The 865534-nt window shown below is 70.9% G+C and carries 871 protein-coding genes, 10 tRNA genes, 3 rRNA genes, 1 other RNA gene, 171 pseudogenes and 1 other annotated feature (2 of these 1057 running past the window's edge); of the genes and pseudogenes, 574 read left to right on the top strand and 482 right to left on the bottom strand.

From position 1 onward, the window contains the following. From ACQ86J_RS06815 to ACQ86J_RS06805, 3 genes and pseudogenes are all read left to right on the top strand, one after another. Positions 1 to 496, top strand: a pseudogene (locus ACQ86J_RS06815) (sulfite oxidase-like oxidoreductase); it begins 193 nt to the left of the window's first position. Beyond that, positions 489 to 1103 (top strand): redoxin domain-containing protein, encoded by a 615-nt coding sequence (locus ACQ86J_RS06810; protein ID WP_431270528.1) that lies wholly within the window; start codon positions 489 to 491, stop codon positions 1101 to 1103. The pseudogene ACQ86J_RS06815 and the gene ACQ86J_RS06810 overlap by 8 nt, the downstream one beginning before the upstream one ends. Positions 1104 to 1196: 93 nt before the next feature. Further along, entirely contained in the window at positions 1197 to 1853 is a 657-nt protein-coding gene (locus tag ACQ86J_RS06805) for a TSUP family transporter (RefSeq protein WP_431270527.1), read from the top strand. Between the two features lie 134 nt (positions 1854 to 1987). Here ACQ86J_RS06805 and ACQ86J_RS06800 read toward each other — a convergent pair whose 3' ends face one another. Continuing rightward, on the bottom strand, positions 1988 to 2215 hold the full coding sequence (locus ACQ86J_RS06800) for a hypothetical protein (protein WP_431270526.1): 228 nt from the start codon (positions 2213 to 2215) through the stop codon (positions 1988 to 1990). A 714-nt stretch (positions 2216 to 2929) separates the two neighbouring features. Between ACQ86J_RS06800 and ACQ86J_RS06795 the strand changes: the two genes are divergently transcribed. After that, a complete protein-coding gene (locus ACQ86J_RS06795; RefSeq protein ID WP_431270525.1) occupies positions 2930 to 3535 on the top strand; it encodes a substrate-binding domain-containing protein in 606 nt (201 codons plus the stop codon). A 1-nt stretch (position 3536) separates the two neighbouring features. Here ACQ86J_RS06795 and ACQ86J_RS06790 read toward each other — a convergent pair whose 3' ends face one another. From ACQ86J_RS06790 to ACQ86J_RS06775, 4 genes are read right to left on the bottom strand one after another with little or no spacing between them, the layout of a single operon-like run. Next, positions 3537 to 4031, bottom strand: coding sequence for a LysE family translocator (locus ACQ86J_RS06790; protein ID WP_431270524.1), 495 nt, complete (start codon positions 4029 to 4031; stop codon positions 3537 to 3539). Beyond that, the gene (locus ACQ86J_RS06785) at positions 4004 to 4138 is read right to left on the bottom strand and encodes a hypothetical protein (RefSeq protein ID WP_431270523.1); all 135 of its coding nucleotides are present in this window, start codon (positions 4136 to 4138) and stop codon (positions 4004 to 4006) included. Before ACQ86J_RS06785 ends, ACQ86J_RS06790 begins: the two co-directional genes overlap by 28 nt. A 20-nt stretch (positions 4139 to 4158) precedes the next feature. Then, the gene (locus ACQ86J_RS06780; RefSeq protein ID WP_431270522.1) at positions 4159 to 4323 is read right to left on the bottom strand and encodes a hypothetical protein; all 165 of its coding nucleotides are present in this window, start codon (positions 4321 to 4323) and stop codon (positions 4159 to 4161) included. Beyond that, a complete protein-coding gene (locus tag ACQ86J_RS06775; RefSeq protein WP_431270521.1) occupies positions 4278 to 5231 on the bottom strand; it encodes a branched-chain amino acid aminotransferase in 954 nt (317 codons plus the stop codon). Before ACQ86J_RS06775 ends, ACQ86J_RS06780 begins: the two co-directional genes overlap by 46 nt. 293 nt (positions 5232 to 5524) lie before the next feature. Between ACQ86J_RS06775 and ACQ86J_RS06770 the strand changes: the two genes are divergently transcribed. The 5 genes from ACQ86J_RS06770 (at position 5525) to ACQ86J_RS06750 (ending at position 8332) form a co-directional block, all read left to right on the top strand. Next, the gene (locus tag ACQ86J_RS06770) at positions 5525 to 6097 is read left to right on the top strand and encodes a MarR family winged helix-turn-helix transcriptional regulator (RefSeq protein ID WP_431270520.1); all 573 of its coding nucleotides are present in this window, start codon (positions 5525 to 5527) and stop codon (positions 6095 to 6097) included. A 127-nt stretch (positions 6098 to 6224) separates the two neighbouring features. Further along, positions 6225 to 6938: a response regulator gene (locus tag ACQ86J_RS06765; RefSeq protein ID WP_431270519.1), complete on the top strand. Its 714-nt coding sequence runs from the start codon at positions 6225 to 6227 to the stop codon at positions 6936 to 6938. Positions 6939 to 7002: 64 nt separating this feature from the next. Continuing rightward, complete coding sequence (locus ACQ86J_RS06760; RefSeq protein WP_431270518.1) at positions 7003 to 7899, top strand: histidine kinase dimerization/phospho-acceptor domain-containing protein; 897 nt, start codon at positions 7003 to 7005, stop codon at positions 7897 to 7899. 8 nt (positions 7900 to 7907) lie between these two features. Beyond that, on the top strand, positions 7908 to 8135 hold the full coding sequence (locus ACQ86J_RS06755) for a hypothetical protein (protein ID WP_431270517.1): 228 nt from the start codon (positions 7908 to 7910) through the stop codon (positions 8133 to 8135). Then, positions 8132 to 8332, top strand: coding sequence for an ATP-binding protein (locus ACQ86J_RS06750; RefSeq protein WP_431270516.1), 201 nt, complete (start codon positions 8132 to 8134; stop codon positions 8330 to 8332). The genes ACQ86J_RS06755 and ACQ86J_RS06750 overlap by 4 nt, the downstream gene beginning before the upstream one ends. A 38-nt stretch (positions 8333 to 8370) precedes the next feature. On the opposite strand, the pseudogene ACQ86J_RS06745 reads toward ACQ86J_RS06750, so the two are convergent. Next, positions 8371 to 8982, bottom strand: a pseudogene (locus tag ACQ86J_RS06745) (NYN domain-containing protein). Positions 8983 to 9023: 41 nt separating this feature from the next. Between ACQ86J_RS06745 and folK the strand changes: the two are divergent. The 5 genes and pseudogenes from folK (at position 9024) to ACQ86J_RS06720 (ending at position 13643) form a co-directional block, all read left to right on the top strand. Beyond that, positions 9024 to 9572, top strand: coding sequence for a 2-amino-4-hydroxy-6-hydroxymethyldihydropteridine diphosphokinase (gene folK, locus ACQ86J_RS06740; RefSeq protein WP_431270515.1), 549 nt, complete (start codon positions 9024 to 9026; stop codon positions 9570 to 9572). Between the two features lie 185 nt (positions 9573 to 9757). Beyond that, positions 9758 to 10156, top strand: coding sequence for a DNA-directed RNA polymerase subunit omega (rpoZ, locus tag ACQ86J_RS06735; RefSeq protein WP_431272321.1), 399 nt, complete (start codon positions 9758 to 9760; stop codon positions 10154 to 10156). A 115-nt stretch (positions 10157 to 10271) separates the two neighbouring features. Further along, positions 10272 to 12461: pseudogene (locus tag ACQ86J_RS06730) on the top strand (RelA/SpoT family protein). Further along, positions 12458 to 12867, top strand: a pseudogene (gene acpS, locus ACQ86J_RS06725) (holo-ACP synthase). The pseudogenes ACQ86J_RS06730 and acpS overlap by 4 nt, the downstream one beginning before the upstream one ends. Before the next feature lie 35 nt (positions 12868 to 12902). Then, the gene (locus ACQ86J_RS06720) at positions 12903 to 13643 is read left to right on the top strand and encodes an SDR family oxidoreductase (RefSeq protein ID WP_431270514.1); all 741 of its coding nucleotides are present in this window, start codon (positions 12903 to 12905) and stop codon (positions 13641 to 13643) included. Positions 13644 to 13700: 57 nt separating this feature from the next. Here ACQ86J_RS06720 and ACQ86J_RS06715 read toward each other — a convergent pair whose 3' ends face one another. Together ACQ86J_RS06715 and ACQ86J_RS06710 are read right to left on the bottom strand one after the other, a co-directional pair. Further along, positions 13701 to 14405, bottom strand: coding sequence for a DsbA family oxidoreductase (locus tag ACQ86J_RS06715; RefSeq protein WP_431270513.1), 705 nt, complete (start codon positions 14403 to 14405; stop codon positions 13701 to 13703). Between the two features lie 56 nt (positions 14406 to 14461). Beyond that, the gene (locus ACQ86J_RS06710) at positions 14462 to 15148 is read right to left on the bottom strand and encodes a glutathione S-transferase family protein (RefSeq protein ID WP_431270512.1); all 687 of its coding nucleotides are present in this window, start codon (positions 15146 to 15148) and stop codon (positions 14462 to 14464) included. Between the two features lie 175 nt (positions 15149 to 15323). Between ACQ86J_RS06710 and pobA the strand changes: the two genes are divergently transcribed. Continuing rightward, a complete protein-coding gene (pobA, locus tag ACQ86J_RS06705; RefSeq protein ID WP_431270511.1) occupies positions 15324 to 16505 on the top strand; it encodes a 4-hydroxybenzoate 3-monooxygenase in 1182 nt (393 codons plus the stop codon). 46 nt (positions 16506 to 16551) lie between these two features. Then, positions 16552 to 18921 carry an alpha/beta hydrolase domain-containing protein gene (locus ACQ86J_RS06700; RefSeq protein ID WP_431270510.1) on the top strand — a complete coding sequence of 790 codons (2370 nt, stop codon included), beginning with the start codon at positions 16552 to 16554 and terminating at the stop codon, positions 18919 to 18921. A 250-nt stretch (positions 18922 to 19171) separates the two neighbouring features. Here the strand turns inward: ACQ86J_RS06700 and ACQ86J_RS06695 are convergent, their stop codons facing one another. Next, entirely contained in the window at positions 19172 to 19537 is a 366-nt protein-coding gene (locus ACQ86J_RS06695; RefSeq protein ID WP_431270509.1) for a Gfo/Idh/MocA family oxidoreductase, read from the bottom strand. Positions 19538 to 19640: 103 nt separating this feature from the next. Between ACQ86J_RS06695 and ACQ86J_RS06690 the strand changes: the two genes are divergently transcribed. Continuing rightward, positions 19641 to 20435: an enoyl-CoA hydratase/isomerase family protein gene (locus ACQ86J_RS06690; RefSeq protein ID WP_431270508.1), complete on the top strand. Its 795-nt coding sequence runs from the start codon at positions 19641 to 19643 to the stop codon at positions 20433 to 20435. Positions 20436 to 20507: 72 nt separating this feature from the next. On the opposite strand, the gene ACQ86J_RS06685 is transcribed toward ACQ86J_RS06690, so the two are convergent. Next, positions 20508 to 20810 carry an alkylphosphonate utilization protein gene (locus tag ACQ86J_RS06685; protein ID WP_431270507.1) on the bottom strand — a complete coding sequence of 101 codons (303 nt, stop codon included), beginning with the start codon at positions 20808 to 20810 and terminating at the stop codon, positions 20508 to 20510. 124 nt (positions 20811 to 20934) lie between these two features. Between ACQ86J_RS06685 and ACQ86J_RS06680 the strand changes: the two genes are divergently transcribed. Both ACQ86J_RS06680 and ACQ86J_RS06675 read left to right on the top strand, forming a co-directional pair. Beyond that, positions 20935 to 21852 carry a Bug family tripartite tricarboxylate transporter substrate binding protein gene (locus ACQ86J_RS06680; RefSeq protein ID WP_431270506.1) on the top strand — a complete coding sequence of 306 codons (918 nt, stop codon included), beginning with the start codon at positions 20935 to 20937 and terminating at the stop codon, positions 21850 to 21852. A gap of 56 nt (positions 21853 to 21908) precedes the next feature. Further along, positions 21909 to 22925, top strand: coding sequence for a hypothetical protein (locus ACQ86J_RS06675; RefSeq protein ID WP_431270505.1), 1017 nt, complete (start codon positions 21909 to 21911; stop codon positions 22923 to 22925). Between the two features lie 106 nt (positions 22926 to 23031). Here the strand turns inward: ACQ86J_RS06675 and ACQ86J_RS06670 are convergent, their stop codons facing one another. The 7 genes from ACQ86J_RS06670 to ACQ86J_RS06640 form a co-directional block, all read right to left on the bottom strand. Continuing rightward, complete coding sequence (locus ACQ86J_RS06670) at positions 23032 to 24027, bottom strand: Bug family tripartite tricarboxylate transporter substrate binding protein (RefSeq protein ID WP_431270504.1); 996 nt, start codon at positions 24025 to 24027, stop codon at positions 23032 to 23034. Positions 24028 to 24032: 5 nt separating this feature from the next. Continuing rightward, positions 24033 to 24725, bottom strand: coding sequence for a cyclase family protein (locus tag ACQ86J_RS06665; protein WP_431270503.1), 693 nt, complete (start codon positions 24723 to 24725; stop codon positions 24033 to 24035). A gap of 16 nt (positions 24726 to 24741) precedes the next feature. Then, the gene (locus ACQ86J_RS06660; RefSeq protein WP_431270502.1) at positions 24742 to 25710 is read right to left on the bottom strand and encodes a Bug family tripartite tricarboxylate transporter substrate binding protein; all 969 of its coding nucleotides are present in this window, start codon (positions 25708 to 25710) and stop codon (positions 24742 to 24744) included. 48 nt (positions 25711 to 25758) lie between these two features. After that, on the bottom strand, positions 25759 to 25935 hold the full coding sequence (locus ACQ86J_RS06655; protein WP_431272320.1) for a SnoaL-like domain-containing protein: 177 nt from the start codon (positions 25933 to 25935) through the stop codon (positions 25759 to 25761). A gap of 245 nt (positions 25936 to 26180) precedes the next feature. Further along, positions 26181 to 27686, bottom strand: a complete 1506-nt coding sequence (locus ACQ86J_RS06650; RefSeq protein ID WP_431270501.1) for an amidohydrolase family protein — start codon at positions 27684 to 27686, stop codon at positions 26181 to 26183. A 47-nt stretch (positions 27687 to 27733) separates the two neighbouring features. After that, positions 27734 to 28516: a M10 family metallopeptidase C-terminal domain-containing protein gene (locus ACQ86J_RS06645; protein WP_431270500.1), complete on the bottom strand. Its 783-nt coding sequence runs from the start codon at positions 28514 to 28516 to the stop codon at positions 27734 to 27736. Between the two features lie 98 nt (positions 28517 to 28614). Next, entirely contained in the window at positions 28615 to 29334 is a 720-nt protein-coding gene (locus ACQ86J_RS06640; protein WP_431270499.1) for a DUF1028 domain-containing protein, read from the bottom strand. A 216-nt stretch (positions 29335 to 29550) separates the two neighbouring features. Between ACQ86J_RS06640 and yghU the strand changes: the two genes are divergently transcribed. After that, positions 29551 to 30327: a glutathione-dependent disulfide-bond oxidoreductase gene (gene yghU / locus ACQ86J_RS06635; protein WP_431270498.1), complete on the top strand. Its 777-nt coding sequence runs from the start codon at positions 29551 to 29553 to the stop codon at positions 30325 to 30327. A 351-nt stretch (positions 30328 to 30678) separates the two neighbouring features. Next, positions 30679 to 32454: an SLC13 family permease gene (locus ACQ86J_RS06630; RefSeq protein ID WP_431270497.1), complete on the top strand. Its 1776-nt coding sequence runs from the start codon at positions 30679 to 30681 to the stop codon at positions 32452 to 32454. On the opposite strand, the gene ACQ86J_RS06625 is transcribed toward ACQ86J_RS06630, so the two are convergent. The 12 genes and pseudogenes from ACQ86J_RS06625 to ACQ86J_RS06570 form a co-directional block, all read right to left on the bottom strand. Next, positions 32455 to 32790, bottom strand: coding sequence for a TRCF domain-containing protein (locus ACQ86J_RS06625; protein WP_431270496.1), 336 nt, complete (start codon positions 32788 to 32790; stop codon positions 32455 to 32457). A 9-nt stretch (positions 32791 to 32799) separates the two neighbouring features. Further along, the gene (locus ACQ86J_RS06620) at positions 32800 to 35328 is read right to left on the bottom strand and encodes a DEAD/DEAH box helicase (RefSeq protein WP_431270495.1); all 2529 of its coding nucleotides are present in this window, start codon (positions 35326 to 35328) and stop codon (positions 32800 to 32802) included. 911 nt (positions 35329 to 36239) lie between these two features. Further along, positions 36240 to 36494 carry an efflux RND transporter permease subunit gene (locus ACQ86J_RS06615; RefSeq protein WP_431270494.1) on the bottom strand — a complete coding sequence of 85 codons (255 nt, stop codon included), beginning with the start codon at positions 36492 to 36494 and terminating at the stop codon, positions 36240 to 36242. Further along, a complete protein-coding gene (locus ACQ86J_RS06610; RefSeq protein WP_431272319.1) occupies positions 36458 to 36868 on the bottom strand; it encodes an efflux RND transporter permease subunit in 411 nt (136 codons plus the stop codon). The genes ACQ86J_RS06615 and ACQ86J_RS06610 overlap by 37 nt, the downstream gene beginning before the upstream one ends. Beyond that, entirely contained in the window at positions 36828 to 37559 is a 732-nt protein-coding gene (locus tag ACQ86J_RS06605) for an efflux RND transporter permease subunit (RefSeq protein WP_431270493.1), read from the bottom strand. The genes ACQ86J_RS06610 and ACQ86J_RS06605 overlap by 41 nt, the downstream gene beginning before the upstream one ends. An 81-nt stretch (positions 37560 to 37640) precedes the next feature. After that, positions 37641 to 39348 (bottom strand): annotated as a pseudogene (locus ACQ86J_RS06600) (efflux RND transporter permease subunit); the annotation flags it as partial. Between the two features lie 56 nt (positions 39349 to 39404). Continuing rightward, positions 39405 to 40088: an efflux RND transporter periplasmic adaptor subunit gene (locus ACQ86J_RS06595; protein ID WP_431270492.1), complete on the bottom strand. Its 684-nt coding sequence runs from the start codon at positions 40086 to 40088 to the stop codon at positions 39405 to 39407. Between the two features lie 40 nt (positions 40089 to 40128). Then, a pseudogene (locus tag ACQ86J_RS06590) lies at positions 40129 to 40503 on the bottom strand (efflux RND transporter periplasmic adaptor subunit); the annotation flags it as partial. A gap of 363 nt (positions 40504 to 40866) precedes the next feature. Then, positions 40867 to 41340: pseudogene (locus ACQ86J_RS06585) on the bottom strand (LLM class flavin-dependent oxidoreductase); the annotation flags it as partial. Next, positions 41333 to 41802, bottom strand: a pseudogene (locus tag ACQ86J_RS06580) (TIGR03557 family F420-dependent LLM class oxidoreductase). The pseudogenes ACQ86J_RS06585 and ACQ86J_RS06580, both read right to left, overlap by 8 nt. Positions 41803 to 41896: 94 nt before the next feature. Beyond that, positions 41897 to 42358, bottom strand: a complete 462-nt coding sequence (locus tag ACQ86J_RS06575; protein ID WP_431270491.1) for a nitroreductase family deazaflavin-dependent oxidoreductase — start codon at positions 42356 to 42358, stop codon at positions 41897 to 41899. 92 nt (positions 42359 to 42450) lie between these two features. Beyond that, positions 42451 to 43488, bottom strand: a complete 1038-nt coding sequence (locus tag ACQ86J_RS06570; RefSeq protein ID WP_431270490.1) for a LysR family transcriptional regulator — start codon at positions 43486 to 43488, stop codon at positions 42451 to 42453. A 133-nt stretch (positions 43489 to 43621) separates the two neighbouring features. Here ACQ86J_RS06570 and ACQ86J_RS06565 point away from each other — a divergent pair, with 133 nt between their 5' ends. The 10 genes and pseudogenes from ACQ86J_RS06565 to ACQ86J_RS06520 all read left to right on the top strand — a co-directional run bounded on the left by ACQ86J_RS06565 (position 43622) and on the right by ACQ86J_RS06520 (position 49699). Next, positions 43622 to 44419, top strand: coding sequence for an HpcH/HpaI aldolase/citrate lyase family protein (locus ACQ86J_RS06565; protein WP_431270489.1), 798 nt, complete (start codon positions 43622 to 43624; stop codon positions 44417 to 44419). A gap of 19 nt (positions 44420 to 44438) precedes the next feature. After that, a pseudogene (locus ACQ86J_RS06560) lies at positions 44439 to 45017 on the top strand (CaiB/BaiF CoA transferase family protein); the annotation flags it as partial. Between the two features lie 31 nt (positions 45018 to 45048). Next, complete coding sequence (locus ACQ86J_RS06555) at positions 45049 to 45642, top strand: CoA transferase (RefSeq protein ID WP_431270488.1); 594 nt, start codon at positions 45049 to 45051, stop codon at positions 45640 to 45642. Positions 45643 to 45663: 21 nt separating this feature from the next. Further along, positions 45664 to 46395: an NtaA/DmoA family FMN-dependent monooxygenase gene (locus tag ACQ86J_RS06550; protein ID WP_431270487.1), complete on the top strand. Its 732-nt coding sequence runs from the start codon at positions 45664 to 45666 to the stop codon at positions 46393 to 46395. Positions 46396 to 46400: 5 nt separating this feature from the next. Continuing rightward, the gene (locus ACQ86J_RS06545) at positions 46401 to 47027 is read left to right on the top strand and encodes an LLM class flavin-dependent oxidoreductase (RefSeq protein WP_431270486.1); all 627 of its coding nucleotides are present in this window, start codon (positions 46401 to 46403) and stop codon (positions 47025 to 47027) included. Then, on the top strand, positions 47027 to 47293 hold the full coding sequence (locus ACQ86J_RS06540; RefSeq protein WP_431270485.1) for a Bug family tripartite tricarboxylate transporter substrate binding protein: 267 nt from the start codon (positions 47027 to 47029) through the stop codon (positions 47291 to 47293). Before ACQ86J_RS06545 ends, ACQ86J_RS06540 begins: the two co-directional genes overlap by 1 nt. A gap of 31 nt (positions 47294 to 47324) precedes the next feature. Next, positions 47325 to 47918 carry a Bug family tripartite tricarboxylate transporter substrate binding protein gene (locus ACQ86J_RS06535; protein ID WP_431270484.1) on the top strand — a complete coding sequence of 198 codons (594 nt, stop codon included), beginning with the start codon at positions 47325 to 47327 and terminating at the stop codon, positions 47916 to 47918. A gap of 91 nt (positions 47919 to 48009) precedes the next feature. Further along, entirely contained in the window at positions 48010 to 48840 is an 831-nt protein-coding gene (locus tag ACQ86J_RS06530; protein WP_431270483.1) for an acyclic terpene utilization AtuA family protein, read from the top strand. Continuing rightward, positions 48822 to 49379, top strand: coding sequence for a hypothetical protein (locus ACQ86J_RS06525; RefSeq protein ID WP_431270482.1), 558 nt, complete (start codon positions 48822 to 48824; stop codon positions 49377 to 49379). The genes ACQ86J_RS06530 and ACQ86J_RS06525 overlap by 19 nt, the downstream gene beginning before the upstream one ends. Next, positions 49379 to 49699, top strand: coding sequence for a DUF4387 domain-containing protein (locus ACQ86J_RS06520; protein WP_431270481.1), 321 nt, complete (start codon positions 49379 to 49381; stop codon positions 49697 to 49699). The genes ACQ86J_RS06525 and ACQ86J_RS06520 overlap by 1 nt, the downstream gene beginning before the upstream one ends. On the opposite strand, the gene ACQ86J_RS06515 is transcribed toward ACQ86J_RS06520, so the two are convergent. The 3 genes and pseudogenes from ACQ86J_RS06515 to ACQ86J_RS06505 form a co-directional block, all read right to left on the bottom strand. Further along, positions 49686 to 50489: a glucose 1-dehydrogenase gene (locus ACQ86J_RS06515; RefSeq protein ID WP_431270480.1), complete on the bottom strand. Its 804-nt coding sequence runs from the start codon at positions 50487 to 50489 to the stop codon at positions 49686 to 49688. The two genes, ACQ86J_RS06520 and ACQ86J_RS06515, sit on opposite strands and share 14 nt — an antisense overlap. Beyond that, positions 50486 to 51133, bottom strand: a complete 648-nt coding sequence (locus ACQ86J_RS06510; protein WP_431270479.1) for a CinA family protein — start codon at positions 51131 to 51133, stop codon at positions 50486 to 50488. Before ACQ86J_RS06510 ends, ACQ86J_RS06515 begins: the two co-directional genes overlap by 4 nt. Then, positions 51111 to 51821: pseudogene (locus tag ACQ86J_RS06505) on the bottom strand (competence/damage-inducible protein A); the annotation flags it as partial. The gene ACQ86J_RS06510 and the pseudogene ACQ86J_RS06505, both read right to left, overlap by 23 nt. 144 nt (positions 51822 to 51965) lie before the next feature. Here ACQ86J_RS06505 and ACQ86J_RS06500 point away from each other — a divergent pair. The 4 genes from ACQ86J_RS06500 to ACQ86J_RS06485 are packed head-to-tail and all read left to right on the top strand — an operon-like array spanning position 51966 to position 54466. Further along, positions 51966 to 52727, top strand: a complete 762-nt coding sequence (locus ACQ86J_RS06500) for a class II aldolase/adducin family protein (protein WP_431270478.1) — start codon at positions 51966 to 51968, stop codon at positions 52725 to 52727. Positions 52728 to 52737: 10 nt separating this feature from the next. Continuing rightward, entirely contained in the window at positions 52738 to 53535 is a 798-nt protein-coding gene (locus ACQ86J_RS06495) for an enoyl-CoA hydratase/isomerase family protein (protein WP_431270477.1), read from the top strand. Positions 53536 to 53552: 17 nt separating this feature from the next. Further along, complete coding sequence (locus tag ACQ86J_RS06490; RefSeq protein ID WP_431270476.1) at positions 53553 to 54275, top strand: SMP-30/gluconolactonase/LRE family protein; 723 nt, start codon at positions 53553 to 53555, stop codon at positions 54273 to 54275. Continuing rightward, complete coding sequence (locus tag ACQ86J_RS06485; RefSeq protein ID WP_431272318.1) at positions 54230 to 54466, top strand: SMP-30/gluconolactonase/LRE family protein; 237 nt, start codon at positions 54230 to 54232, stop codon at positions 54464 to 54466. Before ACQ86J_RS06490 ends, ACQ86J_RS06485 begins: the two co-directional genes overlap by 46 nt. Positions 54467 to 54469: 3 nt before the next feature. Here the strand turns inward: ACQ86J_RS06485 and ACQ86J_RS06480 are convergent, their stop codons facing one another. Together ACQ86J_RS06480 and ACQ86J_RS06475 are read right to left on the bottom strand one after the other, a co-directional pair. Continuing rightward, a complete protein-coding gene (locus ACQ86J_RS06480) occupies positions 54470 to 54628 on the bottom strand; it encodes a hypothetical protein (protein ID WP_431272806.1) in 159 nt (52 codons plus the stop codon). A gap of 155 nt (positions 54629 to 54783) precedes the next feature. Continuing rightward, positions 54784 to 55290: pseudogene (locus ACQ86J_RS06475) on the bottom strand (LLM class F420-dependent oxidoreductase); the annotation flags it as partial. Between the two features lie 216 nt (positions 55291 to 55506). Between ACQ86J_RS06475 and ACQ86J_RS06470 the strand changes: the two are divergent. The 11 genes and pseudogenes from ACQ86J_RS06470 to ACQ86J_RS06420 all read left to right on the top strand — a co-directional run bounded on the left by ACQ86J_RS06470 (position 55507) and on the right by ACQ86J_RS06420 (position 63575). Continuing rightward, entirely contained in the window at positions 55507 to 56493 is a 987-nt protein-coding gene (locus tag ACQ86J_RS06470) for an ABC transporter ATP-binding protein (protein WP_431270475.1), read from the top strand. Then, entirely contained in the window at positions 56486 to 57016 is a 531-nt protein-coding gene (locus ACQ86J_RS06465) for an FAD-dependent oxidoreductase (RefSeq protein WP_431270474.1), read from the top strand. The genes ACQ86J_RS06470 and ACQ86J_RS06465 overlap by 8 nt, the downstream gene beginning before the upstream one ends. Continuing rightward, positions 56898 to 57629, top strand: a complete 732-nt coding sequence (locus tag ACQ86J_RS06460) for an NAD(P)/FAD-dependent oxidoreductase (protein WP_431272317.1) — start codon at positions 56898 to 56900, stop codon at positions 57627 to 57629. Before ACQ86J_RS06465 ends, ACQ86J_RS06460 begins: the two co-directional genes overlap by 119 nt. A 17-nt stretch (positions 57630 to 57646) precedes the next feature. Continuing rightward, positions 57647 to 58231 (top strand): ABC transporter substrate-binding protein, encoded by a 585-nt coding sequence (locus ACQ86J_RS06455; protein WP_431270473.1) that lies wholly within the window; start codon positions 57647 to 57649, stop codon positions 58229 to 58231. Continuing rightward, entirely contained in the window at positions 58141 to 59019 is an 879-nt protein-coding gene (locus ACQ86J_RS06450) for an ABC transporter substrate-binding protein (RefSeq protein ID WP_431272316.1), read from the top strand. Before ACQ86J_RS06455 ends, ACQ86J_RS06450 begins: the two co-directional genes overlap by 91 nt. 29 nt (positions 59020 to 59048) lie before the next feature. Beyond that, positions 59049 to 59186: a hypothetical protein gene (locus ACQ86J_RS06445; RefSeq protein WP_431270472.1), complete on the top strand. Its 138-nt coding sequence runs from the start codon at positions 59049 to 59051 to the stop codon at positions 59184 to 59186. Continuing rightward, positions 59187 to 60124, top strand: a pseudogene (locus tag ACQ86J_RS06440) (ABC transporter permease). It abuts the gene before it with no gap. Then, on the top strand, positions 60121 to 60942 hold the full coding sequence (locus ACQ86J_RS06435; RefSeq protein ID WP_431270471.1) for an ABC transporter permease: 822 nt from the start codon (positions 60121 to 60123) through the stop codon (positions 60940 to 60942). Before ACQ86J_RS06440 ends, ACQ86J_RS06435 begins: the two are co-directional and overlap by 4 nt. After that, positions 60935 to 61924 carry an ABC transporter ATP-binding protein gene (locus ACQ86J_RS06430; RefSeq protein WP_431270470.1) on the top strand — a complete coding sequence of 330 codons (990 nt, stop codon included), beginning with the start codon at positions 60935 to 60937 and terminating at the stop codon, positions 61922 to 61924. Before ACQ86J_RS06435 ends, ACQ86J_RS06430 begins: the two co-directional genes overlap by 8 nt. Next, positions 61921 to 62208: a (2Fe-2S)-binding protein gene (locus ACQ86J_RS06425; RefSeq protein WP_431270469.1), complete on the top strand. Its 288-nt coding sequence runs from the start codon at positions 61921 to 61923 to the stop codon at positions 62206 to 62208. Before ACQ86J_RS06430 ends, ACQ86J_RS06425 begins: the two co-directional genes overlap by 4 nt. Further along, positions 62205 to 63575: an FAD-dependent oxidoreductase gene (locus ACQ86J_RS06420; RefSeq protein ID WP_431270468.1), complete on the top strand. Its 1371-nt coding sequence runs from the start codon at positions 62205 to 62207 to the stop codon at positions 63573 to 63575. Before ACQ86J_RS06425 ends, ACQ86J_RS06420 begins: the two co-directional genes overlap by 4 nt. 16 nt (positions 63576 to 63591) lie before the next feature. Here the strand turns inward: ACQ86J_RS06420 and ACQ86J_RS06415 are convergent, their stop codons facing one another. The 6 genes and pseudogenes from ACQ86J_RS06415 to ACQ86J_RS06390 form a co-directional block, all read right to left on the bottom strand. Further along, complete coding sequence (locus ACQ86J_RS06415) at positions 63592 to 64443, bottom strand: ABC transporter permease (protein ID WP_431270467.1); 852 nt, start codon at positions 64441 to 64443, stop codon at positions 63592 to 63594. Beyond that, on the bottom strand, positions 64443 to 65489 hold the full coding sequence (locus tag ACQ86J_RS06410) for an ABC transporter substrate-binding protein (protein ID WP_431270466.1): 1047 nt from the start codon (positions 65487 to 65489) through the stop codon (positions 64443 to 64445). Before ACQ86J_RS06410 ends, ACQ86J_RS06415 begins: the two co-directional genes overlap by 1 nt. Positions 65490 to 65505: 16 nt before the next feature. Then, a complete protein-coding gene (locus ACQ86J_RS06405) occupies positions 65506 to 66561 on the bottom strand; it encodes an ABC transporter ATP-binding protein (protein ID WP_431270465.1) in 1056 nt (351 codons plus the stop codon). 3 nt (positions 66562 to 66564) lie between these two features. Further along, on the bottom strand, positions 66565 to 67527 hold the full coding sequence (locus ACQ86J_RS06400; protein WP_431270464.1) for an ABC transporter permease subunit: 963 nt from the start codon (positions 67525 to 67527) through the stop codon (positions 66565 to 66567). 154 nt (positions 67528 to 67681) lie between these two features. Further along, a pseudogene (locus ACQ86J_RS06395) lies at positions 67682 to 68437 on the bottom strand (metal-dependent hydrolase family protein); the annotation flags it as partial. Positions 68438 to 68682: 245 nt separating this feature from the next. Further along, complete coding sequence (locus ACQ86J_RS06390; RefSeq protein WP_431272315.1) at positions 68683 to 69252, bottom strand: sulfurtransferase; 570 nt, start codon at positions 69250 to 69252, stop codon at positions 68683 to 68685. Positions 69253 to 69674: 422 nt separating this feature from the next. Here ACQ86J_RS06390 and ACQ86J_RS06385 point away from each other — a divergent pair, with 422 nt between their 5' ends. Both ACQ86J_RS06385 and ACQ86J_RS06380 read left to right on the top strand, forming a co-directional pair. Then, on the top strand, positions 69675 to 70427 hold the full coding sequence (locus tag ACQ86J_RS06385; RefSeq protein ID WP_431270463.1) for an SDR family NAD(P)-dependent oxidoreductase: 753 nt from the start codon (positions 69675 to 69677) through the stop codon (positions 70425 to 70427). Between the two features lie 10 nt (positions 70428 to 70437). Then, a complete protein-coding gene (locus tag ACQ86J_RS06380) occupies positions 70438 to 72060 on the top strand; it encodes a GMC family oxidoreductase (RefSeq protein ID WP_431270462.1) in 1623 nt (540 codons plus the stop codon). Here ACQ86J_RS06380 and ACQ86J_RS06375 read toward each other — a convergent pair. Further along, the gene (locus ACQ86J_RS06375; RefSeq protein ID WP_431270461.1) at positions 72057 to 72722 is read right to left on the bottom strand and encodes a glutathione S-transferase family protein; all 666 of its coding nucleotides are present in this window, start codon (positions 72720 to 72722) and stop codon (positions 72057 to 72059) included. The two genes, ACQ86J_RS06380 and ACQ86J_RS06375, sit on opposite strands and share 4 nt — an antisense overlap. A gap of 58 nt (positions 72723 to 72780) precedes the next feature. Beyond that, positions 72781 to 73785 (bottom strand): TauD/TfdA dioxygenase family protein, encoded by a 1005-nt coding sequence (locus tag ACQ86J_RS06370; RefSeq protein ID WP_431270460.1) that lies wholly within the window; start codon positions 73783 to 73785, stop codon positions 72781 to 72783. A 130-nt stretch (positions 73786 to 73915) separates the two neighbouring features. Between ACQ86J_RS06370 and ACQ86J_RS06365 the strand changes: the two genes are divergently transcribed. The 6 genes from ACQ86J_RS06365 to ACQ86J_RS06340 are packed head-to-tail and all read left to right on the top strand — an operon-like array spanning position 73916 to position 79389. Continuing rightward, positions 73916 to 75445 carry an ABC transporter substrate-binding protein gene (locus ACQ86J_RS06365; RefSeq protein ID WP_431270459.1) on the top strand — a complete coding sequence of 510 codons (1530 nt, stop codon included), beginning with the start codon at positions 73916 to 73918 and terminating at the stop codon, positions 75443 to 75445. After that, positions 75402 to 75527: a hypothetical protein gene (locus ACQ86J_RS06360; protein ID WP_431270458.1), complete on the top strand. Its 126-nt coding sequence runs from the start codon at positions 75402 to 75404 to the stop codon at positions 75525 to 75527. Before ACQ86J_RS06365 ends, ACQ86J_RS06360 begins: the two co-directional genes overlap by 44 nt. A gap of 7 nt (positions 75528 to 75534) precedes the next feature. Beyond that, positions 75535 to 76542, top strand: coding sequence for an ABC transporter permease (locus ACQ86J_RS06355; RefSeq protein WP_431270457.1), 1008 nt, complete (start codon positions 75535 to 75537; stop codon positions 76540 to 76542). Next, positions 76539 to 77405, top strand: a complete 867-nt coding sequence (locus ACQ86J_RS06350) for an ABC transporter permease (RefSeq protein ID WP_431270456.1) — start codon at positions 76539 to 76541, stop codon at positions 77403 to 77405. The genes ACQ86J_RS06355 and ACQ86J_RS06350 overlap by 4 nt, the downstream gene beginning before the upstream one ends. Beyond that, positions 77402 to 78364, top strand: coding sequence for an ABC transporter ATP-binding protein (locus ACQ86J_RS06345; protein ID WP_431270455.1), 963 nt, complete (start codon positions 77402 to 77404; stop codon positions 78362 to 78364). Before ACQ86J_RS06350 ends, ACQ86J_RS06345 begins: the two co-directional genes overlap by 4 nt. Continuing rightward, positions 78361 to 79389, top strand: coding sequence for an oligopeptide/dipeptide ABC transporter ATP-binding protein (locus ACQ86J_RS06340; protein ID WP_431270454.1), 1029 nt, complete (start codon positions 78361 to 78363; stop codon positions 79387 to 79389). The genes ACQ86J_RS06345 and ACQ86J_RS06340 overlap by 4 nt, the downstream gene beginning before the upstream one ends. On the opposite strand, the gene ACQ86J_RS06335 is transcribed toward ACQ86J_RS06340, so the two are convergent. The 4 genes from ACQ86J_RS06335 to ACQ86J_RS06320 form a co-directional block, all read right to left on the bottom strand. Beyond that, complete coding sequence (locus ACQ86J_RS06335; protein WP_431270453.1) at positions 79386 to 80543, bottom strand: OB-fold domain-containing protein; 1158 nt, start codon at positions 80541 to 80543, stop codon at positions 79386 to 79388. The two genes, ACQ86J_RS06340 and ACQ86J_RS06335, sit on opposite strands and share 4 nt — an antisense overlap. Beyond that, the gene (locus ACQ86J_RS06330) at positions 80500 to 81003 is read right to left on the bottom strand and encodes a hypothetical protein (protein ID WP_431270452.1); all 504 of its coding nucleotides are present in this window, start codon (positions 81001 to 81003) and stop codon (positions 80500 to 80502) included. Before ACQ86J_RS06330 ends, ACQ86J_RS06335 begins: the two co-directional genes overlap by 44 nt. Before the next feature lie 22 nt (positions 81004 to 81025). Beyond that, a complete protein-coding gene (locus ACQ86J_RS06325) occupies positions 81026 to 82156 on the bottom strand; it encodes an alpha/beta hydrolase (protein ID WP_431270451.1) in 1131 nt (376 codons plus the stop codon). A 96-nt stretch (positions 82157 to 82252) separates the two neighbouring features. Beyond that, a complete protein-coding gene (locus tag ACQ86J_RS06320; RefSeq protein WP_431270450.1) occupies positions 82253 to 83005 on the bottom strand; it encodes an SDR family NAD(P)-dependent oxidoreductase in 753 nt (250 codons plus the stop codon). A 116-nt stretch (positions 83006 to 83121) separates the two neighbouring features. Here ACQ86J_RS06320 and ACQ86J_RS06315 point away from each other — a divergent pair, with 116 nt between their 5' ends. Then, positions 83122 to 84171 (top strand): LLM class F420-dependent oxidoreductase, encoded by a 1050-nt coding sequence (locus tag ACQ86J_RS06315; protein WP_431270449.1) that lies wholly within the window; start codon positions 83122 to 83124, stop codon positions 84169 to 84171. Here ACQ86J_RS06315 and ACQ86J_RS06310 read toward each other — a convergent pair. The 8 genes and pseudogenes from ACQ86J_RS06310 to ACQ86J_RS06275 all read right to left on the bottom strand — a co-directional run bounded on the left by ACQ86J_RS06310 (position 84168) and on the right by ACQ86J_RS06275 (position 90986). Beyond that, positions 84168 to 85220, bottom strand: coding sequence for an LLM class flavin-dependent oxidoreductase (locus tag ACQ86J_RS06310; RefSeq protein ID WP_431270448.1), 1053 nt, complete (start codon positions 85218 to 85220; stop codon positions 84168 to 84170). The genes ACQ86J_RS06315 and ACQ86J_RS06310 overlap by 4 nt on opposite strands. 274 nt (positions 85221 to 85494) lie before the next feature. Further along, on the bottom strand, positions 85495 to 86055 hold the full coding sequence (locus ACQ86J_RS06305; RefSeq protein WP_431270447.1) for a TIGR03619 family F420-dependent LLM class oxidoreductase: 561 nt from the start codon (positions 86053 to 86055) through the stop codon (positions 85495 to 85497). A gap of 30 nt (positions 86056 to 86085) precedes the next feature. Beyond that, complete coding sequence (locus tag ACQ86J_RS06300) at positions 86086 to 87342, bottom strand: MFS transporter (RefSeq protein ID WP_431270446.1); 1257 nt, start codon at positions 87340 to 87342, stop codon at positions 86086 to 86088. Between the two features lie 23 nt (positions 87343 to 87365). Beyond that, positions 87366 to 88152: pseudogene (locus ACQ86J_RS06295) on the bottom strand (NAD kinase). A 43-nt stretch (positions 88153 to 88195) separates the two neighbouring features. Further along, positions 88196 to 89040, bottom strand: a pseudogene (locus tag ACQ86J_RS06290) (carbon-nitrogen hydrolase family protein). A 69-nt stretch (positions 89041 to 89109) separates the two neighbouring features. Then, positions 89110 to 89514 (bottom strand): hypothetical protein, encoded by a 405-nt coding sequence (locus ACQ86J_RS06285; protein ID WP_431270445.1) that lies wholly within the window; start codon positions 89512 to 89514, stop codon positions 89110 to 89112. 40 nt (positions 89515 to 89554) lie between these two features. Next, positions 89555 to 90549, bottom strand: a pseudogene (gene moaA / locus ACQ86J_RS06280) (GTP 3',8-cyclase MoaA). Continuing rightward, the gene (locus ACQ86J_RS06275; RefSeq protein WP_431270444.1) at positions 90546 to 90986 is read right to left on the bottom strand and encodes a DUF3553 domain-containing protein; all 441 of its coding nucleotides are present in this window, start codon (positions 90984 to 90986) and stop codon (positions 90546 to 90548) included. The pseudogene moaA and the gene ACQ86J_RS06275 overlap by 4 nt, the downstream one beginning before the upstream one ends. On the opposite strand from ACQ86J_RS06275, the gene ACQ86J_RS06270 reads away from it, so the two are divergent. The 7 genes from ACQ86J_RS06270 to ACQ86J_RS06240 all read left to right on the top strand — a co-directional run bounded on the left by ACQ86J_RS06270 (position 90924) and on the right by ACQ86J_RS06240 (position 97053). Then, entirely contained in the window at positions 90924 to 91310 is a 387-nt protein-coding gene (locus tag ACQ86J_RS06270) for a hypothetical protein (protein WP_431272805.1), read from the top strand. The genes ACQ86J_RS06275 and ACQ86J_RS06270 overlap by 63 nt on opposite strands. Beyond that, positions 91307 to 91549 carry a hypothetical protein gene (locus ACQ86J_RS06265; RefSeq protein ID WP_431270443.1) on the top strand — a complete coding sequence of 81 codons (243 nt, stop codon included), beginning with the start codon at positions 91307 to 91309 and terminating at the stop codon, positions 91547 to 91549. Before ACQ86J_RS06270 ends, ACQ86J_RS06265 begins: the two co-directional genes overlap by 4 nt. 95 nt (positions 91550 to 91644) lie before the next feature. After that, entirely contained in the window at positions 91645 to 94221 is a 2577-nt protein-coding gene (locus ACQ86J_RS06260) for a chemotaxis protein CheW (RefSeq protein WP_431270442.1), read from the top strand. Positions 94222 to 94239: 18 nt separating this feature from the next. Further along, positions 94240 to 94740: a chemotaxis protein CheW gene (locus tag ACQ86J_RS06255; protein ID WP_431270441.1), complete on the top strand. Its 501-nt coding sequence runs from the start codon at positions 94240 to 94242 to the stop codon at positions 94738 to 94740. Next, positions 94737 to 95138, top strand: coding sequence for a response regulator (locus ACQ86J_RS06250; RefSeq protein ID WP_431270440.1), 402 nt, complete (start codon positions 94737 to 94739; stop codon positions 95136 to 95138). Before ACQ86J_RS06255 ends, ACQ86J_RS06250 begins: the two co-directional genes overlap by 4 nt. Then, positions 95135 to 96229, top strand: a complete 1095-nt coding sequence (gene cheB / locus ACQ86J_RS06245) for a chemotaxis-specific protein-glutamate methyltransferase CheB (RefSeq protein ID WP_431270439.1) — start codon at positions 95135 to 95137, stop codon at positions 96227 to 96229. The genes ACQ86J_RS06250 and cheB overlap by 4 nt, the downstream gene beginning before the upstream one ends. Continuing rightward, positions 96226 to 97053 carry a CheR family methyltransferase gene (locus ACQ86J_RS06240; RefSeq protein ID WP_431270438.1) on the top strand — a complete coding sequence of 276 codons (828 nt, stop codon included), beginning with the start codon at positions 96226 to 96228 and terminating at the stop codon, positions 97051 to 97053. The genes cheB and ACQ86J_RS06240 overlap by 4 nt, the downstream gene beginning before the upstream one ends. Positions 97054 to 97108: 55 nt before the next feature. Here the strand turns inward: ACQ86J_RS06240 and ctrA are convergent, their stop codons facing one another. Continuing rightward, a complete protein-coding gene (ctrA, locus tag ACQ86J_RS06235; RefSeq protein WP_431270437.1) occupies positions 97109 to 97834 on the bottom strand; it encodes a response regulator transcription factor CtrA in 726 nt (241 codons plus the stop codon). Between the two features lie 113 nt (positions 97835 to 97947). Here ctrA and ACQ86J_RS06230 point away from each other — a divergent pair. Continuing rightward, positions 97948 to 99320: pseudogene (locus tag ACQ86J_RS06230) on the top strand (FliI/YscN family ATPase). 134 nt (positions 99321 to 99454) lie between these two features. Then, a complete protein-coding gene (locus tag ACQ86J_RS06225; protein ID WP_431270436.1) occupies positions 99455 to 99709 on the top strand; it encodes a hypothetical protein in 255 nt (84 codons plus the stop codon). A 92-nt stretch (positions 99710 to 99801) separates the two neighbouring features. On the opposite strand, the gene ACQ86J_RS06220 is transcribed toward ACQ86J_RS06225, so the two are convergent. The 4 genes and pseudogenes from ACQ86J_RS06220 to phhA all read right to left on the bottom strand — a co-directional run bounded on the left by ACQ86J_RS06220 (position 99802) and on the right by phhA (position 101751). Beyond that, entirely contained in the window at positions 99802 to 100044 is a 243-nt protein-coding gene (locus tag ACQ86J_RS06220) for a hypothetical protein (protein WP_431272804.1), read from the bottom strand. Between the two features lie 78 nt (positions 100045 to 100122). Then, positions 100123 to 100347, bottom strand: a pseudogene (locus ACQ86J_RS06215) (hypothetical protein); the annotation flags it as partial. A 158-nt stretch (positions 100348 to 100505) separates the two neighbouring features. Continuing rightward, a pseudogene (locus tag ACQ86J_RS06210) lies at positions 100506 to 100847 on the bottom strand (4-hydroxyphenylpyruvate dioxygenase); the annotation flags it as partial. Positions 100848 to 100914: 67 nt separating this feature from the next. Beyond that, the gene (gene phhA / locus ACQ86J_RS06205; protein ID WP_431270435.1) at positions 100915 to 101751 is read right to left on the bottom strand and encodes a phenylalanine 4-monooxygenase; all 837 of its coding nucleotides are present in this window, start codon (positions 101749 to 101751) and stop codon (positions 100915 to 100917) included. Positions 101752 to 101864: 113 nt separating this feature from the next. On the opposite strand from phhA, the gene ACQ86J_RS06200 reads away from it, so the two are divergent. Next, entirely contained in the window at positions 101865 to 102338 is a 474-nt protein-coding gene (locus ACQ86J_RS06200) for an Lrp/AsnC family transcriptional regulator (RefSeq protein WP_431270434.1), read from the top strand. Here the strand turns inward: ACQ86J_RS06200 and ACQ86J_RS06195 are convergent, their stop codons facing one another. The 5 genes from ACQ86J_RS06195 to ACQ86J_RS06175 all read right to left on the bottom strand — a co-directional run bounded on the left by ACQ86J_RS06195 (position 102339) and on the right by ACQ86J_RS06175 (position 108596). Continuing rightward, entirely contained in the window at positions 102339 to 103190 is an 852-nt protein-coding gene (locus tag ACQ86J_RS06195) for a hypothetical protein (RefSeq protein ID WP_431270433.1), read from the bottom strand. A gap of 620 nt (positions 103191 to 103810) precedes the next feature. Further along, a complete protein-coding gene (locus ACQ86J_RS06190) occupies positions 103811 to 104704 on the bottom strand; it encodes a DUF6384 family protein (protein WP_431270432.1) in 894 nt (297 codons plus the stop codon). Positions 104705 to 104813: 109 nt separating this feature from the next. Next, positions 104814 to 106010: a hypothetical protein gene (locus ACQ86J_RS06185; protein WP_431270431.1), complete on the bottom strand. Its 1197-nt coding sequence runs from the start codon at positions 106008 to 106010 to the stop codon at positions 104814 to 104816. A gap of 109 nt (positions 106011 to 106119) precedes the next feature. Beyond that, positions 106120 to 107364: a flavin-dependent oxidoreductase gene (locus ACQ86J_RS06180; RefSeq protein WP_431270430.1), complete on the bottom strand. Its 1245-nt coding sequence runs from the start codon at positions 107362 to 107364 to the stop codon at positions 106120 to 106122. A gap of 23 nt (positions 107365 to 107387) precedes the next feature. Further along, complete coding sequence (locus ACQ86J_RS06175) at positions 107388 to 108596, bottom strand: serine hydrolase domain-containing protein (RefSeq protein ID WP_431272314.1); 1209 nt, start codon at positions 108594 to 108596, stop codon at positions 107388 to 107390. Between ACQ86J_RS06175 and ACQ86J_RS06170 the strand changes: the two genes are divergently transcribed. The 6 genes and pseudogenes from ACQ86J_RS06170 to ACQ86J_RS06145 all read left to right on the top strand — a co-directional run bounded on the left by ACQ86J_RS06170 (position 108595) and on the right by ACQ86J_RS06145 (position 113111). After that, entirely contained in the window at positions 108595 to 110190 is a 1596-nt protein-coding gene (locus tag ACQ86J_RS06170; protein WP_431270429.1) for an alkaline phosphatase D family protein, read from the top strand. The genes ACQ86J_RS06175 and ACQ86J_RS06170 overlap by 2 nt on opposite strands. A 41-nt stretch (positions 110191 to 110231) precedes the next feature. Then, a pseudogene (locus ACQ86J_RS06165) lies at positions 110232 to 110858 on the top strand (NAD(P)-binding domain-containing protein); the annotation flags it as partial. A gap of 28 nt (positions 110859 to 110886) precedes the next feature. Beyond that, the gene (locus tag ACQ86J_RS06160) at positions 110887 to 111111 is read left to right on the top strand and encodes an NAD-binding protein (protein WP_431270428.1); all 225 of its coding nucleotides are present in this window, start codon (positions 110887 to 110889) and stop codon (positions 111109 to 111111) included. A gap of 255 nt (positions 111112 to 111366) precedes the next feature. After that, the gene (locus ACQ86J_RS06155) at positions 111367 to 112215 is read left to right on the top strand and encodes a PAS domain-containing protein (RefSeq protein ID WP_431270427.1); all 849 of its coding nucleotides are present in this window, start codon (positions 111367 to 111369) and stop codon (positions 112213 to 112215) included. Continuing rightward, the gene (locus ACQ86J_RS06150; protein ID WP_431270426.1) at positions 112145 to 112660 is read left to right on the top strand and encodes a PAS domain-containing protein; all 516 of its coding nucleotides are present in this window, start codon (positions 112145 to 112147) and stop codon (positions 112658 to 112660) included. Before ACQ86J_RS06155 ends, ACQ86J_RS06150 begins: the two co-directional genes overlap by 71 nt. Continuing rightward, entirely contained in the window at positions 112548 to 113111 is a 564-nt protein-coding gene (locus ACQ86J_RS06145) for a sensor histidine kinase (protein ID WP_431272313.1), read from the top strand. Before ACQ86J_RS06150 ends, ACQ86J_RS06145 begins: the two co-directional genes overlap by 113 nt. Before the next feature lie 99 nt (positions 113112 to 113210). Here ACQ86J_RS06145 and ACQ86J_RS06140 read toward each other — a convergent pair whose 3' ends face one another. From ACQ86J_RS06140 to ACQ86J_RS06095, 10 genes are all read right to left on the bottom strand, one after another. Further along, positions 113211 to 114155 (bottom strand): ketopantoate reductase family protein, encoded by a 945-nt coding sequence (locus tag ACQ86J_RS06140; protein WP_431270425.1) that lies wholly within the window; start codon positions 114153 to 114155, stop codon positions 113211 to 113213. Between the two features lie 33 nt (positions 114156 to 114188). Next, entirely contained in the window at positions 114189 to 115088 is a 900-nt protein-coding gene (locus tag ACQ86J_RS06135) for a lipid A biosynthesis lauroyl acyltransferase (RefSeq protein WP_431270424.1), read from the bottom strand. Between the two features lie 2 nt (positions 115089 to 115090). Beyond that, the gene (locus ACQ86J_RS06130) at positions 115091 to 116113 is read right to left on the bottom strand and encodes a zinc-binding dehydrogenase (RefSeq protein WP_431270423.1); all 1023 of its coding nucleotides are present in this window, start codon (positions 116111 to 116113) and stop codon (positions 115091 to 115093) included. Further along, positions 116110 to 117384, bottom strand: a complete 1275-nt coding sequence (locus ACQ86J_RS06125) for a beta-ketoacyl-ACP synthase (RefSeq protein WP_431270422.1) — start codon at positions 117382 to 117384, stop codon at positions 116110 to 116112. Before ACQ86J_RS06125 ends, ACQ86J_RS06130 begins: the two co-directional genes overlap by 4 nt. Then, positions 117381 to 118394, bottom strand: coding sequence for a beta-ketoacyl-ACP synthase (locus tag ACQ86J_RS06120; protein ID WP_431270421.1), 1014 nt, complete (start codon positions 118392 to 118394; stop codon positions 117381 to 117383). Before ACQ86J_RS06120 ends, ACQ86J_RS06125 begins: the two co-directional genes overlap by 4 nt. Next, positions 118342 to 118524, bottom strand: a complete 183-nt coding sequence (locus tag ACQ86J_RS06115; RefSeq protein ID WP_431270420.1) for a hypothetical protein — start codon at positions 118522 to 118524, stop codon at positions 118342 to 118344. The genes ACQ86J_RS06120 and ACQ86J_RS06115 overlap by 53 nt, the downstream gene beginning before the upstream one ends. Beyond that, on the bottom strand, positions 118521 to 118982 hold the full coding sequence (locus ACQ86J_RS06110; protein WP_431270419.1) for a 3-hydroxyacyl-ACP dehydratase FabZ family protein: 462 nt from the start codon (positions 118980 to 118982) through the stop codon (positions 118521 to 118523). Before ACQ86J_RS06110 ends, ACQ86J_RS06115 begins: the two co-directional genes overlap by 4 nt. 10 nt (positions 118983 to 118992) lie before the next feature. After that, complete coding sequence (locus tag ACQ86J_RS06105; RefSeq protein WP_431270418.1) at positions 118993 to 119280, bottom strand: acyl carrier protein; 288 nt, start codon at positions 119278 to 119280, stop codon at positions 118993 to 118995. A 113-nt stretch (positions 119281 to 119393) separates the two neighbouring features. Then, a tRNA-Leu gene (locus tag ACQ86J_RS06100) sits at positions 119394 to 119480 on the bottom strand. A 62-nt stretch (positions 119481 to 119542) separates the two neighbouring features. Continuing rightward, positions 119543 to 119893, bottom strand: coding sequence for a cupin domain-containing protein (locus ACQ86J_RS06095; RefSeq protein ID WP_431270417.1), 351 nt, complete (start codon positions 119891 to 119893; stop codon positions 119543 to 119545). 168 nt (positions 119894 to 120061) lie between these two features. On the opposite strand from ACQ86J_RS06095, the gene ACQ86J_RS06090 reads away from it, so the two are divergent. The 3 genes from ACQ86J_RS06090 (at position 120062) to ACQ86J_RS06080 (ending at position 122475) form a co-directional block, all read left to right on the top strand. Next, positions 120062 to 120289, top strand: a complete 228-nt coding sequence (locus ACQ86J_RS06090; protein WP_431270416.1) for a hypothetical protein — start codon at positions 120062 to 120064, stop codon at positions 120287 to 120289. Between the two features lie 66 nt (positions 120290 to 120355). Then, positions 120356 to 121132 (top strand): trehalose-phosphatase, encoded by a 777-nt coding sequence (otsB, locus tag ACQ86J_RS06085; RefSeq protein ID WP_431270415.1) that lies wholly within the window; start codon positions 120356 to 120358, stop codon positions 121130 to 121132. Further along, positions 121129 to 122475: an alpha,alpha-trehalose-phosphate synthase (UDP-forming) gene (locus tag ACQ86J_RS06080; protein ID WP_431270414.1), complete on the top strand. Its 1347-nt coding sequence runs from the start codon at positions 121129 to 121131 to the stop codon at positions 122473 to 122475. The genes otsB and ACQ86J_RS06080 overlap by 4 nt, the downstream gene beginning before the upstream one ends. Before the next feature lie 48 nt (positions 122476 to 122523). On the opposite strand, the gene ACQ86J_RS06075 is transcribed toward ACQ86J_RS06080, so the two are convergent. The 7 genes from ACQ86J_RS06075 to ACQ86J_RS06045 all read right to left on the bottom strand — a co-directional run bounded on the left by ACQ86J_RS06075 (position 122524) and on the right by ACQ86J_RS06045 (position 127558). Beyond that, positions 122524 to 124266, bottom strand: a complete 1743-nt coding sequence (locus ACQ86J_RS06075; RefSeq protein WP_431270413.1) for an ATP-binding protein — start codon at positions 124264 to 124266, stop codon at positions 122524 to 122526. 14 nt (positions 124267 to 124280) lie between these two features. Further along, the gene (locus tag ACQ86J_RS06070; protein WP_431270412.1) at positions 124281 to 124481 is read right to left on the bottom strand and encodes a hypothetical protein; all 201 of its coding nucleotides are present in this window, start codon (positions 124479 to 124481) and stop codon (positions 124281 to 124283) included. Continuing rightward, positions 124426 to 125163 carry an ATPase domain-containing protein gene (locus ACQ86J_RS06065; protein ID WP_431270411.1) on the bottom strand — a complete coding sequence of 246 codons (738 nt, stop codon included), beginning with the start codon at positions 125161 to 125163 and terminating at the stop codon, positions 124426 to 124428. Before ACQ86J_RS06065 ends, ACQ86J_RS06070 begins: the two co-directional genes overlap by 56 nt. Further along, entirely contained in the window at positions 125154 to 125528 is a 375-nt protein-coding gene (locus ACQ86J_RS06060) for an ATPase domain-containing protein (protein ID WP_431272312.1), read from the bottom strand. The genes ACQ86J_RS06065 and ACQ86J_RS06060 overlap by 10 nt, the downstream gene beginning before the upstream one ends. Continuing rightward, positions 125416 to 125790, bottom strand: a complete 375-nt coding sequence (locus ACQ86J_RS06055; protein ID WP_431270410.1) for an ATPase domain-containing protein — start codon at positions 125788 to 125790, stop codon at positions 125416 to 125418. Before ACQ86J_RS06055 ends, ACQ86J_RS06060 begins: the two co-directional genes overlap by 113 nt. 507 nt (positions 125791 to 126297) lie before the next feature. After that, positions 126298 to 126930: a glutathione S-transferase family protein gene (locus ACQ86J_RS06050; protein WP_431270409.1), complete on the bottom strand. Its 633-nt coding sequence runs from the start codon at positions 126928 to 126930 to the stop codon at positions 126298 to 126300. Position 126931: 1 nt separating this feature from the next. Continuing rightward, the gene (locus ACQ86J_RS06045) at positions 126932 to 127558 is read right to left on the bottom strand and encodes a glutathione S-transferase family protein (RefSeq protein ID WP_431270408.1); all 627 of its coding nucleotides are present in this window, start codon (positions 127556 to 127558) and stop codon (positions 126932 to 126934) included. A gap of 101 nt (positions 127559 to 127659) precedes the next feature. Between ACQ86J_RS06045 and ACQ86J_RS06040 the strand changes: the two genes are divergently transcribed. From ACQ86J_RS06040 to ACQ86J_RS06020, 5 genes are read left to right on the top strand one after another with little or no spacing between them, the layout of a single operon-like run. Next, positions 127660 to 128136: a disulfide bond formation protein B gene (locus ACQ86J_RS06040; RefSeq protein ID WP_431270407.1), complete on the top strand. Its 477-nt coding sequence runs from the start codon at positions 127660 to 127662 to the stop codon at positions 128134 to 128136. Next, a complete protein-coding gene (locus tag ACQ86J_RS06035; RefSeq protein WP_431270406.1) occupies positions 128133 to 128687 on the top strand; it encodes a demethoxyubiquinone hydroxylase family protein in 555 nt (184 codons plus the stop codon). Before ACQ86J_RS06040 ends, ACQ86J_RS06035 begins: the two co-directional genes overlap by 4 nt. Then, entirely contained in the window at positions 128687 to 129154 is a 468-nt protein-coding gene (locus tag ACQ86J_RS06030) for a YybH family protein (protein ID WP_431270405.1), read from the top strand. Before ACQ86J_RS06035 ends, ACQ86J_RS06030 begins: the two co-directional genes overlap by 1 nt. Positions 129155 to 129209: 55 nt before the next feature. Next, positions 129210 to 129824: an alpha/beta hydrolase gene (locus tag ACQ86J_RS06025; protein ID WP_431270404.1), complete on the top strand. Its 615-nt coding sequence runs from the start codon at positions 129210 to 129212 to the stop codon at positions 129822 to 129824. Next, positions 129731 to 130174 carry an alpha/beta hydrolase fold domain-containing protein gene (locus tag ACQ86J_RS06020; RefSeq protein WP_431270403.1) on the top strand — a complete coding sequence of 148 codons (444 nt, stop codon included), beginning with the start codon at positions 129731 to 129733 and terminating at the stop codon, positions 130172 to 130174. Before ACQ86J_RS06025 ends, ACQ86J_RS06020 begins: the two co-directional genes overlap by 94 nt. A 21-nt stretch (positions 130175 to 130195) precedes the next feature. Here ACQ86J_RS06020 and ACQ86J_RS06015 read toward each other — a convergent pair whose 3' ends face one another. Then, positions 130196 to 130771, bottom strand: a complete 576-nt coding sequence (locus tag ACQ86J_RS06015) for an HNH endonuclease (RefSeq protein WP_431270402.1) — start codon at positions 130769 to 130771, stop codon at positions 130196 to 130198. A 161-nt stretch (positions 130772 to 130932) separates the two neighbouring features. Continuing rightward, positions 130933 to 131586, bottom strand: a complete 654-nt coding sequence (locus ACQ86J_RS06010; protein WP_431270401.1) for an alpha/beta hydrolase — start codon at positions 131584 to 131586, stop codon at positions 130933 to 130935. A 58-nt stretch (positions 131587 to 131644) separates the two neighbouring features. On the opposite strand from ACQ86J_RS06010, the gene gluQRS reads away from it, so the two are divergent. Beyond that, the gene (gene gluQRS, locus ACQ86J_RS06005) at positions 131645 to 132541 is read left to right on the top strand and encodes a tRNA glutamyl-Q(34) synthetase GluQRS (RefSeq protein WP_431270400.1); all 897 of its coding nucleotides are present in this window, start codon (positions 131645 to 131647) and stop codon (positions 132539 to 132541) included. Positions 132542 to 132590: 49 nt separating this feature from the next. Here gluQRS and ACQ86J_RS06000 read toward each other — a convergent pair whose 3' ends face one another. The 7 genes and pseudogenes from ACQ86J_RS06000 to ACQ86J_RS05970 form a co-directional block, all read right to left on the bottom strand. Continuing rightward, the gene (locus ACQ86J_RS06000) at positions 132591 to 133748 is read right to left on the bottom strand and encodes a PQQ-dependent sugar dehydrogenase (protein WP_431272311.1); all 1158 of its coding nucleotides are present in this window, start codon (positions 133746 to 133748) and stop codon (positions 132591 to 132593) included. After that, a complete protein-coding gene (locus tag ACQ86J_RS05995) occupies positions 133742 to 133876 on the bottom strand; it encodes a hypothetical protein (RefSeq protein WP_431270399.1) in 135 nt (44 codons plus the stop codon). Before ACQ86J_RS05995 ends, ACQ86J_RS06000 begins: the two co-directional genes overlap by 7 nt. Then, positions 133873 to 134298: a DUF2231 domain-containing protein gene (locus ACQ86J_RS05990; protein ID WP_431270398.1), complete on the bottom strand. Its 426-nt coding sequence runs from the start codon at positions 134296 to 134298 to the stop codon at positions 133873 to 133875. Before ACQ86J_RS05990 ends, ACQ86J_RS05995 begins: the two co-directional genes overlap by 4 nt. A gap of 154 nt (positions 134299 to 134452) precedes the next feature. After that, positions 134453 to 135190 (bottom strand): 4-phosphopantoate--beta-alanine ligase, encoded by a 738-nt coding sequence (locus ACQ86J_RS05985; RefSeq protein ID WP_431270397.1) that lies wholly within the window; start codon positions 135188 to 135190, stop codon positions 134453 to 134455. After that, positions 135144 to 135278, bottom strand: a pseudogene (locus ACQ86J_RS05980) (pantoate--beta-alanine ligase); the annotation flags it as partial. The pseudogene ACQ86J_RS05980 and the gene ACQ86J_RS05985, both read right to left, overlap by 47 nt. Positions 135279 to 135325: 47 nt before the next feature. After that, positions 135326 to 135586, bottom strand: a complete 261-nt coding sequence (locus ACQ86J_RS05975; RefSeq protein WP_431270396.1) for an alpha/beta fold hydrolase — start codon at positions 135584 to 135586, stop codon at positions 135326 to 135328. A 40-nt stretch (positions 135587 to 135626) separates the two neighbouring features. Beyond that, a pseudogene (locus tag ACQ86J_RS05970) lies at positions 135627 to 136055 on the bottom strand (alpha/beta fold hydrolase); the annotation flags it as partial. A 311-nt stretch (positions 136056 to 136366) separates the two neighbouring features. On the opposite strand from ACQ86J_RS05970, the pseudogene ACQ86J_RS05965 reads away from it, so the two are divergent. From ACQ86J_RS05965 to ACQ86J_RS05935, 7 genes and pseudogenes are all read left to right on the top strand, one after another. Further along, positions 136367 to 136534, top strand: a pseudogene (locus ACQ86J_RS05965) (RlmI/RlmK family 23S rRNA methyltransferase); the annotation flags it as partial. Then, positions 136531 to 137349, top strand: a pseudogene (locus ACQ86J_RS05960) (class I SAM-dependent methyltransferase); the annotation flags it as partial. The pseudogenes ACQ86J_RS05965 and ACQ86J_RS05960, both read left to right, overlap by 4 nt. A 78-nt stretch (positions 137350 to 137427) precedes the next feature. Beyond that, a complete protein-coding gene (locus ACQ86J_RS05955) occupies positions 137428 to 137562 on the top strand; it encodes a hypothetical protein (RefSeq protein ID WP_431272803.1) in 135 nt (44 codons plus the stop codon). After that, positions 137559 to 137948, top strand: coding sequence for a DUF3293 domain-containing protein (locus ACQ86J_RS05950; protein ID WP_431270395.1), 390 nt, complete (start codon positions 137559 to 137561; stop codon positions 137946 to 137948). The genes ACQ86J_RS05955 and ACQ86J_RS05950 overlap by 4 nt, the downstream gene beginning before the upstream one ends. A 32-nt stretch (positions 137949 to 137980) precedes the next feature. Next, complete coding sequence (locus ACQ86J_RS05945) at positions 137981 to 139069, top strand: mandelate racemase/muconate lactonizing enzyme family protein (protein ID WP_431270394.1); 1089 nt, start codon at positions 137981 to 137983, stop codon at positions 139067 to 139069. A 32-nt stretch (positions 139070 to 139101) separates the two neighbouring features. Further along, positions 139102 to 140556 carry an amidase gene (locus ACQ86J_RS05940; RefSeq protein WP_431270393.1) on the top strand — a complete coding sequence of 485 codons (1455 nt, stop codon included), beginning with the start codon at positions 139102 to 139104 and terminating at the stop codon, positions 140554 to 140556. Between the two features lie 68 nt (positions 140557 to 140624). Then, on the top strand, positions 140625 to 140864 hold the full coding sequence (locus ACQ86J_RS05935; RefSeq protein ID WP_431270392.1) for a DUF2188 domain-containing protein: 240 nt from the start codon (positions 140625 to 140627) through the stop codon (positions 140862 to 140864). A gap of 13 nt (positions 140865 to 140877) precedes the next feature. Here ACQ86J_RS05935 and moaB read toward each other — a convergent pair. Beyond that, positions 140878 to 141416 (bottom strand): annotated as a pseudogene (gene moaB, locus ACQ86J_RS05930) (molybdenum cofactor biosynthesis protein B). Between the two features lie 131 nt (positions 141417 to 141547). Here moaB and ACQ86J_RS05925 point away from each other — a divergent pair. After that, positions 141548 to 142147, top strand: a complete 600-nt coding sequence (locus ACQ86J_RS05925; protein WP_431270391.1) for a hypothetical protein — start codon at positions 141548 to 141550, stop codon at positions 142145 to 142147. Positions 142148 to 142162: 15 nt separating this feature from the next. Here ACQ86J_RS05925 and ACQ86J_RS05920 read toward each other — a convergent pair whose 3' ends face one another. The 4 genes from ACQ86J_RS05920 to ACQ86J_RS05905 all read right to left on the bottom strand — a co-directional run bounded on the left by ACQ86J_RS05920 (position 142163) and on the right by ACQ86J_RS05905 (position 144971). After that, positions 142163 to 142486, bottom strand: a complete 324-nt coding sequence (locus ACQ86J_RS05920) for a hypothetical protein (RefSeq protein WP_431272310.1) — start codon at positions 142484 to 142486, stop codon at positions 142163 to 142165. After that, entirely contained in the window at positions 142444 to 143865 is a 1422-nt protein-coding gene (locus ACQ86J_RS05915) for a transglycosylase SLT domain-containing protein (protein ID WP_431270390.1), read from the bottom strand. The genes ACQ86J_RS05920 and ACQ86J_RS05915 overlap by 43 nt, the downstream gene beginning before the upstream one ends. Positions 143866 to 144129: 264 nt before the next feature. Next, positions 144130 to 144345, bottom strand: coding sequence for a uracil-DNA glycosylase family protein (locus ACQ86J_RS05910; RefSeq protein ID WP_431270389.1), 216 nt, complete (start codon positions 144343 to 144345; stop codon positions 144130 to 144132). Next, the gene (locus tag ACQ86J_RS05905) at positions 144261 to 144971 is read right to left on the bottom strand and encodes a uracil-DNA glycosylase (protein ID WP_431270388.1); all 711 of its coding nucleotides are present in this window, start codon (positions 144969 to 144971) and stop codon (positions 144261 to 144263) included. Before ACQ86J_RS05905 ends, ACQ86J_RS05910 begins: the two co-directional genes overlap by 85 nt. Before the next feature lie 105 nt (positions 144972 to 145076). Here ACQ86J_RS05905 and ACQ86J_RS05900 point away from each other — a divergent pair. The 4 genes and pseudogenes from ACQ86J_RS05900 to ACQ86J_RS05885 all read left to right on the top strand — a co-directional run bounded on the left by ACQ86J_RS05900 (position 145077) and on the right by ACQ86J_RS05885 (position 150094). Then, positions 145077 to 146754, top strand: a pseudogene (locus ACQ86J_RS05900) (4Fe-4S dicluster domain-containing protein). 289 nt (positions 146755 to 147043) lie between these two features. Then, entirely contained in the window at positions 147044 to 148351 is a 1308-nt protein-coding gene (locus ACQ86J_RS05895; protein WP_431270387.1) for a hypothetical protein, read from the top strand. A gap of 32 nt (positions 148352 to 148383) precedes the next feature. Then, positions 148384 to 148896 (top strand): hypothetical protein, encoded by a 513-nt coding sequence (locus ACQ86J_RS05890; protein WP_431270386.1) that lies wholly within the window; start codon positions 148384 to 148386, stop codon positions 148894 to 148896. Beyond that, positions 148790 to 150094, top strand: coding sequence for a calcium-binding protein (locus ACQ86J_RS05885; protein ID WP_431272309.1), 1305 nt, complete (start codon positions 148790 to 148792; stop codon positions 150092 to 150094). Before ACQ86J_RS05890 ends, ACQ86J_RS05885 begins: the two co-directional genes overlap by 107 nt. Before the next feature lie 66 nt (positions 150095 to 150160). Here ACQ86J_RS05885 and ACQ86J_RS05880 read toward each other — a convergent pair whose 3' ends face one another. Continuing rightward, entirely contained in the window at positions 150161 to 151132 is a 972-nt protein-coding gene (locus ACQ86J_RS05880) for a Bug family tripartite tricarboxylate transporter substrate binding protein (RefSeq protein WP_431270385.1), read from the bottom strand. 128 nt (positions 151133 to 151260) lie between these two features. Between ACQ86J_RS05880 and ACQ86J_RS05875 the strand changes: the two genes are divergently transcribed. From ACQ86J_RS05875 to ACQ86J_RS05850, 6 genes and pseudogenes are all read left to right on the top strand, one after another. Further along, positions 151261 to 151542: a cupin domain-containing protein gene (locus tag ACQ86J_RS05875; protein ID WP_431270384.1), complete on the top strand. Its 282-nt coding sequence runs from the start codon at positions 151261 to 151263 to the stop codon at positions 151540 to 151542. 2 nt (positions 151543 to 151544) lie between these two features. Beyond that, positions 151545 to 152276, top strand: a complete 732-nt coding sequence (locus tag ACQ86J_RS05870; RefSeq protein ID WP_431270383.1) for a class II aldolase/adducin family protein — start codon at positions 151545 to 151547, stop codon at positions 152274 to 152276. 279 nt (positions 152277 to 152555) lie between these two features. Beyond that, complete coding sequence (locus tag ACQ86J_RS05865) at positions 152556 to 153098, top strand: hypothetical protein (RefSeq protein WP_431270382.1); 543 nt, start codon at positions 152556 to 152558, stop codon at positions 153096 to 153098. Continuing rightward, on the top strand, positions 152992 to 153639 hold the full coding sequence (locus ACQ86J_RS05860) for a tetratricopeptide repeat protein (protein ID WP_431270381.1): 648 nt from the start codon (positions 152992 to 152994) through the stop codon (positions 153637 to 153639). The genes ACQ86J_RS05865 and ACQ86J_RS05860 overlap by 107 nt, the downstream gene beginning before the upstream one ends. A gap of 378 nt (positions 153640 to 154017) precedes the next feature. Next, positions 154018 to 154923, top strand: a pseudogene (locus ACQ86J_RS05855) (4-(cytidine 5'-diphospho)-2-C-methyl-D-erythritol kinase). Further along, positions 154903 to 154976: transfer RNA gene (locus tag ACQ86J_RS05850), tRNA-OTHER, on the top strand. The pseudogene ACQ86J_RS05855 and the gene ACQ86J_RS05850 overlap by 21 nt, the downstream one beginning before the upstream one ends. Positions 154977 to 155075: 99 nt before the next feature. Here the strand turns inward: ACQ86J_RS05850 and ACQ86J_RS05845 are convergent. Next, positions 155076 to 155297, bottom strand: a complete 222-nt coding sequence (locus ACQ86J_RS05845; protein WP_431270380.1) for a hypothetical protein — start codon at positions 155295 to 155297, stop codon at positions 155076 to 155078. Between the two features lie 1141 nt (positions 155298 to 156438). Between ACQ86J_RS05845 and ACQ86J_RS05840 the strand changes: the two are divergent. The 3 genes and pseudogenes from ACQ86J_RS05840 to ACQ86J_RS05830 all read left to right on the top strand — a co-directional run. Continuing rightward, positions 156439 to 156849 (top strand): annotated as a pseudogene (locus ACQ86J_RS05840) (hypothetical protein); the annotation flags it as partial. 94 nt (positions 156850 to 156943) lie between these two features. Then, positions 156944 to 157279: a hypothetical protein gene (locus ACQ86J_RS05835; protein WP_431272802.1), complete on the top strand. Its 336-nt coding sequence runs from the start codon at positions 156944 to 156946 to the stop codon at positions 157277 to 157279. A 68-nt stretch (positions 157280 to 157347) separates the two neighbouring features. Beyond that, positions 157348 to 157659 (top strand): putative quinol monooxygenase, encoded by a 312-nt coding sequence (locus tag ACQ86J_RS05830; protein WP_431272308.1) that lies wholly within the window; start codon positions 157348 to 157350, stop codon positions 157657 to 157659. A 137-nt stretch (positions 157660 to 157796) separates the two neighbouring features. Here the strand turns inward: ACQ86J_RS05830 and ACQ86J_RS05825 are convergent, their stop codons facing one another. The 3 genes and pseudogenes from ACQ86J_RS05825 to ACQ86J_RS05815 form a co-directional block, all read right to left on the bottom strand. Next, entirely contained in the window at positions 157797 to 157919 is a 123-nt protein-coding gene (locus tag ACQ86J_RS05825) for a hypothetical protein (protein WP_431272801.1), read from the bottom strand. Positions 157920 to 157937: 18 nt separating this feature from the next. Then, positions 157938 to 158141 (bottom strand): annotated as a pseudogene (locus tag ACQ86J_RS05820) (alpha/beta hydrolase fold domain-containing protein); the annotation flags it as partial. 98 nt (positions 158142 to 158239) lie between these two features. Next, positions 158240 to 158695 (bottom strand): annotated as a pseudogene (locus tag ACQ86J_RS05815) (alpha/beta hydrolase fold domain-containing protein); the annotation flags it as partial. A gap of 109 nt (positions 158696 to 158804) precedes the next feature. Here ACQ86J_RS05815 and ACQ86J_RS05810 point away from each other — a divergent pair. Together ACQ86J_RS05810 and ACQ86J_RS05805 are read left to right on the top strand one after the other, a co-directional pair. Beyond that, complete coding sequence (locus tag ACQ86J_RS05810; protein ID WP_431270379.1) at positions 158805 to 159782, top strand: GMC family oxidoreductase; 978 nt, start codon at positions 158805 to 158807, stop codon at positions 159780 to 159782. Positions 159783 to 159820: 38 nt separating this feature from the next. Then, the gene (locus ACQ86J_RS05805) at positions 159821 to 160369 is read left to right on the top strand and encodes a GMC oxidoreductase (RefSeq protein ID WP_431270378.1); all 549 of its coding nucleotides are present in this window, start codon (positions 159821 to 159823) and stop codon (positions 160367 to 160369) included. Here ACQ86J_RS05805 and ACQ86J_RS05800 read toward each other — a convergent pair. The 16 genes from ACQ86J_RS05800 to ACQ86J_RS05725 all read right to left on the bottom strand — a co-directional run bounded on the left by ACQ86J_RS05800 (position 160359) and on the right by ACQ86J_RS05725 (position 173965). Continuing rightward, entirely contained in the window at positions 160359 to 161321 is a 963-nt protein-coding gene (locus ACQ86J_RS05800) for a sodium:calcium antiporter (protein WP_431270377.1), read from the bottom strand. The genes ACQ86J_RS05805 and ACQ86J_RS05800 overlap by 11 nt on opposite strands. Next, complete coding sequence (locus tag ACQ86J_RS05795; protein ID WP_431270376.1) at positions 161318 to 162718, bottom strand: hypothetical protein; 1401 nt, start codon at positions 162716 to 162718, stop codon at positions 161318 to 161320. The genes ACQ86J_RS05800 and ACQ86J_RS05795 overlap by 4 nt, the downstream gene beginning before the upstream one ends. Before the next feature lie 62 nt (positions 162719 to 162780). After that, positions 162781 to 163632 (bottom strand): class I SAM-dependent methyltransferase, encoded by an 852-nt coding sequence (locus ACQ86J_RS05790; RefSeq protein WP_431270375.1) that lies wholly within the window; start codon positions 163630 to 163632, stop codon positions 162781 to 162783. Beyond that, on the bottom strand, positions 163629 to 164750 hold the full coding sequence (locus tag ACQ86J_RS05785; RefSeq protein WP_431270374.1) for a phosphopentomutase: 1122 nt from the start codon (positions 164748 to 164750) through the stop codon (positions 163629 to 163631). The genes ACQ86J_RS05790 and ACQ86J_RS05785 overlap by 4 nt, the downstream gene beginning before the upstream one ends. Beyond that, the gene (locus tag ACQ86J_RS05780) at positions 164735 to 165676 is read right to left on the bottom strand and encodes a GNAT family N-acetyltransferase (protein ID WP_431270373.1); all 942 of its coding nucleotides are present in this window, start codon (positions 165674 to 165676) and stop codon (positions 164735 to 164737) included. The genes ACQ86J_RS05785 and ACQ86J_RS05780 overlap by 16 nt, the downstream gene beginning before the upstream one ends. Further along, entirely contained in the window at positions 165637 to 166815 is a 1179-nt protein-coding gene (locus ACQ86J_RS05775) for a glycosyltransferase (protein WP_431270372.1), read from the bottom strand. Before ACQ86J_RS05775 ends, ACQ86J_RS05780 begins: the two co-directional genes overlap by 40 nt. Next, entirely contained in the window at positions 166806 to 167591 is a 786-nt protein-coding gene (locus ACQ86J_RS05770; protein WP_431270371.1) for a PIG-L deacetylase family protein, read from the bottom strand. Before ACQ86J_RS05770 ends, ACQ86J_RS05775 begins: the two co-directional genes overlap by 10 nt. Continuing rightward, entirely contained in the window at positions 167578 to 168384 is an 807-nt protein-coding gene (locus ACQ86J_RS05765) for a nucleotidyltransferase family protein (protein ID WP_431270370.1), read from the bottom strand. The genes ACQ86J_RS05770 and ACQ86J_RS05765 overlap by 14 nt, the downstream gene beginning before the upstream one ends. A gap of 2 nt (positions 168385 to 168386) precedes the next feature. Continuing rightward, positions 168387 to 168755, bottom strand: a complete 369-nt coding sequence (locus tag ACQ86J_RS05760) for a glycosyltransferase family protein (protein WP_431270369.1) — start codon at positions 168753 to 168755, stop codon at positions 168387 to 168389. Next, the gene (locus tag ACQ86J_RS05755; protein WP_431270368.1) at positions 168704 to 169471 is read right to left on the bottom strand and encodes a hypothetical protein; all 768 of its coding nucleotides are present in this window, start codon (positions 169469 to 169471) and stop codon (positions 168704 to 168706) included. The genes ACQ86J_RS05760 and ACQ86J_RS05755 overlap by 52 nt, the downstream gene beginning before the upstream one ends. Next, on the bottom strand, positions 169471 to 170598 hold the full coding sequence (locus tag ACQ86J_RS05750) for a DNA topoisomerase IB (RefSeq protein ID WP_431270367.1): 1128 nt from the start codon (positions 170596 to 170598) through the stop codon (positions 169471 to 169473). The genes ACQ86J_RS05755 and ACQ86J_RS05750 overlap by 1 nt, the downstream gene beginning before the upstream one ends. Positions 170599 to 170630: 32 nt before the next feature. After that, positions 170631 to 171545 (bottom strand): beta-xylosidase, encoded by a 915-nt coding sequence (locus ACQ86J_RS05745; RefSeq protein ID WP_431270366.1) that lies wholly within the window; start codon positions 171543 to 171545, stop codon positions 170631 to 170633. Continuing rightward, entirely contained in the window at positions 171542 to 172084 is a 543-nt protein-coding gene (locus ACQ86J_RS05740; protein WP_431270365.1) for a methyltransferase domain-containing protein, read from the bottom strand. The genes ACQ86J_RS05745 and ACQ86J_RS05740 overlap by 4 nt, the downstream gene beginning before the upstream one ends. After that, on the bottom strand, positions 172081 to 172305 hold the full coding sequence (locus ACQ86J_RS05735) for a hypothetical protein (protein ID WP_431270364.1): 225 nt from the start codon (positions 172303 to 172305) through the stop codon (positions 172081 to 172083). Before ACQ86J_RS05735 ends, ACQ86J_RS05740 begins: the two co-directional genes overlap by 4 nt. Continuing rightward, the gene (locus ACQ86J_RS05730) at positions 172302 to 172832 is read right to left on the bottom strand and encodes a histidine phosphatase family protein (RefSeq protein ID WP_431270363.1); all 531 of its coding nucleotides are present in this window, start codon (positions 172830 to 172832) and stop codon (positions 172302 to 172304) included. The genes ACQ86J_RS05735 and ACQ86J_RS05730 overlap by 4 nt, the downstream gene beginning before the upstream one ends. Further along, positions 172730 to 173965, bottom strand: coding sequence for an inositol-3-phosphate synthase (locus ACQ86J_RS05725; RefSeq protein ID WP_431270362.1), 1236 nt, complete (start codon positions 173963 to 173965; stop codon positions 172730 to 172732). Before ACQ86J_RS05725 ends, ACQ86J_RS05730 begins: the two co-directional genes overlap by 103 nt. A 314-nt stretch (positions 173966 to 174279) precedes the next feature. On the opposite strand from ACQ86J_RS05725, the gene ACQ86J_RS05720 reads away from it, so the two are divergent. From ACQ86J_RS05720 to ACQ86J_RS05680, 9 genes and pseudogenes are all read left to right on the top strand, one after another. Further along, positions 174280 to 175395 (top strand): NAD-dependent epimerase/dehydratase family protein, encoded by a 1116-nt coding sequence (locus tag ACQ86J_RS05720; protein WP_431270361.1) that lies wholly within the window; start codon positions 174280 to 174282, stop codon positions 175393 to 175395. Then, positions 175392 to 176480 carry an SDR family NAD(P)-dependent oxidoreductase gene (locus ACQ86J_RS05715; protein ID WP_431270360.1) on the top strand — a complete coding sequence of 363 codons (1089 nt, stop codon included), beginning with the start codon at positions 175392 to 175394 and terminating at the stop codon, positions 176478 to 176480. Before ACQ86J_RS05720 ends, ACQ86J_RS05715 begins: the two co-directional genes overlap by 4 nt. A 676-nt stretch (positions 176481 to 177156) precedes the next feature. After that, positions 177157 to 177663 carry a hypothetical protein gene (locus tag ACQ86J_RS05710; RefSeq protein ID WP_431270359.1) on the top strand — a complete coding sequence of 169 codons (507 nt, stop codon included), beginning with the start codon at positions 177157 to 177159 and terminating at the stop codon, positions 177661 to 177663. Then, a pseudogene (locus ACQ86J_RS05705) lies at positions 177660 to 178148 on the top strand (glycosyltransferase family 4 protein); the annotation flags it as partial. The gene ACQ86J_RS05710 and the pseudogene ACQ86J_RS05705, both read left to right, overlap by 4 nt. Before the next feature lie 55 nt (positions 178149 to 178203). Continuing rightward, positions 178204 to 178740 carry a glycosyltransferase gene (locus ACQ86J_RS05700; RefSeq protein WP_431270358.1) on the top strand — a complete coding sequence of 179 codons (537 nt, stop codon included), beginning with the start codon at positions 178204 to 178206 and terminating at the stop codon, positions 178738 to 178740. Between the two features lie 28 nt (positions 178741 to 178768). Next, positions 178769 to 179224 (top strand): annotated as a pseudogene (locus ACQ86J_RS05695) (glycosyltransferase); the annotation flags it as partial. A 206-nt stretch (positions 179225 to 179430) separates the two neighbouring features. Next, positions 179431 to 180345: a glycosyltransferase family protein gene (locus ACQ86J_RS05690; RefSeq protein WP_431270357.1), complete on the top strand. Its 915-nt coding sequence runs from the start codon at positions 179431 to 179433 to the stop codon at positions 180343 to 180345. Then, positions 180329 to 180964, top strand: a complete 636-nt coding sequence (locus ACQ86J_RS05685; protein ID WP_431270356.1) for a CgeB family protein — start codon at positions 180329 to 180331, stop codon at positions 180962 to 180964. Before ACQ86J_RS05690 ends, ACQ86J_RS05685 begins: the two co-directional genes overlap by 17 nt. A 522-nt stretch (positions 180965 to 181486) precedes the next feature. Beyond that, positions 181487 to 182077 (top strand): annotated as a pseudogene (locus ACQ86J_RS05680) (glycosyltransferase family protein). A 271-nt stretch (positions 182078 to 182348) separates the two neighbouring features. Here ACQ86J_RS05680 and ACQ86J_RS05675 read toward each other — a convergent pair. Together ACQ86J_RS05675 and ACQ86J_RS05670 are read right to left on the bottom strand one after the other, a co-directional pair. After that, the gene (locus ACQ86J_RS05675) at positions 182349 to 184460 is read right to left on the bottom strand and encodes a glycoside hydrolase family 15 protein (protein WP_431270355.1); all 2112 of its coding nucleotides are present in this window, start codon (positions 184458 to 184460) and stop codon (positions 182349 to 182351) included. 1 nt (position 184461) lies between these two features. Then, complete coding sequence (locus ACQ86J_RS05670; RefSeq protein WP_431270354.1) at positions 184462 to 185505, bottom strand: glucose 1-dehydrogenase; 1044 nt, start codon at positions 185503 to 185505, stop codon at positions 184462 to 184464. Between the two features lie 279 nt (positions 185506 to 185784). On the opposite strand from ACQ86J_RS05670, the pseudogene ACQ86J_RS05665 reads away from it, so the two are divergent. After that, positions 185785 to 186027: pseudogene (locus ACQ86J_RS05665) on the top strand (hypothetical protein); the annotation flags it as partial. Between the two features lie 278 nt (positions 186028 to 186305). On the opposite strand, the pseudogene ACQ86J_RS05660 reads toward ACQ86J_RS05665, so the two are convergent. Next, positions 186306 to 187309 (bottom strand): annotated as a pseudogene (locus ACQ86J_RS05660) (AI-2E family transporter). 431 nt (positions 187310 to 187740) lie between these two features. Here ACQ86J_RS05660 and ACQ86J_RS05655 point away from each other — a divergent pair. Continuing rightward, a pseudogene (locus ACQ86J_RS05655) lies at positions 187741 to 188004 on the top strand (HU family DNA-binding protein); the annotation flags it as partial. 122 nt (positions 188005 to 188126) lie between these two features. Here the strand turns inward: ACQ86J_RS05655 and ACQ86J_RS05650 are convergent. Continuing rightward, on the bottom strand, positions 188127 to 188348 hold the full coding sequence (locus ACQ86J_RS05650) for a nuclear transport factor 2 family protein (RefSeq protein ID WP_431272307.1): 222 nt from the start codon (positions 188346 to 188348) through the stop codon (positions 188127 to 188129). Beyond that, complete coding sequence (locus ACQ86J_RS05645) at positions 188269 to 188574, bottom strand: hypothetical protein (protein ID WP_431270353.1); 306 nt, start codon at positions 188572 to 188574, stop codon at positions 188269 to 188271. The genes ACQ86J_RS05650 and ACQ86J_RS05645 overlap by 80 nt, the downstream gene beginning before the upstream one ends. On the opposite strand from ACQ86J_RS05645, the gene ACQ86J_RS05640 reads away from it, so the two are divergent. From ACQ86J_RS05640 to glpK, 12 genes and pseudogenes are all read left to right on the top strand, one after another. After that, complete coding sequence (locus tag ACQ86J_RS05640) at positions 188573 to 189409, top strand: DeoR/GlpR family DNA-binding transcription regulator (RefSeq protein ID WP_431270352.1); 837 nt, start codon at positions 188573 to 188575, stop codon at positions 189407 to 189409. The two genes, ACQ86J_RS05645 and ACQ86J_RS05640, sit on opposite strands and share 2 nt — an antisense overlap. A 208-nt stretch (positions 189410 to 189617) precedes the next feature. Beyond that, positions 189618 to 191149: pseudogene (glpD, locus tag ACQ86J_RS05635) on the top strand (glycerol-3-phosphate dehydrogenase). Beyond that, positions 191146 to 192222, top strand: a complete 1077-nt coding sequence (locus tag ACQ86J_RS05630) for an ABC transporter ATP-binding protein (RefSeq protein ID WP_431270351.1) — start codon at positions 191146 to 191148, stop codon at positions 192220 to 192222. Before glpD ends, ACQ86J_RS05630 begins: the two are co-directional and overlap by 4 nt. After that, a complete protein-coding gene (locus tag ACQ86J_RS05625; RefSeq protein WP_431270350.1) occupies positions 192222 to 193106 on the top strand; it encodes an ABC transporter ATP-binding protein in 885 nt (294 codons plus the stop codon). The genes ACQ86J_RS05630 and ACQ86J_RS05625 overlap by 1 nt, the downstream gene beginning before the upstream one ends. A 38-nt stretch (positions 193107 to 193144) precedes the next feature. Next, the gene (locus ACQ86J_RS05620; protein WP_431270349.1) at positions 193145 to 193279 is read left to right on the top strand and encodes a hypothetical protein; all 135 of its coding nucleotides are present in this window, start codon (positions 193145 to 193147) and stop codon (positions 193277 to 193279) included. 2 nt (positions 193280 to 193281) lie between these two features. Further along, the gene (locus tag ACQ86J_RS05615; protein WP_431270348.1) at positions 193282 to 194169 is read left to right on the top strand and encodes a carbohydrate ABC transporter permease; all 888 of its coding nucleotides are present in this window, start codon (positions 193282 to 193284) and stop codon (positions 194167 to 194169) included. Then, positions 194166 to 194837 (top strand): carbohydrate ABC transporter permease, encoded by a 672-nt coding sequence (locus ACQ86J_RS05610; RefSeq protein ID WP_431270347.1) that lies wholly within the window; start codon positions 194166 to 194168, stop codon positions 194835 to 194837. The genes ACQ86J_RS05615 and ACQ86J_RS05610 overlap by 4 nt, the downstream gene beginning before the upstream one ends. Next, entirely contained in the window at positions 194822 to 195034 is a 213-nt protein-coding gene (locus ACQ86J_RS05605; protein WP_431270346.1) for a hypothetical protein, read from the top strand. The genes ACQ86J_RS05610 and ACQ86J_RS05605 overlap by 16 nt, the downstream gene beginning before the upstream one ends. Before the next feature lie 5 nt (positions 195035 to 195039). Beyond that, positions 195040 to 195288 carry a DUF2160 domain-containing protein gene (locus ACQ86J_RS05600; protein WP_431270345.1) on the top strand — a complete coding sequence of 83 codons (249 nt, stop codon included), beginning with the start codon at positions 195040 to 195042 and terminating at the stop codon, positions 195286 to 195288. 77 nt (positions 195289 to 195365) lie between these two features. After that, positions 195366 to 196811 carry an ABC transporter substrate-binding protein gene (locus ACQ86J_RS05595; RefSeq protein ID WP_431270344.1) on the top strand — a complete coding sequence of 482 codons (1446 nt, stop codon included), beginning with the start codon at positions 195366 to 195368 and terminating at the stop codon, positions 196809 to 196811. 87 nt (positions 196812 to 196898) lie between these two features. Next, positions 196899 to 197141 (top strand): hypothetical protein, encoded by a 243-nt coding sequence (locus ACQ86J_RS05590; RefSeq protein ID WP_431270343.1) that lies wholly within the window; start codon positions 196899 to 196901, stop codon positions 197139 to 197141. 51 nt (positions 197142 to 197192) lie between these two features. Next, positions 197193 to 198686: pseudogene (gene glpK, locus ACQ86J_RS05585) on the top strand (glycerol kinase GlpK). A 57-nt stretch (positions 198687 to 198743) separates the two neighbouring features. Here glpK and ACQ86J_RS05580 read toward each other — a convergent pair. Continuing rightward, on the bottom strand, positions 198744 to 199955 hold the full coding sequence (locus tag ACQ86J_RS05580; RefSeq protein ID WP_431270342.1) for an NADP-dependent isocitrate dehydrogenase: 1212 nt from the start codon (positions 199953 to 199955) through the stop codon (positions 198744 to 198746). A gap of 194 nt (positions 199956 to 200149) precedes the next feature. On the opposite strand from ACQ86J_RS05580, the gene ACQ86J_RS05575 reads away from it, so the two are divergent. Genes ACQ86J_RS05575 through ACQ86J_RS05565 form a run of 3 tightly spaced genes read left to right on the top strand, consistent with a single transcriptional unit; the run spans position 200150 to position 201110 of the window. Further along, positions 200150 to 200344: a hypothetical protein gene (locus ACQ86J_RS05575; RefSeq protein WP_431270341.1), complete on the top strand. Its 195-nt coding sequence runs from the start codon at positions 200150 to 200152 to the stop codon at positions 200342 to 200344. Further along, positions 200329 to 200787: a hypothetical protein gene (locus ACQ86J_RS05570; RefSeq protein ID WP_431270340.1), complete on the top strand. Its 459-nt coding sequence runs from the start codon at positions 200329 to 200331 to the stop codon at positions 200785 to 200787. The genes ACQ86J_RS05575 and ACQ86J_RS05570 overlap by 16 nt, the downstream gene beginning before the upstream one ends. Further along, the gene (locus tag ACQ86J_RS05565; RefSeq protein WP_431270339.1) at positions 200778 to 201110 is read left to right on the top strand and encodes an Hpt domain-containing protein; all 333 of its coding nucleotides are present in this window, start codon (positions 200778 to 200780) and stop codon (positions 201108 to 201110) included. The genes ACQ86J_RS05570 and ACQ86J_RS05565 overlap by 10 nt, the downstream gene beginning before the upstream one ends. A 55-nt stretch (positions 201111 to 201165) precedes the next feature. On the opposite strand, the gene ACQ86J_RS05560 is transcribed toward ACQ86J_RS05565, so the two are convergent. After that, positions 201166 to 201966 carry a substrate-binding periplasmic protein gene (locus ACQ86J_RS05560; RefSeq protein WP_431270338.1) on the bottom strand — a complete coding sequence of 267 codons (801 nt, stop codon included), beginning with the start codon at positions 201964 to 201966 and terminating at the stop codon, positions 201166 to 201168. Positions 201967 to 202086: 120 nt separating this feature from the next. Between ACQ86J_RS05560 and ACQ86J_RS05555 the strand changes: the two genes are divergently transcribed. Then, positions 202087 to 203538 carry a histidine kinase dimerization/phospho-acceptor domain-containing protein gene (locus tag ACQ86J_RS05555; protein WP_431270337.1) on the top strand — a complete coding sequence of 484 codons (1452 nt, stop codon included), beginning with the start codon at positions 202087 to 202089 and terminating at the stop codon, positions 203536 to 203538. Next, the gene (locus tag ACQ86J_RS05550; protein ID WP_431272306.1) at positions 203481 to 204605 is read left to right on the top strand and encodes a response regulator; all 1125 of its coding nucleotides are present in this window, start codon (positions 203481 to 203483) and stop codon (positions 204603 to 204605) included. Before ACQ86J_RS05555 ends, ACQ86J_RS05550 begins: the two co-directional genes overlap by 58 nt. Before the next feature lie 32 nt (positions 204606 to 204637). Here the strand turns inward: ACQ86J_RS05550 and ACQ86J_RS05545 are convergent, their stop codons facing one another. After that, complete coding sequence (locus tag ACQ86J_RS05545; RefSeq protein ID WP_431270336.1) at positions 204638 to 205669, bottom strand: aspartate-semialdehyde dehydrogenase; 1032 nt, start codon at positions 205667 to 205669, stop codon at positions 204638 to 204640. Between the two features lie 170 nt (positions 205670 to 205839). Between ACQ86J_RS05545 and pqqA the strand changes: the two genes are divergently transcribed. From pqqA to ACQ86J_RS05510, 7 genes and pseudogenes are all read left to right on the top strand, one after another. Then, positions 205840 to 205932, top strand: a complete 93-nt coding sequence (pqqA, locus tag ACQ86J_RS05540) for a pyrroloquinoline quinone precursor peptide PqqA (protein WP_431270335.1) — start codon at positions 205840 to 205842, stop codon at positions 205930 to 205932. A 218-nt stretch (positions 205933 to 206150) separates the two neighbouring features. Beyond that, on the top strand, positions 206151 to 206564 hold the full coding sequence (locus tag ACQ86J_RS05535; RefSeq protein WP_431270334.1) for a hypothetical protein: 414 nt from the start codon (positions 206151 to 206153) through the stop codon (positions 206562 to 206564). 64 nt (positions 206565 to 206628) lie between these two features. Next, positions 206629 to 207012 carry a hypothetical protein gene (locus ACQ86J_RS05530; RefSeq protein WP_431270333.1) on the top strand — a complete coding sequence of 128 codons (384 nt, stop codon included), beginning with the start codon at positions 206629 to 206631 and terminating at the stop codon, positions 207010 to 207012. Positions 207013 to 207330: 318 nt separating this feature from the next. Beyond that, positions 207331 to 208297, top strand: a pseudogene (gene pqqB, locus ACQ86J_RS05525) (pyrroloquinoline quinone biosynthesis protein PqqB). Continuing rightward, a pseudogene (gene pqqC, locus ACQ86J_RS05520) lies at positions 208294 to 209028 on the top strand (pyrroloquinoline-quinone synthase PqqC). Before pqqB ends, pqqC begins: the two co-directional pseudogenes overlap by 4 nt. A gap of 91 nt (positions 209029 to 209119) precedes the next feature. Further along, complete coding sequence (gene pqqE, locus ACQ86J_RS05515; protein ID WP_431270332.1) at positions 209120 to 210403, top strand: pyrroloquinoline quinone biosynthesis protein PqqE; 1284 nt, start codon at positions 209120 to 209122, stop codon at positions 210401 to 210403. A gap of 55 nt (positions 210404 to 210458) precedes the next feature. Beyond that, positions 210459 to 210725 (top strand): hypothetical protein, encoded by a 267-nt coding sequence (locus tag ACQ86J_RS05510; RefSeq protein ID WP_431270331.1) that lies wholly within the window; start codon positions 210459 to 210461, stop codon positions 210723 to 210725. A gap of 4 nt (positions 210726 to 210729) precedes the next feature. Here the strand turns inward: ACQ86J_RS05510 and ACQ86J_RS05505 are convergent, their stop codons facing one another. Next, positions 210730 to 211095, bottom strand: coding sequence for a hypothetical protein (locus ACQ86J_RS05505; RefSeq protein WP_431270330.1), 366 nt, complete (start codon positions 211093 to 211095; stop codon positions 210730 to 210732). A gap of 102 nt (positions 211096 to 211197) precedes the next feature. On the opposite strand from ACQ86J_RS05505, the gene ACQ86J_RS05500 reads away from it, so the two are divergent. Together ACQ86J_RS05500 and ACQ86J_RS05495 are read left to right on the top strand one after the other, a co-directional pair. Beyond that, positions 211198 to 211977, top strand: a complete 780-nt coding sequence (locus ACQ86J_RS05500) for an enoyl-CoA hydratase (protein ID WP_431270329.1) — start codon at positions 211198 to 211200, stop codon at positions 211975 to 211977. Between the two features lie 527 nt (positions 211978 to 212504). Beyond that, positions 212505 to 214628 (top strand): alginate O-acetyltransferase AlgX-related protein, encoded by a 2124-nt coding sequence (locus ACQ86J_RS05495; RefSeq protein WP_431270328.1) that lies wholly within the window; start codon positions 212505 to 212507, stop codon positions 214626 to 214628. Positions 214629 to 214979: 351 nt separating this feature from the next. Here ACQ86J_RS05495 and ACQ86J_RS05490 read toward each other — a convergent pair whose 3' ends face one another. From ACQ86J_RS05490 to ACQ86J_RS05455, 8 genes and pseudogenes are all read right to left on the bottom strand, one after another. Further along, on the bottom strand, positions 214980 to 215711 hold the full coding sequence (locus ACQ86J_RS05490; protein ID WP_431270327.1) for an acyltransferase family protein: 732 nt from the start codon (positions 215709 to 215711) through the stop codon (positions 214980 to 214982). Beyond that, the gene (locus tag ACQ86J_RS05485; RefSeq protein ID WP_431270326.1) at positions 215648 to 216094 is read right to left on the bottom strand and encodes a hypothetical protein; all 447 of its coding nucleotides are present in this window, start codon (positions 216092 to 216094) and stop codon (positions 215648 to 215650) included. Before ACQ86J_RS05485 ends, ACQ86J_RS05490 begins: the two co-directional genes overlap by 64 nt. 122 nt (positions 216095 to 216216) lie before the next feature. Beyond that, positions 216217 to 216963 (bottom strand): GDSL-type esterase/lipase family protein, encoded by a 747-nt coding sequence (locus ACQ86J_RS05480; RefSeq protein WP_431270325.1) that lies wholly within the window; start codon positions 216961 to 216963, stop codon positions 216217 to 216219. Then, on the bottom strand, positions 216957 to 217907 hold the full coding sequence (locus tag ACQ86J_RS05475) for a cellulose synthase subunit BcsC-related outer membrane protein (protein ID WP_431272305.1): 951 nt from the start codon (positions 217905 to 217907) through the stop codon (positions 216957 to 216959). Before ACQ86J_RS05475 ends, ACQ86J_RS05480 begins: the two co-directional genes overlap by 7 nt. Then, positions 217793 to 219505 carry a tetratricopeptide repeat protein gene (locus ACQ86J_RS05470; RefSeq protein ID WP_431270324.1) on the bottom strand — a complete coding sequence of 571 codons (1713 nt, stop codon included), beginning with the start codon at positions 219503 to 219505 and terminating at the stop codon, positions 217793 to 217795. Before ACQ86J_RS05470 ends, ACQ86J_RS05475 begins: the two co-directional genes overlap by 115 nt. Positions 219506 to 219852: 347 nt before the next feature. After that, positions 219853 to 219978 (bottom strand): annotated as a pseudogene (locus ACQ86J_RS05465) (hypothetical protein); the annotation flags it as partial. A gap of 839 nt (positions 219979 to 220817) precedes the next feature. Then, complete coding sequence (locus ACQ86J_RS05460) at positions 220818 to 221927, bottom strand: alginate O-acetyltransferase AlgX-related protein (protein WP_431270323.1); 1110 nt, start codon at positions 221925 to 221927, stop codon at positions 220818 to 220820. Continuing rightward, positions 221924 to 222343 (bottom strand): alginate O-acetyltransferase AlgX-related protein, encoded by a 420-nt coding sequence (locus tag ACQ86J_RS05455; protein WP_431270322.1) that lies wholly within the window; start codon positions 222341 to 222343, stop codon positions 221924 to 221926. The genes ACQ86J_RS05460 and ACQ86J_RS05455 overlap by 4 nt, the downstream gene beginning before the upstream one ends. Before the next feature lie 347 nt (positions 222344 to 222690). Here ACQ86J_RS05455 and ACQ86J_RS05450 point away from each other — a divergent pair. Further along, positions 222691 to 223050, top strand: a pseudogene (locus ACQ86J_RS05450) (nucleoside 2-deoxyribosyltransferase); the annotation flags it as partial. A 76-nt stretch (positions 223051 to 223126) separates the two neighbouring features. After that, a complete protein-coding gene (locus ACQ86J_RS05445) occupies positions 223127 to 223282 on the top strand; it encodes a hypothetical protein (protein WP_431270321.1) in 156 nt (51 codons plus the stop codon). Here ACQ86J_RS05445 and phoB read toward each other — a convergent pair. The 7 genes from phoB to ACQ86J_RS05410 all read right to left on the bottom strand — a co-directional run bounded on the left by phoB (position 223255) and on the right by ACQ86J_RS05410 (position 229519). Then, a complete protein-coding gene (gene phoB, locus ACQ86J_RS05440) occupies positions 223255 to 223971 on the bottom strand; it encodes a phosphate regulon transcriptional regulator PhoB (RefSeq protein WP_431270320.1) in 717 nt (238 codons plus the stop codon). The two genes, ACQ86J_RS05445 and phoB, sit on opposite strands and share 28 nt — an antisense overlap. A gap of 16 nt (positions 223972 to 223987) precedes the next feature. Continuing rightward, positions 223988 to 224707 (bottom strand): phosphate signaling complex protein PhoU, encoded by a 720-nt coding sequence (phoU, locus tag ACQ86J_RS05435; protein WP_431270319.1) that lies wholly within the window; start codon positions 224705 to 224707, stop codon positions 223988 to 223990. 11 nt (positions 224708 to 224718) lie between these two features. Then, positions 224719 to 225504 (bottom strand): phosphate ABC transporter ATP-binding protein PstB, encoded by a 786-nt coding sequence (pstB, locus tag ACQ86J_RS05430; protein WP_431272304.1) that lies wholly within the window; start codon positions 225502 to 225504, stop codon positions 224719 to 224721. 93 nt (positions 225505 to 225597) lie between these two features. Then, entirely contained in the window at positions 225598 to 226485 is an 888-nt protein-coding gene (pstA, locus tag ACQ86J_RS05425) for a phosphate ABC transporter permease PstA (RefSeq protein ID WP_431270318.1), read from the bottom strand. Positions 226486 to 226489: 4 nt separating this feature from the next. After that, positions 226490 to 227458, bottom strand: a complete 969-nt coding sequence (gene pstC, locus ACQ86J_RS05420) for a phosphate ABC transporter permease subunit PstC (RefSeq protein ID WP_431270317.1) — start codon at positions 227456 to 227458, stop codon at positions 226490 to 226492. 67 nt (positions 227459 to 227525) lie between these two features. Beyond that, the gene (pstS, locus tag ACQ86J_RS05415) at positions 227526 to 228575 is read right to left on the bottom strand and encodes a phosphate ABC transporter substrate-binding protein PstS (protein WP_431270316.1); all 1050 of its coding nucleotides are present in this window, start codon (positions 228573 to 228575) and stop codon (positions 227526 to 227528) included. A gap of 146 nt (positions 228576 to 228721) precedes the next feature. Next, complete coding sequence (locus ACQ86J_RS05410) at positions 228722 to 229519, bottom strand: enoyl-CoA hydratase-related protein (protein WP_431270315.1); 798 nt, start codon at positions 229517 to 229519, stop codon at positions 228722 to 228724. Between the two features lie 100 nt (positions 229520 to 229619). Here ACQ86J_RS05410 and ACQ86J_RS05405 point away from each other — a divergent pair, with 100 nt between their 5' ends. The 6 genes and pseudogenes from ACQ86J_RS05405 (at position 229620) to ACQ86J_RS05380 (ending at position 234736) form a co-directional block, all read left to right on the top strand. Beyond that, positions 229620 to 231320: a gamma-glutamyltransferase family protein gene (locus ACQ86J_RS05405; RefSeq protein ID WP_431270314.1), complete on the top strand. Its 1701-nt coding sequence runs from the start codon at positions 229620 to 229622 to the stop codon at positions 231318 to 231320. 88 nt (positions 231321 to 231408) lie between these two features. Continuing rightward, positions 231409 to 232593 (top strand): ABC transporter substrate-binding protein, encoded by a 1185-nt coding sequence (locus ACQ86J_RS05400; RefSeq protein WP_431270313.1) that lies wholly within the window; start codon positions 231409 to 231411, stop codon positions 232591 to 232593. Beyond that, positions 232590 to 233198 carry a hypothetical protein gene (locus ACQ86J_RS05395; protein ID WP_431270312.1) on the top strand — a complete coding sequence of 203 codons (609 nt, stop codon included), beginning with the start codon at positions 232590 to 232592 and terminating at the stop codon, positions 233196 to 233198. Before ACQ86J_RS05400 ends, ACQ86J_RS05395 begins: the two co-directional genes overlap by 4 nt. After that, on the top strand, positions 233125 to 233877 hold the full coding sequence (locus ACQ86J_RS05390; RefSeq protein ID WP_431270311.1) for a hypothetical protein: 753 nt from the start codon (positions 233125 to 233127) through the stop codon (positions 233875 to 233877). Before ACQ86J_RS05395 ends, ACQ86J_RS05390 begins: the two co-directional genes overlap by 74 nt. A gap of 144 nt (positions 233878 to 234021) precedes the next feature. Beyond that, positions 234022 to 234162: pseudogene (locus tag ACQ86J_RS05385) on the top strand (hypothetical protein); the annotation flags it as partial. A 316-nt stretch (positions 234163 to 234478) separates the two neighbouring features. Continuing rightward, the gene (locus ACQ86J_RS05380) at positions 234479 to 234736 is read left to right on the top strand and encodes a sensor histidine kinase (protein WP_431270310.1); all 258 of its coding nucleotides are present in this window, start codon (positions 234479 to 234481) and stop codon (positions 234734 to 234736) included. A 6-nt stretch (positions 234737 to 234742) separates the two neighbouring features. On the opposite strand, the pseudogene ACQ86J_RS05375 reads toward ACQ86J_RS05380, so the two are convergent. Next, a pseudogene (locus ACQ86J_RS05375) lies at positions 234743 to 235401 on the bottom strand (DUF924 family protein). A gap of 183 nt (positions 235402 to 235584) precedes the next feature. On the opposite strand from ACQ86J_RS05375, the gene ACQ86J_RS05370 reads away from it, so the two are divergent. The 4 genes and pseudogenes from ACQ86J_RS05370 to ACQ86J_RS05355 all read left to right on the top strand — a co-directional run bounded on the left by ACQ86J_RS05370 (position 235585) and on the right by ACQ86J_RS05355 (position 238385). Next, a complete protein-coding gene (locus ACQ86J_RS05370; protein WP_431270309.1) occupies positions 235585 to 236886 on the top strand; it encodes an N-acyl-D-amino-acid deacylase family protein in 1302 nt (433 codons plus the stop codon). Beyond that, positions 236826 to 237326 (top strand): amidohydrolase family protein, encoded by a 501-nt coding sequence (locus ACQ86J_RS05365; RefSeq protein ID WP_431270308.1) that lies wholly within the window; start codon positions 236826 to 236828, stop codon positions 237324 to 237326. Before ACQ86J_RS05370 ends, ACQ86J_RS05365 begins: the two co-directional genes overlap by 61 nt. A 98-nt stretch (positions 237327 to 237424) precedes the next feature. Further along, positions 237425 to 237754, top strand: a pseudogene (locus ACQ86J_RS05360) (tripartite tricarboxylate transporter substrate-binding protein); the annotation flags it as partial. 58 nt (positions 237755 to 237812) lie between these two features. Beyond that, positions 237813 to 238385, top strand: coding sequence for a tripartite tricarboxylate transporter substrate-binding protein (locus tag ACQ86J_RS05355; protein WP_431272303.1), 573 nt, complete (start codon positions 237813 to 237815; stop codon positions 238383 to 238385). A gap of 8 nt (positions 238386 to 238393) precedes the next feature. On the opposite strand, the gene ACQ86J_RS05350 is transcribed toward ACQ86J_RS05355, so the two are convergent. The 5 genes and pseudogenes from ACQ86J_RS05350 to ACQ86J_RS05330 all read right to left on the bottom strand — a co-directional run bounded on the left by ACQ86J_RS05350 (position 238394) and on the right by ACQ86J_RS05330 (position 243430). Continuing rightward, positions 238394 to 239233, bottom strand: coding sequence for an SDR family NAD(P)-dependent oxidoreductase (locus ACQ86J_RS05350; RefSeq protein ID WP_431270307.1), 840 nt, complete (start codon positions 239231 to 239233; stop codon positions 238394 to 238396). A gap of 201 nt (positions 239234 to 239434) precedes the next feature. Then, positions 239435 to 239579, bottom strand: a pseudogene (locus ACQ86J_RS05345) (YbdD/YjiX family protein). Positions 239580 to 239629: 50 nt separating this feature from the next. Continuing rightward, a pseudogene (locus ACQ86J_RS05340) lies at positions 239630 to 241691 on the bottom strand (carbon starvation CstA family protein). 60 nt (positions 241692 to 241751) lie between these two features. After that, positions 241752 to 242324 (bottom strand): NAD-dependent epimerase/dehydratase family protein, encoded by a 573-nt coding sequence (locus ACQ86J_RS05335; RefSeq protein WP_431270306.1) that lies wholly within the window; start codon positions 242322 to 242324, stop codon positions 241752 to 241754. Continuing rightward, positions 242321 to 243430, bottom strand: a complete 1110-nt coding sequence (locus ACQ86J_RS05330; protein WP_431270305.1) for an alpha/beta fold hydrolase — start codon at positions 243428 to 243430, stop codon at positions 242321 to 242323. The genes ACQ86J_RS05335 and ACQ86J_RS05330 overlap by 4 nt, the downstream gene beginning before the upstream one ends. Before the next feature lie 113 nt (positions 243431 to 243543). Between ACQ86J_RS05330 and ACQ86J_RS05325 the strand changes: the two genes are divergently transcribed. Beyond that, positions 243544 to 244230: a DUF1194 domain-containing protein gene (locus ACQ86J_RS05325; RefSeq protein ID WP_431270304.1), complete on the top strand. Its 687-nt coding sequence runs from the start codon at positions 243544 to 243546 to the stop codon at positions 244228 to 244230. Between the two features lie 35 nt (positions 244231 to 244265). On the opposite strand, the gene ACQ86J_RS05320 is transcribed toward ACQ86J_RS05325, so the two are convergent. Further along, positions 244266 to 244886 carry an HAD hydrolase-like protein gene (locus ACQ86J_RS05320; protein ID WP_431272302.1) on the bottom strand — a complete coding sequence of 207 codons (621 nt, stop codon included), beginning with the start codon at positions 244884 to 244886 and terminating at the stop codon, positions 244266 to 244268. A 539-nt stretch (positions 244887 to 245425) separates the two neighbouring features. On the opposite strand from ACQ86J_RS05320, the gene ACQ86J_RS05315 reads away from it, so the two are divergent. From ACQ86J_RS05315 to ACQ86J_RS05305, 3 genes and pseudogenes are all read left to right on the top strand, one after another. Continuing rightward, positions 245426 to 246613, top strand: coding sequence for an ATP phosphoribosyltransferase regulatory subunit (locus ACQ86J_RS05315; RefSeq protein ID WP_431270303.1), 1188 nt, complete (start codon positions 245426 to 245428; stop codon positions 246611 to 246613). 18 nt (positions 246614 to 246631) lie between these two features. After that, positions 246632 to 247922: pseudogene (locus ACQ86J_RS05310) on the top strand (adenylosuccinate synthase). Positions 247923 to 247933: 11 nt separating this feature from the next. Beyond that, positions 247934 to 248230, top strand: a complete 297-nt coding sequence (locus ACQ86J_RS05305; protein WP_431270302.1) for a hypothetical protein — start codon at positions 247934 to 247936, stop codon at positions 248228 to 248230. Here ACQ86J_RS05305 and ACQ86J_RS05300 read toward each other — a convergent pair. Further along, entirely contained in the window at positions 248184 to 249308 is a 1125-nt protein-coding gene (locus tag ACQ86J_RS05300) for a hypothetical protein (protein WP_431270301.1), read from the bottom strand. The genes ACQ86J_RS05305 and ACQ86J_RS05300 overlap by 47 nt on opposite strands. A 197-nt stretch (positions 249309 to 249505) precedes the next feature. Here ACQ86J_RS05300 and ACQ86J_RS05295 point away from each other — a divergent pair, with 197 nt between their 5' ends. From ACQ86J_RS05295 to ACQ86J_RS05285, 3 genes are all read left to right on the top strand, one after another. Next, a complete protein-coding gene (locus tag ACQ86J_RS05295) occupies positions 249506 to 249700 on the top strand; it encodes a hypothetical protein (protein WP_431270300.1) in 195 nt (64 codons plus the stop codon). Between the two features lie 131 nt (positions 249701 to 249831). Further along, positions 249832 to 250050 carry a fasciclin domain-containing protein gene (locus tag ACQ86J_RS05290; protein ID WP_431270299.1) on the top strand — a complete coding sequence of 73 codons (219 nt, stop codon included), beginning with the start codon at positions 249832 to 249834 and terminating at the stop codon, positions 250048 to 250050. A gap of 214 nt (positions 250051 to 250264) precedes the next feature. Further along, positions 250265 to 250513 carry a DoxX family protein gene (locus ACQ86J_RS05285; protein WP_431270298.1) on the top strand — a complete coding sequence of 83 codons (249 nt, stop codon included), beginning with the start codon at positions 250265 to 250267 and terminating at the stop codon, positions 250511 to 250513. Positions 250514 to 250623: 110 nt separating this feature from the next. On the opposite strand, the gene ACQ86J_RS05280 is transcribed toward ACQ86J_RS05285, so the two are convergent. The 9 genes and pseudogenes from ACQ86J_RS05280 to ACQ86J_RS05240 all read right to left on the bottom strand — a co-directional run bounded on the left by ACQ86J_RS05280 (position 250624) and on the right by ACQ86J_RS05240 (position 260282). Continuing rightward, positions 250624 to 252237 carry a peptide chain release factor 3 gene (locus ACQ86J_RS05280; protein WP_431270297.1) on the bottom strand — a complete coding sequence of 538 codons (1614 nt, stop codon included), beginning with the start codon at positions 252235 to 252237 and terminating at the stop codon, positions 250624 to 250626. A gap of 73 nt (positions 252238 to 252310) precedes the next feature. Further along, positions 252311 to 252798: pseudogene (locus ACQ86J_RS05275) on the bottom strand (VOC family protein). A gap of 235 nt (positions 252799 to 253033) precedes the next feature. Next, complete coding sequence (locus ACQ86J_RS05270; RefSeq protein WP_431270296.1) at positions 253034 to 253285, bottom strand: glutathione S-transferase C-terminal domain-containing protein; 252 nt, start codon at positions 253283 to 253285, stop codon at positions 253034 to 253036. Between the two features lie 184 nt (positions 253286 to 253469). After that, positions 253470 to 253631 (bottom strand): annotated as a pseudogene (locus ACQ86J_RS05265) (glutathione S-transferase N-terminal domain-containing protein); the annotation flags it as partial. Between the two features lie 64 nt (positions 253632 to 253695). Continuing rightward, on the bottom strand, positions 253696 to 255483 hold the full coding sequence (locus ACQ86J_RS05260; RefSeq protein ID WP_431270295.1) for an ATP-binding cassette domain-containing protein: 1788 nt from the start codon (positions 255481 to 255483) through the stop codon (positions 253696 to 253698). A 22-nt stretch (positions 255484 to 255505) separates the two neighbouring features. After that, on the bottom strand, positions 255506 to 255994 hold the full coding sequence (locus ACQ86J_RS05255; protein ID WP_431270294.1) for an ABC transporter permease: 489 nt from the start codon (positions 255992 to 255994) through the stop codon (positions 255506 to 255508). 278 nt (positions 255995 to 256272) lie between these two features. After that, positions 256273 to 258012, bottom strand: a complete 1740-nt coding sequence (locus tag ACQ86J_RS05250; RefSeq protein ID WP_431270293.1) for a ChbG/HpnK family deacetylase — start codon at positions 258010 to 258012, stop codon at positions 256273 to 256275. A gap of 129 nt (positions 258013 to 258141) precedes the next feature. Then, positions 258142 to 259023 carry an RNA polymerase sigma factor RpoH gene (gene rpoH, locus ACQ86J_RS05245; RefSeq protein WP_431270292.1) on the bottom strand — a complete coding sequence of 294 codons (882 nt, stop codon included), beginning with the start codon at positions 259021 to 259023 and terminating at the stop codon, positions 258142 to 258144. 233 nt (positions 259024 to 259256) lie between these two features. Further along, a complete protein-coding gene (locus ACQ86J_RS05240; RefSeq protein WP_431270291.1) occupies positions 259257 to 260282 on the bottom strand; it encodes an RluA family pseudouridine synthase in 1026 nt (341 codons plus the stop codon). Here ACQ86J_RS05240 and ACQ86J_RS05235 point away from each other — a divergent pair. The 3 genes from ACQ86J_RS05235 (at position 260251) to ACQ86J_RS05225 (ending at position 260823) form a co-directional block, all read left to right on the top strand. Next, positions 260251 to 260526: a DUF6476 family protein gene (locus tag ACQ86J_RS05235; protein WP_431270290.1), complete on the top strand. Its 276-nt coding sequence runs from the start codon at positions 260251 to 260253 to the stop codon at positions 260524 to 260526. The two genes, ACQ86J_RS05240 and ACQ86J_RS05235, sit on opposite strands and share 32 nt — an antisense overlap. Continuing rightward, positions 260526 to 260705, top strand: a complete 180-nt coding sequence (locus ACQ86J_RS05230) for a DUF2256 domain-containing protein (RefSeq protein WP_431270289.1) — start codon at positions 260526 to 260528, stop codon at positions 260703 to 260705. Before ACQ86J_RS05235 ends, ACQ86J_RS05230 begins: the two co-directional genes overlap by 1 nt. Before the next feature lie 42 nt (positions 260706 to 260747). Next, a tRNA-Glu gene (locus ACQ86J_RS05225) sits at positions 260748 to 260823 on the top strand. Positions 260824 to 261277: 454 nt separating this feature from the next. Here ACQ86J_RS05225 and ACQ86J_RS05220 read toward each other — a convergent pair. From ACQ86J_RS05220 to ACQ86J_RS05210, 3 genes are all read right to left on the bottom strand, one after another. Then, the gene (locus ACQ86J_RS05220; RefSeq protein ID WP_431270288.1) at positions 261278 to 261442 is read right to left on the bottom strand and encodes a hypothetical protein; all 165 of its coding nucleotides are present in this window, start codon (positions 261440 to 261442) and stop codon (positions 261278 to 261280) included. 87 nt (positions 261443 to 261529) lie between these two features. Next, on the bottom strand, positions 261530 to 261733 hold the full coding sequence (locus tag ACQ86J_RS05215; RefSeq protein ID WP_431270287.1) for a hypothetical protein: 204 nt from the start codon (positions 261731 to 261733) through the stop codon (positions 261530 to 261532). 48 nt (positions 261734 to 261781) lie between these two features. Continuing rightward, complete coding sequence (locus ACQ86J_RS05210; RefSeq protein WP_431270286.1) at positions 261782 to 262255, bottom strand: hypothetical protein; 474 nt, start codon at positions 262253 to 262255, stop codon at positions 261782 to 261784. 163 nt (positions 262256 to 262418) lie between these two features. Here ACQ86J_RS05210 and ACQ86J_RS05205 point away from each other — a divergent pair, with 163 nt between their 5' ends. The 13 genes and pseudogenes from ACQ86J_RS05205 to ACQ86J_RS05145 all read left to right on the top strand — a co-directional run bounded on the left by ACQ86J_RS05205 (position 262419) and on the right by ACQ86J_RS05145 (position 269826). Further along, a complete protein-coding gene (locus tag ACQ86J_RS05205) occupies positions 262419 to 263090 on the top strand; it encodes a DEAD/DEAH box helicase family protein (protein WP_431270285.1) in 672 nt (223 codons plus the stop codon). A gap of 94 nt (positions 263091 to 263184) precedes the next feature. Continuing rightward, the gene (locus ACQ86J_RS05200) at positions 263185 to 263490 is read left to right on the top strand and encodes a hypothetical protein (RefSeq protein ID WP_431270284.1); all 306 of its coding nucleotides are present in this window, start codon (positions 263185 to 263187) and stop codon (positions 263488 to 263490) included. Continuing rightward, entirely contained in the window at positions 263487 to 264383 is an 897-nt protein-coding gene (locus ACQ86J_RS05195; protein ID WP_431270283.1) for a type I restriction-modification enzyme R subunit C-terminal domain-containing protein, read from the top strand. The genes ACQ86J_RS05200 and ACQ86J_RS05195 overlap by 4 nt, the downstream gene beginning before the upstream one ends. Positions 264384 to 264492: 109 nt before the next feature. Continuing rightward, entirely contained in the window at positions 264493 to 264729 is a 237-nt protein-coding gene (locus ACQ86J_RS05190) for a hypothetical protein (RefSeq protein WP_431270282.1), read from the top strand. Further along, positions 264719 to 265084, top strand: coding sequence for a hypothetical protein (locus ACQ86J_RS05185; RefSeq protein WP_431270281.1), 366 nt, complete (start codon positions 264719 to 264721; stop codon positions 265082 to 265084). The genes ACQ86J_RS05190 and ACQ86J_RS05185 overlap by 11 nt, the downstream gene beginning before the upstream one ends. Continuing rightward, positions 265081 to 265542 carry a type I restriction-modification system subunit M N-terminal domain-containing protein gene (locus ACQ86J_RS05180; RefSeq protein WP_431270280.1) on the top strand — a complete coding sequence of 154 codons (462 nt, stop codon included), beginning with the start codon at positions 265081 to 265083 and terminating at the stop codon, positions 265540 to 265542. Before ACQ86J_RS05185 ends, ACQ86J_RS05180 begins: the two co-directional genes overlap by 4 nt. Beyond that, positions 265425 to 265802, top strand: a pseudogene (locus ACQ86J_RS05175) (HsdM family class I SAM-dependent methyltransferase); the annotation flags it as partial. The gene ACQ86J_RS05180 and the pseudogene ACQ86J_RS05175, both read left to right, overlap by 118 nt. Before the next feature lie 91 nt (positions 265803 to 265893). Further along, positions 265894 to 266541, top strand: a complete 648-nt coding sequence (locus ACQ86J_RS05170; protein ID WP_431270279.1) for an HsdM family class I SAM-dependent methyltransferase — start codon at positions 265894 to 265896, stop codon at positions 266539 to 266541. Further along, a complete protein-coding gene (locus ACQ86J_RS05165; RefSeq protein ID WP_431272800.1) occupies positions 266538 to 267314 on the top strand; it encodes a restriction endonuclease subunit S in 777 nt (258 codons plus the stop codon). Before ACQ86J_RS05170 ends, ACQ86J_RS05165 begins: the two co-directional genes overlap by 4 nt. A gap of 30 nt (positions 267315 to 267344) precedes the next feature. Continuing rightward, a complete protein-coding gene (locus ACQ86J_RS05160) occupies positions 267345 to 267725 on the top strand; it encodes a hypothetical protein (RefSeq protein WP_431270278.1) in 381 nt (126 codons plus the stop codon). A 503-nt stretch (positions 267726 to 268228) separates the two neighbouring features. Beyond that, entirely contained in the window at positions 268229 to 268603 is a 375-nt protein-coding gene (locus tag ACQ86J_RS05155; protein ID WP_431270277.1) for a hypothetical protein, read from the top strand. Continuing rightward, a complete protein-coding gene (locus ACQ86J_RS05150; RefSeq protein WP_431270276.1) occupies positions 268600 to 268932 on the top strand; it encodes a hypothetical protein in 333 nt (110 codons plus the stop codon). Before ACQ86J_RS05155 ends, ACQ86J_RS05150 begins: the two co-directional genes overlap by 4 nt. A gap of 693 nt (positions 268933 to 269625) precedes the next feature. Beyond that, the gene (locus ACQ86J_RS05145; RefSeq protein WP_431270275.1) at positions 269626 to 269826 is read left to right on the top strand and encodes a hypothetical protein; all 201 of its coding nucleotides are present in this window, start codon (positions 269626 to 269628) and stop codon (positions 269824 to 269826) included. A 124-nt stretch (positions 269827 to 269950) separates the two neighbouring features. Here the strand turns inward: ACQ86J_RS05145 and ACQ86J_RS05140 are convergent, their stop codons facing one another. After that, entirely contained in the window at positions 269951 to 270991 is a 1041-nt protein-coding gene (locus tag ACQ86J_RS05140; protein ID WP_431270274.1) for a hypothetical protein, read from the bottom strand. 130 nt (positions 270992 to 271121) lie between these two features. Between ACQ86J_RS05140 and ACQ86J_RS05135 the strand changes: the two genes are divergently transcribed. Continuing rightward, positions 271122 to 272350, top strand: a protein-coding gene (locus ACQ86J_RS05135; RefSeq protein WP_431270273.1) for an IS3 family transposase whose coding sequence is annotated in 2 segments (ribosomal slippage) — positions 271122 to 271413 and positions 271413 to 272350 — 1230 coding nt in all. Because the reading frame shifts where the segments join, the coding sequence is not laid out codon by codon here. After that, positions 271406 to 271522, top strand: a sequence feature (AL1L pseudoknot). It overlaps the preceding gene by 117 nt. Here ACQ86J_RS05135 and ACQ86J_RS05130 read toward each other — a convergent pair. The 9 genes from ACQ86J_RS05130 to ACQ86J_RS05090 all read right to left on the bottom strand — a co-directional run bounded on the left by ACQ86J_RS05130 (position 272314) and on the right by ACQ86J_RS05090 (position 282640). Next, on the bottom strand, positions 272314 to 273237 hold the full coding sequence (locus ACQ86J_RS05130) for a hypothetical protein (RefSeq protein WP_431270272.1): 924 nt from the start codon (positions 273235 to 273237) through the stop codon (positions 272314 to 272316). The genes ACQ86J_RS05135 and ACQ86J_RS05130 overlap by 37 nt on opposite strands. Next, on the bottom strand, positions 273237 to 274232 hold the full coding sequence (locus ACQ86J_RS05125) for a hypothetical protein (protein WP_431270271.1): 996 nt from the start codon (positions 274230 to 274232) through the stop codon (positions 273237 to 273239). Before ACQ86J_RS05125 ends, ACQ86J_RS05130 begins: the two co-directional genes overlap by 1 nt. Positions 274233 to 274359: 127 nt before the next feature. Continuing rightward, on the bottom strand, positions 274360 to 274719 hold the full coding sequence (locus ACQ86J_RS05120) for a helix-turn-helix domain-containing protein (RefSeq protein WP_431270270.1): 360 nt from the start codon (positions 274717 to 274719) through the stop codon (positions 274360 to 274362). 1116 nt (positions 274720 to 275835) lie between these two features. Continuing rightward, complete coding sequence (locus tag ACQ86J_RS05115; protein ID WP_431272301.1) at positions 275836 to 275973, bottom strand: hypothetical protein; 138 nt, start codon at positions 275971 to 275973, stop codon at positions 275836 to 275838. Positions 275974 to 276016: 43 nt separating this feature from the next. Continuing rightward, positions 276017 to 277900, bottom strand: coding sequence for a TRAP transporter large permease subunit (locus ACQ86J_RS05110; protein WP_431270269.1), 1884 nt, complete (start codon positions 277898 to 277900; stop codon positions 276017 to 276019). A gap of 253 nt (positions 277901 to 278153) precedes the next feature. Further along, the gene (locus ACQ86J_RS05105; protein ID WP_431270268.1) at positions 278154 to 279167 is read right to left on the bottom strand and encodes a TRAP transporter substrate-binding protein; all 1014 of its coding nucleotides are present in this window, start codon (positions 279165 to 279167) and stop codon (positions 278154 to 278156) included. A 29-nt stretch (positions 279168 to 279196) separates the two neighbouring features. Then, complete coding sequence (locus ACQ86J_RS05100; RefSeq protein ID WP_431270267.1) at positions 279197 to 279976, bottom strand: SDR family NAD(P)-dependent oxidoreductase; 780 nt, start codon at positions 279974 to 279976, stop codon at positions 279197 to 279199. 37 nt (positions 279977 to 280013) lie between these two features. Next, positions 280014 to 281384, bottom strand: a complete 1371-nt coding sequence (locus ACQ86J_RS05095) for a four-carbon acid sugar kinase family protein (protein ID WP_431270266.1) — start codon at positions 281382 to 281384, stop codon at positions 280014 to 280016. Continuing rightward, positions 281381 to 282640, bottom strand: coding sequence for a ribulose-bisphosphate carboxylase large subunit family protein (locus ACQ86J_RS05090; protein WP_431270265.1), 1260 nt, complete (start codon positions 282638 to 282640; stop codon positions 281381 to 281383). Before ACQ86J_RS05090 ends, ACQ86J_RS05095 begins: the two co-directional genes overlap by 4 nt. A 514-nt stretch (positions 282641 to 283154) precedes the next feature. On the opposite strand from ACQ86J_RS05090, the gene ACQ86J_RS05085 reads away from it, so the two are divergent. Continuing rightward, positions 283155 to 283994 carry a LysR family transcriptional regulator gene (locus ACQ86J_RS05085; RefSeq protein WP_431270264.1) on the top strand — a complete coding sequence of 280 codons (840 nt, stop codon included), beginning with the start codon at positions 283155 to 283157 and terminating at the stop codon, positions 283992 to 283994. A 643-nt stretch (positions 283995 to 284637) separates the two neighbouring features. Then, entirely contained in the window at positions 284638 to 285228 is a 591-nt protein-coding gene (locus tag ACQ86J_RS05080) for a recombinase family protein (protein WP_431270263.1), read from the top strand. Between the two features lie 281 nt (positions 285229 to 285509). On the opposite strand, the gene ACQ86J_RS05075 is transcribed toward ACQ86J_RS05080, so the two are convergent. Genes ACQ86J_RS05075 through ACQ86J_RS05060 form a run of 4 tightly spaced genes read right to left on the bottom strand, consistent with a single transcriptional unit; the run spans position 285510 to position 288866 of the window. Then, positions 285510 to 286208: a response regulator gene (locus tag ACQ86J_RS05075; RefSeq protein ID WP_431270262.1), complete on the bottom strand. Its 699-nt coding sequence runs from the start codon at positions 286206 to 286208 to the stop codon at positions 285510 to 285512. After that, positions 286205 to 287629: a sensor histidine kinase gene (locus tag ACQ86J_RS05070; protein WP_431270261.1), complete on the bottom strand. Its 1425-nt coding sequence runs from the start codon at positions 287627 to 287629 to the stop codon at positions 286205 to 286207. The genes ACQ86J_RS05075 and ACQ86J_RS05070 overlap by 4 nt, the downstream gene beginning before the upstream one ends. Further along, the gene (locus tag ACQ86J_RS05065) at positions 287605 to 288441 is read right to left on the bottom strand and encodes a hypothetical protein (protein ID WP_431270260.1); all 837 of its coding nucleotides are present in this window, start codon (positions 288439 to 288441) and stop codon (positions 287605 to 287607) included. Before ACQ86J_RS05065 ends, ACQ86J_RS05070 begins: the two co-directional genes overlap by 25 nt. Next, positions 288438 to 288866 carry a hypothetical protein gene (locus tag ACQ86J_RS05060; RefSeq protein WP_431270259.1) on the bottom strand — a complete coding sequence of 143 codons (429 nt, stop codon included), beginning with the start codon at positions 288864 to 288866 and terminating at the stop codon, positions 288438 to 288440. Before ACQ86J_RS05060 ends, ACQ86J_RS05065 begins: the two co-directional genes overlap by 4 nt. A gap of 217 nt (positions 288867 to 289083) precedes the next feature. On the opposite strand from ACQ86J_RS05060, the gene kdpF reads away from it, so the two are divergent. From kdpF to kdpC, 5 genes and pseudogenes are all read left to right on the top strand, one after another. Continuing rightward, positions 289084 to 289179 carry a K(+)-transporting ATPase subunit F gene (gene kdpF / locus ACQ86J_RS05055; RefSeq protein ID WP_431270258.1) on the top strand — a complete coding sequence of 32 codons (96 nt, stop codon included), beginning with the start codon at positions 289084 to 289086 and terminating at the stop codon, positions 289177 to 289179. A gap of 4 nt (positions 289180 to 289183) precedes the next feature. Next, positions 289184 to 290881 (top strand): potassium-transporting ATPase subunit KdpA, encoded by a 1698-nt coding sequence (kdpA, locus tag ACQ86J_RS05050; protein WP_431270257.1) that lies wholly within the window; start codon positions 289184 to 289186, stop codon positions 290879 to 290881. Positions 290882 to 290891: 10 nt separating this feature from the next. Next, positions 290892 to 291641, top strand: a pseudogene (locus ACQ86J_RS05045) (potassium-transporting ATPase subunit B); the annotation flags it as partial. Between the two features lie 118 nt (positions 291642 to 291759). Then, entirely contained in the window at positions 291760 to 292962 is a 1203-nt protein-coding gene (kdpB, locus tag ACQ86J_RS05040; protein ID WP_431270256.1) for a potassium-transporting ATPase subunit KdpB, read from the top strand. 2 nt (positions 292963 to 292964) lie between these two features. Beyond that, a complete protein-coding gene (gene kdpC / locus ACQ86J_RS05035; protein WP_431272300.1) occupies positions 292965 to 293519 on the top strand; it encodes a potassium-transporting ATPase subunit KdpC in 555 nt (184 codons plus the stop codon). Between the two features lie 64 nt (positions 293520 to 293583). Here kdpC and ACQ86J_RS05030 read toward each other — a convergent pair whose 3' ends face one another. The 9 genes and pseudogenes from ACQ86J_RS05030 to ACQ86J_RS04990 form a co-directional block, all read right to left on the bottom strand. Then, positions 293584 to 294237, bottom strand: a complete 654-nt coding sequence (locus ACQ86J_RS05030) for a hypothetical protein (protein ID WP_431270255.1) — start codon at positions 294235 to 294237, stop codon at positions 293584 to 293586. 1228 nt (positions 294238 to 295465) lie between these two features. After that, positions 295466 to 295666, bottom strand: coding sequence for a YgaP family membrane protein (locus tag ACQ86J_RS05025; RefSeq protein ID WP_431270254.1), 201 nt, complete (start codon positions 295664 to 295666; stop codon positions 295466 to 295468). 295 nt (positions 295667 to 295961) lie between these two features. Further along, complete coding sequence (locus ACQ86J_RS05020; protein WP_431270253.1) at positions 295962 to 296417, bottom strand: DUF6691 family protein; 456 nt, start codon at positions 296415 to 296417, stop codon at positions 295962 to 295964. A gap of 4 nt (positions 296418 to 296421) precedes the next feature. Beyond that, positions 296422 to 296805, bottom strand: coding sequence for a YeeE/YedE family protein (locus tag ACQ86J_RS05015; RefSeq protein ID WP_431270252.1), 384 nt, complete (start codon positions 296803 to 296805; stop codon positions 296422 to 296424). Between the two features lie 57 nt (positions 296806 to 296862). Next, on the bottom strand, positions 296863 to 298536 hold the full coding sequence (locus ACQ86J_RS05010) for a TIGR01244 family sulfur transferase (RefSeq protein WP_431272299.1): 1674 nt from the start codon (positions 298534 to 298536) through the stop codon (positions 296863 to 296865). Between the two features lie 23 nt (positions 298537 to 298559). Next, positions 298560 to 299453 (bottom strand): MBL fold metallo-hydrolase, encoded by an 894-nt coding sequence (locus ACQ86J_RS05005; protein WP_431270251.1) that lies wholly within the window; start codon positions 299451 to 299453, stop codon positions 298560 to 298562. 30 nt (positions 299454 to 299483) lie between these two features. Further along, positions 299484 to 300209 (bottom strand): sulfite exporter TauE/SafE family protein, encoded by a 726-nt coding sequence (locus ACQ86J_RS05000; RefSeq protein WP_431270250.1) that lies wholly within the window; start codon positions 300207 to 300209, stop codon positions 299484 to 299486. Positions 300210 to 300504: 295 nt separating this feature from the next. Continuing rightward, positions 300505 to 300636 (bottom strand): annotated as a pseudogene (locus ACQ86J_RS04995) (ArsR family transcriptional regulator); the annotation flags it as partial. 106 nt (positions 300637 to 300742) lie between these two features. Then, positions 300743 to 301420, bottom strand: a pseudogene (locus ACQ86J_RS04990) (peroxiredoxin); the annotation flags it as partial. A 283-nt stretch (positions 301421 to 301703) separates the two neighbouring features. Here ACQ86J_RS04990 and ACQ86J_RS04985 point away from each other — a divergent pair. The 8 genes and pseudogenes from ACQ86J_RS04985 to ACQ86J_RS04950 all read left to right on the top strand — a co-directional run. Next, positions 301704 to 302201, top strand: coding sequence for a LysR substrate-binding domain-containing protein (locus ACQ86J_RS04985; RefSeq protein ID WP_431270249.1), 498 nt, complete (start codon positions 301704 to 301706; stop codon positions 302199 to 302201). A gap of 31 nt (positions 302202 to 302232) precedes the next feature. Beyond that, entirely contained in the window at positions 302233 to 302376 is a 144-nt protein-coding gene (locus ACQ86J_RS04980; protein WP_431270248.1) for a hypothetical protein, read from the top strand. 183 nt (positions 302377 to 302559) lie between these two features. Further along, a complete protein-coding gene (locus tag ACQ86J_RS04975) occupies positions 302560 to 303372 on the top strand; it encodes a flavin-containing monooxygenase (protein WP_431270247.1) in 813 nt (270 codons plus the stop codon). Between the two features lie 264 nt (positions 303373 to 303636). After that, positions 303637 to 304209: a hypothetical protein gene (locus tag ACQ86J_RS04970; protein WP_431270246.1), complete on the top strand. Its 573-nt coding sequence runs from the start codon at positions 303637 to 303639 to the stop codon at positions 304207 to 304209. Positions 304210 to 304326: 117 nt separating this feature from the next. Further along, the gene (locus ACQ86J_RS04965) at positions 304327 to 305538 is read left to right on the top strand and encodes an ABC transporter substrate-binding protein (RefSeq protein ID WP_431270245.1); all 1212 of its coding nucleotides are present in this window, start codon (positions 304327 to 304329) and stop codon (positions 305536 to 305538) included. 114 nt (positions 305539 to 305652) lie between these two features. Further along, positions 305653 to 306771: an HlyD family secretion protein gene (locus tag ACQ86J_RS04960; RefSeq protein WP_431270244.1), complete on the top strand. Its 1119-nt coding sequence runs from the start codon at positions 305653 to 305655 to the stop codon at positions 306769 to 306771. Beyond that, the gene (locus ACQ86J_RS04955) at positions 306771 to 308354 is read left to right on the top strand and encodes a DHA2 family efflux MFS transporter permease subunit (RefSeq protein WP_431270243.1); all 1584 of its coding nucleotides are present in this window, start codon (positions 306771 to 306773) and stop codon (positions 308352 to 308354) included. Before ACQ86J_RS04960 ends, ACQ86J_RS04955 begins: the two co-directional genes overlap by 1 nt. Positions 308355 to 308522: 168 nt before the next feature. Continuing rightward, positions 308523 to 309713: pseudogene (locus ACQ86J_RS04950) on the top strand (efflux transporter outer membrane subunit); the annotation flags it as partial. A 283-nt stretch (positions 309714 to 309996) separates the two neighbouring features. Here ACQ86J_RS04950 and ACQ86J_RS04945 read toward each other — a convergent pair. From ACQ86J_RS04945 to ACQ86J_RS04935, 3 genes are read right to left on the bottom strand one after another with little or no spacing between them, the layout of a single operon-like run. After that, positions 309997 to 311892, bottom strand: a complete 1896-nt coding sequence (locus tag ACQ86J_RS04945; RefSeq protein WP_431270242.1) for a potassium transporter Kup — start codon at positions 311890 to 311892, stop codon at positions 309997 to 309999. Between the two features lie 51 nt (positions 311893 to 311943). Next, the gene (locus tag ACQ86J_RS04940) at positions 311944 to 312876 is read right to left on the bottom strand and encodes a DOPA 4,5-dioxygenase family protein (RefSeq protein ID WP_431270241.1); all 933 of its coding nucleotides are present in this window, start codon (positions 312874 to 312876) and stop codon (positions 311944 to 311946) included. Continuing rightward, the gene (locus ACQ86J_RS04935) at positions 312821 to 313453 is read right to left on the bottom strand and encodes an aminotransferase class V-fold PLP-dependent enzyme (protein ID WP_431270240.1); all 633 of its coding nucleotides are present in this window, start codon (positions 313451 to 313453) and stop codon (positions 312821 to 312823) included. Before ACQ86J_RS04935 ends, ACQ86J_RS04940 begins: the two co-directional genes overlap by 56 nt. Between ACQ86J_RS04935 and ACQ86J_RS04930 the strand changes: the two genes are divergently transcribed. The 6 genes and pseudogenes from ACQ86J_RS04930 (at position 313452) to ACQ86J_RS04905 (ending at position 318935) form a co-directional block, all read left to right on the top strand. After that, positions 313452 to 313952: a YqaA family protein gene (locus tag ACQ86J_RS04930; RefSeq protein ID WP_431270239.1), complete on the top strand. Its 501-nt coding sequence runs from the start codon at positions 313452 to 313454 to the stop codon at positions 313950 to 313952. The genes ACQ86J_RS04935 and ACQ86J_RS04930 overlap by 2 nt on opposite strands. A gap of 58 nt (positions 313953 to 314010) precedes the next feature. Then, the gene (locus tag ACQ86J_RS04925; RefSeq protein WP_431270238.1) at positions 314011 to 314313 is read left to right on the top strand and encodes an NAD(P)-binding protein; all 303 of its coding nucleotides are present in this window, start codon (positions 314011 to 314013) and stop codon (positions 314311 to 314313) included. After that, on the top strand, positions 314267 to 315781 hold the full coding sequence (crtI, locus tag ACQ86J_RS04920) for a phytoene desaturase family protein (RefSeq protein WP_431270237.1): 1515 nt from the start codon (positions 314267 to 314269) through the stop codon (positions 315779 to 315781). Before ACQ86J_RS04925 ends, crtI begins: the two co-directional genes overlap by 47 nt. 707 nt (positions 315782 to 316488) lie before the next feature. After that, positions 316489 to 317798: pseudogene (locus tag ACQ86J_RS04915) on the top strand (cytochrome P450). Beyond that, positions 317795 to 318793 carry an ATP-grasp domain-containing protein gene (locus ACQ86J_RS04910; protein ID WP_431270236.1) on the top strand — a complete coding sequence of 333 codons (999 nt, stop codon included), beginning with the start codon at positions 317795 to 317797 and terminating at the stop codon, positions 318791 to 318793. The pseudogene ACQ86J_RS04915 and the gene ACQ86J_RS04910 overlap by 4 nt, the downstream one beginning before the upstream one ends. A 19-nt stretch (positions 318794 to 318812) precedes the next feature. Then, on the top strand, positions 318813 to 318935 hold the full coding sequence (locus ACQ86J_RS04905; protein ID WP_431270235.1) for a hypothetical protein: 123 nt from the start codon (positions 318813 to 318815) through the stop codon (positions 318933 to 318935). Here ACQ86J_RS04905 and ACQ86J_RS04900 read toward each other — a convergent pair. The 4 genes and pseudogenes from ACQ86J_RS04900 to ACQ86J_RS04885 form a co-directional block, all read right to left on the bottom strand. Continuing rightward, a complete protein-coding gene (locus tag ACQ86J_RS04900) occupies positions 318932 to 319678 on the bottom strand; it encodes a carotenoid 1,2-hydratase (RefSeq protein WP_431272298.1) in 747 nt (248 codons plus the stop codon). The two genes, ACQ86J_RS04905 and ACQ86J_RS04900, sit on opposite strands and share 4 nt — an antisense overlap. After that, the gene (locus tag ACQ86J_RS04895; protein WP_431270234.1) at positions 319675 to 319803 is read right to left on the bottom strand and encodes a hypothetical protein; all 129 of its coding nucleotides are present in this window, start codon (positions 319801 to 319803) and stop codon (positions 319675 to 319677) included. The genes ACQ86J_RS04900 and ACQ86J_RS04895 overlap by 4 nt, the downstream gene beginning before the upstream one ends. Before the next feature lie 75 nt (positions 319804 to 319878). Then, the gene (locus ACQ86J_RS04890; protein WP_431270233.1) at positions 319879 to 320961 is read right to left on the bottom strand and encodes a phytoene desaturase family protein; all 1083 of its coding nucleotides are present in this window, start codon (positions 320959 to 320961) and stop codon (positions 319879 to 319881) included. Between the two features lie 280 nt (positions 320962 to 321241). After that, positions 321242 to 321364 (bottom strand): annotated as a pseudogene (locus ACQ86J_RS04885) (FAD-dependent oxidoreductase); the annotation flags it as partial. Positions 321365 to 321611: 247 nt separating this feature from the next. Between ACQ86J_RS04885 and aqpZ the strand changes: the two are divergent. Then, positions 321612 to 322397, top strand: coding sequence for an aquaporin Z (gene aqpZ / locus ACQ86J_RS04880; protein ID WP_431270232.1), 786 nt, complete (start codon positions 321612 to 321614; stop codon positions 322395 to 322397). Between the two features lie 29 nt (positions 322398 to 322426). Here aqpZ and ACQ86J_RS04875 read toward each other — a convergent pair whose 3' ends face one another. After that, entirely contained in the window at positions 322427 to 322771 is a 345-nt protein-coding gene (locus ACQ86J_RS04875) for a hypothetical protein (protein ID WP_431270231.1), read from the bottom strand. 138 nt (positions 322772 to 322909) lie between these two features. Here ACQ86J_RS04875 and ACQ86J_RS04870 point away from each other — a divergent pair, with 138 nt between their 5' ends. After that, on the top strand, positions 322910 to 323890 hold the full coding sequence (locus ACQ86J_RS04870) for a Bug family tripartite tricarboxylate transporter substrate binding protein (protein ID WP_431270230.1): 981 nt from the start codon (positions 322910 to 322912) through the stop codon (positions 323888 to 323890). Positions 323891 to 324035: 145 nt separating this feature from the next. Here the strand turns inward: ACQ86J_RS04870 and ACQ86J_RS04865 are convergent, their stop codons facing one another. From ACQ86J_RS04865 to ACQ86J_RS04800, 14 genes and pseudogenes are all read right to left on the bottom strand, one after another. Then, on the bottom strand, positions 324036 to 324728 hold the full coding sequence (locus ACQ86J_RS04865; protein ID WP_431270229.1) for an LLM class flavin-dependent oxidoreductase: 693 nt from the start codon (positions 324726 to 324728) through the stop codon (positions 324036 to 324038). A 185-nt stretch (positions 324729 to 324913) separates the two neighbouring features. Continuing rightward, positions 324914 to 325327 (bottom strand): annotated as a pseudogene (locus ACQ86J_RS04860) (LLM class flavin-dependent oxidoreductase); the annotation flags it as partial. Positions 325328 to 325453: 126 nt separating this feature from the next. Next, the gene (locus ACQ86J_RS04855; RefSeq protein ID WP_431272297.1) at positions 325454 to 326059 is read right to left on the bottom strand and encodes a glutathione S-transferase; all 606 of its coding nucleotides are present in this window, start codon (positions 326057 to 326059) and stop codon (positions 325454 to 325456) included. A gap of 7 nt (positions 326060 to 326066) precedes the next feature. Beyond that, positions 326067 to 326303, bottom strand: coding sequence for an NAD(P)-dependent oxidoreductase (locus tag ACQ86J_RS04850; protein ID WP_431272296.1), 237 nt, complete (start codon positions 326301 to 326303; stop codon positions 326067 to 326069). 182 nt (positions 326304 to 326485) lie between these two features. Further along, positions 326486 to 326707, bottom strand: a pseudogene (locus ACQ86J_RS04845) (NAD(P)-dependent oxidoreductase); the annotation flags it as partial. After that, complete coding sequence (locus ACQ86J_RS04840; protein WP_431270228.1) at positions 326673 to 327035, bottom strand: hypothetical protein; 363 nt, start codon at positions 327033 to 327035, stop codon at positions 326673 to 326675. The gene ACQ86J_RS04840 and the pseudogene ACQ86J_RS04845, both read right to left, overlap by 35 nt. A 66-nt stretch (positions 327036 to 327101) precedes the next feature. Then, a complete protein-coding gene (locus ACQ86J_RS04835) occupies positions 327102 to 327449 on the bottom strand; it encodes a hypothetical protein (RefSeq protein ID WP_431270227.1) in 348 nt (115 codons plus the stop codon). Continuing rightward, positions 327364 to 328197: an ABC transporter ATP-binding protein gene (locus tag ACQ86J_RS04830; protein ID WP_431270226.1), complete on the bottom strand. Its 834-nt coding sequence runs from the start codon at positions 328195 to 328197 to the stop codon at positions 327364 to 327366. The genes ACQ86J_RS04835 and ACQ86J_RS04830 overlap by 86 nt, the downstream gene beginning before the upstream one ends. Continuing rightward, a complete protein-coding gene (locus ACQ86J_RS04825) occupies positions 328190 to 328567 on the bottom strand; it encodes a hypothetical protein (RefSeq protein WP_431270225.1) in 378 nt (125 codons plus the stop codon). The genes ACQ86J_RS04830 and ACQ86J_RS04825 overlap by 8 nt, the downstream gene beginning before the upstream one ends. Then, a complete protein-coding gene (locus tag ACQ86J_RS04820; RefSeq protein WP_431272295.1) occupies positions 328507 to 328947 on the bottom strand; it encodes an ATP-binding cassette domain-containing protein in 441 nt (146 codons plus the stop codon). The genes ACQ86J_RS04825 and ACQ86J_RS04820 overlap by 61 nt, the downstream gene beginning before the upstream one ends. Beyond that, positions 328944 to 329921: a branched-chain amino acid ABC transporter permease gene (locus ACQ86J_RS04815; protein ID WP_431270224.1), complete on the bottom strand. Its 978-nt coding sequence runs from the start codon at positions 329919 to 329921 to the stop codon at positions 328944 to 328946. Before ACQ86J_RS04815 ends, ACQ86J_RS04820 begins: the two co-directional genes overlap by 4 nt. A gap of 154 nt (positions 329922 to 330075) precedes the next feature. Further along, a pseudogene (locus ACQ86J_RS04810) lies at positions 330076 to 330345 on the bottom strand (ABC transporter permease subunit); the annotation flags it as partial. 139 nt (positions 330346 to 330484) lie between these two features. Beyond that, positions 330485 to 330751: pseudogene (locus ACQ86J_RS04805) on the bottom strand (ABC transporter permease subunit); the annotation flags it as partial. 111 nt (positions 330752 to 330862) lie between these two features. Next, positions 330863 to 332125, bottom strand: a complete 1263-nt coding sequence (locus ACQ86J_RS04800; RefSeq protein ID WP_431270223.1) for an ABC transporter substrate-binding protein — start codon at positions 332123 to 332125, stop codon at positions 330863 to 330865. A gap of 239 nt (positions 332126 to 332364) precedes the next feature. On the opposite strand from ACQ86J_RS04800, the gene pdxY reads away from it, so the two are divergent. From pdxY to ACQ86J_RS04785, 3 genes and pseudogenes are all read left to right on the top strand, one after another. Beyond that, a complete protein-coding gene (pdxY, locus tag ACQ86J_RS04795; protein WP_431270222.1) occupies positions 332365 to 333213 on the top strand; it encodes a pyridoxal kinase PdxY in 849 nt (282 codons plus the stop codon). 724 nt (positions 333214 to 333937) lie between these two features. Next, positions 333938 to 334291: pseudogene (locus tag ACQ86J_RS04790) on the top strand (transporter substrate-binding domain-containing protein); the annotation flags it as partial. Between the two features lie 157 nt (positions 334292 to 334448). Further along, positions 334449 to 335252, top strand: coding sequence for a hypothetical protein (locus ACQ86J_RS04785; protein WP_431272799.1), 804 nt, complete (start codon positions 334449 to 334451; stop codon positions 335250 to 335252). Positions 335253 to 335286: 34 nt separating this feature from the next. On the opposite strand, the gene ACQ86J_RS04780 is transcribed toward ACQ86J_RS04785, so the two are convergent. After that, on the bottom strand, positions 335287 to 336225 hold the full coding sequence (locus tag ACQ86J_RS04780) for an AEC family transporter (RefSeq protein ID WP_431270221.1): 939 nt from the start codon (positions 336223 to 336225) through the stop codon (positions 335287 to 335289). A 90-nt stretch (positions 336226 to 336315) separates the two neighbouring features. Here ACQ86J_RS04780 and ACQ86J_RS04775 point away from each other — a divergent pair. The 7 genes and pseudogenes from ACQ86J_RS04775 to ACQ86J_RS04745 all read left to right on the top strand — a co-directional run bounded on the left by ACQ86J_RS04775 (position 336316) and on the right by ACQ86J_RS04745 (position 341519). Continuing rightward, positions 336316 to 337382, top strand: a pseudogene (locus tag ACQ86J_RS04775) (LLM class flavin-dependent oxidoreductase). Between the two features lie 255 nt (positions 337383 to 337637). Next, on the top strand, positions 337638 to 338204 hold the full coding sequence (locus ACQ86J_RS04770; protein ID WP_431270220.1) for a hypothetical protein: 567 nt from the start codon (positions 337638 to 337640) through the stop codon (positions 338202 to 338204). After that, positions 338189 to 338503, top strand: a complete 315-nt coding sequence (locus ACQ86J_RS04765) for a TAXI family TRAP transporter solute-binding subunit (RefSeq protein WP_431270219.1) — start codon at positions 338189 to 338191, stop codon at positions 338501 to 338503. Before ACQ86J_RS04770 ends, ACQ86J_RS04765 begins: the two co-directional genes overlap by 16 nt. A gap of 77 nt (positions 338504 to 338580) precedes the next feature. After that, positions 338581 to 339318: pseudogene (locus ACQ86J_RS04760) on the top strand (TRAP transporter large permease subunit); the annotation flags it as partial. A gap of 79 nt (positions 339319 to 339397) precedes the next feature. After that, positions 339398 to 339586: pseudogene (locus ACQ86J_RS04755) on the top strand (TRAP transporter large permease subunit); the annotation flags it as partial. Between the two features lie 106 nt (positions 339587 to 339692). Next, positions 339693 to 340484, top strand: coding sequence for a TRAP transporter large permease subunit (locus ACQ86J_RS04750; RefSeq protein ID WP_431270218.1), 792 nt, complete (start codon positions 339693 to 339695; stop codon positions 340482 to 340484). A gap of 6 nt (positions 340485 to 340490) precedes the next feature. Then, the gene (locus ACQ86J_RS04745) at positions 340491 to 341519 is read left to right on the top strand and encodes an amino acid ABC transporter substrate-binding protein (RefSeq protein ID WP_431270217.1); all 1029 of its coding nucleotides are present in this window, start codon (positions 340491 to 340493) and stop codon (positions 341517 to 341519) included. Positions 341520 to 341660: 141 nt separating this feature from the next. On the opposite strand, the pseudogene ACQ86J_RS04740 reads toward ACQ86J_RS04745, so the two are convergent. Next, a pseudogene (locus ACQ86J_RS04740) lies at positions 341661 to 342439 on the bottom strand (SDR family NAD(P)-dependent oxidoreductase). 97 nt (positions 342440 to 342536) lie between these two features. Between ACQ86J_RS04740 and ACQ86J_RS04735 the strand changes: the two are divergent. Beyond that, positions 342537 to 342758: a hypothetical protein gene (locus tag ACQ86J_RS04735; RefSeq protein WP_431270216.1), complete on the top strand. Its 222-nt coding sequence runs from the start codon at positions 342537 to 342539 to the stop codon at positions 342756 to 342758. On the opposite strand, the gene ACQ86J_RS04730 is transcribed toward ACQ86J_RS04735, so the two are convergent. Next, entirely contained in the window at positions 342759 to 343691 is a 933-nt protein-coding gene (locus tag ACQ86J_RS04730) for a lysine-2,3-aminomutase-like protein (protein ID WP_431272294.1), read from the bottom strand. A 161-nt stretch (positions 343692 to 343852) separates the two neighbouring features. Between ACQ86J_RS04730 and epmA the strand changes: the two are divergent. Beyond that, positions 343853 to 344907 (top strand): annotated as a pseudogene (gene epmA / locus ACQ86J_RS04725) (EF-P lysine aminoacylase EpmA). Positions 344908 to 345007: 100 nt separating this feature from the next. Here the strand turns inward: epmA and ACQ86J_RS04720 are convergent. The 9 genes and pseudogenes from ACQ86J_RS04720 to ACQ86J_RS04680 form a co-directional block, all read right to left on the bottom strand. Continuing rightward, positions 345008 to 345457 carry a DUF2171 domain-containing protein gene (locus ACQ86J_RS04720; RefSeq protein WP_431270215.1) on the bottom strand — a complete coding sequence of 150 codons (450 nt, stop codon included), beginning with the start codon at positions 345455 to 345457 and terminating at the stop codon, positions 345008 to 345010. A 49-nt stretch (positions 345458 to 345506) separates the two neighbouring features. Further along, positions 345507 to 346133 (bottom strand): FkbM family methyltransferase, encoded by a 627-nt coding sequence (locus tag ACQ86J_RS04715; protein ID WP_431272293.1) that lies wholly within the window; start codon positions 346131 to 346133, stop codon positions 345507 to 345509. Beyond that, positions 346046 to 347200, bottom strand: coding sequence for a PhzF family phenazine biosynthesis protein (locus ACQ86J_RS04710; protein ID WP_431270214.1), 1155 nt, complete (start codon positions 347198 to 347200; stop codon positions 346046 to 346048). Before ACQ86J_RS04710 ends, ACQ86J_RS04715 begins: the two co-directional genes overlap by 88 nt. Next, positions 347190 to 347851: pseudogene (gene thiE / locus ACQ86J_RS04705) on the bottom strand (thiamine phosphate synthase). The gene ACQ86J_RS04710 and the pseudogene thiE overlap by 11 nt, the downstream one beginning before the upstream one ends. Positions 347852 to 347920: 69 nt before the next feature. Next, positions 347921 to 348142, bottom strand: a complete 222-nt coding sequence (locus tag ACQ86J_RS04700) for a hypothetical protein (protein ID WP_431270213.1) — start codon at positions 348140 to 348142, stop codon at positions 347921 to 347923. Between the two features lie 5 nt (positions 348143 to 348147). Next, positions 348148 to 348789 (bottom strand): ADP-ribosylglycohydrolase family protein, encoded by a 642-nt coding sequence (locus tag ACQ86J_RS04695; protein ID WP_431270212.1) that lies wholly within the window; start codon positions 348787 to 348789, stop codon positions 348148 to 348150. A gap of 262 nt (positions 348790 to 349051) precedes the next feature. Beyond that, positions 349052 to 349408, bottom strand: a complete 357-nt coding sequence (locus ACQ86J_RS04690) for a DUF4345 domain-containing protein (protein ID WP_431270211.1) — start codon at positions 349406 to 349408, stop codon at positions 349052 to 349054. Positions 349409 to 349509: 101 nt separating this feature from the next. Next, a complete protein-coding gene (locus ACQ86J_RS04685; protein WP_431270210.1) occupies positions 349510 to 350433 on the bottom strand; it encodes a class I fructose-bisphosphate aldolase in 924 nt (307 codons plus the stop codon). Positions 350434 to 350496: 63 nt separating this feature from the next. After that, positions 350497 to 350982 carry a hypothetical protein gene (locus tag ACQ86J_RS04680; protein ID WP_431270209.1) on the bottom strand — a complete coding sequence of 162 codons (486 nt, stop codon included), beginning with the start codon at positions 350980 to 350982 and terminating at the stop codon, positions 350497 to 350499. Positions 350983 to 351331: 349 nt separating this feature from the next. Here ACQ86J_RS04680 and ACQ86J_RS04675 point away from each other — a divergent pair, with 349 nt between their 5' ends. The 7 genes and pseudogenes from ACQ86J_RS04675 to ACQ86J_RS04645 all read left to right on the top strand — a co-directional run bounded on the left by ACQ86J_RS04675 (position 351332) and on the right by ACQ86J_RS04645 (position 356201). Then, a complete protein-coding gene (locus ACQ86J_RS04675) occupies positions 351332 to 351667 on the top strand; it encodes a cell division protein ZapA (RefSeq protein WP_431270208.1) in 336 nt (111 codons plus the stop codon). A 60-nt stretch (positions 351668 to 351727) separates the two neighbouring features. Further along, a non-coding RNA gene (gene ssrS, locus ACQ86J_RS04670) (6S RNA) lies at positions 351728 to 351882 on the top strand. A gap of 118 nt (positions 351883 to 352000) precedes the next feature. Next, positions 352001 to 352480: a 5-formyltetrahydrofolate cyclo-ligase gene (locus ACQ86J_RS04665; protein WP_431270207.1), complete on the top strand. Its 480-nt coding sequence runs from the start codon at positions 352001 to 352003 to the stop codon at positions 352478 to 352480. Between the two features lie 137 nt (positions 352481 to 352617). Beyond that, complete coding sequence (locus ACQ86J_RS04660; RefSeq protein WP_431270206.1) at positions 352618 to 353907, top strand: hypothetical protein; 1290 nt, start codon at positions 352618 to 352620, stop codon at positions 353905 to 353907. A 454-nt stretch (positions 353908 to 354361) separates the two neighbouring features. Next, positions 354362 to 355000 (top strand): hypothetical protein, encoded by a 639-nt coding sequence (locus ACQ86J_RS04655; RefSeq protein ID WP_431270205.1) that lies wholly within the window; start codon positions 354362 to 354364, stop codon positions 354998 to 355000. Positions 355001 to 355045: 45 nt separating this feature from the next. After that, a pseudogene (locus ACQ86J_RS04650) lies at positions 355046 to 355865 on the top strand (TIGR00282 family metallophosphoesterase). Between the two features lie 120 nt (positions 355866 to 355985). Next, positions 355986 to 356201, top strand: coding sequence for a hypothetical protein (locus ACQ86J_RS04645; protein WP_431270204.1), 216 nt, complete (start codon positions 355986 to 355988; stop codon positions 356199 to 356201). A 207-nt stretch (positions 356202 to 356408) separates the two neighbouring features. Here ACQ86J_RS04645 and ACQ86J_RS04640 read toward each other — a convergent pair whose 3' ends face one another. Together ACQ86J_RS04640 and ACQ86J_RS04635 are read right to left on the bottom strand one after the other, a co-directional pair. Then, positions 356409 to 356930 (bottom strand): Cache 3/Cache 2 fusion domain-containing protein, encoded by a 522-nt coding sequence (locus ACQ86J_RS04640; RefSeq protein ID WP_431270203.1) that lies wholly within the window; start codon positions 356928 to 356930, stop codon positions 356409 to 356411. A 393-nt stretch (positions 356931 to 357323) separates the two neighbouring features. Further along, positions 357324 to 357953, bottom strand: coding sequence for a pyridoxamine 5'-phosphate oxidase family protein (locus tag ACQ86J_RS04635; protein WP_431270202.1), 630 nt, complete (start codon positions 357951 to 357953; stop codon positions 357324 to 357326). Between the two features lie 115 nt (positions 357954 to 358068). Here ACQ86J_RS04635 and ACQ86J_RS04630 point away from each other — a divergent pair, with 115 nt between their 5' ends. The 18 genes and pseudogenes from ACQ86J_RS04630 (at position 358069) to ACQ86J_RS04545 (ending at position 375986) form a co-directional block, all read left to right on the top strand. Continuing rightward, positions 358069 to 358818, top strand: a complete 750-nt coding sequence (locus tag ACQ86J_RS04630) for a YebC/PmpR family DNA-binding transcriptional regulator (protein ID WP_431270201.1) — start codon at positions 358069 to 358071, stop codon at positions 358816 to 358818. A 55-nt stretch (positions 358819 to 358873) separates the two neighbouring features. Continuing rightward, positions 358874 to 359389: a crossover junction endodeoxyribonuclease RuvC gene (gene ruvC / locus ACQ86J_RS04625; protein ID WP_431270200.1), complete on the top strand. Its 516-nt coding sequence runs from the start codon at positions 358874 to 358876 to the stop codon at positions 359387 to 359389. Between the two features lie 58 nt (positions 359390 to 359447). Next, complete coding sequence (gene ruvA / locus ACQ86J_RS04620; protein WP_431270199.1) at positions 359448 to 360071, top strand: Holliday junction branch migration protein RuvA; 624 nt, start codon at positions 359448 to 359450, stop codon at positions 360069 to 360071. Between the two features lie 50 nt (positions 360072 to 360121). Next, a pseudogene (gene ruvB / locus ACQ86J_RS04615) lies at positions 360122 to 361142 on the top strand (Holliday junction branch migration DNA helicase RuvB). A 187-nt stretch (positions 361143 to 361329) separates the two neighbouring features. Continuing rightward, a complete protein-coding gene (locus tag ACQ86J_RS04610) occupies positions 361330 to 361608 on the top strand; it encodes an acyl-CoA thioesterase (protein ID WP_431270198.1) in 279 nt (92 codons plus the stop codon). Between the two features lie 48 nt (positions 361609 to 361656). Then, complete coding sequence (gene tolQ, locus ACQ86J_RS04605; RefSeq protein WP_431270197.1) at positions 361657 to 362412, top strand: protein TolQ; 756 nt, start codon at positions 361657 to 361659, stop codon at positions 362410 to 362412. 4 nt (positions 362413 to 362416) lie between these two features. Beyond that, positions 362417 to 362956, top strand: a complete 540-nt coding sequence (gene tolR, locus ACQ86J_RS04600) for a protein TolR (RefSeq protein ID WP_431270196.1) — start codon at positions 362417 to 362419, stop codon at positions 362954 to 362956. A 79-nt stretch (positions 362957 to 363035) separates the two neighbouring features. Beyond that, complete coding sequence (locus tag ACQ86J_RS04595) at positions 363036 to 364136, top strand: hypothetical protein (protein WP_431270195.1); 1101 nt, start codon at positions 363036 to 363038, stop codon at positions 364134 to 364136. A gap of 71 nt (positions 364137 to 364207) precedes the next feature. After that, a complete protein-coding gene (gene tolB / locus ACQ86J_RS04590; RefSeq protein ID WP_431270194.1) occupies positions 364208 to 365566 on the top strand; it encodes a Tol-Pal system beta propeller repeat protein TolB in 1359 nt (452 codons plus the stop codon). Positions 365567 to 365737: 171 nt separating this feature from the next. Then, positions 365738 to 366214 (top strand): peptidoglycan-associated lipoprotein Pal, encoded by a 477-nt coding sequence (gene pal, locus ACQ86J_RS04585; protein ID WP_431272292.1) that lies wholly within the window; start codon positions 365738 to 365740, stop codon positions 366212 to 366214. A 190-nt stretch (positions 366215 to 366404) separates the two neighbouring features. Next, positions 366405 to 367277, top strand: a complete 873-nt coding sequence (locus ACQ86J_RS04580; RefSeq protein ID WP_431270193.1) for a tetratricopeptide repeat protein — start codon at positions 366405 to 366407, stop codon at positions 367275 to 367277. An 11-nt stretch (positions 367278 to 367288) separates the two neighbouring features. Continuing rightward, positions 367289 to 368475 (top strand): annotated as a pseudogene (tilS, locus tag ACQ86J_RS04575) (tRNA lysidine(34) synthetase TilS). Positions 368476 to 368673: 198 nt separating this feature from the next. After that, positions 368674 to 370598, top strand: a pseudogene (gene ftsH / locus ACQ86J_RS04570) (ATP-dependent zinc metalloprotease FtsH). Between the two features lie 63 nt (positions 370599 to 370661). Next, on the top strand, positions 370662 to 371708 hold the full coding sequence (gene folP, locus ACQ86J_RS04565) for a dihydropteroate synthase (protein WP_431270192.1): 1047 nt from the start codon (positions 370662 to 370664) through the stop codon (positions 371706 to 371708). A gap of 61 nt (positions 371709 to 371769) precedes the next feature. Further along, positions 371770 to 373135, top strand: a pseudogene (gene glmM, locus ACQ86J_RS04560) (phosphoglucosamine mutase). Positions 373136 to 373194: 59 nt separating this feature from the next. After that, complete coding sequence (gene thiD, locus ACQ86J_RS04555) at positions 373195 to 374004, top strand: bifunctional hydroxymethylpyrimidine kinase/phosphomethylpyrimidine kinase (protein WP_431272291.1); 810 nt, start codon at positions 373195 to 373197, stop codon at positions 374002 to 374004. Further along, positions 374004 to 374888, top strand: coding sequence for a PhzF family phenazine biosynthesis protein (locus tag ACQ86J_RS04550; RefSeq protein WP_431270191.1), 885 nt, complete (start codon positions 374004 to 374006; stop codon positions 374886 to 374888). The genes thiD and ACQ86J_RS04550 overlap by 1 nt, the downstream gene beginning before the upstream one ends. Before the next feature lie 144 nt (positions 374889 to 375032). Continuing rightward, positions 375033 to 375986, top strand: a complete 954-nt coding sequence (locus ACQ86J_RS04545) for a calcium-binding protein (protein WP_431270190.1) — start codon at positions 375033 to 375035, stop codon at positions 375984 to 375986. On the opposite strand, the gene ACQ86J_RS04540 is transcribed toward ACQ86J_RS04545, so the two are convergent. The 5 genes from ACQ86J_RS04540 to ACQ86J_RS04520 all read right to left on the bottom strand — a co-directional run bounded on the left by ACQ86J_RS04540 (position 375979) and on the right by ACQ86J_RS04520 (position 380063). Then, positions 375979 to 376842, bottom strand: a complete 864-nt coding sequence (locus tag ACQ86J_RS04540; protein WP_431270189.1) for an AI-2E family transporter — start codon at positions 376840 to 376842, stop codon at positions 375979 to 375981. The two genes, ACQ86J_RS04545 and ACQ86J_RS04540, sit on opposite strands and share 8 nt — an antisense overlap. Further along, entirely contained in the window at positions 376836 to 376991 is a 156-nt protein-coding gene (locus tag ACQ86J_RS04535; protein ID WP_431270188.1) for a hypothetical protein, read from the bottom strand. The genes ACQ86J_RS04540 and ACQ86J_RS04535 overlap by 7 nt, the downstream gene beginning before the upstream one ends. Positions 376992 to 377080: 89 nt before the next feature. Further along, positions 377081 to 378040, bottom strand: a complete 960-nt coding sequence (locus ACQ86J_RS04530) for a Bug family tripartite tricarboxylate transporter substrate binding protein (protein WP_431270187.1) — start codon at positions 378038 to 378040, stop codon at positions 377081 to 377083. 45 nt (positions 378041 to 378085) lie between these two features. Further along, positions 378086 to 378916: an MBL fold metallo-hydrolase gene (locus ACQ86J_RS04525; protein ID WP_431270186.1), complete on the bottom strand. Its 831-nt coding sequence runs from the start codon at positions 378914 to 378916 to the stop codon at positions 378086 to 378088. Between the two features lie 40 nt (positions 378917 to 378956). Continuing rightward, on the bottom strand, positions 378957 to 380063 hold the full coding sequence (locus ACQ86J_RS04520; protein ID WP_431270185.1) for a ring-opening amidohydrolase: 1107 nt from the start codon (positions 380061 to 380063) through the stop codon (positions 378957 to 378959). A gap of 259 nt (positions 380064 to 380322) precedes the next feature. On the opposite strand from ACQ86J_RS04520, the gene cnbZ reads away from it, so the two are divergent. Next, positions 380323 to 380877: a 2-amino-5-chloromuconate deaminase CnbZ gene (cnbZ, locus tag ACQ86J_RS04515; RefSeq protein ID WP_431270184.1), complete on the top strand. Its 555-nt coding sequence runs from the start codon at positions 380323 to 380325 to the stop codon at positions 380875 to 380877. Positions 380878 to 381295: 418 nt separating this feature from the next. Here the strand turns inward: cnbZ and ACQ86J_RS04510 are convergent, their stop codons facing one another. The 10 genes and pseudogenes from ACQ86J_RS04510 to ACQ86J_RS04465 all read right to left on the bottom strand — a co-directional run bounded on the left by ACQ86J_RS04510 (position 381296) and on the right by ACQ86J_RS04465 (position 389760). Next, positions 381296 to 381847, bottom strand: a complete 552-nt coding sequence (locus ACQ86J_RS04510) for a LemA family protein (protein ID WP_431270183.1) — start codon at positions 381845 to 381847, stop codon at positions 381296 to 381298. Positions 381848 to 381858: 11 nt separating this feature from the next. Further along, positions 381859 to 383250, bottom strand: a complete 1392-nt coding sequence (locus ACQ86J_RS04505) for a M48 family metalloprotease (RefSeq protein WP_431270182.1) — start codon at positions 383248 to 383250, stop codon at positions 381859 to 381861. After that, a complete protein-coding gene (cysG, locus tag ACQ86J_RS04500) occupies positions 383196 to 384773 on the bottom strand; it encodes a siroheme synthase CysG (RefSeq protein ID WP_431270181.1) in 1578 nt (525 codons plus the stop codon). The genes ACQ86J_RS04505 and cysG overlap by 55 nt, the downstream gene beginning before the upstream one ends. Positions 384774 to 384906: 133 nt before the next feature. Continuing rightward, positions 384907 to 385647 carry an ABC transporter ATP-binding protein gene (locus tag ACQ86J_RS04495; protein ID WP_431270180.1) on the bottom strand — a complete coding sequence of 247 codons (741 nt, stop codon included), beginning with the start codon at positions 385645 to 385647 and terminating at the stop codon, positions 384907 to 384909. A 67-nt stretch (positions 385648 to 385714) separates the two neighbouring features. Next, positions 385715 to 386206: a nitrate ABC transporter permease gene (ntrB, locus tag ACQ86J_RS04490; RefSeq protein WP_431270179.1), complete on the bottom strand. Its 492-nt coding sequence runs from the start codon at positions 386204 to 386206 to the stop codon at positions 385715 to 385717. Then, positions 386095 to 386577 carry an ABC transporter permease gene (locus tag ACQ86J_RS04485; protein WP_431270178.1) on the bottom strand — a complete coding sequence of 161 codons (483 nt, stop codon included), beginning with the start codon at positions 386575 to 386577 and terminating at the stop codon, positions 386095 to 386097. The genes ntrB and ACQ86J_RS04485 overlap by 112 nt, the downstream gene beginning before the upstream one ends. A gap of 1 nt (position 386578) precedes the next feature. Continuing rightward, on the bottom strand, positions 386579 to 387844 hold the full coding sequence (locus ACQ86J_RS04480; RefSeq protein WP_431270177.1) for a CmpA/NrtA family ABC transporter substrate-binding protein: 1266 nt from the start codon (positions 387842 to 387844) through the stop codon (positions 386579 to 386581). Positions 387845 to 388096: 252 nt separating this feature from the next. Then, the gene (locus tag ACQ86J_RS04475) at positions 388097 to 388579 is read right to left on the bottom strand and encodes an ABC transporter substrate-binding protein (RefSeq protein WP_431272290.1); all 483 of its coding nucleotides are present in this window, start codon (positions 388577 to 388579) and stop codon (positions 388097 to 388099) included. A gap of 104 nt (positions 388580 to 388683) precedes the next feature. Further along, positions 388684 to 388866 (bottom strand): annotated as a pseudogene (locus ACQ86J_RS04470) (ABC transporter substrate-binding protein); the annotation flags it as partial. Positions 388867 to 389208: 342 nt separating this feature from the next. Then, positions 389209 to 389760 carry an ANTAR domain-containing response regulator gene (locus ACQ86J_RS04465; protein ID WP_431272289.1) on the bottom strand — a complete coding sequence of 184 codons (552 nt, stop codon included), beginning with the start codon at positions 389758 to 389760 and terminating at the stop codon, positions 389209 to 389211. 138 nt (positions 389761 to 389898) lie between these two features. Here ACQ86J_RS04465 and ACQ86J_RS04460 point away from each other — a divergent pair, with 138 nt between their 5' ends. From ACQ86J_RS04460 to ACQ86J_RS04445, 4 genes are all read left to right on the top strand, one after another. Further along, complete coding sequence (locus tag ACQ86J_RS04460) at positions 389899 to 390966, top strand: Bug family tripartite tricarboxylate transporter substrate binding protein (protein ID WP_431270176.1); 1068 nt, start codon at positions 389899 to 389901, stop codon at positions 390964 to 390966. 52 nt (positions 390967 to 391018) lie between these two features. Further along, a complete protein-coding gene (locus ACQ86J_RS04455; protein ID WP_431272288.1) occupies positions 391019 to 391627 on the top strand; it encodes an FAD-dependent monooxygenase in 609 nt (202 codons plus the stop codon). Beyond that, entirely contained in the window at positions 391510 to 392271 is a 762-nt protein-coding gene (locus ACQ86J_RS04450; RefSeq protein WP_431272287.1) for an FAD-dependent monooxygenase, read from the top strand. Before ACQ86J_RS04455 ends, ACQ86J_RS04450 begins: the two co-directional genes overlap by 118 nt. 220 nt (positions 392272 to 392491) lie before the next feature. After that, a complete protein-coding gene (locus ACQ86J_RS04445; RefSeq protein WP_431272286.1) occupies positions 392492 to 393919 on the top strand; it encodes a M20 family metallopeptidase in 1428 nt (475 codons plus the stop codon). A 52-nt stretch (positions 393920 to 393971) separates the two neighbouring features. Here ACQ86J_RS04445 and ACQ86J_RS04440 read toward each other — a convergent pair whose 3' ends face one another. Genes ACQ86J_RS04440 through ACQ86J_RS04430 form a run of 3 tightly spaced genes read right to left on the bottom strand, consistent with a single transcriptional unit; the run spans position 393972 to position 396293 of the window. Continuing rightward, positions 393972 to 394697 (bottom strand): SOS response-associated peptidase, encoded by a 726-nt coding sequence (locus ACQ86J_RS04440; protein WP_431270175.1) that lies wholly within the window; start codon positions 394695 to 394697, stop codon positions 393972 to 393974. Positions 394698 to 394714: 17 nt separating this feature from the next. After that, the gene (locus ACQ86J_RS04435) at positions 394715 to 394852 is read right to left on the bottom strand and encodes a hypothetical protein (protein ID WP_431270174.1); all 138 of its coding nucleotides are present in this window, start codon (positions 394850 to 394852) and stop codon (positions 394715 to 394717) included. After that, positions 394806 to 396293: a Bug family tripartite tricarboxylate transporter substrate binding protein gene (locus tag ACQ86J_RS04430; RefSeq protein WP_431270173.1), complete on the bottom strand. Its 1488-nt coding sequence runs from the start codon at positions 396291 to 396293 to the stop codon at positions 394806 to 394808. Before ACQ86J_RS04430 ends, ACQ86J_RS04435 begins: the two co-directional genes overlap by 47 nt. 395 nt (positions 396294 to 396688) lie before the next feature. Between ACQ86J_RS04430 and ACQ86J_RS04425 the strand changes: the two genes are divergently transcribed. After that, a complete protein-coding gene (locus tag ACQ86J_RS04425; RefSeq protein ID WP_431270172.1) occupies positions 396689 to 397582 on the top strand; it encodes a hypothetical protein in 894 nt (297 codons plus the stop codon). Beyond that, entirely contained in the window at positions 397500 to 398270 is a 771-nt protein-coding gene (locus ACQ86J_RS04420) for a hypothetical protein (protein WP_431270171.1), read from the top strand. The genes ACQ86J_RS04425 and ACQ86J_RS04420 overlap by 83 nt, the downstream gene beginning before the upstream one ends. Here ACQ86J_RS04420 and flgH read toward each other — a convergent pair. The 4 genes and pseudogenes from flgH to flgF form a co-directional block, all read right to left on the bottom strand. Then, positions 398267 to 398992, bottom strand: coding sequence for a flagellar basal body L-ring protein FlgH (flgH, locus tag ACQ86J_RS04415; protein WP_431270170.1), 726 nt, complete (start codon positions 398990 to 398992; stop codon positions 398267 to 398269). The two genes, ACQ86J_RS04420 and flgH, sit on opposite strands and share 4 nt — an antisense overlap. Before the next feature lie 94 nt (positions 398993 to 399086). Continuing rightward, positions 399087 to 399443: pseudogene (gene flgA, locus ACQ86J_RS04410) on the bottom strand (flagellar basal body P-ring formation chaperone FlgA); the annotation flags it as partial. 495 nt (positions 399444 to 399938) lie between these two features. After that, positions 399939 to 400724: a flagellar basal-body rod protein FlgG gene (flgG, locus tag ACQ86J_RS04405; RefSeq protein WP_431270169.1), complete on the bottom strand. Its 786-nt coding sequence runs from the start codon at positions 400722 to 400724 to the stop codon at positions 399939 to 399941. A 17-nt stretch (positions 400725 to 400741) separates the two neighbouring features. Next, positions 400742 to 401476 carry a flagellar basal-body rod protein FlgF gene (gene flgF / locus ACQ86J_RS04400; RefSeq protein ID WP_431270168.1) on the bottom strand — a complete coding sequence of 245 codons (735 nt, stop codon included), beginning with the start codon at positions 401474 to 401476 and terminating at the stop codon, positions 400742 to 400744. A gap of 207 nt (positions 401477 to 401683) precedes the next feature. Between flgF and ACQ86J_RS04395 the strand changes: the two genes are divergently transcribed. The 9 genes and pseudogenes from ACQ86J_RS04395 (at position 401684) to ACQ86J_RS04355 (ending at position 405318) form a co-directional block, all read left to right on the top strand. After that, positions 401684 to 401917: a hypothetical protein gene (locus ACQ86J_RS04395; RefSeq protein ID WP_431270167.1), complete on the top strand. Its 234-nt coding sequence runs from the start codon at positions 401684 to 401686 to the stop codon at positions 401915 to 401917. Then, on the top strand, positions 401893 to 402180 hold the full coding sequence (locus ACQ86J_RS04390; protein ID WP_431270166.1) for a flagellar basal body-associated FliL family protein: 288 nt from the start codon (positions 401893 to 401895) through the stop codon (positions 402178 to 402180). Before ACQ86J_RS04395 ends, ACQ86J_RS04390 begins: the two co-directional genes overlap by 25 nt. Then, positions 402177 to 402539: pseudogene (locus ACQ86J_RS04385) on the top strand (flagellar motor switch protein FliM); the annotation flags it as partial. The gene ACQ86J_RS04390 and the pseudogene ACQ86J_RS04385, both read left to right, overlap by 4 nt. Positions 402540 to 402660: 121 nt before the next feature. Continuing rightward, a pseudogene (locus tag ACQ86J_RS04380) lies at positions 402661 to 402876 on the top strand (flagellar motor switch protein FliM); the annotation flags it as partial. Between the two features lie 37 nt (positions 402877 to 402913). Beyond that, positions 402914 to 403237, top strand: coding sequence for a FliM/FliN family flagellar motor switch protein (locus ACQ86J_RS04375; protein WP_431270165.1), 324 nt, complete (start codon positions 402914 to 402916; stop codon positions 403235 to 403237). 170 nt (positions 403238 to 403407) lie between these two features. Next, positions 403408 to 403665, top strand: a complete 258-nt coding sequence (locus tag ACQ86J_RS04370; protein ID WP_431272285.1) for a DUF6468 domain-containing protein — start codon at positions 403408 to 403410, stop codon at positions 403663 to 403665. A gap of 35 nt (positions 403666 to 403700) precedes the next feature. Next, positions 403701 to 404297: a MotE family protein gene (locus ACQ86J_RS04365; RefSeq protein WP_431270164.1), complete on the top strand. Its 597-nt coding sequence runs from the start codon at positions 403701 to 403703 to the stop codon at positions 404295 to 404297. Positions 404298 to 404333: 36 nt separating this feature from the next. After that, positions 404334 to 404714, top strand: coding sequence for a chemotaxis response regulator CheY (locus ACQ86J_RS04360; RefSeq protein WP_431270163.1), 381 nt, complete (start codon positions 404334 to 404336; stop codon positions 404712 to 404714). Further along, entirely contained in the window at positions 404707 to 405318 is a 612-nt protein-coding gene (locus ACQ86J_RS04355) for a protein phosphatase CheZ (RefSeq protein WP_431270162.1), read from the top strand. Before ACQ86J_RS04360 ends, ACQ86J_RS04355 begins: the two co-directional genes overlap by 8 nt. Positions 405319 to 405598: 280 nt before the next feature. Here the strand turns inward: ACQ86J_RS04355 and ACQ86J_RS04350 are convergent, their stop codons facing one another. Next, complete coding sequence (locus ACQ86J_RS04350; RefSeq protein ID WP_431270161.1) at positions 405599 to 405871, bottom strand: hypothetical protein; 273 nt, start codon at positions 405869 to 405871, stop codon at positions 405599 to 405601. A 1073-nt stretch (positions 405872 to 406944) separates the two neighbouring features. Between ACQ86J_RS04350 and ACQ86J_RS04345 the strand changes: the two genes are divergently transcribed. The 3 genes and pseudogenes from ACQ86J_RS04345 (at position 406945) to speE (ending at position 409696) form a co-directional block, all read left to right on the top strand. After that, the gene (locus tag ACQ86J_RS04345) at positions 406945 to 408147 is read left to right on the top strand and encodes a hypothetical protein (protein ID WP_431270160.1); all 1203 of its coding nucleotides are present in this window, start codon (positions 406945 to 406947) and stop codon (positions 408145 to 408147) included. Between the two features lie 153 nt (positions 408148 to 408300). Next, positions 408301 to 408756 (top strand): adenosylmethionine decarboxylase, encoded by a 456-nt coding sequence (speD, locus tag ACQ86J_RS04340; protein WP_431270159.1) that lies wholly within the window; start codon positions 408301 to 408303, stop codon positions 408754 to 408756. Between the two features lie 75 nt (positions 408757 to 408831). After that, positions 408832 to 409696: pseudogene (gene speE, locus ACQ86J_RS04335) on the top strand (polyamine aminopropyltransferase). Between the two features lie 219 nt (positions 409697 to 409915). Here speE and ACQ86J_RS04330 read toward each other — a convergent pair. The 3 genes and pseudogenes from ACQ86J_RS04330 to ACQ86J_RS04320 form a co-directional block, all read right to left on the bottom strand. Beyond that, a pseudogene (locus ACQ86J_RS04330) lies at positions 409916 to 410830 on the bottom strand (multidrug effflux MFS transporter); the annotation flags it as partial. Positions 410831 to 410946: 116 nt separating this feature from the next. Further along, positions 410947 to 412521 (bottom strand): acyl-CoA synthetase, encoded by a 1575-nt coding sequence (locus tag ACQ86J_RS04325; RefSeq protein WP_431270158.1) that lies wholly within the window; start codon positions 412519 to 412521, stop codon positions 410947 to 410949. A gap of 248 nt (positions 412522 to 412769) precedes the next feature. Next, positions 412770 to 413009 carry a GNAT family N-acetyltransferase gene (locus ACQ86J_RS04320; RefSeq protein ID WP_431272284.1) on the bottom strand — a complete coding sequence of 80 codons (240 nt, stop codon included), beginning with the start codon at positions 413007 to 413009 and terminating at the stop codon, positions 412770 to 412772. Between the two features lie 214 nt (positions 413010 to 413223). On the opposite strand from ACQ86J_RS04320, the gene ACQ86J_RS04315 reads away from it, so the two are divergent. The 4 genes and pseudogenes from ACQ86J_RS04315 (at position 413224) to ACQ86J_RS04300 (ending at position 416886) form a co-directional block, all read left to right on the top strand. Further along, positions 413224 to 413844, top strand: coding sequence for a hypothetical protein (locus tag ACQ86J_RS04315; RefSeq protein WP_431270157.1), 621 nt, complete (start codon positions 413224 to 413226; stop codon positions 413842 to 413844). After that, positions 413820 to 414788 (top strand): hypothetical protein, encoded by a 969-nt coding sequence (locus ACQ86J_RS04310; protein WP_431270156.1) that lies wholly within the window; start codon positions 413820 to 413822, stop codon positions 414786 to 414788. Before ACQ86J_RS04315 ends, ACQ86J_RS04310 begins: the two co-directional genes overlap by 25 nt. Positions 414789 to 414942: 154 nt before the next feature. After that, positions 414943 to 415524 (top strand): malonic semialdehyde reductase, encoded by a 582-nt coding sequence (locus ACQ86J_RS04305; protein WP_431270155.1) that lies wholly within the window; start codon positions 414943 to 414945, stop codon positions 415522 to 415524. Positions 415525 to 415949: 425 nt separating this feature from the next. Beyond that, positions 415950 to 416886: pseudogene (locus tag ACQ86J_RS04300) on the top strand (alpha/beta fold hydrolase). Positions 416887 to 416932: 46 nt separating this feature from the next. On the opposite strand, the gene ACQ86J_RS04295 reads toward ACQ86J_RS04300, so the two are convergent. Genes ACQ86J_RS04295 through ACQ86J_RS04285 form a run of 3 tightly spaced genes read right to left on the bottom strand, consistent with a single transcriptional unit; the run spans position 416933 to position 418393 of the window. Beyond that, entirely contained in the window at positions 416933 to 417439 is a 507-nt protein-coding gene (locus ACQ86J_RS04295; protein ID WP_431270154.1) for a PDZ domain-containing protein, read from the bottom strand. A gap of 54 nt (positions 417440 to 417493) precedes the next feature. After that, positions 417494 to 418171, bottom strand: a complete 678-nt coding sequence (locus tag ACQ86J_RS04290; RefSeq protein WP_431270153.1) for a S1C family serine protease — start codon at positions 418169 to 418171, stop codon at positions 417494 to 417496. Positions 418172 to 418183: 12 nt separating this feature from the next. Next, positions 418184 to 418393, bottom strand: a complete 210-nt coding sequence (locus ACQ86J_RS04285) for a hypothetical protein (RefSeq protein WP_431270152.1) — start codon at positions 418391 to 418393, stop codon at positions 418184 to 418186. Positions 418394 to 418564: 171 nt separating this feature from the next. Here ACQ86J_RS04285 and ACQ86J_RS04280 point away from each other — a divergent pair. The 5 genes and pseudogenes from ACQ86J_RS04280 (at position 418565) to ACQ86J_RS04260 (ending at position 421081) form a co-directional block, all read left to right on the top strand. Then, positions 418565 to 419240 (top strand): annotated as a pseudogene (locus tag ACQ86J_RS04280) (winged helix-turn-helix domain-containing protein). Between the two features lie 192 nt (positions 419241 to 419432). Then, positions 419433 to 419768 carry a hypothetical protein gene (locus tag ACQ86J_RS04275; RefSeq protein WP_431270151.1) on the top strand — a complete coding sequence of 112 codons (336 nt, stop codon included), beginning with the start codon at positions 419433 to 419435 and terminating at the stop codon, positions 419766 to 419768. After that, entirely contained in the window at positions 419681 to 420406 is a 726-nt protein-coding gene (locus ACQ86J_RS04270) for a HAMP domain-containing protein (protein WP_431270150.1), read from the top strand. Before ACQ86J_RS04275 ends, ACQ86J_RS04270 begins: the two co-directional genes overlap by 88 nt. After that, entirely contained in the window at positions 420294 to 420638 is a 345-nt protein-coding gene (locus ACQ86J_RS04265; RefSeq protein ID WP_431270149.1) for a sensor histidine kinase, read from the top strand. The genes ACQ86J_RS04270 and ACQ86J_RS04265 overlap by 113 nt, the downstream gene beginning before the upstream one ends. Beyond that, positions 420635 to 421081, top strand: coding sequence for a hypothetical protein (locus ACQ86J_RS04260; protein ID WP_431270148.1), 447 nt, complete (start codon positions 420635 to 420637; stop codon positions 421079 to 421081). The genes ACQ86J_RS04265 and ACQ86J_RS04260 overlap by 4 nt, the downstream gene beginning before the upstream one ends. Before the next feature lie 1226 nt (positions 421082 to 422307). Here ACQ86J_RS04260 and ACQ86J_RS04255 read toward each other — a convergent pair. The 11 genes from ACQ86J_RS04255 to ACQ86J_RS04205 form a co-directional block, all read right to left on the bottom strand. Beyond that, positions 422308 to 422386: transfer RNA gene (locus ACQ86J_RS04255), tRNA-Pro, on the bottom strand. Positions 422387 to 422455: 69 nt separating this feature from the next. Then, positions 422456 to 424090: an acyl-CoA synthetase gene (locus tag ACQ86J_RS04250; protein WP_431270147.1), complete on the bottom strand. Its 1635-nt coding sequence runs from the start codon at positions 424088 to 424090 to the stop codon at positions 422456 to 422458. Between the two features lie 10 nt (positions 424091 to 424100). After that, positions 424101 to 424922, bottom strand: a complete 822-nt coding sequence (locus tag ACQ86J_RS04245; protein ID WP_431270146.1) for an enoyl-CoA hydratase — start codon at positions 424920 to 424922, stop codon at positions 424101 to 424103. Between the two features lie 137 nt (positions 424923 to 425059). Then, positions 425060 to 426178: a serine hydrolase domain-containing protein gene (locus ACQ86J_RS04240; protein ID WP_431270145.1), complete on the bottom strand. Its 1119-nt coding sequence runs from the start codon at positions 426176 to 426178 to the stop codon at positions 425060 to 425062. Positions 426179 to 426287: 109 nt separating this feature from the next. Next, complete coding sequence (locus tag ACQ86J_RS04235) at positions 426288 to 426686, bottom strand: Zn-ribbon domain-containing OB-fold protein (RefSeq protein ID WP_431270144.1); 399 nt, start codon at positions 426684 to 426686, stop codon at positions 426288 to 426290. 5 nt (positions 426687 to 426691) lie between these two features. Next, on the bottom strand, positions 426692 to 427864 hold the full coding sequence (locus tag ACQ86J_RS04230) for a thiolase domain-containing protein (protein ID WP_431270143.1): 1173 nt from the start codon (positions 427862 to 427864) through the stop codon (positions 426692 to 426694). A gap of 91 nt (positions 427865 to 427955) precedes the next feature. Continuing rightward, a complete protein-coding gene (locus ACQ86J_RS04225; protein ID WP_431270142.1) occupies positions 427956 to 428687 on the bottom strand; it encodes an amino acid ABC transporter ATP-binding protein in 732 nt (243 codons plus the stop codon). Continuing rightward, entirely contained in the window at positions 428668 to 429324 is a 657-nt protein-coding gene (locus ACQ86J_RS04220) for an amino acid ABC transporter permease (RefSeq protein WP_431270141.1), read from the bottom strand. The genes ACQ86J_RS04225 and ACQ86J_RS04220 overlap by 20 nt, the downstream gene beginning before the upstream one ends. Next, a complete protein-coding gene (locus tag ACQ86J_RS04215; RefSeq protein ID WP_431270140.1) occupies positions 429321 to 430019 on the bottom strand; it encodes an amino acid ABC transporter permease in 699 nt (232 codons plus the stop codon). Before ACQ86J_RS04215 ends, ACQ86J_RS04220 begins: the two co-directional genes overlap by 4 nt. After that, entirely contained in the window at positions 430020 to 430829 is an 810-nt protein-coding gene (locus ACQ86J_RS04210) for a transporter substrate-binding domain-containing protein (RefSeq protein WP_431270139.1), read from the bottom strand. A 29-nt stretch (positions 430830 to 430858) separates the two neighbouring features. After that, entirely contained in the window at positions 430859 to 431629 is a 771-nt protein-coding gene (locus ACQ86J_RS04205) for an SDR family oxidoreductase (protein WP_431270138.1), read from the bottom strand. A 69-nt stretch (positions 431630 to 431698) separates the two neighbouring features. Here ACQ86J_RS04205 and ACQ86J_RS04200 point away from each other — a divergent pair. From ACQ86J_RS04200 to ACQ86J_RS04190, 3 pseudogenes are all read left to right on the top strand, one after another. Continuing rightward, positions 431699 to 432618 (top strand): annotated as a pseudogene (locus tag ACQ86J_RS04200) (2-hydroxyacid dehydrogenase). Further along, positions 432618 to 432839: pseudogene (locus ACQ86J_RS04195) on the top strand (hypothetical protein); the annotation flags it as partial. The pseudogenes ACQ86J_RS04200 and ACQ86J_RS04195, both read left to right, overlap by 1 nt. Further along, a pseudogene (locus ACQ86J_RS04190) lies at positions 432772 to 433032 on the top strand (alcohol dehydrogenase catalytic domain-containing protein); the annotation flags it as partial. The pseudogenes ACQ86J_RS04195 and ACQ86J_RS04190, both read left to right, overlap by 68 nt. On the opposite strand, the gene ACQ86J_RS04185 reads toward ACQ86J_RS04190, so the two are convergent. Further along, complete coding sequence (locus ACQ86J_RS04185) at positions 433005 to 433217, bottom strand: hypothetical protein (RefSeq protein ID WP_431272798.1); 213 nt, start codon at positions 433215 to 433217, stop codon at positions 433005 to 433007. The pseudogene ACQ86J_RS04190 and the gene ACQ86J_RS04185 overlap by 28 nt on opposite strands. Positions 433218 to 433261: 44 nt before the next feature. Here ACQ86J_RS04185 and ACQ86J_RS04180 point away from each other — a divergent pair, with 44 nt between their 5' ends. After that, the gene (locus ACQ86J_RS04180; RefSeq protein ID WP_431270137.1) at positions 433262 to 433705 is read left to right on the top strand and encodes a zinc-binding dehydrogenase; all 444 of its coding nucleotides are present in this window, start codon (positions 433262 to 433264) and stop codon (positions 433703 to 433705) included. Between the two features lie 214 nt (positions 433706 to 433919). On the opposite strand, the gene ACQ86J_RS04175 is transcribed toward ACQ86J_RS04180, so the two are convergent. From ACQ86J_RS04175 to ACQ86J_RS04155, 5 genes and pseudogenes are all read right to left on the bottom strand, one after another. Then, the gene (locus tag ACQ86J_RS04175) at positions 433920 to 434639 is read right to left on the bottom strand and encodes a Bug family tripartite tricarboxylate transporter substrate binding protein (protein WP_431270136.1); all 720 of its coding nucleotides are present in this window, start codon (positions 434637 to 434639) and stop codon (positions 433920 to 433922) included. Beyond that, entirely contained in the window at positions 434632 to 434904 is a 273-nt protein-coding gene (locus ACQ86J_RS04170; protein ID WP_431270135.1) for a Bug family tripartite tricarboxylate transporter substrate binding protein, read from the bottom strand. The genes ACQ86J_RS04175 and ACQ86J_RS04170 overlap by 8 nt, the downstream gene beginning before the upstream one ends. 13 nt (positions 434905 to 434917) lie before the next feature. Then, positions 434918 to 435439, bottom strand: a complete 522-nt coding sequence (locus tag ACQ86J_RS04165; protein WP_431270134.1) for a thiamine pyrophosphate-dependent enzyme — start codon at positions 435437 to 435439, stop codon at positions 434918 to 434920. Positions 435440 to 435623: 184 nt separating this feature from the next. Then, positions 435624 to 435956: pseudogene (locus ACQ86J_RS04160) on the bottom strand (benzoylformate decarboxylase); the annotation flags it as partial. Further along, a complete protein-coding gene (locus tag ACQ86J_RS04155) occupies positions 435916 to 436518 on the bottom strand; it encodes a thiamine pyrophosphate-binding protein (protein ID WP_431270133.1) in 603 nt (200 codons plus the stop codon). The gene ACQ86J_RS04155 and the pseudogene ACQ86J_RS04160, both read right to left, overlap by 41 nt. 118 nt (positions 436519 to 436636) lie before the next feature. Here ACQ86J_RS04155 and ACQ86J_RS04150 point away from each other — a divergent pair, with 118 nt between their 5' ends. Next, entirely contained in the window at positions 436637 to 437281 is a 645-nt protein-coding gene (locus tag ACQ86J_RS04150; RefSeq protein WP_431270132.1) for a TetR/AcrR family transcriptional regulator, read from the top strand. 422 nt (positions 437282 to 437703) lie between these two features. On the opposite strand, the gene ACQ86J_RS04145 is transcribed toward ACQ86J_RS04150, so the two are convergent. Beyond that, positions 437704 to 438150 carry a hypothetical protein gene (locus ACQ86J_RS04145; RefSeq protein WP_431270131.1) on the bottom strand — a complete coding sequence of 149 codons (447 nt, stop codon included), beginning with the start codon at positions 438148 to 438150 and terminating at the stop codon, positions 437704 to 437706. A 113-nt stretch (positions 438151 to 438263) separates the two neighbouring features. On the opposite strand from ACQ86J_RS04145, the gene ACQ86J_RS04140 reads away from it, so the two are divergent. The 5 genes from ACQ86J_RS04140 (at position 438264) to ACQ86J_RS04120 (ending at position 443810) form a co-directional block, all read left to right on the top strand. Then, the gene (locus ACQ86J_RS04140; protein WP_431270130.1) at positions 438264 to 439244 is read left to right on the top strand and encodes a Bug family tripartite tricarboxylate transporter substrate binding protein; all 981 of its coding nucleotides are present in this window, start codon (positions 438264 to 438266) and stop codon (positions 439242 to 439244) included. A gap of 83 nt (positions 439245 to 439327) precedes the next feature. Continuing rightward, positions 439328 to 440131 (top strand): protocatechuate 3,4-dioxygenase subunit beta, encoded by an 804-nt coding sequence (gene pcaH / locus ACQ86J_RS04135; RefSeq protein WP_431270129.1) that lies wholly within the window; start codon positions 439328 to 439330, stop codon positions 440129 to 440131. Continuing rightward, positions 440034 to 440555 carry a protocatechuate 3,4-dioxygenase subunit alpha gene (gene pcaG / locus ACQ86J_RS04130; RefSeq protein WP_431270128.1) on the top strand — a complete coding sequence of 174 codons (522 nt, stop codon included), beginning with the start codon at positions 440034 to 440036 and terminating at the stop codon, positions 440553 to 440555. Before pcaH ends, pcaG begins: the two co-directional genes overlap by 98 nt. 31 nt (positions 440556 to 440586) lie before the next feature. Continuing rightward, positions 440587 to 442446, top strand: coding sequence for a bifunctional sugar phosphate isomerase/epimerase/4-hydroxyphenylpyruvate dioxygenase family protein (locus ACQ86J_RS04125; protein ID WP_431270127.1), 1860 nt, complete (start codon positions 440587 to 440589; stop codon positions 442444 to 442446). Between the two features lie 86 nt (positions 442447 to 442532). After that, a complete protein-coding gene (locus ACQ86J_RS04120; protein ID WP_431270126.1) occupies positions 442533 to 443810 on the top strand; it encodes an MmgE/PrpD family protein in 1278 nt (425 codons plus the stop codon). A 67-nt stretch (positions 443811 to 443877) separates the two neighbouring features. Here the strand turns inward: ACQ86J_RS04120 and ACQ86J_RS04115 are convergent, their stop codons facing one another. Continuing rightward, complete coding sequence (locus ACQ86J_RS04115; RefSeq protein ID WP_431270125.1) at positions 443878 to 445194, bottom strand: NAD(P)H-dependent oxidoreductase; 1317 nt, start codon at positions 445192 to 445194, stop codon at positions 443878 to 443880. A gap of 231 nt (positions 445195 to 445425) precedes the next feature. On the opposite strand from ACQ86J_RS04115, the gene ACQ86J_RS04110 reads away from it, so the two are divergent. The 27 genes and pseudogenes from ACQ86J_RS04110 (at position 445426) to ACQ86J_RS03980 (ending at position 463794) form a co-directional block, all read left to right on the top strand. Next, positions 445426 to 445653 (top strand): hypothetical protein, encoded by a 228-nt coding sequence (locus tag ACQ86J_RS04110; RefSeq protein WP_431270124.1) that lies wholly within the window; start codon positions 445426 to 445428, stop codon positions 445651 to 445653. Between the two features lie 150 nt (positions 445654 to 445803). Then, the gene (locus ACQ86J_RS04105) at positions 445804 to 447195 is read left to right on the top strand and encodes a hypothetical protein (RefSeq protein WP_431270123.1); all 1392 of its coding nucleotides are present in this window, start codon (positions 445804 to 445806) and stop codon (positions 447193 to 447195) included. A gap of 113 nt (positions 447196 to 447308) precedes the next feature. Beyond that, positions 447309 to 448283: a flagellin gene (locus tag ACQ86J_RS04100; protein WP_431270122.1), complete on the top strand. Its 975-nt coding sequence runs from the start codon at positions 447309 to 447311 to the stop codon at positions 448281 to 448283. Positions 448284 to 448375: 92 nt separating this feature from the next. Continuing rightward, complete coding sequence (locus ACQ86J_RS04095) at positions 448376 to 448744, top strand: flagellar biosynthesis regulator FlaF (protein ID WP_431270121.1); 369 nt, start codon at positions 448376 to 448378, stop codon at positions 448742 to 448744. Next, positions 448741 to 450153, top strand: a complete 1413-nt coding sequence (locus ACQ86J_RS04090; protein WP_431270120.1) for a tetratricopeptide repeat protein — start codon at positions 448741 to 448743, stop codon at positions 450151 to 450153. Before ACQ86J_RS04095 ends, ACQ86J_RS04090 begins: the two co-directional genes overlap by 4 nt. A gap of 159 nt (positions 450154 to 450312) precedes the next feature. Beyond that, entirely contained in the window at positions 450313 to 450870 is a 558-nt protein-coding gene (locus tag ACQ86J_RS04085; RefSeq protein ID WP_431272283.1) for a tetratricopeptide repeat protein, read from the top strand. Next, positions 450848 to 451702, top strand: a pseudogene (locus ACQ86J_RS04080) (tetratricopeptide repeat protein); the annotation flags it as partial. The gene ACQ86J_RS04085 and the pseudogene ACQ86J_RS04080, both read left to right, overlap by 23 nt. Positions 451703 to 451983: 281 nt before the next feature. Further along, positions 451984 to 452418 carry a hypothetical protein gene (locus ACQ86J_RS04075; protein WP_431270119.1) on the top strand — a complete coding sequence of 145 codons (435 nt, stop codon included), beginning with the start codon at positions 451984 to 451986 and terminating at the stop codon, positions 452416 to 452418. After that, positions 452391 to 452609: pseudogene (locus tag ACQ86J_RS04070) on the top strand (hypothetical protein); the annotation flags it as partial. The gene ACQ86J_RS04075 and the pseudogene ACQ86J_RS04070, both read left to right, overlap by 28 nt. 51 nt (positions 452610 to 452660) lie before the next feature. Next, positions 452661 to 453698 (top strand): hypothetical protein, encoded by a 1038-nt coding sequence (locus ACQ86J_RS04065; protein WP_431272282.1) that lies wholly within the window; start codon positions 452661 to 452663, stop codon positions 453696 to 453698. Positions 453699 to 453807: 109 nt separating this feature from the next. After that, a complete protein-coding gene (locus ACQ86J_RS04060; RefSeq protein ID WP_431270118.1) occupies positions 453808 to 454419 on the top strand; it encodes a DinB family protein in 612 nt (203 codons plus the stop codon). Next, a pseudogene (locus ACQ86J_RS04055) lies at positions 454349 to 454696 on the top strand (SUMF1/EgtB/PvdO family nonheme iron enzyme); the annotation flags it as partial. The gene ACQ86J_RS04060 and the pseudogene ACQ86J_RS04055, both read left to right, overlap by 71 nt. Positions 454697 to 454928: 232 nt before the next feature. Continuing rightward, positions 454929 to 455231: pseudogene (locus tag ACQ86J_RS04050) on the top strand (L-histidine N(alpha)-methyltransferase); the annotation flags it as partial. A gap of 43 nt (positions 455232 to 455274) precedes the next feature. Further along, on the top strand, positions 455275 to 455628 hold the full coding sequence (locus tag ACQ86J_RS04045; protein WP_431272281.1) for an L-histidine N(alpha)-methyltransferase: 354 nt from the start codon (positions 455275 to 455277) through the stop codon (positions 455626 to 455628). Beyond that, positions 455573 to 455968 carry an L-histidine N(alpha)-methyltransferase gene (locus ACQ86J_RS04040; protein WP_431272280.1) on the top strand — a complete coding sequence of 132 codons (396 nt, stop codon included), beginning with the start codon at positions 455573 to 455575 and terminating at the stop codon, positions 455966 to 455968. Before ACQ86J_RS04045 ends, ACQ86J_RS04040 begins: the two co-directional genes overlap by 56 nt. A 40-nt stretch (positions 455969 to 456008) precedes the next feature. After that, positions 456009 to 456659, top strand: coding sequence for a glycerophosphodiester phosphodiesterase family protein (locus ACQ86J_RS04035; protein ID WP_431270117.1), 651 nt, complete (start codon positions 456009 to 456011; stop codon positions 456657 to 456659). Positions 456660 to 456987: 328 nt separating this feature from the next. After that, on the top strand, positions 456988 to 458904 hold the full coding sequence (locus ACQ86J_RS04030; RefSeq protein ID WP_431270116.1) for a tetratricopeptide repeat protein: 1917 nt from the start codon (positions 456988 to 456990) through the stop codon (positions 458902 to 458904). A gap of 146 nt (positions 458905 to 459050) precedes the next feature. Continuing rightward, a complete protein-coding gene (locus tag ACQ86J_RS04025) occupies positions 459051 to 459353 on the top strand; it encodes a hypothetical protein (protein ID WP_431270115.1) in 303 nt (100 codons plus the stop codon). Continuing rightward, positions 459350 to 459622: an NTP transferase domain-containing protein gene (locus ACQ86J_RS04020; RefSeq protein WP_431270114.1), complete on the top strand. Its 273-nt coding sequence runs from the start codon at positions 459350 to 459352 to the stop codon at positions 459620 to 459622. Before ACQ86J_RS04025 ends, ACQ86J_RS04020 begins: the two co-directional genes overlap by 4 nt. A 40-nt stretch (positions 459623 to 459662) precedes the next feature. Continuing rightward, positions 459663 to 459893 (top strand): hypothetical protein, encoded by a 231-nt coding sequence (locus ACQ86J_RS04015; protein WP_431270113.1) that lies wholly within the window; start codon positions 459663 to 459665, stop codon positions 459891 to 459893. After that, positions 459853 to 460122: a hypothetical protein gene (locus ACQ86J_RS04010; RefSeq protein ID WP_431270112.1), complete on the top strand. Its 270-nt coding sequence runs from the start codon at positions 459853 to 459855 to the stop codon at positions 460120 to 460122. The genes ACQ86J_RS04015 and ACQ86J_RS04010 overlap by 41 nt, the downstream gene beginning before the upstream one ends. Continuing rightward, entirely contained in the window at positions 460119 to 461156 is a 1038-nt protein-coding gene (rfbG, locus tag ACQ86J_RS04005; protein ID WP_431270111.1) for a CDP-glucose 4,6-dehydratase, read from the top strand. Before ACQ86J_RS04010 ends, rfbG begins: the two co-directional genes overlap by 4 nt. Before the next feature lie 87 nt (positions 461157 to 461243). Then, a pseudogene (locus ACQ86J_RS04000) lies at positions 461244 to 461300 on the top strand (hypothetical protein); the annotation flags it as partial. A gap of 13 nt (positions 461301 to 461313) precedes the next feature. Further along, positions 461314 to 462405 (top strand): class I SAM-dependent methyltransferase, encoded by a 1092-nt coding sequence (locus tag ACQ86J_RS03995; protein ID WP_431270110.1) that lies wholly within the window; start codon positions 461314 to 461316, stop codon positions 462403 to 462405. A gap of 176 nt (positions 462406 to 462581) precedes the next feature. Beyond that, positions 462582 to 462932: a dTDP-4-dehydrorhamnose 3,5-epimerase family protein gene (locus ACQ86J_RS03990; RefSeq protein ID WP_431270109.1), complete on the top strand. Its 351-nt coding sequence runs from the start codon at positions 462582 to 462584 to the stop codon at positions 462930 to 462932. Further along, positions 462925 to 463574: pseudogene (locus tag ACQ86J_RS03985) on the top strand (NAD-dependent epimerase/dehydratase family protein); the annotation flags it as partial. The gene ACQ86J_RS03990 and the pseudogene ACQ86J_RS03985, both read left to right, overlap by 8 nt. Positions 463575 to 463665: 91 nt before the next feature. After that, positions 463666 to 463794: a hypothetical protein gene (locus ACQ86J_RS03980; protein WP_431270108.1), complete on the top strand. Its 129-nt coding sequence runs from the start codon at positions 463666 to 463668 to the stop codon at positions 463792 to 463794. Here ACQ86J_RS03980 and ACQ86J_RS03975 read toward each other — a convergent pair. Beyond that, the gene (locus tag ACQ86J_RS03975; RefSeq protein WP_431270107.1) at positions 463791 to 464387 is read right to left on the bottom strand and encodes a TetR/AcrR family transcriptional regulator; all 597 of its coding nucleotides are present in this window, start codon (positions 464385 to 464387) and stop codon (positions 463791 to 463793) included. The genes ACQ86J_RS03980 and ACQ86J_RS03975 overlap by 4 nt on opposite strands. Before the next feature lie 288 nt (positions 464388 to 464675). Here ACQ86J_RS03975 and ACQ86J_RS03970 point away from each other — a divergent pair, with 288 nt between their 5' ends. The 3 genes from ACQ86J_RS03970 to ACQ86J_RS03960 are packed head-to-tail and all read left to right on the top strand — an operon-like array spanning position 464676 to position 468219. Next, positions 464676 to 465425, top strand: coding sequence for an ABC transporter ATP-binding protein (locus ACQ86J_RS03970; RefSeq protein WP_431270106.1), 750 nt, complete (start codon positions 464676 to 464678; stop codon positions 465423 to 465425). Then, positions 465422 to 467320 carry an AMP-binding protein gene (locus ACQ86J_RS03965; RefSeq protein WP_431270105.1) on the top strand — a complete coding sequence of 633 codons (1899 nt, stop codon included), beginning with the start codon at positions 465422 to 465424 and terminating at the stop codon, positions 467318 to 467320. Before ACQ86J_RS03970 ends, ACQ86J_RS03965 begins: the two co-directional genes overlap by 4 nt. 5 nt (positions 467321 to 467325) lie before the next feature. Next, entirely contained in the window at positions 467326 to 468219 is an 894-nt protein-coding gene (locus tag ACQ86J_RS03960; protein WP_431270104.1) for a branched-chain amino acid ABC transporter permease, read from the top strand. Here the strand turns inward: ACQ86J_RS03960 and ACQ86J_RS03955 are convergent. Then, positions 468180 to 468455 carry a hypothetical protein gene (locus ACQ86J_RS03955; RefSeq protein WP_431272797.1) on the bottom strand — a complete coding sequence of 92 codons (276 nt, stop codon included), beginning with the start codon at positions 468453 to 468455 and terminating at the stop codon, positions 468180 to 468182. The two genes, ACQ86J_RS03960 and ACQ86J_RS03955, sit on opposite strands and share 40 nt — an antisense overlap. Between ACQ86J_RS03955 and ACQ86J_RS03950 the strand changes: the two genes are divergently transcribed. The 17 genes and pseudogenes from ACQ86J_RS03950 to ACQ86J_RS03870 all read left to right on the top strand — a co-directional run bounded on the left by ACQ86J_RS03950 (position 468369) and on the right by ACQ86J_RS03870 (position 479045). Further along, positions 468369 to 470462 (top strand): ABC transporter substrate-binding protein, encoded by a 2094-nt coding sequence (locus tag ACQ86J_RS03950; RefSeq protein ID WP_431272279.1) that lies wholly within the window; start codon positions 468369 to 468371, stop codon positions 470460 to 470462. The two genes, ACQ86J_RS03955 and ACQ86J_RS03950, sit on opposite strands and share 87 nt — an antisense overlap. Positions 470463 to 470464: 2 nt before the next feature. Continuing rightward, positions 470465 to 470602, top strand: a complete 138-nt coding sequence (locus tag ACQ86J_RS03945; protein ID WP_431270103.1) for a hypothetical protein — start codon at positions 470465 to 470467, stop codon at positions 470600 to 470602. 4 nt (positions 470603 to 470606) lie between these two features. Beyond that, positions 470607 to 470801 (top strand): hypothetical protein, encoded by a 195-nt coding sequence (locus ACQ86J_RS03940; protein ID WP_431270102.1) that lies wholly within the window; start codon positions 470607 to 470609, stop codon positions 470799 to 470801. 74 nt (positions 470802 to 470875) lie between these two features. Then, positions 470876 to 471334 (top strand): ABC transporter ATP-binding protein, encoded by a 459-nt coding sequence (locus tag ACQ86J_RS03935; protein ID WP_431270101.1) that lies wholly within the window; start codon positions 470876 to 470878, stop codon positions 471332 to 471334. Then, a complete protein-coding gene (locus ACQ86J_RS03930; RefSeq protein WP_431270100.1) occupies positions 471297 to 472124 on the top strand; it encodes a phenylacetate--CoA ligase family protein in 828 nt (275 codons plus the stop codon). Before ACQ86J_RS03935 ends, ACQ86J_RS03930 begins: the two co-directional genes overlap by 38 nt. A 105-nt stretch (positions 472125 to 472229) precedes the next feature. Next, positions 472230 to 472646: a phenylacetate--CoA ligase family protein gene (locus ACQ86J_RS03925; RefSeq protein WP_431270099.1), complete on the top strand. Its 417-nt coding sequence runs from the start codon at positions 472230 to 472232 to the stop codon at positions 472644 to 472646. Further along, positions 472646 to 473035 carry an AMP-binding protein gene (locus ACQ86J_RS03920; RefSeq protein WP_431270098.1) on the top strand — a complete coding sequence of 130 codons (390 nt, stop codon included), beginning with the start codon at positions 472646 to 472648 and terminating at the stop codon, positions 473033 to 473035. The genes ACQ86J_RS03925 and ACQ86J_RS03920 overlap by 1 nt, the downstream gene beginning before the upstream one ends. A gap of 145 nt (positions 473036 to 473180) precedes the next feature. Next, positions 473181 to 473480, top strand: coding sequence for an AMP-binding protein (locus ACQ86J_RS03915; RefSeq protein ID WP_431270097.1), 300 nt, complete (start codon positions 473181 to 473183; stop codon positions 473478 to 473480). Positions 473481 to 473843: 363 nt separating this feature from the next. After that, the gene (locus ACQ86J_RS03910) at positions 473844 to 474278 is read left to right on the top strand and encodes an AMP-binding enzyme (RefSeq protein WP_431270096.1); all 435 of its coding nucleotides are present in this window, start codon (positions 473844 to 473846) and stop codon (positions 474276 to 474278) included. A 16-nt stretch (positions 474279 to 474294) separates the two neighbouring features. Beyond that, complete coding sequence (locus ACQ86J_RS03905; RefSeq protein ID WP_431270095.1) at positions 474295 to 474417, top strand: hypothetical protein; 123 nt, start codon at positions 474295 to 474297, stop codon at positions 474415 to 474417. A gap of 93 nt (positions 474418 to 474510) precedes the next feature. Beyond that, positions 474511 to 475146, top strand: a pseudogene (locus ACQ86J_RS03900) (acyl-CoA dehydrogenase family protein); the annotation flags it as partial. Between the two features lies 1 nt (position 475147). After that, positions 475148 to 475471, top strand: a complete 324-nt coding sequence (locus ACQ86J_RS03895) for an acyl-CoA dehydrogenase family protein (RefSeq protein ID WP_431270094.1) — start codon at positions 475148 to 475150, stop codon at positions 475469 to 475471. Beyond that, positions 475468 to 477080 (top strand): annotated as a pseudogene (locus tag ACQ86J_RS03890) (carboxyl transferase domain-containing protein). The gene ACQ86J_RS03895 and the pseudogene ACQ86J_RS03890 overlap by 4 nt, the downstream one beginning before the upstream one ends. A gap of 5 nt (positions 477081 to 477085) precedes the next feature. After that, a complete protein-coding gene (locus tag ACQ86J_RS03885; protein WP_431270093.1) occupies positions 477086 to 477451 on the top strand; it encodes a biotin carboxylase N-terminal domain-containing protein in 366 nt (121 codons plus the stop codon). After that, positions 477421 to 477990, top strand: a pseudogene (locus tag ACQ86J_RS03880) (3-methylcrotonyl-CoA carboxylase); the annotation flags it as partial. The gene ACQ86J_RS03885 and the pseudogene ACQ86J_RS03880, both read left to right, overlap by 31 nt. After that, positions 477985 to 478875 carry a hypothetical protein gene (locus ACQ86J_RS03875; RefSeq protein WP_431272278.1) on the top strand — a complete coding sequence of 297 codons (891 nt, stop codon included), beginning with the start codon at positions 477985 to 477987 and terminating at the stop codon, positions 478873 to 478875. The pseudogene ACQ86J_RS03880 and the gene ACQ86J_RS03875, both read left to right, overlap by 6 nt. Then, complete coding sequence (locus ACQ86J_RS03870; protein ID WP_431272277.1) at positions 478860 to 479045, top strand: acetyl-CoA carboxylase biotin carboxyl carrier protein subunit; 186 nt, start codon at positions 478860 to 478862, stop codon at positions 479043 to 479045. The genes ACQ86J_RS03875 and ACQ86J_RS03870 overlap by 16 nt, the downstream gene beginning before the upstream one ends. 87 nt (positions 479046 to 479132) lie before the next feature. Here the strand turns inward: ACQ86J_RS03870 and ACQ86J_RS03865 are convergent, their stop codons facing one another. The 10 genes and pseudogenes from ACQ86J_RS03865 to ACQ86J_RS03820 all read right to left on the bottom strand — a co-directional run bounded on the left by ACQ86J_RS03865 (position 479133) and on the right by ACQ86J_RS03820 (position 486238). After that, positions 479133 to 479567 (bottom strand): DUF2585 family protein, encoded by a 435-nt coding sequence (locus ACQ86J_RS03865; protein ID WP_431270092.1) that lies wholly within the window; start codon positions 479565 to 479567, stop codon positions 479133 to 479135. Then, complete coding sequence (locus tag ACQ86J_RS03860; RefSeq protein WP_431270091.1) at positions 479564 to 480121, bottom strand: hypothetical protein; 558 nt, start codon at positions 480119 to 480121, stop codon at positions 479564 to 479566. Before ACQ86J_RS03860 ends, ACQ86J_RS03865 begins: the two co-directional genes overlap by 4 nt. 110 nt (positions 480122 to 480231) lie before the next feature. Next, complete coding sequence (locus ACQ86J_RS03855) at positions 480232 to 480387, bottom strand: DUF805 domain-containing protein (RefSeq protein WP_431270090.1); 156 nt, start codon at positions 480385 to 480387, stop codon at positions 480232 to 480234. A gap of 115 nt (positions 480388 to 480502) precedes the next feature. Beyond that, positions 480503 to 480577: pseudogene (locus ACQ86J_RS03850) on the bottom strand (hypothetical protein); the annotation flags it as partial. A gap of 73 nt (positions 480578 to 480650) precedes the next feature. Then, the gene (locus ACQ86J_RS03845; RefSeq protein WP_431270089.1) at positions 480651 to 481010 is read right to left on the bottom strand and encodes a hypothetical protein; all 360 of its coding nucleotides are present in this window, start codon (positions 481008 to 481010) and stop codon (positions 480651 to 480653) included. Next, a complete protein-coding gene (locus ACQ86J_RS03840) occupies positions 480955 to 481677 on the bottom strand; it encodes a hypothetical protein (protein ID WP_431270088.1) in 723 nt (240 codons plus the stop codon). The genes ACQ86J_RS03845 and ACQ86J_RS03840 overlap by 56 nt, the downstream gene beginning before the upstream one ends. 133 nt (positions 481678 to 481810) lie before the next feature. Then, positions 481811 to 482455: pseudogene (locus ACQ86J_RS03835) on the bottom strand (error-prone DNA polymerase); the annotation flags it as partial. After that, positions 482440 to 483758, bottom strand: a pseudogene (locus ACQ86J_RS03830) (hypothetical protein). The pseudogenes ACQ86J_RS03830 and ACQ86J_RS03835, both read right to left, overlap by 16 nt. 168 nt (positions 483759 to 483926) lie before the next feature. Beyond that, the gene (locus tag ACQ86J_RS03825) at positions 483927 to 485669 is read right to left on the bottom strand and encodes a hypothetical protein (protein ID WP_431270087.1); all 1743 of its coding nucleotides are present in this window, start codon (positions 485667 to 485669) and stop codon (positions 483927 to 483929) included. A 2-nt stretch (positions 485670 to 485671) separates the two neighbouring features. Beyond that, positions 485672 to 486238: a hypothetical protein gene (locus ACQ86J_RS03820; protein ID WP_431270086.1), complete on the bottom strand. Its 567-nt coding sequence runs from the start codon at positions 486236 to 486238 to the stop codon at positions 485672 to 485674. Positions 486239 to 486490: 252 nt separating this feature from the next. On the opposite strand from ACQ86J_RS03820, the pseudogene ACQ86J_RS03815 reads away from it, so the two are divergent. From ACQ86J_RS03815 to ACQ86J_RS03800, 4 genes and pseudogenes are all read left to right on the top strand, one after another. Next, a pseudogene (locus tag ACQ86J_RS03815) lies at positions 486491 to 487502 on the top strand (cysteine synthase A). 80 nt (positions 487503 to 487582) lie between these two features. Continuing rightward, on the top strand, positions 487583 to 488683 hold the full coding sequence (gene epsC, locus ACQ86J_RS03810) for a serine O-acetyltransferase EpsC (protein ID WP_431272276.1): 1101 nt from the start codon (positions 487583 to 487585) through the stop codon (positions 488681 to 488683). After that, positions 488658 to 488936 (top strand): hypothetical protein, encoded by a 279-nt coding sequence (locus ACQ86J_RS03805; RefSeq protein ID WP_431270085.1) that lies wholly within the window; start codon positions 488658 to 488660, stop codon positions 488934 to 488936. The genes epsC and ACQ86J_RS03805 overlap by 26 nt, the downstream gene beginning before the upstream one ends. Before the next feature lie 86 nt (positions 488937 to 489022). Then, complete coding sequence (locus ACQ86J_RS03800) at positions 489023 to 489454, top strand: OsmC family protein (protein ID WP_193560459.1); 432 nt, start codon at positions 489023 to 489025, stop codon at positions 489452 to 489454. A 59-nt stretch (positions 489455 to 489513) separates the two neighbouring features. Here the strand turns inward: ACQ86J_RS03800 and ACQ86J_RS03795 are convergent, their stop codons facing one another. Further along, positions 489514 to 489732 (bottom strand): DUF1127 domain-containing protein, encoded by a 219-nt coding sequence (locus tag ACQ86J_RS03795; protein WP_431270084.1) that lies wholly within the window; start codon positions 489730 to 489732, stop codon positions 489514 to 489516. Between the two features lie 122 nt (positions 489733 to 489854). Between ACQ86J_RS03795 and ACQ86J_RS03790 the strand changes: the two genes are divergently transcribed. The 7 genes from ACQ86J_RS03790 (at position 489855) to ACQ86J_RS03760 (ending at position 497889) form a co-directional block, all read left to right on the top strand. After that, positions 489855 to 491801 carry a tripartite tricarboxylate transporter substrate-binding protein gene (locus ACQ86J_RS03790; protein WP_431270083.1) on the top strand — a complete coding sequence of 649 codons (1947 nt, stop codon included), beginning with the start codon at positions 489855 to 489857 and terminating at the stop codon, positions 491799 to 491801. A gap of 595 nt (positions 491802 to 492396) precedes the next feature. Then, positions 492397 to 493882, top strand: a 16S ribosomal RNA gene (locus ACQ86J_RS03785). A gap of 298 nt (positions 493883 to 494180) precedes the next feature. Next, positions 494181 to 494254: transfer RNA gene (locus ACQ86J_RS03780), tRNA-Ile, on the top strand. A gap of 159 nt (positions 494255 to 494413) precedes the next feature. Then, positions 494414 to 494485 (top strand) — tRNA-Ala (locus tag ACQ86J_RS03775). A 329-nt stretch (positions 494486 to 494814) separates the two neighbouring features. After that, a 23S ribosomal RNA gene (locus ACQ86J_RS03770) occupies positions 494815 to 497548 on the top strand. A gap of 104 nt (positions 497549 to 497652) precedes the next feature. Beyond that, a 5S ribosomal RNA gene (gene rrf, locus ACQ86J_RS03765) occupies positions 497653 to 497767 on the top strand. Together the 16S, 23S and 5S rRNA genes with 3 tRNA genes alongside form the textbook arrangement of a ribosomal RNA operon. A 45-nt stretch (positions 497768 to 497812) precedes the next feature. Then, positions 497813 to 497889 (top strand) — tRNA-Met (locus ACQ86J_RS03760). A gap of 23 nt (positions 497890 to 497912) precedes the next feature. Here the strand turns inward: ACQ86J_RS03760 and ACQ86J_RS03755 are convergent. Next, positions 497913 to 498138, bottom strand: a pseudogene (locus ACQ86J_RS03755) (transposase); the annotation flags it as partial. A gap of 977 nt (positions 498139 to 499115) precedes the next feature. On the opposite strand from ACQ86J_RS03755, the gene ACQ86J_RS03750 reads away from it, so the two are divergent. Then, entirely contained in the window at positions 499116 to 499292 is a 177-nt protein-coding gene (locus ACQ86J_RS03750) for a transposase domain-containing protein (RefSeq protein WP_431270082.1), read from the top strand. A 42-nt stretch (positions 499293 to 499334) separates the two neighbouring features. On the opposite strand, the gene ACQ86J_RS03745 is transcribed toward ACQ86J_RS03750, so the two are convergent. After that, positions 499335 to 500240: a LysR substrate-binding domain-containing protein gene (locus ACQ86J_RS03745; RefSeq protein WP_431270081.1), complete on the bottom strand. Its 906-nt coding sequence runs from the start codon at positions 500238 to 500240 to the stop codon at positions 499335 to 499337. A 304-nt stretch (positions 500241 to 500544) separates the two neighbouring features. Here ACQ86J_RS03745 and katG point away from each other — a divergent pair. The 5 genes and pseudogenes from katG (at position 500545) to ACQ86J_RS03720 (ending at position 506202) form a co-directional block, all read left to right on the top strand. Then, positions 500545 to 502754, top strand: a pseudogene (gene katG, locus ACQ86J_RS03740) (catalase/peroxidase HPI). A 92-nt stretch (positions 502755 to 502846) separates the two neighbouring features. Beyond that, entirely contained in the window at positions 502847 to 503326 is a 480-nt protein-coding gene (locus tag ACQ86J_RS03735) for a transcriptional repressor (RefSeq protein WP_431270080.1), read from the top strand. Positions 503327 to 503591: 265 nt separating this feature from the next. Beyond that, positions 503592 to 504473, top strand: coding sequence for a tripartite tricarboxylate transporter substrate binding protein (locus ACQ86J_RS03730; RefSeq protein ID WP_431270079.1), 882 nt, complete (start codon positions 503592 to 503594; stop codon positions 504471 to 504473). A gap of 65 nt (positions 504474 to 504538) precedes the next feature. Beyond that, positions 504539 to 505294, top strand: a complete 756-nt coding sequence (locus ACQ86J_RS03725; RefSeq protein ID WP_431270078.1) for an SDR family NAD(P)-dependent oxidoreductase — start codon at positions 504539 to 504541, stop codon at positions 505292 to 505294. After that, a complete protein-coding gene (locus ACQ86J_RS03720; protein ID WP_431270077.1) occupies positions 505294 to 506202 on the top strand; it encodes an NAD(P)-dependent oxidoreductase in 909 nt (302 codons plus the stop codon). The genes ACQ86J_RS03725 and ACQ86J_RS03720 overlap by 1 nt, the downstream gene beginning before the upstream one ends. A gap of 39 nt (positions 506203 to 506241) precedes the next feature. On the opposite strand, the gene ACQ86J_RS03715 is transcribed toward ACQ86J_RS03720, so the two are convergent. Together ACQ86J_RS03715 and ACQ86J_RS03710 are read right to left on the bottom strand one after the other, a co-directional pair. After that, complete coding sequence (locus tag ACQ86J_RS03715) at positions 506242 to 508311, bottom strand: molybdopterin cofactor-binding domain-containing protein (RefSeq protein WP_431270076.1); 2070 nt, start codon at positions 508309 to 508311, stop codon at positions 506242 to 506244. A 244-nt stretch (positions 508312 to 508555) separates the two neighbouring features. Beyond that, positions 508556 to 508997: pseudogene (locus tag ACQ86J_RS03710) on the bottom strand ((2Fe-2S)-binding protein); the annotation flags it as partial. A gap of 167 nt (positions 508998 to 509164) precedes the next feature. Here ACQ86J_RS03710 and ACQ86J_RS03705 point away from each other — a divergent pair. The 6 genes and pseudogenes from ACQ86J_RS03705 to ACQ86J_RS03680 form a co-directional block, all read left to right on the top strand. Next, positions 509165 to 509542: pseudogene (locus tag ACQ86J_RS03705) on the top strand (YbaK/EbsC family protein); the annotation flags it as partial. Positions 509543 to 509672: 130 nt separating this feature from the next. Beyond that, positions 509673 to 510662: pseudogene (locus ACQ86J_RS03700) on the top strand (MDR family oxidoreductase). Beyond that, a complete protein-coding gene (locus ACQ86J_RS03695) occupies positions 510662 to 510925 on the top strand; it encodes a hypothetical protein (RefSeq protein WP_431270075.1) in 264 nt (87 codons plus the stop codon). Before ACQ86J_RS03700 ends, ACQ86J_RS03695 begins: the two are co-directional and overlap by 1 nt. 5 nt (positions 510926 to 510930) lie before the next feature. Further along, entirely contained in the window at positions 510931 to 511197 is a 267-nt protein-coding gene (locus tag ACQ86J_RS03690) for a hypothetical protein (protein ID WP_431270074.1), read from the top strand. Continuing rightward, a complete protein-coding gene (locus ACQ86J_RS03685; protein ID WP_431270073.1) occupies positions 511128 to 511631 on the top strand; it encodes a tripartite tricarboxylate transporter substrate-binding protein in 504 nt (167 codons plus the stop codon). The genes ACQ86J_RS03690 and ACQ86J_RS03685 overlap by 70 nt, the downstream gene beginning before the upstream one ends. A gap of 297 nt (positions 511632 to 511928) precedes the next feature. After that, positions 511929 to 512141 (top strand): hypothetical protein, encoded by a 213-nt coding sequence (locus ACQ86J_RS03680; RefSeq protein ID WP_431270072.1) that lies wholly within the window; start codon positions 511929 to 511931, stop codon positions 512139 to 512141. Between the two features lie 612 nt (positions 512142 to 512753). On the opposite strand, the gene ACQ86J_RS03675 is transcribed toward ACQ86J_RS03680, so the two are convergent. The 5 genes and pseudogenes from ACQ86J_RS03675 to ACQ86J_RS03655 form a co-directional block, all read right to left on the bottom strand. Beyond that, positions 512754 to 513188, bottom strand: coding sequence for a DNA/RNA helicase domain-containing protein (locus ACQ86J_RS03675; RefSeq protein WP_431270071.1), 435 nt, complete (start codon positions 513186 to 513188; stop codon positions 512754 to 512756). After that, complete coding sequence (locus tag ACQ86J_RS03670) at positions 513077 to 514771, bottom strand: DNA/RNA helicase domain-containing protein (RefSeq protein ID WP_431270070.1); 1695 nt, start codon at positions 514769 to 514771, stop codon at positions 513077 to 513079. The genes ACQ86J_RS03675 and ACQ86J_RS03670 overlap by 112 nt, the downstream gene beginning before the upstream one ends. A 94-nt stretch (positions 514772 to 514865) precedes the next feature. Continuing rightward, a pseudogene (locus tag ACQ86J_RS03665) lies at positions 514866 to 515219 on the bottom strand (EamA family transporter); the annotation flags it as partial. A gap of 76 nt (positions 515220 to 515295) precedes the next feature. Continuing rightward, positions 515296 to 515610 (bottom strand): annotated as a pseudogene (locus ACQ86J_RS03660) (EamA family transporter); the annotation flags it as partial. 270 nt (positions 515611 to 515880) lie between these two features. Continuing rightward, the gene (locus ACQ86J_RS03655) at positions 515881 to 517047 is read right to left on the bottom strand and encodes a GNAT family N-acetyltransferase (protein WP_431270069.1); all 1167 of its coding nucleotides are present in this window, start codon (positions 517045 to 517047) and stop codon (positions 515881 to 515883) included. Between the two features lie 17 nt (positions 517048 to 517064). Here ACQ86J_RS03655 and ACQ86J_RS03650 point away from each other — a divergent pair, with 17 nt between their 5' ends. Beyond that, a complete protein-coding gene (locus ACQ86J_RS03650) occupies positions 517065 to 518177 on the top strand; it encodes a dienelactone hydrolase family protein (RefSeq protein ID WP_431270068.1) in 1113 nt (370 codons plus the stop codon). Here the strand turns inward: ACQ86J_RS03650 and ACQ86J_RS03645 are convergent. From ACQ86J_RS03645 to ACQ86J_RS03620, 6 genes are read right to left on the bottom strand one after another with little or no spacing between them, the layout of a single operon-like run. Continuing rightward, a complete protein-coding gene (locus ACQ86J_RS03645) occupies positions 518067 to 519143 on the bottom strand; it encodes an MBL fold metallo-hydrolase (RefSeq protein ID WP_431270067.1) in 1077 nt (358 codons plus the stop codon). The genes ACQ86J_RS03650 and ACQ86J_RS03645 overlap by 111 nt on opposite strands. Then, complete coding sequence (locus ACQ86J_RS03640) at positions 519140 to 519247, bottom strand: DUF2155 domain-containing protein (protein ID WP_431270066.1); 108 nt, start codon at positions 519245 to 519247, stop codon at positions 519140 to 519142. Before ACQ86J_RS03640 ends, ACQ86J_RS03645 begins: the two co-directional genes overlap by 4 nt. Further along, positions 519244 to 519501, bottom strand: a complete 258-nt coding sequence (locus ACQ86J_RS03635; RefSeq protein ID WP_431270065.1) for a DUF2155 domain-containing protein — start codon at positions 519499 to 519501, stop codon at positions 519244 to 519246. Before ACQ86J_RS03635 ends, ACQ86J_RS03640 begins: the two co-directional genes overlap by 4 nt. Continuing rightward, entirely contained in the window at positions 519498 to 519716 is a 219-nt protein-coding gene (locus tag ACQ86J_RS03630; protein WP_431270064.1) for a hypothetical protein, read from the bottom strand. The genes ACQ86J_RS03635 and ACQ86J_RS03630 overlap by 4 nt, the downstream gene beginning before the upstream one ends. Next, a complete protein-coding gene (gene mlaD / locus ACQ86J_RS03625) occupies positions 519713 to 520219 on the bottom strand; it encodes an outer membrane lipid asymmetry maintenance protein MlaD (protein ID WP_431270063.1) in 507 nt (168 codons plus the stop codon). Before mlaD ends, ACQ86J_RS03630 begins: the two co-directional genes overlap by 4 nt. Positions 520220 to 520244: 25 nt before the next feature. Continuing rightward, complete coding sequence (locus ACQ86J_RS03620; RefSeq protein ID WP_431270062.1) at positions 520245 to 520604, bottom strand: NADH-ubiquinone oxidoreductase subunit NDUFA12 family protein; 360 nt, start codon at positions 520602 to 520604, stop codon at positions 520245 to 520247. 732 nt (positions 520605 to 521336) lie between these two features. Between ACQ86J_RS03620 and ACQ86J_RS03615 the strand changes: the two genes are divergently transcribed. Further along, on the top strand, positions 521337 to 522335 hold the full coding sequence (locus tag ACQ86J_RS03615; RefSeq protein ID WP_431270061.1) for a hypothetical protein: 999 nt from the start codon (positions 521337 to 521339) through the stop codon (positions 522333 to 522335). Between the two features lie 98 nt (positions 522336 to 522433). On the opposite strand, the gene ACQ86J_RS03610 is transcribed toward ACQ86J_RS03615, so the two are convergent. Then, positions 522434 to 523237 (bottom strand): hypothetical protein, encoded by an 804-nt coding sequence (locus ACQ86J_RS03610; RefSeq protein ID WP_431270060.1) that lies wholly within the window; start codon positions 523235 to 523237, stop codon positions 522434 to 522436. Between the two features lie 226 nt (positions 523238 to 523463). Here ACQ86J_RS03610 and ACQ86J_RS03605 point away from each other — a divergent pair. The 4 genes and pseudogenes from ACQ86J_RS03605 to ACQ86J_RS03590 all read left to right on the top strand — a co-directional run. Then, positions 523464 to 524000, top strand: a pseudogene (locus ACQ86J_RS03605) (2-hydroxychromene-2-carboxylate isomerase); the annotation flags it as partial. A 76-nt stretch (positions 524001 to 524076) separates the two neighbouring features. After that, positions 524077 to 525405 (top strand): NAD(P)/FAD-dependent oxidoreductase, encoded by a 1329-nt coding sequence (locus tag ACQ86J_RS03600; RefSeq protein ID WP_431270059.1) that lies wholly within the window; start codon positions 524077 to 524079, stop codon positions 525403 to 525405. A gap of 98 nt (positions 525406 to 525503) precedes the next feature. After that, entirely contained in the window at positions 525504 to 526076 is a 573-nt protein-coding gene (locus ACQ86J_RS03595) for a cold shock domain-containing protein (RefSeq protein ID WP_431270058.1), read from the top strand. Next, positions 526073 to 526258, top strand: coding sequence for a cold-shock protein (locus tag ACQ86J_RS03590; RefSeq protein ID WP_431270057.1), 186 nt, complete (start codon positions 526073 to 526075; stop codon positions 526256 to 526258). Before ACQ86J_RS03595 ends, ACQ86J_RS03590 begins: the two co-directional genes overlap by 4 nt. Before the next feature lie 73 nt (positions 526259 to 526331). Here ACQ86J_RS03590 and ACQ86J_RS03585 read toward each other — a convergent pair whose 3' ends face one another. Further along, a complete protein-coding gene (locus ACQ86J_RS03585; protein WP_431270056.1) occupies positions 526332 to 526787 on the bottom strand; it encodes a CHAP domain-containing protein in 456 nt (151 codons plus the stop codon). Positions 526788 to 527146: 359 nt separating this feature from the next. Between ACQ86J_RS03585 and ACQ86J_RS03580 the strand changes: the two genes are divergently transcribed. Together ACQ86J_RS03580 and ACQ86J_RS03575 are read left to right on the top strand one after the other, a co-directional pair. After that, the gene (locus ACQ86J_RS03580; RefSeq protein WP_431270055.1) at positions 527147 to 527719 is read left to right on the top strand and encodes a hypothetical protein; all 573 of its coding nucleotides are present in this window, start codon (positions 527147 to 527149) and stop codon (positions 527717 to 527719) included. Next, positions 527719 to 528222: a hypothetical protein gene (locus tag ACQ86J_RS03575; protein WP_431270054.1), complete on the top strand. Its 504-nt coding sequence runs from the start codon at positions 527719 to 527721 to the stop codon at positions 528220 to 528222. The genes ACQ86J_RS03580 and ACQ86J_RS03575 overlap by 1 nt, the downstream gene beginning before the upstream one ends. A 48-nt stretch (positions 528223 to 528270) precedes the next feature. On the opposite strand, the gene dctP is transcribed toward ACQ86J_RS03575, so the two are convergent. The 6 genes from dctP to ACQ86J_RS03545 all read right to left on the bottom strand — a co-directional run bounded on the left by dctP (position 528271) and on the right by ACQ86J_RS03545 (position 532135). Continuing rightward, complete coding sequence (gene dctP, locus ACQ86J_RS03570) at positions 528271 to 528852, bottom strand: TRAP transporter substrate-binding protein DctP (RefSeq protein WP_431272724.1); 582 nt, start codon at positions 528850 to 528852, stop codon at positions 528271 to 528273. Further along, positions 528779 to 529024, bottom strand: coding sequence for a hypothetical protein (locus tag ACQ86J_RS03565; RefSeq protein WP_431272796.1), 246 nt, complete (start codon positions 529022 to 529024; stop codon positions 528779 to 528781). Before ACQ86J_RS03565 ends, dctP begins: the two co-directional genes overlap by 74 nt. A gap of 329 nt (positions 529025 to 529353) precedes the next feature. After that, the gene (locus ACQ86J_RS03560; RefSeq protein ID WP_431270053.1) at positions 529354 to 530664 is read right to left on the bottom strand and encodes a hypothetical protein; all 1311 of its coding nucleotides are present in this window, start codon (positions 530662 to 530664) and stop codon (positions 529354 to 529356) included. A gap of 10 nt (positions 530665 to 530674) precedes the next feature. Further along, positions 530675 to 531049, bottom strand: a complete 375-nt coding sequence (locus ACQ86J_RS03555; RefSeq protein WP_431270052.1) for a hypothetical protein — start codon at positions 531047 to 531049, stop codon at positions 530675 to 530677. Further along, positions 531007 to 531528 (bottom strand): hypothetical protein, encoded by a 522-nt coding sequence (locus ACQ86J_RS03550; protein WP_431270051.1) that lies wholly within the window; start codon positions 531526 to 531528, stop codon positions 531007 to 531009. The genes ACQ86J_RS03555 and ACQ86J_RS03550 overlap by 43 nt, the downstream gene beginning before the upstream one ends. After that, positions 531431 to 532135 (bottom strand): hypothetical protein, encoded by a 705-nt coding sequence (locus tag ACQ86J_RS03545; protein WP_431270050.1) that lies wholly within the window; start codon positions 532133 to 532135, stop codon positions 531431 to 531433. Before ACQ86J_RS03545 ends, ACQ86J_RS03550 begins: the two co-directional genes overlap by 98 nt. Positions 532136 to 532347: 212 nt before the next feature. Here ACQ86J_RS03545 and ACQ86J_RS03540 point away from each other — a divergent pair. Both ACQ86J_RS03540 and ACQ86J_RS03535 read left to right on the top strand, forming a co-directional pair. Further along, positions 532348 to 533188 (top strand): IS5 family transposase gene (locus ACQ86J_RS03540; RefSeq protein ID WP_431270049.1). Its coding sequence is split into 2 segments (ribosomal slippage): positions 532348 to 532718 and positions 532717 to 533188, totalling 843 coding nucleotides; the frame shifts between segments, so codons are not numbered across the junction. A gap of 80 nt (positions 533189 to 533268) precedes the next feature. After that, positions 533269 to 533772 carry a hypothetical protein gene (locus ACQ86J_RS03535; RefSeq protein WP_431270048.1) on the top strand — a complete coding sequence of 168 codons (504 nt, stop codon included), beginning with the start codon at positions 533269 to 533271 and terminating at the stop codon, positions 533770 to 533772. 109 nt (positions 533773 to 533881) lie between these two features. Here ACQ86J_RS03535 and hutF read toward each other — a convergent pair whose 3' ends face one another. Next, positions 533882 to 535993: a formimidoylglutamate deiminase gene (gene hutF / locus ACQ86J_RS03530; RefSeq protein WP_431270047.1), complete on the bottom strand. Its 2112-nt coding sequence runs from the start codon at positions 535991 to 535993 to the stop codon at positions 533882 to 533884. A gap of 46 nt (positions 535994 to 536039) precedes the next feature. On the opposite strand from hutF, the gene ACQ86J_RS03525 reads away from it, so the two are divergent. Then, the gene (locus ACQ86J_RS03525) at positions 536040 to 536534 is read left to right on the top strand and encodes an MOSC domain-containing protein (RefSeq protein ID WP_431270046.1); all 495 of its coding nucleotides are present in this window, start codon (positions 536040 to 536042) and stop codon (positions 536532 to 536534) included. Here ACQ86J_RS03525 and ACQ86J_RS03520 read toward each other — a convergent pair. After that, positions 536521 to 537489, bottom strand: a complete 969-nt coding sequence (locus ACQ86J_RS03520) for a lipid kinase (protein WP_431270045.1) — start codon at positions 537487 to 537489, stop codon at positions 536521 to 536523. The two genes, ACQ86J_RS03525 and ACQ86J_RS03520, sit on opposite strands and share 14 nt — an antisense overlap. A 4-nt stretch (positions 537490 to 537493) precedes the next feature. Here ACQ86J_RS03520 and ACQ86J_RS03515 point away from each other — a divergent pair, with 4 nt between their 5' ends. The 5 genes and pseudogenes from ACQ86J_RS03515 to ACQ86J_RS03495 all read left to right on the top strand — a co-directional run bounded on the left by ACQ86J_RS03515 (position 537494) and on the right by ACQ86J_RS03495 (position 543011). Beyond that, positions 537494 to 538201 (top strand): phosphatase PAP2 family protein, encoded by a 708-nt coding sequence (locus ACQ86J_RS03515; protein ID WP_431270044.1) that lies wholly within the window; start codon positions 537494 to 537496, stop codon positions 538199 to 538201. Between the two features lie 36 nt (positions 538202 to 538237). After that, positions 538238 to 539909 (top strand): annotated as a pseudogene (hutU, locus tag ACQ86J_RS03510) (urocanate hydratase). Between the two features lie 41 nt (positions 539910 to 539950). Beyond that, positions 539951 to 541402, top strand: a complete 1452-nt coding sequence (gene hutH, locus ACQ86J_RS03505) for a histidine ammonia-lyase (protein ID WP_431272723.1) — start codon at positions 539951 to 539953, stop codon at positions 541400 to 541402. Positions 541403 to 541690: 288 nt separating this feature from the next. Further along, positions 541691 to 542437: pseudogene (locus ACQ86J_RS03500) on the top strand (imidazolonepropionase); the annotation flags it as partial. 151 nt (positions 542438 to 542588) lie between these two features. Next, entirely contained in the window at positions 542589 to 543011 is a 423-nt protein-coding gene (locus ACQ86J_RS03495; protein WP_431270043.1) for a PaaI family thioesterase, read from the top strand. On the opposite strand, the gene ACQ86J_RS03490 is transcribed toward ACQ86J_RS03495, so the two are convergent. Beyond that, on the bottom strand, positions 542974 to 543387 hold the full coding sequence (locus ACQ86J_RS03490; RefSeq protein ID WP_431270042.1) for a hypothetical protein: 414 nt from the start codon (positions 543385 to 543387) through the stop codon (positions 542974 to 542976). The genes ACQ86J_RS03495 and ACQ86J_RS03490 overlap by 38 nt on opposite strands. A gap of 718 nt (positions 543388 to 544105) precedes the next feature. On the opposite strand from ACQ86J_RS03490, the gene ACQ86J_RS03485 reads away from it, so the two are divergent. After that, positions 544106 to 544735, top strand: coding sequence for a TetR/AcrR family transcriptional regulator (locus ACQ86J_RS03485; RefSeq protein ID WP_431270041.1), 630 nt, complete (start codon positions 544106 to 544108; stop codon positions 544733 to 544735). Positions 544736 to 545023: 288 nt separating this feature from the next. Continuing rightward, positions 545024 to 545122 (top strand): annotated as a pseudogene (locus ACQ86J_RS03480) (hypothetical protein); the annotation flags it as partial. A gap of 149 nt (positions 545123 to 545271) precedes the next feature. On the opposite strand, the pseudogene ACQ86J_RS03475 reads toward ACQ86J_RS03480, so the two are convergent. Next, positions 545272 to 546132 (bottom strand): annotated as a pseudogene (locus ACQ86J_RS03475) (Bug family tripartite tricarboxylate transporter substrate binding protein); the annotation flags it as partial. Between the two features lie 199 nt (positions 546133 to 546331). Here ACQ86J_RS03475 and ACQ86J_RS03470 point away from each other — a divergent pair. Then, positions 546332 to 547078, top strand: a complete 747-nt coding sequence (locus ACQ86J_RS03470; RefSeq protein WP_431270040.1) for an aspartate/glutamate racemase family protein — start codon at positions 546332 to 546334, stop codon at positions 547076 to 547078. Here ACQ86J_RS03470 and ACQ86J_RS03465 read toward each other — a convergent pair. Then, positions 547042 to 547983, bottom strand: a complete 942-nt coding sequence (locus ACQ86J_RS03465; protein WP_431270039.1) for an OmpA family protein — start codon at positions 547981 to 547983, stop codon at positions 547042 to 547044. The genes ACQ86J_RS03470 and ACQ86J_RS03465 overlap by 37 nt on opposite strands. Positions 547984 to 548136: 153 nt before the next feature. Here ACQ86J_RS03465 and ACQ86J_RS03460 point away from each other — a divergent pair, with 153 nt between their 5' ends. After that, entirely contained in the window at positions 548137 to 549621 is a 1485-nt protein-coding gene (locus ACQ86J_RS03460; protein ID WP_431270038.1) for an isocitrate/isopropylmalate family dehydrogenase, read from the top strand. Between the two features lie 337 nt (positions 549622 to 549958). Here the strand turns inward: ACQ86J_RS03460 and ACQ86J_RS03455 are convergent. Together ACQ86J_RS03455 and ACQ86J_RS03450 are read right to left on the bottom strand one after the other, a co-directional pair. Then, positions 549959 to 550177 (bottom strand): annotated as a pseudogene (locus ACQ86J_RS03455) (ABC transporter substrate-binding protein); the annotation flags it as partial. Between the two features lie 482 nt (positions 550178 to 550659). Continuing rightward, positions 550660 to 551007: pseudogene (locus tag ACQ86J_RS03450) on the bottom strand (ABC transporter substrate-binding protein); the annotation flags it as partial. A 176-nt stretch (positions 551008 to 551183) separates the two neighbouring features. On the opposite strand from ACQ86J_RS03450, the gene ACQ86J_RS03445 reads away from it, so the two are divergent. Next, on the top strand, positions 551184 to 552056 hold the full coding sequence (locus ACQ86J_RS03445) for an ABC transporter substrate-binding protein (protein ID WP_431270037.1): 873 nt from the start codon (positions 551184 to 551186) through the stop codon (positions 552054 to 552056). Beyond that, positions 552034 to 552639 (top strand): ABC transporter substrate-binding protein, encoded by a 606-nt coding sequence (locus ACQ86J_RS03440; RefSeq protein WP_431270036.1) that lies wholly within the window; start codon positions 552034 to 552036, stop codon positions 552637 to 552639. The genes ACQ86J_RS03445 and ACQ86J_RS03440 overlap by 23 nt, the downstream gene beginning before the upstream one ends. A 186-nt stretch (positions 552640 to 552825) precedes the next feature. Here ACQ86J_RS03440 and ACQ86J_RS03435 read toward each other — a convergent pair whose 3' ends face one another. From ACQ86J_RS03435 to ACQ86J_RS03425, 3 genes are all read right to left on the bottom strand, one after another. Continuing rightward, the gene (locus ACQ86J_RS03435) at positions 552826 to 552948 is read right to left on the bottom strand and encodes a hypothetical protein (RefSeq protein ID WP_431270035.1); all 123 of its coding nucleotides are present in this window, start codon (positions 552946 to 552948) and stop codon (positions 552826 to 552828) included. 747 nt (positions 552949 to 553695) lie between these two features. Beyond that, the gene (locus tag ACQ86J_RS03430; protein ID WP_431272795.1) at positions 553696 to 553983 is read right to left on the bottom strand and encodes a hypothetical protein; all 288 of its coding nucleotides are present in this window, start codon (positions 553981 to 553983) and stop codon (positions 553696 to 553698) included. A 367-nt stretch (positions 553984 to 554350) separates the two neighbouring features. Beyond that, the gene (locus ACQ86J_RS03425; protein ID WP_431272722.1) at positions 554351 to 554749 is read right to left on the bottom strand and encodes a polyhydroxyalkanoate synthesis repressor PhaR; all 399 of its coding nucleotides are present in this window, start codon (positions 554747 to 554749) and stop codon (positions 554351 to 554353) included. 672 nt (positions 554750 to 555421) lie between these two features. Between ACQ86J_RS03425 and ACQ86J_RS03420 the strand changes: the two genes are divergently transcribed. The 8 genes and pseudogenes from ACQ86J_RS03420 to ACQ86J_RS03385 all read left to right on the top strand — a co-directional run bounded on the left by ACQ86J_RS03420 (position 555422) and on the right by ACQ86J_RS03385 (position 560167). Further along, the gene (locus ACQ86J_RS03420) at positions 555422 to 556036 is read left to right on the top strand and encodes a hypothetical protein (RefSeq protein ID WP_431270034.1); all 615 of its coding nucleotides are present in this window, start codon (positions 555422 to 555424) and stop codon (positions 556034 to 556036) included. Beyond that, entirely contained in the window at positions 555951 to 556568 is a 618-nt protein-coding gene (locus tag ACQ86J_RS03415) for a hypothetical protein (RefSeq protein WP_431270033.1), read from the top strand. The genes ACQ86J_RS03420 and ACQ86J_RS03415 overlap by 86 nt, the downstream gene beginning before the upstream one ends. Before the next feature lie 72 nt (positions 556569 to 556640). Then, positions 556641 to 557812: pseudogene (locus ACQ86J_RS03410) on the top strand (acetyl-CoA C-acetyltransferase); the annotation flags it as partial. Positions 557813 to 558035: 223 nt separating this feature from the next. After that, the gene (locus ACQ86J_RS03405; protein ID WP_431270032.1) at positions 558036 to 558317 is read left to right on the top strand and encodes a hypothetical protein; all 282 of its coding nucleotides are present in this window, start codon (positions 558036 to 558038) and stop codon (positions 558315 to 558317) included. Beyond that, complete coding sequence (locus ACQ86J_RS03400; protein ID WP_431270031.1) at positions 558314 to 558766, top strand: hypothetical protein; 453 nt, start codon at positions 558314 to 558316, stop codon at positions 558764 to 558766. Before ACQ86J_RS03405 ends, ACQ86J_RS03400 begins: the two co-directional genes overlap by 4 nt. 29 nt (positions 558767 to 558795) lie before the next feature. Then, positions 558796 to 559176, top strand: a complete 381-nt coding sequence (locus ACQ86J_RS03395; protein WP_431270030.1) for a double zinc ribbon domain-containing protein — start codon at positions 558796 to 558798, stop codon at positions 559174 to 559176. After that, complete coding sequence (locus ACQ86J_RS03390) at positions 559128 to 559373, top strand: hypothetical protein (RefSeq protein WP_431272794.1); 246 nt, start codon at positions 559128 to 559130, stop codon at positions 559371 to 559373. Before ACQ86J_RS03395 ends, ACQ86J_RS03390 begins: the two co-directional genes overlap by 49 nt. Before the next feature lie 20 nt (positions 559374 to 559393). Then, positions 559394 to 560167 carry an ATP-binding protein gene (locus tag ACQ86J_RS03385; protein ID WP_431270029.1) on the top strand — a complete coding sequence of 258 codons (774 nt, stop codon included), beginning with the start codon at positions 559394 to 559396 and terminating at the stop codon, positions 560165 to 560167. Between the two features lie 482 nt (positions 560168 to 560649). Here ACQ86J_RS03385 and ACQ86J_RS03380 read toward each other — a convergent pair whose 3' ends face one another. After that, positions 560650 to 561681, bottom strand: coding sequence for a hypothetical protein (locus tag ACQ86J_RS03380; RefSeq protein ID WP_431270028.1), 1032 nt, complete (start codon positions 561679 to 561681; stop codon positions 560650 to 560652). On the opposite strand from ACQ86J_RS03380, the gene ACQ86J_RS03375 reads away from it, so the two are divergent. Then, positions 561635 to 562117 (top strand): hypothetical protein, encoded by a 483-nt coding sequence (locus ACQ86J_RS03375; RefSeq protein WP_431270027.1) that lies wholly within the window; start codon positions 561635 to 561637, stop codon positions 562115 to 562117. The genes ACQ86J_RS03380 and ACQ86J_RS03375 overlap by 47 nt on opposite strands. On the opposite strand, the gene ACQ86J_RS03370 is transcribed toward ACQ86J_RS03375, so the two are convergent. Then, a complete protein-coding gene (locus ACQ86J_RS03370) occupies positions 562013 to 563146 on the bottom strand; it encodes an SMP-30/gluconolactonase/LRE family protein (RefSeq protein ID WP_431270026.1) in 1134 nt (377 codons plus the stop codon). The genes ACQ86J_RS03375 and ACQ86J_RS03370 overlap by 105 nt on opposite strands. A 246-nt stretch (positions 563147 to 563392) precedes the next feature. Between ACQ86J_RS03370 and ACQ86J_RS03365 the strand changes: the two genes are divergently transcribed. After that, positions 563393 to 563704 (top strand): EthD family reductase, encoded by a 312-nt coding sequence (locus tag ACQ86J_RS03365; protein WP_431270025.1) that lies wholly within the window; start codon positions 563393 to 563395, stop codon positions 563702 to 563704. A gap of 27 nt (positions 563705 to 563731) precedes the next feature. On the opposite strand, the gene ACQ86J_RS03360 is transcribed toward ACQ86J_RS03365, so the two are convergent. The 5 genes and pseudogenes from ACQ86J_RS03360 to ACQ86J_RS03340 all read right to left on the bottom strand — a co-directional run bounded on the left by ACQ86J_RS03360 (position 563732) and on the right by ACQ86J_RS03340 (position 567949). Then, the gene (locus ACQ86J_RS03360; protein ID WP_431270024.1) at positions 563732 to 564709 is read right to left on the bottom strand and encodes an ABC transporter substrate-binding protein; all 978 of its coding nucleotides are present in this window, start codon (positions 564707 to 564709) and stop codon (positions 563732 to 563734) included. 252 nt (positions 564710 to 564961) lie between these two features. Beyond that, positions 564962 to 565360, bottom strand: coding sequence for an ABC transporter substrate-binding protein (locus tag ACQ86J_RS03355; RefSeq protein WP_431270023.1), 399 nt, complete (start codon positions 565358 to 565360; stop codon positions 564962 to 564964). Between the two features lie 568 nt (positions 565361 to 565928). Beyond that, positions 565929 to 566639, bottom strand: a complete 711-nt coding sequence (locus ACQ86J_RS03350) for an acyltransferase family protein (protein WP_431270022.1) — start codon at positions 566637 to 566639, stop codon at positions 565929 to 565931. A 148-nt stretch (positions 566640 to 566787) separates the two neighbouring features. Then, positions 566788 to 566991 (bottom strand): annotated as a pseudogene (locus tag ACQ86J_RS03345) (acyltransferase family protein); the annotation flags it as partial. A 76-nt stretch (positions 566992 to 567067) separates the two neighbouring features. After that, positions 567068 to 567949 carry a class I SAM-dependent methyltransferase gene (locus tag ACQ86J_RS03340; RefSeq protein ID WP_431270021.1) on the bottom strand — a complete coding sequence of 294 codons (882 nt, stop codon included), beginning with the start codon at positions 567947 to 567949 and terminating at the stop codon, positions 567068 to 567070. A 58-nt stretch (positions 567950 to 568007) separates the two neighbouring features. Here ACQ86J_RS03340 and ACQ86J_RS03335 point away from each other — a divergent pair. The 3 genes and pseudogenes from ACQ86J_RS03335 to ACQ86J_RS03325 all read left to right on the top strand — a co-directional run bounded on the left by ACQ86J_RS03335 (position 568008) and on the right by ACQ86J_RS03325 (position 569187). After that, positions 568008 to 568554 (top strand): annotated as a pseudogene (locus tag ACQ86J_RS03335) (hydroxyacylglutathione hydrolase family protein). Between the two features lie 4 nt (positions 568555 to 568558). Then, the gene (locus ACQ86J_RS03330) at positions 568559 to 568738 is read left to right on the top strand and encodes a hydroxyacylglutathione hydrolase C-terminal domain-containing protein (protein ID WP_431270020.1); all 180 of its coding nucleotides are present in this window, start codon (positions 568559 to 568561) and stop codon (positions 568736 to 568738) included. Further along, positions 568738 to 569187, top strand: a complete 450-nt coding sequence (locus tag ACQ86J_RS03325) for a cupin domain-containing protein (protein ID WP_431272721.1) — start codon at positions 568738 to 568740, stop codon at positions 569185 to 569187. Before ACQ86J_RS03330 ends, ACQ86J_RS03325 begins: the two co-directional genes overlap by 1 nt. A 10-nt stretch (positions 569188 to 569197) precedes the next feature. On the opposite strand, the gene ACQ86J_RS03320 is transcribed toward ACQ86J_RS03325, so the two are convergent. From ACQ86J_RS03320 to ACQ86J_RS03310, 3 genes are all read right to left on the bottom strand, one after another. Next, entirely contained in the window at positions 569198 to 569467 is a 270-nt protein-coding gene (locus ACQ86J_RS03320) for a hypothetical protein (RefSeq protein ID WP_431270019.1), read from the bottom strand. Between the two features lie 280 nt (positions 569468 to 569747). Then, entirely contained in the window at positions 569748 to 570074 is a 327-nt protein-coding gene (locus ACQ86J_RS03315) for an EamA family transporter (RefSeq protein WP_431270018.1), read from the bottom strand. 299 nt (positions 570075 to 570373) lie between these two features. Further along, positions 570374 to 570622: a hypothetical protein gene (locus ACQ86J_RS03310; protein ID WP_431270017.1), complete on the bottom strand. Its 249-nt coding sequence runs from the start codon at positions 570620 to 570622 to the stop codon at positions 570374 to 570376. A 69-nt stretch (positions 570623 to 570691) separates the two neighbouring features. Here ACQ86J_RS03310 and ACQ86J_RS03305 point away from each other — a divergent pair, with 69 nt between their 5' ends. Then, entirely contained in the window at positions 570692 to 571057 is a 366-nt protein-coding gene (locus ACQ86J_RS03305) for a phage holin family protein (RefSeq protein WP_431270016.1), read from the top strand. 659 nt (positions 571058 to 571716) lie between these two features. Then, entirely contained in the window at positions 571717 to 572025 is a 309-nt protein-coding gene (locus ACQ86J_RS03300) for a hypothetical protein (RefSeq protein ID WP_431270015.1), read from the top strand. A gap of 246 nt (positions 572026 to 572271) precedes the next feature. On the opposite strand, the gene ACQ86J_RS03295 is transcribed toward ACQ86J_RS03300, so the two are convergent. The 4 genes from ACQ86J_RS03295 to ACQ86J_RS03280 all read right to left on the bottom strand — a co-directional run bounded on the left by ACQ86J_RS03295 (position 572272) and on the right by ACQ86J_RS03280 (position 575142). After that, entirely contained in the window at positions 572272 to 572880 is a 609-nt protein-coding gene (locus tag ACQ86J_RS03295; RefSeq protein WP_431270014.1) for a GDSL-type esterase/lipase family protein, read from the bottom strand. Next, positions 572877 to 573920, bottom strand: a complete 1044-nt coding sequence (locus tag ACQ86J_RS03290) for a carboxymuconolactone decarboxylase family protein (RefSeq protein ID WP_431270013.1) — start codon at positions 573918 to 573920, stop codon at positions 572877 to 572879. Before ACQ86J_RS03290 ends, ACQ86J_RS03295 begins: the two co-directional genes overlap by 4 nt. A gap of 59 nt (positions 573921 to 573979) precedes the next feature. Then, complete coding sequence (gene phbB / locus ACQ86J_RS03285) at positions 573980 to 574702, bottom strand: acetoacetyl-CoA reductase (RefSeq protein ID WP_431270012.1); 723 nt, start codon at positions 574700 to 574702, stop codon at positions 573980 to 573982. A 242-nt stretch (positions 574703 to 574944) separates the two neighbouring features. Next, positions 574945 to 575142 (bottom strand): hypothetical protein, encoded by a 198-nt coding sequence (locus ACQ86J_RS03280; RefSeq protein WP_431270011.1) that lies wholly within the window; start codon positions 575140 to 575142, stop codon positions 574945 to 574947. 204 nt (positions 575143 to 575346) lie between these two features. On the opposite strand from ACQ86J_RS03280, the gene ACQ86J_RS03275 reads away from it, so the two are divergent. From ACQ86J_RS03275 to ACQ86J_RS03265, 3 genes are all read left to right on the top strand, one after another. Further along, a complete protein-coding gene (locus ACQ86J_RS03275) occupies positions 575347 to 575490 on the top strand; it encodes a hypothetical protein (protein ID WP_431270010.1) in 144 nt (47 codons plus the stop codon). A 37-nt stretch (positions 575491 to 575527) separates the two neighbouring features. Then, the gene (locus tag ACQ86J_RS03270; RefSeq protein ID WP_431270009.1) at positions 575528 to 576079 is read left to right on the top strand and encodes an SDR family NAD(P)-dependent oxidoreductase; all 552 of its coding nucleotides are present in this window, start codon (positions 575528 to 575530) and stop codon (positions 576077 to 576079) included. A 330-nt stretch (positions 576080 to 576409) separates the two neighbouring features. Next, entirely contained in the window at positions 576410 to 577186 is a 777-nt protein-coding gene (locus ACQ86J_RS03265; protein ID WP_431270008.1) for a Bug family tripartite tricarboxylate transporter substrate binding protein, read from the top strand. 25 nt (positions 577187 to 577211) lie between these two features. On the opposite strand, the gene ACQ86J_RS03260 is transcribed toward ACQ86J_RS03265, so the two are convergent. From ACQ86J_RS03260 to ACQ86J_RS03250, 3 genes and pseudogenes are all read right to left on the bottom strand, one after another. Beyond that, the gene (locus ACQ86J_RS03260) at positions 577212 to 577430 is read right to left on the bottom strand and encodes a hypothetical protein (RefSeq protein ID WP_431270007.1); all 219 of its coding nucleotides are present in this window, start codon (positions 577428 to 577430) and stop codon (positions 577212 to 577214) included. Between the two features lie 473 nt (positions 577431 to 577903). Then, positions 577904 to 578239 carry a M20/M25/M40 family metallo-hydrolase gene (locus ACQ86J_RS03255; protein ID WP_431272720.1) on the bottom strand — a complete coding sequence of 112 codons (336 nt, stop codon included), beginning with the start codon at positions 578237 to 578239 and terminating at the stop codon, positions 577904 to 577906. Between the two features lie 31 nt (positions 578240 to 578270). Next, positions 578271 to 578825 (bottom strand): annotated as a pseudogene (locus ACQ86J_RS03250) (M20/M25/M40 family metallo-hydrolase); the annotation flags it as partial. Between the two features lie 253 nt (positions 578826 to 579078). Here ACQ86J_RS03250 and ACQ86J_RS03245 point away from each other — a divergent pair. The 10 genes and pseudogenes from ACQ86J_RS03245 (at position 579079) to ACQ86J_RS03200 (ending at position 585945) form a co-directional block, all read left to right on the top strand. Beyond that, complete coding sequence (locus ACQ86J_RS03245; protein WP_431270006.1) at positions 579079 to 579285, top strand: hypothetical protein; 207 nt, start codon at positions 579079 to 579081, stop codon at positions 579283 to 579285. Then, positions 579278 to 579991 (top strand): pyridoxal-phosphate dependent enzyme, encoded by a 714-nt coding sequence (locus ACQ86J_RS03240; RefSeq protein WP_431270005.1) that lies wholly within the window; start codon positions 579278 to 579280, stop codon positions 579989 to 579991. Before ACQ86J_RS03245 ends, ACQ86J_RS03240 begins: the two co-directional genes overlap by 8 nt. Further along, complete coding sequence (locus ACQ86J_RS03235) at positions 579991 to 580203, top strand: hypothetical protein (RefSeq protein ID WP_431270004.1); 213 nt, start codon at positions 579991 to 579993, stop codon at positions 580201 to 580203. Before ACQ86J_RS03240 ends, ACQ86J_RS03235 begins: the two co-directional genes overlap by 1 nt. Next, positions 580200 to 581726 (top strand): M81 family metallopeptidase, encoded by a 1527-nt coding sequence (locus ACQ86J_RS03230; protein ID WP_431270003.1) that lies wholly within the window; start codon positions 580200 to 580202, stop codon positions 581724 to 581726. Before ACQ86J_RS03235 ends, ACQ86J_RS03230 begins: the two co-directional genes overlap by 4 nt. Further along, on the top strand, positions 581723 to 582829 hold the full coding sequence (locus tag ACQ86J_RS03225) for an alanine racemase (protein WP_431270002.1): 1107 nt from the start codon (positions 581723 to 581725) through the stop codon (positions 582827 to 582829). Before ACQ86J_RS03230 ends, ACQ86J_RS03225 begins: the two co-directional genes overlap by 4 nt. Before the next feature lie 83 nt (positions 582830 to 582912). Then, positions 582913 to 583068 (top strand): annotated as a pseudogene (locus tag ACQ86J_RS03220) (cation:dicarboxylate symporter family transporter); the annotation flags it as partial. 40 nt (positions 583069 to 583108) lie between these two features. Beyond that, positions 583109 to 584221, top strand: a complete 1113-nt coding sequence (locus tag ACQ86J_RS03215) for a cation:dicarboxylate symporter family transporter (protein WP_431270001.1) — start codon at positions 583109 to 583111, stop codon at positions 584219 to 584221. 67 nt (positions 584222 to 584288) lie between these two features. After that, a complete protein-coding gene (locus ACQ86J_RS03210; RefSeq protein ID WP_431270000.1) occupies positions 584289 to 584711 on the top strand; it encodes a RidA family protein in 423 nt (140 codons plus the stop codon). Beyond that, on the top strand, positions 584708 to 585115 hold the full coding sequence (locus ACQ86J_RS03205; protein ID WP_431269999.1) for a hypothetical protein: 408 nt from the start codon (positions 584708 to 584710) through the stop codon (positions 585113 to 585115). The genes ACQ86J_RS03210 and ACQ86J_RS03205 overlap by 4 nt, the downstream gene beginning before the upstream one ends. After that, the gene (locus ACQ86J_RS03200) at positions 585106 to 585945 is read left to right on the top strand and encodes a heterodisulfide reductase-related iron-sulfur binding cluster (protein ID WP_431269998.1); all 840 of its coding nucleotides are present in this window, start codon (positions 585106 to 585108) and stop codon (positions 585943 to 585945) included. The genes ACQ86J_RS03205 and ACQ86J_RS03200 overlap by 10 nt, the downstream gene beginning before the upstream one ends. Here ACQ86J_RS03200 and ACQ86J_RS03195 read toward each other — a convergent pair whose 3' ends face one another. From ACQ86J_RS03195 to ACQ86J_RS03175, 5 genes and pseudogenes are all read right to left on the bottom strand, one after another. Then, the gene (locus tag ACQ86J_RS03195; protein WP_431269997.1) at positions 585946 to 586914 is read right to left on the bottom strand and encodes a Bug family tripartite tricarboxylate transporter substrate binding protein; all 969 of its coding nucleotides are present in this window, start codon (positions 586912 to 586914) and stop codon (positions 585946 to 585948) included. It abuts the gene before it with no gap. Positions 586915 to 586990: 76 nt separating this feature from the next. After that, positions 586991 to 587404: a tripartite tricarboxylate transporter substrate-binding protein gene (locus tag ACQ86J_RS03190; RefSeq protein ID WP_431269996.1), complete on the bottom strand. Its 414-nt coding sequence runs from the start codon at positions 587402 to 587404 to the stop codon at positions 586991 to 586993. 28 nt (positions 587405 to 587432) lie between these two features. Then, positions 587433 to 587825: a Bug family tripartite tricarboxylate transporter substrate binding protein gene (locus ACQ86J_RS03185; RefSeq protein WP_431272719.1), complete on the bottom strand. Its 393-nt coding sequence runs from the start codon at positions 587823 to 587825 to the stop codon at positions 587433 to 587435. Between the two features lie 266 nt (positions 587826 to 588091). Next, positions 588092 to 588535: a Bug family tripartite tricarboxylate transporter substrate binding protein gene (locus ACQ86J_RS03180; RefSeq protein ID WP_431272718.1), complete on the bottom strand. Its 444-nt coding sequence runs from the start codon at positions 588533 to 588535 to the stop codon at positions 588092 to 588094. A 76-nt stretch (positions 588536 to 588611) separates the two neighbouring features. Further along, a pseudogene (locus tag ACQ86J_RS03175) lies at positions 588612 to 588899 on the bottom strand (tripartite tricarboxylate transporter substrate-binding protein); the annotation flags it as partial. A 611-nt stretch (positions 588900 to 589510) separates the two neighbouring features. Between ACQ86J_RS03175 and ACQ86J_RS03170 the strand changes: the two are divergent. Next, a pseudogene (locus tag ACQ86J_RS03170) lies at positions 589511 to 590575 on the top strand (sugar transferase); the annotation flags it as partial. Positions 590576 to 590710: 135 nt separating this feature from the next. On the opposite strand, the gene ACQ86J_RS03165 reads toward ACQ86J_RS03170, so the two are convergent. From ACQ86J_RS03165 to ACQ86J_RS03135, 7 genes and pseudogenes are all read right to left on the bottom strand, one after another. Then, positions 590711 to 591037: a trimeric intracellular cation channel family protein gene (locus tag ACQ86J_RS03165; RefSeq protein ID WP_431272717.1), complete on the bottom strand. Its 327-nt coding sequence runs from the start codon at positions 591035 to 591037 to the stop codon at positions 590711 to 590713. A gap of 191 nt (positions 591038 to 591228) precedes the next feature. Further along, positions 591229 to 591354, bottom strand: a pseudogene (locus tag ACQ86J_RS03160) (TRIC cation channel family protein); the annotation flags it as partial. Positions 591355 to 591356: 2 nt separating this feature from the next. Beyond that, complete coding sequence (locus ACQ86J_RS03155; protein ID WP_431269995.1) at positions 591357 to 592406, bottom strand: PepSY domain-containing protein; 1050 nt, start codon at positions 592404 to 592406, stop codon at positions 591357 to 591359. Between the two features lie 124 nt (positions 592407 to 592530). Continuing rightward, positions 592531 to 593553 (bottom strand): annotated as a pseudogene (locus tag ACQ86J_RS03150) (MFS transporter); the annotation flags it as partial. 201 nt (positions 593554 to 593754) lie between these two features. Next, positions 593755 to 594642, bottom strand: a complete 888-nt coding sequence (locus ACQ86J_RS03145) for a LysR family transcriptional regulator (protein WP_431269994.1) — start codon at positions 594640 to 594642, stop codon at positions 593755 to 593757. A gap of 34 nt (positions 594643 to 594676) precedes the next feature. Then, positions 594677 to 595459 carry a DUF2076 domain-containing protein gene (locus ACQ86J_RS03140; RefSeq protein ID WP_431269993.1) on the bottom strand — a complete coding sequence of 261 codons (783 nt, stop codon included), beginning with the start codon at positions 595457 to 595459 and terminating at the stop codon, positions 594677 to 594679. A 167-nt stretch (positions 595460 to 595626) separates the two neighbouring features. Next, complete coding sequence (locus tag ACQ86J_RS03135; protein WP_431269992.1) at positions 595627 to 596802, bottom strand: CoA-binding protein; 1176 nt, start codon at positions 596800 to 596802, stop codon at positions 595627 to 595629. A 115-nt stretch (positions 596803 to 596917) separates the two neighbouring features. Here ACQ86J_RS03135 and ACQ86J_RS03130 point away from each other — a divergent pair. Continuing rightward, positions 596918 to 596990, top strand: a tRNA-Ile gene (locus ACQ86J_RS03130). Between the two features lie 5 nt (positions 596991 to 596995). Here ACQ86J_RS03130 and ACQ86J_RS03125 read toward each other — a convergent pair. The 5 genes and pseudogenes from ACQ86J_RS03125 to ACQ86J_RS03105 form a co-directional block, all read right to left on the bottom strand. Further along, positions 596996 to 597463 (bottom strand): SDR family NAD(P)-dependent oxidoreductase, encoded by a 468-nt coding sequence (locus ACQ86J_RS03125; RefSeq protein WP_431269991.1) that lies wholly within the window; start codon positions 597461 to 597463, stop codon positions 596996 to 596998. Between the two features lie 79 nt (positions 597464 to 597542). Further along, positions 597543 to 597737: pseudogene (locus ACQ86J_RS03120) on the bottom strand (SDR family NAD(P)-dependent oxidoreductase); the annotation flags it as partial. 4 nt (positions 597738 to 597741) lie between these two features. Beyond that, positions 597742 to 597939 (bottom strand): hypothetical protein, encoded by a 198-nt coding sequence (locus tag ACQ86J_RS03115; RefSeq protein WP_431269990.1) that lies wholly within the window; start codon positions 597937 to 597939, stop codon positions 597742 to 597744. Further along, positions 597936 to 598259: a CoA transferase gene (locus ACQ86J_RS03110; RefSeq protein WP_431269989.1), complete on the bottom strand. Its 324-nt coding sequence runs from the start codon at positions 598257 to 598259 to the stop codon at positions 597936 to 597938. The genes ACQ86J_RS03115 and ACQ86J_RS03110 overlap by 4 nt, the downstream gene beginning before the upstream one ends. Next, positions 598163 to 598792 (bottom strand): CaiB/BaiF CoA transferase family protein, encoded by a 630-nt coding sequence (locus ACQ86J_RS03105; protein ID WP_431269988.1) that lies wholly within the window; start codon positions 598790 to 598792, stop codon positions 598163 to 598165. The genes ACQ86J_RS03110 and ACQ86J_RS03105 overlap by 97 nt, the downstream gene beginning before the upstream one ends. A gap of 219 nt (positions 598793 to 599011) precedes the next feature. On the opposite strand from ACQ86J_RS03105, the pseudogene ACQ86J_RS03100 reads away from it, so the two are divergent. From ACQ86J_RS03100 to ACQ86J_RS03055, 10 genes and pseudogenes are all read left to right on the top strand, one after another. Continuing rightward, positions 599012 to 599344, top strand: a pseudogene (locus tag ACQ86J_RS03100) (Bug family tripartite tricarboxylate transporter substrate binding protein); the annotation flags it as partial. A gap of 71 nt (positions 599345 to 599415) precedes the next feature. Then, positions 599416 to 599517, top strand: a pseudogene (locus ACQ86J_RS03095) (tripartite tricarboxylate transporter substrate-binding protein); the annotation flags it as partial. 91 nt (positions 599518 to 599608) lie between these two features. Then, entirely contained in the window at positions 599609 to 599977 is a 369-nt protein-coding gene (locus ACQ86J_RS03090; protein ID WP_431269987.1) for a Bug family tripartite tricarboxylate transporter substrate binding protein, read from the top strand. After that, positions 599978 to 600331, top strand: a complete 354-nt coding sequence (locus ACQ86J_RS03085) for a hypothetical protein (protein ID WP_431269986.1) — start codon at positions 599978 to 599980, stop codon at positions 600329 to 600331. It begins immediately after the preceding gene. Positions 600332 to 601125: 794 nt separating this feature from the next. After that, positions 601126 to 602373 (top strand): annotated as a pseudogene (locus ACQ86J_RS03080) (aminopeptidase). Positions 602374 to 602553: 180 nt separating this feature from the next. Further along, complete coding sequence (locus tag ACQ86J_RS03075; protein WP_431269985.1) at positions 602554 to 603147, top strand: hypothetical protein; 594 nt, start codon at positions 602554 to 602556, stop codon at positions 603145 to 603147. A gap of 129 nt (positions 603148 to 603276) precedes the next feature. Next, positions 603277 to 604203 (top strand): IclR family transcriptional regulator, encoded by a 927-nt coding sequence (locus tag ACQ86J_RS03070; RefSeq protein ID WP_431269984.1) that lies wholly within the window; start codon positions 603277 to 603279, stop codon positions 604201 to 604203. Positions 604204 to 604304: 101 nt separating this feature from the next. Next, a complete protein-coding gene (locus tag ACQ86J_RS03065; protein ID WP_431269983.1) occupies positions 604305 to 604820 on the top strand; it encodes a hypothetical protein in 516 nt (171 codons plus the stop codon). Next, positions 604757 to 605460: pseudogene (locus ACQ86J_RS03060) on the top strand (thiolase family protein). Before ACQ86J_RS03065 ends, ACQ86J_RS03060 begins: the two are co-directional and overlap by 64 nt. Before the next feature lie 5 nt (positions 605461 to 605465). Then, positions 605466 to 605876, top strand: a complete 411-nt coding sequence (locus ACQ86J_RS03055) for a Zn-ribbon domain-containing OB-fold protein (RefSeq protein ID WP_431269982.1) — start codon at positions 605466 to 605468, stop codon at positions 605874 to 605876. A gap of 164 nt (positions 605877 to 606040) precedes the next feature. On the opposite strand, the gene ACQ86J_RS03050 is transcribed toward ACQ86J_RS03055, so the two are convergent. Next, the gene (locus tag ACQ86J_RS03050) at positions 606041 to 607102 is read right to left on the bottom strand and encodes an LLM class flavin-dependent oxidoreductase (protein WP_431269981.1); all 1062 of its coding nucleotides are present in this window, start codon (positions 607100 to 607102) and stop codon (positions 606041 to 606043) included. A gap of 204 nt (positions 607103 to 607306) precedes the next feature. On the opposite strand from ACQ86J_RS03050, the gene ACQ86J_RS03045 reads away from it, so the two are divergent. The 5 genes and pseudogenes from ACQ86J_RS03045 to ACQ86J_RS03025 all read left to right on the top strand — a co-directional run bounded on the left by ACQ86J_RS03045 (position 607307) and on the right by ACQ86J_RS03025 (position 612750). Beyond that, complete coding sequence (locus ACQ86J_RS03045) at positions 607307 to 608269, top strand: isocitrate lyase/PEP mutase family protein (protein ID WP_431269980.1); 963 nt, start codon at positions 607307 to 607309, stop codon at positions 608267 to 608269. Positions 608270 to 608409: 140 nt separating this feature from the next. Beyond that, positions 608410 to 610191 carry a response regulator gene (locus ACQ86J_RS03040; protein ID WP_431269979.1) on the top strand — a complete coding sequence of 594 codons (1782 nt, stop codon included), beginning with the start codon at positions 608410 to 608412 and terminating at the stop codon, positions 610189 to 610191. A gap of 120 nt (positions 610192 to 610311) precedes the next feature. Continuing rightward, positions 610312 to 611388: an FIST signal transduction protein gene (locus ACQ86J_RS03035; RefSeq protein ID WP_431269978.1), complete on the top strand. Its 1077-nt coding sequence runs from the start codon at positions 610312 to 610314 to the stop codon at positions 611386 to 611388. A 36-nt stretch (positions 611389 to 611424) separates the two neighbouring features. Further along, the gene (locus ACQ86J_RS03030; RefSeq protein ID WP_431269977.1) at positions 611425 to 612426 is read left to right on the top strand and encodes a histidine kinase dimerization/phospho-acceptor domain-containing protein; all 1002 of its coding nucleotides are present in this window, start codon (positions 611425 to 611427) and stop codon (positions 612424 to 612426) included. After that, positions 612354 to 612750 (top strand): annotated as a pseudogene (locus ACQ86J_RS03025) (sensor histidine kinase). Before ACQ86J_RS03030 ends, ACQ86J_RS03025 begins: the two are co-directional and overlap by 73 nt. A 204-nt stretch (positions 612751 to 612954) precedes the next feature. Here the strand turns inward: ACQ86J_RS03025 and ACQ86J_RS03020 are convergent. The 14 genes from ACQ86J_RS03020 to ACQ86J_RS02955 all read right to left on the bottom strand — a co-directional run bounded on the left by ACQ86J_RS03020 (position 612955) and on the right by ACQ86J_RS02955 (position 625184). Continuing rightward, a complete protein-coding gene (locus ACQ86J_RS03020; RefSeq protein WP_431269976.1) occupies positions 612955 to 613515 on the bottom strand; it encodes a hypothetical protein in 561 nt (186 codons plus the stop codon). Further along, positions 613490 to 614143 (bottom strand): fatty acid desaturase, encoded by a 654-nt coding sequence (locus tag ACQ86J_RS03015; RefSeq protein ID WP_431269975.1) that lies wholly within the window; start codon positions 614141 to 614143, stop codon positions 613490 to 613492. Before ACQ86J_RS03015 ends, ACQ86J_RS03020 begins: the two co-directional genes overlap by 26 nt. A gap of 288 nt (positions 614144 to 614431) precedes the next feature. Then, positions 614432 to 615661: a hypothetical protein gene (locus ACQ86J_RS03010; protein WP_431269974.1), complete on the bottom strand. Its 1230-nt coding sequence runs from the start codon at positions 615659 to 615661 to the stop codon at positions 614432 to 614434. After that, positions 615658 to 616392: a glycosyltransferase gene (locus ACQ86J_RS03005; RefSeq protein ID WP_431269973.1), complete on the bottom strand. Its 735-nt coding sequence runs from the start codon at positions 616390 to 616392 to the stop codon at positions 615658 to 615660. The genes ACQ86J_RS03010 and ACQ86J_RS03005 overlap by 4 nt, the downstream gene beginning before the upstream one ends. Continuing rightward, the gene (locus ACQ86J_RS03000; protein ID WP_431269972.1) at positions 616316 to 616774 is read right to left on the bottom strand and encodes a hypothetical protein; all 459 of its coding nucleotides are present in this window, start codon (positions 616772 to 616774) and stop codon (positions 616316 to 616318) included. Before ACQ86J_RS03000 ends, ACQ86J_RS03005 begins: the two co-directional genes overlap by 77 nt. Before the next feature lie 130 nt (positions 616775 to 616904). Beyond that, complete coding sequence (locus ACQ86J_RS02995) at positions 616905 to 617543, bottom strand: hypothetical protein (protein ID WP_431269971.1); 639 nt, start codon at positions 617541 to 617543, stop codon at positions 616905 to 616907. Continuing rightward, positions 617519 to 618862 (bottom strand): HAD family hydrolase, encoded by a 1344-nt coding sequence (locus tag ACQ86J_RS02990; RefSeq protein WP_431269970.1) that lies wholly within the window; start codon positions 618860 to 618862, stop codon positions 617519 to 617521. Before ACQ86J_RS02990 ends, ACQ86J_RS02995 begins: the two co-directional genes overlap by 25 nt. A 165-nt stretch (positions 618863 to 619027) precedes the next feature. After that, positions 619028 to 621256: a glycosyltransferase gene (locus tag ACQ86J_RS02985; protein ID WP_431269969.1), complete on the bottom strand. Its 2229-nt coding sequence runs from the start codon at positions 621254 to 621256 to the stop codon at positions 619028 to 619030. Positions 621257 to 621261: 5 nt separating this feature from the next. Then, positions 621262 to 621384 carry a hypothetical protein gene (locus ACQ86J_RS02980; RefSeq protein WP_431269968.1) on the bottom strand — a complete coding sequence of 41 codons (123 nt, stop codon included), beginning with the start codon at positions 621382 to 621384 and terminating at the stop codon, positions 621262 to 621264. A gap of 14 nt (positions 621385 to 621398) precedes the next feature. Beyond that, positions 621399 to 622370: a glycosyltransferase family 2 protein gene (locus ACQ86J_RS02975; protein ID WP_431269967.1), complete on the bottom strand. Its 972-nt coding sequence runs from the start codon at positions 622368 to 622370 to the stop codon at positions 621399 to 621401. Between the two features lie 14 nt (positions 622371 to 622384). Then, positions 622385 to 623281, bottom strand: coding sequence for a hypothetical protein (locus tag ACQ86J_RS02970; RefSeq protein ID WP_431269966.1), 897 nt, complete (start codon positions 623279 to 623281; stop codon positions 622385 to 622387). Further along, positions 623212 to 623652, bottom strand: coding sequence for a class I SAM-dependent methyltransferase (locus ACQ86J_RS02965; RefSeq protein ID WP_431269965.1), 441 nt, complete (start codon positions 623650 to 623652; stop codon positions 623212 to 623214). Before ACQ86J_RS02965 ends, ACQ86J_RS02970 begins: the two co-directional genes overlap by 70 nt. Before the next feature lie 276 nt (positions 623653 to 623928). After that, a complete protein-coding gene (locus tag ACQ86J_RS02960) occupies positions 623929 to 624639 on the bottom strand; it encodes a glycosyltransferase (protein WP_431269964.1) in 711 nt (236 codons plus the stop codon). Continuing rightward, a complete protein-coding gene (locus ACQ86J_RS02955; RefSeq protein WP_431269963.1) occupies positions 624636 to 625184 on the bottom strand; it encodes a glycosyltransferase in 549 nt (182 codons plus the stop codon). The genes ACQ86J_RS02960 and ACQ86J_RS02955 overlap by 4 nt, the downstream gene beginning before the upstream one ends. A 398-nt stretch (positions 625185 to 625582) precedes the next feature. Here ACQ86J_RS02955 and ACQ86J_RS02950 point away from each other — a divergent pair. The 5 genes and pseudogenes from ACQ86J_RS02950 to ACQ86J_RS02930 all read left to right on the top strand — a co-directional run. Continuing rightward, positions 625583 to 625894, top strand: a pseudogene (locus tag ACQ86J_RS02950) (Bug family tripartite tricarboxylate transporter substrate binding protein); the annotation flags it as partial. 79 nt (positions 625895 to 625973) lie between these two features. Beyond that, complete coding sequence (locus ACQ86J_RS02945; protein ID WP_431269962.1) at positions 625974 to 626567, top strand: Bug family tripartite tricarboxylate transporter substrate binding protein; 594 nt, start codon at positions 625974 to 625976, stop codon at positions 626565 to 626567. Between the two features lie 78 nt (positions 626568 to 626645). Next, a complete protein-coding gene (locus tag ACQ86J_RS02940) occupies positions 626646 to 627074 on the top strand; it encodes a hypothetical protein (RefSeq protein WP_431269961.1) in 429 nt (142 codons plus the stop codon). After that, positions 627044 to 627811: a thiolase domain-containing protein gene (locus ACQ86J_RS02935; RefSeq protein ID WP_431272716.1), complete on the top strand. Its 768-nt coding sequence runs from the start codon at positions 627044 to 627046 to the stop codon at positions 627809 to 627811. Before ACQ86J_RS02940 ends, ACQ86J_RS02935 begins: the two co-directional genes overlap by 31 nt. A gap of 5 nt (positions 627812 to 627816) precedes the next feature. Beyond that, positions 627817 to 628209 (top strand): Zn-ribbon domain-containing OB-fold protein, encoded by a 393-nt coding sequence (locus ACQ86J_RS02930; RefSeq protein ID WP_431269960.1) that lies wholly within the window; start codon positions 627817 to 627819, stop codon positions 628207 to 628209. Between the two features lie 140 nt (positions 628210 to 628349). On the opposite strand, the gene ACQ86J_RS02925 is transcribed toward ACQ86J_RS02930, so the two are convergent. The 6 genes and pseudogenes from ACQ86J_RS02925 to ACQ86J_RS02900 all read right to left on the bottom strand — a co-directional run bounded on the left by ACQ86J_RS02925 (position 628350) and on the right by ACQ86J_RS02900 (position 632395). After that, positions 628350 to 629279 (bottom strand): flavin-containing monooxygenase, encoded by a 930-nt coding sequence (locus ACQ86J_RS02925; protein WP_431269959.1) that lies wholly within the window; start codon positions 629277 to 629279, stop codon positions 628350 to 628352. Beyond that, positions 629183 to 629995 (bottom strand): flavin-containing monooxygenase, encoded by an 813-nt coding sequence (locus ACQ86J_RS02920; protein WP_431269958.1) that lies wholly within the window; start codon positions 629993 to 629995, stop codon positions 629183 to 629185. The genes ACQ86J_RS02925 and ACQ86J_RS02920 overlap by 97 nt, the downstream gene beginning before the upstream one ends. A 62-nt stretch (positions 629996 to 630057) precedes the next feature. Next, positions 630058 to 630804: an SDR family NAD(P)-dependent oxidoreductase gene (locus tag ACQ86J_RS02915; protein ID WP_431269957.1), complete on the bottom strand. Its 747-nt coding sequence runs from the start codon at positions 630802 to 630804 to the stop codon at positions 630058 to 630060. After that, positions 630801 to 631484 carry a Bug family tripartite tricarboxylate transporter substrate binding protein gene (locus ACQ86J_RS02910; protein WP_431269956.1) on the bottom strand — a complete coding sequence of 228 codons (684 nt, stop codon included), beginning with the start codon at positions 631482 to 631484 and terminating at the stop codon, positions 630801 to 630803. The genes ACQ86J_RS02915 and ACQ86J_RS02910 overlap by 4 nt, the downstream gene beginning before the upstream one ends. 28 nt (positions 631485 to 631512) lie before the next feature. Beyond that, positions 631513 to 631770 (bottom strand): annotated as a pseudogene (locus ACQ86J_RS02905) (Bug family tripartite tricarboxylate transporter substrate binding protein); the annotation flags it as partial. A gap of 7 nt (positions 631771 to 631777) precedes the next feature. Further along, entirely contained in the window at positions 631778 to 632395 is a 618-nt protein-coding gene (locus ACQ86J_RS02900) for an alpha/beta fold hydrolase (RefSeq protein ID WP_431269955.1), read from the bottom strand. A gap of 410 nt (positions 632396 to 632805) precedes the next feature. Here ACQ86J_RS02900 and ACQ86J_RS02895 point away from each other — a divergent pair, with 410 nt between their 5' ends. Both ACQ86J_RS02895 and ACQ86J_RS02890 read left to right on the top strand, forming a co-directional pair. Next, a complete protein-coding gene (locus tag ACQ86J_RS02895) occupies positions 632806 to 633795 on the top strand; it encodes an LLM class flavin-dependent oxidoreductase (RefSeq protein WP_431269954.1) in 990 nt (329 codons plus the stop codon). A 71-nt stretch (positions 633796 to 633866) separates the two neighbouring features. Further along, entirely contained in the window at positions 633867 to 634418 is a 552-nt protein-coding gene (locus ACQ86J_RS02890) for a carboxymuconolactone decarboxylase family protein (RefSeq protein WP_431269953.1), read from the top strand. 2 nt (positions 634419 to 634420) lie between these two features. Here the strand turns inward: ACQ86J_RS02890 and ACQ86J_RS02885 are convergent, their stop codons facing one another. Both ACQ86J_RS02885 and ACQ86J_RS02880 read right to left on the bottom strand, forming a co-directional pair. Continuing rightward, positions 634421 to 635302: a LysR family transcriptional regulator gene (locus ACQ86J_RS02885; protein ID WP_431269952.1), complete on the bottom strand. Its 882-nt coding sequence runs from the start codon at positions 635300 to 635302 to the stop codon at positions 634421 to 634423. Between the two features lies 1 nt (position 635303). Further along, entirely contained in the window at positions 635304 to 636641 is a 1338-nt protein-coding gene (locus ACQ86J_RS02880) for an MmgE/PrpD family protein (protein ID WP_431269951.1), read from the bottom strand. A 113-nt stretch (positions 636642 to 636754) separates the two neighbouring features. Here ACQ86J_RS02880 and ACQ86J_RS02875 point away from each other — a divergent pair, with 113 nt between their 5' ends. Then, the gene (locus ACQ86J_RS02875; protein ID WP_431269950.1) at positions 636755 to 637723 is read left to right on the top strand and encodes a Bug family tripartite tricarboxylate transporter substrate binding protein; all 969 of its coding nucleotides are present in this window, start codon (positions 636755 to 636757) and stop codon (positions 637721 to 637723) included. A 4-nt stretch (positions 637724 to 637727) separates the two neighbouring features. Next, positions 637728 to 638477, top strand: coding sequence for an SDR family oxidoreductase (locus ACQ86J_RS02870; protein WP_431269949.1), 750 nt, complete (start codon positions 637728 to 637730; stop codon positions 638475 to 638477). On the opposite strand, the gene ACQ86J_RS02865 is transcribed toward ACQ86J_RS02870, so the two are convergent. Genes ACQ86J_RS02865 through ACQ86J_RS02845 form a run of 5 tightly spaced genes read right to left on the bottom strand, consistent with a single transcriptional unit; the run spans position 638474 to position 644037 of the window. Continuing rightward, positions 638474 to 639700 (bottom strand): Coenzyme F420 hydrogenase/dehydrogenase, beta subunit C-terminal domain, encoded by a 1227-nt coding sequence (locus ACQ86J_RS02865; RefSeq protein WP_431269948.1) that lies wholly within the window; start codon positions 639698 to 639700, stop codon positions 638474 to 638476. The two genes, ACQ86J_RS02870 and ACQ86J_RS02865, sit on opposite strands and share 4 nt — an antisense overlap. Positions 639701 to 639738: 38 nt before the next feature. Beyond that, entirely contained in the window at positions 639739 to 641280 is a 1542-nt protein-coding gene (locus ACQ86J_RS02860; protein ID WP_431269947.1) for an amidohydrolase family protein, read from the bottom strand. 33 nt (positions 641281 to 641313) lie between these two features. Further along, entirely contained in the window at positions 641314 to 642138 is an 825-nt protein-coding gene (locus ACQ86J_RS02855; protein ID WP_431269946.1) for an ABC transporter ATP-binding protein, read from the bottom strand. Continuing rightward, positions 642128 to 643042 (bottom strand): ABC transporter permease, encoded by a 915-nt coding sequence (locus tag ACQ86J_RS02850; protein ID WP_431269945.1) that lies wholly within the window; start codon positions 643040 to 643042, stop codon positions 642128 to 642130. Before ACQ86J_RS02850 ends, ACQ86J_RS02855 begins: the two co-directional genes overlap by 11 nt. An 8-nt stretch (positions 643043 to 643050) precedes the next feature. Beyond that, a complete protein-coding gene (locus ACQ86J_RS02845; RefSeq protein ID WP_431269944.1) occupies positions 643051 to 644037 on the bottom strand; it encodes an ABC transporter substrate-binding protein in 987 nt (328 codons plus the stop codon). A gap of 782 nt (positions 644038 to 644819) precedes the next feature. Between ACQ86J_RS02845 and ACQ86J_RS02840 the strand changes: the two genes are divergently transcribed. Both ACQ86J_RS02840 and ACQ86J_RS02835 read left to right on the top strand, forming a co-directional pair. Then, entirely contained in the window at positions 644820 to 645383 is a 564-nt protein-coding gene (locus ACQ86J_RS02840) for a hypothetical protein (RefSeq protein ID WP_431269943.1), read from the top strand. Then, positions 645343 to 645660: a hypothetical protein gene (locus ACQ86J_RS02835; RefSeq protein WP_431269942.1), complete on the top strand. Its 318-nt coding sequence runs from the start codon at positions 645343 to 645345 to the stop codon at positions 645658 to 645660. Before ACQ86J_RS02840 ends, ACQ86J_RS02835 begins: the two co-directional genes overlap by 41 nt. A gap of 15 nt (positions 645661 to 645675) precedes the next feature. On the opposite strand, the gene ACQ86J_RS02830 is transcribed toward ACQ86J_RS02835, so the two are convergent. After that, positions 645676 to 646272, bottom strand: a complete 597-nt coding sequence (locus ACQ86J_RS02830) for a hypothetical protein (protein WP_431269941.1) — start codon at positions 646270 to 646272, stop codon at positions 645676 to 645678. Then, positions 646184 to 647299: a hypothetical protein gene (locus ACQ86J_RS02825; protein ID WP_431269940.1), complete on the bottom strand. Its 1116-nt coding sequence runs from the start codon at positions 647297 to 647299 to the stop codon at positions 646184 to 646186. The genes ACQ86J_RS02830 and ACQ86J_RS02825 overlap by 89 nt, the downstream gene beginning before the upstream one ends. A gap of 302 nt (positions 647300 to 647601) precedes the next feature. Here ACQ86J_RS02825 and ACQ86J_RS02820 point away from each other — a divergent pair, with 302 nt between their 5' ends. From ACQ86J_RS02820 to ACQ86J_RS02810, 3 genes are all read left to right on the top strand, one after another. Beyond that, entirely contained in the window at positions 647602 to 647757 is a 156-nt protein-coding gene (locus ACQ86J_RS02820; RefSeq protein WP_431269939.1) for a hypothetical protein, read from the top strand. Positions 647758 to 648622: 865 nt separating this feature from the next. Continuing rightward, positions 648623 to 649711, top strand: a complete 1089-nt coding sequence (locus ACQ86J_RS02815) for a sugar transferase (RefSeq protein WP_431269938.1) — start codon at positions 648623 to 648625, stop codon at positions 649709 to 649711. A 113-nt stretch (positions 649712 to 649824) separates the two neighbouring features. Beyond that, positions 649825 to 651012 carry a glycosyltransferase gene (locus ACQ86J_RS02810; protein WP_431269937.1) on the top strand — a complete coding sequence of 396 codons (1188 nt, stop codon included), beginning with the start codon at positions 649825 to 649827 and terminating at the stop codon, positions 651010 to 651012. A 149-nt stretch (positions 651013 to 651161) separates the two neighbouring features. Here the strand turns inward: ACQ86J_RS02810 and ACQ86J_RS02805 are convergent, their stop codons facing one another. Then, positions 651162 to 651437: a hypothetical protein gene (locus tag ACQ86J_RS02805; protein WP_431269936.1), complete on the bottom strand. Its 276-nt coding sequence runs from the start codon at positions 651435 to 651437 to the stop codon at positions 651162 to 651164. 77 nt (positions 651438 to 651514) lie between these two features. Between ACQ86J_RS02805 and ACQ86J_RS02800 the strand changes: the two genes are divergently transcribed. The 7 genes and pseudogenes from ACQ86J_RS02800 to ACQ86J_RS02770 all read left to right on the top strand — a co-directional run. After that, on the top strand, positions 651515 to 652441 hold the full coding sequence (locus ACQ86J_RS02800; RefSeq protein WP_431269935.1) for a polysaccharide biosynthesis/export family protein: 927 nt from the start codon (positions 651515 to 651517) through the stop codon (positions 652439 to 652441). Then, positions 652423 to 652545 (top strand): hypothetical protein, encoded by a 123-nt coding sequence (locus ACQ86J_RS02795; RefSeq protein ID WP_431269934.1) that lies wholly within the window; start codon positions 652423 to 652425, stop codon positions 652543 to 652545. The genes ACQ86J_RS02800 and ACQ86J_RS02795 overlap by 19 nt, the downstream gene beginning before the upstream one ends. Before the next feature lie 220 nt (positions 652546 to 652765). Beyond that, positions 652766 to 653806 carry a PAS domain-containing protein gene (locus ACQ86J_RS02790; protein ID WP_431269933.1) on the top strand — a complete coding sequence of 347 codons (1041 nt, stop codon included), beginning with the start codon at positions 652766 to 652768 and terminating at the stop codon, positions 653804 to 653806. Between the two features lie 80 nt (positions 653807 to 653886). Further along, a pseudogene (locus ACQ86J_RS02785) lies at positions 653887 to 653988 on the top strand (hypothetical protein); the annotation flags it as partial. A gap of 34 nt (positions 653989 to 654022) precedes the next feature. Further along, entirely contained in the window at positions 654023 to 654439 is a 417-nt protein-coding gene (locus tag ACQ86J_RS02780; RefSeq protein WP_431272793.1) for a hypothetical protein, read from the top strand. A 9-nt stretch (positions 654440 to 654448) separates the two neighbouring features. Next, a complete protein-coding gene (locus tag ACQ86J_RS02775) occupies positions 654449 to 655267 on the top strand; it encodes a response regulator (protein WP_431269932.1) in 819 nt (272 codons plus the stop codon). Beyond that, positions 655264 to 657585, top strand: a pseudogene (locus ACQ86J_RS02770) (response regulator); the annotation flags it as partial. The gene ACQ86J_RS02775 and the pseudogene ACQ86J_RS02770, both read left to right, overlap by 4 nt. Before the next feature lie 340 nt (positions 657586 to 657925). On the opposite strand, the gene ACQ86J_RS02765 reads toward ACQ86J_RS02770, so the two are convergent. Together ACQ86J_RS02765 and ACQ86J_RS02760 are read right to left on the bottom strand one after the other, a co-directional pair. Beyond that, positions 657926 to 658846, bottom strand: coding sequence for a crotonase/enoyl-CoA hydratase family protein (locus tag ACQ86J_RS02765; protein ID WP_431269931.1), 921 nt, complete (start codon positions 658844 to 658846; stop codon positions 657926 to 657928). 188 nt (positions 658847 to 659034) lie between these two features. After that, the gene (locus tag ACQ86J_RS02760) at positions 659035 to 659304 is read right to left on the bottom strand and encodes an SCP2 sterol-binding domain-containing protein (protein WP_431269930.1); all 270 of its coding nucleotides are present in this window, start codon (positions 659302 to 659304) and stop codon (positions 659035 to 659037) included. 215 nt (positions 659305 to 659519) lie between these two features. Here ACQ86J_RS02760 and ACQ86J_RS02755 point away from each other — a divergent pair, with 215 nt between their 5' ends. The 12 genes and pseudogenes from ACQ86J_RS02755 (at position 659520) to ACQ86J_RS02700 (ending at position 668856) form a co-directional block, all read left to right on the top strand. Then, entirely contained in the window at positions 659520 to 660704 is a 1185-nt protein-coding gene (locus tag ACQ86J_RS02755) for an OmpP1/FadL family transporter (protein WP_431269929.1), read from the top strand. Next, on the top strand, positions 660608 to 662467 hold the full coding sequence (locus tag ACQ86J_RS02750; RefSeq protein WP_431269928.1) for an AMP-binding protein: 1860 nt from the start codon (positions 660608 to 660610) through the stop codon (positions 662465 to 662467). Before ACQ86J_RS02755 ends, ACQ86J_RS02750 begins: the two co-directional genes overlap by 97 nt. A 105-nt stretch (positions 662468 to 662572) precedes the next feature. Continuing rightward, on the top strand, positions 662573 to 662920 hold the full coding sequence (locus ACQ86J_RS02745; protein WP_431269927.1) for a MerR family transcriptional regulator: 348 nt from the start codon (positions 662573 to 662575) through the stop codon (positions 662918 to 662920). A gap of 171 nt (positions 662921 to 663091) precedes the next feature. Beyond that, positions 663092 to 663495 (top strand): annotated as a pseudogene (locus tag ACQ86J_RS02740) (acetyl-CoA C-acyltransferase); the annotation flags it as partial. Beyond that, a pseudogene (locus ACQ86J_RS02735) lies at positions 663461 to 663685 on the top strand (hypothetical protein); the annotation flags it as partial. The pseudogenes ACQ86J_RS02740 and ACQ86J_RS02735, both read left to right, overlap by 35 nt. A gap of 324 nt (positions 663686 to 664009) precedes the next feature. Beyond that, on the top strand, positions 664010 to 664141 hold the full coding sequence (locus ACQ86J_RS02730) for a hypothetical protein (RefSeq protein ID WP_431269926.1): 132 nt from the start codon (positions 664010 to 664012) through the stop codon (positions 664139 to 664141). 121 nt (positions 664142 to 664262) lie between these two features. Further along, positions 664263 to 664307, top strand: a pseudogene (locus ACQ86J_RS02725) (hypothetical protein); the annotation flags it as partial. A gap of 64 nt (positions 664308 to 664371) precedes the next feature. Next, the gene (locus ACQ86J_RS02720; protein WP_431272715.1) at positions 664372 to 664941 is read left to right on the top strand and encodes a 3-hydroxyacyl-CoA dehydrogenase family protein; all 570 of its coding nucleotides are present in this window, start codon (positions 664372 to 664374) and stop codon (positions 664939 to 664941) included. Continuing rightward, positions 664863 to 665381: a 3-hydroxyacyl-CoA dehydrogenase family protein gene (locus tag ACQ86J_RS02715; RefSeq protein WP_431269925.1), complete on the top strand. Its 519-nt coding sequence runs from the start codon at positions 664863 to 664865 to the stop codon at positions 665379 to 665381. The genes ACQ86J_RS02720 and ACQ86J_RS02715 overlap by 79 nt, the downstream gene beginning before the upstream one ends. 34 nt (positions 665382 to 665415) lie before the next feature. Next, positions 665416 to 666525 (top strand): enoyl-CoA hydratase/isomerase family protein, encoded by a 1110-nt coding sequence (locus tag ACQ86J_RS02710; protein ID WP_431269924.1) that lies wholly within the window; start codon positions 665416 to 665418, stop codon positions 666523 to 666525. Positions 666526 to 666535: 10 nt separating this feature from the next. Then, positions 666536 to 666592 (top strand): annotated as a pseudogene (locus ACQ86J_RS02705) (acyl-CoA dehydrogenase N-terminal domain-containing protein); the annotation flags it as partial. A 152-nt stretch (positions 666593 to 666744) separates the two neighbouring features. After that, positions 666745 to 668856, top strand: coding sequence for an acyl-CoA dehydrogenase C-terminal domain-containing protein (locus ACQ86J_RS02700; RefSeq protein ID WP_431269923.1), 2112 nt, complete (start codon positions 666745 to 666747; stop codon positions 668854 to 668856). On the opposite strand, the gene ACQ86J_RS02695 is transcribed toward ACQ86J_RS02700, so the two are convergent. The 9 genes and pseudogenes from ACQ86J_RS02695 to ACQ86J_RS02655 form a co-directional block, all read right to left on the bottom strand. Continuing rightward, a complete protein-coding gene (locus ACQ86J_RS02695; protein ID WP_431269922.1) occupies positions 668765 to 669295 on the bottom strand; it encodes an MBL fold metallo-hydrolase in 531 nt (176 codons plus the stop codon). The genes ACQ86J_RS02700 and ACQ86J_RS02695 overlap by 92 nt on opposite strands. A gap of 10 nt (positions 669296 to 669305) precedes the next feature. After that, the gene (locus ACQ86J_RS02690; protein ID WP_431269921.1) at positions 669306 to 669944 is read right to left on the bottom strand and encodes an MBL fold metallo-hydrolase; all 639 of its coding nucleotides are present in this window, start codon (positions 669942 to 669944) and stop codon (positions 669306 to 669308) included. 20 nt (positions 669945 to 669964) lie between these two features. Beyond that, the gene (locus ACQ86J_RS02685; RefSeq protein ID WP_431269920.1) at positions 669965 to 670285 is read right to left on the bottom strand and encodes a hypothetical protein; all 321 of its coding nucleotides are present in this window, start codon (positions 670283 to 670285) and stop codon (positions 669965 to 669967) included. Positions 670286 to 670359: 74 nt separating this feature from the next. Continuing rightward, positions 670360 to 671229, bottom strand: coding sequence for a class I SAM-dependent RNA methyltransferase (locus ACQ86J_RS02680; protein WP_431269919.1), 870 nt, complete (start codon positions 671227 to 671229; stop codon positions 670360 to 670362). Then, complete coding sequence (locus ACQ86J_RS02675; RefSeq protein ID WP_431269918.1) at positions 671190 to 671642, bottom strand: TRAM domain-containing protein; 453 nt, start codon at positions 671640 to 671642, stop codon at positions 671190 to 671192. The genes ACQ86J_RS02680 and ACQ86J_RS02675 overlap by 40 nt, the downstream gene beginning before the upstream one ends. 4 nt (positions 671643 to 671646) lie before the next feature. Next, a complete protein-coding gene (locus ACQ86J_RS02670; RefSeq protein WP_431269917.1) occupies positions 671647 to 672081 on the bottom strand; it encodes a DUF2721 domain-containing protein in 435 nt (144 codons plus the stop codon). A 31-nt stretch (positions 672082 to 672112) separates the two neighbouring features. Continuing rightward, the gene (locus ACQ86J_RS02665; protein WP_431269916.1) at positions 672113 to 673171 is read right to left on the bottom strand and encodes an acyl-CoA dehydrogenase; all 1059 of its coding nucleotides are present in this window, start codon (positions 673169 to 673171) and stop codon (positions 672113 to 672115) included. Next, a complete protein-coding gene (locus ACQ86J_RS02660; RefSeq protein WP_431269915.1) occupies positions 673113 to 673361 on the bottom strand; it encodes a hypothetical protein in 249 nt (82 codons plus the stop codon). The genes ACQ86J_RS02665 and ACQ86J_RS02660 overlap by 59 nt, the downstream gene beginning before the upstream one ends. A 132-nt stretch (positions 673362 to 673493) precedes the next feature. Then, positions 673494 to 675514, bottom strand: a pseudogene (locus ACQ86J_RS02655) (DEAD/DEAH box helicase). Positions 675515 to 675559: 45 nt separating this feature from the next. On the opposite strand from ACQ86J_RS02655, the gene ACQ86J_RS02650 reads away from it, so the two are divergent. Beyond that, a complete protein-coding gene (locus tag ACQ86J_RS02650; RefSeq protein WP_431269914.1) occupies positions 675560 to 676375 on the top strand; it encodes an alpha/beta fold hydrolase in 816 nt (271 codons plus the stop codon). A gap of 46 nt (positions 676376 to 676421) precedes the next feature. Here the strand turns inward: ACQ86J_RS02650 and ACQ86J_RS02645 are convergent, their stop codons facing one another. Next, entirely contained in the window at positions 676422 to 676721 is a 300-nt protein-coding gene (locus ACQ86J_RS02645) for a hypothetical protein (RefSeq protein WP_431269913.1), read from the bottom strand. Between the two features lie 75 nt (positions 676722 to 676796). On the opposite strand from ACQ86J_RS02645, the pseudogene ACQ86J_RS02640 reads away from it, so the two are divergent. The 3 genes and pseudogenes from ACQ86J_RS02640 to ACQ86J_RS02630 all read left to right on the top strand — a co-directional run. Then, a pseudogene (locus ACQ86J_RS02640) lies at positions 676797 to 677129 on the top strand (ABC transporter substrate-binding protein); the annotation flags it as partial. Positions 677130 to 677196: 67 nt separating this feature from the next. After that, positions 677197 to 678273: an ABC transporter substrate-binding protein gene (locus tag ACQ86J_RS02635; RefSeq protein ID WP_431269912.1), complete on the top strand. Its 1077-nt coding sequence runs from the start codon at positions 677197 to 677199 to the stop codon at positions 678271 to 678273. Between the two features lie 23 nt (positions 678274 to 678296). After that, a complete protein-coding gene (locus ACQ86J_RS02630) occupies positions 678297 to 678791 on the top strand; it encodes a hypothetical protein (protein ID WP_431272792.1) in 495 nt (164 codons plus the stop codon). A gap of 12 nt (positions 678792 to 678803) precedes the next feature. Here the strand turns inward: ACQ86J_RS02630 and parE are convergent. Continuing rightward, positions 678804 to 680786, bottom strand: a pseudogene (parE, locus tag ACQ86J_RS02625) (DNA topoisomerase IV subunit B). Positions 680787 to 681095: 309 nt separating this feature from the next. Between parE and ACQ86J_RS02620 the strand changes: the two are divergent. Next, positions 681096 to 681557 carry a hypothetical protein gene (locus tag ACQ86J_RS02620; RefSeq protein ID WP_431269911.1) on the top strand — a complete coding sequence of 154 codons (462 nt, stop codon included), beginning with the start codon at positions 681096 to 681098 and terminating at the stop codon, positions 681555 to 681557. A gap of 151 nt (positions 681558 to 681708) precedes the next feature. Here ACQ86J_RS02620 and dps read toward each other — a convergent pair whose 3' ends face one another. Further along, positions 681709 to 682212, bottom strand: coding sequence for a DNA starvation/stationary phase protection protein Dps (gene dps / locus ACQ86J_RS02615; protein ID WP_431269910.1), 504 nt, complete (start codon positions 682210 to 682212; stop codon positions 681709 to 681711). A gap of 383 nt (positions 682213 to 682595) precedes the next feature. On the opposite strand from dps, the gene ACQ86J_RS02610 reads away from it, so the two are divergent. Beyond that, entirely contained in the window at positions 682596 to 683963 is a 1368-nt protein-coding gene (locus tag ACQ86J_RS02610; protein WP_431269909.1) for a calcium-binding protein, read from the top strand. A gap of 4 nt (positions 683964 to 683967) precedes the next feature. Here the strand turns inward: ACQ86J_RS02610 and ACQ86J_RS02605 are convergent, their stop codons facing one another. Beyond that, positions 683968 to 685578: an MFS transporter gene (locus ACQ86J_RS02605; protein WP_431269908.1), complete on the bottom strand. Its 1611-nt coding sequence runs from the start codon at positions 685576 to 685578 to the stop codon at positions 683968 to 683970. A gap of 88 nt (positions 685579 to 685666) precedes the next feature. Here ACQ86J_RS02605 and ACQ86J_RS02600 point away from each other — a divergent pair, with 88 nt between their 5' ends. Continuing rightward, entirely contained in the window at positions 685667 to 685993 is a 327-nt protein-coding gene (locus ACQ86J_RS02600; protein WP_431269907.1) for an Mpo1-like protein, read from the top strand. 85 nt (positions 685994 to 686078) lie between these two features. On the opposite strand, the gene ACQ86J_RS02595 is transcribed toward ACQ86J_RS02600, so the two are convergent. Together ACQ86J_RS02595 and ACQ86J_RS02590 are read right to left on the bottom strand one after the other, a co-directional pair. Beyond that, positions 686079 to 686309, bottom strand: a complete 231-nt coding sequence (locus ACQ86J_RS02595) for a glutathione S-transferase C-terminal domain-containing protein (protein ID WP_431272714.1) — start codon at positions 686307 to 686309, stop codon at positions 686079 to 686081. Beyond that, positions 686234 to 686731, bottom strand: a complete 498-nt coding sequence (locus ACQ86J_RS02590; RefSeq protein ID WP_431269906.1) for a glutathione S-transferase N-terminal domain-containing protein — start codon at positions 686729 to 686731, stop codon at positions 686234 to 686236. The genes ACQ86J_RS02595 and ACQ86J_RS02590 overlap by 76 nt, the downstream gene beginning before the upstream one ends. Before the next feature lie 193 nt (positions 686732 to 686924). On the opposite strand from ACQ86J_RS02590, the gene phaZ reads away from it, so the two are divergent. The 6 genes and pseudogenes from phaZ to ACQ86J_RS02560 all read left to right on the top strand — a co-directional run bounded on the left by phaZ (position 686925) and on the right by ACQ86J_RS02560 (position 690045). Further along, on the top strand, positions 686925 to 687944 hold the full coding sequence (gene phaZ, locus ACQ86J_RS02585; RefSeq protein ID WP_431269905.1) for a polyhydroxyalkanoate depolymerase: 1020 nt from the start codon (positions 686925 to 686927) through the stop codon (positions 687942 to 687944). Positions 687945 to 687946: 2 nt separating this feature from the next. Further along, positions 687947 to 688144: a hypothetical protein gene (locus ACQ86J_RS02580; RefSeq protein ID WP_431269904.1), complete on the top strand. Its 198-nt coding sequence runs from the start codon at positions 687947 to 687949 to the stop codon at positions 688142 to 688144. A gap of 392 nt (positions 688145 to 688536) precedes the next feature. After that, a pseudogene (locus tag ACQ86J_RS02575) lies at positions 688537 to 688674 on the top strand (polysaccharide deacetylase family protein); the annotation flags it as partial. A 505-nt stretch (positions 688675 to 689179) separates the two neighbouring features. Next, positions 689180 to 689362 (top strand): annotated as a pseudogene (locus tag ACQ86J_RS02570) (tripartite tricarboxylate transporter substrate-binding protein); the annotation flags it as partial. Further along, positions 689313 to 689735 (top strand): annotated as a pseudogene (locus tag ACQ86J_RS02565) (tripartite tricarboxylate transporter substrate-binding protein); the annotation flags it as partial. The pseudogenes ACQ86J_RS02570 and ACQ86J_RS02565, both read left to right, overlap by 50 nt. Before the next feature lie 76 nt (positions 689736 to 689811). Beyond that, positions 689812 to 690045 (top strand): tripartite tricarboxylate transporter substrate-binding protein, encoded by a 234-nt coding sequence (locus tag ACQ86J_RS02560; protein ID WP_431269903.1) that lies wholly within the window; start codon positions 689812 to 689814, stop codon positions 690043 to 690045. Positions 690046 to 690094: 49 nt separating this feature from the next. Here the strand turns inward: ACQ86J_RS02560 and ACQ86J_RS02555 are convergent, their stop codons facing one another. The 7 genes from ACQ86J_RS02555 to ACQ86J_RS02525 all read right to left on the bottom strand — a co-directional run bounded on the left by ACQ86J_RS02555 (position 690095) and on the right by ACQ86J_RS02525 (position 695571). Continuing rightward, entirely contained in the window at positions 690095 to 690295 is a 201-nt protein-coding gene (locus ACQ86J_RS02555; RefSeq protein ID WP_431269902.1) for a hypothetical protein, read from the bottom strand. A gap of 116 nt (positions 690296 to 690411) precedes the next feature. Next, positions 690412 to 691350 (bottom strand): NAD(P)H-dependent flavin oxidoreductase, encoded by a 939-nt coding sequence (locus tag ACQ86J_RS02550; RefSeq protein WP_431269901.1) that lies wholly within the window; start codon positions 691348 to 691350, stop codon positions 690412 to 690414. Beyond that, on the bottom strand, positions 691328 to 691477 hold the full coding sequence (locus ACQ86J_RS02545; RefSeq protein WP_431269900.1) for a hypothetical protein: 150 nt from the start codon (positions 691475 to 691477) through the stop codon (positions 691328 to 691330). Before ACQ86J_RS02545 ends, ACQ86J_RS02550 begins: the two co-directional genes overlap by 23 nt. Continuing rightward, positions 691474 to 692601 carry an aminotransferase gene (locus ACQ86J_RS02540; protein ID WP_431272713.1) on the bottom strand — a complete coding sequence of 376 codons (1128 nt, stop codon included), beginning with the start codon at positions 692599 to 692601 and terminating at the stop codon, positions 691474 to 691476. Before ACQ86J_RS02540 ends, ACQ86J_RS02545 begins: the two co-directional genes overlap by 4 nt. 107 nt (positions 692602 to 692708) lie before the next feature. Then, complete coding sequence (locus tag ACQ86J_RS02535; protein WP_431269899.1) at positions 692709 to 692921, bottom strand: hypothetical protein; 213 nt, start codon at positions 692919 to 692921, stop codon at positions 692709 to 692711. 262 nt (positions 692922 to 693183) lie between these two features. Next, positions 693184 to 694401: a CaiB/BaiF CoA transferase family protein gene (locus tag ACQ86J_RS02530; protein WP_431269898.1), complete on the bottom strand. Its 1218-nt coding sequence runs from the start codon at positions 694399 to 694401 to the stop codon at positions 693184 to 693186. A gap of 153 nt (positions 694402 to 694554) precedes the next feature. Continuing rightward, positions 694555 to 695571 (bottom strand): sensor histidine kinase, encoded by a 1017-nt coding sequence (locus ACQ86J_RS02525; RefSeq protein ID WP_431272712.1) that lies wholly within the window; start codon positions 695569 to 695571, stop codon positions 694555 to 694557. Between the two features lie 453 nt (positions 695572 to 696024). Between ACQ86J_RS02525 and ACQ86J_RS02520 the strand changes: the two are divergent. The 10 genes and pseudogenes from ACQ86J_RS02520 to ACQ86J_RS02475 form a co-directional block, all read left to right on the top strand. Further along, positions 696025 to 696947 (top strand): annotated as a pseudogene (locus tag ACQ86J_RS02520) (glycogen/starch/alpha-glucan phosphorylase); the annotation flags it as partial. After that, entirely contained in the window at positions 696940 to 698418 is a 1479-nt protein-coding gene (gene glgP / locus ACQ86J_RS02515; RefSeq protein WP_431269897.1) for a glycogen/starch/alpha-glucan family phosphorylase, read from the top strand. The pseudogene ACQ86J_RS02520 and the gene glgP, both read left to right, overlap by 8 nt. Before the next feature lie 115 nt (positions 698419 to 698533). Next, positions 698534 to 698626, top strand: a complete 93-nt coding sequence (locus ACQ86J_RS02510; protein WP_431269896.1) for a glycogen/starch/alpha-glucan phosphorylase — start codon at positions 698534 to 698536, stop codon at positions 698624 to 698626. Positions 698627 to 698655: 29 nt separating this feature from the next. After that, complete coding sequence (gene glgC, locus ACQ86J_RS02505) at positions 698656 to 699927, top strand: glucose-1-phosphate adenylyltransferase (RefSeq protein ID WP_431269895.1); 1272 nt, start codon at positions 698656 to 698658, stop codon at positions 699925 to 699927. Between the two features lie 2 nt (positions 699928 to 699929). Further along, positions 699930 to 701357: pseudogene (gene glgA, locus ACQ86J_RS02500) on the top strand (glycogen synthase GlgA). After that, positions 701272 to 701487, top strand: a pseudogene (locus ACQ86J_RS02495) (hypothetical protein); the annotation flags it as partial. The pseudogenes glgA and ACQ86J_RS02495, both read left to right, overlap by 86 nt. 56 nt (positions 701488 to 701543) lie before the next feature. Then, positions 701544 to 703427 carry a glycogen debranching protein gene (locus ACQ86J_RS02490; RefSeq protein ID WP_431272791.1) on the top strand — a complete coding sequence of 628 codons (1884 nt, stop codon included), beginning with the start codon at positions 701544 to 701546 and terminating at the stop codon, positions 703425 to 703427. After that, positions 703424 to 704179: an ABC transporter ATP-binding protein gene (locus ACQ86J_RS02485; protein ID WP_431269894.1), complete on the top strand. Its 756-nt coding sequence runs from the start codon at positions 703424 to 703426 to the stop codon at positions 704177 to 704179. The genes ACQ86J_RS02490 and ACQ86J_RS02485 overlap by 4 nt, the downstream gene beginning before the upstream one ends. A 10-nt stretch (positions 704180 to 704189) precedes the next feature. Further along, positions 704190 to 704969: an ABC transporter permease gene (locus ACQ86J_RS02480; RefSeq protein ID WP_431269893.1), complete on the top strand. Its 780-nt coding sequence runs from the start codon at positions 704190 to 704192 to the stop codon at positions 704967 to 704969. Continuing rightward, on the top strand, positions 704966 to 707491 hold the full coding sequence (locus ACQ86J_RS02475; RefSeq protein ID WP_431269892.1) for a cytosine deaminase: 2526 nt from the start codon (positions 704966 to 704968) through the stop codon (positions 707489 to 707491). The genes ACQ86J_RS02480 and ACQ86J_RS02475 overlap by 4 nt, the downstream gene beginning before the upstream one ends. A gap of 59 nt (positions 707492 to 707550) precedes the next feature. On the opposite strand, the gene ACQ86J_RS02470 is transcribed toward ACQ86J_RS02475, so the two are convergent. Beyond that, positions 707551 to 708138 (bottom strand): NAD(P)H-dependent oxidoreductase, encoded by a 588-nt coding sequence (locus ACQ86J_RS02470; RefSeq protein ID WP_431269891.1) that lies wholly within the window; start codon positions 708136 to 708138, stop codon positions 707551 to 707553. 50 nt (positions 708139 to 708188) lie between these two features. Beyond that, positions 708189 to 708998 (bottom strand): TauD/TfdA dioxygenase family protein, encoded by an 810-nt coding sequence (locus ACQ86J_RS02465; protein ID WP_431269890.1) that lies wholly within the window; start codon positions 708996 to 708998, stop codon positions 708189 to 708191. A 311-nt stretch (positions 708999 to 709309) separates the two neighbouring features. Here ACQ86J_RS02465 and ACQ86J_RS02460 point away from each other — a divergent pair, with 311 nt between their 5' ends. After that, positions 709310 to 709612, top strand: coding sequence for a hypothetical protein (locus tag ACQ86J_RS02460; protein ID WP_431269889.1), 303 nt, complete (start codon positions 709310 to 709312; stop codon positions 709610 to 709612). Here the strand turns inward: ACQ86J_RS02460 and ACQ86J_RS02455 are convergent. The 6 genes from ACQ86J_RS02455 to ACQ86J_RS02430 form a co-directional block, all read right to left on the bottom strand. Beyond that, entirely contained in the window at positions 709599 to 710027 is a 429-nt protein-coding gene (locus ACQ86J_RS02455; protein WP_431269888.1) for a DCC1-like thiol-disulfide oxidoreductase family protein, read from the bottom strand. The two genes, ACQ86J_RS02460 and ACQ86J_RS02455, sit on opposite strands and share 14 nt — an antisense overlap. Then, positions 710017 to 711633, bottom strand: coding sequence for a hypothetical protein (locus tag ACQ86J_RS02450; RefSeq protein ID WP_431269887.1), 1617 nt, complete (start codon positions 711631 to 711633; stop codon positions 710017 to 710019). Before ACQ86J_RS02450 ends, ACQ86J_RS02455 begins: the two co-directional genes overlap by 11 nt. Positions 711634 to 711675: 42 nt before the next feature. Further along, the gene (locus tag ACQ86J_RS02445; protein WP_431269886.1) at positions 711676 to 712629 is read right to left on the bottom strand and encodes a glycosyltransferase; all 954 of its coding nucleotides are present in this window, start codon (positions 712627 to 712629) and stop codon (positions 711676 to 711678) included. Position 712630: 1 nt separating this feature from the next. After that, complete coding sequence (locus tag ACQ86J_RS02440; RefSeq protein WP_431269885.1) at positions 712631 to 712783, bottom strand: hypothetical protein; 153 nt, start codon at positions 712781 to 712783, stop codon at positions 712631 to 712633. Positions 712784 to 712869: 86 nt separating this feature from the next. Beyond that, a complete protein-coding gene (locus ACQ86J_RS02435) occupies positions 712870 to 713262 on the bottom strand; it encodes a glycosyltransferase family 2 protein (protein WP_431269884.1) in 393 nt (130 codons plus the stop codon). Then, positions 713181 to 713741 (bottom strand): glycosyltransferase family 2 protein, encoded by a 561-nt coding sequence (locus ACQ86J_RS02430; protein WP_431269883.1) that lies wholly within the window; start codon positions 713739 to 713741, stop codon positions 713181 to 713183. The genes ACQ86J_RS02435 and ACQ86J_RS02430 overlap by 82 nt, the downstream gene beginning before the upstream one ends. Positions 713742 to 714027: 286 nt before the next feature. On the opposite strand from ACQ86J_RS02430, the gene ACQ86J_RS02425 reads away from it, so the two are divergent. The 6 genes from ACQ86J_RS02425 to ACQ86J_RS02400 all read left to right on the top strand — a co-directional run bounded on the left by ACQ86J_RS02425 (position 714028) and on the right by ACQ86J_RS02400 (position 722472). Beyond that, positions 714028 to 715506, top strand: coding sequence for a UbiA family prenyltransferase (locus ACQ86J_RS02425; RefSeq protein ID WP_431269882.1), 1479 nt, complete (start codon positions 714028 to 714030; stop codon positions 715504 to 715506). A 7-nt stretch (positions 715507 to 715513) separates the two neighbouring features. Next, the gene (locus ACQ86J_RS02420) at positions 715514 to 716902 is read left to right on the top strand and encodes an FAD-binding protein (RefSeq protein ID WP_431269881.1); all 1389 of its coding nucleotides are present in this window, start codon (positions 715514 to 715516) and stop codon (positions 716900 to 716902) included. After that, positions 716899 to 717651: an SDR family NAD(P)-dependent oxidoreductase gene (locus ACQ86J_RS02415; RefSeq protein ID WP_431269880.1), complete on the top strand. Its 753-nt coding sequence runs from the start codon at positions 716899 to 716901 to the stop codon at positions 717649 to 717651. Before ACQ86J_RS02420 ends, ACQ86J_RS02415 begins: the two co-directional genes overlap by 4 nt. Before the next feature lie 112 nt (positions 717652 to 717763). After that, positions 717764 to 719323 (top strand): hypothetical protein, encoded by a 1560-nt coding sequence (locus ACQ86J_RS02410; protein ID WP_431269879.1) that lies wholly within the window; start codon positions 717764 to 717766, stop codon positions 719321 to 719323. A gap of 4 nt (positions 719324 to 719327) precedes the next feature. Beyond that, on the top strand, positions 719328 to 720749 hold the full coding sequence (locus tag ACQ86J_RS02405) for an oligosaccharide flippase family protein (RefSeq protein ID WP_431269878.1): 1422 nt from the start codon (positions 719328 to 719330) through the stop codon (positions 720747 to 720749). A 169-nt stretch (positions 720750 to 720918) separates the two neighbouring features. After that, positions 720919 to 722472 (top strand): glycosyltransferase family 39 protein, encoded by a 1554-nt coding sequence (locus ACQ86J_RS02400; RefSeq protein WP_431269877.1) that lies wholly within the window; start codon positions 720919 to 720921, stop codon positions 722470 to 722472. Here the strand turns inward: ACQ86J_RS02400 and ACQ86J_RS02395 are convergent. Beyond that, the gene (locus ACQ86J_RS02395; protein WP_431269876.1) at positions 722458 to 723429 is read right to left on the bottom strand and encodes a glycosyltransferase family 2 protein; all 972 of its coding nucleotides are present in this window, start codon (positions 723427 to 723429) and stop codon (positions 722458 to 722460) included. The genes ACQ86J_RS02400 and ACQ86J_RS02395 overlap by 15 nt on opposite strands. 307 nt (positions 723430 to 723736) lie before the next feature. On the opposite strand from ACQ86J_RS02395, the gene ACQ86J_RS02390 reads away from it, so the two are divergent. The 3 genes from ACQ86J_RS02390 (at position 723737) to ACQ86J_RS02380 (ending at position 726897) form a co-directional block, all read left to right on the top strand. After that, positions 723737 to 725215 carry a hypothetical protein gene (locus ACQ86J_RS02390; protein ID WP_431269875.1) on the top strand — a complete coding sequence of 493 codons (1479 nt, stop codon included), beginning with the start codon at positions 723737 to 723739 and terminating at the stop codon, positions 725213 to 725215. Between the two features lie 132 nt (positions 725216 to 725347). Then, positions 725348 to 726247: a 6-pyruvoyl-tetrahydropterin synthase-related protein gene (locus ACQ86J_RS02385; protein ID WP_431269874.1), complete on the top strand. Its 900-nt coding sequence runs from the start codon at positions 725348 to 725350 to the stop codon at positions 726245 to 726247. Further along, positions 726241 to 726897: a hypothetical protein gene (locus tag ACQ86J_RS02380; RefSeq protein ID WP_431269873.1), complete on the top strand. Its 657-nt coding sequence runs from the start codon at positions 726241 to 726243 to the stop codon at positions 726895 to 726897. The genes ACQ86J_RS02385 and ACQ86J_RS02380 overlap by 7 nt, the downstream gene beginning before the upstream one ends. A 32-nt stretch (positions 726898 to 726929) precedes the next feature. Here ACQ86J_RS02380 and ACQ86J_RS02375 read toward each other — a convergent pair whose 3' ends face one another. Genes ACQ86J_RS02375 through ACQ86J_RS02350 form a run of 6 tightly spaced genes read right to left on the bottom strand, consistent with a single transcriptional unit; the run spans position 726930 to position 730289 of the window. Beyond that, on the bottom strand, positions 726930 to 727253 hold the full coding sequence (locus ACQ86J_RS02375; protein ID WP_431269872.1) for a hypothetical protein: 324 nt from the start codon (positions 727251 to 727253) through the stop codon (positions 726930 to 726932). Between the two features lie 25 nt (positions 727254 to 727278). After that, positions 727279 to 727635, bottom strand: coding sequence for a hypothetical protein (locus tag ACQ86J_RS02370; RefSeq protein WP_431272711.1), 357 nt, complete (start codon positions 727633 to 727635; stop codon positions 727279 to 727281). Continuing rightward, positions 727608 to 728162: a hypothetical protein gene (locus tag ACQ86J_RS02365; RefSeq protein WP_431269871.1), complete on the bottom strand. Its 555-nt coding sequence runs from the start codon at positions 728160 to 728162 to the stop codon at positions 727608 to 727610. Before ACQ86J_RS02365 ends, ACQ86J_RS02370 begins: the two co-directional genes overlap by 28 nt. Positions 728163 to 728178: 16 nt before the next feature. Beyond that, positions 728179 to 728367, bottom strand: coding sequence for a hypothetical protein (locus tag ACQ86J_RS02360; RefSeq protein WP_431269870.1), 189 nt, complete (start codon positions 728365 to 728367; stop codon positions 728179 to 728181). A 32-nt stretch (positions 728368 to 728399) separates the two neighbouring features. Further along, a complete protein-coding gene (locus ACQ86J_RS02355) occupies positions 728400 to 729422 on the bottom strand; it encodes an MFS transporter (RefSeq protein WP_431269869.1) in 1023 nt (340 codons plus the stop codon). Next, positions 729423 to 730289, bottom strand: coding sequence for an endonuclease/exonuclease/phosphatase family protein (locus tag ACQ86J_RS02350; RefSeq protein WP_431269868.1), 867 nt, complete (start codon positions 730287 to 730289; stop codon positions 729423 to 729425). A gap of 102 nt (positions 730290 to 730391) precedes the next feature. Here ACQ86J_RS02350 and ACQ86J_RS02345 point away from each other — a divergent pair, with 102 nt between their 5' ends. Beyond that, complete coding sequence (locus ACQ86J_RS02345) at positions 730392 to 731009, top strand: hypothetical protein (protein ID WP_431269867.1); 618 nt, start codon at positions 730392 to 730394, stop codon at positions 731007 to 731009. 18 nt (positions 731010 to 731027) lie between these two features. Here ACQ86J_RS02345 and ACQ86J_RS02340 read toward each other — a convergent pair whose 3' ends face one another. The 4 genes from ACQ86J_RS02340 to ACQ86J_RS02325 all read right to left on the bottom strand — a co-directional run bounded on the left by ACQ86J_RS02340 (position 731028) and on the right by ACQ86J_RS02325 (position 733236). Then, a complete protein-coding gene (locus ACQ86J_RS02340; RefSeq protein WP_431269866.1) occupies positions 731028 to 731798 on the bottom strand; it encodes a cytochrome P450 in 771 nt (256 codons plus the stop codon). Between the two features lie 8 nt (positions 731799 to 731806). After that, positions 731807 to 732262 (bottom strand): hypothetical protein, encoded by a 456-nt coding sequence (locus tag ACQ86J_RS02335; protein WP_431269865.1) that lies wholly within the window; start codon positions 732260 to 732262, stop codon positions 731807 to 731809. A gap of 84 nt (positions 732263 to 732346) precedes the next feature. Then, positions 732347 to 732604: an alpha/beta fold hydrolase gene (locus ACQ86J_RS02330; protein WP_431269864.1), complete on the bottom strand. Its 258-nt coding sequence runs from the start codon at positions 732602 to 732604 to the stop codon at positions 732347 to 732349. Then, positions 732601 to 733236, bottom strand: a complete 636-nt coding sequence (locus tag ACQ86J_RS02325) for an alpha/beta fold hydrolase (protein WP_431269863.1) — start codon at positions 733234 to 733236, stop codon at positions 732601 to 732603. Before ACQ86J_RS02325 ends, ACQ86J_RS02330 begins: the two co-directional genes overlap by 4 nt. Positions 733237 to 733383: 147 nt before the next feature. Here ACQ86J_RS02325 and ACQ86J_RS02320 point away from each other — a divergent pair, with 147 nt between their 5' ends. The 12 genes and pseudogenes from ACQ86J_RS02320 to ACQ86J_RS02265 all read left to right on the top strand — a co-directional run bounded on the left by ACQ86J_RS02320 (position 733384) and on the right by ACQ86J_RS02265 (position 744031). After that, entirely contained in the window at positions 733384 to 733854 is a 471-nt protein-coding gene (locus tag ACQ86J_RS02320; RefSeq protein WP_431269862.1) for an SUF system Fe-S cluster assembly regulator, read from the top strand. 8 nt (positions 733855 to 733862) lie between these two features. Continuing rightward, a pseudogene (gene sufB, locus ACQ86J_RS02315) lies at positions 733863 to 735352 on the top strand (Fe-S cluster assembly protein SufB). 2 nt (positions 735353 to 735354) lie between these two features. Continuing rightward, positions 735355 to 736101 (top strand): Fe-S cluster assembly ATPase SufC, encoded by a 747-nt coding sequence (gene sufC, locus ACQ86J_RS02310; RefSeq protein ID WP_431269861.1) that lies wholly within the window; start codon positions 735355 to 735357, stop codon positions 736099 to 736101. Next, positions 736098 to 737384 (top strand): Fe-S cluster assembly protein SufD, encoded by a 1287-nt coding sequence (gene sufD / locus ACQ86J_RS02305; protein WP_431269860.1) that lies wholly within the window; start codon positions 736098 to 736100, stop codon positions 737382 to 737384. The genes sufC and sufD overlap by 4 nt, the downstream gene beginning before the upstream one ends. Further along, positions 737366 to 738609: pseudogene (locus ACQ86J_RS02300) on the top strand (aminotransferase class V-fold PLP-dependent enzyme). Before sufD ends, ACQ86J_RS02300 begins: the two are co-directional and overlap by 19 nt. Positions 738610 to 738652: 43 nt before the next feature. Continuing rightward, positions 738653 to 739129 (top strand): Fe-S cluster assembly sulfur transfer protein SufU, encoded by a 477-nt coding sequence (sufU, locus tag ACQ86J_RS02295; protein WP_431269859.1) that lies wholly within the window; start codon positions 738653 to 738655, stop codon positions 739127 to 739129. Beyond that, the gene (locus ACQ86J_RS02290) at positions 739122 to 739502 is read left to right on the top strand and encodes an SUF system Fe-S cluster assembly protein (RefSeq protein ID WP_431269858.1); all 381 of its coding nucleotides are present in this window, start codon (positions 739122 to 739124) and stop codon (positions 739500 to 739502) included. The genes sufU and ACQ86J_RS02290 overlap by 8 nt, the downstream gene beginning before the upstream one ends. Before the next feature lie 19 nt (positions 739503 to 739521). Beyond that, positions 739522 to 739891 (top strand): annotated as a pseudogene (locus ACQ86J_RS02285) (HesB/IscA family protein). Between the two features lie 266 nt (positions 739892 to 740157). Continuing rightward, positions 740158 to 740586, top strand: a complete 429-nt coding sequence (locus ACQ86J_RS02280) for an acyloxyacyl hydrolase (RefSeq protein ID WP_431269857.1) — start codon at positions 740158 to 740160, stop codon at positions 740584 to 740586. 257 nt (positions 740587 to 740843) lie between these two features. Beyond that, on the top strand, positions 740844 to 741986 hold the full coding sequence (locus tag ACQ86J_RS02275; RefSeq protein WP_431269856.1) for a polysaccharide pyruvyl transferase family protein: 1143 nt from the start codon (positions 740844 to 740846) through the stop codon (positions 741984 to 741986). Between the two features lie 256 nt (positions 741987 to 742242). Continuing rightward, positions 742243 to 743202, top strand: coding sequence for an acyltransferase (locus ACQ86J_RS02270; protein WP_431269855.1), 960 nt, complete (start codon positions 742243 to 742245; stop codon positions 743200 to 743202). A gap of 379 nt (positions 743203 to 743581) precedes the next feature. Beyond that, positions 743582 to 744031 (top strand): CatB-related O-acetyltransferase, encoded by a 450-nt coding sequence (locus tag ACQ86J_RS02265; RefSeq protein WP_431269854.1) that lies wholly within the window; start codon positions 743582 to 743584, stop codon positions 744029 to 744031. A gap of 18 nt (positions 744032 to 744049) precedes the next feature. Here the strand turns inward: ACQ86J_RS02265 and ACQ86J_RS02260 are convergent, their stop codons facing one another. From ACQ86J_RS02260 to ACQ86J_RS02225, 8 genes and pseudogenes are all read right to left on the bottom strand, one after another. After that, the gene (locus ACQ86J_RS02260; RefSeq protein WP_431269853.1) at positions 744050 to 745063 is read right to left on the bottom strand and encodes a KpsF/GutQ family sugar-phosphate isomerase; all 1014 of its coding nucleotides are present in this window, start codon (positions 745061 to 745063) and stop codon (positions 744050 to 744052) included. Further along, positions 745060 to 745806 (bottom strand): 3-deoxy-manno-octulosonate cytidylyltransferase, encoded by a 747-nt coding sequence (locus ACQ86J_RS02255; RefSeq protein WP_431269852.1) that lies wholly within the window; start codon positions 745804 to 745806, stop codon positions 745060 to 745062. Before ACQ86J_RS02255 ends, ACQ86J_RS02260 begins: the two co-directional genes overlap by 4 nt. Continuing rightward, a pseudogene (kdsA, locus tag ACQ86J_RS02250) lies at positions 745803 to 746593 on the bottom strand (3-deoxy-8-phosphooctulonate synthase). Before kdsA ends, ACQ86J_RS02255 begins: the two are co-directional and overlap by 4 nt. Before the next feature lie 488 nt (positions 746594 to 747081). Continuing rightward, entirely contained in the window at positions 747082 to 748188 is a 1107-nt protein-coding gene (locus ACQ86J_RS02245) for a hypothetical protein (protein ID WP_431269851.1), read from the bottom strand. Beyond that, positions 748185 to 748529, bottom strand: a complete 345-nt coding sequence (locus tag ACQ86J_RS02240; protein ID WP_431272710.1) for a glycosyltransferase — start codon at positions 748527 to 748529, stop codon at positions 748185 to 748187. The genes ACQ86J_RS02245 and ACQ86J_RS02240 overlap by 4 nt, the downstream gene beginning before the upstream one ends. Before the next feature lie 346 nt (positions 748530 to 748875). Next, positions 748876 to 749349: pseudogene (locus ACQ86J_RS02235) on the bottom strand (glycosyltransferase); the annotation flags it as partial. 246 nt (positions 749350 to 749595) lie between these two features. Further along, on the bottom strand, positions 749596 to 750372 hold the full coding sequence (locus ACQ86J_RS02230) for a glycosyltransferase (protein WP_431272709.1): 777 nt from the start codon (positions 750370 to 750372) through the stop codon (positions 749596 to 749598). Between the two features lie 728 nt (positions 750373 to 751100). After that, positions 751101 to 752141 carry a hypothetical protein gene (locus ACQ86J_RS02225; RefSeq protein WP_431269850.1) on the bottom strand — a complete coding sequence of 347 codons (1041 nt, stop codon included), beginning with the start codon at positions 752139 to 752141 and terminating at the stop codon, positions 751101 to 751103. 310 nt (positions 752142 to 752451) lie between these two features. Between ACQ86J_RS02225 and ACQ86J_RS02220 the strand changes: the two are divergent. Further along, positions 752452 to 753264: pseudogene (locus ACQ86J_RS02220) on the top strand (M81 family metallopeptidase); the annotation flags it as partial. A 184-nt stretch (positions 753265 to 753448) separates the two neighbouring features. Beyond that, entirely contained in the window at positions 753449 to 753934 is a 486-nt protein-coding gene (locus ACQ86J_RS02215; RefSeq protein ID WP_431272708.1) for an MlrC C-terminal domain-containing protein, read from the top strand. A gap of 4 nt (positions 753935 to 753938) precedes the next feature. On the opposite strand, the gene ACQ86J_RS02210 is transcribed toward ACQ86J_RS02215, so the two are convergent. From ACQ86J_RS02210 to ACQ86J_RS02195, 4 genes and pseudogenes are all read right to left on the bottom strand, one after another. Next, positions 753939 to 754685 (bottom strand): NAD(P)/FAD-dependent oxidoreductase, encoded by a 747-nt coding sequence (locus ACQ86J_RS02210; RefSeq protein WP_431272707.1) that lies wholly within the window; start codon positions 754683 to 754685, stop codon positions 753939 to 753941. 55 nt (positions 754686 to 754740) lie between these two features. After that, positions 754741 to 754899: pseudogene (locus ACQ86J_RS02205) on the bottom strand (NAD(P)/FAD-dependent oxidoreductase); the annotation flags it as partial. A 121-nt stretch (positions 754900 to 755020) separates the two neighbouring features. Next, a pseudogene (locus tag ACQ86J_RS02200) lies at positions 755021 to 755149 on the bottom strand (FAD-dependent oxidoreductase); the annotation flags it as partial. Continuing rightward, positions 755113 to 755259 (bottom strand): hypothetical protein, encoded by a 147-nt coding sequence (locus ACQ86J_RS02195; protein WP_431272790.1) that lies wholly within the window; start codon positions 755257 to 755259, stop codon positions 755113 to 755115. The pseudogene ACQ86J_RS02200 and the gene ACQ86J_RS02195, both read right to left, overlap by 37 nt. Before the next feature lie 90 nt (positions 755260 to 755349). On the opposite strand from ACQ86J_RS02195, the gene ACQ86J_RS02190 reads away from it, so the two are divergent. The 5 genes from ACQ86J_RS02190 to ACQ86J_RS02170 all read left to right on the top strand — a co-directional run bounded on the left by ACQ86J_RS02190 (position 755350) and on the right by ACQ86J_RS02170 (position 760257). After that, positions 755350 to 756450, top strand: coding sequence for an extracellular solute-binding protein (locus ACQ86J_RS02190; protein WP_431269849.1), 1101 nt, complete (start codon positions 755350 to 755352; stop codon positions 756448 to 756450). Positions 756451 to 756556: 106 nt separating this feature from the next. Next, positions 756557 to 757507, top strand: a complete 951-nt coding sequence (locus ACQ86J_RS02185) for an NAD(P)-dependent oxidoreductase (protein ID WP_431269848.1) — start codon at positions 756557 to 756559, stop codon at positions 757505 to 757507. A gap of 1 nt (position 757508) precedes the next feature. Beyond that, complete coding sequence (locus ACQ86J_RS02180) at positions 757509 to 758279, top strand: class II aldolase/adducin family protein (protein WP_431269847.1); 771 nt, start codon at positions 757509 to 757511, stop codon at positions 758277 to 758279. Between the two features lie 66 nt (positions 758280 to 758345). Further along, complete coding sequence (locus tag ACQ86J_RS02175) at positions 758346 to 759377, top strand: ABC transporter ATP-binding protein (RefSeq protein ID WP_431269846.1); 1032 nt, start codon at positions 758346 to 758348, stop codon at positions 759375 to 759377. Beyond that, complete coding sequence (locus ACQ86J_RS02170) at positions 759367 to 760257, top strand: ABC transporter permease (protein WP_431269845.1); 891 nt, start codon at positions 759367 to 759369, stop codon at positions 760255 to 760257. The genes ACQ86J_RS02175 and ACQ86J_RS02170 overlap by 11 nt, the downstream gene beginning before the upstream one ends. A gap of 148 nt (positions 760258 to 760405) precedes the next feature. Here ACQ86J_RS02170 and ACQ86J_RS02165 read toward each other — a convergent pair whose 3' ends face one another. Next, positions 760406 to 760546, bottom strand: a complete 141-nt coding sequence (locus tag ACQ86J_RS02165; protein WP_431269844.1) for a hypothetical protein — start codon at positions 760544 to 760546, stop codon at positions 760406 to 760408. A gap of 20 nt (positions 760547 to 760566) precedes the next feature. On the opposite strand from ACQ86J_RS02165, the pseudogene ACQ86J_RS02160 reads away from it, so the two are divergent. Then, positions 760567 to 760947, top strand: a pseudogene (locus tag ACQ86J_RS02160) (ABC transporter permease); the annotation flags it as partial. A gap of 74 nt (positions 760948 to 761021) precedes the next feature. Here the strand turns inward: ACQ86J_RS02160 and ACQ86J_RS02155 are convergent. Next, positions 761022 to 762719, bottom strand: a complete 1698-nt coding sequence (locus ACQ86J_RS02155) for an ABC transporter substrate-binding protein (protein WP_431269843.1) — start codon at positions 762717 to 762719, stop codon at positions 761022 to 761024. A gap of 118 nt (positions 762720 to 762837) precedes the next feature. On the opposite strand from ACQ86J_RS02155, the gene ACQ86J_RS02150 reads away from it, so the two are divergent. Together ACQ86J_RS02150 and ACQ86J_RS02145 are read left to right on the top strand one after the other, a co-directional pair. Then, positions 762838 to 763617, top strand: coding sequence for a class II aldolase/adducin family protein (locus ACQ86J_RS02150; RefSeq protein WP_431269842.1), 780 nt, complete (start codon positions 762838 to 762840; stop codon positions 763615 to 763617). 29 nt (positions 763618 to 763646) lie between these two features. Next, positions 763647 to 765080, top strand: a complete 1434-nt coding sequence (locus tag ACQ86J_RS02145) for an amidohydrolase family protein (RefSeq protein ID WP_431269841.1) — start codon at positions 763647 to 763649, stop codon at positions 765078 to 765080. Between the two features lie 4 nt (positions 765081 to 765084). Here the strand turns inward: ACQ86J_RS02145 and ACQ86J_RS02140 are convergent, their stop codons facing one another. Beyond that, positions 765085 to 765297, bottom strand: coding sequence for a NepR family anti-sigma factor (locus ACQ86J_RS02140; protein ID WP_431269840.1), 213 nt, complete (start codon positions 765295 to 765297; stop codon positions 765085 to 765087). Positions 765298 to 765510: 213 nt separating this feature from the next. Here ACQ86J_RS02140 and ACQ86J_RS02135 point away from each other — a divergent pair, with 213 nt between their 5' ends. Then, positions 765511 to 766677 (top strand): iron-containing alcohol dehydrogenase, encoded by a 1167-nt coding sequence (locus tag ACQ86J_RS02135; RefSeq protein WP_431269839.1) that lies wholly within the window; start codon positions 765511 to 765513, stop codon positions 766675 to 766677. Between the two features lie 61 nt (positions 766678 to 766738). Here ACQ86J_RS02135 and ACQ86J_RS02130 read toward each other — a convergent pair whose 3' ends face one another. From ACQ86J_RS02130 to secD, 5 genes and pseudogenes are all read right to left on the bottom strand, one after another. After that, positions 766739 to 767698: an EAL domain-containing protein gene (locus ACQ86J_RS02130; RefSeq protein ID WP_431269838.1), complete on the bottom strand. Its 960-nt coding sequence runs from the start codon at positions 767696 to 767698 to the stop codon at positions 766739 to 766741. Positions 767699 to 767852: 154 nt separating this feature from the next. Further along, a complete protein-coding gene (locus ACQ86J_RS02125; protein WP_431269837.1) occupies positions 767853 to 768611 on the bottom strand; it encodes a tripartite tricarboxylate transporter substrate-binding protein in 759 nt (252 codons plus the stop codon). A 29-nt stretch (positions 768612 to 768640) separates the two neighbouring features. Further along, complete coding sequence (locus tag ACQ86J_RS02120) at positions 768641 to 768832, bottom strand: hypothetical protein (protein WP_431269836.1); 192 nt, start codon at positions 768830 to 768832, stop codon at positions 768641 to 768643. Beyond that, positions 768822 to 769773: pseudogene (gene secF, locus ACQ86J_RS02115) on the bottom strand (protein translocase subunit SecF). The gene ACQ86J_RS02120 and the pseudogene secF overlap by 11 nt, the downstream one beginning before the upstream one ends. A gap of 42 nt (positions 769774 to 769815) precedes the next feature. Further along, positions 769816 to 771400, bottom strand: a pseudogene (gene secD / locus ACQ86J_RS02110) (protein translocase subunit SecD); the annotation flags it as partial. A 209-nt stretch (positions 771401 to 771609) separates the two neighbouring features. On the opposite strand from secD, the gene ACQ86J_RS02105 reads away from it, so the two are divergent. Then, positions 771610 to 771882, top strand: coding sequence for a GlsB/YeaQ/YmgE family stress response membrane protein (locus tag ACQ86J_RS02105; RefSeq protein WP_431269835.1), 273 nt, complete (start codon positions 771610 to 771612; stop codon positions 771880 to 771882). Positions 771883 to 772163: 281 nt separating this feature from the next. Here the strand turns inward: ACQ86J_RS02105 and ACQ86J_RS02100 are convergent, their stop codons facing one another. Then, entirely contained in the window at positions 772164 to 772343 is a 180-nt protein-coding gene (locus ACQ86J_RS02100; protein ID WP_431269834.1) for a hypothetical protein, read from the bottom strand. A gap of 145 nt (positions 772344 to 772488) precedes the next feature. On the opposite strand from ACQ86J_RS02100, the gene ACQ86J_RS02095 reads away from it, so the two are divergent. Then, positions 772489 to 773898, top strand: coding sequence for a Gfo/Idh/MocA family protein (locus ACQ86J_RS02095; RefSeq protein ID WP_431269833.1), 1410 nt, complete (start codon positions 772489 to 772491; stop codon positions 773896 to 773898). Positions 773899 to 774020: 122 nt separating this feature from the next. Here the strand turns inward: ACQ86J_RS02095 and lpxB are convergent. From lpxB to hisI, 5 genes and pseudogenes are all read right to left on the bottom strand, one after another. Beyond that, positions 774021 to 775204: pseudogene (lpxB, locus tag ACQ86J_RS02090) on the bottom strand (lipid-A-disaccharide synthase). Beyond that, complete coding sequence (locus ACQ86J_RS02085; protein WP_431269832.1) at positions 775201 to 776082, bottom strand: carbon-nitrogen hydrolase family protein; 882 nt, start codon at positions 776080 to 776082, stop codon at positions 775201 to 775203. Before ACQ86J_RS02085 ends, lpxB begins: the two are co-directional and overlap by 4 nt. After that, the gene (locus ACQ86J_RS02080) at positions 776079 to 776678 is read right to left on the bottom strand and encodes a GNAT family N-acetyltransferase (protein WP_431269831.1); all 600 of its coding nucleotides are present in this window, start codon (positions 776676 to 776678) and stop codon (positions 776079 to 776081) included. The genes ACQ86J_RS02085 and ACQ86J_RS02080 overlap by 4 nt, the downstream gene beginning before the upstream one ends. Next, positions 776675 to 777808 (bottom strand): CobW family GTP-binding protein, encoded by a 1134-nt coding sequence (locus tag ACQ86J_RS02075; RefSeq protein ID WP_431269830.1) that lies wholly within the window; start codon positions 777806 to 777808, stop codon positions 776675 to 776677. Before ACQ86J_RS02075 ends, ACQ86J_RS02080 begins: the two co-directional genes overlap by 4 nt. Then, a complete protein-coding gene (hisI, locus tag ACQ86J_RS02070; RefSeq protein ID WP_431269829.1) occupies positions 777805 to 778233 on the bottom strand; it encodes a phosphoribosyl-AMP cyclohydrolase in 429 nt (142 codons plus the stop codon). The genes ACQ86J_RS02075 and hisI overlap by 4 nt, the downstream gene beginning before the upstream one ends. 39 nt (positions 778234 to 778272) lie before the next feature. Between hisI and ACQ86J_RS02065 the strand changes: the two genes are divergently transcribed. From ACQ86J_RS02065 to ACQ86J_RS02045, 5 genes are all read left to right on the top strand, one after another. Continuing rightward, positions 778273 to 778764 (top strand): Fur family transcriptional regulator, encoded by a 492-nt coding sequence (locus ACQ86J_RS02065; RefSeq protein WP_431269828.1) that lies wholly within the window; start codon positions 778273 to 778275, stop codon positions 778762 to 778764. A 152-nt stretch (positions 778765 to 778916) separates the two neighbouring features. Beyond that, entirely contained in the window at positions 778917 to 779528 is a 612-nt protein-coding gene (locus ACQ86J_RS02060) for a transposase (RefSeq protein ID WP_431269827.1), read from the top strand. A gap of 152 nt (positions 779529 to 779680) precedes the next feature. Beyond that, positions 779681 to 780100: a Rap1a/Tai family immunity protein gene (locus tag ACQ86J_RS02055; RefSeq protein WP_431269826.1), complete on the top strand. Its 420-nt coding sequence runs from the start codon at positions 779681 to 779683 to the stop codon at positions 780098 to 780100. A gap of 17 nt (positions 780101 to 780117) precedes the next feature. After that, entirely contained in the window at positions 780118 to 780390 is a 273-nt protein-coding gene (locus ACQ86J_RS02050; RefSeq protein WP_431269825.1) for a YMGG-like glycine zipper-containing protein, read from the top strand. Then, complete coding sequence (locus ACQ86J_RS02045) at positions 780387 to 780887, top strand: GNAT family N-acetyltransferase (RefSeq protein WP_431269824.1); 501 nt, start codon at positions 780387 to 780389, stop codon at positions 780885 to 780887. The genes ACQ86J_RS02050 and ACQ86J_RS02045 overlap by 4 nt, the downstream gene beginning before the upstream one ends. On the opposite strand, the pseudogene metC reads toward ACQ86J_RS02045, so the two are convergent. The 3 genes and pseudogenes from metC to ACQ86J_RS02030 all read right to left on the bottom strand — a co-directional run bounded on the left by metC (position 780877) and on the right by ACQ86J_RS02030 (position 784287). Next, positions 780877 to 782077, bottom strand: a pseudogene (gene metC, locus ACQ86J_RS02040) (cystathionine beta-lyase). The gene ACQ86J_RS02045 and the pseudogene metC sit on opposite strands and share 11 nt — an antisense overlap. Further along, entirely contained in the window at positions 782077 to 782922 is an 846-nt protein-coding gene (locus tag ACQ86J_RS02035; RefSeq protein WP_431269823.1) for a sulfurtransferase, read from the bottom strand. Before ACQ86J_RS02035 ends, metC begins: the two are co-directional and overlap by 1 nt. Before the next feature lie 3 nt (positions 782923 to 782925). Then, positions 782926 to 784287, bottom strand: coding sequence for an alanine--tRNA ligase-related protein (locus ACQ86J_RS02030; protein WP_431269822.1), 1362 nt, complete (start codon positions 784285 to 784287; stop codon positions 782926 to 782928). A 48-nt stretch (positions 784288 to 784335) separates the two neighbouring features. Between ACQ86J_RS02030 and ACQ86J_RS02025 the strand changes: the two genes are divergently transcribed. Further along, positions 784336 to 785253 (top strand): DMT family transporter, encoded by a 918-nt coding sequence (locus ACQ86J_RS02025; RefSeq protein WP_431269821.1) that lies wholly within the window; start codon positions 784336 to 784338, stop codon positions 785251 to 785253. A gap of 76 nt (positions 785254 to 785329) precedes the next feature. Here the strand turns inward: ACQ86J_RS02025 and ACQ86J_RS02020 are convergent, their stop codons facing one another. Together ACQ86J_RS02020 and ACQ86J_RS02015 are read right to left on the bottom strand one after the other, a co-directional pair. After that, positions 785330 to 786994 carry an ATP-binding protein gene (locus tag ACQ86J_RS02020; protein WP_431269820.1) on the bottom strand — a complete coding sequence of 555 codons (1665 nt, stop codon included), beginning with the start codon at positions 786992 to 786994 and terminating at the stop codon, positions 785330 to 785332. After that, positions 786958 to 787746 carry a hypothetical protein gene (locus ACQ86J_RS02015; RefSeq protein WP_431269819.1) on the bottom strand — a complete coding sequence of 263 codons (789 nt, stop codon included), beginning with the start codon at positions 787744 to 787746 and terminating at the stop codon, positions 786958 to 786960. Before ACQ86J_RS02015 ends, ACQ86J_RS02020 begins: the two co-directional genes overlap by 37 nt. A gap of 191 nt (positions 787747 to 787937) precedes the next feature. Between ACQ86J_RS02015 and ACQ86J_RS02010 the strand changes: the two genes are divergently transcribed. The 5 genes from ACQ86J_RS02010 to ACQ86J_RS01990 are packed head-to-tail and all read left to right on the top strand — an operon-like array spanning position 787938 to position 790067. Beyond that, on the top strand, positions 787938 to 788069 hold the full coding sequence (locus tag ACQ86J_RS02010; protein ID WP_431269818.1) for a hypothetical protein: 132 nt from the start codon (positions 787938 to 787940) through the stop codon (positions 788067 to 788069). After that, a complete protein-coding gene (locus ACQ86J_RS02005; protein WP_431269817.1) occupies positions 788066 to 788806 on the top strand; it encodes a metal ABC transporter ATP-binding protein in 741 nt (246 codons plus the stop codon). Before ACQ86J_RS02010 ends, ACQ86J_RS02005 begins: the two co-directional genes overlap by 4 nt. Next, positions 788782 to 789177 (top strand): metal ABC transporter permease, encoded by a 396-nt coding sequence (locus ACQ86J_RS02000; RefSeq protein ID WP_431269816.1) that lies wholly within the window; start codon positions 788782 to 788784, stop codon positions 789175 to 789177. The genes ACQ86J_RS02005 and ACQ86J_RS02000 overlap by 25 nt, the downstream gene beginning before the upstream one ends. Continuing rightward, positions 789144 to 789671 (top strand): metal ABC transporter permease, encoded by a 528-nt coding sequence (locus ACQ86J_RS01995; protein ID WP_431269815.1) that lies wholly within the window; start codon positions 789144 to 789146, stop codon positions 789669 to 789671. Before ACQ86J_RS02000 ends, ACQ86J_RS01995 begins: the two co-directional genes overlap by 34 nt. Before the next feature lie 51 nt (positions 789672 to 789722). Continuing rightward, positions 789723 to 790067, top strand: coding sequence for a cupin domain-containing protein (locus ACQ86J_RS01990; RefSeq protein ID WP_431269814.1), 345 nt, complete (start codon positions 789723 to 789725; stop codon positions 790065 to 790067). Between the two features lie 112 nt (positions 790068 to 790179). Here ACQ86J_RS01990 and ACQ86J_RS01985 read toward each other — a convergent pair whose 3' ends face one another. The 6 genes and pseudogenes from ACQ86J_RS01985 to ACQ86J_RS01960 form a co-directional block, all read right to left on the bottom strand. After that, positions 790180 to 790869, bottom strand: coding sequence for an ABC transporter substrate-binding protein (locus tag ACQ86J_RS01985; RefSeq protein WP_431269813.1), 690 nt, complete (start codon positions 790867 to 790869; stop codon positions 790180 to 790182). Beyond that, positions 790797 to 791514, bottom strand: a pseudogene (locus tag ACQ86J_RS01980) (ABC transporter substrate-binding protein). Before ACQ86J_RS01980 ends, ACQ86J_RS01985 begins: the two are co-directional and overlap by 73 nt. 254 nt (positions 791515 to 791768) lie before the next feature. Further along, the gene (locus ACQ86J_RS01975) at positions 791769 to 792623 is read right to left on the bottom strand and encodes a polysaccharide deacetylase family protein (RefSeq protein WP_431269812.1); all 855 of its coding nucleotides are present in this window, start codon (positions 792621 to 792623) and stop codon (positions 791769 to 791771) included. 35 nt (positions 792624 to 792658) lie between these two features. Next, positions 792659 to 793438: an SDR family NAD(P)-dependent oxidoreductase gene (locus ACQ86J_RS01970; protein WP_431269811.1), complete on the bottom strand. Its 780-nt coding sequence runs from the start codon at positions 793436 to 793438 to the stop codon at positions 792659 to 792661. Positions 793439 to 793487: 49 nt separating this feature from the next. Beyond that, positions 793488 to 793985, bottom strand: coding sequence for an SDR family NAD(P)-dependent oxidoreductase (locus ACQ86J_RS01965; protein WP_431269810.1), 498 nt, complete (start codon positions 793983 to 793985; stop codon positions 793488 to 793490). Next, positions 793952 to 795301 (bottom strand): SDR family NAD(P)-dependent oxidoreductase, encoded by a 1350-nt coding sequence (locus tag ACQ86J_RS01960; RefSeq protein WP_431269809.1) that lies wholly within the window; start codon positions 795299 to 795301, stop codon positions 793952 to 793954. Before ACQ86J_RS01960 ends, ACQ86J_RS01965 begins: the two co-directional genes overlap by 34 nt. A gap of 101 nt (positions 795302 to 795402) precedes the next feature. On the opposite strand from ACQ86J_RS01960, the gene ACQ86J_RS01955 reads away from it, so the two are divergent. Then, positions 795403 to 796191, top strand: a complete 789-nt coding sequence (locus ACQ86J_RS01955; RefSeq protein ID WP_431272706.1) for a metallophosphoesterase family protein — start codon at positions 795403 to 795405, stop codon at positions 796189 to 796191. Next, positions 796085 to 796870, top strand: coding sequence for a substrate-binding domain-containing protein (locus ACQ86J_RS01950; RefSeq protein ID WP_431269808.1), 786 nt, complete (start codon positions 796085 to 796087; stop codon positions 796868 to 796870). Before ACQ86J_RS01955 ends, ACQ86J_RS01950 begins: the two co-directional genes overlap by 107 nt. Before the next feature lie 59 nt (positions 796871 to 796929). Here ACQ86J_RS01950 and glnA read toward each other — a convergent pair. Next, a pseudogene (gene glnA, locus ACQ86J_RS01945) lies at positions 796930 to 798352 on the bottom strand (type I glutamate--ammonia ligase). Positions 798353 to 798610: 258 nt separating this feature from the next. Beyond that, positions 798611 to 798949 (bottom strand): P-II family nitrogen regulator, encoded by a 339-nt coding sequence (locus ACQ86J_RS01940; RefSeq protein WP_380069240.1) that lies wholly within the window; start codon positions 798947 to 798949, stop codon positions 798611 to 798613. A 363-nt stretch (positions 798950 to 799312) separates the two neighbouring features. Between ACQ86J_RS01940 and ACQ86J_RS01935 the strand changes: the two are divergent. The 4 genes and pseudogenes from ACQ86J_RS01935 (at position 799313) to ACQ86J_RS01920 (ending at position 801477) form a co-directional block, all read left to right on the top strand. Further along, positions 799313 to 800505: pseudogene (locus ACQ86J_RS01935) on the top strand (aminotransferase). Between the two features lie 47 nt (positions 800506 to 800552). After that, positions 800553 to 800628 (top strand) — tRNA-His (locus ACQ86J_RS01930). 16 nt (positions 800629 to 800644) lie between these two features. Further along, positions 800645 to 801196 carry an SDR family NAD(P)-dependent oxidoreductase gene (locus ACQ86J_RS01925; protein WP_431272705.1) on the top strand — a complete coding sequence of 184 codons (552 nt, stop codon included), beginning with the start codon at positions 800645 to 800647 and terminating at the stop codon, positions 801194 to 801196. Beyond that, the gene (locus tag ACQ86J_RS01920) at positions 801100 to 801477 is read left to right on the top strand and encodes an SDR family oxidoreductase (protein WP_431269807.1); all 378 of its coding nucleotides are present in this window, start codon (positions 801100 to 801102) and stop codon (positions 801475 to 801477) included. Before ACQ86J_RS01925 ends, ACQ86J_RS01920 begins: the two co-directional genes overlap by 97 nt. A 111-nt stretch (positions 801478 to 801588) precedes the next feature. Here the strand turns inward: ACQ86J_RS01920 and ACQ86J_RS01915 are convergent, their stop codons facing one another. Then, the gene (locus tag ACQ86J_RS01915; protein ID WP_431269806.1) at positions 801589 to 801900 is read right to left on the bottom strand and encodes a hypothetical protein; all 312 of its coding nucleotides are present in this window, start codon (positions 801898 to 801900) and stop codon (positions 801589 to 801591) included. Between the two features lie 207 nt (positions 801901 to 802107). On the opposite strand from ACQ86J_RS01915, the gene ACQ86J_RS01910 reads away from it, so the two are divergent. Together ACQ86J_RS01910 and ACQ86J_RS01905 are read left to right on the top strand one after the other, a co-directional pair. Further along, entirely contained in the window at positions 802108 to 802920 is an 813-nt protein-coding gene (locus ACQ86J_RS01910; RefSeq protein WP_431269805.1) for an aspartate dehydrogenase, read from the top strand. Positions 802921 to 802934: 14 nt separating this feature from the next. Continuing rightward, a complete protein-coding gene (locus tag ACQ86J_RS01905) occupies positions 802935 to 804080 on the top strand; it encodes an MFS transporter (RefSeq protein WP_431269804.1) in 1146 nt (381 codons plus the stop codon). Here the strand turns inward: ACQ86J_RS01905 and ACQ86J_RS01900 are convergent. Next, positions 804077 to 805255 carry a M20 aminoacylase family protein gene (locus tag ACQ86J_RS01900; protein ID WP_431269803.1) on the bottom strand — a complete coding sequence of 393 codons (1179 nt, stop codon included), beginning with the start codon at positions 805253 to 805255 and terminating at the stop codon, positions 804077 to 804079. The genes ACQ86J_RS01905 and ACQ86J_RS01900 overlap by 4 nt on opposite strands. A gap of 93 nt (positions 805256 to 805348) precedes the next feature. Continuing rightward, positions 805349 to 806956, bottom strand: coding sequence for a dihydroxy-acid dehydratase (locus ACQ86J_RS01895; RefSeq protein ID WP_431269802.1), 1608 nt, complete (start codon positions 806954 to 806956; stop codon positions 805349 to 805351). Between the two features lie 335 nt (positions 806957 to 807291). Here ACQ86J_RS01895 and rplM point away from each other — a divergent pair, with 335 nt between their 5' ends. Then, positions 807292 to 807768 carry a 50S ribosomal protein L13 gene (gene rplM, locus ACQ86J_RS01890; protein ID WP_431269801.1) on the top strand — a complete coding sequence of 159 codons (477 nt, stop codon included), beginning with the start codon at positions 807292 to 807294 and terminating at the stop codon, positions 807766 to 807768. A gap of 2 nt (positions 807769 to 807770) precedes the next feature. Next, positions 807771 to 808265 (top strand): 30S ribosomal protein S9, encoded by a 495-nt coding sequence (gene rpsI, locus ACQ86J_RS01885; protein WP_133287057.1) that lies wholly within the window; start codon positions 807771 to 807773, stop codon positions 808263 to 808265. A 57-nt stretch (positions 808266 to 808322) separates the two neighbouring features. Here rpsI and ACQ86J_RS01880 read toward each other — a convergent pair whose 3' ends face one another. After that, the gene (locus tag ACQ86J_RS01880; RefSeq protein ID WP_431269800.1) at positions 808323 to 808544 is read right to left on the bottom strand and encodes a hypothetical protein; all 222 of its coding nucleotides are present in this window, start codon (positions 808542 to 808544) and stop codon (positions 808323 to 808325) included. A 492-nt stretch (positions 808545 to 809036) separates the two neighbouring features. Between ACQ86J_RS01880 and argC the strand changes: the two genes are divergently transcribed. Continuing rightward, entirely contained in the window at positions 809037 to 810524 is a 1488-nt protein-coding gene (gene argC, locus ACQ86J_RS01875; RefSeq protein WP_431269799.1) for an N-acetyl-gamma-glutamyl-phosphate reductase, read from the top strand. Positions 810525 to 810652: 128 nt separating this feature from the next. On the opposite strand, the gene ACQ86J_RS01870 is transcribed toward argC, so the two are convergent. The 3 genes from ACQ86J_RS01870 to ACQ86J_RS01860 all read right to left on the bottom strand — a co-directional run bounded on the left by ACQ86J_RS01870 (position 810653) and on the right by ACQ86J_RS01860 (position 813821). Further along, positions 810653 to 812167, bottom strand: a complete 1515-nt coding sequence (locus tag ACQ86J_RS01870) for a tripartite tricarboxylate transporter permease (RefSeq protein ID WP_431269798.1) — start codon at positions 812165 to 812167, stop codon at positions 810653 to 810655. A gap of 92 nt (positions 812168 to 812259) precedes the next feature. Then, the gene (locus ACQ86J_RS01865; RefSeq protein WP_431269797.1) at positions 812260 to 812688 is read right to left on the bottom strand and encodes a tripartite tricarboxylate transporter TctB family protein; all 429 of its coding nucleotides are present in this window, start codon (positions 812686 to 812688) and stop codon (positions 812260 to 812262) included. Positions 812689 to 812816: 128 nt separating this feature from the next. Continuing rightward, positions 812817 to 813821 carry a Bug family tripartite tricarboxylate transporter substrate binding protein gene (locus ACQ86J_RS01860; protein ID WP_431269796.1) on the bottom strand — a complete coding sequence of 335 codons (1005 nt, stop codon included), beginning with the start codon at positions 813819 to 813821 and terminating at the stop codon, positions 812817 to 812819. Between the two features lie 233 nt (positions 813822 to 814054). On the opposite strand from ACQ86J_RS01860, the gene ACQ86J_RS01855 reads away from it, so the two are divergent. The 5 genes from ACQ86J_RS01855 to ACQ86J_RS01835 all read left to right on the top strand — a co-directional run bounded on the left by ACQ86J_RS01855 (position 814055) and on the right by ACQ86J_RS01835 (position 817968). Next, positions 814055 to 815647, top strand: a complete 1593-nt coding sequence (locus ACQ86J_RS01855; RefSeq protein ID WP_431269795.1) for an acyl--CoA ligase — start codon at positions 814055 to 814057, stop codon at positions 815645 to 815647. Continuing rightward, complete coding sequence (locus ACQ86J_RS01850; RefSeq protein WP_431269794.1) at positions 815644 to 816009, top strand: ketopantoate reductase family protein; 366 nt, start codon at positions 815644 to 815646, stop codon at positions 816007 to 816009. The genes ACQ86J_RS01855 and ACQ86J_RS01850 overlap by 4 nt, the downstream gene beginning before the upstream one ends. Further along, positions 815955 to 816620: a 2-dehydropantoate 2-reductase gene (locus ACQ86J_RS01845; RefSeq protein ID WP_431269793.1), complete on the top strand. Its 666-nt coding sequence runs from the start codon at positions 815955 to 815957 to the stop codon at positions 816618 to 816620. The genes ACQ86J_RS01850 and ACQ86J_RS01845 overlap by 55 nt, the downstream gene beginning before the upstream one ends. A gap of 155 nt (positions 816621 to 816775) precedes the next feature. After that, entirely contained in the window at positions 816776 to 817336 is a 561-nt protein-coding gene (locus tag ACQ86J_RS01840) for a hypothetical protein (RefSeq protein ID WP_431269792.1), read from the top strand. Further along, on the top strand, positions 817336 to 817968 hold the full coding sequence (locus ACQ86J_RS01835; protein ID WP_431269791.1) for a hypothetical protein: 633 nt from the start codon (positions 817336 to 817338) through the stop codon (positions 817966 to 817968). The genes ACQ86J_RS01840 and ACQ86J_RS01835 overlap by 1 nt, the downstream gene beginning before the upstream one ends. Before the next feature lie 16 nt (positions 817969 to 817984). Here the strand turns inward: ACQ86J_RS01835 and ACQ86J_RS01830 are convergent. Further along, positions 817985 to 819788 (bottom strand): annotated as a pseudogene (locus ACQ86J_RS01830) (PHA/PHB synthase family protein). 388 nt (positions 819789 to 820176) lie between these two features. On the opposite strand from ACQ86J_RS01830, the gene ACQ86J_RS01825 reads away from it, so the two are divergent. From ACQ86J_RS01825 to ACQ86J_RS01790, 8 genes and pseudogenes are all read left to right on the top strand, one after another. Further along, on the top strand, positions 820177 to 820500 hold the full coding sequence (locus ACQ86J_RS01825; RefSeq protein WP_431269790.1) for a hypothetical protein: 324 nt from the start codon (positions 820177 to 820179) through the stop codon (positions 820498 to 820500). A 111-nt stretch (positions 820501 to 820611) separates the two neighbouring features. After that, complete coding sequence (locus ACQ86J_RS01820; RefSeq protein WP_431269789.1) at positions 820612 to 821832, top strand: LL-diaminopimelate aminotransferase; 1221 nt, start codon at positions 820612 to 820614, stop codon at positions 821830 to 821832. Continuing rightward, positions 821829 to 823120, top strand: a pseudogene (locus ACQ86J_RS01815) (homoserine dehydrogenase). The gene ACQ86J_RS01820 and the pseudogene ACQ86J_RS01815 overlap by 4 nt, the downstream one beginning before the upstream one ends. Positions 823121 to 823186: 66 nt before the next feature. Further along, positions 823187 to 824179 (top strand): annotated as a pseudogene (gene glpX / locus ACQ86J_RS01810) (class II fructose-bisphosphatase). Between the two features lie 26 nt (positions 824180 to 824205). Next, positions 824206 to 825999, top strand: a complete 1794-nt coding sequence (gene recJ / locus ACQ86J_RS01805) for a single-stranded-DNA-specific exonuclease RecJ (RefSeq protein WP_431269788.1) — start codon at positions 824206 to 824208, stop codon at positions 825997 to 825999. Between the two features lie 35 nt (positions 826000 to 826034). Continuing rightward, a tRNA-Glu gene (locus ACQ86J_RS01800) sits at positions 826035 to 826110 on the top strand. A gap of 435 nt (positions 826111 to 826545) precedes the next feature. Beyond that, positions 826546 to 827097 (top strand): hypothetical protein, encoded by a 552-nt coding sequence (locus tag ACQ86J_RS01795; protein WP_431269787.1) that lies wholly within the window; start codon positions 826546 to 826548, stop codon positions 827095 to 827097. A 307-nt stretch (positions 827098 to 827404) separates the two neighbouring features. Further along, positions 827405 to 828010 carry a hypothetical protein gene (locus ACQ86J_RS01790; RefSeq protein ID WP_431269786.1) on the top strand — a complete coding sequence of 202 codons (606 nt, stop codon included), beginning with the start codon at positions 827405 to 827407 and terminating at the stop codon, positions 828008 to 828010. Between the two features lie 102 nt (positions 828011 to 828112). Here ACQ86J_RS01790 and ACQ86J_RS01785 read toward each other — a convergent pair whose 3' ends face one another. The 10 genes and pseudogenes from ACQ86J_RS01785 to ACQ86J_RS01740 all read right to left on the bottom strand — a co-directional run. Continuing rightward, on the bottom strand, positions 828113 to 828433 hold the full coding sequence (locus tag ACQ86J_RS01785) for a hypothetical protein (protein WP_431269785.1): 321 nt from the start codon (positions 828431 to 828433) through the stop codon (positions 828113 to 828115). Between the two features lie 259 nt (positions 828434 to 828692). After that, positions 828693 to 828899, bottom strand: a complete 207-nt coding sequence (locus tag ACQ86J_RS01780) for a hypothetical protein (RefSeq protein ID WP_431269784.1) — start codon at positions 828897 to 828899, stop codon at positions 828693 to 828695. Then, positions 828896 to 829336, bottom strand: a complete 441-nt coding sequence (locus tag ACQ86J_RS01775) for a hypothetical protein (protein WP_431269783.1) — start codon at positions 829334 to 829336, stop codon at positions 828896 to 828898. Before ACQ86J_RS01775 ends, ACQ86J_RS01780 begins: the two co-directional genes overlap by 4 nt. 35 nt (positions 829337 to 829371) lie before the next feature. Continuing rightward, positions 829372 to 830238, bottom strand: coding sequence for a hypothetical protein (locus ACQ86J_RS01770; protein ID WP_431269782.1), 867 nt, complete (start codon positions 830236 to 830238; stop codon positions 829372 to 829374). 9 nt (positions 830239 to 830247) lie between these two features. Beyond that, positions 830248 to 830619, bottom strand: coding sequence for a hypothetical protein (locus ACQ86J_RS01765; RefSeq protein WP_431272704.1), 372 nt, complete (start codon positions 830617 to 830619; stop codon positions 830248 to 830250). A 130-nt stretch (positions 830620 to 830749) separates the two neighbouring features. Further along, entirely contained in the window at positions 830750 to 831088 is a 339-nt protein-coding gene (locus ACQ86J_RS01760; RefSeq protein WP_431269781.1) for a hypothetical protein, read from the bottom strand. Beyond that, positions 831081 to 831263, bottom strand: a complete 183-nt coding sequence (locus ACQ86J_RS01755; RefSeq protein ID WP_431269780.1) for a hypothetical protein — start codon at positions 831261 to 831263, stop codon at positions 831081 to 831083. The genes ACQ86J_RS01760 and ACQ86J_RS01755 overlap by 8 nt, the downstream gene beginning before the upstream one ends. A 458-nt stretch (positions 831264 to 831721) precedes the next feature. Further along, complete coding sequence (locus ACQ86J_RS01750) at positions 831722 to 832042, bottom strand: hypothetical protein (protein ID WP_431269779.1); 321 nt, start codon at positions 832040 to 832042, stop codon at positions 831722 to 831724. Positions 832043 to 832258: 216 nt separating this feature from the next. After that, the gene (locus tag ACQ86J_RS01745) at positions 832259 to 833212 is read right to left on the bottom strand and encodes a tyrosine-type recombinase/integrase (protein WP_431269778.1); all 954 of its coding nucleotides are present in this window, start codon (positions 833210 to 833212) and stop codon (positions 832259 to 832261) included. 262 nt (positions 833213 to 833474) lie between these two features. Continuing rightward, positions 833475 to 833675, bottom strand: a pseudogene (locus ACQ86J_RS01740) (Arm DNA-binding domain-containing protein); the annotation flags it as partial. Positions 833676 to 834648: 973 nt separating this feature from the next. Here ACQ86J_RS01740 and ACQ86J_RS01735 point away from each other — a divergent pair. The 8 genes and pseudogenes from ACQ86J_RS01735 to ACQ86J_RS01700 all read left to right on the top strand — a co-directional run bounded on the left by ACQ86J_RS01735 (position 834649) and on the right by ACQ86J_RS01700 (position 839687). Continuing rightward, positions 834649 to 834861 (top strand): hypothetical protein, encoded by a 213-nt coding sequence (locus ACQ86J_RS01735; RefSeq protein WP_431269777.1) that lies wholly within the window; start codon positions 834649 to 834651, stop codon positions 834859 to 834861. Between the two features lie 54 nt (positions 834862 to 834915). Further along, the gene (locus ACQ86J_RS01730) at positions 834916 to 835227 is read left to right on the top strand and encodes a twin-arginine translocation signal domain-containing protein (protein ID WP_431272703.1); all 312 of its coding nucleotides are present in this window, start codon (positions 834916 to 834918) and stop codon (positions 835225 to 835227) included. Continuing rightward, positions 835136 to 835726: pseudogene (locus ACQ86J_RS01725) on the top strand (molybdopterin-dependent oxidoreductase); the annotation flags it as partial. The gene ACQ86J_RS01730 and the pseudogene ACQ86J_RS01725, both read left to right, overlap by 92 nt. A 172-nt stretch (positions 835727 to 835898) precedes the next feature. Beyond that, positions 835899 to 836870 carry a molybdopterin-dependent oxidoreductase gene (locus ACQ86J_RS01720; RefSeq protein WP_431269776.1) on the top strand — a complete coding sequence of 324 codons (972 nt, stop codon included), beginning with the start codon at positions 835899 to 835901 and terminating at the stop codon, positions 836868 to 836870. Continuing rightward, entirely contained in the window at positions 836788 to 837828 is a 1041-nt protein-coding gene (locus ACQ86J_RS01715) for a formate dehydrogenase subunit alpha (protein WP_431269775.1), read from the top strand. Before ACQ86J_RS01720 ends, ACQ86J_RS01715 begins: the two co-directional genes overlap by 83 nt. A gap of 72 nt (positions 837829 to 837900) precedes the next feature. Then, complete coding sequence (fdh3B, locus tag ACQ86J_RS01710; RefSeq protein ID WP_431269774.1) at positions 837901 to 838491, top strand: formate dehydrogenase FDH3 subunit beta; 591 nt, start codon at positions 837901 to 837903, stop codon at positions 838489 to 838491. Positions 838492 to 838495: 4 nt separating this feature from the next. Then, positions 838496 to 839047, top strand: coding sequence for a hypothetical protein (locus tag ACQ86J_RS01705; protein WP_431269773.1), 552 nt, complete (start codon positions 838496 to 838498; stop codon positions 839045 to 839047). Then, a complete protein-coding gene (locus ACQ86J_RS01700; RefSeq protein WP_431272702.1) occupies positions 838932 to 839687 on the top strand; it encodes a formate dehydrogenase subunit gamma in 756 nt (251 codons plus the stop codon). The genes ACQ86J_RS01705 and ACQ86J_RS01700 overlap by 116 nt, the downstream gene beginning before the upstream one ends. 7 nt (positions 839688 to 839694) lie before the next feature. Here the strand turns inward: ACQ86J_RS01700 and ACQ86J_RS01695 are convergent, their stop codons facing one another. Continuing rightward, a complete protein-coding gene (locus ACQ86J_RS01695) occupies positions 839695 to 840222 on the bottom strand; it encodes a hypothetical protein (RefSeq protein WP_431269772.1) in 528 nt (175 codons plus the stop codon). A 382-nt stretch (positions 840223 to 840604) separates the two neighbouring features. On the opposite strand from ACQ86J_RS01695, the gene ACQ86J_RS01690 reads away from it, so the two are divergent. Continuing rightward, on the top strand, positions 840605 to 840865 hold the full coding sequence (locus ACQ86J_RS01690) for a hypothetical protein (protein WP_431269771.1): 261 nt from the start codon (positions 840605 to 840607) through the stop codon (positions 840863 to 840865). On the opposite strand, the gene ACQ86J_RS01685 is transcribed toward ACQ86J_RS01690, so the two are convergent. Further along, positions 840827 to 841387 (bottom strand): TIGR00645 family protein, encoded by a 561-nt coding sequence (locus tag ACQ86J_RS01685; RefSeq protein WP_431269770.1) that lies wholly within the window; start codon positions 841385 to 841387, stop codon positions 840827 to 840829. The two genes, ACQ86J_RS01690 and ACQ86J_RS01685, sit on opposite strands and share 39 nt — an antisense overlap. 132 nt (positions 841388 to 841519) lie before the next feature. Here ACQ86J_RS01685 and ACQ86J_RS01680 point away from each other — a divergent pair, with 132 nt between their 5' ends. From ACQ86J_RS01680 to ACQ86J_RS01620, 13 genes and pseudogenes are all read left to right on the top strand, one after another. Then, a complete protein-coding gene (locus ACQ86J_RS01680) occupies positions 841520 to 841876 on the top strand; it encodes a RidA family protein (RefSeq protein ID WP_431269769.1) in 357 nt (118 codons plus the stop codon). After that, positions 841873 to 842187 (top strand): hypothetical protein, encoded by a 315-nt coding sequence (locus ACQ86J_RS01675; protein ID WP_431269768.1) that lies wholly within the window; start codon positions 841873 to 841875, stop codon positions 842185 to 842187. The genes ACQ86J_RS01680 and ACQ86J_RS01675 overlap by 4 nt, the downstream gene beginning before the upstream one ends. Before the next feature lie 108 nt (positions 842188 to 842295). Next, positions 842296 to 842958: a potassium channel family protein gene (locus ACQ86J_RS01670; protein ID WP_431269767.1), complete on the top strand. Its 663-nt coding sequence runs from the start codon at positions 842296 to 842298 to the stop codon at positions 842956 to 842958. Between the two features lie 96 nt (positions 842959 to 843054). Continuing rightward, positions 843055 to 843489: an NAD-dependent epimerase/dehydratase family protein gene (locus ACQ86J_RS01665; protein ID WP_431269766.1), complete on the top strand. Its 435-nt coding sequence runs from the start codon at positions 843055 to 843057 to the stop codon at positions 843487 to 843489. Between the two features lie 78 nt (positions 843490 to 843567). Further along, positions 843568 to 844056, top strand: coding sequence for an NAD-dependent epimerase/dehydratase family protein (locus ACQ86J_RS01660; RefSeq protein WP_431269765.1), 489 nt, complete (start codon positions 843568 to 843570; stop codon positions 844054 to 844056). After that, positions 844023 to 845212: pseudogene (locus ACQ86J_RS01655) on the top strand (DegT/DnrJ/EryC1/StrS family aminotransferase). Before ACQ86J_RS01660 ends, ACQ86J_RS01655 begins: the two are co-directional and overlap by 34 nt. A 328-nt stretch (positions 845213 to 845540) precedes the next feature. Then, on the top strand, positions 845541 to 845858 hold the full coding sequence (locus ACQ86J_RS01650) for a PepSY domain-containing protein (RefSeq protein ID WP_431269764.1): 318 nt from the start codon (positions 845541 to 845543) through the stop codon (positions 845856 to 845858). Then, positions 845858 to 846520 carry a response regulator transcription factor gene (locus tag ACQ86J_RS01645; protein WP_431269763.1) on the top strand — a complete coding sequence of 221 codons (663 nt, stop codon included), beginning with the start codon at positions 845858 to 845860 and terminating at the stop codon, positions 846518 to 846520. Before ACQ86J_RS01650 ends, ACQ86J_RS01645 begins: the two co-directional genes overlap by 1 nt. Before the next feature lie 221 nt (positions 846521 to 846741). Beyond that, positions 846742 to 847878 (top strand): sensor histidine kinase, encoded by a 1137-nt coding sequence (locus ACQ86J_RS01640; protein WP_431269762.1) that lies wholly within the window; start codon positions 846742 to 846744, stop codon positions 847876 to 847878. A gap of 297 nt (positions 847879 to 848175) precedes the next feature. Beyond that, positions 848176 to 849255, top strand: a complete 1080-nt coding sequence (locus ACQ86J_RS01635) for a PQQ-dependent sugar dehydrogenase (RefSeq protein WP_431269761.1) — start codon at positions 848176 to 848178, stop codon at positions 849253 to 849255. Positions 849256 to 849410: 155 nt separating this feature from the next. Further along, a pseudogene (locus tag ACQ86J_RS01630) lies at positions 849411 to 852191 on the top strand (phosphoenolpyruvate carboxylase). 167 nt (positions 852192 to 852358) lie between these two features. Beyond that, the gene (locus tag ACQ86J_RS01625; protein WP_431269760.1) at positions 852359 to 853090 is read left to right on the top strand and encodes a hypothetical protein; all 732 of its coding nucleotides are present in this window, start codon (positions 852359 to 852361) and stop codon (positions 853088 to 853090) included. Further along, positions 853009 to 853446 carry a hypothetical protein gene (locus ACQ86J_RS01620; protein ID WP_431272701.1) on the top strand — a complete coding sequence of 146 codons (438 nt, stop codon included), beginning with the start codon at positions 853009 to 853011 and terminating at the stop codon, positions 853444 to 853446. Before ACQ86J_RS01625 ends, ACQ86J_RS01620 begins: the two co-directional genes overlap by 82 nt. A gap of 357 nt (positions 853447 to 853803) precedes the next feature. Here ACQ86J_RS01620 and ACQ86J_RS01615 read toward each other — a convergent pair whose 3' ends face one another. Continuing rightward, positions 853804 to 854319 (bottom strand): RrF2 family transcriptional regulator, encoded by a 516-nt coding sequence (locus ACQ86J_RS01615; RefSeq protein WP_431269759.1) that lies wholly within the window; start codon positions 854317 to 854319, stop codon positions 853804 to 853806. A gap of 64 nt (positions 854320 to 854383) precedes the next feature. Here ACQ86J_RS01615 and hmpA point away from each other — a divergent pair, with 64 nt between their 5' ends. From hmpA to serS, 14 genes and pseudogenes are all read left to right on the top strand, one after another. Next, positions 854384 to 855580, top strand: coding sequence for an NO-inducible flavohemoprotein (gene hmpA, locus ACQ86J_RS01610; RefSeq protein ID WP_431269758.1), 1197 nt, complete (start codon positions 854384 to 854386; stop codon positions 855578 to 855580). Positions 855581 to 855650: 70 nt separating this feature from the next. Next, positions 855651 to 857478: pseudogene (locus ACQ86J_RS01605) on the top strand (arginine--tRNA ligase). Next, a complete protein-coding gene (locus ACQ86J_RS01600; protein ID WP_431269757.1) occupies positions 857475 to 858407 on the top strand; it encodes an SPOR domain-containing protein in 933 nt (310 codons plus the stop codon). The pseudogene ACQ86J_RS01605 and the gene ACQ86J_RS01600 overlap by 4 nt, the downstream one beginning before the upstream one ends. After that, positions 858323 to 859267: a glycoside hydrolase family 3 N-terminal domain-containing protein gene (locus tag ACQ86J_RS01595; protein ID WP_431272700.1), complete on the top strand. Its 945-nt coding sequence runs from the start codon at positions 858323 to 858325 to the stop codon at positions 859265 to 859267. Before ACQ86J_RS01600 ends, ACQ86J_RS01595 begins: the two co-directional genes overlap by 85 nt. A 466-nt stretch (positions 859268 to 859733) precedes the next feature. Beyond that, positions 859734 to 859979: a hypothetical protein gene (locus tag ACQ86J_RS01590; RefSeq protein WP_431269756.1), complete on the top strand. Its 246-nt coding sequence runs from the start codon at positions 859734 to 859736 to the stop codon at positions 859977 to 859979. Positions 859980 to 860018: 39 nt separating this feature from the next. Continuing rightward, positions 860019 to 860198: a segregation/condensation protein A gene (locus ACQ86J_RS01585; RefSeq protein ID WP_431269755.1), complete on the top strand. Its 180-nt coding sequence runs from the start codon at positions 860019 to 860021 to the stop codon at positions 860196 to 860198. A 15-nt stretch (positions 860199 to 860213) separates the two neighbouring features. Next, positions 860214 to 860378, top strand: a complete 165-nt coding sequence (locus ACQ86J_RS01580; RefSeq protein ID WP_431269754.1) for a hypothetical protein — start codon at positions 860214 to 860216, stop codon at positions 860376 to 860378. A gap of 219 nt (positions 860379 to 860597) precedes the next feature. Further along, positions 860598 to 860753, top strand: a complete 156-nt coding sequence (locus ACQ86J_RS01575; RefSeq protein WP_431269753.1) for a hypothetical protein — start codon at positions 860598 to 860600, stop codon at positions 860751 to 860753. Between the two features lie 145 nt (positions 860754 to 860898). Next, entirely contained in the window at positions 860899 to 861786 is an 888-nt protein-coding gene (locus ACQ86J_RS01570; RefSeq protein ID WP_431269752.1) for an SMC-Scp complex subunit ScpB, read from the top strand. A gap of 39 nt (positions 861787 to 861825) precedes the next feature. Next, positions 861826 to 862158, top strand: coding sequence for a hypothetical protein (locus tag ACQ86J_RS01565; RefSeq protein ID WP_431269751.1), 333 nt, complete (start codon positions 861826 to 861828; stop codon positions 862156 to 862158). Further along, complete coding sequence (locus tag ACQ86J_RS01560) at positions 862134 to 862445, top strand: TOBE domain-containing protein (RefSeq protein WP_431269750.1); 312 nt, start codon at positions 862134 to 862136, stop codon at positions 862443 to 862445. The genes ACQ86J_RS01565 and ACQ86J_RS01560 overlap by 25 nt, the downstream gene beginning before the upstream one ends. A gap of 177 nt (positions 862446 to 862622) precedes the next feature. Then, positions 862623 to 863162, top strand: coding sequence for a twin-arginine translocase TatA/TatE family subunit (locus ACQ86J_RS01555; protein ID WP_431269749.1), 540 nt, complete (start codon positions 862623 to 862625; stop codon positions 863160 to 863162). 51 nt (positions 863163 to 863213) lie between these two features. After that, a pseudogene (gene tatC, locus ACQ86J_RS01550) lies at positions 863214 to 863970 on the top strand (twin-arginine translocase subunit TatC). Positions 863971 to 864030: 60 nt separating this feature from the next. Beyond that, positions 864031 to 865304, top strand: a pseudogene (gene serS / locus ACQ86J_RS01545) (serine--tRNA ligase). 33 nt (positions 865305 to 865337) lie between these two features. On the opposite strand, the pseudogene ACQ86J_RS01540 reads toward serS, so the two are convergent. Further along, positions 865338 to 865534: pseudogene (locus tag ACQ86J_RS01540) on the bottom strand (ATP-binding protein) (it continues 652 nt past the right edge of the window).

Below are 865534 nucleotides of genomic sequence, written 5' to 3'. Positions count from 1 at the left end.
GCGTGCAGCCGGACGTCTCGCCGGAGAAGTGGCGGCTGCGGGTGGAGGGGCTGGTGCAGGCCCCGGTCCGCCTGACCCTGCCGGGATCCATGGCGTTGCCGCAGACCGAGCTGGTCAACGACATCCACTGCGTCACCCAGTGGTCGCGCTACGACAACCACTGGCAGGGGTGCGCGCCCGCGACCTGATCGAGATGGCGCGGCCGAAGGAGGAGGCGCGCTTCGTCTCCTTCACCTCCTATGACGGCTACACCACCAATGTGCCGCTGTCCGAGTTCACCGCGGACGAGGTGCTGCTGGCGCATAGCTGGGAAGGCGCGCCGCTGACCCGCCAGCATGGCGGCCCGGTGCGGGTGGTGCTGCCGCGGCTGTACTTCTGGAAGAGCCCGAAATGGGTCACCCGGATCGAGCTGCTGCGCGAGGACCGGCCCGGCTTCTGGGAGGTCCGCGGCTACCACAACAACGGCGATCCCTGGGCGGAGGAGCGGTATGGCTGAGGTCGGGCGGCGTGGTGCGATCATCCTCGGCGGCTTGCTGATGGCGGGCGATGCTGCGGCGGCCTCGGCCAGCCTCTATGACTTCCGGATGGAGGCGATCGAGGGCGGGCCGCTTGCCCTCTCGGACTACCGCGGCAAGGCGGTGCTGGTGGTGAACACCGCCAGCTTCTGCGGCTATACGCCGCAATATGCCGGGCTGCAGAAGCTGCACGAGACCTATGGCCCGCGCGGGCTGGTGGTACTCGGCGTGCCTTCGCAGGACTTCAACCAGGAATCCTCGGACAACAAGAAGATCAAGGATTTCTGCGAGGCCAACTACAACGTCGAGATTCCCGATGACGACGGTCTCACATGTCCGAGGCGCGCAGGCGGCGCCGGTCTTCGCCTTCCTGGCGGAGCGCGGCGGCGGCCCGCCGCGCTGGAACTTCCACAAGTACCTGGTCGGCCGGGACGGCCGCACGGTGCGCGGCTTCGCCACGCAGACCGGGCCGGAGTCGCGCGAACTGGTCCAGGCGATCGAAGCGGCGCTGGCCAAGCCCGCGACCTGATGCTTCGGGCCTGGCCGTATCCTGCAGCCGGCGGCAGGGCTAGCCTGACGGCCGCATGATCTCCTTCGATTTGGCCGAATCAGCCCTCGTGCTCGGCGCCTTCAGCGTGGCCGGCTTCGTCAAGGGCATAGCCGGCTTCCGGGCTGCCGACGGTGACTCTAGGCCTGCTGGCCCTGACCCGGCCGCTGCCCGAGGCCATGGCGCTAATGCTGGTTCCGACCCTGGCGACCAATGTCTGGCAGTCGCTGGTCGGGCCGGCGCTCGCCCCGGCGCTACGGCGGCTCTGGCCCTTCCTCGTCGCGGCGGTGATCGGCACGTTGGCCGGTGCCGGGATCCTGGCGCGGTCGGATGCGGTGCTGCTGTCCGGCCTGCTGGGCTTGCTGCTGATCGCCTCCGCTGCGCTGGCGCTTGCCGGCCGCCCCATGCCCACGCCGACCCGGGAGCAGGAACGCTGGCTCTCGCCGCTGGTCGGCGGCACGGCGGGACTGCTGACCGGCATGACCGGCAGCTTCCTTATGCCGGCCGCGCCCTACCTGGCCGCGCTGAAGCTGCCGCCGCAGCACTTCGTCCAGGGCTTCGGCCTCGGCGCCTTGCTGGCGACGCTGGCCCTGGCGATCGGGATGGCGGGAGGCGGCCTGCTGCCGCCGGATCTCGGCCTTGCCTCGCTGGTGGGCGTGGCGCCGGCTTTCCTCGGCATGGCCGTCGGCACGCGAGTGCGGCGCGCGATGCCGGATGCGCGGTTCCGGACGGTGATCCAGGCTGCGCTCGGGCTGGTCGGGCTTTGGCTGGCGTTCCGGGCCTTTGGCTGACGCGGGCGAGGGAAAAGTATTCCCTCCGTGAACCCCATCCTTCCTATTTTGCGCGTCTGGCACTCGCCGCGGGGCGGGTGCGGGACTCACAGAAGTAGAGTAGGGTCCAGGGAGGATACTTCCTCCCCGGCCTTCTACTTGTTCAACTCAGGCAGCGGCAGCGCGACGCCTGGCGGCAGGGCGACCTGCGCTACGTTCAGTGTCATCGATACGGTCACATAGTAGCCGCTGACCGCGATCAGATCGACCACGCCTTGTTCGCCGAAGCGCTGCTTCGCCGCGGCATAGGTGGCGTCGGAGACGCGGCGGTTGCGGTGCAACTTGGTGCAGAACTGCCAGACCAAGGCAGTGTCGGCGTCCATTCCCTCGGGCTTGCGGCCTTACGCCAGCTCGGCGGCGACCTCGAGGCGGCAGCCCGTCCTTCATTGCCAACGGGAAATGTGCATACCACTCATACTGCGAGGTCCATTCGCGCGCCGTGATCAGGATGGCGAACTCGTTCAGCGCCGCCGGGAGCGAGCTCTTGTAGCGGACCTTGGCGCCGACGTTCTGCAGCGCGTCGGCGATCTCGGGGCTGCGGAGCCAGGCATTGAAAGGGCCGCTCATCCGCCCGCGCGGGCCGGACATGATCGCCTCAGCCACCTTGCGTTGCTCCGGGGTGATCTGCTCGAGCGTCAGCTCCGGGAACCGCCCCTGCGCCGCCGCTGCACCTGCCAAGCCGCAGGCCAGCGCTGCCGCCAGCATGGTTTTCCGCATCGTGTCCTCCCTTGGGTGTTTTCCTGGCCGCAGATTGCGCCGCCGTGCGTCGGCGCGGCAACGGTCGGGGCTTGCGCCCGCTCCGCCGCCGGGGCGGAATGGCCGCAATAGAGGCTCGTCAGGTAGGAACCACGCCATGCTGCCCATTCGCCGCGCCCTTCTGGCTGCCGTCGCAGCCCTGCCGCTGCTCACCGATGCCGCCTTCGCCACCGAGATAAAGGTGATGAGCTCGGGCGGCTTCCACAGCGCGCTCGACGCGCTGGCCCCGGAATCTCGAGAAGGCGACCGGCCACAAGGTCACCAAGATCTACGGCGCTTCGATGGGTGCGGTGCCGACCGCCGTGCCGAACCGGCTGGCGCGCGGCGAGGCTGCCGACATGGTCATCATCGCCGGCGAGGCGATCGACAAGCTGATCGCGGAGGGTCGGCTGCAGAAGGGCAGTCGCACCGACCTGGTCTTCTCCCGCATCGGGGTAGTGGTGAAAGCGGGCGCGCCGCAGCCCGACCTCTCTACGCCCGAGGCTGTGAAACGGATGCTGCTGGCGGCGCCTTCGGTCGCCTACTCGGACAGCGCCAGCGGGGTCTACATCTCCTCCCGCTTTTTCCAGGGGCTTGGCATCACCGAGCAGATGGCGGGGAAGGCCTTCAAGGTGCCGAGCACCCGGCGGGTGGCGGAAGTGGTCGCCGCAGGGGAGGCGGCGGTCGGCTTCCAGCAGATCAGCGAGATCCTAGGCATCCCCGGCGCCACGCTGGTCGGCCCGTTGCCGGAGGCGATCCAACTCGTCACCTCCTTTTCCGCGGGCATCCCGGTGAGCGCCGAGCAGCCGGAGGTGGCCAAGGCCTTCATCGCCTTCCTGACTGCGCCGGCGGCTTGGCCGACGATCCGCAGCATGGGCCTCGACCCGGCTGGCGAGCCGAAGCGTTAGGCTAGCTCAGCACGACCGGGATCAGCGAAGCCACCAGCAGTATCGCCATCACCCGGTTGAACCAGCGCAGCGCCGCCTGGTCGCGCAGCAGTCGCGCCGTCCCGGCACCGAGCGCCGCCCAGGCCAGCAGGCTGCCACAGGCGGCGACCGCGAAGAGCGCAGCGAGCGCCAGGGCTTCGCTCAGCAGCCCGCCATCGCCGCCGGTATAGGTGGCGATGGCGCCGCCGGCGATGATCCAGGCTTTGGGGTTCACCCACTGGAACAACGCTGCCTGGAGCGCCGTCATCGGCTTCCCCGGCGCCGCTCCCGGCGCTGGCGGCACCGCGGTGGCGATGCCCCAGGCAAGCCAGAGCATCCAGGCCGCCCCGGCCCAGCGCATCGCCGCCATCAGCCCGGGCGCACCCCGCAGCAATTCCGCCGCACCAAGGGCCACCAGAACCAGCATGGCGGGAAAGCCGACCGAGACCCCTAGCACCTGCGGCAGGCTGCGCCGCAAGCCGAAATCGCCGCCGTCGCGGCGACCAGCGCATTGTTCGGCCCGGGCGTCGCCGACATCGCCAAGGCAAAGCCGGCGGCCGAGGCGAACCAGGCGGTGCCCTGCATGGCTCCGCCTCCCGCCCCTATCAGACCGGCTCCACGACGCTGGTCCAGCCATGCGGGTCGTTGGTGCGGCCATACTGGATGCCGACGATGCTGTCGTAGAGCTTACGGGTCACCTCGCCGGTCTCACCGCCGTTGATGGTCACGTCCTCGCCCTTGTAGCCGAGCGTGCCGACCGGGGAGACCACCGCAGCGGTGCCGGTGCCCACATCTCGGTAAGTTTGCCATCCCGGCCGGCATGCATCACCTCGTCGATGGTGATCGGCCGCTCGCTGATCCTGAGGCCCCAGTCGCGCATCAGCGTCAGGGCGCTGTTGCGGGTGACGCCGTCGAGGATGGTGCCGGCGAGTGGCGGGATGATCACCTCGTCGCCGATGCGGACCATGATGTTCATGGTGCCGACCTCGTCCAGGTACTTGCGGTGCACGCCGTCCAGATACAGCACCTGGGTATAGCCGGCGGCGGCTGCGTCGCGCTGACCGGCCAGGCTGGCGGCATAGTTGGCCGCCGTCTTGGCCTCGCCCGTGCCGCCCTTCACCGCGCGGACATGGCTGTCGGAGGCCAGGATCCGCACCGGCTTCACGCCTTCCGAGTAGTAGCTGCCGACCGGCGAGAGGATAAGGAAATACAGGTAGCTATGCGCCGGATGGACGCCGAGGAAGACGTCGGTGGCGATGATGGTCGGGCGGAGATAGAGCGAGGTGCCGGGCATGTGCGGCACCCAGGCATGGTCGACGCCGATCAGAGCATCGAAGCTCTGGCGGATGATGTCGACGGGCAGCTCCGGCATGCACATGATCTTGGCCGAGCGATTGAAGCGCTCCGCATGCCGGTCAGGGCGGAACAGGCGGATCTTGCCGTCGTCGCCGCGGAAGGCCTTCAGCCCGTCGAAGATCGCCTGGCCGTAGTGCAGCACGGAGGTCGCGGGGTCGAGGCTGAGCGGCCCATAGGGCTCGATGCGCGGGGAGTGCCAGCCCTTTCCCTCGTCGTAGTTCATGAGGAACATGTGGTCGGTCAGCACCTTGCCGAAGGAGAGCGTCTCGTCGGCCGGCTTCGGCTTCGGGCTGGTGGTGCGGGTGGTCGGAAAATCGCCCATGGTTCGGGTCCTTCTGGCTGCCGTGCTGTTGCCCCTATGGGGCTTTCGGATGAGTCGCGGGAGAGACGTTCAGCACCGGCGAAGGGCGGCGAGGCCGGCCGGGACGACCCGGTGGCGCAGCCGCGACTCGGTCTCCTCCGCTGGTGAGCCGATCGGGTTGCTGAAAGGAACCATCGCCATGGTCGCGTTCTCCGCAATATCGTTGCTTGCCGCTGGGGTAAACTAGACCCGATCGGAAAAATGTGTCAACGTTACTGACCAAATAGGAGGCCAGACGGCGCAGCATGCCAGCCATGCCCGATCAGACGGACCAGAAGGCCGAGCAGCAGGTGGGCGCGCCGGTCGGCGCCGGCCGCAACCTGCTGTTCCTGCGGGAGGAGGAGCTGCGCCTGGCGCAGGACCTGCTCTTCTTCGGCTATCGCGACTTCACCGCCGGGGCGGACGAGATCCTGGCCGAGCTCGGCATGGGCCGGGCGCATCACCGCGTCCTGCATTTCGTCGGCCGGCGGCCCGGCATCACGGTCGGCGATCTGCTCGGCATCCTCGGCATTACCAAGCAGTCGCTGGCCCGCGTCCTCTCCCCGCTGATGGCGGAGGAGTACGTCGTCCAGGCCACCGGTCGGAACGACCGGCGCCAGCGCCTGCTCTCTCTGACCGCGAAGGGCGAATTGCTGGAGCGTCGGCTGTTCGAGCGGCAGCGCGAGTGGATCATGCAGGCCTACCGAGAAGCCGGTCCGATCGCGGTGGAGGGCTTCCGCCGCGTCATGCGTGGACTGATGGGGCCGGAAGCGCGGGCGCAGCTCGAACGGCTGGAGCAACCCACCCCAACCCGCCGCGGCACCGCGTCTCTCGCCCGCACCGGCTGAGGTCGCGCACCTCCTTTGGCTCGCCCTGGGCCGGTCGGCCGTGCAAGCCTCACCGCCGGTGACTAGGATGGAGTCGCGGGGCGCCGCTGCACCGCGGCGCGCGACCCTGGGGAGGAATTCGCTGGACATGCCGGCCGAGCTTGCCACCGACAATGCCCATCTGCTGGTGGTGGACGATGATGCCAGGCTGCGCGCGCTGCTGCAGCGCTACCTGGCGGAGCAGGGCTTCCGTGTGACCAGCGCCGCCGACGCCGCCGCAGCCCGCGGCGCGCTGGCCGCCATGGCCTTCGACCTGGTGGTGCTGGACGTGATGATGCCGGGCGAGACCGGGCTCGAGCTGGTTGAATCGCTGCGGCGCGACGGCAACGACGTGCCGGTCTTGATGCTGACCGCCCGCGGCGGTCCGGATGACCGCGTCGCGGGCTTCGAGATGGGCGCAGACGATTACCTGGCCAAGCCATTTGACCCGCGCGAACTGGCGCTGCGCATTCGCACCATCCTGCGCCGCACCGCGCCGCCGACGCCCACCCTGCTGCCGCAAGCGCCGGTTCAGCTCGGCATGCGCTGGTTCGACGCCGAGCGATCGGAACTGCGGGGTCCTGATGGGACCATCCGCCTGACCGGCGGTGAGGCGGCGCTTCTGGCCGCGCTGGCCCGCCGTCCCGGAGAGGTGCTGAGCCGCGAGGAGATCGCCGCAGCGCTCGGCACGCCTGAAGCGGGGGAGCGCGCGGTCGACGTGCAGGTCACCCGGCTGCGCCGCAAGATTGAACCCGACCCGCGCGAGCCACGCTTCCTGCATACCGTTCGCCACCGCGGCTACGTGCTGCGCCCTGGGCCTTGAAGGGCGCCGCGCCTTGACGCTGCAGACTCCGAAGCCCAAGCCTGTCTCCCGTGCTCTGCGGGCCATGCTGCCGCGTGGGCTGCTGGCGCGCTCCGTCCTGATCATCCTCGTGCCGATGCTGATCCTGCAGGCGGTAGCGCTGCAGCTTTTCTACGGCGCGCATCTCGACGTCATCTCCCGCCGGCTGGCCGGTGGCGTCGCTGGCGACGTGGCGATGCTGGTCGAACTGGTGCGGCGCGAGAACCCGGAGGACCGGTCTTGGATCTTCCGCGAGGCTGCCTGGCGGCTCGACCTCGCTCTGGCTTATGAGGAGAATGCGCGGATCCAGTTCGTCGCGCGCCCGGCGAGCCTGCTGCTGCTGCCGCTGGAGGAAGACCTCAATAATGCGCTCCGGGAGCGCGTGCGGCTGCCCTTCGACACCGACTGGCAGAGCGACCCGCGCAGCATCATCATCCGCGTCCAACTGCCGGAAGGCGTGCTGCATGTGGAAGCGCCGCGCAAGCGGCTGTTCACCTCGACGCTCTACCTCTTCGTCATCTGGTTGGTGGGCTCGGCGCTGATCCTCTCGGGTGTCGCCATCCTGTTCATGAAGAACCAGGTGCGGGCGATCCGCCGGCTGGCCGGGGCGGCGGAGGCCTTTGGGCTCGGCCGCGATGTCGGACCGATGAAGCCAGAGGGGGCGAGCGAGGTGCGCCAGGCCGCCGCTGCCTTCAACCGCATGCAGGAGCGCATCCGCCGCTTCGTCGGCCAGCGGACCGAGATGCTGGCCGGCATCAGCCACGACCTGCGGACGCCGCTGACCCGGATGCGTCTGGCCCTGGCCATGCTGCCGCGCGATGCTGAGACGGAGGAAGACCTCGCGGCGCTGAACCAGGATGTCGAGGAGATGGAGCGGATGACCGCCGCCTACCTCGCCTTCGCCCGCGGCGAGGGGTGGAGCAGTCGCGTCCGGCCGACCTGATTGAATTGGTGCAGGAGGTCGCTGCCAATGCCCGCCGCAGCGGGGCGCAAGTCGAGGTGGCGGCCCCCGAGGCGCTCGCCATGCCGCTGCGTGCCGATGCGGTGCGGCGCTGCCTGGGCAACCTGGTGGACAATGCCCGGCGGCATGCGCGCCGCATCACGGTCGGGGTCAGCACGGTGCCGCGGACCGGGCTAGGTGGCCCGGGGGAGAGCAGAAGTCGCTCTGGGCCGAGGTGACGGTGGATGACGATGGGCCAGGCATCCCAGCGACCGAGCGGGAGGAAGCCTTCCGACCCTTCCACAGCGGCTCGCCGGACGGAACCGGCCTTGGGCTGGCGATCGCCCGCGACATTGTCCGCGCGCATGGCGGCGACATCGTGCTTGAGGAAAGCCCACTGGGCGGGCTGCGGGCACGAGTGCGGCTGCCGATTTAGGCCGCCCTGGCCGGGGCGTCAGGGCGGCACTGCCAGCCTCATTCCGGCAGGTCGGGCGTCTCGCGGAAGGGATCTGCCGGGGTTGCGCGGACCGCAGCGCTGGAGCGGGCTGCCGGTGGCATCTGGGACCGCGTGCGTGGCTCAACCTGCCGGCGGGTGATGTGCTCGGCGAGGTCGGCGAGGTCGATGAACGCATCTGCCTGGCGGCGAAGGTCATCGGCGATCATTGCCGGTTGGGTGCGGATGGTGGAGATGACCGTTACCCGGACACCGCGGCGCTGCACCGATCTGACAGAGCCGGCGCAGGTCGCCATCGCCGGAGAAGATCACAACATGGTCGAGCGAGGGGTGAGGTCGAGAACGTCGACCGCCATCTCAATGTCTACGCTGCCCTTGACACGTCGGCGGCCGGTTGCGTCGGTGAACTCCTTGGCCGGCTTGGTGACCACGGAATACCCGTTGTAGCCGAGCCAATCTACTAGCGGCCGGAGCGGCGAGTACTCCTCGGTCTCGAGCAGCGCCGTATAGTAGTAGGCGCGCACGAGATAAGAGCGCTGCCGGAAGTGCGCCAGCAGGTTCTTGTAGTCCACGTCAAATCCCAGGGTCCGGGAAGCGGCGTAGAGGTTCGCCCCGTCGATGAAGACGGCGATTCTGTTCGATACGCTCGGGCTGCAAGCTGTGCGCTCTCGAAATGTGGTGCATGCCGGAAAGGCACCTTCCCATACTAAGGCTGAAAAATCCATTTGTAAGCGAGAAAACCGTGATCCTTATCGCCCTGGGCGCGAATTTATCGGACCAAGCTGGGCATTCCCCCTACAGACCTGCCAGGCAGCCGCCGCGGTCCCTCGATTCCCTGCCTGGACTGCGGCTTCGTGCCCTCTCGACTTGGTACCGGACCGTGCCGGTTCCACCCCTGCCGGGTGCCCCGCTCTACGTCAATGGGGTTGCGCGGCTGGAAGGGGCAGTGGTCGATCCGTACCGCCTGTTGGCGGCGCTGCACGCGATCGAGGATGGCGCCGGCCGGCAGCGGCCCTATCCCAATGCGCCCCGGGTGCTCGACCTCGATCTGGTCGACCTTGATGGGCTGCGCCGCATCTCGCCGGACCCGGTACTGCCGCACCCGCGGGCCCATCTCCGCCGCTTTGTACTGCAACCCTTATTGGACGTGGCCCCCGGCTGCGGTTCACCCCGTGCTGGGGTGCGGCGCTGCGGCCTTGCTCGCTGCCCTGCCGCCGGGTGAGGCATGGCCGGAGCCGATCCGGAACTGAGATGAGTTGGCACGGCCTAGGTGCCAAGGCGTAAGCCGGCGCCCGTTGCGGGGCTTCCTGCTTGCATCCGCTGGCCGCGGTGGCTATCTGGAAGGTTCTCCTGCAGACCTTTGCCGCGGGCCGCCTTTCCCGCCGCCCAAATGAACACGAGGCCGTCATGGCACGCGTCACCGTTGAAGACTGCATTGTCCAGATTCCGAACCGGTTCAAGCTGGTGTTGATAGCGGCGCAGCGCGCCCGGAATATCGGCCGCGGTGAGGAACTGACCCTCGATCGCGACAACGACAAGAACCCGGTCGTTGCCCTGCGTGAGATCGCCGACCAGACCATAGCGCTCGACGCAGTCGAGGCCGACCTCATCAAGTCGCTGCAGCGCGCGCCCGAGCCGGAACCGGCGGAGGAGGAGGTACTCGACCTCATTGCCACGGACGAAAATATTTTCGGCGTTATGGACGTGAACGAAGAATTGCCCGCCGAAGGCGCCGGCCTTGAGGACATGTCGCCCGACGACCTGGAAGCCGCCATCGCGGCCGAACTGGGCGGCGGCCGCCGCTGAGGAGGACCCATTGACCTCGCGCGACGCCGGGCCGCTCCAGGCACCGGTGCCGCGCGCGCCGGAAGGCACCGCCGCGAGCCTCGCGCCTGCGCTGGTCCCCGGTCTTGAGGAGGCCATGGCACTCTCCCGCCGGGTCGCGGGCTACGACCCCCGGGCCGATGTCGCGCTGCTGGAACGCGCCGGCCAGACAGCCGCCGAGGCGCACGCCGCGCAGAAGCGCGAGAACGGCGACCCTTACATCACTCACCCGATCGCGGTGGCGAATATCCTGGCCGACTACCGGCTGGACAGTGCGACCATTGCTACTGCCCTGTTGCACGACGTCGCCGAGGATACCTCCTTTGGGCTGAAGCAGATTGAACGCTGCTTCGGCGCCGAGGTCGCCCGGCTGGTGGACGGCGTCACCAAGCTCACCCGCATCGAGTTGCAGTCCGAGCGCACCAAGCAGGCAGAGAACCTCCGCAAGCTCGTCCTAGCCATGAGCGAGGACATCCGTGTCCTGCTGGTGAAGCTGGCCGACCGGCTGCACAACATGCGCACCCTGCATTTCGTGCAGAAGCCAGAGAAGCGGCGGAAAACGGCGCGCGAGACGCTCGACATCTTCACCCCGCTGGCCGAGCGCATCGGCATGGACGCGCTGAAGACCGAGTTGGAGACGCTCGCCTTCCAGGAGTTGCACCCGGAGGCGCGGCAGACCATAGCCGCCCGGCTGACCTTCCTGCGCGGCCAGGGCGCCGGGCTTATCAAGGATATCGAGCAGGACCTGAAACGCGTGCTGTCGCAGCATGGCGTGCGACCGCTGGACGTGGTGGGACGGGAGAAATCGCCCTATTCGATCTGGTTGAAGATGCAGAAGAAGAACGTAGCCTTCGAGGCGCTCTCGGACGTTATGGCTTTCCGCGTCATCGTCGAGGACCGCGCCGCCTGCTACGCCGCGCTTGGCGCCGTGCACGATGCTTATCGCGTGGTGCCAGGACGCTTCAAGGATTACATCTCGACGCCGAAGACCAACGGCTACCAATCGTTGCACACGGGCGTGACGGTGCCGGAGCGGCGCAACGCCAAGATCGAGGTGCAAATCCGCACACGCGACATGCACGAGGTCGCCGAATACGGCGTTGCCGCGCACTGGATCTACAAGCAGGGTCCGGAGGGCACCGCCGGCGCCAACCGCAAGCGCTACCCCTGGGTACGCGCCCTTCTCGACATCTTGGAGAATGCCGAGGGCGCGCAGGACTTCCTAGACCACACCAAGCTCGAACTGCACCGCGACCAGGTCTTCTGCTTTTCCCCCAAAGGCGACCTGATCGAGCTGCCGCGGGGCGCCACGCCGATCGACTTTGCCTACGAGGTTCATAGCCAAGTCGGCGACAGCTGTGTCGGCGCCAAGGTCAATGGCAAAATCGTCCCGCTGCGCCACCAGCTGGAGAACGGCGACCAGGTCGAGATCATCACCGCCCGCGGCGGCCAGCCCAACCCGGGCTGGGAACGCTTCGTCGTCACCGGCAAGGCCCGCGCCCGCATCCGCCGCTTCGTCCATGCCCGGTTGCGCGAGGAGCACATGGAAGGCGGTCGCGCCGCCATAGCCAAAGCCTTTCGTCAAGAAGGGCTGGAAGCCACTGAGAAGCTGCTGGAAGGCGCGCTCAAGCCGCTCAAGCAGGCTGGACTCGAAGAACTTTACACCGTGGTTGGTTCCGGCTCGCTCTCGGCGCGCGAGGTCATGCATGCCGCAGTGCCGGAGCTGCGAATCCCACCGCGCATAGCCGATGCGCTGCCGCTGGCGCGGCCGCGGGGCCGGATCGGCGCCAGCCCGATGCTCGGTCGGCCAGACCGCCCCGGTGCCGCCCGAAATGGCAACGCCGGACTGCCGGTCACTGGCTTGGTCAGCGGAATGCCCTTTCACTTCGCCGGCTGCTGCCACCGCTGCCGGGCGAGCGTATCCTCGGGATCGTCACCACGGGCAAGGGCGTGACCATTCACGCGACCGATTGCCACACACTCGAGGAATTTTGCTGCAACGCCCGAGCGGTTCCTCGATGTCGACTGGGACGAGGCCTCGGCCGCCGCCCGGGTCGGCCGTGTGGTGGTGGAGACACGGGCACGCAATTCGGCCCTCGCCGCGCTGACCGAGACGGTGGCGCAGAACGACGGCGCGGTCAGCGGGTTGAAGGTGCAGCACCGCGACGCCGATTCGATCGAGGTATTGCTGGACATCGAGGTCACCGATCTGCGCCACCTGGAACGCATTATGGCGGCGCTGCGGGCGCCTGCCGACAATTTGCGCGTGGAGCGAATGCGCGGATGATCCTGGGTATCGGCAACGACATCTGCGACATTCGCCGGCTTGAGAAGGTGCTGGAGCGACACGGTGAGCGGTTCCTGGAAAGGGTATTCACGCCCGTCGAGCGCGCCAAGGCCGAGCGCCGCACGGAAAAGCTCCGCGCAGGCACCTATGCGAAGCGCTTCGCAGCGAAGGAGGCAGCCTCCAAGGCGCTCGGTACCGGCTTCGCCCAGGGGTCTTCATGCGCGACCTCGGCGTGGTGAACCTGCGCTCCGGTAAGCCGACCCTGCAGCTGACCGGCGGCGCCGCCGCTCGCCTCGCCGCGATGACGCCGCCTGGCCATACGGCGCAACTCGACCTGACCATGACCGACGAATACCCTTACGCCTCGGCTATAGTCATCATCTCGGCGGTCCGGCTGGTGAGATAACCTCGCCCCGCCTAAGACGGACGGGGGAGGGTCCCATGAACGCACTCGATTTCAAGGGTCGCATCGCGGCCATCACGGGCGGCGCGCGCGGCATCGGCCTTGCGGTTGCCGAGCGCATCGCCGCCAGCGGCGGCCGTCCGGCCCTCTGGGACGTCGACCTAACCGAAGCCGAAAAGGTAGCCGCTCGACTCGACGGCCATGCGGCGAAGGTTGACGTCACCGACGATGCCAGCATCGAAGCTGCACTTGCCGGCACCGAGGCAGCGCTCGGCCCGCTCGACATCCTTGTAGCCAATGCCGGCATCACCGGGCCAAACATGCCGGTCGACGCCTATCCGATTGATGCTTGGCGCCAGGTAATCGAGATCGACCTGACCGGCGTCTTCCTGTCCTGCCGCGCGGTGGTGCCAGGCATGCGGGCGCGCAGTTACGGTCGCATCGTCAACGTCGCCTCGATCGCCGGTAAGGAAGGCAATCCGAACGCTGCGGCTTATTCGGCAGCCAAGGCCGGGGTCATCGGTTTCACCAAGTCGCTCGGCAAGGAATTGGCGCAGACGCCGATCCGGGTTAACTGCGTTACGCCAGCCGCGGCGGCGACCGACATCTTCAAGCAAATGACCCAGGCACAGATCGACTACATGCTCTCGAAGATTCCGGCCAACCGCTTCGCCCAGGTGGAGGAGATCGCCGCGCTAATCTGCTGGCTGGTGACCGAGGATTGCAGCTTCTCGACCGGGGCGGTGTTCGATGTCTCGGGCGGAAGGGCGACGTATTGAGGCATTAAGGGCAGGGGGAAGGTGTTCCCCTCGCACCCCCACTATTTCTCATTAACTCTATTCGGCCGCGCGTGTCTGCGGGCCGCGCAAGATCGTCAGTGCCCGCCTGAAGGCATCCGCCATGCGGTCGGCGGGCATCGCGCCGCTGAACACAACATGGCCGTCGAGTGCGAAGGTCGGTACGCCTGAGAGGCCGGCGCGGCGGAAACCGGCATCCTCGGCCACCACCTCGGCCTTGCCCTCGTCGCCGGCCAGGTAGGCGGCGACGTCCAATCCCTGCGCGCCGGCAATCTCCGCCAGCACCGCGCAGTCGCCGATGTCGCGGCCCTGCTGGAAGTAGGCGACGAACAATGCCTCCACGACCTTGTCCTGCACCGCCGGGCCCTGCTGCCCAGCCAGCCGGATCAGCCGGTGCGCATTCACCGTGTTCGGCGTGCGTCGCATCAGCGCATGGCGGAATTCCACCCCCGCGGCGCGGCCAGAAGCCGCGACCTGCGCGTCCAGCTCGCGGCTCCGGGCGATGCTGCCGGACTTCGCGGCGCGATAGCTGTCGCGCTCCACGCCCTCCTTCGGCATGTCGGGATTGAGCTGGAAGGGGCGCCAATGCACCTCGAACCGTTCGCCCTCGGCGGCCAGCAGCGCCAGGGCCCCTTCCAGGTTGCGCTTGCCGACCCAGCACCAAGGGCAGATGGCGTCGGAAACGACGTCGATCCGTGACGGCGCGCGCTCCAGCGGCAGCGCATCGCCGGCCGTTGCCGGCATCTGACACCCATTCGGGCCACAGGTTCCGTTCATCATGCCGCTCCTGTTCCTCAGGCTCAAACGTTGTGACCGGGCGCGGCGGCTGCAAGCCCGTCGAACAGGCCCAGCATACGCCCGCGCCATGCATGCACCGGGTCGTCTGTCTCCAGCAGCCGGAAGGGGCTGACCGACCGCGCCCACATGAAGGCGCCGAAGACGATGTAATCGGCATAGGCAGGGGCTTCACCGCACAGAAATGCTTGGCCGCGCAGCGCCAGCCGCACCGGCTGCAATGCCTTTCGAAAATCGGTCAACTGCTCCGCCCGTAGGGCCACGAAGGCTTCCAGCGTCATCCCGAAGCGCTTCTCCCGGCTTTCTCGAAAGTAGCCGGCATCCTCCGATCGCAGGCAGTCCAGCAAGTCCCGCACTACCATCCGTGCGATCCAGGGATGCAGGATGCTGTCGGTCCAGCCATTGACGAAGCGGGTCAGCGCCTGCGCCTCTGGCCCTCCGAAAAGGCTGGGGCGGTGGGGATAGGCGTCTTCAAGGTATTCGGCGATCGCCCAGGAATCGTGCAGGCTGCGCGCCCCGTCCACCAGCACCGGTACCAGCCCTTGACCGCTAAAGGCAATGCGGTCCTTCTCTGTAAGGCGCCAGGGGATTGTCTCGACGTCCAGGTCCTTGTGCGCGAGCGCCATGCGGGTCCGCCAGCAGAAGGGACTGAAGCGCAGCGCCGGGTCCGCCCCGGCCAGGTCGTAAAGCATGCGGCCCATGGCTGTCTTCCCCTTTGTCGGCCCGGCAGGCCCGGCCCTGGCGCCCTGGTTCGTCTGCCTCAGTCTCCCCCGCCAGGAACATCCGTGCAAATTCCCGCGGATCGGGTGCAGACTTGCCGCCGGTCGGGAAGCCTGCACATTCGCCGGGATGGAGCGGAGGAGCGCCATGCGCACGCAGGTAGGGATTATTGGGGCCGGGCCGGCTGGGCTTCTCCTGGCGCATCTGCTGCACCGCGCGGGAGTCGAGAGCGTGATCCTCGAAGCCCGCTCCCGCGCCTATGCCGAGGGCCGCATCCGCGCCGGCCTGCTGGAACAGGGCAGCGTCGACATCCTGACCGAGACCGGTGTCGGTGACCGCCTGCATCGCGAGGGCCTGCCGCATGAGGGCATCGAGCTACGCTTCGACGGCCTGGGCCACCGCATCGACCTGCATGCGCTGACCGGCAAGCGGGTCACCATCTACGGCCAGCAGGAGGTGGTGAAGGACCTCATTGCCGCGCGCCTGGCCTATGGCGGCCCGCTGCTCTTCGAGGTTCAGCATGCTGCCGTGCACGACCTCGACACCGATTATCCCAACATCACCTACCGCCATGGCGGAGCGGAGCACCGGCTGCATTGCGACGTCATCGCCGGCTGCGACGGCTTTCACGGCGTCTGCCGAGACGCGATCCCGGCCGAGGTGCTGCGTGTCTACGAGCGCGTCTACCCCTTCGCCTGGCTCGGCATCCTCGCCAGCGCGCCGCCGGCCTCCCACGAGCTGATATACGCCAGGCACGAGCGCGGCTTCGCCCTCGCTACCATGCGCAGCAACGTCCTGGCGCGGCACTACATCCAGTGCCGGCCGGAGGAGGATATTGCCGCCTGGTCCGACGACCGGATCTGGGCCGAGTTGCATGCCCGCATGGCCGACCGCGACGGCCATTCGCCTATCAAGGAAGGCCCGATCCTGCAACGCGGCATCACGCCCATGCGGAGCTTCGTCGCCGAGCCGATGCGGCATGGCCGCCTGGTCCTCGCCGGCGACGCCGCCCACATCGTGCCGCCCACCGGAGCCAAGGGGATGGACCTGGCGGTCGCCGACATCATCGTCCTGGCCCGGGCGCTTGAAGCCTTTTATCGCGGCAAAGGCACCGCGCTGCTCGACACCTATTCCGCCACTGCCCTGCGCCGCGTCTGGAAGGCCCAGCGCTTCTCCTGGTGGATGACGTCGATGCTGCACCGCTTTGACGGCGGCGACCCCTTCGAACACAAGGTGCAACTCGCGGAGCTCGATTATGTCTGCGGCAGCGTCGCGGGCTCGGTGACCCTGGCCGAGAATTACGTCGGCCTGCCGATGCAGATGGGCTGACCCGCCGGGCCGGCGCAGCCTATCCTCAGCGCGGGAGGAACCCGCCATGAATCGTGCCGTCTCGGCCGCCACCGCCGCGCTGCTGGCCGCAGCGCCCGCCGCGGCGAGCATCACCGTCTTCGAGGTCACCACGCAGGATAGCTTCTCGGGCGGCCAGGATTTCGGGGCCGGGCCGTATCTCCGGATCAGTGGCATCGCCCGCGGCGAACTCGACCCGGCAGATCCTCGCAACGTGCCCATCGCCGATCTCGGCCTCGCCCCACGCAATGCCCGTGGACTGGTGGAATACGCGACCGAGGTCGTCATCCTCCGCCCCGCCGATCCGGCCCGGGCGAATGGCCGGTTGCTGTATGACGTGACCAATCGCGGCCGGAAGATGATCTTCGGCAACGTCTTCGACGCGCCCGGCGCCCAGCCGGAGCTGAACGCGCTGCGGACACCCGGCTCGGTCGGGCTCGCCCTGCCGCTGCGGGCTGGCACCACCGTGGTCTGGAGCGGCTGGGATCCTGAGGCGCCGCACGCCAACGACGGTATGCGGATCAACATCCCCGTCCTGCCCGGCGTTACCGGCCCGGTGCGGGACGAATTCGTCTTTGGCACCCGCATCAATCCGGCGGAACGGCCGACTGCGCCACTCTCCTACCCCGCGGCCGAGACCGATCCGGCCAAGGCCAGCCTGACCGTCCGCCGCCGGCGGGAGGACGCGCCGCAGCCCGTCGCCTTCGCCTTCGCCGGCGACCGCGCCATCCGCTTGCTGCCCGAGGGCACCGCCTTCACCCCCGGCAGCATCTACGAGTTCCGCTACACCGCCACCGGCGCCCGGCCGCTCGGCATTGGCTATGCGGCGACCCGCGACCTGGTCAGTTTCCTGCGTCATGGGGAGGCGGACGGACAGGGCCGGCCCGGGCCGCTCGGCGGGATCGCCATTCGCACCAGCTTCGCCCTCGGCATCTCCCAGTCCGGGCGCTACCTGCGCCACCACATCGACCTCGGCATGAATGCCGATACCAACGGCCGACGGGTCTTCGATGGCGTGCTGGCGCATATCGCCGGCGCAGGGCGGGTCTTTGTCAATGAGCGTTTCGCCCAGCCTGACCGCACCGCGACCTGGCACGAGGATTTCGCTCATCCGGAGGATTGGTTCCCGATCGCCGCGGCCGAGACCACGGACCCCGCCACCGGCCGCCGCGGCGCGTTGCTGCGCGGCGACGGCAGCGATCCGCTGCTGATGGAGGTGAACACCTCCACCGAATACTGGCAGAAGGGCGCCAGCCTGATCCATACCGACCCGGTCGGCAGCCAGGACCTGCCCGCGCTGCCCAATGTCCGCCATTACCTTGTCGCCGGCACCAAGCATGGTGGCCGCTTCGGCGCGACCACCGCGCGCGGCAATTGCCACAACCTCAACAACCCGCATTCCGCCAGCCCGCTGCTGCGTGCCCTGCTGGCCGCGCTGGAGGATTGGGTGGATTCCGGTACCGCCCCGCCGCCCTCCCGCGTGCCGCGGCTGGCCGATGGCACCCTGGTTCCGGCGGAGGAGGCGCTGCGGCGCTTCCCCCAGGTGCCCGGCACGCTCCGCCCGCGCTTCGCCACCCCAATCACCCCGGTGACGGATTGGGTCGCCGGCACCCGCGGCGCCGAGGAGGCCTGGCGCCCGCTGGTCCCCGCGGTGGACGCCGATGGCAATGAGCGCACCGGGGTGCGCCTGCCCGACATCGCCGTGCCGCGCGGCACCCATACCGGCTGGAACCTCTATGCCGCGGCCGGGCTGCAGGACGAAATGTGCGACCGCGAGGGCAGCTTCATCCCCTTCGCCGCCGATGCCGCCGCCCGCCAGGCCGCTGGCGACCCGCGGGCGAGCCTCGCCGAGCGCTACCCAAGCCAGGCGGCCTATGTCGCCGCGGTGCGCGTCGCGGCCGATGTGCTGGCCGCCGAGCGCCTGCTGCTGCCAGCCGATGCCGAGGCCTTCGTGGCGGCGGCGCGCGAGCGTAGCGTAAGTGACGCCGGCGATCCGGACCTGGGGCGCAAGGCCTCGGGACGGATCGCGGCGCCGGCTCAGGCGGCAAGGATCGCCTCGACCACCTCCTGCACCTCCAGGGCTTCCCGCAGCGTCGCCAGCGGATGCGGCTTGCCACGCGTCATGGCGGCGACGCTGGCAAGCTGCCGGCGCAGCACCTCCGGTCGTAGCCGCGCATTCGGCATGGCATCCGCCGCCGGCTGCCAGGCGCCCTCCGCGTCGAGCCGCTCCGCCACCGACCAGTCGTGCAGCCGTACCGCACCGACCGGGCCGCGAAGCGTCCAGGTATTGTGGTCGTCCTTCGGCGTAGTGCCGACGCTGCCCGTCAGCGTCACCGGCACGCCGCCAGCAGTCAGCCGGGCGGCAATCGTGGTTTCCGCGAGGTCGCCTGCGGGATAGGTCACCTGGGCCTCCCGCAGCTCCATCGGGCCGAGCTGGCGGCGGGTGAGGAACAGGAAATGAGAGACGACCTCCCGGGTGAAGCCACCCTCCGCCCGGCGGGCGAGCCACGACGCGGCATCCTGCTGCCAGCCGCGCGGCCAGGTGGCGAAGGCGACCTCGATCGCCAGGGACTCAGCCGCGCCGGTCGCGCCCGCCTCCCGCCAGGCCGAGAGCTGGGCGACACCCGGCGAGGACGCCATGGGGAAATTCACCGCGGCCCGGGCGCCCAGAGCCTCGGCCTTCGCCACGGAACATTGCGCGAAGCGGCCAGGTCGACCGCAAGCGGCTTCTCCAGGAAGACGGCTCGGCCGGCGCCGAGGGCGGCTTCCGCCAGCGGCAGGTGCGCCTTCGGTGGGGCGGCGATGTAGAGGCAGTCGCAGGCCTCGATTACCGCAGCGGCGCCGTCCAGTAGCGGCACGCCAAGGGCGACCTCAGCCAGCCGCGCCGCGGCGGCGGGAGAGGGATCCCAGACGCCGATGGGCCGGACATGCGCTGCGGCATGGTCGATGGCTGCGCGCAGCAGCCTTTCGCCCATGATGCCGAAGCCGATGATGCCAAGGTTGATGGCGGCCATGCCGGTGTCTCCTGCGTTTGTCGGCGCTCCTATGCCATGCCCTGCGCGGCTTGCCCGCTCCCCGCGTGGGCCGCATCTTCCTCCGCCCAAGGAGGAACGCCGCATGGCTGACGACACCCCGCTGCTGGTCACCCGCGAGGGTCCGGTAGTCCGCGCCACCATGAACCGGCCGGAGCGCCGCAACGCGCTGAGCGAGGCCATGGGCGCCGCCTGGGATCGCCTGCTGGCGGAACTCGCGCAGGACACGACGGCGCGGGTCCTGGTGATCGCCGGCGCGGGCGGCCATTTCTGCGCCGGGCTCGACCTGACCGAGGTCGCCTCCGACGAGACGCCGGAGCAGAAGCTGGCCCGGCAGCAGGTCCGCAACCGCCGCACCGGGCAGCGCTTCCTTGACATCTCTGCCCTGCCGCAGGTGGTGATCGCCGTGGTGGAGGGTGCCTGCCATGCCGGGGGCCTCGGATCTCGCTGCGCGGCCGACATCGCTTTCGGCGCGGCGACTGCCCGCTTCGCCGCGCCCGAGGTGCGGCGCGGGCTGGTTCCGGCGCAGATCCTGCCCTGGCTCGCGCGCCGCACCGGGCGGACCGCGGCGACCCGGCTGGTGCTGGAGGCGACGGTGATTGAGGCGGCCGAGGCCGGGCGAATCGGCCTGCTGCACCAAGTACTGCCGGATGCGGCGGCACTTGAGGTGGAGCTGCAGCGGACCATCGCCGCGGTGCTGGAAGGCGCGCCAGGCGCACTGGCCGAGACCAAGAGATTGCTGGCGGCGCTCGGGCCGGTCTCGCCCGAGGGCTATTCCGAGGCCGGCGCTGCCGCCTTCGCCCGCACCGCTTCGAGCCCCGAGGCGGCGGAGGGGATCGCGGCCTTCAAGGCGAAGCGGAAGCCGGCCTGGGTGGGGTGAGGCGTCCGATCGGCGAGGGGCGCTGCCCGGAGCCGTGTACCGGCTGCCGGGCTGCAATGCCGGGCCAGCGCGTCAGCGCTTGCGGACGAACTCGGTCCGTAGGACGAGGCCCTTAATCGCCTCGTGCCGGCAGTCGATCTCCTCGGCATTGTCGGTCAGCCTGATCGACCGGATCACCGTGCCTTGCTTGAGGGTCTGGTTGGCGCCCTTCACCTTCAGGTCCTTGATGACGGTGACCGAATCGCCATTGGCCAGGATGTTGCCGGCAGCATCGCGGATCTTGAGGCGGCCGGCCTCAGCGGCGGCGATCTCGGCGGCTGGCCGCCACTCGCCGGTGGCCTCGTCATAGACATAGGCGTCCTCGTCCTCGGTCATCTCGCACTCGTTTGCTGCTGCCGGGCCGTCTCCTGCGCCGCGCCGCCGCCGGCAAGGCCCGGCCGGCTTGCCAGCGGCGCAGCGGCGGGGGAGTCTCCGCCCCAACCAAGACGGAGGATACGCAATGTCGGGCTCGATCGGCCGCCGCGCCACGCTGATGGCGCCCGCCCTGCTGGCCGTCCCGGCCCTGGCGCAATCTGGCTGGCCGGACCGGCCGATTCGGATCGTCGTCGCTTTCCCCGCAGGCAGCGTGACCGACACGCTCATGCGGCACCTGTCGGAGCCGCTGGCGCGCGAACTCGGCCAGCCCGTGATGATCGAGAATCGGCCTGGTGGCAACGGCGTGGTCGGCACCGAGGCCGCCGCCCGGGCCGGCACGGACGGCCATACCTGGTGCGTGCTGAGCGTCACCAACGGCGCGCTCGCGCCCTATGTGGTTCGCAAGCTGCCCTACGATCCTATCAAGGACTTCGCGCCAATCGGCTTCCTGGCCGAGACCGCCTATATCCTGGTGGTCCGCGCCGACCATGCGGCACCCGACCTGGCCGGCCTGATCGCCCTGGCCAAGGAGAGGCCCGGCGCGCTGACCTTCAGCTACGGCAATCAGAGCGCTCACATTGCCACCGCTACCATGGCGCGCATGGCGGGTGTCGAGATGGCCGGCATCCCATATCGCGGCGGGCCGGAAGCGCTGACCGACGTCATCGCCGGGCGCATCGACTGCACCTTCACCGACATTCCGGCCGGCGTGCCGCAGATGAAGGATGGTAAGGTCCGGGCGCTGGGCATCACCCAGCCCGAGCCCTTCGCGCTGCTGCCCGAGATTGCGCCGGTTGGCAGCGTGCTGCCCGGCTATGGCTTCCGTTTCTGGTTCGGCATGGGAGTGCCCACCGGCACGCCGGCGCCGGTCATAGCCCGGGCCAATGCAGCCATGAACGCAGTACTGGACAGCGCCGATCTGCCGAGCGCGTCGCCAGACTCGGCTACGTCCCGAAGCCGACCGAGCCGGAGTGGTTCCGGACCTTCCTCGCCGCCCAAATAAAGCAACTCGGCGACCGTGCCCGCGAGGTCGGGATCGAGCCTGGTTGAGGAGAGATCATGCGCCATCTGCTGACACTGGCCCTGTCGATGCTGCTGGCCCTGCCGGCCGCGGCACAGACCACGGGCCCGCTGACGATCGACAAGCAGGGCAGCTTCTTCATCGGCGGGAGGGAGGTGCAATCGGACGCGCTCTCGACCCTTCCGGCCTATGCGCCAAGCGGCACCGTCACAGTCGACCAGATGTATGTTCGCTACCAGATACCGGTGAACGTCACCGGGCGCCCCCTGGTGCTGGTGCATGGCTGCTGCCTGACTGGCAAGACCTGGGAGACGACGCCGGACGGCCGCATGGGCTGGGACGAGTATTTCGTCCGCCGCGGCCACCCGACCTATGTGGTCGATCAAGCCTGGCGCGGGCGCTCGGCCGGCAGCATCGCCGCCATCAACCGGGTCCGCTCCGGCCGCGCACCGGCCGACGAACTGCCGACGGTCTTCTCGGCCGGGCATGAGCCGGCCTGGGCGATCTTCCGCTTCGGTGCCGAATACCCGCAGGTCTTCCCAGGCATGCGGTTCCCGCTGGAAGCGCAGGGCGAGTTCTGGAAGCAGATGGTGCCGGACTGGCTGAACAGCGTGCCGACGCCGAACCCGACAGTCCCTGCGCTGTCGGAACTGGCGCGGAAGCTTGACGGCGCGGTGCTGGTCAGCCATTCGCAGTCCGGCATCTATCCTTTCCAGACCGCGGCGCTGGACCGCGCCGGGATCGCCGGCATCGTCTCGATCGAGCCGGGCGCCTGCCCGGCGGCCACCAGCGACATGGCGCCCTACAAGGGGCTGCCGATCCTGGTGCTCTGGGGCGACTACGTGGGACTGGCGCCGCGCTGGACGCCGCGGCTGAAGGGTTGCCGGGACTTCGCCGCGGCAGCCAATGCCGCGGGCGGCCAAGTCGAGGTCGCGGTGCTGCCGGAGATGGGCATTAAGGGCAACTCCCACATGCTCATGCAGGACAACAACAGCCTGGAGATCGCCGATTGGCTGGCGGGCTGGTTGGCAAAACACGTCGGACCAAAAGGCTGATCTGGGGCCCGCGCATCGAGCATCCGGCGTGCAGCCAACGCCAAACACTGAGAAACAGAGCAAGGCCAAGAAGAATGTCTTCTCACTGGCCTTCCTCCACCGTTGCTCAGTCCGGCTTGATCCCCGCCGCCTGGATCACCGCGCGCCAGCGTTCCAGCTCGCCACCGATGAGCGCAGTATAGCCGGCAGCATCCATCCGCCCCGGCACCACGCCGATACCGGCGAAGCGCGCGCGCAGCGTCGCATCCACCAGCGCCTCGGCGATGAGAGCGCCCCAGCGGATGGCGATCTCCGGCGGGATGCCGGCAGCGGCGGAGAAGCCGAACCAGTTGGTACTCCGCGCCGCCGGGTAGCCCGCTTCCGTGAAGCTCGGCACCTCGGGCAATGCGGCGTCGCGGGTCGCCTCGGACGTGCCGAGCGCCCGCAGCCGGCCGCTGCGCAGGTGCGGGAGGGCGATCGGCAAGCTTTCCATCACCGCCGGGATCTGCCCGCCGATTGCATCCGCGAGCGCCGGCGCCGAGCCGCGATAAGGCACATGCATCAGCTCGACTCCCGCGGCGCGCGCCAGCAGCTGCCCGACCAGGTGGTTCATCGTGCCGTTGCCGCCCGTGCCGTAGGCCAGGCCACCCGGCCGTGCCCGAGCCATGCCCAGGAACTCGCCGAGATCCTTGGCCGGCACGCCCGGGTTCACTACCAACACACTGGCGAAGGTGCCGACCAAGGCGATGTGGGTGAAGTCCGCCATCGGGTCATAGGGCATGTTCGGATAGAGCACCGGGCCGATGCCATGTGAGGCGGCGCTGGACATCAGGACCACATGCGAATCGCCGCGCGCCTTGGCGACCAAATCGGCGCCAACCAGGCCGCCGGCGCCCGGCCGGTTCTCGATCACAATGGGCTGGCCAAGCCTGTTGCCGATCGCCTCGCCGAGGGCGCGAGAGAGCGTGTCTGCCGCACCGCCCGGCGGAAAGTTGACGATCCAGCGGATCGGCCGGTCCGGCCAGCCGGACTGCGCGGAGGCGGGGGCGGCCAAGGTGGCGGCGAGGAGCGTGCGGCGGGGCAGGGCGTGCATGGTGCGGCGGCGCTGCAACGCCCGTGCCATGGGGCTCAGGGGAACATCGCCACCGCGCGGATCGGGCTGGCAGTGCCGCCCCGGATCTTCAGCGGGAAGCCGATGAAGGTGAAGCGTCCGCGGCCGAGCAGCTGATCCAGGTTCGCCAGGCACTCCATATGCGTGATGCCGCGCTCGGCGCACGCCATGTGGGCGAGGAAGTTGGGCTCGCCTTCCGGGGCCGGGCTGATCGCCTCGACGCCGAACATGCCGATGCCGCGGTCGGCTAGCCAATGCACGCTCTCCAGCGCCAGGCCGGGGAAGTCATGCAGGTAGCCGGGGGTGCCAAGCAGCCGGTCGTTGGTCGCCATGTGCAGCAGCACGGTGTCGCGCGGCCAGATCTCCTGGCCCGACTTCGCCAGCGCCGCTTCCATCTCCGGCACGGTGATCGAATGCTTCAGCGGCACATGGCTGAGATCGAGGCAGATGCCGGAGGTGTAGAAATTCTCGAGCGGGACCTGGTCGATCGACAGCGCTTCCGGCTGCGGGTCGAAGTGCACGGGGGCATCGACATGCGTGCCTGCATGGTCGCTCATCGACAGGTACAGCGCCTTGCTGGTGAAGGTAGTGCTGCCCGCAACCTTCTTCTCGGAATGGTCGCCCCAGACCATCACCACGGCGGGCGGGTGGCTCGGATGGGTCTGGGTGCGGTGAAAGATCTCGCGGGAGAGGTCGACGAATTCGGGCATGGCAGCGGCCTTCACATCAGTCCGGCCGGATGTTCGCCGCAAGCACAAGCTCGGTCCAGCGCCGCCGGTCGGCCGCGGCATAGGCAGTGATTTCCGCCCGGCTGCCGGCAAAGGGCAGCATGCCCTGCTGGGCCAGCCGCTCCTGGAAGCGCGGCCGCGCCACGGCCTCGACGAAGGCTTCGTGCAGCCGCGCCAGGGTGGGCTCGGGTGTCGCGGCGGGCGCATAGGCGGCGTACCAGTTCAGCGCCTCGTAGCCCGGGACGGCCTCGGTGATGGCCGGTATCTCGGGCAGGCTGGCCGAGCGGGCAGGGGTGGAGACACCGAGAGCACGGAGCCGGCCAGCCTGTATATGCGGCAGGGCGGTCGGCAGAGTGTCGGCCATCATCTCGATCCGCCTGGCCAGTAGGTCCTGCATTGCCGGCGCGGTGCCGCGATAGGGCACATGCGTCATCTCGATGCCCGCGAGATAGGCGAAGAGCGCGGCGGCGAGGTGGGTGGAGGCGCCGATGCCGGCGGAGCCATAGCGCAATGCGTTGGGTTGGGCGTGGGCCAGGGCGATGAGCGCTCCGATCGTCGTCGCCGGCACCGCAGGATGCACCACCAGCACCGCGGGCACGCCGCAGATGCCGGCAACGGCGGCGAGGTCGGCCATCGGGTCGAAGGACAGCTTCTGCAGCGCGGGATTGGTGGCATGCGTCGCCTGGCTGCCCATCAACAGGGTCAGCCCGTCCGGTCGCGCCCGCACCACTGCCTCGGTGCCGAGCGCGCCGCCGGCGCCCGAGCGACTCTCCACCTGCATCGGCTGGCCGAAGGCGGTGACCATTTCCTCGGCCAGAATGCGGGCGACGAGGTCGGAGGCGCCGCCGGGTGGGAAGGGCGCCACCATGCGCAACGGCCGGTCGGGCACCCAGCCGCCCTTCGCCCACGCGCGGTGCCAAGGTGGCGCAAGGGCGGACAGGGCAAGCAAATGACGGCGGGTTGGCATGGCGCAGGCTCCGGCAGGGCTGGGAGTCGTGCGAGCGCCGTGCCAGGATCAGTTCCCGAGGAAGTAGAATTTCTCCTCTACCACCTTGCCGTCACGCAGAGTGTAGAGGCCGACCTCCTCCATCAGCATGCGCTGGCCGCTGGCCTTCTGGGTGACGTCGATGGCGAAGCGCAGGGCGAACTGGTCGCCGTTGACGTAGGGGCCATGGGTCTCGGTCGCGTGTATGTCATGATTGCCGTACCACCATTCGCCCTTCCCCTGACCGCCGCCTTGCCGCGCAGCATGGCCATCTCGCCCGCCATGGGCTCAATGCTGATGACGTCCTCGGCCCAGAAGCGCTCGCCTGCCTCCGCGAGATTTTCCGGCTTTGCAGAGTGTGGCGAATTCCTCCGCAATCTCCTTGGTGCTCATCGGATGTTCCTCCGCGCCGCGGGGCGCGGAGGGAACGTATCAAGAACTTCGGGCCGTGTTCAAGCAGGATCGCAAAGATAGCGGCGCACCGGATATGGCTGCCGGGCGAAGGCCGGGCAGAAGCTGCGGACCACGGGCTCCAGCAGGGCGAAAAGTTGCCGTTTCTCGGCATTCAGCGCCTCCAGCCGCTCCCGCGCCGCCTCGGCCTCTCGCGCCAGTTTCGCCAAGTCCATGGTCAGCAGACGGCGGTCGCGGACAATGAAGCTGCCGCCGATCATGACATGGCGAAGCGCGTTGGCGTCTTCGGTATGGATGAGCTGGTTCACTGTGCCGTTCAGCGGCATCCAGTTTGGGTGGGCCAGGTCGAGGAAGACGATATCCGCCTTCATGCCCGGCGCGATGGCGCCGATATGGGCAAAGCCCAGCGTCTTGGCGGAGCCTTGCGTGCCGGCGCGCCAGACCTCCTCGGCGCTGACCCATTCGGCTGGATCCGGCCCCTGCACGGCAGCGAGTTGGAAGGCGGCGCGCATCGCCTCATACATGTTCGAGGTGTCGGAGGAGGAGACGCCGTCGGTGCCGATGCCGATGGTGACGCCGAGGTCGAGCGCGCGGCGCAGCCGGAACATGCCGTTGCCCAGCCGCATGTTGCTACCCGGGTTGTGGGCGATCGCCGCCCCCTTCGCCGCCATCAGCCGCAGATCGTCGTCGGTGAGCCAGATGCCATGCGCGGCGGAGAAGCCGGGGCCGACCAGCCCGAGCGCATCGAGGTGCTGCACCAGCGTCCTCCCGTAGCGCTGCATGCCGGCCAGCGCCTGCAGCTTGCTCTCGCCGACATGGCTCTGCAGCGGCGCGCCGAATTCCTTTGCGAGCGCGCCGCAACCGCAGAGGAATTCGTCGGCGCAATGCAGCGGGATGGTCGGAGCCAGTGCTACGCGGATATCGGCGCCGTTCCAGTGCCAGTGCTGCAGGATCTCGCGCATCGCCGCCAGCGTCGCGTCGCCAGGCGCCGGGCGGGTGGCGTCCACCTGGGCGCGTAGCGCCTCGGGCAGCGCGTCGCGCAAGCCGGGCACCGCGTCCCAGACCGTGCGGTCGGCGACCATCGGCGCAATCACCGCGCGCAGCCCGACCTCGGCATAGGCCTCGGCCATTGCGTCCATGCCGTCCCGCGTCGGCAGCGGCGCCTCGGCCGAGAGGTCATAGGCGGTGGTGACGCCCTTCAATACCATCTCGGCAGCGACCAGTTGGGTCGAGAGCTTCTTGTCGGCAAGGCTCCGCCCGCCGCCCATCCAGGGCGCCGCGGCCAGCAGCAGCTCAAGCGTCCAGGTATCCGCCAGGCCGCGAGCTAGGCCACCATGGCCGTGCGTATGGGCGTTGATGAGGCCGGGATGCAGCAGCAGCCCCGTCGCATCCTCCAGCTGGGCGTCGGCTGGGGCGGCGAAACCGGTGCCGACCGCGCGGATAATGCCGGCCTCCACCAAGATATCTGCCGGCTCGGCGCGGCGCCGCGCGACATCCACCAGCCGCCCGCCGCGGATCAGGATGCGGCCCATCCTTGTCTTTGCCATGTTCCGTCCCCCGGCTGCTGCGCCCCAGCATGCCAGAGACGCGCCATTCAGGCGAAGAGCACATCCGCCGCCGTCAGGTGGTGCTGCCCAAGCAGCGTGATCACCGCATCGACGCCGAGGCTGGCGCCGCCCGGCAGATGAATCTCAACCCGCGTATCGGCGCCGGCGATAGTGCTGCGGACCTGCAGGTGCGACGTATCGGTGAACTCGATATCGGCCAGCACGTCCGTCGCCACGCCCGGCTGCCGGCGCGCAAAAGCGGAGAGGTCCAGATGGTCCACACCCGGCTGGAAGTCGGCGACCACATCGCCCTGCGTGTCGTAGACATGCATCCGTGCCCGCGCGTCGAGCGCGCCGAAGACGAAGCGATCTGCCCCCGCGCCCCCCAGCAGCGTGTCCGCTCCCGTGCCACCCTCCAGCACGTCGTCGCCATCGCCGCCATCCAGCCGGTCGTTGCCGCCGCCACCGAGGATCGTGTCGTTGCCCGCATCGCCGTACAGCGCATCGCCGCTATCCGCATCTCGCGTATAGGCATCGCGATAAAGGCTGGGCTGCGCCAGTACGCCCCAGCCCTGGATCAGGTCCTGTCCCGCCCCGCCATGCACCGTATCGGCGCCGTAGCCGGCCAGCACCGTGTCCTCGCCCGCCCCGGCGGCGATGGTATTGCCTTGGGGCGCCGCGCCACTGGCCGGGTCCGGGAAGATCGCCGGATGCGGACCGTCCAGCCCATCGCCGTAGATCAGGTCGTTGCCGGCTCCGGTCCGGATCGCGTCGCTCGCCGCCGTGCCGAGGATAGTGTCCGCATCGGTGGTGCCATAGAGGAGGGGCATGTCGCTCTCCAGAAGCGGATATGATATTTAGTATTCACAACCTGAAGTTAGAATCCCTCTCATGCACCAAACGAAAGCGAGAACTCACGCACCTGACATTAACGTCTGAAGCGTAGAGCTACCCCGCGCGCGATCCAGCCCGCCTCGATTGCGTCGATATCGCAATAACCGGACGGATCGGCTTTCCGTGGCGCCTCGTGCAGGCTCGGCGCCCGCATCACCCGCCAAATTTCCAGCATGCGCCGCAGTTCAGCCAGCGGCTCCGGATGGTCGTCGACGCGCAGGTTGAGGTCGGGGAAATCCTCGGTCGTGGTCAGCAACATCGCCGCCGACTGTTTGCCACGCTTATCGCCGCCGGCGGCCTGGCCGGCCTCCATCGCCGCCATCAGGCGCTCCGGCAGCGGTAGCGCGGCACCGGCTTTGAAGGCTGCGGCGGTGTCCGCCACCACCGCCGGGCCGGCCAGCATGTTGCCGGCGACCGAAAAGCCTCGGTGCGGGCTGTCACCGCACCACTCCACGCAGTTATCGCCGGTCCAAGATGCGCTGTTGCCGTGGCGGTCCACAGCATGCACCTGGCGGATGCCGCGCCCCTTGTCGCCCGTCAGGGCGCCCTGGATCGCATCCGCTGGGTGCAAGCCGCGCTCCAGCCCATCAAGGATCGCCGGCGCCAGATAGCGGTTGGTGAAGGATTGGGTAGAGACCGCGCCGACGCCGGACCGGACGAAGGGGCAACTGGCACCGACCGCGAAATTGCAGGTCGAAACGGCGACGGCGAAGGCCCCGGTCTCGGGGTCATGAGCGACAATGGACCAGGTCATGCCGGCGGTTCCCTGCTGAGGTCCCCGAGCATGCCCGCGAAGTCCAGTCGGGGGAGGGGTGTCGCTTCTGCCGGTGCGGCCCCATCCTATGGCCAGGTGCATCAACGGGAGCATCGCCCATGACAGACGAGTATACCCCGCCCAAGGTATGGACCTGGAACAAGGCCAGCGGCGGCCGCTTCGCCAGTATCAACCGTCCGATCGCAGGCCCGACGCATGAAAAGGAACTGCCGGTCGGCCGCCACCCGCTGCAGCTCTACCTCGCTCGGCACGCCGAACGGGGTGAAGGTGACAGTGATGCTGGAAGAGCTGCTGGCCGCTGGACACAAGGGGGCCGAATACGACGCCTGGCTGATCCGCATCGGGGAGGGCGACCAATTCGGCTCCGGCTTCGTCGGCATCAACCCGAATTCCAAGATCCCCGCCCTGCTCGACCGCAGCGGGCCAACCCCGATCCGGGTCTTCGAATCGGGCGCCATCCTGGTGCATTTGGCGGAAAAGTTCGGTGCTTTCCTGCCTAAGGATCCTGCGGCGCGAGCCGAGGTGCTGTCCTGGCTGTTCTGGCAGATGGGCAGCGCGCCCTATCTCGGCGGCGGCTTCGGCCATTTCTACGCATATGCGCCGGCCAAGTGGGAATACCCGATCGATCGCTTTGCTATGGAGGTGAAGCGGCAGCTTGACGTGCTCGACCGGAGACTAGCCGAGAGCGAATACCTCGGCGGGACGGATTACACGATCGCCGATATCGCCGTCTGGCCTTGGTATGGCGGCCTGGTGAAGGGGTGGCTTTATGGCGCGGCGGAATTCCTCGACGTGGAGAGCTACAGGCACGTCAACCGCTGGGCGGATGCAATCCACGCCAGGCCGGCGGCGCAGCGCGGGCGCATGGTGAACCGCGTGCAGGGAGAGCCTTCGAGCCAGCTGCACGAGCGACATGAGGCAACCGACTTCGAGACAAGGACGCAGGATAAGGTCGCACCCAAGGTGGATTGAGTGGCAGGGAGGGTGCCGCCCTCCCTAAAGCTCGCCTGCTGGGGACAGGATGCCGGCGGGTCATCCATGCCGGAAAGGGCCTGGTATACCTGATGGCGAAATTTCACTTGCCAGCTGGAACCTCGCTGCGTCGAGCGAAGAGTGGATCATTCGCTATCCTCTCCGATCGCTGGACGGCAGGCGTTGCAGTGTTTGGCCTCGCCCGTCCTGGCCGACAGCCTGCCGGTGCACGAGCTTTACGCCAGATCGGCACTTTCATATTAATCGGGCGACAACTGGACGGGCAACCGTGGGCGCCCTGGTGCGCTTGGCGCTGGCTCGTCGAGGTTTGCTGATGTCCTTCCTGCCTGCATGACCATCGACCAGGCGTTCGCCTTCGGCATCCTGGCCGGCACCGTCGGTCTATTCCTCTGGGGCAGGCTGCCCTACGACCTCGTTGCGATGCTTGCGTTGCTGGCCGGCATCATCACGGGTATCGTTCCCATGGCGGATGCCTTCACCGGCTTCAGCGACGATATCGTCATTATTATTACTGCTGCATTGGTGGTCAGCGCTGCGGTTGCACGGTCCGGCGCGGTGGAGACAGCCATGCGGCCGCTGTTGCCCTATCTGAAGTCGCGCCGCACCCAAGTGCCAGTGCTTGCGGCGGCTGTGATGCTGGCTTCGATTTTCACCAAGAACATCGGCGCGCTGGCGATCTTCATGCCGGTTGCCTTGCAACTGGCCCGGCGAACCGGGACGCCGGCCGGCGCGCTCTTGATGCCGATGGCTTTCGCATCGCTGCTTGGCGGGTTGGTGACGTTGATCGGCACTTCGCCAAACATCATTGTCTCCCGTGTACGGGAACAGGTAACCGGCCAGCCATTCGGCATGTTCGACTATGCGCCGGTCGGGGTAGTGATCGCCTTGGCGGGGCTGGTCTTCCTCGCCTTCGGCTGGCGGTTGCTGCCGGCGGCGCGGCGGGGCAAGGCGTCGCACCCCGTCACTGCCATCGAGGCCTATGCGACCGAGGCGCGCCTCTCGCCCGAAAGCCCTTTCGTCGGTAGCACCATCGGTGCGCTGCACGCCCTTTCCGAGGAGCGGGTGGGTGTCGCTACCCTGCTGCGCGCAGGACTGCGGCGCGAGGCACCGCCGAGCTCCTGGAGTCTTCGCGCCGAAGACCTGTTGATCTTGGAAGGCGAGCCGGAAGACCTTGAGGCCCTGGTCGACCGCGCCGGGCTGACTTTGGTCGGGGAGAAATCCACGGCCGAAGACGTACCTGAGGATGCCAAGGCAGTCGTCGAAGGCGTCATCACGGCCGATTCACCGCTGGTCGGCGCGACACCGACCAGCGCTGCCCTGGCTGCGCGCTTCGGCGTCAGCCTGCTGGCAGTGAGTCGGCGCGGCGAGCGTATCCGCGACAGGCTGAAGCAGCTGACGCTGCGCCGCGGCGATGTTGCGATCCTAAAGGGCGAAGCCGCGCGATTGCCGGACACGCTCGCGGCGCTCCGCATCCTGCCGCTGACCGAACGCGGCATCGAGTTAGGCCGCAGCCGGCGCAGCTGGTTGCCAGCAATCGCACTTGGATTGGCGATGCTGGCGGTGGCAACGCATGCAATACCGGTGACCGTCGCCTTCTTTGCCGCTGCCGTCGCCATGTTGCTGCTCCGCACGCTGACCCCGCAGGAGGCCTACCAAGCCGTCGATTGGCCGGTGGTCGTGCTGCTGGGCGCGCTGATCCCGGTCTCGGAAGCGGTCCGTACCACTGGCGGGACGGAGCTTGTCGCTGGGTGGCTTTCCGCCGGAATGGATCGGCTGCCCCCGCTCGGCGCACTCGGGCTGATTATGGTGGTGGCGATGGCAGTGACGCCATTTCTCAACAATGCAGCGACCGTGCTGATGTTGGGGCCAATCGCGGGCAGCCTGGCCCAGCGCCTAGGCCTAAGTCCCGACCCTTTCTTGATGGCGGTGGCGATAGGCGCGGCCTGCGATTTCCTTACGCCCATCGGGCATCAATGCAACACGCTAGTCATGGGGCCGGGCGGCTATCGCTTCGGTGATTACTGGCGGCTTGGTCTGCCGCTCTCGATCATCGTCATAGCGGTCGGCGTGCCGATGATCGCGCTGGTCTGGCCCCTGGCCCGGTAGTCACGCGGGACGCTTGCGGCGAGGTGGCGCCAGTGCCGTCAGCAGGGCTTCTGCCGTGGCCAGTTGCTCGGCTGCGTCCTTGCTCTCCCGCCTCAACAGAAGTCTTCCATTGCGGAGTTCCAGGCCCGCCGGCGGTTCCACTACCCAATCGGTGCGGGGTGTCACTGCCGCAGCACTCGGTCCGACCTCGATCCGAGCGATGCCGAGGCGGCGGCACCGCGCCGAGATCCGTGCTAGCGCGAAAAGGTTGCGCAACGGCGCCGGCGCCTCACCGTAGCGATCCTCCAGTTCGTCCTCCAAAGCTTCCACGGAGGCCAAGTCGCTTTCCCGCAGCATGCGGCCAAGTCAGGTATGGACATCAACCCGTTGCGCAGCCTCCGGCACGTGCTCGGGCGGGATGTAAGCGTCGACGCCCAGAGCCACGCTCGGGCTCCACACCTCGGGCGAGGTTTCGCCGCGGGCCTCGGCCAGGGCGCGATCCAGCAGGTGACGATAGAGCTCTATCCCGACCAACTTCAGATGTCCGGCCTGGGCCTCTCCCAGTAGGTCGCCGGCGCCACGCAGGTCGAGGTCGCGGGCACTAATGGCGAACCCGGCACCGACCCGGTCCAAGGCCTCCAGCATGCGGAGCCGTCGATCCGTCGCGGCCGACAAGCGTACGGCCGGGTCGGTCAGCAGGTAAATCGCCCCGCGCAGCCGCCCGCGCCCCACTCGTCCGCGTAGCTGATGCAACTGCGACAGGCCGAACCGATCGGCTCGCCAGACCAGCATGGTGTTGGCACGTGGTACATCGAGCCCGGATTCGACGATATTGGTCGAGACCAGCACATCGGCTCCGCCATCGGCGAAGCGCACCATCGCCTCGTCCACTTCGGCAGGCGACAGACCGCCATGGGCCTCGATCAGCGACAGCTCCGGCACCAGACCGGTGATACGGGCGCGCATCGGGGCGACATCCTCGATGCGCGGGCAAACAACGAAGCTCTGTCCGCCACGTCGCGCCTCGCGCCGCAACGCCAGAGCCAGCAATGCGTCGTCCAGCGACGCCCGCAAGGTACGGACCGGCTGGCGCCGTGCCGGCGGGGTAGCGATAACGCTGAGCTCGCGCAATCCTACCAGCGCCGCCTGCAGCGTGCGCGGGATCGGCGTGGCGGTCAATGTCAGCACATGCGGCGTCCCGCCCGTACGCAGCCGCTGAAGCTGCGCCTTCTGCTGCGCCCCGAAGCGCTGCTCCTCGTCGATGATGAGCAAGGCGAGGTTTTGGAAGTGCACAGGCTTCGCTGCTAAAGCCTGGGTGCCGATGGCAATGTGCACCTCACCGCGGGCGATCGCCGCGCGGATGGCGCGGGCCTCCGCGGGTGGCGTGAGCCGCGACAGCGCCTCGACTCGAATGCCAAGCCCCTCGAAGCGGCGGCGAAAGCTCTCTGCATGCTGGCGCACCAATACGGTGGTCGGTGCCAACAATGCGACTTGGTGGCCGGCAAACGCCGCGATGGCAGCAGCGCGCAGCGCCACCTCGGTCTTGCCGAAGCCGACATCGCCGCAGACCAACCGATCCATCGGCCGTGTGGCGGCGAGATCCGCCTGCACCGCTGCCACAACCGTCGCCTGGTCGGCGGTAAGCTCATAAGGGAAGCGCGCAGTGAAGCGGGCGAAAGGTTCGAGCGCTGGGCGCAGCATCGGCGCACATGCCGCCTCTCTGGCCTGGACCATCTCGAGCAGGGCATGGGCGCTTTCGGCCACCGCCGCCTCAGCCTCGGCGCGGCGCTTTGGCCAGGAGTCGCCGCCCAGCCGGTCGAGGCTCAGTCCGACCGCCTCAGCGCCGTAACGCCAGAGGCGGTCCAGCTCATCGAAGGGAACGAGCTGCACGGCGTCAGCGTAGTCAAGCCGCAAGCAGTCGATGTGTACCGTCCCGGTATCCACTGGTTCCACACCGCCCAGTGCGCCAAGGCCGTGGTCCTGGTGAATCACGGCATCGCCGGGTTGCAGACTGGCGGCGGCCATCAGCGCCTCGCCGTTGGAACCCGTCTGCCGCAGGATGGGGCGAACTGTCGCCAGCGGTACTAATATGGCTTCCGGTGCCTCGAAGCCCGGCAGGTCGGGAGGAGTGTCCAGCCAAGCGAGGCTTCCCGGCGGTAAGCGCAACAACGAAGGCCAATCTGCTGCCGGTTGCGGCTCGATGCCGACTGCCTTACCCAAATGCTGGACCAGCCTGCGTAGGCCACGCCCGAGCGGGCCGGCGACGACTACCCGGCGGCCTTGGTCGATTTGCGCTTCGGCATAGGCCACGAATCCCGCATCCGGGTCGGCTAGCGCGGCAAAGCGCGGCGGCTCTGCGGAGCATTCCCCGGCTGCCCCCACCTGCTGAGGCTGCCGGCCAGCGAGCGCCGCCGTCCAGGCCTTTGGCTCGAGGTAGAAGATGTCCGGCGGAGGTACTGGTGGGTCCTCCGGCCCTGGCGGGCGTAAGGCAATGCGAATACGGAATGCCTCGGTGACTTCCGCCCAGCGCCGGTCGAGCGCGGCCGCCGCTCCGTCGTCCAGGATCACCGACGCTTCCGGCATCAGCGCCGGCAGCGTCGTGAGATCCTCGCAGAAGGCGGCCAAAGCATGCTCCAGTCCGGGCGGCCGGACCTCGGCCATCGCATGCTCTGGCGGCAGCACGAGTTCGGATGCGGGTCCGATCCGCACCGTCGCGGCCTCCGACCCCAGGCTTCGCTGAGTGAGCTGATCGAAATGATGGATGCTGAGAATCTGGCCAGCGTCCTGCCGCAGGCGCCAGGCGGGGTCGCCGGGGATGCCGGCCGGGATGATGTCGATGACACTGCCATGCACGGCGGCCTCGCCCGGCTTCGTCCACGCGGTCGTCCAGTTCATAGCCGCGGCGGAGCAACTCGCGGCGGAGCGCGTCCGGATCGAGCGCGCCTCCAGCGTCCAGGTGCAGCAAGGCTGCGGCATCCGGTCGCGGCACGCGTTGTGTCAAGGCTTCGACCGAGCCGATCAGCAGCCGCGGCCCAGCTTCTTCAACTCGTCGGGCAACTTCCGTGCGCTGGCCCATAACGGTGCGCGAGGGGGAAACGCGGTCATAGGGCAGGCAATCCCAGCCAGGCAGCAGCAGCACGGCAAGCGAGGAGGGGGCCAGGGCGCAAGCGGCATGGTGCAGACGGGCCGCCCTGGCTTCGCTCCGCGCGACGAAAATCGTGCCGGCCGCGCTATGCAGCAGGGCATGTTCGACGAGACGGGCCGCCAGCAATCCTTCCGACCCGGCCTCAAGCCGAGGGAGGCCGGCCTGTTTCGCCGCGGTCGAGGCGCGCTGAAGTTTAGCCGATGCCACAGGCAACGCCGCCACGGTGGTTGGCACGGTGCGGCAGGGGCGCCGCCCGGACCAGGCAGGTCGTGCCGAATGCGGCGATGATGAAAGGCTCGGAATATGACATATTGGCCAGGCTGCGCGGCATCGAGGCTCCACCCTGGTCAAACTGAGGGCCGAACCGGCAAAGCCGCCCGCAGTTCAGGGCCGGGACGACAACAACGGCCCAGTGTCGCGTCGGCGTGACGTTGATTTCCTACACGGGAAATGCAGGTCATGCTCACCAAGGTCAGAAGGCAGGCAGTTGCGGCCAACTGGGCCGTCCGTCGATCGACGGAGGTCGTGTGACACCGGGTACCAATGCAGCGTTGGTCCGACGGCAGTCGGCCGACCCGCAGGCGAAGCGTCGCTGCCTTCATGTCATTCCCCGAAGCACCGACCACAAAGGCAGGAGGCGGGTCGCCGCGCCCGGATCTCGTCAGCGTGTTTGCCGTGCCATTTCCCGCATGGCCGAGCGTTTCGGTCCGACCAGCCTGCGGATGGCCAGATAGAAGACCGGGGTGAAGAGCAGGCCGAAAACCGTCACACCCATCATCCCGAAGAAGACGGCCGCGCCCACCGCGCGACGCATCTCCGATCCGGCGCCGGTGGCGATCACTAGTGGCAGCACGCCGAGGATGAAGGCGAGAGACGTCATCAGGATGGCGCGCAGCCGAAGCTGGCAGGCAGCCACCACTGCGTCCAGCGCGCTCGCCCCTTCCTCCTCCCGCTGTTGAGCGACATTCGACGATGAGGATGGCGTTCTTCGCCGCCAGCCCAACCAGTACGACGAGATCCAATCTGCGTCAGGATGTTGACGTCCTGGCCCAGGATCCGCACGCCAAGCGTCGAGGTCAGCAGGCACATCGGTACGATCAGGATGACTGCAAACGGCAGACTCCAGGAGCCATACTGCGCTGCCAGCACCAGATAGACGAACAATACGCATAAAGGAAAAACCAGCAACCCGGCATTGCCGCTCTGCGTCTGCTCGTAGGACAGTTCAGTCCATTCGAAGCCAATGCCGTCAGGCAGAAGCCGGCGCGCAACGCTTTCCACGGTGGCAATGGCGGCGGCGGAACCGGTGCCGGGCAGGATCTCCCCAGCAACCTCCAGCTGCGGGATAGAGGTTGTAGCGCGGCACGCGCTGCGCCCCGGTAGTATCGCGCAACGTCATGACATTGGCCAAAGGCACCATCTGGTCTTGCGCGTTCCGGGTGTAGATGCGCGCAAGGTCGGTCGGAAGGCGGCGAAATCCCGGCGAGGCCTGTGCCACGACGCGCCAGTTTCGGCCGAAGGCGGTGAAGTCGTTCACGTAGGAGGAGCCGAGCAGCGTCTCGATGCTCTGACTCAGCCGCGCCACTGGAACCCCCAACATTTCGATCCGGCTGCGGTCGATATCAACTGCGACAAGCGGCGCATCCACCTTGAAAGGCGAATAGGCACCGGCCAGCCCGGGCGTTCGCGCCAGCGCCGCGACCAGAGTGTCGGCCGCTACCGCCAGCACCGCGGTGCCACGACCTGTGCGATCCTCAAGCCGCAATGCAAAACCTCCGCCAGTGCCGAGGCCCGGCACCGCGGGTGAAGGGATCACGAGGACGCTAGCCTCCTCTAGTACCGAGAGCCGGCGACGCAATTCGCGCATAATGCGGGCGGCTGTGTCGCCTCGGGGCAGGCGTTCTGACCAGGGTGCGAAGACCGGCGTGATCGTGCCCTGGTTGTTGCCCGCTGTACTGGTGGCGCCGGAGACCCCAGCCAAGGCCGAGACGTTAGCGATTCCGGCACGTCGCGCACGATGGCAGCGGCACGCTCTACCACCTCCGTCGTCCGCGCGAGCGAGGCGCCGCCGGGCAATTCAATGGAGATAGTTGCATAGCCGCGGTCCTGCGCCGGGATGAATCCTTGCGGGGCGGTCGCCAGCAACCCGACGGCGCCGGCGATCAGCAGCGCATAGAGCACCAGCATCGGCAATGCCCTAGGCGCCGCGCGCCGAATCAATGCCGCGTAGCCGCGCGCCAGCCGATCGAAGCCGCGGTTGAATCGTGCCAAAAGCCAGCGCAGAAGCCGAGCCGGTCCCCGCTGGCGCGAGGGTGGGCGCGGCGGCTCATGCCTCAGGATCAGCGTTGCCAGAGCCGGGCTGAGGGTGAGCGAGCAGAAGCAGGACAGCGCGGTGGCTACCGCGATGGTGACGGCAATTGCCGGAAGAAGCGGCCGGTGATCCCATCGAGAAAGGCGGTCGGCACGAAGACGGCGCAGAGCACGAGGGCGATCGACAACAGTGCCCCGCCGACCTCCAGCATGGTCGCGGTTGCGGCACGTTGGACCGATGGCTCGGTCCGTAAATGGCGATCAACATTCTCCACCACCACGATGGCGTCGTCGACGACGATCCCCACCGCCAACACCAGACCGAACAGCGTCAGCACATTTAAAGTGAAGCCAAAGGCAATCATCACCCCGAAGGTGCCGATCAAGGAAACTGGGATGGCGAGGATCGGTATGGTCGCGGCGCGCCAGTTCTGCAGGAACAGCAGCACCACGAGGACCACAAGGAACACCGCTTCACCAATCGTCACCGCCAGTTCGTGCACACTTTCGGCAACAAACCGGGTCGGGTCGTAGGCGATTTCAGCGGTGATCCCGGGTGGGAAGTTGCGGGCAATGCTGGAAAGACGGGCCCGGATCTCCTCGGCCGTCGCCAGCGCGTTGGAGCCCGGTCGCTGGGTCACAGCCAGCGCTACTGCTGGGCGGCCCTGTAGCGTGCTCGCGGTGGTATAGGAGGCAGCGCCCAATCCCACCCGACCGATATCGTGCAGCCGGAGCAGTCGCCCATCATCGCCGGCGCGAATGACAATGGACTCGAACTCCGTCGCATCGGCCAGCCGGCCACGGAAGGTGAGGTTGGGCTGGAAGGCTTGGTCGGTGACCGGCGGCTCGGCAATCTGGCCGCCGGCGATCTCGGCGTTCTGGGCCTGGATGGCGGCGACAACGTCTTCGGCGATAATGCCGTTGACTGCCATGCGGCCTGGATCGAGCCAGACTCGCATGGCGTAGTCGCGCGCGCCCTGCATGTCGATATCGCCGATACCGTCGATCTGCAACAGCTCGTCCCGCACTTGGCGCAGCGCGTAGTTGGAGACATAGAGCTGGTCGTAGCTGCCATTCGGCGAGCTGACGAAAATCACCATCAAGCGGTCGGTGGCGAGCTTACGCGTGGTGACGCCCCAACGCCGCACCTCCTCGGGCAGACGGGGCGATGCCGCGGCGACGGCACCTTGCACCAGGATCTGCGCCCGGTCGGGATCGGTGCCGAGGCGGAAGGTGACTGTCAGGCTCATCCGACCGTCGGCGGTCGACTGCGAAGACATGTAGAGCATGCCCTCTGTCCCGTTCACCTCCTGCTCGATCGGTGTCGCCACGGTATCAGCGACCACCTGAGCCGAGGCACCGGGATAGGTGGTGCTGACGACAACCGTCGGCGGCACGACATCCGGGTATTCGGAGATCGGCAGCGACAGCATCGACAACCCGCCGACAATCAGCAGCACCAGCGACAGGACGCAGGCGAGGACAGGCTGCCTGACTGAGAGGACGCCAAGATTGCTCAGGGGCGGACGTCCGAAAGCGCCCGGGGCGCGGCAGGTCGCTGTGGGGTGACAGGCTGGCCAGCCCGCACCCGCATCATGCCACCGATCACCACCTCCTCGTCGCCACGCAATCCGTCGCGGATGACCCGCAGACCATCATGCAGCGGACCAAGTTGAACCTGCCTAGCTTCTGGCGTGTCGCTGCCGCCAAGCACGTACAGCACGCGGCGCGATTGGTCCGTTGCTACGGCCGCATCTGGAACCAGCAGCGCCTTGTAAGGCGCACTGGCGATAAGTCGCACACGGGCGAAGACACCGGGCGCGAAGAGGTCGTGTGGATTGTCGAAGCGGGCACGCAGACGGATCGTGCCAGTCCCAGCATCCGCTTCGTTGTCGACGAAGACGACTCGTCCCTGGTGCGGAAAGCCGGCCTCGTCCGCCAGCGCGAGCTGCACCGGATTCTCGAAGTCGCGCGAGGAAGGTCGGTCGCCACGCTGGGCGAGCCGCACGTAACGCAGCGCGGCGGCCTGGTCGATATCGAAACTGACGTCGATAGGATCCATAGTGACGATGGTGGCGAGCAGCGTTGCCGAGCTTGCCTCCCCGCCCGAAACGAGGTTGCCGGGGCTGACCAGATGGCGTCCGATGCGCCCTGCAAGCGGTGCACGGATCGTGGTGAATCTCGAGATCCAACCGGGCACGCTGCAGCGCAGCCTCCGCCTGGACGACCTGTGCTCTCGTGCTTTCCAACGCCTGAGCCCGTTGCTCAAGATTGGCTTCCGACGCGGCACGATACTGCAGCAGGTTTCTTGCGCGGTCGTACTCCTGCTGCGCCAGTGTCGCCTGCGAGCGGGCACCAGTCAGCCGTGCTTCGGCTTCGGTCACTGCTGCGACAAACGGGCGCGGATCGATGCGGAACAGCATGTCGCCACGCTTCACCACTTGGCCATCCGCGAAGGAGATAGTGTCGAGATAACCGCTGACCCGGGCACGCAACTCGACCCGCTCGGTGCTTACGAAGCGACCGGTGAACTCATCCCAATCGGTGACTTCGCGCCGGATCGCCCTTGGCGACAGTGACCGAGGGAGGGGCCATCGGCGCGGCCTCCTCCTCATGACTGTCACACGCGACAAGGAAGAGTCCCAAGACGGCAGCGAGAGACAAGCACGCACCGCGGCAGCCAAGACCAGGGGATCTCCCCGGCGCCTTCGTAACAAGACATCCGAACCGTCGCATCGCCTCTCCGCCTGCATCATCAAGGCAGGCGGCGACAGCATGCCGCTTATTGGGCCGACTCGATTGATAACGAATCCGTGAGGATACTTCTCTCGCAGCGAGCTATTATCCCTAGTAGAAGAAATGCTTTGAAGAGCCATCAAGCCAGCTGCCGCTCCGTCCTGTAGCCATCATACTTCGTACGGCGCTCCGGATCGCGTTCGAAGCGGAGATGGTCGGGTGAGCCGCCGTGTGGGGAAGGTTCAGTGCTGCCGCAACAACGGGCCCAGCTGCTGCTCGAAGAAACTAATGAACTCTGCTTGGCGTGGCCCAACCTGCGTCAGGATGATGTGATCATATCCGGCAACAATATACTTGTTGATGGCATCGAGGTGGACCTCAGCCGCAGGGCCGCAGGTCACCTGCCGTGCTACGATCTCCGGCGTGACATGCTCGGTGGCCGCGGCGAAGCCCCGCGTGTTCGGCAACTCCGCCTGGACAGGCCAGCCAGTGACCGCCCAGCGAAAGTAGTGGTGCGCGGTCTTCCGTGCCTCTTCCTCGGACGGTGCCCAACACATCGAGACCTCGGCATAGCGCGGGCCATTGCCGTTGGCGGACTGGAAGGCCTCGACCAACTCGGGCTTCGGCTCGGTCACCACTAGCCCGTCAGTCTTCCGCGCTGCCAACCGGGCCGCCTCCGGCCCGCCGGCGGCCATCACCACCGGCGGCTTACGGTCGGGCCGATCGTAGAGCCGCGCTTGGTCGAGCCGAAAATACTGCCCGCGGTAGTTGCTGAAGCTCGCCGGTGAGCAAGCCTTGGATAATGTCGATTGCTTCTGAGAGCCGCTCGTGCCGCTCGCCGACCCCGGGCCAGCCCTGGCCTGCGATGTGCTCGTTCAGCCGTTCCCCGGCGCCGAGCCCGAGGGTGAAGCGGTTGTCGCTGAGCAGGGCGACGGTTGCGGCGCCTTGAGCAATGATGGCCGGGTGGTAGCGCATGATCGGGCAGGTCACCGCCGTCATCAGCCCGATGCGGACGTTGCCTGCGCTGCCGCGCCGAGCACCGACCAAGCGAGCGGCGCATGGCCCTGCTCTTCCACCCAGGGGGAGAAGTGGTCGGAGATTGCGGCAAGGTCGAAGCCGGCCTGCTCCGCCCGAACGAGGTTGCGCACAAGCTCCTTCGGGCCATGCTCCTCAGACATCAATTTGTAGCCGAGCTTGATCATCGCCGGGAGGCTCCGTTGTCGGGGGTGGCCCCCAACGCGGCGCCGCCGCGATTGTTCGCCAGCGCCCAGTCTATTCGATCGGGTCCAGCACGACGACCGGAATCTCCCGCTCTGTCTTCTGCTGATAGTCAGCATAGGGTGGCCAGAACTCCAGCGCCTGCTGCCAGAGCCGGGCGCGCTCCTCGCCGGACACGGTCCGCGCCTTCGCCTTCGTCTTCAGCGTGCCGACCTGCACCTCGACCTCCGGATTGGCGAGGATGTTGCGGTACCAGCCGGGATGCTCCGGCGCGCCGCCCTTGGAGGCGACGATGACCCAGCCCTTGCCGACATCGCCGTAGAACAGCGGAAAGATGTAGCGCTCCCCGGACTTCCGCCCGGTCGTGGTCAGCAGCAGGGAGGGCACCGTCATCTCCTGCCGCCCGGGCGGGGTGACGGTGTACATGTGGCCGTCGGTGCCGCCGCTGGAGAGATACCGGTTGGCGTGCTGCACCATCCAGTCCGGCAGGTTCGGGGCAAGCCTGGCTTCGCTCATGGTCGCGTCTCCCTCGGGGTGGCGCGGAGCCTACCCCAGCCGACCGCTGCGGCGAAGCGGCGCGGCAATGGCTGAGTCTGCAGAAAAAGCGATCAATCGCTCGCCGAAACTCGTTTGCTGTCGCGGGCGCTGGCGGGCTTTGATCGCCTCGGCGTCGTGACCTCGGTGCCGCGGGATGGGAATGTTGTCATGGCGCCAGAGCCGGAAACGAGGGGGAGTGGCGTGTCCGCCGCCGGTAGGGCCAGCGCTGTCAGCCGCACCCGAAGTATGTCCTGGAAGCCCGCCGCCGCTGGTGATAGCCGGCTGCCGCGTAGCCGGACAATCCCGACCTCCCGTAGCAGTGGCGGGTCGCTGATCCGCAGCAGCCGCAGCCCGGACAGCCGCCGGCCGACCAGAGCGAGCTGCGGCACCACGGCGACGCCCAGCCCTTCCCGCGCCAGGACAATCGCCGTCTCCGGCATCTGCACCTCGCAACGCAGTCGGAAGGAGACGCCGATGCTGGCCGCGGCCTCCTCGACCATCGCCCGCATGCTGTTTGTACCGGAGGTGATGATCACCGGCAGTGCGCCGAGCCCGGCCAGGGTGATGCCTGGGCCGGCCGGGGCGAAGCGTGGCGGGGCGAGCGCCACGATCTCCTCCTCCATCAGCGGCGCGAAGACGAGGCTCGGTGCATCGGCCGGGCGCGGGCCGATGCCGAAATCCAGCTCTTGCCGTCGGATGCCTTCCAGCACCCCGGCCTGCGGCATCTCGCGGATGCTCAGCGCAACGCCTGGATGCGCCGCGTGGAACTCCGCCAGCAGCGCCGGCAGCGCGGACGCGGCGATATGTGGCGGGCAGCCGAGCGCAAGCCGTCCACCCTGCATCCCTGCCGCGGCGCGCACCTGGCGCAGCCCGGCCTCCATCTCCGCGATCGCCCGGCGAGCATGCGGCAGCAGCGCCTCGCCCTCCCGCGTCAGGGTCACCACGCGGGTCGTGCGGTGGAAGAGGGAGGTGCCGAGCTGGCCCTCCAACTCCCGTACCTGCACCGAGAGCGCGGATTGCGAGCGGCCGGCCAGCTCCGCCGCGCGGCGGAAGCTGCCGTGCTCGGCGACGGCCAGGAAGGCATTGAGCAGCTTGAGATTGACGGACATGGCAGGAGCGGAAGCGTGACAGCAGCGCATGCAGCCGTCGAGGGCTACCGCCCGCAACGCAGCGAATTGTCGGTGCCCGCCAGCGCCGAACGCTTCTTCAGCCAAGGCCGCGGCCGGTGCCGCGGATGCGGTGGTGCTGGACCTTGAGGATGGGGTGGCGGAGGACCGCAAGGACGCCGCGCGGCAGGCGGCGATCGGCGCGCTGAACGGGATCGATTGGAATCGCCGGATTATGTCGGTCCGCGTCAATGGCATCGGCACGCCCTGGTGCCACCGCGACATCGTCGAAGTCGCAGCCGCCTGCCCGCGGCTCGACCGCATCGTGCTGCCGAAATCCTCGGAACCCTTCGAAATCCGCTTCGTCGCCGCGCTGCTTGACGGGATCGAGGCGGCGCGCGGTCCGGGCCGGCGGATCGGCATCGCCGCGCTGGTTGAGACGCCAAAGGGCGTCGGCAATGCCGAGGTCATCGCAACGGCGCATCCGAGGCTGGAGACTATGATCTTCGGCCTTGGCGACTACATGGCGGAGATGCGGACGCCGGATAGCACCGTTGGCTTGCCGAACCCCGATTACGCCATGCCAGCCGAGCCCGAACCGCACCTCAATGATCAATGGCACTACGCGCTGGCGCGTATCGCCAATGCCTGCCGCGCCGCGGGCATCAAGCCGATCGATGCTGTCTATGCCGACTACCGCGACGATGCGGGGCTGCGCGCCTCTGCCCGGCGGTCGCGGGCACTGGGCTACGAGGGAAAGTGGGCGATCCATCCCGACCAGGTGGCGCCGATCAACGCGGTATTCGGGCCGGACCCGGCGCGGGTGGCCTGGGCCCGGCGCGTGCTCGCGCTGCTCGAAGGCTCGTCCGGCGCGGTGGCGGAGGGGGAACGATGGTGGATGCGGTGCATGCGCGGATGGCGCGCGAAATCCTGAGCCTGGCGGGAGAGGCGGCATGACCGCGCCGCAACCCATGGCGGGGGTGAAGGTGCTGGACGTGGCGACCTTTCTCGCCGCGCCCTTCGCCGGCACCATCCTGGCCGATTTCGGCGCGACGGTGTTGAAGATCGAGCATCCGAAGCTCGGTGACCCCATGCGCGCCTTCGGCACGCCGACCGAATGCGGCGACACGCTCGCTTGGCTGAGCGAGGCGCGCAATAAGCAGTGCATGACGCTCGACCTGCGTCACCCGGAAGGCGCCGCGGTGTTCCGCAAGCTGGTCGCGCAATCGGACGTGCTGCTGGAGAATTTCCGCCCGGGCACGCTGGAGAAATGGGGCCTCTCGCCGGACAGCCTGAGGAAGATCAACCCGAAGCTGGTGGTGCTGCGGGTCAGCGCCTATGGCCAGACCGGGCCGAAGCGCGGTCTGCCCGGCTTCGCCCGCGTGGCGCACGGCTTCGGCGGGCTCAGCTACCTCGCCGGCGAGCCGGACGGCCGGCCGGTGGTCCCGGGCTCGACTTCGCTGGCGGATTATCTCTCCGGCATCTGGGGCGCGGTTGGCGTGCTGATGGCGCTGCGGGTCGCGGAGCAGACCGGGCAAGGCCAGGATGTTGATATCGGCCTCTATGAATCGATTTTCCGCCTCGCTGGACGAGACCGCCCCGGCCTATGCCCGCAACGGCACGGTGCGGGAGCGGATGGGCGCCGACGTGCCGACCGTGGTGCCGCATGGCCATTGGCAGACGAAGGAGGGCCGTTGGGTCGCCATCGCCTGCACCAGCGACAAGATCTTCGCGCGGCTGGCGGAGGCGATGGGCCGTCCGGAACTGACCGCCGCCGATCGCTACGCCACAACGGCGCAGCGCATCGCTGCTCGGTCGGAGGTCAACGGCACCGTCGCCGACTGGGCGGCGACGATGACCATGGAAGAGCTGGGCGCTGCCTGCGACGCGGCCGAAGTGCCCTGGGGCCCGATCAACAGCATCGCCGACATCTTCGCCGACCTGCACATCTCCGCCCGCGGCAATCTGCTGCGCATCCTGGACGAGCGGGCGGGGGAGCTGGTCCTGCCGGCGCCGGTGCCGACCCTGAGCGCGACGCCGGCGACGCTGCGGCATGCCGGCCGTGCCCGCGGTGCCGACACGAATGCGGTGCTGGGCGAGTGGCTCGGCCTGGCAATGAGCGACATCGAGATGCTGCGCGGCAGCGGCGCTGTCTGACTTTTCTCGGGAGTGAACGACATGGCCGCACCCGGCCGCACAATGAAGATGGTGGGCTTCCTGCAGGCGCAGAATTGCTCCATTGCCCCCGGCTCCTGGCGGCACCCTGCCGCCTCGACCGACTATCTCGGCCCTGATCACTTCATCCGGGTCGCGCGGGTGCTGGAAGAGGGCAAGTTCCACCTCGCCTTCTTCGACGACAGGCTGGCGATGCCCGACATCTACGGCCGCGATCACCGCGCTGCCGTGGAGAATGGCATCCGCGTGGTCAAGATGGACCCGGCGACGATCCTCGCCGTCATGTCGGGCGTCACCTCGCGCCTTGGTCTTGGCGGCACCTACTCGACCACCTATTACGAGCCGTTCCACGTGGCGCGGCTGTTCGCCACGCTTGACCTGATGACACGTGGGCGTGCGGCCTGGAACGTCGTCACCTCACTGAATGATTCCGAAGCTGCGGATTTCGGCCGCACCGAGCACCTGGAGCACGACCTGCGCTATGACCGCGCGGACGAGTTCATGGAAGCCGTGCTCGGCCACTGGGACAGCTGGGAGGATGACGCGATCATTCTCGACAAGGCCACCGGCCGCTTCGCCGATGGCGACAAGGTCCGTGCGCTGAAGCATGAGGGCCGCTTCTTCCGCACCCATGGGCCGCTGCCCGTGCCGCGCAGCCCGCAGGGCCATCCGGTGCTGATCCAGGCCGGCCAGTCCGGCCGCGGCCGTCGCTTCGCCGGCCGCTGGGGGAGCTGATCTTCGTGGTCTACCCGAACCTGGCCGCCGGGCAGAAGCAGTATGCCGATCTCAAGGCCGCCGTCGCCGCCGCCGGGCGTGACCTGGACAGCGTCGCGGTCGCTCCGGCCTGCTACGTCAACGTAGCCGAAACCGCCGGCCAGGCCGAGGAGAAGCGCGCCTTCACCGAGTCGCTGGCCAAGCCAGTGGACGCGGTGGTGCTGCTGTCCGAGGCGCTGAACTTCGACTTTGCTTCGAAGGACATGGACAGCGAGTTCACCGATGCCGAGCTCGCCCGACTGTCCTGGACCGGCTTCAAGGACCGCATTGTCCAGCTCAGCGGCAAGCCCAACCCGACGATCCGCGACTTCGTCCAGTTTTCGGGCCGCGGCACGACGCGGGAATTCCCGAACTTCACCGGCACGCCGAAGCAGGTTGCTGACCAGATGGAGGAGTGGTTCGAAGGCCGCGGATGCGACGGCTTCGTCCTCGTCGCCTCCCAGTATCCGGCGTCCTTCGAAGATTTCACCCGGCTGGTGGTGCCCGAGCTGCAGCGGCGCGGCCTCTATCACCGCGACTATGCCGGTGCGACGCTGCGCGAGAACCTGGGTCTGGCAAGGCCAGGCATCGGCACATGGAAGGAGGCACGTTGATGACCGCCACGCTCACCCGCCGCGCGCTCGGCGGCCTTGCACTTGCCCTTGCCGCTCCGCCGCTGCGCGCCCAGCCTGCCTGGCCGACGCGGCCGGTACGGATCGTCGTCGCCTATGCGCCAGGCGGCGGCACCGACATCACCACCCGCGCCTTCGCCGAGCAGCTCACACAACGTTTCGGCCAGAGTTTCGTGGTGGAGAACAGGCCCGGCGCCAACGGCGTCGTGGGCACGGAGGCCGTCGCCCGGGCGCCTGCCGACGGCTGACACGCTGCTGGCCGTCACCAGTACGCATGTGATGAACCGGCAGATGGTCAACCCGCTGCCCTTCGACCCGGCCACGGACTTCACGCCGATTGGGCTGATGGCACGTTACCCGCTGGTGCTGATGCTGAACGTCGACGCGCCGTTCAAGGACCTGCCCGGCATGATCGCCTATGCCCGGGCGCATCCCGGTGAGCTCGCCCAGGCGACCTCGGACGCGCAATCCTCCTACACCGCGAACCGCTTTGCCCAGGCCGCCGGGCTGCAGCTGACCGAAGTGCCCTATCGCGGCAGCGGAGCCTATCTTGGCGATCTGACGGGTGGCCACCTGAAGCTCGCCTGGGGCAGCCCGGCGACGGCGATGGGGTTGCTCCCGGGCGGAAAGATCAGGATCATTGCGGTCAGTTCGCCGCAGCGTTCCGCAACGCTGCCGGAGGTACCGACCCTCCGCGAGGCCGGCGTGCCGGAAGTGGAGTTCGACGGCTGGTTCGGTTTGTTCGGCCCGGCGAAGATGCCGGAGTCGATCACCCAGCAAGCTTCAATACCGCACTCAGTGAAATCAGCGCCACGCCGGCGATGCAGGCACGGCTTCGGAGCTTGGCGGTCGATCCTGCGCCGATGGACCTGACTGCGCTCGCCGCCACCCTGGTGCGGGAGGAGCAGGTTCTGGGCCGAGGCCGCCCGCGCCGGCCTGCTGCCGAAGCCCTGAGGAACGCGACATGAGCAATCCAGGCTTCACCATGCTGTCGACCAGCGGCATCCTCGGCTACGGCTTCGCCGAGGAATCGCTTCGCATCGGCATGTCGCGCAACCCGCAGGTGATCGGCTGCGACGGCGGCAGCACCGACCCAGGGCCGCATTATCTCGGCGCCGGGACCTCCTTCTGTTCCCGCCTTTCGGTCAAGCGCGACCTGCGGCTGATGCTGCAGGCCGCAGTTGCGGCGCGCATCCCCTGCATCATCGGCACTTCCGGCGGAGCCGGCGGGGAGCCGCATCTGCAGGACACCGCCGTCCTGGTGCGGGAGATCGCGCGAGAGGAGGGGCTGTCCTTCCCCATGGCGTTGATCCATGCAGAGCAGGAGAAGGCGCTCCTGTCGCGCCGGGTCGACCAAGGCCGGGTGAGGGCGCTGGCCAAGCTGCCGCCGCTCGACCACGCGACGATCAACCGCGCCACTCGCATCGTCGGCATGATGGGGCCGGAGCCCATCGCCCGCGCGCTCGACCAGGGCGCGCAGGTGGTGCTCGCCGGGCGCAGCAGCGACCCGGCGCAATGGGTGGCGCCGGCGATGCGCGCCGGCTTGCCTCCGGCGCCCTGCTGGTATGCCGGCAAGATGCTGGAATGCGGCGCCGAACCGACCACGCCAAAAGAGCCGGACTGCCTGCTGGTAACGGTGTTCCCCGACCATCTCGTCTGCGAGCCACCCAACCCCATCCGCCGCTGCACGCCGCTCTCGGTCGCCAATTCGCGTTGCACGAGAACTCCAGCCCGATCCACCATGTCGAGCCGGGCGGGCTGCTCGACACCTCCGACGTGCGGTTTGAGGCGGTGACCGACCGCGCGGTGCGGGTCAGCGGCATGCGCTGGACGCCGGCCGGGACCTATACGGTCAAGCTCGAGGGCGTCGAGTTGGCGGGCTACCGGGCCATCACGCTCTGCGCCACGCGGGATCCCGGGCTGATCGCGCAGATCGACGACTACCTGGCGACGCACCGCGCCAAGGTCGCGGCCAAGGCCGCCGATTTTGGCGTGCCCTCATCCGCCTGGCGCATGGCGGTCCGCACCATCGGCCGCGACGCGGTGATGGGGGCGCGGGAGCCGCAGCAGGGCGGCACGCCCTATGAACTCGGCTTCGTAGTCGAGGTGCTGGCCGAGACGCAGGAGGTAGCGAATGCCGTGCTGGCCATGGCGCGCACCAGCCTGCTGCATGCCGATTTCAAAGGCCGGCTTTGCAAGGAGGGCAATATGGCCTTCCCCTTCTCTCCCTCCGACCTAGAGCTTGGCGCCCTCTATCGCTTCAGCGTCTTTCACACCGTGGCGCCGGACGACCCTTACGAGATGTTCCCCATCGAGCATGAGAGGGTAGGCTGATGGCTCGGCTCCGCGACATCGCGCAGATCTGCAAGAGCAAAAATGCCGGTCCCTTCATGCTGACCATCGACGTCCTGTTCGAGGACCCGGCGGTCTATGCCGCGGTGAAGGCGACCGGCGCGCTGAATGGCGCGCTCTTCGCCCGGCTGTACCAAGTGGCGGAGGCCGATGTGCTGTTCACGCCCTATGACGCGGCGCTCGCCTTCAAGGCGACGCTGCCGCGGCTGGTGCCGGCTGGGGACTTCGGCGACACCGATGTCTATGGCGCGCAGCAGCATGCGCCGCTGCTGGAGGTGGAGATCCCCTCTAGGCAGCGGTGAAGCCGCCATCCACCACCAGGCCGGCGCCGTTCATATAGGCGGCGTCGTCCGAGGCGAGGAAGGCGACCCCCTTGGCGATGTCGAGCGGCACGCCGAGCCGGCCCCAGGGAATGGTGTCGGAGACCTGCTGGCGCACCGGGGCGGGGTCGTTGCTGCCGGTGCGGCGGGCGCGGGCCATGAAGGTCTGCTCCCCCATCTCGGTCTGGATCACGCCGGGATGGATCGAGTTGACCCGGATGCGGTAGCCCTTGCGGCCGAATTCCAGCGCGGAAGATTTGGTGAACAGCGTCACCCCGCCCTTGGTCATCGAATAGAGCGGATCGAGCTGCGAGCCGACCAGCCCTGCGATGGAGGCCAGATTGACGATGGCGCTGCCATGCTCGCTGGACTTCGCCGCCTCCCGCAATGCCGGGGCGGCGAGCTTGGTGCCGAGAAAGACGCCGGTCATGTTCACCGCGACCAGCTTGTTCCATTCCTCGAGGCTGATCTCCTCGATCGGCTTGCCGATGAAGACGCCGGCATTGTTGACCAGGACGTCGAGCTTGCCGAAACGCCCGGTGGCGACCTCGATCGCCGTCGTCCAGTCTTCCTCCCGCGTCACGTCGAGATGGACGTAATCTGCCTGCCCGCCGGCAGCGCGGATCTCCTCCACCGTCTGCCGCCCGGCCTCGTCGAGCACATCGGCGACGACCAGCCAGGCGCCTTCCCGTGCCATGAGCTTCGCGCTCTCCCCGCCGATGCCGCGTGCGGCGCCGGAGATGAGGGCGACCTTGCCTTCGAGACGATTCATGCCTGGGTTTCCTCGACTTGCGGGTGCTGTCGCCCGCTTCCGGGTGACAGCCTATGGCGCCGCGCGGCCGAGGCAAAGCCGCGGCTCAGCGCCGCTCGAAATCCAGCCTTTCGTCCGCCGGCAGGCCGGCGAGGTGCCGGCGCAGGCAATCGAGCCCGAGCTTCGGCCGCGCCGAGGCGCACCCATTCCCGCCCGCCGACCAGCCGCGCCTCCCGCAGCAGGCTGCCGGTGGGATCGGCCAGGCCGATGGCGATGCTGCCGCCCGCCTCGGCGCCCTCGCCCTCCATCGTCACCAGCACGGCCAGCGCGTGGCTAGCGCCGCTGGCCGCTCGCAGTGCCAGGGCGACCTGCGGCGCCGAGGCCGGTGCCGGTGGCAGGCCGACCGAGGCGGCGAGCTGGGTTGGGTCGCGACTGACCACGCCGCGGCGGAACAGCGCCTCGGCACCGTCCAGCTGCAGCAGGCGGGCGGCGATGCTGCCGCCGGTGAAGCTCTCCGCCACCGCCAGCGTGCCGCCGCGCGCTCGCGCAGCGCGTGCAGCACCACGGATTCGAGCGACCTCGGTCCTCCGCCACGATGAAGTTGCCGAGCCGTCGGCGCACCTCCGCCTCCAGCGGCGCCAGCAGCCGGTCGAGCGCGGTGGCATCGGCGCCGCGGGCGGCGAGCTTGGTCTCGAGCTGCGGGTAATGCGCCTGGAAGCCCAGCTTCACCGCGCCGGGCGGCGCCATCGCCTCGATCCCCGCCAGCATCTCGTCGGCACGGGATTCACCGATGCCGAAGGAATGGAAGCGCTTCAGCCGCGCCACGCCGGGCAGGCCGGCGCTGGCGAGCAGCCGCGGCATTACCTGCTCCTCCAGCATCCGTCGCATCTCGCGCGGCACGCCGGGGGTGAAGTAGAAGCGCGCACCCTCGATCGTCACCGCGAAGCCGCAGGCCGTGCCGATCGGGTTGTCGATGAATTCGGCGCCCTCCGGCAGCATGGCCTGCTTGCGGTTGTTGGCCGGCATCACGCGGTTGCGCCGGGCATAGAAGGCTTCCATCCGCGCCAGCCAAGGCTCGTGCAGCACCAGCGGCACGCCGGCGGCCTCGGCTGCCACCTCCTGCGACAGGTCGTCGACGGTCGGGCCGAGCCCGCCATTGACGATCACGGCCTCCGCCCGCGTCGCGGCCTGGCGGAAGGCGGCCAGCAGGCTGGTGCGGTCGTCGCCGACCGTGGTGCCGTGCACCACTTCCAGCCCCGCCTCGCTCAGGCGCTGCGCGATATAGCTGTAATTGGTGTTGACCGTCTTGCCGGTCAGGATCTCGTCGCCGGTGCAGAGAATCTCGATGCGCATGCCGCTGCCTCCCTGCCACCGGTAAGCCGGCCGCCCCGGCCCGCTGTCAAGCCGGGCGGTGATCCGCGCTTGCCGGCCGGGCCTGGGGCGGACAGGATGGCAGGGCGCCGGCCCCGGCCGGACGCGATGGGAACGGAGAGAGCGATGTCGTCCGCCATGAAGCTCCCCAGCATCGACATGACCGACGCCGAATGGCAGACGCGCTGCGACCTCGCGGCGCTCTACCGTGTCGTTCATCATCTCGGCTGGACCGACCTGATCAACACCCATATGTCTGCGCGGGTGCCGCGCGAGCCGGAGACCTTCCTCATCAACCGCTACGGCGAGACCTTCGACGAGGTCACCGCCTCCAGCCTGGTGAAGATGGACCTTGCCGGCAACGTCATCGGCGATCAGGGCCGCTTCAACGCGGCCGGCTTCACCATCCATAGCGGCGTCTACAAGGCGCGGCCCGACGCCAATTGCGTGCTGCACACGCATACCCGCGCCGGGGCAGGCATTTCCCTTCTACGCCAGGGGCTGCGGCCGATCAGCCAGGATGCGCTGCACGTCCTGGACGACGTCGCCTACCATGAATACGGCGTACCGACCTCGCAGGAGGAATGCGAGGCGCTGGGCGTCACCTGCCAGCAGGGCAGCTGCGTGGTGCTGCTGAACCATGGGCTGCTCACCTGGGGCGAGACCATCCATGGCGCGCTGATGCGGCTCTACATGCTGGAACGCGCCTGCGAGGTGGAGCTGATGGCGCGGCAGATGGACGAGCCGCCGGTCATCATCGAGCCGTATGTGCAGGAACGTGCCAAGGCCCGGATGCGGAAGTTGCGTGGCACGCCGGATTACGGCCTGCTGGAGTTCCAGGGCCTGGTGCGGACGGTGGACCGGCGGGGCGCCCGGTATCGCTGCTGAGGGGCGCGCCATGGCGGTGCTCGAGACCGAGACCCACGGGCAGGTGCTGGTGGTGCGGCTGAACCGCCCCGAGCGGCTCAACGCGCTGAACCACGAGCTGCGCACGGCACTGGCCGCCTGCTGGGCGGAGTTCCGCCACGATGCGCGGCTGGAGGTGGCGATCCTGACCGGCGCCGGCCGCGCCTTCTGTGCCGGGGAGGACATGAAGGAGTCCCTGGCCGAGCGGAACCCCGGCGGCCGCGCCGCGGCGGCCGAAGACTGCTTCAACGCCGGCACGCTGGAAAAGCCGGTGATCGCCGCGGTGAACGGCTTCGCCATGGGCGGCGGCTTCATGCTGGTGGAACGCACCGACCTGCGCGTCGCTGCCGCCGGCGCGATCTTCGAGGTGTCGGAGGCCAAGCGCTGGCTGCTCGGCGGCTGGAACCACGGTCATCTCGCCAACCTGCCCTTCCCCGTGGCGATGGAAATGGCGCTGGGCTTCCGCTTCACCGCGGAACGCTTCCACCAGCTCGGCTTCGTCAACCGGCTGGTGGCGCCTGAGGCGGTGCTGGAGGAGGCGCTGGGGATGGCGCGGCACCTGCTGACCCTGCCGCCGGCGGCCCGGGTGAACACCGTGCACATGATGCGCCGCATGCGCCCCGCGCCTGGTCCGGCGCAGCAACGCCTGGCGGCGGCGCTGCACGAGCACGGCGCCAAAAGCGACCTGATCGAAAGCCGCGCCGCCTTCGCCGAGAAGCGAGCGCCGCAGTTCAAGGGCTGGAATGACCCGGGGGACCGCTACCGCCTACCGCAGCTCGACGAAGAATAAGGACAAGAGGAAACGACATGACCGGGATCCGCATCCTGGCGAAGGGCCTCGGCTTCCCCGAAGGCCCGGTCGCCATAGCCGATGGCAGCATCATCCTCACTGAGATCAATGGCGGTTGGGTGACGCGCGTCTCGGCGGACGGCACGGTGACGCGGCTCGGCCAGCCGGGCGGCGGGCCGAACGGGCTGGCGCGGGCGCCGGACGGCGCGCTGATCCTCTGCAACAACGGCGGCAGCCGCTACCTGCCCGACAGCTTCATGGGCCAGGGCCCTTCGGACGATTACGAATACGGCTCCGTGGAGCGGGTCGATCCCGCGACCGGGGCGCGAAGCCTGCTGTACAAGGCAGCGAACGGCCACAAACTCTCGGCGCCGAACGATTTGGTCTTCGACTGTCACGGCGGCTTCTACTTCACCGACCTCGGCAAGCGCTACCACACCTCGCGCGACCATGGCGGGCTCTACTACGCCATGCCGGACGGCTCCTCGGTGCGGGAGATCGCCTATCCCATCCTCAGCGCCAATGGCGTCGGCCTCTCCCCGGACGAGAAGACCGTCTATGTCGCGGATACCGAGCCCGCCCGGCTCTGGGCCTTCGACATTGAATCCCCGGGCGCGCTGCGCAAGCAGCCCTTCCCTCGCCGCATGGCGGGCGCTTCCTCGGCGCGGCGCCGGGCTTCGCCCGCTTCGACAGCCTGGCGGTCGCGGCCTCGGGCAATATCTGCGTCGCCACGCTGGTGAGCGGGACGATCTCCGTCTTCGCCCCGGACGGGCGGCTGCTGGACCAGGTGGCGATGCCCGACACCCACCCGACCAATATCTGCTTCGGCGGCGCCGACATGCGCACCGCGACCATCACGCTGTCCGGCAATGGCGAGCTCGGCCAGATGCGCTGGCCGGAGCCTGGGCTGCGGTTGAACTTCCAGGCGTAGCGGTCACACCGCGCGGACCAGCGCCGCCCAGCGGTCGAGGACGGGGAGGATCGCCTCCTCCTTCTCCGAGTCCAGCGACACCACCACGCGGGAAACGCCGAGGTCGCGCCAGCGCCGCAGCGTGTCGGCATTCTCCGGCGCGCCGAAGGTGGAGATCGGCACCTCGGCGGGATCGCGCTCGGCCTCCGCCGCCAGGGTCCGGAAGGCGGCCAGCGCCTCCTCCAGCGGGGCGCGGCCGGCGATCGGGATCCAGCCATTGCCGTAGCGCAGCGGCGCCGCGCCCCGTGCGGGAAGGCGCCGCCGACCAGGACCGGCGGATGCGGCTTCTGCACCGGCTTCGGCCAGGTCATGATCGGGTCGAAGTTGACGAACTCGCCGTGGTACTCGGCCTTCGACTTCGTCCAGATCTGCTGCATCGCCTCGACCCGCTCGCGCACCAGCTTGGCGCGGGTGTCGAAGGCGGTGCCGTGGTTCTCCATCTCCTCGCGGTTCCAGCCGACGCCGATGCCGAACAGGAAGCGGCCGCCCGAGACATGGTCGAGCGAGGCGACCAGCTTGGCGGTCTGAATGGGGTCGCGCTGGTTCACAAGGCAGACGCCGGTGCCGAGCAGCAGCTTGGTTGTCGCGGCCGCCGCCAGGGTCAGGCTGATGAAGGGGTCCATGACGTCGTAGTAGCGCTTCGGCAGCTCGCCCCCGCCGCCCCAGGGTGTCTTGCGGGAGGTCGGGATATGCGAATGCTCGGGCGCCCAGACGGATCTGAAGCCGCGCTCTTCCAGCGCCCGGGCCAGGGCACCGGCGGTGATCGAATAGTCGGTGAAGAACATCGAGGCACCGAACTGCATGGCCGTCCCCCCGCTGCGGGCCGGCCTGCCGCGACCCTGGCGCGAGCCTATCGCCGCGGCCGGGCCGCCGCAAACCGGCCAATGCCGCGCCGGCGGGCGACGCTGCCCATTTGCCGGTCAGTTGCGGACCGTCCGACGGCGAAGCTGCGGCGAGGGCAGCTTGCCGGCGCCAGGCGGCGCAGGCAGGCTGCCGCCACCATGGCAATCCCTGCCCTCGAGCTGATCGGCCTGCGCACCGAGTTCCGCATCCGCGGCGCCTGGCATGCGGCCGTGCGCGACGTCTCCCTCCGGCTGGAGCGGGACGAGACCCTGGCCCTGGTCGGCGAGAGCGGATGCGGCAAGAGCGTGACGGCGCTGTCCGTCATGGGGCTGGTGCAGCCGCCGACGGGCCGGGTGGCCGCCGGGCGCATCCTGCTGGACGGGCAGGATCTGGCCGCGCTGGACGGGGCCGCGCTGGAAGCCCTGCGCGGCGACCGCATGGCGATGATCTTCCAAGAGCCGATGACCAGCCTGAACCCGGTGATGACGGTCGGCGACCAGGTGGCGGAAAGCCTGCGCATCCATCGTGGCCTGTCGCGCGCTGCGGCGCTGGAGCGTGCCGGGGCGCTGTTCGAGGAGGTAAAGATCCCCTCCGCCGTGCAGAGATTGCGTGAATACCCGCATCAGTTCTCCGGCGGCATGCGGCAGCGGGTGATGATCGCAATGGCGCTGGCCTGCGAGCCGGCGGTGCTGCTGGCGGATGAGCCGACCACCGCGCTTGACGTCACCATACAGGCGCAGGTGCTCGGGCTGCTGGCGGACCTGCGGGAGCGGCACGGCATGGCGGTGCTCTTCATCACCCACAATCTCGGCGTAGTCGCGCAGATCGCCGACCGGGTGGCGGTGATGTATGCCGGCGAGATCGTGGAGCAGGGCCCGGTGGGTGCCATTTTCGCGCGGCCGCTTCACCCTTATACGCGCGCGCTCTTCGCCGCGGTGCCGCGGATCGACCTGCCGGGCCAGGCGCTGTCCGCCATCGGCGGCCGCGTGCCGGCGCTGGACGCCATGCCGAAAGGCTGCCGCTTCGCGCCCCGCTGCCCGCTGGCGCAGGCCGGCTGCGAGCGGCCACAGGTTCTGGCCGAGGCCGGGCCGGGCCATGCCGCACGTTGCCATCTCGCCACCGGGGAGTTTGCCCTGCATGCTTGAGGCCGATGTCCTGGTGATCGGCGGCGGCGGCGCCGGCTGTTCCGCAGCGCTGCATCTGGCGAAGCGCGGCGCGCGCGTGGTGCTGCTGGAACGCGGCCTGGTCGGAAGCCAAGCCTCCGGCGTCAACCATGGCGGCGTGCGGCAGCAGGGGCGGCACCCCGCGGAGCTGCCCCTGGCGCGCCGCTCGCGCGAGATCTGGGCCCGCATGGCGGCGCTGGTCGGCACGGATGCCGAATTCGACCCGAGCGGCCACCTGAAGCTGGCGCGCAGCGCGGCCGAGGAAGACCTCGCTGCTGCGCTGGAATGTGATGGCGGAGGAGCACGGCCTCGCTCCGCGGATGATTGGCCGCAACGCGATCCGTGCCGACCATCCCTATTTCGGCGAGGAGGTGGTGGCTGGCAGCCTGCTGGAGGAGGACGGCTCAGCCAATCCCCGCCTGCTCGCCCCGGCCCTGGCGCAGGCGGCGCGGACGGCGGGCGCGACCATCCTGGAACGTCATGCGGTGACCGCCATGGCGCATGATGGCAGCACATTTCGCGTTGAGGCGAATGGCGGCGTCTTCGCTGCGCCGGTGCTGCTGAACTGTGCCGGCTTCTGGGGCGCCGCGGTGGCGGAACGCTTCGGCGAGCACGCGCCGGTCGAGGCGCTGCACCCGAACATGGTCGTGACCGAGCCGCTGCCCTATTTCTGTCCGCTCAACATCGGCGTGGTCGGCGGCGACATCTACCTGCGGCAGATCTCCCGCGGCAACGTCATCCTCGGCGGCGGACGCGGGGAGGGCGACACCACGGTGCCGATGTCCCGCCCGCGCCCCGACAGTGGCGCGGCGGCTATGGCGAAGGCGGTGCGGCTGATTCCCCGGCTGGCCGGCGCGCTGATCATCCGCAGCTGGACCGGCATCGACGGGCTGACGCCGGACGTGCTGCCGGTAATGGGGCCGAGCCGCACGACGCCGGGCCTTTTCCACGCCTTCGGCTTCTCCGGCCATGGCTTCATGCTCGGCCCGGCGGTGGGCGAGGTGCTGTCGGAACTGGTGCTCGACGGGCGGACCGACGTGCCGCTCGAGGCCTTCGATATCGGCCGCTTCGCCCGCCCCGAAGGCGCGGCCGAGGATGCCTGGAACACGCGGCTCTAGTGTTGGGGGACGGTGCGATGAAAGCGTTGCGCGCGGCATGGCTGGGCACGGTGGCGGCAGTGGGATTGGCGCTGGCTGCGCAGGCGCAGACGCTCCGCGTCGGCATGGCGGCGCAGGATGTCGGCCGGCTGGATCCGCATTTCGCCACCTCCACCATCGACAGGGTCGTGGTCGGCTGGATGTTCAATGGCCTGGTGCGCTTCCCGCCTGGCAGCATCGACCCGGCGGCGATCGAGCCGGACCTGGCAGAGCGTTGGGAGAGCAGCCCCGACGGCCGCACCTGGACCTTCTTCCTGCGCCACGGCGTGCAATCCCATGGCGGCTTCGGCGAGATGACGGCGGATGACGTCGTCTTCAGCCTGAAGAAGTCGGCCACCGCCGCGACCTCCGCCTTCTCCGCCGATTTCCGTGCCTTCGAGAGCATTGAGGCGGTGGACCCCTATACCGTCCGCATCGTGCTGCGGGAAAACGTGCCGAGCCTGCTCGGCATCCTAACCAACTATGCCGGCGGATATATCGTCTCGAAGCGGGCGGTCGAGCAGAAGGGGAGGGCTTCACCCGTGCCCCGATCGGCACCGGCCCTTTCGCCCTGCAGGGCGTGACGCCGAACCAGAGCGCGGAGTTGGTGGCGCACCAGGCCTATTACCGCGGCAAGCCGCAGATCGCCGGCATCTCTTACCGCTTCATCCCGTCCGACGCCTCCCGCGACCTGGCCTTCCAGAACAAGGAGCTCGACCTCAACTATGGCCGGGCCGACCAGACCTGGATCAACCGTGTCAGGCAGATCCCGGGCGTCACGGTCGACATCTTCGAGCCGGCCGAGCTGACGATCTCTCAATCTCAACATCACTCAGCCGCCCTTCACCGATATCCGCGTCCGTCAGGCGATGGCGCACGCGGTCAATCGGGCGGAGCTGGTGCGCTGGCGCGGCCCGGATGTGAGTCGCGAGGACAGAGTCCGGTACCGCGCGGCTACCTGGGCTTCAGCGGCGACAATGGCCTGCTGGGCTATGACGTGGCGAAGGCCAAGGCGCTGCTGGCCGAGGCCGGCTACCCCAACGGCCTGACCATCAAGGCCATTCATACCCAGCTGCCGGAGATGCTAAACATGATGCAGGTGGTGCAGCAGCAGCTGCGCCGCGCCGGCATCACGCTCGACCTGCAGGTGGTCGAGCACGCAACCTTCCACCAGCAGATCCGCCAGGACCTCTCGCCGCTGGTCTATTACGCGGCGGCACGCTTCCCGGTGGCCGACATCTACCTCAGCCAGTTCTTCCATGGCCGATCCATTGTCAAGACGCCGACGGCCGTAACCAATTCTCACATTGCAACCAGGCCGATGCGCAGATCGACGCGGCCCGGGTCAGCACTAACCGGGAGGAGCAACTGAAGCTCTGGGCCGAGGCGCAGCGGATCCTGGTGCAACAGGTCTGCGCCGTGCCCCTGGTGGAGACCCTGCTAGTCTTCGCCCGGCGCGACAACCTCGAATACGGCTACAAGCTGGTCGGCTCGATGGGCCTTGGCCCGCTGATCACCGAGCAGACACGGCTACGCTGAATGGTTTTCTTCATCGCGCGCCGGTTGCTGGCCGCGGTGCCGACGCTGCTGGCGGTGCTGACGCTCGTCTTCGTAATCGTCCGCATCGTCCCCGGCGATCCGGCCCTGGTTATCCTGGGCGACCAGGCAACGCCAGAGGCGGCGGCGGCGCTGCGCGCCAAGCTCGGCACCGACCAGCCGCTGGCTGCGCAATATCTCGGCTTCATGCGGCGCGCGCTGGTCGGTGATTTCGGCACCTCCATGGTCACGGGGCGGCCGATCACGGCGGAGGTCGCGGCGGTGCTGCCGCACACCATCGACCTCACGCTGGCGGCCATGGTCTTCGGCATCGTCGTCGGCGTGCCGGCCGGCATCGCCGCGGCGCTGCACCGCAACCGGGCGGTCGACGTCGCGGCGCGCCTGCTCTCGCTGCTTGGCCTGTCGTTCCCGGTCTTCGTCTCCGGCATCTTCCTGCTGCTGGCCTTCGCGCTGCACTGGCAAGTCTTCCCGGTGATCGGCAATGCCGACCTCAGCGATCCGCTGGATCGGCTGCACAAGCTGATCCTGCCGGCGATCACGCTCGGCCTGGTCATGGCTGCCTACATCACCCGCGTGACGCGCAGCGCCATGCTGCAAAGCATGGGGGAGGACTTCATCCGAACCGCCCGCGCCAAGGGGTGCCGCGCCGCCGCATCGTCTGGGTGCACGGGCTGCGCAATGCCGCCATCCCGATCGTCACCGTGGTCGGGCTCTATGTCGGCATCCTGCTGGGCAATTCGGTGCTGACCGAGATCGTCTTCAACCGCCCTGGCCTTGGCAAGGTCATCGTCGGCGCCCTGAACCAGCGCGACTACACCATGCTCCAGGGGCTGATGGTGATCTACTGCGTGCTGATCGTGGTGGTGAACACGGTCACCGACCTGCTCTACGGCGTCATCGACCCGCGGGTGAAGGCATGAGGCGCCTCGCCGGCAACCCGACGACTCTGGTCGGCGCGCTGCTCTGCCTCGGCATCCTGCTCGGCGCCCTGCTCGCGCCCTGGGTCGCGCCCTTCGACCCGGCGGAGCAGGACATCCTGGCCCGGCTGCAGCCGCCCGGCGGCGACCATCTGCTGGGCACCGACCAGTTCGGCCGCGACATCCTCTCCCGCCTGCTCTGGGGCGCGCGCATCTCGCTCAGCGTCTCGCTCGGCGCCATCGCGCTGGCCATGCTGGCAGGCGGCGCCATCGGCCTGGTTTCCGGCTATGTCGGCGGGCGCGCCGATCTGCTCACCATGCAGGTGATGGACGTGCTGCTGTCCTTCCCCTCGCTCATCCTCGGCTTGATCGTCGTCGCGCTGTTGGGGCCGGAGCTGCAGAACCTCATCCTCGCCATCGCCCTGACCGCCATCGCCCCCTTCGCTCGCATCGCCCGGGCGCCGACCCTGGCGCTGAAGGAACGCGCCTTCGTCGAGGCCGGGCGGGCGCTCGGCTTCAGCCATGCCCGCATCCTGTTCCGCCACATCCTGCCGAACATCCTGCCCGAGGTGCTGGTGATGGGCACGCTCTGGCTGGCGACCGCGGTGCGGGTCGAGGCCTCGCTCTCCTTCATCGGCCTCGGCGCCAAGCCGCCCACCGCGACCTGGGGCGGCATGACCCGCGACGGGTTCGAGAACATCCTCGACGCGCCCTGGCTGGCAGTCTTCCCCGGCGTCGCCATCCTGCTGCTGGTGCTCGGCCTCAACATGATCGGCGACGGACTGCGCGACGCCACCGACCCGAGGCTGCGCCATGAGTGAAGCGATCCTCGCGGTGGAGGAGCTGCGCAAGCACTTCACCACGACCACCGGCTTCCCGCGCCGTCGAACGGTCACGATCCGCGCGGTAGAGGACCTCAGCTTCACCATCGCCAAGGGTGAGGCCTTCGGCCTGGTGGGCGAGAGCGGCTGCGGCAAGTCCACCGCCGCCCGCGCCCTGCTGCGGCTGATCGAGCCGGATGCCGGCAGCGTCCGCTGGCGCGGCGAGGACGTGCTGGCGGCGCGCGGCGCGGTCTTGAAGGCGCTGCGCCGGCGCATGCAGATCGTCTTCCAGGACCCCTATTCCTCGCTCGACCCGCGCCAGACCATCGGCGCGGCGCTGGTCGAGCCGATGCGCGTGCACGGCTTGGCGACCGGCGCCGAGGCCCGCCGACGCGCCGCGGCGCTGCTGGAGGAGGTCGGCCTGCCGCCCGCCGCGCTCGACCGCTATCCGCACGAGTTCAGCGGCGGCCAGCGCCAGCGCATCGGCATCGCCCGCGCCCTGACGCTGGAACCCGAGCTGATCGTCGCCGACGAGCCGGTCAGCGCGCTCGACGTCTCGGTCCAGGCCCAGGTGCTGCTGCTGCTGCGGGAGCTGCGGCAACGCCGCGGCCTGTCCTTCCTGTTCGTCAGTCACGACCTGGCCGTGGTCCGCTGGTTTTGCGACCGGGTCGCGGTGATGTATCTCGGCCGCATCGTCGAAGAAGGAGTTGCGGCGCAGGTGCTGGAAGCGCCGCTGCATCCCTATGCCCGCATGCTGCGCGAGGCTTCCCCCGTGCCGGACCCGGCGCGCCGCGGCGCGCTGCCGCGGATCATCGGGGAGATCCCTTCCGCTGCCAACCCGCCGCCGGGCTGCGCCTTCCACCCGCGCTGCCCACATGCCATCCCCGCCTGCGCGATAACCCGGCCGCCACTGCGCGCGTTCGGCCCCGGCCGTCGCGTCGCCTGCCTGCGGGCCGAGGAGTTGATGGAGACCACGCCGTGACCCTACAGCGGGTGCTGGACCAGGACCGCGCCGAATTGCGCTTCCACCTCGATGGCGAGGTGCTGGTTGCGCGGGAGGGCGACACGCTGCTGACCGCCATCCTCGCCGCCGGCGCCGGCTGGCTGCGGACCAGCGAGTTCGGCGACGGACGGCGCGCCGGCTTCTGCCTGATGGGCGCCTGCCAGGAGTGCTGGGTGACGGTGGAGGGGCCGGAGAGCGCGATGCTGCGGCGGCGCGCCTGCGGCACGCTGGTGGCGCCGGGGATGCGGGTGCGTCGGACATGAGGGTCGCGGTGGTCGGCGCAGGCCCCGCCGGCGTGCGCGCGGTGGAGCAGCTGGTGCGGGCCGGGTTGGCGCCCATCTGGATCGACGAGGCCTCGGATGGTGGCGGCCGGATCTACCAGCGGCCGCCCGCCGGCTTCCGCCGCGATGCGCGCGCGCTCTATGGCTTCGAGGCGCGGCGCGCGACCGCCCTGCACGCCGCGCTCGGGGCGCTGAAGCCGCGGACGGATTGGCGGCCGGACACGCTGGTCTGGAACCTCCGACCGAAGGCCCGGACGCTGGACCTGCTGCATGACGGCGCGCAGCAGGCGATCGGCTATGACGCCGTGCTGCTCTGCACCGGGGCGATGGACCGTGTCATCCCGCTGCCGGGCTGGACGCGGCCGGGCGTGACCACGCTCGGCGCGGCGCAGATCGCGCTGAAGGCGCAGGGCTGCGCCATCGGGCGCCGGGTGGTCTTCCTTGGCACCGGGCCGCTGCTGTGGCTGGCCGCCTACCAATATGTCAAAGCAGGAGTGGAGGTCGCGGCGGTGCTCGACACCACGCGCTTCGCCACCAAGCTGGCGGCCGCGCCTGGCCTGCTGCACGGGCCGGGGACCCTGGCCAAAGGCCTTTACTACACCGCGTGGCTGCGGGCGCGGCGCATCCCGGTCGCGGAGGGCGTGGTGCCGCTGGCAATCGAGGGCGAGGAGTCCGTGACGGCCCTGCGCTGGCTCGATGCGGCGGGCGCGGAGCATCGGACCGTCTGCGATGCCGTGGGCCTCGGCTGGGGGCTGAAGCCGGAGGCGCAGTTGGCCGACCTGGCCGACATCCCTTTCGACTTCGATCCGCTTCAGCACAATTGGGTGCCGCGCCGCGACCCCACCGGGCGCACGTCGGTGCCGGGTGTCTACCTCGCCGGCGACGGCGCCGGAATCGGCGGGGCGGAGGTCGCCGAGCGCGCCGGCGCGCGCGCCGCGCTGGCGCTGTTGGAGGATGCAGGCCACAAGCCGGATGCGGCGCAGGTCGTGCATCTCGATCGTGCCCTGCGCCGCCAGGCCCGCTTCCGCGCCGCGCTCGAGCGTGCCTTCCCCTTTCCCGCGGGGCTCGCCGCCGGCATGGCGGACGACACCATCCTCTGCCGCTGCGAGGCGATCACCGCCGGCGAGCTGCGCGCCGCGGCGGCGGAGCCACCTACCGGTCCAGCGCCCGAGGTGAACCGCGCCAAGGCCTTTACCCGCATCGGCATGGGCCGCTGCCAGGGCCGCGTCTGCGGCCCGGCCGGGGCGGAGGTGCTGGCCGCGGCGCTTGGCTGCGGCGTGGCCGCGGTCGGGCGGCTGCGCGGCCAGCCGCCGGTGAAGCCGATCCCGATGCCGTTGGCCACCGCCTGAATGGGCGGCATGGCGTTCAGCCCCGCCGCATCCGCTGCTGCACCAGGATATGCGACAGCGTCGTCAGCAGCAGCGTCGCCCCCATCAGGATGAAGGCGATGGCGCCGCCGAATGGCCAATTGTTCTGTTCGATGAACTGGCCATAGACCAGCGGTCCCATGGTCTGGAAGCGCGGCCCGCCGAGCAGCACCGGCGTGGCATAGGCGTTCATCCCGAGAATGAAGGTCAGGATGCAGCCGGCGAGGATCCCCGGCATGGCCAGCGGCAGCAGCACGTGCCGCAGCATGGCGGCGGGGCTCGCCCCCATGTTGAAGGCGGCTTCCTCAACCGAGCGGTCGATACCCTCGATCACGCTCTGCAGGCTGAGCACCATGAAGGGCAGGTTCACCGCGGTGATGCCGACCACCACCGCCGTTTCGGTGAACATGATGTCGATGGGACGGGCGACCAGGCCGAGGCCGAGCAGCGCGGCGTTCACCGCGCCCTTGGCGCCAAAGGCGACCATCCAGCCCGCGGCGCGGACGGCGTTGCCGACGAAGAGCGGCAGCACCACGGCGATGATCAGCAGGCTCTTCGCCCGGCTCTGCGTCCGCGCCAGCACATAGGCCAGCGGGAAGCCGAGCAGGAGGCAGATCAGCGTCACCAGCGCGGCGATACGCACCGTCCGCCACAACACCGCGAGGTAAAAGGGATCGGTGAAGAACTTGATGTAGTTCGCCGGGGTCAGCGCCTCGACCATGAACTGACCGGGGACGAAGGCATTCAGGCTGTAGCGGAACAGCAGGCCGAGCGGCAGCAGCAGCGCCGCCGCGACGAAGAGACTGGCGGGCGTGACCAGCGCGCCCGCCCGCAGCGACCCGGCCTGCATCAGCCCTTGAAGACCTTGTCCCACCATTCCTTCATCGCCGCGTTCTCCCGCGCGAGGTAGGCATAGTCGAGATCGACCAGGCGCTTCTCCTCCTCCGGCGTGAAGCCGATGCGGGCGTGCAATTCGGGCGCGACCACCGCATTGGTCACGGTGGGATTGAAGCCCATGTCGACGGCGAAGGCTTCCTGCGCCGACTTCTCCAGCATCGCATCCATATAGGCATAGGCACCGGCCTTGTTCGGCGCGTTCTTCTGGATTGAGAAGCCGGTGACGTACATCGGGATGCCCTCGGCCGGCGCCACCATCTCCAGCGGAATGCCGGCATTCTGCCACTGCACGCCGCGTGCCTTCCACATGACGCCGAGGCCGATCTCCTCGGTCTTCATCGCCTGGGCGAAGGCCTCGTTCGTGGGATACAGCCGCGCGCCCGCCTTCTTGGCTTCCAGCAGCACCGCCTTGCCCGGCTCGAGGTTGGAGACGCTGCCGCCGGCGGCCAGCGCCGCGGCCACCATGACGAACTGGTACTGGATGTCGATGAAGCCGAGCTTCGCGCCATGCTTCGGGTCCATCGCCTCCCGGAAGCCGGCCGGCCTGGCCACCAGCTTCGGGTTGAACAGCACCACCTTGCCGGAATAGATGTGGCCGATGCCGTACGTATAGCGCATCGAGGGCAGGATGTTGGCGGCGTTCTTCAGGCGGCCGTAGTCGATCGTCTCGGCGACGCCGGCCTCGCCCATCTCGTGCATGTTGGCCGCCGAGAGCCCCTGGATGTCTACCGTGCCGCGAGGCAGCCGGCGTTCCGCCACCATCTTGGCGCGGCGCGGCGCGTCGGAGGCCTGGTCCTGCACCACCTCCAGCCCCTGCTTCACCAGGAAGGGCTCCTCGATGTTCTTGGTCAGCAGGCGGGCATAGTCGCCGCCCCAGGTGCCGACGACAACGCGGCCGCTGGCCTGCGCCGCGGCGGGGCGGCCGAGCAAGGCCAGGGGCGTGGAAAGCGCGGCGGCGCCGAGCAGCGCCTGGCGGCGGCCGAGGGTCGGGATGCGCATGCGGTCGGTCTCCGGGTCAGGTGGGGTCGAGGAAGATCATGCCGGTTTCCGGCGGCCAGCCCAGCACCACCTGCTCGCCGAGCGCCGGCGGGCGCAGCCCGGCTTGGTTGGGCACATGCACGACCAGCCGATCGGCGGCGGAGAGCCGCACATGCAGCTCCAGCAGCGGGCCGAGATAGGAGAGGAACTCGATCTCGCCCGCGAGGCGGTTGGCGGCCTCCGGCGGAGGGTCCAGCCGGATCGCTTCCGGCCGCAGCGCGAGCGTCGCGGGTCCGGTGCCCGGCGCCGCGCGGCAGGCGATGCGGAGGCCGCCCGCCGTCTCGAACAGGCCGGGCGCGGCGACGCGGCCCGGCAGGAAGGTGCTGCGGCCGACGAAGCCGGCGACGAAGCGGTCGGCCGGGCGCTCGTAGAGGTCGCGCTGGCTGCCGATCTGGCGGATCTCGCCCTCCGCCATCACCACCAGCCGGTCGGCGACGGTCAGCGCCTCCTCCTGGTCATGCGTCACCATGATGGTGGTCAGGCCGAGCTGGCGCTGCAGCTGGCGGATCTCGACCCGCACCTCCTCGCGCAGCTTGGCGTCCAGGTTCGACAGCGGCTCGTCGAGCAGCAGCACGTCGGGGCGGATGGCCAGCGCCCGGGCCAGCGCCACGCGCTGCTGCTGCCCGCCGGAGAGCTGCCGCGGCAGACGGTCCGCCAGCCCGCCCAGCCGCACCAGCCGCAGCGCCTCCAGCGCGCGGGCCTCGCGCTCGGCGCGCGGGACCTTCCGCATCTCGAGCCCGAAGGCGACGTTGCCGGCGACGGTCATGTGCGGGAAGAGCGCGTAGCTCTGGAACACCATGCCGGTGTTGCGCCGCCAGGCCGGGCGGTGGGTGATGTCCTCGCCGCCCAGCCGGATGCGGCCGCCGCTCGGCTCGGCGAAGCCGGCGACCATGCGCAGCGTCGTCGTCTTGCCGCAACCGGAGGGGCCGAGCAGCACCAGGAATTCGCCGTCCTCGACCGTCAGCGAGACGTCCCGCACCGTCGTCGCCACGCCGTAGCGCTTGGTCAACGCCTCGATCTCCAACCGGGCCATGGCTCAGACCACCTGCGAGAGCTTGACGAAACGGTTGGTGACCAGCATCGCCAGCCCGATCGCCAGGATCTGCAGCAGCGACACCGCGGCAACGGTCGGGTCGATCTTCCAGGCGAGGTATTGCAGCACCGCGATCGGCAGCGTGGTCATGCCCGGCGCCACCAGGAACAGGCTGGCTTCGAGGTTGCCGAAGGAGGTAACGAAGCCGAACAGCGTCGCCGCCACCAGCCCCGGCCGGATCGCCGGCAGCGTCACCCGGCGGAAGGCGGTGAAGGGGGTGGCGCCGAGGTTGCGCGCCGCCTCGCCGATCGTCGGATCGAGGTTGCCGAGGCTGGCCGAGAGCAGCCGCACCGCCCAGGGGATGACGATCAGCGTATGCGCCGCGATCAGCCCGCCGAGCGAGCCGAGCAGCGGCCATTCCGTGGCGATCTCGGCTTCCAGCTCCCCTACATAGAGCGCGGCGCCGAGCACCACGCCGGGGACGATCAGCGGCAGGGTCAGCAGGGTCGCCAGCGGGGCGCGCAGCCGCAGGCCGCGCCCGGCCAGCGCCAGGCTTGCCGGCACCGCCAGCAACAGGCCGATCGCGGTGGCGGCGAGGCTGACCTGCAGGCTGACCAGGAAGCCCGAGGCGAAGCTGCGATTGGCCGGGATGGCGGCGAACCAGCGCAGCGTATAGCCCTCCGGTGGAAAGGCGGGGATTTCCTGCCGGAAGAAGGCCAGCCAGGCGACCAGGACCAGGGGCAGCAGGATTAAGCCCAGCGCGAAGCCGGCCGCCCCCGCAGCAGCCAGCGCCGCCAATATCGCGGCGGCGGCATCAGCCCCCTTCATCCAGGCGCCGCCCTGCATGATCATCGGCATGTGCCGGCCCTGGCCGGTCAGCAGCGACAGGTCGCGCAGCGGGTCGCCGTCGACCACGATCAGGTCGGCATAGGCGCCCGGCGCCACGGTGCCGATCAGCCCTTCCATCCGGCAGAGCCTGGCGGCGACATGGGTGGTGCTGGCGATCACCTCCTGCGCCGGCAGCACCTGGCCGCGGATGACGAATCTCGTCGGACTGGTGGCGGTGCATGGCGCCGAGCAGGTCGGTGCCATAGGCCATGGGCAGCCCGGCCTCGCGCATCTTCAGCAGGGATTCCATGCCCGCCAGGCGGACGTCGTCCACCTTGGCGACCGCCTCGGCCCCGATCCCGAGCGCCTCGCCCTCCTTCGACAGCGCGTCATAGGTGACCAGGGTCGGGCAGGCGATGGCGCCCCGCTCGGCGGCGAAGCGGGCAGTCTCGGTGGTGATGAGGTTGCAGTGCTCGAGCGAGTGCACCCCGCATTCGACGGCGCGGCGGATGCCCGCATCGGTGTAGAGATGCGCCGCGACATAGGTGCCGGCATTCGCCGCCTCCTCGACCGCCGCCAGGATCTCCTCGCGCGAGAAGCCGAGGAAGTGGATGGGATCGGTGGGGGAGGCGACGCCGCCATTCGCCATGATCTTGATGAAGCGGGCGCCGGCCTTGATCTCCTCCCGCGCCGCCTTGCGCACCTCGTGCACCCCGTCGCAGAGCCGCCCGAGGGCGCCGAGGCGGTGGGAGAAGCGCGGCGGGCTGGGATCGAAGGGGCCGCGGAAATCGCCATGGCCGCCGGACTGGCTGAGCGCCTTGCCGGAGACCACCAGCCGCGGCCCGGGGAACAGGCCCTCCGCCTGCGCCATCACCTGGCCATGGTCGCCGCCGCCGACGTCGCGCACGGTGGTGAAGCCGCGCATCAGCATCTCGCCCAACAGCCGCATGGAGCGCGCCATGACGAGCGAGTCCGGCAGGGTGGCGTTGCGGCCGAGGCTGGCCTCCACCGCGACGGTATGCACATGGCAGTCGATCAGCCCGGGCATCAGCACCTTGCCCGCGAGGTCGATGGTCGCCGCCCTCGCCGGCGCCCGCGCGCCCGGCGACACCTCGCGGATCCGCTCGCCCTCGATCACCACGCCCTGCGGCGCGCTGGGCTCGGGCGCCGTGCCGTCGACGACGCGGGCATTGGCGAGGAAGATCGTGCTCATAAAAGGACCTCGTAGGTGACGCCGCGTTGCGCCGCTAAGCGGCTACCAAGGTAGCAAAAGCCGGGCCAGTGGCCCGGCGCTCAGCCCTGTTCGATTGGCAGGGACTCGTCCTTGGCCCACTCGCTCATCGATGCGTCATAGACGGCGATGTCGCGGTAGCCGAGCTGGTGCAGCAGGAAGGCATCCAGCGTCGCGGCGATGCCGCCGCCGCAATAGAGCAGGATCCGCTTCCCCGGATCGGCGCCGACCGCGGCGAAGCTGGCGGCGACCTCGGCCGCCGGCCGGATAGTGAGCGTGGCAGGGTCGAGCAGCGCCGCCGCGGGCACGTTGACGCTGCCGGGGATGCGGCCCGGCCGGCCGTATCGCGCGTTCTCGCCGCGGTGCAGGTCGGGCGCCAGGGCGTTGATGGTGCAGGCTCCGGCATCGCCGATGGCGGCCCTGACCTCCTCCTTGCCGATGAAGAGGCCGGGGCGTGGCCGCGCCGTCAGTACCGCCGGCGGGTACCGCGTCTCCTCGGTTGCGGTCGGCCTTCCCTCGGCGGACCAGCGGTCGAAGCCGCCATCGAGGATCGCCGCGTCGTCGAAGCCGATCGCCCGCAGCATCCACCAGACCCGGGTCGCCCATTGCAGGCTGGCCCGGGCATAGAGCACCACGCGGGTGCCCTGGCCGATCCCCGCGCGGCGAAGCGGGCGGCCAGCTCCTCGGGCGCGGGCATGGTGAAATTGAAGCGGCTGGCGCTGTCCGAAAGCTCCCCCTGCAGGTCGAGGAAGCCGGAGCCGGGGATATGCGCCGCGTCGTAATCGGCCCGGCCGCTCTCGACCCGGTAGGGCCGGCCGGTGCCGGTCTCGTAGCGGAGATAGGTGGTGCAGTCGAAGACCCGCAGGCCGGGGTCGCCGAGATGCGCCGCCAGCCAGGCGGTACCGACGATCGCCTCGGGGAAGGCGTAGCGCGCTGCGTCCGACATTCCGGTCTCCTCCCTGGTCCCGGCCGGCTTGCCTGCCGGGCGGCACAGGCTGCACTCTGCCGTGCGAAACGGGAAGCCGTGCGCGCTTGGGATAGGGGGAAAGGGTCCATGGACCTCAAGGGGAAGGTGGCCCTGGTCACCGGTGGCAATGGCGGGCTCGGCCAGCGGATCTGCCATGCCCTGGCGCGGGAAGGCGTCCATGTCGCGGTGATTTACGCGCAGAGCCGCGACCAGGCGGAAAGCGTCGCGCGGGAGCTGGCCGCCCGCCACCAGGCGAATGCCGCTGCCTTCCAGTGCGACATCACCGATGCCGCGGCAGTGGATGGAATGGTCGGCGCGGTGACGCGGCGCTTCGGCCGGCTGGACATCCTGGTGAACGACGCGGCCTACAACCAGGCAATCCCCTTTACCGATCTCGAGGGGCTGACCGCCGAGGCCTGGGACAAGATCATGGCGGTGAACCTGACCGGGCCCATGCGGCTGATCAAGGCAGTGGCGCCGGTGATGAAGGCGCAGGGGGCGGGGCGCATCGTCAACATCGCCTCGGTCGCCGGGCTGCACCCGGTCGGCTCCTCCATCGCCTATGCCGTCTCGAAGGCGGGGCTGATCCACCTGACGCGCTGCATGGCTGTCGCCCTGGCGCCGGAGACGCTGGTGAATTGCGTGGCGCCCGGCCTGCTGGACGGCACCCGCGCCACCGCCAACCTGCGGCCGGAGATGATCGGGCGCTCGGCCGCCACCTCGCTGCTGAAGAAGCCGGCGGACAAGGACGACTGCGCCGAGATGGTGGTCACGCTCTGCCGCACCGGGACGATGACGGGCCAGACCATGGTCATCGATTCCGGCCGCGTCTTCCACTGAGGTACGGGCTATGATCCTGCGCGCGGACTATGTCATCGTCGGCGCCGGCTCGGCCGGTTGCGTGCTGGCCAACCGGCTGACCGAGGACCCTGCCACGCGGGTGATCCTGATCGAGGCCGGCGGCCGCGACTGGAACCCGCTGATCCACATCCCCGCCGGCTACATGAAGCTGCTGCAGCACCCGACCCTGACCTGGGGCTTCAAGGCGGACAAGGAGTCCGGTCTGAACGGGCGGGAGATCCCCTATCCCCGCGGCAAGGTGCTGGGCGGGTCGAGCTCGATCAACGGGATGATCTACATTCGCTCTCAGCCCGAGGATTACGACCACTGGTCGCAACTCGGCAATCGCGGCTGGTCGTCGGAGGAGGTGCTGCCCTTCTTCCGCAGGTCGGAGCGCTGGGAAGGCCCGGCCGACGCGGTGCATTCGCAGGAGGGGCCGCTCTTCACCTCCCGCACCCGGGACCAGCCCGCACTGTGCGAGGCGGCGGTCAGCGCCGGCACCGAGATGGGCTGGGAATACCGGGACGACCTGAACGACCTGCCGCACGGGCTCGGCGACCATATTGGTTGGGTGCAGCAGACTCGCGGTGGGCGACGCCGCGCCTCCACCGCGCGGACCTATCTGCGGCCGGCCATGGCGCGGCCGAACCTGCAGGTCGTCACCGGCGCGCTGGTGCACCGAGTGGTCCTCGATGGGCGGCGCGCGGTCGGCGTGGAATTCTCCCGCGGCGGCAGGACGGAGCGCGCGGACGCCGCGGTCGAGGTGATCCTCTCGGCCGGCGCCATCGGCTCGCCGCATCTCCTGCAGCTCTCGGGCATCGGCGATCCCGAGCATCTCGCGCGCATCGGCGTGCCGGTGCGGCATGCGCTGCGCGGCGTGGGGCGGAATTTCCAGGACCATTTCCTGGTTCGCGTCCAGGCCGAGGTGCGCGACATCGCCACGCTGAACGAGCGCTCGCGCGGGCTGCGCTTCGCGGGCGAAGTGTTCAAGTATGTCGCCACCGGGCGGGGCATGCTGACCTATGCTGCCTCGCTGCTCGCCGCCTCGGTCAAGGTGCTGCCGGAATCGGCGACGCCGGACGTGCAGGCGCTGTTCGCCTCGGCCAGTTATGCGCCGGGGACGCAGCGGCAACTGGACACGAAGCCCGGCATGACCTCCGGCCTCTGGCAGATGCGGCCGGAGAGCCGCGGCAGCGTGCTGGCCCGCAGCGGCGATCCGCGCGATCAGCCGGCGATCAACCCGAACTACCTGGCCGAGGACCGCGACCGCCGCACCGTCATCGCCGGGCTGCGCAAGGTGCGCGATTGGTTCCACGCCCCGGCGCTGCGCCGCTACCTGGTGGCGGAGACGCTGCCGGGCCATGCGCTGCAGAGCGACGACGAGTTGCTCGCCTATGCGCGGCAGACCGGGACCACGGTGTTCCACGCCACCTGTTCCTGCCGCATGGGCCCGGACCCGATGGCGGTGGTGGACGACCAGCTGCGGGTGCACGGGTTGCAGGGGCTGCGGGTGGTGGACGCCTCGGTGATGCCGGCGGTGACCTCGACCAACACCAATGCGCCGACGATCATGATCGCCGAGAAGGGCGCGGTGCTGATCCGCGCGGCGGCGCGGGTGGCGCAGGCGGCCTAGCGGCCGGCGAATCCCGAGTCCCGCTTCGGGATCAGGTCATAGGGCAGGGCGAAGCCGGGCAGCGCCGCCAGCCGCGCCGCCCAGCGCTGCAGATGCGGCCAGCGGGCGATCTCCAGCCCGCCTTCCGCCATGAAGACCATGCGGCCCCAGCAGCCGATATCGGCGATGCTTGGCGCATCCCCGCCCACCAGCCAGTCCCGCCCATCCGCCAGCGCCGTGTCGACGAAGCCCAGCGCGGCCTCGGCCAGCGGACGGAAATAGTCCATCACCGCCGGGTCCACCGCGCGGAAGCGGCTGTAGTGCCGCACCTTGGCGACGTTGGTGATGGCATCCGCCTCCCAGGAGAGCCATTCCCGCGCGGACCAGCGCGCCTGCTCTGTCGCGCCCTCGAAGCGACCGGTAGCACGGGCTAGGTAGTCGAGGATGATGTTCGACTGCACCACCGTCAGCCCGCGATGCCGCAGCGCCGGCACTTGGCCATAGCGGTTCACCGCGAGGTAGTCCGGCGACTTCTGCACCCCGTTCTTCAGGTTCACCGTGCGGAAGGAGAAGGGTAGCCCCGACAGCGAGAGGAACAGCATCGGCTTGTAGCTAGAACTGCTGGTGAAGCTGCCGAACAGCACCGGGCATTCCGGATCGCCCGCATCCGCCGTGTTGACCATGGCCTTCCTTCCCGCGGCGCAGGCCGCGCAGGATGGTGCGGCGCCGCCGGCGCTAGGGTCAAGCCGCGAGCCAGCTCTTCGCCTCACCGGCATAGGCGGGGCCGGGATTGCCGCCGACCGTGGTGCGCCACATCACACGGGCTTCCTTTGCCGCATCGAACCAGGTGGCGGCATGGACGGTGCAGCGGTTGTCCCAGATCACCAGGTCGCCCGGCGTCCATTCATGCACATGGACGGATTGCGGCTGGGTCAGATGCGCCATCAGCGTGTCCAGCAGCGCCGCCCCGGCGCCGGCCGGGCCCGGCTCCATCCCCACGAAGGGTCCTTCAAGCCAATCCATCTGGCCATGCTCGCAAAGGTAGAGCGCCGGCGCCCCGGTCACCGGATGGAACCGCACCACCGGCTGGCGCTGCGGCCGCTCATGCGGCGCCAGCGGGCGCGGCGGCAGCCCGGCCGCCACGGCTTCGCGCCGCCGCCCAGCGGAGGCGCCGACATGCAGCCCTTCCAGCCCCTCGATCTGCGCCTTCAGCCCGGCCGGCAGCGCCGCATAGGCCGCGATGCCATCGGCGAAGAGCGTCTGCCCCTGGCCCTGCCGCACTGGGAGCACCGCCAGGAATAGCGAGACGTCGGGCGGCGGCCGGCGGTAGCTCTGGTCGGTGTGCCAACCGCGGCGATGCGGGTATTGCACCGGCAGCTTGCCGTCCTTGGTCAGCGGTGGGTTGGGCAGTGCGGGTGGCTGGCGATCGACCGGCGGGGTGTTGGAGACGACGAAGATCTCCGGCACCGTCGGATGCACCATGTTGGGCGCCATGCCGGTGGTGCGGTAGTTCTCGACCTCCGGCCCGAAGAGGCGGCTGAGGCGGAGCAGCAGCTCCGGCGCCTCGGCCATTGCGCCCATGCCCGGCAGCAGCAGCAGCCCATGCGCCTCGGCCAGCATCCGGGGCAGGACCTCCGGCGCCGCCTCCGCCGCCGCGACCAGCGCTGCGGCATCGCCCGGGCCCTCGATCTGCCCGCCGAAGCCGGCGCCGGACAGGGGACGGGTGCATGCGAGGCTGCCGGCCATGGCGGGGTCTTCCTGGGCTGCGGAGGGCGAGACTAGCGAGCGGTTCCGGCGCTCGTCAAAGCGGCCGCGGCCGCTGGCATGCCCATTGCTCCCATCCCCGCACAACGCATGCCGCCGGGCCGGAGAGAACATGGATCGCCGCGACTTCCTGAAGGCCGTGCCGGCCGCCCTTGCCGCCCCCCTGGTCGTTGCGGGCAGCCGAGAGGCGGCGGCGCAAGGAGCGCCGACCCGGAACGAAACTTTGTTGCTGGTGCAGGAATACGGGCCCAATAGCCTCGACATGCAGGGGATCGGGTCGTCGCAGCCCGTCAACGGCGTGGCGCTGAACTGCTACGACCGGCTGGTCCGCTACAAGCGCGTCAAGCTGGACGAGGTCACCACCAGCTTCGACTACCACCAGATGGAGCCGGAACTGGCGGAGAGCTGGCAGGAGGCCAGCGACGGCACCAGCATGACGTTTAAAATTCGGGCAGATGCCCGTTTCCATAGCGGCCGCAGCGTCACGGCCGCCGATGTGAAATGGTCGCTCGACCGCGCCGTCAGCATCGGCGGCTTCGCTACCACGCAGATGAATGCCGGCAGCCTGGAGAAGCCCGAGCAGTTCGTCGTGGTGGACGAGAAGACCTTCCGCCTGGACTATCTGCGCCGCGACAAGCTGACCCTGCCGAACCTGGCGGTGACAATCCCCTTCGTCTTCGACAGCGAACTCGCCATCCGGAACAGCGGCGGCGACCCCTGGGCGAAGGACTACCTGAAGAACAACATCGCCGGCGGCGGTGCTTTCAAGGTGGACTCCTGGCGCCCAGGCACCGAAACCATCTATGTCCGCAACGACGATTGGAAGAACGGCCCGCTGCCGAAGCTGCGCCGCGTCATCGCCCGCGACATCCCGTCTCCCAGCACCCGACGCGCGCTGATCGAGCGCGGCGACGCCGATATCAGCTACGGCCTGCCGCCGAAGGACTTCAAGGACCTGGCCGATGGGGGCAAGGTGAAGGTCGCCGCGGTGCCGGTGCCGAATGCCGTCTGGTATGTCGCGCTGAACTCGGCGAACCCGCCCTTCAGCAACGTCAAGCTGCGCCAGGCCGTGGCCTGGGCGCTGCCCTATGAGCAGATCATGCAGGCCTCGCTCTTCGGCCGCGGCGTGCCGATGTGGGGCGGCCCGGCGACGCCGGCCGAGCTGAAATGGCCGGTGCCCTTCCCCTACAACGCGAACCTGGAGCGGGCGAAGGCGCTGATGGCCGAAAGCGGCGTCGCGCCCTTCAACACTACGCTGCTGTTCGATGCGGGGTCCGGCACCATCGCCGAGCCGATGGCCGTGCTGGTGAAGGAGGCGTTGGCGCCGCTTGGCATCACCGTCGAGCTGGAGCAAGATACCCGGCGCCAATTTCCGCGGCGAGCTGAACAAGAAGACCGCGCCGATGGTGATCAACCGCTTCGGCGGCTGGCTGGACTGGCCGGACTACTTCTTCTTCTGGAACTACCATGGGCGGAATTCGATCTTCAACATCCCGTCCTACCAGAACTCGGCAATGGACGCGCTGATCGACGGTGCCCGCTTCGCCGCGGACGAGGCGACCTACGCGAAGAACGTGCGCGGCTTTCTCGAGCTCGGCATGCAGGAGGTGCCCTTCATCCCGGTCGCCCAGCCCTTCCATGATGTGGCGATGCAGAAGAGCATCGGCGGCTACCAGTACTGGCCCTGCCGGGAGCCTGACTTCCGCTACCTGACGAAGGGCTGAGCCGCGCATGCGCGGGCTGCTGTTCCGCCTGCTCGGCTCCGTGCCGGCGCTGGTCGCCGTGGTGGTGGTGACTTTCGTGCTGACCCGCGTGCTGCCGGGCGATACCGCCACCTATTTCGCCGGCCCGACGGCCAGTGCGGAATCGATCGCCCAGATCCGCACCGCGCTCGGCCTCGACCGGCCGCTGCCGGAGCAGTTCTGGTCCTACGTCCAGGCGCTGTTCCACGGCGATCTCGGCATGTCGCTGACCACCGGCCAGCCCGTGTTGGTCGACATCCTCGCCCGGCTGCCGGCCTCGGCCGAGCTGACGCTTTCAGGGCTGGTCCTGGCGATGGCGATCGCCATCCCGCTCGGCATCCTCGCCGCGGTGCGGCAGGGATCGCTGGCCGACCATGCCTGCCGGGTGATCGTCACCGCCGGCGTCTCCCTGCCGGTCTTCTTCACCGGGCTGCTGCTGGTCTACGTCTTCTACTTCCTGCTGGGATGGTCGCCGGCGCCGGTCGGGCGGCTGGATGCCTTCGCCAGCGCGCCGCCGACGGTGACCGGCTTCTACCTCGTCGATTCCGCGCTGGTCGGCGACTGGGAAACCTGGCGCAGCGCCTTCGCCCAGCTGGTGCTGCCCGCGGCGACGCTCGGCCTGTTCGCCCTGGCGCCTATCGCGCGGATCACTCGCGCCTCCATGCTGGCGGTGTTGGGGGCGGAGTTCATCCGCACCGCGCGAGCTTCCGGCCTCTCCTCCCGCACCATCATCCTGAGCTATGCGCTGCGGAATGCGCTGCTGCCGGTGGTGACGACGCTCGGCATGGTCTTCTCCTTTCTGCTCGGCGCCAATGTGCTGGTGGAGAAAGTCTTCGCCTGGCCGGGCATCGGCAGCTATGCGGTGGAGGCGCTGATCGCCTCGGACGGCGCGCCGGTGCAGGGCTTCGTCCTGACCATGGCTATCCTCTACGTGCTGCTGAACCTGACCATCGACATGGTGAATCGCGCCCTCGACCCGCGGGCGCGGCGCGCATGAGCGCGACCACGGCCGGCACCAGCTCCGCCTGGCGGCATGCGCGGCACGTGGTGGCCGAGAATCCGGTCACCGGCTTCGCGCTCGGTCTCTTCGTCTTCTTCATCCTGGCGGCCATCTTCGGGCCAAGCCTCGCGCCCTACGATCCCTTGGCCAGCAACACCGCGCGCGCGCTGCAGGCACCGAGCGCGCATCACTGGTTCGGCACCGACCAGATTGGTCGCGACATCTTCTCCCGCGTCGTGGTGGCGGCTCGGCTCGACCTTGGCATCGCCGCCGCCTCGGTCGCGCTTGTTATCCTGGCGGGCGGCTTCGCGGGCCTCGCCTCCGGCTTCTTCGGCGGCTGGGTGGACCAGGTGATCGGCCGCGTGGCCGACACCATCATGGCCTTCCCGCTGTTCGTGCTGGCGATGGCGATCGTCGCCGCGCTCGGCAACACCGTGCCGAACATTGTGCTGGCAACGGCGATCATCAACTTCCCGCTTTATGTCCGGGTCGCCCGTGCGGAGACGGTGCAGCGGCGGGAGGCCGGCTTCGTCGACGCGGCCCGCATCGCCGGCCACCGCGATATGGGTGTGCTGCTGCGGCAGGTGGCGCCGAACATCCTGCCGATCATGGTCGTGCAGATGTCGCTGACCATGGGCTACGCCATCCTCAACGCCGCCGGCCTGTCCTTCATCGGCCTCGGCGTGCGGGCGCCGACGCCGGAATGGGGAATCATGGTGGCCGAGGGCGCTGCCTTCATCGTCTCCGGCGAGTGGTGGGTAGCGCTCTTTCCCGGCGCGACGCTGATGGTGGCGGTCTTCTGCTTCAACCTGCTGGGCGATGGCATACGGGACATAGTCGACCCGGGGCGGCGGACGTGACCGCGGTTCTGGACGTCACCGACTTCTCCGTCGAATTCCGCACCCGCTCCGGCATCGTCCGCGCGCTGGATCGCGTCGCCTTCAGCGTCGGCCGCGGCGAGACGCTGGCGCTGGTCGGCGAAAGCGGCTCCGGCAAGTCGGTCACCGCCTATGCGCTGCTCGGCCTGCTCGACGCCGCCGGGCGGATCACCGGCGGCAGCGCGGTGCTGGAGGGGACGGAGCTCACTACCGCCTCGCCCGCGGTACTTGAGCGGATTCGCGGTCGTCGCGCCGCGATGATCTTCCAGAACCCGCGTGCCGCGCTGAACCCGATCCGCCCGATCGGCCGGCAGATCGCCGATGTGGTGCGGCGGCATGCCGGCCTGTCCTGCCGCGACGCCGCGGCCCGCGCGGTCGAGATGCTGCGCGAGGTCGGCATTCCCGACCCCGTCCGCCGCGCCGGCGCCTATCCGTTCGAGCTCTCGGGCGGCATGTGCCAGCGTGTGATGATCGCCATCGCCGTCGCCACCCGCCCGGCCCTGCTGATCGCCGACGAGCCGACCACCGGGCTCGACGTGACGACCCAGGCCGTGGTGATGGACATCGTGGCGAAGCTGGCTGCCGAGACCGGCATGGCGACCATTCTCATCACTCATGACTTGGCCCTGGCTGCCGAGCGCAGCGAGCGCATCGCGGTGATGCATGCGGGCCATATCGTCGAGGACGCGCCGACCGCGGCGCTGCTCGCGGCACCCCGCCATCCCTATACCCGGCGGCTGCTGGCGGCGACGCCGACCGCGGCGGGCGACCTGGCCGACCTGCGCTCGATCCCCGGCAGCCTGCCCGACCTGCGCCGCGACGACCTGCCGCCCTGCCGCTTCGCCGCCCGCTGCACGCAGCGCCTGGACGCCTGCGCGGCACCGTTGGTCTGGCGCGACCTGGCGCCGGCCCACCGCGTCGCCTGCTGGAACCCCGCATGAGCGGCATCATCGGCAACCCGCCCACCCCGCGCGAGGCGGAAGGGCCGCATTTGCTGGACGTCGCGGAGCTTTCGAAGCGCTTCCCGCTCGGCCGCAGGTCGCTGTTCGGCGGCGTCGCGCAGTCGATGGTGCATGCGGTCGACGACGTCTCCTTCACCCTGGCACGCGGGGAGACGCTAGGCCTCGTCGGCGAGAGCGGCTGCGGCAAGTCGACGCTGGTGCGGCTGATCACCCGGCTGACCGACCCGACGACGGGATCCATCCGCTTCGGCACGCGGGAGCTGGCAGCGGTACCCGCCAGGCGCTTCGCCCGCGACCCCGACCGCCCTCGCATCCAGATCGTCTTCCAGGATGCCGGCGAGAGCATCAACCCGCGCTTCACCGCGGCCGACGCCATCGCCGACCCGCTGCGGCAGATGCTGGGCCTATCCGGCGAGGCGTTGCGCGCCAAGGTCGAGGAGGCGGCGACGCTCTGTGGCCTGCCGCTCGAGTTGCTGGACCGCTTCCCGCACCAGCTTTCGGGCGGGCAGCGCGCCCGCGTCGGCATCGCCCGCGCCATCGGCCCGCGGCCCGACCTGCTGGTGCTGGACGAGCCGACCGCGGCGCTCGACGTCTCGGTCCAGGTCACCATCCTGCACCTGCTGGTGACGCTGCGCGAGACGCTCGGCATTTCCTACGTCTTCGTCAGCCACGACCTGAACGTGGTGCGGCTGCTCTGCGACCGCGTCGTCGTCATGTACCTCGGCCGCATTGTCGAGGTCGGCCCGGCGCGCGCAGTCTTCGATAAGCCTTTGCATCCCTATACCCGCGGCTTGGTCGCCGCGGTGCCGCGGCTGGACGGCGTGCGGGCCGATGCGATGCGCCTGGCGGGTGACCCGAAGAGCCCGATCGACCCCGACCCGCATGCCTGCCGCTTCCACGGCCGCTGCCCGGTTGGCACCGACCGCTGCGGCCTGGAGATGCCGCCGCTGCGACGCTTCGCCGGCGGCCGCGAGGCCGCCTGCCACTACGCCGAGGCGGGCTAGCCCGCCACCCGCCACTGCACCAGCGTATAGGGCGGCGTCGCCGCGTCATGCGGCTCGAACACTGCCTCGACCGCGGCGCCGATGGTCACCGGCGCGTCCGGCGGGCAGAGCAGGTTGCCGACCATGCGAATATTGTCCGCATCGGGCAGCTCGACCAGCACGATGGTGTAGGGGCCATAGCCGTTCAGCGCGGGATGCACCGGGTGGTGCGGCCGCTGCCAGGACCAGATCCTGCCGCGCGGTGCCACTTCCTCCCAGCCGAGGTCGAAGGAGTGGCAGCGGTGGCAGACCCATTCCGGCCCCCATTGATGCTTGTGGCAACCGCGGCAGCGCTGCACCACCAGCTTGCCGGCGCGGGTGCCGTCCCAATAAGGTGCGGTCAGCGGCTCGATGCCGGGGGCGGGCAGGCCAGCGGGAAGGGCGGTGCTCACAGGGTGGCCTCCGTGCCGAGGACGAGGCTGCTGACCGGCGTCACCATGGGGCCGCCAAGGACGGCAGCGACCTGCGGGTTCGCCACCTGGTTGGCGGCGGTGCCGCGCAGCTGGCGGACATTCTCGTTCACCATTTCCAGCCCGTGCATGTAGCACTCGGCCAGGTTGCCGCCGCTGGTATTCATGGGCATCTTTCCGCTGCTGAATCTCGAGGTTCTCGAGGGTGAGGAATTCGTTGACCGTCGCCGGGTCGATGAAGCCGTGCTCCACCAGGCTCAGCAGCACGCCTCCGGTGAAGTTCTCGTAGGCTTGCACGACGTCCACATCCTTCGGGCCGAGCTTCGCCATTTCCCACATGTTGCGCGCCACCGTCTTAAAATGGGCGGAGGCATAGTCGGGCGCGTTGTGCACCGGCGCGGCGCTGCGGTGGTGCCCGCCCTGCGCCGCGCCGAGCAGGTAGACCGGCCTGTGCGGCAGGTCCCTGGCGCGATCCGCCGGCACAACCAGGACCGCGCCGGCACCGTCATTCTCCTGGCAGCAGTCGAAAAGCCGGTGAAAGGGCTCGATGATCCAGCGGGAAGCGTCGTACTTCTCCTTGGTCAGCGGTCGGCCGTACATCACCGCGCGCGGGTTGGTCTGCGCATGGTGGTAGGAGGCGAGGGCAATGGCCCGCAGCGCCTCATGCCTTATCCCGTGGTCGGTCATGAAGCGGGTGATCTTCATGGCAAAGCGCTGCGCCGGCGACATCAGCCCATAGGGCGCGAGGAAGGCGTCGTCGCCGCTGACCGAGGCCAGCGTGTTGGCGCGGCCGTAGCGGGCGAACTGCCCCTGGGCGAGGGAGCGGAAGGCGATGACGCAATCTCGCCATGCCCGAATGCACCGCCGCCCCCGCATTGGCCACCGCCGCGGCCACGCCGCCGCCGCCGCCGCCCCAATGCATGTTGGAGAAGCGAAGCTCATGCACCCCGAGCGCCGCCGCCAGCCGCGGCGCATCGGACCGGTCGCCGCCATAGGAGGCGAAGCCATCCACCTCGCGTGGGTCGATCCCGGCATCCGCGCAGGCCGCCAGGATCGCCTGCAGCGCCAGCTTGAACTCGGCATCCGGCGACTGGCCATGCTTGTAGTAGATGGTCTCGCCAATCCCGGCGATCGCCACCTTGCCGCGCAACGTGCGCTCCGTCATGCGCTCTCTCTCCTCGAATGGTTCAGCGCAGCTTCGCCACCAGCCAGGCATCCACCAGCTTTGCCGTGTCCACGTTGTTCAGCTCGGACGGGATGCCATGGCCATTGCCGTGGATGCCGCGCTGCTCCAGCCGGACATGCTCGTTGGCGACGCCGGCCTGGGTCAGGTAGCGCGCGGTGCAGTGGTCGTAGGGCGCGTGGTAGGACGCCTCCCCCGTGATGATCGTGATGGGGATGTTGCGCAGGTTCGGCAGCGTCCGCGGCGTGCCGGCCTGCATCCAGCAGGGGACGAGGTTCGGCGCCTCCGGCTCGGCCTGCCGTTCGATCCGCAGCTCGGCCGGGTCGGCGACGGGCGGGTCGTAGGTCAGGCGGATCTCGGTCGGGCCCCAGGGGCGGGCGCGGCCGGTGGCGTTGATGTGGTTCTCGAAGGGCGGGCCGGAGGGCTCGACGGCGACGATCGCCTTGACCAGCTGCGGCCGCGCATCCGCCAGCAGCCAGCCGAAGGGGCCGGCCTGGGAATGCGTCACCAGGATCGCCGGGCCGATGCGGTCGAGCAGTTCCGTGCCGGCCTTCTGCACCAAGTCCTGCGTTTCCGCATTGCTCGCGAGGTAGGGCACGCTGCGGGCGAAGCCGGCATCGAAGACCGCATTGCCGCGGCGGCCGCGATCCGCGCCTTCGCCGGGGTACTGCGTATGCAGCTTGGCCTGGGGCCAGGTGCCCTGATGCACCAGGTCGGTGTTGTTGCGCTCGGTGCCCGCGACATTTGCCGCGATCTGCCGGCCTTGCTGGCTGGCGTGATAGGCGGAGCGACCGCGCGCGGGCTGGTCGGTCAGGTAGACGATGTAGCCCATGTCCACAAACAGGTGCGCCCAACCCTTGCGGCCATCCGGCGTTTGCATCCAGGTCGTCGCGGTGGAACTTGCGCCGTGGAAAAAGACGATGGGCCAGGGGTGCTTTACCTCTCGCGGCGCCCAGACCTCGACATACATCTGGCCGGTCATCACTTCCTTGCCCGGCTCGCCGACATAGTGGCCACCGACATGGAAGTAGCCCTGCCGGGCGACGTTGCTTTCCACTGCTTTGACCGTCGCCGGCACCGCCGCCGGGGGCAGATTGCCCTGTGCCGCGGCGCCACCCGCCGTAAGCAGAGTCATCAAGCCTGCGGTGAGCAGGCCCTCATGCATGGTCCGCATAGGCGTCCTCCCATCGGCACCTTCGGTGCCTTTGGCGAGAAGCCTAGCCCACCGATTTCAGCCGAGGAAGGCGCCGCCATTCGCGTGGATGGTCTGGCCAGTGACGAAGCCGCTCTCCGGCCCGGCCAACATCCGCACGATCGCGGCGATCTCGTCGACCGAGCCTTTGCGGCCGAGCGGGATGCCTGCCTCCCGTAGCGTGTTGGGCATGGCCCCGGCCGAGGCGCCGCGCACCGTGTCGATTGCCCCCGGCGCCACGCAATTGCAGCGGATGCCCCGCGGTGCCAGTTCCACCGCCATCGCCCGCACCAAGCCTTCCAGCCCGGCCTTCGAAGCCGAGACATGCGCCCGGTTCGGCGTGCCGAGATGGGTCGAGATGCCCGACAGCGCAACGAAGGCGCCGCCGCCGCGGCGGATCATCTGCGGCACCATCGCCTGGGCCAGGATGAAGGCGCCGTCCAGCGCCACCGACATGATCTCCCGCCACTCCTGCAGCGAGATGTCGAGGAAGGCGGTCTGCCGCCGCAGACCGGCATTCGAGACCGCGATGTCGACGCCGCCCCATTCCGCCTCGACCGCCTGGGCCATGCGCGCGACCGCGGCGGCATCCGAAACATCGGCGAGGTAGGTCATTGCCCGGCCGCCAAGCGCGCGGATCTCCGTGGCCACCGCCTCGACCGCGGCTTGGTCGGCGCGGCCGTTGACCACCACCGCGGCGCCATCCCGCGCCAGATGCAGCGCGATGGCGCGGCCGATGTTGCGTCCAGCCCCGGTCACCAGGGCTACCTTGCCGTCGAGGCTTCCTGTCACGCCGTTTACTCCCCTCGTGCCGCCCTTGTAGCGGCTGCGCGGCGGCTTGCCAGCAGGGCCATGCCGCGCGAGCCTGTCGGCGAAGAACGACATACCCCAGGGAAGGACCAGCCAGGATGAAGCTCGGCCTGTCGATCGGCTATTCCGGCGCCCAGCTCGACATCCCGGTCGCGCTGGTGCAGCGCGCCGAGGAGCTCGGCTACGACACGGCCTGGACCGCCGAGGCCTACGGTTCGGACGCGGTGACGCCGCTCGCCTACCTCGCCGCGCTGACGAAGCGCATCCGGCTCGGCACCGGCATCATGCAGCTGGCGGCACGGACGCCGGCCAATGCGGCGATGGCGGCGGCCACGGTGGATGCGCTGGCTGGCGGCGGCCGCTTCATCGCCGGGCTCGGCGTCTCCGGCCCGCAGATCGTCGAAGGCTGGTATGGCGAGCCTTGGGGCCGGCCCTACTACCGGCTGAAGGACTACACCGAGATCATGCGGAAGATCTTCCGCCGCGAGGCGCCGGTGACGCATGCGGGCCGCGAGATCAGCCTGCCCTACGCGGGGGAGGGTGCGATGGGCGTCGGCAAGCCGCTGAAATCCATCCTGCACATGAATCCGGACATCCCGATCTACCTTGCCACCGGAAACGAGAGCACGGTGAAGCTGACCGCCGAGATCGCCGATGGCTGGCTGCCGATGGGCTTCGTCCCCGGCGCCATGGAGGAATACGCCCCATGGCTGGAGGAAGGCTTTCGCCGCGCCACGGAGCGCACTGGCAGGCCGAAATCGCGCGCCGACTTCACCATCCAGGCCTCGGTGCACGTGCGGGTGGCCGAGGATGTGCGGGCGGCGCTGGCCGAATTGAAGCCGGAGGTGGCGCTCTATGTCGGCGGCATGGGCCATCGCGACAAGAATTTCCACAAGGACCAGATGATCCGCCGCGGCTTCGCCGAGGCCGCCGAGCGCGTGCAGGAGTTGTACCTGGCCGGGCGGAAGGAGGAGGCGATCGCCGCCGTGCCGGACGAATGGGTGGATATGAAGTCGCTGGTCGGCCCGCCCGCCCGAATCCGCGAACGGTACCGCGCCTGGGAGGAGAGCGGCGCCGATGCGCTGACGGTGCGATCGCGCCAGCCGGAGGCGATCGAGGTGATGGCGCAGGCGGCGCGGTTGAACTAGCCTGACGCCGACTCCCGTCCATTCTTGCCGATGGGCGAGAGCGGCGGCCGCCATTCCGGCACCAGGCAGCGAACTCGCCGCGGTCCGCATGCCGCACGGCAACAGGCTTCAGCCCCTGCGGCCCTAGGCCAGCGGGCCGCGGCCAGCGGCAGCACCTGTTCCAGCAGCAGTCGCGTCTGTGCCAGCGGCTGTTCGTCCCCGCCGCCGACCGGGCGGAGGATGAACTTCGTGACCCCCGCTTCGACGTATTCGGCGATGCGCTGCAGGATCGCCGCGGCATCGCCGGCGACGACGCCGCATGCCGGGTCGCGCCCGGTGCGCGCCGCATAGGCCACCATGACGCGCTGCGCCGGCGGGTCCTGCGGGCTGCCGAAATGGAAGTTGAAGCTGGCGCCGTAGTGGTCCTCGTCGATCCGCCGGCCCTGCGCCGCGCATTCCGTGCGGATCGCGGCGATCACCGCGGCGACCTCCTCCGGCGTTTCCCCGCCAGCCTGCCAGCCGGTGCCGAAGCGGGCGGTGCGGCGGATCGCGGCCGGCGAGCCGCCACCGATCCAGACCGGCAGGTCCGGCTGCACCGGCAGCGGCGCGATGCTCGCGCCTTTCAGGGTGAAATACCGTCCGGCAAAATCGAGGCTCCCGCCGCGCCAAAGCCGGGTGATGATCTCCAGCGCCTCATCCGTCACCCGGCCGCGGTTCGCAGTATCGAGGCCCATCGCCTGCCATTCCGGCGCCAAGGGACTGCCGATGCCGAAGGCAGGCAGCAGCCGGCCTTCCGACAGGACATCGATGGTGGCGCATTGCTTGGCCAGCAGCACCGGGTCGCGGAAGGCGAGCGAGACGACGTTCATGCCGAATTTCAGCCGCCGCGTCCGCCCCGCCAGCGCCGCGAGCATGGTCATGCATTCCAGGATGGGCGCGCGGCTGACGATGCGGTCGGTCTGCCAAAGCGAATCCGCGCCGGCCTGCTCGCAGAGATCGACCCAGCGCCAGAACCCCGCCGCGGTCTCGAACGGGTATTCCGCTAGGCCCAGCCCGATCGAGACCCTCATGTCGCGGCCAGCGGCGCCGAGGCTTATCCAACCGGCGCAAGATCCCCTCGCGGTCGAGGTCGGGCACTTCCAGCAGCACGCGGGTGATGCCAGCCTCGCGGTAGGCGGCCAGCGCGGCGGCGTCCGGCGGCGCGCGGAAGACGCTGGTGGTGAGCGAGGCCGGGTCGCGTCCGCCCGCCTCCGCCGCGGCGCGCAGCCGGGCGACGGCGACCGCCGGGTCGAAACCGGCGCCGGCGCGAGGGGAACCAGCCGTCGCAGAACGCGACCACGCGCTTCAGGGTGTGGTCGGTCTCCCCACCCAGCAGCACCGGCACCGGTGACTGCAGCGGCTTCGGGTACAGCCAGACGCGGTCGAATTGACGAAGTCGCCGGTGAAGCTCGCCTCCTCCTGCGTCCAGAGCGCCCGCATCGCCAGCACGCGTTCGTGCATCAGCTTGAAGCGTGTCGCGTAGCGCGCGCCGTGGTTCTCCATTTCCTCCACATTCCAGCCGCCGCCGATGCCGAATTCGAAGCGGCCACCGGAGAGCCTGTCCAGGCTGGCGACGGATTTCGCGGTGACGATCGGGTCGCGCTGCGGCACCAGGCAGACGCCCGTGCCGAGGCGGAGCCGCTTCGTGGAGGCGGCGGCGAAGGCGAGTGCCACGAAAGGGTCATGGGTGTGCGAATAGCGCTTCGGCAGCTCGCCGCCGCCGGGGAAGGGCGAGCGGCGGCTTGCCGGAGATATGGGTGTGCTCGCAGACGAAAAGCGATTGAAGCCGCGCGCCTCGAGCGCCGCGCCAAGCTCGCCGGGATCGATGCCGTAATCCGTCGGAAAATAGAAGACACCGACCCGCATGACATGTTCCCCCTGCTTGCGCCGGTCAGCTTACCCGGCTCGCGTCCAGGAACATATCCGCCGAATGCGAAGACCCTGATCCCGGCGGCGCCCGTCAGCTGGGCCCGAGCCGCCAGGGCGAAGGATGCGGCGCCGAGGCAGGCGAGCGCCACCAGCAGCCAAGGTACCGGCCCATACCCGCCGGCGCCCTCCCAGATGAGCGCGATCAGCACCGGCGCCGCGGTGCGCGGCACCACCGTCGCCACGCTCAGCGCGCCGGTGATGGCGCCATAGCCCTCCCGCCCCAGGATCTCGGCCACGCCCGCGGCGCGGACGATGGTCATCAGCCCGTCGGCCACCGCCCAGCACAGCGCATAGAGCACCAGCCAGGCGATCTCCGGGGGTGCCAGCGCCAGGACCAGCATGCCGAAGGGCGTCAGCAGAGTCGCCAGCACCCCGACGCCGCGCATGGTGACGCGCCGGCCGAGCGCGAAGAGCGCCAGCCGCGCCGCCACCTGGAAGGGCCCGTGCAGCGCGACGATCAGCAGCACCGAGGCTTCCGGCAGGCCGCGCTCTGCGCAGCAGAGGGATGGCATGTGCGCCGAGCCCGATGCCGATGAACGCATGCGCGGCGAAGCAGCCGGCGAGGCCGAGGAAGGCCGGCCGCCGAACCGCGGCGCGCAGGCTGAAGCCGCCACGCGCGGCGGTGGCCGGGCGCAGCGGCGGCTGCGGCAGCAGCCAGAGCGCAAGCAGGCCGGGGACCAGCTGCAGCACCGCCAGCACCAGCAGGGCGTGGCGCCAGCCCAGCGCCTCGATCAGCGCCGCACCCAGCGGCACGAAGATCGTCCCGGTGAAGCCGGTCATGAAGGTGATGCCGGTGATGGTGCGGCCCGGGTCGCGCGCAGTGGTCACCACCACCGCCATGGCCGGGCCCCAGAGCGCGGCGGCCTGGGCCAGTCCCATTCCGGCCCAGATCGCCCAATAGACTGGCAGGCTGCCGGCGAAGGACCAGGCCGCCAGCAGTGCCGCGCCCAGCCAGGCGCCGAAGGCCAGCATCCGCCGCCCGCCATGGCGGTCGACATGCTGGCCGACCGGCACGGCAGCCAAGCCGGAGACCAGCATCGCCAGGGTCAGCCCGGCATTGATCGAGGCACGGGACCAGCCGAGCTCGGCCTCCATCGGCGCACCGAAGAGCGCGAAGGTGGAGAACAGCGTACCCCAGCCGATGGTCTGGCCGATGGCGATGCAGAGCAGCAGGCGGGTGTCGGCGGCAGGGCCGGCCGCGACGCTATCCTCCGGTGCGGCCATGCGCTCGGCCCAGGTCCCAGCTGTCAGACGGTGAACTGTTCCGCGATGATCCGCTCGGACAGTCCGTGGTCGGGGTCGAAGAGCAGGGTCAGGCTGACCGTGCGGTCCTCCCGCACTTCGACCCGGCGGACGTCGCGTACCTCGGTATAGTCGGCCACCGCCGCGACCGGTCGCTTCTCCGCCTCGAGGATCTCAAAGACCACCGCGGTATCGGCGGGCAGCAGCGCGCCGCGCCAGCGCCGCGGCCGGAAGGCGGAGATCGGTGTCAGCGGCAGCAGGTTGGCCCCCAGCGGCACGATCGGCCCATGCGCCGAGAGGTTGTAGGCGGTGCTGCCCGCCGGGGTCGCCACCAGCACGCCGTCGCAGATCAGCTCCGGCAGCCGCACCTTGCCGTCGATCAGGATGCGAACCTTGGCGGCCTGGCGGGTCTCGCGCAGCAGGGAGACCTCGTTGATCGCCAGCGCCTCGGCAAGGGCTGCCATCCGCGGCGGTGCTCCGCATCCGCAGCGGGTGCAGCGTGGCGGCCTGCGCATCCGCCAGGCGTTCCTCCAGCCCGTCCTCGCGGTAGTCGTTCATCAGGAAGCCGACGCTGCCGCAATCCATGCCGTAGACGGGAATGTTGCGGCCGAGCCAACGGTGCTGCGTCTCCAGCATGCAGCCATCGCCACCGAGCGAGACGATGGCTGCGGCTTCCTCGGTCGCAACCTCGCCATAGCGCGCCGCCAGCCTGGTGCGGGCCGCCGAGGCCACATCGGTCGCCGCCGCATGGAAGGCGATGCGGCCGCGGAAATCCGCCGGCTGCAGCGCCATCGGCTGCGGGAATGGAGGCGGGGACACGTCGTTCACGCGGAGGTCACAGCGTGATGGGCCTGGCCGTCCGGTGTTCCAGCACCGGCATGTCCCGCCGCACCCGCGCGGTCACGCCTTGATCGATGCGCGCCGTGGCCCAGCCGGTTCCGTCCGAGGCCTTGGCGACCACATGGCCCCAGGGTCGGCGACCAACGAGTGGCCATAGACCGAACGCTGCGCCCCGCGCTCCTCGTACTGCCCGGTCGAGGCGGCGGCGAGGATCCAGCATTGGCTCTCGATCGCCCGGGCCCGCGGCAGGACCTCCCAATGGTCCTTGCCGGTCTGCAGAGTGAAGTTGGACGGAACGAAAATCGCCTCCGCGCCCAGCCGGCGCAGCGCCAGATATGTCTCCGCGAAGCGGATGTCGTAGCAAATGGTGCAGCCGAAGGTGATGCCGCCGGCCGCGAAGGTCACCAGCCGGTCGCCGGCGCCGTAGAGAGCGCTTTCCCGGTAGCCCGTGCCGTCCGGCCCGGTGATGTCGAAGAGGTGGATCTTGCGGTAGCGGGCGATCTCCGTGCCGCCCGGGTCGAAGACGACGGTTGTGTTGAACAGTTTGTCGCCGCCTTCCTCGATTATCGAGCCGCCATGAACATGGATGCCATGGGTCTGCGCCAAGCTACGCAGCATCTCGTAGGCCGGGCCGCCCGACTCGCCCGAGCCCTCAGGCGGCAGGACCTCCGCCGCGGCTTTCCGACCGTCGCGACCACCGCCGAGGTTGGTCCAGGTCTCCGGTAAGGTGACCAGACCCGGCCGATCGGCCGCGACCGCAGCGTCGATCAGCCGGCGCGCCTGGGCGAGGTTCGCTGCCTTGTCACTGCTCTGGTTCATCTGGATGACGCTGACGCGCATGCCTTCCGGCCCTCCTGCCGCCCCGCACTAAGCCCCTTCGCCGCGCAGCCGGCAAGGGCGGCGACCGGGTCAGCGGCCGCGTTCGCCCGGCCAGTCAAGCCGCGGCTCCGGTCGGCCGCCGCGGCCCTCCGGCCAGGCGGCGGGCGGCGGCACCGGCGGCGAGATGCGGGGATCCTCCTCCGCCGCCCGGGGGGCGCGTGCCGGCAACTCGACCCAGTCATCGGCGACCGCCCGGCGCGCGCGCTCCCGACAGCTGCAGCGAAAGGCTACGGATTTCGGCCTGCAGCTCGTCGAGTTGAGCTTCGATCGAGATCGAGCCGCCCTTTCAGCCCGAAGACGCTGAACGGCATCAGCAGATAGGCCAGCCCCGCCAGCAGCAGCAGGGAGCAAGGCGACCAGCCCGGTCCAGTCGGGCAGGCCGGGGATGGCGAGCCTTGATGCGAGATCCTGCAGCAGAGCCCATGGGCGCTTCACCTATGCAATGCGGGTCCGGGGCAGGGTGCCCCGGTACTACTCAACCGCCGGTGACGCTCATATGACGCCCGACGGAGGGCCGGTTATGGCGCCGGTCGATGATGAAGTCATGCCCTTTGGGCTTGCGGGCGATCGCCGCCTCGATTGCTGCTAGCAGTGTGGCATCATCTACCGAGGGATCACGCAGCAAGGGCCGGAAATCCGCCGCGTCGTCCTGGCCGAGGCACATGTAGAGCGTGCCGGTGCAGGTCAGGCGGACCCGGTTGCAGCTTTCGCAGAAATTATGGGTCATCGGCGTGATGAAGCCGATCCGGCGCCCCGTCTCCTTCACCGTATAGTAGCGGGCCGGGCCGCCGGTGCGGTAGTCGGTCTCCTCCAGCGTCCAGTGCTCCCGCAGGCGGGACCGCACCAGGGACAGCGGCAAATACTGGTCGGTCCGGTCACCGGCAATGTCGCCCATGGGCATGGTCTCGATCAGGCAAAGGTCGAAGCCGTGCTCGCCGCACCAGGCCAGCATGCGGTCGTACTCGCCCTCGTTCACGCCCTTCAGCGCCACGGCATTGATCTTCACCGCCAGCCCGGCGGCCTTGGCGGCGAAGATCCCGTCCAGCACCTTCTCGATCTCGCCCCAGCGGGTCGCCGCCTTGAAGGCGACAGGGTCCAGCGTGTCGAGGGAGACATTGATCCGCCGGACGCCGGCACTCGTAGAGGTCTTCGGCCATGTGGGCCAGTTGGGTGCCGTTGGTGGTGACCGTCAGCTCCTTCAGCCCGCCATCGCCCAGCCGGGCGCCGAGGTTGCGGAACAAGGATATGACGTTCTTCCGCACCAGCGGCTCGCCGCCGGTCAGGCGGATCTTCTCGACGCCATGGCCGATGAAGGCGCCGCAGAGCCAGGTCAAGCTCCTCGAGCGTCAGGACCTCGCGCTTCGGCAGGAAGGTCATGTCCTCGGCCATGCAGTAGACGCAGCGCAGGTCGCAGCGGTCGGTGACCGAGACACGGAGGTAGGAGATCCGCCGGCCGAACGGATCAATCATGGACGACATTCCCGGATGCGGATGTTGATGCGTTGACAGCATTTGGTCCGCATCCCCCGCTGCCGCAAGCCCCCGGGCGCCGCGGCCGGCGCGGGGCTGGTCTGTCCCAGGGTCAGGCGCGGGGATCGATGATCTCCGAGCTCCACCAGCGCAGCGTTGATCAGCAGCTTGCCTGCATGCTCGAAGTTCACAGTGATCCGGTCACCGATTACCGACTGGACCTGGCCTTCCCCCAGTCGGGCCGGTCCGGGTGGCGCACGCGCATGCCGGGCTCGATCAGGCTGGGCACGAGATTCCTTGTCCTTCGCAGAGCTGAAACGGTTCGTTAACGTCCCATATTCTAGCCCGAATGCCTGCCCGACAGGATGCGCCTGATGCGCTTGGACGCCCAGCTTGCCCCGCTTCTCGCCCGGACCCTGGCCGCCCGGCTCTGCCACGACCTCGGCGGTGCCGTCGGCACGCTCGCTGGCACCCTGGATCTGGCCGGGGAGGCGGACGCTGGCATGCTCGGCCTGGCGCAGGAGACGGCGACGGTCCTGCGCCGACGCCTCCGGCTGTTCGCGGTCGCCTGGGGCGGGCGGCGGCGGATGCCGACGCCGCCGGCCTTGCGCCGCTCTTGGCGGCCTTCGCCCGCTGCGCCGCGCGTTACCTTTCGGCTCGATGAGCTGTGGCCTGATGCCGAGCTGCCCGCCGCGCTCGTGCCGCTGGCGCTGAATGCGGCCCTGCTGGGGCCGAGGCCCTGCCGCGCGGCGGCACGGTGAGGCTCGGCGGGGCGCCGTCGACAGGGTTGGTGGTCTGCCCGGAGGGCCGCGACGCCGCCTGGCCGCCTGGCCTGCTGGCCTTGCTCGGCGGCGGCACCGCCGCGGCGGCCTTGCGCGAGGGACCCCGTCGGGTCCTGGCGCCGCTATTGCTCGCCTTGGCGGCGGAGGCCGGCTGGACGATGTCCCTGGCCCAAGGGTCGGGAGCGGGCGCGCCGCTGCTGCGGATCGGTCCGGGCTGAGGCGCCGCAGGCCAGCACTACCGAATCTTCGCCCCCCACCCGGCATGCTGGCGCGACACCCTGCGCCGATCCGGGCGCCCCAGCGGGGGACGAGAATGGACGACCTGCTCGCCGATTTCCTGACCGAGACCTCCGAGGGGCTGGTCATGCTTGATGCCGCCCTGGTGCGGCTGGAACGGGTGCCGGAGGATGCGGCGACCCTTTCCGAAGTGTTCCGGATCGTCCACACCATCAAGGGAACCTGCGGCTTTCTGGGCTTGCCGCGGCTGGAGCATGTCGCCCATGCGGCGGAGAACGTGCTCGGCCGCTACCGCGACGGCACCCGCCCTGTCACCCAGCAGGGCATCTCGCTGATCCTCGCCGCCCTGGACCGCATCCGCGCCATCGTCGCGGGGCTCGGGAGCCACCGGGGCCGAGCCGGCCGGCGACGACGCATCGCTGACCGCGCAGCTGGATGCCGAGGCCGAGGGAAGCGGCGGCCCGCTGCCCGCCGCCCAGGTCACCGCTTCCCAGCCCGCTTCCATGATGGCCGAGCCCGAGGAGCAGAGTCGCCGGCCGGCGCCGGCGGGGGCGACCCCGGCGGTGACACCGGCACCACGGTGGGCAGCGGCAGCGCGCCGCCGCAGACCATCCGCGTCTCGGTCGACGTGCTCGAAGGCCTGATGATGCTGGTCTCCGAACTCGTGCTGACCCGCAACCAACTGCTCCAGCTCGCCCGCAGCCAGGGCGACAGCGCCTTCGCCGTGCCGTTGCAGCGGCTGTCGCACATCACCACCGACCTTCAGGAAGGGGTGATGAAGACCCGCATGCAGCCGATCGGCAATGCCTGGGCCAAGTTGCCGCGGCTGGTGCGCGACCTCGGCGTCGAGCTCGGCAAGAAGATCGCGCTCGAGATGCGGGGCGCCGAAACCGAGCTGGACCGCCAGGTTCTCGAGCTCATCAAGGACCCGCTGACTCATATGGTCCGCAGTCCGGGCGACCACGGGCTGGAACGGCCGGAGGAGCGGATCGCCGCCGGCAAGCCGGAGACCGGCCGCATCCTGCTCAACGCGCGGCACGAGGGCGGCCACATCCTGATCGAGATCGGCGACGACGGCCGCGGCCTGAGCGTCGAGAGGATCCGCCAGAAGGTCCTGGCGCAGGGCCTGGCGACCGAGGCCGAACTGGCCGGGATGCCGGAGCGCGACATCCACCGCTTCATCTTCCGCCCGGGCTTCTCCACCGCCGCCGCGGTCACCGCGGTCTCCGGCCGCGGCGTCGGGATGGACGTGGTGAAGACCAACATGGAGCGCATCGGCGGGACCATCGACATCCGCTCGCGCGAGGGCCATGGCACCACCTTCACCATCAAGATCCCGCTCACGCTCGCCATCGTCTCCGCGCTGATCGTCGAGGCCGGCGGCGAGCGCTTCGCCATCCCGCAGATCGGCGTGGTCGAGCTGGTGCGGGTCGGCGGCGAGGGCACGGCGCAGATCGAGCGCATCAAGGATGCGGCGGTGCTCCGGCTGCGCGACCGGCTGCTGCCGCTGGTCAACCTCGCCGGGCTGCTGCAGCTCGACGGCACAGGCGCCGAGGCCAGCGGCTTCGTCGTGGTGACGCAGGTCGGCGGTCATGTCTTCGGCATCATCGTCGACCGGGTCTTCGACACCGAGGAGATCGTGGTCAAGCCGGTGGCGCCGATCCTGCGCCACGTGACCATGTTCGGTGGCAACACCATCCTCGGCGACGGCAGCGTCATCATGATCCTTGACGCCAACGGCATCGCCCGCGCCTGCGGCCTCGGCGCCGAGGCTGGCGAGGCGGAGCCGGAGCGCGATGCCGGCCGGCCAGCGCATCTGCTGCGCTCGGACGCAACCACCGCGCTGCTGCTGTTCCGCGCCGGGGAGGGGGCGCCGAAGGCGGTCCCGCTCGGCCTCGTCGCCCGGCTTGGGGATGTCGAGCGTGAGCGGATCGAGGTCGCCGGCGGCAGGCCGCTGGTGCAGTATCGCGGCCAACTGATGCCGCTGGTCCCGCTGTCCGGTCATTGGGACGCCGAGTCCATGCCGGCGCGGCAGCCGGTGCTGGTCTTCAGCGACGGCGACCGCGCCATGGGGCTGATGGTCGACTGCATCCTCGACGTGGTCGAGGAGCGCCTGTTGGTGGATGGCGCCGGGGAGCGGGCAGGGTATCTCGGCAGCATCGTCGTCGCCGGCAAGGTGACCGAGTTGCTCGATACCGCATGGTGGCTGCGCCAGGCCGGCGAGGATTGGTTCGGCCAGGCCGCGTCGAAGCCGGCCGGCGATGCGCGCCGGGTCCTGCTCGTCGAGGACAGCGCCTTCTTCCGCGACCTGGTAGTCCCGGCGCTCGGCGCCGCCGGCTATGTCGTCACCGCCGTGGCTGATGCGGCGGAGGCGCTGCGGCTGCGCGATGCCGGCGCCGGCTTTGATGCGGTCCTGTCCGACATCACCATGCCGGGGATGGACGGCTTCGCCCTGGCGCGGGCACTGCGGGCAGACGGGCCCTGGCGTGACCTTCCGCTGGTCGCGCTGACCGGCCGGGCGGGTGCCGACGACATCGAGCGCGGTCGCGAGGCCGGCTTCACCGACTACGTGGCGAAATTCGACCGGGCCGCGCTGCTCGACAGCCTGGCGCAATGCCTCGGCGCGCCTCTCGTCACCTCGGCCGATAACTGAGCGGGAAGGAGCAGAGCGATGCAGCAGGCCATGACTGTGACGGCGCATGCACCGATGCCGCACCCCTCCCGATGCGAAGAGGCAGAAGAGGTCTTCCTGACCCTGACCGTCGCCGGTCAGCTTTGCGGCGTCCCGGTTCTGGCCGTGCGCGACGTGCTGGGGGCGCAGGCGATCACCCGCATCCCGCTGGCACCACAGGAGGTGGCGGGCAGCCTCAACCTGCGCGGACGGATCGTCACCGCGATCGATCTGCGCCGCCGGCTCGGCCTGCCGCCGCGCACGGGCGGCGGGACGATCGGTGCCGGGGCGATGAGCGTTGTGGTCGAGCGCGACGGCGAGCTTTATTCCTTGCTGGCCGACACGGTGGGGGAGGTGCTTCCCCTGTCGTTGGGCGATCGGGCGCCCAACCCGCCGACGCTCGACCCGCTCTGGTGCGACGTCTCGCGCGGGGTGCACCGACTGGGCGACAGTTTGTTGATCCTGCTCGACGTCGAGCAGGTCCTGGCGATCGGCGCATGAGCGCGGCGGGGAAGGAGGCGGGCTGCTGCCTGGTGGTTGATGATAGCCGGGTGGTGCGCAAGGCCGTGCGGCGGATCGTCGAGACCTTCGGTTTCACGGTGCGGGAGGCGGAGGACGGCGCCCAGGCGCTTGCCGCCTGCCGTGAAGCGATGCCCAGGGTCGTGCTGCTAGACTGGAACATGCCGGTGATGGACGGCATCAGCTTCCTGCGGGCCGCGCGAGCCGAATTCGGCCCAGACCGGCCGGTGGTGGTGCTCTGCACGACCGAGGCAGCACTGGAGCGCATCGTCGAGGCGTTGGACGCCGGAGCGCAGGAATACATCATGAAGCCCTTCGACGCGGCGCTGCTGCAGGACAAGTTCGTCCAGGCCGGGCTGCTGTCGGACCACGCCGCATGACGGCGCCGACCAGCCAGGTGCGGGTCATGCTCTGCGACGACAGTGCCACGGTGCGTGCCGCCATGGCGCGGGTCCTCGAAGCCGATCCGGCGATCCGCGTCGTCGCCCGCGTGGCGAACGGGCAGGAGGCGGTGGCGGCCATGGCGCGGCTGCCGGCGGCGGCGCGGCCGCAGGTGGTGCTGCTCGACCTCGAGATGCCGGTGATGGACGGCATGACGGCGCTGCCCCTGCTGCTGCGGGAGGCGCCGCGGCCGGCGGTGATCGTCGCCAGCGCGCTGACCCAGCGCGGCGCGGCAGCCGCCATGGCGGCGTTGCGGGCCGGCGCCGCCGATTATGTCCCGAAGCCCGGCGCCGCGCGCGGCGGGCTGAACGACCCGACCTTCCGCGCGGAGGTACTGGCCAAGGTGAAAGGCTGGGCCCGCATGGGCGGTGGCCCGGCGCCACGCGCCGTCACCCCGCCTCGGGCGGCGCCGATGCTGCCGCTGCAGGGGGTGCGGGCGATCGGCCTCGGCTGTTCGACCGGTGGACCGCAGGCGCTGGCCGGCTTCGTCCAGGGCCTGGTCCGGCCGCTGCCGGTGCCGCTGCTGGTGGTGCAGCACATGCCGGCCGGCTTCACCGCCATGCTGGCCGACCACCTGCACCGGCTGGGCCGGCTGCCGGTTGCCGAAGCCCAGGATCGGGAGGTGCTGCGGGCCGGCAGGCTCTATCTTGCACCCGGTGACCGGCATCTGGTGGTGGAAGGCGGTGCTGGCGGGTTGGTGGCGCGGCTGTCGGATGCGCCGCCGGAAAACTTCTGCCGCCCCGCGGTGGATCCCATGCTGCGCAGCCTGGCGGCCAGTTGCGGCGGGGCCGTGCTGGCGCTGATCCTGACCGGCATGGGGCAGGACGGCTTGGCCGGCTGCCGTGCCATCGCTGCCGCCGGCGGCACGGTGCTGGCGCAGGACGAGGCGAGCTCGGTCGTGTGGGGCATGCCCGGGGCAGTGGCCAAGGCGGGCCTTGCGAGGGCACTGCTGCCGCCGGCGGGACTGGCGGAGCAGGTGCTGGCGGCTTGCGCCGGCCGGCCGGCCGTCAGCGTGGGGGTGGGGACATGAAACGGGACAGCTTCGCCTTCATTGCCGGCCTGGTGAAGGACCGCTCCGGCCTCGTCCTCGCCGCGGACCAGGGCTACATGCTGGAGACGCGGCTTGGCCCGCTGCTGAAGCGGGAAGGCCTGCCGGATATCGACACGCTGGCGCTGCGGCTGAAGGACCCGCGCAGCGCCAAGCTTGCTGAGGCTGTGACCGAGGCGCTGACCACCAACGAGAGCAGCTTCTTTCGCGACGGCAAGCCCTTCGAACACCTGCGCCGCGCGCTGCCGGCGCTTGCCGCCGCCCGGGCGCCGGGCGTGCCGCTGCGGATCTGGTCGGCCGCCTGCTCCACCGGCCAGGAAGCCTATTCGATCGGGATGATCCTGGCGGAGCTGACGCTCGGCGGAAGGCGTGTGGAGATCATCGGCACCGACATCGCGCAGGAGGTGCTGGCCCGCGCACGCGATGGCAGCTTCACTCAGTTTGAGGTGCAGCGCGGCCTGCCGGCGCGCCTGCTGGTGAAGCATTTTCGGCAGGAAGAGGGGCGCTGGCGGGTCGCGCCCGAATTGCGGGCGATGGCGCGTTTCGAGCATTTTAACCTGCTGTCCGACCTGCGCCCGCTCGGCCGGTTCGACGTGATTTTCTGCCGCAACGTGCTGATCTACTTCGATACCCCGACCAAGGTCCGGGTGTTGGACGCGATGGCTGCGCAGCTGGCGTCCGACGGGGTGCTGTACCTCGGCGGGGCGGAGACGGTGCTGGGCCTGACCGGACAATTGGTGCCAATTACCGGGGAGCGGGGCGTCTACGCGAAAGCCAAGGCCGGCGTCGCCGCCCTGGCCGGCTGACCTTTCGGCGGACCCGGCGGGCCGCCCGGCGCGGGGCCGGGCGGCGGCACCGGGTTCAGGCCGCCCGCGCGGCCATCTCTGCCGCCTGCGGCAGCCGAGTTGCGGCCGGCGCAGGCTCCCGCAGCACGTAGCCGCGGCCCCAGACGGTGGCGATCAGGTTGTCGGCGCCTGCCTGTGCCAGCTTCTTGCGCAGCTTGCAGATGAAGACGTCGATGATCTTCACCTCCGGCTCGTCCATCCCGCCATAGAGGTGGTTGAGGAAGGCCTCCTTGGTCATCACTACGCCCTTGCGCAGCGTGAGCAGTTCCAGGATCGCGTATTCCTTGCCGGTCAGGTGCACGGAAGTGCCGCCAACGGTCACCTCGCGCGAGCCTAGGTTCAGGACGAGCGGCCCGACCGCAAGGTTCTGCTGGGCGAAGCCCTTGGTGCGGCGGACCACCGCCTGGATGCGGGCGATCAGCTCCTCACGGTCGAAGGGCTTGGTGATGAAGTCGTCGGCGCCGACGCCGAAGCCCTTCACCTTGGCCTGCGGCCGAGCCAGGCCCGACAGGATCAACACCGGGGTTTCCACCCGCGCAGCGCGCAGCCGGCGCACCACCTCGTAGCCTTCCATGTCCGGCAGGACGAGGTCGAGGACGACCACGTCGTAGTCGTAGAGCCGGGCGAGCTCGAGCGCTTCCTCGCCGGTATCCACGGCGTCCACGATCATCGCCGCCGACTTGAGCATGGCAACGATACCGCGGGATGCAGTCAGGTCATCCTCAACCAAAAGGGCACGCATGCTGGATGTCTCCACACGTCTTGCGTGCAAAAACTAGCACCTCAGCGCGCAGTGTGAAGGAGAAAATCCACGTATCCCGTGTATCATTTTCCGAGACTGATCGCTTAGGAAAGATGAAGCATAGCACTCTCCTCAGCAAAACGGATGAAAATCAGGTGGTTGCGCGTGCCCGGGCGGCGACGGCGTCACTGGGCCGCATTGCTGGGCTGGACCTGCACGGCAGGGTTGTATCGGCCAGTGGTGTCGCATTTTCCGTCGAAGGTCTCATGCCCTGGATTCGGCTAGGCACGCGATTGGACCTGTCTGGGCCCGGCGGTGCGGCAGTGGGAGGAGAGGTCGTGGCGTTGCGCGAGGGCCTTTGCCACCGCGCTCGCCTTCGCCCCGCTCGAGGGGATCGGCGCCGGAACCGCGGCCCAGCTTGCTCCACCGGCCGCCCTGGCGGTCGATGCCAGCTGGCTTGGCCGGGTGCTCGACCCGCTGGGCCGGCCCATGGATGGGCTAGGGCCGCTGCGGCCCGGCGCCATCCCGCAGCCGCTGCGTACCGCGCCGCCGCCGGCCGGTAGAAGGGCGCGGCTCGGTCCGCGGCTCGATCTCGGGGTCCGGGTGCTGGACGCCTTCGCCACCTGCAGGCGTGGCCAGCGCCTTGGCCTCTTCGCTGCCCTCGGGTGTCGGCAAGTCGACCCTGCTGGCGATGCTCGCGGCCAATGCCGATTGCGACATCGTCGTGTTGGGTTTGGTGGGGGAGCAGGGGCGGGAACTGCGCGAATTCCTTGAGGATGATCTGGGGCCCGATGGGCTGGCGCGGTCGGTGGTCATCTGCGCCACCTCGGCCAGCCCGGCGTTGCTGCGGCGGGAGGCCGCCTATGCCGCCATGGCGGTCGCCGAGCATTTCGCCGAGGCCGGCCAGCGCGTGCTGCTGCTGATGGACAGCGTCACGCGCTTCGCCATGGCGCTGCGCGAGATCGGCTTGGCGGCCGGGGAGCCGCCGGCGACCCGCGGCTATACTCCTGGTGTCTTTGCCGAGTTGCCCCGGCTGCTCGAACGCGCCGGGCCGCGGGCGGAGGGCAATCCGGGCAGCATCACCGGCCTCTTCACCGTGCTGGTCGAGGGCGACGACCATGACGAGCCGGTCGCCGACGCGGTGCGCGGCATTCTCGACGGCCATGTCGTGCTCGACCGGCGGATCGGGGAGGCCGGGCGCTACCCGGCGGTCGACGTGCTGCGCAGCCTGTCCCGCACCGTGCCTGGTTGCCTGGTTCCGGAGGAGCGCGACCTGATGCTGCGCGCGCGCCGTATCCTGTCCTTGCATGCCGAGATGGCCGATCTCGTCCGCCTAGGCGCCTATCGCACCGGCACCGATCCGGCGGTGGACGAGGCGATCCGCCTGGCGCCGCGGATCGAGGCAGTGCTGGCGCAGGGCAAGGGCGAGGCCGGCACGGTGGAGGCGGCCTTCGCCGCCCTGGCCGAGGCGCTCCATGGCGCGTGACGCGCTCGCCGCCCTGGCACGGCTGCGCCGGCTGGAGACGACCGAGGCCAAGCGCCGCCTGGCGGTGCAGGTCGGGCAGGAGGCCGTGGCGGCCGAGCGGCTCGAGGCCGCCGCGGCGGCACTGCCGGCCGAGCATGCGGCCGGGGACGCCGCTTGGCGGCTCCTGGCTGCCGCGCGGCTTGGCTGCGCGGGACCGCGCGGCCCTGGCGCAGGACCAGGCTGCCACCCGGCGGCGGGACGCGCAGGCGGTGCTGGCCGAATGCCGTGCGGCGGAGCGTGCCGTCGACCTGCTGCGGGACCGGCGGGCGGCCGAGGCGAGGCGGCGCGCGCGACGCCGGGTCCAGGCATTGCTGGACGAGGCGGCCCGGCGCAGCCGCAACGCCGAATGACCGGGACATGCCACGACCGGCCTATGCTGCGCGTAGGCGACCCGCAGCCGCTGCCGCGCCCTGGCCGGCGCGGCAGCGGCCGGCGCTGATGCCTACTGCGCCGCCAGCACGCCGCGGCGGATCTGGTCGAGCTCGATGCTCTCGAACAGGGCGCGGAAATTGCCCTCGCCGAAGCCCTGGTCACCTTTCCGCTGGATCAGCTCGAAGAAGATCGGGCCGATCACCGTGCCGGTGAAGATCTGCAGCAGCCGGCCACCTTCCGGCGTCGGCGCGCCATCCGTCAGGATGCGGTTGCGGGCGAGCCGCCCCACCTCTTCGGCGCCGAGGTCCGGCATGCGCTTCGGCAGCAGCTCGTAATAGGTGTCGGGCGTGTCCATGAACTCGATGCCGGCCGCCCGCATGCCCTCCACGCTGGCGAAGATGTCCGTGGTGCCGAGGGCGATGTGCTGGATGCCTTCGCCGCCGTAGGCGCGAAGGTATTCCTCGATCTGCGACTTGTCGTCGCTGCTCTCGTTGATCGGGATGCGGATCTGGCCGCAGGGGAGGTGAGGGCGCGGGACTTCAACCCGGTCAGCTTGCCCTCGATGTCGAAGTAGCGGATCTCGCGGAAATTGAAGAGCTTGGCGTAGAAGTCCCACCAGACATCCATCCGGCCGCGATGCACGTTGTGGGTCAGGTGGTCGATTACCGTCAGGCCCTGGCCCCGGGGCCGGGCCTCGACGCCCTCCACCCAGCGGAAATCCACGTCGTAGATGCTGCCGCGCGGGCCGTAGCGGTCGACGAAATAGAGCAGGCTGCCGCCGATGCCCTCGATTGCCGGGATGTTCAGCTCCATCGGCCCGACCCGGCCGAGCACCGGCTTGGCGCCCAGTTCGATCGCCCGCTTGTAGGCCGCGGCCGCATCGGCCACGCGGAAGGCCATGGCGCAGGCGCAGGGGCCGTGCACCCGCTGGAAGGCCTGGGCGAAGCTCTCCGGTTCGGCGTTCAGGATGAAGTTGACGTCGCCCTGGCGCCAGAGCGTCACCTGCTTGCTGCGGTGGTGCGCCACCGCCTGGAAGCCGAGCCGGGTGAACAGCGCCTCGAGCGCCGGCAGGTCGGGGCCGGTGAACTCGACGAATTCGAAGCCGTCCGTGCCCATCGGATTGGCCTCGGAGATGACGCCGGCGAGCGGCGTGCGGTCGGGCGGGATGTCCATGGATATCTCCTCAGGGGATGGGCTGGTCGCCTGGTGCGGCGGCGCCGGGTGGAATCGGCGCGGCATCGCGGGCTGCTGCCAGCTGTGCCGGCAGGTCGCGCATCGCGCCGAACAGCTTGGAAAAATCGTCGATGACGAAATAGGTCGGCTGCAGGTGGTCGATGAAGTAGTCGCTGCGCAGCACCCGCCGCAGGTCGAAGCGCAGGCGACGCGCCGCCGCGCCCGTTGTCGCGTGCAGCGTCTCGGCGGAGGAGGACAGGATGCCGGCGCCATAGGCGCGGATCGCGCCGCCCTCCCGGATCAGGCCGAACTCGACCATGTGCCAGTAGAGCCGCGCCAGTGGCTTCAGCGCGCCGATGCGCGCCGCCGCATCGCCCAACTGGCCATAGGCTTCGAGGAACCGGGCGAAGTCTGGCTGGGTCAGAAGCGGCACATGGCCGAAGGCGTCGTGGAAGATGTCGGGCTCTACGATGTAGTCCAGCTCCTCCGGCCGGCGAATCCAGCGGGTCACGGGGAAGCGGCGGGCGGCGAGATGGGCGAAGAAGGCGTCGTCGGGCAGCAGCCCCGGCACCGCCACCAGCGACCAACCGGTCGCGGCCCGCAGCCGCGCCGTGGCCTCGGCAAAGTCCGGCACGCCGGCGGTGAAGTCCAGCCGCGCCAGGCCTTCGCGGTAAGCGGTGGCGGCATGGGGCGGCAGCAGCGCCGCCTGGCGAGCATAGAGGGTGCGCCAAGTCGCATGGTCGGCCGGCGTATACGCGGCCCAATCCTGCGGCAGGGTGAAATCGGGGCCGGCCGCGGCGTAGTCGCCGCGCAGGCCAGCCGGCAAGTCGCAAAGGCTTCCTTCCATCGCGGCCGCTCCCATCCTGGCCATAAGAATGCCCGAGCAGGGGAGGGGTTTTCGGCGAAGATGCCCGCTTGCGGAGCCATCTTTGGCGGATACCACCGGCCCGGAGCAAATCCATGGCGAAAGTCACCATCGAGCTGGATGCGATCGACCGCCGCATCCTGCGCGCGCTGCAACGCGACGGCCGCCTGCCCGTGGTCGCACTGGCCGAGCAAGTGGGGCTTTCCGCCACCCCCTGCCAGCGCCGAGTGAAACGGCTGGAGGATGCTGGGGTGATCGCCCGCTATGCCGCGGTGCTGGACCCGAGCCGGCTCGGCCTGCCGCTCCAGGCCTTCGTCATGGTGGCGCTGGAAAGCCACGCCGAGGAAGTGGTCGAGCGCTTCCACAAGGCCCTGGCCGAACGGCCGGAGGTGCTGGCCGCCTATGCCATGAGTGGCGAGATGGACTACCTGCTGCACGTCCTGGCGGCCGACTTCGAGGCCTATGCGGATTTCGCCCTGAAGGCGCTGCTGCGCATGCCGGGAGTGAAGGAGACGCGAAGCTCCTTCGTGCTCACCGCGCTGAAGCCGCCGGGCGACGTGCCGGTCTGATCAGAACCCGCCACCGGTCCTGAACCCGCCGCCGCCGGGGCCGCCCTCCATTCCCCCGCCGGTGCGAAAGCCGCCGCCGCCGAACCCGCCCCCGGTTTCGAATCCGCCACCGGAAGGCGCGCCCCAGCCGCCGCCGCTCCAGGGCCCGCCACCGCCACCGCCCGACCAGGGGCCGCCGCCACCGCCGGTGCCCCAGGGGTCCTGCCGTGGTATCCGCTGGCGTTCGAGCCGGTCCCAGAACCCGTCGCGCGACAGCGTCCCGCGCAGCAGGTCACCGATCAGCACCCCAACCAGGGCGCCGTCGTTGAACCCCCAATGGTCGCGCCGCACGCCGCGGCTGCGCATCTCCTCCCGGATCGCCGCGACTTCCTGGGCCCGTCGCCGCGCCTCCACGGCCTGGGCCTCGGCGCCGGCCAAGGCGCGGTCCAGCCGCACCGCCTCGGCGGCAGCGGCTTCCAGTCGGGCAACTACCTCGTCATCCTCCCGCATCGGGGTCCGCAGGGCGGCGGCGCGCAAAGATTGCAGGCTCTCGGCTGCGAGCGCCGCCTCCATCCGCGCGGTCGCCTCGCGCAGTGCGGCGTCCTCCTGCCCGGCCAGCGCCACGCGGGCCTCCTCGGCCCGGCGGGCGGCGGCTTCAAGCGCCGCCTCGGCCATGTCGAGCGCCTCGCGCGGCGCCGCCAGGTCGTCACCCTCCGGCAGGCCAGCCAGGCCGCGCATTCGGGCGGCCAACGTCGCATCGGTCGCCGCCGCCTGTTCGCGCATCCGCGCGGCATGGCCGGCCAGCCCCGCCGGCAGCGATTCCAGCAGGGCGTAATTGCGCCGCGCCGGCCTCGTAGCGGGCGATGCGGGCAACCCAGCCATCCAGCAGCCGGGTCAGCGGCCCGGCGCGATAGGCAGCGGTGCCCCAGCCGTGGCGCCATAGATAGGCAAAGAGTGGATCCTCGAGATAGGGCCTGCCCTTGGTGGCCAGGTCCTCACGCGCGAAGGCGGCCTTCTCCTCGGCATGCTGGGCGATCCGCGCGGCCTCCTCGGCGCCGGCGCGCAGCCGCTGGAATTCCGGATCGGCCTCGGCTCGGGCGCGGGCGGCGTCGAGCGCCGCATGCTGCGTTGCCTCGGCCGCCTGCAGCGCCGCGGCGCGGCGGTCGCGCTCGGCCTGGGCGGCGTCCAACGCCGCGCGGCGCTCGGCAAGGACTGCACCGGCGGCGATCGCGGCTTCGCCGCGCGCCTGCAGCAGGACGCGCACCTCCTCCTCCGCCACGTCGAGCCGGCCCAGCGCGGCGCCGCCGTCGCGCAGCGATTGGGCGCGCAGCTGGGCAAGGCTCCGCAGCGCCTCGGCCTGGGCCGCGCGCACCGCGGCCCGCCGCTGCTGCAGGGTGGCCGCCTCGGCCTCGGCCGATTGCGCCTCTTGCTCGGCCCGGTGCAGCCGGTCGTCGACGCTGTCGAGGAGCTCGAAGCCGCTCAGCATGTCCGGGTCACCACTTCAGGATCGCGCCGCCGGTGACGGGGATGGACCAGCGCGGCTCCAGCTCCCCGGCGCGCTTCTGGCCGACCACGGGGTCGCCGATCAGGCCGCTGCGCAGCTTCTCCTGCCGCACCCGCTCGAATTCAGCCTCTGGCACGTGCAGGCCCCATTTCGCGACGCGCGCGGTGGTGCCGTCCTCCTCCGAGGTGACGGGCACCTCGACCGGCCTTCCGTCGCGGTCCAACGCCTCGACGATCAGGTAGAAGTTGCGCGCGCGCGGATTGGCCTGCGGCACGCGCCAGACACCGGATTGCTCGCCGGGGCGGGAGACGATGCGGATCCGGTAGTCCTGCGCGAGGTCGCGCTGCAGCGTCTGCAGCCCGGCGAGCCGCGCGCGGGCATCGCCGAGCGCGCCGGCCCCGGCCGCGGCGCGGCCTTCCGCCAGCAGCCGGGCGGCACGGTCGCGCGGGCCCTGCAGGGTGGTCGCAGCGAGCACGCGATCGTATTCCGCCTGCAGAGCGCGCGGCAGTCCTTCCCGCAGCTTCTGCTGCTCGGCCACACGGGTGCGCTCGGCCGGAACATGCACGCCGAACCACCAGCCGCCGCCGGCCAGCACCAGCGCAGCCAGCGCGAAGCCGACGGCGCGGCCCCAACGCGCCCGCGTGACCCAGAGCGTGGCGAGGCTGCGGCCGAAGGACGCTGGGCTCGGCGTGTAGGTGAAGCGGTGCTGCTCCAGCGCCGCCACGCCCTGGTCGAGGATCGTCTCCGGCACCGCGATGCCCTGGCCGGCATAGATCTCCCGCAGCCGCTGCTTCAGCGCGGCGCGGCGGGCATCGCCCTCCAGCTCGCGCTCGACCAGCCGGTCGGCGTGGCGGAGCGTGTCCACCACATCCATCGCCAGCATGGTTTCGTCCAGCGCGGGTGCCGGCGCCGGGCGCGCCGCATTGCTTGCCAGATGATTGACGACTCCGGTGCTCGGCCGAAGGCCTGCATCCTCCGACGATCGGATGGTTTCAGCCATGCGGCGGCAGGGCGAGCGCGGCGCCCTGCTGCGCCAGCCGGGCCATGCGCTGCTTGGCCTCCTCGACCGAGCGGCGGATCTCCTCGGAGTTCCGCGTCGCCGCCTCGCGCATCTCGGCGATGATCTCGCGCGAGCGGTCCTGGTAGGTGACCACGCTGTCGACCAGCTTCTGCACCGCGGCGGCGGAGACGGTCGGGCCGTAGCCGGCGCGCAGCGCTTCCTCCTGCACCTTGCCGCCGATATCGGCCAGCACCTCCAAAGACTGGTCGACGCCCTTCTTCATGGCGTTCAGCGTCTGGGTGCTCTCATGCAGCCCGTGCAGCCCGGCGAAGGAGGCGGAGAGGGCGGTCAGCACCGCCTCGTTGGTCGAGAAGAAGCTGACGGATTGCTGGTAGACGCGCTCCTTCGCCGAGGTCGTCTGCACCAGCCGGGCCATGATGACCTCGGAGGTGTTGTAGGAGACGACCATGTTGTCGGCCAGGTCCTTGCAGATCTGGTAGCGCCCGTCCTCGTTCTGCAGCGTCCGCAGCGCCTCGTCGCGCGCCATCTCGAGCTGGGCGCGCTGCGCCGGCTCGACGCTGCCCGCGGCATCCACCGCGGCGCCGGCCTGCTCGACCGCCGCCTTGGCCGCGGCCAGCTTGCCCTCGGCGGTCTTCAGCAGCTCGAGCGTCAGGACTTCCGCCTGCTTCATCGCCCCGCGGAAGTCGCGATAGGCCTCAAGGATCGCGCGTTCCCGGTCGATATTGGTCTTGGTGTCGCGCGAGACCTCCATGTAGGTGTCGCGGATCTTGCCGAAGCGGGAGGAGATGTCGCCGCGCGTCGCGTTCATCCACATGTTGCGCAGCTTCTCTCCGGTCGAGATGCGACCATCCGAGAGCTGGTTCACCATCTCCTTCGCGTCGTCGCGGATGGAGTTGAAGCTGTTGGTGATGACCTCGTAGCGCTGGGCGATCTCCATGGCGCGGATCTGCTCCCGCACCACCTCGTTGAAGACGGTCGCCTGGTTCAGCACGCGGGCGATCAGCGTGACGCGGTCCGGGTCGAGGTCGCCGAGCTGCGACAGCAGACCGGTGATCGGCGTCGCCTCCGCCGCCGGCGGGGGTAGCGGCAGGCCGAGATCGCGCAACGCTCCCAGGGCCTTGTCGAGGTAGCGCATGGGCTGCGCGACCACGGTCTGGGTCTGTTCCATCGAATCCCTCCGGTCTCGTGCGCCTTCGCTAGCACGCCGGGCCCTCGCGCCCGCTGCGATGAATCAAGGGATAGGACTGCCCGCGTTCAATCCCGCGCCAGGGATTGCCTCAGGCGGCAGCCGCCACCGACCAGCTTTCGCGCCGGTTCAGCGTTTCCGGGTCGAAGCCGGCCAGCCGCTTGTAGCCCATGACGGTCGCCTCCAGCTCCGCACGGGTGACCAAGGCATCCAGATCGGTGAAGCCGTCCGGGGCCCTGGCATGGACGATATCCATGACCCGGTCAGGTCCGTCGCCGCGATTGGCTTCGACCACCGCAGCGGTGGCCGGGCGGCGCACCGCCTCATAGGACTCCAGCGCCGCTTCCGCGTTCGGTCGCGTCGCCAGTTGCAAGGCGAGCCAGCGCGCGTCGAGGATGGCCTGGGAGGCGCCGTTCGAGCCGATCGGGTACATCGGATGCGCCGCATCGCCGAGCAGCGTGACCCGGCCGCGGGTCCACCAGGGCAGCGGGTCGCGGTCCACCATGGGGAATTCGTAGACCGCCTCGGCCGAGCGGATCAGCACCGGCACGTCCAGCCAGCCGAAATTCCAGTTAGCGAAGATCGGCAGGAAATCCTCGGTCCGGCCTGGCCGGTTCCAGTCCTCGCGCGACCAGGGGGTGTCGGCCGGGAAGCGCTGTTCGGCGATCCAGTTGACGAGGCTGCGGCCGTCCGGCGCGGTGCCGATGGGGTAGCAGACGAACTTCGTGTCGCGGTGGCCGGCCTGGACCATCGAGGCGCCGGTGAGGAAGGAGGGGGCCATGCTGGTCGCGCGCCAGAGCAGCGCGCCGTTCCATTTCGGCGCGCCCTCATCCGGGAAGAAGCTGGCGCGTACCGCCGAATGAATCCCGTCGGCGGCGATCAGCACGTCGCCTTGCGCCGTGCTGCCATCGGCGAAGCGCGCCGTGACGCCGGCCGCGTCCTGGGTGAAGTCCACCAGCCGCTTGCCGGCCTGCACCCGCGCGGCGCCGAGCCGCGCCTCGGTTTCCCGCCAGAGCAGCACCTGCAGCCGGCCGCGATGAATGGAGTATTGCGGCCAGTGGTAGCCCGCCGCCAGGCCGCGCGGCTCGGTCCAGATGGTCTGGCCGAAGCGGTTGGCGTAGCGGAATTCCTGCGTCGCGACGCCGGTCGCGGCCAGCGCCTCGCCCAGGCCAAGCTCGGTCAGCTTCCGCACCGCATGCGGCTGCAGGTTGATCCCGACGCCGAGCGGCCGGACCTCGGCCGCGCTCTCGTAGACCTCGGCCCCGATGCCCGCCGCGTGCAGCGCCAGCGCCGTGGTCAGCCCGCCGATGCCGCCGCCGATGATGATCGCCCGCATGCGCCCGTCTCCCCCATACCGCGTCACGCCAGCGCGTGCCGCACCGCGCCGAGGAAGTCCAGGACCGCCTGGCGGTGTGCCCGCTCCTGCTCCTGCGGGACATGCGGCGGCTGCGGGAAGGCGCCGAGCGTGACCATGGCGAGGCCCTCGTCGCGCAGGATGTCGATCCGCTGGCCGGCGAAGCCGACCGCCGACATCAGCCCGTCGCCCAGCCACCAGCAGTAGCCGTAGTGGCCGATGCCGGGCGGGCAGGGCTGCGGCACGGCGAAGCGCGGCCGCGCCATCTCCGCAACCCAGCCCTCCGGCAGCACCCGCTGTCCGGCGATGACGCCGTCGTCCAGCACCAGCTGCGCCAGCCGGCCGAAGTCGCGCAGCGCCATGCCGGCGCGGCTGCCGCCGATCTCCTGCCCGCCTTCCGATTCCAGGGTGTAGAAGGCGTCGTACTCCATCCCCGCGGGCTGCCAGATCCGCGCCGCCAGGTAGTCCGCCAGCGGACGCCCCACCGCCCGCGTCACGCAGGCGCCGAGCAGGAAGGTGTCGCCCGAATTATAAAGGAAGCCGCTGCCGGGTGCCTGCGCCCGCGGCAGCGCCGCCATCATCCGCAGCACGCCGCCCGGCACCTTGTCCGCCAGCGACCGGCTGTAGCGGTTCACGTCGCAGTCGGGGTCGGAATAAACCTCGGTCCAGGCGGTGCCGGAGGACATGGTCATCAGGTGCTCGAGCGTCACGCCCTCATAGGCCGTGCCGCGCAGCTTCGGCAGGAAGCCGGTCACCGGCGCCGCGACCGACCCAATGGCGCCGTCCCGGATGGCGGCGCCGACCAGCACCGCGGTCAGCGACTTCACCGTGGACATGGTGGTCCAGCGGTCAGCCGGCTGCAGCCCAAGGCCGTAGCGTTCCAACCGGATCGCGCCATCCTTGATGACCAGCAGCCCGGCGAGGAAGTTTCGCTCCATGAACCCGTCCGCATCGAGGCCGGCCAGCGCCGCCCCGCGCGGCCAGGGTCGCGGCGTGCCGCGCGGGACCACCCGATGGGCGAAGAGCCGGTCGACGATGCGGTAGCCCCAGGGCTGGATGGTCGGCGGGTAGAGCAGGAAGTCGCCGGCCCGGGGCAGGTGCTCGGCGGGCTGGGCAAGGCCTGGGGTCACGTCGTCCTCCTCCATCGCCGTCATGAAAGCGCGCATGCGCCGGCCGCGCCATGGGGGCAGGATGGCGGGCAGGGAGACCGCCATGGACAGCACCGCCCGCCACATCCTCGACCTGCATCGCCGCGGCTTGTTGCGCGGGGCGCTCGGCCTTACCGCCCTTGTCGTGGCGCAGCCCGCCGGCGCCCAGCCGGTCTTCGGCCGCTACCCCTTCCGGCTCGGCGTTGCCAGCGGCGATCCCTGGCCGGATGGCATGGTGCTCTGGACCCGGCTGGCGCCCGACCCGCTGGCGCCGCTCGGCGGCATGCCGGTGGCGGCCGTGCCGGTGGGCTGGGAGGTGGCGGGGGACGACCGCTTCGCCAGCATCGCCGCCCGCGGCACCACATGGGCCCGGCCGGAACTGGGCTTCTCCGTCCATGTCGAGGTCGCCGGGCTGCAGCCGGGGCGGCCCTACTGGTACCGCTTCCGCGCCGGCGCCGAGGTGAGCCCGACCGGCCGCACCCGCACCGCGCCAGCGCCGGATGCCGCGCCCGCCCGGCTCCGCTTCCTCAATGCCGGCTGCCAGCACCTGGAGCATGGCTGGTTCACCGCCTGGCGCCACGCGGCGTCCGAGGAGGACATCGACTTCGTCTTCCACTACGGCGACTACATCTACGAGACCCGCGGCCGCGTCCCCGGCCAGCCCGGCTGGGGCCCGCCGCAGCCGGTCCGCACCCATGCCGGGGAAGAGGTGCAGACGCTGGAGGACTATCGTCGCCGCTACGCCGAGTACCACCTCGACCCCGACCTGGCCGCGGCGCATGCGGCGCATCCCTTCGTCTGCAGCTTCGACGACCATGAGGTCGACAACAACTGGGCCGGCGCCGTCAGCGAGGAGGACGGCCTCAGCGCCCGCCACCCCGTGCTGGTGCCGCCCGAGGTCTTCGCCCTGCGCAAGGCCGCCGCCTTCCAGGCCTGGTACGAGGCCATGCCGGTCCGTGCCGCGCTGCTGCCGCGCGGGCCGGAGATCACCGCCTATCGCCGGCTGCGCTATGGCCGCCTGCTCGACCTGCATGTGCTCGACACCCGCAGCTTCCGCGACGACCAGCCCTGCGGCGACGTCACCGGCCCGCCCTGCGCGGCGGTGGCGCGGCCCGAGGCGCAGATGCTGGGCGCCGTGCAGGAGCGCTGGCTGCTCGAGGGGCTGGGGCAGGCGACCTGGCAGGTCCTGGCGCAGCAGGTGATGCTCATGCGGCGGGAATTCCCGCGCGGCGCCATCTCGATGGACAAGTGGGATGCCGCGCCGGCGGCCCGCGCCCGGCTGCTGCAGGGACTCCGCGACCGGGGGGTCGCCAATGCCGTCGTGCTCTCGGGCGATGTCCACAATGCCTGGGCCGGCACCTTGCGGCTCGACCCGCTGGACGAGGCGAGCCCGGCGGTCGCCACCGAGTTCACCGGCACCAGCATCACCAGCGAGGGCGACGGCTCGGAGGTGCTGGCCTCGACGCCCGAGGTGCTGCGGCGCAACCCACATATCGCCCATTTCCACAACCGCCGCGGCTATACGCTGCACGAGGCGACGCCGGCGCGGATGGAGGTGACCTTCCGCGCGGTGCCCTACGTGATGCGCCCGGACGCGCCGCGCGAGGACCGCGGGCGCTTCGTGGTGGAGGCCGGCAGGCCCGGGGTGACGCCGGGCTGAGGCTTGCCTACCCTGCCGCCGACCTCAGGGGAGAGAGACAGATGGCACGCATCGGCTTCGTCGGGCTCGGCAACATGGGCGGGCCGATGGCGCGCAACCTGCTCAAGGCCGGCCACCAGGTCGCCGGCTACGACCTGGTGCCGGCGGCGCTGGAGGCCTTCGCCGCCGCCGGCGGGACGCCCGCCGCCAGCGCCGCCGCGGCCGCCGCCAGCGCCGATTTCGTCGTCACCATGCTGCCGGCCGGCAAGCATGTGCGCGATGCCTGGCTCGGCGCCGGCGGCATGGCGGCGGCCAGCGCGCCGGGCGCCATCCTGATCGACTGCTCGACCATCGATGTCGACACCGCCCGCGCGGTCGCCGCCGAGGCGGGGCGGCCGATGCTTGACGCCCCGGTCTCCGGCGGCACCATGGGCGCCGAGGCCGGGACGCTCACCTTCATGGTCGGCGGGCCGGACCAGGCCTTCGCCAGCGCCCAGCCGATCCTCGCCGCGATGGGCCGCACCATCGTCCATTGCGGCGCGGCCGGGGCGGGGCAGGCGGCCAAGGTCTGCAACAACATGATGCTGGCCGCCAACATGATCATCGCCTCCGAGGCGCTGGTGCTGGCGGAGAAGCTCGGCCTGTCGCACCAGGCGCTGTTCGACGTGGTCAGCAAGTCCTCTGGCCAGTCCTGGGCGATGACCACCTATTGCCCCGGTGCCGGGGCTGGTGCCGACCAGCCCGGCCAACCGCGACTACAAGCCCGGCTTCGCCGGCGCGCTGATGCTGAAGGACTTGAGGCTGAGCCAGGAGGCCGCGGCCAGCGCCGGGGCGGCGACGCCGCTCGGCGCGCAGGCGCTGGCGCTGTTCGAGCGCTTCGTCACCGAGGGCGGCGGCGACACCGATTTCTCCGGCATCATCCGCATGCTGCGGGGCGGCTGAAGCGGGTGCGGAGGGCGGCACAGCGAAGCCGGCTTATTTCAAAAGAATTTAAATCACTGCGTTGTGAAGAAACTTTCGGGGTGCTCTCCGGCAATTTGCGTGCTTCGATCCTGCGCGGCCGGAACGTCCTCTCCAGCGCCGCGCTGTCGCTGCCGGCACCGCCCGGCGCACCATGCCTGTCCTTTCTCCGCCCTTGGTCCCGCATTGACGCAGACTTCCCTTCGCCGATCCCCGAGCGCCGTCGGTCTGGCCGGCATGCTGGACCTTATTCCCGTGGCGACCGTCATCCTCGACCGACCGGGCCTGGGCGTGCTTGCCGGCAATGCCGAGGCGGCCGGCCTGCTCGGCTGCCGGCCCGAGCGGCTGCCGGATGTCTGGGAAGCGGCGCTGGAGGGCCGGGCCGGCCAGGAGCTTTGCCGCCGCCTGGCCGCGGTGACCAGCCGCGAGCGGCCGGAGGTCTTCGATGCCCGGCTGGCGATGCGCGACCGCGCGCCGAAGGCCATGCTGGTCCGTGCCCGCTGCGTCGAGCTGGAGGGGTTCCAGCTGATCTCCGCCGTGCTGGTCGACATCACCCGCCGCACCCGGGCCGAGTCGCGGCTGGCCACCGCGCATCGCCGGCTGGAAGTCGCGCTTGCCGGGGCCGAGCTTGGTGCCTGGCAGCGCGACCTGCGGACCGACCTGCTGGAGGTCACGGTCCGCTGGTGCGAGATGTTCGGCCTGCCGCCGATGAAGACGGTGCCCATGACCGTCTGGCGCACCCTGGTCCATCCGGAGGACCAGGAGATCCTGCGCAACCAGACGGAAGCCGGGACCGACGGCGTGAGCAGCCGATTCGAGGTGGAACTGCGCGTGCGCCACGCGGATGGCCGCTGGATCCCCGTGCTGTCGCGTGGCGAGGTGATCGAGCGCGATGCCGAGGGCCGGGCGGTGGTGCTGAGCGGCACGCATTACGACCTCTCGGCACGGCATGCCGCCGAGGTCGGCGCGCCGACAGAGCGAGGCCGAGGCCCGCCGCCGGCTGGCGGATCTCGAGATGCTGTATCGCTCGGCGCCGCTCGGCCTGGCGCAGTTCGACCGCCGCATGCGCTTCGTCCGGGTGAATGAGGCCCTGGCCGAGATCAACGGTCTCCCGGTCGAGGCGCATCTGGGCCGATTGGCCTGGGATTTGGTGCCGGACCTGCAATCGGCCGCCGAGCCGCTGTTCCGCCGGGTGCTGGATCAGGGCGAGACCATCACCGGTATCGAGTTCACCGGCCAGACTGCCAAGGCGCCGGGCGTGCAGCGCGACTGGGTCGAGCAATTCTACCCGTTGCGCGACCCGGAGACGCAGGAGGTCGCCGGCGTCGGCATCGTCTGCGAGGAAGTGACCGAGCGGAAGCGGGCGGAGCGGACGCGCGAGCTAGCTGCTGCGCGAGCTGGATCACCGGGTGAAGAATCTGTTCGCCATCGTCAGCGGCCTGGTCAGCTTCAGCGCCCGCGGCGCGACCACCCCGCAGACGATGCGGGACACGCTGATCGGCCGCATCGGCGCCCTGGCGCGGGCGCATGACCTGGTCCGGCCGGCGATCGCCGGCGAAGGGGGCGGCCTGCCCGGCACGACGCTGGAGGCGTTGCTGCGGGCGCTGCTGCAGCCCTTTGGCGGCGGCGATGGCATGTCGGAGCGGCTATGCCTGCACGGGCCGGAGCTGCAGCTCGGCCCGACCACTGCGCCGGCGATCGCGTTGGCGATGCATGAGCTGGCGACGAATGCGGCGAAGTACGGCGCGCTGTCGCGCGACCGTGGAACGGTGGCGATCGACTGGGAATCGGGCGAGGCCAGCCTCCGCCTGCGCTGGAGGGAGCAGGGCGGGCCGGCGGTGGCCGAGCCGGCGCGCCGTGGCTTCGGCCACCGGCTGGTGACGCAGAGCGCCGCTCAGCTCGGCGGCAGGGCGAGCTTCCACTGGCCGGAGGAAGGGTTGACGGTCGAGCTGCTGCTGCCGCTCGACCGGGTCGTGGTTTAGAGCAGATCGCGGGAGGGCGTGAACGCCCGGACGCGTGAATCTGCGCGACGAACAATGCCGTGGATCGGGTTGCGCGTTCAGACAGACGCGCAATCCAGCCTAGCTCCGCGTCGGCAGGCGGCCGGCGTCGCGCCGCTGCTCATAGGCCTTGGCGTGCAGGAAAGCGGCCTCGTGCAGCTCGTGCGGTACGCCGGCGGCGCGCGCCCGGTCGAGCAGGAAGCCGAGGATATGGTCGGCCTCGATCCTGCCGCCGGCCTCCAGGTCGCGCAGCATCGAGGTGGCGTAGCCGCCCTTGGTATCGGCGAACAGGGCGCGGAACTCCGCCATGAAGCTGTCCGGCATCGGGTAGCCGTTGGCCACGGCGATCGCCGCGTTGCGCTCCAGCACCCGGTGCATGAAGGCGATGCCGCCCGGGCTGCGGGCGATCTCCCCGGTATTGGCCCGCAGCAGCACCGTGCCGATGGCGCTGGTGCCGAGATGCGCCAGCTTCTCCCACATCCGCTGCAGGATGTCGGTCACGGCGGTGGCAACGATGCCATCGGCCCTGGCGAAGAGCGATGCGAGGGCCCGCACACGGGGCGACATTTCGCCGTCCAGCTCGCCGAAGGTCAGCCATCGCCAGTCATTCAGATGCCGCACGGCGCCGTCCGAGGCGAGGGTCGCCTGGATCTTCGCCAGGCCCCCAAGAACGGCGCCTGCGCCGAATTCGGCCGCCAACCGGTCGATGTGGGACAGGCCGTTGAGCACCGGCAGAACCGCCGTGCCGCGTGCCATGGCGGGACGGATGGCGGTAATGGCATCGGCCAGATCATAGGCCTTGCAGGTCAGCAGGATGAGGTCCCAGTCGGGCGTGACCTCCTCGGCCAGCAGCGCCCTCGCCGGCAGGCGGGCGTTGCCGAAGGGGCTCTCGATGACCAGGCCGTCACGGAGGAGCTGCTCGCGGCGGCGCGGCCGGACGAGGTAGGCGACCTGCGCCCCCGCCTGCTGCAACCGCCCGCCGAAATAGCCGCCGAGCGCGCCGGCGCCGAGGACGAGGATCCGCATGGTCGTTTTTCTCCCTCTCGGGTCAAGCTTGCCCTATCGCCAGCGACGATGCATCCACAGCCATTGCCCGGGATGCTCGCGCACCCAGCCCTCGATAATGCGGTTCATCAGTGCGGTCGCCGCTGTCACGTCGATGCGCCCTTTCGCGTCGCGCGGCAGCTCCACCGCCTCGGTCAGCTCCAGCCGGAAGCCGCCATCCGCCTCACGGATCGCCCGTGCCCCATGGACCGGGCAGTCGAAGCGGCGGGCGAGGTGGGCCACCAATGGGTTGGAGAAGGCCGGCCGCCCCAGGAAGGGTACCTGCGGGCCGCGGCCGAAGCGCTGGTCGATCAGCATGCCGACATGCAGGCCCTGGTCGAGCGCCTCCATCATGCGGATCGGCGCCTCGATCCCGGCCGGGATCAGCCGGCCCATGCTCTCGGTCCGCAGCGCGACGATGTCGCGCGCCACATGCGGGTTGTTCGGCGTGCGGTAGAGCACCGCGGCCGGCAGCCCGTGCTTCGCCGCGGCGATCGCCGGCAGTTCCCAATTCGCCAGGTGTGCGGCAAAGAACAGCGCCGGCTTGTCGTCATCGCGCAGCGCCATGAAGCGGGCGACCACCTCGGGCGCGATGCGGATGCGGCCCTGGCGCGGCGCATCGGGGTCGAAGTCCCAGAGCCGGTCGAGATGTACGTATTCCGACGCCGTGCGGCCGAGGTTGTCCCAGGCCTGGCGCGCGATCCGCGCATGCTCGGCCGCGGGCAGCTCGGGGAAGGCGTGGCGGATATTGCCGAGCGTGGTGCGCTGCACCGGCAGGAGCGGGCCGAGGTTGCGCGCGAGGAACGCCCCGAGCGCCGCGGCGCGGTCCGGCCCGAGCCGCCGCACCAGGCCGAACAGCCCGCGCACCAGGGCCGCGACGGCGCGGTCCGCCGCCCGTCGCAGCATGGCCCGCATGGCTAAAGGGTGACGACCAGCTTGCCGAAGACCTGCCGGCTCTCCAGCCGCTTCAGCGCATCGGCGAAGCCCTCGAGCGGCGTCACCGTGTCCAGCACCGGCGTCAGCCCGCCCGCCATCTTGGCCAGCCCATCGGCGATGTTCCGCATCGAGGCGCCGAAGCTGCCGAAGATATGGAGCTGGCGCTGGAAGATCATCATCAGGTTGGTCTCGGCCGAGACGCCGGAGGTCGACCCGCAGGTCACCAGCCGCCCGCCCATGCGCAGCGACAGCAGGCTGCCGGCCCAGGTCGTGGCGCCGACATGCTCGAAGACCACGTCGACGCCGCGCTTCTTCGTCACCTTCCGCGCCACGCTCTCGAAGCGGTCGTCGGTGTAGTTCACCACATGGTCGGCGCCGAGCGCCTTGGCCTGGGCGCATTTCTCGTCCGACCCGGCCGTGGCGATCACCGTGCAGCCCATCGCCTTGGCCATCTTCACCGCGACGGTGCCGATGCCGGATCCGGCGGCCTGGATCAGGATGGTCTCGCCCGGCTGCAGCTTGGCGTTGTCGAACAGCATGTGCTCGACGGTGCTGAAGGTGATGGCGGCGCACGCGGCGTCATTCACCGCGACGCCGTCCGGCACCGGCACCAGCAGCCGCGCATCCTGGTTCATCAGCTCCTGCGCGAAGCCGTCGACATGGAAGCCCTTCACCCCCGCGACGTTCTCGCAGAGGTTGTCGCGGCCTTCCCGGCAGGCCCGGCAATGGCCGCAGGTCAGCGCGCCATAGGGCACCGCGAGCTGGCCGATCCGCCAGCCGGTCACACCCGCGCCGAGCGCCACCACCTCGCCCACCGCCTCGGCGCCCACCGTCAGCGGCAGGTTGCGCTTGGCGAAGGCCATGCCGCGCCAGCCCCAGACGTCGATGTGGTTGAGCGCGACCGCGCGCATGCGCAGCCGCACCTCGCCCGGCCCGGGCGGGGCCGGGTCGGGAACCTCGACCAGCCGCGTGTCGCGGTCGCCGAAAAGCTGCAGGGCCCTCACGGCGCCGCCCCGATCACCAGGCACACGTTCTGTCCGCCGAAGCCGAAGCTGTTCGACAGCACGCGCGACACCTTGGCCGCGCGCGCCACGTTCGGCACGACGTCCAGCCCCACCGCCGGGTCTGGCGTCTCGTGGTTGATGGTCGGCGGCAGCATGCCGTCCCGGATGGTCAGCAGGCTGAACACCGCCTCGATCGCCCCCGCTGCGGACAGCGTGTGGCCGATCATCGACTTGTTGGAGGAAATCGGCGGTACCTGCTCGCCGAACACCGCCCGCATGCCGAGCGTTTCCATCTTGTCGTTCTCCGGCGTGCCGGTGCCATGGCCATTGACGTAGTCGATGTCCTTCGGCTCCAGCCCGGCATCGGCGATCGCCGCGCGCATGGCGCCGATGATCGCCGCGCCATCCGGGTTCGACCGGGTGCGGTGGAAGCTGTCCGCCCGCTCCCCGGCGCCGAGCAGCAGGCCGAGCACTTTGGCGCCGCGCGCCTCGGCGCTCTCCAGGCTTTCCAGCACCAGCGCCGCGGCGCCTTCGCTCATGACGAAGCCCTCGCGGGTCTTCTCGAAGGGGCGCGAAGCCCTGGCGGGGTCCTCGTTTCGGGTGGACAGGGCCGAGAGCAGGGAAAAGCGGATCAGCGCCTCCGGCTGCACGCTGCCCTCGGCGCCGATGCAGAGCGCGGCTGCGCTCTCGCCGCGCTGGATCGCCTCGATCCCGAGCTGGATGGACGACGCTCCGGTGGCGCAGGCGGTGGTCAGCGAGATCGGCGCGCCCTCGGTGCCGAAGCGGTCGGCCAGCCGCTCGCCGACGCCGCCGAACAGCGCGCCCTCGAACAGGTCCAGCCGGCCGGCGGCGGCGGCGACCATGTCCGGGTAACGGCCGCTCTCGGCGCCGTTGTCGCCGCGGGCCAGGTCGAGCCGCTGCGGCCATTCCACCTCGACCGGCGGCATGCCCATGAAGAGCGGGCCGGGGAAGTGCCCGTCGGCGCCGAGCCCGGCCGCGGCGATCGCCTCGGCCCCGGCCAGCGCGCCCATGCGCTCGACCCGGGCGGGGGAGGTGAGGGGCGGAGCACCGGCCTCCTCCGGCAGGTCGACCTGGCCGGCGATGGTGGTGCGCAGGTGGTCGGTCGGGAAGCGGGTGATGCGGCGGATGCCGGAGCGCCCGGCCAGCAGCCCGGCCCAGCTCTCGGCGACGCCGATGCCGAGCGGGGTGACCAGGCCGATACCGGTGACGGCCACCACATGGCGGCCGAGATGGTCGCGCATCTTGCTCATGCCATGGGCTCCACCAGGGCCAGCGCCTCGCCGCGCCAGACGCCGAAGCCGGTGACGAGGGCCTGCGGTGCCTCGCCGGCGGCGACGGCCAGGGCGCCGAGGGCGATACCGGCAGGGAAGGCAGCCTCGACCGGGTGGCCGATCAGGTCGGCGCTCTGCACCACCTTGCCCTGGGCTGGGCCGGTATCGCGCAGCCCGGCGAGGAAGATGGCCTCGGCCGCGGTCGGCACCGCGGCGCCGGTGGCGCCGGACAGCACGGCATAGCCCGGCGCCAGCGGCAGGCCGGCGGCCAGGCGCGCCGCCGTCGCCTCGGCGGTGTCGCTGCCACGGCGGCGGGCGGCGCCGCTGCGCACCGTGGTCAGCCGGGCGATGCCACGTGCGCCGCGGGCCTTCGCGTGGCTCTCGGTCTCCAGCACCAGGAAGGCTGCGGCGGTGCCGGTGACCAGCCCGCCGGCGCCATCCTGGCGCGCCGCGAGCGGCACCCAGTCGCCGCGCCGGAGCTCGCCGGAGGCGCCGTAGAGCAGCAGCATGTCCCAGCGTCCGGCGACATAGGCGCCGCCGACCAGCGCGATGCCGCCGCGGCCCTCGGCAAGCCGGGCGGCGGCGATGCGCACCGCATCGGCGGCGGCGCTCTCCTCGCCCATGAAGGTGCGGGAAGAGCCGGTCACGCCGTGGACGATCGAGATGTTGCCGGCCAGCAGGTTGGACAGCTGCGCCAGGAAAAGCGTCGGCCGCAGGCCGCTGGCCAGGCGCTCGTTCAGCAGCCGAGCGGCGTCGGCCGGGGGCAGCTTGGCGAGCTCGGCGCAGACCGCCTCGTCCAGCGCCACGTCCCGCTCTCCGCCGCCGGCGGCGACGATCAGGTGCATGTCGCGCACCAGGTCCCGGGCGCCGGCATGGTCGATGGCGAGGCCGGCGGCATAGGTGCCGAGCCGCTGCCATGGTTCCATCTGCCGCTGGTCACCCTTCTTCGGTATCTGCCGGTCGAGGTCGAGGGCGGGCAGGGGATGCACCGGGTAGGGTACGAAATTCCTCTGTATCCACCACCGGCGCGGCGCCGGCCAGCGCCGCCTGGTGCAGCTCCGTCCCCTCGCCGAGCGAGGAGACCAGGCCGATGCCGGTGATCCAGATGGTCTCGGTCATGATGCGCTCGGTCCAGCCAGGCCGATCCGCTCCGCCTGGGCGCGCATCGCGGCCTCGAGCTCCGGGGCGGGAAAGGGCAGGGTGCGGAAGACCAGCTCGGCATCGCAGATGCGCTTGCCAGCGACCGTGATGGCGGCCTTGGTGACGGCGTAGCCGGAGCCGTCATGCTCCAGCCTCGCGCTGACCTCGAGCCGCGTCTCCGGGGTGACGAAGGTGCGGAACTTGGCTTCCTTGATGGTCGACAGGAAGGGCATGCGGGCGAAGCCGGCTCGGGCCAGCAGCAGGTAGCCCGAGGCCTGGGCCATGGTCTCGACCAGCAGCACGCCCGGCACCAGCGGGTGGCCGGGAAAATGCCCTTCGAAGACCGGGCTCGCAGCCGGGACGATCGCCTCGGCGGCGATGCTCTCGGGATCGACCGCGGTGACGCGGTCGATCATCTGGAAGTATTCGAGCCGCACGGCCTTGCCTTCAGGCCCCGGCCGACTTGGCCGCCACCAGTTCCTCGATGCGGGTCGCCAGGTTCTTCATGACGAAGTACTGCTCGGCCGGGGCGGTGCCGGCATTGACTTCCTGCGTCCAGGCCTCGACCGGGACCTTGATGCCGAAGGCCTTGTCGATGGCGAAGACGATGTCGAGGAAGTCGAGGCTATCGATGCCAAGATCATTGATCACATGGCTGTCGGGCGTGATCTTCTCGCGGGGGACGTCGGACGTCTCCGCGATGATGTCGGCGATGCGGTCGAGCGCCGAAGCCATGGCGAATCTCCGGGTGTTCTGTGAAGGGACGGGTCTTTCGCGCGATCCGGCGCGCTTGTCCAGCGCTGGCGCCAACGGCGTCGTGAACGGTCGTTCCGGCTGGGTGGTGCGGCTGGTGCCCCCGGGGAGATCTCGAACTCCCACACCCTCTCGGGCGAGCGATTTTGAGTCGCCTGCGTCTACCGTTCCGCCACAGGGGCCGCCGCCCGCCATCTAGCCTGCGGCCCCGCGCGGGTCCAGCGCGGGGCGACCGTGCCGCGCCCTATTCGCCGGCATGGGTCTCGAACTCGGCCGGGGCGGTGATCTCGATCAGCTTCAGGTCGTCGGAATGCGCCAACTCCCGGTGCCGCACCCGCGGCGCCTGATAGACGCAGTCGCCGGGACGCAGCAGCACCTCGCCGGCATCCTCGTATTCGAATCGCACCCAGCCCTTCAGGATGAAGACCATCTGGAAGGTCACCTCATGCCAGTGCCAATGCGGCTCGGCATGCGTCCCCGGCACCGCGCGGATGACATTGGCGCCGATGCTGCCCCCGGAAGCCTCCTTCATCCCGAGGTCGCGGTAGGCGAAGAAGGCGCGCAGCCCGGCATCGAATCTCGGCACCTTCGGCATGGCGGACCAGGGTGCGGCCGCCGGTGAGGGGGCGCAGGGCATCCATCGGGGCGTCATCGGGCATGGGTTTGCTCCCTTTTTCGTGTGCTTTCTTCACAGCTGCGTGTATTGTCTACGCATGGTCGCCATTCGGGGCGACCGCCTTGCCAGCTTGAAGGGAAGCCGCGCATGCGGGAAGCCTCCCGACCGCAGGCGCGCGCCGAACAGCGCGCCCTGGCCGTCGCCGTTGCCTGGATGATGGTGGTCCAGCTTGGCTGCGTCCTGCTGTGGGATGCCGGCTGGCTCGCCCGCCAGGCGGCGCTGATCCACTGGCTGATTGTCGGCGTGCTGCCCCCGGCGCTGGCTCTTTGGGGGATGCGGCAGCCCGATCCCGAGGTCGTCCGCCGGCCCCGCTAGGATCCTGTAGCGGCATTTTCGGTCTGCCTCGCGGTCTCGCGACGCAACCGCAACGCCGCCCTGGCCTTGTCCAGCCTGATGGCTGGACCCTTCTTCCTGCCGCCGCCACCAGGCGTGCCCGGATTGGGCCCCATCGGACGTGCGGCGCTGCTCCTCGATTTCGACGGCACCCTGGTGGAGATCGCCGCCAGGCCCGATGCCGTCCGCGTTCCCCCCGAGTTGCCCGGCCTGTTGCGCCGGTTGGCGGAGGAACTATCCGGCGCGCTGGCCGTGATCAGCGGCCGGCCGCTGCGCGACCTTGATCACTTCCTGCCGGTGCCGATCGCCATGGCCGGCGACCATGGCGCCACCCTGCGTCCCGATCCCGGCCAGCCGCCGATCGGCACCGACCTGCCGCATGCACCGGCCGCTTGGCGGGTCCGGGCGGCGGAGCTGCTGGCCCGCTACCCGGCGGCGCTGATCGAGGACAAGGAGCACGGCTTCGTCGTCCACTACCGCCAGGTCCCCGAGGCCGGGCCGGAGGCGGAGGCGCTGCTCGCCTCCCTGGTCGCGGAGGACCCCGCGGGCTTCACCCTGCTCGAGGCCCGCATGGCCTGGGAAATCCGGCCGCGTGGCGCGTCCAAGGGCACCGCGGTAAACGCGCTGATGTCCCGCCCGCCCTTCGCCGGCCGCGTCCCGGTCTTCATTGGCGACGACGTGACCGACGAGGAAGGCATGGCGGTGGCCCGCCGCTTCGGCGGCCAGGGCTGGCGGCTGCAGGATGCCTTCGGCAACCCGGCCGCGCTGCGCGACTGGCTGGCCCTGGCCGCTGCTCCTCCCGGACCTGCCGGCACCGATCCGTGAACCGCCTCGTCATCGTCGCCAACCGCGTCCCCAACCCCCGGGAACGCGGCGCCACGGCGGGCGGCCTGGCCGTCGCGCTGAAGGATGCCCTGACCCGGCGGGAGGCGCTCTGGTTCGGGTGGTCCGGCCAGATCGCCGAAGCGACCGCGGCCGAGCCGACCGAGCTACGCGTCGGCCGCATCACCTATGCGACGCTCGACCTGGGGCGGGAGGACTATCGCCGCTTCTACCAGGGCTTCGCCAACGGCTCGCTCTGGCCGACACTGCACTACCGGCTCGGCCTCGCGCATTTCTCGCGCGAGGATCATGCCGGCTACCGCAAGGTCAACGCCGCCTTCGCCGCGACGCTGGCGCCGATGCTGCGGCCGGACGACACGGTCTGGGCGCACGACTTCCACCTCTTCCCCTTCGCCGCCGAGCTGCGGCGGCGCGGCGGGCGGCAGCGGATCGGCTTCTTCCTGCACGTGCCCTTCCCGCCGGGCGGGCTGTTCTGCGCCCTGCCGCGGGCCGAGGAGCTGCTCGCCGACCTCGCCGCCTACGACGTCATCGGGGTGCAGACCGAGGACGACGCCGGCAACCTGCGCGAGGCGCTGGCGGCGGCCGGGCAGGCCGAGGCCGCGGCCCGCGTCCAGGCCTTCCCGATCGGGATCGAGGCCGAACCCTTCACGGCGCTGGCCGAGAAGGCCATGGAGAAGCGCGAGACCGAGCGCTTCCGCACCTCCCTCGTCGACCGCGCGCTGATCGTCGGCGTCGACCGGCTCGACTACACCAAGGGCCTGCCGCAGCGCTTCTGCGGCTACGGCCAGCTGCTCGCGCGGTTCAAGGGCCACCGATCGAAGGTCACCTACCTGCAGGTCGCCCCGGTCTCGCGCGGCGACGTCGCGCAGTACCGCGCGCTGCGGCGGGAGCTCGACGAATGGGTCGGCCGCATCAACGGCGCCTATGCCGAGCCGGACTGGGCGCCGCTGCGCTACATGACCCGCGCCGTCGCGCGCCCCGTGCTGGCCGGCTTCATGCGGATGGCCCGCGTCGGGTTGGTGACGCCCTTGCGGGACGGGATGAACCTGGTCGCCAAGGAATACATCGCCGCGCAGGACCCGGACGACCCCGGCGTGCTGGTGCTGTCCCGCTTCGCCGGCGCGGTGGCGCAGCTGCCCGGCGCGCTGCTGGTGAACCCGCTCGACCCCGACGAGATCGCCGAGGCGCTGGACCAGGCGCTGAGCATGCGCCGCGAGGAACGCCGGGCGCGCTTCGAGGACTGCGCCGTCTCGGTGCGCGAGGAGGGGGCACGGGCCTGGTGCCGGAATTTCCTCGGTGTGCTGGAAGGCGCCAACGACGCCTGACCGCGCCGGCGTCGACCCGACCCTGCGCAGCCTCTCGCGCCATCCGCCCTAGCCGCCCGCGGCCAGGCCGGCGGCCTGCCCGAGCGCGGTCGGGCTCGCCGCGCCCGGGCCGAGCATCCGGTCGATCACCCGCGCCAGCTCATCCTGCCGGTAGGGCTTGGTCAGGCGCGGCAGGTCGGCAGGCGGGGTGCCGGCGGCGAGGTCGACGAATCCGCTCGCCAGCACCACCCGCAGCCCCGGGCGCAGGCGCCGCGCGGCCAGCGCGACCTCGAGCCCGGTCATGCCCGGCATGGCATAGTCGGTCACCAGCAGGTCGACCGCCGCGCCGCCGGCCAGGATCGCCAGCGCCTTGGCGCCGGACTCCGCCTCAAGCACGCTGTGGCCCAGATCCTCCAGCAGGTCGGCCGTGCTGCGGATGATGAGCGGGTCGTCATCGACCAGCAGGATGCGGGAGGGCGGCGCCGGCGCGGCCAGGCCCGTCGCCGCGCCCTCGGCCTCGGCCGCCGCGGCGTCGGGGCCCGTGGCGGCGGGCAGCAGCAGCTCGGCGATGGTGCCCTCGCCGGGGACGCTGCTGAGGCGGAGGTCGCCGCCGAGCTGGCGCGCCACGCCATGCACCATGGAGAGCCCGAGCCCGGTGCCCTGGCCGACCGGCTTGGTGGAGAAGAACGGCTCGACCGCGCGGGCCAGCGTGGCCGCATCCATCCCGGTTCCGGTATCCGAGACGCGCAGCCGCAGGTAGCAGGTCGCGGTGCCCGGCAGGCCCGGCACCGCCTGCGGCGGCACCGCATCCACCCGGATGCCGAGCCGCCCGCCCTCCGGCATCGCGTCCCGCGCATTGACCGCCAGGTTCAGCAGGGCGAGCTCCAGCTGGTTGGTGTCGGCCATCGCCTTGGGCAGCCCGGCCGCGGCCTCGACCTCCAGCTCGACCCGCGGCCCGAGCGAGCGGCGCAGCAGGTTGCCCATGCCCTCGACCAGGGCGGCGAGGTCCACCGCCTCCGGCCGCAGCTCCTGCCGCCGGGCGAAGGCCAGCAGCCGCTGGGTCAGCGCCGCGCCGCGCTGGGCGCCCTGCATCGCCCCCTCGATCAGCCGCTGGATGCGGGCATCCTCCGCGGGCAGCCGCTTGCGCAGCAGCGAGAGGTTGCCGAGCACCGCCATGAGCAGGTTGTTGAAGTCATGCGCCACGCCGCCGGTGAGCTGGCCGATCGCCTCCACCTTCTGCGACTGGCGGAGCTGCGCCTCGACCCGCTCGCGCTCGGCCATCTGCTCGGTCAGCCGGTCGTTGGTCTCGCTGAGCGCGCGGGTCCGCTCGGCGACCCTTTCCTCCAGCATCGCATTGGCCCGCTGCAGCGCCTCCTCGCCGCGGCGGACCTCCTCCAGCCGGGCACGCGCCTCGTATTGCCGGCGGCGGCCGCGCAGCGCGGCGCGCACCACGCTGACCAGGGTGGTCGGGTGGAAGGGCCGCTCGAGGAAGGAGGCATTGCCCAGGACCTCCCAGAGCCGGACCGCCGCCGGGTTGCGCTCCGGCCCGCCGCCGCGGCCGGTCAGCAGCACGAAGGGGAAGTCGGACCAGGCCGGCTGCCGCGCCAGCAGCGCCGCGAGCGGGGCGAGGTCGGCATCGCGGAAGGCTTCCTCGGCGACCACCGCAAGGCCCGCGCCCGTCTCGATCGCCGCCAGCAGCGCCGGCAGGCCGCCGACCGGCTCGGCGGCGATCCCGGCTTCCCGCAGCAGCGCCGCGGCGAGCGGCGCATCGCGGCCAAGCGGCGCGAGGACCAGCGCGCGCTCGGACAGCATGGGGCCGGCGGGCGTCACGCCGGCCGGGCGTCGAGCAGCGGGTCGCCGCCTTCGCCGCCGACATAGATCGGTACCCCGCGCAACACGCCCTGGAAGGCCTCGACCGGCGCGCCGATGGTCAGGCCGCGGCCGTCGATGCGGGATTCGCGGATCGTGTCCTCATGCGCGCCGCCGCGCTTCTTGATGACCGAGATGGCCCGGCGCACCCGGCCCATGGCCTCGAAATAGCGCAGCAGGATCACCGTATCGGCCAGGTAGGTGACGTCCACCGAGACCGTCATGTCGCCGACCAGCCCGTGCTGCGCGACCGGCAGGAAGGTCGTGGTGCCCTGCCGGTTCAGGTACTGCAGCAATCTCGTGGATGTGCAGGATGAGGTCGCGTTCGTCCGGCATGGCGGCCTGGTAGCCGTTCAGGCTGTCGATCACCACGGTGCGGATGCCGACGGCATCCACGCTGTGCCGGACCTGGTGGGCGAATCTCGCCGGGGAGAGCTCCGCCGCGTCCACCTGTTCCAGCAGCAGCGCGCCGCTCGCCTGCATGGCCGGGAGATCGAAGCCCATGACCTGGGCCCGGTCGATCAGCAGGCCCAGCTCCTCGTCGAAGACGAAGAAGGCCGCCTTCTCGCCGCGCGCCACGCTGGCGGCGATGACTTGCAGGCTGAGCAGCGACTTGCCCGAGCCGGCCGGGCCGAGCAGCAGCGTGCTCGAGCCGCGCTCCACCCCGCCGCCGAGGATCAGGTCCAGCCCGGGGATGCCGCTGCCCTGGCGGCTGCGGGCGAAATCCACCCGGTGCTCGGCGGCAATCAGGCGGGGGAAAACGCGCACGCCGCCGGTGTCGATGGCGAAGTCGTGGAAACCGCCGCGATAGGCTTGGCCGCGATACTTGATCACCCGCATCCGCCGCCGCTCGGCGCCGTAGGAGGGGCGAGCTCCTCCAGCCGGATCACGCCATGCGCCAGGCTGTGCACGGTCTTGTCCTGCGAATCGGTGGTGAGGTCGTCGAGCATCAGGACGGTGGCGCCGTGGCGGTTGAAATAGTGCTTCATCGCCAGGATCTGCCGGCGGTAGCGGAGCGAGCTCTGCGCCAGCAGGCGGATCTCCGACAGGCTGTCGAGCACGACGCGCGCCGGCCGCGCACGCTCCACCGCCTCAAAGACCAGGCGCGTGGTCTCGCCGAGCTCGAGGTCCGAGGAATAGAGGAGGCTCTGCTGCTGGTCGGCGTCGAGCAGGCTCTCGGGCGGCACCAGCTCGACCACCTCGATCTCCGGTCGCAGCGACCAGCCATGCGAGGCAGCGCCCTCGCGCAGCTCGGTCTCGGATTCTGGACAAGGTGATGTAGAGCCCGCGCTCGCCGCAGGCCGCGCCTTCCTGCAGGAATTGCAGGGCGACGGTGGTCTTGCCGGTGCCGGGATTGCCCTCGAGCAGGTAGACGCGGCCGTGGGCGAGGCCACCCGCCAGGACATCGTCGAGCCCGGCAATGCCGAAGCGGGCCTTGGCGCGGGGCGTTCCGGGTTCGGGGGTCATCGAGGCATCTCTTCGGCGGACGCCGCGTCCGGCGCGAGGCCGGGGCGGCTGGTCTGGTGGCGGCGCGGCGGCGGGCCGGCAGGCACCGCGCCTTCCAGGGTGGGGAAGGCCGGGGCGCTGGCGGATGGCCGCCAAGTGGATGCAGCGAAGAACTGTTCGCTCTGCGACACCGTGAGCGCGCGGCCAGGGCGGTGGTTGCGCCCGGCAGGCCCCGGGGCGCTGCCGAAGGGCAAGGGAATCGCGGTTTCGGACAAAGGGTCGGGGGCAATCACCGCCCGACCTCTCCGGGCCCGCCCGCCAAGGCCCGCAGCGCCGCTGGGCGGCAGGGGCGATTTCGGACAAAGCCCCGGGGCGGCGACGCGGGCCGGTCGGTGGCGCGATGCGGAATTGTTGACTGGATCATGCGCCGGGCCCCGAACCAAACAGGGCAGAGTATGAGGAATATAGTCCTTTTGGCAAGCCCAAAGGACGGGCGGCAGCCGGAACCGGCGCCGCCGCCCCCGCCGGTCAGGTCAGCGGCACCGCGACATGCTTCCGGTAGGCCGGGCGGTCCAGCAGCCGCTCGTACCAGCCGCGCAGCCGCGGCAGCGCGGCCCGCTCGATCGGCAGGGCGTACCAGCGGTGCAGGAAGCCGCCGAGCGCCATGTCGGCGATGCTGAACTCGCCGGCGATGAAGTCCCGCCCCTCGAGCTGGGCCTCGGCGATGCGCCAGAGCCGCTCCGCCGCGTCGCGCGCCCGCGCCACCGCCGCCATGTCGCGCTCGGCCTCCGGCGTGCGGACCAGGGCCCAGAAGACCACCCGCATCGGCTCGTTCATCGAGGCGAGCGTCCAGTCCATCCAGCGCTCGACATCGGCGCGGGCCTCCGGCGCCTCGCAGTAGAAGGCGTTGCCGCCGGGCTGGGTGCGGCAGAGGTAGCGCAGGATCGAATGGCTCTCCCAGAGCGAATAGCCGTGCGGCATCACCAGGGTCGGCACGGTGGCATTGGGGTTCATCGCGGCGTAGTCGGGATCCCGCGTCCGGCCGAAGGCGCCGCCGGCCTCGATCCGCTCGAAGGGGATGGCCAGCTCGTCCAGCAGCCAGAGCACCTTCATGACGTTGACCGAGCTGGCCCGGCCCCAGACGGTGAGGAGCTGCGCCATCTCAGGTCATCTCCACCGCGACATGCGCGGCGAAGCCCGGGTGCTGCGCCTTCAGCCTGGCATACAAGCCCTCGAGGTTCGGCATCGGCGCGCGTTCGACCGGCAGGGCGAACCAGCGGTGCAGGTAGGGGCCGAGCGCGATCTCGGCCAGCGAGAAGCCGCCCGCCAGGTAGTCCCGTCCCTGCAGCTGCCGGTCGACGATCCGCCAGAGCGCCTCCACCTCGTCCCGCGCCTTCGCGGTCGCCACCATGTCGCGCTTCGCCTCGGGCGTGCGGACATAGGTGAAGAAGATCGTGGTCATCGGCCCGGACAGCGTCGCCAGCTGCCAGTCCATCCAGCGCTCGACCTCGCCGCGGAGCCTGGGCGCGGTGGGATGGACCGGGTCGCCCGGCTTCCGCGAGGCGACGAGGTAGCGGAGGATCGAGTTGCTCTCCCAGAGCGAATAGCCGTCCGGCTCCTCGATGGTCGGCACCCGGCTGTTCGGGTTCATCGCGAGGTAGAAGGGCTCGGTGGTGCGGCCGTACTCGCCGCCGGCATCGATCCGCTCGTAGGGGATCGACAATTCCTCGCAGAGCCAGAGCACCTTCATCACGTTGCTCGAGCTCGCCCGGCCCCAGACCTTCAGCATGGCGCATCTCCGTCCCTGTCGGCGGCAGCCTAGCATCGGCCGGCTGCGGCGCCCAAGCCATGCCGGGTTGCGTCGCCGCGGGGGGCAGGGGAGAAGGAGGCATGCTTCCGATGCTGCTTGTCGCGGCGCTGGCCGCCGCCGCGCCGATCTTCGCCCGGGCCAGCGAGGGGATCTGGGGCATCGCCCCCTGCGAGCTGTGCCTGTGGCAGCGCTGGCCCTATTGGGTCGCGGCGGGGCTGGCCCTGGCCGCGGCGCTGCTGCCGCGCCGCCGAGGTTTGCTGGGCGGGTTGGCGATCCTGGCGATCCTCGCCTCCGGCGCGGTCGGGGCCTTCCATGTCGGCGTCGAGCAGGGCTGGTGGCCCTCGCCGCTGCCGGGCTGCCAGGTGCCGCGGGCGACCCTCGGCGGGAGCATCGACGACATGCTGAAGGGATTGTCCGCGGCGCCGTCCAAGCCCTGCGACGCGCCGACCTACCTGGTGCCCGGCCTGCCGCTCTCGATGGCGGCGATGAACCTGCTCTATGCGCTTGGCCTTTCCGGGCTCGGCCTCATCTTCCTCCGCAGAGGAGCCAAAGCATGACCCGCATGACCGCCGAGGGCCGCCTGCCCGGCGATCCGACCGCCCGCCAGTATGTCGAGCGGGTGATCCGCGTCGACCATGCCGGGGAATACGGCGCCAAGCGCATCTACCAGGGCCAGCTCGCGGTGCTGCGCGGCACGAAGTGGGAGCCGATCATCCGCCACATGCAGGCGCAGGAGCAGGTGCATCTCGACACCTTCGCCAAGCTGATCGCGCAGCGCCGGGTGCGGCCGACCGCGCTGCTGCCGGTCTGGCACGTCGCGGGCTTCGCGCTCGGCGCCGCGACCGCGCTGATGGGGCACCGCGCCGCCATGGCCTGCACGGTCGCGGTGGAGGAGGCGATCGACGAGCACTACCAGGCGCAGGAGGCGGCGCTCGGCGAGGACGAGGCGGCGCTGCGCGGCAAGGTGGAGCAGTTCCGCGCCGAGGAGCTCGAGCACCGCGACACAGGCCTGGAGCACGAGGCCGAGCTGACCCCGGGCTACCGAGTGCTGAGCGCCGCGATCAAGGCCGGCTGCAAGCTGGCGATCAAGGTAAGCGAGCGGGTCTGATGCAGGCCCTTCCCCTGCCGCAGGCGGATGCCGCGACCGCCGCCGCCATCAAGGACTGGCTCGCCCGCTTCGCCGCCTGCGTGCGGGAGGTGGACTACGCCGGCGCCTATCCCTTCTGGCACGACGCCATCGTCATCTTCGGCACCTACCAGGAGCTGGTCCGCAGCCGGCAGGCCTGGACGGATACCCAGTGGGACAATGTCTGGCCGCGCACCGCCGACTTCGCCTTCGACCTGGCGAATACCGAGGTGCTGGCCTCCCCCGACGGCGGCATGGCGGTGGCGATCACCCCCTGGACCAGCACCGGCTTCCACCGGGATGGCACGCCCTTCCCGCGGCCGGGCCGGGCGACCATCGTCCTGGCGCGGCAGCCGGATGGGCGCTGGGTCGGGGTACACAGCCACATGTCGCTGGGCAAGGGCGTGCCGCAGGACAGTTTCGGCAGCCGGCCCATCAAGGCGCGGTAGTTGTCGGCCGCTTCAGGCTGGGCCACGCTTATGCCAAGTCTTGGGAGAGACGACCATGCCGGTGGACCCGCAGATCCAGGCGCTGCTCGATGCCGGGCGGCACCTGCCGCGCACCGAGACGCTGAGCCCGGCCGCCGCCCGGGCGCAGTACGAGGCGCGCATCGCCGCCATGGCGCCGCCCGCCGGGGTGGCGCGGGTGGAGGAACGGGAGATCGCCGGGCCCGCCGGCGCGCCGCTGAAGCTTCGCCTCTACACGCCGTTGGGGCAGGGACCCTTCCCCCTGCTGGTCTTCTTCCATGGCAGCGGCTTCGTGCTCTGCAGCCTCGACACCCATGACGGCATCTGCCGCAACCTCTGCGCCGGGGCAGGCTGCGTCGTCGCCTCGGTCGATTACCGGCTGGCGCCGGAGCACCCATTCCCCGCGGCGCCGGAGGATTGCATGGCGGCCACGCGCTGGTGCGCCGATCATGCCGCGGAGCTCAACGCCGATGCGGCGCGGCTGGTGGTGGGCGGCGACAGCGCCGGCGGCAACCTGGCGGCGGTGACGGCGCTGCGGCTGCGGGACGAGGGCGGGCCGTGCCCCGTCGGGCAGCTCCTGCTCTATCCCGTCACCGACTGGCACACCCCGGCTGGCCTTCCTACGCCGAGAATGCCGAGGGCTACGGGCTGACCCGGGCGACGATGGAGTGGTTCTGGGGCCACTACCTGGCCGATCCGGCCCGCGACGCCGCCCATCCGCATGCCGCGCCCATCAAGGCGGCTAGCCTGGCCGGCCTGCCGCCCGCCCTGGTCACCACCGCGGAATACGACCCGCTGCGCGACGAGGGCGAGGCCTATGCGGCGAAGCTGGCCGCGGCCGGCGTCACGGTCGCCTGCACCCGCTGGCTCGGGCTGAACCACGGCTTCTATTTCTGGGCCGGGAAGGTCGACCGCTGCACGACGGCGATGGCGGAGGCGGCGGGCTGGCTGCGCGAGGTCTTCGCCGGGCGGGCGCCGGGCTGGACGAAGGCGGAGCGCTGACAGGCCCGGGCGGGAGGTGCCTCAGCTCTCCAGCTCGGAATCCCAGTAGAGGTAGTCCCGCCAGCTCTCGTGCAGGTAGTTCGGCGGGAAGGCCCTGCCGTTCTCCTGCAGCTCCCAGCTGGTCGGCTGGCGCGGGGTCTGGCGCGGCAGCATGTTGCACTCGCGCGGCAGCTTGTTGCCCTTGCGCAGGTTGCAGGGCCCGCAGGCGGTGCAGACATTCTCCCAGGTCGTGCGCCCGCCGCGGCTGCGCGGGATCACGTGGTCGAAGGTCAGGTCATGCGTCGGCCGGTGGTCGCCGCAATACTGGCAGGCGAAGTGGTCGCGCAGGAAGACGTTGAAGCGGGTGAAGGCCGGCCGCCGCGCCGCGGGGATATATTCCTTCAGCGCGATCACGCTGGGAAGCCGCATCGACACGGTCGGCGAATGCACCTCCGCCTCGTACTCGTTCAGCACCGACACACGGTCGAGGAAGACCGCCTTCACCGCGTCCTGCCAGGACCAGATCGACAATGGGAAATAGGAGAGCGGGCGGAAATCCGCGTTCAGCACGAGCGCCGGGAAGGACTGGCCACCGATGAAGCTACCGCCGTCAGGCAAGCGCCGCTCCTTTGCAGGGCGGGGTCAGCTACAGATGGAGCCTGGTACTGCGTCTGGGCCCCAAATGCTGTGGCACCGCCGAGTCTCGAGCCATTCTTGCCAGTGCGTGGACGAGGTCTGCAAGCCGCCCCGCCCCGGGGCCACCGGCTTTCATGCTTTCGTCACGTCCCGGTCCCGGTGTTGAAGGCGGCTTCCAGCCAGCGCCGCCCGGCCGCCAGCCCGGCCTCGTCGATGCCATGCGCGAGGCCGGGGCGGACCAGCGCCTCCACCGGCACCCCGGCCTGGCGCAGCGCCGCCGCGGCGGCGCGGGTCGCCTCGACCGGGACGATGTCGTCCGCCTCGCCATGCACCAGCAGCACCGGCGGGCGGCCGGTGGCCTCTGCGGCAAGCGCCTCGGCCGCCAGCAGCGCGCCGGAATAGCCGAGGATGGCGGCCGGCGGCACCGCCCGGCGCAGCCCGGTGTACAACGCCATCATGCAGCCCTGGCTGAACCCGGCCAGCGCCAGGGCGGAGCCCGGCAGGCCGAGCCGCCCCAGCTCGGCGTCGAGGAAGCCGTCCAGCGGGCCGCGGGCCGCCATGGCACCCGCCGCCACCGCCGCCGGCCGGCGGTCCTGCAGGCTGAACCATTGCCGGCCATAGGGGCCCATGTCGCAGGGCTCCGGCGCATCCGGGGCGACGAAGGCTGCCTCCGGCAGGGCCGGGGCCCAATGCGCCGCGAGCTCGATCAGGTCCTGCCCGTCGGCGCCGAGCCCGTGCAGCAGCACCACCAGCTTGCTTCGCCGGGCCGCCCGAGGCCGGGCCGATACGGGGTCCATCCAGGCTGGCCATGCGTCTTGCTCCTCTCGCGCCTCTTCCGCTAGCGCGCCGCGGGCGATGCCAGCAACCGCAAGCCTCCGTCATCTGCTGCCCGACCTGCCGCCCGGCGCGGTGACGCGCTTCGCGCCGAGCCCGACCGGGCTGCTGCATCTCGGCCATGCCCATGCGGCGCTCTTCGCCGCCGGCCTGGCCGAGGCCGCGGGCGGGCGCTTCCTGCTGCGGCTCGAGGATATCGACGCGACCCGCTGCCGGCCGGAATTCGCCGCGGCGATCGAGACGGACCTCGCCTGGCTCGGCCTGGCCTGGGAGCGGCCGGTGCGGGTCCAGTCGCGCCACATGCCGGCCTACCGGGCGGCACTCGGCCGGCTGGCGGCGCGCGGCCTGGTCTATCCCTGCTTCTGCACCCGCGGCGACATCCAGCGGGAGATCGCCGCTGCCGGCCATGCCCCGCACCTGGCTCCCTCGGGGCCGGACGGCCCGCTCTATCCCGGCACCTGCCGCCGGCTGGTCCCCGCCGAGCGCGAAGCGCGGATCGCCGCCGGGGCGCCGCATGCGCTGCGGCTCGACATGGCCGCGGCGCTGGCCGCTGCACCGGCGGACCTCTCCTTCCACGAACTCGGCGAGGGCCGGCTGCGCTGCGACCCCGCGCAATCTGGCGACGCGGTGCTGGCGCGGAAGGAGGTGCCGGCGAGCTACCATCTCTGCGTCACCCATGACGACGCGCTGCAGGGCGTGACGCTGGTGACCCGCGGGGTGGACCTGAAGCCGGCGACGCATCTGCACCGGCTGCTGCAGGCGCTGCTCGGCTGGCCGGAGCCGGCCTATGCGCATCACGGGCTGATCACCGGCCCGGACGGCCGACGGCTGGCCAAGCGCGACCGGGCACCGACCTTGCGGGCGCTGCGCGAGGCGGGTCACGGCGCGGCGGAGGTGCGGCGCCTGGCCGGCTGGTAGCGGCAGCCAAGGGGGCAGCGCCTTCGCCGCGTTGCCCCCTGCCGCAGCGTCAGCGGCTGGCGGTGACCCGCCAGACGGTGTTCGACACGTCGTCGGCGACGATCAGGGCGCCGCGCGGGTCGACCGAGACCCCGACCGGCCGGCCCCGCGTCCTGCCGTCGGCGGTCAGGAAGCCGGTCACGACATCGACCGGGTCGCCGGCCGGCTTGCCGTCGCGGAATGGCACGAAGACCACCCGGTAGCCGGCGGGCTGGTCGCGGTTCCAGCTGCCATGCTCGCCGACGAATGCGCCCGAGGCGAAGTCCCCGCCCATCGCCGGGGCCGAGAAGGCCAGGCCCAGCGCCGCCACATGCGCGCCGAGCGCATAGTCCGGCGGAATCGCGGACGCGACCTTCTGCGGGTCCTGCGGCCGCACGCGCTCGTCCACATGCTGGCCCCAGTAGCTGTAGGGCCAGCCGTAGAAGGCGCCCTCCTTCACCGATGTCAGGTAGTCCGGCACCAGGTTGGGGCCGATCTCGTCCCGCTCGTTCGCCACCGCCCAGAGCCGGTCCGTGCCCGGCTGGATGGCGAGCGAGGTCGGGTTGCGGAGGCCGGTGGCATAGGGCCGGTGCGCGCCGGTCCGCGCATCGATCTGCCACACGCGGGCGCGGTCGGCCTCCACCTCCATCCCGCGTTCCGTGATGTTGCTGTTCGAGCCGATGCCGACATAGAGGACCTGGCCATCCGGGCTGGCGGCGAGCGACTTCGTCCAATGGTGGTTGACCGCGGAGGGCAGGCTGGTCACCAGCGCCGGCGGCCCGCTCGCGGTCGTCTGGCCGTCGCGGTAGTCGAAGCGTACCAGCGAATCCTGGTTGGCGACGTAGATGGCGCCATTGGCGAAGGCGAGGCCATAGGGCCCGTTGAGGTGCTCGGCGAAGACGCTCCGCGCCTCGTAGGTGCCGTCGCCATCGGCGTCGCGCAGCAGCGTCAGCCGGTTGCCGCCATGCACCGAGCTCTTGCCCTTGGCCTTGATCCAGGTGGCGATGAAGTCCTTGGGGCGGAGCGGCGGCTCGTTGCCGCCGGTGCCCTCGGCCACCAGGATGTCGCCGTTCGGCAGCACCAGGGTCTGGCGGGGGATCCGCAGGTCCGTGGCGATCGCCGCGATCTGGTAGCCCTGCGGCACCGTCGGTCGGTCGCCGGCCCAGGCCGTCGGCTTCGGGATCACCATGTCGGGCAACAGGCCGCGCTGGGGGCCGGCAGCTGCGGGCTGGCCCCGTGCTGTTCGGGGCCGGGGTCGCCGTCGCAGGCGGCGAGGGCCAGCGCCGCGGCGCCGACCAGCAGGGCTGCGCGCTTCATGCCACCGCTCCCGGGCGGATGCCCGAATAGCCCAGCCAGGACGCCACCAGCGCCAGCACCGCCACGGCCGCCGAGAGGTAGAGCGCCTCCGGCATGATGGCGTAGGCGTCCTTGCCGTGGACGAAGGCGTCGATCAGGCCGAGCACCCACATGGCCGCCAGCGCCACGAAGTAGAGGCCGGCATGCCGCCGCCGGGCCGGACCGGCGCGGAACAGGTCGATCAGCGCCCAGAGCGCCGCGAAGCCGCCGAAGAGCAGGCCGCCGGCATTGAGCCAGGCCGCGAAGTTAGACCACTGCACCTCGAAGCTTTGCGCATAGGCGATGTCGCTGAGCAGCGCGCCGAGGAACAGCGGCAGCGGGAAGGCGAGCAGGATCGCGTGCAGCGGGTGCAGCGGCCTGGCAGGCACGGATATGGCGACCACGGAAAATCCTCTCCTTCCTCGGCCGGGCCGCCCGACGGGCGGGAGGCCGGGCCCGCGTCCGCCGGGGACGCCAGCCGGCAACGGGGCAGGGATCGGAGGGTTGCGGCCGCCGCCAAGCGACAGGAGACCGGGGAGAATAAAACCTTCCCGGCCTTCAGGCCGCGATGTTGTCCAGCAGCCGCACGCTGCCGAGCCGCGCCGCGACGATCAGCCGGCCGGGCAGGGCGGCTGCCTCGCGCAGCGTCTCCGGCTCGACCAGCGCCAGGTAGTCCACCACGAAGCCCTCGGCCGCGAGCCACGCGCGTGCCTCGGCCAGCGCCGGGCCGGCCGGCTGCCCGGCGGCAAGCACCCGCGCCGCCTGCTGCAGGGCGGCATGCACCAGCCTCGCCTTGGCGCGATCCGCCGGCGCCAGGAAGCGGTTGCGGGAGGACATCGCCAGCCCGTCCGCCTCCCGCACCGTCGGGCAGCCGATGATGCGGGTGGGGATGTCGAGGTCGGCGACCATCCGCCGCACCACCTGCAGCTGCTGCCAGTCCTTCTCGCCGAACAGCGCCACGCGCGCCCCGGTCTGCAGGAAGAGCTTGGCGCAGACCGTGGCGACGCCGCGGAAATGCCCGGGGCGCGCGGTGCCCTCCCAGCCCTCGGACGGGCCCGCGACCTCGATCGTGGTGGCGCGCCCGGGCGGATACATCGCCTCCACCCCCGGCAGCCAGGCCAGGTCGCAGCCGGCCGCCTCGAGCGCCGCCAGGTCGCCGGCCTCGTCGCGCGGGTAGCGGCTCAGGATCCTCGTTCGGGCCGAATTGCAGCGGGTTGACGAAGATCGAGGCGGCGACCGCACCGCCCGGCCCCACCGCCCGCCGCGCCGCGGCGACCAGCGAGATGTGGCCGGCATGCAGCGCCCCCATGGTGGGCACCAGGGCGAGGGGGCCGAGCCGCTCGGCTTCGGCGCGCAGGGTCGGCAGGTCGCGGGCGATACGCATGCGGATGCATGTGCGCCAGGGCGGATCGCGCCGCAAGCCCGCCGGGATCAGTCCGCCTCGTCCAGGAAGTCGCGCAGGGCGGCGATGGTCGCCGCCGGCTGCTCCTCCATCAGCCAGTGGCCGGACCCGGCGATCACCAGCTTCCGCACGTCGCTGGCGGCCGCGCGCATCACCCTGGCCATGGTCGGCCCGAAGGACCCTGCGCCGCCGACCGCCAGCACCGGCATCCCCAGCTTGCCGCGGGCGAGGAATGCCTTGTTGTCCTCGGCGTCCCGGTCGAAGGCGGCGAACTGGTTGGAAGCCCGCATGCATGGCGCCGGGCAGGGCGTAGAGCGCCGCGTAATGCGCCCGCGCCGCCTCGCTAAAGCGGGATGGGTCGACGGAGAACTCGTTCCAGAAACGGTCGAGGTAGATGCGCTCGCGCCCCGCCACCAGGCGTTCCGCGTCCGGCCCCTGGAAGGAGAAGTGCCAGAGTGCGCGGCTGCGGATGATCTCCTCCCAGGGGCCGATGCCGGGGAGCGGCGCGTCCATGATGGCGAAGCGGGTGATCCGCTGCGGGTATTGCGCCGCCAGCGCATAGCCGACCATGTTGCCGATGTCGTGGGTGACGAGCGCGGCCCGGGCAATGCCGAGGGCATCGAGCAGCCCGGCCATGTCCTGCCCCTGGGTCTTCTTGTCGTAGCCGTCGGCCGGCCGCTCGGACAGGCCCATGCCACGCAGGTCGGGGATGACGAGCCGATGCCGGGCGGCGAGCTCCGCCGCGAGCGGCGCCCACATGTCGCCGGTCTCGCCATAGCCGTGCAGCAGCAGCACGGCCGGCCCCTGGCCGCCGGTGCGCACGTGCAGGGTGGTGCCGTTGGTGGGGATGGCCCGGGTCGTGAAACCGGCGGGGAAGGCGAAGCGATGCTCTGGTGGTGGCATGCGGGTGCCTCGCGGGGCGGGAAGCGCCGGCGGTGCCTCTGCCGCCCCGATGGCCGGCATGATGGGCGTTCCCGCGCCATGCCGGCGATCACGAGGCGCATGTCCCGGCCGGTCCCGCGCCCGCCAGGCGCATTGCGCCCCTGGCCGCCTCGCCCTATCGGCGCCGCATGACCCAGCCCGCCGCCCCGCACCCGCTCCTCCGCCTGCTGCCGCGCCACGACCAGCGGGTGAAGGCCGGCCACCCCTGGGCCTTCTCCAACGAGATCGCCATGACCCCGGCGGCGAAGGCCCTGCCGCCCGGCAGCCCGGTGCGGCTGGAGGGCGACGACGGCTGGCACCACGGCACCTGGAGCTTCAACCCGCACAGCCTGATCGCCGCCCGGCGGCTGGACCGCGACCCCGGCGCGGCGATCGACCTGGACTGGGCGAAGCGTCGGCTCGGCGCGGCGCTGGCGCTGCGCGAGCAGCTCTACGACACGCCCTACTACCGGCTGGTCCATGCCGAGGCCGATGGCCTGCCCGGCCTCGTGATCGACCGCTATGGCGACGCGCTGGCGCTGCAGGCCAATACCGCGGGGATGGAGACGCTGACCCCGCTGCTGGTCGAGGCGCTGCGCGACCTGCTCTCGCCCCGCCTCATCATCGGCCGCAACGACGCCGCGGTGCGGACGCTGGAGGGCCTGGCCGAGAGCGTCGCGCCGCTGTTCGGCGAGGACGCCACGGCGCGGGTCGAGGAGGGGGCCTCGGCTTCTCCGTCGACCTGCTGGGCGGGCAGAAGACCGGCTGGTTCTACGACCAGCGGGAGAACCGCGACCGCGTCGCGCGCCTGGCTCGCGGCGCCACGGTGCTGGACGCCTTCTGCCATACCGGCGGCTTCGGCCTGCGCTGCGCCGCGGCCGGGGCGGCGCGGGTCACGCTGCTCGACCGCAGCGCGCATGCGCTGGATCTGGCGATGCAGACCGCGGCGGCGAACGGCCTGGCCGGGCGCGTCGAGGCGCAGAAGGCCGAGGCGCTGGAGGCGCTGGAGCGGATGGGCGCCGCGGGGACGAGGTTCGACGTCGTCGTCGCCGACCCGCCGGCCTTCGCCAAGGCGCGCAAGGACCAGCCCCAGGCGCTGCGCGGCTACGGCAAGCTGGCCCGGCTGGTGGCGCAGCTGGTGGCGCCGGGCGGGTTCCTCTTCATCGCCTCCTGCTCGCACCATGTCGCGCCGGGCGACTTCGCCGATGCGGTGATCTGGGGCATCGGCAAGGCCCGCCGCGATGCCAAGCTGCTGTTCCAGGGCGGCGCCGGGCCGGACCACCCGGTGCATCCGGCGCTGCCAGAGAGCGCCTATCTCAAGGGCCTGCTGTTCCAGCTGGCATGAGCGCGCTGGAGCGGGCCTATCGCCGCAGCACCTACGAGGCCGCCGGCGCCGTTGCACGCATCGGCCGGCGCAGCGTCGCCATCGACGCCTGGCTGGCGCGGGTCGGGGCGCGGCAGGGCGGCTTCGTCGGCGCCTGGAACCCGTTCAGCCGGCCCATGCCGCGCGGCTGGAACGTCCGCATGCTGGCCCGCCTGCGGAAGGCTGCGCGGCGGCTGCCGCAGGCCGAAGGCAGCGGCGGCGACCGGCGCTGGCGCGAGCGGCATCTGCTGCTCGCCGGCGACCCCAGGCGCCTCGCCATGCTCGGCCGGCGGTTCCGGCAGAACGCGATCGTCACGGTCCGCCGCGGCGCGCCCGCCCGGCTGGTGCTGCTCCGCCCTGCGCCATAGGCTTCGCCCAAAGCATCCTTGGGGGAGACGCCATGCCGAAGCTCGACCGCGTCGAGGCCGGCCATTACCGCATCCCGCTGCCGGAGGTGCTGACCGACAGCACCCATGGCGCGATGGCGGATTTCGAGCTGGTCACCTGCCGCGTCACCGATGCCGAGGGCGCCGAGGGAGTCGGCTATACCTACACCGTCGGCCGCAATGGCGGGGCGGTGCACCACATCCTCGCGCGCGAGATCGCCGAACTCGCCGCCGGGCAGGACGCCGACCGGATCGAGGCGCTGTGGCAGCATGTCTGGTGGGGACTGCACTACGGCGGCCGCGGCGGGCCGGCGGTCCTGGCGCAATCCGCCTTCGACATCGCGCTCTGGGACCTCAAGGCGAAGCGGGCGGGGACGGCGCTCTGGCGGCTGCTCGGCGGGCATGACCCGCTTGTGCCCTGCTATGCCGGCGGGATCGACCTCGAGCTCTCGGCGGCCGAGCTGATCGCGCAGACCGAGGGCAACCTGGCGCGCGGCTTCCGCGCCATCAAGATGAAGGTCGGCAGGCCGAGGCTGGCGGAGGATGTGGCCAAGCTCGCCGCCATGCGGGCGCATCTCGGCGAGGACTTCCCGCTGATGGTGGACGCCAACATGCGCTGGACTGCGGACGCCGCGATCCGCGCCGCCCGCGCCTTCGCCCCGCACGACCCCTATTGGCTCGAGGAGCCGGTGCAGCCCGAGGACGTCGCCGGACATGCCCGCGTGCTGCGGGAGGGCGGGGTGCCGGTCGCCTCCGGCGAGAACCTCCGCAGCCTCTGGGACTTCCAGGCGCTGATCGCTGCCGGCGGGGTGAGCTTCCCCGAGCCCGACGTGACGAATTGCGGCGGTGTCACCGCCTTCATGAAGATCACCCACCTGGCCGAGGCCTTCCACCTGCCGGTCACCAGCCATGGCGCGCACGACGTGACGGTGCAGCTGCTGGCCGCCTGCCCGAACCGCTCCTACCTGGAAGCCCATGGCTTCGGCCTCGACCGCTACATCGCCGACCCCCTGCGGATCGAGGAGGGCATGGCCGTTGCGCCGGACCGGCCGGGCCATGGCATCGGCTTCGACTGGACGGGGCTGGAGAAGGTCCGCGCCTGAGGCATGATGCCGCATCGCCCGGGGAGCACCGCATGTCCGACGACCTGATCCGCCTGACCGCGACCGAGGCCGTCGCCCGCCTCCGGCGCCGCGAGGTCTCGCCGCTCGAGCTGGTGGAGGCCGCCGCGGCGCGCATCGCCGCGGTGGAGCCGGCGGTGAACGCGCTGCCGACCCTCTGCCTCGACCGCGCCCGCGACCATGCGCGGCGGATCATGGCCGGGGAGGGGGCGGAGAAGGCCGGGCAGCCCGGCTGGCTCGGCGGCCTTCCCGTTTCCATCAAGGACCTGACCGACGTCGCCGGGGTGCGGACCACCTATGGCTCGCCGATCTTCAAGGACCATGTGCCGACGACGTCGCACCCGGTGGTGCAGCGGATCGAGGCGCTCGGCGGCATCGTCATCGGCAAGTCGAACACGCCGGAATTCGGCGCCGGCGGCTCCACCTTCAACGAGGTCTTCGGCCGCACCCGCAACCCCTGGAACACGTCGCTCACCTGCGGCGGCAGCACCGGCGGCGGCGCGGTCAGCCTGGCGACCGGCGAGGCCTGGCTGGCCCAGGGCACCGACCATGCCGGCAGCCTGCGCCGGCCCGGCACCTATTGCAGCGTGGTCGGCATTCGGCCGAGCCCCGGGCGGGTGACACGGGGGAGCGTGAACAACCTCTTCTCGCCCCTGTCGGTGCAAGGGCCGATGGCGCGCAACATCCTCGACCTGGCGCTCTTCCTCGACACCATGGCCAGCTGGGACCCGACTGATCCGCTGACCTACGACGCTCCAGCGGTGCCTTATGCCGAGGCGGTCCGCGCCACCGGCGCCTGGCGCCCGCGCGTCGCCTTCACGCTCGACTACGGCGGGGCGCTGGCGGTTGACCGCGAGACAAGGGCGATCTGCGAGGCCGCCATCGGCCGCTTCGCCGAGCTCGGCTGCGTGGTGGAGGAAGCCTCGCCCGAACTCGGCGAGCTGGCCGAGGCGCTGCTGGTGCTGCGCAGCCAGCATTTCGTGGTGGACCGCGAGATCCAGCTGCGCGACCGGCGCGACCTGCTGAAGCCGGACATCGTCTGGAACACCGAGCGTGGGTTGGCAGCGACGCCGAGCCAGCTCGCCTGGGCGGACCGGGAACGCGCCCGCTTCTACCGCGAGATGGCCCGGATCTTCGGCCGCTTCGACGTCTTCGTCACGCCCTCGGCGCCGACGCCGGCCTTCGATGTCATGCTGCGCGCGCCGGAGAGCATCGCCGGCCGCAAGCTCGACAACTACATGGGCGGCTCGATGCTGAACGCCACCATGACGCTGGCCGGCAGCCCGGCCGTCGCCGTCCCCTGCGGCTTCGACCAGCACGGCCGCCCCGTGGGGCTGCAGGTCGCGGCGCCGCCGCGGCGGGAGGAGGTGGCGCTGCGGGCCGCGGCGCTGTTCGAGCAGGCGAGCGGGCTCGACCGGCTGCTGCCGATCGACCCGCGCCCCGGGGTGGTGCCGCCGCCGGAGGCGTGATGCTGCCGCCCGGTGCAAGCCGGGCCGCCGGCCCCACATATGGGCGGCGCAGCGGAAAGGAATCCGGCATGGCCAGGATCCACTACAGGATCGTCCAGCACGATGGCGGCTGGGCTTACAAGCTCGGCGACGTCTTCTCCGAATCCTTCGCCACGCGCTCGGCGGCACTGGCCGCGGCGCATCGCGTGGCCCAGGAACAGCACGTGCCCGGCAATGCGTCCTATATCGAGTTCCAGGACGAGGCCGGCCAATGGCACACCGAATTCTCGGCCGGCGACGACCGGCCGGAGGCGGATGTGGAGGGCTGAGCCGCCGCCCGCCTCACGCCGCCTTCAGGTGCTCCTTCAGCCGCGGCATCAGCTCGACCAGGTTGCAGGGGCGGTGCCGGGCATCGAGCTGGTAGAGCAGGATGTCGTCCCAGGCATCCTTGCAGGCGCCGGTGCTGCCCGGCAGGGCGAACAGGTAGGTGCCGTCGGCGACCCCGCCGAGCGCGCGGGACTGCATCGTGCTGGTGCCGATCTTCTGGTAGCTCAGCATGCGGAAGAGCTCGCCGAAGCCCTCGATCTCCTTCTCCAGCACCCGCTTGAAGGCCTCCGGCGTCACGTCGCGGCCGGTGATGCCGGTCCCCCCGTGGTGATGCCGCAATCGATCGCCGGGTCGGCGATCCAGCGCTGCAGCACCGCCTCGATGACGTCGGCCTCGTCCTTGACGATCTCCCGCGCGACGCAGCGATGGCCGGCCGCCTCGATCCGCTCCTGCAGGGTCTGGCCGGACCGGTCGGAGGCGAGGTCGCGGCTGTCGGAGACGGTCAGCACGGCGATGTTGACCGGGACGAAGGGCAGGCTCGGGTCGATCGGCATCTCGTGGCTCCCACGGCGAGGCCCCTATGTCGCCCCTCCGGCCGGCGGAATCCACCCCTCCGCCACACCAGGGGCTGCCCATCCGGCCCGCGCATCCTCTACAATGGCGTTAGCAGTGCGGGGTGGATCCGATGGTTGACACAGTGGATGCCGCCCTCGATGGCGCAATGGATGCTGCCCTGGGCGAGGCCTCGCCCCCGGCACCCGCCGAGGCCGCCGGCCCGCCCGGCGTGCTGGAAGGGCATATCCTCACCCTGCGGGACGCGCTGGCCACCGCCACGGCGGCGGCCGCCGAGGCAAGGCGGCTGGCCGAGCAGCGCGGCGAGGCGCTGGAGGCGCTGGCGCTGCGGCACGAGCAGGCCCTGGCGGAGCAGGCAACGACCCTGGCCGGGCGCGATGCCCTTCTGGCCGCGACGGCCGAGGCGCTGCGCGATGCCCGGGCATCGCTGCTCGCCCTGGGCAACCGGCGGAGCTGGGAGATCGTCGCCCATGCGGCACAGCTGAACGAGGCGGTGCAGGGCACCCAGGCGGCGAGGGCCGAGCTGGCTGCGGCGACCCTGCGGTTCCAGACCGCGGCGCAGGCCATTGTAGCCAAGACGGACGCCGAGGCGGCGGCGCTGCGGGAGCAGGTCGAGGCGGCCGGCCGGGACCGCGACGCGGCGCGCGATGCGCTGGCCCGCTGGCGGCGCGGCGGCCGGCTGGCCCGCATGCTGCGGGGCTTCCTCGGCTAGGCGGCCGCGGCCGTCTCAGTGCAGCGGGCGTCCCCGCTGGCGGAGCATGGCGACCACATCCGCCGTCTCGCTGAAGCGCGGAAAGCCACCGGCCGCGAGCTGGTCGAGGCTCGGCGCCGGCAGGCCGAGGCGGGAGGCGTAGATCCAGGAATAGGTCAGCACCTGCTGCACGAAGCCGCGGGTCTCGTCGAAGGGGATGGCCTCGACGAAGAGGAAGGGATCGTCCCGGTGGCCATGCGCCGGCAGCCACTTCAGCAGGTTGCCCGGCCCGGCATTGTAGGCCGCGAGGAGCCGGATCAGGTTGCCGTCCACCCCGTCATGCCGCGCGAGGTGGTGCAGGTAGCGCTGGCCGAGCTCGAGCGAATAGGCCGGGTCGTGCAGCCGCTGCGCCCCTCCGCCTGCAGCGAGGGGTCGCGCGCCAGGTAGCTGGCGGTCGCCGGCATGATCTGCATCAGCCCGCGCGCCCCGGCCGGCGACACGGCGCCGGCATCGAAGCGGCTTTCCTGCAGGGCCAGGGCATAGAGCAGCGCCGGGTCGACCCGGTAGCCGCCCTGCGGCAGCAGCTTCGGCACGGGGAAGCGGGCGAAGTCGCGCGGCCTGCCATCCTCGGCCTGGGACGCCGCGGCGAGCTGCGCCGTCAGGCCGGGGAGACTGGCCTGGGAGGCGACGACCAGCATGGCCCGCACCAGCCCCGGATTGCGCTGCGCCTGGCCCCAGAGCTGGCGAAGCTCGGCCTCGGCCCGCGCCAACTGGCCGATCTGCAGCAGGGCCAGCGCCCGCCAGCCGCCCGCGGTCTCGGCGACCGCGGCCGCCTCGGCCTCCCCGGCCAGCTCGCCTTCCCAGGCGAAGCCGGCACCCAGCCCAAGGCTGCGCCGGGCGACCAGGCCGTAGAAGGTCCGCGGCTCCTGCGCCGCCTGCAGCATCCAGGCGACGTAGAGCTGCGGCCTGCGGGCGCGGACCGCGGCACGGGCGGTCCAGAACGCGGCGGCGGCGCGCAGCGCGGGGGCCGCCTGGTCGTTGCGGGCGGCGCGTTCGAAAAAGGGCAGGGCGGTGTCGTAATGGCCGAGCCCCCAGGCCGCGAGCCCGGCCGCAAAGGCGGCGAGGCCACTCGGCTCGCCGGCGCGGGCGGCCTCGGCGGCGATGCGTAGCGCGTCCCCGTCCTGCCCGGCGCGGAACAGGCCGATGGCGAGATCGGCGCGCAGCAGCCCGGCATAGGCCGGGCCGAGACCCTTGGCGCGGGTGATGAGGCCGAGGGCGGCGCCGGCATTGCCCTCCCGCGCCCGGTCGCGCACGGCGCGGTCGAGGGCGGGGTTGCGGGTGACGCTGGCGAGGCTTGGGGCGCGGTCCTCGGGCGCCAGGGCGGCCTCGGGCGAGAGCGGCTCGGGCGGCGCCGGCGGGGCGGGCAGGGCGGCGCCGCGGGGCAGCAGGCGGCCGAGCAGGTCGTGCAACCGCAGCGCTTCCGGGTGGTCGGCATAGTGCGCCAGCCAGGACTGCACCTCGGGGGCCGAGGGCGAGGCCTCGGGCCGCAGGTAGCGGTCGGCCAGGACATGGCCCATGAGCCGGCGGTCGTCGAGGCGACCGGCCTCGCGCGCCGCCGCGGCCAGCTCGCCGCGCGACTGCAGGTCGAAGACGCGTCTCAGCCGGGTGGCGTCGGACGGGACCAACACCTGCGGCAGGCCGGGAATCCCGCCGGAGGTGGCGGGCCGGGGGACGCTCATGGCAGTCTGGTCAGTGGCCCTTTGCGCCGCGGCGGGCCTGGACGGCCCGGTCATCAGCGCCGTCCCCCACAGGACCCCGACAAGCAGGGGGCGAAGGGAACTGCGGGCCATGGGGCCGACGGCGGGCATGGCCCGTTCCCGTTAGCGGTGGAGGCTGTCCGGGCGCAACCCGGAAAATCTCACTGTGGCAGAAAGAACCCGTGTGGTCCTCAATGTCAGTCGCTTACGGTTTGTTGACCGATAGAGGAAGCGGCGGGCGCGGCGCTACTGAGCCGACAGGCTGCGCTGCAGCAACAGGAGATCGGCCCAGGCGTCTCGCTTTGCCGCAGGGTTTCGCAAAAGGTAGGCTGGATGCAGCGTCGCTAGGGCAGGCAATGTTTGGCCGTCGTCCATCGTTACTTCGTGCCAACGGCCGCGCAGTCGGGTGATCCCCTCCTTCGAGCGCAGCAGCGCCTTGGCCGCGACGCCGCCCAGCAGCACCAGGTGCCGCGGCTTCGCCAGCACGATGTGGCGCAGCACGAAGGCAGGAAGAGCCCGATCTCCGCATCCGTCGGCGTGCGGTTCCCCGGCGGGCGGAAGGGCAGGATGTTGGTGATGTAGAAGCCGGTCTCCCGGTGCAGCCCGATGGAGCCCAGCATCCGGTCGAGCAATTGGCCGGAGACGCCGACGAAGGGCCTCCCCAGCCGGTCCTCGTCGCCGCCCGGCGCCTCGCCGATCAGCATCAGCCCGCTCTCCGGGGCGCCATCGGCGAAGACCAGGTTGGTCGCGGTCTCGCGCAGCGGGCTCGCATCGAAGCCGGCCATCGCCGCGCGCAGCGCCGGCAGGCTGTCCGCCTGCGCCGCCAGCGCCGCCGCCCGTGTGGCGCCGGGCGGCGGGGCGAGGCGGGCGGGGAGGGCGCGGGCCGGCGCCTCCCGGCCGCCTTTCGCCGGCATGCCCGGGATGGCCGGGGCGGCGGGAGGCAGGGCGGGGGCCACGGCACGCGGCACCGTGCGGTCGATCGGCGCCGCCGCCAGCGCTTCCTCCGCCCCCAGTCGATCTGCAGCCGGAGGGCCGCCAGCAGCGCCTCCTGCGTCATGGCCTCCAGCATGCTGCCCGCCTTTCCTCATCCCCGTATCGGCCGGCCGCGGGGTTCCGCGCAAGCAGGAGCGACGCTACATGCGGGGGCAGACCAGGAGGAGCCAGGCATGTCCGGCGCTGAACAACGCGAGGCGATGGAATTCGATGTGCTCATCGTCGGAGGCGGGCCGGCGGGCCTCGCCGCGGCGATCCGCCTCAAACAGGTCGCGCCCGAGGCATCGGTCTGCCTGGTGGAGAAGGGCAGCGAGATCGGCGCGCATATCCTCTCGGGCGCGGTGCTCGAGCCGCGCGCGCTCGACGAGCTGATCCCCGACTGGCGCGACGACCCGCCGGCGCTCGCGACGCCGGCGACCGACGACAAGTTCATGCTGCTGACGGCGACGCGCGCGATCAAGTTGCCGACCCCGCCGCAGATGAACAACCACGGCAACTACATCGTCTCGCTCGGCAATGTCTGCCGCTGGCTCGGCGCCAAGGCCGAGGCGCTGGGCGTCGAGATCTACCCGGGCTTCGCGGCCTCCGAGACGATCATCGAGGACGGGCAGGTCAAGGGTGTCGTCGCCGGTGTCGCCGGGATCCAGAAGGACGGCACCAAGGGCCCGAACTACGAGCCGGGCATGGAGCTGCGCGCCACCTACACGCTGTTTGCCGAGGGCTGCCGCGGCTCGCTGACCAAGAAGCTGCAGGAGCGCTACAACCTGCGTGACGGCGTCGCGCCGCAGACCTATGCGCTCGGCATGAAGAAGCTCTGGGAGATCCCGAAGGAGCGCCACACGCCGGGCCTGGTCTGGCACTCCACCGGCTGGCCGGTGCCCTCCGACACCTATGGCGGCTCCTGGCTCTACATGCTGGGCGAGAACCTGGTGAGCATCGGCTTCGTCGTCGGGCTCGACTACCCGAACCCCTGGCTTTCGCCCTTCGACGAGTTCCAGCGCTTCAAGACCCACCCCGAAGTGGCGAAGATGCTGGAGGGCGGCAAGCGCATCGCCTATGGCGCGCGGGCGCTGAACGAGGGCGGCATCCAGGCGATCCCGAAGCTGGTCTTCCCGGGCGGCATGCTGATCGGCGACACCGCCGGCTTCCTCAACGTGCCGAAGATCAAGGGCACGCATACCAGCATGAAGTCCGGCATGGTGGCGGCGGATGCCGTCGCCGCGGCGCTTGCCGGCGAGGACCGGCCCGCGGTGCTCGAGAGCTACCCGGCGGCGCTGAAGGCGAGCTGGGTCTGGGCGGAGCTTGCCGCCGTCCGCAACATCCGCCCGGGCTTCGCCAAGTTCGGGCTCTGGGGTGGGCTGGTGAATGCCGGGCTCGACACCTACCTGTTCCGCGGCAAGGCGCCCTGGACCTGGGGCCACCACCAGGACCACGAGACGCTGAAGAAGGCGTCCGAGGCGAAGCGCATCGACTACCCGAAGCCCGACGGCAAGCTGAGCTTCGACCGGCTGTCCTCGGTGTTCCTCTCGAACACCAACCACGAGGAGGACCAGCCGGCCCATCTGAGGCTGAAGGACCCGGGCGCCTGGAAGGGCGTGAACTGGGACCAGTTCCGGAGCCCGGAAAGCCGCTACTGCCCGGCAGCGGTGTATGAGGCGGTGGGGCCGGAGGCGGAGCGCGAAGCTGCGCGGCACGCCGGATGCCGAGGCGGCCGGCCCGGGCGCCGAGGTCGAGGCCGGCGGGGCCGGGGCGCGGCTGGTGATCAACGCGCAGAACTGCGTGCACTGCAAGACCTGCGACATCAAGGATCCTGGCCAGAACATCGACTGGACCACGCCGCAGGGCGGCGGCGGGCCGAATCACATCGGCGGGATGTAATCGTCGGCGTGGCGCATCGCTGGTGCGCCACGATCGCTCTTTTTGCTTGAGCAGTACAGTCACGCTTGGTTAACGGCTTCGTGTTGCTTGTTTACCTTTTCGTGGAAGGACTGAGCGGACCTTTCTCGTCATTTCTCTCCTGACCGGCGCGCCGCGACTGCAGCGGCCCGCGCCCCGGGGAGACCAGTCGACGTGAATCTGAACATCCTGCTGCGTGGGCAATCGAACGCCATCATCCTCGGCGACAAGACCCTGGGTGGCGGTGCCGTGGCGGCCCTGGTCGCCGAGTGTGCAGCAGCTCCTCGGCTTCGACGGGGTCAACGACACCGTCACGCTGCGCTTCGAATGGCAGTCCGCCACCGGCGCGAATACCGCGGTCGGCGGCACCGCGCTGATCGGCGACTGGCTGACGCCGGTCGATGCCAATGGCCAGACCAGCTGGCAGACCGGCACGCTGGAACAGGGGCTGCTGACCTACATCGCCAACCTGCCTGCGGCGACCAAGGCCGATCCGACCATCGTGCTGTGGCTGCACAACGAGTACGACAGCAACAATGCCAGCCTGACCGCAGCCACCTGGGAAAGCGCGGTGCGCTACGACGCGTCCCTGGTGCGGGCGGCCTTCGGCAGCAACGTCCCCTATGTCTTCGTCGAGCCCATCCCCTATGTCGTCGGTACCGATGCCGGGGCGCAGGCGATCCGCGTCGGCATGACCAACCTGGCCGCCGATGCCAGCTTCAACGCCCATCTGACGGCGGAGAACGACGACCTCGACATGAATGCCGTGGTGTTCGGCGCCGGCGGGCACATGAACACGGCCGATGCGGCGATCGTCGCCGACCGCGCCGCCCGCAGCATCGCCGAGGCCTTCGCCGCCTATGCCAAGCCCGGCTCGCCGGCGGCCGCCAACATCGACGACAGCGGGCCGCTCGCGGTCCAGGCGCTGCAGACCGGCCTGCGCGAGCTCACCGTCTCGGTGCAGTTCGATGCCGCGACCAGCCTCAAGCCGCTCGATGCCGATGCGGCGACCGGGCTCGGCTGGTGGGTCACCGGCGGCAGCGGGGTGGTCGATGCCGCCAGCGTGACGCTCGGGGCCAACAACACGCTGGTCATCACCTTCAAGGCCGACCTGCCGGCCGGCGGCAAGCTGTTCTACGGCTATGGCAATGCCAAGCTGGCGGATGCCAATGGCCTCGCGCATGGCAACGCGATCTACGACGACCAGGGCCTGCCGATGCATGCGCCGGTGCTGGGCCTGACCATCGACGCCGCCCCGGTGGTGCCGGGCGTGGTGCTGCCCGGCACCGACGGTCGCGACACCATCGTCGCCGGGCCGAACGGCGATACCGTGGTCGGCGGCAAGGGCGACGACTACCTGGTGGCCGGCGCCGGCGCCGACGTCTTCGTCTTCTCGGTGGGCGACGGGCAGGACTGGATCGACGGCTTCGCCCAGGGCAGCGACCATATCCGCTTCGACGGCGGCGTCACCGCGGGCTCGATCCTCACCCAGGCGCTGACGATCCAGGGGTTTCCGGCACGGCCATCTACTACGGCACCGGGGGCGACGCGGTCTTCCTTGCCCGAGTCGATGCGCTGAAGCCGGGCGACCTGGTCTTCACCCCGCCGCCGGTGGGCGCGGGCCAGCTGATCCTCGGCACCCAGAACGACGACGCCTTCGGCGCCGGCAATGGCGGCGACACCATCGTCGGCGGTCCCGGCAACGACTACATGGTCGGCGGCGCCGGCAAGGACGTCTTCGGCTTCGTCCCCGGTGACGGGCCGGATTGGGTGGCCAATCTCGCCTCCGGCAGCGACACGCTGCTGTTCGGCGGCGGGCTGACCGCGGCCAACATCACCACGGCGCCGATGACCCTGGCGGGCGTGAGCGGCCTCGGCGTGAAGTACGGCCCGGGCGTCGCGGACGTGGTCTTCCTCGAGGCGGTCACCAGCCTGGCGGCGGGCGACATCACCTTCGGCACGGTGCCCACGGTGACGGCGGACGCACCGGCCTTCCTGACCGGCACCTCCGGCCCGGATCTCGCTCGCCGGCGGCGAGGCGAACGACACGCTGCTCGGGCTCGGCGGCCACGACACGCTGCTCGGCGGCGGCGGCGACGACGTGATCTACGCCTATGCCAATGACAGCATCAACGGCGGCGCCGGGCGCGACGTGCTCTACATGGTGGACGACACGCCGGCCAACCTGGCGATCGACGTCATGAAGATCGAGTACGTCGCCGCCGGCTTCGGCAACGACACGATCAACGGCGCCGGACAGACCCGGGCGATCGAGGTCTATGCCAGCGGCGGCGACGACAGCGTCGTCGGCGGCAGCGGCAATGACTGGCTCTGGGGCAGCGTCGGCAACGATACCCTGATCGGCAATGCCGGCGACGACGTCATCGTCGGCGACCTCGGCGCCGACAGCCTCTCGGGCGGCGCCGGCAACGACCGGATGTATGTCGACGCCCAGGACACCATCGATGGCGGCGACGGCTTCGACGCCGCCTACATCATCGGCGGCACCGGGATGGCGATCAACCTTGCCACCACCCACATGGAGTGGGTGACCGATTTCGTCGCCGGCAACGACACGCTGGATGCCTCCGGCACCACCACCGGCGTCGAGCTTTATGCCGGCGGCGGCAACGACCTGCTCACGGGCGGCAGCGGCGCCGACCTGATCTTCGCCGGGGAGGGCGCGGACACGCTGATCGGCGGCGACGGCGACGACGGGCTGATCGGCGAGGGCGGCGCCGACAGCATCTCGGGCGGCGCCGGCAACGACCGCATCTATGCCGACACCACCGATACGGTGGATGGCGGCGACGGCTACGACATCATGTACATGGTGACCGACGCGGTCCTCACCGTCGACCTCGGCGCCATCCATGTGGAATGGCTCTTCGCCGGTGCGGGCAATGACAGCGTCACCTCCTCCACCGCGACGCCGATCCAGGTCTATGCCAATGGCGGCAACGACACGCTGTCGGGCGGTGGCGGCAACGATACGCTCTGGGGCGGCGACGGCGACGACAGCATCGCCGGCAATGCCGGCAGCGACACCCTGGTGGGCGGGGCCGGCGCCGACACGCTGGCCGGCGGCGCCGGGGATGACGGGCTGTTCGGCGGCGATGGCGCCGATGTCTTCGTGCTGGGGACCGGCTGGGGCAACGACACGATCTTCGACTGGCAGGATGGCAGCGACCTGATCGATGTCCGCGCGCTGGCGGCATCCGGCCTGCACGACGTCACCGGCCTCACCATCACGGCGAACGGGACCGCCGCGGTGGTCGGCTATGCCGGCAACACGCTGATCATCACCGGCGCCGGGGGCTGATCACCGCGGCCGACTTCCTCTTCGCCTGAGGCGACCGGCGGGGCGCGCCACGCCCCGCCGGCTTGCCTATTCGACCGTGGCGCCGGAGATCCGCACCAGCTCCGCCGTCCGGGTGATCTCCGACCGCTGGAAGTCGGCGAACTCTTCCGCCGTGCTGCCGACCGCGTCGTAGCCCAGCTCCGCCATGCGGTCCCGCATCGCCGGGACCCGCATGGCCGCCTGGATCGCCTCCGACAGCCGTGCCACCGCCGGCGCCGGCGTGCCGGCCGGGGCGAAGACCCCGAGCCAGCTGGTGAAGACGAAGCCCGGCACCTGCTCGGTGATCGCCGGCACCTCCGCGAGCTGCGGCGCGCGCTCCTTGCGCGTGATGCCGAGCGCGCGGACCTGGCCGGCGCGGACCTGCTGAATGCTCTCGACCACCGGGGCGAAGATCAGGTCGACGCGGCCGGAAACGAGGTCCGCCATGGCCGGCGCGCCGCCGCGATAATGCACCTGGGTGAAGCGCACCCCGGTCTCGTGCTCGAACAGCACCGCGGCGAAATGCTGCGAGCTGCCGAGCCCGCCGGTCCCGGCATTCAGCCCGCCCGGCTTCGTTCTGGCCAGCGCGATCAGCTCCGTCACGCTTCGCGCCTGGACCGAGGGATGCACGACCAGCAGGCTGTGGCTCAGCGCCACCAGGGAGACCGCGGAGAAGTCCCTCGCCACGTGGAAGGGCAGGCTGCGGTACAGCGATTGGTTCACCGTGCATGGGTGCCCATCGAGGCCATGACCAGCGTGTAGCCGTCCGGCGCGGCACGGGCCGCCGCCTCGGTCGCCACTATTGCCGCCGGCGCCGGTGCGGTTCTCCACGAGCACCTGCTGGCCGAGCGCCGGAGTGATCGCCTGGGCCACGATACGGGCGGTGGTGTCGGTGCTGCCGCCCGCGGCGAAGCCGACCAGCATGCGGAGCGGCCGGTCGGGGTTCCAGCCCTGCGCGGCGGCGGCGCGGGGCAGCAAGGGCAGGGCGGCCAGGCCCGGCAGCAGTGTTCTGCGGTGCATCTCGTTCCCTCCGGGCGGGGTCTTGGCGCCTCGCCTGCCGCAGCCTAGCCGAGGCGCGCGGCGAATTTCTCCCCTTGTCCTGCGCCGCGCCGGCCGGGATGGTGCTGGCGTTGCGGGAGGAATCAGCGATGACCGACGAAGCCGCCTTCGAGGCCGCCCTAAGGGCCGACGGGTTCCAGGAGGTGGTGCGCCGCGCCGCCTCGCCCGGCCAGCCGTTGGGCGAGCATGTCCATGACTGGGACGTTCGCGGCCTGGTGCTGGCCGGCCGCTTCACCGTCTCGGCCGGGTCCGAGGTGCAGGATTGCGGCCCGGGCGAGGTCTTCACCCTGACCGCCGGCCGCCATCACACCGAGGCCGCCGGCCCGGAAGGTGCCGAATTGCTGGTCGGCCGCCGTCACAAGGCGGGCTGAACATGCCGGCAGCGGCGGCGCTGATCGAGGCGGCGCGGGCGCTCGATGCGCTCGGCTTCATGCCGTCGAAATCCGGCAACCTTTCGCTCCGCACCGCGCGCGGCTACCTGATAACCCCGGCGGCGCTGCCCTATGCCGAGACCACCGAGTCCGACCTGGTGGAGCTTGACCTCGCCGGCGAGGTCCTCGCCGGACATCGCCGCCCCTCCTCCGAATGGCGGCTGCATGCGGCGATCTACGCGGCACGGCCCGAAGCCGGCGCGGTGGTGCATACCCACAGCCCCTTTGCCACCGCGCTGTCCTGCGCCCGGCAAGGGCTGCCGCCCTTCCACTACATGATCGCGCTCGGCGGCGGCGGCGACATCCGCTGCTCGGGCTACGCGACCTTCGGCACCGAGGAGCTTCGCTGTGGCCTGCATCGCCGCGCTGGAGGGGCGGAAGGCGGCCTTGCTGGCGAATCACGGGGCCGTCGCCTTCGGCAGCACGCTTGCCGGCGCCCGCACCCTGGCGATGGAGGTCGAGAACCTCGCCCGGCAATATCTTGCGCTCGCGCCGCGGGCCTGGAGCCGGTCCTGCTGGACGTGGCGGAGTTGGCCGCGGTCTTCGCCCAATCGGCGGCTACGGGCGGCTCGGCTGAGGCGCTGGCGCCGATCCAGGACCGTCACGTTGCGCATTGCCACACTGTGGCGCCAAAACATCGGCTGACCGTGGCGCGCCGCCATGGCGGCTGCTAGCCTGCCGGGATGCAGTTTCCGGGACCCTCGCCGCGGCTTGCCCTTCTCGCCGCCGCGCTTCTGTCCGCCTGCGCCGCCGGCGGGGCACCGGGGGAGCGCGGGCCGCGCAGCGGCGCCGGCATCCCCATCACCGGGGCCTTCGGGGCCTATCTGACCGGCCGCGCTTCGCCGCGGCCGAGACGGATACCGAAACCGCCGCCGACGCCATGCTGGCGGCGCCGAAGGCCGATCCCGACCAGCCGGAGGTGCTGAACCGCGCCTTTCTCGCGGCGCTGCTGGATGGCCGCCCGGACGCCCAGCGGCCTGGCCCGCAGGCTGCCCGACAACCCGGCCGCCAGCATGCTGCTGGCCGGCACCGACGTGCAGGCCGGCCGCTGGGACAAGGCGGAGCAGCGGGTCCGCGCGCTCGGCCGCGGCGGCCCGGTGCAGGTGCTGCAGCCGGCGCTGCTGGCCTGGATCCAGCTCGGCCGCGGGCAGCCCGACCAGGCGCTGGCCATCCTGCGGCCGCTCGCCGAGCAGAACTGGCTGCGCGCGCTGAACGCGCTGCATGCCGGGCTGATCGCCGACATGCGCCAATCGCCCGCGGGAGGCCGAGCGCTTCGCCCACATGGCGCTGGCCGACCAGCCGCAGCCCTCCTGGCGGCTCGCGGTGCTCTCGGCCGGCATCCTGCAGCGCGCCGGCAAGCCGCAGGACGCGCAGCGCCTGCTGGAGCAGATGCTGGACAGCGGCGACGACGCCGCGCTGGCCGCCACCCCTTCGAATCGCCGCGCCCTGCTGGCCAGCCGCGGCGTCGCCTCTCCGGCGGATGGCTGGGCGGCTAAGCCTATGTCGCGCTGGCCTCGGCGCTGCGGGCGCAGGGGCTCGACCGATTTCGCCCTGGTCCTCGCGCAGCTCTCGCTCCGCCTACGGCCGGGCTTCGCCCCGGCCCTGGTGCTGACCGCCGATGCGCTGGCCGACCAGGGGCATGACGACCAGGCGCTGGCGATGCTCGGCCGCATCGCGGCGGACGACCCGCTGGCCCCGGTGATCAGGCTGCGCCGCGCCGTGCTGCTCGACAAGCTGGACCGGACCGATGAGGCCGTGGCGCAGCTGCGCCAGCTGGCCGAGAGCTATCCCTCGATGCCGCAGGCCTCGGCCCGGCTGGGCGACATGCTGCGCCGGCGCAGCCGCTTCGCCGAGGCCGCCACCGCCTATGACCAGGCCCTGGCACGCAGCGGCTCGCCGCCTGGGACGCTCGGCGCGCGACTGGCCGCTGCTCTATGCGCGCGGCATCGCCCGCGAGCGCTCCGGCGACGGCGCGCGGGCCGAGGCGGATTTCCTCCGCGCGCTCGGAGCTCTCGCCCGAGCAACCCTATGTGCTGAACTATCTCGGCTATACCTGGGCCGAGCAGGGCAAGAACCTCGACCGTGCCAAGGCGATGCTGCTGCGCGCGACCGAGTTGCGGCCGCAGGACGGCAACATCGCCGACAGCCTGGGCTGGGTGCTGTTCCGCCTCGGCGACCTGCCCGGCGCCGTCACCTGGCTGGAGAAGGCGGTCGAGCTCGAATCGCGCAACAGCGTGGTGAACGACCATCTCGGGGACGCCTATTGGGCGATCGGCCGGCAGCGCGAGGCAGCGATTTCAGTGGCGGCGCGCCGCGACGCTGGAGCCGGAGCCGGAGGATCTCGTGAAGATCGAGGCCAAGCTGCGCGACGGCCTTCCCGGCTACCCCGCCAGCACCGCCCAGCGCTAGGGGACGATGCGGATGCTGCGCGAGGCAGCCCCGGCCAAGGTCAACCTCTACCTGCACGTCACCGGACGGCGGGCCGATGGCTATCACCTGCTGGACAGCCTCGGCAGTCTTCGGCCCGGCCGCCGATGCCGCTGGCCCTGGCCCCGGCGGACGACCTCTCCCTGTCCCTGGACGGCCCGTTCGGCGCGGCGCTGGATGCCGAGCCGGACAACCTGGTGCTGCGCGCGCGCGCGGGCCTGGCGAACGCCGCCGGAGTGCCGGCGCGGGCGGCGCTTGGGTTGACCAAGCGGCTGCCGGTCGCCTCCGGCATCGGCGGCAGCTCGGCCGATGCGGCGGCCGCGCTGCGGGGGCTGGACCGGCTCTGGGAGCTGGGGCTTGGGGAAGTTCGGCTGGCGGCGATCGCCGCGCCGCTCGGCGCCGACATTCCGGTCTGCGTCGCCTCCCGCCCCGCCCGCATGGGCGGCGTGGGGAGCTGCTCTGGCCGCCCCGGCGATCCCCGATTGCGGCCTGTTGCTGGTGAACCTCGGAGTCGCCCCTGGCGACGCCGGCGGTGTTCAAGGCTCGCGCCGCCGGCTTTACCCCGCCGGCCGCATTGCCCGGCACCTGGCCGGACGCCGCCGCCATGGCGGCCGACCTGACGGCGCTGCGGAACGACCTGGAAGCACCGGCGATCGCGCTCTGCCCCCGGTCGCCGAGGTGCTGGCGGCACTGCGCCTGCTGCCCGGCTGCCTGCTGGCGCGGATGAGCGGATCAGGCGCGACCTGCTTCGGCCTCTTTGCCGATGCGGCCGCGGCGCGCGCGGCGGCGATGCGGCTGCCCGGGACGTGGTGGCGTGACGCAGGGGGCTTTACGGCGGGGCCGTCTGACCCCTATTCACCGGTCCCGCGACGGTGGGGCGTCGCCAAGTGGTAAGGCAGCGGTTTTGGTACCGCCATTCCCAGGTTCGAATCCTGGCGCCCCAGCCAAGCTTCACGACAATCGCGTTTTCTGCCGGTGCCTGCAGGCGCCAGCGCCGGGCGCCGCGGCCGTCTGGGCCGCGGGCGGGAACGTCGTACGGGCCGGTATCAGGCCGGCTTGCCGAGCCGCCGGCGGCCGCTGACCCAGGCTTCCTGGGCGCTCGGGAAGGTCTGCTGCGACTGCTGCACCACGATCTGCGTGGTCTCCTCGACGATCATCCACATCCACCGGCCGGGCGGCAGCATCTGGCGCTGCACCTTGACCTCGTAGCTACGGGGGTTGCTGGGGGCGATGGCGGGGCCGTTCTTGCCGATGACGCTGGCTGACATTCGTCCGTAGCTTACAGTTGGAGGGGATGGCGTACCGCCACCTTTCGGTGTGGCTGCAGAGGGAAGTATCACGCAAATGCGAGTCTCCGAAGGTGTCCGGACAGATCGTTGCGCGGTCGTCCGACCTGCTTGGTCTTTTCTGTCGCGTTGCGGGCAGCTTGGCTAGGGCCGCAAGGCCGTCTTATGCCGCAGCATGTAATGCCTTGGGGAAATCCATGCACAAGATGCTGACCAGTCCGCCAGGCCCGCGTCACCGGCATCCCGAGCGGCAGCCCCCGCGTCGCCCGGGCAGGCTCCACCGTCCGGCGGCCGGAACCGCAAGCCGGCTGGTCGGCAGGTTGATTTGCCGGACTTCCCGCCCGCTGCTTGGATGCCGGCATGGGTGACGGGACTCCGATGACGAAGCCGCCGGCCGAGCCGCCAGCCCGGCCCGGCCGGATCGAGGCGCTGGCCCTGGCGCGCGCGGCGCAGGGCCGGACCTGGTCATTGCCGTGGTCGGCGCGGTCGGCTCCGGCACCTCCTCGGTCGCCCGGGTGCTGGCCCGGCTGCTCGCCCGCGGCGGGGCCGCGACCGTTGCCATCCGCGCGCGCGACGTGCTGGAACGCGCCGCGCCCGGCGACTGGGCCGCGGCAGGGGCGGAGCCGCCGATCCGCCGCTTCACCGCGCTGCAGGCGATCGGCAGCCGGCTGCGGCACGAGAACGACAACGCCTTCGTCGCCGCCGGCATGATCGCCGGCATCCACGCCGCCCGCGCCATGGCGCCGGGGCCGGTCATCGCCATCTGCGACGCGCTGCGCCACCCGGCCGAGGTGCAGTTGCTGCGTTCGGTCTATGGCGAGGCCTTCTGGCTGCTCGGCGTGGTCTGCGACGAGCGGACCCGGCATGTCCGGCTGATGCGGAAATACGGCTTCGCGCCGGACGATCCCGATGCCGCCCGCGCGGTGCAGGACTTCATGGGGCGGGACGAGATTCCGGCGTCGAGCACGGCCAGAAGGTGGCCGAGGCCTTCCGCTTCGCCGATTTCCACTGCGACAGCTCCGCCGCCCTGCCGCGGGCCGATGCGCCGGATGCGGTGCTGGATGCCTGGCCGGTCACCGCCGACCTCGAGCGCTTCCTCGGCCTGGTGCGGGGCGACCGGCCGATGCTGCGGCCGACCGAGCCGGAGCAGGCGATGTACCACGCCTATGCCGCGCGGCTCGGCAGCGCCTGCCTGTCGCGCCAGGTCGGCGCGGTGCTGCTGGGGCATGACGGGCAGCTGCTGGCCACCGGCTGCAATGAGGTGCCGCGCGCCGGCGGCGGCCTGTACGGTGAAGGCCTCGACGACCCCGCCGAGGTCGAGCGGGGCCGCTGCCACGCCTATGGCGGCTTCTGCCGCAACACCGACGAGCGCAACAAGCTGGTCGACCATGTGCTGGATTTGCTGGAGGAGCAGGGGATCGAGCTGGGCAGCGGGCCGCGCCGCACCCTGCTTGCGCAAAGGTTGCGGCGCTCGCGGCTCGGCCATCTGGTGGAGTTCAGCCGCTCCGTCCATGCCGAGATGGATGCGCTGATCTCGGCGGCGCGGCGCGGCGTCTCGACCGCCGGCACGCGGCTCTTCGTCACCACTTTCCCCGCCCAATTGCGCCCGGCACATCGTCGCGGCGGGGGTGGACGAGGTGCAGTTCATCGAGCCCTACCTGAAGAGCAAGGCGCTCGCGCTGCACGACGACAGCATCACCCTGCCGCATCCGGGCTGGGTGGCGCCCAGCGTGGCGCGCCGGCAGGGTCAGCCCGGCCCGCACCGGGTCTGCTTCCGCCCCTATGTCGGCGCCGCGCCGCGACTGTTCCGCCGCGCCTTCCTGAAGGACGGGGAGGTGAAGGACGGCATGACCGGAAGGCTGCTGGCGGAGCCCGAGGATGCCTTCGAGAACCGCCGCCCGCTGACCGAAGGCTACCGCGCGCTGGAGGCGCGGATCGCCGCGCGCTTCGCCGGCACCGGCTGAGCCGCGGTTGGCAGGGCACCGCGCCCGGCCTAGGTTTCGCCATCCACAAGAACGGGGGATGTCCGACCATGATCCACGTACTCGCCATGATCACCGCCAAGCCCGGCATGCGGGAGCAGATCCTGGAGCATTTCCGTGCCAACATGCCCGCCGTCCATGCCGAGCAGGGCTGCATCGAATACGGCCCGGCGATCGATGCCGAAGGCATGGGCAAGATCCAGACGCCGCTCGGCGGCGACACCTTCGTGGTGATCGAGAAGTGGGAGAGCCTGGAGGCGCTGAAGGCGCATGGCGCGGCGCCGCACATGGCGGCCTATGCGGCGAAGACGCGCGAGATGATCGCCAGCCGGGTGATCCATGTGCTGACGCCGGCGGCCTGAGCGAAAGGCCAGGGAGGACGTATCCTCCCTGGGCCCTCCTCTGTTTCTGTGTGTGCGACACTCGCCGCACGACGGATGCCGACTCACAAAAAGGAAGGATAGGGAAGGAGTATTTTTCCCTGCCCACCCTTCCTTACCTACCCTGCAAGATGCTCGCGGATGAAGGCTCCCGCCTTCACCAGCGCCCGCCGCCCGGCGGCAAGCTGCGGATGGAACAGGTGCCAGACATGGATCATGTCCGGCCAGACCTCGAGCGTCACCGCGACCTCCGCGGCACCCGCCTTCCCCGCAAAGGCCACGCCCTCGTCCAGCAGCGTCTCCGCCGAGCCCACCTGCACCAGCAGCGGCGGCAGGCCGTGCAGGTCGGCGTATAGCGGCGAGACCAGCGGCGCCCGCGCCGCCGTGCCGCCGCGGTACATCGCGGCGATCTCCAGCAGGTAGGGCTTCTGCACCATCGGGTCGGTCGCCGCCTTGGTCTCCATGCTGGCCGAGGCGCTCTCCAGATCGACCCAGGGCTGACCAGCCAGGCGCAGCCCGGCATCGGCAGGCCCTGATCGCGCAGCGCCAGCAAGGTCGCCGCGGTCAGCCCGCCGCCGGCGCTGTCGCCGCCGATGGCGACGCGGCCCGGCGCGAAGCCGCTCTCCAGCAGGTGGCGGTAGCCGGCGACGGCATCCTCCAGCGCGGCGGGGAAGGGGTGCTCCGGCGCCAGGCGGTAGCCGAGCGCCAGCGTGCGCAGCCCCGCCTGCCGCCCGGCCTCCGCCACCATCGGCCGGTGGCTGGCGATGGAGCCGGAGACATAGCCGCCGCCATGCAGGAAGAGCAGCGCATGGGCGGGATCGGCGCCCGGCGCCTCGGTCCATTCGGCGGGCACGCCGTTCGCGGTGGTGGGCTCGACGCGGATATCGGCCGGCAGCGGATAGCTGCCGCCCAGCGCATCCAGCCGGCGGCGCCGCTCAGCGAGTTCGGCCGGCCGCGGGCGCGCGGCAAGCAGGTCGCGGATGGCCTGGATCTCGGGGTCGGTGCGGCGTGCGGTCATGCTTCTCCTCCCGTGCCGCGCTGCGGCGCGGCCGGCGCATCCTCGCCCCGGGTCGCCGGCTGCCGCAAGCGCCGTTAGGATCGCCGCGACGAGGCGAGGGATGCCCTGCATGTACGACGTGATCGTGGTCGGCGCCGGCTCGGCCGGGGCGCCTCTGGCAGCGCGGCTGAGCGAGGATCCCGGGCGCCGCGTGCTGCTGCTGGAGGCCGGCCGCGACTGGCGCGCGGCCGAGGCACCGCCGGCGCTTCGCAGCGCCAACATCATCCCCTTCATGCACGACCCGGCGCATCAGGCGGCGTGGCAATGGCCGGGGCTGATGACCCGGCGGACCGCGGCGCAGGAGCCGAAGTTCTACTGGCGCGGCAAGGCCCTCGGCGGCTCCTCCGCGGTCAATGCGCAGATCGCCATACGCGGCGTCCCCGCCGCCTTCGATACCTGGGCCGAGTCCGGGTGCGAGGGCTGGTCGGCGCGCGACGTGCTGCCCCTCTTCGACGCCATCGAGGACGATGCGGATACCGGCACCGCGCCCGGCATCCGCCAGGGCGGGCCGCTGCCCGTGTACCGCGCGCCGCTGGACGCGTGGGGCGCGGTGGATCTGGCGCTGCGCAGGGCGGCGCTGGCCGCGGGCTATCCCTGGAAGGCCGACCTGAACGCGCCCGAGGGCGAGGGCATCTCCTGCAACCCGATCAACAGCCGGAATGGCCTGCGCGTCACCACCAATGACGGCTACCTGGAGCCGGCGCGCCGCCGCCCGAACCTGACCATCCGCGGCGGCGCCCTGGTCGACCGCGTACTGTTCGAGGGCCGCCGTGCCCGCGGTGTGCGGGTGCGCTTCGCCGAAGGCTGGGAGGAGATCGCCGCGCGTGAGGTGGTGCTCTGCGCCGGCGCGATCCACAGCCCCTGCATCCTGATGCGCTCCGGCATCGGCCCGGCATCGTCGCTGGCGCCGCTCGGCATCCCCGTGCTGCACGACCTGCCGGCGGTCGGGCAGCATTTCATGGACCACCCGATCCTGCGCGCGACCCTGGCGCTGAAGCCGGCGCATGTCGCGCGGGGGCCGATGCGCGGCATACCAATTGCTGCCTGACCTACACCAGCCATCTCGGCGGCGGTGGTGAGCGCGACATGATCATGATCGCCTACAACCATCGCGGCCTCTCGGGCGAGCAGCCGGTGGCCTCGGGCGCGATCGGCGTCGCGCTCTATGATGCCTTCTCGCGCGGCGAGGTGCGGCTCGCCTCGGCCGACCCGGATGCGCAGCCCATCGTCGAGGAGAACATGCTGGCCGACCCGCGCGACCGGCTGCGGCTGCGCGATGGCGTGCGGCGGCTGGCCGCGCTCTGCGCCAGGCCGGAGATCGCCGGCCTTGCCGACCCCATTACCTTCGGCGACAGCGCGCTGACCATGGCGGAAGCCGCGGCGCTGCCCGACGACGCGCTGGACGCGCTGATGCTGCAGGAGGCCGGCGACATCCAGCACGCCGCCGGCACCTGCCGCATGACGGCCTATGAGGACCCACGCGGCGTGGTGAACCCGGACCTCGAGGTGCGCGGCGTTACCGGCCTGCGTGTCGCCGATGCCGCGATCATGCCGAGCGATTGCCGTGCCAACCTGCACTTCACCTGCGTGATGATCGGCGAGAACCTGGCACGGCGGATGCGCTCTACCGCCTGAGCAGCACCGCCGTGGCGCCGAGATAGGCGATGTAGCCGGCGCACAGGAAGGCGACGAAGCCGGGCCCCATGGCCTGGCCGCGCCGACGGTGGTTGCGGATGGCATAGGCGGCCAGCACCGCGACCAGGAAGCCGATGTTCAGCGCATAGATCGCCGCATCGCCGACCGAGGCGCCCATGACCGCCAGCGGCAACAGCGCGACGGTGAGCGAGACGATGCCGTCGCCCATCACCGCGGCGATGGCGACCGTGGGCTTTCCATCCCGGGTGAAGCGCCAGGCCGACCAGCTTTCCGGCAGGGCGCAGAGCAGCCCGATGGCGAACAGCCCCACCACCATGTCCGGCACGCCGAGTGGCGCGCCGACATGCTGCGCGCCGACCACGCTGGCCAGCGCGCCGAGCCCGATCGCCGGCACGCCGATCGCGGCGCGGCCGGCAACGCCCGGCGGCATCGGCGCCTGCTCCACCCAGGGCCGGCGCAGCAGGGCATGGGCGATGTAGCCGGCGAAGGCGGCGCAGAGCACCAGCCCATCCACCGGCTGCAGGCCGGCGATCGGCGGCGGCAGGGTCAGCGCCGCCAGCAGCAGCACCACGCCGAGATAGGGCAGCGCCTGCACCTCCATCACCTGCGGCTGGACTTCGGGCGGCGGCACGGCCTCCGGCCGCAGCCGCGTCGCCAGCCAGGAGAGCAACACCGCCAGCGGCAGCGCCGGGACGTTGGAGCCGAGCGCGGCGCCGAGGCCTATATCCGGCCAGCCGAAGGCGGCGGAGGAAAGGTTTACCGCGGTCTCCGGCGCTGCGGTGGCGATGCCCATCAGCGCGCCGCCCGCGGTGGCGGGCAATCCCCATCGGTCGCGCAGCGCCTGCAGCAGCACCGCGGCCCGCGCCGCGCCCCATTGCATCATCCCGATGCCGAGCAGGACCAGTCCGAGCCAAGGCAGCAGCGCGATCATGCCGGCCGGATGGCAAGGGCGATGTCGCCGGCGAAGGGCGGCAGCTCGGCCGAGAGGACACCGTTGCCCTGCGACATGGCCGTCAGCTCACCCGCCGGTGTGCCGGCGCGGGTGTCCCACAGGATGGCCCGGTAGCGTCCCGGCGCCAGCCCGGGCAACCGCAGCGTCGCCGGGCGCGGCGGCATCGCCGCGTCCAGCCTGCCATCCGGCAGCAGCGGCCCGCGCCGCAGCAGCCAGGCCACGGCCTGACGCGCATCGCCGCAGGCAAAGGCGGCGATGTCCGCCTCCGTCCCTATCTCATCGTTCAGGTTGGCGCGGCGGAAGCGGGTCCAGTCCACCAGCGGCAGGAACTCCGCCAACGCCCGCTGAGCGCGGCGCATTCCCGTGGTCAGCATGTGCGGATGCCGGTTCGGCCAGCGCATGCCGCCGCCGGCGCCGCCCGAGGCCAGCTGGGCCCATTGCATGTGGCGGAAATACTCGTCGTCGAAGGCTTCCGGCAGCGTGCGGTGGCGATCCTTGAAGGTGTGGATCGGGCCATGCTCGGACTCGTGGAAGGGGCGGGCATCGGTGATCTCGGCCAATGCCTGCCGCACCAGCCTGCCCGCGGCGATGGCGGGCGCGACGGTGTCCCGCGGGTCGTCTATGGTGCCTTCCTCGTAGAAATGGCTGCTGGCGAAGTCGAGCGCGGGGTGGCGGAAGATCGGCTCGTTCAGCCACGGCTTCCAGCCGAGCTCCGGCCCGAAGACCGAGACGGTCTGCAGGTGCGCGCGGCCATGCAGCCGCGTCTCCAAGCCACGCAGGAAGGGACCCACATCGTCGATGGACTGCGCGAAGCCAGCCGGGTCGTCACCGGCCTGGGCGGGGTGCATCTCGTTCCAGAGATCCCAGGCGAAGATCACGCCGCTGCCGCCCCAGCGCTGCGTGGCGAAGGCCAGCCGCGCCTTCACCGCCGCCCGCGTCGCCGGGCAGACCAGCAGCTTGCGGCGGGACGCGCAGGGGCCGCCATTCGCGCGGTTGTAGGGGTGGTGCTTCCAGCGGTTCCACAGGAAGAAGGTGTCGAAGGGCGTCAGCAGAAGCCGCAGCCCGATCGCCTGGCACATGGCCACCAAGTCGTCCCAGAGCCGCACCAGCGCCGGGTTGAAGCGGCCGGGCGAAAGCTCGAGGTAGCGGTGCTCGCGGTGGCGGTATTCCAGCATCAGTCGCAGGCAGGTGACGCCGCTCTCCTTGAGCCTGTGCAGATGGCGCTCGACGGCGGGCAGGTCGCGCCGGCGATAGAGGCTGGCGAACTCGGGCCAGGTGATCGCGTCGTTCTGCCCGATCGGGGTCCAGGCGGCGCCTGACTCATCGTTGAAATACGGCGCATCCGCGGCGCGTTCGATCCAGGAAAAGCTGTTCAAGGCGGATCCTTGTCGGGGAGGGCAAGCAGCAACTCTGCCCGGACAGCAACCCTGCCTGGGCTTCAGGGTTGCTCGCCGCGCCGCAGCCAGAAGATGGCGCCGTCCCACAGTACGAATTCGCGCACACCGTCGCGCAGAACGGCGAAGCCGCAGGCGGCGGCGATCGCGGGCAGGTCGTGACGGTCCGCCGCCGTCCCGCGATAGCTGAAATTCAGGATCAGCAGCGTGCCGCCGGGCCGCAGCACGCGCGCGCATTCCGCCACCATGCGGCCAGCGAGGCCGAGGCCGCCCTGGACGAGATAGGGGAAGACATCCACCGCGAGCACCAAGTCGCAGCTCGTATCGGCAAGCCCCGCCAGGTCGCTGCCGGAACAGGTCTCGAAGCGCAGGGCGGGATGCCGCGTGCGGGCTTCCGCGATCATCGCCGGCGCGAGGTCGAGACCGAGAACCGACCCTGCTTCGGCCGCAAGCGCCGCCGCCAGCCGGCCGATGCCGCAGCCGAGGTCGAGGATGTCCGGTCGGCCTGCCAGCAGCCCCTGCGCGCGCAGCCAGTCCACCAACTCTTCCGTCGCCGCTGCCAGCAGCGCCGGGTCGCCGAGGCTGTAGGCGGCCACGCTGGCTTCCGGGCTGATGCCGACCAGCCGGTCGAACATGGCGCGGCTTTCGGCGATGGCGGTGGCGGCATCCGATTGCTCGGCATGGATGGCGCCGGCGCGGACCATGCGCTCCACCGTCAGCAGCCCGTCCCGTTCCGCCTCCGCCAGCGCGAGCAGCGGCGCCAGGGCGGACTCCGCCTCGGCGGCCGCGGCGAGGCGCGCCGTCACCGCGGCGGCTGGCTTTCCCTCCAGCAGCAGGCGCATCAGCGCCACGGGCGCCGAGATGCGGCCAGCCAGGTATTCTTCGACCGGCGTCATGCCAGGCAGGAGCGACCGCCCGGCCAGGCGACGCCGTGGAAATCAGCCAGCGTCGCCGCGACATCGCCGAATCCGTCGCGCGTGCCGAGCGCGTCGCTGCGCCCGGCATGGTGCAGCAACAGCGGCACCTCCTCCCGCGTATGGTCGGTGCCGCGATGTGTCGGGTCGTTTCCGTGGTCGGCGGTGAGGATCAGCAGGTCGTCCTTCGCTACCACGGGCAGGAAGCCGCCGAGCCAGGCGTCGAAGGCCGCCAGCGCTCCTGCATAGCCCGCCACGTCGCGGCGGTGGCCGTATTCCGTGTCGAAATCGACCAGGTTGGCGAAGACCAGGCCGTCGCGGGTCGTAGCCCAGGTCTCGGCGATCGCCTGCATCCCGGCGCCGTTCGAGGCCGTGGGGGTGGACGCCGTAAAGCCTCGGCCGGCGAAGAGGTCCGCGGTCTTGCCGATGCCGAGCACCGCGTGGCCCGCCTCGACCAGCGCATCCAGCACGCTGCGCGGCGGCAGCATGGCGAAGTCGTGCCGGCGCGGCGTGCGGCGGAAGGCGCCGGGCTCGCCTTCGAAGGGGCGGGCGATGACGCGGCCAATGGCCCAGGCATCGGCATGGCGGCGGGCGATCCCGCAGAGGGCATAGAGCCGGTCCGGTGGGATCACCGCCTCATGCGCCGCGATCTGCAGCACCGGATCGGCCGAGGTGTAGAGGATGGGCAGGCCGGTCCGCAGGTGCTCCGGCCCCAGCCGCTCGATGATCTCGGTGCCGCTGGCGGGGATGTTGCCAAGGAAGCGGGTGCCCGCCTCGGCCTCGATCGGCGCCAGCAACGCGGGCGGGAAAGCATCGAAGACGGCGAAGGGGCGGTGGGCGACGATGCCGGCGATCTCCCAATGTCCTGTCGTACTGTCCTTGCCAGCGGCGCGCGGCCGCATCCGGCCCCAGCTCGCCTGCGGGACAGTGCACTCGCGGCCCAGGATGCGGGCGAGGCCAAGCGCGTCCAGCACCGGCAGGCGCAGGCCGGTGCGGGCGATGATATGGCCGAGCGTATCGGCGCCCGCATCGCCATAGCGTCGGGCATCCGGCGCGGCGCCGGCGCCGACGCTGTCGAGGACGATCAACAGGCTGCGCATGGCGGCATCAGCTGGCGGCGGAAGGTCGGCTGGTCCTCGGCGCCCCAGAAGTACTTGTAGCGCTCGCGCCCGCGCAGGAAGTCGGCCACGGCGAAGCCCTCGGCGATCGCCGCCTCGACCGCCCGGCCGACCAGCAGCATGCCGGGGCTGAGGCGCTCCAGCGCCGGGTCGAAGCCGCTGAGATAGAGGTAGAGGCGGCGCGCATCACGTCCGGGCAGATCGGCCAAAGCATAGAGCACGGCAACGATCTCTCCGTCCAGCCGCAGCACGTGGAAGCGCAGCAGGCCGGCGCGGTGCAGCGCGGGCAGCGCCTCCCGGTGCATTTCCTGTACGGCGGGGTCGGCGAGCACGCCGCCTTCACCCCGGGTTGCCCAGCGCGCGGCATGCAGGCGGAGCAGCGCCTCGAACGGCGCGGCGATGCCGTCGGCCTCGGTCTCCCAGCGCAGCGTCCCAGCCTGCTCGGCCCGGCGGCGGACCGTGCGCAGGTCGCGCAGCGTCTTGGCGGAGACAAGCGTCGGCAGCGCCTCGGGAGTGCCCGGCAGGACCAGGCAGGGACAGGGATCGGCCGCGGTGACCGTCTCTCTCCATCCATCCGGTGCTGGCAGGGTCAGGAGCGGCGACCCGCCCCGCAGTTGCGGCCATTCCCAGGCATCCGCATCCGCACACAGCGCCAGGTGGCGGCCGACGGCATCCAGCGCCGGACGAGCCTCCGGCAGCACCAGCGCGTCCAGGTAGTCCGTGGTGGCGATGCCGAGCGGGAAGAGCAGCCGCGCGCCATCCTCTGGCCGTGTGTAGCGATAGAAGGGGAACAGGCCGACCAGGCGCCCCGCCGCGCGCAGCGCCAGCACCAGCAATGCACCCTGGCCGACATGGCGCCACCAGGGCATCACCCAGGCCGGCGACTGGAAGGGCGTCGCGCCGGGCACCGCTCGCCACAATGCCTCCCAGTCCGGGCGCAGCCGCTCCAGCGCCGGCAGGTCGGCCGCCGCCTCGATTGCCGCGACGGCAGCGTCAGGCCGCATGGCTGCTGCCGCGTCTCGCGAGGCGACCATAGGCGGCCACATAGCCCGCGAGCATCGCCTCGGCCGAGAAGCGCTGCCGGGCGATGCGGCGGATGGTGTCGGGGCAGAGCCCGGCCGCGGCCTGCATCGCCGCCGCCATCTCCGTCACGTCGCGCACCAGGAAGCCGGTGACGCCGTGCTCGACGATATCGGCCAGCGCGCCGGAGGCGAAGGCGACCACGGGCGTGCCGCAAGCCATCGCTTCCATCGCCACCAGCGAAGCTCGTCTCAGGCGCGATGCTGGCCGAGACCAGGCAGCGCGCCGCGTTCAGCAGCCGCCGCTTGCGGGCGAAGCCGAGCGGGCCGAGGAAGCGGTGCGGCCGCGTGAGGCATGGCAGGACGGTGCCGCGCCAATAGGCCTCGTGCACCGCATAGGGAAAGACCTGCCCGCCGAGCAGCACCGGCAGGCCGGCGCGGGTGCCGGCCTCGAGCGCTGCATGCTGGTTCTTCTCCGGGCAGATGCGGCCGAGCACCAGCGCGAAGCGACGGCGGGTGAGCGGCCGGTCCAGCGCACCGACCGCGACGCCGTTCTCGACTGGCGGCAGCAGGGTTGGGCAGGGCGGGCAGGCGCGGTGCTGCGAGGCCGAGACGGCATGCAGCCAGGTGTCCGGCCGCGCCAGGCGGAAGATCTCCGGCGGATACCATCCGGGCGGCAGGTGCAAGGTCGCCAGCACCGGCACGCCGGATGGCGGCAGGTAGCGATGGAAATCAATGCCGTGCATATGCACGAGGTCGATGGGATGCCGCCGCAGCGCTTCGGCAATCCGAGCCCGCATTGCCGCATGCACCGCATCCTGCATCGCATCCGTCACCGGGCCGGGCGGCAAGGCGACCGGCAGGAGGGGGCCGCTGGTGACGGATCCCTCGCAAGCCAGCACGATGGCGCGGTGACCGAAACGCGGCAGGCAGCGCTCGACCATGCTCAGCACCTGTTCCGCGCCACCGACCGCATCCGGCCCGACCGGCGCGAAGGGGAAGGCGACCTGCAGGATGGTCAGTGCCATGGCACCGCGGCCGCGAGCCGGCGGAACAGCTCGCCCGACATCCCCCAGGGGAAATTCTCGTAAAACAGCAGGCCCGGATGCGGTGGTCGGGTGAAGTCGTAGTCCGGCGCCTGGCGCAGCCGTTCGGCGCCGACCGGAAAGGCTTCGAGCACCGCGCTCTGCGTGATGAAGCAGTCCAGCATGCGGTGCTTCAGCGCGCATTGCGCCGGGGAGAGGGCGAGCGTCACCGGCGTGGTGCCGGGATGCGGCAGGAAGGCGCCAACGGCGATGCCATGTGGCCCGGCATGGTAGCCGGCCATCTCGACGATCGCTGCCGGGCAGCGCCGCACCGCCGCATGGACCGCAAGCGCCGTGGCGTCATGATCCGGGTGGCCGCCCTCATGCGCATGGGTCACGATGATCCCAGCGCCGCTCGCGGCGATCGCCGCGGCAATACCCTCGATCGCTGCCGGCAGGTGCAGCGCCGCTTCCTGGTCGGGAATGCCGAGCGTGGATGCCGCCGAAGCCGGCAACCCGGCCAGCGCCAGCGCGGCCTCAAGCTCCCGCCGCCTCGCCGCGGCATAGCCTGCACAATCGGCGAAGCCATGCGCCGCGACATCCTGTCCGTTGCGCGGCGCGCCATCCGTGACGTGCAGGATCCGCGCTTGCGGCAAGAGCGGCAGATGGCCGCCGAGGCCGATCACCTCGTCATCCGGGTGCGCCGCGACAATCAGCACCCGTTCTGGCGGCGGGCCTTCGGGCCGGGCCAGCCAGCGCAGGAATTCATTGGCCGGCATGGGCCCGGGCAGCCTGGGAGGCGCGCTGCTGCAGCACGCGGAAGGGCACCACGCCGGACTCCCGCGGGCCCGGTCGGTCTGCCAGAAGCGAAACCGCTTCCCGGTAGCCGTTCAGCGTGCCGACATCGACATAAACCTCGCCGCTCCGCACGCCGTGGGCGACGCCGCCGCGCGCCAACCAGGCGTTCACCAGGGTGCCAATATACTCGTCGCCGCGGCCCGGCTGCCGCCATAGCGCGTGCAGGGCATGCAGCATGGCGCCGGGCAGTTTGAAGGCACCCCAGACCCAGCGGCTGCGGGCGCCCGGCCGCTTCACCTCGATCATCTCCACTTGGCCCGCCGTGTCGGTGACGACGGCATCGAAGAATTCCGGACGCTCGACGGGGAAGAGCAGGAAGCTGAAGGCATCGTCCGGCAACGGCGCCAGCGCGGCTTCCGGGAACCAGATGGTGTCCGGCAGGCCCACCACCACCGGCTCCTCCGGCCCGATCAGCGGCAAGGCGCAGAACAGCGCGTCGCAGAGCCCGTTCGGCTCCTGCTGCACGACATAGGCGATGGAGGCGCCGCCGATCCGCGAGCCGTAGTAGTTGATGATGTCACTCTTGCCGGGGGCGATGACGAAACAGATCTTGTCCACGCCGGCGGCCAGCATGCGTTCGATCAGGTGCTCGCTGACCGCGCGCGGGCGCTCGACGCCGTCCTCGAGACGGCTGCCGACCGGCAGCAGCTCCTTGGAGAAGGCCAGTGGCTGGATACGGCTGCCGAGGCCCGCGGCCGGGATGATGCCCCACATGCTCAGTCTCCGATCGTCGCGGGGTGCATCGCGGCCTGCACCGCCTCCTCAAGCGCCCGCACCCTGTGGTCCGCGGTGTGTTCAGAGAGGGTGCGGTCGCGCGCCGCCTGGGCGATGCGGCGCAGCTCGGCATCACCGAGGCCGATCGCGGCCATCGCCTCCTCCGTGCTGCCGGCAACCAGCAGCTCGCTGCCCGGTGTGTAGAACTCCGCCAGCCCGTCCCAGGAATCCGTCAGGACCGGGGCGCCGCAGGCCGCCGCCTCGAACAACCGGCCGGAGGGGCACCAGCCCATCGCCGCCATGGCCCGGCGCGTGATATTCAGCGTGAGGCGAGAGGAAGCGAAGAAGGCCGGGTGCTCGGCCGGCGGCATGTGACGAAGAAACCAGATGTTCTCCGCCCAGGGGATTCTGGCGGATAGAGCGCCCCGCCGATGACGAAGCGGCGGGCGGGCAGGGCGCGCGCCGGCGCTACGAACAAGCGTTCCAGCGCCAGCTGCCGGTCGGCGGCATAGGTGCCAAGATAGGACAGGTCGGCGCGCAGACGCGGGTCGGGCTCGACCGGGCGATGCGCCTCAGGGTCGACGCTGCCATAGAGCGGTGCGACGCGCCGCGCCCCCAATTCATCGCGCAGGCGTTCCAGTGCCGCGCCGCCGGTGTAGCTCAGCACCAGATCGAAGCCACCGAGACCATCGGGCGGCAGGTAGGCCGGGCGGTCACCGGCGGCCAGGCGGTCCAGCGTTACCGGCGTGTCGAGATCGTAGAAGGCGCGCAGCCGCGCCGGGGAGTCGAGCACCAGTGCGGACGCCGCAACGCCATCCGGGCAGTAGGAGGTGACCATGGCGAGGTCGGCACCGCGCATCGCCAGCGCGGCGCGTGGCCGGACGGTGTCCCAGTCGGTGTAGAGCACGGTCTCCAGCCCTGCCATCGGCTGCAGGTCGCGCGTGTCGGCGTAGTAGGGCACGTCGCGTTCGAAGAAGGTGACGTGATGGCCGCGACGCGCCAGGGCGCGGCAAAGCGCGCGCCAGAGCGTCGCGTGGCCATTGCCCCAGGCGGAGGTGATGGTCAGGCCGAAGACGACGATCCGCATCAGGCGGCCGCCCTTGCCCCAGCCGCGTCTCGACCGCGCGCAGCGCGGGTCTCCTGCCGTGCCAGCCGGCCGATCAGCAGACCGAGCACAGCCGCCTCCTCCGGCCGCAGACCGGCTGCCGCCTCGCGCAGCTCCGCCTCGGCTTCTTCCCGCACCTGCTCCGCCAGGCTGCCATCCAGGTAGCAATCCAGCACGCCGGGATGCACATAGCACTTGCGGCAGATGGTCGGCGTGTTGCCCAGGCGCTGCGCGACCTGCTCGATCGCCCGCTTGACATTGCGCTTCGCCGCGGCCTCGGTGTCGAAGCGCTCGAACTCGCGCAGCGCGAGGGCAGCCAGCACCGTGCCCGCCCAGGTGCGGAAGTCCTTCGCCGTCACCTCGCTGTCCGCTATCTCGCGCAGGTAGTCGTTTACGTCGCCGGAATCGATGCCGTGACGCTCGCCCTCCTCATCGACATATTGGAACAGCTCCTGGCCCGGCAGGTCCTGGCATTCGCGCAGGATACGCGCGATGCGGCGATCGGCAATCTGCAGCTGCCAAGCCTTGCCGCTCTTGCCCTTGAAGGCGAAGCGCAGCTTGGCGCCTTCGACCGCGACATGACGGTTGCGCAGGGTGGTCAGGCCGTAGCTCCCGTTCTGTTTCGCGTAGTCGTCGTTGCCGACACGGATGAGCGTGGTTTCGAGCAGACGCACCACCGTGGCCAGCACCTTCCGACGCGGCAGGCCGGAAAGGGTCAGGTCCCGTTCCACCTGGTCCCGGATGCGCGGAAGGACGCGGGCAAACTCGACCATACGCCCGGATTTTGCCGCGTCCCGGGTCTCCCGCCAGCGTGGGTGGTACCGGTACTGCTTGCGGCCTTTCTCGTCACGGCCCGTCGCCTGAATGTGGCCATTCTCGCGCGGGCAGATCCAGACCTGGGTCCAAGCCGGCGGGATCGCCAACGCGCGAATGCGGCGTAGCGTAGCGGGGTCCTTCAACGCGCCGCCCTGCGGCAGACGGTAGCTGAACCCCTTGCCGATGCGCCGCCTGCCGATGCCGGGCGTCTCGTCTGAGACGTACCGCAGCGAAGCGGCCCTGGCCGCCTGCCGTGCATCCTGTGTACTGAGCGACGTTTCATCCGCGGCCATGGTGCTTCGGCATTCGCAGTGTGAGTTGCAGATCAACCCGGCGCGGCGGCGGTGGTTCCGGGCGAGGCATAGCGGCGGATCATCGCGCCGCAGAACTCGGCGAACTCGGCCGGCACCACGGGCGGGCTCGTGTGGTGCGGTGCGATGCCGCGATGCTCCGGCGTGAAGCAGAAGGTGACGGTGACATCGAACTCCTCCAAGGCCGCCATCTGCCTGTCGAACCAGGCGAGCGCATTCGGCCGGAAGCTGTCGGCCCATGAGAGGCCGGTGCGGAGGTGACGCACGCCGAGACGCCGCATCCAGGCGACGGCGTCGTCCAGCCGGTGGTCCTCGAAATGGAACCATTGGCAGAGCCCGAGCGCGGGCGCGTGGCGTGCGAAGGCTTCGAGCGAGGGCTTGGGCGAACCATCCTCCCGCAGCAGACCCATGTAGAAATGGCGGTAGTAGGAGGAGCCTTCGGCCTCGCGGTGGCGGGTCGTCGCTTCCCAGGCGCGCGGCAGGTCATAAAGACTGTACCAATGGATGCGCGGTGCCTTGCCGACCAGCAGTTCCGCGGTTCGCTCGACGCCCCAGGCCTGGACCTCCTCGGCCCCGAAAGAGGAGACGCCCACCTCGGAGACCCAGACCGGCAGGCTGGTCACCGCGCGGATCTCGTCGAGCTTTGCCGGCCATTCGCCGATCTGCCAGAGGTTCCAGTCGAGCGGGAATCCATGCACCGCGACGGCGTCCAGGTGGTTCAGCACGCCGCGGGCGTCTAGGTTGTTGATGAAGGCCGGGTCGATCGGCGAGATGCCGCCGAGGACCCGGGGCAGGGTCGGATGCGCCGCGCGGATCGCCTGGGCGGCGCCAGTCGCCATCTCGGCGAAGAGCCGCCAGTCGGGGTCGAGTTCAGGATCCCAATGCGACTTGTTGTTCGGCTCGTTCCAGATCATCGCGGCTTCGATCATGCGCGGATACCCCGGGCCGGATAGACAGCGCCGGCACCGGGCGGTGTGTCGGTCCGGCGGCAGACATAGACCTCTTCCTCCGGGTGGGACTCGATGGCAAAGCCGGCGCTGCGGAGCATGGCCTCGGCGCAGGCGCGGTTCGGCACCCACCAGTTGGTCTCGTCATGAGCATAGCGGTGCTCGATGAAATGAAGCTTCGGCCAGCCGGCATCGTCAAAGGGTGCGGTATCCCAAAAATCGAAGTCCTCACGCGGCGTGACTACCGCTTGCGCACCGCGCTGCATGGATTGAAAGACCAGCAGGTCGTCGGCCACGTGTTCGTGGATGAGGTCGAGGGCGAGCAGCGGGTGGCGGAGGTGGTACAGCACGCCCATGAAAAGCACGATGTCGAAGCGTTCTCCGATGTCTCCGAGGTCATAGACCGACATGGCGCGGAACTCGATCTCCTGGCCGGTGGCTTCGGCAGCGAAGCGGGCCTGGGCTAGGTAGTCCGGGTCGGAGTCGATGCCGAGCACGCGGGCGGCGCCACGCCGCTTCATCTCGATCGCGTAGAAGCCCCGTTGCATCCGATGTCGAGCACGCTTCGGCCAGTCAGGTCCTGCGGCAGGGCATGAGCGAAGCGGCGCCACTTGACCGATGGATAGTCACCAAGGAAGTGGTCCGGCGCGGTGCTGACGCCACCGAGATCGATGTTATGAAACCAGTTGCCCAGTTCGGCGGCGCGCCGGCGCAACTCCTCGGCCTGGATCCGCTGGTTCATGCAGTCACTCCCTGATTTATCCACAGAACCTTGCCCCCGTCCTCCCACAGCACCATCGCGCTGATGGATGCGGGGTCGATGTCGAGACGCATATGGGCGTCGAGTGTAAGGCCAAGGCACCAGAGCAACGCTGCCTTGATGATGTCCGCATGGCTGACGGCAACGACTTTGCCGTCCGGCAACGCGGCCCGCATCCGCTGGATGCCGGCGACGACGCGCGCCTGCGCCAGGTACATCGGCTCGCCGCCGGGTGGGCGTGCTTCGGATCGCTGGCTGTTCCAGCGCGACCAGGCGGGATCCCCCGCCAGATCGGCAAAGCTCGCCCCTGTCCACTCGCCGAAGTCGATCTCGTTCAAGGCGTCGCAGGGCCGCGCGGCCAGTCCGGATGCAGTCTCGATGGCGATCGCAGTTGCGCGGGCGCGGCTCATTGGACTCGTGAACAGCGCATTTGGCCGATGCGTGGCGAGCGCTGTGCCAAGCCGTGCCGCTTGGCCGCGTCCCGCTTCGTCCAACGCGACGCCCGGCATCCTGCCGCACAGCACCTTGCCCAGAAGCGGGTGGGCGGCGTGCCGGACGAGAAGGACGGTCGTCGCCATCGGGTCAGCCCTCGCCGGCGATGAAGCGCAGCGTGCGTTCCCTGGCTTCGGTATCGGTGGATTGGATCGGTGGCGATTTCATGAAGTAGCTCGACGGGCCGGTCAGCACGCCACCCTGGCCGCGATCGAGTGCCAATTTGGCGCAGCGCACCGCATCGACCACCACGCCCGCGGAGTTTGGCGAGTCCCAGACTTCCAGCTTCAATTCCAGTTGCAGCGGCACGCCACCGAAGCCGGTGCCTTCCATCCGGATATGCGCGAGATTTCCGGTCGCCCAGCCAGGGGACGAAGTCGCTCGGGCCTACGTGGATGTCACCCGGCGCGAATTCCCCGTCCATCTGGCTGGTCACGGCCTGAGTCTTCGAGATCTTCTTCGATTGTAGCCTTTCGCGTTCCAGCATGTTCAGGAAGTCGGCATTCCCGCCGAAATTGAGCTGGTAAGTCCGATCGAGCGAGACGCCACGCTCACGGAATAGATTGGTCAGCACGCGGTGGACGATGGTCGCTCCGACTTGGCTCTTGATGTCATCGCCGACCAGGGGAAGGCGTCGTGCCGCGAAGCGCGCCTGCCAGCCTGCATCGGAGGCGATGAAGACCGGAATGCAATCGACAAAGGCACACCCAGCGTCGAGAGCCTGCTCGGCGTACCATTCGGTCGCCTGCTGCGACCCGACTGGAAGGTAGGACACCAGCACCTCGGTACCCGTGCGGCGAAGGATCTCGGCGACATTCGCCTCCGCCGCGTCCGACTCTTTCACCTCGTCGCGCAGGTAGCGGCCGATGCCGTCAAGTGTGCGGCCACGCGCGACAGTCACGCCGAGCGGCTGCACCGCGGCGAACCGGTGGGTGTTGTTCGGCTGCGCCAGGATGGCCTCAGACACGTCGCGCCCGACCTTCGCCGTGGCGACGTCAAAGGCCGCGCTGATGTCGATGTCGGAGATCCGGTACCCACCGAGCTCCGGCCTGATGAGCCCAGGCACCTGATCCTGGGCATCACGGTAGTAGGTAAGGCCCTGCACGAAGGAGGATGCGCAGTTGCCGAGGCCGACGAGGCCGACCCGCACGCGTCTGGAACCCAAGGCTTGCCTCCCTCGCATCGGCGCGTAACCGCAGCTCCCACGCGGCTGCGATGGTGGGGGAACGCTACGCAACGCCCTTCGCCCCGCCGGCACGAAATGCGTCGCTGACAAATACAGGTGAGTACCGGTTCCGTCCCGGCGAGCTTTGCGTTCGCACTGAGCCGGGAGCCTTTGTTGCTCGTTGGCCGCAGGTGGGATGCCAAGCGCATCCTGGTTTTATGAGTCGGGGAACCGATCGACGTGGCGCGACCTCTGAAGAGGCGGCGTGCGCGGCGGGTGGATGGAACGGAGACGCCCTGGTGTCGGAATTGATTCTTCTCACGGGTGGTGCGGGCTTCATCGGACGCCACCTGACACGAGAACTGCTGGAGCGTGGCTATCGCGTGCGCGTGCTGGACAGCCTGCTCGACCAAGTGCATGGCGCAGATGCCAGCGTTCCGGCCATCGATCCCGACATCGACTTCCATCGCGGCGACGTACGTGATCCGGCAGCCGTGGCGCGTGCGCTGCAGGGAGTCGATGCGGTCGTGCACCTCGCGGCGGAAGTCGGCGTTGGGCAGAGTATGTATGCGGTTGATCGTTATGTCTCTGCCAACGACTGTGGCACGGCGGTATTGTTCCAGTGCCTTATCGACCATCCGGTGCGCCGGGTGGTCGTGGCGTCGTCCATGAGCATTTATGGGGAAGGTCTCTACCGCAGCGCTGCGGGGCATCTCGTCGAGGACGCCGTGCGGCAGGCCAGGACCAGCGCGTCCCAGCCGTGGGATCCGGTGGACGAGGCTGGTCGTCCGCTGCTTCCCCTGCCGACGCCCGAAGGCAAGCGTCCCGCGCTCGCTTCGGTCTATGCCATCACCAAATATGTGCAGGAACGGCTGACCCTGACCTTGGCACCGGCCTATGGGATGGAGGGTGTGGCGCTGCGCCTGTGGAATGTCTATGGGCCAGGGCAGGCATTGTCGAACCCCTATACGGGCGTGCTGGCGATCTTCGCCTCTCGCCTGCATAACGGGCAACCCCCGATGATCTTCGAGGATGGTCAGCAGCGCCGCGACTTCGTGCACGTCTCCGATGTCGCGCGCGCCTTCGTGCAGGCTCTCGAGCGGCCGGAGGCCGCAGGCGGCGTCTTCAACATCGGCAGTGGCGAGCATCGGACGGTGTCTGAAGTCGCCGAACTGCTGGCGCACGCTATGGGGCGCCGGGACATGGTGCCGGAGATCACCGGCAAGGCGCGCGCCGGCGATATCCGCCACTGCATCCCGGATATCGGCTTGGCGCGGCGGTCACTCGGCTTCGCGCCCGGCACTGAGTTCGTCGCCGGCCTAGCGGAACTCGCCGATTGGGTGGCGCGGCAGACCGCGGAGGATCGCGTGCATGAGGCGCGCCGCGAACTCGAGGCGAGAGGGCTGGTCGCGTGACGGGCAGCGGTCGTCCCATCCTGGTGACAGGCGGTGCCGGCTTCATCGGCGCGAATGTGGCGGACCGGCTCGCATCCGAAGGTCATGCGGTGCTGGTCTATGATGCCCTTGCGCGAGCCGGCGTGGCGGACAACCTCGCATGGCTCCGGCAGCGGCATCCAGGGCGGGTGATCCCTATCATCGCCGACATCAACGACGCGACGGAACTCACCCGAGCTATGGGTGAGGCCGATGCGGTGTTCCACCTTGCAGCGCAGGTTGCGGTGACCAGCAGCCTCGATGACCCCGCGGCGGATTTTGCGGTCAATCTGCGTGGCACGCTCGGCGTGCTGGAAGCCGCGCGTCGGCAAGATCGGCCAGTACCCGTCATCTTCGCCAGCACCAACAAGGTTTATGGCGACCTAGCGGATATTCCGCTCGGTCTGCAGGGTGAAGCCTATGTGCCGCATCCGGACGCGATCCGCCTGCATGGGATCGGGGAAGATCGGCCGCTCGATTTTCACACGCCTTATGGCTGTTCCAAGGGTGCCGCCGACCAATATGTGCTGGATTATGCCCGGAGCTTCGGCGTACCGAGTGCGGTCTTCCGCATGAGCTGCATCTATGGGCCGCTGCAGCGGGGCACCGAGGACCAGGGCTGGGTCGCGCATTTCCTGCTTCGCGCGCTGGCGCGGCAGGCGATCAGCATCTACGGTGACGGCTGCCAGGTACGCGATATCCTCTTCGTCGATGATGCGGTCGATGCCTATGTCGCGGCTTGGCGGCGGATCAAGGCAGTGCAGGGCAGGGCCTTCAATCTTGGTGGCGGGCCGGCGAATGCCGTGAGCCTGCTGCAGGTCATAGGCGCGATCGAGGAGACGATCGGCAGCCGTGTCGAGATCCGGCATGGCGCTTGGCGAGCCGGTGACCAGCGCTATTATGTTTCCGATACCCGACGGGCGCGGCAGGCATTCGGCCTCCCGGCTCCGAAGCCGTGGCGACAGGGATTGCAGGCGCTCGCCGCGTGGCTCTCCACAGAGCGCGTGCCGGCCGAGGCCGCGTCGCATGAGAGTGGCTCTGTGCAACGCGCCATGGAGCGTTGCTAGCAGCAGCTCTCTTGGTTGCCGGACCCCGCATCTGCCGCTCGAGCTCGGCCATAGCCGCGCGCTGCTTGAGGCAAATGGGCATCAGGTGGTGCTGGTGGATGCGCATATTTGCGACCTGCCGGTCGCCGAGGCGGCGGCTCGGTTGTCGCGTTCTGTGCCGACATGACGGTGGTAGCGACCGCGCTGACCTATTTTTTCTGGCGCTGCGCTCCGCCGGAGCTGCGCGTGCTCCGGCAATTCCTCTCGGCGCTCCGCGGGCCAAGCGGCCGCAGGGCGGTGGTAGGGCCACATGGCTCTGTGGCGCGGCGGGCAACGCTGCAGAAGCTCGGTGCTGATGTTGTCGTGCGCGGCGAATGCGAGGAGATCTTGCATCGGCTTGCCGGCACCGAGGAACCGATTACTGTTCCAGCGATCGCCTACCATCAAGGTGACGCAGTACGTGTGACCGGAGCCCCATATGCCGCCACCTTTTCCGATCTTCGGCGCTGCACTGGCCGGACGACTGGGTGCAGCAGCATCGCCTCCACGACCGCTTTGATTGCGACCCGACTGTGTCGAATGCCGAGGTCGAAGCCTCGTACGGCTGCCCGTACATCTGCTCCTTCTATGCCAGGATCGACTTCCGCGATGCCTGCCGCCGCGCGCGCTGCCGCCGCTGCTGGAAGAGGTCGATCGCTTGGCCGCACAGAAGGTGGGCTACCTCTACTTTATCGATGAGATCTCCCTGCCGCAATGTCTGCTGCTGGAGGCGCTGGTCAGACGCGGCCTGCAGTTCGGGATCGTGACCAGCATCGACCTTTGGAGGCCCGAGATGTTGGACCAGCCCGGCCAGGACGGTTGTGTTTCGATCGAGGCTGGGGCAGAAGCCCTAACCCCGGAAGGCCGTGCTGCACGCGACAAGAACTGCCGGATATCCACCGATGATCTTGCCGAGCGGCTGCTCTATGCCAAGCGTCGCGTGCCTTTCGTGCAGGCCAATCTGATCAAGGTGGCAGGCGATGACGCGGTGCCTCTTCATGCCTATCTGAGCTCGCCGGATTATCACCCGTTTCGGGGCATGCCGGATGACCAGGCCTGGAAGCGCGCGCACGAGTACTACCTCGGGCAATTCGACAGTCTGAGCGGTATCAAGGAGGATGGCGTCGCCTCGCTTCAGGTCTTCAGATCGGATTGCTGCCGATGACATCGGCGCCGCGGCTACGCCTGCTGATGAGCGTGGATGCGGTCGGTGGCGTCTGGACCTATGCGTTGGATCTCGCGGCTGGGCTGGCGCAACACCAAGTGGCGGTCGTGCTCGCGGTGCTGGGGCCGGCACCGGACGCAACCCAACGGGCGGCGGCCGAATGCATTCCCGGCCTTCGCGTGGTGCTGCTCGGGCAGCCGCTCGAATGGCTTGCCGGATCGGCGGCGGAGATCAAGGCCTCAGGCGTCGCGCTCGCTGCGCTCGCACAGGAGATCGCTGCCGACGTCCTGCACCTCAATACGCCGGCTCCGGCAGGAATGATGCGCTTCGACAGGCCATTGGTGATTGCCTGTCATTCCTGCCTGGCCACTTGGTGGCAGGTGATGCGCAAAGGACCAATGCCGGCGGATTTCCGCTGGCGTGCCGCCGTGGCGGCCGAGGGCTACCGATCGGCCGATCTGCTGGTTGCGCCATCTAGCTGGTTCGCCGCGGCAACGCGCGCCGCCTACGACCTGCCTGTGGCGCCGAGCGTGGTGTGGAATGGACGCCGCCAGGAGATCGCGGCGGGGTCGCCGGCTTTCACCCCTGCTCGCCTTCACCGCGGGCCGGCTTTGGGACGAAGGCAAGGCGGCGATGACACTAGACGCCGCCGCGGCGCGGCTGCCATTCCCGCTTCTAGCTGCGGGCCCCATCGCGGGACCGAACGGCGCCAGGGTCGAACTTCGCCACATGCAATCGATAGGTCGGCTCTCCACCTCGGAGATCGCCGCTATCCTCGCCACCCGGCCAGTATTCGTCAGCGCGGCGCGCTACGAGCCCTTCGGCTTGGCCGTGCTGGAGGCGGCGCAGGCCGGCTGTGCCCTGGTGCTTTCGGACACAACCGGCTTCCGCGAGTTATGGGATGGTGCTGCTGTCTTCGTCGCACCCGATGATGCTGCGGGTTTCGCGGCGACGGTCGAGTCTCTTGCCGATGATGCGGCCGGCGCGCCGCGCTCGGCGTTTCGGCACGGGAGCGGGCCGCTTGCTTCAGCCTGGACAGGCAGGTCGAGGGAATGCTCGCTGTCTATGAACAGGTGATCGGACGTACGGGAAGGGATGCCGCTGCGTGAGGCTGGTCTACGTTACCCACTCCATCGAGTCCTGCTGGAATCACGGGAACGCGCATTTCCTGCGGGGTGTGCTGGCGGAGCTGCAGGCACGCGGCCATGACGTGACCGCGCTGGCTCCGGCGCAGCCCTGGAGCCTCGACAACCTGCTGCGCGATCATGGCGAGGGCGGGCTCGACGCCTATCGCGCGGCTTATCCGGGCCTGCGGTCCGTGACCTACCGGGACGCGGACAGCCTGCTCTCCGGCATCGACGCCGCCGAGCTGGTGATTGTGCATGAATGGACCGAACCTTGGGTGATTGCGGCGATCGGCCGGGCACGCCGGGCCGGGGCGAGGTTCCGGCTGCTTTTCCACGACACGCACCACCGCGCCGTCAGCGACCCGGCAGCGATCCGCCGCTTCGACCTGCAGGATTACGACGCTGTGCTTGCCTTCGGCGAGGCCTTGGCCGCGGTCTATCGGCGCTGGGGTTGGGACCGCCGCGTCTTCGTCTGGCATGAGGCCGCGGACACACGGTTGTTCCATCCGCCTGCCCAGGAAGCGGCGCGCGAGGGCCTGGTCTGGATCGGCAGTGGGGCGACGACGAGCGGAGCGAGGAGCTGGAACAGTTCCTGCTGCGGCCGGCGCAGGAGGCCGGGCTGGCGCTCGACATTCACGGCGTGCGCTATCCTGATGCTGCCCTTGGCAAGCTTGCCGCGCATGGCGCCCGGTATCGCGGCTGGTTGCCGAATGCTCGCGCGCCGGAAATCTTTGCCCGACACTTGGCGACTGTCCATGTGCCGCGGCGCTTCTACGTCGATCTGCTGCCGGGTATCCCGACCATCCGTGTCTTCGAGGCGCTGGCTTGCGGCATACCCCTGCTCTCGGCGCCCTGGGAGGATGCGGAGCGGCTTTTCCGCCCTGGGCAGGATTACCTGATCGCACGCGACGAAGCGGCGATGCTGCGGCACATGCGGGCGGTCCAGGCCGATGCTGGCCTGCGCGCTGCTCTGGCGTCGAGCGGACTGGAGACCATCCGCGCTCGCCACACCTGCGCCCACCGCGTTGACGAGTTGCTGGCCATCGCGGCACGACTTCGGCATGCCGGAGGAGGCCGGCGCATGAGGATCGCCTTCTACGGATCGAGCCTGCTCTCGTCCTACTGGAACGGGGCGGCGACCTATTACCGCGGCATGCTGAGTGCGCTGCACCGCCGCGGCTACCGCGCGACCTTCTACGAGCCCGATGCCTTCGACCGCCAGCAGCACCGCGACATCGCGCCGCCGGACTGGGCGGAAGTGCGGGTCTATCCGGCAACCGAGGCGGCGCTCCGCGAGGTGGTGGCCGAAGCGGCGCGAGCGGACATCGTGGTCAAGGCGAGCGGGGTCGGCGTGTTCGACGATGCGCTGCTGCAAGGCGTCATGGCGGCGGCGGCGCGGCCGGAGGTGATCCGGATCTTCTGGGATGTCGACGCGCCGGCGACGCTGGCCGAACTGGCGGCGGCATCCGACCACCCGCTGCGCCGCACGCTGCTGCCGGAGCTCGACCTGGTGCTCGACCTATGGCGGCGGCCCGCCGGTGGTGCAGGCCTATGAAAGCTTCGGCGCGCGGCGCTGCGTACCGGTCTACAACGCGCTCGACCCCACCACGCACCACCCGGTGCCGGCCGAGCCGCGCTTCACCGCCGATCTCTCCTTCCTCGGCAATCGCCTGCCGGACCGCGAGGCGCGGGTGGAGGAGTTCTTCCTGCGGCCCGCCGCCGCGCTGCCGGACCGTCGCTTCCTGATCGGCGGGAATGGCTGGGGCGACAAGGTGATGCCGGCGAATGTCCAGCCGATCGGGCATGTCTACACGCGCGAGCACAACGCCTTCAACACATCCCCGCTCGCGGTGCTGAACATCGCCCGCGACAGCATGGCGGCGACCGGCTTCTCTCCCGCCACCCGGGTCTTCGAGGCCGCCGGCGCCGGGGCCTGCCTGATCACTGATGCCTGGGTCGGGCTGGAGCTCTTCCTCGATGCCGGGACCGAGGTGCTGGTCGCCCGCGACGGCGCCGAGGTAGCGGCCCAGTTGGCAGGGCTGACGCCGGAGCGGGCGCGACGAATCGGCGAGGCGGCCCGGGCCCGCATTCTGGCCGAGCATACCTATGAGCGGCGCGGGGTGCAGGTGGATGGCCTGCTGCGCGAGGTCGCGGCGCGGAAGCGGGCGGCATGAGCGCTCCGCCGCTGAACCTCGTGGTGCTCGGCCTCAGCCTTTCCTCAGCCTGGGGAAATGGGCACGCGACCACCTATCGGGCCTTGCTGAAGGCCTTCGCCGCACGGGGGCACCGCGTGCTCTTCCTCGAACGCGAGGTGCCCTGGTATGCCTGTCACCGCGACCTGGCCGCGCCGGACTACTGCGCTCTCGGATTCTATCGCGACCTCGACGGCCTGCAGCGCTGGCGCCGGAGGGTTGCGGCGGCGGAATGCTGTGGTTGTCGGCTCCTTCGTGCCGCAGGGCGTTGCGGTCGGCGATTGGGTGCAGGAGGTAGCGGCGAGGCATCACCGCCTTCTACGAGCATCGACACGCCGGTGACCCTGGCCAAGCTGGCGCGGGGCGACGAGGAATACCTCGCGGCGCGGCAGATCCCGGGCTACGACCTCTATCTCTCCTTCACCGGCGGCCCGACCCTGGCGCGGCTGGAAGCGCAGTACGGATCGCCAGCGGCCCGCGTCCTGCACTGCTCGGTCGACCCGGATGCCTATCCCGCGCGGGCGGCACCGCGCAGCTGGGATCTCAGCTATCTCGGCACCTATAGCGACGATCGCCAGCCGATGCTGGAGGCGCTGCTGCTGGAGCCGGCGCGGCGAGGCGCCGCAGCTGCGCTTCGTCGTCGCCGGGGCACAGTACCCGGACGGCATCGCCTGGCCGCCGAACGTAGAACGGCTGGAACATGTCCCGCCTGCCGAGCACCCGGCCTTCTACGCCGCCAGCCGTTTCACCCTGAACGTGACGCGGCAGGACATGGTCCGGGGCGGGGCATAGCCCCAGCGGTGCGGCTCTTCGAAGCCGGCGCCTGCGGCACCGCCGGTCATCTCCGACGCCTGGGACGGGATCGAGACGCTGTTCCGGCCGGGCGCGGAGATCCTGCTCGCCGAGCGCGCCGGGCAGGTGCTGGACATCCTGCTCGGCTGGCCGGACGCCGCCCGCGACGCCGTCGCGCGGGCGTTCCGCGCAAGGGTTATGGCTGATCACACAGCGGCGCATCGCGCGGCGGAACTCGAGGCGCATCTGCTCGCGGCCAGGCGCCGCGCGCATCGACCGGCAAGGGAGCAGGCGCCCACCTGACCAACCAGCCTGTGCGGCCTCGCCGCCGCACTACCGGGCGGATCCCGGGCACAGGCTGCTGACCTGCGTGTGCGGCCCCGTAACCTGCTGCATCTGGCGGAGCGCGCCGCGGCGGGCTTCCTACGGGCCCAGACCAGCGAGGACCATGGCGACCCGGCAGTGCATCCCCAGGCCGAGACCTGCTGGGGCAATATCAACCCGACCGGCCCACGCGCCAGCTACGACGAGGGCAAGTGCGGCGGAGACGCCGGCCCTCGACGATGTCGCTGCCTTACCTCTCCGGGCGCTGTCCGGCGACCCCGTCGCCATCCATGGCGTCGACAGCCGGACCAGCTCCTCCTGCTCTGTCGACGACCTGCTGGAAAGCCTGCGCCGGCTGCAGGTGCTGGGCTGGGCGCCGCGGCTCAGGGCGGGAAATTGGCTGCGAAGCACGATCGCCTGGTTCGCGCAGGACCAGTCCATGGCCGCCGCGATCCGTCCCGCGGCGCATGACGCGCATCCATGCTTCGCCAGCGGCCTTGTCCCGCTGCCTGGGGCCAATGCCGCTCCGCGCCCAGCGGGGTTGATCCCGCGGATCAACCCCGCTGGGCGCGGTGACCGAGCGCTGCTCGGCCGGCTTCGCCGCCCGCGCCAAGTTGCCGGCGGTGCTGACCAGCGCGACATGCGAAAAGGCCTGCGGAAAATCGCCCACCTGCCGGCCGGCCTTCGGGTCGTATTCCTCGGCCAGCAGGCCGACATCGTTGCGCAGTGCCAGCAGCCGCTCGAACAGCGCCCGCGCCTCGTCTCGCCGGCCTAGCATGACGTAGTTGTCCGCCAGCCAGAAGCTGCAGGCGAGGAAGGCGCCCTCGCCGGGTGGCAGCCCGTCCTGGGCCTTGCTGGTGTCGTAGCGGCGGACGAAGCCGTCCTGCAACAACTCCCGCTCGATCGCCGCGACGGTGCCGGCGATGCGGGGATCGCCCGGTGGCAGAAAGCCGACCAGCGGGATCAGCAGCAGGCTGGCATCCAGCTGCGTCGCGCCATAGGACTGCACGAAGCTGTTGCGGCCGGTATCAAAGCCGCGGCGGCAGACATCGGCGTGGATGCGGTCGCGCACCGCGCGCCACTGCGCCAGCGGCCCCTTGAGGCCGAATTCCTCGATGCCACGCACCGAGCGGTCCAGCGCCACCCAGGCCATCACCTTGGAATAGGTGAAGTGCCGGCGCGGCCCGCGCACCTCCCAGATCCCCTCATCGGGCTGGTCCCAGAGGTCGACCAGGCGGTTGGTCAGTGTCCGTTCCAGCCCCCAGGCATCGTCATTCGGCGGGATGCCGGCGCGACGGGCGTGGTGCATGGCGTCCAGCAACTCGCCATAGACGTCGAGCTGCAGCTGGCCGGCGGCGGCGTTGCCGATGCGCACGGGCTTGGCGCCCTGGTAGCCCGACAGGAAGGGCAACTCGCACTCCTCCAGCCGGCGCTCCCCGGCCAGGCCATACATGATCTGCAGCTTGTCCGGGCTGCCGGCGACGGCGCGCAGCAGCCATTCGCGCCAAGCCGCAGCCTCGTCCACATAGCCGCCGCCCATCAGCGCCAGCAGGGTCAGGGTCGCGTCGCGCAGCCAGCAGAAGCGATAGTCCCAGTTCCGCGTGCCGCGCAGCTGCTCGGGCAGGGAGGTCGTGGCGGCGGCGACGATGCCGCCGGTCTCGTGATGCGCCAGCGCCCGAAGCGTGATCAGCGAACGGCTCACCGCCTCAGCCCATTCGCCGCCGGTCCTGCTGCGTTCTGACCAGGCCCGCCATTCGGCGGTTTCCTCGGCCAGCACCGCCTCGGCCGTCACCCTGGCCGGCAGCGGGCGGAAGGACGGGGTCCAGGTCAGCACGAAGGGCACCGTCTCGCCGGCCGCGACCTCGAACTCGGCCACAGTCGTCATGCGCTGGCCATGCAGCGGCACGCCGGTGTCGAGCAGCAGCCGGTCCGGCCCGGCTATGGCGCGCAGCCGCCCGTCCTCGAGCCGTGAAACCCAGGGGATGTCGCGGCCATAGTCGAAGCGCATGGCAAGATCCATCCGCATCGCCAGCCGGCCCCGCTCGCCACGCACCAGCCGGACGATGTCCGTCGCGCCGTCGCGCCGGTGCATGCAGTCGATCAGCGTCACCGCGCCGTCCGGGCTTTCGAACCGCGTCTCCAGCACCAGCGTGCCGGGGCGGTAGCAGCGGGTGACGCGCGCCGCCGGGTGGCAGGGAGCGATGCGCCAGCGGCCGTTCTCCGCATTGCCCAGCAGGGCGGCGAAGCAGGCCGGGCTGTCGAAGCGCGGCAGGCAGAGCCAGTCGAGGCTGCCGTCGCGGCCGACCAGCGCCATGGTTTCGCGGTTGCCGATGACCGCGTAGTCCTCGATGCGGAGCGCCATGTCAGAGCGTGAAGTCGATGACGGTCTTGATGTCGTCCGGCCGGCGCGTCACCGCGGCGCGCCATTCGTCGAGCCTCTCCCGCCGCGTCACCAGCCGGGCAAGCCAGGCGCGGTCCGCCTTGGCCAGCGCCTCGGCCGCGGCGCGGTAGTGGCGGAGATTGGCGTTGACGGCGCCGAACAGCACCTCGTTGCCCAGCACCATCTGCCGCTCCAGCGTGCCGGGATCGGTGCAGAGGCGCTTCGAGCCGGCGGAGACACCGGCCAGGCAGCAGATGCCGGCGGGCGCCAGTTGCTGCGCCGTCTCCATGACCAGGGCCGGCACGCCGGTGCATTCCAGCACCACGTCGGGGTGGAAGGGCAGGTCGGCGACCCGGCCGGTATGGTAGGTGGCGCCGATGGCGCGCGCCGCCTCCGCCTGCACGCCCTCGCGCCGCGCCAGCACATGCACCTCGAGCCCCCGCTGCGCCGCCATCAACGCCCCCAGCAGGCCGATCGGCCCGGCGCCGGTCACCAGCACGGTGCGCGGGGCCCAGCGGGCGCGCAGGCCGATATGCGCGATATGCTCCCAGGCCTTGGCCAGGATGCTGGCCGGCTCCATCAGCACGCCAAGCGGCTCGAGGCCGCGATCGACCGGTACCAGGAATCCCGGCTCGATCCGGAAGCGCTCGGCGGCGAAGCCGTGCCGCTGCTTGATGCCGCGCTCGGTGTAGCGGCCGTTGCGGCACATGTCCCATTCGCCCGCGCCGCAGGCGAGGCAGGGCACCGGGTCGGGCCGCCGCACCACGCCGGCGACCAGGTCGCCCCGGCTGAAGCCGCTGCCGACCGGTGCCTCAAGCACCTCGCCAAGCGATTCATGGCCGATGATCAGCCGCTCCTCGCCCTCGGGGGCCCAGCCGTAGTCGCCGGCCAGGATCTCGGTATCGGTGCCGCAGACGCCGACCGCCAGGGTCCGGACCAGGACGGAACCGTCCGTCTCGGGCGGCTCCGGCATCTCCACCACCGCGCCGGAGTCAGCCCGCCCGGGGATCACCGTCAGTGCCCGCATGCTCGAATTCCCTTGCCCCGAGACGCGGACAACGCGGCGCGGCGGTCTTTCGTTCGCCTGGCTCAACCAGGGTTCACATCCGGGTCAGGCAGCGCCCGCCCGGAACACGGCTATGCGGAACGGGACCCGCCAGGGGTTCCCCTCGGCGCCGGGGTTCCGTACCAAGTTCCGCATGCGACGTCGGACCCTGCTGCTTGCGGCCCCTGCCGTTCTTCCGTTGCCCGCCCTGGCGGCGCCGCGCCGCCCGGCCCTCGGGCTGCGCCGCCTCGGCGATCCGCCATGCCGCGACCGGGGCCCGCTTCGCCGGACCCTGGCATGACGGCCGCGCCGCCGACCCCCGGGCGATGGCCGACCTGTCCGAGGTCCTGGCCGATACCGCACCGGCGCCGTGCTGCCCTTCGACCCGGCGGCGATCGAGGTGCTGTGGAGGTGGCGCGGCGGGCCGGGCTCGGCGGCGAGATCACCATCCTGTCCGGCTACCGCACGCCGGAAACCAACTATGCCGTGCATGGCGCCGGCGACAGCCAACACCTGCGGGCCGGGGCAGTCGACGTGATGCTGGCGCCAGGACCGGCTGCCGAGGCTTCGCCGAGCAGGCGATCCTGCTCGGCCGCGGCGGCGTCGGCGTCTACACGGCGCGCAACTTCGTCCATGTGGACAGCGGCCCGGTGCGGCGCTGGGGCGATGTGCCGGGCGAGCTGGCCGGGTTGCCCACGGCCGCCGGGGCAAGCCGCGCACCCGGCTGAACCTGACCTTCGACCCGCTGGCCAGCATGGCCGAGGCCTGGGGCAAGACCCGGATCAGGTAGGCTCCGCCCCGGACGGCGCCGTCCATTCCTGCCAGAGCAGCGCCAGCGCCGCCATGATCGCCGGGCCGAGGAAAAGGCCGAGCAGCCCCCAGGTCTCCACCCCGCCGAGGATGCCGAGCAGCACCAGCAGGAACGGCAGGCGGGTGGCGCCGCCGATCAGCGCCGGGCGGAAGACGTGGTCGGCGACGAAGACCACCACCATGCCGAAGCCGAAGACCGCCGCGCCGGCGGTGACCGCGCCCTGTGCCGCAAGCACCAGGGCGGCGATGCCGAAGACCAGCGGCGCGGCGAAGGGGATCATCGCCGCCAGCGCCGTCACGGCGCCCAGCAGGGTTGGGTGCGGCACGCCGGCCACCGCATAGGCAATACCGAGCAGCACCCCTCCGCCAGCCCGACGAGCACCAGCCCGTCCACCGTGCCGTGCACGGAGGCCACCATCTGCCGCGCCACCCGCTCCCCGGCCGGGCCGAGCAGCCGGGCGCTGGCGCGCAGCGACTGGGCCACCAGCGCTTCCCCGTCGCGGAACAGGAAGAACAGGGTCAGGATGGCGAAGCCGAACAGCACCGCCCGGTGCGCCAGGTCGGCGCCGAGCTGGCGGCCGGTCTCGAGCAGCCCGGCATTGTCGAGCCGCGCCAGCACCTCCTTCGCGCCGCCGGGATCGGCCAGGTTCTCCTGCCACCAGGCGCTGGCCTGGGCGCCGAGATAGGGCAGGGTGGCCAGCCAGTCGGGCGCCGGCAGACCGCTGCGCTGGGCTTCCTGCACCCAGCGCAGCAGGGCGCCGGCCTCGCGCCCCGCCTGGATCGCCAGCAGGCCGAGCGGCAGCAGGAAGAGCAGGGCGATGGCGGTGGCGAAGAGCGCCGGCAGCAGGATGCCGTGGCCCCGGACAGGGATGCGCCGCCGCACGCGTCGATAGAGCGGCCAGACGGCGATTGCCAGGATCACCGCCCATGCCAGCGCCGGCAGGAAGCCGTGCAGGGTCCAAAGGCCGAGCAGCACCAGGCCGAGGGCGACCGCGACGCGCGCGCGCGCGCGGGCCGCGCCCGGCCATGGACGGGGCTGGCGGCGGGTCCGGCAAGCCGGCGATGTCTGGGCTCATGCAGGCTCCTGTGAAGTGGGACCGCATGCCAACGCGCGGCCGGCGCCTGCCCGCGGCGGATACACCCAGGCGTGAATCGCCTGGCCGCGGGCCAAGGCTTGCCGCGCGGCGGCGCCCGAGTCGCGGCAGCATCGGGCCGATCTGCCGCTGCCAGGCCCGGCCGCGCGGCGGCCGCCCATCCGCCGGCATGGCTGACGGGCCAAGGATTTTCCGCGAGTCGCGCGCCGCGGGGCGCGGCCGTCGCACATTCCTGCAGCCCGGACGCAACGAGACGACTGACGCCGCACGATCTTCTCGCTATGAGGCGAGGACTCGCAGGGAGGTCATGCCTATGTCGAAGAAGTTCCTCACCGACGTCATCGTCCAGTCCACCGAGATGCCGGCGATCGCCGCCAACCGCCTGGCCGCCGACCTGATCGCCGCGATCAAGACCGAGATCACCGGGACCGGCCGCTTCACCCTGCCGGATTTCGGCTCCTTCGTCGTCAAGGAGACCCCGAAGCGCACCGCGATGAACCCGCGCACCGGCGAGAAGGTGGCGGTGAAGGCCGGCGCGACCGTGCGCTTCAAGGCCAGCCCCTCGCTGAAGGAAGCCGCCCTGGCCGGCATGAAGAAGGCGAAGAAGAAGGCCAAGGCCTGGAATCCAGGCGGCCCCGGCGCGAGCCGGGGCCATGCAGGCCGCGCCGGGCGGCCCTGTCGCGGGCCGCGCCGCCCAAATCAGATCCGATAGGCCTGGCGCGCTAGCAAGCGCCAGCTGCCGCCATCCTTGGTCCAGACCTGCAGCACGCCGATCTTGACCGGCGTGACCTTCCCGGCCGGGTCCACCGTCTCACCGGTGAAGAGGTGCCGGACGATCGCCTCATCCGAGCTGATGCCGATGGTCTGCTCGGTCAGCTTGATCTTGCGGAAGGCGTTGGCGCGGCTTTCGAGATTGGCGATGAACTGCGCCTTGTTCTCGATCTCGCCCGGCGGAATGCCCGTAGCTGAGCGCGGGCGAGGTCAGTGCCTCGAGCTTCGGCCGGTCGACCGCGATCATCGCCTTGGTCAGCGCCTCGACCGCGGCGGCGACCTGGGCCTGGTCGCCGGACTGGGCCCGGGCCAGGGCCGGTGCGAACAGCAGCGCAGCGGCGCCCGCGGCGGCCATGCGGCGGCGTGCGAGATTCATGGCGGTCTCTCCCTCGGTTCTTGCTTCAAGTGGCCGGGAAAGCCTAAGGCGCCCGCCCGCGCGCCGTCCACCGTGCGATGGCGCAGAGGCTTCCACCGGCCGCCGCCGCGCGGCATGGTCGCGCCGTGGCACCCAACCTTCCCTCGAAGCGCTTTCCGACCGGCAGGCGGCGATCCTCGACCTGGCCCGCGGCGCCGGGCGCGTCGGGGTCGAGGACCTCGCCGGGCGCTTCGGGGTCAGCGCCCAGACCATCCGGAAGGACCTGAACACGCTTTGCGACCGGCGGCTGCTGGCGCGGCAGCATGGCGGGGCGATGCTCGCCTCGGGGGTCGAGAACCTTGGCTATGCCGCGCGTCGGGCGCTGGCGCATGCCGAGAAGCGCCGCATTGCCGCCCGTTGCGCCGCGCTGATCCCCGACGGGTCCAGCCTGTTCATCAACATCGGCACGACGACCGAGGAGGTGGCGCGCGCCCTGATGCATCACCGCAACCTGCTGGTGGTCACCAACAACATCCATGTCGTTTCCATCCTGCTGCCCTGCGAGGGCGTCGAGGTGGTGGTCGCCGGCGGGCCGGTGCGGCGCTCGGATGGCGGCATCGTCGGCGAGGCGACGGTCGACCTTGTGTCCCGATTCAAGCTCGACTTCGCGGTCATCGGCGCCTCGGCGCTGGATGAGACGGGCGGGCTCCTCGACTACGACTACCGCGAGGTGCGGGTGGCCCGCGCCATCCTCGGCAATGCGCGGCAGGCGATCCTGGTGGCGGATGCCGGCAAGTTCGAGCGCTCCGCCCCGGTGCGGATCGGCCATGTCTCCCGCGCTTCCATTGCGTGGTGATGGACCGCGCCCCGCCGGCCGGCTTCGCGGCCGCCTGTCAGGCCGCGGGAACCCAGCTGGAACTGGCCGGGTCGGCTGAGGATGAAATTCTAACCGAAACCGGAGGCCTGGAAACCGAAACCCCCTAAGGCGCGATTGAGGTTCGAATTTTTCACTTGAGCTTGCGTTTCGCCCTCGGGCAGGATGCGGGCCGCGTCCAGGGAACGAGATCGTGTCGGCATCGGGCAAGGGCCAGGTCCAGGATCTCCTCGTGATTGGCGGCGGGGTGAACGGCTGCGGGATCGCCCGCGACGCCGCGGGGCGGGGGCTGTCGGTCACCCTGGTCGAGAAGGGGGACCTTGCCGGCGCTACCTCCTCCGCTTCCACCAAGCTGATCCATGGCGGGTTGCGGTACCTGGAGTACCGCGAGTTTCGCTTGGTGCGGGAAGCGCTGATCGAGCGCGAGGTTCTGCTGCGCGCCGCGCCCCATATTGTCTGGCCGTTGCGCTTCGTCCTGCCGCACCACAAGGGGCTGCGGCCCTGGCCGGTGCTGCGGCTCGGCCTCTTCCTCTACGACCATCTCGGCGGCCGGCGCATCCTGCCGCCGACCCGCAGCCTCGACCTGCGCAGCGACCCGGCCGGAGCCCGCTGCAGCCGGATTACCAGCGCGGCTTCGAGTATTCCGACTGCTGGGTCGAGGATGCACGGATGGTCGTGCTGAACGCCCGCGACGCCGCCGACCGTGGCGCCTCCATCCTAACCCGCACCCGCTGCGTCCTCCGCCCGGCGGGAGGCCGGCCTGTGGCACGCGACCCTGCGGGACGAGGAGACCGGTGCGCCGACCGAGGTCGCGGCGCGCGGCCTGGTCAATGCGGGCGGCCCCTGGGTGACCGAGGTGCTGGGCGGCGTCGCCGGGCAGAACACCCCGGCCAAGGTACGGCTGGTCAAGGGCAGCCACATCGTCACCCGCAAGCTCTACGACCACGACCGCTGCTACATCTTCCAGAATGCGGATGGCCGGATCTGCTTCGCCATCCCCTATGAGGAGGACTTCACCCTCATCGGCACCACCGACGAGGAATTCACCGGCGACCCGGCCGATGCGGCGATCTCCGAATCCGAGACCGAATACCTTTGCCGCGCCGTCGGCGGCTATTTCCGCCGCCCCGTGACGCCGGCCGACGTCGTCTGGAGCTATGCGGGCGTCCGGCCCTTGTATGATGATGGCGCCAGCCGAGCGCAGGAAGCGACCCGGGACTATGTCCTGACGCTGGATGCGCGGGAGGGGAGGCACCGTTGCTCTCGGTCTTCGGCGGCAAGATCACCACCTACCGACGGCTCGCCGAGGCCGCGCTGGCGAAGCTCGGCCCGCATGTTCCCCGGATGGGCAAACCCTGGACCGCCGGTGCCTCGCTGCCCGGCGGCGACTTCCCCTGGGATGGCGCCACGGCCCTGGCGGCAGCGCTGCGCGAGCGCTTCCCCTTCCTCGAGCCCCGGCTGGCGCGCCGGCTGGTACGACAGTACGGCACCAGAGCGGAGCGGGTACTGGGCGACGCGCGCAGCATGGTCGATCTGGGCCAGGATTTCGGCGCCGGGCTGACGGCGCGCGAGGTGGAGTGGCAGATGCGCGAGGAGTGGGCCCGCGCCCTGGCCGACATCCTCTGGCGCCGCAGCAAGCTGGGCCTGCGGATCGATGCCGCGGGCCAGGCCGCGCTGGCGGCGCATATGGCGGCCGCGCCGGCGCAGAGGGCAGCCGAATGAGCATCGCGCTCGAAGGCCTCGGCCTGTCGGCGGCGGGGCAGGTGGTGCTGCATCCCGTCACGCTGGAACTCGGCCCCGGCCTGCCCAACGTCCTGCTCGGCCCGACCGGCGCCGGCAAGACCACGCTGCTGCGGCTGCTGGCCGGGCTCGACCGGCCAAGCGAGGGGCGGCTGCTGGCCGAGGGGCGCGACGTGACCAGCCTCGACGTGCGCAGGCGCAGCGTCGCCATGGTCTACCAGCAGTTCATCAACTACCCCGCCTTCACGGTGTTCGAGAACATCGCCGCGCCGCTTCGCGTGGCCCGGCTGCCGAAGGCCGAGATCGAGGCGCGGGTGCAGGAGGCGGCGCGGCTGTTGCGGCTGACGCCCTATCTCGCGCGCAAGCCGCTGGAACTCTCGGGTGGTCAGCAGCAGCGCACCGCGATCGCCCGCGCCCTGGTCAAGCGCGCGCCTGGTGCTGATGGACGAGCCATTGGCCAACCTGGACTACAAATGCGCGAGGAGCTGCGCGAGGAGTTGCCGAAGCTCTTCGCCGAGAGCGGTAGCGTCTTCGTCTATGCGACGACCGAGCCGGCCGAGGCGCTGCTGCTCGGCGGCCGTGTCGCCACGCTGTCGGAGGGATGGGTCACCCAGTTCGGCATGGCGGGGGAGGTCTTCCGCCGCCCCGCTGACCTCGCCACTGCCCGGGTCTTCTCCGACCCGCCGCTGAACGAGGCGCCGGCCCGCATTGAGGGCGGACGGCTGGCGCTGGCGACCGGCGAGGCGCTACCGGTCCCGGTCGGCGGGCTGCCGGACGGGCCCTGCACCATCGGCATCCGCGCGCACCAGCTCTCGCTCGACCCGCTGCCCGGCGCGGTGCCGCTTCCGGCGGTGGTGCGTGTATCGGAAGTTACGGGGTCGGAGAGCTACGTGCATCTCGATGTCGGCGCCTTTCCCTGGGTGGTGCTGGCGCCCGGCGTGCGAAGGCCGGAGCCGGGCGAGGCGGCGACGATCTGGCTCGACCCGCAGCGCTGCCTGGTCTTCGGCGCGGATGGCCGCCTGGCCGCCGTCGCCGCCCTGGCGGAGGCCGCCTGATGGCGCGGATCGGCTTCGAGAGGCTGGCGCAGCGCTACCCCGGTAGCCCCGCCTATGCGCTGCGTCCCATGGACATGGTCTGGGAGGATGCCGGCGCCTATGCGCTGCTCGGCCCCTCAGGCTGCGGCAAGACCACCTTGCTCAACATCGTCTCCGGCCTGCTGCGGCCGACCGAGGGGCGGGTGCTCTTCGACGGCCAGGACGTGACCGCGCTGCCGACCGAGCGGCGCAACGTGGCACAGGTGTTCCAATCTCCCCGTGGTCTACGACACGATGACGGTGCGGGAGAACCTAACCTTCCCGCTGCGCAACCGGGGGTCTCGGCGCGCGAAGCGAACATGCGGGTGGAGCATGTCGCCGGGCTGCTCGGGCTCGGCGCGATGCTCGACCGCCGCGCCCGCAACCTCGGCGCCGACGAGAAGCAGAAGATCTCGCTGGGACGCGGGCTGGTGCGCGGCGACGTCGCCGCCATCCTGTTCGACGAGCCGCTGACAGTCATCGACCCGCACCTGAAATGGGAGCTGCGGTCGCGGCTGAAGAAGCTGCACCGCCAGGTGCCGGTGACGATGATCTACGTGACGCATGACCAGACCGAGGCGCTGACCTTCGCGGACAGAGTCGTGGTGATGTCGGAGGGCGAGGTGGTGCAGGTCGGCACGCCGGAGGCGCTGTTCGACCGCCCGGCGCATAGCTTCGTCGGGCACTTCATCGGCTCGCCCGGCATGAACTTCCTGGCCTGCGCGATCGAGGGGCGGGAAGCGGTGCTGCCTGGCGGCCACCGCATCGCCCTGCCGCGTGCCTATGCGCCGCTGCCGGGCCGGGTCGAGCTCGGCATCCGCCCGAATTCGCCACCCTGGCGCGGGAAGGCCTGCCGGTCGCGCTGAAGCGCGTCGAGGATCTCGGCCGCCGCCGCATCGCGCGCGTGGAGCTGGACGGCCAGCCCGTCGCCGCGACCCTGCCGGAGGGAATGGCCGTGCCGGCCGAGCCCCGCCTCGCGCTCGATGCGGCGCGGGTGCTGGTCTATGCCGATGGCCGGCTGGCGGCAGGGGAGGGCTGAGCATGGCGAGGCCGCAGAACAACCGCGCCTGGCTCCTGGTGCTGCCGGTGGTGGCGCTGGTCGCCTTCTCCGCGCTCATCCCGGTAATGACCGTGGTCAACTACTCCGTGCAGGACACCTTCGGGAACAACCAGTTCTTCTGGAACGGCACCGCCTGGTTCCAGGAGCTGCTGGACCCCTCGACCGACCTCGGCGGGCGGTTCTTCGATGCGCTGTGGCGGACGCTGCTGTTCAGCGGGCTGTGCCTGCTGATCGAAATCCCGCTCGGCATCGCCGTGGCGCTGACCCTGCCGCGGCAGGGCTGGGGCGTCGCCGTCTCGCTCGTCGTGCTGGCCCTGCCGCTGCTGATCCCCTGGAACGTCGTCGGCACCATCTGGCAGGTCTTCGGCCGCGGCGATATCGGCCTGCTCGGCGCCGGGCTGCAGGCGGTGGGGATCAACTACAACTACGCGCAGAACGCGTTCGATGCCTGGGCCACGGTGGTGGCGATGGATGTCTGGCACTGGACCAGCCTCGTCGTGCTGCTCTGCTATGCCGGGCTGCGCGCCATCCCGGATGCCTACTACCAGGCGGCGAGGATCGACGGCGCCGGCGCCTGGGCGATCTTCCGCGCGATCCAGCTGCCGAAGATGCAGCGGGTGCTGACCATCGCGGTGCTGCTCCGCTTCATGGACAGCTTCATGATCTATACCGAGCCCTTCGTCGTCACCGGCGGCGGCCCCGGCAATGCCACCACCTTCCTGTCGATCGACCTGGTGAAGATCGCGCTCGGGCAGTTCGACCTCGGCAAGGCCGCAGCCATGTCGATCGTCTACAACCTGATCATCCTGACGGTCTGCTGGATCTTCTTCGCCACCACGACCCGCGGGCAGAGCGAGGCTGCGCAGTGAGCACGACCGTCGCCGCCCCCGCCGCCCTGCCGACGGCGCAGGCCCCGGCGCGCAGCGGCGCGCTCCGCGCCATGGCGCCGCGCCTCGTCCTCGGCCTCTATGTCCTGTTCCTGCTGGTGCCGATCTACTGGCTGGTCAACATGAGCTTCAAGACCAACCTCGAGATCGCCTCGGGCATGACGCTCTGGCCGCAGCAGCCGACGCTGGAGAACTACCGGCGCATCTTCACCGACCGCTCCTGGTACAGCGGCTACATCAACAGCCTGAAATTCGTTGGTCTCAACATGGCGATCTCGCTGAGCGTCGCGCTGCCGGCGGCCTATGCCTTCAGCCGCTACCGCTTCCTCGGCGACAAGCACCTGTTCTTCTGGCTCCTGTCGAACCGCATGGCGCCGCCGGCGGTCTTCGCGCTGCCCTTCTTCCAGCTCTACTCCGCGGTCGGGCTGTTCGACACGCCCTGGGCGGTGGCGCTGGCGCATTGCGTCTTCAACATCCCCCTCGCGGTCTGGATCCTGGAAGGCTTCATGTCCGGCGTGCCGCGCGAGATCGACGAGATGGCGGCGATCGACGGCTGGTCCTTCCCCGCCTTCTTCGTCCGCGTCTTCATGCCGCTGGTGGCGGGGGCATCGGCGTCGCCGCCTTCTTCTGCTTCATGTTCTCCTGGGTGAAGCTGCTGCTGGCCCGCACCCTGACCACGGTGGACGCCAAGCCGATCGTCGCCACGATGACCCGCACCGTCTCGGCGGCCGGGATGGACTGGGGCCTGCTGGCGGCGGCCGGGGTGCTGACCATCATCCCCGGCGCCATCGTCATCTGGTTCGTCCGCAACCACATCGCGCGCGGCTTCGCGCTGGGCAGGGTGTGACCGCCATGGCCTTGGACTGGATGGCCTGGACCTGGCAGACCGGCCTGCTCTTCGTCCTCTTCTTCGCCACGCTGGCGGTAATGACCGTATTGGCGGCACGGCGGCCGGAGGTCGACCGCATCGGCATCCTCGGCCTGCCGACCACGCGCGGCGACCGGCTCTTCCTGACGCTGCTCGGCGCCGCCTTCATCCATCTCGGCTGGCTGGCGCTGGCGGGGAGGCCCCGCTCTGGGGCGCCAGCATCCTGTCCCTGATCTATGGCGCGGCGATGTTCCGCTGGGCTTGACCACAGGCGCCCATGACGGGCGCCGATACCGGAGGAGAAATGCCAATGAATGACATGACGATCGGCCGGCGCCGGCTGCTGCTCGGCAGCGCCGCCGCGCTCGCCGCTCCCGCCGTCATCTTCACCCCGCGTCAGTCGGTCGCGCAGGGCGTGGACGCCGCTCGCCGCTGGGTGGACGGCGAATTCCAGCCGAGCACGCTGACCAAGGATCAGCAGATGGCCGAGATGGAATGGTTCGCCCGCGCGGCGCAGCCCTTCCGCGGCCAGGAGATCAACGTGGTGTCGGAGACGATCACCACGCACGAGTACGAGGCCCGCACCCTCGCCAAGGCCTTCTCCGAGATCACCGGCATCAACCTGCGGCACGACCTGCTGCAGGAAGGCGACGTGGTCGAGAAGATCCAGACCCAGATGCAGTCCGGCCGCAACGTCTACGACGCCTGGGTCAACGACAGCGACCTGATCGGCACGCATTTCCGCTACCAGCAAGCGGTGCCGCTGACCGACTGGATGAAGGCCGAGGGCAAGGACCAGACCTCGCCGACCCTCGACATCGAGGACTTCATCGGCCGCAGCTTCTGCACCGGCCCGGACGGGAAGCTCTACCAGTTGCCCGACCAGCAATTCGCCAACCTGTATTGGTTCCGCTACGACTGGTTCGCCCGCCCGGCTATCAAGGACGCCTTCAAGAAGAAGTACGGCTACGACCTCGGCGTCCCGGTCAACTGGTCGGCCTATGAGGACATCGCCGAGTTCTTCACCAACGACGTGAAGGAGGTCGATGGCGTCAAGGTCTATGGCCATATGGACTATGGCAAGAAGGACCCCTCGCTGGGCTGGCGCTTCACCGATGCCTGGCTGTCGATGGCAGGCAATGGCGACCGCGGCATCCCGAACGGCAAGCCGGTCGACGAATGGGGCATCCGCATGGAGGGCTGCCGCCCGACTGGCTCCTCCATCGAGCGCGGCGGCGACACCAATGGCCCGGCCGCGGTCTATGCCATCACCAAGTATGTCGAGTGGCTGAAGAAATATGCGCCGCCGGAAGCCGCCGGCATGACCTTCTCGGAATCCGGCCCGGTCCCCGCGCAGGGCAACATTGCCCAGCAGATCTTCTGGTACACCGCCTTCACCGCCGACATGGTGAAGCCCGGCCTGCCCGTCGTGGATGCCAACGGCCTGCCGAAGTGGCGCATGGCGCCCAGCCCGCACGGCGCCTATTGGAAGGACGGCATGAAGCTCGGCTACCAGGATGCCGGGTCCTGGACGCTGCTCAAGTCCACGCCGGTCGACCGCCGCCGCGCCGCCTGGCTCTACGCGCAGTTCTGCGTCTCGAAGACCACCAGCCTGAAGAAGAGCCATGTCGGGCTCACCTTCATCCGCGAGAGCGATATCTGGCACCAGTCCTTCACCGAGCGCGCGCCGAAGCTCGGCGGGCTGGTGGAGTTCTACCGCTCCCGGCGCGGACGCAGTGGACGCCGACGGGCGTGAACATCCCCGACTACCCGAAAGCTGGCGCAGCTCTGGTGGCAGAACATCGGCGACGCCTCCTCCGGCGCGAAGACCCCGCAGGCGGCGATGGATTCGCTGGCCGCGGCGCAGGACAGCGTGCTGGAACGGCTGCAGCGCGCCAACGTCCAGGGCGATTGCGGGCCGAAGCTGAACCCGAAGACCACGGCCGAGCACTGGTACGAGCAGGCCAAGAAGGACGGCAACATCGCGCCGCAGCGGAAGCTGGCGAACGAGAAGCCGAAGGGCGAGACGGTGGATTACGACACGCTGATCCGCTCCTGGCCGGCGACGCCGCCGAAGCGCGCCTAACCGGAACGGCGGGGGCTTCGGCCCCCGTCATCCTTCCCTGGGATCCCGCCCATGCCCGCAGGCCATATCCTCGCCCTCGACCAGGGCACTACCTCCACCCGCGCCATCCTGTTCCGCACGCCGGACCTCACGCCGGTCGCCGTGGCGCAGCAGGGAATTCCAGCAGCACTACCCCGCTTCCGGCTGGGTGGAGCACGAGGCGGAGGATCTCTGGGAGACCTCGCTCGCGGTGATGCGGGAGGCGATGGGCAGGGCCGGGCTCGGGCCGGCCGACATCGCCGGCATCGGCATCGCCAACCAGCGGGAGACGACGCTGGTCTGGGACCGCCGCACGGGGCGCCCCATCCACCGCGCCATCGTCTGGCAGGACCGCCGCACGGCGGCAGCCTGCGCCGCGCTGCGCGAGGCTGGCCATGCCGAGGCGGTCGCCGCCGCCACCGGCCTGCTGATCGACCCCTATTTCTCCGCGACCAAGATCGCCTGGCTGCTGGACAACGTCGCCGGCGCACGCGAGGCCGCCGAGCGCGGCGAGCTTGCCTTCGGCACCGTGGACAGTTTCCTGCTCTGGCGCCTGACCGGCGGGCGGGTGCATGCGACGGATGCGACCAACGCCGCGCGGACCATGCTGTTCGACATCCGGGCGGGCGCCTGGTGCCCCGCCATGTGCGCGTTGCACCGGGTGCCCTTGGCCATACTGCCGGAGGTGCGCGACTGTGCCGCCGAGTTCGGCACCACCGATGTGCTGGGCGGCGCCATCCCGGTCCGCGGCATCGCCGGCGACCAGCAGGCGGCGACCGTGGGCCAGGCCTGCTTCCGGCCGGGCATGCTGAAATCTACTTATGGCACCGGCTGCTTGCCCTGCTGAACACCGGCGACGCGCCGGTCGCCTCGAAGCACCGGCTGCTGACCACCATCGCCTACCAGCTCGGGGGCAAGCGGACCTATGCGCTGGAAGGCGCGATCTTCGTCGCCGGCGCCGCGGTGCAGTGGCTGCGCGACGGGCTCGGGCTGATCAAGGATGCCGCCGAGACCGGGGCGCTGGCCGCCGCGGCCGATCCGGCGCAGCGCTGCTACCTCGTCCCGGCCTTCGTCGGGCTCGGCGTGCCGCATTGGGACGCGGAGGCGCGCGGCGCCATCCATGGCCTGACCCGCGCCACCGGCCCGGCCGACTTCGCCCGGGCCGCGCTGGAGAGCGTCGGCTACCAGACCCGCGACCTGCTGCTAGCGATGCAGGCCGACAGGGGCGCGGGGGAGGGGGCGGTGCTGCGGGTCGATGGCGGCATGGTCGCCTCCGACTGGACCATGCAGTTCCTCGCCGACATCCTCGGCGCGCCGGTCGACCGGCCGGTGGTGCGGGAGACGACGGCGCTGGGCGCGGCCTATCTCGCCGGGCTGCAGGCGGGCCTCTGCCCGGAGCCCGACCAGTTCGCCAGGGCCTGGCAGCTCGACCGCCGCTTCACCCCGGCGATGCCGGCGGAGGAGCGCGACGCCGCCTATGCCGGCTGGCAGCGGGCGGTGCGGCGGACCCTGTCCGGGGTGGTGTAGGCACGAAAAAGGGCGGGCCCTCGCGGACCCGCCCCCTTCGGTGGTTCGGCGCGAAGCCTACTTCATCGCCTTCTGCAGGTTCTCGTCGAGCTTCGCCAGGAAGCCCTGGGTGGTCAGGAAGGGCTGGTCCTTGCTGATCAGGATCGCCAGGTCCTTGGTCATGAAGCCGCTCTCGACCGTGTCGACGCAGACCTTCTCCAGCGCCTCTGCGAAGGCGGTCACGTCCGGCGTGCCGTCGAACTTGCCGCGATAGGACAGGCCGCGGGTCCAGGCGAAGATGCTGGCGATCGGGTTGGTCGAGGTCTCGCGGCCCTTCTGGTGCTCGCGGTAGTGGCGCGTCACCGTGCCATGCGCGGCTTCCGATTCCACCGTGTTGCCGTCCGGGGAGAGCAGCACGCTGGTCATCAGGCCGAGCGAGCCGAAGCCCTGCGCCACGATGTCCGACTGCACGTCGCCGTCGTAGTTCTTGCACGCCCAGATATAGCCGCCTTCCCACTTCAGGGCGGAGGCGACCATGTCGTCGATCAGCCGGTCCTCGTAGGTCAGGCCGCGCTTCTCGTACTCGGCCTTGAACTCGGCGTCGTAGATGGCGCGGAAGATGTCCTTGAAGTTGCCGTCATAGGCCTTGAGGATGGTGTTCTTGTGGCTGAAGTAGACCGAGTAGTTGCGCTGCAGCCCGTAGTTGAAGCTGGCGCGGGCGAAGCCCTCGATCGAGCTGTTGAGGTTGTGGATCATCATCGCGACGCCGCCGGCCTTGAAGGCGAAGTCGCCGATCTCCTGCGGCGCGCCGCCCTCGGGCGTGTAGGTCATGGTGACCTTGCCGGCGCCGGGCACCTTCATCTCGACCGAGCGATAGATGTCGCCATAGGCGTGGCGGCCGACCACGATCGGCTTCGACCAGTGCGGCACCAGGCGCGGCACGTTCTGGCAGATGATCGACTCGCGGAAGATGGTGCCGTCCAGGATGTTGCGGATAGTGCCGTTCGGGCTCCGCCACATCTTCTTCAGGCCGAACTCCTTCACCCGCGCCTCGTCCGGGGTGATGGTCGCGCACTTCACGCCGACGCCGTACTGCTTGGTCGCGTTGGCGGCGTCGATCGTCACCTGGTCATCGGTCTGGTCACGGTATTCGATGCCGAGGTCGTAGTATTTCAGGTCGATATCGAGATAGGGACGGATCAGCTTCTCCTTGATGAACCCCCAGATGATCCGGGTCATCTCGTCGCCGTCCATCTCGACGACCGGGGTCTTCACCTTGATCTTCGCCATACCGCGTCCTCGTCGCTTCCCGGCGCGACCAATCACGACTGCGGCCGGGTCCATGGATAACGGGCCGGACAATCGCACCGGGACCTGCGGCGGGCAAGGGCCGGGCGTGCCGCAGGGAGCTGCCGCCTGCCGTCGTGGTTGCATCCAGGGTGGACGAAATGGTAGTAAACCGACGGTGAAACATCGCGTCCTGCGTGCTGCGTCCGGGGTCGATCGCCTATGCAACTGGGTCCTGGCCGGCCGCGCCACGCCGCCATCGTGCTGGGGCCGCGGGCGCCCTCGGCGCCCTGGTCTGGGCGGTGACGCTGCATCTGCTGATGCCGCATCCGATGCCCGCGGCGACCCTGGACCTAGCCCTGCTGCTCACCCCGCGGTGCTCGGCACCATGATGCTCGCCTTCGGCACCGGGCTCTGGCTCGGTCGCCGCCGGCTGGCGGCGATGGAGGCGGCGCTGACCGCGGCCGGCCAGTCGCGCCTGGCCATGCTGGAGGACGAACGGCACCGCGCCGTCGAACGGGCCGCGGCGGAAACCCGCCGGATCACCCTGCTGCTGGACAGCGCCGCGCCCGGCGCCGCGCTGTTCGACGCGCAGCACCGCCTGCTGGCCTGGAGCCGCGGCTTCGCCGCTCTGGCCGAGGTCGCTGAGGCAGCGCTGCATGCCGGCCTGCCGTTGGCCGATCTGGTGCGGCTGCAGCCCGCCAGCCCGACCCGGAAGCTGTCGCGGCACGGCATCGAGATCCGGCATCGCCGGCGCCGCCCGCCGCGAGGCGCGGCGATGGCAGCCATGTCGAGGACCGCTGGGCGCCCGGGGCCGAGGGCGGCATGCTGCTGACCTGCCGCCCCGCCGCGCCGCCGCGCCAGTCGGTGCCGCTCTCGGCCACCGACCTGGCGGCGCTCTGCGAGGAGGAGGTGCGGACCCGGCTGCCGCGGCTACAAGCGGCGATCGCCGCCGGCGACACGGCCGCCGCGCGGATGGAGGCGCATGCGATCCGCGGCGTTGCCGCCAGCTTCGGGCTGGACGACCTGGCCGAGGCGCTGCTGTCGGTTGAGGCCGCCGCCCGGGCCGGCGACCGGGAGACGCTGGCGGCGGCCAGCCCCGGCCTGCCGCAGCGCGCCGAGGCCGGGCTGCAGCGGCTGGCGCGCCAGCCGGCCTGACCTGGCGCGCGCCGGGGAGGTGGCGCATCCGGCGTGCTCGGACGCCGGGGCAGCCTCAGTCGCGCACCAGGATCGGCGTCAGCCCGTGCCGCGCGGCTGCGGCCGCCAGGCTGCCATCCGCCTTGGCGGCGGCCACGAAGGCATCGACCTCGGCCAGCCAAGCCGGCTCGCCCTTTGGCACGGCGTAGGCGTAGGCGGTCTCGCCGAAGCGGCCGGGCGGCTCGATGATCCTGGCCCAGTCATGCATCAGCAGCATGCGGCGGGTATAGGGGAAGTCGCTCATGAAAAGGTCGGCGCGGCCGGCCTGCACCTCGGCCTCCCGCGTGCTGGGCGGGCGCACCACCAGCAGCTCGGCCTGGGTCAGGGTCCGCCGCATCAGCGGCTCCATCAGCGTACCCGCGGCGACCGCGACCGCCACGCCCGGCTTGTCGATATCCTCCCAGCGGGCGATCCGGGTGCTGTCCTTGCTGGTCACCCCGTAGACCGGGCTGGCCATGGTGGCGCGGGAGAAGTCGACCCGCGCCTGGCGCGCCGGCAGCACTCCGACCGCCATCATGGCGATGTCGCAGTCGCCGCCTTCCAGCCGATCCATGAACTCGGCGAAGCTGGTCTCGACGAAGCGGAGGCCGAGGCCGAGCCGGGCGGCGAGGGCCCGGGCCATGTCGATGTCGATCCCCTCCAGCACGCCGTTGCGGGGATTGCGGTAGCTGATGGCGAAGTATTCCGGCCACATGCAGACCTGCAACCGGCCGCGGGCGCGGATCGCCGCGAGCCGCCCACCGGCCGGCGATGCCGCCTGCACCGCCGCCGTGGCCGACGACGGCTGGGCTGCGGCCGGCAGCGAAATGGACTGCAAAAATAATACGATCCATGCAATAAGCGACGCCACCATGCGTCCGCCGCCCGGTTTCCATGCCATCCTGCGTCGTTCCCTCAGGCTCGTGCCGCCCGCCTCGGCCGAGCCCCGGCCGCGGCTGTGCTGTTCGGGGCGGCCGTCGGCCTCGTCCTTGCCTGTCTCATTTCGGTTGTCTACTACGTTGTTTTCGAACGTGGCCAGCGGGATGCGCTGGCCGACGCGGAACGACTGACCCGCAGCGTCGCCAGCGCGCTCGCCGACCAGCTCACCCGCGCCACGCAGACAGTGGACCTGGTGCTGGGCGACCTGGCGCTGCAGCCGCCGGATCGGCTGCCGGCCGGGCTCGACGCGCAGCTCGCGGCCCGGGTCCGCGACGTGGCCCCGCTGCGCGCCCTGCTGCTGGCCGATGCCACCGGCCGCGTCGTCGCCGCGACCCAGCCCGCCCTGGTCGGCCGGTCGGTCGCCGACCGCGCCTGGTTCCGCGCCCTGGCGGCGGGTGAGGCGGTGACCAGGGTCGGCGCGCCCGAAGCCGGCCGCTTCCTGGCGCCCGACGGCAGCGGCGCCGGGCCGGGCATCGCCGAGGCGCGGCTCTGGTCGATCCCGTTGGCCCGCGCCGTCACCGGCGGCCAGGCCGGCTTCGCTGGCGCCGCGGTGGCGCTGTTCAACCCGGACTACCTGATTGGCGTCAGCCGCCGCTATGCCGAGGCCTTCGACGTCGACATCCGGCTGCATTCCTTCTCCGGCCAGCTGCTGGCCCGTTCGGACGGCAGCGCGGCGGGCATCGGCGGCAGCAATCCCGGGGCTTGGCTGTTCCGCGATTTCCTGCCGCGGCGCGAAAGCGGCACCGTCCACGGCGCGGATGAGGCCGGCGCGGCGGTGATCGCCAGCTTTGCGGTTACCCGCGCCGGCACCTTCGTCGTCGAAGTGGCGCGCGACCGGGAGGCGGCGCTGGCCCCGGTCTACCGGCTCGGCTGGCTGTTGACCGCGGGCATCGGCATCGCCGCCGCGGTCACCTTCCTCGCGCTCTGGCTGTTGGTGCGCCAGGCGGAGATGCTGCGGCTGCAGGGCGCGCGGCTGGCGGTGAGCGAGGCCGAGGCGGTGGCCGCCGGCCGCGCCAAGGACGAGTTCCTCGCCGCGATGAGCCACGAGATCCGCACCCCGCTGCACGGGGTGATCGGCATGGCCGGCGTGCTGATGGACACAAGGCTCGACCCGCTGCAGCGCCGCTATGCCGAGACGATCGAGAAATCCGCCGAGCACCTGACCATGGTGCTGTCCGACATCCTCGACTTCTCGAAGCTCGAGATCGGCGCGATGGACCGCGAGGAGGTGCCCTTCGACATCGAGGCCGAACTCGGCACCATCGTCGAGCTCTTTGCCCCGCGTGTCGCCAGCCGCAAGGTCGAGCTGGTCTGCGCGCTCGCGCCCGACATCCCGGCCCGGGTGGTGGGCGATCCAGGCCGCTTCCGCCAGCTGCTGTTCAACCTGGTCGGCAATGCGGTGAAGTTCACCGAATCCGGCTGGATCGAGGTCGCGGTCTCGACCGAGCGCGAGGGGCCGGCTGGCGGCTGACCTGCCGGGTCAGCGACACCGGCATCGGGCTCGACCCGCAGCAGGTGCCGATGCTGTTCGAGCGCTTCACCCAGGCCGATGTCTCGATCCGCCGGCGCTATGGCGGCACCGGCCTAGGCCTGGCGATCTGCCGCCGGCTGGCCGAGAGCATGGGGGGGACGATCGGCGCCGCGGCGCGGCCGGGCGGCGGCAGCATCTTCCGCTTCGACATGCTGCTGGGCGCCGCCGACCTGCCCGACGCGCCCGAGCCCAGGCCGCTACGGGGCCGGCAGGTGCTGGTGGTGGACGACCTCGCGCTGAACCGCGAGATCATGGCCCGGCAGCTGATCGCCTGCGGCGCCGAGCCGACCGTCGCGGCGGATGCGGCGGAGGCGCTGGCGGCGCTGCGGGCCGCCCGCCTCGCCGGCCGGCCCTTCGACGCCGTGGTGCTGGACGGCCAGATGCCGGACAGCGACGGCGAGGCGCTGGCCCGGCGGATCAAGGCGGAATCGGTAGGGACGCGGCCGGCGTTGGTGCTCTGTTCCTCCAGCACGGGGCTGATCCGCGGCGCCCCGGCGGCGGCACTGTTCGATGCGGTGCTGCTGAAGCCGGCGCTGCCCTCCCGCCTGCGGGAGGCGCTGCTGCATGCCTTGCGGCCGGGCGAGCGTGCCGTGGCGGAGCGCCCGGCCGCGCCGCCGGGTGAGGCGCCGCGGACCCGGGTGCTGGTGGTGGAGGACAATGCCACCAACCAGCTGGTCATGCGCAGCATCCTGCAGCGGGCCGGCTGCCATGTGGATGTCGCGGCGGACGGCGCGGAAGGCGTCTCGGCGGCGCGCCGGCACGCCTATGGGCTGATCCTGATGGACCTGCAGATGCCGGTGATGGATGGGCTGGAGGCAACGCGGCAGATCCGCGCGGCGGCGGGGCCGAACCAGGCCGCCCGGATCATCGGCCTGACTGCCGCCGTGGGCGATAATTTCCGCGCGCAATGCCTGGCCGCCGGCATGGATGCCTATCTCGCCAAGCCGGTGCAGCGCGGCGTGCTGCTGGCCGAGCTGGGGCTGACCGAGCCGGCGCGGCCGGGGTGACGGCCAGGGAGGGCGAGGCGCCCCCCGAGGCCTCACTTCTGCCGCGGCTTCACGAGCCCCTGCGCGTGCAGCGATTCGGCGATCTGCACCGCGTTCAGCGCCGCGCCCTTGCGCAGGTTGTCGGACACGCACCAGAAGGCCAAGCCATGCGGCACCGTCGGATCCTGCCGCAGCCGGCTGACATAGACCGCGTCCTCCCCGACCGACTCAAGCGGCGTGACATAGCCGCCATCTTCCCGCTTATCGATGAGCTGCACGCCCGGCGCGTCGCGCAGCGCCTCGATCGCCTGTTCCTCGGTGATCGCGCTCTCAAATTCCACGTGCACCGCCTCGGCATGGCCGATGAAGACCGGGACGCGGACGCAGGTGGCGATGACCGCAATGTCGGGGTCGAGGATTTTCCGCGTCTCCGCCGCCATCTTCCATTCCTCCTTTGTCGCCCCGTCCTCCAGGAAGGCGTCGATATGCGGGATGACATTGAAGGCGATCGGCTTGCTGAACTGCTCGGGCACCGCCGGGTCGTTCACGAACATCGCGCGGGTCTGGTTGAACAGCTCGTCCATCGCCTCCCGCCCCGCGCCGGAGACCGACTGGTAGGTGCTGACCACCACGCGCTTGATCTTGGCGATGTCCTGAAGCGGCTTCAGCGCAACGACCATCTGGATGGTGGAGCAATTCGGATTGGCGATGATGTTCCGCCGGGCAAAGTTCTTCAGGTGGCGGGCATTCACCTCCGGCACCACCAGCGGCACGTCGTGCTCCATCCGGAAATGGCTGGTGTTGTCGATCACCACGCAGCCCGCCGCGGCGGCACGCGGCGCATGCACCGCCGAGACGGCGGCGCCGGGGGAGAAGAAGCCGAGTTCGGTGTTCCGGAAGTCGAAGCGTTCCAGCGCCTGGACTTTGAGGACGGATTTCTCGCCGAAGGAGACCTCCTGGCCGACCGATCGGCCGGAGGCGAGGGCGACGACCTCGCGGATGGGGAAGTCCCGCTCGGCGAGGGTCTTCAGCATCTCCCGCCCCACCGCGCCGGTGGCGCCGACGACTGCGACCCGGTAGCCCATGGAATTCTCCTGTGAAGGTCCTGCCCCAAGTGGCGGGGCTGCGCCCAACTAGGCCCCCGCCGGAGGGGTTCAACCCGGGCAGCCGGCCCAGGCCCCGAGGCAGGCCGCAAGCATTTGCTTGATCGCCCCCTGCTTCGACCCCAATATCGAGGCAGGCGATCAGCGCCGCAATGGAGGTAAACATGGCCTGGAACAAGCCGCGCGTGACCGAAGTGTCCCTCGCTCTCGAGATCAACAGCTACGCCTGCGCCGAGATCGGCTGATCGGCCCCGGCCGGCCGCAGGGCCGGCCATCGGTGCCGGGAAGGCCCCGCGCCCCAAGGGTGCGGGGCCTTCTTAGCGTCCGGTCGCCCGGACCGGTGCCGGTTTGATCGTTCCGGGTTCATCACTGCAGGCATGTCGACGCCTGCCCGCTCTGACCAAGGCATGCTGTGCCCCGATCTCCAGCGGCAACGGCCCTTGAGGCGCGGGAAAGACAAGCAGTGCGGACAAGGGCGATGCTGTTCGGCGCCGGGTTCGTGCTGGCGGTGGCCGGGCTGCCGGGATTGACCCTGGCGCAGGGCCAGCTGATCCCGCCGGCGGAGGAAAGCCTCAACCATGGCGCCCGGGTCTGCCGCGTCGGGCCGGACAGCAGGCTCTACATCTCGTTCGGCCAGCCCTTCAAAGTGCCGGCGCCGGCCAAGCGCGACCTCTACAGTCGCGTTGGCACAGGGCGGCATTTCCGCATGGACCGCGACAGCAAGAACCGCGAGGTCTATGCGCGCGCCATCCGCAACAGCGTCGGCATCGCCTTCCGCCCCGGTACCAGCGAACTTTGGTTCACCGGCAACGAGGTGCCCGGCGAGATCAATCGGATCACCTCGCAGAACCAGAATTCCCGGCTTTCCCTGATATGATGGCGACAAGGTCCGCGCCAACGAGTGCAAAAGCAGCCAGGCGCCGGCCTAGACGCTGCCGCCGATGGTCGAAACCGCAGCGCATGCCGCCGATCTCGGCCTGACCTTCTATGACGGCCGGCAATTCCCCGACGCGTACCGCGGCGCCCTCATCGGCGCCCAGCATGGGTCCTGGAACCGCACGACGCCGGCCGGAGCCCGCATCCTGGTCACCTTCCTGAACCAGGACGGCACGGTGCGGGAGCAAAAGCCCTTCGCCGAGGGCTGGCTGGACGAGAAGACCAACGAGTATCTCGGCCGCCCGGTCGACGTCGCGCTGCTGCGCGACGGTTCCATGCTGGCCTCGGGCGACATGGCGGCGGCGATCCCCGGGCCGGGCAGAACCCGGCCTATGTCGCGGCGCAGCTCGGCCATTTCCGCAGCGGCGAGCGGAAGCACGGACAGATGAACCTCGTCGCGGCGCCGCTCAGCGATGCGAAGATCGCCGACCTCGCGGCCTGGTACGCCGCGATCGAGGTCGAGGTGACGGTTCCGGGCCGTTGAGTTCCCGGTGCCGGTGCCGATGGATCCCGCTCGGGGCTGCCTGCCCGGCCGCGCCGCCGCCCGCGGCGACCGACGGCCCGGCCTTGCCCCGTCCCGGGCGGGCTTGGCCACCTCCCGGCCGGTGCCTACATTCGGGGAGGAAGGCCCGCAGCGGCCGCCGGAGGAAAACCCGACATGGCCCGCCTGCCTGCCGCTCCCGCCTGGGCCTCCTGAGGCCCCGGCCATGCCCAGCGACCCGCATCCTGCCGCACCCCGGCTTCGGGCCATCGTCCTCGGCGCCGCCGCCGGCGGCGGCTTCCCGCAATGGAATTCTCGCCGGCCCCGGCTGCCGTCGCGCCCTGGCCGGCGATCCGGCAGCGCCCGCCCGCAGCCAGGCCTCGCTCGCCGTCTCGGCGGATGGGGTGCGCTGGGTGCTGCTGAACGCCTCGCCCGACCTGCGCCAGCAGATCATCGCCACTCCGGCGCTGCATTCCCGCCCGACACCGGGCGAGATCCGCCATTCGCCGATCGCCGCCGTGGTGCTGACCGGGGCCGAGGTCGATACCATCGCCGGCCTGCTGACCATGCGGGAACGTCACGCCTTCGCGCTCTATGGCGCCGACCGGGCGTTGGCGGTGCTCGCGGCGAACCCGATCTTCGGCGCGGCGAACCCCGCCATTGTCCCCCGCCGCACCCTGCCGCTCGACCGGCCGCTGGCGCTGGAGGACGCCGCCGGCGCCCTGCTCGGCCTGGTTGTCGAGGCCTTCGCCGTGCCCGGCAAGGTGCCGCTCTTCATGGAGGATGCCTCCGGCGCCGATCCCGGACGGGCGGAGGAGGGCGAGACGGTCGGCCTCCGCGTCTCGGCCGGCGGCCGGTCGCTGTACTTCATGCCCGGCTGCGCCGCGCTGCCTCCGGCGCTGGCTGCCCGGCTGGAGGGTGCCGACTGCGTGCTCTTCGACGGCACGCTCTGGCGGGACGACGAGATGCTGCGCGCCGGCGCCGGGCCGAAGACCGGGGCGCGGATGGGGCATATGAGCATCGACGGGCCGGGCGGCACCATCGCCGCCTTCGCTGCGCTCGGCGTGCGGCGCCGCATCCTCATCCACATCAACAACACCAACCCCGTCCTGCTGGCGGACAGCCTGGAACGCGCGGCGGCCGAAGCCGCCGGCTGGGAGGTCGCCTGGGACGGCATGGAGATCACCCCATGACGGACGACGCGCTGCTCCCGCCCGAGGAGCTGGAACGCCGCCTCCGCGCCATCGGCGAGGAGCGCTACCATGTCCACCACCCGTTCCATCACCTGCTGCATGGCGGGAAGCTGTCGAAGCCGCAGGTCCAGGCCTGGGCGCTGAACCGCTACTACTACCAGGCCAGCATCCCGGCGAAGGATGCCGCGGTGCTCGGCCGGCTGCCGACGCCGGAGCTTGCGGCGGGAATGGCGGCGGCGGATCGTCGACCATGACGGCGACGGCACCAAGCCGGGCGGCGTGGAGCGCTGGCTGAAGCTGACGGATGGGCTCGGCCTCGACCGCGACTACGTCGTCTCGCTGCGCGGCTCTGCTGCCGGGCACGCGGCACGCGGTCGACGCCTATGTGAATTTCGTCAAGTACAAGTCGGTGCTGGAAGCCGTGGCCTCCTCGCTGACCGAGATGTTCTCGCCGGACATCATCTCCCAGCGCGTCTCCGGCATGCTGCGCGGCTACGACTTCGTCAGCCAGGAGACGCTGGCCTATTTCACCCCGCGCCTGACCCAGGCACCGCAGGACGTCAAATTCGCCCTCGGCTATGTCAAGCGGGAAGCCCGGACGCGCGAGCAGCAGGAGCAGGTGATGGACGCGCTGGCGCTTCAAGTGCGACCTGCTCTGGGCGCAGCTCGACGCGTTGCACTACGCCTATGTCGAGCCGGGCAACATTCCGCCGGGGGCCTGGCGGCCGTGATCGAGGGCGGCTCCGTCCCCCGCCTCGGCCGCGGCATGAAGCTGCGGAGGATGCCGCCCGCGGCCGCTGGGTGGTCATGGGGCCGGAGCGCATGTTCGTCCCCGACGACATTGCGTTGGAGGTGCTGCGGCTGGTCGATGGCGCCCGCAGCGTCGATGCCATGGTGGACGACCTGGCCGCCCGCTTCGCCGCCCCGCGCGGCGAGATCCTGGCCGATGTCGTCGCCATGCTGGACGACCTGGCGGCAAAGGGAAGTCTTGGTCACATGACGGACGTCCAGCCGATCCACGCTGCCGCCCCGCTGGCGCTGCTGGCCGAGCTGACCCATCGCTGCCCGCTGCGCTGCCCCTATTGCTCCAACCCCACGGAGCTGACCCGGGTGGCGCAGGAGCTCGACACCGCCACCTGGGCCCGGGTCTTCCGGGAGGCGGCGGCGCTCGGCTGCCTGCAGGTCCACCTCTCGGGCGGCGAGCCGACGGCGCGGCGCGACATCCGGGAGATCGTCCGCGCCGCCAGCGAGGCCGGGCTCTACACCAACCTCATCACCTCCGGCGTGCTGACCGGGGAGGCGAAGCTGCAGGCCCTGGTCGAGGCCGGGCTGGACCATGTCCAGCTCTCGGTGCAGGACGCCGAGCCGGGCTCGGCCGACCGCATCGGCGGCTACCGCGGCGGCCATGCGCGGAAGCTGGACTTCGCCCGGACGGTGCACGAGGCCGGCCTGCCGCTGACGCTGAACGCCGTGGTGCACCGGCAGAACCTCGACCGGCTGCCGCAGCTCATCGAGCTGGCGCTCGAGCTCGGCGCCGGGCGGCTGGAAGTGGCGCATGTGCAGTATTACGGCTGGGCCCTGGCCAACCGTGACGCCCTGCTGCCGACCCGGGCCCAGCTTGAGGCCGCCACCGCGACGGTCGAGGCGGCGCGCCGCGACCTGCGGGGACGGCTGGTGATCGACTACGTGGTGCCGGACTACTACGCCAAGCGCCCGAAGGCCTGCATGGGCGGCTGGGGCCGGCAGTTCCTGGCGGTCTCGCCGGCCGGCCGTGTGCTGCCCTGCCATGCCGCGGAAAGCCTGCCCGGCTTCGACTTCCCCAATGTTCGGGAGGTCTCGCTGCGCGAGGCCTGGGAGGATCCCGAGGCCTTCAACCGCTTCCGCGGCACTGGCTGGATGCCGGTTCCCTGCCAGGGCTGTGAGCGAGCCGAGATCGACTGGGGCGGCTGCCGCTGCCAGGCCTTCGCGCTGCTCGGCGACGCCGCGGCCACCGACCCGGCTTGTGCCCTCTCGCCCCACCATGCCGTGCTGTCGCTGGCGGTCGATGCCGCGGCCGGGGCGGGGGAGGGGTTCACATACCGCGAACCACAGAAGGTGCCGGGCTAGCGGCGGCCTTGCGGTTGCCGTCCCGCGCGCCACTATCCTGCCCAGCAATCAAAGGATGATCCGTATGTTCCTGCCGCGTTGCAACCCGTTGGGCCTGCCGGGCCCGATGACCATGGCCGGCACCGCCATGGGCGGCATGGCCATGCTGGCCGGCATCGGCCCCTTCCTCGCCGGCATCGGCGTCGGCGCCGGGATCGTCGGTGGCGCCATGCTGGCGCGGAAGGCGATGGAGCGCCGCTCCGGCTGGCGCGACGAGCCCTCCGACACCCTGTCCGACCTCCCGGACGAGGGCGAGGCGACGATCCCGGCCAACCCGATCTGAACGCTCAGGCCGGGGCCTGGTCGCCCCGGCCGGAGATCGCGGTGCCACTGGCATGGCCGGTCCGCAGCGCCTCCCGCGCCCAGCGCGGGGCGGTCGGCAGCCAGCGGGGCAGCGGGTCGCCGGCGAGGCCGAGCCGCACGCCATGGGTGTAGCAGACGCCTGACAGCGCCTCGTCGAAGACCCGGCCGCGCCGGTTCTCCAGTGCCGCCCGCAGCGGCGCGTCGTTGATCCTGCGGGCCGGCGGCCCGGCTCCTCGGCCGCCGCACCGCCCATGGCGTCCCCGTCCATCCTGTCCTCCACCCCCTCGGGCCATCCGTGGGCAGAGGGTCCGCGCATCCGTTGCGGTGGTCCAATCACGGGATTTCGGCATCGGTGGAATGTGATGCAGCGGCAACCATCTGGCCGCCCGCGGCTCCCCGGATGCGGCGTGCCGCGCTACCCTGGCCGCCAATCCATCGGGGGAGGGACCGCCATGGCCGGCGAGATCCAAATCGAGATCCGCGAGGCGCCGGCGACCGGCCGCGTCGCCTTCGTCACCATCGCGCACGAGGCGAAGCTCAACACGCTGAACCCGGCGCTGATGCGGGAATTCGCCGCCGCCATGGCGCGACTCTCGGCGGACGAGTTGCTCCACGCCGCGGTGCTGACCGGCGCCGGGCCGAAGAGCTTCGTCGGCGGCGCCGACATCACCGTCATGGCCGGGCTAGAGGACGGCGAGGCGGCACGGGGCTTCATCACCCTGGTGCATGGCTGCTGCCGTGCGGTGCGGGATTGCCCGGTGCCGGTGATCGCCCGGGTCAATGGCTGGACCCTTGGTGCCGGGCTTGAACTCGCCGCCGCCTGCGACCTGCGGATTGCCGCCGACCACGCCCGATTCGGCATGCCGGAGGTCCGCGTCGGCATCCCCTCGGTGGTCGAGGCGGCACTGCTGCCCGGGCTGATCGGCTGGGGCCGCACCCGCCGCCTGCTGCTGCTGGGCGAGACCATCGGCGCCGCCGAGGCGCTGGGCTGGGGCTTGCTCGAGCAGGTGGTGCCGGCCGAGGCGCTGGATGCCGCGGTGGCGGAGTGGCTCGGCCATCTCGGCGCGGCCGGGCGGCAGGCGTTGCGGCTGCAGAAGCGGCTGATCCGGCAATGGGAGGATCTGCCGACCGACGCCGCCATCGCCGCCGGCATCCCCGCCTTCGCCGCCGCCTGGGAGACGGATGAGCCACGCCGGATGCTCGGCAGCTTCGCCGGCAGGCGGCGTGGCTAGACCATAGGGCGACCCTCGCCGACCTGTTTTTCGCTGGACAGCTTCGCCCTTGCCTGGAATGAGCAGGGGCATGATTCACCAAATGGTTGGCAACACATCCTGCCGCGCCGGCCGTCCCATGGCAGCCGGGCGGCCGGCATGATCTTCGCCTCCTCTCGAATTCCTGTTCCTGTTCCTGCCGATCTTCTTCGCGGCCTATTTCCTGACCCCGGCGCGGCTGCGGAACTGGCCGATCCTTATCCTCTCCTGGGCCTTCTATGCCTGGTGGCGGGTGGATTTCCTGGCGCTCCTGGCCGGGGTCACCCTCTTCACCTTCCTGGTCGCCCGCGCGATGGATGCTGCCGGCCCGCGCAGCCCGGCCGGACGGCAGCTGCTGCTGATCGGGCTGCTCGGCAATCTCGGCGTCCTCGCCTGGTTCAAATACGCCAATCTTCGGCGTCGAGACGCTGAACGCGCTGCGCGCCGGCTGGGGCCTGGCACCGCTGGGATGGCGGGAGATCCTGCTGCCGATCGGCCTGTCCTTCTACGTGCTGCAATCGGTCAGCTACCTGGTGGACCTGTACCGCGGCGACGTGCCCGCCAGCCGCCGCTTCGTCGACTATGCCGCGTACAAGGCGATCTTCTCCCAGCTCATCGCCGGGCCGATCGTCCGCTATGCCGAGATCGAGCGGGACCTGCGGTCGCGCAGCCATCGCCTGGCGCTGTTCGGCCTCGGCGCCCGCCGGTTCATGCTGGGATTCGCCGCCAAGGTGCTGGTGGCCGACACGCTGGCCCCGCTGGTCGAGGCCGCCTTCACGCTGCCCGCCCCGACCCTGGCCGAGGCCTGGGCCGGCGCCGTGGCCTACAGCCTGCAACTGCTCTTCGACTTTGCCGGCTATTCCGCCATGGCGATCGGCTTGGCCCTGATGTGCGGCTTCCGCTTCCCGGAGAATTTCGACCACCCCTACCTGTCGGGGTCGATCCAGGAATTCTGGCAGCGCTGGCACATGACGCTGTCCCGCTTCCTCCGCGACTACCTCTACATCCCGCTCGGCGGCAGCCGGCGCGGGCCGCTGCGGACCTACCTGAACCTGCTCGCCACCATGCTGATCGGCGGCTTCTGGCACGGCGCCAACTGGACCTTCCTGCTCTGGGGCGCCTGGCATGGCGGGTTGCTGGCGCTGCACCGGGGCTGGAGCGGACGGGGCCATCGGCTGCCCTGGATCCTCGGCAACCCGCTGCTGATGCTGGCCGTCGTCATCGGCTGGGTGACCTTCCGGGCGCCGAGCATCACCGCGACCTTCGGCGATGTATCGCGGCATGCTCGGGCTGAACGGCATCGGCTTCTCCGACGCCCTGCCCTGGCAGGTGACGCCGGATCAGTGGTGGTGCTTCGGCCTGGCCGGCCTGCTGGTCTATGCGCCGGCGCTGCTGCGCGGCCGGGTGCCGGACGGGCTGGCGCGGGCCGCCCGGGCGGCGGGGCCGCTGCTCGGCTTCGTCATCGGCATCGTCGCGCTCTACAGCCGCGCCGCGGTACCTTTCCTCTATTTCCAGTTCTGAGGCGGCGATGCAGGAACCTCGTCCCCGCACTGCCCAGGCCTACGCCCTGGCGATGCTCGCCCTGCTCGGCTGGGGCGCCTGGCAGGGCACCGCGGCGCTGCTGGAGCCGGCGACGCCGGGCCCGGATCGCCGAGAGCCTGACGCTGGAGGCCTTCCTCGGCGGGCGCACCGCGGCGGCGGTGAACCATGCGATGGCGCATGGCCTCGCCGGCCGACCCGCTGCTGCGCGCCGCCGGCGGGGTGCTGCGCTGGGGCGTCCTTCGGCTCGGGCGGGCCGGCGGTGCGGGCTCGGCTGCGACGGCTGGCTCTTCCTGACCGAGGAATCGCGTCCCTGGCCGGATGCAGCGGCCGCCATGGCCGAGCGCGCCGCGGCGCTCGGCCGCATCCGCGCGCGGCTGGCGGCGGAGGGCGTCGCGCCTGCTGGTCGCCGTGGTGCCGGACAAGGCGCGTATCGAGGCGGACCGGCTCTGCGGCGCCCGCGCGCGGCCGAGGCCATCGAGCGCCTGCCGGAATGGCTGGGGCTGCTGCGCGGGCAGGGGGTGCCGGCGCTCTCGCTGCACGATGCGCTGGCGGCCGTGCAGCCGGCCTTCTGGCGCACCGACACGCATTGGAACCAGGCCGGCGCCGCCGCCGCGGCCGCCGCGATCGCGGCGGCCACCGCCGGCCTGCCGCTGCGCCGCGCCGAGCAGATCTCGCGCACCGTCGCCGCCGCCGCGGAAGCGGATGGGCCGGGAGACCTGCTGCGGCTGATGAGCCTCGACCGCGTGCCCGACGCGCTGCGCCCGGCGCCGGATCGGCAATACCCCGAGCGCACCGAGGCCAGCGGCGAGGCCGCCGGCCTGCTGGAGGAGACGCCGCCGGCCGAGGTTGTGCTGCTCGGCTCCTCCTATTCGATGAACGCCAATTTCCACGGCCGGCTGCAGCAGGCGCTGGCCTCCGGGGTGGCCAGCCATGCCAGGGCCGGCGGCGGCTTTGCCGGCGCGGCGCGGGAATACTTCACCAGCGCCGCCTGGCGCGAGGCCAGGCCGACGCTGCTGGTCTGGGAGATCCCGGAACGCGTGGTCGGCCAGCCGGTCGGGGCCGCGGAGCGCGGATCCCTCGCCGGCTGGTAGCGGCTCAGGCCGCGGCCAGCGCGGCGCGGGTCTCCCCGCCGCCGGATCAGCCAGCGGCCGAGCGCGATCCCCGGCCGCTCCACCAGCCGGTAGCCGAGCGCCGCGGCCAGGCAGAGCGGCGGCAGGGTGATGGCGAGGCAGGCGAGGAAGGCCGGCCCGCCCTGGCCCAGCGCCTCCACAACCCGCGCATAGGCCGGTCGCAGCGCCAGGATCAGCGCGAAATGCGCGGAGGTAGATGCTGCGTAGCTCCGCTCCCCAGCCAGAGCGCCGGCCAGCAGCGCATCAGCCAGGATGGCCGCAGCGCCTGCCAGAGGCAGAGCGCGGCGAAGCCAGGGCCGAACAGCAGCAGGTCTATGTTGCCCGGTCCGGCCAGCGGCGCGGCGAGCGGCGAGAGCAGGAAGCCCAGCAGCCCGAGGCCCAGTGCCGCCGCGGCCGCCGCCGCCGCGCCCTCCGCGGCGTGCCGCGCACCCGCTCGAAGATCCGGAAGGCCAGCAGGGCGACAACGAAGACCCAGGCATTGCTGGCCAGCGCCACCTGCGGGTAGTCGCTGCCGGGCATCGCTGCCTCCAGCCAGACGCGCGCGGCCCAGGACAATGCCGTCGCCAGCACCGAGGCGACGGCCATGCCGGCGATGCCGCGGATCCGCAGCAGCAGCGGCAGCAGCAGGTAGAAGGGCATCTCGACGCCGACCGTCCAGCCGGCCGGGACCAGCCCGCCATGCCAGCCCGGCACGAAGTTGAAGGCGAAGCCGTATTCCGCCAGCACCCGCCCGGTCCCCGGCCAGCGCCCGACCAGCAGGATCAGCGTCGCCAGCAGCCAGTAGAGCGGCGCGATGCGGAAGAAGCGCTTCACCAGGTAGGGGCCCGGCCGCGTCGCCGCCTGCGGGTTGGCCCAGGCGAGGGAGAAGGCCGAGAGCGCGAAGAACAGGTGCACGCCAAGCCCGAAATGCGTGGCGATCCAGGGCAACAGGCTGGGCACGGCGAGCGCCGGGATGACATGCAGGTGGAACAGCAGCACCATCATCGCCGCCATCGCCCGCAGCCCATGCAGCCCGGGCAGCAGCCCGCTGCGCGCCTCCGCCATAGCCAGCCCCCGTTCCGGGTAAGGCGTATACCGGCGAAGCCGGGTGGTGGAGGCGCTTCGCCGATCACGTCCCGGCGGGCGGGGCGGCGGACTCCGCGGCCCGGCTGCCTAGCGCCGGGCCGGAGCCGGCATCCCGCCACCCTCGCCGGAGTAGTGCGGCCGGGGTTGGCGTCCTTCGCGGCGTCCTTGACCTGCGGGACCACGTCCGACCCGGCCCGGTCGCGCGCCGGGCCGGCCGAGCCGCCGCGGCCGGGCGCGTCGGCGCAGGCCGCCGTGCCGGGCTGGCAGTCGCGCCCGGGGGCGGCGCGCCCGGCCGGCGCCGTGTTCTGGGCCAGGGCGGGGCCGGCCAGCACCGCCGCCACGAGGATGATTGCGAAGCGCATGACGGATCCTCCGTATCGGGCAGCCTGCGCGCGGGCCGCGGCCCGCCAGGCGCAAGGCCGATAACAGGGCCGTTGGGCGCTCGTTCCGCAGCGTGAGCGGCCCCGCGGGCGCCGGCGCCGGGCTAGTTCCAGAGCAGCCGGCGGATCTGCGGCTCCAACGCCGCCGAGAGGATCCCGTAGCCGAGCCAGGTCAGGTGCAGGTAGTCGTAGGCGATCTGGTCGGACAGCCGGCCCGCCCGGTCCACCACCATTGAGCCGGGCGCGGTGTAGAACACCGTCTGGCCATCGGCGCAGCCGGCGACCAGGGCATTGACCTGCTCGTTCACCGCGCGCATCGGCTCGGAGGCGAGGCCGCCGCGCGGCAGCAGCCCGACCAGCAGCACCCGGGTCTGCGGCGAGCGGCGGCGGAGCGTCCGCACGACCTCGGCGATGCCGAGCGCGGTGTCCTCCGGCCGGCTGCCGGCGGCGGTGTTGTTGGTGCCGACCAGCACCACCGCCAGGCGCGGCCGCAGCGCGCTGCCGAGCGGCAGCCGCGCGAGCCGCCAGAGCAGGCTCTGGGTGGTGTCGCCGCTGACGCCGAAATCCAGCGCGGCGCGGTCGCCGTAGAAATGCTCGAACACCAGCGGCGCCCAGCCCTGCACGAGCGAATCGCCGAGGAAGAGCATCTGCGCCGGATTGGCATCCGGGCCGAGGACCTGGCGTTCCAGCTCGCTCACCCGCAGCAGCCAGCCCTGGTCGGTCAGCGGTTCCGGCTTCGCCTCGCGCGGGGCCGGCTGGCGGGCCGGCAGCCCGGCGCAAAGCTCGGCCGCCCGGCCGGCGGCGGGGCCGAACGCCAGCAGGCAGGCCAGGAGGAGAAGGCGCGCTACCATACCGGCCGCGCCGCTCCGCCGTTCAGCTGCACCGGCTCCGGCGCGCCATTCGTCAGCATCGCGGGCATTGGCCAGCTGCCGGCGGGGTAGCGAGTCGGCGTGCCGGCCAGCAGCGGCGCCAGGTCCTGCGGCGGCTGGTCCAGCCGCCAGCGGAGGTAGAACAGGCCGGTGGCGTCGCTGTAATTGCCGGTATGGGCGAAGCGGCCGATGGCGCCGAGCCGGAGCGTCGGGCTCACCGCATATTCCAGGTTGGCGCCGAGCCCGCCGACCGGCCCGCCGACCGAGCGCGCGGTGCTGCCGGCCGGGCCGAGCGCCGGGTTCGCCTCGAGTTGCGCCTGCAGCGCCTGGTCGGTCGGGAAGGCCGGGGCGCCGTGCTCATGGAAGCGCTGCCAGCCGAGGGTCGCCTGCACCCGGGCGGTGAGGTCGCCCCATTGCCGCTTCCAGTCGGCGCCGAGCGTCCCGATCACCTGCGATTGCGGGCTGAAATAGCCGCCCTGGCCGTAGCTGAAGCTTCCGAGGTTGCGGTTGTAGTGGAAGTAGCGGAGGTCCGGTCCGACGCTCAGCGTCTCCTCCGGCGTGCGGATGGCGGCGTAGTAGAGCCCGCCGCCGGCCTCGACCATCTCGTTGGCCGCGACATTCTCGCCGCGCAGGCTCTGCCAGCCGCCGCCGCCATAGATCCCGAAGCGATCGTTGACCGCGTATTCCAGCTGCGCCCGTGCTCCGGTCCGCATCACCCCGCCCCATTGGCGGCCGGTGCCCGGGTCGCGCTGGCCGGCATAGGACAGCACGCTCTCGGTCACCGGCCGGCGCAGCCCGGTCACGCGCAGGTTCAGCGCCTCGCCCAGCGGCAGCGCCGCCTCTGCCCCGCCGGCGACGTTCTGCTGCTGGAAGCCGAGCGGCGTCGCGCCGACATCCGCCCTGACCCGCGCCGCGACATAGCCGATGCCGAGGGTCTGGCCGGTGGTCCAGCGGGCGCCGAGGCCGGGGCGGCGCTGCCGGCCAGCACCCCGGTGCCGAACTGCCTTGCCTGGTCCGACCCGGCCGCGAAGCCGCCGGTGCCGAGCGCCACGGTGCCGGTCTGCAGCTGCAGCCGGCCGCCGAGCCCCGGCAGCGGGGTCGAGAGCTCGACCGGCGCGGTGATCTCGCTCAGCCGGCTGAGCCCGCCGGTGCCGCTGTGGCCGCGCAGGCCGATGCCGGCCTGCAGCCAGGTGGAGGTCTCGTCCCGCGCCTGGCGCAGCGCCCGGACCAGCTCGGCGTTCAGCGCATCGGCCGGCTCCTGCCCGGCGCGCGTCGCGGCACGGGCCGGGCTCAGCAGGTCGCGGGTCAGCGCCGCCTGGCCGGCGGCGCCGCTCGCCTGCAGTTCGGCGACCCGCCGCCGCGCCGCGTCCTCCAGCAGGCGCTGGGCGCGCACCGCATCGCCGCGCGCCCGGGCCAGCCGCGCCTCGGCCAGGGCCAGCCGCAGGTCGTCCGGCGCCTGCGCCCGGGCCTCGGCGAGCAGGCGCTCGGCGGTCGCCCAGTCGCCCTGGGCGGTGGCGAGGTCGACCAGCGCGTTGCGCGCTTCCTGGCTGCGCGGATCGATCGCCAGCAGCCGCTCGGCCGCGGCGCGCGCTTCGGCGGTCTTGCCATTCGCCAGGTTCAGCCGCAGCAGCGCGGCGTTCAGCTCGGGGTTGTCCGGCTGGCGTTCCAGCGCCGGCATCAGCTGGCGGTAGGCCGCATCCTGGTCGCCGATCTGGTTCAGCCGGTCCGCCAGGGTGACGACGGCGCTGGCCTGCAGCGCGGCGATCTGCCGCCGCGCCTCCTCCGGCAGGCCAGGGCTGTCGGCCAGCGGGCCGACCAGCGCCTCGGCCTCGGCCCGCTCGCCGATGCCCATCAGGCTGCCCGCCAGGGCGAGGCGCAGGCCGGGGTCGGTGCCGGGGTTGGCGGCGACCGCGGCGCGCGAGGCCGCCACCGCAGCCGGGCCATCGCCCAGGCGGCCGAAGGCGCGGACGACCGCGGCGCCGGTGGTGCCGCCCGGGCTCGGCTGCGCCGCCAGCGCGGCGAGGCGACGGCGGGCCTCCGGCCGGCCGTCGCGCGCCTGGCGCTCGAGCGCCAGGATCTCGCTCTCCTGCCGGCTGCGGGTCAGCAGGCGGTTCATGTCGGCATTGCGCAGCCGGGCTGGCACGCGCTCCAGCAGTTGCGCCGCCTCGGCCCAGCGCTCCTCGTCCGCCGCCACCAGGGCGGCGGCATAGGCGCTGTCGGCGCCGCGGTCGCGCGCCAGGGCCTGCTCGATCTCGCGCGCCTCGGCCTCGGCACCCGTCGCGCGCAGCAGCCGGGCGAGGTCGACCTTGATCCAGGGGTTGCCCGGGTCGGCCGAGAGCGCCTCCCGCAGCAGGGCCAGGCGCCGGGTCGGGTCCTCCTCGCGGAAGGCCTGCTCGCGCAGCGTATAGGCGCGGGCGGCGGTGGCGCCGGCAGGAGGGCGGAAGCCGGTCTCCTGCTGCAGGGTATCGGCCTCGGCGATGCGGCCCTGGCGCTGCAGCGTGTCGAACAGCCCGGCCAGCGCCACCGGCAGCTTCGGCCTGAGCGCGAGCGCCGCGCGGTAGCGGCTCTCGGCCGTGGCCCAGTCCTCCCGCCGGAAGGCGACCTGGCCCAACACCACCTCGCCCTGCACCCGCTCGTCGCCGCCAGCACGCAGCGCGCGGCGGGCGAAGCCGTCCGCGCGGTCGAGGTCGCCGCGCGCCAGCGCCCGCCAGGCCAGCGTCGCGTGGCTGGCATAGGCGGCGGGTCGCCGGCGGCGCCGGGTGCCGGATTGGTGCCGTCGGTGCCGAGGATGCGGATGAACTCGTCCCGCCGGTCGGGGCTGATCGCCACCGCCTGGTCGAGCAGCTGCTTGGTTTCCGCGTTGCGGCCCTGCCGACGGCGGATCAGCGCCAGGCCGACCAGGGATTCGGCATCCTGCGGATCGACCGCGATCGAGGTGCGGAACTCCCGCTCGGCATCGGCGAAGCGGCCGGCGCCGCCGAGGTTCCAGCCGGCCATGCGGTGCTGGATGCCGCGGGTGCTGCGCGCCTGGGCCAGCTTCTCGGCGATCTCGGGGTCGCTCGGGTTCGAGCGCAGATAGGCCTCGATCTGGTCGGCCGCCTCCGGGTCGGCACCCTGCCAGAGCAGCGCCTGGCGCCAGGCCCGGCGCGCCGCATTCTGGGTAGCGGGCTGCTGCGCCAGGCGCTCCAGCCGCTCGATCCCTTCGGCGCGCGTATCGAGCCCATAGGTCAGCATCTGGGCGTAGGCGAGCTGCAAGGGCGTCGTTCGGCGTGCGCCGGGCCAGGGCGCCGAGCTTGCTGCGGGCTTCCTGCATCCCGGAGTCGGACAGCGTCGCCAGGGCCGAGTAGAACTCCACCGCGCGGTTGGGCGGCGGGTCCTCGCCATGGAAGGCCTCGCGGTAGCGCTGCACCGCCTCCGCCGTGCGGCCGGCGCGGGCCAGGGCGCGGGCCTCGTCCAGGATGGCGGCATTGGCGCCTGGGTCGCGCAGGACGCCTTCGGTCTGCCGGGTGCGCGGGTCGTTCGGCGCCAGCCGGCGCAGCCGTTCCAGCAGCGCCGGCGCCTCGGGCCGGTTGAGCTGGGTGGCGACCTCGGCCGCGGCGCTCAGCGCTTCGACATTCTCGGGATAGGCCTGGACCGCGCGGTTCAGCGCCTGCAGCGCGGCCTCCGGGTTGTCCTGCAGCAGCCAGAAATCTGCCTGGTCCATCAACAGGGCAAGCGAGGGGCGGGGCCCGGCGACGCGTTCCAGCGCGGCCCCCCTTGGGCCGCGACCGGGGCGGGCAGCCAGGCCGCGCCGAGGGCGAGGCTGGCCAGCAGCCAGGGCGCCCGGCCCGGTGGCGTCACGGGCGCCACCGCGCGGTGCTGTCTCGCACCAGCAGGGCGGCGGGGGCGGCGCCCTCCGGGCGGATCAGCAGGATGCTGTAGCTGCCGCCGGCCTCGAAGCCCTCGGCCGGGAGGCCGACGGCGGCCTCGCCGCATTCGGCGCGGAGCGCGGCCGAAACCGGGTTCACCGTGCGGGCCCGGGCGGTGCCGGGCGCCACCTGGTCGAAGACCGTGGCGTGGTTCGACGCCAGCCGGAGCGCGGCGGCTGGGCAGCCGGGGGCGGCGTTGTAGAAGCCGAGCCGGGCCTTGGCGCGGTCGAAATCGGCGCTGTCGGTGACCGGCGTCGCGGCGATGCCGCCATCGGCGCCGCGGTGCAGCAGCAGCGTGACATAGCTGCCCGGCTCGAGCCCGAGCACGGCCCGGCCGGTGGCGCCGGCGCTGGCGGCCTCGAGCGCCAGGTGCCGTCCGGCGGCGCGCTCGACCACCGCATAGGGGTGACCCGCTGGGCCGGGCCGGTGCCGAGCACCTGGGCCGGCAGGAAATCCGGCCGCAGCGCGAGCTCGGCCCCCAGCGCATTGACGAAGCGCAGAAAGGCCGAGCCGGGCGGCGGCTGCGGGTCGTAGACCTGCGCCTGCCCCTGGGCGCGGAGTCGCGCCGGGGCAAGGCCGGCCAGCAGCGAGGCGGCCAGGATGCGGCGGCGGGTCATCCGCCGACCGCCCGCCTGACCTCCGCCAGGAAAGTCTGCGGCGGCACCGCATTCTGCCCCAGCTGCTGCTGTTCGGTTGGTTCTGGAGGTCGAATCCCAGGTGCATCCAGACCAGCGCCTTCGGCCGCCGGCGGCGGAAGCCGTCGCTTTTCAGGTATTCCAGCAGGGTGAACCAGGGGCCGTAATTGTTCGGCCGCCAGGCCAGCCCGACCGGCCGGTCGAGCTGCGCCGCCAGCAGCGGCACGAAGCCGTATTTCGGCTGGGCGAAGCTGTTGCCCACCACCACCACATCGGCGCCGTCATCACCATCGAGCAGCCCGCCGGCGGCCTGCGGCTCGCGGATCTGGTAGGTCTCGGGCGGGTACTTGGCGCGCTGGTCGGCGGGCAGGAAGCGCACCAGGTCGCTGGCCGGGTTGGTCATGGTGGCCGGGGGCCGAGCCGCGCGGCGGGGCGCGGGGCGGGCGGCAGGCGCAGGTCCTCCTTCATCCGCTTCGCCAGCTTGGTCGCCGCGACCTCGGCCCCGCCTGGGGTCCAGTGGGTGTCGGTGGCGAAGTAGACCGGCAGCTTCGGCCGGCTGGCGCGGACGGCACGGAACGGGGTGTCGAGGTCGACGGCCAGGGCGCCCGGCTTGCGCAGCGCGGCCAGGATGGCGGGTAGCGCTTGTCGATATCGGCCGGCAGCCTGGTGTCGTCCGGCAGGAACTGGCGATAGAGCCGCGACTTGGCCGGAACGACGGCCTGCACCACCTCGATCCCGGCGGCCTTCAGCGCCGCCACGGCGTCGTTCATCACCGGCGTCGCGGCCTGCAGCGCGCCGGGATCGAAGCGGAGGTCGCATCCCAGAGCGGGAAGAGCCAGCCCTCCTTGCCGACGACGACCAGGCCGGAGACGGCGGCCGGCGCCGGGCGGGGCAGGAGGGTCCCGAGGGCCAGCGCGGCGGCCGCCTGGACCAGGGGGCGCCGGCCCGGGGCATCTGCAGGGAGGGGGCGGTGGGACATGGACGGCCTGCCGATCCGATGGCGAGAATTGATGCGCTGAACTCTACAACCGCTCCTCTTGTCGCCATAGCGTTAAAGTTGAAATTTGCTGCTTTAAATTCCCGAAAAATTCCCGAAAGCAGGATCGGCCCGCTGCGCCGCCACCTGTGCAGGTGCATCGCGCTGGCCGCCTGGGCTAGAAGACGGGATGCGAGTTCATCTGGCCGGGCCCGAGGTCTTCCTTGCCGATGCGGCCGATATCGCCGCCGCCAAGCGGGCCATCTGTGCGGCGCAGGGGCTGACCGGAATCTTCCCGCTCGAGCCGCCGCCGCTCGAGCCAGACCCGGCCCTGCCGGAATGGCGGCGGATCTATCAGGCGAATGAGGCGCATATCCGCAGCTGCGACGCGCTGGTCGCCAACCTGACCCCGTTCCGCGGGGTCTCGGCCGATGTCGGCACGGTCTATGAGCTCGGCTTCATGCGGGCGCTGGGGCGGCCGGTCTTCGGCTACAGCAACAGCGACCAGCGCTTCGGCGGCCGGGTGCTGGCGGCGCTCGGCGGCGCCGCGCGGCGGCGGGCGGACGGCGCCTGGGAGGATGCCGAGGGCATGGCGGTCGAGGAATCTGGACCGGTACGACAACCTGATGCTGGAAGGCGGCATCGCCGAGTCGGGAGGCGGCTTCGAGGCCGCGGCGGTGCCGGCGGCGCGCCGCTGGCACGACCTGGCGGCCTTCGCCCGCTGCATCGCCGCCGCCGCGCGGGCGCTCGGTCTTCAGCCCGGCTCCGCATCGAGCGCATAGCCGGCCGAGCGGACGGTGCGGATCACGTCCTCCTCGCCGGGCCCGTTGATCGCCTTCCGCAGCCGCCGCACATGCACGTCCACCGTGCGCGGCTCGACATGGATGTCGCGGCCCCAGACGGCATCAAGCAGCTGCTCGCGGGAGAAGACCCGGCCGGGATGCTGCATCAGGAATTCCAGCAGCCGGTATTCGGTCGGGCCCAGGTGCAGGGCGCGGCCGCCGCGGGAGACGCGGTGCGCGTCCTGGTCCATGACCAGGTCGCGGAAGGCCAGCCTGCCGCGGCTGGCGACGCTGCCCGAGCGCCGCAGCAGGGCGCGGATGCGGGCCAGCAGCCCGTCCATGGCGAAGGGCTTGGTGACATAGTCGTCGGCGCCGATGTCGAGCGCGCGGACGCTGTCCTGCTGCTCGACCCGGGCGGTGACCATGATGATCGGCAGGTCGCGCGTGGCCGGCCGGCGGCGCAGCTGGCGGCAGACCTCGAGCCCCGAGAGCTGCGGCAGCATCCAGTCCAGCAGCACCAGGTCGGGCTTGGTCTCGGCGACGCGCAGCAGCGCCTCCTGCCCGTCCGCCGCCTCCTCGACCCGGAAGCCCTGCTTCTCCAGGTTGTAGCGCAGCAGCGTGAGCAGCGGCACCTCGTCCTCGACCACCAGGATCACCGGCCGGGCGCCCCCGGGGACCATGTCGGGCATGGGCTGCCTCCTCCGCTCAGCCGCCGGGCCGGGCGACGGCATAGGTCGAGGTGTCGCCCTTCGGCCGTTCCTCGGTCAGCGCCTGGCCCTGCACCGCGTAGTGCACGGTCTCGGCGATGTTGGTCGCGTGGTCGCCGATGCGCTCGAGGTTCTTCGCCACGAAGAGCAGGTGGGTCGCCGCGGTGATGTTGCGCGGGTCCTCCATCATGAAGGTCAGCATCTCGCGGAAGATGCCGTTGTAGACCTCGTCCACCGGCTTGTCGGCGGCCCAGACCTCGTCGGCCCGCGCCGCGTCCTCGTTCACCAGGGCGTCCATGGCGCCCTTCAGGTTCTCCTGCACGAGGCGCGCCATGCGCTGGAAGCCGTTGAGGCTGCCGAGCCGCGGCTGCTGGGCCAGGACGATGCTGCGCTTGGCGGCGTTGCGGGCATAGTCGCCGATGCGCTCGATCGCATGGATGATCTTCAGCGCCGCGACCACCAGCCGCAGATCGGCCCCGGCCGGCTGGCGCAGCGCCAGCAGGCGGATGCAGAAATCCTCGATCTCCCGCTCAAGCGCGTCGATCTCGGCGTCGCGGCCGATCACCTCGGTCGCCAGCTCGGCGTCGCCGCGGACCAGGGCGGTGACGGCATCGGCCACCTGGCGTTCCGCCAGCCCGCCCATCCGGGCGACCAGCTCGCGCAGCCGGCGGAGTTCCTCGGCATAGGCGCGCACGGTGTGCTCCTGCATCTGGTTCATCCCGCTGCGCCTCAGCCAAACCGGCCGGTGATGTATTCCTGGGTGCGCCGCTGCTTCGGCGCGGTGAAGAGCTGCCCGGCCGGCGCCACCTCGACCAGCTCGCCGAGGTAGAAGAAGGCCACCTGGTCGGCGCAGCGCGCCGCCTGCTGCATGTTGTGGGTGACGATCGCGATGGTGAAGTCGCGCTTCAGCTCGTCGATCAGCTCCTCGATCTTCAGCGTCGAGATCGGGTCGAGCGCCGAGGTCGGCTCGTCGAACAGGATCACCTCGGGCCGCACCGCGATGGTGCGGGCGATGCAGAGTCGCTGCTGCTGGCCGCCCGACAGGCCCATGGCGCTGGCGTTCAGCCGGTCCTTCACCTCGCCCCAGATCGCGGCGCGGCTCAGCGCCCATTCGATCCGCTCGTCCATCTGCGGCTTCGACAGCGCCTCGTGCAGCCGGATGCCGAAGGCGATGTTCTCGTAGATGGTCATCGGGAAGGGGGTCGGCTTCTGGAAGACCATGCCGATCCTGGCGCGCAGCGCGTTGAGGTCGACATCCGCGTCGAGGATGTTCTGCCCGTCCATCAGCACCTCCCCGGTCGCGCGCTGGCCGGGATAGAGGCTGTACATCCGGTTCAGCACGCGCAGCAGCGTCGACTTGCCGCAGCCGGAGGGGCCGATCATGCCGGTGACCTGGCGTTCCGGCAGGTCGAAGTCGATCCCCTTCAGCGCCCGGTTGTCGCCGTAGAAGAAATCGAGGTTGCGGACGGCGATGCGGGCGGTGCGGCTCAGCGCTGCGGCGGAGCGCGCCTGCATGCCGCCGAAGGAGGCGGGCTGGGCAGCGCCCTGGGCGGTGGCGGGATCCTGCATGGCGGATCTGCTCGGGGGCTCATGGGGTCGTGTCCTCTCTCACTTACCGCTGCGCAGCAGGCTGCGGGCCGCGATGTTCAACAGCAGGACGGCGAGGGTGATCAGCAGCGCGCCGGCCCAGGCCAGTTCGATCCAGTCCTGGAAGGGCGAGCCGGCATAGGAATAGATGGTGATCGGCAGGCTCGGCATGGGCTGCGACAGGTCGGTGGACCAGGCATTGTTGCCGAGGCTGGTGAAGAGCAGCGGCGCCGTCTCCCCGGCGATGCGGGCGATGCCGAGCAGGACGCCGGTGATGATGCCCGATGTCGCCGCCTTCCAGCAGACCATGACGATCATCTTCCACTTCGGCGCGCCGAGGCCGATCACCGCTTCCCGCAGGGTGTTCGGGATCAGGCTCAGCATGTCCTCCGTCGTCCGGACGACGATCGGGATGATGATGATCGAGAGCGCGGCGACGCCGGCCCAGCCGGAGAAGCCGCCGAAAGGCAGCACCAGCAGCTGGTAGACGAAGAGGCCGATCAGGATCGAGGGAGCCGAGAGCAGGATGTCGGAGACGAAGCGGACGACCTCGCCGAAGCCGGAGCCCTTGGCATATTCGGCCAGGTAGGTGCCCACCAGCATGCCCACCGGCGTGCCGATGACGGTCGCCAGCGCGACCTGGATCAGGCTGCCGACGATCGCGTTCAGCAGCCCGCCATTCGAGCCCGGCGGGCGGGTCACCTCGGTGAGGACCGAGAGGTCCATCGCGCCGAAGCCCTTGACGAAGAGCGTCGCCAGGATCGAGGCGAGGAAGGCGAGGCCGATGCCGGTGGCGGCCAGCGACAGCAGCCGGACCATGCGGTCGGCCCGCTTGCGGCGGCGGCCGAGCCGGGCGGCGGTCGCCGCATCCTTGACCGGCGCCGGCAGGGGAAGGGCGGTGGTGCTCATCGGGTCAGGCCTTCAGCCGAGAGCGTAGCAGCCAGCGCGAGGTGGCGAGCACGATGAAGGACAGCACGAACAGGATGAAGCCCAGGCCCAGCAGAGCCGAGAGCTTCAGGCTGCCCATCTCGCTCTCGCCGGATCCGAGCGCCACCACCGAGGCGATGGTGTTGCCCGGGCCGAACAGGGTGGTGCTGATCCGGTTGGCATTGCCGATGACGAAGGTGACCGCCATCGTCTCCCCCAGCGCGCGGCCGAGGCCGAGCATGATGCCGCCGGCGACCGAGATGCGGGTATAGGGCAGCACCACACCCCGCATCACCTCCCAGGTCGTGCAGCCGAGCCCGTAGGCGCTTTCCTTGAAGACCAGCGGCACCTGCTCGAAGACGTCGCGCATGGCCGCCGCGATGAAGGGCAGGATCATGATCGCCAGGATCAGCGCGGCGGTGAGGATGCCGGTGCCGAAGGGCGGACCCTGGAACAGGACACCAACCAGCGGCAGCTCGCCGATGCTGTCGATCAGTGTGGGCTGGACGTATTGCGCCATGATCGGCGCGATGACGAAGAAGCCCCACATGCCGTAGATGATCGACGGCACCGCGGCCAGCAGCTCGACCGCCGTGCCGACCGGGCGGCGCATCCAGGGCGGCGCCAGCTCGGTCAGGAAGAAGGCGACGCCGAAGGCGACCGGCACCGCGAGGAGGATTGCCAGCACCGCGGTGACGACGGTGCCGTAGACCGAGACGCCGGCGCCGAAGACCTCGGTCACCGGGTCCCATTCGGTGGACCAGAGGAAAGGCAGGCCGAAGGCGCGGAAGGCCGGCAGCCCGCCGAGGAAGAGCTCGACGATGATGCCGCCGAGCAGCAGCAGCACCAGCGCACCCGCGGCGTGGCAGGCGCCGGCGAAGAGCGTGTCGCCGAGGTTGGACCGGCGGGCGGGGCGGGGCCGCGACGCGGCGGAAAGGGTGGCGGCCTGCGACAAGCGATGTGCTCCGGCAGCGGGAAGGGCGCGGCGGCCGGTCACCCGGCCGCCACCGGCAAAGCGGGGCTCAGCCGTTCCAGACCGGCTGGCCGTTGGTCTTCACCTCGGCCTTCCAGGCGGCGCGGATGGCGTCCTGCACATTGCCGGGCAGCGGGATGTATTCCAGCTCCTGCGCCAGCTTGCCGCCGTTCCTGAAGGCCCAGTCGAAGAACGTCATCACGTTGCGGCTGCGCTCCGCATCCGCCGGGTTCTTCGGCAGCAGGATGAAGGTGGGGGAGACGATCGGCCAGGAGGTCGCGCCCTGCTGGTCGATCAGGCTCGCCGCCATGCCCGACGCGGTCCAGTCGGCATTCGCCGCGGCGGCGATAAAGGCCTCCTGCGTCGGCCTGACGAACTGGCCGGCCTTGTTGCGCAGCTGGGTGGTGACCAGCCTGTTGGTGATGGCATAGGCGTTCTCGACATAGCCGATGGCGCCGCGGATGTTCTTCACCGTGCCGGCCACGCCCTCATTGCCGCGGGCGCCGGTCCCGGCGGGGAAGCGGACCGAGGTGCCGACGCCGACCTTCTGCTTCCACTCCGGCGACACCGCCGCGAGGTAGGAGACCCAGACGAAGGTGGTGCCCGAACCGTCCGCCCGGTAGGCCGGGGCGATCGCCAGGTTCGGCAGGGCCACGCCCTGGTTCAGCTCGACCAGCTTCGGGTCGTTCCACTTGCTGATCTTGCCGAGGTAGATCTCGGCCAGCAGCTCGCCGGTCAGCTTCAGCTGCTCGTTCTCGATGCCCGGGATATTCACGATCGGCACCAGGCTGCCCATCACCGCCGGGAATTGCAGCAGGTTGCCCTCGGTCAGCTGGGCGACCGTCAGCGGCGCGTCGGAGGCGCCGAAATCGACCGTGCGATTCTTGATCTGGTTGATGCCGGCGCCCGAGCCGACCGACTGGTAGTTCACCGTGATGCCGGTCGCGGCTTTCCCGGCCTCGGCCCATTTCTGGTAGACCGGGTTGGGGAAGGTGGCGCCGGCGCCGGTGATCTGGGCGCCCTGGGCCAGGGCGGGGCGGGCGAGCAGCGGGGCGGCCGCGGTCAGGCCGGTGGCGATCAGCAGGGTGCGACGGTTCACGCGTCTCTCTCCGGAAGGAGCTTGCCCGGGGCTGGGATGCCCCGGGGCGGGCGCGGCCTGACTACTGCCGCCGGAAGACGGCCCTGTTGCAGATTTATGAAGCTTCGATGACAGGAGTGCCGACAACCATGCCGGTTATCCATTCGTCAACCCTTCGGATACCAGGCCGGCCGGCGCTTCTCCCGGAAGGCCGCCAGCCCCTCCCGCCCCTCGGACGAGGCGCGCTGCATCCAGCCCTCATGCGCCAGCAGCGCCATCTGCCGCTCGTCCAGCTTCAGCCCGTTGGCGCCGAGGAAGCTGTCCTTGGTCACCGCGATGGCGCCGGGGGCCGAGAGCAGCGTCTCGTCGAGGATCGCCGCCAGCCGTGCCTCGACCGCATCCGCCGCCAGGACCTCGTGCACCAGCCCCATGCGCAGCGCCTCCCCGGCGCCGAAGCGCTCGCCGGTCAGGGCGTAGCGGCGGGTCTGCCGCAGCCCCATGGCATGCACCATATGGGTCGAGATCGGCGTCGGGGAGACGCCGACCCGCACCTCGGTCAGCCCGAACAGCGCCGCCGGCGTCGCGAGCGCCACGTCGACGCAGCAGGCGATCCCGGCGCCGCCGCCGAAGCAGGCGCCCTGGATGACGGCGAAGGTCGGGCGGGGGAATCTGTTCAGCTTCTGCATCGCCACGGTGGTGGCGAGCGAGCAGTCATAGGCCCGCTCCGGCCCGTAGCCCGCGACCTCGGCCAGCCAGTTGATGTCCGCCCCGGCGGCGAAGTGGCGGCCCGCGCCGCGGATCACCAGGGCGCGCACGCCCGCATCGGCGCGCAGCGCGTCGAGCCCTGCGATCAGCGCCCGCAGCAGTGCCTCGTTGTAGGCATTGCCGACCTGCGGCCGGTTCAGCGTGACGGTGACGACGCCGCGTGCATCGCGGGACAGCAGGACGGGGGTTTCCTCGGGCATGGCGGGTTCCTCGCTTCGCCGCCGGCTTGTCCCCGCGGCGGCGAATTGACAAGCCCGGCCGGCGGGGCGGAGGCTCGGCCCGACCCGGAGGCAAACGCCCATGTACGCCACCCGCCCGACGCTCTACGGCACCCGCCACGCCGTCTCCGCCGGCCATTACCTGGCCGCCGCCTCCGGCTTCTCGGTGCTGGAGGCGGGCGGCAACGCGATCGACGCAGGCTGCGCCGCCGGCATCGCCCTCGGCGTGCTGCTGCCGGACCTGGTCAATGTGGCGGGGGTCGCGCCCATCCTGATCCGCAAGGCGGACGGAACGGTCGAGACCATCGCCGGCCTCGGCACCTGGCCGAGATCGATCCCTGCCGACCTCTTCATGCGGGAGCATGGCGGGAAGATCCCGAACGGCGTGCTGCGCACCGTGGTCCCGGCGGCGCCCGATGCCTGGATCACCGCGCTGGAACGCCACGGCACCATGGGCTTCGGCGACGTCGCCCAGCACGCGCTGCGGCACGCCCGGGACGGCTTCGCGGTCTATCCGCTGCTGGCGCAGAACATCCGCGACCACCAGGAGGACTACGCCCGCTGGCCCGGCAACGCGGCGATCTTCCTGCCCGGCGGCCAGCCGCCCGCGGTCGCCGACCGCTTCGTCCAGTCCGACCTCGCGGCGACGCTGCAATACATGGTGGACGAGGAGCGGAAGGCCGCGGGGAAGGGGCGCCTGGCCGGCCTCGCCGCCGCCCATGCCGCCTTCTACCGCGGCGACATTGCCCGCGAGATCGCCGCCTTCATGGCGCGGGAAGGCGGCTACCTCACCATGGAGGACATGGCCGCCTACCGATCGAAGCTGGAGCCCGCGGTGCGGCGCACCTGGCGCGGGCACGAGGTGCTGACCTGCGGCCCCTGGTGCCAGGGACCGGCGCTGCTCGAGGCGCTGCTGCTGATGGAGCGCGGCGGCATCGGCGCCTTGGCGCACAACAGCGCCGACTACATCCACCTGTTCACCGAATGCATCAAGGCGGCGATGGCCGACCGGGAATACCATTTCGGCGACCCGGCTTTCCTCGAGGTCCCGCTCGAGAGGCTGCTGGGGGAGGCGCATCTCGGCGCCCGCCTGGCGCAGATCGACCCCGACCGGGCGCTGATGGGGATGCCCGGCCCGATGCTGAACACCGGCACCACCCTGCCGACGGCGACCGACCGCGCCGCGCCCCTGGTCGAGGCCGATACCTCCTACTGCGCGGTGGTGGACCGCTGGGGCAATGCCTTCAGCGCGACGCCCTCGGACGGATCCTGGAACTCCCCGGTGGTGCCCGGGCTCGGGATCATCCCCTCCAACCGCGGCAGCCAGAGCCGGCCCGACCCTTCGCATCCCTGCGGCGTCGCGCCCGGCAAGCGGCCGCGCCTCACCCCCAACCCGGCGATGATCGTGACCGCGGGTGGCGGCGTCATGCCCTTCGGCACCCCGGGCGGCGACGTGCAGATCCAGGCCATGCTGCAGGTGGTGCTGAACGTGCTGCAGCACGGGATGGAGCTGCAGGAGGCGATCGAGGCGCCGCGCTTCGCCAGCTACTCCTTCCCCTCCAGCTTCGCCCCCTTCGACTTCTTCCCCGGCCGCCTCGCGGTCGAATCCGCCATCCCGCAGGCGACCCGCGACGCGCTTGCGGCCAAGGGGCACGAGATCCGCGACTGGCCGGAGAAGACTTGGCTGGCCGGCACGGTGGAGGTGGTGAAGTCGGACCCGGCCAAGGGCATGCTGGCCGCCGGCGCCGATCCGCGCCGGCCCGCCTATGCGGTGGTGGCCTGAGGCGCCACCCGGCAGGGCCGAATCACTTCTCCGCGAGCGTAACTTTTACTATTCAGCATCTGCCAAGCTGCGGAAAGTACGCATCACCATGCCCGTCACACGCCGGGACCTCGCCCAGGGCACGGCCGCCGCCCTCGCCTTGCCCTGGATGCGCCGCGCCGCCGCCGCCCCGGGCCCGCTCGTCGTGGTGGTGGAGGCCGAGTACGGCTACCCCTCCAGCACCTCCGCCCAGGCGGTCGAGCTCGGCGTGCGGATCGCCTGCGACGCCATCAATGCCGCCCGCCCGCCCGGCGCCCCGATGCTGGAAGTGCGGCCGAGCGACAACGGCGCCATCGCCGCGATCGCGGTGGACAATTTCCTGGCCGCCGCGGACGACCCGGCAGTCATCGCGGTCTTCGGCGGCAAGTTCAGCCCCGTCCAGATCGAGCTGGTCCCGCATGCCGCGGCGCGCGGCCTGCTCCTGCTGAGCCCATGGGGCTCGGCCGATGGCATCGTCGCGCCCGGCCGGGACCTGGGCTGGAGCTTCCGCCTCTCGCTCCGGGATTCCTGGGCCGCCCCGGCTTTCGTCGCCGAGGCGCGGCGACAGCATGGCGCGACCAGGCTCGGCCTGCTGCTGCCGACCACCGCCTGGGGCCGCAGCAACGAGCAGGCGCTGACGCTGGCGGCCGCGGTCGGCGGCGCCGCCATCGTCGGCGCCCGCTGGTTTCATTGGGGCGAGAAGAGCCTGGTCGCCCGCTACCAGGAACTGCGCCGGGCGGGCGCGGAGGCGATCATCCTGATCGCCAACGAGACCGAGGGCGCCGTCCTGGTGCGCGAGCTCGCCGCGCTGCCGGCGGCGGAGCGGCTGCCGGTGATCAGCCACTGGGGCATCTCCGGCGGGCAATTCCCCGCCTTGGCCGGGCCGGCGCTGGCGGCGGTCGACCTCAGCGTCATCCAGACCTTCAGCTTCGTCGGCAATGCCAGGCCGGAGGCCGCCAGCCTGCTGGCCGAGGTCCAGCGGCGCCGGAACGGCGTGGCGGCGGCGCGCGTCGAGAGCCCGGTCGGCGTCGCCCAGGGCCATGACCTGATGCGCCTGCTCGGCCTGGCGCTGCACCGCGTCGGCGGCGGCGACCGCGCCGCCCTGCGGGATGCGCTGGAGGCGCTGCCGCGCTTCGCCGGGGCGGTCCGCGACTACGACCCGGCCTTCACCGCGGCGCGGCACGAGGCGCTCGGCCCCGAGCAGATCCTCTTCGCCCGCTACACGGAGGCGGGTGCCCTGCTGCCGGTCGCATGACGCCGCTGCCCGGGATGCCGGGGCCCGAGGCGGTGCGGCCGCCCGAACGGCTCGAGCGCCGGATCCGCCGCGACATCATGCTGGTCGCCGCCGCGGCGGTGCTGATGACCGCGGTGCCCTTCGTCATCCTCTCGGTCGCCAGCGGCGTCAGGCTGGAGCAGCGCAAGGCCGGCTTCGTCGCCGCGCAGATCGAGCGCAACCTGCGCCAGCGGGTCGAGGCCTATGTCGCCGACATCGCCGGCCTCGCCGCGGCGCCCATCCTCGGCACCGGGCTGACCGACAGCGCCGGGCGGCAGACCTATCTCGGGCCCTTCCTGCAGCAGCGGGCGGCGGCCACCGCCTCGCGGCTCCGGCTCTTCGACTATCGCGGCCGGCTGCTGCTCGACACCGCGGCGGAGGTGCCCGTGCCGCCGCCCGTCCTCGCCCTGCCGCAGGACACCGCGAGCCTGGTGCGGGAGGACGCCTTCTCGGTCACCGCGCCGATCTCGCTTCTTTGCCAACCAGCGGCTGATCGGCGGGCTGGAGGGGCGGATGCCGCTGCGGATGCTCATCGCCGATGCGGCGCGGGGGATGACCGAGGACTACCACCTGACCGTGCTGCATGACGGCAAGCCGGTCTTCGCCACCCCGGCCGCGCCGCTCTTCGGCGACCCCGAGGCGGGCGTGTCGCTGACCCTGGCGCTGGCCGACGCACCGGCGGTGCTGCGGCTCGAGCTGCGGCCGCGGCTCGGCTGGTTCGCCGCGCATTCGCGCTCCATCATCCTGGTGATGCTGGGCGCCATCCTCTGCGCCCTGCTGCTGGCGCTGCTGGCGGCGCGGTGGATGGCCCGGATGCTGACCGCGCCGATCGCCGCGCTGGTGCAGGCCAGCGCGGAGTTCCGGGCCGGCGGCGTGCCCGACCTCGGCGGGCTGCAGGAGGTGCAGGAGATCGCCGGCCTGGCCGAGGCCCTCGCCGCCGCCTTCCGCGCCCGCGACGCTGCCCAGGCCGAGGCGGTGCGCTACACGGAACGGATGCTGGAGGGGCTGCCGGTCGCGGTCTTCCGCGCCCGGGTCGATGCCGGGGGCGCTTCGAGCTCGACTACCTCAGCCCGAGCATCAGCCGGATCTCCGGCTGGCCGGTCGAGGCGCTGCGCCGCGACACCGACTGGGCCGCGCGGATCGTGCCCGACGCGCCGGCCCCGGGCGGCCCCGCGCCGGGCAGCCTGCCCGGCTTCCTGCAGGGGGTTCACGAGGGCGGGGAGGGCATCTCCGAATTCCACCTGCGCTGCGTGGACGGCCGCCTGATCTGGCTGCGCGAGCGGTCGCGCGCGCTCGGCCGGGCGGAGGCCGGGGGCGGTCGAGGTGGTCGGCACGCTGATCGACTGCAGCCTCGAGCGCGGCTTCCAGGCGCAGGCGGTCGCCGCCGGCAAGCTCGCCCTGCTGGGGGAGATGGCGACCGGCCTGGCGCACGAGCTCAGCCAGCCGCTCGCGGTCATGTCGCTGGCGGCGGAGAATGCCGCGCGGTCGCTGCGCGGCAAGGGCGATGCGGCGGTCAGCGGCGCGCTCGGCCGCCTCGACCGCATCGTCGCCCAGGCCGCAAGGGCCCGCGGCATCGTCGACCATCTGCGGATCTTCGCCCGGCGGGAGGAGCAGGCGGCGCTGGAAGCGGTGGCGCTGGCCCAGGCGGTGCAGGGGGCGCTGACCCTGGTCGCCGGGCCGCTGCGCTCCTCCGGCGTCGCGGTCGAGGTCGCGCTGCCGGCCGACCTGCCGCCGATCCGCGCCGGGCTGATCCCGCTGGAGCAGATCCTGGTCAACCTGCTGATCAATGCCCGGGATGCCATGGGCGACCCGGCGCCGACGGGCGCTCAGGTACGGATCTCCGCCGCCGCCGGGCCGGGGGGCGGTGGTGCTGCGGCTGCGCGATACCGGCCCCGGCATCCCGCCCGAGGTGCTGGAGCGGATCTTCGAGCCCTTCTTCACCACCAAGGAATCGGGCAAGGGGACCGGGCTCGGCCTGTCGATCTGCCACGGCACCATGCGGTCCTTCGGCGGCTCGATCGAGGCGGCGAACCTGCCGGAGGGCGGGGCGGGATTCCGCCTGAGCTTCCAGCGGGCGGAGACGCTGCCGGCGCCCGGCCCGCCGGCGGTGGCCCCGGCGGCCTGAGGCGGCTCAGCCCCCCGCCGGCTGCAGGCCGAGCCGCACCGCGATCGGCGGCCGCCGGCGGTGCACCAGCTCGCCGCTGGCGAGATAGGCCAGCTCCTCGGCGCCCGAGGACCGGCCGAGGATGGCGTTGCGGTGCGGGTAGCGGCCGAAGCGGGCGATCACCGCCCGGTGACCGCGCGCCTGGTCGGCGGAGAAGCGATAGAGCGGCCGCAGGTCCTCCCGCGCCGAGCAGGCCAGGGATTCCGCCATGGCGCAGACCCGGATCAGCCGCTCCCGCAGGTCCGGGCCTTCGGCATGGGCGAGGGGAGGATGAAGAAGGTTCGCTCCCAGGGATGCTCGAGCGCATCGTACTGGCCGTTCCGCAGGCCCTCCTCGGCGAGTTGCAGCGCGTCCGGGTCGCCGGCATAGGCCCGCGGCGTGCCGGCGAAGCGGCCGCGCGGCGCCTGGTCGAGCAGCAGGATCAAAGCGAGGCGGCCTGCCGCCGTGCCGGCCCAGGCGTCGAGGTGACCGGCCAGCGCCGCCTCGGCCAGCGCCGCGGGCAGCGCCGGGGCCTCGCCGCCGAACCAGGCTTCGAAGGCGCGGTGATGCGTCGCGGTATCGGCCTGGTCCAGCCCGGGCGGGAACCAGGTGTCGAGCACCTGGCGGATCGGGTCATGCGGCTGCATCACTGAACACCCCGGATGGCGATGGGTAAGCCTGGAGGCTGCGGGGGCTCCGCCCGGCCGTCTGTGTTCCAACGCACATGCCGCTTTTCGCGAGCTGCATGCGGCAGACTGCCGCGGCATTGCGGCCCGCCGCGCGCACCGGCACACTCGGTCGTCCGACCAAGGAAGCAGGAGAGCCGGCCAATGCATGACGTCGTGATCCGCGGGGGCACCATCGTCGATGGCACCGGCGCGCCCGCCTTCCAGGGCGACGTGGCGCTGGACGGCGACCGCATCGCCCAGGTCGGCGGCAAGGCCGGGCCGGCCAGGCGCGAGATCCAGGCCGAAGGCCGGCTGGTCACCCCCGGCTGGGTGGACGTGCATACCCATTACGACGGCCAGGCGACCTGGGACCCGGTGCTCGCGCCCTCCTCCTGGCATGGCGCCACCACCATCATGTTCGGCAATTGCGGCGTCGGCTTCGCCCCGGTCCGGAAGGCGCACCACCAGGCGCTGATCGACCTGATGGAAGGCGTCGAGGACATCCCCGGCATCGCGCTGGCCGAGGGGCTGAAATGGGACTGGGAGAGCTTCCCCGAATACCTCGACGCCCTGTCCCGCCTGCCGCGCACCATCGACGTCGCCGCGCAGATCGCCCACCACCCCCTGCGCGTCTACGCGATGGGCGAGCGCGCCATCGCCCGCGAGCTGGCCACCCCCGAGGACATCGACCTCATGGCGCGGCTGACCGAGGAGGCGCTGCGCGCCGGCGCCTTCGGCTTCACCACTTCCCGCACCGACCAGCACAAGACCCCGGCCGGCGACCTCGTCCCCGGGCGCTACGCCGACCACGAGGAGCTGATCGCCATCGGCCGCGCGATGGGGAGGGCCGGGCGCGGCGCCTTCGGCATGCTCTCCGACTTCGAGGACGAGGCGGCCGACTTCGCCTGGATGAACCAGGTGGCGAAGGATTCGAAGCGGCCGGTCTGGTTCCTGCTGACCGACCGCAGCTATGACCCGCAGCGCTGGCGCCGGCTGATGGACGGCGTCCGCGCCGCGCGGGCGCAGGGCCTGCCGCTCTCGGCCCAGGTCGCCGGCCGGCCGGTCGGGCTGATCCTCGGCCTCACCACCTCGCTCAACCCCTTCGCCCTGCGGGAAAGCTTCGCCGAGCTGGCCCGCCTCTCCCCGGCCGAGCAGCTGGCGCGGCTGCGCGACCCGGCGGTGCGGGCGCAGATCCTGTCGGAGGAAGCCTCGCCCCGGCTGCTCGAGGTGCTGCCGCCGCTGTCGCGGCAGATCGCCACGCGCTGGGACCGCATGTACGACCTCGGCGGCAAGCCGGATTACGAGCCGCCGCCGGAGCGCAGCATCGCGGCGCTGGCGGCCAAGGCCGGGCAGACCCCGCAGGAATACTGCTACGACTTCCTCACGGGGGCGATGGCGGGCGGATGCTGTACTTCCCCGTCACCAACTACGTCCATGGCGACCTGGAGGTGGTGCGGGAGATGATCATGGACCCGCACACCGTGCTCGGCCTGTCGGATGGCGGGGCGCATTGCGGGGTGATCTGCGACGCCTCGCTCAACACCACCATGCTGACCCACTGGGTGCGCGACCGCGCGCGCGGGCCGCGCCTGCCGCTGGAATTCGTCATCAAGCGGCAGACCTCGGAGACCGCCGACTTCTTCGGCTTCCACGACCGCGGAAGGCTGGCGGTGGGCAAGAAGGCCGATGTCAACGTCATCGACTTCGACGCCCTGGCGCCGCACCACCCGGAGATGATCTACGACCTGCCGGCCGGCGGGCGGCGGCTGGTGCAGCGGGTGGACGGCTACGACATGACCCTCTGCTCGGGCGTGCCGATCTTCGAGAAGGGGTGGAGACGGGGGCGCGGCCGGGCAGGCTGGTGCGGGCGCAGTAAAGGTCAGGGAGGGCCCTGCCTTCCCTGAAACCCATCCGCCAAGGGCCGCAAGGCCCTTGGAACCCTTGAGTCCGCTGGCGTGACGTCAGTAGGCTTCTTCCAAGGAGATGAGCTGGGAGAAGCGCCATGACCATCCCGCGCCGCGGCCTGCTGGCCGCCGCCGCGCTACTCGCCGCGCCCGCCCGCGCCCAGGCCTGGCCGGTGCGACCCGTGCGACTCGTCGTCGGCTTCACCGCCGGCTCCTCCACCGACATCACCGGCCAGATCTTCGCCCAGGCCTTTTCCCAGGCCTGGGGCCAGCCGGTGGTGGTCGAGAACATCCCCGGCCAGGGCGGCGCGATCGGCGTCGACCGCGTGGCGAAATCCCCGCCCGACGGCTACTCGCTGATGTGGGCGGGCAACGGCGCCATCACCATCGTGCCGACGCTGCAGCAGGTCGGCTTCGACCCGCTGCGCGACCTCGACAGCATCTGCGCGACGCTCGGCATGGCCTCGGTCTTCATCGTGGGGAAGGATCTCGCCCTTCCGCAGCCTGGCCGATGTCATCGCCGCCGCGAAGGCGAAGCCGGGCGGGCTCGCCTACGGCACCCCCGGCGTCGGCACGCCGCAGCACATTGCGGTGGAGATGCTGTCGCGCCAGGCCGGCATCCGCATGGAACACGTCCCCTATCGCGGCGCCAACCTGTCGGATGTGATGAACGGCGTGCTGCCGCTCGGCGTGCAGAATGCCGGCGCCTCCATCCCCTTCGTCAAGGAGGGCCAGCTGCGCGGCATCGCCGTCAGCTCCCTCGCGCGCACCGCCGCGCTGCCGGACCTGCCCACCGTCGCCGAGCAGGGCTTCCCGGGCTTCGAGGCGCTGTCCTGGTTCGGGTTGATGGCGCCTACGGGCACGCCGCGCGCCATCATCGACAAGGTGCGGGCCGAAGCGATGCGGGTGCTGGCCGATGCCGAGCAGCAGGCCCGCTTCGCCCAGCTGGGCCTCGAGCCCATGGGCACGACGCCGGAGGCGATGCACGCCATGATCGCCCGCGACCTGCCGAAATGGGCGAAGGTGATCGCCGAGGCAGGCATCGCCCCCGGCCGGTAGCGAACCCGCTACTCCGTCCCGCTGGCGAGCGCCCCCACCGCCTCGCGCAGCGGCGCCCAGATCCGCTGGCGCTGCTCGGGCGTCATGCCCGCGGACAAGCCGCCATCGATGGTCAGCGCCACGCCGGTGACGAAGCCGGCGCGGTCATCGGCGAGGTAGAGCACGCCCTCGGCGATGTCGTCCGGCCGACCGGTGCGCGGCAGCGGCTGGAAGCCCGCCATGTTCGCCGCCGCGGTCTCCGCCACCCGCGCGTCGAGCTGGCTCGGCACCCCCGCCGAGCGGCCGAAGATCGGCGTGGCGATGACGCCGGGGCAGATGCAGTTCACCCGGATGCCGTATTGCGCCACTTCCAGCGCGGCGCATTTGGTCAGCTGGATGACGGCGCTCTTGGCGACGGAATAGGCGGTCGCGGTCGAGCCCGGCACCAACCCGGCGATGCTGGCGGTGTTGACGATGGCGCCGCCGCCCTGGCGCCGCATCACCGGCACCGCGTGCTTGATGCCGAGCATGACGGAGCGGACCAGGATGGCGAAGGTGGCGTCCCAGGCCTCGGCCGGCATGGTCTCGACCGGGTTGGGATCGCCGGGGCGGCCGGCATTGTTGAACATCAGGTCGAGCCGGCCCCAGGTGCTGTCCGCCAGCGCCACGGCGGCGGCGATGTCGGCCTCCTGCGTCACGTCGCAATGGATGTAGCGCGCGGCCTGGCCGAGCTGCTCGGCGAGGCGCAGCCCCGCAGCGTCCTGGATGTCGGCGAGGACAACGCGGCCACCTTCCTCGAGGACGCGCTCCGCCGTCCGCTTGCCGAGGCCCGAGGCGCCGCCGGTGATGACGGCGACCTTGTCCTGCATGCGCATGTTTCGTGTCCTCCCGCGTGTGGGGAGAGACTGCCGCTGGCGGGTGCGGGCCTCAAGGCCGGGGAGAAAGTATTCTCCCCGGACCCCTCATCTATCTTTGTGAGGCTGGCAGCCGCCGCGCGGCGAATGCCCGACTCACAAAAGGGAAGGGAGGGGCTTGGGGAGGGAACACCTGTTTCCCTCCCCAACCTTGCCTCAGCAGCAGCGGGATCCCCGCGAGCCACCGCCGTAGCGCGCGGCCTCGCGGTCGCGGAAGAACTCCGCGCGGGTCATCGGCACCCGGTCCGGGTGCAGCCGCCAGGTGCTCCACATAGGCGTCGTAGCTCGGCTGCCCCACCATCAGCCGGGCGGTGTCGCAGAGGCAGCGCAGCCAGGCGGGGCGCTGCGTGCTCATTCCGCCGCCACCCGGCCGGTGCCGCCGACCTCCTGCGCGGTCCAGCGCTCGGCCCGCCAGGCCTCGAGGCAGGATTTGATGCCGAAGGCCAAGATGGCGACCACCACGCCGACGAAGAGCGCGGCCAGCGCCGCATCCACCCGGTCGTTGAAGACGATCTGCCGCATCTGCTCCATGGTCTTCGCCGGCGCCAGCAGCTCGCCACGGTCGGCGGCCTCGGCATAGCGGCTGGCATGGGTCAGGAAGCCGACGCGCGGATCGGCCGAGAGGATCTTCTGCAGCCCCGCGGTCAGCGTGCAGGCGACCAGCCAAATGGTCGGCAGGATGGTCACCCAGGCATAGCGCTCTCGCTTCATCCGGAAGATGACGACGGTGCAGAGCGTCAGCGCGACGGCCGCCAGCATCTGGTTGGCGACGCCGAAGAGCGGCCAGAGCGTGTTCACCCCGCCGAGCGGATCGGTCACGCCCTGGTAGAGAAAGAACCCCCAGGCGGCGACGCAGAGCGCGGTGGCGACGACGCCAGAGGCCCAGTTGGCGGTGTCCTGCATGGCGGGGACGAAGACGCCCAGCAGGTCCTGCAGCATGAAGCGCCCGGCCCGCGTCCCGGCATCGACCGCAGTCAGGATGAACAGCGCCTCGAACAGGATGGCGAAGTGGTACCAGAAGGCCATCATCGCCTTGCCGCCGACGACCTGGTGGAAGATGTGCGCCATGCCGACCGCGAGAGTCGGCGCCCCGCCGGCGCGGGAGATGATGCTGTGCTCGCCCGCATCCGCGGCCGCCTGGGTGATCTCGGCGGCGCCTATGGGAATCCCATGGCGGTGACGGCGGTGGCGGCGCTCTCGGCCGTGCCGCCGATCACCGCGCCCGGGCTGTTCATGGTGAAGTAGACGCCCGGCTCGATCACGCTTGCGGCGACCAGCGCCATGATGGCGACGAAGCTCTCCATCAGCATGCCGCCATAGCCGATCAGCGGCACGTTGGCCTCGCTGTCGATCAGCTTCGGCGTGGTGCCGGAGGAGATCAGCGCATGGAAGCCGGAGACGGCGCCGCAGGCGATGGTGATGAAGAGGAAGGGAAACAGCGAGCCCGACCAGACCGGGCCCGAGCCATCCACGAAGCGGGTCACCGCCGGCATGCGCAGCTCCGGCAGCACCACCAGGATGCCGATGGCCAGGCCCGCGATCGTGCCGATCTTGAGGAAGGTCGAGAGATAGTCGCGCGGCGCCAGCAGCAGCCAGACCGGCAGGATGGAGGCGACGAAGCCATAGCCGATCAGCAGCCAGCAGAGCTGCGTGCCGGTGAAGGTGAAGGCCGCCGCCCAGGCGGGATCGGCCGCCACCCATTGGCCGCCGAGGATCGCCAGCATCAGCAGCACGAAGCCGATCACCGAGACCTCGCCGATCGCGCCGGGCCGGAGGAAGCGGAGATAGAGCCCCATCAGCAGCGCGATCGGGATGGTGGCGGCGACGGTGAAGCTGCCCCAGGGCTCTCGGCCAGCGCCTTCACCACGATCAGCGCCAGCACCGCGAGGATGATCACCATGATCATGAAGGTGCCGAACAGCGCGATGACGCCGGGCACCGGCCCGAGCTCGGCCCGGATCAGCTCGCCGAGGCTGCGCCCGTCCCGCCGCATGGAGACGAACAGCACCATGCTGTCCTGCACCGCGCCGGCCAGCACCACGCCGGCCAGGATCCACAGCATCCCCGGCAGGTAGCCCATCTGCGCCGCCAGCACCGGCCCGACCAGCGGCCCGGCCCCGGCGATGGCGGCGAAGTGGTGGCCGAACAGCACGGTGCGGTCGGTCGGCACGTAGTCGAGCCCGTCGTTCCGCCGCACCGCCGGCGTCGGCCGCTTCGGGTCGAGCCGCATGACCCGGCGGGCGATGAAGCGCGCATAGTAGCGATAGGCTATCAGGTAGACGGAAACGGCGGCGGCGACGACCCAGATGGCCCCCACCGGCTCGCCGCGGGCGGTGGCGATGATCGCCAGCGCGGCGGCGCCGATCAGGCCGATCAGCACCCAGGGCAGGTGCCGCCCGAGGATTCCTTGCATGCGCCCGCCTCCCTGCCGCTTCTACTCCGGCGGGGAAGCGCGCCGCGAGGCGGCAGGTTGCTACCGCCAGCTATGCTTCGGCTGATAGCCCAGCGCGCGCCTGGCCTTCTCGATGCTCAGCAGCGTGCCGTGCTCGGCCAGCGCGCCGCGGATCGGCACGCCGGGGAAATGCTCCGCCATCAGGTCGCGGCTCGGCCGGCGCATGATCGTGTCGGCGGCGGCGATGGTGAAGGCGTCGCAGCCCGCGACATCCGCCGCCAGCGCCAGCCGCACCGCCTGCGCCACGTCCCGCGCGTCCACCCAGGACCACATGTTCCAGCGCCGGAGCGTCGCGTCGTCCTGGTAGCCGGGGATCAGCGCGTAGTCCGGCGCTTCCAGGATGTTGGAGATGCGGAAGGCGGTGAAGCGCGTGCCGGGGTTCCAGCGGTGCATCTCCTCCGCCATCCGCTCGCACAGCACCTTGGCCAGCGCATAGCCGCTTTCCGGCACCAGAGGGTGCTCCTCCGTCACCGGGGCGAAGAGCGGCGGGTTGCGGGTCAGCGGCAGGCCGTAGGTGGTCTCCGACGACGCCCAGACCACCCGCTCCACCCCCGCCAGCGTGGCGGCGGAGAAGATGTTGTAGGTGGTCATCATGTTGTTCCCACAGTCGTCGCATCCGGCGCCAGGCCGGGCGCCGGGATGCCGGCCATGTGGACCACCGCGAAGGGCTTCGCCAGCGGGTCGCGCCGGCGGTCGAGGGTGCCGGCCATCCGCTGCACGCATTCCACCGCCTCGCCGAAATCGTTCAGGTCGGCCTTCATGAAGTGGCAGAGCGGCTCGGCCGGCGGCGCGGTGTCCACGTTCATCACCGCATGGCCATGCGCCAGCAGCTCGCGGATGATCGCCCGGCCGGCCTTGCCGCTGCCGCCGGTGACGAGGACGCTGCCCGGCATCAGTGCCGCTCCAGGAAGGCCAGCACCGCGGCGTCGAAATCGGCCGGGTTGTCTTGGCTCATCGCATGCGCGGCGCGCGGGATGGTCACCCGCTCGCAGCCCTTGATGTGCCGCTCCAGCGCATCCGCGTTGGCCACGGAATTCGGCAGGGTCTGGCCGCCGACCACCAGCAAGGTCGGCGCCGCGATCCGCTCCGCCGCCGCGCGCGAATAGGGGCTGCGCCGTTCGTGCCGCTGTCCCAGCAGGGTGCGGGCATTGTCGCGGTTCATCTGCTTGCGGTCGGCGCTGCGCTTTTCCCAGGCGCCGGGACCGCCGGTATGCTCGGCGATCCGCCGCAGCCCGCCCTCGGTGTCGCCCGCCTCGATCAGTGCCGCGCCCTCGGCGAGAGGCGCCGGCCTGGCCGGCGGCGGCGGGCTTGCCGCCCAGGCTCTCGTCCAGCTCGCCGCCCGGCTCGGCCAGGACCAGGGCGCGGACCAGCTCCGGGTGGCGCTCGGCGACGCGGAAGGCGATGTGGCCGCCGCGCGAATGCCCGACCAGCCGCACCGGCCCGGCGCCGAGGCCGCGGATGAAGGCCGCCACGTCCGCCACGTGCCGGTCGATGGTGAAGTCGCCGCCCTGGTCGGGCCAGGTGCCCGGCCAGCAATGCCGCATCGACAGCGCCAGCGTGCGGTAGTGCTTGCCGAAGCTCGCCATCTGCGGCGCCCAGTAGCGCTGGTCGCCGAGCGTCCCGTGCACCAGCACCACCGGCTCGCCCGCGCCGCTCTCGGCGTAGCTCAGCTCGTAGCCGTCGACATGCATGCTCGACATCGCGTTTCCTTCCCGATCCTCGGCCGGACGATGCCCCGCGCGTCCCGCGCCGCCAAGCCTTGGCGCCGGCGCGCCGTGGCCCATCTTTCTCCGCAACGACAGTCGGGGGCCTCATGCATCGCCGCAGCATCCTTGCCCTGCCGGGAGCGCTCGCCGCCGCGCCGGCGCTCGCCCAGGCGCCGGAGGTCGATACCCTCCTCGTCCTCGCCGTCGATGCCTCCGGCTCCATCGATGCCGACGAGTTCCGCCTGCAGCGGGAGGGCTATGCCGAGGCGCTCTCGCATCCCGGCGTGCTCTCGGCCATCGCCAGCCGGCCGCGCGGCGCCATCGCCGTCGCCATGGTCGAATGGGGCTCGCCCGGCGGCGCCGCGACGGTGGTCGACTTCATGCGCGTGGCGGATGCCGCCGGCGCCCGGGCGCTGGCCGAGGCGGTGATGGCGGCACCCCGCAGCCCGCAATCCTGGAACGCCATAGGCGACGCGCTCGACCACTGCGCGCGGATGCTGCTGGCGGCGCCCTTCCGCGCGGCGGAGCGGGTGATCGACCTCTCGGGCGACGGGCCCGACCTGCGCTCGCTGCGCCCCGCCGCCGCGGCGCGGGACGACGCGGTGGCCGCCGGCATCCAGGTGAACGCCCTGGCCGTTGCCGCAGCGGGGCAGGTGACCCGCTTCGGCGAGCCGCTGGCCGAGACCTATCGGCGGGAGGTGATCGGCGGGCCCGGCGCCTTCGTGGTGACGGCCGAGGACCGGCGGGACATCGCCCGGGCACTCCGGGCCAAGCTCGTGCGGGAGATCGCCTGAGCAAGGCCGGGGAGAAGGTATTCTCCCCGAACCCCTCATCTATTTCTGGAGGTCGGTACGCGCTGCGCGGCGGCAGCCAGACTCACAGAAAGGAAGGGTGGGGTTTGGGGTGGGAATAGGTTTCCCTCCCCAAGCTTGCGGCGATCTCCCCGGGCGTCTCGAACACCAGCCCCGGCCGCAGCGCCCGTGGCGCCTCCGGCGCGGCATAGCCCCCAGGTGACCGCGCCGAACCCCATTCCCGCCTCGGCCGCCGCCTCGGCGTCCCGCGTCTCGTCGCCGACATAGAGCGCCGCCGCGGCCGGCACCCCGCTCTCCCGCAGCAGCCGCCGCAGCTTGGCCGGCTTGCCGAACAGTGCCGCGCCGGCGGCGATCCGCCCGACCGGCGCCCCCGCCGGGCCGAGGGTGGCGCGGATGCTGGCCTCCGAATCCGAACTGGCGATGGCCAGCCCGATGCCCGCGGCGGCCAGGTCCCGGAGCATCTCCGGCACCCCGGGAAACAGCGGGATCGTGCCGGCCGCCGCCGCCTCGGCCTTCAGTGCCCGCAGGTCGCGGGTCAGGCCGGGCAGGGTCCAGGGCCGCACGCCGAGCGCCCGCAGGATCGCCGCGGTCGGCAGCAGGCGCAGGGCCTCGACCTCCTCCGGCGCTACCCGGCGCAGCCCGTGCCGGGCGCCGACCTGGTTCAGGACGGAGCGGAACCAGGGAAGGAATCCGCAAGGGTCCCGTCGAAGTCGAAGATGACGAGGCGCGGGGGCATCCGTCGCGGATACCGCCCCGGCCCCTGCCTGTCACCCCACCGGATGGCTTGCCTTGAAGACATTATTCCTATACAGCTCGGGCTTGCGTTTCGACGGGGTGGCCATGCGCGAGCGGAGGAAGCAGGGAAGGCGAGGGGATGGGCCGTCCGGCCACGCCGCCGCTGCGGCCTGGGCCTCGCGCGCCGCGGCCCGCGCCCGGTCACCCGCGCCGACGGGCTTTGTCCGAAAGCCGCTGCGCACGCATCCTGGCGTGGCGGCACCACGCGGTGCGCCCCCGCCCACCCGCCGGGTTTGTCCGAAAACCGCATCCACCGCGCCGATGGCGATCGGCCCGGCACCCCCGCCACCCCGCCCCGCCCGGCCCATTTGTCCGAAACCCGCCACGCCGCACCGTCCCCGGCCCTTGCGCCGCCCCGCCCCCCTGCCACACCCGGCCCGTCATGACCGACGACGCGCCCGACGACCTGCCGCCCGCTGGCCTGCTGCCGGCAGGGCTCATGGACCTGCTGCCGCCCGAGGCCGGGCGCGAGGCCGCGCTGGTCGAGACGCTGATGGCCGCCTTCGCCGCGCATGGCTACGAACGGGTCAAGCCGCCCCTGCTGGAATTCGAGACCAGCCTGCTGGCCGGCTCCGGCGCCGCCGTGGCCGAGCAAACCTTCCGGCTGATGGACCCGGTGAGCCAGCGCATGATGGGGCTGCGCGCCGACACCACCCCGCAGGTCGCCCGCATCGCCGCGACCCGGCTCGGCGGCCAGGCAAGGCCGCTGCGGCTCTGCTATGCCGGGCAGGTGCTGCGGGTGCGCGGCACCCAGATCGCCCCGGAACGCCAGCTTCCCCAGGTCGGCGTCGAGCTGATCGGCAGCGAGGCCGCGGCGGCGGATGCCGAAGTGGCGGTGGTCGCGGCCGAGGCGCTGGGTCGGGCCGGGGTCGCCGGCATCTCGCTCGACATCAGCCTGCCCACCATGGCCGCCACCCTGCTGGATGCCGCCGGCATGACGCTCGAGGCGCTGGCCGCGCGCGGGCTCGACCGCCGGCTGCGGCGGCAGATGGAAGAGGCGATCGACCGCAAGGACCCGGTGCGGGTGCTGACCATCGCGGGGCGTGCGGCGCCCCTGGCGGTGGACCTCGCCGCGCTGCTGCCGCGGTTGCTCGAGGCCGCCGGGCCGGCGGATGCCGGGCTTGCCGTGCTCGCCGCGCTCGACCTGCCGCCGGCCGCCCGGGTCATCGCCGACAACGCGGCGGCGGTCATCGCCGCCATCCGGTCCCGGGCGCCGGACCTCCGCATCACCCTCGACCCGGTCGAGTTCCGCGGGCTGCGCTACCATGTCGGCGTCGCCTTCACCCTGTACGGGCCGGGCGCCACCGGGGAGCTGGCCCGCGGCGGGCGGTATCGTTCGGGCAATGACGAGCCGGCGACGGGGATGAGCCTCTATCCGGATGCGGTGCAGCGCGCCGCGCCGGCGCCGGCGCCGATGCCGCGCGCCTTCATCCCGCTCGGCACGCCGGACGCCGCCCTGGCGCCGCTGCGCGCCGCAGGCTTCGCCACCGTCTGCGCGCTCTCGCCGACCGATGCGCCGCGGGCGTTGCGCTGCACCCATGTTTTCCGGGACGGCCAACCCGTCCCCTGAGCCAAGAGGAATAGGCGCATGGCCAATGTCGCCGTGATCGGCGCCCAGTGGGGGTGACGAGGGCAAGGGCAAGGTGGTGGACTGGCTGGCCAGCCGGGCCGACCTCGTCGTGCGCTTCCAGGGCGGGCACAATGCCGGCCATACGCTGGTGGTGGGGAACGAGACCTACAAGCTGTCCCTGCTGCCCTCCGGCGTGGTGCGCGGCAAGATCGGCCTGATCGGCAACGGCGTGGTGCTGGACCCCGAGGCACTGCTCTCGGAGATCGCCAAGGTCACCGCGCAGGGGCTGAAGGTCGGGCCGGAGAACCTGCGGATCGCCGAGAACGTGCCGCTGATCCTGCCGCTGCACCCGGCCCTCGACAAGGCGCGGGAGGCCGCGCGCGGCGGCGACAAGATCGGCACCACCGGGCGCGGCATCGGCCCGGCCTACGAGGACAAGGTCGGCCGCCGCTCGATCCGGCTCTGCGACCTGGCCGAGCCGGAGACGCTGTCGAGGAAGCTTGACGAGCTGCTGCTGCACCACAACTCGCTGCTGCGCGGCCTCGGCGCGCCGGAGTTCGAGAAGCAGGGGCTGCTGGACGGGCTGCTGGCCCTGGCGCCGAAGCTCCTGCCCTTCGCGGAGGCCGTGTGGGAGCGGCTGGACGAGGCGCGGCACTCCGGCAAGCGCGTGCTGTTCGAGGGCGCCCAGGCCGTCATGTTGGACGTCGACCACGGCACCTACCCCTACGTCACCTCCTCCAACACCGTCGCCGGCAATGCCGCGGCGGGCTCGGGGGTCGGGCCGGATGCAGTCGGCATGGTGCTCGGCATCGCCAAGGCCTACAGCACGCGGGTCGGCAGCGGGCCCTTCCCGACCGAGCTGCACGACGCGGTCGGCAAGGGGCTCGGCGAGCGTGGCCGGGAGTTCGGCACGGTGACGGGACGGCCGCGGCGCTGCGGCTGGTTCGATGCCTGCATGGTCCGCCAGGCCGTGAAGATCGGCGGCATCCAGGGCATCGCCCTGACCAAGCTCGACGTGCTGGACGGGCTCACCGAGCTGAAGATCTGCACCGGCTACCGGGTGAAGGGGGAGGTGATGAAGCGCCTGCCCTTCGCCATGGAGGCCCAGGCCGCGGCCGAGCCGGTCTACGAGGTGCTGGAGGGCTGGTCCGGCAGCACCCAGGGCGCGCGCAGCTATGCCCAGCTGCCGGCGGCGGCGGTGAAATACGTCCGCCGGATCGAGGAGCTGGTCGAGGCGCCGGTGGTGCTGCTGTCCACCAGCCCGGACCGCGACGACACCATCACCCTCCGCGACCCCTTCGCGGGCTGAGGCGAGCCGGGATGCGCAGCCTCCTTGCCGTCATGCTGCTGCTGGCCGGCGCGGCGCAGGCCGCCGAGCAGGCCTGCTTCCTCGGCTATTCGGGCTTCGAGGAGAAGGTGCCGCATCTCGACCTCGAGGCCTGCCCGGGCGGCGCGGTGAAGCCGGAGGAAGGCTTCTGCCGCATCGCCCTCTCGGGCGCCGAGGTGCTGGTCTACGAATTCCGCCACGGCGACCCCGAGCCCTGCCTGGCGCGGGTGGACCGCTACGCCTTCAACGACTTCGTCGCGCGCTTCGGCATCCGCTACGCGAAGCCTTGACGCTGCGGCCCGCCCCGGATCGCTTCAGATCAGCTGCAGGTCTTGGCCGATGCCGTTCAGGCCGTCCCGCACGTCGTTGAAGGTGCCGTTGGCATCGTCCACCAGCCCACCGGTGACGTTGTTGCCGAAGTTCCGCAGCAGCTGGTCGGTGACGTCCCGCGAGGCCGCGGGATCCTGGTGCGAGCCGTCGTAGATCGCCTGCAGCAGGCGCAGCTCCGGGTCGGTGCTCGCCGCCTCGGGGATGATGACCGAGTGGCCCGGGGCATAGGCCTGGGCGACCTCGGTCACGTAGAGTTCCACGTCGTGCGCCGCGCGGCGTCGAGCCGCGACAGGTTGGCGAGGTCGGCGCCGCTGTCGAGCGTGCCGTCCCGGTTGGGCAGCAATGCGATCTGGCCGTGGTTGTCGTAGTCACGGTCAGGTTGGGCAGCGAGGCCAGCGCCTGCGCCTTGCTCAGCCCGGGGAAGTCCTCGGCCACCTGGGCGGCGACCACATCGGCCAGCGTCGGGTTGGCCCGCAATGCGTCGCCGATCTCGGCGCGATGGGCGCCGATGAAGACCGCCGGGTCGTCGGCGATGACGTAGTTGAGGATCCGCTCATCCGTCCCCGCCGGCAGGATCGCGCCGCCCGAGCCGAAGGTGACCGCGGCATGCCCCGGCTGGCCCGGCTGGTTCGGGTGGTCCTGCATGTAGAGCTGCGCCAGCGACCCGCCGAGGCTGTGGCCTGTGACCACCACGGGAATGCCCCAGACGGCCGAGGCGAGGTCCACCGTCTTCACCAGCGTCCCGAAGGAGGCGTAGGCGGCGTTGATGTTGTTCAGGTCCTGCAGGCTGTCGGTCGTGTCGTCGCTGCCGCGGAAGGAGACCACGATTGCCGCCTGGCCCTCGATGAAGCCGACATTCAGCAGCGCGGCGCCGTTGCCGCTCTTGAAGATGCCGTTGGCGAAGCTCTCGCCGGGCTGCAGAGGCATGTTGAAGTTGGAGGGGTCGAGCGCGGTGAAGCCGGCGGGCAGGGCGACCGGCGTGTCGGAGTAGGCGGCGGCGGAAAGCGTCGCCAGCAGGGCGTCGGCGGTGGGCGTCACGGAGTGCCTCCTGAGGGGCCGCGCGGGCCGGAAAGGCGGCGGCGCCGGTCCTGGGTGGCGGCGGGCGCGATAGCCCGGCCGCGTTGCGTCCCCAGAACACCCGGCCCGCACGGTGGTTTCCGCGGGTCGGCCATGCAGCCCGGCCCGTGGCGCGACGTTGTCGCGGCACGACCCCGCCCCCGAGGAGAGCCGACCGCATGATCCGAACCATCGCCGCCGCGCTCGCGGCCGCGTTGCTGCTGCCCGTCGTGGCGCACGCCCAGCCGCAGGATTGCGGCAGCGTCATCGCCCGCGACCCGCAGCCTCGCGCGCGCCGCCTCGGCGATGGCGCGCACCGGGATCCTCGAGAAGCTGCGCGGCCTCGGCCCGATCACGGTCTTCGCCGTCACTGACCAGGGCATCGCCCGGCAGCCGGAGAACCTGGCGCAGATGCTCTTCCCGGTCGCCGGCGGCTCGCTGGGCGGGCCGGACATGGACCCGGTGCTCGCCCCCAACGTGGTGAACGCGCATATCGTCGACGGTCGTGATCGCCGCCGGCCAGCTGCGGCCGGGGATGTCGCTGCGCAGCCGCAGCGGCGGGTCGATCGAGGTCGTTGCCGGGCCGGACGGGAAGCTGGCATTGCGCCCCGGGCCGGGCGGCTTCAGCATCGGCGCGCGGCCGGCCGATGCGCATCTCGTGCAGCCCGACATCGGCTGCAGCAACGGCGTGGTGCACAAGATTGACCAGGTGCTGGTGCGCTGAGCCGAACCCGGGGAGCTGGACATGTGGGACATGGATGTCATGGCGCCGCGGATGCGCGCGGTGCTGCGTATCGTCGCGGCGTTGATCTTCCTTGAGCACGGGACGCAGAAGCTGTTCGGCTTCCCCGGGCCGCCGATGGGCGGCAACCTGCCGGCGATGTTCAGCCTGCTCTGGTGCGCCGCGGTGCTGGAAGCTCGTCGGCGGGCTGCTGCTGATGCTGGGGCTGTTCACCCGCCCGGTCGCCTTCATCCTCGCCGGCGAGATGGCCTTCGCCTACTGGATGTCGCATGCGCCGCGCAGCTTCTTCCCGGCGCTGAACGGCGGGGATGCGGCGATCCTCTACTGCTTCGTCTTCCTCTACTTCGTCGCGGCCGGGCCGGGGGCCTGGGCCCTCGACATCGGCCGCAGGAAGGAGCCGGAGCCGGTCCCGGCGGAGCGGGACCCGGCGCTGCTGCGGCGATAGAGCAGATCGCGGGATGGCGCGAACGCCCGGAGGCGTGCATCTGCCCGACAAACAATGTCACAGGCCGGATCGCGCGTCCAAGCAAGCACGCGATCCGGCCTGAACCGTGCTCAGCGCCGCATCTGCTCCAGCCCGTGCTGCTCGCGTACCGCGTGGAAGCGCAGCGCGGGCCAGTCCTCCTCGGCCCGCTTGCGGCGCCAGTCGGAGCCGAAGAAGGCGACGATCTCGCCGTCATGGTCCTCCCCGGCGTCGCGCCGGTTGGCCTGGGCGAAGCGATCGATCGCCGTGCGGTCGTCGCTGGTGACCCAGCGCATCATCGACCACATGGTATCCTGGAAGCGGGCGGGGACGCCGTATTCCACCTTGAGGCGGGACTGCAGCACGTCCAGCTGCAGCTGGCCGACCACCCCGACCACGGGCAATGAGCCGTCGAGCGGACGGAAGAGCTGCACCACGCCTTCCTCGGCCAGCTGGTCGAGCGCGGTCTTCAGCTTCTTCGCCAGCATCGGGTCCTCGAGCTGGACGTGGCGCAGGATCTCCGGCGCGAAGGAGGGAACGCCGCGGAAGTTCAGCTCCTCGCCCTCGGTCAGCGTGTCGCCGATGCGGAGTGTGCCATGGTTGGCGACGCCGACCACGTCGCCCGGCCAGGCTTCCTCGGCGACCTGGCGGTCCTTGGCGAAGAAGAAGAGCGGCGCGTTGACCGGCACCTGCTTGCCCGTCCGGACCTGCTTCAGGCGCATGCCCTTGACCAGCTTGCCGGAGCAGAGCCGGACGAAGGCGACGCGGTCCCGGTGGTTCGGGTCCATGTTGGCCTGCACCTTGAAGACGAAGCCGGTCAGCTTGTCCTCGCCCGGCTGGACCTCGCGCGGGTCGCCGGCGCGCGGCCCCGGCGGCGGGGCGTAGCGCGCCAGCCCGTCGAGCAGGTGGCCGACGCCGAAGTCGCGGAGGGCGCTGCCGAAGAAGACGGGGGTCATGTGGCCCTCGCGGAAGGCCTCGAGGTCGAAGACCTTGAGCCCGGCCTCGGCCAGCATCGCCTCCTCGCGCAGCGCGAGCGCGCGCTCGGCGCCGACCAGCTCGTCCAGCCGCGGGTCGTCGATGTCGTCGAGCGGGATGGAGCCGGCATCGTCGGCATCGACCGGCAGAAAGTGCTTGTCCAGCAGGTCCCAGGTGCCGGCGAATTCGGAGGCGCGGCCGACCGGCCAGGCGACCGGGGCGGCGTCGAGGGCCAGGGTCTGCTCGATCTCATCGATCAGCTCGAAGGGATCGCGCGCCTCGCGGTCCATCTTGTTGACGAAGGTGATGATCGGGATGTCGCGCATCCGGCAGACCTCGAAGAGCTTGCGGGTCTGGCTCTCGATGCCCTTGGCGGCGTCCAGCACCATCACCGCGGCGTCGACGGCGGTGAGCGTCCGGTAGGTGTCCTCGGAGAAGTCCTCGTGGCCCGGGGTGTCGAGCAGGTTGAAGACCAGCCCGCCGCGCTCGAAGGTCATCACGGAGGTCGCGACCGAGATGCCGCGGTCCTGCTCGATCTTCATCCAGTCGGACCGGGTGCGGCGCGCGTTGCCCTTGGCGCGCACGGCGCCGGCCAATTGGATGGCGCCGCCCTTGAGCAGCAGCTTCTCCGTCAGGGTGGTCTTGCCAGCGTCCGGGTGGGCAATGATGGCGAAGGTCCGGCGCCGTTCCGCTTCGGCGGCGACCGGCGACGGGGCGACGAGGGCGTCCACGGGCGGTGTCTCTGATCTGGGGATGTTGCCGCAGATGTAGGCGCCCTGGGGCCGGAAGACCAGGGAAAGCCGGTCAGCGCAGCTCCGCCAGCAGCGCCTGCAGGTCGAAGCGGCGGTTGCCCATGGCAAGGTTGCCCGCGGCGTCGCGCGGCCATTCGACCCGTGGCCGGTCGCGGTAGAGCTCGACCCCGTTGCCGTCGGGGTCGCGCAGGTAGATCGCTTCCGAAACGCCGTGGTCGGAGGCGCCTTCCAGCTCGATCCCCGCCTCGACCACCCGCAGCAGGGCGGCGGCCAGGGCATTCCGGTCGGGGTAGACCAGGGCGACATGGTAGAGGCCCGTGGTGCCGCGCGGCGGGGCGGGCCGCCCGCGCTCTCCCAGGTATTGAGGGCGATGTGGTGGTGGTAGCCGCCGGCCGAGAGGAAGGCGGCCTGGTCGCCCACGCGCTGGGTCACCTCGAGCCCGAGGACGCCGTGCCAGAAGGCGAGGGCGCGGTCGAGGTCGGCGACCTTCAGGTGGACATGGCCGATGCGGGCTTCGGGATGGATGGGGGCGTCGGGCATGGGGCGGCTCCGTTGGTGGGCGGAGCATGCGGCGGAGCGGGGCAGGGCGCCAATCGGGAATGGCAATGGGCGGTATGGGCCTGGGGAATGAGAGGAAGATTGGGGAGGGAAAAGTATTCCCTCCCCAAGCCCCACCCTTCCTTTTTGTGAGCCTGGCACTCGCCGCGTGGCGGGTGCCGACTCACAAAAATAGATGAGGGGTTCGGGGAGAATACCTTCTCCCCGGCCTTTTTCTTCAGGCAGGCGGCGCGGTGCGGGCCATCGCCGGCAGCGCGGCGACCTTGGCGTACCAGGCTTCCAGCTTCGGGTGGCCGGGGCGCCAGGGCTCGTTGGCATAGCGGAAGTCGAGGTAGCCGAGGGCGCAGGCGATCGTCACCTCGCCGATCGTGGAGAGCATGCCGAGGCTGCCGGCGTCGGCCTCCAGCGCGTCCAGCGCGCGGGTGACCTCTGCCCTGCTGGGTGGCGATGTAGTCGCGGCGGCCGTCATCCAGCGGCAGGGTCAGCTCCCGCCGGCGCGGCTGGGTGGCGTCGAGGATGCCGTCGCCTAGGGCCTCCTGCCGCTTGGCGTTCCAGCGGGCCGGGCCGGGCACCGGGAAGAGCTTCGGCGCGCCGCCGATGCTGTCGAGGTACTCGCAGATGACCGGGCTGTCGTAGAGCACCATGCCGTCGTCGGTGATCAGCGTCGGCACCTTCGAGAGCGGGTTCAGCGCAGCGACCGCGGGATCCGCGGCGGGGATGGTCCAGAGCTCGACCTGGCCGTCGATGCCCCGCAGGATCGCGGCGGCGAGGCATTTGCGGACATAGGGGCTGTTCGGCGAATAGGCGAGCTTCATGGCGTCGTTTCCTCCGGGTACGCCCCGACTTTCCCCCTGCCGCGGCAAAACGACAACCTAGGCGTCATGCTGCATGCCCCAGATCAGCGACAGCACGCGTTCCCGCGCCCTGATGAAGTCCGGGCTGCTCTTCACCGCGCGGATGTCGGCGCCCGATTCGTCGCGGGCGAAGGGCAGCGGGATGCGCTCGACGATGCGGCCGGGGCGGGGGGACATGACGACGACCTCGGTGCCGAGATAGACCGCTTCCTCGACGCTGTGGGTGATGAAGACCACGGTCATGCCGGTGCGCCGCCACACCGCGTGCAAGCTCCTCCTGCATGTGCTCGCGCGTCAGCGCGTCGAGGGCGCCGAAGGGCTCGTCCATCAGCAGCACGAGCGGCTCATTGCAGAGCGCGCGGGCGATCGCCAGCCGCTGCTGCATGCCGCCCGAAAGCTCGTAGGGGTAGCGGTCGCGGAACTCCCAGAGGCCCGTGGTGCGCAGCCAGCGCTCGACGCGCGCCTTCGCCTCGGCCGGGTTCTCGCCGCGCATGCGCGGGCCGAAGCCGGCATTGGCGGCGACGCTCATCCAGGGGAAGAGCGTCGGCTGCTGGAAGACCACGCCGCGCTCCGGCGCCGGCCCGGTCACCGGCTTGCCGGCGAGCGAGACCGCGCCGCCGGTGGGCGGCAGGAAGCCGGCGAGCGTCTGCATCATCGTGGTCTTGCCGCAGCCGGAGGGGCCGACGATGCAGACGAAGTCGCCACGGGCGAAGTCGAGGTCGGCGCGCTCCAGGGCGAGCACCGATCCGGCGCCCTCCCCGTAGCGGACCGAGACCCCGTCGAAGCGGACGAAGCCCGGTTCGCTCACGCCACCGCCTTCTGCAGGAAGGTGGTGTTGAGCGCGCTGCCGAAGGCGCCGACCGCGGGCGCCGAGCGGATCGAGCGCTGCTCGACCAGGAAGTCGGCGGTGCCCTTCAGCACCTCGGCGAGATTTGCCGGGCTTGCCGGGGGTGCCGAGCCAGGCCTCGCCGGCCTGGGCGGCGAGGTCGACGAAGTCGTAGGCCTTCATCTCGGCCATGGCGGTTTCGGGCGTCACGCCGGCCTGCTGCGCCACCAGCTTCGCCGCCTCCTCCGGGTTGCTGCGCCACATCGCCAGTGCCTTGCCATAGGCCTTGAGGAAGCCGACGACCGAGTCTGGATGAGCCTTGGCGAAGTCGTTGTGGACGATGATGACGTCGGCGATGGCGTAGCCGGCCTTGTCGAGCTTGTCCCAGGTGATGAAGGGTGTGCCGCCGGCCTCGATGATCTTGCTCTTGGCCGGGGCCCAGACATAGGCGGCGTCGATCTCGCCCTTCGACCACGCGGCCTGGATGGCGGCCGGCTTCATGTCGAGCACCGTCACGTCGCGCTGGGTCAGGCCGTTAGTCTTGAGGAAGCCGAGCAGGCGGAAATGGCTGGTCGAGCCGAAGGGCGTCGCCACCTTCTTGCCCTTGAAGTCGGCGGGCGTTTTGATGTTGGCGGCGGTGCGGACGGTCATCTCCTCGGCCGGGCCGATATTGTCGACCAGGCCGACCACCTGGAAGGGCAGGCCCTGGGCGATGCCGGCCGCGGTGGCGACCGAGCCGGTGGCGAGGCCGATGTCGCAGGAGCCGCCGACCATCGCCGTGTTGATCTCGGCGCCGCTGCCGTATTCGGTCCAGGTGATCGGCGCGCCGACGCCCTCGGCGAACCAGCCCTGGCCCTTGGCGATCATGGTCGGCTTGGCCTCGGTGAAGAAGCCGACATTGACCTTGGCGGGGGCGGCGTGGGCGCGGATGGCGAAGAACGGCAGCGTCGCGGCGGCGAGCGCGGCACGGCGGGTGAGCTGGATCATGGTTCTCTCCTCACGCGGGGATTCAGCGGCCGGCCCAGTGGACGACCCGGCGTTCGAGCAGCAGCAGAAACCGGTCGATCAGGATGCCGGTCAGGCCGATCACCAGGATGCCGACGAAGGCGTAGTCGGAGCGCAGGAAGCGCCCGGCATCGAGGATCATCCAGCCGATGCCGTTGCTGCCGGCGATGATCTCGGACGCGATCAGCGTACCGTAGACGATGCCGAGCGCGAGGCGGGCACCGGTCAGGATCTCCGGCAGAGCGCTGGGCGCCACGACATGGCGGAAGATCTGGCTGCGCGAGGCGCCGAGGGACTGCGCCATGCGGATGCGCTCCGCGGGGATGTTGCGGACACCGTCGCGCGCGGCGATGGCGGCGACCGGCAGCGCGGCGAGGAAGAGCATGGTGATCTTGCTGGCCTCGCCGATGCCCAGCCAGACGATCAGCAGCACGAGATAGGCGAAGCTGCGGCAGGGGCCGGAGGAACTCGACGAAGGGCGCGGCCGCGGCATCGAGCCGGCGCGAGGTGCCCATGGCGAGGCCGAGCACCGTGCCCGCGAGCGCGCCGGTGAGGAAGCCGGCGCCAACGCGCAGCAGGCTCATCCCCAGATGCTCGGCCATGGTGCGGCCCTTGTAGCCGTCCTCCATCAGCTCCTGGAAGCCGAGCCAGAGGTCGCGCGGCCCGGGCAGGAAGAGGTCGCAGATCAGGCCGTTGGTGGTGACGAAGACCCAGGCGCCGAGGACGAGGGCGACAGAAAGGATGGTGACGAGGGGGCCGGAATGCGCCGCATCAGTCGCGTCCCCGCCAATGGACGATGCGCCGGTCGAGCGCCCGCAACCCCCAGGCGAGCGCGACGCCGAGCAGCCCGAGGAGCAGGATGCAGAGGATGATGACGTCGTTGCGGAGGAAGTGGCTGGCCGAGATGACCATCCAGCCGAGCCCGTCCGAGGCCGCCATCAGCTCGGCCGAAACCACGGTCGAGAAGGCGGCGGCCAGCGCGATCTGCAACCCCGTGAAGATCATCGGCGCGGCGGAGGGCAGCACGACATGGCGGAAGACCTGCGCCGGGGAGGCGCCGAGCGCCGCGGCCGCCTGGATGCGCTGGCGCTTCACCCCGTTGATGCCGGCGGCGCTGGCGGCGACGATGATCGGGAAGGCGGTCAGGAAGAGCAGCGCGGTCTTCGAGGCATCGCCGGTGCCGAGCCAGAGGATCAGCAGGATCATGTAGGAGAGCGGCGGAAGCGGCCGGAGGAACTGGATGATCCAGTCGATCGCCGCCCCCACCATCCGGTTGCGCCCCATCCAGAGCCCGAGCGGCACGCCGGTGATCACCGCCAGCCCGAAGCCGCCCGCCAGCCTTCCAAGGGTCGAGAGGATGTTCTCCGCCAGGGTGGTGCCGCGGTAGCCGTCCCGGAGGATCTCGACCGCCGCGGCCCAGACCTGGGGCGGGGAGGGCAGCAGGTCCGCGGCGACCAGCCGGCCGCCGGAGACCGCCCACCAGGCCAGCAGCATGGCCAGGACGGAGGCAGCGCCATAGGCCTGGCGCGGCGGCGCCATGCGCGGCCGGCGCGGAATGGGCTGGGCCACGGTCGGCAGGGTCAAGGGAAGGTCGGGCATCGGGCCTTGCTGTTCGGGCGGCGGGCCCGAAGGGTAGCAATGCCTATGCCAGGGGGAGGTCCAAAATGGCTGGATCGCCCGGTAGCCGACCGGCGTGACGCCGGCCGCCCGGCACCACCCGTCGACCGCGTGGTCGGCCAGCAGCGCGTGCTCCCGCATCCGCCATCCCGCATGCTCGGGCGCGATCGCCTCGATGTCGCCCGGCATGGCGCAGTGAAGGGCGAGGTGCGTGACGCCTTCCGGCAGGTCGAGGATCATCCGGCGATAGGCCGCGCGCGTTTCCTCCGCCGGCACCGCGAGCGTGCCGCGCAGCCCGTCGGGCAGCGGCAGGCCGGCCGCTTCGAGCGCGACGACGGCCTGTTCATAGGCCGCCGGATCGGGGGCGAAGCGGATCCGCCGCGGCAGGACCGGCACCATTCCGTGCTCGCGCGCCAGAACGACATGGCAGCCGAGCAGCTCGGGCAGCATTGCGCCGGCCATGTGGGCGTCGCAATGCGTCGGGCGGAGCCCGGCAGCGAGGGCTATCTCCACCTGCGCCCGCAACTCGGCCTCGGCCGCTTCCGGCACCAGGTGCCGCCGCAGCGACTCGAGGTCGCGCCAGAAATAGCCGTCCCCGTCGATGAGGCCCGAGGCACGGCTGCGGGTCGAGACCGGACCCCAGCGGTAGTGCCGCCATTCGCTGGTCAGGGTGAGGTGGATGCCGAGATCGAGGGCCGGGTCGGTGGCGCCGGCCTCGGCGATCTCGCGGAACCAGGGGCAGGGCACCATCGCAGAGCCGCAGGTGACCAGTCCGCGCTCCGCGAGGGTGAGGAAGGCCCGGTTGCCGGCATGGCACATGCCGAGGTCGTCGACATGGAGGATCGCGGCGCGCGCGAGGCCGAGGCGCCGCGCCAGCGTGGAGGCGTCGGTCATGCCAGGGCAGATGGGGCGGCGCCCGGTGGCGGCCAGCCCGGGCGGTCAAATTGCGAAGGGGAGGCCATGCAGCCTCCCCCGTTCCGGTCCGGATCGCCGCGGGTCAGACCGCGGGCCTGCGGTCTGACGTTAGACCGCGAGCCTCCGCTCGACGATCTGGGTCTTCATGCTCTTCTGCAGCTTCTCGAAGGCGCGCACCTCGATCTGGCGCACCCGCTCGCGGCTGATGTTGTACTGCTGGCTGAGCTCCTCGAGCGTCGTCGGCTCGTCCTTCAGCCGCCGCTCGATCAGGATGTGCCGCTCCCGCTCGTTCAGCGTCTTCAAGGCCTCGCCCAGCAACATCCGCCGGTTGCCGATATCCTCGCGGTCGGCGAGCTCGCTCTCCTGCGTCTCCTGGTCGTCGACCAGCCAGTCCTGCCACTCGCCCTCGCTGTCGGCGCGCACCGGTGCGTTCAGCGAATGGTCGGGCGAGGCCAGGCGGCGGTTCATCGAGACCACGTCCTGTTCCGGCACGGCCAGGACGCGGGCGATCTTCTCCACCTGCTCCGGCTTCAGGTCGCCGTCCTCGAGCGCGGCCATCTGGCCCTTCAAGCGCCTGAGATTGAAAAAGAGCTTTTTCTGCGCCGCCGTCGTTCCCATCTTCACCAGCGACCAGCTGTGGAGGATGTATTCCTGGATGGCGGCACGGATCCACCACATGGCATAGGTGGCCAGGCGGAAGCCGCGGTCCGGATCGAACCGCTTCACCGCCTGCATCATGCCCACATTGCCCTCGGAGATGAGCTCGCCGACCGGCAGCCCATAGCCGCGGTAGCCCATGGCGATCTTGGCGACGAGCCGGAGATGGCTGGTGACGAGCTTGTGCGCCGCGCGCTCGTCGCCCTCGTCGCGCCATCGCTTGGCCAGCGACAGCTCCTCGTCGGGCGAGAGCATGGGGGATTGGCGGATCTCCTGCAGGTAGCGGGAGAGGTTGCCCTCGGGGGCAATCGGAATGACCGAGCTGGAAGCCATCGGGTGTATCTGCCTCCTGCGCGCGAAGGGCCTCCCCGTGACGGCGGGGCCCTGTCCGCGAACGATCCTGGCATTTCGAACGTCATGCAGGCCCACCCGACCGCGCCAGCCCCGGTCACGACGGGGCGAGATTGGCCTGGCAGGGCTTGTCTCGGCACCCGATGACGCTGCCTTGGGAGGGTTTGTACCGCTGACGGTGCCGGCTGTCCAGAAAAACCGAGTATCGGGGTTGGTTACTCCGTGTTACCAGCCAGCAATGTGAGTAGTGCAACGAAATCGGCGGGCGGCGGCACGGAGAAGCTCAACTCGCGGCCGCTGACCGGGTGGCGGAAGCCGAGCGTCGCCGCATGCAGCGCCTGGCGCGGGAAGCTGAGCAGGGCTTGGCGGGCCGGCTCCCCCAGGCTTCTCGCTGCGGCCGGGGTGCGGCGGAGATAGACCGGGTCCCCAACCAGGGGATGGCCGATCTCGGCAAGGTGAACCCGGATCTGGTGGGTCCGGCCGGTGGCCAGGCGGCAGCGGAGCAGGGCGCAGCCGCCGCCCCAGGCGCGTTCGGTGACGTAGCGGGTCAGGGCGTGCTTGCCGCCGCGCTCCACCACGGCCATCCGCTTTCGATCGATCGGGTGGCGGCCGATTGCCGCCTCGATCTCCCCGGCCGGCGGGTTGGGCAGGCCCCAGACCAGCGCCACGTATTCGCGGTCGAGGTCGCGGGTGGCGAAGGCGTCCGACAGCGCCCGGTGCGCGCGCTCGGTCTTCGCCACGACCATGACGCCGGAGGTGTCCTTGTCGAGCCGGTGGACGATGCCGGGCCGCTTCTCGCCGCCGATGCCCGGCAGATCCTCCCCCGCATGGGCCAGCAGGGCATTGACCAGCGTGCCGTCCAGGTTGCCGGGGGCGGGGTGGACCACCAGGCCGGCCGGCTTGTCGAGGACGATGAGGTCGGCATCCTCGAACAGGATGGTCAGCGGGATGTCCTGCGGCAGCGGCAGGGCGGAGACCGCGCCGGGGATGGCCAACGCATAGGTGCTGCCGGCGCGCACCGGATCGGCGGCGTCGCGCAGCGGCTTGCCGTCCCGGGTCGCCGCGCCGGCGGCGATCAGCGCCTTGACGCGGGAGCGCGAGAGCGAACCTATCGCCTCCGCGAGGAATCGGTCGGCCCGGAGGCCGGCCTGCTCGGGCGCCGCGACCAGGGTGACGGTCTCGGCGGTGGTGGATCTGGGGGAATGGCCGGTGCGTGCGCTCAAGATACTCGTCGTCGTCATGGGGGTGCTGATCGTCGGCGGCACCCTGGCCCTGGTGATGATCCTCGTCCAGCGGGTTGGTGGCGGCGGCGGCACCGGGCGGTGGGAGACCATGCTGGAACAGCCGGAGGGCACGCGCATCACCGGCATCGCCGCGACCGAGAGCGGGCTCGGCGTGCTGGTGGCGCGGCCGGACGGGGAGCGGGTGCTGCTGGTCGAGCCGAAGCGCGGCCGGGTGGTCGGCGAGATCCGGCCGGGCCACTGATGGCGCATCGGAAGGCCACGCTGCCGGAGAAGGCCTGCGCCGCCTGCGGCCGGAGCTTCGCTTGGCGGAAGAAATGGGCGCAAGACTGGGAGAGCGTGCGCTACTGTTCGGAGGCCTGCCGGGACGGGCGCTACGTGGCGGCGCGACGGGGTGGCGGAAAACCGGCCAAGGGTGCTTGACCCCCGGCGGCCGGGCCCTAGAAGCCCGCCACGCCGCCTTTAGTCCCCTTCGTCTAGAGGCCTAGGACACCGCCCTCTCACGGCGGTAACAGGGGTTCGGATCCCCTAGGGGACGCCAACGTTTTCAACGGGTTGGCAGACGCTAAGCAGCCAGGGTCCAATGCAGGGTCCAATATCGCTGCTGGCAAACGAAAAACTCATCCGTCTCGGGCTGGTCCACACCACGGTTGGAGGGGCGTTGGCGCGACCCGCCATCTGAACCAGCAGCGAGCAACGGCGGAACAAGATTTGCTAGCCCAGGTAGATTAGGATCTTGCCGGGTCGGCAAATTGTCGCTCACCCTTCATCCGAATGAGCCCGGGCCCCGCATCGCTACCCGAGACGCCTAACTTCGGCTTCCTGGCTCCCTATGACACCGCCCTGGTGCGAACGGCGGCCCTGGCTGAGCACTATTTTGCCGCCGACCCCGTCACCACGCTGATGAAGCTTCGCCAGTTCGGTGGAGCTGTTGGCGCAGCAGGTCGCCGCACGAGCCGGCGTGTTTGCCTCGCCCGAAGAGCCGCAGGTCGAGCTTACTCAGCCGCCTGAAGCGGGAGACCAGCTACCCGCGCGACGTACTCGATCTCTTCCATGATCTCCGCCGGATCGGGAATGACGCCGTCCATCATCATCGCGGTGACCACTCGGCTGCGCTTGCTGGCCTGAAGGCCGCGCGCCAGTTGGCGGTCTGGTTTCATCGCACCTTTGGCGCCCCCGGCTTCAAGGCCGGACCCTTCCAGCCGCTCCGCCCGCCGCCCGATCCCACCGCCGAGTTGCGCGAGGAGCTAGAGCGACTTCGAGCCGAACGGGAGGCCGGCCTGACCGCCGCCGAATCGGAGCGCGCCGCTCGTGCGATGGCCGAGGAGGCACGCCTCTCCGCCGAAGACCGTGCCCGCGCCGAGGCGGAGGATCGCGCCTTCTGGGAACGGTTTGCTGCGGAAGCCGAAGCGGATCGCGCCGCCCTGGCCGCGCAGCTCGGCGCACTTCAAGCCGCCGCTGTAGCTGCCCCGGCTGCGGTGCAACAGCAGACTATCGCCTCAGCAATCTCCGCCGCCCAGTACCTCGACATCGACGAGGCCGCAACGCGGCAGCGGATCGACGCCCAGCTTCGTGCCCGCGGCTGGGATGCCGACACGAAGTCGATGCGGCACGCAGCCGGTGCTCGCCCCGCCAAAGGCCGCAACCTCGCCATCGCCGAGTGGCCGACCACGAGCGGGCCAGCCGACTACGCGCTTTTCATCGGTCTCACCTGCGTCGGCGTCGTCGAGGCGAAGCGGAGCAACAAGAACGTCGCCGCTGCACTCGGCCAGGCTGGGCGCTACGCCCAAGGGTTCGTCCAGGACGTCGGGATCGAGATCCCAACCGGCGGTCCCTGGCCGGCCGACAGCACCGGCAAGGAGCCCGCCTTCCGCCTGCCCTTTCTGTTTTCCGCCAATGGCCGCGGCTACCTGAAGCAGATCGAGACCCAGTCCGGCATCTGGTTTCGGGACACCCGCGCCACCACCAACCACAGTAGGGCTCTGGCTGATTGGTACACGCCGGACGGCCTGCTGGCCTTGCTTGGTCAGGATCAGCCGGCCGCCCAGGCCGAACTCGCCACCAAGCCCTTCGACTTCGGCTTCGACCTACGGCCGTACCAACGCCGCGCCATCGAAGCGGTGGAGCAGCAAGCTGGTGGACGACCAGCGCCGCAGCCTCCTGCTTGCCATGGCGACCGGCACCGGCAAGACCAAGCTCGCCATCGCCATGCTGTACCGCCTGCTGGCGACGCGCCGGTTCCGCCGGGTCTGCTTCGTGGTGGACCGCACCTCCCTCGGCGATCAGGCCGGCGGCGAGTTCCGCACAACCCGGGTGGTCGGCGCCAATACCTTCGCCGACACCTTCGGCCTCAAGGGCCTGAACGAGGTAGCACCCGACGAGGCCACCAAGGTCCATATCTGCACGATCCAGTCCCTGGTGAAGCGCGTCCTCTATGCGGCGACCCCGGAGGACGTGCCGCCGGTCGATCTCTACGATCTGATCGTGGTGGACGAATGTCACCGCGGCTACACCCTGGACCGCGAACTGGGCGACGCGGAACTCGGCTTTCGCAGCGAAGCCGACTACGTCTCGAAATACCGCCGGGTCCTCGAGCACTTCGACGCCGTGAAGATCGGCCTGACCGCTACCCCGGCCCTGCATACCACCGAGATCTTCGGCCGGCCCGTCTTCACCTATGGCCTGCGGGAGGCGGTGATCGACGGCTACCTGATCGACCAGGAACCACCGATTCGCATCGAGACCGCCCTGTCCGTCTCCGGCATCCACTTCCTGCGTGACGAGCAATTGCCGCTGCTCGACCCCTGACCCAGACGATTGGACCTGACCATCGCGCCGGACAACATCGACTTCGAGGTCGAGGTCCTTCAATCGCCGGGTTATCACCGAGCCGTTCAACCGGGTGGTGGCCGAAGAACTGGCCCGGCACATCGACCCAGGCCTGCCCGGCAAGACCCTGATCTTCGCCGCGACGGACGCCCATGCCGACCTGGTCGTGAAGGTCCTGAAGACGGCCTTCGCCGATGCCTATGGCAGCATCGACAATGCCGCCATCGAGAAGGTCACCGGCTCCATCGACAAGCCAGGCCAGATGATCCGGCGGTTCCGCAATGACGCAGTTTCCGAAGATGGCGGTGACGGTGGACCTGCTGACCACCGGCGTGGACGTCCCCGCCATCACCAACCTGGTGTTCCCTGCGCCGGGTGAACAGCCGCATCCTCTATGACCAGATGATCGGCCGCGCCACGCGCCGCTGCGACGCGATCGGGAAGGAGACCTTCCGGGTCTTCGACGCCGTCCGGCAATACGATGCCATCCAGGCCTTCACCGAGATGAAGCCGGTGGTAGTCAACCCCAGCCTGTCCTTCGAGCAGCTTCTCCAGGAACTGGCCGAGGCGACCGATCCCGCCTTCCGCGCCGCGGTCCGCGACCAGCTTCTGGTCCGCCTGCGCCGTCGAGATCGGAAAGCTCACGCCTCAGGCCGCCGAGACCTGGGAGAACGCCACCGGCGAGACGCCGGCCGACACGCTGGCCCGCGTGCAGTCCGCGCAGCGTCGAGGAGCTCGCCGCCTGGGTCCAAGCGCAGGCCTGGCCTCGGCCGGATCCTCGACTGGAATCCCGAAGGCGGGCGGCCCTTGCCCATCGCCGTCTCCTTCCACGCCGACAGCCACCACGCGACCACCATCGGCTACGGCACCGCCGGGCGGCCGGAGGACTACCTCTCGGCCTTCGCCACCTTCCTGCGGGAGAATGGCAACACGCTGGCCGCCCTGCAGACCGTGCTGACCCGGCCCCGCGACCTGACCCGCGCCGACCTGAAATCACTGGCCATGGCGCTGCAGGAGGCGACCTATACCGAAGCGGCCCTGCGCGCCGCCCACCGCGACGCCACCAACCAGGATATCGCCGCCGGGTTGATGAGATTCGTCCGCCAGGCGGCGCTGGGCGACGCGCTGGAACCCTGGCAGGCGCGGGTGGACCGGGCGCTCGCCCGCCTGCGCGCCCGCCAGGCCTGGACCACGCCGCAGCGGCAATGGCTCGACCGCATCGGCAAGCTGGTCGCGGAGATGGGGCGTCGCCGATCCGGCCCTTCTCGATGAGGGACTCTTCGCGCAGAACGGCGGCACGAAGCGCCTGAACACCGTCTTCGGCGGCCGGCTGGCCGAACTGCTTGGCGACATCAACGAAGAAGTCTGGAAGGCGGCCTAAGTGGAAATCGGGGAGGATGAGGTCGAATGGGCCGTGGTCAGCCGGTTGCGGGACATGCTGCGCGCAAGCCCCACCGCTAGATACGAGGTGACCCAGGCTTATGCGCTATTCTCGGCCATCATCCTTTGGACGGCCCAGCGCATGCGCACCAAGGAAGATGGCCGCGCCGAGGATGCGGCGAAGCGTTTCCACCAGCGCATGAAGACTGGAAGCATTCGCACCCTTCATGGCCGCTGAGCAGCAGGGGCCGGACGGCACCGACGCGGCCATGGTGACGGCCCTCCGAACCGCGACGGTAGAGGAGGTCATGGTGGTCATCCGGAACGGCACGGCCCATGGCGACAGTCGGAATGTGAAGCCGCTCCACCAAAGGACGGACCGCGGCAGGGTCGCTCTGGTCGGGTTTTCCGTCCGCTCCAAACCCTACACTGTCATCCTCACCGCGCCGATGATGGTGACGTTCGGCACGTGGCTGGCTGATCAGTTCCTCCTCGCGGTGGAGCCCGACGACGAGCGGAGCGCGGAACGCGACGGCCTGACCATGGACCTGGTCAACAGGACCGTCAGACATATTCGAGAGGCACGGCAGTGAGCGGCACCACCACCAGCAGCATCGTCCAGCGCCTCTGGGGCCTGTGCAACATCCTGCGTGACGACGGCATCACCTACCAGGACTACGTCACCGAGCTTACTTACCTGCTCTTCCTCAAGATGCTGGCCGAGACCGGCAAGCAGGACGTGGTGCCGGAGGAGTTGCCGCTGGGCCGGGCTGACAGCGCGGGAGGGCGATGCGCTGCTGACGCATTACCGCGCCACGCTGCTGAAGCTTGGCACCGCCGGCAACCTCGGGCATCCGCGGCATCTTCGCCGACGCCCAGACCGCGCTGCGCAAGCCGGCCAATCTGCGTGAGCTGGTCGGGCAGATCGAGAAGCTGGACTGGTATTCGGCGCAGGAGGAAGGGCTCGGCGACCTCTACGAAGGCCTGCTGGAGAAGAACGCCGCCGAGAAGAAATCCGGCGCGGGCCAGTATTTCACCCCGCGCGCGCTGATCGACTGCATGGTCCGGCTGCTGCAGCCGCAGCCGGGCGAGGTGGTGCAGGACCCCGCGGCCGGCACCGGCGGCTTCCTGGTGGCCGCCGACCGCTTCATCAAGGACCGCACCGACGGGCTGTTCGCCCTGCCGAAGGCGCAGCAGGACTTCCAGCGCCGGGACGCCTTCACTGGCCTCGAACTGGTGCCCGGCACGCATCGGCTGCTGATGATGAACCTGCTGCTGCACGGGATCGAGCCGGACAGCGTGAAGGGCGGCGACACGCTGGGGCCGGAGGGCGAGGCGCTGGGCTTGGCCGATCTCATCCTGTCCAACCCCCTTCGGCACCAAGAAGGGCGGCGGCCGGCCGGTGCGCGGCGACTTCACCATCACCGCCGAGACCAGCAACAAGCAGCTGGCCTTCGTCGAGCACATCGTCCGCAAGCTGAAGCCGGGCGGCCGGGCCGGCATCGTGCTGCCGGACAACGTGCTGTTTGCCGATGGCGCGGGGCGGGAGCTGCGGCGCTGGATGATGGAGGTGGCCGACCTGCACACCATCTTGCGGCTGCCGACCGGCATCTTCTATGCGCAGGGCGTCAAGACCAATGTGGTGTTCCTGCGCCGCGGCCGGCAGGCCCGGGGCGGCACGCGGGCCGTCTGGGTCTACGACATGCGCGCGGGCCAACCGGCCTTCGGCAAGACGCGGCCGTTGCGCGATGCCGATTTTGCCGAGTTCGAGGCTGCCTATGGCGCGGACCCGCATGGTGGGGCGGCGCGGGCGGATGCGGGGCCGGAGGGGCGCTGGCGGCGCTTCAGCCGGGAGGAGATCGCGGCGCGCGCCGACAACCTCGACATCACCTGGCTGCGGGAGGCCGACGAGGCGGCGGAGGATGCGCTGGAGGAGCCGGCGGATATCCTCGACGCCATGCGGGAGCATCTGGCGCGGGCGATGGCGGAGATCGATGGGCTGGCGCTGGAGATCGGCGGGACGCCGGCGATGCCGGAGGCAGCGGAGTGAGTGACGAGCTTCCGCACGGCTGGCAGCGTGCGCGGGTTGCAGACCTTATCGAAGGAATCGAGTCAGGTAAGAATTTGCGGTGCGAGGAGCGACCACCGGCATCGGACGAGCAAGGCATTGTCAAGATCAGCGCGGTCACCTGGGGTAGTTTCGATCCCTCACAGGCCAAGACGGTCCTGCCTGGGACCACGTTGCCGCCCGAGGCGCTGATCCGCGACGGCGATCTGCTGATGTCGCGCGCGAATACGCTTGAGCTCGTTGGTGCGACGGTCGTCGTCGATCGTACGCCAGGCAATCTCTATCTCAGCGACAAGGTGCTGCGCCTGCGGACCGCACCGGAGATGGCACGTTGGCTGAACCTGTTCTTGCGGTCCGGTGGGGGGCGGCGCGAAATCGAAGCACGCGCCACCGGCAATCAGCTTTCCATGCGGAACATCGGGCAGGAGGCGATCCGGAGTATCGAGGTCCCGCTTCCACCCCTTGCCGAACAGCGCCGCATCGTGGCACGGATCGAGGCGCTATTCGCCCGCACCCGCCGCGCTCGCGCGGACCTCGAACGCATTCCCAGGCTTTGTGACCAACTAACCTTGGCCACCAGGAGCGCGGCTTTCATCGGCGAGCTAACTGAAAGCTGGCGGGCATCCAACACCGCGGCTATCTGGTCTCAAAACGAACAAGCAGCAATCTTCAGACCGACGGGACAAATATCTGAGGGTGCGTCGAGGCTCGCGCCTGAACGAGGTGCCTCGATTGATGATGCCGGGCGCGGATGATGCATTGCCCCAAACCTGGGGAAGGGGTGCTTGGCTGATGTTTCGGACTTGCGCGTCGGCTACGCATTCAAGAGCGAGTGGTTTGCAGTGGATGGCCCCAAGCTTGTGCGAGGCGCGAATGTCGCGCCAGGTCGCCTCGATTGGAGCGATGAGAAGCGCCTCGACGTCAATCGCGCGGACCAGTTCGCGGATTATCAGCTTAGGAACGGCGATATCGTCCTGGCGATGGACCGGCCGCTCATTTCGGGCGGTCTGAAAGCGGCTCGCGTGGAGCCCCAGGACGAAGGAGCACTGCTAGTCCAGCGCGTCGCCTCACCGATGCCGACAGGGTTGGTGGATAAGACGTTCCTCTGGCACCTTTTCAACAGCCAATTTTATCGATCAGATCGGCAAGCATGCCACTGGCTCTGATCTGCCTCACATCAGCAGCAATGACATTCTGACAACGCCCGCGCCGCTGCCGCCTCTTGCGGAGCAGAAGGAGATCAGCACCCAACTGGATCGTATTCTAGGCTGCGTCCCGAAAGTTAAAGCCGAGTCCAACCGCGCCCTCGCCCTGCTTGACCATCTCGAACGCAGCATCCTCGCCAGCGCCTTTCGCGGGGACCTTGTTCCCCAGGACCCCGCCGACGAACCCGCCGCCGCGCTGCTGTCGCGTCTGGCGGCGCTGCCGGCCCGCTCCCCCGTAAGGCGCCGCGCCCGCGCCGGGGCAGAGGCATGACACCGGCCGCCATCCAGGCCATCGCCGATGCCGTCCCCGGCGCCATCGCGCGCATCGACCCTGATCCATCCTGGCCCGACGACCTGCTGCGCGTGGCGGAGGACGACCCGCTGTTCGGCAAGCTGGAGGACGAGCTTTTCCCGACCGACGACCCGGATGACGGCGATCCGCTCGGCCGCAGGCCGCGCGACAATTGCCGCAGGACGAGGAGATCGAAGTCTTCGGCACCCTGCTGGATCTCGAACCCCGTCGAGGCCGGGCAGATCCGCGGGACCAGGCCGACGCCGTGGTCGCCGACATCGCCGGCCGGCTGCGTGACCGCTTCGGCCAAGGCTGGCCTGGTGCGCCCGGCGGCACTGATCTCCAGCCAGGCGCCACCGCCGGCGGGGCGGGTGTGCAGAACCAGATGCCCAATCCGGACGCCTATGCCTTCTACCAGTCCTGGCACCGCGACCTGCCGCGTGACACGACCCACAGCATCATCCGAGGAGCCGGGATCCCCATGCCGCTTGGTCAACTCACGGCCGCCAGCGATGCCGAGCTGCGCACAGCCGGGCGTGTGGCATGACATCCCCCACCTTCGCCCATCTGGCACCGGGACCGGCTGACTACTGGGTCAAGGTGGTCGGCATGCTCCAGCAGAACTGGGCGCTCCGCGACGTGCAGGCCGATGTGGTGAACATCCTGTTCGTCGGCGATGATTCGGGCGTCTTCGATAGCCTGCGCGTCGCGAGCCCCGTCGAGGCCGAGCGGCAGCTTCACCACAATGGCTTTCGACGATTCGATCCGGGAAGCGGCGACGCAGAGTTCCTCTTTCCACCGGCTCCGCCTTCTGGGGAGGGACATCACCCCAACGGCGCGATCTATTCGTCCGGACGCTTCTGGTCGTCCCGTTGATGGCGAGCGTGTGGGCGGCTAGGAGGCGCTGGATCGAAGCAGCAGCCGTGCCGGTTGAGGCGCGCGACGCAGCCCGGCTGCCGCTGACAGCGATCGGGGCCAGCCTCACCATGCGGTTTGGCCCCGCAGCACGGTTTGGCCTGCGCCTTCGGCATCGCTGCTGTTGGCAGCTTGAGCGAGAGCCGGGGCATGACACCCGACCGCCGGACCGTCGTACGCCAGGACGCAGCCCCGCAACCTTGGCAAATGCCACAGCAGGTTCGGCCGGTATGGGAGATAGTGGATCAGGTACCAGGCTCCGACCTCCCACGGGTCGCCGTCCTGCGGAACGTGCAAGGGGTTGCGCCAGGGCTTGCGATCCACCCGCACCAGGCGGACGTTCTTTCTGGCCCAGGCTATCAGCGCGTGGTCGGTCCGAAGATCGGCCACGACGGCTCTGCCCTGCGATGGCCGCGGCCCGGCGTGCTACCTGGTCGAGGGGCAGCGCATCTTCCCCGCTCATGTGACGATCTCCACGACGTGGCTGCCGACCATCACCGGGTGGCAGCTTGCGCACCGCCAACCATCCGAGGCTGTGGTATGCCGCCACCACCGGCCGCCAGGGCGATGCACCGTCGCGCACCGCGAGCAGCACGCGCCGGGCGGCGGGATCGCCGCAGGGTCAGCCCCTGCGGAGGGGCGTTGGAGGCCGGATTGGCACAAGGCCTCTATCCGCTCGCGGTGGCTGCGGGTTGTGAGCGGCGAGCCGTAGACTCCCTTTCTCTCGGCGGCGAGGCTGGCCGCCACCTCTTCCCGTTCAAGCCGCAGATCGTCGTCGGGCTGCCCCAGCGCCTCCTCGGCCGCCATCGCCGCCAGAATGAAAAAGTCCTGCCGCTGTCTTCGCTGCCGGAGTAGGACCACGACCTCGTCGCGGCAACGCCGTAGGTGCTGAAGCATCTTGTCCGGCGGTGCGATGGCAGCGTGCATTCCCACCGTGCCGTCATGGCGCTGCCAGAAAGTCACCCCAGCTGCCTCGGCCTCAGCCAAGACTCTTGCGCCGATCACAACGTGTCCTCCCACTGACAAGTGGGATCCGGCTCGGTATCCGGGTCGGTGGGGGAGAAGGCATTGGGTTCATAGGGTCGTAGGGGTCAGAGTCATAACCTGAGGTGGGTGGAGCACCCCTATGGCCCCCATGACTCCCATGGCTTTCGGCATCGTCGGCCCGCAGAAGTAGGAACAGATCGGTGGTCCACGCGCCGGTCCCAGGTATGCGGTTCAGCACGTATCCACGTGCCCGCGTCCCCTCCATTCTTCCGAGGATGGCGCGGATGTTCTGGCGCTCCTGGTTCTCGCGATCGATCAACCAAAGCACGGACGAGGCCAGCTCACTGGCCTTGACCGGGGCGCTTCCGTGCTTTGAGAACCATTCCTCGAACAACTCTCCAAGGCGCTGCCTGTTGGGATCTGTCGTCTTCGCCCTGGCGATCAGCAGAACGGGATCAACACAACCGAGCGCAAGAAGAGGGTCACGGCACCAACGTCCCCACTGTGGATAGCTGCCCAGCGGTTGGCCGGCCGGTAGTTCCGCACCGAGTTGCCGGCCCCAGCGCCAGATAGCTATCAAGCAGGCCAGCAAACGATCGCGGGCCGCAAGTGTCTCCGCGAGGAAGTCGCCTTTGAAACTCCGAGATTCCGGGTTCTCCATGCGGGCATCGAGATTCGTTGGGATGAATCGGCGAACCAAATCTTCACTGAGCTTCAGCCCGTTACCTGTGATGGCGACGAAGGCGGTGGAGTTCAGAGAAGCATTCTCTGTTAAGCCGAGGACTCGGACCTGAGCCGGCGACTCAGTCATAGCGCTGGCTAGCGCGTCCGATTTCAGCTCACGGTTGTTTACGTTATCGAGGAAGACAACAGGATCAGCTGCCACCAAAGCAGCGACAATCCGCTTCTCCAGTTCGGCTTCTGTGTTGCCTGCCGTAATGGCGCGTGGCTTGGCACTGGTGGCGATCGCACAGGCAGATCGCACAAGCAGACCCTTCCCTGTCCCCGAGCCAGAATGCCCCACGCCATGCACCGACCAACCCGGGGCGAGCTGAATCGAGGGCCGGCACAAGGCCGTTAGAAGCATAATCAAGAGGGCAGATTCATCATCCCTGAACCGTCCCGGGTTTGCCGGAGGCCTCAATCGTTGAGAGGATGGGGCAATGACCAAGAAGACGTCGAACCGCTATTCGCCTGAAGTCCGGCAGCGTGCGGTGCGGATGGTGCTGGACCATGGGGGCGACCACGCCTCTCAGTGGGCCGCGATTGGGTCGATCGCGGCCAAGATCGGCTGCACGGCCGAGGCGCTGCGGAAGTGGGTGCGGCAGGCCGAGCGCGATGCGGGCCAGAGGTCCGGAGCGTCGACGGAGGAGCGAGAGCGCATCAAGGGGCTGGAGCGCGAGGTCCGCGAGCTGCGGCAGGCCAATGAGATCCTACGCAAGGCTTCGGCGTATTTTGCGATGGCGGAGCTCGACCGCCGGTCGAAGCCATGATCACCTTCATCGACGATCACCGCGAGGTCTACGGTGTCGAGCCGATCTGCAGGATGCTGCGGATCGCTCCGTCGACCTACCATGCCCATGTCGCGCAGCGTGCTGATCCGACGCGGGCCTCGCCTCGAGCTCGGCAGGACCTGGTGCTCATGGCGCAGATCCGGCGGGTGCATGCGGCCAACTTCGGGGTCTACGGCGCCCGCAAGGTCTGGCGGCAGTTAGGCCGGGATGGCACCGCGATAGCCCGCTGCACGGTGGAACGCCTGATGCGGCGGATGGGGCTCTGTGGCGTTGTCCGCGGCAAAGAGACCAGGACCACGATCGCCGACAAGGCCTCGCCTTGCCCAGCGGACAAGGTGAACCGCCAGTTCCGGGCGCCGCACCCGAACGCCCTATGGGTGTCGGATTTCACCTACGTGGCGATCTGGCAGGGCTTCGTTTATGTGGCCTTCGTCATCGATGTGTTCGCCCGCCGCATCGTCGGCTGGCGGGTGTCGAGGACGGCACATGCGGACTTCGTCCTCGATGCCCTTGAGCAGGCGCTGCACGACCGCCGGCCGCTGAAGGGCGGGCTCATTCATCACAGCGACAGGGGCAGCCAATACGTTGCGATCCGCTACACCGAGCGCCTGCTCGAGGCCGGTATTGAACCCTCCGTCGGCAGCGTCGGCGACAGCTACGACAACGCGCTCGCCGAGACCGTCATCGGCCTGTTCAAGGCCGAGGTGATCCGCCGACGCGGCCCGTGGCACAACCTGGAGGCCGTCGAGTACGCCACCCTCGAGTGGGTGGACTGGTTCAACCACCGCCGTCTCCTCGAGCCGATCGGCAACATCCCGCCCGCCGAGGCCGAGGCGCGTTACTATGCCCGCCAGCAGGAGATTGCGGTGGCGGCCTGACTCAAGCTCATCGGCCTCCGGCAAACCCGGGACGGTTCATCCCCAGGCGGCCGGCCCGTATCGACAACAGGGAAGGACTGACCTTGCTCAGTCCTCAGAAAGGCGTCTGCAAAAGCGAAAGTGCGGAAGTGGTGGCGAAGCATCAGAAATGCCCGCGCGGCATCGTCTTGTGTTGGCCTTGCTGGTACAACGATCTCTGGGACCCGCTGGCACCATAGCCGCGTGGCGGGATCGTAGCCCTCCGTCACCCGCATGGTACCGTCCTCATGCAGAAGAGGTGAGGATGCGATGCCGTTCAGCGGACGTAGCCCCGAACCGCTGGCGCGATCGAGGTACAGGACTGCGGCGCGGTCGGGCAGTGTAGTGTAGGCGCGGGTTAGCTTGCCGCTACGCGACTTCCGATAGTGCCAAGGCCGACGCAAGTCATGTACCCCATTCACCACCCCAGCGACGGTCAGGGGCTCTGCAACAAATCCATTCAGCGCGACATCCCAATCAACGCGGACAGGCCCGTCCCGAACAAAGAGATTGGGTACGTCGGCGAGAACCTTGCCAACCTCCATCGCCGTCGTCGGCAGGTCAGCTCCGTCCACAAACAAGCCTACACGCCCGCGATCATCCGGCGAGTCGGTTGAATCATCCTCGGCTGACGAGCGGGATCGAGCACGCTCCGCCGCCTCGTAGTTGGCGTGTTCAGCACTGTCGCGTTTACGACGGGCCTTTACCGCATTTCGTAAGCTGAGAACTGGCAGGTTCAGACTCGAGGCCACCTGCCTGACCTGTAGCTCGAATTCCTCGTCACTGAGCCCTGCCAACCATGCGACTGCCGCCAGAGCATGCGGCGTCCAACTGCCGGCGCCGTTGGATGCACCTGCGTTCGTCGACATCACGCGTCTCCCCGGTCGTGGCCGAAGCTCAGGCCGTTGACAATGGTGTTCAGTGCTTCTTGCGCGGAAAGCCCTGCATGCGTGCCCGCCTGCAAGAGGCTTGCAGTGACCGTGGACCGATCGACCTCTCCTTTGGCCACGAGTTCGCTGGCACGACAGGCTGCCCAGAAGAGGCTCCGGTTGCGCGATCCCTCGCGCGCCGCCTTGGCAACACCAATCAACGCTGCGAGACGCAGACCCGCGTCCGCACTCTTCGGCCCAACATTCTCCCGTTGCTGCGTCTCCCGCTTATTGGTCACAGCCTGCGGCAAGGTGACAGCCGAGCGACGACCAGGCATCAACAGCAGCCGGTTGGCGATGGGATCATTGGCGGGTGCTGCGAAGATCGGCTTAGCCGTGTAGATAATCTGCGCCGGTCCAAGAATGCTGTGGTCCACAGGCGCAGCACGAAGCCACGCCGAAAGCTCGTTACGCGGGGCTGAACGCGACAACCAGAACCACAAACGGAGGCGGGCGCCGTCCTTGATGCCATGCGACGCTGTCGCCTGAATGACGCATTCCACATCTTGGCAGGCCGGCGGCAATCGCCGCAGAACTGCGTCACCGCATGCCAGTAGATCCTGCCGATCCAAGTTTGCATTGAGTGGAAGTCCGTCGATATCCAAGGCCACCCACCTCCGCGACGCAGCGCGCAGCGTTGGCTGATCGCCCGTGGCCGGATCGGCATGGAGAAGGCGCCGAACACCACGCGTACGATCACGATGAGCAATAGCCCCACGGACCAGTGCGCAGTCACAGCAGTCCGAAATGCGGAGGAGCAGGGTGTGGAGGTCGTCGAGGCTGCTCAGCGGCTCCTCGTGTAAATCAAACAGCCGCGCTGAGTCGTAACCATGAACCGTACCGCCTGCCTCAATGGTCTTGCAGAGGCGACGATGCCGTGCATGCAGCAAAGTCACGCCGCATCGTGTCGAACTGACAGGCCCCGCATTCAGCATGGTAGGCGGACCGAAAGTCTGGGCGCACGTCTCCGTCCGCGCCCACAGGTGTGTCGCGTTCATCTTCACAATCCCCGTAGAATCTAGGTTTGGTGCTGCGCCCCGCCGACGACAGCAGATTGTCTGGCTACCGGCGGAGAGCGGCGTGCGGCGCTCGCGCAAGAAAAGCTCGGACGCTTGCCATGTCTACGAGTGTTCGGCGGCCGATCTTGAGCAAGACGATTTCACCAGCAGCAGCCAACCGATAGGCGGTTGAGCGTGACACGTTCACCTGTTCCAGAAACTTCGAGATCGGCAGAGCAATCGGGGACAAGGCCGCGCTTCTGGACTGGAGTTCAGCCGACGAACTGCTACCCCGCTCCGAGCCACGCCCGTCTCTGTCGCCGTTTGCCCCCTTGGGTAGCTTCGACCGCTTCCCATCGAGGCTTGGCCGCCGCGGCAATGGCGAGGCTCGCTGTGCACCAGTTGCGTTCGCGCCACTGGCCATGAGTCTGCTGCGTTTTGTTGAAGGGCCTGCAATGCTCGCAGCGATACTCGGAAGGTCGCCTTCATCGAATGTCCAACGGCCGTTCCTTCCCTTCGCCGCAGGAATCCGACCAGCCACTGCGTCAGCCCAGCAGGCAGCGTAGCTCCTCTTGATCTTGTATCTTTTAGCAGTGCGCTTGGGAGCGCTGTGAGTGCCGGGCGCGCCATCGGAACCTCCAAAGGACGCAGAAGGCATGCTCCACAGGAAAACGCAGGCGCAAGTACGTTCTCCTGAGGTCTGGACGTGTCCTGGAGCGCGAAAAAGCGCTGAAATGCCGGAGCGACTTCCGCTGTCCAAGCGGCCGCCCAGGACGTGGTTCGAGTGCTGCGCTCACCAGAAGCTTAGCGCTGCGTCTTATCAGACGGCGCAACCGAACTTACGCCAATGACATGAAATGCTAGCAATTGTGCATCGAATATTCTCGTTGAAAGCGTCAAAATTTGGACAATTCATTGCGGACTGCTGAGCTTGAAGGTCCGGAACTTGGCGACCTTCGGGTTTTCGCTATGAAACGGCAATGAACGCGCCAAATATAAGACTAATCATACGTTGCGCATACGGTTGTGCTTTTGGAGAACTGCTTGCCGCCTTGTTGGTGCGCAAAGGTTTGGGAGCCAGGCTGGCGAGCTTGTCCACTCGCACGACGCGCATGCCAGTGCCCGCAGCGCGTGATGATCTTCTTAAGTTTCCATTGAATCCGTGCGGAACAAGCCTAACTTTGCTCTCGATTTAGTGAATAATTTTGGGCGTTCTGAGACTTCGAGAAGCATCCTGCAGGCCCTTGTCATCGGTTGAAAGGGTGCTTTTCGCCCGACAATGGACTCCTAGCTCCACCCAGGGACGTGGCTAGGAGGACTCATCATGAGATGCCAACGGCGGCAAACCTTCTCGGCGTAGGACACCACTCCCGCTGCGTTCGAGCTTCATGGCAGCAGCCCTACCGGTTGTTATAAGGATGCCGTAAGCAGGATGCTGGCGACGAGGCAGCGCAAGCGGCTTCTTGATGGTTCTGCCTTCAGTCTCGGTGCACTTGAGCACACAAGACATGCACCACTTTGCCGCGCTTGCGTAAGCGCCTCAGTCGTTGACGTTGGTCAGGGTCGGCCCGGTGACTATTTTGTCGCCCAAGGCCCCGAAGTAGCCTTCGCTGTCGGTTTCGGGGCGCCCCGCGCTGATCCCGCGCGCGGCGGAGCGTGGCGGGGTGTCCGGCGTCAGGACAGCGCCTGCGTCCTTCTTGGTCCCGTCCAGTAACCGAGCATCAGCCTAGGAACCCGATTGAGATCCAGGGCACGGCGGCAACGATTACCAGACCGACGATCAGGGCACAGATATAGCCCACGATGGGCCTCATGCCCTCGTCGGGGTTGATTCGGCTTATCGCGCAGGCGGCGTAGTAGCCAACGCCGAAGGGCGGAGCGAACAGCCCGATCCCCATCGCCAGGATCACCACCATTGAGTAGTGCACCTCGTGGATCCGGACCTGTCTGGCGATCGGGAAGAGCAGCGGCCCGAACAGCACTATGGCCGGGATTCCTCGAGCACGCTGCCGAGGACGATGAAGGCGACGACCGACACCGCCATGAAGCCCATGGCGCCACCGGGCAGTCCCGACATCGCCCGCGCCAAGTCGTTGGAGAAGCCCGACTGCGTCAGTGCCCAGGCCATGCCGGTAGCAGCACCGATGATCAGCAGGATCGCACCCGACAGCGCCGCGGTGTCGATCAGCATGGGCATGAAGCCGCCGCCAGTCGAACTGACGGTAGATCAGCAGGCCGGCCAGGACCGCATAGGCGATGCCGATGGTGGACACCTCGGTCGCCGTCGCCACGCCCTCGATCACCGCGGCACGGATCAGGAAGGGCAGGGCGATCGCCGGGATGGAGATCAGGAACGCCCGGCCGATCTCGCCCCTGGTGGCGCGCCGGACGTGTGAGAGATCCTCGCCCCGGTAGCGCCACCAGACCACGGCGCAGAGCGTGGCGCCGAGCACAACGCCGGGCAGCATCCCGCCGGTGAAGAGCGCGGAGATTGATACGCCCGTGACGGCGCCGATGGTGATCAGTACCAGGCTCGGCGGGATGGTCTCGGTCTGTGCGCCGGTGGCCGAGAGCAGGGCGACGAGATCGCCCGGCTTGGCGCCTCGGTCCTTCATCTCGGGGAAGAGCACTGGGGCCACCGCCGCCATGTCGGCGGCCTTCGAGCCCGAAATGCCGGAGACCAGGTACATCGCGCCTACGAGTACGTAGGAAAGCCCACCCCTGACATGGCCCAGAAGGCTGGCCAGGAAGGCGACCATGGCGCGCGCCATGCCGGTCATCTCGATCAACTGGCCAAGGAAGACGAAGAGCGGCACCGCGAGCAGGATGAGGTGCGACATGCCCTCATCCAAGCGACCGACCACGACCAGCATGGGCGTCTGCGTGGCGAGTGCGATGTAGCCTGCTGTCGCCAGCCCGAAGGCGAAGGCGATGGGCACGCCGGCGAAGACGGCAACCGCGACCACGCCTACGAAGAACACCAGAAGGTTGAGGTTACCGAGCCCCGCAAAGACGGGCTGGAGCAGGACCATGCCCGCTACCAGGCAGCCGACCAGGACCACCGCGCCCAGCACCAGCCGCCGGCTGCCGACTTCTGCCAGCCGCAGCACCGCAGTCAGGATCATAAGACCCATGCCAACCGGTAGCGCCGCGGCCCGCCAGGCGTTCGAGATTTCCAGCGCCGGCGTGGTGATGAAGGTCTCCTCCGAGGCGAACTCGAAGGCCGGCTCGACGACGAGGAGAAGGAAAGCGAGGGCGGCGGCGATCGCCACGACGTCGAGGAAGGCCCGCACGGACGGTGAGACCTTGCTGACCAGCGCCGTCATGCGCATGTGCTCGCCGCGCTGGAACGCCACAACGGACCCCAGCATGGCGAGCCACAGAAACAGGATCGAGGCCAGCTCGTCAGACCAGACGAGCGGTTGGTGAAAGACATAGCGGGCGACCACGCCAGCGAGCAGAACGACGATCTCGGCGACGACGAGGATCGCGGCCGGAATCCCAACCAGAGACTGAAGGGCGAGGTCCAAGGAAGCAGCCCAGTTGCGCTTCCCGAAGACGAAGGCGTCCGCCTCCGTCGCGGGGACGTTCTCGGGATGGGTCATAGCGGCTGCACCAGCGTGCCAAGACCCGACGAACGGCGCGCCACGCCGGGCTCGGTCAAGCCATTCGCAGGGGTGGGCGCATGGAAGTCGAGGACGTGCTTCATGGGTTACGCCTTCCGTGTCGGACTGCACTCGCTGCCACGGCCGGCCTTCCGGGTCGCGGCAGCATTGCGGCGTGGGTCGGCGGGCGGGCCAGGCCGTCGCGATGACAGCGTTCCGGCCCGCATCCGCCCGCGTTGCGAGAGAAGCGGCGTTAGGCCAGCGGGCCGACAGCCTCCTCAAGCAGGCCCCAGGCCTCCTCGCCGAACTTCGACCGCCATTCGCGGTAGAATCCGGCTTCTGTCAGCCTTTCACGGAATGGTCCCTGGTCGACGTCGTTGAAGACGAGCCCGGCGTTGGACAGGTCGGTCCGGAGCGCGATGTTCTGCTGCGCGACATCCTCGCGTTCCGCCATGCAGGCCGTGTTCACGATCCGCGCGACGGTATCCTGCAGATCAGCCGGTACGCGGCTCCAGGCTCTCCGGTTGATCAGAAACCACCAGCCATCCCACATGTGGTTGGTGACCGACGCGTATTTCTGGACCTCGTAAAGCTTCGCCGCCTGGATGATCGCCGGCGGATTCTCCTGGCCGTCCACCACCTTGGTCTGCAAGGCAGAATAGACCTCGGCGAAGTTGAGGCTGGTCGGTGCCGCGCCGAGCCCTCGGAACAGGGAGAGCCACATGGCGCTGACGGGCACGCGGATCTTCGTGCCGCGCAGATCGTCCGGTTGGTTGACCGGCTTGACGCTGCTCGTGATCAGGCGAAAGCCGTTGTCCCAGATTCTGTCGAGCACGACGAGGCCGGCACGGCCGATCTGCCCCCGCAGTTGCGCGCCCAGCTTGCCGTCCATTGCGCTCCACAGGGACGGGTAGTCCTTGAAGGCAAAGCCGACGCCGGAGATCGACACCGACGGGATCAGCGTCGACAGCACGTTCACGCCGGGATCCAGGAAGCACTCCAACCCACCGGAGCGGAGCTGGGACAGCATGTCCGCGTCAGCCCCGAGCTGGTTGTTGGGGAAGAGCCGGAACTCGAACCGGCCATCCGTCTCTGTCCTGACCTGCTCGGCCGCCCGGCTCAGGTGAACGTTGAGAGGATGCGACGCCGGCACGTTGGTGCCGATCTTGAAGGTGAACTCGGCCGCGTGGGCGTGGCGAAGCGGCAGCGCCGCGGCGACGCCGCCCGCAAGCGCCGCGAAGCCGCGGCGGGTGATGGTGCCTTGCATGTTTTCCTCCTGGACTTTCGCTGGTCAGGTCAGGCTTGTGGGGCGGCCTTGCCGCCACGGAACATCAGCCCGGCAGCACGGAAGCCGCCGTCCACGTTCAGCGTATGGCCGTGGATGTAGCGGCTCTCGTCGGAGCACAGGAACACCGCTGCATCCGCGATCTCCTCCGGCGTGCCGTAGCGCGTCATCGGGATCAGGTAGTTGTAGGCAGCGCGGGTCGCCTGGTCGTGCGCGTACTTCGCCATCTCGGTCTCGATGGCACCGGGCGCGATGTTGTTGACGTTGATGCCGAACTCCGCGAGCTCGACCGCCATCACCTTGGTCAGCAATTCGAGCCCGGCTTTGGCGGAGCCGTAGGCGGCGCGGCCATGCCCGCCGCGCTGGCCGGAGAGCGAGGCGATGTTGATGATCTTGCCGCCGCGCTGCTTCGCCATCTCGCGAGCGCAGGCCTGAGCGACAAGGAAGGCGCCGGTGAGGTTGATCGAGACGGTGCGGTTCCACTCCTCGAGCTTGATGTCGAGGAAAGGCGTGTTGCCCCCGATGCCTGCGTTGTTGACGAGGATGTCGAGCCGCCCGTAGCGGCCGACGATCGCCGCGACCATCGCCTCAACCGAAGCCTGCTCGGCGACGTTCACCGCGAGCGCCAGGCCATCCTGGCGGTCGAGCTTGACCAGGGCGTCGCGCGCGCCTGCCTCGTTGATATCGGCGATCACGGGAACTGCCCCTTCGGCGGCCAGTGCATTCGTGATGGCGAAGCCAATACCGCGCGCGCCGCCCGTAACCAGCGCGATCTTTCCCTGCAACCTCATCTGTTATCCTCCGCTCGATCCTGTTGAGGAATCCGTGTCAGCCGGGTGATCCGTCGCGTGCCGCCCGGAAGAAATCGTCGCCGCCGACCTGGCCGCCCTTGAGCGCGATCTGCAGCCCATCGCGGGCGGCATCCGGCGCGTGCGCCCGGCAGAGCGGCGATCCCGGCGCTATGGGCGCGATGGCCGTGAGGGCGTCGATCCCGAGCCTCGCGGCCGCGTGGCCCGAGGTGTCGCCGCCCGAGATCACCACCCTGGCAAGGCCAGCCGCCCGGATGAGCGCATCGAGGATGCGCCCGAGCCCGCCGCCGATCCGGTCGTTGATCGCCTCGGCCGAGGCCCCGGCAGCCGCGATGGCCTGCCGCAGCGCGGCGACCGCCGGGTCGTCGGGACCGGCGGCGCTGTAGACCAGCGGGTCCTGGCCCGCGGAAAGGGCAGCGAGCGCCTCCTGGGTGGCGCGGCCGATCTCGGCCTCCCAGGCGCGCTCGTCCACCGCCCGCTCCGCCCGGATGCGAATGCCGGCGAAGCCGTGCCGCAGGGCGTCAGCGATCTGTCGCGCTGTGACCGGAGAGACGGAGCCCGACACGCAGGCGATCCGCTCGACCCGGCCCGGATGCCGCGGCGCAGGCTTGGCCGGAACGAGACCCGTCGCCCGCCAATAGGCCACCAGCGCGGCCTCGAGGCCTTGCGAGCCGGCGGCGAAGACCTGCGTGCCGTCCCTTTCCCAGACGAGCCGCCCCGCCTCGACCAGGGTCTCCTCGTCGAGCACGTCGAGCGACACGATGCGGCACCCTTCGGCAAGCGCCTGGGTCAGCTGCGCCTCGCCCCGCCCATGCTTCATGGCGACGAAGTCCACGAGCCCGATCGGCTTCGCGGTCTGCCGGGCCAGATGGCGGCCGAGGTCGGCCTCGTCCATTGGCGTGACCGGATGCCGCGACATGACCGGGTGCCGGTCGAGGCGGTGGCCCTTGCCGTGGGCAAGCGCGAAGAGGTTGCCGAAGCACTGGAACCGCCCCATCGCCGGGTCGGCGACCAGGAGGGGCACCCACCCCTCGAACAGCGCCGCGGCCACGTCGATGGCACGACCGATCGAGCCCACGCCCGGAGCGGAGTCGAAGGTCGAGCAGACCTTGTAGTGGACGACCGGTGCCGCGAGCGACTTCAGCAGCTGGAATACCGGCGGCAGGTGCCGGTCCATCCATTCGGGGCTGCAGGAGCGGGCGACGCTCGCAATGCCGATCCCGCGGTAGCCGGCGAAGGTAGCAAGCCGTTCGGGCGGCGGCGGCGCGAGGAACAGCACGGTGTCGAGCCCGGCGAAGGCGAGCGCCTCCATCGCGGCTGACGACCCGGTGAAATCGTCCCCGTAGAAGGCGACCAGGGGTCCATCCGGCAGCGATCGGGGACGGCTCACGCGGCGATCTCCAGGGCGCGGCGGAGTTCGGGATGTCTGCGTGCGTGGTCCACAAGCGGGATACCGGCGATCGCCGCGTCCCAGGCCTCGCGCATCGCCCGCACGCCCGCCGCCGGACCGTCGGGATGGGCCACGATGCCGCCGCCGGCCGTCACGATGAGATCCGTCGACTGCAGGGCCGCATGGGTCGCGTGGACCTGCCGGACAGACTGCCCCGAGGAGAAGACCGGCATCACGGTGCAGGGCTTGTTGTCGAACATGGGCGCCAGGCAGGCGCGGGCCGATGCAATGACGCTCTCGTCCGGCTCCGAGAACTTGTTCTGCAGGCCGTTGACATGCACGTGGTCCGCGCCGGCAAGACGCCAGAGCTTCTGCCAGGCGACATAGGACCAGCCGAGGAGCGGGTGGCGCGAGAGGTAGCCCCAGCCGTTGCGGTGCGCGTGGATCGGCAGCTGGCTGAAGCGGCCGAGCTCGATCATCCCGACGAGCCCGACCGAGTTCAGGCTCGCCATCAGGCAGGTCGCGCCATGGGCCAGCAGCGTGTCGTGACGCCGGCGCATCTGGTCGAGGTCGCCGGTGAGGTTGAAGGCGAACATGGCTTTCTTGCCGGTCCGGTCGGCCTGAGTGTCGATCGCACGCATCACCGCGCGGACGCGCTCGTCGAACGGGCAGTTCGGGCCGTCCGCCTGGAGCTCGTCGTCCTTGATGAAGTCGATGCCAGCCGCGCAGAGCTCTGCGACGAGCGCCGCCGTTGCCTCGGCGTCGAGGCCGACGCTCGGCTTGATGATTGTGCCGATCAACGGGCGGCCCGCCACGCCCGCGAGGCGGCGCGTGCCCGCGACACCGAAGCGGGGACCGGGATAGGCTTCGGCGAAGGCCTGCGGCATCCGGATGTCGAGCAGCCCGAGGCCGCTGACCGAGGCGAGCTCAAAGAGGTTGCCGGCGACTGTTGCGACAAGGTTCGGCAGCGAGGGGCCGAGCGTCGCAAGCGGCCACGACAGCGTAAGTCTGGCGCGGGTGATGCGCTCGCCGTCCCACTCGCCACGGGCGGAGGGAAGCGAGCGTCGCGGCACTGCCTCTTCCAGGATCTCCAGCGCGGTCACCCGCGCTGCCGACCTTTCCTTGAGCTCTGGCGTCTCGCCCGGGACCGCGACGAACGTGCCGCTGGATTGCTCGCCGGCAATGATTTCGGCGGCGCGCCGAGGGTCGATCGGCGTCTCCAAGAGGTAGTCGGCTTCAATGCGATCGGTGAGCATTGGCGTTCCTCAGGTTGAATGGGTCGTTGTCGATACTGAGCCCGGGTCCGCTCAGGCCGCCGTTGGCGGCAGGCCGACCCCAACATGATGGTGTGTGCCCCCATCCCGCCGCGGCTGCATTGCTGCGCCCCAACCACCATGACGATGTTTGCGGCTAGGCTTTCGACTGCTGAGGTGCATCGCGGTGCGTCGCATACGCAGTGCAGATGCTGTGCGAGCCGGAGCGCACTCTGCTTCCAGCATGCGAGCGGAGGCTGGTCTGGCAGGTCGGCGTGCAGATCGAGCACAGCGCCGGACGGCGAACGTCCTTGAGCTTGGCATTTCCACCCAGTCCCGTACTTCTATTCTGGGGAAGGACCTACACTCGGACCTAGCAGCGTGATATCTCAGTTCGACACGGGCTGCTGTGAGGTTTTCTCACATCACCGCGTTGACGAGATCCCCTCGCATGCCCTCGCCCCGCCTTCCTCTCAGCGCGCTACGTGCCTTTGAAACGACGGTTCGGCTCGGAAGCATGTCGGCCGCGGCGAAAGACCTGGGTGTGACGCACGGTGCGATCAGCCGCCACATCCAGGCCCTTGAGGCTCAGTTCGGGATTCCGCTCCTACGCCGCCTGTCGAAGTCGGTGGAGCCAACCCCGCCGGCAGCCCAGCTGGCGGCGAGCCTCAGCGAGGCGTTCGGGCTGATGCAGCTCGGCGTGGCGCGGCTTGCGCCGGGTCCGCTGACCCTGTCGTGCTCGGCCACGATCATGATGTACTGGCTGATCCCGCGGCTGGGCCGATTCAAGCAGGACAACCCGGCAGTCGAAATCCGCCTGAACGTGAACTTCGGCGAGGTCGACTTCGTCCGGGACGAAATCAGCGTCGCCATCCGGTCCAGCATGATCCGTCCACCCCAGGACGTTGTAATCCGTCCACTCGTTCAGGAAGACATCGGCCCGATCTGTCATCCCGACTACGCTGCACGGCTTGGACTGAAATCGGTGGAGGACCTCGCCCGGGCTCGCATCCTTGGTACTGCAACCCGGCCTGCTGCGTGGAGCGAATGGCTTTCGGCACTCGGCCAATCCAATCTTACTCTCCAAAGCCATGAGCTTTTCGAGCATTTCTATCTGCTGATCCAGGCCGCAGCCTCGGGCCTCGGGGTAGGTCTGGCACCAAGGTTGTTGGCGGAGGACGAAATTAGGCGAGGCCACGTCGTCGCCCCGTTCGGGTTTACGATGGGGCCGCACGCGCTGAACCTTTGGATCGCGCCTCACCTGCGGTTGCGAGATGATGTTCGCCGCCTAGCGAGCTGGATCCAGGACGAGATGAACATCTCCGGAAGCCATCTCGCCAATAAGTCCATGGTCTGAAGGAGGCCATTCCCGGGCTTCAACGGGTGGCGATCCTTGGCGACGCGACCGTCATGGGGGCGTTGATGGCCGCGAACGAGACTGCGGCGAAAGCTGAAGGCCTGTACTCGCAGGTCCTGCTGCTGCAGGGGCCCTGACCAGATCCCACGGCGCATTCGCGGCCATCCGGCAGGCGGCCGCAGAGGCCCTGTTGGTGCTGAAGGTGCATGTGACCAACGCCCAGAGCGGACGGATCGCCGAACGGGCGACAGCAATTTTCCCGGACCGTCGTGCCGGGCCGAGTGATGAAACACCTGCCGGGCCTCTTCCATCAGGTGCGATTAACTTGATTGGGATTGCTGTTTTGCGCCGCGCAGGTCACGGGCTGGGCCGCCTGCATCTCAATGCGGGATTGAACCGCGCTCGCCAAGGCTGCGAAACACGATCCTTATCAATATGCCGTTCAAGGTTTTCGCCTACGCGCGCGCGTCCGTGCGTACTGGCTCCGAAACCCCGTCGCGGCCGGCTCACTGGTTTTGTGCGGTGATCGTCCCAGGCCGACAAGAAGCCTTCCGCAGTAGGCCACGTGATCTTTTGTCACGGACCGTCAAATAAGCATTTGGATTCGTGATAAACCTACGGTTGAGGCCTAAGTTGCAGCCGGATGCCCAACGACGTGCAGAATACTGTCCTACGCGCCGACCTCCCTCATTCAAGGGCGGCGCGCTACATCGCTTACTTCCGGGTCAGCACCGAACGGCAGGGCCGCTCGGGGCTCGGGCTTGATGCGCAGCGCATGGCTGTGGCCCGACATATTGCCTCGGCGGGCGGGCAGGTTGTGGCCGAGTTTCAGGAGGTGGAGAGCGGCAAGCGAAACGACCGTCCGCAGCTTGCTGCAGCCTTGGCCGCCTGCCGCGCCCACCGCGCTACCCTGCTAATCGCCAAGCTCGATCGTCTGGCAAGGAACGCGCGTTTCCTGCTCGGTGTGGTCGAGGGTAGCGGCGATGGTGGCGTTGTCTTTTGCGACTTGCCCCAGGTTCCACCTGGCCCAGTGGGTAAGTTTCTCGTTACCCAGATGGCTGCAGTAGCCGAACTGGAAGCGGGCTTGATCAGTCAGCGCACCCGGGCTGCCCCTCATCGCCGCGAAGGCGCGAGGTGTGCAACTTGGCAATCCACGCCTCCGCCCGGGCAACGCCGACCAAGCTCGTGCTGCGGCACAAGCGAAGAGAAATGCTGCGAAGGCACGGGCGGCTGATATCCTGCCCTACATCGAAGCGGCGCGTCGTGCAGGAGCGGCGACTCTGCGGGAGATCGCGGACGCACTCACTGCTCGCGGGGTACAAGCGCCGGCCGGCGGCCAGCGATGGCACCCAATGCAGGTGAAGCGTGTCGTTGAGGAATTTCCCAGGCGGATCGTGAGCAGTAACTCCCGTCGGATCCGTGGCACGCTTCGGCAGAAGGCGTTGACCGCGACGGAGACCGCTGGGTGCAACCGGAAGCCGTTTAGCCGCGACCGCGCCCTGGAAAGCTTCCGACCTACTCGTCTCCGAAGCGATACCCGACACCAGGCTCGGTCCGGATGAGACCCGCTGCCGGTCCCAGCTTCTGCCTCAGGTGGCCGACATAGACGCGCAGGTATTGCGCGTCCTCGACATGCGCCGGGCCCCAGACCGCGGTCAGCAACTGGCGCTGCGTGACCACCCGGCCCTCCCCGCCGCGGACCAATGCGGCGAGCAGGTCCCATTCGCGCGGGGTCAGTTTCAGTGGCTCACCACCTGCCACCCGCGCCGTCCGCCTGCCAAGATCCACCTCCAGCGGACCGGCCCGCACGACGGTGGCTGCCGGCTGCTGCGCTGCCGCTCCGGCGCGCCGCAGCCCGGCCCGGATGCGGGCCAGCAGCTCGCCCAGCGCGAAGGGCTTCTCGACGTAGTCGTCCGCCCCGGCGTCGAGCGCGGCCACCTTCTCGCCTTCCTGGTCGCGGGCGGACAAGACGACCACGGGCGCCGCGGTGAAGCCGCGCAGCCGGGGAATCGCCAGCTTTCCGTCGCCGTCTGGCAGGCCGAGGTCGAGCAGCACCAGCGCCGGCGCCCGCTCGGCCGCCAGGCGCAGCCCTTCGGCCATCGTCATGGCTCGCAGCGGTGCGTAGCCCGCCGCCTCCAGCGCCGGACCCAGGAAGCGGTGGATCTGCGGCTCGTCGTCCACGACGAGGATGCGCGGCGGGGCGACCTCGCTCATGCGCTGGGAAACCTGACGACCACCCGTGTCCCGCGCCCGTCCGGCATCGCCGGGCTCTCGGCGGCGATGCGTCCGCCCATGGCCTGGACGAGGCCGCGGCAGATGGCCAAGCCAAGACCGCTGCCGGCGGCCACCCGGTCGGCGCGCGTGGCGCGGAAGAACGGGTCGAAGATCCGGGGCAGGTCCTCGCGCGGGATGCCCGGCCCGTCGTCCTCGACTGCGATCAGGACCTCCGCACCCTCCCGCCCGGCCCGCGCACGAACCTGCCCGCCGGGCGCCGAGAACTTCAGCGCGTTGTCCAGCAGGTTGGCCAGGACCTGATCGAGGAGGGCAGGGTCGAGGCGCGGCGCGACCGGCCGCAGCCCGGGGTCCAGCGCGATCTCCCGCCCATGCGCCCGAGCGGCGCGCGCGGCGGCGGTCTCCAGCGCCTCCGCCAGGTCCACCGGCTCGCGCCGCGGCGCCACCTGGCGGTTCTCGATGCGCACCATGTCGAGGATGTTGGCGATCCAGCGGGACAGGCGCTCCGTCTCCTCCTCGGCGGCGGCCAGCAGGTCGGCGCGGGTCGCCTCCGACAGCGCCGGGCCGGATGTCCGCAGCGTCGAAATCGCGCCGCGGATGGAGGTGAGGGGCGTCCTGAGGTCATGGCCGAGCGAGGTCAGGAGCGCGGTGCGCAGCGCCTCCGTCTCGGCCATCGCCTCGCCGCGGGCGCGCTCCTCCATCAGCTCGGCGCGCTCGAGTGCGACGGCCGCCTGGTCCAGCAGCGCATCCAGGGCGCGGTCGGCCTCGCCGTCGAGTGGGCCGCCGGTCTCCGGCCGACGCAGCCCGACCAGGCCCGCAAGGCCATGGGCAGTGCGCATCGGGCGGAACTGCCAGGCGACGGAAGGTAGGGTATCGGTGCCATGGCCTGCGGCACGGCGGTTGGCGACGGCCCAGCGCGCGGCGGCCATGCTGGACTCGTCCGGTTCCACCTCGACCGGCACGCTGGCGCGCAGCACCGGCTCGGGCGCCGTCTCGCCCGGCAGGGGCGGCAGCAGCAGCAGCACGCAGGCGGGCCCGGCCGCGATGCGCGACGCCTCCTCGGCGATCGCCTGTACCAGGTCGCCCTTGCCGCCCGGGGCGCCCAGGCGGCGGCTGAACTCGACGAGGCGGCGCAGGCCGAGCATCCGCGCCCGCGTGGCGCGGACCGACCGCCCGAGGCCGCCGGTGGTGCCGGCCAGCAGCAGCGCGACGAGGGTGAAGACGACGACGCCGACCACGTCCTGCGGGCCGGCGATGGTCAGAGTGTAGCGCGGCGGCAGGAACAGGAAGTTCCAGGCCAGAAAGGAAAGGGCCGCGGCCAGGGCGCCCTGGACCGGACCGAAGCCCACGGCGGCCGCCACGATCGGCACGAGGTAGATCATGCCGAGCGCGCCTTCGGGCACGACGCCGTCGAAGACGAGGCCGAGCGCGGTCGCCCCCGCGACGAGGGCGGGGGTGCCATCCAGCCCGCCCAGCGCGGAAGCGCGCGCCGTTCGGGCGGAAGGCTGCGCGGCGTGCCGGCCGGCTCTGGAACCACATGGAGCGTGAAGTCGCCGGCCCGGCGCAGCAGCGCCGCCGACAGCGTCCGGCCGGCCAGCCGCCGCCACCGGGCCGGACGGCCGCGACCGATGACGAGGTGCGTCACGTTGCGCGCCTGCGCCTCACGCAGGATGGCGGCGGGCAGGTCGGCGCCGACCACCGTCTCGGCTTCTGCGCCGAGCCGCTCCGCCAGGCGCAGCGCGGGGCCGGGATCGGCGGACGGGTCGGCCGTCGGCTGCTCGACATGCAGGGCGAGGAGCGGTGCCTTCAGCGCATCCGCGACGCGGCGCGCCTCCCGGACCACGGTCTCGGCCGCGGGATCTGAGCCGATCAGCGCCATGACGCGGTCGCCGGCCGGCCAGGGACCGGCAATGGCATTGGCGCGCATGTAGCCGGTGACATCCGCGTCCACCCGCTCCGCCGTGCGGCGCAGCGCCATCTCGCGCAGGGCAGCGAGGTTGCCCTCGCGGAAGAAGCCGCGCAGCGCGCGCGCCGCCTGGTCGGGGCGGTAGATGCGGCCCTGGCGCATGCGCTCGATCAGCTCGGCGGGCGGGATGTCGATCAGCTCGACCGCGTCGGCCTCAGTCAGCACGCGGTCCGGCACCGTCTCCGCCACCCGCACGCCGGTGATGCGCGCCACCGCCTCCGAGAGGCTTTCCAGGTGCTGGACGTTCATCGTCGTCCAGACCTCAATGCCGGCGCCGCGCGCAACTCCTCCACGTCCTGCCAACGCTTCGGGTGACGGCTGCCAGGGGCGTTGCTGTGCGCCAACTCGTCCAGCAGCAGGATCTGGGGGCGCCGCATCAGCGCGGCGTCGAGGTCGAATTCCTCCAGCGCCTGTCCGCGGTAGGGCATGCGCGCGCGCGGCAGGACCGGCAGCTCGCCAATGCCGGCCTGCGTCTCCGCGCGGCCATGCGTCTCCACAATGCCGGCCAGGACATCGCTGCCGCCAGCGAGACGCCGCCGGGCCTCGGCCAGCATCTCCATCGTCTTGCCGACGCCGGGGGCGGCGCCGAGGAACACCTTCAGCCGGCCGCGCCCTTCCTGTCGCGCGAGCGCGAGCAGGGCGTCGGGGTCGGGGCGGCGCGGCGTCGCACTCATGTCGTCCCAATAGCAGGCCCTGCGCAGCGCGGCGCGCGTCTTTACGCCGTCTTTATGCCGCCGGCCCGGATCCCGCATGGAGCCTTTACGCGCGCCTGGCCTAAGCCCGTCCGGACCATCGAATGGAAATTCCAGGCATGCTCGACCTTCTCCTGCTGTCGCTCGGCGTCGGCCTCTTCGGACTGATGGCAACCTATGCGGTCGGCTGCGAGCGGGTGTGACCGACGTGACTGAGCTCATCCTCGGCGGCGTCGTGGTCACCGCCCTTCTCCTGTACCTGCTGTGGGCGCTGCTGCGTCCCGAGGACCTGTAATCCCATGACCTTGATCGGCTGGGCGCAGATTGCGCTCGTCCTTGCCGCCGTGCTGGCGGCGGCCGTTCCCTTGGCCCGGTACATCGCCGCGGTCGCGGCGGGGCGCGTCACCTTTCTCTCGCCGGTCGAGCGGGCGATCTACGCCGCGGGCGGTATCGAACCCACCCGCGCGATGGGCTGGAAGATGTACACGCTGGCGATGCTCGCGACCAATCTCGCGGGCTTCCTGGCCCTCTACGCCCTGCTGCGGCTGCAAGGAGAACTGCCCTTCAACCCGCAGGGCTTCGACGGCGTGCCGCCCTGGCTCGCCTTCAACACCGCCATCAGCTTCGTCACCAACACCAACTGGCAGGCCTACAGCGGCGAGGCGGCGATGAGCTACCTCAGCCAGATGGTCGGCCTTTCGGTGCAAAACTTCCTCTCGGCCGCCACCGGCATCGCGCTGGCCCTGGCAGTCAGCCGCGCCTTTGCAGGCGGCGGGCTGCGGGGCCTAGGCAACTTCTGGGCCGATATCGTGCGCGTGACGCTCTATGTCCTGCTGCCGCTCGCCCTGGTGCTGGGCCTCGCCTTCGTGGCCTTGGGCGTGCCGCAGACGCTCTCGGCCTATGCCGAGGCGACGACGCTGGAAGGCGCGACGCAGACCATCCCGCTCGGCCCGGCGGCCTTCCAGGTTGCGATCAAGCACCTCGGCACCAATGGCGGCGGCTTCTTCGGCGCGAACTCGGCGCATCCGTTCGAGGGGCCATCGGCGCTGGCGACTGCCCTGCAGATCTGGGCGCAGCAGGTGATCCCCTTCGCCCTGGCGCTCACCTTCGGGCACATCGTGCGGGACATCCGCCAGGGCTGGGCGCTGCTGGTGGTCATGGTGGCGTTCGTCCTCGCCGGCACCTGGATGGTCTATGCGGCCGAGGCCGGCGGCAATCCGCTGCATCTCGCGCTCGGCCTCGATGCCGCGCAGGGCAACATGGAGGGCAAGGAGGTCCGCTTCGGCCAGGCGCTGGTCGCGCTGTTCACCGCGACCACCACCGGCGCCTCCTGCGGCGCGGTCAACGCGATGTTCGACAGCTTCACCCCGCTGGGCGGGCTGGTGCCGCTGTTCCTGATCCAGCTCGGTGAGGTGCTGCCGGGCGGCGTGGGCTCCGGCCTCTACGGCATGCTCGTCTTCGTGCTGCTGGCGGTCTTCGTCGCCGGGCTGATGGTCGGCCGCACGCCGGAATACCTCGGCAAGAAGGTGCAGGCGCGGGAGGTCAAGCTGGCGATGCTGGCGGTGCTGGTGCTGCCCGCCGCGATCCTGGGCTTCACCGCGGTCGCGGTCGTGCTGCCCGTGGCGGTGGCGTCGATCCAGGACCAGGGGCCGCATGGGCTGAGCGAGATGCTCTACGCCTACACCTCGGCGGCAGGGAACAACGGCTCGGCCTTCGGCGGGCTGACGGCCGACACGCCCTGGCTGAACACGACCCTGGGCATCGCCATGCTGCTCGGCCGCTTCGGCTACGTGGTGCCGGTGATGGCGATCGCCGGCTCGCTAGCCGCCAAGCCGAAGCTCGCCGCCTCCGCCGGCACCTTCCCGACCCACGGCCCGCTCTTCGTCGGGCTGCTGGCCGGCGTGATCCTGATCCTCGGCGGGCTGCAATTCATGCCCGCCCTCGCGCTTGGCCCGGTCGCCGAGCACTTCATGCTCGCCGCCGGCAAGAGCTTCTGAGGCTGTTCCCATGGACATGACATCCCCCATCCCCGCGGGGGACGCCCGCCGCGCGACCCGCGGCGGTGCCTTCCTCTCCGGTCCGATCGCCCGGCGGGCGGCGCTGGACGCGTTCGGCAAGCTCGATCCGCGCCGGCTGGTGCGGAACCCGGTGATCTTCGTCACGGAGGTCGTGGCGATCCTGGTGACCGTCCTGGCCGTCCGCGCCCTGGCGCTCGGGCAACCCTGGACCTTCCAGGCCGGAATCGCGCTCTGGCTCTGGCTCACCGTGCTCTTCGCCACCTTTGCCGAAGCGGTGGCGGAAGGCCGCGGCCGTGCCCAGGCCGAGAGCCTGCGCCGCGCCCGCACCGATACCCGGGCGAAGCTGCTGCTGCGTGGGGACGACCGCACGCTGTGGCAACCGCGCGGCGCGACGGAGTTGCGCGTCGGCGACCTGGTGCTGGTCGAAGCCGGCGACCTCGTGCCCTCCGACGGCGAGGTGGTCGAGGGCATCGCCAGCGTGAACGAGGCAGCCGTAACCGGCGAGAGCGCGCCGGTGATCCGCGAGAGTGGCGGCGACCGCAGCGCCGTCACCGGCGGCACGCTCGTCGTGTCCGACTGGATCGTGGTGCGCAACACGGCGGCGCCGGGCTCCACCTTCCTCGACCGCATGATCTCCCTGGTGGAGGGCGCGGCGCGACAGAAGACGCCGAACGAGATCGCGCTCGACATCCTGCTCGCCGGCATGACGATCATCTTCCTGATCGCGGTGGCCTCGCTGGTGGGGCTCGCAAGCTGGAACGGCCAGCCGCCCTCCGTCGCTGTGCTGGCGGCGCTGCTGGTCACGCCTGATCCCGACGACGATCGGCGGCCTGCTTTCCGCCATCGGCATCGCCGGCATGGACCGCTTGGTGCGCTTCAACGTGCTGGCGACCAGCGGCCGCGCGGTGGAGGCCGCCGGCGACGTGGATGTGCTGCTGCTGGACAAGACCGGCACCATCACGCTCGGCAACCGGCAGGCGGCGGCGTTCGTTCCAGTTCCCGGCGTGACGGAGCGCGCGCTCGCGGAGGCGGCGGCGCTCGCCTCCCTGGCCGACGAGACGCCGGAGGGGCGCTCCATCCTGGCCTTCGCGCGGGAGCGGCATGGCGTCGTCGCGTCCGCGCTGCCGGAGGGTGCGCGGGTGATCCCCTTCACCGCGCAGACCCGCATCTCCGGCCTCGACCTGCCGGGCGGCGCCTACCGCAAGGGCGCGGTGGACGCGCTGCTGCGCGCCCTGGGCGGCGATGTACCGGCCGAGCTGCGTACCGCTACGGACCGGATCGCGCGCGCGGGCGGCACACCGCTGGCCGTGGCGCAAGACGGCAGGCTACTCGGCGCGATCGAGCTGAAGGACATCGTCAAGACCGGCATGCGCGCCCGCTTCGACGCACTGCGCCGCATGGGTATCCGCACGGTGATGGTCACCGGCGACAACCGCCTCACTGCGGCCGCGATCGCCGCCGAGGCCGGGGTGGACGACTTCATCGCGGAGGCGACGCCCGAGGACAAGCTGGCCTATATCCGCCGCGCCCAGGGCGAGGGGCGGCTGGTGGCGATGGCCGGCGACGGCACCAACGACGCGCCGGCGCTGGCCCAGGCGGATGTGGGCCTCGCCATGCAGACCGGCACCCAGGCGGCCCGCGAGGCCGGCAACATGGTGGACCTCGACAGCGATCCGACCAAGCTGATCGAGGTGGTGGAGATCGGCAAGCAGTTGCTCATTACCCGCGGCGCGCTGACCACCTTCTCGATCGCGAACGACGTGGCGAAATACTTCGCCATCCTGCCAGCGATCTTCGTGGCGTCCTATCCGGAGCTCGGAGCTCTGAACGTCATGCGTCTCGCCTCGCCCGAGAGCGCGATCCTGTCGGCCGTGATCTTCAACGCGCTGATTATCGTGGCGCTTGTGCCGCTGGCGCTGCGCGGCGTGCGCTACGTGCCCGTCGGCGCCACGGCGCTGCTGCGGCGGAACCTGCTGATCTACGGGCTGGGCGGCCTCGTCGCGCCCTTCGCCGGGATCAAGCTGATCGACCTTCTCCTCGTCCTGCTGGGGCTCGCCTGACCATGATTGCCATCCTTCGCCCCGCCATCGCCGTGGTCGCTCTGTTCACGCTGCTCCTCGGCCTCGCCGTGCCACTGGCCTTCACCGGGATCGCTGGCACAATCTTCCCTGGGCGAGCCGGCGGTAGCCTCGTCCAGGTGGACGGCAAGGTCATCGGCTCGGATCTTCTCGGCCAGGACTTCACCTCCGATCGCTACTTCCACCCGCGCCCGTCCGCGACCTCGCCGCAACCCTACAATGCGGCTGCCTCCGCCGCTTCGCAGCTCGGCCCAACCTCCGCGTCGCTCCTGGCGGCGATGAGGGAGCGCGTGGCGTCGCTCGACGGTGGGTCCGTGCCGGCCGACGCCGTCACCGCCTCCGGCTCCGGGCTCGACCCGCATGTCAGCCCGGAGACTGCGGCGCGGCAGGTCGGCCGGGTGGCGCGGGCGCGCGGGCTGCCGGAGGGACGCCTTGCCGAGTTGGTCGCGCAGCACACCGAAGGCCGCGAGTTCGGCGTGCTGGGTGAGCCGCGCGTGAATGTCCTGCGCCTCAACCTCGCGCTCGATGCCTTGCGGTGACCTGCCGGCCGGCGGCCCGAGGAGACACGGATGCGTCGCCCGGATCTGGCCCTAGGCGGAAGGGTCAATTGGTCTGTTGCCCAGCCGCGTTCGCTGTGCCGCGCTTCTTTGTCCGCTCGGCGGCCAGGCTGTGAAGCTCGGCTGTAGCCGGAGGCGCGAAGGTTAGTGAAGCCAGCCGAAGAATGGGCTGGCTCGCGTCGGTGATGAAGGCACTGTAGTGCTTGTCGATCATCGCGGTGGAGGTGTCGTGGACGGCCGCCACCAACCGTGCAGGTAGATTGACCTGAAGCCCGCGGATAATCGATGAGTGACGGAGGCAGTAGGGGACAAGGTCGATGGCCAGCTCGGCTTGCGTCAATGCCGCGCGCCATGGCCGGGTCATCTCACTGGCTACCGACCAGGGGCGTCGTTCGGTCCGTTCCCATTCAGGGAGCCGTCCGGTCGCCTTGTCACCTTCAACCTGCTTGTGGTGCCAGCGGAGCAGCAGGCGCTCCTGCCCGCGTCGGCCCGCGATGAGGGAGCGCAAGCGCGCCAGCACGTAATCCGGCAGTGGAATAGTGATATGTGTCTGCGCCTTTGTACCACGACCTTTTTTCGATGTCGGAACCATGATGCGGCGGTTGCTGATCTGCAGGTCCGCTACTGTCAGCCGAGCCGCTTGGTCGAGATCGGCATCCAGTGGCAGCCAGTACGAGTACGAGCGCGCCGAAATCGGCATCCTGGGCATAGGCGGCTTCAACTATCCGCAGCACGTCAGTATCGGAAACGTGTTGCTTCTCGCGCGCGCGGTCGGGCGCCTCTGGGGCACGTAGCCCCTCGCGGATCGTCATGAGTACGTCCGCCGGTAGGCGCGCCTTTCGCCCAGCATGGGTCAGGGCGGCGCGGAAATCGTTCAAGAGTCTCGCCAGCGTGGCATTGGCGAGAGGCGGGGCGTCGTCCTTGACGCCGCGACCGCCGCGCCGGAGTCCGTCCCGCCATTGGGCAAGATGCTCGTCGGTCAGCGCGGCGAGAGCGACATCGGCCAGCGGCGCGAGCCAGCACGTGGTGTCCCAGTCGCAGTTCGGCGTCGCGGCCCGTACGGAGTGAGCGAGTCTTGCGGCTGGCGATGTAGTTGGCCACCGCATTTCTCACGGTGATCGTGCCCGCCGCCGATGCCGCGACCCTTGCCGCTACCGCCCGTTGCCGACCCCATTCCCTCGCGGCCCGCGCGGCTTGGTCATAGGTAAAGGGGACGACCCCCTCGGGCGCGGTCGGAAGGTCGTCGGCTGGCCCGAGGCTCTCTGTTTCGTACCGACCATCGCCGAGATACCGGCGGGCAAGCCAGGTTCCCGCATGCCCATCGACCATGGAGCGGCGATATCCGAGGTGAATCCCTTCTTCCACAACGCGGAAATAGGGCTTGTGGCGCGCGTCCAGCCTCGGTCGCGACGTGCGCCCCCGAGCGCCTCCTCCTTCACCCGCTTCGCCATTACCCGCTCCATGGTCCAATATGGGGTCTAATATCCGCCCTGGACCGTCGAGGAGCAACGGGAAACAGAAGTGTTCTTTATCAGCGTATTAGAGCGTCCCCAGTTGTCTCAGGATGTCTCAAAAAGGCTCATCTTTACGCCCTCTCACGGCGGTAACAGGGGTTCAGATCCCCTAGGGGACGCCAATCTTTTCCATGGATTGGTCTGGGTCAGCGCCTCAGACCGCAGCGTCCGGCTTTCTCCGTCAGGTCCCGCACCCCGGCCAGCGTGCCCGTCGCCTCCAGCCCGGTTTGGGCTGCGCCCTGCCTCGCCATGCCTGAACCGACAGTGCGCATTGGTACGTCGCAGTTTCCGGCTCCCACCGGCACCGCAATGGGCCGGTGGCGGAGGCATATACGTGGCACCGGTCGCCGCACCGACCATCAGGTGCACCGCCAGGGCTTTGCGGAGGGCGCGCTGGGTTCAGGCGATCACACGTCAGGCCGCACTGCGGTGCAGCGGGCAGGTGTTGAAGCCAAGCAGGCTGTAGGCCGGGCAGGTCCCAACGAGCCCCGTCACGAGCGGCACGATGCCGATCGCGCCCCACCAGCCCAGAGGGCCGAACAGGCCCAAGGCCAACAGGATGACGCCAGCCGCGATCCGCAGCCACTTGTCCATGCCACCGACGTTCTTCGTCATCGTCCATCTCCTTGCAAATCCAGGCAGCCCTGCAAGCCTACCCGGCGCCGGGTCTATGCTGCGTTGATCCGCCGCAAACCGGGTTGGTTCGGCGCGTCGTGAGCCCGTGGCGCGCCGCCTCCCGGTTCTCGAGCGGCAGATGGCGTGAGGATCGCCCCAATACTTGGCTCGTCCGCCGTCTGCGGCCGGCTCGGGCGTGTGCAGGGCGCGCGCCATCCCCCGATGGCGAATGGGATGGTCATCAGCGGTGGTCCGTGCAGGGTTCGGTCCTCCGCGATCGTGTTGCGGCGTCCGCTTAGCGCGTCCGCGCAACCGCTGGTGCCGCGCCGGCCGCCGCCCTCCGCCCGGCCACCAGATGGAAGATCCCCATCCCTGCGAGCATGGAGGCGACGAAGAGCGACGCCTTCCAGCCGCCGAAGCCGAGCGCGGCGAGCGCCGGCCCCGGGCAGAAGCCCGCCAGGCCCCAGCCCAGGCCGAACAGCACCGCGCCGCCCAGCAGCCGCGCGTCGATCGCGCCCCGCGCTGGCGCCGCGAAGGCCGGTGCGCAGAGCGGGGCGGCGCGCCGCGCCCCCAGCCGGAAGCCGATGGCCGCGACCGGGATGGCGCCAGCCATAACGAAGGCGAGGCTTGGGTCCCAGTTGCCGGCGAGGTCGAGGAAGGCCAGCACCTTGGCAGGGTTCGCCATGCCCGAGAGCACGAGCCCGGTGCCGAACAGCGCGCCGGCGGCCAGCGCGGCGAGGATGCGGCGCATTGCGTCAGCCCCCCGCCAGGTGCCGGACGGCGAAGACCATCGCCGCGGCGGTCGCCATGAAGGCCGCCGTCGCGGCGAACGAGCGCGGCGAGAGCCGCGCCAGTCCGCAGACGCCGTGGCCGCTGGTGCAGCCCGAGCCGAGCCGCGTGCCGAAGCCGACCAGCAGCCCGGCCGCGGCCAGCGTAACCGGCCCCGCCGCGATCCGCAGGTCGGGCGGGCCGAGCAGGACCGCCCAGGCCAGCGGCGCGCCGACCAGCCCGGCGAGGAAGGCGAGCCGCCAAGCGTGGTCGCCGCCTGGCGCCGCGGCCAGGCCGCCGAGGATGCCGCTGATCCCGGCGATCCGGCCGAGCGAGAGCCAGAGCAGCGCCGCCGCGGCACCGATCAGCACGCCGCCGGCGGCGGAGGCGAGGGGGTGGATCCCGTCATGCTCGGCCTCCCGCTCCGCTCAGCCCGTGAGCTCGGGCTTGGCCAGCCACTCGCGCCCGCGCAGCATGGCCTTCCAGTACATCCAGGGCAGCATGCGCTCCTTGAGCAGCCAGGCGAGCCGGCTCGGCTTCCGCCCGTCGATCAGCCAGGCGGGGAAGCTCGGCAGCAGCCGACCGCCATAGCCGAACTCGGCGAGCACGATCTTCCCGCGCTCGACCGTCAGCGGGCAGGAGCCGTAGCCGTCATAGACCGCATCGCCCTCCTGCATCCTGCCCATGTCGCGCAGCATGTTGTGGGCGACGATCGGCGCCTGCTTGCGCGCCGCGGCGGCGGTCTTGGCGTTCGGCGCGTTGCAGGCATCGCCCAGGCCGTAGATGCCGGGGAAGCGCTTGTGGCGGAGCGTCGCCGGGTCCACGTCCATCCAGCCCGCGGCATCCGCCAGCGGCGAGACGCGCAGGAAGTCCGGCGCCGCCTGCGGCGGGACGACGTGGATCATGTCGAAGCGCCGCTCCACCACCTCCGCCGTGCCGTCCGGGCGGGTGCGGGTAAACCAGGCGGTGCGCGCCGGGCCGTCGATGCGGCTCAGCGTTTCCTGGAAGTTCAGGTGGATGCCGTAGCGGTCCACGTACTCCATCAGCGCCGGCACATAGTCCTTCACGCCGAACAGCACGGCGCCGGCGTTGCAGAACTGGATGTCCACGTCGCGCAGGACGCCGGCCTGCCGCCAGTGGTCGGCCGCCAGATAGATCGCCTTCTGCGGCGCGCCGGCGCATTTGATGGGCATGGGCGGCTGGGTGAACAGCGCCGTCCCGCGCCTCAGGCCCCGCACCAGCTCCCAGGTATAGGGGGCGAGGTCGTAGCGGTAGTTGGAGGTGACGCCGTTGCGGCCGAGCGTCTCGGGCAGGCCCTCGATCCCGCCCCAGTCCAGCTTCAGGCCCGGCGCGACGATCAGCCGGCCATAGGTGACGACGCGGCAGCCGTCGAGAATCAGCGCGTTGTTCTCCGGCTCGAAGGCGGCGACCGCGGCCTTGATCCACGCGACCCCGGGCGGGATCAGCGAGGCCATGGTCTTCGCCGTCCAGCGCGGGTCGAAGATGCCGCCGCCCACCATGGTCCAGCCGGGCTGGTAGTAGTGGATGTCGGCGGGATCGAGGATGGCGATGTCGAGGTCGGGCGCGCGCGCCTTCAGGCTGGAGGCGACGGCGATGCCCGCCGCGCCGCCGCCCACGATCACCACCTCGTGCCGGACCTCGCCGGACGCGGTCGGCGTGCGGCCGCCATTGGCGATGCGGCGGGCGACGCCGCCGAGGTCGTAGCCGGCGGCCCTTGCCGCGGCGAGGATCTCCGGCAGCGCCCGGCCGCGCGCCGCCGCCGTGAGCGCCCAGAGCGTGGCGGAGCGCGTGCCGCTGCGGCAATAGGCGAGCACCGGCCCGGGCAGGCGGTCGAGCAGGGCGCCGAACCGCGCCGCATCCTCGTCGGTGACCTTGCCGGACAGGACCGGCAGGTAGGCGGCCTCGAGCCCGGCTTCCCGGGCGGCGCGCTCGATCTCCTCGAAGCCGGGCTGGTCGGCGCCCTCGCCGTCGGGCCGGTTGCAGACGACGGCGCGGAAGCCGGCGGCGGCGAGCGCCGCGGCGTCCTCGGGGCGGATCTGCGGCGCGACCGAGACGGTCGGCGACAGGGGCTTCGCGTCCATGGCCTCTCTCCTTTCGCGTCCGCTCAGAAGGCGTCCAGCGGCACCTTGAGGAACCGCTTGCCGTCCGGGCCGGCCGACGGCAGCCGGCCCGCATGCATGTTCACCTGGATGGAGGGGATGATCAGCCGCGGCATGGAGAGCGTCGCGTCGCGCGCGGTGCGCATGGCCACGAACTCCTCCTCCGTCACGCCGTCGCGGACATGGATGTTCTCCGCCCGCTCGGCGGCGACCGTCGTCTCCCAGCGGATCTCGCGGCCATTCGGGCCGTAGTCGTGGCACATGAAGAGCCGCGTCTCGGGCGGCAGCGCCAGCACGCGGCGGATGGAGCGGAACAGCGTGCGGGCGTCGCCGCCGGGGAAGTCGGCTCGCGCCGTCCCGCCATCCGGCATGAACAGCGTGTCGCCGACGAAGGCCGCGTCGCCCATCGCATGTGTCATGCAGGCCGGGGTGTGGCCGGGCGTGTGCAGCGCGACGCAGCGCATCCCGCCCACCTGGTAGGTGTCGCCGTCCTGGAAGAGGCGGTCGAACTCGCCGCCATCCCGGCGCCACGCGGTGCCCTCGTTGAACACCTTGCCGAAGGTCTCCTGCACCACCGTGATGCGCTCGCCGATGCCGATCCTGCCGCCGAGCTGGCGCTGGATGTAGGGCGCGGCCGAGAGGTGGTCGGCGTGCACATGCGTCTCGACGAGCCATTCCACGGCGAGGCCGTGGTCGCGGACGAAGGCGATGATGGCGTCGGCGGAGCGCGTGGCGATGCGGCCGGCCGCGTAGTCGAGGTCGAGGACGCTGTCCACGACGGCGCAGGTGGCGGAGCCGGGGTCCTTCACCACGTAGCTGATGGTGTTGGTGTCGGGGTCGAAGAAGGGCCTGACCTCGGGCTGCACGGAGAGGTCGAGGCCGGCGGGGATGTGCGACATGCTTGCGTCCTCCTCGGTATTGGCGGTGGTTCAGGCCTGGCCCAGGGCCGAGCGCCAGAGGATGTAGAGGGCCACGGCGAGGACGATGCCGGCGAAGATCCGGTTGAGCGCGCCGCGGTCGGCGGCGAGGCGGCAGGCTGCGCGCATGCCCAGCCAGCCGCCGGCGACGCCGCCGGCGATGAACTCCGCGGCGACCGCCCAGTCCACCAGGCCGGAGGCGGCGTAGTTCAGGGCGGTGGCCAGGCCGAAGACGCCGACGGCGAGCAGCGAGGTGCCGACGGCGCTGATCATCGGCATGCGCGTGGCGAGGATCAGGCCGGGGACGATCAGGAAGCCGCCGCCGATCCCGAAGAAGCCGGAGAGGAGGCCGACGCCGAGGCCGGTGCCGGCCACGCGCAGCACGACCGGGGCGGTCAGCGCGATCGGACCGCCATCTTCCCCGCCCTTCCGCGGCCGGAGCATGGCGATCCCGACGGCGATCATCATCAGGGCGAAGAGCAGGATCAGCCGCTCGCCGGCCACCATCTTGCCGAGGGTGGATCCGCCGAGCGCGCCCAGCACGCCCGCGACCGCGAATACCGCGGCCACGCCCCAGCGGACATTGCCGGCCCTGGCGTGGCCCGCGAAGTTGACGAAGGCGTTGGCGGAGACCGCCAGGGCCCCGGTGCCGAGCGCCACATGCGGCGAGAGCCCGACCGCATAGAGCAGCAGCGGCGTGGCGACGATGGAGCCGCCGCCGCCGATGAGGCCGAGCACGAAGCCGACGAGGTCCGCCCGAGCCGAGGGCGATGAGGGACTGGACCATCACCGCCTCCCGCCGCCTGGGGGGATCCCAGCAGGCGATGGCGAAGACGCCGGCCTCGCCGGCGTGCCGGGGTGGCGTCGGCATCGAGGACGGTGCGGCGACGGCGGCCGTCGCCGGACGCCTTGGCGGGGCCGCCGCAGGCGCCGCGGCGAGGCCGTCCGCCAGGGCGGAGCGCAACGCCTCGAGGACCCGGCGGACGCGCGCATCCGCCAGCCGGTAGAAGACGGATTTCGCCTCGCGCCGCGTGGCGACCAAGCCGGCCTCGCGCAGCGCGGCGAGCTGTTGCGAGAGGTTGGGTTGCCTGAGGCCCAGCTCGCTCTCGAACCCGGCGACCGCCAGCTCGCCCTCGAGCAGCCGGCAGAGGATGCGCAGCCGCATGGGATGCGCGAGCGCGCGCAGCAGGTCGGCCGCGGCGTCCGGATCGCAGTGGCGCTCGGGCGCGGCGCCGGCGCTCATCGCTGCGTCCCCCGGGCCGCTGCGGCAGGTAGTACCAGGCCGGGGCGCCGGCCTCGGTGCGCGCGGCGGCCTCCTCGATGGTGAGCGGAGGCGGCAGGATGCCCTCCTCGCCGGGCCGCCAGTCGGCCGGGGTGGAGAGGCCGGAGGCGTCGCTCTCCTGCAGGGCGGCGAGGGTGCGCAGCAGCTCCTCGACGCTACGGCCCGTGGTCATGGGATAGTAGGCCAGCATGCGGACGATGCCGGCGGGGTCGATGAAGAAGCTGCCGCGAACGGTGGCGGTGCTGGTATCGGCGGGGTGGAGCATGCCGTAGGCGCGCGCCACCGCCATCGAGATATCCTCGGCGATCGGGAAGGGGATCTCGACGCCGAACTCGGCCCGGATGCTGCGCACCCAGGCAAGGTGCGCGAAAAGGCTGTCCACCGAGAGGCCGAGGAGGTCGCAGCCGAGCGCCTGGAAGCGATCATGGGCACGGGCGAGGGCGATGAACTCGGAGGTGCAGACCGGGGTGAAGTCGGACGGGTGGGAGAAGAGCAGCAGCCAGCGGCCGCGATAGGCGCCGAGGCTGCGCTCGCCCTGGGTGGTGCGCAGGTGGAAGGGCATGGCCGGCTCGCCGAGGCGCGGCGTCCATGCTGGGGCAGCGGCGGCCGGCGCCGCTGGGGCGGCGTCGCCGAGTTGAGGGTCGGGCGTTTGCGGGCTGACGGGCATTGGCATGTGCGGCTGCTCTCGCTTCGACATTATATAAAATAATCATTTGAATATTATCAAGTGAGTCCGGTAGGCTCACTTCGATGTGCAGTCCCTTTCACTCGGCGTGCCGCGCCTCTCCTCGCCGTGCGCAGGCGCGAGGCCGCCGGCACCGCCGCAGCGGAGCGGACCCGAGGACCCATGCCACCGTCCGGACCGACGGGCTGCCGTGCATCACCGGACGGAGTTGGATGGGCTGGGGGCCTTGATTGCCGCTGCGCCGGTCCTCCCGGCCCGCCTGGCGATGGCGCCGCCGGCCTGGGTGCCCGTGCCGGTCCGCAGCCTCGGTCCCGGTGGACCCGAGCCGGCCTGTCTGGCGCGCCGCGGCCGGCCCGCCGCGCCCGAGGACCTGTTGGCGCGCGACTGCCCCGTGCTGCGCTGCCGCGGGCGCCTCACCGTCTGGCCCTTCCGGACGGCGACCGGGCTGCAGCCCCTGGCGGTGCACGGCATCGCCGCCACCGGCAGCGCCGAGGCGCTGCGCGACCTGCGGCTGGCCAGGCTCGGCATCCTCCGGGTCCGCGCCTCCGTCGTCGCCCGCGGCATCGCCGAGGGCCGGATGGTGCCGCTGGCCGAGGCCGAGCGTGCCTTGAGGGAAAGTTCCAGTCGGGGCGGCGACGACGCTGGAGGCGCACCGGCGGCGACGACGCTGGAGGCGCACCGGCTGCGACGGCGCCGGCAGCGCACGGCCCGTTGCCCTTCGACCTGCGAAAATCACAGATTGCGTAACAAAAAACTTCAATGAGATACTATTTCGGTAACATCGAATGGCGTGGATGTTCAGCCTCGTTGTCGGGGCAGCCCTCGGCATGGTGTCCGTGTTGCTGCCCGCGGCCCTGGCCCACCTGACCAGGAAGGAACTGGGTATCATCATGCTTGCCGGTGCCGTGGTCGGCATCGCGCTGGCCGTGATCCCATGAGAAGGGGGCTGACGTGTTCTGGAAGGCGGCCCGGGCCTTGCCGAACCGGCGATGCGCGTCCCGGAAGCGCTTCCAGCCGCTGGCGTCTCGGCGGGCTTCGCTCGCTGCGCCCTTCCCTTGCAGGCTTGGCCGCATCGCAGCTTGCCCGCACACTCCCGGCAAACTCAGACTGGGAGTGAGACCGTGCCCGATCTTCCCATGCCGGTTGCCGCCCCGGTGGCGGCGCAGCCCACCGGCCTCGACGCGATCGTCATCGGCGCCGGCATCGCCGGCATGTACCAGCTTTACCGCCTGCGGCAGCTGGGCCTGACCGTCCGGGTCTTCGAGGCGGGGACCGGCGTCGGCGGCACCTGGTACTGGAACCGCTACCCCGGCGCCCGCTTCGATCCCGAGAGCTACACCTACGGCTATGCCTTCGACGAGGCGCTGCTGCAGGACTGGAACTGGTCCGAGCATTTCGCCGCCCAGCCGGAGACGCTCCGCTACCTGAACCACGTGGCGGACCGCTTCGACCTGCGCCGCGACATCCGCTTCGAGGCCCGCGTCGCCCGCGCGCAGTTCGACGAGGCGACGCGGGAATGGGAGGTGGCGCTGGAGGGCGGCGAGCGGCATCGCGCCCGCATGCTGATCACCGCGATCGGCCCGCTCTCGGCCGCGACGCTGCCGCGCATCCCCGGCATCGGCGAGTTCCGCGGCACCTCCTTCCACACCTATCGCTGGCCGCATGATCCCGTGGACTTCACCGGCAAGCGCGTCGCGGTCATCGGCACCGGCGCCACCGGCGTGCAGGTGATCCAGACCATCGCGCCGCAGGTCGGCCAACTGACGGTCTTCCAGCGCACGCCCAACTGGTGCACGCCGCTGCACAATGCCCCCGATCACCGAGGCGGAGCAGGTGCGCATCAAGGCCAACTACCCGCAGATGTTCCGAGCTGCTGCGGCGGACCCCCGGCTGCTACATCCACGATACCGACCCGCGCGGGACCTTCGAGGTGACGGAGCAGGAGCGCGAGGCGTTCTGGGAGAAGCTCTATTCGGAGCCCGGCTTCGGCATCTGGATGGCGAATTTCCGCGACGTCCTGACCGACCCCGAGGCCAATGCGCTGTTCAGCGACTTCATCGCCCGCAAGATCCGCCAGCGGGTGAAGGACCCCGCCACCGCCGAGGCGCTGATCCCCAAATGCCACGGCTTCGGCACCCGGCGCGTGCCGCAGGAGACCCGCTTCTACGAGGTCCTTCAACCTGCCGCATGTCTCCCTGGTGGACACGCGGCAGACGCCGATCGAGCGGATCACCGAAACCGGCATCCGCACCAGCGGGGCGGAGTACGAATTCGACATCATCATCTATGCCACCGGCTTCGACGCCATCACCGGCAGCTTCGACCGGATCGACATCCGCGGCACCGGCGGCCGGCGCCTGAAGGACCACTGGGCGGAGGGACCGAAGACCTATCTCGGCCTGATGTCGGCCGGCTTCCCCAACCTGCTGACCATCGTCGGCCCGCACAATGCCTCCACCCGCTGCAACATCCCGCGCTGCATCGAGCAGAACGTGGACTGGGTGACCGGCCTGCTGCGCCACATGCAGCAAACCGGCGCGACGCGGGCCGAGGCGACACCGGAGGCCGAGGCCGAATGGTCGGCGCATATCGAGGAACTGGCCGAGGGCATGCTCTACACCCAGGTGGATTCCTGGGCGACCGGCATCAACCGAAACGTCGAAGGCAAGACGGTCCGCCGCATCCTGCAATACCAGGGCGGCGCGCCGCAGTACCGGGCCCGCTGCGACGCGATGGCGGCCGACGGCTATGCCGGCATGCTGCTCGACTGACCTGCTGGCCGGCTGACCGGCATACGACGCTGGAAAGCCGGAGCCTCCCCGGCGCAGGATGGGGTGCCCACCGGCGAGGCGCCGGCCTCGGGCCAATCCTGCCCCAGGGAGGCAACCATGCTCGACAGACGCTCCGTCCTCGCGGCGGCCGGCACCGCGCTCGCGGCGCCCCGCATCGGCCAGGCGGCCGATGCCACCGGCATCACCGCGACCGAGATCCGCATCGGCAACACCGCGCCCTATAGCGGCCCGGCCTCGGCCTACGGCACCATCGCGCGCTGCGAGGCCGCCTACTTCAAGATGGTCAACGAGCAGGGCGGCATCGCCGGCCGCAAGATCAATTTCATCACCTACGACGACGGCTACAGCCCGCCGAAGACGGTCGAGCAGGTGCGCCGGCTGGTCGAGCAGGACAAGGTCGCCTGCCTGTTCCAGAACATCGGCACCGCCGCCAACAGCGCCATCGTCCGCTATGCCAACCAGCGCAAGGTGCCGCACCTGTTCATCGGCAGCGGCGCCGACAAATGGGGCAATTACCAGGACACGCCCTGGACCATCGGCTGGCAGCCGAGCTACCGGACCGAGGCGCAAATCTACACCAAGCACATGCTGGAACAGGCGCCGAAGGCCCGCATGGCGCTGCTCTACCAGAACGACGACTTCGGCAAGGACTACGTCACCGGCGTGCGGGACATCCTGAAGGACCGCTTCGAGGCGATGGTCACGACCGCATCCTTCGAGGTGACGGACCCGACCATCGACAGCCAGGTGCTGTCGCTGCAGGCCACCGGCGCCGAGGTGCTGCTGACCGCGGCGACGCCGAAATCTGCCGCCCAGGCGATCCGCAAGGTCTACGACATCGGCTGGAAGCCGGCGCTGCACTTCCTCACCAACGTCTCGATCTCCGCCGGCGCGGTGATGATCCCGGCAGGCGGGGAGAAGGGCACGGGCATCATCACCTCGGCCTATCTGAAGGACCCGACCGACCCCACCTGGCGCGATGACGCCGGCATGCAGGACTGGCGCGCCTTCATGCAGCGGCACTATCCCGAGGGCGACCTCACCGATGCCGGCAACGTCTTCGGCCATGGCATCGCCGCGACCATGGTGCAGACGCTGCGGCAATGCGGCCGCGACCTGACGCGGGAACGGCTGATGCAGGAGGCCGCCCACCTCAAGGCACTGGATCTGGCGGTGCTGCTGCCCGGCATCCGCGTCGATACCTCGCCGACCAACTACCACCCGATCCGGCAGATGCAGCTGGCGCGCTGGACGGGCACGACCTGGAAGCGCTTCGGCCAGGTGATCGAGGGCGCGACGGTGAGTTGACCGCGGCCGCGTTGGGCCGTCCTGCCGCGCTGTCATCACCGCCTCGCGCGGCTTTGACGGCGCGGCGCGAGGCAACCCCGGCGTCAGCGGCGCGCTGCTGCACCGCACACCGGAATGCCACGGGATATGGACGACGGGCCGCCAGCGAAACGGCATGGGTCAGGAACCGAGCATACGAGGGACGAAGACCGCCAGGACGAGGCGCCCGCCTCGCCCTGGCGGCGTCGGCTACTGATCGGCGGCGGCGCGCTCGCCGGAGTTCTTCTCCTGGCCGGCGGCGGCTGGTGGTGGTGGCAGTCGCGGCTCTGGGAGTCGACCGACGATGCCTTCCTCGAGGCGCATGTCACCCGGGTGGCGCCGCAGGTCGCCGGCCGGGTGGCGGAACTCCTGGTCGACGACAACCAACGGGTGGAAGCCGGCCAGCTCCTCCTCCGCATCGACCCACGCGACTTCGAGGTAGCGCTGCAGAATGCCCGCGCCCGGCATGGCAGTGCCGCGGCGCAGGTGGCCGAGGCTGGCGCGCAGGTCGCGGTCCGCCGCGCCGCGATCGGCCAGGCCCAGGCAAACGTGGTGATTGCCGAGGCGGATCTGGAGAATGCCGAGACCTCGCTCCGCCGCTTCCGCAGCGTCGATCCCCGCGCGGTGACGCAGCAGGCGCGCGACGATGCCGAGGCGCAGTCGCGCAGTGCCCGCGCCCGGGTGGAGGCGACGCGGCAGGAGGTCGCCGCCGCCGAGGCCCAGGCCGCCGCCGCCGAGGCGCAGCGCCGCGCCGCCGAAGCCGCGCTGCGTGAGGCGGAGGCGGCGATCACCAATGCTGAATTGCAGCTGTCCTATGCCAGCATTGCCGCGCCGGTAGCCGGCCGCATCGCCAATCGCGGCGTCGAGACGGGCAACTACGTCACGCCCGGCCAGGCGCTGCTCTCGGTGGTCGAGCCGACGGTCTGGGTAACGGCGAATTTCAAGGAGACGCAGCTGCGGCAGATCCGTCCCGGCCAAGCCGTGGATGTGAAGGTCGATGCCTATCCCGACCCCGTGCTGCGCGGCCGGGTCGACGGCATCCAGCGCGGCACCGGCGCGCGCTTCTCGGTGCTCCCGGCGCAGAACGCGACGGGCAACTACGTCAAGATCACCCAGCGCGTGCCGGTGAAGATCGTGCTGGACGACGACCGCGTGCGCGACCTGCCGCTCTCGCCCGGCCTCTCCGTCGTGCCCAGCGTGCGGGTGCGCGACTGATGGCCGACCTGCCGCGCTCGGCGGCGGGCGACCGCTCCCCCTGGCTGATCGCCAGCATCGTCTCGATCGCCACGTTCATGGAGGTGCTCGACACCACCATCGCCAACGTCGCGCTGCGCCACATGGCGGGCGGCGTCGGCGCCAGCCAGGACGAGAGCACCTGGATCCTGACCACCTACCTCGTGACCAATGCCATCGTCCTGCCGGTCTCCGGCTACCTGGCGACGGCGCTTGGCCGCAAGCGCTTCTACATGGGCTGCGTCGCGCTTTTCACCCTTGCCTCGCTCGGCTGCGCGCTCTCGCCCAACCTTGGCATGCTGCTGGTCTTCCGCGCGCTGCAGGGGATCGGCGGCGGCGGCCTGGCGCCGGTCGAGCAATCCATCCTCGCCGATACCTTCCCGCCGGAGAAGCGCGCCGGCGCCTTCGCCCTCTATGGCCTCACCGTTGTGACGGCGCCGGCGATGGGTCCTGCGCTCGGCGGCTGGATCACCGACAATTACTCCTGGCACTGGATCTTCCTGATCAACCTGCCCTTCGGCGCGCTGTCGATCTTCCTCGTCTCGGTCTTCGTCAAGGAGCCGCAGGCGGTGCGGGAAGACCGCAAGCGCTTCCTGGCCGAGGGCGGCGGCATCGACTGGGTCGGCTTCCTGCTGGCGGCCCTGGCGCTCGGCAGCCTGCAGGTGGTGCTGGACCGGGCGGTGATCGATGACGGCTTCTGGTCGCCGACGGTCTCCTGGCTGACTTTCGCCTGCGTCCTCGGATCTGTCGCGCTGATCCCCTGGGAGCGCCGGCAGGCGCGGCCCGCGGTCGATGTCCGGCTCTTCGGCCACCGCTCCTTCCTCGCCGCCAGCCTGATCATGTTCCTGGTCGCCTTCACCCTGTTCAGCACGACGCAGCTGCTGCCGCAGCCGACGCAGGAGCTGATGGGCTACGACGCGACCACTGCGGGGCTGACGCTCGCGGTGGGCGGGATCGGCACCATCTTCGTCATGCCCATCGCCGGGCGGATCACCGGCCTGGTGCAGCCGCGCTGGGTGATCATGGTCGCGCTGCTCTGGTCGGGCGGGGCCCTGCTCTACGCAACCCGCATCGAGCTGGGGATGTCCTTCTGGGACGTCTCGACGCTCCGCATCCTGCAGGCGGTGGCGCTGCCATTCCTGTTCGTCCCGATCACCACCGCGGCCTATATCGGCCTGCCGCCGGACAAGACCAACGACGCCAGCGCGCTCATCAACCTGATGCGCAATCTCGGCGCCTCGGTCGGCATCTCCGTGATGAACGCCGCCGTCACCCACGGCGCGCAGTTCCACCAGAACCGGCTGGTCGAATCCGCGCGCGACACCAACCCGCTCTGGGTGGAGCATCTGCGGCAGACCGAGCAGGCGCTGCGCAATGCCGGCGTCGGTGGCTGGGAGGCGTCGCAGGCGGCGCTGTCGCAACTGGCCGGGCAGGTCCAGGCCCAGGCGCAGGTGCTCAGCTACATCGATGCCTTCTGGCTGCTCGGCATCGCCGTGCTGGTGCTCTGGCCGCTGGTCTTCCTGATGCGCGACCTGCCGAAAGGGGCGAAGCCGAGTGGCCACTAGACCGATGAAGACGCTTGCCCCGCTGGCTGCCCTGCTCCTCTCGGCCTGCAATGTCGGCCCGAACTTCCTGAGCCCCAGCCCGCGCGCGCCGGAGTCCTGGAGCCGCGCGGCGCTCGACGCCCCGGCCTATGCCCGCAGCCGGGCCGAGGCGCGGGCGATCGATGCCGCGTGGTGGGAGAGCTTCCACGACCCGACCTTGACCTGGCTGGTCACCTCGGCCGAGGACGGCAACCCCGACATCGAGGAGGCGACCTCCCGCATCGCCGAGACGCGCGAGCAGCGGCGCGTCGCCTATGCCGGCTTCTGGCCGACGCTCGATGCCTCGGCTTCCGACACGCGGCTGCGGATCAGCGAGAACAGCCCCTTCGCCTCGATCGCCGGCGGCCGCGCCTCGGTCGGCGGCCAGCCCAACGCATCGCAGGGCATCGCCATCCCGACCGGGCCGAAGCCCGGCCTGACCATCTACCAGGCTGGCTTCGACGCGGCCTGGGAGCTCGACATCTTCGGCCGGACGCGGCGGGGGTGGAGGCGGCCGAGGCCGATATCCGCTCGGCCGAACGGCTGCTGGACAATGCGCGGCTGTCGCTGCGAGCCGAGGCGGCGCGGGCCTATCTCGAGCTGCGCGGGCTGCAGGCGCGCCAGGCGATCGCCCGGCAGAGCCTTCGGCTGCAGCGCGACAACGCCGCGCTGACCCGGTCCCGCGCCGCCTCCGGCTTCGCCACCGAGGTCGACGTCGCCAATGCCAATGCGCTGGTCGCCAGCACCGAGGCGACGCTGCCGCAGCTTGACGCGCAGGTCACCCAGGCGACCAACCGGCTGAGCCGGCTGCTGGGGCAGGAGCCGGGGACGCTGGCCGACCGCCTGGCGGCGCCCGCGCCGCAGCCGCCGGCGCCGCCCTCGGTCGCCATCGGCCTGCCGGTCGAGACCATCCGCCGCCGGCCGGACGTCGCAGCGGCCGAGGCCGCGCTCGCGGCGCAGACCGCGCGGATCGGCGTCGCCACGGCGCAGCTCTACCCGAGCCTGCGCATCAACGGCTCGATCGGCCTGCAATCCGGCAATACCGCCAACCTGTTCGAGGCGGCGAGCCGATTCTTCTCGATCGGCCCGGCGCTGATCGTGCCGATCTTCGAGGGCGGCAGGCTGCGCGCGCAGATCCGGCTGGAGGAGGCGCGCCAGCGCACCGCCGCGGTGGTCTGGCGCCGCACCGTGCTGGACGCGCTGCACGAGGTGGAGAATGCGCTGGCCGCCTATTACGGCGACCAGGGGCGGCGCGACGCGCTGCGGCGGCAGTCGGTCGCGGCGCGGCAGGCGGCGTCCCTCGCGCGCACCCGCTTCACCGCGGGGCTTGGCACCTTCCTCGAGGTGCTGGACGCCGAGCGCACCCGGCTGGCGGCCGAACTGGCGGTGGCGGAGAGCGCCGCCGCGGGTCTCGACCGACCTGGTCGCGGTCTACAAGGCGCTCGGCGGCGGCTGGGAGCCGAGGGGCGGATAGGCAAGGCCGCGGAGGAAAAGCATTCCCGCGCCCGACCCCTTTTCGCGGTAAGTCCGGCGGCAGCGGCGGAGCGGGGGCCGGACAGGAAAGATCGACGAGCGGTCCGGGGAGCATATCTTCTCCCCGAGCTTCCTCCCGGGAAGGGCGCCGCTACATCTCGACCCGCGTCCCAAGCTCCACCACCCGCGCGGTCGGGATGCCGAAATAGTCGGTCGCGCCGACCGCGTTGCGCGCGAGGAAGGCGAAGAGCTTCTCCTGCCACAGCGGCATGTCCGGCTGCATCGAGGGCACCGGCACCTCCCGCCCGAGGAACCAGGAGGCCCCGGCGGGGTCGAAGCCCAGCGCCTCCTGCCGCTCACCCAGCGCGTGCATGACGCAGGGTTGCTCGGCGAAGCCGAAGCGCAGCAGCACCCGGCGGAAGCCGCCCGCCATCGGCTCGATCGAGAGGCGCTCGGCCTCCGGCACCCGCGGCACGCGCTCGCCCTGCACGGTCAGCAGCACCACCTGCTCATGCAGCACGCCATTGTGCTTGAGGTTGAGCGAGAGCGCGGCCGGCACCACCTCCCGCCGCGTGGTCAGGTAGATCGCGGTGCCGGGGACGCGCTGCGGACCTCGCGTCGTGCCGAGCTTGGCGAGGAAGGCGGTGAGCTTCGCCGCATCCTCGTCCCGCCGTTCCAGCAGCAGGGCGCGGCCGCGGATCCAGATCAGCACCAGGGTCAGGATGATCGCCGCCACCACAAGCGGGAACCAGCCGCCGCCGGGGATCTTGTGCGCATTGGCGGCGACGAAGCCGATATCCAGCAGCAGGAACCCACCCGCCACCGGCAGGACGGCCGCCAGCGGCAGGCCCCAGCGCCCATGCGCCACCAGCCCGACCAGGATCGTCGTGACCAGCATGTCGCCGGCGACCGCAATGCCATAGGCATTCGCCAGCGCTTCCGAACTGCGGAAGCCGAGCACGAGTGCCAGCACCGCGGCGCAGATCAGCCAGTTGATCTGCGGCACATAAACCTGGCCGGCGGTCTCCTCCGAGGTCTGGCGGACCTCCAGCCGCGGCAGCACGCCGAGCTGGATCGCCTGCTGCACCAGCGCGAAGGCGCCGGAGATGACCGCCTGGCTGGCGATGACGGTGGCGCAGGTCGCCAGCGCCACCGCCGGCAGCAGCAGCCCGCCGGGAAACAGATGGAAGAAGGGATCGGCGGCGGCGGCGGGGTCGGCCAGCACCAGCGCGCCCTGGCCCAGGTAGTTCAGCACCAGCGCCGGCAGCACCACGGCGAACCAGTCGAGGCGGATCGCCTGCCGGCCGAAATGGCCCATGTCCGCGTAGAGCGCCTCGCCGCCCGTCACCGCCAGGAAGACGCTGCCGAGCGCGGCGAAGCCGCCGCCGCCCTGGGTGATGGCGTGCAGCGCATGGCGCGGGTCGATCGCCGCCAGGATCCCCGGCCGCCCCAGCACGTGCCAGATACCGGCCAGCGCCAGCACCGCGAACCAGGCCGCCATGACCGGGCCGAACAGCTTGCCGACATGGCCGCTGCCGCGCGCCTGGATCAGGAACAGCCCGGCCAGCACGACCAGCGCGGCGGGGATGACATAGGGCTGCAGGAACGGCTCGGCCACCGCCGCGCCCTCCACCGCCGAGAGCACGGAGATGGCCGGGGTGATCATGGCGTCGCCGAAGAACAGCGAGGCCCCGGCGAGGCCCACCGGCAGCAGCACCGACCGCAGCCGCCCCGCCTCGGGCAGGGCGAGGGAGAGCAGGGCCATGGTCCCGCCCTCGCCGTCATTGTCGGCGCGCATGACGAAGACGACGTATTTCACCGCCACCACCAGGATCACCGCCCAGAGGATGAGCGAGACGACCCCCAGCACCGCCTGGTCCGCCGCCATGCCATGCGTCGCCGCGGTGCGCAGGCTCTCGCGGAAGGCATAGATCGGGCTGGTGCCGATGTCGCCGAAGACCACGCCGAGCGCGCCCAGCAGCAGGGCGCGATGGGCGGGGTGCTCGGCCACGGCCGGGGTGGAGATGGCGGCGGTGCTGCCCGACATGCGCGGAGCTTCCCCATGGTTGCAGCGGCAACGCGGAGAGGGCGGCAAAGGTTACTCCGGCAGGATCTCGGCCTTCAGCGGCAGCGGCGCACCCATCCAGAGGGCGTGGCTTGTGTGGTCGGCGCGCTGCCGGCCGGTTTCCGGGTGGAGCAGCACCGACAGCGCCCCGCGATGCAGCGACATCCAGGGGACCAGGCTGGGGAAGAGCTTCGGCGCGAAGGCCACCTGGTACATCGCCGCGGTATGCGGCCCCACCGGGACATCGTGCCAGCGGCCGAGCACGGCGTCCGGGAAGCCGGCGGCGATGCCCTCGCGCAGTGCCGCGGCCGCCGCCCGGGTGGTGGCGGGGTCGTAGTAGACATGCGCGTGCCAGCCGGAGATGGGCAGGTCCATGACGGCAGCCTCCGCCCGCGGCCCGGCCCTGGTCAAGTCACAGCGTGGCGGCGAGCAGCGCGGCCAGGCGCGCGTAATCCGCCGGCGCGTTGTAGGCGGCGGCCGAGACGCGCAGCCAGAAGCTGCCATCGATGGCTGCGACCGGCGCATCCGTCCCCGCCGCCAGCAGCCGCGCCCGCAGCGCGACGGCCGCCTCCCGCGTCGCCGGTCCGGGCAGGGGAGGCGGATCGCTGCCATGCTGCCGGCCATCGCCGGCTGGGCCGCGACTTCTGTCCCCAGCCGTGCCGCCAGCATTGCGCCGGCCTCCAGCGCCAGGGCGCGGTTGCGCGCCATCAGCGCCGGGCCGCCCAGCGCCTCCAGGAAGTCGATCGCTGCGGTCACCGCCAGGAAGGCGCCGGGGTCGCGCGTGCCGGTCCAGTCGAATTCCGCGAGATACCCCTCGCCGAGCCCGTGCGAGAGGATATGGGCATGGGTCTCGGCCCGACGCTGCGGCGCGGTCCAGAGGAAGGCGCAGCCCTTGGGCGCCATCAGCCATTTATGGCAATTGCCGGCATACCAGTCGACGCCGAGCGCGGCGACCGAGAGCGGCATTGCCCGGGCCCATGCGCGCCGTCCACCAGCACCGGCACGCCGCGCGCCCGGCAAGCGGCGACCATGGCCGCGATCGGCAGGACCAGGGCGCTGGGGGAGGTGATGTGGTCCAGCACCGCCAGCCGGGTGCGCGGGGTAATCGCAGCGGCGACCGATTCGGCAACCGCCTCTGGCGCCGGCCGCGGGAAGGGCAGGGGGCATCGACGATCCGCGCCCCGGCACCGGCCGCGACATGCGCCGCGGCCTTCCGCACCGCGCCATAGGCATGGCTCAGCAGCAGGATCTCGTCGCCCGGCGCCAGCGGGACCGAACGCAGCACGGCGTTGCAGGCGGCCGTCGCGTTGTCGACGAAGCCGAGCCCATCCGCGTCGCAGCCGAGAAAGCCGGCCAGCCGTGCGGCGGCGGCGCGGAGGGCCGGGGTCAGCACCTCCACCATGAAGCGGCTCGGCTGCGCCTCCAGCCTTGCCCGCCAGTCCGCCTGCGCCGCCAGCACCGGCCGCGGCGTCGCGCCGAAGGAGCCGTGGTTGACCGTGAGGAAGCCGGGGTCGAGGGCAAATCCGGCGCGGATGTCCTGCATGCCGGCATCAGACGGCGCGCGGCGGGCACACGGCAAGCCGCTTTCGTGGCAGGATGCCGAGATGATCGACCTGGCGGCCTATGGCGGCCTCTTCCTCGCCGCCCTCGGCGCCGCGACCATCCTGCCCTTCCAGTCGGAGCCGGTGCTGGTTGGCCTGCTGCTGGCCGGCGGGCAGCCGCCCTGGCTGCTGGTGCTGGTCGCCAGCATCGGCAATGTGCTGGGGGCGGTGGCGAATTGGGTGCTGGGTCGCTGGATCCATCGCTGGCGCGACCGGCCCTGGTTCCCGGTGAAGCCGGCGCAGCTGGCGCGGGCGGAGGCCTGGTACCGGCGCTGGGGCTGCTGGTCGCTGCTGCTGAGCTGGGCGCCGCTCGGTGGCGATGCGCTGACCGTCATCGCTGGCGTGCTGCGCGAGCCGCTCTGGGTCTTCCTCATCCTCGTCACCATCGCCAAAACCGGGCGCTACATCGTGCTTGCGCTGCTGACGCTCGGGCTTACCTGAGGCATGTTGCTTGTTCGCTCCCGTCACGGGTGGTAGCGAATCCCGGGGGAGGGGCAGCATGCCGGATATGCAGAGCGATGGCCGACCGCATGCCGTGGTCATCGGCTCGGGCTTCGGCGGCCTCGCCGCTGCGGTGCGGCTGGGGGCGCGCGGCTACCGGGTGACGGTGCTCGAGAAGCTCGATGCCCCGGGCGGCCGCGCCTATGTCTTCCGGCAGGACGGCTTCACCTTCGATGCCGGCCCCACCATCATCACCGCGCCCTACCTGCTCGAGGAATCAGTGGCAGGTCGCCGGCCGGCGGCTGGCGGACGACGTGGACCTGCGGCCGGTCGATCCCTTCTACAAGATCCGCTTCGATGACGGCGAGACGCTGGCCTGCCATGCCGACCTCGATGCGATGCGGGCGGAGGTCGCGCGCATCTCGCCCGAGGACGCCGCGGGCTTCGACCGCTTCATCCGCGACAGCGAGAAGATCTACGACATCGCCTTCACCCAGCTGGTGGACCAGCCCTTCCACAAGCTGGGGACGCTGCTGACTTCGGTGCCGGACCTGGTGCGGCTGCAGGGCTACCGCACGGTCTATCGCAAGGTTTCGGACTACTTCCGGCACCCCAAGCTGCGGGTCGCGTTCAGCTTCCACCCGCTGCTGATCGGCGGCAACCCGCTGACCACCACGGCCTATTACTGCCTGATCGCGCATCTCGAGCGCACGCATCGTGTCCACTACGCCATGGGCGGCATGGGCGCGCTGGTGCAGGGGATCGTCGGCCTGATCCAGGGCCTCGGCGGCACGCTGCGCTACGAGGCGGAGGTGGCGCGGATCGAGGTGGCGAACGGCCGGGCGACCGGGGTGACGCTGGCTTCCGGGGAGACGATCGGCGCCGATGTCGTGGTCTCCAACGCCGATGTCGGCTGGACCTATTCGAAGCTGCTCGGCCACCATCCGCGCAAGCGCTGGACCGATGCGAAGGTCGAGCGGGCGCGGTATTCGATGAGCCTCTTCGTCTGGTATTTCGGCACGAACAAGCGCTTCGACAGCGTCTACCACCACACCATGGTGCTCGGCCCGCGCTACGAGGCGCTGCTGCGCGACATCTTCACCCGCAAGCACCTGTCCGAGGATTTCAGCCTCTATTTGCATCGCCCCAGCATGACCGACCCGTCGCTGGCGCCGCCGGGCTGTGACAGCTTCTACGTTCTGGCGCCGGTGCCCAACCTCGGCAGCAGGACGGATTGGGCGGCGCAGGCGGAGCTCCTATCGCGCCGCCATCCAGCGGCGGCTGGAGGACACCGTGCTGCCGGGCCTCGGGCGGCACATCGTCACCTCCCGCGTGTTGACGCCGCAGGATTTCCGCGATCGGCTGCTGAGCGTGAACGGCGCCGCCTTCTCGCTCGAGCCGCAGCTGTTCCAGAGCGCCTGGTTCCGGCCGCACAATGTCAGCGAGGAGGTCGAGGGCCTTTACCTCGTCGGCGCGGGCACGCATCCAGGCGCGGGGTGCCCGGGGTGATCTGCTCGGCGAAGATCCTGGACGAGGTGGTGCCGGCGCCGGGGGCGCTCATCCGCCGCCAGGGCGGCAGGCCGCCCTGGCGCGTTGTCCTGCGAAGCGGATTCACGCCTTCGGGCGGTTCTCCGCCCTTCGGCGATCCTATTCAGGCCCTTGCATGGCGCGGCGAGGCCGCAGCGCGCGCCCGGGTCTGCGCGTCGATCTTCCGCCAGTGCCAGAGGATCAGCCCGATCCCCGTGCTGAGCGGGATCGCCCACATCACCGGGTTCAGCGCCAGCTTCGGGATGATCCGCACCGAGCCGAAGGCCATGAAGGCCGTGTAGACCGAGATGCCGGCGCCGACGAGCGCCTTCACATGTTCCTTGAGCCAGTCCATCGGGCCCGGCCGCGGCTTGTAGAGGAACCAGAGATTCGTCAGCCCCGTCGCCACGCCCACCAGCGAAATGCCCACCATCAGCGGCATGCCGATCAGCCAGCCCTGCAGCGCGCAATTCAGCGCCGCCAGGATCACCAGCGGCTGCAGCGTCAGGTTGCGCCATTCGCGCCCCTTCTCCCGCCGCCGGCCGTTCTTCACCGCCAGCCAGCCATACCAGGCGAGGTTGATGGTGAGGATGCCCATATGCAGCATCATCCAGCCGAAGATGCCGCGGATGAAAGCGGCATCGAACCGCCCGGTCAGGTGCGGGTGCGTCTCCATCGGCGCGGCCAGGGTGAAGAGGCTCATGCAGATCGCCAGCGTGCCGGTGATCAGCATTGCCACCGTGAAGACCCGTCCGGCCTTGCGATGCGTCTCGCCTCCCTTGCGGCCAATGACCGGCACCCAGAAGGCCACCGCGCCGGCGGTTCCGGCGAGGATATGGGCGGCGATCAGGACGTCGAAGAGCAGGCGCTCCATCGGGCCTCACGGGGGCGGTTGCCCTGACAATGCCACCTGACATAGTCTGGTGTAAAGCAAACGGAACGCCCGAGGAGCAGAGCGCCCGGTGTATATCCCCCGCGCCCGATCTCCCGCCCCGCGCTGATCGCGCTGATGCGCGTCGCCCTCCGCGGCGACGGCAACCTCCTGGCCCTGCTGCCCGCCGCGGCCTACCGGATGGAGATCGGCCCGCTCGGCTGGTCGCGCCGCTCCACCCTCATCGTCAACCGGCCCGACCTGGTGCGCCAGGTCCTGCTGGACCCGGAAGGCATCTTCCCGAAGAGCGACCTGATGGTGAACGCGCTGGAGCCGCTGATCGGCGACAGCATCTTCGTCAGCTCCGGCGAGACCTGGCGGCGGCAACGGGCGATGATCGACCCGTCGCTGACGCTGATGCGGGTCAACCGCGCCTTCCCGGCGATGGAGGCGGGGGCGGCCCTGTGTGAGGCGACGCTGGCGGAACGGGCCGGCCGCGGCGAGCGCTTCTCGCTCGACCTGACCATGTCGCACCTGACCGCCGACATCATCTGCCGCACCGTCTTCTCCTCCGGCCTGGAACACGGCGCGGCGCACGACGTCTTCGACGCCTTCACCGTCTTCGAGCGCAGCGTGGCGCAGGTGGAGATCCGCCGGCTGATCATGGACAAGGCCTGGACCCATATCCCGCAGAAGCCGGACGTGCTGGAGGCCTGCCGGCTGATCCGCGGCCATCTCGGCGCCCTGCTGGACGGCCACCTGGCCGCCGGCGCGAGCTTCGACGACATCGCCAGCAAGGTGATCGAGGCGCGCGACATCGAGGGCCGCGCCTTCACCCGGGAGGAGCTGATCGACCAGCTCGGCGTGCTGTTCCTGGCCGGGCACGAGACCAGCGCCAGCGCGCTGACCTGGGTCTTCTTCATCCTGGCGACCCAGCCGGCGCTGGTCGCCCGGCTGCGGGCGGAGATCCGCGAGGTCGCCGGCGACGGCCCGGTCGAGTTCGAGCACACCAAGCGTCTGGGCTTCATCCGCAACATCTTCCGCGAGACCCTGCGGCTCTACCCCCCATCACCTTCCTGCCGCGCATCGCCAACGAGGCGACGATGCTGGGCGAGACCAAGGTGCGGCGCGGCGCGCTGATCATGGTCGCGCCCTGGGTGCTGCACCGCCACCGCACCTATTGGAAGGACCCGGACGTCTTCGACCCCGACCGCTTCTTGCCCGAGCGCGAGGCGGAGCTGACCGCGGGTGCCTACCTGCCCTTCGGCACGGGGCCGCGCATCTGCGCCGGCGCCGCCTTCGCCACGATCGAGGCGGTGCTGCTGATCGCCCGGCTGTTCCGCGCCTTCGACTTCCATGTCGAGGCGCCGGAGCGGGTGGAGCCGGCGGCGCGCCTCACCACCCGGCCGGTGGAGCAGGTGATGTGCCGGGTGACCCGCGCCGCATGAACACCGTGCTGCTGACTCTGGGGCGGCTGCCGAAGGCGCTCGACATCGCGCGCAGCTTCGCCGCGGCCGGCTGGCGCGTGGTGGTGGCGGAGCCGCACCGCCGGCACCTCTCCGGCGCCTCCCGCAGCGTCGCCCGCAGCCTGCCGGTGACGCCGCCGGCGGAGGACGCCGCGGCCTATCTGCGCGACCTGTCACGGGTGGTGGAGGCGGAGGGCGTCTCGCTGGTGGTGCCGGTCTCGGAGGAGGCGATGCATGTCGCCTTCCTCCGCCCGCTGCTGCCGGCGGGCGTGCGGCTGCTGTCCATGCCGCCCGACCTGGTCCTGCGGCTGCATGACAAGCACGGCTTCGCCGTCGCGGCAGGCGAGGCCGGGCTGACGGTGCCCGAGACCTTCGCGCTCGACGACCCGGCAGCGCGCGTGCTGGCCGACACGACCGAGGTCATCGTCAAGCCGGTGCATTCCTGCTCCGGCCGCGGCGTCCGCCGGCTTCCCTGCGGCACGCCACTGCCGCCGCCCGAGCCCGCCGTGGTGCAGCGCCTGGTAGCGGGGGAGGAGCACAGCAGCTGCACCCTGGCGCATGACGGGCGCGTCCAGGGCACCGCGGTCTATCGCGGCACGCTGATGTCGGGCTCGGTCGCCGTCGGTTTCGAACGCATCGACCATCCGGCGGTCGAGGCCTGGATCGCCCGCTTCGTCGCGGCTACGCGCTGGACCGGCTTCATCGCCTTCGACTTCATCGTCGATGCGGCGGGCACGCCCTGGGGCATCGAGTGCAACCCGCGCACCACCAGCGGCCTGCATTTCTTCGCCGAGGCCGACCTCGCGTCGGCGATCCTCGACCCCGCACATCCGCTGCGCTTCCGGCCGGAGCGGCGGCTGCAGCTGATCCTGGTCCTGCGTGACGGAGACGCAGGACAGCTTCGGCGACTGGCCGCGCTTCCGCGCCAATCTGCGCCACCTGTTCGGCACGCGCGACGTCACGTGGCGCGCGGCTGACCCGCTGCCGCTGCTGACCATGCCCTGGACCGCCTGGCCGATCATCAGCGAGGCGAAGCGGCGCGGCGTGCCGTTCGGCGAGGTGGCGACGCTTGACGTCGGCTGGAACCCGGCCTTGCCGGCCGGGACGATCGCGGGCTAGCGACGCGCCCGCGGCACCTTCACCGGCAGCATGACCTGGACCGGCAGGGCGGCGAAGCGGTCCAGCGCCAGGCTTTCGTGCACCGCCGTCGCCTCCCGCCCCAGCAGCCGGGTGCGGATCTCGGACCGGGTGTAGAAGGGCGTGTCCTCCAGCGGGCGGACCAGCCGCGCGGTGCCGTCCTCCGACCGCGCCGGCCGCTTCACGCCCCAGAAGCCGCGCGGCAGGGCCGCGGCCGGGGGCGGCTCGATGTCCTCGACGCGGCCATCGGCGGCAACGCGCAGCGCGAGCGACTGCGCCGTGCCGTCCCGCCGCAGCGCATTGTACAGCACGGCCGTCTGGTCCGGCATCGGCGCCCGGCACCAGTCCCAATCGACGAAATCCTGCTCCAGCGGCGCGCTGCCGGCATTGGTGTCGAAATAGGCCGGACCCGACCAACGCAGCGATGGGCTCTCGAGCGCCACCTCGACGCGGGAGCGCGCGGCGATCGGCTGCCAGCGGTGCCGCCCGGACGCGTCCAGCAGGAAGGAGCGGGTCGAGACCGCCTGCGGGATGACCCGCACCGTGCCGCGCAGGCGGGTCGGGACCGGCGCCGTCACCTCCTCGATCCGGATGGTCAGGGCATTGCCGTCCCATTCCATCGCACTCGGCCCGATCTGCAGGAAATCCTGCCCGCGCCGCAGCGCCGTGCGCGGTCGGTCGGTCATCGCCCAGCGCCGCGGCGCGCCGTAGAGCGCGACGTTCATGCAGCAATGGTTCTCCGGGTCGCCGGCGCCCCAGCGGCGCGACCAGGCATACCAGGGGAGAAGACCGTGCCGATGAAGGCGATGATGGTGACGCCATGCGCCCCGTCGTCGCTCAGGGCATCCACGTACCACCAGGCATAGCCGTGCGGCGGAACAGGGCGATCGAGATTCCCAGCCGCGCGTCTTGGTGACGGCGTTCATCATTGGTCCTCCAGCACCGCCGCCGCGGCCAGCCTGCCGGACAGGGTGGCCATCGGCACCCCGGCGCCGGGATGCGCGCTGCCGCCGGCCAGGTACAGGCCGGGCAGCCGGGTGCGGGCGCCTGGCCGACTGAAGCTCGCCTGCCAGCCATGCACCGCCATGCCGTAGAGCGCGCCGCCGGTGGCCGGGAACAGCCGCTCGAAGCCGAAGGGCGTGGTCAGCACCTCCCGTGCCTGGTCGCGGCGGATGGTGAGCCCGGCGCGCTGCAGCAGCCCGAAGCTGGCCTCCGCCGCCGTGGCGATCTCCGCCGCGCTCATCGGCGTCGCATCGCCCCGCGCCGGGGCGTTGATCAGGCAGAGCAGCCGCTCCGGCCCGCCCGGATGCGCGTCGTCGTCGCCACGGTCCTGGGCGCAGACATAGACGGTGGGCGTCGCCGGCACCCGGGCGCGCACCGAGAGGTCGGCGAACTCGCCGGGATAGTCGCGGGAGAAGAAGACGTTGTGCCGCACCAGCGGGAAGCCTGCGGTCTCGACATGCATGGCCCAGGTGACGGCGCTGAGCGAGCGGCGCGACCGCGGCACGGCGTCCACCGCCTTCGCCACGCCGGCGCCGAACCGCCCGGTGCCGATCGCCGAGGCATCGGCGTTGGCGACCACTGCGCCCGCCTCGATCACCTCCCCATCCGCCAGGCGCACGCCGCGCACGCGGCCACCTTCGGTGAGGATCGCCGCGACCTCCACCTCGTAGCGGAAGCTCGCACCCTTCGCTTCCGCCAGGGCCTCGATCGCGCGGGCGATGCGGTGCATGCCGCCCTCCACCAGCCATACGCCGGATTGCTCGACATGGGCGATCAGCATCAGCGTCGCCGGCGCCAGGAAGGGAGAGGAGCCGACATAGGTTGCATAGCGGCCGAAGAAGCCGGCGCAGCCGCTGGTCCTTGAAATGCTCTCCCAGCGCCGACCAGAGCGAGCTGAAGGGCGAGGTCTGCAGCAGCCGGCCGACCCCGCCGATGCCGGCGCGGCTGACCAGCGAGACCGGCGTCGGCCGCCCGCCGCGGATGAAGGGGCCTTCCAGCGCCGCATAGGTCCGCCTGGCGCGGGCCACGAAGTCCAGGTAGCCGCGCGCCTCCGCCGGCCCGGCGAAGGCGCCGATCGCATCGGCCGAGGCCGCGATGTCGGCGAAGAGATCGAGCCGCGCCGCATCGCCGTCCCAGGCATGCCGCGCCAGGACCGAGACAGGAGCGAGCGCCAGGTGGTCGGCGAGGCTGGCCCCGGCGGCGGCGAACAATTCCTCGAAGACCCAGCGCATGGTGAAGACGGTCGGCCCGCCATCGATGCGCGCATCGCCGATGGCGATCTGCCGCATCTTGCCGCCGGGCGCCGCGGCGCGTTCCAGCACCAGCACCTCCCGGCCACGGGCCGCGAGGTCGAGCGCCGCGGCGAGGCCGCCGACGCCGGCGCCGATGACGACGACGCGCCGGCTCACGCCACGCGATCCAGGCCTGGGCGGCAACGCATCCTCATGCGGCGAATTCAGGCGGTGCGGGGATGAATGTCAAGTTGCCGAGACACTTCGTTGTGCACATCGGAGCAGACAGTCGTTCCGCGCTGCCGCGCAGCGGTTCGACGGCAACGGAGACACGATTCCGCGATGCCCGATGACGGAATGTAACTTCGTCTACAATAGGCAAAGCCGGGACGCCGGCGGGGTGTCCCAATCGGAGGGATCGTCAGTGTCACGCAAGCTCACGGCAAGATTCTTCGGCACCCTTTGGCTCGTGCTCGGCGGCTGCGGCAGCGCCGTGCTGGCCGCTGCCTTCCCCGATGTTGGCATCGGCCTGCTCGGCGTCTCCTTCGCCTTCGGCCTCACCGTCCTGACCATGGCCTTCGCCATCGGCCATATCTCCGGCTGCCACCTGAACCCGGCCGTGACCTGCGGCCTGGTCGCCGCCGGCCGCTTCAAGGCCAGTGAGGCGCTGCCCTACATCGCCGCACAGGTGATCGGCGCCTCGGTCGGCGCTTTCCTGCTCTATGCCATCGCCTCCGGCCAGCCGGGCTGGGACATTGCGGTGAAAGGCTTGGCAGCGAATGGCTATGGCGCGGCATCGCCCGGGAAATACGACTTCGGTGCCGGCTTCATTACCGAGGTGGTGATGACCTTCTTCTTCCTGATGGTGATCCTTGGCGCCACCTCCGAGCGAGCGCCGAAGGGGTTCGCGCCGATCGCCATCGGGCTCTGCCTGACGCTGATCCACCTGATCAGCATCCCCGTCACCAACACCAGCGTGAACCCGGCGCGCAGCACCGGTCCGGCCTTCGTGCTCGGCGGCGTCGCGCTGCAGCAGCTCTGGATGTTCTGGGTCGCCCCTATCCTCGGCGGCGTGGCCGGCGGGCTGCTGCATCGCTGGCTGAGCGAGGAGGCGACGGCGGACGCGCTCGACCGCGCCGCCGCGGCGGTGAGCGCCCGCAGCGCCTCGCCGGAGGCGCTGGCGCCGATGACGGCACGCGAGCCGCGCTGACCCGGCTTTGATGCCAACCGGCGGCGTAGCTAGCGCGCGCCGCCGGGGCTCTGGGTCGGCTGCGGCGGCGCGGTACGGCCGGCATTGGGCTGCGCACCCATGCTCTGCGATTGCGCTCCGCTCATCGCCGCGCCGGAGCCGAGATTGCCTTCCGGCCGGCGCCGCGCCGGGGTGTCACTGGCCCCCGCCGGGGCTGGGCTGTGCAGGTTGGGCTGCGGCGCCGCCGTGCCGGTCGGCATGCCGGAGGATTGCGACTGCGCACCCGACATCGCCGCGCCGGCGCCGGTATTGCCTTCGGGCTTCGCCTGCTGGGCCGAGGCGCCGGTGGCGACCAGGAACGGCATGGCAAGCGCCAGCGTCGTGAGAAGCTTCATGGCTTTCCTCCTGATTGGTTGGCGTCCAAACGCCGGAGACCGAGGCGGGCAGCAGGGCTCACGCTCAGGTGACGGGACGCCGGCGAGGCGCTATGGCCGCGCCTGAACGCCAGCGGCGCGGATGGGGGAAAGCAGGACATGAGCATCACACGCAGGACGCTGGGCGCAGGCCTCGGCCTGTTCGCCGCCGCCATCCGCGGCGCCGCGGCGCAGGGAGGCCTATCCCGGCAGCCGCCCGGTCACCGTGGTGGCGCCCTTGCCGCCGGCGGTTCGACCGATTTCGTCGCCCGGCTGATCGCGCAGGAACTGAGCACCCGGATGCGCGGCCAGTTCGTGGTGGACAACCGCGCCGGGGCCAGCGGCACGGTTGGCGCCGGCATGGTGGCGCGGGCGCGCCCGGACGGCTTCACCCTGCTGATGGCGCCGAACAGCACCTTCGCCATGGCGCCCTTCCTGATCTCGAACCTCGGCTTCGACATGGAGAAGGGCTTCGCGCCGGTCTCGCTGCTGGCGACCAACGGCATGTTCGTCTGCGTGAAGGCGGGCTTCCCGGCGAAGACGCTGGAGGAGCTGGTGGCGCAGGCCAAGCCGAAGTCCGGCCAGGTCAGCTATGGCAGCGGCGGCGTCGGGGTCAGCAACCACCTCGCGGTCGAGATCTTCGCTGCGGCGTCCGGCATCGAGCTGCTGCACGTGCCCTATCGCGGCGGCGCGCCGGCGATGCAGGCGCTGCTGGGCGGGGAGGTGCAGCTCTCCTTCGTCGATACCGTGACGGCGCTGCCCTACCTGCAATCGGGAGAGCTGCGGGCGCTGGCGGTGACGACGCTGCAGCGCGCGGCGCAGGCGCCGGCGGTCCCGACCATCGCCGAGAGCGGCATCCCCGGCTACCGTGCCTCGACCGACTTCGCGCTGTTCGCCCCGGCGGGGACGCCGGATGCGGTCGTCGCGGCGTTGTCGGAAGCCGCGATGGCGGCGATGCGGTCGCCGGCGGTGAAGGACCGGCTGGCGCCGCTGGCGATCGACCCGGTGGGCGGCAACCGGGCGGAGTTCGCGGGGTATCTGGCGGAGGAGAGCGCCAAGTGGCGCGACATCATCCGGGCGAAGAACATCCGGCTGGATTGAAGGCAAGGTTGGGGAGGGAAAAGTATTCCCTCCCCAAGCCCCACCCTTCCTTTTTGTGGGTCGGGCATCCGCCGCGCGGCGGATGCCGACCCTCAGAAATAGATGAGGGGTTCGGGGAGAATACCTTCTCCCCGGCCTTCCTTGTTCAGCCCGCGAAGAACCGGTTCGCTGGCCGCGGCAGCCCCAGATTCTCCCGCAGCGTCGCGCCCTCGTACTCCCGGCGGAAGATCCCGCGCCGCTGCAGCTCCGGCACTACCTGGTCGACGAAGTCCTCCAACCCGCCCGGCAGGTAGGGGAACATCACGTTGAAGCCGTCGCAGGCTTCCGTCTCCAGCCATTCCTGCATCTGGTCGGCGATCATCGCCGGCGTGCCGACCATGGCCAGGCCGGCATAGCCGCCGAGCCGCTGGGCCAATTGCCGCACCGTCAGGTTCTCCCGCCGCGCCAGGCGGATGGCGCGCTCGCGGCCGGACTTGCTGGCCTCGGTCTCCGGCGTCTCCGGCAGCGGGCCGTCGGGGTCGAATTGCGAGGCATCGACGCCGAGCGCCATCGACAGCGAGCCGATCGCGTTGGCGTAGTGCACCAGGCTGTCGAGCTTCGCCCGCTTGGCCCTGGCCGCGTCCTCCGTCTCGCCCACCACGACGAAGCAGCCGGGCAGGATCTTCATGTGGCCGCGGTCGCGGCCCAGCCGGTCCATGCGGCCCTTCACGTCGGCATAGAAGGCGCGGGCCTCCTCGATCGTGGCCGATGCGCCGAAGACCGCCTCGGCGGTCTCGGCGGCGATCTGCCGGCCGGCCTCGGAGGCGCCGGCCTGGACGATGACCGGCCAGCCCTGCACGGGCCGGGCGATGTTGAGCGGGCCGCGGACCGAGAGCTCCTCCCCTTGTGGCCGAGCACGTGCATCTTCGCCGGGTCGAAGAAGATGCCGCTGTCGACGTCCCGCACGAAGGCGTCGTCGGCGAAGCTGTCCCAGAGGCCGGTGACGACCTCGTAGAACTCGCGGGCGCGCTTGTAGCGCTCGCCATGCGCCATGTGGGCGTCCTGGCCGAAATTCAGCGCGGCGTCGGGGTTTGCCGTGGTGACCAGGTTCCAGCCGGCGCGGCCGCCGCTGATATGGTCGAGCGAGGCGGATTTCCGGGCGATGTGGTAGGGGTCGTTGTAGGTCGTGCTCGCGGTGGCGATCAGCCCGATCCGCTCCGTCACCATGGCCAGCGCGCTCGGCAGCGTCAGCGGCTCGAACGACGTGATGGTGTGGCTGCGCTTCAGCGCCTCCACCGGCATGTTCAGCACGGCCATGTGGTCGGCCATGAAGAAGGCGTCGAAGCGGCCTTCCTCCAGCTTGCGGATCAGCCGGACATAGGCTTGCAGGTTGAAATTCGCATCCGGCCAGGCGCCGGGGTAGCGCCAGGCGCCGGTATGGATGCTGATCGGGCGCATGAAGGCGCCGAGGCGCAGTTGCTTCGCGGCCATGGGGGCATCTCCGCAGGTCGCGCCGAGCCTAGCGCGGAGCGCGGGCGGCCGCACGATGCCGCCCGCGAATACCCCTCACTACGCGCCGGAAGGTCAGGCCGGGCGGGTGGCGGCCATGGATGGCCGGGCGTCGAAGCCAGCGAACCAGGCGGCGAGGCCCGGACGGCCGTTGCGCCAGCCCATGTCGCCGAAGCGGAAGTCGAGCCAGCCGAGGGCGCAGCCAATGGTGATGGTGCCGATATCGACCCGGTCGCCGAGGCCGCCGGCCTGGCGTTCCAGCTCGTCCAGCGCGCAGGTGATCTTGTCCGTCTGGCCGGCCTTCCAGTCGGCCGACTGCATCTCGGCCGGGCGGGTCAGCGCCTCGTAGCGCAGCAGGATGCCGGCATCCATCAGCCCGTCGGCCAGCGCCTGCTCGGTCAGCGCCCGCCAGCGCGCCGCGCCGGCGGCCGGGAAGAGCTTGCCGCCGCCGGCCAGCGCATCGACGTATTCGCAGATGACGCGGCTGTCGTAGAGCACGGTGCCGTCATCGGCGACGGCGGTCGGCACCTTGCCGAGCGGGTTGCTGGCGACGACGCTGCGGTCGCGGTTGATCGGGTGCGGCGCGGCGGGGACGCGCTCGACCGCCACGCCGAGCTCGGCGGCCGAGACGGTCACCTTGCGGGCGAATGGCGAGGCGGCGGCGAAGAAGAGCTTCATCATGCGATCCTTATGCGATGTCGGAGTTGACCATGAAGGCCGGGTCGCGCCTGCCGTCCAGCACGTCGAGGATGTTGCGTGCGGCCTGACGCGCCATCCGCGCCAGGCCTTCCTCGGTGCTCGCCGCGTTGTGCGGGCTGACCACGACATTGGGGAAGGCATAGAGCGGGTTCGTCGCTTCCGACGGCTCGGCCTCCAGCACGTCGAGCCCCACGCCGTGCAGCCGGCCGGATCGCAGCGCGGCCACCAGCGCGGCCTGCGAGGACGACCGGACCGCGCGCGGTGTTCACCAGGATGGCGCCGGGCTTCAGCGCGGCGAAAGCCGCCTCGTCCATCAGGTGCCGCGTCGCGGGCGAGAGCGGGCAGTTGGAGCGTCACCACATCCGCCTGCGCCAGGGCCGCATGCAGGTCGCGGGCAGGGGTGAAGCCGTCGGCGGCGATGCGCATGGGGTGGAAGCCAGGATCCATCACCAGCACCTTCATCTGGAAGGCGCGGCAGTAATTCGCCACGCGGCTGCCGATGCGGCCATAGCCGACCACCAGCGCGGTGCGACCGGCCAGGTCCACCATCCGCGGGTCCGGCGCGTCCCACCAGCCGCCGGCCTTGACGTGGCGGTCATGGTCGAGCGCCCGGCGGGCGACCGCCAGCATCAGCATCATCGCGTGCTCGGCGACCGAGAGGTCGTTGGCGCCGTTGGTGACCATGACGGGGATGTCGCGCGCGGTGCAGGCCGCCGATGTCCACCGTGTCAAAGCCGACGCCGTAGCGGGAGACAACCCTCAGCCGCGGCGCCGCATCCAGCGCCGCCTGGTCCACCTTCTCCAGCCAGCAGAGCACGGCATCGGCCGAGGAGAGGTGCTGGTGGAACTGCTCCACCGGCGGGTCGTGCAGCGCGACGATGTCGAGATCCCGGCGCGCCTCGAGCAGGGCCATGCCGGCCGGATGCAGCGTGCGGCAGAGCAGGATGCGGTGCGGCATCTGTGGACGGATCCCCCGAGAGGCGTTTCACCCATGCTGCCGGGAATCGATGCCGCCGCGAAGGGGTCAGCGGCGGCCGCGGCCGCCGCCGCGGAAGTGCCCGCCGCCCCCGCGCCAGCCGCCATGATAGCCGCCGTAATAGCCACGATGGCCGTGCCACCAGCCGCGGCTGAAGCCGACGCCGAGCCCGATCCCGAGCGAGGGGCCCCAGTAGCCCGGGCCCCAATAGCCGGGTCCCCAGTAGCCCGGGCCATAGCCATAGGCGAGCATCTCGGGCGGCGCGACCCAGGGGATCTCCTCCGGCCCCCAGGGCGGGCCGTGCTCCCATTCATGCGCGGCGACCTGCGCCGGGTTGGGCAGCGGCGTCGCGGGCTGGGTGGCGCAGCCGGCCAGCGCCAGCCCCGCCGCAAGCATTGCTCCGAACCGCCATCGCCGCATCCGCCGTGCTCTCCCGCGCATCCCGCATATGGGGCGCGTGTGGCGCGGGGTCATCCTTCCGCGCGCTTACGCCGCGGCAATCTCGCCGCGCTCGATCACGAAGGTCCGTTCCACCAGCGGGCGGAGCAAGCTCGGGGTTGCTCTCGGTGATCAGGATGGCGACGTCGGGCAATGCCTGGTGCAGCCGCTTGAGGGCTTCGGCGTAGCGCAGCGCCAGCGCCGGGGCGAGGCCCTGGAAGGGCTCGTCCAGCAGCACCGCCCGGGTGCCGACCATCAGCGCCCGGCCGAGCGCCACCATCTTGCCCTGGCCGCCCGAGAGGCCTGCGGCGCGGCGCGGGGCGAGGTCCTTCAGTTCCGGCAGCAGGGTGAAGACGGCGTCGAGCCGCCGCGCCACCTCGGCCGGGGCGAGCCGCAGCACCTCGGCCGGCAGCAGCATGTTCTCCCGCACCGAGAAGCTGCCGAAGAGCCGCCGCTCCTCCGGCGCATAGCCGATGCCGAGGCGAGCGCGGTGGTGCGGCGGGACGGCGGTGGCGTCCTGGCCGTCGATCACCACGCGGCCGGCGCGGGGCGGCAACAGGCCCATCACGGTGCGGAGCGTGGTGGTCTTGCCGGCGCCGTTGCGGCCGATCAGCGCGACCCGGCCGCCGGGCGGGACGACGAGGTGGACATCGCGCAGCACCGGCACGCCGGCGATGTCGATGGAGACGTTGTGCAGCTCAAGCATGGGCAGGCTCAATGCCAATCACGTCGCGCAGCACGGCAGGATCGTTGAGCACCTGCTGCGGCGGGCCGAGCGCGGCGATCCGCCCCTGGCTCCAGACCGCGACGCGGTCGGCGAAGCGGGCGACCACGTCCATGTCGTGCTCGACAAAGACCGCCGTGACGCCGGTGTCGCGCAGCACGCGGACCAGCGTCTCGACGATGCCCATCTTCTCGGCCGCGGCGACGCCGCTGGTGGGCTCGTCCATCAGCACCAGGCGCGGTTGCAGCGCGACGGCCATGGCGATGTCGGCCAGCTTGCGCGCGCCCTCGTTCAGCGCATCGGCCCGCGCCCCGGCGACCGGGCCGAGGCCGAAGCGGTCCAGCAGCGCCATGGCCTGGTCGTGGTAGCTGCGGCGGAGCAGGGGGCGAGGGGCGACCAGATGCCGGCATGGGCGGCGATGGCAAGCGCGGCATTCTCCAGCACCGTGTGCTCGGTGAAGAGCTGCGGCAGCTGGAAGCTGCGGCCGATGCCGCGCCGGACGATCGCGCGGGGCGAGAGGCCGATGATTGGCTGGCCGTCATAGGCGATGGTGCCGCCCTGCGGCTTCAGGTAGCCGGTCGACATGTTGATGAAGGTGGTCTTGCCGGCGCCGTTCGGGCCGATGATGGCGAGGAACTCGCCCGGCATGACGTCGAGGTCGATGCCATCGGCCGCCTTGACGCCGCCGAAGGCGAGCCGGAGGCCACGGGCCGAGAGGAGCGGTTGGGTCATGCGCCGCGTCCCTTCAGCCGGCTGGTGAGCATCCCCCAGAGCCCGCCGGGGGCGAAGAGGATCACCGCCAGCAGCACGCCGCCGAGGATCATCTGCCAGGCATCCGCGACGGCGGCGGCGGCATAAACCCGCACCAGCTCGAAGGCCGTGGCGCCGAGGAAGGGGCCGAGCGCGCTGCCGGCGCCGCCGAGGATGGCGATGAAGACCAGCTCGCCCGAGGAGGTCCAATAGGCCAGCTGCGGCGTGACGTGCCGCGTGGTCATCGCCACCAGCGTGCCGCCGACGCCGCCCATCACCGCCGACATGACATAGGCGAAGAGCAGCACGCGGCGGGCGGAGACGCCCATGAATTCCAGCCGCGTCTCCCGCGTCTTGATCCCCGCCAGGGCCCGGCCCATCGGGGAGGCGAGATAGGCCCGCACCAGCAGGCCGAAGCCGATGGCCAGCACCAAAGCGAGGCCGAACATCACCCATTCCTGGGTCTCGCGGTCCGGAGTGATGCCGGCGAAGGTCAGGCCGGCGACGCGGATGCCGTCGGTGCCCTTGGTGAGGTCGTAGAGCTTCTCGAGCAGCGAATAGAGCACCATCGACAGCGCCAGGTTCAGCATGCCGAAGAAGATGTCGCGGTAGCGCACCACGAAGAGGCCGATCACCAGGCCGAGGATCCCGGCCAGCAGCGCCCCCAGGGGCAACAGCAGCAGCGCCTCCGGCATCGCAGGGGCGAGGAAGGCGACAGTATAGGCGCCGACCGCGAGGAACATGCTGTGGCCGAAGCTGACCTGCCCGGCGCGCAGCAGCAGCAGGATGCCGAGCACGGCGATGCCTTTGGCCAGCGCCACGGTGAGCACGAATTTCAGCCAGGGCGCCAGGAAAGCGACGAGGACCAGGGCGGCGGCGCCGAGGACGGCAAGCACCACCTCCGGCACGCGCATGGTGCGGGGCGGCGCGGGGAGGGCACGGTCGGTGGCGCTCATACCCGCCGGGTCTCCAGCACCCCGAACAGCCCCTGCGGGCGGACCAGCAGGACGGCGACCATGATGATATAGGGCACCACCACTTCAAGTCCGGGGCCAGGTAGACGGCGATGGATCGGCCGAGGCCGATCATCAGGGCGGAGATCGCCGCGCCCTCGATCTGGCCGAGGCCCGCGGTCGCCACCACGGCGAAGGAGAGCACGATGGTCTGGGCGCCGATGCCCGGGACCAGCGAGGTGGTGGGGGAGGCGAGCGCGCCGCCGAGCGCGGCCAGCGCGGCGCCGAAGGTGAAGGTCAGCAGCGTGACCTTGGCGGCATCGATGCCCATGGCCATCGCCGCCTCCTTGTCCGTGGTGACGGCGACGATCACGCGCCCGGTCAGGGTCCGCCGCAGGAACCAGGCGAGGCCGGCGAGCGTCGCCACCGCGACGCCCGGCAGGACGAAGAAGCTGGTAGGCGGTGAAGGGGATGGTGTCCTCGCCGAAGGGCACCTCGACCGTGCCGAGAAACTTCATCGGCACGTCCTGCATGATCGGCTGCACGCCCCAGATCAGCTTCTGCACGTCCTCGAGGATCATGAAGAGGGCGAAGGTTACGAGGAGCTGCAGCACCTCCTCCTGCCCGTAGATCCGCCGCAGGACCAGCTTCTCGATCAGCGGGCCGAGGATGCCGCCGACCAGCGCCGCGGCGAGCAGCAGCGCGACGTAGCCGGCCCAGGCGGGCAGGCCGAGCGAGGCGAAGAAGATGCCGATGGAGGCCGCCGTATAGGCGCCGATGGCGAAGAGGCTGCCATGCGCCACGTTCACGATCCGCAGCACGCCGAACACCATGTTCAGCCCGACCGCCACCATGAAGACCAGCGCCGCATAGGCAAGGCCATCCAGCAGGGCCAGCCCAAGCAGCAGCCCGTTATCGGTAAACCACTCGACCATTCGGCGGACTCACAAAGACGAAGGGGGCGCAGGGGGAGCGCATCCCCCCGCCGAGTGCTGCCCTAGCCCGCGATCGGTGCCGCCATCTGCGCCAGGATGTCCGGCTTCAGCGACTTCAGCCACTCCACGCTCTTCATCCCCACCGGCGCCGAGACCATGGCGGCGGGGAAGATCACCATGTCCTTCGGCACCGCGAAGGGGAAGCGGTCGGTGAAGGTGGACATGCCGACGATCTGGTCCTCGAGCCCCTGGCCGTCCTCGCGCAGGGTGATGGAGGAGGTCGGCGTGTCGAAGGTCAGGCCGCGGAAGGCATTGGCCAGTTCCTGGTCGTTCGGCCAGCCGCCGCCCTTGGCCGCGATCGCCTTGGCGAAGCCGGCCTGCATGGCGGAGATCGCCTGGGCCATGTGGTGGCAGGGGTAGATCGGGTATTCGTTGAACTTCGCCTTGTAGGCGTCGACGAATTTCGCCAGCCGCGCCGAGGTCCTTCGGCTTCGGGTGGTTGTTCCAGTGGTCGCCGCGGGCGCCGATGATGTGGCCCGACGCCATGTTCCGCCCGAGGGTCTGCAGCGAGGCCTCGGCCACCGGAAGGACGAAGGTGGAGCGGTCGAAGAGCTTCCGCTCCGTGGCCTGGCGCACCAGGGTGACGAGGTCGCCGCCCCAGCTCGTGGAGAGGACGACATCGGGGCGGGCGGCCAGCAGGCGGGTGACCTCGGTGCTGTAGTCGGTGGCGCCGAAGCGGGGGAACATCTCCGCCACCACGCGGACGCCGGGCTTCAGCGCGTCCATGCCGGCCTTCCACATCTCCCAGCTGTCGCGGCCCCAGGCATAGTCCTGGTTGATCACCGCCAGCGTCTTGAAGTCCGGCTTGTGCTTGAGGAGGTAAAGCAGCGGGGCGAGGACTTCCGGCGTGCCGTAGCCCTGGGTGCGGAAGGCGTAGGGATGCGGGCCTTCCTCGAAGATGCGCTGGGTGCCGCAATCCCAGAGCAGCGTGGTCTTCTTCATCTCGTCGCTCAGCGGCGTGCAGGCCAGGCACGATCCGGAGGAGATGGAGGCGAAGACGATATGCACGCCCTCGTTCTGCACCAGGCGGCGGTATTCGCCGACCAGGTGGTCGGTGCCCGGCGCCTCGTCGACGAAGAAGGCCTTCACCGGGATGCCGCCGATGCCGCCGGCCTTGTTGACCTCCTCGAACAGCATCTCCGCGGCCTGCTTGGCCGGGACGCCGAAGACCGAGGCCGGCCCGGAGAGGAAGGTGGTGATCCCGACCCGCAACTCGGCAGGCTTCTGCTGCGCCCCGGCATTCCCCCCGCGAGCAGCAGGCTGCCGGAAGTGGCGGCGGCGCCGAGCATGGCAGCGCGGCGGGTGACGGCATTGGTCATGGCGGGCGTGTCCTCCGGGATGTCCAGGCTTGGCGGCCGGGTTGGCGGGAGCATGCCGGCCCACGCGACGGGAGGGAAGGGGCGTTCGGCGCGAGGTTCCGGCCCGGGCCGATCCGGGCTAGCCTCGGCGTCGTGAACATCCTCTCGATCCAGTCCTGGGTCGCCTATGGCCATGTCGGCAATGCCAGCGCGGTCTTCCCGCTGCAGCGGCTCGGCGCCGAGGTCTGGGCGATCCATACCGTGCAAGTCTCCAACCATCCCGGCTACGGCGCCTGGCGCGGCCAGGTGCTGCCGGCGGCGCTGATCTCCGATTGCGTCGAGGGTATCGCCGAGCGCGGCGTGCTCGGCCAATGCGACGCGGTGCTGACCGGCTATGTCGGCGACGCCGCGACGGGGGCGGCGATCCTCGACGCGGTGGCGCGGGTGAAGGCGGCCAATCCCCGGGCGCTCTGGTGCTGCGACCCGGTCATCGGCGATGCCGGCCCCGGCGTCTATGTCCGCACCGGCATCCCGGGATTCTTCCGCGACCGCGCCCTGGCCCTGGCCGACATCGCCACGCCGAACCAGTTCGAGCTGGAATGGCTGACCGGCCGGCCGATCGCCCGGCTCGAGGACGCGAGGGCGGCGGTCGCCGCATTGCAGGCGGGCGGCCCGCGCTGCGTCCTGCTGACTTCGCTGCGCACGGCGGAAACACCGGCCGATGCCATCGACCTGCTGGCGGCCGAGGGCGGGGAGGCCTGGCGGGTGCGGACGCCGCTGCTGCCGATTGCGGCGAATGGCGCGGGCGATGCGATCGCCGCGCTGTTCCTGTTCCACCGGCTGCGGTCCGGCAGCGCGCGGGTGGCGCTGGAGAAGGCCGCAGCTTCGATCCATGGGCTGTTGCGGCGGACCGCCGAGGCGGGGTCGCGCGAGTTGCTGACCATCGCGGCGCAGGAGGAATTCGTGGCGCCCGGCAGGGTCTTCATGGCGGAGGCGTGCTGAAGGCCAGGGATGAAGTATCCTCCCTGGACCCTCCTCGATGTCCTCGAGCCTCGCCCCCACCGCGTCGCGGCAACCGGACTCACAGAACGGAAGGGAGGGGCTTGGGGAGCGGACACCTGGTTCCCTCGCCAACCTACCTCACCCCGGCCGGAATCCCCCAGCACTGCGGCCAATTCCGCCTCCAGTCCCGGCCAGTCCGCCGCGGGCGCGGAGGCGACCAGCAGCCAGCTGCGGTCGGGCGCATAGAGGCAGACCGCGCGCAGCACCACCGGCACGCCGCTCGGCTGGCCGATGGCGCGGGCCTGGATCGCGTCGCCCGGCAGGCCGGCCAGGCGCAGATGGTCCTCGGCCGGCAGGTCGGTGACGTGGATGGTCCGCAGGCTGCGCAGCATGCGGGCCAGGTGGCCAGGCCGCGCCGCCGGCGGCACCGGGCGCTGGGCGCGGATCAGCACCATGCCGGTTTCGGCCGCGCCGCGCGGCGCGCCGACGTCCCGCAGCACGGTCCAGCCCAGGGCGCGGGTGACGACCCGCATGTGCTCGCCCTCGGTCACCCGGAAGGGTGCCTGCGCCGCGGCGGCTGTGGTCGTCAGCGAAAGGGCGAGCAGGACGGCCAGGGGCGGCGCATGCTCCGCAGGTGTGGCCGCGGCCGGGTCGCCGCAAGCCCGCCCCTTGCCGGCGGCGCCCGCTGGCCAGCATCATCGCGGCCAAGGCCGGGAGAGAGTGCATGAGGATCAGGATGGCCGCGGCGCTGGCCGCGACGATGTGGGCGGGCGCGGCATGGGCCCAGCCCCAGGCGCCGGGGCCGACGCTCTCGGCGGTGAAGCAGCGCGACATCCTGGTCTGCGGCACCTCGACCGGCGCCGCCGGCTTCTCCACCCCCGACAGCCGGGGCGAGTATCGCGGACTCGACGCCGATCTCTGCCGCGCCACCGCCGCGGCGGTGCTTGGCGACCCGGCCAAGATCCGTTGGGTGCCGCTGACCGGCACGGCGCGGCTGCCGGCGCTGCAGGCGGGCCAGGTCGACGTGCTGATCCGCACCACCACCTGGACCCAGGTGCGTGACACCGCCAACGGGCTGAACTTCACCGCGGTCAGCTTCTACGACGGCCAGGGCTTCCTGCTGCGCAAGGCGCTTGGGGTGAAGAAGGCGACGGAGCTGCAGGGCGCCTCGATCTGCGTCACCGCCGGCGAGCACCAACCAGCTGAACCTCGCCGACTGGGCGCGGACCAACAAGGTGGACTACCGGCCCGTGGTCTTCGAGCAGAACGACGAGGCGCGGCGCAGCTACCTCGCCGGCCGCTGCGATGCCTATTCCACCGACGCCAGCCAGCTCGCCGGGCTGCGGTCCAGCTTCCCCAACCCGGAGGAGCACGTGATCCTGCCCGACATCATCAGCAAGGAGCCGCACGCCCCGGTGGTCCGGCACGGCGACGACCAGTGGTTCGACATCGTCCGCTGGACCTTCTTCGCCCTGCTGACCGCCGAGGAACTGGGCATCACCCAGGCCAATGTGGACGAGCAGCGCAGCGGCCAGAACCCGGAGGTGCGGCGGCTCCTGGGCCTGACCGGCGACCACGGGCCGCTGATGGGTCTGGACCGCGCCTGGGCCTACAACGCGATCAAGGCGGTGGGGGATTACGGCGAGGTCTTCGAGCGCAACCTCGGCATGGGCAGTGCGGTGAAGCTGCCACGCGGGCTGAACGACCTCTGGTCGCGCGGCGGAGCTGATGTACGCGCCGCCGGTGCGCTGAGCCGGGCGGGTCACCCCAGCTGGTCCATGAACCCGTCATCCGGCACCCGCAGCCGCTGCGGGCCCGGCGTCGGTGGCAACAGCCAGGCGGGGCGGGACGAGGATGGCTCCGCACCCGTGGCGCCGGGCCGAAATAGGGCAGGGCGTCGCCGGCGCTGGCGGCGGCCGGATAAGGGCCGGCGCAGCCGCCGAGGGAGCGGGGTCACGGCCATCATGGCCGCCAGGATCGCTATGCCGCGGGTCATGCGCCTTCTGCCCTACAGATCGCGAGGGGGACTGCGCAAGTGACGGAGCAGCGACCGAGGCGGCCCGGCCCTGGTCGTTACGGCACCGCGACGGGGCCGGTGAGCAGCCAGGCTGTCAGTGGGAAGGCGACCGAGGCGATGGCGGTGGAGAGCAGCACCACCGCCGAGACCGACTCCGCCCCGGTGTGGAAGCGCTGCGCCAGGACGAAGGCGTTGGTCGCGGTCGGCATCGCCGCCAGCATCACCCCGGCCTGGACCCAGAACAGCTCGAGGCCCAGCAGCGGCCCCAGCAGAAGCCAGGCCAGCAGCGGATAGACCGCCAGCTTGGCCGCGGTGGCCGCTCCGGCCGCCAGCACCAACCGACGATCGAGGCTGAGCCGCCCCAGCGTGCCGCCCAACGCGAAGAGCGCGGTCGGCCCGGCCGCGGCGCCAAGGAAGCCGAGGAAGCGCTCGACCGGGCCGGGGATGGCGAGGCCGAGGGCGCCGAGCACGGCGCCGCCCGAGATCGCCAGCAGCACCGGGTTCAGCAGCAGCGACCGCAGCACGCGGCCGAGCACCCCGCGCTCCCCCATCGGCGCCATCAGCACGCTGCCGAGGGCGATGACGATGGCGACCTCGGACATGATGGCCATGGCCACGGGGCCGGCGCCGCGCTCCCCCAGCAGCGGCAGCAGCAAGGGCGGGCCGAGATAGCCGACATTGCCCATGGCTGCCGACGCGGCGACGGCCGCGGCCTGGCCGCGCCGCCGCCCGGCCAGCAGCATCGCCCCCGCCATCGTCCCGAAGAAGACCAGGAGGCAGGCGCCGAGATAGCCGCCGAAGAAGCGTGGCTCGAAGCTTTGCGCCAGGGGCTGGGCGGCCATCAGCCGCAGCAGCATGGCCGGCAGAGCGAAGCTGAAGGCGAAGGTGCCGACCGCGTCGGTCACCGCCGGGGCGATGGTGCCGCGCCGCACGGCGACCCAGCCCAGGCCGACCACGGCGAAGATCGGCAGGCAGAGCGAGAGGAACCCGAGCACCCGGCCACCATAGCGGGTGCCAGCGGCAGCGCCAGCTTGCGCGCGCCATCCGGTCGGGCTTGGCTGACGCCAAAGCACGGAGGAACAGCCATGGAATTCGGGATCGCCATGCCGACGGATGCCGAGAGCTGGCGCCTCGCGGAACGGGCCGAGGCGCTCGGCTTCCGCTCCGCCTGGTTCTACGACACCCAGATGCTGAGCGCCGACTGCTTCGTGGCGATGGGCGCGGCGGCGATGAAGACCAGCCGCATCCGGCTCGGCACCGGGGTGCTGATCCCTCCAACCGCATCGCCGCTGTCACCGCCAACGCCTTCGCCACGCTGAACAAGCTGGCGCCGGGCCAGGTCGACATGGGGCTCGGCACCGGCTTCACCGGGCGGCGGGCGATGGGGCTAGGCGCCATGTCGCTGAAGGATTTTGCCGAATACATCCGGGTGATGCTCGCCCTGCTGCGCGAGGAGACGGTCGAGACGCAGATCGAGGGCGAGCGGCGGAAGATCCGGCTGCTCAACCCCGATCTCGGGCTGATCGACACGCGGACGCCGATGCGGCTGCACCTGGCCGCCGCCGGGCCGCGGGCCCGGGCATTGACCGCCAGGCTCGGCGCCGGCTGGATCAACTTCTTCTCCGACGTCCCGGCCGCCATCGCCATGCTGGGCGAGATGCGCGGGGCCTGGGAGGCCGCCGGCCAGGCCGCGCCGCTCGAGGCCACCGCCTTCGTGCTCGGCTGCGTGCTGCAGGACGGCGAGCCCTATGACAGCCCGCGCGCCGTCGCCCAGGCCGGGCCGCGCGCCGCGGTGCTGCTGCACCGCGCGGCGGACGAGGTGCTGTCCGGCCTGCCCAACATCTCCCCGGTGCCCGAGAGCTGCCGCGAAGCGGTCGAGGGCTATGTCGCGCTGGCCCGGGACCTTCGAGCCGAAGGACGCCCCCTGGCTCGAGAACCACCGCGGCCACCTGATGTTCGTCAAGCCGGAGGAACGGCCCTTCGTCACCGGGGAGATGATCCGCATCAGCAGCTTCACCGCGACCGAGGCCAGCTGAAGCGCCGCATCGGCGACCTGCGGGACGCCGGCTACACCGAGTTCACCGTGCAGATCGTCCCGGGCCAGGAGGCGGCGATCGAGGATTGGGGCCGGATCATGCGGGCCTTCCGCTAGCCTGCGACCGTCCTGGGTGGAAACACTCGGGGCGTGGATGACCGGCGCGAGCAAAGCCGGCCGGCCCGGTTGCCGGCTGGCCCGCCGCACCGCAATATCCGCGCGGACCAACCGGGAGATTCTGGCCGATGAGCATTCTCTGGACGCGGCGCGTCCTCGCCGGCGGCCTGCTCGCCGCCCCCTTCGTCCGCGTGGCGTCGGCGCAGCAGAGCCTCCGAATGGGTCGCGGGCTCGCTCGGCGGCGGCTGGTACACCATGGCGGCCGGCCTCTCCTCCCTCATCAAGGACGAGAACCCGGACATCCAGATCCGCGTCGTCCCGGGCGGCGGCCTGGCCAATGCCACAGGGGTCAACCGCAACACCTCGCCGATCGGCTGGGGCATCGACGCCTTCGCCGCCTCGGCCCGCCGCGGCGAGGATCCCTACAAGGAGGCGCATGCGGCGCTGCGCTGCCTCGGCAGCGGCTATTCGCCGACCGAGCACCACCTGCTGCGCCGCGCCGATGGCGGTCCGGAGGACATGAAGTCCATCCTGACCATGAAGGGGCTGAAGATCGCCTGCCCGCAGCGCTCCTCGACCGACGAGATGACGCTGCAGCGCATCCTGAAATTCCTACGGCACCAGCCCCGAGCGCATCCGCGCCGAGGGCGGCACCTACCTGAACGGCAGCTATGCCGATATCGGCGCCGCCTTCACCGACGGACAGGTGGACTACCTCTATGCCGCGCTGGCCCGCCCGGCGGCGATCTTCACCGAGATCGCGCAGGGCCGCCGCGGCGGCCGGCTAGTGGCCTTCCCCGAGGATCGTGCGGAAGCACCTGATCGACACCTACGCCTATGCCGAAGGCGTCCTGCCGGCCGCGACCTACCCGGCGCTGCAATCCGGCGACGTGCCCGTCACCACCATGGACAGCGTCATCCTGGTGCATGAGAGCCTGCCCGAGGAGGTGGCGCAGAAGATCACCGCCACGCTGATCCGCAACAAGGGCCAGCGGCTGGTGAACATCCATGCCAGCATGGGCGCCTGGGACCCGGCGACCTCCTGGAAGTACCAGGGCCTTCCGCTGCATCCTGGGGCGATCAAGGCCTTCCGGGGCGCCGGCGTGATGCCGGCCGCCTGACGCGCGCGGGGGCGGCCCGGCGCCGCCCCGTCGCGCGAGAGGAGCACACGGCCCCGCGACCCCTTGCAGGATTCCCCATGCGCGACCTGGCCGTGCCGCTGAAGCTTGCCCTGACGCTCTGGATGGCCGCCGCCGCGGCCATCCACCTCTATTTCGGCGGCTTCGGCTTCCCCGAGCCGATCACCATGCGGGGCTTCCACCTGCTGGTCTTCGTGCCGCCGCTCTTCCTGCTGTACCCGGCGCGCAAGTCTTCGCCCATGCGCCGCCCCAGCCTGCCGGACTGGGCCTGGGCCCTGGCCGCCGCGGCGCCGCATGCCTGGGTGATGTGGAACTGGGACGTCGTCTCGGACCGCATGGAATATGTCGATCCCTTCTCGCCGGCGATGATGGTGCTGGCGGTGCTGGCGATCGTGACCCTGCTGGAAGCCACGCGGCGCGCGGTCGAGGTCGGGCTGGCCTGGATGATCATCATCTCCCTGGCCTACATGGAGTGGGGCTGGCTGATCCCCGGCGTGCTGAACTCGCGCCCCTTCACTCCGGCCGAGATCCTCGAGGCCTCCTGGCTGGTGCCGACCGCGGGCGGGGTCTACGGGCCGCTGACCGGCATCGTCGCCACCACCATCGCGGTCTTCATCGTCTTCGGCAGCTTCATGCAGGGCAGCGGCACGGGGCGGCTGTTCAGCAATCTCGGCGCCGCCGCGGCCGGCCGCTTCACCGGCGGGCCGGCCAAGGTCGCGGTCATCACCTCCGGCCTCTTCGGCACGATGAGCGGCTCCTCCGTCTCCAACGTCATCACCACCGGCGCCATGACCATCCCGCTGATGACCCGCATCGGCTACCGGCCTGCGGTCGCCGGCGGGATCGAGAGCGCCGGCCTCGGTCGGCGGCGCGCTGATGCCGCCGGTGATGGGCGCCGCGGCCTTCGTCATGGCCGAGATCACCAACATCCCCTATGCGCAGATCGTCGTCGCCGCGGCGATCGGCGCCGTCCTCTACTACTTCGCCATCCTGGTCGCGGTGCATGTCGAGGCGAAGAAGGCCGGCATGGCGCCGATGGCCGCCGCCGATATCCCGCCCTGGCGGGAGGTGGCGCAGGACGCCCATCTGGTGATCCCGATCGCCCTCCTCGTCTGGCTGATGATGGACCGCTGGTCTCGGCAACTACGCCGCCTTCTGCGCCACCATCGCCATGGTGGTCGTGGCGGCGCTCCGCCGCCGCACCCGCATGGGCTGGCGGCAGGTGCTGGAGAGCCTGGCGAATGCGGGCCAGACCATGGCGCCGCTGGCGGTCTCCATCGCCGGCGCCGGCATCGTCGTCTCGGCGCTGACCGCGACGGGGATGGTCGTGGCGCTCGGCGGCATCATCAAGGACCTCGCAGGCGGCAGCCTGCCGCTGCTGCTGGTGCTGCTGGCGGCGACGGTGCTGGTGCTGGGGATGGGGCTACCGACGACGCCCTCCTACATCATCGCCGCCGCCATCGGCGTGCCGCAGATCCTCGACCTCGGCAGCGTGGCGCTCGGCGTCCCGCCGCAGGAGCTGGTGCTGCCGGCGCATCTCTTCATCTTCTACTTCGCCGTGCTGGCGGACGCCTCGCCGCCCGTGGCGGCGGCCGCCTTCGCCGCGGCGGCGATCGCCCGCGCCTCGCCGCTGGTGACCAGCATCCATGCGACGCGGCTCGGCATCGCCGGCTTCACCGTGGGCTTCGCCTTCCTCTACGACCCGGGGATCATGCTGCGCGGCGGGCTGTCGGCGATCGTGGTCGCCACCGCCATCCAGGCGACGGCGCTGACCGCGCTCTGCGCCGCCTATGCGGGCTACCTGCTGCGGCCGATCGGGCCGGTGCTGCGCCTGGCGCTGGCCCTGGCCGGGGCGGCGGCGGCCTTCTGGCACGGCATCCCCGACCTGCTGCGGCTGGCCGCCGCCGCTGGGGCGCTCGGCGGCCTGGCTACGCTGCAACTTGCCCGTCGGCATGAGGGATAAAGAGCGATGCTGAAATCCATGGCCGTGGCGCTCGGCCTGCTGCTAGCGGGCGGCGCTGCGGCGCAGACGGTAGCGCCGCCCGGCCCGACGCTCTCGGCGGTACGGGCGCGGGGCGCGCTGTCCTGCGGCATCTCCACCGGCGACCCGGCCTGGAGCGCGCCCGACAGCCGCGGCGAATGGCAGGGCATGGATGCCGACATCTGCCGCGCCGTCGCCGCCGCGACGCTCGGGGATGCATCGAGGCTGGTCTGGCAGCACCTGACCGGGCAGAACCGCTTCCCCGCCCTCGTCACCGGCCAAGTCGAGGTGCTGACCCGCACCACCACCTGGACCTTCATGCGCGACGCGACGCTCGGGCTGAACTTCACCGCGCCGAATTTCTACGACGGCCAGGGCTTCCTGGTGCGCGCCAACAGCGGCATCACCGCGGCGAGGCAGCTCGACGGCGCCAGCATCTGCTTCGTCTCGGCCAGCACGCACGAGCTGAACCTGGCGGACTGGTCGCGCGCGCAGAAGCTGCGCTTCACCCCGGTGATCTTCGCCGACAAGGACGAGGCGCGCCGCGCCTACGAGGCCAATCGCTGCGACAGCTATACCGGCGATGCCAGCCAGCTCGCCGCCATCCTGGCCGGCTTCCCCGACCGTGCGGCGCATGTGCTGCTGCCCGACCGGATCAGCAAGGAACCCTATGCGCCTTCGGTCAAGCAGGGCGACGACCAGTGGTTCGACATCGTGCGCTACGTGATCTTCGGCCTGGTCGAGGCCGAGGAGCTCGGCGTCACCCGCGCCAATGCCGACCAGCTGCTGGCCGAGAGCCCGAGCCCGCCGGTGCAGCGGCTGCTGGGGAAGACCGGCGACCTTGGCCCGGCGGTCGGCCTCGACCGCGCCTGGATGCTGAACGCGATCAAGGCGGTGGGCAATTACGGCGAAATCTACGAGCGGCACCTGGGGAAGGACAGCGCCGTGCAGCTGCCGCGCGGGCTGAACGAGCTGTGGTCGCGTGGCGGGCTGATGATCGCGCCGCCGATGCGGTAGAAGGCATTCTCCCTCGTGGGACGCAGGCGTCCAATCCCTCGTCCATGTCGGTGAGTCGGTATCTGCCGCGCGGCGGGTCCCCGGCTCACAGAGAGGAAGGGAGGCGCTTGGGGAGGAAATTCTTTTCCTCCCCGACCTTGCCTACAGGTTCCGCCGCGCCTGCCGCAGCGTCGGCAGCCCGATCCCCGCCGCATCGAACCCGCCATCCACCGCGATCTCCTGCCCCGTCAGGTAGCTGGCGCGGTCGGAGCAGAGGAAGACGATCACCTCCGCCAGCTCCTCCTCAGCCCGTAGCGCGCCAGCGGGATGGCGTCGTGGTAGTCGGCGCGGATCTCCGGCGTGTGTACCGCCTTGGCCATCGCCGTCTCGACCGGGCCGGGCGCCACCGCATTCACCCGGATGCCGAGCGCGGCGAGTTCCACCGCCTGCTGCCGGGTCAGGTGCGCCAGCGCCGCCTTGCTGGTGCCGTAGGCGACCCGCAGCGTGGAGGCGCGCAGGCCCGAGATCGAGGTGACGTTCACCACCGCGCCGCCGCCGCCCTCCGCCATGACCGGCGCCGCCGCCTGGGTGGTCAGGAAGGGCCCAGTCAGGTTGACCGAGAGCACGCGGTTCCATTCCTCCGGCGTCGTCTCCAGCAGCGGCTTGAACACCGCGGTGCCGGCATTGTTCACCAGCGCGTCCAGCCGGCCGAAGCGCGCCGCGGCGCCCTGCACGGCGGCGGCGACCGCGGCGGCATCGGCCACGTCGCAATGCAGCGCCAGCGTCCGCTCGGGCGCGCCGAGGCCCGCCACCGCCGCCTCGGCCAGCGCCGCATCGATGTCGAGCAGCGCGACGCGCCAGCCATCGCCCAGGAAGCGCCGCGCGGTGGCCAGGCCGATGCCGCGCCCCGCGCCGGTCACCAGCGCAACCCTGCTCTCCATCCTCGTCTCCCGCCTGCGGTCTGGCGGCGCAGCTATGGCAAATCGGCACCCGGCACAACCTGTGGACACCTGCCCTCCGGCATGCTGGTTTGACGGCATGCAGAATGTTTCCGATCGCGCCGTCGCATTGTTCTGGCTCGCCTCGGGTGCCCTGGTCGGTGCCGGGCTGGCGGGCGAGGCCCAGGCCTCGGCCGGCCTCGTCGCCGCCTCCATGGCGCTGGCCTGCACCGCGCTGCGCGACATCGAGATGCGGCGGCAGATGGCGCGCGAGCGGCGCAACGACATCCCGCCGCTGCGTTTCGTCGATACGCTGGGGTAGCTACCTCGCGTTGGCGCCCCATTCCGGCCCGAGCGGCACCTTGCCGCCGCCGGCCGGCCGTTCCTGCACATAGGTCGGCCAGGCCAGGCCGGTGACCCGGCCGCGCAGCGCCCGCAGCAGCGCGCGGCCCTCCTCGACCGGCACGGCGAAGCGGGCGGTGCCGGGGGCGGGGTCGAGCTGGTGCAGGTAGTAGGGCTTGATGCGAGCCCGCAGCATGGCGCGGAACAGCGCCTCCAGCGCCTCGGCGCTGTCGTTCACGCCGCGCAGCAGCACGCTCTGGCCGAGCAGCACCACCCCGGCGCGGCTCAGCCGTGCCAGCGCCGCGCTCGCATCGGCGGTGAACTCCCGCGCATGGTTGGCATGCACGCAGAGATAGAGCGGCTTGCCCAGGTCCAGCGCTGCGGCCAGTGCCGGCGTCACCAGCCCGGGTGCTGCGACCGGCACGCGGGAATGGATGCGCAGCACCTCGAGATGCGGCAGCGCCGCAAGCCGGCCGAGGATCGCCCCGAGCCGCCGCGGCGAGAGCATCAGCGGGTCGCCGCCGGTCAGGATCGCCTCCCGCACCGCGGGCGTCCGGGCGAACCAGTCGAGCGCCGCCTCGAGCTCCGCCTCCGACAGCAGCCCGCCATTTGGGCCCACCGCCTCGCGCCGGAAGCAGAAGCGGCAATAGACCGGGCAGGCGAGCAGGGGCTTCAGCAGGGCGCGGTCGGGGTAGCGGTGGACCACGCCCGTCACCGGGGTAAAGGGGGCGTCGGCGGTGGGGTCGTCCAGCTCGTGCGGCCCGGTCAGCAGCTCGGCGGCGTCTGGGATGTACTGCCGGGCGATCGGGTCGGCGGGATCGGCCGGGTCGATCAGCGCCGCCATCGCCGGGGTCACGGCGATGCTGTAGCGGGCGGCGACCGCCTCCGCCCCCGGCAGCGCCCCGGCCGGCAGCAGCCCGGCGGCGTGCAGCGCGCGCGGCGAGGTCAGGGTGCAGGGTAACGCGGGGCGGTGCGCCGTCGGGCATGGTGGGCGGGGGTATAGGGCATGGCCGCGCCGCCTGGAACGCCGGCCTGGGGCAGGGGCGCGCGCGCGCGCCGTGGCATGATGCCGGCATGTCCCCGACCCCGACGCCGACCCCCGTCTGGCACCCCGAGAGCCTCGCCGCCCGGCTGCCCTTCCTCCGCCGCCGCGCCGAGCTGACCGCCGCCACCCGCGCCTTCTTCGCCGCGCGCGGCTACCAGGAGGTCGAGACCCCCTGCCTGGTCCCGGTGCCGGGGATGGAGGTCCACCTGCAGGCCTTCCGCAGCGAATACCACCCGCATCTCGGGGTGGGGGCGGCCCGGACGCTCTGGCTGCGCACCTCGCCTGAGCTCGCCCTGAAGCGCCTGCTGGTCGCCGGCGCCGGGCCGGTCTTCGAGCTCGCCCGGGTCTGGCGCAACGGCGAGGCGAGCCCGCGCCACGCCCCGGGATCCACCATGCTGGAATGGTACCGCCCCGGCCTCGGCTTCGCCGGCATGCTGGCAGAAACCGAGGATTTCGTCCGCGCGGTCTGCCCCGCCGTGGTCGGCCATGCCGGCGTGGTCACCGACCTCTCGCTGCCCTTCGAGCACATCACCATGGCCGAGGCGTTCCGGAGGTGGTGCGGCGGGCTCGACCTGCTGGCCACCGTGACGCCGGAGGGGCAGGGGATGCCGCCGCGCTCCGCGCCGCCGCGGCCGCCATCGGCACCCCGCCGCGGGAGGGCGAGGGCTGGGAGGACCTGTTCTTCCGGCTGCTACTGGAACGGGTGGAGCCGCGCCTCGGCCGCGACCGCGCCACCTTCCTGACCCATTGGCCGGCACCGCAGGCGGCGCTGGCCCGGCGCGACCCGGAAGACCCGCGCGCCGCGCTGCGCTTCGAGCTGTTTGCCGCCGGGATCGAGCTGGCCAATGCCTTCGACGAGCTGACCGACCCCGTGGAGCAGCGCGCCCGCTTCGTGGCCGATGTTGCCGCCCGCCGCGCCATCCATGGCGCCGAGGGCTGGGACGTGGACGAGGAGTTCCTGGCCGCGCTCGAGCACGGCATGCCGGAGGGCAGCGGCATCGCCCTCGGCTTCGACCGTTTGGCGATGCTGGCCGCGGGCGCGCGCTCGGTCAGCGACGTGCTGTGGCTGCCCTTCGTCCCATGAGGCCGCCAAGTGTCGGCGGCGTCCCTGGCAGGGCCGGTGGCCCGGCGCCGCCGGTGCAGGTCGGCCGAGGGCAGCGCCGGCGGCAACCCGCCGCTCGCCCCTAGCTCCGGCGCGGGGCGTCCGTCCCCGGCGCGACCTGGCCCGGCGAACCCGAGGAGGGCAGGCTTTCCTGGGGGTGCTGCGGCGTGCCCCTCGGCCCGTGCGCCTGCGCCCGGCTGCCATGCGGGCCGCCGCCGCCGCTGTCGGGCTGGCCGAATCCGCGCCGCCCGTCCGGGTCCATGGTCATCCGCCGCTGTGCCTCGTCCTCGTCGAGCGCGGCGTCCTCGGCCTGCGCCGCCGGGACCGAGAGCCGCACCACGCCACCATCCAGCCCGGCCACCAGCGTCGCCGGGATCCAGCGGTGCCGCCCGCCGGAGGCGTCGTCGCTGCGCATCAGCTTGATGAAGTCGCCATCCAGGTGGTCCACCGTGCCGACCGGGCGGCCGTCGCTGCCCACCACCGGCATGTGGGCCCGGATCTCGCCGTGTTTGGCGCCTTCCGCGTTGACCATCCTGTCCCCTCCTCGTCGTCCCGGGAGAACGGCGCGGCGGGGGCGGGGTTCAGCCGGCCTCGGCGGCCCGGAGCGCCGCCAGCATCGCCGGCGCCGCTTCCCGCGGCAGGAAGTAGAAGACGAAGACATAAGGGTCGGAGGCCTCGAAGACCGCCGGGTTCGGGCTGGCGCGCTGCATCGTCGCGCGGTCGAACCCGGCCATCGGCCGCCAGTCGCCCCAATGCTCCCAGAACGCGTCGTAGCCCAGCGCGTCGAGAAAGGCGGGAACCGCCCAGGTGGAGCCGGGCCGGTGCCGCTCCTCGATCTCGATGGACAGCACCGGGCGGCAGCGCAGCAGGGTCTCGCGCGCGCCGCGCAGCACCTCGTACTCGCCGCCCTCGGCATCGAGCTTCACGGCGGTGAGGTCCGCGATGCCGAAGCCGTCGAGACAGCGCATCGGCACGGCGTGGCGCTGTTCCGAGACGCGGGGGTCGAGCCCGGCATAGCCCTTGGCCGTGCTCGCCCATTGCTCCTGCGGCACGCCGTCCAGCACCGGCAGGGTCAGGGTGATCTCGCCCTCGGCATCGCCCAGCGCCTCCGGCCGCAGCGTCACGTTCGGCAGCGTGCCGGCGGCGGCCCGCAACCGGGCGAAGGCGCTCGGCAGCGGCTCGAAGGCCAGCACGCGGCCGCCGGGCAGGCCGGCGAAGGGCAGGGTGAAGGCGCCGTCATGCGCGCCGACATCCAGCAGCGTGCCGGGCCGGTGCAAGGTCCGGTGAAAGCCGAGTTCGTCCATGCCGCGCAGTCTCCCCGGCGGCAGGCTGCGGCCACCCGGCCGCCCTGTCCAGCGCCGGCCGCGCCATGGCCGGCGCGGCGCCGGCCCTCAGCCCAGGCTGATCCGCCCCTCCGAGACCGACACCACCCCGCCGCCGACCGCGGCGCGGATCGCCCCGCGGCGTCGCGCCAGGCGCGGAGCGTCAGCCGCGACGGCCGGCCCATCTCGACGCCCTGCTCGACCTCGAGCGCCAGGCGGTCGCCGCCGGCGGCCTGCAGCAGCAGCCCGGCCAGGCCGAGATTGGCGGCCCCCGTGGCCGGGTCCTCCGGCACGCCCACCAGCGGGCCGAACATGCGGGCGCGGCGGCGGCCGTCCGGCAGGGCGACGTGCAGATGCAGGCCGATGCAGGCGCTGGCCGGCAGATGCGCCCGGAAGGCCGCGGTGTCGGGCGTCGCCTCGGCCAGGGCGCCGAGATCGGCGAGTTCGGCGAAGGCCATGGTGCCGCCGCAGCCACCGATCGCCGGGGCATGCGCCGTGGTCTGCACCGCGGCGACGGGCAGGCCGATGCAGGCGGCGATGGCCTCCGGCGCCAGTGCCGCGCTGGTCGCATAGGGCAGCGGCGCCTCGATCTCGGCGGCAGCGACCTGCCCGGCGGCATCCCGTCCGAGCCGCGCCACCACCCGCCCCGCCGCCTGGTCGAGCACGACGGTCTCGCCCGCAAGGCCGCGCCGCCGCGCCAGCATCACCGCGGTGCCGACATTGGGATGGCCGGCGAAGGGCAACTCGGCGCCCGGGGTGAAGATGCGGATGCGGGCATCGGCGCCCGCGGCTTCGGCGGGCAGGACGAAGACGGTCTCGGAAAGGTTGAACTCCCGCGCCACCCGCTGCATTGCCGTACCGTCGAGCGCTTCGCCGCCATGGACCACGGCCAGCGGGTTGCCGCCGAAGCGGCGGTCGGTGAAGACGTCGCAGGTCTCGGATTCAAGGCGCATCCGGCACCTCCCGCGGCGCCGCGGCGATCGCCGCGTTCATCGCGCGGACGCCGGCCGCGGGACCCGCCGGGTGGTTCCAGACCGCGCCGACCACGGCCAGGAAATCCGCTCCCGCCGTGACCAGCGGCGCGCAATTGGCCGCGGTGATGCCGCCGATCGCCACGCTCGGCACGGTGAAGACGTCCGACCACCATTCCAGCAGGCCGATCTCGGCGCGGTGCGAGGCGTCCTTCGTCGTGGTCGGGAAGAAGGCGCCGAAGGCGACGTAGTCCGCCCCCATCTCGCCCGCCTTCATCGCCAGGTGGCGGCTGTCATGGCAGGTGATGCCGAGGATCTTGCCGGCCAGCAGCATACGCGCCCCGGCATGGTCGCCGTCGGATTGCCCCAGATGCACGCCGTCGCAGTCCATCTCGGCCGCCAGGACGGCGTCGTCGTTCAGGATGAAGGCGACGTCGCGCGCCTGGGCGATGGGCATCAGCGTCTCGATGGCGCGGCGGACGTCATCCGGGGCCGCGTCCTTCAGCCGCAGCTGCAGGCAGGCCACGTCGCCGGCATCGAGCGCCGCGGCGAGCCGGTCGGCGAAGTCGGCCGGCAGGACCGGGGGGTGATGAGGTAGAGGCGGCAGGGGTCTTCGGCGGGGTCTTCTGACATGCCGGAGAGATGGCGCGGCGCGGCGGGTTTGGGAAGCGCCGGGCGCGGCGACACGCGCCGGGCACAGGTCTAGCCGCGCGGCCCCGCCGCCACGATCGGCAGTCCGAAGGCCGCGGCGAGACGGCGGTCGAGCCTCTCCAGCCGCGGCCGGCCATGCTCGCCGGCCTCCAGTCCCTCGGTCAGCGCCGGTGGCAGGTCGCGCGCCATGGCCGGGCAGACGGCAGCGGCGGCCATGGCGATCGCCGCGACCGTGTCGGTGTCGCCGCCCCGCGCCACCGTCAGCATCAGCACCTCCGTCAGGCTGCGCGCATCCAGCAGAACGCCGAGCGCGGCGCGGGCGATCTGCTCCCCTTCGGCCCGGCACGGCCGCGATGCGGCCGCTGCCAGTCCACCGCCGGGACATGCGCGGCGAGGAAGGCCGGCAATTCCGCGACCGGCCCCAGCCCGTAGGCCTGGTGGTGCACCATCAGCGCCGCGCCCTGCGCCGCGCCGGTGCCGCCCGGGCTGTCATGGGTGATCCGCGCCTGGGTGGCGGCGACCGCCAGCACCGCCGGGATGCTGGGCAGCAGCCCGACCGACCCGGCCCGCATCGCCGCGCCGCTCTTGTCCGAATGCGGCCGCAGCGAGGCGAGGAACCCGGCGCCGTCCGCCGCGCCTTCCAGCACCGAGCGGAAGCCATGCGCATAGCCGTGCCGCGGGTCGCGCTTGAAGGTCGCCAGGATCGCCGCGCCGAAGTCGAGCGGCGCGGTGGTTCCGGCCAGCAGGCATTCGGCAACGGCGATGCTGCACTGCGTGTCGTCGGTATAGTCGCCGGGCCGCTTGTTGGCGTGCCTGCGGTGCTTCACGTAGCGGCTGGCGTCGTTCGGCCGCCCGTCTGAGGGCGGGTCGTATTCGAAGCCGGCCCCATAGGCGTCGGCGATGGCGATCTCGAGCAGCATGGGATGGGCCTGTGGACGGCGTGGCCGGTGCGGCCACGCGATGGACAGGGTCGGGTCCGGGGCGTGGCGCTGGCCCGCCATGCCCGGCACGGCGCATCACCGCCGGCTTTTGCAGCCCGTGGCTTGTCGCATCGCCGGACGCCGCGCCCGTTCGGCGCGATCCCGAGCCCCGTGGCGCGACGGCGCGGCGGGCGAGGGGGCAGGGCAGGGCGGACGGTGTCCATGTCGCGTCGGTATCACACCGCAACGAGATGCGGAAGCCTCACATCCTCCGCCGCGACCAGAGCCACAGCGACGGCACCACGCCGAGCTCCATCCCGAGCGCCGCGACATGCGGCGAGGGCGGGGCGCCGTCCAGAAGCATCCCCAGCAGCCGCGCAAGGCCGCCGACCACCACCATGGCGCAGAGCGCGGCGAAGATGCGCCGCCGCTCGCGCAGCGCGCCGGCGCACCACCAGGCGAGGCCGCCAAGGCCGAGCAGCAGGCCGGAGAGGTAGCGCAGGTGGCTCGCCGTCGCCGGTCCCGCGGGCTCGCCGAGGAAGCCGGGCCCGAGCAGCGCCCCGAGGCCGCCGGCGAGGATCGGGACCAGGGCGGCGAGGCGGATCGCAAGCGGAAGCATGGCGGCGTTACGGGCAGGTTGAGGCCGTGGATGCGGGCCCCCATGAAAAATGGCCGGCCCCGGAGGGCCGGCCATGCGTTCCGCCCGACGCTGCGGCGGGTTCAGCCGACCGGAGTCTTGTAGATGTCGATGATGCCGTTCAGCAGCTTCAGCGCCTCGGCCTTCGGCCGCTGGAAGGCGTTGCGGCCCATGATCGAGCCGTTGCCGCCGGCGGCATGGATCGAGCGCACCTCGGCCAGGATGTCGTCCATCCCCTTGGCCTCGCCGCCCGAGAAGACCACCAGCCGGCGGCCGCCGAAGCAGGCCTGGACCACGTGCTTGAAGCGCGCCACCGGGTCGTTCACCTCGACCGGGTACTTCTGGTAGGTCGACTTCGCCGCTTCCAGGCTGATCGCGCTGGTCGGCGGCTTCACCTTGATGATGTGGGCGCCGACGAGGGCCGCCATGTGCGCGGCATAGGCGCAGATGTCGAGCGCGGTCTCGCCGGTCTTGTCCAGCATCGGGCCGCGCGGATAGGACCAGACGACGACGGCGAGGCCGGCCGCCTTCGCCTCCTCCGCCATCTCGCGCAGTTCCTCGATCATCTCGAACTGGTACTCGGAGGACGGGTAGATGGTGAAGCCGATCGCCGAGCAGCCGAGCCGGAGCGCATCGGCGACGCTGCCGGTGACGCCCTGGTCCTTGGTGGTGGACAGGCTGTTGCTGCTGTTGACCTTCAGGATGGTCGGGATGGCGCCGGCATAGGTGGCGGCACCCGCCTCGATCATGCCGAGCGGCGCGGCATAGGCGTTCAGCCCGGCTTCGAGCGCCAGCTCGAACAGGTAGCGCGGGTCATAGGCCGCCGGGTTCGGCGCGAAGCTGCGGGCCGGGCCGTGCTCGAAGCCCTGGTCGACCGGCAGGATCACCACGCGGCCGGTGCCGCCGAGCTTCCCCTCCATCAGGATGCGGGCGAGGTTCGCCTTGGTCCCGGGATTGTCGCTCTCGTACCAGGAGAGGATCTCTTTCACCTTCGGGGTGAGCTGCATGGGGTTTCCCTTTCGTGGCGACCGGTCCGGTGCGGCGGGATTTAGCGCGAGGTTGCCAAGCTGTCACCCGGTGGCATCGGCCCCGCCAGTCAACCAGGCCGCGAGCTTGGCCCGCGCACCCTCTCGTGACAGGTCGAGCGGGCCCAGATCCAGCGAGGCCGGCCGCACCCCGCGCAGCCGGCCGCCCAGCGTCGCCGCGGCGGCCGCGACCTGGGCGAAGGCCGGGCAGGCCGAATCGAGCACCAGGTCGCGCAGCCCCGCCCGCAGCGCCGCCAAGGCCTGTCCGGGCGCGTCGGCGCAGTCGAGCACGGGCTTGTGTGGCACGTCCGGCACCGCCTTTGCGGCCGCCGCGACCAGCGCGCGGAACCAGTCCGGTCCGAGGAATCCCGCGGCCCCGGGCGACGAAAGCAGCAGCACGCCGCGGTTTCCCGCCAGCCGCAGCGCCAGCGCGGCCTCGGCCGGCGCATGCACCGTCACCGCCGGCGGATCGCCGCAAGCGGCCTCGCTTTCCGGCGGGTGGCGCCGGCGTTGACCCGTCCCGGTCGCCATGCCAAGCCTTGCAGCACGCCCGGAATCCCGCGTCCAGCGCGGCCGGCGACGGCAGTTGCGGGAGCGGCATGAGCGAGGATGTGAGGGACCCGGTGGCGATGGCGGCGGCCAGGCTGGAATCCGCCGTCGAGGCGTTGGTCGGCGTGTTGAGCCGCTCCCGGCCGCCGGCCCCCATCCAGGGCGACGAGGCGGACATGGTCCCCCGCGCCGAGGTCGCCGCCATGGCGGAACGGCTGGACGCCACCATCGCCCGCCTGCGCCTGGCGCTGGCCGATGAGCTGCGTGCCGGCGACGCCCAGGGCGAGCTCCCGGCCGGCGATCCGGGCGACGAAAGCCGAGGGAATAGCGCGTGGGTCAGGTCACCGTCCGGGTCAATGGCTACCAGCACACCATCGGCTGCAAGGATGGCGAGGAGCAGCACGTCACCGACCTGATCGCGCAGATCGAGGAAAAGGTGCGGCTGATCCGCGCCATGGGCGGTCAGTTCTCGGAATCCCGCATGCTGCTGCATGTCGCCCTGCTGCTGGCCGACGAGGGCGGCGACCTGCGGAGCGAGCTGGCCCGCGCCCGGGCCGGCATCGCCCCGCCGCCGGCGGCGGCCCAGCCGGACCCGCAGCTGGCGGAACGCCTGGCCCGCATCGCCGAGCGGATCGAGGGCCTGGCCCAGACGCTCGACCGCGGCTGAGGGCGGAGGTTTTTCCCGCGACCGCTGGTTCGCCGGCCGCGCCCGCCCTATATGACCGGGGCGGGGCTGCCCGGTACGTCAGGCAATTCATCCCCAGGGCCAATAAGCATCCTCCGGGAGCTGGCTCTGTCCGGATCTTGGTCCGGGTATCTGGTGCCCACCTGCATTAGCAGGCCTTGGGAGGATGATAGGCCGACGGCCATGGTGGCTCCGCACTCCCCTCCGCCCCCTTCTGCGACGTCCTGCTGCGCGAGCTGAAGGCCGAGGCGCGCGCCGCGGCGCTTGCCCGGCGGGAGGGCTGCGACCCGGCGCTCGGCGCCCGGCTTGCCGAGCATGTCCTCGCCGCATTCCCGCCGCCGCCCGGCGCCGTCGTCGCCGGCTTCTGGCCGATGGGCCGGGAGATCGACATCCGCCCGCTGCTGCTGGCGCCTCGCCGGGCGTGGCCACCCCATCGCCCTGCCGGTGACGCCCAAGCGCGGCCTGCCGCTCGCCTTCCGCCAGTGGCGGCCGGGCGAGGCGCTCGGCCACGGGCCGATGGGCACGCGGCAGCCCGACTCCGGCGCGGCGCTGCGCCCCGACTGGCTGCTGGTGCCGCTGCTGGCCTTCGACCGGGCCGGGCGGCGGCTCGGCTATGGCGGCGGCTACTACGACCGCACCCTGGCCGGCCTGCCGGGCGCCGTGGCGGTCGGCTGCGCCTATGCCGCGCAGGAACTTCCCGAGGTGCCGGCCGGGCCTGAGGATTGGCGGCTGGATGCCGTGGCGACCGAGGCGGGGGTGAGCCGCATCGACCCGGGCGCGCAAACCTCCCGATGATTTGACAGGTCGGGGGATTCCGGGCTTTCCCTCCCGCCCCGCCGCAAGGGTCCCCGAGGGTGATGTCGTCTGGCGCCGCGTCGCTTCCCCGCCGGCCGCGCTGGCTGCTGGCGCTGGTCCTGCCCCTGCTCCTGCCGTTGTCCGCGCCCGTGCGGGCCGCGCCGCCGGACCCGCCGGCCGAGGTGGCGCTCGCCGACGCCCTGGCAGTGACGCTGCCCGCCGCCTGGCGGCTGCTGGAGGCACGGCTGGAGGCCCAGGCCGATCTCGGCAGCCCCGCCGCGCCCGAGATCCGCAGCCGGCTCTCCGCCACCCTGGCGCTGGCCGCGCCGACCTACGAGCCGGCCGGGCGCGAGGGCGCCGTCACCCTGGTCCGTCCGGTGGCACCTGAGGGCCATGTCCGCCGCGTCCGGGTCCAGGCCGTCTCCACCCTGCGCGAGGGTGGCTGGGAGACCCGCCTGGCGGTCGACCCGCCCGAGGCGCTGGAGCCGCCCGGTATCCCGGCCGAAACCATTCCCGGCCGGCTGGTCGAGCTCGGCTCGGAGGCCGAGCGGCAATGGCGTGCGGCGCGCGAGGTCGAGGCCGCGGCGCGCCAGGGCGCGGCGCTGGCGGAGCAGCGCCGCGCCGCGGCCCTGGCGGCCGATGCCGCCGAGGCGCGCCGGCGCGAGGCGGAGGCCGATGCCCTGGCCGCCGCCCGCCGCGCCGCCGCCGCCCGCGCCCTGCTGGACCAGGCCGGCCGGGCCGAGGCGATGCGGGCGCTGGCGGAGACCGAACGCCTGGCCGAGGCGCGCCGTGCCGCGGCCGAGGCGCTGGAGGCGGCGACGCGGCGCGAGGCCGCCGCCCGCACCGCGGCGCAGCGCGTGGCGATCGAGGAGCGGATGCGCCAGCTCGCCAGAGCTCCGCGCCCGGTTCGGCGGCGACCGCAATGCCCGGCTCGCCGCCTTCGACCAGGCGATGCGGAGCGAGGACCCGGCGATCCGGGCCCTGGGCTTCGAGGCGGCGCTGGCCTCGCAGGATGCGGCCGCGACCGGTCTCGCCCTGCGGCTGACCCTGCTGCAGAAGCGCGAGTTGCAGGTCGTGACCTTCGCCCCGGCCGTCACCGCTCCCGGGCAGACCGATGCGCAGGAGGTCGCGGCCTCGGTCGCCGGCTTCACCCTGCTGCTGCGCGAGGTGAACCCGGCGACCGGGCAGTTCGCCGGCACCGCCCGGCTCGGCGGCAGCGAGGCGGCGGTGACCGGCAGCCTCGGGCGCAGCGAGATGACGGCGGCGCTGCGGCCGCTGGAGAAGGGCATCCCCTGCTGGTCGGCGGCGTGGCGCAGCAGGGCTGCAGCCTGATGCTGCGGCTGAGCGAGGTGCAGACGCTGGACGGGATCTTCGGCTGCACCGCGAAGGAGACGCCGCGGCTCGTGGCGCGGGTGGCGCTCGACTGATGCGCCGGCGCCGCTGGGCCGCGCTGCTGCTCGCGCTGCTGACGCCGCTGCCGGCTGCGGCGGCGAGCCCCGAGCCGCGCCGGGCCGCGGCGCGTCCCGCAACCCGCCCGGCCGCCGCACCGGTCATTGCCGCCCGGCCCGCGCCGCCGGCCCGCGCCTGGCCTCGCCCCGGCCGTTTCCCCCTGCCAGCCTGCCCGCCGCTGCTCTCGGCGATCCCGGAGGGCATCCAGGCCTGCCGCTGCGTGCCGGGCGCGATCGGCCAGGCCGCGGTGCTCGGGGCCGGCCCCTATGCCGGCGGCGCCGCGACCTGTCGGGCCGGGATCCATGCCGGGGCGATCGGCCCGCGCGGCGGCGACCTGGTGATCCGCGTCCTGCCACTGCCAGGGAGGCGCCGGGCGGCGTCCGCAACGGCATCATCGCCCAGCCCGGCCGGCTCGACGGCCGCGGCTATGCGGTGCTGCCGGGCACGCCGGGGCAGCTCGACTGGTCCCGGCGCCTGGCCCAGGCGCTGGCCGCGCCCAACCCGCCGCCGCCGCGCCTGCCGGGCCGGGCCGAGGCGCCGGTGCCGCTGCCCCTGCCGCAGGCGGCCGATCTCGGTGGGCTGCTCGACCCCGGCGCCGGGCCGGGGCGGCCTGGTCTCGGCCTGCTGGCGCCGCCGGTGCTGATGCCGGCGCTCTGGCGCAGCCCGACCCGCCCGGCGGACCAGGCCGCGCCGACGCCGCCCGCCGCGGCCGGCCCCTGGCCGGCGCCGGCACCGCCCGGCCCGGTCGGCGGCGCGGCCCAGGCGCTGGGGCCGGTGCGGCTGATGGTCGCCGGAGTGGCGCTCGATCTCGCCGATGTCGCGCCGGGGGAGGGGGCCGAGCCGCGGTTGCTGGACGCCTTCCTGGCGAAGCATGGCGGCACCGCCCGCTGCGAGCCGGTCGCCGGCACCGCCCGGCTGCGCTGCCTCTCGGGCGACGGCATCGACCTGGCCGAGGCCGCCCTCTACAATGGCCTGGCCCAGGTGACGCCGGAGGCCTCCGACGCCTACCGCTATGCGGAGCGGGCCGCGCGGGAAGCACGGCGGGGCATCTGGAAGGCCGAGACCCGCTGACCCTGACCCCCAGGTGCCGGCGATCCGGCACGGGAGCAGGCGGGTTTGCGGATACTTTTTCTCGGCGACGTGGTGGGCCGGTCCGGCCGGGATGCGGTGGTGGCCAGCTGCCCGGGCTGCGCGCGGCGCTGCGGACCGACCTGGTCGTGGTGAACGGGGAGAATGCCAGCCACGGCTTCGGCCTGGCGCCCGACATGGCGCGGGCGATGCTCGGCGCCGGGGCGGACGTGATCACCCTCGGCAACCATGCCTGGGACCGCAAGGAGCTCATCCCCTTCCTCGAGCAGGAGCCCCGCGTCATCCGGCCGGCGATTTCCCGCCCGGCACGCCCGGCCGCGGTGCCGTGGTGGTCGATGTTCCGGGCAACCGGCGCGCCCTGGTGGTCAACGTCATGGGCCGGCTCTTCATGGATGCGCTCGACGATCCCTTCCGCGCGGTGCAGGCCGAGGTGCAGAAGCATCGCCTCGGCGCCGGCGGCACCATCCAGGCCAGCGTGATCGACGTGCATGCCGAGGCAAGCTCGGAGAAGGCCGCCTTCGGCCACAGCTTCGACGGGCTGGTGAGCCTGGTGGTCGGCACCCATACCCATACGCCCACCGCCGACCACCAGATCCTGGCCGGCGGCACCGCCTACCAGACCGATGCCGGCATGTGCGGCGACTATGACAGCGTGATCGGCATGCAGAAGGGCGGCGCCGCGCTGCGCTTCTGGCGCAAGATGCCGGGCGAGAAGCTGGCCCCGGCCGAGGGAGCGGCGACGCTCTGCGGGATCTTCGTCGAGACCGACGATGCCACCGGCCTGGCGCTGCGGGCCGAGCCGCTGCGCCAGGGCGGGCGGCTGTCGCAATCCATGCCTGCGGTTTAGGCGGGCGCGCACCTGCAACCCTGAATAATCGGGTTACAGTTTCCCACACTCAAGCGTTTGTCATCGCAGCCGGATGCCCGGCTTGGGCACAATCCCAGCTCGCAGAGTGGGGAGAGCGCCATGCGGCGCCCGGAACGTCTTCCATTTGTGCCAGGCGCCTCCGTGCTCGGCGGCGCCGCCGGCGGCTTGAGCTACGAGGGGCTGATGCGTGACGCCATGGCGGCGGAGGAACGCAGCCGGCGGCACGAGGCCGGGCATAGCCTCGGCCTGCCGCGGGTGCAGGTGCAGCGGCCGGAAAGCGCCAAGGCCGAGCAGGCACGGGTCGCCGGGCGGTAGGGCAGGCGCCGCCGGCCGGGAAGGACGATGGCGGCTTCGTCGTGTCTCGGCTTGGAAACCGGCAAGCCGAAGCCGCCTGTGCTGGACGCTGAACCCCCGGCCACCACTGTCCGCGTGGGCGACGTATTCTCCACGCAGGGTCCTGGTCCCTTAAAGGTAGAACCTGACAGTCTGGACAGACCCTGCGCCTGAATAGAAAGTAAGGCCCTAGTTCTTCAGGTAGCCGACGTAGTAGGCGCCGATCACGCCATTGCCGGAACCGCGTATTGGCTCGTAGCCCGTGACGTAGGGCCGGCCCAGGATATCGGCCTCACCAAAATAGGGCTTGCCTTTCGACATGGCTGCGAAGGCCTTTCCCTTCGGATCGAGGACAGTCCCGATCGCCCGTGCGCCGTCATCCTTCTTGACGTTCGTCGCGACACGGACGAAGTCCTCTCCACTCCTGACGAATATCGTCGCAGTCCCTCCTCGCTCCTTCTGCACGTCGTCCACCAATTGGAAGTTGTTGTTCATCTTGGTGGAGCCAAAATACAAGGCGGGGACAGTCCTGCCCCCTGTAGTCTCCTCCCCTTTGATGACGGGTTGCCCCAGCTCGGCGGCCTTCGACTTCAGAAGCTGCATCGCGGCCTGCACATCATCGGCGGGACCAGCGGTTGCCCTGACGGCGGGCTGAACCGCAAGGCCAGCAAGGAAAGCGATCGGCAGCAATGCGAGCATGCGCTTCTTCATCGTTACCTCCCTTTGGCCTCGGATGCGCCAGGCGTGAAGACTTGCGAGCGAGGAGGCCGAGACTTCGCTTTTGTACGCAGCAGCGGCATCGGGGCTGTAGACCGACGAAAGCTTCTCTGCGACAGCGCCGTATGCGGCGCGGTGGAGAGCCCCGAGGCGGGAGGATTGTAGCTGGATTAGTTCTGAATTGCACCTCTCAAAATCCGGCCTGCGTCCTTGTGAGGCCGCATGAGGCCGCGCTGCTCCGCACGCGGGCTGGGTGAGGGTGCTGTCGGAGGCAAGAAGGCGCGGCGGGCCGCGGTGCCGGATGCGGCGCCGCGTCTTCGTGTCAGAACCGGATTTCAGGCGAAGGCACTGCAGGCGGCTTGGGGAGAAGGCGCTCCCTTGGCTTCCCTAGTACATCGTGTCGAGCAAGCGCTGCGGCGCCTCGGCATCGTAGCTCCCCGGCTCGATCAGCCCGCCGGTATGGGCGGCGATCATCTCGCCCATGCTCGGCACCGCCGCCGGCCGCGCCCGCCCGCCCCAGAGCTTCGAGCGCATGACCGCCTTGGCACATTGCATGTAGATCTCGCCGACGGTCACCAGCACCACGGTCGCCGGCTGCTTGCCCTGGAACTCGAAGCGGGCGCGCAGCGCCGGGTCGGTGGTGATCCGGGCGGTGCCGTTGACCCGCAGCGCCTCGCCCGCCCCGGGGACCAGGAAGAGCAGCGCCACGGCCGGGTTGGCGACGATGTCGCGCAGCGCGTCCAGCCGGTTGTTGCCGCGCCGGTCGGGCAGCGCCAGCGTCCGGTCGTCGAGCGGGACGATGAAGCCCGGGTCGTCGCCCCGCGGCGTCGCATGCACCCCCTGCGGCCCCGAGGTCGCCAGGATGGCGAAGGGAGAGGCGGCGATGAAGGCCAGCGTCCGCGCCTCCAGCCGGTGGGTCACCTTCTTCAGCACCAGTTCGCGCGGCGTGTCGTAGAGCGCCAGGAGCTGGTCGAGGCTGGTGACCGCGAAGGGGTCGGCGGGCAGGTTTGCGTCCATGGAACGGAAGGCTGGACCAGCCCGGGGACCGGCGGCAAGGCCCAAGGTGGCGCCCGCCGCCGCTGGCCGCTATAAGCCCGGCTCAACCGCAATCCGATTCTGCCGGAGCCATGCCATGGCGGGCCATTCGCACGCCAAGAACATCATGCACCGCAAGGCGGCCCAGGGCGCCAAGAAGGCCCAGGCCTTCGGCAAGCTGATCCGCGAGATCTCGGTCTCCGCCAAGCAGGGCCTGCCCGACCCGGCGATGAACCCGCGGCTGCGCGCCGCGGTGAAGGCCGCGCTCGTCGCCAACATGACGCGCGACACCATCGACCGTGCCATCAAGCGCGCCGCCATGGCCGGCCAGGGCGAGGACTACCAGGAGGTCCGCTACGAGGGCTATGGCCCCTACGGTGTCGCGGTGATCGTCGAGGCGCTGACCGACAACCGCAACCGCACCGCGGGCGACGTGCGCAGCGCCTTCGCCAAGGCCGGCGGCGCGCTCGGCGAGACCAACTCGGTCTCCTTCCAGTTCGAGCGGAAGGGCGTGCTCTGGTTCCCCGGCCAGCCGGAGAAGGCCGAGGCGATGCTGGAGGCGGCGATCGAGGCCGGCGCGCTCGATGTCGAATCCGACGCGGAGGGTCACGAGGTCACCTGCGCGCCGGAGGATTTCTTCGCCGTCCGCGACGCGCTCGAGGCCAGCTTCGGCAGCCCGGAGAGCGCCAAGGTGGAATGGGTGCCGAATGTCCGCATCGACCTCGATGAGGACAAGGCGCGCGACATCCTCAAGCTGATCGAACGGCTGGACGAGAGCGACGACGTGCAGAACGTCTATGCCAATTTCGAGGTCTCGGACGCGGTCTCGGAGCGACTCTCGGCCTGAGGCGGTCCGCAGAGCATCGCTGCGAATCGGCGGGCGAAGGGTGTATCGGGGCGCCATGCACAACAGCGTCCGCCTCCTCGGCCTCGACCCCGGCCTGCAGCATACCGGCTGGGGGCTGGTGGAAAGCGCCGGCAGCCGGCTGCGGCATCTCGGCGACGGGGTGATCTCGACCGATGCCGACCTGCCCCTGGCGGAGCGGCTCTCCGTCATCTATCGCGGCCTAGTCGCGCTGATCGCGCAATGGCAGCCGGACGAGGCGGCGGTCGAGCATACCTATGTCAACAAGAACCCGGGCGCCGCGCTGAAGCTCGGCCAGGCGCGCGGCGTGGTGCTGCTCGCCCCGGCGCTCGCCGGCCTCAAGGTCGCGGAATACCAGGCGATGGAGGTGAAGCGCGCCGTGGTCGGCACGGGCCATGCCGAGAAGCCGCAGGTCGAGGCCATGGTCCGCCGCCTGCTGCCGGGCGCCACCATCCGCCGCGCCGATGCGGCCGACGCGCTGGCGGTCGCCATCTGCCACGCGCATCACCGCGGCACCAGGCTGGCCTTCGCCAAGGGATACGCGCCGGCATGAGCGTCCTGCCGATCCAGCCCCTCGCGCCCTGCGGGCGCTCCGGCCAGCGGAGGGCGGCATGATCGGGATGCTGACAGGCCGCTTCGTCGCCGCCGAGGACGGCGGCTGCATCCTCGACGTCAACGGCGTCGGCTACCTGCTGGCCTGCTCGGCCCGCACGCTCGACCGGCTGCGCGCCGCCGAGGGCGCCGTCCGGGTGCTGGTCGAGACCCAGGTTCGGCAGGACGCCATCGTGCTGAACGGCTTCGCCGACGCCGCCGAGCGCGAGGCCTTCCGCGCCCTGGTCGAGGTCAAGACGGTCGGCGCGCAGAAGGCGCTGGTGGTGCTCTCCGGCCTCTCGGTCGACGAGCTGGCCCAGGCCATCGCCTTCAAGGACCGCAAGCGGCTGGCCGCCATCAAGGGCCTCGGCGCCGCCACCGCCAACCGGATCATCGACGAGCCGGCGATGCAGAAATGGGCGGTCGGCCGGCCGACGCCGGAGGCCGACGGCGCCGGCGCCACGGTGTCCGGCATCGCCCTGGCGCCGCCGGGGGCGGAGGCGGATGCGGTCTCCGCCCTCATCAACCTCGGCTGGAAGCGGCCCGAGGCGCAGGCGGCGGTGAAGCGGGCCAAGGCGCGGCTCGGCGAGGAAGCGGGTCTCGAGGGCCTGATCCGCGACAGCCTGAAGGAACTGGCAAGGTGAGCGGGCGAAAGGGCAAGGCACCGCCACCCGAGGCGGCCGAGGACGACCGCATCACCACACCCATCCGCACCGAGGAGGACGCCGCCGAGGCGACGCTCCGCCCGCAGGTCCTGGCCGACTTCACGGGACAGCAGGCGTTGCGGGAGAACCTCGCGGTCTTCATCCAGGCTGCCCGCGGCCGCGGGGAAGCGCTGGACCACGTCCTGCTCCATGGGCCCCCCGGCCTCGGCAAGACCACGCTCGCCCAGATCGTGGCGCGCGAGCTCGGCGTCGGCTTCCGCGCGACCAGCGGGCCCATCCTGCAGCGGGCCGGCGACCTCGCCGCCATCCTGACCAACCTGCAGCCGCGCGACGTGCTCTTCGTCGACGAGATCCACCGCCTGCAGCCGGCGCTGGAGGAGACCCTCTATCCCGCGATGGAGGATTTCCAGCTCGACCTCATCATTGGCGAGGGGCCGGCGGCGCGGACCGTGCGGATCGACCTGCCGCCCTTCACACTGGTCGGCGCCACGACCCGCGCCGGGCTTCTGGCGACGCCGCTGCGCGACCGCTTCGGCATCCCGCTGCGGCTGCAATTCTACACGCCGGAGGAGCTTGCTGCGGATCGTGACGCGCGGCGCGCAGAAGCTCGGCTTTGCCCTTTCCGAGGACGGCGCCTGGGAGATCGCCCGGCGCTCGCGCGGCACGCCGCGCATCGCCGGCCGCCTGCTGCGCCGGGTCCGCGACTTCGCCAGCGTCGCCGGCATCCCGGCCGACCGCGGCATGGTGGACGGCGCGCTGAACCGGCTCGAGGTCGACAGCAAGGGGCTGGATGCGATGGACCGCCGCTACCTGCGGCGGATCGCCGAGCACCACAATGGCGGCCCGGTCGGTGTCGAGACGCTTGCCGCGGCGCTGGCCGAGGCGCGCGACACGCTGGAGGACGTCATCGAGCCCTACCTGATCCAGGAGGGAATGGTGCTGCGGACGCCGCGCGGGCGGATGCTGGGCCTGCCGGGCTGGACGCATCTCGGCCTCAGCCCGCCGGCCGGCCTGGCGATCCAGCCCGACCTGCTGGCCGGGGAGCCGTGAAGGTCGCGCCCGACGCTCCCGCGCATCAGTGGCCGCTGCGAGTCTATTTCGAGGACACCGATGCCGGCGGCATGGCCTACCACGCGAGATTACCTGCGCTGGGCCGAACGCGCCCGGACGGAATCCTTGCGCGCCATGGGCTTGCCGCATCAGATGCTCATGGAAGATCACTGATCCGATACTCGTGGTGCGGCGCATCGAAGTGGAGTATTGGCGCCCGGCAAGGCTGGATGACGCGGTCGTGGTTGAAACCAGGGTCGTTGCCGTCCGCGGGGTCACCATCGTGCTCGACCAGCGCGTGGTGCCCGGCGAGGGCGGGGCGGGACAGGAGCCCTTGGCGGCGCTGCGGGTGGAACTGGCCTGCATCGACCGCCAGGGCCTGCGGCCGAAGCGGATACCGGAGCCCTGGCGCTCCGCGCTCGACGCCCAGGCGGCCCAAGGGGCCGGTAGGCGCAGTTCGGACTAGACGTGCGGCCGGTTGGCAACCGGCCGCGGGACAGGATGGAGTGGTGCGGTGGGTGGCAGCGTGACGGCGACGGATCTGGGCGGGGCGGTGCACGACCTGTCGCTCTGGGGCCTCTTCCTCCAGGCCGATTGGGTGGTGAAGCTGGTCATGCTCGGCCTGCTCTTCGCCAGCGTCTGGGTCTGGGCCATCGTCTTCGAGAAGGTCACCAGCATCCGCCGCGCCAACAAGGCGGCCGACGCCTTCGAGGACGCCTTCTGGTCGGGCGGCAGCCTCGACGACCTGTTCAGGAAGGAAGGCGACCGGCCGTCGCACCCGATGGCCGCGGTCTTCGTCTCGGCCATGCGCGAGTGGCGCCGCGGCGCCCAGCGCCTGGGCGGCTCGGACCTCGTCGCCGCGGGGCTGAAGGAGCGGATCGACCGCACCATGGCGGTCACCGTGCAGCGGGAGATGGAGCGGCTCGAGCGCTGGATGATCTTCCTCGCCTCGGTCGGCTCGGTCGCGCCCTTCATCGGCCTGTTCGGCACGGTCTGGGGCATCATGAACTCCTTCGCCGCCATCGCCGGCATGCAGAACACCAACCTGGCCGTGGTCGCGCCCGGCATCGCCGAGGCGCTCTTCGCCACCGCGATCGGCCTGGTCGCCGCCATCCCGGCGGTGCTCGCCTACAACAAGATCAGCTCCGACCTCGCCCGCTTCGCCAGCCGGATGGAGGGCTTCGCCTCCGAGTTCGGCGCCATCCTGTCGCGGCAGACCGAGACCGCGGTGGCCGAGACCGGCCGCGCCGCGGCGCCGGTCGCGGAGTAGGCAGGTGGCCGTCTCCCTCAACAACGGCCGCGGCGGCCGCGGCCGCTACCGGCCGATGGCCGAGATCAACGTCACGCCGATGGTCGACGTGATGCTGGTCCTGCTGATCATCTTCATGGTCGCGGCGCCGCTGATGACGGTGGGCGTGCCGGTCGACCTGCCGAAGACCAATGCCAGCCAGCTCAACCAGGACAACGAGCCCATCACCATCACGGTGAACCCCGAGGGCAAGATCTTCCTGCAGGAGACCGAGGTGCCGATCGAGGGCCTGGTCGCCCAGCTGCAGGCGATCGGCCGCGAGCAGCCGGCCGGCGCGCCCGAGCGGCGCATCTTCGTCCGCGGCGACAAGGCCATCTCCTATGGCCGGGTCATGGAGGTGATGGGCACGATCAGCGCCGGCGGCTTCAGCAAGGTGGCGCTGCTCGCCGAGCAGCCCGCCGGCCGCCCCCGCGGCCGTGCCCACCGCAAGGCCCGGCGGCGCCCCCCGCCGCCCCGGCCGGCCCAGCCGCCGCAGGCCCCGCGCCCCGCGGCGCCGCGCAACTAGGCGACGCGCGCCGGCGGCCGGCTGGCCGCCGGCACGGACGATGATGTGACGAACGGGACGTGGCGCCGGGGGCGCGGTGATGCAGCCGAGGGGAATGCGGTTCTGGGGGCTGGTCTCGGTGGCGGCGCATGTCGCGCTGCTGCTGCTTGGCCTGATCTTCGGCCTGCCGAAGCGGCTGGAGGAGCCGGAGGAGGCGATCGCCGTCGAGATCGTCGCCGCGCCGCAGGTGGCGCAGGGCGAGCGGCCGGCGCCGGTCGCCGGTCCGCCCAACGTGACCCAGCCGGCGAAGCCGGAGCCGCCGGGCGAGAAGCAGGTGGCGGAAAACATCCCGAGCCCGCCGCCCCCGCCGCCACCACCACCCCCGGCGCCCGCCCCGGCGCCGGCGCCGCAGCAGGCGCAGCCGAAGCCGGCCCCGCCACCGCCCGAGCCGACCCCGGCCCCGCCGCGCCCGCCGCAGCCGGTGGCCGAGGCGAAGCCGCGCCCCGAGCCGCCGCCCGAGATCGCGCCGAGCGCGCTGCCCCTGCCGCCGCCGCCGCCCGCCCCGGCGCCGCCGGCGCCGAAGCCGCCGCCGCAGCAGCAGGTGGCCGAGGCGAAGCCGGAGAAGCCCGCGCCGGCCGCGACGCCGGCCAAGCCGGACCCGGCGCCGCCGCGCCCGCCGAGCCCGGTGCCGCCGCCGCCGACCCCGGCCAAGGAGGCCGGCACCGGCCGGACGCCGCCGGTGCAGAAGCCGCAGGTGGACAGCAAGTCCGTGCTCAACACCATGGACCGCATGCTGCAGGCGGCGCAGCAGAACCGGCCGCCGACCGGCCGGCCGAGCGCGCCGGCGGGCAGCCCGCAGCAGGGCGGCGGGTCGCCCTCCGGCACCGCGGCGCTGAATGCCGGGGAGAAGGCCGGCCTCGCCGACAAGATCAGCGAGTGCTGGTCGGTCGATGGCGGCGGCATGGGCGTGCGCGACATCGTCGTCAGCCTGCGGGTGGACGTCGATGCCGGCGGCACGGTGCGCAACGTCCGCGCCGATGGCGCGCCGCCGAGCGAGCCGCGCGCGCGCTCGGTCTACGAGGCGGCGCGGCGTGCGCTGCTGGATCCCAAGTGCAACCCGCTGCCGCTGCCGAAGGACCGGCTGGCGGCGCTGCGGGAGACCGTGTTCCGCTTCAACCCGCGCGACCTCGGCCTGCGGTGACGCGGCCGCCCCGGGCTTGACCGGGGCCGCCCCGCCGCCAAGCTGCGCGCCACATCGACAGGAGTGATGCCATGACCCCGGACGAGATGGCGATCGAGAGGCTGCTCTCGCGCCGGGCCGCGCTGTTCGGCGGCGCGGCGATCGGCCTGCCGCTGCTGGCCGGGCTGCCGGCGACGGCGCTGGCGCAGAGCTCGGTGGTCGACATCACCAAGGCCCGCACCGATCCGATTCCGATCGCCATCCCGGATTTCGCCGGCGGCGCGGTCGGCCGCGACATCGCCCGCGTGGTGATCAACAACCTGAAGAATCCCGGCCTGTTCCGCCCGGTGGAGCGCGCCGCCTTCATCCAGACGCCGGAAGCCGCCGCGGCGCTGCCGCGCTTCCAGGACTGGCGCGTGATCGGCGCCCAGGCGCTGACCACCGGCCGGGTCGATGCCGGGGCCGACCGCGTGCGCGTCGAATTCCGGCTCTGGGACGTGCTGCCGGAGCAGCAGATCCAGGGCACCGCCTTCACCGCCGCCGCCGGCAACTGGCGCAAGATCGCGCATCTGATCTCGGACGTGATCTACGAGCGCCTGCTGGGCGAGAAGGGCTACTTCGACACCGAGGTCGTCTATGTCGCCGAGAGCGGCCCGCGCGACCGCCGCACCCGGCGCCTGGCGATCATGGACCAGGACGGCGAGAACCACCGCTTCCTGACCGATGGCTCGGCCGCCGCGCTGACGCCGCGCTTCCATCCGAGCGCGCGGCAGATCGCCTTCATGTCCTATGCGCGCGGCGAGCCGAAGGTCTACCTGTTCAACCTGAATGGCGGCAGGCCTGAGCCGCTGGGGAATTTCCCCGGCATGACGCTCTCGCCCCGCTTCAGCCCGGATGGCCGCAGCGTCGTGCTCTCGGCCACGCGCGGGAACGACAGCAACATCTACGTGGTCGATCTCGGCTCGCGGCGGGAGCGCCAGCTCACCTCGGGCGGCGGGCTCGACGTCTCGCCCTGCTTCTCGCCGGATGGCAGCCAGATCGTCTTCAACTCCGACCGCGGCGGCGACCAGCAGCTCTATGTCATGGGCGCCGATGGCGGCGGCATCCGCCGCATCTCCTTCGGCCGCGGGCGCTACGCGACGCCGGTCTGGTCGCCGCGCGGCGACCTGATCGCCTTCACCCGCATCTCCGGCGGGCAGTTCGGCATCGGCGTGATGCGGCCCGACGGCTCGGGCGAGCGCATCCTGACCGAGGGCTGGGGCATGGAAGGCCCGACCTTCGCGCCAAACGGCCGGGTGATGATGTTCTTCCGCGAGACCCAGGCGCGCGACAGCCGCGGCGGCGGCTATTCCTCGCGCCTCGCCTCGATCGACATCGCCGGCTTCAACGAGCGGCAGATCGTGACGCCGACCGATGCCTCCGACCCCGCTTGGTCGCCGCTGCTCTCCTGATGCGGCGGCCCCGGACGGTTCGGTCGCGACAGGGTTGCGCCGCGTCGCCGGGGTTTCGCGACTTTGCCGTGAATGTGTTCGATTTCCTTGACCCTTCCGACCACGGGTTGTAACGCGGCCAAATAATATTCCCGCAGCCGCGCGCTGCCCGATCGGAAGGACCTGAGGATGATGAACACCAAGGTGCTCGGCGCTTTCGCGGCGCTCGCGCTGCTCGCGGCCTGCAGATCGGCGACCGATACCGCCGCCACCGGCACGGGTGCGGCGGCCACCGGCAGCACCATCCGCCCGGGCAGCCAGGAAGACCTGATCGCCACCGCCGGCAGCGACCGCGTCTTCTTCGACACCGATGAGAGCGTGATCCGCGCGGACCAGCGCCCGGTGCTGCAGAAACAGGCCGCCTGGCTCGGCACCAATGCCGGCGTGACGGTGACGATGGAAGGCCATGCCGACGAGCGCGGCACGCGCGAGTACAACCTGGCGCTCGGCCAGCGCCGCGCCAATGCGGCGCGCGACGCGCTGGTCGCGGGCGGAGTCGCCGGCGCGCGCATCGCCACCATCTCCTACGGCAAGGACAAGCCGGCGGCGCTCGGCTCGACCGAGGACGCCTGGGCGCAGAACCGCCGCGCCGTCACCGTCGTCCGCTGAGGACGCCGGCTGCCGACCTGAGGTAGGGACACGGGCTGCAGGCGACCGCTGGCTTTCGGCCCTTGTGTTGCGTGGCGGGCTTCGGTCCGCCGCCGGCTGCCGCTACAAGGCGGAGACCCTGCGGCTTCCTCCGGCGCAGCGGCCGGGGCGGTCCCGGCCGCCCCGCGATGAGCCCGACCGGAGCCCCTCGATGCGACGCGCGCTCGCCGCCCTGATCCTCGCCACGCCGCTCGCCCTGGCCGATGCCGCGCCCGCCCGCGCGCAGGCCGAGAGCCGCGAGGGCATCTACCTGCAGAACCAGATCCTCCAGCTGCGGCAGGAGCTCGACCAGATCCGCCGCGCCGGCGCCGCCGTGGTGGCCCCGGTGCCGCGCGGCGGCAGTGCCGCGCCGCAGGGTGAGCTGGTCGGCGCGCTGCTCGACCGGGTCGCCACGCTGGAGGACGAGACCCGCCGGCTGCGCGGCAGGCTGGAGCAGGCCGAGTTCCAGAACCGCAACCAGGCCCAGCAGCTGGAGAAGCTGCAGGGCGACATCGACTACCGGCTGCAGCAGCTGGAAGGCACCGGCGGCGGTCCGCGGCCGCGGGCCGAGGCGCCCGCCGCCGCGCCGCCCCGGCCCAGCCCGGCCCAGTCGCTGCCGCCGGTCGCCGGGCCCGCCGCTGCGGCGCCCGCCGCCGTCGCACGCCCGCCGGAGAGGGCGCTGTCCGAGGGCCAGGCGGCGCTCGGCCGGCGTGACTTCACCGCCGCCGAGGCCGCGGCGCGCGAGGTGCTGGCGGTGCGCGGCAGCCCGCGCGCCTACGACGCGCGCTTCCTGCTGGCTGATGCCGAATTCGGCCAGCGCAACTGGCAGGATGCCGCGGTCGCCTATGGCGAGGCCTACAAGGCCAATGCGAAGGGTAGCCGGGCGCCTGAGGCGCTGATCGGCTTCGGCACCGCGCTGGCCAACCTGAACCAGAAGCGCGAGGCCTGCGACGCCTTCGCCCTGGTGCAGAGCGAGCATCCGCAGCTGCGTGGGGCGCTGAAGGAGAGGCTGGACGCGGGCCGGCAACGCGCCGGCTGCCGCTGACGGCGCCGCCGATGGGCGCCGCGGCGCCGATGGCGCCGCCGGGGGATGATGAATTCGCGGCGCTTATGGCGCCGCTCGGGCCCTTCGGCCCGGCGCCGCGGCTCGCCGCCGGCGTCTCGGGCGGGCCGCACAGCCTGGCCCTCGCCCTGCTCACCGATCGCTGGGCCCGCGCCCGGGGCGGCGGGCTGCTCGCCTTGGTCGTTGATCACGGGCTGCGGCCCGGCAGCGCGGCCGAGGCGGCGGGCGTCGCCGCCCTGCTGGCGGGCCGCGGCATCGCCGCGCGCATCCTGCCGCTGGGCCTGGCCGGCGGGGCAGGGCTGCAGGAACGCGCCCGCGCCGCCCGCCATGCCGCACTGCTGCGGGCCTGCGGGGCGGCCGGGACGCCCTGGCTGCTGCTCGGCCACCACCGCGCCGACCAGGCGGAGACCCTGCTGTTCCGGGCGCTGCGCGGCAGCGGGTCCGGGGGCTGGCCGGCATGGCCGCGGTGCGGGCGGCGCCCGAGGCGCTGGTGCTACGGCCGCTGCTCGGCATCCCGCCGGGGCGGCTGGAAGCCGTGGTGGCGGCCGCCGGCCTCGCCCCGGTGCGGGACCCGAGCAATGCCGACCCGCGCTTCGCCCGCATCGCGCTGCGCCATGCCCTCGCCGATCCGGCCGGCGGCGGCGCCGGCACCGCGGCGCTGGCCGAGGCGGCCGCGGCCTTCGCCGCCCGCCGGGCGCGGCACGAGGCGGCGGTCGCGGCGCGGCTCGCCGGGGCGGCGCGGCTGTTCCCGTCCGGCCATGCCGAGATCGACCCGGCCGCGCTGGGCGGCGACGCGCTGGCCGATGCGGCGCTCGGCGCGCTGCTGCGGCTGGTCGGGGGGCGGCTTCGCGCCGGCCGCGGCGGCGGTCGCCGCGCTGCGCCGGCGCGGCGGCGGGACGCTGGCCGGCGTCTGGCTGCGGCCGCGCGGTGGGCGGTGGCTGCTGCTGCGGGAGCCGGGCGCGGTGGCGGGACCGGTGGCTGCCCGGCCGGGCGTGGCCTGGGACGGGCGGTTCCGGCTCTCCGCCGCCGGCCGGCCCGGCTGCAGCCTGGGCGCGCTGGGCGCCGAGGCGGCGCGGCTGCGGCGCCTGGCGCCCGGGCTGCCCGCCGCGATTGTTGCGACGCTGCCGGCGATCCGCGACCACGCCGCGCTGGTCGCGGTGCCGATCCTCGGTTATCCTGACCGTCAAAGCTGCGCGGCCTTTCCAATCGTCTTCGCCCCGGGCGCCGGTGACATCGCCGGGGGGCCGATTGGCGGGGTCCTGTTGCCCATTAACTGCCGGGACTCGATCCCTATATCTAAGGTCGGCAGGATCGCGGGCATGACGCCCAAGGGTTCATGGCCCGTTGCGGGGCCGTGGCGGAAACGGGATGTGAATCGGTGAACAATTTCGGCCGCAATCTGGCGCTCTGGGTCATCGTGGCGCTGCTGCTCGTGGCACTCTTCAACCTGTTCCAGCCCAACGGCTCGGCGCAACGGGGCGCACAGCAGGTCGCCTATTCCGACTTCCTGAACGAAGTCGGGGCCGGGCATGTTCGCGACGTTGTGATACAGGGCCGGACCGTCAGCGGCCAGCTCTCGGATGGCCGCACCTTCCAGACCTACACGCCGGAAGACCCCGCCTTGGTCAGCAAGCTGACCGAGAAGGGCGTCCGCGTCGTCGCGCGGCCGGAGGAAAGCGACGTCAACCCGCTGTTCCACTACCTGCTGTCCTGGTTCCCGATGCTGCTGCTGATCGGCGTCTGGGTCTTCTTCATGCGGCAGATGCAGTCGGGTGGCGGCCGGGCCATGGGCTTCGGCAAGTCGAAGGCCAAGCTGCTGACCGAGAAGCAGGGCCGCGTCACCTTCGAGGATGTCGCCGGCATCGAGGAAGCCAAGTCCGAGCTCGAGGAGATCGTCGAGTTCCTGCGCGACCCGCAGAAGTTCCAGCGGCTCGGCGGCAAGATCCCGAAGGGTTGCCTCCTGGTCGGCCCGCCGGGCACCGGCAAGACCCTGCTGGCGCGCTCGATCGCCGGCGAGGCGAACGTGCCCTTCTTCACCATCTCCGGCTCTGACTTCGTCGAGATGTTCGTCGGCGTCGGCGCCTCCCGCGTCCGCGACATGTTCGAGCAGGGCAAGAAGAACGCGCCCTGCATCATCTTCATCGACGAGATCGACGCGGTCGGCCGGCATCGCGGCGCGGGCCTCGGCGGCGGCAATGACGAGCGCGAGCAGACCCTCAACCAGATGCTGGTCGAGATGGACGGCTTCGAGAGCAACGAGGGCGTCATCATCATCGCCGCGACCAACCGGCCGGACGTGCTGGACCCGGCGCTGCTGCGCCCGGGCCGCTTCGACCGCCAGGTGGTGGTGCCGAACCCCGACGTAATGGGCCGGGAGAAGATCCTCCGCGTCCACATGCGGAAGGTGCCGCTGGCCTCGGACGTCGACCCGAAGACCATCGCCCGCGGCACCCCGGCTTCTCCGGCGCCGACCTGGCGAACCTGGTGAACGAGGCGGCGCTGCTGGCCGCCCGCACCGGCCGCCGCACCGTCGGCATGCACGAGTTCGAGGCGGCCAAGGACAAGGTCCTGATGGGCGCGGAGCGGCGTTCGCTGGTGATGTCCGAGGACGAGAAGCGGATGACCGCCTATCACGAGGCCGGCCACGCGCTCTGCGCCATGAAGCTGCCGGAATGCGACCCGGTCCACAAGGCGACGATCATCCCGCGCGGCCGGGCGCTTGGCCTGGTGATGTCGCTGCCGGAAGGCGACCGCTATTCCAAGCACAAGTCGAAGCTGCTGGCCGAGTTGGCCATGGCCATGGGCGGCCGCGTCGCCGAGGAGCTGATCTTCGGCGCCGACAAGGTCTCGAATGGCGCCTCCGGCGACATCAAGATGGCGACCAACCAGACCCGGATGATGGTCACTGAATGGGGCATGTCCGAGAAGCTCGGCATGATCGCCTATGGCGAGAACAGCCAGGAGGTCTTCCTGGGCCATAGCGTCACCCAATCGAAGAACCTGTCGGAGGAGACCGCCCGGCAGATCGACAGCGAGATCCGCCGAATCATCGACGAGGCCTATGCGCGGTCGAAGCAGCTGCTGAGCGAGAACATCGACGAGCTGCACCTGCTGGCCAAGGGGCTGCTGGAGCACGAGACGCTTTCGGGCGACGAGATCCGCCAGATCATCCGCGGCGAGCCGATCGTGCGGAACCGGCCGGACGAGCCGGTGCCGCAGGGCCGCGGCAGCGTGCCGACCAGCGGCCGGGCGCCGCGCCCGACCCCGGGCGGGCTGAATCCGGGTCCGGCGCCGGCGACCTAAGCGTATCGATCGGCCGGGCACGGAGGATTGGTGTGGCGGCTGCGTGCCCGGCCGACAGATGGATTGAGCCGCTGGGTCTTCTCGAAGGCCCGGCGGCTTTTTGCGGCCCGCGACGGGCTCGCCCTGCCGCTGCAGGGCGGGCACCTGGCCTTCGCCCTCGCGCGGCTGATCGAGGACGGTGCCGATCGCGGCATCCTCCCGGTGCAGGCGATCCCCGACTCCTGGCGGGATCTGCTGCCCGCGCTGACCCGCCGGCCGCCGCCCTTCGCCGAGATCGAGCCCGCCGAGCCCGGCCGGCCACTGGTCATGGGCATCGTCAACGTCACGCCCGACAGCTTCTCCGACGGCGGCGAGACCGCCGGGGCCGCCGCCGCCATCGCCCGCGGCCATGCCATGCTGGCGGCCGGGGCCGACATCCTCGACATCGGCGGCGAGAGCACCCGGCCCGGCGCCGACCCCGTGGCGCCGGAGGAGGAGATCCGCCGCATCCTGCCGGTGGTGCGCGACCTGGCCCGGGCCGCGCCGGTCTCGGTGGACACCCGGCATGCCGCCACCATGGCGGCGGCGCTGGAGGCCGGTGCGGAGATCGTCAACGACGTCGCCGCGCTGCGCCACGACGGCGCGGCGCCACAGGTGGTGAGGGATGCCGCCGCGCCGGTGGTGCTGATGCACATGCCGGGCACCAATCCCCGCGGCATGCAGGCCGAGGCCCGCTACGCCGACGTGGTGCTGGAGGTTGCCCGCTTCCTGCGCGACCGGGTGGCGACGCTCGAACGCCTCGGCATCCCGCGCAGCCGGATCGCCATCGATCCCGGGATCGGCTTCGGCAAGACCATGCAGCACAACCTGGCCCTGCTGGAGCGGCTGCCGATCCTGGCCGGGCTCGGCTGCCATCTGCTGGTCGGGCTGTCGCGCAAGCGCTTCCTCGGCCGCATCGCCGGGATTCCGGAGGCCGGTGCCCGCATGGTCCCGAGCGTCGCCGGAGCGGTCTTCGCCGCCAGCCGCGGCGCCGGCATCCTGCGGGTGCACGACGTCGCGGAGACGGTCCAGGCCCTTGCCGCCTGGCGCGCCGCGGCAACCGGTGCGGCGGCGGATCTCCTCACGGTTTGATGGACCGCGGGCGTACACTTCGCTACTCCATGTCTCGACCATACCGCGCATTGGGGCCGTCATGACCGTACCTCCCCGCCGTCTCTTCGGCACCGATGGCATCCGCGGCACCGCCAACAAGGCGCCGATGGATGCCGCGACCGCGCTTCGCCTCGGCCAGGCGGCCGGGCGCTACTTCAACCGCGGCACACATCGCCACCGCGTCGTCATCGGCAAGGACACCCGCATCTCCGGCTACATGCTGGAGCCGGCGCTGACCGCCGGCTTCATCGGCGCCGGCATGGACGTGGTGCTGGTCGGGCCGCTGCCGACCCCGGCCATTGCCCTGCTGACGCGGAGCCTCCGGGCCGATCTCGGCGTGATGATCAGCGCCAGCCACAATCCCTATGAGGATAACGGCATCAAGCTGTTCGGCCCGGACGGGCTGAAGCTCTCGGACGCCCAGGAAGCGGCGATCGAGGCGCTGATGGACGGCGACCTCGCCGCCGCGCTGGTGTCGCCGGCCAGGCTCGGCCGTGCCAGCCGGATGGAGGACGCGCCCGGCCGCTACATCGAGGCCGCGAAGCAGTCCTTCCCGCGCGGCATGACGCTTGAGAAGCTGCGCATCGTCGTCGATTGCGCGCATGGCGCCGGCTACAAGGTGGCGCCGACCGTGCTGTGGGAAGCTGGGCGCGGAGGTGGTGCCGGTCGGCGTCGCGCCGGACGGGTTCAACATCAACAACGGCGTCGGCTCCACCGCGCCGGCGCGGCTGGCCGAGATCGTGCGCGAGCGCCGCGCCGATATCGGCATCGCGCTCGACGGGGATGCCGACCGGCTGGTGCTGGTGGACGAGGCCGGGTCGATCATCGACGGCGACCAGATCCTGGCCCTGATCGCCGATTTCTGGCACGCGCAGGAACGCCTGCGCGGCGGCAACGTGGTTGCCACCGTCATGTCGAACATGGGGCTCGAGCGCTACCTGCGCGAGCGCGGGCTCGGCCTGCTGCGGACCAGTGTCGGCGACCGCTATGTCGGCGAACGGATGCGCGAGGCCGGCTGCAACCTCGGCGGCGAGCAGTCCGGCCACATGATCATGACCGATTTCGGCACCACGGGGGACGGGCTGATCGCCGCCCTGCAGGTGCTGGCGGTGCTGGTCGGCGGCAGCCGCCCGGCCAGCGAGGTCTGCCGCTGCTTCCGGCCGCTGCCGCAGCGGCTGGTCAATGTGCGCTACAGCGGGACCTCGCCGCTCAAGCATGCCGAGGTGCAGCGCGAGATCGCCGCGCATGAGGAGAAGCTCGGCGAGCGCGGCCGCATCCTCATCCGCGCCAGCGGCACCGAGCCGGTGATCCGGGTGATGGCCGAGGCCGAGGACGAGGCGCTGGTCAACGACACGGTCGAGACGCTGGCCGACGCCATCCGGTCGCGGGCGAAGGTGCCGGCGTGACCGAGTCCGATGACCGCAGCGGTGCCAGCCGCGAAGGTCTGGATCGGCCGCGCGGGACGATCGGCCGCGTCCTGATCGTCGCCGGCTCCGATTCCGGCGGCGGCGCGGGCATCCAGGCCGACCTCAAGGCCGTCACCGCGCTCGGCGGCTTCGCCGCCACCGCCATCACCGCCCTGACCGCGCAGAACACCGAGGGTGTGCACGGCGTGCTGCCCGTCCCCGTCGCCTTCATCCGCCAGCAGATCGAGGTGGTGCTGCGCGACATCGGCGCCGATGCCTTGAAGTGCGGCATGCTGCACGACGTGCCGACGATCGAGGCGGTCTGCGACGCGCTGGCCGCCGAGGCGCCCGGCCTGCCGCTGGTCGCCGACCCCGTGATGGTCGCCAAGGGCGGCCACCCGCTGCTGCAGCCCGACGCGGTCGAGACGCTGAAGCACCGCCTGCTGCCGATGGCCGCCGTCATCACCCCCAACCTGCCGGAGGCCGAGGTGCTGCTCGGCCGGCCGATCGCTGATGCGGCGGCGATGCCGGCGGCGGCCGAGGCGTTGCTGGCGCTCGGCCTCCGCGCCGTGCTGCTGAAGGGCGGCCACCTGGAGGGCGAGCGCCTGGTCGACATCCTGGCGACACCCGAGGGGATCACCCGCTTCGAGGATCTGCGGATCGAGACGCGCCATACCCATGGCACCGGCTGCACCCTGGCCTCGGCGATCGCCGCCGGGCTGGCGCAGGGGATGGCGCTGCGCGACGCGGTGACCCGCGCCCGGGCCTATGTGCGGGCGGCGATCCTGGCCGCGCCTGGCCTCGGCCGGGGGCACGGCCCGCTCGGCCATGCCGTCACGCTCGACCCGGCCCGGCTGGCCGCGCTCTGATGCGCCGCTTCCCCTTCGTCACGGTCGATGTCTTCACCGACCGGCGCTTCGGCGGCAACCAGCTGGCGGTCTTCCCCGATGCGCGCGGCATCACGGACGCCGAGATGCAGGCGCTGGCGGCCGAGCTGAACCTGTCGGAGACCACCTTCGTCCTGCCGCCTTCCGACCCCGCGAACACCGCCCGGGTCCGCATCTTCCACCGCACCGCGGAGATGCCCTTCGCCGGGCATCCGAATGTCGGCACCGGCTTCGTGCTCGCCGACCGCGCGGTGGAGGGCGTGCTGCGCTTCGAGGAGATCGCCGGGCTGGTCGAGGTACGGCTCGACCGCGACGGCGCCGGCGCGGTCACCGGCGCCACCATCGCGGCGCCGCAGCCACTGGCGATCGGGGGCGGGATGCCGCTCGACCTGGCCGCCGCCTGTGCCGGGATCGCGCCGGAAGGGATCGTCACCGCCCGGCACGCGCCGACCATCGCGGCCGATGGCGGCAACCCGCGCCTGCTGCTGGAGGTGACGCCGGAGGCGATGGCGGCGGCGGTGCCGGATCTGCCGGCCTTCCGCCGCGCCGTGGCGGCGACGCCCTCGCTCGGCGGCAAGCTCTCGCTCTACCTGTACCGCCGGGACGGCGCCGGGCTGCGCGCGCGGATGTTCTCGCCGCTGTCCGGCACCTGGGAGGATGCGGCGACCGGCAGCGCGGCGACGCCGCTGGCCGGCTTCCTGCTGTCCCTCTCGGGAGCGGAGTCCGGCGCCTGGGACATCGTCCAGGGGGTCGAGATGGGCCGGCCCAGCCTGCTGCGCACCACCGCGCGGCGCGGTCCGGACGGCATCCGCGCGACGGTCGGCGGCGGCTGCGTGCCGGTGCTGCGGGGCGAGGCGCTGCTATAGCCCGGGACCTCTCCGGCCGTGCCGGGCCGCCTTCGGCGTGGTCCTCGGTCAGCAAGCGATATCGCGCGAGCGTGACCCGCGCGGCTGGCCGCCCTGAGCCCGATCAAAGAGGGCAACCGCGATGCGCGCGAGACTTCCCCAGCCATGGGGGAGTTGCGCCATGTCGTTCATTGCGAGTTTGGATCACATCATTTCCGCCGCCGCGGACCGGCTCCCCACCCAGCTTCCGGCAGGCCTCGGCCCGCTCCTTGGCCTGGTCGCCGCGCCTGGCGCCGACCTCCTGCCGGGGAGCAACCTGGCCGACCGGCTCAGCGGGGAGAGGGCGACGACACGCTGATCGGCGGCGGCGGCAACGACACCCTTCTGGGTGGCCCGGACCGCATCCTGCCGCTGGCCTTCATTCCGCCCGCCCAGGATGCCGATCTCCTGATCGGCGGACCGGGCGCCGACCTCCTGCAGGGTGGCTGGGGCAACGACATCCTGCTCGGCGGCAGTGGCAACGACATGCTGGACGGAGGCTCGGGGCACGACACGCTGCTCGGGGGTGACGGGAACGATCTCCTCGTGGCGAGCCAACCCAGGTCCCTGACCTTTGGCTACTCCGCCCAGGACGACGGCGACCTGCTGGTCGGCGGTGCCGGCGACGATGTCCTGCGCGGTGGAGCGGGGGCGGACACGCTCTGGGGGGGCGACGGCGACGACATCCTGCAGGGCGACGCCGGCCGCAACCAACTCATCGGTGGGGACGGTGCCGATCGCTTCGTCTTCGGCAGCCTGGCGGGGTCCATCCGCTACTGGTGGACCGCTGTCGGCGAGGACAGCGTCATGGATTTCCAGCAGGGGCAGGACCGCCTGGATGTCGCATCGCTCTTTCCGCACGGTGGCCAGGGCCCGGCGGGCGTGTTCATCGGCCAGGCCGCCTTCAGCGGCTCCGGCCAGGCCGAGCTGCGATACTACTACGCAGGCGATTGGACCGTGGTGGAGATGGACAGCCCGGCGATGCGGCCGGGCTTCTCGCCGAGCGCCGACGGACAGGCCGACGGCAGCATCCGCCTGCTCGGCCACATCGCCCTGACCGCCGGAGATTTCATCATTTAGCTTCGGTGGAGGTAGGCGCGGGCGGCTCCCGCTCCAGCCAGCCCTCCACATAGGCCTTCTTGACCACCACCATTCCGAGCGCCGAGAGCGGCGCCGCCAGCGCCACGCCGAGCAGGCCGAACAGCGCCCCGGTCAGCACCTGGACGATCAGCAGCAGCGCTGGCGGCAGATCGGCGGTGCGCGCCTGCACCATCGGCGTCAGGAAATTCCCCTCCACCGTCTGCACCGCGACGATCAGCCCGACCACCCAGAGCCCGAGCATCGGGTCCTCGGTCATCGCCAGCAGCACCGCCGGCACGCCGCCGATGACCGGACCGAGCACGGGGATAAAGTTCAGCAGGCCGATGATGGTCGCCAGCAGCCCGGCCAGCGGCACGCCGAGCGCCCAGAAGCCGAGGAAGGTCAGCGTGCCCGCCACCACCATAGCGAAGGCCTGTCCCAGCAGCCATCCGCGCAGCGTGTGGCCGGCCTCGGCCAGGGTCTCCTGCACCCGGCCATCGAGCCGCGGGTCGAACAGGCTGCGGAGGCCGGAGAGGTAGCCGCCCGGCTGCACCGCAAGGTAGAGCGCCAGCAGCACCACGAGCACCAGGTTGCCGAGGCCGCCCAGCGTGCTGCCCGCCGCCTTGGCCGCCGTCGCCGCGGCATTCTCCACCCCGCCGCTGCCGATCAACTGGCCCGGTGCCGCCTGGCGCAGCAGCCAGTCGCCCCAGGCGGTCCCGGCGATGCGGCCGCGCAGCGCCTCGAGGCTCTTCGGCAGGCTCTGCGCCAGCTGCGTCGCCTGCTCGGCCAGCGGCCCTGCGGCGGCCCAGACGGCCAGGCCCAACGCCGCCACCACCAGCACCGCGACGATCAGCACCCCGGCCCAGTCCGGCAGGCCGGTGCGGCGCGCCAGCGGATCACCCCGGCATGCAGGGCCAGCGCCAACAGCACGGCGGCGAAGCCGAGCAGCGGGACCTCCGGCACCAGCCAGAGCAACAGGAACAACAGTCCGAACAGGACCAGCACGGAGCCTTGCGCACGCGTCATGACGGGGCGAACGGCCGGTGGCGGCGGCGGTTCCGCTGGCGATCCGGATTGCTGCGGGCCGCGGCAACTCAGTCGGCGCGGATATTCGCCTCCCGCACCACCCTGCCGTGCAGCGCAGATTGGCCATCGAGGAAGTCCGTGAATTCCTCCGGCGTGTTCGGCCGCACCAGCCCGCCCAGCGCCACCAGCTTCGCGGCGATGGCCGGCTCCGCCGCCGTGGCGTTGAGCGCGGCGTTCAGCCCGCGGCGGATCTCCTCCGGCGTGCCGGCCGGCAGGAAGACGCCGTTCCATTCATAGGTTTCGAAGCCCGGCAGCGTCTCGGCGACCGCCGGCACGCCGGGCAGCACCGGCACCGCCTCCCGCCCGGTATGGGCGATGACGCGCGCCGTGCCGGCGCCGACATGCCCGACGCTGCCGGGGACGTTGCTGGATTGCAGCTGGATGCGCCCGGTCACCATGTCGTTCCGCGCCGCCGGCGCGTCGCGGTAGACCACATGGTTGATCTGCACCCCGGCCATCGCATTGAACAGCGCAAGCGTGATGTGCTGGGCCGAGCCGATGCCCGAGGTCCCCGCATCGATCGTCCCCGGCGCCGCCCGGGCCGCGGCGATCAGCTCCGGCACCGTGCGCGGGGCGAAGAATTTCGACCCGAGGATGGTGTTCGGCGTGACGAGGGAAAGGAAGACCGGCAGGAAGTCGCGCCGCGTGTCGTAGGGCAGCTTCGGCCCGAACAGCGCCGGGTTCACCGAATGCGCCGTCGCGTCATAGAGCAGCGTGGCGCCGTCGGGCGGCGCGCGGGCGACCACCGAGGCGGCGATGGTGCCGGCGGCGCCCGGCCGGTTCTCCACCACGTAGCTCTGGCCGGTGCGTTCGGAGAGCCGCCCGAAGAGCAGGCGGCAGACGATGTCCGCGGTGCCGCCGGCGCCATAGGCGTTGACGACGCGGATGGCGCGCGCCTGGTTCGTCCCCTGCGCCCGGACGATCCGCGGGGCGGCCAATGCGCCGCCCAGCAGCGCGCGCCGGTGCATCTCAGGCCGAGGTCGGCATGAAGCGGAAGCCGTCGCCCCAGCGCGTCACATGCCCGGTGGAGGGGAGGGGAAATGCGCGGTGCAGACCAGCCGCCCGGTGTCGCACTGGTGCTCGAGGAACCTGCGCCGCGTCGCCGCCGACTGCGCCTGGTCGGAATCCGCCCGCATCGACAGCTCCGGGTAGCGCGCCTGCAGCGGCGAATGTATCAGGTCGCCGGTCAGCACGCCGATGGTCTCGCCCTTGCCGAGCTCGACCGCGTAGTGGTCGGGCGTATGGCCCGGCGTCGGGATCAGCCGGACATGGTCGTTCAGCGCGGCATCGGTCCGCACCATCTCCGCCTGCCCGGTGGCGACGATGGGCAGCACGCTGTCCTCGAGGATCGGGTTCGGGACCTTGGCGTGCTCGGCCGACCAGTAGGCGTATTCCTTCTCGCCGAAGACGTAGCGGGCCTTCGGGAAGGTCGGCACCCAGCGGCCATTCTCCAGCCGCGTGTTCCAGCCGACATGGTCCACATGCATGTGGGTGCACATGACATAGTCGATGTCGTTCACCGAGACGCCGGTCGCCGCCAGGTTGCGCTGCCAGGCATCGGCCGTCTTCATATGCCAGAAGGGCCGTGTCGGGCGCTGCTTGTGGTTGCCGACGCAGGTATCGACCAGGATCGTGTGATGTGGCGTGCGCACCAGGTAGGACTGGATGCAGAGCCGCAGCTTGCCGGTCGCCGGGTCGATCGCCGCGGGTTCCAGCCAGGGACGGTTCTCCTCCAGGGTCTCCTTCGTCAGGGTGGGGAAGAACTCGAGCGGGTCGAAGAGCGGCGTCTCCTCCTCGATCACCCGATGGATCTCGAGGTCGCCCAGCGCGGATTTCGTGCTCATCCTTCGTTTCCCCGTCCCTTGTCGGGCCGAGTGTACCCATTCAGCCCCGCCGCGCCACCACCGCCACCGGCCCGCCGCCATCCGGCCCCTGGTGCTCGGCGCCGCCGCTGACGAAGATATCCGTGCGGCCGACCGCGCCGGCGATGACGCCGCCGACCAGGGCGCGGGCATGACGGGTGGCGTTGATGTCGCTGTCATCGGCCATGATATGCCGCCGGCCGCGGATCAGCCCGGTCGAGGAAGGCTCGGCCTTGGCGAGCACAGCCACCAGCCTCTCCTGCTCGGCGGGCGGTAGCTGGCCGTCCTCCGGCCGCAGCCCGGCGGCGCGCAGCGCGGCATGCACGGCGGGCAGGTCGATGGCATCGCGCATCACCGCATGGGCGATGGCGAGGTCACCGCCCCAGGCCGGGCTGTTGCCTAGCACGATCACTTCGTTCCGCAGCAGCTCGACCCCGGCCGAGGTGCTGGCCCGGCCCGAATACAGCGACCAGTCCGCGCCGATCGCCGCCTCCGGCACGCGGTCCAGCTCGCCGAGCGCGAGCGCCACGCCGAGCGCCGAGGCGCCGCGCGACAGCCCCATGGAATGGTAGGTGTCCTCGGTCGCCACCGTGCGGCCGCGCGCGCGGGCGTCGGCGATGCGCCCGCTGGTCAGCAGCGGGCACTTGACCTGCACGTAATGGACCTGCGCCGGGTCGGCGATGCCGGCCTCGGCCATGGCGGCGCGGACAGCGGCGGCGGTGGCCTCGACCTGCGGGATGCGGCCGAGTTCCTCCGGCGCGAAATCGGCGGTGAAGCCGGTGCCGATGGCCAGCGCGCCGGCCGGCTCCGGCGCCGCGGCCTCGCCCACGGCGAGCACCAGGAAATGTGGCGAGAGCCCGCCCTCGGTGCCGCCCGACATCACCATGGCGATGCGCGCGGCGACGCTCTCCGGCGCCTCGCCCAGCCTTCGCCCGAGCATCAGCGACAGCGCCTGCACCGCATAGGCGCGGGTGAAGTCGTTGACGCAGCCATTGCCCTCCGTCTTGCCCAGCACGGCGACCACCGCGCGCGGGTCGAGCGTGCCGGCCTCGAACAGCGCCTCGATCGCCGAGGTGTCGCCGGGATGGCGCATGGGGACGCGGTGGAGCAGGGCGCGGCGTGCTGGCATGGGTGGTCCGATCGGCTGGTTCGGTGGCAGCATAGCGACGGCACCCAGGGAGGCGAGGCATGTACGAGACGCGCGAAAGGCCGGGCGACGGCTACCGGTACATCCCGGCGGTCTTCCAGTATTCGGCGGGCGTTGCGGCGCTGCCGGGCTTCCGGATCGAGCGGGTGCGCTTCGCCGAGCCGGTGCCGATGGCGGCCGGCTTCGCCCGCATCGCCGACTACCTGCAGGGCATCGGCCGGCCGCTCTCGGCCTTCTGCCAGTGCAGATTGCGCTCCCCGGCCAGTTCACCGAGGCAGGCTTCCGCCAGTTCAACCTCGGCTATGCCAGGGTGCTGGGCGAATGGGGGATCCTGTCGGGCAGCGACAACCCGGTGGCGCGCAGCAATGTCTGCCCCGAGCTGACCCCGCCGGCCGAGCCGGGCTTCCATGCCTTCTCCTACACCGTGCCGGAGTCCGGCGCGGCGCCGAGCTTCGCCACCGCGGGCAGCGGCGAGAGCACCGAGGGCAAGGGCAGCTACGAGGAGCAGACCATCGCGCTGGGGGATGTCTCCCCCGCCGGGCTACGCCGCAAGGCGGCCTTCGTGCTGGGCGAGATGGAGCGGCGCATGCAGGCGCTGGGCGGGTCCTGGGCCATGGCGACCGCGGCGCAGGTCTACACCATCCATGACATCCATCCCTTCCTCGGCGACGAGCTTGTGGCGCGCGGCGCGGCGCGGCATGGCGTGACCTGGCACCACTGCCGGCCGCCGGTGGTCGGGCTGGAATACGAGATGGACGTGCGCGGCCTGCCGCTGGAGCGGGTGATCCCGGCCTGAGGGCGGGGATTCCGTTGCGGTTCCAGGTGCTGGCGTGTATAGGAATACCGTCAAAGGCCTCGCCATGTCCGGGCCGCTGGGCGGGCGGGGCGGGGGCGGGATTGAAATGCTCAATTCCTGAATTCCTGAGGCCTGGATCGGACAGGACCGCGGTGGAACTGCGGTTGCGCGGATCGGGACCGGATCGGCCTCAACCGGATTGAGCGACATTGAGCCGGATTGAGGTTGAAAACCAAAATCGTGGGCCCGGGGGAAAGGCAAGGTCGGGGAGAAGGCATTCTCCCCGCACGCGTCATCGATTTCCATGTGTCGGCCGTCGCCGCGCGGCGAGCGCCAGATCCACAGAAGGCAAAGATGCAGTCTCGGGAGGAGACGCTTTCTCCTCCCGAGGCTTGCTCCCTGTCGTCCCGGATGCGCGTCAGAAGGCCACCACCGGCTTCGCCCTGGCCTCCGCCGGCACCTCGAAGAACCGCTCCGGCGCGAAGCCGAAGGGACCCGCCAGCAGGTTGGACGGCACGGTCTGGATGCGGTTGTTGTAGTCCATCACGGCGTCGTTGAGGAATTGCCGGGCGAAGGCGATGCGGTTCTCGGTGGTCGCCAGCTCCTCCTGCAGCGCCTTCATGTTGTCGCTGGCGCGCAGCTCCGGCACCGCCTCGGCCAGGGCCAGCAGCCCCTGCACCTGGCGGCCCAGCGCGGCCTCGGCCGCGGCGCGGGCGGGGATGTCGGCGCCGGCGGCGGTGGCGGCGCGGCGGGCCTCCAGGATGCGGTCGAAGATGCCGCTCTCATGCTTCATGTACCCGCGGACGCTTTCGACGAGGTCGGGGATCAGGTCGCTGCGGCGCAGCAGCTGCACGTCGATCTGCGCCCAGGCGTTGCGCACGCGCATCCGCGCGGTGACCAGCCCGTTGTAGAGCCAGGCCAGCACCACCAGCAGCAGCACGACGATCCCGAGGATCCACCAAGCGGACATCGCATTCCCCTTCAGAGCCGGAGGATGAGCGAGGCGAGGCCGGCCCCGCCCAGCACGGAGAAGAAGGAGGCGCCGACCAGCAGCAGCCCCACCATGCAGGCCAGGGCGCCGAACAGCGGCACCAGCAGCGCCAGCAGGAAGAACACGAGCGCCGCCTTCCATCCCGGCAGCGCCGCAATGCCGCGCAGCCCGGCGAGCAGGCCGGTGCGCGGCGCCGGGCCGGCGCCGAGCGCGGCCAGGCGCGCGAGGCGCTTCCCGATCGCCGGCGTCAGCGCCGCGACCATGCTGGCCCGCGCCCGGAAGCCCTGCGCCGCGCCCTGCTGCGGCGCGTGGAAGAAGCCGAGCTCCTGCAGCGCGCCGCCCGGCGGCAGGCCGCCCATGTCGATCCGCCGCAGCGCGCTGGCCAGCGCTTCCGGGTCGCGCAGCAGCTGCACCGCGACCGCATCCGCGAGGTAGCGCCGCGCCCGCCAGAGCAGGCCGAGCGGCCAGCCGAAGACGAAGAGCATCCAGAGCGAGACCAGCAGCTTCTGCACCAGCGTCAGCAGCATCCAGGGCAGCAGCGGCGCCACCAGCAGCGCGCCGAGCGGCGGCCAGCGCTCGGCGAGGCTCATCACCCGGATCATCGGGTCCATGCTGTCGGGCGCGGTGCCGGCGGCGAGGCCCGCGGCCAGCCGCCCGGCCCGTGCCGCCGGCAGCAGGCCGAGCACCGCGCGGGCCAGGTCGCCGAGCGTGGTCCAGGCGGCGCGGCGGAAGGGCAGGTCGAAGGCCAGCACCATGGCGCCGAGCGTGCCGAAGACCGCCTGCACCGCGGCCGCCAGCCGCAGGTCGCCGCTGCCGATCGAGCCGACGAGATGCGCCACCACCCCCTGGGTCTCCCGCCGGTCCAGCCGTTCCAGCAGGCCGCGCGTGGCAATGATCGCGGCGTCGTGGTGGGAGGCGCCGAAGGCCGCGGCATTGGGCTCCGCCGCATCGACCAGCAGCAGGCGCGCTACCGGCAGGCCTGCGGCGAGCGACAGCTCGGCCAGGATGTTGCCGAGCTGGCGCTCCTCCGCATCGGCCTCATGCGGCGGCCGGGCGGCGAGGTCGGCCGCGGCGGCGGCGATGGCGCTGCGGCGGTGGAAGCCGGCCAGCCGCAGCCAGACCAGGGCGGCGAAAAGCATGCCCGGCAGCACAAGCTGCGCCGCGTGCAGGAACAGGGGCATGGCCTGCTTGGCCGCGGCGGGGCCCTGCGCGTCGAGGAGGTCGAGGCCCTGAGCGAAGGCGGCGACACAGCTGCCGATCCAGGCATCCAGCCCGTGCAGCGCCGCCAGCATCGCCGCCGGCGCCAGGCCGAGCCAGGCCAGCAGCTTCAGGCCGAGCGCCAGCAGCAGCAGCACCAGCGGCCCGGTGATGGTGCTGAGCACCGCGCCGAGCCCCGCGGCAAGGCCGAGGCAGAGCAGTGCCCAGAGCCGCGCATGGCGGCGCCGCCTGGCCTGCTCGGCGAAGAAGGTCGTGCGCTCCGCCGGAACGGCGGCGATCCCGGACATCGTTCCGGCTTACACGGGAATGCCGGGTCCGGATGGGGACTGGAGCGAAAGTGACGGAGGCGGCTGCTGCCCCAGCGCCAGCTAGGCCGCCAGCGGTGCCTGCGCCCAGCCCGCCGTGCCGCGGCCGACCGCCTCGCCCACCAGCAACAGCGCAGGCCCGCCCTCGACCCAGGCCTGGGCCCCGGCCGCGACGCTCTCCAGCGTGCCGCGCAACACCCGCTGGCGGCTGGTGCCGCCGCGTTCGACCACCGCGGCCGGGGTCGCGGGGAGAGGCCCTGCGCCACCAGCCCGTCGCGGATCTCCCGCAGCATGGTGATGCCCATGTAGATCGCCAGGGTCTGGCCCGGCCGCACCAGGCCGGAGACGTCGACCCTTCCGTCGCGCCGGTGGCCGGTGACGAAGGTGACGGCGCGGGCGGCGTCACGGTGGGTCAGCGGGATGCCGGCGCCGGCGGCGCAGGCCAGCGCGGCCGTGACGCCGGGGACGACCTCGCAGGCGATGCCGGCTTCGGCGAGCGCCTCGGCTTCCTCCCCGCCGCGGCCGAAGACCAGCGGGTCGCCGCCCTTCAGCCGCACCACGCGCTTGCCCTCCCGCGCGAGGCGGACCAGAAGGGCGTTGATCTCCTCCTGCACCATGCAGTGGTTGGCGCGGGCCTTGCCGACGAAGATCCGCTCGGCGTCGCGCCGGGCGAGCTCGAGAACCTCCTCGGTGCCGAGCCGGTCATGGACGATGACATCGGCCTCGCCGAGCAGCCGCAGCGCGCGCAGCGTCAGCAGGTCCGCCGCGCCCGGCCCGGCGCCGACCAGGTGGACGATGCCGGGCGGCGCCGTGTCGGCGCCCTGGAGCGCCCGGGTGAAGGCGGCGTCGGCCTCGGCCTCCCGCCCCGCCATGGCGAGGTCGGCAGCCGGGCCGGACAGCGCCGCGTCGAGGAAGCGGCGGCGGGCGACGAGGTCGGGCAGCCGGCGGCGGACGGCGGACTTGAAGCGCTCCGCCATGGCGGCGACGCGGCCGAGGCCCATGGGCAGCACCGCTTCGATCCGCTGCCGCACCTGCCGGGCGAGCACCGGGGCGGCGCCGCCGGTCGAGATGGCGATGGTCACCGGATCGCGGTCGATGATCGCCGGCATCAGCGCGGTGCAGAGCGCGGGCTTGTCGACGACGTTCACCGGGATGCCCCGGGCGCGGCAGGCCTCGGCCAGCGCGGCCAGCTCGGGCTCGGGCGCATCGGCGCCGATGGCGATGGCGCAGCCCTCCAGCAGGGCGGGGGAGAAGGCCGCGGCGAAGCGGATCTCGGCCCCGGCCTGGCGGAGGATGGCGGCCTTCCGCTCCGCGACCTCGCCGGTGCCGAGGACGAGCGCGACCCGGCCCTTGAGGTCGAGGAAGACGGGAAAATGCAGCATGCGGCGGGGGGCTCCGGCGGGGTTGGCGGCATGTGGCCGGTTCGCGGGGCGACCGCAAGCATCTCCGCCCCGCAATGTTGGAATAGCTGGCTATGCCGGTCCGCGACGGTGGTATTGTCGCCGCGGACCGGGATCAGGCGGCGGACAGCGCCGGGTTGGCATGCCGCGCATGGAGGAATCCCAGCACCGCCGTGCGCGCCGCGACGAAGACCGGGTCCGCCGCCAGGGCCAGCCGGTCGCGCGGCCGCGGCAGCCCGACCTTGAGGATCTCGCCCACCGTCGCGTTCGGCCCGTTGGTCAGCATGACGATGCGGTCGGAGAGCAGCACGGCCTCGTCCACGTCATGGGTGATCATCACGACGGTCGTGCCGCGGGAGGCATGGATCTCCATCACCTGGTCCTGCAGGTGCGCCCGGGTCAGCGCGTCGAGCGCGCCGAAGGGCTCGTCCAGCAACAGCACCTTGGGCCGCATCGACAGCGCCCGGGCGATGCCGATGCGCTGCTTCATGCCGCCGGAGATCTCGGCCGGGCGCTTGTCCTTCGCATGGGTCATGTGCACCAGCGCCAGGGTCTCAAGCACCCAGTCGTGCCGCTCGGCCTTGCTCATCCGGCGGCCGACGGTCTGGTCCACCGCCAGCCGGACATTCTCGTAGCAGGTCAGCCAGGGCAGCAGGCTGTGGTTCTGGAAGACCACGGCGCGGTCGGGGCCGGGGCCGTCGATCTCCCGGCCCTCCAGCACCACGCCGCCGGCGGAGGGCGGCAGCAGCCCGGCGATGACGTTCAGCAGCGTCGACTTGCCGCAGCCGGAATGGCCGATGACCGCGATGTATTCGCCGCGGGCGATCTGCAGGTCCACCTGCCGCAGCACCGGCACCGGGCTGCGCGGGAACTGGATGGAGAAGCTGGGAGATGTCGAGGAAGCGCTCGTCGGTCAGCATGGCTCAGCTCTCCTGCGTGCCGCGGGTGGCGATGCGTCCGGCAAGTGCCACGATGCGGTCGAGCGCGAAGCCGACCAGCCCGACATAGACCAGCGCCACGATGATGTCGGAGAGGTTGGAGCTGTTCCAGGCATCCCAGACGAAGAAGCCGATGCCGACGCCGCCGATCAGCATCTCTGCGGCGACGATCGCCAGCCAGGACAGGCCGATGCCGATGCGGAGGCCGGTGAAGATGTAGGGCGCGGCGGCCGGCAGCACGATCTTCCAGAAGAAGGCCGGGCCGCGCAGGCGGATCACGGCGGCGACGTTGCGGTAGTCCTGCGGCACGTTGCGGACGCCGACCGCGGTGTTGATGATGATCGGCCAGACCGAGGTGATGAAGATCACGAAGATCGCGCTGGGCTGCGCCTCGCGGAAAGCGGCGAGCGAGAGCGGCAGCCAGGCCAGCGGCGGCACGGTGCGCAGCACCTGGAAGATCGGGTCGAGCCCGCGCATGGCGAAGGGGAGGTGCCGATCAGCAGCCCGGTCAGGATGCCGACGACGCCGGCGATGGTGAAGCCGAGCGCCACGCGCTGCAGGCTGGCGGCGAGGTGCCAGAACAGCCCCTTGTCCAGCCCGCCGCGGTCGAAGAAGGGATCGGTGATGAGGTCGTAGCTGTCGGCCCACACCTTGGAGGGTGGCGGCAGTGTTGCGGCCGGCCCGCTGGCGAGGAACTCCCAGAGCCCGAGGAAGACGGCCAGGATCATCAACGGCGGGATGACATTGGCCAGCATCGGCGCGACGCGGGATGGCTGCGGCAGCTTCGCCAGCAGCGGCCGCGACATCTGCGCCGGGGCCGGCGCGGGCTTGGTGGAGACGGCGGTCATCTCAGGCCCCCGCGAGCTTCTTGATGGAGAGGGAGGCGAGGTAGGCGGCCGGGTTCTCGGGGTCGAAGACCTTGCCGTCGAAGAAGGTCTCGCGGCCGCGGCTGGTGCCGGTGGGCATCTCGGCCTGCTTCACCCCGGCCATCTCGGCGGCCTCGCGCCAGAGCGCCTGGCGGTTGACCTGGGCGATCAGCGCCTTCGTGTCGGTCGCTTCCGGCAGCACGCCCCAGCGGATGTCCTCGGTCAGGAACCACAGGTCGTGCGAGGGGAAGGGGTAGCTGGCATGGTCGCGCCAGAATTTCATGAGCAGCGGCGAGCCCTCGACCTTGCGGCCGTCGCCGTAGTCGATGTTGCCCAGGGAGCGCTGCAGGATATCGGCGACGGGGACGTTGAACCAGGCGCGCTTGCCGATGATGGCGCACATCTCGGCCTTGTTCGCCGCCTCGTCGCACCAGCGCTGCGCCTCGATCACCGCCGCCGTCAGGGCGCGGGCCGCGTTCGGGTGCTTCTCCACCCAGTCCCCGCGCATGCCGAGCGACTTCTCCGGATGGTCGCGCCACAGCTCGCCGGTGACGGCGGCGGTGAAGCCGATCTTCTGGTTGACCAGCTGGTCGTTCCAGGGCTCGCCGACGCAGAAGGCGTCCATGGTCCCGACCTTCATGTTGGCGACCATCTGCGGCGGCGGCACGACGATGGTCTGCACGTCCTTGTCGGGATCGATGCCGCCGGCGGCCAGCCAGTAGCGGAGCCACAGGTCATGGGTGCCGCCGCGGAAGGTCATGGCGACCTTGCTCTCCTGCGTCAGCGCCTTCTTCAGCGAAGCGGCCTCGATCGTCGGCCTCAGCGCCCTGTGCTTCTCGCCGACCGAGAGGCCCTGGCCGTTGGTGTTCAGCCGCGCCAGGATCACCATCGGCACCGGCTGGCTGTTCTGCGTGACGCGGCCGGTCGTCATCAGATAGGGCAGCGGCGTCAGGATATGCGCGCCGTCGATGCCGCCGCGCTCGCCGCCGAGCACCAGGTTGTCGCGCGTGGCGCCCCAGCTCGCCTGCTTCGACACCTCGACATCGGGCATGCCGTGTTTGGCGAAGAGGCCCTTCTCCTTGGCGATGATCAGCGGCGCGCTGTCGGTCAGGGCGATGTAGCCGAGCGTCGCCTTGGTGACTTCGGGCCTGGTCGGGCCTTGGGCGAAGGCGCCGCGCGGGGTGGCGGCGCGGGCTGCGGCCAGCAGCGCGGCGGTGCCGGCAAGGGCCTGGCGGCGGGTGAGGCTCATGGGCGGGTCTCCGGCATCGAGGCAAGGGGCAGGTCGGCGGGGGGCGTGCCGGGGGCGGGGGGCTCCACCTCCCGCAGGCGGGCGGCGGCGGCCCGCCAGAGGTCCTGGCGCCAGGGGGCGAGGGCGGTGGCCTCGGCGATGCCGGGCGGGATGTGTCCCCAGCGGCGCATCTGCCGCAGCCACCAGCCGGCCTGCTCGCGGCGCGGCAGGGTGGCGGTGCGGAAGCGGAGCGGCGCGGCCTGCATCAGCCCTTCAGCGGTGCCGTCGAAGGCGGCGCCGATCGCACTGGCGGAGAGGTCCGGGAAGGCGCGGCGCTGCAGGATGTGCACCGCCTCTGCCTTGTTCTCCGGCTCGTCCAGCCAGCGCGTGGCGGCGATGACGGCGGCGGTGCAGGCGGTGGCGCTTTCCGGGTCGCGCAGCGCTCTGGGCGGCGGCGAAAGCCAGCACCTTTTCCGGGTGGTTCGGCCAGATGTCGCCGGAGGACAGCGCGATGGTGCCGACGCCCTGCTCGGCGGCATGGCTGCCCCAGGGCTCGCCGGCGCAGAAGCCGTCGATGGCGCCATCGGCCAGGCGCCGGGCGCAGAGCGCCGGCGGCACCACCAGCAGCCGCAGGTCGCGGTCGGGGTCGAGGCCGGCCGAGGCGAGCCACCAGCGCAGCAGGTAGTTGTGCGAGGAATAGGCGAAGACGACGCCGAGCGTGATCGGCCGGCCGGCGGCGGCGCGGCGGCGCGCCACGGCGGCGAAGGCTGCGGCCGGCAGCGGCCGGGGAAGCGGCCGATCTCGGCGGCCAGGGCGCGGGAGATGGTGAGCGTATTGCCGTTGGCGCCGAGCCCGGCGGCGACCGTCACCTGTGCCTGGACGCCATCCAGCCCGGCCGCGAGGGCGATCGGCATCGGCCCCAGCAGCTGCGCCGCGTCCAGCGCGCCGAAGGCCAGCTTGTCGCGCAGTGCCGCCCAGGCGCTTTCGATCGACAGCGTGACGCGCAGCCCGACGGCATCAAAGAGGCCGAGATCCTCGGCCACCAGCAGCGGTGCCGCATCGGTCAAGCTGCACGCAGCCGAGCCGGAGCGTGCGCGCGGCCGGACGCCGTAGGGCGCGGCGGGGGACGGTCAGGTCGGGGTCCAGGGTGTCGGATGGCACGCGGGCGGACCTCCGGCCGGGAAGGCCAGATGCGGACCGCCTTTGGGCCGCGGACGGATGGGGCGCGGCTCGACCGGGGCAACCCCACCGATCGGCAGGCCCGCGCCGTTGCGGACCATCGCGTGCCGTCAGGAAAGCCGAAGACGACCGCGCGGGTCAAGTGAAAATGCGTGATTGTTAGGCAAAAAACCTACTGTGTCGCAAAATAGGTCAAATCAAAGGCATTATGCCTGATATTTGCCCACAACCTGGGCCGCCACTACCCCGAGCTTCTGCCCCCGGTCCATCGCCATCCGCCGCAGCCGACGATAGGCCTCCGGCTCGGTCATCCGGTGCTTCTGCATCAGCACCGCCTTGGCGCGGTCGACCAGCCGGCGTTCCTCCAGGTCCTGCCGCGCCGCGGCCAACTCGTCGCGCAGCGCCTGATGGGCGCGGAAGCGGCGGATCGCCACCTCGATCACCGGCCGAACCCGGGCCGGGGCCATGCCCTCCACGACATAGGCGGCGACGCCCGCCTCGAGCGCCGCCTCGATCTGCTCGGGCGCGGCCTTCTCGGCGAAGAGCACCACCGGGCGCGGCTCGTCCCGGTGCAGCGCGCGCATGCCTTCCAGCTCGTCGCGCGAGGGGTCGTCGAGGCCGCAGACGATGACCTCCGCGCCCGAATCGCGCACCGCCCGCGTCAGCTCCGCAGTGCCGCCCACCACGCCCACCACCATGCAGCCGGCGGCGACCAGCCCGGCCTCCACCGCCGCCGCGCGGTCGCCATCGCTGTCCACAAGCAAGACTCGCAGAGTCACGGTCCCCCGACACCCCGGGCCGCAGCCGGCCCCTGATCCGCCAAGGCACAGATCGTGCCGCGATACGGAGGTGGCGCAGCCCCGGGGCTGGGGCAGCATCGCGGCGGAGGAAACCCGATGCTGCAACGCCCTGGACGCCGTGCCCTGCTGGCCGTGGCGGGCACCGCCTGCCTGGCCAAGCCCGCCTTTGCCCAGACCGAGGGCTGGCCTGCCCGCCCGGTGCGCATCGTGGTGCCCTTCACGCCGGGCGGGTCGAATGATGCCATCGCCCGGCCGCTGGCCGAACGGCTGCAGGCCCGCTTCGGCCAGCCCTTCGTGGTGGAGAACCGGCCTGGCGCCGGCAGCGCGGTGGGGGTCGCCGCGGTGGCGCAAAGCGCGCCGGACGGGCACACCCTGCTGCTGACGACGTCATCCATCACCGCCATCGGCCCGGTCCAGGGCACCGGCTTCAACCCGGGCGCCGAGCTGGATGCGGTGGCGCTGCTGGCGAAGGCGCCGCTGATCGTGCTGACACCGCCCGACTCGCCGATCGGCTCGATCCAGGATCTGCTCGCGGCCGACCGAGCGAGGCCGCGCAGCCTGCACTACGCCAGCTCCGGCCCCGGCAGCACCACCCATATCGCCGCGGAACTCTTCAACCTGCGGGCCGGGGCGACGCTGCAGCACGTGCCCTATCGCGGCACGGCGGGGGCGCTGACCGACCTCGTGGCGGGGCGGGTCGACCTGATGTTCACCACCATCGCCAGCGCCGCCGGGCAGATCCGCGGCGGGCTGCTGCGGATCATCGCCTATACCGGGGAGGAGAGGCCGCCCGGCACGCCGCCGGCGCCCACGGTGCGGGCTGCCGGAATCGACTACGACGCGGGCATCTGGTGGGGGCTGTTCGGCCCGCACGGCCTGCCGCCCGGGATCCGCCGGGCGCTGAACGAAGCGGCCAATGCGGCGCTGGCGGAGCCGGGCTTCGCCCGCGGCCTGGCCAGCGAGGGTGCCCTGCCGGCGCCGCTGCCGCCCGAGGCCGTCGCCGCCTTCCTCGCGGTCGAGATGGGCGAGATGCGCGAGGTCGTGGCCGCGGCGCAGAATCCGGGCGGATTGACGCTCCGCATCCGGGCGGATCGACGCTCCGCGTCGGGTTGGATCGACGCTCCGCGTCGGGGCGGATTGACGCTCCGCGTCGGGGCGGATTGACGCGGCGTGGCCCGGCGCCTCCATACTGCGGCAATCCCGGCGGGGGCACAGCATGTCCGGCATCCTGGTCATCGGCGGCGGCATCGGCGGGCTGACCCTCGCGCTCTGCCTGCACCGGAACGGTATCCCCTGCACGGTGGTGGAGGCCGCCGCCGAGGTCCGGCCGCTCGGCGTCGGGGTGAACATCCTGCCGCATGCCGCCGCCGAGCTGGCCCGGCTGGGGCTGGAGCCGGCCCTGGCCGCGGCCGGCGTGCAGCCGACCGAGGCGGATTTCTTCAACCGCTTCGGCCAGCACGTGCACCGGGAGGCGCTGGGCCGCGCCGCCGGCTACGACCACCCGCAGCTGTCGCTGCACCGCGCCGACCTGCATGCCGCGCTGCTGGCGGCGGCGCGGGAGCGGCTGGGGGAGGGGGCGATCCTGCTCGACCGCCGCGTCGCGCATATCGACCAGGACGAGGACGGCGTGACGGTGGAATTCACCCCCGGGCGCGGCGGCGGCGTGCCGCCCCGCTGCGCGGCAGCGTCGCCATCGGCGCGGACGGCATCCATTCGGCGCTGCGCCGCCAGCTCTACCCCCAGGAGGGCGAGCCGAAATACACCGGCTACAACATGTGGCGCGGGGTGGCGCGCTGGCCGCCCATCCTGGGCGGCGCCTCGATGACCCGGGCCGGCTGGCTGAAGAACGGCAAGATGGTGCTGTATCCCATCCGCCACCACGAGGACGGGACGCAGCTGCTGAACTGGGTCTTCGAGGTGGAGACCGAGACCCACCGGTCGCGCCGCGACTGGAACCGGCCAGGCGAGGTGGACGACTTCATGCCCTGGATCCGCGACTGGGTCTTCGACTGGCTCGACGTGCCGGCGATGGTCCGCGCCAGCGAGCTGGTGCTGGAATTCCCCATGGTGGACCAGGATCCGCTGCCGCGCTGGACCTTCGGCCGGGTGACGCTGCTGGGCGATGCGGCGCATCCGATGGTGCCGCGGGGCTCGAACGGCGCCGGGCAGTCGGTGCTGGATGCGCGCTGCCTCGCGGACCTGCTGGCGAAGCACGCCGACGACCCCGAGGGCGCCTTGAAGGCCTATGAAGCCGTGCGGCTGCCGGCGACGACGCAGGTGGTGCTGACCAACCGGAAGAACCCGCCCGACGCGATCCTGCGCGAGGTCTTCCTGCGCACCGGCGACCGGCCCTTCACCCGGATCGAGGAGGTGATGACCCGGGAGGAGATGCTGGCGATCACCGGCGGCTACAAGCAGGTCGCGGGCTACGACCTTGAGAGCCTGAAGGCGAAGGCCGGCGCGGCGTGAGCCGGCGGGCCGAGCCAGGAGGCGCAGGCTTGTCCGCTGGTCGGGGCAGGGCGGCGTGTCGTAGGGACCGGGAGGAAATATTCTCCCCGGCCCGCTCATCTCTGTCTGGGAATCCCGTACCCTCCGCGCGGCGGCACCCGTCTCACGCAAAGGAAGGGTGGGGTTTGAGGAGGGAACACGTTTCCCGCCCCGACCTCGCCCAAGTCTCAGGAACACGATGATGCAGAACACCGAGGAAATCTGGCGCCTGGTCGATGCGAAGAAGTCCGAGTTCGAGGATCTCTCGGACCGCGTCTGGCACATGCCGGAGCTGGCTTATACCGAGACCCGCTCCTGCGCCGAGCATACCGCGATGTTGCGCGAGCATGGCTTCCGCGTCACCGAGCGCGTCGCCGACATCCCGACCGCGGTGATGGGCGAGGCGGGCGAGGGCGGGCCGGTGATCGCCATCCTCGGCGAGTACGACGCGCTGCCCGGCCTGTCGCAGGAAGCCGGCCTCGCCGAGCAGCGGCCGCTGCCGGGGCCGGGCTTCGGCCATGGCTGCGGCCACAACCTGCTGGGCTCGGCGGCCATGCTCGCGGCGACCGCGGTGAAGGACTGGCTCGCGGCCAACAAGCTGCCCGGCCGGGTCCGCTACTACGGCTGCCCGGCCGAGGAGGGCGGCGCCGCGAAGGGCTTCATGGTGCGCGACGGCGCCTTCCGGGACGTCGACATCGCCATCTCCTGGCACCCCGCCGCCTTCGCCGCGGTGCAGGAGGCATTGTCGCTGGCGAATACCCGGATCGACTTCAGCTTCGCGGGCCGCGCCAGCCATGCCGCGGCGGCGCCGCATCTCGGCCGCAGCGCGCTCGATGCGGTCGAGCTGATGAATGTCGGCGTCAACTACATGCGCGAGCACATGCCCTCCGATGCCCGCATCCACTACGCCTATCTGGATGCCGGCGGCGTCGCGCCGAACGTGGTGCAGCCGACGGCGAAGGTGCGCTACCTCATCCGCGCGCGCGACCTGGTGGAGCTGCGACGGCTGATCGAGCGGGTGCGGAAGATCGCCGAGGGCGCCGCGCTGATGACCGAGACCAGGGTCGAGGCGAAGGTGGTCAGCGGCGTCTCCAACCTGCTCGGCAACCTGCCGCTCGAGCGCGCCATGCAGTCGAACCTCGACCGTCTCGGGCCGCCGCCCTTCGATGAGGCCGACCGCGCCAAGGCCGCCGAATTCCAGGCGACCCTGAGCGAGGAGGACATCGCCGCCGCCTGGCGCAAGATGGGCTTGGCCGTGCGGAAGGGCGTCTCGCTCTGCGACGTCATCGTGCCGCTCGACCTCAAGGGCGCGCCGATGGTGGGCAGCACGGATGTGGGCGACGTGTCCTGGGTGGTGCCGACGGTGCAGGCGCGCGGCGCGACCTATGCGATCGGCACGCCGGGGCATTCCTGGCAGCTCACCGCGCAGGGCATGCTGCCGGCGGCGCACAAGGGCATGGTGCATGTGGCCAAGGTGATGGCCGGCACCGCGGTGGACTGCCTGCGCGACCCGGCGCTGATCGAGGCCGCCAAGGCCGACCTGGCGGCGCGGACCGAGGGCGCGCCCTACGAGCCGGTGCTGTCGCCCGACGTTCAGCCGCCCTTCGACATGTCGAAGACCGCGGCGTGATGGCGCGGCGGCGATCCAGGCCCGGCGCCAAAGCGCGCCGGACGATCGCTGCCTAGTCGCTGAAATCCGGCGGGGCGTCGTCCAGCCCCGCCGGGGGCATCGCCAGCGGGTCGCGCGCCAGCAGGCCGGCATCGTTCTCCGCCACCTTGTTGACCCGCGGCGTCACCGGCCAGGCCGCGACCATCCCGGACGGGCAGGGACGCAGCAGGGCCAGCAGATCCTCCGCCTCGGCCGGTTCCTCGCCGAGCCAGTGGCCCCAGGCCTCGGGCGGCAGGATCACCGGCATGCGGTGGTGCATGGCCGCCAGTTTCTCGTTCGCATCCGTCGTCACGATGGTGCAGGTTCGCAGGATGCTGCCGTCCGGCGCCCGCCAGCCTTCCCACAACCCGGCCAGCGCCATCGGCGCGCCATCCGCCAGCGCGATGGCATAGGGCTGCTTCGACTTGCCGTCGGTGCGCCATTCGTAGAAGCCGTCCGCGGTGACCAGGCAGCGGCGCTTGCGGAAGGCCTCGCGGAAGGCGGGCTTCTCGGCGACGCTCTCGGACCGGGCATTGATCATCTTGGCGGCGCCGGAGGCATCCTTGGCCCAGCGCGGCACCAGCCCCCAGCGCAGCGGGTCGAGGTGGCGCAGCCCGGTCTCCGGGTGGCGGCGCACCACCATCGCATCCTGGGTCGGGGCGCGGTTCCAGCTGGCCGCGAAATTCGGCAGCGGGTTCACCGTCTCGAAGTAGCGCGCGACTGAAGCCGGGCCGCGCTGCTGGAAATAGCGTCCGCACATCCTGGAGGATTAGCGGGTCAGTGCTTCCGCAGATAGAGCGGCGTCTCGCCCATCACCCGGAAGGCATGGTCCGCGGCGAACAGGTCGGCGTAGTGCAGCACATGCGCTTCAAGGTTGCGGCCATGGAAGGGGGCGTTGGTGGCATGCGTCGCCACCGTGCTGACCACGGTATGGGCGAAGCCGAGCTCCTTCAGCAGCATGGCGCCGATCACCCCATGCGGCAAGCTCGTGGTAGAGCGGGGTATGGACCGCGCCGGCGCCGTCGCGGCGATAGAGCAGCGGCTTGTCGACATCGTGCAGGATCAGGATCGGCACCAGCACGTCGGGGTCGAACGCGACATCCCAGTCCGCGGCCGCGCGCCGGCCGAGATCGACGCCGGCGCGCGTCACCTCGTTCACGTGCTGCATCAGCGGAAAGAAACCGCCGCCGGGGGAGAAGGGCATGTCCTCCAGCCGCTCATGCGAGGAGGAGGCCCATGAACTGGCCCAGGCGGTGACGATCGCCTCCTGCAGCGGGGCGGATACCAGGTCAAGCCCGAAGAGCCAGTCCTGGACCGCCTGGCGGCGGGAGTTGCTGCCGCGGTCGATGATATAGGGCTGCGTCATCGTCAATCGATCCGAATATTGGCCTTCTTCACCATTTCGGCGAAGAAGGCGATCTGCTGCTCGCGGAAGGCGGCGAATCTCGTCGATGCTGTTGGCCCGGGTCAGGGCGCCGAGGCCGGTCAGCTTGGCCAAGACCGTTGGATCGCGCACAACCGCGTTCAGCTCCGTATTGAGTTGCTGCATCAGCTCGGTTGGCGTGCCGGCCGGGGCAAAGATGCCGTTCCACTCCCAGGTTTCGAACCCCGGCAGGAATTCCGCCATGGCCGGGATGCCCGGCAGCACGGCGATCGGCGAGGGCCCGCAATGCGCCAGGCAGACCGCCTGGTTCGCCTGGGTCAGCGGCAGGGTCGAGGGCACGTTGCTGAACTGCAGCGGCACCTGCCCCGTCGTCAAGTCGTTCCGCGAGGCCGCGATCTCCTTGTAGACGATGTGGTTGATCTTCACCCCGGCGAGCTGGTTGAACAGCTCCAGCGAGACATGCTGCACCGTGCCGATACCGGTCGAGGAGCAGTCGACCTTGCCGGGATTGGCGCGCGCCAGGGCGATCAGTTCCGGCACCGTCTTCGCCTCGAAGCCCGGCCAGCGCATCAGCGTGTTCGGTGTCAGCATTGCCAGGAAGACCGGCAGCAGCTCCTTCCGCGTGTCGTAGGGCAGCCGGCTGCCGAAGAGCGACGGGTTCACCGAATGCGCCGTGGCGTCATAGAGCAGGTTGTAGCCATCGGCCGGGGCGCGGGCGATCACCTGCGCCGCGAGCGTGCCGGCGGCGCCAGGCCGGTTCTCCACCGTGAAGGCCTGGCCCATGCGTTCGCCCAGCGCGGCGAAGAGGATGCGGCAGACGACATCCGCGGTGCCGCCGGGGCTGTAGGCATTCACCACCCGCACGGCGTGGTTCGGGTAGCGTCCCTCTGCGCGCAGCACCGTTGGGGCGAGAAGGCCGGCGGTGGCTGAAGCCAGCAGGATGCGGCGCCGCGGCCGCGCAGGCTTGGACATGCTTGGGTCCTCTCCCATCGCCGGCTTCGTGGCCGGGCCGTTCCGGCTATCCTGCGGCGCGTGGCGCGGCCCCGCAAGCAGCCCGGCCTTGGACGCGGGTGCGCAGCCTTCGGCATGCGGCGGTGGCGGCTTGCCCGCTGCGGGGACGCCGGCCAGTCTGCCGCGCAAGACAAGAACGGATGGCGGGTCCGCCCGCCCGGGAGCCGACGCCATGAACGTGATGACTCCGCAGACCCTGACGCCGGAGGCCGCCGCTGCCGCCTGGGTCGAAGCCTTGCCGCGGCGCTGGAGCAGGGGATGCGGCCGCCGCGGCGGCGCTCTTCACCCCCGGCGGCCATTGGCGCGACCTGCTGGCCTTCGGCTGGCGGATCGAGACCACCAGCGGCCGCGAGGCTGTGGAGACGCGGCTGCGCGATGCCCTGCCGCGGGTCCGCCCGCGCGGCCTCCGCCTCGCGCCGCACCGCACCGCGCCGCGCCAGGTGACGCGGGCCGGGCAGGAGGTGGTGGAGTGCTTCCTCGCCTTCGAGACCGCGACCGGCAGCGCCGAGGGCGTCGCCCGGCTGCTGCCGGATGCCGGCGGGCCGGGCGGCCTGCGCGCCTGGATTCTGCTGACCGCGCTGCAGGATCTGCTCGGCCATCCCGACCGGGCCGGGCGGCAGCACACCTCGGAGAAGGATTATTCCCGGGACTTCGGTGGCCCCAACTGGGCCGACAAGCGCGCCGCCGCCCGCGCCTATGCGGACCATGACCCGGCGGTTATCGTCGTCGGCTGCGGCCAGGCCGGCCTCGGCATCGCCGCGCGGCTGGGCGCGCTTGGCATCGACACGCTGGTGGTGGACCGCGAGGAGCGGGTCGGCGACAACTGGCGGCGGCGCTACCATTCCTTGACGCTGCACAACGAGGTGCATGTCAACCACCTGCCCTACATGCCCTTCCCGCCGACCTGGCCGGTCTTCATCCCGAAGGACATGCTGGCCGCTTGGTTCGAGGCCTATGTCGAGGCGCTGGAGCTGAATGTCTGGACCGGCACCGGGCTCGAGGCAGGCGGCTGGGACGAGGCGGCGCAGTGCTGGCAGGTGACCCTGCGGCGCGCCGACGGCGGCACGCGGGTGATGCGGCCGCGGCACCTGGTCTTCGCCACTGGCGTCAGCGGCATCCCGATCATGCCGGAAGCTGCCGGGGCTCGGGGATTTCCGCGGCACGGTGATGCACTCCGGCGCCTATACCAACGGCATGGACTGGAAGGGGAAGCGGGCCATCGTGCTCGGTACCGGCAACAGCGGCCATGACGTCGCGCAGGACCTGCATTCCAGCGGCGCCGCGGTCACCATGGTCCAGCGCAGCCCGACGCACATCGTCTCGGTGCAGGAGGCGCAGCGGGTCTACTCGATCTATGCCGAGGGCATTCCGACCGAGGATTGCGACCTGCTGGCCACCGCCATGCCCTTCCCGGAGCTGACCCGTGCCTACCGGATGATGACCGCGACCTCGAAGGAGGTCGACCGGCCGCTGCTGGAGCGGCTGGCGGCGCGAGGCTTCCGGCTGGATGACGGGATCGACGGCTGCGGCTTCCAGATGCTCTATCTGCAGCGCGGCGGCGGCTACTACTTCAATGTCGGCTGCTCCGACCTCATCGCCGATGGCAGCATCGGGCTGGTGCAGTACGACGATGTCGACCGCTTCGTGGCGGAGGGGCTGCGGCTGAAGGATGGTCGCGTGGTGCCGGCCGAGCTGCTGGTCATGGCGACGGGCTACAAGAACCAGCAGGAGGTCGTCCGCGCCGCCCTCGGCGACGCCATCGCCGACCGCATCGGCCCGGTATGGGGCTTCGATGCGGGCGGCGAGCTGCGCAACATGTGGCGACCGACCCCGCAGCCCGGCCTCTGGTTCACCGCCGGCAGCCTGGCGCAGTGCCGGATCTACTCGAAATACCTCGCGCTGCAGATCAAGGCGCGCGAGGTCGGCCTCATCCGCTAGAAGGGCAGGATGATGTCCAGCAGCTGCGAGCCGAGCCGCGGCTGCTGGAGGTCGGACAGCGTGCCGCGCCCGCCATAGGCGATGCGGGCCTCGGCCAGCCGGTCGTGCCGGATGGTGTTGTCGCTGGCGATGTCCTGCGGCCGGATCACCCCCTGTACCGAGAGCTCGCGCATCTCGGCGCTAACCCGCACCTCCTGCTTGCCGTTCACCACCAGGTTGCCGTTCGGCAGCACCTGGGTCACGGTCGCCGCCAGCCGCAGCGTCACCGTCTCCGACCGCTTCGCCGTCCCGTTGCCGTCGGTGGTCTGGCTGCCGGAAGCGCTGACCAGCGTATCGGGGCTCGCTGCCTTCGGCAACCAGCGGGTCTGCATGCCGAACATTTCCGGCATCCCCATGGCGTCGGCGCCGGTGCGGGCGCGCTGGGTGCGGTTCTGCAGCTGCGCCTGGTCGTCGATGCTGACCAGAACCGTGATCAGGTCGCCGACCTGGGCCGCGCGCTGGTCGCGCAGGAAGGTCCGGCTGCCCGGCCGCCACAGGCTGTTCGCCGGCATCGGCGGGTCGAGCGCGGCCGGCATCGGCATGGCCACGGGGCGGTAGGCCGGATCCGCCGTCGGGTCGCGCACGGCGGACAGCTCCGGCGGCCGGCCGACGCGGGAGAGCCGTTCGAGCGTGCCGCAACCCGAGAGCAGCACCAGCGGCAGCACCAGCAAGGCGCGCATCATTCCCCTCCCGCCGCAGCGGCGCGGCGCCCATGGTGACCCGCACCCGTCCCGGACCGGTGACCTGGCCTTCCACAACCGTCCGGCTGCCGAGGTTCATCACCGGCACCAGCCCGCCGCGCGGCGCCGCTTCCAGCGCCCTGCCCTGGGCGGTCAACGCGATCCCGGGCGCCTCCACTACCATCGTCACCAGCGTGTTGCGGCCGACCAGCGCCGGGGCGGCGAGGTCGCCGCGCTGGAACGGCATCTCGGTGCCCAGCGGCCGCTGCAGCTGCTGGCCCAGCACCTGGTCCAGCCGTTCCGCCGCGCCTGGCCGCACCCGTTCGGCGCGCAGCCGTACCAGCCGGGCATCGCCGGCGCCGATCACCTCGCCCAGCGCCAGCCGCCGCGTCGCCACCACCACCGCCAGGGTCGGCACTGCACGGCCGGCCAGGCGCAGCCGCAGCACAGGCATGCCCTCCGCTGCCACGACAAGCGTCGCGCCGAAGCGCCCGGTCGCCGGGTCGAGGCTGGCGCCCTCCGCCGCCAGGTGGCGCGTCCTGCCCGGCGGCACCATCGGCGGCGCGAGCGGGCCAAGGTCCAGCTCCGCCTCCGGGTCGAGCCCGAGCCGCAGCATCTCGGCGCGCAGCGCGGCGGCGATCTCCTCCCGCGGCAGCACCTCCCCGGGGCGCTCGACCACCACCCGCTCCTGCGCCGAGAGCGGCCGCCAGGCCAGCCCATGCGCCCGCGCAAGCGTCGCGAAGCTGGGCGGCCTCGATCACCAGCCGGCGGCCCGGCGCCGGCGCGGCGCCGATCGGCTGGGCGGCGCGCGCCCCGGCGCCCTCGAAGAGGTCGCCGAGCCGCAAGGTGGCCTCCTCGACCACCGCCAGTGGCCGCGGCCCGGCGAGGTCCTGCGCCGCGGCGGGCAGGGCGAGGAGCAGCAGGAGAAAGCACGCGCGCATCGTCCGCCTCACCGCATCCGCGACAGCGTCGAGAGCATCTCGTCGCTCGCGGTGATGACCTTGCTGTTCATCTCATAGGCGCGCTGGGCGGTGATCAGGTTGGTGATCTCCTGCACCACGTTGACGTTCGAGCTCTCGATGAAGCCCTGCAGCACCTGGCCGTGCCCCGGCTGCCCCGGCGCTGCGAGCTGCGCCTGGCCGGAGGCCGGAGTCGCCAGCAGCATGTTGTCGCCGGTCGCCTCGAGCCCGCCCTCATTCGCGAAGATCGCGGTCTGGATCTGGCCGACATTCTGCGGCGCCACCTGGCCGTCGATCTTCGCCAGCACTTCGCCGGCGGCATTGATGGTGACGTCGCGCGCCGCCGCCGGGATGGTGATGCCAGGGAGCACCAGAAAGCCTTCGGCGGTCACCATCTGGCCTTCCGCCGACAGGCCGAAGGTGCCGTCGCGGGTATAGGCGATCTCGCCGGAGGGCAGCTGCACCTGGAAGAAGCCATTGCCGCGCACCGCCAGGTCGAAGCGGTTCTCGGTCTGCTGGAGGCTGCCCTGCTCGCCGATGCGGTAGATGGCGGAGGTCTTGACGCCGAGCCCGACCTGCGCGCCGGCGGGCAGCACGCTGCCGTTCTCCGAGCTCTGCGAGCCGACCCGGCGCATGTTCTGGTAGAGCAGGTCCTGGAACTCGGCCCGGCGGCGCTTGTAGCCGGTGGTGCTCATATTGGCGATGTTGTTCGAGATGACCTCGACATTGGTCTGCTGCGCCAGCATGCCGGTACCGGCGATGTGCAGGGAGCGCATGGTCAGTCGCCTCCGTCTCAGCCGCGCTTGCGCAGGATGCGCTCGACCGCGGTCTGCAGCCGCTCGCCCTCGCGGTCGGCGAAGGTCACCGCGTTCTGGAACTCGCGGACCTCCTCGGTCATGCGGACCATCTCCAGCACCGGGCTGACATTGCTGCCTTCGACCGCGCCCTGCACCACGCCGGGGCGGTCCATCGGCAGCGGGGGCTCCTCGGTTGCGAACAGCCGGTCGCCCTCGGCCCGCAGCTTCTGCGGCGCCTCGAACCGCACCACCCGCAGCCGGGCGATGGCGCCGTTCTCCGACCGGATGGTGCCGTCGCCCTGGATCTCGATCCGGCTGTCGGCGGGGCCGAGGGCGATGGGACGGCTGCTGGTGTCCAGCACCGCATTGCCCTCGGCGTCCACCAGACGGCCGTCCTGGCCCAGGGTGAAGCGGCCCGCGCGGGTGAAGCGTTCCTCGCCTGCGGCGTTCTCCACCGCGAAGAATCCCTCGCCGCGCAACGCCACGTCCAGCGGATTGCCGGTGGTGGTCAGCGGGCCGGGGCGGGTCTCGCGCCAAGTGGCGCGATCGACGCTGTAGGCGATGTCCTGCCCGCGCGCGGCGCCGCCGGCCGGCGGGATGAAGCGCGCGAAGACCGGGCGCTGCGCCTGGAAGCCCGGCGTATCGGCGTTGGCGAGGTTGTTTGCCAGCACCTGCGTCGCGCGCTGCTGCGCGCCGAGGCGGGAGAGGATGACGTAGCCGGGCTGGTCCATGCGGGTTCCCCATGCGGGCGGCACCATCCTGGCGCCTGGTCACGCCGCCCCAACCGCAACCGCCATGCCAGCCCTGCGGGGCGCTTCGCCCGGACGGGCCTGCCGGTTGCGGCAGGATTTGCCGCCCAGGCCGGCCAGCCCTGCCGCCGCAAGGCTTCCCTAAGCCCCGCCAGGGCAGGATGCGCCGCCAAGGGGCAGGGGTGCTGGATGTCTTCGAAGGCGGTTGAATCGGAAGCCGGGGCCGCGAAAGGCGGCAAGCGCAAGCTGCTGATGCTCGCCGCGCCCGTGGTGCTGGCCGTCATCGGCGCCGGGCTGTGGTTCAGCGGCATCGTGCCGAAGCTGCTCGGGAAGGGGAGGACCAGCACGCCGCCGCCGAAGGCGCGCCCGCCGCGCCGCATGCGCCGGTCTTCTTCGACATGCCGGAGATCGTCGCCAACATGAACGCCACCGGCCGCCGCGCCGCCTACATCCGCCTGCGCAGCAAGCTGGAGCTGTCGAAGCCCGAGGATGTGGCCGCGGTGCAGGCGGCGATGCCGCGGCTGCTCGACCTCTACGCCACCTACCTGCGGGAGATGCGGCCTGAGGAACTGCGGGGCAGCGCCGGCACCCAGCGGCTGCGGGAGGAGTTGATCGCCCGCGCCAGCCTTGCCGCCGCGCCCGCCCGCGTCACCGACGTCCTCTTCACCGAGATCCTGCTGCAATGACCGGCGCCGGGGAGGAGGACCTCGCCGCCGCCTGGGGCGAGGCGCTGGAGCAGGAGGGCGGCGCGGACACCGCCCCGGCGCCGGATGCGGCGCGCGTGCTAAACCAGGCCGAGATCGACAGCTTGCTCGGCTTCGGCGGTGACGACGCAAAGCAGGAGGACCAGACCGGCATCGAGCGCATCGTCAGCGCCGGCCTGGTCTCCTACGAACGCCTGCCGATGCTGGAGATCGTCTTCGACCGGCTGGTACGGATCCTTTCGACCAGCTTACGCAACTTCACCTCGGACAATGTCGAGGTGTCGATCGACAGCATCGTCTCCCTGCGCTTCGGCGACTACCTGAACAGCGTGCCGCTGCCCGCCATGCTGGCGGTCTTCAAGGTGGAGGAGTGGGACAACTACGGCCTTCTGGTGGTGGATCTCGGCGCTGATCTACTCGGTGGTCGACGTCCTGCTCGGCGGCCGCCGCGGAACCGCCGCCATGCGGATCGAGGGAAGGCCCTACACCACCATCGAGCGCACGCTGGTCGAGCGCCTGATCACCGTGGTGTTGCAGGACCTCTCGGACGCTTTCAGTCCCTTGTCCCCGGCGACCTTCCGCTTCGAGCGGCTGGAGGTGAACCCACGCTTCGCCGCCGTCTCCCGCCTGTCCAATGCCTGCATCCTGTCCCGCTTGCGCGTGGACATGGAGGATCGTGGCGGCAAGGTCGAGCTGCTGCTGCCCTATGCCACGCTTGAGCCGGTGCGCGAGCTGTTGCTGCAGCAGTTCATGGGCGAGAAATCTCGGCCGCGACAGCATCTGGGAAACCCATCTGGCCGAGGAGCTGCGGCACACCGAGCTCGCCCTCGACGTGGTGCTGGACGAGCAGGCGATGCCGCTGGCCTCGGTGATGTCGCTGCAGCGCGGCGACCGCATCATGCTGAACGTCGCGCCTGGCGCGCCGGTGATGCTCCGCTGCGGCGAGGTCCCGCTATTCGAGGCCGAGCTCGGCCGGCGGGAGAACCGCCTGGCGGTGCGGATCGGCCGCGAGCTCCGCCGCCAGCCCGAGGAGGCCTGAGCCGATGGGCTGGACCGAATGGGCGCTGCAATGCGTCGTCATCCTGCTGCTGGCCGCAACTCTGCCGCTGGTGTTCAGACTGGAGCGCACCCTGGCCGCGGTGCGGCGCGACCGCGCGGTGCTGGAGGGAAGCGCCGGCAACCTGACCGAGGCGACGCGGCTGGCCGAGGCTGCCTCCATCCGGCTGCGCGCCGCGGCGGAAGGCGGCGGGCGGCACGCTGGCCGAGAAGCTGGCGGCGGCCGAGCCGCTGCGCGACGACCTGCGCTACCTGGTCGAACGCGCCGAGGCCATGGCCGACCGGCTGGAGGCCGCGGTGCGCGCCGCCCGGCCCGTCGCGCAGGAGCCCGGGGCCGAGGAGACGCCCGCCGAGGCGGGCCGTAGCCAGGCGGAGCGGGCCCTGCTCCGCGCGCTACGGCTGGGTCGCTGATGCGCCCGCGCCTGCTTCCCGCCGCGCTGGCCGCCATGGCGCTGCTGCTCGCCGCCAAGCTGCAGGCGGTGGTGGCGCAGGCACCCATCGCTGCCCCACCGCTGGCCCTGGTGACCGCGGCCCGAGCCAGTAGCGAGCCCTCGGCGGCCGCCCGCGCCGCCGCGCCCTCGCCATCGCCGGCGCGGCCACTGCAGTCAGTGCCGCCCGAGCCGCCCTCGCCCGAGCAGCAGGCGGAGCGCGCGGTGCTGGAAGGGTTGCGCGCCCGGCGCGGCGAGCTTGACGCGCGCGACCAGGCGATCGCGGCGCGCGAGATGGTGCTGGCCGCGGCCGAGAAGCGCATCGCCCAGCGGATCGAGGAACTGGGCGCGCTCCAGCAACGGCTGCAGGTCCTCGACCAGCGGCTGAGCGAACGTGAGGCGGCCGGCTGGCGGCAGATGGTCAAGCTCTACGAAGGCATGCGCCCGCGTGACGCCGCGGCGATCTTCGATGACCTGGAGACGTCGGTGCTGCTGCAGATCCTCGACCGGATGGGGGAGCGCAAGGCGGCCCCCGTGCTGGGCGCGATGAAACCCGATCGCGCCCGCAGCATCACCGCCGAACTGGCGCGGCACCGCGCCCGCCCCGCCGACTGACCCGCAAATCCCGCCACCGGAAGGCAAAGGCCGCCCATGGACAAGTCCACCAACGTCCTCATCGTCGACGACTACAAGACGATGCTGCGGATCATCCGCAACCTGCTCAAGCAGCTCGAATTCGACAATGTCGAGGAAGCCACCGACGGGCAGGAGGCGCTGGCCAAGCTGCGTGCCGGCAGCTTCGGCCTGGTGATCTCCGACTGGAACATGCAGCCGATGACCGGGCTCGACCTGCTGAAGGAGGTCCGCGCCGATGCGCGGCTGAAGGACACGCCCTTCATCATGATCACCGCCGAGAGCAAGACGGAGAACGTCGTCGCCGCCAAGCAGGCCGGGGTGTCCAACTACATCGTCAAGCCCTTCAACGCCGAGACCCTCCGCGAGAAGATCGAGAAGGTGATGGCGCATGCCTGACGGCAACACCCTGCAGGAAGGGCCCGGCCAGGACCGCATCGAGGAGGCGGTGCGGGCCGTCCTCGGCAGCCTGTCCGGGGCCATGACGGCGGGCGAGGCGGCGCTGCTCTCGGAGCTGGAGGCGCTCGGCCGCGAGGTCAAGCGTGCCAAGTCGGAGATCGCCGCGCTGCGCGTCGACGACATCAACGATAGCCATATCCCGGCGGCGACGGACGAGTTGGACGCGGTGGTCGAACATACCGCCGAGGCGACCAACGAGATCCTCGACAGCTGCGAGAGGCTGGAGACGGTGCAGGCGACCCTGTCGGGCGAAGCGGCGGAGACGGTCGCCGCCGCGGTGACCCGGATCTATGAGGCCTGCAGCTTCCAGGACATCACCGGCCAGCGCATCGGCAAGGTGGTCGCGGCGCTGAAGGCGATCGAGAGCCGGGTCGCGGCGGTCACCGCCGCTTTCGCCCGGTCGCCGGCAACGGAGGCGGCGCCCGTGGCCGCGTCGCCGGAGGATGGCCGGACCGAGGGCGAGCGGCTGGCCAATGGGCCGCAGCTGCCGACGGCGGCGAGTTCGCAGGCGGAGATCGACCGGCTGTTGGCCAGCTTCGATTGATGCGCCTGGCGCTGGCCTGCTTGCTCGCCCTGCTGCCCGGCCTGGCGGCGGCGGAGCGCGTGGTGGCGCGCGCCGGCGACCATCCGGGGCATGGGCGGCTGGTCTTCGACTGGCCCGCCCCGCCCGCCTATACCTTGGACCAGCAGGGCGACCAGGTGCTGTTGCGCTTCCCGGCCGGCACCGAGGTTCAACTGCCGCGCAAGCTGCCGCGCAATCTTCTCGCCTTGGCGGCAGAGGCGGAAGCCGTCCGGCTGACTTTGCGGCCGCGGGCCAGGGCGCGTCATTTCCGGCTCGGCGGCAGAGTGGTGGTCGACTTGGTCGACCCGCCGGCCGAGCCGCCGCGGCCAAAGCCGGAGGCGGCGAAGCCCTGCATGCCGTCGCCGGCCGAGGCCGCCCGGCCGGCGCCGGATATTGCCCCGCCCGTTCCGCCGCGCCCGGCCCCGCCCGCCGCCGCGCCGGCCGCCGCCCCGCCCGGGCCGCTACGCGCCGAAGCGGTGTCGGCCCAGCCGCCGCGTGCCGACCCGCCGCCCATGGCCCGGCTGCCGGCCGCCATGCCGCCGGCGCGGCTGCTGGGTGCGCCCAACCGGCCTCCCGCTTTGCTGCTTCCATTCGCCGCAGGAACCGGCGCCGCGCTGCTGCGGCGGGGAGAGGAGGTGCTGGCCGTCTTCGACAGTGCTGCCGCGCCCGATCTCGCCCCGCTGCGCGGCGACCCGGTCTTCGGCGGGCTGCGCGCGGAGCCGCTGCCGGGTGCCACCCTGTTCCGCCTGCCGCTGGCGCCGCCGGCACAGCTCCGCGCCCGGCGGGAAGCTGCAGGCTGGGTGCTCGAAGCCGTCCGTGCCACCGCCGAGGCCGGGCCGCCCGGCCCCGTCCTGGCCGTCGAGCCCGAGTCCGGGCCGCCACCGCGCCTGCTGCTGCGCGCCGCCGCGCCCGGCCGGGCCGTCCCGGTCACCGATCCGGAAACCGGCCTGCCCTTGCTGGTCGGCACGCTGCGCGAGGGGCGGGAGGCGGTGCCGGTCGGCCGCCGGCTGCCGGAGTTCGACCTGCTGCCGACGACGCTCGGCGCCGCGGTGCTGGCCCGGTCGGACGGTATCGCGCTGCAGCCCGGCAATGGCCGCTTCCTGCTGACTGCCTCGGGCGGCACGCGGCTGGCGCTGGATGCCGATCTCGCCCGTGCCGGCACCGGCCCGGCCATGACCCGCAGCTTCGAGCTGCCGACCCAGCCATTATCCGAGTTGCTGGCCCGGCTACAAGGGCTGCAGGCCGGGATCGCCGGCGCCCCGCCGCTCGGCCGGATGCCGCAGCGCCGGGCGGCGGGGAGACGCTGCTCGCCCTTGGCCTTCCGCAGGAGGCGCAGGCGATGCTGCTGCTCGGCTATGCCGAGGACCCGCGCGCCGGGGCCGACCCGCGCTATGCGGCACTGTCTGCCGCCGCCGCCCTGCTGGCCGGACGGCTGGGGAGACCGCGGCGCTCGCCGCGCCCGGTCTGGCCGAGAGCGACGAGGCCGTCCTCTGGCGCGCCGCCCTGGCCGCGGCGCAGGGCGACTGGCGACTGGCCGCTCCGGGCTTCGCCGCCACCCTGCCGCTGCTGCTGGCCTATCCCGAGGCGCTGCGGGCGAGACTGCTGCCGGTGGCGGCGCTGGCGCTGGCCGAGGCGGGGGATGCCCCGGCGCTCGGCCGGCTGCTCGCCGCCGGTCCTGCCGCCGGGGACCTCGCCTTGCCGCGCGCCATCCTGGCGGAGACGGAAGGCAAGGCCGAGGAGGCGCTGGCCGGTTACGACCGCATCGCCGTCGGCCGCGACCGCCAGGCCCGGGCGCGGGCGATCCGTCGCGCGGTGGAGCTGCGCCTGGCAAGCGGGAAGATCGATGCCGGCCAGGCAGCGCGGGCGCTGGAGGCGGCGCTGTTCGCGTGGCGCGGCGATGCCGCCGAGCTCGAGGCGCGGCTCCGCCTGGCTGCGCTGCGGCGCGAATCGGGGGATGGCCGCGCCGCCCTTGCCCTGTTGCAGGAGACCGCGGCGATGCTGCCGGACCAGGCCGCCGCTCTGCAGCCGGCGCTGCGCGACAGCTTCCTTGCCGCGCTGGCCGAGGCACCGCCGCTCGCGGCCGTGGCGCTGTTCGACGCCTATCCCGCGCTGTTGCCGGCCGACCAGCGCGGCGAGGCGGCGGTGCAGTTGCTGGTCGAACGGCTGGTGGGACTCGATCTCGGCGATCGCGCTGCGGCGCTGTTGCGGCAGGCAATGGGGCAGGCAGGCGGCGCCTCGCGCGCTGCGCTCGGCCTGCGGCTCGCCGCGCTGCGGCTCGAGGACGGCGACGCCGCCGGCGCGCTCGCGGCGCTGGCCGACAGCCCCGCGGCAGAGCTGCCGCCGGTCATGCTGCGGGATCGCACGGTGCTGGCGGCGCGCGCCGAGGTACGGCTCGGCCGCCTCGCGGAGGCGATCGCCGCGCTGCGCGCGCTTGGGCCTGCCGGCGGCGAAGCCTTGTCGCAGCTGCTGGCCGAGCAGTCGGACTGGCCCGGCGCCGCGGCGGCGCTCGATGCGCATCTTGCTGCGACGCTGCCGGCCGCGCCCGCGCCGCTCGATGACGAGCAGCGTCGGCTGCTGCTGCGCCAGGCCGCGCTGCTCGCCCTGGCCGGCGACGAAGCCGGGCTCGCCGGCTTGCGCGATGCTGCCGCGCGGATGGGCGAAGGGCCGCCGGCGGACGCCTTCCGGCTGCTCACCGCCGACCCGCTCCGCGGCCTCGCCGACCTGCCGCGGCTCCAGCGTGAGTTGCAGCTTTTCCGCAACCTGCCTTCGCGGCTGGAGGCATTGCGGGCAGGAGCGCCGATGACACGCTGAGTCCCGCGTTCCCTGCGGGGAGAACGGCATTATTTTCGGCCGCTGCGCGCAGAAAATGGCTTGCGTCCCAACTCCCTTGCCCCATATGCCGCCGCCATTGACCTGATCGATCCCCGATCACCCCGGTCATCTACTGGTAGGAACAGGAGCCCGATGGACGCTCTTATCCAACTGGGGATGGTCTCGGAGCAGCTCCCGAGCGAAGCCCAGAACTCTGCAACCTCGGTGAGCGAGGCCAAGGATTACTTTGTCAGTCGTGACGGCGTGAAGTTCGCCGGCACGCATCTGATCATCGATCTGTGGGATGCCACCAACCTGGCCGATCCCGAGCATATCGACGACGTGCTGCGCGAAGCGGCGGTGGCGACCGGTGCGACGATCCTGCACGGCCATTTCCATCACTTCGGTCCCAACAGCGGCGTGTCCGGCGTGCTGGTGCTGGCGGAAAGCCATGTCTCCATCCACACCTGGCCGGAGCGGGACTACGCGGCGCTCGACATCTTCGTCTGCGGCGAGTGCAACCCGTATCTCGCCATTCCGGTGCTCAAGAAGGGCTTTCAGCCCGGCCGCGTCCAGCTTGCCGAGCACAAGCGTGGCCTGACCGGCTGACTTCGACCGAAGCGTGCAGGTTCCAGGGGCGGGGCCGCAAGGTCCCGCCCTTTCCTGTTTGAAGGTGGCTTTGCCGTGACCGACTCTTGGGTGAACGAGACGCTGTACAGCGCCTGGGGCCAACGCTTCCTGGTGACGCGCAAGCTGGCGCGGGTGCGGAGCGATTTCCAGGACATCATGATCTTCGAAAGTGCGACGCATGGCCGCGTCATGCTTCTTGATGGCGTGGTGCAGATCACCGAGGCAGACGAGTTCGTCTACCAGGAGATGCTTACCCATGTGCCGCTGCTGGCGCATGGCGAGGCCAAGCGCGTGCTGATCATAGGTGCCGGCGACGGCGGCGTGCTGCGGCGCGTTCTGCAGCATAACGGCGTTGAGAAGGCCGTCATGGTGGAGATCGACGGCGAGGTGATCCGCCTGGCGAAGCAGCACCTGCCGAAGATCGCCGGCGAGGCCTGGAGCGACCCGCGAGCCGAGGTGATCGTCGGCGACGGCATCGACTATGTGACGCAGGCGCCGGATGCCGCCTTCGACGTCGTGATCGTCGACAGCACCGACCCGATCGGCGTCGGCGAGGTGCTGTTCACCGACGAATTCTACGCCAATTGCGCGCGCCTGCTGACACCGCGCGGCCTGGTGGTGAACCAGTGCGGCGTGCCCTTCATGCAGGCGGACGAAGCTGCGCGAGACCTCGCTCCGGCGCGGCAGGTCCTTCGCCGATGTCTTCGCCTATGTCGCTGCGGTGCCGACCTATGTCGGCGGCTTCATGACGCTGGGCTGGGCGGCGAAGGATGCCGCGCTGCGCGCCGTGCCGGTCGAGGAGATCCGCGCGCGGGCGACCGCCGCCGGCATCCTTGGCACCACGCGCTACTGGACGCCGGAGATCCATTGCGGCGCCTTCAACCTGCCGCCCTATATCGCCGAGCATCTGCCGAAGTAGATCTGGGCCAGCGCTTCGCGTCGCGGCCCGGCTCAGCGGACGAGGCTGCGCAGTGCAACCAGCCCACCGAGGCCGCAGGCGGCGATCACCGCCGCCATCGGCATCGCGGTGCCGGTGTGCAGCAGCCCGACCAGCGCGCCGGCCAGCGCGCCGCCGCCGAGATTGAAGCGTGCCGATCAGGGCGGAGGCGCTGCCGGCATGGCGCCCCTGCGGCCCCATCGCCAGGGTGGTCGCCAGCGGCATCACCGCGCCGATGCCGGCGAGATAGGCGAAGACCAGAGCCGCAATGGCGGGGAAGCCGCCGCACCCGGTCGCCGCTACAGCAAGCAGGGCGGTGCCGGCGACGGACATCCAGGCCAGCGCCGCGCGCAGCATCCGTGCCGGCGGCACCCGCTTCGCCAGCCGCGCGACGCTCTGCGCCGCGATCATGATGCCCAGGGCGTTGCCGCCGAAGAACAGGCCGTAATGCTGCGGCGAGAGGCCGAACAAAGCCATGTAGACGAAGGGCGAGCCGCCGATATAGGCGAACATCCCGGCCAGCGGCAGCACGGCCGCGAGCGTATGCCCGAGGAAGTGCCGGTCCCGCAGCAGCCGCAGGTAGGTGCGAAGGATCGCCGCCGGGCCGTCGCGCCGGCGCCGCTCGGGCTCCAGGCTTTCCGGCAGCGCCAGCATCACCACGACCGCCAGCGCCGCGGCATAGGCCGCCAGCACCCAGAAGATCAGCCGCCAGCTGCCGAAGCCCAGCAGCACGCTGCCGATCGAGGGCGCCAGGATCGGCGCCAAGCCCTGCACCAGGCCGAGCTGCGCCATCAGCCGGATCGCCGCATGGCCCTCCGCCAGGTCGCGGACGATGGCGCGGGCCATGACCATGCCGGCGCAGCCGCCGAGTCCCTGGCCGAAGCGCAGCCAGGTCAGTGTCCCGATATCCGCGGTGACGGCGCAGCCGAGCGAGGCGAGGGTGAAGATCGCCAAGCCCAGGAGCAGCGGCGTCTTGCGGCCGAGCCGGTCGGCCAATGGCCCATAGAACAGCTGCGCCGCGGCCATGCCAGCGAAGAAGGCGGCCAGCGTGCCCTGGACCGCGGCAGGCTCGGCCGGCAGCCCGGCGGCGATGGCAGGAAAGGCCGGCAGGTACATATCGGTCGCCAGCGGCCCGAAGGCCGACATGGCGCCAAGGATGATGGGCAGGAACCAGGAGCGCGGCAGCATGACCTGGGCTTATCACCTGATGCTGCGCTGCACCATGAGCGCCGTCAGAAGCCGATGCCTTCCTCCCGCAGTCGGTCCTGCACCAGCCGCTTCGGGATCTTGCCGTAGCCGGACTTGGGCAGCGCGTCCCAGACCACCACGCGCAGCGGCTGCTTGTAGCGGGACAGGCGGTCGTTCAAGTGGGCCAGCACCGTGGCTTCGTCCACCGCATGGCCGGGCCGGGCGACGACGGCGGCGACGCCGCTCTCGCCCCAGCGCGGATGCGGCATGCCGACCACCGCGCATTCCAGCACCGCCGGGTGGGTCAGGATCGCCTCCTCCACCTCCCGCGGGTACACGTTGCTGCCGCCCGAGATGTACATGTCCGATGCCCGGCCGGTGATGTACAGGAACCCCCGCGCATCCAGGTGGCCGAGGTCGCCGGTGTGGAACCAGCCGCCCCGGAAGGCCTTCTCGTTCGCCTCCGGGTTCTCGAAATAGCCGGCGAAGACCGCCGGGCCGCGGACGCAGATCTCGCCGGTCTCGCCCGGCGCCATCCGGGTGCCGACCTCGTCCAGGATGGCGATGTCCATGCCCGTCCGGGCGCTGCCGCAGGAGCCCAGGGGGAAGCCCTCGTCATCCTCCTCGCTGTGCTGGTCAGGCCGCAGCACGCTGATATTGCCGGTGACCTCACCCAGGCCGAAATACTGCACCAGGCAGGGACCGAGCTTCTGCAAGGCACGTTTCTGGTCGGCGCGGTACATCGGTGCCCCGGCATAGATCACGTGCTTCAGGGAGGAATGGTCGTGGCGGTCGACCGAGTCGTGCTCGACCAGCGCGGTCAGGATGGTCGGCACGGTGAACATGTTGGTCACCCGGTGCTCCTCGACCAGCCGCCAGGCCTCCTCGACGTCGAAGCGCTCGGTCGGCAGCAGCACGGTGCGGGCGCCGCGTGCCACCTGGCCCAGTTGATGGATGCCGGCGCCGTGCGACAGCGGCGCCAGGACGAGCGAGGCGTCGCGCTCCGTCACCCCGGGGAAGAGGTCGGCCAAGTGATTGGTGACGACGAAGGCCATCTGCCCATGCGTCAGCACCGCCGCCTTCGGCCGGCCGGTGGTGCCGGAGGTGTAGAAGAACCAGAGCGGGTCGCCGTAGCCCACATCCGCCTCGTGGTCCGGCGGCGGCGGAGTGGCCGCCTCCAGCGCCAATTCGTAGTCCTGCTCCTCGCCCGTGGCATCGCCAAGGGCCAGCACCAGCGCGCAATGCCCGGCGGCGCGGATGGCATCGGCATGGGCGGAGAAGCCGCGGTCGCGGAGCAGCGCCCGGGCGCGCGAGGTTTCGGCGAGGTAGCCGACCTCGGCCGGGGTCAGGCGGAAATTGGTCGGCACCCAGACCGCGCCGAGTTTGAAGGCGGCCCACATCATCTCGAACATCGCGTTGCCGTTGCGGCTATGCGTCAGGATGCGGTCGCCCTTGCCGATGCCGCGTGCCCGCAGGGCGGCGCAGAGCCGGTCCACGCGGGCATCGAGCTCGGCAAAGCTCCAGCGCTGCTCGCCCCAGACAAGGGCGGTCGCGTCCGGGACGCGGCGCGCCGTCCAGGTCAGCAGACGGCCGAGATTCATGGCGGTGGCGGGACCCATGCGACGATTCCTCCTGGGCCCTAGAAGCAAGAAAGCCGGGCCGGGGGAAGGCGTTGCCGAAGCGAATCCGCGCCCGGCAGCGATCCATCGCCGCGGATCAGCCGGTGCCGAGCCGCTTCTGCAGGAAGACCAAGTCGAGCCAGCGGTCGAATTGCGCCCGACCTCGCGGAAATGCGCCACCCGCTCGAAGCCGAGCCGCTCATGCAGGCCGAAGGAGGCGGCATTCTCCGCATCTACCCCGGCGATCATCACATGCTTGCCCAACGCCTCCGCCGGGGGAACAGCGCCGTCACCAGGGCGCGACCGAGGCCCCGGCCGCGACAATCCGCCCGGATATGCACGCTGTGTTCCACCGTGTGGCGGTAGCCGGGCCAGGCGCGGAAATCGCCGAAGCTGGCGAAGCCGGCGATCCCCGCCGCATCCTCGGCCACCAGCACCGGATAGCCCTGCGCCCGCCGCCCGGCGAACCAGGCGGCGCGGTCGGCCAGCGGGACCGGGTCATCCGCGTAGACCGCGGTCGAGCTTGCGGATGACCTCGTTGTAGATCGCCAGGATGCCGGGGAGGTCGGCTTCCCCGGCTGCGCGAACAGTCAGTGGCCTTCAATCCCTATAACTTAGCATCGCGAAGTTTTCGGCTCGACCAAGCTTCGCAGCTGCAGCATCCGGCGCCTAGCTTGCCCGGACCTCCAGGGAATGCTGCCCATGTCCTTGTCGCGCGCAGCGACCGCGCCCGCACGCGGGCTGGCCACGACCACCATCCCCGCCCCGGCCATCGCGCTCGGCCTCTGGGGGCTGCTCGTCCTCGGCATCGTCCTCGGCATGCTGGCCCTGCCGCATGGCCGGCTCGGCTATACGCTGGACGACCCCTACATCCACTTGGCGCTCGCCGAGCGGATCGCGCTGGGCCATTACGGCATCAATCTGGGCGAGGTGACGGCGCCCTCCTCCTCGATCCTCTGGCCCTTCCTGTTGCTGCCGGGGGTGGGCACCGCCTGGCATGCCTGGCTGCCGCTCGGTATCGGCCTGGCCTGTGGCGCGATGACCGCGCTGCTGCTCGGACGGCTGGTGGACCGGCTGCCTTGGCCGCCGGGCGCCGAGTGGGGGCGCATCGCGCTGGTGATGCTGCTGGTGATGGCCGGTAACCTGGCCGGGCTGCCGTTCACCGGCATGGAGCACAGCCTGCAGGTGCTGCTCGCCGCCGGCTGTGCCTGGGGCGTGGTGGAGGCGATGCGCGGCCGGCCCATCCCATTCTGGTGCCTGGCTGCGGCGGCTCTCGGCCCCGCGGTGCGCGCTACGAGATGTTCGCCCTGGTCGGCGCGCTGATGGCGGCGCTGGCCGCGCAGCGGCGCTGGCCGCGGCCGGCGGGCTGCTGGTGGCGGCGCTGGCGGTGCCGGTCGGCTTCGGCGCCTGGCTGGTCTCCCAGGGCTTGCCGCCACTGCCGAATTCTGGTGCTGGCCAAGTCGGATGTCTATGCCGGGTCGGACAGCCTGCTCGGCTCGGCCTTCGGCCTGGTGTCCAACGCCGTGCTGGACCTGCTCCGGCATCCGCGCCGCTGGCCCTACCTCGCCCTGCTCGTCCTGCTGGCGGCGCTGGCGCTGCGGGCACCGCCGGTGCAGCGCTGGCCGCTGGCCGGGGCGGTCGCCGCGCTCGGCCTGCATGCGCTGGTCGGCCGCTTCGGCTGGTTCTTCCGTTACGAGATCTACGCGCTGCTGTTCGGGACCATGGTGCTTGCGGTGGCCCTGGGCAGCGCCTCGCGGCCCTGGCGCATGGCGGGGGCGGCGGTGCTGCTGGCGGCCGCCGCGGCGCAGGCGCCGGCGGTGCTGCAATCGCCCCGTGCGGCGCAGAACATCCAGGACCAGCAATACCAGATGCATCGCTTCGCCGCCGACTACTGGCGGCATGGCATCGCGGTGAACGACCTCGGCTGGGTCAGCTATCGCGCCGACCCGGCGCTCTACGTGCTCGACCTCTACGGCCTCGCCTCGAACGAGGCGCTGCGGCAGAAGCACAAGGATGCTGCATGGATGGAAGCCATGGTCCGCCGCCACGGCATCCGTCTCGCCATGATCTTTCCCTGGTGGTTCGAGGGCGTGCCCGGGTCCTGGGTCCGCGTCGCCGAGCTTTGGCTCTCCGGCCCGCGCATCGCCGCGGCGGGCGACCATGTCACCTTTTACGCGACCGAACCGGCGGCAGAGGCGGAGTTGCGGCAGAAGCTGGCAGCCTTCGCCCCGACCCTGCCCGATGGCGTGCGGCTGGAACTGCGCTGAGGCTTGGGGCGCACAAAGCCGGGGCAGGGGCCGCCTACCCAGCGGGCAGTCCCGCCATCTGGGCAGCGGAAGCGGCAGCGGGGGCCTCTCGCCAAAGCGAGGGCAGGGCGGTCATATGCCGTATCGCCCTCCGGGCCGAGACATGGAGACCAGAATGATCGACCAGGCCGCCATCGACGCGCTGTTCCTGACCGCGCGCACCCACAACAAGTGGAAGCCGGACCCTGTGAGTGAGGCGGAGCTGCATCGCCTCTATGATATCCTGAAGATGGGCCCGACCTCGGCCAACTGCTCGCCCGCCCGCTTCGTCTTCGTCACCACGCCCGAAGGCAAGGAGAAGCTGCGGCCGGCGCTCTCCTCCGGCAACCTCGACAAGACGATGGCAGCCCCGGTGACCGTCATCATCGGCACCGACATGATGTTCTACGAGAAGCTCCCGGTGCTCTTCCCGCATGCCGATGCGCGGTCCTGGTTCACCAGCAGCCCGGCCCTGGCTGAGGAGACCGCCTTCCGCAACGGGACCCTGCAGGGCGCCTATTTGATGCTGGCGGCGCGGGCGATCGGGCTCGATGTCGGCGCCATGTCGGGCTTTGACAAGGCGAAGGTGGATGAGGCCTTCTTCGCCGGTACCACGGTGAAGTCCAACTTCCTCTGCAACCTCGGCCATGGCGATGCGAGCGGCGTCTTCGGCAAGCTGCCGCGCCTGCCCTTCGAGGAGGCCTGCCGCATCGCCTGAGCGGCCCGGCCGTGATCCGGAGGCCGCCCGGCCGTCTCCCGCCACGCGGCCGGCCGGATCTGCCTTGGAGCCACGCTCATGCGAATGCTCAGATCGGCCGCTGCCAGGCGGGTCGCGGCGCCACGCCTCACAGCGGCGGACGGGCCGGGCACATCGCCAGGAAGGGCGGTCGGCCGGGCCCTGGCCACGGGGACCGGCGCCAGGGGCGGGCCGATGCGGCATAGCGCGCCAACCATCCTTGCCGGCAACAGGCCGGTCCCGGCGGGCATTGCCTGCGCGGCGGGCCGTCCGTGCGTCCGGAGCCGCGGCGAAGCGGCGCAGCCGGGCCGCCACGGCGCGGCGCACCGTGCACGAGGCGCCGCCATATCCTGGCCGGCACATCCCTTGCCGTGCCGCTGATCCTGGCCGGCTGCGTGCCGGTGGTCATGCCCTCCGGCCCCGAAATCCAGAGCCCCAGGCAGTCGACCCGAAGCTTCACCATGGCCGACGGCAAGGAACTGCCCTATTCCGCCTGGCTTCCGCCAGGCGAGCCCCGCTTCGTCATCCTCGGCCTGCACGGATTCGGCGACTACTCGCGCAACGCCTTCGACATCCCGGCGCCGGCCTTCACCAGCCAGGGCGTGGCCCTCTATGCCTATGACCAGCGCGGCTTCGGGGCGGCGCCGAACCGCGGGCTCTGGCCCGGGGTCCCGACGCTGGTGGCCGATTGCGCCGCGGTCGTCGGGCTGATCGCGCAGCGGCATCCCGGGATCCCGATCGTCATCCTCGGGGAGAGCATGGGCGCGGCGGTCGCGCTGGTCCTCGCCGCGAGCCGCCCTGCGCTGCCGGTCGCCGGCTACATCCTATCGGCTCCCTGGCGTGCGCGGCCGCGCGAGCATGGGGGAGGTCTCGCGCACGGCGCTTGAGATCGCCTCCCGGCTGATGCCCGCGGTCGGTTTCAGCGGCGCGGCGCCAGGCTTCTCGCCCTCGGACAACGAGGAGGCGATGCGCCGCTGGTCGCGCGACCCGCTGACCGCGAAGGAGTTCCGCGTCGACCTCGTCTATGGGCTGGTCGATCTGATGGACCAGGCACTCGAGGCGGCGACCCGGTTCGACCCGCGGACACTGGTGCTTTACGGCGCGAAGGACCGCATCGTGCCGCCCGATCCGCTGCGCCGGCTGCTGGCGACCATGCCCGCCAGCCCGGACCGTCGCATCGCCTATTACCGGGAGGGGCATCACCTGCTTCTGCGCGACCGGGGTCGTGCGCTGGTGATCGGCGACATCCTCGCTTGGCTGGAGCACCCGCAGGCGCCCTTGCCCTCCGGCGCCGACAAGGCCGCGGAGGCCTGGCTTGCGGCAGAGGGCAATGCGCACCGCTGATGCCATCCGGGGCCAAGGGAGGCCGCAGCCTCCCCTGGCCGTCGCGTCAGGACGCCTTGAGCGGCAGGGCAAGGAAGGCCCGGCCACCCTCGCGCTCCACCTGCAGCGCGATTGCCGTCTTGCCGTCCTTCCGCGCGGCGCCGACCGCCTCAACCACGTCACGTGGGCCCTTCACCGGCCGGTCGCCGGCCCGAAGGATCACGTCCCCCGGCTGCAGCCCCTGGTTGGCGGCGACGCTATCGGGCCGCACCTCGGCGATGACGGCACCCTCGCCGCCGCGGTTCGGCGCCAGGGCCAGGCCGAGATTACCCTGGGCCTGGCGCTCCTCGCCGGTCGCCCGGGCCTCCCGCGTGTCGGGCGCCTGGCCGAGGGTGACCTTCTGCTCGATCGTCTTGCCGTCGCGCAGCAGGTGCAGGGTGACGCTGCTGCCCGGCTTCACCGCGGCCACGGCTTCCGCCAGGTCGCGCGGCTGGGTCACCGGCCGCTCGCCCACCGCGGTGATCACGTCGCCCGGCTGCAGGCCCGCCTTGGCCGCCGGCCCATCGCGTTCCACGCCGCCAATCAGCGTGCCCTTGGCGTCCCGGATCGACGCAGAGCGCCGGCGAGTTCAGTGTCCAGCTTCTGCATGGAGACGCCGAGCCAGCCGCGCTCCACCCGGCCGTTCTGCTGCAAGCTGCGCCACCACGCCCTGGACCAAGGCCGAGGGCACTGCGAAGCCGATGCCGATATTGCCGCCGGAGGGCGAGAAGATCGCGGTATTGACGCCGACCACCTCGCCCGCGGTGTTGAAGAGCGGGCCGCCGGAATTGCCGGGGTTGATGGAGGCGTCGGTCTGGATGAAGTCGTCATAGGGCCCCGCGCCGATCTGCCGGCCGCGTGCCGAGACAATGCCCGAGGTCGCTGTGCCGCCGAGGCCGAAGGGATTGCCCATGGCGAGCACCCATTCGCCGACGCGCAGGTGGTCGCTGTCGCCGAACTTCACCGTGGGCAGGTCGCCGCCGGCATCGATCTTCAGCAGGGCGATGTCGGTCTTCGGGTCGGTGCCGACCACCTTGGCTGGCAGCTCGCGCCCATCGGCCAACTCGACCTTCACCGTATCGGCCTCGCCCACCACGTGGTTGTTGGTCACCACATAGCCGGCTCGGTCAATGATGAAGCCGCTTCCCTGGCCCATGGTGCGGCGGGGCTTGGCGCCACCCTGGCGCTGCTGCTGCTGGAAGAAGCGCTCGAAGGGGGTGCCGCGCAGCCTCGGGCGGCAGGTCGGCGACCTGCTGCGCCTCGGCATGGCCGGTGACGGTCACGCCGAACCACCGCCGGGCCGACCCGGGCCGCAAGGTCGGCGAAGTCCGGGCCGGCCGGGCGGGGCAGGGCGATGGCGGTGCCCGTCGCAGATGTGGCGGGGCTGGGCCTCGGCCGGAAAGACGAAGGGGGTCAGCGCGGTGGTGCCGAGGGCCAGCGCCAGGGCGCCTGCGGCCAGGGTGCGGATGCGGCGATTCGGGGTGGGCATGCGATCCTCCGTGCGAAGGCCACCCGGTCGGGCGGCATGGGGCCATAAGAGCCCTCGCCGGTTGCCCGCAGCCTCGCCCGAACCATACCGATCCGTATGGGAACCATCCCAAGGGGACTGGCGCCCCGCTTCGCGCTACACCGGCAGCGGGGCCGAAGCCCGGAGGGCAGCTTGAAGATCCTGGTGGTCGAGGATGATGCGGAGACCGCCGGCTACGTGGCGCGCGGCCTCAGCGAGGCCGGGCACGTGGTGGACCGCGCCGCGGACGGGCGGGAAGGACTGTTCCTGGCCAGTGACGGCACCTACGACGTGCTGGTGGTGGACCGCATGCTGCCGAAGCTGGACGGGCTCGGCCTGGTGCGGCGCTGCGCGCCGCCGGGGTGCGGACGCCGGCGCTGTTCCTGACCGCCCGCGCCGGGGTCGGCGACCGCGTGGAGGGGCTGGAGGCCGGCGCCGACGACTATCTCGGCAAGCCATTCGCCTTTGCCGAACTGCTGGCGCGGTTGAATGCGCTGGCTCGCCGCCCGCCGCTGAGCGCCGAGGCGACGGTGCTGCGGGTCGGCGACCTCGAGATGGACCTGCTGAAGCGCAGCGTGACCCGCGGTGGCCAGCGAATCGAGCTGCAGCCGCGCGATCCCGCCTGCTGGAATACCTGATGCGCCGCGCCGGCCAGGTGGTGACGCGGACCATGCTGCTGGAGGGCGTCTGGGATTTCCACTTCGACCCGAGGACCAGCGTGGTCGAGACCCATATCAGCCGCCTGCGCGCCAAGCTGGACCGGGAGGGCGCGCCGCCGCTGATCCATACCATGCGCGGCGCCGGCTACTGCCTCCGTGCCGCCGATTGATCCCGCCGGCGACAGGCCGCGCTGGTGGGGCAGCACCGCCTTCCGCATCACGCTCCTACACTCTGGTGCTGACGCTGCTCGGGACGCTGGCGCTGTCCGGCGTTGCCTGGTGGGCGACCACTGGCTTTGCGCTGCGGCAGCTGGCGCAGGAGGTGGAGCGGGACTCCGCCGTCCTGGTCCAGGCGGTGCGGCTTGGCGGGCCGGGGCTCGGTCGCGCTGTCGATCGAGGCACGGATGGCGGCCGACCGCAGCGGTACGCAGTATTTCCTACTGGCCGGGCCGGATGGCAGGCGGCTGGCCGGCAATCTCGCCGCCGTGCCGCGCGCGCCGGGCTGGGAACGCCTGCAAGTCTCGGGCGCCGGGGTGGAAACGGCGCTGCTGGCGCTCGGCACCGCCCTGCCGGGGGCGGCTTCCTGGTGGTGGGGCGGGACCTCGCCCCAGTGCGACAGCTGGAAGGCTTCCTGCTCTCGGCCGCCGGCTGGGTGGGCGGGACCGCCCTGCTGCTCGGCCTCGGCGGCGGGCTGCTGATCGGCCGCGGGGTGACGCGGCGGGCGGCGGCGATGGCCACGGCGCTGGCCCGGGTGGAGGCGGGCGAGATCGATCACCGCCTGCCGGTACGCCGGGGCGGCGACGAGTTCGACCGGCTGGCGCGGCGGATCAACGCCACGCTCGACCGGGTGCAGGGGCTGATGCAGGCGCTGCGCCAGGTGACGGATGATATCGCGCACGACCTGCGGACCCCGCTCGGCCGGCTGCGGCAGCGGCTGGACGCGGCGCTGCGGACGGCGGAAGGCGATGCCGCCTGGCGCGCCACGGCCGAGGCGGCGATCCGCGACACGGAGCAATTGCTGGACGTCTTCGCCGCGCTGCTGCGGATCGCCCAGGCCGAGAGCGGCGCGCGCCGCGCCGGCTTCGCGGAATCTCGACCTTTCCGCGGTGGTCGAGGCGGTGGCGGAGGTGCATGCCCCTGCGGCCGAGGCGCAAGGCCAGACGCTGACGGTGGCGATCGCGCCCGGCTTATCGAGCCTCGGCGACAGGGATTTGGTAACGCAGATGGTGTCCAATATCCTGGACAACGCGGTGAAGCATGGACGGTCCGGCGGTCGGATCGATGTCCATCTTGCGGCGCGACCGGCAGGTGGTGCGGTGCTGACAGTGGCGGATGACGGGCCGGGCATTCCGGCGAAGGCACACGGCGCGGTGCTGCGCCGCTTCCATCGGCTGGATGCCGCGCGGGCCACGCCGGGGACCGGGCTGGGCCTCGCCCTGGTCAAGGCGGTCGCTGACCTGCATGGCATGGCGCTGACGCTGGGCGATGCCGGCTGGGCTGGCACAGCAGGGGGCGAGGCGGGGCCGGGCCTGCGGGTGACGCTCGAGATCCCCGGGGTTGCGGCATGACCGGCCGTGGCTTCGTGCTGGCGCTGACGCTGCTGGCCACGGGGGAGGCGCGGGCGCAGCTATGGCCGCTGCAGACCGGCCCGGGCGGCGACATCATCAGCCAGACCACGGCAGATTTCGACCGGTTGCGGCGCAATGGCCCGGCCCTGCCGCAGGATCCCGGCTTCCCAGGCGGGCGTGGCGCGGTCGCGGCGGTGCCGGCCTGGACCCCGCCGCCGATGCCGCGGCAGCGTCCCGTCCGCCGCACCGCGGCGCCGCGGCGCGAGCCCGCCGTGGCGGCGGCCCCGCCGGTCGCCCCACCGTCCGAGCGCCGGCCGGACCTCGAGGCAGTCGAGCGCCGGCTGGCTGAGCGCGAGCGGACGTTGCGCGACCTGCAGCGCGATTTGGTGGAGGAGCGGAAGCTGGTGGACGAATGGCGCGGGGGGCAGAGCACGGCGCGCTGAGCATCGAATGGCCGGAGCGATGAGAATTGAACCAACGCCCGCCATTCCCAAGACACGAACTGGAGCAAAACCCCATTTTTTCAAAAGATTAGGACATTCTTTCCGAATTGTTTCAATAGTCAAATCATGAGCGAGTCACAGCATCGCAAGCGCACTGATCTAAAAGGGTAACAGACGCCGTCCGATGGCCGCCTCACAAACTCCCGACCTGCGGCCCGAATGGGCGCCGCCGCGGGTGCGGCGAAGCCAAGGGCCGCTGGTGCAACTCATCCAGCAAACAGCACGAGCCTCGAAATTCCTCACGCTGGTGCCAGAGTCGAAAAAGTCCGCGCTTCGCCCAATGCCTGCGCGACCTGCCAAGCGGATTCCGATAATTTTGCCTTGCCGGAATTGTGTAAGGCAACTCAGCAACAATGATCCGACGAAGGTTGCCGGTCGTTCGGTTTGGATGATTTCATGATCATCCGCGAAGCGGGAAGAGCTTGACCGTACGACCTCAACCCAGAGGAAAATAATATGGCGCTCGTAAAGCCCATAACGTTAGTGGCGGCTGCATTGTTGACGGTTACCGCCACTGCGCCTGCCTTTGCCGAACACGGACATTTTCACTTCCGCCACGGTGGCGAGCATCGGTTTGGGGGAGTTGGTCGCGGCGCGCCAGGACCGCTCGCCGGGGCCGGGCTGCCCTTCCTCCTGATCGCGGGGGTAGCTGGCGCCTATAAGGTGATCCGTCGACGACGGGACGAGAGCCGTCAGGAGCATGACAGGCCAGAGCAATATTAAGGCTCGGTCAGATCCCGAGCCGCTCGAAGGTGACAGCGACGAAACGGACACCAGGGACGGCTCGGGCCACTTCCGCGTATTGGTTGGCGACGGCGCGCTTTTTCCTCAGATGTGCCCGGAGCTTGTGGTCAGAAATCCGCCCCGATGGTCCGCCGCTATTTCTCGTGCGGCGCCTTGCAAGATGGCTGGACCTTGTCGATCAGCGCCGCCTCATGCGGGTCGGACAGGCGGTCGATGCAAGGGTTCATCGTTTGGACCGCGAGCGAGGCTTCGCCACCGCATTCCCAAGGGGGAAGCATACCAAAGGGGCAGGCGTCATTCGGCCAAGCCGCCTTAATCTGGAACTTTGGATGGATCGGACGGTCGACTTAACGTACCCACAACGGAATGCGCTGGGTTCTTAAAGAGAAATCAAGCATAAGCTGCGAAGTTCACGAAAAAATTGGTCGGAGCGGCGGGATTCTGAACCCACGACCCCTTGTCCCCCGAGACAAGTGCGCTACCAGACTGCGCCACGCTCCGACGTCGGCGGGATAGCATCGCGGAAGGCCGGCCGCCAGCCCCCCGGCGGGGAATAGCGACCGGTCTGTGTCAGCCCCCGCGTACCTGGCTCCGCAACAGGTGCTTCTGGAGCTTGCCCGTGCTGGTCCGTGGCAACTCGGCGAAGATGACCTGCTTCGGTGCTTTGAACGCCGCCATGTGCTGCCGGCAATGAGCGATCAACTCGGCCTCGGTGGCGCTGGCCTCGGGCTTCAGCTCGACGAAGGCGCAGGGCACCTCGCCCCATTTCGCGTCGGGCTTGGCGACCACTGCCGCCAGCATCACCGCCGGATGCTTGTAGAGCGCGTCCTCAAGCTCGATCGAGGAGATGTTCTCGCCGCCCGAGATGATGATGTCCTTGGAGCGGTCCTTGAGCTGGATGTAGCCGTCCGGATACTTCACCGCGAGGTCGCCGGTATGGAACCAGCCGCCGGCAAAGGCGGCCTCGGTCGCCTTGGCGTCCTTCAGGTAGCCCTTCATCACGACGTTGCCGCGCATCATGACCTCGCCCATCGTCGTACCGTCGGGCGGCACGGGCTGCATCGTGTCCGGGTCGCGGACGTCGAGGGCCTCCAGCGCCTGGTAGCGGACGCCCTGGCGCGCCATCAGCTTGGCCTGTTCGGCGGCAGGCAGGGCGTTCCAGGCGCCGTTCCATTCGTTGACGACGGAAGGGCCGTAGCATTCGGTCAAGCCATAGACATGCAGCACGGCGAAGCCGGCGGCGCGCATCGCGGCCAGCACCGCCTCCGGCGGCGGCGCTCCGGCGACCACGAACTGCACCTGGTGCGGCAGGTCCGGCTTCTGCGCCGCCGGCGTGTCCAGCAGCGCGGACATGACGATCGGCGCGCCGCACATATGGGTCACGCCGTGCTCGGCCATCAGCGCCCACATGGCGGCGCCGCGCACCGCGCGCAGGCAGACATGCGTGCCGGCGACGGCGGTCACGGTCCAGGGGAAGCACCAGCCGTTGCAATGGAACATCGGCAGGGTCCAGAGGTAGACCGGATGCCGCGCCATGCTGGCCGAGAGCACGTTGCCCGTCGCCAGCAGCTGCGCGCCGCGATGGTGGTAGACCACGCCCTTCGGCTTGCCGGTGGTGCCCGAGGTGTAGTTGAGCGCGATGGCGTCCCATTCGTCCTGCGGCATCAGCCAGGCGAAGCTTGGGTCGGCCGCGGCCAGCATCGCCTCGTAGTCCTGGCCGCCCAAGGTATTGGCATTGGCCGCTTCGCCGGCTTCCGGGTCGGCGACCTCAATCACCAGCGGCTGCGCCTTGCATTGGGTGAGTGCGAGGCGAAGCAGCGGCACGAATCTGCGGTCGACCAGGATCGCCTTCGCCTCCCCGTGGTCGAGGATATAGGCGATGGTCGCGGCATCGAGCCGGGTGTTCAGCGTGTTCAGCACGGCGCCGGCCATCGGCACGCCGTAGTGGCATTCCAGCATCTCCGGCGTGTTCGGCAGCAGCGCCGCCACCGTGTCGCCGCGGCCGATGCCGCGCGCCGCAAGCGCCGAGGCAAGCCGCACGCAGCGGTCGCGCAACGCGCGGTAGGGCCGGCGCAGCGCGCCGTGGATGACCGCGACATGGTCCGGGAAGACCGCCGCCGCGCGTTCCAGGAACAGCAGCGGAGTCAGCGGCTGGTGGTTGGCTAGGTTGCGGGCGAGCCCGGTCTCGTAGTCCTGCGCGGCCATGTCGTCGTTCCTACCGATGCCGCCATTCCGGCGTGCGCTTGCCGAGGAAGGCGCCGATCCCCTCGGCAGCGTCCTCGGCCAGCAGGTTCTCTACCATGATCGTACCGGCGGCGGCATAGGCCTCCGCCAGGGGCAGTGCCGCTTGGGCGTTGAAGCCGCGCTTGCCGAGGCGCAGTGCGACGGCGGAGCGGGCGGCGATCCGCTGCGCCAGCGCCAGGGCTTCCGGCAGGGCGTGGCCGGGCGCGACCACGCGGTTCACCAGCCCCATGCGATGCGCCTCCTCGGCCGGGATCATCTCGCCCAGCAGCAGCATCTCCATCGCCGACTTGCGCGGCACGGCGCGGGCGAGGGCAACGCCCGGGGTGGTGCAGAACAGGCCGATATCGACGCCGGGGGTGCAAAACTTCGCCCCCTCCGCGGCCACCACCAGGTCGCAGCTGGCGGCCAGCTGGCAACCGGCGGCGGTGGCGATGCCCTCCACCGCGGCGACGACCGGCTGCGGCAGGGTAACCACTGCCTGCATGACGCTGGCGCATTCCGCCATGGTCGCCGCGAAGAAGGCGCGGCCGCCATCGGCATCGGTGCGGCGTGCGGTGATCTCCTTCATGTCGTGGCCGGCGGAGAAAACGGTACCCTCGGCGGTCAGGACGACGCAGCGGATGGCGTCATCGGCGGCGATGCCGTCCAGCGCCGCCTGCAGCGCGGCCAGCATGGCGTGGGAGAGGCTATTGCGCGCGGCCGGGCGGTTCAGGGTCAGGACGGCGACCGGACCCTCATCGTGCCGCAGGACCATGGACTCGTTCTCGCCCCCCGGGGCGTGGCTCGCGGACATGCATCTGGCTCCCTACCTCGGTCGCAGAGGTAAGGCGGTCCGGGGCGCGCACGCAATGGCGGGGAGCTCAGGTGCGGGCGGGACCGTATTGCCGATAGATCGCCTCGGCCAGCGCGTTCAACGCGGCTTCGGCCCGCCTACCGCCGATGTTGGTCATTATAACCATGGCGAAGTCGCGGCTCGGCTGCACCAGCACCAGCGCCAGGTTGAGCGTGTTCGAGCCGGCATGCTGCAGGAAGGGTTCGGATGACCAGGGATGGCTCCAGCACGCCCCAGCCGAGCGCGTAGCCGCCGCGGCCCGGCGTGCCCGGCGCGGCATCCGGCCGTGGCGGCATGGCGATGACCTGGGTATGCAGCCGCCGCAGCGTCCCCGGCGTCACCAGGGCCGGGGCGCGCTTGCCCTGGCCGGCATGCCAGCCGGCCCAGGCGGCGAAGTCGAGCACCGAGAGATGCACCGTGCCGGCTGGGCCTATGATCAGCGGGTTGTCGCCGTTGGGGCCGGGCAGCATCGGCTCCGGCGCGCCATCGGGCCTGATCGCGTGGCCGAGCGACGCGTCCACCCGGCCGAGCCGTGCCGCCGGGCCGAAGCCGGCGGTGGTCAGGCCGAGCGGGTCGAAGATCCGCGCCGCGACCAGCTCCTCCCAGGTGCTGCCCGCGGCGCGCTCGGCGGCGGCGCCCAGCATGGTGTAGCCCATGTTGGAATAGGCGAAGCGGCTGCCGGGCGCGGAGGCGAGGGGCTGGGTGCTCCATTGCCGCACCAGCCAGTACCGCAGGGCGTCGAGATTGCCCGGCTGCAGGTAGGACTGGCCGAGCAGCCGGTCGAAGACCTCGTTGTCCGAGGGCAGGCCGCCGGTATGCGAGAGCAACTGGGTCAGCGTTACGCCGCTCAGCCCGGCATCCATGCCGGCGGCGAGGTCGGGAAAGGCCTCGGCGACGGTGGTGTCCCAGCGCAGATTGCCGGCCTCGACCAGCATTCCCACCACCAGCGAGGTCATCGCCTTGGTGTCCGAGCCGATATGGAAGGCGTCGTCGAGGCTGACGGGCGCCTGCGCGCCCCAGCGCCGAGTGCCGACCGCGCCGGCGGCGAGGGTGAGGCCATCCTGCACAACGGCGGCGGCGAGTGCTGGAAGGCCATGCGCCGCCAATAAGGGCTGAAGCAGCGTGTTGAGGGACGCGGCGGATGGCCCGGCGGCCTGTGCTGCGCTGACAGCAACCGCGCCCAGCGCACCCTGCCCCAGCAATGCCCGGCGCTGCATCCCGATCCCTCCGCTTCGGCCGTGCCGATCCTGGACGGAATGCCATGCGGAAGGCCAGGGAAGTGGACGGTGCGGCACCGATTTCGGCGGCACCGTCCACCGTTGGTTGTCAGACCGGCGTGAACATCGTCGCTGGTGGAGAATCACCCTGGGTTGGCTTGAAGACAACCTTCACCTTCTGGCCGATCTTCAGGCTGTCCAGGTCGCAATCGACGATGTTGGTGAAGATGCGCACGCCTTCATCCAGCTCGACATAGGCGACCGAGTACGGCTCCTTCGTCCGCATGACCGTATAGGTGTAGATCGTGCCCGTGCCCTTGGCCTCCACCAGCTCGACATTGTTCGAGAGGGTGAAGGGCGAGCAGCCGCGCGGATACCAGAAGAACTTGCCGGTATCCTTGCAAAGGCCGATCAGCAGCCGGCCTTCGCGTGCCGCGTCGAAATACGGCTTGTTGGTCGGGTCGACATTGATCGCCGGGAGCGCCCGGTTCGAAGCTGGCGTTGCCATCGGACTTAGACCCTTTCCAGGACGACGGTTGCGCTGCCATGCCGGGTGCCGAGCAGCCCGCCGGTGCCATGCGCGAGGGCGAGCGTGCAGCCCGGAACCTGCACCTTCGGATGCGCCTCGCCGCGCAGCTGCCGCACTGCCTCGATGACCTTGGTCATGCCGCCGCGATTGGCGGGATGGTTGTTGCAGAGCCCGCCGCCATCGGTGTTGAAGGGCAGCTTGCCGACGCCCGAGATCAGATTGCCGTCCGCGACGAACTTGCCGCCCTGGCCCTTCTCGCAGAAGCCGAGGTCCTCCAGCTGCATCAGCACGGTGATGGTGAAGCTGTCGTAGATCGAGGCGTACTGGATGTCCTTCGGCGTCACGCCGGCTTCCTCGAAGGCGCGGGCGCCGGACCAGCGGGCGCCGGAGAAGGTGACGTCGGTATAGCCGGCATTCTGGTTCTTGGTCGCCTCGCCGGCACCCTTCACCTTGACCAGCGGGCGCTTCAGGCTGCGCGCGATCTCCGGCGTGGTGACGATCAGCGCGCCGCCGCCGTCCGAGATCACGCAGCAATCGAGGCGGTGCAGCGGGTCCGACACCATCGGCGAGTTCACCACATCCTCGACGGTGACCACCTTGCGCAGCATCGCATGCTCGTTCCACTGGGCATGGTGGCTGGCGGCCACCTTGATCCAGGCGAGCTGTTCGGAGGTCGTGCCGAATTCATGCATGTGGCGCATCGCGCACATCGCATAGACGTTGGCGACGGTGCGGCCATAGACCATCTCGAAGGGGTCGTCCGGGACATTGGCGCCCCAGGTGCGCGGCGCGGTGCCGGTCGCCATCGCCTCGGCCCGCGGCCGGCCGGCGAGCGTCACCAGCGCGATGCTGCACTTGCCGAGCGCGATCGCCTCCGCCGCATGGCCGACATGCAGGACATAGGAACTGCCGCCGACATCGGTGCTGTCGAGGTGCTTCAGCTTGGTCAGGCCGAGATAGTCGGCCATGTTCAGCGGGCCGAGGCCGGGGGCGGCACCGGTGCAGAAATAGCCGTCGATGTCGTCCTTGCTCAGCCCGGCATCCTGCAGCGCGCCGTAGGCGACCTCGGCGTGCAACTGCGCGACGGAGGTGTTGTCTGCCTTGCGTGTCGGGTGCTCATAGGCCCCGACGATATAGGCCTTGCCATTGATGCTCATGGGCGTCGCGGCCCTCCCTTTGGTTCGCTGGCTATCTATCCGGGGCGCAACTTTCCCCGGGCCAGCGTCGCCGTCAAGCGGGGAGGGCAGGTTACTTCAACCCGCCGCCAAGGAACTGCTTGAGCTCCGCCGTCTCAGGCGCGCCGAACAGCCGGGCTGAAGGCCCCATTTCCCAAACCTTGCCCTGGTGCATGAAAACGGTGGTCGTCGCCACCCGCTCGGCGAAGGCCATCTCGTGCGTCACCAGCAGCATGGTCATGCCATGCGCGGCGAGGCGCTCCATGGTCGCCAGCACCTCCCCGGTCAACTCGGGGTCGAGCGCGCTGGTCACCTCGTCGAACAACATCACCTTCGGCCGCATCGCCAGCGAGCGGGCAATGGCGACGCGCTGCTGCTGGCCGCCCGAGAGGTTGTCCGGCCAGGCGTCGAAGCGTTCGGCCAGGCCGACCTCGGCCAGCGTCTCCTCGGCCCGCGCCCGCGCCTCCGCCTTCGAGACGCCAAGGACGACCCGCGGCGCCAGCATGATGTTCTCGCCGACACGCAGGTGCGGGAACAGGTTGTAGCTCTGGAAGACGATGCCGACGTCCTTGCGGAGGTCGCGCAGCCCATGCGCGCTGGCGTCGAGCCCGTGGCCGGCCACCTGGATGCGGCCGGACTGGATCTGCTCGAGTCCGTTGATGCAGCGGAGCAGGGTCGACTTGCCGGAGCCGCTGCGGCCGATGATCGCCACCACCTCACCCGTCTCGACGCTCAGGTCGATGCCCTTCAGGACCTCGACATCGCCGAAGCGCTTATGGACGCCTTCAACCTGCACGACTGGCATTGAGCTTCCCTTCCAGGCGCCGGGCCAGCAGCGAAATCGGCCAGCAGATTGCGAAGTAGATCGCCGCCACCGTGCCGAAGACCTTGAAGGGCTGGAAGGTAGCGTTGTTGACGAGGTTGCCGGCGCGGGCCAGCTCGATGACCCCGATGATGGAGACGATGGAGGTGTTCTTCACCAGCTGGACGATGAAGCCGACCGTCGGCGCGATGGCAATGCGCATCGCCTGCGGCAGGATGATATAGCGGTATTGCTGCGGCCGGGAGAAGGCGAGCGCAGCCGAGGCCTCCCATTGCTGCCACGGAACCGCTTGGATGCAGCCGCGCCAGATCTCGCCGAGATAGGCACTGGCATAGAAGGCCATGGAGATCGACGCGGCGACGATCGGCGGCAGGTCGAAGCCCAGCATCGACAGGCCGTAATAGGCAAGGAACAGCAGGATCAGCACCGGGATGCCCTGCACCAGGCCTATCCAGCCGGCAGCCAGAAGCCGCAGCGGCGCCAGGCGCGAGGTGCGGGCCATCGCCACGAAGAAGCCGAAGGCGCCGCCCAGCACCAAGGACAGGACGGTCAGCAGCAGCGTCCAGCGCGCCGAGCCCAGGATGAAGAGGAATTCGGACTGGGTGAATTCGCGGATCATGCGCCGGACTGCCCGCGCAGCCGGCCGAGGCCGGAGCCCGCCGGGAAGACCACCGCGCCGAGGCCCGCCAGCAGTCCGCGCAGGGCGAGTGCGACGACCAGGTAGATCACGGCCACCGTGATGTAGGTCTCGAAGCTGCGAAAGGTGTCGGATTCAATGTTCGAAGCCTGGGCCGACAGTTCCTGTACCGAGATGAAGGAGCAGACCGAGGTCGCCAGCGTCACCAGCACGAACTGGCTGGCCAGCGCCGGCCAGACCCGGGCGATGGCCGGCGCCAGCACGATGTAGCGGAACACCTGCCAGCGGGTCAGCGCGAGCGAGAGCCCGGCCTCGATCTGGCTTTTATGCACGCTCTCGATCCCGGCGCGGACGATTTCGGTCACGTAGGCGCCGAGATAGACGACGAGGCCGATCAGCGCCGCCTGCTCGGCGCTCAGCTTCATGCCGATCGAGGGCAGGCCGAAATAGATGATCAGCAGCTGCACCAGGAAGGGCGTGTTGCGGATCAGCTCGACGTAGATGTCGATCAGCATGCCCGCCGCGCGCGGCGCCAGGCTGCGGAGGCCGGCGAGCAGCGTGCCGAGCAGCCCGCCGAAGACGATGGCCGTGCCGGCGAGTTGCAGCGTCTGCAGCAGCCCTTCCAGCAACAGGTCGCTTCGGGCGAAGACCGCGCCAGATTGGAACTGGAAGCCCATCTAGAAGACGGCGAGATCGGCCGGCAACGGGCTGCCGGTCCACTTGGTCGAGAGCTCGTCGAGCTCGCCATTGCCCTTCATGAAGTAGATCGTGTTCTGCAGCCACTGGCGCAGCTCGAACTGGTCCTTGCGGACCGTCATGCAGTTCGGCTGGTTGAACAGCAGGAACTTGTTCTCGAGGCCCGCTTCGGGGCGAGTTTTGGCAACCTCGCCGCCGATGGTGTCGGGGATGCCGCAAGCGTCGATCTGGCCGACGATCAGCGCCTGGGCGCTGGTCGCGTCGTCCTCGAAGCGGACGATCTGGGTGCCCTTCGGTGCCTTGCGGACCAGGGCCTGTTCCTGCGGCGTGCCGCGGGGCACGCCGACCTTCTTGCCGACCAAGTCTTCCAGCTTGGCGATCTGGCTGTCCTTCTTGGCCATGATCATCATGCGGAAGGCGCTGTAGGGCATGGTGAACATGACCGTCCGAGCGCGCTCGGGCGTCGCGCCGAGCGTCGCGCAGAGGAAGTCGACCTTGCCGGATTCCAGCGCGGGGATGCGGGAAGGCGGGGTCAGTGAGCTGATCTCGGCCGGCACGCCCAGATACTTGGCCAGCAGGTTCGACACGTCGATGTCGTAGCCGATGGCATTGCCCTGCGGGTCGACCATGCCGAAGGGCGGGGCGCCGGTGACCACGCCGATCCGCGCCTTGCCGCGCTTGATGATGTCGGCGGTGGTGATCGGCCCGTTCTGCTGGGCCTGGGCGGCGCTGGTGAACAGGGCGGGTGCCGCCAGGGCGGCGCCGGCGAACAGGCGCTTGCGCAGAAGCATGGGGTTTCCTCCGGGTCGGGTTGGGCTGCTCAAACCACGCTTGTCAGTCCGCCGTCAACATAGAGCAAATGGCCGTTCACGTAGGAGGCGGCGTCGGAAGCCAGGAAGACCGCCGCGCCCACCAGCTCCGGCAGCTCGCCCCAGCGGCCGGCAGGCGTCCGCTTGCAGAGCCAGTCATTGAACTCGGCATTGGCGCGCAGCGGAGCGGTGAGCTCGGTGCTGAAATAGCCCGGCGCGATGCCGTTGCATTGGAGCCCGTGCTGCGCCCAATCGGCGCACATCGCCTTGGTCAGCATCCCGATCGCACCCTTCGAGGCCGTGTAGGGCCCCGTGGTCGGACGACCGAGCATGCTCATTACGCTGCAAGTATTGATGATCTTGCCGTGGCCGCGGCCGATCATCCCGCGGGCCACCGCCCGGGCGCAGTAGAAGGCGCTGTGCAGGTTGGTGGCGATCACCTCGTGCCAAGTGGCGTCCGGCATGGCGTCCAGCGCGCCGCGCAGGTTCACCCCGGCATTGTTGAAGAGGATCTCGATCGGGCCGAACTCGGCCTCGATCCGCGCGACGCCGGCATTCACCGCGGCGCTGTCGGTGACGTCGAAGGCGGCGATGTCCACCACCGCCACGCCATCGGCCCGGAGGCCGGCGGCGGCCTTCTCCAGCTTCGCCACATCGCGGCCGTTCAGCACCACGCTGGCCCCGGCCAGGCCCACCCCGCGCGCGAGCGCCAGCCCGATCCCCTGGCTGGAGCCGGTGACCAGGGCGCGCCGCCCGGTCAGGTCGAACAGCTTGAGCGACATCGTCCCATCCCCTAAACGCCCGCGAGACAAGCAGGGGAGGCGCAGTTGGACAAGCCGGAGCTTCTGGTCATGGGCGTCCTTCCCGATTGGGACCTGGCGCCGCTGGCCGAGCGCTACACCCTGCGCCTGCTCTACGAGGCGCCGGACGAGGTCGCCTTCCTCGCCGAGCATGCGCCGAATATCCGCGCCATCGTCACCAAGGGCGAGATCGGTGCTTCCGCCGCGCTGATGGAGCGTCTGCCGAAGCTCGGCCTGGTCGCCTGCTACGGCGTCGGGATCGACGCCATCGACAAGGGCTGGTGCGCCGCGCACGGCATTCCCGTGACCAATACCCTGGACGTGCTGACCGAGGACGTGGCCGACAAGGCCTTCGCCCTGCTGCTCGGCGTGGCGCGGCAGGTCCCGCAGGCCGACGCCTGGGTGCGCGAGGGCCGCTGGACCCGCGAAGGCTCCATGCCGCTGACCACGCGGGTCTGGGGCAAGCGCATCGGCATCGTCGGGCTCGGCCGCATCGGCCGCGCGGTGGCGCGCCGGGCCGGGGGTTCGGGATGCAGATCAGCTACAGCGGCCGCACGCCGAAGGACGAGGTGTCCTATCCCTGGTACCCGACCCCGGCAGCCCTGGCGCCCAATGTCGACATCCTGGTCTGCTGCGCCATGGGCGGCCCGACCACCCAGGGGCTGATCGACCGCGCCGCCTTCGAGGCACTCCGCCCCGGCAGCATCTTCGTCAATGTCTCCCGCGGGTCCTGCTGCGACGAGGCGGCGCTGCTGGACGCCATCCGCAGCGGCCGGATCGGCATGGCGGGGCTCGACGTCTTCTGGAACGAGCCGGCGATCGACCCAGCCTTTATCGAGTTCCCGAATGTGCTGCTGGCGCCGCATGCGGCGAGCGGGACGGTCGAGACCCGCAAGGCCATGGGCCAGCTAATGCGCGACAATGTCGAGGCGCACTTCGCTGGAAAGCCCCTGCTCACGGAGGTCAAGTGATGCCGTCCGATGGTCGGAGCGCCGATGGGCGCGGAGAGCTGAATCGGCCGGCCGGTGGCCGTGCCGTCGTCATCCACGCGCCCAAGGACCTCCGCATCGAGGACCATGCGCCGGTTGAGCCCGGCCCCGGCCAGGTCCGTATCCGCATCCGCAATGGCGGCATCTGCGGCTCCGACCTGCACTACTACCAGCATGGCGGCTTCGGCGCGGTACGGCTGCGGGAACCGATGGTGCTGGGCCATGAGGTCGCCGGCACGATCGACGCGCTGGGGGAGGGTGTCGCACCTCGCCCTCGGTGCCGGTGTCGCGGTGAACCCCAGCCTGCCCTGCGGCGCCTGCCGCTTCTGCCTGGCCGGCCAGCCCAACCACTGCCTCGACATGCGCTTCTATGGCAGCGCGATGCGGCTGCCGCATGTGCAGGGCGGCTTCACCGAGACGCTGGTCTGCGAGGCGGCGCGCGCCGTGGTGCTGCCGGAGGGCATGGACACCACGTTAGCCGCCTTCGCCGAGCCGCTCGCGGTCTGCCTGCATGCGGCGAAGCAGGCCGGGCCACTGATGGGCGCGCGGGTGCTGGTCACCGGCGCGGGACCGATCGGCACGCTGGCGGTCGCCGTCGCCCGCCATGCCGAGAGCTCGGGAGATCGTGGCGACCGACCTCCTCTCCGCCCCGCTGCTGACCGCGCGGCGGATGGGCGCCGACCGCACCCTGGCGGTGTCCGAGGACCCCGATGCGCTGCGCGGCTATGCCCTGGACAAGGGCCACTTCGACGTGGTCTTCGAAGCCAGCGGCAGCGCCGCCGCGCTGAAGACCGCGATCGAGGTGGCGCGGCCCGGCGCCACCATCGTCCAGCTCGGCCTTGGCGGCGACGTGACGCTGCCGCTCTCGGCGCTGGTGGCGAAGGAGATCGCGCTGCGCGGCACCTTCCGCTTCCAGGAGGAATTCCCGCTGGCGGTCGAGTTGCTCGGCCGCGGCGCGATCGACCCGATGCCGCTGCTGACCGCGACCTTGCCGGCTGCCGAGGCAGTCGCGGCTTTCGAGCTGGCCGGCGACCGCAGCCGCGCGATGAAGGTTCAACTGGCCTTCTAGGCCGCTATTCCGGGCGGCTTTGCCGTCGAAGGGAAGCAAGGCTGGGTAGGGAAACGTATTGCCTCATCAAGTCCCACCCTTCCCTTCCGGGCGGCGGGTGCCGACACGCAGCGAGTGCCAGATTCACGGAAGCCGAGGACAGGCTGGACGCATGGGCCGAACGGGAGAATACCGTCTCCCAGGGCTTGCTCCATTCGATGCAGGCCAGCGCATCTTATTCCGCGCGGATGCCAGCCTCCCGGATCACCGGCTCCAGGCGCGCCGTTTCCTGCGCGATGAAGGCGGCGAACTGCTCCGGCTTGCCGCCACCCAGGATGGCGCCCTGCTCGGCGAAGCGTCCACCGATCTCGGGATCTTTCAGCGCGGTGCCCACCGCCTCTGCCATGCGCGCCAGGATCGGCGCCGGCGTGCCCGCAGGCGCGGCCAGGCCGAACCAGGTGCCGAAGAGGAAGCCGGGCAGTCCGGCCTCCGCGGTGGTCGGCACCGCGGGCAGCTGCGGCAGCCGGTCGGGCGTGGCCACCGCAAGCGGCCGTGCCGCGCCGTCCCGCAACTGCGGCAGGATGTTGGGTAGGTTGTCGATGATCAGGTCGATGCGTCCCGCCGCCAGGTCGGTCAGTGCCGGCGCCGCGCCGCGATAGGGCACGTGGACGATCTCCACTCCCGCCTGCCGCTTGAACAGCTCGAGCGCAATATGCAGGCTGCTGCCATTGCCGGCCGAGCCGGCGCTGAGTGTGCCGGGCGCCGCTCTGGCCGCGGCGATCAGCTCGGCCAAGCTTGTCCATGGCTTGCCGGCACCGACCGCAATCACCTTCGGCGTGTTCACCAGCAGGCTGGCCGGGGCGAAGGCGCTGCGCGTCTCGTAGGGCATGCGGGCGTAGAGGAACTGGTTGACCGCCAGCGTGCCGATCGATCCCACCATCCAGGTGCTAGCCATCGGGCGCTGCCTTGGCGACCAGCTCGGCGCCGATATTGCCGCCGGCGCCTGGCCGGTTCTCGACGATGATCGGCTGGCCGAGCAGCTGCGGCAGCCGCGCCGCCAGCGGCCGCGCCAAGAGATCGACCAGGCCACCGGGCGGGAAGGGGACGACGAAGCGGATCGGCTGCGCCGGCCAGCGCGCCTGCGCCTCGCCGCGCGCGGCGGGCAGCGTCGCGGCGGCGCCGAGCAGGGCGCGACGCCGCAGGTGGGTGATCAGCTGCATGCGCATCTCCCCGTCATGACTTGTGGTAGAGCGTCGGGATGGCGGCATCGACCGCGACCTCGACCAGCATCGGACCTTCATTGCGCAGGGCTGCGCTTAGGGCATCGGTCAGCAACCCGGGGTCGTCCACCCGCAAACCGGGGCAGCCCATGCCCTGCGCCAGGGTGACGAAATCCAGCCCGGGCAGGTCGATGCCCGGCACGCCTTCTGCCCCCATCACGCGGCTGAAGCTGCGCATCGCGCCGTAGCCGCTGTTGTTGACGACGATGACGGTCAGCGGCAGCACGCGCTGTGCCGCGGTCCACAACGCCTGGATGGAATACATCATCGACCCGTCGCCGATGATCGCGGCGATGCGCCGGCCGGGATGCGCAAGCGCGATGCCGACCGCAGCCGGCAGCGAATAGCCCAGGCCGCCGCTCGCCATAGTGTAGAAGCCGCCCCAGTCGCGGATCGGCAGGTGTGCCTGCAAGGCGGGGCGGTGGGATGGCGCTTCCTCCACCACCACGGCCTCCCGCGGCAGCAGGCGGGACAACTGGTGGAACAGGTATTCGGCGCTGATCGGGCTGGCTCGCCGCGGGCGGGCCCGGGCGGCTGCGGGGCGGGGCTGGGCTGCGGTCGGATTGCGGCAGCAGAGCCGCCAGCCCCGGCAGGCCGAGCCGAAGGCTGCCTTGGATGCCGGTGCCGGTGCCGGCCGCGGCGATCGCCTCGCCATCCGCGCTTAGTTGGAAGAGCGACGTGCCCGAGGTGAAAAGCGCGCAGTCGCCGGCAACATGGAAGGTGAAGACCGGCGCGCCGAGTACGAGCACTAGGTCATGCGCTGCCAGCGCGGTGGCGATGGCAGGCGGCGCCGCGGTGAGGAAGCCTGCGAACAGCGGGTGGTCCTCCGGAAAGGCCAGGCGGCTGCAGAAGGGGCTGGCCCAGACCGGCACGCGCAGCCGCTCGGCCAGTGCCACCGCGGCGTGGCCCGCGCCTTCCGCGTCCACCTCAGGCCCGATCACCAGCACGGGGTTACGCGCCGCCTCCAGTGCCGCGGCGCATTCCGCCAGCATCGCCGGGTCTGGCGCCATGTCCTGGCTGGTTCGGCGTGGGGGGAGGAGGCGGGTCGGAGCGGACCAGTCGTCGCTTGGGATGGACACGAAAGTGGGGCCGAAGGGCCGCTGCAGGGCGACGTGAAAGGCGTGTGCGATCGCGGCCGGCACATCCTCGCCCCGGGCCGGCCTCGCGGGACCATTTGACATAGGGCTTGGCGAAGCTGGCCGCGTCGGTTGCGCCGAGGAAAGGGTTGTGCGGCAGCAGGCTGCGCGACTGCTGGCCTGCGGTGATCACCAGCGGCGCCTGGTTGCGATGCGCGGTGAAGACATTGCCCAGCGCATGGCCGAGGCCGGCCGCCGAATGCAGGTTGCAGAAGGCGGCGCGGCCGCTCGCCCGGGCGTAGCCGTCGGCCATTGCCACCACGCTGGCTTCCTGCAGCCCGAGCACGTAGCGGAAATCGTTCGGCCAGCGGTCGAGGAAGCCGAGCTCGGTCGAGCCGGGATTGCCGAAGACGGTGGTCATGCCGCAATCCCGCAGCAGCGCCATGGTGGCCTGCCGCACCGTGACCGTGTCCGCCATGGCGTCGCTCCCCGCTCCTGCCCCCGTGTTCCTGGAAAACGCGTCGGGCCGCAAGACGATGGCGGTGCGGTGCCGCTTCCGTGCTAGTTTATGGACTCAACCGGAAGGTTCATGACTAATGCCCGATACCGCCGTCCCGCCGCGCCCGCGGCTGCGCGACCCCGAACAGACACGGCGCGACATTCTCGATGCGGCTTTGGCGGGATTTGCCGACAAGGGCCTGTCCGGCGCAAGGGTGGACGAGATCGCGGCCCGCACCGCCACCACAAAGCGAATGATCTACTACTACTTCGGCAGCAAGGAAGGCCTCTACGCCGCGGTGCTGGAGGAGATGTACGGCGGCATCCGCGATGCCGAGCAGGCGCTGGAGCTGGAAAGCCTGGACCCGGTCGCGGCGATGCGCCGGCTGGTAGAGGTGACCTTCGACTACCACGCCGTGCATCCGGGATTCGTCCGCATGGTGGCGGTGGAGAACATCCACAACGCCCGGCACCTGCAGCAGGCGCCCTCGGTCACGCAACGCAACGACGCGGTGATTCGTACCCTGCGTGGCCTGCTGGACCGCGGCGAGCATGCCGGCGTCTTTCGCGCGCGGGTCGATGCCGTGGACCTGCATCTGCTGATTAACAGTTTCTGCTTCTACCGCGTCTCCAACCGGCACACGCTGCAAGTCATCTTTCGCCGTGACCTGACCGCGCCGGAGCATGTCGCGGCGCACCGAGTCATGATCGTGGAGGCGGTGCTGGCCTGGCTGAGGCCCTGACGCCCTACATCTCGGCGAAATGCGCCAGCATGCGGTCGGCATCCGGCGTAAGGCCGGAGAAGTGCCCGAACGCGTGCACCGCCTGGAACACCGCCATGCCGCCGCCATGCGCGGTGCGGCATCCTTGGCGCGCGCAATGCGGAGGAGCTCGGTCTCGAGCGGGAAATAGACGATCTCGCTGACCCAGTGACGCGCCTGCAGCAGCGCGGGGTCCAGCGGCAGGCCGGGATGCGCCGCGGTGCCGGTCGGCGTCGCGTGGATCAGCCCGTCGGCCGCCGCCATCGCCGCTGCCAGGTCGGTCCCGGCCAGGGCCCGCCCGGCGCCGTGCCGGGCGCAGAGCGCCTCCGCCACGGCTTCGGCTCGCGCAAGGTCCATGTCGAACAGCGTCAGCACCCCGACACCGAGCCGCAGCGCCGCTTCCGCTACCGCGGTGCCGGCACCGCCGGCGCCGAGTTGCACCGCGCGGCCCAGTGCCGCATCCGGCATTGCCGCCGGAAGCCGTCGGCGAAGCCCGAGCAATCGGTGTTGTGGCCTATCCGGCGGCCGGCCCGCAGCACCACCGTGTTCACCGCGCCGAGCGCCGCGGCTTCCGGAGACAGCTCCGTCAGCAGCGGCACCACCGCCTGCTTGCAAGGATGCGTAATGTTCAGCCCGTCGAAGCCCATCCGCTCCGCCGCCGTCAGCAGCTCCGGCAAGGCCTCCGCGCCGAGGCCGAGCTCGGTCAGGTCGATCAGCCGGTAGACGCAACCGACGCCCTGCGCTGCCGCCTCGCGCATCTGCATCGCCGGGGTGCGGGAGAGCTGGATGCCGGTGCCGATCAGGCCGAGCAGCAGCGGACGGCGGGCCGGGGAGGGGGGTTGGGCGGTCATGGGCGTTCGGCTCCGATTTTCCTCTTGCGGGACTTATGTACTATCTGGTACGTACACGTCAACGCCGACCTACGGGCCGGCCGTCCGCAAAGAGACGAGGAGAGGACAGCGCCATGATGCATTTCAACCGCCGCCGATTCGGCCTTGCCGCCGCCTTCGGACTGGCCGCGCGCCCCGCCTTCGCGCAGAGCGATTATCCCGGTAGCCGTCCCGTCACCCTCGTCGTCGCCTGGGCCCCTGGCGGCTCGACCGATTTCGTCGCCCGCGTCCTGGCCCAGGGTCTTTCGGCGGCACTCGGCGGCAATGTGGTGGTGGACAACCGCCCTGGCGCCAGCGGCACCATCGGACATGCCTCGGTCGCCCGCGCCCGGCCGGACGGCTATACGCTCCTGCTCGGGGTGAACTCGACCTATGCCATGGCGCGGCACCTGTTCCCGCAGCGCGGCTACGACGATGAGAAATCCTTCGCCGGCATCGGGCGCGTCGCCACCACGCCGATCTTTCTCTGTGTCAGCAACAAGCTCGGCGTGACAGACATCAAGGGCTTTGTCGCCAAGGCAAAGGCGCAGGCCGGCAAGCTCTCCTATGCCTCCTCCGGCGCCGGTTCCTCCGCCCATCTGGCGACCGAGCTCTTCCTGCGCTCGGCCGGGATCGAGGTGCAGAACGTCACCTACAAGGGAGGCGCCCCGGCGGTGCAGGCGCTGATCGCGGGGGAGGTGGAGATGGCCTTCGTCGATGCGGTCACCGCCCTGCCGCTGATCGCTTCGAAGCAGGTCACCGCGGTCGGCGTCTCCTCGCCGCAGCGCAACCCGCTGGCGCCGGAGGTCCCGACCATCGCCGAGAGCGGCTATCCCGGCTATGAATGCTCCTCCGATTTCGCGCTGCTTGCGCCTGCCGGCACCCCGCCGGCAATCATCCAGAAGCTGGCCGCCGCCAAGGCCACGGCGCTGCGGCAGCCGGAGATCGTCGAGAAGCTGCGCAACGGCTCGATCTTTCCCGATATCGGCACGCCCGAGGCCTGGCCGCAGCAGGTCGTGGCCGAGAGCGCGAAATGGGGCGAGGTCATCAAGTCCCGCGGGATCACCCTGGATTAGGCACATCGCCGCCACCCCTGATCGGCACTAGACTGCATCCAGCGGCGCCCGGGGCGGCGCCGCACCCAGGAGGAGACTAAGGCATGTCGGACACCGTGCCCTTCCGGCCCTTCGCGGCCGGCACCCAGCCGCCGCTGGACCATGCCGCCTATGGCAGCACGCATCTCCGCCACCCGAAGCGCGCGCTGCGCCCGCTGGCGCATACCGTCTCCGAGACCACCGGCCCGCATTTCACCCCGGCGCTCTTTCCCGAGATCGCCGACATGACGAAGCAGGCGAAGGGCGAGCCGCTTGGCGAGCGCATCATCGTCGCCGGCCGGGTGATGGACGAGGACGGCCGCCCCATCCCCAACACCATGGTCGAGGTCTGGCAGGCCAATGCCGCCGGCCGCTACGCCCATCCGCGCGACACCCACGACGCCCCGGCCGACCCGAACTTCCCCGGGGAGGGCCGCATCTTCACCGATGCGCAAGGCCACTACCGCTTCGTCACCATCAAGCCGGGCGCCTATCCATGGCGCAACCACCACAATGCCTGGCGGCCTGTGCACATCCATTTCTCGCTGTTCGGCAGCGGCTTCGCGCAGCGGCTGATCACCCAGATGTACTTCCCCGGCGACCCGCTGCTGGCGCTCGACCCGATCTACCACGGCATCGCCGATGCCGGCGCGCGCGCGCGCCTGGTCAGCAAGTTCGACCTCGACATCACCGAGCCGGAATGGGCGCTCGGCTACCGCTTCGACATCGTGCTGCGCGGCCGCGGCGCGACCCCTTCGAGGAGGCGCACTGATGCCCGCCGCCACCGCCAGCCAGACCATCGGCCCCTACTGGCACCTGATCGAGCACAGGGAATGGGCCGACCTGACGCGCTTCGGCGCCGAGGGTGAGCGCATCGAGGTGACCGGCCGCATCACCGATGGCGCCGGCGACGCCGTCGTCGATGCGGCGGTCGAGATCTGGCAGGCCAGCCCGCCGGCCGATGAGCGATTCCCCGGCTATGGCCGCAGCGCGACCGATGCCGAGGGGCGCTTCCGTTTCGTCACGCTGAAGCCGGAGGCCGTACCGGGCAACGGCAACCAGACCCAGGCGCCGCATCTTTCCGTGGTGCTGCTCTCCCGCGGGCTGATGACCGCGCTGCGCACCCGCGTCTACTTCCAGGGCGAGGCCCTGAACGAGACCGACCCGCTGCTCGCCTCGATCGAGGATCCCGCCGAACGGGCGACGCTGATCGCCAAGCCCGCCGGCGCTGGCACCTGGAACCTCGATATCCGTCTGCAGGGCGAGGGCGAGACGGTCTTCCTCGAGGTCTGACGCGACACCCTCGCCGACAGGGAACCCATCGATGCCGCTGCCTAAGTCGATCGCCACCGTCTGCCTCAGCGGCACCCTGCCGGACAAGCTTGAGGCCGCGGCGCTGGCCGGTTTTCAAGGGGTCGAGATCTTCGAGAACGACCTGCTGACCTATGACGGCTCTCCGTCGGAGGTCGGCCGGATGTGCGCCGACCTTGGCCTCGCCGTCACCATCTACCAGCCCTTCCGCGACTTCGAGGCGATGCCGGCGCCCCAGCGCCGCCGCAACCTTGACCGGGCCGAGCGCAAGTTCGACACCATGCAGGCGCTGGGGACCGACCTGATCCTGGTCTGCAGCAACACGCAGCCCGCCACCCTGCCGGAGCCGGAACGCGCCGCCGCCGACCTGTGCGAGATGGCCGAGCGCGCCGCCGCGCGCGGCTTGCGCGTTGGCTTCGAGGCGTTGGCCTGGGGCCGGCAGACCAGCCTATGGCGCCAGGCCTGGGACATCGTCCATCAGGCCAGCCATCCGGCGCTCGGACTGATCCTCGACAGCTTTCATACCCTCTCTCGCGGCGACGACCTCGCCGGGCTCGACGCGGTCCCACCCGAGAAGCTGTTCTTCCTGCAGCTTGCCGATGCGCCGAAGCTGTCAATGGACGTGCTCTCCTGGAGCCGCCATTTCCGTCTCTTCCCCGGCCAGGGCGATCTGCCGGTCGGGTCCTTCCTGCGCGACGTGCTCCGGGCTGGGTATCGCGGCCCGATCTCGCTCGAGATCTTCAACGACGAATTCCGCGCCGCCCCGGTCCGCCGCATCGCCCGCGACGCGTTGCGTAGCCTGATCCTGCTGGATGACGAGGTCCGCGATGCGGCGCCGCCGGCCACCGTCGCTGCCGCGCCATTGCCCCCGGCGGCACAACTCGCCGGCTTCGAGTTCCTCGAATTCGCGGTGGATGACCCTTCGCGCGAACAGCTCGCCGGCCTGCTTGGCACGCTCGGCTTTCAGTGCGCCGGGCTGCACCGGTCCAAATCCGTCGAGCTGCAACGGCAGGGCGGGGTTAACCTCGTTCTCAACAGCGAACCTGACAGCGCGGCGTCCGAGCGCTTCGAGATGTTCGGTCCAACGGCCTGCGCCATGGCGCTGCGGGTGGATGATCCCACCCGCGCCCTGGCCCGCGCCCAGTCGCTGCTCAGCCCCGCCTGGCAGGAACGCATCGGGAAGGGCGAGGAGCGTATTCCGGCCATCCGCGCCCCCGATGGCACGCTGATCTATCTGGTGCGGACCGGCAGCGACATCTGGTCGCACGACTTCAACTTGGCCCCTCCGCAGGCAACGGCCCTGCCGCGGCTCAGCGGCATCGACCATGTGGTGCAGGCGCTCGCGCCCGGCCATCTCGACGGCTTCGTGCTGTTCTGGCGCGCCGTCTTCGGCCTGCAGGCCGATCCGGTCTGGGAATTGCCCGACCCTTTCGGCATCGTCCGCAGCCGCACCCTGTCTTCGGCCGACCGCAGCGTCCGGCTGCCGCTCAACGTCTCGGAAAGCCGGCAGACCACCACCGGGCGCTTCGTCTCCGCCTATGCCGGGGCGGGCGTGCACCACATCGCCTTCGCCGCGCCGGACGTGGCTGCTGCGGCGGCGCCGGACGCGCCGATGCTGGACATACCTGAGAACTACTACGACGACCTGGCGGCCCGATTCGACCTCGGCGATGCCGAGCTGGCCAAGCTGCAGCAACGGCATCTGCTGTATGACCGGGACGCGCAGGGCGGCAGCTTCGTGCACGCTTATACCCATGCCTTCCAGGACCGGTTCTTCTTCGAGCTGGTCGAGCGGCGCGGCGCATACGACCAGTACGGGGCACCCAATGCCGCCGTGCGGATGGCGGCGCAGGCGCGGCAACAAAGAAGATGAGGGCAGGGGGTGAGGTATTCCCTCTGCATCCCGTTCCATTTTTGTGGGTCTTGCGCGCATCGAGGTGAGCGGCGAGCCTTATATCCATGCATGCGATCCCGCCCAACGTCCGCGATCATGCGGGCCTGATCTTCGCCGACACCATCGGTGCCATCGTCGTGGGCCACCGCGACGCCGAAGTCGCCACCATGACCGCGCGCCACGCGAGTGGCGGTGTGTCGCTGATGGGCACCGCGGTCGCCGCGCCGCTGCCCATGGCCGCTTTCCTGACCGGCCTGGCCGGCACCGCAGCCGAGCTCGACGAAGGCAACTACCCCGCCGGCGGCCATCCCGCGATCCACGCCATCGCTCCTGCGCTCGCCGAGGCCGCCGGTCGCGACTGCACGGGCGAGGCGCTGCTAACCGCCTGCATCGCCGGCTACGAGGCCGGCTCGCGCGTCGGCCATGCCATGCGCCTGCGGCCCGCGGCGCATCCGCACGGCACCTGGGGCGTGATCGGCGCCGCGGCCGCGGTCGCCAGCCTGCGCGGCCTTGACGCCGAGCATGCCGGGAGGGCGCTCGACATCGCCGCCAGCCTCGGCCTTGCCACCAGCGCCACCGCGTCGCTGCGCGGCGGGTCCGTCCGCAACGTCTATGCTGGCGCCGCGGCGCAGAACGGGCTGCTGGCGGTGGACCTGGCCGGGGCCGGGATCACCGGCGAGCCGGGCGGCATCCCCGTCGTCTTCGGCCGGGTCATCGGCGAGGCGTGGGACCAGGCCGCCTACGACGGCTCCACCGGCCGCTGGTTCATCCTGGAGAGCTTCCTCAAGCTGCATTCCTGCTGCCGCGAAACCCAGGGCGCGCTGGAGGCGATCGAGCTGCTGCTCGCGGAAGCCCCGGTCCGGCCGGACGCCATCGCGGCGATCGAGGTCGAGACCTTCGCCTCCGCCTCGCTCCTTGCGGAACGCGCCGCGGTCGCGCCGATCGCAGGGCGCTTCTCCATCCCCTTCACCGTGGCGACGCGGATCGTCTCTGGCAGCGCCTGGATCGAGGCCTTCTCTCCCGCCGCGATCGCCGATCCGGCGACCCGCGGCCTGGCTGCGAAGGTCACGGTGCGGGAAGACCCGGCGCTCACCGCCCGCCAGCCAGCCGAGCGCGTCTGCCGCGTGGCGCTGCGCCTGACCGATGGCACGACCCGCCGGCGCGAGGTCATCGGCACCCCCGGCGACCCTAACCGCCCGCATCCGGAAGCCGCGCTGCGCGACAAATCCCGCCGCTGCGTCGAGCCCGGCTTCGGCACCCGTTGGTCGGCGCTGTGGGAGATGGCACGCCACCCCGACCGCCTCGCTTCGGCCGCGGCGCTGTTACAGGCCTTCCGCCCCTGAACCCTTGCCGGGTCCAGGGCGCGCGGCACCCTGGTGGGGGTGTCCAGAGGAGGCAACGCCTCCTTTGCTACTCCGCCGCCTTCGCCGGCCGCGCCGCCTGTTCCATCGCCCGCCGCATCCGCACCGCTTCCGATGCCTCGTCTAGCGCCACATCGGCATAGGTGACGAAGCTGCCCGCCTTCACGGCCCGGGTCAGCGGCACGCCATGCGCCAGGCCGATCGGCAGCGCCCCGACGGCCAGGGACCGCTCGGCCGGAATGCACTTTCCCCAGACCATTGCCCCGCCCTCGCCATCCAGCACCTCGCCGGCCGCCAGATCGCGCTTGGCGGTCGAGGCGACGTCGCCGCGCCAGGACTCCGACGACCCCGTCGGCTCCCGCCGCAATGCCGCCGAGGCGACCGAAACGCCGAGTTCCAGCCCGATGAAGTGGTAGGGGCGCCACAGCGCCGCGTAGCGCCCGCTCGGGTCGGTCGCCACGCCGTATTCGGAGAAGCAGCGGCGGATGTAGTCGGTCTCGCCCTCGAACACCGCATAGACGCCCCAGCGCAGGTCGCCCTGCACCTGCCGCCCGTCGCGCTCCAGCGAGGAGATCACCTCGACCCGCCCGGTCGAACCGGCGAAGACCCGCGGCAGGTCGTGCGTGCCGCAGGGCGGGAAATCGAGGCCATCGTCCGGCGGCTGCAACCCGGTCGCATTGGCGATCGCCGCCATCTCGATGCCGGACTTCGTGCCATCGAGGAAGGAATTGAACATCTGCGGGTTCATCCCGCCGAGCTTCGCCTGATCCTGGGTCAGCCCGTAATGCCCCCAGACCGTGGCCGGCGTGCTGGCATGGTAGGCCGGCAGGTATTTGGTGCCCTTGCCAGCGGCGACGACGTTGAAGCCCTCGGCACGCAGGGTGTCGACGATCTCGCAGACGAGCGCCGGCTGGTCGCCATAGGCCATCGAATAGACGGTTCCAGCCGTCCGCGCCTTTTCCGCCAATAGCGGCCCGGCGAGAACATCAGCCTCCACATTCACCATGACGATGTGCTTGCCATGGGTGATGGCGGCGAGCGCGTGGCGGATGCCGGCGGCCGGGTGGCCGGTGCATTCGACGATGACCTCGACCCTGGGATCGGCGATCAGAGCCATCGCGTCCTCGGTCAGCGCGGTCGCGCCGGTGCGGAGCGCCGCGTCGAGGTCGGGCGCGCCGTACTTCGCCTCGGGCCAGCCGATCCGCGCCAGCGCCGCCCGGGCGCGCGGCAGGGAGAGGTCGGCGATGCCGGCGATCTGCATCCCCACCGTGCGCTGCGAGGCCGCGAGGAACATCGACCCGAATTTGCCGGCGCCAATCAGCCCAACCGTCACCGGCGTGCCTGCCGCCGCGCGCGCCCGGAGCATCCTGTGCAGGTTCATGTTCATTCCCACCCTTGAAGGGCGGCAGCCTACCGCATGCACCGGGCCGGAGCACCCGGCGGGCTGGCGAAAATCGCCGGTTCGGCCGGCGCTGGCCCGGTCCCGCCGGGACGCGCTTTGCGCTTGCCTTGGGTCCGCGACAGCGGCAGCATCTGGTGAACAGAGAGTGAACTTTTCCTCTTGCGCTTAGGTTCTCTTTTTGTTCCTATTCGGGTCATGCAGACCCATGCTTTCGCCGATGCCGGCTTCGCCATCCCGCCGCGCCCCAGCCGGGCCGGCTCCGCCACCGCCGAGATGCGGCTCGCCGCCCGTCGGCATTCCCGCGCTACCGGGCGCTGGATCCGTGGCCTGGATGCGGTGCAGGAGGCGAGCCTGATCGGTATCGTCAGCTTGCTGGGCTTCTGGGGTCTGGCCGAGCTCGTCCTGTCGATCCAGGGTTTCTGACCGGATGGTGGGAATATCCGTTCACGCGAACTCGACCGGACACAAGTAACGAGTAATCGCTCACACGGACGCGTTTGGCTGCAATCCTTAGGATGCCTCAGCATCGACGCCGCAGGCCAACCCTGGTGCCTGTGTCGATGCACGAGGTCCATGGTGAATCTGAATATCCTGCTGCGCGGTCAGTCGAACGCTTTTCTTCTCGGCGCCTTCAATGGTGGCATTCTGGTAAGTCGCGTGCAGTCCCTGCTCGGCTTCGACGGCGTGAACGATACCGTCACGTTGGAATACCAGCACGATGCTCCTGGCGGGAACACGGTCTATAGCGGGACCTCGTTCCTGACCGAATGGGTGAGCCTGACAGCTGCCGGATGGCAGGTGGGAGCGCAGGAACAAGGCCTGCTGAACTACATCAACAGCCTGCCCGCCGCGCAGAAGGCGCAGCCCACCGCGGTGGTCTGGCTGCATAGCGAATACGACAGCGCCTTCAGTGCCCTGACGCCTGCCCTTTGGGAAAGCGGTGTCCGCTACGACGCCGCGCTGGTGCGTGGCGCCTTCGGCCAGTCCGCCGCGACGCTGCCCTACCTGTTCGTCAGCGCCATTCCCTACAACGGGGGCAGCGGCACCGGGCACCAGGCGATCCGCGCAGGCATGGAGGAGCTCTCGGCCGATCCGGCCTTCAATGCCGGCATTGCCGCCCGCATCCAGGATGCCGACATGACCTGGGACAACCCCACGGCCTTCGGCGGGTCGCACATGTCCTTCGAGGACCAGCGGGTCGCCGCGATCCGTATCGCCGCCTCGCTGGCCGAGGAGTGGGCGCCCTATGCCAAGCCCGGCTCCCCGGTGGCGCTGTCCGGCGGCAATATCGACAATCTCGGCCCACAGGTGATCGCCGCCACCGTCTCCGCGCCCAACCAGCTGATGCTGAAGGTGCAGTTCGACGCCGCCAGCAGCCTTGCGGCACTCGATCCCGCGGCGGCGCAGGGCGTCGGCTGGACGATCTTCGGGCCGGACGGGAAGGCAACGGACGGCGGCGCCGCGGCGCTGGCGATCGGCACGCCGGACACGATGTACGTATCCTTCAACGGTCTGATCCCGGCCGGTGCCAAGCTGTTCTACGGCTGGGGCAATGGCCGGCTGGAAGCGTCCAACGGCAGCGGCCAGGGCCATGCGGTCTACGACAATGCCGGCATGCCGATCTGGGTGGACGCGCATGGGCTGGCGGTCGGCGGCGGTGCCGCAATCGCCGCGGCATCGGTTACTAGTGGCGCCAACGTCTCGGTCGACGCCGCTGGCGGCAACTATGCAGCCAGCGCCGCGGCGGAGAATTGGGTGATCCGGCCCGATTCCGGCCATGCCGTGATCGAGGGCTTCGACCCGGCGGTGGATACGCTGACTTTCACAGGCATCGCCCGCGAAAGCCTGATCACCTGGCAAACGAGTGCGACGCCCGGTCTCGGCATCGCCTGGAACACTGGCGAGGGCTACGTGACCCTGCCCGGCGTCGGCGCGGTGCCGGAAAGCCATATCCTGCTCGCCTGACCCTTCGCGGCGCGTCCTGCTCCGGTCTTAACTCGGCTTTCACCGGCGCCGGGGCAGGGTGCCGTCGTGGTCCCGGACGACCCGGGATCCGACGACCGGAGGGGAAAACCCGAATGCCGTTGAACTCGGTGAACACCAATGTCGGCGCGATGGTCGCGCTGCAATCCCTGAACAAGACCGCGGACGAGTTGACCGCGACCCAAAAGCGGATCTCGACCGGCTTCCGCGTCGCCGACGCAAAGGATGACGGGGCCGCTTATGCGGTGGCCGAACGCGTGCGGGGCGAGATCGCGGCCACCGCCTCGGCCAACGAACAGCTTGGCGGCGTGAAGGGGCTGCTCGACGTCACCAATGCCAGCCTGACCAATGTCGGGGAGACGCTGAAGAAGCTGAAGACCATCGTCGTCAAGCTGGCCGACCAGACGATCACCGCCGACCAGCAGTCTCAGTACCAGGCGCAGGCCAAGGAGCTCACCAACAACATCAAGGCCTTCATCGAGGATGCCGGCTACAACGGCAAGAACATCCTCGATGAGAGCGTCTCCACCCTGGCCAATACGGTGGTGCGCAACGGGGCCGGCGTGACCTACAGCTTCAACGGCTATTCCGCCCTGACGAATGTCTTCAACGGCGTGTCGGCGGCCAATTCCTGGACCGCCGGCTCCGCCGCCGCGGCGCTGACCACGGGCGGCGCGATCACCACCGCGATCAGCAACACCCTGACGCAGCTGAATAACTTCGGCTCCTACGCCAACTTCATCGACAGCCAGATCACCTACAACAAAGCCAAGATGGACGCGCAGGAAGGCGGCCTCGGCGCCCTGGTTGATGCCGACCTGGCGAAGGAATCCGCCAAGCTGCAATCGCTGCAGATCTGCCAGCAAGCTGGGCACCCAGGCACTGTCGATCGCCAACCAGGCGCCGCAGACCCTGCTGAGCCTGTTCCGCTAACCTCCAAGGCCCATCGCGTCGCCAAACCCGCAAGGCGCGGGGAGCCGTCTCCCGCCGGCAGGATGCCGGCCGACGCCTTTACTCCTGCCGTCGTGGCAGCGCCCGCAAGCCAGGTGATCCCCGCCGCGGAGCGGTAAGCGTGTCAAGCCGCGGAGCGGGAAGCGTGCCAAGCCGCGGAGCGGTGAGCGAGTCCAGCCGCAGAGCGGCGATTCAGCAAGGATTGCTGCGCATGTCCGAACAGATTTCCGCGGCCGAGCCGCAACCCGCCACGGTCTCCGCCGCCGGCGCCGCGGCCTACCGCCGCCGCATGACCACGAAGCAGATGGAGGCCGAGGTCTTTGCCCGCGCGACCCGCGCAATCCGCGCCGCCGAGCAGGCTGAACCGCTCGCCCGGGCCCGCGCCGTCGCCGACAATCGCCGTCTCTGGGACGCCGTGCATGCCGCGGTGATGGACCCGACCAATGCCCTGCCGCCCGCCCTGCGCGGCCAGATCGCCGGCGTCGCCTTGGCGGTGCTGCGGGAATGCGACCAAGCCACGCCGGATCTCGGCTTCGTCGCCGAGATGAACGACCTCTTCGCCGCGGGCCTCTGGGGGTGACCGCGCCGCTCGCCGACCGCCTGGCCGAGCAGGCCCGCGCCTTGCTGCGCGATGGCCGGGCCGAGGAGGCGCTGCCGATGCTCGATCGGCTTGCCCGACTGGCCGCCCCGGCCTCCGCCGCGCTTCGGGCCGAGGCGATGCTGCAACTAGAGCGGCTGGACGAGGCCGAGGACGCCGCCGATGCCGCCCTGGCCAGAACGACGGGAGACGCGCGGCTGCACCGCCTGCGTGCCCGCATCCGCCTGGCCCGCGGCCGGCACGCCGCCGCCGCCGAGGATGCCGCCACCGCGGTGATGGCCGCGCCTGCCGATCCTGCCGGCCGCCTGCTGCTCGCCGCCGCCCTGCTCGAGGAAGGCCGGCACGACGAGGCGATCTGGTTCCTCGGCGAGGCTTGGCGCGCCGATCCCGGCAATGCCGTGCTGCAGGCGCGGCTCGGCCAGGCCTTCATGCGCGCCGGCCGGCACGACGCCGCGGCCGAGTTGCTGGCGCATTGCGAGCGACAGGCACCCTGGATGCCGGGCATTGCCGCGCTGCGTGCCCAGGCCGCCCTGCTGGCCGGCGACGCGCCGGAGGCCGAGCGGCTGGCCCGCGCCGCGCTCGCCCGCGGCACCGTCGAGGCGGCGGTGCACAGCGTGCTGGCGCATGCCCTGGTCAGCCAGGACCGGCTGGCCGAGGCCGGGCCGCACTTCGCTGCCGCCGCCCGCCTTTCGCCGGCAAGCCACTACCTCGCGCATCTCGCCGCGGCCAGCGGCGGCGCCGCGCCGGATCGCGCGCCGGAAGGCTATGTCGCCGCGCTGTTTGATGGCTATGCGCCGCATTTCGAGGCCTCGCTGCTGGGGCTCGGCTACCGGGTGCCCGGGCTGATCCGCCGCGCCGTGGAAAGGCTCTTGCCGGCGGTCGCGGCAGGGCAGGCCCGGCTTGGCCCGGTGCTCGATCTCGGCTGCGGTACAGGCTTGGCGGGGGTGGCGCTGTCCGACCTCCTGCAAGGCCCGCTGACCGGCGTCGACCTGTCGCGCCGCATGCTGGAACAGGCCGCCGCAAAAGGGCTCTACACCAAACTGCGCCAGGCGGATCTGACGGCGGCGCTGCGGGAGGACGGGGCGACCTATGCCCTGATCACCGCCGCGGATGTCTTCTGCTACCTCGGCGACCTGCGGGAGATATTGGCGCTCTGCCGCCAGCGCCTGGCGCCGGGCGGACTGCTGATCTTCAGCCTGGAGCGGGGCGAACCCGGCGCTGGCTGGCGGCTCGGCGCGTCCGGCCGCTACGCCCATGCTCCCGACTACATCGCGGGCTGCCTAGCCGAGGCTGGGCTACCGCCGCTCGAATGCCACGAGGAGGCGCTGCGCCGTGACGGCGAGGCGAGCATCCCCGGCCTGCTGGTGGCGGCGCATGCGGCCTACCACTGAGTGCGGCGGCTGGCCCGCCGGGCTCGCCGCCCTGGCCGGCGGGGCGCCAGCCGTTGCGGTGCCACTGCTCGAAGACGCGGCGGCGGCCGGGGAGGGGGCGGTCTCGCCCCGCTCAATCTTGGCCTTGCCTTGATGCAGCTCGGCCGGCTGGCTGAGGCCGTGCCGGCGCTTGAGGCCGCGGCGCAGGCCCTGCCCGGCCATGCCGAGCCACCCTTCCGGCTTGGCACCATCGCCGGCCTGCGCGGCGAGGTGGCGCGGGCCGAGGCGTATTTTCACGCCGCCCTGGCGCGCGACCCGCAGCATGTCCCGGCGCTTGCCGCGCTTGCCGCGCTCGAGGAGGAAGCCGGCCGCATCGATTCCGCCGCCGCCCGGATCGCCCAGGCCCGACTGCTCGACCCGCAGGAGCCGGAGCTGGAGGTCGCGGCTGCCCGGCTCGCCCTGCGGCTGAACGATTTGCCGGCAGCAATTGCCAATGCCGAGGCGGTGCTGGCTAGTCGCCCGGCGCATGCCGGGGCGGCGCGGCTTCTGGCCCGCGCGCTGCTGCGCCGCGACGGGTCGGAGGCGGCGCTGGTCGATGTCGCCACCCGCGCGGCAGCCGATCCCTCGGCCGCCGGCCTGGCGGTGGCGGCGGCGGAGCTTGCACGGCGCCGCCGGGCGGCACCCGGATGCGCTGGCGGAACTCCGCGTTGCCGCGATGCTGGCGCCGGATGCGGTTGAGATTCGGGCAGCGCTGGGCCTTGCGCTGGCCGATGCGGGCCGGGGGCAGGAGGCCGAGCCGCTGCTGCGCGCCGCCATCGCCGCCCGGCCGGGGGACCTCGATCTCCGCAACCGGCTGGCAACGGTGCTGTGGAAGTCGCACCGCGTCTCGGCGATGCTCGAAGTGCTGGAGGAGGCGATCCGTGCCTTCGGCCCGCAGCCAATCTTGCTGATGAACCAAGCCCTGGCGCTGAACGCCCTTGGTGAGCAAGCGGATGCGCTCGAGGTCGCCGAGGCAGCGGTGGCGCATCCCGCCGGCGGTACCCAGGCGCTGATGAACCGCATGGCGGTGCTGCCCTACCACCCGGAGAGCGGCCATGCCGCGGCGCTGCTTGCGGCCGGCCGCGCCGTCGCCGCCCGGCTCGGCCGCGCCGCGGCGCCGCCGGCCCGACCGCGCGATCCGGACCGGCGGCTGCGGGTCGGCCTGCTCTCGGGCGGGCTCGGTCAGCACCCGGTCGGCTGGCTGACGCTGGCGGGGCTCGAAGCCCTGCCGGAAGCGGAGTTCGAACTCGTTGCCTACAGCCTCAAGCCACGCGGCGACACGATGGCCGGCCGCTTCCGCGCCCGCTGCGCGGTGTGGCGGGAGGTGGGCGCGCTGGACGATGCGGCGATCGCCGCGATGATGGCGGTCGACGGCATCGACATCCTGCTCGACCTCGGCGGCTACGGCGATGGCGGCCGGCCCGGGCTGCTGCAGCGCAAGCCGGCGCCGGTCGCGATCAAATGGGTCGGGATGCAGACCGGCAGCATGGGCCTGGATGGGCTCGACTGGATGCTGACCGACCATTGGGAGACGCCGGCTGGCTTTGACGCCTTCTACGCCGAGCGCCTGCTGCGGCTGCCGGATGGCTATGCCTGCTACCTGCCGCCGCAGGCGGCACCGCCGGTCGCGCCGCTGCCGGCGCTTGCCCGCGGCCATGTCACCTTCGGCTGCTTCAACAACCTGGCCAAGCTGACGCCGCTGGTGCTGCGTGCCTGGGCCCGCATCCTGGCCGCAGTGCCCGACGCCCGCCTCGTCCTCCGCACCCATGCGCTGGGGAGGCGGCAACGCGCGACCGGGTCCGGGCGCGGCTCGTGGCGCATGGCCTGCCGGAAGGCCGCGTCGCGCTCGAAGGTGGCATCCCGCACCAAGCCTTGCTCGCGGCCTATGGTGGGATCGACATCGCCCTCGACCCCTTCCCCTATGCCGGCGGCCTCACGGTCTGCGAGGCGCTCTGGATGGGCGTGCCGGTGGTGGCGCTCGCGGGGGACAGCTTCTGTGCCCGGCACGCGTTGAGCCACCTGGCGAATATCGGACTGCCGGACTGGGTCGCTGCCTCCGAGGCCGATTATGTCGCCCTGGCGATCGAACGGGCCCGCGACCTGCCGCGGCTCGCCGCCCTGCGTACCGGCCTGCGGGCCCGGGTCGCCGCCGCGCCGCTCTGCGACGCGCCGCGCTTCGGCAGGGCGCTGGCCGCGGCGCTGCGGAACGCCTGGCGCGCATGGTGTGGACAAGCGACGTCGCTGTGATGCAACGCCGCCCGGTCCTCGGGGCTTCTCCGGAGCGGGACATCCATCGGGAGGCAGACGGCTTGGACCCGTTCGGGCCGGGGCAGAGGCAGATCTGCCGGGGCTGCGGCGCAACGCTGACCGAGGAGGTCGCCGATCTTGGCATGGTGCCGCTCTCGGTTGATCCCGTGCGAGTCTCCGTGGGCGTCCGCGCCGTCGCTTGCGCACCGCTCCGCGCCTTCGTCTGCGATGAGTGTCGTCTGGTGCAGCTCGCCTCCGGTGGGGCGGTGATCCGCGACCCGGCGCCACGCCCAGCCGATGGCTTCGCCGGCATCATCGCCACTCGGCTGCGGCTTGGCCCTGGCACGCCGGTTGCCGCATTCGACGCTGCCGTGCTGGCCCCCTTCCGTGATCGGGATATCCCGGCGCAGGCGGTGCCCACCGGCGCGCTCAGCGCTTTGCGCCTGCGCGAGGCCCTGCCGCCGCCGGTGCTGCTGCTGGCCGGCCCCCTGCTGGCGACGGCACCAGACTTGGCCGATGCGCTGGCCGGGGTCCGCGCCCTGCTCGCCCCGGGCGGTGTCGCCGTGTTCGACATCCCGGACCTCATGGCGCGGCTCGCCGCCAACCGCTTCGACTTGCTGGGCCACGCGGTGCCGGCGCTGCCTTCGCTGCTAGTCGCCGAGATGCTGCTTTGGCAGCACGGGCTGGTGCTCTTCGAGGTCAGATCCTTGCCGGGTCCCGGCCCCTGGCTCCGCCTCCTGGTCCGGCACGAGGAGGATGCCACCAAGCCGGTCGCCGGCACGGTGCTGATGCGGCGGGAGGCGGAGCGGGCGGCCGGACTCGAAGGCCCCGCCGCCTATCATCGCGCCGCGGTCGCGGTGGCCGAGGCGAGGCTCGCGGTGCTCGACCTACTGGTCGGCGCCCGGCGGGAGGGGCGGGTGGTCGCCGGCTACGGCGCCGGCAGCGCGGCGGCAACGTTGGCCGCGGCGACCGGAGCTTGGCCCCGGCCTGCTCGGCTTCACCGTGCATCCGGAGGTCGGGGAGGGCGGGCTCGAGCTGCCGGGCAGCCAAGTGCCGATCCTGCCGCCCGCCGCCCTGGACGAGGCGCGGCCGGACCTGATGCTGGTGCTGGACGGCACCCCGGCACCGGCAGTGCGGGCGGCGCTCACTCGCCAATGCCGCTGGAACGGTCGGCTGGCGCTGCCGCTGCCAGGACTGACAATCGCCTGAGCGAGATTCCGGGGCGTCCTTCGGGACTGCGCGCAGTAACGTTCCACTCCCCAGGAACGAAGCCGGGATGACGGAACCCGGAACCAACAGGCTCGGGCGGCTTTTGCACCCCGCCAGGCGCCCGGCCCCAGGGTCCTTAGATCGGGTCCCTATCTGCGGCCGCAAACACTAGGAGCGCGCATGAACCTCATCCAGACCCGCAGCCCGGCGAGCAGTTCGAACCCGACCAAGGCGCGCTTTGCGGCGGTGCGGGGGCGGACCGAGGCGCTTGCGGCGCCGCTTTCGGCCGAGGACCAGTGCATCCAGTCCATGCCGGATGCCAGCCCGGCCAAGTGGCACAGGGCGCATACCACCTGGTTCTTCGAGACTTTCCTGCTGATCCCGCACCTGCCGGGTTATCGACGCTTCGACGAGCGCTTTGGCTTCTTGTTCAACTCCTACTACGAGGCTGCCGGGCCGCGACATGCCCGGCCACGGCGCGGCATGCTGACCCGCCCCTCTGCCGCAGAGGTCACGGCCTACCGCGCGCATGTCGATGCCGGCATGGCGGCGCTGCTGCGCGACCTACCGTCGGAAGCGCTGCCGCTGGTCGAGCTCGGCCTGCAGCACGAGGAGCAGCACCAGGAACTGCTGCTGACCGACATCCTGCATGCGCTGTCTCCAGAACCCTCTGCTGCCGGCCTACGACCCCGATTGGCAGGAGCCGCGGGCGACAACCGGCGTGCCGCTCTGGCTGGACCTGGCGGAGGGCGTCGCCGAGATCGGCCATGGCGGCGCCAGCTTCGCCTTTGACAACGAGACGCCGCGCCACTGCACCTGGATGGTCGGCTGCCGTATCGCTGACCGGCTTGTCAGCAATGCCGACTGGCTCGGCTTCATGGCCGATGCTGCCTACCGCACGCCGACCCTCTGGATGAGCGATGGCTGGGCTGCCTGCGTCGCCGAGGGCTGGGAGGCGCCGATGTACTGGCAGCGCGGCGAGGGCGGCTGGCTTCAGTACACCCCGGCCGGCCTCCGCCCGGTCGATCCCGCCGCCCCGGTGCGCCACATCTCCTGGTACGAGGCCGAGGCCTTCGCCCGCTGGGCCGGCAAGCGGCTGCCGACCGAAGCGGAGTGGGAGGTGGCCTCCGCGCTGCCCGGCTTCCGCGATGCCGCTGGCATCGGCTGGCAATGGACCGCCAGCGCCTACCTTCCCTATCCCGGTTTCCGCCCCTGGGAGGGCGCGGTTGGCGAGTACAATGGCAAGTTCATGATCAACCAGATGGTTCTGCGCGGAGGCTCGCTGGCCACGCCGCCGGGCCATGCCCGGCCAAGCTACCGCAATTCTTCCCGCCCGCGGCGCGTTGGCAGTTCAGCACGCTTCGTCTGGCGGAGGATGCGGCGTGAGCGGGGCGCTCGCCCGCGACGCGGCCGAGGCGCAGCGCGCCGCGCTGGTCGCCGATGCGCTCGCCGGCCTCTCCGCCCCGCGCAAGACGCTGCCGTGCAAGTGGCTCTACGACGCCGAGGGTGCGCGGTTGTTCGAGGCGATCACCCGGCTGCCCGAATACTACCCGACGCGGACCGAGACCAAGATCCTGACCGAGCAGGCCGAGGCTATCGCCGCCGCCATCGGCCCGGGCGCCGCGGTAGTGGGATCCGGCCCCGGCGATGGCGCCAAGGCGGAAGCTGCTGCTGGCCGGCCTGCACGCCCCCGCCGCCTATGTCCCGGTCGATATCGCGCCCGAATGGCTGGAGGCCGCGGCCTCCCGCGTCACCGCGGCGCGGCCGGGCCTGCCGGTGCTGCCGGTGGTGGCCGATTTTACCCAGGGTTTCGCCCTGCCGAAGCGGCTCGGCGTGGCGCCGCGGCTGGGCTTCTTCCCCGGTTCCACCATCGGCAATTTCCGAGCCGGCCGAGGCCACCGCCTTCCTGCGTCGGGCGCATGCGACGCTAGGCGCGGGCTCGCGGATGCTGCTGGGTGCCGACTTGGTGAAGGAGGTCGCCGTGCTGGAGGCGGCGTATGACGACGCCGCTGGGGTAACCGCCGCATTCGACCTCAACCTGCTGCACCGGCTCAACCGCGAGGCCGGCGCGGATTTCGACCTCGCCGGCTTTGCCCATCGCGCGGTCTGGAACTCGGCGCTGGAGCGAGTGGAGATGCATCTGGCCGCGCTTCGGCCGCAGGTGGTGCACTTGGCCGGGCGGAGCTTCCGCTTCGCCGAAGGCGAGACCATCCACACCGAGAGCAGCCACAAGTACCGGCCGGAGGGTCTGGAGTCGCTGGCCCGGGCGGCCGGCTGGCGCGCCACGGTGATGTGGAGCGATCCGCGGCGGCTCTTCTCGGTCTGGCTGCTGGAGGGGTAGGCCCTGACCCTGCGGCGGATGCACTGCTAGGATCCGCTGCATGCCTCGTACCGACATCGCCAGCCATCGCGGCGGCGCCTTCCTCTGGCCGGAGAACAGCGCGCTCGCCTTTCGCCAGGCCCTGGCCTTGCCGGCCGAGCAGCTTGAGCTCGACGTCCATCTCTCAGCTGATGGTGCGGTCGTGGTCATCCATGACGCGACCCTGGACCGCACCACCGATTCGACCGGCCCGGTGCGCGCCCGCAGCCTGGCCAAGCTCCGCCAGGTCAGGGTGAAGGGCACCGCAGGGGAGCCGCCGCCGACCCTGGCCGAGGCCGCCGCCTTGACCCGCGACGCCGGCCGCCTCCTGCGGCTGGAGGTCAAGGCTGATGCCGAGGGCCGCCCCTATCCCGGCATCGTCCCGGCCTGCCTTGCGGTGCTGGACGCTGCCGGCATGCGCGGGCGGACCGTCGCCATGAGCTTCCAGCCCTCCACCACCGCCGAGCTTGCGGCTGCCGGCGGCCTGCTGCGGACGGTGCTGCTGCTGGAGGCCAAGCCCTGGCGCGGCATGGGCCTGCGTGGCGCCATCGCCCTCGGCCGCAGCTGCGACGCGGCGGAAATCGGCCTGCCGGTCGGTGAGCTGGATGCGGCCGCGGTCGCCGGCTTCCGCGCCGCCGGGCTTGGGATCGGTGCCTGGGGCGCGAGATCATGATTATACCATCCGGCATGGCTTGGCGCTCGAGCTGGACGCCATCGCCACCGACGACCCGCCCCTGGCGCTCCGCCTGCGGGGCTGATGCCGGCTGGGAAGAGGCTTAACCTGCCGGGTGGCCTGAGTGATTTAAGCCTGCAAAATTTTGCTCTATTGGTTTGTGGCTAGACGCCTGATTCGTCCACCGCCGGGGCGAGCCGTGTAAAACTCCGGCAACCCGTCCGGCCCAGACCTGCATCCCTTGGCGGGAGTGGCGTCCCGGCCCGCATGCCTGCCGCGGCGCCCAGCCGCCCTGTGAGAGCTTTCCATGAGATCGCCCCAGAGACCCGTGCCCGGCCGCCCCGCTGCAGCGACGCCGGCCCAGCCCGCCCTGTCCGAGGCGGGATTGCGTCTGCGCCTGGCCATGGCGCCTGATAATGCAGCCCATTGGCAGCAGCTCGGCCAGCACTGCGCCGCCGCGGGTCGTCCGGCCGAGGCGGCCGAGGCCTTCGGTAGGGCGAAAGCCGCAGGTGCCTCGGCGCTGGCCCTCGCAGTGCCGCATGCCTTGGCGCTGAGCGATGCCGGTCGGGCCGAGGAAGCCCTGGCGGTGGCCCTCGCGGCGCAGGCGAAGCGGCCGAAGGACTTCCTGCTCACCAATCTGCTCGGCATCATGCAGAAGCGCGCCGGCCGGTTGACCGAGGCGCAGGCTGCTTTCGAGGTGGCCCGCAAGCTCGACCCGCGCGCCGTCTCGGCCTGCCAGAACCTCGGCAACCTGCATGACCAGCTTGGCCGTTTCCGGGAAGCCGCGGCAGCCTATCAGGCTGGGCTGAAGATTGAGCCGCGCAACGTCCACCTGCTTCGGCTGCTCGGTCGCACTCTGCGGACGGGGGGCGACCGGAAGGCGGCGGTGGTGGCCTTTGAGCGCGCCCTAGCCTTGGGCCGCCCGGATCTCGACCTGCTGACCGACTTGGTCGGGACCCTGATCGATCTGGGCGAGCACGACCGGGCCTTCGCGGTGCTCGAGCGCGGCCGGCAGCTGCGGGGCGCCGATCCTCGGGTCGATATCCTGCAGGCCCGTCTCACCCTGCGGCTGGGCCGGCCAGAGGAGGCCCGCGTCCTGGTCGAGCAGGCCCTTGCGGCGGCACCGGGCGATGCGGATGGCGCCGTGCTGCTGGCGCGGCTGCATGGCGAGGGCAATCTGGAAGCAGCGAATGCCGCGCTGCGCCAGGGACTCGCCGCCAATCCAGATTCCGTCGTGCTGGTCACCCGGCTGATCGAGAATCTGACCCGCAGCCGCTACGGCGACGAAGCGCAGCACCTGCAGGAAGCCTATGAGCTGTCCTGCGGGCTGTTGCAGAGCAATCCGGGCGCCGCCCTGGCTCATGCCAAGCCGCTGCGGACCGCCTTTCTGCGCTGCGTGGATCACGACCGTCTGGACGCGTCCGGACGCCTCGCGGATCTCGCGCCGCGGTGGATTGCCGATGGCGAGATCGCCGCGTTGCACTACGAACTCGGCAATGTTTGCACCCTGCAGGACAGGCTGGACATCGTCGAATGGCATCGCGCCTGGGGCCGGCGGGAGGCGCAGGCGATCACCCCGCTGTCGTTGCCGGTGGCTCCGGCCCTGGCGACCGGCCGCAAGCTCCGCATCGGCTTCATGTCGAGCGACTTGCGTGACCACCCGGTGACCTATTTCGCGCTGCCACTGCTGGAGCAGTACGACCGCGACCGGATCGAGGTCTACTGCTACTCCTTCAACGAACGCGAGCGGGACCGCGTGCAGGCGCATATCGAGCAGCAGGTCACCGGCTTCCGCTGGTGGCCGCGCCGCCCCTCGGCCGAGGTCGCCGCCGGCATCGCCGAGGATGGGCTCGACATCCTCTTCGAAGCTCGGCGGCACCACCGCGATGAACAAGCTGGACGTCATGGCCCATCGCCCGGCGCGGATCGGCGCGAGCTGGCTGGGCTACCCGCATTCGGCGGGGCTGGAGGCGATCGACACCATCCTCGTCGACCCCTACATCAAGCCGGCCGACCCGCGGCTGTTGATCGAACGGCCTTTCGAACTGCCCGAAAGCTGGGTGGCGCTGGGCCCGCTCGGCTTCCAGGAGGTGCCGATCGAGGCCGACCTGCCGGAGGAGCGCCGCGGCGCGCTGACGTTCGGCACGATGAACAACCCGTACAAATCACCCGTGCCTGCCTGGATGCCTGGGCCGCGGTGCTGCGGGCCGTGCCGGAATCTGCGATTCCTGTTCGTCCGGCCTGAAGCCCGGACGCCCGCCTTCGTCGCCAATGTCCGGGCCGGCTTCGCCGCGCGTGACATCGACCCCGACCGGATCGACTATGTCGGTGTGCGTGGCCGGCACATGCCGCATTACAACGCGATCGACATCGCGCTGGACAGCCTGCCGCATGTCGGTGGTACCACCACCTGCGAGACGCTGTGGATGGGCGTCCCCTGCGTCTCGCTGGTCGGGCCGGGCTTCCCGCGAGCGGCTGAGCTATTCCAACCTGACCAATGCCGGCCTCGGCGACCTGGCGGTGTTCAGCGTGGAGGATTACGTCAGCACGGCGGCGGCGCTGGCGGCTGATCGTAGCCGGCGGCGCCTGTTGCGGCACGGGCTGCGTGACATGATCCGCAGCCATCCGCTGGGCCAGCCGGAGCGCTTCGTCCGTGCCTTCTACGCCAAGGCCGAGGAGGTCGCGCGCGCATGAAGGCGGTGATCCTGGCCGGTGGCCGCGGCACGCGGATCGCCGAGGAAACCATGCTCCGGCCGAAGCCGATGGTGGAGATTGGCGGCTGGCCGATCCTCTGGCACATCATGAAGATCTACGCCGCCCATGGCGTGACCGATTTCGTCGTCTGCCTCGGCTACAAGGGATGGCAGATCAAGGAGTACTTCCTGAATTACCCGGCTGCATGCCTCGGACCTGTCGATCGATCTGGCCTCGGGCCGGGTGGAGGTGCTGCGGCCCTCGGCTGAGCCGTGGCGGATCACGTTGGTCGATACCGGGGAGGACAGCATGACCGGCGGTCGGCTGAAGCGGATTGCGCCCTATGTGGTGGACGAGCCGGCCTTCTGCATGACCTATGGTGACGGTGTCTCGGATGTCGATATCGGCGCGCTCATCGCCTTCCACCGGGCGCATGGCCGGCAGGCCACCGTGACCGCGGTGACGCCGCCCGGCCGCTTCGGCGCCCTGGCGCGCGACGGTGCGGCAGTGGAAGCCTTCATCGAGGAAGCCGGCGGGTGATGGAGGCACCATCAATGGCGGGTTCTTCGTGCTGTCGCCGCGGGTCCTGGAGCGGATCGAGGGCGACGCGACGACCTGGGAGGCCGAGCCGCTGCAATCCCTCGCCCACGAGGGCGAACTGATGGCCTATGACCACAAGGGCTTCTGGCAGGCCATGGACACGCTGCGCGACCGCGACCTGCTGGAACGGCTCTGGGCCAGTGGCCGGGCGCCCTGGAGGCGGTGGTGAATCCCTCGCGCGCCTTCTGGACCGGCAAGCGTGTCCTGGTCACTGGCCATACCGGCTTCAAGGGCGCTTGGCTGGCGCTGCTGCTGTGGCGGCTCGGCGCGCGGGTCACCGGGATCGCATTGCCACCGGAACCTGGGCCCAACGCATTCGACCTGCTGCGCATCGGGCCCCTGCTGGCGGCCGACCACCATGCTGACATCCGCGACGGCGAGGCCCTGGCGGCGCGGCTGCGGACGGTGCGGCCCGAGGTGGTGCTGCATCTGGCGGCACAGGCCTTCGTCGGCCGCGGTTATGCCGAGCCGGCGATGACCTTTGCCGCCAATGTGGATGGCACGATCAACCTGTTGGAGGCGATGCGCGGCCTGCCCGGCGTCGCCGCCGCAGTGATGGTCACCTCAGACAAGGTGTACCGAAACGACGGCGCCGGCCGCGCCTTCCGCGAGGCGGATGCGCTGGGCGGCGCCGATCCCTACAGCGGATCCAAGGCTGCCGCGGAGATCGCGGTGGCCTCCTGGCGCGCCTCCTTCGGCGCGGCGCTGCCGCAGCTGGCCACGGCACGCGCCGGCAACGTCATCGGCGGCGGCGATTTCGGTGCGCAGCGATTGATCCCCGACCTGGTCCGCGCCGGCATGGCGGGGCGGCCGCTGCTGCTGCGCCGCCCGGATGCGACGCGGCCCTTCCAGCATGTGGTGGACGTGCTGCGCGGCTACCTGCTGCTGGCCGAACGGCTGGCGACCGGCGGGGCGCCGCCGGCGCTGAACTTCGGCCCGGCGGATGGTGAGATCCGGGTGCGCGACCTGATCGCCGCCTGGGGCGCACCGGTGGATTGGCGGCAGGAGGAAGGCCCGGTCATGTCGGAGGCACCGCGTCTCGGCCTCGATTCCAGCATGGCGGCCGAGGCCCTGGGCTGGCGCCCGCGGCTCTCGACGCCCGAGGCGATCGCCGAGACGGCGCGCTGGTACGCCGCCTGGCGGGAGGGCAAGGATATCCAGGCCGAGGCCGTGGCCAGCATCGACCGTCTGGTGCAGGCATGAGCGGCGCGCGTCCCGTCACCGCCTGCCGCGCCTGCGGCGGCCGGCTCGGCCTGACTTTCTGCGACCTCGGCCGCCAGCCGGTCGCCAATTCCCTACATTCCGCCCGAGCAGGCGGGCACGCCGGAGCCGGCCTTTCCGCTCCGCGCCGTGGTCTGCGATGCCTGCCGCCTCGTCCAGCTTCGACACCGTCGTGGACGAGCGCGGGATCTTCACCGACTACGCCTATTTTTCCTCGATGTCGTCGACCTGGCTGGACCATGCGGCGCGGTTCTGCGCGGACGTCACCCGGCGGCTCGCGCTCGGCCCCGGTAGCTTCGTTGTCGAGGTCGCCAGCAACGACGGCTACCTGCTGCGGAACTTCGTCGCCGCCGGCATCCCCTGCCTCGGCATCGAGCCTGCGGCCAATGTCGCCGCGATCGCCCGCGCGGCCGGCGTGCCGACCGAGGCATGCTTCTTCGGCCGTGATGCCGCGCGCGACATCCTGGGCACGCGCGGCGGGCGGCCAGCCGACCTCGTGGTCGCCAACAACGTGCTGGCGCATGTCCCGGACCTCGATGACTTTATCGGCGGCCTGGCGCTGCTGGCGGGGCCGCGGGGCGTGGTTTCGATCGAGGCGCCGCACCTGGTCGCGCTGGTCGATGGCGTCCAGTTCGACACCATCTACCACGAGCACTATGCCTATTGGTCGTTGCTTGCGATGGAGGCGGCGCTAGCGCGGCAAGGCCTGCGCGTCTTCGACGTGGAACGCTTGGCGACCCATGGCGGCTCGCTGCGCGTCTTTTCCGCCGCCGCGGATCACCCGCCATCCACGGCTCTGCTGGCGCTGCGGGCGGAGGAAGCGGGGCGCGGCGTGGGCGGCGATGCCTTCTACAGCGGCTTCGGCCCGCGCGTGCGCGCGGTGCTGGACGGGCTGCGCGCTTGGCTCGATGGCTGCGTGGCCGAGGGCCGCCGGGTCTGCGCCTATGGCGCCGCGGCCAAGGGCAACACGCTGCTGAACGCTGCGGGCGTCAGCGCAGCCGAGATCCTGGCGGTGGCCGACCGCAGCAGCGCCAAGCAGGGCCGCCTGCTGCCGGGCAGCCGCATCCCGGTGGTCTCGCCCGCGGCGATGCTGGCCCTGCGGCCGGACGACGTGCTCATCCTGCCCTGGAACATCGAGGCCGAAGTTGCCGGCCAGTTGCGCACCGCCGGCTTCGCCGGCCGGCTGGCCATCGCGGTGCCTCGGCTGATCCTGCGGGATGCGCCGGTGTGAGGTTCGCGAGACCGCGCTGCCGGGCGTCGTCGAGGTTCTGACGGAGCCGGCGGCCGATTCCGCGGTCCGCTTCCTGCGCACATGGTGCGCCGAGGATCTCGCCACCGCCGGGCTCGGGATTCCGGCCACTGCAGAGCAGCATCTCGGAGAACCGGGCGCGGCACACGCTGCGCGGGATGCACTGGCAGGCTTCGCCGGCCGAGGAGGGCAAGCTGGTGCGCTGCTTGCGCGGGGCTGATCTTCGACGTTGCGGTCGACCTGCGGCCGGCCTCGCCCGCTTACCGGCGCTGGGTGGGCGTGGAAGCTGCGGGCGGCGGCGCACGAACGCGCTGCTGATACCGCCGGGCTGCGCTCATGGCTTCCTGACCCTGACGGACGACGCCTGGCTGGAATACATGATCGACGCCCCCTATGCGCCCGGCGCCGGCCGGGGCGCGCGCTGGGACGACCCGGCCTTCGGCATCGTTTGGCCGGCGGCCCCGGCGGTGATCTCCGAGCGCGACGCGCAATGGCCCGACCATGGCTGAACGCCTGCTGCTGACGGGCGCGAGCGGCTTCGTCGGCCGGGCGATGCTGGCACCGCTGGCGGCACATGGCTTCGAGTTGCATGCGGTGGCCCGGCGGCCCCGCGAGGAGCGGCCATCTGGCATGCCGCCGACCTGCTCGACCCGGGCGCGACGCGCGCGCTGCTGCGCGAGGTGCGGCCGGCCGTGCTGGTGCATGCCGCCTGGGACGTCACGCATGGAAGGTTCTGGGCCGCACCGGAGAATGCCGCCTGGCTCGAGGCCTCGACCGTGCTTGCCGAGTCCTTTGCCGGCCGGCGGCTGATCGGCCTTGGCAGTTGCGCCGAATACGACTGGACGGGGGAGAGCGGGACACTCTGGCCGGAGACCCGCCGCATCGCGCCGGCGACGGCCTATGGCGCGGCGAAGGCCGAGCTTTGCCGGCGTTGGATCGCCCTGGGCGAGCAGCGCGGGATCACCGCGGCCTGGGCGCGGCTGTTCCACCTGTTCGGTCCGGGCGAACATCCGGACCGCCTGGTGCCGACGGTGCTGCGCGCGCTGCGGGAAGGGCGGGAGGCACGGACCGGCTCCGGCCGGCCGATCCGTGACTTCGCGTCCACCGGCTTCCTCGGCCGTGCCCTTGCGGCGCTTGTGGCGAGCGAGGTGGTGGGGCCGGTGAATGTCGCCTCCGGCCAGCCGGTGGCCATCCGCACCCTCGTCGAGACAATCGGCTGCTTGAACTCGCCGCCCCGACCTGTTGCGCCTGGGTGCGCTGCCCGACCGGGCCGAGCCGCCCTTCATCGTCGCCGACACCACGCGCCTGTCGCGCGAGGTCGGCTTCAGCGAACGCGCCGACCTGGCAGGCGATCTGGCCGCGCTGCCCTAGCGCCGGCGGATGCCGTTCAGCGCCAATTCGGTGTGCAAGGCGACCAGCTCCGCCTTGCCGAGGCGACCGTTCGGCCGGTACCAGGTGCAGATGCCGGTCAGCATGGCCAGCATGGCAAAGGCAGTGACCGGGATATCGGCGATATCCAGCTCGCCGGCTTCGACGCCTTCGCGCAGCAGCGCCATCAACCGCGCCTCGTAGCCAGCGCGCATGGCCACGATCTGCGCATGATTGGCCGGGTCCAGCGCCCGCAGCTCGAAGTTGGCGACATAGACCTCGTGCCGCTTCTCCGTGTGATAGAGGACATGGTGGCCGATGAAGGCGCGCAGCCGGTCCATCAGCCCCGGCCCGGCCGCCGTCACCGCCGCATCCGTCGCGGCCAGTAACGCTGCCATATGCTCCCGCATCAGGTCGGCGAGCAGCGCCTGCTTGCTGGCGATATGGTTGTAGAGCGAGCTCGGCTGGATCCCGACCTCCGCCGCGAGGTCGCGCAGGTTCATCGCCGCGAAGCCCTGGCGGTAGATCAGGCGCAGCGCCACGCGACGGATCGCGGCCGCGGTGCGCGCCCCGTTGGAGCCCGTGATGCGGGCCATTTTCTCTCCCTTGCCGCGATCTCGGCCGGCGCGGACTCCGTCAGAAAGATGCTTTGCGGTCAATCCAGAAACTAACGTACCTTCGTTTATAGCAGGGCAGTCAAGTCCCTGTCGGGAGGGTACGGATGACGCGACAGCAGGACAGCCATGTCCGCCGCCTTGGCGCTGCACCGCAGCATGTCTCGTCGAATGCCCTGGACCGCGTCGATGGCGGTTAATGCCGGCCCTGCCGGCACGCCAATCCTTGCCGCGGAGCATGTTTCTCTGCGCTTCGGTGGCGTCCGGGCCTTGACCGACGTCTCTTTCGAAGTCCGCCGCGGCGAGGTCTTTTCCATCATCGGCCCGAACGGCGCCGGCAAGACCTCAATGGTCAACTGCATCTCCGGCCGCTACCGCCCGACCGAAGGCAGGATCCGCTTCGAAGGCACAGACATCACCCGGGTTCCGACGCGCAGGCGCGCGGCCGTCGGCATCGGCCGCACCTTCCAGAACCTGGCGCTGTTCGGCCACATGACCGTGCTCGACAACATCATGGTCGGCCGCCACCATCTGCTGAAGCACGGCTTCTGGACCGGCATGCCCTATTGGCTCGGCGGCGCCCAGCAGGAGGAGATCCGCCACCGGCGGGAGGTGGAGGAGATCATCGATTTCCTCGAGATCCAGCATGTAAGGAAGGCGATCGCCGGGACGCTCTCCTACGGCTTGCGCAAGCGGGTGGAACTGGCCCGGGCGGTGGCGCTGAAGCCGAAGCTGATCCTGCTGGATGAGCCGATGGCGGGCATGAACCTCGAGGAGAAGGAGGACATGGCCCGCTTCATCCTCGATCTCAACGAGGAATGGGGCATGACCGTGCTGATGATTGAGCACGACATGGGCGTGGTGATGGACATCTCGCACCGGGTCGTGGTGCTGGATTTCGGCCGCAAGATCGCCGAAGGCGCGCCGGACGCGGTGCTGGCCGACCCACATGTCCGCAGCGCCTATCTGGGCGAGGCGGATGACGTGGTGCGCGATGCCGACGAGCCGGTGACGGCATGAGCGACGCGGATACGCTGCCAAAGCTTCTGCGGCGGAATGCGCGCGGCTTCCCGGGCGAGGTGGCGCTGCGCGAGAAGCAATTCGGCATCTGGCGCAGCTTCACCTGGGCCGAGTACGAAGCACGCACACGCGCCTTTGCGCTCGGCCTGCGCAAGCTGGGGCTCGGTGTCGGCGACGTCATCGGCCTGATCGGCGACAACCGGCCCGATTGGATCATGGGCGAGATCGCGACGCATGCGATCGGCGGCCAATCGCTAGGCGTCTACCGCGACGCGCTGGAGGACGAGGTTGCTTATCTCCTGGCTTTCGCCGGCGCGAAGGCGGTGATCGCCGAGGATGAGGAGCAGGTCGACAAGCTGCTCGGCATCAGCGAGCGGGTGCCGAGCCTGCGCCACATCATCTATTGCGACCCACGCGGGATGCGGAAGCACGAGGATCCGCGGCTGCTGTCGGCCGCCGAACTGGCTGCGCTGGGCGAGGCGGTCCACCTCGACCGGCCGGACGCCTGGGAGGCGCTGGTTGTCGCCACCCGCGCCGACGCCATCGCCATCCTCTGCACCACCTCCGGCACCACGGCGCGCCCGAAGCTGGCGATGCTGACCAGCGGCGCCATGGTGCGGCACTGCGCGGCCTATCTGCAGGCCGATCCCAAAGGACCGCAGGACGAATACGTCTCCGTCCTTCCGCTGCCCTGGATCATGGAGCAGATCTACTGCATCGGCTGGGGCCTGCTGGCCCGCATGACGGTTAACTTCGTCGAGGAGCCGGAGACCTTGATGGCCGATTTCCGTGAGATCGGCCCGACATTCGTTCTCTTCGCGCCACGCGTCTGGGAGTCGATCGCCGCAGAGGTACGGGCGAAGGTGATGGATGCCTCGCCCTTCAAGCGGCGAATGTACGCGTTGGGCACGAAGCTGGGACTGGAGGCGCTGGACCGGAAGCAGCGTTCATTCGCGGCCGACCAGCTGCTGTTCCGGGCGCTGCGCGACCGCCTGGGCTTTACCAACCTGACCTCTGCCGCGACCGGCGGTGCCGCGCTCGGCCCCGACACCTTCCGCTTCTTCCAGGCCATGGGCGTACCGCTGCGGCAGATCTACGGCCAAACCGAGACGCTGGGCGCCTATACCGTCCACCGCGCGGGCGAGGTGAACCAGGATACCGTGGGTGTCGCCTTCACCCCGGAGATCGAGACGCGCATCGACAACCCGGACCACAACGGCCTCGGCGAGATCGTCACCCGCCACCCCAATATGTTCTCTGGCTATTTCGGCATGCCGGAGAATCCCGACCTGCGCGACGGCTGGTTGCATACCGGCGATGCCGGCTATTTCGACAAAGCCGGGCACCTCGTGGTGATCGATCGCATCAAGGACATCGCCACCACCAGCCGCGGCGACAGATTCTCGCCCCAGTATATCGAGAACAAGCTGAAATTCAGTCCCTACGTGGCCGAGGCCGTGGTGCTGGGCGACGGCCGGCCGCATTTGGCGGCGATGATCTGCATTCGCTTCCCCATCGTCTCGAAATGGGCCGAGCGCAGCCGGATCGCCTTCACCACCTATACCGACCTGTCCTCGCGTTCCGAAGTGACGGCGCTGCTGCAGGCCGAGGTGGAGAAGGTCAACGCGACCCTGCCCGAGCCCCAACGCATCCAGGACTTCCTGCTGCTGTACAAGGAGCTGGATGCGGATGACGACGAACTGACGCGCACGCGCAAGGTCCGCCGCGGCGTGATCAACGAGAAGTACGGCACGATCATCGAGGCGATGTACCGGGGCGAGGCGGCAATCCCGGTGGACACGACCATTGCCTTCCAGGACGGCACGAAGCAGCGCATCCGTACCACCTTGAAGGTGGTCTCGATGCGGCCTGCGCCTGCCATGGCAGCGGAGTAGGGCGGATGGACTGGTCGCTGCTGCTGCAGCTTACCCTCAACGGCCTGATCGTCGGCGCGCTCTATGGCGTCGTGGCGATGAGCTTCGTACTCATCTACAAGGCGTCCCAGGTGGTGAATTTCGCGCAGGGGGAATTCCTCCTGGTCGGCGCCTGGGTCTGCTGGTGGATGCTGACCGAATGGCAGCTGCCCTTCTGGGCGGGCTTTCTCTTCACCCTGGCTTTCATGACCTTGTTTGGCATCATCCTGCAGGTCGTGGTGCTGCGACCGCTGATCGGGGAGCCGGTGATCAGCGTCATCATGGCGACGATCGGCCTCGGCATCTTCTTTCAGGCGCTGATGAAGTGGATCTTCGGCGTCTTCGCCAAACCCTTCCCGCCGATCTTCACCACCGAGCGGGTCAATCTGCTCGGCCTGGAGGTTCAGACCGTCTACCTGCTCAGCCTCGGCATTTCGGTGCTCATCATGGCCGGCTTCGCCTGGTTTTTCACCGCCAGCAAGCATGGCCTGGCGATGCGCGCGACCGCCTTCGACCAACAGGTGGCGCAATCGCTCGGCGTCTCCGTCCCCAAGGTCTTCGCCATGTCCTGGGCCATCTCGGCGGTGGTTTCGGCAGTGGCCGGGGTCGTCGTCGGAGTGGTGAATGGCGTCTCCTCTGCCTTGTCCTTCTACGGCATCAAGGTCTTTCCGGCGGTGATCCTCGGCGGGCTCGACAGCGTCGTGGGGGCGGTGCTCGGTGGGCTGATCGTCGGGGTGCTGGAGAACTGGGCGCAATACATGGATGCCAACTGGCTCAACTGGGGCAACATGTACAGCATCGCACCCTTCTACGCCCTGATTCTCATTCTGCTGGTCAAGCCCTACGGCCTGTTCGGCACCAAGAATATCGAGCGAGTCTGATGTCGGGTCTTGCGCCAGCCGGCGACTACCGCAGCAGCTATCGGGAAGACACGACGATCTTCCCGACGCGCAACAGCAGGATCGCCCTGCTGCTCGGCGTCGTGCTGGTGGCCTGTGCGCCGCTCGCGCTCGGCCGCTACAAGCTCGGCCTGCTGATCAACATCGGCTTCCTGGGCATCGCCGCGCTCGGGCTGAACATCCTGGTCGGCTTCACTGGCCAAATCAGCATCGGGCATGCCGCCTTCTTCGGCTTCGGTGCCTTCATGAGCGCCTGGCTGCACGAGCGCTGGCACATTCCGGTGGTGCTCTGCATTCCGCTCGCCGGCACGGCGACGGCGCTGGTCGGACTCGTCTTCGGCGCGCCGGCGGCGCGACTGAAGGGCCTCTACCTCGCCATCGCGACGCTTGCGGCGCAGTTCATCCTGGAAGACTTCTTCGCCCGCGCTCAATGGTTCACCGGCGGAGTCGCCGGTCGCATCACCGAGCCTTTCGAACTGTTTAGCTGGCGCGCTGACCGAGAGGAAAGCTACCTCTATGTAGTCCTCGTCGCCGTTGTCATCATGTACGCCTTTGCGGCAAACCTGATGCGGACCCGCGACGGCCGGGCGCTGGTCGCGGTGCGGGACCACTATCTTTCGGCCGAGGTCATGGGCGTCAATCTGGCCTACTACCGGACGCTGTCCTTCGGGATCGCGTCCTTCTATGCCGGCGTCGGCGGTGCGCTCTACGCGCACTATCTGCTGTTCGTCAGCGTCGAGGCCTTCAATATTCTTTTCTCCATACAGTTCCTTGGGATGGTGATCATTGGCGGCCTCGGCTCCATCATGGGCAGCCTCATGGGCGCGGCGTTCATGGTTCTGCTCCCCGAAGTGGTGCAGGCTGGTGCCGATGCGCTGGCCGGTAGTGCGATCGACCGAACCCTGAAGCTCGGCAAGCTCGATCTCCTTCCTGAGAGAGATGGCGGTGGGAGCGTCAATCATTCTCTTCCTGATCTTCGAACCGAACGGGATCGCGCACCGCTGGAAGCTGATCAAGGCCTATTGGAAGCTCTACCCCTATTCGCACTAATCAACACGGGAGGAAACACCACATGTCGATGCGGAAGCACATGCTCGGATGGGCGGCGGCGGCCGCGGTGGCGCTGCCGGCAGCGGCCGATGCGCAACCTATCCCGCTTGGCCACCTCATGGATCTTTTCCGGCGGGACCAGCGATGTCGGCACGCCGTTCTCGCAGGGCGTGAATGACACCTTTGCCTGGGTCAACAAGACGCGGAACGGGGTGGCCGGCCGGCAGGTCAATGTCCTTGCGAACGACTATGGCTACCAGGCACCGCGCGCTGTCAGCCAGTACCAATCCTGGAGCCGCGACCGCGTCGTCGGTATCATGGGCTGGGGCACCGCTGATACCGAGGCGCTGGTCCGCTTCGTCACGCGCGACAAGATCCCCTATGTCTCCGGTTCCTATTCCGCCGCGTTGACCGATGCCGCGGGCAAGTCGGGACGCCAGGGTGTGGAAGCGACACCATACAACTTCTTCTACGGTCCCTCCTACTCGGATGCGCTCCGCGCCATGTTGCAATGGGCGGCGGACGACTGGAAGGCAAAGGGCAAGCCGGGCAAGCCGAAATACGTCCATATGGGCGCCAACCATCCCTATCCGAATTCGCCGAAGGCGGCGGGTGAGGCGCTGGCGCAGGAACTTGGCTTCGAGGTTCTTCCCCCGGTCACCTTCGCGTTGACGCCGGGCGACTACACCGCGCAATGCCTGACGCTGAAGAACCAGGGCGCCAACTATGCCTATCTGGGCAACACGGCCGGCTCGAATATATCCGTCCTCCGCGCCTGCCAGACAGCGGGCGTGGATGTCCAGTTCCTCGGCAATGTTTGGGGCATGGATGAGAACGCGATGAAGGCCGCCGGCGCTGCGGCGAATGGCGTGGTCTTCCCGGTGCGCACCGGTGCGGTCTGGGGCGCCCAGGCGCCGGGCATGGCGAATGTTCAGGCGATCAGCCGGATGTCGGATGCGGCCGGTACGGCCTATCGCCCGGTGCACTATCTGGCCGGTGTCTGCAGCGCCATGCTGATGGTGGAGGCGATGGAGACTGCCGCGGCGAATGGCGGCCAGGTGACCGGCGAGCGTATCCGCGATGGCTTCTACACCCGCAAGGACTGGGTGCCGAAGGGCTTCGAGGGCGTCTGCGTGCCGTCGAACTTTTCCGCGCAGGACCATCGTGGCCACTGAACGTGGCGCTCTATCGCTCGCGCGTTACCGGCGACACCAGCCAGGGCAGCGTGCAGGATCTGGTCGCGGCCGGCACCATCAAGTTGGAGCCGGTCACGACCGTGACGTTGCCGCGCAAGGCAGAATGGCTGGGCTGGTAGATCCATGAGCGCAGCACTGCAGATGACGACGCCGGCGTCGCTCCTCGAGGTGAACAACATCGAGGTCGTCTACAACGACGTCATCCTGGTGCTGCGCGGCCTGTCGCTTTCAGTACCGCAGGGCAAGATTGTGGCGCTGCTCGGCGCCAATGGCGCAGGGCAAGTCCACGACGCTGAAGGCGATCTCGGCCTCCCTTAAAACCGAGGAGGGCGAGGTCACCCGCGGCGAGATCCGCTTCGGCGGCGACCGGATCGACGGCATCGATCCACCACATGATTGTCCGCCGAGGCATCTTCCAGGTCATGGAAGGCCGTCGGATCATCTCCGACATGACCTGCCTGGAGAATCTCCGCCTTGGTGCCTTCATCCGCTCGGATCATGAGGTGAAGCGCGACATTGAGATGGTCTACGAGTATTTTCCTCGGCTGAAGGAGCGGACCGGCTTGGCTGGCTACCTTTCGGGTGGGGAACAGCAGATGCTGGCGATCGGCCGCGCGCTGATGGCACGACCGAAGCTGATCCTGATGGATGAGCCGTCGATGGGCCTCAGCCCGTTGCTGGTGAAGGAGGTCTTCGGCATCATCCGAAAGCTAAACCAGGATCTCGGCATCACCATATTGTTGGTCGAACAGAATGCCCGGATGGCGCTGTCCGTTGCGTCCTATGGCTATGTCATGGAGCAGGGGCAAGGTGGTGCTGGATGGCACGGCCGAGGCGCTTGCGAACAATGAGGACGTCAAGGAACTTTACCTTGGCGGTCATGGTGCCGAGCGCAAGAGCTTTCCGGAACCTGAAGAGCTACAAGCGGAGGAAGCGGTGGCTCTGACCCATTACGACAACCTTGAGACCCGCAGCGCCGACGCCCGCGAGGCGGCGCTGGCTGAGGCATTGCGGCGGCAGCTCGCCCATGCAAAGGCGCAGGCTCCGCATTACGCACGGGTCCTTGCCGATATCGATCCTGTCGCGGCTCCGCTTGCCGCGCTGCCTATCACGCGCAAGTCGGCGCTGATCGCGCAGCAATCCGCGGATCCACCCTTTGGTGGGGTCGTCGTCACAGAACCCGGCATGCTCGCCCGTGTCTTCGTCTCGCCCGGACCGATAGCTGAGCCGGAGGCGGCGGCCACCGACTACTGGCGCTATGCTCGGGCTTTGCATGCGACGGGCCTGCGCCGGGGCGAGCTGCTGCACAATTGCTTCGCCTATCATTTCACTCCAGCCGGCAGCATGCTGGAAGGTGGCGCCCGCGCGCTCGGCTGCCCGGTTTTCCCGGCCGGTACCGGTAATACCGAAATGCAGGCACGCGCGGCGGCTCAGCTCCGCCCACGCTGCTACAGCGGCACGCCTGACTTCCTGAAAGCCATTCTGGAGAAGGCCGACGAGCTCGGGCTCGACCTCTCCTCGTTGCGGCTCGGCCATGTGACCGGGGGCCTATCTGCCCTCTCTGCGCGGCTGGTACGCCGATCGCCAACTAGCCGTGTTGCAGAGCTACGGCACAGCCGATATCGGCCTGATTGCCTATGAGAGCGAGGCCCGCGAAGGCTTGATCCTCGATGAGGAAATCATTGTCGAGATCGTCCGCCCCGGGACCTGCAATCCATTGCCGGACGGCGAGGTAGGGAGGTGGTTGTGACCACGCTCAACCCGCATCATCCGCTGATCCGCTTCGCCACGGGCGACCTCTCCGCGATCATGCCGGGCGCCTCGCCCTGCGGTCGTACCAACCGGCGGATCAAGGGCTGGATGGGCCGGGCCGACCAGGCAGCCAAGGTGCGCGGCATGTTCGTCAGGCCCGAACAGGTGGCGGAAGTGCTGCGTGCCGTGCCGGCGGTGACGAAGGCCCGGCTGGTCGTCTCACTCGACGGCGACCGCGACGTCATGCGGCTGCGGGTTGAAGCCGCTACGGCGGATGAGGCGCTGCTGGAGAGGCTGGGTGTTGCGCTCCAGGCGGCAACGAAGCTGCGCGGCTTGGTCGAGTTGCTGCCGCCGGGGAGCCTGCCGAATGATGGCAAGGTCATCGACGATACGCGGCCGGTGCCTGGCTAATGCTGCCGCATGGCAAAACCTATGAGGCGATCCGGGATGCCTTTCGTTGGCGCATCCCGGACCGCTACAATATCGGGGTCGATTGCTGCGATCGCTGGGCGGATGGCCAGGGTCGCCCGGCCTTGCTGCATCTGCATGCCGACGGACGGCTCGACCGGATCAGCTTCGACACACTGAAGTCCGAGAGCAACCGGCTGGCCAATGTGCTGCGGGCACATGGTATTCGCCCTGGGGATCGCGTCGGTATCCTGCTGCCCCAGGTTCCCGAAGCCGCGACGGCGCATCTGGCCATCTATAAACTTGGAGCCATCGCTGTCCCGCTGTTCCAGCTGTTTCAGGAACAAGCGTTGACGTTCCGGCTGCTGGATAGCGGGCCTCGGCCCTGGTGACGGATGCGATCGGATTAGCCAAGCTTAGCGGCATTCGCGCGGAACTGCCCGACCTGCGGCTGGTGCTGAGCGTGGATGGGGCCTGTGACACGGCACTCGACCTGCCGTGCGAGATGGCACGCGCTTCCGATGGCTTCGCACCCCGGTGGACACGGCGGCGGATGATCCGGCGATCATCATCTATACCTCAGGCACGACCGGTGCGCCGAAGGGGGCGTTGCATGCGCATCGCGTGCTGCTTGGCCACTTGCCGGGCGTGAGGAGATGCCGCAGGACCTGTTCTCCGCGCCGCGGCGACCTGTTCTGGACGCCAGCCGATTGGGCTTGGGTCGGCGGCCTGCTCGACGTGCTGCTGCCCAGCCTGCATCATGGCCGTACCGGTGCTCGCCCATCGCATGGCGAAGTTCGATCCGGGATCTGCGCTCCGAATGATGGCCCGGCATGACGTGCGTAACGCCTTCCTGCCCGCCGACGGCGTTGAAGATGATCCGGTCCCTGCCAAATGCCGTGGGTAGTACGGTGCGCGCCCGCGCAGCATCGGCAGCGGCGGTGAAACTCTGGGCGCTGAGCTTTGCTGGAATGGGGGCGCGCCACCTTTGGCGTGACGATCAACGAATTCTACGGCCAGACCGAATGCAACTTGGTTGTCGGCTTCTTGCGGGAGCGTCGCGTCATGCGCGGCGCGTCCGGGAGCTGGATGGGCCGTGCGGTGCCGGGGCATACATGGTGGCGGTGGTGGACTCCACGGGCACCCGCCTGCCGCCAGGCGCGACCGGCACCATTGCGGTGCGCCGACCGGATCCGGTCAGTGTTTCTCGGCTATTGGAACAATCCGGCCGCCACCTCGGCGAAGTTCGTCGGGGACTGGTTGCTCACGGGCGACCAGGGGGTAGAGGATGAGGCGGGCTGGTTCCGCTTCGTCGGTCGGGACGATGACGTCATCACCTCGGCCGGCTACCGTATCGGGCCCGGCGAGATTGAGGACTGTCTGCTGCAGCATCCTGCCGTTGCCATGGTTGCCGTGATCGGCCTGCCCGATGCGCTGAGGACCGAGGCGGTGACCGCGATCGTCGTCCCGGCCCAGGGTGTCGCTGCGGATGCGGCGCTGGCCACCAGATTGCAGGTGCATGTGAAGACGCGCCTGGCCGCGCACAGCTATCCGCGGCACGTGATCTTTCAGGACGCCCTGCCGCTCACCGCGACTGGCAAGGTCATGCGGGGCGAGCTCCCGCAGGCAGCATGACGCAGGGAAACCACTGATGCCCGGCAATGTCACCATACCCGGTCTCGATTTCGGCCTTGGCGACGAGATCGACATGCTGCCGCGACAGCGTTCGCGGCTTCGCCGACGCGCGTGTTGCGCCTATCGCCGCCGAGATTGACCGCAGCGATGATCCCGCGCCATCTCTGGCCTGAGATGGGTGCCCCTCGGCCTGCACGGCATTACCGTCGCCGAGGAATGGGGCGGCGCCGATATGGGCTACCTCGCCCATTGCGTGGCGATGGAGGAGGTCAGCCGCGCCAGCGCTTCGGTCGGGTTGTCCTATGGCGCCCATTCGAACCTCTGCGTCAACCAGATCAGCCGCAACGGGACGGAGGAGCAGAAGCGCCGCTACTTGCCCAAGCTGATCAGCGGCGAGCATCTCGGTGCGCTGGCCATGAGCGAGCCCGGTGCCGGGTCCGATGTCGTGTCCATGAAGCTGCGGGCCGAGAGGCGTGGCGATCGCTATCTGCTGAACGGCACCAAGCTCTGGATCACCAACGCGCATTATGCCGAGACGTTGGTCGTCTATGCCAAGACCGATCCCGATGCCGGCCCGCGCGGCATAACCGCCTTCCTGATCGAGAAGGGCTTCAAGGGGTTCCGCCCGGCGCAGAAGCTCGACAAGCTCGGCATGCGCGGCAGCCCGACCAGCGAGCTGGTCTTCGAGGATTGCGAGGTGCCGACCGAGAATGTGCTCGGCAAGGTGAATGACGGCGTGCGGGTGCTGATGTCGGGGCTCGACTACGAACGGGCGGTCTTGGCCGCAGGCCCGCTCGGTATCATGCAGGCGGCACTCGATGTCGTCGTACCATACATCCATGAACGCAAGCAGTTCGGCCAAGCCATAGGTGAGTTTCAGCTCATTCAGGGCAAGGTCGCAGACATGTACACTGGCGCTGAATGCCTGCCGGGCCTATGTCTATGCCGTTGCGCGGTCCTGCGACCGAGGCCAGACGACGCGGAAGGATGCCGCTGGCGCCATCCTCTACGCGGCGGAGGCGGCGACGAGGATTGCGCTCGACGCCATCCAGATCCTCGGCGGTATGGGCTACATCAATGACAGCCCGACCGGCCGGCTGCTGCGCGATGCCAAGCTGTATGAAATTGGCGCCGGGACCAGCGAGATCTCGCCGCATGCTGATCGGCCGCGACTGTTCCGGGAAACTGCATGAGCGCGCTGAACTCCGCCCTCGACACGCGTGGCAAGGAATTCCGCGCCAACGCCACATACATGCGGGGGCTCCTGGCCGAGCTTGCCGAGCGCACCGCCGCAGCCGCATCGGGTGGGCCCGAGGCGTCACGCGCCCGCCATCTCTCGCGTGGCAAGCTGCTGCCGCGGGAGCGTGTCGAGCGCCTGCTCGACCCAGGCGCGCCCTTTCTGGAACCTCACCGCTGGCGGACTATGGCATGCATGGCGGTGAGGTGCCCGCCGGCGGCATGATCACCGGCATCGGCCGCGTCGCCGGGCGTGAGTGCGTCATCGTCGCTGAACGACGCCACGGTGAAGGGCGGCACCTACTACCCGATCACCGTGAAGAAGCATCTTCGGGCACAGGAAGTGGCGCAGCAGAACCGGCTGCCCTGCCTCTATCTGGTCGACAGCGGCGGGGCAAACCTGCCGAACCAGGACGAGATCTTCCCGGACCGCGACCATTTCGGCCGGATCTTTTTCAATCAGGCGACCATGTCCTCGCTCGGCATCCCGCAGGTCGCGGTGGTGATGGGCAGTTGCACGGCCGGTGGTGCGTATGTACCAGCCATGTGTGACGAGGCGATCATCGTCCGTAACCAGGGCACCATATTTCTTGCCGGCCCGCCGCTGGTGAAGGCGGCAACCGGCGAGATCGTCAGCGCCGAGGATCTCGGCGGCGCCGATGTGCATACCCGCCTGTCCGGTGTCGCGGACCATTTCCGCGGCGGACGACATGCATGCGCTCGGCATTGCCCGCCGCATCATCGGTCACCTGGCGCCGGCGCGTCCGCCCTGCGGCGACCTGACCGCACCAGTGCCGCCGCGCTACGACCCGGCCGAACTGCACGGCATCGTTCCGCAGGATGTTCGCCAACCCTACGACGTGCGGGAGGTGATCGCCCGCATCGTCGACGGCTCGGAACTCGACGAGTTCAAGGCCCGCTACGGCACGACCCTGGTCTGCGGCTTCGCCCGGATCTGGGGCAGGCGGGTCGGCATCATTGCCAACAACGGCATCCTGTTTTCCGGAATCCGCGCAGAAGGGGCGCATTTCGTCGAGCTCTGCAGCCAGCGCAACATCCCGCTGCTATTCCTGCAGAACATCGCCGGCTTCATGGTAGGGCGGAAATACGAGACGGGCGGCATCGCCAAGGACGGCGCCAAGCTGGTGACGGCCGTGGCCACGACCAGCGTACCGAAATTCACCGTCATCATCGGCGGCAGCTTCGGCGCCGGCAATTGCACGGCATGTGCGGCCGGGCCTATTCGCCACGGCTGCTGCCTTCACCTGGCCGAACAGCCGTATCTCCGTCATGGGCGGCGAGCAGGCCGCCAGCGTGCTGGCTACGGTTCGGCGCGACAACCTTGAAGCCGCCGGCAAGGTCTGGCCCACCGAGGAGGAGGAGGCGTTCAAGGCGCCGATCCGCGCCCAGTACGAGTTGCAGGGCGACCCCTACTACGCCACCGCGCGGCTCTGGGACGACGGCATCATCGATCCCGCGCTGACGCGCGACGTGCTGGGCCTCGGCCTGGCCGCCGCCGCCAACGCGCCGATAGCGTCGACGCGCTTCGGCGTGTTCCGGATGTGACGACGATGTTCCGCACCATCCTCATCGCCAATCGCGGCGAGATTGCCTGCCGCATCATCCGTACCGCACGGCGCATGGGCATCCGCAGCGTCGCCGTCTTCTCCGAAGCCGATGCCGGTTCGCAGCATGTCGCCATGGCCGATGCCGCATTCCCGATCGGCCCGGCGCGCGCCGCGGACAGCTATCTTCGGATCGACCGGATCCTCGCGGCGGCGCGCTCCGGCGGTGCCGAGGCGATCCATCCCGGCTATGGCTTCCTGTCCGAGAATGCCGGCTTCGCCGAGGCCTGTGCCGCGGCCGGCATCGCCTTCATCGGCCCCCACCCACCGCCATCCGGGCCATGGGCAGCAAGGCGGAATCGAAGCGCCTGATGGAAGCCGCGGGCGTTCCCATCGTACCCGGCTACCACGGCGAAGCGCAGGACGAGGCGGCGCTGGCCGACCACGCGGCGCGCATCGGCTTCCCCATCCTCATCAAGGCCAGTGCCGGCGGTGGCGGCTAAGGGCATGCGGCCGGTGCTGCGTGCCGAGGACTTCGCCACGCATCGGCCGGCGCCCGGCGCGAGGCCAAAGCCGCCTTCGGCGACGACCGCGTGCTGCTCGAGCGCTACCTGCAGAAGCCGCGGCATGTCGAGGTGCAGGTCTTTGCCGACACGCAGGGGAACACGCTGCATCTGCACACCCGGGACTGCTCCGTGCAGCGCCGCCATCAGAAGGTGCTGGAGGAAGCACCGGCCCCGGACTTGCCGCCCGCCCTGCGCGCACGGCTTCACGACGCCGCGATCGCCGCGGCACGGGCCGTCGGCTATGTCTCGGCCGGCACGGTGGAGTTCATCGTAGAGGGCGACGATGCCTTCTTCATGGAGATGAACACCCGCCTGCAGGTCGAGCACCCGGTGACGGAGATGGTCACTGGCCTCGACTTGGTGGAATGGCAACTGCGCGTGGCCGCCGGTGAGGCGCTGCCACGGCTCGAGGCCCCGGCGCCACAGGGCCACAGTGTGGAGGTCCGACTTTATGCCGAGGATCCGGCGCAGGATTTCCGCCCCTCCACCGGTCCGCTGCGCCGTTTCAGCTTGCCGGCCCCCGCGCCGGACCTGCGGATCGAGACCGGTGTCAGCGAGGGCGACACGGTCACGCCTTTCTACGACCCGATGATCGCCAAGCTGGTCGCTTGGGGACCTGACCGCGATGCGGCGCTGGCGCGGCTGGGCGTGGCGCTCGGTGAATGCCGGATTGCCGGCATCACCAGCAATCTTGGCTTCCTGCAGCGGCTGGTCGGGCATCCAGCGATGCGGGCGGCGCTATTGGACACTGGCTTCGCCGGGCGGTTCGCCGTGGATCTGCAGCCGCCAGTGCGCCCCGCCCCGGCCCTGGCACTGGCCGCCGCGGCACTGGAAGCGGTGTTGCCCACCGCCGAGCTCGCCGTCCGATCCTTGGGAGCGCCAGGATGGCTGGCGCCTGCAGGGCGGCGGCTCGCAACTCGTCCTGCTGGCGGATGGAGAGGCGGTGCATCGCCTGCGGCTGGTGCATGCCGGGCCTGGCTGGCGCGTCATGCTGGAGGGCACCGAAGCGGTGCTCGCCGGCCGTCGGCTCGATGGCGCCCTGCAGGTCACGCTGGACGGCGCCATCCACCGCATTCCCGTGCTGCGCGACGGCGACGCCATCCAGGTCGTGCTGCCGGAGGGGCTGGACCCTTCGCTTGCGCGACCCCTATGTGCCGGCCGAGGGCGAGTCTGTGGGCCAGGGGCGCCTCGCCGCGCCGATTCCCGGCCGCGTCGTGCAGGTGCTGGTGAAGCAGGGCGAGAGCGTGTCCCGCGGCCAGGTCCTGGCGGTGCTGGAGGCCATGAAGACCGGATTGCGCATCACCGCCCCGGCCGATGGCGTGGTCGCGCATATCGGCTGCGCCGCCGGCGACAGCGTGGAGGAAGGGACCGAGATCGTCACCCTGGCGGCGCCGGATTGACCTGCGGCGGGAAGAGACGGGGCTCGCCGGGACAGACCTGGCATGCCGTTGCCGTCCGTTGTCCCAGGGCCGGGCGTGGCATGGGGCTCAGCCGCCGGCCTGCCAGTCCCGGATCGCCTGCACCGGATGCACCAACATCAGCACGTTGAGCGTCAGGTTGTCCCGGATCACCGCCAGCGCCAGCAATTCCAGTGCGATGGCCAGCAGCACCGAAAGCCAGACCGGCAGCCGCGCCGCCAGCCAGAAGCCCAGCAGCATCGCCAGCATGTCGCTGACCGAGTTCAGAACGCTGTCGCCGTAATAGTCGAGCGCGATGGTCGCGGCGCGGTAGCGCTCGATGATCCAGCTGCTGTTCTCGGCGACCTCCCAAGCCGTCTCGACCGCCAGTGCGATCAGCGCGCGGACGCCGAGCGGCAGGCGAGGCAGGGCCAGCGCCAGGGCGGCATAGAAGAGCAGCCCGTGCACGATGTGCGAGGGTGTGTACCAGTCGGCGATCTGCTGCAGATTTTCCGGGCTGTTCACCGCATTGGCCCAGAGCCGGATGGTGCCGCAGCGGCACCAGGGCTCCCGCCCCATGGCGAAGCTCGACGGCGGCGGCAAGGATGAGCAGCAGGCCGAGCATCGGCCAAGTCCGGGCGGGCATGGGCGCAGTGTCGAACGATTTGCCCTGCTTCCGCTACCAGCGGAGTGGGTTGCGCAGCAGCAGCCCGGCCCGGGCGAGGGCGATGCCGAGCAGGGATGGCGGCCGCCAGCGCCTCCTGCGCCGCCAGGGGCGGCAGGTGGTGCAGCAGCAGGGCGAAGGCCTCCCGCCGCGCGCCGCGCTGAGTCAAGGCGCAGCCGAGCAGCAGTCTCGCCTCCGCCGGCGCGACGCGTGGGCAGAGCGGACAGGCGGCGGTCAGCGTATCGCCGGCGGCGCGCATCAGCGCATCGATCGGGGCGAGTGCCGCCTCCGCCCCCTCGGCGATGAAGGGCAGGCGAGGAGCCATGTTGGGCGGCTCGCCGTGGCGCGCCGCCGCGGCCCAGAGGCGGATGCCGTCGAGCAGCAGGCGCTCGGGCGGCGGCAGAGTTTCAGCCAAGGCATCGGCCCAGGGCCAGGCGGGAGTCCATGCGTCGCCATCGGGGTCCTCCTGCAGGAAGACTTATCGCAATTGCGACTTACTCGCAAATACTCCCGCGCCGATCCGTGTCACGGCCCCGTGGCGACCGGATCCTGGCCGAAGCGGTTCGGCCCAGCATCGCCGGGGCGGGCCAGCCATATGATCAGCAGGATGAAGCCGACCAGCGGGACCAGCGAGATCAGCAACCACCAGCCACTGCGGTCGGTGTCGTGCAGCCGCCGCACGCCGACGCCGAGGCCGGGCAGCAGGACCGCGAGGCTGTACAGGCCATTCAGCAGACCGCCGCTCCTCGCCGCCGAAAATGGCGACGTCCAGCAGCCCGGTCGCGCCGTGCATCAGGATGTTAAAGACGAAGAACCACCAATATTCCGAGCGGCGGGCGCGCCCTCGAAGACCGCATATTTCGAGAAGCAAACGGCGATCGCCTGCTGGAAGCCCATCGGGATCGTCTCCTATGTGTGCCGATAGGGTAACAAGCCGCTGCGGTTCAGTGGAAGTCCCGGCTCGGCGGCAGCTTCATCCGGGGATCCCCGCGCAGATCGGGTTTCTCGACCTCGTCGGCACGGGCCAGGGCGCGGCGCCAGGGTGCCTGTGCCGGGTCATCCAGAGTGGCGAGGCCGGCCAGCAGTTCCGACCGGTCGATCAGCCGCCGCACGATCAAATGGATGATCGGCACCGCGGCATCCAGCCGCTCGACCCGGCCCTCGGCGACGACCAGCCGGGCGGCGACGACGACGGCACGGAAGGTGCTGGCGAGGTCAGGGTAGACGACCAGGTTGGCGATGCCCCATTCATCCTCGACCGTGAAGAAGACCACGCCCTTGGCGCTGCCCGGGCGTTGCCGCACCAGCACCAAGCCAGGCAGGCGAGATCCAGGCGCCGCGCTTCGCCGCATTCAGCACGCGGGTATCGGCCAGGTCCTCGGCCTGCAGCACCGGGCGCAGCAGGGCCAGCGGATGGTGGCGCAGCGACAGGCCGGTCGCGGTGTAGTCCAGCACCGTCTCCTCCCCGGCCGTCGTCGCGGGCGGGTTGGCGGCGGGCTCGAAGAGCTCGCCCTGCAGCGGGGCAGGGGCCTCGACCGCCGCGGCCTCCCACAGCGCGGTGCGGCGGTCGAGGCCGAGCGAGCGGAAGGCATCCGCCGCCGCCAGCCGCTCCACCGCGCCGCGGTCGATTGCGGCGCGGCGGATGAGGTCGGCGAGCGAACGCACCGGGCGGGCTGCGGCGATACGCGTCGCCGTCGCCTCGGGTAAGCCCTGCACCTGGCGCAGGCCCAGCCTTAGGGCGAAGCCGCCCTTGCTCTCCGGATCGGCCTCCAGCGTGCAGTCCCAGTCGCTGTCGCGAGCGCATCGGTGGCCAGGATGCGCACGCCGTGCTCCCCGCGCGTCGCGGACGATCTGGGCGGGCGCATAGAAGCCCATCGGCTGGCTGTTCAGCAGGGCGCAGGCGAAGGCGGCGGGATGCCAGCGCTTCAGCCAGGCGGAGACATAGACGAAGCTGGGCGAAGGCGGCGGCATGGCTTTCCGGGAAGCCATAGGTGCCGAAGCCCTCGATCTGGCGGAAGCAGCGGTCGGCAAACTCCGCCGGAATGCCGTTCCGCGCCATGCCGACGGTGAACTCCTGGCGGAATTGCCAGATGGTGCCGACATGGCGGAAGGTCGCCATGGCGCGGCGCAGCTCGTCGGCGCGGGCCGGGGTGAAGCCGGCGCCGACGATGGCGATCTGCATCGCCTGCTCCTGGAAGAGCGGCACGCCGAGGGTCTTCTCCAGCACCGGCCTGAGCGTCTCCGAGGGATAGGTCGGCTCCTCCTCGCCGCTGCGCCGACGCAGGTAGGGATGCACCATGTCGCCCTGGATCGGGCCGGGGCGGACGATCGCCACCTGGATGACCAGATCATAGAAGTTTGTGGGCCGCAGGCGTGGCAGCATGTTCATCTGCGCCCGGCTCTCCACCTGGAAGACGCCGAGGCTGTCTGCGCGGCGCAGCATGGCATAGGTCTCGGCGTCGTCCTGCGGCACGGATTGCAGGGTTAGCTGCTGCCCGCCATGCATGGCGACCAAGTCGAAGGCGCGGCGGATGCAGGACAGCATGCCGAGGCCCAGGACATCGACCTTGAGGATCTCCAGTGCCTCGATGTCGTCCTTGTCCCATTCGATGGTGTGGCGGTCATCCATCGCCGCCTTGGTGACGATGGCGAGTTCCGTCAACCGGCCGCGGGTGATGACGAAGCCGCCGACATGCGTCGCCAGGTGGCGGGGGAAGTCCAGCAATTCCTCGGTCAGTTCGCAGGCCATGCGCAGGCGGGCGTCCTCCTCCGGCCGCAGCCCCTGGTCGGCGGCGATCTCGGCAATGGAGGCGCCGCCGGCGCCCAGACGGATTTCGCTAGCCGCCCCGTCACATCTTCCGACAGGCCCATCGCCTTGCCGACCTCGCGGATCGCGCTGCGGTCGCGGTAGCGGATCAGGGTGGCGGCGATGGCGGCGCGGTCGCGGCCGTAGCGCCAATAGATATGCTGGATCACCTCCTCGCGCCGCTCGTGCTCGAAATCCACGTCGATGTCGGGCGGCTCGTTCCTCGACTCGCTGATGAAGCGTTCGAAGAGCAGCGCATGCTTGCTTGGGTCGACCGAGGTGATGCCGAGCACGTAGCAGACCGCGGAATTGGCTGCCGAGCCGCGGCCCTGGCACAGGATCCCTCACTGATGGCGAAGCGGACGATCTCGTGCACTGTCAGGAAATAGGGCGCGTAGCCCATGCGCTCGATCAGGCCGAGCTCGTAGTAGAGCTGTGCCGCGACCTTGCCTGGCGGGCCCTCCGGCCATTTCACCGTGGCGGCCTCGGCCACCCGCTTCGCCAGAGTCTGCTGCGGCGTCAGGCCGGGCTCGAGGATCTCGTCCGGGTATTCATAGGCGAGCTCGCGGAGGGAAAAGCGGCAGGCGGCGGCGACGCGCAGCGTGGCGTCGATGGCGTCCTCATGCCCAGCGAACAGTCGCCGCATCTCGGTGGTGGGCTTCAGATGCGCCTCGGCATTGCGCTCCGCCGCATAGCCCAGCGCATCAATGGTGGTGCCGAGCCGGATGGCAGCCAGCACATCGGCCAGGCGGCGACGCTCCGCTCGGTGGTAGCGTGCGGCGCCGGCGGCGAGCAGCGGCACGCCGGCCGCGCCCGCCATGGCGGCGAGCCGGTCCAGCCGCTTGCGGTCGTCGCCGCGGTAGCGATGCTGCGCGGCGCAGAACAGCGGCAGGGCGAGGCTGCGGCGCAGCGTCGCGGCATCGCGCGTCAGGCGCCGGGCGAAGGCGTCATCCGGCTCGTCGGGCGGGACCAAAGCCAGGACCATGCCCTCGGCCGCGGCGAGCAGCGCATCGCGTGGGATGTGGCATTCACCCTTCGGTGCCTCCATCCGGCCGGTCGAGATCAAATGCGAGAGCCTGCCATAGGCGGCGCGATCGGTCGGCCAGGCGAGATACGTGCAGCCATCCAGCAGCGTAAGCCGCGCACCGGGGACAGATTGGATCCCTGCCTGCTCCGCCGCCACGGTGCCGCGCACCAAACCCGCAAAACTGTTGTGGTCGGCGATGCCGATGGCGGCATGCCCCAACGCTTTCGCTTCTGCGACGAGCTCCTGCGGATGCGAAGCGCCGTCAAGGAAGCTGAGAATCCGACAGCGCGGCCAGCTCCGGCAAATCCGCTGGTCATCGTGCAGACCCGAGGTGTCCAGAGGCCTTTCGGCCTTTGGCGGGGCGTGCGAGGGGCATCGCCCCTTGCCTCACTCGAACCGCCCATGCAGCCACCATTGCGTCTCCTCTCCCGGCACCGCGATGCCGGAGCGGCGAGACCCAGAGCCTTGCCCCCGTGACCAGCTGCACCCGGTAGTAGTCGCGGAAGGGCCGCCCTGGCCGGTCCCGCCACCATTCCGGTGCGATGCGCTCCGGCCCCTCCGCCCGCAGCACCCGCCAGGAGGCTCGGCCGAGCCGCAGCAGGGAGGGCGGTGCATCCGGCAGCAGCGCCACCGCCGAAAGCCGCACCGGCCGGCGCAGCAGGACGCACCGGGCGCGGGCCGCTGCCGGGCCAGCCGGGGGGCGGCAGCACGCTCTCGAAGGGGCCGACGCGGAAGATGGCGCGTTCCGGCCAGTGGCTGGCACGCGGCGCCAGGCGCCAGACCTCGACGCGCTGGGAGAGGCGGTCGAGCAGTTCGGCCAGGGTCTGGCGGCGCATGTCGGGGGAGGCACCGTCCTCTCCGGGCAGCGCGGCTTGCGCGGCGGTCAGCGGCGCACAGGCACGGGCTTCCAGCGCCAGGCGTTCGAAGCCGAAGCCGGGTTCCAGCTTCTCCAGTTTGTCGCGGAACAGGCGGGCGATGTGGAGCGGGTCGCGCGCGGGCAGGCCGGTGCCGATTGCCGCAAGCTGCACCACGCCATCGACGCGGAATGCGTGCAGCAGGAAGCGGCGGGCGCCCTGGCCGGCCTCCTGCAGTACGGCGGAGCTCGGGCAGCAGCAGCGCGAGGGTGGCATCGATCGCTTCCCGCGTTACCAGCGGCTCCAGGAAGTCGCGCGCCGCCAGGAAATCGGGTGGTGGCCGCAGCGGGCGGAGCGGCCTCGGGCGGAGGCCGGTGGCGGCGTCGAGCGTCGCCAGCAGTCCCAGGCCGAAGCGCCTGGCCAGCGGCCCGCGCGGCTGCCGCAGCAGGTCGCCGACGCGGCGCAGGCCGAGCCGGTGCAACGCGGCGATGCTGGCCGCCGGCAGGCGCAGCGCCTGCAGGGAGGGGGCAACGGCGAGCGCCGCCTCGCCCGGCGGCACGACGATCCCGACCCCCAGCCCGCGCCAGGCCCGCGGCGCAATCCGCCGTGCCGGCGATGGCCACCTGCACCGTGACGCCGGCGCGGGCGAAGCGGGCGACGAGGGCCAAGCGCAGCGCTTCCTCTCCGCCATGCAGATGGGCGATGCCGGTGACGTCCAGCAGCAGTCCGTCCGGCGGGTCGAGCGCCGGCAGCGGAGTGACGCAGCGCGCCCAATACGCCAGGCGGCGCAGCCGAGGCGGCATCGGCTTCCGGCGCATGCGGGTGCAGCGCCGAGCTCGGGGAGGATGGCCTGGGCATCGGCCAGGGCCTGGCCGGGGCGGAGGCCGGCGGCGGCGACATCCGGGCTGACGGCGACCAGGACACGGCGGCTGCCCTCGGTGGTCCAGATCGCGGCAGGGCCGGTCAGGCACCGACGCTCGACCGGCAGCCAGGGCAGGTGCAGGGCGGCGATGCGGCGGGACGACTGGGCGGCGCCAGGCGGGGTGTCGGGCGCTGGCGCCGGTGGGGCGGCAGCGGCGCTCATGTCCTGGGACAGGCGCGGCGGCGTGCAGGCACGTCGCCTCATCGCCGCACGGCGCCTCGCCTGCACCGGCGCTGCTTCGACCTCCGTCTCCGGCTCGATCTCCGTCCCTGCATCATCCAGGTCCAGCCGTTCCGCCGCGGGGCGCCAGACCACCTCCCAGCGCTGCGGCCGGGCACCGCGGCCGCGCAGCAATCTCAAGCTCCAGCGCGGATCACCCAGGTCATGCGCGCCGCCCGTGCCGGCCAGCGCGCGCCGACCCGCCAGCGCGTCAGCGCCGCGGTGGCGCCCGCCTCCGCCTCGCCGTCCGGGCGCAGCAGCAGGCCGATGGCGCCGCCCGCCTCGGCCGCGAGTTGCAGCCGGCGCGCGGCGGTCAGGTCAGCCCGTTCACCGCCAGCAGCGCGCCGGCGATGCCGGGGCAGCGCAGGCTCTCCTCCATCGCCCAGAGCGCATCCTGCCGCCGCGGCGCCTGCACCAGCACCAGGTCGGCGGGCGAGAGGCCGAAGCGCGCCAGGCCGAGGTGGCCAGGCATCCGGCTCGGCGGCGATCCACAGCACCGTCCCGCGTGCCCGTGCCAGCAACAGGCCGCAGAAGCCTGCCGCCGCGCCGGGATCGGCCGCCAACACCTCGTGCACCGCGGCGCGCGCCAGGCCGCCGCCGGGCAGGCGCTGGTCGATGGCGCTGCACAAGGGCGAGGCTGTCGCCCTCGGGCCGGGCGCCGCTGCGGTCAGCCGGGCGATGCGCGCGCGCAGCGCCGCCAGCACGGCAGGGGCGGTCCAGGGCGTGGCCAGGCAGCGAAGCCGGCGGGGAATCGGAGGGCGATGTCATGGCGTGTTCGCGCTATGTTCTTGTAGCGGACCGGGTCAGGTCAAGCGTTACCGGGCAGGGTACGCATGCGGGTTCATGGGTGCAGGGCAGGAATGCACGCAAGCCCCTTGAATCCCGGGCCTGGACGAGCCGCAGATCACAGAAAGCGTGGAGGACCCATGAGCGCCCAGCCGAATACCCCGACTCGGATGCACGTGGTGGACGGCTTCGCCGGCGCCGTGGGGCATACGCCGCTCATCCGCCTCCGCCGCGCCAGTGCGGCGACCGGCTGCGAGATCCTCGGCAAGGCGGAGTTCATGCAGCCTGGCGGCAGCGTGAAGGACCGCGCCGGCCTCGGGATCATCGAGGATGCCGAGCGGCGCGAAGCCTCACCCCGAGGAGCCGGGAATCGTGGTGGAAGGAACGGCCGGCAATACCGGCATCGGCCTGACGCTGGTAGCGAATGCGCGCGGCTACAAGGCAATCATCGTCGTCCCCCGGACGCAAAGCCGGGAAAAGCTCGACTTCCTCAGGATGATCGGCGCCGACCTGCGGCTGGTGGATCCGAAGCCGCTGCGCGACCGGGACACTACGTGGATTTCTCCCGCACCATTGCCGAGGAGTTGGCAGCGAAGGGAGAGCGGGTGATCTGGGCCAACCAGTTCGGCAACCTAGCCAATGCCGCCGCGCATGAGGCGACGACCGGGCCGGAGATCTGGGAGCAGACCGGAGGCCGCGTCGATGCCTTTACCTGCGCCTGCGGCACCGGCGGCACGCTGTCGGGCGTCGCCCGCGCGCTAAAGGCGCACAACCCGAAGGTGCGCATCGTGTTGGCCGACCCGATGGGCAGCGGGCTCTATTCCTGGGTCAAGACCGGCGAGGTGAAGGCCGAAGGCAACTCGATCACCGAGGGCATCGGCCAGGCCACCGCCGCGCCGGCCAACCTCGAGCACGGCCGCGATTGCATCGACGATGCGGTGCAGGTGACCGACCCGGTGGCGCTGGAGCAGGTCTTCGACCTGCAGCAGCACGAAGGGCATCTCGGTCGGCGGCTCGGCCGGGGTGAACGTCGCCGCCGCCATCGCCGTGGCGCGGCAGATGGGGCCGGGCCACACCATCGTGACCATTCTTTGCGATGGTGGCGCCCGCTACCAGAGCAAGTTGTTCAATCCTGGATTCCTGCGCGAGAAGGGGCTGCCGGTGCCGCCCTGGCTGGCCTGAGGAGACCCGCCTTGGAGATCATCAAGCTCGCCCGCACGATCCGCGAACGCGATCCCGCCAGGCCCAGCCTGTTCGAGGCGGTGACCTGCTATGCCGGGCTGCAGGCGGTCCTGCTGCATCGCGTCGCGCACGCGCTCTATCGCACCGGCTTCAAGGTGCTGGCACGCACCGTCTCCCACACCAGCCGCTTCATCACTGGGATCGAGATCCATCCCGGTGCGAAGATCGGCCGGCGGCTGTTCATCGACCATGGCATGGGCGTGGTGATCAGCGAGACGGCGGAAGTCGGCGACGACGTGCTGATCTATCATGGCGTGACCCTGGGCGGGCTCAGCCTGGCAGATCGCGCCGGGCCGGGCGGCAAGCGCCACCCGACGATCGGCGACGGCGCGGCGATCGGCGCCGGGGCGCAGGTGCTGGGGCCGATCCGCATCGGCGACGGCGCGCGCATCGGCGCCAATGCGGTGGTGGCGAGCGAGGTGCCGGCGGGCGAGACCGTCATCGGCATCCCGGCCCGGCCGCCGCATGAGCACCGCATCCTGACGGGCGCCTCGGTCGGGCGTGCGGCGCCGATGCCCAGCCCGGGCTATGGGTTGCTCGACATGCCCTGCGACCCGGTGGGAGAGGGAGATCGCCACGCTGCGGGCCGAACTGGCGGCGCTGCGGGCGGAGATGGCGACGCTGCGGCGCCAAGGGGCGAGCCAGGGGGCCAACCAAGCAGCGGGGATGCCGGCGGCGGAGTAGCGCGCCGCGGCCCGGACACGTCACCGGGGCGTTCCCATTACCGCTTGAGCCGGACCTCCCCGCAGGGGAGGCTGTGTCTTCCGATCTTCCGGAGATACCGGCATGCGCTTTGCCCCGTTGCTTGTCCTGGGTGCCATCGCGGCGCCGCCGGCCCTGGCGCAGGATATGCCGCCGCTGCTGAAGCCTGCGCAGGACGTCGCCATCACCTATCGCTCGCCGAACCCGCTCTTCCCGGGTGGGGAGCTTCGGCTGCGGACCCTGGTTTCCGCCGCGACGGGACGGCAGCGGCAGGAGAATGCCGGCCTTATCGGCATCACCGACCCGCAGGCGAAGCGGCGGTACATGTTCTCGACCAGCCGGCAGGACCCGCTCTATGGGCGTGTGGTCGAGCAGGCGGTCGACGACGACGAAATGGATCTCCGGGAGGTCGCACGTGACCCGGACTTCCAGGTGACGCGCCTCGGCACCGACCAGGTCGCCGGCATTGCCTGCACGCGTTGGCGGGTGCGGGAAGTGCAGAAGCCGGCCGAGGACGGGACGGAGTTCTGCCTGGCGGCCGACGGGGTGATGCTGCGAAGCCAGACGCGGCGTCAGGGCATGACCGAGATGATGGAAGCGGTGCGGGTGGAGTATGGCCCCCTCGACCCGGCACTTTTCGTCCCGCCCAGGGATTGGCCGATGCAACGTTAGGCCTTCGCCGGTCTTTGGATGGTCCGGCAACGGGCGGGGCGCGCGGCAGGCGCGCCGGGGCCCCGGATCATCGAGAGGAGCCGAGCATGGCCAGCATCAAGCGCAGCGCGAGTGCCCAGTGGCAGGGCACGGGCAAGGACGGGAAAGGGGCGCTGACCACCCAGAGCGGAACCCTGAAGGGCACGCCCTATGGCTTCAACAGCCGCTTCGGCGACGGGCAGGGGACCAACCCCGAGGAACTGATCGCCGCCGCGCATGCCGGCTGCTTCACCATGGCCTTGGCCTTCAAGCTGCAGGGTGCCGGGCTGACGCCGGAGAGCCTGGCGACCGAGGCGAAGCTGACGATGGAGCAGGAGGGCGCCGGCTGGAAGATCGCCGCGATCGCGCTGGTGCTGAAGGCCAAGGTCCCCGGCGCGAGCCCGGAGCAGTTTCAGTCGCTTGCAGCCGATGCCAAGGCGACATGCCCGGTCAGCCGTGTGCTGAACGCCGAGATCTCGTTGGACGCCACGCTGGAATAGCGGGGCCGGAAAGAAAAGACAGGATGACCGCAGGGGAATGGCTTCCCCTGCGGTCTTGCTTATGGACGCGGCGTCAGGTCCCAGGGCAGCCGGTCCGCCTCCTGCAACGCATCCACCCGGCTGATGCCGATGTCGCGCAGCATGCGGTCGTCCATCTCCGCCAATTGCCGGCGGGTCCAGATGGCGCGCAGCATGACCCAGAGTCCGGGACGCGGCGCTTTCGGGGCCGGCGCCGAGCGCGCCAAAAGGCCGAAGGACAGGGTGCTGCGGATGGCCATGGTGGGATCTCCTTTTCCCGGCCCGAGGATGGGCTCCTCAGGACAAGGAGGATGCGGGGCGAGGCGAAATAAGGAAAACGAATTGCATTGACGTTACCCATCAGCGGCCTTTATATATGGCCATGCTCGCACTGCCCCCCGGCCTCGATCCCGACCTGCTGCGCAGCTTCGTCCTGATCGCCGAAGGCGGCAGCTTCACCCGCGCCGCCCAGGCGGTGGGCCGGACGCAATCGGCCGTCTCCATGCAGATCCGCCGGCTGGAGGAAGCGCTGGGCCAGTCGCTGCTGCTGCGCGGCGCTCGTGGGGTGGAGCCGACACCGCATGGCCAGTGGCTGCTGGAACGCGCCCGGCGGCTCCTGGCGCTGAACGACGAAATCGTGGCGAGCTTCCGCCAGCCGGAGGTTGCCGGGCAGGTCCGGCTCGGCTCGCCGGACGATTATGCGCTGGGCTGGCTGCCCGGCATCCTCTCCCGCTATGCCGCCAGTCATCCGGCGGTGCAGGTGGAGGTGACCTGCGCCCCGTCCAACGAGCTGGTCGACCGGCTGGCGGCGGGCGAGCTGGACCTGACCCTGCTGTCGGAGGGCAACGAGCCGCCGGGCGGGCGGGCGCGCTGGCTCTGGCGCGGGCCGCTGCACTGGGTGGGGATCGAGGAGGTGGCACGGCGCCGGCCCTTGCCGATGACGCTGGCACGAGGCGGCTGTTCCTGGCGGCGGGCGGCGATCGAGGCGCTGGAGGAGGCAGGGATGCCCTGGCGGATGGCCTATACCTCGGCCTCGCTGTCCGGCTGCCTGGCGGTGGCGCTGGCCGGGCTGGCGGTGACGGTGGCGATGCCCGTGCCGTTGCCGGACGGGGTGCGGCGGCTGGGAGCGGAGGAGGGGCTGCCGGCGCTGCCCGACTTTGCCATCGGCCTGCTGCGCGGCCCGGGAACCCCGGTTGCGGAGGCCCTGGCACGGCATATCGAGGAAAGCTTCCGGACGGGGGAGGCGCTGGAGGCGGCCTCGACAGGGACGCCCCGCGCAGGTCTTGAGTCGCAACGCGATCAGGTCCATTTGCGCGCCAGCTTCATCGGGCCGCAGCAAGGCCGAAACCGAGGATCGCCCATGCACCGTCGTACCCTGCTGGCCGGACTGGCCGCGGGCCTTGCCTGCCCCGCGCTCCTGCGTGCGCAATCGGCCTGGCCAGACCGGCCGATCCGCCTGATCGTGTCCTGGCCGCCGGGCGGGTCGACCGACACTATCGCGCGGATCTTCCAGCCAAAGCTGGCCGAGGTACTGGGCAAGCCGGTGATCATCGACAACCGGGGCGGCGCCTCGGGCTCGATCGGGGCGATCGAGGCGGCGCGCTCGGCGCCGGACGGCAGCACCTGGATGCTGGCCTATGACAACGAGGCGACCAACCAGACCCTGTTCCGGCTGCCCTACAAAGCACTCGAGGCCTTCGCGCCGGTGAGCCTGGTGGCGGATGGGCCGCTGGCGCTGGTGGCGCACCAGAGCACGCCCTACCAGAGCTTCCAGGACGTGGTCGCCGCGGCCAAGGCGGCGCCGGACACGATCAGCTATGCGAGTTCTGGCGTCGGCGGTCTGGCGCATGTCTCGACCACGCTGCTGCAGCAGCAGGGCGGGTTCAGCCTGGTGCATGTCCCCTACCGGGGCGGCGGGCCGGCGGTGCAGGACGCGGTGGCCGGCAATGTGCCATTGTTCATGTCGAACGTCGTCATCATCAGCCAGCACATCAAGGCGGGGACGCTGCGGCCGCTGGGCGTGACGATGGCCGGGGAGACGCGGCACGTGCCGGGGGTGAAGAGCTTTGCCCAGCAGGGCTTCGCCGGGTTCGAGGCACCGACCTGGTGGGCCTTCCTCGGCCGGGCCGGGACGCCGGAGCCGATCCTGACGCGGATGCGGGAGGCGCTGGCGGAGGCGCTGGCCGATCCTGGCGTACGCGGCAAAATCGAGGAACAGGGCGCCGATGTGCGCGCCTCGGGGCCGGAGGAGTGTCGGCAGTTCCTGGCGCGGGAGATCGACCGCTGGGGCCGGGTGATCCGCGACAACAATATCCGCGTCGACAGCTAAGCCGGCCGGATCGGATCGCCGGCCACGGCGACCCGCCGGAAGAGCAGGCTTTTGTAAAACTGCCATGTGGGGTGTTGACCCTAATGGCGGGCAGGCGTAGAGACTGGCCCACCGCAGCATGGCTCGGGCTTGACGATCCCTGGCGATATCGCCAGCATCCACGGCTCGCCTATGAGGCGGTTAAATCGTTGAGCGCGGCAATCCTGCTGACCCTGATGGGGCAGAGGGATAAGTTGTTGTGAAGCGATTTGCCATTTGGCTTTGGTCAAGTGGAAGTTGTTCATTGAAAACTGCATCGGTTTTGGAAGCGCGTTTAGTGGAATGCGTTGCTGTTTGGTTATCCTGTTTGAGGGATGGCTGGGGGCGGGCTTTTGCTGGGTGTGTCTTGCGTTGATCTGTCTCGTTGGGGATGGGGAGTGGGATGCGCGGGCGGCGCTGCTGTGGTTGGGTTTGGGCCTGGCTATGGTGGGTGTTGTTGTGGCGGGGTTTGCGTCTGGTGGTTCTGGCGGGGATGGCTGGGTGGTGATGGCATGGATGGGTTTTGGATGTGAGTTCGCGGGTATGGCGCCTGACCTGGAAGGGTTGAGGCGTTGATGAACCTGAGAGTTTGATCCTGGCTCAGAGCGAACGCTGGCGGCATGCTTAACACATGCAAGTCGCACGGGCAGCAATGTCAGTGGCGGACGGGTGAGTATCGCGTAGGAATGTATCCTGAGGTGGGGGACAACCCTGGGAAACTGGGGCTAATACCGCACATCTGCTGAGGCAGAAAGCCGCAAGGCGCCTTGGAGCAGCCTGCGTCCGATTAGGTAGTTGGTGGGGTAAAGGCCTACCAAGCCTGCGATCGGTAGCTGGTCTGAGAGGACGATCAGCCACACTGGGACTGAGACACGGCCCAGACTCCTACGGGAGGCAGCAGTGGGGAATATTGGACAATGGGCGAAAGCCTGATCCAGCAATGCCGCGTGGGTGAAGAAGGTCTTCGGATTGTAAAGCCCTTTCGACGGGGACGATGATGACGGTACCCGTAGAAGAAGCCCTGGCTAACTTCGTGCCAGCAGCCGCGGTAATACGAAGGGGGCTAGCGTTGCTCGGAATTACTGGGCGTAAAGGGCGCGTAGGCGGCACTGTTAGTCAGGCGTGAAATTCCTGGGCTCAACCTGGGGACTGCGCTTGATACGGCAGAGCTAGAGGATGGAAGAGGCTCGCGGGATTCCCAGTGTAGAGGTGAAATTCGTAGATATTGGGAAGAACACCGGTGGCGAAGGCGGCGAGCTGGTCCATTACTGACGCTGAGGCGCGACAGCGTGGGGAGCAAACAGGATTAGATACCCTGGTAGTCCACGCCGTAAACGATGTGCGCTGGATGTTGGGTGGCCTAGCCACTCAGTGTCGTAGCTAACGCGGTAAGCGCACCGCCTGGGGAGTACGGCCGCAAGGTTGAAACTCAAAGGAATTGACGGGGGCCCGCACAAGCGGTGGAGCATGTGGTTTAATTCGAAGCAACGCGCAGAACCTTACCAGCCCTTGACATGGGTCGGACCGGCGCAGAGATGCGCTTTCCCCGCAAGGGGCCGACTGCACAGGTGCTGCATGGCTGTCGTCAGCTCGTGTCGTGAGATGTTGGGTTAAGTCCCGCAACGAGCGCAACCCTCGCCTTTAGTTGCCAGCATGTTTGGGTGGGCACTCTAGAGGAACTGCCGGTGACAAGCCGGAGGAAGGTGGGGATGACGTCAAGTCCTCATGGCCCTTATGGGCTGGGCTACACACGTGCTACAATGGCGGTGACAGTGGGACGCCAGGTCGCAAGGCCGAGCCGATCCCCAAAAGCCGTCTCAGTTCGGATTGCACTCTGCAACTCGGGTGCATGAAGGTGGAATCGCTAGTAATCGTGGATCAGCACGCCACGGTGAATACGTTCCCGGGCCTTGTACACACCGCCCGTCACACCATGGGAGTTGGTTCTACCTTAAGTCGCTGCGGTAACCGCAAGGAGCTAGGCGACCACGGTAGGGTCAGTGACTGGGGTGAAGTCGTAACAAGGTAGCCGTAGGGGAACCTGCGGCTGGATCACCTCCTTTCAAGGATAGTGCGTGACGCTGGGTGCGGATGTACCCTGGTTGCGACCTACCTGAACAAGACTACCACATCGCCTGCGAGCGATGCTGGGCCGCGATCCTTCGGATGGAGGGTTCGGTACCTGGCGCATCCTGATCCATTCACCATCGCGCCCGGCCAGCCTTGCTGGCCATTGGGAAGATCCCGCGCGGCAGCCTGGCCTTTCGAGGTCGGCGCCGTCCGCGCATCCTTCTTCCATTCCGTGATCCGGCCCTGGCTGGCTATTGGGCTCATCAAGCCCTGGCGCATGCTGGGGCCTGGGGGCCAGTAGCTCAGTTGGTTAGAGCACACGCTTGATAAGCGTGGGGTCGGAGGTTCAAGTCCTCCCTGGCCCATTTTTCATCCGGCTGCGCCGGATGAGAAATCCCCGGAGGGTGCTGTAAGCCGGTTGCCGGGGCGCGTAAGCGCGCAGGCAAGTCGCGGCACTGCCGCGGCAGGCATGATGCAGCATGCAGCCTGTCGGGTCCTGTGGGATCTGCGGGGTGCGGTACTGCGGGGGCATAGCCAGCTGGTAGAGCACCTGCTTTGCAAGCAGGGGGTCATCGGTTCGAATCCGTTTGCCTCCATTTTCGCTCTCGGCTGCGCCGAGAGTGGGAAATCCGCCGGAGACTGACCTGAGCCGGTCGCCATCGCTCTGCGGTGGTCAGCCGCGGCATGGCCGCGGCAGGCGCAGTTCAGTCCGACGGAGTTGCGCCTCGGCCCTTGGGCCTCGAGGGGTGCGTGCTTCCAAAACCGCCGCACGTGGTGTCGGGTCTACGGACCTGGCCCTGGCGGGCGATCTTTGACAGGTGAATCTGGGAATGGAAGTGTAGTTGGTAAGCGTGAGCTTGCTGTCTATGCGTCATGGGCTTGATGCGCGGTTTGGTACTGCGTGCGGGCGTTGTGGTGATTGGATGGTGAGTGAGACAAGGGCGTTCGGTGGATGCCTTGGCGCCAAGAGGCGATGAAGGACGTGGCACGCTGCGAAAAGCCGCGGGGAGATGCGAGCGATCGTTGATCCGCGGATGTCCGAATGGGGAAACCCCTCCTTAGGGAGATCCCGCACTGAATACATAGGTGTGGGAGGCGAACCCGGGGAACTGAAACATCTCAGTACCTGGAGGAAAAGACATCAAGTGAGATTCCGCGAGTAGTGGCGAGCGAAAGCGGAGCAGGCCAGTGGTTGCTGCAAGTTAAGCCAAACGGTCTGGAAAGGCCGGCCAGAGTGGGTGATAGCCCCGTAGGCGTATGGCTTGTGGCGATCCTTGAGTAGGGCGGGGCACGTGAAACCCTGTCTGAACATGGGGGGACCACCCTCCAAGCCTAAATACTCCTTGGCGACCGATAGTGCACAAGTACCGTGAGGGAAAGGTGAAAAGCACCCCGACGAGGGGAGTGAAAGAGACCTGAAACCGAGCGCCTACAAGCAGTCGGAGCCCGCAAGGGTGACGGCGTACCTTTTGTATAATGGGTCCGCGAGTTTCTGTTGGCAGCAAGCTTAAGCCGAGAGGTGTAGGCGCAGCGAAAGCGAGTCCGAACAGGGCGTCGAGTTGCCGGTAGAAGACCCGAAACCGAGTGATCTAGCCATGGCCAGGCTGAAGGTGCGGTAACACGCACTGGAGGGCCGAACCCACGCCTGTTGAAAAAGTCGGGGATGAAGCTGTGGCTAGGGGTGAAAGGCCAATCAAACTCGGAAATAGCTGGTTCTCCGCGAAATCTATTGAGGTAGATCGTCGCTCGATTACCGCCGGAGGTAGAGCACCGGAAGGGCTAGGGGGACCCAAAGTCCTACCAAACCCTACCGAACTCCGAATGCCGGCGAGTACAGGGCGGCAGACAGACAGCGGGTGCTAAGGTCCGTTGTCGAGAGGGAAACAGCCCAGACCACCAGCTAAGGCCCCCAAATGATGGCTAAGTGGGAAAGCATGTAGGACGGCCATAACAACCAGGAGGTTGGCTTAGAAGCAGCCATCCTTTAAAGAAAGCGTAATAGCTCACTGGTCTAATAGCTGTCCCGCGGCGAAAATGTAACGGGGCTCAAGCCATCTGCCGAAGCTGTGGATGCACGAAAGTGCGTGGTAGCGGAGCGTTCCCTAAGCCTGCGAAGCGGGACCCGCGAGGGCCCGTGGAGGTATGGGAAGTGCGAATGCGGACATGAGTAGCGACAAAGCGGGTGAGAAACCCGCTCGCCGAAAGTCCAAGGGTTCCTGCGCAAGGTTAATCCGCGCAGGGTGAGCCGGCCCCTAAGGCGAGGGCGACAGCCGTAGCCGATGGAAACCAGGTCAAGATTCCTGGGCCCGCCAGAAGTGACAGCCGTGAAGTTCTGTTATCCCTTATCGGATTGGGGTGGCAGTTGGATCGGCTCGGGAAATAGCTCTGGCATATGGACCGTACCCGAAACCGACACAGGTGGACTGGTAGAGTATACCAAGGCGCTTGAGAGAACGATGCTGAAGGAACTAGGCAAATTGCTCGCGTAACTTCGGGATAAGCGAGACCCTTCTCTGCGCAAGCAGGGTGGGGTGACACAAACCAGGGGGTGGCGACTGTTTAGTAAAAACACAGGGCTCTGCGAAATCGAGAGATGACGTATAGGGTCTGACGCCTGCCCGGTGCCGGAAGGTTAAGGGGAGATGTGCAAGCATCGAACCGAAGCCCCGGTAAACGGCGGCCGTAACTATAACGGTCCTAAGGTAGCGAAATTCCTTGTCGGGTAAGTTCCGACCTGCACGAATGGCGTAACGACCTCCCCACTGTCTCCAGCATCGGCTCAGCGAAATTGAACTCCCCGTGAAGATGCGGGGTACCCGCGGTCAGACGGAAAGACCCTATGAACCTTTACTGCAACTTCGCAGTGGCGCCAGGAAGGGACTGTGTAGGATAGGTGGGAGGCATCGAAGCCGGGGCGCCAGCCTTGGTGGAGCCAACCTTGAAATACCACCCTGTGCCTTTCTGGCGTCTAACTGAGCCCCGTAAGCCGGGGCCAGGACCCTGCGTGGTGGGCAGTTTGACTGGGGCGGTCGCCTCCCAAATGGTAACGGAGGCGCGCGATGGTGGGCTCAAGCCGGTCGGACATCGGCTGTTGAGTGCAAAGGCATAAGCCCGCCTGACTGTGAGCGCGACAGCGCGAACAGAGACGAAAGTCGGCCTTAGTGATCCGGTGGTCCCGCGTGGAAGGGCCATCGCTCAACGGATAAAAGGTACTCTAGGGATAACAGGCTGATCTCCCCCAAGAGTCCACATCGACGGGGAGGTTTGGCACCTCGATGTCGGCTCATCGCATCCCGGGGCTGGAGCAGGTCCCAAGGGTTCGGCTGTTCGCCGATTAAAGCGGTACGTGAGCTGGGTTTAGAACGTCGTGAGACAGTTCGGTCCCTATCTGCCGTGGGTGTAGGAGACTTGCGAGGATCTGTCCCTAGTACGAGAGGACCGGGATGGACGTACCTCTGGTGTACCAGTTGTTCCGCCAGGAGCATCGCTGGGTAGCTAAGTGCGGACGGGATAACTGCTGAAGGCATCTAAGCAGGAAACCCCCTCTAAACGAGGTCTCCCTCGAGGGCCGTGCCAGACCAGCACGTTGATAGGCCGCAGGTGGAAGCCGGGTAACCGGTGCAGCCGAGCGGTCCTAATCGCCCGATAGAACTCCCATCACACCGCAACGCAACGCCGTCCCACAAAGACGGCACCGCACGCAGCACCAAGCCGCGCCTTGCCCAACACGCACTTCCATTCCCCCAAGGATCCGGCCGGGTGGCCCGGTGGTCATCGCAAGGTTGATACACCCGATCCCATCCCGAACTCGGCCGTGAAACACCTCAGCGCCCATGGTACTGTTGCTCAAGCAACGGGAGAGTCGGTCGCCGCCGGGCCACCCAGCCGGATCCTCACCATTCACCTCTCAACATACTCACCCACGCGGGGTGGAGCAGCCCGGTAGCTCGTCAGGCTCATAACCTGAAGGTCACAGGTTCAAATCCTGTCCCCGCATCCAAAACACATCCGCCAAGACATGCTCCGTCGCAGCTTCGGGACCCTGCAATTGCAGCGACCCAAGCCGGGTGTCGAGCGTCCAGTCTCAAAAGCCGCTCCGGTAGTTCAGCCGCTCGCCGGTACGCTCGTGCCGCCCGGCGCCGATCAGGCCCTCCGCATCGGCCTCCATCAGCATCTGCAGCACCGCCTCGGCGACGCTGCGGAGAAAGTCATTATCGCCGGCTTTCGCCAGCAGGTCGGCCAGCGGCATTCTCGCTTCCGGTCATCGAGTCCTCGGCCGGCCAAAAGTGGGAGCCTCGCAGCTCCACCCTTGCCGCCAGGTCCGATGGCCACCCTGCCTTTACGCCCCGGCCAAGGCCGGATTTTCCGCCATCTCCGCGGCTGCTACCGGCTGTCGAGCTGGATCGGCTACTACAATGCCCGATGCTCACATTCTGGCTTGGACGGCAGGACCCAGGACGAGGCGTATGGGGCCTATGCGGTGACAAGATTGACGGCCTGACGGAAACCTGGACCGAGCTTATCCAGCCCGCCAAGCTGTCCGACGATTGGGAACCACCTCAGTGATCGCAACCAGCGACACCGCAGGACCATCTTCGGTCGTCGTGGCAGGACGCGATGACTGTAAGCCTAGCTTTAGCTTGCGCCACCAGGCCCGCAGGACGGACTGCCGTTGCGAAGCTCCTCCGACAGGGATCGGTCGCTGATCGTCAGCAGCGCCGCCGCCTCCGCCTTGAACTCGTCCGTAAAGTTTCGCCTCGTCTTGGCGGCCATCGGGACAAAGGGCTCATCAGCCTGACACATGCTGGGCAACATGACGGCCAGCTTTCATGCGAGGGCGACGCGGGCCTTCTTTGTCCCACTACATCGCGCCAGATGGACCTTCCAAGCCTTGGGCGCCAACCACTTGCTCACACGCCCCAGGAAGGTAGCTGCGAACGCGAGGAGCGTCGCGCGCAGTCCTGCGCCACCTGCCTGGGACGTCCAGCCCATTCGGTCGATCTGACCGGACCGGTAGCGGGTTCGAGTCAGAGCCCGAACCAAGGCCCACATCACGAGCTCTGGAATACTGGCCCGGGGTCACCAATCGCGCTCCTGAACGTAAGTGCGACGATAGCGCCAAGGTCGAGCACTGTCAGGAATGCACCGACCACGAGATCAACACGCGCTGTCTCGAGCAGCTTTCAGTCAAACACGCGCGGTTCCTCCAGCAGCGCCTCGACAGCAATGTCGAGCGCTTGGTTCCCCGCCGCAAGCTCGCGCCTTCCCGCCGAAATCTGCACGCTCCATTTCGATCTGTCGCGCTACTTTGCCGATCTCCTGACCCGCGTCGTTACCGGATGGCCCAACAGGCGCATCGAGGAGCTCACGCCATGGCGCCGGGCCAGCGTCGAAGACGACTGAGCGTCAACCACGGCCGAGCGAGGCCTGAAAACCTCACTGACGCTAAATCGTCCCGCTCGCCGCGCCTTCTGCAAAGCCGCGTAGTCGTCCGGCTATCACCTCGCCGACCGCATCCAGCGCCGCGCGCCTCGGGAAGCTCACACGCCAAGCAAGCCGCACCGTCCGCGCCGCCCGCCTCATCAGTGGCCGCAGCAGGATTCCCGCATCCTGCGCCGCTCCTGCAGCGAGACCCGGCACCAGCGTGGTACCATATCCGGCGGCGACCATGTTGAGCAGTGTCGACAGGCTGGCGACCCGCAGGGTGCTGCCCAACGCGCCGCTGCGGCCACAAGCTTCGAGCGCCTGGTCGCGCAGACAATGCCCATCCGCCAGGACCAAGATATCCGGCGCCAGATCGGCTTCCGCCACCACCGACCGCGTGGCGAGTGGATGCTCCGGCGGTAGCGCCGCGAAAAATGGCTCGGCGAAGAGTGGCTGGCTGGCCAGGTCCGGCCCATCCACATTGGTTGCCAGCAATGCGGCGTCCAACTCATGCGCACGCAGCCGCTTCAGCAGCACCGCAGTCTGGTCTTCCCATGGCTCAAGCTCGAGCGTCGGTAGCGCTTCGCGCAGCGGCGCGAAGATCAACGGCAGCAGATAGGGCGCCAGCGTCGGGATAATGCCGAGCCGAAAAGGCCCGGCCAGCGGATCCTGCAGGCTGCGCGCCACGGCCAGGATCGCATCCACCTCGGTCATCGCGCTTCGGACATGGTCGATCAGCAGGGCACAGGCGGCGGTCGGCGCTACAGCCTTGCTGCTGCGCTCGAACAACGTAACTCCCAACGACTCCTCCAGCTTGCGAAGCTGGACCGAGAGGGTTGGCTGACTGATACCGCAGGCCTCCGCGGCACGACCGAAATGTTCATGCTCGGCCACGGCCAGCAGGTAGCGCAAATCCCGCAGGTTCATCGGGTCAGCCCTCCTGTCGTGATAGATGGTGCCTATCGGCTCCGTTGAAGGCTTATGCTTCCCTTTATGCTTGGGCTGCCGCTAGCCTCCTGCAAGGCCAAGCAGTAAGCGGAGGAACAACGAGGCCGAAGGCCAGACCAAAGTGGGCGTCGCAAGGCGTGCGATGGCCGCCATGCTCAGGCACGGTCTCTCCGCTGACGCACTTGCCGCCTGGCCGCAGGGCGATCCGTTGAGGCGAAGTGCCTTCCGAAGCAGTCGTGGTCCGGCAAGCGGGCCCAATCATGCACCCGGAGTGGAGGAAAATATGGACGGAACCAGTGGCTCTACGGGCGGCAAATGCCCGGTCATGCATGGCACGCCGAAGCACGCGACATTCGCCGGCCGGTCGAACCGGGATTGGTGGCCGAATGCGCTGAACCTTCGCATCCTCCACCAGCGCTCCGAACTGTCCAATCCGATGGGACCGGCGTTTAACTACGCCGAGGAGTTTAAGAAACTCGACCTCGATGCGCTCCGCCAGGACATTTTCGCCCTGATGCGGACCTCGCAGGACTGGTGGCCGGCGGATTACGGCCATTACGGTCCGCTCTTCATCCGCATGGCTTGGCACAGCGCCGGCACCTACCGTACCGGGGATGGCCGCGGCGGCGCCGGTGCCGGCACGCTCCGCTTCGCACCACTGAACAGCTGGCCCGACAACGGAAACCTCGACAAGGCGGTGCGCCTGCTCTGGCCGGTGAAGCGGAAATACGGCAACCGGATCTCCTGGGCCGACCTGATCGTCTTCACCGGCAACTGCGCCCTGGAATCGATGGGCTTCAAAACCTTCGGCTTTGCCGGCGGGCGCGTCGACGTCTGGGAGCCGGGCGAGGACATCTACTGGGGCTCGGAGGACACTTGGCTCGGCGACAAGCGCTACACCGGGGAGCGCGATCTCGAGACGCCACTCGCCGCAGTCCAGATGGGCCTCATCTACGTGAATCCGGAAGGACCGAACGGCCAGCCTGACCCGCTCGCTTCCGCACGCGATATCCGCGAGACATTTGCGCGCATGGCGATGAATGACGAGGAGACCGTCGCTCTCGTTGCTGGCGGCCACACCTTCGGCAAGTGCCACGGCGCCGGTGAGGTGAAGCATGTGGGGCGCGAGCCCGAAGGCTCGGAGATCGAGGATATGGGCCTCGGCTGGAAAAACAGCCTCGGCAACGGTCATAGCCTGCACACCATCACCAGTGGTCTCGAGGGCGCCTGGACCAGCCATCCGACCCAATGGGACAACGGCTATTTCGACAACCTGCTCGGCTACGATTGGGAACTGACCAAGAGCCCCGCCGGCGCCTGGCAATGGACACCGACCGACCCGGCGGCGAAGACGACCGTGCCGGATGCGCACGATCCGAGCAAGCGCCACGCGCCAATGATGACCACGGCCGACATGGCGCTGAAGATGGACCCGATCTACGCGCCCATCTCGAAGCGCTTCCACGAAAATCCCGACCAGCTCGCGGATGCCTTCGCTCGCGCCTGGTTCAAGCTGACCCACCGCGACATGGGACCGCGCAGCCGCTATCTCGGCCCGCTCGTCCCGGCCGAGGACCTGCTGTGGCAGGACCCGATCCCGCCGGTCACGCATTCGCTGATCGATGCCGCAGATATCCGCGCGCTGAAGGCGCAGATCCTCGCCTCCGGCCTGTCCATCCCGCAGCTCGTCACCGTCGCCTGGGCGTCCGCTGCCACCTTCCGTGGCTCCGACAAGCGGGGCGGGGCGAATGGGGCGCGCATCCGTCTCGCCCCGCAGAAGGATTGGGAGGTGAACGAGCCCGCACAGCTCGCTGCCGTCCTGGAGAAGCTGGAGACGATCCAGCAGGCCTTCAACGCGGCGCAGTCCGGCGGCAAGCAGGTCTCGCTCGCCGACCTCATCGTCCTCGGCGGTTGCGCCGCGGTGGAGCAGGCGGCGCAGAAGGCCGGCGTAGCCCTGGAGGTCCCCTTCACGCCGGGCCGCACCGATGCCTCCCAGGAGCAGACCGATGTCGAGTCCATGGGCGTGCTGGAGCCGATCGCCGACGGCTTCCGCAACTACCTGAAGTCCGACTACAGCTCCCCGCCCGAGGAACTGCTGGTCGATCAGGCGCAGCAGCTCACCCTGACCGCACCGGAGATGACGGTGTTGCTCGGGGGATGCGCGTGCTGGGCGCCAATTCCGGGCAATCTCCGAACGGCGCCTTCACCACGCGGCCGGGGACGCTCACCAACGACTTCTTCGTCCACCTGCTCGACATGGGCACGGGCTGGAAGCCGTCCGAGACGGTCAAGGGCGTCTATGAGGGCCGCGACCGCGCCACTGGTGCGCCGCGCTGGACCGCCACGCGGGTCGACCTCGTCTTCGGGTCCAACTCGCAGCTCCGCGCCCTGGCGGAAGTCTATGCCTCCGACGACTCCCAGTCGGCCTTCGCGCATGATTTCGTGGCGGCCTGGACCAAGGTGATGAACCTGGACCGCTTCGACCTCGCCTGACTGCGACAGACCGGCGCCCGGGAATCGGCTTCGGGCCCGGCCGCCGCACCGGAGGCGGCGGCCGGCCCATGCGGCAGTCACGGGAGGAAGCTATGCCACACACGGTGCGGGCGGCGATCCAGCAGGAACTGCGCCAGGCCGGGCTGCCGGGCCAGGGCTTGCCGGGGCGGCTGCTGGGCCTGTTGCGGGATGCCCCGACTACGCATCTCGGGCTTGCCGAAATCCTCCGCATGGCGACGGAAGCCGGCCTGACCATAGCGCCCGCCGAGATCGCCCGCCAACTGGAGACATTGGCTGCGCTCGGCTTGCTCGGACGCCTGCCGAGCACCGCGGTCGAGCCGATCTTCGATACCGTGCCGCGGCCCCATTCCCACCTGATCTACGAGGAGACGGCCGAGACCGTCGACCTTGATGTCTCGCCCGAGACGCTGCTGGCGATCCTCCGCCAGGCTCTGGCCGAACGGCCGGATCAGGTGGACGTCCTGATCCGCTTCCGACGTGATCCGCCGCCGGCCCGGTCATCGCGGTCCAGGCGAACCGCGCCGGGCCCCGCCTGTGCAAGGAATGCGTGAGGCGGGATCCATGCCGGCTGACGCCGCGGCCATCCTGCCCAGCCATGGCCGCTCCGCAGGGCCGCGCCCGAGCGCCAGACGGCCCCGGGCGTCCCGGCGACGCTGACCGACGGCGCAACCGCCACCCGGCATCACGCGTCAGAAGAGTGCCAATCCGGGAACCCTTCATGCCTGAACCGATCTTGTCGCGCCGTGCGCTCGCTCCCTGGTTGCCGGTCTCGGCTTAGCCGCGACCGCCCGCGCTGCCGACTATCCGTCCCGCCCGTTGCGCATCATCGTGCCCTATACTCCAGGCGGCACCACCGACATCGCCGCGCGGCTGGTTGCCGAGCCATTGGTGAAGATCCTCGGCCAGCCGGTCATCGTCGAGAACCGCCCCGGCGCCAACAGCATCGTCGGCGTCGCCGCGGCCGCCACCAGCCCCGCTGATGGCTACACGCTTGTCATGGTGCTGCCGGCGCATGCGGCCAATGTCACGCTGCAGGCCGGCAAGCTGCCTTTCGACGCGATTGCCGGTTTCGCGCCGGTCTCGCTGGTGGTCTCGGCGCCGCTGGTGCTGGCCGGCAGCCGCCGGATTCCCGGCCAGACGCTGCGAGACTTCCTCGACTATGCACGCAAGAACCCGGGCCGGATGAACTATGGCTCCAGCGGCATCGGCGCGACCGCGCATCTGGCGATGGAACTCCTCAAGCTCCGCACCGGCGTGCAGATGGAGCACATCCCCTATCGCGGCACCCAGCCGGCGCTGCAGGACCTGATGGCTGGCAATATAGGCCTGCTCTTCGACACCTACTCCACCCTCAAGCCGCGATCTGAGGCCGGCAACATCCGCCCGCTCGGCATCGCGGCGCGGGAACGCGCGGCCTTCGCCCCCGACCTGCCGACCATCATCGAGGTTGGGCTGCCGGACTTCGCCGCCAGCTCCTGGTGCATGCTGCTGGCCCCCGCCGGTACGCCGACGGACATCACCGCCCGCCTCTCGGCCGAGGTGGCCCGCATCGTCCGCGACCCCCTGATGACCACCAAGCTGCAGGATCTCGGCTTCGTGGTCGAAGGCCGCTCGCCAGCCGAAGCCGCGCGCTTCCTACAGGCGGAGGTCGATCGCTGGGGCGAGGTCATCCGCGCCGCCAAGGTCACCGTCGAGTAGCCCTGCGGCTTGCCGCCCTCCGCCGCTTCCTGCCATGGTCCGGCAAAACCATGGAGGGACGGCCAATGGGCAGGCTGCAGGGCAAAACCGCCATCGTCACCGGCGCGGGCACCGGGATCGGCCGCTGCACCGCGGAGCTCTTCGCGCGAGAGGGTGCGAAGGTGGTCATCGCCGAGATCGACACGCCGAGCGGCGAGGAAACCGCGCACCGCATCGTCCGCGCCGGCGGTGAGGCGGTTTTCCTGCAGACCGATGTCAGCGAGCCGGAGAGTATCTCGGGAACCATCGCCAGCACCGTGCAGCACTATGGTGGCCTGCACGTGCTGCACAACAATGCCGGCGGCTCTACCGGCATCGACAACACCGCGGTCGAGGCACCGCTCGAGGAATTCTGGCGCGCCATCAAGCTCGACCTCTACGGCACCTTTCTAGGCTGCCGTTTCGCCATCCCGGAGATGATTCGCTCCGGCGGTGGCTCCATCATCAACATGGCCTCCGTTGTCGCGCTGATGGGCTTCCCCGGGCGTGATTGCTACACCGCGGCCAAGGGCGGCGTCGCCGCGCTCACACGCTCGCTCGCGGTCGAATTCGGACCGAAGCGCATCCGGGTCAATGCCGTCGCCCCGACCGTGACGCTGACCGACCGCGTCCGCGGCCTGCTCGCCGGGAATTCCGCCATGCAGGTCCTGGCCGACCAGCACCTGCTCGGCCTCGGCGAGCCGTTGGATATGGCGAATGCCGTGCTCTACCTCGCCTCGGATGATAGCCGCATCGTCACCGGCACGATCCTGCCCGTCGACAGCGGCCTGGTGACGCTCTGATGTCGAACCTGACCCATATCGGCTTCCTCGGTCTCGGCCAGATGGGTGCACCGATGGCGGAGCGGCTCTTCGGCCCTGACGTGCAACTGCATGTCTACGACCCGCGCGCCGAGGCCATGGCGCCCTTCGTCGCGCGCGGCGCCAAGGCCTGCGCTTCGCCCGCGGCGGTCGCCGATGCCGCCAGCATCGTCTTCGCCTGCCTGCCCAGCGGCAAGGTCAGCGAAGCCGCGGCGCTCGGGCCCGAGGGCACCGTCCACGGCAAAGCCATGCGCATCCATGCGGGATTGTCCACGATCGGCCGAGCGACCGTGCAGCGCATCGCGGAGGGCTTGGCGCAGCGCGGCCTCGCGATGGTCGATTCCCCGATCAGCGGTGGCCCTGCCGGCGCACGTGCCGGGACACTGGCGATGATGGTCGCCGGCGACCCGGCGGCGGTCGAGGCGCTGCGGCCCTTCCTGTTGCGCATCGGCAAGCGGGTCTTCGTCCTCGGCGAGCAGCCGGGGCAGGGGCAGGTGATGAAGCTGGTGAACAACCTGCTCTTCGCCGCCAACACGGCGAACGCTTTCGAGGCCTTCGCGCTCGGCGCCAAGGCCGGGCTCGATCCGGACACGATGGTCGAGATGGTCAATGCCGGCACGGGCCGCAGCTTCGCCAGCAGCGACGTCATGCCCGGGATCCTCAGCGGCAAGCTCCGCTTCGGCGCCACCATCGCCGTGCTCGACAAGGATGTCGGCCTGGGGCTGGACGAAGCGAAGGCCTATGACGTGCCGATGTGGGGGATCGAGCAGGCGGCGCGGCTCTGGCGCTTTGCCGCCAGCCAGGGCAAGGGTGCGGAAGATCTGGCTGAGCTGGTCCGCATCGTCGAGGGCTGGGCCGGCACCGAGATCCGAAGCCGGAAGGAGGGCTGACGGGCCAAAGGCGGGGAGGGCGCGCCCCTCCCCACAGCGTCAGGCCTTGAGCTGCGCGCCGATCGGCAGCTCCCGGATCCGCTTGCCAGTCGCGGCGAAGATCGCGTTGCAGAGCGCCGGGGCGAAGGGCGGCAGGCCCGGCTCCCCGACCCCGCCTGGCGGCACCTCGATCCCCGCGGGGACGATGTGCACCCGCACCTCGCGCGGCGCGTCGTCGATCCGGCTGATCTCGTAGTCCGTGAAGTTGGACTGCTGGACCTTCCCGCCCTTGAAGGTGATGGCGCTCTTCGTCGCCAGCCCCATCCCCATGACGCAGGCGCCCTCGATCTGCGAGCGGATGCGCTCCGGGTTCACGTGGAAGCCGCAATCGACCGCGACATCCACGCGCGGGACGGAGAGCACGCCCTGTTCGTCCACCGCCGCCTCCACCACCATTGCCACATAGGTGACGAAGCTGCGATGCGCGGCGATGCCGAGGCCGTGCCGCGCCGGCAGCTTCCGGCCCCATTCGGCCTTCTCCGCCGCCAGCTCGACCACCCGTCGCAGCCGGCCGGTATCGACCGGATACTTCCGCGGGTCCTCGTTGTAGTTCCAGTACTGGGTCGGCTCGGTGCCCTGCGGCAGCGGGATGTTGCGCGGCGGGCCGATCAGCTCCAGCAGGTAGTCCTTCGGGTCACGCCCGGCCTCATGCGCCAGCTCCGCCGCGAAGGACTGCACGGCGAAGACATGCGGCACGTTCAGCACCGAGCGGAACCAGCCGATCCGCGCATGCGCCTCCGCCTCACCATTCTCGATCCGCAGGTTGGGGATGGCGAAGGGCGTGTCGTAGAGGCCCATCCCCACCTCGAAGGTCAGCCCGTGCTTCGGGTCCGGCGCGAAGATGCTGCCGATCGAGGGGAAGACGCTGCGGTGCAGGAAGGCGGTCGCCTTGCCCTGCGCGTCGAGCCCGCCTTCCATGTGGTCGACCTGCACGGTGTGGAAGTAGTCGTGCTGGACGTCGTCCTCCCGCGTCCAGACCACCTTCACCGGCTGCCCGTCCATCGCCTGGGACAGCACCGCCGCCTCGATCGCGTAGTCGCATTTCGACTTGCGGCCGAAGCCGCCGCCGAGCAGCTCGATGTTCACCGTGACCTTCTCGATCGGCAGCTTCAGCCGCGTCGCCACCTCGCCGCGCACCGAATAGGGGCTCTGCGCGCTGGTCCAGACCTCGCACATGCCGTCGCGGATGCGGGCGGTCGCGGCCGGCGGCTCCATCGGCGCATGCGCCAGGTGCGGGGCGTAGTATTCCGCGGTGACGCGCTTGGCCGCCTTGGCCAGGCCGTCGCCGGCATCGCCCTCGTCGCGCAGCCGGCGGGCCGGCTTGCGGGCGGTCTCGGTCAGCGTGGCACGGTAGGCCTCACTGTCGTAAGAGGCATGCGGCCCCTCGTTCCAGGCGAGCTTCAGCGCCTCGCGCCCCTGCATCGCCGCCCAGGTGTTGCGGGCGATGACGGCGACGCCGCCGAGCGGCTGGAACTTCGCCGGCGGCGGCGTGCCCTCGATCCGCACCACCTTCAGCACGCCGGGCACCTTGCGCGCCGCGCCGTCGTCGACCGAGGCGAGCGTCGCGCCGAAGACGGGCGGCCGCGCCACCACCGCAAACAGCATCCCCGGCAGGGTGGTGTCCTGGCCATAGACCGCGCGGCCGGTCGAGATGTCGAAACCGTCGACGATCTCCAGCTCGCCCTTGCCGATGTAGCGGAAGGCGGCGGGGTCCTTCAGCTTCAGCGACTTCAGGTCGGGTACCGGCAGCTTCGCGGCGTCGGCGGCCAGCTCGCCATAGCCGAGCGTCCGGCCGCTCGCCTGGTGCACCACCTGATGGTTGCGCGCCGCGACCTCCCCGGGTGCGACCTTCCAGCGCTGCGCCGCGGCCGTCTCCAGCATCTGCCGCGCCGCGGCGCCGCATTCGCGCATCGGCTGCAGGAAATGCCGCGTGCTGCGGGACCCGTCGGTATCCTGGTTGCCGAAGCGCGGCTCGTCGGCCGGCGCCTGCTTCACCCTGACCTTGGCCCAGTCGGCCTCGAGCTCCTCGGCCACGATCATCGGCATGCCGGTGCGCACGCCCTGACCCATCTCGGCGCGGTGGCAGAAGATCGTCTACGATCCCGTCTGGCGCGATGGACAGGAAGACATGCGGGTCGCGGACCACGCCATGCGGCATGGCATCGGCGCCGTACTTGGCTTCGGGCGCCGCCTCCACAGCCTGGGCGCGCGGCAGCCGCAGCGCGAGCAGGAAGCCGCCGGCGGCCGCCCCTTGCAGCAGCAGGCGGCGGGAGGGCTGCTCGATGCGGATCTCAGTCATGTCACGCGGCCCCCGGGCGGCCGCCTTGATGGCGGCGCGGATGCGCTGGTAGGTGCCGCAGCGGCAGAGGTTGCCCTGCATCCCGGCGTCGATGTCCTCGTCGGTCGGGTTCGGCGTCTGCTGCAGCAGCGCCGCGGCCTGCATAATCTGCCCGGCCTGGCAGTAGCCGCATTGCGGCACGTTGATGCTCCGCCAGGCCTTCTGCACGGGATGCATGCCGTCGCCGCTCAGCCCCTCGATAGTGACCACCGCCTGGCCCTCGACATCACCCATGGCGGTTGCGCAGGCGCGCACCGCATCGCCGTTCAGGTGCACGGTGCAGGCGCCGCAGGCGGCGATGCCGCAGCCGAACTTGGTGCCGGTCAGGGCGAGCTCTGTCGCGCAGGTACCAGAGCAGGGGCATGGCGGGATCGCCGTCGTAGGAGCGCTCCTCGCCGTTGACGCGCAGCTTGACCATCGGGGGTCCCTTCCTGGGCCCGGCGCCGATACGCCGGGATGTGCGGGGAACGCCGGGGAACCCGTTCCCGTTGCGCTTTCCTCGGGCCGCGGAACGGTCGGTCCCCTCGTCCGGCGGCGAAGCGGCTGCTGGACAGCGCATGAACGCTGCAGGGAGGCGGCGGCATCATGGCATCGAAGAAGACTCCCGCCGTGCGCGCGGCGGAAGCCGCGTCAATCCGCTTCCGACTGCTGGAATACGACTACGACCCGGAGGCCGAGTCGGTCGGCCTGCAGGCGGCCGCGTCAATGGGGATCGCGCCGGAGCGGGTTTTCAAGACCCTGGTCTGCCTGCTGGATGGGGGAGATGGTCTGCGCCGCCATTCCGTCCAACGCCCGGCTCTCGCTGAAGGCGCTGGCCGCGGCCGCGGGGGCAAGCGGGCGGAGATGGCCGATCCGGTGAAGGCCGAGCGCAGCACCGGTTTCGTGGTCGGCGGCATCAGCCCCTTCGGCCAGAAGCGGCGACTGCGCTGCTTCCTAGATGCCAGCGCGGCAGCCCATGACGAGATCGTGGTGAATGGTGGCCGGCGCGGCCTGCAGATCGCGCTTGCCCCCGCCGACATGGTGACGGCGCTGGAAGCGGTGGTCTGCCCGCTGCAGGCCGAGATGATGCAACATGGCAAGGGAAGGAAGACGCATGAGGGCCCTGGTGGTGGACAAGCCGGAGGCCGGGCCGCCCGGCCCGGCCACCTTCCGCGAATTCGCCGAGAGCGAGTTGCCCGCAGGCGACGTGCTACTGCGAGTCAGCCATTCGACGGTGAACTACAAGGACGGGCTGGCGGTGACCGGCCGCGCTCCCGTCGTCCGGCGCTTCCCGATGGTGCCGGGGATCGACCTGGTCGGGGTCGTCGAGCAGTCGAGCAACTCCGCGGTGAAGCCGGGCGACCGGGTCCTGCTGAATGGCTGGGGCGTGGGGAGACGGGCATTGCGGCGCCTATGCCCCCATGGCCCGGGTCAAGGCGGACTGGCTGGTGCCGCTACCGGACGGCGTGGCCCCGGCGGAGGCCGCGGCGATCGGCACGGCGGGCTACACGGCGATGCTCTGCGTCACGGCGCTGGAGCGCCACGGCCTGACGCCGGACCGCGGCCCGGTGCTGGTGACGGGCGCGGCCGGCGGCGTCGGCTTCGGTCGCCATCGCACTGCTCGCCTCGGCCGGCTGGTATGTCGCGGCGAGCACTGGGCGACCGGAGGAGCAGGCCTATCTGGAAGGACTCGGCGCGAAGGAGGTGGTGCCGCGCGACCGCTATTCGGGCGGCGCGGCGCGGCCGCTGGGCAAGGAGGTCTGGGCCGCGGCGGTCGATACCGTCGGCTCGAAGACCCTGGCCGGAGTGCTGTCCGAGATTAAGTATGGCGGTGCGGTTGCCGCTTGCGGTCTGGCGCAGGGGATGGACCTGCCGGCCTCGGTCGCGCCCTTCATCCTGCGCGGCGTCGCGCTGCTCGGCGTCGATCCTGCCATGGCGCCGCGGCCCTTGCGGCTGGAGGCCTGGTCGCGGCTGGCGAAGGAGCTGGACCGGGCCAAGCTGGCGGCGATGACGACGACGGTCGGCCTGGACGAGGTGCCGCGCGTCGCTGGAGGCCATTCTCGCCGGCCAGGTGCGTGGCCGCGTGGTGGTGGAGGTCGGCTGATGGCACAGCTTTCCCGTCGCGCGCTGCTCGGCGCAGGGGCCGCGCTGGCGGCGTCGCCCGCCTGCGCCCAGCCCTGGCGGCCTACGCGTTCCGTCACCATCCTGGTGCCCTTCGCCGCCGGGTCGGGCACCGATGCGATCTCCCGCATCCTGTCCGGGCTGCTGGAGCCGATCTGGGGCCAGCCAGTGGTCGTCGAGAACCGCGCCGGCGCCAATGGCGCGCTCGCGGCCGGGGCCACGGCGCGCCGCCGCCGGATGGCCTGACCCTGATGATGACGACCAACACGCCGAGCGCGGCCAACCCGGCGCTGATGAAGAAGCTGGACTATGATCCGGTCGCCGATTTCAGCGCCATCTGCCGCACCGGCAACTACAATTTCTGGCTGGTGGTGCCGGAGAGCTTCGCCTTTCCGCAGCGTGACGGAGTTGCTGGCGGCGGCCAAGACGAAGCCGGGGCAGCTCACCTATGCCTCGGGCAATCTCGACCGGCATCGTCGCCGGCGGGGCCATGGCGGCGCAGGCCGGGGTCGAGATGACGCATGTGCCCTATCGCAGCACGCCGCCGGCCATCACCGATGTCATGGCAGGCCGGGTGACCTGCATGATCGTCGACGCCTCCTCCTCCCTCGGCAACGTCAAGGGCGGGCAGCTGCGGGTGCTGGGCGTTACGACGCAGCGGCGCAGCAAGCTGCTGCCGGACATCCTGCCGCTGGCCGAGCTCGGCCTGCCGGGCTTCGACGTGGCGGCCTGGGCCGGGCTGATCGGGCCGGCGCGGATGCCGCCGGCGATGGTTGCGTCCATCAACGCCGATGTCCGCAGCGTCTGGGACCGTCCGGAGACGGTGAAGCGGCTGGGCGATATCGGCTTCGACGGCTTCAGCTCGACGCCCGAGGAGTTCGCCGGCTTCATCAAGGACGAGATCGTCAAGTGGGGCGGCATGGCCCGCGCGGCGGGGATCGAGCCGGAATAGCCGGAGCGGATCGCGGCCGGGCGGGCACGCCCGGCCGCGTGGACCTGCCCCGCGGACCCCTCCGAGGCAGGCCGCTTCAGGGCGCGACCACCCGTCGCCGCTGCCGGATGCGCCAGGCGAAGGCGCCGTCGCCGAGGTCGAGGCGGCGCTCCACCGCGAAGCTCCAGGCGCGGGTCGTGGGCGGCGAGCAGCCCCTCCCACAGCGCGTTCCAGCAGGCGAAGGCGGCGGGGTGCAGGTCCGGCGCGCCGCGCATCAGCGCCCAGCTCGACTGCGCGACATGGTCCTCGCCCTGCGCCGTGACGCTGTCGCCCTGCGCGGCGGCGATCGCCGCCAGCAGCGCCGCGAAATCCGCGGCGCCGCGCCCGGCGATCCCGGTCGCGGTGGCGAGGTCCTGGTGCCACTGCATCCCGACCTGGCGCAGCGCCAAACCGAGCAGCGCGGTCGCCTCCGCCGCGCCGAACAGGTCGATGGCGGCTGGGATCGTGGTGCGCAGGTACTCCATCGCGTAGTTGCGATGCGCCTTGCGCAGCCGCTCCGCCGGCCAGGCGCCGGCCTCCACCCAGGGCGCGGCGGCGGGATCGAAGGGCGGCGCCGCCTCGGCCCTGGCGAAGCGCAGCCGCTCCTCCGGTGCCAGGTCGCGGTCGTGCTCGAGGTAGTAGCCCTCCAGCGCCGGATCGCCTTCGGCCACCTGCCCGGTGCAGACAAAGCCGAGCCGGGGATTGCCGAGCGAGACGCCGTTCTGCGCGTGCCAGCCGCGCAGCATGGCACGCGAGACCTCGCCGGGAATGCCGCAGACCGCGGTGCCGTGCCAGAGCCAGCGCGGCGGGGCGTAGCGGATCCAGGCCTTCCGGTCGCTCTCCGGCATGTACTCGACCGAGACGCCGCCGATGCGGTTCGAGAGATAGTGGTACTGCGCCGCGGCAACGGCATGCGGGAGATGCGCGAGGCCGAGCTTCTGCAGGCCCGGCAGGAAGCGTTCGTGGTGCTGCCGGCGGAAGACGGCGAAGACGAGCTCGGCCGCTGCCGGCGTGCCGCGGCGCGCGACGGTGGCCAGGACGGTGCCGGTGAAGGCGGCGCGATGCAGGTCGGCGACGGCCTGGATCAGGACCGGGGAGGGCACGTCAGGCATCGGCGAAGAGTCCGGGCTGTGGCGGCGGAGGCGGCGGCGGCGCCGGTGCCGCCTCGAGCGGGCGGGCGCCGCAGGCCAGCAGGTAGTCGGCGATCGCGTCCATCTCCGCGGCGGGGCGGGTGCGGTCGTGGAAAGGGTCGTCGGCGGGGGAGCCGGGAGGGACCCAGATGATGGTTTCGTAGCGGGCGCGGGTCAGCAGCACGCGGTAGGTGTTGCGGATGAAGTCGGCATCCTTGGCCGCGATCTGCCACTTGTCGCCGACGAAGCCGCGTGCCGACCAGCCCGCCCGGCCGCGCACGAAGTCGCCGCCCCAGGCTAGGCCGACCACGTCCAATTCGAGCCCCTGGCAGGCATATTCCGTTGCCGCCGTCTCCAGCGCGTCGGAGGCGCGGATATCCGGCCAGCGCCGCAGGAACCAGTCCGGCACCTCCTTGGTCGGCACCTCGGCGCCGAGGCCTTCCGCCCGCAGCCGCCGGGCCCCGGCGGCCCGCACCAGCCCGAGCGGCGCTGGCCGCGGGCGAAGCCGCGCAGCCCCGCGCGCATCGCCACGAGGTCGCGGGTGACGAAATAGGGCAGGGCGGACGCGGCATCGGCGATGCGCCGCGCCTCAGCCGTCTCGCCGTCCAGCAGCGCATTGACCCAGGCCGCGCCGGCGGTCTCCCGCACGCTGCGCATCGGCACCACCAGGTCGAGATCGGGGTCGATCTCCAGCCAGTCCGGCCTTTCCTCCGCCAGCCGCTGCACCGGGTCGGCGGCGGACAGCGCGCGCGGTGCGGCAGCGGCCCGCCAGCGCGGATTGGCGGCGACCACGCGGCCCCATTCGGCCAGCCCCGCCTCGCCGGTATTGATCTCCTGCCCGTTGCCGATCAGCGCCACGACCACGGACCAGCCCTCGCGCCGGCCCATGATCTCCAGCGTATGCGCCGGTTCGCTCATGGTCAGGCGGGATCGCTTGTTCTGCGTCCCCGTCAGCGACTTCGCCTCGTCCCAGGCGCGCTGCGCCTCGTCGAAGACGATCAGCCGCTCGGGCGGCAGTCGGGCGGGATCGATGGCGCAATCCTCGAGGAAACGGTGCACGTTCTGCAGCGCGGCCTGGGTGCGGCGTTCCGCCTCCGTCCGGTCGCAGTCGCTGCGCGCCACCGCATCGCGCGCCAGCGCCGCGCGCAGCACCGCGACCAGCGGCGCATTGCCGGTCAGGAAGGCAGCGCCGTCCAGCCGCGCCGGGCCGAAGACGGCGTTCAGCCCGCAGAGCGTCTTGCCCGCGCCGGGAATGCCGGTGACGAAGACGACGGTCCGCGCCGCCTCGGCCCGCGCCGCCTCGATATGCCGGGCGATGGCGCGCGCGGTGCGCGTCAGGTTGGCCGCATCCGCCCGCGCCGCGGCGATCTCGGCGACGCCGTTCCGCGCATAGAGCATGGTCGCCGCCTCGACGATGGTCGGCACCGGCCGATAGGGCGCCTCCAGCCAGGCGGCGCCGTCGATCGCCGCGGTGGGCGCCGGCAGCGTCGCCTGCACCCAGCCGATCAGCGCGCCCAGCGACTCGGCGCCGCAGACCAGTGGGTCGGTCGGGTGCTTCGGCAGCAGCCAGGGCTGCGCCGGTGGCGACCAGCCCTGCCGGCCCGCCACCAGCACCGGCACGATGGCATGGTCGCGGCTGCCGGCATGGAAGTCGCGCAGGTCGAGCGCATAGTCCTCGGCCTCCGCCATCGCCGCGGCGTTCGGCGCCGCCGTCTTGAACTCCAGGCAGAGGATCGCGCGGTCGGTCAGCAGCACCGCATCGATGCGCTTCTCCAGCCGCAGCAGGTCGGATCTCAGCGCGACGGTCCAGGCCCGGCCGCCGCAGGCCGCGATCGCGGCCTGCAGGTCGCGCACCTGCGCCTGCCAGGCCATCTCCTGGTCCGGCGTCCCGGCGAAGCCGCGCGCCTGCTGCGCCGAGGCGAGCCGGCCGACGGTGTCGCGCGGATCGCGCGCCAGCAGCTCCGCGCCGCTGCAGGCGAACCATGCCCTCATCCGGGCCGGTCCCGCCCCGGCCAGGTCGCCAGCAGCAAGCTCCCCCCATCAGCGCAAAGCCGGCCGCATGCGTCACCGTGAAGCTCTCCCCCAGCGCCAGCACCGCGGTCAGCGCCGCCGCGACCGGGAGGAAGCCGGTGAAGACGCCCGCCACCCCCGCCGGTACCTTGCGCAGCCCGGCATACCACAGCAGCAGGCAGAGCACGCTGGCCGTCAGGCTGTGGAAGACCAGCAGCCCGGCCAGTCCCGGCGCGGCCAGCGCGGCCATGGCACCGATGCCCGGCAGGGCCAAGGGCAGCAGCATCGCGGCACTGAACACCTGCATCCAGAAGCTGGCGGTCACCACCGGCACCCGCCCGCCGAGCCGCTTGGCCAGCAGCACATAGGCCGCCTCCCACACACCCCGGCGAAGACCAGCGCATTGCCGAGCGCCGAGCCGCCCCTTCATCGCCCAGCCGGGCGATGGTGATCGCCGCCATGCCGGCCGCCGCCAGCAGCACCGCAACCCAGTGCCGGGTGCCAAGCCTTTCGCGCAGCCAAGCGGCGCTGCCCAGCGCCACCACCGCCGGCAGCGTCGCCAGCACCAGCCCGCCCTCGAGCGCCGTGGTCAGCCTCAGCCCGGTCAGCAGCGCGGCATTGTAGAGCGCGGTGCCCAGCAGCGCCTGCAGGGCCAGGTTGAGCGCCACGGCAGGATCGAGCCGCAGCCTCCCGTCCAGCAGCCGGGCCAGCGGCCAGAGTACCAGGCAAGCCAGCATGCAGCGCAGGCAGAGGATCAGCGGGATCGGCAGCGCCCCGGCCAGCAGCTTGCCGACGGCGACATTGGCGCCGACCAGCGCCATGGAAAGCGCCAGCTGGGCCTGCGCAAGCAGCATCCCCTGGCCGGCCCCCGCGGCGGGGCGGCTCACGCTGGCGCGGCGCGCATCGGTGCCGGCGCCCGCGCGGCAGGCCGCAGCATCGTCATGTCCGCCGTAGCAGCGGGGCGGATCACCCGGGGGCAGGGCGCGCCCGGTCGCGCGGCGGGATTGCGGCCCGGACGGGGGCCGCGCCGGCGCCGGATCACCGGGCCAGTCCCGCGGATCCTCGCCGTCCGGCGGCTGGGGCCGTCCTGATCACTCCGCCTCGCCCGCCCGCTTGAAGGGCGAAAGCTCGGCCAGCGCCGCCATCTCCCGCCGCATCGCCGGCCGCTCGCGCGCCAGGAAATCGTCCACCGCGCGGCGCAGGCCGGGATGCTGGATCCAATGCGCCGAATAGGTCGGGCTCGGCAGATAGCCGCGCTGGATCTTGTGCTCGCCCTGCGCCCCGGCCTCGACCCGCGGCAGCTTGTGCTCGATGGCGAAGTCGATGGCGCGGTAGTAGCAGAGCTCGAAATGCAGGAAGGGCGCGTCCACCACGCTGCCCCAGTTGCGGCCGTAGAGCGCCTCCCGCCCCAGCAGGTTCAACGCGCCCGCCACCGGCTCGCCGTCCCGCTCCGCCACCATCAGCACGACACGGTCGCCGAGCGCCTCGGCCATCAGCGGCCAGAACCGCGGCGTCAGATAGGCGCTGCGGCCCCATTTCTTGTCGGTGGTGGAGCGGTAGAAGCGGTGGAAGGCCTTCCAGTGCCGCTCCGTGATCTCGTGCCCACGCAAGGTCTTCAGCACGTAGCCGGAGGCCGCGGCATCCCGCCGCTCGCGCTTGATGACCTTCCGCTTGCGCGAGGCCAGCGCGCCGAGGAAGTCGTCGAAGCTGGCATAGCCCTGGTTGTGCCAGTGGAACTGGGTGCCGAGCCGCTGCAGCCAGCCGGCCTCGCCGAGCGCCGCCCACTCGGCCTCCTGACAGAAGGTGACGTGGACCGAGGAGAGGTCGAGCTGGCCGCAGGCCTGCACCAGCCCCTGGCCGAGCGCCGCCGGGCCGATCCCGGCGCCCGGCCGAACCAGCAGCCGCGGGCCGGGGACCGGGCTGAAGGGGGCGCAGACCTGCAGCTTCGGGTAGTAGCTGCCCCCGGCACGCTCGAAGGCATCGGCCCAGCCATAGTCGAAGACGTATTCGCCCTGGCTGTGGCTCTTCGCATAGGTCGGGCAGCAGGCCAGCAGCTCGCCGGCCGCGTCGCGCAGCGCGGCGTGCTGCGGCAGCCAGCCGGTGCGCGAGGTGGCGCTGCCGCTCGCCTCCAGCGCCGCGAGGAAGGCGTGGCTGACGAAGGGGTTGTCGTCGCCGGCGCAGGCATCCCAGTCGGCGGCGGGAATTTCCGCGATGCTCGGATGGAGCGACAAGGTCAGGGCAGGGGTGCTGTCGGGCATTGCCCGCAGCATGTGCGGTGCGGCGAGGCTTGGGCAAGGGCCGCCGAGGGGCATGGACCGCGGCGGCATGCCGGGCGAGGCTGCGGGCGCGGGCCAAGGGCCGAAGGCGCCCCGGCCGCGCCACCAGAAGGAAGGACGCCACCATTCCATCATATCGCCACCTCGGCGGACTGGCGCTCGCCGCGCTGCTCGCCGTCTCCCCCACCGCCCGGGCGCAGCAGATCGCGCCGGGCCGCATCGAGGCCATCCCGCTCGCTTCCACCACCCTCTCTGGCGAGGCCTTCCTCACCGGCGACAAGGCGGCCGGCAAGTCGGCGCTGATCGCCGGCGAGCTGCGGCTGCCCTTCCCGCTGCCGCCAGGGCGGCGCGTCCCGGCGGTGGTGCTGGTGCATGGCTCGGGCGGCATCGGCGCCTCCACCGACCTCTGGGCGCGGGAGCTGAATGCCGCCGGGGTCGGCGCCTTCATCCTCGACAGCTTCGCCGGGCGGGGCATCGTCAGCACGGTGCAGGACCAGACCCAGCTGCATTCGCTGGCGATGATGGTCGATGCCTTCCGCGCGCTCGACCGGCTGGCCGAGCATCCGCGCATCCGCGCCGACCGCATTGCGGTGATGGGGTTCTCCAAGGGCGCCGTCGCCGCGGTCTACTCGGCGATGACCCGCTTCCAGGCGCTGTACGGCAATCCCGCGCATCGCTTCGCCGCGCATATCGGCCTCTACACCCCGTGCAATGTCGGCTTCGCCAAGGATGCCGAAGTGGGGCCGGCGCCGATCAGGCTCTTCCACGGGGTGGTCGATGACTACGTCGCGATCGGCCCCTGCCGCGACTATGCGGCGCGGCTGAAGGCGGCCGGCGCCGACGTGACGCTCACCGAGTACGCCAACGGCCAGCACAGCTTCGACAACCCGTTCCAGCCGCTGCTGGTGACGGTGGCCGATGCGCAGACCACGCGCGGCTGCCGGCTTGAGGAAGGTGCGGGCGGGGCGATGCTGAACGCGGCGACGAAGCAGCCCTATACGCTAGCCGATGCCTGCGTCGCCCGCGGCGCGCATGTCGGCTACGACCCGGTGGGCGCCGCCGCCGTGCGGGCCGCGGTGCGCGCCTTCGCCGAGGAGAAGCTGCTCAAATAGCCGCCGGGATCTCCAGCGTCGCGCCGAAGGGCAGGGTGGTGAAGGCCTCCGCCGGCACGCCCTGGTCGGCCTTGCCGCGGTCAGCCTGGCCTCCGGCTCCTCAATCGGCTCATCGGTCAGGCCGGCGAAGGTGCCGAAATGCATGCCGATGCTGCGCCGCGCGCCCAGCGCGCGGTGCGCCATCACCGCTTCCTCCGGGTCCATGTGCTGGGTCCGCATGAAGAAGCGCGGCGCGTAGGCGCCGATCGGGATCAAAGCCAGGTCGATGCGCGGGAAGCGGCGGCCGATCTGCTCGAAATAGGGGCACCAGCCGCTGTCGCCGGCGAAGTAGACCGTGCCGCCATCCGGCGACTCGAGGACGAAGCCGCCCCAGAGGCTGCGGTTGCGGTCCCAGGGCGTGCGGGCGGAGAAATGCTGCGCCGGGACGTAGGTGACGCGCAGCCCCGCCACCTCGGCATGCTGCCACCAATCCAGCTCCCGCGCGCCCCGGAGGCCGGCCTTGGCCAGGTGCCGCGCATTCCCGAGGCCGGTGACGGCGGGCGGCGCCCAGCGGCGCCGCACGGCCCGAAGGGTCGGCAGGTCCATGTGGTCATAATGGTTATGGCTGACCAGCAGCAGGTCGCAGCCGGGCAAATCCTCCAGCCGCTGGCCCGGGGCGCGGACGCGCTTCGGTCCGGCGAAGGACAGCGGACTGGCCCGCATCGACCAGACCGGGTCGAACAGCACGCAACGGCCGCCCACCTGCACGAGGAAGCTGGCATGGCCGATGAAGGTGACGGCAATGCGCCCCGCCGCCAGCCGGGGTGGGGCCGGCTGCGGCGGATCGTCGATCCAGGGCGGCCAGGGTGCCGGGGTGGTGGTGCGGCGCCAGCGCCAGACATCCCGCAGCGTGCGGGTGGTCGGGTCATGCGGGTTGCGGAACCCCTCCGCCGTGCGGTGGTCGCCGGAGCCCTGGGCCGGCGTCACTTGCAGTCGAGCACCCGCACATCGTAGACCGGATGCTCCAGCATGCTCACGCCGGGCGCATTGGCGAACATCCAGCCGCGGAAGGCGGGCACCCCCGGCTTCAATTGTCGGTGATCTCCATCCAGGCCGCCGCATCCGGCACCTCGCCGGCCGGCCGCGCATTGCATGCGCGCACCTGGATGCTCAGCGTGCCGAAGCTTGCCGCCTGGCCGACTGCGGCCCGCAGGACGGTGACGCGGGCGGTGACCTTGTCCAGCAATTGCAACTCGGCAGTGCGCTTCGGCTCCCAGCCCTGCGCCGCCGCCGGCAGCGCGGCGCAGCACAGCGCCGCCGCGATGACCCCTGCCGCCGCCTTCATGCCCGGCGGTTCGGGCTCGGCAGCGCCTGCACGAGATCACCAAGGATGCGTCGCATGGCGACCTCGTCCACCCCCATCAGCACGGCATCCTCGAAGGCGTCGCGCATCACCTGAGCGAGTTCCGCATGGTTCTCCGCCAGCACCTTCAGCTTCTCTCGGCAGGACAGCGGCGCCCCATCGGCGCCTGGCCAGGAGTCGGGCGGCGCGAGGCTCATTTCGGGGCGGCGGCGCCGCCGCCCTCCTGGTTATGGTTCTGGCTGCCGTTCATCTGGGTGACCGAAAAGATGAAGCGGCCCAGCAGTGATTCAAGGCTGACCGAGCCCTGCGTCTCGGTGATCCGGCCGCCATCGGCCAGCAGCTTGTCGCTGCCGCCCGGCACCAGCGAGACATACTTGCCGCCGAGCAGCCCTTCCGAAGTAATTTCGGCGGAGGTGTCGGCCGGCAGCTTCAGGCTGCGGTCGACCTTGAAGGTCAGCACCGCGGCGAAGCTGTCCGGGTCGATCCGGCTGTCGGTGACGGTGCCGACCTTGACCCCGGCGATCCGCACATCGGCGCCGTTGGCCAGGCCGTCGATGCGGTCGAAGCTGGCGCGCAGCTGCATGCCCTCGGCGGTGACGGTGCCGCGGCCGCTGTGCAGCACGGCATAGCCGAGGAAGATCGCGGCGACCGCGAGCACGATCGCGCCGGCCGCGACCTCGGCGAGACTGCGTCCCTTCATGTCAATCAGGTTCCACGCACCCGCGTCACGAACCGGGCGTCCAGGCCTCGTAATCGCCACCGGTGACGCGGCGCGTGCCGCCCACATAGTCATGACCGGCGGGGCGGTAAGCGTGCGGAGTACCGGTCAGGTTCGGCCGGTGCTCGGCCTGCCAGGGGTAACGTTTCGTCTCGTTCAGCGGGGCGGGCACGGTGTGGTGCAGCCAGGCATGCCACTCCGGCGGCACCACGGTCGGCTCACGCCCTCCACCGGCATAGATGGCCCAGCGGCGCGGTCGGTCGTAGATCGGCTGGCTGGTCTTGCCCTCGTAGTATTCGTTGCCGAAACGGTCGGTGCCGACCTTGCGCCCGCGCAGGGAGGAGGTGAGGCGAAGCAGGAAAGACATGGGGCCGGAAAAGCTCCTCGGGGGTGGCCCTTGCGGGGGCCGCGATCGGCGGCACAATCGCACAGCGCCTGCTGCGGTGCAAAGTCGCCCCACCCGGCCCCGTCATTCCGCATTATCCACATCATCTTGCGGTCACGGCGGCCACGACTCACCAAATCTGGCTTCCCCACCCGCGACCATGCCGTTACCATCCCCGCATGGGACGCACCTCGGGCACGCTGTGGGAAGGGGTGGCGCTGCGGCGCCGGCGCGCGGGGGCCGACCCGGACGCGCCGCCGCGCGCCGTGGCGGTCCCGGCTGCCTGGGAGATCGGGGCGGCCGAGGCGCTGGCCGCCCTGGCCCCCGGTGATGGCCCGACCAGTCTGCCCCGCGCCGCCGAGGCCTGGATCAGCCGCATCGCCGCGCGGGGCTGCAAGGCCGGGCTGCTGGACGCGGCCGCAGCGCATACCCTGGCCGAGGGCCTGCGCGGCATCCTGCTGACGCGCCGCGGCGCCCCCGGCGCCGAGGTCTGGCGGAACGAGGCCAAGCCCGCCCGCGCCGCCGCCGAGCCGCGCTTCGTGCTCAACCTGCCGGCCTTCCTTGAGCCCGAGGGCGGCTTCGACCTGGAAGGCTATGCCGAGGCCTGCGCCCTGGCGGTGCGGGCGCTCGACGCGCTGTCCTCCGGCAAGGCTGGCCGGCTGCGACTCGGCTTCGCCGACCTGGCCGGCCTGCTCTGCGGCCTCGGGCTCGCCTATGATCTCGGACCAGGCCCGGGCCGTCGCCGCCGGGATCGCGGCGCTGACCCGCGGCGCGGCCGAGGCCGAATCCGGCCGGATCGCCGCGCGGGCCGGTGTGCGCGAGCCGGTCGCCCTGCTCTGGCCCGCCCCGCCGGGCGAGACTCCGGTCCCCGGCCTCGCCGCCGCCGCCCGCGCGGCGCTGGACGCCGCCGCCGGCGCGCCCGGCCTGCGTCACCAGGCGCTGGTGGCGCTTGCCCCGGCCGATGCGGTCGAGGCGCTGCTCGGCGCCGAGACCGCCGGCATCGCCCCGGCCGCCGGCGCGACGCGCAGCCTGCTGACCGCCTCCGGCGAGGCGATGGAGGTGCCGACGCGCGCGGCGCGCCGCGCCGGGCCACGCCTGGCCGAGCTGCTCGGTCCGGTCACCGAGGCGGCGCGCGAGGCGATGCGCCAGGCCGTCGCCCCCTTCCTGCATGCCGCACCGCCGGCGCCGATCGCGCTGCCCGGCCCGGCCCGCGCTTTGCCGAAGCCGGCGCCGATCCTCCGCCGCCATGCCGGCGCGGCGCTGCACGTCACCGTCGGCGGCCATCGCGTGGTGCTGCGCACCGCCGAGGATGCCGAAGGCCATCTGCTGGAGATCGCCTTCACCCTGTCGAAGGAAGGCGCGGCCTTCCGCAGCCTGATGGACGGCTTCGCGCAATCGGTCTCGATGGGGCTGCAGCGCGAGGTGCCGCTGGCCGACTATGTGGAGGCCTTCGCCTATACCCGCTTCGGCCCGGCGGGGCTGGTCGAGGGCGACCCTGCCATCCCGCGCGCGACCTCGGTGCTGGACTGGGCCTTCCGCCGGCTGGCGCTGGACTATCTGGGCCGGCGCGACCTGCCGCAGCCCTCCGAGGCCGACTGCCTCGGCGATTCGGTCGGCCATGCCGCCGAGATGGCCCCGCTTCTGCCGCTCGACCTGCCGGCCTCGGCCAGCCCGCGCGGGCGGCGGCGGTCGCTGCGGGTGGTCGGGATCTAGGGCCGGCGCCGCCCCGCCGCGGAGCAGGCGGCGGCGAGAAAGGGCGTTCCGTGGCCTTCCCGCTGCCCCGGCCTTCAGGAAATCAATTTCAATCCCGGTCAAGCCAGTTGAGGCCCGGGCCGGCGGCGTGGTCCGGGGCACCCGGCAAATCCTTGTGCCGGCAGACTTTCGACGCGCCGCCGGTTTTGGCCTTCAGGAATTGAGCATTTCAAAATGCGATGCGGGATGCGCCCGACGGCGCGCGCGGGCGCCAGCGGGCGCAATGCGCCCGCTGGCCGGCGGCAGCCTAGCATGCCCGGCACCAGGCCCGGAATGAAAAACCGGGTCAGCCGTGCTCCGGCTCGAAGCTCCGCTGCCGGAAGGACCGCGTTGTCCAGCTCCTTCAGCACCACCGTCAGCGCCCCGCTCCGTCCCTCGATCGCCGCTTCGCCGAGGAACTGGCCGCCCTCGGCCGGGGTGACCTCGACCCGCCGGTCGGGGGGCTTCCTGCCAGACCACCTCCAGGTCGAAGGTATTGTCCGCCGCGTTCGGGCCGAAGCCGCCTGCACGCAGCGGGCCGGGGACGAACTCCCAGAAATGCAGGAAGTCGCGCTACTGGGCGCGGGTCGGGTCGTAGCGGTGCGCAGCCCCGCCGCCTTGATGGCCGAGAGAAACCCGGCGATCTCCGGCTCGCGGCCCAGCGCCGGGCCGTCGCCATCGGCCACCGCCTCGAACACGTCGCGTCCCTTCGCCCGGAGGCCGCGCAGCCGGGTCGGGTTCCGCATGCCCTCGTCGGTCGACCACTCCACCAGCATGCGCGACGTGCGGTCGGCGCGGCTCCAGACCAGCCCCCGGTCGGCGGTGACGTCGCCGGTCGATGCGCCCCATTCGGCCTTCGGCCGCAGGCTCCCGACAAGGATCATCGCGTGGCGCTGCCCTGGCCGAAGGCGAGGCGGCTGCTGCCGGCGAGGCAGGCGGCGCCGAGCAGCGCGGCGTGGCGCGGCATACGGAGGATGGCGATGGGCATCTCCGGCTTCCAGTCGGGCTGGCGGAGTGCGTGTAGCGGCCTCGCTTGACGCTTCGGCGACGGTGCCGTTGCCGGCGGATGACGAGCGCCTATGCTCGGCGCCGACGCCAAGGAAGGGCCGCATGACCGAACGGCTGGTCGAGTGCTTCTACACCCTGTCATCGCCCTGGATGTACTTCGCCGGGCCGCAGCTGCGCGCCATCGCCGGGCGCCATGGCGCCCGGGTGCTGCTGCGGCCCTACGACTTCCCCGAGGTGGTGCCGCAGACCGGTGGCATCCCGCTGCGCACCCGGCCGCGGCCGCGGCAGGACTACCATGCGCTGGAGCTCGACCGTTGGGCGCGGCATCTCGGCATGCCGCTGGTCCTGAAGCCGCGGTACTACCCGCCGGCCGACCAGCGCCCTGCCGGGCGGATGGTGATGGCGGCGCAGGCGCGCGGGCTCGACGCCCAGGCGCTGTCCCATGCGATCCTCACCGCGCTCTGGGTCGAGGAGCGCGACATCGCGCTGCCGGCGGTGCGGGCGGCGATCGGCGATGCGCTCGGGCTGGACGGCGCGGCGCTGGTGGCGGCGGAGGAGAGCCCGGCCATCCATGCCGAATGGGTGGCGAACAACGCCGCGGCGGTCGAGCGCGGCGTCTTCGGCAGCCCGACCTTCTTCCTCGGCGACCTTTGGCTCTGGGGCCAAGACCGGCTGTTCTTCCTGGAGAAGGCGCTGGCGGGGAGGCGGTGCAGAGGTGAGTGCACCCGATCGGCCGAGCGGCATCAAGGGCAGTCCGTCGCATGCGACGGACCTGCCGCGCGCCCGCATCCACACCGTCGTCATCGGCGCCGGCATCGTCGGCGCCTGCACCGCGCTCGCGCTGCTGCGCGACGGCCACCAGGTCACCATCCTCGAGCCTGGCGCACCGGGCGGCGAGCAGGCGGCGAGCTACGGCAACGGCTGCTGGCTCAGCCCGATGTCGGTCATCCCACCGGCCACGCCCGGTCTCTGGAAGAAGGTGCCGGGCTTCCTCGCCGACCCGCTCGGCCCGCTGGCGATCCGCTGGTCCTACTTTCCGCGCGTGCTGCCCTGGCTCGCGCGCTACCTCGCCTCCGGCTGGACCGAGGCGCGGGTGGCGCGCACCGCGGTCGCGCTGCGCGCCCTGCTGCGCGATGCCCCGGCGGCGCATGCGGCGCTGGCCGAGGCGGCCGGCGTCGGCCGGCTGATCGAGCGGCGCGGGCTGATGTATGTCTATCCCTCCCGCGCCGAATTCGCCGCCGAGGCGATGGCCTGGCGCATCCGCCGCCAGGTCGGGATCGAATGGCTCGAGCTGTCCGCTGAGGAGCTGCACCAGCGCGAGCCCGGCCTCGACCGGCGCTACGGCTTCGCCGCGCTCGTCGAGGAGGGCGGGCATTGCCGCGATCCCGGCGCCTATGTCGCGGCGCTGGTCGCACTGGCCGAGGCGGAGGGCGCGACCCGCGTCGCGGCGCGCGCCACCGGCTTCCGGATCGAGGCGGGGCGGCTGCGCGCCGTGCTGACCGAACAGGGCGAGATCGCCGCCGACCGCGCGGTGATTAGCGCCGGCGCGCGGTCGAGGGCGCTGGCCGCCGCGGCGGGCGACCGGCTGCCGCTGGAATCCGAGCGGGGCTACCACGCCATGATCGAGGATCCCGGGGCCGGGCCGCGCACGCCGATGATGCCGTCCGACGGCAAGATGTCGATAACCTGGACCGATCGCGGGCTGCGCTGCGCGGGCCAGGTGGAGATCGCCGGGATCGAGGCGGCGCCGAACTGGAAGCGCGCCGCAATTCTCCGTGACCATCTCCTGCGCAGCTTTCCCGGCCTGCCACGCGACCTGCCGGCGGAGCGGGTGAAATTCTGGATGGGGCACCGGCCGAGCATGCCTGACGGGCTGCCCTGCATCGGTCCGGCCAGCGCCACGCCGGATGTCATTCATGCTTTCGGCCATGGCCATGTCGGGCTGGTGGCGGCACCGCGCACGGCCCGGCTTGTCGCGCAGCTGCTGGCGGGGCGGCCGCCGGAGATCGACGCGGCGGCCTTTTCGGCGGCCCGCTTCGGCTGAATTCCTTCTCGCCTTGACGGCAATGGGATGTCATGCTCCGAGGCAGCGTCCCAACATTCTGTCGGGCCGCACGACACTAGATACGGAATAACAAGCAAGTGCCTTCCGACAACGACATGCAGGGCGGCACCGGGCCCGTCGAGGCCCAGGTGAAGTGGTACAATGCCCGCAAGGGCTTCGGCTTCGTGCTGGGCCCTGATGGTCAGGACGTGTTCTTCCACGCTTCGGCCCTGACCGAAGCGGGAATCGAGCCTCCCGACACGGGCGATACCCTGGTCTGCGAAATCGGCACGGATCGTCAGGGTCGCCGCCTCGTCACCCGGATCTCCGAGCTGCGGCGTGGCGAGGGCGGCGGCGCGGCGGGCATGGCGCCGCGGCGGCCGCCCTTCGGCGCGGCGGGCGGCAATTACGGTGGTGGCGGCTTCGGCGACCGGCCGCCGCGGCGTGACTTCGGCGGTGGCGGCTTCGGCGACCGGCCGCCGCGGCGCGATTTCGGCGGCGGCGGCTTCGGCGACCGGCCGCCGCGCCAGGGGCGGGTGGTGGCTTCGGCGGCGGCTTCGGCGCGCCCCGCCAGGGCGGCTTCGGTGGCGGCTATGGCGACCGTCCGCCGCGGCGCGACTTCGGCGACCGCGACGCCGGCGGCCCGACCTATGCGGTCAGCGGCACGGTGAAGTGGTTCGACCAGGTGCGCGGCTTCGGCTTCGTGACGCCGGAGGACGGCGGCCAGGACGTCTTCCTGCACTCCTCCGTGCTGCAGAAGGCCGGGCGGCAGGATGTCCAGCAGGGCGAGAAGGTCGCACTCGACGTCCGCGACGGCCAGCGTGGCCGACAGGCGGTCAACCTGAAGGAATAGGACGGGACCGGGCGCCCTCGCCGCCCGTTGCCGTATTGTCGGGGATGGCCGGGTTCGCCCGGCCATTGCCGATTCAGGCCATGGCGTCGTGGATGAATCCCAGCGCCGGCCAGTTGCTGGCGCCGTAGCCGTTCACTGGCGGAAACCAGACCCGCACCAGCGACCAGTCGTTGCCGGCCGAGATGTCCTGCACCGGCTGGTCCCGCGCCTCCCGCCCCTTGGCGGCGCCGGAGGCCCAGTTGGCGTGGTCGACCCAGATCTCCCGCGTCGAGACCAGCCGGGTCACCACCGCCACATGCCCGTGCGGCAGGCGGGAGGTCCGCATCAGCACCAGCACGCTGCCGACGCGCGGCGCCCGGCCGCGGGCATAACGGCCCTCGGCCGCCTCCCACCACTGCCAGGCATCGCCGCGCAGCACGATGCCGGTGCGGGCCCGGGCATAGGGCACGCAGGACAGGCCGCCCGGGCCGCCCGGCTGCGGCACCCGCGGGGTGGTGGCGCAGCCGAGCAGGGCGAAGGGCGCCAGCAAAGCCAAACGCCGCGGCGTCGCGCCGCGCCGCGGCCGGCCGCCCGCCGCTCGATTCGCGCCCGCCGGCGCCGATCCCGACCCTTCGCCCCACATGTTCTGCCTCCGGTACATCTTTCCACCGGCCCCGGCAAGCCCCTGTTACGACTTGATTCCAAGCCGTAGCCGGCGGCCGCAAGTGATGCATCGGAAGCGCCCCGGCAAGGCTTCGTGCGCGGTGAGGTAAGCTGGCTATCGCCGCCGCCGCTCGGGTGTGCTGAAAGGGCGTCCCGGATCAAGGTGCGGCACGCACCGGGCCGGACGGAGACGGACAGGGCGTCCTGCCGCTGCCAGGCCAGTCGCTGCCAGGAAGGACCACACAGATGACCAGATATTCCCCGCCCACGCGGCGGGCCAAGGGACCGCAGCAGGGCCGGATGCGCGGCGTCGCGGCGCTGCTCGCCGCCACCATGCTTCTCGCCCAGCCGGCCCAGGCCCTGGCGCGCTGCACCAACGAGACCGATCAGGCGATCTTCGAGGTCGAGGCGCTGAAGACCGAGCTGATGGTCGTCGCCACGACCTGCAAGGGCCCGGCCGAGGATCGCTACAACGACTTCGTCCGCCGCTACCAGCAGGGCCTCGTCGTCTCCAACCGCGGCCTCGGCCAGTACTTCGCCCGCAGCCACGGCAAGGGCGGCCAGCGGCAGCAGGACATCTTCATCACCGAGCTGGCGAATGCCCGCTCGAACAACGCCCGGCAGCTCGGCAGCGACTTCTGCGCGCGCAACAACGGCCTGTTCGACGAGGTGATGGCGCTGCAGGGCGTGACCGACCTGCCGGCCTATGCCGCGACCAAGGACCTGCTCTCCTCCGGCGTCACCGCCTGCCCGGACGGCGCCGCCGCCGCCTCGCCGGCTCGCGCCACGCCTGCCGCCGCCCGCCGGAGCACCCGTTGATGTCCGTCTCCGCGAAAGGCGGTCTCGCCGTCGCCGCGGCCATGGCGCTCCTCGCCGGCTGCGCCGAGCAGCCGCGCGTCACCGCCTCCGGCGCCCGCATCTATTACGTCGACACCCAGGGCGCCGCGGCGCTCTGCACCGTGCCGCCGAAGGTGGAGCTGGCCGCGGGCCAGCAGACCGAGGCGACCATGGTGGTGAAGAACGACGGCGGCTGGTGCGGCATCACCGTCGCCCAGTCCGGCCCGAAGCCCTATGACGCCGGGCTGCTGGTCGGCCGGCCGGAGCATGGCCGGGTGCATGTGCACAAGGTCGGCGACGTCACGCGCATCGACTACACCCCGGATGCGGGCTTCGGCGGCGAGGACCGCTTCAGCGTGCGCCTGCTGCCGGGCAACCCGGCGCTGAAGGTCATGGTGACGGTCCAGTACACGCCGCCGCCGGCCCCGCCGGCGCCGCCGCCCGCCGCGGCCCCGGCCAAGCGCGCCCCGGCGAAGAAGCGCTAAGCCAGTCGCGGGGAGGAGGGCGCGGCCTTCCTCCCCGCACCGCTGCGGCTATTTCAGCAGCGCGTGGTAGCGCTCGAGCAGCGCGCGGCCATCCGGGCCGGCCTTGGCCACCCATTCCTCCTCCTGCTTCGCGCCGATCGCGCGCAACCCGGCCATCAGCTCCGGGGTCGGCTCCGGCGCCTGCATGCCATTGGCCTTGAGCTTGGCCATCTGAACCTCCTCCGAAGCCTTGGCCGCCGCCCAGCCATGCTCCATCGCCTTCGCCGCGGCGTCGCGGATGGCGGCCCTGGTGGCGTCGTCCAGCGCCATGAAGGCGCGGGTGTTCACCAGCACCGCGTTGCGGGTGAGGGTGAAGCCGATGTCATAGACATATCTCGAGAAATCCCAGGCGGCGCTGTCGGCGCCGGTCTGCGCGCTGGTCAGCAGCGCGTTGACGATGCCGGTGGCGAAGGCCTGCGGCACGTCGGCGGCCTGCACCATCACCGGCGTCGCGCCCACCAGTTCGGCCATGCGGGCGATGATCGGCGTCTGCGCGCGGAAGCGGGCGCCCTTCAGATCATCCAGGCTGCGGATCTCCGTCTTGCCGTAGAGCGCCTGGGCCGGCCAGGGCACGTAATACAGCGGAGTGATCCCCTGCTTCTCGAACTTGGCGCGCAGCGCCGGCTCCGTCGCTGCGTGCAGCGCGCGGGCCCTGCGGATAGGTCGCGGCGAGGAAGGGAACGAAGTCGACCTCGAAGATCGGGTCCTCGTTGCCATAGGCGCCGAGCAGGATCTCGCCCATCTGCACCTGGCCGGTCTGCACGGCGCGCTTGATCTGCAGCAGCGGCAGCAGCAGAGGCGTTGGGGTGCAGCTGCACGACCAGCTTGCCGGGCGCCGCCTTCTCCACCTCGGCCAGGAAGAACTTGATGGTCTGGGTGTGGAATTGGCGTCCGGTAGGGCGTGGCCATGACCCATTTGGTCTGGGCGCGGGACGGCGTGGCGAAGGCCGCGAGTGCGGCGAGCGCCAGGATGGCAATGCGGTGCATACCGCTCCTCCGAGAGTTGGTGGGCCGTGGAGGGCGGCGTTCTTCCCTGCGGGCCAGTATGGCAGGCCGTTGCGGGCCCGGCCATGGGGCAGGCCCTGCGCTGGCTCAGTCCAGCACCGGCGCGGTCTGGCGAGGCTCGCGCGCCGGGGCGGCGGCCGGCGGCTGGCCATCGGGCGGGAAGCCTGCCCGCCAGCGGATCTCGGCCTCGCAGCGGGCCGGCCCCCGGGTACGACCCGCCAGGCAGCCGGCCAGCCCGAGGGCGAAGGGCAGCAGCGTCCAGCCGATATGCGGCGGCGCGAAGGCGAAGCGCACCTCGCTCTCGCCGGCCGGAAGGTCGGTGGCCTGGAAGAGGCCGTCCACCGGGCGGACCGCGGCCGTGCTGCCGTTCACCGTGGCGCGCCAGCCCTCATAGGCGAATTCGCGCCGGATCAGCACCGCAGGCGCCTCGCACTCGGCCCGCAATGCCTCGCGCGAGGCGATGTCGAGCTGGCATGGGCCGCCCTGCGCCTCGAAGTAGGGCGCGGCATCGGGCAGCTCGAAGATATCGACGACGCGGCCATGATGGACCGGACCTGGCGGCGCGCCGGATGTCGCGGCCTCGGCGGCATAGGACAGCGAGAGCCTCGGCAGCAGGCCCGCCACCGGATCGCCCAGCCAGCCGCGGCTGCCGGCGACGGAGAAGGCGCTGGGCGGGGTGCGCCAGACCCAGATCGCCACCGGCCGGGTGGCGCCCTCCTGGGCGAGGGACAGGCGCAGCGGCTGGTCGAGCGTGACCGGAAGCGGCTGCTCCAGCGCGAAGCGGGCCGGCTGGTTGTCCGCCAGTTCCGCGAGTGACCGGCGTCCTTCGACGCAGGTCGCCGGGGAGCAGAGCCGGAGCACCAAGTCGCCGTCGGCCGCGCCATGATAGGTGCCGATCATGATATCGACCGCCGCCACCGCTCCGGCCTGCGACAGGCTGGACGGCAATGCGCCATCCAGCGTCCCGCCCAATGGGATCGACTGAACGCCGGCGGGCGGGATGCCTTCGAAGGTTAGCGCCGATGTCGGCGCGGCCAGCGGGTTTTGCCCAGGATGGACCAGCACGTATCGCACCGTGTCGGCGGCAAAGGCGGCGCGGCGCCGCCGGAAGGCGTCCAGCCTGGTCCGGCCATCGGCGTCTATCCCCGGGTAGTTGCCGGTGAAGACCGGCGCATGCAGCGCGGGATCGAGCCTGGCCTTCACATGCGCCACCCAGGCCTGCGGGATCGGCTGGTAGTTGTGGTTGATGGAGGCAACCCGGTCCTGCGCGGAGTAATTCGGGGTGAGCGGTCCAAGGGTATAGAAGCGCTGCAGCCCGAGATTCCGCTGCAAGAAGGCCACCGCTTCGGTATCCAGCGCATGGTTGCGCGTGGCGCTGAGCAGCGGCAGGCCAAACATCGCTACGGCATCAAGGACAAGCAGCGCCGCCAGCGGCCGCAGCCCCGTGCCGGCCCGCGCCGCAGCAGCCATTGCAGCGCCACGAGCATTGCCGCCGCCCAGGCGAGCGACAGCAGCGGCCAGGGGCGGTAGGCGGGGTGACCTGCCACAGCCCGGCCACGATGCCGGATGCGGCGGCCAGGGCGAGGCCGAGCGCGCCGAGCACCGTCAGCAGGGCCACGCCGATCGCCTGTCGGCCGATCGCCCCATGGCGCTGCCAGGCGTCGAGCGCGAAGGCAGCCAGGATGGTCGCCGCCAATCCCCAGGAGGGCGGCGCGTAGCGGAAGATGGCGGTGACATCCATCAGCGGGATGGTGCCGACCAGCTGGGTGATGCCCGGCACCATCGCGGCGCGGGCGAGGTTGAGGGCGATCCAGCCACCGAGCAGCAGGCGCAGCCCAAGCTCCGCCGCGGCGCGAGCAGGCCGACCAGGGCGAGGAAAGCCAGCGGCATCCCGAGAAAGCCGCCCAGCATGCCCCAGATGTATTCCAGCACCCCGGTCCGGTCGAACTGCGCGAAATGATGGATCGGGCCGAAGAGGTACGGCAGCAGGAAAGCCACAAGGCCGGGACCCGGCAGGCTGATGCGATTGAAATCCAGCCGGGCGGAGCCATCCGCCACCGCCATGAATTGTGCGAAGGGCAGCAATAGCGGCGCCGCTGCCAGCAGGCCGGACAGCCCGCCGGCAGTCACCTTCCGGAGGAAGCCAAGCCGCACCCCTGGCGCCTCAGTCGCCCAGCGCAGCACGGCCCAGGCGAGCGCGAGCAGGCCGTTCAGATAGGCGGTCTCCGGGAAGCCGGCATAGAGCGAATAGCCGATCGCCACCCCGATCGCCGCCCAGCCGCCGGCGCGGCCGGCGCGCGCGGCCTCCCGGGCATGCTCGATGCCGAGGAGGAAGAGCGGCAGGAAGGCGATGGGCAGGATCGGCGCATCGGCGAACCAGGCAAAGGTGCCGTTGAAGCTGGTAGCAGATCCCGCCGATCAGGGCGGCGGTGCGGGTCAGGCCGAGCTGGCGGAGCAGCGCATAGGTCGCCAGCCCGGCGATGGCCTGCATCACGATCTTCAGCAGGATGACCCCCTGCCCGAAGCTCAGCAGCAGCACGAAGGGCAGGAAAAGGGCGCCCGGCTGCATCTCGGCCGCCAGCGGCAGGCCGAGGCCCGAATAGGGGTTCCACCAGGGTATGGTGCCGCGCAGCCACTCCGCGGCGGCCAGACCGCCGAGCGACTCCAGGGTGAGGCCGGCATGCGGATCGATCCAGCCGGGCAGGCCGGGCAGCAGGCTGTCCTGCGGCCCGACCGACAGCCCCGAGACAAAGTAACGCGGATCGGCCGACCAGCCGGTCACCAAGGGAAACGCGTTGGCGAGGAGCGGGATGGAGACAAGGAGAAAGATCGGGATCGAATGCCGGCTCATAAGTTCGGATGTACGCATGTCTCGTCCACCTGAGGTGGGTGGAACATCCGAATGGAGCGACGCCCCGGGGGTTGATCCAGTTCAAGTGCACAACGAATTTACTTTGCATACTCCGGAAGGCGAGCCGATCGCGCCGGCGACGCATAAGAGCCCATCCGGAAAGAGAATTGAATCGCCTGAATCGGATGTGATTCTGCTGTTCCTGCGGGCGATTCTGCGGGAGGAGACGGATGGCATGGACGGCGGAACATCGGCGTGCGGCGGACCGGCGGGGGCTGCGCTATCCCTCAGATTTGACGGATGCCGAGTGGGCGCTGGTTGCGCCACTGATCCGGCCAGCGAAGCACGGCGGCAGGCCCCGCAAGGTGGACGTGCGCGAGGTGTTGAACGCGGTGTTCTACGTGCTCTCCGCCGGCTGCCAATGGAGCGCGCTGCCGAAGGACCTGCCGCCGAAGAGCACGGTTTGGGATTACTTCTCGCGCTGGGAATGGGAAGGCACCATCGAGCGCATCCACCACGCGCTCTACGTCGCGGTGCGCGAGGGTGCCGGGCGTGAGGCCAGCCCGACGACCGCGATCATCGACAGCCAGACGGCGAAGGGCGCGCAAAGGGGGCTCTACGCTCGACCCGTCCGGCTACGACGCGGGCAAGAAGGTCGTCGGCCGCAAGCGCCACCTGCTGACCGATACCATCGGCATGCTACTCGCGGTCATCGTGCATCCCGCCAACGTGCAGGACCGCGATGGCGCCGAGCCGCTGCTGCGCCAGGCGCGCAGGCTGTTCCCCTTTGTCGAGCGCATCATCGGCGGTGCAGGCTATCAGGGGCCGAAGATGGCCGCCGCCGTCGCCCGCACCGGTACATGGAAGATGGAGATCGTGCGACGCTGCGATAGGCACCGCTTCGTCGTGCTGCCGAAGCGCTGGATCGTCGAGCGCACCATCGGCTGGATCAGCCGCAACCGGCGGCTGGCCCGCGACTTCGAGCGGCATTGCCGCATCGCCGCCGCCTTCGTCCGCATGGCCATGATCCGCATCATGCTTCGACGGCTGGCAACAAAGCCCTCAGCATGAACCCAAACTTCCCGGATGGGCTCTAAGACATGGCAGGACACGCCGGCATGACGCACTCCTGCGCCAGAGGCGAAGGTCCGGTGCGGTCGGCCGCGTTTTCGCCTGCGCGAAACGTTGGCGGGCAGGGTGGAAGACAGGGACCAATTGATTTCGCCGCCGCCGACGGCCTCAACGGCCGCGAGCTCTGGACCACCGGTGGCACCGCGCGGGGGACCGATCTCCTCGCCGAGCTCTGGCCGGGCGGCGGGCCCGGAAATCCGACCAGCCCGGTGCGGCTGGGTGCCGGGCACGTCCTGGTCGCCGGGACCGAACCGCAGCCCGGAAGCGAACCCTGGATCACCGACGGCACCGCGGCCGGCACCCACAGGATCCTCGACATCAATGCCGCGGAATCCGGCTTCAGCGGCAGCAGCCCCTCGAATTCCACCCCGCTCGGCGATGGCCGGGCGCTTTTCGTCGCCAGTGACCCCATCCATGGCAGCGGGGCCTGGGTCACCGATGCCACCGCGGACGGCACCCACCTGCTGGGCAACATCTTTCCCGGTGCCACCGGCAGCGGGGCGCAGGGCTTCCTGCTGCTGTGACCGCCTGCGCCGGCGGTCCGCCCGCCAGCCGCGATCACCCGGTCCCGGGATTCGGGCCGGCGCTTGCTGCCAAGCCGGCGGTGAGGGGCGGTGGTGTACCCCGGCGGCCTCAGTGCATCACGTCGCCACCGTTCGGCGACAGCGTCGCGCCGACATAGAAGGCGCCGCCCGGGCCGGCCAGCAGCAGCGCCGTCGCCGCGATCTCCTCCGGCTGGCCGAGCCGGCCGGCCAGGATCGTGTCCTCCATCGCCTTCTTCCAGTCCGGCCCGCGGGCCCGGGTCAGGTCGGTCTCGATCGGGCCGGGGGCGATGGCATTCACCTGAATGCCCTTCGGCGCCGCCTCCCAGGCCAGCGATCGGGTGAAGCCAACGATGCCGGCCTTGGCGGTGCAGTAGGGCGTGATGTCCGGCCCGCCCTTGAAGGCGAGCTGCGAGGCGATGTTGATGATCCGCCCATGCCCGCGCGCGACCATGCCCGGATAGACCGCCTGAGCCATGAAGAACATGCCCTTCACATGGACATCGACGACCCGGTCGTAGTCGGCCTCGGAGATCGTCTCGAAGGCCCCGCGGATGTTGATGCCCGCGTTGTTCACCAGGATGTCGCAGGGGCCGAGCGCCGCCTCGGCGGCGGCAGCGAAGGCGCGGGTCGCGGCGGGGGCGGCGACATCGGCCTCCATCTGAAAGCCACGCCGGCCGCGTGCCGTCACCGCCTGCACCAGCGTGGTGGCCTGCGCCGCGTCGCCCAGGTGGCAGATCGCCACGTCGGCGCCGGCTCCGGCGAAGGCCAGGGCGATGGCGCGGCCGATGCCGCGGCTGCCCCCGGTGACATAGGCGGTCTTCCCGTGCAGCGGGCCTTCGGTCATGCCAGCAATCTCCGCATCGTCCTCGCAAACGCCTCGCCGATGTCGAGCCGCGCGACATGCCGCCCGCCCTCGACCACCCGCTTCGCACCGACGATGGTGGTGCGGACGGGATTGGCCTGGCCGGAGAACACCCAGGCATCCAGCAGGCCATCGCCGTCGCGCCCGATCAGCGCGGGGTGCGCCTCGTCCAGCTCGACCAGGTCGCAGCGCAGCCCAGGGGCGATGCCGCCGAGCGGCCGCCCGCTGGCCCGGGCGCCGCCGGCCAGCGCGGCCTCCAGCAGCCGCCTTCCGGGATGCGGCGCGGCCTCGCTGGTCGCCACGGCGCGCTCGTGCAGCGCCAGGCGCTGGCTGGTCTCCAACTGGCGCAAGCTCGTCGCGCGGCGAGATGCCGACATGGCTGTCGGTGCCGATGCCGAAGCTGCCGCCTGCCTCCAGATAGGGCCGCAGCGGGAAGGTGCCGTCGCCGAGCGAGGCCTCGGTCGAGGGGCAGAGCCCGGCGACGGCGCCGGTCGCGGCCAGCGCCCGGGTCTCGGCGGCGTCCATGTGGGTCGCGTGGATCAGGCACCAGCGCGCATCGACCGGGGCGTTGTCGAGCAGCCATTGCACCGGCCGGGCGCCGGTGGCGGCCTGGCATTCCGCCACCTCCTTCAGCTGTTCGGCGGCGTGGATGTGGATCGGGCCGGGCAGGGCGGCGATGGCCTGCAGCATGGCGGGCGTGACCGCGCGGAGGCTGTGCGGCGCCATCCCGACGGCGGCCTGGGCATCGCCCGCGGTCGCGGCGCGGCAGGCTTCGAGGATGCGCCGATAGGGCTCGAGGTCGTTCAGGAAGCGCCGCTGCCCCGGCACCGGATCGGCGCCGAAGATCCCGCCATGGCGGTAGAGGCTGGGCAGCAGGGTGATGCCGATGCCGGTGCGTCGCGCCGCCCCCAGGTGCCGCAGCGCCATCTCGGCGATGTCGGCATAGGGCGTGCCGTCGGGCTGGTGGTGCAGGTAGTGGAACTCGGCGATGCCGGTGAAGCCCCATTCCAGCAGCTCGACATAGAGCTGCGCCGCGACCGCCTCGGCATCCTCGGGCGTCAGCAGGCCGACGAAGCGGTACATGGTGTCCCGCCAGGTCCAGAAGCTGTCCTGCCCGGCCGGGCTGCGGCGTTCGGCCCCGCCCGCCATGGCGCGCTGGAAGGCGTGGGAATGGAGGTTCGGTACGCCGGGGATGACGGCGCCGCGCAGCCGGTCGGCGGCGCCGGGCGGTGCGTCCGGGGTGACGGCGGTGATGGTCCCGGCGGAATCCGCGGCGATCAGGACATCGGCGGCCCAGCCATCGGGCAGCAGGGCGGCGCGTGCGTGGAATTCCGGCATGCCGCCATGATGCGCGCAGGCCGGCGCGGCGCGCTAGACTGCCGGGATGCAGCCCCCGCCCGACTTCCTGATGGCCCGCCTGCTGGACGGGCCCATGGCCCCGGGCCGGCTGGACTGGATCGGCCTGCGGCCGGCGCGGCGGGCGCAGATGCTGGCGGTGGAGGCGGCACGGCTGGCGCCGGGCCTCGGGCTGGAGGGCGACCGCTGGGCCGGCGCCGCGACCGGCGCACGGCAGGTCACGCTGCTGGCCGCCGAGCACCTGGCCGCCATCGCCGCCTTTCTCGGCCGCAGCGCGGTCCCGCCCGAGCAGCTTCGCCGCAACCTGGTCACCGTTGGGCTGAACCTGCTGGCGCTGAAGGGGAGGCGATTTCGCGTCGGCGGCGTGCTGCTGGAGCACAGCGGCGAGTGTCACCCCTGTTCCCGGATGGAGGAGGTCCTCGGCCCCGGCGGCTACAACGCGGTGCGCGGCCATGGCGGCATCACCGCCCGGGTGCTGGAGGGCGGCGCGATCCGCCGCGGCGATGCCGTCAGCCGGCTGTAGCCTCGGCCGGGGCGAAGACCCGGAGCGCCGCCGGGCGCAGCCGGAACACCGCCGGGGTATGCGTGGTCAGCTCGCCATCGGTGTTCACCGGGCGCGGCCGGCGCGTGCGTAGCTCGAGCCCCGTGGTGCGGAAGGCGCGCACGTCCCGCCAGCTGCCCTGCGTCCCCCGCCGCAGCCAGGGCAGCAGCGCCACCAGCCGCCACCAATGGCGGACTTCCAGGCTGTAGATGTCGAGCATCCCGTCATCCGGCCTGGCATCCTCGGACACCGTCATCCCGCCGCCATAGTGCTTGCCATTGCCGACCGAGACCTGGATCGTCCGCACCCGCTCCGTCTTGCCGTCATGGATCAGCGTCACGGTGAAGGGCCGCGCCCGTCGCACCAGGCCGAGCGCGGCGACGCCATAGCCGAGCTTGCCCCAGCGCTTCTTCGCCTCGGCCTTCAGCTCCGAGGCAAGCTCCGCGCTGAAGCCGACGCTGGCGACGTTGAAGTAGGGGTGGCCGTTGACCTCGCCGAGATCGACCGGCCGCGGTGCGGCGGTGGCGACCACCCGCGCTGCGCCGTCCAGCTCGAAGGGGATGCCGAGGCTTCGGGCGAGGTCGTTGGCGGTGCCGAGCGGCATGATGCCGAAGGGCAGGCCGGCCTCGAGCAGGCCCGGGATGGCGGCGTTCAGCGTGCCGTCGCCGCCGCCGATCACCACCCGGTCGAAGCCGCCCGGCCGCAGGCCCGCGGTGACCGCCTCGGCGCAGGACATGCCCTCCGGCGGGTCGAAGGCCTGGGCCTCGATGCCGGCTTCGGCCAGGGCGCGGGCCGCGGCCTCGGCCTGCTCGGCGCCGCTGCGGGCGTGGCGGTTGACGATCAGCAGGGCGCGCCCGGCTGGCGGGGTGTTCGTTGCGATGGTCCCGGCTCCGGCCTGTTGCGCCGTTGCAACCGCCGAGCCTGCCGCGGGTTGCAACGAGATGGATGATGTCGTGGCCCCGACTGCGGGGGTGATGCAGCGGATCGGCCGCTTCGCGCTGGGGCAGGGGGCGGCGCTGGCGGCGCTGGCGGTGGTCGCCGCCGGGCTGCTCGGCTTTGCCGCGCTGATGCAGATGGTGGAGGGCGGCCCCCACCGCTTCGACGAGGCGGTGCTGCTGGCGCTGCGCCGCCCCGGGGCGCCCGACCAGCCGATCGGGCCGTACTGGCTGACGCTTTCGGCGCGGGAAGTGACGGCGCTCGGCAGCATCCCGGTGCTGGCGCTGCTCGGGCTGCTGGCGCTCGGCTACCTGCTGCTCGACCGGCGCTGGCGGGCGGTGCTGCTTCTGGCCGTGTCGCTGCCTGGCGGGTTGCTGCTGAACAGCCTCCTCAAGCAGGGCTTCGACCGGCCGCGGCCGGGGCTGGTGGCGCGGCTGGCCGAGGTGCAGACGGCGAGCTTCCCCTCCGGCCATGCCATGCTCTCGGCGATCGGCTTCCTCACCCTCGGCGCGCTGCTGGCGAGCGGCGCCCGGCGGCGGCGGCACCGGGCCTATATCCTCGGGGCGGCGGTGGGCCTGACCCTGCTGGTCGGATGCAGCCGGGTCTGGCTCGGCGTGCATTGGCCGACCGACGTGCTGGCGGGGTGGTGCCTCGGCGCCGCCTGGGCGATGGCCTGCTGGCTGATGCTGCGGGACTGGCGCCGCCGAAGCTGACTGACGCGGCGGCCCCGGCATGGCTATCCTGCCGGGATGACCGACCGCTTCCGCAACGCCCCTGCGATCCGCGCCCCGAGGGGCCTCGAGAAATCCGCCCTCCATTGGACGACGGAGGCGCCGCTGCGGATGCTGATGAACAACCTCGACGACCAGGTGGCGGAAAAGCCGGGCGAGCTGGTGGTCTATGGCGGCATCGGCCGCGCCGCGCGGGACTGGCAGAGCTACGAGGCGATCGTCGCCACGCTCCGCCGGCTGGAGGAGACCCAGACCCTGCTGGTGCAGTCCGGCAAGCCCGTGGGCGTCTTCGAGACCCACAAGGACGCACCCCGCGTGCTGATCGCCAACAGCAACCTCGTCCCGCGCTGGGCGAGTTGGGAGCATTTCTCCGAGCTCGATCGTAAGGGGCTGATGATGTACGGCCAGATGACCGCGGGGTCCTGGATCTATATCGGCAGCCAGGGGATCGTGCAGGGCACCTACGAGACCTTCGCGGAGTGCGGCCGGCAGCATTTCGGCGGCGACCTGCGCGGGCGCTGGATCCTGACCGGCGGGCTCGGCGGCGCATGGGCGGGGCGCAGCCGCTCGCCGGGGTCTTCGCCGGCGCCTGCGTGCTGGCGGTGGAATGCCAGCCCTCCTCCATCGAGAAGCGGCTGGAGACGCGCTACCTCGACCACCGGGCGGATAACCTCGACACTGCCTTGGCGATGATCCGCGCTGCCTCGCGCCGAGGGCCGCGCGATCTGCGTCGGCCTTCTGGGCAATGCGGCGGAGGTCTTCCCCGAACTCGTCCGCCGCGGCGTGATCCCCGACATCGTCACCGACCAGACCAGCGCGCATGACCCGGCCAACGGGTATCTCCCGGCCGGCTGGACGCTCTCGGAATGGGCGGCGAAGCGGGAGAGCGACCCGGCCGCGGTCGCCGCGGCGGCGAAGCGCAGCATGGTGGCGCATGTCCAGGCAATGCTCGACTTCCAGGACCGCGGGGCGAAGGTGCTGGATTACGGCAACAACATCCGGCAGATGGCGAAGGAGGAAGGGCTGGCAAACGCCTTCGGCTTCCCCGGCTTCGTCCCCGCCTATATCCGCCCGCTCTTCTGCCGCGGCGTCGGCCCCTTCCGCTGGGCGGCGCTGTCCGGTGACCCGGAGGACATCTACCGCACCGATGCCAAGGTGCGAGGAGCTGATCCCAGACGACGCCCACCTGCATCACTGGCTCGACATGGCCCGCGCGCGGATCAGCTTCCAGGGCCTGCCGGCCCGGATCTGCTGGGTCGGGCTCGGCCAGCGCGACCGGCTCGGCCTCGCCTTCAACGAGATGGTGGCGCGGGGCGAGATCGGCCCGATCGTGATCGGCCGCGACCACCTCGACAGCGGCAGCGTCGCCAGCCCGAACCGGGAGACCGAGGCGATGCGCGACGGCTCGGATGCCGTCTCCGACTGGCCGCTGCTGAACGCGCTGCTGAACACGGCCTCGGGCGCCACCTGGGTCTCGCTGCACCATGGCGGCGGGGTCGGCATGGGCTTCAGCCAGCATGCCGGCATGGTCATCGTCTGCGACGGGACCGAGGACGCGGCGCGGCGGCTGAAACGTGTCCTCTGGAACGACCCGGCGACCGGCGTGATGCGCCATGCCGATGCCGGCTACGACATCGCCATCGACTGCGCGCGGGAGCATGGGCTGGACCTGCCCATGTTGCCGACGTGATCACACCCGGCAGCGCCGGCCTCGCCGCGCTGCGCGCAGTCATGGAGGGCGTGCCGCTAGTGCTGCCCGACGACTGGCGCGCGCCGGTCGAGGCCTCGGCCGCCGCGCTCGCGGTGCGCATGGCCTCCGGCGAGGCGCTGTACGGCGTCAATACCGGCTTCGGCAAGCTGGCCAGCACCCGCATCCCGGAGGCCCAGCTCGCGCAGCTCCAGCTCAACCTGGTGCGCAGCCATGCCGCCGGCACCGGGCCGCTGCTGCCGGCGCCGGTCGTCCGGCTGGTGCTGGCGTTGAAGGCGCTGTCGCTGGCCCGCGGCGCCTCCGGCGTGCGGCCGGTGGTGGTGGAGGCGCTGCTGGCCTTGCTGGAGGCCGGCGTCACGCCCGCCATCCCGGCCCGCGGCTCGGTCGGCGCCTCGGGCGACCTGGCGCCGCTGGCGCACATGTCGCTGGTGCTGATCGGGGAGGGCGACGCCTTCATGGAGGGGGCCGTGATGTCCGGCGCCGCGGCGCTGGAGCGCGCCTGCATCGCCTCGCTCGCGCTCGGCCCGAAGGAGGGGCTGGCGCTGCTGAACGGCACCCAGGTCAGCACCGCGCTCGCCCTCGCCGCGCTCTATGCCGCCGAGGACCTGCTGCGCACCACCCTCCTCGCCGGGGCGATGAGCGTGGACGCGGCGCGCGGCAGCGACACGCCCTTCGATGCGCGCATCCATGCGCTGCGCGGCCAGGCGGGCCAGGTCCGCGCCGCCGCGGCATTGCGCGGCCTGCTGGCCGGCAGCGCCATCCGCGACAGCCACAGGCATGGCGACCCGCGCGTGCAGGATCCCTATTCCCTGCGCTGCCAGCCGCAGGTCGCCGGCGCCTGCCTCGACCTGATGGCGCATGCTGCGCAGGTGCTGGAGCGGGAGGCCAATGCTGTCACCGACAACCCGCTGGTGATCAATGGCGACGTCGTCTCCGGCGGCAATTTTCACGCCGAGCCTGTCGCCTTCGCCGCCGATGCCTTGGCGCTCGCCTTGGCCGAGCTCGGCGCGATCAGCGAGCGCCGCATCGCCCTGCTGACCGACCCCGCGCTTTCCGGCCTGCCGGCCTTCCTGGTGCGGGAAGGCGGGCTGGATCCCGGATTCATGCTGGCCCAGGTCACCGCCGCCGCCCTGGTCGCCGAGAACCGCGCGCTCGCCGCGCCGCGCAGCGTGGACAGCCTGCCGACCAGCGCCAACCAGGAGGACCATGTGAGCATGGCGACCGGTGCCGCGCTGCGGCTGCACGACATGGCGGACAACCTGGCCGGGATCTCTTCGATCGAGCTGCTGGCCGCGGCGCAGGCTCTCGAATTTCACCGCCCGCTGCAATCCTCCCCGGCGATCGAGCAGGCGCATGGGCTGGTGCGCGGCGTCGCCGCCGCCTGGGATGCCGACCGCGTCATGGCGCCCGACATCGCCGCGGTGAAGGCGCTGGTCGAGCGCGGGCGCTTCGCCGCCCTGGTGGAGGTTGCCTGATGTTCGACCGCGTCTGGCTGAACGCCAACCTCGCCACCATGCAGGGGAGGGGCTCGGCCTTCTCAAGGACGGCGCCGTCGCCGCGACCGCCGGCCGCATCGCCTGGGTCGGCCCGCGCGCCGCGCTGCCCGGCCCGGCGCGGGAGACGACCGACTGCGCCGGCGCCTGGATCCTGCCCGGACTGATCGACTGCCACACCCATCTGGTCTTCGGCGGCGACCGGGCCGATGAGTTCGAGCGGCGCCTGGCCGGGGAGGACTATGCCGAGATCCTCAAGGCGGGGGTGGCATCCTCTCCACCGTCCGCGCCACCCGCGCGACCAGCGAGGATGCGCTGCTCGCCGCCGCCCTCCCGCGCGCGCGCACCCTGATGGCCGAGGGCGTGACGACGCTCGAGGTGAAGTCGGGCTATGGGCTCGACACCGCGACCGAGCTGCGCCAGCTCCGCACCGCCCGTCGGCTCGGCGCCGAGCTCCCGCTCGCGGTCGTCACCACGCTGCTCGCCGCGCATGCCGTGCCACCCGAATACGCCGGCCGCCGCGCCGACTATGCCCGGCTGGTGGCGGAAGAGACGGTGCCGGCCGCGGCCGCCGCGGGCCTCGCCGATGCGGTCGATGTCTTCCACGACACGCTGGCCTTCGACGATGCCGAGGCCGGCTGGGTGCTTGAGGCCGCGCGGCGCCACGGCCTCCCCGCGAAGCTGCACGGCGACCAGCATGCGGATGCCGGCAGCGCCGCGCTCGCCGCCCGGCATGGCGTGCTGTCGGTGGACCATCTGGAACGCGCCAGTCCGGCCGGGCTGGCGGCAATGGGCGCGGCGGGCACCGTCGCCGTCCTGCTGCCCGGCGCCTGCTACTTCCTGCGCGAGACGGCGCGGCCCGACATCGCCGCGATGCGCGCGGCCGGCGTCCGCATGGCGGTCGCCACCGACTTCAACCCCGGCTCCTCGCCCGCGCTGTCGCTACTGCTGATGCTGAACATGGGCTGCACGCTGTTCCGCCTCACCGTGGCGGAGGCGCTGCGCGGCGTCACGGTGAATGCCGCCGCGGCACTCGGCCTGACGGACCGTGGCCGGCTGGCGCCGGGACGCGTTGCGACCTCGCGCTGTACCGGATCGCCCGCCCGGCCGAGCTCTGCTACTGGATCGGCGGGAACCCCTGCATCGGCCGCGTGGTCGAAGGACACTGATGACCACACTGAGCACGGCCGAGATCCAGGCCATCATGCGGCGCGGCGTGCCGCTCGCCGCCGAGTGGGAGATCGAGGTGCTGGCGGCCGAATCCGGCACCGCGCTGGTCCGGCTGCCGGCCAAGCCGGTGCTGCTGCGCCCCGGCAATACCGTCTCCGGCCCCGCCCTGATGGGACTGGCCGATGTGGCGATGTGGGCGGCGCTGCTGTCCACGACCGAAGGGCGGGACGACAGTGTCACCAGCACCATGACGGTCAACTTCCTTCGCCCTGCCGGCAGCGGCCCGGTGCTGGCAGAGGCGCGGCTGGTCAAGCAGGGGCGGCGGCAGGTCTTCGGCGAAATCATGATCCGCGCCGAGGGATCGGACGAGCTGGCGACCCATATCACCACCACCTGGACGGTGATCGCCCCGGCGCGCTGACGGCGCCGGCCGGAACGGCAGCGGGCGGGGTGCGTTGGCGGCAGCCAAAGCCGGGAAGTGTCACATGCGCCTCGTCGCCGCCCTCGTTCTGGCGTTGTTTGCCAGCGGCGCCCGTGCCGCCGTCTTCGACGAGTTCCAGATCTTCGACGGCCGCATCACCAACCCTGGCAGCGTCGATCTCAACCTGCACCTCAATGCCGGCCGGCGCGGCATCCTCGACGGGCAGGGGGCGCCGCGAAATGGCGGGCTGCTGACCGCCGAGATCGGCTACGCCACCGCGCCCTGGCACGAGGTCGCGGTCTACATCCCGGTTGCCCGGGAATTTCTCCGGCGACACCTTCGGCGGCGGCTTCAAGCTGCGGAACAGCTTCGTCACGCCAGGCGCGGCCGACCGGCCGCTGGCCGCCGGGCTGGATGTGGAGATTCGGCACCAATCCTACCGCTTCTCGTCGACGGACTGGGCGCTGACCCTGCGGCCGATCCTCGATCTCCGCTCCGGCCCCTGGCAGCTCATCCTCAACCCCGCGGTGGAGTTCCCGCTGGGACGGGACGGCCCGGTCTTCGCCCCGGCGCTGCGCGCGGTGCGGCGGGTGGCGGAGCGCGCCTGGTTGGGGCTGGAGCATTACATGGATTTCGACCGCATCGATCTGGCCGGCAAAGCTGCCCGGTCAGGCGCACCAGCTTCTTCGTCACCACGGATTTCAAGGTCGGGGAAAAATTCGGCCTGCATTTCGGCGTCGGGCACGGGCTTACACACGCGAGCGATCGTTGGGCGGGAAAATTTATACTTTCGGTTGATTTTTAGGCTTCACACCCTGCGGGCGCGACAAGGCGGAAGGTGCAGCCCCGGGCGGGCGATGCTTGGGACAGCGATTCGCGGGAATGCGGTGGCCCGTTACTCGCCTTGCCTCAAAATGCAGACGAGGGGCGGGGTTAGGTACGCGGAAACCAGCCCGGATCGGACATAATCACGGCTTCTTGTGATCACCTTCTGCGGCCTAATACCTTGCAAAACGGCCCTTCATTCTCGTCAAGCGTGATCTGAAACCGTGGGACACTTGCAGTAACTAAGTTTCTCTGGGTTTCTGGACCGCATGGCCCAGGCAAAACGCATCCCCGACCTGGCCGCGCGGCGCGGCTATCACCACGGCAACCTGCGGGAGGCGCTGCTCGAAGGTGCCCGCCAATTGGTCGGTGAACGTGGGCCGCAGGCCTTCACCCTGACCGAGGCGGCCCGCCGCGCCGGCGTCTCGCCCAGCGCGCCCTACAGACACTTCAAGGACCGCGATGAGCTGCTGGCGGAGCTGTGCCGGCGCGGCTTTACCCTGTTCAGCCAGCGGCTGCAGGCGGCGGCCGGCGGCACCAGCGACGCAGCCGAGGCGCTGCGGCGCATGGGCCCAGCCTACCTCGCCTTCGCGCGGGAAGAGCCGGGCTACTATGCCGCCATGTTCAGCGTGCCGTCCGAGGACAGCGGCGGGGAGGCCGAGAAGGGCAGCCCTTTCGAGGCGCTGACCGGCACCATCGGCGCCCTGTTGCCGGGCGGCGCGGGCGTCGCCGGGCGCAATCCGCGGCTGGTGGCGATGCAGGTCTGGGCGCTGTCGCACGGCGTGGCGATGCTGGAGCGGGCCGGGCTGCCGGTGGCCGAAAGCGGCATCCCGGAGGCCGAGGCGGTCCTGGAGAAGGGCGTGACGGACGCTGCTGGGCCGTATGTCGAACTCGATTGACCTCGGCTCTTCCTGGCCTCTAAGTGAAAGCCATTCACTTTTCCATGGATGGGATCATGTCGGTCTGCGTTCCATCCTTCTCCAGCCTGGCGCATCGCCTCGACCGCTTCGACCTGCGGCTTCACCCGGTGGTGCCTGTCCTGGCCAAGGTGACCGGCTTCGCCTTGTGATGGCCGCTCGGCCTAGCGGTGCTGGCGCTCTGGATGGGCAAGGCTTTCCCCGGATCACGCGGCGACCTCGGCCAGCCGGTCGGGTTGGCGGACCGCCAACTCGACCGGCAATGCCGCCTTCGATGCGGATCGCGCGGCGGTGCTGCAGCGGCCCGAGGCGGAGCGGCGGGCGCTCGCCGGCCAGCAGCGCGGGTTTGGTGAATCCTCGACCCGCTGAAGCGGTCGGGATCGGAGGCGTTCGACGGCTTCATGCAGGCGTGCGGTCCCGCCGCCGGCTGATCCCCCGCCTCGGTCCAGGCTGGCGCCCGAGCGCCGGACAATCGCCGCCCAGCGGGCGATATCGGCCTCATGCACCCGGCGGAAGGTCTCGGGCGAGGGGTCGGCCGGCGGGGTGATGCCCTGGCTCTGCACCAGCCAGGCCTGAAAGTCCGGGGTGGCGAGGATCCTCGCCACCTCCGCCTGCATCCGCTGCTGGATCGCGGCCGGCAGGCCGGGCGGGCCGAACAGCCCGTACCAGGTGCTGCTCTCGAAGCCCGGCAGGCCGCAGGCCTCGGCCACCGTCCGCACCCCGGGCAGCGCGGCGACGGGCCGCGGCACGGTCACCCCCAGCGCCAGCGCCTGGCCCTGCGTCACAGGCCCGATCGAAGGGCCGACCTGGTTGAAGAACATGTCGACATCGCCGCTGAGCAGCGCCTGGATCGCGCCCGGCTGGCCGCGATAGGGCACATGCACCAGCTCGAGCCCGGCCGCCGCGGCGAACTGCGCGGCGGCCAGATGGGTCGAGGCGCCATTGCCGGTCGAGGCGTAGTTCAGTGCCCCCGGCCTTGCCTTCGCCGCCGCGACTAGGTCGGCGCAGCTGCGGTATTGCGGGCGCTTGTCCGGGCTCACCAGCAGCACGTTCGGCACGTCGCCCAGCAGGGTGATGTGGGTGACGTCGCGCAGCGGGTCGAAGGGTAGCGACTTGTACAGGGTGGCATTGATCGCATGCGTGCCCGCCGTGCCGATCAGGAACAGGTATCCGTCCGGCCGCGCCTTCGCCACGGCCTCGGAGGCGATGTTGCCGCCGGCGCCGGAGCGGTTGTCGACGACGACCGGCTGGCCGAGGGCGCGGGTGAGCGGTTCGGCCAGCTTGCGGGCATAGATGTCGGTACCGGCGCCGTTCGGGAAGCCGCCGAGCAGGGTGATGGGGCGGCTCGGCCAGGCTTCCTGCGCCGCGGCCGGCAGCATGGCCGCCAGTAGCATGGCGAGGGTGATCGTCGCGCGGCGCAGCATCCCGCAATCCCTTCCCGTTTCCGCAGGCAGTTTAGCGGACCACGGCGGTTTGCGTTCAAGGGTGAAGGCTGCGCCGCCGCAGCCTCCTGCCTTCAGGGCAGATCCAGGCGCCCCGGCGTTCACGCGCTTCCGCCATATGCTCTAGGCTGGCGGGATGACCCTGCAAGACACCCCTGCGCCACGCATCGCCCGCGGCGGCAAAGCGATCTATGGCGCCCCCTTGGGCATTCTGATGCTGGAAGCTCGCTTCCCGCGCATCCCCGGCGACATGGGAAATGCCGGCACCTGGCCCTTCCCGGTGCTCTATCGCGTCGTGCGCGGCGCCAGCCCCGAACGCGTGGTGCTGCATGGCGCGCACGGCTTGCTGCCCGACTTCGTCGCCGCGGCGCAGGAACTGGTCGCCCAGGGCGCCGAGGCCATCACCACGAATTGCGGCTTCCTGTCGCTGTTCCAGCGGGAGATCGCGGCCGCGGTCGGCGTGCCGGTCGCCACCTCTTCGCTCATGCAGGTGCCCTGGGTGCAGGCGACGCTGCCGCCAGGCAGGCGGGTCGGCGTGCTGACGGTCAGCAAGGGCTCGCTGACCCCGGCGCATCTGGACGCCGCCGGCGTGCCGCTCGACACCCCCGTCATGGGCACCGAGGGCGGGCGGGAGTTCTTCCGCGTGCTGATCAAGGCCGATGCGGTCGACATGGACGTGGCGCTCGCCGAGCAGGACATTCTCGAGGCCGGGCGGGCGTTGATCGCGGCGCATCCGGAGGTCGGTGCCGTCGTGCTGGAATGCACCAACATGCCGCCCTATGCGGCGGCGCTGCAGGCGGCCCTCGGCCTACCGGTCTTCGACATCTATTCGCTGATCACCTGGTTTCATGCGGGACTGCGGCCGCGGAGCTTCGCGGCATAGCCACGCGGGAGGGCAGCAACGGCATCACAGAGATCTGGGGCGGCTCGGCCGCCGGCGGGCCAGCCGGAGCGATGCCGCAGGCCGGCCAGAGCGCGCCGCAATCCCAACGATGGGCGGGCGGCCGGCCGACCAACGTGCCGCCCGGCTCCCAGCGGCATTCGCAGAGGCTTTTCGCCGAGGCAGGCGACCATGCCGGCCCGGCCCGCGGTGCAGCTGGGCGGGTCCTGGGCGAAGGCGGGGGCGCGGGCGGCGCATGTGGCTAGCAGCAGGGCGAGGATCGGGCGCATCGCCGCAGCCTCCGCCGGCCACGGTGAAGGAAGCGCTACCGCTCCAGCAGCACCTCGACCCGGCGGTTCCGTTGCCGGCCTTCGGGGTCGTCGCGCCCGTCGACGCTGTTCGGCGCCACCGGCTCCCGCTCCCCCTTGCCCTCGACGCTGAGCGGGGAGCCGATCGCCGCCATGGCTCGCGATCCAGTCCCGCACCGCCTCCGCCCGGCGGCGGGAGAGCTGGTCGTTATAGGCATCCGCGCCGACCGAATCCGTGTGGCCGACCACCAGCGCGGCGCGGGGCTTCCGCTGCCTGATGATCTCGACCACCCGGCCCAGCGCCTCGGTCGCCTCAGGCTTCAGCTCCGCCTTGTCGAAGTCGAAGAGGACGTCGTTCTGCACCGTCAGGGTGGTGCCCCGCGGAGTCTCCTTCTCGACCACCACATTGGCGCCCTGGACTTGGAAGGCGCCGCCGCGCGGCACCTCGACGCTGCGGCCGTCGGGGGTGGTGACGATCGCGCCTCTTGGCTCGGGCGGTGGCTGCTCGATGGTGACCGGGCCGGTCGCGCGGTCCTGGGCGGCGACCGACAGGGGAAAAAGCATGGCATAAACAATGATTTGCACGGCATGGCGGGACATGCTGCGACCTCCAAGGGGCGTTCTCCCTGCGTAACGCAGGGCTCCGTCCCGGGGCGCGACCGTTCCGCCAGCTGTGACCCAGATCAATTCCGGGCTTTCGACGGCCCGGGTAAATGCCGCAATGCAGCATCATACCGCCAGGACGATAGACCCATGGATTCCACCCCGATGCACCCCGCCACCGAGTCGCCCAGCCGCACCAAGGTGAAGGTCACCGCCATTCCCGGCGACGGCATCCGGGCCGGAAGTCATGCGCGCCACCCAGACGGTGCTGGCAGCCGCCGGTGCCCAGGTGGAGTAGGGAGGAGAGCGCTCGCGGGCGCCGAGGCCTTCAAGCGCGGCATCGCGGCCCCGGGGCGACGAAGGAGACGCTCGACAGCATCGCCCGCAACCGGCGTGGCGCTGAAGGGACCGCTCGAGACCCCGGTCGGCTTCGGCGACAACGTCGGCCAACGTGACGCTGCCGCAAGACCTTCGAGATGTACGCGCAACATCCGCCCGGTGCGGAGCTGCCGGGCATCCGCACGCCCTTCTCCGGCCGGGGCATCGACTTCGTCGTGGTGCGCGAGAATGTCGAGGACGTCTATGCCGGCATCGAGCACACTGCAGACGCCGGGCGTCGCGCAGTGCCTGAAGATCATCACCGAGGTCGGCTGCGAGCGCATCGTCCGCCTGGCCGCGGCGGTGGCCGAGGCCGAGGGGCGGAAGAAGGTGACGGTCGCCACCAAGGCGAACATCATGAAGCTGACCGAGGGGATGCTGAAGCGCAGCGCCGAGCAGGTGATGCCCGACTATCCCGGCCTGCAGCACGAGCACATGATCGTCGACAACTGTGCCCACCAGATGGTCATCCGGCCGGAGCAGTTCGACGTCACCGTCATGACCAACATGAACGGCGACATCCTGTCCGACCTCGCGGCCGGCCTGGTCGGCGGGCTCGGCGTCGCGCCCTCGGCCAATCTCGGCGACGAGGCGGCGATGTTCGAGGCGGTGCACGGCTCGGCGCCGCAGATCGCCGGCAAGGGCGTGGCCAACCCGACTGCGCTGTTGCTGTCCTCCCTGATGATGCTGCGCCACATCGGCGACTTCGCCACCGCGCGGCGGATCGAGCACGCGCTCTATGTGACACTCGAGGAGGGCAAGGATCTCACCGGCGACATCGCCCGGGACGGGGAGGGGGCACCGACCGCGGCCTTCGTCGACCGCATCATCGCCAACCTCGACCGCGAGAGCGCCAATGTCCCGGATCGCGAGTACCGGCCGATCGCCATGAAGAAATGGCCGCAGATCACCTGGTACCGTGCGGCGAGCACGCGCGAGCTGGTCGGCGTCGACGTCTTCGTCGAGAGCGAGCGCGACCCCCGCGCCATCAGCATCACCCTGGCGGCGGCGGCCGAGAACAGCGCCTTCGACCTGACCATGATCTCCTCGCGCGGGGCGCAGGTCTGGCCGGAAGTGGCGGGCCATACCTTCCTGGTCGACCACTTCCGCGCCCGCTTCATGTTCAAGGAGGCGCCGAAGGGCAACGGCGTCGCCGAGATCACCGACCTGCTGCAGCGGATCGGCCGGCAGCACAACTGGATGCACCTGGAGAAGCTGCAGCGCTACGACGGCGCGGACGCCTACAGCAAGGCGTAGAAGAAAAGGCCGGGGAGAAGGTATCTCCCCGGACCCCTCATCTATTTCTGTGGGTCCGGCGCCCGCCGCGCGGCGGGCGCCCGACCCACAAAAAGGCAGGGTGGGGTCCGGGTAGGGAACACATTTCGCTCCCAGCTTTTTTCAGGCGCGCACGAGCGGGCAGCCGCCCTCGGCCAGCGGCCGGAAGGCCTGGTCCGCCGGCACCGTGCCGGCCAGGGTATAGACGTCGCCGGGATACTTGTTCTCGCCCGGCTTCTTCACCTGCAGCAGGTAGCCTCGGGTGGATCTTCCGCCCGTCCTCGCGGATCAACCCCTTGCCGAAGGCGTCGTCGTCGGTCGGCATGCGCTTCATTAGCGTCACCACCTCCCGCCCGCTCGCCTTGGCCCGCGCCACGCCCAACTCCTTCACCGCCTTCAGGTAATGCGTCACGCCGGCGTAGTTGCCGGCATGCACGTAGTTCGGGAAGACGCCGGTGGGCAGCTTGGTCTGCACCCGCTTGGTGAAGCCGCGGGTTCGATCGTCGAGGTCCCACCAGAAGGTCTCGGCGATGTACATCCTCGCATGGTCTCGAGCCCCGCGGCGAGGACGCCGGTGATCGAGCCGATGATGGCGGCGAATTTCATCCCCGATTTCCTGAGGCCGATTCCTGCGCCTGCTTGACGCAGTTGACCAGGTCGTCGCCCGCCATGGCCAGGCCCAGCACTTTCGCCCGGCCGGCTTGCGCCTGCAGCAGGAAGGCGGAGAAGTCGGTGGTCTGCGGGAAGGGGTAGCGGGAGGCGCCGAGCAGCTTTCCGCCGGCGGCCTCGACGAAGCGCGTGGTGTCGCGCTCGATCGCATGACCGAAGGCATAGTCGGCGGTGATGAAGTACCAGGTGTTGTTGCCCGCCTTGGTCAGCGCCGTCCCGGTGGTGTTGGACAGGCACCAGGTGTCGTAGGACCAGTGGATGGTGTTCGGCGTGCAGGATTTTGCCGTCGAGCTCCGAGGTGCCGGCCGAGGCGTTCAGGTGCACGCGGTCCTTCTCGACGCAGACCGGGTTGATACCGAGCGCGATGGCGCTGTTGCCGACATCCGTCACCACGTCGACGCCGCGCTGGTCGAACCACTGCCGCACGGTGTTGATGCCGACATCCGGCTTGTTCTGGTGGTCGGCGGCGATGATCTCGATCCTGATCTCGGGGTTGCGGGCCGAGAGCTCCTCGACCGCCTGGCGGACGCAGGCGACCGAGGTCGGGCCGGTCACGTCGCGGTAGGGGCCGGAGAGATCCGTCAGCACGCCGATGCGTACGGTCTCCGCAGGCTGGGCCCTGGCACTGCCGAAGACCCAGAGGGGCGACAGCGCGGTGGCGGTGGTCGCGCCAAGGACGGCACGGCGGGTCAGCGACATGAACGGATCTCCCTGCGGCGGCGGTTCCGGCCCACCTTGGGGCCGAGCCTATCCAGCCGGAGCGGCGCGGGGAAGGCATGCCCGGCGGGGTGTTCGTGCCGGCACGCGGCCGGGGGCGGCCGGCGGCCCGCAGCTTGCTTGGTCTCCACCCGTGCAACCAGGAGGGGCTGAATCCCATGCATACCGGTTTCGGACGGCGCGGCCTGCTGGGCGGCGCGGGCGGCATCCTGGCGGCGGCGACGCTGCCCTGGGATCTGGCCTTTGCCCAAACCGCGGGCATCCTGCGCGTCGGCATGACGGCGGCGGCGGTGCCGCTGACCAACGGCGTCCCCGACCAGGGCGCCGAGGGCCACCGCTTCATGGGCGTCACCCTCTATGACCAGCCTGGTCCATTGGGACCTGTCCAAGGCGGATGCCCCCGCGGTGCTGCGGCCCCGGCCTGGCGACCGCCTGGAAGGTGGATCCCGCCAACCCGCAAGCGCTGGACCTTCACCCTGCGCGACGGGGTGAAGTTCCACGACGGCAAGCCGCTCACGGCGCAGGACGTCGTCTTCTCCTTCGACCGCGTGCTGAAGACCGACGCGCCGCATTTCGACCAGCGCGCGGCGGCCTTCGGCCGGGTCCGCATCCCGACCGTCTCCGCCTGGGAAGCGGTGGACGAGCGGACCTTCGCGCTCGAGACCCGCACCGTCGACAGCACCGTGCCCTACGGCGTGAGCTGGATCGGCATCGTCCACCAGGCTGCCTGGGAGGCGGCGGGGAAGAACTGGGACGCCTACATGCCAAAGGCAGTCGGCACCGGCCCCTGGAAGCTGGAGGCCTTCTCGATCCGCGAGCGCGCCGTGCTGGCCCGCAACCCGGACTACTGGGACGCGGCCCGCATCCCTAAATGCGAGAAGCTGGTGCTGATCCCGCTGCCCGAGCCCAATACCCGCGTCGCCGCGCTGCGCTCCAACCAGGTGGACTGGATCGAGGCGCCGCCGGCGGATGCGGTGCCCAGCCTGGAAACAGGCCGGCTACACCATCGTGACCAACCAGTACCCGCATAATTGGACCTGGCAGTTGGCGACCGCCGAAGGCTCGCCCTGGCGCGATAGCCGCATCCGCCGCGGCGCCAACCTCGCGATCGACCGCGCGGCGATGAAGGGCATGCTGGGCGGGCTGATGGACGAGGGTGCCGGGCTGCTGCCGCTCGGCAGCACCTGGAACGACGTGCCGAAGTTCAAATGGGGCTACGACCCCGCGGCGGCGAAGAAACTGCTGGCGGATGCAGGGGTCACGCCGCGCACGCCGTTGAAGACCAAGATCGGCATCTCGACCTCGGGCTCAGGCCAGATGCAGCCGATGGCGATGAACGAAGCCCTGCAGCAGATGCTGAAGGAGGTCGGGATCGAGATCGAGTTCGAGGTCTTCGAGTGGAACACCCTGCTTGCCATCTGGCGGGACGGCTGGAAGGCACCGTCCAACCGCGGGATCACCGGGATCAACATCTCTTTCACCGCAATCGACCCCTTCACGGCGATGATCCGCTTCCTGCGTTCGGACCTGACGCCGCCGGCCGGGAACAACTGGGGCGACTTCTCCAGTCCCGACTACGACGCGCTTATCGCCAGGATCCTATCCGGATTCTGACCAAGCGGCGCAGGACAAGCTGGTTTCCGAGTTGCACGCCAAGATTGTCGAGGATGCGCTGTTCCTCTTCGTCGCGCATGACCTCAACCCACGGGCGATGAGCCGCAAGGTCCAGGGCTTCGATCCAGGCGCGGTCCTGGTTCCAGGACCTGGACGCCGGTCCGCGTCATCGGCTGAGGCGCCGCCTCAACGGTCCGGCACCCAGACCTCCAGGGTGCCGGGCCCGGGGGAGGGCTCGTAGCCGCGGAAATCCTGGATCGCCCAGCCGCGGCCGAGCCGTCCGGCCAGCCGCGCCGGCGGTCGCGGCATCCTCGGCGTGGAAGTAGCGCACCACCCCGCTGCGAGGGCACGGCAGGCACGGGCCGCACCTCCGGGACCTCGAACCCGCCTTCCCGCAGCGAGGTCGACAGTGCCGCCGCCGTCTCCGCCCCGACGGCGGAGCCGCTGCGGTGGTGGACGAAGACCCGCGGCTGGCCACCCGCAGCGGGGGGCGCCTCCCGCGCCGTCCGCGCCGGGCTTGGCGCCAGGGGCGGCGCGGCCCCGCCTGCGACCGGCGGAAGCGCCGCATCGCGTCGCGCAGTTGCCGAGGCCTCGCGGTTGCGTGGCTTCGCGCTGGGGCGGCCGCGACGTCACGCTGCAGCGTGGCGAGTTGCGCTTCCGCCGCCGCACGCGCGCGCGTGAGCGCGTCCAGCCGCGCCCTGCTGCTCCGCCTCGGCGGTCAGGCGGGATCGGATCAGCGAGATCGAGGCGGGCCTGCTCCTGCTCCACGGCACGGCGCAACGCGGCAAGTTGGGATTCCAACTCACCGGAGCCGGAGCAGCGTGGTGGTGGGAGGAGCGGGTTCCGCCGCGACCGGCGGCTCGGCCGGCGGGGCAGGCGGCTGCCGCAAGCCCAGCCCGACGATGACGCCACCGAGTGCCCCCCTGCCAGACACAGGAACAGGGCCAGCAGCAACGTCCGGAAGGTCCATCGCCGCCGCGGCCGCAGCAGGGGCGGGGAAGGCCCCCGCTTTGATACCTCTGCCCAGCGGAGGCTGGGCCACGCCCGGCCCCCGCGTCAATGGGTCTCGGCCGCTACCTCGGCATCAGCGGCGACCGGCATTCCGGCCACGCCGCTTGGCTCTGGGCGGCCAGGGCGCGGGCCATCTGGCTCAGCGCCTCCTGGTGCTTCTCGTTGCTCGATCATGGCGAAGTTGCGCGCCAGCTCGAGGCACATGCGCTGGCGGGGCGAGATCTCGTGCTGCTCGGAATCCGCCGACAGCCCCTCGAAGAACCAGGACACGCCGACGCCGAGAACCTGGGCGATCTCGAACAGGCGGCCGGCCGAGATGCGATTCGAGTCCACGCTCGTACTTGTGAGCCTGCTGGTAGGTGACGCCGATCATCCGCGCGAGTTGTTGCTGCGACAGACCCATCATGACCCGCCGTTCCCGGATCCGGGACCCGACATGGCGGTCAGCGGCACTGGCGCGCTGCCCCGGCTTGGCACCGTCCGGCCGCTTCGCTTCGGTCTGCGTCGTCGTCTGCACCATTGCCGTGCCCTTTGCCGTTAGGAATCTCACCCAACGGAATGCCGCGGCATGGCGGGCGTTCCACCTCGGCGCGTGACGAACGCGTGATGGAAGCGAGAGCCTTGAAACTCACGTCTGGCGCGAGGAACCCTTGCTCGGTGCGGGTCGCCTCGGCCATGCTGCTGGCGCAGCGATTCCACTTCAGCCTTCAAGGATTCCGATGGTCGCCGGCGTCTCCGGCGGGCGGAAGGGCGCGAACAGGCTCATCGCCCGCTCGAGCATCGCCATGTTTTGCTTGCCAACTTCCTCAAGGCCCGGGATGCCGCCAAAAGGCATAAAGCCGCCCATTGCCTGTTCCACCGAGCGGCGCATCTGCTCCTGCTGCCGGGCGAAGCCCGCCATGGCGAATTCCAGGTAGCGCGGCAGCACGCTTTGCAGGCTGTCGCCGTAGAAGCCGATGAGCTGCCGCAGAAAGCTTTCCGGCAGCAGGCTGCGACCCTTCGATTCCTCCTCGACGATGATCTGGGTCAGCACCGAGCGGGTGATGTCCTCGCCCGACTTCGCATCGAAGACGATGAAGTCGCGGCCTTGCCGAACCATGTTGGCCAGGTCCTCCAGCGTCACGTAGCTGGAGGATTCAGTGCTTGTAGAGGCGACGATTGGCGTATTTCTTGACCACTACGGGTTGCAGGGGAGCTTCGCTCGTGGTGTCGGCGCGGGCGGCGTTCTCGGCCATGGCGGCTCCTGTCCTTCATGCGTGTGCGGCGGCGCGGGGCGCCGGGCAGTCGAGGCGTCTTGGGTCGAGACTAGCATGCCCATCCCGCAGCTGCGTTAGAGGGAATCCCGCAGCGCACCAAGACCCGCCATCATATCGTTCGCGCCGCCACCAGAAAGCCACGGCGCTGGACAACGATCGCGCGAGCGGCGAACAGGAGGGGCGGTTGACCGGTCCCGAGGACGAGGCATGCGGACCCGAACGCGAAGCGCCCCACCGGGGCTGGAGGATTCTGGCCGAAGCCTGGGTCACGCTGTGGCAGAGCGAGCTGTCCGGCCTGGCCGTCGACCCGGAGATCGCCGCCGCCTGGCGGCAGGCCGCCGATCTGGCCGCCGCCTGGTATCGCGCGCCGGGCGGCGTGCCGGCGCATGAGCATCCTTCCAGAACCGGAGACGCCCCTCTCGCCCCGCCGGGGGCCACGCCCGCTGGCGCTGCACTTGGCGCTGGCGCTGGCGACCCGATGGGCGGCGCGTCCGTCGCCCGGCTGCGTGCCCGGGTTGACGAGCTGGAGCGCCGACTCGCCGCGCTCGAGCGCGGGACGGCGGGAGGCGGCGCGGATCGCGGCCGGGCTCGCCGCCGGCGGCCATCCGCCTGAAGCCTTCGCCGCCGCGGTCGAGCGTCGGCTACGGGCGCGCGAGGCGGACCTGCTGCACGGCATCCTGGCCTATCGCCGCCACCCCTTCCGCCGCGCCATGCCGCCGGTGCCCGTGGCCTGGGCCGAGGGCGGCAGCCGGCTGCTCGACCATGGCGGGCCGCCCGGCGCGCCGGTGCTCCTCGTCATCCCCTCGCTGGTCAATGGCGCGGAGGTGCTGGACCTGCTGCCCGGCGCCTCGATGCTGCGGCATCTGGCAGGGGCGGGAGTGCGGCCGTTGCTCCTCGACTGGGGCGCGCCAGGGGCGTTGGAGCGTGGCTTCTCGCTGACCGACTACGTCGCTGGGCGGCTCGAGCGCGCCCTGGTTGCCGCCGTCGGCCTTGCTGGCGGGCCGGTGGTACTGGCCGGCTATTGCCTTGGCGGAATGTTGGGCCTTGCTTTGGCGCAGCGCCGGCCGGGTTCTGCTGCGCGGCCTGGCACTGCTGGCCACGCCCTGGGATTTCTGGGCGGCGGACGCTGAGCGGGCCCGCGGCCTCGCCGCCACCCTTCCGGGGCTGGAGCCGCTGCTGCGCGCGACCGGCACGCTTCCGGTCGATACCCTGCAGGCGCTCTTCGCCGCGCATGACGCGGCCGGCATCGGCGAGAAGTACCGCGCCTTCGCCAAGCTGGACCCGGACAGCTCGCGGGCTCGTCGCTTCGTGGCGCTCGAAGATTGGCTGAACGGTGGTGTCCCGCTGGCCGCCCCGGTAGCGCGGGAGGCCCTGTCCGGCTGGTACGGCGCCAACTCCCCGGCGCGTGGAGATTGGCGCATCGCCGGCGAGGTGGTGGCGCCACAGGCGCTGCGGCTGCCGGCCTTCCTGGCCATCCCGGCCCGCGACCGGATCGTCCCGCCCGCCTCGGCCCTGGCCCTGGCGGCGACGATGCCCGGCGCCCATGTGCACCACGCCGCGGCCGGCCATGTCGGCATGGTGGCCGGGGGCGGAGCCGAGGTGCAGCTCTGGCGTCCGCTCCTGACCTGGATCAAGGCGTTGCCTGGCCTGATGGGCTTGTAGGGGCCCCGGGCTTGTTATCGACTAGGGCGCCGGTCCAATGTGCGGCGCAACATCAGGGTGGGAGAACCAGTCTTGACCGAGATCGTCATTGCCTCAGCGGCCCGCACGCCCGTCGGCAGCTTCAACGGCGCCTTCGCCTCTCTCTCGGCGCATGCGCTCGGCACCGTCGCCATCCAGGCCGCGCTGGAGCGCGCCGGGGTGAAGCCGGACGAAGTGGACGAGGTCATCATGGGCCAGATCCTCACCGCCGGGGCCGGCCCGAGAACCCGGCCCGCCAGGCTGCCATGAATGCCGGCATCCCGGCTGCCGCGACCGCATTCGGCATCAACCAGCTCTGCGGCTCCGGCCTCGGAGCCGTGGCGCTCGCGGCGCAGCAGATCAGCAGCGGCGACGCCAGCATCGTCGTCGCCGGCGGGCAGGAGAGCATGACCCAGGCGCCGCATGCCGCGCAGCTCCGCGCCGGGCAGAAGATGGGCGACCTCGCCATGGTCGACACCATGATCAAGGACGGCCTCTGGGACGCCTTCCACGGTTACCACATGGGCACGACGGCCGAGAACGTCGCCGAGAAGTACCAGATCACCCGCGAGCAGCAGGACGAGTTCGCCGCCGCCAGCCAGCGCAAGGCCGGCGAGGCGATGAAGGCCGGCCGCTTCAAGGACGAGATCGCCCCGGTGACGGTGAAGGGCCGCAAGGGCGACGTGGTGATCTCTGAGGACGAGTACCCGAAGCCCTCGACCGACTACGACGTGCTGGCCAAGCTCCGCCCGGCCTTCAGCAAGACCGGCACGGTGACCGCCGGCAATGCCTCGGGCATCAATGACGGCGCTGCGGTTGCGGTGGTGATGTCGGCCGAGGAAGCGCGCAAGCGCGGCGTGACGCCGATGGCGCGGATCGTCTCCTGGGCCACCGCCGGCGTCGATCCCTCGATCATGGGTACGGGGCCGATCCCGGCCTCCCGCAAGGCGCTGCAGAAGGCCGGCTGGTCGATCGACACGCTCGACCTGATCGAAGCGAACGAGGCCTTCGCGGCGCAGGCTTGCGCGGTGAACAAGGATCTCGGCTGGGATCCGGCCAAGGTGAACGTCAATGGCGGGGCGATCGCGCTCGGCCACCCCATCGGCGCCTCGGGCGCCCGGGTGCTGAACACGCTGCTCTTCGAGATGCAGAAGCGCAATGCCAAGCGCGGCTTGGCGACGCTCTGCATCGGCGGCGGCATGGGCGTCGCGCTCTGCGTCGAGCGGCCCTTGAGCCGACCGGCGGGCGCTTGGCGCCCGCCGCTTGGTCCGGGCGGGGCGCCCGGCGCCGGCTGAGACTTCCGCGACGCCGCCGCGCGGCGGCCTTCGGGCGCCGCAGGGCGCGTGCCCCGTGTGCGTCGCGGGATTGACAGTTGCAATCGCTCACCAGTACCGTTCCTGCCACGGATCGCTAGTAATCTCGCGGGGCCGTTGGTCGAGGAGCTGCGTCATGGGTGGACAGGTCAGGTTGTCCGGCGGTCACCTCTGCATAGACCTTACCTATGTACAGATGACCGGCGAGGAACAGCGCGCCCTGCTCGCCGCGGTCCAGGAAACGGTCGTGGCGCATCTTGCCATGATCTCCGCGGCGTCGAATGTCGTCACCATAAGCATGCTGCCGGACAACAACGGCCAGCGGCCGCCGCCGCCGCCAAAGCCCAAGCCGGTGCCGCCGCCGAAGCCCGCACCCAAGCCGAAGCCCGTGCCGAAGCCGAAGGCCGATCCGGCGTGACAGCCCGTCCTGGCGCCGCCGCCTCCGCGGCCTCCCGCCGGGATCAGGCGACGCGGCCAGCCGGCAAGGCGACGCTTTGCCCGAGCGTCAGCGGCGATCCGCGCAATGCGCCGATGGTCATCGGGGTAATCGGTGAAGGCGGTGTCGTTGCCAACCTGCCGACGCCGATCCCACTCACCCCGGGGATGCGGGCGCAGATCGGTGAGAAGCCCGAGACGCGGTTCCGACTGGCCGGGCCATGCGTCGAGCGCCATTGCGCGCATTGGAAGGATGCGTCCTGCTCGCTGATCGGCCGGATGCAGGAGGCCGTCGCCGGATATGTCGAGGCGCGAGAGCCCGGCGCTCCGGTGCCGCGCTGCGGCATCCGTGCCTCCTGCCGCTGGTGGGTGCAACGCGGCCCCGAGGCCTGCCACACCTGCCCGCACGTGCACTACAAGCCATCGGCCTGAGCGACCGGTCCGGGCGGCACAGGTCCCGCATGTACCCCACCTGCCAGCACTGCGATGCACCGGCCGCCTCCGGGCGGTTCTGCGATCATTGCGGCGCCCCGCTCGAGAAGCCCTGTCCCGCCTGCCAGACGCCCAACCGCTTGGTGGCGCGGTTCTGCACCCATTGCGGCGCCGGCTTCGCCGCCGGGGCTGCGGCCGGCGGGCCGGCCGTGGCGGCGTCGCGCGAACGCGAGGCGCAGTACAAGCATGCGACCATCCTCTTCGCCGATCTCTGCGATTCCACCGGCCTGATTGCCGCCATGGACGCCGAGGATGCGAGGCGTCTCGCTCGGCCTCGCGCTCGACACGATGGCCGGAGGCGGTGGCGCGCTGCGGCGGCACCGTCACGGTGCGGATGGGCGATGGGGTGATGGCCATGTTCGGCGCCCCTGTCGCGGTCGAGGACCATGCGGTGCGCGCCTGTTTCGCCGCGCTGGCGATCATCGAGGGTGCGCGCGATATCGGCGGCCGTGCCCTGGCGGTCCGCATCGGCATCTGCAGCGGGCCGGTGATCCTGCGGGCGGGCGGCCAGGACGGCGATGCCGAGGGCATGGCGTCTCCGGCCTGACAGCGCATATCGCCGCCCGGGTGGAGCGCCAGGCCGGAGGCCGAACACCGCCCTGCTGGCGCAGCAGACCGCGGTGCTGGTCGCCGGCGCCGCGCAAGCTCGTGCCGCTCGGCAAGGTGCCGCTGCGCGGCCTGGCCGAGCCGCTGCCGCTCTACCGGCTGCTCGGCGTGGCGAACCGCTCCTCCTGGCTCGTCCGCTCCGGCAGCCGGGCGCTGACCACGCTGGTTGGCCGGCAGCAGGAACTCGCGCTGCTCCACCAGGCGCTGCGGCGCGCCGAGGGGCGGGATGGAGAGCCGGGCGAGGCGCGGGCGGTCGCGCTGGTCGCCGATGCCGGCATGGGCAAGTCCCGCCTGGTGCACGATTTCCTTGGCGCCAGTCCGCTGGCCGTCTGGCGGGTGATGCGGGTCGAGACCACCGTCCACTCCCTCGCGGTGCCTTACCTTCTCGTCACCGCGCTGCTGCGCAGCTCGTCGGCTGCGCGCGCCGGGCGATCCCCCGGCGGAGATCGCCGCCCGGCTGGCCGCGCTGATGTCGGCGTCGGAGATCGATTGCACGCCGCTGCTGCACTACCTGGACAGCGATGCCGGTGGGCCCGACCTCGACCCGACCGATCCGACCCGGCGCCCGCCGGAATCTGTTGGCCGCGCTGGTCGGCGTCCTGCGGCGCCAGGCGGCACCGGCAGCCGCTGATCCTCGTGATCGAGGACTATCACTGGCTCGACGCCTCAAGCGTCGAGGCTGGTCGAGGACTGCTCGACGGGCTCGCGGCGGCAGCCCGTCCTGCTGCTGCCTGACCACGCGGCCGGAACGGCGCCCCGGCTGGTCCTCCGACCCGGCCGCGCCGCGCGCCGAGATCGAGCTCTGGACGCTGAGCGACCAGCAGGCCGAGACGATGACTGCTGCGAGCTGATCGGCCCCGGGCCGGCGCTGGCGCCGCTGCGCGCCCGGATCGTCGCGCGCGCCGGCGGGACGCCCTTTTTCTCGAGGAACTTGCCCGCGCGCTGCATGAGACCGGGGTCCTGGCCGGAGGCGCGCCGCCGCCGTCGGACCTCGAGATTCCCGGCTCGGTGCAGGCCATCGTCGCCGCGCGTATCGACCGCCTGCTGCCGGCGCACCGGCGCATCCTGCAGGTCGCCGCGGTGGTCGGCCTGGCGAATTCTCGCCGGCGCTGCTGGCCAGCATCCTGGAGCTTCCGGCCGCGGTGCTGGCCCGGGGAATCGAGGTGCTCGGCATCGGCGGCTTCCCTGGCGAGGATCGGCCTGCCCGCCGGGGCGCGCTACCGCTTCTCGCATGTGCTGATCCAGGTGATGGCGCATGACAGCTTGCCTTGCGCAGCGAGCGTCGCGGGCTGCACGCGCGCATCCTGCATGTCCTGGAGACCACGCCCGACGAGGCGAGCATCGAGGATCTGGCGCGCCACGCCATCGCCGCCGAGGCCTGGCCGGAGGCGGTGCGCTACTCGCTGGAGGCCGGCGAGCGCGCCACCCGGCGTTCGGCCTGGACCGAGGCCCGGGTCCATCTGGAAGCCGTCCTTACCGCCCTGCAGAAGCAGCCGGTGACGGCCGAGCGCGTGGGCCTCGGCATCGATGTGCGGCTGCGGCTGCGCTTCGTGCTCGGCGCCGCGAACGACCTCGCGCGGGTGCAGGACTACCTGCACGAAGCCGATGTGCTTGCCGGGCAGGCCGGCGACGCGCTGACGCTCGCCCGGGTCTACATCAACCGCTCGACCGCCCTTGCGCATGGCGGCGACCTGGCCCGCGCCAAGGAGCTCAGCCGCCAAGCGCTCGACATCATGCTGGCGGCGGCGGATCCCGTCGGGATCGTCAGCGCCGCCTTCGGGCTGGCCCAGGCGATGTGGTATGCCGGCGACCTGGCCGAGGAGCTGCGGGTGCTCGAGCAGACGCTCGGCCAGGCGCCGAGCGAGGCGGGGCAGCGCCGCAGCGCCGCCACCTTCGTGCTGCCGGCGGTGGTGCATTGCTGCTTCCTCGCGCAGTTCCGCGGAGAGACCGGCGCGGTCGCCGCCGGGTTCCAGGCGATCGAGGAGGCGCGCGGCATCGCCGGCCGGCACGGCCAGGCCTTCGACCGGCTGCTGGTCAACATGTACGAAGGCGACCTGCTGCTGCAGGACGGCCGGGTCACCGCCTCGATCGCGCTGCTGGAACGCGCATTGCGCGGCGCTCGCGCCGATGGCCTCGACTACCACGTGCCTTACATGGCCTATGTCCTCGGCCGCGCCTATGTCCGCGCCGGCCGCTTCGCCGATGCGTCGCGAGCTGCTGACCGCGGGCTGCGAGCGGGCCGACCGCAACGGCCATCGCGGCAAGCGGCTGCTTTGCAACCCGGCCCTGGCCCGGGCCATGGCGGAAGGCCCGCAGCGCGACGTCGCCGGCGCCTGCGCGCTGGCGCGGCGCACCATCGAGGACGCCGACGCGCTGGGCTTCCGGCCGACCCAGGTGCAGGCGCAGCTGGCGCTCGCCCGCGTGCTAGTCCTGGCCGGCGAGCCGGCCGAGGCCGCGGCCCAGCTGCGGGCCGCGGCGATCCTGGCCGCCCGGATCGGGCTGCGCGCGGCGGAGGCCGAGGCGTTGGAACGCCTGGCCGCGCTGCGGCGTGTGCCGCCGCCGGAAGCGGCGGCGGCCTGGTCACCTCCGGTCGGCGGGCCGGAGCCGACGCTGCACTGGAGCAGCGCGGCCGGCGCACCCGGTCAGCAGAAATGCGCGCCGCGGGTCTCCACCGGCAGCAAGTAGATGCTCTGGCTCGCGGCCATCAGCAGCCTGGTTGCGCCGGGTCCCGCCGAAGCAGAGGTTGGCGCAGATCTCCGGCAGCTTGATCAGGCCGATCCGCTGGCCATCGGGGGCGAAGACAGTGCACCCCGTCATAGCCCGCGCCGACCCAGCCGGCGCCGACCCACGAGGTTGCCCAACTCGTCGCAGCGCACGCCGTCGCCGAAGCCCGACTTCCCGTCCATCTCCATGTTGAACTGCGGCTTGCCGGTGCCGAGCTTCTGGCCGTCCACGTCGAAGGCCCAGATGACGTCCTTGGCCTCGGGGTAGTGGCTCGTGCCGCTGTCGGCGACATAGAGCTTCTTGTAGTCGGGCGAGAAGCAGAGCCCGTTCGGCTTGAAAGGGCTGGTCGGTTACCTTGGTAACCTGGCCGGACTGCGCGTCGATCCGGTAGACTGCCTCCTTGATGAAGGGACGCGGGCTGTTCGCGGCCTCCGGCACCCGGTTGCCCTCGTAGTTCATCAGCGCGCCGTAGCCGGGATCGGTGAACCAGATGGCGCCGTCGGCCGGGTGCACCACGGCGTCGTTCGGCGCGTTAAGGGCGCCGTCGGGGCCGCGCGCCGCCAGTACCGTGAGCCTCCCGTCCGGCTCGTAGCGCACCACGTCGCGGTGGAAATGGCGGCAGGCGATCTGACGGCCCTCACGGTCGAAGGTATTGCCGTTGGAGAATCCCGAGGGGCTGCGGAAGCGGCGATGGACCGAATGGTCCTCCTCGTTCATCCGGAGGCATTCGTCGTTCGGGATGTCCGACCAAATCCAGAAGCGGCCGGTGGCATGCCAGGCCGGGCCCTCCGCCCAGCCGAGGCCGGTATAGAGGCGGCGGATGGTGCTGTTGCCGAGCGGCGCGGTGAAGCGCTTCTTGTCGAGTGTGACGATGTCGGCATCGGGGTAGCGGGTCGGTGCGCCGCCGCGGCCATGAGTCGCGCTGCTGCGCGCTCGCCGGGATGGCGGCGCCGGCGGCGAGCGCGCCGGCGAAGCCGCCGAGCAAGGCACGGCGCGAATTCGTGGCGCCGCGGGTCGCGGCGTCTGGGCCTTCGGTCATTCTGTCGTCCTCCCCAGGCGGGCCGGCCCTGGGACGCGGCCCTGACGACAGGGTGGCACGGCCCGGTACGGATAAGACAAGCTAATCGTCGGCCCGGCCGTGCACGCAATCGCGCGGGCCCGCCGGGCCGGCGAGGCTTCTCGCCGGCCCAAGAAACTAGTTAGCCTGTCGAATAATCTAACAGGGAAGAGCCGGCCATGATCGTCGTCAGCGTGTCCTACCCGAACGACCCCGCCACCAAGTTCGACGAGGCCTATTACCTCCAGCAGCATATCCCGCTGGCGAAGCAGCGCTGGTCGGGCATGGGGCTGCAATCCGTGCAGGTGCTGCGCGGCCTCGGCACGCCGGATGGCGGCCCTGCGCCGGTGCGGATCACCGCGCTGCTGGCCTGGGACAGCACCGAGGCGCTGGGCCGGGCGGTCGAGGCGCATGGCGCCGAGATCTTCGGCGACATCCCGAACTTCACCGACGGCAAGCCGGTGTTGCAGGTCAACGAACCGGTAGGCTGACCCCCGCCGGCGCCGGCCCGGCGACTCTCAGCCGAGGGTCGTCAGGTCCTGGAACCAGTGCTGCGCCTGGGTATAGCCGCGCACCGCCTTGCCCATGACATGCGGGTTGGTGTCGTGCACCACGAAGACCAGCAGCGCCTGGTCCACCACCCGCTCATGCACGCGGGCCATGAGTTGGTCGACCTCGGCCGGGTCGAAGGTACTGAGCGCGGTGTCGATCAGGCGGTCGGTCTCGGGGTCGCTGTAGTGGCTCCAATTCACCCCGGTCGGCGCGACCTGCTTCGAGTGGAAGAAGCGGATCAGCGCATAGAGCGGGTCCGAGGTCACATAGGCAACGTTGTTGGCGGTGATGCCGCCAGCCTTGGCGATCTCCCCGGCCGCGCCCTGGCGCCAGCAGGTGTAGAGCACCTCAAGCTCCACCGCCTGGAACTCGACCTCGATTCCCACCTCGCGCCAGGCTGACTGGATGTACTCGTTCATCGGCATCGACAGCATCTGGCCGCTGCCGCCGTGGCCACCAGGAACCTGGTCCGTAGCGGGCTGGCCTTGGAGAACCCGGCTTCCGCGAGCAGCTTGCGCGCCGCGTCCGGGTCGTACTTCACCTGGAACTGCGGCTTGCCGAACCAGGGGGAGGAGGGATCGACCACGCCGCTGGCCGGCTTGGCCAGGCCGTTCATCAGCCCGACCACGTCTTCGCGGTTGATCGCCAGGTTGGCCGCGCGGCGCAGCCGGATGTCGCGCCAGGGCGAGGCCCTCGAGCAGGCTGAGATGGTATTCCCAGACATGCGGGGTGACATTCTCGACGATCCGCATGCCGGACTGCTTCAGCCGCGGCACCAGGTCGGGCGCCGGGGTCTCGATGAAGTCCACCTGGCCGGTCAGCAGCGCATTGGTGCGGGTGACCGTGTCCGGCGCCACCACCAGCACGATCCGGTCGGCCTTCGGCACGCGCTTCGGGTCCCAGTAGGCGGCATTCCTCAGCAACTCGAGGCTCGCCCGCGGCACCAGCTTCCCGGCGCGGAACGGACCTGTGCCGGAGGAGCGCTTCGGCGAAGCGTTCCCAGGACCGGCCGAGCTTCTCGTACTGCGCCGGGGAGGAGATCAGGAACCACAGCATCTGGTACGGGAAGATGCTGTCGACCGCCTTGGTGGTGACCTCCACCGTCATCGCGTCGAGCTTCCGCCAGGCCGCGACGGAGGGCAGTCGCGGCCGCACCTGGGCGGCCTGGCGGTTGTCGAAATGCGGTGCCCTGCGGATTAAGGACCTTTTCGAAATTCCCAGATCACTGCTTCGGCGTCGAAGTCGGAGCCGTCGTGGAACTTCACCCCGGGGCGCAGGCGGAAGACCCATTTCCTGCGGTCGGACGGGTCGGCCTCCCAGGCGGTCGCCAGCCCCGGGATCAGCTTCCCGGGCCGGTCGGCGACATCCATCTCCCAGGCGACCAGCGGATCGTACAGCGTATGGCCGGTGAACTGGTAGGCGCCGGCGCCTCGATCCGGCTGGCCGGTGGTCTGCGGGATGTCGGCCATGGAGATGCCGTAGCGCAGCACCCGTTCCGTCTGCGCAGCGGCCGGGCTGGTTGCCCAAGGCGCGGGCATGCCCGGCAGGGTGGCGAGGCCGGTGGCGCCAAGCATGGCGCGACGCGAGAGGTTCATGCGGGTTTCCCGGGCTGGTGTTCCAGGCCGGCCACGCAAACCGCGTGCCGCCTTCGCATGCGCGCCGCCGCGCCCGGTGGCCAGGATCGTAACCGTGGGCGAGATGAAACCCTTGGCCCTCAACTGGGGCGTGTCGTCGTCGTCCCGCGATCTCGTGCGTTCGAGCCATGGCCAAGGCCGGAGCGGTCATGGCGGTTGTCCCCCTCGCCGGAGCGCGACCGCGATGCGCCTGCCTGCCCACCGCCTGCCACAGGCCTGGATGTTGCTGCCCGTGGCGTGGCGCGCGATCGCTGCTCCAGGCCGGGCGAGACCCTGGCGGCGCTTACCGATCGCCCGCCCGCGCCGGCCCTGCTCCTGCCTCGCGGCACGGAAGGCAACTCGCTCAGCGCCGGGCGGCGGCCTCGGCCTGGCGAAATGCTGGCAGGCCGTCCCGGCGATGCAGGATGGAGATACGGCTGCGAATGTGGCGCAGGGGGTGCGGTTCGAGATCCGGCTGCGCCCGTCGCAGGACCGGGTGGCCGCGCCGCGCGCCGCAGCCTTGGCCAAGCCGGGCTGACCAGCGCCGACCTCACTCCGCCGCGGCCATGCCGGACACCGGCATCGACCGCCGCGCCGCACCGGCCGGCAGGATCGACAGCGGCCGTTCCACCGCCAGGAACAGCACCACGGACCCCGCCAGCGTCGCCAGGAAGGCTGGCACGAGCAGCACCCACCAAGCGGCTTCGCCAAGGCCGGTGACCCCGGCCCCGGCCCCGGCCAGGCGGAGCGCGCGGAACGTCACCTCCAGCGCCAGCCCATGCGAGAGGTAGTAGGAGTAGCTCATGTTGCCGAGCCATCGCAGCGGCCGCCAAGCCAAGCCGCGCGCCACCGGCCCCGTCCCGGCGAAAGCTGCGGCCGGCAGCAGGAAGCCGGCGAGGAAGAGGCCGAGAAAGGAGACCTGCCCGCCCGGCCCGGCCAGCAGCAGCGTGCCGCACAGCAGGACCGCGGCGCCGGCCGCGAGGTCCAGCCAGGGCCCGCGCCGGGCCAGCGCGACGAGGGCCGGCATCGTCTCCACCAGCAGCATCCCGGCGGCGAACATGGCCATCCGGCCATGCGCCCAGTCCGTCGCCAGCATCAGCCCGACCGCACCGAGCATCGCCGCGACCCGCAACCCGGCTGGCCAGCGACGCAGCCGCAGAGCCGCGACAAGCGGCGGCAGGACCAGGTAGAAGGCCATCTCGTAGCTCAGCGACCAGGCGACAATGACGATCGGCTGGATGGTGAAGAGCCCGGGCAGCATCAGCAGGTTGGCCAGCAGCAGCCAAGCACGCTCCCAGCCGCCCGGCGGCAGCCCGCCGCCCGAGGCCGAGGCCAGCGCGATGCCGAAGCTGCAGCGCCAACACCGCCAGGAAGGCCGGATAGAGGCGCTGCACCCGCCGCCCCAGGAATGGCAGGTAGGGCCGCGGCCGGCTCAGCACCATGCGGTAGATCAGGTAGCCGCTGAGGACGAAGAAAAGGTCCACCCCGGCATGCCCCAGCAGTTGCATCGCCCGGCCCGGCGCCGGCAGCGGAAGGCCGGTAGCATAGCCAAGCTGCGAGCCGTAATGGACGAAGAAGACCAGCAGCACGGCGAGGCCGCGCAGGCCCTCCATCGGCAGCAGCCGCTCGGACTCGGCCGCGCCGAGCTCGAACCAGCGGGCGAGCCGGCTGGGCTGCGCTGTCTGCGTCTCAACCTGCTTGCCCACCCTGAGCCCCCGCCCTTCGACCGGCAGCTGCGACCATACTGGCCGCGGGCGGCGCTGGCGCATGACATTGCAACGAGCACGCCGGCGGGCGCGGCGCCGCGGTGTTCCAGCATGCCCACGAGCCGGTGCCCCCGGGACCCGCGGGCGGCTCAGACCCCTCGGCCACCACCACCCGGCGCGCCTGGGCCGGCACAGCGCCGGCCGGGACCAGGGCGCCGAAATCCTTCACCGCCTCCAGCAGCACCACGCCGGCGAAGCGCGGGCAGAGCCGGCCGCCCAGCCTTTCCCAGGCGCCAGCGCCGCGCAGCAGCAGCCGGTTGCGGAAGGGCGGCACATAGAGCGCGGCCTCGCGCCGCTCCACCTGGAACATCTGCCGCCGCAGCAGGCGTTCGATCTGCCCGGCGGAATAAGGCTGGCCATGGCCGAAGGGGGTGCCTTCCGTATGCGCCCAGAGACCGAGGCGGTTCGGCACCACCACGATCATCCGGCCATCATCCTTCAGCACGCGCCATGCCTCGCGCAGCAGGCGGCGGGCATTCTCCGCGGTCTCCAGCCCGTGTACCAGCAGGATCCGGTCGAACATCAGGTCGGGGAAGGGCAGGCAGTCCTCCTCCGCGACTGTGGTGGCCGAGGCCGCCTTGCGCGGCCAGCGCCAGCGCGGCAGGTGCGGTGGGACCGTGGCGACGCAGCGCCCCGCCTCCGCCCGCCAGACCCGCAGGAAAGGGCTGGCATAGCCGAGGCCGAGCACCGCCTGGCCCGGCAGGCTCGGCCAGAGCGCCCGTAGCCGCTCGCGCAGCAGGCGCGCCGCCACCAGCCCCGCCGGGGTGGCGTAGAAATTCCCCAGGCCGTGGACCTCTTGGCTCATGCCAGGGATATAGAGCGCCGAGGGCCTGCATTCAGCGGGGCCGCAGGAGGAGCCAGCAATGCCGCTCTCGGTCACCGCCGTGCCGTGTCTTTCCGACAACTATCTCTGGCTGCTGCAGGACCGGGCGACCGGCGCGGTCGCGGTCTGCGACCCGGGCGAGGCGGGGCCGGCGGTCGCGGCCGTGGAGAAGCTCGGCGGCCGGCTCGACCTGATCCTGCTGACGCACCACCATGGCGACCATATCGCCGGGGTCGCCGAGCTTGCAGGCACGGTTCGGGGGCAAGATCGTCGGCGCCGCGGCGGATGCCCACCGGCTGCCGCGGCTGGACCAGGCTGTGCGCGAGGGCGACACGGTGGCGCTCGGCGAGAGCCGCGCCGCGGTGATCGAGACCCCCGGCCATACCGTCGGCCACATCGCGTTCCATGTTCCGGACGGCACCGCCGTGCTCTGCGGCGACACGCTCTTCTCGCTCGGCTGCGGCCGGCTGCTGGAGGGACCGCGGCGCAGATGTTCGCCAGCCTCGCCAAGCTGGCGGCGCTGCCGGGGGAGACGCTGGTCTGCTGCGGCCATGAATACACCCTCAGCAACGCCCGCTTCGCGCTGACGGGGTGGAGCCCGGCAATGCGGCGCTGCAGGCCCGGGCCGAGCAGGCGAAGGCGCAGGTCGCCGCCGGACGCTTCACCGTGCCAACCACCATGGCGGAGGAACTGGCCGCCAATCCTTTCCTGCGCGCCGGCGACGTCGCCCGGCTGGCGGCGATCCGGAGCGCCAAGGACAGCTTCAGGTGATCCCCTCGCCCGACCTGCGCGATCCGTCGATCGACGCGGCGAGGGTGATTGCCGCGCTCGGCCTCGCCCCGCATCCCGAGGGCGGCCACTACCGGGAGGTCTGGCGCGATCGACCGGCTGGCGGCGGGCGCGGCGCCGGCACGGCGATCTACTACCTGCTGGCGGCCGGCGAGCGGAGCCACTGGCATAATGTGGACGCCGCCGAGGCCTGGCATTGGTATGCCGGCGGGCCGCTGGCGCTGTCGCTTTCGACGGATGGGACGGGGGAGGAGGTGTTGCAGCTCGGCCCCGACCTCGGCGCCGGGCAGCGGCCCTTCGCCGTGGTGCCGGCCGGCTGTTGGCAGGCGGCGGCGCCGCTCGGCGCATGGGTACTGGCCGGCTGCACGGTCAGCCCGGCCTTCGACTTCGCCGGCTTCGCCATGGCGCCGCCCGGCTGGGCGCCGGGATAGCCGGCCCCGCTCAGCCGCCTTCGAGGAAGGCCAGCGCCTCCGGCGGCACCGTGCCGCCCGAGGCGCGGCCGATCGCCTCGGCGGGATCGGCGCTGACGCCGTGCTCGACATGCGGCGCCAGCACGTCGAGGTAGCGGGCGATGAAGACCATCCCCGGGTCGCGGGTGAGCATCACCTCCCGCGCCGGGGTCGGGTGCGGCCAGGCGGCATGCCGCTGGGCGATGCCGGCCTTGATGCCCGCGACCCCGAGATTGCCGGTATAGCCGCGCAGGTCGTTCACCAGATGGTAGCTGGCGGCTTCCGGGTCCCTGGCATGGATGGCGCGGATCGAGATCGAGGAAGAGCGTCAGGTCCACATCGCCGACCAGCCGCATCAGCGCCAGCCGGAGTTCCGGGAGCACCATGATGTCGACGCGGCTGCTCGCGCCCGGAGGAGGCGGCACCATCCTGGCGCGTCAGGCGTGGCGATGCTTGGACATGGACAAACCCACCGAGCAATCGATCGTCGTTATAGTTAATCTCGTTTCAGTTGAAAAGACGTGCTCGTTTCGGCCGTCGCGTCAGGTGTCGGACCGTGCCGTCGCCGCCAGTGCGCCGCCGCCTGCCACCAGCGCCGCCGCCGCCAGCACCGCCCCGCCAAGCTGGCCTTCCCCGAAGGCGACCAGCAGGAGGGTGGAGCCGACCGGCGTCGCATAGGCCAGGGTGCCGAGCAGCCGCGGGTCCCCCCGCTTCATCCCGAAATCCCAGAGGAAGAAGGCCGCACCGACAGGGCCGGTGCCCAGCAGCAGGATCGCCGGCCATTGCGCCGCCCCGGGCCAGCCCGGTGGCTCGACGGCCAGGTGGGCCGCCAGGGTGACCGCGGCAGCGGCCAGGCAGAATCCGGCCACCGCCTCGGTCGGGGGTGCGGGCCAGGCGCGGCATGCCCGCCAGCACTGAATAGAGCGCCCAGGTCAGGCCGGCGGCGAGCGCCAGGGCATAGCCCAGAGGCGCGCCGCCGCCGAAGCCCTCCGCAGTCCCGCCCGCCAGCAGCAGCACCGCGCCGAGCGCACCAAGCCCGACCCCAGCCAACCGCCGCGGCCCGAGCCGGAGGCCGCGCAACGGCGCCGCCAGCAGCACGATCAGCAGCGGCCAGGTGTAGTTCAGCAAATTGGCCTCGACTGGCGGCGCCAGAGCGAGGGCGGCGAAATCACAGCGCGTGGTAGCCGGCCAGCCCGCCGACCCCGTGCAACCAGACCAGTGGGGGCTGCCGCAGCGCACCCAGCCGGCCGCGCGCCGCGACCACCAGCAGGCCGAGCGTGCCGCCGACGGCAAAGGCGAGGCCGGTCAGCAGTAGGGGCGGCACCGGCTGAGCCAGCCGCGCCAGCAGCGCCAGGAAAGCCCAGAGCAGGAGCGCGGCGCAGCCCGCGAGGGTCGCCCTGAGAGGTCCTGAGGTCACGCGGCTTCCATTCGGGTCGGGATGGCCGGAGAGCCTATGCTGGGCCGGAAGATCCGCGGAGACGGCAGGATGGGTTTCTGGGCGCGCACCTTCATCACCGCCTTCGCGCTCTGGGCGGCGACGCAACTCGTGCCGGGCATCGAGGTGCGCGGCGTCTTCTGGCTGTTGCTTACCGCCCTGGTCTTCGGCTTGGTCAACGCCTTCATCCGGCCGGTGCTGGTGCTGCTGTCCCTACCGCTGACGCTGGTGACGCTGGGCCTGTTCCTGCTGGTGGTGAATGCCGCGATGCTCGGCCTCACCAGCTGGCTGGTGCCGGGTTTCGCAGTGGAGGGGTTCTGGCCGGCCGTCTGGGGGGCGATCGTGGTCTCGGTGATGAGCTGGGCGGCGACGCGGCTCTTCGCCCCGCCGGCGGAGCTGCCGGGAGCCGGGCGGTAGGGGAGGGCGCGGGGAGGCAGCGATCCACCCTCCCTGAAAGAACGATAGTGGGCTGCCGGTGTCCCATACGGGCGGTCCGGCGCTTCGGCCCGCTTTCGCCGCGGGTGGACAGGCCTCGCTCGCGATCAGGCGGTCGGCCGGCCTGACACGGCCAGGACGACCCCGGCCCAACGGGACCTGTCCCGCGATCACCACCCGGCGACCGGCCCGATGCCGCCGGTTCGCGCCTCGGAACACCGCTGTGCCTACGCATTCCTGCGATCTGCGTGAAAACTCAACTGCTCCCGGTGTCCCCGTTCACCCGGGCTCCGTACAGGCTGAGGTTGGCGGCTGCGCCTCCATGAGGCGCACCGCCTGCCGTATTTCTCCGGCGCGGACGGCTTCTAGATGCGGGTGCTCCCGCTGACACCCCCGTTGCAGGAGCCCTCTTTGGCGCTCGCCGTCTCGATCGCGCCCGCTCCACCCTGCCGCTTGCGCGTCGCCCTGCCGCCCGACGAACGCGTCCGTCTCTGTCCGCATCTCGAGGCTTCGAGCTCCGATTTCGCAAGATTTCACACGCGCCGGGCTGGTCCACCGAGGCCGTCCTCGTCCCCGGAGCCGGCCATGTCCCGTTGCTGGCCTCCTTGGAGGATCGCAAGGCCGAGGTCCACTTGTCGGCCATGAGGGGATGGTCGGGCTACCGATCGTGCCCCGGCGCCGATCATGACGACATCAAGGCGATGGTGCAGGCGCCCGGCACCGCCCTGCGGGCGGACGGCCGCGCCTTGCGCGAGAAGCTGGAGCGCAACCCCGGCCTGCGCGCGCTGCTGCGGCGCCATGCCCTGTTCCAGCACGGGCAGGTGGCGCGCATAGCGGCCTGCAACGGGCGGCACCGCATCGATCAGCGCCTCGGCCGCTGGCTGCTGATGGCGCATGACCGGGCGGACGGGGACAGCTTCCTGATGACCCATGAGGTCCTTTCGACGTAGCGCGGGGTGCGCCGTGCCGGGGGCATCGCCGCAACCGGCCGGGTCTCGAAGACGGGGCTCATCCTCTACGAGCGAAATTGCATCGAGGTCACCGACCGGCCCGGCCTGGAGCGCGCCTGCTGCGAGTGCTCCGGCGTGCGCCGGCGGGCCTGTGACGAACTGCTCGGGCCCGCCCAGGCAAGTTCCCGGGCGGCGACCACCGCCGCTGAGGGCCTTCTGGGGGAGGCCACGGTCGGCCTTGCCCCGCTAACCCTGCACCAGCGCCCGCCAGGGCGCCCAGCCATCAACCAGCGCGGCGATCGCGGCATAGCCGGCGGCATCTGGATGCACCCCGTCGCCCCGCGCCGCGGCATGCCGCCAGGCCTGCCCGGCAGAGAGCGGCGCGTGCAGCGCGAGATAGGGCAGGTCCATCGCGTCGCAAAGCGCCGCAAGCCGTCCCGAAAGCGCCGCGACCCGCTTGTCATGCGCCGCATCATGCGCGAGCGGCGGCGGGCCGACCATCAGCACCGGCCAGCGCGTCGCGGCCCAACCGAGCAGGGCGGCGGCATTCTCCTCCGTCACTTCGGGCGGCACGCGGGGCATGTCGTCCTCCAACGTGCAGTCATTCGCGCCGAAGCTGAAGACCACCGCCTGCGCCGTGCCGGCGCCGAGCAGCCGGGCGAGGATCTCGGGCTCTGCGCGCCGCCGCAGGTCGGCGCTGGTGTCGCGCCGGATGCCGAGATTGTAGGCGGCGAAACCCTCGCCGCGGTGCCATGCGGCGGCGGCAACCCGGCCGACCCAGCCGAGCGCCGCCTCATCCCCGGTGCCGGCGACGAAGCTGTCGCCGACGAAGCAGACGCGCAGGTCGCGGATCATGTCTCGAAGGCGGGGTCGATTGGGACGCGCAGCGCCTCGGCCAGCCGGTTGGTCTCGGCCGCCATGCCGACGACGCCCAGCAGCTCGCCGAACATCCCCTCGTCCATGCCGGCGCGGCGGGCGGCGGCGCCGTGGCTCGCGGTGCAATAGGCGCAGCCCGCGGCCATCGAGACCGCGAGGTAGAGCATCTCCTTCGTCCTCGCGTCGAGCGCGCCGGGCGCCATGACCTGGGTCAGGCTCTCCCAGGTCCGCTTCAGCGTGGCGGGATCGACCGCCAGGGCCTTCCAGAAATTATTCACGTCCGGCACGCCGCGTGCGGCCTTGATGGCGTCGAAGACGGCGCGGACCTCGGGTCCGGCCTCGGCGTATTCGATGAGGCGCGGCATCAAGCGGGCGCGCCCGGCAGCGGCCGCCAGGGCAGCGGCGCGAAGCGGGTGCCGTAGAGTGCGACCTCCTGCCAGACCCCGCCGGTCGTGTAGGGGTCCTCGGCCAGCCAGGCCCGCGCGCTTTCGTCGGTGTCGTACGCGATGACCACGGCGGAGCCGATCATGGCACCGTCCGGCGCGTCGAGGATGGCGCCGCCGAGCGCGAGGCGTTCCCTCGGCAGCCATGGGTGCGACCCGCGCCAGATGCGCTGCCCGCACCGCCTGGCGCCGCGCCGGCGCGCCGGCATCGGTGCCGTCGCGAGCAACCACGACGGTATGGGTGCGGCGGGGCGCCAAAGGCGTGCCGGGTTGCGGCAGTGGCCGGTAGGGCAGCGGGGCGATGCGGAAGGGGAAGTGGGTCACCCGGGTCCAGACGCCGGCATTGTTGAAAGGCTCGGCCGCCAGATAGTCGCGCAGCCCGGCCTCGTCCGCCACCGCGAGCACCATGAAGGAGCCGAGGGCGCGGCCGTCATCGGCCAGCAACGGCGTCCCGAAGGCGAGCCTTCCATCGCCGGCCCATTGCGTCAGAACCTCGAGGTGCCGGTCGCGAGCCGCCTGGCGCCGCGCCGGAGCCTCGGCATCCTCGCCGTCATAGGCGAGCACGGCATAGCCCATCGCGTCTCACTCCTCGTCGCTGCCGTCCCGCGGCGGCGCCGCGGAGCGGGTCGCGCGGTTCAGTACATGTGCTGGCCGCCGTTGATCGACAGCGTCGAGCCGGTGATGAAGTCGGCCTCGTCGCTGGTCAGGAAGACCACGCCGCGGGCGATGTCATCGGCGGTGCCAAGCCGGCCGCGGGGGATCTTGGCGATGATCTTCTCCAGCACGTCGGCCGGCACCGCGCGCACCATCTCCGTGTCCACATAGCCGGGGGCGATGGCGTTCACGGTGATCTGGTTGCGGGCGCCTTCCAGGGCGAGCGCCTTGGTGAAGCCGTGGATGCCCGACTTGGCGGCGGCGTAGTTCACTTGGCCGAGCTGGCCGGCCTGGCCGTTGATCGAGCCGATATTGACGATGCGGCCGAATTTCCGCCCGCTCATGCCGTCCCACACCGCCTTGCAGGTGTTGTAGCAGGAGCCGAGATTGGTATCGATCACGTCGTCCCACATCTGTCGGGTGAGCTTCCGCATCATCGCGTCGCGGGTGATGCCGGCATTGTTGACCAGGATCTCGATCGGGCCCTGCTCCTCCTCGATCTTGGCGATCGCGGCGACACTGGCGTCGAAGTCGCCGACGTTGAATTTGTAGCAGGGAATTCCGGTGCGCTCGGTGAAGGCCTGCGCCGCGGCGTCGTTGCCCGCGTAATCCGCCACGACCTTGCGGCCGGCCGCCTTCAGCGCCTCGCTGATCGCGGCACCGATGCCGCGCTGCCCGCCCGTGACCAATGCAACTCGTGCCATGTCCCTGTCTCCCTCTGTGATTTGCGCCCAGGACTCCGGGCCGACGCCGTGCCGGGCGATGCATCGCGCGGCGCCGGATCGCTAGGTCAGCCTGTTAGCCGGTTTGGATCAAGCGTGAATGCCCCACCGTGTCATTGCGGCGGATCAAGGAGAGGCCGGCGGCGCGGGTGCGGATTGTCCACGGCCGTCCCCCGCCGGGGTCCTCGCCGTGCGCCCCGCGCTGCAGCCCGGCCGGTTGCGCCTCAACGCGACTTCTGGGCGAGGATCCATCCGACCACGCCGTCGAGCTCCGCCGTGGTCAGGCGGTAGTCCGGCATCCGCGCATGCGGCGTCTGCAGGAAGGCCCGCAACGACATTTCGGTGGTCGAGGGCATCGCCGCCACTGCGGCGAAGGGTGGCGCAGCATCGCCGGCCGGGCCGCGCGCCCCGGGCCCGATCACGTGGCAGTTGGCGCACCAGGTCTCCGCTACGCGGCGGCCCTGCTCCAGCCTTTCTTGCCGCGCCGGCCCTGCGCCGTGCCTTGTGCGGCGGCGATGCCGGGCAGCAGGGCGGCCAGGACGATGATGGATCGCATCGGGCTTCTCCTTCGCGGCAGCGCCGGACCTGACCTAGGACTCGGTGCGGCGACATGCCGGGAGGGAAGGATGGCAAGATTCAGTGGCAAGGTGGTGCTCATCTCGGGCGGCGCGCGCGGCCAGGGCGCCGCCGAGGCACGCCTGCTGGTGGCGGAGGGCGCCCACGTCGTTCTGGGCGACCTGCTCGACCAGCAGGGCAAGGGCGCTGGCTGAGGAGCTCGGCCCGGCCGCCCGCTTCATCCGCCAGGACGTGACGCAGGAGGCCGACTGGGCCGCTGCCGTGGCGGCGGCCGAGGCGATGGGCGGGCTTCACGGCATGGTCAACAATGCCGGCGTCTACGTGCCGAAGCGGCTGATGGAGACCGACGCGGCGCTGTTCGAGCGGCACATGCGGGTCAACCAGCTCGGCTGCTTCCTCGGCATGCAGGCCGTGGTGCCGGCGATGGAGCGCTCGGGCGGCGGCTCGATCGTCAACATTTCCTCGACCGCGGGGCTGCGCGGCTCCCCCGGCGCGATCGCCTATAGCGCTACCAAATGGGCGCTGCGCGGGATGACGAAGGCGGCGGCGCTCGACCTCGCGCCGCGCGGCATCCGGGTGAACAGCGTCCATCCTGGGCCGATCGAGACCGAGATGGTGCAGGTCTGGAGCAACGCGCAGCGAGTCGAGCGGCTTGCGCGGATTCCGATGGGTCGGATCGGCCAGGCCGAAGAAGTGGCGCGGGCGGTGCTGTTCCTGCTGTCGGAGGAAAGCAGCTACATGACGGGCGCCGAGCTGGCGGTGGATGGCGGGGCGACTCTGTAGCCGGCGGCGGCTTGGGGGCCTCGGCATGCCGTCGCAGCCGGCCGGCCCGTACCGGGTGGCGAACCAGCCTTGCCCTGCGGCGGGGACTGCCGGTAACGGCAGCCAGCGCTGGCCCAAAGGACCCGACGGCATGCCTCAACCCTGGCTTTCCCGCCGCACTGCCCTGGCGGGCCTCGGCACCGTGGCGCTGGCCGGCCAGGCATCGCGCCGCGCCCTGGCCCAGCCGGCCCGCCCGATCACCCTGGTGGTGCCCTATGCCGCGGGCGGCGGGACCGACATCATCGGCCGGGATTCGGCATCGGCTTTGCCGAGGCGCTGGGGCAGACCGTGGTGGTGGACAACCGCGGCGGCGCCGCCGGCCATGTCGGCGCCACCGGCGTGGCGCGCTCGCGGCCGGATGCGACGACACTGCTGTTTGCCGTCTCGACCAACATCGTGGTCAACCCGCACCTGCAGAAGGGCGACAGGCTCGACTTGGCCACCGCGCTGCAGCCGGTGGCGCAGGTCTCCACCTACCAATACCTGCTGGTGGTGCACCCGGATGTGCCGGCGAAGACCCTGGCCGAGCTGATCGCCTATGTGAAGTCGCGCCCCAAGGGCGAGCTGACCTATTCCTCGGGCGGCGTCGGCAATGCCAACCACTTGGCCGGCGTGCTGTTCTCGGAGGCCGCGGGGGTGCAGATGGAGCACGTGCCCTATCGCGGCACGGCGCCTGCGCTGCTGGACGTGGTGGCCGGGCGGGTGACGATGAATTTCTCCTCGCCGCCGCCGGCGCTCGCGCTGGTGCGGGAGGGCAAGCTGCGCGCCATCGCGGTGACCGGGGAGGCGCGCATCCCGGCCCTGCCGGAGGTGCCGACGCTGACCGAGGCCGGGCTGCCCGGCGCCGTCATCACCGGCTGGCACGGCGTGTTCGCCCCGGCCGGCGTGCCGGCGGCGCAGATGGATGCGCTGGAGGTAGCGGCGCGCAAGGCGGCCGCGACACCGCGCTACCTCGAGCGCCTGGCGCATGACGGGCTGGAGCCGGCGCCCAACCGCCCGCGCGCGGCTTTCGCCGCGGCGGTGGTGCAGGAAAGCGCCTATTGGGGGCGGAAGGTGAAGGAAGCTTGACCTCAAGCTAGAATAGCCGCGTCGCCTACCAGCGCCGCCCGTAGCCGTAACCATGGCCGCCCCAGCCGCGATAGAAGCCGAGCGAGACGCTCGGCCCGTAATACGGATAGGGATAGGCATAAGGGTAGGGGTAGGCATACGGGGCCGGGTAGGCATAGGCCGGCGCGGGATAGCCGACCACCGCCGGCCCCGGCGCCGCCTGCACGCTGTTGCCGGTGCTGGCGATACACTGGGTATAGGCCATGTCGTAGCGCTGCTGCAGGCTGCCGCTGGAAGCCTGGGCATTGCCCGCGCCGATCGCCGAGCCCGCCAGCAGGCCCGTGCGCCGGCGCCGATCGCCGCCCCTGCGCCGGCCGCCCCGCCGGCTGCGCCCAGCAGCGCACCGGCCCCGGCGCCGAGCGCGGTGCCGAGCGCCGCGCTGCCGACCGCCGATTGGGTCGCCGCATTGGCGGGCGTGTTGCCGCCGATCTGCGCCTGGGCGTAGTTGCGGCAGTTATAATCTTCCGCCTGGAAGGTCTGCATGTCCTTGCCCTTGGCGGGGAGGGCAAGGACGCTCGGCCCGGTCGGCGGTGCGACCGAGCAGGCAGCGATGGCGAGCGGGGCGAGAAGTGCAAGGGCGGCGCGTGCGGATGTCATGGTCCTGTCTTCCTGCCCGGCCGGATACCGGGCGCGATGCTGCTGGACATATGGGGCCGCGAGGCCCGTCCCGCAGCACCGTTACAGGCCGGGAGCTTGCGGCGGCCTCGCCGTCAGATGGATCCTGCGGTCAGGATCTCGGGCGAAAAGCGGCACGGCGGCGGCGAGATCCGCCATGGCCACGCATTCGTGCGGGGTGTGCGCCGTCTCGATCGTCCCGGGGCCGAGGATGACGCAGGGGGCGAGGTCCTGTAGCTCCGACGCATCCGTGCCGTATGGCGCGGTGCGCGGCGACTGTCCCGTGAGGTCGGCGGCGAGGCGGATCAGCGGATGGTCCACCGGCACGCTCGGGCGGCCGGCCTTCCTGGGTGATGTCAAGGGCGATGCCGGCGCGGGACGCCGCGGCGCGCACCGCATTCAGGATTGGCGCAGTGTCGAGGCCGCGGCTGGCGCGGAACTTGATGCGGGCGGTGGCGCGGGCGACGGTCACGTTCACCGCCGTGCCGTGGTTGTCCACGATCAGGTTGAAGTCGCAGAAGGGTGGGTCGTAGGCGGGGTCCTGCAGCGCCGGGTCCTGCCGCAGCCGCAGCTGGATCGCCCGCATCTCCGCCAGGAAGGGGATCAGCGCCCAGTTTGCATTCGTCCCCTGGCCGGTCGAGGAATGCGCCTGCACCCCGCTGGCCGTGGCCAGGATGTTCGCCGAGGAGCGGTGGCCGCGCACCGGAACCAGCCCCGTTGGCTCCGCCACGACGATGCCATTGAGGCCGAGCGAGCGGGCCAGGGCGCTGGCCGCGACGGCCCGGGCGCCGGCCTTGGTGGTCTCCTCGTCCGTGGTGATCAGCAGGGTCGCCGGGACATGCGCCGGGACCGACTTCGCCGCCAGGATGCATGCGGCGACCGCGCCCTTCATGTCGACGCTGCCGAGACCGTGCAGGATGCCGGCGTGGTCGATCCGCGGCGACCAGGGATCCTGCTGCCAGCCGGTCTCCGGCACGGTGTCCATGTGGCCGGACAGCGCATAGCCGCCCTTCGGCCCGCGATGCGCCACCAGCGCCCGCTTCTCCACCCCGTTGGCGTCGCGGTAATCCAGCCGCTCCACCTCGAAGCCGCGCAATTCATGCTCGATATGCCCTGCGACCGCGAGGTTGGAGACGGCGGAGCGGCTGTCGAGGGCGACGAGCTCGGTGGCGAGGCGGGCGAGGGTCTTGCATGGCGGCAGCTTGCCGCGGCGCGGCGAAAGGGCAAGTCTCCGCCGCATGGACACCCTGGCATATCTCGACCCTCGCACCGGCCGGACCTGGCCGCTCGACACCCCGCGCTGGTGCGGCGACGCACAGGAGCCGCTGCTGCTGACCGACCTGCCGGGGCTGGCCCCGGATCAGATCGACCGCAGCACCCGCAGCCTCTGGCGCTACCGCGCCGCGCCTGCCGCCGCTGGCCGGCGACCCGATCAGCATGGGTGAGGGCTGCACGCCGCTGATTTCCCGCGCCTTCGGCGGCGCGACTGCGCTGCTGAAATGCGAGTGGTTCATGCCGACCGGAAGCTTCAAGGATCGCGGCGCCTCTGTCATGCTTTCCCTGCTGCGCGCCCAGGGGATCCAGGCGGTGCTGGAGGACAGCTCGGGCAACGGCGGCGCAGCGATTGCCGCCTATGCCGCGGCCGGGGGCATGCGGGCGAAGATCATGGTGCCGTCCAGCACCAGCCCGGCGAAGACGGTGCAGAGCCGCGCCAGCGGGGCGGAGATCCAGCTGGTCCCGGGCAGCCGGCAGGAGTGTGCCGACGCAGCCGTGCGGGAGGCGGCGAACATCTTCTATGCCAGCCACAATTGGCATCCTTTCTTCCTGCAGGGCACCAAGACGCTGGCCTATGAGCTGTGGGAGGATCTCGGCTTCCGGGCGCCGGACAACGTCATCGTCCCCTGCGGCGCCGGGTCGAACGTGCTGGGCTGCGGTATCGGCTTCGCCGAGCTGCTGCGGGCCGGGCAGATCGACCGCATGCCGCGGATCTTCGCGGCGCAGCCGGTGAATTGCGCGCCGATCGCCCGCGAATTCCTCGATCTCGACGCTGTCGCGCCGCAGCCGACCATCGCCGAGGGCACCGCGATCGCGCAGCCGATCCGCACGCGCGAGTGTATCGGCGTGCTGCGCCTGAGCCAGGGGGCGCGGTGATGCTGACCGAAGCCGAGATCGGCCAGGCCTGCCTCGACCTGGCGCGGAGCGGCGTCTATGTCGAGCCGACCTGCGCCCAGGCGATAGCCGCTTTTGCGAAGCTGCTGGCCGCTGGTACGATCAATGCCGGGGAGACCACGGTGGTGGTGCTGACCGGCACCGGGCTGAAATCGACGCCACGCATCGCCGAGCTTCTGGGGGTGGCGGTATGAGTGCCGGCCCGCGCATCGCGCTGCTCGGCTTCTCGATCGAGTGCAACCGCTTCGCCCCGCCGGCGACGCAGCGCGACTTCGACACCCGCTGCTGGCTGGAGGGCGAGACGATCGTGGCCGACGCCCGCGGGCCGGCACCGAAAGCGCTGGCCGAGATGCCGGGCTTCGTCGCTGACATGGACGCCGCCGGCCCCTGGCAGCCGCGGCCGATCCTGCTGGCCATGGCCGAGCCGAACGGCCCGGTGGAGCAGCCGGTCTTCGACCGCATGATGGCGGCCTGGCGCGCCGGGCTGAAGGCGCTGAGGGGCGAGGTGGAAGGCGCCTATGCCGTCCTGCATGGCGCCGGCTTGGCCACCGCGCTGGACGACCCCGAAGGCGCGCTGCAGGCCATGGTGCGGGAGGTGCTGGGCGACATCCCCTTCGTCTGCAGCTATGACCTGCACGCCAATGTCTCGGACATCATGGTGCGGGACTGCGACGCCTTTATCGGCTACCGCACCAACCCGCACCTGGACATGCGGGAGCGTGGGGCCGAGAGCGCGCAGCTGCTGCGCCGCCTGCTGGCCGGGGAGAAGGCGCATCGCGCGCTGGTCCGCCTGCCGATCGTCGCGCCGACCGTATCGATGCTCACCGCTGCCGGCCCCTACGCCGAGGTGATCGATCTCGGCCAGGAGTTGGCCGCGCTGGACCCGGCGATCTGGAACGTCTCGGTCATGGGCGGCTTCGCCTATGGCGACACGCCGTTCAACGGCATGGCTGTCGTGGTCACGGCGTCCGACCAGGCATCGGCCGACGGCATGGCCGAGCGGCTGGCCCGCGCCGCCTGGGCGCGGCGCGACCGCTTCGTCGCCGAGCTGACCTCGCTGCGCACCGCCACCCAGCGGGCCAAGACCAGCCCGGTGCCGCTGGCCTTCGCCGATGTCGCCGACAATCCGGGCGGCGGCGGACGCGGCAATACCATGCACATCCTGGCCGCCTTCCTCGCGGCCGGCGTCGAGGGCTGCCTGATGGGGGTGATCCACGACCCGCTGCTGGCCGAGGAGGCGCACCGCCTCGGCCTCGGCGCCCGCTTCACCGCCCGCTTCAACCGGCCTCAGGGCACGCTGACGGCCGAGGACGAATTCAGCCGCCCGCTGGAAGCCGAGGCCGAGGTCGTCGCGCTCTCCGACGGTCGCGTCACCGGCCGCCGCGGCATCTTCGCCGGCACGGCGATGACGCTCGGCGCGACGGCGGCGCTGCGCCTCGGCGGGATCACCGTCGTTGTCATATCGATCCGCACGCAATGCGCCGACCCCGCCTTCCTCGAGCATCTCGGGCTCGACATCGGCGCCGCGCGCTGCGTGGTGGTGAAGTCGCGCGGGCATTTCCGCGGCGGCTTCGACGAGTTCTTCACCCCCGACCGCATCGTCGAGGTCGATGCCCCCGGCCTGACCTCCCCCATCCTCACCCGCTTCGCCTGGACGAAGCTGCCGCGCCCGGTCCTGCCGATCGACCCGGACGCGCATTGGAACCCCAAGCGATGACTCTCGACGACCTGCCGACGCCCTGCCTCGTCCTTGACCTCGGCGTGCTGAAGCGAAACCTAGCGCTGATGCAGGCGGCAGTGGCGCGCTTCCCCGGCCTGATGCTGCGGCCGCACATGAAGACCGCGAAGAGCGTCGAGGTGGCGCGGTTCGCCGCCCCTGGCTTCGGCCCGATCACCGTCAGCACCTTGGCCGAGGCACGCTACTTCGCCGAAGCCGGTTGGCGCGACCAGATCTACGCGGTCGGCATCACTCCGGCGAAGCTCGATGCCGTCGCCGCGCTGAACGCCGCCGGTGCGGCTGTGAAGGTCATCACCGACGATGTCGAGGCCGCCCGCGCCATCGCCGCGCATCCCGGCGCGATCCAGGCGCTGGTCGAGGTCGATGTCGGCGAGGCCCGCGGCGGCGTCGCCCCGGATGGCGGCGCCTTGCCGGAGATCGCCGCGGCGCTCGGCCCGCGCCTGGCCGGCATGCTGTCCCATTCCGGCCACAGCTATGCCGGCCGCAGCCCGGCCGAGATGGCTGCGATCGCCGAGGCGGAGCGGCTGGCGATCACCGCCGCCGCCGCGCGACTGCGGGAGGGCGGCCTCGTGGTACCGATCGTCTCGCTCGGCTCCTCCCCCACCGCCATGCATGCGGCGCGGATGGACGGCGTGACCGAGGTCCGCGCCGGGGTCTACATGTTCGGCGACCTGTTCCAGGGGCAGATCGCCACGCATCCGCTGGACGACATCGCGGTGACGGTCCTCGCTTCCGTCATTGGCCGCCGGCCCGACCGCAACACGCTGCTGCTGGATGCCGGGGCGCTGGCGCTGTCGAAGGACCGCAGCACCCAGGCCGCGCCGCGCGACTGGGGCTTCGGCCGGGTTGTGGACCTCGCCGGCCACCCGCTGCCGGGCGAGCCCATGGTCGCCCGCGCCTACCAGGAGCATGGCGAGGTCCATGCCGAGGCGCCATTGCCGTTCGAGAGCCTGCCGGTCGGCGCTCGGCTCCGGGTGGTGCCGAACCATTCCTGCCTGACCGCCGCGGCGCATGATCGCTACCATGTGGTGGAAGGCGGCCGGGAGGTGATCGCCACCTGGGATCGGGTGAACGGCTGGTAACGGATCGTCTGCAACGGCGGCGCGATACCGGACGTTTTAAGGAGCGCAACGGCCCGCGCCCGGGCCGGACCGGGGGTAACGCCATGGCCAGGCGATGGCTTTCGCTGCTCTATGTCCAGGTGCTGATCGCCATCGCCATCGGCGTCACCCTCGGCGCGCTCTGGCCGGAGACGGGGGCGGCGATGAAGCCGCTCGGCGACGGCTTCATCAAGCTGATCAAGATGATCATCGCCCCGGTGGTCTTCTGCACCGTGGTGCACGGCATCGCCAGCGTGCGGGATGCCAGCCGGGTCGGCCGAGGTCGGGCTGAAAGCGATCCTCTACTTCGAGGTGGTCTCGACTTTCGCCCTTGCCATGGGCCTGATCGTCGCCAAGGTCTTCCAGACCGGCAGTGGCTTCAACATCGATGTCAGCCAGCTCGATGCGAAGGCGATCAGCGGCTTCACCCAGAAGGCGCAATCGGACAGCGTGATCGCGCATTTCATGGCGATCATCCCGGATACCTTCGTCGGCGCCTTCGCCCAGGGCGAGCTGCTGCAGGTGCTGCTGCTGGCGGTGCTGACCGGCTTCGCCATCAACGCGCTGCCGGAGCCGGCGCGGATCGCGGTTTCCCACGCCGTCGACCGGCTGTCGGAGATCTTCTTCGGCATCGTCAAGATCGTGGTGCGGGCCGCGCCGGTCGGCGCCTTCGGGGCCATGGCCTTCACCATCGGCGCCTATGGCATCGGCTCCCTGCTGAAGCTCGGCGAGCTGGTGGCGACCTTCTATCTGACCTCGATCGCCTTCGTGCTCATCGTGCTCGGGACCATCGCCCGCTTCTGCGGCTTCAGCATCCTTCGCTTCGTCGCCTATATCCGCGAGGAATTGCTCATTGTCCTCGGCACCTCCAGCTCCGAGAGCGTGCTGCCGCAGATCATGCGGAAGCTGCAGCGGCTTGGCTGCGCGCCGCAGGTGGTCGGGCTGACGGTGCCGCTCGGCTACAGCTTCAACCTCGACGGCACCAACATCTACATGACCCTGGCGACGATGTTCCTGGCCTATGCCACGAACACGCACCTGACGCTCGGCCAGGAGCTGACCATCCTGCTGGTCGCCATGCTGACCTCGAAGGGCGCCTCCGGCGTCACCGGCGCAGGATTCGTGACCTTGGCGGCGACGCTCTCGGTCATCCCCGACATCCCGATCCAGGCGCTGGCGGTCCTCGTCGGCATCGACAAGTTCATGAGCGAGTGCCGGGCGCTCACCAACCTCATCGGCAACGGCGTCGCCTGCGTCGCGGTCAGCAAGTGGGAGGGCGAGCTGGACCATGCCCGCCTGCAGGCGGAACTGGCACGCGGACCGACCGCGCATGACCTGGACGACGTGGTGCCGGTGGGGAAACCCGCCGAGTAGGCAAGGCCGGGGAGGCGGGATCCTCCGCGCGGCAGGTGCCTGTCCCATAGGAAGGACGGGTGAAGGCTTGCGCCCTGCGGCCTGGGCGGGGGAGGCTGCGCCGAGGAGAACCGTCCATGAGCCAGGCCCCCTGTTCCCGCCCGCCCGTGTCGTGCCGCTCGGCGGTGGGGCGAAGCTGATCTTCTGCTCCGGCGTCACCGCCCGCGGCAGCGCCGCTGCCGGCCGGCCGGTGCAGGACCAGGCGCGGGAATGCCTGGGGCGGCTGGAGCGCGCCCTGGCCGGGGAGGGCGCCGACCTCTCCCACCTGCTGAAGATCACCACCTGGCTCTCCGACATGCGGCACTACGACGGCTTCAATGAGGTCCGCCGCGCCGCCTTCGCCGCGCTCGCAACCCCGCCCGCCAGCACCTGCGTCGGCGGCGCGCAGTCCACCACCATTGATGTCTGCATTGAGATCGAGGGCATCGCCGTGGTGCCGGCGCCGGCATGACGCTCGTTGATCATGTCCGGGCGGAATCCGCCCGCCTTGCCGCGCTCTGCACCGCCTGCGGTGGATGCGTGCGTGCCTGCCCGATGACACCCTATGCCGCGGGCGTCGAGGCGGCCGACCCCGCCGCGGTCGCCTTCGGCATGCGCGACGTCCTGCGCGACGGCGCCGGCACGCCAGAGGCGCTCGCCTGGATCGCCGCCTGCACCCGCAGCGGGCTTTGCACGCCGGCCTGCCCTGAGCGGATCGACGCCGCCTTCATGCTCCGCTTGGCGCAATGGCGTGCAAAGGGCGCTTTGGGCGAGCCGCCGCGCATCCCGGTGCGGGAGGACACCCAATTCTCCCCCAAGGTGAAGGCCTTCGCGCGATTGACCCTGACGGAGGAGGAGCAGCGCGAATGGCTGTAGATCCCGACATGGCGGTCTTCTGGTACGGCTGCAACATGACGCGGCATGGCGAGGTGATCCGCGCCACCACCCGCATCCTGGAACTCGTTGGGATGGATGCGGCACCCACCGGCGGCCCCGCCAGCTGCTGCGGCAGCCCGAAGGAGGCCAGCGCCCGCATTGCTGAGGGCATGGCCCGCCGCACCGTCACGCAGTTCAACGAGACGGGGCGCGGCCAGGTCGTCACCTGGTGTCCCTCCTGCCACATGAACATGCAGGACAGCATGGCGCCGGTGACGCCAACCAATTTCGAGACGGTGCACGTGACCGAGGCGCTCTGGGCCCGGCGCGACCGCCTCGCGCCGCTGCTGACCCGGCCGGTCGAGGCGCGGGTGCTGGTGCATGCGCATCACGGCTTCAACGGCCGGGTCGCGGTGAACGACCTCGTCCCGGGCCTGCTGCGGCTGGTTCCCGGCGTGACGGTTGTGGAGCACCCCTATCGCGCGCCCGGCCATATGTGCTCCTCGATCGCCGCCGTGCCTAGCGCGCTGGCCGATGCGCACCGGGCGACGCTGGCCGCCATGGCTGCGTGTGGCGCCGGCACGGTCTGCACCATTTTCCATTCCTGCCACCGCGAGGCCGTGGCGCTGGAACGCCACGGCATCCAGGTGCGCAACTGGGTCCATTTGCTGGCTGAAAGCCTCGGGATTGCGGCCGAGGACGAGTACAAGGCCTGGCGCAACGCCGCCGACCCGCGCGCGGCGATCGGCGAGGACCGCATCGCCGCTGCCGGCGAGGTCGCCTTCACCCGGTTGCTGGAACCCGAGCTGCGCAAGCCCCCACCCGTCTGATCAGCTCTCGATCGTCAGGTTCAGCCGCTCCGTGATCTCGGTCCATTCGCGCAGGTTGCGGGCGATCTGCGCCTTGAAGGTGGCCGGGTCCTGGTAGCTCGGCATGGTGTCCACCGCGAGCAGGCGACGATGCGTCTCGGGCTTGGCGGCGGCGATGCGGAAGACCTCGGCCAGCCGGTCCAGCACCGGCTGCGGCGTCCGCGCCGGGGCCAGCAGGCCGGAGAAGCCGCTGAAGGAGAAGCGCGGGGAGAAGCCTAGCTCCTTCAGCAGCGGCACCTCGCCGAGCGCCGGGATGCGGCGGTCGCCGGCCGTCGCCAGCGGGCGGACGCGGCCCACCCGCATCATCTCCCCGGCCGCGGCCATGGAATGGAAGCCGCCATGGATGGCGCCCGAGAGGATGTCCTGCAGCATCGGCGTCTCGCCGCGATAGGCGATCTGCTCGGCCTGCAGCCCGGCTTCCTCGGCCAGCAGCATGGCGAAGGCATGCCCTGTCGAGCCCGGTGCGTAATTGCCGAAGGACAGGTCGCGACCCTTGGCCCAGGCGGCAAAGGCGGGCCAGGTGGTGATCTCGGCCGGCACCTTTGGGCCGACGACGAAGGTGATGGATGTCGTCCCCAGCCGCCCGATCGGTGCGAAGTCGTTCACCGGGTCATAGGGGAAGCGGCGCATCACCACCGGCGTCTGCACATGTGTGGTGATGGTGAAGAGCAACGTGTAGCCGTCCGGTGCCACCTTGGCCGCGGCCTCCGTCCCCACCAGCCCGCCGGCGCCGCCGCGGTTCTCGATGACGATGGGTTGGCCGAGATTCGGCTGCATCCCCTCGGCGGCGATGCGGGCCCAGGTATCGGTGCCGCCGCCGGCCGGGAAGGGGACGATGAAGCGGACCGGGCGGTCGGGGTAGGGCGATTGGGCGATGGCAGGCGCGGCGAGGCTGGCGGCGGCCAGCCCGAGCAGGCTGCGACGATGCATGGGCGTCTCCGGTGAGGTGGCGCGGGTTCTCTGCGGAATCCGTCGCCGCCCAGGGTGGCCGCTCGCGGCGTCCGGCTCAACCCGTCGCGTAGAGATCAAGGCTCGCCGCCAATTCCTCCCATTGCCGGAGCGTGCGGATGACGGATCGGCGGAAGGTCGGCGGGTCTTCATAGCCTGGCGCGGTGTCGATGGCGCGGAGGCGGCGGAGCATCTCCGGGCTGGTCGCCACGCTGCGGAAGGCTGCTGCCAAGCGGGCGAGGATCGGTTCCGGCACCCGGGCCGGGGCAAAGAGCCCGGTGAAGCCGGTGAAGTCGAAGCGGCGGGAATAGCCGAGTTCGAGCAGCGTCGGCACCTCGGCGGCGAGCGAGGGCACCCGTTCCGGCCCGCCGGTCGCCAGCGGCCGGATGCGCCGCGCCCGGATCATCTCGCCCGAGGCCGGCATGCCGTGGAAGCCGCCATGGAAGCTGCCCGAGAGCAGGTCCTGCAGCATCGGCGCCTCCCCCGGTAGGCGACCTGGGTCACCCGCAGCCCGGCCTCCTGCGCCAGCAGCGCAGGGCATAGGCATGGCCGGTCGAGCCCTGGCCGTGATTGCCGAAGGCGAGATCGCGGCCGCGGCCCCATTCGACGAACTCGGCCAGGGTGGTGACAGCGGCGGGCACCGTCGGGCCGACGCAGAAGGTGATGGCGGTGGTGCCGAGCCGCCCGAGGGGGAAGAAATCCGCCACTGGGTCGTAGGGGAAGCGGCGGAAGGTGACCGGCGCCTGCACATGTGTGGTGATGTTGTAGAGCAGCGTGTAGCCGTCCGGCGGCGCCTTGGCCGCCACCTCCGCCCCCACCATGCCGCCGGCCCCGGCGCGATTCTCGATCAGGATGGGTTGGCCAAGCTCGGCCTGCATCGTCTCCGCCACCATTCGCGCCCAGACATCGGTCCCGCCACCGAGGCGGGAAGGGGACGATGAAGCGGACCGGACGGTCCGGGTAGCGTGGGCCTGGGCGGTCCTGGGCAAGGGCAGGGGTGGCGAGCGCCTGGGCGGCGAGACCCAGGAAGGGACGGCGGCGCATCTGGTGATCCTCCCGTGCGGCCGCTCTGCGGCGGCTGCGCGGGAGAAGCTTGGATCATGCTTGGGCATGTGGAGCGGAGCGGAATCGGTCCACTCCACGGATCGTGAGCCGCGCGTCACCCCTCGGCGGTGATCCCCAGCCGGTCCACCAGCCCTTGCCAGAAGGCAAGGTACTTTTCGACATCGGCGCGGAAGGCAGCCGGCGGCAGGTACTGCGCGATGGTGTCGGTCTCCGCCATGCGGCGCAGCACCTCGGGCCGGGCCATGGTCTGGCGGAAGGCGTCGACCAGCGCGGCGAGGATCGGCTCCGGCGTGCGTGCCGGCGCGAAGAGGCCGATGAAGCCGGGATTGCCGAGATACTCGGGATAGCCGAGAGAGACGAAGGTCGGCACCGAGGGCAGGCTGGGGATGCCGCCACGGCCGAGCGTCGCCAGCGGCCGCGGCCTTCCGCTGCGGATCTGCTCGCCGGAGGCGGTCATGGAATGGAAGGCACAGCTGACGCGGCCTCCAAGCATGTCCTGCAGCAACGGCGCCTCCCCGCGGTAGTGCACCGCGGTCATGTCGAGGCCCCTCGAGGTCGGAGAAGGCCTGAGCGAGCGCATGACCGGAGGAGCCGGGGGAATAGGTGCCGAAGGCGAGCTGCTTGCCCTTCGCCCAGGCGACGAACTCCTTCAGCGTCTTCGCTGGGCAATCAGCGCCGACGCAGAAGGGCAGCGGCGTAGTGCCGAACTTGCCGAGGAAGGCGAAGTCGTCAAGCTGATAGGGCCAGCGCCGCAGCACGACCGGCGTCTGCACAAAATTGGCAATGTGGAACAGGATGGTATAGCCGTCGGCCGGGGCGTTCTTCACCGCTTCGGTGCCGATCAGCCCGCCGGCCCCGGCCCGGTTTTCGATCACCACCGGCTGGCCGAGGATCGCGGCCATCGGCTCGGCGACCAGCCGGGCCCAGATATCGGTGGCGCCGCCCGCCGGCAGCGGCACGACCATGCGGATGGAGCGGTTGGGATAGGGCGCCTGGGCGAGCGCCGGAGTCGCAAGCAGCCCGGCGGCGAGCGTTGTGAATGCGCGGCGGCGCATGCCTGTTTCCTTCCCGAGGTGGATTTCCCCTGAGCCTAGCCGAGGGATGCGCGACGGGCGAGGCCGGCATGGCGCCGAGCGGCTGGCCTGGCGCATCGAGGCGCCTGCTCCGGCCGCGGCGCGGGCGGACCTCTCCCTTGAAGGCGTTCGCTTTTCGGTTGATGGATTTACTTTCCAGAGCCACTTCAAGGTAAAGGGATCAGGCCGGCCAGCCGGCCCATTCCCCGCTCTCACCCCCAATCCCGAGGTCGCCATGGTCACGCCAAGCCGCGCCGGTCCCGCCGCGGGCCCGGTGCTCGTGCTCCTCGACACCGCCTTTGCCCTGATCGCGTGGCCATTGGCGCTCTGGCTCGCCCTGTCAGGCCTCGCCAAGGCGCCCTGGCCCGGCCTGCCGGCGGCGGCACTGCACCCACTGTCCTGCGTGCTCTTCCTCTACGCGCTCGGCCTCTATCGCCGTGATGCGCTGCAGCAGACCCGGCGCTCGCTTGGCCGGGCGCCCTTTGCCGGTGCTGCTCGGCAGCGCCGCCGCCTCCATCCTGCTCGGCCTTCTGCCGCCGCCCTTCGGCGCGACGCAATCCGGGCTGCTCTTCGCGGCGGCGGTCACCTGCTTCACCCTGACCGCCTTTGCCGCCCGCGTGCTGCTGTTCCTGCTGCGCAGGCGCGGCGCCTTCCGGCGCCGCCTCATCATTGTCGGCTCCGGCGAGCGTGCCTTCGACCTGACTCTGCTGCTGCGGCGGGAAGGCGGCACGCTCGGCTACGATGTCGGGCTGATCCGCCATCCCGCGGATGCCGGGGTCGATCCCCGTTTGGCCAAGGATCCGCATTGCGTGGTGCTGGCGGTCGAGGACGGCATCCTCGCCACGGTGCGTAAATTCGGCGCCGACCAGATCGTCGTCGCCCCCGATGACCGTCGCGGCCTGCCGATGGAGGCGCTGCTGGCCTGCCGCACCGCCGGCTACCCGGTGCACGAATACCTGCCCTTCCTTGAGAACGAGATCGGCCGCATCGACATCAAGCGGATCGAGCTCGGCTGGCTGCTCTATGCCGACGGCTTCAATTTCCGGCCGCTCGACCTTGCCCTGAAGCGGGCGCTGGACATCGGCGCGGCGGCGCTGCTTCTGTTGCTGGCAGGGCCGGTGCTGCTTGCCGCGGCGCTGGCGGTGCGGCTGGAGGATGGCGGGCCGGCGCTCTACCAGCAGTCCCGCGTTACCCAGGGCGGGCGGATCTTCCGCATCATGAAGCTGCGCACCATGCGGATGGACGCGGAAAGGTTTGGCGCGGTCTATGCCCAGGCGCGCGACCCGCGCATCACCCGGATCGGCAATTTCCTCCGCCGTACCCGGATCGACGAGCTGCCGCAGCTGCTGAACGTGCTGCGCGGCGACATGAGCTTCGTCGGGCCGCGGCCGGAGCGGCCGGGATTCACTGCGGATCTCGGCCGGAAGCTGCCGCTCTACGAGGAACGGCACCTGGTGCGAGCGGGGCTGACCGGCTGGGCGCAGGTGAACTATCCCTACGGCGCCTCGCTCGACGACAGCCGCTCGAAGCTCAGCTACGACCTGTTCTACGTGAAGAATTTGGCGTGCTGTTCGACATCCTCATCATCCTGCAGACCCTCAGGGTGGTGCTTTGGCCGGGCAATACGGTGCGCTGAAGCCCTACCGGTCCGGATAGTCCCGGCCGGGCCGCGGCTTGTAGGCAGGCAACGACCAGCCGCGCTGGATCGCAACGGCGCGGATGCCGAAGGCGACCGCCATGCCGGCCAGCAGCGCCGGGTCGCGCCACACGCCGTTGACCCGCAGCCCGACGAAGACGGCGGCGCCGGCCAGCGCCGCCAGCGCGTAGATCTCCTTCCGCAGCAACAGCGGGACCTCGTTGCAGATGACATCGCGGACGACGCCGCCGAAGCTGGCGGTGACGACGCCGAGCAGCACCGCCGCCCAGGGCGCGGCGCCGGCCAGCAAGGCGATCTCGGCCCCCAGCACGGCGAAGAGTGCGAGGCCGACCGCATCCGCCCAGACCAGCACCCGGAAGCGGCTCTGCAGCCGATGTGCGGTGAAGAAGACCAGCAGGGCGACGCTGCTGGCCACCGCCAGCCAGGTCGGATCGCGCAGCCAGAAGGAGGCGTCCGGCCCAGCAGCAGGTCGCGCAACGTGCCGCCGCCGAAGCCGGTGACGGCGGCAATCAAGATGAAGCCGACCGCATCCATCCGCTTGCGTGAGGCGACCAGCGCGCCCGAGGCGGCGAAGACCGCGATGCCTGCCAAGTCCAGCCAGCGCAGCAGCGCGTCGAGGGCGGTCACGCTCAGCCGCGCAGGGCGCGCCGGGCCACCCGCGCCCGCCACCACAGCGCCAGGCCGAAATAGCCCAGGGTCAGCGGCAGCGGCCCGAGCAGCACGACGAGGAAGCGATGCGGCAGGCCGAAGGCGGTGCCGGCATGCAGCGCGGTGAACCAAGCGCCGAGCCGCCCGGCCGGATGCGGCAGGGCAACAGCCAGCGCGCCGGTCGCGGTCTCTACCGTCACCACCTGCTCCTCGCCCGGCCAGGCCTCGGGCGGGGCAAAGGCCATGGTGACGCGGCCCTCCTCGCCAGGCGGGTCGAGCCAGACCAGCCGCCAGCCCGGCCGCGCCGCCTCGGCCAGGGCCAGCGCGCCGGTCAGGTCGACCGGCCCGGCGCCTGGCATCGGCGGCGGCTGCGGCGTGGCGTTGGTGATGCGGTAGAGCAGCCGCTGGGTGGTCTGCGGAAAGGAGAGCGCCAGCCGGTGCCGACCGCGACGAGCAGCGGCAGCAGGGCGCGGAGGCCGAGCGCGGTATGCAGGTTGGCCAGCCGCCGCCGCCCGCGCAGCCCGGCCTTGGAGAAGACCCGCTCCCGCCAGGGAGACCACCGAGGGCCAAGCGGCCAGGATCGGCCCTGCCAGCAACAGGACCAGCAGCGGCAGGCCGAGAAAGCCGACGAAGCGCTCGCCGTTCCGGATCAGCAGGTTGCGGTGCAGGTTGTAGGCAGTGTGGATGATCTGCCCGCCCCAACGGACCTCACCCAGCACGGCGCCGGTGGCGGGGTCGAGATGCAGGCTGGTGCGGCCCTGGGGCAGCCGGAAATCGGCGCGGAAGCTCTCGCCCGGCGCGCCGGGCGGATGGACGCGAAGCGGGCCGCCGTCGGCTTCGGGCAGGGCGGCCGCGGCGGCTTCGACCAGCGCGGGCACCGGCAGGGACGGCCCGCCGCCGGGGGCAGGCAGGTGCCGGGTCTCGATCTCCGGCATGAAGGCCATCAGCGCGCCGGTCAGGCCGAGCAGGACGAACCAGGCACCGAAACCCAGCCCGAGCCAGCGGTGCAGGCGACGGATTAGCTTTGCCATGTGGCCCTATTCGGCTGGGACCGCGTCCGGCGCGCGCGCGGCGCGGGCCGAGCCCCTGCGCGCTGCCGGCGCAGAGCAGGGAGAGGCCGAGCAGCCCGGCGACGACCGGCAGCACCAGGCCGGGATGCCCCATGTCGATCAGGAAGCCGAGCGGCACCGGGGTGATGGCGGAGCCCAAGGGCAGGCCGGAGGAGACGAAGCCGAAGACTTTGCCGATCTGCCCCGGTGGACAGGCATCCTTCAGCATCACGTCGCGCGGGGTGCGCGAGGTGCCAAGCGCCAGGCCGGCGCATACCGCGACGATCGGCAGCACGGCCTCCGGCAGCGGCATCAGGCCGGGCAGCAGCAGCAGCGCCATGGCGACCAGAGTCAGCATGGTGACGAGGCCGAGCAGGTTGCGCTTCGACGTGTCGGCGATCCAGCCGCCGACCAGCGTGCCGCCGGTGGCACCGATCATGTAGCCGGTGAGCGCCGCGGAGGCAGCCAGCACCGGCGTGCCCCAGAGTTTGCCGAGCACCGTCACCAGCCAGGACTGGATGCCGGAGCCGGCCATGGAAGAGAGCAGGAAGAAGGCGAAGAACAGCAGCATGGGACGGCTGAGCAGAAGCTCCCGCCCGCCCGGCCCGTCCTCCTTCACCTTGGGCTTGGCTTGGTCGCGCAGCACGCCGCTCTGCAGCAGGATGGCGGCGACTACGGGGATGCCGAGCAGGCCCACGGTCAGCAGTGCCATGCGCCAGTCCATCAGCGTGAGCAGCAGGGCTATGATTGGTGGGGCCAGGGCGAAGCCGAGATTGCCGGTGAAGGTGTGCAGGGCGAAGGCGCGACCCATGAAGGGCTTGCTGATGCTGCCCGCCATGATGGCGTAGTCGGCCGGGTGAATGACGCTGTTGCCGATGCCGGACAGCACGGATAGCGGCAGGATCATCCAGAAGGCCGGGGCGAAGGCCATGGCGGAGACCGAGAGCGCCATCAGCAAGGTGCCGCCGACCAGGAAGGGGCGCGCGCCCCAGCGGTCCACCCAGAAGCCGACCGGGGTCTGCAACAGAGCGGTGGTCGCGCTCATCAGCGCGACGGAGAAGCCCAGCGTTGCGTAGGAGACGCCGAATTCCTGGCGCCAGACCAGGAACAGCGGCGGCAGGCAGAGCATGTAGAAATGCGAGAGGAAATGGCCGGTGCCGATCAGCGCGACGATGCGCGCGTCGCGGGCGGGCGGCGGCTCGGGCGGCATGCCGGGCGGGGCTCCGTGGGCTGCGATAGGGCGAAACTGCGCCGCTGGCCGGGCGGGGTCAATGCGACATTGGCATCGCTCGCGCGGAGGTTGAGTCGGGCCGCGGGCCGGCTTCCACGCTCACGCCGCGGCGGCCAGGTCGGCGGCCGAGAGGCTCTCCCGCAGGAAGCGCATCAGCGGCTCGGCCAGCGGGTTCTGCCCGGCCGTGTCGCCGAACAGGCACATCTCGACCGTCCCGAGCGGCGGCAGGCCCGGCACCTCGGCGAGCCCCGGCGGCAGCCCGCCGCGGCCGAGCACGGTCAGCGCGAAGCCGGCCTGTGCCGCGGCGGCGACGCCGAGCAGGCTGGCCGAGGTATAGACCACCTCGAAAGCGAGTCCGGCCCGGGCCAGCGCCGCCAGGGCCCGGTCGCGGAACATGCAGCCTGGCGGCAGCATCGCCAGGGGCAGGGGCGCTCCTCCGGCGCCTGCCAGTCCGGGGCGGCGACCCAGACCACGCTCTCGGTCCAGATCGGCCGGCCTGCCGTCTCGCCGTCCCGCCGCTTCCCCAGCACCAGGTCGAGTGCGCCCTTCTCCTGCGCCGCCCGCAATTCGTGGCTGCGGCCGACCTCGACCTCCAGCCGCACCTCGGGCCAGGTGCGGGCGAAGCCGGGCGAGCAGCGGCGCTAGGTTGCGCGGAACGAAATGGTCGGCGACGCCCAGCCGGAACCGCCCGGCAACCGGCGGCGCGACCAGACGGCGCACCGCCTCGTCGTTCAACGCCAGGATCCGCCGGGCATAGGCCAGCAGGGTCTCGCCGTCGCGGGTCAGGGCGATCGAGCGGCTGGTGCGCTCGAAGACCCGGCGCTGCACCAACTCCTCCAGCCGCTTCACCTTGAGACTGACAGCGGATTGGGTCAGGCCGAGCGCCTGCCCGGCGGCGGTGAAGCCGCCGCGCTCGGCGACGGCGACGAAGCCACGGAGCAGGTCGAGGTCGAGGTCGGGAATGCGCATGGCATGAGGGTTGCTCATGCCATGCGCCATTTCAATGAGGGCGGGTTATTGATCAGACGTCCTCGTCGTCGAACCCGCCGCCCGAGGCATCGTCATAGCCGGCATTGCCGGTATCAGATCCGCCATTGTCGAACCCGCCACCGGTCGCATCCGGCGTCGCATAGGCATCCTGCCCGCCGCCGCCCCAGCCCTGGTCGGCCGCCGCGGTGCCGGGGTCGGTCCAGGGAGAGGATGTCGGCACCGCTTCCTGGCCGAAGCCGCCGCCACCCTCGAAGCCCGCCGCTTGGGCGGCGCCACCATGGCCGGACAGGGCGCCCATCAGCATGTTGCCGAGCACCATGCCGCCGGCGACGCCGGCCGCGGTGGTCAGCGCGGTGCCGAGGAAGCCCGAGCCGCCGCGGCCCTGCTGCAGCATTCCCGGGTTGTAGCCCGGCGGGTAGACCGGCTGCGGCGGCGGCGCCATGCGCGGCTGCGGCCGGGCGCCGCCGCCGAACATGCCGCCGAACAGCCCGCCGCGGGACTGCTGCGAGGCCTGCGCCTGGGACTGGACGTTCTGCACCTCCCATTCCAGCTGGCGGATGCGGTTCTGCGCCTCGACCAGCGCGGCTTCCTGCACGAAGGCGGTCTGGGTGATGCGGTAGCGCGCCTCCGGGTAGCGGTTGAAGAGGTCGTTGATCAGCGCATCCGCCTCCCGGTCCACCGGCGGCAGGGGCGGCCGGGACTGGGTGGCCGGCACGCTGCTGCCGCCCCAGGGACTTGCCGTGGCGGGGGCGGGCGCCGCACCGGCAACCCGCTCCACATATTGGGTGATGATGCGGCGCTCTTCGTCGTTCATGGGTCCTGCGTCTCCCGTCGGCCGGGCGGAGCGAAGCGGATTACCGAAGGGTCCCGCCAGCCGTGCGCCCGCGAAGTGGCCCGGCACGCTTCGGCTTTCAAGCTGGTCGCGCTGTTAAAATGAATTTTAGGCAATCTTCGCCGGCAGGCCGAGTCGGCGCCATTCGATCACCGGGCAGCGGTCCTGCACGAAGCGTAGCCCGGCGGCGCGCGCGCGCGCCCGGCCGCGTCGTCGATGACGCCGAGCTGCAGCCATACAGTGCGGGCGCCGAGGCGGATCGCCTCGTCCACCACCGCCCCGGCATCCTGGCTGCGGCGGAAGACGTCAACCATATCGAGCGGCCCGGCCTCGGCCAGCGCGGCCACGACCGGCGCGCCGTGCAGCTGCCGCCCGGCGATGCCGGGATTGACAGGGGTCATGGCATAGCCACGGTCCACCAAAAAACCGCTGACGCCATGGCTCGGCCGGTCCGGCCGGTCGGAGGCGCCGACCACGGCGATGCGGCGGGTGGTCAGCAGGATGTCGCGGATCTCGTCATCGCTCATGGCATCGGCTCCTTGCGTCCCCAGGGCAAACGCGCCAGCCGGCGGTTGGCTCAGAATTCCTCCAGCAGCCGGCCGAAGCCGGACAGCCGGTCGGCGATGCCGTTGGCCCGCAGCGCATGCCAGTAGGTCGCGGCATTGATGGCGATCACCGGCTTGCCGAGGAAGAAGCTCCGCCGCCGCAGCCAGTCGCACCATGGACAGGTTGGTGCCGACCTGGACGATGGCATCCACGTCGTCGCCATCCAGCGCGCGGATGGCGTCGCGGCAGCGGCCGGGCGGGACCTTGGCGATCCCGGTCCAGGACGGGCATTGCAGGGCGATGTCGCGCACCACGCTGAAGCCCATATCGCCGAAGTACCGCGCGACCTCGGCATTCATCACCGGCCAGTAGGGCGACAGCACGGCAATCCGCCGGACCCCGCCATAGGCCTGCAGCGCGGCGGCGCAGGCATGGCTGCCGACGCTGATGCCGAGGCCGGAGGCCTCCTCGACCGAGCGGATGAAGGTGTCGGCGCCGCGGGCACCGCCGAAGAAGGTCACCGCCGACATGCCCATCACCAGGTAGTCCGGCGCGCAGGTCATCACGCTGCGAACCGCGTCCAGGACATTGCCGCCGATCACCTCGATCCCGGCCCGGAAGCTCTCGTTGCTCACCGCATCGGCGTTCGGGGTGAGGATGCGGCTGTAGTGGTTGGTCACGCCAACGGGGCGCATCGCGTCGAGATCCGGCTGCACGATGGTATTGGTGGAGGGGCCGATGACGCCGAATTTCCGTCGCCAGCCCAGCATGTCGCGCATCCGTTGCCTCCCTTCGTCCCGGCGGCATCCTGCCACAGCCGGAAAAGCCGGCCAGGGGAGCCTTCGCCAAGGGGATGCTTGCCAGCGGCCGCGCCAGTGGGCATCACACGCCCATGGGCCTGTAGCTCAATGGTCAGAGCGGACCGCTCATAACGGTTTGGTTGCAGGTTCGAGTCCTGCCGGGCCCATATCCTCAGGTGAACAGCATGCCGCCATTCACCGGGACGGTCTGGCCGGTCATGTAGGCATTGCCGGCGACCATCAGCACGGCCTCCGCCACCTCCTCCGGCGTGCCCAGCCGTCCCATCGGCACCTGTGCCGCGAGTTCCGCTTCCCGCCCGACGATCATCTCCGTGGCGATCAGGGAGGGCGCGACCGCGTTCACCGTCACGCCCTCCTGCACCAGGCGCGCCGCATAGCCCCGCGTCAGCCCCTCGAGCCCTGCCTTTGACGCATTGTAATGCGCGCCCATCACCCCGGCGTTGCGCGCCGCGCCGGAGGAGATGTTGACCACCCGGCCCCAGCGGCGCGTCCGCATGCCCGGCAGCACCGCCTGGGTGCAGAGGAAGGCGGATTTCAGGTTCACCGCGATCGTGCGGTCGAACTCCGCCTCGGTCAGTGCCTCCAGGCTGCGCGGCAGGGCCAGTCCGGCATTGTTCACCAGGATGGCGACCGGGCCGAAGCTCCGCCTCGGCCCGCAGGACCATGCCGGCCACTGCTGCGCCGTCGGCGACATCCGCCGCCACGGCCAGCGCCTGCCGGCCCAGGGCCTGGATCGCCGCGACGACCGCCGCGGCCTCCGCCGCGCGTTCGCGGTGATCCACCACCACATCCGCCCCGGCGCCGGCGAAGGCGAGCGCGATCGCCCGGCCGATGCCGCGCGAGGCGCCGGTGACGAGCGCAACGCGGCCGGCGAAATCCGTTTGGGTGGCCATGCTGTCAGCCCTCCTCCGCCGTGAGCCAGGCGCGGATCTCCGCGTCATGTTCGCCGAGATCGGGGGCGCGGCGGCGGATGCCGGCCGGGGTGCCCTCCAGCCGCACCGGCGGCATCGAGCTGCGGCAGGCTGCCGCGTTCGGCATCCTCGAAGGGCACCACCAGGCCGCGCGCCTGGCCTTGCGGATGCGCCAGCGCCTCATCGTAGGGAGAGCACCGGCTCGGAGGGAATGCCGGCCGCACCGAAGGCTTGCAGCCAATGCGCGCTCGGCTGGCCGGCGAGGGCCTCCTGCAGGATCTCGACCAGGGCGGCATTGTTGGCGACGCGATCGGCATTCGCCCTGAAACGCGGATCCTCCGACAGATCTGGCCGGCCGATGATGCCGCAGAGCGCGCGCCAGAACTTCTCCTTCGAGGCGCCGAGGGTCAGGTAGCCGTCCGCCGTGCGGAAGACCCGGTAGGGCGCCGAGCCGCGATGCAACTGCCCGAGCCGCTGCGCGCCGCGTGCCAAGGGCGAAGACATGCGCCGCCTCGTAGACGCCAAGCGAGATGCCGGCCTCGAACAGCGACTGGTCGATCCGCTGGCCCCTGTCCCGTCCGATGCCGCGCCTGCACCGCGCCGAGCACGGCGATCGCCGCATACATGCCGGCGGTGACGTCGGTGATGGCGACCGGCAGCCGGTAGGGCTCGCCCTCCGCGGGACCGTTGCCGGCCATCAGCCCCGACATGCCCTGCGCCATCATGTCGAGCCCGCCATGCCCCGACCAGGGCCCGGTCTGGCCGAAGCCGGAGATCGAGCACCAGATCAGCCGCGGATTGGCCGCATGCAGCACCTCCCAGCCCAGGCCGAGACGGTCCAGCGTGCCGGGGCGGAAGTTCTCGACCAGGATATCGGCCCGCGTCGCCAGGCGGCGGACGAAGGCGACGTCCTCCGCCCGCTTCAGGTCGGCGGTGACGCTGCGCTTGTTGCGGTTCCAGATGGCGAAGGGCTGGCTGCGTCCGTCGACGAAGGGCGGCATGCGGCGGGCATCGTCGCCGCCATCCGGGCGCTCCACCTTGATGACCTCGGCGCCCAGTGTCGCCCAGCAGCATGGTGCAGTAGGGGCCGGAGAGGAGAGTGGTGAGGTCGAGGACGACCAGTCCGTCGAGCGCCGCCTGCATGGGATCGTCCCTCGTTTTGCCAGCAGCCTCCGTGCCTTGCGGCCAGGCTGTCAAGCGAGGCGGTTGTCGCCGCCCCAGCCGCGCGCGATGCTCGGCGCAATGAGGTGGGAGGAATGACCATGCGGCGCAGGACGCTCGGGCTAGCCGCCCTGGCATTCGCGGGTGACGCGTGGGCCGAGGCTTGGCCAGACCATGCCATACGCATGGTGGTGCCCTGGGCGCCGGGCCAGGCGACGGATCTCGGCGGCCGCTTCGTCGCGCAGAAGCTGTCGGAACGCCTCGGCCAGCCGGTCGTGGTCGAGAACCGTCCGGGCGCCGGCGGCATGATCGGCACCGACGCCGCGGCCAGGGCCGCGCCGGACGGCTACACGCTGCTGGCGGCCTCGGGCGGGGCGGTGACGCTGAACCCGCTGGTGCAGAGGACGCCCTACGATCCGGAACGCGACCTGGCGCCGGTGGCGATGATCGGCCTGTCGCCGATGGTGCTGGTCGCCCGGCCAGACTTCCGGCCAATACGATGCAGGAATTCCTCGCCGTGGTCCGCGCCAATCCGGGGCGGTTCAACTACTCATCGTCCGGTGCCGGGGCGACGGCGCATCTCAGCAGCGAATGGCTGCACAACGCGGCAGGACTGAAGGCGGTGCACGTGCCCTTCGCCGGCAGCGCGGCGTCCCTCACCCGCCGTCGTCGCCGGGCAGGTCGACTACACGATGGATCTGGTGGTCGCCACCATGCCGCATGTGCGGGCAGGCCGGGCGAAGGCCTATGGCTTTTCGCTGAACCGCCCAAGCGCGCTCGCGCCCGGCATCCCGACCATCGCCGAGGCGGGCGGCATCCCCGGCTACGATGCCGCCGCCTGGCTCGGCCTGATGGTGCCGACGGGGACGCCCGAGGCGATCATCCAGCGCCTGGCGGCCGAGTGCGGCCGGGTAATGGCCAGCGCCGAGGCGCGCGAGCGCTTCGCCGGCATGGGCATCGAGGTCGATTCCCGCCCGACCGCGCCCTTCGCCGCCTATCTGCGCGAGCAGCGCGCCGTCTATGCCCGCGTCGTGCGGCAGGCGAATATCAGGATCGAGTAGATGCCCGAGATCGAGACCCGTACCCACCGCATCCCGCGCTTCACCTTCGAGAACGGCGCGGCGCTGGACGACATGCGCGTCGGCTATTCCGTCTGGGGCCGGCTGAACGCGCGGCGCGACAATGCCGTGCTGCTGACGCCGGGTACCAGCGCGACGCGGCTCTGGGCACTCTCCTATATCGGGCCCGGTAAGGCCTTCGATCCGGACCGGCATTTCATCGTCAGCGTCGATGCGATCGGCGGCGGCGCTTCCTCCGGCCCGGCCGACGGGCTCGGTCCCGACTTCCCGGCCTATACCGTGCGGGACATGGTGCGGGCGCAGCACCACCTGGTGAAGGAAGGGCTGGGGCTCTGACCGGCTGCTCGCGGTCGGTGGGCCCTCCATGGGGTCGTTCCAGGGCATCGAATGGGGCGTGACCTTCCCGGAGGTTCCGCGCGGCCTGATTCTCTGGGTGCCCGCGGCGCGCTGCGACCGGCGCTTCCGCACCATCGCAGAGACGATCGAGGCGGTGATCACCCTTGACCCCGGCTATGGCGACGGCCGCTATGCCGCGAGCCCGAAGGAGGGCATCCGCCGCGCCGGCCTGGTCTATTTTCCCTGGATCATGAGCGACGCCTACATGACCGCTGCGGCGCGCGGCGACGATGCCGCCTATGCCCGCGCCGCGCGCGACCGCGGCGAGCGCTGGGCGGCCGAGTGGGACGCCAATGCCCTTGTTTGGCGCTACCGCGCCAGCCGCGGTCATGACGTCTCCATCCCGTATCACGGCGACATGGCGGCGGCGTTGGGGCGCATCAGAGCGGATGCGCTGGTCATCGCCAGCAGCAGCGACCGCACCATCTTCCCCGACCTGACGATGGAAATGGTGCAGGGGCTGCCGCGGGTGAGCTTTCTCGAGGTCCGGACCGACACGGGCCACCTGGCCTTCTCTCGCAGCCGGAAGGCGCGCCGGAATGGGCCGCCTTCAACGCCCGGACCCGCGCCTTCCTGGACCGCCTCGGCGTGGCGGGCTGACGCCCTGCGGCCGGATCGGGCCCGGAGGGACGGACCGGCGACGTATCGGAGGAAGGAGGACGGTCCTCTCCCACCCGGCGGATGCGCTATGCTGGGGTGGTCATTGCAGCCGCCAGCAGGAAGACGCCATGCCGATGGACACGCATCCCCGCAGCAGCCTCGCCGATCCCCGGCTCGACCGCCTGGCGGAGCTCGCGGTGCGGGTCGGCCTCAATCTCGCCCCGGGCCAGGAACTGGTGATGACAGCGCCGGTCGAGGCGCTCGACCTTTCCCGCCGCATCACCGAGCAGGCCTATCGCGCCGGCGCCTCCCTGGTGACGACTTTCCTCGCGGACGATCAGGCGGCGCTGGCCCGCTACCGGCACGCGCCGGATGCGAGCTTCGATGCCGCGGCGGATTGGCTTTATGACGGCATGGCGGCGGCCTTCCGTCGCGGCGCGGCGCGGCTGGCGATCGTCGGTGACGACCCGACGCTGCTGGCCGGCCAGGACCCGGACAAGGTGGCGCGGGCCAACCGGGCGCGGTCCAAGGCCTATCGCCCGGCGCTGGAGTTGATCACCGCCACCGCCATCAACTGGACCCTGGTCGCCGCCGCCACCCCGGCCTGGGCCGCCGCGGTCTTCCCCGAATTGCCGGAGGGCGAGGCCGTCGCGCGGCTCTGGAACGCGATCTTCGCGGCATCCCGCGCCGACCGGCCCGACCCGGTCGGCGCCTGGGCGGAGCACAACGCGGCGCTGATGGCGCGCCGGGTGATGCTGAACGAACGGCGCTACGCCGCGCTGCGCTTCCGCGGCCCCGGCACAGATCTGAAGGTCGGGCTGGCCGAGGGCCATGCCTGGATGGAGCGGGCTCTCCACCGCGAAGAACGGCATCACCGGCAACCCCAACATCCCGACCGAGGAGGTCTTCACCACCCCGGATGCGCGTGTGACGGAGGGCGTGGTCGCCGCCACCAAGCCGCTGGCCTACCAGGGCACCCTGATCCGCGACATCCGGGTGCGCTTCGAGGCGGGAAGAATCACGGAGGCCAGCGCCAGCACCGGGCAGGCGGTGCTCGAGCGCATGATCTCGACCGACGAGGGTGCGCGGATGCTGGGGAGGTGGCGCTGGTTCCGGCCTCCAACCCCATCGCCGGCAGCGGGCTGCTGTTCTTCAACACCCTGTTCGACGAGAATGCCGCCAGCCATATCGCCCTTGGCCAGGCCTATTCGCGTTGCTTCGTGGACAAGGGCCTGTCGCCCGAGGCGCTGGACGCGGCTGGTGCCAATCGCAGCCTGATCCATGTCGACTGGATGATCGGCTCGGCCGAGACCGAGGTGGACGGGCTGGATGCCGCGGGCCGGGCCGAGCCGCTGATGCGCCGGGGCGAGTGGGTCCGGTAGGGGACGCGCGGTCGCTGTGCGAGTCGGCGCGACTCGGTGCTATGCTTCGCGAATGGAGAACGCCGCCGAGTCGCCGCACGCCGAGATCCGGCCCCGCCACGGGCCCGGCGCAGATGCCGTGGGACTTCCACCCGGCCCTGACCGAGGAGCGCCTGCGGATCTGCGCCCGCATGCTGGCCAATGCCCGGCGCGACGCGCTGGCCATGGCGAGCTACGAGCTTGGCGACGATCCTTGGTCGGGTCGGCTGCCGCGCCTTCGCCTTCGGCCGTCACCGGCTGAAGCGCGCGGCGCAGTCGGGCGAATACCCCTGGCTCGAGGTGCTGGACGACAGCGCGCATTTCGTCTTCGTCATCGGCTCCAACGGCCAGGGCGTGCCGGTGCGCTTCTACCGCGGCGCCGCCGACGACCCGACCGAGCGCACGCTGAAGCGGCAGGAGATGGAGGCCGAGCAGCTCTGCCTCGCGCTCGGCGAGGAAGCTGCCGAGGGCCTGGTCTTCCGCTTCGCCGTCGAGACCGGGGAGGGCGGCAGGGTCGAGCGCGTGGTCTTCCTGGCGCTCCGTGGTGAGGACCGGGTCGAGTGCTTCTGGCCGGTGCCGCTGGAGCTGCCTGCCGCAGCCGGCGGCGTGGCGGAACAGCTGCGGCTGATCGCAGATGACGGCTATGCCGGCCCGGCCCCGCATGTGCCGGGCGCGCCGCCACCGCCGCCCGCACCCGCCCTGCCGCGGCGCAAGCCGGCATCCCCGCTGCAGCGGCGCCAAGCCGGGCTGTTCTGAGCCGCGTGCCCCGCGGCCGCGGCGCCGGCGGGGCTTGTCTGCTCGCTGAAGGCGCGCCATCTCCGTCCGGCGGAACGGTTCCGCGGCGATCGGGCCACGATCTGGACCGGCAGGAGGACGGGTCGGAACATGGTGGGGAAGGCAGGGGCGCCCCGGGGCGTCACGCCGGGCGAGCGCGGACTGGAACAATCCCTCGGCCGCGCCACGGCGATCCTGGACGCGCTGGCCGCCGCCGGTGGTACCGGGTTGCGCTTCGTCGATGTCGTGCGGCTCTCCGGGCTCAGCCAGACCACCACCCACAGGATGATCGCGGCGCTCTCGACACATGGCTTCATCGAGCAGGACGGCCCGGGCACGCGATACCTGCTCGGGATGCGGCTGGCCGGCTGGGCTTTCGCCGCCGGCAACCGTTTCGGCCTGGCCGAGGTAGCGCGGCCGATCATGCATGCGCTCTGCGATGCAACCGAGGATACCGTCTACCTGACGCTGCGCTCCGGCGACATGGCGATCTGCGTCTCCCGCATCGAGGGTGCCTATCCCGTCCGCGCCCTGGTGGTAAAGCCGGGGGACCGGCGCGTGCTGGGGCTCGGCGCGGGCAGTGTCGCGCTGCTCGCCTTCCTGCGCGACCCGGCCGAGATCGAGCGGTTGCTGTCGCTGCCCGAGCAGCAGGCCGGCCGCGCCGCGCGCGGGGTGGACGAGGCGCGGGTCCGGCAGTGGATCGAGGCCTCGCGCCGCGACGGCCATACCCTGGTACGCGACCTGGTGCCGGGAACCAGCGGACTCGGCCTGCCGATCTTCGGCCCGGGGGCGATCCGGTCGCGGCGCTCAGCCTGGCGGCCATCCCGAGCCGGCTGGAGCGGCCGCGGCTGGCCGAGGTGCTGCGGCTGGTCAAATCCGCCGCTGCCGAAATCGAGAGCAGGATGCGCCCGATCCTCGCTGCCCGCGCTACGGAATGAAGCAGGGCTTGACCCAGCGCAAATGCCATGCTCCCCTGGAGAGGAAGATAATTTCCGGCCAACGGAAAAATCGGCCGTGCAACTGCAAGCGGTCGCGTAGGGAGTGAGACTGTCCCGCCTTCGGGCGCGGGCCGCGGCGAAATCGCCGCGGCCCGGTCTGCCTCCCCGGTCCGATCATCCGATAGCGCAGGAGCCCAGGCTATGACGCTCGGCGGCAAGGCTGCCGTGACCGGCATCGGTGAGACCGACTATACCCGCGACGCCGGCGGCCGCGGCGTGCTGACCCTGCAACTCGAAGCTTCGCTCGCGGCGCTCGCCGATGCCGGGCTGCGGCCCGCCGAGATCGACGGCATCGTCATGCCGATCGGCCTCGGCGCGACGGTCGCCGAGGATCTCGTCACCAATCTCGGTATCCCGGACCTGCGCTTCTCGACGACCACGCCGCTCGGCGGCGCCGGAGCGGTGGCCGCCGTGCAGTGCGCCGCGGCGGCGGTCGCGGCCGGGCTCTGCCGGCACGTGCTGCTGCCGCTCGGCCGTACCGGGCGTACGGGCAGCCGGATCGGCGCCCGCATTCACCAGATGCCGCAATTCCGCACGGTGGGCAGATCGAGGCACCGGTCGGTGCCCTGGCCCCGGCGCAGTACTACGCGCCGATGGCGCGGCGGCATATGGAGCTCTTCGGCACCACCAGCCGGCAGCTGGCCGAGATCGCGGTGACCACGCGGCAGCACGCCATACTCAATGGCAATGCGACCATGACCGCGCCGATGACGATCGAGGACCACCAGGCTTCCCGCATGATCGCCGACCCGCTGCGGCTGCTGGATTGCAGCCTTGAGAGCGATGGCGCCGCCGCGGTGGTGGTCAGCGCGGCCGAGGCCGCCCGCGACCTGCGGCAGCCGCGCGTGCTGCTGACCGGCCTCGCCGAGGGCCATCCGGACAGCCCGAGCACAATCACCCAGCGGCCCGACATGACACGGCTCGGCCTGGCCAAGGCGGCGCCGCGCGCCTTCGCCATGGCGGGCGTCACGCCGGCCGACATCGACGTCGCCGAGATGTACGACTGCTTCACCTATATCGTGCTGTGCCAGCTGGAAGACCTCGGCTTCTGCAAGAAGGGGAGGGCGGGGCCTTCGTCGAGGGCGGCGCGCTCGGCCTGGGCGGCCGGCTTCCGGTGAACACGCATGGCGGGCTGCTGTCGCAGTCCCACATGGCGGGAATGAACCATGTGGTCGAGCTGGTGCGGCAGCTGCGCGGCGATGCCGGGCGGGCGCAGGTGGCGGGCGCGGAGGTCGGGCTGGTGACCGGCTACGGCGACCTTGGCGACGGCACCATCGCCATCATGGCCCGGGGCTGACGCCAATGCCGAGCGCGATGCCCACCAAGCCGGTGCCCGAGCCGACGCCGGAGAGCCGGCCCTATTGGGAAGGCTTGGCGGAGGGAAGGCTGATGCTGCAGCGCTGTGCCGATTGCGGCCAGGTCCGGCACTACCCGCGGCCGCTCTGTGACGCCTGCCATTCCTTCGCCACCGACTGGGTCGAGGCGAGCGGCGCGGCGACCCTGCATAGCTGGACCGTGGCGCACCACCCCTACCACCCGGCCTTCCGTGCCGAGCTGCCCTACGTGCTCGTGACGGCCGACCTGGCCGAGGGCGTGCGGCTGGTGGCGCAGTTGCGCGGCACGCCGGAGCTTCGGCTCGGCCTGCCGCTGCGCGTCGGCTTCGAGCCGGCGGGCGAGGGGCTGGTGCTGCCGGTGCTGCGGCCCGTTGACTGAGAAAAGTCGGGGAGAGGGTCTTCTCCCCGAACCCCTCGTCTATTTTTCTGGGACTGGCACGCGTCGCGCGGCGAGCGCCGACTCACAAACACGTATGGAGGGGTTGGACGCATGCGTCCAACGGGAGGAAACACGTATTTCTCCCCAATCTTCTTGCCTCGCGCTCAGGCCGCCGCCCGGCTCGGTGCCGCAGGACCCCAGGATTTCAGCACCGGCAGCACTTCCTTGGCGAACAGACGCAGCCCGCGCTCGGCAACGTCGAAGGGCGTGCCGCCGAAGCGGAAGGCAACGTTCAGCTCGAAATCACCGATCACCCGGCGGCGCTCCTCGAGCCCACGCAGGATGCGCTCGGGCGTGCCCCAGCTCGCCGCCTGCATGAAGCCCTTCACCGCGCCGGCAAGGCCGGCCTGGCGTGCGATCTCGGCCTTCTGCTGGTAGGAATCGTAGCCCTTCACCGTGCGGAAATGCTCGCCCAGGAATTCGTAATGGTAGAAGTTACTCTCGACGAATTTGCCCTGATACTGCAGCGCCTCGGCCTCGGTGGCCGCCAGGTCGGTGCCGCAGACGACGAACTCGGTCATCATCAGCGCCGGCTGCTCGTTGCCGTGGTACTGACGATGCAGCTGCCTCCCGCGCTCGATCACTGGCAGCCGCATCTCCCAGGGCCGGTCGGCGAACATCACCATGTGCGCGCCGAGCTTGGCGGCGGAATGCACGGAATCCTCGCTCGAGGCCACGGCATAGATGCGGCCGTCGAAGCTCCGCTCCGGACGCGGCCGGATCTCGACCCGCGGCTGCTTGTAGTGCTTGCCATGGCCTTCCATGAAGCCAGTGCGCAGCGCCTCGATGATCATCGGCGCCGCCTCGTCGAAGCGTTCGCGCGATTCATCCATGCTGATGCGGAAGGCCTCGAATTCCCGCCGCGCCAGGCCGCGTCCCATCCCGAGCCGGAGCCGGCCATTGCTCAGCAGGTCGAGCACCGCGGCGTTCTCGGCGACCCGCAGTGGGTCGTGCCAGGGCAGGATGACCGCGGCCGTGCCGATGTCGATGTTGGGGCAGATGGCCGCCAGGTGCGTCATCAGCTGGATGTTGTCGGGCACGAAGGAGTAGTCGGCGAAGTGGTGCTCGGCCGACCAGAGGCAGTCGAAGCCGCTGTCGGCGGCGATGCGCGCCAGCCGGAAGCTCCTCCTGCCAGACCTGGCTGTCCTTGATGTTGTCCCAGCCATAGCTGCTGAACAGCAGCATCATGCCGACATCCATGGCGTCGCTCCCTTGTTCGTTCGGCGCCCCGGCGATCCAGGCGGCGCCATTGCCGCGACGCTACCGCCCTGGCCGTGGCGCTTCAACCATCGCGCCCCGGCACCCCTGGCCCTGCCGGCAAAGCGCTCTATTCTCGCCGCCCAGGAAACGCCCCGAGGAGAGACCCACCCATGACCGCACCCGAGCGCCTGCGCGCCCTGCTGGCCGAGCCCGGCTTCATCACCATGCCGGCGGTCTGGGACGGGCTGAGCGCCAAGATGACGGCCGCCGCGGGCTTCCGGACCGCCTTCCTCTCCGGCTCCTGCTGCGCTGCCAGCCGGCTTGGCGGCGCTGATCTCGACCTGATTTCCTTCGGCGAGATGTTCGACAGCTTCCTCATGGTGCAGCGCGCCGCGCCCGACCTGCTGGTGCTGGCCGATGGCGACCACGGCTACGGCAACGCGATGAACGTGCAGCGCACGGTGCGCGCCTATGGCCAGGCCGGCGCCGCGGCGATCCTGATCGAGGACAAGATCACCCCGCGCGCCCTGACCAGCGCCGGAAAGCCCTGCCTGCCGCGCGAGGAGGCCCGCATGAAGATCCGTGCCGCCGTCCAGGCGGCGAAGGACAGCGGTATCCTGGTCCTCGCCCGGACCGATTGCCGGCCGACCCAAGGGATCGACGAGGCGGTGGCGCGGATCGAGGCGTTCGCCGCGGAAGGTGCCGACATCTTCCTGCTCGACAGCCCGGCCGACGAGGCGGAGATGCGCCGCGCCGTGGCGGCGACCGGCGGCAAGCCGTCCTTCTCCGTGCTCTCGCCCGGCGGGGCGCGGGCGACGCCAACCGGGGCTGAGGCGGCGGCGCTTGGCTTCAAGATCGGCACCTTCCCGACCGGGATGCTCTCCCCGCGGCGGCCGGGATGCAGGCGGGGCTGGAGGCGCTGCGTGCCGGGCAATCCGCCGCCGCTGGCGCCATGCCGCCGGCCGCCCTCCGCGACCTGCTCGGCTATGGCGACTACGACGCCGCGGCGAAGCCCTTCATCGTCGGAGGCTGAGCCCCGGCCGGGCGACGGGATCGGGACGGCCTCCGCCGCCCTGGCCCGGGTCACCGCCATCGTTACTTCTTGGCGAGAAAGGTCGTTGATGCTAACGTGAAAGCTTCTGTGCCGCCGTATTGACCTGACGGCGCGCGCAATCCTTTCGGGCAGCGGCTACCGATGCAATCGCACACGCGACCTGTAGTCTGCCGGGCCGAGGACCGATCCAATCCGGCGCGGCCCGCGGCTGAGATGCCGATGCGGATCGGCGCGGCCCCGGACGCGGCGCGCGCCCACCCATCCGGAGACGAGTCCGGGACGGCCGGCGGCGATCCCGTCTGCGCCGCCGACGAGGCGCCGGCCCTGATCTGGGCGACCGACGCAATCGGGGCGCTGGTCTACGCCAACCGGCGTTTCGAGACTGTCTTCGGCATCGCCGCCCCGGCGCTGCGCGATGGCGGCTGGGGCCTGATCCTGACGCCGGAGGCGCTGGAGGAGTTCCGCGCCGGGCTTAGCCGCTGCATCGCCAGGCGTACGGCCTTTCACGCCGAGGTGCAGGTGCGCACCGCCGGCGGACAGCTTCGCTGGCATCGCTGCGAGGCGACGCCGAAGGCAGGTCCGCTCGGCCAGCTGACCGGCTATGTCGGCTGCAACCTCGACGTCACCGAGGGCAAGGAGGCCGAGGCGGCGCTGCGCGAGCTGAACGCCACGCTGGAACGCCGCGTCGCCGAGCGTACGGCCCAGCTTGCCGCAGAGGCGGCGGCCCGTTCGGCGGCGCAGGACCGGCTGCGACATACCCAGAAGCTGGAAGCGCTCGGCCAGCTCTCGGGCGGCGTGGCGCATGACTTCAACAATGCCTCGGCCGCCGTCCTCGCCGGCATCGCCCTGCTGGAGAAGCGGCACGGCGCGGCGCTGGCCGCGGCGGGGCCCGGTGCGTCCCGGCTGCTCGCCGGGCTGCGCGAGGCGGCCGAGCGCGGCGCCGCCATTTCCCGCCGCATGCTGGCCTTCGCCCGGCGGGAGGAGCTGCGCGCCACCGAGGTCGATCCGACCGAGCTGCTCCGCAACCTGCGCGCCGTCCTGGCAAACGCGATCGGGCCGGTGGTGCGGGTCGCGGTCGATGCGCCGGCCGTGCTGCCGGCCTTGCGGGTGGACCGTGCGCAGCTCGAGACCACGCTTATCAACCTTGCGGTCAATGCCCGGGACGCCATGCCGAAGGGCGGGACGGTGACGCTCGGCGCGGCGGTCGAGGAGGTGGCGGGCGATCCGGCGGGCCTGGCCGCGCCGCCGGTCAGCCTGGCGCCCGGCCAGTATGTCCGCCTCTGGGTCGCCGACACTGGCATCGGGATGGATACCGCGACCCTCACTCGGGCCGCCGAGCCCTTCTTCACCACCAAGCCGCGCGACAAGGGCACCGGGCTCGGCCTGTCCATGGCCGATGGCTTCGCCGCCCAGTCCGGTGGCACCATGCGGATCGACAGCGCGCCGGGGCGCGGCACCAGCGTTTCGCTCTGGCTGCCCTGCGCGGTCGAGCAGCGGGCGCCGGATGCGCTCCGGCCCGCCGCGCGCGGCCGGGTGCTGATCGTCGACGACCAGCCGATGATGCGCCGCTTCCTGGCGGAATGCCTGGGGCATGAGGGCTGGGAGGTGCAGGAGGCCGAGGATGGCGGCCAGGCGCTGGTCTACCTCGATGCCGGCAAGCCCTGCGACCTTCTGATCTCCGACCTCACCATGCCGGGAATGGACGGTACCGCGCTGATTCAGACCGCGCGGCAGCGGCGGCCGGACCTGGTTGCCGTCCTCCTGACCGGCACCGGGCAGATGGCCGACCTGGCGCCGATGGCCGAGCGGGGGCTACGCCCTGCTGCGCAAGCCGGTCTCGCCCTCCGAGCTCGCCGACTGCCTGGCCGGGCTCGTTCCGCCGGCCGCGCCGGCCAGGACGGCTGCCAGGGCCGTTGCAAAGGCAGGTGCATGACGCCGCATCGGCATTCTGCCGCTATGATGCCGTGGGCCACGGACCACCCCGGGAGGGTTCCTGTTTGATCAGCGTCGGTTACGCCAAGCATTCCGATCCTGCGACCGCGGTCAGGGCCTGCGTTTCGGCCCTGGGGACCGACCGCCCGCGCCAGCTGCTGGCCTTCTGCGGTGGCAAGCATGACCCGCATGCGGTTACGGGCAGCGCTGCGCGCAGCCTTCGGCGAGGTGCCGGTCTTCGGCGGCTCGGCTGCCGGGGCGATCGGCCGCAGCGGGTTCGGCTACAGCGGGTTCGAATTGGGTTTGGTCGCCTTCCTCGACTCCGCGGTGACGCCACGGGCGGTGGTGACGCGCCAGCTGCTGGCCGACGAGCAGGCCGCCGGCCGCGAACTGGGCACCGGGGCGGCCCAGATGGCCGGGGATGGTGACGTGGTCATGCTGTTCTTCGACAGCGTCGCCACCGTCTCTCCCTTGCGGCTGCACCCGGCCAGCTCGATCGTCGACGGTTTCCATGCCGGCTTCGGCCCGCGCCCAGTCTGCCTGCTCGGCGGCGGGTTGCTGACCGACATGAACCTCGCTGGCGGCTGGGTGTTCGATGGCGATGACGTGGTCAAGCATGCCGCCATCGCCCTGGTCTTCCCGCCCTCGGTGCAGGCCGAGACGGTGATTATGCATGGCTGCCGCCCGGTCAGCACCTTCATGGAGATCACCCGGATCGACGGCGCCGAGGTCTACGAGCTGGACGGGCGGCCGGCGCTGACGGTGATCGAGCGCATGCTGGGCCTGCCACTAGGCGGCTCGCGCGGGCATGAGCTGACGCTGACCGCGACACTCGGGGAGAAGCAGGGCGACCCCTTCGCGCCCTATGACGAGAATAGCTATGTCAACCGGCTGATCCTGCGGGCCAATCCGGAGACCGGCTCGGTCACGCTGTTTGAGCAGGACTTCGCCCGCGGCACGCGGGTGCAGATCATGAGCCGCGACAACTCCCTGATGCTTGAATCGGTGCGGCGCGGCGTCGACGAGATGAACCGGGTGATGTCAGGGACCCAGCCGCTGCTCGGGCTTTATATCGACTGCGCCGGCCGCGGCAGCGCCCGCAGCGGTGCCCCGGTTGAGGAGGCGGAGCTGGTGCAGCGCGGGCTGCATGCCTCGGTGCCGCTGCTCGGCTTCTACTCCGGCGTCGAGATCGCCCCCTTCGCCGGCGGGTTGAGCCGGCCGCTCGACTGGACCGGTGTGCTGACGGTGCTGCGGAGGCGCAGCTGATGTCGGAAGACTCGCAAGGCCTGCTGGTCGGCCAGCTTGAGCGCGAGCCTCGCCTATTACCGGCGCGAATGCAACGACCTCGGCGCCCGCTTGCTGCGGCTGCAGGAGGAGCAGAGCCAGACCTTCCGCGAGGCACGGCGCAGCCGCACGGTGGCCAAGCTGATCCGCGAGGCCTACCGCTTGGCCGATGGCGACTGGACGCCGAGCGACATCGGCGTGCCGATGCTTGAGATCATCATCGAGAATGCGCTCTGCGATGGCGCTGCGCTGCTGCGGGAGGACGAGGGCGGCGAGATCCTTCCGCGTCATCCACGCCATCGGCGCCGGGGCGGATGCGACCAGACAGCCGATCATGATTCCTCGCCGCCGGAGTTCTTCTTCACCACCGCGCGAACGCCGATCGAGCCGCTGGCCTATGAGCTGACCAGCATCCTGCGGCTGCCCTACCTGCTCTGGGCTTATGACAAGCCTACCGGGCGGGCGTTGATCCTTGGGAGCCGGTCCGAGAGCAATGTCAGCCGCCCCTTCGAAGCCGGTGACCAGGAATTCATCGAGGGTGCGCTCTCGGTCTATATTGATATCGTGCTCCGAAAGCAGGCCGAAATGGAGCTTCGCGCCGCCAAGGCGGTGGCGGAACGGGCCAGCGCCGCCCGGGCGCGCTTCCTGGCGACGCTGACGCACGAGTTGCGCACGCCGCTGAACGCGGTGGTCGGATATTCCGAGATGATGGTCCCGGGGTCGCGCTACGACCCGAGCCCGGCCGACCGCGGGCGCTATTCCGCCCTGATCCTGGAGGCCGCGCATTACCTGCTGAAACTGGCCGATGGCATCCTCGACTACTCCTACCTGGAACAGGCCTTGCCTTCGCTGGCGCCGGAATGGCTCTCTGCCGAGCAAGCTGCTGGCCAGCACGGTGGCGCTGCGCCTCCGGCGAGAGCCATAGCCGGCAAGTGGAGATCCGGGTCATGCCGGTGGACCCGGCACTCGAGATCTGCATCGATCCGGTGCGCTTCCGCCAGGTGCTGCACAACCTGCTAGGCAATGCGGTGAAGTTCTCGCTTCCCGGACAGCTGGTGGTGGTGACTGCCGAACGGGCGGAGGACGGTACCGCGGCGGTGACGGTGCGCGACACCGGCGTCGGCATGCGGCCGGAGGACATTCCCCGCGCATTGGAGCCTTTCCAGCAGCTCGACCAGAGATTCGGTTCGCGCGCTCGGCGGCGCGGGTCTCGGCCTGCCCATTGCGAAGCGGCTGCTGGAAGCGCACGGCGGCGAACTGACGATCGAGAGCCTGCTCGGCGAGGGCACTACGGTGATGGCCCGGCTGCCGGCGGAGCGGGTGCGCGAACGGCTCGATAGCTGAAGCGGATTGCCGCAGCGGGTGATCGAACACTGGCATGCAGCGGCGCTGAAAATCCTGCGCCACGGCGATGCTGCCCTCGCCTCCGGATCCGCAGCTGCGTGGCTGGCCGCCGGGCGCAGCCGCCGGTCCGTCCCGGCGGCCGCGCCCGGATCCGGGGCGGCCCTCCGGGCATGGCGTGGGGCAGGATCGCAGAGCTGCCGGGCCTTAGCGGCCCAGCGCCTCCGGCTGGGTGGTGGCAAGGCTTCCGAGATTGTGGTCGATCGCGGCGAAAAGCCCCCAGTTCTCGAAATACCCGGCCGGGAAGCCCGGCGACCCCGCATCGAGGTCCTGCTGCCGGGCATAGATGTAGTCGGCCCAGCGGCGGGTCGCCGGCTTGCGGTGGTGGAAGTCGTGGCAGGGCGCATCTCCGACCAGCACGAAGAGCCGGACGAAAAGCTGCACGGTCAGCATCTCGGCCCACCAGGCGGTCCAGCGCAGGGCGCCTTCCAACGTGGTGGCGTAGAGGTCCGGCGGGGCGCTGCCCGGGAAGACGCCGGCGGTCGCGTGACAGACGAAGTTGCGGTCGCGCAGGCAGATGACCTGCGGCTCGGGGAAGCGGTGCTCGCAGAGGATGCGGAAGACCGTGGCGACCTGCAGCAGGATCGTGACCGGCAGCACCCAGGTGATCAGGAAGATCGGCAGCGTGCCCGTGGCGGCGGCGAGCGCGAAGGCACCGATCCAGGCCCCGCGGCTCATCAGGTCATGCGCGCGGTCGCCGGTGAACATGCTGGCCCGCATCCGGCGCTGCAGGAAGCGGGCGTGGAAGACCGGGGACGCACAATTGACGAGCACCCGGCGCCACAGCTCGCGCTTCGGAACGCCAGGGCTCGAGTCCGCACATGCCCATGACGAAATCGGCGAACTCGTCCTCCTCGGTCAGCAGCTTGTTGGGGCTGTGATGCATCATGTGCTCGCGCTGATAGTCCTCGAAGCGCTTGAACAGCAGCAGGGCGGAGATCAGCCTGCCGGCCCGGCGATTGGCCTCTCGCGTCTTCAGCACCGTGCCGTGCGAGCAGTGATGGAAGACCACCACCTGGAACAGGCCGAGGCCGCAACAGGTCGCCAGCAGACCGGCAGGCAGCAGCAGCCAGGCAAGCAGGGGCGGGCTGGCCAGTGCCAGCGGCACCGCTGCCAGCAGGCAACCGCCGAAGGTCCAGGCCAGCGCGCCCAGGATGAAGGCGGTGGCGGAGCGGCCGGGGGCCACTTCGCCCGGCGCCGGCTTCGCGGTCAGCCAAGTGAGGAAAGGCTGGATGAAGGCGGGCAGTCGTGCCGCCATGCGGGTGCGGGGATCGGCCGGGGTGCCAATCGAGACGAGCGCCGGATCCGCCAGCATATTGGCGTTTAGTATCGTCACTTTGCATTCTCCTTCATGCTGCAGAGGCGCGATGCCTCCGCCACACGAACGAGTAGCAACAAATCTCAATCGTTTGTTGGGGCTATGCTAAGCAAACCGAGTCCTGATGGCGCCGCCGTCGCAATTGTTCCCCGCACAGGGGGCAGGCTCATCGGGGATACCGGTTCGTTGCCGCAGCCAGTTCTGTCGGCTGCCCGATGGCCGTCGTGACAGCCGGGCGGGATGCGGGTCCGTGCAATATCTTGGACGGTTCTGCCGCCGTACTGCGGAGGCGGTGCTCGGCTGGACTTATGCCGGCCTGCGGGGCGCCGACGCGACGCTGCACGGTGCCCCGGGCAGGCGCGGGTCGAGCCGGAGCAGCGCTGGCCGCAGCAGCGGCAGCAGCCAGGGCAGGTCGCGGCGCAGCAGCGCCCAGGGCCAGCCGCTATCGGCCAGGGCGAGGCCAAGCCGGTGCCGCTCGGCCCGATGCGGCAGGGCCGCGAGAAGCCGGCCCAGGGTCAGTCGCGCGGCGCTCGCCACCGTGCCGCCGGTTCCGAAGCGCTCGTCGCGCGCACCGCCGAGATAAAGCGCGGCAAAGCCGCGGGAGGGATGTTCGAGGACGCGTAGCACATCGCTGAGGGCCGCGTCCGGCGGGGTCGGCGCTGCGACGGCCGCTGCCGCCAGCGCGGCGCGGAATCTTGCGAGGCGCGCCGCGATCACGGCCGGCGTCGCGGGCAATGGAGCCTCGACCGGCCGCACCCAGTCGCCCTCGGCGCGGTATTGGGTGACGCTGCCATGCGGGCTGCCTACCGCGAGCTCCAGCGGCGCCCCGAAGCGCAGCCGACGCGCCGTCGACGCATCCGGGGCGAGAAAGCTCTGCCGCGTGCTGGCGGGCGAGGGCACAACGAAGGGCGCGAGGAGCAGGAAATAGCAGCCATGCAGCCGCGCCCGGGGCAGCAGCCGGGAGAGATTGTCCTGGATCGAGCCGCGCCAGCCGATATCGGCGACCAGTACCTCCCCGGCCGCGGGCAGGCCTTGCTGCGACAGGTAGCGGAGCAGCAGCGCGCGTTGCTCCTGCCGAAGCAGCTCGATCCGCCGCATCAGCGAGGTGCAGGCGAAAGCCCGGGCCGCCTGTTCCGTCCAAAGCCGGGCCGGGTCGAGTCCGGAAGCCGCGAGTTCCGCCGGTGGGCAGGCTACCCCGAGGCTGGTGAGCACCGCGCCCAGGCTCGCCCGCGTATACTGCGCGAGCAGCGGCGCCAGCGAGGCCGCGTCGCAGGTCTCGAGGCTGGCCAGGAAGCTGGCCTGCCGGCTGATCGGCAGGTGGAGCGCCGGCGGAATCCGCGCAGCTGCGGGGAGGCGGCGCGGATGCGCTCGTAGGCGGCGGCAAACCAGCGCCCCTCGCCAGACAGGAAATGCACCGAGGCCGCGCCGCGCTCGCCGCGCCGTCGCGGCGACGTCCCGGAGGAAGCCGCCGAAGGCACCGCCCAGCCGGCGCGCATCCGCCGCCAGATCGGACTCCAGCGGCTGCGGCGGGCTCATATCCGGGTCCGCGCGCGCGGCAACGCGCGTTCTTCCAGCCATAGGGCGCGCCAGGTCAGCAGGCGGCGGAGAAGGCCGGGCGAGCGGCGGGCGGCGCCCTGCAGCAGGCCGCTGGCGCGGCGGGCGGCCCGCTGCCAGGGCGCCCGCCGCCGCGCCGCCTGCAATGCCTGCTCGGCGCGGACATACTGGCTGAACAGCTCGGCGGTCGAGAGCCGCAGGCGCTCGCGCGCGATGCCGGGCGGCGCTGCGGCGATGGCGCCGAGCGCGGTGGCGAAGCGGGGGCTGGTCGCGGCCCAGTCCGGCCAGGCGGCGGCGGTGCGCGCGGCGCCCTCGGTCAGGCGCGGCAGCAGACCCGGCTCCTGCGCCAGGCGGCGCAGCGCGGCGACCACGCCGGACTCGTCGCCGGTGGCAACCACCAGGGCATTCGCCTCGTGCTCGATGTATTCGTCATGGCCGGTGACGTCGTAGACGACCGCGGTGCCGCCGCAATGGAACATCTCCAGCGGCGGGCCGAACATTCCCTCCACCAAGCTGAGCTTCAGCAGTACGTCGCAGGAGCGGTAGACCGCGGCGCAATCCGCCGCCGGGAGGCGCGAGAAGACCCGGGCGACGCCGGGGTAGCGTGTGACCGGGGAGGAGGTGAGCAGCCAGATCTCACCGATCCCGGCCCGCCGCGCGAGGGCAATGCTCCGCGCCACATTCTTGAAGTCGACGCCGAGCGGGCCTTCCACCAGGATCCGTAGCCGGCCGGGCTCGCGCGGTGCGATGCAAGCGACCCGCCGCGGCATACAACGCCTTGCTGCAGCCGTTCGGCACCAGGTGGTAGTCATGGCCGAAGCGGCTGCGCAGGTGGTCGCGGATCCAGCGTGCCTCGGTGATGCCGGGAAGCGGCAGCAGGTAGGTGGCGTTCACCAGGTTGCGCACCGCGGCGTCGCTGTCCGGGTAGAACCAGCTCTCGATCGACTGCACGAAATAGGCGTAGCGCCCCGCGTCAATGCGGTGCAGCTCGTAGATGGTCTTCCACCAGGTGGCGAGCGCCAGGTCGAAGCGCTCCGCCGCCACGGCTTCAAAGCTGGTGAAGCGCAGCCGCGCCAGGGCGCGGTGCCAGGGCACAGGTCGATCGGGCAGGGGTCCAGGGTGACGATGGTCACCTCGAACCCCGCCTCGACCAGATGCAGGCAGTGCTCGAAGATCACGTAGCTGCCGCCGCTGATATCGGCGGAGCCCATCAGCACGCAGAGCTTCATGCCTGCTGCGCCCGCCGGCGCTGCCGCCAGGCATAGGCCTCCGTCAACAGCCGGCCGGAGCGGAGATAGAGGGTCAGCGCCGGCCAGAAGGAACTTTCGAGCGCCTGACGCGGCCGGAGCAGCACGCCGGCCGAGTAGCGTAGCCTGGCGAGCAGCGGAGGCGCCGCGCAGCCGGTGAAGCCGGAAAGGCGGAAGACGCCGAAATTCTCCCGGTGCTTCGCTTGCAGCAGCCGGCGCGCGGCGGCATCCCAGGGGCGGAAGACCAGCGCGGCATGGCGGTCCAGCACGAAGTCGAGCCAGAGCCGTTCCGGCACGGCATAGCGCAGCCGCGCCCGCATCAGCGCCTCAGCGGCGCCTAGGACGCGCGCCGCCACCGGCGCGACTTCGCCCTGGAGATAGACGGCTTCCTCCGGCGCCTCATCCAGCCGCGGGACGACGCTGCCATCCGCGCCGCGGTCGTAGGAGAGTGCGCTGCCATGGTCCGCGCAGAGCAGGATTTCGAAGAGACTGCGGTTCTCCGCCAGCACGCGAAAGCCGGGGCTCTGGCCGCCTATGTCGGAAAACAGCAGACCCTGCTTGCGCTCCAGCGGTTGCCCCGCCGCCAACAAGCCTAGGTAGTAGCCCCGCACGGCCACCGTCGGTCCAAGCGCGGCGGCGACGAAGTCCTGAATGGTGCCCTTCCAGCCAACATCGACCAGAGCCAAACCGTCCCGCGCCAGGTCGGCGCCGAGTCCCGACATAGGCTCGCAGGTTGTCCTGCTGCGTCCGCCGCAGCGCCTCGTAGCTGCCGGTGAAGGCGGGCAGCGCGCGCAGCCGGCCGTAGCACTCGCTGGTCGGGAAATCGGCCTCCTCGTGGTCCAGCGTGGTGCCAGAGCTCGGCCGCCATCCGTGCGGCCGCGTCGTCCAGGATTCGCAGGCTGGCGAGGGATTCGCCGAGCGAAATACGCCGAGTACTGCCGGAACAGGCCGAGGAAATCCTCCTCCGGCAGCGGCCTGAGCGAGGCGATGAAGCAGGCCCGGCGCGAGGCCAGAAGGTAGTGGCAGGCGATGCGGTCCGGTCCGGCGAGGCCGAGCAGGTCCTGGTAGTGCTCGAACAGGCGCAGCAGCGGCTGACCTTCCCGCGCCAGGAAGAACAACTGCCGCTGGCCGTCGCGCCGCGCCGCGGCGTAGAGTCGCTCGACGAACAGCACCAGGCTCGGCGCCGCCAGCGCACCCCGCCGTCGAGATAGCGTGGCGTCCAGGGCGAGGCGGGCGATGGCCGGCGCGGTGGCCCGGCCTCCGGCCGCGCATAGAAGCCATGCTGCGCCCCGGCATCGAGCAGCAGGCTGCGGCAGCCGGCGGCTAGCGCCATGGCGCCGTCGGAATGCGGATTGTCGCCCACCATCAGCAAGTCCGCCGGGCGGATGCCGAGGCCCTGCAGCACCACGGGATAGAGCCGGCCGCTGCGCTTCGACGCCATGCGGTCGCAGGAGACGAAGAGCGGCAGGTCGCCCAGCGCGATGCCGCAGCCGTCCAGCAGCCGCCGCAGCTGGGTCTCGGGCAGGTAGAAGTCGCTGACCACGACGATGCGCCTGCCCCGCTGCCGCAGCTGATCCAGCGCCGCGACCGCTTCGGGCACAGGCTCCAGCACCTCCGCCTCGACCGCCATCTCGCAGGCGAGCAGGGCGGCGGCGAAACCGGCGACATCCTCGGGCAGGCCCGCTGTGCCGGCCGTGCGAAGCTCGGCATGGATTTCCCGCGCCAGGTCGTCGAAGCGGGATCCCAGCTCGCCATGCCGGTCGGCATTGGCGCGGCATAGCTCAGCCTCGATCCGGTGGCGCAGCGCATGCCAGAGTGCCGCGGCATCCACCGGCAGCGCCAGCCGGCGCGCCAGCCGGTCCAGCGACAGGCGCTTGACGTGCTCGGGCGTGATCGTGCGGCGCAGCAGTGTGTCGAAGATGTCGAAGGCGATCACCGGTGCGGCATCCGCGGCCAGCGCTTCGGCCAGGATGTCGAAGGGCAGCGCGGTGGTGGCCGGCGGCGGCGGGGCGGCGGCCCGGCGCAGCCGGTTGCGGATGCGCCAGCCCAGGCCGACGCGGCGCCGCGGCGCTGGTGGCGGAGCTTGCGGACATGCGGCGGCCTATTCCGCCGCCGCCAGCGCGAGTCGCTCCGGCACCTCGGGGTGGCTGTCCATGAGGCCTTGATAGGCCGGGCTGACATAGACGTTCACGCCCAGTGCCGCGCCGCGCCGCAGCGCCTCGCGCAGCTGCGGCACCAGGAGGTCCGGATAGAGCACCAGGTTGTCCTCGGACTGCACCACCTCATCGCCATCGATCAGGTGGATGATGTTGACGTGCCGCACCTGCAGTTCGGCGGCGAGGTCGATGAAGTCGGCGATCTCGCCGACATTCAGCCGCTGCGAGACGAAGTTGAAGTAGAGCTCGGGTGTCGCCTTGCCGCGCGCGGCCTTCACCGCCTGCAGGGTGCGGATGTTCTCCAGCACCCGATCGAAGCGGCTGCGGCGCATGATGGCCTCGGCCGTCGTCGCGGTTGCGCCGTGAAGCGAGACCGACATCATGTCGAGCCCGGCATCGACCAGTCGCTCGGCGAAGCTGCGCGACAGCGGCATGGCATTGCTGGTGATGGCGGTGAAGATGCCGCGGTCATGCGCGCGCCGCACCAGGGCAAAGATTTCCTTGTTCAGCAGTGGTTCGGCATAGGCGCCGACGAAATGCGCCGAGGTGACGTTGAGCCCGCCGGTCAGTGTCTCGAACTCTGCCAGCGTCAGCCGGTAGTAGGGATCGCGGCGCTCACCAAGGTCGTCGAACCTGATCGCCGGCGGGCACATGAGGCAGGAGACGTTGCAGCGGTTCAGCGTATTGAGGTCGACATAGATCGGCAGGTCCTTGCCGTCGACCAGCGCCTCCGGCACCCGCAGCGGTGTGCCCGGCGGCGGCGGCAGTGCCGGCTCAAGCTCCGGCAGCGGCAGCACTTGCAGGCGCAGCGCCGGCGCCTGCGCGCAATATTCGGCATAGCGCGGCGCGCGGCGCTGCAGCAGGTCGAGCAATTCGGGGCTGCGCAGCCCGGCACCCCAGGCATGCAGCGCGAGGTGCAGCTGGAACAGCCAGGCCGGTCCCTCGGTGCGGTATTCGCAGGCCTGGCAATAGGGTGTCAGCGCCTCCCCGGATAGCAGGGTGCGGCGGATGTGCCGGTACTTCTCGCCACGCCAGACGGTCTCCAACCCCGCTTCGCGGGCATTGCCCATATTCGTCTCGGCCCGGTAGTCGAAGATGCTCGAGGCCGAGCAGAGCCGGATGCTTCCATCCGGCTCCATGCTCGGCGTGGTGAAGGGCAGCATGCACATCTTCGTTCGCCGCTCGCCGAGGCCGGTGGCGCGCTGCTCCAGCATGGCGGTGAAGAAGCGGTCGAACTTCTCGGCCTTCGAGCGCCAGGTCCAGTCGGCGATGCGTACCAGGTTCTCGGCCGACAGGCGGGCGAAGAGCGCGGGCTCTGCCAGTAGCCGGCGCAGCGCCGCGGCCAGCGCGTCGATGCTGCGCTCGGCCAGGATGAAGGCCTGCTGCTCCGGCCCGAAGACCTCCGGAACCACGCCGACATCGGTGGTCACCACCGGCACGCCGCAGGCCATCGCCTCCAGCACCGGGTTGGGCGTGCCCTCGATCTCTGAGGTACAGACATAGACGTCGATCTTCGCGTAGTAGCCGACCATCGCGTCATGCGGGATGAAGCCATCCTGGCGGTCTGCGAGTTCCAGCCGGATCGGCAGGCCCTCGGCGCGCAACCGTCCGATCGTCGGGATCAGGATCGAATGCACGCCCTTCTTGTCACCGAGGAGGCGGCCCATTTGCTGTTGCCGACCCAGCCGACTACGACCTCCCGCCCGCCGACCGTGGCGAACCGGTCGAGGCCGATCGAGGTGAAAAAGCTCGGGCGAGACACCGTCCTCGATCACTGCGGCTGGGGCGCGCAGCCCGTCGAAGCCGCGGTAGAGCCGGTCGAGGCGTGCCGAGGAGACGGTGTAGCCGGCGGTCAGTTCGTTGAGGAGCGGCCGGCGCTCGGTGATCGCCTCGGGCGTCGCATGCAGGTGGTCGTAGACGCTGGTGGTGATGCAGGCGCGGCGGATGAAGTTTCGTTCGTACTCCGCATAGCTCAGGCCGAGGCGGGCGGCATAATCGGCCAGGGCATCGGAGCCGATGAGCATCAGGTATTCGCGCCAGAACACATGCACGAGGTCGTAGTCAGGGGCGACCAGCAGCAACTGGTTGATGCCGGAGGCGCCACCCGGCACGTAGCTGCTGGTACGTCCGCGCTCGAGCCAGCGCGCCTCCTCGATCCCGCCCAGCTCGGTCATCGGGATCAGGTCAGGTCGTACTTGTGGCCGAGGTGGCGGATGATCTGGCGGGCGATATTGGCGAAGGCCCAGATGCCGGTATCCGTGACCAGGGCGATCCGCCGCCGGGGCGGTGTCGGGGCAGCCACACTGCCGCTCTCCGTCACCGCGTCGGGGCCGGAATCCGCTGCTGCCGCTCGCGCGCCAACAGCCAGCTCTCCACCTCCTCGCCCCAGACCCGGAAGCCGTGCTTGGCTTCCAGGTGCCGCGCCGCGTCATGCAGTTTCCGGCGGGAGAAGCGGGCTCGCTCGTAGCTGCGGTCGCTCTCCGCCTCGGCCGCCGGATGGTCGTGCACGAAGCAGGCAAGCGCCGCGGATCCGACCTTCATGCCGCCGCGCCAGAGCCGCAGCGAGAAGTCGATGTCCTCGAAGCCGATGAACATGCCGTCGTCGAAGCCGCCCAGCGCCTCGAAGCTGTCGCGCCGTAGCAGGCTCGCGCCGCCGAACAGGAAGGAGCAGAGGAAGCCGTCCCCCGCGGGCCGCATCTCCTCGGCGGCCGCAATCGGTGCGCCGGGCGGCAGCAGGGTGCCGATGGTGAGCCGCGGCTGGCCGTCCTGGATCAGCGTCTGCAGCTGGCCGCCGAAGGCGTAGAAGGTGGCGCGGTCGGGGTTCAGCAGCGGCACGCTGAGGAAGTGGCAGCCCAGCACCGAGAGATCGCGCTGCAGGGCGGGGAAGGGGTCCGCCGTCAGGTAGATGTCGTTGTCGAGCGAGAGGATCCAGTCGGTCGTCACCGCCCGGAAGGCGCGGTTTCGGCCGCCGGCGACGCCGAGATTCTCGCCGAAGCGCAGGATGCGCCAGCGGCAGCGCAGCTCCGCCTGGCAGAAGGCCTCGAGCGCCGCCAGCTCGGCGGCGTCCGAGCCATTGTCGGCGACCAGGATCTCTCCGGCGAAATGCGGCACCTGCCCGACCAGCGACCGCAGCAGGCGGATCGACAGGCTGGCGCGGTTCATGGAGAGGAAGACGAGGGTGACGTTCCGCCCATCGGCGCCGAGATTGGCCTCGCCAGTCCGGGCGATGTCGGTGTCGAACCAATCGTAGCGCGCGTCGCTGTGGAAGCTGGTCTGGTACATCGCCATGGGCTTCCGTCGCGTCAGGACTGCGGGACGAAGCGGCGCAGCACCGGGCCGGCGACCCGGCGCATGCCGCGCCGCATGGGCGAGGGGATCATCTGGGCGAGGCGCCAGACCGGTCGCATGCGGGCAAAGATCCGCTCCCGCTCGGCGAGCAGGAAGGCGCGCTCCGCGACCAGTGCGGCATGCGCGGCGACCAGCGCATCATGGTCCCCCTGGCGGTCGAGGATGGCCCGCGATTCCGCCAGCTCGGCCGCGAGCGCCGTGGCATGCTCGCTCGCCTCGCGGCGCGCCGCCTCCAGCGCGGCGGATTGTTGCTGCGCTTCGGTGGCTGCCGCCTGCAGCCGTGCGACCGACTGCGTCAGGATGTCGTTTTCCTTCCGCAGCGCATGAAGCTGGACCCGCGCCAGCCGGCGATCCTGCTCGCCACGCTGCCCAGCCTCCTCCAGCCGGGTCTCGGTCTGGCGCAAGGACTCGGCTGTGCGCGCCAGCGCGGCCTCCACGGCGGCGAGTTGCGCGGCATGCTCCCGCTGCGCCTGGTTGCGCTGGTCCGCCGCCAGCTGCTGCTGGCCGCGCAGCGCGGCATCCGCCGTGTGCAGCGCCGCCTGCAGCCGGTTGCGCGCCGCCGTCTCGGTCGCCAACTGCCCGGCCAGGTCGCCGGCTTGCAGCATTGCCGCATATCGGTCCATCGAGAGCGGGAAGAGCGCTGCCCCCCGCGCCGTCGCCGCGCCCGGCCCCCAGACGCCCAGAAAGTAGCTGGCGCGGTCGGACGTCACCGCGTCCTGGCAGCCGGGTCGGCACAGGAAGGCGGCGGGTGAAGGCCGCGCATCGGCATAGTCGAGGCCGTTCAGCCCGGCCGCCGGCCCCTCGATCGGCAGCGTGGTGAAGCCGAGGGCGGCGCAGTGCCGAACGACCAAGCGTCTGCGGTGCCGAGGCACTCCTCGGCCAGGGCGCGGAACTCGGCGAAGCTGTACTTGCGGACGTGGTAGGGGTTCTGCTGGTTCGGCGGATAGTACCAATGGTCGTTGGGGCAGGAGAGGATGATCGTCCCGCCGGGTGCGCAGCGCCGCCGGAGCGCCTGCAGGAAGCCGACCGGGTCGCCCAGATGCTCGATGGTCTCGAGCGAGACGATGAGGTCGAACTGCGCATCACCCAGCAGGCCGTCCAGCGCGGCGGCATCGCCGGCCATGAGTTGCAGGCCGGAATGCGGGAAGTTCGCGGCCGCGGCCACCACCGCCTCGGCACTCGCATCGATGCCCAGCACCGCGGCGGCGCCGGCCTGCGCCATCAGATAGAGCGCCGTAGCCCTCGCCGCAGGCGATATCCAGCACCCGCTTGCCCGGGCAGAGCGCGAGCGCCCCGGCATAGCGGCTGACATGGATGGCCGCTTCGATCGGCTGGTAGGTCGCCGTGGCGGAGCAGGCGAGGCGTTCCATGCAGTTCTTGCCTTTCGGTCGCGGGGCCGCGGGCCAGTCACCGACTGGGATGACGGCCTCTCGGCGTGAAGACGGCCCGGGCCTGCCTGCCCGTTGCCTTGTCCTGAATACCATCGGTCAAGGCGCGGTCATGCCATGGCGATGCGTGGAGCGTTGGCGACGCCGCCGGGTGCGCGCGCCAGGTCCCGGTAGAGTTGATGATACTTCGCGGTTGTGGAGGCAATGGCATATTCGGCGGCCAGTGCCAGCCGCTTGCTGACGGCCGAGGGTGGACGCCGGCCGCCCGGCAGCGCGGGCCAGGCGGCCGCGATCGCTGCCGCCAGCGCGGTCAGGTCGCCTGGGGCGGCCAGCCAGGCTGTGTCCAGTACCAACGGCTCGACCGAGCCCACGCGCGTCGCCACAACCGGCAGGTCATTCGCCACCGCTTCCAGCGCCACCATCGGCAGCGCCTCGCCGAAGGCGGAGCCGATCACCAGCAGGTCCAGCGCCGACAGGACCGCCGCCATGTCACCGCGCGGGCCGAGCGGCAGCACCCGCAGACCTGGCTGGGCGCTGCCGAGGATACCGCCAAGCGCGGGGTTGCCGGCTTCGCAGCCACTGCCGGCGAGTACCCAGACGGCCTCGCGCCGACCCAGCTTGGCAAGCGCGGCGGCGATGCCGGCATGGTCCTTCTGCGGATCGAAGCGACCGATCGTGCCAATGGCGACCTGCGACTCCGTCAGGTTCCACATGGTGCGCAACCGGGCGCGGGCGGCGGGATCGAAGGCGAAGGCGGAAAAATCCACTCCGTTGCCGATCACCTGGCCAGGCCTCACCCGCATAGCCAAGCCGCTGCTCATGCCAGGCGCGGGCACCGTCCGCGCAGTAAACAATCCTGTCCGGTGAAACCCGAGAGCGGGCCGCCAAGCCGTGCCACCAGCCGCGTCAGCGGCTTAGTCCCGGCGCAAGGCAAGTTCGTGTTGTGGATCGACCAGACCAGCGGCGTGCGGCGCAGCGCGGGCAGACTGCCGGCCAGATTGCCGTGGTAGAGCCAGCACTGGACGATATCCGGTCCGAAGTCACGTGCCGCGGCCCGGGCTTGGTGCAGCGCCGCGAGCGAGATCTGGCCGCGAGCGAGGCCGAGCGGCACGATTTCCGCCGCGCCGAAGTCGAAAAAGGCGGGCTGATCGGTGAGGCTGATGATCCTGTGGTGAAGCAGGCGGGGCGTATGCCGTACCAGTTCAGCCAACAATCGCTCTGCGCCGCCTTGGCCGAGCGCAGGGATGAGATGGAGGACGCGAAGTGGCGCTGCCGGACCGGTAGGATCGGCCAGGCGACAGCCGTGCGGCGCCAGCCTCGGTGAGGTGAACCGCAAGGCGGCATCACTGCCGGCGAACGCGTTCACGGCTGTCGCCGGCCAACCGGCGAGACAATGCCCTTCGCAATAGTTGCTGGACAATAAAAAAAGACGCGAACATGGGGCATGGACGTCACACGTCTTGGTTGGCACCCCCGGTTTTATGGCGCTCAGCGGGATTTGTGGAATGAGAAAATCGTGATCTGGAACTGGTGCAATTTCGATTTAATGCGCGGATGTGGCGAATGGGTGCAGCCTTTCGAAATTTGGCCTCACGAGGAGGCGTCCCTGCTGACCTTAGCGAACATGTCTGCCTGACGTCGGTATGGGAGCGCCGTCGCGAAGTCGGAACGGCCACCGCTTGACGCTCCGCCGCCATGGCCGGCAGCCTCCCGCCGAGGCCGTCTGGATGAAGGCGGTGTCATCGTCCCGGGGAGATTGGCGCCATGAGCCATCTTCGTCGCCATGTCATGAGGCGGGCTGCCATCGTGCTGCTGGCCGGCATCGGCGCGGCGGATGCCCAATCCGCCGCGACCTGGCCGTCGCGCCCCATCCGCTTGGTAGTGCCCTTCGCCCCCGGTGGGCCGACCGATGTCGTGGCCCGCGTCCTGGCTTCGGGGTTGAGTGCTGCGCTCGGGCAGTGGGTGGTGGTCGACAACCGTCCGGGCGGCGGTGGCAATGTCGGCGTGGCGCATGTCGCCCGGAGCGCGCCTGACGGCACCACGCTGCTGGTCACCTCGACCGGCTTCGTGGTGAACCCCAGTCTGTTCCGCAATCCGGGCTACGACCCGGTGCAGGATTTCGCCCCGATCACCAGAGCTCGGCGCCTCGCCCAACGTGGTCCTGGCGCGGCCGGACAGCGGCATCGGCTCGATTGCCGCGCTGGTGGAGCGGGCGAAGGCGACGTCGGGCGGGCTGAACCTGGCCAATCCCGGCACCGGCTCGACCCCACATCTGACGGCCGAGCTGCTGCAGCTGCGGGCAGGCATCCAGTCCGTCCAGATCCCGCACAACAGCGCGGCGCTGGCGGTTCAGTCGCTGCTCTCGGGCACCACCTCGGTCGGCGTCACCGCGCTGCCGCCGGCGCATGCGCAGATCAAGGCCGGGACGCTGCGCGCCTTGGCGCTGACCGGCGAGGCGCGCTGGCCCGACCTGCCGGAGGTGCCGACCATGCTGGAGCTTGGCTGGGCCGGCTTCGTCTCCGAAACCTTCCAGGGCTTCCTGGCGCCGGCGGGCACGCCGCTGGCGATCATCGACCGCCTGGCGCGGGACGCCGCCGCAGTTCTGGGCGACCCGGTGATCCGCGGCCGCCTGCTGGCCGCCGGTTTCGCGCTGCGGCCGCAGTGGCCAGCGGCCTTGGCGGCGCGCATCGCCGCCGAGATGCCGCTATGGCGCGCACTGATCGAACAGGCGGGCCTGCAGCGCGAATGATGCGGTACCGCCGCGCCGGCGTCTCGCCGCGCGCCGGGACGCATGCGATGCTGCGCCATCCAAGGAGAGGGGAGTGGAATGACCATCAAGGGCAAGGCCTATATCGCGGGCGCCTTCGAGCACCCGACGCGGCTGGCGAAGGACAAGAGCGTCGCCCAGCTGCATGCCGAGAGCGCGCTCGGCGCCCTGCGGGATGCCGGGCTGACCAAGGCCGATGTGGACGGCTATTTCTGCGCCGGCGATGCGCCCGGGCTCGGTCCGCTGGCCATGGCCGACTACATGAACCTCACGCTGCGGCACCTCGACAGCACCGATGTCGGCGGCTGTTCATACCTCGCACATGTGGCCCATGCTGCGGAGGCGATCGCCGCGGGCAAATGCTCGGTGGCGCTGATCACTTTGGCCGGGCGGCCGCGGTCAGAAGGGCACTCCGGCGCGGTGCCGCGGGTACGCGGCGCCGATGCCCCGGACACGCAGTGGGATTCCCGACCGGCATCGCCACGGTGAACGCCTATGCCATGTGCGCGGCGCGGCACATGTACGAATTCGGCACCACCTCCGAGCAGCTCGCCTGGATCAAGGTCGCGGCCAGCCACCATGCGCAGCACAACCCGCATGCCATGCTGCGCGACGTGGTGACGGTGGAGCAGGTGGTGGCGAGTCCGCTGATCGCCACGCCGCTGCACCGGATGGATTGCTGCGTCGTCTCCGATGGCGGCGGCGCGCTGATCGTCACCTCGCCGGAGATCGCCAAGTCGCTCAAGCGGCCGCTGGTCAAGGTGATCGGCGCCGGGGAGAGCATGAAAGGCCAGATGGGAGGGGCGGTTGACTTGACCTATTCCGCCGCGGTGCGCAGCGGCCCGGCCGCCTTCGCCGAGGCGGGGGTGAAGCCGGCCGACATCAAGTATGCCAGCATCTACGACAGCTTCACCATCACCGTGCTGATGCAGCTTGAGGACCTCGGCTTCTGCGAGAAGGGCCAGGGCGGGAAGTTCGTCGCCGACGGCAACCTGATCTCCGGCGTCGGCAAGCTGCCCTTCAACACCGATGGCGGCGGGCTCTGCAACAACCATCCCGCCAACCGCGGTGGCATCACCAAGGTGATCGAGGCGGTGCGGCAGCTGCGCGGGGAAGCCCACCCGGCGGTGCAGGTGAAGGATTGCGACTTGGCGCTGGCGCATGGCACCGGCGGGCTGCTCGGCAGCCGGCATGGTGGCGCCACGCTGATTATGGAGAGGGAGTGAGAGACATGGCGAAGGAACGCTCCATCCCCGCGCCGCTGACCAATCCGGAGACCGAGCCCTTCTGGGCGGCGGCGCGGAGGAGCAAATTCCTCATCCGCGCCTGCACCGATTGCGGCAAGGCGCATTGGTACCCGCGCGCGATCTGCCCGCATTGCTTCAGCGACAAGACGGAGTGGAAGGAAGGCTCCGGTCGGGGCACCATCTACAGCGTCAGCGTCATGAAGCGCGCGCCGGAGGTCTATGCGGTGGCCTATGTGACGCTGGAGGAAGGCCCGACGATGATGACCAACATCGTCGACTGCGACTTCGACACGGTGGCGATCGGCCAAAAGGTGACGGTCACCTGGCGGCCGACCAAGGATGACGGGCCGCCTTACCCGCAGTTCAAGCCGGCTTGAGGAAGGGTTGGAGAGGGAAAAGTATTCCCTCCCCAAGCCCCACCCTTCCTTTTGTGGGCTTGGCACCCGCCGCGCGGCGAATGCCAGACTCACAAAAATAGAGGTCGGTCCAGGAAGGATACTTCCTCCCTGGCCTTGCCTTACTTGCTCAGCGCGAAGCCTTCGTACCCTTTGGCCGCGACGTCGTCGCAGATCTCGCGGTAGCGCGCCATGCCGCCGGCATAGGGCATGAACACGCGCGGTTTGCCCGGCACGTTGGCGCCGAGGTACCAGGAATGCCCGGCCTGCGGCAGCAGTGTGGCATTCGCCGCTTCGTTCACGTGGTCGACCCAGCGGTCCACCGCAGCTTGGTCTGGCTCGATCCGCGCCACGCCCTTCGCGCGAAGCGCGGCGATGCAGTCGGCGATCCACTCCGCATGCTGCTCGATGCAGACCGGCATATTGCAGAGGACGGAGGGGCTGCCGGGGCCGGTGATGGTGAAGAGGTTGGGGAAGCCCGCCACCTGCAGTCCGAGATAGGTGCGCGGGCCCGCCGCCCAGGCATCGCGCAGCGCGACCCCGTCGCGGCCGGTGATGTTCAGCCGGAGCAGCGGCCCGGTCATCGCGTCGAAGCCGGTGGCGAAGACGATGATGTCCAGCTTGTATTCGGTGCCGTCGCGCGACTGGATGCCGTCTGGGGTGATGCGCTCGATCGGGTTGGCGCGGACGTCGACCAGCGCAACGTTGTCGCGGTTGAAGGTCTCGAAATAGTCGGTGTCGATCGGCGGGCGCTTGGCGGCATAGGGATGGTCGATGTCGGCCAGCTTCGCCGCGGTGTCCGGGTCCTTGACGATGCTGCGGATCTTCGCCTTGAGGAATTCCGCCGCGGTGTCGTTCGCCGCCTTGTCCTGCAGCAGGTCGCGGAAGGTGGCGCGAAATTGCAGCCCGCCCTTCTCCCAAGCCGCCTCGTACAGCGCCCGGCGCTCCTCCTCCGTCACGTCCCAGGTGGAGCGGTCGGCGATGACGAAGGGATGGCCGTTCGGCGTCGACTGCGTGGTCGCGCGGATCGTTTCGTATTCTGCCGCACCCAATCCTTGAACTCGGCATCCAGAGGGCCATTGCGCGCCGGCACGCTGTAATTGGCGGTGCGCTGGAAGACGGTCAGGTGCTTTGCCGCTGCGGCGATGACCGGCACCGCCTGGATGCCGGTAGAGCCGGTGCCGATCTGGCCGACCCGCTGGCCTGTGAAGTCCACCCCCTCATGCGGCCATTGCCCGGTATGGTACCAGCGGCCCTTGAAGTCCTCGAGCCCCGGGATTTTCGGCACGTTGGCGGTCGAGAGGCAGCCGACCGCAGTGATCAGCCAGGTTGCGCTCAGCGTCTCGCCCGCCTCGGTGGTCACCTGCCAGCGGTTGCTCGCTTCGTCGTAGCGGGCGCCGGTGACGCGGGTGTCGAAGGCGATGTCGCGCTTCAGGTCCAGCCGGTCGGCGACCCAGTTCATGTAGCGCATGATCTCGGCCTGGCCGGGATAGCGCTCGGTCCACTCCCACTCCCGGTAGAGCTCGGGGGAGAAGGTGAAGCAGTAGGAATGGCTCTCGGAGTCGCAACGGGCGCCGGGATAGCGGTTCCAGTACCAGGTGCCGCCGACGCCGCCGCCCTGTTCCAGCACGCGGACCGAAAGGCCCAGCCGGTCGCGCAGCAAGTGCAGCTGGTACATCCCGGAGAAGCCGGCGCCGATGATCACGGCGTCGTAGGTGCTGCTCCCCGCGCCGGTGCGGGGAGCCTCCCGGGTCATGCTGTCGGGCATCGTTACCTCCGTTGCTTTGCCCGGGAGTCCAGCAGCGGCGGTGCCGGCGTGAACCCCGCCGGCTATTGGATGGTATACCCGCCATCCACCACCAGGTCGTGGCCCTGGATGAAGCTGCCCTCGGCGGTGGCGAGGAAGGCGATGGCCTCGGCGACTTCGGCGGGCTCGCCCATGCGGCCGAGCGGGACGCGGGCGGTCATTTGCTCGGTCCGGCCGGGGATGCGGCCATAACTCTCGATGTTGTACTGGGTGGCGATCGGGCCGGGGCTGACGGAGTTCACCTGGATGCCCTCCTTCGCCAGCTCGAAGGCCATGTTCTTCGCCAGTTGGATCAGTGCCGCCTTGGACATCCCGTAGAGCGCGTTGTCCTCCGCCGCGACCCGGCCCATCTGGCTGGCGACATGGATGATGCGGCCACCTCCTTGCGCCCGCATGGCCGCGAGCACCGCTTGGCTGGCGAAGAAGGCAGCGGCCAGGTTCACCTCGAGCAGCCCGGTGAAATCGGCTCGGGTGAAGGTGCCGAAGGGCTTGCGGCAGCGGATGCCGGCATTGTTCACCAGCACGTCTACCCGGCCGAAGCGGGCGAGAGCGGCCGCGACCATGGCCTCCGCCGCGCCCGCGACGCTCAGGTCGAAGACGGCACTCGCGGCCTCCGGCGCGCCGGCGCCGCGGCATCCGGCCTCGGCCGTGGCCAGCTCCTCTGCCGTGCCCTCCGCCACGAGGAACAGCGTCAGGCCCTTGGCGGCGAGGGCGAGCGCAGTTTCCCGCCCGATCCCGCGCGAGGCGCCGGTGACCAGCGCGACCCTCATTCCACCGTCACTCCGGTCTCGCGCACGATATCCACCCAATTGCGCCGGTCCTCCATCCAGTAGTCGTGCATGGCCTCGGGCGGACCGGCCAGGTTTTCGTGCCCGGCCTCGTCCATCCGGCGGCGGATCTCGGGGCTCAGCAGCCAGCGGTTGGCTTCGGCATTGATCTTCTCCACGAAGGAGCGGGGCAGGCCGGCGGCGCCCCAGAGGCCGAACCAGACATCTTCGTTCATGCCGGGAAAGCCTTCCTCGGCCAGGGTCGGGACCTCGGGCATCTGCCTCGGCCGGCTGCGGCCGGTGGCCGAGAGGCCGCGCAGCCGCCGTTCGCGCATGAAGGCGCCGGGATTACCGATATTGTCGAAGATGTAGTCGCTCTCGCCCTGCGACACCGCCAGCACGGCGGAGGGGCCGCCGCGATAGGGGATGTGCACGCGCTGGAAGCCCGCGCGCAGGTGGAAGCGCTCGGCCATCATGTGGCCGACGCTGCCGATGCCGACGCTGGCCATGTTGACGCCCTGTGGGCGCGCCTTGGCCCAGGCGACGAATCCCGCCGTGGTCCTCGCCGGGATGGCGGGGTTGATGATCAGCAGCATGGGGTAGTGGTAGAGCCCGGCGATGGCGACGAAGTCGCGGACGGGGTCGTAGGGCGAGGCCGCGCAGCACCAGCGGCGCCACGACATGGGAGGTGTTGGAGGTGAACATCAGCGTCCAGCCATCCGGCGGCGCCTGAGCGACGGCGGCGGTGCCGATGGTGCCGGTGCCGCCGACCCGGTTCTCGACCACGAAGGTGCCGCCGAAGGCGCGCGTGAAATGCTCCGCCAGCAGGCGGGCATAGACATCGGCCGGGCTGCCGGCCTGGCTGGGCTGGATGATGCGCACCGGCCGATTGCCCGGCCAGTCCGCCTGCGCCCGGGCGATCGCGGGGGCGACGAGGGTCAGCGCGGTGATCAGCGACCGGCGCCGCATCGCCGCCTCAGCCACCGAGGAAGGCGCGGAACTGCGCCACCGCGAAATCCGGCCGTTCCCGCACCGAGGCATGGCCGGCCATTGGCACCTCGACCACGCCCTGGCTGCCGGGGATGTTGGCGTGCATCCAGGCGGCGGCCTCCTTGAAGGCGGCGCGCTCCTCGGAACCGAGCATGACCAGGGTCGGCGCGGTGATCCGCTTTGCCTGCTCCCGCGCATCGACCATGGCGAGCCATTCGCAGGCCAGGGCATAACCTTCGCCGCTGCAGGCCTCGAAGACCTCCCGCACGTGGCGGACATTCGGACCATCCTCGGCGACGCTGCCAGGCGTGAAGAACACGCCCATCAGCATGGGGATGAGGGCGGCGACGCCCTTCTCCCGCGCGATGCCGGCGCGGACCGGCCAGTTGGCGCGGCTCTCCTCGTTGTAAAGGGGCGTGCAGTCGCAGAGGATGAGCCGGTCGACCATCTCCGGATGGGTGCCCGCGAAATGCTGCGCCAGGCTGCCGCCCATGGAGATGCCGGCGAGGTGCGCCCTGGCGATCCCCTCCCGCTGCATCAACGCTTTCAACTGGGCGGTGGTCTCGTCCTGGCCATACTGGCCGGCGGGGAGGGGTGTCGGCATGGCCGGGCAGGCTATAGGCGATCAGCTCGTAGCGGTCGCACAACGGCTCCAGCACGTCCCAGAAGCGCCAGCTCTGGCCCAGGCAATGGATCAGCACCAAGGGTTCGCCCTTGCCGCGGCGGTGGACGGTGACCTTGCCGCTATCCAGCGGCTTGGGGTTCCAGTGCATGGATCATTCCTTCCCTGCGGCACGCGCCGCCTTTGTGGGGAGGATGCGGCAGCGACGCCGGACCGTCACCCACCCCGCCAATGCACAAGACCTGTTCCGTCATGTCCGAAATGGTCCTGCATTCCCGGACTGCGGGATTTCGGACCGATCGGCACGGGAGAACTTGCCGATTGAAGCCTTTCCTTCCGTGCCTGGCATCCCCAGGATGGAGGGCTGAAGAAACGGTCCCAGGGAGCCAGGAATGCAATTCGGTCTGTTCGGGGGCGCCCGGACCAAGCGCAGCGTCGGCATCGAGGACAGCCAGGGCTACCAGAGCTTCATCGACTACGTGATGGAAGCCGACCGCCTGGGCTTCCGCCATATGTTCATGGTGGAGCACCACTCGACCGGACAGGGCCAGGTCTCGGCCTCCATGACCCTGCTGGCCTATCTCGCCGCCAAGACCCAGCAGATCCGGCTCGGCACCGCCGTCGTCGTGCTGCCCTGGCACAACCCGGTGCTGGTCGCCGAACAGGCGGCGACGCTCGACCTGCTGACCGGCGGGCGGTTCGACTTCGGCGTCGGCAAGGGCTACCGCAAGGCGGAGTTCGACGCCTTCTGCATCCCGCTCGAGGAAGCCTCCGAGCGCTTCGACGAGGCTATCGAGGTCATCCGCAAGGCCTGGACCTCCGAGGAGCGCTTCTCCCATCACGGCAAGCGCTGGAACTTCGAAAACATCCTGGTCGAGCCGGCGCCGCTGCAGCAGCCGCACCCGCCGCTCTGGCTGGCCGCCGGCAGCCCGGACAGCATCCGCCGCGCGGCGCGGGAGGGCTTCAACCTGCTGCTCGACCAGCTCGCCTCGGTCGAGCAGATCGGCGAGCGCATCGCGCTGTACCGCGCCGAGTGCGAGGCGGCGGGCCGCGCCTACCACGCCAACATGGTCGGCACCGCGCGTGCGCTGCAGATGATCCATTCGGAGGAGGAGCGCCAGGCGGCCTTCGACACGCGCAAGCGCGTCGTCGGCGTCATCGGCGACCTGGCCCGCGGCAAGCTGGCCGACCGGGTCGAGGAAGATACCGCGCCGCTGCTCGGCACGCCGGACGAGATCATCGCCCGGCTGAAGCAGCTGGAAGCGCTGGGCGCCACCAACATCCTGCTGGTCGATCCCAACGCCTCCCCGGCCAATCTGCGCGCCTTCGCGCGCGAGGTCATGCCGGCCTTCGCGCCCGGCCTGCAGGCCGCGGCCGAATAGCCCGGCGCCTGGACAGGCGACGGCCCGCACCGCAGGGTGCGGGCCGTTTTCAATTGGGGAAGGAAAGCCATATGGCCCGCTTGGCACCGAAGACGCGCGAGACGCTGGACGCGGCGCAGCAGGTGGTCTGGGACCGCATCGCCTCCGGCGCCCGCGGCGGCGTCGGCGGACCCTTCCTGCCGCTGCTGACCAGCGCCGAGCTCTGCGCCCGGGTCGAGCAGGTCGGCGTCTTCATCCGCTACGAATGCAGCGTGCCGATGCGGCTGCGCGAGCTGGCGATCCTGTTCGTCGGCCAGCACTGGAAGGCGGAATACGAGTGGTACGCGCATGCGCCGATCGCGGCGAAGCAGGGCGTGCCGGAGGCGGTGATCGCGGCGATCGGCGGCGGTGCCGATGACATCCCCTTCGACGCCGAGCCGGATCGCGTGGTCGCGGCCTTCGTGCAGAAGCTGCTGCGCACCGGCCGGGTCGGCGATGCGGCCTTCGACGCGGCGAAGGCGCTGCTGGGCGAGAAGGGGACGGTCGAGCTGACCGGCCTCGTCGGCTATTACAGCCTGCTGGCGATGCAGCTGAACGTCTTCCAGGTGGCGCCGCCGCCGCCCTTCGAGGCGCCGTGGAAGTAGGCTCACCCCGTCCGGGTGATCTGCACTAGGAAGTCGATCAGCGCCCGCAGCTTGGCCGGCACGTGCCGCTGCGCCGGATACAGCACCGAGACAGGCGCGCCGTCCTGCGCGTAATCCTGCAGGATGGCGCGGACGTCGCCGCGCTCGAGGTCCTTGCGGTAGAGCCACCAGGTGCCCTGGGCGATGCCGGTGCCGGCCACCGCCGCCTCGCGCAGCGCGTCGCCGCTGTTGATCACCGCATTGCCGCGTACCCGGACAGTGAAGGGGCGGCCATCGGCGCCGCGGAAGCCCCATTCCGGGCCGAAGCGGCTGATCAGGCAATTGTGGTCGCGCAGGGCTTCCGGCGCCTGCGGCTCCCCATGCTTCGCCAGGTAGCGCGGCGCCGCCACCGTCACCTGCGCGCCGCGGGTCAGCAACCGGGTGGTCAGGCGTGAATCGGTGATGCTGCCGGTGCGCACCGCTAGGTCGTAGCCCTCGGCGATCAGGTCGACCGGGCCGTCGCTGAAATGCAGCTCCAGGCCGATCTCGGGGTAGCGTTCGAAGAAGGCTGGCAGCTCCGGCATCAGCGTGACGCGGCCGAAGCTCAGCGGCACCACCGCGCGGATGCGGCCGCGCGGCACGGCGCTGCCGCGGGTCAGCGTGACCTCGGCATCCTCTAGCTCCGCCAGGATCTGCACGCAGCGTTCGTAGAAGCCCTGGCCGTCATCCGTGGTGCGCAGCCGCCGCGTGGTGCGGGTGAAGAGCTGGGTGTTCAGCTCGTCCTCCAGCCGGGCGATGGTCTTGGTCACCGCCGAGGGCGAGAGGCCCAGCTTCTTCGCTGCCGCGGTGAAGCCGCCCTGCTCGACGACGCGGGCGAAAACCGACAGCGCCATGGATTTGTCCATCTCAGGCGAGCAGCGCCATGAGCCGGCCGAGGTCCGGCGCGTCCTCCAGAGCCCAGATCGCCGCGATCTGGGCCGCTGCCCGATCGGCGCAGCCGCCGAGCCCGGCATTCTCGTGGTACTTGGCTTCCAGTTCGGCATCGGTCAGCGGCTTGGCCTCCGATCCGCGCGGGGTGACGACCGTGGTCTCCTCCTTCCGCCCATTCGGCAGCCGGACGGTCACCCGCGCCGCGCCGCGCGGCAGCTTGTCGTCGAGCACCGCGGTCACCCTCGCGCGGAAGCCGGCGAGCGCCGGGTCGTCCACCGCCGCCTGCTCGAAATCCGCGACGCCGGCCCGGCCGCGCAGCAGGCCGAGCGCGGCGCTGTGGTGGATGCTGACGCGGCTGTCGCGCGCATTCCGCACCACCCGGTCGCCCCGCGCCAGCAGCAAGGCGTCGCCAGCGACGGTGACGGCCTCGATCGCCTCCGGCGGCACATCCAGCCGGGCGCGCAACTCCAGGCAGGCGTCGATCACCGCATGGAAGACGATGCCTGCAGGATAGGGCTTGTAGGTGTTGCGGCGGATCTCCCAGCGCGTGCCGAGCCCCTCGGTGATGGCCGCCATCTCGGCGGCGTCGCCGGTTGCCCGCGCCCAGCCGAGCGGTCCCTCGATCGCCGCCGGCGCAGCGTCGTAGCCTTCCGCCGCGAACAGCGCCGCCAGGAGGCCGTGCCGCGCAGCATTGCCGACACTGACATTCTTCGCGGCACTCGGCAGGTTCTCGACCGTTCCGGCTGCCTCGCTGCTGGCGATGCCGATGGCATGCGCGACCTGATCGGCAGAAAGCCCCAGCATGCGCGCGCTGCCCGCCGCCGCGCCGAAGGCGCCGCAGGTGGAGGTGATGTGCCAGCCCCGCGCATAATGCCCGGGGGAGACGGCATTGCCGATCCGGCAGGCGACCTCACCGCCGAGCAGGAAGGCGTGCAGCATGGCGGCACCGGACAGGCCGCGCTGCTCGGCCAGGGCGAAGATCGGCGGCGCCACCGGCGCGGCGGGGTGGATGACAGTGTCGAGATGCGTGTCGTCATAGTCCAGCAGGTTCGACGCGACCGCATTGACGAAGGCCGCGCCCATCGGATCCAACCGAATGCCCTGGCCGAAGACCGTCGCCGCCGGCCTGCCGCCGAGCCCCCGCATCACCCGCAGCGCCGACTGGACCGCCGGGTCGCGCGCCGTGCCCAGCGCGCAGCCGATATGATTCAGGATCGCGCGCTTTGCCTCGTGCCGCAACGCGGCCGGGATATCGCGCCAGTCGGAGGCGGCGACGAAGCGGCCGAGCGCCTGGGCGGCTGTGGGATCGGGCATCGGGTCTGCCTCGTTGTTCCTGGACCGGGACGGCATAGCCGATCGGGCGCCGGCCGCCAGCCCTTTCCGCCAGCACCGGGGCGTGGAATGAATGCGCCGAGCGGGAGGACATCATGACCATGCGACGACGCGGGCTGCTCGCGGCGCTGGCAGCGCTGGCAGCGCCGGCCCTGGCGCAGGCGCAGCCGGCCTGGCCCAGCCGGCCCATCCGCCTGCTGATCCCCTTCCCGCCGGGCGGCACCACGGACATCCTCGGCCGCTACCTCGCGCCGCCGCTCTCGGCCGCCTTCGGCCAGAACGTGGTGGTGGAGAACCGCACCGGCGGCAACGGCGCGGTCGCCATCGTCGAGATGACGCGCGCCGCGCCGGATGGGCATACCATCTGCATGAGCATCAGCACGCTGATTACCCAGGCGCTGCTGACCAAGCAGCCCTACGATCCGATCGCCGACGTCACGCCGATCCTGCACCTGGCCAATGTCGGCAACATCGTCGTGGTCAACCCGGCGCTGCCGATCCGCAGCCTGGCCGATCTCGTGGCCTATGCGAAGGCAGATCCGGGGCGGCTTTCCTACGGCTCGCCCGGCATCGGCAGCTCGGTGCACCTCTCGGGCGAGCTGTTCTCCCAGGCCGCCGGCATCCAGATGGTGCACGTGCCCTATCGCGGCGGCGGACCGGCATTGGCCGACCTCGTCGCCGGCAACATCCAGCTGATGTTCGGCAATGCCAGTTCGACCCTGCCCTTCGTCCGCGGCGGCTCGGTGCGGCCGCTGGCGGTGACCGCGGCCAACCGCCAGGCCTATGCGCCGGACCTGCCGACCATCGCCGAGTCCGGCTATCCCGGCTTCGCGGTGGTCGAGTGGTACGCGATGATCGGCCCCGCCGGCATGCCGCCCGCGGTGGTCGACCGCATCAACCGCGAGATCATGGCGATCGTCGGCACGCCCGAAGGCCGGGCCAAGCTGCTCGACTTGGGGGCGGAGGTGGTGGGCGGCTCGCCGGCCGAGTTCGGCGCCTTCCTGCGCGCCGACCTGACCCGGACCGAGACGCTGATCCGGGATGCCAACATCAAGGCGGAGTAGGGACATGGATCGCGGCTTGAAGGGCAAGGCGGCGCTGGTCAGCGGTGCCAGCAAGGGGATCGGCCGCGCCATCGTGCAGCGGCTGGTCGCCGAGGGAATGCAGGTGCTGGGCATCGCCCGCGGCGGCTGCGACGTGCCGGGCGCGATCGGCCTCGCGGTCGACCTGCGGGACCCGGCGGCGCCAGCGGCGGCGGTGGCGCATGCGGTGCGCGACTTCGGCCGGCTGGACCTGCTGGTGAACAGCGCCGGTGCGACCCAGCGCGGCGACTTCCTTAAGCTCGACGACGCCGCCTGGGCCGACAGTTTCGCCGGCAAGTTCTTCGCCGCCGTCCGCCTGACGCGGGCCGCCTGGCCGGCGCTGCAGGCGGCGGAGGGCGGCGTGGTGCATATCGCAGGCGTCGGCGGCAAGATCGCCAGCGCCGACTTCGCCATCGGCGGGTCGGTCAACGCGGCGCTGATGAACCTGACCAAGGCGCTGGCCGACCGCGGCGTGCAGGATGGCGTGCGGGTGAACTGCATCAACCCCGGCAGCATCCGCACCGACCGCCTGACCGGCCGCATCGCCACGGTGATGCGGGATAAGGGGCTGGACGAAGCGGCGGCGGCAGCAGTGCTGGCGACATCCACCGGCGTCGCCCGCTTCGGCGAGCCGGAAGAGATCGCCGCGCTGGTTGCCTTCCTCGCGAGCACCGAGGCCAGCTACATGCAGGGCGCCATCATCGACATCGACGGGGGCTGGAACCGCGCGCTTTAGCGGTCGCGCCGCTCGCCCTGCTTCGGCGCCAGGCCGTATTGGCCGACGAGCGCCCAGACATGGTCGGGTATCATGTGCTTCATGCTGCGTGGTTCCTCCCGTCGCAGGTGCAGCACGGTTTCCACCGCCTTCATCTCGACGCGGGCACGGGCAGATTCCAACCCGCGCGGACCGATGCGCGGCATCAGCCAACCGATGATGGGCCGCAGCCAAGCGGGCATGCGGCGCAGCGGCAGGCCGCCGGCGGCGCGCTCGGTATTCGCCAGGAAGCCCTTCACCGCGCCGGCGCGCTTGCCGGCGCTGCCGAGCACAGCGGTGCGCAGTTCCTCGCCCAGCAGCCCGACGAGTTCCTCCCCGCGCGCATTGCGCACCAGCAGCCATTGCTCGCCCTGGCCGCCCATGTAGCCGACGGTGATATCGGCCAAGACATTGGTGTAGTCGACGCAGGTGCGGCAGATCAGCGGGAAGAAATCGGGCGGCAGCTTCGAGATCGGCAGCTGCAGGAAAGGGATGGTGCGCGACCGGCCATCCGCGTAGCGCAGCTCCACCTGATAGTCCGCGCGGAATTCCAGGTAGGTGATGCCGGAAGGGTCGTCCTCGAGCAGCGCCAGGAAATCGTGGAAGCGCTCGGTCGTGGTGTTGTCGGAACAGGGCGTGCCGATCACGTACAGCCGCTCGAAGCCTAGCTCCCGCTCCATCGCCCGCAGCGCGTGGACCTGGCAAGGGATGCCGATGACGGCGAGCCGCCGGTATCCCGCCGCCCGCGCCGGCTCCAGCAGAGCCAGCAGCGGTGCATAGCCCATCCGCATGCCGCGGACTTGCGCCATGCCGGCTGGCTTCGTCACCATCACCGGCACCGGCCGCCAGCGGTCGGCGGGGTCCGGCGCCATGGTCAAAACCGCATCGACCGCGCCGGTCTCCAGCAGCCGCTCGGCGATGCGGGTGGCGATGCCGGTCCATTGCGCGCCCTCCCGCGCCGGGGCGAGAGAGGCGCGCAGCATGCGGCGGAAGGGGCCGAAATGCAGCTCGTCCGGCCGGTTAGGGTCGCGGGGGCGACCATGGACCGCGGCCTCCAGCGCCGGGTAGTCGGGCCGGATGAACTGGCAGGCGCGGCCGCAGGCCTTCGGGTCCCTGGTGCGGGAGATCCCGCAATCCGTGCAGAGGCCGCGCGGCGCGGCCTCCCGCAGCTTCGGCGCCCAGACCGCGCCCGTCCCATCCGCCATGCCGCGCCCCCATCCGGGGCGCAGCCTAGGGCAGCGGATCAGACGCGGGAACTGGGCCGGTAGAAGGGCTCGTGCCGCGAAGGGTCGATGTAATCGGTGTAGAACCGCCTGGCATGCGGCAGCAGCGCCTTCGACAGCTTGCGCCGCTCGACCTCGTCGTCCGACAGCGCCTTCGACAGGTCGTCGTGCAGCTGCTTCAGCGCGCTGTCCTTGTCGACGCGGGTAAAGGTGCCGCCTTTGTAGATCACCTCGCCATCGCACATCACGGTGGTGACGGCGCTCGCCTTGGCGCGCTGGATCACAGCATCCAGCGTCGGGGTCAGCTCGTCCAGGTAGGGATAGGCGAGGCTGTCCCAATCGATCAGCGACAGGTCGGCGCCCTTGCCGATTTCGAGCGTCCCGAGCGTCTCCCGGTAGGGCGTGGTGCGGGCGCCGCCAATGGTCGCCATCCGCAGCACCTGGGCCATGCCGGGGACCTCGGCCTCTTCCATGCCGGGCACGCGGTGCGCCCGCAGCACCAGCCGCATCTCCTGCAGCATGTCGCGGTCGTCGTTGATGCCAGCCTCGTCAAGGCCCATGGCGGTGTTGATGCCGACCGCCTCGAACCGGTTCAGCGCCGCCACGCCAGAGCGCAACCGGAAGTTGGAGGAGCAGTTGTGGCAGATGCAGCTGCCGCTGGCCGCCAGCTTCTCGATGTCGGACTCGTTCAGCCAGACGCCGTGGCCAAGGGTCAGGTTCGGCCCGAGCATCCCGAAGCGCTCGATATAGTCCACTGCGGTGCCGCCGCCGCGGCGCCTGGCGTATTCCTTCTGGTAGGCGGTTTCCACCAGGTGCATGTGCATCGGCGTGTCGTAGCTGCGGGAGAGCTCGGAGAGCGCCGCCAGCGCCTGGTCGGAGCACCAGTGCAGGTTGGCCGGGGCCAGCTGCACCTTCACCCGGCGCTTGGCGTTGTGGCTGCGGTGCAGGGTCTTGAAGAGGTCGAGGTTGTCCTCGAGGCTGAGCTGGAAGCGGTTGTACCAGCGTTGCATCGGGCCGCGCAGCTCGGGCGGCAGGCTGGCGACGAAATCCTCGTCCTTCTGGTAGACCAGCCGGTTCTGGTCGCGCAGCGCGAAGCAGTAGGACACCCGCATGCCGATATCCTCATAGGCGCGGATCAGCTCGGCGGTGCGGGCCTCGACCTCCGGCAGGCCGCCGGGCAGCCAGCCATGGATGTGCTGCACGGTGGTGATGCCGGAGCCGATCATCTCGAAGGCCGAATAGAGCGTGTCGAGATAGATGTTCAGGTTGCGCGCGACCATTCGCGTGACGAACCAGAGCTCGAGCGGCATGTCCGGCGAGCCGAGCTGCACCGGCGTCAGCCCGACATGGTGGTGGCCGTTGACGAAGCCGGGCAGCAGGATCTCCTTGCCCGTGCCGATCACCGGCACGGTCGGGTGCTTCTTGTGCAGGTCGTCATAGGTGCCGACCGCGGTGATGATGCCGTCCTCCTGCAGGACGGCGCCGTCGGGGATCTCCTCCCATTCCGTGGCGGAGAGCGTCTTGGTGATCATGGCGCGGCTGCGCACCAGGGACACGGCCATGGCCGGCTTCCTCCAAAGTTGCGATGCGGGACGTCAGCCCGCGGTCAGGGCTTCCTGCTCGGCGAAGGCGCGATCGACCTCGCTGCGCAATTCCTCGGTCAGCTGGCGCCGCAGCGCCTCGGCCTCCGGGGAGAAGGGGTCGCGCGGCCGTGGCAGGTCGACCGGGATGATCGACTTGATGCGGCCGGGGCGGGCGGTGAAGACCACCACACGGTCGGCCAGCGCCACCGCCTCGTCGATATGGTGCGTGACGAAGAGCACCGAGGCGCCGCTGTCGCGCCAGACATCCAGCAGGAAGTCCTGCATCTTGGCGCGGGTCTGCACGTCGAGCGCGGCGAAGGGCTCGTCCATCAGCAGCACCTTCGGCCGCATTGCCAGGGCGCGCGCCACCGCCACGCGTTGCCGCATGCCGCCCGAAAGCTCGTCGGGGCGCTTCTCCATCGCCTCGGCCAGGCCGACCCGCTGCAGGGCCTCCCGCGCCACGGCGCGGCGCTCCGCTTCCGGCGCGCCGCGGATGGAGAGGCCGAAAGAGACGTTCTGCCAGACCGTCAGCCAGGGAAAGAGCGAGGTCTCCTGGAAGATGAGCGACCGGTCGGGGGAGGGACCCTCGACCGGGTCGCGGAAGGCGAAGATGCTGCCCACCGTCTGCCGCTCGAGCCCGGCGATCAGGTAGAGCAGCGTCGACTTGCCGCAGCCGGACGGGCCGAGCAGGACCACGAACTCGCCCGGCGCGATGTCGAGGTCGATGTCGCGCAGCGCCTCATGCGCCCGCGCTGTGCCCGCTGCCCAGGTCTTGCCAACATTGCGGCAGACCACGGCATCCTGCGACGACCAGGGGGTATGGGAATCAAAGGCCACGCAGCACCCCCGCCGTTTCCGGCACCCAGTAGAGGACCCGCTTCTGCACGAAGCGCAGCAGCCAGTCCGAGAGGAACCCCAGCAGCCCGATCAGCGCGATGGTGAAGAAGACCAGCGACGGGTTGAAGGTGTTCCGCGCCATCATGATGACCTGGCCCAGCCCGAAGCCGACGCCGGTGCTTTCCGCCACCAGCACCACCATCCAGGCGCCGAAGAGGTTCAGCCGCAGCACGATCAGCAGTTGCGGCAGGATGGCCGGGATGATCACCCGCGCATAGACCTGCCGCTTGCTCGCCCCCATGGTGCGGGCGACGTTGATGAAGTTGCGGTTGACATTGTCGATCTGGCTGATGGTGGAGAGCACCATGTGGAAGAACAGCGCCACCACCACCATGAAGATCGCCGGCGCGTTGCCGATGCCGAAGATGAAGATCGCCACCGGCAGCCAGGCGATCGGCGAGACCGGCGAGAGCAGGGTGATGGTCGGCAGCACCAGCTTCTCGAGGATGCCGAAATAGCGGATCAGCACGCCGATGCCGACCGAGAGCGTCGCCGCGATCAGCAGGCCGACCAGCACGCGCATGCCGGTGGCGCCGATCGTCATGAAGACCGCTTCGTAAGGGGAGGGGCCGCTATTCGCGTCGACGCCGATCTGCCAGCGCGTCGCGGTGTTGAAGAAGCGCGCCTGGTCCGGGATGTTGCCGAGGAAGATATGCGGCGGCGGCAGCAGCTTTTCGTCCGCCCAGCCGAGCGCCCAGAGCAATTCCCAGATCCCGGCGAAGAGCCCGACCGAGAGCACCGCCCAGCCGAAGCGCGCCAGCGCCTGCCGCGTCGCCGCCGAAAGGCCGGTGGCGGCCACCGCGGGGCGCGGCACCACGGCCGCGCCCGCCACATCGGTGTTCATCGCGGGCCTCAGGCCGACTTGTGCTTGAGCTGGCCGTAGAGCGCGGCGTTCTCGGCGATCACCTGCTCGAGCAGGGTCCAGTCGATCGCGTCGCGGCCGGGCTTGGTCTTGATGTAGCCCATCTCCAACAGGCTGTCGGTGCGGCCCAGGATGAAGTCGGTCTGGCTGCGCGCATCGACCACCGCGGGCTGCTTCGACATGGCGATCTGGCCATTCGCCATCGAGGTCTTGTAGTAGGTGCCGATCAGCCGCTTCAGCACCTCCTCCTGCTGCGTCTCGGCCATCAGCTGGGCCTTCATCATGCTCTTGATAACTGCCTTCAGCGCCGCCGGGTTTTCCTTGATCAGGCTGGCGCGCGTCGCCAGCACGCAATCGGTGTAGCCGGCGCCGTAGATGTCGCGGCCGTTCGACAGCATGGTCGCGCCGGGGACGTCGTTCACCAGCGCCGTCGCATAGGGCTCGATGGTGCAGATCCAGTCGATCGCGCCGGCCTTGAAGGCCTCCACCGCCTCGGGCGTGTTGCCCATGTAACGGACCTTCACGTCCTTGAAGCTGATGCCGTGCTTCTTCAGGTAGTCATAGGGCATCACCTCGAGGGTATCGAGCTGGAAGGTGCCGAGCGTCTTGCCCTTCAGGCTGGCCGGCGTGGTGAGGCCGGGGCGGGAGACGATGGCGCAACCCTCGACCCCGCCGCCGGCGATGATCTTCACCGGCGCGCCGGCATTATGCAGCGCAACGAAGGAGGTATAGGGCATCAGTCCGAGATCGACCTGGCCCATGCCGAGGAATGTCACCTGCTCGGCGAAGGTCGGCGTATTGATGAACTGGATTTCCAGCCCATCCTCCTTCGCCATCTGCAGCGAATGCGCGAGGAACAGGTTGAGGTTGCAGAAGCCGGTGCCGTGCGTCGACTTCAGGCTGCCCTTGGACTGAGCATGCGCTGCGCCGCCGAAGCCGGCGGCGAAGGTCAGCACGCTGGCGGCCGTCGCTGTCATTACGCTGCGCCGGCTGGCCTTTGCCGCCCGGCTGATCGCGGCATAGTCGGGAAGGATTGAGGCCCCATAACGGTCACACATCGCTTGTCCCCTCCGGGGAAGGGCAATGTGGCGTGGCCCATCCCCCTGAACCTGGATGACGATGGCACGCCTACCGGAGCTGCCGCTGTGCGGCGCTGCGCTGCGAACCGCTGAGCAATTCACATGCCAGTCTGGGGCATCTGGTGCGGGGCGAATTCCTCAGTGGCCGCTGCCGCGCCTGCGGGCATGGCCTGCCGGATTTCGCGCCAGCGCCTTAACGAGGCCCCGGGGGAATTCGCCTCTTGCGCAATGTCTCCGATGATTTTCCGCGTGTATGCGGTGGTGCGGCAATGTCGCAGGCCGGGACTTAGCGGCTTGCCCCACGCGCCTGCAGCGTCGCCGTGTTGCGTGCCGCAACAAAGGGAGCGTAGCGTTGCCCCCGAAATCCCGCGCAAGCGGGCAGGAGAGGGAACGTTCTGTGCCGGAAGTCCGGTCCGCGCTGCGATAACTCAGCCTTTGCGCCACCGGGTTTTCCAGGATGGGTGGTGTTCGCACCCGACATGCAACCGGCACGATGCTCCTTCCCGCATGGCCTGGCCTGTCGCTCCTGCGGCGGCCAACGACGCATGGAGGGGATGATGGCTCATGCTGCCCGGCGGAGGGCTGTCGCAATCCACCCGATGTGCCGGCAGAGGCCAGGCGCCGTGCCCGCGCCACCCCGTCGCCCGCCGCCCTGCTGATCGCGCAGGGGGGAGAGCGCGATGCCCAACGATCTCGGGATGACCTGCCGCCAGCAGGCGAAACGCTGGACCCGGGCGCCGGACCGCGCCAAGGGCGGGTGTCGGGGCGGCCCGGCGCTGGAGGCGGTGGTACGGCGCTCGGTCGTGCCGGGCTTGGCCCGGCTGCACCGACCGGGCCGGCCGCCGCCCGATATCGGCTCCGTGCAGCGTGCCTGGCTGGCGGAGGCCGGCGCCTTGGCCGAGGCGCTGCCGAGGCTCGACCTGGCGGAGGTGGCGCGGGCGCTGCGCGCCCTCAACCCCGGCGGCACACGATTCGAGGCGGTCTGCCACGACGTGCTGCTGCCCGCTGCCGCGCGGCTGCGCCGGCAGCGCGATTGCGAGCCGGCCGACGAGGCCGGCTACCTGATGGGCGTCTGGCGGCTGCGGATGCTGCTGATAGGGCTTGACGACGATGGGCAGGTGACCGCCGCCCGGCCGCGTCGCGGCGCCTCCGTCCTGCTTGTCGCCGGCAAGCTTGCTGGCCCCGACGCTCGAGCACGCCGTGGTGCTGCGGCTGTTCGAGCGGGCTGGCTGGTCGGTGCATAGCTGCGGCCGGCTCGCCGAGGCTGATCCGACCGCGATCGCGGAGCATAGCCGCTTCGACCTGGCCTGGTTCAGCATCGACGACGCGACAGATCTCGGCCGGCTGTCGGGTCTGGCGGCGGAGATGCGGCGCGCGTCTTGCAACCACGGCATCCGCATCGTCTCCGGCTGGCTGCTGTCCGAGCCGCCGCCGCCGGCGGCGGCCGTCGGGGCGGATGCGCTCACCCCGGATGCGACACGGGCGGCCGTGCTGGCCGGCCAGGTGATAGCGCTCCACTGACCGGGGGCAAGCGGGTCAGCGCCCGGCGCGGCCGCGATACCGCTCCCAGCCGCCGAGCAGCGCGGCGAGCTGCTCCTGCTGCGGGACCTTGTCGCGCCGCAGTCGCTGCAGCTGCCGCCGCAGCACGAGGATCGGGTGGCCGGCGGCAAGCTCCGCGCCGGTCTCCAGCGCCCGGAGAAAGTCCGGGCCGCGGACCGGGTCCGACCGCTCAATCACATAGGCGCCATAGCCCATGACCGAGGCGCGGCCATGGTCGATCATCTTGCGGCCGAAGCTGCGGAGCTCGAGCAGCCGGGGATGCCGTTCGAGGATGTCGCGGATTTCCGCCGCGGTGGCCTTGGCATGCCGCGCGCCGGACGGCCGCAACTCCCGCTGCCAGAGCAAGTTCGCCATAGCTGAGACCAGGGCGCGGTCGCCGAAGCAGTCCAGCGACGGGCCGAATTCGGCCGGCCGCTTCGCATGCAGGTCGTATGTGGCCTGCGCCGCCGGTGCCAAGCCGCGGATGACCGGGACCTCGATCGCGCTATCGGCCAGGATCACCGCCATGAGCCGATGCTGGCCGTTCAGCAGCAGCCCGTCGGCGGCGAAGCAGATCGGCTGGGCATTCACCATCCAGCGGCCGCCGACGATGTCGCGGGCGATCGCCGTGACATGCGCCTGGACGATCCGGCGGTTGCGGGTGTTCTGCCGCAGATAGGCCCGGGCCTGGTCCGGGCCGATCGACCTCGATCGCCCAGTGCGGAGTGCCTCCGGTCTCCAATGCCGGGGCGGCCTCCGGCTCTGGCGCCGCCGGGACAGGCCTGGTCTCCCCGAGCCCGGCATAGCCGTGCAGCCGGGGGAAGGGATCGGCTGGCCGGCCAGGCCGGTCGCCCATCCAGGTGAGGCGGCGAAGCGGGGTGCCGCTTGCGGTCGCATTCAGCGCGAGGATCGAGAGCGCCAGGAGGCGGGCAGGCGAGGGGCGGACGGCACGGTCTTCCCTGCCGCGGTCGATTTCGTGCCGCAGCAGCACGCCGGGTTCAGTCAGCGGGTGGCCGTCGGCATTAGCGAGAACCTCCAGCAGTCGGGCGGTGGCGGCCGGATCGGCGCGCCGCCCCATGAAGAGCAGCGGTGTGCGCACCGGCTCGGGCAGGGTGGTGTCGACCGTCGTCAGGCTGGCCGCCGCCGCGGCCGGCAGGTCGGGGTTGGCCGCCAGGGCGCGGTCCATGCGCGCCCAGGACGGGGCGGCGGCCTTGCCGAAGCCGAGCCGCCCGTCCTCGTAGTGCAGCAGCTTCACCAGCGCCGCCTGCACGGCATGCGCATTGCCGATTCCGCGCGCCTCTAGTACCCCGGCGAAGGAGCGCCGGCGCTGCTGGTCGATGGTGTGCAGCACGTCGTCGTCGACGTCCTCGGCGACGAAGGTGGGAAAGGCGACCCCGGCCGCGACGCAGGCCTCCAGCCGCTGCAGCCCGTCCAGCAAGATGCCGCGGCGCGACAGGATGATGGGCATGCCGTTCAGCAGCCAGCGTCCCAGGCGCATGGCCTCGGCATAGCTATGGATCGCGGCGGGGTTCGGCCGGCTTCCCGGGCGGCGGTGTACCAGCAAGGCGGCCGATTGCGTCGGGGTCAGGCTGGCCTGGCGGAAGGTGATGCCGGCCGCCATGACGTGCCTGTCCGGCCGCGATCGCTGGCCGGGCTGCAGGGCGGGCAGGCTGCATGGCAGGGCTCGCTCCACGGGGTCGCTGGCTTGGTCCGGCGGCCTTATCTCCGGCGCGGCATGACCCGGTTCATGCCAGGAGCCGGGCGCGACCGCTACGTCCGTGACCGCAGATCGCCAAGCCGGACGCGCGATCAGCCGTAATGCGCGGCCCAGGGCGGCGGGAACTCGTCCCATTCGAGCATCGCGCCGCGGGCCTGACGGGCATTGTCGGCCGCGGCAACTGCCCGGGCCAGCAGGTCGAGAACATGCGACGCCTGCTCCGTGGCGCGATCCGCCGCCTGCGGGTCGGCCGGCAGGGCCGCTGGCGGGCGAAGGCGGTCCAGACCGAGCCATCGCGGCGCCTGACCTCGACCGTCTGCTCAAGCCTGGTGCCGTCGCGCCGCTGGTGGCGTGCGACCTGACCGCCCGCGATGGCCGCCATCCCGGGCGTGGTCGGGCCGGCGAGGGCGCAGGCGAGGCTGTCATCCGCCGCAAGGGGGAGGTCCGCGCGGGTCCGGTTTGCGAAGGAGTCCATGTCAGTCTGCTGCAACCTGCACCGTCGCTAGTGCCCCGTCACTGGTTCGGTCGTGCCGCGACCGCGCTGCCGGGGGTGCCGACGATGGTGGTCTAGGCGGCAATCATGGCCAAGAGAGGGCGGATTGGGGATCGCGGCATGGCAACCGGTCGCCTCGCAGGGGGGACGTCAGCGACGATCCGGCGGGTCGCTCACCGACGTCCTGCAAATGGTCGGGTTTCGCCGGGCGGAACTCGCGCGGACTTGCAGTCTGTTTCGCAGATGCGAAATCACGAATGCGAATGCATTGCGCTCGGATATCTGCAATCTTGAGTTGTGTATCAAGATTTATGACAATCGCTGCAGGCTGGCGGCACAGCGCCTAAGCCAATGAAAATGCGGTAATTGACGACCGTCTCTGCACCACCATGGGACGATACCGGTCGTCGGAACTTCGTCTGGCCTCTTGAGAAAAATTGCATTCGATGTAACTCGATCGTGTTGCTTGTGAGCGAGGCGTGCCGGTTTTTCGCAAACCAAATACGAGAAAGTCTTGATTAACGATAAACCCTGAGAGAGGTTGTCGCCGGTTAGCGTCCTGAAGCGACCGGTCGATGGTCACCGCAGCGGCGCCGTAGCATCGGGCGACGGGCAAACATGTCAGACATCTACCTCCACGGTCAGGCACCCGCGTCCGCCGCTGGCTTCCTGTCCGGGACGGGCGTCCCCGGCTTCGGCCGCGCCCTCAAGCGTGGTCTCGACCTTCTCGGGGGGTGACGCTGCTGCTGCTGACCCTCCCGGTCATGCTGGTCGTCGCCTTCGTCATCCGGCGCGACGGTGGGCCGGCCGTGTTCCGCCACACCCGCATCGGTCTCGGCGGTCGCCCGTTCCCCTGCCTGAAGTTCCGCTCCATGGTCATGGATGCCGATCAGCGGTTGGCCGCGCTGCTGGCCGCGGACCCTGCCGCCGCCGAGGAGTGGGCGACTCGCCGCAAGCTGCCGCGGGACCCGCGCATCACTCGGATCGGCGCCTTCCTCCGGCGCACCAGCCTCGACGAACTGCCGCAGCTGTTCAACGTGCTGCGCGGCGAGATGAGCCTCGTCGGGCCCCGCCCGGTGGTGCAAGAGGAACTCGACCTTCACTACAGCCCGGCCGCGGCCGCGGCCTATTGCGAGATGCGCCCGGGGGTCACCGGACTTTGGCAGATCAGCGGCCGCAGCGACACGACCTATGTCGAGCGGGTCACGCTCGACACCCGCTATGTCCGCGGCTGGTCGCTGCTCTTCGACATCAAGATCCTGCTGGAAGACCATCCCCGCGGTGTTGAAGCGCCGCGGCGCGGTCTGAATGGCCAGGCGCTGCGTCGCATGACCGCCTCTCTCCCGTCCCGGCAGCCGCACCGCGCCTTGCCGGGCCTGCCGCAAGCCGCCGCGGGGACGGCGCAGGCAGCGGCCCTGGACCCGCTGACCCTGCCCCGCCAGACCCGCGCGCCGACGGCCGCGGATGTCGCCGTAGGCCTGCGGATCCGCACCCTGCGCCGCGCCGCCGGGCGGACCCAGAAGCAGCTGGCGCTGCATGTCGGCGTCACCAACGCGCAGCTGCACCGCTACGAGGCCGGCATCTCCCGCGTGGCCGCTGGCCGCCTCGTAGCGATCGCCCAGGCGCTCGAGGTCCGGGTCGAGGATCTGCTGAGCGAGGGCGGCGCAAGCGCCGCGCCGGCAATGCCGCATGGCGAGGAGTTCGCCAGCCTGGCGCGCGCCTTCGCCGCCATCACCGATGCGCGCCACCGCGCCGCGCTGATCTCGCTCGCCAACACCATGGCCGGCGCCACCGCCGCCCTGCCACCGGGCGAAGTGGCGTGATGACCTGCCGCCCTCCGCCTCTCCTCTGCCGCGCCGTCGCAGGCTGCCGCCTTCCCCACCGTCGCGTCCCGACCGCAGGCGCTGGCAGCCCGACCGATCCAGAAAGGCATCGCATGACCGTCATCACCGGGACCCTTGTCCAGGCTGCCGGCCGCGTCGTCGCTGCGGCCGCCCCTCAGCCGCCGCTGGAATCTGTCGCCGGCGGACCCGCCGTGCATCCCTTCGTCACGGTCGTGGTGCCGGCGCTGAACGAGGCCGCCTATATCGAGGCCTGCCTGACGAGCCTGGTGAAGCAATGGCCGGCGGCGGCCTGCGAGATCATCGTCATGGATGGTGGCAGCCGGGACGCCACCGTGGCCCTGGTCGAAGCCTTCGCGGCGCGCCACCCGATGCCGGAATACCCCTCCATCCGTGCCCTGCCGAACCCGCAGCGGATCCAGTCCGCCGCGGTGAACCTGGCGGCCCGCCTGGCGGCCCCGCGCGCCACCATCCTGGTGCGCGCCGATGCACATGCCCATTACCCCGCCGGGTTCGTCCGCCGCTGCGTCGGCGACCTGCTGCGCACCGGGGCGACCTCGGTGGTGGTACCGATGGCCAACCGGTCGCAGCCCGACAATGGCCTGCAGCGGGCGATTGCCGCGGCGCAGTCCAGCCGGCTCGGTAATGGTGGCTCGGCGCACCGGGCCAGGCCGCGCTCCGGCTTCGTCGACCACGGCCACCATGCCGCCTTCGACCGCGCCTTCTTTTTGTCGGTCGGCGGCTACGACGAGAGCTTCACCCATAACGAGGATGCCGAGCTGGACCACCGGGCGCAGCTCTGCCGGCGGTCGGGTCTGGATGTGCGCCGACGAGCCGGTGACCTACTTCCCGCGCAAGCACTTGGTCGCGCTGGCCCGGCAGTATTTCCGCCATGGCGCGGGCCGGGCGCGCACGCTGCTCAAGCACCGGCTGAAGCCGCGGCCGCGCCAGATGGCGCCGGTCGTCGCGCTCGGCCTCTGCCTCGCCGGGCTCCTCGCCCTGCCGGTCCTGCCCGCCTTCTCCTGCTGGCGCTGGCCTATCCCCTGGGCTGCTTCGCCTGGGGCGCGCTGCATGCGATCCGGCAGCGCGACCCCTGGATGCTCGCCGCCGGCCCGGCACTGGTGACCATGCATCTGAGCTGGGCGGCCGGCTTCCTCCGCAGCGTCGTCCTGCGTGGCCGGCCGACGGTGCGGATCGCCCTCCTGGCTCCCGCGCCGGCCGGGCCGGTCCCGGCCGTCGAGCCCGGGACGGTCGCGATACGGCAGCAGGAGACGGCCGGCTGAGGGGCGTCGCCGGCGCGGCCAGATTTTCCGAGGCTTGGAATGCCTTATGGTTGAAATCCCGGGCTGGCGAAGATAGTTTGCGTTGAACGCATCTTTTCTTTCCAGCGAACGCGCAGCTTCCTCCGCTTCGACCCGGTCGGCACACCCCGTCAGGCTTTGCCCTCGCGGGGGCCGGCCGCGGCCCCGGATGCGGCGTCAGCCGCCTCGCGCCAGTGCCGGGCCGGTTCGCGGAGCACCGCCAACCGTCCCGTCGCGGGCAGTGTCGGCGACGGGCGGCGCGCATTGCCTCCATAGGGATATCTGATGTCCGCCTCCTTCATTACCCGGCCCCGCTCCCGGCGCGGCATCCTGCAGCTGGGCGCCACCACGGCCGTTTTGGCCACCACCGGCTGCAACACCTTCATCCCGAGCAGCGGGCCGCGCATCGCTGGCATCATGAACTCCCGCCGCGGTCCAGGCCGGCGACCCAGGGCCGGCCTCGGACCCTACGCTGCGCTATGCCGTGCTGACGCTTGACGCAAGCGTGGTCGCCGGGATGGAGCAGGAAAGGCCGCTCACCCTGTTCAGCGCCGGGCTGCAGGCCCGCCCCGCCTCGGAGGTCCGTTTCGGTGTCGGCGACGTAATCGGCATCACCATCTTCGAGACCCAGGCCGGCGGCCTGTTCATCCCGGCCGATACCGGCGGGCGGCCAGGCAACTTCGTCACCCTGCCGCAGCAGCAGATCGGCCGGGCAGGGATGGTCACCATTCCCTTCGCCGGCGAGTTGAAAGCCACCGGGCGTACCTCCGCGGAACTCGAGAGGGCGATCGCCGGCCGCCTGCGGCAGCGCGCGCTCGAGCCGCAGGTCATCGTCACCCTGGTCGAGCGCCGTTCCGCGGCGGTCTCGGTGGTCGGCGACGTCGACCAGTCGCTGCGGTTCTCGCTCGACCCGGGCGGCGAGCGGCTGCTCGGCGCCATCGCCCGCGCCGGCGGCACCCGCTTCGCCCCGCATGAGACACTAGTGACCCTACAGCGTGGCGGCGTCGCGGAATCGGCGATCCTGGCCGATATTGTCGAGGACCCCCGGCTGAACCTGCAGCTGGCACCCGACGACACCATCATCGTCGCCCGGCAGCAGCGCTACTTCCTGGCGCTGGGCGCTGTCGGGCAGACCGCCAGCATCACCCAGCTGAACCGCCGTTTTCCGTTCGAGGACCGCCGGCTCAGCCTGGGCGATGCGATCGCCCGGGCTGGCGGACTGCAGGATGACCGCGCCAACCCGAGCGCAGTTTTCCTGTTCCGCTTCGAGCGGCGGGCGGCGCTGCAGCGGATGGGGGTGTCGATCCCCCAGGTGCCGGGGAGGAGATCCCGACCGTCTATCGGACCGACCTGCTCAACCCCTCCTCGATGTTCCTCGTGCAGCGTTTCCCGATGCGCCACAATGATCTGATCTTCGTCTCGAACGCGCCCAGCACGGACCTGCTGAAATTCCTGCAGATCGTCCTGCCGATCGCCCAGACCGGAGCGCTGGGCGCCGCCATGGCGCGCCCCTGAGGGCAGGAATGGTCGGAGAGCTGGGCGAAAGGATGGCGTAAATATAACGCTTTCGTTAATGTTTGTCTGCTCGTCGCTTTCGTGATTGAATATCGTACACAAGCGTGCGATGCTCCGCTCGTTCCTGCCGACCTGACTGGGGTGGGCAGGGCGGGCGCGATCCGAAGGGTCGAGGTTGGTCCTGACCAGCGCCGGCACGACCGCGACATCCGGAGGCCCTATGTCCAGCCCCTGGCGTGCAGCGGGACGCCTTGGCGTCCTGCGCTTCCGCCTGCCCCGGCCGACGCTGGACGCCATGGCGGCCCCGTCTCTCGTTCTCCTCGGCTGCATCGTCCTGCTCGGGCTGCTGCTCGGCCCGCCCGGGGTGCCGATGGAAGGAAGCCCGCCTATCGCCCTGCATCCGATGATCTGGTTTGGTCTCGGCCTCGGCCTGCCGCTGCTGGCCGGCGCCGGCACCCTGCTGCGATCGTGGCAGCGGGAGAAGGCGCTGCGCGCCGACAAGCTGGCGCTCGAGGAGCGGCTCCGCATGGTCGCCGAGCTCAGCCATGCCTTCGAGGTCAGCGCCGTCATCCTGCGCGACGTGGACGGCACCATCCGCCACTGGTCGACCGGCTGCGAGCGGCTGTTCGGATTCACCGCGGCCGAGGCGATCGGCCAGCGGGCGCATGAGCTCCTCGGCACCCGCTTCCCCGATGGCGGCCGGCGGGCGGTGCAGGACAGCCTGGCCACGCTTGGCGAATGGCAGGGCGAGCTGCGGCATCGCCGCCGCGGCGGCGCGCCGGTGGTGGTGGCGGCGCACTGGATCCAGCGGCATGGCGGCACCGCCGGCGCGGTGGTGGAGGTGCATGCCGATGCCACCGCCCTGAAGGCCGCGGAAGCGGCGCTGCGGGCCGGCGAGGCGCGGCTGCGCCTGGCGCAGGAAGTGGCCGGGATTGGTACCTGGGAATGGGATCCCGAGAGCGACCGCTTTCTCTGGTCGCCGGAGCATTCCGCGCTGTTCGGCGCCATCCCCGGCGGTGCCGCGCCGCCGACACTGGAAGCCTTCCTGGCCTTGGTGCATCCGGACGACCGCGCCGCCGTGCGGGCCGGCGCCTGGCGAGGCGCTGGAGAGCGGCGAGTACGAGGCGGAGATCCGGATCCTCCGCGCCGGCCGCGACGGCGGAGGAACCCGCTGGCTGCTCGGCCGCGGCCGCCGTATGCCGGGCCCCGCCGGGCGGGTCGGGCCGATCCTGGGCGTCCATATGGACTTCACCGCCCGTAAGGAGGCCGAGGAGCGGCAATCCCTGCTGATGCGGGAGGTCGACCACCGGGCCAAGAACGCGCTGGCGGTGGTTCAGAGCAGTGCTGCGGCTGACCAAGGCGGAGACCGCGCAGGAATTCGGCCGGGCGATCGAGGGTCGCGTCGCCGCGCTGGCCCGGGCGCAGACCCTGCTCACCGAGAGCCGCTGGATGGGCGCCGACCTGAACGCCATGCTGCATGGCGAAGCTCGACCCCTTCCTCGGCAATGCCGGCACCACTCGCGTGACCTTCTCCGGGCCGGCACTGACGGTGGCGCCGATGGCGGCGCAGCCGCTGTCCATGACCCTGCATGGATCAGCAACCAACGCCGCGAAATACGGCAGTCTTTCGGCACCTGGAGGCGCACTCGACCTTCGCTGGAGCATTGACCAGGCCAGTGACCGGTTGCGGTTGCGCTGGACGGAAACCGGCGGCCCCAGGATTGCCGCGCCACCGAGCGGGCGGGGCTTCGGCTCCCGTGTCATCCGCACCACCATCCACGACCAACTCGGCGGCGAGGTCGTTTTCGAATGGCAACCGGACGGCCTGGTCTGCCTTATGGATTTGCCGCTCGGGCGGGTCGTGGCCCGGACGGATAGCGGCCGTCGCGCCTGAGGGACCGCCATGGCGATGATCCTGATCCTCGACGACCGCGCGACCAACCGCAGCATCTTCGCGCGGCTGGCCTCGGTCATCGAGGACGATGTCTCGGTGGAAGTGTTTGGCGACCCGTTGGACGCGCTCGAATGGCTCGAGGGCAACCGGGTCGACCTGGTGATCACCGACTTCAAGATGCCGGGAATGGACGGTGCGGAGTTCACCCGCCGGTTCCGTGTCCTGCCCGGGGGCGCCGCCGTGCCGGTCCTGGTGGTGACCGCGCATGACGACCGCAGCTTCCGGGTGCGTGCGCTGGATGCCGGCGCGACCGACTTCCTGCAGAGCCCGATCGACCATTTCGAACTGGTCACCCGGGCCCGCAACCTGCTGGCCCTGGGCCGGAGCGGGGGCGCCCTGGCGGAGCCGGTGCTGCCGCCCTTGCGCCCGCCAGCCGCCAACCCGGCGCCGCAGCCGGTGCACGGCGCCGAGGGCCTGGCCCGCATCCTCGACAGCCTGCCTGCCCAGGTCAGCGCCACCGACCGGGAAGGCCGCTGCATCTACGCCAATGCCGCCCTGGCGGCGACGCTCGGCGCCCGGCCGGATTCGCTGGTCGGGGCCGCGCCGGCCGCACTGTTCGGCGCCAGCCGGGGCGAGCGCAGCCGTGCCGCCGACCTGACGGTCCTCGCCACCGGGATCCCGCTGCCACCTTACCGAGGTCGGGCGCGGGCGGCGAAGCTGCTGACCACCAAGGCGCCGCTGCGGGACCAGACCGGCGAGGTCACTGCGGTGATCACCACCTCCATCCCGCTGGGGTCCATCCCGCTTGGACCGGAGCCTGATCGATGAGCCTGCGGGCCGCGTCACGCCGTCCGAGCCTCGGCGGCCTGCGCGGCCTGGTGGGTACCGAACAGGAAATGAGCTTCAACCGTCTGGTCTTCGCCGGCGCCTTCGCACTCTACCTACCCACCCTCGGCGCGCCGATCCTCGACGCCGGCCTGCCTTTGCTGGCGGTCTGGAGCGTCTGCGCGCTCGGCATCTTCCTGCATATCCGGCTGTCCCCGGCGGTCAGCACGCCGCGCCGGGCCTTTGCCCTGCTGGCCGATACCGGCTTCCTTTCGGGCTTCCTGCATTTCGGCGGCGCCTGGGCGGCACCCTTCTTCCCGGTCTATCTCTGGATTGCGCTCGGCAACGGCTTCCGCTTCGGCCCGCGTTGGCTGCTGGCCGGGATGACGGCCTTCGTCGCCGGATTCGGCGCGGTGGCGCTGACCACGCCCTACTGGCAGGCGCTGCCGGAGCTGGCCGCCGGCCTGCTGCTCGGCCCGGTCATCCTGGCGCTCTATGCCGCGACGCTGATCCGCAAGCTGTCCCAGGCGCGACTCGCGGCGGAGCAGGCGAGCGAGGCCAAGACCCGCTTCCTGGCCGGAGTGAGCCACGAATTGCGGACCCCGCTGAATGCCATCATCGGCATGGGCGGCTTGCTCCGCGGCACGCCGCTCGACGGCGGGCAGCAGGAGATGGCAGAGACAATCGACACGGCGGCCCGCGGCCTGCTCGGGCAGATCAATGGATTGCTGGACATCGCAAGGATAGAGGCCGGAGCGACGGTGATGCGGTCGGAGAGCGTGGATCTGGCTGCCCTGCTGGCCGAGACGCGTGGCCTGCTGCTGGCCCAGGCGCGCGAGAAGGGGCTGCTGTTGCGGCTGCACGTGACCCCTCGCACGCCAGGGCGGGTCCTGGCCGATGCCGCGGCGATGCGCGACATTCTGCTGAACCTCGGCGGCAATGCGGTGAAGTTCACCACCAGCGGCAGCGTCACGATCGCGGTGGACGCTGAGCCGGGGAACGCGAGCAGGGCCGGGCCGGAGGACGCGCTGCAGCTGCGGCTCGAGGTGAGCGATACCGGCATCGGCATCAGCGAGGCGGCGCAGACCCGGATCTTCGAGCGTTTCGCCCAGGCGGACGACACCATCGCCGGCCGCTTCGGCGGCACCGGGCTTGGCCTCGCGCTCTGCAAGGGGCTCGTCGAACTGGCCGGCGGCAGTCTCGGGCTGCGCAGCCGGCCGGGCAAGGGAAGCTGCTTCCACGTGCTGCTGCCGGTGCGGCGCGATCCGCTCATCGCCCAGGCTCCCACCGCCCTGCCGGCGCAGGTATTGCTGCTGGCCGAGGATCTCGGCGCCGCGGCCCCCGTCGCCACGACCCTCGCCCTGCTCGGCGTCGCGCTGGTGCCGCGCGCGGTGCCGGCCGCGACCTATGCCGCGCTGTGGGGCGGCGGCGCGCCGCCCGCCATGCTGCTCGTCTGCGCCGGGCCGGGCGACCTGCCGGAAACCGAATCGGTCGCCGCCGCGCTGCGCGGCGCCGGCCCGGCGGCGGCGCTGCCGATCCTCGCCCTCAGCGCCCTCGCCGCGCCGGGGCTGCCGGACGAGCCGCTGCGCCGCCGGGTGGTCGCCCTGCTGCCGGTCGCGGCCGGGCCAGCCGAGCTTGCGATGCCTTTGGCAGTCGCCGCCGCCCTGCTGCCGCGGCCGGCGGCGCCAGTCCCCGACCGCCCGGCGGTGGCGCCGATGCGCGTGCTTGTGGCTGACGACAACCGGGTGAACCGGCTGGTGGTGCAGAAGATCCTGGAGCGCGAAGGTCATGCCGTCACCCTTGCCGGGGATGGAGAGGCGGCGCTCGATCTGCTGGAGGTCGGGGAGTACGACCTGGTGCTGATGGACCTGAACATGCCGGGGACCGACGGCATCACCGCCACCAAGCTCTACCGCTTCAACGCGCTCGGCCGGCGGCACGTGCCGATCCTCGGCCTGACCGCGGATGCGACGCCGGAGGCGGCCGAGCGCTGCCGCGAGGCGGGGATGGATGGCTGCCTGGTGAAGCCGATCGAGCCGGCGCAGCTGGCCGCGGCGGTGGCGGCGCAGGCGCCGCACCCGGCTGCGCCGCGCCGGGCGGTGACCTCCATCGAATCCCATCCGCGCTTCCGCCCGGCCGCGCCGCCGGCGCTGGACCCGGCGGTGACCGCGGACCTTCTGGCGCTCGGCGGCCGCCGCTTCGTCGAGGATCTGGTGCGGGACTTCCTGGCCGATGCGGCGGCGGAGATGCAGGCGCTGGAGGGCGCGCTGGCCGAAGGCGACGTGGCGCGGTTCCGCAGCGCGGCGCATGCGCTGCGCAGCAGTGCGGCGAATATCGGCGCCCGCGGGGTCTTCGCCCTTGCCGGCGCGGCCGAGGCGCTGCCGACCGGGTCGGTGGCAGCGGCTGGGCCCCGCCATGCGGCGCAAGCTGGCCGAGGAGCTGGAGCGGGTACGCGCAGCGGGCCAGGACACGGCGGACGGTGCGGCCTAGACCGGCATCGCCCTGACTGTGCCGGGGCCAAGTCGGTCGGAGCCTCGTCAGGCCGGCGCTTCATGCCTTGCCTGCTTCGGCGCGCGAGGATCGCAGGCTGGGCAACATCCTTCTTGACGCCCAGGCGCCCGGCGCGTCGCCTGCGCCGGGCGCTGGATAGGCAGCGAGACGTCAGGCGGCGGCGACGAGCCGGCGGTCCTGCGCACCGCAGAGCCGCGCCATCCGCCGCAGGTCCTGCTCCGACAGTCGCAGCGCCGCCTCGGCCCAGACCTCGACCACCTCGCGCAGCTCCTGCAGCGTCACCGGGTCCACCCTGCGGCGGGCGCGGTACATCGCCTGGTGCGCGTTGTGCCAGCGGTCGTTGCGGTCGAGATGGGCCAGCAGCGCCGCCTCGCCCTCGCCATCCTCGGCCAGCACGTCGACCAGGCCCATCGCCTGCATCTCCTCGGCGGTGTGGACCTTGCCCGAGAGGATGAGCGTCTCCGCCGCCTTGCGGCCGATCCGGCGGGACAGGAAGCTGTAGGCGCCCATGCCGGGGAAGAGGTTGAACAGCACCTCCGGCAGGCCGAATCTGGCGCTGCGTTCGGCAACGATCAGGTCGTGGGCGAGGGCGCATTCGAAGCCGCCGCCCAGCGCGTCGCCCTGCACCAGGGCCACCGTGATCATCGGCAGGTCGAGCGCGGTGTGGTTGCGATGGATCGCCTCCACCGCCGCATGGCCGTAGGCGACCAGCGCCGCGCGGTCGCCGGCGGCGATCAGCTCGCGGAACAGGCCGAGATCGCCGCCGAGGTTGAAGATGCCGGGGATGGCCGAGCCGCAAACAAACCAGCGCGGCGGTGGCAGCGGCGAGCCGGCGGCGAAGAGCTCGGGGATCGCGTCGTGCATGGAGGCGATGTCGCGCAGCACGTCGCGGCTGAAGCAGGGCCGGCCGGTCGGCCGCAGCCGGCACCAGTAGATGCCGCGGTCGGCGTCATAGGCGGTGTCCAGCGTCTCATGGGTCGCAACGGGGCGGGCGGGCTGGCTCGCGCTGGTCAGGGCCTGGCGGGCGAATGCGGGGTAGCCGGCGGCCATCGGGCTGCGGACAAAGGTCATGGCGTGGGCCTCGTCGGGTAAGCTCGGCGGCACCGGGATAGGTGGCCTCGAGGCAGACCTTAGCTGCTCACGAATATGTTATACAATAGGCTATTAACGCAGCGGTTGCTTTCGCTGCCGGTGACGGAGATCCCGTAGCGCCTCCGCCACAGTTGCATAATCTAAATGGAGATGAGGCAGGGGCGCCCTCAGCCTTCGTCCAGCAACCCCGCAAGCTTCAGGGCAACGCCCTTGGAGCCTTCGACCCGCAACCGGCCGGTGGAGAAGGCCAGCATCGGGCTGAGCTTCCCCTCCATGAGCTTGCCGAGATTCTCGGCGGTCAGCCGCAGGACCGAATCCGCCTCTGTCTCCTCGGTGGCCGGGCCGATCTCGGCCTCCGCCCCGGCGGCGTCGAGCAGCACGCTCTCGCCGATGTCGGTCAGGTCGAAGCGCATGCGGTAGCCGAGTTGCCGTAGCACCCCCGCCTTTTCCGCATCGCCGCCATCAGGGTTTCGGCGTCGGCCATGTGCGTGCTCTCCAGCCCTCGTGATGTCGTCCGAGGATGTCGCATAGAGACATATGTTGACCTATACGTCACCTAACATTAGCTTTGTCGAAGCGACCAGACCGCCAGCAAGGCAGGCGATCGCCGCCGGCTCATCCTAGGGCCGGTCCACCAGAACAGGGGAAGCACATGGCGCGTTCATTCCTGCGTGCAGCCGGCCTCGGCGTCGGCACGCTCGCGCTGGCCGGGCAGGCCGGCGCGACCGGCTTCGAGTTGCGCGAGCAGAGCGCGGTCGGTCAGGGCGCTGCCTTCGCCGGCGCCGCGGCGCGGGACGACGATCCCAGCATGATCTTCTTCAACCCAGCCGCCATGTCCTCGCTGCCTGGGGTGCAGGGCGCCATCGTCGGCTCCGGCGTCTTCCCGACCGCCGAAGCGAAGTCCGGCAGCGCCACGCGCAACGCCGCGCTCGGCGGCTCGCCGATCACCGGCTCGACCGGCGGGGATATCGGACTCGATGCCTTCGTGCCGGCAGTGCACTCCACCTTGCAACTGGCGCCGGACTGGCATTTCGGGCTTTCGGTCACGGCGCCCTGGGGGCTCGTGACCAAGCAGGCGGAGGACAGCATCGCGCGCTACCACGCGCTCACCTCCTCGCTGCGCACCACCAACATCGCCCCGGCGGTCTCCTGGCAGGCGACGCCCAGCCTGTCGCTCGGCGCCGGGCTGCAGATTCAGTATGCCACCGCCCGGCTCTCGAACGCCGTCGATTTCGGCGCGATTGGCGCGGCGCAGCGGATCCCGGGCTTCGTCCCCGGCACGCGCGACGGACGATCCACCGTCACCGGCGACAACACCGCGGTCGGCTTCACCCTCGGCGCCCAATGGCAGCCGCTGGCCAATACCCGCGTCGGCCTGTCCTTCCGCTCCGCCGTCTTCCACACCCTGGAGGGCGACGCCGAGTTCCAGTCGGTGCCGTTCCCGATCTCCCGCTCGCCAAGCTTCGCCAATACCGCCGCGCAGGCCAAGCTGGTGACGCCGGAGACGGTGACGCTCGGCGTCCGGCAGCGCATCGACGAGCGCTGGACGGCGCTGGCCGGCCTCGAATGGACCAACTGGTCCCGCTTCCGCGACCTGACCGTCAGCTTCGCCAATGGCCGCGCGCCCTCCATCACCGAGGAGCGCTGGCGCGACAGCGTCTTCGCCTCGATCGGCGGCGAGTATCGCTGGAACGAGGCACTGACCTTGCGTGCCGGCTTCGCCTACGACCAGACGCGCCGGTGCGGGAGGCGGACCGCACGCCGCGCATCCCGGACAACGACCGCTACTGGCTCTCCGCCGGCGCCAGCTACCAGGTCAACCGCAACATCACGCTGAGCGCGGCCTACACCCATATCTTCGCACCTGACGCGACGGTGAACCTGCGCGACCCGGGGCCGAACAATACGAACCTGTTCCGGGGGCAACCTGACCTCCACCTATCAGGCGTCGGTCGACATCCTGACCGCGCAGCTTCGCTTCGCCTTCTGACCGGAAGAGGGGTGACGGGCGACATGGACACGGTTCTCCCTGGATCGGCTACGCCCTGGCTGCGGGCCTATCCTGCGGGCATCGCCTGGGACATGCCGCTGCCGCCGATGACCCTGGTCGAGATCTTCGAAGGCTCGGTCGCGCGCTTCGGCGGCCGGCCCTGCCTGGATTTCATGCGGCGCCGCTGGAGCTATGCCGAGGTCGGCGCGCTGGTCGGGCGCGCCGCGGCGGTTTCCGCGCGTTGGGCGCCGGGCCGGGCACGCGGATCGAGGCTCTGCCTGCCGAATGGGCCGCACTATGTCGTCGCCTTCTTCGCGGCGTTGCGCTGCGGCGCGACGGTGGTGAATTTCAACCCGCTCTACGTGGCGGCCGAACTGGCGGCGCAGGCGGCGGATTCCGGCACGGAGATCATGGTCGCGCCCGACCTGGAGCCGGTGCTGGGCCGCGTGCTCGGGCTGCTGGACGGCGGCCCGGTGCGGCAGGTGGTGGCCTGCCCCTTCGCCGCGGCGCTGCCCTTCCCGAAGAGCATCCTGTTCCGCCTGGCGAAGCGGAAGGCGATCGGCCGCATCCCCGCCGGCGACCCGCGCGTGCTGCGCTGGGACCGGCTGCTGGAGGCCGCGCCCGTCGCGCAGCCGACACCGCGGCCCGGGGACGTCGCGGTGCTGCAATACACCGGCGGCACCACCGGCACGCCGAAGGGCGCCATGCTGACCCATGCCAACCTGGCGGCAGATCTCCGCCAGGTGATGGCCTGGTCGCCGCAATGCCGCCCGGGCGAGGAGCGCATGCTGGCGGTGCTGCCCTTCTTCCACGTCTTCGCGCTGACCGCCGTGCTGGGTGCAGCCATAGGTCAAGGCGCGGAGCTTGTGATGCTGCCGCGCTTCGAGCCCGCGATGCTGGTCGCGGCCCTGCGCCGCACCCGTCCCACCATCTTCCACGGCGTGCCGACCCTGCTGAAGGCGGTGATCGACCATGGCGCAACCGCCGCCGACCTCGCCTCGGTCAAGATCTGCATCTCCGGCGGCGCGCCCCTGCCGCTCGAGATCAAGCACGGCTTCGAGGCGCGCAGCGGCTGCCGGGTGGTGGAGGGCTATGGCCTGACCGAGGCCTCCCCGGTCTGCTTCTGCAACCCGGTCGAGGGCAGCCTGGCCGAGGGCAGCATCGGCCTGCCGGTGCCGGGGGTCCGTGCCGAGATCCGCGCGCTGGACGACCCGCAGAGGGGTGCTGCCGATCGGCGAGCGTGGCAGCTCTGCGTCGCCGGGCCCAATGTCATGGCCGGCTGCTGGAATCGCCCGGCTGAGACCGCGACGGCGATCGGCGCGGATGGCTTCCTGCGCACCGGCGATGTCGGGATCATGGCCGAGGACGGCAGCGTGACGCTGGTCGACCGCATCAAGGACCTCATCATCTGCAGCGGCTACAATGTCTATCCGCGGGTGATCGAGGAGGCGCTGTACCAGCACCCGGATGTGGTCGCGGCGACGGTCGTGGGCCAGCCCGACCCCTATCGCGGTGAGAGCCCGGCGGCCTTCGTGCAGCTGCAACCCGGCAGCACGGCGACGCCGGAGGCGCTGCGGGGAATTCCTCAGGACGCGGCTCTCGGCCATTGAGCTGCCGCGGCTGATCGAGATCCGCCCCGACCTGCCACGCACGGCGGTGGGCAAACTCTCCAAGAAGGAGTTGAAGGCCGAGCTGGCCGGCCGGAGCACCCCTGGATGAGCGAACTGTTCACGGTCAACCAGCTGGCGGAGGAGCTTGGCGTCACGCCGCGCGCGATCCGCTTCTACGAGGTGAAGGGGCTGATCGCGCCGCGCCGCGCCGGCACCACGCGGGTCTTCGACCGGCGCGACCGCGCGCGGCTGCTGCTGGTGCTGCGTGGCAAGCGGTTGGGCTTCTCGCTGGCCGAGATCCGCCAGATCCTCGACCTCTACGACGCCGACCACACGCAGCATAGCCAGATCAGCCTGCTGCTGGCGCGGGTGCGGCAGCGGATCGAGGAGCTGGAGCAGCAGCATCGCGACCTGGAGCAGACGCTCCGCGAGCTGCGGCTGGTGGAGAGCTGAGGCGGCGGCCGCCATGGCGGGCCGGCCCGCGCCCGACAGCAATGAAGGCGCCAAGAGCGCCGCCGAATGAACGAGGAGATGCGGCATGACTGACGTGGTGATCGCGGCCTATCGCCGCTCCCCTTCCATCTCGCGCATAAGGGCGCATTGGTGAAGCTGCGGCCGGACGAGATGGCGGCGCAGGTGGTGCGCGCGCTGGTGGCCGAGAGCGGCATCGACCCCGCGACGGTCGAGGACCTGGTGCTGGGCTGCGCCTTCCCCGAGGGCGAGCAGGGGCTGAACGCGGCGAAGCTGATCGCCTTCATCGCTGGCCTGCCCGAAAGCGTCGCCGGCGCGACGGTGAACCGCTTCTGCGGATCGTCCATGCAGGCGGTGCACCAGGCGGCGGGCGCCATCAAGATGGGGGCGGGGAGGCCTTCCTCTGCGCCGGGGTCGAGAGCATGAGCCGGGTGCCGATGATGGGCTTCAACCCGATGCCGCATCCCGGCCTCGCCAAGGATTTCCCGCAGGCCTACGTGTCGATGGGCGAGACGGCGGAGAATGTCGCCCGCCGTTACCAGCTCACCCGCGCCGAGCAGGAGGCCTTTGCCGTCCGCAGCCAGCAGAAGGCCGCCGCGGCGCAGCGGGAAGGCCGGCTTGGAGGCGGAGATCGTGCCGGTCGAGGCGGCGGGCAGGCGCGTTGCCGAGGATGGCTGCATTCGCGCCGAGACCATCGCCGAGGCGCTGGCCGGGCTGAAGCCGGCCTTTCGCCAGGACGGCACGGTGACCGCCGGCACCTCCTCTCCGCTGACCGACGGCGCGGTGGCGCTGCTGGTCTGCTCGGCGGACGTATGCCAAGGCGCATGGGCTGACGCCGCTGGCGAAGGTGAAGTCGGTCGCGGTCGATGGCTGCGCGCCGGAGGTGATGGGCATGGGGCCGGTCGGCGCCACCCGGAAGGCGCTGGCGCGGGCGGGGATCGAGGCGCGCGACCTCGACGTGGTCGAGCTGAACGAAGGCCTTCGCCTCCCAGGCACTGGCTTGCACGCGCAAGCTCGGCATCGACGAGTCGAAGGTGAACCTCGATGGCGGCGCCATCGCCCTTGGCGCCCTTGGGCGCGACGGGCGCGCGCATCACCGGCAAGGCGGCGCAGCTGCTGCAGCGCCAGGGCAGCCGCTATGCGCTGGCGACCCAGTGCATCGGTGGCGGGCAGGGCATCGCCACGGTGCTGGAGGCGATCTGATGTCGCTGACCACGGGCGCTCCCATGGTGGAGACGGAGCTGCGGGCCGCGACGGTTCCGGCGGCGCAGGAAAGCCGACGACGGGCCCGATCCGCAAGGTCGGCGTCATCGGTGCCGGCGTGATGGGCGCCGGGATCGCGGCGCAGGTGGCCAATGCCGGGGTGCCGGTGGTGCTGCTGGACATCGTCCCGGGCGGCGCCGCCAAGGCCATCGAGCGGATGCTGAGGACGGATCCGGCGCCGTTCATGCAGAAGGCGGCGGCGCGGGCTGGTCACGCCGGGCGACATCGAAGGCGGGCTGCCGCTGCTGGCGGAGTGCGACTGGATCGTCGAGGCGATCGTCGAGCGGCCGGAGGCCAAGCGCGCGCTCTATACAAAGCTGGAGGCGGTGCGGAAGCCGGGCTCGATCGTCTCTTCCAACACCTCGACGATTCCGCTGGCGGCCCTGACCGAGGGGCTGGGCGAGAGCTTCGCCGCCGACTTCCTGATCACCCACTTCTTCAACCCGCCGCGCTACATGCGCTTGCTGGAAGTGGTGCGGGGACCGGCGACGCGGCCGGATGCGCTGGCCGCCGTCACCGAGGTCCGGCGACCGCGTGCTCGGCAAGACCGTCATTCCCTGCAAGGACCGCCCGGGCTTTATCGCCAACCGGATCGGCGGCATGTGGATGCAGAGCGCCATCAACCGCGCCTTCGACCTGAAGCTGACGGTCGAGGAAGCCGATGCGGTTATGGGCCGGCCGATGGGCGTGCCGAAGACCCGGCGTCTTCGGCCTGCTCGACCTGGTCGGCATCGACCTGATGCCGCATGTCGCGGCCAGCATGAAGGCGACCCTGCCGCAGGACGACGCCTATGTGCTCGGCCTGCGCGACACCGCGCTCATTACCCGGATGATCGCCGAGGGCCGCACCGGCCGGAAGGGCAAGGGCGGCTTCTACACGCGGGAGAGGGGGCCGGGCGGCGAGAGCCTGAAGCGCGCCATCGACCTCTGGACCGGCGAGTACCGCGAGAGCGAAGCCGCGCTCGAGAGCCTGTCGCTGCGTGACTTGCGCGCGCTGGCAGAGCATCCGGATCGCGGCGGCCGCTACGCGCGGGCGGTGCTGCTGGACACGCTGGCCTATGCCGCGTCGCTGGTGCCGGAGATCGCCGATAGCGTCGCCGATGTCGATGCCGCCATGCGGCTCGGCTACAACTGGAAATACGGGCCCTTCGAGCTGATCGACCGCCTCGGCGCGGCTTGAGCTGGCGAGGGCGCTGGCCGAGGATGGCCGCCCGGTGCCGCCGCTGCTGGCGCAGATCGGCGAGGGCAGCTTCTACCGCGTCCAGGACGGTGCCCTCGCATACTTCGGCACCGATGGCGGCTACCACGCCGTGCCGCGGCCAGCGGGTGTGCTGCTGCTGGCCGACATCAAGCGCCGCGCGAAGCCGCTGGCGAGGAACGGCTCCGCCTCGCTCTGGGATGTCGGCGACGGCGTCGCCTGCCTCGAATTCCACAGCAAGATGAACGCGCTCGATCCCGGCACCGTCGAGATGATCGGCAAGACGATCGCCCTGGGGAAGAAGGGCGGCTTCAAGGCCCTGGTCATCCACAACGAGGGCGAGCAGTTCAGCGTCGGCGCCAATATTGGCCTTGCCCTCTTCGCCGCCAACATCGCCGCCTGGGGCGAGATCGAGGGGCTGATTGAACAGGGGCAGAAGGCGATGCGCAGCTTGCGCGACGCGCCCTTCCCGGTGGTCGGCGCGCCCTCCGGCATGGCGCTCGGCGGCGGCTGCGAGATCCTGCTGCATTGCGACGCGGTGCAGGCGCATGCCGAGAGCTATATCGGCCTGGTCGAGGTCGGCGTCGGCCTGATCCCGGGCTGGGGCGGCTGCACCGCCATGCTGCGCCGCTGCGCGGAGAACCCGCGCGCGCCCAAGGGCCCGATGCCGCCCGTCGCCAAGGCCTTCGAGATGATCTCGACCGCGCAAGTGGCGAAATCGGCCTTCGAGGCGAAGGAGATGCTGCTGCTGCGGCCAACCGACGGCGTCACCTTCAACCGCGACCGTCTGCTGGCCGATGCCGAGGCCCGTGCGCTCTCGCTGGTCGAGGGCTATGCGCCGCCCGAGGTGAAGCCGCTGCGCCTGCCCGGCGCCTCCGGCCGCGCCGCGCTGGCGATGGCGGTGCAGCAGCAGGCGGCGCTCGGCCGCGCCACGCCGCATGACGTCGTGGTCTGCGACCACTTGGCGGAGACGCTGACCGGCGGCCGCAAGGACCATACCGAGGAGACGACCGAGGCCAGGCTGCACGCGCTGGAGCGCCGCAGCTTCATGGCCCTGCTGCGGACGCCGGCGACGCTGGCCCGGGTCGAGCACATGCTCGAGACCGGCCGGCCGCTGCGGAACTAGGGATCGCAAGATGCCGGCATACAATGCCCCCCTGCGCGACATGCGCTTCGTCCTCAACGAACTCGCCGGTGCGGACCGCCTGCGCGCCCTGCCGGGCTGCGAGGAGATCGGCCCCGATCTTGTCGACCCGGTGCTGGAGGAGGCGGCGGAATTCTGCGCCGAGGTCCTGCTGCCGCTCAACCGCAGCGGCGACGAGAAGGCTGCACGCTGGAGAACGGCGTGGTCCGCACCCCGCGCGGCTTCCCCGCGGCCTATCGCGCCTTCCGCGAGGCCGGCTGGACCTCGCTCGGCGCCGATCCGGACTACGGTGGCCAGGGCCTGCCGAAATCGGTCGGCCTGCTGGTCGAGGAGATGATCTGCTCCGCCAACATGGCCTTCGGCATGTATCCCGGCCTGTCGCACGGCGCCTACATGGCGATCTCGAAGCACGGCACGCCGGAGCAGAAGGCGCTGTACCTGCCGAAGCTGACCAGCGGCGAGTGGTCCGGCACCATGTGCCTGACCGAGCCGCATTGCGGCACCGATCTCGGCCTGATCCGCAGCAAGGCGGTGCCGGCCGAGGACGGCAGCTTCCGCATAACCGGCAACAAGATCTTCATCAGCGCCGGCGAGCATGACCTGGCCGACAACATCATCCACCTGGTGCTGGCGAAGCTGCCGGATGCGCCGCCCGGCACCCGCGGCATCAGCCTCTTCGTCGTGCCGAAGTACCTCCCGACCGAGGATGGCCGCCCCGGCCCGCGCAACGCCGTCACCTGCACCGGCCTTGAGCACAAGATGGGCATCAAGGCCAGCGCCACCTGTGCCATGGCCTTCGACGAGGCGAAGGGCTGGCTGGTCGGCCGGCCGCACAAGGGCCTCAGCGCCATGTTCACCATGATGAACGAGGCGCGGCTCGGCGTCGGCGTGCAGGGGCTCGGCATCGCCGAGATCGCCTACCAGAACGCCGTCGCCTACGCCCGGGACCGCATCCAGGGCCGCGGCCTGCAGGGCACCCAGGCGCCGGACAAGGCCGCCGACCCGATCCTGGTCCATCCCGACGTGCGGCGCATGCTGCTGACCATGCGGGCGATGACCGAGGGCTGCCGCGCGCTCTCGGCCTTCGCCGCGCTGGAGCACGATGTCTCCCTCCGGCACCCCGACGCTGCGGTGCGGCAGCAGGCCGATGATTTCGTCCAGCTGATGACGCCGATCATCAAGGCGATCTTCACCGATGCCGGCTGGGACGCCGCGGTGATGGGCATGCAGGTCTGGGGCGGCCACGGCTACATCCGCGACAACGGGATGGAGCAGTTCGCGCGCGATGCCCGCATCACCCAGATCTACGAGGGCACCAACGGCATCCAGGCGCTCGATTTGGTCGGCCGCAAGCTTGGCGCGCATGGCGGGCGCTACCTGCGCAGCTTCTTCCACCCCGCCCTCGCCTTCATCGAGGCGCAGCAGGACGACGCGGCGATGGAGGAGTTCATCCTGCCGCTGGCCAAGGCCTTCGGCCGACTGCAGCAGGTGACCGCGGAGGTCGCCCAGCGCGGCCTGCGCGACCCCTTCGAGGCCGGTGCGGCGGCGACGGACTACCTCCGCCTCTTCGGCCTGACCGCCATGGCCTATGCCTGGGCGCGGATGGCGGCGGTCGCGCTCGGGAAGGACGACGCCTTCTACAAGGCGAAGCTGGCGACCGCGCGCTTCTTCATGCAGCGCATCCTGCCGGAGACCTCCTCGCTGGCAGCCAAGGTGCTGGCCGGCGGCGAGAGCCTGCGGGCGTTCGAGGACGCCGCCTTCTGGGGAAGGCGGTGCCCGCCGCTTGAGACCGTGCTGGACCAGTCGGCCGGCACGAAGCGGAAAGCCTTCGCCCCAGCGCGCCACATAGCCATTGGCGGGGAAGGGGAAGTGGTAGGCGGTGATGCGTGCCCGCTCTGCCGCCACCCGCTCGAACAGCTTGCGGCGGCTCTCGCTCGCCAATGGACCGTCGATGTCGAAGCCGGAGAACCAGCCGGGATAGCGCAGGAAGAGTTCCGGCCGGGAGGAGGTATCGGCCATGACGAAGAGCTGCTCCGCCCCGTCCGCCACCTGGAACACCGTATGGCCCGGTGTGTGCCCCGGCGCGGCGATGGCGCGGACGCCCGGCACGACCTCGGCGCCCCAGGCAGATTGCCGCAGCTTCGCCTGATAGGGGCCGAAGCGCCGGCGGACATTGGCGAAGGTGCCGCGCTGGTTCTCCGGCACGCGGCCGGCATTGCTCTCATCGGCCCAGAAAGCCCATTCCACCGCCGGCACCGCGAAGCTCGGCATTCGGGAAGACCACCGTGTTGTCCCTGGTGGTCAGGCCGGTGATGTGGTCGGCGTGGAAATGGCTGAAGACGATCTGGCTGACCTGCTCGGGCTCGATCCCGGCGGCTTCCATGTTGTGCTCGAGCAGGCCGGAGGTCTCGGAAAGCTGCCCGCCGCCGGTCCCGGTGTCGAAGGCGATCACCTGCTTGCCGGTATCGAGGAAGGTGACGGTGAAGGGATTGTCGAGCCGCGCCGTCGGCAGCAGCGCCTCGACAAGCGCTTGGTCCACCGCCTCGGCCGGCTGGTTCGCCACCATGCCGGTGCGGGCCGGATTGGCGCGCGGGGTGAAGCCGTCGAACACCGTGGTCACGGTGAAGCCGCCGACCTTGAAGCGGTAGAAGCCCGGCGCCTGGGCCATCTCGTGACCATGATGCGCCGCGGCGGGCAGGGCGGAGAGCAGGGGCGCGGCGGCGGCGGCGCCCAGCAGGCTGCGTCGGTTCATGTCCGTCCCCTCAGACCGCGCTCGACCAATCGGCCGGCACGAAGCGATAGCCGTTGCCCTCCTTGGCGATGTAGCCATTCGCCGGGAAGGGGAAGTGGTAGCCGGTGACGCGGATGCGGTCGGCCGAGACGCGGTCGAAGATCCGCCGCCGCGTCGCCTCCGCCATCGTCGCGTCGAAGTCGAAGACGATGTGCATGTCGGGCCGGCGCGCGGTCAGCTCGGGCCGGTTGGTCACGTCGGCGACGAACATCGCCTGCGCCGCGCCGTCGGCGATGTGGTAGCAGGTGTGGCCCGGGGTGTGGCCATAGGCCGGCACGCCGCGGATGCCCGGCACCACCTCGGCGCCCTCGGCGGCCTGGCGGATGCGGTCCTTGTAGGGGCCGAAGCGGCGGGCGCTGTTGGCGAGATCCGGGCGCTGGCCTTCCGGGCTGCGGGTCGCGTTGCCCTCGTCGCTCCACCAGGCCCATTCGGCCGCGGGGACGATCACCTCGGCATTCGGGAAGGCGGCGCCGCCCTCGGCATTCAGCAGGCCGTTCACGTGGTCGCCGTGGAAATGGCTCATCACCACCGCGGTGACCTTGGCCGGGTCGATGCCGGCGGCGCGCATGTTCTGGATCATCCGGCCCATGGTGGCGCCGGCCGGGGTCACGCCGTTGCCGGTATCGAAGGCTACCAGCGGGTGCCGGTATCCACGAAGGTGACGGTGAAGGGAATGCGGAAGCTGTCGCCGGTCAGGAAGCTCTCGGCGAGGACCTGCTTCACCTCCTCGATCGGCGCGTTGCGGACGAAGCCGGCCAGCGGCACGTCGCGGAAGCCGTCATGCACCGTGGTGACGGTGTAGCTGCCGACCTTGAAGCGGTAGAAGCCGGGCGCCTGTGGCGCGGCGGGCGCCGGGGCGGTCTGGGCGGCGGCGGGGCGCAGCAGGCCGGGCGCGGCCAGCAGCGCGGGCAGCCCGGCCAAGGCCAGGCGGCGATCGATCGTCACGGACATCGAGAAATCCCTCCCCGGGGAAGCTGCCCTATTGAATGGGCAGACCGCGCCGGGGATCAACCCGTTGCGCCCGCCTATCGGGCGAAGACCACCACGCTCTCGAGGTGCGGCGACCAGAGGAACTGGTCCACCGGCGTCGCCGCCAATACCCGGTAGCCGCCCTGCGCCAGCACCTGCGCATCCCGAGCCAGCGCGGCCGGGTTGCATGAGACGTAGACGATGCGCGGCACCACCGACTTTGCCAGCAACAGGACCTGGGCCGCTGCGCCGTTGAAGGGCAGGTCGAGCACCGCCGCCGCGTAGCTCTGTAACTCCTTCGCGACCAGGGGCTGCCGGTCCAGGTCGCGCCGCACCGCCTGCACCCGTGCCCCGGCCTTGCCGGCCCCGGCCGCGAGCGCCGCGACCGAGTCCGCCATGCCCTCGAAGGCGGTGACGCGGGCACGGGCCGCCAGCGGGAAGCTCAGCGTGCCGAGCCCGGCGAAGAGGTCGGCGACCGAGGCGCGCGGCGGCAGCTTCGCCGGCAGGCCGGCCAGCACCGCGGCGACGATCGCCGCCTCGCCGGCCGGGCTGGCCTGCAGGAAGGCGCCGGGCTGTGGCGAGACCGCGACGCCGCCGAGCGCGATGCTGACCGGGCCAAGCTGCGCCGCCGTCTCCGGCGGGTTGTTGCCTTGCGCCCAGGCGACGCGCGGGATGCGCTGCTCGGCGGCGAAGGCAGCCAGCAGGCTGCGCGCCGGCGCGTCCAGCACACCATCGGTCCGCAGCAGCAGGTCCGGGCCGGTCTCCAGCAGGTTCACCACCGCCGAGCCTTCCCGCTTCAGCGCCGCAAGCCGCTTGAGCAGGCCGCGCAGCGGCTCGATCAGCGCGACCAAGCGCGGGTCGAGCACCAGGCAGGTCGCCAGGTCCGTCACCGTGTCGCTGCCGCGGCCGTGGAAGCCGACCAGCACGCCGCCGCCGAGCCGCGCCGCAGCGCCAGATCGGCGCGGCGGCGGGTCATCGGCGGGGTGCGTTCCAGCGGCCCGACCGGCGCATCGGGGAAGCCGGCGCGGGACAGCGCCTCGACCAGCTTGGCGCGTTTCCAGGCGGCATAGGGCGCATCGGCCAGGTGCTGGATGACGCAGCCGCCGCAGGTGGCGAAATGCGGGCAGGGCGGCACCACGCGGTCGGGGGACGGGGCAAGCACCGCCTCGGCCTCGGCCAGCAGAGCGTCGCCGCGCTTGCCCACCAGCCGGGCGCGCACCGTCTCGCCCGGCAGGGTGCCGGGCAGGAAGAGCGTCCGGCCGCCGCGGCGGGCGATGCCGTCGCCGGCGGCACCCAGCGCCTCGACCTCCAGGGTTTCGCCGGCCAGCGTATCGTTCATCGGGTCATTCGCCTTCGAGCAGCGGCAGGTGCCGGAAGGCCAGGCCGATCTCGGCCAGCAGCAACAGCAGCGCCACCATCAACGCCAGCATGGAGGCGACCAGCAGCGCCGCCAGCACCCAGGCGACATCGAGCCGCAGCAGGATCCCGGCGAAGGACATGATGATCAGCAGGCAGAGCAGGAAGGCCGCCAGCACGCAGGCGCCGATGGCGCGGTGCGCCTGGCGGGCGCGGCGAACGATGTAGGCCCGCTCGCCGGGCAGCGGTGTGGCTTGGCCAGCGCGCACCGCCCGCTCGCGGTCGATCATGCGCGCCAGCCGGTTGGCCAGGATGGTGACCAGGCTGAAGATGCCCGAGAGCAGGAAGGCGGGCGCGATCGCCAGTTGGATCACGCGCTCGATCTCCGCAATGTCGTTCAGGCCCGGCAGGTTGGCCAGCACTATCCCCGGCCCCAGCCGAACCTGGCCTGACTCAGCCGCCGAAGGCGTTCAGCCCGGTCTGCGCCCGGCCGAGGATCAGCGCATGGACGTCATGCGTGCCCTCATAGGTGTTGACGGTCTCGAGGTTCATGACGTGGCGGATCACGTGGTACTCGTCGACGATGCCGTTGCCGCCATGCATGTCGCGGGCGACGCGCGCGATGTCCAGCGACTTGCCGCAGTTGTTGCGCTTGACCAGGGAGATCATCTCCGGCGCCGCGCGGTCCTCGTCGAACAGCCGGCCGACGCGCAGCACGGCGTGCAGGCCGAGGGTGATCTCGGTCTGCATGTCGGCCAGCTTCTTCTGCACCAGCTGTGTCTGCGCCAGCGGCCGGCCGAACATCTTGCGCTGCAGGGTGTACTCACGCGCGCGGTGCCAGCAATCCTCGGCCGCGCCGAGGGCGCCCCAGGCGATGCCGTAGCGGGCGCGGTTGAGGCAGGAGAAGGGGCCGGCCAGCGACTTCACGCCGGGCAGGCGGTTTTCCTCCGGCACGAAGACGTCGTCGAGCATGATCATGCCGGTGACGCTGGCGCGCAGGCTGAACTTGCCCTCGATCTTCGGGGTGGTGAAGCCCTTCATGCCGCGCTCGACCAGGAAGCCGCGCAGGATGCCCTCATCGTCCTTGGCCCAGACCACGGCGACGTCGGCGATGGGGGAGTTGGTGATCCAGGTCTTGGACCCATTGAGGATGTAGCCGCCATCGACCTTCTTCGCGCGGGTGCGCATCGAGGACGGGTCGGAGCCGGCATCGGGCTCGGTCAGGCCGAAGCAGCCGACGAACTCGCCGGTCCGCAGCTTCGGCAGGAACTTCTCCTTCTGCGCATCCGAGCCGAAGGCGTATATCGGGTACATCACCAGGCTGGACTGCACGGAGAAGGCGCTGCGGTAGCCGCTGTCGACGCGCTCGACCTCGCGCGCCATCAGCCCGTAGGAGACGTAGTTGATCCCGGCGCAGCCATAGCCGTGCAGCGTGGCGCCGAGGAAGCCCATTTCACCGAACTCGTTCATGATCTCGCGGTCGAAGGTCTCCTTGCGGAACGCCTCCTGCACGCGGGGCAGCAAGCTTCTCCTGGCAGAACTGGTGCGCAGCGTCACGGATCATGCGCTCGTCTTCCGACAGCGCGCCTTCCAGCAGCAGCGGGTCTTCCCAGACAAAGGCGGGCTGGGAGCGGCGCGGCGCGACGACCGCGGTATCGGACGCGCCCGAGGAGGGGATGGCGACGGGGTTCGCGACGTTCATTGGCGTTCTCCTCGAGGGACCGTGGTGGTGGGCGCAATCTGGCGCGGGGCCGGGGTCCCGCAACGGGCGGCGGATGCGAAAACGGCCGGGAAGAACCCGGCCGCTTCCGTCGCAACAGCAGGCGTGAACGGCTCAGGCCGCTTCCTGTTCCTGGTCCGCCGCCGGGTCGCGGCGGGGGCGTGGGATCGGGATCAGCATGAAGGCGGGGACGGCATCGCCGAAGCCGCGCACTGCCGGGCCGAGATCGTCGCGGTCGCGCCGCCTGTGGTCGTCGCGGTCGCGGCCGCGGGCCATCGGCGCGCGGTCGCGCTCGTAGTCACGGGCCGGGGTGGCGGGGCGGTCGCGCTCGAACCGGTCCGGGCGCTCGCCTTCGACCCGCTCGGGGCGGTCACGACCGCCACGCTCGAGGCGGGCGCCGCGCTCGGGCCGGTCGCCCCGCGCCGGGCGGTCACGGTCGCGCGGCGGGCCGCCGCGGTCGCGCTCCGGCCGGGCGGGACGCTCGGCCGGCTCGGCCTGGGAAGCAGCGACATCCCGCTCCGGGCGGGCCGGACGCTCGCCGCGCTCCGGGCGCCGGTCGCGGCCACCCCGGCCGGCGTCCCGGCTGCTGCCGCGGGCCGGGCCGCCGCGGCCACGGCCCTTCGGCCGCGCCGCCGCCTCGGCGATCTCCTCGGCGCTGACCGGGTCGAGCCCCTCGATCTCGATGCGCGGGATCGGCCGTCCCGTCAGCTTCTCGATCGCCGCGACGTTGCGGGCGTCGTCCGCCGTGGCGATGGTGAAGGCGGCGCCCTGCCGGCCAGCCCGGCCGGTGCGGCCGATGCGGTGGACGTAATCCTCGTCGCGGAAGGGCACGTCGAAGTTGAACACATGCGACAGCCCGCCGATGTCGATGCCGCGCGCCGCGACATCCGAGCAGACCAGCAGCTGCAACTCGCCCGCCTTGAACTTGGTCAGGGTGGCGAAGCGGAGTCGGCTGGTCCATGTCGCCATGCAGCGCGCCGACCGAGAAGCCGTGCCGCTTGAGCGACTTGTAGAGGATGTCGACCTCGGTCTTGCGGTTGCAGAAGATCAGCGCGTTCTGCACCTGCTCCCGCCGGATCAGCCGCCGCAGCGCCTCCCGCTTGTCGAGTTCCCGGGTCCAGAGCAGGCCGGCGGTGATCGTCGTCGCCACGCTGGCGGGCGCGGAGACGCTGATCTCCTTCGGGTTCTGCAGGAAGGCATCGGCCAGCTTGCGGATCTCGGGCGCCATGGTGGCCGAGAAGAACATGGTCTGCCGCATCGGCGGCAGCATGGAGACGATGCGCTCCACGTCCGGGATGAAGCCCATGTCCAGCATGCGATCGGCCTCGTCGATGACGAGCACCTTGCAGTCGGCCAACAGGATGCGGCCGCGGTCGAACAGGTCGAGCAGCCGGCCCGGCGTGGCGATCAGGACGTCGACGCCCTTCTCCAGCACCGCGCGCTGGTCGTTCATGCTCTCGCCGCCGATCAGCAGGGCGTGCACCAGGTTGAGGTGCTTGCCGTACTTCACGGAAATTCTCGGCGACCTGCAGCGCCAGCTCGCGCGTCGGCTCGAGGATCAAGGACCGCGGCATGCGCGCCTTGGCCCGGCCGGAGGCGAGGATGTCGAGCATCGGCAGCGTGAAGCCGGCGGTCTTGCCGGTGCCGGTCTGGGCGCACCCCAGCACGTCGCGGCCCATCAGCACGATCGGGATGGCCGCTTCCTGGATCGGCGTCGGCGTCACGTAGCCGGCTTCGGTCACCGCGCGCAGGATGGGCTCGGACAAGCCGAGATCGGCGAAGGTGACGCGCGGGGCGGCGGCCTCGGCGGAGTCCTCCTCCTCCGGCTCGTCCTCCTCATCTTCCTCCTCGGCCGCATCAGTGTCGGCCTCGGCCACGATGGCGGCCGGCTCCGGCGCCGGCATGGCTGCGGCGGCAGGGGCCGCCTCGGGTTCGCTTGCTGGCGCGGATGCGACCTCGTCCGCCGGGGCGGCGCCGATCTCCTCCGCCGGCGCGGCCTCGATGGCCGCCTCCGCGACCGGCAGAGCGGCCGGGTTCTCGGTGGCGTCGTGCTGGATATCGGCGGCCGCTTCGGCGGGCCGGTCGGAGGTATCGGTCAAGTGCGGTCGGTTCCTTCGCCGGGACAGCGGCGGCATGGCGGCCGGTTGCGAGGGCGCAAGGGCCGAAAACCGACGCCCGGCATGCCGAATCAGAAGGCCGCCGTTCCAGGTCCGGCCGCCATATGCGCTTTTGGGGCCGGGAAATCAAGCATCGCCATGGATTGTGCCGGGCCGACGCGACGATTAAGGGCACCCGCCATGCCCGCATCGCCCAGCCTGCTCTTCCTGCCCGGACTGCTCTGCGACGACCGGCTCTGGCGCGACCAGCTGGCGGCGCTGCGGGGCGGGATGGAATGCCTGGTCGCCGACGCCACGCAGGACGACAGCCTGGCCGCGATGGCCGCCCGTGCCCTGGCCGCGGCGCCGCCGCGCTTCGGCCTGGTCGCCCTGTCGATGGGCGGCTACCTGGCCTTCGAGATCCTCCGTCAGGCACCGGGGCGGGTGGACCGGCTGGCGCTCTTCGATACCTCGGCCCGTCCCGACACCCCGGAACAGGCTCGCCGCCGCCGCGGGCTGATCGGGCTGACCCGCACCGGGTTGTTCAAGGGCGTGACGCCGCGACTGCTGCCGCAGCTACTGCATCCCGACAACATGGCCCGGCCGGTGGCAGCCGAGGTGACAGCCATGGCGGAGCGGGTCGGCCGCGACGCCTTCCTGCGGCAACAGGCCGCGATCCTCGGCCGCCCCGACAGCCGGCCCGACCTGCCCGGCATCCGGGTGCCGACCCTGGTCGCGGTGGGGGAGCAGGACGTGCTGACCCCACCCGATCATGCGGCGGAAATGGCTGCCGGCATCCCGGGCGCCGTGCTCCACCGGATCCCCGGCTGCGGGCACCTGCCGCCGATGGAGGCCCCGGCGGCGACCACGGCCTTGCTGCGGGGCTGGCTCGGCCGCTAGCCCGGCAGCCCACGCCCCGGGCGCCGCCGCGCGGGACGACGGCGGTTCAATCCGGCAGGCAGCGCACTGCCTCAGGCCGCGCCAGCGCCTCCGCCGCGCGGGTGCCGGGCGGGCAGGGGGCCTGGCGATGCGCCGGCGGCGGCAGGCCGCGATCCCAGCCGCGCGTCGCGCCGTCGCCCGCCGCCATCCGGCACCGTCCGCCCTGGCCGCGCACCGGCATCCCGCCATGTGGGCAGAGGAAGCGCCGCGCCGCCTCGACCGAGGCGGCATCGGGCCGGGCCTCGACCGTTGCGGCGGCGACAGACAGCAGCAGCAGCAGGGCGGCGGGGGCGAGCGGGCGGCGCATGGGCGCCCGCATCCTGGCACGCCGGTTTGAATCCCGCGCGGCTTCAGGGCATCGTTGCGTCAGGGAGTAAAGATAATGTCCAAGATCGAACGCCGCGCCATGCTGACCGGCATGGCCGCCCTGCCGCTGGCCATGCCCCGCCTGGTCCGCGCCCAGCCTAGGCCCATCCAGATCGGCCTGCTCAGCGACATGAGCGGCCCCTTCCGCGATGTCGGCGGCCCCGGCAACCGGGTGGCCGCCGAACTCGCCATCCAGGATTTCGGCGGCAGCGTGCTGGGGCGGCCGGTCACCACGCGCCAGGCTGATGGCCAGAACCGCGCCGATGTCTCGGCCGGGCTGGCGCAGGAATGGATCGACAACCTTGGCGTCGACGTGCTGGTGGATGGCGCCGCCAGCTCCTCCGGCCTGGCGATCCAGGAGGTCTGCCGCGAGAAGAAGCGGATCTACCTGATCACCGGCCCGGCGACCTCGGACGATGACCGGGGCGAAGTGCTCGCCCTACGGCATCCACTTCGGCTTCGACACCTACGCCTTGGCGCATGGCACCGGCACGGCCCTGACGAAGTCCGGCGGCGACAGCTGGTACTTCATCACCTCCGACTACGCCTTCGGCCATGCGCTGGAACGCGACACCATGGCGGCGGTGCGGGCGGCGGGCGGCAAGGTGCTCGGCGCGGTGCGGGCGCCGCTCAACAATGCCGACTTTTCCTCCTTCCTGATCCAGGCGCGCGCCTCGGGCGCCAAGGTGATCGGCTTCGCCCTGGCCGGCACCGACTTGCAGAACTGCATCAAGCAGGCCGCGGGATTCGGCCTCACGCGCGGCGGCGCACGGATCGCCACGCTACTGGTGCAGGTCACCGACCTGGTCGCGCTGGGGCACAAGACCTGCGAGGGAATGGTGCTGACCGACAGCTTCTACTGGGACCAGTCGGAGGCGACGCGCGCTTGGTCGCGGCGGTACATGGCGAAGATGACCACCCCGCCCGGGCTGCAGCATGCGGCGGTCTATACCGGCGTGACGCATTGGCTGAAGGCGGTGCAGGCGGCCGGCGGCACGGATGCCGATGCGGTCGCAGCGCAGATGAAGGCGATGCCGGTGAACGACATGTACAACGAGAATGTCCGCATCCGCGAGGATGGCCGCACCCTGCATGTCATGCACCTGTGGGAGGTGAAGCGGGAGGCGGAGGCGAAGTACAAGTACGACTTCTGCAAGCTGCTGACCGACATCCCGCCCGACCAGGCCTGGCGGCCGCTGAGCGAGGGCGGCTGCCCGCTGGTCAAGCGCCTGAGGGAGCCCGCCCGCACCCGGCGCGTTTCTCACCGGCGCGGTCCCGGCGACCGCGCCGGAGGTGGCAGGATGGACGGGATGGATCTGCGGCGGCGACTGGGCTGGTCGGCCGCCGAAGCGAAGGTGATGGCGCGGGCCGCCCTGCTGCGGCGCCGGCAACCCGGCCTGGCCGCGGTGACGGCGGCGGATTGCTTGGCGCTGGGACGGCGGCCGGAGCGGCGACTCGAGCCGCTGCGGCGCCGCCAGGGGAATGGGCCCTAGCACTGCGCCTGACCATTGGCCTGGTGCTCGGCTGCCTGCTGGCGGCGCCTGCCTCGGCGCAGCCGGAATGCGGGGCGCTGCGCGGCGGACGGCCGCTCGCCTACCGCAACCCGGCCTGGGGCTTCGGCCTCGACTACCCGGCCGGCTTCGTGCTCGACCCCGAAAGCATACCGCAGAACGGCGACAGCGTCCGCTTCTGGGCCGCCGGGCGGCGGGCCACCGCGGTGGTGACCGGCCTGCGCAACCCCGAGCACCAGTCGCTGGCGGCGGTGCTGGCCGAGGCCGAGCGCGACATTGGCGAGAATGGCCGGGGCAGCGTCACCTATCGCCGGGTCACCCGGGACTGGTTCGTGCTCTCGGGCTACCTGGCCGACCGCATCTACTACCGGCGCAGCTTCCTGGCGCGCGGCGGCGCGGTGATCGCCACGCTCTGGATCGAATTCCCGCGCGCGCTGAAGCCCTGCCTGGAGGCGGCGGTGGCGACCATGTCGCTGTCCTTCCGTCCGACCGGGCCCTGAGGCGGCCGCGGCTCAGACATCCACCTCCTCCACGTCCAGCTTCGCCGCATTGTCCTGGATGAAGCGGAAGCGTAGCTCCGGCTTCCGGCCCATCAAGGCCTCCATCAGCTCGGCGGTGGTCGCCCGGTCCTCCGGCGGCAGCATCACCCGCAGCAGGGTGCGCCGCTTCGGGTCCATGGTGGTCTCCTTCAGGGTCGCCGGCGGCATCTCGCCGAGGCCCTTGAAGCGGCTGACCTCGACCTTCTGGTTCGGCTTGAACTCGCGCTTCTGGATGCGGTCACGGTCGCGGTCGTCCATCGCGTAGACCGACTTGCCGGCCGCCTGCAGCCGGTAGAGCGGCGGCTGGGCCAGGAAGACCCGGCCCTGGCTGACCAGCTCGCGCAGCTCCTTGTAGAAGAAGGTCATCAGGAGTGCTGCGATGTGCGCGCCGTCCACATCCGCGTCGGTCATGATGACGATGCGGCCGTAGCGCAGGCGGGCAAGGTCGAAGCGGTCGCCGGCGCCGCAGCCCAGCGCCTCGATCAGGTCCTTCAGCTCCTGGTTCTGCCGCAGCTTGTCGGCGCTGGCGCTGGCGACGTTGAGGATCTTGCCGCGCAGGGGAGCACCGCCTGGGTCTCGCGGTCGCGCGCCTGCTTGGCGGAGCCGCCGGCGCTGTCGCCCTCGACCAGGAAGAGCTCGGTGCCGTCCACGCCTTCCCGGCTGCAATCCGCCAGCTTGCCGGGCAGGCGGAGCTTGCGGGTGGCCGACTTGCGCGGCGTCTCCTTCTGCTCGCGCCGGCGGATGCGGTCCTCGGCGCGCTCGATCGCCCAGGCCATCAGGTTGTCGGCGGTCTGCGGGTCGCCGGCCAGCCAATGGTCGAAATGGTCGCGCAGCGCGGCTTCCACCAGCCGCTGCGCCTCGGGGCTGGTCAGCTTCTCCTTGGTCTGGCCCTGGAATTGGGGGTCGCGGACGAAGACGCTGAGCATCCCCGCCATGCCGCCGAACAGGTCCTCGGCGGTGACGGTGGCTGCGCGCTTCTCCTTCTTCAGCTCGCCATAGGCGCGCAGCCCCTTCACCAGCGCGCCGCGCAGCCCGGCCTCATGCGTGCCGCCCTGGCTGGTCGGGATGGTGTTGGCATAGGTCGAGAGGAAGCCCTCGCCCTGGTCGAGCCAGGTGATCGCCCATTCGCAGCGGCCGGCGCCCTCGGGGAAGCTGGCCTCGCCGACATAGGGGGCGGGGACGACCTGGCTGCGGCCCTCGATCGCGCCGGCGAGGTAGTCCGCAAGGCCACCGGGGAAGTGCAGCGTGGCCTGGGCCGGCGTCTCGTCCTTCACCAGGGACGGGTCGCGGGACCAGCGGATCTCGACGCCGCGGTAGAGGTAGGCCTTGGAGCGGCAGAGCCGGTAGAGCCGCGCCGCCGAGGATTGCAGCGGGCCGAAGATCTCGGGGTCCGGCTTGAAGCGGATCGAGGTGCCGCGGCGGTTGTGGATTGCGCCGGCGTTCTTCAGCTTGCCGAGCGGCTTGCCGCGCGAATAGGCCTGGGTGAACAGCGTGCGGTCGCGCGCCACCTCGACCTCCAGTGTCTCCGGACAGTGCGTTCACCACGCTGCTGCCGACGCCGTGCAGCCCGCCCGAGGTGTCGTAGGCCTTGCCGGAGAACTTGCCGCCGGAATGCAGCGTGGTGAGGATGACCTCGAGCGCGCTCAGCTTCGGGAATTTCGGGTGCGGGTCGGTCGGGATGCCGCGCCCGTTGTCGCGCACCAGCAGCCAGTTGCCGGCTTCCAGCACCACCTCGATGCGGTCGGCATGGCCGGCCACCGCCTCGTCCATGGCGTTGTCGAGGATCTCGGCCGCCAGGTGGTGCAGCGCGTTGTCGTCGGTGCCGCCGATATACATGCCGGGCCGGCGCCGGACGGGCTCGAGCCCCTCCAGGACCTCGATGTCGCGGGCGGTGTAGGAGGCGGGCTCGGGCGCGCCGCCCTTCGGGGGCCGCTTGCCTCCGAACAGGTCGTTCATGTCTTGTTCCCCTGATCCCGCCACGATAGCCGCCTCGCCGCCCTCATACAATGCGCGAGGCGATTCGAGCTTGGGCGCGCCGATCCACGCTGCATTCCAACTTTCGATAGAAGTACCAACATGCGTTAACCAAATGTTTTGCTTTAATCGCTTTCTGCAACGCCGTCGCCGGCCTGTGCCAGGGAGGGCCGGACCAGGACGCGCAGCAGATGACTTGGCCGAGCGCCTATGAGCCATATCTTCTTGAACTGGTGAGCCGGGCCCGGCTCGCCCTGCTGGCGGAGGCGGCGCGGCGTGGCACCGGGCTGAATGGCGGGCTCGCGGCGGGCACAGTCGCTGCGGGACGCCAGGCCGCAGCGCGCCTTCAATGCGTTGCTGATCGATGCCTGGATGCTCGCGACCAGCACCTGCTCCCGCGCCGGGGTCAACCGCAGCGCGCTGGGCGACCGGATGGCGATGCTGGGCGGCGCGACCCTGAAGCTCGACCTCGTCACCCATCTGGCGGCCACCGGGCCGGTGGCGTTACGCCCTGACGGGCGGTGCCACGGGGAAGCTGATCCAGGGGCGCGGCGGCGACGACACGCTGGAGGTCGGGGCGGGGCGGACCGCTTCGGCGTCCTCGGCCGGGCCGACCGGGGCGACGCCATCACCGACGTCTCGACGGCCGCGGGCGACCGGCTGGATGTCGCGGCGCTCTTCCCGGCGGGCCGCATGGTGGTCGGGCGCCGCTCGATGCCGCCTCACTGCGGCTCCATCTGGGCAGCGGCATGATGCTCGTGCAGGTCGATGCCGATGGTGCCGGCGACGCCTCCGCGTCGCTGGCCCACAGGGCGGGCCGACCGGCACCGCCAGGCTGTCGGCCGCGGTGCTGATCGCCTGATGGCGGGGACGGCGGATGATTCCCCGCCGCCCCTCGCACGGCTCAGCGCGCGGTGTCGTGGTCCAGATGCGCCTCGATCATCCAGAGCATCTTATCGGTGGCGCGGGACTGCTCGGTCAGCAGGTCGGCGGTGTCGGCATCGCCGGCCTCGTCGGTCTGATCGATCCCGTCGCGGAGCGTCTTCGCCACCAGGGCGTAGCGGTCGGCCAGCGCCCTCACATGGTCCATCCCGGCATAGAGGTCGGTCGGATAGGGCGGCAGCCGGGTGGTCTTCGCCAGCACCTGGGTGGTGCCGCAGGCGGTGCCGCCGAGCTGGACGATGCGCTCGGCCAGGTCGTCCGTGCTGGTCTGCAGGGCGTTGTAGAATTCCTCGAACAGCTTGTGCAGCTCGCCGAAATGCGGGCCCTTGACGTTCCAGTGGGCCTGCCGCGTGGCGTTGTAGAGGTCGATGCCGTCGGCGAGGCATCCCTGCAGCACGCCGATCGAGACCTGCTTGGCATTGGTCTTGACGTCGTTGCGGGTCTCGTGGGTCTGGGCTTTCGCCATGCTCTTCTCCTCGGTCTCGTTCCGGCACGGATGCGGGGACCGAGACGTCTTTCGGTCGGTTCCCACGGGCCATGCTGGCAGCGATACGGGAGCGCACGACCGGGCTCCGGGAGGCATGACAAATCCGTGCGCGACGACCCGGCCGCGGCGGAGTTTGCCTCGGATCAGGCCGTGGGACGGAAACAGGCCGATATCGGAACAAGAGGGTCGATGAGAACCAAACCGTTCTGGTTCGATTTGCCTTTTATTTCACGTTAGAGTGTCTAAGGCTTCGGGCCCCAGCTAGTTATTGCGGAATTTTCGGACCCTCTGCTCGATTTTGAGCCGTCTCGCTCGTCGTCTTCCATTTGCACTTCGCAATATTGAGGAGAATTCGTATGATCGTGGACGGAACAAATGCCAGCGAGACGCTCACCGGCACCGCCGCCGACGACACCCTTACCGGCCTTGGCGGGAACGATACGCTGCGTGGCGGCGACGGCAACGATGTCTATGTCTTCTCCGGAGCCTTCGGCAAGGACAGCATCAGCGACACCTCGGGCACCGACCAGATCCGGTTCGCCGCCGACTACACGCCAGCAGCCTTCCGCCTGGTGCACCCGTGGTTCGGCAACGACCTGATCATACAGCAGGTCGGCGGCGACAACTCCGTCACCCTCAACAGCTACTTCAGCCCGGCATCCTTCGGCAGCGGGATCGTCGAGACGGTTCTTTTTACCGACTCCGGCACCGTCTGGAACCTCGCCGACGGCTCGGCCTTCCGCAATATCGGCTTCACCGGGACGAGCGCCGCCGAAACCATCCTGGCCTCGCCCGGCAACGACCTGCTGATCGGCCTCGGCGGCAACGACACCCTGCTCGGCGGCGACGGCAACGATGTCTACTTCGTCTCCGGTGCCTTCGGCCGGGATACGATCACCGAAACATCGGGTACCGATATCCTGGTCGTCGGCACCGACCGGACCGAGGCCGCCTTCCAGCTCACCCGCCCGAATTCTCAGCAACGACCTGATCATGCAGGCGGCCGGCGGGCAGAATGCGATCGAGTTCAACAACTACTTCGCCGCCAATTCGCAGAAGGTGGAGTTGGTCTATTTCCAGGCCACCGGGACGGTCTGGGACCTGTCGAGCGGTTCGCTCGTCATCCGCACCGGGCTGTTCGACTATGCCGGCTACAACGCCGCCTACCCGGAGGTCGCCCGGGCCGGGCTGGACGCCTATTCGCACTACGTCAACTATGGCTGGAAGGAGGGCCGCGATCCCTCGGCCAGCTTCGACACCACGCTCTACCTCCTGCAGAACCCGGACGTCGCGCGGGCCGGGCTCAACCCGCTCCAGCACTACCTGGACTACGGCCAGGCCGAAGGCCGGCCGGTGCACCAGGCGGTCGGCTTCGCCATCAACCAGGGTTTCGATTCTGCAATACTACCTGCTGTCCAACCCCGCGGTCGGCGCCGCCGGGGTCGATGCCTATGCGCATTGGCAGGCCTATGGCTGGCGCGCCGGAGCGAACCCGAACTACCTCTTCGACACCAAGTACTACCTGGCGCAGAACCCTGGCGTCGCCGCGGCGGGGATCGACCCGCTGCTGCACTACGACATCTACGGCTGGAGGGCAGGGGTCGATCCCGGGCCGAATTCTCCACACGAATGCCTATCTCGCGGCCAATCCGGACGTGGCGGCGGCCGGCATCGACCCCTTGCAGCACTACCTGCAATACGGGGTCTACGAGGGTCGGCCGCTGGGCTGAGGGCCTAGGGCACCACGTTGAGGAAGCGCGCCGCCTCCGGCGGCTCCCCGCCCCGGTGCAGCGCCGCCGCCCGGGCGAGCGCGGCGCGGTCCCAGTCGGTCCGCCGCGCCTCTTCCCGCAGGTGCTCGGTCCAGCTCTCGACGGTCCAGAGCTCGACCCAGCGCTCCGGATGCGCCACGTCCTCATAGAGCCGCCAGGTCGCCGCGCCGGAGCGCAGCCGGACCCGCCGCACCTCCTGCATCGCCCCGAGGAAGGCGTCCCGCGCCGTCGGGTCGATGCAGTAGCGCACCACCTCCAGCACCCGGCCGGAATGCTCGCCGAGCAGGGCGCGCAGCGCCGGGTCGGGGGCTTCGGCTCGGGCGCCGGGGCCGGGACGGCGGCGGCGGGGACGAGGGCCACGCTGTCGATCCGCCAGCCGCGCACCGCGACGGCGGCGACGGCGCCGAGCCCGGCCGCGGCACTCAGCGCCAGCGGCACGCCGAACCGCCCGCCGACCCAGCCGGCCAGCGCCGAGCCGAGCGCCATGACGCCGAAGAAGCTGAGCTGGTAGATGGCGATCGCCCGCGCCCCGCACCCAGCCCGGTGCCGCCAATTGGGCCGAGGCGCCGAGCGTGCTGCCGGCGGCGATCCAGGAGGCGCCGTAGAGCAGCATCCCGAGCGCCGCCGGCGCCCAATGCGTCGAGGCCGCCAGGATGCCCATGGCGGCGCAGATGCCGATCGAGGCCCAGAACACCATCCCGCTGCGGTCGAGCACCCCGCGCAGCGAGGGCAGGGCGAAGCCCGCCGCCACCGCCGACAGCCCCATGACGCCCAGCATCAGGCCGAAGGCCTGCGGGCCCAATCCCAATTGCTGCCGGACAAACAGCGGCAGCAGCCCCCAGACCGCGGCGCTGAACAGGAAGAAGGTGCAGGCCCTGAGGATCGCCGCCCGCATCGCCGGGCTGGCCGAGACGAAGCGCAGCCCCGCCCGCATGGCGGAAACCAGGTGCTCCTTCGGCATCCGGCCACGTGGCTCGGCCGGGCGGCGCCAGAAGACCAGCGCGACGATCAGCACCAGGAAGGCGGCGGCGTTCAGCACGAAGGCGGCCTGCGGCCCGGCCGCGGCGATGGCGAAGCCGCCGAGCGCCGGGCCGAGCGCGCGCGCCAGGTTGAAGCCGATGCCGTTCAGCGCGATGGCGCCGACCAGGTCCTCGCGCGGGACCAGCTCGTTGGTGGTCGCCGCCCAGGCGGGGAAGTTCATCGCGCTGCCGGCGCCGATCGCGAAGGTCAGCGCCAGCAGCCCCCAGGGGCCGAGCGACCCGGTCGCGGTCAGCGCCGCCAGGATCAGCGCCATGGCCAGCACCCAGGCCTGCGCGCCGATCAGGAAGATGCGCCGGTCGATGATGTCGGCCAGCGCGCCGGCCGGCAGCGCCAGCAGGAAGACCGGCAGCATCGAGGCGGCCTGGACCAGGGAGACCATCAGCGGCGCCGGGTCGAGGCTGGTCATCAGCCAGCCCGCGCCGGTGTTCTGCACCCACATGCCGATATTGCTGGCGAGCGTCGCCAGCCAGAGCGTGCGGAAGACGGCGTGGCGAAGCGGAAGGAAGGCGCGCGGCATCGGGAGTCGGAGAGGCATGCCGGGAGATAGGCATGGTCATGCCGGCTTCGGAAGCGAAACCCCCGCGACCTTGCGACGGGGCCGAAGCGCGCCCAACTGCCTTCCCATGGCCGAGCGCTTCCAGAGCTTCGCCGCCTTCTGGCCCCATTATCTGCGGGAGCATGCCCGGCCGGCGACGCGCGTGGTGCATGTCGGCGGCACCTGGGCCGCGGTCGCATTGCTGGCCGTCGCGATCCTGCGCGGCCCCTGGTGGCTTGCCCTGCTGGCGCCGGTGGTCGGCTATGGCTGCGCCTGGGTCTCCCACCTGCTGATCGAGCGCAACCGCCCCGCGACCTTCACCTACCCGGCCTGGTCGCTGCTGGGCGACCTGCGCCTCGCCTGGCTGGCGGCAACAGGGCGGCTCGGCGCCGAGCTGCGCCGGCAGGGACTGTAGGCCGCGGCGGATCGCCGGGTGGCGGCTGCCGACCCGCGGACAGGGAGGGCGGGGATTGGAGGGAACACGTCTCCCGCCCCGACCTTCAGAACTCGGCTTCCAGGTCCAGCTCGGTGATGCGCGCCTCCGGCTCCCGCCGGCCGGCCTCGATCCATTCGGCGACGTCGGGCCAGCCGAGGATGGTCTGCGCATAGGCCTCGCACACCGCGTCGAGCTTCACGTCATAGGTCCGGAAGCGCGTCACCACCGGCGCATACATCGCATCCGCCACGCTCCTCTCCGCCCCCAGCAGCCAGGGCCCGCCCCAGCGCCCCAGGCAGTCGCGCCAGATCCAGAGGATGCGCTCGATATCCGCCCGCGCGCCGGACCAGAGCGTGAATTCGGCACCATCGCGCGCAGGTTCATCGGCAGGGTGGAGCGCAGCGCGGCGAAGCCGGCATGCATCTCGCCGCTGATGGCGCGGCAGCGGGCGCGGGCCAGGCGGTCGGCCGGCAGCATCCGCGCCTCCGGCACCAGCTCGTTCAGGTATTCGGCGATCGCCAGCGTGTCCCAGAGCTCGGCGCCCTCATGCCGCAGGGAGGGGATCAGGATGGAGGAGGATTGCAGCAGCAGTTCGGCGCGCGAATTCGGGTCGTCGGCCGAGACCACCTCCTCCTCGAAGGCGATCCCCGCCATGCGGCAGAGCAGCCAGCCGCGCATCGACCAGGAGGAGTAGTTGCGGCTGCTGATCCGCAGCACCGCGAGCGCCGGGCGGGCTTCGGTGGGCGCGGCCGCGGCGGTCCTCCGGCGAGGTCTGCACGGCCATCGCGCCCTCCTCGGTCGGCGGTGATCATGCAGCCTAGCAGCGCTTTCGCAGTTGCGAAAAGGTGCCGCGCTGGCACCATGCGGGGCGGTGCTGGGCCTGAGGCGCAGCAGGGAGGCCGCCCCCGGGATGATCTACCACGCGCTGCAAGCCACCCAGGACCTGCTGAGCCCGATGCGGCGGATGGCGCGCGGCGGCGGCATGCTCGCCGGGCTCGACACGGCGCATCCCGCCTTTTTCCCGCTCCGGCAGATGCAGGCCGCGATGCAGGTCTTCGGCCATGCCGGCATCACCCATGCCCGGCCAGCCTTCGCCATCGGCCCGGTCCGCGTCGGCAACCGCCTGGTCGAGGTGGAGGAGCAGGTGGTCGCCGCGACGCCCTTCGCCAGCCTGCTGCATTTCCGCAAGGACGTGGACATCCGCCTGCCGCGGGTGCTGGTGGTGGCGCCGATGTCCGGCCACTTCGCCACCCTGCTGCGCAACACCGTGCAGGTGCTGCTGCAGGACCACGACGTCTACATCACCGATTGGCACAATGCGCGCGACGTGCCGCTCTCGGCCGGGGTCTTCGGGCTGGACGAGTTCACCGCCCACATCATGCAGTTCCTGCGGGCGATCGGCCGCGGCGCGCATGTCCTGGCGGTCTGCCAGCCGGTGGTCGCGGTGCTGGCCGCGGTGGCGGTCATGGCCGAGGACCGCGACCCCTGCTCGCCGCGCAGCATGTCGCTGCTGGCCGGTCCCATCGACACCCGGGTCAACCCGACCAAGGTGAACGAACTGGCCCAGGCGAAGCCGATCGCCTGGTTCGAGAGCACGCTGATCGCCAAGGTGCCCTGGCGCCACAAGGGTGGCGGCCGCCGGGTCTATCCCGGCGCGGTGCAGGTCGGCGCCTTCATGGCGATGAACCTCGAGCGCCACGTCCGGGCCCACCACGCCCAGTTCTGGAACATCCATGACGGCGACGCGGCGAGGGCGGCGATGCACCGGCGCTTCTACGACGAGTATTTCGCCGTGATGGACCTGCCGGCGGAGTTCTACCTGGAGACGGTGCGGAGCGTGTTCCAGGAGCACGACCTGCCGCTCGGCCGGCTGGCCTTCCGCGGCCGGAAGGTGCGGCCGGAGGCGATCCGCCGCACCGCCATGCGCTGACGGTGGAGGGCGAGAAGGACGACATCTGCGCCATCGGCCAGACCATGGCGGCGCTCGACCTCTGCCGCGGCGTGCCGGTGACGATGAAGCGGCACCACCTGCAGACCGGCGTCGGCCATTACGGCGTCTTCAGCGGCCGGCGCTGGGCGCAGCAGGTCTATCCGCGGGTGCGCGAGGTGATCCAGGCGAATGAGGGGTAAGGCTGCGCGGCCGTTGCTTCGCGCGGCCCGGGCTGATATAGGAAAATAAGCAATGTCGAAGCCTCGTCTCCGATGTCCCGCCGGGCCGATTTGAAAAGCTCAACTCCTCAATCGCAAAAGCGCGTCGGCTGGAAAGCCGCCGTGGCCGCGGCCTCGCCGGGATCGGGGCCGGACCGGCCTCACTATTCCTGAGCCGATTTGAGGCAGATCGGAGCCCGCTTCAAACCGCTCAGATCTCCGCCGCCGGTCCACCTCGACGCCGCCCGCCAGCGGTGTAGCCTGCCTCCCATGCAGCCCCTCTGCCTCACCTTCGACAACGGGCCGGAGCCCGAGGTCACCCCGGCGTCCTCGCCATCCTGGACAGGCGCCGGATCCCCGCAACCTTCTTCCTGGTGGGCGAGAAGCTGCGCGACCCCGCCCGCCGGGCACTGGCCGAGCGCATGCGAGCGGAGGGCTTCGCCGTCGGCAACCACACGCTCAGCCATGCCGCCCCGCTCGGCCGCCGCCCCGGGCCGGAGGCAGTGGCCGAGATCGAGGCCTGCGACGCCCTGCTCGGCGACCTGCGGGAGCCGGGGCGGCTGTTCCGCCCAAATGGCGATGGCTGGACGCTCGGCCCGCACCTGCTGAACCCCATGGCAGTGCGGCACCTCCAGGCCGGCGGCCATACCGTCGTGCTGTGGAACGCCATCCCGCGCGACTTCGACGACCCGGAGGGCTGGCCCGACCGCGCCCGCGCCCAGCATGCGGCGGCGAGCGAGCCCGTGCTGATGGTGCTGCACGACCTGCCGAACGGCGCCATGCGGCAAGCTCGACCAGGTGCTCGGCGGCTGGCAGGACCAGGGCGGTGGATTCCTGGCCGAGCCGCCCGAGGCCTGCGTGCCGCTCCGCCGCGGCGTCGCCCTACCCATGCTGGCCGGCTACGTATCGGCGGAGCCGCTGGCATGAGGCGCCGCGCGCTCCTCGCCGCCGCGGCGGCGCTGCGCTTCCGCCTCGGCCCGCGCCGCGGACTGGCCGGACCGGCCGCTGCGCCTCATCGTGCCCTTCGCCGCCGGGACCACCACCGATATCCTGGCGCGGCTTTGTGCCGCCGCGCTGACTGCGGGCCTCGGCCAGCCCGTGGTGGCGGACAACCGCACCGGCGCCGGCGGGGTGGTCGGCACCCAGGCGGTTGCCCAGGCGGCGCCGGACGGGTACACGATCCTGTTCGGGACCAGCGGCACCATGGCGACCAACCCGGTCATCATGGCCGCCATCCCCTACGACCCGCTGCGCGACTTCGGCGCCGATCTGCAGCTATGCCAAGACCTCGGTCATCCTCGGCGTCCGGCCGCAACTCGGCGTCACGGACCTGGCCGGATTCCTGGCGCTGGCGCGGCAACGGCCGGTTTCAGTCGGCACCGCGGGCACCGGCACCACCGGCCACCTGACCACCGCGCTGATCGAGATGCGCAGCGGCCTGCCGCTGACCCACGTGCCCTACCGCGACGGCTCGCGCGCCGTGGCGGACCTGCTGAACGGCACGCTGGATGCCATGGTCTACCACCCACTCGGCTTCCTGCCGCATATCCGCGCCGGGACGATCCGGCCGCTGGCGGTGACCGGCGCGGCGCGCCACCCGCTCTTCCCGGAGGTGCCGACCCTGGTCGAGATCCGGCCTGGCCGGGGCGGTGGTGGAGGGATGGTGGGCGCTCTATGCCCCGGCCGGCACGTCGGCGCCGGTCGTCGCCCGGCTGAACGCCCTGGTGAACGCCTCGCTCGCCGAGCCGGCGACGCGGGCGGAACTGGAGCGACAAGGGCTGGAGGTCATGGGCGGCACGCCGGAGGAACTGGCAGCCCTGTCCCGGGCGGAGCTGGCGAAGCAGCGCGAGATCGCCCAGGCGGCCAGGATCACCGCGGACTGAAGGCTTGGGGTCAGCGCCCCTCGCTTCGCCGTGGGGCAGCCTTTCCGGTTCAGCGCTTGTTGGCCTTCAGGCGCCCGTCCCGCGCCGGGTTCTTCACCTTGCCCTTGCCGGTCGGCTCGGAATCCTCCCGCCGATGGGTGGTGCCGAGCGAGATGCCGCGGTCCCGATTCTGCTTGAGCCGCCCGTCGCGGCCCGGATCCTTCACCCGGCCCTGGCCATTGTCCTCGTGCCGGTGGTCCTCTGTCTGCATGGCGGTCCTGCGGCTCCTGCTGCGGTGCTGGCATGGGAACGCTGCTGGACCGATTCGTTCGCCAGGGCCGCGGAAATGTCAGGCCCTTGCGGGCGGATCGTTGTGCGCCCTGTCGCTCAGGGCAGCAGCCCGCCCGCCTCGGACCAGAGCCGCTGGACGATCTCGCCCGCCGGCTCGGCCCGGGCCAGCGCCGCGCCCTGGCCGGCCCAGGCCTGCATGCGGGCGGCATCGCCGGCCGCCTCCGCCGCCGCCCGGACCTTGACCATCAGCGCCCGCTGCACCGGATAGGGCGCCGGGCGGAGATCGCCGGCGAAGGCCTCGGTGACCCGGTTGCGGATGCCGCGCGCCAGGCGGCCGGAGAAGCCGCGGGTCAGAACGGTGTCCTCCGGCGCGGTCGCCGCGATGGCCGCAGACCAGGCCGGGTGGATCGCCGCCTCCGGGCTGCGCAGGAAGGCGGTGCCGAGCTGCACCGCGCTGGCGCCGAGGGTCAGCGCCGCGGCGATGCCGCGCCCGTCCATGATGCCGCCGGCGGCGACGACGGGGATGCGCACCGCATCGGCCACCTGCGGCAGCAGGACGAAAAGCCCGACCTGGGAGGTCTCGGCCGCGGCATTCTCGAAGGTGCCGCGATGGCCGCCGGCCTCGGCGCCCTGCGCCACCACCGCATCGGCCCCGGCCGCCTCGGCGGCGCGGGCCTCGGCGACCGTCGTGGCGTTGCAGATCCAGGCGATGCCGCGCGCCTTCAGCCGCGCCACGACCTCGGGCGGGAAGAGCCCCATGATGGTCGAGGCGACCGGCGGGGCCAGCTCGACCAACGCCTCGCATTGCGCGGCGAAGTCCTGGACGAAGGGGCCGGGCCCGGGATCGGGCACCTCGGCGCCGGCCAGGGCGGCGAGCGTCTCGCGGACCTTCGCCTCATGTGCCGCGTCGCGCCGCGGCGCGGGCTCCGGCGCCCAAAGGTTCACCTGGAAGGCGCCGTTGCTGGCGGCACGGATTGCGCGGCCCAGTCGCGCATCTGCGCCGGGGAGGACATCAGCGCGCCGAGATCCGCCCATGCCGCCGGCCGAGGCGATCGCCGCGGCGAGGGGGCGCCGGGCAGGCGCCGGCCATGGGCGCCATCAGGATGGGGGCGCGCAGGCCGAAGCGCGCGCAGAAATCCTCGGCACGGCGGCGGGCGGTCATGCGGCGGCTCCCTGAAGGCGGGCCGGAATCGCGGCGATCGCGTCCAGCGCCGCATTGGCGAAGGCGAGGCGGATATGGCGATCCTGGCCGGGGCCGAAGAAGGGGCCGGGCAGGCAGAGCAGCCCGCGCTGGGCAGCCAGGCGCTCGGCCACGGCCAGGGCGTCCGGCCCGTCCTCCGGCACCCGGAGATAGGCGAAGTAAGCGCCGAGGCTGTCGAGCCGCCAGCCCGGCAGCTGCCCGACCGCGGCGCGGAAGCCGGCGGCGCGGTCGGCCATCAGGTCGCGGTTGCCGGCGCGCCAGTCCGCCAGGGCCGGCACGCCCCAGGCCAGCGCCGCCTGGGCCGGGCGGGCGGGGCAGATCTGCCGGGTGTCGAGCGCCTTCGCGAGCTCCGCCCTGAAGGCCGGGCCGGCGAGGATCGCGCCGACGCGGTGGCCGGGGACGCAATAGGCCTTGGAGAAGCTGTAGAGATGCACCACGCCGTCGCGCCAGGCCGGGTCCTGGAACAGCGCATGCGGCGGGGTGGCCGCCTGGGGCAGGAAGTCGCGGTAGGTCTCGTCCAGCACCAGCCAGGCGCCGTGGCGGCGGCAGAGCGCGGCGCAGGCCTCGATCACCGCGGGCGGGGTGACGGCGCCGGTCGGGTTATTCGGCGAGACCAGCACCAGGGCGCGGGCCCCGGCCGCCAGCAGCGGCTCGATCCGCGCCGGGTCGGGCAGGAAGCCGTCCTCGGCGCGGCAGGGCAGCGGGATGGCGGGGATGCCCTGCATCTCGAGCGCCATGCGGTGGTTGAAGTACCAGGGCACCGGCAGGATCACGCCGCCGCTGCCGCCGCCGGCGATCACCGCCATGGCCATGGAGAAGGCGAGGTTGCAGCCGGCGGTGATCGCGACGTCCGCGGGCTCGATCCGCGCGGCGTAGGCGGCGGAGGCATCGGCGGCGAGCGCCTCGCGCAGCGCTGGGTCGCCGTCGATCGGGCCGTAGCCGGCGGCGGCGCGGCCGCCGGCGGCCTCGGCCAGCTTCGCCAGCAGCTCCGGGTGGGGCGGGTAGCCCGGCACCGCCTGGGTCAGGTCGATCATCGGCCCGGCGGCGCCTGCATAGCGCGCCGCCCAGGCGCGGGCGGCGGGGATCGGCGGTTCGGCGGTGGCGCGGAGTCGGGGGAGAGGGACGGCAGGTCGGGCATGCGCCCGACCCTTTCACCTGGAGAGCTGGTCGTCCAGACGGGCTGCGGCGGGCTTCAGCCGCGCCCGGCGATGCGGCCGCGGGCCAGGGCGAGATTGCGGCTGCCCTCGGTGTTGCCGCCGCGCATGTAATGGCGTTCCGGCCGGTAGCGGTCCGGGCGGACCAGCCCGGCCAGGCCGGCGAGGCCGCGGCGGACTGCGCCGGGCAGCGAGGGGCGGCTGCGCGGGAGGAGGGTAATGCTGGAGTGAGAAGCCAGGGCCGCGAACATCGGGGACCTCAAATCTAATAGAGTATACTTTAAACTTTTCGTGTGGTCTGTCAACACGGAATCGTGAGGTTGGTCGCTTTTCCCGCGAGCGGACGGCTGCGCCGATCCCGTCCAGAGGGATAGGGCGGCGAATGCGGGATCGCTGTGCGATGCCACACAAGGCAGCAGCCCCGCCCGGGGTGGGGCGAGGCCGCCATGGCGGTCCGGTCAGGGGCGGCGGGCGGCGGCGCCGCCCTTCGGCCCGGCGGGGCAGGCGCCCGGGTCAGCCCCGGCGGATGACCTTCTTCTCCGCCAGAGCGGCGATCGCCGTGGCGTCGTAGCCGAGCTCGGCCAGCACCTCGTCGGTATGCTCGCCGAGCTTCGGCGGGTGGCGGTGGATGCCAGCCGGGGTCGCGGCGAAGCGGGTCGGCGGCTTCGCCATGCGCAGCGCGCCCTCGCTCGGGTGGTCCATCGGCTGGAACATCCCCACCGCCTTGAGATGCGGATGCTCCGGCACGTCCTCGATGGTCGAGAAGCCGGTGGCCGGGATGTCGAGCCGCTCGCAGACCGCCAGCCATTCGGCGGTGGTGCGGCCCAGGGCGATTGCCGCGACCGCGGCATAGACCTTGTCGATATTGGCGTTGCGCGTCACCGGGTCGTTGACGCCTAGCTGCTCGATCAGCTCCTCCCGCCCCGCCTCGGTGAAGAAGGCCCGCCAATGGGCCGCGGTATAGGGCAATAGGGTCATCCAGCCGTCCCTGGTGGGCGCCGGCTTGCGGTGGCGCAGGCGGGCGTAGCCGGGGGTGCCGATCGGCGGGTCGAAGGCATGGCCGCCCTGGTGCTCGACCGCGACGAAGGCCGTGATGGTCTCGAGCATCGGGACTTCCACCAGCTGCGCCTCGCCGGTGCGCTCGCGGTGCAGCAGCGCGGCGAGCACGGCCGAGACCAGCGCCATGCCGGTGATCTTGTCGGCGACGAGGGAGGGGACGAAGCGCGGCTGCCCGTCCTCCTCGCCGACGATGTCGGCGAGGCCCGAGGCGGCCTGGATGATCTCGTCGAAGGCCGGGCGGGCGCGATGCGGCCCGTCCTGGCCGAAGCCTGTGGCGACGGCGAAGACCATGCGCGGATTGAGCGCCTTGCACTCGTCGGGGCCGAAGCCGAGCCGCGCCATCCCGGCGGGTCGGATATTGGTGACCAGCACATCGGCGGTCGGGATCAGCCGGCGCAGCACCTCGGCGCCCTCCGGCGTCTTCAGGTCGAGCGCGACGGAGCGCTTGTTGCGGTTCACCCCGAGGAAGACCGAGGCCATGCCGCGGTTGCGGAAGACGCCGGAGTTGCGCACGAGGTCGCCGGTCGGGGTCTCGATCTTGATCACCTCGGCGCCCCAGTCGCCGAGCGTCTGGGTCGCCAGCGGCCCGAGCACCACGGCGGTGAGGTCGAGCACGCGGATGCCGGCGAGCGGCCCGCTTGCGGCGGTGGTCGGGCCGGCGGGCGCGCTCATGCGCGGCCACCCCGGGCCCTGTGGCAATGCGGCACCATCCTCGCTTCGCTCCCCGTCCTGCTGGGCGGCCCCGACCGGCAGAGCGGAAGGGGCCACGCTGGGGGCGAGGCTAAAGCAGGCGGCGCCGCGCGGAAGCGCCCCGCGGTGACCGGCTCAGGCGACCGGCAGGATGTGCTCGAGCGGGATCCGGATGCTGCAGCGCAGGCCGAGCGCGGTGAAGTCCAGCCGGCCGGAGCCGCCTAGCTCATAGGCCAGGCTGCGCTCGATCACCGTCAGGCCGAAGCCGCGCCGGGTCGGCGGTGCCGCCGGCGGGCCGCCATGCTCGGCCCACTGCAGCACCAAGCCGGACTGGGTGCGACGCCATCGCAGCGTCACCGTGCCGTCCGCGACCGACAACGCGCCGTGCTTGGCGGCATTGGTCGCCAGCTCATGCAAGGCGAGGCTGAGCGACATCGCCGCCCGCGGCCGCAGCACCAGGTCGCGGCCGTTGGCGGCGACCCGGCCGCGGCCCGGCCCGTCGGCATGCGGGCCGAGTTCCTCGGCGATCAGCGGGCGCAGCCTGGCACCTTCCCAGCGGCTGGCATGCAGCAGGTTGTGCGCCGTTGCCATCGCGTGCAGCCGCGCCTCGAAGTCGCGGACGAAGGCGTCGCCATCGAGCACGCCGCCGGCGGCGCGGCGACGGCTGTGGCGCAGCAGGGCCTGGATATTGGCCAGGATGTTCTTCAGCCGATGGTCCAGCTCGGCCATCACGAAGGCCTGGTGCGAGCGCGCCGACTGGCTTTCCGCCGTCCGCGCCTCGGCCTGCGCCAGCGCGGCCTCCAGCCAGGCGGTGCGGAGCCCGGTGGCGGCGGCGATCTCCGCCCGGCTCCAGCGCGGCGCCGTGGCCGGGCGCAGCCAGATCGCCCAATCGCGTGGCGCGCGCGGCAGGGAGATCGCGAGCAGCCGGCCGCGGAGCGGCGCTTCGGCCGGCAGCCTGTCGAGCACCAGCACCCCCGGCGCCTGCCGCTCCTCCAGCCATCCGAACAGGTCCCCGGTCACCGGTGGGGACGGTGCTTGCCCGAGCTGTTCGGGCTGGCCGTTCAGGCGAAGTGCCAGGCCCGCGTCTGGCACCGCCCGGGCAAGGGCGGCACGGTCGTGGGCAAGGCTTGCGGGTGCCGCATCGCCCCGCAGCAGCGCGACGACCGGATCACCGGGCGGCTCCGGCGGCGCGACCGGCCAGGCCAGGTCGAGGGGGCCGCATGGCTGCGGGACCGGGCGAGGCCGAAGGCGCGCTCATCGGCGTAGTCGGCAGAGAGACTGACGCAGCCAGCCCGCTGCGGCGCCGGCTGGCGGGCCACGAGAAGCGGCGTCAAGGCATCGGCGAGACCGGCCATCCGGCCAGGCTGACTGACATGGTCATTTCTCGCTGCCCTCTCGCCCATGGCGGGGTGGGACTGGTCGAGATCGCATGATCTGGCTGCTACCCGTGGCGCCCGTTGTGAGATCACTATATCGCGATTAGATTAAGGCAAAGGAGAATCCGGAACGAAATTTGACCTAAATGCATGATCTCATGAGTCATCTTCCCGATTTGCCACCAGCAGCGAATTATATTCGATATCGTAACAATAGAGCTTGCCCGGAATGGGTGGGCTTCACGCCGGTTTGCGCGCAATTGCCCAAGGATCCGTCAACCAGGATCGGTTTCGCTTCAACCGCCTGGCACCTTCGGGCACAAACACCCTGCGACCGCGGCCGCCGCGCCGCATGAGCGAAAGGCAGCGCGAACCGGTGACTGATTCGATCCCGACCACCGATACGGCCATGGATGCGGCCGCCCTCCGCGCGGCGATCGTCCGCAAGCTCACCTACGACATGGGCAAGAGCCGAAGCGGCGCGCGTGACCGGGACTGGTTCCTGGCGACCGCCCTGGCGGTGCGCGACCGGGTGATCGACCGCTGGCTGGAGGCGACCCGCGCCGCCTACGAGCATGGCGAGAAGCAGGTCTACTATCTCAGCCTCGAATTCCTGGTCGGCCGGCTGCTGCGGGACAATGTCAGCAATCTCGGGCTGGTCGACACGCTGCGGGAAGCCCTGGCGCCGCTTGGCGTCGATTTCGACGCGATGCGCCAGGCCGAGCCCGACGCGGCGCTCGGCAATGGCGGCCTCGGCCGGCTCGCGGCCTGTTTCATGGAGAGCCTGGCCAGCCTGGCAATTCCCGCCTTCGGCTACGGCATCCGCTACGAGCACGGGCTGTTCCGGCAGATCCTGCGTGAGGGCTGGCAGCACGAATACCCCGAGGATTGGCTGCAGTTCGGCAACCCCTGGGATTCGCCCGGCCGGAAATCTCGCACGACATCGGCTTTGGCGGCAGCGTCGAGGCGGTGCGGGTCTCGGAGGACGAGATGCGCCATGTCTGGCACCCCGGCGAGACGGTGCAGGCGGTGGCCTACGACACCCCGGTGGTCGGCTGGCGCGGCGAGCACGTGAACACGCTGCGGCTCTGGTCGGCCCGGGCGCTCGACCCGCTGAAGCTGGAGGCCTTCAATTTCGGCGACCATGTCGGCGCGCTCGCCGACCGGATGCGGCAGGAGGCGATCAGCAAGGTCCTCTACCCCTCCGACAGAATCGCCGGCCGGGCAGAAGCTGCGGCTGCGGCAGGAATATTTCTTCACCTCGGCGGCGCTGCAGGACCTCGTCCGCCGCCATCTCCGGGTCTATGGGGACCTGCGCTCCCTGCCGGACAAGGTGGCGATCCAGCTCAACGACACCCATCCGGCGATCGCGGTGGCCGAGCTGATGCGGATCTGCGTCGACCTGCACGCGATCCCCTGGGACGAGGCCTGGGCGATCACCCGCGGGTCGATCAGCTATACCAACCACACCCTCCTGCCCGAGGCGCTGGAGAGCTGGGCGGTGCCGCTGATGGAGCGGCTGCTGCCGCGCCACATGCAGATCATCTACCTGATCAACGCGCATCACCTGGACGCGGTCCGCGCCGCGCATCATGGCGATGTCCGCCTGCTCTCCTCGGTCTCGCTGATCGAGGAAGGGCACGGCCGCCGGGTGCGGATGGGGCATCTCGCCTTCGTCGGCTCGCACAAGGTCAACGGCGTCTCGGCGCTGCATTCCGACCTGCTGAAGCGGACCGTCTTCCGCGATTTCCACGCGATCGCGCCCGACCGCATCACCAACAAGACCAACGGCATCACCTTCCGCCGCTGGCTGCAGCAGTCCAACCCGGGCCTGACCGGCCTGCTGGTGGAAGCGTCGGGGCCCGCCGTGCTGGACGACGCGACGCGGCTCGAGGGGCTGACCCCGCTCGCCGAGGACGCCGGCTTCCGCGACCGCTTCGCCGCGGTGAAGCGGACCAACAAGGAGGCCCTGGCGGCGCTGATCCGCCAGCAGCTCGACCTGCGGGTCGATCCCTCGGCGATGTTCGACGTGCAGATCAAGCGCATCCACGAATACAAGCGCCAGCTGCTGAACATCCTGGAGACGGTGGCGCTGTACGATGCGATCCGCGCCCAGCCGCACCTCGACTGGGCGCCACGGGTAAAGATCTTCGCCGGCAAGGCGGCGGCGAGCTACCACCGCGCCAAGCTGATCATCAAGCTGGCACACGACGTGGCCCGGGTGGTGAACGGCGACCCCACGGTGCGGGACCGGCTGAAGGTCGCCTTCCTGCCGAACTACAACGTCTCGCTGGCCGAGATGATCGTCCCCGCCGCCGACCTGTCGGAGCAGATCTCGACCGCGGGGATGGAGGCCTCCGGCACCGGCAACATGAAGCTCGGGCTGAACGGCGCGCTGACCATCGGCACGCTGGACGGCGCCAATGTCGAGATGCTGGAGCATGTCGGCGCCGACAACATCTTCATCTTCGGCCTGACCACCGAGGAGGTGGAGGCGCGGCGGCATGACGGCAGCCATGGCGCTGCTTCGGTCCAGGCCTCGCCCCGGCTGGGCGAGGTGCTGGAGGCGGTCGAATCCGGCGTCTTCTCCCCGACGAGACCGGGCGCTACCGCGACCTCATAGCGTCGATACGCGGGCACGATTACTTCATGGTCGGCGCCGATTTCGACAGCTACTTTGAGGCGCAGCGGCGCGTCGATTCCGCTGGCAGGACAGCGGCGCCTGGTGGCGGAGCGCGGTGCTGAACACGGCCCGGATGGGCTGGTTCTCCTCCGACCGTACCATCGCCGACTATGCCAGCGAGATCTGGGGCGTGCCGGTCAGGCGCTGACCCGGCGCCGGTTGGGGGACATCAAGGCCATGCCGCACACACGTCCGCGCAGCGAGGGGCCGCTCGCCCGCACCGCCATGGCCTTCGTCCTGGCCGGCGGCCGCGGCAGCCGGCTGATGGAGCTGACCGACCGCCGGGCCAAGCCGGCGGTCTTCTTCGGCGGCAAGTCGCGCATCATCGACTTCGCCCTGTCGAACGCCATCAATTCCGGCATCCGCCGGGTGGCGGTCGCCACCCAGTACAAGGCGCACAGCCTGATCCGCCACCTGCAGCGCGGCTGGAACTTCCTGCGTCCGGAGCGGAACGAGAGCTTCGACATCCTGCCCGCCAGCCAACGCGTCTCCGAGCACAATCGGTATCTCGGCACGGCGGATGCGGTGTTCCAGAACATCGACATCATCGAGGACCTGGGGCCGCGCCACATCGTCCTGCTGGCCGGCGACCATGTCTACAAGATGGACTACGAGGTGATGCTGCAGCAGCATGTCGACCGGCGGGCGGGCGTCACGGTCTGCTGCATGAAGGTGCCGCGCGCCGAGGCGAGCGGCTTCGGCGTGGTGGCGGTGGACGACAGCGACCGCATCGTGGGCTTCGTCGAGAAGCCGGCCGACCCGCCCGGCCTGCCCGAAGAGCCCGACCAGTCCTTCGCCAGCATGGGCATCTATGTCTTCGACACCAAGGTACTGATCGCCGAGCTGCGGCGGGACGCGGCGGACCCCGCCTCCTCGCACGATTTCGGCAAGGACATCATCCCCCGCATGGTGGCCGAGGGCACTGCGCACGCCCACCGCTTCGAGGCGAGCTGCGTCCGCTCGGCCGCCGAGACCTCGCCCTACTGGCGCGACGTCGGCACCGTCGATGCCTATTGGGAAGCGAATATCGACCTCACCGACGTGGTCCCGCCGCTCGACATCTTCGACAAGGACTGGCCGATCTGGACCTATGCCGAGGTCGTGCCGCCGGCCAGATCCGTCCATGACCTGGACGGGCGGCGGGGCGAGGCGATCTCCTCCCTGGTCTCCGGCGGCTGCATCGTCTCCGGCGCCACGGCCCGGCATTCGCTGCTCTTCACCGGGGTCCGGCTACATTCCTTTGCGGCGATCGACGGCGCGGTGCTGCTGCCCGAGGTCGATGTCGGCCGGCGGGCGCGGCTGACCAATGTGGTCGTCGATCGCGGCGTCCGCATCCCCGAAGGCCTGGTGGTGGGGGAGGACCCGGTGGCCGACGCCGCCCGCTTCCGCCGCTCGGCGAAGGGTATCTGCCTGATCACCCAGGCAATGCTCGACCGGATCGCCGCATGACGCTGCGGGTGCTGGCGGTCGCCTCGGAATGCTTTCCGCTGATCAAGACCGGCGGGCTGGCGGATGTGGTGGGGCGCTGCCGCGCGCGCTGGCCGGCGCCGGGATCGCGGTCAGCACGCTGCTGCCGGGCTATCCGGCGGTGCTGGCGGCGATCGGCGCGGCACCCGTGGTGCTCGACCTGCCGGACCGGTTCGGCCCGGCGCGGCTGCGCCAGGCGAAGGTGCAGGGGCTGGACCTGCTGGTGCTGGACGCGCCGCGGCATTTCGACCGGCCGGGCAATCCCTATACAGCGCCCGGCGGCGCGGAGTGGGAGGACAACGGCATCCGCTTCGCCGCGCTCGGCTTCGCCGCGGCCGAGGCGGCGGCATCGCTCGGCTTCGATGCCGTGCATGCACATGATTGGCAGGCCGGGCTGACCGGGGCCTATCTGCGGCTTGGGGTGGCGCGCCGGGTGCCCTCCGTCTTCACCATCCACAACCTGGCCTTCCAGGGGCAATTCCCGCCGGCGCTCTTCCCCGGCTCGGCCTGCCGGCCACTGCCTGGCGGATGGAGGGGCTCGAGTATTTCGGCAACGTCGGCTTCCTCAAGGCCGGCCTCTGGTATGCCGACCGCATCACCACCGTCTCCCCCACCTATGCCGCGGAGATCCGCACCGCGTCGGGCGGGATGGGGCTGGATGGGCTGCTGCGCGGCCGCGCCCATGCGGTGAGCGGCATCCTCAACGGCATCGACGAGGCCGAGTGGGACCCGGCCACGGACAAGGCGCTGGCGATGCGCTTTTCCGCTGCCGACCCGGCGCCGCGCGCGGCCAGCAAGCCAGCGCTGCAGGCCCGCTTCGGCCTCGCGCCCGACCCGGCCGCACCGCTCTTCGCCTTCGTCGGCCGGCTCGCCTGGCAGAAGGGGATGGACCTGGTGTTGGACGCGCTGCCGGCGCTGCTCGAGGCGGGCGGGCAGCTCGCCATCCTCGGCACCGGCGACGCGGCGCTGGAGGCGCGCTGCCTCGGTGCGGCGGCAGCACATCCTGGCCGGGTCGGCGCGGTGATCGGCTTCGATGAGGGGCTGGCGCGGCTCAGCTACGGCGGCGCCGATGCGGTGCTCGTGCCCTCCCGCTTCGAGCCTTGCGGCCTCGCCCAGCTCTGCGCGCTGCGCTACGGCGCGCCGCCGGTGGTCGCCCGCACCGGTGGGCTGGCGGATACGGTGATCGACGCGAATGAGGTGGCGCTCGCCGCGGGCTGCGCGACCGGGGTGCAGTCGCCCCGGGCGATGCCGCGCTGTTGGCCAGCGCGCTGCAGCGGACCATCGGCCTGATCCGCGACCGGGAGGCGTGGGCGCGCATCCAGTCCAATGCCCTGGGCTGCGACGTCTCCTGGCGCCGCTCGGCCGCGCGCTACGCCGCGTTGTTCCAGGCGATCGTCGCGGCGGATGGCTGAGATCGGGGAGGGCGCGCCGGAGCCGCTCGGCGTGAGCGCCGATGCGGCCGGGGTGAACGTGGCCGTCGTCGCGCCGGATGCGACCGCGATCGAGTTCTGCCTGTTCGACGCGACGCGCGACGTGCAGATCGCCTGCCATCGCCTGCCGGCGCGCAGCGGCGATGTCTGGCACGGCCATGTGCGGGGGTGGGGCCGGGCGCACGCTACGGGCTGCGGGCGCATGGGGCCCGGGAGCACGGCTTCGATCCCGCGAAGCTGCTGCTGGACCCCTGGGCGCAGCGGATCGACCGGCCCTTCCTGCTGCATGCCAGTCAGTTCGCGCCGGGCGCCGACAGCGCGCCGCGGGTGCCGAAGGCGGTGGTGCCGGTTCCCGGCGCCCATCCGCCGCCGCCGGTGCAGGCGCCCGGCCCGCGGGTGATCTACGAGCTGCATGTGCGCGGCTTCACCCGGCTGCATCCCGGCATCCCCGCGGGCATCCGCGGCACCTTCGCCGCGCTGGGTCACCCGGCGGCCATCGGGCATCTGCGGGCGCTGGGCGTCACCCATGTCGAGCTGATGCCGGTCGCCGCCGGGATCGACGAGCGACACCTGCCGCCGCTCGGGCTGAACAATCACTGGAACTACAACCCGGTCGGCTTCCTCGCCCCCGACCCGCGCTTGGCGCCGGGCGGGATGGAGGAGGTGCGCGCCGCGGTCGCCGCGCTGCGGGCCGCGGGGATCGGGGTGATCCTCGACGTGGTCTACAACCATAGCGGGGAAGGTGACGAGCAGGGCCCGATCCTGTCGCTGCGCGGCCTGGCCGACCGCGCCTTCCACCGCTTCGGCCCGGATGGCCGCTATGCCAACGATGCCGGCTGCGGCAACACCCTGGCGCTCGACCGCCCCTGGCCGCTGCGGCTGGCGATGGACGCGATGCGCCACTGGGTGCTGGCGGCGGGGTGGAGGGCTTCCGGCTCGACCTCGCCACGCACGCTCGGGCGGCGCGACACCGGCTTCGACCCGAATGCGCCGCTGCTGGCGGCGATGCGGCAGGACCCGCTGCTGCGGGAGCGGATCATCATCGCCGAGCCCTGGGATATCGGCTGGGGCGGCTATCAGCTCGGCGCCTTTCCGCCGGGCTGGGCGGAATGGAACGACCGGTTCCGCGACGCGGTGCGGCGCTTCTGGCGCGGCGATGCCGGGCAGGTGCCGGAGCTGGCGACGCGCCTGGCCGGTTCGGCCGACATCTTCGGCCCGGCGCGGCGGCGGGCCACCGACAGCCTGAACTACGTCACCTCGCATGACGGCTTCACCCTGGCCGACCTCGTGACCTTCACCGCCAAGCGCAACCACGACAATGGCGAGCACGGCCATGACGGCCACAACGAGAACCATTCCTGGAACTGCGGCGTCGAGGGGCCGACCGACGACCCTGCGGTGCTGGCCCGCCGCGCCGGCGACGTGCGCGCCCTGCTGACGACGCTGCTCGCGGCGCGCGGCACGCCGATGCTCTCGATGGGCGACGAGGGCGGCCGGACCCAGGGCGGCAACAACAACGCCTATGCGCAGGACAACCCGGTCTCCTGGCTCGACTGGGCCGGGATGGACCAGGGATTGCTGGACTTCACCGCCCGGCTGGTGCGGGCGCGGCTGGCCCACCCGGCGCTGCATGGCGATGCGCCGCTGACCGGCGCGGCGCAGGACGAGACCGGCCTGCCGGATGTTGCCTGGCAGCGGCCGGACGGGGCGGGGATGGACTGGCACGATGCGGGAGCGCGGCAGTCTGATTGCCGTCTTCTACGCGCCGGCGCGGGGCGGCAGGCCGGGCGACCGCGTGCTGGTGGCGCTGCATGGCGGGGCGGAAGCCGCGCCCTTCCTCCTGCCCGCGCCGCGCCCCGGCTTCGCCTGGCAGGTGCTTGCGGACAGCGCCGATCCGGCCGGCGGCGGCGCGCCGAAGCCCGCGCTCGCCGCGCGCAGCGTGCTGCTGCTGGCGGAATTCCCCGCCTGACCTATGTTCCGGCAGCGAATGGCGGTGCGGAAGGGGCGGGGATGCGGGACTGGCGGTTGATGCGCGAAGGCGCCCGCGCGTGACCGCGCCGCTCGTCTCGCTCCGCGGCATCGCCAAGCGCTACGAGACCGGCACGCTGGCGGTGCAGGGCATCGATCTCGACATCGCGGCCGGCGACTTCCTGGCGCTGCTCGGCCCCTCCGGCTGCGGCAAGTCGACGCTGCTGCGGATGATCGCCCGGCTCTCGGCGGCGACCAGCGGCCGGATCGACTGGCCGGGCGGCCAGCCGCGGCCGCGCGACATCGGCTTCGTCTTCCAGGAGCCGACGCTGATGCCCTGGGCGACCGCCCTGGCCAATGTCGCCCTGCCGCTCGAGATCGCCGGCGTGCCGAAGCGAGAGGCCGCCAGGCGCGCCGCCGAGTCGCTGGCGCGCGTCGAACTCGCGGGGTTCGAATCCGCCTATCCCCGTGCGCTCTCGGGCGGCATGCGCATGCGTGTGTCCATCGCCCGTGCCTTGGTGACGAAGCCACGCCTGCTGCTGATGGACGAGCCCTTCGCCGCGCTCGACGAGATCACCCGCTTCCGGTTGAACAACGACCTGCTGACGCTGTGGGAGGCGGAGCGCTTCACCGTGGTCTTCGTCACCCATTCGGTCTTCGAGAGCGTCTACCTCGCTCGGCGCATCGCGGTGATGGCGCCACGGCCGGGGCGCGTCCATGCCGAACTGGCGGTCGCGGCACCCTACCCGCGCGGCGAGGCCTTCCGCACCTCGGCCGAATACGCGGCGCAATGCCGTGAGGTCTCGGGGGCGCTGGAAGCGGCGATGGCGGCATGAGAAGGCAGGGTTGGCTGCGCATCCTCGGCCCGCTGGCGATCGGCGTGCTGGTCCTCGGCGGCTGGGAATCGCTGGTGCGGGCGAGGGCATCCCGCCCTATGTGCTGCCCGGTCCGGTGGCGATCGGCGAGGCGCTGGTGCGGGACTGGCCGGCGCTGTCGGCCGCGCTGCTGGTGACCCTGAAGATCACCGCGCTCGCCTTGCTGATCGCCGCCTCGCTCGGGCTGCTGCTGGCGGTGCTCTTCGCGCAGTCGCGCATCCTGGAGCTTTCGCTGTTTCCCTATGCGGTCATCCTGCAGGTGACGCCGATCGTCGCCATCGCCCCGCTGATCATCATCTGGGTGGACGACGTCACGCTGTCCCTGCTGATCTGCGCCTGGATCGTCGCCTTCTTCCCGATCCTGTCGAACACCACGGTCGGGCTGAACAGCACGGACCACAATCTGCTCGACCTGTTCCGGCTCTATGGCGCGTCACGCTGGCAGGTGCTGTGGCGGCTGCGGCTGCCGACGGCGATGCCCTTCTTCCTGGCCGGGCTGCGGATCTCGGGCGGGCTGGCGCTGATCGGCGCCATCGTCGCGGAATTCGTGGCGGGGACGGGGGGCCGGGCCTCCGGCCTCGCCTACCGCATCCTCGAATCCGGCTACCAGCTGCAGATCCCCCGGATGTTCGCCGCACTCGTGCTGATCTCGGCGACCGGCATCGGCATCTTTCTTGCGTTGAGCCTGCTGTCGCACCTGCTGCTGCGGCGCTGGCACGAGAGCGCGATGGGACAAGGAGACCGCCGATGACCGTTGCGATGGGCAGGCTGCGCCAGGCGATCGCCGCCGGGGGCCAGGGCTACTGGCTGCGCGATGCCAGGGCACCGGCGACGCTTATCCCAGGCGCGGCGCCCGGCCCGGTCGACCGCCAGGGGCTGGTCCGCTTCGACCTCAAGGTCGAGCAGGGCAGCATCGCCGCCATTGCCCCGCTCGGCACCGCGACGGAGGGGCCGAGCCTCGATGGCGGGCAGGTCTGGCCCGGCCCGGTCGATGGCCATACCCATATGGACAAGGGCCATATCTGGCCGCGGCACGACAATGCCACGGGCGACTTCCTCGGCGCCCTGACCGGATGCGCCACCGACCGCGAGGGCTGGACCGACGCCGATATCGAGGCCCGTTTCGAGTTCAGCCTGCGCGCCGCTCACGCCCACGGCACGGTCGCGATCCGCACCCATCTGGAGAGCTTCGCGCCGCGCGACCCCGCCTCCTGGCGCGTCTTCCGCAAGCTGCGGGACCGCTGGGCCGGGCGGATCGCCCTGCAGGCCAGCTCGATCGCGCCGCTCGACCGTTTCCAGGGCGCGGATGGCGAACTGCTGGCGAATACGGTGGCGGAGTCGGGCGGCGTCCTCGGCATGGTCACGCGGCTGACCGGCGGCGTGCATGATGCGCTGCCGGAGGACTTCCAGCCGATGCTGGACCATTTCTTCTCGCTTGCCGAGGCGCGCGGCCTCGAACTCGACCTCCATGTCGACGAGAGCGGCGAGACCGGCGCCCGGGCGCTGATCGAGATCGCCCGCACCGCCATCCGCCGCGGCTTCAAGCAGCGCATCCAGTGCGGCCATTGCTGCTCGCTCTCGCTCCAGCCGGAGGAGTTCGCGCAAGCAACCATCAAGGCCTGTGCCGAAGCGGGGGTCAGCATCATCGTCCTGCCGATGTGCAACATGTACCTGCAGGACCGCGTCCCCGGCCGGACCCCGCGCTGGCGCGGCGTGACCCTGGTGCATGAGCTGCGCGCCGCGGGCGTGCCGGTCTCCGTCGCCTCCGACAACACCCGCGATCCATTCTATGCCTATGGCGACATGGACATGGTGGAGGTCTACCGCGAAGCGACGCGTATCCTGCAGCTCGACCATCCCATCGGCGACTGGCCGCGCGCCGCCAGTGCCACCCCGGCCGCCGCCATGGGGCTGGCCGATGCCGGCTGGCTGAAGCCCGGCACCGCCGCCGACCTGCTGCTGTTCCGCGCCCGCGGCATGACCGAAGCTGCTGAGCCGGCCGCAGTCCGACCGCGTGGTGCTGCGCCGCGGCCAGGTGCTGGACGCCGAGCCGCCGGACTACCGGGACCTGGACGCGGTGCTGGGGACCGGTCCAGGCTGAGGGCAACCAGCCCGGAGGGACCCATGCTCGCCCCGCAACGCGCCGCCTTCGACATCCCGCGCGAGGTCGCCTATCTCAACGCCGCCTCCTGGAGCCCGCTGCCCAAGGCGGTGCAGGCGGCAGGGCATGCCGGCGTGGCGCGCAAGGCCCAGCCCTGGGATTGGAATGCGCCGGACCATGCCGCGCAGATCGCCCGCGCCCGTGCCGCCGCGGCGGCGCTGATCGGCGCGGCGCCCGAGGACATCGCGCTGATCTCCTCGGTCGGCTTCGGCGTCGCCACCGCGGCGAAGAACCTGAAGCCGCCGCGCGGCAGCCGGGTGATCCTGCTGGCGGAGGATCACAGCGCGCCGACGCTGGAGTGGATGCAGCGCGCGCCGGAGGGCGGCTTCGAGACCGAGGCCGTCTCGCCCGGGCCGGATGGCGACTGGACCGCGGCGCTGCTGGCGGCGATCGAGCGGCCCGGCGCGCCGCCGGTTGCGCTCGCCTCCATCTCCTCCGTCCACTGGTCGGATGGCGGGTTGGTGGACCTCGCCGCGGTGCAGGTGGCACTGCGGAGACAGGGCGCGGCGCTGCTGGTGGATGCGACCCATCATGCCGGCATCCTGCCGATCGACGTCGCGGCGCTCGACCCCGACTTCCTGATCTTCCCGACCTACAAATGGGTGCTCGGCCCCTATGGCCGCGCCTTCCTATATGTTGCGAAGCGCTGGCAGCAGGGCGTGCCGCTGGAGCAGACCAGCTATTCCCGAAAGGGCGTCGCCGCCGAGCGGGCGCCCTATCTCGCCGACCTGTCCTTCGCGGAGGGCGCGAAGCGCTTCGACATGGGAGAGCGCGACCACTTCATCTCACTGGAGATGGCGGCGGTCGGGATGGAGATGATGGCCGAATGGGGCCAGGCACCGATCGCCGCGCATCTCGCCATGCTGAACCGACGGATCGCCGATGGCGTCAGCGGCTTGGGCGTCACCGTCCCGGCGGAGCGGGTTCGGGCGCCGCATGTGCTGAGCCTCGGCTTCCCCCGAGGCATGCCGGAGGGGCTGATCGAGCGGCTGGCGGCCGAGGGGGTGCATGTCGCGCCGCGACTCGGCCGGATGCGGATCAGCCCCCACGTCTACAATGACGAGGCGGATGCGGATGCGCTGATCGCCGCGATGCAGCGGGCGCTGGGCTGAAAGGAACGGAGGGGCTAGGGGAGGAAACATCTTTCCGCCCCGACTCTTCTGGCCGCCGGTCAGGTGCGCCAGCCCGCGAAGAAGCGGCCGACGTGGCCGAGGAAGCGGTCGAGGTCTGGCCTTGGCCGCTGGTCCATCCGCGTCATGTAGAGCCAGTCCAGCCGACAATCCCTGGCGCAGAGCCTTCGCAGGCCGCGCCGCATCACCCGATAGTCGGGCCAGCCGATATACCAGAGCAGCCAAAGCGGAGAGCCATAGGTGGTGACCACGGCGATGCGGCGGATCTTGACCAGCAGCGGCTCAATCGCACCGGGACCGATGCGGAAGGCCACCCCCGGCAGCCAGACCCGGTCGAACCAGCCCTTCAGCATCGCCGGCATGCCATACCACCAGGTCGGGTAGACCAGCACCAGCGCCTCCGCCCAGCGGAGGTCCGCTGCCTCGCGCGCGATCCAGGCCTCGTTCGCGCCGGGGGTGTTCGTGACGCGGTGCTCGGCAGCGGACATCACCGGAACGAAGCCATCGGCATGCAGGTCGCGGAGCCGCACCACGTGCCCCGCGCCTTCCAGCGCGGCGCGCGCGGCGTCGCGCAACGCGGCCGAGTAGCTGTCGGCGCGCGGATGGCAGGCAATCAGCAGCACATGCATCGGCGGCCCCGGACTGACCGGGCCGCTTCAAGCATGTAGCGCGCCTGGTGTCAGCCGGCCATCACCCAGGGCATCTCAAGCGCCGCGGCACCGGCCGGCTGGTCGCCCTCGATCCGCAGCGCCTCCAGCGCCGGGCCGGCGCTTGCGGTGTGCAGGGCGCTGCGGTTGTCCCAGATCAGCACGTCGCCGGCCTGCCAATCATGCCGCCAGGTCAGCGCCTCGGCGGTCGCGGCGGCGAAGACCAGGTCCAGCAGGCGGCGGCTCTCGGCCCCGGGCAGGTTCAGGATGCGGGTGGTGAAGGCAGGATTGGCATAGAGCACCGGCTCGCCGGTCACCGGATGGCTGCGGACCAGCGGATGCTCCGCCCGGGCGCCGGGATCGAGCGGGTTGGCATGCACCGCGCGCAACTGGCCGAGCCGGTCGCGCAGCGCGGGCGGCAGGGCGGCCAGGGCGCGGCGCTGGTCGGTGAAGGCGATCTGCCCGGCGGCGGCGCTGGCGCGCATCAGACAGGCCAGCGCTGGCTGTGCGGCATAGCTCTGGTCGGCATGCCAGAAGGGCAGGCTCGCGCGGCCGGGCGGCGGCAGGTCGGCCGGCGCGCCGACCGAAAGCGGCAGGGCGGGCGCCGAATGGTGCAGCGCCTGGCCGAGCAGCGGCGCTTCCAGCGCTGCCAGGCCGCGCGCGATGGCATCCGGCAGCGTGCGCTGGCCGCGCAGCAGCAGCACGCCATGTTCGATCAGCGCGTCGTGCAGCACCTCCAGCGCCGGGGCGGGCAGGGAGGCGGCGAGGTCGAGGCCGAGCACTTCAGCGCCGAACCTGGGATGGAGCGGGCGCAGCGAGATGCCGGTGGTACGCGGGATCATGAGAGACTGCAAGGAGGTCATCGCCAACGGCTCCGGAGGGACCGGGAAAGGGCGGCGTGGCCCCGGAAGCGGTTCCACGTCGTTGACGGAAGAATGCACCCGCCAATCCCATTTGCAAGCGTAAATCAAAAAAATAACTATTAACAATAGTAGTTAAAGCAATGTCCAAGTCGCTTTGGTGAACGCCTTGCGACTGACGGTGGACCAACCAGCCGCAGGCCGCTGGTTAGAATAACGCAATAAGTGAACGCAAAACGGGCGGTATGGCCGCGCGCTTGCGCCTGCCCTTTCGTGTCGGCAGGATCCTGCGGATGACCCCGGATGCCCTGCGCCGCTCCGCCACGGCGGATGCCACGCCCCCGCCCGGCCTTGCCGGGCCGGTCCTTGCCCTGTGGTGGGATGCGCGCGGCGACTGGGATGCGGCCCACGCCGCCGCCCAGGCCGGGGAGGATGCCGAGAGCGCCTGGGTCCACGCCTACCTGCACCGGCGGGAGGGCGACCTGGCGAATGCGCGTTACTGGTATCGCCGCGCCCGGCGGAGCAGCCCGGAGACGAGCCTCGAGGCGGAATGGGCGGCGATCGCCGCCGCCCTGCTGCCGGTCAGTCCGCGATAGGCGGACGGCCCAGCAGCTTCAGCGTCAGCCGCCGGCCCGCCACCATGGCGGGATAAAGGAAGCGGCCGAGCTTCGGCCGGCTGAAGACCAGCCGGTTAAGCCGGTTGAAGGCGCCGCTCTCGGAGCCCAACAGGGCCAGCACATGCAGCGCCGCGGCGCCGTGGTAGTACTGGCCGTTCCACTTCACCGCCATGCCGTTCTCGAGGCTGAGGCCGCGCGCCTTCACCTCGCGCACCACCGGATGGTCGGTGCGGGCATCGATCATGTGTACCTTCTCCGCGAGCTGGCGGATCCGGTAGAGCATGACGTAGCGGGTGCAGAAGGGGCACATCCCGTCATAGACGACCCAGATCTGCTTCGCCTCGGCGTCGCCCGCGCTGGGCGGCGCCGTCTTCTCTAGCGTGTCAACGGACATCGAACCGGAACTCCGCGCGCTTCTTCACGTCCCGAACCAGGGCCCCGTCCCGCAGCGTCAGGCAGACACTGTCGACCACGTACTTATAGCCGACGATGTCTTCAATCCGCAGGTTGTTGAACTCGGTAAAGACCCAGGGGTTGGGCTGCATGTGGTGCGGATAGAAGTAGAAGAGGTTGTGATTCTTGATAGCGGGGTAGCGGGTCATGAAGTCGTGCGTTTCGCGCACCAGCCGCTCCACGGAATGGAAGGTCGCGCCGCCCACGGTTTGCGGGGTCGCCGTCGGGCTGGCGAGGCAGGCGGAGGCATCCCGCCAGTCTTCGAGGTTGTGAAGGTTGCCACCGATGCGGTGCGGGAAATGCCCCTCCGGCACGAACATGGCGGTCTGCGCGACGCTGTAGGAGTAGATGCCGAAATAGGTCGGCGTCATCCACACCTCGCGCCCATCCTTGGTGAGGGCGTAGAACTGCGGGCTCGCCAGCCGCGCGGCGTCCAGCCAGCCGAGGAAGTTGGTGTAGAAGACGGTGTGGCCGAACAGCGCGGCGGCGACGCAGGCGGCCTTCATCATCGGCGTGATGTCGGATTCCTTCAGCCGCCAGGCCGAGCTGTAGACGATCAGGTTGACCGCGATCCAGAAGTGGAACAGCGCGCCGAGCGTGAAGTAGACACCGATATGGAAGATGTCGAACAGCAGGGTGAAGCCCAGCAGCCAACGCTTCCGCAGGATGGCGATGGGCGAGAGCAGCTGCGCCCCGAGCACGACGAAGTTGAAGGCGAGCGTGAAGTTGGAGATGGTGTCCCAGCTGCCCTGCAGCAGCGAGGGAAAGGTCGCCAACGGGTTGTTGCCGCGTTCCAGCCCGATGACGATGGCGGTCTGGGTCGGGTTGGCGAGCAGCCAGGTCCAGGGCTCCGGCCCGCCGGCAATCAGCTTGGCGACGCCCGAGCAGAAGTAGTTGCCGAGATGCGCGCCGACCACCACGGCCCAGATCAACCCGGCGGTCTTCTGCCGCAGCACCGCCGGCGGCATGTCATGCATCAGGCTGCGAAGCCGGGGGAAGCGCTGCAGCGTCCAGTCGCTGGTCGCCGTCACCATCAGCAGCACGCCGATGGTGGCGAAGGTGATCCCGTCGAGCATGGCGAAGTAGTCGGTGTCCGTCACCCACATGTCGGTGCGCGGGCCGATCAGGTGCCGCCACAGGATGTAGTAGTAGGACAGCGGCAACAGGAAGGCGGGCCTGGCCATGCCGACGGCACCGGCGAGCACCGCGACCAGCATGCCCCAGCGGAAGAACAGTGCATGCGCGTTCGCCTCGCCCAGGATGACGTTCGGCGCCGGCGGCACTGGGCCGAAGGCGTCGAACAGCACTTGCACGAAGACGACGATGCCGATGCCCCGTACGATGGCGCGCAGCAGGAAGGGGATGTCGGCGTAGCGGATCGCGATGAAGGGCAGCGCGGCGACGCAGCAGAAGATGGTCAGCGCGAAGGCATGCGCCTCCGACTGATGCGCGGCGAAGAGCGTGACCTTGCGTGCCGCCATATAGGCAAGCAGCGAGAGCAGCAGGATCGATAGTGGCAGCGTGACCGTCACCGACGGCGCACGCATGGTCCAGGCGGGAGTCCTCGTCGAGTACACCTCAGATCTCCATCAGGAGGAAAAGCTTGGGCGCGCCAGTTTTGGCGGAGTCGCGGGGGCCTTGCGGCCGGCGAGGACGCCAGCCAGCCATCGGTCGCGGTAGCGGATGCGCAGCCGGCGGGCGGAAGGTGGCAGCAGCCCCATCCCCCGCGCGGCCAGGCGATAGGCGATGACCCGTGCCAGCAGCGGCGCCGGCAGGCCGCCCAGCACCGGGCGGCCGGCGAAGAGCGTGCTGGCATGGTTGCGGCCCTCGCCGATGCCGTAGCGATAGGCGCGCTCCAGCACCCAGCTCTCCTGCATCTGCTCGGGCCGGATGATGTGGCCGACGATCGCGCTGGCCTCGAACCAGGCGCGATGGCCCTGGGCCTCCAGCCGGCGCAGCAGCTCCGTCTCCGAGCCCATGGCATAGAGCGGGTTGGTGGCGTCCGGCCCGACATGCTCGGCGAAGCGGGTGCCGGCGGCGAACACCACGGCGCGGATCGCCATGTTGGGGCCGTAGATGTCGATGGGGCGGCAGGGGCCGCTCGAGCGCTCGTTCTTGGCGTAGAGCACGCTGAACTCGACCACCTCCTCCGACAGCCATTTTGGCACCGGCGCCGGCCAGTCCGGCAGCACGGTGCCGCCGAACAGTGTGGCCTCCGGATGTGCCTCGGCCGCGGTGTGCAGCCGGACCAGCCAGTCGGGCGCCGGCAGCACGTCGTCATCGGTGAAGACGACGAGATTGCCGGCGAAGTCGGGCAGGGCGGTATTCAGCGCCCGGTTCTTGCCTGGTGCGGCGCAGTGCAGCAAGGTCAGCGGCAGGCGGCTGGCATAGCCCTGCACCACGGCGGAGGTTTCGTCCGTGCTGCCATTGTCGACGACGATGAGCTTCCAGCCGCCAGGCGGGCATTGCAGGCCGCAGAAGGCGTCCAGCACGCGGGGCAGGGTGGCGGCGCGGTTGCGCGTGGCGAAGACGGTGGTCAGCATCTCAGCGTCGCGCCTCCGGCCGCACCGGATCGGGGACGCCGGCGCGGGCGCCGATGTCGAGCGCCGGGATGATCGGCGTGCCGTCGCGGCGGATCAGCGCCCGCAATGCACGGCCGGGCAGGCTGCGCTTCTTCTGTTCGTTGGCCAGCGCCATGCGGGTGAAGCCCTGGGCATAGGCGAGCCGCCAGCGCAGCGGCAGCAGCCTGGTGCTGGACGCGGGAAGCAGGCCGGCGAAGCCGGTCAGCAGTTCGACCGCCAGGCGGCGGGGAATTCGCGCCAGACCTGCTCCGGCTGGCCCAGCATGCGGCGGGTGGCCACGGTGGACGCGCCCTGCCAGTAGAGCCGCTTGATCAGCCATTCCGGATTCATGCGCGTGCCCTGGATCTGGTGGCGCACGACGATCCGGCTGTCATACCAGGCGGAGTAGCCGCGATCCTGCAGCTTCCAGCCGACCTGGACGTCCTCGTCCGAGAGCAGCAGGCCGGCAAAGCGGCCGAGCCGGTCGGCGAAGCCGCCCATCTCCAGCAGGGGCTCGCGCTGCACCACCATGTTCACGCCATAGGGCTCAAGCCCGGCGGGGATGGCCTCGGTGCGGAACTCGCCGCTTCCGTCCCATTCGATGATCGAGAGCACGCCACGCAGGCTTTCCGGCCACCAGTCGGGCAGCGGCTTCTCCCAGACCGGCAGCACCTTGCCGCCGAGGACGCCGGGCCAGGGGCGTGCTCCTGGATCACCTCCTGGATACGCTCGATCCAGTCGGGCATCGCCAGGGCATCGTCGTCCAGATAGGCGAGGAAGTCCTTGGTTGAATGTTCCGCGCCCATGTTGCGCGCGGCACTTGCCCCGGGCCGGTCCACGCGCAGCAACCGGGCATTGGGCAGGGTGGCCACCATCTCGCGCAGCGCCGCGCCGGTCTCCGGCGTGCCGCAGCTGTCGACGACGATCACGTCGAAGCCATCGAGTCCGACGGTCTGGACCCGCAGGCTGTCGAGACAGCTTCTTACGTAATACGGGCGGTTGTGGGTAACCAGGCAGACGGTGATGCTCGGCACCTGTTCCGCCTGACGCCCGGCTCGCGCCAGCCGTGCCGTCTCGCTTGCCGTGTCGCGCATTCCGTTCCTGTCATGACCTTGCATGGCGGCCGGAGATTAGGCAGCCGCTGCCTTCGCGCGAAAGGCAAGCTTCGGTCAGGAGCGACCCGGTCCCGTCACGTTGCGTTGCGCGTTGCCGCACCGCCGCAATCGCGCCATACCCGAATACGCCAGATTAAAAGCAACTTTGAGTTATGGTACCGCTGCGCATCTTTGCGTCATGCCCGGGCGTCTCACGCCAATGGCACTACCGCCTTCGCACCTGCGATGGGAGTTTCCGGCCGCGGTATCAGGAATAGAATTTGCGATGCAGGACGCGGTGATGCACCCGGGCCAAGGCGCGTCGGCGGCTGGAAGTGCGGCGCCGCTCTTGCCGCTGGCCGTCGACCTCGATGGAACTCTGCTCGCCACCGACACGCTGCATGAAGGGCTTGTGGCGGCGCTGGTGCGCGACCCGGCCTCGGTGCCCGGCCTCCTGCGATCGTTGTTGCAGGGGCGCGCGCATTTCAAGCAGCAGGTGAGCCGCGCGGCCCCCGCCAACGCGGCGATCCTGCCGCTGCGCAAGCCCTTCGTCGCTTGGCTGGAATCCCAGCGCGCCGCCGGCCGGCGGCTGCACCTGGTCACCGCGGCCGACCAGTCGGTGGCGGATGCGGTGGCCGGGCATCTCGAGATCTTTGACAGCGCGACCGGCAGCGACGGCACCCGGAACCTGAAGGGGCCGGAGAAGGCCGCTTGGCTGAAGGAGCGCTTCCCCGAGGGCTTCGCCTATGCCGGCGACAGCCACCACGACCTCGACGTCTTCGCCGCGGCGGAGGAGATCGTGCTGGTGAACACCAGCCCGGCGGTCGCCGCCGCGGCGCGCCGGATGGCGGAAACCGAGGTCCTGGCCGAATTCCCCTCGCAGAATTCGCCGATCCGCGATTGGATCGGGGCGCTTCGTATCCATCAATGGTCGAAGAACGCGCTGCTCTTCGTGCCGCTCGTCCTCGGCCACAAGCTGGGCGACCCGCATGCGATCCTGAACTGCGTGCTCGGCTTGGTGCTGATGGGCATGACCGCCTCCGGCACCTACCTGCTGAACGACATCGCCGACCTTCCCTCCGACCGGCTGCACCGGACCAAGCGCAACCGCGCCATCGCCGCCGGCCGCATCGCGCCGCTGCATGCGCTGGCCGGGGCGATCGCGCTGATCCTGATGGGCTTCGTCGGCGGCGCGCTGCTGTCGGGCAGCTTCGTGCTCGGCCTGCTCGGCTATGTCTGCCTGTCGCTGACCTATTCGGCCTTCCTCAAGCGCATCGCGCTGCTGGACACGCTGACCATCGGCGGGCTCTTCACCCTGCGCCTTGCGCTCGGCGTCGAGCTCGCCGGGGTGCCCTACTCGCCGTGGCTGATGGCCTTCGCCGCGTTCTTCTTCTTCTCCTGCGCCCTGGCGAAGCGCCATGGCGAGCTGATGGAGGCCAAGGTGGCGCATGGCGGTGGCCTCGCCCGCCGCGGCTACGAGGTCGACGATTGGCCGCTCACCCTCGGCTTCGGTGCCGCTTCGGCCATGGCGGCGCTGCAGATCATGATCCTGTACGTGGCGAACGAGGCCGCGCCCTCCCGCCTCTATACCCATGGCGCCTGGCTTTATGTCGCGCCCGGTGCGCTGGCCGTCTGGCTGGTGCGCATCTGGATGCTGTCGCATCGGCGCATGCTGAAGGACGATCCCGTGGTCTTCGCCCTGCGCGACCGCTGGAGCTGGGCCATCGGCGCCGTCATCGCCGCCGCCATCGTCGCGGCGCTCTGAGGAACGCATGTCGGATACCATGACCGAGGAACGCGCGGCCGCAGCGGCCGTCGAAGCCCATCGCGCGGCCGGCTGGAAGCAGGTCTCGCTGCAGGGCTGGGGCCGCAGCAGCGCCGCCCCTTGCCTGGCGGCGCGGCCGGAGCGGATGCGCGAGCTGATGGCGGCGCTGAACGTGCCGGAAGGGCGCACCCTGCTGCCGCATGGCGGCGGCCGCGCCTATGGCGACCAGGCGCTGAACAGCGGCGGCGCGGCCGTGCTGACCGGGCGGCTGGACCGCATCCTGGCCTTCGATCCCGCCAGCGGGCTGGTGGTGACCGAACCGGGCGTGACCTTCGCCGACCTGCTGGAGACCTTCCTGCCGCGCGGCTGGCTGGCGCCGACCTCGCCGGGCACCGCCTTCGTCACCATGGGCGGTGCGGTCGCCAACGACGTGCACGGCAAGAACCACCATCGGGCCGGCAGCTTCGGCGACCATGTGCTGTGGCTCGACCTGCTGCTGCCGGATGGAAGGCAGCTGCGCATCTCCGATGAGGATGAGCCGGCGCTGTTCCGCGCCACCATCGGCGGCATGGGGCTGACCGGCATCATTACCGCCGTCTGCTTCCGCATGCAGCCGGTGCCGAGCAATGCGCTGGCGGTCCATAGCCGTCGCATCCGCAACCTTGACGAATTCCTGGCCGGCTTCGCCGATGCGGCAGAGGCGACCTGGTCCGTCGGCTGGATCGATGCGCTGGCCAGCGGCGCCTCGCTCGGCCGCGGGGTCCTGGAAGTGGCCGAGCCGAGCGAGACCGGCGTCGCCCTGCCGCCGGCCAAGGCCAAGACCTTTCCGCTGGAGGCGCCGGGCTGGGCGCTGAACCGGATGTCGGTGAAGGCCTTCAACGCCCTCTACTGGCGCCGCGTGCCGGAATCCGGGCGGCAGCAGCTGCAGCACTACGGCAAGTTCCTCTACCCGCTGGATGCGGTGCTGCACTGGAACCGCATGTACGGCAAGCGCGGCTTCCACCAGTTCCAGTGCGTGCTGCCCTTCGGCCCGGGGGAGACCGCGCTGCGCCGGCTGCTGGAGACCATCTCCGCCGCGGGCGACGCGTCCTTCCTTGCGGTGCTGAAGGTGATGGGGCGGCCGGGGCGCGGCCTGCTCTCCTTCGCGCTGCCGGGCTATTCGCTGGCGCTCGACATCCCGGCGCGGCCGGGGCTGCGCGGGTTGTTCGCAGCGCTCGAGCGCATCACCCGCGAGGCCGGCGGTCGCATCTACCTGGCCAAGGACAGCCTGCTCTCGGCCGAGGGGTTCTGGGAGATGTACCCGGAGGCGCAGCGCTTCCAGGAGATCCGCCACTCGGTCGACCCCGAGGCGCGGCTGTCCTCCGACATGGCGAAGCGGCTGGGGCTGGTGGCATGAGCGCAACGATGCAACCGACCTGGCTGATGCTGGGTGCCTCCTCCGCCGTCGCCCGCGCCTTCGCCCAGGAGGCCGCCTCGCACGGCGCCGGCATCCTGCTGGCCGGGCGGGACATGGAGGATCTGGAACGCCAGGCCGCCGACCTGTCGATCCGCCACGACATCCCCGCCGTGCCAGTGCCCTTCGATGCCCGCGACACCGCGTCCCACGCGGCTTTCGTGGAGGATTGCGCGGCGCGCGCGGGCGGGCCGCTGAACGTCTTCCTCGCCTTCGGCGTCATGCCGGACCAGGCGGAGGCCGATCGCGACCCCGCCGTGGCGGCCGGCATGGTCGAGGCGAATTTCACCGGCGCAACCACCGTGCTGGCGGCGCTCGCCCCGGTGCTGGAGGCGCAGAGGCAGGGCGTGGTCGTGGCTCTCGGTTCGGTCGCCGGCGACCGCGGCCGGCCGCGCAACTACCTCTATGGCGCGACCAAGGCGGCGCTGCTGACCTATCTGCAAGGCTATGCCGCGCGGATGTCGCGCTCCGGCGTGCGGGTGCTGTGCCTCAAGGCCGGGCCGGTCGACACCGCCATGACTTGGCCGCTGCCGAAGCTGCCCTTCATGACGACGCCGCGGGGCTTTGCCGCCGGCGCCTGGAAGCTTGCCCAGAAGGGCGGGGGCGGGGCCTATCTGCCGCGGATCTGGTGGCCGGTGATGACCATCATCCGCACGCTGCCGACGCGCATCTTCAACAAGCTCGATATCTGACCTGCCCGCAGGAGGACTGGATGGATTCGCTTTCGCGCCCCGGCGCGGATTCCTGGGCGCCTACGACGCTGCCGCGGCAAGACCGAAGACCGTCGTCGCGCTCAGCGTTCTTATGCTGGCGCTGGTGCTGCTGGTCGGCATCCTGCTGCGGAATGGCGGGCATTTCAGCTACACGCTGGACGCGCCCTACACCCAGATGGCAATGGCCGAGCAGATCACGCAAGGCACCTACGGGATCAACCCGGGCGAGCCTTCCTCGCCCTCCTCCTCGATCATCTACCCCTTCCTGCTGGCGCTGCTGTCCTTCCTGCCGCTCGGCCAGTTCTCGGCGCTGCTGGTCTGCCTCGCCGCGACGCTCGCCGCTGCCGTGCTGATCTATGCAGTGGCCGAGGAGATCGGGCTCGAGGTCGATCGCCTCACCACGCTGCAACTGGCGGCGATCACCGCAACCCTGACGCTCGCCTTCAATCTGGTCGGTCTTGCCTTCGCCGGGCTCGAGCATTCACTGCATGTGACGCTGACGGTCATCTCGCTGCTCGGCCTGTTGCGCTTCGTGCGGACCAAGCAGGCGGACTGGTGGTGGCTGGCGGCGATCACCCTGCTGCCACTCCTGCGCTTCGAGGCGGCGGCGGCGCTGGCCGCCGACATGCTGGTGCTGATCGCCTTCGGCAAGTGGCGCCATGCGGCCATCATCGGCACTGTCGGCGTGGTGCTGGTCGGCGGCTTCATGCTCTTCCTGCACAGCCTCGGCCTTCCCTGGCTGCCGAGCTTCGTGCTGCACCGCTCGGAGGTCGCCAGCACGGGGATCGGCATGGGCGACAGCGGCGCGCTCGGCTTCGTCAAGGCGGTCTATGGCGCCTATCGCGGGAACCTCATGGCCTATGGCGGCACGCATATCGCGCTGCTGATCGTGCTGGGCCTGTGGGGGCTGGCACGGGGGCCGGTGCCGTCCCGGCTCGGCGAGCGGGCCTGGGCCAAGCCGGCCGCGGTCGGCTTCTTCATCGTCGTCGCCCTGGCGCAGCTCACCGGCGGCAGCCTCAGCTCCTTCTCGCGCTACGAGATCTACGTCCTGGCGCTCGGCTTCTGCGCCGTGCTGGTCGCCTGGCAGCCGGAGATCAATGCCGGCCTGCGGCGGCTGGACGCGCGGCGTTGCGCCGGCTTCTGCCTGGCGATGCTGTTCCTGTTCTCCGGCTACGTCTTCCGCACCGTGGATGCCGTGGCCGCGGCGGGCAATGTGCACGACCAGCAGTACCAGATGCACCGCTTCGTCAACGACCACTGGCGCCGGCCCTTCGCCGCCAACCACCTGGGCTACGTCAACTACCAGGTGCCCTACTACATGCTCGACCTCTCCGGCCTCGCCAATGAGGAAGCCCGCAAGGGCGGCGGCGGCCCTGGCTGGATGGAACGGCTGGCGGCGCAGCACGACGTCGGCCTCGCCATGCTCTACGACGTCGCGCCACCGGTGCCGCCGGCGGGCTGGGAGCCGGTCGCCCAGCTCAAGCTGCGCGGCAGGCTGGTGACGGTGCGCGGCCCGGTCGTCACCTTCTACGCCACAAAGCCGGAAGAGGCGGAGCCGATCCGCGCCGCGCTGCGCGCCATGGCGCCGGACCTGCCGCGCGGCGCCATCCTCTCCTGGGGCAAGGCCGACCCGCTGCAGGCGGCGCACTGAGCGGATGCGGAGAGTCCTTCCCGGTCCTGCCTCGCCCGCCTGGGTGGCGGCGGAGACGCTCGGTTCCGCCATCACCGCGTTAGTCGGGCTGCTCTTCGTTGCCCGCATCATCGGGCCGGCGGCGGCGGGCACCGGGGCGATCGCTGCCAGTGTCTTCCTGACCATCGACTTCCCGATCGCCGCGCTGTTCGGCGACAGCCTGCTGCAGCGCCGGGGCCTGGAGGAGCGCCATCGCTCCTCCGCGCTTTGGGTGACCATGGGTGCGGCGGCGGTTGGGATGCTGGTGCTCTGGCTCGGGGCACCGCTGATCGCGCAGGCCACCGGCGCGCCGGTGGCCGGGATGATCCGGGCGATGGCACTGCTGCTGCCCTTCTCGGCCGCCGCCGGCATGCTTTCCGCCCTGGTGCTGAAGGAACGGCGCTACCGGCTGCTGGCCTCCCGCGTGCTGCTCTGCCAGCCGCTCGCGGTCGGCACCGGCGTGCTGGCGGCGCTGGGCGGGGCAGGGGCCTGGTCCATGGCGGCGCAGCAGGCGGCGGCGACGCTCTCGGTTTTCCTGCTGCTGGCGCTGCGCTCCGGCTGGCGCCCGCATCGCCTATTCGAGCGCGCCGCGCTGGCCGAACTCTGGCCGGTCGCCGGGCCGCAGATCCTGGCCCTGCTGGTCTTCAACGGGCGCTACCGCATCTTCATCGTCGGGCTCGGGATGCTGGTGGCGGAGACCGTGGTGGCGGTCACCCACATCGCCTTCCGCCTGCTCGACGTCGCCATGGCGGTGGTCACCGGCGCCGCCTCGCGGCTCGCCATGCCGCGGCTGGCGGCGCTGCAGCACGACCGGGCGGGCCTGGCCGAGGCCTATGGCGACCTCGCCCAGTTGCAGGCGCTGATCGGCCTGCCGGTCGCCACCGGACTGGCGATCACCGCGCCGCGGCTGATCGAGATCCTGATGGGCGGGCCCTGGATCGGCGCGGCGGAGCCGGCGCGGCTGGTGGCGCTGGCGGCGATCCCGGGCTTCCTGGTCGGGCCGGCGCCGGCGCTCTGGCTGGCGCTCGGGCGGACCCGGATGAACCTGCTGATGCAGCTGGTCGCCTTCACGCTGCCGCTGGTCGGTCTGCTGCTGCTGCGGCCGCAGGATGCCGGGGCCGCGGCGATCTGCTGGGTTCTCGGCAGCCTCGCCGTTCCGCCGCTGCAGCTTCTCGTCACGCTGCGGGCCCTGCACCGCTCCCCGGCCTGGCTGGCGCAGCGGCTGCTCGCGCCGCTCCTCGGCACGCTGGTGATGGGCCTGGTTGCCGGCTTGGCGGCACGGGAACTCGCGGCACAGGCCGCCGTGCCGGCGCTGCTCGGTACCGCGCTGGCCGGTGCCATTGCCTATGCCGCCATCGTCGTGCCGGCGCTCGGCTTCCGCTGGCCTCGCGCATTACAGGAGGCATGACGGATAAGTCGTGCTGCGGGCATGCAATTTAGGACAGGATGTCCAAACCGTGTCGATTTCTCGTTCCGCAAGTATTTTCTCAAACATGTGATCTAAACCGGCTGCTGCCGGTTGCGCTTTCGGGCGCTTCATGACGCGTGGCCCTGCGCCGCCAATCCGGGACATTGCAATGCATGATCATCCGCGCGGCGGCGCCATCCCTTTCGGCGCAAGCAGGCCCGGCTGGCTCACCGGCCAGGCTTTGGCCGTCTTCAGCGCTGCCGCCACGATTACCCTGCTCGGCCTGGCCTTGCGGCTGCACCAGATCGGCGAAGCCTCGCTCTGGAGCGACGAGGCCTTCTCCGCATGGTGGATCCACAAGCCGCTAGGTTATCTCTGGACCGATGGGCTTGTGATAGAGACGACGCCGCCGCTCTACTACAGCCTGCTCAAGGTCTGGGCCGGCATGTTCGGCGATGGCGATGCCGCGCTGCGGTTGTTCTCCGCTGCGGCCGGCACGGCCACCATCCCCGTGGTCTTCCTTCTAGGCCTTGAGATCGCTGGCCCGGTGGTCGGCCTGGTGGCCGCCATGCTCTTTGCCATGGCGCCTATGCAGATCTATTTCGCGCAAGAGGCGAGGGTCTATGCGCTCCTGCCGCTGGCCTTCGCGCTAGCCCTGCTGGGCCTCCTGCGTTTCGTCGGCAGCGCCGACCATCGCGGGGCGCAGGCGGATCGCGGCGCCCTGGCGCTCTATGCCGCCGGCATGCTGGTGCTGCTCTATGCTCATGCGACCTCGGTCTTCACCGCCGCGGCGCTGGCCAGCTGCGGCGGGCTGGTCCTCCTGCGGACCCCGCGGAAGCGGGCGGCACTGCGGCCCTTCATCCTGGCGCATCTGGCCATCGGGGTGCTGGCGCTGCCATTGGCGATCCCGATCCTCGCCCAGGCCGGCCGGCACGATCTCAGCTGGATCAAGCCGCCGGACCTGATCGGCCTGCTGAGCCTGGCGGATCATCTGGTGGTGGATCCAGTGACGCCGCTGAGGCTGTTCCGGCTCGCCTCGATCCTGTCGCTTGCGGCGATGTCGCTGCTGGTGGCGCTGGCGGTGCCGCTGCTGCGGGCGGATCGGCGACTGGCGCTGCTGTTGGCCGGCGTCCCAGGATCGTTCCTGGTTGCCACCATTCTCCTCAGCTATGTCTCGCCTTTCCTGATCCCGCGCATCGTCATCTGGATGGGCGTGCCGTTGTCCCTACTGGCGGCCATGGCGCTGGTCGGCCCGGCGCCGCGCTGGATCCGCGCTTGCTTCGCCCTGGCCTATGCCGGCTGCATCCTGGTCGGGCTGAACGGTGTCTATGTCCGCACCCTGTCGGAGAAGGAGGACTGGCGCGGGCTGATGGCCAACCTGCTGCCGCGCCTCGGGGCGGAGGACATCGTGGCGATCGGCCCCGATACCTCTCTGATGGCGCCGCTGCGCTATGCCGAAGGCAGCTTCTCCGACAATGGCCGGCAACTCTTCCGCTGGCACCCGCAGCCGCATCCGGAGGACCTCTACACGCCCGACCGCATCAAGCCGCCGGTGGTGATCGGCACGGAGGCCCTGGCGCAGGAGGCGCGGCGTGGCCGTACGGTCTGGGTGCTGCTGCGGGCGACCGACTGGGCGGCGCAGAAGGATGCCGCCTTCGCCGCGTCCCGCCCGCCGGCCGAGGTGGACCGCACCCACCCGGCCCTGGTGCTACTCCGCTGGTAGCGGAGGGCGCCGGCCGCTCGGCAGGTGGCGACCCACCACATAGAGCGGTCGGCCCTTGGTCTCGTTGAAGATGCGGCCGAGATACTCGCCGATGACGCCGAGCGTTGTGAGCTGCACGCCGCCGAGCAGCAGCACCACGGTCATCAGGCTGGGATAGCCTGGGACCGGGTCGCCGAAGAGCAGCGCCTTCACCACCACCCAGCCGCCATAGAAGAGCGCGGCGGCGGCGGTGCCGAGGCCGAGCCAGGTGGCGACCCGCAGCGGCACCGTGGTGAAGCTGGTGATGCCTTCGAGCGACAGCGTCCAGAGCCGGCTGTAATCCCACTTCGTCGTGCCTGCGGCGCGCGGGGCGCGGTCATAGGGCACGGCGCGCGCCGGGAAGCCGACCCAGGCGAACAGCCCCTTCATGAAGCGGTGGCGTTCGCGCAGCTGCAGCAGCGCGTCCACCGCGCGGCGGCTCATCAGCCGGAAGTCGCCGGTATCGGCAGGCAGCCGGACCGGTCCGCCGATGCGGCCCATCAAGCGGTAGAAAGCGCTGGCCGTGGCCTTTTTCATCCAGGTCTCGCCGGCGCGCGAGCGGCGTTGCGCATAGGCGACGTCGAAGCCCTCGCGCCAGGCAGCGACCAGGTCGGGAATCACCTCCGGCGGATCCTGCAGGTCGGCATCGATGACGATGATCGCCTCGCGCCCGCTGGCATGGTCGAGCCCGGCGGTCAGCGCCGCCTCCTTGCCGAAATTGCGGCTGAGCGCGACGACCGCGACTTCCGGCCGGGCCGCCTGCAGCGCCGCGAGCAGCGCGGGCGTGGCATCCGAGGAGCCGTCGTCGACATAGACCACCTCCCAGCTCAGCCCGATGCCATCCATGACGGCGGTGAGCCGGCCTTGGAATTCCTCGATCACCTCGGCTTCGTTGTAGGCGGGCACGACGACGGACAGCGACGGTTCGGCACCGCGCATGGTCGGCGAAAGCGCTGCGGCCGCCACGGGGCCGCGCCAGTGAGGAAGGTCGTCCACGGAAATCCCAACCCGGATGCCGCGGAAACCTAGGCGCTGCACCCCGTTGCTGCGAAAACGCAATCCAGCGAGCCACGCGATTGGGTCACCTTCGGTATCAACTGTCACAACGTGGTCAGCGCCCGTGCGGAAACCGCACCGTGAGGCGCGCGAACCGCGGCCCTGCGGCACATTCGCCGCCATGACCGTCGCGGGATGCAGGGCAAAACGTGCCCGACACGAAGCGGGTCGACGTGGGTGCGAGCCGGGCATGAGTCAGCGGATCAACATGGTGCCGTTATCGGCGAGACGGCCGGCTGGCTTCGCCTTCCCGGGCCGCTTCGCCTGGCGCGGCATGGATCTCTGGATCCAGGGCGTGGCGCTGCTGCTGACCGGCCTGCTGACCTTCCGCATGGCGCGCAAGCTGCCCGCCGTGCCGCTGACCACCGGCGACAGCTATGCCTACCAGTACCTCTTCAATTATCGGCCGCCCTTCTATGGCTGGCTGATCAATGCCTGGCAGGCGGTGACCGGGGGCGTCGAGTACCTGCCGCTGCTGCAACTCGCCCTGGTCGGCATCGGCGTCTTCGTCTTCGCCGTGGAGCTCGGCCGCATGCTGCGGAGCCCGCTGGTGCCGCTGCTCGGCGTGCCGGTGCTGCTGATGCATCCGGGCATCCATGACGCGCCGAGCTGGATGATGACCGAGGCGCCCTTCATCGCGCTGGTGCTCGCCGGGCTCGCCATGCAGTGCCGCTTCGTCCGGCGCGGCGGGCTGGATGCGCTGCTGGTCGCCGCCGCCTGCTTCACCCTCGCTACGCTGACCCGCAGCACCGGCATGGCGTTCCTGCCGCTGCCGCTGCTGGCGGCGTTGTTCGACCGCCGCGTTGCGCTGCGGCTCGGCGCCCTGCGCGCCGCCAGCTGCGCCGGCATCTCGTTGGTCTGCGTGCTGATCGGCATGACCTGGACCTGGAGCCGCGGCGGGCCGTTCGAGATCGGCTCCTGGGCCGGCATCTCGGTCCTCGGCAAATCGCTGGTGCTCGCCCGCCCGGGCGAGCTGCCGCTCCTGCCCGAGCCGCTGGCGACGCAGGTCGCCGAGGCCGCCGGTGTCGCCCGCGAGCTCACCGCCGAGCAGCCGGACCTGGCGGCGCGGCTGCGCGCGCAGATCCAGGCGAGCAGCGATGTCCGCTACGCCGTGTTCTGGCCGACAGCCGAGACCGACTGGCCGGAATGGGCCGCGGCGGACGGGCGGGAGCGCGACCGGCTGGCCAAGGCGATCTCCGCCCCGCTGATCGCAGCGCATCGCTGGGAATACCTCCAGATGGTGGCGAATGACTGGATTTCCCTGGTCATTCACCCGCATTACTGGCCGGCCGCCTTCACCAGTACCCCGGCCGACCGGCACCGCTTCGCCGCCTGCGCGCAGACCGAGACCTGCTGGGGGATCGACCGCTACGACTTCCCGCTCTTTGGCCTGGTGCCGCTCATGTCCGTCTCGGTGCTCGGCACGCTGGCGACGCTACTGCTGATCCCACTGGCAGCCTGGCCGGTGCTGCGGCGACGCGGCTCGCCCATGCTGGTGCTGATGTGGGGCGGGGCGATGGTGGTACAGGGCACCTTGCTGGCGACGGCGGCGGCCGAGGCCGGGCACATGCGCTACACCGTGGCGTTGCACGCGATCGACATCATGCTGCTGGCCTGGCTGGTGGCCATGGCCGTCCGGCGCCGCGCGCCGCAGGGAGCCCTGGCGTGACCCGGCGCGTCGGTTTGCCGCTGGCGCTGCTGCTGGTGGCCGTCGCGGCACTCTCGCCGATCCTCGGCGTGCCGGTGCACGGGCGGAATTTCGGCCACGACTTCGGACTACGCGCTGACCGCGCTCAGTTTCATGGACGCCGGCTGGTCGGCCGGGCGGTTCTGGCCACGCTGGGTGATGGAGAGCAACTTCGGCCTGGGCGGCATCACCTTCTACACCTATCCGCCGCTCGGCTATTGGGCCGGGGCGCTGCTGCACCGGATTACCGGGCTCGATATCCCCGGCACGCTGGCGCTGGCGGTGATGCTCTGGCGGCTAGTCTTCCTGCTCGGCTGCTATCTCTGGCTGCGGCGGCACGTGGCACCCGGCGCGGCCCTGGCCGCGGCGGCACCGGCGGCGCTGCTGCCCTATCCCGCCGTGGTGAATCCCTGGATCCGCTTCGCCTATGCCGAGGTCGCCGGGGCGGCGATCCTGCCCTTCCTGCTGCTGGCGCTCGAGCGTGTCGCCGAAAGCCGGGACGGGCGCGGGTTGCCGGCCCTGGCGCTGGCCTTTGCCGCGCTGGCGATGACCCATCTGCCGACCTGCGCGCTGGTTGCGCATCTCGCGCCGCTCTACGCCTGGGCTTATGCCGGGCCGCGCGCGGCGCTGCGGGTGCTGGGCGGCGGCGTCGCCGGCGCCGGCCTCGCCGCCTGCTTCGTCCTGCCCGCCATGGGACTGCTGCGGGACGCGAATTCCGAGGGGCTTGAGGACGGCACCTGGGAGGGCAGCCTCTTCCTGTATGGCTTGCCGCGGGGCGATTCCGGCTGGATCCAGTTCCTGCTCATCATCTGGTCGGCGGCGGCGCTGGCCGGGCTGGGCACGCTGGCCTTCCGCCACCTCGGCGGGGAGGCGGCGCGCGGGCCGCTCGGCCGTGCCGCGCTGCTGCTGCTGGCGGTCTCGGCGGCGCTGATGACGGTGGTGACCCTGCCGCTCTGGGTGGTGCTGCCGCAGCTGCGCTCGATCGATTTCCCTGGCGGGCGACCACCGTGCTGACCCTGCCGTTGGCCGCCATGGCAGCCCTGGCGCTTGCCGGCGGGCGCCCGGCGGCGCGCCGCCTGGTGCTCGGCCTCGGCATCGCCTGCGCCATCTTCGCCCCGGCCTATCTCTGGGCGCGGGTCGCCTTCGGCCATCCGGACTGGCCGCGCTTCATGCCCTCCGAGGCGCGACTGGCCCGCGCGGTCGATTCGCCGCGCGGCGTCTCCTCCGAGCACCTGCCCGCCTGGGCGCTGGCGAATGGCTGGCGGATGAAGTGGAACGGGACGGAAACCGCGCCGGCGCCCGACCCGCATCCGCGGCCGGCCCTGCCGGCCGGCACGCAGCGCCTTGCCGCCGGCTTCCTTGTTCCGGAGGCGAACGCACCGCTGCTGCTGCCGCAGTTCTGGTTCCCCGCCTGGACGGCCGAGGACGGCAAGGGCGAGCCGGTGCCGGTGCGACCCGGCAAGGACGGCTTCCTTGAAGTCATGGTGGACCGCCCGGTGCACAACCTGCGGGTCCATATCGCGGCGACGCCCTGGGAATGGGCCGGCTGGGCGGTGAGCGGGATCAGCGCCGCGGGGCTGCTCGGCCTTGCGCTCTGGCGGCGGCGGCCGAAACTGTCGGCTCTGGGGATGGCGCGGAGCGAGCCCGGCCGCGTGACCGGTTAGGGGCCACGCCAGCCCACGCCGGGGTCGGCGTTTCAGATGAACTGGCCGCGCAGGAAGCCCAGGGCCGGGAGAGGGGTCCATTTGCGCGGCAGGTCGTGGCGCTTGATCGGCGCCACGCTGTAATGCGGCAGCGGCTGTTCGGACCGGCGCAGGAAGTCCGCATAGGCCCGGACCTGCTGGGCCCGCCAGTCGCGGTCGGCGAGCGCCGCGGGCCGGCTGCGGAAGACCTCCGCGACGCGGCTCGTGCGACCCACTGTCGCATACACAGCCCAGAGCGTGTCGTCGTCGCTGCGGCCGACGGTGACGAAATCCCTCACGCGCCCTGGATCGCAATCGGCGCGGCCGGCGTCAAGCATCGCCTGCGCCTGGTAGGCATCCGGGTCATTCCAGCTCCTTGCGCGCCGCCTGCAGCCGGGCCAGCGCCTCCGGCCCGACTTTGGGATACTGCAGGTCGAGCTCGCCCAGCGCCATTGCCAGGGTACCGGCGACTACCAACCGGGTGAACCACTTGTTATCGGCCGGCACCACGATCCAGGGCGCCTCGGGCGAGGCGGTGGCGCGGATCGCCTTCTCATAGGCCGTTTGGTACTCATCCCAGTGGCGCCGCTCGGCGACGTCGGTGGCGCTGAACTTCCAGTTCTTCTCCGGCTCCTCGATGCGCGAGAGGAAGCGCCGGCGCTGCTCCTCCTTGCTGACATTGAGGAAGAACTTCAGCACCACCACGCCCTGACGGGCCAGATAGCCCTCGAAATTGGCGATGTCCTGCAGCCGCTCGTCCCAGATCTTCTTGCCGCGCAGCTTGGGGGCAGATCCTGGCCGGCCAGGATCTCCGGGTGGACGCGGGCGACCAGCACCTCCTCGTACCAGGAGCGGTTGTGGATGCCGATCTCGCCGCGCCGCGGCATGGCCAGGATATGCCGCCAGAGGAAGTCGTGGTCCCGCTCGGTCGCGCTCGGGGCCTTGAAGCTGTCGACCTTCACGCCCTGCGGGTTGACGCCGGAGAAGACATGCTTGATCGCGCCGTCCTTGCCGGCCGCGTCCATCGCCTGGAACAGGCAGAGCACCGCCCAGCGGTCCTGCGCATAGAGCATGTCCTGCGCCTGCTTCAGCAGCGCGATGCCGTCCTGCAGCAGCGACTTCGCGGCATCCTTGTCGAGGTCGAGCCCGGCGGTGTCGGACGGGTCCTGGTCGGCCAGCCGGAAGCCCTTGCCGTCGGTGATGCGGTAGCGGTCGAGGATCTTCTGGACCCGCTTGCTCTTGATCATCGGTCGGCCCCTGGCATCAGGCCGCCGGCCGCACGCGCCCCCGCGCGCCGGCCAGCAGCCATAGGACGGTCATGCCCTGCAATGACACTGTCAACCAAAGAGCCGAGGAATAGCCGGCCGGATCCCAGCCGCCGGACAGCGTGCGTGGCCATTGGTCGAGGATGAGGCCGATCCCCGACTGCAGCAGGAAGACGATGCAGAGCATGCTGCAGTTCAGCAGGGTGGCGACCCGCCCGGTCAGCTCCGGCGGGAAGCGCTGGGCCAGGACGGAATAGGAGATCGGTCCCGCCGAGCCGGCGCATGCGAAGCCGAACCACAGCAGGGACAGCGCCAGCACCCCTGCGGCTGGGCGATCAGTACGCCCTGGATTGCCAGCATCGCCGCCATGCCGCCGTAGCAGAGCCGCATCGCGTCGGTGCCGCGCGCCTGCATCGCCGAGGCGAGCTGCCCGCCGCAGAGCTGGCCGGCCATGATGCCGAGCGCGTAGCAGAACAGCACCCCGGCGCGCGCTCCATCGCCGAGCCCGCCGACATCGCGCAGCCAGGGCCCGGCCCAGAGCCCCTGATAGGTGAAGACCTGAGCCGAGAGCAGCGCCACGGCCGGCATGGTGCGGACGAAGACGGGATGGCGGGCGATGCGGGCGACCTCGGCGATCTCCGCCCCGAGCGGCCGCCGCACCCGCGCCTTGGCGCCCGGCGCCGCGACCGGCACGGCGAATCGCAGCCAGAGCGCCGCCAGCACGGCCAGGCCCGCCAGCCCGAGGAAGACGCCGCGCCACCCGACCAGGGGCAGGATCGCCTGCACCGGCAGCGTCGCCACCAGCCCGCCGGCCGCGCCGCAGAACACCCCGGCCCCGGTCACCGCCGCCAGCCGGTGCGGCGGGTACCACTGGATGTTCGCCTTCATCAGCCCGATCAGCGCGCCGGCGATGCCGATGCCGGTGACGAAGCGGCCGAGGCCGAGCCAGAGCGGATCCGGCGCCAGGGCGCAGAGGGTGAAGCCGAGCGCCGCGACGAGCGACAGCGCGACCTGCACCACGCGGGGCCCGTGCAGATCGATCGCCAGACCGACCGGCAGCTGTGCCAGCGCATAGGCGGCGAAGAAGACCGCGGCCAGGGCGCCGAGGCCGCTGGCCGAGAGTCCGAACTCCAGCGCTATCGCCGGCCCCAGAGTCGCCACCACGATGCGCGAGGCCTGGTTGATGAATCCGACTGAGGCGAAGGGCAGGCTGATCCGGGCAAAGGTCCGCAGCTCGGACATTCAGGGCAGCCGCAGCCGCAGGCTCAGCGGGCAATGGTCCGAGAGCCGCTCACGCCAGGCTGGGTCGCGTTCGGCATAGACCATGACGCGGAGGCTGTCGGGCACCAGCCATTCGGCCGCGGCGCCGCCCAGCAGGATATGGTCGATGAAGCGGCGGGGGCGGCGCGTCCCGGCCCAGCAGGGGTCGGAGAAGCCCTCGGTCGCCCGGCGCAGCGGGCCGGCCGGGGCGAGGATGCGGAGGAAGTCGTCTTCGCCGCCGGCGAGGGCGCGGTTGAAGTCGCCCAGGATGGCGAAGGGAATGCCCTCCCGCTGCCGCTCCGCCGCCCAGCCCGCGAGGATGCCGGCTTGGCGCGAGAGCTGCTCGCAGTCCCGGCCGGGTGTCGCCAGGGCCGCATCGCGGCACCCGGCATCGAGGTGGATCGAGAGCAGCCGCAGCTGCTGGCTCCCGGCCTGCAGCGTGATGTCGGTGCCACGCCGCAGCGAGAAGCGGGCGCGGGGGTGCAGGTCCAGCGCCTCGAGGTCGGGATTCTGCGTCGCCGCCAGGCTTCGCCTCACCGCGAAGCCGGCGCGCTGGATGTCCCGCTCGGCCGGGAAGAAGAAGGCGTAGACGCCGGGGTCGAAGACCCGGGCAGCGGCCTCTGGTCCATCCACCTCCTGCAGGGCGACCACGTCGGCGTCGAGCCGCTTCGCATAGCGCGCCAGAAGCTCTAGGTCGCCCGGGTTCCGCACAGGCAGGCCGCGCGGCAGCTCCGGGTCGCCATAGGCCCGGAGCGTCAGCCAGGCGAGATTCCAGGAGGCGAGCTTGAGCTCCGCCGCATGGGCCGGGGCGGCAAGGGCGAGGGCGAGGAGAAGCAGGAGGCGGCGCATCCCGGCAGAGTGCCGCTGGCCTTCCGCGATGGATAGGGATTCGGCGCAGGCGACCATGGGCCGGCAGGCGCGCTATGCTGCGGCGAGGAATGGGAGGCAGCGATGCGGCGGATGATGCTGGCGATGCTGGTGCTGGCGGGGCCCGCTTCGGCCCAGGCGCCTGGCGGGCCACTGCCGATGGCGGAGCTTGCGGCGGCCCTGCCGGCCGAGCTGGCCGGCTGGCGGCGCGGCGCCGTCACCGACTTCGCCCAGCGTCCGGGCGCTGCCGGGCTCGGCGCCGCGGTCGAATACCGGCCCGTCGCCGGCGGGCCGGGGGTGGCGACGGTCTACCTCTATGATCGCGGCATGGCGGGGCTGCCGGAAGGCGTCGCCTCGGAGCAGGTGGCCGGCGAGATTCGCGCCGCGGTAGGGGAGGTGGAGGCGGTCGGGCCGCTGCGCCGCTTCCAAGTGGCCGGCCGCGGCACGCTGACCGATATCCCGGGGCGCGGCGGCCGTCCCGGCCTGCGCTGCGAGCCCTTGCTGCTGGCCTTCGAGGGCGGCAACCGTGCCGACAGCCATGTCTGCCTGGGGGTGGTGGCCGGGCATTTCCTCAAGCTGCGGATGACCCTGCCGGCCTCGGCCGAGGCGCAGTCGGCCAACATGGTCGCAAGCTTCGCCGAGGCCCTGCTGGCGAGCGTGCAACCGCCGCCGCCGCTTCCGGCGAGGCGCGCGGGGCGGTAGCCGCCCCGCGGCTAGGCCTCACCCGGGGATCCGCACCGGCAGGCTGCGGATGCCATGGATGAAGTTCGAATACGTGCGCTTCGCCTCGCCCAGCACCTCGATCCGTGGGAAGCGGGCCAGGACCTCCTCCCACAGGATGCGCAGCTGGAGCTCGGCCAGCCGGTTGCCGACGCAGCGGTGCACGCCGAAGCCGAAGGAAAGGTGCTGCCGCGCCTTCGGCCGGTCGATGATGAAGCGGTCGGGCTCTTCTATCGCCTCCGGGTCGCGGTTGCCGGAGACATACCACATGACGACCTTGTCGCCGGCGCGGATGGTCTTGCCGTGCATCCCGAAGTCGCGACTGGCGGTGCGGCGCATGTGGATGACCGGGGTGACCCAGCGGATCATCTCGGAGACCATGTTGGGGATCAGCCCGGGATCGGCGCGCAGCTTGTCCCACTCGGCCGGGTTCTGCGAGAGCGCCAGCAGCCCGCCCGACATGGGATTGCGGGTGGTGTCGTTGCCGCCGACGATCAGCAGGCCGAGATTGCCCATGAATTCGCGGAACGGCATCTCCCGCGTCGCCGCGCCATGCGCCAGCATCGACAGCAGGTCGAAGCCGGGCGGACGCTCCTTCCGCGCGTTGAACAGGCCGGCCATGGTCTCGGCCATCACCTTCAGCTCGGCGAAGCGCGCCTCCTCGGACTGCACCGGCGCCTCGGGGTCGGTGATGTCGGCGATAGCCACGTCGGACCAGTGGGTCAGCTTGCGGCGGTCCTCGACCGGGAAGTCGAAGAGCGTCGCCAGCATCAGCGTGGTCAGCTCGATCGAGACATGCTCGACCCAGTCGGATTCCGGTTGCGCGGCAGCCCGTCCAGCACGCGCTGCGTCCGCTCGCGGATCAGCGGCTCCATGTTCGCCAGGTTGCCGGGGGCGACGATGGGCTGCACCACCTTGCGCTGCTCGTCGTGCTTCGGCGGGTCCATGCGGATGAAGCTCGGCCGCTGCATGTCCTTTGGCTGGTCGATCACCTGGATGCCGCCGAGCTCGGAGGAGAAGACCTGGTGGTTCACCTCTGCCGCCATGATGTCCTTGTAGCGGCTAATCGACCAATAGGGGCCGAAGCGGCTGTCGGCGCACCAGTGCAGAGGGTCCTCCCGCCGCAGCCGGTCGAAATAGCCGTGGTAGGTCTGCGCCTGATAGAGGCCCGGGTCGCTGACATCGAAGCGGTCCAGCGGAAGCTGCAGCGCGCGCCGGTCGGTGACGGCATTCATGGACGGTGGTCTCCCTCGCGGGGCCGCGTCTCTGCGCGGCGCCCGGGGAGCCTAGCGGAAGCCGCCCGCCAGGGGGAAGGGAATTCAGCCCTTCGCCTTGCCCGCGATGATGGCGCCTGACAGCGTCTCGGGGTTGCGTTCCCACCAGCGCCCGGCATCGACCCAGGTGATGAAGTCCAGCACGGCTCGGTTGAAGGCGTCCGGGTCCTCGATATTCATGGTGTGGCCGCAGCGTGGCATGACCAGCAGGGCCGAGGTCGAGATGACGCGCTTGAGGTAAAGGCTCGGCTCCAGGGTCGGATCGTCCTCGTCGCCGGCGATGATGAGGGTCGGCAGCTTCATCCGGCGGAACTGGTCCTCCAGCTCGAAGAGGCTCGGCCGCTCCCGCTGCACCCCCGCATGGTCAGCACGGCGCCGTCGGTGTCGTGCTCGGAGAGCTGGGACATGAACTCGGCATAGCCGCGCGGGTCCTTCTCCTCGAAGACCAGCCGGGTCGGGCCGCGGCCATAGGTCTTCGCCATCTTCCACATGCCTTCCTCGGCGATGCGGCTGGCCGTGGCGTCGATCTCGGCGCGGAACTGGTCGCGCTTGCCGGGCTGGGCGCCGTAGCCGACCCCGGCCGCGGTCAGGCTGCGCACGAGATGCGGGTGGCGCAGGCCGAGATGCAGGGTGGCGAAGGCGCCCATCGACAGGCCCACCACATGCGCCGGCGCCAGGTTCAGCCCGGTGATGACGGCGGCGATGTCGTCGGTCGCCCGGTCCTGCGAATAGGCGGCCTGGTCGTGCGGCACGGCGGAGGGCGGGTAGCCGCGGGCGTTGAAGGCGATGCAGCGGTAGCGCCGGGCAAGCGCGCGCATCTGCGGCTCCCAGGCCCTGAGGTCGCCGGCATATTCGTGGACGAAGACCAGCGGCGTGCCGGTGCCGGCCTCCTCGTAGTAGAGCTCGACCCCGTCATCCGTCGTGACCACCGGCATCTGCCTGCTCCCCCAAACCGCGGCAAGGCTACCCGCCGCCCGCCGCCCCGGAAGCCCGGCTTGCGCGAATTGCATGGCTTCGCGAGGGGAGGGGGTTCAAAGGGGACAGGATTGGTCCTATTTGAAGCCGGCGAAAGGGACGGTGCCGTGCTGAGGTTGTCGAAGCTCACCGACTACGCCGTGGTGGTGATGGCCCGGCTGGCGCTGGATGGTGCAGGGCCGGCCGGCCATGTGCAGACCGCTCCCGGCCTTGCCGGTGCGACCGGCATCGCCGAGCCCACCGTCGCCAAGGTGCTCAAGATGCTCGGCACCGCCGGACTGGTCGAAGGCGTCCGCGGTGCCCGCGGCGGCTACCGGCTGACCCGGCCGCTGCCTTCGGTGCCGCTGTCCGATGTCATCGTCGCGGTGGACGGGCCGATCGCGCTCACTGCCTGCGTCGATGGTGGCGTCGGATCCTGCGAGGCGGAGGGTGTCTGTGCCGTCCGTGGCCGCTGGGACCCGGTGAACGACGCCATCCGCCGCGCGCTTTCCGGGATCACCGTCGCCGACCTGGCGGGACCGGCGCATTGCCCCGCCATCCGGGCCACCGCCTCCCTCGCCCCCATGTTTGCCGAATAGGACCGCGCATGCCCGCAGTCACCGAGACGATCGACACCGTCCAGTCCGTCACCGAAGGCGCCTACAAGTGGGGCTTCGAGACGGAGATCGAGATGGAGTTCGCCCCGAAGGGGCTGAACGAGGACATCGTCCGCTTCATCTCGAAGAAGAAGAACGAGCCGCAATGGCTGCTCGACTGGCGGCTCAAGGCCTTCGCCATCTGGCAGAAGATGGAGGAGCCACGCTGGCCGGCAGTGACCTACCCGCCGATCGACTACCAGGACGCCTACTACTACGCCGCGCCGAAGGCCGGGCCTAAATCGCTGGACGAGGTCGATCCCGAGCTGCTGAAGACCTACGCCAAGCTCGGCATTCCGCTGAAGGAACAGGCCTTCCTGGCCGGGGTCGAGGGCGCCGGGGACTCGGCCGCCGATGCGCGCATGCCGATCGCGGTGGACGCCGTCTTCGACAGCGTCTCCGTCGCCACCTCCTACAAGGAGCGGCTGGGCAAGGAAGGCATCATCTTCTGCTCGATCTCGGAGGCGGTGCACAACCACCCCGAGCTGGTGCGGCAGTATCTCGGCACCGTGGTGCCGCAGGGCGACGATTTCTACGCCGCGCTGAACAGCGCGGTCTTCACCGATGGCAGCTTCGTCTACATCCCGAAGGAGTGCGCTGCCCGATGGAGCTGTCCACCTACTTCCGCATCAATGCCAAGAGCACCGGGCAGTTCGAGCGTACGCTGATCATCGCCGATGAGGGCGCGACGGTCTCCTACCTCGAGGGCTGCACCGCGCCGATGCGGGACGAGAACCAGCTGCATGCTGCGGTGGTCGAGCTGGTGGCGCTGGACGATGCCAGCATCAAGTACAGCACCGTGCAGAACTGGTACCCCGGCGACGCGGAAGGCCGTGGCGGCATCTACAACTTCGTCACCAAGCGGGCGCAGTGCCGCGGCAGGCGCAGCAAGGTGAGCTGGACGCAGGTGGAGACGGGCTCCGCCATCACCTGGAAGTACCCGTCCTGCGTGCTGCTCGGCGATGACAGCGTCGGCGAGTTCTATTCCGTTGCCATCACCAACAACCGGCAGCAGGCGGATACCGGGACCAAGATGATCCATGTCGGCAGGCGCACGACATCGACCATCGTCTCGAAGGGCATCTCGGCAGGGAAGGGGCAGAACACCTATCGCGGCCTGGTGCGCGTCGCGCCGACCGCGAGCAACGCCCGCAACTTCACCCAGTGCGACAGCCTGCTGATCGGCGACCAGTGCGGCGCCCATACCGTTCCGTATATCGAGAACCGCTGCATGACGGCGAAGACCGAGCACGAGGCCACGACCAGCCGCATCGCCGAGGACCAGCTCTTCTATTGCCGCCAGCGCGGCATGACCCAGGAGGAGGCCGTCGGCCTCATCGTCAACGGCTTCTGCCGCGAGGTGCTGAAGGAGCTCCCGATGGAGTTCGCGGTGGAGGCCCAGAAACTGCTGCAGATTTCCCTGGAAGGTTCGGTGGGTTGACCATGCTGAAGATCGAAGGACTGACCGCCGAGGTCGAGGGCAAGCAGATCCTCAAGGGGATCGACCTGGACGTTCCCGCCGGCGAGATCCACGCCATCATGGGCCCGAACGGCTCGGGCAAGTCGACGCTGTCCTATGTGCTGTCGGGCCGCGAGGGCTACGAGATCACCGGCGGCAGCGTGACCTTCGACGGGAAGGACCTGCTGGCGATGGAGCCGGAGGAGCGCGCCGCGACCGGCCTGTTCCTGGCCTTCCAGTACCCGGTGGAGTTGCCCGGCGTCGGCAACGCGCTCTTCCTCCGCACCGCGCTGAATGCCGTCCGGAAGGCGCGCGGCGAGCCGGAGCTGGATGCGATGCAGTTCCTGAAGGTCGCGCGCGAGCGGCTGAAGGCGCTGCACATCCAGGAGGACATGCTGAAGCGCGGCGTCAATGTCGGCTTCTCCGGCGGCGAGAAGAAACGGAACGAGGTACTGCAGATGGCCCTGCTGCAGCCCCGAATGGCGATCCTCGACGAGACCGACAGCGGGCTCGACATCGACGCGCTGAAGATCGTCTCGGACGGCGTCAACGCGCTGCGGGCCCCGGGCTTCTCCGCCCTGGTCATCACCCATTACCAGCGCCTGCTCGACTACATCGTGCCGGACAAGGTGCATGTGCTGATGGGCGGCCGCATCGTGCAGACCGGCGGGCCGGAGCTGGCGAAGCAGCTGGAGGAGACCGGCTACGCCAATGTGCAGGCCGCGGCATGACGGCGCATCCCACAGGCGCCGCGGGCTTCCTGCACCGCTTCGAGGGGCTGCGTACGCGCCTGCCCGGCGCGCGGCTGCCCTGGATCCAGGCGCTGCGCGAGCAGGCGGCCGAGGCCTTCCGCGGCCAGGGCTTCCCGACCCGGCGCGTCGAGGCCTGGAAGTACACCGACCTGCGGCAGGTCGCCGATGCCGGCTTCGATGAGGCGCTGAGCGCGGTGGACAGCGCGCCCGCGCTGCCGCCGGCGCATGGCGGCGCCCGCGCGGTCTTCGTCGATGGCCGCAGCCGGCCGGACCTCTCCTCGCTCGACGGCCTGCCCTATGCGGTCGAGAGCCTGGCCGCGTCGCTCGAGGCGCAGGAAGGCCGGCTCGGCAGCCTGGCGCGCCCGGCCGAGCAGCCGATGGCGGCGCTCAACACCATGCTGTTCGAGGACGGCCTCGTCGTCACCGTCCCGGCCGGCGTCGCCGGCGGCGTGCTCGACCTGGCCTCGCTCGGCACCGCCTCGGAGCGGCCGGAGGCGTTCCATCCGCGCCACCTCATCCGGCTCGAGCCCGGCGCCAGCCTCACGCTGATCGAGACCGCGACCGGCCCGGCCGAGGCGCGCTACCTGCACAACCCGGTCTATGAGATCGAGGTCGCCTTCGGCGCCACCCTGACCCATGCCCGCATCCAGCAGGAGGCACCGCGCGCCTTCCAGCTGGCGACCGTCTATGCCCGGGTGGAGAAGGGCGGCACCTACGACAACTTCACGCTCAATGCCGGGGCGAAGCTGGTACGGAACGAGATTCACGCCATCCTGGCCGGCCCGGCGGCGACCTGCCACATGAACGGCGCGCAATTGCTGCGCGACGGCCAGCATGCCGACACCACCACGGTGCTGGACCATGCGGCGCCCGATTGCGCCAGCCGGCAGACCTACAAGACGGTGCTGATGGGCAAGTCCCGCGGCGTCTTCCAGGGCCGCATCCATGTCCACCAGGTGGCGCAGCGGACCGATGGCTACCAGATGAACCAGGCGCTGCTGCTGTCGCCCGAGGCCGAGATCGACAGCAAGCCGCAGCTGGAGATCTATGCGGACGACGTGAAGTGCAGCCATGGCGCGACGGTCGGCGAGATCGATGCCGACCAGCTCTTCTATCTCCGCGCCCGCGGCATCCCCGAGGCCCGTGCCCGCGCCATGCTGGTCGAGGCCTTCCTGACCGAGGCGGTCGAGGGCGTGCAGGACGAGACGGCGCGTGCCGCGCTCGGCGCGGCGGTGGCCGGCTGGTGGGAGGCGGCGGCGTGAGCTTCGACGTCCAGCGCATCCGCCGGGACTTCCCGATCCTGTCGCAGACCATCCGCGGCAAGCCGCTGGTCTTCCTCGACAGCGGCGCCTCGGCGCAGAAGCCGCGTGCGGTGATCGACGCCATGGTCCGCTGCATGGAGGAGCGCTACGCCAACGTCCATCGCGGCGCCTATTTCCTGAGCGAGGCGGCGACCGAGGCCTATGAGGCGGCGCGCGGCGCCGTCGCGCGCTTCATCAATGCCGCCGACCCGCGCGAGGTGATCTTCACCAGCAACAGCACGGCCGCGATCAACCTGGTCGCGCATAGCTGGGGCAGGGGGTGATGCAGGCCGGCCAGGCGGTGCTGATCTCCGAGATGGAGCACCATGCCAACATGGTCCCGTGGCAGATGCTGCGGGATGCGGGCCGGGGGATCGAGCTGCGCATTGCCCGGGTGACGGATGCCGGCAAGCTCGACATGGAGGACGTCGCCGCCAAGCTGGCCGACGGCAAGGTCGGCCTGGTTGCCATCACCCACATGTCTAACGTGCTGGGCACCGTGACGCCGGCCGAGCGGCTGGTCGCCATGGCGCATGCCGCTGGCGCGAAGATTTTGTTCGACGGCTCCCAGGCCGCGGTGCACCGTCGCGTCGACATGCAGGCGCTCGGCGCCGACTTCTACGCCTTCACCGGCCACAAGCTGTACGGGCCCACGGGCATCGGCGTGCTCTGGGCGCGGCTCGAGCACCAGGAGCGCATGCCGCCCTTCCTCGGCGGCGGCGACATGATCTCGATGGTCACGCTCGACCGCGTCGAATGGGCGCCGCCGCCGGCGAAGTTCGAGGCCGGCACCCCGCCGATCGTCGAGGCCATCGGCCTGCACGCCGCGATCGACTACGTCTCCGCCATCGGCATGCCGGCGGTCGAGGCGCATGAGCGCGGCCTGGTCGACCACGCCATGCGGCGGCTGTCCGACATCGAGGGCGTCGCCCTGCTCGGCCGGGCGCAGGACCGCGGCGGGGTCTTCGCCTTCTCCCTCGACAATGCCCATTCGCACGACCTGGCGACCCTGCTCGACCGCGCCGGCATTGCGGTGCGGGCCGGGCGGCATTGCGCCGAGCCGCTGCATACGCGCTTCGGCGTCGAGGCCGGCACGGTGCGCGCCAGTTTCGGCCTCTACACCACCGAGGGCGAGATCGACTACCTGGCCGAGGCGCTGACCAAGGCCCGCGAGTTCTTCGCATGACGGCGGCGCGCGGCATGCCGTGGCCTCCGTCGGAGGATTGCTGATGTTCGACGACCTGCGTGACCTCTACCAGGAGGTCATCCTCGACCACGGCCGCAAGCCGCGGAATTTCCGCCGGCTGGAGGATGCCGACCGCACTGCCCGCGGCGACAACCCGATGTGCGGCGACCGGCTGGAGCTCTTCCTCAAGCTGGATCCGGACGGCGGCATCGCCGATGCGGCCTTTCAGGGCCGCGGCTGCGCCATCTCCACCGCCAGCGCCTCGCTCATGACCGAGACGGTGAAGGGCAAGTCCGCCGCGGAGGCGCATGCGCTGTCCGACCGCTTCCGCGCCCTGGCGATGACCGGCAGCTGCCCGGACTGCGGCACCGACCTGGCGGAGGAGATGGAGCGGCTGCAGCCGCTGTCCGGCGTGCATGAATTCCCCAGCCGCGTGAAGTGCGCGACGCTGGCCTGGCACACCCTGAACGCGGCGCTCGACAGTGCGCCCGGCGAGACCAAGGAGGCGAGCAGTGAGTGACGACGCCACCACCACGCCCGCCCTGCACGGCGCCTGGACGCCGGAGGGCGAGACCGCGCCCGCCACCCCCAAGGTGAGCGAGGATGCGATCATCACCATGCTGAAGACCGTCTTCGACCCGGAGATCCCGATCGATATCTATGAGCTCGGCCTGATCTATGCAGTCGAGATCGATGATGACGGCAAGGTCAAGGTCGAGATGACGCTGACCACGCCCTCCTGTCCCTCGGCGCAGGAACTGCCGAGCCAGGTGGAGGAGAGCGTCCGCATGGTCCCTGGCGTAACCGACGTGGATGTCGAGGTGGTCTGGGATCCGCCCTGGGACCAGGGGCGGATGAGCGAGGACGCCCGCCTCGCCCTGAACATGTACTGAGCCCGGAGGGCCGCACGAGATGAGCACCACCGCCACGCCCCCTGCCCGCGCGCGGCGCGCCCTGCCGCCGCTGATGCAGCTGACGGAGGGGGCCGCCGAGCGCCTGCGTGGGCTCTACGCCGCGGGCGAGCAGGGCCGCCTGCTCCGCATCGCGGTCAAGACCAAGGGCTGCTCCGGCCTGTCCTACGACCTGTCCTGGGTGGACGGGCCGCAGAAGGGCGATGAGCGTGACCGACAGGGGCGTCACCGTACTGGTCGACAGCAAGGCCAGCCTCTTCCTGATCGGCACCGTGATGGATTACGAGGTGAAGGCGATGTCCGCCGGCTTCACCTTCACCAACCCGAACGAGAAGGGTCGCTGCGGCTGCGGTGAGAGCTTTCACGTCTGAAGCCGCTCGCTACCGCTTGATCGGGCGGTAACGCAACCGATCCTACCATCTTCGGCTCATTCCTTGGGAATGAGCGGTGGAGCTCGTGGTGCGATCTGCGGTCTTGGCGGTTTTAGGGGCGTTGGTCTTGCCGGGTGTGGCGCTGGCGCAGTCGAATGGTCCGCGGGTTCATGCCGGTGAGGGCATCGGCGGAATCTTCAGCGAGGTTCGCGGTGGCGTGCTCTGGCACGACCCGACCGCCAAGGAGAGCAGCCCTGCCTTGAACGGTGAGCTTGCTCTTCGTCAGCCCGGTCCCGGTGCGGCTGACCGCGGACATCGACCCGCTCTATCGCTGGCTGCTGGAGCCCCGGCCCCATATCGGCTTCACCGCCAATCTCGAAGGCAAGACCAGCAAGGGCTATGCCGGTCTGACCTGGACCGCGATGCTGGCGCAGGACGTCCTCCGCCCCGGCGACGGCATCCGCTTCGATCTGCTGTTCGGCGGCTCGGTCAATGACGGCAAGCACGACGCGCGGCTGCCGGACCGGAAGGATCTCGGCGGCAACCTGCTGTTCCATATCGGCGCGGAGATCGGCTACCAAGTGAATCCGGCGGTGTCGGTTTCCTTCTTCGTGGACCATGACTCGAATGCTGGCACGGCGCGCCGGAACCAGGGGCTGAACAGCCTCGGCCTGCGCCTGGGTTACGCGCTGTAGCGCCAGGCTGACCATGCCGCCGCACGGTATTCCGGGGGGCGCCGCGCGACCGGATCCGCGCAAGGGCGCTGGTTCAGAGACCAGCAAGCTGGCTGTGGAAATCTCAGAAGGCGGGGCAGGACGCGCTCAGTCGGTGCCGCGTCGCCATGGCTCACGCGGGCTCCGCCGCCGGCATTAGGCCCGGGGTCCCGCGCTCCTTCCTTGCACGGCATTCGGGCGCCATGCGCGCACGGCCAGATCGATCTGGGAGATCGGCATTGTCCAGGACCTTCATTCTCGGCATCAACGAGGCCGTCGACGGCTCGGCCTATCTGACCACCAAGGCGGTCTATGACCTGGTGGGACACAATGTCGGAAACCTCGCCTTCCACTATGCGGTGGGGAAGATCCTGGAAGGGCCGCAGGATTCGCTCCCCTGGCACACCGACCCGCAGCAGCTGAACGCGATGCGCCGCATCGGCGTCATGCCCTGCGCCAACCAGCTCGGCCCCCATGCCGATTACGGCCGGCTCGCCGAACGCTTCAGCAGCATCGGCATCCCGCTGGTGGCGATCGGCCTTGGCGCCCAGGGCGGCTCCGACTACGGCCTGCCGGAGGTCCCGGCCGGCACGCTGAACTGGATCCGGGAGATCGCCGGCCGCTCGCCGCTCGGCAATCCGAATATCGGGGTGCGCGGCGCCTACACCCTGAAGGTGCTGGAGGCGAACGGGCTCGGCGAGCGCGCCACGGTCACCGGCTGCCCGTCGCTCTTCCTCAATCCCGATCCGGCACTCGGCCGGAAGATCGAGCAGCGGGCCAGCCGGACGATCGGCCGGGTGGCGATCGCCGCCGGGCACCAGAAATGGACGCAGCTCGGGGCCATCGAGCTTTCCCTCACCCGGCTGCTGGACCGGCTCGGCGGCTCCTACATCGTGCAGAGCCCGATCGAGATGGTTGCGCTTGCCCGCGGCGAGGCCGACACGCTGCCCGAGGCCGACCTGCTGGAATGCCGCGACTATGCGCGGCCCGACCTGTCGGTCGAGGAGTTCAAGACCTGGTCCCGCGCCTATGCCCGCGCCTTCTTCAACATCTCCGAATGGATGGAGCATCTCCGCTCCGTCGACTTCGTCGTCGGCACGCGGATCCATGGCGTGATGCTCGGCCTGCAGGCTGGCGTGCCCGGCCTCTGCATCGCGCATGACTCCCGCACCCGCGAGATGTGCGAGACCATGGGCGTCCCCTTCGTCATGGCGCGCGAGATCATCAAGGGCGCCTCGCTCGACAAGCTGCGCGGCCGCTTCGTCTTCGACGGCGCAGCCTTCGACCAGCATCGCAGCGTGCTGGCCGGGCGGCTGGACGGCTTCCTGCAGAGCAACGACATCGCCAGCTCCGCCTGGCTGCGCCGGATCATCGCCGGCTGACCGGCGCCGCCGCGACCACACGGCCAGGTGCCGGCGCTCCGCGTCGGCAACCTCCAGGTCATGTCCGCATGGCTTTCCGGCGGCCGCGGCCGGGATGCCCCCAAGGGGCCGCCCGGCAGCCCGGATCGAAGCGAGAGAGGCAGGAATGAGCGCAGCCTGGGGCATGACGGAAGCCGACCTGCGGCTGGCGCCGACGCTTTGCGCGCGGATGATCGCGGCTGGGGAGGAGCCGGGCTGGGATTATCTCTGGGCGCAGATGCTGGCCCTGCGCGTGCTCGGCACCCTGCAGCCGATCGGCGAGTATGACCGGTTCCAGGAGCCGGACAGGACTATCCTCGATCCCCGCGATTCGACCACGACAGTGCTGACCAGTGGCACGCCGGGGTTGAAGCGCATATGCCTGCTCGGCCGTTCGCGTGGATGCCTGTTCGTCGGCGACAAGGCGGCGTTGAGCAATGTCCTGATCAACAGCGACGGCTTCGGCGTGGTCGTGCTCGGCCCCAATGTCCAGCTGTCGGACATCGTCATCCAGATGTCGGGGCGGACGGCGCTGGTCATCACCTCGGGGACCACCATGGCCCTCGGCAACTTCCTCGTGCAGGAGAACGGCTCGCACATCGTCATCGGCGACGATTGCATGTTCTCGAACAACGTCGCCATGCGCACCAGCGACTCGCATGGCATCTTCGACCGGGCGACGCGCCGGCGCATCAATCCGGCACGCCCGATCATCGTCCACAACCACGTCTGGGTCGGCCGGCATGCGATGATGAACAAGGGCACGGTCATCGAATCCGACGCGGTGGTGGGGCAGGGCGCCCTGGTCAGCGGCCGGCTGAAAGGGTCGGCGATCCATGCCGGACATCCAGCGAAGCCATTGCGGGAGAATATTTGGTGGGACCGGACCAGCTTCGACAGCATGGACCATCCCCTGGTCGTGACGCCGGCGCTCAGCCGGGAGCAGGTCTGGGACCATCGCAACACGGTCAGCCGCATCCAGGCCTTGGGCGCGGAACCCCTGGCCGGCTGTAGCTTGCTCGAGGCCCTGTCGCGCATTCTCTCAACTGACATGCAGCCGGCGGTCCTGCAGCAACACCATGCCGCCGTCGCCGCCGAACTGGGGCCCGACGCCGCGGCCATGCTGCTCGAGGCGGCGGCCCTGCGCGCGGCCGCGCATCACAGGTCAGATGAGGCGATGCTGTCCGCGGCCGAATGAGGCCGCAACCGAGCCGGCCGGCCTCCGGCCGGGTTACGGAACACCTTTTCGACGATCCCTGCCGGAGCGATGCCGTGTCCCTGGCCAGCCCTGTACAGCGCACCGAAGCCGAGCGGCGGCGCGCCGCCGCGCAGCACCTGGCGGCGCTCGGCATCTCCCTGACCGACCAGGTCGCGGCGCGCGCCGCGCCGGACAGCAGCTTCGAGGCACCCTGCGTGGTGCAGGCGAGCATCCAGGGCGCGCCTAGCCTTTCGGTCGGCGCCTATACCGGGATCTTCGGCGCCACGGTCTGGGGGCGCAGATCGGCCGGTTCTGCTCGATCGCGCAGGATGTCCGGATCGGCCTGTCCGAGCACCCGACGGACTGGCTGTCCTCCTCCATGGTCGGCTACGTGCCTAACGTCCATGGCTGGACCGGCCGGATGGCGGCGGAGGGGCGGCCGCCCCGGATGAAGCTCGGCAGCTTCCGGACCCGGCCCACGGCCCGTATCGGCAACGATGTCTGGATCGGCTACGGCGCCTTCATCCGTTCCGGCATCACCATCGGCGACGGCGCCATCGTCGCGGCGGGCGCAGTGGTGACGCGCGACGTGGCGCCCTTCGCCATCGTCGGCGGCACGCCGGCCCGGCTGCTCCGCTACCGCTTCCCGCCGGATCTGATCGACCGCCTGCAGCGCACGCGCTGGTGGGAGCGCGACATCTTCGCCCTGCCGGTGGACTTCTCCGACCCCGGCGCGGCACTCGACCTCATCGAGGCCGCGAGTGCCTCCGGCAGCCTTGCCATGCTGCCGACGCGGCGGCACCGGCTGGCCGAGGCGATGGACGCCTGACCGGGCGGGCCGCGGCCTCTAGGCCACTCCCGCCTGCAGCAGCGCATGCACGTGCAGCGCGCCCACCGGCCGGGCGCCCTCCAGCGCCACCAGCACCGAGATCTTCCGCTCGTTCATCTCCTGCAGCGCCGCGCTCGCCAGCATCTCCGGCACCGTGGTGTGCGGGTTTGGCGTCATCAGCTCGGCCGCCTGCCGCGCCATGATGTCGGGCGCCATGTGCCGCCGCAGGTCGCCATCGGTGATGATCCCGGCCAGGCGGCCCGCCGCATCCACCACGATCGCGCAGCCGAGGCTGTGCCCGGTCATCGCCACGATGACCGCGCCCATGCCCGTCTCCTGCCGCACCAGCGGCAGGTCGGGCGCCCGCTTCATGAGGTCGCCTACCGTCAGCAGCTGGGCGCCGAGCTTGCCGCCGGGGTGGAACTGATGGAAATGCGCCGGGGTGAAGCCGCGCTTCTCCAGCAGCGCCATGGCGATCGCGTCGCCCAGCGCCAGCTGGATGGTGGTGGAGGTGGTCGGCGCCAAGCCGTGCGGGCAGGCTTCCTCGACCCGCGGCAGGATCAGCGGGACATCGGCCGCCCGGCCCAGCGCGCTTTCGGCACCGGCGGTGATGGCGACCAGCGGCACCCGGTGGCGGCGCGAGTAGTGGATGATGTCGCGCAGCTCGGCCGTCTCGCCCGACCAGGACAGCGCCAGGATCACGTCGCCCGAGGTGACCATGCCGAGATCGCCGTGGCTGGCCTCGGCCGGATGCAGGAAGAAGCAGGGCGTGCCGGTGGAGGCCAGCGTCGCGGTGATCTTGCCGCCGACATGGCCGCTCTTGCCCATGCCGGTGACGATCAGCCGGCCGTTCGCGGCATGAATGGTCTCGACCGCCTCGACGAAACGCTCGCCGAGCGGGCCCTCCATCGCCGCCAGCAGCTCGCCGAGGCCGGCGCGCTCGACCTCCAGCGTGCGGCGGCCGGCGGCGCGGATGCCGGCGGCATCGGCCGGGCCGTGGCGGACCGCCGCACTGGCAAGCTGCGGGTTCATGCCGGGGCTCCCTCGCGCGGCGTCAGCATCCGCCGCGCCTTTTCCAGGTCTGCCGGTGTATCGACCCCGAGTGGCACCTCGTCCACCTCCATCGCGTCGATCCGCATCCCGGCCTCGAGGGCGCGAAGCTGCTCCAGCTTCTCCCGCAGCTCGAGCGGCGAAGGCGGCAGCGCGACGAAGCGCGCCAGCGCGGTGCGCCGCCATGCGTAAAGCCCGATATGATGCCATAGCGGCCCCTCGCCCCAGGGGGCGGTGGCGCGGGTGAAGTAGAGCGCCCGATGCCGCCCGGCGCCGAGCGCGGTGCCGATGAATTTCACCACCTGCGACGCCGTGCGGTCGGCCGCGTCGTGGATCTCGGCGATCAGCGTCGCCAGCGCGACCTCCGGGTCGGCCATGGGCGTCAGCGAGGCCCGGATGGCCCCGGCCGAGATGGTCGGCAGGTCGCCCTGCACATTGACCAGGATGTCGTGCCGCCCCGCCGGGTCGAGCCGGCCGAGCGCCTCGTGGATGCGGTCGGAGCCCGAGAGGTGGTGGTCCCCGGTCATCACCGCGGTGCCGCCATGGTCGCGGATCGCCCCGGCGATCGCCGCGGAGTCCGTGGCGACCGCGACCGCACCGACATCGGCCTCGCGCGCCCGCTGCCAGACATGGACGATCATCGGCAGGCCGTGGATGTCGGCCAACGGCTTGTCGGGCAGCCTGGTGGAGGCCATCCGCGCCGGGATCAGGACCAGCGGGGTCATGCCGGCAGCACGATCCGCCGCGCCTTCGCCACCTGGTCGAAGGCCATCAGGTCCTCGACCAGCGCCGGGAAGTCGCGCAGCGCGATCATGTTCGGCCCGTCCGAGGGGGCGCGCTCCGGTGCCTCATGCGTCTCGATGAACAGGCCGGCCACGCCGACCGCAACCGCGGCGCGGGCCAGGACGGGGACAGATTCCCGCTGCCCGCCGGAGGCGCCGCCGAGCCCGCCGGGCTGCTGCACCGAATGCGTCGCGTCGAAGATCACCGGCGCGCCCATCGCCGCCATCTGCGGCAGGCCGCGCATGTCAGTGACCAGGGTGTTGTAGCCGAAGCTCGTGCCACGCTCGGTCGCCAGGACATTCGGGTTGCCCGAGCCGGTGACCTTGGCGATGACGTTCCTCATGTCCCAGGGCGCCAGGAACTGGCCCTTCTTGATGTTCACGACACGGCCGGTCTCGGCTGCGGCGACCAGCAGGTCGGTCTGCCGGCAGAGGAAGGCCGGGATCTGCAGGATGTCCACCACCTCGGCGGCGGGCGCGCAGTGGCCGGGCTCGTGCACGTCGGTCAGGACGGGCAGGCCGAAGCGCTGCTTGACCTCGGCGAAGGCGGCCATGGCGCCGGCCATGCCGATCCCCGTGCGCCCGAAAGGGAGGTGCGGTTGGCCTTGTCGTAGGAGGCCTTGAAGACCAGGCCGATGCCGAGCCGCCGGGCGATCCCCTGCAGCGCCTCCGCCATCTCCAGCGCATGCGCCCGGCTTTCCATCTGGCAGGGGCCGGCGATCAGGCTGATCGGCGCGTCATTGGCGAAGCGGACATCGCCGGCGACGACGAGGGGAGGGGGCGAGGACGGGAGCTGTGTCGGACATCGCGTATCGGGAACCGGTCCGACCGGACCGGGCCACCGCCTTCCAGTTGGGGCCGGGACGCGGCCAAAGGGGCGTCCATCGGACGCGGCACGGCGGGCCGCGCCGGCCGGGAAGCGTGGAGATAGGCGAAGCGGGGCCCCGGCGGAAGTCCGTTGCGGGACGGAGGGCGCGGAGGACGCGGCCGGGCGGCGCCGCTGGGCCGTCGTGATGCCCACCGGCCATGCCCCTGCGGCCAGGCCGCGGGGGCGCCGGGATGGCCGGGATGGTGCCGTTCGCGCCCGGCCGCGAGGCGGCCGGGCATGGCCGCCGGCTAATGCGGCGTGCGGTCAGGCGTGACGGCAATCCGCTGCAGCATCGCCCTCATCGGGGCAGGCGCGGGCGGCCGGGCCGTAGCGCGCGCCCGCCCTCCGCGTCAGACCGTCAGCGTCGCGCCGGAGGCGTGGCGCAGCGTCACCTCGCCGCCATCGCCACGCAGGAAGCGCAGCGGCGTCTGCCGGTTGGGGGAGGCCAGCGCGACCAGCGCCGTCATGCCCGCCGGCACCCGCAGCCGGTAGACGGTGCCGGGAGCGATGATCGCCAGGTCGCATGCGCCGAGCGCCAGCGTCTCGATCGAGGCGGCGGCGGCGCTCGCCAGCGTCAGGCTGGCCTCGCTGCCCGCCAGCCAGCGGGATTCGCCGCCCGGGGTGAGATTCGGGCAGCGCATGGCTGTCGCGGACGATGTCGAGCAGCATCCGCCCTTCGCCGATGCCGGCGACCAGCGCGGCGCATTCGGTCGGCGAGGGCAGCGGCTCCGCCGTGCTCGGCTGGGTAAAGGGCGTGGTGCCGCGCGCCAGCTCGACCCGGCAGACCAGCGGGTTGTCGTCGAAGGCGCCGCGCAGCAGAGCCGAGCGCGGCGTCGCGGAACAGCAGCTCCGGCAGCGCCGCCAGCAGGTCGGCGGCATCGAGGCTGCCGCGCGTCGCCAGCGGGCCTTCCGGCAGCCGCGCCGCGGCCTCGGCCACGCGAGTCTCGAGGTCCGGCCGGGGCCAGCGCGCCGGGCAGCAGCACATGCCCGGCCTCGATGAAGCGGCCGAGCGGCGCGGCCGTCTCCGGCGCCACGGCGCCGATCGCCACGCGGCCGGCCAGGCGGCGGCGCGCATCGACGCGGTCGGTCCAGAGCCCGCCGAAGATGCTGCGGGTCCAGCCGACACCGGGATGCCGGGCGCGCATGGCGCGGAAGGCGTCGACGAAGCCGGTCAGGTTGGTGCGCGGCAACTCGGCGTCGCCGCGGGAGGGTTTCACCGAGACGAAGGCGAGCTGCGAGGGGTCGATCGCGAAGCCGAAGGCAATGTGGAAGCCGCAACGGCCGTCGCCGAGCCCGGCATTGGCGAGGTCCGGCCGTTCGACATCGGCGATGGTCTCGCCGATCACCGCGCCGTTGATCATGGCCTGGACCAGCAGCGGCTCGCCCGCCTGGTCGTCATGCACCCAGCCGGCGGCGCCGAGCGGGGTGACTTCGTCGATGGAACCACGAATGGTCATGCTGCAATGTCCTCAGTTTCGGTGCGCGGCATGCGCAGCGACTGGTCGTAAAGGTCGCGGACGGCGGCGCCGGTCTCGGCGATGGTCGGCGGCACCGCCATGCTCTGCTGCAGCGCCAGCAGGCGCTGCGGCTCGCTGGCGAGGCCGCCCAGCAGGGCGGCGAGCGAGAAGGCGCTGCCGGCCTGGAAGTGGAAGCCGTCCAGCCCGTTCCGCACCTTCTCGGCCATACCGCCGATGTCGGAGCAGATGACGGGCCGGCGGTTGAGCAGCGCCTCCTGGATCACCAGGGGCGAGTTCTCCCACCAGATCGAGGGCACGAGCACCGCATGGACCGAGCGCATCAGCGCATCGACCCGGCGGTTCTCGTAGGGCCCGCGGAAGCAGAAAACTCGGCGGGGCCTTGGCCAGCCGCGCCTCGAATTCCTTGCGGAAGGGCTCGGGCTGGCCGGAATGGTCGCCATGGACGTCGATGCGGATCTTGGTAAGCCCTTGGGCATGCAGCAGCTCCGCCGCGTCGAGCACGACGTTGATGCCCTTCAGCCCGGAGATCTGCCCGAAGAAGCCGACCGTCAGCCCTTCCTTCAGGCTCGGATAAGGGTTCGGCGCCGGCGGCCCGGTGCGGATCGGCATGCCGTTCTCGATCATCGTCAGCCGCTCGGCCGGCAGGCCCCAGGCGACGTAGCGGTCGATCAGGAAGTTGCTGGGCGAGACGAAGTGGTCCACCAGGCGGAAGAACCGCTTCATGAACAGCTCGCGCAGGAAGAAGTCGGGCTCCGGCTTCTCGGGGAAGCACTTGTGGCAGGCGCGCGGGCTGGCGCCGTCGCAGAGCGCGAAATTGGGCCGCTTCACCATCTGACCGAAGTGGTTGCAGATCGCCAGGTACTCATGCAGCGTCAGGATGATCCGCACATCCGGCAGCACGCGTCGGATCTGCAGCAGCGCCTCGATCCCGAAATTCGTATAATGGTGCAGGTGCACCACGTCGGGCTTCAGTTCGGCCAGCAGGGTCATGAATTCGGGCGGGAATTCCGGATCCCGTTCGAATGGATGAAGTGGTCGAAGCCATGCCCGATATAGGCGTAGTCGTCCGGCCCGAAGGGCTGGATCAGCCGCACGCCCAGGCGCTCGCCGATCTTGCCCGGCGCCGCGGCGAGGAACCAGGTGGTCACCCCCGGCTGCGCCTTCAGGTATTCATAGAGCTGGAAGGCCGCGATCTCGGCCCCGCCGCGGGAGACGCGCGGGTCCATATGCGACATGACCAGCACGCGCAGCAGCGGGCGCTCGGGCGCCGGCAGCCGGCGGATCTCCGCCGGCGGCGGCGGGGGCGGGTCTTCTCGGCGCGGCGCTTGCCACGGCCTTGCAGGGCTGCGCGGATCATCGCGGCGCCTCCTTCGAGCGTTGGACGGGTCATGACAGGCGCAGCACGGCATCGGCGCCCGGCGGCGTGGAAGGCGACGCTTCGGGGAAGAGATGCCCCCAGCGCCGCGCGAAGCTCCAGCCATTGACCAGGGTCAGGTTGTGCCGCCAGAAATTCCCGGAGCTGCCCTGCGACTGGCGCTCCAGGTGCCAGAGGATGGCGTCCTCATGCACCGCGCAGCCGAGCCCGCGGGCGCGGATGCGGAAGCAGAGATCGGCATCCTCGAAATCGCCGACGACATAGTCCTCGTCGAAGCCGCCGAGCTCGTTCGCCAGGTCGCGGCGCAGCACCGTGCAGGCGCCGGTCACCGCTTCCGCCGGCTGCAGCCCGCGCGAGGGCGGCCGGATGCGGCCCTTGCCGGGATGCATCGCATAGGGGAAGCCGCCAAGCTGCGGCAGCCGCTTGAAGGTCATGCCGCCATGCTGGAGCGTGCCGTCCTCGAAGGTCAGCAGCGCGCCGGCGATGCCCAGGCCCGGATCGGCCTCCAGCGCGCCGGTCAGCAGGTCGAGCCAGCGCGGCTCATGCGGCATGACGTCGGAGTTGAGGTAGCAGATATACTCGCCCCGGCTGTGCGCCAGGCCGGCATTGTTGGCCGGGGCATAGCCCAGGTTCTCCGGTAGCAGCACCAGGCGCATCGGGATGCCGAAGCGGCGATAGGCCGATTGCGCCAGGTCCATCAGCGCCTGCCGCTTCGGCGGGTCGTCCAGCACGTAGACCAGCTCGTCCGCCGGCAGGCCGTGTTCGGAGAAGAGCGCGCACTGGTACATCAGGTAGTCGATGCGGCCATAGAGCGGGACGATGATCGAGCAGCGCGGCTGCTCCGGCAGGGTCCCGACCTCGACGATCGCGGGCCGCCCGGCCGCGGCCAAGCGCTGCCGGTTCAGCGCGACGACCGGCGGGCCGAGCACGCGGTCGCAACGGTCCACCACCTCGTCCGGCGCCAGCTGCACCGCGCCCAGCAACCGGCGGATCGCCCCGACCCCGCCGCCGCCCGGCGCGGGCAGCGGCTTGAAGCCGGTCTCGCCGGTGGTCAGCTCGATCTCGAGATGCATGTCCGAGGGATCGAGGCCGGGCGCCTCGACATAGGCGAGGAAGCCGTGCCGGGCGTGGTCCAGGCTGTACTTGCCGGCGAAGGCGTCGCGGATATCGGCTCGTTCGATGGCGATCCAGCGCTCGCCCAGCGGGGCGGAGAGCGCACCGCGCGAGCGCAGCCGGATCGCCGCCACGGCGCGGTTGGGGTCGAGCCACCAGCCCATCAGCACCGCGCCGGCGCCGGGGGCGACCAGCACGCTGTCGACCTCGAGGTGAAGCGGCACCGGCAACCTGGCCAGCGTGTCCTCGCCCTCATAGGCCGGCTGGGCCAGAATCTTCAGCAGCGCGGTCTTCGGCTTGCGGGTCGCGGCGCCGAGCAGCATGCGCACCATGGCGACCAGCTCGGCTTCCGGCATCCGGGCGATGCCGAGCGAGGCGCTGAGCTGGCAGGGCCCATCCAGCGTCACCTCCAGCCCCTGGAGCAGTCCGGGATCGTTGAGCGTGCTCGGCAGGAAGGCGATGTAGCCGAGGCCGAGGCCGCTGACATCCGGGCGCGTATAGGCGCTGATCGCCGCCTCGACCTCGACGGTGCCGTCCTCGAACCGCGCCACGGCGCGGCAGGTCTCGACGCCCTGCAGCGCCTCGCCGCGCAGCCAGCCGCCGAAGAACCAGCCGCCCTGCGCCTTGCTGTAGCCGTGCCAGTCGACGTAGCCGCCGGGCTCGGCGGCGGCGAGGACGGCCGGGGCGGCGGGCACGGCCGCGGCGGCGGGACGGGCGCCGCGGTGCACCAGCCGGCTGCGGCGGGAGCTGCTGCTGCCCTGCAGCGCGCCGATCCGCTGTCCCCCGACATGAGCGTGTAGGCGTGGTCGCCTTCCAGCAGGTCGCGTTCCAGCCCCAGCGCGGCCATCAGCCGGGCGATGTCCTGTAGGCCGAAGTCGAAGCCGAGCTGCCCGCCCCGCTGGAGCGAGCTGAAGGGCAGGTCGCGCCGCGCGGCATTGAGGCTTAGCGGGATGCGCGCAGTCTCGTCCACCACCAGCTCGAGCGCGGCTTCTTCCGCCGGCCCGTACCATTGCGCCGGGTCGAAGGCCCAGCCGGCGATGCGGTCGGGCGCGACATGGTCGAGATGGCCGCGCGGCCGGAAGGGGCGCGGGGCGAGCGCGGACAGGGGCTGCGTCAGCAGCTCCCGCACCCCGGCGCGGAGGGCGAGGGTCAGGGCCTCGAACGGGATCTCGGGCCGCGGGATGTCGACCAGGAAGCCGCAGGGCTCGGTGGCGATGCCGCGCTCGGCCAGGTCGCGCCGGCGGAGGAAGCCGCCGACGGTATGGCTGCTGCCGTCCGGCAGGGCGAGCGAGATGGCGGCGCTCGGCGCGCGGCCCTCCGGCCCGGTGACCCAGCCGCTGACCAGCAGGAAGCGGGTGCCGAGCTCGACCACCTCGATCCGGCCGCGATGGCCGGCGGCGGGCTTCGGCGGGGCGATGTGGGTGGTGGCTTCGGCGACGCTCATCGTGCGGCCTCGGATGGGGCCCGGGTCAGGCAGCCGGGCGCGGTCAGGTCTTCGGTTTCGCGCAGAGGAGCCACGGGGATCGACACTCCGTCGTCGGCGGCGTCAGGTCGGCCCTGGCGCCGGGCATGGGTCTGGACCACCGGGCCCGGGCATCCGCCCGGCACGCCTTGTCGGATCCGCATTGGGGCATTGGTTCGGTCGGCTGGCCGGGACATGTCCCTGGCCGTGAGGGCAAGCTGCCGGGGAGCGGTGACTGGATTGTAAACCTACACGCTATGCGTGCAGGATTGCCTCACCCACGGAGCGCACCATGACGAAGACCGTCCTCGCCGCGCGGATCATGCACGAGACCAACACCTTCAGCCGGGTGCGGACGGGACTGCCGGATTTCCGCCGTGCGGACTTCCATCTCGCGGCCGGGATGGAGGCCGCCCATCGCGGCACCCGCAGCGCCATGGGTGCCAGCCTCGACGCGGCGGAGCGCTATGGCTGGCGGCTGCTGGCGCCGGTCTCGACCTTCGCCAACCCGGCCGGCGTGGTGACGCGGGACGCCTTCGAATACCTGGCCGGGCTGGTCTGCGACACGGCGCGGCGGCAGGGGCCGGTCGACGGCGCCCTGCTGCACCTGCACGGGGCCATGGTGCTGGAGGACGAGGAGGACGGCGAGGGCGCGCTGCTGGCGCGGCTGCGCGCGGTGGTCGGGCCGGCGGTGCCCTTCGTCGTCACGCTCGACCTGCATGCCAATGTCAGCGAGGCGATGGCGCGGGAGGCGACGCTGATCGCCTTCCGCAGCTATCCGCATGTCGACATGCACGACCGCGCGCTGCAGGGCGCGGCGCTGCTCGACCGCGCCATGCGTGGCGAGATCCGGCCGCACACCGTGCTGGCGCGGCGGCCGACGCTGCGCGGCTTCGACAATGGCCGCACCCAGGCCGCGCCGATGGCCGAGGTGCTGGCCCGCGGCGCGGCGCATGAGGCGGCGGGCGAGGCGCTGGTGGTCTCCGCCTGCGCCGGCTTCACCCGCGCCGACATCTTCGACCTCGGCCCGACGGTGACGGTGACCACGGATGGCGAGGATCCGCGCGGCCGGGCCATCGCCGAATCGCTGATGGACCTCTGCTGGGAGACCCGGGCCTACAGCACCACCGACCTGCGGCCGGTGGAGGAGGCGGTGGCGCTGGCCCTGGCCGGGCAGCCGGGCGAGAGGCCGCTGGTCATCGCCGACTATACCGACAACCCGGGCGGCGGCGGCGTATGGCGATGCGACCAATCTGCTGCGCGGCCTGGTCGAGGCGGGGGCGGAGGGCGTGGTGCTGCACGCCCTGTACGACCCCGAGGCGGTACGGGCGGCGATCGCCGCCGGGGTGGGTGCGACCGCGACCATCGTCATGGGCGGCAGGACGGACCCGGCGCTCGGCGGCGGGCCGCTGCGGCTGACCGGCCGGGTCGCGGCGATCACCGATGGGCGGCTGGTGGCGCGCGGGCCGATGGGCGGCGGCCTGACCTTCGACTACGGTCCTTCGGTGCGATTCACCGTCGGCGGGATCGAGGTGATCCTGATCAGCAACAACGGCCAGGCCAAGGATCTGGCGCAGATCACCTCGATGGGGATCGACCCGCGCGACTTCCGCACCGTCTGCGTGAAGTCGATGCACCATTTCCGCGCCGCCTTCGAGCCGATCGCCCGGAAGGTGGTGCTGGTGGACAGCGGCGCGCTCTGTTCCGAACGGTTCAGCGCGGACCTTTTCCCGAAGGTGCGCCGGCCGATCTGGCCGATCGACGCGCTGGACTGACCGGTCATGCCGCCATCCGGTCGATTCGGTCGCGCAGCTTGTACCATTCGCCGATGAAGGGCAGCACCCAGTTCGGGTTGCCGGAATAGAAGGGACGAGTCGGGAAGGGCAGGCCGTCCAGGGCAGATCGCGCATTGGCCGCGCCGGCCGGCTTCAGCGCCACGTTGTGGCCGAGCCAGGTCGCCATCGCCACGCCGCTGCCCTGGCAGCCCGCAGCATAGTGGATGCCGCGTTCCTTGCCGATATGCGGCAGGTGGTCGAAGGTGAAGGCGACATGCCCGGTCCAGGCATGGGTGATCTTCGTGTCCTTAAGCTCCGGGAAGCAGGCGGTCATGTAGGCGTGCAGCGCCGGCGCGGTCTCGGCCGCGGTCGCCGCGCGGAAGCTGGCGCGGCCGCCCCACAGCACGCGCTTGCCGTCCGGGCTGGGGCGGAAGTAGTTCAGCACCCGCTTGCTGTCGGAGATCATGCGCCGGCCGGGGAAGAGCCGGTCGATCACCGCCTCGCCCAGTTCCTCGGTGGCGATAATGTAGCTGTTCAGCGGCACCAGCCGGCGCGCCAGCCAGGGCAGGGCGGTGCCGCGCTTATCCAACGAATAGCCGTTGGTGGTGACCAGCACCGCATCGGCCAGGATCTCGCCGCGGTCGGTGGCGATGCGGAAGCCGCCCGGGCCTTCCTGGATGCCCCGGACCCGGACGCCGTCCACCAGCCTGGCGCCGGCACGTTCCGCCGCCGCGGCCGGGCCGCGAGGCATATTTGCCCGGATGCAGGCTGCCGGTCGCCGCCACCAGCATGCCGCCATGGTAGTGGTCGCTGCCCAGCGCCTCGTGCTGCCTCTCGCGCGATAGCATGCTGGTCGGCAGGCCGGTGATCTCGGCCAGGCTGTCGGCCCGCCGGGCCATGGCGTCGTAATGGCTGCGCGACCAGGCCGCGGAGAAGCGGCCGCAGCGGACATAGTCGCAGTCGATTCCCTCCCGGGCGATCGTCTCCTCGATGAAGGGGAGAGCTGGCCGCGGCGGTGGCGGTGATCGCCTTCGCCTGCTCCGCGCCGAAGGCCTTCTCCAGCCCCGCGCCCGCCACCTTCAGCCCGCCCGAGACCATGCCGCCGTTGCGGGAGGAGGCACCCCAGCCGATGCGTTCCGCATCCAGCACCACCGTTTGCTTGCCGAGGCGCTGCAGGGTCAGCGCCGCAGACAGCCCGGCATAGCCGCCGCCCACCACCACCACCGGGGCGCGGTCGGGCAGGGTGGCGTCGCGCTGCGGCGGCTCGGCCGCCTCCACCACCAGGGGCTGTCCTTGAACCCGGGGGCGAGCAGCGGATGCGTCATGCGGGGGATTTCCCATCCGGGCAGGGATGCGCTTTGATGCGCGGCGGGAGAGGTTCACGCCGGCGGCCGACGACCGCAAGAGGGGACCCCATGCAAGATTTCCAGCAGGATTGCATCGCACTCGCGCTGCAGCAGCACGCCCGTGGCCGGATCTCGCGCCGCGGCCTGCTGCAGGCCCTGGCGAGGCCTCGGCGTGCTGGCGGGCGGCGACGCCGTGGCCCAGGCCGAGAAGCGTTGGTCATGGTCAACTGGGGCGGCCTTGCCAACCAAGGCTTCGGCAATTTCTACGGCGCCCCCTTCGCTGCCGAGACGCCGGGGGTGAAGGTGGTGCAGGACAGCACCGGCCCCTCGACCGGGCGGATCCGCAGCATGGTGGAAAGCGGCCGGGTCACCTGGGACCTCTGCGACAGCTCGGCCAGCGGCGCCAACCTGCTGGGCAAGCTCGGCCTTGCGACGAAGATCGACTATTCGATCGTCGGCCGCGGCGACGTGATCGGCCCGGGTTTCGCGCTCGACCACGGCGCCGCGCCCTATTCCTTCAGCTCCGTGCTGGTCTACGACAGCGCGAAGTCCCGACCGCTCCCACCTCCTGGGCGGATTTCTGGGACACCAAGCGCTTCCCCGGCACGCGGCTGCTGCGCCGGCGACGCCACCTGCGTGCTGGAGGCGGCGATGATGTCGCTGGGCACGGCGCCCGGCGCGCTCTATCCCGTCGACATGCGCGCCGGCATCAAACGGGTGCTGGAGCTGCGGAAGAATCTGGTCTTCTGGACCAATGGCTCGGAGAGCGAGCAGCTGATGCGCACGGGGGAGGCGGTGATGGGCCAGATCTGGCACACCCGCGCCTCGGTGCTGGAGAAGGAGAGCAACGGAAGGCTCAGATCCATCTGGAATCAGGGCGTGCTGCAGCCGGGCATCTTCGTCATCCCGAAGGGCAATCCGGGCGGCGTGCTGGCGCAGCGGCTGCTGGCCAGCATGCTGGCGAAGCCGGAGCCGCAGGTCGGCCTGCTTGGCCTGCTGGGCAATGGCCCGACCAACCCCAAGGCGGCGGCGCTGGTGCCGGAAGAGCTCAAGCGCCTGAACCCCACCGATCCGGCGAATGCCAGGCAGCAGGTGGTGATCGATGGCGGCTGGTGGGGTGACCACTACCAGGCGGTGAACCAGGAGTTCCTCGACGCGGTGACCGGCTGAGGCGTGCCGATGACCGTAGCGCCGCAGGCGTGGAGGTCTGGATCGGCCCGTGCGTGACAGGCGCCTCGCTGGCCCGCTTCCTGCTTGGCTGGGGCATGAGGTGCCGATGAGCAATCGACGCGTGATGGTCGTGAAATCCGGCGGGCCACAAGCCCTGGTCGAATGGCGGGACTGCTTCGCCGCGCTCGACCCCGGGCTGGAGCTGGTCGACTGGGACGCCGCGCTGCGACGGCGCGACGAGATCGACTATGCCCTGGTCTGGGACCCGGAGCCGGGCGGGCTCGCCACCATGCCGCGGCTGCGGGCGATCTTCGGCTCGGGCGCCGGGGTGGACGGCATCCTGCTGGACACGCAGCTTGCCGCCCGGCGTGCCGATCGTCCGCATGGCGATCCCCGAAGCGACGCAGCGGATGGGCGAGTTCTGTGCCTGGGCGGCGCTGTCCCTGCTGAAGGATGCGCGGCGGATGGCGATCGCCCAGGCCGCCGGCGCATGGGACTACTTCGAGGCGCCGCATCGCGCCGACATGCGCACCGTCGGCATCATGGGGCTCGGCGCCATGGGGCGCGCTGCGCCGCCATGCTGCAGGCGCTCGGCTTCCCGGTGATCGGCTGGTCGCGCGGGCCGAAGGACCTGCCCGGGGTCGAGAGCTTCGCCGGGCCCGCAGCGCTGCCGGCCTTCCTCGCGCGCAGCGACATCCTCGTCTCCCTGCTGCCGGCGACGCCGGAGACGCGCGACATCATCCGCGCGGAGACGCTGGCCATGCTGCCGCAGGGCGCCGGCTATATTGGCATCGGGCGGGGGATGCAGCACCGGCTGGACGACATCCTGGCGGCGCTCGACAGCGGGCAGCTGTCCGGCACGGTGCTGGACGTCTTCGAGCCGGAGCCGCTGCCGGCCGGCCACCCGCTCTGGCGGCATCCGAAGGCGACCATCACGCCGCATGTCGCCAGCCTGCCGAGCCGGGCCGAGCGCGCCGGCTTCGTCGCCCGCACGATCGCCGGCTTCGAGCGCGGCGAGACGCTGCCCAACCTTTTCGATCCCGCGCGAGGCTACTGAGATGCCGTTGCCGCCGCCTCCCATTCGCCCCGACCCCGACCATGTGCCGACCGAGCGCGAACTGCGCGAGGACCTGGCCGCCGCCTACCGGCTGGTCGCGCTCTACGGCATGACAGACCTGGTCTTCACCCACCTGTCCGTGCGACTGCCCGGGGAGGGCCACCGCTTCCTGGTCAACCCCTATGGCATGCTGTTCGAGGAGATCACCGCCAGCAGCCTGGTCGAGGTCGACGCCGAGGGCGCCCCGGCGCAGCCCACCGCCTGGCCGGTGAACCCGGCGGGCTTCGTCATCCATTCCGCGGTGCATCGCGGCCGCGCCAACGCGGCCTGCGTGATGCACACCCACACCATCGCCGGCATGGCGGTGGCGGCGCAGATCGGCGGGTTGCTGCCGCTGAACCAGATCTCGATGGAGTTCGACGGCCGCGTCGCCTACCACGACTACGAGGGGGTCGCGGCGGACGACAACATGTCGGAGCGCGAGCGCCTGGTCGCCGACCTCGGCGACAAGCCCTGCATGATCCTGCGCCACCACGGGCTGCTGACGGTCGGCCATACCGTCGCCGAGGCCTTCTACTGGATGTGGTACCTTGAGCAGTCCTGCCGCATCCAGCTCGCGGCGCAATCCGGCGGCGTGCCCTTGGCGATCCCCTCGCGCGGCACGGTCGAGCGCACGCGGGCGCAGTTCAGCCTTGGCCCGACCAAGGGCTGGCTGCCCTGGCAGGCCTTGAAGCGGAAGCTGAACCGCGAGCAGCCGGGCTACCGGGATTGAGCGCGCCGGCGGCGCACGCGCCTCGAGCTGCGCGGGCTGACCAAGCGCTACGGCAGCTTCACCGCGGTGGATGCCGTCTCCCTGCGGGTGGAGCGTGGGCAGTTCCTGACGCTGCTCGGCCCTTCCGGCAGCGGCAAGACCACCATCCTGATGGCGATCGCCGGCTTCGTCGCGCCGAGCGCGGGCGCGGTGCTGCTGGACGGCGCCGACATCACCGCGCTGCCGCCGGAGCGGCGCGACTTCGGCATGGTCTTCCAGGGCTATGCGCTCTTCCCCCACATGACGGTGGCGGAGAACGTCGTCTTCCCGCTGCGGGTCCGCGGCCTGTCCCGCGCCGACCGCGACGCCAAGGTCCGCGCCGCGCTCGACCTGGTGCAGCTGGCCGCCTTCGCCGAACGCCGGCCCGCGCAGCTCTCGGGCGGCCAGCAGCAGCGCGTCGCCCTGGCCCGCGCGCTGGTCTTCGACCCCGCGCTGCTGCTGCTGGACGAGCCGCTCTCGGCGCTCGACAAGAAGCTGCGGGCGGAGCTGCAGGACGAGCTGAAGGCGCTGCACCGCCGCGTCGGCCGCACCTTCGTGAACGTGACGCATGACCAGGAGGAGGCGCTGTCGCTCTCCGACCAGGTCGCCATCCTCAACCACGGCAGGCTGGTGCAGATGGGCGCGCCGGAAGCGCTGTATGAGCGGCCGCGCACCCGCTTCGTCGCCGACTTCCTCGGCAAGTCGAACTTCCTGCGCGGCACGGTGCGGGAGGTGAGCGCCGAGGGCATGGCGCTGCAGGCGGGCGGCACCCGGCTGGTGCAGGCGGGGGCGGCGCATCCGGCGCCGGGGACGCCGGCCCTGCTCTCGCTGCGGCCGGAGAAGATCGGCCTGCTGGCCGAGGCCGAGGCGGCCGAGAACGAGGTCGCCGGCACCATCGCCGCCTGGGCCTATCTCGGCGCCGGCTACAGCCTCTCGGTCCGCACCGCCGATCTCGGCGAGATCCGCGTCGCCCTGCCTGCCTGGCGGGCGCCGATCGCACCGCGCGAGGGGCTGGCGGTGCGGCTCGGCTGGGCCGCCGATGCCGCCGTGCCGGTGCTGGAGGATGCCGATGCCGCCTGAGGCGGCCGCGCTGCCCGCCGCCGCGGCGCCGCGCGCCGGCTGGGCCATGCCGCGCGATGCCGGCTGGTGGGCGCTGCTGCTGCCGGCCTTCCTGCTGATGTCGGTGATCTATGTCGCGCCGATCCTGCAGGTTCTGGCGATCTCGGTGACCGAGCCGACGACCGGCCTCGGCAACTACGAGCGGCTGCTCACCAATGCCGGCGTGCAGCGGGTGATCGGCACCACGCTGCGGATCTGTGTCGTCACCACCGCGATCGCGCTGCTGCTGGGCTATGCGCTGGCCTATGTCGTGGCGCTCGCCACGCCGCGGGCGCAGCGCTGGTGGCTGCTCGGCGTGCTGCTGCCGCTGTGGATCTCGGTGCTGGTGCGGGCCTTCGCCTGGGTGACGCTGCTGCGGCGGCAGGGACTGGTGAACCAGGGGCTGCAGGGGCTCGGGATCATCGACGAACCCCTGGCGCTGGTCTGGAACGAGTTCGGCATCGTCGTCGGCATGGTGCACTACATGGTGCCCTATGCGGTGCTGCCGATGCTGGCGGCGATGCGGGAGATCGACCCGCGCCTGCTGGCCGCGGCGCGCGGGCTTGGCGCCTCCCGCTTCACCGTCTTCGCGCGCGTCTTCCTGCCGCTCTCGGCGCCGGGGCTGGTGGCGGCGGGGTGCTGGTCTTCATCTTCTCGCTCGGCTTCTACATCACCCCGGCAATCCTCGGCGGCGGCAAGACCGCTGATGGCGGCCGAATGGATCAAGCTGCAGATCCTCGACCTCGTGCGCTGGGGCATGGGGGCGATGCTGGCAACGGTGGTGGTGGTGACGATCCTGGCGATGCTTGCGATCTTCTCCCGCGTGGTGGACCTGCGCAGGCTCTTCGGGGATGGGCATTGATGGGCGGCCATCCCGCGGGGCCGCTGGCGCGAACCATCGCCTGGGCGACGGTGCTCTACCTGCTGCTGCCGATCACCATCGTCATCCCCGTGTCGGTGACCGACCGGCGCTACCTCTCGCTGCCGGAGCACGGCATCAGCTTCCGCCACTACGCCAACCTGCTGGGGTCGGAATCCTGGCTTTCCTCGATCCACCAGAGCTTCTGGATCGCGCTGGGCTCCACGCTGATCGCCGTCGCCGCCGGGACGCTCTGCGCCATCGGCTGCTGGCGGATCGGCCGGCGCAGCACGGAAGCTGGTGCGGGCGCTGATGCTGCTGCCGCTGATCATCCCGGCCATCGTCTATGCCATCGGGCTCTATCGCTGGTTTGGCACGCTCGACCTGCTCGACCGCTTCCTCGGCGTGACGCTGGCGCATGGCGTGACCGGCATCCCCTACGTCGTCATCACCGTCTCCACCGCGCTGGCCGCCTTCGACCCGCGGCTGGAGCAGGCGGCGCGCGGCATGGGGGCGTCGCTGCCGCAGACGCTGCGCTGGGTGATCCTGCCGCGCATCGCGCCGGGCATCGCCTCCGGCGCCATTTTCGCCTTCATCCACAGCTGGGATGAGCTGGTGCTGGTGCTCTTCATCGCCAGCCGGAACGTCTTCACGCTGCCACGCAAAATCTGGGACGGGATCAACGAGAACCTCGACCCGAGCATGGCGGCCGTGGCGGTGCTGCTGATCGTCTTCACCGTGGCGCTGCTGGCGCTGGACGGGAGCGCTCAGGGCACGGCGGCGGTAGCAGGCCGGGGAGGACAGCACGCGCCGCGCAGCGAGTGCCGACTCACAGACATAGATGAGGGGTCCGGGGAGAATACCTTCTCCCCGGCCTTTTCCCTACTTCTTCTCGACGCCCCAGAAGACCGGGATCGTGGTCGGCCGCAGCCCCTCCACATTCGCCCGGTGCGCCGCCAGGGTGCGGAACTGCCCGGCATTGATGTAGGGCAGCACCTGGTAGGCCCGCGCATGCACGGCATCCAGGATCGCCTTCCGCTTCGCCGTGTCCGGCTCCTCCCACCAGGACCGCCGCAGCCGCTCGAGCTCGGCATCGCAGGGCCAGCCGGCCAGGCCACCTCGCAGGGGCTGGCGAGGTAGAGGTTGGTCAGCGGGTTCTGCGCGTCCAGCACGTTGGCGACCGTGACGAAGAGGTTCCAGCCGCCCTGGTCCTGCGGTTCCTTCTTGTTGCGCCGCTGCGTCACCGTCGCCCAGTCCATCGCCGGCACGTCCATGGTCAGCCCGCCGCGCTGCATCGCCGCCGCCATGGTCAGGGTGACCGCGTTGTTGATCGGGCTGTCCGTCGCATTCAGGAAGACCACCTTGCGGCCGTCATAGCCGGCCTCCCGCAGCAGCGCGCGCGACCGCGCCGGGTCCGCCTCGCGCAGCCCCTCGGCGCCGGCATGGCTCTCGAGCGGCGTGCCGCAGAGGAAGTAGGACGGGCAATAGGGCACCTGCTCCGAGGGCCGCACGCCGGCGGCCTGCAGGTTCTCCTGCTGGTTCACCATATGCAGCAGCGCCTGCCTTGCCTTCGGGTTGTCGAAGGGGGCCACGGCGTGATTGGGCCGCAGCCAGACCATGAAGCCGGCCGGGTTCAGCGCGAACATCCGCACGTTGCGGTTCCGCTCGAGCAGCGGGATCACGTCCGGCGAAGGTTGCTCGATGAAGTCGATCTCGCCCGCCTGCAGCGCCGCCGCGGCGGTCGCGGCATCCGGCATGGCGATCCATTCGAGCCGGTCGACCAGCACCCGCTTGCCGCCGGCCAGCCCATCCGCCGGCTCGGACCGCGGCTTGTAGGCCGGGTTCTTCCGGTAGACCGCGCGGTCGCCGGACCGCCATTCCGCCCGCTGGAAGACGAAGGGGCCGGAGCCCGTGGCGTCGGTGATCGCGGTGGTCGCCGGCGTTGCCGCCAGCCGCTCCGGCATGACAAACAGTGCGCTCGCGGTCGGCCGCGCCAGCGCCTCCGTCACCAGGGCGAAGGGGCGGGCGAGGGCGAGGCTGAAGGTCCGGTCGTCCACCACCTCGAGGCGCGCGGTCGCCGCCGCCAGGGCCTTGCCCACCACGTCGCGCTGCGCCCAGCGCCGGATGGAGGCAACGGCATCCGCCGCCCGCACCGGCGCGCCGTCATGGAAGGCCAGGCCCTCCCGCAGCGTGAATTTCCAGGCCATTCCGTCCGGCGATCGCTCGAAGCGCCCGACCATCTGCGGCTGCGCCTCGCCCTTGCTGTCGAGGGCGAAGAGCTGGTCATAGACCATGAAGCCGTGGTTGCGGACGAAGGCCGCGGTGGACTGCACCGGGTCCAGGCTGCCGAGATCGTTGATCAGCACGATCTTCAGGGTGGTCTCGGCGGCGACAGGGCCGGCCAAGGGCGCAGCCAGCAGGGCGCCGAGCGCGGTGGCGGCGAGGATGCGGGGAAGGCGGGGCAAGGCGGTCTCCTGCGGCGCGGGGATGCCGCATGCTCGCGCCGCCGGCGCTCGTGCGCAACGCGGATTGACGCGGCGGCCCCGCCTGACGGAGCATCGCCCGAACCGAAGGACCCGCGCCATGAACGTCGCCGCCTCGCCCGCCGCGCTCCGCAACTGCTCAGATGCCGAATGGCAGGTCCGCTGCGACCTCGCCGCGCTGTACCGGCTCTGCGGCCACCACAAGTGGACCGACTGGATCTTCACCCATATCAGCGCCCGCGTGCCGGGGCCGGAGCACCATTTCCTGCTCAACCGCTATGGCGTCATGCACGACGAGATGCGCGCCAGCGACCTGGTGAAGATCGACATCGACGGCAACCCGGTGGACGAGCCGAACTGGGACGGCAGCTCGGAGCTGGTCAACAAGGCCGGCTTCGTGATCCACTCGGCGGTGCATGCGGCGCGGGACGACGCGCATTTCGTCATCCACACCCATACGCGGGACGGCATCGCGGTCTCCGCCCAGAAGGACGGGCTGCTGCCGATCAGCCAGCATGCGATGAAATACTACGGCCACCTGGCCTATCACGGCTACGAGGGCATCGCGCTGGACGAGGACGAGCGGGTGCGCCTCGTCGCCGATCTCGGCCACCACAACGCGATGATCCTGCGCAACCACGGCATATTGGTCTGCGGCCCGACCGCCGCGCATGCCTATGACGAGCTCTACACGCTCGAGCGCGCCTGCTCGGCGCAGATCGCCGCGATGTCTGGCGGGGCCGAGCTGGTCTTCCCGCCGCAGGAGGTCTGCGAGCGCGCCGCGGCGCAGTTCCGCCGCCCCGGCGGCGAGCATGTCCGAGCCATCGCCTGGGCCGCGGCGCTGCGGCTGATCGAGGGCGGCACCGACTACCGCAGCTGACCCGAACCCCGAGAAGGATCGCGCCCGGGATGCCGACCACGCTCATCAGGAATGCCGACGTCGCCATCCTCTGGGATGCGGGGGCCAAGCAGCACGCCTACGTCGCCGATGCCGACATCGCCTTCGCCGACGGCCGGCTGGTCTTCGCCGGCCGCGACTATGCCGGCCCGGCTGACGAGACCATCTCCGGCAGCGGCCTGATGGTCATGCCGGGGCTGGTCAACATCCATTCCCACCCGTCGAGCGAGCCCATGAACAAGGGCTTCACCGACGAGGTGGGGACGCCCGGGCTCTACAACTCCTCGCTCTACGAATATCTGCCGATCTTCCGCGCCGATGCCGAGGCGGTGCCCTCCTGCGTCCGCGTCGCGCTGTCGGAGCTGCTGCTGTCGGGCGTCACCACCCTGGCCGACCTGTCCATGGCGCATCCCGGCTGGCTCGACCTGCTGGGCGAGTCGGGCATGCGCGTCTGCATCGCGCCGATGTTCCGCTCGGCGCGCTGGTACACGAAGAACGGCCATGTGGTGGAATACGCCTGGGACGAGAAGGCGGGGGAGAAGGCCTTCGCTGAGGCCATGGCGCTGATCGAGCGGGCTGAGCAGCACGAATCCGGCCGCCTCTTCGGCATGGTCGTCCCAGCGCAGATCGACACCTGCACGCCGGAGCTGCTGAAGGACAGTCGGGACGAAGCCCGCCGCCGCGGCGTCTCCTGGCAGATCCACGCGGCGCAGGCGGTCTCCGAATTCCACGAGATCACCCGCCGGCACGGCGCGACGCCGATCGGCTGGCTGCACGAGCAGGGGCTGCTGCAGGAGCGCAGCATCATCGGCCACGGCATCTTCCTCGACGACCACCCGAGCACCCCCTGGCACACCCAGCGCGACCTCGACATCCTGGCCGAGACCGGCACCACCGTGGCGCATTGCCCGACCGTCTTCGCCCGGCGCGGGATCACCCTGAAGCATCTCGGGCGCTACAAGCGGCGCGGGGTGAACATGGGCCTCGGCACCGACACCTACCCGCACAACATGCTGGATGAGATGCGGCTGGCCGCCTACCTCGCCCGCACCCAGGCGACCGACCCGCGCAGCCTGACCACGACCGAGTTGTTCGAGGCGGCGACCACGGGCGGGGCCAAGGCGCTCGGCCGCGAGGATATCGGCAGGCTTGCCGCCGGCTGCCGCGCCGACATCGTGCTGGTCGACATCACCCATCCGATGATGCGGCCGGCGCGCGACCCGCTGCGGTCGCTGATCTACGCCGCCGGCGACCGTGCCGTCCGCGCCGTCTACGTCGACGGCCACAAGGTGGTCGAGGACGGCGAGGTGCTGACGATGGACTACCGCGCCGCCGCCGCCCACCTGCACGAGGCGCAGAAGCGGGTCGAGGCGCGGGTGCCGAAGCTCGACTGGGCGCATCGCCCGGCCGAGCAGATCGCGCCCCCGACCTTCCGCTGGAGCTAGGGCCTCAGCCCTCGCCGCGACGGCGCCGGCGGAGCCGCTCGCGTTCGGCCCGGTCCTCCTCGATCATCAGCAGGAGGTCCTCGGGGATCGGCTCGGCGGCGACCTTGTCGAAGGCCGCGCGCAGGCTGGCGCCGAGCCAGATGTCGAAGGCATCGTTCTCCGGCTGGCACTCGGCCGGGGCGGAGGGGCGACGCCGACGCGCCGGCATGTCGGTCATGGCTTCATCCTCCGCTGCGCGGCATACAGGATACAACACGCGGCGGGGCGGATGGCTGCGTCCGGGCGCACATTCCGTGCCGGCGCGTCCTGGATACAACGGGCCCGGTGCCACCGAAGCGGGGCCGGCGCGCCCGGCATCGCCCCCCGGGGTCGCTTTTCCGCCCCCGGCCGCGGCCCTATGCTGGGGCCACTGAACCCGGGGAGGGGCTCCATGACCGCAACCATCGTCTCGCCGCGCCTGATGCGCATCGGCGGCGGCAGCGTCGGCCAGATCGCCGAGGTGCTCGGCCTGTTCGGCCTGTCCCGGCCGCTGGTGGTCACCGACCCCTGGATGCTCTCCTCCGGTACGGTCGACCGCTGCCTCGACCCGCTGCGGGCCGCCGGACTGGACCCGGCGGTCTTCGCCGAGACCGTGCCCGACCCGACAGACACGGTGATCGAGGCCGGCGTCGCCGCCTTCCGCGCCGGGGACTACGACTGCCTGATCGGCTTCGGCGGCGGCAGCCCGATGGACACGGCCAAGGCCATCGCCATCCCTGCCGCCGCGGCGCCCGGGCAGAAGATGCGGGAATTCAAGGTGCCGGCCCAGGCCGACAAGGCGGCCTGCCCGGTCATCTGCATCCCGACCACCGCCGGAACCGGCTCCGAGGCCACGCGCTTCACCGTCATCACCGATACCGAGACCGACGAGAAGATGCTGATCGCCGGGCTCGGCGCCCTGCCGTTGGCGGCGATCGTCGACTACGAGCTGACCTACAGCGTGCCGCAGCGGACCACCGCCGATACCGGCATCGACAGCCTGACCCATGCGCTCGAGGCCTATGTCTCGAAGCGGGCCAACCCGCATGCCGACAGCCTGGCGCTCTCCGCCATGCGCCTCATCGGCCGGCATCTGCGGATCGCCTACCATCAGCCGAAGAACGCCGCGGCGCGGGAGGCGATGATGCTCGGCGCCATGCAGGCGGGGCTCGCCTTCTCGAACTCCTCGGTCGCGCTGGTGCATGGCATGTCGCGGCCGATCGGCGCGCATTTCCACGTCCCGCACGGCCTGTCCAACGCGATGCTGCTGCCGGCGGTGACGGAGTTCGGCCTGAACGACGCCCTGCCGCGCTATGCCGAGGCCGCGCGCGCCATCGGCGTCGCCACCATCGAGGATGCCGACCAGGTGGCAGGCTCTAAGCTGCTGGAGGAATTGCGCGCGCTGAACCAGGAGCTCGGCGTGCCGACGCCGCGCGGGCATGGGATCGGCGCCGCGCAATGGGAAGGTATGCTGCCGCTGATGGCGAAGCAGGCGCTCGGCTCCGGCAGCCCGGCGAACAACCCGCGGGTGCCGGACGAGGCACAGATCATTGCGCTTTACCGCAAGGTTTATGGCTGACCAGGCTGGGCCAGGGGCGCCATCACTCCGCGGCCGCGGAGCGATGGCGCCCGGCCAGGCCCTACTGCACCCGGCCGCCGCGCCAGCCGGCCCACCAGCCGGGCAGCGCCGCCGCCGGCAGCGGCCGGCTCACCGCGAAGCCCTGGGCGTAATGGACGCCGAGGTCGCAGAGCGCCGCCCAGATCCGCCCGTCCGACACGCCCTCGGCGATCACCGCCTGGCCGCGCGCCTCGGCGGCCTGCACCAGGCGGCGGACCTCCTGCCGGCCATGCGCCTCGAAGGGCAGGCGCTCGACCATGGAGCGGTCGAGCTTCAGCCCTGAGAAGGGCAAGCGGTGCAGCCGGGTGCGGCCATCGCCCAGGGCGACATCGTCCAGCAGGACCCGGTAGCCCGCCCGCCGCAGCCGCAGCAGCGCCCGGTGCAGTTCGGCCAGGTCCAGCACCGGCGTCGTCTCGGTCAGTTCCAACGCCACCTGCCGGGGCCCGAGGCCGCGCCGGCCCAGCGCCCGGCGCAGCCAGGATTGCAGGTCGGGCTGCAGCAGCTGCGCCAGCGGCAGGTTGATCGAGACGCCGAGCCGGAGCCGGGGCCAGTGCCGCCCCATATCCGCCGCCGCCGTGCCGGCGACGCTGACGGACAGGCAGCGGCCGAGGCCGTTGCGCTCGGCGAGGGGCACGAAGGTGTCGGGCGAGACCGGGCTGCCCGGCCCGTTCCAGCGCGCCAGCGCTTCCACCATCACCGGACGGCGGTCGGCCAGCCGTACCACAGGCTGGTAGTGCACGCCGATCTCGCCACGCGCCAGGCCGGCGCGCAGCGCGGCGGCCGGGCCGTCGGCGGGCGATGGACCTCCGGCGAGCAGCGCCGGTGCCACGGGCCAGGGGATGGGGGCCGCGCCCGGCATCGGGGCGGAGGGTCGTGCCGGCATCCTGCGGCCCGGTGCGCCCGACTTCCGGCCAAGCGGGGCGGAGGCCGGGACGGCAGGCGCCGCGGCGGTCGGGGCCGGGTCGTGCGGCAGGATCTTCACCTGGACCTCGTGCGCGGCGGCGGGACATACGCCTGGGGAGTGCACGGCTTGCATTCCGGTAACGTCGTGCAGTGTATAGCCCTGTTTCGCGACCGGCTGCAGGCTATAAATGGCGAAACGGATGTTTTTTAGAAGCCGGGCGTGCGGTCCCGCCTCAATCGTGCCGTGCGGTCCAGGGGTCCTGAGTCCAGCGCTCGCCGAGTTCCGCCAGCATGCGCCGCAGCATCGGCTCCCAGGCTGCCTGGCCGATGAAGCGCGGCACAAAGCCCTCCGCCTGCGCCTGCGCCGCGAAGTCCGGGTCCACCACCACCGCCTTCAGCGCCGCGACCAGCGGCGACAGCACGGCCCCATCGATGCCCGCCGGCACGGCAAGTCCCCGATGGGCGGCGAGCTGCAGCGGAATGCCCTGCTCGGCGAAGGTCGGCACCTCCGGCAGCAGCTCGCTGCGCCGCGGCTGGGCCAGGGCGAGGCCCGAGAGCCGGCCGTCGCGCAGCGCGGCGATCGCCTCGGGCAGCGCCAGCAGGGCGCAGGCGATGTTGCCGGCCAGCACCGCCTGCCGCGCCGCCGGGGCGCTGGCGAAGGCCAGCATGTCGAAGGAAAGGCTGCCGCCGAGCGCAAGGGCGGCGAGATGCGCCGCGCTGCCATGCGGCGGGGTGCCCAGCACCGCCTGTCGCCCGAGCGCCCGGAAGGCGTCGAGGTCGTCCAGCGTGCCGGTCTGGCCGACCAGCACCAGCGGCTCCTCCGCCACCACCGCGAGGAAGTCGAGCCGGGCGAGCAGGGGCCCGGCATGCGCCTCGATGGCGCGGGACAGCAGCCGCGGCACCGCGACCGCGCCGATCAGCCTGCCATCGGGTCGCGCGGCAGCGAGGGCGCGGGCGGCGGCGAGCCCGGCCTCCCCGGGGCGGTTGACCACCGCGACGGCGGCGCGCGGCAGGTGCCGCTCTAGGAAGGGGCGAAGCCGCGGGCCCAGCGGTCGGCGGCGCTGCCGGCAGCGGCGCCGACCAGCAGGCCGATCGGCGCCGCGGCGCCGGCCGCCTGCGGCAGCAGCGCCAGCCCGGCCAGTGCGCCGAGGGCCCGCCGGCCCCGCCCACCGCCGCGCCGGCCATGACTCTCCGGGGCCGGCTCAGACCCCAACCGGCGCGCCCGCCTTTGCGGCGGCGGGCGGCGTCGGCTCGTTCCGCCGCATCCGGTTCTGCCCGGTGAAGAGCACGATCGGCGCGGCGATGAAGACCGAGGAGGAAGCGCTGACCACGATGCCGAAGAGCATCACCCAGGCGAAGCCCGACAGCGTGTCGCCGCCGAACAGCGCCAGGGGGACGGCGGAGAGCAGCAGGGTCATGGAGGTCCCGAGCGAGCGGTTCAGCGTCTCGTTGATCGACTGGTCCACCAGCTGGCGCAGCGGCATCTGCTTGTACTTCCGCAGGTTCTCCCGCATCCGGTCGAAGACCACCACCTTGTCGTTGGCCGAGAAGCCGATGACGGTGAGGATGGCGGCGACCGTGGTCAGGTTGAACTCGACGCCGAACAGCACCATGAAGCCGACCGTCTTGGTGGTGTCGAGGATCAGCGTGACGATGGCGGCGATGGCGAACTGCCATTCGAAGCGGAACCAGATGTAGAGCAGCATCGCCAGCAGGCTGAGCCCGAGCGCCAGCAGCCCGCCGATGAAGAGCTCGTCCGAGACCCGGTTGCCCACGGCCTCGACCCGCAGCACCTTGGTGCCCGGCGCCACCTGCTCCACCGCGGCGCGGACGGCATTGACCGCGGTCTGGGTGCCGGCCTCGTCGCCCTGCACCGGCAGGCGGACGAGCGACGGTGTCGGGCGCGCCGAACTCCTGCAGGCCGACATCGCCGAGGCCGAGCCCTGCGACCTTGGCGCGGAGCGCCGCGAGGTTCGCCGCTTCCGGCGTGCGCACCTCCATGGTGATGCCGCCCTTGAAGTCGATGCCCTTCTCGAGCCCCGGATAGAAGGCGCCGATCAGCGAGGCGGTGGAGAGCAGGGCCGAGGTCAGCAGGCCGATCCGCGCGCCCTTCATGAAGGGGATGTGGGTCACGTCCGGCACCAGGCGGAACATCGGCCGGGCAAGCCGCCCGATCAGCCCGCGGCCGTTCTCCAGCACCGGCAGCTCCTTCGGGCGCTTCGCCTTGTACCACCAGGAGACCATCAGCCGCACGAGCGTCGTCGCCGTCCACATCTGCACCACGGTGCCGATCGCGACGGTGACGGCGAAGCCCTTCACCGTGCCGCTGCCGAAGCCGTAGAGGCAGGCCATGGCGATCAGGTTCGTCAGGTTGCTGTCCATGATGGTGCCGGAGGCCTTGGTGAAGCCCGCCTCCAGCGCCGACAGCGCCGGCCTGCCGTTCTTGTATTCCTCGCGGATGCGCTCGTTGATCAGGATGTTCGCGTCGAGCGCGGTGCCGAGGGTCAGCACGATGCCGGCGATGCCCGGCAGGGTCAGCGTCGCCTCGAGCAGCGAGAGCGCCGCCAGCATCAGCATGATGTTGATCAGCAGCGCGATGTCGGCCAGCCAGCCGAACAGGCCGTAGGCGAGGCCCATGTAGAGGAAGACGAAGAGCGCGCCGGCCGCCAGCGCCAGCACGCCGGCGCGGATCGCATCCGCCCCGAGCTCCGGCCCGACCGAGCGTTCCTCCACCACCGTCAGCGGCGCCGGCAGGGCGCCGGCGCGCAGCAGCACCGCCAGCTCGTTCGCCGACTTGGCGTTGAAATTGCCGCTGATCTGGCCGCGGCCGCCGGTGATCGGCTCCCGGATGTTGGGCGCGGTGATCACCTTGTCGTCCAGCACGATGGCGAAGGGCCGGCCGACATTGGCGCGCGTCACGTCGGCGAAGCGACGGGTGCCGATGGAATCGAAGGTGAAATTCACCACCCATTCGGCATTGCGGTTGTCCTGGCCGGCGCGTGCATCGGTGAGGTTGGCGCCGTCCACCTCGACCCGGCGGCGCACCGCGTAGCGCTCCGGCTGGCCGCCACGGCCTTCGCCGGTCAGGAACATGACGCCGGGGGCGGGGTGGTGGCGGCGGGGTTCGCCGTCTCGTCCAGCAGGTGGAAGGTCATGCGGGCGGTCTTGCCCAGCAGGTCCTTGATCCGGTTCGGGTCCTCGACGCCAGGCAGCTGCACCAGGATGCGGTTCTGTCCCTGGCGGGCGATCAGCGCCTCGGCCACGCCGGTCTCGTCGATCCGGCGGCGGACGATCTCGATCGACTGCTCGACCGCGCCGGAAGCCTTGCCGCGCAGCCCGGCCTCGGTCAGCGTCGCGGTGACGGTGCCGTCGGCGCGGCGGCGACGTCGATATCCGGGGTGGAGGTGCCGATTCCGGTCGGGATCTGGTTGGCCAGTTCCTTCAGCTGGGCGGTCGCCGCGGCCGACTGGGCCGGGTCGCGCAGGCGGAAGGTGATGCGGCGCTGCGCCGGCTCGGCCGCCAGGTTCACGTAGCCGATATTCTGCTGCCGCAGCCGGGTCCAGGCGCCGTCGGCCAGACCTTCCAGGCGCTCCCGCACCACGGCGTTCATGTCCACCTCGAGCAGGAGGTAGGAGCCGCCGCGCAGGTCGAGGCCGAGGGAGAATCGCCGGGCCCAGCCCGGCAGCTCGGATTTCGGGAAGAAATTCGGGACGCAGAGCAGCGCCCCCAGCAGGCAGACCGCGAGGATGGCGGCGGTCTTCCAGCGCGCGAAGAACATCATGGCGCGGTACGGCTCATCGGGATGGTCTACCCTTCGGGGCGGCGCCCCCGCGCAACGTCCGGGGGCGAACCGGCCGGGAATGTGACGACGGGGGCGGCGATGCAAGCCGGCAGGCCGATCCGAGCCCTCATCCACCCGCCGATCCGCCAGCCGGGATGCAACCCGATCGCCGATCGCGGTTTATCCGGATGCGAACGGAGGGTTCATACATGGGTATCATCGGCACCATCGTCATCGGCTTCCTGGCGGGGCTCGTCGCCAAGTTCCTGCATCCCGGCCGCGACCCGTCGGGCTTCATCGTCACCACCCTGCTCGGCATCGTCGGCGCCTTCGTCGCCACCTATCTCGGCCAGGCGGTCGGCTGGTACCGCGCCGGCGAAGGGGCCGGCTTCATCGGTGCCGTGGTCGGCGCGGTGGTCGTGCTGGCCATCTGGTCCATGGTGACCCGGCGCTCGAGCACCGGCGACGGCGCGCTGCGCTGATCTGCGCCGCGGCGGCGGGAGGCGCGATCACCGCCGAGGTCAGCCTCCGCGGCAGCGCATCAGCGGTGCGGACCGCCGGTGATGCGTTGCCGCCGACCGGGGCGGCACGCGGCGGCCGCTGATTGGCGTCGATTCCGAACGGCTCGGCCCGGGCGGTCCATGCCCCGGCGGCGCCTGGCAGCTGGCGGTGCGACCGCTTCCCGATCCGGCCCGTGGCCGGCTCGGCGCGATGGTGAGCGCCCCGGCGATGAGGCCGGAGAGAGGGGCCACGGCCGGGTGGCTCAGCCGCCGGCCCAGAGGCCGCCGCCCATGAGCCAGGCATAGAAGTCGCCCGGTGCGGCCGCCTCGGGCTTCGCCGGCGCGGCCGGCTCCGGCGGCGCCAGCCAGCGGCGCTCGGCCGCGCGGATCGCCAGCAGGCGGGCGCGGATGGCGGCGAAATCCTCGGCGATCGGGGTGTGCAAGGGGCGGGGTTCCGGCCTGGGGGTGGGCGATGCGCCCAGATGCCATAATCGCGAGTTGTTCCCCATCCATGACCGGCCTGGGTTTGAGCCGACGGCGGCGATCCGCTAGACGCCGGGGCCTCACTGGCGGGATGGGACCGGCGGCATGGCTCTCAGGATCGGCGTCCTCGGCACCGGGCATTTCGGGCGTTTCCATGCCCTGAAGCTGGCGGCACGCGGCGTACTCTCGGGCGTGCACGATGCCGATCCGGCCCGCGCCGCCGCGGTCGCCACCGAATGCCGGACCCAGGCACTGGATGCCAGCGGGCTGATCCAGGCCAGCGACGCGGTCATCATCACCGTCCCCACCGCCTTCCACCATGCCTATGCGCTGCAGGCGATCGCCGCCGGCCGGCACCTCTTCGTCGAGAAGCCGATCGCCGCCACCGTGCCCCAGGCCGAGGCGATCATCCGCGGCGCCGCCGACCGCCGCCTGGTGCTGCAGGTCGGCCATATCGAGCGCTACTCGGCCGCCATCCGGACGCTTCGCGCCAGCGGCGCCGAGCAGGGGGCGATGGCCTTCGAGGCGACCCGCGTCGCCCCCTTCCGGCCGCGCAGCCTGGATGTCTCGGTGGTGCTCGACCTGATGATCCACGACCTCGACCTGGTGCTGACGCTGGCCGGCGCGCCGCTGGCCGAGGTGCGGGCGGTCGGGCGGAAGGTGATGTCCGACCACCCGGACTTCGCCGTGGCGCAGCTGCGCTTCGGCAATGGTGCGGCGGCGACGGTGACCGCCAGCCGGATCAGCGTGGCGCTGGAACGCCGCCTGCGGGTGCTCGGGCCGCGCGGCGAGACCCGCGTCGATTTCCTCGCCCGCAGCATCGAGAGCGTGCGGCCCGGCGGCGCCGAGCCGGTGTCGGCCATGCCGGGCTGGGGCATCGACCGCGCCACCTGGGAGGACCATGACAGCCTGGAAGCCGAGCAGGCCGCCTTCCTGTCCAGCATCGAGCGCGGCGCGACAGGTCGAGGCCAGCGGCGCGATCGGGCTGGCGGCGCTGGATGCGGCGCTGCGGGTGGAGAAGGCGATCGCCGCCGGCTGAGCCGGCCAGCAGCGCTGCGCGGTCCGGCGGTCCCGCGCGGCGAGGCGGCCACGGCGCGGCGCCCGATTCCGTTGCCGTGCCGATTCCGGATAGCGGTAGGCGACCGCCTGGCGGACCCGGCCGCCTATCATCCGCACCCGTCATCCAGGCCTGGGCGGGGCTTGCCGCCCTGGCGCCCGGGGATGTGGTTGGGGAGCATGCCGATGCAGCGAGTTCGCATGGTCCGCGTGGCGTTCCTGGCCGGCTGCCTCGCCGGCTGCGCGGCGCCGCAGCCCGTGGACATGCCGCGAGCCACCGCGCCGGTCGCCGCACCGGTCGCCGCACCGGCCGGAAGTGCGCGCGACCTCGATGGGGGGCGGCCGGGCGGCAGTGCCGGCGTGGCGGCGCCGGGCGGCTTCGCCAGCGGCAGCTGGGGCGGGTCGCAGGCGCCGAGCGACATGGCGCCGCCCGGCATCACCCGCGCGCCGCGGCCGTGACCTGCCGCAGGGCGCCGCCGCCGGGCCCGCGCGGAGTGCGGCAGGGCCGCAAGTCGCTTCGGTGAGGCGGGAGGCGGGGGCATCGTCCCGGCAGGGCCCGCGGGTCCAGTGGCGGGCCGGGCTCAGGTGGGGGCGTGGTCCGCGGCGCGGCAGGCCTGCCGGATCTCCGCCAGCACCGCCACCGCCGCCGCCTCGCTCGGCAGCCCCTCCGGCGCCCGCAGCAGGGCGCGCACCGCCGCGAAGCCTTCCCGCTGCGCCGCGGCCGCCGCCGGGTCGCGCAGCAGCCGCAGCAGCGCGGTGGCGAGCGCCGCCGGGGTGCAGTCCTGCTGCAGCCGCTCCGGCGCCAGCTCCCGCCCGGCCAGCAGGTTCACCAGCGAGACGTAGCGCACCTTGATCAGCCGGCGGACGATCTCGGCGGTGACGGGGTTGGCCTTGTAGCCCACCACGTGCGGGATCCCGGCCACCGCCATCTCGAGGCTGGAGGTGCCGGACTTGATCAACCCCGCGCCGCCGGACTGCGCCACCGCGGCATAGGCGTCGTGCTTCTCGGCCAGGGTGGTCACCAGGATCGGCGGCACCGGCCAGTGCGCCGTGCCCTCGCGCACCGCGGCCTCGACCTGCCCGGCGACCGGCAGCACCGGGCGGAGGCCGGGAATCCCGGCCGCGGCCAGCCGCAGCGCCTCCCCGAAGGGCCCGAGCAGCCGGCGGATCTCGCCGCGCCGGCTGCCGGGCATGACGATGACCGGCCGGTCGGCCGGGCCCAGCCCATGCGCGGCGCGGAAGCGGGCGGCATCGCCGGCATCGGCGCCGCTCTCCAGCACCGGATGGCCGACGAAGGTGACCGGGATGCCGGCCGCCTCGAAGAAGGGCGCCTCGAAGGGCAGCAGGGCGAGGATCCGGTCCACCCGGCGGGCGATCTTGCGGACCCGGCCCGGCCGCCAGGCCCAGACCTGCGGGGCGACGTAGTGCACCACGCGGATGCCGCGCGGCCGCAGCCGCTCCGCCAGCCGCAGGGTGAAGCTCGGCGCATCGATGGTCACCAGCACCGCCGGCCGGCGGGAAAGGATGTCGGCCTCCGCCTGGTCCAGGCGCCGGGCCAGCCGGCGCAGGTTCGGCAGCACCTCGAGCAGCCCCATCAGCGACAGCTCGCGCATCGGGAAGAGGCTCTCCACCCCTGTTCCGCCATGCGCTCGCCGCCGACGCCGGCGAATTCCAGGCCCGCGGCGCGGCGCCGCAGGGCGGCGATCAGCCGGGCGCCGAGCACGTCGCCGGAGGCCTCGCCGGCGAGGAGGTAGACAAGGCTCACGCGAAGACCGCGACGCCTGGTCTCGGCAGCGGGGCGCGCGGCCAGTCGCGGTGGTTCAGCACGGCGCCGTCGCGCCGCACCGCCTCGATCCGCGCCGGATCGAGCGTGCAGAAGCACCAGCCCGGCGCATCCATCGGCCCCGCCGCCAGCACCCCGTCCTCCGGGAAGCCGCGATCGACCGGGCCGAAGACCGCGGCCTGGCCGCGATTCGCATCCAGCGCGGCGGACCAGGGGGCGTCCCCCACGGTCGGCGCCACCGCGACGAAGCACTGGTTCTCCAGCGCCCTGGCCTGGCAGGAGAAGCGCACCCGGTTGAAGCCGTGCAGCGTGTCGGTGCAGGTCGGCACCAGCACCAGCCAGGCGCCCGCCTCGACCTGGGCGCGGACATGCTTGGGGAATCCGAGATCGTAGCAGACCGAGATGCCGAGCAGCCCCCAGGGCGTTTCGAAGACCTGCGGCCCGGCGCCGGCGGAGACGCCCCAGCGCTCGGCCTCGAAGCGGGTCATCATGCCCTTGTCCTGGAAGGCGAGCCGGCCGTCCGGGGCGATCAACGGCGCCCGGTTCACCACGGCATCGCCCTGCCGCATCGGCAGGCTGCCCGGCTGCAGCCAGAGCCCGTGCCGCCGCGCGGCCGCGCGCATCGCCTCCAGCACCGCCGGCGCGGCCGCGACCATGGCGCGCAGCTCGGTGGCCTCGTCCGGGGCCGTGCTGCCGGCCAGCGCCGGGCCCAGCTCGACGCAGGCATATTCGGGCAGCAGCACCAGGTCGGCCCGCCCCGCCGCCTGGCCAAGCCAGTGGTCGAGCTTGGCGGCGAAGCGGGCGACATCCGCGGTCGGCTCCACCGGCCAGGCCAGCGCCCCGAGGCGGAGCGCCGTCATGCCAGCGCCTTCAGCCAGAAGGACAGCACATGCGGCGTCTCCCGGTCGTCCCCGGTCTCGCGCCAGTGGAAGACGCAGGAGAGGTCGGGGCGCGGGGCATAGCCGCGCCTGCGCCAGAAGCCATCGAGCGGGACATGGCCCGGCGGCCGGCGCGGGTCGTTCGGGTTGCGCACCACGGCGCAGAAGGCGGCCTCCGTGAGGCCGAGGCGGCGGGCATGCGCTTCCCGCGCGGCGAAGAAGCCGACCCCGGCGCCGCGGCCGCGATAGGCCGGCAGCAGCACGCTCTCGCCGAAATAGCAGATACGGGCGGGGTCGAGCCCGCGGGCGCGGAAGGCGCCGGGGACCGGCCCGCCAGCGGTCTCCATCGGCTGGCAGGTCGCCATGCCGACCGGCGCGTCGCCGTCGAAGGCCACCACCACCGCCGCCCCGGGATCCTCGGCATAGGCGGCGACATAGCGCGCCTCATGCGCCGCATCGCCCTGGTAGAGGTAGGGCCACTCGGCAAAAACCGCGAGGCGCAGCCGCGACAGGCCAGGCAGCGCGGCGCGCAGCGCCTCGCCCGAGAGCGTTTCCAGCCGGAGGGGAGGGGGTGTCATCGCCCCGAGATAGGCGGGCGCGGCGCCGGGTGCAAAGGGCCGCTCATCCCGGGCCGGCGCCGATCGCCGCCTGCTGACGAGGCGCTCTCGGCGAAGGCGCGCAGGCCCTTCTCCACCGTCGCCCGGTCGAGGTCGCGCAGGATGAAGACCAGCCGCGAGCGCCGGTCGTCGCCTTCGGGCCAGGCCGCCAGCTTCACCGGCGGGTGGAACAGGTGCTGGACGCCATGGATGGCGACCGGCCGGTCCTCGCCCTCGAGGTTCAGGATGCCCTTGATCCGCAGCACGCTCTCGCCGCGGGTCATGGTCAGCACCTCGAGCCAGGTCGCGAGGCCGTCCCAGGGCAGGGGCTGGTCGAAGGTCAGGCAGAAGCTGTGGATGCGGGCATCGTGGCGGTTGGCGTCGTGGTGGTGGTGATGGTGGTCATGTCCCTGCGCCCAGGCCTCGGCATCCAGCCAGCGGCGGACATCCGGGTGCTTCCGCGTCGCGTCATAGAGGCCGCAATCCAGCAGCGCCTCGGGCTCGATCTCGCCATGCAGGGCGTTCAGCAGCGGCGCGCCCGGGTTCAGCGCGCGCAGCCGGGACCAGAGCGCGCTGACCTGCTCCGGCGTCGCCAGGTCGGTCTTGGTCAGCACCAGCCGGTCGGCCACCGCAACCTGCTTCACCGCCTCGACCTGGGCATCCAGCGTCGCCGCGCCGGTCGCCGCATCGACCAGCGTCACCACCCCGTCCAGCCGGTAGCGGTAGAGCACCAGCGGGTCGCTCATCAACGTCTGCAGGATCGGCGCCGGGTCGGCGAGGCCCGTCGTCTCCACCACCACCCGGCGGATCGCATGGCCCCGCTCGATCCGCACCGCGAGGTCGCGCAATGCTTTCACCAGGTCGCCGCGCACGGTGCAGCAGAGGCAGCCCGCATTCAGCAGCACGGTGTCGCCGTCGAGGCGTTCCACCAGCAGATGGTCGAGCCCGATCTCGCCGAACTCGTTGATCAGCACGGCGGTGTCGGCCAGCGCCGGGTGGCGCAGCAGCTTGTTCAGCAGCGTGGTCTTGCCGGAGCCGAGGAAGCCGGTCAGGACGGTGACGGGCACCGGCTCGGGGCGCGGCGGGACGCCGGCGGAGGCTGCGTCGCTCATCGGCCGTAGAGCTCCTCGGGCGAGACCTCGGGGGCGGCGATCTCCGCCAGCGCGCCGTCGCGCAGCGCCAGGAAGAAGCAGTTGCGCCGGCCGGTATGGCAGGCGACGCCGGTCTGGTCGACCAGCGCCAGCAGGGTGTCGCCGTCGCAATCCAGCCGCAGCTCCACCAGTCTCTGTTGCTGCCCGGAGGTCTCGCCCTTCCGCCAGAGCCCGCCGCGGCTGCGAGAGAAGTAGCAGACCCGGCCGGTCGCCAGCGTCTCCTCGGCGGCCTCCCGGTTCATCCAGGCCATCATCAGCACCTCCCCCGTGTCGTGCTGCTGGGCGATGCAGGGCACCAGGCCGCGCGGGTCGAAGCGGATGGCGTCCAGCAGCCGCGCCCGGATGGCGGGGTCGGCAATGATCGGGTTCGTGGTGGTGGCGGTCATGCCGCATTATATGGGTGGATGGCCCCGATGGAGAAATGCATGCCCGTCGCCGCGACCGCGCCGGAGCTCAGCCTCGACCGCGCCGCCGCCCTCTGCGCCCGGCGCGGCGCCCAGCTCACCGCCCTGCGGCGGGAGGTGCTGCGGCTGGTGCTCGAGGCGGAGGCGCCGGTCGGCGCCTATGCGCTGCTCGACCGGCTGAAGGCCAGCCGGGCCGGGGCGGCGCCGCCCACGGTCTACCGGGCGCTCGACTTCCTGGTGGAGCAGGGGCTGATCCACAAGGTCGAACGGCTCGGCGCCTTCATCGGCTGCGCCGACGCGCTGGACCACCCGGACGACTGCGGCTGCGGCGAGGCGCATGACCACCCGCACCAGTTCCTGATCTGCAACCGCTGCGGCGCAACCGCCGAGGTCAGCGACCCCGGCGTGGCGCTGGCCTTGGCCCGGGCGGCGCGGGCCGCGGGGTTCGAGCCGCGCAAGGCGACGGTGGAGGTGGAGGGGGTCTGCGCGCGCCGCGCAGCGGCGGCCGGGTAGGCCAGGGGGCGCCGCCCCCTGGACCCCCGCCAGAGGCCGAAAGGCCTCTGGACACCTCGAGTCGGCAGGCTGAGATCGATGTTTTGCTTGTGAAAAGGATAAATATCCTATAATGTGCTCCGTCATTTCGCTGGCCACGGAGCTCCCCGCCGATGCCGCTTCCGCCCCCCGTCCCCGGCCGCCGCTACACCCCCCGCCGCGCCTGGGCGCCGATGACCGACGCCGAATGGGCGGAGGTGCTGCCGCATCTCCGCACCGTTGTCATGGGCGAGGGCCGGCCGCTGCGCGATGCCCGCCAGCGGATCGACGGCATGTTCCAGGTCGCCGTCTCCGGCCTGCCCTGGCACAGCCTGCCGGAGGAATACGGCAAACCCGACACCGTCAGCCGCCACTTCCGCCGCCTGGCGCATGCGGGCCTCTGGCTCCGGCTGGTCGGCGCCTGCGCCAACCGGGCCGCCCCGCCCGCCCTGCGGCGGATCGAGTACTTCATCTGCCGCGCCGCCCGCCGCGCCATGCGCATCCTCGGCCAGGAGGGCGCCGCCGCGGTGAACGCCGTCGGCCTGCTCACCGCGCTGCCGGTCTGGCCGATCTACCTGCGCCGCCCCGCCGCCCTGGCCCGGGTGAACGCCATGGTCTCGGCCTGGCTGGAGCCCTTCCGCCGCCGCCCGGTCGAGGAGTTCCCGCAGAAGGAGATGCGGACCTGGCTCCGGGTGATCCGCTTCTTCGAGGGCAAGCCCTGGCATCGCCGCTGGGCACCCGCATGACCCGGGACCGCCGCCGGGCCTTGCCGGATGCCGGGCCGGGCCGCGGCTTTATCCGAAACCCGGATTCCGATCGGAACCGATTGGTTGCGGCCGCCCGGGCATCCGGTGTCTCATGCCGCCGTGGCGCCGTTCCGCGCCAGGGGAGGACATAGATGAGGCTAGAAAGGCTGCTCGCCATGGCGCTGGGCGCCGGGCTGCTCGCCGCGCCGGCCATGGCGCAGGTGACGGAACAGGATTTCCGCGGCGGCCGCACCGGCGACCTGGCCGCGCTCTGCGGCGCCGGCCCGCAGGACCCGATGCAGACGGCGGCGCTGAACTGGTGCCACGGCTTCATCGTCGGCGCCGGGCAGTACCACCGCTCGGTCGCCGATGCCGGCAGCGGGCCGAAGTCGCTCTTCTGCCTGCCGACGCCGGAACCGACCCTGGAGCAGGCGCGCAGCGCCTTCGTCGCCTGGGCCCGTGCGCATCCGCAATATGCGGCGGAGAAGGCGGTGGACGGGCTGTCGCGCTTCGCCGGGGAGACCTGGCCCTGCCCGGCGACGAAGCCGGCCGGCCGCGCGGCGAAGCGTTGAACGGGAAGGCGACGACCATGCGAAAGACCATCCTCCTCCCCGCCCTGCTCGCGCTTGGCCTGGCGGGGTGCGCCGACATGAACTCGACCCAGCAGCGGACGCTGACCGGCGGCGCGGCGGGTGCCGCGGGCGGCGCGCTCATCGGCGCGATGGCCGGCAATGCCGGGCTCGGCGCTCTGATCGGCGGCGCGGCGGGCGCCGGCGGCGGCTACCTCTTCGACCAGAGCAAGCAGTCGCAGCAGCGCGCCTACGAGCAGGGCTACCAGCAGGGGCGCGCGTCCCACCGATGAGCGGGTGGCGCCTGGTATCTGAATGGGTGCCGGGCGCCGTCGGCGACATCGCCGCGCTGCATGCGCGGCACTACGCCGCCAGCCACGGCTTCGGCGCGGTGTTCGAGGCCAAGGTGGCGCGCGACCTCGGCGAATTCCTCGGCCGGCTCGACCCGGCGCGCGACCTGTTCCGCGCCATGCTGGCCGAGGACGGCGCGGTGCTGGGCTCGATCGCGCTGGATGGCGGGGAGGCCGGCCTGCCCGCCGGCACCGCGCATCTCCGCTGGTTCATCCTGGATGCCGGGCTGCGCGGTGGCGGGCTCGGCCGGCGCCTGCTGTCCGAGGCGCTCGACCATGCCCGCGCCGCGGGCTTCGCCCGGGTCTTCCTCTGGACCCTCGCCGGCCTGCCGGCGGCCGAGCGGCTCTATGCCGAGGCCGGCTTCGTGCTGGAGGAGGAGGTCACCGGCCAGCAATGGGGCCGGCCGGTGACGGAACGCCGGCTGGGGCTCAGCCTCTGAGGCGGGCGAGGCCCTGTTCGAGGTCGGCGATCAGGTCGGCCGGGTCCTCAAGGCCGACATGGATGCGGGCCATCGGCCCGCCGAAGTCGCCGGTGCCGGCGGTGCGGGTGATGTTGCCGGTGGTGGCGATCGCCAGGCTCTCGAAGCCGCCCCAGCTGGCGCCGATGCCGAAGAGCGCCAGGCTGTTGATGAAGCGGTACACGTCCTCGATGCGGTACTGCGGCTGGAAGACCACGCCGAACAGGCTGCAGGACCCGGTGAAGTCGCGCTTCCACAAGGCATGCTGGGGGTGCTCCGGCAGCGCCGGGTGCATCACCCGCAGCACCTCGGGCCGCGCGGACAGCCAGCGCGCCACCTCGAGCCCGCTGGCCTCCTGCCGCTTGAGGCGGACATTCATGGTCCGCACGCCGCGCAGCGCCAGCCAGCAATCATCGGGGGAGGCATACTGGCCGAGCTGCGAGCCGGCGGCGCGGAGCGTCTTCCAGTCCTCCTCGGAGTTGACCGTCACGCTGCCGAGCAGCACGTCGGAATGCCCGCCGACATACTTCGTCAGCGCCTGGATCGAGACGTCGACGCCGTGCCGGAAGGGCATGAAGTGATGGATGCCCCAGGTATTGTCCATCATCACCTTGGCCCCGCGCGCATGCGCGGCGCGGGCGATGGCGGGGATGTCCTGCACCTCGAAGGTGTGGCTGCCGGGGCTCTCGGTGTAGACGACCTTGGTGTTGGGGCGGATCAGCGCCGCCATCCCGGCCTCGTCCACCGTCGGGTCGTAATAGGTGGTCTCGATGCCCCAGCCCTTCAGCAGCCCGTCGCAGATGTTGCGGGCCGGGCCATAGGCGCTGTCCGGCATCAGGCAATGGTCGCCCGCCTTCAGCCAGGCCAGCAGCGGCACCGCGACGGCGGCCAGGCCGGTGCCGAGGATCAGGGCGCGCGTGCCGCCCTCGATCTCGGCGATCACGTCCTCCAGCGCGTAGTGGGTCGGCCCCCCTGCGTGCCATAGGTCATGAACTGCTCGAACCGATGCTTGGCGCCGTCGCGCCGCGCCTCGCGATCGGGAAGAGCACGGTCGAGCCGCGATGGATGCCGGGATTGACGAAGCCATGCACATGCGTGCCGGCGCGGCCTGCATGGCTCATCCGGGTGGAGAAGCCGTAGGACTTGGTCTTGGGCGCGTGATCATCCGGCATCAGCTGTGCACCTTCGGTGTCTCGGGGCGGGAGGCCCATTCGGTCCAGGACCCATCATACACGGCCGGCTCCGGGAAGCCCGCCTGGAGCAGGCCAAGCGCCAGGATGCAGGCGGTCACGCCGGTGCCGCAGGAGGTGACGACGGGGCGTTCGGCGGTGACGCCGGCCGCGGCGAAGATCGCATGCAGCGCGGCCTTGTCCTTCATCGTCTGGTCGGCATTGAGCAGCAGGTTGAACGGCAAGCTGGCGGCGCCGGGCATGTGGCCGGAGGGCAGGCCGGGGCGGGGCTCCGGCGCGGTGCCGTCGAAGCGGCCCTTGGCGCGCGCGTCGAGGATCAGCGCGCCGCCGCCGCCCTGGCGGACGATCCGCTTCACGTCGCCGATGCCGCGGACCCGCTCGGCCTCGAAATCGGCGACGAAGTGGCCGGGCGCCGGGCTGGCGGGCGGGCCGGCCTCGGTCGCGCGGCCCTCCTTCACCCATTTCGGGAAGCCGCCGTCGAGGACCGCGGCGTGATGGTGCCCGAAGAGCCGCATCAGCCACCAGCCGCGCGCGGCGGAGGCCAAGCCCTTCTGGTCGTAGAAGACCACGCGCGTCGTGTTGGAGACGCCGAGCGCGCCCATCAGCGTCTCGAACCGCGCCGCGGTCGGGATCATGTGCGGCAGGCTGTTGTCGGGGTCGGCGACCACGTCGATGTCGAAGTAGCCGGCGCCGGGGATGTGCGCCGCGGCGAAATTGGCGCGGCCGTCCTGGTTCTCGTTCGGGAGGAATTTCGTCGCGTCGAAGACCAGGAGGTCGGGCTTGCCGAGCTCGCCCGCGAGCCATTCCGTGCTGACCAGATCGTCCATCGCCTATTCCCCCGCCAGAACCAGGTAGACCCTGCGATTCTGCTTGCCCTTGTTTTCGAGCTTGGTGACCTCGACCCGGCCGATCTCCGCCGTCGCGCGCACATGGGTGCCGCCGCAGGGCTGCAGGTCGACCGGCGCGTCCTCGGCGCCGATGCGCACCAGGCGGATGCGCCCGGCGCCGCGCGGCGGCTGGACGGACAGGGTCCGCACCAGGGACGGGTTCTCGTCCAGCTCCGCCTCGCTGATCCAGCGCTCGCCCACCGCATGGTCCTCGGCGACCAGGGCGTTCAGCCGCTCGGTCAGCCATTCCTTGGTCGGCGGCGCGGCGAGGTCGAAGTCGAGCCGCGAGCGCTCGGCGCCGATCTGCCCGCCGGTGACACCGGCGCCTGGGATCAGGCTGCAGAGCAGGTGCAGCGCGGTGTGCATCCGCATGTGCCGGTGCCGCGGCGCCCAGTCGAGCGCGGCGGTGACGGTGGCGCCGACGGGCGGCAGCGCCGCACCCTCGGCGGGCAGGTGCAGCACGGTGTCGGCCTCGCCCTTCACCGCCTTGTTGACCGGCATCTCGCCGCCCTCCCAGCGCAGCCAGCCGGCATCGCCGGGCTGGCCGCCGGCCTGGGCATAGAAGGGGGTGCGGTCCAGCAGCACGCCCTCGGGGCCGGCGGCGAGCACGGTCGCCGTCGCCTCCCGTGCATAGGCGTCGTCACGATAGAGCAGTTCGGTCGGCATCACGCCCATTCCTGTCGCAGCCGCGCCCGGTGATGCCGCAGCCACCAGAGGCAGACCATCGCCGTCGCATTCATGATTCTGGTTGGCATCGAGCATGGCGAAGGCCTGCTCGGCCGGCACCACCAGGACGCGGGTATTCTCGTGCTCGTCGAGCAAGCCATATTCGCCGCCCGCGCCCGGCTCGGGCAGCCGCACGCGGGCGGCGTAGTAGTGCATCGTCTCGTCGCAGCCGCCCTGCATCAGCATGGTGCGGCAGATCAGCTCGAACCGGTCGGGGCTGAGGCCGGTCTCCTCCAGCGTCTCCCGCACCGCCACCTGCTCCGGCGCCTCCCCGATCTCCTGCAGCCCGGCCGGGCATTCGACCATGATCGGGTCGAGCCCGGCGGCCAGCGCCGGCAGGCGGAATTGCTCGATCAGCGCCACGGAATCGGCGACGGGGTCGTAGGGCAGCACGGCGACGCCGGCATGCCGGCGCCACAGCTCCCAGACCAGCTCGCCGGACTGGCTGCCGTCGAAGCGGGCATAGGTGAAGCGGACGCGCTGCAGCGGGAAGCGGCCGTCCCAGACGACCTCGTCCTCCAGCACCGTCACGCCGGGATGCGCCGGGATCGGCGGCGCCTTCGCTGGTCTGGCTTTCATGCGGCGGCGACCCTACCCTCCGCCCCCAACGCCGTCCATGGACCGAGAATGCCCGAAGCCCCCGTCGCCTCCCTCACCGGGGCGGCGAAGAACGCCGCGTCCCGCCGTCGCGCGGTGCTGATGATCCTCGGCGCGGCCTTCCTGTTCTCCCTCGCCGGGGCCTGCGTGAAGGCGCTGGGCGGCCAGGTGCCGCTGGCGCAGGTGGTGCTCTGCCGCAACTTCTTCGCCGTGCTCGTGCTGCTGCCGCTGCTCTGGCGGGCCGGCGGCCTGGCCGCGCTGCGCACGCGCCACCCCGGGCTGCACGCGCTGCGGCTGGCGGCCGGGCTCGGCGGCATGGTCGCCAGCTTCTACGGGCTGACGGTGCTGCCGCTGGCCACCGTGACCGCGCTCGGCTTCACCATGCCGCTGTTCCTGACGCTGCTGTCGATTCCGCTGCTGGGCGAGCGGGTCGGGCCGCGCCGCGGCGCGGCGGTGCTCGCCGGCTTCGGCGGGGTGCTGCTGATGACCTTGCCGGGCGGCGCCGCTGGGGCGGATGTCGGCGGGCTGCTGGCGGTGCTCGCAGGCGCCCTGGCCTGGGCGCTGGCGATGATCACCATCCGCCGCATGGGCGATGCGGGGGAGGGGAATGTCGCCATCGTGGTCTGGTTCGCCCTCGGCGCCGCGCTGCTCTCGGGCTTGGCCAGCCTGCCCGGCTGGAGTTGGCCGAGCGCGGGGCAATGGGCCTTCCTGGTGGCGATCGGGGTGATCTCGGCCGCGGCGCAGGTGATGATGACCGAGGGTTACCGGCGCGGCGAGGCGACGCTGCTGGCGCCCTTCGAGTATTCCGCCATCCTCTGGACCAGCACGCTGGGCGTGGCCTTCTGGGCGGAGCTGCCGGATGGCTGGGATGTCGCCGGGATCGCCGTGCTGGTGGCCAGCGGGCTTTATATCTGGCGGCGCGAGGTCAGCCTGGGCTTGCGCCGCTGACCCGGGGCCTGCGTACAAGGATGAACGCGGCGCCGCTGCCGCTTGCCGTTTCCGGAGGAGATCCCACCGTCCTGGTCTACACCGTCTCCCGCCAGCCCAGCAGCGCCGCGACTTGGTCGGCCAGCTGCGCGCCGGTGACCGGCTTGCGCAGCAGGGTGAAGCTGCCCTCGACCCGCTGGCCAACTGCCAGCGCCGCCGCATCGCCGGCATAGCCGGTGACCAGGATGGCCGGCAGGGCGGGCCGTGCGCGCCGGGCCTCGCGGATCAGGGTGACGCCGTCGATCCCTTCCATCGCCAGGTCGGAGACCAGGATGTCGCAGGCCAGGCCCCCGGCCAGCAGGGCCAGGGCGGCGGCGCCGTCCCCTGCCTCGGTCACCTTGTAGCCGGCATCGGCCAGCTGGGTCGCCAGCACCTCGCGCACCACCGGCTCGTCGTCCACCAGCAGCACCCGGGCGCAGCGCGCAGGCAGCGCGCCGGGGCGGGGTGCCGGGACGGGGGCCGCCGGCTCCGCCGCCACGGCCATGGCCGGCAGCCAGAGTGTGATGCGCGTGCCGCAGCCGGGCTTGCTGGCGATCGTCATCCGCCCGCCCGAGCCCTCGGCGAAGCTGCGCGCCATGGCAAGGCCGAGGCCGGTGCCGCGGCCGACCGGCTTGGTGGTGAAGAAGGGCTCGCCCGCCCGGGCCAGCGTCTCGGCATCCATCCCCGCGCCGGTATCGGCCACCGTGACGCGGATGTAGTCGCCGGTGGCCAGGCCGCCCGGGTCGCCGGCGGCGACCGTCACCGGCTCGGCCAGCAGGGTCAGCCGGCCGCCCTTTTCCATGGCGTCGCGCGCATTGGTCGCCAGGTTGACCAGCACCGTCTCCAGCTGGCCGCGATCGGCGAAGACAGGCGGCAGGGCCGGCGGCGCCTCGACCTCCACCCGGATCGCGGCGCCGAGCGTCGCCGCCAGCACCTCCCGCAGCCCGACGAGCAGGGCGCCGACATCGAGCCGGTCGGCCCGCAGCTCCTCCCGCCGGGAGAAGGCGAGCAGCCGGCGGGTGATCGACTGGCCGCGCTGCGCCGCTTCCTCGACCATCCCGGTCAGCCGCGCCACCGCGGCCGGGTCGCCGGCCCGCTTGGCGATCAGCGCGACGCCGCCGAGCACCGCCTGCAGGACGTTGTTGAAGTCGTGCGCGATGCCGCCGGCGAGCTGGCCGACCGCCTGCAGCTTCTGCGCCTGCAGCAGCGCCGTCTGGGTGTTGCGGCGCTCGAGGATCTCGGCCTCCAGCCTTGCATTCGCCTCGCGCAGCGCCTGGGTGCGGTCGGCGACGCGGTCCTCCAGCAGCTGGGCGTGGTGGCGCAGCTCCTCCTCCCGCTGCTGCAAGGCGACCGCCATGCGGTTGAAGGCGCCGGCGAGCTGGCCGAACTCGGAATGCCGGGCGGCCCCGGGGGCGCGTGCCGCGAGGTCGCCGGCGCGCCAGCGGCGGGCGGCCTGGAGCAAAGCGTCGGTCGGCGCGGCGATGAAGCGCCGGGCGACCAGCAGCGTCATGCCGAGCGCCAGCAGGCTGCCGCCGCCGACAATCAGCACGCCGCGCAGCAGCGCCCGCTTGATGTCGCGCAGCAGCTCCTGCTCCTCGAAGCCGACCACCGCGGCGACGCCATGATTCTGCCGTGTCGGCGGCGAATAGCCGACCAGCCGTTCGGTCCCGTCGATGCTGCGCAGCCTCAGGTTGCCCGGGACCTGGCTCTGCAGCAGCGACATGGCGGCGGGGGGAAGGGCCGCCCGACGAAATCCGCATGCCGCTGGTCGCGGGCCAGGATGATCCCATCCGCATCGGCCAGGGTCAGCACGGAGGAGGCGACGAAGGGCGAGCCGTCCCGCTTCATCCGCTGCAGCGCCTGTTCAAGCCAGCCGAGCTCGAGCGCTGCGACCAGCGTGCCGCCGCCGGCCGGCGCATCGGCGGTGAAGGGCAGGTAGAAGGGCAGCACCCCGTCCGGGCTGCCGGCGGTGCGGGCGAAGCGGCCGGCGCCGAATTCGGTGGCGGCGCGGGCGGCGGCGACCCAACCGGCGCCGGCATCCTGCGCCGCGAGGCTGGGGTCGGAGGCGCAGGCGATCTGCCCGGCCGCATCGACCAGGGCGATGAAGGCATAGCCCGGCGCATGGCGCCGCAGCCGGGCGAGCTGCCGGTCGCAGCCCGGCTCCAGCCGCCGCACCTCCTGGCTCTCGGTCGCCGTGCCGAGCAGGATGCGGGCGCCCTGGGCGATGCCGTCCAGGTTGCCGGCGAGGAGCTGGGCCTGCTGGATGGTCAGGTCGGCGAGCTGCGCCTTGCGCTCCGCCCATTGGCTCCAGGCGATGGCCACCTGCATGGCCAGGATCGGCAGCAGGGAGGTGGCGATGATGAGGATGAGCCGGGTCGAGAGCCGCATGCCGCCGGGCCGCAGGCGCCAGCCGCCACCCGTGGTCGGCGCGGGTGGGAAGGCGGCCTGGTCATGGGCGGTGGAGGCTTCGCGCATCGCGGGGACATAAAGTCCTGGTTGATAATATGGGGCATCGTAGCGTGAAATAAGCGTGGGTCGCTTCACGGCGCCGCGATACATGGCTAGCGGAACCCGCCGGCCCTGTCACCCCGCCAGTATACGCTCGGGCTTGCGGGGCTCCCGGTGGGGGTGTTGCAGCCGACCGCTGGATGTTATGTAATAACATCATGCCCGCTTCGTCCCGGTGGTCCCTCTCCGATCCGCTTGCCCTGTCCTCCGGCGCCGGCGCCCGCCTGGCGCTGGCGGGCGGCGTCGCGGCGGCGCTGTGGGTGGCGGTCGCCTGGGCCATGGCGGCATGAGCCCGGCTGAGATCCGCCTGACCGATGTCACGGTCTCCCACGCCCGGCGGCCGGCGGTCCACCATGTCTCCGGCCGCTTCGCGCCCGGCAGCCTGACCGCGGTAGTCGGGCCGAACGGCGCGGGCAAGTCCACCTTGCTGCGGGCAATGGCCGGGCTGCACCGGCCGGATGAGGGACGGATCGAGGGCGCCGCCGGACAGGTCGCGCTGCTGCCCCAGGCGGCGGCGCTGGACCGTGCCTTCCCGGTATCCTGCCTCGATGTCGTGCTGTTCGGCCTGTGGCGGGAGGCCGGGGCCTTCCGCGCCATCGGCTCTGCCGGGCGCGACCGGGCGCGGGCGGCCCTGGCCGCGGTCGGGCTGGATGGCTTCGCCGGCCGGCCAGTCGGCAGCCTCTCGGCCGGGCAGTTCCAGCGGGTGCTCTTCGCCCGGCTGCTGCTGCAGGACGCGCCGGTGATCCTGCTGGACGAGCCCTTCAACGCGCTGGATGCCCGGACCTCGGCCGACCTGCTGGCCATGGTGCATCGCTGGCATGGCGAGGGGCGGACGATCGTGGCCGTGCTGCACGACCTCGACCTGGTGCGGCGCGAATTCCCCGACACGCTGCTGCTGGCGCGCGACTGCCTGGGCTGGGGCGCGACCGGGGAGGTGCTGACCGCGGCCAATCGCCTCCGCGCCCGGATGATGGCCGAGGCCTGGGCGCCCGGGCCGGAGCCTTGCGAGCGGCGGGACGCGGCCTGATCCTCGACCTCCTTGTCACCCCCTTCCTCGATTACGGCTTCCTGCGCCGGGCTCTGGTCGGCTGCCTCGCGCTGTCGGTGGCGGCGCCGGTGCTCGGCCTGTTCCTGATGCTGCGGCGGATGAGCCTGACGGCCGACGTGCTGGGGCACGGCATCCTGCCCGGCGTTGCCGCGGGCTTCCTGCTGGCCGGGCTGTCGCTGCCGGCGATGGCGGCCGGCGGGCTGGTCGCCGGACTCGCAGTCGCGGTCGGGGCTGGGGCCTTGTCGCGGGCGACGGGGGGCGGGAGGATGCCTCGCTCGCCGCGCTCTACCTCGTCGCGCTGGCGGCGGGTGTCGCCATGGTTTCCTGGCGCGGCGGGGCGGTCGAGCTGACCTCGCTGCTGTTCGGCAGCGTCCTCGGCGTGGACGACGCGGCGCTGCTGCTGATGGCGGGCAGCGCCACCGTCACGCTGGGCGTCATGGCGCTGGCCTGGCGGCCGCTGGTGCTGGAATGCTTCGACCCCGGCTTCGCCCAGGCGGTCGGCGCGCGCGGCGCCTGGTGGCATATGGGCTTCCTGGCGCTGGTGGTGCTGACGCTGATCGCGTCCTTCCAGGCGCTCGGCACCCTGATGTCGGTCGGGCTGATGATGCTGCCGGCGATCGCCGCGCGGCACTGGGCACGCAGCGTCGGCGGCATGGCCTATGCCGCGGTCGGGATCGCCGCGCTCAGCGCCTATGCCGGGCTGCTGCTATCCTTTCATGCGGACGTGCCGAGCGGCCCCGCGGTGGTGCTGGCGGCGGGGCTCTGCTGGCTGGTATCCACCCTGTGTGGGCCGGTGGATGGATTGCTCGGCCGGGTGCTGCGGCGGCCGCATCTGGCGGGGTGAAGCGCGGGCGGCCTTCGGGCTAGGCTGCGGCCGTCCAGGAAGGAGCCGGTCATGCCCGACTTTGCCCCCATCATCCGCCTGCCCGGGGAGGGCACGCCCAACCGCGCCTTCGGCGAGCGGCTGATCCGCATCCGCGCCAGCGAGACCGCCGGCCGCTTCGCCGTGATCGAGGAGCCGGTGCCGCCGGGCTGGGGGCCGCCGCTGCATGTGCATGCGCGGGAGGACGAGTTCTTCCAGGTGCTGGAGGGGACATTCCGCTTCCGCTGCGGCGACGCGGTGCAGGAGGGCGGCGTCGGGACCGCGGCCTCTCCTGCACCGCGGCATCCCGCATGCCTTCCGCAACATCGGCAGCGGGACGGGCCGGCTGCTGGTTGGCGTCACCCCGGGCGGCTTTGAGGGGTTCTTCGAGGAAGCTGGGGCCGCCGGCGTCACGGATGCCGCGGCGGCCGAGGCGATCGCGGCGCGCTACGGCGTGACCTATCTCGGGCCGCCGCTGGGGGCGTGAGGGCTACTTCGCCCGCTCGATGTTCCACATCACCGGGAAGCCGAAATCGATCACCCCCTTCAGCTCGGCGCGCCAGACCGCCGGGCTGCGGAACTGGCCGTCCATCGGGAAGGTGACGTTCTCGATCGCCAGCCGCTGCAACTCGGCCGCCAGCGCCTTGCGCCTGGCCGGGTCGCTCTCGGCGACATAGGCGTCGAGCACCGGCTTCATCGCCTCGACGCAATAGCCCCAGGGCTGGTTGTTGGTGCAGTTGTAGCCGATGCCGACATTGGACAGCGGGTCCGAGAGGTCGAAGCCGGTGTAGATGACGGGGACGAGGTTCCAGCCGCCCTTGTCGATCGGCTCCCGCGCCACCCAGCGGCCGGCGATGGAGGACCAGTCGCCGGCCTGGACATCGAGGTTGAAGCCGGCGCGCTTGAGCCGGTCGATCACCACCATGGCCATCGGGTTGATCAGCGCGCTGTCGGCCGGCTGCAGGATGGCGATGCGCTCGTTGGCGTAGCCGGCCTCCTTCAGCAGCGCGCGGGCGCGGTCGAGGCTCGGGCTGCGGATGATGTCGCCGCCGGCCTCGTTCGTATAGGTCGTGCCGCACATGTAGACCGAGACGCAGTCGGGCGAGGTCATGTCGGCCGGCAGGCCATGCGCCGCGACGATCTCGGACCGGTCGAGCGCCGCCTGCAGCGCGCGGCGCATCGGCAGCCTGTCGAAGGGGGCAGGTAATGGTTGATCGAGACGCCGCCCATGATCTGGCTGATGCCGCCGGCCTTGGAGATCACCAGGTTGCGGTCACGCTGGAAGCGCGGCAGGTAGTCGAAGGGGGCGTATTCCAGGTAGTCCACCTCGCCCTGGGTCAGCGCCGCAGCGCGCAGCGAGACATCGGTCATGGTGAGGACCTCGACCCGCTCGGCCAGCGGGCGCTTGCCGCCGGCCAGGCCATCGGCGGCTTCCTCGCGCGGGCGATAGGCGGGGTTGCGGCGGAACGTGGTCTTCTCGCCCGGAACCCATTCGTCCTTGATGAACAGGAACGGCCCGCTGCCCACCACCTCCTTCACCGGGCTGGTCGGCGGCGTCGCATTGGCGATGCGGGCCGGCATGACGAAGGGGACATGGACGCTCGGCTTGCCCAGCGCCTCGATCACATGGCCGAAGGGCTGGGCAAGCTCGATGACGAAGCTGGAGGCGTCGAGGATTCGGATCTCCCGTGTCGCCGCCATCAGCCGCCGGCCAATCGAGATCCCGCTGGCCCCAGCGCTTGATGGAGGCGACCGCGTCCTCGGCCGTCACCGGCGTGCCGTCATGGGATTCGAGGCCGGGGCGCAGCTTGAAGCTCCAGCTCATCCGGTCCGCGCTGGGCGTCCAGGATTCCAGCATCTGCGGTCGGTACTCGCCCTTGCCGTCCATCGCGACGAGGGTGTCGTAGACCATGTAGGCGAAGTTGCGGGTGACGAAGGAGGGGCTGGCGATCGGGTCGAGGTTCTGCAGCCCGACATTCACCACAAGGCGCAGTGGCTTCTCGCGCGGCTGCGCCAGGGCCGTGCCGGCCAGCAGGGTGAGAGCGGTGGCGGCGAGCAGGCCGCGCCAGGCGGGGAGGATCATCCTCGGCATCCTCTCAGCGGCCTTCGTGGTGGGCGGCCCAGGCCTCGGCGACCTGCGAGCAGTTGGCGAACCAGACGCCAGGGAATTCGCGCATCCAGGCGATCATCTCGCGCAGCAGCGCGATGCGGCTCGGCCGGCCGCTGACCTGCGGGTGCATGACCAGGTTGTAGGTGCCGCCCCAGCGATGGATCTCCTGGAACTCGGCCTGGAAGATCTCCTTCAGGTGGCTGTTCGGGAAGATCGGCCGCGGGCCCTTGATGGAGAACAGCGCATAGGGCGCGTCGTCCAGGCTCCAGTGCCAGGGCAGCTCGATCGGGCCGGGCCGTCCGTCCGGCATGGTGTGGCGATAGGGGTTGATGTCGTCGAGCAGCGAGGAGTTGTAGGTGAAGCCGTGCTTGTCGAGCAGGCGAGATCAGGTTCTCGCTGGTCTCCCCGGCGGGCGACCGGTAGCCCTTCGGCACCACGCCGAGCCGCGACTTCAGCGCGTGCAGGCCGCGCTCCATCTCCTCGACCTCCTTCGCGGTGTCGTCGAGCGCGATCCATTCATGGCTGTAGCTGTGGTGGCCGATCTCATGCCCGGCCTTCAGGATCATCTCGCAGCGGCCGGTATGGTTCTCGACCGTCCAGCCCGGGATGAAGAAGGTGGCGGGGACGGCGGCATCCTCCAGCGTCTCGAGGATCTTCGGCACGCCGACCTTGGCGCCGTACTTGCCCTGGCTGAGGATGCCGGGACGGCGCGCATTCTCCGGGTCGCGCGCCATCCAAAGCGTCTCGGCGTCGAAGTCGAAGGTCAGCATCACGGCGACCCGGGCGCCGTTCGGCCAGTTCACGCGCATGTCGAAGGCAGGCATCGCTCGGGTCCCCTGTGTTGCGCGGCCGTCGCCGCTCATTCGTCGTCCGGCGGCACGTGCCGCCCCGCAAGCCACCCGCCATCCACCGCGATCACCTGTCCCGTGACGTAGGAGGCATCCGGAGAGGCGAGGAAGGCGATCACCGCCGCCACCTCCTCGGGCTTGGCGGCCCGGCGCAGCGGCGTCGGCGCCAGCACGGCTCGGCGGTAGTAGTCGCGCGCGAGATGCCCCTCGGTCATCGCCGTCTCGATGACGCCCGGCGCCACGCCATTCACCAGGATGCCGGCCGGGCCGAGCTCGGCCGCAAGCTGGCGCGTCATCTGCGCGACGCCGGCCTTGGCCACGGCATAGGCGGTGGTTCCGGGGACGCCGGCGATGCCGAAGGTGGAGGAGACCGAGACGATCCGTCCGCCCGGCCGCGGCAGATGCGGCAGCATGGCCCGCGTGACCCGCAGCACCGCCTTCAGGTTGGTGTCGATGAAGCGGTCGATCAGGTCGTCGTCGGAGTCGGCGAGCGGCCTGGAGCCGCCGATGCCGGCATTGTTCACCAGGATGTCGATCCGGCCGAAGGCGTCGAGCGCGGCCCGGGCGATGCGTTCGCCCGCGCCGCGCTCCGTCAGGTCGAGCGCGAGGGCGCTGCCGCCGATGGCGGCGGCGGTCGCCGCGACCTCCGGCAGCCGGTCCGCCAGCAACAGGCGGGCGCCGTCGGCGGCAAGCCGCGCCGCGGTCGCCGCGCCGATGCCGCGGGCCGCGCCGGTGACGACGGCGACGCGGCCGGCGAAGCGGGTGGGAATCGGTGTGCCCGGCCGATTCACGGCGCCGGTGCTCGGGCTTTCGCCCTCCGCCCTCTGCCGATCGGCCGGGTCAGGCAAGCCGGCCTCCATCGACCGGGATGGCGGTGCCGGTGACGAAGCCGGCACCGTCCGAGAGCAGGAAGAGCACCGTCTCCGCCACCTCCTCCGCGCGGCCGAAGCGGCCCATCGGGTGGCGGGCGCGGAAGGCGGCCTCGCGCGCCGCGCGGGCCGCGGCGTCGCCGGCGGAGGCGAAGGTCGCCTCCAGCATCGGCGTCTCGATCGAGCCGGGGCAGACGCAGTTGACCCGGATGCCCTCGGCGGCATGGGTCAGCGCCAGGCTCTTGGTCAGCATCACCACCGCGCCCTTGCTGGCGGAATAGGCGGGCAGGGTGGCGGAGCCGGCAATCCCGGCGGTCGAGGCGAAGAGCACCATGGCGCCGCCGCCCGCCGCGCGAATGGAGGGCAGCAACGCCCGCACCGTCAGCCAGCTACCTTTGACGTTGACGGCGAAGAGCCGGTCCCACTCCGTTTCCGTCACCGCCTCGGCCGGCTTCGCCGGGCCGAGCATGCCCGCGGCGGCGACCAGCAGCGAGGCAGGGCCGAGCGCCGCAGCGCGGCATGCGCCGCCCGTTCCACGTCGTCGGCCGAGGTGACGTCGCCGACCACGCGGATCGCGCTGGGGCAGAGCGCCGCCGTCTCGTCCAGGCCGGCGGCATCGCGATCGAAGAGCAGCAGCCTGGCGCCGTCCCGCGCCAGCGCCACGGCGCTCGAGCGGCCGAGGCCCGAGGCGGCGCCGGTGACGAAGGCGACGCGTCCCTCGAAGCGTCCGGCCGATCCGCCCTGCGCCATCGCCTGCCTCCTGCGCTGCACGAACGCGATGGTGCTGCGATCCGGCGAGACCGGCAAGCCTCGGGCGCGCGCCGCCGCCCGCTCCCGCGCCCGCACGCGTTCCCGGTGAACCGTGTAGAGCCCGCTGCCGATGATCACCGCGGCACCCAGCAGCGTCCCGCCATCCGGCACCGCAGCGAAGATCAGCCAGCCCAGCGTCGTCGAGAAGAGCAGCTGGACGTAGGAGAAGGGCGCCAGCGCCGAGGCCGCCGCCTGGCGATAGGCCAGGATGACGATGTACTGCCCGAGTGAGGAGCAGATGCCATGCGCCAGGCCAAGGCCGAGCTGCGTCAGGTTTGGCACCACGAAGCCGAAGGGCACCAGGACCGAGAGGATGACGAGGCCGGTGCCGGCCGACCAGAGAACGGTCGTCTCGGTCCGGTCGCCAGCGCCCATGCGGCGGGTGATGACGATGGTCGCCGCCCAGCAGAGCGCCGATGCCAGCGGGAACAGTGCCGCCGATTGGATCGCGCCGCTGCCCGGGCGGATGACAATCAGTACGCCGAGGAACCCCGCGGCGACCGCCGCCCAGCGCCGGACGCCGACCTTCTCGCCGAGGAAGACGATCGACAGCGCGGTGACGAAGCCGGGCGAGATGTAGGTGATCGCCGTCGCCTCGGCGATCTGCAGCTGGCCGAGCCCGGCGACGAAGAGCACGGCGGAGCCGACCAGCGTGACGCCCCGCAGCAGCTGCAGCCGCAGCCGCCTCGGCCGCTGCCGCAGCACCCGGCCATGCGCGGCCAATCCCATGGCCAGCACGACGAAGACGATGTAGCGCAGCCAGGCAATCTCCACCGCCGGCAAGCCCTGCAGCCGCAGCAGCTTCGACAGCGAGTCGGAGAGGGAGAAGAGGATGACCGAGGCGATGATGAGGAGGATGCCGCGCAGCACCCGCTCGGGTGCCGCGTCGGGGGTGGTCGCGCTCAAATGCATGTCCTTGCCGGCGGCCGCAGCATAGGCCGCGGGCAGGCCGAAGTCCCGCGATCCGCGCTTCACGATTCTTCCCGTGCTAGGAATCTCGCGGAACGGCCGGGGAGGGCGCCACGTGACCAGCATCCTGCAGATCTCCGGACACCCATCTCTCGCCGCGGACGCCGCTGTTCCGCCAGAACCTCGCGCTGCTCGGGGACTGGGCGGCGGCGGCGCGGCCGGACCTGATCGTCGCCACCGGCGACATCTCGTTGGACGGCGCCGACCGCGACGCGGACCTCGCCTTCGCCGCCGGGCTGCTGCGCGGCTTGCCGGCGCCGCTGCTGGTGCTGCCGGGCAACCACGATGTCGGCAGCGACCCGCGCACCATGCCGACCCAGCCGGTCGATGCCGCGCGGCTGGCGCGGTTCCGCCGGCTGGCCGGGGAGGACATTTGGCTGCGCGACCTGCCGGGCTGGCGGATCCTCGGGCTGAACACCGAGATCATGGGCGCCGGTCTGGCCGAGGAGGCGGCGCAGGCGGGCTTCATCGCCGAGGCCGCCGCCGGCATCGGCGACCGCCGCCTCGCCGTCTTCCTGCACACCCCGGCCTTCACCACCGCGCCGGATGACCCCGCCTTCGATTACTGGTCGGTGGCGCCGGAGGCGCGGGCCGCCCTGCGCCCGCTGCTGGAGCATCCCGGGCTGCGACTGGTCGCGTCGGGCCACCTGCACCTGCACCACCAATTCGCCCGCGGCGCGGCGCGCTATGCCCGGGCGCCGCCGGCCTCCTTCCTGTGCGAGCCGGAGATGCAGCCGGGCCTGCCGGGGAGCGCCGCCCTGGCGCGCTGCTGCACCTGGCTCGGCCCGGATGCGGCGGAGACCGCCCTGGTCGCGCCGCCGGGTCTGGCGCATCACTGGCTGGAAGACGTGCGACCCGAAACCTATCCACGCCGGGGCAAGGAGCCCGCCGAATGACCGACACGCCCATCCGGATCCTCTCCACCCTCGGCGTGCTCGGCGTGGTGCGCGACCTGCTGCCGGTGGCCGGGGCGGCGGGCTTCCGGCCGGAGATCCGCTTCGATCCGACGGCGCGCCTGGTCGCGGCGATCGAGGCGGGGAGCGGGGCGATATCGCCATCCTCACTGCCGAGGGCATCGCGGCGCAGGCCGCCGCGGGCGTGCTGGACGGCGCTAGCCGGGTCGATCTCTGCCGCTCCTCGGTCGGCGTCGCGGTGCGGGCGGGCGCGCCGCATCCCGACATCTCGACGCCCGAGGCCTTCCGCGACGCGCTGCTTGCGGCGCCGACGCTCGCCTATTCCCGCGCCGGGGCCAGCGGCATCTTCTTCGCCGGGCTTATCGAGCGGCTCGGCATCGCCGCCGAGGTGAACGCCAAGGCGACCGTCATCCCGCAGGGCTTCACCGCCGAGCTCACGGCACGCGGCGAGGTGGCGCTGGCGATCCAGCAAGTCAGCGAACTCATGGCGATCCCGGGCGTCGAGATCGTCGGCCCGGTGCCGGAGGCGATCAACACTCGCGCGGTCTTCACCGCGGCGCTGTTCCAGGGCGCCGATGCGCGGTCGGCGGCGCTGCTGCGCTGGCTGGCCGCGGCGCTGACGCCCGAGCTGCTGCGCGCCGGCGGGCTGGAGCCGGCCTGAAGCGCGAAAGGCCCCGCCGTCGCCGGCGGGGCCTCCCTTCGTCCTGCCTGACCGGTCGATCAGACCGAGTAGTACATCTCGAACTCGACCGGGTGCGGGGTGTGCTCGAAGCGGTACACCTCCGACCACTTCAGCTCGATATAGGACTGGATCTGGTCGAGGCTGAAGACGCCGCCTTCCAGCAGGAAGTCGTGGTCTGCCTCGAGCGCGCCCAGCGCCTCGCGCAGCGAGGCCGCACACAGTCGGGATGCCCTTCAGCTCCTCGGGCGGCAGGTCGTACAGGTCCTTGTCCATCGGGTCGCCCGGATGGATGCGGTTCTTGATGCCGTCCATCGCCGCCATGGTCAGCGCGGCATAGGCCAGGTAGGGGTTCGCGGAGGCATCCGGGAACCGCACCTCGACGCGCTTCGCCTTGGGGCTGGTGGTGTAGGGGATGCGGCAGGAGGCCGAGCGGTTGCGGGCCGAATAGGCCAGCAGCACGGGGGCCTCGAAGCCCGGGATCAGCCGCTTGTAGCTGTTGGTCGACGGGTTGGTGAAGGCGTTCACCGCCTTGGCGTGCTTGATGATGCCGCCGATGGCGTAGAGGCACATCTCCGACAGGTCGGCATAGCCGTTGCCGGCGAAGAGCGGCTTGCCTTCCTTCCAGATGGACAGGTGGGTGTGCATGCCCGAGCCGTTGTCGCCGTAGATCGGCTTCGGCATGAAGGTCGCGGTCTTGCCGTAGCTGTGGGCGACGTTGTGGACGCAGTACTTATAGATCTGCATCTGGTCGGCCATGGTCGTCAGGCTGCCGAACCGGGTGCCCAGCTCGTGCTGCGACTGCGCCACCTCGTGGTGGTGCTTCTCGATCGGCAGGCCCATCTCGCCCATCGTCGAGAGCATCTCGGCGCGCAGGTCGACGTCGCCATCGACCGGGGCGACCGGGAAGTAGCCGCCCTTCACGCCGGGGCGGTGGCCCATATTGCCTTCCGGATACTCCTTCATGGAGGAGCCGGGGCCCTCGACGCTTTCCAGGAAGTGGCTGGCGAAGTTGCCGCCCGTGCCGAAGCGGACGCTGTCGAACACGAAGAACTCGGCCTCGGCGCCGACCAGCACCTTGTCGCCGACGCCGGAGGAGGCGACGTAGGCCTCGGCCAGCTTGGCGGTGGCGCGCGGGTCGCGGGCGTAGAACTGGCCGGTCGAGGGCTCGATGATGTCGCAGAAAAGGATCAGCTGCGGCTTGGCGCTGAACGGATCCATGCAGGCGTTCACCGGATCCGGCATCAGGATCATGTCGGACTCGTTGATCGCCTTCCAGCCGGCGATCGACGAGCCGTCGAACATGATGCCGTCGACGAAGGTGTCCTCATCGACCGTCGAGATATGCTGCGCGGTGTGCTGCCACTTGCCGCGCGGGTCGGTGAAGCGGAAGTCGACGTATTCGACGCTGTGCTCCTTGATCATTTCCATGACCTTGGAGATGGCGGCTGCCTTGTCTGCCATGTAACCTGTACCCCTGACTGGTCCCGGAACCCCTTGCGGGATTCCCCTTCGCCCCCTCAGCGCGGCGCATGCCGCGCCCCGCGCCCGGGCCTGCCAATGGCGGACCGGCGCCCGGGTAATCCGCCGCGGGCCGTGGGCTCGTCCCGGCCGCAGCGTGTTCCCGGTGCCCTGGGCGTCGCCATCGCCGCCTGGACGATGGCCGGGGCGCCCAGCGCACCCATTCCGCAGGCGGCCCGCCCCCGGCCGGCCGCCTGCCGTTCAGACCGCGTCCTCGCCCCGCTCGCCGGTGCGGATACGGATGACTTCTTGGATCTCCGAGATGAAGATCTTGCCGTCGCCGATGCGGCCGGTGCGTGCGGCCTGCTGGATCGCCTCCACCGCACGGTCGACGAGGTCGTCGGTGCAGACAACCTCGATCTTCACCTTCGGCAGGAAATCCACGACGTATTCGGCCCCACGGTAGAGTTCCGTGTGGCCCTTCTGGCGCCCGAAGCCCTTGGCTTCGACGACCGTGAGGCCCTGCAGGCCTATCTCGTGCAGGGCGTCCTTCACCTCGTCGAGCTTGAAGGGCTTTATGATGGCCTCGATCTTCTTCATCGGCTCCGCTTTGCGTTCCGGGTATGACCTTCGTTCCGAAGCAGTCCCGACATGACGCTTCCCTCTGACCTCTCCGCCCGTTCCGGCGGTGCCGGCCGGAGGTGTTTTGCACGCCCCGTGCCACCGGTTCAATCGGCCGCCGGGCGCTAATCCACCGGTTTCTGCCCAATATGCGCCTGCATCGTCGGCAATCTGCCCAACCGAGGTGCAAATGCCATTCCGCCCGCGACTTGCAGGTGGGGGTGCGGTCTCCCATTATGGCCGCCATTCCCGGGGAGAGCGTTCCACTTCCGCCGAAATGCGTCTAGGCAGCGCCCCGAGCCATCGATTCCTCCGATCCATCGAGAAAAGGGCAAGGGCGGAATGCAGCCCCAGAACAGCCTGCTGTCGGCTACCGGCACGACCATCTTCACCGTCATGAGCGCGCTGGCGCTGGAACATGGCGCGATCAACCTCGGCCAGGGCTTCCCCGACTATGACGGGCCGGAGGATGTCATCGAGGCGGCCGCCGCGGCGCTGAAGGATGGCCGCAACCAGTACCCGCCGCTGACCGGGGTGCCGGAGCTGCGGCAGGCGGTCGCCGCACACAACCGGCGCTTCTACGGGATCGAGGCCGACCCGAATGCCGAGGTCGTCGTCACCTCGGGTGCCACGGAGGCGATCACCGCTTGCCTCATGGCGGTGCTGAACCCGGGCGACGAATGCGTGCTGATCGAGCCGCTCTACGACACCTACCTGCCGGTGGTGAAGCTGCTGGGGGCGATCCCCCGACTGGTGCGCCTGAACCCGCCGGATTGGGCGCTGCCGCGGGCCGAGCTCGCTGCTGCATTCGGACCGAAGACCAAGGCCATTCTCTTCAACACGCCGATGAACCCGACCGGCAAGGTCTTCACCGCCGCCGAGCTGGCCTTCATCGCCGAGCTGGTGCAGCGGCACGACTGCTACGCCATCTGCGACGAGGTCTACGAGCACCTGACCTTCGACGGCTGGAAGCATATCCCGCTGATGACCCTGCCGGGCATGCGCGAGCGCTGCATGCGGATCGGCAGCGCGGGGAAGACCTTCAGCCTGACGGGTTGGAAGGTCGGCTACATCACCTGCGACCGCAGCCTGGCGCCCAACGTGGCGAAGGCGCACCAGAACCTGACCTTCACCACCCCGCCCAACCTGCAGCGCGGCGTGGCGGTCGGGCTGCTGAAGGACGACGCCTACTTCGCCGGCCTCTCCGCCCATCTCGAGGCCAAGCGCGACCGTCTGGCCCGCGGCCTGGCCGAGATCGGCTTCGGCGTGCTGCCGGCGCAGGGCAGCTACTTCATCACCACCGACTTCCGCCCGCTCGGCTTCAACGGCGACGACGTGGCCTTCTGCCGGGCGCTGACCGAGGAGGCCAAGGTCACCGCCATCCCGGTCACCGCCTTCTATGCCAGTCCCGATGCCCCCAGCCACTATGCCCGCTTCGCCTTCTGCAAGGGGAGGCGGTGATCGACGCGGCGCTCGCCCGGTTGCGGGCCTGGGTGGAATCGCGCGGCCGGCAGTTGACGGCGGCGGCCGGCTAGCCCTATTTCCAGCCCCGTCGCGGCGCCAACCGCGGCGGGTCTGTGTGGCGGCCTTAGCTCAGCTGGCAGAGCGTCGGCTTGTGGTGCCGAATGTCACGGGTTCGAGCCCCGTAGGTCGCCCCATCCCCCTCCTTTCGCCATCCGCGCCGGCACGGCAGGATGCGCGGCACCCAAGGGGGAACAAATCCATGCAGATCGCATTGAACGGCCGCGCCGCGCTCATCACCGGCGGCTCCAAGGGCCTCGGCCTCGCCATTGCCAAGGCCTTCGCCGGGGCCGGGGCAAGGTCGCCATCGTCGCCCGCAACGCCGAGCAGCTCGCCGCCGCCGAGGCCGGGATCAAGGCGGCGAGCCCGGACGCCGAGGTCGTCGCCATTCCCGCCGACATCAGCACCGCCGCCGGCTGCGAGGCGGCCTTCGCCGCGGCCGAGAAGGCCTTCGGCCAGGTCGACATCCTCATCAACAATGCCGGCACCAGCCAGCGCGGGCCCTTCCTCGAGGTCTCGGACGCGCTCTGGCAAAACGACCTCGACCTGAAGCTGTTTGCCGCGATTCGGCTCGGGCGGCTGGTCTGGCCGGGGATGCAGGCGCGGAAATGGGGCCGGATCATCAACGTGCTGAACACCGGCGCCAAGGCGCCGCCGGCCGAGGGGCGCCGACCGCGGTCACCCGCGCCGCCGGCATGGCGCTGACCAAGGTGCAGGCGAACGAGGGCGCGAAGCACAACATCCTGGTGAACGCGATGCTGGTCGGGCTTATCGACAGCGACCAGCACCGCCGCCGCCACGCCGCCAGCAAGACCAACGAGAGCTACGAGGAGTGGCTGGGCAAGCTCGGCCAGTCGTTGCCGATGGGGCGCTACGGCCGGCCGGAGGAATTCGCTGCGACCGCGCTGTTCCTGTGCTCCGAGGGCGGCGGGTACATCGCCGGCGTGGCACTGAACGTCGATGGCGGGCGTAGCCCGGTCGTCTGAGGCAGGAGAGGCCGGGGAGGAGGTATTCTCCCCGGGCCCGTCAAGCACTTCTGTGCGTTAGTTAATAAGGGCGGAGCGGGTCGGGGAGGTGCCTCCCCCGCCTTTCTCGCCTTACCGGTTGCGCGGATAGGCACCCGAGGTGTTGGAGCCCGTCGCCCGGTCATAGGCCCGCTCTGCCGCCGTGCCCGGCGGGTTCGCCGGCGTGCCATCCCGCTGGGCCGGATATGCGCCCGAGACGTCGGTCCCCGCGGCGCGGTCGAGCGCGCGCCCCGCCGCCGTGCCGGACGGGTTGTTGCCGGTGCCGTCGGCACTGGTCTTCGGCGCGTCGGTGGCGCGGTCATAGGCGCGCTGCAGCGCGGTGCTCGGCGGGTTGCCGCGCGTCCCGTCGCGGGTGCTGTCGCAGGCGGCGAGCGTGGTCAGCACCGCGGCGGCGGCGAGGCCGCGCAGCAGGGAGTGGCGTGCATGAAAGGCGTGCTCCTCGATCTATTTCGGACCCGCGTCTGGGCTGGTCGTTGCGACTAGCGCGGCAAGGCGGCCAAGGTTCCACGCCCGGTTTCCAGGGGCGGGGCCTCGTCCGCGCGGCCGGCATCTGCTAACCGCAGCCCCGGGCACAGCGCGGGGAGACGTCCGATGGCAGGCGAGTTGACGGTGGCAATCGGCGGGCTCGGCGCGATCGGCGCGCATCTGGCGCGCGCGCTGGATGCGGGGGTCGAGGGACTGCGCCTGGTCGCGGTCGCGGCGCGCGACCAGGACAAGGCAAGGCGGACCGTCGCCGGCTTCGGCTCGGCGCCGAAGCTGGTCGGGCTGTCCGAGCTGGCAGAGCGGGCCGACATCGTCGTGGAAGCGGCCCCCGCCGCGGTCTTCGAGCAGATCGCCGAGGCGGCGATCGCCCGCGGGCGGATCCTCGTGCCCTCCTCGGTCGGCGCGCTGCTGCCGCGAATGCACCTGGTGGCGCGGGCGCGGGAGACCGGCGCGCGCATCATCGTGCCGACCGGCGCGCTGCTCGGCCTCGATGCGGTGCGCGCCGCGGCCGAGGGCAAGGTGGACAGCGTGACCATCGAGACCCGCAAGCCGCCGCGCGGCCTGGAGGGCGCGCCCTACCTCGTGGAGAACAGGATCGACGTCTTCGCCATCACGACGCCGACCATCGTCTTCAAGGGCAACGCCTTCGACGCGGCCAAGGGTTTCCCTGCCAACGTCAACGTCGCCGCCGCCCTGGCCCTGGCCGGCATCGGCCCGGAGCGGACGATGGTGGAGATCTGGGGCGACCCGACGGTGACGCGCAACACCCACACCATCCGGGTGGAGGCGGAGACGGTGCGGCTGACCATGACCATCGAGAACGTGCCATCGGACGAGAATCCGCGTACCGGCAGGATCACGCCCCTCTCGATCCTTGCCTGCCTGCGCGGCCTGACCAGCACGTTGAAGGTGGGCAGCTAGCCCAGCGGCGCCGGGTGCCGCTGCTCGCCTTCGCCTATATCGCCTTCATCGGCCTCGGCCTGCCGGACCCGCTGCCGGGGACGCTCTGGCCGGTGCTGCGGGGCGACTACGCGCAGCCCGTGGCGGCGCTCGGGGCGCTGCTGCTGGGCGTCTCGGCCGGGACCATGGCGGCCAGCATCCTCTCGGGCCGCGCCATCGCCGCCTTCGGCACCGGGGGTGTGCTGGCCGGCAGCGTCGGGCTGACCGCACTGGCGGCGCTCGGCGCGGCTATGGCGCCACCCTGGTGGGTCCTGGTGGCGCTGGCCTTGCTTTCGGGCCTCGGTGCCGGGGCGGTGGATGCGGCGATGAACGTCTTCGCGGCCGCCCGCTTCCAGCCGCGCCACCTCAACTGGATGCATGCCTGCTGGGGCATTGGCGCCACGCTGAGCCCGGCCATCGCCACCGGCCTGCTGGCGGCGGGAGCCTCCTGGCGAGTGGTGTACCTGACCATCGGCGCGCTGCTGGGGGCGCTGTCGCTTGCCTTCCTGCTGACCCGCGCCCGCTGGGGCGGGCCGGAGCCGGCGGCGGGGCCGCGCCTGCCGGCCCTGGCGGTGCTGCGCGACCCGATGGCCCGGCGGCAGATCGCGGCCTTCTTCGTCTATTGCGGGGTGGAGGCGGGCACCGGCCAATGGCTGGCCACCATCCTGGTCGATGGCCGCGGCGCCGAGCCGGCCACGGCCGGGGCGGCCACGGCGCTGTTCTGGGCGGCGCTGGCGCTGGGCCGGATCGGGCTCGGCTTCGTGGTGGACCGGATGGGGCCGGACCACATGCTGCGCCGGGCGGTGCTGGCGGCGGCCCTGGCCTCGGCCGGCTTCGCCTTCGCCCCGGCGGGGCTGGACCTGATCGCGGTCGGGGTCCTGGCGGTGGCGCTGGCGCCGCTCTACCCGACGCTGATGGCGCGCACGCCGGCCCGGTTGGGCGCGTCCGCGGCGACCCATGCGGTGGGGTTCCAGGTGGCGGCGGCGACGCTCGGCGCCGGGCTGCTGCCCGCTCTGCTGGGCCTGGCGCCGATCGCCTGGGTGCCGGGGCTGCTGCTGGGGATGGCCGTTGGGCTGGCGGTGCTGGTCCGGCGCATCGCCGCCTCATCGGGCGGCGATGCGGGACGGGGCAGGGCCGGCTAGGCCCCGCGCGGCAGCAGCTGCTCGGCCAGGGTCGCCCAGTAGCTGGCGCCCACCGGCAGCACCGCGTCGTTGAAGTCGTAGCGCGGGTGGTGCACCTGCGGGTCGGCCGGGCCGCGGCCGGCGCCGAGCATGATGTAATTGCCCGCCTTGGCGTTCAGCATGAAGGAGAAATCCTCGCCGCCCATGGTAGGCCGCGGCATCTCCTGCACCCGCGCCTCGCCGGCCACCGCCTGCGCCGCGCGGACCGCCAGCCGGGTGCTCTCGGTCTCGTTCACCGTCGCCGGGTAGCCGCGGTCGAAGACCGCCTCGGCGGTCGCGCCGAAGGCGGCGGCGATGCCGGTGACGAGGGAGGCGAACTTCGCCTCCAGCAGGTCGCCGACCTCAGGCTTGAACCAGCGGGCTGTGCCACGCAGCGTCACCTCCTGCGGAATGACGTTCCAGGTGTCGCCGCCCTGGATGTGGCCGATGGTCAGGACGCCCGATTCCACCGGATCGACGTTGCGCGCGACCACGCTCTGCAGGGCGGTGACGATGGCCGAGGCGATGACGATCGGGTCGTTGCCCTGGTTCGGCATGGCGCCGTGCGCGCCCTTGCCGGTGATGGTGGCGCGCAGATTGGCGGTTGCCGCCATGACCGGGCCGTCCCGCCAGAGGAAGACGCCTTCCGGTGCGCCGGGCCAATTGTGCATCCCGAAGACCCGCTCCATCGGGAAGCGGTCGAACAGGCCTTCCTGCACCATCACGTTGCCGCCGCCGCCGGCCTCCTCGGCCGGCTGGAAGATGACATAGACGGTGCCGGAGAAATCCCGCGTCTCCGCCAGGTAGCGGGCAGCGCCGAGCAGCATGGTGGTGTGGCCGTCATGGCCGCAGGCATGCATCTTCCCCGGCACGGTCGAGGCATGCGGCAGGCCGGTCGCCTCGAGGATCGGCAGCGCGTCCATGTCGGCGCGGAGGCCGATGGCGCGGCCGCTGTTCCCCTGGCCGCGGATGACCCCGACGACGCCGGTCTTGGCGATGCCGGTGATCACCTCGTCGCAGCCGAACTCGCGCAGCTTCTGGGCGACGATGCCGGCGGTGCGCACCTCCTCGAAGGCGGTCTCGGGATGGGCATGGAAATCCTGCCGCCAGGCCGTGAGCTCGGGGTGGAACTCGGCGATACGGTTGAGAACGGGCATGATTTCTGATCCGGCTGCTGGCGGCAGCTATTGGGCGCGAGGACGCCGGTTGCAAGGGCCGACCGGGGGCGGACCTTCCGCCCCCGCCATGACTCAGGCGCCTGCCGGCCGGAGGAATGCCAGGTCCGCCCCTTCCGGCGCCTGCAGCACCTGGTCGTGCACCAGCTGGTCCCAGCCGCGCCGCGGCCGGGGCGGCGGCGCCCAGGCGGCGCGGCGGCGGGCCAGCTCGGCCTCCTCGACCAGCAGGTCGAGCCGGCGCTCCTTGACCGAGAGCCGCACCCGGTCACCGGTCTCGACCAGCCCGAGCGGGCCGCCCGCCGCCGCCTCCGGCGATATGTGCAGCACGATGGTGCCGAAGGCGGTGCCGGACATCCGGCAGTCGCTCATCCGCACCATGTCCTTCACGCCCTGGCGCGCCAGCTTCTTCGGAATCGGCAGGTAGCCGGCCTCCGGCATGCCGGCAGGCGTCAGGGGGCCGACATTCTTCAGCACCAGGATGTCGCTGGCCGTCACGTCCAGCGTGTCGCTGTCGATCCGCTCGGCAAGATCGGCCAGCCCATCGAAGACCACACAGCGTGCCTCGGTCTCGAACAGGGCGGGGGTGGCGGCGCTGCGCTTCAGGATCGCGCCGTCGGGCGCCAGGCTGCCGAAGAGCGAGACCAGGCCGCCGACCGGCGAGACCGGCGCGTTGCGGGCGCGGATGATGGCGCGGTCGACCCAAGGCGTGCCGGCGTCGATCTGCTCGGCCAGCGTCTTGCCGTAGAGGTCGATGGTGTCGAGGTGCAGCAAATCGCGCAGCTCGCGCAGCAGCGCCACCATGCCGCCGGCGGCGTGGAAATCCTCCATGTACCCCTCGCCGGTCGGCTTGAGGTCGACCAGCACCGGCGTCTCCTCGCTGAGCGCGTCCAGCCGCTTGAGGTCGATCTTCACCCCGACCCGGCCGGCGATGGCGGTCAGGTGGATCAGCGCATTGGTCGAGCCGCCGAGGGCGAGCAGGACGCGGAGTGCATTCTCGACCGATTTCTCGGTGATGAGCTGGGACGGGCGGACGGGGTGGGTGATCAGGCGGACGGCCAGCTCCCCGGCCTCCTCCGCCATCCGCAGCCGGTCGGAATGCACCGCCGGCGCCGAGGCCGCCATCAGCGGCATGAAGCCGAGTGCGGCGGCGATGCAGGCCATGGTGGAGGCGGTGCCCATGACGCCGCAGGTGCCCGACGTCGTCGCCAGCTTGCCCTCGATCTGGCCGATGCGTTCCGCCGAGACGGTGCCGGCGCGGTATTGCGCCCAGTAGCGGCGGCAATCGGTGCAGGCGGCCAGCCGCTCGCCCTCGAAGCGCTGCGCCAGCATCGGGCCGGTGACCAGCATCACGCAGGGCAGGTCGGCGCTGGCCGCGGCCATGAGCTGGGCCGGCACGGTCTTGTCGCAGCCGCCGATCAGCACCGCCGCGTCCATCGGCTGCGCCGTCAGCATCGCCTCGGTGTCGAGCGCCATCAGGTTGCGGTAGTGCATGGAGGTCGGCGTCAGCGAGGGCTCGCAGAGGCTGACGGTCGGGAAGCCGAGGGGCAGGGCGCCGGCGCCGAGCACGCCGCGCTTCACCGCCTCGACCAGCTCGGGCACCGAGCGGTGGCAGTTGTTGTAGTCGGAAGCGGTGTCGGCGATGCCGACCACCGGCTTCTCGAGTGCCTTCCTGGAATAGCCCATCGAGGCGGCGAAGGTGCGCCGGAGGTAAAGGAGAATTCGCGGTCGCCGTAATTGGCCACGTTGCGGGCCAGGCCCTTCGGATCGTCGGTCACTCGCTTCCTCCCTCGGCGCCGCTCGGCACGCGTCGCTGCCATGATGGTGCGGCCATGATAGTGCGGGCGCGGCCTGCGGCCAGCCTCCTGCGCCTGGCCGGACGCGGGCGGGCGCCCGGGCAAGGCCCGGAAGGTCTTGTGGTATCGGAATACCGTATTGGCCAAACCCGCCTTTTCCCTTGACCTGCGGACGGTCGAGGGTCATAAGCCGCGCCTCTCCCCTTATCCGGACCGATCGAGACGATGTCGCTGCTAGAGACGCAGACCCGCTCGCTGAAGCCGGCGGAGGTGCAGAAGGGATGGTATGTGGTGGATGCGGAGGGCCTCGTGCTCGGCCGCCTCGCCACGATCGTCGCCATGCGCCTGCGCGGCAAGCACAAGCCCCAGTTCACCCCGCATGTCGATTGCGGCGACCACGTCATCGTGGTCAACGCGCAGAAGGTGAAGGTGACGGGCCAGAAGGCGGAACAGTCCGTCTTCTACTGGCACACCGGCTATGCCGGCGGCATCAAGGAGCGCACGGTGCGCGAGCGGCTCGAGGGCAAGCACCCCGAGCGCGTCATCGAGAAGGCGGTCGAGCGGATGATAACCCGCGGCCCGCTGGGCCGCGCCCAGATGAAGAACCTGCATGTCTATGCCGGCCCCGAGCACCCGCATGCCGGCCAGCAGCCGGTCGCGCTCGACATCGCCGGCATGAACCGCAAGAATAAGGTGGCCTGAGCATGAGCGAGCAGATCACCGGCACGCTCGCCGACCTTAAGACGCTGGTGCAGGGCACCCCTGCCGCCGGCGAGAACTCCATGGTACCGCGCACCCCGAAGCGCGACCAGTGGGGCCGAGCCTATGCCACCGGCCGCCGCAAGAACGCGGTCGCCCGCGTCTGGGTGAAGCCCGGCAAGGGCAACATGGAAATCAACGGCAAGCCGGTCCTGACCTACTTCGCCCGGCCGGTGCTGCGGATGCTGCTGTCCCAGCCCTTCCTGGTGGCGGACCGCTACGAGCAATTCGACGTCATCGCCACGGTGACCGGCGGCGGGCTGTCCGGCCAGGCCGGCGCGGTGCGCCACGGCATCAGCCGCGCGCTGACCAACTACGAGCCTGACCTGCGGCCGATCCTGAAGAAGGCCGGCTTCCTGACCCGCGACCCGCGCGTGGTCGAGCGCAAGAAGTACGGCAAGGCCAAGGCCCGCCGGTCCTTCCAGTTCAGCAAGCGCTGAGCCTGCTTCCCGAGAAGGGCCCCGGCAGCGATGCCGGGGCCCTTTTCAATTGGCCGATCAGACCGCGAATTCGACCAGCCGCGTGGTGTCGTCGATCTCATGCGGCTGGCCCTGGCCGCCCGGCGTCCCGGCGGCGCGGCGGTACTCCATCCGGCAGCGCCCGGCGCCGTAATCCGGCCGGTACTCGATGGTGGTGCCATCGCGCGGCTCGATGAAGCCGGTGTTGCAGCCGCGTGCCGGGCCATGCCAGCCGCCGAGCAGTTCGGCGACGCCTTCCATCTCCCCTGCCAGGCCGCCAGACGGTTGGCTGCCCCGGCATAGCGACCGGCATGGTGGCACGATCCATAGAGCGCCAGGATCGGGCCTGCCCGGTGCTGCGCCATGTGGTCCCGCAGCGCCCGGACGGCGACGTCCCGCACCGCCGGGTCGGCGGCATCGAGATGGACTCCAAAGAGCCCGGTGGCGGTCATCGCCACCACGCCGAGGCCATGCGGCGAGTGCGGAAAGCCGAGCAGGTCGCGGTCGGCGCCGACCTCCTGCGCCTTGAGATAGATGGGCATCCCTGGCCTCTCCCCATGCTTCGTGCGGCCATTCAGCCCAAGAAAGCGTTGGGACGGCAAGCACCGCCTGGGGCGCGGACCAGCCGCCCGGCGGACCGATCCGCTTCCCGCATGGCAGGGCTGCAATTGGTCGGCGCGGCGGGCCTTGCATCGCCGGGCGGTTCTGCGCCCTATGCCATGGCGCAGGGAATGTGCGTAAGGAGTGCGCGACATGGCCAAGGGCAGCATCCCGACGGTATTCATCGATGGCGAGGCCGGGACCACCGGCCTGCAGATCCGCGAGCGGCTGGACCTGCTGCCGCATGTCGCCGTCCGATCCATCGCGCCTGAGCGCCGCAAGGATCCCCGGGCGCGCCGCGAGATGATGGCCGAGGTGGACTTGGTCGTGCTCTGCCTGCCGGATGACGCGGCGAAGGAAAGCGCCGCGCTGGCCGCCTCGCTCGGGGCGGAGGCGCCCAAGGTGCTGGACGCCAGCACCGCCTATCGGGTGAACCCCGACTGGACCTATGGCCTGCCGGAGCTCTCGCCGGAGCAGTCGGCGAAGATCGCCGGCTCGATGCGCGTCTCCAATCCCGGGTGCTACCCGACGGGGGCGATCCTGCTGCTGCGGCCGCTGATCGAGGCGGGGTTGCTGCCGGCCGACTACCCGGTCACGGTGAATGCCGTCTCCGGCTATTCCGGCGGCGGCAATGCCATGATTGCGGCCTACCAATCGCGCACGGCCCCGGGATTCGAGCTCTATGGGCTGGGCCTGGAGCACAAGCATGTCGCGGAGATGCAACTCTACAGCGGGCTTGCCCGGCGGCCGATCTTCGTGCCGAGCGTCGGCGACTTCCGCCAGGGCATGATCGACAGCATCCCGCTGCATCTGGACCTGCTGCAAGGCGGCCCTTCGCCCGCTGATCTCGAGGCGGTGCTCGCCGCACGCTATGCCGGCAGCGACTATGTCCGCGTGGTGAAGGCCGAGGCCAAGCTGGAGCCGGAAGCGTTGAACAACACCAACCAGCTCGAGCTGCGGGTGCATGGCAATGCCGGGCGCGGCCAGGCGGTGCTGACGGCGCGCTACGACAACCTCGGCAAGGGCGCTTCGGGCGCCGCGGTGCAGAGATCTCGGCCTGATGCTCGGCATCGCGGTCGAGACCCGGCTGCCGGCCGCGGCCTGATGGCCGGCCTGCAGCCGCCCTTCTATCCCTTCGAAGGAAAGATCCCGGCAGTGCACGACACCGCCTGGGTCGCGCCGACGGCCGCGGTGATCGGCGACGTGACGATCGGCGCGGGCAGCAATATCTGGTACCATTGCGTGCTGCGCGGCGACACCAACTTCATCCGCATCGGCGCCGGCACCAACATCCAGGACGGCACCATCATCCACGTGAACCGGGCCGCCGAGGCCACCATCATCGGCGACCATGTCACCGTGGGCCACGCCGCCATCATCCATGCCTGCACGCTGGAGGATCTCGCCTTCGTCGGCATGGGCGCCACCGTGCTGGACGGCGCGGTGATGGAGGAAGGGGCGCTGCTGGCCGCCGGCAGCGTGCTGCCGCCGCGCAAGCGCATGGGGCGGTTCGAGTTCTGGGTCGGCAACCCGGCCAAGTTCGTCCGCATCCTGGGCGAGGAGGAGCGCGCCCGCTTCGGCCGCACCGCGCCGCACTATGTCGAACTCGCCAGCCGCCATAAGGCGACGCTGGGCGGGTAAAGAAAGGACGGGGAGATTGCATTCTCCCCGGACCCCTCATCTGTTTCCATGAGTCCTGGCGGCTGCCGGGTGTCGGCACCCGACTTGAGATTGGGGGAGGGGAGGCCTTTTCCCCATCCGCCTCTTGGTCAGGCCGCCCGCGCGCCTCCCATGCCCGAGGTCACCACCCCGCGCAGCCAACCCAAAAGCGGCCAGGCCAGCAGGGCAATACCGGCGGCCATGATCCCGCCGCTCAGCCAATTGTGGAAGAAGACGCCGACGCTGCCCTCGCTGACCAGCAGCGACTGGCGGAAGGCTTCCTCCGTCCGGTCGCCGAGGACCAGAGCCAGCACCAGCGGCGCCAGGGGATAATCCAGCTTCTTCATGACATAGCCGACCACGCCGAAGATCAGCATCAGCACGATGTCGAACTCGGCGTTGCTGACGGTGTAGGCGCCGATGGCGCAGACCGTCAGGATCAGCGCGGCGATGATCGGGAAGGGCACCCGCAGGATCGCGGCGAACCAGGGCACTGCCACCAGCACCACCAGCAGCCCGGCGATGTTGCCGAGGTACATCGAGGCAATGAGCCCCCAGACGAACTCCTTCTGCTCGACGAAGAGCATCGGCCCCGGCTGCAGCCCCCACATGATCAACCCGCCGAGCAGCACCGCCGCGGTGGGCGAGCCCGGCACGCCGAGGGTGAGCATCGGCAACAGCGCCGAGGTGCCGGCGGCATGCGCCGCGGTCTCGGGCGCGATGACGCCCTCGATCTTGCCATGGCCGAAGCCGGCAGGGTCGTTCGACATCTTCCGCGCGACGCCATAGGACATGAAGGAGGCCGGCGTCGCGCCGGCCGGGGTGATCCCCATCCAGACGCCGATCAGCGATGAGCGGGCCGCCAGCAGCGCATGCTTCGGCATCCCCTTCCAGGTGCGCAGCACGACCTTCAGGTCAATCTTCGCCTTCTGTCCCTTGAAGCTCAGCCCGTCCTCGATCGAGCAGAGGATCTCGCTGATGCCGAACAGGCCGATGACGGCGACCAGGAAGTCGAAGCCGCGGATCATCTCCTCCGAGCCGAAGGTCATGCGCAGCTGGCCGGTGACGGTGTCCATGCCGACCGCGGCCAGCAGAAAGCCAAGCATCATCGCCGCCAGCGACTTCAGCGGCGAGCCCTTGGCCATGCCGACGAAGCTGGCGAAGGAGAGGAACATCACCGCGAAGAACTCGGGCGGCCCGGATTGGAGCGCGAAGCCGGCGATCACCGGCGCGACGAAGGTGATCATCACCACCGCCACGAAGGCACCGACGAAGGAGGAGGTGAAGGCTGCGGTGAGTGCTTCACCGGCGCGGCCCTGCTGAGCCATGGGATAGCCGTCGAAGGTGGTCGCGACCGACCAGGGCTCGCCGGGGATATTGAACAGGATGGAGGTGATGGCGCCGCCGAACAGCGCGCCCCAGTAGATGCAGGACAGCATGATCACCGCCGAGACTGGCGGCATGGCGAAGGTCAGCGGCAGCAGGATGGCGATGCCGTTGGCGCCGCCAAGGCCCGGCAGCACGCCGATCAGCACTCCAAGCACGACGCCGATGAGCATCAGCAGCATGTTGTGCGGCTCGAGGGCCACCGCGAAGCCCTGCATCAGCAGGCCGAGTTCTTCCATGGGAGGCGGATTCCGTCAGGGCCGCCAACGGCGAGGCCGAAGGGCCTCGCCGTGCGGGACAGGCGCGAGTGACAAAAGCGGAGTGCGGCGGCTCAGAAGCCGAGCATGTCCTCGAGCGGACCCTTCGGCAGGCCGACCAGGAACCAGATCTCGAAGGTGACGAAGGCGACCACCGCGGTCGCAAGGGCGGCGGGCAGGGCGCTGCGCCAGGTGAAGTCGCCGAGCTTCATCATGAAATAGGCGACCAGCACGGCGGAAGCGACGTAGAGCCCGGTGATCGGGATGGCGGCGACATAGAAGATGGTCGGCACCAGCACCGACAGCACGAGGCGGAGCTGCGGCCATGTGACGAACATTGCGCCGGCATGCTCGCCGCGGCCGCGCAGGATCGGCAGCAGGTTGGCGAAGCTGGACCCGGCCAGGATGACGCCGAGCCAGAACGGGAAGTAGCCGGATTGCGGGCCATCCGCGCCCCAGCCGGCGCCGATCCGTGCGCTGTCCCAGATCGCCGCCGCGCCCACCAGGGCGAGGGTGAGGAGGTCGCGACCTCCATCGCGTTGCGGGTGACGCCCTGCGCGCTGCTGCGGACGACCGGCGCCAGTTCGAGGGTCGTGGTGCTCATCTGCGGGAATCCCTTGATCGTCGTCGGCTACGAGGGCTGCGCGAGGAAGCCGGCTTCCTGCATCAGCGTCTTGTGGCGGTCGTCTTCCTTGGTCAGCCAGGCGCGGAACGCGTCGCCGGCCAGCGCCGTGGTGTTGAAGGCGCCCTGCTGCATGAGCTCCTTCCACTCCGGCGTCTCGCGCACCTTGGCCATCAGCCCTTCGTAGAAGGCCACCTGCTCCGGCTTCACGCCGGCTGCCATGAAGATGCCGCGTAGCATCAGGTACTCGACATCCAGCCCCTGCTCGCGCGCGGTCGGGATGTCCGACCAGGCTTGGGTCTCGGTCATCTTGTCGGTATAGGGAAGCCGCTTGTCATCGAAGACGCAGAGCGGGCGCAGCGCGCCGGACCGCCAATGGGTCACGGCCTCGATCGGGTTGTTGACGGTGGCGTCGATATGGCCGCCGACCAGCTGCACCGCGACCTCCCCGCCGCCACGGAATGGGATGTAGGTGAAGGGCGCGCCGCTGGCCTTTGTGATGGCGGCGGCGATGATCTGGTCTTCCTGCTTGGAGCCGGTGCCGCCAAGCTTGAGCCGCTGGTCCTTTGCCGCGGCGAGGAACTCGCTGACCGTCTTCCAGGGCAGATCGGCCTTCACCCAGAGCACGAACTCGTCGAGCGCCATCATGGTGACCGGGGTGAGGTCCTTCCAGTGGAAGGGCACGCCGGTCGCCAGCGGGGTGGTGAACAGGTTCGACAGGGTGATGACCAGCATGTGGGGGTTGCCGCGCGCGCCCTTGGCCTCGAGGAAGCCCTCGGCGCCGGCGCCGCCGGCCTTGTTCACCACCACGATCGGCTGCTTCATCAGCCCCTGCTTCGAGATGATGCCCTGGATGACGCGCGCCATCTGGTCGGCGCCGCCGCCGGTGCCGGCGGGGACGACGAACTGGACCGGCCGCATCGGCTCCCAGCCGCGCTGCGCCTGCGCGACAGGGGCGATGGCGGCGAGGGCGCTGCCCAGCAGAACCGAACGGCGGCTTGTACCCAGATGCATTCTATCTCTTCCCCGGCCCATTCAGAGGCGCGCAGATTTGCGTCACCGAACACGCTTGGCGTGGCGGCGTTGCCCCGGAGTCGGACCGAAAGTTAGGTAAAGCAAGGAAAAGCGTGTAAAACGTGCCGAAAAATTTCGTGTTCGCCGTCAGGGCCGCAAATGCCCTCCCTTGCCGTCGCGGGGCGGCTGATGCAGAGGAACGCCGCCGAGGCCCGCCAGGGGAAAGACCGACCATGACCGCTGCCAACACCCTCACCGCCCTGCTCGCCGGCGGCGCCGCAGACCGCCCCGCCATCCGCGCGCCGGAGCGGCCCACGCTGAGCTATGCCGGGCTGCGCGCCCTGGCGGAGCGGACGGTGGCCGGGCTCAACGCCATCGGCATCGGCCGCAGCGATCGGGTGGCGATCGTGCTGCCGAACGGGCCGGAGATGGCGGCCAGCTTCGTCGCCATCGCCTGCGGCGCCACCACGGCGCCGCTCAACCCCGCCTACAAGGACGAAGAATTCGAGTTCTACCTGACCGACCTCAAGGCCAAGGCGCTGGTGGTCCTGCAGGGTTGGGAGACGCCGGCCCGCGCCGTGGCGCAGCGGCTCGGCGTGCCGGTGGTCGAACTGGTGCCGGGCGAGGCGGCGGGCGACTTCACCTTGGCAGGCGGCAGCAAGGGCAGCGCGGCGCAGCCCGGCCAAGCCGGGCCGGACGACGTGGCGCTGGTGCTGCACACCTCCGGCACCACGGCGCGGCCGAAGATCGTGCCGCTGACCCATACCAACGTCACCGCCTCGGCCGGCAACATCGCCCGCACCCTGCGGCTGGGGCAGGACGACGCCTGCCTCAACGTCATGCCGCTCTTCCACATCCACGGGCTGATGGCGGCGACGCTGGCCTCGCTCGCCGGCGGCGGCGCGGTGATCTGCACGCCGGGCTTCAACGCCCTGCGCTTCTTCGCCCTGCTCGATGCCGAGCGGCCCAGCTGGTACACGGCGGTGCCGACCATGCACCAGACCATCCTGGCGCGGGCCGAGCGCAATGCCGAGATCATCGCCCGGGCACCGCTGCGCTTCATTCGGTCGTCGTCGGCCTCGCTGCCGGCGCAGGCGATGAAGGACCTCTCGGCGGTCTTCTCCGCCCCGGTGATCGAGAGCTACGGCATGACCGAGGCCAGCCACCAGATGTGCAGCAACCCGCTGCCGCCCGGCGCGCAGAAGCCCGGCATCGTCGGCCTGCCGGCCGGGCCCGAGGTCGCCATCATGGATGACGACGGCAACATCCTGTCGCAAGGCTCGATCGGCGAGGTGGTCATCCGTGGCCCGAACGTCACCAAGGGCTACGAGGCGAACCCGGAGGCCAATGCCAAGGCCTTCACCAAGGGCTGGTTCCGCACCGGCGACCAGGGGATGTTCGACCGCGACGGCTACCTCATGCTGACGGGGCGGCTGAAGGAACTGATCAAGCGCGGCGGCGAGCAGGTGTCCCCGCTGGAGGTGGATGGCGTGCTGTCGGAGCATCCGGCGGTCGCCCAAGCGCTGACCTTCGGCATCCCGCATCCGATGCTCGGCGAGGAGGTCGGCGCCGCCGTTGTGCTGCGGGAGGGCATGACGGTGACCGACCGCGAAGCTGCGCGACTTCGCAGCGAAGCACCTGGCCGACTTCAAGGTGCCGCGAAAGGTTGTCTTCCTGGCGGAGATCCCGAAGGGCGCGACCGGCAAGCTGATGCGGATCGGCCTGGCCGAGAAGCTCGGCATCACGGCCTGAGGGCGGGGCGCTCCGATCGCGGAGCACCGCAGCGAAGCGAGGAGCGTAGCGTGAATCGGAACGCCCAATCATGAAGATCTGCATCTTCGGCGCCGGCGCGATCGGCGGGCTCATGGCGGCGAAGCTCGCGGCCAAGGGCGAGGCCGAGGTCACCGTCATAGCCCGCGGTCCGCATTTGGCGGCGATGCAGGCCAATGGCCTGAAGCTGATCTCGGACGGGCAGGAGAGCGTGGTGCATCCGCGCTGCGTCGCCAGCGCCGCCGAGGCCGGCCCCCAGGACTATGTCGTCATCACCCTGAAGGCCCCGGCCCTCGCCGGGGCGGCGGCGCAGATGCAGCCGCTGATCGGCGGGGGACGACGATCGTCTCCGCGGTCAACGGCGTGCCCTGGTGGTACTTCCACAAGCTCGCCGGCCCGCATGAGGGCCGCCGCGTGAACAGCGTCGACCCGACCGGCGAGGTCGGCCGGCTGCTGCCGCCGGAGAAGGTGCTGGGCTGCATCATCTACCCCGCCGCCGAGGTGCCGGAGCCCGGAGTCATCGAGCACACCTATGGCGACCGCTTCACGCTCGGCGAGCCGGACGGCAGCCGCTCCGACCGCGCCATGGCGCTCTCCGCCGCACTGTCAGCGGCCGGCTTCAAGGCGCCGGTGCGGCCGAAGATCCGCGACGAGATCTGGATCAAGCTCTGGGGCAACCTGGCCTTCAACCCGCTGTCGGCGCTGACCACCGCGACGCTCGACGTCATCACCGGCGATGCGAAGCTGCGCGCGGTCTGCCGGCAGATGATGCTGGAGGCGCAGGCGGTGGCCGAGTCGCTCGGCGTCCGCTTCGCCATCGATGTCGACAAGCGCATTGCCGGCGGCGCCGAAGTAGGGGCGCACAAGACCTCGATGCTGCAGGACCTCGAGCGCGGCCGGCCCATGGAGGTGGACGCGCTGCTTGGCAGCGTGGTCGAACTGGCGGAGATCACCGGGCTGCCGGCCCCGACCTGCCGCACCGTCCTGGCCTTGCTGCGGACCCGGGCGCGACTGGCGGGATGCTACTGACCGTATCGATGTCATGACGAGACGGTGAGGCACCGGCAATTGTGCCGTGAGGCCAAAGGCCGCAAGCTGTCTCTGGGTGGAGACGCGTCCCGACTCCCGGCTGCGGCAACCGGGAGAGCCATGGCGCGCCGCCACGAATCACGGAGACTCCGCTTATGAGTAAGGTTTTCCTGCCGCTGGCCATCCTACTGTCCGTGTCGGCCTGCGGGCCGCAGCCGCCGCAGGTCTCCGCCAGCCTGCCGCCCGATGCGATCCTCGGCGCCGGCGACCCGCTGCGCAGCGCCGCGGCGAATACCTCGGTCGTCTTCGGCTCGCCACAGCAACTCGCCGGTCGCCCGGCCGAGGCGGCGCGTGCGGTGGCGCAGATGGAATACCTGGCGGTGCAGATCCCCAACAACCCACGCTTCCCCGGCGTCTCGCCGACGGTCGAGAGCCAGTTCGTCGCGGCGCGGCGCGAATGGCGCGGCGCCCTCGGCATCCCGGCCGAGCAGCCGCCGCAGGCGGTGATCGAGTCGCTCTACGCCGCGTCTCGCGCGCTGCAGGCAGGGCAGAAGGATGCCGCGGCGGCGGCGCTGCCGGCCCATGTCTTCCCGCAAGGTGGCCAGACCGCGCTGCTGCGCCTGGCCTCGCTGCCCCGGCTGCCGCTCACCAACGACGCGGCGGTGGCTGCGTCGCAGACCCTGCAGCGCAGCGAAGCCGGCCGCGGGCGGTTCTGATGCGCCGCGCTGTCCTGCTGCTCGTCGTGCTGGCCGCCGGGTGTGCCGAGATGCGGCAGGCGCCGCGGCCGATCCCCACGGCGGCGCTTGCGCCGAACAGCGCCGACAGCGTGCGCGGCGCGATCGAGGCGATGGCGCCGGCCTTCGCCGACCGGGCGCGGGCCCTGGCCGGGCGCCCGGCCGAGGCGGCGCAGGCTGCCGCGCAGCTTGAATTCGTCACTGCCGCCATCCCGCGCGACCCGCGCTATGCGCCGATCCCTGAGGGTGTCCGGCGGGAGCTTCTGCTGGCCCGGCAGGAGCTGCGCGATGCGCTCGGCACAGACGATGCGGCGACGCCGGAAGCGGTGGTGCCGGCGCTGGTGGCAGCCGCCGCGGCGCTGCGCGCGGGCGACCAGTCCCGCGCCGCGCAGGCCCTGTCGGCGCCGACCTTCCGACCCGGCGGGGCGCGCAGCATCGTCCGGCTTGGCGAGCTCGGCCCGCTGCCACAGGCGGACAATGCGAGCGCCATGGTGCAGCGGGAAGTGGCGCGGCTCGATGCCGAGGGCCGCTGGCTTGGCGGCCGGCCGGTCGATGCCAGCGGCAACACCATCACCACCTTCGGGCTCGGCGGGAATACCGGCGTCGGCTACTGACGCCATCGGCCCCAGCTTAGTCGGTCGCCATCACCTTCACATAGCGGCCGGGCGCGTCCTCGACCGCCGGCAGGCCGCCGGCGCCGGGCACCCGCGCCGGCACCTGGTCCTTGTTCAGTGCGGCGACCCAGCGGTGCCAGTCCGGCCACCAGGACCCGGCGAGCTCGGTGGCCCCGCTGAACCATTCCTCCGGGTCTGGCGGCAGTTGCTCGTTGACCCAGTGGCTGTACTTGCCGCTGTCCGGCGGGTTCACCACGCCGGCGATATGGCCGCTGGCGGCGAGGACGAAGCGCACCGGCCCGCCATAGATCTGGGTTGCCCGGTAGGTGCTCTTCCAGGGCGCGATATGGTCTTCGCGCGCCGAGACCAGGTAGCTCGGGACCTTGATCTTCCGCAGGTCGATCTTCTGGCCGAGCAGCTCCAGCGCGCCCGGCTTCACCAAGTCGTTCTGCTGGTACATGTGGCGCAGGTAGTAGCTGTGCATCCGCGCCGGCATGCGGGTCGAATCGTCGTTCCAGTAAAGCAGGTCGAAGGGGAAGGGCTCCTGCCCGAGCAGGTAGTTGTTTACCACGAAGGACCAGATGAGATCGTTGGCGCGGAGCATGTTGAAGGTCGTCGCCATCTCGCCGCCCTCGAGATAGCCATGCTTCTGCATCCGCTCCTCGAGACAGTGCAGCTGCTCCTCGTCGATGAAGACGCCGAGCTCGCCGGCCTCCTCAAAGTCGGTCATGGTCACGAAATAGGTCGCGGATCTGATGCGGGTGTCGCGCTTCGCTGCCATATGCGCCAGCGTCGTCGCCAGCAGCGTGCCGCCCAGGCAATAGCCGATGGCGTTGACCTGCTTCTCGCCGGTGGCCTGCTCGATCGCCGTCAGGGCGTCGTAGATGCCCTCCTGCATGTAGTCCTCGAAGCCCTTCTCGGCGAGCCGCTCGTCCGGGTTGACCCAGGAGGTGACGAAGACCGTGTGCCCCTGGTCCACCGCCCAGCGAATGAAGCTGTTCCGCGGCCTGAGGTCGAGGATGTAGAACTTGTTGATCCAGGGCGGCAGGATCAGGAGCGGCCGCTTCAGCACGGTGGCCGTGGTCGGCGCATACTGGATCAGCTGCATCAGGTCGTTCTGGAACACCACCTTGCCCGGGGTGACCGCGATGTTCTCGCCGACCCGGAACTTGCTGTCGTCCGACATGCGGATGCGCAGCTTGCCGCGGCCGCGTTCCAGGTCGGCCAGCAGGTGCGACAGACCCTTCAGCAGGTTCTCCCCGCCGGTCTCGGCGGTGCGGCGCAGCACCTCCGGGTTGGTCAGCAGGAAATCTCGACGGACTCATCGCATCGACGAATTGCCGGGTGTAGAAGTCGACCTTCTGGGCTGATTTGGGGTCCAGCCCTTCGACTCCGCCGACCACGGTCTGGAAGTAGCGGGCGCTGAGCAGGTAGGACTGTTTGATGAAGTCGAAGACCTCGTTCTCCCGCCAGGCATCGTCCTTGAAGCGGCGGTCGCGCGGGTCCTCGGCGATCACCGGAGGTGCGTCGCCGCCCATCATCCGGCGGGCTGTGTTCTGCCAGAGGGTCAGGTAGTCCTGCCAGAAGCCGAGCTGGGCCTGCACCAGCCGGGCCGGGTTGGCCATCAGCCGGGCGGTCATGTCGAGGAAGGCGCCGCCGATGTTCAGCGGGTCCGGGCTGGACTCCGAATCCGCCTGGCGCTTCAGGAAGTCGGTGACGATCCGCTGCCCGCGCTCCGCAACCTCCGACATGGTGCGCGTGACCAGCGCCGGGTCCGGCAGCCGGAAATGCGGGTGGTCGGGCGTCTTTTCCTGGTCCATGACCCATCCTACCGCGCCGGCGCGGGTTCGCTCCAGCCCGCCCCCGTTATGGTCCTGTGACGAAGCGCAATAAAGGCCCGGGTGGGGCCGGGCGTTTTCCCCGCGCGGTTTTGCCCTATGCGTGAGGCCAGGCTGCGGGGCGCGGAGAGCATGCGGGACGGGCGGCATCGCGGAGCGCAAGGGCGGGGACTGGCGGCGGGGTTGCTGCTCGCGCTGCTCGCCGCCGGCTGTTCCGTGCCGGATGAGGTCAACCCCGTGCTGATCTACGACCGGATCTCGGGTGCCGCCGATGCCGGCCGCCCGGTCCCCCCGGCATGGACCGGCCCTTCCCCAGCCTGGCCAGCATCCCGCCCCGGCCCGAGCGGCCTTCCCCAGATTCCGCGCCGCGGTGACCGACGCCCTCGCACAGGACCGCGCCCGCGCGCGCGACCCGCTGGTGCTGCGCAGCGTGGCCGCACCCGGCACCGCGGGCCGGGCCTCGCCGGATGAGTCGGCCATGCCCGCCGCCCCGCCGCGCCGCGCCACCCTGGCCGCCGCCCCTGCCGTCCCCTGGACCGAGGCGCCGGGCGCCCCGGCCCGGCAGGGGCCGCAAGCCCCGGCGGGCGCCGGCGCCGCCCCTGCCGCGCCGGCGCCCGCCCTGCCGGAGATGCCGGCCGAGGCACCCGCCGCGCCGCCGCCCGAGTTGCTTGGGCCCCCGCCGCTGCCCCGCTAGGGCGGTTTTTCGCCCCGACGCCGCCAGGGCGCTGACTTTAGCCGGCGATAGGCTCTATACCGGCGGGCCGCGCCGCCCGATGGCGTGGGCCCACCGCACGGACCCAAGTCGATGACCGAGGAATTCCACCGTATCCGCCGCCTGCCGCCCTACGTGTTCGCCGAGGTGAACGCGGCCAAGGCCAAGGCACGGGCAGCGGCAGAGGACATCGTCGATCTCGGCATGGGCAACCCGGACAGCCCGACGCCGCCGCATATCGTCGCCAAGCTGATCGAGGCGGTGCAGGACCCGCGCACCCACCGCTATTCCATGAGCAAGGGCATCCCCGGCCTGCGTAAGGCGCTCGCCGGCTACTACGACCGCCGCTTCGGGGTGAAGCTGAACCCGGAGACCGAGGTGGTGGCGACGCTGGGGTCGAAGGAGGGGCTGGCTAACCTGGCGCAGGCCATCTCCTCGCCGGGCGACACCATCCTGGTGCCCAACCCGTCCTACCCGATCCACCAGTTCGGCTTCATCATCGCCGGCGCCACCGCGCGCAGCCTGCCCTGCACGCCGGACGACGAGATGCTGTCGGCGATCGACCGGGCGGTGCGGCATTCGGTGCCGAAGCCGACCGCGGTCATCGTCAACTTTCCCTCGAACCCGACGGCGCATCTGGCCTCCATCGAGTTCTACCGCGACCTGGTCGCGCTCTGCCGCCGGCACGAGCTCTTCATCCTGTCGGACCTGGCCTATGCCGAGCTGTATTTCGGCACCACGCCGCCACCCTCCGTCCTGCAGGTCGAGGGCGCTCGCGAGGTTACCGTCGAGTTCACCTCGTTGTCGAAGACCTACAACATGCCCGGCTGGCGCATGGGGTTCGCCGCCGGCAACGAGCGCCTGATCGGCGCGCTGACCCGGGTGAAATCCTACCTCGATTACGGGGCCTTCGCGCCGATCCAGATCGCCGCCGCGGCGGCGCTGAACGGGCCGCAGGACTCGGTCGCCGAGATGCGGGTCCTGTACAAGGAACGCCGCGACCTGCTGGTGAAGGGGCTGCACGCCGCCGGCTGGGACGTGCCCTCGCCGGACGGGTCGATGTTCATCTGGGCGCCCATCCCGGAGAAATTCCGCCATCTCGGCAGCGTCGAGTTCTCGAAGCTGCTGCTCGCCCGCGCCAAGGTCGCGGTCGCCCCGGGCCTCGGCTTCGGCGAGCATGGCGACGGCCATGTCCGCATCGCGCTCGTCGAGAACAACCACCGCATCCGCCAGGCGTTGCGCGGCATCCGCGGCTTCCTCGCCGGCGACAATCTCGGCCCGGCCGAGTCGGAGAAGGAGACCGTCTCCGCATGACCAAGCCCCTCTCGATCGCGGTCGCCGGCCTCGGCACCGTCGGCGGCGGCGTCCTCAAGCTGCTGTCCGAGAACGCCGAGATCGTCGCCGCCCGCGCCGGGCGGCCAATCGTGGTCGGCGCCGTCTCGGCGCGCGACCGCAACCGCGACCGCGGCCTGCCGCTTTCGGCGCTGCGCTGGTACGACGACCCGGTGGCGCTGGCGGCCGATTCCGGCACCGACGTGGTCGTCGAGCTGATCGGCGGCAGCGAGGGTCCGGCCCGGGCGCTGGTGGAGGCCGCGCTCCGCGCCGGCAAGCCGGTGGTCACCGCCAACAAGGCGCTGCTCGCGGTGCATGGCGCGGCGATCGCCGAGCTCGCCGAGGCGCGCGGCGTCCCGCTGGCCTTCGAGGCGGCCGTTGCCGGCGGCATCCCGGCGATCAAGGCGCTGCGCGAGGGCTTGGCGGCCAACCGCATCTCCCGCGTCGCCGGCATCCTCAACGGCACCTGCAACTACATTCTGACCGTGATGCGGGAGGAGAAGCGCGAATTCGCCGAGGTGCTGGCGGCCGCCCAGGCGCTCGGCTACGCCGAGGCCGACCCGGCCTTCGACATCGACGGGATCGACGCGGCGCACAAGCTGGCGATCCTGGCGGCGCTCGCCTTCGGCCGGCCGGTGGATTTCTCGGCCGTGCATGTCGAAGGCATCCGGAAGGTCAGCGCGCTCGACATCGCGCTCGCGGCCAAGCTCGGCTATCGGATCAAGCTGCTCGGCCTCGCCGCGCGGACGCCGGCCGGGATCTCGACCCGGGTGCATCCCTGCATGGTCCCGGTCGCGGCGCCGATCGCCCGCGTCGACGGCGTCTACAACGCGGTGGTGGCAGAGGGCGACCAATGCGGCCGGATCATGCTGGAAGGCCGCGGCGCGGAGCCGGGCCGACCGCCAGCGCCGTGGCAGCCGACCTGATCGACCTGGCACGCGGCCGGGTGACACCGGTGTGGGGCGCCGCGGCGGGGGCGCTGGACGCCGTTCCTGCGGTGCCGATGGAACGCCATGTCGGCGCTTACTATCTGCGGCTGATGGTGCTCGACCGTCCCGGCGTGATCGCCGATGTCACCGGCATCCTGCGCGACCATGCCATCAGCATGGAGGCGATGCTGCAGCGCGGCAGGGCCCCGGGCGAGGTCGTGCCGGTGGTGCTGACCACGCATGATTGCGAGGAAGCCTCGATGCGCGCCGCCCTGGCCCGGATCGAGGCTCTGGACTCGGTGCTGGAGCCGCCGGCGCTGATCCGGATCGAGCCACTCTGACCGGCGGGCCGCTTCCGCCGACGGGCCCTAGGTTGTAGGGTCACTCCCAAGGATACGGAGGCTCACATGGCGGAGTATGACGCGTCGACGCTGCTGGTCGATCGCAACTTGGCGCTCGAACTGGTCCGGGTGACCGAGGCCGCGGCGCTGGCCGCCTCGCGCTGGATCGGCCGCGGCGACAAGAACAGCGCCGACGGCGCCGCCGTGGATGCCATGCGGAAGGCCTTCGACACCGTCGCGATCAGCGGCACCGTGGTGATCGGCGAGGGGAGATGGACGAGGCGCCGATGCTCTACATCGGCGAGAAGATCGGCCTCGGCGGGCCGGAGGTCGACATTGCCGTCGACCCGCTCGAGGGCACCTCGATCACCGCCAAGGGCGGGCCGAACGCGATCGCCACCGTGGCGCTGGCCGAGCGCGGCGGCTTCCTGCATGCGCCCGACATCTACATGGACAAGATCGCGGTCGGTCCCGGCCTGCCGGAGGGCGTCGTCCACCTCGACGCCAAGCCGGAGGAAAACCTGCGAGGAGCTGGCGCGGGCCAAGAAGTGCGACATCGGCGACCTGATGGTCTGCACCCTGGACCGCGACCGCCACAAGGAGATGATCGCCGCCTGCCGGAAGGCCGGGGCGCGCATCATGCTGCTGGGCGACGGCGACGTGGCGGGCGTGATCGCCGTGTCCCAGGCCGGCACCGGTGTTGACATCTACATGGGCTCGGGCGGCGCGCCTGAAGGTGTGCTGGCGGCGGCCGCACTGCGCTGCATCGGCGGCCAGATGCAGGGCCGGCTGATGTTCGAGGACGAGGACCAGGTGAAGCGCGCCCGCGAGATGGGCGTCACCGACCCGAAGCGGATATACAGCATCTACGAGATGGCGCGGGGCAACGTGATGTTCGCCGCCACCGGCGTGACCGGTGGCCCGATGCTGCACGGCGTGCGGCGCACCCCGGGCGGCGCGACGACGCATTCCATTGTCATGCGCAGCAAGTCCGGCACCGTCCGCTACGTCGAGGGCCATCACAACTTCTCCCGCAAGCCTGCGGCCTTCATCGCCTGACCGGGGCGCCGGGAGGAGCAGCATCGATGGATGCCGGCCCATTGCCGGAGGCCGTCCTCGGCGTCGGCCGCAGCGTGACCGGCCGGCGCTGGGTCTGGCGGGAGGCCGATGCGCGCACCGCCATGGCAATCGCGCAACGGACCGACCTGCCCGAGCTGGTCGGCCGGCTGCTGGCAGCGCGCGGCGTCGGGATCGACGCGGTCACCGACTTCCTCGAGCCCACACTGCGGGCCTTGCTGCCCGATCCCTCGGTCCTGCGCGACATGGATGTCGCGGCCGCGCGCCTCGCCAGCGCAGTGCGGGAGGACGAGACGGTTGCCGTCTTCGGCGACTACGACGTCGACGGCGCCTGTTCCGGCGCGTTGATGGTGCGCGCGCTGCGCCAGCTCGGCTGCACCGTCTCCCATTACGTCCCGCACCGGCTGGCCGAAGGCTACGGTCCCAACGCCAAGGCCATCCGCACGCTGTGCGAGCGCGGTGCGACGCTGATCGTCTGCGTCGATTGCGGCATCGCGGCGCATGAGGCACTGGAGGCGGCGCGCGGCCTCGCCGACGTCATCGTGCTTGACCACCATAAGGCGGAAGGCCCGGTGCCGCAGGTGGCAGCGGTGGTGAACCCAAACCGGCTCGACTGCAATTCGGGCCTGCGGAACTTGTGTGCCGCGGCCGTCGCCTTCATGGCCTGCGTCGCGCTGCACCGGGTGCTGCGGCGGGAAGGGGTGTTCCAGCGCCGGGCGGAGCCGCCTTTGCTGGAGCTACTGGACCTGGTGGCGCTCGCCACGGTCTGCGACGTGATGCCCTTGACGGGCGTCAACCGCGCGCTCGTGGCGCAGGGGCTGAAGGTGATGGCGCGGCGTGGCCATGCCGGTGTCGCCGCGCTGCTCGATGTCGGCCTGGTGCGCGACCAGCCGACCGCCCATTCGCTCGGCTTCGTGCTGGGGCCGCGGATCAACGCGGCGGGGCGTATCGACGAGCCGGATCTCGGCCTGCGCCTGCTGCTCTGTGACGACCCCGTCGAGGCGCGCGCCATGGCCGAGCGGCTCGACGTGGTGAACCGCCGGCGGCAGGAGGTCGAGGCCGAGGTGCTCGGCGCCGCCTTCGCCGAGGCGGAGGCGCAGTACAAGGCCGGCCACGCGGTCCTGCTGGTGAGCGGGGAGGGCTGGCATCCCGGCGTGGTCGGCATCGTCGCCGGCCGGGTCAAGGAGAAGTTCAACCGCCCGGCCTGCGTCGCCGGCGTGGCGGCGGGGCTGGCCAAGGGATCGGGCCGGTCGGTTCCGGGCCTCGACCTCGGCGCCGCGGTGATCGCAGCGCGCCAGGCGGGGCTGCTGGAATCCGGCGGCGGTCACGCCATGGCGGCCGGTTTCAGCTTCCGCACCGGCCGCCAGGCCGAGCTGCATGCCTTCCTGGAGGAACGTCTGGCGAGGGCCGGTGATCTGCCGGGGGCCGCCGACCTGCTGGTCGAGGGGACGGTGCTCGTCCCGGCCGCGACCAGCGCCCTGGCGCAGCAGGTCGAGCGCCTGGCGCCCTTCGGCGCGGGCAACGAGGAGCCGATCTTCGCCCTGCCGCGCGCCCGCGTGGTCCGCGCCGACCGCGTCGGCAAGGAGGGCAACACCATCCGCGCTTTCATCGAGGGCGAGTCGGGCGGCCGGCTGAAGGCCATCTGTTTCCGTGCCAAGGAAGGCCCGCTCGCCGAGGCGCTGCTTTCGCGCAGTGGCGTGCCGATGCACCTGTGCGGCCAGTTGCGGGCGGAGCGTTGGAACGACGAGGTGAGCGCCTGCCTGCATGTCGTTGATGCTGCCGTTGTGCCTCCGGGGTATTGACCGCGGCGGCCGCGGCCCCTAATCCGCACCGCGTGGTCCCCATCGTCTAGAGGCCTAGGACACCGCCCTTTCACGGCGGCGACGCGGGTTCGAATCCCGCTGGGGACGCCATTACCCAAGGTATTCCGCGGGTTTCAGAGCATCGAACCAAAAAACCCACCATCCGACCCACCATTCCATTTTTACTGGTGGGTGATCACTGTGCCGGTCAATCCGTCAAGGTTGTGCACCACCTTGGCCGGCCCATTGGCGGCCGCCGGAAACCTTGTCTCCTGCCGATAACGGCGTGATCCGCCTCTGGTCGCTCTGCTCGGCTAGACAGCTCGCATGTTATGATGCCTTCAGAATCGAAATCGACAGGCTAGGCATGAGCAAAGACGACCCGCACGCTATAGAGCCGCCACGTAAGCACCCCGTCAGGGGGCTGCGCGCAGTATCATCGAAGCTGTAGCTGAGGCGCTTCCAGGTGCCGGAATCGCCACCGCCATAGGGCGTGCTGCCTTCCCGTCCGCCGAGGATAAAGACCGGGATCGATGGGCTGGCGATTTGACCGATCGAGTCAATGAGCACAATCGGAAGCTACATCCAACCGCGACTATCTCCGGCACCGCCGCCGCCCTGGCAGAGTGGATGGCGCGTACATCGTCAGACGGATTGCATGAGCCGTACGCTGACCTTGACGAAGTGGCGGCCGCTCTTGGGCCTGACCACTCGCTATCCGACATTGAGAATGCGGCGGAAGAACTGTCGAGCTATGGGCTTCTGGACTTTAGCAGGTACATCGGCGGCGGAGCTGTGAAACCCGGATGGCGCTTGTTTGCTGTCGTTGATCCGCACGAGAAGGGGTGGATCTTGGAGCAAGATGCGCGTACGCTTGCTTCGATAGTTCTAGACGTTCAGGACTCGTTTTCAGCTTCCGAGCTTGAACAACGTAGTGGTTTTGAGCGCCGTCGTTTTAATCCTGCATTTTCAAGATTACTGACGTTATTTGATCCAGAATCGGTAATTAATGAAATACAACCAAACTACCCCGCAACGTGTGCTTATCTTTCGGGCGGAACGCGAGCTAGGCTACGCAGATTCGTCAAGGGCGAATAGCTCTGCGAAGGCGGCACGGTAGGCCACCACCGTTGCCAGCGCCAATTCACGGCGCCAACTCAACAGTGGGATATGGTGTGTCTCTCCCGGCATCTCCCACGTCCGATCGGGCCGCCCCGCGGCAGCGCGAAGCGATGGTAGGAGAGTGATTTTGCGGTTTAGGTGACCGTCCGCCGCCGACTGTGGCAACACTCGAAGGATTGGGTCATCCGGGGTTACCGGCCGCTTACCCAGCCGTTAGTCTCGCGGCGGCGTATCCGACTTGACGACCCAGCGGCGGGCACGACCGCCACGAGGAGGTCTAAGCTTGTCTGACAATCCGAGTGTGCAACTCATCAATCGGGTGCGTGAACGGTATCTTCAACAAGAAGGGGTGGAAAAACTTAAAGAACTGAACCCGAACGATCCTGGTCGATTTAACGCGGCAACTGCCCATTCACAGCCTTTGAAATATGGATTTGCGTTGATGCTCCAGGATATCGACGCCAATGGCGGTGAGCACGCGAGAGCTTACGCATTTCGTGATGCAACTCGCGATGCATTCAATTTCGCTAGATACCTTGACAGAATTACCGAGTACTTGAACGAGGTGGAAATCGCGTCCATTCGGGAATCGCTCCGGCGTGATCTCGGCGACAATCTGGATTTCTCGTCTACCACGCTGGAAGTCTGGACGTATTTTCGTTTTTTGACCCAAGAAACGTACTTTGCTTCAATCAGGCTGGCGGGGTCGGCTGGGACTTGTCGGCTAGATGCGAGGGGAAGACGTACCATTTCCAGTGCAAAGCTGTCCGATATGGGATCGGCCGCTTGGAGGCGAGTGATGCGATCCTGTTGCAGAGAGCAATGGGGCGAGTGGAGCGCCTTGGGGCAAGCCCTTGGATGCACGGCCGTTACGTCGGCTATCGGCTGAAAAGGCCGGAAGACCTGCGTCTACCCGGCATGCCTGAGAGGATCGGTGCCTACATTGCGGCTCACGTTAAAAATGTCGCCCCGGAAGCCGAGATGTCCGAGATCATCCAGCTGATCGCGCAGGCAGATCGTGGAGCCGAGAGCGAGATCTGAATTCCTGCTTCGTTACGTAGCCGAGGCACGCGCGACGTCCGACGTACCGGTCCCAGCTCATATCTTCGCAAAGTCCGATGCGGAAAGGGAGCTTGGCCTCGCCGCCTTCATGTTCCCGTCCAAAGCCCAAGAGTTGGTGGACCGATGCGCCGCCAAATTCAAAGAGGCCATTCGAGGCCTTGCCGGCAAATCGAACCCGATCGTTGTACTGGGGATCGAAGCCTTGCACATACTGCTCGGTCGAGACATCAGCGGTTTCAATGGGCGCCACGAACTAGATCATACAATCGACCTGCTAACCCCCGAATCGTCAGAGCGATCAAGGCCAAGAGCGGCTGGCATCAGTGCTTTGGTTGCCTCGTGGCGTTCCGCTTGCCGGCGGTCATCAGGGAGCGCGAGGGGAGACGATACGCCGAGCCGCGGGATCACCTCATCTGGCTCGATCACAGAGGCAACCAACTGCCGCCGCGACCCTTTTTGAATGAGCAGTACATCAGGAACATTCCCCCGCACATTCGATATCCGGCAGGCTAGTTGGAACGCGGTGCCACATCGATCAGGCGGCGAATGATGACGCTATGGCCCGGCGGCAACGCCCGTAATTGGTTTGCCTGCCATGCTTCAAAGGCTGCACCTGTCAGTCCATCCGGGCAGATGATGCGATGCCAAACCGCAGGCCGTTGGACATTGCGCGCCTGCTCTAAAGCCGCGACCCGGCGCTCCATGTTCGGACTCATGCCGTTCTCCGTTCTTCAAGGGCGGTGATGCGCAAGGCAAGATCATTGGTTTCAATGGCGCGGCGCTGGGCTTCGATCACGGCGGCGACCGCTCCGGCCTCCTCGGGTGTGACGGTGCCCTCCGCCATGGCTGTGACCACCACCGACAAGGCCCCTACAACGTCGCCTGGTGTGTTCAAGTCCGGCAGCGGCAGCGTGACAGGCTGACTACGCCTGACCGGCCACACGCGCCGGAAAAGGATATCAGCGGCGGCGAGATCGCCCGCCTTTGCCTTCTCAATGACGGCCCGCACCGCCTCCGCCGCGGCTTCCTCCGCCATCCCATCCAACAGCAACAGGGCGGCGGGGCGGTTGCCCGTGCGGCTCGATCCGCCGAAGCGATTGCCCGGTGCAGATCGTCCGGCGCCGTCGCGCCCGTCATTGATCGGCTCCGCCATTCCAGAAGGCTCCGTCGCGCTTGTTTCAGTTGCAATCATAGCATGACGTCATCCGGGACCGGCATTCCCAGCGCGTCGGCGAGTGATCGGATCAGAGGTTCGCGCCGGGCCTCGTAATCGCGCCACGCGGCGTTCTGCTCCTCTAGCGTTGATGCCGCTGCGTCGCGCCGTTCGTACTGGCCGCGCGCCTCCAACAGCAGGTTGGCATGCGCCGCCGCGGCGCCGTCCCCGTGCGAGATTTGTCGGAACAGGGCGCGGGCGCACTTCCATGTCCAGTTTCCGTAGTCAGGGTCGATGCCCATGGGATGGAGCGTCAGCACCATATGCAGGCGCAGGACCGCATCGGCATCCATGGGCGGCTGCAAGCCTGCCGCAGCAGCCCGCTCCGCGATCTGGCCCGCTTCCCTCTCGCCGGCCGCAATGGCGCGAGCGTGCGACGCCAGCGCCGCTTCATAGGCTCGCCACTGGCGCTCGCGCTTCTCCGTCTCCGCCTCGGCCCAATCCACGAGCTGGGCAATAGGCGGCAGGGCTTTCAGTCTGCGGCGTGCCCGCTGGCAGACCAGCTTGGCGATATCGGCGCTGAAGCGAGACAATTCTTCCCCGGCTCCGGAGGCGTAGGCTTCGACGCTGACCCGCGCATTGGGGAAGATGCCGACCAGATAGCGCGCGGCGCTCGCGCCGTAAGCCTCGCGTGCCTCGGTCTCGGCTTCGTCGGTTTGGATGGCCCACCAGGCTTTGAAGCGGTCCACATCGGTGCGAACGCTCGCCATGACGTCCGGGTCTTCAAGCTCGTATGGGCTTGGCTTCGATGGCTGGTTCGTATCCTCGTCCCAGCAATCCAGATTGCATGCCGCAAAGGTCGGCTGTGCCACCTTCGGGGCCTCTGCCTTGGGGTTCGCCATGGCGGCCTCCTACAGCCTGAATGGGGTTGCAGGAGTCGCCGGCTGCCTCGGCTTCTTTTTCCCGGTGCCGCCGCGGGCGTGCGACGCGCCAGCGGAGCGCGCGCCAGAGGCGGCATACTGGTTCCCTACGTTTTCACTACGGGAACCTACCTGTTCGGGGCGCTGTGGGGCGCCATCTGATGGCGCTGTGTGGCGCCCGCTGATGGCGCCCTGTACCGCCACCAGATGGCGCTCAGGAGCGCCATCTGCCGGCATAACCAGCGCGTACTGGGCGCTATGGCGCGGCCCGCCAGGACGAAGGCGGGTGACAAGCCCGCGCTCCTCCAAACGCGCCAGCGCCCGCCGGATCGTGCGCCGATCCATCCGGGACTCTCCGGCCATGCTTTGCTGTGCCGGCCAGGCCGCGCCGCGGGCGGCGTTGAAATGTTCGGCCAGGGAGATTGCTGCCGCGACCTCCGCGAGCGTAGGGCGAGGCTCCGCCGCGATTACACAGCGGAGCCAGGCAAAGCGGTCAGCAATGTTCATGGTTGCCGCCAGCTTCATCGCGCCAAGCCTTGAACGCGATTGCCGCAGCCTTCCTGTTCTCCTGCCGCAGCGTGGTTAGCAGCACGCCGCCCGCGAGCATGGCGGCGCCAAGGGTATCCGACGCAGTATCGAGCATGATTTGCAGCCCCGGCCCACACAGCGCCGCAAGCGCGCCGATGCCCTGCCGCACATCGGTATCGAGCGCCACCGTGCCCCGAAGGACAAAGGCGCAAAGCGCGGCGCGGGACATGGGGGCGTTAATGCCCGCGGCGCAGGGCGCCGGCCACCGTGCGGCGTCCTGGGGGCCTTCGTCGCTGTCATGCATGGTGAGACGCCTCCGCGGTCTGGGCCGCCGCCACAGCGAAGCGCAGCGCGATCACGGCGTCCGTTTCGTGCTGCTCGGCGGCGGCATAGTCGCCCCGGCGCCGTGCCTCGGCAGCGAGCGCGAGATGCACCCGCAGCGCGGCCGGCTGGCGCTGCCTATAGGGTTGAAGGGTCATTGTGTCGCACCTCGATTGCGGGGCGCGGCGAAGCTGGAAACAGTGGCCTGCAACTGCTATCTGACGGATGTTCATCGCCGCAGAAGCTTCCGCAGCCCGTTCCGGCATCGCCGGGCGGGTTGCGTTGTTTCTAGGCGGCCTTGCCGCCGATCTGCGCCGCGGGCAGGGCGGCCAGAAAGGCGCGGACGCTCGCGGCATCAACCAACGTCCGCGACGCGGCTTGACCATCCGGATACGGCCGTCCGCCGCAAGCCGGTAGAGATGCGAGCGCGACAAGCCGAATACGGCGGGTGCGCGCGGCAGCGGCACCATTTCCGGCACAATGGTAGATGTCGGGAAGGTCATAGGCCGTCTCCAATACAACCCGCGATGCGCGGGGACGGCCTTCTCTATATGCCCGGAAGTGGTTGATTCGAATAGATTTATATCGGCGTCATTTCGTGTGCGGCGGACAGCAATTACCCGCCTTTTTTGTCCGGCGGCATGTTCATCGCGGCCAACAGAGCGTTCGGGAACGGAGTTTGATTTGCGCTGAATGAGAGCGTCCCTGGGGCGCTGCGCTGCCGTGCCAGAAACGCCTGCCACTCCGCTTCATGTTCGGCACGCTTTGCATCGCGATTTTTCAAGGCGCGCTTCAAGCTCGCCAAGACCCCTTCAGCAGTTGCTCCGAACCGGCCCGGATGGACGCTGTGGGCATATTCAGCGACTTCGCGGGCGATTTGCTCACGCGCTGATCGCGCGAAGTCCGGCGTCTTCGACAGTTCGTCAAAGACGTGCATGGGGTTCGTCATATCGTACACAGTCGAGCCTGGAATGCGGCCGCGCGGCTTTTGCCTACCTCGTCCCATACACGCCGCGCCTCTGCCTCGCCGAGTTGTCGGCGCATGCGTTGGCGTAGTTCGCGCGCTTGCTGGGTTAATGCCATCTCGGGCGTTAGTGCCGCGTCCGGGTCGAAGTCGAGAAGTCCGATACGTTTGGGTGTATCGCCGGCCATTTCAGCGCCTCCGCAGCGCCTTCCGCATAAAGTCGGTGGGGACGGCGTGGTGCGGAAAGCCACGCTCGCGGACTGGCCGGCCCGGTCCCCGCCGATAGGGTTTCGGCTGCGATGCCTTGCGAGATCGCTTAGGCGGTCGCCGCAGCTCGCGCTCGATCGTTACCACCATGGCCGGCGCCTTGCCGAGATAATCCGCCCAATCCGCCATGAGGCGCGCGCGTCGGGTGAACAGGTCGCCGCGGGCATAGGCGCGTTCCGTCTTGTCTCCCACTCGATGGGAAAGGGCGCCTTCAACGACTTCGCGGGGATGGGCGGTCGTCTCACCAGCCCAATCCCGAAAGGCGGAGCGCATCCCATGCACGGTGATCGCCCGGCCATCGGCATCCCGCCAGCGCGGCTTGCCGTTCGCGGTGCCCTCCTGCATCCGGTCGAGTAGTGCGGCCATCGCCATGTTGGAGTGCAGCTTGCCGCGGGCGTTCGGGAACACGGGATCGGCGGCGCCCAGCTTGTCATTGCTCGGCAGCAGACCGCGCAGCATCGCCACCGCGGCCGGGGAGAGCGCCACCCGATGCTCCGCCCCCGCCTTCGCCCGTGCGGCCGGGATGGTCCACACGCCGCGGTCTAGGTCCATTTCGCCCCACAAGGCGCCACACGCCTCGTTGGACCGGCAAGCGGAGTAGATCACCAGTTCCAGCATCCGGGCCGCCATAGCCTCGCGCTGGCGCAGCGCAGCCATGAACGCCGGCATCTGCTCCCACGGCAGGGCGGGGTAATGCTTGGTCGCCGCTTCGACCGGCCGGCGGCCTAGAAGCTTGTCCAGATTGCCGCGCCACCGGGCCGGGTTCAGCCCTTCCGGCCGCCAGTCCTTCGCCATGGCGAAGTCGATGATGCTGGCGATCCGCGCGCGGGCCTTGCGGGCCGTCTCGTGGTTGTCGTGCCAGAGGGGTTGCAGCACGGCCAGGACATGATCCCGGCCAATCTGCGCCACTGGCAGAGGCGCCAAGGTGCGGGCCGGCATGGTTGACCAGGGTGTTGGTCCAGGCCGCCGTGGTCTTGTCGCTGCGCCAAGTGGGGGCGTGCTGCGCCATGTAGGCCGCCACCGCCTCCGCGAAAGTGGTGGGAGCGGATGGGGGAGGGGCGTTCTTCTCCGCCTCAGCGGCGGCGCGGGCCTCGATAGGGTCGATACCCTGCGCCAGCAGCGCGGCGGCGGCCTTCGCCATCTTGCGGGCATTGGCGAGGCTCAGGGCCTTCATGCCGCCCAGCCCCATTTCCCGGCGCTTGCCGGCCCGCTGGTAACGGAATGCCCAGGTCCGGGAGTCCGGGGCGATCACGGCATACAGGCCGCCACCATCGGCATGACGCCCCGCCGGCAGATGATCCAGCCCGACCGCTGACAGCCCCTTGGCACGCTTCGGCATGAAATCCGTCCCACCATCGTCCCCACCATTCTATGGTGGGTTGGTGGGAGACACAACGGAACGATGGGGGACTAAACCATGCGGGCAGATGGATGAAACTTGCGGCTAATATGGGCTAAATCAGGTTTCTCGTTCCAGCCGGAACCATTCGGGGACGATAGTTAGGCGTTCGCTGGGGACGCCATGCATTCAGATAGCGCAGTAGCTTGGCCGCGGCGCTCTTGTCCCCGCCTAGGCCGCGATGTCGTACGGACGGACCGGATTGGCGAAGTGCTTGGTGTCGGCGCCCTGCCTCCTCCGCAAGCAAGGTTCGGATCGCGCCGCCGGGCTTGCGCCTGCCGAGGTTCGAACCGCTGCCGGCATCGTTCAGCGAGGCGGGCGAGGCCCGGCTCCCTCGGCAAGGCGGATTCGGACGCGGCCGGTGTCGGATCGACAGACCTGGCAGCTGTTTGCAGCCAAACACCGGGACGGTCGCCCGGCGATCGCGGCAAATCGGGGCGTGGCTTCGGACTTGGTGATCCTGCGGACGATGACGCCGCTATACGCCTAATTCTTTTCGGGCGGGTTCGCCTGTCCGGGCAGCGGCAGGGGCAGGCTGGAAGTCGTGCTTGGCGCCGTGTTCGCCGCACCGCCGCCCGGATCCTCTTTCGGCCGGCCGTCACCCAACGTGCCCGGCTGCGGGGCCGAGGGCTGTGCGGGCGGGGCTCCCTGCGGAATGGGTCGGTCCACGCCCTGGCCCGGTGCGGTTCCCTGTGCCGTCGCGGCAACCGGAAGGGCAAGCATCAGCAGGCCGAAAAGGAAGCGGGTAGGCGCCGGCATGGTCTTGGCATCCTGCGGATTGGGGCGCCGCCGCAACGCGCCGGCCGCGGGCGCCGGTTGCCCCGGCAATAAACCCCCTGAAAACCGGCCGGCACGCCGGCATCCCGCCGCCGCTTCGCGCGTTCCCGCCTCGAATCGGGCGGGAGCATGGGCGATGCGGGACGGGTCTGAAGGTGTGGTGCAGGCGCGCCGGCGATTCATCGGCGGCCTGGGCCTGGCCGCGGTGGCGGCACCGGCCGCCGCCTTCGAGGCGGATGGCAGCACCGGCGGACTGCCACCGAGGAAGGAGACCGAGGCGGAGAAGCGCGCCCCGCGCTACCGCGAAACCGATCATGTGCGGGCCTACTACCGTACCAACCGGTACTGAGGGCGGCCGCGATGCTCATGCGGCGCAAGCTCGTCCCAGACGGGCCGGCAGAGGCTGGCGGAGACCTACCGGGGGCTGTCGGGCAGCGGCGCGGACCGACGCAGCTTCCTGAAACAGGCCGGCCTGGGCGGGGCGGGGCTGGCGGCGCTCGGCGGCTTGCCGCCACGGCTGGCTCAGGCGCAACCCAGGGATACGCCCGACCGCGCCGTGCCGCCGCGCCGAGATCAAGAATGTCTGCACCCACTGTTCCGTCGGCTGCAGCGTCATCGCCGAGGTGCAGAACGGCGTCTGGACCGGCCAGGAGCCGGCCTTCGAGTCACCTATCAACCGCGGCACCCATTGCGCCAAGGGCGCCTCGGTGCGTGAGCTGGTACATGGCGGGCGCCGGCTGAAATACCCGATGAAGCTGGTCGGCGGCGAGTGGCAGCGGCTGTCCTGGGAACAGGCGATGGCCGAAATCTCGGCCAAGCTGCTGGAGATCCGCCAGCGCTCGACGCCTGAGGCGGTATTCTGGCTGGGCTCCGCCAAGTTCACGAACGAAGCCGCCTACCTGTTCCGCAAGTTCGGCGCCTTCTGGGGCACCAACAACACCGACCACCAGGCGCGCATCTGCCACAGCACGACGGTCGCCGGCGTGGCGAACACCTTCGGCTACGGCGCACAGACCAACAGCTACAACGACATCCTGCAGTCCAGGACGATGATCGTCATGGGCGGCAACCCGGCGGAGTCGCACCCCATCGCCACCCAGCACCTTCTGGCGGGGCGGGAGCTGAACCGGTCCAACTTCTTCGTCGTCGACCCGCGCTTCACCCGCACCGCCGCGCACGCCACAGATTATGTCCGCATCCGCCCGGGCACCGACATCCCGATCATCTGGGGCATGCTCTGGCACATCTTCGAGAATGGCTGGGAGGACAAGGAATTCATTGCCCAGCGCGTCTACGGAATGGACGAGATCCGCCGCGAAGTGACCAAGTGGCCGCCTCAGGGAGGTCGAGCGGGTGGCCGGCGTGCCGGAGGCGCAGCTGAAGCGCATGGCGCAGGTCTTCGCCACGCAGAAGCCGGCGACGCTGATCTGGTGCATGGGCGCGACGCAGAAGACCGTCGGCACCGCCAATGTGCGCGCTTTCAGCATTCTCTGCATGGCGACCGGCAATGTAGGCAGCGCCGGGACCGGCTGCAATATCTTCCGCGGCCATACCAACGTGCAGGGCGCGACGGATATGGGCCTCGATATCTCGACCCTGCCGGCCTATTACGGCCTGGACGAGGCCGCCTGGCGGCACTGGTGCCGGGTCTGGCAGGTCGACTACGACTGGATGGTCGGCCGTTTCCATAGCAAGAAGCTGATGGAGACGCCCGGCATCCCGAGCACCCGCTGGTTCGACAGCGTGGTCCTGCCGCGCGACCAAGTGGACCAGCCGTCCAACTGCAAGGCCATCTTCGTGATGGGCCATGGCGGCAATACCGTGACCCGAATGCCGGAAGCGGTGAAGGCCATGGAGCAGCTCGAGCTCATGGTGGTCTGCGACCCGCATCCGACAACCTACTCGCAGATCTCCGACCGCCGCGATGGCACCTACCTGCTGCCGATCTGCACCAGCTTCGAGACGGTAGGCAGCCGCACCGCCTCGAACCGCTCCCTGCAATGGGGCGAGCAGGTGGTGAAGCCGATCTTCGAGAGCCGCAACGACTACGACGTCATGTACGATTTGGCGAAGCGCCTCGGCTTCGCCGACGAGATGTTCAAGAACATCAAGGTCAATGACGGCGTGGTCGTCGTCGAGGACATCCTGCGGGAGATCAACCGCGGAACCTGGGCGCTGGGCTACACTGGGCAATCGCCGGAGCGCCTCCGGCACCACATGGCGAGATCAGCAGTATTTCGATATCACCACGCTGCGCGGAGCCAAGGGCTCGCCGGTGGAGGGCGAGGTTTATGGCCTGCCCTGGCCCTGCTGGGGCACGCCGGAGATGAAGCATCCCGGCACGCACATCCTCTATGACACCTCGCTGCATGTGAAGGAGGGCGGCGGCACCTTCCGCGCCCGCTTCGGAGTCGAGCGCAACGGGGAGACGCTGCTTGCCGAGGGCAGCTGGTCCAAGGGCTCGGAGATCGAGGGTGGCTATCCGGAATTCACCGTCGCCGTGCTGAAGCGGCTCGGCTGGTTCGACAAGCTGACGGCACGGGAGAAGGAAAGCATCGCCCGCGTCGGCGGCGAGAACATCGACCGCGTCTCCTGGTCCACCGACCTCTCGGCCGGTATCATCCGGGTAGCGATGGACCATGGCTGCGTGCCCTACGGCAATGCCAAGGCCCGCGCTGTCGCCTGGAACCTGCCCGACCCGGTGCCGATGCACCGCGAGCCGATCTACACCCCGCGCACCGACCTGATCCCGACCCCCGACCAGGCCGCGGTGATGGCGGCCGACCCGAAGGTGCCGGCGCCGACGGGGACCTACCCGACGCTCCGCGACCGCCGCGGCTTCCGCGTGCCGCATCTCGGGCTTTCGGTCCAGATGCGCTCGCATGGCGTGGCCCGCGACTTCCCGATCATCCTCACCTCCGGCCGCTTGGTGGAATACGAGGGCGGTGGTGAGGAGACCCGGTCCAATCCCTGGCTGGCCAGATTGCAGCAGGACATGTTCATCGAGATCAACCCGGCCGATGCGGCAGCGCGCGGCATCACCAATGCACAGTATGTCTGGGTCCTGGGGCCGGAGAACAGCGCCCGGATCAGGGTCAAGGCGATGATCACCGACCGGGTCGGCCAGGGCGTCGCATTCATGCCCTACCATTTCGGCGGCTGGTGGCAGGGCGAGGACCGGCGGAAATTCTACCCGCCCGGCACCGATCCGATCGTGCTCGGCGAGAGCGCCAATACCGTCACCACCTATGGCTACGACCCGGTCACCTTCATGCAGGAGACCAAGGTGACGCTCTGCCAGATCAGGAGCGCCTGAGCATGGCTGCGATCGAGGCGCGCCGAATGGCGTGGGGCGTGAAACGCCGCCGCGCCCGCAGGAGATCCTCTGATGGCCCGGCTCAAATTCCTCTGCGACAGCGACCGCTGCATCGAATGCAACGCCTGCGTCACCGCCTGCAAGAACGAGCACGAGGTGCCCTGGGGCATCAACCGCCGCCGCGTCGTCACCATCAACGACGGCAAGCCCGGCGAGCGCTCGATCTCCATGGCCTGCATGCACTGCACCGACGCGCCTTGCGCCGCGGTCTGCCCCGTCTCCTGCTTCTACGGCACTGCGGATGCGCTGGTGCTGCACGACAAGGATCTCTGCATCGGCTGCGGCTACTGCTTCTACGCCTGCCCCTTCGGCGCCCCGCAATATCCCCGCGTCGGCAATTCCGGCGGTCGCGGGAAGATGGACAAGTGCACCTACTGCGCCGGTGGGCCGCAGCAGGACAATACGCCGGTCGAGTACATGCAATACGGTAGCAACCGCATCGCCGAGGAGCAAGCTGCCGCTCTGCGCCGAGATGTGCTCGACCAAGGCGCTGCTCGCCGGCGACGGCGAGATCATTGCCGGCATCTACAAGGAGCGTGTTCAGCAGCGCGGATTCGGCTCCGGCGCCTGGGGCTGGCGCACTGCCTACAAGCGAGGAGCTGACGGCATGACCATGATCCGTGCGCTCGGCTTCGTACTGCTGCTGACGATGGCTGGCGCTGCCTTGGCGCAGCAGCAGGCGCCCGGCCTTCCGGCTGGGTCTCCTGAGGTGCAATCCTCGGCACCCGAGGTCGGCGCCGGCCGCGGCGGGGCCAATAACAGCCAGCAGCCGGCCACTTCCGAACAGCAGCCGGCCACCGGCCAGCCACGCAGCGCCGCGCCCGAAGGCATTGCGCCGCGTCCGGCTGTTCCGGTCGCGCCGGTCGTCGCGCCACCGCCCTTTACCGCCCGCGGCGGCCCGGACGCGGCCGAGGTGGAGCGGGAGATGGCCCGCCAGCTCGGCGCGGTGCGGGGCATCGGTCAGCATCCCGAACCAGTCGGCCGGCATCCTGGTCCAGCCGGCCGGGCGCGACTGGCGGTCCTGGCGCACCACGGTGCTGACCATCGCCGGCGCGGTCATCGTGCTCGGCACCGTCGCCCTGCTGGCCGGGCTTTTCCTCTGGAAGGGGCCGACGCGGATCAATGCCGGCCGGTCCGGCCGCAGCATCGCCCGCTATAGCTGGCTGGAGCGGTTCAACCATTGGATGGTCGCGACCAGCTTCGTCATCCTCGGCCTGACCGGGCTGAACATCACCTTCGGCGTCTATCTGCTGCGCCCGGTGATCGGGCCGGCGAACTTCACCGCGCTGACCTGGTGGAGCCAAGCGGCACATCAATTCCTGTCCTTTCCCTTCGTCGTCGGCTTGGCGGGCATGCTGGCGGTCTGGGCGCGGGACAACTGGCCGACCCGCGTCGACGTCGCCTGGGTCAAGGCGGGCGGGCCGATGGCCAAGGGCCATCCGCCAGCCGGGCGTTTCAACGCGGCGCAGAAGGCGCTGTTCTGGTTCCAGATCGGCGGCGGCGCCGCGGCGGCGATCACCGGCTACCTGCTGATGGCGCCGGCCATCCTCGACAACATCACCGGCCAGCAGGTCGCCCACTTCGTCCATGGCGCCATGGCGATGGTGATGATCGCGGTCATCCTCGGGCATATCTACATCGGCACCATCGGCACCGAGGGCGCCTTCGAGGCCATGTCCACCGGCCGGGTCGACTTCAACTATGCCCGCGAGCACCACAGCGTCTGGGTGGAGGAGCAGCTTGGCGAGGCACGGCGGGCAGTGGCGCCGCCGGACGCCCGGGCGGCGGGGGCCGACTGACCCGGGCTCAGCCCGCCGCGCTGCGGATTCGATCCAGGTCGAGCACCGCCTTGGCGCCCCAGCCCGTCACATCCGGCGGCACCTCGGGCCGGAAGGCTGCGTAAAGCCGGAAGCCGGTCCGGTTGAGCTCCTCCGGCGCCAGCCCCGCGGCCAGCGCCTCCATCGCCGCGCGCACCTCGGCCAGACGGTCGCCGAAGGCACGGGCGACATAGGCGGCCACCGCGCCGGGCTTCGCCGGCTTGCCGTCCGGCTCGGCGGCGAGCAGGCCGTCCGGCGTCGCCACCACCGGGATCTCTCGGCCCAGCAGGCGCACCGTCCGACGCGGGCCATCCGGCTTGGCGGGTCCGGCCTCGTCTTGCTCCTCGGCCAGGCCCAGCCGGCGCGCCTTGGCCCGGGCGGCGGTGCCGGCCACTGCGCTGGCGAGGCTCAGCGCCGTGTCGGGCGGGTGCCCCAGGCGTTCCGCCACGACGGCGGCCCAGAGGGTGAGGACGGGGCGCGGTTCACGCGGATCGGAGGACTGGCCATGGTTCCGCATCTGGGGGCGCGCCTACCGCATTGCAGCCGCCGCAACTCGGCAACGGAATCGCCGTAGTTTGAGATGTACTTTCCGCGCGACCGGTTCTTTCGCTATGGTCGGCGGCCGGAGCTTACGTCGATCCGAATACGATTTGTTAACACAATAATCATAACGACCGGCCGATGGCCGGCGAGGGGAGAGGCGGCGTGGCGGGTAGATGGACCGGTACGGTCGGGCGGGCCCCGGCAGGCTGTGCAACCGAATGCCCCGTAGCGCCTCTCCCGGCCTGAACGGAACACCCGATATGTCTGTCACCCTCGCGCCAGATGGTCTTCCGCAGTTGGCGCTGCATAGTTTCATCAGCGGAGTTGGCGACCGGGCGACGCCCGCAGCTCTCGCCATGCTGAGGATCGGCCTGCCGCTGCGGCTTCGCCGGGTCGCCCGGCCAGTCCGCGGCTTCTCCATCGAGATCACGACCGAAGCCGGCGCCTCGCTCGGCTGGTTGCCGCGCGAGGATGAGGAAGCGCTGGAGGGGCTCGGCATCCTGCCGGAAACCGCCGCGGTGCGGGTCGTCGCCATCGTTCCGGCCTTCCAGCGGCCGCGGGTGCGGATCGAGATCCTGCTACCCGAGACGCTCGACAGGATCGCCCCGGCCGCCTGACGCGGCCGGGCTACTTCGCCTTCCCGCATCCTTCCCCTGACGCCCGATCCAGTCCTGCAGCCCAAGCAGCACCGCGCCGACGACGAAGACCATGTGGATCACCACCTGCCAGAAGACCGTGGTCTCCGGGTAGTTCTCCACTTTCAGGAAGACCTGCAGCAGATGGATCGAGGAGATGGCGACGATCGCCGTCGCCACCTTGATCTTCAGGTTGGAATGATCGGTGCGCGAGACCCAGCGCAGGTCGTCGTCCGCCTCGTCCCGATTTAGCCGCGCAACCAGGCTGTCGAAGCTGGCCAGCGCGACGATCACGACCAGAGAGGCGATCAGGGCTGCATCCACGAGGTGCAGCACCGCGATCAGGAAGTCGTCCTCCGCCATCTCCGTCACGCCCCGCGCCAGCTTCCACAGCTTGGCGGCGAAGCGCACGGCGTAGAGGCCGAGCGAGGCGACCAGCCCGATGAAGAAGAAGGCCAGCAGGTAGCGGCTGGCGAGGATGGCGCGGGCGAGCAGCGGCAGCATGGGCGGGTCCCGGATCGCAACGTCTCGGGTATGGCCGGCCGCGTCGCCCGCCGGCAAGCGCCCTGAAGGGGGCTGGCCAGGCCGGCCGGGACGCGGTATCAGGATGGGTTCGGAAATCAGCGGAGGTTGGCCATGACGATCCGGCGGCTGGCGGAAGAAGCGCGCCTCTCCGGCGCGGTGGTGCATGCCGGTGTGGTCTACCTCGCCGGCCAGGTGGCCGATGACGCGACGCTGGATGCCGAAGGACAGACCGCCGACATCCTGGCCCAGATCGACGCGCTGCTGGCTGCGGCCGGAACCTCGAAGGCCGGGCTGCTCAGCGTGACTGTGGTGCTGGCCGACATCGCCGATGCGCCGGCAATGAACCGCGCCTGGGACCGCTGGCTGGACCCGGCGGCGAAGCCGGCCCGGATGACCATCCAGGCGCCGCTGGTCGATCCAGGCTGGAAGGTCGAGATCACCGGGATCGCGGCGCTGCCGCCTGCATGACCGCGCCGCGCCCGGCACGGCGGACACGCCCGCCCAGGGGCTTCGCCACCGCGCTCGGCATGTCCTTCGCGCTGATGCTGCTGGTCGCCGGCGGCATCGCCGACCGCGGCGGTGCCTTCCCGCTGGTGGTGCTGGGCGGCGCCGCCGCAGCGATGGGCCTGCTTTACCTAGTCTTCCCGCATGGGCCTGCGTCGCCCTGGGCGCGGCAAATGGCCTGGCGATGTATGCCTGCCTCTATGCCGTGCTCGGCCGCGCCGGCTTCCCCGCGGCGCCGGGTTGGGCACGGTCGGCCGGCTTCATCCTGCCGGTGATCGCCTTCGTGATCGCCTGCTGGCGCCAGCGGCTTCCTGCTGCGCGGTTGGGCCCAGGGCGACGAACCGGCCGACATTGCCCATCTGCCGCGCTTCGCGCGCTGGCTGGTGGCGACCGGGGCTGTTGGAGTCGTCTCGCTTTCGGTTCCGATCAACCGGCTGGACCCGGCCGGGCAGGGCATTGCGCTCATGGCGGCCATGGCGGCGATCGCGATCATCAACATCGTCTCAGTCGCCGATGTGGTGCGGCTGCTGGTCGACATGGCGGTGATATTCCGCGCGGTGACCCTCCGGCTGTCACGGCTGGCGGTACCGATCGCCGCCTTTTCCTCGATTTGGGCGCTGCTGGTGGTGACCTTTGGCTCGCTCTACCGGATCGCGGACGGGCTATCGACCCACGCGCTGTTCCACGGCCCGGCCGGGCCGATCCGCATCGACTTTTCGGATGCGCTGCATTTCAGCGTCGTGACGCTCTCTTCGGTCGGCTATGGCGACATCCAACCGGTGGATGACGGGATCCGGGTGCTGGCGAGCATCCAGATGCTGTTCGCCCAGTTGCTGCTGCTCTTCGGATTCTACGAGATCATGCGCGGCAGCCGCGCCGGGGTGCCGGATGGGCCCCGCGATCCTCCCAAAACCGAGAGGCACCTTGCGCAAAATGACGCGCAGGTGGAAGGACTCACCGCCTCTCGCACTCATCATTACACGGACGCACCCCATCTGCCGCATGGTGCGCCTCAGGGACAGCGCCCCGGCGCCGCCGGGGACTAGGCACGCTTCCGCCGCAATCCCCCGCGAAGACCTGGGGCAGCCTGAGGATTGCGGCGGGACCGGATGCCGGCTGCCGGATGGATGAGGATAGGACGAATGACCGACGCGGAACGGGCCGCCTTCTGGCGCGGCAAGCGCGTTCTCGTGACCGGGGGCGCCGGGTTTCTCGGCAGCGCGCTCTGCCACCGGCTGGCGGCAGTCGGCGCCAGGGTCACCGCGCTCGACGCGATGATGGAGGATGGCGGGGCGAACATCGCCAACCTCGAGGGCGCCTCGGTGCTTCTGGTGCGTGGCGACATCCGCGAGATGGAGCTGAACTCGCTCGCCCAGGATGTCGACGTGCTGTTCAACATGGCGGCGCAGACCAGCCATATGGGCGGCCAGCGCGACCCGGTGGCCGACATCGCCATCAATGCCGTGGCCCAGGTCCGGCTGATTCGAGGCGATGCGGGAGGCGGCGCCGAAGGCGACCGTCGTGCACGCCTCGACCCGCCAGTTCTACGGCAAGCCGCTGCGCCTCCCGGTCGATGAGCTCCATCCCGTCCAGCCGCCGGACGCCAACGGCGTCTCCAAGTCGCCGGCGAGCAGTACTGGCTGCTGGAGCAGCGCGTGCTGCACCGCCCCGTGGTCTCGCTCCGCCTGACCAATTGCTACGGCCCGCGCCTGCGCATCCGCGACGCGCGGCAGACCTTCCTCGGCATTTGGATCCGCCAGGTCCTGAAGAACGAGAGCTTCGAGGTCTGGGGCGGCGAGCAGCTGCGCGACATGACCTATGTGGACGACGTGGTGCGCGCCTTCCTGCTGGCCGCCGAGCAGGCGACGAAGCCGGATGTCGCCGGCCGCGTCTTCAACCTTGGTGGCTCACCGCCGGCCTCGCTGATCGAGCTCGCCGACCGGCTGATCGCCGCGAATGGCGGCGCTGGCCACTACACCGTGAAGAGCTTCCCGGCCGACCGCGCGCCAATCGACATCGGCAGCTACCACGCCGACGATCGTGCCTTCCGTGCCGCGACGGGCTGGGAGCCGCTCGTCGGGCTGGACGAGGGGCTGGCCCGCTCGCTCGAATGGTACCGCTCGCGCCTCGCCGACTACACCTGACCCTTGCCCGGACGATATCCATGAACGCCACCACGACCATGATCCCGCAGGCCAATCCGGGCGCCGGCTACCTGGCGCAGAAGGCCGAGATCGACGCCGCCGTGCAGCGCGCGCTGGCCTCTGGCTGGTACATCCTCGGCAAGGAAGGCGAGGCCTTCGAGCAGGAATACGCCGCCTGGCTCGGCACGACCCGTGCGGTCGGCTGCGCCAACGGCACCGACGCGCTGGCGCTGATCCTGCGCGGCCTCGGGATCGGGGAGGGCTCGACGGTCGCCACCGTCTCGCACACCGCGGTCGCGACCGTTGCCGCGATCGAGATGACCGGCGCGACGCCGCTGCTGCTCGACATCGACCCCGACACCTATACCATGGACGCCGAGGAGCTGGCTGCGGTGCTGGGCGACCCGCCGCCGGGCCTGCCGCCGATCCGCGCCGCCATCGCCGTGCACATCTACGGCCAGGCCTGCGAGCTGGACCCGATGCTCGCCGCCTGCGCCGAGCACGGCGTCGCGCTGATCGAGGATTGCGCCCAGGCGCATGGCGCGACACTGCACGGGCGGAAGCTCGGCACGCTCGGCGCCGCCTCGGCCTTCTCGCTCTATCCCACCAGAATCTCGGCGCGCTGGGCGATGGCGGCGTTCTGGCGACCGACGACTTCGAACTCGCCGACCGCATCGCCGCGATCCGGCAATATGGCTGGAAGGAGCGCTACATCTCCTCGCTGGTCGGAGTGAACAGCCGGCTCGACGAGATCCAGGCGGCGATCCTGCGGGTCAAGCTCACCGCGCTCGATGCCGGCAATGCACGGCGCCGGGCGATCGCCGCGGCCTATGACGCGGCGCTGGCTGGCGGCCCGCTGGCGCCGCCGTCGCGGCGGGCGGATGCTGAGCACGTCTTCCACCAGTACGTGCTCCGCAGCCCGCACCGCACGGACTACATGGCGCGGCTGAAGGCGGATGGCGTCGGCACCGGCATCCACTACCCCGTGCCGGTGCACCAGCAATCAGCCTATGAGGGCCGGGTCGCGCTTGGTCCGGCTGCCTGCGCCGAGACCGCGAGGGCGGCGCAGGAGGTCTTCAGCCTGCCGATGTATCCGGAGCTGACGGACGAGCAGGTCGAGCGGATCTGTGCTGCGCTGCGCGGGCTGGCAGGGTAGCGAAGGCGGCGCCGGCCTGTGTCGGCGCCCAGCCCTGCAGGCGGAACGGGCCCGTGGCTGCGGCCCAGGCCAGCGGGGGCAGCTCCTCCGCCGTCTCGTGGAACAGGGTGGCGCCGCGCGGCCGGCGCCGCTCTTCCCGGATCGCCAGCAAGGCCGGCAGGCCGCCGCAGGCCAGCAGGAATACCCCGAGGCTCACCCAGGCCGCGTCGAGACCGTTCATATTCCATCCTTTCCGGGTATCGATGCGGCATCCTGGCCGGGCCTGCCTGAACCCGGCCTGAGCGGGCCGTTCAGCCGGGGTTCAGCTTCGCCGCCGGAAAAGCCGGTCATGCGCCGCCACCTCCTTGCCGCCATCCTGTTCGGCCTGCTCGCCAGCCCCGCCGCCCGGGCCGGGGACGACGACCACGAACGTGCCCGCCGCGCCGTCGAGGCGGGCCGCATCCGCCCCCTGGTGCAGCTGCTGGCGGAGATCGAGCGGCGCTTCGTCGGCCAGGTCGTCGAGACCGAGCTGGACGACGACGATGACGAGCGCTGGACTTACGAGTTCAAGCTGCTGCCGCCCTCCGGCCGGATGTACAAGGTGGAGCTGGATGCCGCGACCGGCGCGGTGATCGGCACCAAGGGTCCGGTTCAGGAACGCCGCTGATGCGCATCCTGGTGGTCGAGGACAGCGCCCCCCTGGCGGCCCAGCTCCGCGACGCGCTGGTCGCCGCGCATTTCGTCGTCGACCACGCCCCGGACGGGGAGGAGGCGCTCTTCCTCGGCGAGACCGAACCCTATGACGCCGTGGTGCTCGATCTCGGCCTGCCGCGGCTGGACGGGCTGACGGTGCTGCGCCGCTGGCGCGCCGCCGGCCGGGACATGCCGGTGCTGATCCTGACGGCCCGCGACAGCTGGACCGAGAAGGTCGCCGGCCTCGATGCCGGGGCCGACGACTATCTCGCCAAGCCCTTCGCCATGGGGGAGCTGCTGGCGCGGCTGCGCGCCCTGGTCCGCCGCGCCCAGGGCCGGGCACAGGCGGTGATCGAGCTCGGGTCGCTGCGCGTCGACCCGGCGGCGGGCAGCGTCACCCTGCGCGGCGCGCCGGTGCGGATGACCGGCCTCGAATTCCGCCTGCTCGCCTATCTTGCTGGCCGGGCAGGCCAGGTGGTTTCGAAGACCGAGCTGACCGAGCATCTCTATGCCCAGGATTTCGACCGCGATTCCAACACGCTGGAAGTCGTGGTCGGGCGTCTCCGGCGGAAGCTCGACCCGGCGCTGATCGAGACGCTGCGCGGCCGGGGCTATCGCCTGGCCGCACCGGGCTGAAGGCGGGATGGCCGGCCGGCTCCTGCAGTCGCTGACCCTGCGGCTGGCACTGTTGACCGCCGCCTGGGTGGCCTGCGGGCTCGGCCTAGCCGGCTGGCTGATCCTCGGTCTGGTGTCGGAGCAGATGCTGCGGACCTTCGATGCGCGGCTGGTCAACCTGCTCGCGGCCGTTGCCGGCGCCGCCAGCCCGGGCGAGGCCGGCAAGCCGCAAGCTCGGCCCGGTGCGGGCGCTCTCGGCCCCGAACTTCGACCAGCCCTTCTCCGGCACCTACTGGCAGATTGCCATCCCCGGCGGCGGCACCGCCACGTCGCGCTCGCTCTGGGATTCGCGGCTGCCGCCGTTCGACCTTCCTGCCGGGGCCGGGCCGCGGGTGAGCGACATCCCCGGCCTGCGCGGCGAGGTGCTGCGCCTGGCCGAGCGGTCGGTGGTGCCGGAGGAGGGCGGGCCGCCGATGCTGGTGCAGGTCGCCGTGGCGCGGGACACGCTGGACCGCGACATCGGCCGGTTGCGCCTGCTGGTCGGCGGCAGCTTCCTGGCGCTCGGCCTCGGACTGGTCGGCGGCGTCGCCGCGCAGGTGGTCTGGGGCCTGGCGCCGCTGCGCCGCGCCCGCCGGGCGCTGGCCGCGCTGCGGGCGGGGGAGGCGACGGGCCTCGGCGCCGCCCGGGCGCCTGCCGAGATCGCCCCGCTGCTCGCCGAGATCGACGCGCTGGTGGCGCAGAACCGGGCGACGGTGGAGCGCGCCCGTGCCCATGTCGGCAATCTTGCGCATGCGCTGAAGACGCCGCTCGCGGTGCAGCGCACCGCGCTGGAGGCAGCACCGGCCGACCTTGGCACCGCCCGGGCCCAGGCCACGGCGATGGAGCATCTGGTGCAACACCATCTCGTCCGCGCCCGCGCCGCCGCCCTGTCCGGCGCCGCGGCCACCGAGGCCGTCCCGCTGGCGGTCGCCGATTCGGTGGCGCGCGCGCTGCGCCGGCTGTTTGCCGGGAAAGGGCTGGAGATCACGGTTGCCGGGGATGCGCGGGCGCGTATGCGGGTGGACCACCAGGACCTGGCAGAGATGCTGGGCAACCTGCTGGAGAATGCCTGCGCCTGGGCGGCACAGGCGGTTCGGGTGACGGTGGCGCGGGAGGGCGCGGCGGTGCTGGCCTGCATCGAGGATGACGGACCGGGGCTGACCGAGGCGGAGCGCGCCGCGGTGCTCGCCCGCGGCGCCCGGCTGGACGAGGCGGCGCCCGGCAGCGGCCTTGGCCTCGCCATCGTCTGCGATCTCGCCGGCCTCTATGGCGGCAGCCTGATGCTGGAGGCGGCCACGCAGGGCGGGCTGCGCGCCTGCCTGCGGCTGCCCGCGGCCTGACGCCACCCCGGATGATGTCGCGCGTTGTCCGGGCAATCCCCGCGCAAGGTCCGCCATGCCCCGCACTCCGCTTGCCCTGTTGTGCCTTCTCGCCCTTGCCGCCTGTGGCGAGGAGGCGACCCAGAGCGTCGCCGAAGGGCAGGGGCCATCGCCCAAGCTGCCGCCGCCGAAATCCAGCCTGATCCCGACCATCAACATCGCCCCGGTGCGCGGCTGGGCCGAAGGCGCCATGCCGAAGCCGGGCGAGGGCTGCGCGTCGCCGCCTTTGCCGAGGGGCTGGATCACCCGCGCCAGCTCATGGTCCTGCCGAACGGCGACGTGCTGGTGGCCGAGACCAATGGCCCCAAGCGACCTGGTGATGGCAAGGGCATCCGCGGCTGGATCCAGGGCCTGCTCCAGGGCCGGGCAGGCGCCAAGACCGAAAGTGCCAACCGGATCACCCTGCTGCGCGACGCCGACAATGACGGCCGCGCCGAAACCCGCGCTGTGCTGCTGGAGGGGCTGAACTCGCCTTACGGCATGGCCCTGGTCGGGGAGACGCTCTACGTCGCCGATACCGACGCCCTGCTGCGCTTCCCCTACAGGCCCGGCGAGACCCGCATCGCGGTGCAGGGCGAAAAGGTCACCGACTTTCCGGGCGGGGCGCTGAACCACCACTGGACCAAGAACGTCATCGCCGCAGCGGATGGCGGCAAGCTCTACGTCGCGGTCGGCTCCAACAGCAACATCGCCGAGAATGGGCTGGAAGCCGAGCATGAGCGCGCCGCGGTCTGGGAGGTCGATGCGAGGACTGGCCGGCATCGCATCTTCGCCTCCGGCACCCGCAACCCGGTGGGCCTGGCCTGGGAGCCGAAAACCCGCGCGCTCTGGGTCGCGGTGAACGAACGCGACGAACTCGGCAGCGACCTCGTCCCCGATTACATGACCGCACTGAAGGATGGCGGCTTCTACGGGTGGCCCTGGAGCTACTACGGCCAGCACGTCGATCCCCGCCCGGCGCCGAACCCTGGTATGGTCGCCAGGGCGATCCCTCCGGACTACGCGCTCGGCCCGCATACCGCCTCGCTGGGATTGGCCTTCGCCCCGGCGGAAGGCGGGCTGCCGGCGCCCTACCGCGAAGGCGCCTTCATCGGCCAGCACGGGTCTTGGAACCGCAGGCCGCCCTCCGGCTACAAGGTGATCTTCGTGTCCTTCGCCGATGGCAGGCCGCAGGGCCCGCCGGTCGATGTGCTCGGCGGCTTCCTAGACGCCGATGGCAAGGCCCAGGGCCGCCCGGTTGGCGTCGCGCCGGATGGCCGCGGCGGGCTCCTGGTCGCCGACGATGTCGGCAACAAGGTCTGGCGGGTGAGCGCCTCGGGCGGCGTCGCCCAGCGATGAGCGACGATCGCTGAGCTGCCTGCCTTGCTAATGCGCAGCCTGCCCCCGCGCGCGGCAACGGGAGCGGCAAGGCGGTCGATCTGCCACCGGTTCGGTCGCCTTGCCGCGAAACTTACCCCTGGCGCCCATACCCTTCGCACATGCAACATGGGGGAATGCCGGACATCAGCCCTGACCCGCTCCAGGAGATCCTCGCGCGCTTGCGGGAGGCGCGTGCCACAGCCGCGCAGGATCCCTTCGGCGACCCCGTCCTGCTCATCGCGCTGGCGATCAGCCGGCGGATGGATGATGGGGTCCTCGACCTGGACGGCTTGGCCGGCATGGTTCAGCAACTTGCGGACTCCGCCGCCGCCGAGCGGGCGAGGCGCCCTGGCCGCCTATGTGGGGCTGGACGGCGGCACGCCCGACCTCGCCGCCCTCGCGGAACGCCTGGTCCGGCCGGACCCCGAGGACAGCCCGATCCCCTTCGCGCGCTACCGCGCGCTGGTCGAGACCTCCCGCTTCGCCGCGGTCTTCACCGCCCATCCGACTTTCTCGCTGCGCTTGGGAAACCAACCAGGCCCTGGCCCGCGCTGCGAGCGGCGCCGACTGGCCCGCCGGCCTGGTGCACCGCCCGACCGCGCCGACCCTCGCCGAGGAATTCCGGCAGGCCGTCGCCGCCATCCAGCGCGGCCGCGACGCGCTCGATGGCTTGGCCGCCGCGCTGCTGACCGCGGCGAAGGGGGTCTGGGGCGACCGCTGGACCGGCCTCGTGCCACGCCCGGTCCTGCTCGCCTCCTGGGTCGGCTACGACACGGACGGGCGCACCGACATCGGCTGGTGGGACACGCTGCGGCTGCGGCTGATCATGAAGCGGCTGCAGCTGGAACGGCTGCAGGCCCAGCTGGCGCCGATCGGCCACTGCGCCGCAGCGCTGGCCGGGCGGGTCGGCGCTGCCCTTGAGGCAGTGGAGGCGCAGATCGGCGCAGTGCCGGAGAAGCCGGAGCCGGAGGCGGTGGAACGCCTCGCCGCCGTCATGCTCGGTCGCCGCGACGCGGCGATGACCACGACCGTGCCGCTGCTTGAGCTCTTCCCCGCGGCCATCGCGGCGGCGCCCGACGATGCGGCGCGGCTGGCGCTCGCCGTCGCCCGTGGCGGCCTTGCGGCGCATGGGCTGGCGCTTGCCCATACCCATGTGCGGCTGAACGCGGCGCAGGTCCACAATGCGGTGCGCCAGCGGCCTCGGCCTGGCGGCTTCGGCCGACGACATGGCGCAGCGCCGGGGCCTGCTGGCCTCGATCAACACGGCGCTGGCCGAGGTCGCGGCGCAGCCGGTCGATTTCGGCGCGCTGATCGCCGAGCAGGCCTCGGCCGCCCGGCTGATGCTGGTCTGCACGCAGATCACCAAGCATGTCGATGGCAGCGCGCCGATCCGCTTCCTGATCGCCGAGACCGAGACCGGCTACACGCTGCTGGCCGCTCTCTGGCTGGCAAAGCGTTTCGGCTGCGACCATGCGGTCGAGCTCTCCCGCTGTTCGAGACGGCGGAGGCGCTCGACCGCGGCGAGCGGGTGCTGGAGGAGGCGCTGCGCAGTCCGCATTACCGCGACTACCTGCGCCAGCATGGCCGCATCTGCCTGCAATTCTGGCTATTCCGACAGCGGCCGCTATGTCGGCCAGCTCGCCGCCAGCTATCTGGCGGAACGCCTGAAGCTTCGCCTCGTCGACCTGCTGCGCCGGCACAAGCTGGATGGCATCGAGGTCGTGCTCTTCGACACCCATGGCGAGAGCGTCGGCCGCGGCGGGCATCCGGACAGCCTGGCCGACCGCATGGCCTATCTCTCGCCGCCCCAGGCCCGCGCCGCGCTCGATCGCGCTGGGCTGAAGCTGCGGGAGGAAATGGCCTTCCAAGGTGGCGACGGCTACCTGCTGTTCGGCACACCCGAACTCGCCGCCGCCACCGTCGCGGGCATCGCCGCGCATGCCTTCGCCCCCGTGGGGCCGGTCGACGACCCGGTCTATGCCGAAGCCGACTATGTCGCCGACTTCTTCGCCACCGTCCGGCGTGAGATGCAGGCGCTGGTCGCTGATCCCGGCTATGCCGCGCTGCTCGGCGCCTTCGGGCCCGGGCTGCTGGACCGCACGGGGTCGCGCCCCGCGGTGCGGCAGTCCGACGGCATGGGCGGGCCGATGCGGATCAGCCATCCCTCGCAGCTGCGCGCTATCCCGAACAACGCCATCCTGCAGCAGCTCGGCTGGATGGCCAACTCGATCCATGGTCTCGGCATCGCCGCCGAGGCCAATCCGGACGCTTTCCAGGACCTCCGTACCCGCTCGCCACGCTTCCGCCGGGCGCTGGCCATGGCGGCGCGGGCCTCGGCCTGCTCGGATATTGGCGTGCTGCGGGCAGTGGTCGATACCCTCGATCCCGGCCCTGGCTGGATCGCGCCGGCTTCACCCGCCGGCCGGGGCGGCGGGAGGCGCTGCTGGGCGTGGCCTATGCGGTAGATCGGCTCGACCTCGACGCACCGACCCGGCGGCTGTTCCGCCGCCTGCAGGCCGACCACCTGTCGCTGCGCCATGCCTGGCCGGACCTGCCGGCGATGCCCGACCGGCTGGTGCTGCTGCCACGCGCTGCGGCTGGCGCTGATCCACCGGATCTGGCTGTTGGCGGTGGAGCTGCCGGATTTCAGCCCGCGCCACGGCGCGACGCGGGAGAGCATGGTGCTGCGCGTGCTGCAGCTGGACGTGGAGCCGGTGCTGACGCTGCTGCAGGAGATCTTCCCCGCCGCCCCCGGCGCCGTTGTCGACCTCGACTTCCACGAGCCGGCGCCGGCACGGGAAGGCCTGAGCTATGCCCGGGAGCATGCGGCGATCTTCCAGCCGATGGCCCGGCTCTTCGGGCTGGTGCGCGGCTGCGGCGCCGCGATCACGCATGAGGTCGGCGCCTTCGGGTAACGTCATGTTCGGCACGCGCGGCGGGAACTCTTGCCCCGCGCGAGAAGAACGCCACAATCCCTCCTGATGAGGGGGCAGTGGCCGGCACGCCGAAGGGGCGGCCGGGCGATACCGGCCCCCATAGGGGAAGGTTTGGATGTCGGCGTTGTTGTTGCGCGCCCTATGCGATGCGGGACCTCACCCTTGCCAACCGCATCGTCGTCTCGCCGATGGCACAGTACTCCGCGACCCCCGAGGGGCATGCGACGCCGTGGCACCTTATGCATGTCGGCAACCTGGCGGTGTCCGGCGCTGGCCTCGTGATCATGGAGGCGACGGCGGTGGAGCCGCGCGGGCGGGTCTCGCCGCGCTGCCTCGGGCTCTGGACCGATGCCCAGGCCGAGGCGCTGCGGCCGGTGGTGGATTCTGTCGCTCGCAGGGGGAAGCGGCGCTCGGCATCCAACTCGCCCATGCCGGCCGCAAGGGCTCGGTCGCCCCGACCCTGGGAGGGTAACGAGACGGTGCCGCCCGAGGCCGGGGGCTGGCGGCCGGTCTCCTCCTGCGAGCTGGCCTATCCGGGCCGGCCGGTGCCGCAGATGTTGTCGCTGGATGAGATGGACGAGATCAAAGCCGGCTACGTCGCCGCGGCCCGGCGGGCGGATGCGCTGGGCTTCGACCTGATCGAGCTGCATGCGGCGCATGGCTACCTGCTGAACTGCTTCCTTTCGCCGCTGGCGAACCGGCGGAACGACGCTTATGGCGGCGACCTGCTGGGGCGGATGCGCTGGCCGCTCGAGATCTTCGCGGCGCTGCGGGGGCCTGGCCGGCGGGCAAGCCGATCGGGGTCCGCATCTCGGCGACCGATTGGGCGGAGGATGGGTGGGACGCGGATGACAGCGTCGCCCTGGCCCGCGCGCTGAAGGCGCAGGGCTGCGACTATGTCACGGCCTCCTCCGGGGGCATCAGCCCGGCCCAGGCGATCCGCGTCGGCCCTGGCTACCAGCTGCCCTATGCCAAGCGGATCCAGCAGGAGGCCGGGATCGCCGCCATGGCGGTAGGGCTGCTGCACGAGCCCGACCTGGCGGAGACGGCGCTGCAGGACGGCGCGGCGGAGCTGATCGCGCTGGGGAGGGGAATGATGTGGGAGCCACGCTGGCCCTGGCATGCCGCCGAGGCGCTGGGTGCCGCCGCTAGCTTCCCGCCGCAATATGCCCGCAGCCACCCGAGCATGCGCTTCGGCGACCCGGGCAAGGCCTTCGCCGGGCCGCGCGCCTAGTTCGGCCTGGCGGCCGCGACCCGACCCGGGATAGTGGACGGGCTGGTCGGGGAGGCGACCGTTTCCACCAGCTCCTTCCCCGCCTCAGGCCCAGGGCGTCCGCGTCGGCGCCACCCGCGCGCCAAGCAGGCAGCCGAGCGCCATGCCCGCCCATTCCTGACCGAGCAGCACCAGGGAGCCGAGCGCCATGGAGCCCAGCATCACCCAGGCGAGGCGCCCCGGGCCGAGCAGGCGGTTCGAGCCAGAAGCCCATGGCGATGCCGGCGGCGATCACGGCGAAGTCGTGGAAGATCATGCCCCGTAGCCTGGGGCGGGAAGGTCGCCGGTCTCTTGCCGTTGCCGCTCGCGCCCGCCGGATCAGCCGGCCAGGGATGCGGTCTGCGGGTCCGCCAGCTCGATCCCGAGGCGCGCGGCGGCGACGGGGCGGGCGGCGGGGTCGAGCAGGTCGGCCAGGGTCATGCCGTCCAGCACGCCGAGAAAAGCCGCCAAGGCTCGGCCGAGCGCGGATTGCAGCCGGCAGGCGCCGGCCAGTACGCAACGTGCCCCGGTCTGGTCGCCGCAAGGGTCGCCGTCGCCGGCGAAGCAGGCGACGAGCGCCAAATCCTCCTCGGTGCTGCGCACCACGTCGCCCAGGCGGATGGCCGCCGGTGGCCGGGCCAGGACCATCCCGCCGCCGCGGCCGCGCCGCGTCTCGACCAGCCCGGCCGCCGCCAGGCGCTGCACCACCTTGTCGAGGTGGTTGGAGGAGATGCGCCAGGCGGCGGCGATCTCCTCGGTTCTGCACGCGCCGGTCCTCCCGCAGGCCGAGATGGATGAGCGTGCGGAAGGCGAGGTCGGTGTGCAGCGTGAGGCGCATGGCTCGTTCCTATACATGGCATGTCGGCAAGCGGGAGGTCCTGATAAGTGGTTTTTATTTTACCACTTAAGGAGCCGCCGCGTGCCCCTCAGCGACACCACCATCGCCGTCGTGAAGGCGACCGTTCCCGCGCTTGAGCAGCATGGCCTCGCCATCACCCGCCGGATGTATGACCGGATGTTCCGCAATCCGGAGATCCGTGACCTCTTCAACCAGTCCCATCACGGCGAGACCGGGTCACAGCCGAAGGCGTTGGCGGCGGCGGTGCTGGCCTATGCGAAGCACATCGACAATCTCGGCGTGCTGTCCGGCGCGGTGGAGCGGATCGCCCAGAAGCATGCCGGCCTGGTGATCCTGCCGGAGCACTACCCGCATGTGGCGGAAGCCCTGCTGGGCGCCATCGGCGACGTGCTGGGGGAGGCCGCGACGCCCGAGATCCTCGAGGCCTGGGGCGAGGCCTATTGGACCCTCGCCGGGATCCTGATCGGCCGGGAGGCGGAGATCTACCGTGACATGGCCCGCGCCCGCGGCGGCTGGCGGGGCTGGCGGCGTTTCGTCGTCGCGGAGCGGACTGCGGAAAGCGCGATCATCACCTCCTTCCAGCTGCGGCCGGCGGATGGCGGGCCGGTGATGCGGCATCGGCCGGGCCAGTATCTGACCTTCCGCCTGCAGATCCCCGGACAGCCGGCGCTCAAGCGGAATACAGCATCTCCCTCCGCGCCCGACGACCGCGGCTACCGGATCAGCGTCAAGCGGGAGGAGCGGGGCGCCGCCTCCACCTGGCTGCACGACCATGCCCCGCCCGGCGCGGTGCTGGAGGTCGCCCCCCCGGCCGGCGAGTTCTTCCTGTCCGAGCGGCCGGAGCGGCCGGTGGTGCTGCTGTCCGGCGGCGTCGGCCTGACCCCGCTGCTGTCGATGCTCGAGACCATCGCGGCGGCGCATCCGGGCCTAGAGACGCATTGGGTGCATGGCGGCGCTGGACGGGCGGGCCCTGGCCTTCGGGCCGCGCGTCGCCGAGCTGGCGGGGAGCTGCCCGGACTCCGGGCGACGACCTTCCTCGAATCGCCGCGGGCCGAGGAGGCCGGGCGGGCCGAGGCGGGGCGGGTCACGCCGGACTGGCTGCGCCGGAACACCCCGGTCGGGGCGGCCGACTATTTCCTCTGCGGCCCGAAGCCCTTCCTGCGCGACCTGGTCGGCGGGCTGGCCGCCGCCGGCGTCCCGGCCGGCCGGATCCATTACGAGTTCTTCGGCCCGGCGGATGAATTGCTGGCCGCCTGACGGCCCGGGAGGCAGGCCGGGCGCCATCCTGTCGCCCGGGCTACCGGCCTGCTACACCCGCGCCACCATGATCGAACACGACCTTTTCGCCGCGCTTCGTGCCCGGACCGTCGCCGCCTTGGCGAGATTGCTGCCTCGACCTGCCGGGCGAGGCCTTCGCCCGCGTGCTGATGGAGCCGCCGCGCGACCCGAGCCATGGCGACATGGCGACCAACGGCGCGCTGGTGGTGGCGAAGCTGGCGAAGCAGGCGCCGCCGAAGCTGGCCGCGGCCCTGGCCGGGAAGCTCGCGGCGCTGCCCGAGGTCGAGAGCGCGGCGCCCGCCGGCCCCGGCTTCGTCAACCTGCGGCTCCGCGAGAGCGTGCTGCGCGCCCAAGCTGCCGGTGATCCTTGCCGAGGGCATCGGCTACGGCAACGGGACCGCCGGCGCGCGGCGGAAGGTCGATGTCGAATACGTCTCGGCCAACCCGACCGGGCCGATGCATGTCGGCCATTGCCGCGGCGCGGTGGTCGGCGACGCGCTGGCCAACCTGCTGGCCAAGGCCGGCTGGGACGTGACCAAGGAATACTACATCAACGACGCCGGGGCGCAGGTCCAGGCGCTGGCGATGGCAGCCTACTGGCGCTACCTGCAGGCGCTGTTGGCGACGCCGGCCGGCGCGGCGCTCGACGCCCCCGCCCTGCGCGCCTTCGCCGCCTCCGACCGTGGCCGCGAGGCCTTCGAGCAGGCATTCGGCGTCGCGCTGCAATACGGCGGCGACTACTTGGTGCCGGTGGGCGAGGCGCTGGTCGCCGAGCACGGTGCGGCGCTAGTCCCGGTCGATGGCGCGGTGCCCGCGGGCGCGGCGCTGGAGGCGATCCGCGACGTCACCGTCGCCCGCATGATGGTCTCGATCCGCGAGGACCTCGCCGCGCTCGGCGTCGAGCAGGACGTCTTCGTCTCCGAGGCCGAACTCGTCCGCGCCGGCAAGCTGGAACAGGCCGAGCAGCTCCTTCACGATCGCGGCCTGATCTATCGTGGCGTGCTGGAGCCGCCCAAGGGCAAGACGCCGGAGGACTGGGAGCCGCGTGAGCAGACTTCTGTTCCGCGCCACTGCGATCCGGCGACGAGGTCGACCGTCCGCTGCGCAAGTCCGACGGCAGCGGCACCTATGTTGCCAACGACATCGCCAACCACCTGCACAAGATCGAACGCGGCTTCGCCGAGCTCGTGCATGTCTGGGGCGCCGACCATGGCGGCTATGTCAAGCGCATGCAGGCGGCGGTTGGCGCATTGTCCTCGGGGACCGTGCCGCTCGACGTCGTGCTGGTGCAGATCGTCTCGGTTCTGGAAGGACGGCCAGCCGCTGCGCATGTCGAAGCGCGCCGGCACCTAGCGTCACGCTGCGCGACCTGATCGAGGAGGTCGGGCGCGACGCGGTGCGCTTCCACCATGCTGACGCGCAAGGCGGATGCGCAGATGGAATTCGACCTCGACAAGGTGGTCGAGCAGTCGCGCGAGAACCCGGTCTTCTACGTGCAGTACGCGCATGCGCGCTGCCGCAGCGTGCTGCGCGCGGCCGGCGACCCGCCGGCGGGCGACCTGGCGCTGGCGCCGCTCGACAGCCTGGTGGACCCGGCGGAGCTGGCGCTCATCCGCCGCCTGACCACTTGGCCGCGCACCGTGGAAGCCGCCGCCCTGGCCCGCGAGCCGCACCGAATCGCGTTCTTTCTCCATGACTTGGCCGGTGACTTTCATGTATTGTGGAACAGGGGCCGAGAGGACACGACGCTGCGCTTCATCCGCGAGGATGAGCCGGAGGCGACGCGGGCTAGGCTGGCGCTGGTCGCCGCCACCGCCACGGTCATCCGCTCGGGGCTTGCGGTGATGGGAGTCACTCCCGTCGAGGAGATGCGGTGAGCGATCTGGCGGTACCCTCCCGGCGCCCGCGCCCGGAGAAGCAGGGGATTTCGGTGCGCATGCTGGCGGTCGCCGGCGGGTTGCTCGGGGCGGTGGCGCTGGCCGGCGCGGTTGCCTGGGGCGTCTCCCGCATGGGGCCGCAGCCGGTGCCGGTGATCGAGGCCGATGGCCGGCCATTAAAGGTGCGGCCGGAGAATCCGGGCGGCATGATCGTCCCCAACCAGGATCAGATCATCCTCGAGCTCCTCCCGGTGCGGCGCGAGGCTGAGCGCCGCAGTGGGAACTCGAAGCTGGACCAGGGGCCGGAGGTGCCGCGCTCGAGCTGCTGCAGCGCCAGGCGGCACCGCCGCCGCCGACCCTTCTGGCCCCGGCGGCGCCGCCGCGCCGGCGCCGGCCGCACCCGTCGCCGCGCCGCCGGCGCCCCCGGTTGCCGCGCCGTTGGCTCCCCGGTCGCCGCGCCGGTCGCCATCCCCATGGCGCCCGCACCCACGGCGCCCGCCGTCCCGCCGCGCCCGGTACCCACCGCCACGGGCCGCGCCACCATCCAGCTTGGCGCGCTGGCGACCGAGGAAGCCGCGCGAGCCGAATGGGACCGGGTGGCCAAGCGGGTGCCGGAACTCGCCGGCTTCCAGCCGCGCGTAACCAAGCTTGAGCGCGAGGGGCTGCCGCCGTTGTTCCGCCTGCGGGCTGGCGGGGTCGCCGATGCGGCCGCGGCTAAGTCGCTTTGCGAGGCGGTGAAGGCCGAGCGGCGGGGCCTGCGTCCCGGTCGGGGGCTAGCGCCATGGCGATGCGGCCGCGCGCTGCCATCGTCGGGATCGCCGGCCCGCGCCTGGCGGCGGAGGAAGTGGCGCTGTTCCGCGCTGCCGCGCCGCTTGGCGCCATCCTCTTCGCCCGTAATGTCGAGGACCCCGACCAGCTGCGGGCTCTGACCGCCGCCAGACTGCGCGAGCTGCTGGGCGCCGAGGCACCGATCCTGGTGGACCAGGAAGGCGGCCGGGTTGCTAGGCTGCGGCCGCCGCACTGGCCGGAATTCGCCCCTGCTGCCGCCTTCACTGGCGGTCCCACCGGCGCGGCGCGGGCCAATGCCACGCTGCTCGGCCTGGCCTGCGCCGAGGCCGGCTTCGACGTGGTATGCGCCCCGGTGCTCGACCTGCGGCTGCCCGGCGCGCACGACATCATCGGTGACCGCAGCTTCGGCGACGACCCGGCCGAGGTCGCGCGGCTCGGCCTCGCGGTCGCCGAAGGGCTGCAGGCGGCGGGCTGCATTCCAGTCATCAAGCACATTCCCGGCCATGGCCGGGCCCTGGTGGACAGCCATCTGGACCTGCCGCGGGTCGCGGTGGGGCTTGATGAATTGGCACTCGACTGCGCGCCCTTCGCGGCGCTGGCCGATGCCGGGGCCTGGGCGATGACGGCGCATATCCTCTATGCCGCGCTCGATGCAGACCGACCGGCGACGCTCTCGCCCCTGGTTATCGAGCAGGTGATCCGCGGCGCCATCGGCTTCGACGGCGTGCTGGTCAGCGACGACCTCTGCATGAAGGCGCTGCGCGGCGAGGCCGGGGCGCTGGCGGCGGCGGCAATCGAAGCCGGCTGCGACCTGGTGCTGCATTGCAACGGCGTGCTCGCGGAGACGGCGGCGGCGCTCGCCGGCTGCCCGGTGCTGTCCGAGGTCGCAGAATCGCGCTTGGTCGAGGCGCGCGCCGCCATGCTGGCACGGCGTCGGCCGATCAACACTGGCAGCCTGGCCGCCGCGCGGGACGCCTGGCTGGCCTCGGCGGCGGCGTGAGCGGGGCGGCCGGCTGGCTGCCGGAACTCCTTGCATCCATCATCGCCTCGGTCCTGGCGATCACACTGCATGAAGCGGCACATGGCTATGCCGCGCTCGCCCTCGGCGACGACACGGCGAAGCGGATGGGGCGGCTGAGCCTGAACCCGCTGAGGCATGTGGACCAGGTTGGCACCATTCTGCTGCCGGGCTTCTTGCTGGTGACACAGCTGCTGACCGTCGGGCGCGTGGAGTTCATGTTCGGCTGGGCCAAGCCGGTGCCGGTCGATGTCATGGCGCTGCGCAATCCGCGGCGGGGCATGATGCTCGTCGCCGCGGCCGGGCCGGCGATGAATTTCCTGCTCGCCTGGATCGCCGGGCTGCTGGTCCACCCGGTCGAAACCTGGGAGGTTTACTGTCGCCCGACTCGCTGGGCATCGCCTATCGCTTCCTTGGCCTCTGCATCCTGGCAAATCTGGTCCTTGGCTTGTTCAACCTGCTGCCCATTCCGCCGCTTGATGGCGGCCGCATCCTCGCCGGGTTGCTGCCCCGGGCGCTGGCGCTGCCCTATATGCGACTGGAGCGCTGGGGCATCCTCATCGTGCTCTTCGTGGTCTTCCTGCCGCCGCGGCTGACGGACGGGCTGGATCCGGTGGGCTGGGCGCTGCGCCATGTAGTGGCCGAGGCCTTCGGGTTGGTGGTGCTGCTGTCCGGCAATGGGGCGGCACCATGAGCGAGGCTTCTCCCACCCTGCACCTGCGGCTGGAGGGGTTTGAAGAGGCCGCTCGACCTGCTGCTCGACCTGGCCCGGGCCCAGAAGGTCGATCTCGGGAAAATCTCCATCATCGCCCTGGTGGACCAGTTCCTGGCCGTGCTGGAACAGGCGCGCCGGGTGCGACTGGAATTGGCGGCCGACTGGCTGGTGATGGCCGCCTGGCTCTCGCCTGGCTGAAGTCCTGCCTCGCTGGTGCCGGAGGACCCGGCGCAAGAGGAGGATGCCGAGGCGCTGGCCGCCGCGCTGACCGACCGGCTGGCCGAGCTGGCGCGAATGCGGCGCCGCCGCCGCCTGGCTCGGCGCCCGGCCACAACTGGGCCGCGAGGTCTTCGGCCGCGGCGTGGCCGAGATCGCTGAAGGTCGAGGATCGCACCGAGATCTCGGCCGAACTGCCGGCGCTGCTGCAGGCCTATGCCGCCGCCCGGCGCCGCGCGCTCGCCCGGCGGCCCTATGTACCGAAGCACCGGAAGCTCTGGACGGTGCAGGAGGCGCTGGCGCGGCTCGGCCGGCTGGTCGGCGCGCTCCCGGACTGGGCCATGCTGCAGCGCTTCCCTGCCGGACGGCCTGACCGACCCGGTGGAACAGCGTGCCGCCCTGGCCAGCACGCTGATCGCGGCGCTCGAGACCGCCCGCGGTGGCGGGATCGAGCTGCGCCAGGAACACAGCTTCGGCCCCATCCTGATCCGCCGCCGCGCAGCGGCCGAGGAACTGCCCGATGCAAGAGCCGCCTGAGCCGGCCGAGCCCTTCGGCCCGGAGGCTTCGGCTTCCCGCAGGCGCCGGACCCCGAGGCCGTGGCCTCCGAGGGCTCGGCGCCCGAGCCCTTCGGCCCGGAGGCCGTGGCGCCGCCGGACGCGGTCGACCCGGCGCTCTTTGCCCATGCGCTGCGGCTGGCGGAGGGCTCTGGTCTTCGCCAGCGACCGCCCAGTCACGCCGCAGCGCCTACAGCAGGCGCTGCCGCCCGGCGTCGATGCGCGCGCCGTACTGACCGCGATCGCCGCACATTGCGCCGACCGGCCAGTGCAGCTGGTGGAGGTCGGCGGCGGCTTCGCATTCCGTACCGCGCCGGAACTCGCCCCCGCGCTGACCCGGGTGGTGGAGGTGCCGCGCCGGCTGCCGCGGGCGGCGATGGAGACGCTGGCCATCATCGCCTACCACCAGCCGGTCACCCGGGCCGAGGTGGAGGAAATCCGTGGTGCGTCGCTGTCGCAGACCACGTTGGAGTCGCTGCTTGAGATGGGGCTGATCGGCCCGCGGGGCCGCAAGGAGGTGCCGGGACGTCCCAGCCTCATGGGGCACCACGCCGAAGTTCCTCGAGCAGTTCGGCCTAAGGGCACTGTCCGACCTGCCGCGGCGGGAGGAGCTGGTGAACGAGCCTGGCAGTGGGCTGCTGGCCCCGGTCGACGCCGCCGCCCCGCCGCAATGAGCCTGCGCCTGACCGGCATCCGCCACGCCTATGGCGGACGCGAGGTAATCCGTGGCGTCGATCTGCATGTCCGGCCGGGCGAGATCCTCTGCCTGCTCGGCCCCTCCGGCGATGGCAAGACCACGCTGCTGCGGCTGGTGGCGGGGCTGGAGCCGCTGCAAGCCGGACGAATTGAGCTGGGCGGGGTGGTGGTCGGCGAGCCTGGGCGGGAAGTGCCGCCGGAGCAGCGCCATGTCGGCTTCGTCTTCCAGGACTATGCGCTCTTCCCGCATCTGACGGTCACCGAGAACGTCGCCTTCGGCCTCAACCGCCTGCCGCGGGGGAACGGAGCTGGGCGGTGACCGAGGCGCTGGCCCGGGTCGGGCTGGAAACCCACGCCAATGCCTATCCGCACATGCTGTCCGGCGGACAGCAGCAGCGGGTGGCGCTGGCCCGGCGCGCTCGCCCCCCGACCACAGGTCGTGTTGCTCGACGAGGCCTTCGCTAGTCTGGATGCCCGCCTGCGCGAGCAGGTGCGCGACGACACGTTGCACGTACTGCAGACTGCCGGGATCCCGGCGATGATCGTGACCCACGACGCCGAGGAAGCGATGTTCCTGGCCGACCGCATCGCCTTGATGCGCGGAGGCCGGGTGGTCCAGCTGGGCCGGCCGGAGGAGCTCTACCTCGACCCGGCCCGATCCCTTCGTTGCCCACCTTCCTCGGCGAGGTGAACCGGCTGCCGGCAAGGCTGCGGGCGGGCCGGGCGGAGACGCCGATTGGTGGTCTGCCCATCCGTCCCGGGGCCGACCTGGCAGAGGGGGCGGTGGAGGTGCTGTTGCGGCCGGAGGGGTTGCTGGTCCAGGCCGAGGGCGGCACCCCGGCCGAGGTCGAGGCCTGCCGGCCGCTCGGGGCCACCACCCTGGTGCATCTCCGCGGTGGCGGACGGCGCCGGCGGGGTGCTGCATCTGCACCGCCCGGCTGCCGCCGGGCATCCGCCTGGCACGTGGACAGCGGGTGACGGTTGCGATGGACCCGGAGCGGGCCTTCGTATTCCCGCCCGCCCCTCCCTAGATAGGCTCCCTGTATATCCGTCCTGGTCACCCTGCCTCAGATTGTTGGAGCCCTGGGTTCCTGCTAACGGAGGCGAGCTTGCGGCGACGGGGGCGGTGATCCCCGTGCCGCAGTCGGAGACGTCATGTTCGACCTAGCCTGGTCCGAGATTGCGCTGATCGGCGTGGTGGCGCTCGTCGTCATTGGCCCCAAGGACCTGCCCGAGGCCATCCGTGGCCTTGCGCGCGAGTGCAGAAGCTGCGCCGCATGGCCAGTGAGTTCCAGGGCCAGGCCGACGAGTTGGTGCGGGAGGCGAGATCTTGAGGAGGTCCGCTCCTCGATCAACGAGATCCGCAACTTCAACATCCGCGATACCCTGGAGAAGGCGGTCGACACGGATGGCACCATCCGCAAGACCTTCACCGAGGACCCGCTGAAGACGGACTACACCAGCCCCTACACCGCACCGGCGTCGACTGGGGCGGCCACTTCCCGGCGCCGAGCCGGCCGCCGCGGCCCCGCCGCCGCCCACGCCGGCCTTCATCCCGCGCCCGCCTATGCGCCCGCCGCGCCGCCCATCGCGCCCAGCGTCGCAGCGCCTTCCCCGGTTGCCGCGGCCGGGCCGCCGGCGCCCCCCGCCTTCGTCCCACCGGCGGAAGCGCCGGCGCCGACCCAGAAGAGCTGAGCAGCGACGCCCGTGCCGCGCGAACCGGAAGACATCATCGACGACAAGCCGATGCCGCTGCTCGACCACCTGATGGAAGCTGCGCACGCGGCTGCTCTGGTCGGTCGCCGCCTTCGGCATCGCCTTCGCCGTCTGCTACTACTTCTCCTCCCAGATCTACGGCTTCCTGGCCCGGCCGCTGGCCGATATCCTGCAGCAGCAGGGCGGCGGCGAGCGGCGCATGATCTTCACCGCGCTATACGAGGCCTTCTTCACCTACCTGAAGGTCGCCTTCTTCGGCGCGGTCTTCTTCAGCTTCCCAATGTGGGCGACCCAGCTCTGGCTGTTTGTGGCGCCCGGCCTGTACCGCAGCGAGAAGCGGGCGATCTATCCCTTCCTGATCGCCTCTCCCTTCCTGTTCGTCGCCGGGGCGGCGCTGGCCTACTACTTCATCTTCCCGCTGGCCTGGCGCTTCTTCATCACCTTCGAAACCCCTCCGGGACAGGGCGCGCTGCCGATCCAGCTCGAGGCCAAGGTCAGCGAATACCTGTCGCTGGTCATGCAGATGATCCTGGCGTTCGGCGTCGCCTTCCAGATGCCGGTGCTGCTGACCCTGCTCTGCCGGGTCGGCATCCTCGACGTCGCGACGCTGCGGAAGGGCCGGCGCTATGCGGTCGTCGGTATGTTCGTGGTGGCCGCGGTGCTGACGCCGCCCGACGTTATCAGCCAGATCGGCCTCGCGGTGCCGCTGCTGGCGCTCTATGAGCTGTCGATCCTGGCGGCGGTTTGGATGACGCCGAAAAAGCCGGACGAGACGAAGAAGACCTGAGGCGAGGGGGCTGCCCTCGATCCCTCCCGACCCCGCCCAGAGTTTCGGGACCAGACCGCCATGCACGATATCCGATCCGTCCGCGCCGACCCGGCGGCCTTCGATGCGGCGATGGCGCGGCGCGGGCTGCCGCCGGTGGCCGAGGAGATCCTTGCGCAGGATGCCGCCCGGCGCGGCGCGCTGCAGGTGCTGCAGGACAAGCAGGCGCGGCGCAACGCCCTCGCCAAGGAAATCGGCCAGGCCAAGCGCAGCGGCGCCAGCAGCGTGGTGCTGGAGGCTGAGGGCGTCGCGCTGCGCGACGAGATGGCGGCGCTCGAGGCGGCTGCCGCCGCGGCCGAGGCCGCGCAGACCGCGATCCTCGAGGCGCTGCCGAATATTCTCGACCCCGAAGTGCCGGACGGCGCCGACGAATCCGCCAATGTGGTGCTGCGCCAGCATGGCGAGCCGCGGCGGCACAACTTCACGCCGAAGCAGCATTTCGAGCTCGGCGAGGCGCTCGGTCTGATGGATTTCACCAGCGCCGCCAAGCTGGCCGGTGCCCGTTTCACCGTGCTGCGCGGAGCGCTGGCCCGGCTGGAACGGGCGCTTGGTCAATGGATGCTGACGCTGCACACCGAACAGCACGGCTACGCCGAGACCGCCGTGCCCTACCTAGTGAATGCCGCGACCATGTACGGCACCGGGCAGTTGCCGAAATTCGAGGAAGACCTCTTCAAGACCACCGACGGGCGCTACCTGATCCCGACCGCCGAGGTGCCGCTGACCAACCTTGTCCGCGGCGACATCATCGCCGAGGCGGCGCTGCCGATGCGCTTCGCCGCGCTGTCGCCCTGCTTCCGGTCTGAGGCCGGCAGTGCCGGGCGCGACACGCGGGGATGCTGCGGCAGCACCAGTTCCAAAAGGTGGAGATGGTCTCCGTCACCCGCCCGCAGGACAGCGCGGCGGAGCATGAGCGGATGACCGAATGCGCCGAGAGGGTGCTGACCGAGCTTGGCCTGACTTGGCGGCGCATCGTGCTCTGCTCCGGCGATACCGGATTCGGCGCGGCGAAGACCTACGACCTTGAGGTGTGGCTGCCAGGGCAGGGTGCCTGGCGGGAGATTTCCTCCTGCTCCAATTGCCGCGACTTCCAGGGGCGCCGGATGAATGCCCGGATGAAGCCGAGCGAGGGCAAAGGGAATGTCGTGGTCCATACGCTGAACGGCAGCGGGGTCGCGGTCGGTCGGGCGCTGATCGCGGTGCTCGAGACGCACCAGCAGGCGGATGGCAGCGTGATGGTGCCCGAGGTGCTGCGGCCCTGGATGGGCGGCATGGAGCGCATCGGCGCGGGCTGAGGACGGCAGGGGTATGGCCCCCTGCCGTCACTGTCAGTTGGCGATGCCGAGCCGGCCGCTGAGGTCCTGGATGAACTGCCAGGCGACGCGCCCCGACCGCCCGCCGCGCGTGACCGACCACTCGTTCGCCTGCCGCCGCAGCTCCTCTTCGGACAGGTCGATCCCGAGCGCCGCGGCATAGCCCTCGATCATGGCGAAGTAGGTCGGCTGGTCGCATCAGTGGAAGCCGA

Source organism: Dankookia sp. P2, assembly GCF_050632255.1.
Classification (GTDB): Bacteria; Pseudomonadota; Alphaproteobacteria; order Acetobacterales; family Acetobacteraceae; genus Paracraurococcus.
Note: the sequence above shows the minus strand (reverse complement) of the source record. Positions and strands in the feature narration are given on the sequence as shown.

Excerpts from the sequence above, each read along its gene's own strand:
- ACQ86J_RS03560 (WP_431270053.1), bottom strand. The coding sequence starts at position 530,664 with ATGTTTGGCCTGCCGCTGCTCAGCGCCACGCGCAACCATGCGCTGGAT.
- ACQ86J_RS02265 (WP_431269854.1), top strand. The coding sequence starts at position 743,582 with ATGGTCGGCTACGTGCCTAACGTCCATGGCTGGACCGGCCGGATGGCG.
- ACQ86J_RS05020 (WP_431270253.1), bottom strand. The coding sequence starts at position 296,417 with ATGCGCCGCATCCTCGCCGCGCTGGCCGCCGGCGCGCTGTTCGGCACC.
- ACQ86J_RS04095 (WP_431270121.1), top strand. The coding sequence starts at position 448,376 with ATGTCCGAACAGATTTCCGCGGCCGAGCCGCAACCCGCCACGGTCTCC.
- ACQ86J_RS02240 (WP_431272710.1), bottom strand. The coding sequence starts at position 748,529 with ATGCGCTCGGTCCATGCGGTGCTCGTGCCCTCGATCTGGTGGGAGAAC.
- ACQ86J_RS03245 (WP_431270006.1), top strand. The coding sequence starts at position 579,079 with ATGGACACCCTGGCATATCTCGACCCTCGCACCGGCCGGACCTGGCCG.
- ACQ86J_RS03685 (WP_431270073.1), top strand. The coding sequence starts at position 511,128 with ATGCCTCGGGCAATCTCGACCGGCATCGTCGCCGGCGGGGCCATGGCG.
- ACQ86J_RS05985 (WP_431270397.1), bottom strand. The coding sequence starts at position 135,190 with ATGCCGGCCACATCTCGCTGGTCGCCGCGGCGCGGCGGGCGGTGGGGC.
- ACQ86J_RS06520 (WP_431270481.1), top strand. The coding sequence starts at position 49,379 with ATGGCTCGGCTCCGCGACATCGCGCAGATCTGCAAGAGCAAAAATGCC.
- ACQ86J_RS03525 (WP_431270046.1), top strand. The coding sequence starts at position 536,040 with ATGCAGCCCCCGCCCGACTTCCTGATGGCCCGCCTGCTGGACGGGCCC.
- ACQ86J_RS02985 (WP_431269969.1), bottom strand. The coding sequence starts at position 621,256 with ATGACCGAGCTGGGCGGGATCGAGGAGGCGCGCTGGCTCGAGCGCGGA.
- ACQ86J_RS03190 (WP_431269996.1), bottom strand. The coding sequence starts at position 587,404 with ATGCTGCAGGACCTGCTCTCGGGCAGCTTCCATGGCGGCTTCCACGGC.
- ACQ86J_RS06810 (WP_431270528.1), top strand. The coding sequence starts at position 489 with ATGGCTGAGGTCGGGCGGCGTGGTGCGATCATCCTCGGCGGCTTGCTG.
- ACQ86J_RS04365 (WP_431270164.1), top strand. The coding sequence starts at position 403,701 with ATGGCGCTGCTGCTCGCCGCCAAGCTGCAGGCGGTGGTGGCGCAGGCA.
- ACQ86J_RS02850 (WP_431269945.1), bottom strand. The coding sequence starts at position 643,042 with ATGAACACCGATGTGGCGGGCGCGGCCGTGGTGCCGCGCCCCGCGGTG.
- ACQ86J_RS05675 (WP_431270355.1), bottom strand. The coding sequence starts at position 184,460 with ATGGCGCTCCGCATCGAGGACTACGCGGTCATCGGCAACCGCGAAACC.
- ACQ86J_RS04035 (WP_431270117.1), top strand. The coding sequence starts at position 456,009 with ATGCCTCGTACCGACATCGCCAGCCATCGCGGCGGCGCCTTCCTCTGG.
- ACQ86J_RS03435 (WP_431270035.1), bottom strand. The coding sequence starts at position 552,948 with ATGCCGCGACCGCCGGCGCGGCTGGCCGGACGGCTCGGCCGCGGCTGG.
- fdh3B (WP_431269774.1), top strand. The coding sequence starts at position 837,901 with ATGGCCCGGCTCAAATTCCTCTGCGACAGCGACCGCTGCATCGAATGC.
- ACQ86J_RS05260 (WP_431270295.1), bottom strand. The coding sequence starts at position 255,483 with ATGATCCAGCTCACCCGCCGTGCCGCGCTCGCCGCCGCGACGCTGCCG.
- ACQ86J_RS02360 (WP_431269870.1), bottom strand. The coding sequence starts at position 728,367 with ATGCTCTGCATCGTCTTCCTGCTGCAGTCGGGGATCGGCCTCATCCTC.
- ACQ86J_RS01665 (WP_431269766.1), top strand. The coding sequence starts at position 843,055 with ATGACCGACGCGGAACGGGCCGCCTTCTGGCGCGGCAAGCGCGTTCTC.
- ACQ86J_RS05880 (WP_431270385.1), bottom strand. The coding sequence starts at position 151,132 with ATGCACCGCAGAACACTGCTGCCGGGCCTGGCCGCCCTGCCCTTGCTG.
- ACQ86J_RS01705 (WP_431269773.1), top strand. The coding sequence starts at position 838,496 with ATGACCATGATCCGTGCGCTCGGCTTCGTACTGCTGCTGACGATGGCT.
- ACQ86J_RS01985 (WP_431269813.1), bottom strand. The coding sequence starts at position 790,869 with ATGCGCCGCGCGCTGCAGGCGGCGCTCGACCGGTCCGAGATCGTCGCG.
- ACQ86J_RS06400 (WP_431270464.1), bottom strand. The coding sequence starts at position 67,527 with ATGGAAGGGCTGATCGGCACCGTGGCGCCGGGCGCCTATGCCGACCTG.
- ACQ86J_RS04955 (WP_431270243.1), top strand. The coding sequence starts at position 306,771 with ATGGCCGACCTGCCGCGCTCGGCGGCGGGCGACCGCTCCCCCTGGCTG.
- ACQ86J_RS05545 (WP_431270336.1), bottom strand. The coding sequence starts at position 205,669 with ATGGGCTACCGGGTCGCAGTCGTCGGCGCCACCGGCGCGGTGGGGCGG.
- pal (WP_431272292.1), top strand. The coding sequence starts at position 365,738 with ATGAACACCAAGGTGCTCGGCGCTTTCGCGGCGCTCGCGCTGCTCGCG.
- ACQ86J_RS02415 (WP_431269880.1), top strand. The coding sequence starts at position 716,899 with ATGAGCGCAACGATGCAACCGACCTGGCTGATGCTGGGTGCCTCCTCC.
- ACQ86J_RS02450 (WP_431269887.1), bottom strand. The coding sequence starts at position 711,633 with ATGCGTGCGCCGTCGGTGACGGTCACGCTGCCACTATCGATCCTGCTG.
- ACQ86J_RS01965 (WP_431269810.1), bottom strand. The coding sequence starts at position 793,985 with ATGCTCGGCCCGGCGAAGCCGGCCGAGGCGGTGACGGAAACGGAGTGG.
- phhA (WP_431270435.1), bottom strand. The coding sequence starts at position 101,751 with ATGGAAGGAAGCCTTTGCGACTTGCCGGCTGGCCTGCGCGGCGACTAC.
- ACQ86J_RS04935 (WP_431270240.1), bottom strand. The coding sequence starts at position 313,453 with ATGCAGGACATCCGCGCCGGATTTGCCCTCGACCCCGGCTTCCTCACG.
- ACQ86J_RS02095 (WP_431269833.1), top strand. The coding sequence starts at position 772,489 with ATGGCTCTCAGGATCGGCGTCCTCGGCACCGGGCATTTCGGGCGTTTC.
- ACQ86J_RS02030 (WP_431269822.1), bottom strand. The coding sequence starts at position 784,287 with ATGAAAGCCAGACCAGCGAAGGCGCCGCCGATCCCGGCGCATCCCGGC.
- ACQ86J_RS06225 (WP_431270436.1), top strand. The coding sequence starts at position 99,455 with ATGCGGCCGGGGACGCCGCTTGGCGGCTCCTGGCTGCCGCGCGGCTTG.
- ACQ86J_RS05625 (WP_431270350.1), top strand. The coding sequence starts at position 192,222 with ATGGCGCGGATCGGCTTCGAGAGGCTGGCGCAGCGCTACCCCGGTAGC.
- ACQ86J_RS04355 (WP_431270162.1), top strand. The coding sequence starts at position 404,707 with ATGCCTGACGGCAACACCCTGCAGGAAGGGCCCGGCCAGGACCGCATC.
- rpoH (WP_431270292.1), bottom strand. The coding sequence starts at position 259,023 with ATGGCTTCCAGCTCGGTCATTCCGATTGCCCCCGAGGGCAACCTCTCC.
- ACQ86J_RS05765 (WP_431270370.1), bottom strand. The coding sequence starts at position 168,384 with ATGTGGGGCATCATCCCGGCCGCGGGCCTCGGCAGCCGTATCCAGCCA.
- phaZ (WP_431269905.1), top strand. The coding sequence starts at position 686,925 with ATGATCTACCACGCGCTGCAAGCCACCCAGGACCTGCTGAGCCCGATG.
- ACQ86J_RS05595 (WP_431270344.1), top strand. The coding sequence starts at position 195,366 with ATGAATGACATGACGATCGGCCGGCGCCGGCTGCTGCTCGGCAGCGCC.
- ACQ86J_RS02975 (WP_431269967.1), bottom strand. The coding sequence starts at position 622,370 with ATGGCGATGTACCAGACCAGCTTCCACAGCGACGCGCGCTACGATTGG.
- ACQ86J_RS01990 (WP_431269814.1), top strand. The coding sequence starts at position 789,723 with ATGCCCGACTTTGCCCCCATCATCCGCCTGCCCGGGGAGGGCACGCCC.
- ACQ86J_RS03155 (WP_431269995.1), bottom strand. The coding sequence starts at position 592,406 with ATGGCAAAGCTAATCCGTCGCCTGCACCGCTGGCTCGGGCTGGGTTTC.
- ACQ86J_RS02860 (WP_431269947.1), bottom strand. The coding sequence starts at position 641,280 with ATGGCCGTGTCCCTGGTGCGCAGCCGCGCCATGATCACCAAGACGCTC.
- ACQ86J_RS05640 (WP_431270352.1), top strand. The coding sequence starts at position 188,573 with ATGGCGGTCTCTCCCTCGGTTCTTGCTTCAAGTGGCCGGGAAAGCCTA.
- ACQ86J_RS06180 (WP_431270430.1), bottom strand. The coding sequence starts at position 107,364 with ATGCGGGCGATCATCATCGGCGGCGGCATCGGCGGGCTGACCACGGCG.
- ACQ86J_RS03290 (WP_431270013.1), bottom strand. The coding sequence starts at position 573,920 with ATGGGCTATGCCGTGCTCGCCTATGACGGCGAGGATGCCGAGGCTCCG.
- kdpA (WP_431270257.1), top strand. The coding sequence starts at position 289,184 with ATGACCTTGATCGGCTGGGCGCAGATTGCGCTCGTCCTTGCCGCCGTG.
- ACQ86J_RS02960 (WP_431269964.1), bottom strand. The coding sequence starts at position 624,639 with ATGAGCAGCGGCTTGGCTATGCGGGTGAGGCCTGGCCAGGTGATCGGC.
- ACQ86J_RS03905 (WP_431270095.1), top strand. The coding sequence starts at position 474,295 with ATGCCCGGCAATGTCACCATACCCGGTCTCGATTTCGGCCTTGGCGAC.
- ACQ86J_RS05350 (WP_431270307.1), bottom strand. The coding sequence starts at position 239,233 with ATGCAGGACAAGGTCGCCGTCATCACCGGCGGCGCCTCGGGCCTCGGC.
- ACQ86J_RS06785 (WP_431270523.1), bottom strand. The coding sequence starts at position 4,138 with ATGCAGGGCACCGCCTGGTTCGCCTCGGCCGCCGGCTTTGCCTTGGCG.
- ACQ86J_RS03230 (WP_431270003.1), top strand. The coding sequence starts at position 580,200 with ATGAGTGCCGGCCCGCGCATCGCGCTGCTCGGCTTCTCGATCGAGTGC.
- ACQ86J_RS05630 (WP_431270351.1), top strand. The coding sequence starts at position 191,146 with ATGAGCATCGCGCTCGAAGGCCTCGGCCTGTCGGCGGCGGGGCAGGTG.
- ACQ86J_RS05395 (WP_431270312.1), top strand. The coding sequence starts at position 232,590 with ATGACGCCGCTGCCCGGGATGCCGGGGCCCGAGGCGGTGCGGCCGCCC.
- ACQ86J_RS03140 (WP_431269993.1), bottom strand. The coding sequence starts at position 595,459 with ATGAACGACGAAGAGCGCCGCATCATCACCCAATATGTGGAGCGGGTT.
- ACQ86J_RS01870 (WP_431269798.1), bottom strand. The coding sequence starts at position 812,167 with ATGGAAGAACTCGGCCTGCTGATGCAGGGCTTCGCGGTGGCCCTCGAG.
- pstB (WP_431272304.1), bottom strand. The coding sequence starts at position 225,504 with ATGCAGGCGCGCTCCGCCGCAGCGCTGAGCCGCACCGCCCGCATCGCC.
- ACQ86J_RS02005 (WP_431269817.1), top strand. The coding sequence starts at position 788,066 with ATGAGCCCGGCTGAGATCCGCCTGACCGATGTCACGGTCTCCCACGCC.
- ACQ86J_RS04960 (WP_431270244.1), top strand. The coding sequence starts at position 305,653 with ATGCCACGGGATATGGACGACGGGCCGCCAGCGAAACGGCATGGGTCA.
- ACQ86J_RS03350 (WP_431270022.1), bottom strand. The coding sequence starts at position 566,639 with ATGCTGCCCGGGCTCTTCACCATCCAGCCGATCGTCATTGTCGCCTGG.
- ACQ86J_RS02765 (WP_431269931.1), bottom strand. The coding sequence starts at position 658,846 with ATGACCTTTGTCCGCAGCCCGATGGCCGCCGGCTACCCCGCATTCGCC.
- ACQ86J_RS03050 (WP_431269981.1), bottom strand. The coding sequence starts at position 607,102 with ATGGCTGGGACAACATCAAGGACAGCCAGGTCTGGCAGGAGGAGCTTC.
- ACQ86J_RS05080 (WP_431270263.1), top strand. The coding sequence starts at position 284,638 with ATGCCCAACGACGTGCAGAATACTGTCCTACGCGCCGACCTCCCTCAT.
- ACQ86J_RS02210 (WP_431272707.1), bottom strand. The coding sequence starts at position 754,685 with ATGCCTCGCGGCCCGGCCGCGGCGGCGGAACGTGCCGGCGCCAGGCTG.
- ACQ86J_RS04430 (WP_431270173.1), bottom strand. The coding sequence starts at position 396,293 with ATGTCCAAGCCTGCGCGGCCGCGGCGCCGCATCCTGCTGGCTTCAGCC.
- pqqA (WP_431270335.1), top strand. The coding sequence starts at position 205,840 with ATGGAGGTAAACATGGCCTGGAACAAGCCGCGCGTGACCGAAGTGTCC.
- ACQ86J_RS03920 (WP_431270098.1), top strand. The coding sequence starts at position 472,646 with ATGCTGCCGCATGGCAAAACCTATGAGGCGATCCGGGATGCCTTTCGT.
- ACQ86J_RS03955 (WP_431272797.1), bottom strand. The coding sequence starts at position 468,455 with ATGCCCGATGCTGATTTGGCCAGTGAAGCCGACCAGGATGTTCAGCCC.
- ACQ86J_RS06250 (WP_431270440.1), top strand. The coding sequence starts at position 94,737 with ATGAGCGCGGCGGGGAAGGAGGCGGGCTGCTGCCTGGTGGTTGATGAT.
- ACQ86J_RS01680 (WP_431269769.1), top strand. The coding sequence starts at position 841,520 with ATGACGATCCGGCGGCTGGCGGAAGAAGCGCGCCTCTCCGGCGCGGTG.
- ACQ86J_RS03575 (WP_431270054.1), top strand. The coding sequence starts at position 527,719 with ATGTCCGTCTCCGCGAAAGGCGGTCTCGCCGTCGCCGCGGCCATGGCG.
- ACQ86J_RS03940 (WP_431270102.1), top strand. The coding sequence starts at position 470,607 with ATGAGCGCAGCACTGCAGATGACGACGCCGGCGTCGCTCCTCGAGGTG.
- ACQ86J_RS05230 (WP_431270289.1), top strand. The coding sequence starts at position 260,526 with ATGGCGCATCGGAAGGCCACGCTGCCGGAGAAGGCCTGCGCCGCCTGC.
- ACQ86J_RS03425 (WP_431272722.1), bottom strand. The coding sequence starts at position 554,749 with ATGGTTCGGCAAGGCCGCGACTTCATCGTCTTCGATGCGAAGTCGGGC.
- ACQ86J_RS06540 (WP_431270485.1), top strand. The coding sequence starts at position 47,027 with ATGACCGCCACGCTCACCCGCCGCGCGCTCGGCGGCCTTGCACTTGCC.
- ACQ86J_RS01940 (WP_380069240.1), bottom strand. The coding sequence starts at position 798,949 with ATGAAGAAGATCGAGGCCATCATAAAGCCCTTCAAGCTCGACGAGGTG.
- ACQ86J_RS05150 (WP_431270276.1), top strand. The coding sequence starts at position 268,600 with ATGACATCCCCCACCTTCGCCCATCTGGCACCGGGACCGGCTGACTAC.
- ACQ86J_RS04685 (WP_431270210.1), bottom strand. The coding sequence starts at position 350,433 with ATGCAGCTCACCCCGAAGGTGAAAGAGATCCTCTCCTGGTACGAGAGC.
- ACQ86J_RS02940 (WP_431269961.1), top strand. The coding sequence starts at position 626,646 with ATGACCATCAAGGGCAAGGCCTATATCGCGGGCGCCTTCGAGCACCCG.
- ACQ86J_RS05740 (WP_431270365.1), bottom strand. The coding sequence starts at position 172,084 with ATGAAGCGGCGTGGCGCCGCCCGCGTGCTCGGCATCGACTCCGACCCG.
- ACQ86J_RS02355 (WP_431269869.1), bottom strand. The coding sequence starts at position 729,422 with ATGTCCGAGCTGCGGACCTTTGCCCGGATCAGCCTGCCCTTCGCCTCA.
- ACQ86J_RS03485 (WP_431270041.1), top strand. The coding sequence starts at position 544,106 with ATGGCCCAGGCAAAACGCATCCCCGACCTGGCCGCGCGGCGCGGCTAT.
- ACQ86J_RS05975 (WP_431270396.1), bottom strand. The coding sequence starts at position 135,586 with ATGCGGGCTTCCAACCAGTTCGCCGCCTTCGACCGGGACGCCGAGGAC.
- ACQ86J_RS04285 (WP_431270152.1), bottom strand. The coding sequence starts at position 418,393 with ATGCCCACCCCGAATCGCCGCATCCGCACCCTGGCCGCAGGCGCCCTG.
- ACQ86J_RS02105 (WP_431269835.1), top strand. The coding sequence starts at position 771,610 with ATGGGTATCATCGGCACCATCGTCATCGGCTTCCTGGCGGGGCTCGTC.
- ACQ86J_RS06200 (WP_431270434.1), top strand. The coding sequence starts at position 101,865 with ATGGCGAAAGTCACCATCGAGCTGGATGCGATCGACCGCCGCATCCTG.
- ACQ86J_RS04830 (WP_431270226.1), bottom strand. The coding sequence starts at position 328,197 with ATGCTTGAGCTGCACAACGTCTCCATCGACATCGCCGGCGTGCCGGTG.
- ACQ86J_RS02910 (WP_431269956.1), bottom strand. The coding sequence starts at position 631,484 with ATGTCGTGGCGCCGCTGGTGCTGCGCGGCCTCGCCCTACGACCCCGTC.
- ACQ86J_RS01685 (WP_431269770.1), bottom strand. The coding sequence starts at position 841,387 with ATGCTGCCGCTGCTCGCCCGCGCCATCCTCGCCAGCCGCTACCTGCTG.
- ACQ86J_RS04695 (WP_431270212.1), bottom strand. The coding sequence starts at position 348,789 with ATGCTGCTCGAGATCGCCATCGCCGACGCCTATGGGGCCGGCTTCGAA.
- ACQ86J_RS04015 (WP_431270113.1), top strand. The coding sequence starts at position 459,663 with ATGACCGGCGGTCGGCTGAAGCGGATTGCGCCCTATGTGGTGGACGAG.
- ACQ86J_RS04770 (WP_431270220.1), top strand. The coding sequence starts at position 337,638 with ATGGCGGCCGGCCTCTCCTCCCTCATCAAGGACGAGAACCCGGACATC.
- ACQ86J_RS03885 (WP_431270093.1), top strand. The coding sequence starts at position 477,086 with ATGTTCCGCACCATCCTCATCGCCAATCGCGGCGAGATTGCCTGCCGC.
- ACQ86J_RS05615 (WP_431270348.1), top strand. The coding sequence starts at position 193,282 with ATGGCGAGGCCGCAGAACAACCGCGCCTGGCTCCTGGTGCTGCCGGTG.
- gluQRS (WP_431270400.1), top strand. The coding sequence starts at position 131,645 with ATGCCAGCAACCGCAAGCCTCCGTCATCTGCTGCCCGACCTGCCGCCC.
- ACQ86J_RS05335 (WP_431270306.1), bottom strand. The coding sequence starts at position 242,324 with ATGATGACCACCTACAACATCTTCTCCGCCGCCACGCTGGCGGGGGTG.
- ACQ86J_RS05120 (WP_431270270.1), bottom strand. The coding sequence starts at position 274,719 with ATGGCCAGTGGCGCGAACGCAACTGGTGCACAGCGAGCCTCGCCATTG.
- ACQ86J_RS05270 (WP_431270296.1), bottom strand. The coding sequence starts at position 253,285 with ATGACGGCCGCCGCGACTACATCGCCACCCAGCAGGGCAGAGGTCACC.
- ACQ86J_RS02180 (WP_431269847.1), top strand. The coding sequence starts at position 757,509 with ATGCCGTTGCCGCCGCCTCCCATTCGCCCCGACCCCGACCATGTGCCG.
- ACQ86J_RS03495 (WP_431270043.1), top strand. The coding sequence starts at position 542,589 with ATGACCACACTGAGCACGGCCGAGATCCAGGCCATCATGCGGCGCGGC.
- ACQ86J_RS05075 (WP_431270262.1), bottom strand. The coding sequence starts at position 286,208 with ATGAGCGAGGTCGCCCCGCCGCGCATCCTCGTCGTGGACGACGAGCCG.
- ACQ86J_RS01625 (WP_431269760.1), top strand. The coding sequence starts at position 852,359 with ATGCGGGACCTCACCCTTGCCAACCGCATCGTCGTCTCGCCGATGGCA.
- ACQ86J_RS05065 (WP_431270260.1), bottom strand. The coding sequence starts at position 288,441 with ATGAACGTCCAGCACCTGGAAAGCCTCTCGGAGGCGGTGGCGCGCATC.
- ACQ86J_RS04040 (WP_431272280.1), top strand. The coding sequence starts at position 455,573 with ATGCTGCTGGGTGCCGACTTGGTGAAGGAGGTCGCCGTGCTGGAGGCG.
- ACQ86J_RS04485 (WP_431270178.1), bottom strand. The coding sequence starts at position 386,577 with ATGACCGCCGTCTCCACCAAGCCCGCGCCGGCCCCGGCGCAGATGTCG.
- ACQ86J_RS06315 (WP_431270449.1), top strand. The coding sequence starts at position 83,122 with ATGAAGCTCGGCCTGTCGATCGGCTATTCCGGCGCCCAGCTCGACATC.
- ACQ86J_RS04480 (WP_431270177.1), bottom strand. The coding sequence starts at position 387,844 with ATGAGCCTCACCCGCCGCCAGGCCCTTGCCGGCACCGCCGCGCTGCTG.
- pstA (WP_431270318.1), bottom strand. The coding sequence starts at position 226,485 with ATGAGCACCACCGCCCTTCCCCTGCCGGCGCCGGTCAAGGATGCGGCG.
- ACQ86J_RS06105 (WP_431270418.1), bottom strand. The coding sequence starts at position 119,280 with ATGGCTTCGGCGCTCGACCGCATCGCCGACATCATCGCGGAGACGTCC.
- ACQ86J_RS05305 (WP_431270302.1), top strand. The coding sequence starts at position 247,934 with ATGCGCAGCCTCCTTGCCGTCATGCTGCTGCTGGCCGGCGCGGCGCAG.
- ACQ86J_RS03375 (WP_431270027.1), top strand. The coding sequence starts at position 561,635 with ATGCGTCGCGAGCTGCTGACCGCGGGCTGCGAGCGGGCCGACCGCAAC.
- ACQ86J_RS04310 (WP_431270156.1), top strand. The coding sequence starts at position 413,820 with ATGTTCGCCCTGGTCGGCGCGCTGATGGCGGCGCTGGCCGCGCAGCGG.
- ACQ86J_RS06365 (WP_431270459.1), top strand. The coding sequence starts at position 73,916 with ATGGATCGCCGCGACTTCCTGAAGGCCGTGCCGGCCGCCCTTGCCGCC.
- ACQ86J_RS03145 (WP_431269994.1), bottom strand. The coding sequence starts at position 594,642 with ATGAGCAACCCTCATGCCATGCGCATTCCCGACCTCGACCTCGACCTG.
- ACQ86J_RS03975 (WP_431270107.1), bottom strand. The coding sequence starts at position 464,387 with ATGGCCCGCATCACGGGCTCCAACGGGGCGCGCACCGCGGCCGCGATC.
- ACQ86J_RS02685 (WP_431269920.1), bottom strand. The coding sequence starts at position 670,285 with ATGTCCGTGACGATCGATCGCCGCCTGGCCTTGGCCGGGCTGCCCGCG.
- ACQ86J_RS02050 (WP_431269825.1), top strand. The coding sequence starts at position 780,118 with ATGCGAAAGACCATCCTCCTCCCCGCCCTGCTCGCGCTTGGCCTGGCG.
- ACQ86J_RS06040 (WP_431270407.1), top strand. The coding sequence starts at position 127,660 with ATGCTTCCGATGCTGCTTGTCGCGGCGCTGGCCGCCGCCGCGCCGATC.
- ACQ86J_RS03040 (WP_431269979.1), top strand. The coding sequence starts at position 608,410 with ATGCGGATCGGCGCGGCCCCGGACGCGGCGCGCGCCCACCCATCCGGA.
- ACQ86J_RS01765 (WP_431272704.1), bottom strand. The coding sequence starts at position 830,619 with ATGGCCGGAGAGTCCCGGATGGATCGGCGCACGATCCGGCGGGCGCTG.
- ACQ86J_RS02875 (WP_431269950.1), top strand. The coding sequence starts at position 636,755 with ATGACCATGCGACGACGCGGGCTGCTCGCGGCGCTGGCAGCGCTGGCA.
- ACQ86J_RS06385 (WP_431270463.1), top strand. The coding sequence starts at position 69,675 with ATGGACCTCAAGGGGAAGGTGGCCCTGGTCACCGGTGGCAATGGCGGG.
- ACQ86J_RS03965 (WP_431270105.1), top strand. The coding sequence starts at position 465,422 with ATGAGCGACGCGGATACGCTGCCAAAGCTTCTGCGGCGGAATGCGCGC.
- ACQ86J_RS02620 (WP_431269911.1), top strand. The coding sequence starts at position 681,096 with ATGGCGGGCTCGCGGCGGGCACAGTCGCTGCGGGACGCCAGGCCGCAG.
- sufD (WP_431269860.1), top strand. The coding sequence starts at position 736,098 with ATGACGGCGCATCCCACAGGCGCCGCGGGCTTCCTGCACCGCTTCGAG.
- ACQ86J_RS02555 (WP_431269902.1), bottom strand. The coding sequence starts at position 690,295 with ATGCAGACAGAGGACCACCGGCACGAGGACAATGGCCAGGGCCGGGTG.
- ACQ86J_RS02645 (WP_431269913.1), bottom strand. The coding sequence starts at position 676,721 with ATGCGCCGCCCGCTCGCCCCCGCCGCCCTGCTGCTGCTGCTGTCTGTC.
- ACQ86J_RS01635 (WP_431269761.1), top strand. The coding sequence starts at position 848,176 with ATGGTCCTGCCGAACGGCGACGTGCTGGTGGCCGAGACCAATGGCCCC.
- ACQ86J_RS06055 (WP_431270410.1), bottom strand. The coding sequence starts at position 125,790 with ATGACCCCCGAACCCGGAACGCCCCGCGCCAAGGCCCGCTTCGGCATT.
- recJ (WP_431269788.1), top strand. The coding sequence starts at position 824,206 with ATGGATGCCGGCCCATTGCCGGAGGCCGTCCTCGGCGTCGGCCGCAGC.
- argC (WP_431269799.1), top strand. The coding sequence starts at position 809,037 with ATGGCCAAGGGCAGCATCCCGACGGTATTCATCGATGGCGAGGCCGGG.
- ACQ86J_RS01835 (WP_431269791.1), top strand. The coding sequence starts at position 817,336 with ATGCGCCGCGCTGTCCTGCTGCTCGTCGTGCTGGCCGCCGGGTGTGCC.
- ACQ86J_RS05670 (WP_431270354.1), bottom strand. The coding sequence starts at position 185,505 with ATGCGGGCACTGACGGTGATCCCCGGGCGGGCTGACTCCGGCGCGGTG.
- rplM (WP_431269801.1), top strand. The coding sequence starts at position 807,292 with ATGTCGCTGCTAGAGACGCAGACCCGCTCGCTGAAGCCGGCGGAGGTG.
- ACQ86J_RS04360 (WP_431270163.1), top strand. The coding sequence starts at position 404,334 with ATGGACAAGTCCACCAACGTCCTCATCGTCGACGACTACAAGACGATG.
- ACQ86J_RS04100 (WP_431270122.1), top strand. The coding sequence starts at position 447,309 with ATGCCGTTGAACTCGGTGAACACCAATGTCGGCGCGATGGTCGCGCTG.
- ACQ86J_RS02170 (WP_431269845.1), top strand. The coding sequence starts at position 759,367 with ATGCCGCCTGAGGCGGCCGCGCTGCCCGCCGCCGCGGCGCCGCGCGCC.
- ACQ86J_RS04175 (WP_431270136.1), bottom strand. The coding sequence starts at position 434,639 with ATGGCTAGCACCTGGATGGTGGGATCGATCGGCACGCTGGCGGTCAAC.
- ACQ86J_RS05800 (WP_431270377.1), bottom strand. The coding sequence starts at position 161,321 with ATGATCGCGCTGCTGCCTTGGCTCGGACTGGTCCTGCTCGGCATCGGG.
- ACQ86J_RS05510 (WP_431270331.1), top strand. The coding sequence starts at position 210,459 with ATGATCCGTATGTTCCTGCCGCGTTGCAACCCGTTGGGCCTGCCGGGC.
- ACQ86J_RS02805 (WP_431269936.1), bottom strand. The coding sequence starts at position 651,437 with ATGCGCGGCCCGCTGCTCGGGATGAAGGTGTTGCAGCCGGTGGTGGCC.
- ACQ86J_RS05945 (WP_431270394.1), top strand. The coding sequence starts at position 137,981 with ATGCCGAAGCTCGACCGCGTCGAGGCCGGCCATTACCGCATCCCGCTG.
- ACQ86J_RS05110 (WP_431270269.1), bottom strand. The coding sequence starts at position 277,900 with ATGACCCATCCCGAGAACGTCCCCGCGACGGAGGCGGACGCCTTCGTC.
- ACQ86J_RS06670 (WP_431270504.1), bottom strand. The coding sequence starts at position 24,027 with ATGGCACGGGCGTTGCAGCGCCGCCGCACCATGCACGCCCTGCCCCGC.
- ACQ86J_RS01645 (WP_431269763.1), top strand. The coding sequence starts at position 845,858 with ATGCGCATCCTGGTGGTCGAGGACAGCGCCCCCCTGGCGGCCCAGCTC.
- ACQ86J_RS05750 (WP_431270367.1), bottom strand. The coding sequence starts at position 170,598 with ATGGCCGCGGATGAAACGTCGCTCAGTACACAGGATGCACGGCAGGCG.
- ACQ86J_RS04690 (WP_431270211.1), bottom strand. The coding sequence starts at position 349,408 with ATGCTTCCGCTTGCGATCCGCCTCGCCGCCCTGGTCCCGATCCTCGCC.
- ACQ86J_RS06170 (WP_431270429.1), top strand. The coding sequence starts at position 108,595 with ATGGACAGCACCGCCCGCCACATCCTCGACCTGCATCGCCGCGGCTTG.
- ACQ86J_RS04630 (WP_431270201.1), top strand. The coding sequence starts at position 358,069 with ATGGCGGGCCATTCGCACGCCAAGAACATCATGCACCGCAAGGCGGCC.
- ACQ86J_RS06305 (WP_431270447.1), bottom strand. The coding sequence starts at position 86,055 with ATGCGGGTCGGTGTCTTCTATTTTCCGACGGATTACGGCATCGATCCC.
- ACQ86J_RS06770 (WP_431270520.1), top strand. The coding sequence starts at position 5,525 with ATGCCCGATCAGACGGACCAGAAGGCCGAGCAGCAGGTGGGCGCGCCG.
- ACQ86J_RS02325 (WP_431269863.1), bottom strand. The coding sequence starts at position 733,236 with ATGCCGGTGGTCACGACGGATGACGGGGTCGAGCTCTACTACGAGGAG.
- ACQ86J_RS03275 (WP_431270010.1), top strand. The coding sequence starts at position 575,347 with ATGGCAAGATTCAGTGGCAAGGTGGTGCTCATCTCGGGCGGCGCGCGC.
- ACQ86J_RS03055 (WP_431269982.1), top strand. The coding sequence starts at position 605,466 with ATGCCGAGCGCGATGCCCACCAAGCCGGTGCCCGAGCCGACGCCGGAG.
- flgH (WP_431270170.1), bottom strand. The coding sequence starts at position 398,992 with ATGATGCGCGCCTTGCTGGTGCTGCCGCTGGTGCTGCTCTCGGGTTGC.
- ACQ86J_RS06300 (WP_431270446.1), bottom strand. The coding sequence starts at position 87,342 with ATGGCCGCACCGGAGGATAGCGTCGCGGCCGGCCCTGCCGCCGACACC.
- ACQ86J_RS05410 (WP_431270315.1), bottom strand. The coding sequence starts at position 229,519 with ATGCCCGAGGAAACCCCCGTCCTGCTGTCCCGCGATGCACGCGGCGTC.
- ACQ86J_RS04105 (WP_431270123.1), top strand. The coding sequence starts at position 445,804 with ATGGTGAATCTGAATATCCTGCTGCGCGGTCAGTCGAACGCTTTTCTT.
- ACQ86J_RS05915 (WP_431270390.1), bottom strand. The coding sequence starts at position 143,865 with ATGAGCGTCCCCCGGCCCGCCACCTCCGGCGGGATTCCCGGCCTGCCG.
- ACQ86J_RS05770 (WP_431270371.1), bottom strand. The coding sequence starts at position 167,591 with ATGCCGGCCAATGAATTCCTGCGCTGGCTGGCCCGGCCCGAAGGCCCG.
- ACQ86J_RS02535 (WP_431269899.1), bottom strand. The coding sequence starts at position 692,921 with ATGTTCGCGGCCCTGGCTTCTCACTCCAGCATTACCCTCCTCCCGCGC.
- ACQ86J_RS02920 (WP_431269958.1), bottom strand. The coding sequence starts at position 629,995 with ATGCCCGACAGCATGACCCGGGAGGCTCCCCGCACCGGCGCGGGGAGC.
- ACQ86J_RS02260 (WP_431269853.1), bottom strand. The coding sequence starts at position 745,063 with ATGAACCCGCAGCTTGCCAGTGCGGCGGTCCGCCACGGCCCGGCCGAT.
- ACQ86J_RS05060 (WP_431270259.1), bottom strand. The coding sequence starts at position 288,866 with ATGAGTGCGACGCCGCGCCGCCCCGACCCCGACGCCCTGCTCGCGCTC.
- ACQ86J_RS03790 (WP_431270083.1), top strand. The coding sequence starts at position 489,855 with ATGCTCGCACTGCCCCCCGGCCTCGATCCCGACCTGCTGCGCAGCTTC.
- ACQ86J_RS05860 (WP_431270381.1), top strand. The coding sequence starts at position 152,992 with ATGCTGGACAGCGGCGACGACGCCGCGCTGGCCGCCACCCCTTCGAAT.
- ACQ86J_RS04325 (WP_431270158.1), bottom strand. The coding sequence starts at position 412,521 with ATGGGTCCCGCCACCGCCATGAATCTCGGCCGTCTGCTGACCTGGACG.
- ACQ86J_RS06470 (WP_431270475.1), top strand. The coding sequence starts at position 55,507 with ATGGCAATCCCTGCCCTCGAGCTGATCGGCCTGCGCACCGAGTTCCGC.
- ACQ86J_RS06695 (WP_431270509.1), bottom strand. The coding sequence starts at position 19,537 with ATGGCCGCCATCAACCTTGGCATCATCGGCTTCGGCATCATGGGCGAA.
- ACQ86J_RS02780 (WP_431272793.1), top strand. The coding sequence starts at position 654,023 with ATGGCGAAGCTCGACCCCTTCCTCGGCAATGCCGGCACCACTCGCGTG.
- ACQ86J_RS02460 (WP_431269889.1), top strand. The coding sequence starts at position 709,310 with ATGACCCCGGATGCCCTGCGCCGCTCCGCCACGGCGGATGCCACGCCC.
- ACQ86J_RS06000 (WP_431272311.1), bottom strand. The coding sequence starts at position 133,748 with ATGGTGATCCCGAAGCCGACGGCCTGGGCCGGCGACCGACCGACGGTG.
- ACQ86J_RS06640 (WP_431270499.1), bottom strand. The coding sequence starts at position 29,334 with ATGACCTGGTCCATTGTCGCTCATGACCCCGAGACCGGGGCCTTCGCC.
- sufC (WP_431269861.1), top strand. The coding sequence starts at position 735,355 with ATGCTGAAGATCGAAGGACTGACCGCCGAGGTCGAGGGCAAGCAGATC.
- ACQ86J_RS03470 (WP_431270040.1), top strand. The coding sequence starts at position 546,332 with ATGACCCTGCAAGACACCCCTGCGCCACGCATCGCCCGCGGCGGCAAA.
- ACQ86J_RS04170 (WP_431270135.1), bottom strand. The coding sequence starts at position 434,904 with ATGCAGCTGATCACCCACCTGCGGCGTCGCGCCCTGCTCGGCGCCGCC.
- ACQ86J_RS02345 (WP_431269867.1), top strand. The coding sequence starts at position 730,392 with ATGCGGCGGATGATGCTGGCGATGCTGGTGCTGGCGGGGCCCGCTTCG.
- ACQ86J_RS03185 (WP_431272719.1), bottom strand. The coding sequence starts at position 587,825 with ATGGTGGCGGAGACGATGCAGGCCGAGCTTGGCCAACCCATCCTGATC.
- ACQ86J_RS02915 (WP_431269957.1), bottom strand. The coding sequence starts at position 630,804 with ATGAGGGTCGCGCTGGTCACCGGCGCCTCGCGCGGGATCGGGCGGGAA.
- ACQ86J_RS03515 (WP_431270044.1), top strand. The coding sequence starts at position 537,494 with ATGGATGATGTCGTGGCCCCGACTGCGGGGGTGATGCAGCGGATCGGC.
- ACQ86J_RS02930 (WP_431269960.1), top strand. The coding sequence starts at position 627,817 with ATGGCGAAGGAACGCTCCATCCCCGCGCCGCTGACCAATCCGGAGACC.
- pcaH (WP_431270129.1), top strand. The coding sequence starts at position 439,328 with ATGTCGGACACCGTGCCCTTCCGGCCCTTCGCGGCCGGCACCCAGCCG.
- ACQ86J_RS03545 (WP_431270050.1), bottom strand. The coding sequence starts at position 532,135 with ATGCGTACATCCGAACTTATGAGCCGGCATTCGATCCCGATCTTTCTC.
- ACQ86J_RS05730 (WP_431270363.1), bottom strand. The coding sequence starts at position 172,832 with ATGCCGGGCGTCGCGTTGGACGAAGCGGGACGCGGCCAAGCGGCACGG.
- ACQ86J_RS05735 (WP_431270364.1), bottom strand. The coding sequence starts at position 172,305 with ATGAACCAGCGGATCCAGGCCGAGGAGTTGCGCCGGCGCGCCGCCGAA.
- ACQ86J_RS03960 (WP_431270104.1), top strand. The coding sequence starts at position 467,326 with ATGGACTGGTCGCTGCTGCTGCAGCTTACCCTCAACGGCCTGATCGTC.
- ACQ86J_RS06150 (WP_431270426.1), top strand. The coding sequence starts at position 112,145 with ATGCTGTATCGCTCGGCGCCGCTCGGCCTGGCGCAGTTCGACCGCCGC.
- ACQ86J_RS05810 (WP_431270379.1), top strand. The coding sequence starts at position 158,805 with ATGTACGACGTGATCGTGGTCGGCGCCGGCTCGGCCGGGGCGCCTCTG.
- ACQ86J_RS04900 (WP_431272298.1), bottom strand. The coding sequence starts at position 319,678 with ATGAACGTCGCGCTCTACGGCGCGCCGCGGCGCTGGGCGATGACCGAC.
- ACQ86J_RS06045 (WP_431270408.1), bottom strand. The coding sequence starts at position 127,558 with ATGCTGAAGGTCTGGGGCCGGGCGAGCTCGAGCAACGTGATGAAGGTG.
- ACQ86J_RS06665 (WP_431270503.1), bottom strand. The coding sequence starts at position 24,725 with ATGCCCGAATTCGTCGACCTCTCCCGCGAGATCTTTCACCGCACCCAG.
- ACQ86J_RS04550 (WP_431270191.1), top strand. The coding sequence starts at position 374,004 with ATGCGCCGCTTCCCCTTCGTCACGGTCGATGTCTTCACCGACCGGCGC.
- ACQ86J_RS01950 (WP_431269808.1), top strand. The coding sequence starts at position 796,085 with ATGCGGCGGAGACCGCCCTGGTCGCGCCGCCGGGTCTGGCGCATCACT.
- ACQ86J_RS04025 (WP_431270115.1), top strand. The coding sequence starts at position 459,051 with ATGTCGGTGGTACCACCACCTGCGAGACGCTGTGGATGGGCGTCCCCT.
- ACQ86J_RS03690 (WP_431270074.1), top strand. The coding sequence starts at position 510,931 with ATGATGACGACCAACACGCCGAGCGCGGCCAACCCGGCGCTGATGAAG.
- ACQ86J_RS01900 (WP_431269803.1), bottom strand. The coding sequence starts at position 805,255 with ATGCCCGTTCTCAACCGTATCGCCGAGTTCCACCCCGAGCTCACGGCC.
- ACQ86J_RS05830 (WP_431272308.1), top strand. The coding sequence starts at position 157,348 with ATGATCCACGTACTCGCCATGATCACCGCCAAGCCCGGCATGCGGGAG.
- ACQ86J_RS03935 (WP_431270101.1), top strand. The coding sequence starts at position 470,876 with ATGATTGTCCGCCGAGGCATCTTCCAGGTCATGGAAGGCCGTCGGATC.
- ACQ86J_RS04110 (WP_431270124.1), top strand. The coding sequence starts at position 445,426 with ATGCAGACCCATGCTTTCGCCGATGCCGGCTTCGCCATCCCGCCGCGC.
- ACQ86J_RS01565 (WP_431269751.1), top strand. The coding sequence starts at position 861,826 with ATGCCTATCCGCACATGCTGTCCGGCGGACAGCAGCAGCGGGTGGCGC.
- kdpC (WP_431272300.1), top strand. The coding sequence starts at position 292,965 with ATGATTGCCATCCTTCGCCCCGCCATCGCCGTGGTCGCTCTGTTCACG.
- ACQ86J_RS03405 (WP_431270032.1), top strand. The coding sequence starts at position 558,036 with ATGGGTGGACAGGTCAGGTTGTCCGGCGGTCACCTCTGCATAGACCTT.
- ACQ86J_RS06575 (WP_431270491.1), bottom strand. The coding sequence starts at position 42,358 with ATGAGCGAAGCCAGGCTTGCCCCGAACCTGCCGGACTGGATGGTGCAG.
- ACQ86J_RS06715 (WP_431270513.1), bottom strand. The coding sequence starts at position 14,405 with ATGCCGGCAACGGCCGGCGATGCGCTGCCGCTGGAGCGCGCGCCGTCA.
- ACQ86J_RS03200 (WP_431269998.1), top strand. The coding sequence starts at position 585,106 with ATGGCTGTAGATCCCGACATGGCGGTCTTCTGGTACGGCTGCAACATG.
- ACQ86J_RS02695 (WP_431269922.1), bottom strand. The coding sequence starts at position 669,295 with ATGAACCGACGCAGCCTGCTGGGCGCCGCCGCCGCCGCGCCCCTGCTC.
- ACQ86J_RS03215 (WP_431270001.1), top strand. The coding sequence starts at position 583,109 with ATGCCAGCCGGGTCGGCCGAGGTCGGGCTGAAAGCGATCCTCTACTTC.
- ACQ86J_RS04250 (WP_431270147.1), bottom strand. The coding sequence starts at position 424,090 with ATGGCCGCGCAGGACTACGAGACCGGGCTCGCCCGCAACCTAGCCAAC.
- ACQ86J_RS01860 (WP_431269796.1), bottom strand. The coding sequence starts at position 813,821 with ATGCATCTGGGTACAAGCCGCCGTTCGGTTCTGCTGGGCAGCGCCCTC.
- ACQ86J_RS03670 (WP_431270070.1), bottom strand. The coding sequence starts at position 514,771 with ATGAGGGCATGGTTCGCCTGCAGCGGCGCGGAGCTGCTGGCGCGCGAT.
- ACQ86J_RS05805 (WP_431270378.1), top strand. The coding sequence starts at position 159,821 with ATGATCATGATCGCCTACAACCATCGCGGCCTCTCGGGCGAGCAGCCG.
- ACQ86J_RS02365 (WP_431269871.1), bottom strand. The coding sequence starts at position 728,162 with ATGATCAAGAGCAAGCGGGTCCAGAAGATCCTCGACCGCTACCGCATC.
- ACQ86J_RS01895 (WP_431269802.1), bottom strand. The coding sequence starts at position 806,956 with ATGGGCTATTCCAGGAAGGCACTCGAGAAGCCGGTGGTCGGCATCGCC.
- ACQ86J_RS02675 (WP_431269918.1), bottom strand. The coding sequence starts at position 671,642 with ATGAACGATACGCTGGCCGGCGAAACCCTGGAGGTCGAGGCGCTGGGT.
- ACQ86J_RS03800 (WP_193560459.1), top strand. The coding sequence starts at position 489,023 with ATGGCCAGCATCAAGCGCAGCGCGAGTGCCCAGTGGCAGGGCACGGGC.
- ACQ86J_RS06065 (WP_431270411.1), bottom strand. The coding sequence starts at position 125,163 with ATGCGGGTGATCAAGTATCGCGGCCAAGCCTATCGCGGCGGTTTCCAC.
- ACQ86J_RS05940 (WP_431270393.1), top strand. The coding sequence starts at position 139,102 with ATGTCCGACGACCTGATCCGCCTGACCGCGACCGAGGCCGTCGCCCGC.
- ACQ86J_RS01555 (WP_431269749.1), top strand. The coding sequence starts at position 862,623 with ATGTTCGACCTAGCCTGGTCCGAGATTGCGCTGATCGGCGTGGTGGCG.
- ACQ86J_RS06765 (WP_431270519.1), top strand. The coding sequence starts at position 6,225 with ATGCCGGCCGAGCTTGCCACCGACAATGCCCATCTGCTGGTGGTGGAC.
- ACQ86J_RS03735 (WP_431270080.1), top strand. The coding sequence starts at position 502,847 with ATGCCACACACGGTGCGGGCGGCGATCCAGCAGGAACTGCGCCAGGCC.
- ACQ86J_RS06570 (WP_431270490.1), bottom strand. The coding sequence starts at position 43,488 with ATGTCCGTCAATCTCAAGCTGCTCAATGCCTTCCTGGCCGTCGCCGAG.
- ACQ86J_RS06490 (WP_431270476.1), top strand. The coding sequence starts at position 53,553 with ATGACCGGGATCCGCATCCTGGCGAAGGGCCTCGGCTTCCCCGAAGGC.
- ACQ86J_RS05605 (WP_431270346.1), top strand. The coding sequence starts at position 194,822 with ATGTTCTCCTGGGTGAAGCTGCTGCTGGCCCGCACCCTGACCACGGTG.
- ACQ86J_RS02015 (WP_431269819.1), bottom strand. The coding sequence starts at position 787,746 with ATGCGCGAAGCCTCCACCGCCCATGACCAGGCCGCCTTCCCACCCGCG.
- ACQ86J_RS05790 (WP_431270375.1), bottom strand. The coding sequence starts at position 163,632 with ATGACGCCGGTCGAAGAATACCTGGCTGGCCGCATCTCGGCGCCCGTG.
- ACQ86J_RS05870 (WP_431270383.1), top strand. The coding sequence starts at position 151,545 with ATGCCGGCAGCGGCGGCGCTGATCGAGGCGGCGCGGGCGCTCGATGCG.
- ACQ86J_RS06255 (WP_431270441.1), top strand. The coding sequence starts at position 94,240 with ATGCAGCAGGCCATGACTGTGACGGCGCATGCACCGATGCCGCACCCC.
- ACQ86J_RS02010 (WP_431269818.1), top strand. The coding sequence starts at position 787,938 with ATGCCCGCTTCGTCCCGGTGGTCCCTCTCCGATCCGCTTGCCCTGTCC.
- rpsI (WP_133287057.1), top strand. The coding sequence starts at position 807,771 with ATGAGCGAGCAGATCACCGGCACGCTCGCCGACCTTAAGACGCTGGTG.
- ACQ86J_RS06700 (WP_431270510.1), top strand. The coding sequence starts at position 16,552 with ATGAATCGTGCCGTCTCGGCCGCCACCGCCGCGCTGCTGGCCGCAGCG.
- ACQ86J_RS05935 (WP_431270392.1), top strand. The coding sequence starts at position 140,625 with ATGGCCAGGATCCACTACAGGATCGTCCAGCACGATGGCGGCTGGGCT.
- ACQ86J_RS02245 (WP_431269851.1), bottom strand. The coding sequence starts at position 748,188 with ATGACCATTCGTGGTTCCATCGACGAAGTCACCCCGCTCGGCGCCGCC.
- ACQ86J_RS03555 (WP_431270052.1), bottom strand. The coding sequence starts at position 531,049 with ATGGTGCCGGGCATCACCCAGCTGGTCGGCACCATCCCGCTGATGGAT.
- ACQ86J_RS02185 (WP_431269848.1), top strand. The coding sequence starts at position 756,557 with ATGAGCAATCGACGCGTGATGGTCGTGAAATCCGGCGGGCCACAAGCC.
- ACQ86J_RS03615 (WP_431270061.1), top strand. The coding sequence starts at position 521,337 with ATGATCTCGGACCAGGCCCGGGCCGTCGCCGCCGGGATCGCGGCGCTG.
- ACQ86J_RS02795 (WP_431269934.1), top strand. The coding sequence starts at position 652,423 with ATGCGCCACAATGATCTGATCTTCGTCTCGAACGCGCCCAGCACGGAC.
- ACQ86J_RS06680 (WP_431270506.1), top strand. The coding sequence starts at position 20,935 with ATGTCGGGCTCGATCGGCCGCCGCGCCACGCTGATGGCGCCCGCCCTG.
- ACQ86J_RS02660 (WP_431269915.1), bottom strand. The coding sequence starts at position 673,361 with ATGAACGTCGCGAACCCCGTCGCCATCCCCTCCTCGGGCGCGTCCGAT.
- ACQ86J_RS04875 (WP_431270231.1), bottom strand. The coding sequence starts at position 322,771 with ATGAAGCTTCTCACGACGCTGGCGCTTGCCATGCCGTTCCTGGTCGCC.
- ACQ86J_RS01675 (WP_431269768.1), top strand. The coding sequence starts at position 841,873 with ATGACCGCGCCGCGCCCGGCACGGCGGACACGCCCGCCCAGGGGCTTC.
- ACQ86J_RS06795 (WP_431270525.1), top strand. The coding sequence starts at position 2,930 with ATGGGTGCGGTGCCGACCGCCGTGCCGAACCGGCTGGCGCGCGGCGAG.
- pcaG (WP_431270128.1), top strand. The coding sequence starts at position 440,034 with ATGCCCGCCGCCACCGCCAGCCAGACCATCGGCCCCTACTGGCACCTG.
- ACQ86J_RS01780 (WP_431269784.1), bottom strand. The coding sequence starts at position 828,899 with ATGAGTCCGAACATGGAGCGCCGGGTCGCGGCTTTAGAGCAGGCGCGC.
- ACQ86J_RS06050 (WP_431270409.1), bottom strand. The coding sequence starts at position 126,930 with ATGGCGCAGCTCCTCACCGTCTGGGGCCGGGCCAGCTCGGTCAACGTC.
- ACQ86J_RS06095 (WP_431270417.1), bottom strand. The coding sequence starts at position 119,893 with ATGCCGAAGGTGCCGAGATTCGATGCCGGGCTGCGCGCCTTCTTCGCC.
- ACQ86J_RS02330 (WP_431269864.1), bottom strand. The coding sequence starts at position 732,604 with ATGAAGCTGCCGACCCTCATCATCGCCGGCGACGAGGACGATCCGACC.
- ACQ86J_RS03180 (WP_431272718.1), bottom strand. The coding sequence starts at position 588,535 with ATGACCGCGGTGCACTACCGCGGGGAGGCGCCGTTGCTGCAGGACATG.
- hisI (WP_431269829.1), bottom strand. The coding sequence starts at position 778,233 with ATGACCGCCACCACCACGAACCCGATCATTGCCGACCCCGCCATCCGG.
- ACQ86J_RS05455 (WP_431270322.1), bottom strand. The coding sequence starts at position 222,343 with ATGCGACCTCCGCTTCGATCCCGGCGCGCTGCAGGCCGCGACGCCGGT.
- ACQ86J_RS05925 (WP_431270391.1), top strand. The coding sequence starts at position 141,548 with ATGGTTGACACAGTGGATGCCGCCCTCGATGGCGCAATGGATGCTGCC.
- ACQ86J_RS03225 (WP_431270002.1), top strand. The coding sequence starts at position 581,723 with ATGACTCTCGACGACCTGCCGACGCCCTGCCTCGTCCTTGACCTCGGC.
- ACQ86J_RS02085 (WP_431269832.1), bottom strand. The coding sequence starts at position 776,082 with ATGACGGCGCTCCGCCTCGGGGCGCTGGCCTGGCCGGTGGAGCCGACC.
- ACQ86J_RS04060 (WP_431270118.1), top strand. The coding sequence starts at position 453,808 with ATGAACCTCATCCAGACCCGCAGCCCGGCGAGCAGTTCGAACCCGACC.
- ACQ86J_RS06030 (WP_431270405.1), top strand. The coding sequence starts at position 128,687 with ATGCAGGCCCTTCCCCTGCCGCAGGCGGATGCCGCGACCGCCGCCGCC.
- ACQ86J_RS05845 (WP_431270380.1), bottom strand. The coding sequence starts at position 155,297 with ATGTCAGCCAGCGTCATCGGCAAGAACGGCCCCGCCATCGCCCCCAGC.
- ACQ86J_RS03875 (WP_431272278.1), top strand. The coding sequence starts at position 477,985 with ATGGTCACTGGCCTCGACTTGGTGGAATGGCAACTGCGCGTGGCCGCC.
- ACQ86J_RS02405 (WP_431269878.1), top strand. The coding sequence starts at position 719,328 with ATGCGGAGAGTCCTTCCCGGTCCTGCCTCGCCCGCCTGGGTGGCGGCG.
- ACQ86J_RS02820 (WP_431269939.1), top strand. The coding sequence starts at position 647,602 with ATGCGACGCCTGCTCCGTGGCGCGATCCGCCGCCTGCGGGTCGGCCGG.
- ACQ86J_RS06370 (WP_431270460.1), bottom strand. The coding sequence starts at position 73,785 with ATGGCCGGCAGCCTCGCATGCACCCGTCCCCTGTCCGGCGCCGGCTTC.
- ACQ86J_RS04155 (WP_431270133.1), bottom strand. The coding sequence starts at position 436,518 with ATGGCGGACACGGTCACGGTGCGGCAGGCCACCATGGCGCTGCTGCGG.
- ACQ86J_RS04445 (WP_431272286.1), top strand. The coding sequence starts at position 392,492 with ATGCAGAACACCGAGGAAATCTGGCGCCTGGTCGATGCGAAGAAGTCC.
- ruvC (WP_431270200.1), top strand. The coding sequence starts at position 358,874 with ATGCACAACAGCGTCCGCCTCCTCGGCCTCGACCCCGGCCTGCAGCAT.
- ACQ86J_RS04240 (WP_431270145.1), bottom strand. The coding sequence starts at position 426,178 with ATGCAGCGCCGGGCATTGCTGGGGCAGGGTGCGCTGGGCGCGGTTGCT.
- ACQ86J_RS01750 (WP_431269779.1), bottom strand. The coding sequence starts at position 832,042 with ATGCACGTCTTTGACGAACTGTCGAAGACGCCGGACTTCGCGCGATCA.
- ACQ86J_RS02900 (WP_431269955.1), bottom strand. The coding sequence starts at position 632,395 with ATGCCGACACCCCTCCCCGCCGGCCAGTATGGCCAGGACGAGACCACC.
- ACQ86J_RS04455 (WP_431272288.1), top strand. The coding sequence starts at position 391,019 with ATGTCCGGCATCCTGGTCATCGGCGGCGGCATCGGCGGGCTGACCCTC.
- ACQ86J_RS06375 (WP_431270461.1), bottom strand. The coding sequence starts at position 72,722 with ATGGTCAACACGGCGGATGCGGGCGATCCGGAATGCCCGGTGCTGTTC.
- ACQ86J_RS05130 (WP_431270272.1), bottom strand. The coding sequence starts at position 273,237 with ATGTCGACGAACGCAGGTGCATCCAACGGCGCCGGCAGTTGGACGCCG.
- ACQ86J_RS04595 (WP_431270195.1), top strand. The coding sequence starts at position 363,036 with ATGCAGCCGAGGGGAATGCGGTTCTGGGGGCTGGTCTCGGTGGCGGCG.
- ACQ86J_RS01850 (WP_431269794.1), top strand. The coding sequence starts at position 815,644 with ATGAAGATCTGCATCTTCGGCGCCGGCGCGATCGGCGGGCTCATGGCG.
- ACQ86J_RS02230 (WP_431272709.1), bottom strand. The coding sequence starts at position 750,372 with ATGTACCAGTGCGCGCTCTTCTCCGAACACGGCCTGCCGGCGGACGAG.
- ACQ86J_RS03020 (WP_431269976.1), bottom strand. The coding sequence starts at position 613,515 with ATGTTCACCGGCGACCGCGCGCATGACCTGATGAGCCGCGGGGCCTGG.
- ACQ86J_RS03635 (WP_431270065.1), bottom strand. The coding sequence starts at position 519,501 with ATGAAGGCGGCGGCAGGGGTCATCGCGGCGGCGCTGTGCTGCGCCGCG.
- ACQ86J_RS02055 (WP_431269826.1), top strand. The coding sequence starts at position 779,681 with ATGAGGCTAGAAAGGCTGCTCGCCATGGCGCTGGGCGCCGGGCTGCTC.
- ACQ86J_RS04245 (WP_431270146.1), bottom strand. The coding sequence starts at position 424,922 with ATGTCCGCGAGCCACGCCCCGGGGGGCGAGAACGAGTCCATGGTCCTG.
- ACQ86J_RS02065 (WP_431269828.1), top strand. The coding sequence starts at position 778,273 with ATGCCCGTCGCCGCGACCGCGCCGGAGCTCAGCCTCGACCGCGCCGCC.
- ACQ86J_RS02715 (WP_431269925.1), top strand. The coding sequence starts at position 664,863 with ATGCGGTTATGGGCCGGCCGATGGGCGTGCCGAAGACCCGGCGTCTTC.
- ACQ86J_RS01840 (WP_431269792.1), top strand. The coding sequence starts at position 816,776 with ATGAGTAAGGTTTTCCTGCCGCTGGCCATCCTACTGTCCGTGTCGGCC.
- ACQ86J_RS04215 (WP_431270140.1), bottom strand. The coding sequence starts at position 430,019 with ATGGGCTTCCAGTTCCAATCTGGCGCGGTCTTCGCCCGAAGCGACCTG.
- ACQ86J_RS04115 (WP_431270125.1), bottom strand. The coding sequence starts at position 445,194 with ATGCTCCGGGCGCGCGCGGCGGCAGGCACGCCGGTGACGGTTGGGCTG.
- ACQ86J_RS06220 (WP_431272804.1), bottom strand. The coding sequence starts at position 100,044 with ATGCCGGACCTCGGCGCCGAAGAGGTGGGGCGGCTCGCCCGCAACCGC.
- ACQ86J_RS02810 (WP_431269937.1), top strand. The coding sequence starts at position 649,825 with ATGACCGTCATCACCGGGACCCTTGTCCAGGCTGCCGGCCGCGTCGTC.
- ACQ86J_RS03045 (WP_431269980.1), top strand. The coding sequence starts at position 607,307 with ATGACCGCACCCGAGCGCCTGCGCGCCCTGCTGGCCGAGCCCGGCTTC.
- flgG (WP_431270169.1), bottom strand. The coding sequence starts at position 400,724 with ATGCGCTCCCTGCACATCGCCGGTACCGGCATGCTGGCGCAGCAGACC.
- yghU (WP_431270498.1), top strand. The coding sequence starts at position 29,551 with ATGAAAAGGAACTGCCGGTCGGCCGCCACCCGCTGCAGCTCTACCTCG.
- ACQ86J_RS05255 (WP_431270294.1), bottom strand. The coding sequence starts at position 255,994 with ATGCCGCGGCCGCGCCCTTCGTCGAGTTCCTCCGGCCCCTGCCGCAGC.
- ACQ86J_RS05315 (WP_431270303.1), top strand. The coding sequence starts at position 245,426 with ATGACCGACGACGCGCCCGACGACCTGCCGCCCGCTGGCCTGCTGCCG.
- ACQ86J_RS01570 (WP_431269752.1), top strand. The coding sequence starts at position 860,899 with ATGCGCTGCGGCTGGCGGAGGGCTCTGGTCTTCGCCAGCGACCGCCCA.
- ACQ86J_RS02080 (WP_431269831.1), bottom strand. The coding sequence starts at position 776,678 with ATGACACCCCCTCCCCTCCGGCTGGAAACGCTCTCGGGCGAGGCGCTG.
- ACQ86J_RS04525 (WP_431270186.1), bottom strand. The coding sequence starts at position 378,916 with ATGAGCACGAAATCCGCGCTGGGCGACCTCGAGATCCATCGGGTGATC.
- ACQ86J_RS04835 (WP_431270227.1), bottom strand. The coding sequence starts at position 327,449 with ATGCTTGCGGCGGGGCTGGCGCTGGCCGGCTGCGCCACCCAGCCCGCG.
- ACQ86J_RS04980 (WP_431270248.1), top strand. The coding sequence starts at position 302,233 with ATGTTCAGCCTCGTTGTCGGGGCAGCCCTCGGCATGGTGTCCGTGTTG.
- mlaD (WP_431270063.1), bottom strand. The coding sequence starts at position 520,219 with ATGAAGGGACGCAGTCTCGCCGAGGTCGCGGCCGGCGCGATCGTGCTC.
- ACQ86J_RS04925 (WP_431270238.1), top strand. The coding sequence starts at position 314,011 with ATGCCGGATATGCAGAGCGATGGCCGACCGCATGCCGTGGTCATCGGC.
- ACQ86J_RS04745 (WP_431270217.1), top strand. The coding sequence starts at position 340,491 with ATGCTGAAATCCATGGCCGTGGCGCTCGGCCTGCTGCTAGCGGGCGGC.
- ACQ86J_RS06630 (WP_431270497.1), top strand. The coding sequence starts at position 30,679 with ATGACCATCGACCAGGCGTTCGCCTTCGGCATCCTGGCCGGCACCGTC.
- ACQ86J_RS04420 (WP_431270171.1), top strand. The coding sequence starts at position 397,500 with ATGCACTCCGGCGCCTATACCAACGGCATGGACTGGAAGGGGAAGCGG.
- ACQ86J_RS06515 (WP_431270480.1), bottom strand. The coding sequence starts at position 50,489 with ATGAATCGTCTCGAAGGCAAGGTCGCCCTCATCTCCGGCGCCGCACGC.
- ACQ86J_RS02745 (WP_431269927.1), top strand. The coding sequence starts at position 662,573 with ATGAGCGAACTGTTCACGGTCAACCAGCTGGCGGAGGAGCTTGGCGTC.
- ACQ86J_RS04260 (WP_431270148.1), top strand. The coding sequence starts at position 420,635 with ATGACCGGCCGTGGCTTCGTGCTGGCGCTGACGCTGCTGGCCACGGGG.
- ACQ86J_RS04145 (WP_431270131.1), bottom strand. The coding sequence starts at position 438,150 with ATGACCGCCCAACCCCCCTCCCCGGCCCGCCGTCCGCTGCTGCTCGGC.
- ACQ86J_RS06645 (WP_431270500.1), bottom strand. The coding sequence starts at position 28,516 with ATGCCCCTCCTCTATGGCACCACCGATGCGGACACTATCCTCGGCACG.
- tolB (WP_431270194.1), top strand. The coding sequence starts at position 364,208 with ATGACCCCGGACGAGATGGCGATCGAGAGGCTGCTCTCGCGCCGGGCC.
- ACQ86J_RS05405 (WP_431270314.1), top strand. The coding sequence starts at position 229,620 with ATGTACGCCACCCGCCCGACGCTCTACGGCACCCGCCACGCCGTCTCC.
- ACQ86J_RS03750 (WP_431270082.1), top strand. The coding sequence starts at position 499,116 with ATGTCGAGCGCTTGGTTCCCCGCCGCAAGCTCGCGCCTTCCCGCCGAA.
- ACQ86J_RS05875 (WP_431270384.1), top strand. The coding sequence starts at position 151,261 with ATGACCGACGAAGCCGCCTTCGAGGCCGCCCTAAGGGCCGACGGGTTC.
- ACQ86J_RS02870 (WP_431269949.1), top strand. The coding sequence starts at position 637,728 with ATGGATCGCGGCTTGAAGGGCAAGGCGGCGCTGGTCAGCGGTGCCAGC.
- ACQ86J_RS03580 (WP_431270055.1), top strand. The coding sequence starts at position 527,147 with ATGACCAGATATTCCCCGCCCACGCGGCGGGCCAAGGGACCGCAGCAG.
- ACQ86J_RS03065 (WP_431269983.1), top strand. The coding sequence starts at position 604,305 with ATGACGCTCGGCGGCAAGGCTGCCGTGACCGGCATCGGTGAGACCGAC.
- ACQ86J_RS05445 (WP_431270321.1), top strand. The coding sequence starts at position 223,127 with ATGCTGGAAGGCGGCATCGCCGAGTCGGGAGGCGGCTTCGAGGCCGCG.
- sufU (WP_431269859.1), top strand. The coding sequence starts at position 738,653 with ATGTTCGACGACCTGCGTGACCTCTACCAGGAGGTCATCCTCGACCAC.
- ACQ86J_RS02885 (WP_431269952.1), bottom strand. The coding sequence starts at position 635,302 with ATGGACAAATCCATGGCGCTGTCGGTTTTCGCCCGCGTCGTCGAGCAG.
- ACQ86J_RS06125 (WP_431270422.1), bottom strand. The coding sequence starts at position 117,384 with ATGAGCAAGATGCGCGACCATCTCGGCCGCCATGTGGTGGCCGTCACC.
- ACQ86J_RS04940 (WP_431270241.1), bottom strand. The coding sequence starts at position 312,876 with ATGCCGCTCTCGGTCGCCGCGCTCGGCGTCGACTGGTATGCCGGCAAT.
- ACQ86J_RS03840 (WP_431270088.1), bottom strand. The coding sequence starts at position 481,677 with ATGCCGCCGCCTTCGCCCAGCTTCGTCTATGTCTCCGCCTGGCTGAAG.
- ACQ86J_RS06330 (WP_431270452.1), bottom strand. The coding sequence starts at position 81,003 with ATGACGGAGCGCACGTTGCGCGGCAAGGTGGCGATCGCCGGGATTGGC.
- ACQ86J_RS03135 (WP_431269992.1), bottom strand. The coding sequence starts at position 596,802 with ATGCGCGACATGCTGGGCTGGCGACGGAAATTCGGCGTCATCGGCCCC.
- ACQ86J_RS06405 (WP_431270465.1), bottom strand. The coding sequence starts at position 66,561 with ATGGCCCGGTTGGAGATCGAGGCGTTGACCAAGCGCTACGGCGTGGCG.
- ACQ86J_RS04965 (WP_431270245.1), top strand. The coding sequence starts at position 304,327 with ATGCTCGACAGACGCTCCGTCCTCGCGGCGGCCGGCACCGCGCTCGCG.
- ACQ86J_RS06140 (WP_431270425.1), bottom strand. The coding sequence starts at position 114,155 with ATGCGGATCCTCGTCCTCGGCGCCGGCGCGCTCGGCGGCTATTTCGGC.
- ACQ86J_RS05590 (WP_431270343.1), top strand. The coding sequence starts at position 196,899 with ATGGATTCGCTGGCCGCGGCGCAGGACAGCGTGCTGGAACGGCTGCAG.
- speD (WP_431270159.1), top strand. The coding sequence starts at position 408,301 with ATGGACGCTCTTATCCAACTGGGGATGGTCTCGGAGCAGCTCCCGAGC.
- ACQ86J_RS04205 (WP_431270138.1), bottom strand. The coding sequence starts at position 431,629 with ATGTCGCTCAAGCTGTTCGACCTGACCGGGCGGCGCGCCCTGGTCACC.
- ACQ86J_RS05400 (WP_431270313.1), top strand. The coding sequence starts at position 231,409 with ATGCCCGTCACACGCCGGGACCTCGCCCAGGGCACGGCCGCCGCCCTC.
- ruvA (WP_431270199.1), top strand. The coding sequence starts at position 359,448 with ATGATCGGGATGCTGACAGGCCGCTTCGTCGCCGCCGAGGACGGCGGC.
- kdpB (WP_431270256.1), top strand. The coding sequence starts at position 291,760 with ATGGACCGCTTGGTGCGCTTCAACGTGCTGGCGACCAGCGGCCGCGCG.
- ACQ86J_RS04840 (WP_431270228.1), bottom strand. The coding sequence starts at position 327,035 with ATGCCGCACCGCATCCTGCTCTGCCGCACGCTGCATCCGGCCGGCATG.
- ACQ86J_RS03195 (WP_431269997.1), bottom strand. The coding sequence starts at position 586,914 with ATGCATCGTCGCAGCCTGCTCGGGCTGGCCGCCGCCAGCCTCGCCGCG.
- ACQ86J_RS03355 (WP_431270023.1), bottom strand. The coding sequence starts at position 565,360 with ATGAACCTCTCGCGTCGCGCCATGCTTGGCGCCACCGGCCTCGCCACC.
- ACQ86J_RS05480 (WP_431270325.1), bottom strand. The coding sequence starts at position 216,963 with ATGGTAGCGCGCCTTCTCCTCCTGGCCTGCCTGCTGGCGTTCGGCCCC.
- ACQ86J_RS02455 (WP_431269888.1), bottom strand. The coding sequence starts at position 710,027 with ATGTCCGTTGACACGCTAGAGAAGACGGCGCCGCCCAGCGCGGGCGAC.
- ACQ86J_RS02410 (WP_431269879.1), top strand. The coding sequence starts at position 717,764 with ATGCTGGCGCTGGTGCTGCTGGTCGGCATCCTGCTGCGGAATGGCGGG.
- ACQ86J_RS02430 (WP_431269883.1), bottom strand. The coding sequence starts at position 713,741 with ATGCGCGACACGGCAAGCGAGACGGCACGGCTGGCGCGAGCCGGGCGT.
- ACQ86J_RS06090 (WP_431270416.1), top strand. The coding sequence starts at position 120,062 with ATGCGGGAAGCCTCCCGACCGCAGGCGCGCGCCGAACAGCGCGCCCTG.
- ACQ86J_RS02390 (WP_431269875.1), top strand. The coding sequence starts at position 723,737 with ATGAGTCAGCGGATCAACATGGTGCCGTTATCGGCGAGACGGCCGGCT.
- ACQ86J_RS05250 (WP_431270293.1), bottom strand. The coding sequence starts at position 258,012 with ATGACCGACGCCTCCACGCTGGCGCGGCGCCTCGGCCTCGCGCGCGCC.
- ACQ86J_RS04815 (WP_431270224.1), bottom strand. The coding sequence starts at position 329,921 with ATGAGCGCCACCGACCGTGCCCTCCCCGCGCCGCCCCGCACCATGCGC.
- ACQ86J_RS06240 (WP_431270438.1), top strand. The coding sequence starts at position 96,226 with ATGAAACGGGACAGCTTCGCCTTCATTGCCGGCCTGGTGAAGGACCGC.
- ACQ86J_RS01735 (WP_431269777.1), top strand. The coding sequence starts at position 834,649 with ATGCGGGACGGGTCTGAAGGTGTGGTGCAGGCGCGCCGGCGATTCATC.
- ACQ86J_RS02880 (WP_431269951.1), bottom strand. The coding sequence starts at position 636,641 with ATGCCCGATCCCACAGCCGCCCAGGCGCTCGGCCGCTTCGTCGCCGCC.
- ACQ86J_RS04235 (WP_431270144.1), bottom strand. The coding sequence starts at position 426,686 with ATGGCAACGCCAGCTTCGAACCGGGCGCTCCCGGCGATCAATGTCGAC.
- ACQ86J_RS02545 (WP_431269900.1), bottom strand. The coding sequence starts at position 691,477 with ATGACCGCCCGCCGCCGTGCCGAGGATTTCTGCGCGCGCTTCGGCCTG.
- ACQ86J_RS02890 (WP_431269953.1), top strand. The coding sequence starts at position 633,867 with ATGGCCCGCTTGGCACCGAAGACGCGCGAGACGCTGGACGCGGCGCAG.
- ACQ86J_RS03340 (WP_431270021.1), bottom strand. The coding sequence starts at position 567,949 with ATGAGCCAAGAGGTCCACGGCCTGGGGAATTTCTACGCCACCCCGGCG.
- ACQ86J_RS06325 (WP_431270451.1), bottom strand. The coding sequence starts at position 82,156 with ATGACTCTGCTTACGGCGGGTGGCGCCGCGGCACAGGGCAATCTGCCC.
- ACQ86J_RS06465 (WP_431270474.1), top strand. The coding sequence starts at position 56,486 with ATGCTTGAGGCCGATGTCCTGGTGATCGGCGGCGGCGGCGCCGGCTGT.
- ACQ86J_RS04720 (WP_431270215.1), bottom strand. The coding sequence starts at position 345,457 with ATGGTCAACGCGGAAGGCGCCAAACACGGCGAGATCCGGGCCCACATG.
- ACQ86J_RS01820 (WP_431269789.1), top strand. The coding sequence starts at position 820,612 with ATGACCGAGGAATTCCACCGTATCCGCCGCCTGCCGCCCTACGTGTTC.
- ACQ86J_RS02385 (WP_431269874.1), top strand. The coding sequence starts at position 725,348 with ATGGACGCCGGCTGGTCGGCCGGGCGGTTCTGGCCACGCTGGGTGATG.
- ACQ86J_RS05565 (WP_431270339.1), top strand. The coding sequence starts at position 200,778 with ATGCTGCTGACCTGCCGCCCCGCCGCGCCGCCGCGCCAGTCGGTGCCG.
- ACQ86J_RS02830 (WP_431269941.1), bottom strand. The coding sequence starts at position 646,272 with ATGGTGAATGCCCAGCCGATCTGCTTCGCCGCCGACGGGCTGCTGCTG.
- ACQ86J_RS03445 (WP_431270037.1), top strand. The coding sequence starts at position 551,184 with ATGCATACCGGTTTCGGACGGCGCGGCCTGCTGGGCGGCGCGGGCGGC.
- ACQ86J_RS04545 (WP_431270190.1), top strand. The coding sequence starts at position 375,033 with ATGGGGGAGTTGCGCCATGTCGTTCATTGCGAGTTTGGATCACATCAT.
- ACQ86J_RS01920 (WP_431269807.1), top strand. The coding sequence starts at position 801,100 with ATGGGGCCGGATCATCAACGTGCTGAACACCGGCGCCAAGGCGCCGCC.
- ACQ86J_RS03725 (WP_431270078.1), top strand. The coding sequence starts at position 504,539 with ATGGGCAGGCTGCAGGGCAAAACCGCCATCGTCACCGGCGCGGGCACC.
- ACQ86J_RS02420 (WP_431269881.1), top strand. The coding sequence starts at position 715,514 with ATGTCGGATACCATGACCGAGGAACGCGCGGCCGCAGCGGCCGTCGAA.
- ACQ86J_RS02035 (WP_431269823.1), bottom strand. The coding sequence starts at position 782,922 with ATGGACGATCTGGTCAGCACGGAATGGCTCGCGGGCGAGCTCGGCAAG.
- ACQ86J_RS03465 (WP_431270039.1), bottom strand. The coding sequence starts at position 547,983 with ATGTCCCGCCATGCCGTGCAAATCATTGTTTATGCCATGCTTTTTCCC.
- ACQ86J_RS06430 (WP_431270470.1), top strand. The coding sequence starts at position 60,935 with ATGAGTGAAGCGATCCTCGCGGTGGAGGAGCTGCGCAAGCACTTCACC.
- ACQ86J_RS06620 (WP_431270495.1), bottom strand. The coding sequence starts at position 35,328 with ATGAACTGGACGACCGCGTGGACGAAGCCGGGCGAGGCCGCCGTGCAT.
- ACQ86J_RS02020 (WP_431269820.1), bottom strand. The coding sequence starts at position 786,994 with ATGTCGCTGCTGCAGAGCCAGGTCCCGGGCAACCTGAGGCTGCGCAGC.
- ACQ86J_RS05030 (WP_431270255.1), bottom strand. The coding sequence starts at position 294,237 with ATGCCGATTTCGGCGCGCTCGTACTCGTACTGGCTGCCACTGGATGCC.
- ACQ86J_RS03260 (WP_431270007.1), bottom strand. The coding sequence starts at position 577,430 with ATGGCCTATACCCAGTGTATCGCCAGCACCGGCAACAGCGTGCAGGCG.
- ACQ86J_RS06270 (WP_431272805.1), top strand. The coding sequence starts at position 90,924 with ATGCGCTTGGACGCCCAGCTTGCCCCGCTTCTCGCCCGGACCCTGGCC.
- ACQ86J_RS04020 (WP_431270114.1), top strand. The coding sequence starts at position 459,350 with ATGAAGGCGGTGATCCTGGCCGGTGGCCGCGGCACGCGGATCGCCGAG.
- ACQ86J_RS06355 (WP_431270457.1), top strand. The coding sequence starts at position 75,535 with ATGCGCGGGCTGCTGTTCCGCCTGCTCGGCTCCGTGCCGGCGCTGGTC.
- ACQ86J_RS01695 (WP_431269772.1), bottom strand. The coding sequence starts at position 840,222 with ATGCGGAACCATGGCCAGTCCTCCGATCCGCGTGAACCGCGCCCCGTC.
- ACQ86J_RS02045 (WP_431269824.1), top strand. The coding sequence starts at position 780,387 with ATGAGCGGGTGGCGCCTGGTATCTGAATGGGTGCCGGGCGCCGTCGGC.
- ACQ86J_RS06310 (WP_431270448.1), bottom strand. The coding sequence starts at position 85,220 with ATGAGGGTCTCGATCGGGCTGGGCCTAGCGGAATACCCGTTCGAGACC.
- ACQ86J_RS05125 (WP_431270271.1), bottom strand. The coding sequence starts at position 274,232 with ATGCTGAATGCGGGGCCTGTCAGTTCGACACGATGCGGCGTGACTTTG.
- ACQ86J_RS06530 (WP_431270483.1), top strand. The coding sequence starts at position 48,010 with ATGAGCAATCCAGGCTTCACCATGCTGTCGACCAGCGGCATCCTCGGC.
- ACQ86J_RS01760 (WP_431269781.1), bottom strand. The coding sequence starts at position 831,088 with ATGCATGACAGCGACGAAGGCCCCCAGGACGCCGCACGGTGGCCGGCG.
- cheB (WP_431270439.1), top strand. The coding sequence starts at position 95,135 with ATGACGGCGCCGACCAGCCAGGTGCGGGTCATGCTCTGCGACGACAGT.
- ACQ86J_RS01855 (WP_431269795.1), top strand. The coding sequence starts at position 814,055 with ATGACCGCTGCCAACACCCTCACCGCCCTGCTCGCCGGCGGCGCCGCA.
- ACQ86J_RS02635 (WP_431269912.1), top strand. The coding sequence starts at position 677,197 with ATGACCGGGGCGAAGTGCTCGCCCTACGGCATCCACTTCGGCTTCGAC.
- ACQ86J_RS04640 (WP_431270203.1), bottom strand. The coding sequence starts at position 356,930 with ATGAAGAAGCGCATGCTCGCATTGCTGCCGATCGCTTTCCTTGCTGGC.
- ACQ86J_RS05285 (WP_431270298.1), top strand. The coding sequence starts at position 250,265 with ATGCTGGGGCTGTTCACCCGCCCGGTCGCCTTCATCCTCGCCGGCGAG.
- ACQ86J_RS03695 (WP_431270075.1), top strand. The coding sequence starts at position 510,662 with ATGGCACAGCTTTCCCGTCGCGCGCTGCTCGGCGCAGGGGCCGCGCTG.
- ACQ86J_RS04710 (WP_431270214.1), bottom strand. The coding sequence starts at position 347,200 with ATGCGCCTTGAATCCGAGACCTGCGACGTCTTCACCGACCGCCGCTTC.
- ACQ86J_RS03110 (WP_431269989.1), bottom strand. The coding sequence starts at position 598,259 with ATGTCTTCGCCCTTGGCACGCGGCGCGCAGCGGCTCGGGCAGTTGCAT.
- ACQ86J_RS05760 (WP_431270369.1), bottom strand. The coding sequence starts at position 168,755 with ATGCCGCCGGCCGAGCACCCGGCCTTCTTCGCTTCCTCTCGCCTCACG.
- ACQ86J_RS05085 (WP_431270264.1), top strand. The coding sequence starts at position 283,155 with ATGTCGGCCGCGGCGAAAGACCTGGGTGTGACGCACGGTGCGATCAGC.
- ACQ86J_RS03805 (WP_431270085.1), top strand. The coding sequence starts at position 488,658 with ATGGATCTCCGGGAGGTCGCACGTGACCCGGACTTCCAGGTGACGCGC.
- ACQ86J_RS05745 (WP_431270366.1), bottom strand. The coding sequence starts at position 171,545 with ATGATCGAAGCCGCGATGATCTGGAACGAGCCGAACAACAAGTCGCAT.
- ACQ86J_RS04520 (WP_431270185.1), bottom strand. The coding sequence starts at position 380,063 with ATGCCAGCACGCCGCGCCCTGCTCCACCGCGTCCCCATGCGCCATCCC.
- ACQ86J_RS03990 (WP_431270109.1), top strand. The coding sequence starts at position 462,582 with ATGCACTGGCAGGCTTCGCCGGCCGAGGAGGGCAAGCTGGTGCGCTGC.
- phbB (WP_431270012.1), bottom strand. The coding sequence starts at position 574,702 with ATGGCACGAGTTGCATTGGTCACGGGCGGGCAGCGCGGCATCGGTGCC.
- ACQ86J_RS06435 (WP_431270471.1), top strand. The coding sequence starts at position 60,121 with ATGAGGCGCCTCGCCGGCAACCCGACGACTCTGGTCGGCGCGCTGCTC.
- ACQ86J_RS02445 (WP_431269886.1), bottom strand. The coding sequence starts at position 712,629 with ATGCTGACCACCGTCTTCGCCACGCGCAACCGCGCCGCCACCCTGCCC.
- ACQ86J_RS03115 (WP_431269990.1), bottom strand. The coding sequence starts at position 597,939 with ATGAGGCGCTGGCGCATCCGCAAGGCCAGGCGCGCGGCCTGGTGGTGC.
- ACQ86J_RS06675 (WP_431270505.1), top strand. The coding sequence starts at position 21,909 with ATGCGCCATCTGCTGACACTGGCCCTGTCGATGCTGCTGGCCCTGCCG.
- ACQ86J_RS02425 (WP_431269882.1), top strand. The coding sequence starts at position 714,028 with ATGCAGGACGCGGTGATGCACCCGGGCCAAGGCGCGTCGGCGGCTGGA.
- ACQ86J_RS04315 (WP_431270157.1), top strand. The coding sequence starts at position 413,224 with ATGTCCTTGTCGCGCGCAGCGACCGCGCCCGCACGCGGGCTGGCCACG.
- folK (WP_431270515.1), top strand. The coding sequence starts at position 9,024 with ATGTGGTGCATGCCGGAAAGGCACCTTCCCATACTAAGGCTGAAAAAT.
- ACQ86J_RS06360 (WP_431270458.1), top strand. The coding sequence starts at position 75,402 with ATGCAGGAGGTGCCCTTCATCCCGGTCGCCCAGCCCTTCCATGATGTG.
- glgP (WP_431269897.1), top strand. The coding sequence starts at position 696,940 with ATGTCGGCGCGCTCGCCGACCGGATGCGGCAGGAGGCGATCAGCAAGG.
- ACQ86J_RS01615 (WP_431269759.1), bottom strand. The coding sequence starts at position 854,319 with ATGTATAGGAACGAGCCATGCGCCTCACGCTGCACACCGACCTCGCCT.
- ACQ86J_RS06075 (WP_431270413.1), bottom strand. The coding sequence starts at position 124,266 with ATGCTGTCCGAGCGCGCGCTGGTCCTCGCGCCGCTTGGCCGCGATGCG.
- ACQ86J_RS01770 (WP_431269782.1), bottom strand. The coding sequence starts at position 830,238 with ATGGCGAACCCCAAGGCAGAGGCCCCGAAGGTGGCACAGCCGACCTTT.
- ACQ86J_RS06335 (WP_431270453.1), bottom strand. The coding sequence starts at position 80,543 with ATGAAGATCACCCGCTTCATGACCGACCACGGGATAAGGCATGAGGCG.
- ACQ86J_RS06190 (WP_431270432.1), bottom strand. The coding sequence starts at position 104,704 with ATGCTGGCGATGGATGTGGTGGACACGCTCCGCCACGCCGACCGGCTG.
- ACQ86J_RS05090 (WP_431270265.1), bottom strand. The coding sequence starts at position 282,640 with ATGCTCACCGATCGCATTGAAGCCGACTACCTCTTGGAGACGCCGATC.
- ACQ86J_RS01755 (WP_431269780.1), bottom strand. The coding sequence starts at position 831,263 with ATGACCCTTCAACCCTATAGGCAGCGCCAGCCGGCCGCGCTGCGGGTG.
- ACQ86J_RS04910 (WP_431270236.1), top strand. The coding sequence starts at position 317,795 with ATGAACACCGTGCTGCTGACTCTGGGGCGGCTGCCGAAGGCGCTCGAC.
- ACQ86J_RS06800 (WP_431270526.1), bottom strand. The coding sequence starts at position 2,215 with ATGGACGCCGACACTGCCTTGGTCTGGCAGTTCTGCACCAAGTTGCAC.
- ACQ86J_RS03085 (WP_431269986.1), top strand. The coding sequence starts at position 599,978 with ATGCCCGAGATCGAGACCCGTACCCACCGCATCCCGCGCTTCACCTTC.
- ACQ86J_RS04395 (WP_431270167.1), top strand. The coding sequence starts at position 401,684 with ATGTCTTCGAAGGCGGTTGAATCGGAAGCCGGGGCCGCGAAAGGCGGC.
- ACQ86J_RS06035 (WP_431270406.1), top strand. The coding sequence starts at position 128,133 with ATGACCCGCATGACCGCCGAGGGCCGCCTGCCCGGCGATCCGACCGCC.
- ACQ86J_RS06155 (WP_431270427.1), top strand. The coding sequence starts at position 111,367 with ATGCTGGACCTTATTCCCGTGGCGACCGTCATCCTCGACCGACCGGGC.
- ACQ86J_RS06650 (WP_431270501.1), bottom strand. The coding sequence starts at position 27,686 with ATGGCAAAGACAAGGATGGGCCGCATCCTGATCCGCGGCGGGCGGCTG.
- ACQ86J_RS02145 (WP_431269841.1), top strand. The coding sequence starts at position 763,647 with ATGCCGACCACGCTCATCAGGAATGCCGACGTCGCCATCCTCTGGGAT.
- ACQ86J_RS04825 (WP_431270225.1), bottom strand. The coding sequence starts at position 328,567 with ATGGCGCTGCTGGACCGCTTCGGCCTCGGCCCGGTCGCCGGGGCGCGG.
- ACQ86J_RS02225 (WP_431269850.1), bottom strand. The coding sequence starts at position 752,141 with ATGAGCGTCGCCGAAGCCACCACCCACATCGCCCCGCCGAAGCCCGCC.
- ACQ86J_RS02840 (WP_431269943.1), top strand. The coding sequence starts at position 644,820 with ATGCCCAACGATCTCGGGATGACCTGCCGCCAGCAGGCGAAACGCTGG.
- ACQ86J_RS06175 (WP_431272314.1), bottom strand. The coding sequence starts at position 108,596 with ATGGCGGTCTCCCTGCCCGCCATCCTGCCCCCATGGCGCGGCCGGCGC.
- ACQ86J_RS05240 (WP_431270291.1), bottom strand. The coding sequence starts at position 260,282 with ATGACGACGACGAGTATCTTGAGCGCACGCACCGGCCATTCCCCCAGA.
- ACQ86J_RS05220 (WP_431270288.1), bottom strand. The coding sequence starts at position 261,442 with ATGAAACCAGACCGCCAACTGGCGCGCGGCCTTCAGGCCAGCAAGCGC.
- ACQ86J_RS02965 (WP_431269965.1), bottom strand. The coding sequence starts at position 623,652 with ATGGCGCAGGCCGGCGCCGCCGCGGTGCTGGGCATCGATGCGAGTGCC.
- ACQ86J_RS04890 (WP_431270233.1), bottom strand. The coding sequence starts at position 320,961 with ATGCGGCGCTGGAAGGCCCCTTCATCCGCGGCGGGCGGCCGACGCCGG.
- dps (WP_431269910.1), bottom strand. The coding sequence starts at position 682,212 with ATGGCGAAAGCCCAGACCCACGAGACCCGCAACGACGTCAAGACCAAT.
- ACQ86J_RS03655 (WP_431270069.1), bottom strand. The coding sequence starts at position 517,047 with ATGCCCGACAGCACCCCTGCCCTGACCTTGTCGCTCCATCCGAGCATC.
- ACQ86J_RS03715 (WP_431270076.1), bottom strand. The coding sequence starts at position 508,311 with ATGGGTCAGGGCGTGCGCACCGGCATGCCGATGATCGTGGCCGAGGAG.
- ACQ86J_RS06690 (WP_431270508.1), top strand. The coding sequence starts at position 19,641 with ATGGCTGACGACACCCCGCTGCTGGTCACCCGCGAGGGTCCGGTAGTC.
- ntrB (WP_431270179.1), bottom strand. The coding sequence starts at position 386,206 with ATGCGCGGGCTCGACCCGATCTTCCAGGTGCTGCGCACCGTGCCGCCG.
- ACQ86J_RS06380 (WP_431270462.1), top strand. The coding sequence starts at position 70,438 with ATGATCCTGCGCGCGGACTATGTCATCGTCGGCGCCGGCTCGGCCGGT.
- hutF (WP_431270047.1), bottom strand. The coding sequence starts at position 535,993 with ATGCCGGAATTCCACGCACGCGCCGCCCTGCTGCCCGATGGCTGGGCC.
- ACQ86J_RS02395 (WP_431269876.1), bottom strand. The coding sequence starts at position 723,429 with ATGCGCGGTGCCGAACCGTCGCTGTCCGTCGTCGTGCCCGCCTACAAC.
- ACQ86J_RS01720 (WP_431269776.1), top strand. The coding sequence starts at position 835,899 with ATGGCGCAGGTCTTCGCCACGCAGAAGCCGGCGACGCTGATCTGGTGC.
- ACQ86J_RS02895 (WP_431269954.1), top strand. The coding sequence starts at position 632,806 with ATGCAATTCGGTCTGTTCGGGGGCGCCCGGACCAAGCGCAGCGTCGGC.
- ACQ86J_RS05600 (WP_431270345.1), top strand. The coding sequence starts at position 195,040 with ATGGCCTTGGACTGGATGGCCTGGACCTGGCAGACCGGCCTGCTCTTC.
- ACQ86J_RS05005 (WP_431270251.1), bottom strand. The coding sequence starts at position 299,453 with ATGTCGCACATCCCCGCCGGCCTCGACCTCTCCGTGCAGCCCGAGGTC.
- ACQ86J_RS01880 (WP_431269800.1), bottom strand. The coding sequence starts at position 808,544 with ATGGAAGGCGTCGCCGAACTGCTCGGCGGCTGGCATGGCCCGGCACGC.
- phoU (WP_431270319.1), bottom strand. The coding sequence starts at position 224,707 with ATGAACCAGATGCAGGAGCACACCGTGCGCGCCTATGCCGAGGAACTC.
- ACQ86J_RS04530 (WP_431270187.1), bottom strand. The coding sequence starts at position 378,040 with ATGCACCGGCGCGCGCTGCTGGGCGGCGCATTGGCCGCCCCGCGGATC.
- ACQ86J_RS04120 (WP_431270126.1), top strand. The coding sequence starts at position 442,533 with ATGCATGCGATCCCGCCCAACGTCCGCGATCATGCGGGCCTGATCTTC.
- ACQ86J_RS06455 (WP_431270473.1), top strand. The coding sequence starts at position 57,647 with ATGAAAGCGTTGCGCGCGGCATGGCTGGGCACGGTGGCGGCAGTGGGA.
- ACQ86J_RS06660 (WP_431270502.1), bottom strand. The coding sequence starts at position 25,710 with ATGCCAACCCGCCGTCATTTGCTTGCCCTGTCCGCCCTTGCGCCACCT.
- cysG (WP_431270181.1), bottom strand. The coding sequence starts at position 384,773 with ATGCTGCATTTTCCCGTCTTCCTCGACCTCAAGGGCCGGGTCGCGCTC.
- ACQ86J_RS05370 (WP_431270309.1), top strand. The coding sequence starts at position 235,585 with ATGCATGACGTCGTGATCCGCGGGGGCACCATCGTCGATGGCACCGGC.
- ACQ86J_RS02335 (WP_431269865.1), bottom strand. The coding sequence starts at position 732,262 with ATGAATGCCGTCACCGACCGGCGCGCGCTGCAGCTTCCGCTGGACCGC.
- ACQ86J_RS03295 (WP_431270014.1), bottom strand. The coding sequence starts at position 572,880 with ATGATCCGCGACCTGCGCGTCTGCTTCGTCGGCGACAGCTTCGTCGCC.
- ACQ86J_RS02025 (WP_431269821.1), top strand. The coding sequence starts at position 784,336 with ATGCCCGAAGCCCCCGTCGCCTCCCTCACCGGGGCGGCGAAGAACGCC.
- ACQ86J_RS05645 (WP_431270353.1), bottom strand. The coding sequence starts at position 188,574 with ATGAATCTCGCACGCCGCCGCATGGCCGCCGCGGGCGCCGCTGCGCTG.
- ACQ86J_RS06685 (WP_431270507.1), bottom strand. The coding sequence starts at position 20,810 with ATGACCGAGGACGAGGACGCCTATGTCTATGACGAGGCCACCGGCGAG.
- ACQ86J_RS02650 (WP_431269914.1), top strand. The coding sequence starts at position 675,560 with ATGCCGAATCAGAAGGCCGCCGTTCCAGGTCCGGCCGCCATATGCGCT.
- ACQ86J_RS03010 (WP_431269974.1), bottom strand. The coding sequence starts at position 615,661 with ATGAGCCCGCCGCAGCCGCTGGAGTCCGATCTGGCGGCGGATGCGCGC.
- ACQ86J_RS05025 (WP_431270254.1), bottom strand. The coding sequence starts at position 295,666 with ATGACGAAGAACGTCGGTGGCATGGACAAGTGGCTGCGGATCGCGGCT.
- ACQ86J_RS04460 (WP_431270176.1), top strand. The coding sequence starts at position 389,899 with ATGCTGCAACGCCCTGGACGCCGTGCCCTGCTGGCCGTGGCGGGCACC.
- ACQ86J_RS04820 (WP_431272295.1), bottom strand. The coding sequence starts at position 328,947 with ATGACCCAACCGCTCCTCTCGGCCCGTGGCCTCCGGCTCGCCTTCGGC.
- ACQ86J_RS05775 (WP_431270372.1), bottom strand. The coding sequence starts at position 166,815 with ATGGCACTGACCATCCTGCAGGTCGCCTTCCCCTTCGCGCCGGTCGGG.
- ACQ86J_RS06340 (WP_431270454.1), top strand. The coding sequence starts at position 78,361 with ATGAGCGGCATCATCGGCAACCCGCCCACCCCGCGCGAGGCGGAAGGG.
- ACQ86J_RS05485 (WP_431270326.1), bottom strand. The coding sequence starts at position 216,094 with ATGCGCTTCGCAATCATCCTCGTGGCGGCGGTGCTGGCCGGCCCCGCC.
- ACQ86J_RS06550 (WP_431270487.1), top strand. The coding sequence starts at position 45,664 with ATGGCCGCACCCGGCCGCACAATGAAGATGGTGGGCTTCCTGCAGGCG.
- ACQ86J_RS05325 (WP_431270304.1), top strand. The coding sequence starts at position 243,544 with ATGCATCGCCGCAGCATCCTTGCCCTGCCGGGAGCGCTCGCCGCCGCG.
- ACQ86J_RS03395 (WP_431270030.1), top strand. The coding sequence starts at position 558,796 with ATGTACCCCACCTGCCAGCACTGCGATGCACCGGCCGCCTCCGGGCGG.
- ACQ86J_RS03630 (WP_431270064.1), bottom strand. The coding sequence starts at position 519,716 with ATGAGCCTCGCGCCGCCCGACTCCTGGCCAGGCGCCGATGGGGCGCCG.
- ACQ86J_RS03255 (WP_431272720.1), bottom strand. The coding sequence starts at position 578,239 with ATGCGGTGCGCGCCGCGGCGTCCCGCGCCGGCATCGCCCTTGACATCA.
- ACQ86J_RS05865 (WP_431270382.1), top strand. The coding sequence starts at position 152,556 with ATGGCCGCCCGGACGCCCAGCGGCCTGGCCCGCAGGCTGCCCGACAAC.
- ACQ86J_RS04150 (WP_431270132.1), top strand. The coding sequence starts at position 436,637 with ATGCCCGATACCGCCGTCCCGCCGCGCCCGCGGCTGCGCGACCCCGAA.
- ACQ86J_RS05330 (WP_431270305.1), bottom strand. The coding sequence starts at position 243,430 with ATGTCGAGCATGCATGTCGACGGCTACGAGCTGAGCTACGCCGAGAGC.
- flgF (WP_431270168.1), bottom strand. The coding sequence starts at position 401,476 with ATGGACCAGCCCGGCTACGTCATCCTCTCCCGCCTCGGCGCGCAGCAG.
- ACQ86J_RS02475 (WP_431269892.1), top strand. The coding sequence starts at position 704,966 with ATGACCGTTGCGATGGGCAGGCTGCGCCAGGCGATCGCCGCCGGGGGC.
- ACQ86J_RS06415 (WP_431270467.1), bottom strand. The coding sequence starts at position 64,443 with ATGCAGGCCGGGTCGCTGCGGGCGGGCGCGCTGGTCACGCCCGCCAGT.
- ACQ86J_RS02775 (WP_431269932.1), top strand. The coding sequence starts at position 654,449 with ATGGCGATGATCCTGATCCTCGACGACCGCGCGACCAACCGCAGCATC.
- ACQ86J_RS02465 (WP_431269890.1), bottom strand. The coding sequence starts at position 708,998 with ATGATCCCGCGTACCACCGGCATCTCGCTGCGCCCGCTCCATCCCAGG.
- ACQ86J_RS02470 (WP_431269891.1), bottom strand. The coding sequence starts at position 708,138 with ATGCATGTGCTGCTGATTGCCTGCCATCCGCGCGCCGACAGCTACTCG.
- ACQ86J_RS03205 (WP_431269999.1), top strand. The coding sequence starts at position 584,708 with ATGACGCTCGTTGATCATGTCCGGGCGGAATCCGCCCGCCTTGCCGCG.
- ACQ86J_RS02150 (WP_431269842.1), top strand. The coding sequence starts at position 762,838 with ATGAACGTCGCCGCCTCGCCCGCCGCGCTCCGCAACTGCTCAGATGCC.
- ACQ86J_RS01995 (WP_431269815.1), top strand. The coding sequence starts at position 789,144 with ATGGTTTCCTGGCGCGGCGGGGCGGTCGAGCTGACCTCGCTGCTGTTC.
- ACQ86J_RS04985 (WP_431270249.1), top strand. The coding sequence starts at position 301,704 with ATGGCGCCGCCGGCCTGGGTGCCCGTGCCGGTCCGCAGCCTCGGTCCC.
- ACQ86J_RS02375 (WP_431269872.1), bottom strand. The coding sequence starts at position 727,253 with ATGCTTGACGCCGGCCGCGCCGATTGCGATCCAGGGCGCGTGAGGGAT.
- ACQ86J_RS04870 (WP_431270230.1), top strand. The coding sequence starts at position 322,910 with ATGAGCATCACACGCAGGACGCTGGGCGCAGGCCTCGGCCTGTTCGCC.
- ACQ86J_RS02060 (WP_431269827.1), top strand. The coding sequence starts at position 778,917 with ATGCCGCTTCCGCCCCCCGTCCCCGGCCGCCGCTACACCCCCCGCCGC.
- ACQ86J_RS06135 (WP_431270424.1), bottom strand. The coding sequence starts at position 115,088 with ATGCGGGCCATGCTGCGACGGGCGGCGGACCGCGCCGTCGCGGCCCTG.
- ACQ86J_RS03795 (WP_431270084.1), bottom strand. The coding sequence starts at position 489,732 with ATGGCCATCCGCAGCACCCTGTCCTTCGGCCTTTTGGCGCGCTCGGCG.
- ACQ86J_RS06760 (WP_431270518.1), top strand. The coding sequence starts at position 7,003 with ATGCTGCCGCGTGGGCTGCTGGCGCGCTCCGTCCTGATCATCCTCGTG.
- ACQ86J_RS01690 (WP_431269771.1), top strand. The coding sequence starts at position 840,605 with ATGCTGAGGATCGGCCTGCCGCTGCGGCTTCGCCGGGTCGCCCGGCCA.
- ACQ86J_RS02530 (WP_431269898.1), bottom strand. The coding sequence starts at position 694,401 with ATGAGCGCGCCCGCCGGCCCGACCACCGCCGCAAGCGGGCCGCTCGCC.
- pobA (WP_431270511.1), top strand. The coding sequence starts at position 15,324 with ATGCGCACGCAGGTAGGGATTATTGGGGCCGGGCCGGCTGGGCTTCTC.
- ACQ86J_RS02550 (WP_431269901.1), bottom strand. The coding sequence starts at position 691,350 with ATGGGCGGATCTCGGCGCGCTGATGTCCTCCCCGGCGCAGATGCGCGA.
- ACQ86J_RS06260 (WP_431270442.1), top strand. The coding sequence starts at position 91,645 with ATGGACGACCTGCTCGCCGATTTCCTGACCGAGACCTCCGAGGGGCTG.
- ACQ86J_RS06350 (WP_431270456.1), top strand. The coding sequence starts at position 76,539 with ATGAGCGCGACCACGGCCGGCACCAGCTCCGCCTGGCGGCATGCGCGG.
- ACQ86J_RS05785 (WP_431270374.1), bottom strand. The coding sequence starts at position 164,750 with ATGCGCAGCCTGTTGATCGTCCTCGACAGCGTCGGCGCCGGCGCCGCG.
- ACQ86J_RS02400 (WP_431269877.1), top strand. The coding sequence starts at position 720,919 with ATGCATGATCATCCGCGCGGCGGCGCCATCCCTTTCGGCGCAAGCAGG.
- glgC (WP_431269895.1), top strand. The coding sequence starts at position 698,656 with ATGCCGCACACACGTCCGCGCAGCGAGGGGCCGCTCGCCCGCACCGCC.
- ACQ86J_RS04225 (WP_431270142.1), bottom strand. The coding sequence starts at position 428,687 with ATGCCAGTCGTGCAGGTTGAAGGCGTCCATAAGCGCTTCGGCGATGTC.
- ACQ86J_RS03035 (WP_431269978.1), top strand. The coding sequence starts at position 610,312 with ATGCGGTTACGGGCAGCGCTGCGCGCAGCCTTCGGCGAGGTGCCGGTC.
- ACQ86J_RS02270 (WP_431269855.1), top strand. The coding sequence starts at position 742,243 with ATGCTGGCCCTGCGCGTGCTCGGCACCCTGCAGCCGATCGGCGAGTAT.
- ACQ86J_RS02440 (WP_431269885.1), bottom strand. The coding sequence starts at position 712,783 with ATGGCGCTGGCCAACGAACAGAAGAAGCGCAGCCTGCCCGGCCGTGCA.
- ACQ86J_RS04210 (WP_431270139.1), bottom strand. The coding sequence starts at position 430,829 with ATGCTTCTGCGCAAGCGCCTGTTCGCCGGCGCCGCCCTGGCGGCACCC.
- ACQ86J_RS05950 (WP_431270395.1), top strand. The coding sequence starts at position 137,559 with ATGAGCGCGCTGGAGCGGGCCTATCGCCGCAGCACCTACGAGGCCGCC.
- ACQ86J_RS04390 (WP_431270166.1), top strand. The coding sequence starts at position 401,893 with ATGCCGGAGATCGTCGCCAACATGAACGCCACCGGCCGCCGCGCCGCC.
- ACQ86J_RS03235 (WP_431270004.1), top strand. The coding sequence starts at position 579,991 with ATGCTGACCGAAGCCGAGATCGGCCAGGCCTGCCTCGACCTGGCGCGG.
- ACQ86J_RS06555 (WP_431270488.1), top strand. The coding sequence starts at position 45,049 with ATGAATCGATTTTCCGCCTCGCTGGACGAGACCGCCCCGGCCTATGCC.
- ACQ86J_RS04665 (WP_431270207.1), top strand. The coding sequence starts at position 352,001 with ATGTCCTCGCCGCATTCCCGCCGCCGCCCGGCGCCGTCGTCGCCGGCT.
- ACQ86J_RS02865 (WP_431269948.1), bottom strand. The coding sequence starts at position 639,700 with ATGGCGGATGGGACGGGCGCGGTCTGGGCGCCGAAGCTGCGGGAGGCC.
- phoB (WP_431270320.1), bottom strand. The coding sequence starts at position 223,971 with ATGCCCGACATGGTCCCCGGGGGCGCCCGGCCGGTGATCCTGGTGGTC.
- ACQ86J_RS04645 (WP_431270204.1), top strand. The coding sequence starts at position 355,986 with ATGCGGCGCCCGGAACGTCTTCCATTTGTGCCAGGCGCCTCCGTGCTC.
- ACQ86J_RS04510 (WP_431270183.1), bottom strand. The coding sequence starts at position 381,847 with ATGTCCGCTTGGTGGATCCTCGGGATCGTCGTGCTGCTGCTGGTGGTG.
- ACQ86J_RS01910 (WP_431269805.1), top strand. The coding sequence starts at position 802,108 with ATGGCAGGCGAGTTGACGGTGGCAATCGGCGGGCTCGGCGCGATCGGC.
- ACQ86J_RS03305 (WP_431270016.1), top strand. The coding sequence starts at position 570,692 with ATGGGTTTCTGGGCGCGCACCTTCATCACCGCCTTCGCGCTCTGGGCG.
- ACQ86J_RS06500 (WP_431270478.1), top strand. The coding sequence starts at position 51,966 with ATGTCGTCCGCCATGAAGCTCCCCAGCATCGACATGACCGACGCCGAA.
- ACQ86J_RS03365 (WP_431270025.1), top strand. The coding sequence starts at position 563,393 with ATGATCGTCGTCAGCGTGTCCTACCCGAACGACCCCGCCACCAAGTTC.
- ACQ86J_RS04680 (WP_431270209.1), bottom strand. The coding sequence starts at position 350,982 with ATGGCGACCGGGACGGGTCAACGCCGGCGCCACCCGCCGGAAAGCGAG.
- ACQ86J_RS03070 (WP_431269984.1), top strand. The coding sequence starts at position 603,277 with ATGGTGGGGAAGGCAGGGGCGCCCCGGGGCGTCACGCCGGGCGAGCGC.
- ACQ86J_RS03460 (WP_431270038.1), top strand. The coding sequence starts at position 548,137 with ATGGATTCCACCCCGATGCACCCCGCCACCGAGTCGCCCAGCCGCACC.
- ACQ86J_RS04350 (WP_431270161.1), bottom strand. The coding sequence starts at position 405,871 with ATGGCGGCCGGCAGCCGGGCCATGGGCGGCGGGTCGGCACGCGGCGGC.
- ACQ86J_RS06535 (WP_431270484.1), top strand. The coding sequence starts at position 47,325 with ATGAACCGGCAGATGGTCAACCCGCTGCCCTTCGACCCGGCCACGGAC.
- ACQ86J_RS05700 (WP_431270358.1), top strand. The coding sequence starts at position 178,204 with ATGGACGCCGCCAGGAGATCGCGGCGGGGTCGCCGGCTTTCACCCCTG.
- ACQ86J_RS05490 (WP_431270327.1), bottom strand. The coding sequence starts at position 215,711 with ATGGCGGAGGCGCGCAGCGGGCTGCTGCCCGGGCTGCATGGGCTGCGG.
- ACQ86J_RS05460 (WP_431270323.1), bottom strand. The coding sequence starts at position 221,927 with ATGACCAACCCGGCCAGCGACCTGGTGCGCTTCCTGCCCGCCGACCAG.
- ctrA (WP_431270437.1), bottom strand. The coding sequence starts at position 97,834 with ATGCGTGCCCTTTTGGTTGAGGATGACCTGACTGCATCCCGCGGTATC.
- ACQ86J_RS06495 (WP_431270477.1), top strand. The coding sequence starts at position 52,738 with ATGGCGGTGCTCGAGACCGAGACCCACGGGCAGGTGCTGGTGGTGCGG.
- ACQ86J_RS04855 (WP_431272297.1), bottom strand. The coding sequence starts at position 326,059 with ATGATGAAGCTCTTCTTCGCCGCCGCCTCGCCATTCGCCCGCAAGGTG.
- ACQ86J_RS02195 (WP_431272790.1), bottom strand. The coding sequence starts at position 755,259 with ATGACGCATCCGCTGCTCGCCCCCGGGTTCAAGGACAGCCCCTGGTGG.
- ACQ86J_RS02600 (WP_431269907.1), top strand. The coding sequence starts at position 685,667 with ATGGCCGAGCGCTTCCAGAGCTTCGCCGCCTTCTGGCCCCATTATCTG.
- ACQ86J_RS05390 (WP_431270311.1), top strand. The coding sequence starts at position 233,125 with ATGCCGCTGCGGATGCTCATCGCCGATGCGGCGCGGGGGATGACCGAG.
- ACQ86J_RS06410 (WP_431270466.1), bottom strand. The coding sequence starts at position 65,489 with ATGCGCATCCCGACCCTCGGCCGCCGCCAGGCGCTGCTCGGCGCCGCC.
- ACQ86J_RS05505 (WP_431270330.1), bottom strand. The coding sequence starts at position 211,095 with ATGCCGAAATCCCGTGATTGGACCACCGCAACGGATGCGCGGACCCTC.
- ACQ86J_RS04305 (WP_431270155.1), top strand. The coding sequence starts at position 414,943 with ATGATCGACCAGGCCGCCATCGACGCGCTGTTCCTGACCGCGCGCACC.
- ACQ86J_RS03300 (WP_431270015.1), top strand. The coding sequence starts at position 571,717 with ATGAGGGGATGGTCGGGCTACCGATCGTGCCCCGGCGCCGATCATGAC.
- ACQ86J_RS04905 (WP_431270235.1), top strand. The coding sequence starts at position 318,813 with ATGCCCTGGACCGCCTGGCCGATCATCAGCGAGGCGAAGCGGCGCGGC.
- ACQ86J_RS01975 (WP_431269812.1), bottom strand. The coding sequence starts at position 792,623 with ATGCCTGCCTTCGACATGCGCGTGAACTGGCCGAACGGCGCCCGGGTC.
- ACQ86J_RS06775 (WP_431270521.1), bottom strand. The coding sequence starts at position 5,231 with ATGGGCGATTTTCCGACCACCCGCACCACCAGCCCGAAGCCGAAGCCG.
- ACQ86J_RS05755 (WP_431270368.1), bottom strand. The coding sequence starts at position 169,471 with ATGCGGATCGTCGTCTTCGGCCTGACCATCACCTCCGCCTGGGGCAAT.
- ACQ86J_RS03720 (WP_431270077.1), top strand. The coding sequence starts at position 505,294 with ATGTCGAACCTGACCCATATCGGCTTCCTCGGTCTCGGCCAGATGGGT.
- ACQ86J_RS06185 (WP_431270431.1), bottom strand. The coding sequence starts at position 106,010 with ATGGAACAGACCCAGACCGTGGTCGCGCAGCCCATGCGCTACCTCGAC.
- ACQ86J_RS02340 (WP_431269866.1), bottom strand. The coding sequence starts at position 731,798 with ATGCTGGCGACGCTCTTCGACTTCCCGGTCGAGGACCGCCGCAAGCTG.
- ACQ86J_RS02845 (WP_431269944.1), bottom strand. The coding sequence starts at position 644,037 with ATGACAGCGACGGCCGCCAGCGTGCTGACCTTCGCCGCCGGCTTCGGC.
- ACQ86J_RS05185 (WP_431270281.1), top strand. The coding sequence starts at position 264,719 with ATGGCCGCTGAGCAGCAGGGGCCGGACGGCACCGACGCGGCCATGGTG.
- ACQ86J_RS04140 (WP_431270130.1), top strand. The coding sequence starts at position 438,264 with ATGATGCATTTCAACCGCCGCCGATTCGGCCTTGCCGCCGCCTTCGGA.
- ACQ86J_RS06420 (WP_431270468.1), top strand. The coding sequence starts at position 62,205 with ATGAGGGTCGCGGTGGTCGGCGCAGGCCCCGCCGGCGTGCGCGCGGTG.
- ACQ86J_RS03745 (WP_431270081.1), bottom strand. The coding sequence starts at position 500,240 with ATGAACCTGCGGGATTTGCGCTACCTGCTGGCCGTGGCCGAGCATGAA.
- ACQ86J_RS03995 (WP_431270110.1), top strand. The coding sequence starts at position 461,314 with ATGCCTGCCGCCTCGTCCAGCTTCGACACCGTCGTGGACGAGCGCGGG.
- ACQ86J_RS06510 (WP_431270479.1), bottom strand. The coding sequence starts at position 51,133 with ATGCCACCGCGCTCGACCGGCTGCTGGCGCCGCTGGAGGCGGAGGTGC.
- ACQ86J_RS02190 (WP_431269849.1), top strand. The coding sequence starts at position 755,350 with ATGCAAGATTTCCAGCAGGATTGCATCGCACTCGCGCTGCAGCAGCAC.
- ACQ86J_RS01775 (WP_431269783.1), bottom strand. The coding sequence starts at position 829,336 with ATGGCGGAGCCGATCAATGACGGGCGCGACGGCGCCGGACGATCTGCA.
- ACQ86J_RS04290 (WP_431270153.1), bottom strand. The coding sequence starts at position 418,171 with ATGCCGAGGCGCAGCAGGTCGCCGACCTGCCGCCCGAGGCTGCGCGGC.
- ACQ86J_RS04735 (WP_431270216.1), top strand. The coding sequence starts at position 342,537 with ATGCAGAATGTTTCCGATCGCGCCGTCGCATTGTTCTGGCTCGCCTCG.
- ACQ86J_RS05905 (WP_431270388.1), bottom strand. The coding sequence starts at position 144,971 with ATGAGGAAAGGCGGGCAGCATGCTGGAGGCCATGACGCAGGAGGCGCT.
- ACQ86J_RS05580 (WP_431270342.1), bottom strand. The coding sequence starts at position 199,955 with ATGGCGAAGATCAAGGTGAAGACCCCGGTCGTCGAGATGGACGGCGAC.
- ACQ86J_RS05010 (WP_431272299.1), bottom strand. The coding sequence starts at position 298,536 with ATGGACGCGAAGCCCCTGTCGCCGACCGTCTCGGTCGCGCCGCAGATC.
- ACQ86J_RS04045 (WP_431272281.1), top strand. The coding sequence starts at position 455,275 with ATGGCGCCAAGGCGGAAGCTGCTGCTGGCCGGCCTGCACGCCCCCGCC.
- ACQ86J_RS02350 (WP_431269868.1), bottom strand. The coding sequence starts at position 730,289 with ATGCGCCGCCTCCTGCTTCTCCTCGCCCTCGCCCTTGCCGCCCCGGCC.
- ACQ86J_RS04580 (WP_431270193.1), top strand. The coding sequence starts at position 366,405 with ATGCGACGCGCGCTCGCCGCCCTGATCCTCGCCACGCCGCTCGCCCTG.
- ACQ86J_RS06625 (WP_431270496.1), bottom strand. The coding sequence starts at position 32,790 with ATGCTGCGGGAAAGCGACTTGGCCTCCGTGGAAGCTTTGGAGGACGAA.
- ACQ86J_RS03620 (WP_431270062.1), bottom strand. The coding sequence starts at position 520,604 with ATGTCTTTCCTGCTTCGCCTCACCTCCTCCCTGCGCGGGCGCAAGGTC.
- ACQ86J_RS04265 (WP_431270149.1), top strand. The coding sequence starts at position 420,294 with ATGGTGTCCAATATCCTGGACAACGCGGTGAAGCATGGACGGTCCGGC.
- ACQ86J_RS06010 (WP_431270401.1), bottom strand. The coding sequence starts at position 131,586 with ATGGACCCCGTATCGGCCCGGCCTCGGGCGGCCCGGCGAAGCAAGCTG.
- ACQ86J_RS05105 (WP_431270268.1), bottom strand. The coding sequence starts at position 279,167 with ATGCAAGGCACCATCACCCGCCGCGGCTTCGCGGCGCTTGCGGGCGGC.
- ACQ86J_RS06115 (WP_431270420.1), bottom strand. The coding sequence starts at position 118,524 with ATGACCGAGACCATCTGGATCACCGGCATCGGCCTGGTCTCCTCGCTC.
- ACQ86J_RS03075 (WP_431269985.1), top strand. The coding sequence starts at position 602,554 with ATGCCCGGCGCGACGCGCTGGCCATGGCGAGCTACGAGCTTGGCGACG.
- ACQ86J_RS05530 (WP_431270333.1), top strand. The coding sequence starts at position 206,629 with ATGGTCGAAACCGCAGCGCATGCCGCCGATCTCGGCCTGACCTTCTAT.
- ACQ86J_RS05100 (WP_431270267.1), bottom strand. The coding sequence starts at position 279,976 with ATGAGGTTGCAGGGAAAGATCGCGCTGGTTACGGGCGGCGCGCGCGGT.
- ACQ86J_RS02790 (WP_431269933.1), top strand. The coding sequence starts at position 652,766 with ATGTCCAGCCCCTGGCGTGCAGCGGGACGCCTTGGCGTCCTGCGCTTC.
- ACQ86J_RS02075 (WP_431269830.1), bottom strand. The coding sequence starts at position 777,808 with ATGAGCGACGCAGCCTCCGCCGGCGTCCCGCCGCGCCCCGAGCCGGTG.
- ACQ86J_RS02140 (WP_431269840.1), bottom strand. The coding sequence starts at position 765,297 with ATGACCGACATGCCGGCGCGTCGGCGTCGCCCCTCCGCCCCGGCCGAG.
- ACQ86J_RS01650 (WP_431269764.1), top strand. The coding sequence starts at position 845,541 with ATGCGCCGCCACCTCCTTGCCGCCATCCTGTTCGGCCTGCTCGCCAGC.
- ACQ86J_RS02255 (WP_431269852.1), bottom strand. The coding sequence starts at position 745,806 with ATGACCCCGCTGGTCCTGATCCCGGCGCGGATGGCCTCCACCAGGCTG.
- ACQ86J_RS03090 (WP_431269987.1), top strand. The coding sequence starts at position 599,609 with ATGGATCTGGTGGTCGCCACCATGCCGCATGTGCGGGCAGGCCGGGCG.
- ACQ86J_RS04635 (WP_431270202.1), bottom strand. The coding sequence starts at position 357,953 with ATGGACGCAAACCTGCCCGCCGACCCCTTCGCGGTCACCAGCCTCGAC.
- pqqE (WP_431270332.1), top strand. The coding sequence starts at position 209,120 with ATGTTCGTCCCCGACGACATTGCGTTGGAGGTGCTGCGGCTGGTCGAT.
- ACQ86J_RS06720 (WP_431270514.1), top strand. The coding sequence starts at position 12,903 with ATGAACGCACTCGATTTCAAGGGTCGCATCGCGGCCATCACGGGCGGC.
- ACQ86J_RS04945 (WP_431270242.1), bottom strand. The coding sequence starts at position 311,892 with ATGTCGGGCAGCACCGCCGCCATCTCCACCCCGGCCGTGGCCGAGCAC.
- ACQ86J_RS02605 (WP_431269908.1), bottom strand. The coding sequence starts at position 685,578 with ATGCCTCTCCGACTCCCGATGCCGCGCGCCTTCCTTCCGCTTCGCCAC.
- ACQ86J_RS05500 (WP_431270329.1), top strand. The coding sequence starts at position 211,198 with ATGGCCGGCGAGATCCAAATCGAGATCCGCGAGGCGCCGGCGACCGGC.
- ACQ86J_RS04750 (WP_431270218.1), top strand. The coding sequence starts at position 339,693 with ATGGTGGTCGTGGCGGCGCTCCGCCGCCGCACCCGCATGGGCTGGCGG.
- ACQ86J_RS02135 (WP_431269839.1), top strand. The coding sequence starts at position 765,511 with ATGACCGCAACCATCGTCTCGCCGCGCCTGATGCGCATCGGCGGCGGC.
- ACQ86J_RS06070 (WP_431270412.1), bottom strand. The coding sequence starts at position 124,481 with ATGGGCCGGGTGCGCCGGGCCATCTCGGTCATCAAGAAGCGCGGCGGC.
- rpoZ (WP_431272321.1), top strand. The coding sequence starts at position 9,758 with ATGGCACGCGTCACCGTTGAAGACTGCATTGTCCAGATTCCGAACCGG.
- ACQ86J_RS06025 (WP_431270404.1), top strand. The coding sequence starts at position 129,210 with ATGCCGGTGGACCCGCAGATCCAGGCGCTGCTCGATGCCGGGCGGCAC.
- hutH (WP_431272723.1), top strand. The coding sequence starts at position 539,951 with ATGGAGGGCGTGCCGCTAGTGCTGCCCGACGACTGGCGCGCGCCGGTC.
- ACQ86J_RS05995 (WP_431270399.1), bottom strand. The coding sequence starts at position 133,876 with ATGAAGCGCGCAGCCCTGCTGGTCGGCGCCGCGGCGCTGGCCCTCGCC.
- ACQ86J_RS04220 (WP_431270141.1), bottom strand. The coding sequence starts at position 429,324 with ATGATCCGCGAATTCACCCAGTCCGAATTCCTCTTCATCCTGGGCTCG.
- ACQ86J_RS03240 (WP_431270005.1), top strand. The coding sequence starts at position 579,278 with ATGGGTGAGGGCTGCACGCCGCTGATTTCCCGCGCCTTCGGCGGCGCG.
- ACQ86J_RS04440 (WP_431270175.1), bottom strand. The coding sequence starts at position 394,697 with ATGTGCGGACGCTATTTCCAGCAGCGCGGCCCGGCTTCAGTCGCGCGC.
- ACQ86J_RS04125 (WP_431270127.1), top strand. The coding sequence starts at position 440,587 with ATGCCGCTGCCTAAGTCGATCGCCACCGTCTGCCTCAGCGGCACCCTG.
- ACQ86J_RS02755 (WP_431269929.1), top strand. The coding sequence starts at position 659,520 with ATGGCGCGTTCATTCCTGCGTGCAGCCGGCCTCGGCGTCGGCACGCTC.
- ACQ86J_RS06710 (WP_431270512.1), bottom strand. The coding sequence starts at position 15,148 with ATGCTTTACGACCTGGCCGGGGCGGACCCGGCGCTGCGCTTCAGTCCC.
- ACQ86J_RS04230 (WP_431270143.1), bottom strand. The coding sequence starts at position 427,864 with ATGAGCATCAATGGCAAGGCCTATATCGTCGGGGCCTATGAGCACCCG.
- ACQ86J_RS05295 (WP_431270300.1), top strand. The coding sequence starts at position 249,506 with ATGATCCGAACCATCGCCGCCGCGCTCGCGGCCGCGTTGCTGCTGCCC.
- ACQ86J_RS02825 (WP_431269940.1), bottom strand. The coding sequence starts at position 647,299 with ATGGCGGCCGGCATCACCTTCCGCCAGGCCAGCCTGACCCCGACGCAA.
- ACQ86J_RS04930 (WP_431270239.1), top strand. The coding sequence starts at position 313,452 with ATGCCGGCATCAGACGGCGCGCGGCGGGCACACGGCAAGCCGCTTTCG.
- ACQ86J_RS03610 (WP_431270060.1), bottom strand. The coding sequence starts at position 523,237 with ATGATCCTTGTCGGGAGCCTGCGGCCGAAGGCCGAATGGGGCGCATCG.
- ACQ86J_RS05365 (WP_431270308.1), top strand. The coding sequence starts at position 236,826 with ATGCTGTACTTCCCCGTCACCAACTACGTCCATGGCGACCTGGAGGTG.